Origin of the sequence: Pseudomonas sp. MH9.3 (genome assembly GCF_034354675.1) — a bacterium.
GTDB lineage: Bacteria > Pseudomonadota > Gammaproteobacteria > Pseudomonadales > Pseudomonadaceae > Aquipseudomonas.
On the sequence record NZ_CP133785.1, the window covers coordinates 1,094,006 to 2,016,751 of the forward strand.

The 922,746-nt window shown below is 61.6% G+C and carries 807 protein-coding genes, 15 tRNA genes, 14 pseudogenes and 1 riboswitch (1 of these 837 running past the window's edge); of the genes and pseudogenes, 354 read left to right on the forward strand and 482 right to left on the reverse strand.

Annotated features, from left to right (window positions below; genetic code table 11):
• Positions 1–1,488 carry the 5' portion of an acetolactate synthase large subunit gene (locus RHM60_RS04385; RefSeq protein WP_209982386.1) on the reverse strand. Its footprint begins 54 nt before the window's first position, so only the first 1,488 of its 1,542 coding nucleotides appear in the window; its start codon is at positions 1,486–1,488; its stop codon lies beyond the left edge, outside the window.
• A gap of 219 nt (positions 1,489–1,707) precedes the next feature.
• Here RHM60_RS04385 and RHM60_RS04390 point away from each other — a divergent pair, with 219 nt between their 5' ends.
• On the forward strand, positions 1,708–2,472 hold the full coding sequence (locus tag RHM60_RS04390) for an IclR family transcriptional regulator (protein WP_322213738.1): 765 nt from the start codon (positions 1,708–1,710) through the stop codon (positions 2,470–2,472).
• Positions 2,473–2,482: 10 nt separating this feature from the next.
• On the opposite strand, the gene RHM60_RS04395 is transcribed toward RHM60_RS04390, so the two are convergent.
• The 3 genes from RHM60_RS04395 to RHM60_RS04405 form a co-directional block, all read right to left on the reverse strand.
• Positions 2,483–3,805 carry a hypothetical protein gene (locus tag RHM60_RS04395; protein ID WP_322213739.1) on the reverse strand — a complete coding sequence of 441 codons (1,323 nt, stop codon included), beginning with the start codon at positions 3,803–3,805 and terminating at the stop codon, positions 2,483–2,485.
• A gap of 18 nt (positions 3,806–3,823) precedes the next feature.
• The gene (locus RHM60_RS04400; protein ID WP_322213740.1) at positions 3,824–5,245 is read right to left on the reverse strand and encodes an aldehyde dehydrogenase family protein; all 1,422 of its coding nucleotides are present in this window, start codon (positions 5,243–5,245) and stop codon (positions 3,824–3,826) included.
• A gap of 82 nt (positions 5,246–5,327) precedes the next feature.
• Complete coding sequence (locus RHM60_RS04405; protein ID WP_057008849.1) at positions 5,328–6,776, reverse strand: APC family permease; 1,449 nt, start codon at positions 6,774–6,776, stop codon at positions 5,328–5,330.
• Positions 6,777–7,084: 308 nt separating this feature from the next.
• Here RHM60_RS04405 and RHM60_RS04410 point away from each other — a divergent pair, with 308 nt between their 5' ends.
• Both RHM60_RS04410 and RHM60_RS04415 read left to right on the forward strand, forming a co-directional pair.
• Positions 7,085–8,560, forward strand: a complete 1,476-nt coding sequence (locus RHM60_RS04410; RefSeq protein ID WP_322213742.1) for an MFS transporter — start codon at positions 7,085–7,087, stop codon at positions 8,558–8,560.
• Between the two features lie 92 nt (positions 8,561–8,652).
• Positions 8,653–10,791, forward strand: a complete 2,139-nt coding sequence (locus RHM60_RS04415; protein ID WP_322213743.1) for a methyl-accepting chemotaxis protein — start codon at positions 8,653–8,655, stop codon at positions 10,789–10,791.
• Between the two features lie 274 nt (positions 10,792–11,065).
• Here RHM60_RS04415 and RHM60_RS04420 read toward each other — a convergent pair whose 3' ends face one another.
• A complete protein-coding gene (locus RHM60_RS04420; protein WP_209990378.1) occupies positions 11,066–12,034 on the reverse strand; it encodes a helix-turn-helix domain-containing protein in 969 nt (322 codons plus the stop codon).
• Between the two features lie 209 nt (positions 12,035–12,243).
• Here RHM60_RS04420 and RHM60_RS04425 point away from each other — a divergent pair, with 209 nt between their 5' ends.
• The 5 genes from RHM60_RS04425 (at position 12,244) to RHM60_RS04445 (ending at position 19,034) form a co-directional block, all read left to right on the forward strand.
• Positions 12,244–13,620, forward strand: coding sequence for an aspartate aminotransferase family protein (locus RHM60_RS04425; protein ID WP_322213744.1), 1,377 nt, complete (start codon positions 12,244–12,246; stop codon positions 13,618–13,620).
• A 360-nt stretch (positions 13,621–13,980) separates the two neighbouring features.
• The gene (locus tag RHM60_RS04430; RefSeq protein WP_322213745.1) at positions 13,981–15,435 is read left to right on the forward strand and encodes an aldehyde dehydrogenase family protein; all 1,455 of its coding nucleotides are present in this window, start codon (positions 13,981–13,983) and stop codon (positions 15,433–15,435) included.
• A gap of 30 nt (positions 15,436–15,465) precedes the next feature.
• Complete coding sequence (locus tag RHM60_RS04435) at positions 15,466–16,020, forward strand: cytochrome b (RefSeq protein WP_322213746.1); 555 nt, start codon at positions 15,466–15,468, stop codon at positions 16,018–16,020.
• Between the two features lie 482 nt (positions 16,021–16,502).
• The gene (locus RHM60_RS04440) at positions 16,503–16,883 is read left to right on the forward strand and encodes a DUF2946 family protein (protein ID WP_322213747.1); all 381 of its coding nucleotides are present in this window, start codon (positions 16,503–16,505) and stop codon (positions 16,881–16,883) included.
• 144 nt (positions 16,884–17,027) lie between these two features.
• Positions 17,028–19,034, forward strand: coding sequence for a TonB-dependent receptor (locus RHM60_RS04445; RefSeq protein WP_322214575.1), 2,007 nt, complete (start codon positions 17,028–17,030; stop codon positions 19,032–19,034).
• Positions 19,035–19,225: 191 nt separating this feature from the next.
• Here RHM60_RS04445 and RHM60_RS04450 read toward each other — a convergent pair whose 3' ends face one another.
• On the reverse strand, positions 19,226–20,050 hold the full coding sequence (locus RHM60_RS04450) for a formyltransferase family protein (RefSeq protein WP_322213748.1): 825 nt from the start codon (positions 20,048–20,050) through the stop codon (positions 19,226–19,228).
• A 202-nt stretch (positions 20,051–20,252) separates the two neighbouring features.
• Between RHM60_RS04450 and RHM60_RS04455 the strand changes: the two genes are divergently transcribed.
• Together RHM60_RS04455 and RHM60_RS04460 are read left to right on the forward strand one after the other, a co-directional pair.
• Positions 20,253–21,905 carry a cyclic peptide export ABC transporter gene (locus RHM60_RS04455; RefSeq protein WP_209982412.1) on the forward strand — a complete coding sequence of 551 codons (1,653 nt, stop codon included), beginning with the start codon at positions 20,253–20,255 and terminating at the stop codon, positions 21,903–21,905.
• A gap of 110 nt (positions 21,906–22,015) precedes the next feature.
• Positions 22,016–24,457: a TonB-dependent siderophore receptor gene (locus RHM60_RS04460; protein WP_322213749.1), complete on the forward strand. Its 2,442-nt coding sequence runs from the start codon at positions 22,016–22,018 to the stop codon at positions 24,455–24,457.
• A 116-nt stretch (positions 24,458–24,573) separates the two neighbouring features.
• On the opposite strand, the gene RHM60_RS04465 is transcribed toward RHM60_RS04460, so the two are convergent.
• Positions 24,574–36,429, reverse strand: coding sequence for a non-ribosomal peptide synthetase (locus tag RHM60_RS04465; protein ID WP_322213750.1), 11,856 nt, complete (start codon positions 36,427–36,429; stop codon positions 24,574–24,576).
• A 3-nt stretch (positions 36,430–36,432) separates the two neighbouring features.
• Entirely contained in the window at positions 36,433–50,466 is a 14,034-nt protein-coding gene (locus RHM60_RS04470; protein WP_322213751.1) for a non-ribosomal peptide synthase/polyketide synthase, read from the reverse strand.
• A gap of 209 nt (positions 50,467–50,675) precedes the next feature.
• Here RHM60_RS04470 and RHM60_RS04475 point away from each other — a divergent pair, with 209 nt between their 5' ends.
• The 5 genes from RHM60_RS04475 to RHM60_RS04495 all read left to right on the forward strand — a co-directional run bounded on the left by RHM60_RS04475 (position 50,676) and on the right by RHM60_RS04495 (position 56,099).
• Positions 50,676–50,927 (forward strand): type II toxin-antitoxin system HicA family toxin, encoded by a 252-nt coding sequence (locus RHM60_RS04475; RefSeq protein ID WP_322213752.1) that lies wholly within the window; start codon positions 50,676–50,678, stop codon positions 50,925–50,927.
• The gene (locus RHM60_RS04480) at positions 50,924–51,289 is read left to right on the forward strand and encodes a type II toxin-antitoxin system HicB family antitoxin (protein WP_322213753.1); all 366 of its coding nucleotides are present in this window, start codon (positions 50,924–50,926) and stop codon (positions 51,287–51,289) included. Before RHM60_RS04475 ends, RHM60_RS04480 begins: the two co-directional genes overlap by 4 nt.
• Before the next feature lie 1,052 nt (positions 51,290–52,341).
• Positions 52,342–54,171 (forward strand): 1-deoxy-D-xylulose-5-phosphate synthase, encoded by a 1,830-nt coding sequence (gene dxs / locus RHM60_RS04485; protein WP_322213755.1) that lies wholly within the window; start codon positions 52,342–52,344, stop codon positions 54,169–54,171.
• Positions 54,168–55,097, forward strand: coding sequence for a 4-hydroxy-3-methylbut-2-enyl diphosphate reductase (ispH, locus tag RHM60_RS04490; protein WP_209982424.1), 930 nt, complete (start codon positions 54,168–54,170; stop codon positions 55,095–55,097). Before dxs ends, ispH begins: the two co-directional genes overlap by 4 nt.
• 30 nt (positions 55,098–55,127) lie before the next feature.
• Complete coding sequence (locus RHM60_RS04495; protein WP_209982426.1) at positions 55,128–56,099, forward strand: terpene synthase family protein; 972 nt, start codon at positions 55,128–55,130, stop codon at positions 56,097–56,099.
• 21 nt (positions 56,100–56,120) lie between these two features.
• On the opposite strand, the gene RHM60_RS04500 is transcribed toward RHM60_RS04495, so the two are convergent.
• Positions 56,121–57,476, reverse strand: a complete 1,356-nt coding sequence (locus tag RHM60_RS04500; RefSeq protein ID WP_209982429.1) for an MATE family efflux transporter — start codon at positions 57,474–57,476, stop codon at positions 56,121–56,123.
• Positions 57,477–57,696: 220 nt separating this feature from the next.
• Here RHM60_RS04500 and RHM60_RS25645 point away from each other — a divergent pair.
• A pseudogene (locus RHM60_RS25645) lies at positions 57,697–58,131 on the forward strand (methyl-accepting chemotaxis protein); the annotation flags it as partial.
• A 474-nt stretch (positions 58,132–58,605) separates the two neighbouring features.
• Positions 58,606–59,319 (forward strand): methyl-accepting chemotaxis protein, encoded by a 714-nt coding sequence (locus tag RHM60_RS25650; protein WP_373460626.1) that lies wholly within the window; start codon positions 58,606–58,608, stop codon positions 59,317–59,319.
• Positions 59,320–59,356: 37 nt separating this feature from the next.
• On the opposite strand, the gene RHM60_RS04510 is transcribed toward RHM60_RS25650, so the two are convergent.
• A complete protein-coding gene (locus tag RHM60_RS04510; RefSeq protein WP_209982433.1) occupies positions 59,357–60,019 on the reverse strand; it encodes an isochorismatase family protein in 663 nt (220 codons plus the stop codon).
• Between the two features lie 146 nt (positions 60,020–60,165).
• Here RHM60_RS04510 and RHM60_RS04515 point away from each other — a divergent pair, with 146 nt between their 5' ends.
• A complete protein-coding gene (locus RHM60_RS04515) occupies positions 60,166–60,945 on the forward strand; it encodes a TSUP family transporter (RefSeq protein WP_209982435.1) in 780 nt (259 codons plus the stop codon).
• Here RHM60_RS04515 and nudC read toward each other — a convergent pair.
• On the reverse strand, positions 60,913–61,746 hold the full coding sequence (nudC, locus tag RHM60_RS04520) for an NAD(+) diphosphatase (protein WP_209982437.1): 834 nt from the start codon (positions 61,744–61,746) through the stop codon (positions 60,913–60,915). The genes RHM60_RS04515 and nudC overlap by 33 nt on opposite strands.
• Positions 61,747–61,751: 5 nt before the next feature.
• The gene (locus tag RHM60_RS04525) at positions 61,752–62,564 is read right to left on the reverse strand and encodes a crotonase/enoyl-CoA hydratase family protein (protein WP_322213758.1); all 813 of its coding nucleotides are present in this window, start codon (positions 62,562–62,564) and stop codon (positions 61,752–61,754) included.
• A gap of 204 nt (positions 62,565–62,768) precedes the next feature.
• On the opposite strand from RHM60_RS04525, the gene RHM60_RS04530 reads away from it, so the two are divergent.
• The 6 genes from RHM60_RS04530 (at position 62,769) to RHM60_RS04555 (ending at position 71,276) form a co-directional block, all read left to right on the forward strand.
• A complete protein-coding gene (locus RHM60_RS04530; RefSeq protein WP_209982440.1) occupies positions 62,769–63,323 on the forward strand; it encodes a UPF0149 family protein in 555 nt (184 codons plus the stop codon).
• Positions 63,324–63,413: 90 nt separating this feature from the next.
• Positions 63,414–64,670, forward strand: coding sequence for a 3-phosphoshikimate 1-carboxyvinyltransferase (locus RHM60_RS04535; RefSeq protein WP_322213759.1), 1,257 nt, complete (start codon positions 63,414–63,416; stop codon positions 64,668–64,670).
• A 32-nt stretch (positions 64,671–64,702) separates the two neighbouring features.
• Entirely contained in the window at positions 64,703–65,092 is a 390-nt protein-coding gene (locus tag RHM60_RS04540) for a hypothetical protein (protein WP_122458707.1), read from the forward strand.
• A 335-nt stretch (positions 65,093–65,427) separates the two neighbouring features.
• Positions 65,428–66,669, forward strand: a complete 1,242-nt coding sequence (mexE, locus tag RHM60_RS04545; protein ID WP_209982446.1) for a multidrug efflux RND transporter periplasmic adaptor subunit MexE — start codon at positions 65,428–65,430, stop codon at positions 66,667–66,669.
• A 15-nt stretch (positions 66,670–66,684) separates the two neighbouring features.
• On the forward strand, positions 66,685–69,864 hold the full coding sequence (locus RHM60_RS04550) for an efflux RND transporter permease subunit (RefSeq protein ID WP_231423401.1): 3,180 nt from the start codon (positions 66,685–66,687) through the stop codon (positions 69,862–69,864).
• A complete protein-coding gene (locus RHM60_RS04555; protein ID WP_322213760.1) occupies positions 69,861–71,276 on the forward strand; it encodes a TolC family protein in 1,416 nt (471 codons plus the stop codon). The genes RHM60_RS04550 and RHM60_RS04555 overlap by 4 nt, the downstream gene beginning before the upstream one ends.
• Before the next feature lie 153 nt (positions 71,277–71,429).
• Here the strand turns inward: RHM60_RS04555 and RHM60_RS04560 are convergent, their stop codons facing one another.
• Positions 71,430–72,449 carry an AraC family transcriptional regulator gene (locus tag RHM60_RS04560; protein WP_322213761.1) on the reverse strand — a complete coding sequence of 340 codons (1,020 nt, stop codon included), beginning with the start codon at positions 72,447–72,449 and terminating at the stop codon, positions 71,430–71,432.
• Between the two features lie 168 nt (positions 72,450–72,617).
• On the opposite strand from RHM60_RS04560, the gene efeU reads away from it, so the two are divergent.
• The 4 genes from efeU to efeO (RHM60_RS04580) are packed head-to-tail and all read left to right on the forward strand — an operon-like array spanning position 72,618 to position 76,829.
• Entirely contained in the window at positions 72,618–73,463 is an 846-nt protein-coding gene (efeU, locus tag RHM60_RS04565; protein ID WP_322213762.1) for an iron uptake transporter permease EfeU, read from the forward strand.
• A 10-nt stretch (positions 73,464–73,473) separates the two neighbouring features.
• Complete coding sequence (efeO, locus tag RHM60_RS04570; RefSeq protein ID WP_322213763.1) at positions 73,474–74,676, forward strand: iron uptake system protein EfeO; 1,203 nt, start codon at positions 73,474–73,476, stop codon at positions 74,674–74,676.
• A gap of 13 nt (positions 74,677–74,689) precedes the next feature.
• Complete coding sequence (gene efeB / locus RHM60_RS04575; RefSeq protein WP_209982458.1) at positions 74,690–75,994, forward strand: iron uptake transporter deferrochelatase/peroxidase subunit; 1,305 nt, start codon at positions 74,690–74,692, stop codon at positions 75,992–75,994.
• Positions 75,995–76,010: 16 nt separating this feature from the next.
• Complete coding sequence (gene efeO / locus RHM60_RS04580) at positions 76,011–76,829, forward strand: iron uptake system protein EfeO (protein WP_209982460.1); 819 nt, start codon at positions 76,011–76,013, stop codon at positions 76,827–76,829.
• 63 nt (positions 76,830–76,892) lie between these two features.
• Here the strand turns inward: efeO (RHM60_RS04580) and RHM60_RS04585 are convergent, their stop codons facing one another.
• Together RHM60_RS04585 and pssA are read right to left on the reverse strand one after the other, a co-directional pair.
• Positions 76,893–81,524: a hypothetical protein gene (locus RHM60_RS04585; protein ID WP_322213764.1), complete on the reverse strand. Its 4,632-nt coding sequence runs from the start codon at positions 81,522–81,524 to the stop codon at positions 76,893–76,895.
• Positions 81,525–81,903: 379 nt separating this feature from the next.
• Positions 81,904–83,247, reverse strand: a complete 1,344-nt coding sequence (pssA, locus tag RHM60_RS04590; RefSeq protein ID WP_322213765.1) for a CDP-diacylglycerol--serine O-phosphatidyltransferase — start codon at positions 83,245–83,247, stop codon at positions 81,904–81,906.
• A gap of 150 nt (positions 83,248–83,397) precedes the next feature.
• On the opposite strand from pssA, the gene RHM60_RS04595 reads away from it, so the two are divergent.
• Positions 83,398–83,877, forward strand: coding sequence for a DUF1348 family protein (locus tag RHM60_RS04595; protein ID WP_209982464.1), 480 nt, complete (start codon positions 83,398–83,400; stop codon positions 83,875–83,877).
• 58 nt (positions 83,878–83,935) lie between these two features.
• Here the strand turns inward: RHM60_RS04595 and RHM60_RS04600 are convergent, their stop codons facing one another.
• Both RHM60_RS04600 and RHM60_RS04605 read right to left on the reverse strand, forming a co-directional pair.
• Entirely contained in the window at positions 83,936–85,093 is a 1,158-nt protein-coding gene (locus tag RHM60_RS04600; RefSeq protein ID WP_322213766.1) for a PQQ-dependent sugar dehydrogenase, read from the reverse strand.
• Between the two features lie 13 nt (positions 85,094–85,106).
• Entirely contained in the window at positions 85,107–85,421 is a 315-nt protein-coding gene (locus RHM60_RS04605) for a hypothetical protein (protein WP_209982468.1), read from the reverse strand.
• Positions 85,422–85,604: 183 nt separating this feature from the next.
• Here RHM60_RS04605 and RHM60_RS04610 point away from each other — a divergent pair, with 183 nt between their 5' ends.
• The gene (locus tag RHM60_RS04610) at positions 85,605–86,444 is read left to right on the forward strand and encodes a Ku protein (protein WP_322213767.1); all 840 of its coding nucleotides are present in this window, start codon (positions 85,605–85,607) and stop codon (positions 86,442–86,444) included.
• Positions 86,445–86,557: 113 nt separating this feature from the next.
• Here the strand turns inward: RHM60_RS04610 and lpxO are convergent, their stop codons facing one another.
• A complete protein-coding gene (gene lpxO / locus RHM60_RS04615; RefSeq protein ID WP_209982473.1) occupies positions 86,558–87,457 on the reverse strand; it encodes a lipid A hydroxylase LpxO in 900 nt (299 codons plus the stop codon).
• Positions 87,458–88,151: 694 nt separating this feature from the next.
• Positions 88,152–89,495: an LPS O-antigen chain length determinant protein WzzB gene (locus tag RHM60_RS04620; protein WP_209982475.1), complete on the reverse strand. Its 1,344-nt coding sequence runs from the start codon at positions 89,493–89,495 to the stop codon at positions 88,152–88,154.
• Positions 89,496–89,767: 272 nt separating this feature from the next.
• Here RHM60_RS04620 and RHM60_RS04625 point away from each other — a divergent pair, with 272 nt between their 5' ends.
• Both RHM60_RS04625 and RHM60_RS04630 read left to right on the forward strand, forming a co-directional pair.
• A complete protein-coding gene (locus RHM60_RS04625; protein WP_231423389.1) occupies positions 89,768–90,154 on the forward strand; it encodes a TIGR03067 domain-containing protein in 387 nt (128 codons plus the stop codon).
• A 238-nt stretch (positions 90,155–90,392) separates the two neighbouring features.
• Positions 90,393–91,634, forward strand: coding sequence for an MFS transporter (locus tag RHM60_RS04630; protein WP_231423410.1), 1,242 nt, complete (start codon positions 90,393–90,395; stop codon positions 91,632–91,634).
• A 46-nt stretch (positions 91,635–91,680) separates the two neighbouring features.
• On the opposite strand, the gene RHM60_RS04635 is transcribed toward RHM60_RS04630, so the two are convergent.
• Positions 91,681–91,884 carry a hypothetical protein gene (locus RHM60_RS04635; RefSeq protein WP_231423387.1) on the reverse strand — a complete coding sequence of 68 codons (204 nt, stop codon included), beginning with the start codon at positions 91,882–91,884 and terminating at the stop codon, positions 91,681–91,683.
• Positions 91,885–92,045: 161 nt separating this feature from the next.
• Between RHM60_RS04635 and RHM60_RS04640 the strand changes: the two are divergent.
• From RHM60_RS04640 to RHM60_RS04650, 3 genes and pseudogenes are all read left to right on the forward strand, one after another.
• Positions 92,046–92,265, forward strand: a pseudogene (locus RHM60_RS04640) (integrase); the annotation flags it as partial.
• Between the two features lie 266 nt (positions 92,266–92,531).
• Positions 92,532–92,741, forward strand: coding sequence for a hypothetical protein (locus RHM60_RS04645; RefSeq protein ID WP_322213768.1), 210 nt, complete (start codon positions 92,532–92,534; stop codon positions 92,739–92,741).
• 92 nt (positions 92,742–92,833) lie between these two features.
• Positions 92,834–93,157, forward strand: a complete 324-nt coding sequence (locus tag RHM60_RS04650) for a hypothetical protein (RefSeq protein WP_322213769.1) — start codon at positions 92,834–92,836, stop codon at positions 93,155–93,157.
• A 569-nt stretch (positions 93,158–93,726) separates the two neighbouring features.
• Here the strand turns inward: RHM60_RS04650 and RHM60_RS04655 are convergent.
• The 9 genes from RHM60_RS04655 to RHM60_RS04695 form a co-directional block, all read right to left on the reverse strand.
• A complete protein-coding gene (locus tag RHM60_RS04655) occupies positions 93,727–94,254 on the reverse strand; it encodes a lysis system i-spanin subunit Rz (RefSeq protein ID WP_322213770.1) in 528 nt (175 codons plus the stop codon).
• The gene (locus tag RHM60_RS04660) at positions 94,251–94,676 is read right to left on the reverse strand and encodes a structural protein (protein ID WP_322213771.1); all 426 of its coding nucleotides are present in this window, start codon (positions 94,674–94,676) and stop codon (positions 94,251–94,253) included. Before RHM60_RS04660 ends, RHM60_RS04655 begins: the two co-directional genes overlap by 4 nt.
• Before the next feature lie 58 nt (positions 94,677–94,734).
• Positions 94,735–95,274 carry a tail fiber assembly protein gene (locus RHM60_RS04665; RefSeq protein ID WP_322213772.1) on the reverse strand — a complete coding sequence of 180 codons (540 nt, stop codon included), beginning with the start codon at positions 95,272–95,274 and terminating at the stop codon, positions 94,735–94,737.
• Positions 95,275–95,898 carry a pyocin knob domain-containing protein gene (locus tag RHM60_RS04670; RefSeq protein WP_322213773.1) on the reverse strand — a complete coding sequence of 208 codons (624 nt, stop codon included), beginning with the start codon at positions 95,896–95,898 and terminating at the stop codon, positions 95,275–95,277.
• 174 nt (positions 95,899–96,072) lie between these two features.
• The gene (locus RHM60_RS04675; RefSeq protein ID WP_322213774.1) at positions 96,073–96,975 is read right to left on the reverse strand and encodes a hypothetical protein; all 903 of its coding nucleotides are present in this window, start codon (positions 96,973–96,975) and stop codon (positions 96,073–96,075) included.
• 280 nt (positions 96,976–97,255) lie between these two features.
• The gene (locus tag RHM60_RS04680; protein ID WP_322213775.1) at positions 97,256–101,158 is read right to left on the reverse strand and encodes a phage tail protein; all 3,903 of its coding nucleotides are present in this window, start codon (positions 101,156–101,158) and stop codon (positions 97,256–97,258) included.
• A gap of 59 nt (positions 101,159–101,217) precedes the next feature.
• Positions 101,218–101,811 carry a tail assembly protein gene (locus RHM60_RS04685; RefSeq protein ID WP_322213777.1) on the reverse strand — a complete coding sequence of 198 codons (594 nt, stop codon included), beginning with the start codon at positions 101,809–101,811 and terminating at the stop codon, positions 101,218–101,220.
• A gap of 56 nt (positions 101,812–101,867) precedes the next feature.
• Complete coding sequence (locus tag RHM60_RS04690) at positions 101,868–102,290, reverse strand: hypothetical protein (RefSeq protein WP_322213779.1); 423 nt, start codon at positions 102,288–102,290, stop codon at positions 101,868–101,870.
• Positions 102,291–102,354: 64 nt separating this feature from the next.
• Positions 102,355–102,696: a hypothetical protein gene (locus tag RHM60_RS04695; protein ID WP_322213780.1), complete on the reverse strand. Its 342-nt coding sequence runs from the start codon at positions 102,694–102,696 to the stop codon at positions 102,355–102,357.
• 191 nt (positions 102,697–102,887) lie between these two features.
• Here RHM60_RS04695 and RHM60_RS04700 point away from each other — a divergent pair, with 191 nt between their 5' ends.
• Both RHM60_RS04700 and RHM60_RS04705 read left to right on the forward strand, forming a co-directional pair.
• The gene (locus tag RHM60_RS04700) at positions 102,888–103,448 is read left to right on the forward strand and encodes a fasciclin domain-containing protein (RefSeq protein WP_322213781.1); all 561 of its coding nucleotides are present in this window, start codon (positions 102,888–102,890) and stop codon (positions 103,446–103,448) included.
• A 201-nt stretch (positions 103,449–103,649) separates the two neighbouring features.
• Positions 103,650–104,249, forward strand: coding sequence for a hypothetical protein (locus RHM60_RS04705; protein WP_322213782.1), 600 nt, complete (start codon positions 103,650–103,652; stop codon positions 104,247–104,249).
• Here RHM60_RS04705 and RHM60_RS04710 read toward each other — a convergent pair.
• The 33 genes from RHM60_RS04710 to RHM60_RS04870 form a co-directional block, all read right to left on the reverse strand.
• Entirely contained in the window at positions 104,225–104,998 is a 774-nt protein-coding gene (locus tag RHM60_RS04710; protein ID WP_322213783.1) for a C40 family peptidase, read from the reverse strand. The two genes, RHM60_RS04705 and RHM60_RS04710, sit on opposite strands and share 25 nt — an antisense overlap.
• A 2-nt stretch (positions 104,999–105,000) precedes the next feature.
• Positions 105,001–105,753, reverse strand: coding sequence for a phage minor tail protein L (locus RHM60_RS04715; protein WP_322213784.1), 753 nt, complete (start codon positions 105,751–105,753; stop codon positions 105,001–105,003).
• A 10-nt stretch (positions 105,754–105,763) separates the two neighbouring features.
• A complete protein-coding gene (locus RHM60_RS04720) occupies positions 105,764–106,102 on the reverse strand; it encodes a phage tail protein (protein ID WP_322213785.1) in 339 nt (112 codons plus the stop codon).
• Positions 106,102–109,191 carry a phage tail tape measure protein gene (locus RHM60_RS04725; protein WP_322213786.1) on the reverse strand — a complete coding sequence of 1,030 codons (3,090 nt, stop codon included), beginning with the start codon at positions 109,189–109,191 and terminating at the stop codon, positions 106,102–106,104. The genes RHM60_RS04720 and RHM60_RS04725 overlap by 1 nt, the downstream gene beginning before the upstream one ends.
• 27 nt (positions 109,192–109,218) lie before the next feature.
• A complete protein-coding gene (locus RHM60_RS04730; protein ID WP_093114111.1) occupies positions 109,219–109,461 on the reverse strand; it encodes a DUF1799 domain-containing protein in 243 nt (80 codons plus the stop codon).
• A 77-nt stretch (positions 109,462–109,538) separates the two neighbouring features.
• The gene (locus tag RHM60_RS04735) at positions 109,539–109,919 is read right to left on the reverse strand and encodes a phage tail assembly chaperone (RefSeq protein WP_177024652.1); all 381 of its coding nucleotides are present in this window, start codon (positions 109,917–109,919) and stop codon (positions 109,539–109,541) included.
• A gap of 2 nt (positions 109,920–109,921) precedes the next feature.
• Positions 109,922–110,593 carry a phage tail protein gene (locus RHM60_RS04740; protein WP_186751130.1) on the reverse strand — a complete coding sequence of 224 codons (672 nt, stop codon included), beginning with the start codon at positions 110,591–110,593 and terminating at the stop codon, positions 109,922–109,924.
• Between the two features lie 69 nt (positions 110,594–110,662).
• Positions 110,663–111,082: a phage tail terminator-like protein gene (locus RHM60_RS04745; RefSeq protein WP_322213788.1), complete on the reverse strand. Its 420-nt coding sequence runs from the start codon at positions 111,080–111,082 to the stop codon at positions 110,663–110,665.
• Positions 111,079–111,675, reverse strand: a complete 597-nt coding sequence (locus RHM60_RS04750; RefSeq protein WP_322213790.1) for a hypothetical protein — start codon at positions 111,673–111,675, stop codon at positions 111,079–111,081. The genes RHM60_RS04745 and RHM60_RS04750 overlap by 4 nt, the downstream gene beginning before the upstream one ends.
• A complete protein-coding gene (locus RHM60_RS04755; RefSeq protein WP_322213791.1) occupies positions 111,672–112,040 on the reverse strand; it encodes a hypothetical protein in 369 nt (122 codons plus the stop codon). The genes RHM60_RS04750 and RHM60_RS04755 overlap by 4 nt, the downstream gene beginning before the upstream one ends.
• Positions 112,041–112,059: 19 nt before the next feature.
• Positions 112,060–112,281, reverse strand: a complete 222-nt coding sequence (locus tag RHM60_RS04760) for a hypothetical protein (RefSeq protein WP_300627284.1) — start codon at positions 112,279–112,281, stop codon at positions 112,060–112,062.
• 35 nt (positions 112,282–112,316) lie between these two features.
• The gene (locus tag RHM60_RS04765) at positions 112,317–112,820 is read right to left on the reverse strand and encodes a DnaT-like ssDNA-binding protein (RefSeq protein WP_322214576.1); all 504 of its coding nucleotides are present in this window, start codon (positions 112,818–112,820) and stop codon (positions 112,317–112,319) included.
• Positions 112,820–113,269: a CTP synthase gene (locus RHM60_RS04770; protein WP_322213792.1), complete on the reverse strand. Its 450-nt coding sequence runs from the start codon at positions 113,267–113,269 to the stop codon at positions 112,820–112,822. Before RHM60_RS04770 ends, RHM60_RS04765 begins: the two co-directional genes overlap by 1 nt.
• 46 nt (positions 113,270–113,315) lie before the next feature.
• Positions 113,316–114,278: a major capsid protein gene (locus RHM60_RS04775; protein WP_076954200.1), complete on the reverse strand. Its 963-nt coding sequence runs from the start codon at positions 114,276–114,278 to the stop codon at positions 113,316–113,318.
• A 12-nt stretch (positions 114,279–114,290) separates the two neighbouring features.
• The gene (locus RHM60_RS04780) at positions 114,291–115,019 is read right to left on the reverse strand and encodes a hypothetical protein (protein ID WP_322213793.1); all 729 of its coding nucleotides are present in this window, start codon (positions 115,017–115,019) and stop codon (positions 114,291–114,293) included.
• Positions 115,020–115,101: 82 nt separating this feature from the next.
• Entirely contained in the window at positions 115,102–116,187 is a 1,086-nt protein-coding gene (locus RHM60_RS04785; protein ID WP_322213794.1) for a minor capsid protein, read from the reverse strand.
• Positions 116,162–117,580 carry a DUF4055 domain-containing protein gene (locus tag RHM60_RS04790; RefSeq protein ID WP_322213795.1) on the reverse strand — a complete coding sequence of 473 codons (1,419 nt, stop codon included), beginning with the start codon at positions 117,578–117,580 and terminating at the stop codon, positions 116,162–116,164. Before RHM60_RS04790 ends, RHM60_RS04785 begins: the two co-directional genes overlap by 26 nt.
• Complete coding sequence (locus RHM60_RS04795; RefSeq protein ID WP_322213796.1) at positions 117,577–118,878, reverse strand: terminase large subunit domain-containing protein; 1,302 nt, start codon at positions 118,876–118,878, stop codon at positions 117,577–117,579. The genes RHM60_RS04790 and RHM60_RS04795 overlap by 4 nt, the downstream gene beginning before the upstream one ends.
• Positions 118,865–119,326, reverse strand: a complete 462-nt coding sequence (locus RHM60_RS04800; protein WP_154845443.1) for a DUF2280 domain-containing protein — start codon at positions 119,324–119,326, stop codon at positions 118,865–118,867. The genes RHM60_RS04795 and RHM60_RS04800 overlap by 14 nt, the downstream gene beginning before the upstream one ends.
• A 31-nt stretch (positions 119,327–119,357) precedes the next feature.
• Positions 119,358–119,981: a putative metallopeptidase gene (locus RHM60_RS04805; protein WP_322213797.1), complete on the reverse strand. Its 624-nt coding sequence runs from the start codon at positions 119,979–119,981 to the stop codon at positions 119,358–119,360.
• A 57-nt stretch (positions 119,982–120,038) separates the two neighbouring features.
• Positions 120,039–120,509, reverse strand: coding sequence for a hypothetical protein (locus RHM60_RS04810; protein ID WP_322213798.1), 471 nt, complete (start codon positions 120,507–120,509; stop codon positions 120,039–120,041).
• An 84-nt stretch (positions 120,510–120,593) separates the two neighbouring features.
• Positions 120,594–120,842, reverse strand: coding sequence for a hypothetical protein (locus tag RHM60_RS04815; protein ID WP_322213799.1), 249 nt, complete (start codon positions 120,840–120,842; stop codon positions 120,594–120,596).
• A 302-nt stretch (positions 120,843–121,144) separates the two neighbouring features.
• A complete protein-coding gene (locus RHM60_RS04820; RefSeq protein ID WP_322213800.1) occupies positions 121,145–121,489 on the reverse strand; it encodes a hypothetical protein in 345 nt (114 codons plus the stop codon).
• A gap of 2 nt (positions 121,490–121,491) precedes the next feature.
• A complete protein-coding gene (locus RHM60_RS04825) occupies positions 121,492–121,824 on the reverse strand; it encodes an MFS transporter (protein WP_322213801.1) in 333 nt (110 codons plus the stop codon).
• Between the two features lie 162 nt (positions 121,825–121,986).
• The gene (locus tag RHM60_RS04830) at positions 121,987–122,238 is read right to left on the reverse strand and encodes a hypothetical protein (RefSeq protein ID WP_322213802.1); all 252 of its coding nucleotides are present in this window, start codon (positions 122,236–122,238) and stop codon (positions 121,987–121,989) included.
• A gap of 25 nt (positions 122,239–122,263) precedes the next feature.
• A complete protein-coding gene (locus RHM60_RS04835) occupies positions 122,264–122,539 on the reverse strand; it encodes a hypothetical protein (protein ID WP_322213803.1) in 276 nt (91 codons plus the stop codon).
• 235 nt (positions 122,540–122,774) lie between these two features.
• Positions 122,775–123,452, reverse strand: a complete 678-nt coding sequence (locus RHM60_RS04840; RefSeq protein WP_322213804.1) for a hypothetical protein — start codon at positions 123,450–123,452, stop codon at positions 122,775–122,777.
• Entirely contained in the window at positions 123,449–124,033 is a 585-nt protein-coding gene (locus tag RHM60_RS04845) for a recombination protein NinG (RefSeq protein WP_416195162.1), read from the reverse strand. Before RHM60_RS04845 ends, RHM60_RS04840 begins: the two co-directional genes overlap by 4 nt.
• The gene (locus RHM60_RS04850; RefSeq protein ID WP_322213805.1) at positions 124,030–124,500 is read right to left on the reverse strand and encodes a hypothetical protein; all 471 of its coding nucleotides are present in this window, start codon (positions 124,498–124,500) and stop codon (positions 124,030–124,032) included. The genes RHM60_RS04845 and RHM60_RS04850 overlap by 4 nt, the downstream gene beginning before the upstream one ends.
• Positions 124,500–125,306 (reverse strand): ATP-binding protein, encoded by an 807-nt coding sequence (locus RHM60_RS04855; protein WP_322213806.1) that lies wholly within the window; start codon positions 125,304–125,306, stop codon positions 124,500–124,502. Before RHM60_RS04855 ends, RHM60_RS04850 begins: the two co-directional genes overlap by 1 nt.
• Positions 125,296–126,096, reverse strand: a complete 801-nt coding sequence (locus RHM60_RS04860; RefSeq protein WP_322213807.1) for a replication protein — start codon at positions 126,094–126,096, stop codon at positions 125,296–125,298. The genes RHM60_RS04855 and RHM60_RS04860 overlap by 11 nt, the downstream gene beginning before the upstream one ends.
• A gap of 111 nt (positions 126,097–126,207) precedes the next feature.
• Positions 126,208–126,822: a hypothetical protein gene (locus RHM60_RS04865; protein WP_322213808.1), complete on the reverse strand. Its 615-nt coding sequence runs from the start codon at positions 126,820–126,822 to the stop codon at positions 126,208–126,210.
• Positions 126,823–126,876: 54 nt separating this feature from the next.
• Positions 126,877–127,104 carry a helix-turn-helix domain-containing protein gene (locus tag RHM60_RS04870; RefSeq protein ID WP_068936760.1) on the reverse strand — a complete coding sequence of 76 codons (228 nt, stop codon included), beginning with the start codon at positions 127,102–127,104 and terminating at the stop codon, positions 126,877–126,879.
• Between the two features lie 43 nt (positions 127,105–127,147).
• Here RHM60_RS04870 and RHM60_RS04875 point away from each other — a divergent pair, with 43 nt between their 5' ends.
• Genes RHM60_RS04875 through RHM60_RS04890 form a run of 4 tightly spaced genes read left to right on the forward strand, consistent with a single transcriptional unit; the run spans position 127,148 to position 128,588 of the window.
• Complete coding sequence (locus RHM60_RS04875; protein ID WP_322213809.1) at positions 127,148–127,855, forward strand: LexA family transcriptional regulator; 708 nt, start codon at positions 127,148–127,150, stop codon at positions 127,853–127,855.
• An 18-nt stretch (positions 127,856–127,873) separates the two neighbouring features.
• Positions 127,874–128,119 carry a hypothetical protein gene (locus RHM60_RS04880; RefSeq protein WP_322213810.1) on the forward strand — a complete coding sequence of 82 codons (246 nt, stop codon included), beginning with the start codon at positions 127,874–127,876 and terminating at the stop codon, positions 128,117–128,119.
• Entirely contained in the window at positions 128,116–128,334 is a 219-nt protein-coding gene (locus RHM60_RS04885; RefSeq protein ID WP_322213811.1) for a hypothetical protein, read from the forward strand. The genes RHM60_RS04880 and RHM60_RS04885 overlap by 4 nt, the downstream gene beginning before the upstream one ends.
• Positions 128,334–128,588: a hypothetical protein gene (locus RHM60_RS04890; protein WP_322213812.1), complete on the forward strand. Its 255-nt coding sequence runs from the start codon at positions 128,334–128,336 to the stop codon at positions 128,586–128,588. The genes RHM60_RS04885 and RHM60_RS04890 overlap by 1 nt, the downstream gene beginning before the upstream one ends.
• 126 nt (positions 128,589–128,714) lie before the next feature.
• On the opposite strand, the gene RHM60_RS04895 is transcribed toward RHM60_RS04890, so the two are convergent.
• Positions 128,715–129,877, reverse strand: a protein-coding gene (locus RHM60_RS04895) for an IS3 family transposase (RefSeq protein WP_322212274.1) whose coding sequence is annotated in 2 segments (ribosomal slippage) — positions 128,715–129,625 and positions 129,625–129,877 — 1,164 coding nt in all. Because the reading frame shifts where the segments join, the coding sequence is not laid out codon by codon here.
• Positions 129,878–129,999: 122 nt separating this feature from the next.
• Here RHM60_RS04895 and RHM60_RS04900 point away from each other — a divergent pair.
• The 16 genes from RHM60_RS04900 (at position 130,000) to RHM60_RS04975 (ending at position 140,249) form a co-directional block, all read left to right on the forward strand.
• Complete coding sequence (locus tag RHM60_RS04900; RefSeq protein WP_416195163.1) at positions 130,000–130,380, forward strand: DUF6932 family protein; 381 nt, start codon at positions 130,000–130,002, stop codon at positions 130,378–130,380.
• Positions 130,374–131,348 (forward strand): hypothetical protein, encoded by a 975-nt coding sequence (locus RHM60_RS04905; protein WP_322213814.1) that lies wholly within the window; start codon positions 130,374–130,376, stop codon positions 131,346–131,348. Before RHM60_RS04900 ends, RHM60_RS04905 begins: the two co-directional genes overlap by 7 nt.
• Before the next feature lie 86 nt (positions 131,349–131,434).
• Complete coding sequence (locus tag RHM60_RS04910) at positions 131,435–131,779, forward strand: hypothetical protein (RefSeq protein ID WP_322213815.1); 345 nt, start codon at positions 131,435–131,437, stop codon at positions 131,777–131,779.
• Positions 131,780–132,666: 887 nt separating this feature from the next.
• Positions 132,667–133,233, forward strand: coding sequence for a hypothetical protein (locus tag RHM60_RS04915; protein ID WP_322213816.1), 567 nt, complete (start codon positions 132,667–132,669; stop codon positions 133,231–133,233).
• 287 nt (positions 133,234–133,520) lie between these two features.
• On the forward strand, positions 133,521–133,772 hold the full coding sequence (locus tag RHM60_RS04920; RefSeq protein ID WP_322213817.1) for a DUF1654 domain-containing protein: 252 nt from the start codon (positions 133,521–133,523) through the stop codon (positions 133,770–133,772).
• Positions 133,773–134,235: 463 nt separating this feature from the next.
• Positions 134,236–134,415 (forward strand): hypothetical protein, encoded by a 180-nt coding sequence (locus RHM60_RS04925; protein WP_322213818.1) that lies wholly within the window; start codon positions 134,236–134,238, stop codon positions 134,413–134,415.
• Positions 134,416–134,885: 470 nt separating this feature from the next.
• Complete coding sequence (locus RHM60_RS04930) at positions 134,886–135,344, forward strand: hypothetical protein (RefSeq protein ID WP_322213819.1); 459 nt, start codon at positions 134,886–134,888, stop codon at positions 135,342–135,344.
• A 28-nt stretch (positions 135,345–135,372) separates the two neighbouring features.
• The gene (locus RHM60_RS04935; RefSeq protein ID WP_322213820.1) at positions 135,373–135,567 is read left to right on the forward strand and encodes a hypothetical protein; all 195 of its coding nucleotides are present in this window, start codon (positions 135,373–135,375) and stop codon (positions 135,565–135,567) included.
• A 21-nt stretch (positions 135,568–135,588) separates the two neighbouring features.
• Positions 135,589–136,014, forward strand: coding sequence for a hypothetical protein (locus tag RHM60_RS04940; protein WP_322213821.1), 426 nt, complete (start codon positions 135,589–135,591; stop codon positions 136,012–136,014).
• Between the two features lie 79 nt (positions 136,015–136,093).
• Positions 136,094–136,300 carry a hypothetical protein gene (locus RHM60_RS04945; protein WP_244657793.1) on the forward strand — a complete coding sequence of 69 codons (207 nt, stop codon included), beginning with the start codon at positions 136,094–136,096 and terminating at the stop codon, positions 136,298–136,300.
• Positions 136,278–136,514, forward strand: coding sequence for a hypothetical protein (locus RHM60_RS04950; protein WP_322213822.1), 237 nt, complete (start codon positions 136,278–136,280; stop codon positions 136,512–136,514). Before RHM60_RS04945 ends, RHM60_RS04950 begins: the two co-directional genes overlap by 23 nt.
• Positions 136,504–136,731, forward strand: a complete 228-nt coding sequence (locus RHM60_RS04955; protein ID WP_090403828.1) for a hypothetical protein — start codon at positions 136,504–136,506, stop codon at positions 136,729–136,731. Before RHM60_RS04950 ends, RHM60_RS04955 begins: the two co-directional genes overlap by 11 nt.
• Positions 136,732–136,833: 102 nt before the next feature.
• Positions 136,834–137,952 carry a hypothetical protein gene (locus tag RHM60_RS04960; RefSeq protein WP_322213823.1) on the forward strand — a complete coding sequence of 373 codons (1,119 nt, stop codon included), beginning with the start codon at positions 136,834–136,836 and terminating at the stop codon, positions 137,950–137,952.
• A 55-nt stretch (positions 137,953–138,007) separates the two neighbouring features.
• Positions 138,008–138,988: a RecT family recombinase gene (locus tag RHM60_RS04965; protein WP_322213824.1), complete on the forward strand. Its 981-nt coding sequence runs from the start codon at positions 138,008–138,010 to the stop codon at positions 138,986–138,988.
• A complete protein-coding gene (locus RHM60_RS04970) occupies positions 138,985–139,653 on the forward strand; it encodes a lambda exonuclease family protein (RefSeq protein ID WP_322213825.1) in 669 nt (222 codons plus the stop codon). The genes RHM60_RS04965 and RHM60_RS04970 overlap by 4 nt, the downstream gene beginning before the upstream one ends.
• A 2-nt stretch (positions 139,654–139,655) precedes the next feature.
• Complete coding sequence (locus RHM60_RS04975) at positions 139,656–140,249, forward strand: hypothetical protein (RefSeq protein ID WP_322213826.1); 594 nt, start codon at positions 139,656–139,658, stop codon at positions 140,247–140,249.
• A gap of 383 nt (positions 140,250–140,632) precedes the next feature.
• Here RHM60_RS04975 and RHM60_RS04985 read toward each other — a convergent pair whose 3' ends face one another.
• The 5 genes from RHM60_RS04985 to RHM60_RS05000 all read right to left on the reverse strand — a co-directional run bounded on the left by RHM60_RS04985 (position 140,633) and on the right by RHM60_RS05000 (position 142,690).
• A complete protein-coding gene (locus tag RHM60_RS04985; RefSeq protein ID WP_322213827.1) occupies positions 140,633–141,154 on the reverse strand; it encodes a hypothetical protein in 522 nt (173 codons plus the stop codon).
• 112 nt (positions 141,155–141,266) lie between these two features.
• The gene (locus RHM60_RS04990) at positions 141,267–141,743 is read right to left on the reverse strand and encodes a hypothetical protein (protein WP_322213828.1); all 477 of its coding nucleotides are present in this window, start codon (positions 141,741–141,743) and stop codon (positions 141,267–141,269) included.
• A 146-nt stretch (positions 141,744–141,889) separates the two neighbouring features.
• On the reverse strand, positions 141,890–142,093 hold the full coding sequence (locus RHM60_RS04995; RefSeq protein WP_231421661.1) for a hypothetical protein: 204 nt from the start codon (positions 142,091–142,093) through the stop codon (positions 141,890–141,892).
• Positions 142,094–142,171: 78 nt separating this feature from the next.
• Complete coding sequence (locus RHM60_RS25655; RefSeq protein ID WP_416195164.1) at positions 142,172–142,411, reverse strand: zinc-ribbon domain-containing protein; 240 nt, start codon at positions 142,409–142,411, stop codon at positions 142,172–142,174.
• 93 nt (positions 142,412–142,504) lie between these two features.
• Positions 142,505–142,690: a hypothetical protein gene (locus tag RHM60_RS05000; protein WP_078825168.1), complete on the reverse strand. Its 186-nt coding sequence runs from the start codon at positions 142,688–142,690 to the stop codon at positions 142,505–142,507.
• A gap of 95 nt (positions 142,691–142,785) precedes the next feature.
• On the opposite strand from RHM60_RS05000, the gene RHM60_RS05005 reads away from it, so the two are divergent.
• From RHM60_RS05005 to RHM60_RS05015, 3 genes are read left to right on the forward strand one after another with little or no spacing between them, the layout of a single operon-like run.
• Positions 142,786–143,154 carry a hypothetical protein gene (locus tag RHM60_RS05005; RefSeq protein WP_322213829.1) on the forward strand — a complete coding sequence of 123 codons (369 nt, stop codon included), beginning with the start codon at positions 142,786–142,788 and terminating at the stop codon, positions 143,152–143,154.
• Positions 143,155–143,208: 54 nt separating this feature from the next.
• On the forward strand, positions 143,209–143,988 hold the full coding sequence (locus tag RHM60_RS05010) for a DUF2786 domain-containing protein (RefSeq protein WP_322213830.1): 780 nt from the start codon (positions 143,209–143,211) through the stop codon (positions 143,986–143,988).
• 45 nt (positions 143,989–144,033) lie between these two features.
• A complete protein-coding gene (locus RHM60_RS05015; protein WP_322213831.1) occupies positions 144,034–144,357 on the forward strand; it encodes a DUF4406 domain-containing protein in 324 nt (107 codons plus the stop codon).
• Between the two features lie 291 nt (positions 144,358–144,648).
• On the opposite strand, the gene RHM60_RS05020 is transcribed toward RHM60_RS05015, so the two are convergent.
• Positions 144,649–145,059 carry a hypothetical protein gene (locus RHM60_RS05020; protein ID WP_322213832.1) on the reverse strand — a complete coding sequence of 137 codons (411 nt, stop codon included), beginning with the start codon at positions 145,057–145,059 and terminating at the stop codon, positions 144,649–144,651.
• Positions 145,060–145,109: 50 nt separating this feature from the next.
• Between RHM60_RS05020 and RHM60_RS05025 the strand changes: the two genes are divergently transcribed.
• Both RHM60_RS05025 and RHM60_RS05030 read left to right on the forward strand, forming a co-directional pair.
• On the forward strand, positions 145,110–145,541 hold the full coding sequence (locus RHM60_RS05025; protein WP_057008963.1) for a hypothetical protein: 432 nt from the start codon (positions 145,110–145,112) through the stop codon (positions 145,539–145,541).
• Positions 145,541–145,915, forward strand: a complete 375-nt coding sequence (locus tag RHM60_RS05030; RefSeq protein ID WP_220381696.1) for a hypothetical protein — start codon at positions 145,541–145,543, stop codon at positions 145,913–145,915. The genes RHM60_RS05025 and RHM60_RS05030 overlap by 1 nt, the downstream gene beginning before the upstream one ends.
• 65 nt (positions 145,916–145,980) lie before the next feature.
• On the opposite strand, the gene RHM60_RS05035 is transcribed toward RHM60_RS05030, so the two are convergent.
• Positions 145,981–146,433, reverse strand: a complete 453-nt coding sequence (locus RHM60_RS05035; RefSeq protein WP_322213834.1) for a hypothetical protein — start codon at positions 146,431–146,433, stop codon at positions 145,981–145,983.
• 93 nt (positions 146,434–146,526) lie between these two features.
• Between RHM60_RS05035 and RHM60_RS05040 the strand changes: the two genes are divergently transcribed.
• The 5 genes from RHM60_RS05040 to RHM60_RS05060 all read left to right on the forward strand — a co-directional run bounded on the left by RHM60_RS05040 (position 146,527) and on the right by RHM60_RS05060 (position 151,743).
• Complete coding sequence (locus RHM60_RS05040; protein WP_322213835.1) at positions 146,527–147,021, forward strand: hypothetical protein; 495 nt, start codon at positions 146,527–146,529, stop codon at positions 147,019–147,021.
• Positions 147,022–147,057: 36 nt separating this feature from the next.
• The gene (locus RHM60_RS05045; RefSeq protein ID WP_322213836.1) at positions 147,058–147,279 is read left to right on the forward strand and encodes a hypothetical protein; all 222 of its coding nucleotides are present in this window, start codon (positions 147,058–147,060) and stop codon (positions 147,277–147,279) included.
• 187 nt (positions 147,280–147,466) lie between these two features.
• A complete protein-coding gene (locus RHM60_RS05050; protein WP_322213837.1) occupies positions 147,467–148,660 on the forward strand; it encodes a tyrosine-type recombinase/integrase in 1,194 nt (397 codons plus the stop codon).
• A 20-nt stretch (positions 148,661–148,680) separates the two neighbouring features.
• A complete protein-coding gene (locus RHM60_RS05055) occupies positions 148,681–150,267 on the forward strand; it encodes an ABC-F family ATPase (protein ID WP_082638529.1) in 1,587 nt (528 codons plus the stop codon).
• Positions 150,268–150,570: 303 nt separating this feature from the next.
• The gene (locus RHM60_RS05060; protein ID WP_209982482.1) at positions 150,571–151,743 is read left to right on the forward strand and encodes an MFS transporter; all 1,173 of its coding nucleotides are present in this window, start codon (positions 150,571–150,573) and stop codon (positions 151,741–151,743) included.
• Here RHM60_RS05060 and RHM60_RS05065 read toward each other — a convergent pair.
• Together RHM60_RS05065 and RHM60_RS05070 are read right to left on the reverse strand one after the other, a co-directional pair.
• Positions 151,737–152,774 carry a dienelactone hydrolase gene (locus RHM60_RS05065; protein WP_322213838.1) on the reverse strand — a complete coding sequence of 346 codons (1,038 nt, stop codon included), beginning with the start codon at positions 152,772–152,774 and terminating at the stop codon, positions 151,737–151,739. The genes RHM60_RS05060 and RHM60_RS05065 overlap by 7 nt on opposite strands.
• Before the next feature lie 219 nt (positions 152,775–152,993).
• Positions 152,994–153,605, reverse strand: a complete 612-nt coding sequence (locus RHM60_RS05070) for an FMN-dependent NADH-azoreductase (protein ID WP_209982486.1) — start codon at positions 153,603–153,605, stop codon at positions 152,994–152,996.
• A gap of 127 nt (positions 153,606–153,732) precedes the next feature.
• Between RHM60_RS05070 and RHM60_RS05075 the strand changes: the two genes are divergently transcribed.
• Together RHM60_RS05075 and RHM60_RS05080 are read left to right on the forward strand one after the other, a co-directional pair.
• Positions 153,733–154,641: a LysR substrate-binding domain-containing protein gene (locus RHM60_RS05075; RefSeq protein WP_231423386.1), complete on the forward strand. Its 909-nt coding sequence runs from the start codon at positions 153,733–153,735 to the stop codon at positions 154,639–154,641.
• A 2-nt stretch (positions 154,642–154,643) separates the two neighbouring features.
• Positions 154,644–154,994 carry an MmcQ/YjbR family DNA-binding protein gene (locus RHM60_RS05080; RefSeq protein WP_322214578.1) on the forward strand — a complete coding sequence of 117 codons (351 nt, stop codon included), beginning with the start codon at positions 154,644–154,646 and terminating at the stop codon, positions 154,992–154,994.
• On the opposite strand, the gene RHM60_RS05085 is transcribed toward RHM60_RS05080, so the two are convergent.
• Together RHM60_RS05085 and RHM60_RS05090 are read right to left on the reverse strand one after the other, a co-directional pair.
• Positions 154,983–155,366, reverse strand: coding sequence for a DUF1294 domain-containing protein (locus RHM60_RS05085; protein WP_209982492.1), 384 nt, complete (start codon positions 155,364–155,366; stop codon positions 154,983–154,985). The two genes, RHM60_RS05080 and RHM60_RS05085, sit on opposite strands and share 12 nt — an antisense overlap.
• Positions 155,363–156,193 carry an undecaprenyl-diphosphate phosphatase gene (locus RHM60_RS05090; RefSeq protein ID WP_209982493.1) on the reverse strand — a complete coding sequence of 277 codons (831 nt, stop codon included), beginning with the start codon at positions 156,191–156,193 and terminating at the stop codon, positions 155,363–155,365. The genes RHM60_RS05085 and RHM60_RS05090 overlap by 4 nt, the downstream gene beginning before the upstream one ends.
• Before the next feature lie 310 nt (positions 156,194–156,503).
• Here RHM60_RS05090 and RHM60_RS25660 point away from each other — a divergent pair.
• The 5 genes and pseudogenes from RHM60_RS25660 to RHM60_RS05110 all read left to right on the forward strand — a co-directional run.
• Positions 156,504–157,190, forward strand: a pseudogene (locus RHM60_RS25660) (cache domain-containing protein); the annotation flags it as partial.
• A 123-nt stretch (positions 157,191–157,313) separates the two neighbouring features.
• Entirely contained in the window at positions 157,314–158,048 is a 735-nt protein-coding gene (locus RHM60_RS25665; RefSeq protein ID WP_416195179.1) for a methyl-accepting chemotaxis protein, read from the forward strand.
• 86 nt (positions 158,049–158,134) lie between these two features.
• Positions 158,135–158,698, forward strand: a complete 564-nt coding sequence (pnuC, locus tag RHM60_RS05100) for a nicotinamide riboside transporter PnuC (protein WP_209982497.1) — start codon at positions 158,135–158,137, stop codon at positions 158,696–158,698.
• Positions 158,695–159,231, forward strand: a complete 537-nt coding sequence (locus RHM60_RS05105) for an AAA family ATPase (protein ID WP_231423409.1) — start codon at positions 158,695–158,697, stop codon at positions 159,229–159,231. Before pnuC ends, RHM60_RS05105 begins: the two co-directional genes overlap by 4 nt.
• An 85-nt stretch (positions 159,232–159,316) precedes the next feature.
• Positions 159,317–160,840 carry an FAD-dependent oxidoreductase gene (locus RHM60_RS05110; protein WP_322213841.1) on the forward strand — a complete coding sequence of 508 codons (1,524 nt, stop codon included), beginning with the start codon at positions 159,317–159,319 and terminating at the stop codon, positions 160,838–160,840.
• An 824-nt stretch (positions 160,841–161,664) separates the two neighbouring features.
• Here the strand turns inward: RHM60_RS05110 and ggt are convergent.
• Complete coding sequence (ggt, locus tag RHM60_RS05115) at positions 161,665–163,389, reverse strand: gamma-glutamyltransferase (RefSeq protein WP_322213842.1); 1,725 nt, start codon at positions 163,387–163,389, stop codon at positions 161,665–161,667.
• 168 nt (positions 163,390–163,557) lie between these two features.
• Here ggt and RHM60_RS05120 point away from each other — a divergent pair, with 168 nt between their 5' ends.
• A complete protein-coding gene (locus RHM60_RS05120) occupies positions 163,558–164,697 on the forward strand; it encodes a MalY/PatB family protein (protein WP_322213843.1) in 1,140 nt (379 codons plus the stop codon).
• A 61-nt stretch (positions 164,698–164,758) separates the two neighbouring features.
• On the opposite strand, the gene RHM60_RS05125 is transcribed toward RHM60_RS05120, so the two are convergent.
• On the reverse strand, positions 164,759–164,974 hold the full coding sequence (locus RHM60_RS05125; protein ID WP_003173733.1) for a TOBE domain-containing protein: 216 nt from the start codon (positions 164,972–164,974) through the stop codon (positions 164,759–164,761).
• Positions 164,975–165,148: 174 nt separating this feature from the next.
• Between RHM60_RS05125 and RHM60_RS05130 the strand changes: the two are divergent.
• Positions 165,149–165,259 (forward strand): annotated as a pseudogene (locus RHM60_RS05130) (ABC transporter ATP-binding protein); the annotation flags it as partial.
• On the opposite strand, the gene RHM60_RS05135 reads toward RHM60_RS05130, so the two are convergent.
• Complete coding sequence (locus RHM60_RS05135) at positions 165,256–166,170, reverse strand: FecR domain-containing protein (protein ID WP_322213852.1); 915 nt, start codon at positions 166,168–166,170, stop codon at positions 165,256–165,258. The pseudogene RHM60_RS05130 and the gene RHM60_RS05135 overlap by 4 nt on opposite strands.
• Positions 166,167–166,685, reverse strand: a complete 519-nt coding sequence (locus RHM60_RS05140) for a sigma-70 family RNA polymerase sigma factor (RefSeq protein ID WP_209982507.1) — start codon at positions 166,683–166,685, stop codon at positions 166,167–166,169. The genes RHM60_RS05135 and RHM60_RS05140 overlap by 4 nt, the downstream gene beginning before the upstream one ends.
• Before the next feature lie 186 nt (positions 166,686–166,871).
• On the opposite strand from RHM60_RS05140, the gene RHM60_RS05145 reads away from it, so the two are divergent.
• A complete protein-coding gene (locus RHM60_RS05145) occupies positions 166,872–167,252 on the forward strand; it encodes a RidA family protein (RefSeq protein ID WP_209982509.1) in 381 nt (126 codons plus the stop codon).
• On the opposite strand, the gene RHM60_RS05150 is transcribed toward RHM60_RS05145, so the two are convergent.
• A complete protein-coding gene (locus RHM60_RS05150; RefSeq protein ID WP_231423376.1) occupies positions 167,240–167,866 on the reverse strand; it encodes a helix-turn-helix transcriptional regulator in 627 nt (208 codons plus the stop codon). The two genes, RHM60_RS05145 and RHM60_RS05150, sit on opposite strands and share 13 nt — an antisense overlap.
• 70 nt (positions 167,867–167,936) lie before the next feature.
• Here RHM60_RS05150 and RHM60_RS05155 point away from each other — a divergent pair, with 70 nt between their 5' ends.
• Positions 167,937–169,040 (forward strand): DSD1 family PLP-dependent enzyme, encoded by a 1,104-nt coding sequence (locus tag RHM60_RS05155; protein WP_322213853.1) that lies wholly within the window; start codon positions 167,937–167,939, stop codon positions 169,038–169,040.
• 95 nt (positions 169,041–169,135) lie between these two features.
• Here RHM60_RS05155 and RHM60_RS05160 read toward each other — a convergent pair whose 3' ends face one another.
• A complete protein-coding gene (locus RHM60_RS05160) occupies positions 169,136–169,804 on the reverse strand; it encodes a GNAT family N-acetyltransferase (protein WP_322213854.1) in 669 nt (222 codons plus the stop codon).
• Positions 169,805–169,977: 173 nt separating this feature from the next.
• On the opposite strand from RHM60_RS05160, the gene RHM60_RS05165 reads away from it, so the two are divergent.
• Together RHM60_RS05165 and RHM60_RS05170 are read left to right on the forward strand one after the other, a co-directional pair.
• Positions 169,978–170,829 carry a CAP domain-containing protein gene (locus tag RHM60_RS05165; protein WP_231423373.1) on the forward strand — a complete coding sequence of 284 codons (852 nt, stop codon included), beginning with the start codon at positions 169,978–169,980 and terminating at the stop codon, positions 170,827–170,829.
• Positions 170,830–171,000: 171 nt separating this feature from the next.
• Positions 171,001–173,190 (forward strand): ATP-binding protein, encoded by a 2,190-nt coding sequence (locus tag RHM60_RS05170; RefSeq protein ID WP_322213855.1) that lies wholly within the window; start codon positions 171,001–171,003, stop codon positions 173,188–173,190.
• A 1-nt stretch (position 173,191) separates the two neighbouring features.
• Here RHM60_RS05170 and RHM60_RS05175 read toward each other — a convergent pair whose 3' ends face one another.
• The 4 genes from RHM60_RS05175 to RHM60_RS05190 all read right to left on the reverse strand — a co-directional run bounded on the left by RHM60_RS05175 (position 173,192) and on the right by RHM60_RS05190 (position 182,073).
• Entirely contained in the window at positions 173,192–174,358 is a 1,167-nt protein-coding gene (locus tag RHM60_RS05175; RefSeq protein ID WP_322213857.1) for a GGDEF domain-containing protein, read from the reverse strand.
• 52 nt (positions 174,359–174,410) lie between these two features.
• Positions 174,411–176,648 (reverse strand): 1,4-alpha-glucan branching protein GlgB, encoded by a 2,238-nt coding sequence (gene glgB / locus RHM60_RS05180; RefSeq protein ID WP_322213858.1) that lies wholly within the window; start codon positions 176,646–176,648, stop codon positions 174,411–174,413.
• Entirely contained in the window at positions 176,645–179,992 is a 3,348-nt protein-coding gene (gene treS / locus RHM60_RS05185; RefSeq protein ID WP_322213860.1) for a maltose alpha-D-glucosyltransferase, read from the reverse strand. Before treS ends, glgB begins: the two co-directional genes overlap by 4 nt.
• Before the next feature lie 92 nt (positions 179,993–180,084).
• Positions 180,085–182,073, reverse strand: a complete 1,989-nt coding sequence (locus tag RHM60_RS05190; RefSeq protein WP_209982526.1) for an alpha-1,4-glucan--maltose-1-phosphate maltosyltransferase — start codon at positions 182,071–182,073, stop codon at positions 180,085–180,087.
• Positions 182,074–182,276: 203 nt separating this feature from the next.
• Here RHM60_RS05190 and RHM60_RS05195 point away from each other — a divergent pair, with 203 nt between their 5' ends.
• Together RHM60_RS05195 and RHM60_RS05200 are read left to right on the forward strand one after the other, a co-directional pair.
• On the forward strand, positions 182,277–182,435 hold the full coding sequence (locus tag RHM60_RS05195) for a hypothetical protein (RefSeq protein ID WP_209982529.1): 159 nt from the start codon (positions 182,277–182,279) through the stop codon (positions 182,433–182,435).
• 205 nt (positions 182,436–182,640) lie between these two features.
• Complete coding sequence (locus RHM60_RS05200; RefSeq protein ID WP_231423367.1) at positions 182,641–183,273, forward strand: hypothetical protein; 633 nt, start codon at positions 182,641–182,643, stop codon at positions 183,271–183,273.
• A 31-nt stretch (positions 183,274–183,304) separates the two neighbouring features.
• On the opposite strand, the gene RHM60_RS05205 is transcribed toward RHM60_RS05200, so the two are convergent.
• Positions 183,305–183,799 carry an MgtC/SapB family protein gene (locus RHM60_RS05205; RefSeq protein ID WP_209982532.1) on the reverse strand — a complete coding sequence of 165 codons (495 nt, stop codon included), beginning with the start codon at positions 183,797–183,799 and terminating at the stop codon, positions 183,305–183,307.
• Between the two features lie 135 nt (positions 183,800–183,934).
• On the opposite strand from RHM60_RS05205, the gene mapR reads away from it, so the two are divergent.
• The gene (gene mapR / locus RHM60_RS05210) at positions 183,935–185,344 is read left to right on the forward strand and encodes a GntR family transcriptional regulator MpaR (RefSeq protein WP_322213862.1); all 1,410 of its coding nucleotides are present in this window, start codon (positions 183,935–183,937) and stop codon (positions 185,342–185,344) included.
• On the opposite strand, the gene RHM60_RS05215 is transcribed toward mapR, so the two are convergent.
• Both RHM60_RS05215 and RHM60_RS05220 read right to left on the reverse strand, forming a co-directional pair.
• Complete coding sequence (locus RHM60_RS05215) at positions 185,341–186,087, reverse strand: SDR family oxidoreductase (protein WP_322213863.1); 747 nt, start codon at positions 186,085–186,087, stop codon at positions 185,341–185,343. The genes mapR and RHM60_RS05215 overlap by 4 nt on opposite strands.
• 54 nt (positions 186,088–186,141) lie before the next feature.
• Positions 186,142–188,238 (reverse strand): putative bifunctional diguanylate cyclase/phosphodiesterase, encoded by a 2,097-nt coding sequence (locus RHM60_RS05220; RefSeq protein ID WP_322213864.1) that lies wholly within the window; start codon positions 188,236–188,238, stop codon positions 186,142–186,144.
• A 417-nt stretch (positions 188,239–188,655) separates the two neighbouring features.
• Between RHM60_RS05220 and RHM60_RS05225 the strand changes: the two genes are divergently transcribed.
• From RHM60_RS05225 to RHM60_RS05250, 6 genes are all read left to right on the forward strand, one after another.
• Positions 188,656–189,906, forward strand: coding sequence for a ribonucleotide-diphosphate reductase subunit beta (locus RHM60_RS05225; protein WP_209982540.1), 1,251 nt, complete (start codon positions 188,656–188,658; stop codon positions 189,904–189,906).
• An 84-nt stretch (positions 189,907–189,990) separates the two neighbouring features.
• Complete coding sequence (locus tag RHM60_RS05230) at positions 189,991–190,479, forward strand: DUF1289 domain-containing protein (RefSeq protein WP_231423359.1); 489 nt, start codon at positions 189,991–189,993, stop codon at positions 190,477–190,479.
• Between the two features lie 63 nt (positions 190,480–190,542).
• Entirely contained in the window at positions 190,543–191,463 is a 921-nt protein-coding gene (locus RHM60_RS05235) for a class I SAM-dependent methyltransferase (protein ID WP_322213865.1), read from the forward strand.
• A gap of 150 nt (positions 191,464–191,613) precedes the next feature.
• Complete coding sequence (gene pcsA, locus RHM60_RS05240) at positions 191,614–192,330, forward strand: phosphatidylcholine synthase (RefSeq protein ID WP_003239175.1); 717 nt, start codon at positions 191,614–191,616, stop codon at positions 192,328–192,330.
• A 105-nt stretch (positions 192,331–192,435) separates the two neighbouring features.
• A complete protein-coding gene (locus RHM60_RS05245) occupies positions 192,436–193,254 on the forward strand; it encodes an alpha/beta fold hydrolase (protein ID WP_209982546.1) in 819 nt (272 codons plus the stop codon).
• A gap of 163 nt (positions 193,255–193,417) precedes the next feature.
• Positions 193,418–194,416 (forward strand): NAD(P)H-quinone oxidoreductase, encoded by a 999-nt coding sequence (locus RHM60_RS05250; protein ID WP_209982548.1) that lies wholly within the window; start codon positions 193,418–193,420, stop codon positions 194,414–194,416.
• A 322-nt stretch (positions 194,417–194,738) separates the two neighbouring features.
• Here the strand turns inward: RHM60_RS05250 and RHM60_RS05255 are convergent, their stop codons facing one another.
• From RHM60_RS05255 to RHM60_RS05265, 3 genes are all read right to left on the reverse strand, one after another.
• On the reverse strand, positions 194,739–195,863 hold the full coding sequence (locus RHM60_RS05255) for an alkene reductase (protein ID WP_209982550.1): 1,125 nt from the start codon (positions 195,861–195,863) through the stop codon (positions 194,739–194,741).
• Positions 195,864–195,940: 77 nt separating this feature from the next.
• Positions 195,941–196,618 carry a type 1 glutamine amidotransferase domain-containing protein gene (locus RHM60_RS05260; RefSeq protein WP_003239372.1) on the reverse strand — a complete coding sequence of 226 codons (678 nt, stop codon included), beginning with the start codon at positions 196,616–196,618 and terminating at the stop codon, positions 195,941–195,943.
• On the reverse strand, positions 196,615–197,244 hold the full coding sequence (locus RHM60_RS05265) for a TetR/AcrR family transcriptional regulator (RefSeq protein WP_209982552.1): 630 nt from the start codon (positions 197,242–197,244) through the stop codon (positions 196,615–196,617). The genes RHM60_RS05260 and RHM60_RS05265 overlap by 4 nt, the downstream gene beginning before the upstream one ends.
• A 171-nt stretch (positions 197,245–197,415) precedes the next feature.
• Here RHM60_RS05265 and RHM60_RS05270 point away from each other — a divergent pair, with 171 nt between their 5' ends.
• Positions 197,416–198,360 carry a GlxA family transcriptional regulator gene (locus RHM60_RS05270; RefSeq protein WP_209982555.1) on the forward strand — a complete coding sequence of 315 codons (945 nt, stop codon included), beginning with the start codon at positions 197,416–197,418 and terminating at the stop codon, positions 198,358–198,360.
• On the opposite strand, the gene RHM60_RS05275 is transcribed toward RHM60_RS05270, so the two are convergent.
• Positions 198,338–198,841 carry a GNAT family N-acetyltransferase gene (locus RHM60_RS05275; RefSeq protein WP_231423352.1) on the reverse strand — a complete coding sequence of 168 codons (504 nt, stop codon included), beginning with the start codon at positions 198,839–198,841 and terminating at the stop codon, positions 198,338–198,340. The two genes, RHM60_RS05270 and RHM60_RS05275, sit on opposite strands and share 23 nt — an antisense overlap.
• 177 nt (positions 198,842–199,018) lie before the next feature.
• Between RHM60_RS05275 and RHM60_RS05280 the strand changes: the two genes are divergently transcribed.
• Positions 199,019–199,891: an undecaprenyl-diphosphate phosphatase gene (locus RHM60_RS05280; protein WP_209982559.1), complete on the forward strand. Its 873-nt coding sequence runs from the start codon at positions 199,019–199,021 to the stop codon at positions 199,889–199,891.
• Positions 199,892–199,913: 22 nt separating this feature from the next.
• Here RHM60_RS05280 and rtcA read toward each other — a convergent pair.
• Positions 199,914–200,846 (reverse strand): annotated as a pseudogene (gene rtcA / locus RHM60_RS05285) (RNA 3'-terminal phosphate cyclase); the annotation flags it as partial.
• Positions 200,847–200,905: 59 nt separating this feature from the next.
• Positions 200,906–201,493 carry an NUDIX domain-containing protein gene (locus RHM60_RS05290; protein ID WP_209982561.1) on the reverse strand — a complete coding sequence of 196 codons (588 nt, stop codon included), beginning with the start codon at positions 201,491–201,493 and terminating at the stop codon, positions 200,906–200,908.
• A 172-nt stretch (positions 201,494–201,665) separates the two neighbouring features.
• On the opposite strand from RHM60_RS05290, the gene RHM60_RS05295 reads away from it, so the two are divergent.
• Positions 201,666–202,592, forward strand: coding sequence for an alpha/beta hydrolase (locus RHM60_RS05295; RefSeq protein ID WP_322213866.1), 927 nt, complete (start codon positions 201,666–201,668; stop codon positions 202,590–202,592).
• 177 nt (positions 202,593–202,769) lie between these two features.
• On the opposite strand, the gene RHM60_RS05300 is transcribed toward RHM60_RS05295, so the two are convergent.
• Both RHM60_RS05300 and RHM60_RS05305 read right to left on the reverse strand, forming a co-directional pair.
• The gene (locus RHM60_RS05300; protein WP_322213867.1) at positions 202,770–203,483 is read right to left on the reverse strand and encodes a DUF72 domain-containing protein; all 714 of its coding nucleotides are present in this window, start codon (positions 203,481–203,483) and stop codon (positions 202,770–202,772) included.
• A 72-nt stretch (positions 203,484–203,555) separates the two neighbouring features.
• A complete protein-coding gene (locus RHM60_RS05305) occupies positions 203,556–203,765 on the reverse strand; it encodes a hypothetical protein (RefSeq protein WP_209982565.1) in 210 nt (69 codons plus the stop codon).
• Positions 203,766–203,959: 194 nt separating this feature from the next.
• On the opposite strand from RHM60_RS05305, the gene RHM60_RS05310 reads away from it, so the two are divergent.
• Together RHM60_RS05310 and RHM60_RS05315 are read left to right on the forward strand one after the other, a co-directional pair.
• A complete protein-coding gene (locus RHM60_RS05310) occupies positions 203,960–204,463 on the forward strand; it encodes a DUF4142 domain-containing protein (protein ID WP_322213868.1) in 504 nt (167 codons plus the stop codon).
• 30 nt (positions 204,464–204,493) lie between these two features.
• The gene (locus RHM60_RS05315) at positions 204,494–205,054 is read left to right on the forward strand and encodes a type 1 glutamine amidotransferase domain-containing protein (protein ID WP_322213869.1); all 561 of its coding nucleotides are present in this window, start codon (positions 204,494–204,496) and stop codon (positions 205,052–205,054) included.
• Positions 205,055–205,114: 60 nt separating this feature from the next.
• Here RHM60_RS05315 and RHM60_RS05320 read toward each other — a convergent pair whose 3' ends face one another.
• Together RHM60_RS05320 and RHM60_RS05325 are read right to left on the reverse strand one after the other, a co-directional pair.
• Positions 205,115–205,321 (reverse strand): hypothetical protein, encoded by a 207-nt coding sequence (locus RHM60_RS05320; protein WP_209982573.1) that lies wholly within the window; start codon positions 205,319–205,321, stop codon positions 205,115–205,117.
• Positions 205,322–205,345: 24 nt separating this feature from the next.
• Positions 205,346–205,588, reverse strand: a complete 243-nt coding sequence (locus RHM60_RS05325; protein ID WP_322213870.1) for a hypothetical protein — start codon at positions 205,586–205,588, stop codon at positions 205,346–205,348.
• A gap of 36 nt (positions 205,589–205,624) precedes the next feature.
• Between RHM60_RS05325 and RHM60_RS05330 the strand changes: the two genes are divergently transcribed.
• The 5 genes from RHM60_RS05330 (at position 205,625) to RHM60_RS05350 (ending at position 208,885) form a co-directional block, all read left to right on the forward strand.
• Positions 205,625–206,101 carry a hemerythrin domain-containing protein gene (locus RHM60_RS05330; RefSeq protein WP_209982575.1) on the forward strand — a complete coding sequence of 159 codons (477 nt, stop codon included), beginning with the start codon at positions 205,625–205,627 and terminating at the stop codon, positions 206,099–206,101.
• Between the two features lie 157 nt (positions 206,102–206,258).
• The gene (locus RHM60_RS05335; protein ID WP_322213871.1) at positions 206,259–206,546 is read left to right on the forward strand and encodes a hypothetical protein; all 288 of its coding nucleotides are present in this window, start codon (positions 206,259–206,261) and stop codon (positions 206,544–206,546) included.
• Between the two features lie 303 nt (positions 206,547–206,849).
• The gene (locus tag RHM60_RS05340; protein ID WP_003239336.1) at positions 206,850–207,455 is read left to right on the forward strand and encodes an SCO family protein; all 606 of its coding nucleotides are present in this window, start codon (positions 206,850–206,852) and stop codon (positions 207,453–207,455) included.
• Complete coding sequence (locus RHM60_RS05345) at positions 207,455–207,931, forward strand: copper chaperone PCu(A)C (RefSeq protein WP_209982579.1); 477 nt, start codon at positions 207,455–207,457, stop codon at positions 207,929–207,931. Before RHM60_RS05340 ends, RHM60_RS05345 begins: the two co-directional genes overlap by 1 nt.
• Positions 207,932–207,991: 60 nt before the next feature.
• Positions 207,992–208,885 carry an AraC family transcriptional regulator gene (locus tag RHM60_RS05350; RefSeq protein WP_322213873.1) on the forward strand — a complete coding sequence of 298 codons (894 nt, stop codon included), beginning with the start codon at positions 207,992–207,994 and terminating at the stop codon, positions 208,883–208,885.
• On the opposite strand, the gene RHM60_RS05355 is transcribed toward RHM60_RS05350, so the two are convergent.
• Positions 208,827–209,414 carry a LysE family translocator gene (locus RHM60_RS05355; protein WP_209982583.1) on the reverse strand — a complete coding sequence of 196 codons (588 nt, stop codon included), beginning with the start codon at positions 209,412–209,414 and terminating at the stop codon, positions 208,827–208,829. The genes RHM60_RS05350 and RHM60_RS05355 overlap by 59 nt on opposite strands.
• 419 nt (positions 209,415–209,833) lie before the next feature.
• On the opposite strand from RHM60_RS05355, the gene RHM60_RS05360 reads away from it, so the two are divergent.
• The gene (locus RHM60_RS05360; RefSeq protein ID WP_231423336.1) at positions 209,834–210,223 is read left to right on the forward strand and encodes a helix-turn-helix domain-containing protein; all 390 of its coding nucleotides are present in this window, start codon (positions 209,834–209,836) and stop codon (positions 210,221–210,223) included.
• A gap of 58 nt (positions 210,224–210,281) precedes the next feature.
• Positions 210,282–213,038, forward strand: coding sequence for an ATP-binding protein (locus tag RHM60_RS05365; protein ID WP_322213874.1), 2,757 nt, complete (start codon positions 210,282–210,284; stop codon positions 213,036–213,038).
• Here the strand turns inward: RHM60_RS05365 and RHM60_RS05370 are convergent.
• Together RHM60_RS05370 and RHM60_RS05375 are read right to left on the reverse strand one after the other, a co-directional pair.
• Positions 212,985–214,430 carry a winged helix-turn-helix domain-containing protein gene (locus RHM60_RS05370; RefSeq protein WP_322213875.1) on the reverse strand — a complete coding sequence of 482 codons (1,446 nt, stop codon included), beginning with the start codon at positions 214,428–214,430 and terminating at the stop codon, positions 212,985–212,987. The two genes, RHM60_RS05365 and RHM60_RS05370, sit on opposite strands and share 54 nt — an antisense overlap.
• A 148-nt stretch (positions 214,431–214,578) precedes the next feature.
• Positions 214,579–215,529: a GlxA family transcriptional regulator gene (locus RHM60_RS05375; protein ID WP_322213876.1), complete on the reverse strand. Its 951-nt coding sequence runs from the start codon at positions 215,527–215,529 to the stop codon at positions 214,579–214,581.
• A gap of 179 nt (positions 215,530–215,708) precedes the next feature.
• Here RHM60_RS05375 and RHM60_RS05380 point away from each other — a divergent pair, with 179 nt between their 5' ends.
• Positions 215,709–216,431: a pirin family protein gene (locus tag RHM60_RS05380; protein WP_322213877.1), complete on the forward strand. Its 723-nt coding sequence runs from the start codon at positions 215,709–215,711 to the stop codon at positions 216,429–216,431.
• Positions 216,432–216,475: 44 nt separating this feature from the next.
• Here RHM60_RS05380 and RHM60_RS05385 read toward each other — a convergent pair whose 3' ends face one another.
• The 3 genes from RHM60_RS05385 to RHM60_RS05395 all read right to left on the reverse strand — a co-directional run bounded on the left by RHM60_RS05385 (position 216,476) and on the right by RHM60_RS05395 (position 219,216).
• Complete coding sequence (locus tag RHM60_RS05385) at positions 216,476–217,651, reverse strand: sugar transporter (protein WP_209982594.1); 1,176 nt, start codon at positions 217,649–217,651, stop codon at positions 216,476–216,478.
• A gap of 124 nt (positions 217,652–217,775) precedes the next feature.
• The gene (locus RHM60_RS05390; protein WP_209982596.1) at positions 217,776–218,132 is read right to left on the reverse strand and encodes a type 1 fimbrial protein; all 357 of its coding nucleotides are present in this window, start codon (positions 218,130–218,132) and stop codon (positions 217,776–217,778) included.
• 85 nt (positions 218,133–218,217) lie between these two features.
• A complete protein-coding gene (locus tag RHM60_RS05395; protein ID WP_209982598.1) occupies positions 218,218–219,216 on the reverse strand; it encodes a bile acid:sodium symporter family protein in 999 nt (332 codons plus the stop codon).
• Between the two features lie 85 nt (positions 219,217–219,301).
• Here RHM60_RS05395 and RHM60_RS05400 point away from each other — a divergent pair, with 85 nt between their 5' ends.
• Positions 219,302–220,090, forward strand: a complete 789-nt coding sequence (locus RHM60_RS05400; RefSeq protein WP_209982600.1) for an AraC family transcriptional regulator — start codon at positions 219,302–219,304, stop codon at positions 220,088–220,090.
• A gap of 736 nt (positions 220,091–220,826) precedes the next feature.
• Here RHM60_RS05400 and RHM60_RS05405 read toward each other — a convergent pair.
• The gene (locus RHM60_RS05405) at positions 220,827–221,876 is read right to left on the reverse strand and encodes an ABC transporter substrate-binding protein (RefSeq protein WP_322213879.1); all 1,050 of its coding nucleotides are present in this window, start codon (positions 221,874–221,876) and stop codon (positions 220,827–220,829) included.
• Positions 221,877–222,042: 166 nt separating this feature from the next.
• Between RHM60_RS05405 and RHM60_RS05410 the strand changes: the two genes are divergently transcribed.
• Positions 222,043–222,471, forward strand: coding sequence for a hypothetical protein (locus RHM60_RS05410; RefSeq protein ID WP_322213880.1), 429 nt, complete (start codon positions 222,043–222,045; stop codon positions 222,469–222,471).
• 50 nt (positions 222,472–222,521) lie between these two features.
• Here RHM60_RS05410 and RHM60_RS05415 read toward each other — a convergent pair whose 3' ends face one another.
• The 9 genes from RHM60_RS05415 to RHM60_RS05455 all read right to left on the reverse strand — a co-directional run bounded on the left by RHM60_RS05415 (position 222,522) and on the right by RHM60_RS05455 (position 232,462).
• The gene (locus RHM60_RS05415) at positions 222,522–223,769 is read right to left on the reverse strand and encodes a zinc-dependent alcohol dehydrogenase (RefSeq protein WP_209982606.1); all 1,248 of its coding nucleotides are present in this window, start codon (positions 223,767–223,769) and stop codon (positions 222,522–222,524) included.
• A 44-nt stretch (positions 223,770–223,813) separates the two neighbouring features.
• Positions 223,814–224,758 carry a methyltransferase gene (locus RHM60_RS05420; protein ID WP_231423837.1) on the reverse strand — a complete coding sequence of 315 codons (945 nt, stop codon included), beginning with the start codon at positions 224,756–224,758 and terminating at the stop codon, positions 223,814–223,816.
• 12 nt (positions 224,759–224,770) lie between these two features.
• Complete coding sequence (locus RHM60_RS05425; protein ID WP_322213881.1) at positions 224,771–226,150, reverse strand: iron-containing redox enzyme family protein; 1,380 nt, start codon at positions 226,148–226,150, stop codon at positions 224,771–224,773.
• Between the two features lie 388 nt (positions 226,151–226,538).
• Complete coding sequence (locus tag RHM60_RS05430; protein ID WP_209982616.1) at positions 226,539–228,281, reverse strand: ABC transporter substrate-binding protein; 1,743 nt, start codon at positions 228,279–228,281, stop codon at positions 226,539–226,541.
• Between the two features lie 32 nt (positions 228,282–228,313).
• Positions 228,314–228,586: a DUF2160 domain-containing protein gene (locus RHM60_RS05435; RefSeq protein ID WP_003232363.1), complete on the reverse strand. Its 273-nt coding sequence runs from the start codon at positions 228,584–228,586 to the stop codon at positions 228,314–228,316.
• Positions 228,587–228,596: 10 nt separating this feature from the next.
• Complete coding sequence (locus tag RHM60_RS05440) at positions 228,597–229,397, reverse strand: carbohydrate ABC transporter permease (protein ID WP_003174634.1); 801 nt, start codon at positions 229,395–229,397, stop codon at positions 228,597–228,599.
• A gap of 10 nt (positions 229,398–229,407) precedes the next feature.
• Positions 229,408–230,274 carry a carbohydrate ABC transporter permease gene (locus tag RHM60_RS05445; RefSeq protein WP_017735078.1) on the reverse strand — a complete coding sequence of 289 codons (867 nt, stop codon included), beginning with the start codon at positions 230,272–230,274 and terminating at the stop codon, positions 229,408–229,410.
• Complete coding sequence (locus RHM60_RS05450) at positions 230,271–231,368, reverse strand: ABC transporter ATP-binding protein (RefSeq protein ID WP_209982618.1); 1,098 nt, start codon at positions 231,366–231,368, stop codon at positions 230,271–230,273. The genes RHM60_RS05445 and RHM60_RS05450 overlap by 4 nt, the downstream gene beginning before the upstream one ends.
• Entirely contained in the window at positions 231,368–232,462 is a 1,095-nt protein-coding gene (locus RHM60_RS05455) for an ABC transporter ATP-binding protein (RefSeq protein ID WP_209982621.1), read from the reverse strand. The genes RHM60_RS05450 and RHM60_RS05455 overlap by 1 nt, the downstream gene beginning before the upstream one ends.
• Positions 232,463–232,796: 334 nt before the next feature.
• On the opposite strand from RHM60_RS05455, the gene RHM60_RS05460 reads away from it, so the two are divergent.
• Entirely contained in the window at positions 232,797–234,614 is a 1,818-nt protein-coding gene (locus RHM60_RS05460; RefSeq protein WP_322213882.1) for a sigma-54-dependent Fis family transcriptional regulator, read from the forward strand.
• A 1-nt stretch (position 234,615) separates the two neighbouring features.
• Here the strand turns inward: RHM60_RS05460 and RHM60_RS05465 are convergent, their stop codons facing one another.
• The 3 genes from RHM60_RS05465 to RHM60_RS05475 all read right to left on the reverse strand — a co-directional run bounded on the left by RHM60_RS05465 (position 234,616) and on the right by RHM60_RS05475 (position 237,865).
• Positions 234,616–235,548: a FecR family protein gene (locus RHM60_RS05465; RefSeq protein ID WP_322213883.1), complete on the reverse strand. Its 933-nt coding sequence runs from the start codon at positions 235,546–235,548 to the stop codon at positions 234,616–234,618.
• On the reverse strand, positions 235,545–236,087 hold the full coding sequence (locus RHM60_RS05470) for a sigma-70 family RNA polymerase sigma factor (RefSeq protein ID WP_209982628.1): 543 nt from the start codon (positions 236,085–236,087) through the stop codon (positions 235,545–235,547). The genes RHM60_RS05465 and RHM60_RS05470 overlap by 4 nt, the downstream gene beginning before the upstream one ends.
• Positions 236,088–236,263: 176 nt before the next feature.
• On the reverse strand, positions 236,264–237,865 hold the full coding sequence (locus tag RHM60_RS05475; RefSeq protein ID WP_322213884.1) for a L,D-transpeptidase family protein: 1,602 nt from the start codon (positions 237,863–237,865) through the stop codon (positions 236,264–236,266).
• A gap of 42 nt (positions 237,866–237,907) precedes the next feature.
• Here RHM60_RS05475 and RHM60_RS05480 point away from each other — a divergent pair, with 42 nt between their 5' ends.
• Together RHM60_RS05480 and RHM60_RS05485 are read left to right on the forward strand one after the other, a co-directional pair.
• Positions 237,908–238,621 (forward strand): murein L,D-transpeptidase catalytic domain family protein, encoded by a 714-nt coding sequence (locus RHM60_RS05480; RefSeq protein WP_209982631.1) that lies wholly within the window; start codon positions 237,908–237,910, stop codon positions 238,619–238,621.
• 30 nt (positions 238,622–238,651) lie between these two features.
• Positions 238,652–239,398 carry a creatininase family protein gene (locus RHM60_RS05485; protein ID WP_322213885.1) on the forward strand — a complete coding sequence of 249 codons (747 nt, stop codon included), beginning with the start codon at positions 238,652–238,654 and terminating at the stop codon, positions 239,396–239,398.
• Positions 239,399–240,310: 912 nt separating this feature from the next.
• Here RHM60_RS05485 and RHM60_RS05490 read toward each other — a convergent pair.
• On the reverse strand, positions 240,311–240,643 hold the full coding sequence (locus RHM60_RS05490; RefSeq protein ID WP_322213886.1) for a hypothetical protein: 333 nt from the start codon (positions 240,641–240,643) through the stop codon (positions 240,311–240,313).
• Positions 240,644–240,866: 223 nt separating this feature from the next.
• On the opposite strand from RHM60_RS05490, the gene RHM60_RS05495 reads away from it, so the two are divergent.
• Positions 240,867–241,139, forward strand: a complete 273-nt coding sequence (locus RHM60_RS05495) for a hypothetical protein (RefSeq protein WP_209982637.1) — start codon at positions 240,867–240,869, stop codon at positions 241,137–241,139.
• On the opposite strand, the gene yfcF is transcribed toward RHM60_RS05495, so the two are convergent.
• Positions 241,102–241,746 carry a glutathione transferase gene (gene yfcF, locus RHM60_RS05500; RefSeq protein WP_322213887.1) on the reverse strand — a complete coding sequence of 215 codons (645 nt, stop codon included), beginning with the start codon at positions 241,744–241,746 and terminating at the stop codon, positions 241,102–241,104. The genes RHM60_RS05495 and yfcF overlap by 38 nt on opposite strands.
• A gap of 161 nt (positions 241,747–241,907) precedes the next feature.
• Here yfcF and RHM60_RS05505 point away from each other — a divergent pair, with 161 nt between their 5' ends.
• On the forward strand, positions 241,908–243,062 hold the full coding sequence (locus tag RHM60_RS05505; protein WP_322213888.1) for a DUF1624 domain-containing protein: 1,155 nt from the start codon (positions 241,908–241,910) through the stop codon (positions 243,060–243,062).
• 271 nt (positions 243,063–243,333) lie between these two features.
• Here the strand turns inward: RHM60_RS05505 and metE are convergent, their stop codons facing one another.
• Together metE and RHM60_RS05515 are read right to left on the reverse strand one after the other, a co-directional pair.
• Positions 243,334–245,622, reverse strand: a complete 2,289-nt coding sequence (gene metE / locus RHM60_RS05510) for a 5-methyltetrahydropteroyltriglutamate--homocysteine S-methyltransferase (RefSeq protein WP_322213889.1) — start codon at positions 245,620–245,622, stop codon at positions 243,334–243,336.
• Between the two features lie 97 nt (positions 245,623–245,719).
• The gene (locus RHM60_RS05515) at positions 245,720–246,325 is read right to left on the reverse strand and encodes a LysE family translocator (RefSeq protein WP_322213890.1); all 606 of its coding nucleotides are present in this window, start codon (positions 246,323–246,325) and stop codon (positions 245,720–245,722) included.
• Positions 246,326–246,457: 132 nt separating this feature from the next.
• Here RHM60_RS05515 and RHM60_RS05520 point away from each other — a divergent pair, with 132 nt between their 5' ends.
• Entirely contained in the window at positions 246,458–248,110 is a 1,653-nt protein-coding gene (locus RHM60_RS05520) for a sensor domain-containing diguanylate cyclase (protein ID WP_322213891.1), read from the forward strand.
• A gap of 162 nt (positions 248,111–248,272) precedes the next feature.
• Here RHM60_RS05520 and RHM60_RS05525 read toward each other — a convergent pair whose 3' ends face one another.
• Genes RHM60_RS05525 through RHM60_RS05550 form a run of 6 tightly spaced genes read right to left on the reverse strand, consistent with a single transcriptional unit; the run spans position 248,273 to position 253,759 of the window.
• On the reverse strand, positions 248,273–249,106 hold the full coding sequence (locus RHM60_RS05525; protein ID WP_322213892.1) for a phosphodiesterase: 834 nt from the start codon (positions 249,104–249,106) through the stop codon (positions 248,273–248,275).
• A gap of 10 nt (positions 249,107–249,116) precedes the next feature.
• Complete coding sequence (locus RHM60_RS05530) at positions 249,117–250,148, reverse strand: ABC transporter ATP-binding protein (protein WP_209982651.1); 1,032 nt, start codon at positions 250,146–250,148, stop codon at positions 249,117–249,119.
• Positions 250,145–250,939 carry an ABC transporter permease gene (locus tag RHM60_RS05535; RefSeq protein WP_209982653.1) on the reverse strand — a complete coding sequence of 265 codons (795 nt, stop codon included), beginning with the start codon at positions 250,937–250,939 and terminating at the stop codon, positions 250,145–250,147. Before RHM60_RS05535 ends, RHM60_RS05530 begins: the two co-directional genes overlap by 4 nt.
• The gene (locus RHM60_RS05540) at positions 250,936–251,751 is read right to left on the reverse strand and encodes an ABC transporter permease (RefSeq protein ID WP_209982655.1); all 816 of its coding nucleotides are present in this window, start codon (positions 251,749–251,751) and stop codon (positions 250,936–250,938) included. Before RHM60_RS05540 ends, RHM60_RS05535 begins: the two co-directional genes overlap by 4 nt.
• Entirely contained in the window at positions 251,752–252,756 is a 1,005-nt protein-coding gene (locus tag RHM60_RS05545) for an ABC transporter substrate-binding protein (protein WP_231422977.1), read from the reverse strand.
• A complete protein-coding gene (locus RHM60_RS05550; RefSeq protein WP_209982659.1) occupies positions 252,740–253,759 on the reverse strand; it encodes a LacI family DNA-binding transcriptional regulator in 1,020 nt (339 codons plus the stop codon). Before RHM60_RS05550 ends, RHM60_RS05545 begins: the two co-directional genes overlap by 17 nt.
• Before the next feature lie 275 nt (positions 253,760–254,034).
• Here RHM60_RS05550 and RHM60_RS05555 point away from each other — a divergent pair, with 275 nt between their 5' ends.
• Both RHM60_RS05555 and RHM60_RS05560 read left to right on the forward strand, forming a co-directional pair.
• Entirely contained in the window at positions 254,035–255,132 is a 1,098-nt protein-coding gene (locus tag RHM60_RS05555) for a carboxynorspermidine decarboxylase (protein ID WP_057007415.1), read from the forward strand.
• A 28-nt stretch (positions 255,133–255,160) separates the two neighbouring features.
• Complete coding sequence (locus tag RHM60_RS05560; protein ID WP_209982662.1) at positions 255,161–256,405, forward strand: saccharopine dehydrogenase family protein; 1,245 nt, start codon at positions 255,161–255,163, stop codon at positions 256,403–256,405.
• 516 nt (positions 256,406–256,921) lie between these two features.
• On the opposite strand, the gene glsB is transcribed toward RHM60_RS05560, so the two are convergent.
• The 3 genes from glsB to RHM60_RS05575 form a co-directional block, all read right to left on the reverse strand.
• A complete protein-coding gene (gene glsB, locus RHM60_RS05565) occupies positions 256,922–257,830 on the reverse strand; it encodes a glutaminase B (protein WP_209990390.1) in 909 nt (302 codons plus the stop codon).
• A 90-nt stretch (positions 257,831–257,920) separates the two neighbouring features.
• Positions 257,921–258,550, reverse strand: coding sequence for a ribonuclease T2 (locus tag RHM60_RS05570; RefSeq protein ID WP_231422974.1), 630 nt, complete (start codon positions 258,548–258,550; stop codon positions 257,921–257,923).
• A gap of 35 nt (positions 258,551–258,585) precedes the next feature.
• The gene (locus tag RHM60_RS05575) at positions 258,586–259,566 is read right to left on the reverse strand and encodes a Gfo/Idh/MocA family protein (protein ID WP_231422973.1); all 981 of its coding nucleotides are present in this window, start codon (positions 259,564–259,566) and stop codon (positions 258,586–258,588) included.
• A gap of 126 nt (positions 259,567–259,692) precedes the next feature.
• Here RHM60_RS05575 and RHM60_RS05580 point away from each other — a divergent pair, with 126 nt between their 5' ends.
• Positions 259,693–260,055: an NUDIX hydrolase gene (locus tag RHM60_RS05580; protein ID WP_209982668.1), complete on the forward strand. Its 363-nt coding sequence runs from the start codon at positions 259,693–259,695 to the stop codon at positions 260,053–260,055.
• A gap of 407 nt (positions 260,056–260,462) precedes the next feature.
• On the opposite strand, the gene RHM60_RS05585 is transcribed toward RHM60_RS05580, so the two are convergent.
• The 4 genes from RHM60_RS05585 to RHM60_RS05600 form a co-directional block, all read right to left on the reverse strand.
• Positions 260,463–260,792 (reverse strand): hypothetical protein, encoded by a 330-nt coding sequence (locus RHM60_RS05585; RefSeq protein WP_057007420.1) that lies wholly within the window; start codon positions 260,790–260,792, stop codon positions 260,463–260,465.
• Positions 260,793–260,873: 81 nt separating this feature from the next.
• The gene (locus tag RHM60_RS05590; RefSeq protein WP_322213894.1) at positions 260,874–263,366 is read right to left on the reverse strand and encodes a TonB-dependent siderophore receptor; all 2,493 of its coding nucleotides are present in this window, start codon (positions 263,364–263,366) and stop codon (positions 260,874–260,876) included.
• A 1,198-nt stretch (positions 263,367–264,564) separates the two neighbouring features.
• Positions 264,565–265,575, reverse strand: coding sequence for an ABC transporter substrate-binding protein (locus RHM60_RS05595; protein ID WP_322213895.1), 1,011 nt, complete (start codon positions 265,573–265,575; stop codon positions 264,565–264,567).
• A 133-nt stretch (positions 265,576–265,708) separates the two neighbouring features.
• Positions 265,709–266,158 carry a hypothetical protein gene (locus RHM60_RS05600; RefSeq protein ID WP_209990392.1) on the reverse strand — a complete coding sequence of 150 codons (450 nt, stop codon included), beginning with the start codon at positions 266,156–266,158 and terminating at the stop codon, positions 265,709–265,711.
• 403 nt (positions 266,159–266,561) lie between these two features.
• On the opposite strand from RHM60_RS05600, the gene RHM60_RS05605 reads away from it, so the two are divergent.
• From RHM60_RS05605 to RHM60_RS05615, 3 genes are all read left to right on the forward strand, one after another.
• Positions 266,562–266,837 carry a hypothetical protein gene (locus tag RHM60_RS05605; RefSeq protein ID WP_209982673.1) on the forward strand — a complete coding sequence of 92 codons (276 nt, stop codon included), beginning with the start codon at positions 266,562–266,564 and terminating at the stop codon, positions 266,835–266,837.
• 109 nt (positions 266,838–266,946) lie between these two features.
• A complete protein-coding gene (locus RHM60_RS05610; RefSeq protein WP_209982675.1) occupies positions 266,947–267,177 on the forward strand; it encodes a hypothetical protein in 231 nt (76 codons plus the stop codon).
• 70 nt (positions 267,178–267,247) lie between these two features.
• Entirely contained in the window at positions 267,248–267,490 is a 243-nt protein-coding gene (locus RHM60_RS05615) for a DUF2789 domain-containing protein (RefSeq protein ID WP_209982677.1), read from the forward strand.
• 33 nt (positions 267,491–267,523) lie between these two features.
• Here RHM60_RS05615 and RHM60_RS05620 read toward each other — a convergent pair whose 3' ends face one another.
• From RHM60_RS05620 to RHM60_RS05680, 13 genes and pseudogenes are all read right to left on the reverse strand, one after another.
• Complete coding sequence (locus RHM60_RS05620; RefSeq protein WP_416195165.1) at positions 267,524–269,197, reverse strand: methyl-accepting chemotaxis protein; 1,674 nt, start codon at positions 269,195–269,197, stop codon at positions 267,524–267,526.
• Between the two features lie 94 nt (positions 269,198–269,291).
• The gene (locus RHM60_RS05625) at positions 269,292–269,696 is read right to left on the reverse strand and encodes a TraR/DksA family transcriptional regulator (protein ID WP_003191666.1); all 405 of its coding nucleotides are present in this window, start codon (positions 269,694–269,696) and stop codon (positions 269,292–269,294) included.
• 329 nt (positions 269,697–270,025) lie between these two features.
• Positions 270,026–271,048: an ABC transporter permease gene (locus RHM60_RS05630; RefSeq protein ID WP_058411640.1), complete on the reverse strand. Its 1,023-nt coding sequence runs from the start codon at positions 271,046–271,048 to the stop codon at positions 270,026–270,028.
• 25 nt (positions 271,049–271,073) lie between these two features.
• The gene (locus RHM60_RS05635) at positions 271,074–272,627 is read right to left on the reverse strand and encodes a sugar ABC transporter ATP-binding protein (RefSeq protein WP_209982679.1); all 1,554 of its coding nucleotides are present in this window, start codon (positions 272,625–272,627) and stop codon (positions 271,074–271,076) included.
• Between the two features lie 63 nt (positions 272,628–272,690).
• A complete protein-coding gene (locus RHM60_RS05640) occupies positions 272,691–273,626 on the reverse strand; it encodes a sugar ABC transporter substrate-binding protein (RefSeq protein WP_209982681.1) in 936 nt (311 codons plus the stop codon).
• A gap of 49 nt (positions 273,627–273,675) precedes the next feature.
• A complete protein-coding gene (locus RHM60_RS05645) occupies positions 273,676–273,852 on the reverse strand; it encodes a hypothetical protein (protein WP_209982683.1) in 177 nt (58 codons plus the stop codon).
• 128 nt (positions 273,853–273,980) lie between these two features.
• Complete coding sequence (locus RHM60_RS05650) at positions 273,981–275,009, reverse strand: Gfo/Idh/MocA family oxidoreductase (protein WP_322213904.1); 1,029 nt, start codon at positions 275,007–275,009, stop codon at positions 273,981–273,983.
• A 90-nt stretch (positions 275,010–275,099) separates the two neighbouring features.
• Complete coding sequence (locus RHM60_RS05655; RefSeq protein ID WP_322213906.1) at positions 275,100–276,110, reverse strand: Gfo/Idh/MocA family oxidoreductase; 1,011 nt, start codon at positions 276,108–276,110, stop codon at positions 275,100–275,102.
• 19 nt (positions 276,111–276,129) lie between these two features.
• Positions 276,130–278,061 carry a 3D-(3,5/4)-trihydroxycyclohexane-1,2-dione acylhydrolase (decyclizing) gene (gene iolD / locus RHM60_RS05660; RefSeq protein ID WP_322213907.1) on the reverse strand — a complete coding sequence of 644 codons (1,932 nt, stop codon included), beginning with the start codon at positions 278,059–278,061 and terminating at the stop codon, positions 276,130–276,132.
• Between the two features lie 40 nt (positions 278,062–278,101).
• Positions 278,102–278,410, reverse strand: a pseudogene (locus RHM60_RS05665) (TIM barrel protein); the annotation flags it as partial.
• A 74-nt stretch (positions 278,411–278,484) separates the two neighbouring features.
• The gene (iolB, locus tag RHM60_RS05670; RefSeq protein WP_322213909.1) at positions 278,485–279,273 is read right to left on the reverse strand and encodes a 5-deoxy-glucuronate isomerase; all 789 of its coding nucleotides are present in this window, start codon (positions 279,271–279,273) and stop codon (positions 278,485–278,487) included.
• Entirely contained in the window at positions 279,270–280,163 is an 894-nt protein-coding gene (iolE, locus tag RHM60_RS05675) for a myo-inosose-2 dehydratase (protein ID WP_231422965.1), read from the reverse strand. The genes iolB and iolE overlap by 4 nt, the downstream gene beginning before the upstream one ends.
• 84 nt (positions 280,164–280,247) lie before the next feature.
• Positions 280,248–282,185, reverse strand: coding sequence for a bifunctional 5-dehydro-2-deoxygluconokinase/5-dehydro-2-deoxyphosphogluconate aldolase (locus tag RHM60_RS05680; RefSeq protein WP_322213910.1), 1,938 nt, complete (start codon positions 282,183–282,185; stop codon positions 280,248–280,250).
• Between the two features lie 283 nt (positions 282,186–282,468).
• On the opposite strand from RHM60_RS05680, the gene RHM60_RS05685 reads away from it, so the two are divergent.
• On the forward strand, positions 282,469–283,365 hold the full coding sequence (locus RHM60_RS05685; protein ID WP_231422963.1) for a MurR/RpiR family transcriptional regulator: 897 nt from the start codon (positions 282,469–282,471) through the stop codon (positions 283,363–283,365).
• Positions 283,366–283,588: 223 nt separating this feature from the next.
• On the opposite strand, the gene RHM60_RS05690 is transcribed toward RHM60_RS05685, so the two are convergent.
• A complete protein-coding gene (locus RHM60_RS05690) occupies positions 283,589–284,494 on the reverse strand; it encodes a hypothetical protein (RefSeq protein WP_209982699.1) in 906 nt (301 codons plus the stop codon).
• Between the two features lie 334 nt (positions 284,495–284,828).
• Here RHM60_RS05690 and RHM60_RS05695 point away from each other — a divergent pair, with 334 nt between their 5' ends.
• Positions 284,829–285,512 (forward strand): response regulator transcription factor, encoded by a 684-nt coding sequence (locus RHM60_RS05695; protein WP_034096990.1) that lies wholly within the window; start codon positions 284,829–284,831, stop codon positions 285,510–285,512.
• A complete protein-coding gene (locus RHM60_RS05700) occupies positions 285,490–286,881 on the forward strand; it encodes a HAMP domain-containing sensor histidine kinase (RefSeq protein WP_322213911.1) in 1,392 nt (463 codons plus the stop codon). Before RHM60_RS05695 ends, RHM60_RS05700 begins: the two co-directional genes overlap by 23 nt.
• A 137-nt stretch (positions 286,882–287,018) precedes the next feature.
• On the opposite strand, the gene RHM60_RS05705 is transcribed toward RHM60_RS05700, so the two are convergent.
• Complete coding sequence (locus RHM60_RS05705; RefSeq protein ID WP_231422962.1) at positions 287,019–287,435, reverse strand: SRPBCC family protein; 417 nt, start codon at positions 287,433–287,435, stop codon at positions 287,019–287,021.
• Positions 287,436–287,592: 157 nt separating this feature from the next.
• Positions 287,593–291,849: a leucine-rich repeat domain-containing protein gene (locus tag RHM60_RS05710; protein WP_322213912.1), complete on the reverse strand. Its 4,257-nt coding sequence runs from the start codon at positions 291,847–291,849 to the stop codon at positions 287,593–287,595.
• A 221-nt stretch (positions 291,850–292,070) separates the two neighbouring features.
• Here RHM60_RS05710 and RHM60_RS05715 point away from each other — a divergent pair, with 221 nt between their 5' ends.
• Positions 292,071–294,233, forward strand: a complete 2,163-nt coding sequence (locus tag RHM60_RS05715) for a TonB-dependent siderophore receptor (protein ID WP_322214580.1) — start codon at positions 292,071–292,073, stop codon at positions 294,231–294,233.
• A 604-nt stretch (positions 294,234–294,837) separates the two neighbouring features.
• Here the strand turns inward: RHM60_RS05715 and sohB are convergent.
• The gene (gene sohB / locus RHM60_RS05720) at positions 294,838–295,863 is read right to left on the reverse strand and encodes a protease SohB (RefSeq protein WP_231422960.1); all 1,026 of its coding nucleotides are present in this window, start codon (positions 295,861–295,863) and stop codon (positions 294,838–294,840) included.
• A gap of 195 nt (positions 295,864–296,058) precedes the next feature.
• Between sohB and RHM60_RS05725 the strand changes: the two genes are divergently transcribed.
• Positions 296,059–296,769 (forward strand): histidine phosphatase family protein, encoded by a 711-nt coding sequence (locus RHM60_RS05725; RefSeq protein WP_231422959.1) that lies wholly within the window; start codon positions 296,059–296,061, stop codon positions 296,767–296,769.
• Positions 296,770–296,825: 56 nt separating this feature from the next.
• Positions 296,826–297,140, forward strand: a complete 315-nt coding sequence (locus RHM60_RS05730) for an SCP2 sterol-binding domain-containing protein (RefSeq protein WP_209982712.1) — start codon at positions 296,826–296,828, stop codon at positions 297,138–297,140.
• Between the two features lie 31 nt (positions 297,141–297,171).
• On the opposite strand, the gene RHM60_RS05735 is transcribed toward RHM60_RS05730, so the two are convergent.
• Positions 297,172–299,808, reverse strand: coding sequence for an MGH1-like glycoside hydrolase domain-containing protein (locus tag RHM60_RS05735; protein WP_231422958.1), 2,637 nt, complete (start codon positions 299,806–299,808; stop codon positions 297,172–297,174).
• A 195-nt stretch (positions 299,809–300,003) separates the two neighbouring features.
• Here RHM60_RS05735 and RHM60_RS05740 point away from each other — a divergent pair, with 195 nt between their 5' ends.
• Positions 300,004–301,377: a VOC family protein gene (locus RHM60_RS05740; protein ID WP_322213913.1), complete on the forward strand. Its 1,374-nt coding sequence runs from the start codon at positions 300,004–300,006 to the stop codon at positions 301,375–301,377.
• A gap of 35 nt (positions 301,378–301,412) precedes the next feature.
• Here the strand turns inward: RHM60_RS05740 and RHM60_RS05745 are convergent, their stop codons facing one another.
• Positions 301,413–301,658, reverse strand: coding sequence for a DUF465 domain-containing protein (locus RHM60_RS05745; protein WP_322213914.1), 246 nt, complete (start codon positions 301,656–301,658; stop codon positions 301,413–301,415).
• A gap of 173 nt (positions 301,659–301,831) precedes the next feature.
• Here RHM60_RS05745 and tkt point away from each other — a divergent pair, with 173 nt between their 5' ends.
• Positions 301,832–303,886 (forward strand): transketolase, encoded by a 2,055-nt coding sequence (tkt, locus tag RHM60_RS05750; RefSeq protein WP_322213915.1) that lies wholly within the window; start codon positions 301,832–301,834, stop codon positions 303,884–303,886.
• A 203-nt stretch (positions 303,887–304,089) separates the two neighbouring features.
• Here tkt and uvrA read toward each other — a convergent pair whose 3' ends face one another.
• The 11 genes and pseudogenes from uvrA to RHM60_RS05805 form a co-directional block, all read right to left on the reverse strand.
• Positions 304,090–306,609: an excinuclease ABC subunit UvrA gene (uvrA, locus tag RHM60_RS05755; protein ID WP_322213916.1), complete on the reverse strand. Its 2,520-nt coding sequence runs from the start codon at positions 306,607–306,609 to the stop codon at positions 304,090–304,092.
• Positions 306,606–308,318, reverse strand: coding sequence for an ATP-binding protein (locus RHM60_RS05760; protein ID WP_209982725.1), 1,713 nt, complete (start codon positions 308,316–308,318; stop codon positions 306,606–306,608). The genes uvrA and RHM60_RS05760 overlap by 4 nt, the downstream gene beginning before the upstream one ends.
• A 106-nt stretch (positions 308,319–308,424) precedes the next feature.
• Positions 308,425–311,517, reverse strand: a complete 3,093-nt coding sequence (locus RHM60_RS05765) for an error-prone DNA polymerase (protein WP_322213918.1) — start codon at positions 311,515–311,517, stop codon at positions 308,425–308,427.
• Positions 311,493–312,908, reverse strand: coding sequence for a Y-family DNA polymerase (locus tag RHM60_RS05770; RefSeq protein WP_209982729.1), 1,416 nt, complete (start codon positions 312,906–312,908; stop codon positions 311,493–311,495). Before RHM60_RS05770 ends, RHM60_RS05765 begins: the two co-directional genes overlap by 25 nt.
• 7 nt (positions 312,909–312,915) lie before the next feature.
• Positions 312,916–313,530, reverse strand: coding sequence for a translesion DNA synthesis-associated protein ImuA (gene imuA / locus RHM60_RS05775; protein ID WP_322213919.1), 615 nt, complete (start codon positions 313,528–313,530; stop codon positions 312,916–312,918).
• A complete protein-coding gene (lexA, locus tag RHM60_RS05780; protein WP_057007451.1) occupies positions 313,530–314,147 on the reverse strand; it encodes a transcriptional repressor LexA in 618 nt (205 codons plus the stop codon). The genes imuA and lexA overlap by 1 nt, the downstream gene beginning before the upstream one ends.
• A gap of 260 nt (positions 314,148–314,407) precedes the next feature.
• Positions 314,408–314,785, reverse strand: a complete 378-nt coding sequence (locus RHM60_RS05785; protein ID WP_015372368.1) for a hypothetical protein — start codon at positions 314,783–314,785, stop codon at positions 314,408–314,410.
• A gap of 2 nt (positions 314,786–314,787) precedes the next feature.
• Complete coding sequence (locus RHM60_RS05790; RefSeq protein ID WP_322213920.1) at positions 314,788–315,783, reverse strand: hypothetical protein; 996 nt, start codon at positions 315,781–315,783, stop codon at positions 314,788–314,790.
• A gap of 362 nt (positions 315,784–316,145) precedes the next feature.
• Positions 316,146–317,208, reverse strand: a pseudogene (locus RHM60_RS05795) (lipocalin-like domain-containing protein).
• Positions 317,198–319,660: an ABC transporter permease gene (locus RHM60_RS05800; RefSeq protein ID WP_322213921.1), complete on the reverse strand. Its 2,463-nt coding sequence runs from the start codon at positions 319,658–319,660 to the stop codon at positions 317,198–317,200. The pseudogene RHM60_RS05795 and the gene RHM60_RS05800 overlap by 11 nt, the downstream one beginning before the upstream one ends.
• Position 319,661: 1 nt before the next feature.
• Positions 319,662–320,330, reverse strand: coding sequence for an ABC transporter ATP-binding protein (locus RHM60_RS05805; RefSeq protein WP_322213922.1), 669 nt, complete (start codon positions 320,328–320,330; stop codon positions 319,662–319,664).
• A gap of 272 nt (positions 320,331–320,602) precedes the next feature.
• On the opposite strand from RHM60_RS05805, the gene RHM60_RS05810 reads away from it, so the two are divergent.
• From RHM60_RS05810 to RHM60_RS05825, 4 genes are all read left to right on the forward strand, one after another.
• Positions 320,603–321,277: a histidine phosphatase family protein gene (locus tag RHM60_RS05810; protein ID WP_322213923.1), complete on the forward strand. Its 675-nt coding sequence runs from the start codon at positions 320,603–320,605 to the stop codon at positions 321,275–321,277.
• A 189-nt stretch (positions 321,278–321,466) separates the two neighbouring features.
• Entirely contained in the window at positions 321,467–323,122 is a 1,656-nt protein-coding gene (gene arnT, locus RHM60_RS05815) for a lipid IV(A) 4-amino-4-deoxy-L-arabinosyltransferase (protein WP_322213924.1), read from the forward strand.
• A gap of 8 nt (positions 323,123–323,130) precedes the next feature.
• Entirely contained in the window at positions 323,131–324,648 is a 1,518-nt protein-coding gene (locus RHM60_RS05820) for an ArnT family glycosyltransferase (RefSeq protein WP_322213926.1), read from the forward strand.
• Positions 324,649–325,400: 752 nt separating this feature from the next.
• Entirely contained in the window at positions 325,401–325,697 is a 297-nt protein-coding gene (locus tag RHM60_RS05825; protein ID WP_209982750.1) for a DUF6124 family protein, read from the forward strand.
• Positions 325,698–325,840: 143 nt separating this feature from the next.
• Here RHM60_RS05825 and RHM60_RS05830 read toward each other — a convergent pair whose 3' ends face one another.
• Entirely contained in the window at positions 325,841–332,110 is a 6,270-nt protein-coding gene (locus RHM60_RS05830) for a non-ribosomal peptide synthetase (RefSeq protein WP_322213927.1), read from the reverse strand.
• 478 nt (positions 332,111–332,588) lie between these two features.
• On the opposite strand from RHM60_RS05830, the gene RHM60_RS05835 reads away from it, so the two are divergent.
• The gene (locus tag RHM60_RS05835) at positions 332,589–333,383 is read left to right on the forward strand and encodes a helix-turn-helix transcriptional regulator (protein ID WP_209982753.1); all 795 of its coding nucleotides are present in this window, start codon (positions 332,589–332,591) and stop codon (positions 333,381–333,383) included.
• Positions 333,383–334,804, forward strand: coding sequence for an AdeC/AdeK/OprM family multidrug efflux complex outer membrane factor (adeC, locus tag RHM60_RS05840; RefSeq protein ID WP_322213928.1), 1,422 nt, complete (start codon positions 333,383–333,385; stop codon positions 334,802–334,804). Before RHM60_RS05835 ends, adeC begins: the two co-directional genes overlap by 1 nt.
• On the opposite strand, the gene RHM60_RS05845 is transcribed toward adeC, so the two are convergent.
• Genes RHM60_RS05845 through RHM60_RS05855 form a run of 3 tightly spaced genes read right to left on the reverse strand, consistent with a single transcriptional unit; the run spans position 334,801 to position 338,145 of the window.
• The gene (locus RHM60_RS05845; protein WP_231422944.1) at positions 334,801–335,643 is read right to left on the reverse strand and encodes a hypothetical protein; all 843 of its coding nucleotides are present in this window, start codon (positions 335,641–335,643) and stop codon (positions 334,801–334,803) included. The genes adeC and RHM60_RS05845 overlap by 4 nt on opposite strands.
• A gap of 29 nt (positions 335,644–335,672) precedes the next feature.
• On the reverse strand, positions 335,673–336,908 hold the full coding sequence (locus tag RHM60_RS05850; RefSeq protein ID WP_322213929.1) for a type III secretion protein: 1,236 nt from the start codon (positions 336,906–336,908) through the stop codon (positions 335,673–335,675).
• Positions 336,895–338,145, reverse strand: a complete 1,251-nt coding sequence (locus tag RHM60_RS05855) for a XylR family transcriptional regulator (protein WP_322213930.1) — start codon at positions 338,143–338,145, stop codon at positions 336,895–336,897. The genes RHM60_RS05850 and RHM60_RS05855 overlap by 14 nt, the downstream gene beginning before the upstream one ends.
• A gap of 139 nt (positions 338,146–338,284) precedes the next feature.
• Here RHM60_RS05855 and xylA point away from each other — a divergent pair, with 139 nt between their 5' ends.
• The 4 genes from xylA (at position 338,285) to RHM60_RS05875 (ending at position 343,616) form a co-directional block, all read left to right on the forward strand.
• Positions 338,285–339,601: a xylose isomerase gene (gene xylA, locus RHM60_RS05860; RefSeq protein ID WP_231422941.1), complete on the forward strand. Its 1,317-nt coding sequence runs from the start codon at positions 338,285–338,287 to the stop codon at positions 339,599–339,601.
• A gap of 326 nt (positions 339,602–339,927) precedes the next feature.
• Positions 339,928–340,929 carry a D-xylose ABC transporter substrate-binding protein gene (xylF, locus tag RHM60_RS05865; protein WP_322213931.1) on the forward strand — a complete coding sequence of 334 codons (1,002 nt, stop codon included), beginning with the start codon at positions 339,928–339,930 and terminating at the stop codon, positions 340,927–340,929.
• Positions 340,930–340,934: 5 nt separating this feature from the next.
• On the forward strand, positions 340,935–342,479 hold the full coding sequence (xylG, locus tag RHM60_RS05870; RefSeq protein ID WP_322213933.1) for a D-xylose ABC transporter ATP-binding protein: 1,545 nt from the start codon (positions 340,935–340,937) through the stop codon (positions 342,477–342,479).
• A complete protein-coding gene (locus RHM60_RS05875) occupies positions 342,480–343,616 on the forward strand; it encodes a sugar ABC transporter permease (RefSeq protein ID WP_209982766.1) in 1,137 nt (378 codons plus the stop codon). It abuts the gene before it with no gap.
• 115 nt (positions 343,617–343,731) lie between these two features.
• On the opposite strand, the gene RHM60_RS05880 is transcribed toward RHM60_RS05875, so the two are convergent.
• Entirely contained in the window at positions 343,732–345,231 is a 1,500-nt protein-coding gene (locus tag RHM60_RS05880; protein WP_322213934.1) for a CoA-acylating methylmalonate-semialdehyde dehydrogenase, read from the reverse strand.
• Positions 345,232–345,341: 110 nt separating this feature from the next.
• On the opposite strand from RHM60_RS05880, the gene RHM60_RS05885 reads away from it, so the two are divergent.
• A complete protein-coding gene (locus RHM60_RS05885; RefSeq protein WP_322213935.1) occupies positions 345,342–346,304 on the forward strand; it encodes a LysR family transcriptional regulator in 963 nt (320 codons plus the stop codon).
• Between the two features lie 214 nt (positions 346,305–346,518).
• Here the strand turns inward: RHM60_RS05885 and RHM60_RS05890 are convergent, their stop codons facing one another.
• On the reverse strand, positions 346,519–346,704 hold the full coding sequence (locus RHM60_RS05890) for a hypothetical protein (protein ID WP_003232175.1): 186 nt from the start codon (positions 346,702–346,704) through the stop codon (positions 346,519–346,521).
• Positions 346,705–346,898: 194 nt separating this feature from the next.
• Between RHM60_RS05890 and RHM60_RS05895 the strand changes: the two genes are divergently transcribed.
• Positions 346,899–347,033, forward strand: a complete 135-nt coding sequence (locus RHM60_RS05895; protein WP_269325489.1) for a hypothetical protein — start codon at positions 346,899–346,901, stop codon at positions 347,031–347,033.
• Positions 347,034–347,127: 94 nt separating this feature from the next.
• Here RHM60_RS05895 and RHM60_RS05900 read toward each other — a convergent pair whose 3' ends face one another.
• From RHM60_RS05900 to RHM60_RS05910, 3 genes are all read right to left on the reverse strand, one after another.
• Complete coding sequence (locus RHM60_RS05900; RefSeq protein WP_003232172.1) at positions 347,128–347,586, reverse strand: Hsp20 family protein; 459 nt, start codon at positions 347,584–347,586, stop codon at positions 347,128–347,130.
• A 187-nt stretch (positions 347,587–347,773) separates the two neighbouring features.
• Positions 347,774–349,735, reverse strand: coding sequence for a methyl-accepting chemotaxis protein (locus RHM60_RS05905; RefSeq protein ID WP_416195166.1), 1,962 nt, complete (start codon positions 349,733–349,735; stop codon positions 347,774–347,776).
• Between the two features lie 263 nt (positions 349,736–349,998).
• Positions 349,999–350,089, reverse strand: a tRNA-Ser gene (locus RHM60_RS05910).
• Between the two features lie 152 nt (positions 350,090–350,241).
• On the opposite strand from RHM60_RS05910, the gene RHM60_RS05915 reads away from it, so the two are divergent.
• Positions 350,242–350,913, forward strand: a complete 672-nt coding sequence (locus RHM60_RS05915) for a Bax inhibitor-1/YccA family protein (protein ID WP_003174664.1) — start codon at positions 350,242–350,244, stop codon at positions 350,911–350,913.
• Positions 350,914–350,983: 70 nt separating this feature from the next.
• On the opposite strand, the gene murB is transcribed toward RHM60_RS05915, so the two are convergent.
• The 8 genes from murB to RHM60_RS05955 all read right to left on the reverse strand — a co-directional run bounded on the left by murB (position 350,984) and on the right by RHM60_RS05955 (position 357,825).
• Positions 350,984–352,003 carry a UDP-N-acetylmuramate dehydrogenase gene (gene murB / locus RHM60_RS05920; RefSeq protein WP_209982770.1) on the reverse strand — a complete coding sequence of 340 codons (1,020 nt, stop codon included), beginning with the start codon at positions 352,001–352,003 and terminating at the stop codon, positions 350,984–350,986.
• Positions 352,000–352,464: a low molecular weight protein-tyrosine-phosphatase gene (locus RHM60_RS05925; RefSeq protein ID WP_322213936.1), complete on the reverse strand. Its 465-nt coding sequence runs from the start codon at positions 352,462–352,464 to the stop codon at positions 352,000–352,002. Before RHM60_RS05925 ends, murB begins: the two co-directional genes overlap by 4 nt.
• Positions 352,464–353,228, reverse strand: coding sequence for a 3-deoxy-manno-octulosonate cytidylyltransferase (kdsB, locus tag RHM60_RS05930; protein WP_209982772.1), 765 nt, complete (start codon positions 353,226–353,228; stop codon positions 352,464–352,466). Before kdsB ends, RHM60_RS05925 begins: the two co-directional genes overlap by 1 nt.
• On the reverse strand, positions 353,225–353,410 hold the full coding sequence (locus tag RHM60_RS05935; RefSeq protein ID WP_003174668.1) for a Trm112 family protein: 186 nt from the start codon (positions 353,408–353,410) through the stop codon (positions 353,225–353,227). Before RHM60_RS05935 ends, kdsB begins: the two co-directional genes overlap by 4 nt.
• Positions 353,411–353,434: 24 nt before the next feature.
• Positions 353,435–354,445, reverse strand: a complete 1,011-nt coding sequence (lpxK, locus tag RHM60_RS05940) for a tetraacyldisaccharide 4'-kinase (RefSeq protein WP_322213938.1) — start codon at positions 354,443–354,445, stop codon at positions 353,435–353,437.
• Positions 354,445–354,873, reverse strand: coding sequence for an ExbD/TolR family protein (locus RHM60_RS05945; protein WP_209982774.1), 429 nt, complete (start codon positions 354,871–354,873; stop codon positions 354,445–354,447). Before RHM60_RS05945 ends, lpxK begins: the two co-directional genes overlap by 1 nt.
• Positions 354,870–355,505, reverse strand: a complete 636-nt coding sequence (locus tag RHM60_RS05950; protein ID WP_209982775.1) for a MotA/TolQ/ExbB proton channel family protein — start codon at positions 355,503–355,505, stop codon at positions 354,870–354,872. The genes RHM60_RS05945 and RHM60_RS05950 overlap by 4 nt, the downstream gene beginning before the upstream one ends.
• Before the next feature lie 94 nt (positions 355,506–355,599).
• Entirely contained in the window at positions 355,600–357,825 is a 2,226-nt protein-coding gene (locus RHM60_RS05955) for a DNA internalization-related competence protein ComEC/Rec2 (protein WP_322213939.1), read from the reverse strand.
• A 135-nt stretch (positions 357,826–357,960) separates the two neighbouring features.
• Between RHM60_RS05955 and RHM60_RS05960 the strand changes: the two genes are divergently transcribed.
• The 4 genes from RHM60_RS05960 (at position 357,961) to RHM60_RS05975 (ending at position 362,285) form a co-directional block, all read left to right on the forward strand.
• Positions 357,961–358,476 carry a DUF2062 domain-containing protein gene (locus tag RHM60_RS05960; protein ID WP_209982778.1) on the forward strand — a complete coding sequence of 172 codons (516 nt, stop codon included), beginning with the start codon at positions 357,961–357,963 and terminating at the stop codon, positions 358,474–358,476.
• Positions 358,477–358,611: 135 nt separating this feature from the next.
• Positions 358,612–361,365 (forward strand): response regulator, encoded by a 2,754-nt coding sequence (locus RHM60_RS05965; RefSeq protein ID WP_209982780.1) that lies wholly within the window; start codon positions 358,612–358,614, stop codon positions 361,363–361,365.
• 81 nt (positions 361,366–361,446) lie between these two features.
• Positions 361,447–361,887 carry a hypothetical protein gene (locus RHM60_RS05970; RefSeq protein ID WP_209982783.1) on the forward strand — a complete coding sequence of 147 codons (441 nt, stop codon included), beginning with the start codon at positions 361,447–361,449 and terminating at the stop codon, positions 361,885–361,887.
• Positions 361,884–362,285: an META domain-containing protein gene (locus tag RHM60_RS05975; RefSeq protein WP_322213940.1), complete on the forward strand. Its 402-nt coding sequence runs from the start codon at positions 361,884–361,886 to the stop codon at positions 362,283–362,285. Before RHM60_RS05970 ends, RHM60_RS05975 begins: the two co-directional genes overlap by 4 nt.
• Before the next feature lie 131 nt (positions 362,286–362,416).
• Here the strand turns inward: RHM60_RS05975 and RHM60_RS05980 are convergent, their stop codons facing one another.
• Positions 362,417–362,878, reverse strand: a complete 462-nt coding sequence (locus tag RHM60_RS05980) for a TlpA disulfide reductase family protein (RefSeq protein ID WP_003232144.1) — start codon at positions 362,876–362,878, stop codon at positions 362,417–362,419.
• A 115-nt stretch (positions 362,879–362,993) separates the two neighbouring features.
• On the opposite strand from RHM60_RS05980, the gene arsC reads away from it, so the two are divergent.
• Both arsC and wrbA read left to right on the forward strand, forming a co-directional pair.
• Positions 362,994–363,347 carry an arsenate reductase (glutaredoxin) gene (gene arsC / locus RHM60_RS05985; protein ID WP_209982789.1) on the forward strand — a complete coding sequence of 118 codons (354 nt, stop codon included), beginning with the start codon at positions 362,994–362,996 and terminating at the stop codon, positions 363,345–363,347.
• On the forward strand, positions 363,344–363,949 hold the full coding sequence (gene wrbA / locus RHM60_RS05990; RefSeq protein WP_209982791.1) for an NAD(P)H:quinone oxidoreductase: 606 nt from the start codon (positions 363,344–363,346) through the stop codon (positions 363,947–363,949). The genes arsC and wrbA overlap by 4 nt, the downstream gene beginning before the upstream one ends.
• An 81-nt stretch (positions 363,950–364,030) precedes the next feature.
• On the opposite strand, the gene RHM60_RS05995 is transcribed toward wrbA, so the two are convergent.
• Both RHM60_RS05995 and ttcA read right to left on the reverse strand, forming a co-directional pair.
• Complete coding sequence (locus tag RHM60_RS05995; RefSeq protein WP_057007494.1) at positions 364,031–364,702, reverse strand: DNA-3-methyladenine glycosylase I; 672 nt, start codon at positions 364,700–364,702, stop codon at positions 364,031–364,033.
• Between the two features lie 67 nt (positions 364,703–364,769).
• Positions 364,770–365,594: a tRNA 2-thiocytidine(32) synthetase TtcA gene (ttcA, locus tag RHM60_RS06000; RefSeq protein ID WP_003232138.1), complete on the reverse strand. Its 825-nt coding sequence runs from the start codon at positions 365,592–365,594 to the stop codon at positions 364,770–364,772.
• A gap of 178 nt (positions 365,595–365,772) precedes the next feature.
• Between ttcA and RHM60_RS06005 the strand changes: the two genes are divergently transcribed.
• From RHM60_RS06005 to RHM60_RS06035, 7 genes are all read left to right on the forward strand, one after another.
• Complete coding sequence (locus tag RHM60_RS06005) at positions 365,773–366,267, forward strand: SprT family zinc-dependent metalloprotease (RefSeq protein ID WP_057007496.1); 495 nt, start codon at positions 365,773–365,775, stop codon at positions 366,265–366,267.
• A 169-nt stretch (positions 366,268–366,436) separates the two neighbouring features.
• A complete protein-coding gene (gene tusD / locus RHM60_RS06010) occupies positions 366,437–366,829 on the forward strand; it encodes a sulfurtransferase complex subunit TusD (RefSeq protein ID WP_209982798.1) in 393 nt (130 codons plus the stop codon).
• A gap of 1 nt (position 366,830) precedes the next feature.
• Positions 366,831–367,181, forward strand: coding sequence for a sulfurtransferase complex subunit TusC (gene tusC / locus RHM60_RS06015; protein ID WP_209982799.1), 351 nt, complete (start codon positions 366,831–366,833; stop codon positions 367,179–367,181).
• The gene (gene tusB / locus RHM60_RS06020; RefSeq protein WP_209982801.1) at positions 367,181–367,459 is read left to right on the forward strand and encodes a sulfurtransferase complex subunit TusB; all 279 of its coding nucleotides are present in this window, start codon (positions 367,181–367,183) and stop codon (positions 367,457–367,459) included. The genes tusC and tusB overlap by 1 nt, the downstream gene beginning before the upstream one ends.
• On the forward strand, positions 367,456–367,791 hold the full coding sequence (locus RHM60_RS06025) for a TusE/DsrC/DsvC family sulfur relay protein (RefSeq protein WP_322213941.1): 336 nt from the start codon (positions 367,456–367,458) through the stop codon (positions 367,789–367,791). Before tusB ends, RHM60_RS06025 begins: the two co-directional genes overlap by 4 nt.
• Positions 367,788–368,789 (forward strand): glycosyl transferase family protein, encoded by a 1,002-nt coding sequence (locus tag RHM60_RS06030; RefSeq protein ID WP_322213943.1) that lies wholly within the window; start codon positions 367,788–367,790, stop codon positions 368,787–368,789. The genes RHM60_RS06025 and RHM60_RS06030 overlap by 4 nt, the downstream gene beginning before the upstream one ends.
• A gap of 88 nt (positions 368,790–368,877) precedes the next feature.
• A complete protein-coding gene (locus RHM60_RS06035; RefSeq protein WP_322213944.1) occupies positions 368,878–369,873 on the forward strand; it encodes a glutathione S-transferase family protein in 996 nt (331 codons plus the stop codon).
• Positions 369,874–370,251: 378 nt separating this feature from the next.
• On the opposite strand, the gene cysG is transcribed toward RHM60_RS06035, so the two are convergent.
• The 6 genes from cysG to RHM60_RS06065 are packed head-to-tail and all read right to left on the reverse strand — an operon-like array spanning position 370,252 to position 377,754.
• Positions 370,252–371,646, reverse strand: a complete 1,395-nt coding sequence (gene cysG / locus RHM60_RS06040) for a siroheme synthase CysG (protein ID WP_209982811.1) — start codon at positions 371,644–371,646, stop codon at positions 370,252–370,254.
• Positions 371,647–372,927, reverse strand: a complete 1,281-nt coding sequence (gene serS, locus RHM60_RS06045; protein ID WP_209982812.1) for a serine--tRNA ligase — start codon at positions 372,925–372,927, stop codon at positions 371,647–371,649.
• 16 nt (positions 372,928–372,943) lie between these two features.
• On the reverse strand, positions 372,944–373,318 hold the full coding sequence (gene crcB / locus RHM60_RS06050; protein WP_209982814.1) for a fluoride efflux transporter CrcB: 375 nt from the start codon (positions 373,316–373,318) through the stop codon (positions 372,944–372,946).
• On the reverse strand, positions 373,318–374,640 hold the full coding sequence (locus RHM60_RS06055; RefSeq protein WP_322213946.1) for a replication-associated recombination protein A: 1,323 nt from the start codon (positions 374,638–374,640) through the stop codon (positions 373,318–373,320). The genes crcB and RHM60_RS06055 overlap by 1 nt, the downstream gene beginning before the upstream one ends.
• A 27-nt stretch (positions 374,641–374,667) precedes the next feature.
• The gene (gene lolA, locus RHM60_RS06060) at positions 374,668–375,291 is read right to left on the reverse strand and encodes an outer membrane lipoprotein chaperone LolA (RefSeq protein ID WP_057007506.1); all 624 of its coding nucleotides are present in this window, start codon (positions 375,289–375,291) and stop codon (positions 374,668–374,670) included.
• A 54-nt stretch (positions 375,292–375,345) separates the two neighbouring features.
• Complete coding sequence (locus RHM60_RS06065) at positions 375,346–377,754, reverse strand: DNA translocase FtsK (RefSeq protein ID WP_209982818.1); 2,409 nt, start codon at positions 377,752–377,754, stop codon at positions 375,346–375,348.
• A gap of 498 nt (positions 377,755–378,252) precedes the next feature.
• On the opposite strand from RHM60_RS06065, the gene aat reads away from it, so the two are divergent.
• The 3 genes from aat to infA all read left to right on the forward strand — a co-directional run bounded on the left by aat (position 378,253) and on the right by infA (position 380,016).
• Positions 378,253–378,933 (forward strand): leucyl/phenylalanyl-tRNA--protein transferase, encoded by a 681-nt coding sequence (gene aat / locus RHM60_RS06070; protein WP_209982820.1) that lies wholly within the window; start codon positions 378,253–378,255, stop codon positions 378,931–378,933.
• Positions 378,934–378,989: 56 nt separating this feature from the next.
• Positions 378,990–379,697 carry an arginyltransferase gene (locus tag RHM60_RS06075; protein WP_322213947.1) on the forward strand — a complete coding sequence of 236 codons (708 nt, stop codon included), beginning with the start codon at positions 378,990–378,992 and terminating at the stop codon, positions 379,695–379,697.
• 100 nt (positions 379,698–379,797) lie between these two features.
• On the forward strand, positions 379,798–380,016 hold the full coding sequence (infA, locus tag RHM60_RS06080; RefSeq protein WP_002553999.1) for a translation initiation factor IF-1: 219 nt from the start codon (positions 379,798–379,800) through the stop codon (positions 380,014–380,016).
• A gap of 162 nt (positions 380,017–380,178) precedes the next feature.
• Here the strand turns inward: infA and clpA are convergent, their stop codons facing one another.
• Positions 380,179–382,449 (reverse strand): ATP-dependent Clp protease ATP-binding subunit ClpA, encoded by a 2,271-nt coding sequence (gene clpA, locus RHM60_RS06085; RefSeq protein ID WP_057007510.1) that lies wholly within the window; start codon positions 382,447–382,449, stop codon positions 380,179–380,181.
• A 29-nt stretch (positions 382,450–382,478) separates the two neighbouring features.
• Positions 382,479–382,847 carry an ATP-dependent Clp protease adapter ClpS gene (gene clpS / locus RHM60_RS06090; RefSeq protein WP_057007511.1) on the reverse strand — a complete coding sequence of 123 codons (369 nt, stop codon included), beginning with the start codon at positions 382,845–382,847 and terminating at the stop codon, positions 382,479–382,481.
• Positions 382,848–383,070: 223 nt separating this feature from the next.
• Here clpS and cspD point away from each other — a divergent pair, with 223 nt between their 5' ends.
• Positions 383,071–383,376: a cold shock domain-containing protein CspD gene (cspD, locus tag RHM60_RS06095; RefSeq protein ID WP_209982824.1), complete on the forward strand. Its 306-nt coding sequence runs from the start codon at positions 383,071–383,073 to the stop codon at positions 383,374–383,376.
• Positions 383,377–383,451: 75 nt separating this feature from the next.
• Here cspD and icd read toward each other — a convergent pair whose 3' ends face one another.
• Positions 383,452–384,708, reverse strand: a complete 1,257-nt coding sequence (gene icd, locus RHM60_RS06100) for an NADP-dependent isocitrate dehydrogenase (RefSeq protein ID WP_322213948.1) — start codon at positions 384,706–384,708, stop codon at positions 383,452–383,454.
• Between the two features lie 497 nt (positions 384,709–385,205).
• Between icd and RHM60_RS06105 the strand changes: the two genes are divergently transcribed.
• The 26 genes from RHM60_RS06105 to RHM60_RS06230 all read left to right on the forward strand — a co-directional run bounded on the left by RHM60_RS06105 (position 385,206) and on the right by RHM60_RS06230 (position 413,566).
• Positions 385,206–387,431, forward strand: coding sequence for an NADP-dependent isocitrate dehydrogenase (locus RHM60_RS06105; protein ID WP_322213949.1), 2,226 nt, complete (start codon positions 385,206–385,208; stop codon positions 387,429–387,431).
• 133 nt (positions 387,432–387,564) lie between these two features.
• A complete protein-coding gene (locus RHM60_RS06110) occupies positions 387,565–388,011 on the forward strand; it encodes an NUDIX hydrolase (RefSeq protein ID WP_209982831.1) in 447 nt (148 codons plus the stop codon).
• Positions 388,012–388,070: 59 nt separating this feature from the next.
• Entirely contained in the window at positions 388,071–389,195 is a 1,125-nt protein-coding gene (mnmA, locus tag RHM60_RS06115; RefSeq protein WP_322213950.1) for a tRNA 2-thiouridine(34) synthase MnmA, read from the forward strand.
• Positions 389,192–389,815: a high frequency lysogenization protein HflD gene (gene hflD / locus RHM60_RS06120; protein ID WP_209982835.1), complete on the forward strand. Its 624-nt coding sequence runs from the start codon at positions 389,192–389,194 to the stop codon at positions 389,813–389,815. Before mnmA ends, hflD begins: the two co-directional genes overlap by 4 nt.
• A gap of 125 nt (positions 389,816–389,940) precedes the next feature.
• Positions 389,941–391,311 (forward strand): adenylosuccinate lyase, encoded by a 1,371-nt coding sequence (gene purB / locus RHM60_RS06125; protein WP_209982837.1) that lies wholly within the window; start codon positions 389,941–389,943, stop codon positions 391,309–391,311.
• Positions 391,312–391,394: 83 nt separating this feature from the next.
• Entirely contained in the window at positions 391,395–392,561 is a 1,167-nt protein-coding gene (locus tag RHM60_RS06130; protein WP_322213951.1) for a cupin domain-containing protein, read from the forward strand.
• Positions 392,554–392,976 carry a GNAT family N-acetyltransferase gene (locus RHM60_RS06135; RefSeq protein WP_209982841.1) on the forward strand — a complete coding sequence of 141 codons (423 nt, stop codon included), beginning with the start codon at positions 392,554–392,556 and terminating at the stop codon, positions 392,974–392,976. The genes RHM60_RS06130 and RHM60_RS06135 overlap by 8 nt, the downstream gene beginning before the upstream one ends.
• Before the next feature lie 218 nt (positions 392,977–393,194).
• Positions 393,195–393,920, forward strand: a complete 726-nt coding sequence (locus tag RHM60_RS06140; protein ID WP_322213953.1) for a secretin N-terminal domain-containing protein — start codon at positions 393,195–393,197, stop codon at positions 393,918–393,920.
• 179 nt (positions 393,921–394,099) lie between these two features.
• Positions 394,100–395,425 carry an isocitrate lyase gene (gene aceA, locus RHM60_RS06145; RefSeq protein WP_209982845.1) on the forward strand — a complete coding sequence of 442 codons (1,326 nt, stop codon included), beginning with the start codon at positions 394,100–394,102 and terminating at the stop codon, positions 395,423–395,425.
• A 636-nt stretch (positions 395,426–396,061) separates the two neighbouring features.
• Positions 396,062–396,475 (forward strand): NADH-quinone oxidoreductase subunit A, encoded by a 414-nt coding sequence (locus RHM60_RS06150; protein ID WP_015372409.1) that lies wholly within the window; start codon positions 396,062–396,064, stop codon positions 396,473–396,475.
• A gap of 10 nt (positions 396,476–396,485) precedes the next feature.
• Positions 396,486–397,160 (forward strand): NuoB/complex I 20 kDa subunit family protein, encoded by a 675-nt coding sequence (locus tag RHM60_RS06155; RefSeq protein WP_012724951.1) that lies wholly within the window; start codon positions 396,486–396,488, stop codon positions 397,158–397,160.
• 71 nt (positions 397,161–397,231) lie between these two features.
• Positions 397,232–399,016, forward strand: a complete 1,785-nt coding sequence (gene nuoC, locus RHM60_RS06160; RefSeq protein WP_209982847.1) for an NADH-quinone oxidoreductase subunit C/D — start codon at positions 397,232–397,234, stop codon at positions 399,014–399,016.
• A gap of 2 nt (positions 399,017–399,018) precedes the next feature.
• Positions 399,019–399,516: an NADH-quinone oxidoreductase subunit NuoE gene (gene nuoE / locus RHM60_RS06165; RefSeq protein ID WP_056861694.1), complete on the forward strand. Its 498-nt coding sequence runs from the start codon at positions 399,019–399,021 to the stop codon at positions 399,514–399,516.
• A complete protein-coding gene (gene nuoF, locus RHM60_RS06170; protein WP_003232078.1) occupies positions 399,513–400,871 on the forward strand; it encodes an NADH-quinone oxidoreductase subunit NuoF in 1,359 nt (452 codons plus the stop codon). The genes nuoE and nuoF overlap by 4 nt, the downstream gene beginning before the upstream one ends.
• Before the next feature lie 135 nt (positions 400,872–401,006).
• Positions 401,007–403,721: an NADH-quinone oxidoreductase subunit NuoG gene (gene nuoG, locus RHM60_RS06175; protein WP_322213954.1), complete on the forward strand. Its 2,715-nt coding sequence runs from the start codon at positions 401,007–401,009 to the stop codon at positions 403,719–403,721.
• Complete coding sequence (nuoH, locus tag RHM60_RS06180; protein WP_003232075.1) at positions 403,718–404,725, forward strand: NADH-quinone oxidoreductase subunit NuoH; 1,008 nt, start codon at positions 403,718–403,720, stop codon at positions 404,723–404,725. Before nuoG ends, nuoH begins: the two co-directional genes overlap by 4 nt.
• An 11-nt stretch (positions 404,726–404,736) precedes the next feature.
• A complete protein-coding gene (nuoI, locus tag RHM60_RS06185; RefSeq protein WP_003174725.1) occupies positions 404,737–405,285 on the forward strand; it encodes an NADH-quinone oxidoreductase subunit NuoI in 549 nt (182 codons plus the stop codon).
• A gap of 9 nt (positions 405,286–405,294) precedes the next feature.
• Positions 405,295–405,798, forward strand: coding sequence for an NADH-quinone oxidoreductase subunit J (gene nuoJ / locus RHM60_RS06190; RefSeq protein ID WP_016974946.1), 504 nt, complete (start codon positions 405,295–405,297; stop codon positions 405,796–405,798).
• Positions 405,799–405,800: 2 nt separating this feature from the next.
• Positions 405,801–406,109, forward strand: coding sequence for an NADH-quinone oxidoreductase subunit NuoK (gene nuoK, locus RHM60_RS06195; RefSeq protein WP_003174727.1), 309 nt, complete (start codon positions 405,801–405,803; stop codon positions 406,107–406,109).
• Positions 406,106–407,959, forward strand: coding sequence for an NADH-quinone oxidoreductase subunit L (gene nuoL, locus RHM60_RS06200; RefSeq protein WP_209982854.1), 1,854 nt, complete (start codon positions 406,106–406,108; stop codon positions 407,957–407,959). The genes nuoK and nuoL overlap by 4 nt, the downstream gene beginning before the upstream one ends.
• Before the next feature lie 48 nt (positions 407,960–408,007).
• Positions 408,008–409,540, forward strand: coding sequence for an NADH-quinone oxidoreductase subunit M (nuoM, locus tag RHM60_RS06205; RefSeq protein WP_003232072.1), 1,533 nt, complete (start codon positions 408,008–408,010; stop codon positions 409,538–409,540).
• A 7-nt stretch (positions 409,541–409,547) separates the two neighbouring features.
• Complete coding sequence (gene nuoN / locus RHM60_RS06210) at positions 409,548–411,011, forward strand: NADH-quinone oxidoreductase subunit NuoN (protein WP_322213956.1); 1,464 nt, start codon at positions 409,548–409,550, stop codon at positions 411,009–411,011.
• Between the two features lie 239 nt (positions 411,012–411,250).
• On the forward strand, positions 411,251–411,601 hold the full coding sequence (locus RHM60_RS06215) for a toxin (protein ID WP_209982858.1): 351 nt from the start codon (positions 411,251–411,253) through the stop codon (positions 411,599–411,601).
• On the forward strand, positions 411,591–411,905 hold the full coding sequence (locus tag RHM60_RS06220) for a helix-turn-helix domain-containing protein (protein WP_209982860.1): 315 nt from the start codon (positions 411,591–411,593) through the stop codon (positions 411,903–411,905). The genes RHM60_RS06215 and RHM60_RS06220 overlap by 11 nt, the downstream gene beginning before the upstream one ends.
• A gap of 109 nt (positions 411,906–412,014) precedes the next feature.
• Entirely contained in the window at positions 412,015–412,251 is a 237-nt protein-coding gene (locus RHM60_RS06225; protein WP_209982862.1) for a DUF6555 family protein, read from the forward strand.
• Positions 412,252–412,343: 92 nt separating this feature from the next.
• A protein-coding gene (locus RHM60_RS06230) for an IS3 family transposase (RefSeq protein ID WP_322212102.1) occupies positions 412,344–413,566 on the forward strand; the annotation gives its coding sequence in 2 pieces (ribosomal slippage) (positions 412,344–412,695 and positions 412,695–413,566; 1,224 coding nt in all).
• 30 nt (positions 413,567–413,596) lie between these two features.
• On the opposite strand, the gene RHM60_RS06235 is transcribed toward RHM60_RS06230, so the two are convergent.
• The 4 genes and pseudogenes from RHM60_RS06235 to RHM60_RS06250 all read right to left on the reverse strand — a co-directional run bounded on the left by RHM60_RS06235 (position 413,597) and on the right by RHM60_RS06250 (position 416,376).
• Positions 413,597–413,794: a DUF6021 family protein gene (locus RHM60_RS06235; RefSeq protein WP_322213957.1), complete on the reverse strand. Its 198-nt coding sequence runs from the start codon at positions 413,792–413,794 to the stop codon at positions 413,597–413,599.
• A 14-nt stretch (positions 413,795–413,808) separates the two neighbouring features.
• On the reverse strand, positions 413,809–413,985 hold the full coding sequence (locus RHM60_RS06240) for a hypothetical protein (RefSeq protein ID WP_209982864.1): 177 nt from the start codon (positions 413,983–413,985) through the stop codon (positions 413,809–413,811).
• Between the two features lie 67 nt (positions 413,986–414,052).
• Positions 414,053–414,238 (reverse strand): annotated as a pseudogene (locus RHM60_RS06245) (MFS transporter); the annotation flags it as partial.
• A gap of 773 nt (positions 414,239–415,011) precedes the next feature.
• Positions 415,012–416,376: an MFS transporter gene (locus tag RHM60_RS06250; RefSeq protein WP_322213958.1), complete on the reverse strand. Its 1,365-nt coding sequence runs from the start codon at positions 416,374–416,376 to the stop codon at positions 415,012–415,014.
• A 297-nt stretch (positions 416,377–416,673) separates the two neighbouring features.
• Here RHM60_RS06250 and RHM60_RS06255 point away from each other — a divergent pair, with 297 nt between their 5' ends.
• Positions 416,674–418,290, forward strand: coding sequence for an NADP-dependent glyceraldehyde-3-phosphate dehydrogenase (locus RHM60_RS06255; protein WP_322213959.1), 1,617 nt, complete (start codon positions 416,674–416,676; stop codon positions 418,288–418,290).
• A gap of 135 nt (positions 418,291–418,425) precedes the next feature.
• Complete coding sequence (locus RHM60_RS06260) at positions 418,426–419,487, forward strand: FUSC family protein (RefSeq protein ID WP_322213960.1); 1,062 nt, start codon at positions 418,426–418,428, stop codon at positions 419,485–419,487.
• A gap of 86 nt (positions 419,488–419,573) precedes the next feature.
• On the opposite strand, the gene RHM60_RS06265 is transcribed toward RHM60_RS06260, so the two are convergent.
• The 4 genes from RHM60_RS06265 to RHM60_RS06280 all read right to left on the reverse strand — a co-directional run bounded on the left by RHM60_RS06265 (position 419,574) and on the right by RHM60_RS06280 (position 426,037).
• Positions 419,574–421,715 (reverse strand): hypothetical protein, encoded by a 2,142-nt coding sequence (locus RHM60_RS06265; RefSeq protein ID WP_231422805.1) that lies wholly within the window; start codon positions 421,713–421,715, stop codon positions 419,574–419,576.
• A gap of 127 nt (positions 421,716–421,842) precedes the next feature.
• Positions 421,843–423,005, reverse strand: a protein-coding gene (locus RHM60_RS06270; protein ID WP_322212274.1) for an IS3 family transposase whose coding sequence is annotated in 2 segments (ribosomal slippage) — positions 421,843–422,753 and positions 422,753–423,005 — 1,164 coding nt in all. Because the reading frame shifts where the segments join, the coding sequence is not laid out codon by codon here.
• A gap of 270 nt (positions 423,006–423,275) precedes the next feature.
• A complete protein-coding gene (locus RHM60_RS06275; RefSeq protein ID WP_322213962.1) occupies positions 423,276–424,991 on the reverse strand; it encodes a hypothetical protein in 1,716 nt (571 codons plus the stop codon).
• Positions 424,992–425,284: 293 nt separating this feature from the next.
• Positions 425,285–426,037, reverse strand: coding sequence for a TetR/AcrR family transcriptional regulator (locus RHM60_RS06280; RefSeq protein WP_209982879.1), 753 nt, complete (start codon positions 426,035–426,037; stop codon positions 425,285–425,287).
• Positions 426,038–426,397: 360 nt separating this feature from the next.
• On the opposite strand from RHM60_RS06280, the gene RHM60_RS06285 reads away from it, so the two are divergent.
• Genes RHM60_RS06285 through RHM60_RS06300 form a run of 4 tightly spaced genes read left to right on the forward strand, consistent with a single transcriptional unit; the run spans position 426,398 to position 431,003 of the window.
• Positions 426,398–427,099 carry an ABC transporter ATP-binding protein gene (locus RHM60_RS06285; protein WP_209982880.1) on the forward strand — a complete coding sequence of 234 codons (702 nt, stop codon included), beginning with the start codon at positions 426,398–426,400 and terminating at the stop codon, positions 427,097–427,099.
• Complete coding sequence (locus RHM60_RS06290; protein WP_322213964.1) at positions 427,096–428,295, forward strand: ABC transporter permease; 1,200 nt, start codon at positions 427,096–427,098, stop codon at positions 428,293–428,295. The genes RHM60_RS06285 and RHM60_RS06290 overlap by 4 nt, the downstream gene beginning before the upstream one ends.
• Entirely contained in the window at positions 428,288–429,766 is a 1,479-nt protein-coding gene (locus RHM60_RS06295) for a TolC family protein (RefSeq protein ID WP_209982886.1), read from the forward strand. The genes RHM60_RS06290 and RHM60_RS06295 overlap by 8 nt, the downstream gene beginning before the upstream one ends.
• Positions 429,756–431,003: an efflux RND transporter periplasmic adaptor subunit gene (locus RHM60_RS06300; protein WP_231422808.1), complete on the forward strand. Its 1,248-nt coding sequence runs from the start codon at positions 429,756–429,758 to the stop codon at positions 431,001–431,003. Before RHM60_RS06295 ends, RHM60_RS06300 begins: the two co-directional genes overlap by 11 nt.
• Before the next feature lie 334 nt (positions 431,004–431,337).
• On the opposite strand, the gene RHM60_RS06305 is transcribed toward RHM60_RS06300, so the two are convergent.
• The 6 genes from RHM60_RS06305 to RHM60_RS06330 form a co-directional block, all read right to left on the reverse strand.
• Positions 431,338–432,732: an FAD/NAD(P)-binding protein gene (locus RHM60_RS06305; RefSeq protein ID WP_322213965.1), complete on the reverse strand. Its 1,395-nt coding sequence runs from the start codon at positions 432,730–432,732 to the stop codon at positions 431,338–431,340.
• A gap of 12 nt (positions 432,733–432,744) precedes the next feature.
• The gene (locus RHM60_RS06310) at positions 432,745–433,512 is read right to left on the reverse strand and encodes an ABC transporter ATP-binding protein (protein ID WP_322213967.1); all 768 of its coding nucleotides are present in this window, start codon (positions 433,510–433,512) and stop codon (positions 432,745–432,747) included.
• A 371-nt stretch (positions 433,513–433,883) separates the two neighbouring features.
• Positions 433,884–435,263: an LLM class flavin-dependent oxidoreductase gene (locus RHM60_RS06315; RefSeq protein ID WP_322213968.1), complete on the reverse strand. Its 1,380-nt coding sequence runs from the start codon at positions 435,261–435,263 to the stop codon at positions 433,884–433,886.
• Positions 435,263–435,589, reverse strand: coding sequence for an acyl-CoA dehydrogenase (locus RHM60_RS06320; RefSeq protein ID WP_231422812.1), 327 nt, complete (start codon positions 435,587–435,589; stop codon positions 435,263–435,265). Before RHM60_RS06320 ends, RHM60_RS06315 begins: the two co-directional genes overlap by 1 nt.
• A gap of 12 nt (positions 435,590–435,601) precedes the next feature.
• Positions 435,602–436,798, reverse strand: coding sequence for an SfnB family sulfur acquisition oxidoreductase (locus tag RHM60_RS06325; RefSeq protein WP_209982900.1), 1,197 nt, complete (start codon positions 436,796–436,798; stop codon positions 435,602–435,604).
• 154 nt (positions 436,799–436,952) lie between these two features.
• On the reverse strand, positions 436,953–437,516 hold the full coding sequence (locus RHM60_RS06330) for a helix-turn-helix domain-containing protein (RefSeq protein ID WP_209982903.1): 564 nt from the start codon (positions 437,514–437,516) through the stop codon (positions 436,953–436,955).
• Between the two features lie 92 nt (positions 437,517–437,608).
• Between RHM60_RS06330 and RHM60_RS06335 the strand changes: the two genes are divergently transcribed.
• The 7 genes from RHM60_RS06335 (at position 437,609) to RHM60_RS06365 (ending at position 444,729) form a co-directional block, all read left to right on the forward strand.
• The gene (locus tag RHM60_RS06335; protein WP_322213969.1) at positions 437,609–438,538 is read left to right on the forward strand and encodes a DMT family transporter; all 930 of its coding nucleotides are present in this window, start codon (positions 437,609–437,611) and stop codon (positions 438,536–438,538) included.
• 151 nt (positions 438,539–438,689) lie between these two features.
• The gene (locus RHM60_RS06340) at positions 438,690–441,611 is read left to right on the forward strand and encodes a monovalent cation/H+ antiporter subunit A (protein ID WP_209982906.1); all 2,922 of its coding nucleotides are present in this window, start codon (positions 438,690–438,692) and stop codon (positions 441,609–441,611) included.
• Positions 441,611–441,955 carry a Na+/H+ antiporter subunit C gene (locus tag RHM60_RS06345; RefSeq protein ID WP_003192163.1) on the forward strand — a complete coding sequence of 115 codons (345 nt, stop codon included), beginning with the start codon at positions 441,611–441,613 and terminating at the stop codon, positions 441,953–441,955. The genes RHM60_RS06340 and RHM60_RS06345 overlap by 1 nt, the downstream gene beginning before the upstream one ends.
• Positions 441,952–443,634: a monovalent cation/H+ antiporter subunit D gene (locus RHM60_RS06350; RefSeq protein ID WP_057007547.1), complete on the forward strand. Its 1,683-nt coding sequence runs from the start codon at positions 441,952–441,954 to the stop codon at positions 443,632–443,634. The genes RHM60_RS06345 and RHM60_RS06350 overlap by 4 nt, the downstream gene beginning before the upstream one ends.
• On the forward strand, positions 443,631–444,119 hold the full coding sequence (locus tag RHM60_RS06355; RefSeq protein ID WP_322213972.1) for a Na+/H+ antiporter subunit E: 489 nt from the start codon (positions 443,631–443,633) through the stop codon (positions 444,117–444,119). Before RHM60_RS06350 ends, RHM60_RS06355 begins: the two co-directional genes overlap by 4 nt.
• Positions 444,116–444,394: a K+/H+ antiporter subunit F gene (locus RHM60_RS06360; protein ID WP_010209507.1), complete on the forward strand. Its 279-nt coding sequence runs from the start codon at positions 444,116–444,118 to the stop codon at positions 444,392–444,394. Before RHM60_RS06355 ends, RHM60_RS06360 begins: the two co-directional genes overlap by 4 nt.
• The gene (locus RHM60_RS06365) at positions 444,391–444,729 is read left to right on the forward strand and encodes a Na+/H+ antiporter subunit G (RefSeq protein WP_209982912.1); all 339 of its coding nucleotides are present in this window, start codon (positions 444,391–444,393) and stop codon (positions 444,727–444,729) included. Before RHM60_RS06360 ends, RHM60_RS06365 begins: the two co-directional genes overlap by 4 nt.
• Before the next feature lie 39 nt (positions 444,730–444,768).
• Here RHM60_RS06365 and RHM60_RS06370 read toward each other — a convergent pair whose 3' ends face one another.
• The 4 genes from RHM60_RS06370 to RHM60_RS06385 form a co-directional block, all read right to left on the reverse strand.
• Positions 444,769–445,080 (reverse strand): hypothetical protein, encoded by a 312-nt coding sequence (locus tag RHM60_RS06370; protein ID WP_322213973.1) that lies wholly within the window; start codon positions 445,078–445,080, stop codon positions 444,769–444,771.
• 488 nt (positions 445,081–445,568) lie between these two features.
• A complete protein-coding gene (locus RHM60_RS06375) occupies positions 445,569–446,771 on the reverse strand; it encodes an MFS transporter (RefSeq protein ID WP_322213974.1) in 1,203 nt (400 codons plus the stop codon).
• Between the two features lie 246 nt (positions 446,772–447,017).
• Positions 447,018–448,400 carry a cysteine--tRNA ligase gene (gene cysS, locus RHM60_RS06380; RefSeq protein ID WP_322213976.1) on the reverse strand — a complete coding sequence of 461 codons (1,383 nt, stop codon included), beginning with the start codon at positions 448,398–448,400 and terminating at the stop codon, positions 447,018–447,020.
• Between the two features lie 19 nt (positions 448,401–448,419).
• Positions 448,420–450,120, reverse strand: coding sequence for a glutamine--tRNA ligase/YqeY domain fusion protein (locus RHM60_RS06385; protein WP_322213977.1), 1,701 nt, complete (start codon positions 450,118–450,120; stop codon positions 448,420–448,422).
• A 260-nt stretch (positions 450,121–450,380) separates the two neighbouring features.
• Between RHM60_RS06385 and RHM60_RS06390 the strand changes: the two genes are divergently transcribed.
• Positions 450,381–450,884 carry a peptidylprolyl isomerase gene (locus RHM60_RS06390; protein WP_322213978.1) on the forward strand — a complete coding sequence of 168 codons (504 nt, stop codon included), beginning with the start codon at positions 450,381–450,383 and terminating at the stop codon, positions 450,882–450,884.
• Positions 450,881–451,630 carry a UDP-2,3-diacylglucosamine diphosphatase gene (gene lpxH / locus RHM60_RS06395; RefSeq protein WP_322213979.1) on the forward strand — a complete coding sequence of 250 codons (750 nt, stop codon included), beginning with the start codon at positions 450,881–450,883 and terminating at the stop codon, positions 451,628–451,630. Before RHM60_RS06390 ends, lpxH begins: the two co-directional genes overlap by 4 nt.
• 72 nt (positions 451,631–451,702) lie before the next feature.
• Here lpxH and RHM60_RS06400 read toward each other — a convergent pair whose 3' ends face one another.
• From RHM60_RS06400 to RHM60_RS06430, 7 genes are all read right to left on the reverse strand, one after another.
• Positions 451,703–453,232, reverse strand: a complete 1,530-nt coding sequence (locus tag RHM60_RS06400; protein ID WP_231422823.1) for a DHA2 family efflux MFS transporter permease subunit — start codon at positions 453,230–453,232, stop codon at positions 451,703–451,705.
• Complete coding sequence (locus RHM60_RS06405) at positions 453,232–454,434, reverse strand: efflux RND transporter periplasmic adaptor subunit (protein ID WP_209982931.1); 1,203 nt, start codon at positions 454,432–454,434, stop codon at positions 453,232–453,234. The genes RHM60_RS06400 and RHM60_RS06405 overlap by 1 nt, the downstream gene beginning before the upstream one ends.
• Positions 454,435–454,449: 15 nt before the next feature.
• A complete protein-coding gene (locus RHM60_RS06410) occupies positions 454,450–455,901 on the reverse strand; it encodes an efflux transporter outer membrane subunit (RefSeq protein ID WP_322213981.1) in 1,452 nt (483 codons plus the stop codon).
• Positions 455,898–456,371, reverse strand: coding sequence for a MarR family winged helix-turn-helix transcriptional regulator (locus RHM60_RS06415; protein WP_209982935.1), 474 nt, complete (start codon positions 456,369–456,371; stop codon positions 455,898–455,900). The genes RHM60_RS06410 and RHM60_RS06415 overlap by 4 nt, the downstream gene beginning before the upstream one ends.
• A gap of 238 nt (positions 456,372–456,609) precedes the next feature.
• On the reverse strand, positions 456,610–460,293 hold the full coding sequence (locus RHM60_RS06420) for a translocation/assembly module TamB domain-containing protein (protein ID WP_322213982.1): 3,684 nt from the start codon (positions 460,291–460,293) through the stop codon (positions 456,610–456,612).
• Positions 460,293–462,020 carry an autotransporter assembly complex family protein gene (locus RHM60_RS06425; protein WP_322213983.1) on the reverse strand — a complete coding sequence of 576 codons (1,728 nt, stop codon included), beginning with the start codon at positions 462,018–462,020 and terminating at the stop codon, positions 460,293–460,295. Before RHM60_RS06425 ends, RHM60_RS06420 begins: the two co-directional genes overlap by 1 nt.
• Before the next feature lie 64 nt (positions 462,021–462,084).
• Positions 462,085–462,735 (reverse strand): GNAT family N-acetyltransferase, encoded by a 651-nt coding sequence (locus tag RHM60_RS06430; RefSeq protein WP_322213984.1) that lies wholly within the window; start codon positions 462,733–462,735, stop codon positions 462,085–462,087.
• A gap of 169 nt (positions 462,736–462,904) precedes the next feature.
• Here RHM60_RS06430 and xthA point away from each other — a divergent pair, with 169 nt between their 5' ends.
• Complete coding sequence (gene xthA / locus RHM60_RS06435; RefSeq protein WP_231422828.1) at positions 462,905–463,717, forward strand: exodeoxyribonuclease III; 813 nt, start codon at positions 462,905–462,907, stop codon at positions 463,715–463,717.
• A 740-nt stretch (positions 463,718–464,457) separates the two neighbouring features.
• Positions 464,458–465,789 (forward strand): phosphate ABC transporter substrate-binding/OmpA family protein, encoded by a 1,332-nt coding sequence (locus RHM60_RS06440; RefSeq protein WP_322213985.1) that lies wholly within the window; start codon positions 464,458–464,460, stop codon positions 465,787–465,789.
• A gap of 121 nt (positions 465,790–465,910) precedes the next feature.
• Here RHM60_RS06440 and RHM60_RS06445 read toward each other — a convergent pair whose 3' ends face one another.
• Entirely contained in the window at positions 465,911–467,140 is a 1,230-nt protein-coding gene (locus tag RHM60_RS06445; protein WP_057007562.1) for an acyl-CoA dehydrogenase, read from the reverse strand.
• 151 nt (positions 467,141–467,291) lie between these two features.
• On the opposite strand from RHM60_RS06445, the gene RHM60_RS06450 reads away from it, so the two are divergent.
• From RHM60_RS06450 to RHM60_RS06460, 3 genes are all read left to right on the forward strand, one after another.
• Positions 467,292–468,227 carry a LysR family transcriptional regulator gene (locus tag RHM60_RS06450; protein ID WP_003238359.1) on the forward strand — a complete coding sequence of 312 codons (936 nt, stop codon included), beginning with the start codon at positions 467,292–467,294 and terminating at the stop codon, positions 468,225–468,227.
• Between the two features lie 138 nt (positions 468,228–468,365).
• Positions 468,366–468,758, forward strand: coding sequence for a MerR family transcriptional regulator (locus RHM60_RS06455; protein WP_209982947.1), 393 nt, complete (start codon positions 468,366–468,368; stop codon positions 468,756–468,758).
• 16 nt (positions 468,759–468,774) lie between these two features.
• A complete protein-coding gene (locus RHM60_RS06460; protein ID WP_322213986.1) occupies positions 468,775–469,674 on the forward strand; it encodes a hydroxymethylglutaryl-CoA lyase in 900 nt (299 codons plus the stop codon).
• A gap of 478 nt (positions 469,675–470,152) precedes the next feature.
• Here RHM60_RS06460 and RHM60_RS06465 read toward each other — a convergent pair whose 3' ends face one another.
• Positions 470,153–471,289 (reverse strand): hypothetical protein, encoded by a 1,137-nt coding sequence (locus RHM60_RS06465; protein ID WP_322213987.1) that lies wholly within the window; start codon positions 471,287–471,289, stop codon positions 470,153–470,155.
• Between the two features lie 272 nt (positions 471,290–471,561).
• Between RHM60_RS06465 and RHM60_RS06470 the strand changes: the two genes are divergently transcribed.
• The 4 genes from RHM60_RS06470 to RHM60_RS06485 are packed head-to-tail and all read left to right on the forward strand — an operon-like array spanning position 471,562 to position 477,092.
• Positions 471,562–472,725, forward strand: coding sequence for an isovaleryl-CoA dehydrogenase (locus RHM60_RS06470; protein WP_209982954.1), 1,164 nt, complete (start codon positions 471,562–471,564; stop codon positions 472,723–472,725).
• Between the two features lie 11 nt (positions 472,726–472,736).
• Positions 472,737–474,344: a carboxyl transferase domain-containing protein gene (locus RHM60_RS06475; RefSeq protein WP_209982956.1), complete on the forward strand. Its 1,608-nt coding sequence runs from the start codon at positions 472,737–472,739 to the stop codon at positions 474,342–474,344.
• A gap of 16 nt (positions 474,345–474,360) precedes the next feature.
• On the forward strand, positions 474,361–475,167 hold the full coding sequence (locus tag RHM60_RS06480) for a gamma-carboxygeranoyl-CoA hydratase (RefSeq protein ID WP_322213989.1): 807 nt from the start codon (positions 474,361–474,363) through the stop codon (positions 475,165–475,167).
• Complete coding sequence (locus tag RHM60_RS06485; protein ID WP_322213990.1) at positions 475,164–477,092, forward strand: acetyl/propionyl/methylcrotonyl-CoA carboxylase subunit alpha; 1,929 nt, start codon at positions 475,164–475,166, stop codon at positions 477,090–477,092. Before RHM60_RS06480 ends, RHM60_RS06485 begins: the two co-directional genes overlap by 4 nt.
• Here the strand turns inward: RHM60_RS06485 and RHM60_RS06490 are convergent.
• Positions 477,089–477,724: a LexA family protein gene (locus RHM60_RS06490; protein ID WP_209982961.1), complete on the reverse strand. Its 636-nt coding sequence runs from the start codon at positions 477,722–477,724 to the stop codon at positions 477,089–477,091. The two genes, RHM60_RS06485 and RHM60_RS06490, sit on opposite strands and share 4 nt — an antisense overlap.
• Positions 477,725–477,853: 129 nt before the next feature.
• On the opposite strand from RHM60_RS06490, the gene RHM60_RS06495 reads away from it, so the two are divergent.
• Complete coding sequence (locus tag RHM60_RS06495; RefSeq protein WP_322213992.1) at positions 477,854–478,204, forward strand: DUF6124 family protein; 351 nt, start codon at positions 477,854–477,856, stop codon at positions 478,202–478,204.
• Positions 478,205–478,664: 460 nt separating this feature from the next.
• Positions 478,665–479,816: a M14-type cytosolic carboxypeptidase gene (locus tag RHM60_RS06500; protein WP_209982963.1), complete on the forward strand. Its 1,152-nt coding sequence runs from the start codon at positions 478,665–478,667 to the stop codon at positions 479,814–479,816.
• 842 nt (positions 479,817–480,658) lie between these two features.
• Here the strand turns inward: RHM60_RS06500 and RHM60_RS06505 are convergent.
• Positions 480,659–481,207 carry a cytochrome b gene (locus tag RHM60_RS06505; RefSeq protein ID WP_209982964.1) on the reverse strand — a complete coding sequence of 183 codons (549 nt, stop codon included), beginning with the start codon at positions 481,205–481,207 and terminating at the stop codon, positions 480,659–480,661.
• Positions 481,204–482,286, reverse strand: a complete 1,083-nt coding sequence (locus RHM60_RS06510) for a catalase family peroxidase (protein ID WP_322213993.1) — start codon at positions 482,284–482,286, stop codon at positions 481,204–481,206. The genes RHM60_RS06505 and RHM60_RS06510 overlap by 4 nt, the downstream gene beginning before the upstream one ends.
• A gap of 170 nt (positions 482,287–482,456) precedes the next feature.
• Here RHM60_RS06510 and RHM60_RS06515 point away from each other — a divergent pair, with 170 nt between their 5' ends.
• Positions 482,457–482,963 carry a sigma-70 family RNA polymerase sigma factor gene (locus tag RHM60_RS06515; protein WP_057007574.1) on the forward strand — a complete coding sequence of 169 codons (507 nt, stop codon included), beginning with the start codon at positions 482,457–482,459 and terminating at the stop codon, positions 482,961–482,963.
• Entirely contained in the window at positions 482,960–483,697 is a 738-nt protein-coding gene (locus RHM60_RS06520; protein ID WP_322213994.1) for an anti-sigma factor, read from the forward strand. Before RHM60_RS06515 ends, RHM60_RS06520 begins: the two co-directional genes overlap by 4 nt.
• On the opposite strand, the gene RHM60_RS06525 is transcribed toward RHM60_RS06520, so the two are convergent.
• From RHM60_RS06525 to RHM60_RS06555, 7 genes are all read right to left on the reverse strand, one after another.
• Entirely contained in the window at positions 483,694–484,674 is a 981-nt protein-coding gene (locus RHM60_RS06525; RefSeq protein WP_231422839.1) for a spore coat U domain-containing protein, read from the reverse strand. The two genes, RHM60_RS06520 and RHM60_RS06525, sit on opposite strands and share 4 nt — an antisense overlap.
• A gap of 70 nt (positions 484,675–484,744) precedes the next feature.
• Positions 484,745–487,054 carry a fimbria/pilus outer membrane usher protein gene (locus RHM60_RS06530; RefSeq protein WP_322214583.1) on the reverse strand — a complete coding sequence of 770 codons (2,310 nt, stop codon included), beginning with the start codon at positions 487,052–487,054 and terminating at the stop codon, positions 484,745–484,747.
• A gap of 111 nt (positions 487,055–487,165) precedes the next feature.
• The gene (locus RHM60_RS06535) at positions 487,166–487,954 is read right to left on the reverse strand and encodes a molecular chaperone (RefSeq protein WP_209982972.1); all 789 of its coding nucleotides are present in this window, start codon (positions 487,952–487,954) and stop codon (positions 487,166–487,168) included.
• Positions 487,955–487,979: 25 nt separating this feature from the next.
• Positions 487,980–488,468 (reverse strand): spore coat U domain-containing protein, encoded by a 489-nt coding sequence (locus RHM60_RS06540; RefSeq protein ID WP_057007578.1) that lies wholly within the window; start codon positions 488,466–488,468, stop codon positions 487,980–487,982.
• Between the two features lie 2 nt (positions 488,469–488,470).
• Positions 488,471–489,013: a spore coat U domain-containing protein gene (locus RHM60_RS06545; RefSeq protein ID WP_322213995.1), complete on the reverse strand. Its 543-nt coding sequence runs from the start codon at positions 489,011–489,013 to the stop codon at positions 488,471–488,473.
• 18 nt (positions 489,014–489,031) lie between these two features.
• Positions 489,032–489,574: a spore coat U domain-containing protein gene (locus RHM60_RS06550; protein WP_322213996.1), complete on the reverse strand. Its 543-nt coding sequence runs from the start codon at positions 489,572–489,574 to the stop codon at positions 489,032–489,034.
• Entirely contained in the window at positions 489,568–490,059 is a 492-nt protein-coding gene (locus tag RHM60_RS06555; RefSeq protein ID WP_209990411.1) for a spore coat U domain-containing protein, read from the reverse strand. Before RHM60_RS06555 ends, RHM60_RS06550 begins: the two co-directional genes overlap by 7 nt.
• A gap of 192 nt (positions 490,060–490,251) precedes the next feature.
• On the opposite strand from RHM60_RS06555, the gene zapE reads away from it, so the two are divergent.
• The gene (zapE, locus tag RHM60_RS06560; RefSeq protein WP_322213999.1) at positions 490,252–491,343 is read left to right on the forward strand and encodes a cell division protein ZapE; all 1,092 of its coding nucleotides are present in this window, start codon (positions 490,252–490,254) and stop codon (positions 491,341–491,343) included.
• Between the two features lie 40 nt (positions 491,344–491,383).
• Positions 491,384–492,685: a leucine-rich repeat-containing protein kinase family protein gene (locus RHM60_RS06565; RefSeq protein WP_322214000.1), complete on the forward strand. Its 1,302-nt coding sequence runs from the start codon at positions 491,384–491,386 to the stop codon at positions 492,683–492,685.
• A 270-nt stretch (positions 492,686–492,955) separates the two neighbouring features.
• Here RHM60_RS06565 and RHM60_RS06570 read toward each other — a convergent pair whose 3' ends face one another.
• Entirely contained in the window at positions 492,956–493,663 is a 708-nt protein-coding gene (locus RHM60_RS06570) for a YebC/PmpR family DNA-binding transcriptional regulator (protein WP_322214001.1), read from the reverse strand.
• Between the two features lie 100 nt (positions 493,664–493,763).
• Complete coding sequence (locus RHM60_RS06575; protein ID WP_322214002.1) at positions 493,764–494,621, reverse strand: LysR substrate-binding domain-containing protein; 858 nt, start codon at positions 494,619–494,621, stop codon at positions 493,764–493,766.
• Positions 494,622–494,733: 112 nt separating this feature from the next.
• On the opposite strand from RHM60_RS06575, the gene RHM60_RS06580 reads away from it, so the two are divergent.
• The 3 genes from RHM60_RS06580 to RHM60_RS06590 all read left to right on the forward strand — a co-directional run bounded on the left by RHM60_RS06580 (position 494,734) and on the right by RHM60_RS06590 (position 497,352).
• Complete coding sequence (locus RHM60_RS06580) at positions 494,734–495,846, forward strand: 2-aminoethylphosphonate--pyruvate transaminase (RefSeq protein ID WP_322214003.1); 1,113 nt, start codon at positions 494,734–494,736, stop codon at positions 495,844–495,846.
• Positions 495,847–495,849: 3 nt separating this feature from the next.
• Positions 495,850–496,677, forward strand: coding sequence for a phosphonoacetaldehyde hydrolase (gene phnX, locus RHM60_RS06585; RefSeq protein ID WP_322214004.1), 828 nt, complete (start codon positions 495,850–495,852; stop codon positions 496,675–496,677).
• 114 nt (positions 496,678–496,791) lie between these two features.
• On the forward strand, positions 496,792–497,352 hold the full coding sequence (locus RHM60_RS06590) for a cytochrome b (RefSeq protein WP_209982989.1): 561 nt from the start codon (positions 496,792–496,794) through the stop codon (positions 497,350–497,352).
• A 123-nt stretch (positions 497,353–497,475) separates the two neighbouring features.
• Here the strand turns inward: RHM60_RS06590 and RHM60_RS06595 are convergent, their stop codons facing one another.
• Positions 497,476–498,366 (reverse strand): 1-aminocyclopropane-1-carboxylate deaminase/D-cysteine desulfhydrase, encoded by an 891-nt coding sequence (locus RHM60_RS06595; RefSeq protein WP_322214005.1) that lies wholly within the window; start codon positions 498,364–498,366, stop codon positions 497,476–497,478.
• A gap of 57 nt (positions 498,367–498,423) precedes the next feature.
• The gene (locus RHM60_RS06600; RefSeq protein WP_322214006.1) at positions 498,424–500,463 is read right to left on the reverse strand and encodes an NADPH-dependent 2,4-dienoyl-CoA reductase; all 2,040 of its coding nucleotides are present in this window, start codon (positions 500,461–500,463) and stop codon (positions 498,424–498,426) included.
• Between the two features lie 338 nt (positions 500,464–500,801).
• Here RHM60_RS06600 and RHM60_RS06605 point away from each other — a divergent pair, with 338 nt between their 5' ends.
• From RHM60_RS06605 to RHM60_RS06620, 4 genes are all read left to right on the forward strand, one after another.
• Positions 500,802–502,427, forward strand: a complete 1,626-nt coding sequence (locus tag RHM60_RS06605; RefSeq protein WP_322214007.1) for a methyl-accepting chemotaxis protein — start codon at positions 500,802–500,804, stop codon at positions 502,425–502,427.
• Between the two features lie 52 nt (positions 502,428–502,479).
• Positions 502,480–503,982: a putative bifunctional diguanylate cyclase/phosphodiesterase gene (locus tag RHM60_RS06610; protein WP_209982997.1), complete on the forward strand. Its 1,503-nt coding sequence runs from the start codon at positions 502,480–502,482 to the stop codon at positions 503,980–503,982.
• A gap of 190 nt (positions 503,983–504,172) precedes the next feature.
• Complete coding sequence (locus RHM60_RS06615; RefSeq protein ID WP_209982999.1) at positions 504,173–505,303, forward strand: carbon-nitrogen hydrolase family protein; 1,131 nt, start codon at positions 504,173–504,175, stop codon at positions 505,301–505,303.
• A 4-nt stretch (positions 505,304–505,307) separates the two neighbouring features.
• Positions 505,308–506,342, forward strand: a complete 1,035-nt coding sequence (locus RHM60_RS06620; RefSeq protein WP_322214008.1) for an AraC family transcriptional regulator — start codon at positions 505,308–505,310, stop codon at positions 506,340–506,342.
• Positions 506,343–506,578: 236 nt separating this feature from the next.
• Here RHM60_RS06620 and RHM60_RS06625 read toward each other — a convergent pair whose 3' ends face one another.
• The 15 genes from RHM60_RS06625 to RHM60_RS06695 form a co-directional block, all read right to left on the reverse strand.
• Positions 506,579–507,382, reverse strand: coding sequence for a DUF2242 domain-containing protein (locus tag RHM60_RS06625; RefSeq protein WP_322214009.1), 804 nt, complete (start codon positions 507,380–507,382; stop codon positions 506,579–506,581).
• 158 nt (positions 507,383–507,540) lie between these two features.
• Positions 507,541–508,095: a GNAT family N-acetyltransferase gene (locus RHM60_RS06630; RefSeq protein ID WP_040266313.1), complete on the reverse strand. Its 555-nt coding sequence runs from the start codon at positions 508,093–508,095 to the stop codon at positions 507,541–507,543.
• 128 nt (positions 508,096–508,223) lie between these two features.
• Entirely contained in the window at positions 508,224–509,750 is a 1,527-nt protein-coding gene (tnpC, locus tag RHM60_RS06635; RefSeq protein ID WP_322214010.1) for an IS66 family transposase, read from the reverse strand.
• 50 nt (positions 509,751–509,800) lie between these two features.
• On the reverse strand, positions 509,801–510,136 hold the full coding sequence (gene tnpB, locus RHM60_RS06640) for an IS66 family insertion sequence element accessory protein TnpB (protein WP_322214011.1): 336 nt from the start codon (positions 510,134–510,136) through the stop codon (positions 509,801–509,803).
• Positions 510,133–510,450, reverse strand: coding sequence for an IS66-like element accessory protein TnpA (gene tnpA, locus RHM60_RS06645; RefSeq protein ID WP_322214012.1), 318 nt, complete (start codon positions 510,448–510,450; stop codon positions 510,133–510,135). Before tnpA ends, tnpB begins: the two co-directional genes overlap by 4 nt.
• 186 nt (positions 510,451–510,636) lie before the next feature.
• Positions 510,637–512,511 (reverse strand): SurA N-terminal domain-containing protein, encoded by a 1,875-nt coding sequence (locus RHM60_RS06650; protein ID WP_322214013.1) that lies wholly within the window; start codon positions 512,509–512,511, stop codon positions 510,637–510,639.
• Positions 512,512–512,740: 229 nt separating this feature from the next.
• The gene (locus RHM60_RS06655; protein WP_003174819.1) at positions 512,741–513,013 is read right to left on the reverse strand and encodes an HU family DNA-binding protein; all 273 of its coding nucleotides are present in this window, start codon (positions 513,011–513,013) and stop codon (positions 512,741–512,743) included.
• Between the two features lie 149 nt (positions 513,014–513,162).
• Positions 513,163–515,559 (reverse strand): endopeptidase La, encoded by a 2,397-nt coding sequence (gene lon, locus RHM60_RS06660; protein WP_209983006.1) that lies wholly within the window; start codon positions 515,557–515,559, stop codon positions 513,163–513,165.
• A 172-nt stretch (positions 515,560–515,731) separates the two neighbouring features.
• Positions 515,732–517,015, reverse strand: a complete 1,284-nt coding sequence (gene clpX / locus RHM60_RS06665; RefSeq protein ID WP_003238279.1) for an ATP-dependent Clp protease ATP-binding subunit ClpX — start codon at positions 517,013–517,015, stop codon at positions 515,732–515,734.
• 112 nt (positions 517,016–517,127) lie between these two features.
• Entirely contained in the window at positions 517,128–517,763 is a 636-nt protein-coding gene (gene clpP, locus RHM60_RS06670) for an ATP-dependent Clp endopeptidase proteolytic subunit ClpP (RefSeq protein WP_322214014.1), read from the reverse strand.
• Between the two features lie 91 nt (positions 517,764–517,854).
• Complete coding sequence (gene tig, locus RHM60_RS06675) at positions 517,855–519,165, reverse strand: trigger factor (protein ID WP_322214015.1); 1,311 nt, start codon at positions 519,163–519,165, stop codon at positions 517,855–517,857.
• Between the two features lie 395 nt (positions 519,166–519,560).
• Positions 519,561–519,636: transfer RNA gene (locus RHM60_RS06680), tRNA-His, on the reverse strand.
• Between the two features lie 76 nt (positions 519,637–519,712).
• Positions 519,713–519,797: transfer RNA gene (locus tag RHM60_RS06685), tRNA-Leu, on the reverse strand.
• Positions 519,798–519,853: 56 nt separating this feature from the next.
• Positions 519,854–519,929 (reverse strand) — tRNA-His (locus tag RHM60_RS06690).
• A gap of 32 nt (positions 519,930–519,961) precedes the next feature.
• Positions 519,962–520,038, reverse strand: a tRNA-Arg gene (locus RHM60_RS06695).
• 276 nt (positions 520,039–520,314) lie between these two features.
• Here RHM60_RS06695 and folD point away from each other — a divergent pair.
• Together folD and pbpG are read left to right on the forward strand one after the other, a co-directional pair.
• Complete coding sequence (gene folD, locus RHM60_RS06700) at positions 520,315–521,169, forward strand: bifunctional methylenetetrahydrofolate dehydrogenase/methenyltetrahydrofolate cyclohydrolase FolD (protein WP_209983010.1); 855 nt, start codon at positions 520,315–520,317, stop codon at positions 521,167–521,169.
• 208 nt (positions 521,170–521,377) lie between these two features.
• Positions 521,378–522,301 carry a D-alanyl-D-alanine endopeptidase gene (pbpG, locus tag RHM60_RS06705; protein WP_209983012.1) on the forward strand — a complete coding sequence of 308 codons (924 nt, stop codon included), beginning with the start codon at positions 521,378–521,380 and terminating at the stop codon, positions 522,299–522,301.
• A gap of 83 nt (positions 522,302–522,384) precedes the next feature.
• Here the strand turns inward: pbpG and RHM60_RS06710 are convergent, their stop codons facing one another.
• The gene (locus RHM60_RS06710) at positions 522,385–523,047 is read right to left on the reverse strand and encodes a peptidase C39 family protein (protein WP_209983013.1); all 663 of its coding nucleotides are present in this window, start codon (positions 523,045–523,047) and stop codon (positions 522,385–522,387) included.
• Between the two features lie 188 nt (positions 523,048–523,235).
• Between RHM60_RS06710 and RHM60_RS06715 the strand changes: the two genes are divergently transcribed.
• Entirely contained in the window at positions 523,236–523,403 is a 168-nt protein-coding gene (locus RHM60_RS06715; RefSeq protein WP_163001008.1) for a hypothetical protein, read from the forward strand.
• Here the strand turns inward: RHM60_RS06715 and RHM60_RS06720 are convergent.
• Positions 523,384–523,788, reverse strand: coding sequence for a hypothetical protein (locus RHM60_RS06720; protein ID WP_209983015.1), 405 nt, complete (start codon positions 523,786–523,788; stop codon positions 523,384–523,386). The two genes, RHM60_RS06715 and RHM60_RS06720, sit on opposite strands and share 20 nt — an antisense overlap.
• Before the next feature lie 192 nt (positions 523,789–523,980).
• Between RHM60_RS06720 and RHM60_RS06725 the strand changes: the two genes are divergently transcribed.
• From RHM60_RS06725 to RHM60_RS06785, 13 genes are all read left to right on the forward strand, one after another.
• On the forward strand, positions 523,981–527,202 hold the full coding sequence (locus RHM60_RS06725; RefSeq protein WP_322214017.1) for an efflux RND transporter permease subunit: 3,222 nt from the start codon (positions 523,981–523,983) through the stop codon (positions 527,200–527,202).
• A complete protein-coding gene (locus RHM60_RS06730) occupies positions 527,192–528,355 on the forward strand; it encodes an efflux RND transporter periplasmic adaptor subunit (protein WP_322214019.1) in 1,164 nt (387 codons plus the stop codon). Before RHM60_RS06725 ends, RHM60_RS06730 begins: the two co-directional genes overlap by 11 nt.
• Positions 528,345–529,748, forward strand: a complete 1,404-nt coding sequence (locus tag RHM60_RS06735; protein ID WP_416195167.1) for an efflux transporter outer membrane subunit — start codon at positions 528,345–528,347, stop codon at positions 529,746–529,748. The genes RHM60_RS06730 and RHM60_RS06735 overlap by 11 nt, the downstream gene beginning before the upstream one ends.
• 370 nt (positions 529,749–530,118) lie before the next feature.
• Entirely contained in the window at positions 530,119–530,577 is a 459-nt protein-coding gene (locus RHM60_RS06740; protein ID WP_322214020.1) for an REP-associated tyrosine transposase, read from the forward strand.
• Positions 530,578–530,697: 120 nt separating this feature from the next.
• A complete protein-coding gene (copC, locus tag RHM60_RS06745) occupies positions 530,698–531,063 on the forward strand; it encodes a copper homeostasis periplasmic binding protein CopC (protein ID WP_322214021.1) in 366 nt (121 codons plus the stop codon).
• Between the two features lie 3 nt (positions 531,064–531,066).
• A complete protein-coding gene (copD, locus tag RHM60_RS06750; protein WP_322214023.1) occupies positions 531,067–531,921 on the forward strand; it encodes a copper homeostasis membrane protein CopD in 855 nt (284 codons plus the stop codon).
• Between the two features lie 165 nt (positions 531,922–532,086).
• Positions 532,087–533,349 (forward strand): OprD family porin, encoded by a 1,263-nt coding sequence (locus RHM60_RS06755; RefSeq protein WP_209983027.1) that lies wholly within the window; start codon positions 532,087–532,089, stop codon positions 533,347–533,349.
• Between the two features lie 169 nt (positions 533,350–533,518).
• Positions 533,519–534,334: an NAD(P)-dependent oxidoreductase gene (locus RHM60_RS06760; protein ID WP_322214024.1), complete on the forward strand. Its 816-nt coding sequence runs from the start codon at positions 533,519–533,521 to the stop codon at positions 534,332–534,334.
• A 30-nt stretch (positions 534,335–534,364) separates the two neighbouring features.
• Positions 534,365–535,240 (forward strand): SMP-30/gluconolactonase/LRE family protein, encoded by an 876-nt coding sequence (locus tag RHM60_RS06765; protein ID WP_322214027.1) that lies wholly within the window; start codon positions 534,365–534,367, stop codon positions 535,238–535,240.
• Between the two features lie 52 nt (positions 535,241–535,292).
• Complete coding sequence (locus tag RHM60_RS06770; RefSeq protein WP_209983033.1) at positions 535,293–536,255, forward strand: TRAP transporter substrate-binding protein; 963 nt, start codon at positions 535,293–535,295, stop codon at positions 536,253–536,255.
• A 63-nt stretch (positions 536,256–536,318) separates the two neighbouring features.
• Complete coding sequence (locus tag RHM60_RS06775) at positions 536,319–536,846, forward strand: TRAP transporter small permease (RefSeq protein WP_209983035.1); 528 nt, start codon at positions 536,319–536,321, stop codon at positions 536,844–536,846.
• Position 536,847: 1 nt separating this feature from the next.
• Positions 536,848–538,128, forward strand: coding sequence for a TRAP transporter large permease (locus tag RHM60_RS06780; protein ID WP_209983037.1), 1,281 nt, complete (start codon positions 536,848–536,850; stop codon positions 538,126–538,128).
• Positions 538,128–538,985, forward strand: a complete 858-nt coding sequence (locus RHM60_RS06785; RefSeq protein ID WP_322214028.1) for an aldose 1-epimerase — start codon at positions 538,128–538,130, stop codon at positions 538,983–538,985. The genes RHM60_RS06780 and RHM60_RS06785 overlap by 1 nt, the downstream gene beginning before the upstream one ends.
• Before the next feature lie 364 nt (positions 538,986–539,349).
• Here the strand turns inward: RHM60_RS06785 and RHM60_RS06790 are convergent, their stop codons facing one another.
• The 5 genes from RHM60_RS06790 to RHM60_RS06810 all read right to left on the reverse strand — a co-directional run bounded on the left by RHM60_RS06790 (position 539,350) and on the right by RHM60_RS06810 (position 545,013).
• The gene (locus RHM60_RS06790) at positions 539,350–540,495 is read right to left on the reverse strand and encodes an HlyD family secretion protein (RefSeq protein ID WP_209983041.1); all 1,146 of its coding nucleotides are present in this window, start codon (positions 540,493–540,495) and stop codon (positions 539,350–539,352) included.
• A complete protein-coding gene (locus RHM60_RS06795) occupies positions 540,492–542,135 on the reverse strand; it encodes an MFS transporter (RefSeq protein WP_057007614.1) in 1,644 nt (547 codons plus the stop codon). The genes RHM60_RS06790 and RHM60_RS06795 overlap by 4 nt, the downstream gene beginning before the upstream one ends.
• A gap of 439 nt (positions 542,136–542,574) precedes the next feature.
• On the reverse strand, positions 542,575–543,381 hold the full coding sequence (locus RHM60_RS06800; protein WP_231422859.1) for a sulfite exporter TauE/SafE family protein: 807 nt from the start codon (positions 543,379–543,381) through the stop codon (positions 542,575–542,577).
• The gene (locus tag RHM60_RS06805) at positions 543,382–544,626 is read right to left on the reverse strand and encodes an FAD/NAD(P)-binding oxidoreductase (RefSeq protein WP_322214029.1); all 1,245 of its coding nucleotides are present in this window, start codon (positions 544,624–544,626) and stop codon (positions 543,382–543,384) included. It abuts the gene before it with no gap.
• 51 nt (positions 544,627–544,677) lie between these two features.
• A complete protein-coding gene (locus RHM60_RS06810; protein WP_057007617.1) occupies positions 544,678–545,013 on the reverse strand; it encodes an ArsR/SmtB family transcription factor in 336 nt (111 codons plus the stop codon).
• Positions 545,014–545,107: 94 nt separating this feature from the next.
• On the opposite strand from RHM60_RS06810, the gene RHM60_RS06815 reads away from it, so the two are divergent.
• The gene (locus tag RHM60_RS06815) at positions 545,108–545,971 is read left to right on the forward strand and encodes an MBL fold metallo-hydrolase (RefSeq protein ID WP_231422861.1); all 864 of its coding nucleotides are present in this window, start codon (positions 545,108–545,110) and stop codon (positions 545,969–545,971) included.
• 36 nt (positions 545,972–546,007) lie between these two features.
• Here the strand turns inward: RHM60_RS06815 and bkdR are convergent, their stop codons facing one another.
• On the reverse strand, positions 546,008–546,496 hold the full coding sequence (gene bkdR / locus RHM60_RS06820; protein ID WP_003234208.1) for a Bkd operon transcriptional regulator BkdR: 489 nt from the start codon (positions 546,494–546,496) through the stop codon (positions 546,008–546,010).
• A 195-nt stretch (positions 546,497–546,691) separates the two neighbouring features.
• Here bkdR and RHM60_RS06825 point away from each other — a divergent pair, with 195 nt between their 5' ends.
• The 5 genes from RHM60_RS06825 to RHM60_RS06845 all read left to right on the forward strand — a co-directional run bounded on the left by RHM60_RS06825 (position 546,692) and on the right by RHM60_RS06845 (position 552,833).
• On the forward strand, positions 546,692–547,927 hold the full coding sequence (locus tag RHM60_RS06825; RefSeq protein ID WP_322214030.1) for a 3-methyl-2-oxobutanoate dehydrogenase (2-methylpropanoyl-transferring) subunit alpha: 1,236 nt from the start codon (positions 546,692–546,694) through the stop codon (positions 547,925–547,927).
• Between the two features lie 2 nt (positions 547,928–547,929).
• Positions 547,930–548,988 (forward strand): alpha-ketoacid dehydrogenase subunit beta, encoded by a 1,059-nt coding sequence (locus RHM60_RS06830; RefSeq protein WP_209983053.1) that lies wholly within the window; start codon positions 547,930–547,932, stop codon positions 548,986–548,988.
• Complete coding sequence (locus RHM60_RS06835) at positions 548,989–550,239, forward strand: dihydrolipoamide acetyltransferase family protein (RefSeq protein ID WP_322214031.1); 1,251 nt, start codon at positions 548,989–548,991, stop codon at positions 550,237–550,239.
• A 4-nt stretch (positions 550,240–550,243) separates the two neighbouring features.
• Positions 550,244–551,623, forward strand: coding sequence for a dihydrolipoyl dehydrogenase (lpdA, locus tag RHM60_RS06840; protein ID WP_322214032.1), 1,380 nt, complete (start codon positions 550,244–550,246; stop codon positions 551,621–551,623).
• 190 nt (positions 551,624–551,813) lie between these two features.
• The gene (locus RHM60_RS06845) at positions 551,814–552,833 is read left to right on the forward strand and encodes a branched-chain amino acid aminotransferase (protein ID WP_209983059.1); all 1,020 of its coding nucleotides are present in this window, start codon (positions 551,814–551,816) and stop codon (positions 552,831–552,833) included.
• Positions 552,834–552,959: 126 nt separating this feature from the next.
• On the opposite strand, the gene RHM60_RS06850 is transcribed toward RHM60_RS06845, so the two are convergent.
• From RHM60_RS06850 to RHM60_RS06875, 6 genes are all read right to left on the reverse strand, one after another.
• Positions 552,960–553,853 (reverse strand): GNAT family acetyltransferase, encoded by an 894-nt coding sequence (locus RHM60_RS06850; protein ID WP_322214033.1) that lies wholly within the window; start codon positions 553,851–553,853, stop codon positions 552,960–552,962.
• A gap of 98 nt (positions 553,854–553,951) precedes the next feature.
• Entirely contained in the window at positions 553,952–554,116 is a 165-nt protein-coding gene (locus RHM60_RS06855; RefSeq protein WP_322214034.1) for a hypothetical protein, read from the reverse strand.
• A 550-nt stretch (positions 554,117–554,666) separates the two neighbouring features.
• Positions 554,667–555,500: a TIGR03915 family putative DNA repair protein gene (locus tag RHM60_RS06860; protein WP_231422867.1), complete on the reverse strand. Its 834-nt coding sequence runs from the start codon at positions 555,498–555,500 to the stop codon at positions 554,667–554,669.
• Positions 555,497–556,717 (reverse strand): putative DNA modification/repair radical SAM protein, encoded by a 1,221-nt coding sequence (locus RHM60_RS06865; protein ID WP_057007625.1) that lies wholly within the window; start codon positions 556,715–556,717, stop codon positions 555,497–555,499. Before RHM60_RS06865 ends, RHM60_RS06860 begins: the two co-directional genes overlap by 4 nt.
• 100 nt (positions 556,718–556,817) lie before the next feature.
• The gene (locus tag RHM60_RS06870) at positions 556,818–558,155 is read right to left on the reverse strand and encodes a lysine N(6)-hydroxylase/L-ornithine N(5)-oxygenase family protein (RefSeq protein ID WP_209983065.1); all 1,338 of its coding nucleotides are present in this window, start codon (positions 558,153–558,155) and stop codon (positions 556,818–556,820) included.
• Positions 558,156–558,275: 120 nt separating this feature from the next.
• Entirely contained in the window at positions 558,276–558,758 is a 483-nt protein-coding gene (locus RHM60_RS06875) for a sigma-70 family RNA polymerase sigma factor (RefSeq protein WP_269325487.1), read from the reverse strand.
• A 281-nt stretch (positions 558,759–559,039) separates the two neighbouring features.
• Between RHM60_RS06875 and RHM60_RS06880 the strand changes: the two genes are divergently transcribed.
• The 5 genes from RHM60_RS06880 to RHM60_RS06900 all read left to right on the forward strand — a co-directional run bounded on the left by RHM60_RS06880 (position 559,040) and on the right by RHM60_RS06900 (position 565,565).
• A complete protein-coding gene (locus RHM60_RS06880) occupies positions 559,040–560,188 on the forward strand; it encodes an efflux RND transporter periplasmic adaptor subunit (protein ID WP_322214036.1) in 1,149 nt (382 codons plus the stop codon).
• Between the two features lies 1 nt (position 560,189).
• A complete protein-coding gene (locus RHM60_RS06885) occupies positions 560,190–562,163 on the forward strand; it encodes a MacB family efflux pump subunit (RefSeq protein ID WP_322214038.1) in 1,974 nt (657 codons plus the stop codon).
• The gene (locus RHM60_RS06890) at positions 562,156–563,568 is read left to right on the forward strand and encodes an efflux transporter outer membrane subunit (protein WP_322214040.1); all 1,413 of its coding nucleotides are present in this window, start codon (positions 562,156–562,158) and stop codon (positions 563,566–563,568) included. Before RHM60_RS06885 ends, RHM60_RS06890 begins: the two co-directional genes overlap by 8 nt.
• 107 nt (positions 563,569–563,675) lie before the next feature.
• Positions 563,676–564,431, forward strand: coding sequence for an alpha/beta hydrolase (locus tag RHM60_RS06895; protein ID WP_322214041.1), 756 nt, complete (start codon positions 563,676–563,678; stop codon positions 564,429–564,431).
• A 270-nt stretch (positions 564,432–564,701) separates the two neighbouring features.
• A complete protein-coding gene (locus RHM60_RS06900; protein ID WP_209983072.1) occupies positions 564,702–565,565 on the forward strand; it encodes a LysR family transcriptional regulator in 864 nt (287 codons plus the stop codon).
• A gap of 16 nt (positions 565,566–565,581) precedes the next feature.
• On the opposite strand, the gene RHM60_RS06905 is transcribed toward RHM60_RS06900, so the two are convergent.
• Entirely contained in the window at positions 565,582–567,984 is a 2,403-nt protein-coding gene (locus tag RHM60_RS06905; RefSeq protein WP_322214042.1) for a TonB-dependent receptor, read from the reverse strand.
• Positions 567,985–568,225: 241 nt separating this feature from the next.
• Here RHM60_RS06905 and RHM60_RS06910 point away from each other — a divergent pair, with 241 nt between their 5' ends.
• The gene (locus RHM60_RS06910; protein WP_322214043.1) at positions 568,226–568,654 is read left to right on the forward strand and encodes a VirK family protein; all 429 of its coding nucleotides are present in this window, start codon (positions 568,226–568,228) and stop codon (positions 568,652–568,654) included.
• A 51-nt stretch (positions 568,655–568,705) separates the two neighbouring features.
• Here the strand turns inward: RHM60_RS06910 and RHM60_RS06915 are convergent, their stop codons facing one another.
• Positions 568,706–569,017 carry a cupin gene (locus RHM60_RS06915; protein WP_322214045.1) on the reverse strand — a complete coding sequence of 104 codons (312 nt, stop codon included), beginning with the start codon at positions 569,015–569,017 and terminating at the stop codon, positions 568,706–568,708.
• A 264-nt stretch (positions 569,018–569,281) separates the two neighbouring features.
• Here RHM60_RS06915 and RHM60_RS06920 point away from each other — a divergent pair, with 264 nt between their 5' ends.
• Positions 569,282–570,016, forward strand: coding sequence for a hypothetical protein (locus RHM60_RS06920; protein WP_322214046.1), 735 nt, complete (start codon positions 569,282–569,284; stop codon positions 570,014–570,016).
• Between the two features lie 185 nt (positions 570,017–570,201).
• Here RHM60_RS06920 and RHM60_RS06925 read toward each other — a convergent pair.
• From RHM60_RS06925 to thrS, 9 genes are all read right to left on the reverse strand, one after another.
• A tRNA-Pro gene (locus tag RHM60_RS06925) sits at positions 570,202–570,278 on the reverse strand.
• Positions 570,279–570,368: 90 nt separating this feature from the next.
• A complete protein-coding gene (locus RHM60_RS06930) occupies positions 570,369–570,725 on the reverse strand; it encodes a MerR family transcriptional regulator (RefSeq protein WP_003174972.1) in 357 nt (118 codons plus the stop codon).
• Positions 570,706–571,008: an integration host factor subunit alpha gene (gene ihfA / locus RHM60_RS06935; RefSeq protein WP_002553164.1), complete on the reverse strand. Its 303-nt coding sequence runs from the start codon at positions 571,006–571,008 to the stop codon at positions 570,706–570,708. Before ihfA ends, RHM60_RS06930 begins: the two co-directional genes overlap by 20 nt.
• 3 nt (positions 571,009–571,011) lie before the next feature.
• Positions 571,012–573,390 (reverse strand): phenylalanine--tRNA ligase subunit beta, encoded by a 2,379-nt coding sequence (pheT, locus tag RHM60_RS06940; RefSeq protein ID WP_322214047.1) that lies wholly within the window; start codon positions 573,388–573,390, stop codon positions 571,012–571,014.
• Between the two features lie 26 nt (positions 573,391–573,416).
• Entirely contained in the window at positions 573,417–574,433 is a 1,017-nt protein-coding gene (gene pheS, locus RHM60_RS06945) for a phenylalanine--tRNA ligase subunit alpha (protein WP_209983088.1), read from the reverse strand.
• Between the two features lie 109 nt (positions 574,434–574,542).
• Positions 574,543–574,899, reverse strand: coding sequence for a 50S ribosomal protein L20 (gene rplT / locus RHM60_RS06950; protein ID WP_003234252.1), 357 nt, complete (start codon positions 574,897–574,899; stop codon positions 574,543–574,545).
• 29 nt (positions 574,900–574,928) lie between these two features.
• Complete coding sequence (gene rpmI, locus RHM60_RS06955) at positions 574,929–575,123, reverse strand: 50S ribosomal protein L35 (protein ID WP_002553160.1); 195 nt, start codon at positions 575,121–575,123, stop codon at positions 574,929–574,931.
• Positions 575,124–575,183: 60 nt separating this feature from the next.
• Positions 575,184–575,735, reverse strand: a complete 552-nt coding sequence (infC, locus tag RHM60_RS06960; RefSeq protein WP_015884933.1) for a translation initiation factor IF-3 — start codon at positions 575,733–575,735, stop codon at positions 575,184–575,186.
• A complete protein-coding gene (gene thrS, locus RHM60_RS06965; protein ID WP_209983090.1) occupies positions 575,735–577,657 on the reverse strand; it encodes a threonine--tRNA ligase in 1,923 nt (640 codons plus the stop codon). Before thrS ends, infC begins: the two co-directional genes overlap by 1 nt.
• 366 nt (positions 577,658–578,023) lie before the next feature.
• Between thrS and RHM60_RS06970 the strand changes: the two genes are divergently transcribed.
• Both RHM60_RS06970 and RHM60_RS06975 read left to right on the forward strand, forming a co-directional pair.
• Positions 578,024–578,338, forward strand: coding sequence for a hypothetical protein (locus RHM60_RS06970; protein WP_209983093.1), 315 nt, complete (start codon positions 578,024–578,026; stop codon positions 578,336–578,338).
• Between the two features lie 289 nt (positions 578,339–578,627).
• Positions 578,628–578,840: a cold-shock protein gene (locus tag RHM60_RS06975; protein ID WP_003234260.1), complete on the forward strand. Its 213-nt coding sequence runs from the start codon at positions 578,628–578,630 to the stop codon at positions 578,838–578,840.
• 73 nt (positions 578,841–578,913) lie between these two features.
• On the opposite strand, the gene RHM60_RS06980 is transcribed toward RHM60_RS06975, so the two are convergent.
• Complete coding sequence (locus RHM60_RS06980; protein WP_231423051.1) at positions 578,914–579,234, reverse strand: I78 family peptidase inhibitor; 321 nt, start codon at positions 579,232–579,234, stop codon at positions 578,914–578,916.
• 143 nt (positions 579,235–579,377) lie between these two features.
• Positions 579,378–579,686, reverse strand: coding sequence for a hypothetical protein (locus tag RHM60_RS06985; protein ID WP_209983096.1), 309 nt, complete (start codon positions 579,684–579,686; stop codon positions 579,378–579,380).
• A gap of 171 nt (positions 579,687–579,857) precedes the next feature.
• On the opposite strand from RHM60_RS06985, the gene RHM60_RS06990 reads away from it, so the two are divergent.
• Positions 579,858–580,070 carry a hypothetical protein gene (locus RHM60_RS06990; RefSeq protein WP_322214050.1) on the forward strand — a complete coding sequence of 71 codons (213 nt, stop codon included), beginning with the start codon at positions 579,858–579,860 and terminating at the stop codon, positions 580,068–580,070.
• Between the two features lie 31 nt (positions 580,071–580,101).
• Here RHM60_RS06990 and RHM60_RS06995 read toward each other — a convergent pair whose 3' ends face one another.
• The 7 genes from RHM60_RS06995 to RHM60_RS07025 are packed head-to-tail and all read right to left on the reverse strand — an operon-like array spanning position 580,102 to position 587,069.
• Entirely contained in the window at positions 580,102–581,130 is a 1,029-nt protein-coding gene (locus tag RHM60_RS06995) for a nucleoside hydrolase (protein ID WP_322214052.1), read from the reverse strand.
• A 26-nt stretch (positions 581,131–581,156) separates the two neighbouring features.
• Positions 581,157–581,561 (reverse strand): D-ribose pyranase, encoded by a 405-nt coding sequence (gene rbsD / locus RHM60_RS07000; protein ID WP_209983102.1) that lies wholly within the window; start codon positions 581,559–581,561, stop codon positions 581,157–581,159.
• Positions 581,558–582,475 (reverse strand): ribokinase, encoded by a 918-nt coding sequence (gene rbsK / locus RHM60_RS07005; protein ID WP_209983104.1) that lies wholly within the window; start codon positions 582,473–582,475, stop codon positions 581,558–581,560. The genes rbsD and rbsK overlap by 4 nt, the downstream gene beginning before the upstream one ends.
• Before the next feature lie 23 nt (positions 582,476–582,498).
• Entirely contained in the window at positions 582,499–583,521 is a 1,023-nt protein-coding gene (locus tag RHM60_RS07010) for a LacI family DNA-binding transcriptional regulator (protein WP_209983106.1), read from the reverse strand.
• Between the two features lie 3 nt (positions 583,522–583,524).
• Positions 583,525–584,502 (reverse strand): ABC transporter permease, encoded by a 978-nt coding sequence (locus tag RHM60_RS07015; protein ID WP_003234269.1) that lies wholly within the window; start codon positions 584,500–584,502, stop codon positions 583,525–583,527.
• Complete coding sequence (locus RHM60_RS07020; RefSeq protein ID WP_322214054.1) at positions 584,499–586,052, reverse strand: sugar ABC transporter ATP-binding protein; 1,554 nt, start codon at positions 586,050–586,052, stop codon at positions 584,499–584,501. Before RHM60_RS07020 ends, RHM60_RS07015 begins: the two co-directional genes overlap by 4 nt.
• Before the next feature lie 57 nt (positions 586,053–586,109).
• The gene (locus tag RHM60_RS07025) at positions 586,110–587,069 is read right to left on the reverse strand and encodes a sugar ABC transporter substrate-binding protein (protein ID WP_322214055.1); all 960 of its coding nucleotides are present in this window, start codon (positions 587,067–587,069) and stop codon (positions 586,110–586,112) included.
• A 492-nt stretch (positions 587,070–587,561) separates the two neighbouring features.
• Here RHM60_RS07025 and RHM60_RS07030 point away from each other — a divergent pair, with 492 nt between their 5' ends.
• The 3 genes from RHM60_RS07030 (at position 587,562) to RHM60_RS07040 (ending at position 589,746) form a co-directional block, all read left to right on the forward strand.
• Complete coding sequence (locus RHM60_RS07030) at positions 587,562–588,650, forward strand: asparaginase (protein WP_322214056.1); 1,089 nt, start codon at positions 587,562–587,564, stop codon at positions 588,648–588,650.
• Between the two features lie 150 nt (positions 588,651–588,800).
• A complete protein-coding gene (locus RHM60_RS07035) occupies positions 588,801–589,052 on the forward strand; it encodes a DUF1654 domain-containing protein (RefSeq protein WP_209983113.1) in 252 nt (83 codons plus the stop codon).
• Positions 589,053–589,056: 4 nt separating this feature from the next.
• Positions 589,057–589,746: an endonuclease gene (locus RHM60_RS07040; RefSeq protein ID WP_209983115.1), complete on the forward strand. Its 690-nt coding sequence runs from the start codon at positions 589,057–589,059 to the stop codon at positions 589,744–589,746.
• A 28-nt stretch (positions 589,747–589,774) separates the two neighbouring features.
• On the opposite strand, the gene RHM60_RS07045 is transcribed toward RHM60_RS07040, so the two are convergent.
• Positions 589,775–590,155 carry an SPOR domain-containing protein gene (locus RHM60_RS07045; RefSeq protein WP_209983117.1) on the reverse strand — a complete coding sequence of 127 codons (381 nt, stop codon included), beginning with the start codon at positions 590,153–590,155 and terminating at the stop codon, positions 589,775–589,777.
• 246 nt (positions 590,156–590,401) lie between these two features.
• Between RHM60_RS07045 and csrA (RHM60_RS07050) the strand changes: the two genes are divergently transcribed.
• The 3 genes from csrA (RHM60_RS07050) (at position 590,402) to RHM60_RS07060 (ending at position 591,430) form a co-directional block, all read left to right on the forward strand.
• The gene (csrA, locus tag RHM60_RS07050; protein ID WP_209983119.1) at positions 590,402–590,596 is read left to right on the forward strand and encodes a carbon storage regulator CsrA; all 195 of its coding nucleotides are present in this window, start codon (positions 590,402–590,404) and stop codon (positions 590,594–590,596) included.
• A 199-nt stretch (positions 590,597–590,795) separates the two neighbouring features.
• On the forward strand, positions 590,796–591,050 hold the full coding sequence (locus RHM60_RS07055) for a hypothetical protein (protein WP_209983121.1): 255 nt from the start codon (positions 590,796–590,798) through the stop codon (positions 591,048–591,050).
• 83 nt (positions 591,051–591,133) lie between these two features.
• Positions 591,134–591,430: a hypothetical protein gene (locus tag RHM60_RS07060; RefSeq protein WP_322214058.1), complete on the forward strand. Its 297-nt coding sequence runs from the start codon at positions 591,134–591,136 to the stop codon at positions 591,428–591,430.
• Positions 591,431–591,449: 19 nt separating this feature from the next.
• Here the strand turns inward: RHM60_RS07060 and RHM60_RS07065 are convergent, their stop codons facing one another.
• A complete protein-coding gene (locus RHM60_RS07065) occupies positions 591,450–592,127 on the reverse strand; it encodes an HAD family hydrolase (RefSeq protein ID WP_322214060.1) in 678 nt (225 codons plus the stop codon).
• Positions 592,128–592,325: 198 nt separating this feature from the next.
• Between RHM60_RS07065 and RHM60_RS07070 the strand changes: the two genes are divergently transcribed.
• The 4 genes from RHM60_RS07070 (at position 592,326) to RHM60_RS07085 (ending at position 595,154) form a co-directional block, all read left to right on the forward strand.
• On the forward strand, positions 592,326–592,586 hold the full coding sequence (locus RHM60_RS07070) for a DUF2790 domain-containing protein (protein ID WP_322214061.1): 261 nt from the start codon (positions 592,326–592,328) through the stop codon (positions 592,584–592,586).
• 42 nt (positions 592,587–592,628) lie between these two features.
• Positions 592,629–593,300: a heavy metal response regulator transcription factor gene (locus RHM60_RS07075; RefSeq protein WP_322214062.1), complete on the forward strand. Its 672-nt coding sequence runs from the start codon at positions 592,629–592,631 to the stop codon at positions 593,298–593,300.
• Positions 593,297–594,694 carry a heavy metal sensor histidine kinase gene (locus tag RHM60_RS07080; RefSeq protein WP_322214064.1) on the forward strand — a complete coding sequence of 466 codons (1,398 nt, stop codon included), beginning with the start codon at positions 593,297–593,299 and terminating at the stop codon, positions 594,692–594,694. The genes RHM60_RS07075 and RHM60_RS07080 overlap by 4 nt, the downstream gene beginning before the upstream one ends.
• A gap of 121 nt (positions 594,695–594,815) precedes the next feature.
• Positions 594,816–595,154 carry a hypothetical protein gene (locus RHM60_RS07085; protein ID WP_322214066.1) on the forward strand — a complete coding sequence of 113 codons (339 nt, stop codon included), beginning with the start codon at positions 594,816–594,818 and terminating at the stop codon, positions 595,152–595,154.
• A 62-nt stretch (positions 595,155–595,216) separates the two neighbouring features.
• Here the strand turns inward: RHM60_RS07085 and RHM60_RS07090 are convergent, their stop codons facing one another.
• A complete protein-coding gene (locus RHM60_RS07090) occupies positions 595,217–595,642 on the reverse strand; it encodes a GNAT family N-acetyltransferase (RefSeq protein WP_322214068.1) in 426 nt (141 codons plus the stop codon).
• A 492-nt stretch (positions 595,643–596,134) separates the two neighbouring features.
• Here RHM60_RS07090 and RHM60_RS07095 point away from each other — a divergent pair, with 492 nt between their 5' ends.
• Positions 596,135–596,557, forward strand: coding sequence for a hypothetical protein (locus tag RHM60_RS07095; protein WP_322214070.1), 423 nt, complete (start codon positions 596,135–596,137; stop codon positions 596,555–596,557).
• 118 nt (positions 596,558–596,675) lie between these two features.
• Here RHM60_RS07095 and RHM60_RS07100 read toward each other — a convergent pair.
• Positions 596,676–596,752: transfer RNA gene (locus RHM60_RS07100), tRNA-Val, on the reverse strand.
• Between the two features lie 184 nt (positions 596,753–596,936).
• Between RHM60_RS07100 and RHM60_RS07105 the strand changes: the two genes are divergently transcribed.
• Complete coding sequence (locus RHM60_RS07105) at positions 596,937–598,220, forward strand: NAD(P)/FAD-dependent oxidoreductase (protein WP_209983159.1); 1,284 nt, start codon at positions 596,937–596,939, stop codon at positions 598,218–598,220.
• A 232-nt stretch (positions 598,221–598,452) separates the two neighbouring features.
• Here RHM60_RS07105 and RHM60_RS07110 read toward each other — a convergent pair.
• The 19 genes from RHM60_RS07110 to leuC form a co-directional block, all read right to left on the reverse strand.
• Positions 598,453–598,529 (reverse strand) — tRNA-Asp (locus tag RHM60_RS07110).
• A 106-nt stretch (positions 598,530–598,635) separates the two neighbouring features.
• Positions 598,636–598,712, reverse strand: a tRNA-Asp gene (locus RHM60_RS07115).
• A gap of 55 nt (positions 598,713–598,767) precedes the next feature.
• Positions 598,768–598,843, reverse strand: a tRNA-Val gene (locus RHM60_RS07120).
• A gap of 106 nt (positions 598,844–598,949) precedes the next feature.
• Positions 598,950–599,702: an SDR family oxidoreductase gene (locus tag RHM60_RS07125; RefSeq protein WP_373460628.1), complete on the reverse strand. Its 753-nt coding sequence runs from the start codon at positions 599,700–599,702 to the stop codon at positions 598,950–598,952.
• Positions 599,703–599,725: 23 nt separating this feature from the next.
• Positions 599,726–600,937: an O-succinylhomoserine sulfhydrylase gene (locus tag RHM60_RS07130; protein ID WP_209983162.1), complete on the reverse strand. Its 1,212-nt coding sequence runs from the start codon at positions 600,935–600,937 to the stop codon at positions 599,726–599,728.
• Positions 600,938–601,006: 69 nt separating this feature from the next.
• The gene (gene purF, locus RHM60_RS07135) at positions 601,007–602,512 is read right to left on the reverse strand and encodes an amidophosphoribosyltransferase (RefSeq protein ID WP_003234313.1); all 1,506 of its coding nucleotides are present in this window, start codon (positions 602,510–602,512) and stop codon (positions 601,007–601,009) included.
• Positions 602,513–602,553: 41 nt separating this feature from the next.
• Complete coding sequence (locus RHM60_RS07140; protein ID WP_003234314.1) at positions 602,554–603,111, reverse strand: CvpA family protein; 558 nt, start codon at positions 603,109–603,111, stop codon at positions 602,554–602,556.
• Between the two features lie 247 nt (positions 603,112–603,358).
• Positions 603,359–604,012 (reverse strand): SPOR domain-containing protein, encoded by a 654-nt coding sequence (locus tag RHM60_RS07145; RefSeq protein ID WP_231423060.1) that lies wholly within the window; start codon positions 604,010–604,012, stop codon positions 603,359–603,361.
• Entirely contained in the window at positions 603,996–605,303 is a 1,308-nt protein-coding gene (folC, locus tag RHM60_RS07150; protein ID WP_231423061.1) for a bifunctional tetrahydrofolate synthase/dihydrofolate synthase, read from the reverse strand. Before folC ends, RHM60_RS07145 begins: the two co-directional genes overlap by 17 nt.
• The gene (gene accD / locus RHM60_RS07155; RefSeq protein WP_003234319.1) at positions 605,300–606,220 is read right to left on the reverse strand and encodes an acetyl-CoA carboxylase, carboxyltransferase subunit beta; all 921 of its coding nucleotides are present in this window, start codon (positions 606,218–606,220) and stop codon (positions 605,300–605,302) included. The genes folC and accD overlap by 4 nt, the downstream gene beginning before the upstream one ends.
• A 245-nt stretch (positions 606,221–606,465) precedes the next feature.
• On the reverse strand, positions 606,466–607,086 hold the full coding sequence (locus tag RHM60_RS07160) for a phosphoribosylanthranilate isomerase (protein ID WP_231423062.1): 621 nt from the start codon (positions 607,084–607,086) through the stop codon (positions 606,466–606,468).
• A gap of 64 nt (positions 607,087–607,150) precedes the next feature.
• Positions 607,151–607,975: a tRNA pseudouridine(38-40) synthase TruA gene (gene truA / locus RHM60_RS07165; protein WP_209990423.1), complete on the reverse strand. Its 825-nt coding sequence runs from the start codon at positions 607,973–607,975 to the stop codon at positions 607,151–607,153.
• 169 nt (positions 607,976–608,144) lie between these two features.
• Positions 608,145–610,688, reverse strand: a complete 2,544-nt coding sequence (locus RHM60_RS07170; protein WP_322214073.1) for a FimV/HubP family polar landmark protein — start codon at positions 610,686–610,688, stop codon at positions 608,145–608,147.
• 161 nt (positions 610,689–610,849) lie between these two features.
• Positions 610,850–611,860 carry an aspartate-semialdehyde dehydrogenase gene (locus RHM60_RS07175; RefSeq protein ID WP_209983176.1) on the reverse strand — a complete coding sequence of 337 codons (1,011 nt, stop codon included), beginning with the start codon at positions 611,858–611,860 and terminating at the stop codon, positions 610,850–610,852.
• A 239-nt stretch (positions 611,861–612,099) separates the two neighbouring features.
• Entirely contained in the window at positions 612,100–613,212 is a 1,113-nt protein-coding gene (asd, locus tag RHM60_RS07180; protein ID WP_003234328.1) for an aspartate-semialdehyde dehydrogenase, read from the reverse strand.
• Between the two features lie 64 nt (positions 613,213–613,276).
• Positions 613,277–614,359, reverse strand: a complete 1,083-nt coding sequence (gene leuB / locus RHM60_RS07185) for a 3-isopropylmalate dehydrogenase (protein WP_209983178.1) — start codon at positions 614,357–614,359, stop codon at positions 613,277–613,279.
• Between the two features lie 52 nt (positions 614,360–614,411).
• Complete coding sequence (locus RHM60_RS07190; protein WP_209983180.1) at positions 614,412–615,176, reverse strand: class I SAM-dependent methyltransferase; 765 nt, start codon at positions 615,174–615,176, stop codon at positions 614,412–614,414.
• 128 nt (positions 615,177–615,304) lie between these two features.
• On the reverse strand, positions 615,305–615,949 hold the full coding sequence (gene leuD / locus RHM60_RS07195) for a 3-isopropylmalate dehydratase small subunit (RefSeq protein ID WP_209983181.1): 645 nt from the start codon (positions 615,947–615,949) through the stop codon (positions 615,305–615,307).
• Positions 615,950–615,959: 10 nt separating this feature from the next.
• Positions 615,960–617,378: a 3-isopropylmalate dehydratase large subunit gene (leuC, locus tag RHM60_RS07200; protein WP_209983183.1), complete on the reverse strand. Its 1,419-nt coding sequence runs from the start codon at positions 617,376–617,378 to the stop codon at positions 615,960–615,962.
• A 140-nt stretch (positions 617,379–617,518) separates the two neighbouring features.
• Between leuC and RHM60_RS07205 the strand changes: the two genes are divergently transcribed.
• Together RHM60_RS07205 and RHM60_RS07210 are read left to right on the forward strand one after the other, a co-directional pair.
• Complete coding sequence (locus RHM60_RS07205) at positions 617,519–618,409, forward strand: LysR family transcriptional regulator (protein WP_209983185.1); 891 nt, start codon at positions 617,519–617,521, stop codon at positions 618,407–618,409.
• 66 nt (positions 618,410–618,475) lie between these two features.
• On the forward strand, positions 618,476–620,593 hold the full coding sequence (locus tag RHM60_RS07210; RefSeq protein ID WP_322214075.1) for a putative bifunctional diguanylate cyclase/phosphodiesterase: 2,118 nt from the start codon (positions 618,476–618,478) through the stop codon (positions 620,591–620,593).
• Between the two features lie 10 nt (positions 620,594–620,603).
• Here the strand turns inward: RHM60_RS07210 and RHM60_RS07215 are convergent, their stop codons facing one another.
• The 11 genes from RHM60_RS07215 to uvrB all read right to left on the reverse strand — a co-directional run bounded on the left by RHM60_RS07215 (position 620,604) and on the right by uvrB (position 630,168).
• Complete coding sequence (locus RHM60_RS07215; protein ID WP_322214077.1) at positions 620,604–621,317, reverse strand: hypothetical protein; 714 nt, start codon at positions 621,315–621,317, stop codon at positions 620,604–620,606.
• A 248-nt stretch (positions 621,318–621,565) separates the two neighbouring features.
• Positions 621,566–622,975, reverse strand: a complete 1,410-nt coding sequence (locus RHM60_RS07220) for a hypothetical protein (protein WP_322214079.1) — start codon at positions 622,973–622,975, stop codon at positions 621,566–621,568.
• A gap of 437 nt (positions 622,976–623,412) precedes the next feature.
• Positions 623,413–624,372 carry a tRNA dihydrouridine synthase gene (locus RHM60_RS07225; RefSeq protein ID WP_209983192.1) on the reverse strand — a complete coding sequence of 320 codons (960 nt, stop codon included), beginning with the start codon at positions 624,370–624,372 and terminating at the stop codon, positions 623,413–623,415.
• Between the two features lie 55 nt (positions 624,373–624,427).
• Complete coding sequence (locus RHM60_RS07230; RefSeq protein WP_231423067.1) at positions 624,428–624,862, reverse strand: acyl-CoA thioesterase; 435 nt, start codon at positions 624,860–624,862, stop codon at positions 624,428–624,430.
• A 38-nt stretch (positions 624,863–624,900) separates the two neighbouring features.
• Positions 624,901–625,440 (reverse strand): TetR/AcrR family transcriptional regulator, encoded by a 540-nt coding sequence (locus RHM60_RS07235; protein ID WP_209983197.1) that lies wholly within the window; start codon positions 625,438–625,440, stop codon positions 624,901–624,903.
• Positions 625,441–625,620: 180 nt separating this feature from the next.
• Positions 625,621–625,696: transfer RNA gene (locus RHM60_RS07240), tRNA-Glu, on the reverse strand.
• A 79-nt stretch (positions 625,697–625,775) separates the two neighbouring features.
• Positions 625,776–625,851 (reverse strand) — tRNA-Ala (locus tag RHM60_RS07245).
• Between the two features lie 49 nt (positions 625,852–625,900).
• Positions 625,901–625,976, reverse strand: a tRNA-Glu gene (locus RHM60_RS07250).
• A gap of 78 nt (positions 625,977–626,054) precedes the next feature.
• A tRNA-Ala gene (locus RHM60_RS07255) sits at positions 626,055–626,130 on the reverse strand.
• Positions 626,131–626,277: 147 nt separating this feature from the next.
• Positions 626,278–627,759 carry a glutamate--tRNA ligase gene (gene gltX, locus RHM60_RS07260; protein ID WP_209983199.1) on the reverse strand — a complete coding sequence of 494 codons (1,482 nt, stop codon included), beginning with the start codon at positions 627,757–627,759 and terminating at the stop codon, positions 626,278–626,280.
• A 393-nt stretch (positions 627,760–628,152) separates the two neighbouring features.
• Positions 628,153–630,168: an excinuclease ABC subunit UvrB gene (gene uvrB, locus RHM60_RS07265; protein WP_003234351.1), complete on the reverse strand. Its 2,016-nt coding sequence runs from the start codon at positions 630,166–630,168 to the stop codon at positions 628,153–628,155.
• Between the two features lie 364 nt (positions 630,169–630,532).
• Between uvrB and RHM60_RS07270 the strand changes: the two genes are divergently transcribed.
• Together RHM60_RS07270 and RHM60_RS07275 are read left to right on the forward strand one after the other, a co-directional pair.
• Complete coding sequence (locus tag RHM60_RS07270; RefSeq protein ID WP_209983201.1) at positions 630,533–631,729, forward strand: amino acid aminotransferase; 1,197 nt, start codon at positions 630,533–630,535, stop codon at positions 631,727–631,729.
• Positions 631,730–631,828: 99 nt separating this feature from the next.
• Entirely contained in the window at positions 631,829–632,044 is a 216-nt protein-coding gene (locus tag RHM60_RS07275; protein ID WP_015372505.1) for a hypothetical protein, read from the forward strand.
• Positions 632,045–632,401: 357 nt separating this feature from the next.
• Here RHM60_RS07275 and ptrR read toward each other — a convergent pair whose 3' ends face one another.
• Complete coding sequence (gene ptrR, locus RHM60_RS07280; RefSeq protein WP_209983203.1) at positions 632,402–633,265, reverse strand: putrescine utilization regulator PtrR; 864 nt, start codon at positions 633,263–633,265, stop codon at positions 632,402–632,404.
• Between the two features lie 102 nt (positions 633,266–633,367).
• On the opposite strand from ptrR, the gene RHM60_RS07285 reads away from it, so the two are divergent.
• On the forward strand, positions 633,368–634,759 hold the full coding sequence (locus RHM60_RS07285) for an aldehyde dehydrogenase family protein (protein ID WP_322214080.1): 1,392 nt from the start codon (positions 633,368–633,370) through the stop codon (positions 634,757–634,759).
• A 12-nt stretch (positions 634,760–634,771) separates the two neighbouring features.
• Here RHM60_RS07285 and RHM60_RS07290 read toward each other — a convergent pair whose 3' ends face one another.
• Together RHM60_RS07290 and RHM60_RS07295 are read right to left on the reverse strand one after the other, a co-directional pair.
• Positions 634,772–635,077, reverse strand: coding sequence for a protealysin inhibitor emfourin (locus RHM60_RS07290; protein ID WP_209983207.1), 306 nt, complete (start codon positions 635,075–635,077; stop codon positions 634,772–634,774).
• A gap of 28 nt (positions 635,078–635,105) precedes the next feature.
• Complete coding sequence (locus RHM60_RS07295) at positions 635,106–636,167, reverse strand: M4 family metallopeptidase (protein ID WP_209983210.1); 1,062 nt, start codon at positions 636,165–636,167, stop codon at positions 635,106–635,108.
• A 133-nt stretch (positions 636,168–636,300) separates the two neighbouring features.
• On the opposite strand from RHM60_RS07295, the gene RHM60_RS07300 reads away from it, so the two are divergent.
• From RHM60_RS07300 to RHM60_RS07315, 4 genes are all read left to right on the forward strand, one after another.
• Positions 636,301–637,230 carry a DNA/RNA non-specific endonuclease gene (locus tag RHM60_RS07300; protein ID WP_322214081.1) on the forward strand — a complete coding sequence of 310 codons (930 nt, stop codon included), beginning with the start codon at positions 636,301–636,303 and terminating at the stop codon, positions 637,228–637,230.
• Positions 637,231–637,776: 546 nt separating this feature from the next.
• Positions 637,777–638,790, forward strand: coding sequence for an ABC transporter substrate-binding protein (locus RHM60_RS07305; protein WP_322214083.1), 1,014 nt, complete (start codon positions 637,777–637,779; stop codon positions 638,788–638,790).
• Complete coding sequence (locus tag RHM60_RS07310) at positions 638,787–639,791, forward strand: FecCD family ABC transporter permease (RefSeq protein WP_057008049.1); 1,005 nt, start codon at positions 638,787–638,789, stop codon at positions 639,789–639,791. The genes RHM60_RS07305 and RHM60_RS07310 overlap by 4 nt, the downstream gene beginning before the upstream one ends.
• Complete coding sequence (locus RHM60_RS07315) at positions 639,788–640,552, forward strand: ABC transporter ATP-binding protein (protein ID WP_322214084.1); 765 nt, start codon at positions 639,788–639,790, stop codon at positions 640,550–640,552. Before RHM60_RS07310 ends, RHM60_RS07315 begins: the two co-directional genes overlap by 4 nt.
• Here the strand turns inward: RHM60_RS07315 and RHM60_RS07320 are convergent.
• Both RHM60_RS07320 and RHM60_RS07325 read right to left on the reverse strand, forming a co-directional pair.
• A complete protein-coding gene (locus RHM60_RS07320) occupies positions 640,544–644,368 on the reverse strand; it encodes a response regulator (RefSeq protein ID WP_322214085.1) in 3,825 nt (1,274 codons plus the stop codon). The genes RHM60_RS07315 and RHM60_RS07320 overlap by 9 nt on opposite strands.
• 196 nt (positions 644,369–644,564) lie before the next feature.
• The gene (locus tag RHM60_RS07325; RefSeq protein ID WP_322214087.1) at positions 644,565–644,789 is read right to left on the reverse strand and encodes a hypothetical protein; all 225 of its coding nucleotides are present in this window, start codon (positions 644,787–644,789) and stop codon (positions 644,565–644,567) included.
• A 355-nt stretch (positions 644,790–645,144) separates the two neighbouring features.
• Between RHM60_RS07325 and RHM60_RS07330 the strand changes: the two genes are divergently transcribed.
• Positions 645,145–645,573, forward strand: a complete 429-nt coding sequence (locus RHM60_RS07330; protein ID WP_322214089.1) for a hypothetical protein — start codon at positions 645,145–645,147, stop codon at positions 645,571–645,573.
• A gap of 60 nt (positions 645,574–645,633) precedes the next feature.
• On the opposite strand, the gene RHM60_RS07335 is transcribed toward RHM60_RS07330, so the two are convergent.
• The 4 genes from RHM60_RS07335 to RHM60_RS07350 form a co-directional block, all read right to left on the reverse strand.
• Complete coding sequence (locus RHM60_RS07335; protein WP_322214090.1) at positions 645,634–646,566, reverse strand: alpha/beta hydrolase; 933 nt, start codon at positions 646,564–646,566, stop codon at positions 645,634–645,636.
• Positions 646,566–647,006, reverse strand: a complete 441-nt coding sequence (tspO, locus tag RHM60_RS07340; protein ID WP_003234380.1) for a tryptophan-rich sensory protein TspO — start codon at positions 647,004–647,006, stop codon at positions 646,566–646,568. Before tspO ends, RHM60_RS07335 begins: the two co-directional genes overlap by 1 nt.
• Positions 647,007–647,278: 272 nt before the next feature.
• Positions 647,279–647,818 (reverse strand): AAA family ATPase, encoded by a 540-nt coding sequence (locus RHM60_RS07345; protein WP_322214091.1) that lies wholly within the window; start codon positions 647,816–647,818, stop codon positions 647,279–647,281.
• 113 nt (positions 647,819–647,931) lie between these two features.
• Positions 647,932–648,333 (reverse strand): GFA family protein, encoded by a 402-nt coding sequence (locus RHM60_RS07350; RefSeq protein ID WP_322214092.1) that lies wholly within the window; start codon positions 648,331–648,333, stop codon positions 647,932–647,934.
• A 327-nt stretch (positions 648,334–648,660) separates the two neighbouring features.
• Between RHM60_RS07350 and RHM60_RS07355 the strand changes: the two genes are divergently transcribed.
• A complete protein-coding gene (locus tag RHM60_RS07355; protein WP_209983227.1) occupies positions 648,661–649,104 on the forward strand; it encodes a GNAT family N-acetyltransferase in 444 nt (147 codons plus the stop codon).
• An 84-nt stretch (positions 649,105–649,188) separates the two neighbouring features.
• Positions 649,189–649,275: pseudogene (locus tag RHM60_RS25670) on the forward strand (hypothetical protein); the annotation flags it as partial.
• Between the two features lie 24 nt (positions 649,276–649,299).
• Here RHM60_RS25670 and RHM60_RS07360 read toward each other — a convergent pair.
• The 3 genes and pseudogenes from RHM60_RS07360 to RHM60_RS07370 all read right to left on the reverse strand — a co-directional run bounded on the left by RHM60_RS07360 (position 649,300) and on the right by RHM60_RS07370 (position 652,087).
• Positions 649,300–650,514 carry an aldose 1-epimerase family protein gene (locus RHM60_RS07360; protein ID WP_322214094.1) on the reverse strand — a complete coding sequence of 405 codons (1,215 nt, stop codon included), beginning with the start codon at positions 650,512–650,514 and terminating at the stop codon, positions 649,300–649,302.
• Between the two features lie 225 nt (positions 650,515–650,739).
• Positions 650,740–651,078: pseudogene (locus RHM60_RS07365) on the reverse strand (isochorismatase family protein); the annotation flags it as partial.
• A gap of 58 nt (positions 651,079–651,136) precedes the next feature.
• The gene (locus tag RHM60_RS07370) at positions 651,137–652,087 is read right to left on the reverse strand and encodes an AraC family transcriptional regulator (protein WP_322214095.1); all 951 of its coding nucleotides are present in this window, start codon (positions 652,085–652,087) and stop codon (positions 651,137–651,139) included.
• A 257-nt stretch (positions 652,088–652,344) separates the two neighbouring features.
• On the opposite strand from RHM60_RS07370, the gene RHM60_RS07375 reads away from it, so the two are divergent.
• A complete protein-coding gene (locus tag RHM60_RS07375; protein WP_209983234.1) occupies positions 652,345–652,728 on the forward strand; it encodes a RidA family protein in 384 nt (127 codons plus the stop codon).
• Positions 652,729–653,006: 278 nt separating this feature from the next.
• On the opposite strand, the gene RHM60_RS07380 is transcribed toward RHM60_RS07375, so the two are convergent.
• Complete coding sequence (locus RHM60_RS07380; protein WP_416195180.1) at positions 653,007–653,525, reverse strand: nucleotidyltransferase family protein; 519 nt, start codon at positions 653,523–653,525, stop codon at positions 653,007–653,009.
• A 378-nt stretch (positions 653,526–653,903) separates the two neighbouring features.
• Between RHM60_RS07380 and RHM60_RS07385 the strand changes: the two genes are divergently transcribed.
• On the forward strand, positions 653,904–654,134 hold the full coding sequence (locus RHM60_RS07385) for a DUF6124 family protein (RefSeq protein ID WP_231423081.1): 231 nt from the start codon (positions 653,904–653,906) through the stop codon (positions 654,132–654,134).
• Between the two features lie 53 nt (positions 654,135–654,187).
• On the opposite strand, the gene RHM60_RS07390 is transcribed toward RHM60_RS07385, so the two are convergent.
• The 3 genes from RHM60_RS07390 to RHM60_RS07400 all read right to left on the reverse strand — a co-directional run bounded on the left by RHM60_RS07390 (position 654,188) and on the right by RHM60_RS07400 (position 655,211).
• Positions 654,188–654,487 (reverse strand): hypothetical protein, encoded by a 300-nt coding sequence (locus RHM60_RS07390; protein ID WP_209983238.1) that lies wholly within the window; start codon positions 654,485–654,487, stop codon positions 654,188–654,190.
• A gap of 70 nt (positions 654,488–654,557) precedes the next feature.
• Positions 654,558–654,791 carry a hypothetical protein gene (locus RHM60_RS07395; protein ID WP_057008200.1) on the reverse strand — a complete coding sequence of 78 codons (234 nt, stop codon included), beginning with the start codon at positions 654,789–654,791 and terminating at the stop codon, positions 654,558–654,560.
• Positions 654,792–654,911: 120 nt separating this feature from the next.
• A complete protein-coding gene (locus RHM60_RS07400) occupies positions 654,912–655,211 on the reverse strand; it encodes a hypothetical protein (protein WP_003234402.1) in 300 nt (99 codons plus the stop codon).
• A gap of 455 nt (positions 655,212–655,666) precedes the next feature.
• Here RHM60_RS07400 and RHM60_RS07405 point away from each other — a divergent pair, with 455 nt between their 5' ends.
• Positions 655,667–656,557 (forward strand): hypothetical protein, encoded by an 891-nt coding sequence (locus RHM60_RS07405; RefSeq protein WP_322214099.1) that lies wholly within the window; start codon positions 655,667–655,669, stop codon positions 656,555–656,557.
• Between the two features lie 123 nt (positions 656,558–656,680).
• Here the strand turns inward: RHM60_RS07405 and RHM60_RS07410 are convergent.
• A pseudogene (locus RHM60_RS07410) lies at positions 656,681–657,290 on the reverse strand (tyrosine-type recombinase/integrase).
• Between the two features lie 637 nt (positions 657,291–657,927).
• On the opposite strand from RHM60_RS07410, the gene RHM60_RS07415 reads away from it, so the two are divergent.
• Both RHM60_RS07415 and RHM60_RS07420 read left to right on the forward strand, forming a co-directional pair.
• Complete coding sequence (locus RHM60_RS07415) at positions 657,928–659,580, forward strand: hypothetical protein (RefSeq protein WP_322214100.1); 1,653 nt, start codon at positions 657,928–657,930, stop codon at positions 659,578–659,580.
• 166 nt (positions 659,581–659,746) lie between these two features.
• Positions 659,747–660,388, forward strand: coding sequence for a GIY-YIG nuclease family protein (locus tag RHM60_RS07420; protein ID WP_322214101.1), 642 nt, complete (start codon positions 659,747–659,749; stop codon positions 660,386–660,388).
• An 88-nt stretch (positions 660,389–660,476) separates the two neighbouring features.
• Here RHM60_RS07420 and RHM60_RS07425 read toward each other — a convergent pair whose 3' ends face one another.
• Both RHM60_RS07425 and msrA read right to left on the reverse strand, forming a co-directional pair.
• Positions 660,477–661,622, reverse strand: a complete 1,146-nt coding sequence (locus RHM60_RS07425; RefSeq protein WP_322214102.1) for a PD-(D/E)XK nuclease family protein — start codon at positions 661,620–661,622, stop codon at positions 660,477–660,479.
• A gap of 664 nt (positions 661,623–662,286) precedes the next feature.
• A complete protein-coding gene (msrA, locus tag RHM60_RS07430) occupies positions 662,287–662,793 on the reverse strand; it encodes a peptide-methionine (S)-S-oxide reductase MsrA (protein WP_209983249.1) in 507 nt (168 codons plus the stop codon).
• Positions 662,794–663,264: 471 nt separating this feature from the next.
• Between msrA and RHM60_RS25675 the strand changes: the two are divergent.
• The 3 genes and pseudogenes from RHM60_RS25675 to RHM60_RS07440 all read left to right on the forward strand — a co-directional run.
• Positions 663,265–663,936: pseudogene (locus tag RHM60_RS25675) on the forward strand (PAS domain-containing protein); the annotation flags it as partial.
• Positions 663,937–664,107: 171 nt separating this feature from the next.
• A pseudogene (locus tag RHM60_RS25680) lies at positions 664,108–664,245 on the forward strand (methyl-accepting chemotaxis protein); the annotation flags it as partial.
• 263 nt (positions 664,246–664,508) lie between these two features.
• A complete protein-coding gene (locus RHM60_RS07440; protein WP_322214105.1) occupies positions 664,509–666,131 on the forward strand; it encodes a methyl-accepting chemotaxis protein in 1,623 nt (540 codons plus the stop codon).
• Positions 666,132–666,637: 506 nt separating this feature from the next.
• Here the strand turns inward: RHM60_RS07440 and RHM60_RS07445 are convergent.
• From RHM60_RS07445 to RHM60_RS07455, 3 genes are all read right to left on the reverse strand, one after another.
• The gene (locus RHM60_RS07445) at positions 666,638–667,723 is read right to left on the reverse strand and encodes a GlxA family transcriptional regulator (RefSeq protein WP_231423093.1); all 1,086 of its coding nucleotides are present in this window, start codon (positions 667,721–667,723) and stop codon (positions 666,638–666,640) included.
• A gap of 23 nt (positions 667,724–667,746) precedes the next feature.
• Entirely contained in the window at positions 667,747–669,153 is a 1,407-nt protein-coding gene (locus RHM60_RS07450; protein WP_231423094.1) for an amino acid permease, read from the reverse strand.
• A gap of 136 nt (positions 669,154–669,289) precedes the next feature.
• Positions 669,290–670,021: a BPL-N domain-containing protein gene (locus tag RHM60_RS07455; RefSeq protein WP_209983260.1), complete on the reverse strand. Its 732-nt coding sequence runs from the start codon at positions 670,019–670,021 to the stop codon at positions 669,290–669,292.
• 156 nt (positions 670,022–670,177) lie between these two features.
• Here RHM60_RS07455 and RHM60_RS07460 point away from each other — a divergent pair, with 156 nt between their 5' ends.
• Positions 670,178–670,804, forward strand: coding sequence for a glutathione S-transferase (locus RHM60_RS07460; protein ID WP_322214109.1), 627 nt, complete (start codon positions 670,178–670,180; stop codon positions 670,802–670,804).
• A 237-nt stretch (positions 670,805–671,041) separates the two neighbouring features.
• Here the strand turns inward: RHM60_RS07460 and RHM60_RS07465 are convergent, their stop codons facing one another.
• From RHM60_RS07465 to RHM60_RS07485, 5 genes are all read right to left on the reverse strand, one after another.
• Entirely contained in the window at positions 671,042–672,778 is a 1,737-nt protein-coding gene (locus RHM60_RS07465) for an OPT family oligopeptide transporter (protein WP_322214111.1), read from the reverse strand.
• 75 nt (positions 672,779–672,853) lie between these two features.
• The gene (locus tag RHM60_RS07470) at positions 672,854–674,992 is read right to left on the reverse strand and encodes a methyl-accepting chemotaxis protein (protein WP_373460551.1); all 2,139 of its coding nucleotides are present in this window, start codon (positions 674,990–674,992) and stop codon (positions 672,854–672,856) included.
• 186 nt (positions 674,993–675,178) lie between these two features.
• The gene (locus RHM60_RS07475) at positions 675,179–675,874 is read right to left on the reverse strand and encodes a tRNA (adenine(22)-N(1))-methyltransferase (RefSeq protein WP_322214113.1); all 696 of its coding nucleotides are present in this window, start codon (positions 675,872–675,874) and stop codon (positions 675,179–675,181) included.
• 16 nt (positions 675,875–675,890) lie between these two features.
• Positions 675,891–676,280: an addiction module antidote protein gene (locus RHM60_RS07480; protein ID WP_322214115.1), complete on the reverse strand. Its 390-nt coding sequence runs from the start codon at positions 676,278–676,280 to the stop codon at positions 675,891–675,893.
• Between the two features lies 1 nt (position 676,281).
• A complete protein-coding gene (locus RHM60_RS07485; RefSeq protein ID WP_209983273.1) occupies positions 676,282–676,584 on the reverse strand; it encodes a type II toxin-antitoxin system RelE/ParE family toxin in 303 nt (100 codons plus the stop codon).
• A 246-nt stretch (positions 676,585–676,830) separates the two neighbouring features.
• Here RHM60_RS07485 and RHM60_RS07490 point away from each other — a divergent pair, with 246 nt between their 5' ends.
• Positions 676,831–676,992, forward strand: coding sequence for a DUF2986 domain-containing protein (locus RHM60_RS07490; protein ID WP_209983274.1), 162 nt, complete (start codon positions 676,831–676,833; stop codon positions 676,990–676,992).
• A 1-nt stretch (position 676,993) separates the two neighbouring features.
• On the opposite strand, the gene RHM60_RS07495 is transcribed toward RHM60_RS07490, so the two are convergent.
• From RHM60_RS07495 to RHM60_RS07510, 4 genes are all read right to left on the reverse strand, one after another.
• Positions 676,994–678,205: a YeeE/YedE family protein gene (locus tag RHM60_RS07495; RefSeq protein WP_322214118.1), complete on the reverse strand. Its 1,212-nt coding sequence runs from the start codon at positions 678,203–678,205 to the stop codon at positions 676,994–676,996.
• A 90-nt stretch (positions 678,206–678,295) separates the two neighbouring features.
• A complete protein-coding gene (locus RHM60_RS07500; RefSeq protein ID WP_209983278.1) occupies positions 678,296–679,090 on the reverse strand; it encodes a DNA/RNA non-specific endonuclease in 795 nt (264 codons plus the stop codon).
• 127 nt (positions 679,091–679,217) lie between these two features.
• A tRNA-Asn gene (locus RHM60_RS07505) sits at positions 679,218–679,293 on the reverse strand.
• Between the two features lie 60 nt (positions 679,294–679,353).
• Positions 679,354–680,250 (reverse strand): LysR family transcriptional regulator, encoded by an 897-nt coding sequence (locus RHM60_RS07510; RefSeq protein ID WP_209983280.1) that lies wholly within the window; start codon positions 680,248–680,250, stop codon positions 679,354–679,356.
• A gap of 98 nt (positions 680,251–680,348) precedes the next feature.
• Here RHM60_RS07510 and lldD point away from each other — a divergent pair, with 98 nt between their 5' ends.
• The gene (gene lldD, locus RHM60_RS07515; protein ID WP_209983282.1) at positions 680,349–681,506 is read left to right on the forward strand and encodes an FMN-dependent L-lactate dehydrogenase LldD; all 1,158 of its coding nucleotides are present in this window, start codon (positions 680,349–680,351) and stop codon (positions 681,504–681,506) included.
• A 167-nt stretch (positions 681,507–681,673) separates the two neighbouring features.
• A complete protein-coding gene (locus tag RHM60_RS07520; protein ID WP_322214120.1) occupies positions 681,674–682,600 on the forward strand; it encodes a GGDEF domain-containing protein in 927 nt (308 codons plus the stop codon).
• A 21-nt stretch (positions 682,601–682,621) separates the two neighbouring features.
• Here RHM60_RS07520 and RHM60_RS07525 read toward each other — a convergent pair whose 3' ends face one another.
• The 7 genes from RHM60_RS07525 to RHM60_RS07555 all read right to left on the reverse strand — a co-directional run bounded on the left by RHM60_RS07525 (position 682,622) and on the right by RHM60_RS07555 (position 690,384).
• Positions 682,622–683,389: a TenA family transcriptional regulator gene (locus RHM60_RS07525; protein ID WP_416195181.1), complete on the reverse strand. Its 768-nt coding sequence runs from the start codon at positions 683,387–683,389 to the stop codon at positions 682,622–682,624.
• Positions 683,390–683,467: 78 nt separating this feature from the next.
• Positions 683,468–685,930: an EAL domain-containing protein gene (locus RHM60_RS07530; protein ID WP_209983290.1), complete on the reverse strand. Its 2,463-nt coding sequence runs from the start codon at positions 685,928–685,930 to the stop codon at positions 683,468–683,470.
• Between the two features lie 71 nt (positions 685,931–686,001).
• Positions 686,002–687,795, reverse strand: coding sequence for an ABC transporter ATP-binding protein (locus RHM60_RS07535; RefSeq protein WP_209990432.1), 1,794 nt, complete (start codon positions 687,793–687,795; stop codon positions 686,002–686,004).
• Position 687,796: 1 nt separating this feature from the next.
• Entirely contained in the window at positions 687,797–688,432 is a 636-nt protein-coding gene (locus RHM60_RS07540; RefSeq protein ID WP_209983292.1) for a DsbA family protein, read from the reverse strand.
• A gap of 3 nt (positions 688,433–688,435) precedes the next feature.
• A complete protein-coding gene (locus tag RHM60_RS07545; RefSeq protein WP_209983293.1) occupies positions 688,436–689,377 on the reverse strand; it encodes a rhodanese-related sulfurtransferase in 942 nt (313 codons plus the stop codon).
• A 188-nt stretch (positions 689,378–689,565) separates the two neighbouring features.
• Entirely contained in the window at positions 689,566–689,859 is a 294-nt protein-coding gene (locus RHM60_RS07550) for a BolA family protein (protein WP_209983295.1), read from the reverse strand.
• Positions 689,860–689,865: 6 nt separating this feature from the next.
• A complete protein-coding gene (locus tag RHM60_RS07555; RefSeq protein ID WP_003236690.1) occupies positions 689,866–690,384 on the reverse strand; it encodes a DUF2059 domain-containing protein in 519 nt (172 codons plus the stop codon).
• Positions 690,385–690,576: 192 nt separating this feature from the next.
• Here RHM60_RS07555 and RHM60_RS07560 point away from each other — a divergent pair, with 192 nt between their 5' ends.
• Complete coding sequence (locus RHM60_RS07560) at positions 690,577–691,965, forward strand: class II fumarate hydratase (protein WP_209983297.1); 1,389 nt, start codon at positions 690,577–690,579, stop codon at positions 691,963–691,965.
• A 373-nt stretch (positions 691,966–692,338) separates the two neighbouring features.
• Here the strand turns inward: RHM60_RS07560 and RHM60_RS07565 are convergent, their stop codons facing one another.
• From RHM60_RS07565 to pap, 3 genes are all read right to left on the reverse strand, one after another.
• The gene (locus RHM60_RS07565) at positions 692,339–693,295 is read right to left on the reverse strand and encodes a DMT family transporter (RefSeq protein WP_231423102.1); all 957 of its coding nucleotides are present in this window, start codon (positions 693,293–693,295) and stop codon (positions 692,339–692,341) included.
• 1,572 nt (positions 693,296–694,867) lie between these two features.
• Complete coding sequence (locus tag RHM60_RS07570) at positions 694,868–696,052, reverse strand: thiolase family protein (protein ID WP_209983301.1); 1,185 nt, start codon at positions 696,050–696,052, stop codon at positions 694,868–694,870.
• A gap of 131 nt (positions 696,053–696,183) precedes the next feature.
• Positions 696,184–697,698, reverse strand: a complete 1,515-nt coding sequence (pap, locus tag RHM60_RS07575) for a polyphosphate:AMP phosphotransferase (RefSeq protein ID WP_231421630.1) — start codon at positions 697,696–697,698, stop codon at positions 696,184–696,186.
• A 141-nt stretch (positions 697,699–697,839) separates the two neighbouring features.
• On the opposite strand from pap, the gene mnmC reads away from it, so the two are divergent.
• From mnmC to RHM60_RS07600, 5 genes are all read left to right on the forward strand, one after another.
• On the forward strand, positions 697,840–699,822 hold the full coding sequence (gene mnmC, locus RHM60_RS07580; RefSeq protein WP_231421629.1) for a bifunctional tRNA (5-methylaminomethyl-2-thiouridine)(34)-methyltransferase MnmD/FAD-dependent 5-carboxymethylaminomethyl-2-thiouridine(34) oxidoreductase MnmC: 1,983 nt from the start codon (positions 697,840–697,842) through the stop codon (positions 699,820–699,822).
• Positions 699,823–699,949: 127 nt separating this feature from the next.
• Positions 699,950–701,722: an N-acetylglutaminylglutamine amidotransferase gene (locus RHM60_RS07585; RefSeq protein WP_231421628.1), complete on the forward strand. Its 1,773-nt coding sequence runs from the start codon at positions 699,950–699,952 to the stop codon at positions 701,720–701,722.
• A 3-nt stretch (positions 701,723–701,725) separates the two neighbouring features.
• Complete coding sequence (gene ngg / locus RHM60_RS07590; protein WP_209983309.1) at positions 701,726–703,471, forward strand: N-acetylglutaminylglutamine synthetase; 1,746 nt, start codon at positions 701,726–701,728, stop codon at positions 703,469–703,471.
• Positions 703,472–703,615: 144 nt separating this feature from the next.
• A complete protein-coding gene (locus RHM60_RS07595) occupies positions 703,616–704,800 on the forward strand; it encodes an osmoprotectant NAGGN system M42 family peptidase (RefSeq protein WP_057008098.1) in 1,185 nt (394 codons plus the stop codon).
• A gap of 59 nt (positions 704,801–704,859) precedes the next feature.
• Positions 704,860–705,087 carry a YheU family protein gene (locus RHM60_RS07600; protein WP_003236706.1) on the forward strand — a complete coding sequence of 76 codons (228 nt, stop codon included), beginning with the start codon at positions 704,860–704,862 and terminating at the stop codon, positions 705,085–705,087.
• A 10-nt stretch (positions 705,088–705,097) separates the two neighbouring features.
• On the opposite strand, the gene csrA (RHM60_RS07605) is transcribed toward RHM60_RS07600, so the two are convergent.
• Both csrA (RHM60_RS07605) and RHM60_RS07610 read right to left on the reverse strand, forming a co-directional pair.
• A complete protein-coding gene (gene csrA, locus RHM60_RS07605; protein ID WP_209983311.1) occupies positions 705,098–705,301 on the reverse strand; it encodes a carbon storage regulator CsrA in 204 nt (67 codons plus the stop codon).
• A gap of 128 nt (positions 705,302–705,429) precedes the next feature.
• On the reverse strand, positions 705,430–706,245 hold the full coding sequence (locus RHM60_RS07610) for an SDR family oxidoreductase (protein ID WP_209983313.1): 816 nt from the start codon (positions 706,243–706,245) through the stop codon (positions 705,430–705,432).
• A 329-nt stretch (positions 706,246–706,574) separates the two neighbouring features.
• Here RHM60_RS07610 and RHM60_RS07615 point away from each other — a divergent pair, with 329 nt between their 5' ends.
• The gene (locus RHM60_RS07615) at positions 706,575–706,727 is read left to right on the forward strand and encodes a DUF3309 family protein (RefSeq protein WP_003236711.1); all 153 of its coding nucleotides are present in this window, start codon (positions 706,575–706,577) and stop codon (positions 706,725–706,727) included.
• Between the two features lie 53 nt (positions 706,728–706,780).
• On the opposite strand, the gene RHM60_RS07620 is transcribed toward RHM60_RS07615, so the two are convergent.
• From RHM60_RS07620 to RHM60_RS07635, 4 genes are all read right to left on the reverse strand, one after another.
• A complete protein-coding gene (locus RHM60_RS07620) occupies positions 706,781–708,868 on the reverse strand; it encodes an LTA synthase family protein (protein WP_231421627.1) in 2,088 nt (695 codons plus the stop codon).
• Positions 708,869–709,228: 360 nt separating this feature from the next.
• On the reverse strand, positions 709,229–709,420 hold the full coding sequence (locus RHM60_RS07625; protein WP_003172956.1) for a PLDc N-terminal domain-containing protein: 192 nt from the start codon (positions 709,418–709,420) through the stop codon (positions 709,229–709,231).
• A gap of 68 nt (positions 709,421–709,488) precedes the next feature.
• On the reverse strand, positions 709,489–710,019 hold the full coding sequence (locus tag RHM60_RS07630) for a hypothetical protein (protein WP_209983317.1): 531 nt from the start codon (positions 710,017–710,019) through the stop codon (positions 709,489–709,491).
• A 41-nt stretch (positions 710,020–710,060) separates the two neighbouring features.
• Positions 710,061–710,576, reverse strand: a complete 516-nt coding sequence (locus RHM60_RS07635; protein WP_322214127.1) for an ankyrin repeat domain-containing protein — start codon at positions 710,574–710,576, stop codon at positions 710,061–710,063.
• Positions 710,577–710,942: 366 nt separating this feature from the next.
• Between RHM60_RS07635 and RHM60_RS07640 the strand changes: the two genes are divergently transcribed.
• Entirely contained in the window at positions 710,943–711,221 is a 279-nt protein-coding gene (locus RHM60_RS07640) for a DUF3509 domain-containing protein (RefSeq protein WP_003236719.1), read from the forward strand.
• Between the two features lie 62 nt (positions 711,222–711,283).
• Here RHM60_RS07640 and RHM60_RS07645 read toward each other — a convergent pair whose 3' ends face one another.
• From RHM60_RS07645 to aroC, 4 genes are all read right to left on the reverse strand, one after another.
• Positions 711,284–711,562, reverse strand: a complete 279-nt coding sequence (locus RHM60_RS07645; RefSeq protein ID WP_209983322.1) for a response regulator transcription factor — start codon at positions 711,560–711,562, stop codon at positions 711,284–711,286.
• Positions 711,563–711,810: 248 nt separating this feature from the next.
• Positions 711,811–712,341, reverse strand: coding sequence for an acireductone dioxygenase (locus RHM60_RS07650; protein WP_322214129.1), 531 nt, complete (start codon positions 712,339–712,341; stop codon positions 711,811–711,813).
• The gene (locus RHM60_RS07655) at positions 712,338–713,501 is read right to left on the reverse strand and encodes an MFS transporter (protein ID WP_231421625.1); all 1,164 of its coding nucleotides are present in this window, start codon (positions 713,499–713,501) and stop codon (positions 712,338–712,340) included. The genes RHM60_RS07650 and RHM60_RS07655 overlap by 4 nt, the downstream gene beginning before the upstream one ends.
• A gap of 77 nt (positions 713,502–713,578) precedes the next feature.
• Positions 713,579–714,670, reverse strand: coding sequence for a chorismate synthase (aroC, locus tag RHM60_RS07660; protein ID WP_231421624.1), 1,092 nt, complete (start codon positions 714,668–714,670; stop codon positions 713,579–713,581).
• 142 nt (positions 714,671–714,812) lie between these two features.
• On the opposite strand from aroC, the gene RHM60_RS07665 reads away from it, so the two are divergent.
• Together RHM60_RS07665 and RHM60_RS07670 are read left to right on the forward strand one after the other, a co-directional pair.
• Complete coding sequence (locus RHM60_RS07665; protein ID WP_209983331.1) at positions 714,813–715,775, forward strand: alpha/beta hydrolase; 963 nt, start codon at positions 714,813–714,815, stop codon at positions 715,773–715,775.
• Between the two features lie 99 nt (positions 715,776–715,874).
• Positions 715,875–716,681 carry a hypothetical protein gene (locus RHM60_RS07670; RefSeq protein ID WP_322214132.1) on the forward strand — a complete coding sequence of 269 codons (807 nt, stop codon included), beginning with the start codon at positions 715,875–715,877 and terminating at the stop codon, positions 716,679–716,681.
• Positions 716,682–716,748: 67 nt separating this feature from the next.
• On the opposite strand, the gene prmB is transcribed toward RHM60_RS07670, so the two are convergent.
• Entirely contained in the window at positions 716,749–717,657 is a 909-nt protein-coding gene (gene prmB, locus RHM60_RS07675; protein ID WP_209983335.1) for a 50S ribosomal protein L3 N(5)-glutamine methyltransferase, read from the reverse strand.
• 238 nt (positions 717,658–717,895) lie between these two features.
• Here prmB and RHM60_RS07680 point away from each other — a divergent pair, with 238 nt between their 5' ends.
• The 5 genes from RHM60_RS07680 (at position 717,896) to RHM60_RS07700 (ending at position 720,674) form a co-directional block, all read left to right on the forward strand.
• The gene (locus RHM60_RS07680) at positions 717,896–718,486 is read left to right on the forward strand and encodes a cysteine hydrolase family protein (protein WP_209983337.1); all 591 of its coding nucleotides are present in this window, start codon (positions 717,896–717,898) and stop codon (positions 718,484–718,486) included.
• Positions 718,487–718,621: 135 nt separating this feature from the next.
• Positions 718,622–718,942 (forward strand): hypothetical protein, encoded by a 321-nt coding sequence (locus RHM60_RS07685; RefSeq protein WP_209983339.1) that lies wholly within the window; start codon positions 718,622–718,624, stop codon positions 718,940–718,942.
• A 74-nt stretch (positions 718,943–719,016) separates the two neighbouring features.
• Positions 719,017–719,574, forward strand: coding sequence for a Smr/MutS family protein (locus RHM60_RS07690; RefSeq protein ID WP_209983341.1), 558 nt, complete (start codon positions 719,017–719,019; stop codon positions 719,572–719,574).
• A gap of 78 nt (positions 719,575–719,652) precedes the next feature.
• Positions 719,653–720,198, forward strand: a complete 546-nt coding sequence (folE, locus tag RHM60_RS07695) for a GTP cyclohydrolase I FolE (RefSeq protein WP_003192797.1) — start codon at positions 719,653–719,655, stop codon at positions 720,196–720,198.
• Positions 720,199–720,302: 104 nt separating this feature from the next.
• Entirely contained in the window at positions 720,303–720,674 is a 372-nt protein-coding gene (locus RHM60_RS07700) for a glutaredoxin family protein (protein ID WP_057008115.1), read from the forward strand.
• Positions 720,675–721,273: 599 nt separating this feature from the next.
• On the opposite strand, the gene RHM60_RS07705 is transcribed toward RHM60_RS07700, so the two are convergent.
• From RHM60_RS07705 to RHM60_RS07715, 3 genes are read right to left on the reverse strand one after another with little or no spacing between them, the layout of a single operon-like run.
• Positions 721,274–721,588, reverse strand: coding sequence for a hypothetical protein (locus tag RHM60_RS07705; protein ID WP_209983343.1), 315 nt, complete (start codon positions 721,586–721,588; stop codon positions 721,274–721,276).
• Positions 721,585–722,910, reverse strand: a complete 1,326-nt coding sequence (locus tag RHM60_RS07710; RefSeq protein ID WP_231421616.1) for an acyclic terpene utilization AtuA family protein — start codon at positions 722,908–722,910, stop codon at positions 721,585–721,587. Before RHM60_RS07710 ends, RHM60_RS07705 begins: the two co-directional genes overlap by 4 nt.
• A gap of 1 nt (position 722,911) precedes the next feature.
• Positions 722,912–724,204: a CitMHS family transporter gene (locus tag RHM60_RS07715; protein WP_209983346.1), complete on the reverse strand. Its 1,293-nt coding sequence runs from the start codon at positions 724,202–724,204 to the stop codon at positions 722,912–722,914.
• Positions 724,205–724,315: 111 nt separating this feature from the next.
• On the opposite strand from RHM60_RS07715, the gene RHM60_RS07720 reads away from it, so the two are divergent.
• Positions 724,316–725,200 (forward strand): LysR family transcriptional regulator, encoded by an 885-nt coding sequence (locus tag RHM60_RS07720; RefSeq protein ID WP_322214133.1) that lies wholly within the window; start codon positions 724,316–724,318, stop codon positions 725,198–725,200.
• A 33-nt stretch (positions 725,201–725,233) separates the two neighbouring features.
• On the opposite strand, the gene RHM60_RS07725 is transcribed toward RHM60_RS07720, so the two are convergent.
• Entirely contained in the window at positions 725,234–725,836 is a 603-nt protein-coding gene (locus RHM60_RS07725) for a glutathione S-transferase family protein (RefSeq protein ID WP_209983350.1), read from the reverse strand.
• A gap of 10 nt (positions 725,837–725,846) precedes the next feature.
• Positions 725,847–727,013 (reverse strand): PLP-dependent aminotransferase family protein, encoded by a 1,167-nt coding sequence (locus tag RHM60_RS07730; protein ID WP_231421612.1) that lies wholly within the window; start codon positions 727,011–727,013, stop codon positions 725,847–725,849.
• A gap of 82 nt (positions 727,014–727,095) precedes the next feature.
• Between RHM60_RS07730 and RHM60_RS07735 the strand changes: the two genes are divergently transcribed.
• From RHM60_RS07735 to RHM60_RS07745, 3 genes are all read left to right on the forward strand, one after another.
• Positions 727,096–727,524: a MarR family winged helix-turn-helix transcriptional regulator gene (locus RHM60_RS07735; RefSeq protein ID WP_209983355.1), complete on the forward strand. Its 429-nt coding sequence runs from the start codon at positions 727,096–727,098 to the stop codon at positions 727,522–727,524.
• Positions 727,525–727,710: 186 nt separating this feature from the next.
• A complete protein-coding gene (locus RHM60_RS07740; RefSeq protein WP_231421611.1) occupies positions 727,711–729,057 on the forward strand; it encodes an NCS2 family permease in 1,347 nt (448 codons plus the stop codon).
• Positions 729,058–729,090: 33 nt separating this feature from the next.
• Positions 729,091–729,729 carry a LysE family translocator gene (locus tag RHM60_RS07745; RefSeq protein ID WP_231421610.1) on the forward strand — a complete coding sequence of 213 codons (639 nt, stop codon included), beginning with the start codon at positions 729,091–729,093 and terminating at the stop codon, positions 729,727–729,729.
• Here RHM60_RS07745 and RHM60_RS07750 read toward each other — a convergent pair.
• Both RHM60_RS07750 and uraH read right to left on the reverse strand, forming a co-directional pair.
• Entirely contained in the window at positions 729,707–734,908 is a 5,202-nt protein-coding gene (locus RHM60_RS07750) for a dermonecrotic toxin domain-containing protein (protein WP_322214134.1), read from the reverse strand. The two genes, RHM60_RS07745 and RHM60_RS07750, sit on opposite strands and share 23 nt — an antisense overlap.
• A gap of 140 nt (positions 734,909–735,048) precedes the next feature.
• Positions 735,049–735,402, reverse strand: coding sequence for a hydroxyisourate hydrolase (gene uraH, locus RHM60_RS07755; protein WP_209983362.1), 354 nt, complete (start codon positions 735,400–735,402; stop codon positions 735,049–735,051).
• Positions 735,403–735,828: 426 nt separating this feature from the next.
• Here uraH and puuE point away from each other — a divergent pair, with 426 nt between their 5' ends.
• The 6 genes from puuE (at position 735,829) to RHM60_RS07785 (ending at position 741,337) form a co-directional block, all read left to right on the forward strand.
• On the forward strand, positions 735,829–736,755 hold the full coding sequence (puuE, locus tag RHM60_RS07760; RefSeq protein WP_322214136.1) for an allantoinase PuuE: 927 nt from the start codon (positions 735,829–735,831) through the stop codon (positions 736,753–736,755).
• Positions 736,752–737,267 carry a 2-oxo-4-hydroxy-4-carboxy-5-ureidoimidazoline decarboxylase gene (gene uraD / locus RHM60_RS07765; protein ID WP_209983366.1) on the forward strand — a complete coding sequence of 172 codons (516 nt, stop codon included), beginning with the start codon at positions 736,752–736,754 and terminating at the stop codon, positions 737,265–737,267. Before puuE ends, uraD begins: the two co-directional genes overlap by 4 nt.
• 40 nt (positions 737,268–737,307) lie before the next feature.
• On the forward strand, positions 737,308–738,303 hold the full coding sequence (alc, locus tag RHM60_RS07770; RefSeq protein ID WP_209983368.1) for an allantoicase: 996 nt from the start codon (positions 737,308–737,310) through the stop codon (positions 738,301–738,303).
• 119 nt (positions 738,304–738,422) lie between these two features.
• Positions 738,423–738,926: an ureidoglycolate lyase gene (locus tag RHM60_RS07775; protein ID WP_209983370.1), complete on the forward strand. Its 504-nt coding sequence runs from the start codon at positions 738,423–738,425 to the stop codon at positions 738,924–738,926.
• 51 nt (positions 738,927–738,977) lie between these two features.
• Positions 738,978–740,261, forward strand: coding sequence for a urate hydroxylase PuuD (locus tag RHM60_RS07780; RefSeq protein ID WP_322214138.1), 1,284 nt, complete (start codon positions 738,978–738,980; stop codon positions 740,259–740,261).
• 290 nt (positions 740,262–740,551) lie between these two features.
• Positions 740,552–741,337 carry an outer membrane protein OmpK gene (locus RHM60_RS07785; protein WP_322214139.1) on the forward strand — a complete coding sequence of 262 codons (786 nt, stop codon included), beginning with the start codon at positions 740,552–740,554 and terminating at the stop codon, positions 741,335–741,337.
• Here the strand turns inward: RHM60_RS07785 and RHM60_RS07790 are convergent.
• Both RHM60_RS07790 and RHM60_RS07795 read right to left on the reverse strand, forming a co-directional pair.
• The gene (locus RHM60_RS07790; protein ID WP_209983375.1) at positions 741,334–742,470 is read right to left on the reverse strand and encodes a patatin-like phospholipase family protein; all 1,137 of its coding nucleotides are present in this window, start codon (positions 742,468–742,470) and stop codon (positions 741,334–741,336) included. The genes RHM60_RS07785 and RHM60_RS07790 overlap by 4 nt on opposite strands.
• Positions 742,471–742,500: 30 nt before the next feature.
• Entirely contained in the window at positions 742,501–743,436 is a 936-nt protein-coding gene (locus tag RHM60_RS07795; protein WP_209983377.1) for a lipid A biosynthesis lauroyl acyltransferase, read from the reverse strand.
• A 118-nt stretch (positions 743,437–743,554) separates the two neighbouring features.
• Between RHM60_RS07795 and minC the strand changes: the two genes are divergently transcribed.
• The 6 genes from minC (at position 743,555) to RHM60_RS07825 (ending at position 750,007) form a co-directional block, all read left to right on the forward strand.
• Positions 743,555–744,292 carry a septum site-determining protein MinC gene (gene minC / locus RHM60_RS07800; protein WP_231421603.1) on the forward strand — a complete coding sequence of 246 codons (738 nt, stop codon included), beginning with the start codon at positions 743,555–743,557 and terminating at the stop codon, positions 744,290–744,292.
• Between the two features lie 199 nt (positions 744,293–744,491).
• Positions 744,492–745,304 carry a septum site-determining protein MinD gene (minD, locus tag RHM60_RS07805; protein ID WP_057008132.1) on the forward strand — a complete coding sequence of 271 codons (813 nt, stop codon included), beginning with the start codon at positions 744,492–744,494 and terminating at the stop codon, positions 745,302–745,304.
• A 3-nt stretch (positions 745,305–745,307) separates the two neighbouring features.
• On the forward strand, positions 745,308–745,562 hold the full coding sequence (gene minE / locus RHM60_RS07810) for a cell division topological specificity factor MinE (RefSeq protein ID WP_003175252.1): 255 nt from the start codon (positions 745,308–745,310) through the stop codon (positions 745,560–745,562).
• A 96-nt stretch (positions 745,563–745,658) separates the two neighbouring features.
• Complete coding sequence (locus RHM60_RS07815; protein ID WP_209983381.1) at positions 745,659–746,294, forward strand: RluA family pseudouridine synthase; 636 nt, start codon at positions 745,659–745,661, stop codon at positions 746,292–746,294.
• A 107-nt stretch (positions 746,295–746,401) separates the two neighbouring features.
• On the forward strand, positions 746,402–747,691 hold the full coding sequence (locus RHM60_RS07820; protein ID WP_209983383.1) for a M18 family aminopeptidase: 1,290 nt from the start codon (positions 746,402–746,404) through the stop codon (positions 747,689–747,691).
• Positions 747,692–747,835: 144 nt separating this feature from the next.
• A complete protein-coding gene (locus tag RHM60_RS07825; RefSeq protein WP_209983385.1) occupies positions 747,836–750,007 on the forward strand; it encodes a mechanosensitive ion channel family protein in 2,172 nt (723 codons plus the stop codon).
• A gap of 105 nt (positions 750,008–750,112) precedes the next feature.
• Here RHM60_RS07825 and RHM60_RS07830 read toward each other — a convergent pair whose 3' ends face one another.
• The 5 genes from RHM60_RS07830 to RHM60_RS07850 all read right to left on the reverse strand — a co-directional run bounded on the left by RHM60_RS07830 (position 750,113) and on the right by RHM60_RS07850 (position 755,089).
• On the reverse strand, positions 750,113–750,334 hold the full coding sequence (locus tag RHM60_RS07830) for an MbtH family protein (RefSeq protein WP_057008136.1): 222 nt from the start codon (positions 750,332–750,334) through the stop codon (positions 750,113–750,115).
• 82 nt (positions 750,335–750,416) lie between these two features.
• On the reverse strand, positions 750,417–751,817 hold the full coding sequence (locus RHM60_RS07835) for an aspartate aminotransferase family protein (protein ID WP_209983387.1): 1,401 nt from the start codon (positions 751,815–751,817) through the stop codon (positions 750,417–750,419).
• 368 nt (positions 751,818–752,185) lie between these two features.
• Positions 752,186–752,953 (reverse strand): N-acetylmuramoyl-L-alanine amidase, encoded by a 768-nt coding sequence (locus RHM60_RS07840; protein ID WP_209983389.1) that lies wholly within the window; start codon positions 752,951–752,953, stop codon positions 752,186–752,188.
• A gap of 121 nt (positions 752,954–753,074) precedes the next feature.
• Positions 753,075–754,397, reverse strand: coding sequence for an ATP-binding protein (locus RHM60_RS07845; protein WP_322214140.1), 1,323 nt, complete (start codon positions 754,395–754,397; stop codon positions 753,075–753,077).
• Positions 754,394–755,089, reverse strand: a complete 696-nt coding sequence (locus RHM60_RS07850) for a response regulator (RefSeq protein WP_209983393.1) — start codon at positions 755,087–755,089, stop codon at positions 754,394–754,396. The genes RHM60_RS07845 and RHM60_RS07850 overlap by 4 nt, the downstream gene beginning before the upstream one ends.
• Before the next feature lie 177 nt (positions 755,090–755,266).
• Here RHM60_RS07850 and dsbD point away from each other — a divergent pair, with 177 nt between their 5' ends.
• Genes dsbD through dsbG form a run of 3 tightly spaced genes read left to right on the forward strand, consistent with a single transcriptional unit; the run spans position 755,267 to position 758,573 of the window.
• A complete protein-coding gene (dsbD, locus tag RHM60_RS07855; RefSeq protein ID WP_231421601.1) occupies positions 755,267–756,991 on the forward strand; it encodes a protein-disulfide reductase DsbD in 1,725 nt (574 codons plus the stop codon).
• A complete protein-coding gene (locus tag RHM60_RS07860) occupies positions 756,991–757,836 on the forward strand; it encodes a TlpA disulfide reductase family protein (RefSeq protein ID WP_209983397.1) in 846 nt (281 codons plus the stop codon). The genes dsbD and RHM60_RS07860 overlap by 1 nt, the downstream gene beginning before the upstream one ends.
• The gene (gene dsbG / locus RHM60_RS07865; protein ID WP_322214141.1) at positions 757,812–758,573 is read left to right on the forward strand and encodes a thiol:disulfide interchange protein DsbG; all 762 of its coding nucleotides are present in this window, start codon (positions 757,812–757,814) and stop codon (positions 758,571–758,573) included. The genes RHM60_RS07860 and dsbG overlap by 25 nt, the downstream gene beginning before the upstream one ends.
• A gap of 114 nt (positions 758,574–758,687) precedes the next feature.
• Here dsbG and RHM60_RS07870 read toward each other — a convergent pair whose 3' ends face one another.
• Positions 758,688–771,578, reverse strand: a complete 12,891-nt coding sequence (locus tag RHM60_RS07870; RefSeq protein ID WP_322214143.1) for a non-ribosomal peptide synthetase — start codon at positions 771,576–771,578, stop codon at positions 758,688–758,690.
• Positions 771,579–771,628: 50 nt separating this feature from the next.
• On the reverse strand, positions 771,629–772,381 hold the full coding sequence (locus tag RHM60_RS07875; RefSeq protein WP_231421594.1) for a thioesterase II family protein: 753 nt from the start codon (positions 772,379–772,381) through the stop codon (positions 771,629–771,631).
• 300 nt (positions 772,382–772,681) lie between these two features.
• Between RHM60_RS07875 and RHM60_RS07880 the strand changes: the two genes are divergently transcribed.
• A complete protein-coding gene (locus tag RHM60_RS07880) occupies positions 772,682–773,233 on the forward strand; it encodes an RNA polymerase factor sigma-70 (RefSeq protein WP_209983405.1) in 552 nt (183 codons plus the stop codon).
• 63 nt (positions 773,234–773,296) lie between these two features.
• Here the strand turns inward: RHM60_RS07880 and RHM60_RS07885 are convergent, their stop codons facing one another.
• A complete protein-coding gene (locus RHM60_RS07885) occupies positions 773,297–774,085 on the reverse strand; it encodes a substrate-binding periplasmic protein (protein WP_209983407.1) in 789 nt (262 codons plus the stop codon).
• 232 nt (positions 774,086–774,317) lie between these two features.
• Between RHM60_RS07885 and RHM60_RS07890 the strand changes: the two genes are divergently transcribed.
• On the forward strand, positions 774,318–774,860 hold the full coding sequence (locus tag RHM60_RS07890) for an exonuclease domain-containing protein (RefSeq protein WP_209983409.1): 543 nt from the start codon (positions 774,318–774,320) through the stop codon (positions 774,858–774,860).
• Between the two features lie 63 nt (positions 774,861–774,923).
• On the forward strand, positions 774,924–775,208 hold the full coding sequence (locus RHM60_RS07895) for a pyrimidine/purine nucleoside phosphorylase (RefSeq protein WP_209983410.1): 285 nt from the start codon (positions 774,924–774,926) through the stop codon (positions 775,206–775,208).
• A 47-nt stretch (positions 775,209–775,255) separates the two neighbouring features.
• Here the strand turns inward: RHM60_RS07895 and RHM60_RS07900 are convergent, their stop codons facing one another.
• Positions 775,256–776,062: an MOSC domain-containing protein gene (locus tag RHM60_RS07900; RefSeq protein ID WP_209983412.1), complete on the reverse strand. Its 807-nt coding sequence runs from the start codon at positions 776,060–776,062 to the stop codon at positions 775,256–775,258.
• 39 nt (positions 776,063–776,101) lie between these two features.
• Positions 776,102–777,037, reverse strand: a complete 936-nt coding sequence (locus RHM60_RS07905; protein WP_209983416.1) for a chemotaxis protein CheV — start codon at positions 777,035–777,037, stop codon at positions 776,102–776,104.
• Positions 777,038–777,576: 539 nt separating this feature from the next.
• On the opposite strand from RHM60_RS07905, the gene RHM60_RS07910 reads away from it, so the two are divergent.
• From RHM60_RS07910 to RHM60_RS07920, 3 genes are all read left to right on the forward strand, one after another.
• Positions 777,577–778,026: a hypothetical protein gene (locus tag RHM60_RS07910; protein WP_209983418.1), complete on the forward strand. Its 450-nt coding sequence runs from the start codon at positions 777,577–777,579 to the stop codon at positions 778,024–778,026.
• A 265-nt stretch (positions 778,027–778,291) separates the two neighbouring features.
• Positions 778,292–779,185: a sensor histidine kinase gene (locus RHM60_RS07915; RefSeq protein ID WP_209990434.1), complete on the forward strand. Its 894-nt coding sequence runs from the start codon at positions 778,292–778,294 to the stop codon at positions 779,183–779,185.
• Positions 779,182–779,841 carry a response regulator transcription factor gene (locus RHM60_RS07920; RefSeq protein WP_322214144.1) on the forward strand — a complete coding sequence of 220 codons (660 nt, stop codon included), beginning with the start codon at positions 779,182–779,184 and terminating at the stop codon, positions 779,839–779,841. Before RHM60_RS07915 ends, RHM60_RS07920 begins: the two co-directional genes overlap by 4 nt.
• Here RHM60_RS07920 and yegS read toward each other — a convergent pair.
• From yegS to fliS, 38 genes and pseudogenes are all read right to left on the reverse strand, one after another.
• Positions 779,800–780,719: pseudogene (yegS, locus tag RHM60_RS07925) on the reverse strand (lipid kinase YegS). The gene RHM60_RS07920 and the pseudogene yegS sit on opposite strands and share 42 nt — an antisense overlap.
• Before the next feature lie 739 nt (positions 780,720–781,458).
• Complete coding sequence (locus RHM60_RS07930; RefSeq protein WP_209983424.1) at positions 781,459–781,851, reverse strand: DUF2802 domain-containing protein; 393 nt, start codon at positions 781,849–781,851, stop codon at positions 781,459–781,461.
• On the reverse strand, positions 781,852–782,334 hold the full coding sequence (locus RHM60_RS07935; protein WP_003236843.1) for a chemotaxis protein CheW: 483 nt from the start codon (positions 782,332–782,334) through the stop codon (positions 781,852–781,854).
• Positions 782,335–782,413: 79 nt separating this feature from the next.
• Positions 782,414–783,202 (reverse strand): CheW domain-containing protein, encoded by a 789-nt coding sequence (locus RHM60_RS07940; protein WP_209983427.1) that lies wholly within the window; start codon positions 783,200–783,202, stop codon positions 782,414–782,416.
• A complete protein-coding gene (locus RHM60_RS07945; RefSeq protein WP_003236847.1) occupies positions 783,202–783,990 on the reverse strand; it encodes a ParA family protein in 789 nt (262 codons plus the stop codon). Before RHM60_RS07945 ends, RHM60_RS07940 begins: the two co-directional genes overlap by 1 nt.
• A 51-nt stretch (positions 783,991–784,041) precedes the next feature.
• Entirely contained in the window at positions 784,042–784,929 is an 888-nt protein-coding gene (motD, locus tag RHM60_RS07950) for a flagellar motor protein MotD (protein ID WP_209983429.1), read from the reverse strand.
• A gap of 15 nt (positions 784,930–784,944) precedes the next feature.
• On the reverse strand, positions 784,945–785,685 hold the full coding sequence (locus RHM60_RS07955) for a flagellar motor protein (protein WP_003236851.1): 741 nt from the start codon (positions 785,683–785,685) through the stop codon (positions 784,945–784,947).
• Entirely contained in the window at positions 785,685–786,818 is a 1,134-nt protein-coding gene (locus tag RHM60_RS07960) for a protein-glutamate methylesterase/protein-glutamine glutaminase (RefSeq protein WP_209983431.1), read from the reverse strand. Before RHM60_RS07960 ends, RHM60_RS07955 begins: the two co-directional genes overlap by 1 nt.
• Before the next feature lie 49 nt (positions 786,819–786,867).
• The gene (locus RHM60_RS07965; protein ID WP_322214145.1) at positions 786,868–789,111 is read right to left on the reverse strand and encodes a chemotaxis protein CheA; all 2,244 of its coding nucleotides are present in this window, start codon (positions 789,109–789,111) and stop codon (positions 786,868–786,870) included.
• A gap of 11 nt (positions 789,112–789,122) precedes the next feature.
• Entirely contained in the window at positions 789,123–789,911 is a 789-nt protein-coding gene (locus tag RHM60_RS07970) for a protein phosphatase CheZ (RefSeq protein WP_209983435.1), read from the reverse strand.
• 18 nt (positions 789,912–789,929) lie between these two features.
• Entirely contained in the window at positions 789,930–790,304 is a 375-nt protein-coding gene (locus tag RHM60_RS07975; protein WP_015885173.1) for a chemotaxis response regulator CheY, read from the reverse strand.
• A 167-nt stretch (positions 790,305–790,471) separates the two neighbouring features.
• Positions 790,472–791,212: an RNA polymerase sigma factor FliA gene (gene fliA, locus RHM60_RS07980; protein WP_057008163.1), complete on the reverse strand. Its 741-nt coding sequence runs from the start codon at positions 791,210–791,212 to the stop codon at positions 790,472–790,474.
• A complete protein-coding gene (gene fleN, locus RHM60_RS07985) occupies positions 791,209–792,042 on the reverse strand; it encodes a flagellar synthesis regulator FleN (protein WP_003192912.1) in 834 nt (277 codons plus the stop codon). Before fleN ends, fliA begins: the two co-directional genes overlap by 4 nt.
• Positions 792,043–792,147: 105 nt before the next feature.
• The gene (gene flhF / locus RHM60_RS07990) at positions 792,148–793,464 is read right to left on the reverse strand and encodes a flagellar biosynthesis protein FlhF (protein WP_209983437.1); all 1,317 of its coding nucleotides are present in this window, start codon (positions 793,462–793,464) and stop codon (positions 792,148–792,150) included.
• 11 nt (positions 793,465–793,475) lie between these two features.
• Positions 793,476–795,590, reverse strand: a complete 2,115-nt coding sequence (gene flhA, locus RHM60_RS07995; RefSeq protein ID WP_245229258.1) for a flagellar biosynthesis protein FlhA — start codon at positions 795,588–795,590, stop codon at positions 793,476–793,478.
• A 637-nt stretch (positions 795,591–796,227) separates the two neighbouring features.
• Positions 796,228–797,364 (reverse strand): flagellar biosynthesis protein FlhB, encoded by a 1,137-nt coding sequence (flhB, locus tag RHM60_RS08000; RefSeq protein WP_209983441.1) that lies wholly within the window; start codon positions 797,362–797,364, stop codon positions 796,228–796,230.
• A gap of 3 nt (positions 797,365–797,367) precedes the next feature.
• Positions 797,368–798,153 (reverse strand): flagellar biosynthetic protein FliR, encoded by a 786-nt coding sequence (gene fliR, locus RHM60_RS08005; protein ID WP_209983443.1) that lies wholly within the window; start codon positions 798,151–798,153, stop codon positions 797,368–797,370.
• 4 nt (positions 798,154–798,157) lie between these two features.
• A complete protein-coding gene (fliQ, locus tag RHM60_RS08010; RefSeq protein ID WP_209983445.1) occupies positions 798,158–798,427 on the reverse strand; it encodes a flagellar biosynthesis protein FliQ in 270 nt (89 codons plus the stop codon).
• A gap of 4 nt (positions 798,428–798,431) precedes the next feature.
• Entirely contained in the window at positions 798,432–799,175 is a 744-nt protein-coding gene (gene fliP, locus RHM60_RS08015; protein ID WP_003236875.1) for a flagellar type III secretion system pore protein FliP, read from the reverse strand.
• A complete protein-coding gene (gene fliO / locus RHM60_RS08020) occupies positions 799,175–799,609 on the reverse strand; it encodes a flagellar biosynthetic protein FliO (RefSeq protein WP_209983447.1) in 435 nt (144 codons plus the stop codon). The genes fliP and fliO overlap by 1 nt, the downstream gene beginning before the upstream one ends.
• 1 nt (position 799,610) lies before the next feature.
• Complete coding sequence (gene fliN / locus RHM60_RS08025; protein ID WP_057008168.1) at positions 799,611–800,078, reverse strand: flagellar motor switch protein FliN; 468 nt, start codon at positions 800,076–800,078, stop codon at positions 799,611–799,613.
• Between the two features lie 42 nt (positions 800,079–800,120).
• The gene (gene fliM, locus RHM60_RS08030; RefSeq protein ID WP_209983449.1) at positions 800,121–801,089 is read right to left on the reverse strand and encodes a flagellar motor switch protein FliM; all 969 of its coding nucleotides are present in this window, start codon (positions 801,087–801,089) and stop codon (positions 800,121–800,123) included.
• A gap of 9 nt (positions 801,090–801,098) precedes the next feature.
• Positions 801,099–801,611 carry a flagellar basal body-associated protein FliL gene (gene fliL, locus RHM60_RS08035; RefSeq protein WP_209983451.1) on the reverse strand — a complete coding sequence of 171 codons (513 nt, stop codon included), beginning with the start codon at positions 801,609–801,611 and terminating at the stop codon, positions 801,099–801,101.
• Positions 801,612–801,818: 207 nt separating this feature from the next.
• On the reverse strand, positions 801,819–803,177 hold the full coding sequence (locus RHM60_RS08040; protein WP_322214147.1) for a flagellar hook-length control protein FliK: 1,359 nt from the start codon (positions 803,175–803,177) through the stop codon (positions 801,819–801,821).
• Positions 803,178–803,583: 406 nt separating this feature from the next.
• Positions 803,584–803,922 carry an Hpt domain-containing protein gene (locus tag RHM60_RS08045; protein ID WP_209983455.1) on the reverse strand — a complete coding sequence of 113 codons (339 nt, stop codon included), beginning with the start codon at positions 803,920–803,922 and terminating at the stop codon, positions 803,584–803,586.
• 30 nt (positions 803,923–803,952) lie between these two features.
• Positions 803,953–805,671 carry a fused response regulator/phosphatase gene (locus tag RHM60_RS08050; RefSeq protein WP_322214148.1) on the reverse strand — a complete coding sequence of 573 codons (1,719 nt, stop codon included), beginning with the start codon at positions 805,669–805,671 and terminating at the stop codon, positions 803,953–803,955.
• Positions 805,668–805,973 carry an STAS domain-containing protein gene (locus RHM60_RS08055; protein WP_209983459.1) on the reverse strand — a complete coding sequence of 102 codons (306 nt, stop codon included), beginning with the start codon at positions 805,971–805,973 and terminating at the stop codon, positions 805,668–805,670. The genes RHM60_RS08050 and RHM60_RS08055 overlap by 4 nt, the downstream gene beginning before the upstream one ends.
• A gap of 101 nt (positions 805,974–806,074) precedes the next feature.
• Complete coding sequence (gene fliJ, locus RHM60_RS08060) at positions 806,075–806,524, reverse strand: flagellar export protein FliJ (RefSeq protein WP_209983461.1); 450 nt, start codon at positions 806,522–806,524, stop codon at positions 806,075–806,077.
• A gap of 3 nt (positions 806,525–806,527) precedes the next feature.
• On the reverse strand, positions 806,528–807,886 hold the full coding sequence (gene fliI, locus RHM60_RS08065) for a flagellar protein export ATPase FliI (protein ID WP_231421585.1): 1,359 nt from the start codon (positions 807,884–807,886) through the stop codon (positions 806,528–806,530).
• Entirely contained in the window at positions 807,876–808,640 is a 765-nt protein-coding gene (gene fliH / locus RHM60_RS08070; RefSeq protein WP_209983464.1) for a flagellar assembly protein FliH, read from the reverse strand. Before fliH ends, fliI begins: the two co-directional genes overlap by 11 nt.
• A 10-nt stretch (positions 808,641–808,650) precedes the next feature.
• Positions 808,651–809,670, reverse strand: coding sequence for a flagellar motor switch protein FliG (fliG, locus tag RHM60_RS08075; RefSeq protein ID WP_003230967.1), 1,020 nt, complete (start codon positions 809,668–809,670; stop codon positions 808,651–808,653).
• Positions 809,663–811,438 (reverse strand): flagellar basal-body MS-ring/collar protein FliF, encoded by a 1,776-nt coding sequence (fliF, locus tag RHM60_RS08080; RefSeq protein ID WP_209983466.1) that lies wholly within the window; start codon positions 811,436–811,438, stop codon positions 809,663–809,665. Before fliF ends, fliG begins: the two co-directional genes overlap by 8 nt.
• Positions 811,439–811,454: 16 nt before the next feature.
• Positions 811,455–811,784 carry a flagellar hook-basal body complex protein FliE gene (fliE, locus tag RHM60_RS08085; RefSeq protein ID WP_003230964.1) on the reverse strand — a complete coding sequence of 110 codons (330 nt, stop codon included), beginning with the start codon at positions 811,782–811,784 and terminating at the stop codon, positions 811,455–811,457.
• A 318-nt stretch (positions 811,785–812,102) separates the two neighbouring features.
• Complete coding sequence (locus RHM60_RS08090; RefSeq protein WP_209983469.1) at positions 812,103–813,479, reverse strand: sigma-54-dependent transcriptional regulator; 1,377 nt, start codon at positions 813,477–813,479, stop codon at positions 812,103–812,105.
• Between the two features lie 4 nt (positions 813,480–813,483).
• Positions 813,484–814,695, reverse strand: coding sequence for a sensor histidine kinase (locus RHM60_RS08095; RefSeq protein WP_209983471.1), 1,212 nt, complete (start codon positions 814,693–814,695; stop codon positions 813,484–813,486).
• Between the two features lie 109 nt (positions 814,696–814,804).
• On the reverse strand, positions 814,805–816,280 hold the full coding sequence (locus RHM60_RS08100; protein ID WP_322214149.1) for a sigma-54 dependent transcriptional regulator: 1,476 nt from the start codon (positions 816,278–816,280) through the stop codon (positions 814,805–814,807).
• A 168-nt stretch (positions 816,281–816,448) separates the two neighbouring features.
• The gene (locus tag RHM60_RS08105; RefSeq protein WP_003230955.1) at positions 816,449–816,745 is read right to left on the reverse strand and encodes a hypothetical protein; all 297 of its coding nucleotides are present in this window, start codon (positions 816,743–816,745) and stop codon (positions 816,449–816,451) included.
• A gap of 25 nt (positions 816,746–816,770) precedes the next feature.
• The gene (gene fliS, locus RHM60_RS08110; RefSeq protein ID WP_209983475.1) at positions 816,771–817,175 is read right to left on the reverse strand and encodes a flagellar export chaperone FliS; all 405 of its coding nucleotides are present in this window, start codon (positions 817,173–817,175) and stop codon (positions 816,771–816,773) included.
• 220 nt (positions 817,176–817,395) lie between these two features.
• Between fliS and RHM60_RS08115 the strand changes: the two genes are divergently transcribed.
• Positions 817,396–818,520, forward strand: coding sequence for a DegT/DnrJ/EryC1/StrS family aminotransferase (locus RHM60_RS08115; RefSeq protein ID WP_209983477.1), 1,125 nt, complete (start codon positions 817,396–817,398; stop codon positions 818,518–818,520).
• Positions 818,521–818,575: 55 nt separating this feature from the next.
• A complete protein-coding gene (locus tag RHM60_RS08120) occupies positions 818,576–822,898 on the forward strand; it encodes a glycosyltransferase (RefSeq protein WP_322214150.1) in 4,323 nt (1,440 codons plus the stop codon).
• A gap of 309 nt (positions 822,899–823,207) precedes the next feature.
• On the opposite strand, the gene fliD is transcribed toward RHM60_RS08120, so the two are convergent.
• From fliD to RHM60_RS08180, 12 genes are all read right to left on the reverse strand, one after another.
• Positions 823,208–824,608 (reverse strand): flagellar filament capping protein FliD, encoded by a 1,401-nt coding sequence (gene fliD / locus RHM60_RS08125; RefSeq protein ID WP_209983479.1) that lies wholly within the window; start codon positions 824,606–824,608, stop codon positions 823,208–823,210.
• Between the two features lie 81 nt (positions 824,609–824,689).
• Complete coding sequence (locus RHM60_RS08130) at positions 824,690–825,040, reverse strand: flagellar protein FlaG (RefSeq protein ID WP_322214151.1); 351 nt, start codon at positions 825,038–825,040, stop codon at positions 824,690–824,692.
• A 75-nt stretch (positions 825,041–825,115) separates the two neighbouring features.
• A complete protein-coding gene (locus RHM60_RS08135; protein WP_322214152.1) occupies positions 825,116–826,537 on the reverse strand; it encodes a flagellin in 1,422 nt (473 codons plus the stop codon).
• A gap of 265 nt (positions 826,538–826,802) precedes the next feature.
• The gene (locus RHM60_RS08140) at positions 826,803–827,732 is read right to left on the reverse strand and encodes a ketoacyl-ACP synthase III (RefSeq protein WP_231421576.1); all 930 of its coding nucleotides are present in this window, start codon (positions 827,730–827,732) and stop codon (positions 826,803–826,805) included.
• Between the two features lie 279 nt (positions 827,733–828,011).
• A complete protein-coding gene (locus RHM60_RS08145; RefSeq protein ID WP_209983488.1) occupies positions 828,012–829,616 on the reverse strand; it encodes a flagellar hook-associated protein 3 in 1,605 nt (534 codons plus the stop codon).
• Between the two features lie 14 nt (positions 829,617–829,630).
• Entirely contained in the window at positions 829,631–831,676 is a 2,046-nt protein-coding gene (gene flgK / locus RHM60_RS08150) for a flagellar hook-associated protein FlgK (protein ID WP_209983490.1), read from the reverse strand.
• Between the two features lie 10 nt (positions 831,677–831,686).
• Complete coding sequence (gene flgJ, locus RHM60_RS08155) at positions 831,687–832,955, reverse strand: flagellar assembly peptidoglycan hydrolase FlgJ (protein ID WP_209983493.1); 1,269 nt, start codon at positions 832,953–832,955, stop codon at positions 831,687–831,689.
• A gap of 4 nt (positions 832,956–832,959) precedes the next feature.
• Entirely contained in the window at positions 832,960–834,066 is a 1,107-nt protein-coding gene (locus RHM60_RS08160; protein ID WP_003230933.1) for a flagellar basal body P-ring protein FlgI, read from the reverse strand.
• A 21-nt stretch (positions 834,067–834,087) separates the two neighbouring features.
• Positions 834,088–834,783, reverse strand: coding sequence for a flagellar basal body L-ring protein FlgH (gene flgH, locus RHM60_RS08165; protein WP_057008190.1), 696 nt, complete (start codon positions 834,781–834,783; stop codon positions 834,088–834,090).
• A gap of 53 nt (positions 834,784–834,836) precedes the next feature.
• Complete coding sequence (gene flgG / locus RHM60_RS08170) at positions 834,837–835,622, reverse strand: flagellar basal-body rod protein FlgG (RefSeq protein WP_003230929.1); 786 nt, start codon at positions 835,620–835,622, stop codon at positions 834,837–834,839.
• 57 nt (positions 835,623–835,679) lie between these two features.
• Positions 835,680–836,420: a flagellar basal body rod protein FlgF gene (locus RHM60_RS08175; RefSeq protein ID WP_209983495.1), complete on the reverse strand. Its 741-nt coding sequence runs from the start codon at positions 836,418–836,420 to the stop codon at positions 835,680–835,682.
• A 500-nt stretch (positions 836,421–836,920) separates the two neighbouring features.
• Positions 836,921–838,480: a sigma-54-dependent transcriptional regulator gene (locus RHM60_RS08180; protein ID WP_322214154.1), complete on the reverse strand. Its 1,560-nt coding sequence runs from the start codon at positions 838,478–838,480 to the stop codon at positions 836,921–836,923.
• Between the two features lie 256 nt (positions 838,481–838,736).
• Here RHM60_RS08180 and phhA point away from each other — a divergent pair, with 256 nt between their 5' ends.
• The 3 genes from phhA to RHM60_RS08195 all read left to right on the forward strand — a co-directional run bounded on the left by phhA (position 838,737) and on the right by RHM60_RS08195 (position 841,177).
• Positions 838,737–839,528: a phenylalanine 4-monooxygenase gene (phhA, locus tag RHM60_RS08185; RefSeq protein ID WP_322214155.1), complete on the forward strand. Its 792-nt coding sequence runs from the start codon at positions 838,737–838,739 to the stop codon at positions 839,526–839,528.
• Between the two features lie 96 nt (positions 839,529–839,624).
• Positions 839,625–839,981: a 4a-hydroxytetrahydrobiopterin dehydratase gene (locus tag RHM60_RS08190; RefSeq protein ID WP_003238764.1), complete on the forward strand. Its 357-nt coding sequence runs from the start codon at positions 839,625–839,627 to the stop codon at positions 839,979–839,981.
• Complete coding sequence (locus RHM60_RS08195; RefSeq protein ID WP_416195168.1) at positions 839,981–841,177, forward strand: amino acid aminotransferase; 1,197 nt, start codon at positions 839,981–839,983, stop codon at positions 841,175–841,177. The genes RHM60_RS08190 and RHM60_RS08195 overlap by 1 nt, the downstream gene beginning before the upstream one ends.
• 31 nt (positions 841,178–841,208) lie before the next feature.
• On the opposite strand, the gene RHM60_RS08200 is transcribed toward RHM60_RS08195, so the two are convergent.
• Positions 841,209–842,018, reverse strand: coding sequence for a UDP-2,3-diacylglucosamine diphosphatase (locus RHM60_RS08200; protein WP_057010361.1), 810 nt, complete (start codon positions 842,016–842,018; stop codon positions 841,209–841,211).
• Positions 842,019–842,239: 221 nt separating this feature from the next.
• Between RHM60_RS08200 and RHM60_RS08205 the strand changes: the two genes are divergently transcribed.
• A complete protein-coding gene (locus RHM60_RS08205) occupies positions 842,240–843,124 on the forward strand; it encodes a DMT family transporter (RefSeq protein WP_322214157.1) in 885 nt (294 codons plus the stop codon).
• Between the two features lie 3 nt (positions 843,125–843,127).
• On the opposite strand, the gene RHM60_RS08210 is transcribed toward RHM60_RS08205, so the two are convergent.
• Positions 843,128–843,415, reverse strand: coding sequence for a SelT/SelW/SelH family protein (locus RHM60_RS08210; RefSeq protein WP_209983508.1), 288 nt, complete (start codon positions 843,413–843,415; stop codon positions 843,128–843,130).
• A gap of 84 nt (positions 843,416–843,499) precedes the next feature.
• Here RHM60_RS08210 and RHM60_RS08215 point away from each other — a divergent pair, with 84 nt between their 5' ends.
• Entirely contained in the window at positions 843,500–845,689 is a 2,190-nt protein-coding gene (locus tag RHM60_RS08215; protein WP_209990439.1) for a patatin-like phospholipase family protein, read from the forward strand.
• Between the two features lie 461 nt (positions 845,690–846,150).
• Here RHM60_RS08215 and RHM60_RS08220 read toward each other — a convergent pair whose 3' ends face one another.
• Both RHM60_RS08220 and recQ read right to left on the reverse strand, forming a co-directional pair.
• Positions 846,151–846,585 (reverse strand): MarR family transcriptional regulator, encoded by a 435-nt coding sequence (locus RHM60_RS08220; protein WP_057010357.1) that lies wholly within the window; start codon positions 846,583–846,585, stop codon positions 846,151–846,153.
• Between the two features lie 121 nt (positions 846,586–846,706).
• Entirely contained in the window at positions 846,707–848,836 is a 2,130-nt protein-coding gene (recQ, locus tag RHM60_RS08225; protein ID WP_322214158.1) for a DNA helicase RecQ, read from the reverse strand.
• 277 nt (positions 848,837–849,113) lie between these two features.
• On the opposite strand from recQ, the gene RHM60_RS08230 reads away from it, so the two are divergent.
• From RHM60_RS08230 to RHM60_RS08240, 3 genes are all read left to right on the forward strand, one after another.
• Complete coding sequence (locus tag RHM60_RS08230; protein ID WP_209983512.1) at positions 849,114–849,701, forward strand: YecA family protein; 588 nt, start codon at positions 849,114–849,116, stop codon at positions 849,699–849,701.
• 20 nt (positions 849,702–849,721) lie between these two features.
• A complete protein-coding gene (locus RHM60_RS08235; RefSeq protein WP_322214160.1) occupies positions 849,722–850,105 on the forward strand; it encodes a YbaN family protein in 384 nt (127 codons plus the stop codon).
• A 101-nt stretch (positions 850,106–850,206) separates the two neighbouring features.
• Positions 850,207–853,677 (forward strand): NahK/ErcS family hybrid sensor histidine kinase/response regulator, encoded by a 3,471-nt coding sequence (locus tag RHM60_RS08240; RefSeq protein WP_322214161.1) that lies wholly within the window; start codon positions 850,207–850,209, stop codon positions 853,675–853,677.
• A gap of 124 nt (positions 853,678–853,801) precedes the next feature.
• Here RHM60_RS08240 and rmuC read toward each other — a convergent pair whose 3' ends face one another.
• Positions 853,802–855,166, reverse strand: coding sequence for a DNA recombination protein RmuC (gene rmuC, locus RHM60_RS08245; RefSeq protein ID WP_209990442.1), 1,365 nt, complete (start codon positions 855,164–855,166; stop codon positions 853,802–853,804).
• A 175-nt stretch (positions 855,167–855,341) separates the two neighbouring features.
• Positions 855,342–855,665 (reverse strand): sel1 repeat family protein, encoded by a 324-nt coding sequence (locus tag RHM60_RS08250; protein ID WP_209983518.1) that lies wholly within the window; start codon positions 855,663–855,665, stop codon positions 855,342–855,344.
• Between the two features lie 458 nt (positions 855,666–856,123).
• On the opposite strand from RHM60_RS08250, the gene RHM60_RS08255 reads away from it, so the two are divergent.
• The 3 genes from RHM60_RS08255 to RHM60_RS08265 all read left to right on the forward strand — a co-directional run bounded on the left by RHM60_RS08255 (position 856,124) and on the right by RHM60_RS08265 (position 858,923).
• A complete protein-coding gene (locus RHM60_RS08255) occupies positions 856,124–856,429 on the forward strand; it encodes a hypothetical protein (protein WP_209983520.1) in 306 nt (101 codons plus the stop codon).
• Between the two features lie 443 nt (positions 856,430–856,872).
• Positions 856,873–857,097 carry a hypothetical protein gene (locus RHM60_RS08260; RefSeq protein ID WP_003175353.1) on the forward strand — a complete coding sequence of 75 codons (225 nt, stop codon included), beginning with the start codon at positions 856,873–856,875 and terminating at the stop codon, positions 857,095–857,097.
• A 548-nt stretch (positions 857,098–857,645) separates the two neighbouring features.
• Complete coding sequence (locus tag RHM60_RS08265; RefSeq protein ID WP_057010350.1) at positions 857,646–858,923, forward strand: OmpP1/FadL family transporter; 1,278 nt, start codon at positions 857,646–857,648, stop codon at positions 858,921–858,923.
• A gap of 65 nt (positions 858,924–858,988) precedes the next feature.
• Here the strand turns inward: RHM60_RS08265 and RHM60_RS08270 are convergent, their stop codons facing one another.
• From RHM60_RS08270 to cobO, 13 genes are all read right to left on the reverse strand, one after another.
• Complete coding sequence (locus RHM60_RS08270; RefSeq protein WP_209983521.1) at positions 858,989–859,540, reverse strand: glutathione peroxidase; 552 nt, start codon at positions 859,538–859,540, stop codon at positions 858,989–858,991.
• A 151-nt stretch (positions 859,541–859,691) separates the two neighbouring features.
• On the reverse strand, positions 859,692–860,900 hold the full coding sequence (locus tag RHM60_RS08275; RefSeq protein ID WP_416195169.1) for an MFS transporter: 1,209 nt from the start codon (positions 860,898–860,900) through the stop codon (positions 859,692–859,694).
• Between the two features lie 54 nt (positions 860,901–860,954).
• Positions 860,955–861,359, reverse strand: coding sequence for a MarR family winged helix-turn-helix transcriptional regulator (locus RHM60_RS08280; RefSeq protein WP_209983523.1), 405 nt, complete (start codon positions 861,357–861,359; stop codon positions 860,955–860,957).
• Between the two features lie 42 nt (positions 861,360–861,401).
• A complete protein-coding gene (locus tag RHM60_RS08285) occupies positions 861,402–862,130 on the reverse strand; it encodes an adenosylcobinamide-GDP ribazoletransferase (RefSeq protein ID WP_322214162.1) in 729 nt (242 codons plus the stop codon).
• 2 nt (positions 862,131–862,132) lie between these two features.
• On the reverse strand, positions 862,133–862,708 hold the full coding sequence (cobC, locus tag RHM60_RS08290; protein WP_322214163.1) for an alpha-ribazole phosphatase family protein: 576 nt from the start codon (positions 862,706–862,708) through the stop codon (positions 862,133–862,135).
• The gene (gene cobT, locus RHM60_RS08295) at positions 862,705–863,760 is read right to left on the reverse strand and encodes a nicotinate-nucleotide--dimethylbenzimidazole phosphoribosyltransferase (RefSeq protein WP_322214164.1); all 1,056 of its coding nucleotides are present in this window, start codon (positions 863,758–863,760) and stop codon (positions 862,705–862,707) included. Before cobT ends, cobC begins: the two co-directional genes overlap by 4 nt.
• Positions 863,757–864,278: a bifunctional adenosylcobinamide kinase/adenosylcobinamide-phosphate guanylyltransferase gene (cobU, locus tag RHM60_RS08300; protein ID WP_322214165.1), complete on the reverse strand. Its 522-nt coding sequence runs from the start codon at positions 864,276–864,278 to the stop codon at positions 863,757–863,759. The genes cobT and cobU overlap by 4 nt, the downstream gene beginning before the upstream one ends.
• Positions 864,279–866,048: 1,770 nt before the next feature.
• Positions 866,049–867,500 (reverse strand): cobyric acid synthase, encoded by a 1,452-nt coding sequence (locus RHM60_RS08305; RefSeq protein ID WP_322214166.1) that lies wholly within the window; start codon positions 867,498–867,500, stop codon positions 866,049–866,051.
• A complete protein-coding gene (gene cobD / locus RHM60_RS08310) occupies positions 867,497–868,486 on the reverse strand; it encodes a threonine-phosphate decarboxylase CobD (protein ID WP_322214167.1) in 990 nt (329 codons plus the stop codon). Before cobD ends, RHM60_RS08305 begins: the two co-directional genes overlap by 4 nt.
• Entirely contained in the window at positions 868,479–869,387 is a 909-nt protein-coding gene (gene cbiB / locus RHM60_RS08315) for an adenosylcobinamide-phosphate synthase CbiB (RefSeq protein WP_209983539.1), read from the reverse strand. Before cbiB ends, cobD begins: the two co-directional genes overlap by 8 nt.
• Entirely contained in the window at positions 869,384–870,034 is a 651-nt protein-coding gene (gene bluB, locus RHM60_RS08320) for a 5,6-dimethylbenzimidazole synthase (protein WP_231421562.1), read from the reverse strand. Before bluB ends, cbiB begins: the two co-directional genes overlap by 4 nt.
• Entirely contained in the window at positions 870,031–871,386 is a 1,356-nt protein-coding gene (locus RHM60_RS08325; protein ID WP_322214169.1) for a cobyrinate a,c-diamide synthase, read from the reverse strand. Before RHM60_RS08325 ends, bluB begins: the two co-directional genes overlap by 4 nt.
• Positions 871,383–871,994 (reverse strand): cob(I)yrinic acid a,c-diamide adenosyltransferase, encoded by a 612-nt coding sequence (gene cobO / locus RHM60_RS08330; protein WP_209983545.1) that lies wholly within the window; start codon positions 871,992–871,994, stop codon positions 871,383–871,385. The genes RHM60_RS08325 and cobO overlap by 4 nt, the downstream gene beginning before the upstream one ends.
• Before the next feature lie 79 nt (positions 871,995–872,073).
• Positions 872,074–872,329: riboswitch (cobalamin riboswitch) on the reverse strand.
• Positions 872,330–872,428: 99 nt separating this feature from the next.
• On the opposite strand from cobO, the gene RHM60_RS08335 reads away from it, so the two are divergent.
• A complete protein-coding gene (locus RHM60_RS08335; protein WP_322214170.1) occupies positions 872,429–873,742 on the forward strand; it encodes a sorbosone dehydrogenase family protein in 1,314 nt (437 codons plus the stop codon).
• Positions 873,743–873,864: 122 nt separating this feature from the next.
• Here RHM60_RS08335 and RHM60_RS08340 read toward each other — a convergent pair whose 3' ends face one another.
• The 5 genes from RHM60_RS08340 to RHM60_RS08360 all read right to left on the reverse strand — a co-directional run bounded on the left by RHM60_RS08340 (position 873,865) and on the right by RHM60_RS08360 (position 878,452).
• Positions 873,865–874,410, reverse strand: coding sequence for a C40 family peptidase (locus tag RHM60_RS08340; RefSeq protein ID WP_057010337.1), 546 nt, complete (start codon positions 874,408–874,410; stop codon positions 873,865–873,867).
• A 144-nt stretch (positions 874,411–874,554) separates the two neighbouring features.
• A complete protein-coding gene (locus tag RHM60_RS08345; protein WP_060548805.1) occupies positions 874,555–875,184 on the reverse strand; it encodes a C40 family peptidase in 630 nt (209 codons plus the stop codon).
• 209 nt (positions 875,185–875,393) lie between these two features.
• Positions 875,394–876,098, reverse strand: a complete 705-nt coding sequence (hda, locus tag RHM60_RS08350; RefSeq protein WP_209983550.1) for a DnaA regulatory inactivator Hda — start codon at positions 876,096–876,098, stop codon at positions 875,394–875,396.
• 203 nt (positions 876,099–876,301) lie between these two features.
• The gene (locus tag RHM60_RS08355; RefSeq protein WP_057010335.1) at positions 876,302–877,375 is read right to left on the reverse strand and encodes an AI-2E family transporter; all 1,074 of its coding nucleotides are present in this window, start codon (positions 877,373–877,375) and stop codon (positions 876,302–876,304) included.
• A 36-nt stretch (positions 877,376–877,411) separates the two neighbouring features.
• Positions 877,412–878,452 carry a DUF2066 domain-containing protein gene (locus tag RHM60_RS08360; protein WP_209983554.1) on the reverse strand — a complete coding sequence of 347 codons (1,041 nt, stop codon included), beginning with the start codon at positions 878,450–878,452 and terminating at the stop codon, positions 877,412–877,414.
• Between the two features lie 357 nt (positions 878,453–878,809).
• On the opposite strand from RHM60_RS08360, the gene purM reads away from it, so the two are divergent.
• From purM to RHM60_RS08380, 4 genes are all read left to right on the forward strand, one after another.
• On the forward strand, positions 878,810–879,868 hold the full coding sequence (gene purM / locus RHM60_RS08365; protein ID WP_209983556.1) for a phosphoribosylformylglycinamidine cyclo-ligase: 1,059 nt from the start codon (positions 878,810–878,812) through the stop codon (positions 879,866–879,868).
• Entirely contained in the window at positions 879,868–880,518 is a 651-nt protein-coding gene (purN, locus tag RHM60_RS08370; RefSeq protein ID WP_322214171.1) for a phosphoribosylglycinamide formyltransferase, read from the forward strand. Before purM ends, purN begins: the two co-directional genes overlap by 1 nt.
• Positions 880,519–880,526: 8 nt before the next feature.
• Positions 880,527–881,240, forward strand: coding sequence for a DUF3108 domain-containing protein (locus tag RHM60_RS08375; protein ID WP_003238835.1), 714 nt, complete (start codon positions 880,527–880,529; stop codon positions 881,238–881,240).
• Between the two features lie 355 nt (positions 881,241–881,595).
• Positions 881,596–881,784 (forward strand): hypothetical protein, encoded by a 189-nt coding sequence (locus RHM60_RS08380; RefSeq protein WP_209983560.1) that lies wholly within the window; start codon positions 881,596–881,598, stop codon positions 881,782–881,784.
• A gap of 98 nt (positions 881,785–881,882) precedes the next feature.
• Here RHM60_RS08380 and RHM60_RS08385 read toward each other — a convergent pair whose 3' ends face one another.
• The 8 genes from RHM60_RS08385 to RHM60_RS08420 all read right to left on the reverse strand — a co-directional run bounded on the left by RHM60_RS08385 (position 881,883) and on the right by RHM60_RS08420 (position 895,622).
• Positions 881,883–882,428 (reverse strand): DUF2058 domain-containing protein, encoded by a 546-nt coding sequence (locus tag RHM60_RS08385; RefSeq protein WP_322214173.1) that lies wholly within the window; start codon positions 882,426–882,428, stop codon positions 881,883–881,885.
• Positions 882,429–882,453: 25 nt separating this feature from the next.
• Positions 882,454–883,287, reverse strand: a complete 834-nt coding sequence (gene mazG, locus RHM60_RS08390) for a nucleoside triphosphate pyrophosphohydrolase (RefSeq protein ID WP_322214174.1) — start codon at positions 883,285–883,287, stop codon at positions 882,454–882,456.
• 140 nt (positions 883,288–883,427) lie between these two features.
• Positions 883,428–885,671 carry a GTP diphosphokinase gene (gene relA / locus RHM60_RS08395; RefSeq protein ID WP_209983563.1) on the reverse strand — a complete coding sequence of 748 codons (2,244 nt, stop codon included), beginning with the start codon at positions 885,669–885,671 and terminating at the stop codon, positions 883,428–883,430.
• 121 nt (positions 885,672–885,792) lie between these two features.
• On the reverse strand, positions 885,793–887,145 hold the full coding sequence (rlmD, locus tag RHM60_RS08400) for a 23S rRNA (uracil(1939)-C(5))-methyltransferase RlmD (protein ID WP_322214176.1): 1,353 nt from the start codon (positions 887,143–887,145) through the stop codon (positions 885,793–885,795).
• Positions 887,145–888,047 carry a cysteine synthase CysM gene (cysM, locus tag RHM60_RS08405; RefSeq protein ID WP_209983567.1) on the reverse strand — a complete coding sequence of 301 codons (903 nt, stop codon included), beginning with the start codon at positions 888,045–888,047 and terminating at the stop codon, positions 887,145–887,147. The genes rlmD and cysM overlap by 1 nt, the downstream gene beginning before the upstream one ends.
• Before the next feature lie 107 nt (positions 888,048–888,154).
• A complete protein-coding gene (locus tag RHM60_RS08410; RefSeq protein WP_322214178.1) occupies positions 888,155–894,019 on the reverse strand; it encodes a dermonecrotic toxin domain-containing protein in 5,865 nt (1,954 codons plus the stop codon).
• Between the two features lie 106 nt (positions 894,020–894,125).
• Entirely contained in the window at positions 894,126–894,722 is a 597-nt protein-coding gene (locus RHM60_RS08415; RefSeq protein ID WP_209983569.1) for a tRNA-uridine aminocarboxypropyltransferase, read from the reverse strand.
• A 3-nt stretch (positions 894,723–894,725) separates the two neighbouring features.
• The gene (locus tag RHM60_RS08420; RefSeq protein ID WP_209983570.1) at positions 894,726–895,622 is read right to left on the reverse strand and encodes a LysR family transcriptional regulator; all 897 of its coding nucleotides are present in this window, start codon (positions 895,620–895,622) and stop codon (positions 894,726–894,728) included.
• A 152-nt stretch (positions 895,623–895,774) separates the two neighbouring features.
• Between RHM60_RS08420 and speB the strand changes: the two genes are divergently transcribed.
• Both speB and RHM60_RS08430 read left to right on the forward strand, forming a co-directional pair.
• Positions 895,775–896,725, forward strand: a complete 951-nt coding sequence (gene speB / locus RHM60_RS08425; RefSeq protein ID WP_322214179.1) for an agmatinase — start codon at positions 895,775–895,777, stop codon at positions 896,723–896,725.
• Positions 896,726–896,853: 128 nt separating this feature from the next.
• Positions 896,854–898,236, forward strand: coding sequence for a sodium:solute symporter (locus RHM60_RS08430; protein ID WP_322214180.1), 1,383 nt, complete (start codon positions 896,854–896,856; stop codon positions 898,234–898,236).
• Positions 898,237–898,291: 55 nt separating this feature from the next.
• Here the strand turns inward: RHM60_RS08430 and RHM60_RS08435 are convergent, their stop codons facing one another.
• From RHM60_RS08435 to RHM60_RS08450, 4 genes are all read right to left on the reverse strand, one after another.
• The gene (locus RHM60_RS08435; RefSeq protein ID WP_015372621.1) at positions 898,292–898,414 is read right to left on the reverse strand and encodes a PA1414 family protein; all 123 of its coding nucleotides are present in this window, start codon (positions 898,412–898,414) and stop codon (positions 898,292–898,294) included.
• Positions 898,415–898,576: 162 nt separating this feature from the next.
• Entirely contained in the window at positions 898,577–900,019 is a 1,443-nt protein-coding gene (locus tag RHM60_RS08440; protein ID WP_231421533.1) for an NCS1 family nucleobase:cation symporter-1, read from the reverse strand.
• A gap of 198 nt (positions 900,020–900,217) precedes the next feature.
• Positions 900,218–900,616, reverse strand: a complete 399-nt coding sequence (locus RHM60_RS08445; protein WP_231421531.1) for a DUF2177 family protein — start codon at positions 900,614–900,616, stop codon at positions 900,218–900,220.
• Between the two features lie 53 nt (positions 900,617–900,669).
• A complete protein-coding gene (locus RHM60_RS08450; protein ID WP_231421529.1) occupies positions 900,670–901,506 on the reverse strand; it encodes a S1 RNA-binding domain-containing protein in 837 nt (278 codons plus the stop codon).
• A gap of 323 nt (positions 901,507–901,829) precedes the next feature.
• Between RHM60_RS08450 and RHM60_RS08455 the strand changes: the two genes are divergently transcribed.
• The 3 genes from RHM60_RS08455 (at position 901,830) to RHM60_RS08465 (ending at position 903,867) form a co-directional block, all read left to right on the forward strand.
• Positions 901,830–902,009: a hypothetical protein gene (locus RHM60_RS08455; protein WP_003193095.1), complete on the forward strand. Its 180-nt coding sequence runs from the start codon at positions 901,830–901,832 to the stop codon at positions 902,007–902,009.
• 206 nt (positions 902,010–902,215) lie between these two features.
• Complete coding sequence (locus RHM60_RS08460; protein ID WP_209983583.1) at positions 902,216–902,938, forward strand: TorF family putative porin; 723 nt, start codon at positions 902,216–902,218, stop codon at positions 902,936–902,938.
• Positions 902,939–903,003: 65 nt separating this feature from the next.
• Positions 903,004–903,867, forward strand: coding sequence for a DUF6279 family lipoprotein (locus RHM60_RS08465; RefSeq protein WP_322214181.1), 864 nt, complete (start codon positions 903,004–903,006; stop codon positions 903,865–903,867).
• 113 nt (positions 903,868–903,980) lie between these two features.
• On the opposite strand, the gene RHM60_RS08470 is transcribed toward RHM60_RS08465, so the two are convergent.
• Together RHM60_RS08470 and RHM60_RS08475 are read right to left on the reverse strand one after the other, a co-directional pair.
• Positions 903,981–904,382, reverse strand: a complete 402-nt coding sequence (locus tag RHM60_RS08470; RefSeq protein ID WP_322214182.1) for a transcriptional regulator — start codon at positions 904,380–904,382, stop codon at positions 903,981–903,983.
• Positions 904,383–904,565: 183 nt separating this feature from the next.
• Positions 904,566–905,912, reverse strand: a complete 1,347-nt coding sequence (locus tag RHM60_RS08475) for a DEAD/DEAH box helicase (RefSeq protein ID WP_003230485.1) — start codon at positions 905,910–905,912, stop codon at positions 904,566–904,568.
• A gap of 194 nt (positions 905,913–906,106) precedes the next feature.
• Here RHM60_RS08475 and RHM60_RS08480 point away from each other — a divergent pair, with 194 nt between their 5' ends.
• On the forward strand, positions 906,107–907,387 hold the full coding sequence (locus RHM60_RS08480; RefSeq protein WP_322214183.1) for a mechanosensitive ion channel family protein: 1,281 nt from the start codon (positions 906,107–906,109) through the stop codon (positions 907,385–907,387).
• Positions 907,388–907,391: 4 nt separating this feature from the next.
• Here RHM60_RS08480 and RHM60_RS08485 read toward each other — a convergent pair whose 3' ends face one another.
• On the reverse strand, positions 907,392–908,258 hold the full coding sequence (locus tag RHM60_RS08485; protein ID WP_231421524.1) for a carboxylate/amino acid/amine transporter: 867 nt from the start codon (positions 908,256–908,258) through the stop codon (positions 907,392–907,394).
• Positions 908,259–908,663: 405 nt separating this feature from the next.
• On the reverse strand, positions 908,664–908,978 hold the full coding sequence (locus RHM60_RS08490) for a 3-phosphoglycerate kinase (RefSeq protein ID WP_209983593.1): 315 nt from the start codon (positions 908,976–908,978) through the stop codon (positions 908,664–908,666).
• Between the two features lie 49 nt (positions 908,979–909,027).
• On the opposite strand from RHM60_RS08490, the gene RHM60_RS08495 reads away from it, so the two are divergent.
• The 4 genes from RHM60_RS08495 (at position 909,028) to aqpZ (ending at position 913,544) form a co-directional block, all read left to right on the forward strand.
• Positions 909,028–909,951, forward strand: coding sequence for a LysR family transcriptional regulator (locus tag RHM60_RS08495; protein WP_003230476.1), 924 nt, complete (start codon positions 909,028–909,030; stop codon positions 909,949–909,951).
• A 178-nt stretch (positions 909,952–910,129) separates the two neighbouring features.
• A complete protein-coding gene (locus RHM60_RS08500; protein WP_209983595.1) occupies positions 910,130–910,693 on the forward strand; it encodes a peptidylprolyl isomerase in 564 nt (187 codons plus the stop codon).
• A gap of 80 nt (positions 910,694–910,773) precedes the next feature.
• Positions 910,774–912,606: an ABC transporter ATP-binding protein gene (locus RHM60_RS08505; protein ID WP_209983597.1), complete on the forward strand. Its 1,833-nt coding sequence runs from the start codon at positions 910,774–910,776 to the stop codon at positions 912,604–912,606.
• Positions 912,607–912,842: 236 nt separating this feature from the next.
• Positions 912,843–913,544, forward strand: a complete 702-nt coding sequence (gene aqpZ / locus RHM60_RS08510; RefSeq protein WP_322214184.1) for an aquaporin Z — start codon at positions 912,843–912,845, stop codon at positions 913,542–913,544.
• Between the two features lie 12 nt (positions 913,545–913,556).
• Here the strand turns inward: aqpZ and RHM60_RS08515 are convergent, their stop codons facing one another.
• The gene (locus RHM60_RS08515) at positions 913,557–914,681 is read right to left on the reverse strand and encodes a GNAT family N-acetyltransferase (protein ID WP_322214185.1); all 1,125 of its coding nucleotides are present in this window, start codon (positions 914,679–914,681) and stop codon (positions 913,557–913,559) included.
• A gap of 286 nt (positions 914,682–914,967) precedes the next feature.
• Between RHM60_RS08515 and RHM60_RS08520 the strand changes: the two genes are divergently transcribed.
• Entirely contained in the window at positions 914,968–916,290 is a 1,323-nt protein-coding gene (locus RHM60_RS08520) for a putative porin (RefSeq protein ID WP_322214186.1), read from the forward strand.
• Between the two features lie 8 nt (positions 916,291–916,298).
• Here the strand turns inward: RHM60_RS08520 and RHM60_RS08525 are convergent, their stop codons facing one another.
• The 4 genes from RHM60_RS08525 to hrpA form a co-directional block, all read right to left on the reverse strand.
• Positions 916,299–916,532: an anti-sigma factor family protein gene (locus tag RHM60_RS08525; RefSeq protein ID WP_209983605.1), complete on the reverse strand. Its 234-nt coding sequence runs from the start codon at positions 916,530–916,532 to the stop codon at positions 916,299–916,301.
• On the reverse strand, positions 916,526–917,140 hold the full coding sequence (locus RHM60_RS08530; protein ID WP_209983606.1) for an RNA polymerase sigma factor: 615 nt from the start codon (positions 917,138–917,140) through the stop codon (positions 916,526–916,528). Before RHM60_RS08530 ends, RHM60_RS08525 begins: the two co-directional genes overlap by 7 nt.
• A gap of 55 nt (positions 917,141–917,195) precedes the next feature.
• On the reverse strand, positions 917,196–918,317 hold the full coding sequence (locus RHM60_RS08535) for a beta-ketoacyl-ACP synthase III (RefSeq protein WP_231421514.1): 1,122 nt from the start codon (positions 918,315–918,317) through the stop codon (positions 917,196–917,198).
• A gap of 502 nt (positions 918,318–918,819) precedes the next feature.
• Entirely contained in the window at positions 918,820–922,731 is a 3,912-nt protein-coding gene (gene hrpA / locus RHM60_RS08540) for an ATP-dependent RNA helicase HrpA (RefSeq protein ID WP_322214187.1), read from the reverse strand.
• Positions 922,732–922,746 lie beyond the last annotated feature (15 nt).

Below are 922,746 nucleotides of genomic sequence, written 5' to 3' on the forward strand. Positions count from 1 at the left end.
CGCCCGTTGCAGTTCGGCATTGGTGTGCACGGTGCAGGACGGCACGCCGTAGCCGGTGGCCAGGGCCTTCCAGTCAATGCGCGGGCTGTCGAGCACGGTCAGCTTGAGTGCCTGCGGGTCGAGTTCGGTCATGCCGAAGCGGCGCAGTTCGTTCTGCAGGATCGCGTAGCGATGGTTGGCAGCGATCAGGATCACCACCGGCAGTTGCTCGCGGGCGATGCTCCACAGGGTCTGGATGGTGTACTGGGCGCTGCCGTCCGATTGCAGGCAGAACACCCGGTTGCCGCGCTCGGCCAGTGCAGCGCCGAACCCCACCGGAATGCCCTGGCCGATGGCGCCGCCGGTATTGGTCAACACGCGGTGGCGGGCAGCGCCGGCTGAGGCGGTGAAAAACGGATAGCCGCAGGTGCCGCCTTCCACCGAGACAATGCAGTCGTGGGGCAGCGCGGCAGCCAGCAGTTGCCCGACCGATTGCGCGCTCAATGCCGCTTCGCCCGGCGGCAGCTCGATGTGCTGCGGCGTGGGGACATAGGCCGGTGCATTCAGCGCGTCGGCCAGTGCAGTCAGTGCACCGGCCACGTCATCACCGACCTCGGCCAGCGACAGCAGGCGTTCGCGCTCGGCCAGCCGCGACGGAATGCCTTCGTAGCCAAAGTAACTGATGGGCTCCAGCACACCGGCGCACACCACCTTGTCGTATTGCTCGAGAATCTCGATGGCCACTTCCGGGAAGTACGGCAGGCGGTCCAGGTCGGGCAAGCCGCCGCCGCGATAGCTCAGGCGCGGGAAGGTTTCGGCGAACAGCCGCACGCCGGGCAGTTGCGCCAGGCGCCCCGCCGCTTCCAGGCCGGCCACCGACAGGCCCTGGTCGCCGACGATAAACACCAGCCGCTGGCCATCGCGCAGGGCCTGGGCCACCGCTTCGATGCGGTCGCCGGCAAAGCGTCGCACTGGCGCACGCAGCGGGCTGAACTGGCCGTGATGGGTGACTGGATTGGATTGCAGATCCATCGGCAGGATCAGGCTGGCGATCTGGCCCTTGGCTTGCCAGGCAGCGCGCATGGCTTCCTGCAGGTCTTCACCGACACCGGAGGCGGTGCGCGAGGTGCGCACCCAGCTGGACACCGTGCCGGCGAGGGCCTGGATGTCGCTGGCCAGCGGCGGATCGTAATTGACGTGCCAGGACGCGTGGTCACCGATCACGTTGACGATGGGCGTATTGGCGCGCCGTGCGTTGTGCAGGTTGGCAATGCCGTTGGCAAAGCCCGGGCCCAGGTGCGTGAGGGTCATCGCCGGTTTGCCGGCGATGCGGCCATAGCCATCGGCGGCACCGGTGCACACCCCTTCGAACAGCGACAGCACAGGCTTCAGGGCAGGTGCACTGGCCATGGCCGCCACCAGCGGAATCTCGGTGGTGCCCGGGTTGGCAAAGCAGTACTCGATACCGCTTGCCGCTGCCGCATTCACTATCAGTTGCGCGCCATTCATTGTCTGCCCTCTCGGTTGAGCGTTTTCTTTGGTGAGATTTATCACACACAAAAACACACCTAACAAGCATTTTTTACTTTTTATCTCTTAATTTGAGATTTATGCAATAATAACCCCTTCAGCTATCTGTGGGAGTGCACCGTGGGATTTCCCACCTTGGATCCCTGGTGTTTTCGCCTATAGTGCTTACCCGCGAGCCATCCCTTCTCTAGGAACGAAATGAGCAGCCTGAGTAAATTGCTGAGTGTGCTGGACCTGTTCGGTCCGGCGACGTTGAAGATCGACCCGGAGACGATTGCCGAGCGCATGGGCCTGTCGCGCGCCACCGCGTATCGCTACGTCAAGGAGTTGTGCGAGGCCGGCCTGCTGACCCGCGTGGACGCCGGCCACTACGGCCTGGGGCCGCGCGTGATCGAGCTGGACTGGATGATGCGCCAGTACGACCCCATCCTCCTGGCGGGGCGCGAACTGATGCACGAACTGTCGGCGCAGACCGGCCTGGCCGTGTTCGCCAGCGTTTTCTACGACGGACGCATCATCAATACCTACATTGCCGAACCCACCGACACCTACCACTTCTCCTTCGGCCGTGGGCACCCGCTGCCGTTTTTTCGCGGTGCGCAATCCAAGGTGCTGATCGCCTTCCAGAAAGGCCGCCGCCTGCAACGCCTGTTCGAAGACCACCTGGCTGGCGACCCGGACAGCCCCTACGACTGGGCGAGCTTTGCCAAGGCCACGAAAAAGATCCGCAAGGACGGCTACTGCATGACCCACGATGAACTCAACCTGGGCCTGACCGGCATCGCCGCGCCGATCATCCAGCCGGATATCGACGAAGTGATCGGCAGCTTGTCGGCCGTGGGCAGCACCCAGAGCTTCAAGCTGCTGCGCCAGGAAACCGTGATTGAAATGGTGATGGACACCACACGGCGCATTGCCGACAACCTGCGCAACCCGTCGCCGTCAGGCACGGCGGACGCCTGAGTCAGAGTCGTCAGAACGGCACGGCGACGGTCAGCTGGCTGTAAACGTTGGTGCCGTTGCCCCCGACCTGATTGCCGCCGGTAGTGGCGTCCTGCTTGGGCTTATAGAAGCCGATCAGCGGCGTGATGATCAGGTGCGGGTTGACGGCCCATTCGGCATACACATCCAGCTCGCGCGCATCGAGGTTCAGCGCGTTGCTTTTGCGTACGGTGTCGAAGTCGAAGTACAGCGCGCCCAGAGTCAGGTTTTCCAGGGGCGTGGCCTTGAGCGCCACATGCTGGATGCTGGTGTTGCTGTTGAACGGCCCCGTGTAGTTGCCGGCGACTTCCCCCTGCAGCCAGGTGCCGTAGCCGCCGCTCACGCCGGTGAACAGCGAATCCCATTTCTGCGAGTAGCGTGTGTAGCGGTAGCTGACCTTCGGCGTCCAGGCGACGTCGGCAAAGGTGTAGCCGGCTTCGCCGTACCAGGCTTTTTCGGGGCCGCTGTCCTTGTCCTGCCAGGCGTATTCGAACGCCAGGCTGACGTTGGGCAGGCCGGCATCGCCTTCGCCGCGCACGCTGTACACGTTCATGCCCTTGCGCTGGCGCTGCAGATCAGTGGCCCAGCGCTCGTTCACATCGATGCCGTGCACCCAGGTCAGGCCCAGGGTGCCGGGTTTGGCGGTGTAATCAAGGGTGCCGGCGGCCACTTCGGTTTCTGCCTGGGCGCGGTTGTCGGACTTGAGCCACAGCAGGCTGCCATGCAGGCCATCCTTGCCGCCCAGGCGCAGCAACGCGGTCTGATCGAAGGCATGCCGCGCGGCCAGATAATACGCACCGCCACGGTTCATGCTGCCATTGGCCGGGCCCTTGCCCAGGTTGGGCCCGTCGTCGTTGACCAGAAAACCACTGCCGAGCTTGACCACCTGGCGCCCGCCGGAAAGGTCCACGCCGTCCTTGCCCAGGGCCGGGAACAGATCGCCGGAGCGCCAACCCAGGTTAGCATCTTCGATCTTGGTGGTGCGCTCGGAGCCCAAGGTATTGCCGGCCGGATCGCCCTCGCCCCAGGTCGCCGAGCTGACCAGCGCGAAGGCGCCGTAGACGGTGCCGTTGCCCGCCAGCGTCTGGTCGCCGCTCAGGCCGTATTTGATATAGCCTTCGCGCCAGCTCGAACCACCCGGCCTGCCGTCGTAGTTCTTGCGGCTGTTGAACAGGCCGAACACGGCGGTCATGTCGGCATTCAGGTGCCGGCTGTCGTCGCTGTACAGCTCATAGGCCTGGGCCTGGCTGATGGCGCAGAGCGTCAAGCCACAGGCGAGCGTGCCGCAGAGAAATGAAGCGGATGAATGACGCATGGTCGAAGCTCCTTGGGGTTATTCAGCAGCGCGTTTATTGACGAACAACAATTGCTGGCCGGTGAATTCCAGCAGTCCCTCAAGGCCGAATTCGACGCCGAAGCCGGACATCTTGCTGCCGCCGAACGGCGTGTTCGGCTGGATACGCGCATGGCAGTTGACCCACGCCACGCCGCTTTCCAAGCGGCTGGCCAGGGCCTGCGCCTGCTCGCTGTCCGGCCCCCAGACCGAGCCTCCAAGGCCCATGTCGCCGGCATTGGCGCGGCGCAGTACGTCTTCCACATCCTCATAAGCGATCAGCGGCAATACCGGGCCAAACTGCTCTTCGTCCACCAGACGATGGCCGTCGGTGACGTCCGCGACCAGCGTCGGCGGGTAAAAGAACCCTGGCCGGTCCAGCCGTGCGCCGCCGCACAACACCCGTGCACCCTGGGCGCGCGCATCGGCGACCAGCGCCTGCACCAACTCCAATTGATCGAGGTTCTGCACCGGGCCGAAATTAACGCCCGGCTCCAGGCCATCACCGACCACCTGGCGCTCGGCAATCTGCGTCAGCGCCTCGGCAAACGCCTGGTACTGGGACTGGTGAACGTACAGGCGCTTGAGCGCGGCGCAGGTCTGGCCCATGTTGAGGAAGGCGGCCTGGAAGATCTCTTCGGCCACCTCGTGCACGGGCGTGCCGGGCAATACGATTGCCGCGTCGTTGCCGCCCAGCTCCAGGGTCAGGCGCTTGAGGTTGGCGGCGGCGCCGCGCATCACGCTCTGGCCGGTGGCGGTGGAACCGGTGAACACGATCTTCTGGATGCCCGGGTGCGCGGTGATCGCGCTGCCAAACCCCTGCTCGCCGGTCACGCAGTTGATCACGCCATGGGGCACGTGCCGCGCGATGATCTCCACCAGGCGCAGGGTGCTCAACGGCGTCAGGCTCGACGGCTTGCTGATCACGCAGTTGCCCGCGCGCAGCGCCGGCATGATGTGCCACACGGCAATCATGAACGGCCAGTTCCACGGCGTGATCGACGCCACCACGCCCAGCGGCTTGCGGTGCAGTTCGACGCGCTGGGTCGGGGTCTCTTCCACCAGTTCCACGGCGATTTCCTGCCCGGCGGCATAGCGCGTCCAGGCAGCGGCGCCCATGACCTCGGAAAACGCCAGTTCCAGCGGTTTGCCCTGCTCCATCACGATCAGCCGGGCGAGTGCGTCGGCGTCCTGTTCGATGTCATTGGCAATCGCGTTCAGATGCTCGCAACGCCGTTCATGGGCGCTGTGGCGCCAGGTCTTGAACGCGGCCTGGGCGGCGGCCACCGCCGCGTCCAGTTGGCCCAGCGAGCCGGCCGGGCATTGCGCGAAGGCGCTGCCGGTGGCCGGATTGATCACGTCGAACTGACCGTTTTCACCGGCAACCTGAACACCGTTGATGAGCATCTTGTAAGCGTGCATGTGCAATTTCCTTTAACGCAGATGACCCCTGCCGGACACCGGCAGGCGATCAATTCACAGTGGGGATGGCGCGAGCGAGGCCTTAGAGCTTGTGGCTGCCCAAGGCCAGGAAGCGCTGCGGTGCTACCTTGCGCAGGCGCGCGGCGAGGTAAAGGCCGCCCAGCAGCGCAGCGGGAATCACCGCACACAGGCTGTAGGACAGGAGCTGGCTGGCACCGGTGAGCACATCGAAATGCGCCACCGCCAGCACCAGCACGCAGAGCAAAGCCACGCACGAAAACACCGGCAAAATGCGCCCGCGCAGCACATTGACCTTGAGCTCCGGATGCCGATGGAAATACACGCAGATGGCCACCGAGGTGATCGCCATCAGCAGGATCACGCACAGGGTCGCCAGGTTGGAGAACCAGGCGAACAGTTGCAGGATCGGATCGGCGTCCATTGCGGCAAAGATCAGCACCACCACGGCGGCGATCAGGCTCTGCAAGGCCGAGCCCATGTGCGGGCTCTGGTGCACGCGGTGGGTGGTGCCCAACAGGCTGTGCAGCAGGCCGTCACGGCCGATGGCGTAGAAATAGCGCGCCGCCGCATTATGGAACGCCAGCAGCCCGGCATAGATGCTGACGATGAACAGCACACGGATGACCTGGGTCAGGTGCGGGCCGACAAAGTGGTCGGACATGCCGTAGATCAGGGTGGTCGGGTCCTGCATGGCTTGCAGCAGCGGCACGATCTTGTCGGCGCCCACGCCCACTATCATCGACCACACCGACAGCGTGTAGAACGCGCCGATCAGCAGCACCGAACAGTAGGTGGCAATCGGGATGGTGCGCTTGGGATCTTTGGCTTCTTCGCCGTAGATGGTGGTGGCCTCGAAGCCGATGAAGGCGGCGAAGCAGAACAGCAGGCCGATGGACGGCGTACCGCTGGTGAAGTGCTGAGGGGTGAACGAGTCGAGATTGACACCGCTGTCACCGCCAGTCTTCAGAATGGCGAAATCGAGGATGAGGATTGCCAGGTACTCGGCGACCACCACCAGCGACAGCACCTTGGCCGACAGGTCGATCTTGCGATAGCCGAGAAACGCAATGCTGGCCATCGCCATCAGCGAATAGGACCACCAGGGCAGCACCACCCCCGCGACACTCTCCATGGTGCCGCTGACCACGCCGCCGAACATGCCATACAGCGCGATCTGCAGAATGTTGTAGGCAAACATCGCCAGCACCGCCGCCGAGCCGCCGGCCAGGCCACCCAGGCCACGGGAGGTGAACGCATAGAAACCGCCGGCGTTGGTGACGTGGCGCGACATGGTGGTGTAACCCACCGAAAACGCCAACAGCACCAGCAATGCCAGGATCAGCAAGGCCGGGGTGCCGGCACCGTTGCCCAGCATGATGCCGATGGGAAAGCCACCGGCGATGACGCTGAGCGGGCTTGCCGCCGAAATCACGAAGAAAATGATAAAGCCGACACCCAGGGCGCCACGCTTGAGCTCCGTGGAACTGTTGACCGGTAGAGATACGCTCATGTTGTTGACCTTATTGTATGAGGCAGTCGCTGTGGGGTGGCCCCGATCCAGGCGCAATCGGTGCCGGGTAGCGCTTTTATTGTTGAGGTTGCACGCTGGTTTCGATGCTATGCCCGCCTGTGAACACCTCGCTATCCCAAATCGGTAACATCGCGGGCCGCGCCCCAAAACAGGTCAATGCCACGGCACTCCCCGCCGATTCGGGATAGCGGTGCGGGTTCGACGCCACGCATGCTAGGGTCAGCCCCCCTTTGCCTGCCTGAACCTGGAGTGACTCATGTCAGCCATTCAATTATCGAGCCCGGCCCATGTCGTCTAAGCGTCGCTGGTTGATCCTGGCGATTATTTCCAGCGCGTTGCTGCTGATCGTCATCGACATGACGGTGTTATACACCGCGCTGCCCACCCTGACCCGCGAGCTCGGCGCGAGCGCCTCGCAGAAGCTGTGGATCATCAATATCTACGCACTGATCGCCGCCGGCCTGCTGCTGGGCATGGGCACGCTGGGCGATCGCCTGGGGCACAAACGCCTGTTTATCGGCGGGCTGAGCGTGTTCGGGGTGTTCTCGCTGATTGCGGCCTTCTCGCCATCGGCCAACGTGTTGATCGGCGCCCGGGGTTTTCTGGCGGTCGGCGCGGCCATGATGATGCCTGCCACCCTGGCGCTGATCCGCTTGACGTTCAACGACGAACGCGAACAGGCCATGGCGTTTGGCATCTGGGCATCAGTGGCCTCCGGTGGCGCGGCGCTGGGGCCGGTGGTCGGCGGCCTGCTGCTGGAACACTTCTGGTGGGGCTCGGTGTTTCTGATCAACGTGCCGATTGTGCTGGTGGCCTTACTGCTCGGGGTGACGCTGATTCCCGAGCATCCGGGCAATCCCCGGCGCCACTGGGACTGGCGGGGCTCGCTGCAGGTCATGGTCGGTTTGATCAGCATCGCCTATGCCGTCAAGGAGCTGGGCAAACGCTCGCCCTCCTTCGCCGCCATGCTGGTGGCGATACTGCTGGGTGCGTTGTTCCTCGCGATGTTCATCCGGCGCCAGCGCCGTGCCGCGCAGCCGATACTTGAGCTGTCACTGTTCGCCGAGCCGCTGTTCAGAAATGCGGTGATTGCAGCGCTCGCCTCAGCCCTGGCGTTTATCGGCATGGAACTGGTGTTCAGCCAGCGCCTGCAATTGGTGCTGGGCATGTCGCCGCTTGCGTCGGCGCTGTTCATCCTGCCGTTGCCGCTGGGTTCCTTCGTTGCCGGGCCGCTGGCCAGCTACTACCTGTCGCGCCTGGGCAGCCGGCGCATGCTGTTCTGGACCCTGCTGCTGTCGGCCGCCGCGATGCTGGCGTATCTGTTGCTGTGCAACGCGGCAGTACCGCTGCAGATTGCCAGTCTCGCGCTGTTGGGCATGGCCATGGGCGCGGCCCTGACGGCGGCGTCCAGCACCATCATGCTCAGCGTGCCCAGCGACCAGGCCGGCATGGCTGCGTCCATCGAGGAAGTCTCGTTTGAACTGGGCGGTGCAGCCGGGGTGACACTGGCGGGCAGCCTGCTGTCGGCGATATATGCCTGGTCGACGAGCCTGACGATTCCACCCAGGCTCGGCCTGAACCCGTCGACGTTCGAGAGCCTGGACGATGCCCTGCTGGTCGCCGCAACACTGCCGAGCGACGACGCTGCGCTGCTGACGGGGCTGGCACGCGCAGCGTTCGATGCCGGTTTTATTGCCGTGCTGGCGGTGCTGACGGCCCTGTTGCTGGTGGCAGCGCTGCTGGTCAGGTTCAGTCGGCGCTGAATCGGCCGATGTAATGACATACCCAATAAGAAGTCAGTGGCCCAGGCCAACTGATAACCCACTGGCACGCTGTTCACTTGCGAGATCATCCCATGCTCGACGCGCTCTCCATCCGCATGAAAATCATCCTGCTGTCCGGCCTGTGCCTGCTGGGCGTGATCGGCCTGATCGTCGGCATGAACCTCTACCAGAGCAGCCAGAACAACCGCTTGATCAGCACCTCCAGCGGCAGGATGCTGACCGACAGCGGTGAAAACCTGCTGCAGGCCAAGGCCGCCGAGCAGGCAAGCAACCTGCAGCGGGCCTTCGGCAACAGCCTGCTGCTGATCACCGGCCTCGCCGACCAGACGACCCATTTGCGCAGCATGGCGATGCAGCGCGGGTTGCCGGCCGCAGCCTTGCGTGAGGAGCTGAACCGCAGCCTCAACACCACCTTCGAGCACAACCCCCAGGTGCTGGGGCTGTGGCTGGTGTTCGAGCCGAATGCGCTGGGGGGCGAGGACAGCGAGTTCGTCAACGACGCCGCGCGCGCCTCCAACGAAACCGGACGCTTCGCCAGCGCCTGGAACCGCGGTGCCGGCCCGGCGGTAAACATCCTGATTCCCGAAACCGACCTGCAGAAAACCGAGCTGAGCATCAGTGGCGCCCCCTATAACAGTTGGTACACCTGCCCCCGCGACACGCGGCGCACCTGCCTGATGGCGCCCTACGCCGACACCCAGGCCGGCCAGGTGCAACTGATGACTACTCTGTCGATGCCGTTGATGGCCGACGGCAAGGTCATCGGCACCCTCGGCGTGGACCTTGCCCTCGGCGCGCTGCAAGCGGCCGCCGGCGAGGCCCAGCGCACGCTGTTCAACGGTGCGGGCAGCATGCTGATTGTCTCCGACAGCGGCGTGCTCGCCGCCTATAGCAAGGACGCCGGCCAGATCGGCAAACCAGTCACCGCCGCCCTGGGCGATGCGGGCAAGGCGCTGCTCGCGGCATTGGCGCAAAAACAACCGCAGGTGCTGGCCCAGGATGACTTGATCCGCGCGGTGTACCCGGTCGCGCCGATCCCGGACGCCGCGCCGTGGGGCGTGGTCATCGACCTGCCCAAACAGGTGTTGCTGGCCGACTCGGTGGCGCTGCAGGCGTTGCTCGACCAGACGCAGACCCGCGACACCCTCATCGCGTCGCTGGTGGCCATCGGCGCCGGGCTACTGGGCCTGCTGCTGATCTGGCTCACCGCCTCCGGTGTGACGCGCCCGATCAACAGCGTCGCGCAGATGCTCAAGGCCATCGCCAGCGGCGACGGCGACCTGACCCAGCGCCTGAATTACCGCAAGAAAGACGAACTGGGCGAACTGGTGAGTTGGTTCAACCGCTTCCTCGACAAACTGCAACCGACCATCGCGCAGATCAAGCAAAGCATCACCGACGCGCGCGGCACCGCCGACCAGTCTTCCGACATCGCGCGGCAAACCAGCGAAGGCATGCAGGTGCAGTTTCGCGAGATCGACCAGTTGGCGACCGCGTCCAATGAGATGAGCGCCACCGCCCATGAAGTCGCCCACAGCGCGTCGAACGCGGCCCAGGCGGCACGCGGGGCTGACCAGGCGTCCAGGGACGGCATCACGCTGATCGAACGCAGCACCCGCGACATCACCGCCCTGGCCAGCGAGGTCAGCAAGGCCGTCACCGAGGTCGAAGCGCTGGCGGTCAACAGCGAGCAGATCGGCTCGGTGCTGGAGGTGATCCGCAGCATTGCCGAACAGACCAACCTGCTGGCCCTGAACGCCGCCATTGAAGCGGCACGCGCCGGGGAAAGCGGCCGTGGGTTTGCGGTGGTGGCCGATGAAGTGCGCAACCTGGCCAAACGTACCCAGGACTCGGTGGAGGAAATTCGCCTGGTGATCGAGCGCATCCAGAGCGGGACGCGGGGCGTGGTGACCACCATGCATGCCAGCCAGACGCTGGCCCAGGACAACGCCGGGCAGATCCATCAGGCCGTGCAGGCCCTGGGCAGGATCAGCGAAGCGGTGACGGTGATCAGTGACATGAACCTGCAGATCGCCAGCGCAGCGGAGGAACAGAGCGCGGTGGCCGAGGAGGTCAATCGCAACGTCGCGACCATTCGCGGCGTCACCGAGACCCTGACGGAACAGGCCGCCGAGTCAGCGCAGATCAGCAGCCAACTCAACGCCCGGGCCAATCAGCAGATGAAACTGATGGACCAGTTCCGCGTATAGCGACCGCTGTACCCATGAGGCATGGCTGTGGCGAGCGCGCTTGCCCTAATGCCGTTCAGTTAAGCGCAGATTCCCTGTGGCGAGCAGGCTTGTTGTGGCGAGCGGGCTTGCCCCGCGTTGGGCTGCGCAGCAGCCCTAAAGCCAGACGCTGAGCCGTATCAGGTACACCGCGTTTTGCTTGATTGGGGGCGCTTCGCACCCCAACGCGGGGCAAGCCCGCTCGCCACAACAAGCCCGCTCACCACAGGAATGCTGCCGTCTGAAACGTTGGGTGTTAAATCAACACGCTATTTTGTGTTTGATGAGAGGCGGCACGTGAGGTGTGCGACGGCAGCTCGGCGAACAACGCGTGATATTCCGCGGCGAAATGGCTTAGGTGGTAGAACCCCCATTGCGCCGCCGCATCGCCAATGGAGAGCTGCGCGGCGGGCGTGGACATCAGGGTGCGGCGCACGCCGTTGAGCCTGATGGACCGCAAATAATTCAGCGGCGTGGTCTCGGCCACCGCGCGAAAGCTGTTCTGCACGGTGCGCCGGCTCACCTGCAGGCGTTCGCACAGGTCGGTGACGCTGGGCACGTCGAACTGCCCGGTGGTCGCCAGGCGATGGCATTTCTCGACGATAAAACTGCGCGTGGAGCTGGGCGAGCGCTGTTGCTTGTCGCAGGACGGATCGCTCATCAGTTGCACCAGCTCGTCGAGCAGAGCCTGCTCCAGCAGGCGCGCGTGCGAATCGCGCAGCTCGCCGGCCATGGCCTGGGCGAACAGCGCGAGCAATCGGCGCCGCGCGTCGGCGAAGCGCTGGGGGGAAACCCTGATCACCGGCTGACGCAGTAACAGATTGAGGTCACTGGCCGACGCCGTGTGCGCCAGCGCCTGCTCGAACAACTCGCGCTCGAAGGTGATGGACAGCAATTGCATGCCCATCGGCATATGGAACATGAACTCCTCGCCGCCGTGCAGGAAGAACAGGCTGCTGTCGTCGACCTCCCGCCCCTGCATCCGCACCGATCCCGGCACATTGATCGGCACCGCAAAGCACATCTTGTTGCGTGGCGCCACGCCGTGCTGCACCACGCGCTGGTTGATCTGCTCGAGGAAAACGTGGCACCCGGTGGTGGTCAACTGCATCAGCGAACTCTCGGCCGAACCGGCGGTGAGCTGGCTGTAGTCCTGGTGCCACTGCTGAATGTTGGCCGCGTGCACGTGCACATCGTGAAACTGGCTGACGCTTTGATTTCTCATCATGCGCGATATTCTCCGCAATTTTTTTATTTTAAAGCCAGCTTCGTGCCAGATAGTCTCACAAAGATCAAATATTGCAATATTTCAACATTATTTCGGGCTCACAAAAAACCGCTGCGCAGCGCGCCGATGTGCCGATTCGGGATACCCGCCCCGGGCAGGTCACGCCGATGATCGGTACACCTGAATAGACCTGCCAGAGACCCATCATGAGTGAAGCCCAGCTTGAAGCCCTCCACTTCTCCGATGCACCGCGCATCATTTCCAGCGCCCTGCCCGGCCCCAAAACCTGCGAGGCCCTGGCGTTGTCGGCGCGCACCGAGTCCATGGCGCGCGGCGGCGGACGCATGCCGATCGCCATGGACCGTGCTTTTGGCGCCACCTTCAAGGACCCGGACGGCAACACCTATATCGACCTCTCCGCCGGCGTCGGCGTGAGCAGCGTCGGCCGTTGCCACCCCAAAGTGGTGCAGGCGATCCGCGATCAATCCGAAGTGCTGATGCACGCCCTGGAAATCAACAGCACCCGGCGCACCGAACTGGCGGCCAAACTCTCCGAGATTGCGCCGGACGGTTTGCGTGGCGACTGCATCACCTTCTTCACCCAGAGCGGCAGCGATGCGCTGGAAGCAGCGATCAAGTTCGCCAAGCGCATTACCGGGCGCCACCAGATCATCGCCTTCCACGGCGGTTACCACGGCGTGTGGAACGCCTCGGGCTCGCTCACCACCGGCACCGCCTACCGCAAGGGCTTCGGCGCGCAGATGGGCGGTGTGATTCATGCGCCCTACCCCTACGCCTATCGCTTCCCGTTCGACACCACGCACAAGAGCGCCGAACAGATCGCCGGCGAGTACGTTGATTACCTCCTGAACACGCCCTACACCGCCGCCGATGACGTGGCGGCGGTGATCGTCGAGCCGGTGCAGGGCGAAGGCGGCTACGTGCCGCCGTCGCCGGAGTTCTTGCAGATTCTGCGCCAGGCGTGCGACCGCAGCGGCACGCTGTTGATCGTCGACGAGGTGCAGTCCGGCGCGGGGCGCACCGGCAAGATGTGGGCAGTGGAGCACTCGGGGGTCAAGCCCGACATGCTCACCTTTGGCAAGGGCATCGGCAGCGACCTGCCGATGGCGGGGTTGATCATGCGTTCGGATCTGGCGGCGCAGATTCCCGATGGGTCGATGCCCAATACCTTCGCCGCGAACTCGCTGTCGGCGGCGGTGGCGCTGACCAATATCGCGATTCTGCAGGACCCGGAGCTGGATCTGCTGGGGCGTGCGCATACGCTGGGGCTGGAGGCGCAGGAGTATATCCGTGGGTTTGGCAGCCGGTTTGTGGGTGAGGTGCGTGGGCGTGGGCTGATGATCGGGATTGAGTTGGTGGAGGATCCGCTGACCAGGGTGCCGCTGGCGCCGCAGAAGATTGGGGCGTTGATGGGGTTTCTGATGAGCCATGGGGTGTTGATGATTCCTTGTGGGCGGTACGGGAATGTGATGCGGGTGATGCCTTCGTTGACGATTACGCGGGGGTTGTTTTTCAGGGCCTTGGATGTGTTTCGGGAGGCTCTGGGGTCGCTTGAGGAGTGAGGTGGGTTTGAGATGTGGGAGCTTGCTTGCCTGCGATAGCGGTTTGACTGGGTACATATCCGGTGCTGGGGTGACGGCTTGGATGGGTTCCGCCCTTACGGCGGGTCACTTTGGAAAAGCCCCAAAGTAACCAAAGGGCTCTTGCCCCACCACTCGGCACCTCGCTCAGGCTCGGTGTGCCCGCACTCAGGCTTGAATCCGTGGGCCGCCGCGATGGGCCATCCCTGGCCCAGCGCGGCTAACCCGGCGTCCTGCCGGGTTACCCACGGATTCAAGCCTGCGTGCGGCCAGCGTGGTTGACGGGGCGCTTGAGATCAAAGTCAAAAGCAGATCAAAAACGAATTATTTATGGAGGCTGGTATGGGTCAGCGTTTGAATCACTTTATTGATGGCGTGGTCTCTGAGGCTTCGGAGGGTGGGCGGGTTGAGCTGGTCAATCCGGTGACGGAGCAGGTGTATGGCAGTTTTGCGCGGGGTACGGTCGAGGATGTGGATCGGGCGGTGAACGCGGCGTTTGAGCAGCTTGAGCGTGGCGAGTGGAGTCGGTTTGATGGGGCGCAGCGCGCTCGGGTGTTGTTGAAGCTGGCTGATCTGGTGGAGCGCGACAGTGAGTTGCTGGCGGATATGGACGCCGATGCTATCGGGCGTTCGCCGCTGGAGCCGCGGCGGATGGATTTGCCCAATGTGCTGGCCAATCTGAGGGCGGCGGCGGGTTGGGCCAATCAGTTGGAGGGGCGGACCATTCCCAGTGGCGGGTATTTCGGCACCAGAACCCTGTCGTACACCGTGCGTGAGCCGGTGGGTGTGGTCGGGGCCATTGTGCCGTGGAATTCGCCGCTGATGATCACCGTGTGGAAGCTCGCGGCGTTGCTGGCTGCAGGCTGCACGGTGGTGATCAAGCCTTCGGAAGAGACTCCGCAGTCGGCCCTGCACCTGGCGGCGCTGGCGCAGGAAGCGGGCTTTCCGGACGGGGTGATCAATGTGGTCACCGGCTACGGCAATGAGGTGGGTCGGGCGCTGTGTGAGCATCCGCACATCGCCAAGATCAGCTTCACCGGCAGCCCCGAAGCCGGGCGTGAGATCCAGCGCACCGCCGGGGTGCTGTTCAAGCATGTCGCCCTGGAACTGGGCGGCAAGAGCCCGCAGATCGTGTTTGACGATGCTTCCTTCGAGGACGCGCTGCGCGGCTGCAGCCTTGGCCTGTTCGCCAATCAGGGCCAGATTTGTGCGGCCGGGTCGCGCATTCTGGTGCAGCGCGGCATCGCCGATCGTTTCGCTGCGGCGCTTGCCGAGGCAGCGCGCGCGGTCAAGGTGGGCGACCCGCGTCAGCCCGGTGTGCAGATGGGGCCGGTCGCGAAGAAAGCGCAATGGGAGCGGGTCAATCGCTATATCCAGCTGGGCATCGACGAAGGCGCCACCCTCCTCGCTGGCGGCGTGTCGAGCCCGGAACAGGGCTGGTTCGTAAGCCCGACCATTTTTGCCGATGCGCGTAATGACATGGCGATTGCCCGCGACGAAATCTTTGGCCCGGTGGGCACACTCATCCCGTTCGACAACGAAGCGGATGCCGTCGCCCTGGCCAACGACTCCGCCTACGGCCTGGCGGCCACCGTGTGGACCGCCGACCTGGTGCGCGCCCATCGCGTGGCCGCAGCGGTGAAGGCCGGTGCGGTGGGCATCAACTGCTGGAGTCCGCTGGATGCCAACCTGCCCTGGGGCGGCGTCAAGACCAGCGGCATCGGCCGTGAAGGCGGGTTTGGCGGCGCGCTGGCCTATACCGAAGAGAAGGTCATCACGGTGTTGCTACCCCATTGAGCGCAGCCCTTTATCCATGGAGAGATGTCGATGAACACCGAAACGATTGACCGATATCCAACCTCTTTGCGCATGCTGCACTGGGTGCGCGCGGTGCTGATTGCCGGGCTGCTGTGGGCGGGCTGGCATATGACCGGGCTGGCCGATGAAGTGGCAAGCAAATATGAGCTGTATTACCCGTGGCACAAATCCTTCGGGGTGCTGGCGTTCATGCTGGTGCTGGTGCAGATCGTGTTGCGTTGGCGAACGCCGGTGCTGCCGTCACCGCCAGCGACGCTGGCGGCCCATGAGCGTTTTTTGTCACGGCTGGTGCAGCGCGCGATGTATGTGCTGATCGTGGTGGTGCCGTTGATGGGTTACTCGATGTCGAGCACTTACACGATGAGCGATGGGGTGTTTTTTTTCGGGGTGAATCTGCCGGAGTTGCTGGCGAAGAATGATGAGTGGTTTGTGGTGTTTCAGTGGTTGCACAAGGTGTGTGCCTATACGTTGCTTGGGTTGATTGTGGTGCATGTTCTGGGGGCGCTTAAGCATCGGTTTTTTGATAAGGATCCGCGTAATGATGTGTTGCGTCGGATGCTCTGAGGGGTTGTTGGGGGATGCGGCCAAATGTGGGAGGGGGCTTGCTCCCGATGGCGGTCTGACTGGGTATATATTATCCGTTGCTGCGGTAACGGCTGATTACGGTTCCGCCCTTACGGCGGGTCACTTTTGGAAAAGAGCCCCAAAAGTAACCAAAAGGGCTCTTGCCCCACCACTCGGCACCTCGCTCAGGCTCGGTGTGCCCGCACGCAGGCTTGAATCCGTGGGCCGCCGCAATGGGCCATCCATGGCCCAGTGCGGCTAACCCGGCGTCCTGCCGGGTTACCCACGGATTCAAGCCTGCGTGCGGCCAGCGTGGTTGACGGGGCGCTTTAGATCAAAGTCAAAAGCAGATCAAAAGCAGATCAAAAGCAGATCAAAAACGGAGCGGTGCTTCTGGCTGCGGCGAAATGGCGCATGCCTTGCGCTTTCACTTGGGCGGTTAACTGCGGCTAAATAGCGGCCCCTTTGTGTCGACTGCCTTGATGCCCATGTTTTCACGCATCAGTCCCTGGATTGCCTGCCTGGCCTTGCTGCTGAATATGCTGGCCATGCCGCTCAGCCGTGCCATGCAGGCGCCGGATAGCGGGTTGATGCTGTGGGGTGGGTTCTGTTCGTCGCAGGCTCTGCCGCCGGGCTTTGACAAGCTGGTCGTGCCGTTGAAGTCGGCGCCTGCGTCCGGTGAGATGAAGCACGGTGACTGTTGCTGCGGGCATGCCGGTCTGGCGGCGTTACCGTCCAGTCATTACCGCCATTTTCTGCCGCGTTATGCACCGGACAGTGTCCTTGATGATCCGCTGCTGCCTGCGCTGCATCCCAGGATTCGCTGGCCGAGCCTGAGTCCGCGCGCCTCCCCTGTGACCTGATTGCCCGAACTTCATGTTTCAGCCGCGCGATTGCGTGGCTGAACGTCCTTGACGTTTTTCAGGTTTCAGGAAGCGTGCCTTATGCCTGCTCCATTTACTCTGCCGCGCGCAAAGCGTGTGGCTGTGCCCTGCTCACTCTGGCCGATGCTCTCGGTGAGCCTGCTTGCCTTTTCTTCATTGGCCTCGGCGGACGAAAGCGCTGCCCTCACCCTTGGCGCTGTCGCGATCCAGGGCACCAGCGGTGACAGTGGCCCGCTCGGCACGCGCGGCGTGCCCGGTTCGGTGGACATCCTCGGCGCCGATGTCGTGGAGAAAATGCCGGTCAACTACAGCTGGGAGCTGTTCAGCCGAGCGCCGGGGGTGATGCTTACCGAGTTCAACCAGGGCACCACCTCCGGCAAGATTTCGTTTCGCGGTTTCAACGGTGAAGGTGAAGTGAACGCGGTCAAGCTGCTGATCGACGGCATTCCCAGTAACAGCAACGACGGCAACATGCCCTTCATGGACATGATTTTCCCGCTGGAACTGGACAGCATCGAAGTGGTGCGCGGCACCAGCGATGCCCGTTATGGCCTGAACAACATCGCCGGTAACGTGAACATGCTCACCCGCACCGGCGGCGACTACACCCGTGCGCGCATCCGTTACGGCAGCGATGACACCCGTGAAACCCAGTTCGCCAAAGGCATCGAGAGCAGCAACTGGACGCAGAATTACTTTTTCGCCTACCAGAAAGCAGACGGCTATCGCGATCACGCCGAGGCGGACAAAGTCTCGCTGTCCGGCAAGTGGTTCTATACCCCGGACGACAATCGCTACCGCATCGGCCTGATCGCCCGCCATTACGAAACCGAGGCCGAGGAACCCGGTTATCTGAGTGCCGACGATGCGCACCAGCATCCCCGCATGAGCAATGTCTACAACGCCAGCGACAAAGGCACGCGACGCATGAATCAGCTCAGCCTGCACCTTGATACCGAACTGGCCGAGACGCTTTCGTGGTCGGCGAAAACCTACCTCAATACCTTCGATGATCGACGCTGGACCCAGTACTGGCGCACCAGCGCCCAGCAGGAACGTGACGCGTACGAAACCCAGTACGGCGCTCTCACTTCCCTGACCTGGCGCCCCGTCGTCAGCGGGCTGTACCACTTCGCCCTGGAAGGCGGCACGGATATCCAGCGTCAGCAGAACACCAGCGAGCGCTACCGCACCCTGGACCGCGCGCGCCAGGCGCAGACCCGGGATCAGCAGTTCGACTTCAACACCGTCGGTGCGTACGTGCAGGCCGAGATTCAACCGTTCGAATCGCTGAAGATCATCCCCGCGTACCGCGTCGACCGGATCCAGGGTGACTTCACCAATGCAATGACCGGCACGGACTACGCCATCAACGACTACGGGCTGATCAAGCAACCCAAGCTCAGCGTGGTGTATTCGCCCTGGAACGTGGCCAGCGTCTACGCCAATTGGGGCCGCACCTTCCAGGTGGGCACCGGGGCAGCCGCCTACAAGATCCCGCCGCGTGACACCGACCTTGCGCCCTCGATCAACGAGGGCTGGGAAACCGGCATCACGTTCACCCCTGCCGACTGGGTCGATGGGCGCATTGCCTACTGGCAACAGGAGGCCAGCGGCGAAGTCAGCCGCCGGCTCAACGACCCCAGCGGCGAGTCGGACAATGTCGGCCAGACCCGCCGCTGGGGCTACGACGCGCAGCTCAACCTGCACCCGAACGCGCGCACCGAGATCTGGCTGGCCTACGCCTGGCAGTACTCGAAAATCCTCCAGCCCAGCGCGACCCTACCGGGCAGCAAAGGCCGCGAGATCGACCACATCCCCCATCATTTGTACAACGCCGGCATTCGTTACCAGGCCACACCGGCCCTGCAACTCAGCGCGTGGATGAATGGGCAGACTCACTACTATCTGGAGCGGGAGAACACCCAGGGCACGTACGGCGGTTATGTGTTGATGAACCTTGGTGCCGTTTACCGGGTGACGGAGTCGGTCAGTGTTGATCTGCAGTTGAAGAACCTCACTAACCGTTACTACGAATATGCGTGGTATGACCCGGATGGGGCCAGGGCATCGCTGCATTCGCCGGGGGATGGGCGGACGCTGATGAGTGGGGTGACGTTGGACTTTTAGGGTTTGGTGTACCTCTCCGTTATTTCCATCAAAAGCAGACTGTGTTCTATCTGATCCATGGAGATCCAAATGTGGGAGGGGCTTGCTCCCGATGGCGTTGTGTCAGCTACCAATAAGCTGACTGACACTCAGCCATCGGGAGCAAGCCCCTCCCACATTTTTATAGCGTTCGGCAAAAAAATCGGTCGATTTTAAGCTCGGGCAAGCAACTCCAACCCCTCCTGCAACGCCGGAAACAAACTGTTATTAAAGTTGTTCCACCGCAGCTCAAGGATAGTGTCCTCAGGCGAAATCTGCGTCTTGAGCACGTCATGCAACACCTCCCCCGAGTCGATCCCGTTGTCCACGTAATGAAACGACGCCCCGGTGAGATAAAGCGGTTCACACGGCCTGGTTTCCCGGGTGGTCCAGTCCACCACCGCCTCGCCGCGCGCACCATACAGCGCATTCCAGGTCGCATAGGCCCCCCGACGCTCATACGGCGATTCAATACGGGTGATGCCCGGATGAATATTCATGATCCGCCGCGCAAACGGCGCGCCCGTACGCACCAGTTCATCGAGGATCACCAGCAGACCATCGAGCACCACGATATCGGCTTTCAATTCCACCAGCGTGTCATGCAGGCGACGCTCGAAGTCCTGCTTGCCGGCAATGTGTTCGGCGCTGCCCCGGGGTAAACGGCGGTAGGTGGACGGCACACTCAGCAGCAGGTCGTTGACCCGCTTGCCCTGCACCCGCAGGTCCGCCGGGTACAACCACTGGCGGCCCGGCTCGCAGGCAAAGCCGTAATCGGCAACCAGCGCCTGATCCCGCGGGTTGTGTTCGTCATCGTCATACACCACGCCCACCAGGTCATAGGCCTGGCCCAGCGGTGTGTCGTTGAGCGCCCCCACCAGAAATTCCAGCACCGACGTCATGTAGCGCTCGTGGTCCTTGTAGGCCACCGGCTGCCCGGCCTTGTCGGCGGCGGCATTGCGCAGGGACCACACATACACCAGGTTTTTCTTTGTCATGTTTTCGCTCTCGCTGAAGGAACCGCGCACGGCGTCGCTACGCGTGCGCCTACAGAACAAGAACGAACCAGCGTGCGGGCAATTTATCCGCTGCGCCCTACCCCCCGGCACACCGGGCTAAATAGTCGCCCCGGCGCTTCGTTTGTCATGGGTAAGGGTCTGTGTGCCCAGCCCCCTCTTTTTGACTTTCCGGGAAGTATTTATGACCGATGCCAAACGCGGCGCCTTTAACGGCTTGCTCGCACTGATCAGGCCCTTTCGCACCATCGTGACGGTGTCCGTTGCGCTGGGCATGGTCGGCGGCCTCGCCATCACCCTGCTGCTGGCCACCATCAACAATGCCCTGCATTCGCCCGACGGCATGACCCAGGGCGTGGTCATGACCTTTGCCGCGCTGTGCGTGGTGGCACTGGTCAGCTCGATCATTTCCGACATCGGCACCAACTATGTGGGCCAACGCATCATCGCGGCGCTGCGCAAGGACCTGGGCGAGAAAGTCCTGTCAGCGCCCATCGGCCAGATCGAGCGCTACCGCTCGCACCGCCTGATCCCGGTGCTGACCCACGACGTCGACACCATCAGCGATTTCTCCTTCGCGTTCACCCCGCTGGCCATCGCCGCCACGGTCACCCTCGGCTGCCTGGGCTACCTGGCGTACCTGTCGGTGCCGATGTTCCTGATGATGGTGGTGGCGATTATCATCGGCAGCACCGTGCAATTCATTGCCGGCGGCAAGGGCATCCAGGGCTTTGACCTGGCTCGCGGGCATGAGGATGAGTTGCAGCGTTACTACAACGCTATCGCCTCGGGCGCCAAGGAACTGCGCATGCACCGTCCACGGCGCTACCGCATGAACACCCACCGCATCCAGGAAACTGCCGACCTGATCAGCGATATCCAGGTGCGGTCGGTGAATATCTACATTCTCGCCAAGACCTTCGGTTCGATGCTGTTCTTCGTGGTCATCGGCCTGGCCCTGGCGATGCAGGCGTACCGGCCCAACCCGGATCCAACCGTGATCACCGGTTTCGTGCTGGTGCTGCTGTACATGAAAGGCCCGCTGGAGCATTTGCTGGGCTACCTGCCGGTGGTGGGCAAGGCGAAGATTGCGTTCGGCCGTATCAGCGAGCTGTCGGAACGTTTCTCGTCGCCGGAGCCGCACCTGCTGATGGACGACAGCGAAGCACCGAAATCGCTGGTCCACAGCCTCGAACTCAAGGGCGTGAGCTACAGCCCGCCGGCGGTCGAAGGCAGCGAGCCGTTCCACTTAGGCCCGATCGACCTGAGCATCAAGCAAGGCGACATCGTATTCATCGTCGGCGAAAACGGCAGCGGCAAGACCACCCTGATCAAGCTGCTGTTGGGCCTGTACCCGCCCCAGGCCGGCGAAATCCGCCTCAATGGCGAAGCGGTGACCGCCACCGAACGCGACGATTATCGACAGTTGTTCACCACGGTGTTCTCCGACTACTACCTGTTCGACGACCTGGTGCAGGGCAGCGCCACCCAGTCGCTGGACAGCGCCAGCAAGTACCTGGAGCGCCTGGAAATCGCGCACAAGGTGAGCGTCAAGGACGGCGTATTCAGCACCACCGACCTCTCCACCGGCCAACGCAAACGCCTGGCGCTGGTGAACGCCTGGCTCGAAGAGCGTCCGGTGCTGGTGTTCGACGAATGGGCCGCCGACCAGGACCCGGCCTTTCGCCGCATCTTCTACACCGAGCTGCTGCCGGACCTCAAACGCCTGGGCAAAACCATCATCGTGATCAGCCACGACGACCGCTATTTCGACATCGCCGACCAGCTGGTGCGCCTGCGCGCTGGCCAGGTGGTGCACGAAATGGAACCGGCGTGAATTTTATTTTCCGGTTTCCCCAGGTAGGAACGTCTCACTAGTGGTAATGAGAATTGACCTCAATAAACACTTAGAATTGCCCACTTAAAAACATAGAAGAGAAAGCATCCATGCCAGCACGTCTCGGTCTCAGCCCCCTGAGCAAAGCGCTATCCATGCGCCGGGCCCTGAACATCAACCTTCTTCCGAGTGCCCTTCTGCTTGCGGTATCGTTGCCTATTGCAGGCTATGTACAGGCCCAGGAGGTCGAGTTGAATATTCCTGCACAGCCGCTGGGGAGCGCGTTGCAGGAATTCGGCCGGCAGACCAATGTGCAGGTGTTGTATAGCCCGGGGGATGTGCAGGGCAAGAAGAGCCGTGCGGTCAAGGGCAAGATGGAGCCGCAGCGCGCCATCGAGTCCTTGCTGGCGGGCACGCAGACCACCAGCAATCTCAGCGGCAACACGCTGACGGTGGTCGCCGCCGGCGCTGGGGTCGGGCTGGAACTGAGTCCGACGCAGGTCACCGCCAACCAGTTGGGCAATATCACCGAAGGTTCCGGCTCCTATACACCAGGCAGTATCGCCACCGCGACACGCCTGACCCTGACCCCACGGCAGACGCCACAGTCAATCACAGTGGTCACCCGCCAGCACATCGAAGATTTCGGCCTGAACAATGTCGATGACGTGATGCGCCACACCCCCGGTATCACGGTATCGGCCTATGACTCCGACCGTACCAACTACTATTCCCGTGGTTTCTCGGTCAACAGCTTCCAGTACGACGGTATCCCGTCCACCGTGCGCAACGTCGGCTACTCGGCGGGCAACACCCTCAGCGACATGGCGATCTACGACCGCATCGAAGTGCTCAAGGGTGCTACTGGCCTGCTCAACGGTGCCGGCTCCCTGGGCGCAACCATCAACCTGATCCGCAAGAAACCGACGTCGGACTTCAAGGGCCATGTGCAACTGGGCGCAGGCTCCTGGGACAACTACCGCAGTGAAGTGGATGTCAGCGGCCCCCTGACCGACAGCGGTAATGTCCGTGGTCGTGCGGTCGCGGCGTATCAGGACAAAAAGTCCTTTATGGACCACTACTCGCGCAAGACTGAAACCTACTATGGCATTACCGAATTCGACCTGTCCCCCGACACTCTGCTGACCGTGGGCTTCGACTACCAGGACAATATCCCGAAAGGCTCCAGTTGGTCCGGCTCCTTCCCGTTGGTCAACTCCAACGGCAGCATCAACAAGATGCCGCGCTCGTACAACAACGGCACCACCTGGAGTTCCTGGGAGCAGAACACCCGTACAGCCTTCGCCATGCTCGAACATGACCTGGGTGACGGCTGGGTGACCAAGTTCCAGCTCGACCACAAGATCAACAGCTATCATGCCGATCTCGGTTCGATTCAGTTCGTCCAGCCGGCCGCAGACGGCACCGCCGAGATCAACGGGCAGAAGTACACCGGCGAGACCAAGAGCACCTCGGCCGACCTTTACGCCACCGGACCTTTCAGCCTGTTCGGCCGCGATCACGAACTGGTGGTGGGCGGCTCCATCGGCACATCGCGCTGGCAAGGCAAGGGTTACTGGTCGCCGGACTGGCCAGGCGGCAACAAAGTCGATTTCTATAACTGGAATGGCCACCTCGCCAAGCCCATCTACGGTCCTGTCCAGCAGTACATCGATGACACCATCCGCCAGACGGGCTACTACGTAACCACGCGCCTGAGCGTGATGGACGACCTTAACGTGATCCTTGGTGGGCGCGTGGCCAACTACCACGTTACCGGCAACAACCCTTCCTACAAGGAAACCGGCCGCTTCATCCCTTACGCGGGTGTGATTTACGACCTCAACGACAACTTCTCGGCGTATGCCAGCTACACGGATATTTTCCAACCCCAGGAAAGTACCTACAAGGACCGCGACGAAAAGCTGCTGGAGCCGGATGAGGGGCAAAACTACGAGTTGGGCCTCAAGGGTGAATTCCTCGACGGTCGCTTGAACACCAGCATTGCCTACTTCGAAGTGCATGAGACCAACCGTCCGATCTCGGACGACGCCTACAACAACCAGACACCGACGCCCAACAACTATGCGTTCAGGAGTTCCAAGGCAGTCACCAAGGGCTACGAAGCGGAGATCTCCGGTGAGCTTAGCCCGGGCTGGCAGGTTCAGGGTGGCTACACACACAAGATCGTGCGTGATGACGACGACAAGAAGATCTCCACGTTCGAACCCGAGCACCAGGTCAACCTGAACACCACCTACAAGCTCAAGGGCGATCTGGACAAACTCACCATCGGTGGCGGCCTGCGCTGGCAGAGCAAGGGCTGGTATGAAATCTACAACTCGCCGCTCGAAACCAACCAGGACATCACCCAGAAATCCTACTGGCTGGTGGACCTGATGACCCGCTACCAGGTCACCAAAAACCTCTCGGCAACCGTCAACTTCAACAACATTTTCGACAAGTCCTATTACACCAACGTAGGCTTCTATAACTCGGCGGCCTACGGCGAGCCGCGCAATGTGATGTTCAGCACACGCTGGGATTTCTGACCTGACTTGATCGACCCAACGCCCGGTGAGTATTCACCGGGCGTTTTCGTTTGAAGACCGTGTGCAGGGCAGAAAAAACCCGGACACATGATCCGGGTTTTTTATGGGCTGACCTTTTACTCCATCGCCTCCACCAGGCTGCTGATGAACGCGGCGCTGTCGATAATCCCGTCATGATCGGTCTCGACCATTACCGAACGCTCGATACGCCCCTGGCTGATAGTCGCCGCCATATGCTGCTCAATCACTGCCTTGCAGCGCCCTGCCCGGCTCATGGACGCCCACCAGCAACTGAGCGGCGCCTTGATGGGTTTAAAGTCCGCATCCACCATGCGTTCACTCAGCGCGCGGTCAACCTCCCACGCTATCTGCGCCTCATTACCGCGCAGCAACTCTTCCTTGATTGACGTAAAGGCGGACCCCAGGGTTTGTTCAGCCCACGTCACAAACGCCTGCAGGCGGCCTGCCTCGTCCTCGGTATCCCGTTGGCATTGTTCCCAGGCGCGTCGAATCGGCTCGGCGAACGCGGGGAACATCACACCCAGCAATGCGGCACGCCGCTCATTCACCGAAACTTCAAGCACGTCCTCAACGACCACTGCATCCCAGTACGGTTTGAGCCACTGCGGTGGTGCGGCATCGATCCAGCCTACAAACTCCACCTCACGCCCCGCCTGCTCCAGACCGTAGGCCACCTCCATCGCAAGGTTGCCGCCCAGTGACCAGCCGCCCAGCCGGAAAGCGCCCTGCGGCTGCGCCATCAGCAATTGCTCCGTGTAATCCTCAATCATCACCTGCCACTGAGGTACTGCGCCGCCCTCCTCGGCCAAGGCGCGGCACATCACCCCGAATACCGGACGCTGCTCGCGCAGGGCCATGGCGATGGCGGTATAGCAATGCACCGAACCGAAGCTTGGGTGGAACATGAACAACGGTGTGCCTTGGGTCTGCTGGTTGAGCCTGACGATCAGCGAGCTGCGTTTTTCTCCCAGTAAACAATCAACCTGCCCACGCACTGTCGGGTTCAGCATCAATTGACTGACGGACAAGCCGACGCCACTGACCTTGTGAATACGCTCCTTGAGCATCAGCACCCGCAGCGAATGGCCGCCGAGTTCGAAGAAGTTGTCGCTTAATCCCACGCGCTGCAGATCCAGCACATCGCACCAGATCGCCGCGACTTGCCGCTCGATGTCGCTTTGAGGTTCCAGGTACTGATCAGTGGCTCGCGCCGCAGGCTTGGGCAGCGCCTTGCGATCCAGCTTGCCATTGGGGCTCAACGGCATATGGGGCAGCACCATCCACTGAGCCGGCACCATGTAGTCGGGCAATTGCGCGGCCAGATGGGCCACCACCGATGCCTTCCAGCCATCCTCCGGAGCCTGGAGCACCAGGTAACCCACCAGGTGCGTGCCGTCGACTGCCAGCACCGCGGCTTCGCGGACGCTGTCGAGCTCCAGCAGACGTGCTTCGATTTCACCCAGTTCAATGCGCAGCCCACGCAGTTTGACCTGATGATCGATACGCCCGGCGTACTCGATCACGCCGTCGTCACGATAACGCGCCAGGTCGCCGGTGCGGTACAGGCGGGCGCCGTTGCCAAACGGGTCGGTGACAAAACGTTCGGCGGTGAGTGCCGCGCGGCGATGATAACCGCGCGCCAGGCCGATACCGCCCAGGTAAAGTTCGCCCAATACGCCCACCGGCGCAGGCGTCAGGTTGCCGTCCAGCACGTAGCAGCCCAGGTTGGCGATCGGCCGGCCGATAGGTACCGCGTCGCAGCCCTCATCGACGCAGGTCCAGTGGGTCACGTCGATGGCAGCTTCGGTCGGTCCATACAGGTTGTACAGCCCGGCGCCAGGCAGTTTGGCGAACACCTGCTGCTGGGCATCCACCGGCAATGCCTCACCGCTGCACACAATGCGTTGCAGACTATGACAGGTACTGACCGCCGTATCCTGCAAAAACGCCTGCAGCATGGATGGCACAAAGTGCAGCGTCGTGATCTGTTCTGCCGTGATCAGGCTGACCAGCCTGGCCGGATCACGGTGATCTCCCGGCGCAGCCATCACCAGGCGCGCACCGCTCATCAGCGGCCAGAAGAACTCCCATACCGACACGTCAAAGCTGAACGGCGTTTTCTGCAGCACACTGTCATGTGCCCCCAAGGCGTACGCCTGCTGCATCCAGCACAGCCGGTTGGTCAGCGCGATATGCCGGTTGCCGGCGCCTTTGGGCTGGCCGGTGGAACCGGAGGTGTAGATGACGTAGGCCAGGTTTTCGGAATGTACGTCGATATCCGGGTTGTGCGAGCCATAGTCCGCCAGCCAGGCTTCGCCCGGCTCCAGCAGCAGAGTGTGTACGTCCTTTGCCAGAGGCAGTTGCGCCAGCAGATGGGCCTGGGTCAGCAGCAGTTGCACACCGCTGTCCTGCAGCATGTAGGCCAGACGCTCCTGAGGGTAATCCGGGTCCAGCGGTACATAGGCCCCCCCTGCCTTGAGCACGGCCAGCAGGCCGACCACCATTTCAATCGACCGCTCCATCGCCAGCCCCACCAGCACATCCGGACCGACACCGGCCGCCACCAGGCGATGCGCCAGGCGATTGGCCCGCGCGTTCAACACCTGGTAACTCAAGGACTGCCCGGCAAACACCAGCGCCGCAGCATCTGGCGTACGCCGCACCTGGGCCTCAATCAGCCGGTGCACCGCTTGATCCAGCGGATACTCGGCGGCCGTGGCATTCCAGTCATGCAGCACGGTCTGGCGCTCGCCGTCGGCCAGCGACGGCAATGCACCGAGGCATTGCGACGCGTCGCTGGCCATCGCCAGCAACAGCTGCTGGAAGTGCTCGGCCAGGCGTTGAATATGTGCGGCGCTGAAGGCTTGCCGGTCGTAGTTGAACTCCAGGCCCAGGGTGTCACCGATCGCCAGCAGGACGGTCAACGGGTAGTGGGTCTGCTCCAGGCTGTGCACCGCACCAAACTGCAGCCCCGACGGCGCGCTCTGCTCCAGCGCCTCGGACACCGGGTAGTTCTCGAACACGAGGATGCTGTCAAACAACGCCTCACCGCCCAAGCCCGCCCACCGCTGGATTTCGAACAGCGGCGTATGTTCCTGCTCGCGCAGGCGCACATTCTGTGCCTGGACCTGCTGCAGCCACTGCATGACCGACATCCGGGCATCCGGCGTCGCCACCACAGGCAGTGTGTTGATGAACAGACCGACCTGCTGTTCAATCCCGCGCAACTCTGCCGGGCGCCCCGCCACCGTGGCGCCGAACGCCACAGTGGCCTGCCCGGTGTGGTGTTGCAGCAACAACAACCAGGCGCCTTGTACCAGCGTATTGAGGGTGACCTTGTTGCGTTGGGCATAGGCCTTCAGGCGTTCGGTACGGGTCGCATCCAGGCTCATGCGATGCTCTGCATTGACCGCTGGGGCCGTACCCTCCTCGGCCTTTACCTCACGGGACAGACGAGTGGGCTCCTGCAAACCAAGCAACTGGTTTTTCCAGAAAGCTTCGCTGGCCACCTTGTCCTGCGCCTGCAGCCAGGCGATGTAGTCGCGGTAACGTCCGGTTTGCGTCGGCAGCGGCTCACCGGCGTAGTGTTGCAGCACTTCGCCGAACAGCTGTGAACCACTCCAACCGTCCATGAGGATGTGGTGGTTGGTGTAGATCAAGTGATAGCTGGACGCGCCGGTGCGAATTACCGACAGACTCAACAGCGGTGCCTGCTCGAGCACAAACCCCTGAGCCCGCGCCGCTTGCGCCAAGCTGTCGAGCGCCTCGCCGCAGGCCACGCGGCCCTGCCAATCCAGCTCGACAAACGGCATGCACGCCTGCCGGTAAACCACCTGCAAGGGTTGCTCAAGCTCGGCCTGCCACACAAAACCACTGCGCAGGATCTCATGCCGGTCCACTGCCGCCTGCCATGCCCGCTGGAAACGCGCGACGTCCAGGCCCTGCACGTCAATGCGCATCTGATTGATGTAGTCACCCGAGCCTTCGCCATACAGGGACTGGAACAGCATGCCTTGCTGCATCGGTGACAACGGGTACAGGTCTTCGACCGCCGACACATCAAGGGGCAGCTCATCCAACTGCAGTTGGGACAAGCGCGCCAGCGGGAAGTCCGACGGTGTCACGCCCCGGTTGGCCGGCTCACAGCAATGATCGATCAAGGCCTTGAGTTCTTCGGCGTAATCGTCGGCCAATTGCTGGATGCACGTCTCATTGAACATGGCCTGGCTGAAACTCCAGTTCAGCTTCAGCTCACCGCCATAGACCTGGCCGTTGATTTCAAGCCAATTGCCCAAGGGCGCATCAGGGCTTTGTTCTGCCCCGCTGGCATCGTTCGAAGGCGCGAACAGCCCTTGCTGCTCTGCGCTGTCAAAGCTGGCATCGAACTGCCCCAGGTAATTGAAGGTGATACGCGGGGCCGGCAAGCCAGCCAATGCACCCTGCGCCTGCGGACTGCCCAGGTAGCGCAGAGCGCCGAACCCCAGGCCCTTGTCGGGCACCGCGCGCAGTTGCTCCTTGATCTGTTTGAGGGAGGCGGCCAGCGTGTCGGCAGGCACCAGCTTCAACGGGTAAAGGCTGGTGAACCAACCGACAGTACGGGTAAGGTCGATCTCCTCGAACAGGTCTTCGCGGCCATGGCCTTCGAGCCTGATCAACATCGAGTCATCACCAGTCCAGCGCGTAATGACGAGTGCCAGGGCAGTCAGCAGCAGGTCGTTGATCTGCGTGCGATAGGCACTCGGTGCGTCCTGCAGCAAACGACGGGTATAGCGCTGGTCCAACTGTGTGCTCACGCTCAGCGCCAGCCTGTTGCTCAGGCTGGCCTGTGGGTCGGCACCCGGCAAGCCCGCCGGGCTGCCGTGCAATTGCGCCTGCCACCAGACCAGTTCGCGTTCCAGCGCCGGGCTGCGTGCATAGGTCTGCAGGCGCTCGGCCCAGGCGCGGGTGGCGCTGGTCTTTGCCGGCAGTTGCACAGTGATACCCTGGGCCAGTTGCTGATAAGTGCTTTGCAGGTCTTCCAGCAGAATGCGCCAGGACACGCCGTCCACCACCAGGTGGTGGATCACCAGCAACAACCGCTGCGAACCATCGGCCAACTGCGCCAGCACTGCGCGCAGCAGAGGCCCGGCACTCAGGTTGAGGCTGCGCTGGGCCTCCTCACCCAATGCATCGAGTTCATCGACCGAATTCAAGTTGGTTTGCCACAGCACCTGCTCAGCCTGATGCACCTGCGGCCCACGGTAAGCTGCGGCCCAGCCACCCGGCTGCTGAACAAAGGCGCTACGCAGGGCATCGTGATGCACGATCAACGCCTGGAGCGCAGCCACCAGCAGCGACGCCTGCAACGGTTGGTGCGGCTGCAGCACCACGGACTGGTTCCAGTGATGCCGCTGGGGAATGTCATCGGCAAAAAAGCTCTGTTGCACCGGCAGCATCAACAACTCGCCCGTCAGAGCCGACTGGTCCAGAAGCACCGCGCCATCGCCGTCCCGGGCCACGGCCGCCAGACTCTGCACGGTCTGGTGCTGGAACAGGTCTTTGGGAGTGAAACGCACACCGGCCTGGCGCGCACGGCTGACCACCTGGATCGAGATGATCGAGTCGCCGCCCAGCTCAAAGAAGTTATCGTGCAGCCCCACTCGCGGCAGGCGCAAAACCTGTGACCAAATGGTGGCGATCTTGCGCTCCAGCTCACTCTGCGGCGCCACATACACCTGCTGCATCAGACTCACATCCGGCACGGGCAGGCCCTTGCGGTCGAGCTTGCCGTTGGGGGTCAGCGGCATGCGCTCGAGAAACATCAGGTGGGTGGGCACCATGTAGTCGGGCAAGCGGGTTTTCAGGGCGCTGCGCAAGGTTTCGCGCGCGCTCGATTGGGCGACGGCGTCCGTGAGCAGGGCCGTGTCCAGCGGCACCACGTAGGCCACCAGTTGTTTGCCGGTCGGGCCTTCCTGGGCCACCACCACGGTTTCGCCGACACTTGGCTGCTCACGCAGGCGCGCTTCGATTTCGCCCAGTTCGATACGGAAACCACGGATTTTAACCTGATGGTCAACCCGGCCCAGGTAGTCCACCACCCCGTCCGGGCGACCTCGGGTCAGGTCGCCGCTGCGATAGACGCGGCTGCCGGGCTGGCCGAACGGGTCCGGCACAAAGCGTTCGGCGGTGAGTGCCGGGCGCTCCAGGTAACCGCGCGCCACGCCCTCGCCGCCCAGGTACAACTCACCAGCCACGCCGATGGGCTGCAGATTGAGTTGCGCGTCGAGCACGTAGCCGCTGCGATTGCCCAGCAGCGTGCCGATGGGGGCGTAGACGGCGCCGCACGGATCGCCCCGGCGCGCTTTCCACAGCAAGGGGGTGACCACGGTTTCCGTGGGGCCGTAGCCATTGAACAGGTAGGTGGGCTTGAGTGCGCGCCAGGCCAGGTCATAGCTGGCCTGCGCCACGGCATCGCCGCCGAAGCAGTAGAGCCGCACGGCCGGCGGGTTGCCGTCGCGTTCGGCGTGTTCGGCCAATTGTTGCAGGTACACCGGCGGGAACACCGCCATGGTCACGTGATGGCGGTGCATTTGCTGGTAGGTGTACTCAGGCAGCCACAGGCTGTCGTCACGGATCAGGACGCTGGCGCCATTGATCAGCGGGTGCATCCAGCCCTCGTGGGAGCCATCGAAAGCAAACGACATGAAGTGCAGTTCGCAGTCGGCCGGGCCGGTTTCATAGCGCTCGCCGGTGGCGATGATGTGCGCCACCAGCGGGCCGTGCGCCACCGCCACGCCCTTGGGCATGCCGGTGGAGCCGGAGGTGTAGATCACGTAGGCGAGGTTGTCGCCGTGCAGCGCGACATCCGGTGCGGTGTGGTTGTCGTCGGACCAGACGTGCAACTGGTCCACCGCCAGGGCTTGCAGCCCTTCGGGAATCGGCAAGCGCTGCTGCACCGCCGAGTGCGTCAGCAGCAACCGCGAACGGCTGTCCTGCAGCATGTACAGCAGACGATCACGCGGGTATTCGATGTCCAGCGGCACATACGCGCCGCCAGCCTTCATCACCGCGAGGAACGCCACCATGATCTCGGCGCTGCGCGGCATGGCAATCGCCACCCGCACTTCCGGGCCGACACCACGGGCGATCAGCGCCTGGGCCAGACGGTTGGCACGGCGGTCGAGTTCACCATAGGTGAGCTGTTCGTCAGCGAACTTCACCGCCACCGCATGCGGTGTTTCCTGCGCACGGTCGGCGACCAGTTGGTGCACCAGACGCCGGGACGAGAAGCCTGCGGCGCTGCGATCCCACAGTTCAAGGATCTGCTGCTGTTCGGCAGCGTCCAGCAGATTCAACTGGCCGAGGGCTTGCTGCGGGTTGGCGACCATGCCCTGCAGCACGTTCTGCCAGTGCCGGGCCATGCGGTGCACGGTGCCGGCGTCGAACAGGTCCCTGGCATAGCCGAGGGTGGCCCAGATGCCCTCGGCGGACTCCTGGATATCCAGGTCCAGATCGAAATGCGCGGTCTTGCTTTCCCACGCCAGGCCTTCCACCCACAGCGTCGGCAGTTGCTGCTGGACCTGGGCCTGGCCGACGTCGGTCTGGTGGTTGAACATCACCTGGAACAGCGGGTTATGGCTCAGGCTGCGTTCCGGTTGCAGCGCTTCCACCAGTTGCTCGAACGGCAGGTCCTGATGGGCTTGCGCCTCCAGCGCACGCTGGCGGGTCTGCTGCAACAGTTGCTCGACGCTCATCTGCCCGTGAAGGTCAGCCTTGAGCACCTGGGTGTTGACGAAGAAGCCGATCAGGCGCTCGGTCTCGCTGCGGTTGCGGTTGGCAATCGGCACGCCGACGCGGATTTCTTCCTGGCCACTGTAGCGATGCAGCAAGGTCTGGAAAGACGCCAACAGCAGCATGAACAGGGTCACGCCCTGCTGCCGGGCCAGGGCCTTGAGGCCCTCGGTCAGTTCGGGCGCCAGCTCGAACGCCAGCCGCGCGCCTTGATGGCTTTGCACCGCCGGGCGTGGGCGGTCGAACGGCAACTCCAGCACGCTCTGCTCGCCGCCGAGCATCTCACGCCAGTAGGCCAGCTGACGCTCCTTCTCGCCCGCCTCCATCCAGTTGCGCTGCCACAGCGCATAGTCCGCATACTGGATCGGCAACGCCGGCAACTGCACGTCCTCGCCCTGGCTGTAAGCGGCATAGAGCTGCACCAGTTCCTCGACCATCAGTTGCATCGACCAGCCATCGGAGACGATGTGATGCTGCACCAGCACCAGCACATGCTCATCGGCGGCCAGGCGCAGCAACGCCACACGCAGCAACGGGCCTTGCTGCAGGTCGAAGGGCTCGGCGATCAGCGCTTCGACGCGCGCCTGGAGTCGGGTTTCGTCGACCTCGGCCAGCGTGATCGGCAGCGCCAGGTGGGGCTCGATCACTTGAACCGTGCGGTCCGGGTCCTGGCGCAAGCGCGTGCGCAGGCTTTCGTGGCGGGCCAGCAGGGTGTCGAAACTGCGCTGCAAGGCCGCCGGGTCCAACTGCCCTTTCAGGCGCAAGGCGCTGGGGATATGGTACGCCGCGCTTGACGGCTCCAATTGCCACAGGAACCACTGGCGCTCCTGAGCGTAGGACAGCGGCAAGGGCTGTTCGCGCCCTGCCGGCAGCAACGGCGGCGCCTTAGAGAGCGTAGTGTCCGGGGTGTGCAAGGCGGCGACAAACGCGTCCAGCCGAGGGTGCTCGAACAGCGCCTTGAGCGGCACTTCCAGGCTGAGCGTGTGGCGAATCCGCGACACCACTTGCATCGCCAGCAGCGAATGCCCGCCCAGCTCGAAGAAGTGCTGGTTCAGGCCCACACGCTCGGCGCCGAGAATAGCGGCCCAGATCGCCGCCACCTGCTGCTGCAGCGGCGTGACCGGCTCCAGCCAGTCCGGTTGCAACGCGCTCGCGTCGGGTTTGGGCAACGCCTGGCGGTCCAGCTTGCCGTTGGGGTTGAGCGGCATGCGGTCGAGGAAGATCAGGTGCGCCGGCACCATGTAATCGGGCAGGTGTTCGCGCAACGTTGCCATCAGCACCGCGCCGGCCTCGCCGCGCGCGGCTTCGTCCAGCGGTTGCGCGGGCACCAGATAGGCCAGCAGTTGATTGTCAGCCGCCAGCAGCAACGCTTCGCGCACGCTCTGTTGGGCCAGCAGCAGGGTTTCGATCTCACCCAGTTCGATGCGAAAACCGCGCACCTTCACCTGATGGTCGACCCGCCCGACGTACTCGACAATCCCGTCGGCGCGGTAGCGCGCCAGGTCGCCGGTGCGGTAAAGGCGCGCGCCAGCGTCGCTGAACGGGTTGGCGACAAAGCGCTCGGCCGTCAGGGCTGGCCGCTTCAGATAGGCACTGGCCAGGCCCAGGGCGCCGGCAATGTAGAGTTCGCCCACGGCGCCGGGAGGCAGCAGGTTGAGGTCGCGGTCGAGCACGTACAGCCCGCGCCCGGGCAACGCGCGGCCAATCGGGCTGGCGGTCACACCGTTGATGACGCCGGGGTCGGTGCAGTCCAGCACACTCGAGACCACCGTGGCCTCGGTGGGTCCGTAGGTATTGAGCAGGCGCACATGGCCCAGCCCCGCCCGTTGCCACAGCTGCGGGCCATCGAGCGGCATGGCTTCACCGCCGATATGGATCTGGCGCAACGCACCATAAGAGCGGGTGCCCGCTTGCAGGCAATCCTGCAGAAACAGTTTCCAATAGGCCGTGGGCAAGTCGGCCAGGGTGATGCCCTGCTCGATGATCTGCCGGTACAACTGCGCGCCATCCCACAACTGCGGGCCACGCAAGACCACGGTGGCACCGAGGGTCAGCGCCGGGTAAAGCTGTTCGACAAAACCGTCGAAGTTCAGCGTGGCGAACTGCAACACGCGGTCCTGCGGCACCAACCGTGAGTAATCGGCGGCGATGCCGGCGAATTCGCTCAAGGCCCCATGGCTGATGGCAACGCCCTTGGGTTTGCCGGTGGAGCCGGAGGTGTAGATCACATAGGCCAGGCGTTGCGGCTCGAAATCGGTTGCCGGGTTGTCAGCGCAATTCACTGCCAACTGCGTCTGGATCAGGTCGATATCCACGGCGGTTACCCGTTCGGGCAGCGGCAGGCGCTCACGCAGGCCGGACTGGGTGAGCACGAGGCTCACACCGCTGTCCTCCAGCATGTGCAGCAGGCGTTCACGTGGATACTCGGGGTCCAAAGGCACGTAGGCCGCGCCGGTCTTGAGCACCGCCAGCAGGCTCACCACCATCGCAAAGGAACGCTCCACCGCGATGCCCACCAGCCCCTGCGGGCCGACGCCCCGGGCCATGAGCAAATGCGCCAGGCGGTTGGCCTGCTGGTTCAATTCGCCGTAGCTGAGGGCCTCGTCATCCAGGGCCAGGGCCTGGCGTTCAGGCTGGCGCTCGGCCTGGGCTTCGAACAACCGGTGCACCGCCTGCGCGGCAACGCCACAGGCCGGCGCATTCCAGTCTTCAAGCATCACGCGTCGCTGCGCCTCGTCCAGCATCGGTAACCGGGCAAGCACGCTGCGCGGGTCATCCACCACTGCCTGCAGCAGGGCCTGCCAGTGGTGCGCCAGGCGCTCGATGGTCGTGCCGTCGAACAGATCGGTGGCGTAGGTGAACGCCGCCCATAGCCCGTCGGCCGATTCGTGGGTGTCCAGGCTCAGGTCGAAATGGGTGGTCTGGCTGTCCCAGTCAAGCTGCGCCACACGCAGGCCCGGCAGCTGACGGGTGTCCTGCCCGCCCTGGGCATCGGTCTGGTGGTTGAACATCACCTGGAACAGCGGGTTCTGACTCAGGCTGCGCTCGGGCTGCAACGCCACCACCAGTTGCTCGAAGGGCAGGTCCTGATGGGCCTGGGCCTCCAGCGCGCGCGCCTTGGTCTGCTGCAGCAGTTGCGCAAAACTCATCTGGCCGTCGAGGTCGGCCTTGAGCACCTGGGTGTTGACGAAGAAGCCGATCAAGCGCTCGGTTTCAAGGCGGTTACGGTTGGCCACCGGCACACCGACGCGGATATCCGACTGCCCACTGTAGCGATACAACAGGGTCTGGAAGGAAGCGAGCAAGAGCATGAACGGCGTCACGCCCTCCTGCTGCGCCAGCCGCTTGAGGCCGGCGACCAGCGTGGTCGGCAGATGCACCTGCAAGCTGGCCCCGCGATGGCTTTGCTGCGCCGGGCGTGGACGGTCCAGTGGCAGCTCCAGCACCGGCTGCTCGCCTGCCAGCAGGTTCTGCCAATAGGCCAACTGGCGCGCCTTTTCCCCGGCTTCCATCCAGCGACGCTGCCACAGGGCGTAGTCGGCGTACTGGATCGGCAGCTCGGGCAGTTGCGGCGTGTGCCCCTGACTGTAAGCGGCATACAGGTGCACGAGTTCTTCAACCATCAGTTGCATCGACCAGCCATCGGACACGATGTGGTGCTGCACCATCACCAGCACATGTTCATCATCGGCCAGTTGCAGCAGGCTCACGCGCAACAGCGGCGCCTGGTGCAGATCGAACGGCCGGGCCACCTGCGCTTGCACCTGCGCCATCAGCTGCGACTCGTCGACATGTGCCTGGCGGATCTCGACCCGCGCCTCGGGCAGCACGTGTTGCCACAGTTGCTCACCGTCTTCGACCAGTTGTGTGCGCAAGCTGTCGTGACGGATCAGCAGCGTGTCGAAACTGCGCTGCAACGCCGCCAGGTCCAGTTGCCCGTGCAGGCGTAGGGCGCCGGGAATATGGTAGGCGGCGCTGTGCGGGTCGAGCTGCCAGAGAAACCACTGGCGTTCCTGAGCGAAGGACAACGGCAGGCTGTGGCCGTCCTCGCGGATCGAGGCAATCGGCAATTGCGCGAAGCTCATGCCACGGCTGTGCAGACGTTGGTAGAACTGCTGGCGCTGTTCCAGCGGCAGGCGAAGAAAGCGCGAAACCAGGTCGATGTTAGGGTTGGAAAGCATGGGTCAAATCGCCTCTAGTTCGCTCAAAAAGTCACGAAGGTCATCAAAATCTTCCACGGTACCGGCGCGCAAGGTGGCGGCGGCCTGCACGTAGGCCTGCAGCGATTCGGTCTGGAACAGCTCCATCAACGGCACCTCCAGGCCCAGTTCGGCCTGGACCCGCGAGGTGATCTGGATCGCCAGCAGGGAATGCCCGCCCACTGCAAAAAAGTTGTCGTTCAGGCCCACCTGCGGCAGGTGCAGAATGTCGGCCCAGATGGCGGCGACCTGCTGTTCCAGTTCGCTGACCGGCGCCACGTAGCACTGCTGCATCTGGCTGGCGTCCGGCACCGGCAGGGCCTTGCGGTCGAGCTTGCCGTTGGGGGTCAGCGGCATCTGCGCCAGAAACACCAGGTGCGCCGGCACCATGTAATCCGGCAGGCGCATCTTCAGGGCGCGGCGCAGGGTGTCGCGCCACTCGGCCTGGTCGGCCACAGCCTCTGCCGCCACCACGTAGGCCACCAGTTGCTTGCCGGTCGGGCCGTCCTGGGCGACCACCACGGTTTCACCGACGTTGTCCTGTTCGCGCAGGCGCGCTTCGATTTCGCCCAGTTCGATACGGAAACCGCGGACTTTCACCTGGTGGTCGACACGACCGAGGTAGTCCACCACGCCATCGGGGCGCCCACGGGTCAGGTCGCCGCTGCGATAGACGCGGCTGCCCGGCGTGCCGAACGGGTCCGGCACAAAGCGTTCGGCGGTGAGTGCCGGACGCTCCAGGTAACCACGGGCAACGCCCTCGCCGCCCAGGTACAACTCACCGGCCACACCGATGGGTTGCAGGTTCAACTGCGCATCCAGCACATAGCCGCTGCGGTTGCCGAGCAAGGTGCCGATGGGGGCGTAGACGGCGCCGCACGGGTCGCCCTGGCGCGCCTTCCACAACAAGGGGGTGACCACGGTTTCGGTGGGGCCATAGCCGTTGAACAGATAGGTGGGCTTGAGCGCGCGCCAGGCCAGGTCATAGCTGGCCTGCGCCACGGCATCACCGCCAAAGCAATAAACCCGCACCGCCGGTGGGTTGCCGTCGCGCTCGGCGTGCTCGGCCAGTTGCTGCAGGTACACCGGCGGGAACACCGCCATGGTCACGTGATGGCGGTGCATTTGCTGGTAGGTGTATTCGGGCAGCCACAGGCTGTCGTCGCGGATCAGCACGCTGGCGCCGTTGATCAGCGGGTGCATCCAACCCTCATGGGAGCCGTCGAAGGCAAACGACATGAAGTGCAGTTCGCAATCGGCCGGGCCGGTTTCGTAGCGCTCGCCAGTGGCGATGATGTGCGCCACCAACGGGCCGTGGGACACCGCGACGCCCTTGGGCATGCCGGTGGAGCCGGAGGTGTAGATCACGTAGGCGAGGTTGTCGCCGTGCAGCGCGACAGCCGGTGGCGTGTCGCTGTAACCGGCCCAGTCCTCGGTGCGGTCGATGGCCAGCGTCGTCAGCCCTTGCGGAATCGGCAGTTGCTGCAACGCGCAGGTATGCGTCAGCAGCAGCTGTGCGCGGCTGTCCTGCAGCATGTACAGCAGACGATCACGCGGGTATTCGATGTCCAGCGGCACATACACGCCGCCGGCCTTCATCACCGCGAGGAACGCCACCATGATCTCGGCGCTGCGCGGCATGGCAATCGCCACCCGCACTTCCGGGCCGACGCCCTGAGCGATCAAGGCATGGGCCAGGCGGTTGGCCTGGCGGTCGAGTTCGCCGTAGGTCAGGGTTTGCGCGTCGAACTTTACCGCCACCGCCTGCGGCGTTTCCCGCGCGCGGTCGGCGAACAGTTCATGCACCAGCCGCTCAGCCGAGAAGCCGGCGTCGGTGCGATTCCATAGCTGAAGAATCTGCTGTTGCTCATCCGCATCCAGCAGGTTGAGCGCACCGATGCTCTGCTGCCGGTCGGCGACCATCGCCCGCAACAGGTTCTGCCAGTGGCCGGCCATGCGCTCGATGGTCGCAGGGGCGAACAGGTCGGTGGCGTAACTCAGGGACGCGCGCAACGTGTGCTGGCTTTCCTCCACGTCCAGCGCCAGATCAAACTGGGCAATGTCGTCGTCCCAGCTCAACACGTCGATATTCAAGTCGTCCAGGCGTTGCAAATGGCTGTCGACGGAGGTCTGGCGATGGTTGAACAACACCTGGAACAGCGGGCTCAGACTCAGGCTGCGCTCGGGCTGCAAGGCCTCCACCAGTTGCTCGAACGGCAGGTCCTGATGAGCCTGGGCCTCCAGCGCGCGCTGACGGGTTTGCTGCAACAGCTGCTCGACGCTCATCTGCCCGTGGATATCGGCCTTGAGTACCTGGGTGTTGACGAAAAAGCCGATCAGCCCTTCGGTTTCCAGGCGATTGCGGTTGGCAATCGGCACGCCGACGCGCACGTATTCCTGGCCGCTGTAGCGGTGCAGCAAAGCCTGATAAGACGCCAGCAGCAACATCGGCAAGGTCACTTCACAGCGTTGGGCCAGGCTGCGTAAATCGGCCAACAGCGGCGCCGGCAACTCGATGCCCAGGCGTGCGCCGCGATGGCTTTGCACGGCCGGGCGCAGGTAGTCGAACGGCAATTCCAGCACCGGTTGCGGGCCGCCCAACTGCTCGCGCCAGTACGCCAATTGACGCGCCTTCTCACCGGCCTGCATCCAGTTGCGTTGCCACACAGCGTAGTCGGCGTACTGGATTGGCAGTGTCGGCAACGCCGGCGTGCGGCCGTGGCTGAACGCGGCGTACATCTGCACCAGTTCCTCGACCATCAATTGCATCGACCAGCCATCAGAGACGATGTGGTGCTGCACCAGCACCAGCACATGCTCGTGGGCCGCCAGACGCAGCAGCCGGACCCGCAGCACGGGCCCGCGCAGCAGATCGAACGGCTGCCCGATGATCTGCGCAACGTCGGCTTTCAAGCGGGCTTCATCGCTGTCGCTCACCTCGACTTCGATCAGCCCCGACTCCTCGATGACCTGCACCGTCGCGCCACCCTCCTGGCGCACGTGCGTGCGCAGGCTTTCATGGCGCGCCAGCAAGGTGTCGACACTGCGTTGCAGCGCGGCCAGGTCCAGCGGGCCGCGCAAACGCAGGGCGCTGGGGATGTGGTACGCGGCGCTTTCGGGGTCCAGTTGCCAGAGGAACCACTGGCGTTCCTGGGCGTAGGACAATGGCAACGGCTGGCTGCGGTCAACCGGAATCAGCGGCGGTGCGACCACCGCCTCCTCGCCCAGTGCCCGCACGAAATCACCCAGCAACGGTTGTTCGAACAGGCGCTTGAGCGGCACTTCCAGCGCCAGCGCCTGGCGCACGCGGGACACCACGCGTGTGGCCAGTAACGAATGCCCGCCCAATTCGAAGAAGTGATCGTCGAGGCCGACCTGCGGCACGCCCAGGACGTCGGCCCAGATCGCCGCAACCTGTTGCTCGCGCGCGCTGACCGGCGGCACATGGCCTTTGCTCGGCAGCGCGGCGTCAACCCTGGGCAATGCCTTGCGATCGAGTTTGCCGTTGGGGGTCAGTGGCAGGCTGTCGAGAAATATCACCTGCGCGGGCACCATGTAGTCCGGCAAATGTTCACGCAGGGCGGCTTTATAGGACGCCTGGGGTTGCGGTTCGGCGGTCACCAGATACGCGATCAGGCGATCATTATCGGCCAGCACCACGGCCTCGCGCACGCCGGAAAGCTCGCGCAGGCAGGCTTCGATTTCGCCCAGCTCGATACGGAACCCGCGCACTTTCACCTGATGGTCGATCCGACCGATATACGCCACCACGCCATCGGCGCGGTAGCGCGCCAGGTCACCGGTGCGGTACAGGCGCTCGCCCGGCGCACCGTAGGGGTTGGGCACAAAACGCTCGGCCGTGAGTGCCGGCCGCGCGTGGTAACCGCGCGCCAGGCCGATGCCGCCGATCAGCAGTTCGCCTGCCGCACCGACCGGGCTTGGCGTCAGCCCGGCGTTGAGGATGAACAGCGTGGTATTGGCCACCGGCCTGCCGACAAAAGGCTGCGCGGTGGTCAGGCGATGGGCCGCCGACCAGATGGTGGTTTCGGTGGGGCCATAGAGGTTCCACACCGGGCCTTGCAGATCGAGCATGCGCTGGGCCAGGTCGGCCGGCAGCGCTTCACCGCCGCACAGGCGCTTGATGCCGCTCAACAATCGGGCGCGCGGGCTTTCCAGCAGCATGCGCCAGCTGGACGGTGTGGCTTGCAGCACGGTGGCGGCCTGATCGCGGGCCAGGTCGATAATCGCTTCAGGGTCGAGCGCCATTTCCTGGCCACTGATCAGCACCGTCGCACCGACCGTCAACGGCACGTACAACTCGAGGGCAAAAATGTCGAACGAGAAGGTGGTCAGCGACAGCATCCGTGCCTCGCGTCCGATCTCCAGGGTAGCGGCCATGCCGCTGGCAAAGCTGCACAGCGCCTGATGCGGCACCATCACGCCCTTGGGCCTGCCGGTGGAACCGGAGGTGTAGATCACGTAGGCCAGGTGCTGTGGCGCCACCTCGACCTGCGGGTTGTGCTCGGCAGTCTCGGCAGCGTCAATCGTCAGCACCTGCACGCCGTCGGGCAGCGGCAGGCGCCCGACCAGCTGCGACTGGGTCAACAGCACCCGGGCACGGCTGTCGTCGAGCATGAACGCCAGGCGATCGGCGGGGAACTGCGGATCCAGCGGCACATAGGCGCCACCGGCCTTGAGGACCGCCAGCAGGCCGACCACCATCGCAAGCGAGCGCTCGACATGCACGGCCACCAGCACGTCAGGGCCCACGCCCGCCGCGATCAGGCGATGGGCCAGGCCGTTGGCGCGGCGATTGAGTGCGCCGTAGCTCAAGGCGTCGCCGTTGAATTGCACGGCGGTCGCCTCCGGCTGCGCCAGCGCGTGCGCCTCGAACAGCTGGTGCACGCAGCGCTCGCGCGGGTAGTCGACCTGCGTGCGGTTCCAGTCTTCGAGCATTTGCCGGCACTGCGGCGCGCTGAGCAGGGTCAGCTCATCCAGGGCCTGCGACGCATCGCGTACCACCGCATGCAGCAGGGTGTGCCAGTGCTCGGCCATGCGCGCCACGGTCGCGGGCAGGAACAGGTCGGTAGCGTAGGTCAGCGAAACCCACAGGCCATCGGCGGACTCTTCGGTTTCCAGGTTGAGGTCAAACTGGGTGGTGTGCGCCGCCCAGTCCACCGGCTGCAGGTCCAGCCCGGCCACTTGCAGCGGGGCCGTGCGCAGGGTGTCCTGATGATTGAACATCACCTGGAACAGCGGGTTATGGCTGAGGCTGCGCGCCGGTTGCAGCGCTTCCACCAACTGCTCGAACGGCAAGTCCTGATGGGCCTGGGCTTGCAGGGCATGCTGCTTGACCTGAGCGAGCAACTGGTCGAAGGGCATCTGCCCGTGCAGGTTGGCCTGGAGCACCTGGGTGTTGACGAAAAAGCCGATCAGGCGCTCGGTTTCCAGGCGATTGCGGTTGGCAATCGGCACCCCGACGCGCACCTCGGACTGCCCGCTGTAGCGATGCAGCAAGGTCTGGAACGACGCCAGCAGCAGCATGAACAGGGTCACGTCCTGGCGCTGGGCGAGTGCCTTGAGTTCGGTCACCAGCGAGGCGTCCAGATGAATCTGCCGCCGCGCACCGCGATGGCTTTGCACCGCCGGGCGCGGGTGGTCCAGCGGCAGTTCCAGCAGCACATGCTCGCTGCCCAGCCTTGCGCGCCAGTAATCGAGCTGGCGTTGCTGCTCGCCGGCGGCCATCCAATCGCGTTGCCACTGCGCATAGTCGGCGTACTGGATTGGCAACGCCGGCAGTGGCGCGTGGCCCTGATACAGCGCCACCAGTTCGTCCACAATCACTTGCATCGACCAGCCGTCGGAGATGATGTGATGCTGGGTGATCACCAGCACCTGGTGCTCAGCGTCGATTTCCAGCAGTTTCACCCGCATCAACGGACCGTTGCGCAGGTCGAAGGGACGCTGGATTTCCTGCGCTACGGCCTGCTCGATGGCCAGGGCGTCGATGGCTTGGCGTTCGATCGGCAGGGCGAGGGACGCGTGAATCATCTGCCAGGTACGCTCGCCCTCCTCCACAAAGGTCGTGCGCAACGGCTCGTGACGTTGAACCAGGCACTGCAGCGCACGCTCGAGGGCCGCCGTATCCAGTTGACCGCGCAGGTGCAGCGCGGTGGGCACATGATAGGCGGCGCTGGTGGGGTCCAGTTGCCAGAGGAACCACTGGCGCTCCTGGGCGAAAGACAGGGCCAGTGGTTGGTCTCGGCCAATGGCCGTCAGCGCCGGCGCCGTATCGGCCTGCAAGCCGGCGCAGGCCAGGGCGAAGGCTTGCAGGGTCGGCTGTTCGAACAGCGCGCGCAGCGGCACTTCCAGCGCGAGTTCATGGCGCACTCGCGAGACCACCTGGGTGGCGAGCAATGAATGGCCGCCGCGCTCGAAAAAGTGGTCATCAAGGCCCACCTGCTCAACCTGCAACACCCTCTGCCAGATCACCGCCAACTGCCGCTGCAGCGGGCTTTGCGGGGCACGGTAAGCCTGTCGCGTCAGGTTCAGGTCCGGTGCCGGCAGTGCGCGGCGATCCAGCTTGCCGTTGATGTTGAGCGGCAAGGCGTCAAGGACCACCCATTGCGCGGGCACCATGTAGTCCGGCAATGACCGGCGCAGGGTCGCCGCCAGCGCCTGGGTGTCCAGGCTGTGGGCATGGGCCGCAACGACGTAGGCCACCAGCTGTGCACCGGTCGCGCCCGGCAGGGCCAGCACGGCCGCCTCACGCACCTGCGGCAAGGCTTGCAGGCCGGCCTCGATTTCGCCCATCTCGATACGGAAACCGCGAATCTTCACTTGGTGGTCGATGCGCCCCACGTATTCCAGCGCACCGGCCTCGGTGTAACGGGCCAGGTCGCCGCTGCGGTAGAGCCGCGCGCCGGGGACGCTGGAAAACGGGTCCGGCAGGAAGCGTTCGGCGGTCAGCGCCGGACGCTCGAAATAGCCCTGGGCCAGGCCGGCGTGGGCACCGATGCACAATTCGCCGACGCCGTCGGTGGCCAGCAGCTCGAAACCGCTGTCGAGCACATACAGCGCACGGCCCGCAATCGCGCGACCAATGGGCACGCCAAACGCGTCGCAGGCATCGGCCAACTGGCAGGCATGCACGCTGGACACCACCGTGGCCTCGGTCGGCCCGTAAGTATTGAGCAAGCGCACCGCGCCCAGCCCGGCCGCATGCCAGGCGCGCACGCCTTCCACGGCCATGGCTTCACCGCCCACGTGCACCTGACGCAGGTTGCCCAGGGAGCGCCGACTCTCAGCGCACTCCCTGGCGAGCAAATACCAGTAGGCGGCCGGCAAGTCAGCCAGGGTCACGCCCTGATCGACGATTTCCCGGGCCAGTTGCCCGGCATCCCACAATTCATCGCCGCGCATGATCAGCGCCGCGCCCGCACACAGCGGCGGGTAGCATTGCTCGACAAAGCCGTCAAAGCTGAACGTGGCAAATTGCAGCACACGGTCTTGTGCGGTCAGTTGGCTGTAGCTGTGGGCGCTGTCGCAGAACTGACCGAGGGCGGCGTGATCGATGGCCACGCCCTTGGGCTGGCCGGTGGAGCCGGAGGTGTAGATCACGTAGGCGAGGTCTGCGACCTGCGCGTGGTTGGGCGGATTGCTTGACGGATAATCGGCCAGTTCTTCACCGCCGGCGCTGAATGCCAGGCGCGTCAGTCCTGGGGGCAGCGGCAACTCGACCAGCAGCCCGGTTTCGCTGAGCAACAGGTCCAGGCGGCTGTCCGCCAGCATGTAGGCCAGACGGTCGGCCGGATAGCTCGGGTCCAGCGGTACATAGGCGGCGCCGCTTTTGAGCACCGCCAGCAGGCTGACAATCAGTTGCGGGCCGCGCCGCGACGCCAATCCCACTCGTTGCCCCGGACCTACGCCCAGCTCCAGCAAGCGGTGCGCCAGGCGGTTGGCCCGCGCATTGAGCGCGGCATAGTCCAGGCGCTCGCTGCCCGCCTGCACCGCCAGGGCGGCCGGCGTCGCCAGGGCCTGGGCGGCGATGCGCTGATGTACCCGCAGAGGGCGCGGGGCTGCATCGGGCTGTTGGCTGAGGGCGAGCACCTCGCGCTGCGCGCTGGCGTCCAGCAGTTGCAGGTTGCCCAGGCAGCTGTCGGCATCCGCCATCATTTGCGCCAGCAGATGCTGCAGGTTGGCGCTCAATCGCGCCACCTGCGCGGCACTGAAGCGCGCGCGGTCATAGCTGAATTCCAGACGCAGGCGCTCGCCCAGTTCGATGCCAAGGGTCAGCGGGTAGCTGGTGCGCTCGTGGTTGTGCAGTGCCCCGAAGGTCAGCCCGGCAGGCGCGCCCTGCTTGAGTGCTTCGGCGACCGGGAAGTTTTCGAACACCAGCAGCGTGTCGAACAGCGCTGCGCCCTGCTGGCCGGCCCAGCCCTGGATGGTGTAGAGCGGCACGTGTTCGTGGTCACGCAGGCTGAGGTTGAGCGCCTGCAACTCGCCCAGCCACGCGCCTGTCGACTGGGCCGGCGAGGCGGCGCTGATGATCGGCAGGGTGTTGATGAACAGGCCCAGTTGCTGCTCGATGCCCGGCAGCGGCGCGGACCGCCCGGCGACCGTGGCGCCAAACACCACGCAGTCCTGGCCGCTGTAGCGTTGCAGCAACAGGCTCCAGGCGCCTTGCAGCACGGTGTTGAGGGTCACTTTGTGCTGGCGCGCGAACGTGCCGAGGGCGGCGCTGAACTCACTGCCAAACGCCACCTGATGCTCGGCCATGCCCACGCCGTCCACCGGCGCACGCAGCGCATCGGCCAGCAGGGTCGGCGCCTGCACGGGGGCCAGGGCGGTTTTCCAGAACGCTTCGCCGGATGCCTGCTGTTGCAGCCAGCCGAGGTAATCGCGGAACTGCCCCACCGGCGCAGGCACCGCTTGGCCCGCGTAATGGGCGATGACTTCGCCGAGCAACTGGGCGTTGCTCCAGCCGTCCATCAGGATGTGGTGACTGGTGAAAACAAGGTGCCAGGCAACCCCGGCGCCGCGCACCAGCAGCAGACGGAACAGCGGCGCGCGGTCGAGCTGGAAGCCCTGCTCGCGCTCGGCATCGGCCAGCGCATCGACGTCGGCGTCTGGGTCTTCAATCACCTGCAATTGCAGGTCGACCTGGCGCTGGATCAGTTGATGGGCGCTGTCCAGGCCCAGCCAGTGGAAGCTGCTGCGCAGGATATCGTGACGGTCCAGCGCGGCCTGCCAGGCACGCCCGAACTTCAGCAGGTCCAGGCCTTCGATATCCAGGCGCAACTGGTTGATGTAGGCCTGCGCCTCGGGTTCGTAGAGGGTGTGGAACAGCATGCCCTGTTGCATCGGCGACAACGGGTACAGGTCGGCGATGGCCGGCCCCGGCACCGGCAGCGCATCCAGCTGCTGCTGGGTGAGGCGCGCCAGCGGGAAGTCCGACGGCGTGACTTGCCCGGCAGGCGTGGCACAGCAATGGGCGATCAGGGCCTTGAGTTCGACGGCGTATTCATCCGCCAGGCGCTGGATGGTTGCGGCGTCGAACATCTCGCGACTGAAGCCCCATTGCAACGCCAGTTCACCGCCGTACACCTGCCCTTCCACCGTCAACCAGTTGGCCAGCGGCGCCTCGGGGTCCTGGGCCAGGCCGCTGCCCTGGGAGGCCGGAACGAACAGCGCCGACTCATCGAACTGGCGATCGAACTGGCCCAGGTAGTTGAAGGTGATGCGCGGCGCGGCCAGATTCGACAAGGCAGTGCCAGCGTCGGGCGTGCCGAGGTAGCGCAACAAGCCGTAGCCGATGCCTTTATCGGGCACGGCGCGCAATTGCTCCTTGACCGCCTTGATCGCACCGGACAACTCACCGCCCGCCTCCAGCCGCAACGGAAACAGGCTGGTGAACCAGCCGACCGTGCGGCTCAGGTCGAGGCTGTCGAACAGGTCTTCGCGGCCATGGCCTTCCAGTTGAATCAACGCCGCCGGTTGCGCGCTCCAGCGGCTGATGACGCGCGCCAGTGCGGTCAGCAACAGGTCGTTGACCTGGGTGCGGTAGGCCGCCGGGGCGTGCTGCAGCAGTTGGCGCGTGTGCTCGGCGTCAAGGCGCACTTCGATCCTGCTGCCCAGACGGTTCTGCAGACCGCCCTCGGGGTGGTCGCAAGGCAGTTCGGTGTCGACGGTTTGCGCCTGCCAGTACGGCAGTTGCCCGTTGAGGGTTTGCGCGTGGTCGTGCAGATGCCGCGCCCAGTGCTGATAAGCGCTGGTCTTCGCCGGCAGCGCGGCATCATGGTAGGCCTGTTGCAGGTCTTCCAGCAGGATGCGCCAGGACACGCCGTCCACCACCAGGTGGTGGATCACCAGCAGCAAACGCTGGGTGCCATCGGCCATGTTCACCAGCGCTGCGCGCAGCAGCGGGCCTTGCGCCAGGTCGAGACTGCGCTGGGCGTCATCGCACAACGCGGCCAGTTCAGCATCGCTGTCGGCACGGGACTGCCACAGCGCCGCTTCGGCCACCGGTGCGGCGTGGCTTTGCGTCCAGCCTTCGGCCTGCGACACAAAGCGCAGGCGCAAGGCGTCGTGATGGTTGATCAACTGCGTCAGCGCGGCTTCAAGGCGAGCAGGCGCGAGGGTTTCGCGCGGGGTCAGCAGCAGGGACTGGTTCCAGTGATGACGCGCCGGGATCGCCTGGGCGAAAAAGTGCTGCTGCACCGGGGTCAGGCGCACCTCGCCTTGCACCGGTTCCTGGTCGATCAGGCTGACCTGCTCGACACTTGCCACCAGCGCCAGGCTGCGCACGTTCTGGTACTGGAACAGGTCGCGCGGACTGAGACGAATCCCCGCCTGACGTGCGCGACTGACGACCTGGATGGAGATGATCGAGTCCCCGCCCAGTTCGAAGAAGTTGTCTTCCAGGCCGACCTGCTCTACACCGAGCACATCGGCCCAGATCGTTGCCAGGGTCTTTTGCAGGGCATTTTCCGCCGGGACAAAGGCTTGCTGCGGCGCGGCGTCCGGCGCAGGCAATGCCTTGCGGTCGAGCTTGCCATTGGCGGTCACCGGCAGTTTGCTCAGGTGCACGAAGTGGGTGGGCACCATGTACTCGGGCAGGCTGCCGAGCAGCCAGGTGTTGAGATCGGTTGGCGCTTCGCCTTCCGGCACCAGCCACGCCACCAGTTGTTTGCCGCCATGCACCAGCACCACGGCTTCACGCACCTGCGGGTGCTGCATGAGGCGGGTTTCGATTTCGCCCAGCTCGATGCGCAGGCCGCGCAGCTTGACCTGATGATCGAGGCGCCCAAGGTAGTCGATCACGCCATCGACACGCTGGCGCACGCGGTCACCGGTGCGGTACAGGCGCTCGCCTGCGGTGAACGGGCTGGGCACGAAACGCTCGGCCGTCAACGCCGGGCGCCGATGGTAGCTGCGCGCCAGGCCGATACCGCCCAGGTACAGCTCACCGGACACGCCGGCAGGCACCGGGTTGAGCTGCGCGTCGAGCACGTAGGTGGCGAGGTTGGCAATCGGACGGCCGATGGGCACGCTGTCGGCGCCCTCGTCGACGCAGGTCCAGTGGGTCACGTCGATGGCGGCTTCGGTGGGTCCGTAAAGGTTGTACAAGGCCGTCGCCGGCAGTCTGGCGAACACCTGCTGCTGCGCATCCAGCGCCAGGGCTTCGCCGCTGCACACGATGCGCTTGAGGCTGGCGCAGGCCTGCACGCCGGGCTCATGGATAAATGCCTGCAGCATCGACGGTACGAAATGCAGGGTGGTAATGGCGTGCCGGCCGATGGTCTCGATCAGCCGCGCCGGCTCGCGGTGTTCGCCGGGGGCGGCGACCACCAGGCGTGCGCCGGTCATCAGCGGCCAGAAGAATTCCCACACCGAGACGTCGAAGCTGAATGGGGTTTTCTGCAGGACTGCGTCACTGGCGTCCAGCCGATAGGCCTGTTGCATCCAGCACAAGCGGTTGACCAGCGCGCGATGGCTGTTGCCGGCGCCCTTGGGCTTGCCGGTGGAACCGGAGGTGTAGATCACGTAGGCGAGGTTCAGCGCATCGACGTCGACCTGGGGCGCGTGCGGACTGAAGGCGTCGAACCCGCTCAGCGCAGGGTCGAGCACCATGACCTGCAGGCCGTCCGTTGGCAGCAACGTGAGCAAGGCGTCCTGAGTGAGCAACAGCGCGACGCCGCTGTCTTCGATCATGTAGGCCAGGCGCTCGCGCGGGTACTCAGGGTCCAGCGGCACGTAGGCGCCACCAGCCTTGAGGATCGCCAGCAGGCCCACCACCATTTCGACGGAGCGCTCGACGCAGATGCCCACCAGCACGTCAGGGCCGACACCGCGCTCGCACAGGGCGTTGGCCAGTTGGTTGGCGCGGGTGTCGAGTTCGCTATAGGTCAAGGTGCTGGCGCCGAACACCAGCGCGGGTGCGTGCGGGGTGCGTTGCACCTGTTCGGCGATCAACCGATGCAGGGCGCGCTCGCCGGGGTAATGTTCGGCGGTCTGGTTCCAGGCCTGCACCAGCAGCGTTTGCTCGCTTTCGTCGAGCATCGGCAATTCGCCGACACGCTGTTCGCCGTCGCTGACCATGGCCTGCAACAGGCTGATCCAGTGCTGCGCCATGCGCTCGATGGTCGGCGCGTCGAACAGGTCGTTGGCGTAGGTCAGCGCGGCATGCAGGGTGCCGGACTTTTCCCAGGTGTCCAGGCTCAGGTCGAACTGGGTGGTGCGGCCCTGCCACTCCACCTCGGACAGCGCGAGACCCGAGGCGGTGCTCACCGAGGCAATATCGGCCACCACCGGCTGGTGGTTGTACATCACCTGGAACAACGGCGTGTGGCTGAGGCTGCGTTCCACCTTGAGCGCTTCTACCAGGCGCTCGAACGGCAGGTCCTGATGCGCCTGGGCGCCGAGCGCATGCTCTTTGATGCCCTGCAGCAGCTCGCCGATGCGCGTCTGCCCGGTCAGCTCGGTGCGCAGCACCTGGGTGTTGACGAAAAAGCCGATCAGCCCTTCGACCTCGCTGCGATTGCGGTTGGCAATCGGCACGCCGATGCGAATATCGCCCTGGCCCGTGTAGCGATGCAGCAGCACATTGAACGCACCGAGCAACAGCATGAACAGGGTTACGTTGTGTGTTTGCGCGCAGCGACGCAGTTGGGCGGCCAGCGCGGGGTCGATCGCGAAGTTATGGCGGGTGCCCCGGTAACTCGGCAGTGCCGGGCGCGGGCGATCGGTGGGCAACTCCAGCACCGGGTGTTCATCGCCCAGGCGCGCCTGCCAGTAATCGAGCTGGCGGGCCTGCTCCCCGGCTTCCAGCCAGCGGCGCTGCCATAGGGCGTAGTCGCTGTACTGGATCGGCAGCGCCGGCAGTTGCGGCGCCTCGTTGCGCTCATGGGCGTCGTAGAAACGGATGAACTCGTCGATCAACACGTTCATCGACCAGCCATCGGACACGATGTGGTGCAAGGTCAACAGCAGGACGTGCTCCCGAGCGTCGAGCTTGAGCAGTTGCACGCGCAGCAGCGGGCCGGTTTCCAGGTTGAATGGCTGCAGCGATTGCGCAGTGGCCGCCGCAGCGACTGCCTGTTCGCGCGCAGCGGCGGGCAGGTTGCTGATATCCGACTGTTCAATAATCAATGATGGCTCGACGGCGACCTGCTGCAGGCGCTCATCGGCCTGACGCTGGAACACCGTGCGCAGGGTTTCGTGGCGCGCGATCAGGCTGGCGAATGCCTGCTCCATCGCGGGCACACTCAGCGCGCCCTTGAGCCGCACCGCACCGGGCAGGTTGTAGGCGCCGCTGGCGGGGTCCAACTGCCAGAGAAACCACATGCGTTGCTGCGCGTAAGACAGCGCCTGGCGGTCCTGCGCCTCCACGCCTGCCGGGATCGGAAACCGGGAAAAATCCACCCCTTCGTTCTGCAACGCCTGCAGGAACAGCTGGCGTTTTTCCAGGGGCAACCCGATAAACCGGCGAGCAAGTTTCAAGGAGTCTTCAGCATTCATTTCAAAGGGTCCGGAGCAATAGGCAGGAAGCACAAAGGCACGTCGTCCCTATAAAACGAACCGCGAAGGGAAAAATTAGCGAGGGGGGAAAGGCGCGAAGCGAGCTGTCACGAGGGGTTACATCAAATCCGGGAACGCACCAGTAACCCGAGCTAGCATTGACGTACATCACTTTTTGCAACTACATTTAGTTACAGGCAAGGATCGCCGTGTCCAAAAATGAAAAGCTTCTGGCCAAACTGCTCAACGAGCACATGGTCTTTACCTGGCCCGAGCTCGTCACGTTATTGCGTCGTCTCGGTTACACACAACTGGAAGGAGCTGGAAGCCGCGTCAAGTTCGACATCGGCGACCCGACGGCAATGATCACCTTGCACAAGCCTCACCCCGGCAACGAACTGAAGCATTACATTCGGCGTCAGATCATCGAACAATTGAAATCAGGAGACCTGATTCAGTGAACAACCAACTGAAACACAAAGGCTACATCGGCTCTATCGAAGCCAGCCTCGAAGACAACTGCCTGTTCGGCAAAGTCCTGTTCATCAAGGCATTGGTGAGCTACGAAGGCAAGACAGTCGCCGAGCTGGACACGGCGTTCCAGGAGGCGGTGGACGATTACCTCGCCACCTGCCAGGCGCTCGGGCAAACACCGGAAAAACCCTGCAAGGGGTCGTTCAATGTGCGGGTCGGGCACGACCTGCACCTGGCGGCTGCGCTTGAGGCCAACCGCAAGAAAGTCACCCTGAACGACCTCACCCGCCAGGCGTTGAATGAGTTTTTACAACATCAAGGTGCCGGTACCTGCACAGTGACCAGTTGACTCCATCGGTGCTGTTGGGTAACTCCATCCCTGTGGCGAGCAGGCTTGTCCTGCGTTGGGCTGCGCAGCAGCCCCAAAACCAGACGCTGAGCCGTATCAGGTACACCGCGTTTTACTTGATTGGGGGCGCTTCGCACCCCAACGCGGGGCAAGCCCGCTCGCCACAATAAGCCCACACATTTTCCTTAACTGAACGGCATTAGGGCTTGCCCCAATGCCGTTCAGTTAAGCGCCGCTCCCCTGTGGGAGCGGCGGTGCGACTTGCCCGCGAAAGCGGTGGGTCTTCAACATCAATGTTTGCTGGGCCGACGCCATCGGGAGCAAGCCCCCTCCCACATTTTGTACAGCGTTCGGCAGACCATTTCGGTCGGCTCTCAGGCCGCCGCGCTCTTGATCTTGATCTTAGGCGCCCCGTCAAACACGCTGGCCGAACGCAGGTTTGGTTAGCCGCGCTGGGCCAAGGATGGCCCATCGCGGCGGCCCACGCTCCAAAGCCTGCATGAGGGCACACCGAGCCTGGGCGAGGTGCCGAGTGTTGGGGCAAGAGCGTTTTGCTTACTTTTGCGCTTTTCAAAAGTGAGCCGCCGTAAGGGCGGAACCCTAAGTCGTCGTTACCGCAGAAACGGATAGATACACCGAAAAATCGTCTTCGCGAGCAAGTCGAATCGTCGCTTGGGGGCTGCTGCGCAGCCCAACGCGGGGCAAGCCCTAATGCCAGTCAGTTAAGCACAGATTCCCTGTGGCGAGCAGGCTTGTCCTGCGTTGGGCTGCGCAGCAGCCCCAAAACCAGACGCTGAGCCGTATCAGGTACACCGCGTTTTGCTTGATTGGGGGCGCTTCGCACCCCAACGCGGGGCAAGCCCGCTCGCCACAACAAGCTAGCCTTCGCGCGTATACAACCCATTGATCGCCTTGTGAATAACGTCAATTCGAAATCAAACTAAGGCCAACCCTTGTTTTCTGCCCTTGATTCACTAAGTTTACATTTCGTTTCCTCAATCCCATTTGGTCCGCAGTACCGTCCGATGGCATAGACACTTCGGAGTCATGCTATGAACCAACGCCTCGGCACTGTCGACAACCCTGCTGATCTGCGTGCCTTGCCCACGCAAGCGCTGGCCTCGTTCGCTGATGAACTGCGCAATTTCATCCTCAACAGCGTCAGCGCCACTGGCGGGCATCTGTCTGCGAACCTGGGCACTGTGGAACTGACCATCGCCCTGCATTACGTCTTCGATACCCCCGACGACCGGATTATCTGGGACGTGGGACACCAGGCGTATGCCCATAAAATCCTGACCGAGCGCCGTGCGCAGATGGGCACCATTCGCCAGTTTGGCGGGATTTCAGGCTTCCCCCGACGCAGTGAATCCCCTTACGACTGTTTTGGCACCGCCCACTCCAGCACCTCGATCTCGGCCGCGCTGGGCATGGCCATTGCCTCCCGCCATCACGCGCGCAAGAGGCATTGCGTCGCGGTGATCGGTGACGGCGCATTGAGTGGTGGCATGGCCTTTGAAGCCATGAACAACGCGGGGTTGTATCGGGACCTTCCCCTGCTGGTAATCCTGAACGACAACGCGCTGTCCATCTCGCCGTCGGTAGGCATGCTGCGCGAGCACTTGGACGCGTTGGCCGCCAGGCGCAGTGACGGCCCTTCGGCAAACCTGTTCGAGGCCATGGGTTTCACCTACACAGGCCCCATCGACGGGCATGACCTCGGGCAATTGCTCGACGTGCTCTACACCTTGAAAGACCGTCGCGGGCCCCAATTGCTGCATATTGTTACCGAAAAAGGCCACGGCTACCCGCCCGCCGCGGCCGACCCGGTGCTCTATCACGGGCCGGGGAAATTTGACCCCATCGTCGGTATTCGCTCGGCGGCCCCTGCTGCACCTACGTATACGCAGGTGTTCGGTCAATGGCTGGCTGATGAAGCCGAGCGCGACCCACGAGTGGTCGTGATTACCCCCGCCATGCGTGAAGGATCGGGCCTGGTGGAATTTGAGCGTCGATTTGCCGATCGCTACTTCGACGTCGGTATTGCCGAGCAGCATGCGCTGACGTTTGCCGCAGCCTTGGCAGCCGAGGGCATGAAACCGGTGGTGGCCATCTATTCGACGTTCTTGCAGCGCGGCTACGATCAACTGATCCATGACATCGCCCTGCAGCAGTTGCCGGTGGTACTGGCCATCGACCGCGCCGGGATCGTCGGCGCCGATGGCGCAACCCATACGGGCGCATTCGATATTGCCTGCCTGCGCTGCATTCCCAACCTCATCTTGATGGCCCCCGCAGACGAAGACGAATGTCGACAGATGCTGCACACCGCACTGCAACAATCCGGACCCTGCGCGGTGCGTTACCCACGAGGGTCAGCAAACGCATCCAAACCGTGCTGCGAACCGAGGGAACTGCCGATTGGCAAAGGTGAGATTCGTCGCACCAGCACCCAGGCCCACGGGCAGCGCATCGCCGTCCTGGCATTTGGCTCAATGACGCAAAGGGCGCTGGAAGCGGCAACACTGGTCGATGTCACAGTGGCCAATATGCGGTTCATAAAACCGCTGGACGCCGAGCTGATCCTGTCGCTCACGCAGGCACATGACGCACTGGTGACCGTTGAAGAGGGCTGCATCATGGGCGGTGCCGGATCAGCCTGCCTGGAGTATCTGGCCGGCCTGAAACAACGCCCGCCGCTGCTGCAACTGGGCTTGCCCGACCATTTCATCGAACATGGAACACCTGACGAGCTATTAAGCCACTACAGCCTGGACGCAATCGGCATCGCCCGTTCAATACAGCAATTCGCCCGTGAGCAGCAGTTGGGTTCCCTGGCGCCCGACGCTATGTCGGCCTGCCAGGCGAGTGCACGAACATGAACATTTTCCTGGCTCAGCCACGGGGTTTCTGCGCCGGTGTGATACGCGCCATCGACACGGTCGAGCAGGCCCTGGAGCAACATGGCACCCCTGTCTACGTACGGCATGAAATAGTGCACAACCGCCATGTTGTTCGGACATTGCAGGATCACGGCGCCATTTTTGTCGAAGAGCTTGACCAGGTGCCGAGTGGTGCCGTGACCATTTTCAGTGCACACGGTGTGACGCGCGCTGTGGAGCAGGAGGCGTCGCAGCGCCATCTTCATGTGCTGGATGCCACCTGTCCGCTGGTGACCAAGGTGCACAACCATGGCCGCCAGTACGCCTCCATGGGTTATCGGCTGATTCTGATCGGCGAACCCGGACATCCTGAGGTCATCGGCATACTGGGCCAGATAGACGCCTCGATCACCCTGATCCAGACGGTCGATCAGGTCAACGCACTGGGATTTTCTCCCCGTACACCGCTCGCTTATCTCACCCAGACCACCTTGAGCGTCGACGACACCCGCAGGGTGGTCGACGCCCTGAAACGGCGCTACCCCGACATCGTGGGGCCGTCCAGCCGCGATATTTGCTATGCCGTGCAAAATCGCCAGCGAGCCGTACGCGAACTCTGCACACAAGTGGATGTGTTACTGATCGTCGGCAATGCCAACAGCGCCAACGCGATGACGTTGTGCACGTTGGCCAATGACAGCGGCACGCCCAGCTATCTGGTGGCCGACGGCAGCGAAGTGGACCCACGCTGGTTTACACCGCAGATGAGCGTTGGCATCAGTGCAGGCGCTTCAACCCCCGAGGCCTCGGTGCAGGATGTGATTGCAGCCCTGGCACGCATTGAACCGTTGCACATACACACCTTGCCCGGTCGCGAGGAGCACGCTCAGTTTCAACTGCCTCACGGGTTGATCGCCCGACAATAACCGTCACGCTATAACGCAGGAGCAGGCACGATGAATAACCTCCGTCTGGAGATACCGCCGCTGGAATGCCCTTCACCGACGCATATCGATGAAGCGCTTGGCAATCACGTCAACGACCTGTTACTGGCGTGGGTCAGTGAGGTGGGCATATTCGAGGGGCAGACGGACAAGGTACGCGCTTCCAATTTCGGGCGATTTGCGATGCTCTGCCACCCCGATACCGACGTACCGGACCGCCTGCTGCTGTCGGCAAAATGCATAGCGGCGCTGTTCGCGGTGGACGATCAGTATTGTGACGATGAACGCAGCGGCTCGGCTCCCAGGCTGCTGGGCCCGCGCCTGTCGCTGGCACTGGCGGCACTGGACAAGGCCTATCTGACCTCGCCGCACGATTTGTCATTGCAACGCGCGCTGAGCGCCGATCCGGTATTGCGCGGCCTGCAAGGTTATATGAGTCATCTGGCGCGCTACGGCTCCGAGCCCCAGATGGCTCGCGTTCGGCTGGAGACGATTGCCATGTTCGTCACCATGAACGCTGAAGCCTCATGGCGCATCGAACTCAGTCTGCCCTGCGTCTGGGAATACCTGGCGCAGCGACAGGTCAACAGTTTTCTACCCTGCATGGCGTTGATCGATATTGTGGGCGGCTATGAACTGGACGCCGCTGTATATTTCTCCGCGCCGGTGCGCGAAGTGGTCAATCTGGCGGCCAGTGCAACCATCATTGCCAATGACGTCTACTCCGCGCCCAAGGAAGCGCAGCCGCAAATAGGCGACTTCAACCTGCCATTATTGTTGGCTCACGAACAGCACTGTTCCTTGCAGGAAGGCCTGTGGCTGACCGCCGACATCCACAACAGCATCATGCATCAGTACCAAGCCCGGGAACGTGCACTGCTCGAACACGCCTCGCCATCCCTGCAACGCTTCCTGACCGGCGTAAAAGCCTGGCTGGCCGGCAATAACGAATGGCACCGCCACAGCGCGCGCTATCAGGTATGAGTCAGCCTGATTGCGCGCCTGTCAGATCAACCGCTTGATCTGCTTGTGGCGCCACACCAACCGGTAGTACGCGATCTGCAGGGCGAGCATCATCAGGTAGGTCACCGGAAACGCCATCCACACGCCTTCGAGGCCGAAGTGCGCATTGAGCAGGTACGCCACCGGCAGCTCGACGAACAGCACACAGACAATCGAGATCACCACCGGCATCAGCACCACGCCGCTGGCGCGCATTATGCCGCCGATCACGGCCTGGAAGCCGAACACCAGGATGCTCCACAGCATGATGTGCAACAGGTGTTCGGCATTGACCCGCGCCGTGTCGTCGGTGATGAACAACCCCAGCAACCAGTGTGACAGGCCGTAACCCAGCACGATCAGGCCGCCGGTCAGGCAGGTATTGATCAACAGCCCGGCGCGCAGGATCGGCCCGATGCGCTCCACACGCCCCGCGCCAATCGCCTGGGCGCCGAGGATCGAGGCGGTGATGGCAATCGACAGCGCCGGAAACTGCACATAGTTGACGATCTGCGTCACCGCGCCATAGGCCGCGGTGGCTTGGGAACCGTGGCCGTTGACCAGTGCCAGAATCACCAGCTCCGACAACGACAGCACCACCATCTGCAGCCCCGTCGGCAGGCCGATGCGCAGCACCTTGCCGAGGATCGCACGGTCCAGGCGTAACGCCGCGAGCAACTGGCGATCCGGCGCCATCACGTGCTTTTTATGGCGCAGGCGCAGGATCAAAAACAGCATGGCCAGGGTGTTGCCCACCAGCCCCGCATAGACTGCGCTCTGGATGCCCATGGGCGGCAGGCCGATCCAGCCGCGAATCAACGCGGGGGTCAGCAGCAGCCCCGTCAGGGTCGAGACCATCAGCGCCAGCAGTGGCGACACCGTGTCGCTGACCCCGCGCAGCAACTGCGTATAAAGGATGAACACCAGCAGCAGCGGCATGATCAACATCATTACCTGCGCGTAACCCACCGCATCGTCGAGCACGTCCAGCGGTGTACCCAGCGCCTGCAACGCCGGCCGCGCAAACAGGCTGCCCAGCACGGCCGCGATCAACCCCACCAGCGCGCCGAGGGTCAGCGTAGCGCCGGTGATGACCTTGACCATGCCCGTCTCGCCAGCCCCCCACGCCTGGCCGATCAATACCGAAGCGCCCGCCCCCAGGCCGATCACCAGGGCAATGAAAAAGAACACGATGGGAAACATCCCCGACACCGCCGCCAGCGCCTGGGTGCCGAGCATTTGCCCGACATAAATACCGTTTAACGTGCCGGAAAAGCTTTGCAGGAAGTTGGACAGCACCATCGGTGCGAGAAAGAACAGGTAGGTCTGCCACAGCGGGCGTTGCACAAGGTTTTGCATGAAAAAACGGTGCCTCGAAGAACTAACGCATCCACAAGTTATACCGTATGTGGATCCAATTTTCCCGCGCCTGATCAATTTGCTCAATGACAAGTGCGCGAATTACTGATTGGACGCGCCGGTTGCGGGTGAGTAGATTCCATGCCGGGAATAGCTATTAGCCATCATCTCTCATCCCTCTGGAATCGAGCCTCACATGAAAAAACCTGTCTCGCTGGCGATGCGTATCGGCCTGGGCTTTGCTTCCACCCTGTCACTGTTGGTGCTGATCACCGCCGTGGGTATCCAGCGCGTGGGCTTTATCGACAGCACGCTCAAGGACGTCGCCGAAAAAGCCGCCGTGGCCCAGCGCTACGCCATCAATTTTCGAGGCAGCGTGCACAACCGCGCCATCGCTATTCGCGATGCGGTACTGGTCACGGATGAGACCGCGCTCAATCGGCACCTGGCCGAGATCGACCAACTCAAGCGAGACTATCAGGACGCCGCCGTGCCACTCGACCGCCTGTTCGGCAACGGCGGCGCCAGCGCCGAGGAAACCCGCCTGCTGAACGATATCAAGGCTATCGAGACGCAGACCCTGGCGTCTTCGGAGCGCGTCATCAGCCTGCGCCGCAATAACGACATCGCCGGCGCACAGGCGCTGTTGCTGGCCCAGAGTTCAGACCTCTATTCCGAGTGGCTCAAACGCGTCAACGCATTGATCGATTTTGAAGAGGCGCGGATCCGGCACCAGCTTGGCTCGGTGCAAACCGCAGCGAGCAACTTCGCGGTATTGATGCTGCTGGCCAGCGCCGTGGCGATTGTGTTGAGCGTACTGGTGTCGCTGCTGATCATCCGCAAGGTCAAGGCCACCCTCGGTGCCGAGCCGGAAGAAGTGGCCGAGGCGATCCGGCGCCTGGCTCAGGGTGACTTGAACCAGCGTATCGAGACGCGTCACCCCGACAGCGTAATGGGCATTCTCAAAAATGCCCTGATTCGCCTGGGCGACACCATCACCGAAGTGCGCGCATCGGCCCAGGCCTTGCGGGATTCATCGGTGACCCTGTTGTCTGCGGCCGGCGACAACCGCCAGCAGATCACCCTGCAAACCAGCGAAGCCCAGCATGTGGCCGCCGCCATCACGCAAATGGCCGCATCGGTCAATGAGGTATCGGGCTACGCCTCGGCCGCCGCCAGGGCCACCCTGCAGGCCGATGCCGAAGTCAACAGCGGCCACCGTCTGGTGGGTGAAGTGAGCGTGGCGATTGAAGAACTGGCGGAAATTCTCGAACAGGCCACTACCCGCGTGAATCAGGTGTCCAGCGACAGCGAAAGCATCGAAACGGTGATTGAGGTGATCAACTCGATTGCCGCGCAGACCAACCTGCTCGCCCTGAACGCCGCGATTGAAGCCGCACGCGCCGGGGAACATGGCCGCGGCTTTGCGGTGGTGGCCGACGAAGTGCGCTCGCTTGCGACCCGCACTCAGGAGTCAACCCAGGAAATCCGCGACATGATCGGCAAACTGCAAAGCGGCACCCAGGATGCCGCCGACATCATGCAGCGCAGCCGCGCCCTGGCCCAGACCACGGTCGGCCAGACCCGCGATTCGCAAGTGTCATTGGGCAAGATCAGCGAGGAAGTCGGCGCGATCAACACCATGAACGCGCAGATCGCCAGCGCCTCGGTGCAGCAGAGCGCCGCCGCCGAAGAGGTCGCGCAGAACGTCACGCGTATCCACAGTTCCACCGTGCAATCGGCAGTTGGCTCCGAAGTGGTGGAAAACGCCAACCAGGAACTGGCGGAACTGGCGGACAGGTTGAGCACCAAGGTAGCCTTTTTCAGCGTGGCGACCCGCTGACCGCCATAGGTCCCGTTATCTTTTTTTGGCCGTCTGATCAATCGCAGGAATGGGAACGTACGAGCGTCGCGGCCAGTTCTTCACGGGTCCGGCTGATGACGGCGCCTGCCGTGAGCAACTGATCGACGGCATCCAGGCCGCCCTCCGGCGTGATCGCGCGGCAGGCCGGCAGGTGCAGCACCACCGCCAGACCCGCCTTGAGCAGTTGCAGGGCGGTGATCTTGACGCAGTAGTCCAGAGCTAGGCCGCCGACGATAACCCGCTGCACGCTGTGAGCCTTGAGGTACTCGATGACGCCCGTGGAGAGCTTGTCATGCAGATCGTGGTAACAGGCACCGTAGGGATGCAGGTCGGGTTCGACGCCTTTCCAGACGAAGTAATCGTAGTCGTAGGGCGTGGGCAGTTCATCCAGCAGGGTGAAGCCCTCGGTGCCAGGCACACAGTGGTTGACCCAGGTGACATCGGCATGCGCCAGGCCCGTGGGCTGCAGCATTTCGCTGTGCCGAGAGACTACCCAGGGTGCGTGCGGGGTGTGCGCGTCCTTGCTGCCAATACGATGACCGGCAAGGCTGGCCATGTAGTTGAGCTCGGCGCCGATCTGGTCACCACCGGCCACCGGCAACTCATTGGGGCACAGTGGCGTGAAGCTTTTCTGGGCGTCGACATCGAATGAGGCGATGGCGATTTTTGCGAGGGGCATGGCGGTTCTCCCGTGGCCAGGCAGGAAGTGTATAGAGGGTCCGTTTTTTGATTACAGTTTTGCCGATTGAAAGCCTGACGGTCAGGTAATATAGCGCCGTTTGTCACAGCCACCCCGTTGTGCCCGCCAACCCAAGTCGACTGCCCATGCCCTTCGAACTCAGCGTAGACCTCACCACCCTGGCCATCCTCGCCGTGGTTGCCTTTGTCGCCGGCTTTATCGACGCCATCGCCGGCGGTGGCGGCTTGCTCACCACGCCTGCCCTGCTCACGGCCGGCATGCCGCCGCACCTGGTGCTGGGCACCAATAAGCTCAGCTCGACCTTCGGCTCGGCCACCGCCAGTTTCACCTTCTACCGGCGCAAGCTGTTCCATCCGCGCCAGTGGGTGCACGCCATCGTCGGCACCCTGATTGGTGCACTGACCGGCGCCGTGGTCGCGCATTACCTGCCCGCCGAAACGCTGAACAAGATGCTCCCGGTGATTGTTTTCGCCTGTGGTGTGTATCTGCTGTTCGGCGGAACGCCCAAGGCACCGCTGGATGCCGATGCGCCGATCAGGAAGAAATGGCAGGCCACCCAGGGCTTCGGCCTGGGTTTCTACGACGGCGTGGCCGGGCCCGGCACGGGCGCGTTCTGGACCGTCAGCACGATGCTGTTGCACCCCATCGACCTGGTGAAAGCCAGCGGCGTGGCACGCAGCATGAACTTCGTCAGCAACGCGGCGGCGCTGACGGTGTTCATCATCAATGGGTCGGTGGACTGGATCGTCGGCCTGGCCATGGGCCTGTCGGTGATGTGCGGTGCATTCTTTGGCGCACGCAGCGCAATCAGCGGCGGCGCCAAATTCATTCGCCCGGTGTTCATCACCGTGGTACTCGGTCTGACCGTACGCCTAGCCTGGCAACACTGGTTCAGCGTGGCCTAGGCGACGGGCCAGGTACAGGTCGATGAGATAGCGCGCAATCGAGCGCGACGCTGGCAACGGCGGCAACGCGTGGATATTGAACCACTGCGCGTCCTCTATCTCGTCGGCCTGGGGCACGATCTCGCCGCCGGCGTATTCGGCATGAAAGCCCAGCATCATCGAGTGGGGAAACGGCCAGCATTGGCTGCCCCTGTACTGAATGTTCTTCACCTCCACCTGCACTTCTTCACGCACCTCGCGAATCAGGCACTCCTCGGCCGACTCGCCCGGCTCGGCAAACCCCGCCAGCGTGCTGTACACCCCCGTGACAAAGCGCGGTGAACGCGCCAGCAGAATCTCGTCGCCGCGGGTCACCAGCACGATCATGCTCGGCGAAATGCGCGGGTAACTGCGCAAATCGCAGGGCGGGCAGAACATCGCGCGCTCGCGCGGCACCTGGACCATGGGCTGACCACAACTGCCGCAGAAACGGTGCTCACGCGCCCAAGTGCCGATTTGCGCCGCATAACCCAGCACCTTGTACAGGGTGTGATCGCCCTGCAGCATGAAGCCGCGCAGGCCCTGCCAACTGCAGCCTGGCACGTCGGCGGCACTGTTGAGCTCCAGCAGGTACACCGGCTCGCCATCGAGGTGGCCGATACCGTGCTCGGCGAACACCGACAGGTCCTGGCGCTTGAGCCATTCACGCGGAAACAGCGGGCCATTGGCGTCCTGTAAAAAGCCCTCGCGGCTGCGCGCAACGGCCCAGCCACCGGGAGTCTCGTTGTCCAGCAGCGTTGTGGTAATCCAGCCTGGAGTCATGTCGGTCAATCCACAAAGTCGGGTTTCTGTTTACTCATATGGGCCGCGATGGCCACGCGCAAATCGTTGGATTGCAACATAGCCGCGTTCCAGGTGGCAACGTATTCCAGACCGTCATTGACGCTGTGGTCCCGCATGTAGCTGAGCATGGCCTTGGTGCCAGTCACGGCAATTGGCGATTTGGCGGCAATCTCGCGGGCAATCTCGAGGACCCCGGCCAACAGGCTGGCGTGATCGGGGTACACACGGTTCACCAGGCCAATGCTGCGCGCTTCTTCGGCGCCGAACTGACGGCCGGTGTAGGCCAGTTCGCGCAGCATGCCGTCACCGACGATGCGCGGCAGGCGTTGCAGGGTGCCGACATCAGCGGCCATGCCAATGTCGACTTCCTTGATGGAGAACTGCGCATCCTCGGCGGCGTACCGCATGTCGCAGGCGCTGATCAGGTCGATGGCGCCGCCGATGCAGTAGCCCTGGATCGCCGCCAGCACCGGCTTGCGGCAGTTGTCGACCGCGTTGAACGAGGCTTGCAGCTCGAGGATCTTGCGCCGCAGCAGCCGTGCGTTACGCCCCACGTCCTTGCCCAGGTCATTGGCCACCTGGGCCAGCAGCATCAAGTCGATACCCGACGAGAAATGCTTGCCCGCACCGCTGAGTACCACGGCGCGCACGGCGTCGGTGTCTTCGACCCATTGAAAGATCTCGACGATTTCACGCCAGAATGCGGCGTTCATCGCGTTGATCTTTTCCGGGCGGTTGATCTGCACATGGGCAACGTTGCCGCTGAGTTCGACGACGAAGGCTTGGTATTCGGACATGGCAGTGATCCCTGACTGACGATTGATAAGGGCCAGACTATAACAAGGCTGCGCAAGGGCGCATCGGCCAAAAGCCGGACGCGCCCTTATCGGCGCCATGGGCACCGAGCCGCTGGGAAAATGCTGGATAAAACCCCGCGCACCCGCCATCCTTCGCGCTTTAAGCCGCCCGCTCGCGGCGCTCCATGCTCAAAGGACATGCCCATGCACAGCCACCCTCTCGCCCTGGCCGATTTCGACTTTATCGACGAAACCCTGCTCAAATACGGCGACGACCATTCGGTACTCAACCTGGCAGAACTCGATGGCTACTTCACCGCGCTGGTGTCGAGCCCGGCCCGGGTGGATGTCGGCGAGTGGTTCCCGGCGATCTGGGGCGGACACAACCCGGCCTGGGAAAGCGCGGACGAAGCCCAGGGTTTCCTCGAACTGTGCGTACGCCACATGAATACCCTGGCCGCCCAACTGGCTAACGATGCCCGGGGGTTCAAGGCCCGTTTCGATGACACCGAGCATCAGGGCCACACCCTGACCCTCGCCGAAGAGTGGTGCTTTGGCTACATCCGTGGCGCGGCCATCGCCCACTGGCCTGACCTGCCGCCCGAGCAGGCCGCGCACCTGGAAAAAATCGCCCAGTGCGCCGAGCAGGACAACTTCGAGCTGCCGGCCGACCTCGATGTACAGGCGCACCAGCAGCGCGTCAGCGAGATCGAACCGGCCGCGCGCGCCCTGCACGATTACTGGTTGGCCTTGCGCTAAGCCTCGACAAGCACCGCTGCTTTGGCCGATTATTCGAGTCCGCCCGTCGGCCACTCCGTGCCACCTTGCCCTGATCAGGAGCCTTGCACCTTGAGTTCGCAGAAAACCGTGACCGTTACCCCGCCCAATTTCCCCCTGAACGGCAAGGTCGCGCCCCCCGGCTCCAAATCCATCACTAACCGCGCCCTGTTGCTGGCCGCCCTGGCCACCGGCACCAGTCGCCTGAGCGGCGCACTGAAAAGCGATGACACCCGGCATATGTCGGTGGCCTTGCGCGAGATGGGCGTGACCATCGATGAGCCGGATGACACCACCTTTGTGGTGACCGGTTCCGGCAAGCTGCAACGGCCCCTGCAACCGCTATTTCTCGGCAATGCCGGCACGGCGATGCGCTTTCTCACCGCCGCTGTGGCCACCGTGCAAGGCAGCGTCGTGCTGGACGGCGACACCTACATGCAAAAACGCCCGATCGGCCCGCTGCTGACCGCCCTCGGGCAGAACGGCATTCAGGTCGACAGCCTCACCGGCTGCCCGCCGGTGACCGTACACGGCGTGGGCAAGGTGCAGGCCAGGCGCTTCGAGATCGACGGCGGCTTGTCCAGCCAGTACGTCTCGGCGCTGCTGATGCTGGCGGCGTGCGGCGAAGCACCGATTGAAGTGGCACTGACCGGCAAGGACATTGGCGCTCGTGGCTATGTGGACCTGACGCTGGACTGCATGCGCGCATTCGGCGCGCAGGTGGAGGTAGTCGACGACAGCACCTGGCGCGTCGCCGCGACCGGCTACCGTGCCCATGACTACCTGATCGAGCCGGATGCGTCCGCCGCCACCTACCTGTGGGCGGCTGAAGTGTTAACCGGCGGCCGTATCGATATCGGCGTGGCCGCGCAGGATTTCACCCAGCCGGACGCCAGGGCCCAGGCGGTGATCGCGCAGTTCCCGAACATGCCGGCCACCGTGGTGGGCTCGCAGATGCAGGACGCGATCCCGACCCTGGCGGTATTGGCCGCCTTCAACAACACCCCGGTACGCTTCACTGAACTGGCCAACCTGCGCGTGAAGGAATGTGACCGCGTGCAGGCCCTGCACGACGGCCTCAACGAAATCCGCCCGGGCCTGGCGACCATCGAGGGCGATGACTTGCTGGTAGCCGCCGACCCGGCGCTGGCCGGCACTTCCTGCAATGCACTGATCGACACCCACGCCGACCACCGCATCGCCATGTGCTTTGCGCTGGCGGGGCTGAAGGTCGCGGGCATTCGCATCCAGGACCCGGACTGCGTGGCCAAGACCTATCCTGATTACTGGAAAGCCCTGGGCAGCCTGGGCGTTGCGCTGACCTATTAAGTCGGTGGCGCCGCAATGGGGAGGGAATGCACATGACAATTCGCCAACCCTGCCCACCCGGCGCCTGTATTTGCGCCCGTGAACAGCTGCTGCAGGCGCCGGGTGCGGACCTGCGGGTGCTTGGCCTGACGCGTCAGGAAGAAAAAAAGCTGCTTGCCCGGCTGGAAGATCTCAAGAGTCTGCAGGACCTGGAGCACATGCAGCAGCGCATGTATGAGCTGCTGGGGATTCGCGTGCATGTGGCGCCCGGACATACCGAGGTCAGGAGCATGCGGGGAATTCAGATTGTCATCGATGAACTGCCGGGAATGTGCCGCAAGACACGGCAGGCGATTCCGGCGGCGATTCGCCGGGGCCTGGAGAAACGGCCGGAGATTGCTTATCGGTTGCTTGATGCTTATGACTTGTTTGGCCAGGGGTGAGGGTTGGGGGTATATCCGGTATTTGGGTGATGGCTGCACCTCGCCCAGGCTCGGCCTGATCCATGGACATCCGAATGTGGGAGGGGGCTTGCTCCCGATGGCGTTGTTTCAGCCACAAATAAGCTGAATGACACTCCGCCATCGGGAGCAAGCCCCCTCCCACACTTTGCGCAGTGTTCGGCAGACATTTTCGGTCAGCTTCCAGGCCCAAGCCAGCATCCCCCCTTCTGCTTATATCATTCCGAATGATAGTCACCTTCGCCTCATTCGATTCGTGACATACCCCTACCCCGCGCATGATCCGCCCATCTCAAATACATTGGCGGATGCACCTCATGGAACAGTCACTCAAACACTTGCGCTTCCCCCTGGCGATATTGGCCGTGGTGGTGATGAGCGCCTGCGGCAAGACCCCCGATCAGGCCGCCGCCATGCCACCGGCGAAAGTCAGCGTGGCCAAGGTGCTGGAACAACCGGTCAACGAGTGGGACGAATTCACCGGCCGTCTCGAAGCCCCGGAGACTGTGCAGATTCGTCCTCGGGTCTCTGGCCAGATTGATCAAGTCGCTTTTACCGAAGGCGCTTTGGTCAAGAAAGGCGACCTGCTGTTTCAGATCGACCCGCGCCCGTTCCAGGCGCAAGTGCGCCAGCTTGAAGCCCAGTTGCAACAGACGAAGGCCGCCGCCAACCGCAGTGACAACGAAGCCCAGCGCGGTGACCGTCTGCGCCAGAGCAATGCGATTTCCGCCGAACTGGCCGACTCGCGCACCACCGCCGCCCAGGAAGCCCGCGCTGCGGTCGCCGGGATCCAGGCGCAGTTGGACCTGGCCAAACTGAACCTGAGCTTTACCCGCGTGACCTCGCCGATCAGCGGCCGGGTCAGCCGCGCGGAGATCACCGCCGGCAACCTGGTGACGGCCGATACCACCGCGCTGACCAGCGTGGTTTCCACCGACAAGGTGTATGCATACTTCGACGCCGACGAGCGCGTGTACCTCAAGTACACCGAGCTGGCGCGCCAGGGCCGCCGTGGCGCGACCACCCCGGTGTACCTGGGCCTGTCCAATGAAGCCGGCAACCCGCACCTGGGCCAGATGAACTTCGTCGACAACCAGGTCAACCCGGCCACCGGCACCATTCGCGGGCGCGCCGTGTTCGATAACAGCAAGGGCGAATACACCCCTGGCCTGTATGCCCGCCTCAAGCTGGTGGGCAGCGGCACCTATTCTGCCGTGCTGATCAACGACGAGGCCGTGGGCACCGACCTTGGCAAGAAGTTCGTGCTGGTGATGGAAGGCGACAAGCCGGCCTATCGCGCCGTGGAGCTGGGGCCAAAGATCGAAGGCCTGCGCATCGTGCGCAGCGGCCTGGGCAAGGACGACACCATTGTGGTCAAAGGCCTGCAGCGCGTGCGTCCGGGTACGCCGGTTTCCCCGGAGACCATCCCGATGGCCAGCCAGGAAACCCTCGCCGCTCTCGCCCAACAACGACAAGCGCTTGAAGCCAGCAACCTCGAACAGGTGGCGCCGGAAAAAACCGCGCCCAAGCTCGCTGCTGTCGCGACTCCACGCGGTTAAGGGATACGACTCAAGATGAATTTTTCCAAGTTCTTCATTTCGCGGCCGATCTTCGCAGCGGTGCTGTCGCTGTTGATCCTGATCGCGGGTGCAATCTCGCTGTTTCAATTGCCGATCAGCGAATACCCGGAAGTGGTGCCACCCACCGTGGTGGTACGCGCCAACTTCCCCGGCGCCAACCCCAAGGTCATCGGCGAAACCGTGGCCGCGCCGCTGGAGCAAGCAATCACCGGCGTCGAGAACATGCTGTACATGTCCTCGCAATCCACCGCTGACGGCAAGCTGACCCTGACCATCACCTTCGCCCTGGGCACCGACCTGGACAACGCGCAGGTGCAGGTGCAAAACCGCGTGACACGCACTCAGCCAAAACTGCCCGAGGAAGTGACACGCATCGGCATCACCGTGGACAAGGCCTCCCCGGACCTGACCATGGTGGTGCACGTTACCTCGCCCGATCAGCGCTACGACATGCTCTACCTGTCCAACTACGCGATCCTCAATATCAAGGACGAACTGGCCCGCCTCGGCGGCGTCGGCGACGTGCAGTTGTTCGGCATGGGCGACTACTCCCTGCGCGTATGGCTGGACCCGAACAAGACCGCCTCGCGCAACCTGACCGCCACCGATGTGGTGACGGCGATTCGCGAACAGAACCGCCAGGTAGCGGCCGGTGCCCTGGGCGCGCAGCCTGCGCCCAACGACACCAGCTTCCAGCTGTCGGTGAACACCCAGGGTCGTCTGGTCACTGAAGAAGAGTTCGAGAACATCGTGATCCGCGCCGGTGACAACGGCGAGATCACCCGTCTCAAGGACGTCGCACGGGTTGAGCTGGGCTCCAGCCAATACGCCCTGCGCTCGCTGATCGACAACCAGCCGGCCGTGGCGATCCCGATCTTCCAGCGCCCTGGCTCCAACGCCATCGACATCTCCAACGAAGTGCGCGCCAAGATGGCGGAGCTGAAGAAGAGCTTCCCCGAAGGCATGGATTACCGCATCGCCTACGACCCGACGGTGTTCGTGCGCGGCTCCATCGAAGCGGTGGTGCATACCCTGTTCGAAGCGTTGATCCTGGTTGTGCTGGTGGTGATCCTGTTCCTGCAGACCTGGCGCGCGTCGATCATTCCGCTGGTGGCGGTGCCGGTGTCGTTGATCGGGACCTTTGCGGTGATGCACCTGTTCGGCTTTTCGCTCAATGCGCTGTCGCTGTTCGGCCTGGTGTTGGCCATTGGTATCGTGGTGGACGACGCCATCGTGGTGGTGGAGAACGTCGAGCGCAATATCGAGCTGGGGCTGGACCCCTACCCGGCCACGGAAAAGGCCATGAGCGAAGTGACCGGCCCGATCATCGCCACGGCGCTGGTGCTGTGTGCAGTGTTCATTCCGGCGGCGTTCATCAGCGGCCTGACCGGGCAGTTCTACAAACAGTTCGCCCTGACCATTGCGATTTCCACGGTGATCTCGGCGTTCAACTCGCTGACCCTGTCCCCTGCCCTGGCCGCCGTGTTGCTGCGCAGCCATGACGCACCGAAGGACCGCTTCTCCAAAGTGCTCGACAAACTGTTCGGCGGCTGGCTGTTCCGTCCGTTCAACCGCTTCTTCGAGAAAGCCAGCCACGGTTACGTCGGCACCGTGCGCCGGGTGATTCGCGGCAGCGGTATCGCGTTGTTCCTGTACGCAGGGTTGATGGTGCTGACCTGGTTCGGCTTTGCCCACACCCCCACCGGTTTCGTGCCGGCCCAGGACAAGCAATACCTGGTGGCCTTCGCGCAATTGCCGGACGCCGCCAGCCTGGACCGTACTGAAGCGGTGATCAAGCGCATGTCCGACATCGCCTTGAAACAGCCGGGCGTGGAAAGTGCCATCGCCTTCCCGGGCCTGTCGATCAACGGTTTTACCAACAGCCCGAACAACGGCATCGTGTTCGTGACCTTGAAGCCGTTCGATGAGCGCAAGGACGCGAGCCTGTCCGCCGGTGCGATTGCCGGTGCCTTGAACGGCCAGTACGCCGGCATCCAGGAAGCCTATATGGCGATCTTCCCACCGCCGCCGGTACAGGGCCTGGGCACCATCGGCGGCTTCCGCCTGCAGGTCGAAGACCGTGGCAACCTGGGCTACGACGAGCTGTACAAGGAAGTGCAGAACATCATCACCAAGAGCCGTGGCGTGCCGGAGCTGTTCGGCCTGTTCACCAGCTACACGGTCAACGTGCCCCAGGTCGATGCCGCCATCGACCGTGAGAAGGCCAAGACCCACGGCGTGGCGATCAGCGACATCTTCGACACCCTGCAGATCTACCTGGGCTCGTTGTACGCCAACGACTTCAACCGCTTTGGCCGCACCTACCAGGTCAACGTGCAGGCTGAACAACAGTTTCGCCAGGACGAAGACCAGATCGGCCAGTTGAAAGTGCGCAACAACAAGGGCGAGATGATCCCGCTGGCGACCTTCATCAAGGTCAGCGACACCTCGGGGCCCGACCGCGTGATGCACTACAACGGCTTTATCACCGCAGAGATCAACGGCAACGCCGCACCGGGCTACAGCTCCGGCCAGGCTCAAGCGGCGATTGAAAAACTGTTGAAGGATGAACTGCCCAATGGCATGACCTACGAGTGGACCGACCTGACCTATCAGCAGATCCTCTCGGGCAACACCGCGCTGTTCGTGTTCCCGCTCTGCGTGCTGCTGGCGTTCCTGGTGCTGGCCGCGCAGTACGAAAGCTGGAGCCTGCCACTGGCGGTGATCCTGATCGTGCCGATGACGCTGCTGTCGGCGATCACCGGGGTGATCATCTCGGGCAGCGACAACAACATCTTCACCCAGATCGGTCTGATCGTACTGGTGGGCCTGGCGTGCAAGAACGCGATTCTGATCGTCGAGTTCGCCAAGGACAAACAGGCCGAGGGCCTTGACCCGCTGGCTGCGGTGCTCGAAGCCTGCCGCCTGCGTCTGCGGCCGATCCTGATGACCTCGTTCGCCTTCATCATGGGTGTGGTGCCACTGGTGCTGTCCAGCGGTGCCGGTGCCGAGATGCGCCATGCCATGGGCGTGGCGGTGTTCTCCGGGATGATCGGGGTGACCTTCTTCGGCCTGTTGCTGACGCCGGTGTTCTACGTACTCATTCGTCGCTATGTGGAGCGCAGCCAGGCGCGCAAAGCGGCCAAGGCCTTGAAGCTGGAGACACAGCCATGAGCGTGAAACTATTCCTGCCGAGCCTGCTGGTACTGGCGCTCGCCGCCTGCGCCGTCGGCCCGGACTACAAAACCCAGACGCCGGAGGCGGCGAACATCACCGCCGCTGCAGACGCAAAGCAATACGATCACGCCAAGTTCGAAGGTATCTGGTGGCAGCAGTTCGAGGACCCGACCCTCAATCAGTTGGTGACTCAGTCGCTGCAAGGTAACCGTGACCTGCGCGTGGCGTTTGCCCGCCTGCGTGCGGCCCGGGCGATTCGTGATGACGCCAGCAATGACGCCATGCCGACCATCACCAGCCGCGCCAGCAGTGACTTGGCCAAGGGGCAGATCCCTGGCCAGACCACTCGGCGCGTCAACAGCGAACGTTATGACCTGGGGCTGGACATGGCCTGGGAGCTGGACCTGTTCGGCCGCATCCAGCGCAATCTGGAAGCCAGCGACGCCGACCAGCAGGCAGCCGAGGCCGACCTTTACCAGTTGCAAGTGAGCATGATTGCCGAACTGGTGGATGCCTACGGCCAGTTGCGCGGTGCGCAACTGCGCGAACGCATTGCCCTGGACAATCTGAAGAACCAGCAGGACTCACGCAGCATCACGGTGAGCCTGCGTGATGCCGGTGTGGGCGACCAGCTCGATGTGGAGCGCGCCGATGCACGCCTGGCCTCGGTGGAAGCCAGCGTGCCGCAGCTGCAGGCCGAACAGGTGCGCGAGCGCAACCGCATCGCCACCCTGCTCGGCCAGCGCCCGGACAAGCTCAGCGTCGACCTGAGCGCCAAAGACCTGCCGGCGATTGCCAAGGCGCTGCCGATCGGCGACCCGGGGCAACTGCTGCAACGGCGTCCGGACATCCTCAGCGCCGAACGCAAGCTGGCCGCCGCCACCGCCCGCATTGGCGTGGCCAAGGCCGATCTGTTCCCACGGGTCAGCCTCAGCGGCTTCCTCGGCTTCACCGCCGGGCGCGGTTCGCAGATTGGCTCATCGGCAGCCAATGCCTGGGCGCTCGGCCCAAGCATTACCTGGGCGGCGTTCGACCTGGGCAGCGTGCGTGCGCGCTTGCGCGGCGCGGACGCCGAGGCCGATGGCGCGCTGGCGACCTATGAGCAACAGGTGCTGCTGGCGTTGGAAGAATCGGAAAATGCTTTCAGTGATTACGGCAAACGCCAACAGCGGTTGCTGTCGTTGATCCGTCAGAGTGAGTCCAGCCGCGCCGCCGCCGACCTCGCGGCCATTCGTTATCGCGAAGGCACGGTGGACTTTTTGGTGTTGCTTGATGCCCAACGGGAACGTCTGGCCGCCGAAGACGCCCAGGCTCAGGCCGAAGTGGACCTGTATCGCGGGATTGTCGCGATCTACAAGGCGCTGGGCGGTGGCTGGCAGCCGGATACGGTCATCGCGAACGCGAAGTAATGTAAAGAGCTCCTTTGGTTGGTCGCATCCAGCCAATTTTTAGCCCCGCGCCCCATTCGGTCGCGGGGCTTTTTTTGGGTCTTGGGAAAGGAGCTACGTGGCAAATTCCTAAAAGAATGACGCTGTCAGCGACGTTCTGGTCCCACACTGGCACTACTTGCCAGGCATTATTTCGTTCAGGATCAAACTGCGATAATGGCCCGGATTTGATCCGGACCATTTGCGAAAGGCTTTATAAAACGAACTGGTGTCTGCAAATCCCAACCGCGCGGCAATCTCGGCAAAGCTGATCTGCGGTTCGGCCAACCATACGATGGCCAACTCTTTACGCACGTTGTCCTTGAGACCCAGGTAGGTCTGCCCTTCTTCAGCCAGACGGCGTCGCAGGGTCGAGGCGGACACGCACAGCGACGCCGCGAGGCCGTCGGTTTTCGGCCAGGTGTCGGGCGGCAGTTGGCGCAGGTCGTGTTTGATGCGCGTGGCCAGGCTTTGCGGATCGCGGTATTTGACCAGAATGTTGGCTGGCGCATGCGCGAGGAAGCGCTTGAGCTCTTCGGGGCTGCGCTTGATCGGCAGGTCCAGGCAATCGGCGGAGAAGATCATGCGCGTGCGCGGCCGGTCGAAGCGCAAGTTGTCGGAGAACATCACCCGGTAATCGTCATAAAAGGCCGGTTGCGGACACCGCAGCTCAATGGCCAGGATCGGGATACGCCGGCCCGCCAGCCAACAGGCGACGCCGTGCACGATCATCCAATAGGTGAAATAGGTAAACGCGCGTTTAGGAGCGGGTTCGAGCAACACGATTTCGGCCAGGCTTTGTTGGCGCACCAGTTGAGCGGGCATCTGCTCCAGCATCAAGGACAGAAAACCCAGGCCGGTTTCCAGGCTCGCGCCCAGGTTCGGTTGCGCCATTGCGGCGTGACACAGGAACGCCAGGCTGCCGGACTTGAGCTTGCGCGGGTCCATGCCGAAGAACTCATCGTCGCTGCGCCGTGCGAGCAGACGCCACAGGCGCGCATAGGCTGTGGCGGGAACGCGGGCGAGCGGCTGCTCCAGCAGCGCCGGGTCGATGCCGACCTTGCTCAGGGCCTCAAGCGTAGCGGCGCCCGGCGCGCAGCTCTGCAACAAAGCCTCGCGCACAAGGTGGACAGAGATGGTGTCTTTTTCCGACATGGGCTACGGGGCAATCCGATCACACTGGAGATGGCGAGCATCATAAGGGCGCTTGCGCTTTGCCACCACCGTTCAGCCAGGGTTCAGCAAACGTCAAGTTTTCCTGTTTAGTAATGAGTATCATTATGATACAACTTAGCACCCTACCTAATTACCCTGTGGTGCCGAATGCTTGTCCCCTTTCTCATCATGCTGCGCGAGGGCATTGAGGCCGCGTTGATCGTTGGCATCATCGCCAGTTACCTGCAGCAAACCGGCCGTGGCCAGTGGATGCCGGCGGTGTGGATCGGGGTGTTTCTCGCCGCTGCGTTGGCCTTGCTGGTGGGCGGTGGATTGGAACTGGTGAGTGCCGAGTTTCCGCAAAAGCAGCAGGAATTGTTCGAAGGCATTGTCGGACTGGTGGCCGTGGGCATCCTCAGCTCGATGGTGTTCTGGATGCGCAAGGTGGCCCGCTCGATCAAGCACTCGCTGCACGCCTCCCTCGATCACGCCCTGACCGGTTCCCGGCACCAGGTCACGGCCTTGATCCTGATGGTGTTTTTCGCCGTGGCCCGCGAAGGCCTGGAAACCGTGTTTTTCCTGCTGGCGGTGTTCCAGCAGAGCGAAGGCCCTGGCGCGCCGATCGGTGCGCTGCTCGGCCTGATCCTGGCGATCATCGTCGGTTTCCTGATCTACAGCGGCAGCATGCGCCTGAACCTCGGCGCGTTCTTCCGCTGGACCGGCCTGTTTATCCTGGTGGTGGCCGCCGGCATCCTCGCCAACTCGGTGCAGGCCCTGCACGAAGCCGGTGTGTGGAACCACCTGCAAACCGTGCTGTTCGATTTCAGCAGCGCGCTGCCAATGGACAGCCCGCTGGGCTCGGTGCTGGCCGGGATGTTCGGCTACCAGGAAGCGCCGACCGTGAGCACCCTTGGCGCCTATCTGATTTACCTGGTGGTGGCACTGGTGATGTTTTTCCTGCCCGCATCGCCTGCTGCGCCTGTCGCCCAATCCCCTTCCGCTTCCAGTCAGTAAGGACCGTCTCTTGTCCAGCCCAACGCCTCAACCCGCCCCGCCGTCCCGCGCCCTGCGCTGGGCCGTGGCAGGCTCGGTGGTCGTGATGATCGCCGCCGGTGGTTTGTTCTATTACGCCTCGCAATTGGCCGCGAGCAAACGCCAGGCCAACCACAATGAAATCACCGTGACCCTCCACGGCCATGCCTGCGAGCCCAATGCGCTCACCGTGCCGGCCGGCCGCGCGAGCTTTCGCATCGTCAACCGTTCGGATCGCGCCGTGGAGTGGGAAATCCTCGATGGCGTGCTGGTGGTCGAGGAGCGCGAGAACATTGCGCCGGGCCTGAGCCAGGTGATCAACGCCAACCTGCAGCCCGGCGACTACGCAATCACCTGCGGGCTGCTGAGCAATCCGCGCGGCACCTTGCGGGTGACGCCGACTGCGCAGTCCGACGCCCAGGCCAAGGCCAAACCGTCGATGGTGGCTTTTATCGGACCGCTGTCGGAGTTTCGCGTGTACCTGAGCGCCCAGGGCAGTGCGCTGGTCAAGACGACAACGGCGCTGCAACAAGCCATCGACGCCGGCGACCTGGCCCAAGCCCAGGCGCTGTATGTGCCGGCGCGTGAGGCCTACCAGCGCCTGGCGCCGGCTGCTCAGCGCCTGGCCGAACTGGACAACGCGATCAACGCGCGCGCCGATTACTTTGAAAAACGCGAGCAAGACCCGGCCTTCAGTGGCTTCCACCGCCTGGAATACAGCCTGTTCCAGCAGCGCAGCCTCGATGGCCTGGCGCCGATTGCGCAGCGCCTAGTGGCCGACGTCACCACGCTCAAGCAGCAGTTGCTGGCCCAGTCCCTGCCGCCGGAGCAACTGGTGAGCATTGTGGTGCGCAACCTCAACAGCCTGGCCGATGTACGCGCGGCCAGCGGTGAAGAGGAACGCTACAGCCATATCGACCTCAACGGGTTTGCCGCCAACCTCCAGGTCGCGCACAAAGTGGTGGAGCTGATGCGACCACTGCTGAGCAAGTCCGCCGCCGACCTGTTGCCCACTATCGACAGTGCCCTCGCCGCCTTCGACAGCGAACTCCAGGGATTCAAGGTGGATAACGGTTACGCCCGCTACGACAGCATCACCGTTGATCAGCGCAAGCAGATCGCCGACAAGGCCAAGGCACTGGCCGCCGCACTCGATGGAATCGACCCCGCCCTTGGCCTTTCCGGCCTGCAGTGAGACGAACGCATACATGAGTGATTCAGAGCAGTTTTCCGCACAACGCCGCCGTGTCCTGCTGGGCATGGCCGCCACCGGCGCTGCGATTGCCGGCAGCAGCCTGAGCTGCCCGGCGATGGCCGCCGCGGCCGAACAGGTCACCACCGCACCGCGCAGTGACAAGACCCAGGACCACCACGATTTTTTCGGCACGCACCAGAGCGGCATCGTTACCCCCCGCCCGGCCTGCGGCATGCTGGTGGCATTCGACGTATTGGCCAGCGACCGCGAAGACCTGGAGCGGCTGTTTCATACCCTCAACGAGCGCATCCGTTTTCTGATGACCGGCGGCACCGTGCCCCAGGTCGACCCGAAACTGCCGCCCACCGATTCCGGCATCCTTGGCCCGGTGGTCACGCCGGACAACCTGACCATCACCGTGTCGGTCGGCGAGTCGCTGTTTGATGAGCGCTTCGGCCTTGCAGCGGTCAAGCCCAAGCGGCTGAGCCGCATGGTCGGTTTCCCCAATGATGCGCTGGAGCCGGCGCAGTGCCACGGCGACCTGAGCCTGCAGTTCTGCTCCAACACGACCGACACCAATATCCATGCCCTGCGCGACATCGTGAAAAATCTGCCCGACCTGCTGCTGGTGCGCTGGAAACAGGAAGGCAGTGTGCCGCCCCAGGCACCGACCAAACCCGGCGAGCCGGCGCAGAGCGCGCGTAACTTCCTCGGCTTTCGCGATGGTTCGGCCAATCCGGATTCCAACAATGCCAAGACCATGGACCAGATCGTCTGGGTCCAGCCCGGCAGCGATGAACCGGCCTGGGCCGCCCATGGCAGCTACCAGGCGGTGCGCATCATTCGCAACTTCGTCGAACGCTGGGATCGCACGCCGTTGCAGGAACAGGAAAGCATCATCGGCCGCGTCAAACCCACCGGTGCACCCATGGGGGGCCACAGCGAATCCCAGGTGCCGGACTACAGCAAGGACCCGGAAGGCAAGCTGACCAAGCTCGATGCGCACATCCGCCTGGCCAACCCGCGCACGCCGCAGACCCAGGCCAACCTGATCCTGCGCCGGCCGTTCAACTACTCCAACGGTGTCAACAAGAACGGTCAGCTGGACATGGGATTGCTGTTCATCTGCTACCAGGCCGACCTGGAGAAAGGCTTTATCAGCGTGCAGACCCGGCTCAATGGCGAGCCTCTGGAGGAGTACCTCAAGCCGGTGGGCGGCGGGTATTTCTTCACCTTGCCGGGCGTTACCGGGCCCAGGGACTTTATCGGGCGCACGCTGCTGGCGGCCACGCCCCCTCAAACCACTGCCAATACCTAAAAAACCGGAGCGTCCCATGAAGAAGTCGACTATTGCGTTGTCGTTGCTAATGACCCTCTCGCCGCTGAGCGCATTTGCCGCCACCGCGCCCCTGGACCTGGTCGGTCCGGTGTCGGACTACAAGATCTACGTCACCGAAGAAATCGCCGAGCTGGTCACCCAGACCCAGGCGTTCACCGCTGCGATCAACAAGGGCGACCTGGCCACGGCGAAAAAGCTCTACGCGCCGACCCGTGTGCACTACGAGTCCATCGAGCCGATTGCCGAACTGTTCAGCGACCTGGACGCGTCCATCGACTCACGTGTCGACGACCACGAAAAAGGTGTGACCGCCGAAGACTTCACCGGCTTTCACCGCATCGAATACGCGCTGTTCTCGCAGAACAGCACCCAGGGCCTGGAAGCGCTGACCGCCAAGCTCAACACCGATGTCAATGACCTGAAAACCCGCGTCGACGGCCTGACCTTCCCGCCGGAAAAAGTCGTCGGCGGCGCCGCCGCGCTGCTGGAAGAAGTCGCCGCGACCAAGATCTCCGGTGAGGAAGACCGCTACAGCCACACCGACCTCTACGACTTCCAGGGCAACATCGACGGCGCGAAGAAAATCGTTGACCTGTTCCGCGGCCAGATCGACAAACAGGACAAGGCGTTCCTGACCAAGGTCGACAAGAACTTCGCAACGGTGGACAAGATCCTCGCCAAATACAAAACCCCGGACGGTGGTTTCCAGACCTACGACAAGGTCAAGGAAAACGACCGCAAGGCCCTGGTGGGTCCGGTTAATACCCTGGCCGAAGACCTGTCGACCCTGCGGGGCAAGTTGGGTTTGAACTGATATGCCACTGAGTGTTCGGACCGCCTGTATGGGCGCCCGAACGCTTTTGGCGTGTTTGCCAGGCTACACATGGAAGTCAGATAACGGTGTTCCATCCGGCTTACCCGTTTGCGGGTTGAGCGCATACCAGACACCGTTGACCCTGGAAGCTACGACGGCGGCACCCTGACTGGTACCGGCCTGGCCTGATTGGCGAGGCGCTGGTGCCGAATCCAATCCACCGGCCAACCAATAAGCCCTCAATTTCTCTTCAATCGTGATCAGGTGGGGCGAGGCCTTGCCGAGCAACGATGCACTTGGCACCAGCCGCGATAGCTTGAACACGCCCTTGACGGCGGCTTCTGTCAACTGCGCGTAACCATCCGCCGGATTCATGACCCCGTTTGCCAATAATGCCGACTCCTTGATGAAGTTGAACGCCCTGTCGCTGAAGCTTGCAACCGGCTTTGTCCAGGCCTTACGCGGTGTCAGGGGCGTAACCGCACTTCCCAACCGGCGAAATGCGCTACCCAACGGGTTGGGCGTAAGCGCCTTGGCCGTACGCAACAACGACCGCACCTGGCCTCCGGCTCCAATAAGGACCCCGCCCACGTCCAATGTCAGGGCGAACAACCCACTGCCGATATTGCCGTCCGAAAACTCCTGATAAGCACCGAGAAAGGGGACGAGGCCCTTCAAAATAGCCTTGTCCCGGGCGAGCGCTTCGCGTTTTTTTTCCAGCGGCAAGGTACCTTCGGCCCTGAGCAGCATCTGCTCATCGCTTTCATACAAATTCTTGTCGGCAATCAGCGTCGCGATGCTGTGGGTCTTCGGCGATGCATACGTGTCAATCATGTCCGAGCTGGGTGCACCACCGGCCGATTTAACGCCGCCAATGGGCTCGCCAATGCGTTCAACGATAACCTTGGACGACACGTTCGGCCTGGGCGTAGCACCTTTCAAGTAAGCGTCCAGGTCCAGGTTGAGTTTGAATCCGCCCGTAAAGGCCTTTACGTAGATACCATCCAAACCTAACGGATTGGGTTTACCTTTAAGCACATCACCCTCTCTCAGTTGTTGAGGAAGGTCAGTGCGTTTGATGATTTTCCCATTGACAAACACCTCGAAATAACACACCTGCTTGCCCAGTTCGACCCTCATCAATGTACCTTGCCGACCTCTCGCGGCTTGCACATCGGCGTCGGTCTGCGTGGCGGGCGGCAGCCCGGTCTCGCCGCGCACGGTAAACACAGTGACGACGCTCTGCGGGTGGTCAAGCAGTTGACGGTCGGCCAGGGGGAGTTTGGCAAACATGAGTTTGAGCTGAGTGGCGTAGGCAGTCTTGAGGGTCGCGCTGTGCGCATCGACGGCTTGTTCAAGCAGCGGCTTCAACGCGGGAAGTCGACGAATTCGTTCATCGAGTTCTGCGCGCTTCTCGGCGGGCGCCTCAACGGCGAGGTTCGTCTGAAACGGAGTCGATCGATGCCTTGACAGCCTTTCAGGCATGTCACTCCTAAGTATCCATTTGCCTGGCATCAAGTCGCCGGTCATGTAGGTTTCGATGAGCGAACGTGCGCGAGGCTCGGAAATGGGCGTATTGCGTCGAGCATCGGAGTCGGCAAGCAGTACTTTCATCGTTTCCAGCTCGTTGCGCGTGATGCCCGGAAATACCTTGAGCAGTTCCCTGATGGCAATGGCCTTGCGCGCCGGTAGCTCTGCGACGGCGTTCAATGCGTCGTTGACCTCCCGGCGTTGTTTGAAAAAGGCTGCGGTGGCAGTTTTGAGCGCCGATTCGGGATGCTCTCCCGCCACAACAGCAGGGATGACCCCATTGAGCACTGCCCAGTCGAGCAGGATCCTCATGGCCGGCAGCTGAATCAGGGTAGCCTGCTCTTCGCTGGTGGCGGCCAGCGTGGTCAGATCGCTGATCTGCTGTTCGTTCATCATGCGGCTGGTGCCTGGGCCCTTCAGTTCTGCCATGGCAGCACCCAGCCGCAGCTCCATCCAGCCAGGCGTGCCAATTCTGATTTCCTTGGGCACGTCCCTGATCAGCAATTCGGGCGCCACCTGCGCAAGGCCGACCTGTGCCACCAGTACCGCAAGTTTCGGGTCAAGGCCCCGCTCAAGCTGCAGATGTTTCTCAAGGTCGCGCCTTACTGCGTTGAAGGTGCGCCCCATGTTGCTCGGTTGGTAGAGTGCATAGCCCGCGATATAGCCGGGCCGGGGCGGTACGTTCACTCCTGCGTGCAAGGTGAGCGCAGCGAGCGCCAACTGTTGCCGCACGGCTTTGGGCACTGGTGACGCTTGCCATTTCAACATGTGGGCAAACGCGTCACCGTCGTTGAGAACCTCGCGGCTGTTCAGAAATTTTTCCAGGCACTCCGCCGGGTTCTGTTGCAGCAGTTCCAGCGATGTCTCTTCAAGGTAGTCGAAAACCCGCGGACTCTGCCCACCCAGACGCCTGTCGGCCTCGGCCTTGAGGCTGGCTTTATCGCCTGCCGTCAATCTGCCAGGAGACCACGGTTCTTCCAAAAGGCCGGAGTAATTCCCCAACGGCGGCGCCGGCGGCAACGCACTGCGCAACCATCGCACCACATTGCGCGTCTCGCCAACCGTGCGCGGTGAGCCCAGGCCCTTATAGTCCAGGAGTTGGCGGACGTCGTATGACGGCACCGAATAAAGCGCATGTCCCCGGGCATGGCTCAGATCCATCAACTGGCGCAGCTCCAGTTCCAGCCCGCGATCCGCACTGATGACGCTTGTAAGATCCAGCCAACCCCCGTCCGGGAGCTGATGCTCGAATTTGCCTTCGGACAGCCGAAATGGCTGCCCCTCCCAGAAGAAGCCGGCTTTTTCCAGATGAGTGCGCAACGCGGGCGATTCAGTCAATCGCTGAAGACTTGCCCGAACCCTATGATCACCCGCGACCAACGATGAGCTGGCGGATGGCTGCGCCGCATGTTCGGACCAGTCCCAAGGCGCATCGTCAGGCGCATTGCCGATCTTGCGCTCCAGGTAATCGCCCAGGTAGGCGCGCTCATCCAGGTCACCGATCGTTTGCCGCACGTGCTCCAGACGGCTGCCGAGGCTCTGGTACTGTCTAGCGGGCATCACCAGCGCGCCGGTTTGCAGCTGCGCCATCACCGGGTTTCGGCCTTCGTAAGCGTCAAGCTGCGGCAATCCATAAGCCTGCACGACGACCCCGACAGGCAGCCACGACTCCCCCTCTTTCAGGTAATACAGGCCCTCGTCCGCCGGGTCCAGCACCTCTGTGATCAAGCGCAGTTTCTCGCTGACCTGCCACCAGCCGGAATTGTCAGCGGTGCTGAAGGTCACGGCCGTGCGCACGCCGTCAAGGTTGGCATAGCCGCTGATGCTGTCCCGGTGAAACTCCAGCCCGTCCGTTTCCAACCCTTTGCTTTTGATCCACGCCTGCAGGTCGGGCTGGGCCAAGACCTGGCGGTAAATGTCCAGAGCAGGCGCCAGGGACGTATCGTCAGGGATCTTTACAAGTGCATAACCGGTTTGCATCGAGCTGAGCAGGTACTTGCCAAAACCCGCGTCCGCCCATGCACGATTCGGGTTCTCCGGCCGTGTAGACGGCAGGGTCCAGCGCGGTGGGGCTGGAGGAAGATTTTCGCTCAGTCCGCTGATGGCCGCGTAAACCTGCGCCAGTGTGCGGGGGGATCCCAGCCCGGAAAAAACCAGGTACTGACGCGCATCGTATAGAGGCTGCGAGTACACAGTATTGCCGATCGACTTGCACATTTCCTGCAACTGACCGAAGCGCTTGTCCAGGGTCTCTATAGCCTGTCTTTCTTGCGGACTGCCACCGACGCCGACCTTACTGATCTCGTCCTGCAAAAAACTGCCCAGGGGAAACCATTGGCTACGCCGGTCAAGTATTTGCAGATCGCCATCGACTATCCTGTAGACCTGGTCCACGCCGCCGAAGCCAACTTTTTCAATGAATGTCTTGAACGCGGGCAGCGCAAGCCATGCTGCAAAGTGCTCACGCGGTGCCTGGCTTTTTTGCGCCAGCGTGGACTCGGGCCGAACCACTGCCAGTCTGTCGCCAAGGCTGAGGGTATCGGTGTCAACGGCATCTTTAACCAACTGCAAGAGTTGAATCGCTAGGCTTGATCGAGCATCAATATCGCTGATTTTCTGTAGCAGCTGCGCGTACTGCTGACGCCACAGACTACGTTTATCGTCGGTTATCGCCGGCCAGCCAGCGGTCTTGAGCAGTTCACCAAGGGACGCTTTTTGCTGATCGCTGTGGGGCGGTTCCACACCGTAGAAATTGAAGACGGTATCCAGATCCACGAAGCGACCTTTCTGCGGCAGCAGTACCCCGGCGGAGTTGGGGGACAATTTGTCCGCTGCCTCAGTCAACCTGGCGCCGACCTCGTTCCATCCTGACCCGTCAGTGGCGGTGAATCTGCATTTGACCTGCTTGCCTTTGATCAACACAGTGCCTTCCACACCATCGCTGAACACGCGCACCGATGAGACATCCATGCCCATGGATTTTAACCAGGCCTGCACCTTTGGCTCCCGTGCGGCCTTGTTGAAGACATCAATGAAGGGCTGGATAGAGGCATTTCGAGGGAAGAGGTGGTCTTTGGACTTGCCGGTAATCAGCCACTCAATCAAGGATTGTTGTAACGTTTCATCAGCCTTTTGCGTAAACCCTGGGGTTCCGAATTCTTCCAAAGCCGCAGGGCCAGTATTTGCAGCGCGACTCTCGCGCTTGTGGCGAGCGGCGACAGGCTCAAACCGCGCCTGTCTCAGTTGCCCATCCTGTCCCCGTGGTGCGCCCGGAACCTCAGTCACCGTGCGACCGTCCCCAGGGCTTGATCCTGCCTGAGAATGGTCAGGTTCGTTTTCAGCTCGGCTGACTGTAGATACGAATGAAGATGGGGCAGAACCCACTGATGCAAGTGTCGACATTTCAAGTTCTCTTCACGATTGAACGCAAGAGTTCTCGTCCTTAAGAACCGTCAACAAAAAGCCTATGAGATAACCCATAGGCCGCATGTAGGAGAGTTCTCAATACACCCGATGAAGAAGTGTCACCTTGTGGGGTTGCCCGCTACAGGATGCGATAAAGCAACCGCTCGATCCGCACCCGGCTGACCCGGCGCAGGAACTTGCCGACCGCCGCCGGGTAATCCACCAGCGTCTGCAGATGCTGGTAGCCATCGATACGCGTGGTATGGCGGAAAATCTGCGCCAGCTCCTGCGCGCGCGGCGCCAGCCATTGGCCTTGCGGGTCGTCGATCAGCAGGGCATTTTCCAGGTCGAGGCGAAATGCCCGTGGGTTGAGGTTATTACCGGTGAGCAAGGTGTAGCGCTCGTCCACCCACATGCCCTTGAGGTGGTAGCTATTGTCGCCGTGGTGCCACAGGTGCAGGTTCAACTGGCCGCTGTCGATCATCGGCTGATGGCGCTTGGCGAAACGGCGCAGGCTGATTTCATACAGGTACGGCAGCGCCGCAATCACTTTGAACGGCTCGCTGGGCGGGATGTAGAAGTCGTTGGCGGTCTTGTCGCCGACAATGATGTCGATCTTCACCCCACGCGCCAGGGCCCGGTTGATTTCGCGGGTCACCGGCAGCGGCAGGTTGAAGTACGGCGTGCAGATGGTCAGTTGCTGCTGGGCGCTGGCGATCAACTCGAGAATCACCCGGCTCAGGGGGTTGTTCTTGCCCACCCCCAATAGCGGGCAGACCGACAGGTGACCGTTGGGCAGCTGCCCGGCCGTGGTGTCATACGCGGCGTGCTTGAGACGACTGCGCAGGTCGCCGATGTCGTTGCGCAGGCTGCGGGTGGTCGGCGGGTTCGGCAGGTCCAGGCGGTGCACGGCCCTGGAGGCGATCAGGCCGTGTTCCACCAGGTGCTGCATGGAGTCGGCCAGTGGCTGGCTGTGGATCAGGTGATAACGGTCGAAGCGGTACTTGTCGAACTTGTGCAGGTACACGTTATTCAGGCTGGCGCCGCTGTAGAGCACGCTGTCATCGATCACGAAACCCTTGAGGTGCAGCACGCCGAACAGCTCGCGGGTCTGCACGGGCACGCCGTACACCGGCACTTCACTGGCATGCGACTGGGTCATCGCCTGATACCAGGCGCTGTTGCCCGGTTGCTTGCCGGCGCCGATCAGGCCGCGCTGGGCACGCAGCGAGTCGACCACCACCACGATCTCAAGCTCGGGCCGCGCAGCCTTGGCGGCGTGCAGCGCGTCGTAGATCTCCTGCCCGGCCTCGTCCTGCTGCAAGTACAGCGCGACGATGTAGATGCGTCGGGTGGCCAGGGGGATTTTTTCCAGCAGGCAGTGCCGAAAGGCCGCGGCGCCGGACAGCACCTCGATCGCTTCGGTGGACAGTGGAAAACCGCGCAGTTTGGGCAACAGGGAGCGTTTGAAGAACGACGGCATAAGGCTCGCAATGGGTCGAATCCGAAGAGGCCCCGAGCTTACACCATGAGACTGCCGAGGTCTCGAAAGCCGCGCTATCATCGTTGCCGTCAAACACCCGATAATCCGTCGCCGCAACCAGGGGCGACGTTCGATCCCGAGGAGTCGCCAATGTCATCCACGTCTGAAGCCCGCCCGCCGCTGCCGCCGTTTACCCGTGAGTCGGCCGTCGAAAAAGTCCGCCTGGCCGAAGACGGCTGGAACTCGCGCGACCCGCAGCGGGTATCCCTGGCCTACACCCTGGACACACAGTGGCGCAACCGCACCGAATTCGCCTGCAACCGTGAAGACGCCAGGCAGTTCCTTGCGCGTAAATGGGCCAAGGAACTCGACTACCGACTGATCAAGGAACTGTGGGCTTTCACCGATAACCGTATCGCCGTGCGTTATGCCTACGAGTGGCACGACGATTCGGGCAACTGGTTCCGCTCCTACGGGAATGAGAACTGGGAATTCGATGACAACGGCCTGATGGCTAATCGGTTCGCCTGCATCAACGACCTGCCGATCAAGGAAAGCGAGCGCAAGTTCCATTGGCCGCTGGGCCGGCGTCCGGATGATCATCCGGGGCTGTCCGAGCTGGGCCTCTAGCGCTCTGTAAAGCGTGGAAGGGGCTGCACCCTTCCACCGTTGGATGTCATCGAATCCGTCAGTCCTCGTTCAAACCGACGCGATACAACACGCCATTGGCTTCATCGGTGAGCACATACAGGTAGCCGTCAGGCCCCTGGCGCACATCGCGGATGCGCGCTTTCAATTCCCCGAGCAGGCGCTCCTCATGCACCACCTTGTCGCCGTCGAACTGCAGGCGGATCAGCTCCTGGGTGGCCAGCGCGCCAATGAACACGTTGTGCTGCCACGGCTTGAAACGGTCGGCGTCGTAGAAGGCCATGCCGCTGATGCCTGGGGATTTTTCCCAGACATGGTGCGGCGCCACCGTACCCTCCACCGTCTTGCCCTTGGCCTCGGGGATCGGCGTCAGCGAATAATCGATACCGTGGGTTGCCAGCGGCCAGCCGTAGTTCTTGCCGCGCTCGATAATGTTGATTTCATCGCCGCCACGCGGACCGTGTTCGTTTTCCCAGATCGTGCCACTCCAGGGATTCAGTGCCAGGCCCTGCGGGTTGCGCTGGCCATAGGACCAGATCTCGGGACGCACGCCCGGCTGGCCCACGAACGGGTTATCGTCGGGTACCCGCCCGTCGGGGAAGATGCGCACCACCTTGCCCTGCAACTTGTCGAGGTCCTGGGCGGTGGGCCGGTCGTTGTTCTCGCCAAGGGTGACGAACAGATAACCGTCGCGGTCGAATGCCAGCCGCGAGCCGAAGTGATTGCCGGTGGACAGCTTGGGCTCCTGACGCAGGATCACCTTGAAGTCTTTCAACCCGCTCAAGTCGTCCGCCAGGCGCCCGCGCCCTACCGCAGTGCCGGCCGTGCCACCCTTGCCGCCGCCTTCGGCATAAGACAGGTACACCATGCGGTCCTGCTTGAAGTCCGGCGAGAGCACCACATCAAGCAAACCGCCCTGCCCCTTGGCCCAGACCTCGGGCACGCCGCTCAGCGGCGCCGAAAGCTTGCCCTCGGGGCTGACAAACCGCAGATGGCCGGGACGCTCGGTCACCAGGAAACCTTGCTTGTCCGGCAAGAAGGCCACTGCCCACGGGTGATCGAGGCCCTTGGCGACGGGCGTGACGGTGACACTGCCCTGCTCGCCGGGAAACTGTTGCTGATCGGCGGCGTGTACCGCCGCGACGGGAAGAAAGGTGGTTGCGCACAGCGCAGCGAGCAGCGTTTTGCGTAAAGACATAAGACACGGTTCCTTAGCGACGATTGCCGTTGGCGTCATAGGTGGGGGCTTTGGTTTCGGTCGAAGGCCGGCTGGGCGCGGCCTCGCGCTGGGGGTAGCGGTTGCCGATGCCACGGTTTTCCAGGGTCGGCGCAGGCGTGGTGGGGCCGGTCTGATTGCCACGGATGGCCGGCGCGTTGGGCTGAGTGCCCTGCATGCTGTTGGGGTTGGCCCGGTGGATCGGCCCCTGATTGGCGTTGCTGTTGCCAGGCAGGTTCTGCGCCTGGGCCATGGAAACACACGTAAGGCCCAACGCGAGCGCTGCAAGGTGACGCACACAAGTGTTCATGACAAAGCCTCTCTGAGCGAGTGGTACCTGCTTTCGATAACACGCTACGCCCCGGGTTCGTATTTCGACACTAAATACTTCCTCATCAGGTGTAACACGATCTGTCCGCACATCCGCGTGGCGAAACTTTTACCGGACCCAGCGAGTCACCAGAAGACCGTCAATTCACAAGGAGCCGCAACCATGCCAAGGTCAATCTGGAAAGGCGCCATCAGTTTCGGCCTGGTCCACATCCCGGTGTCACTGGTCTCGGCGACCTCTTCCCAAGGCGTCGACTTCGACTGGCTGGACAAGCGCAGCATGGACCCGGTGGGCTACAAGCGCATCAACAAGACCACCGGCAAGGAAGTCACCAAGGAAAATATCGTCAAGGGTGTGGCCTACGAGAAGGGCCGCTATGTGGTTTTGAGCGAAGAGGAAATCCGCTCGGCCCACCCCAAATCCACCCAGACCATCGAGATCATCGCGTTTGTCGCCAGCGACCAGATCCCTCTGCAGAATATCGACACCCCCTACTTCCTCGCGCCCGACAAACGCGGCGGCAAGGTCTACGCATTGCTGCGTGAAACCCTGAAGAAAACCGGCAAGGTCGCCCTGGCCAATGTGGTGTTGCACACCAAGCAGCACCTGGCGGCGTTGATGGCGCTCGATTCTGCGCTGGTGCTGGTGATGCTGCGCTGGCCTGCCGAGGTGCGCAGCCTGGACGAGCTGGAACTGGGCAGCGACGTGATCAAGCCCACCCTGGCCAAGGGCGAACTGGACATGGCCAAGCGCTTGGTGGAAGACATGAGCGCGGACTGGAAGCCGGAGCAATACCGCGACAGCTTTCAGGAGAAGATCATGGCGCTGGTGGAGAAGAAGGCCAAGGCGGGCAAGATCGAAGATGTGGAGAGCGCTGAAGGCGTTGAAGAGCGCAAGTCCGCCGATGTGATCGACCTGACCGAGCTGCTCAAGCGCAGCCTGGCGGGCAAGCCTGCGGCAAAAAAACCAGCGGTGAAAAAATCCGCTAAGAACGCTTCCTGAGTCACTGTCCGTGGTCGTTCAGTTAAACCGACGCAATGCTCAAAGCGATGCAGATCAAATGTGGGACTCTGCGTTTAGGCCCGCTCGGCAAGGCGTCGAAGCCTGGCGCCACTTCAGATCAACAGGAAAACAGCCGCCAGCGCGGCGAATATCGCCCATTTTTCCAGGTAGTAGCGCGTACGGTTACGCTTTTTCAGCTCTTTACCGCGCAAGCGGATCTTGTACAAGCGCGTAAAGGCTCGGTTCAGCGCGCCGGTCTTGTCGCCGGCATCATTGGGCGAACCCGCCGCCGCCATCACATTGCGACTGAACCAGCGATTGAATGCCGCCGCCCAGCGGTACTTCATCGGCCGCTCGATATCGCAGAACAGGATGATGCGGTTGTGCTGGGTGGTGTTTTGCGCGTAGTGAATGTAGGTCTCGTCGAACATTACCGGCTCGCCATCGCGCCAGTAATAACTCTCGCCATCTACATTGATGTAGCAGCCCGGGTCGTTGGGCGTATCCAGGCCCAAATGGTAGCGATAAGAGCCGGCGTAAGGGTCGCGATGGCGCACCAGCCTGGAGCCGGGCGGCAGCTCGGCAAACATCGCCGCCTTGATCGAACCGATACTCTGTACCAGTTCGGTGGTGCGCGGGCACAGCTTCATTGCCGACGGATGGCTGTCGCCGTACCACTTCAGGTAGAAGCGCTTCCAGCCGGACTTGAAGAATGAGTTGAAACCCACATCGTTGTACTGGTCCGACCGTTTGATCTCACCCGCACGCATCAGGTTCTGGCCTTCCTGGCGGATTTCCTGCCAGTGTTCCTGCAAAGGGCTCAAGTCCGGAAAGTCACTGGGCGACAGATATGGCCGGCTCGGCAGCCTGGAAAACAGATAGAGAAAGCAGTTGATCGGCGCCAGGAACGTGGAGTGGTCGCTCAATTGGCGGCCCAACTTGTGCCGCACCCGACCGCGCAGGTGGACATACGCAATGGAGACGACGTAGAGAACAACAATGATGAGTTTCAAGAGATTTCGTCACAAGTCAGTAGAGAACAGGCTGCTCCTGCGCGCCCACGACGGCCGAGGATTGGATAGCAGCACCTGATTTCACAATTCACAGACAGGCGATAATCGGCGGTTTGATGGCAAACCGCTTTACGGCCATTGGCCGTTATTTAGCCACACTTTGTAACCAAAGGTTAACCAAGAATTGTGAAAAACTGTCGACGAAGTGTGCATCGAAGAAGTGAGGCAAAGCAAAGCAAAGCAAAAGCAGTGTGATATCCATCAGACAAATGGAGATCCACATGTGGGAGGGGGCTTGCTCCCGATGAGGGTGGATCAGCTACACATAAGCTGACTGACACTCAGCCATCGGGAGCAAGCCCCCTCCCACAGTTTGTACAGCGTACGAGAGACAACCTCGGTCGGCTCTAAGGCCGCCGCGCTCTTGATCTTGATCTGAGGCGCCCCGTCAAACACGCTGGCCGAACGCAGGCGAGGTGCCGAGTGTTGGGGCAAGAGCCCTTTTGGTTACTTTTGGCTGGGCCGGCATTCCGGGCTCTTTTCCAAAAGTGACCCGCCGTAAGGGCGGAACCCTAAGTCGCCGTTACCGCACAAACCGATATGTACACCGAAAAGTCGCACCGCTCATTGGTTCGAGCATCACACTGGCTTAACTGAACGGCATTAGGGCCTGCCCCGCGGCAAGCCCTGCGTGTCACACCAACGGATCGTCGTCCTTGCGTTCACGACGGGCAAAGCGTCCATCCTCAAGCGACGAATAAGGCGCAGGTTGATTGCGCGAGCTGATCAGGTGACGGATCAGTGCAATCAGCATCCCGAGGACCAGACCTGCGATCAGGCTCACCGCCAGGATGATGGCTTTTTTTGGTTTGATCGGCGCCAGAGGCTCCTGGGCGCGGCGGTCAACCGTGACCAGCTTCAGGTTGCTCATGTCGATGTTCAAATTGCGCAAACGAGCGACCTCGGCACGCAATGGCTCGACGTCCTGCAGGAAAATGTCTTCGTTGCCACGCTTGCGCAGCACTTCGACCTCACGATTGGTCTCCAGCAGTTGCAATTCCTTGCCAATCTGGGCGATCCGAGGATTGGTAAAGTCGTCACTGGTACGTTGCTGCAATGCCGTGCGCTCAGCCTCAAGGGCCTCGGTGCCGAGGAAGTACAGCGGAATCTGCTGGTTATTGACCTCGGTACGCATCACCTGGCTCGAACCGCTCCGCGTGGCGTCAGCCATGGAAGACGGTGTGGTCGGCGTCTTGATGCCCATGGACTTGGCAATCGAGATCGCCTCCGCCAGTTCGGCGAGGCGGTTGGTACGCTCCATTTTCATCTGCAGGCGCAGGGCGCTCAATTCATCCTGCAACCGGGCGCGCTTGAGGCGGTCATCCTCAAGGAGTTTGGCAATCTTCGATTCTTTCTCAGTCTCATAATTGGCACGCGCCGCGTCGATCTTGCCCTTCAGCTCGTTCAAGCGGTTGTTGACGATCACCTTGAGGTCGGCGCCCACCTGCTCACGCTCGGAGGCGATGGCATAGTCGACGAACCCGTTGAGAATCGACACGCCGTCCACGTCCGAGGGGTATTGCAATTCGAGACGGATGTAGCTGCTCAAAGAGTCGGATTTCTTGGGGTCCGGAAGGATCAGGTTGACCGAGTTACGGTTGAAGTCCTCGAAACTTTGCTCAAGGCTTTGCCCCGGCTTTTGAAAGGCGGTGAACAACTGCTCATGGGACCGAAAAAATCCAAGCCGCGCTTCATAGGAGTCCAGCTGTGCGCCGACTTTGGCCAGCGCATCCGCCGGCGGTAGTTTGTAAACCTCGGAGCGGTTCAGCGCGTCCAGCTCATTGATCGCGGCCGGGCGCAGTACACTGCTGACTTCGTAGGTTTTAGGCGCCAGAAACGCATAGCCTGCCCCGAGCACGCCCGTCAGCAGCGCACAGCCCAATACCAGTTTTTTCTGTCGCCAAACAGCATGCAGCAATTCAAACAGGTCAATTTCATCCGACGCAGGATAATTACTGGACTGGGAAGTTCGATTCAAAATGTATGCACCTTAAAACCAATATCAAAGAGCTATCACGAAGACCTCGAATACCCAGCAGGGACAACGCCCTGACATCGATAACAAGGCTCGCCAATTCAGGTCTGACCACCGGGTCTAGAAGAAAAATCCCAAGCCGTCGTAGTTTCTTTCCGTCGCATTCACAATAGACGTTAGTAAAGACACACATGACGTAGGATTATTCTAATCACAAGCGTAGTAAAAAGATCGATAAATAGTTGCCGATAAAGGGAAAATTAAAAGGACCTTATATGCAGACCCTCACCGACCCGGATTACCAAGCCCTCCAGGGCACCTGGGAGCAGACGTCGCTCGAAGACAGCGGCGTGCTCAACCCTGCGGATGCCCACAGCGCCCCCGGTGCAATGACTACAATTGCCGCAGATCAGTTTGAAGTGGTCACCGTTGATGGCGAGGTCTTGCTGGCTGGGCGATTCACGCTGGACAGCAGCCAGCGCCCCAAAAGCATTACCTGGGTAGACGCCATCGGCGATGACGCCGGTAAGCCGCTACCCGCCAGCTATCGACTTGATGGCGACACATTCGTGTTTATCGCTGCGGATGCGGGCCAGCCGCGTCCTGCTTCATTCAGCACCGGACCAGGGCAAACCATGCGCACGTTCGTGCGCAGGTCCTGATCACCAGAGCATCCGAATTCACCACAGAATTTTCACGAAGCCTTCACTTTCCGACCTATAGGGTGAGGCCTACCTACTCCAGTGAATCACTTGGCCCGCCTCTCCTCGCGGGCTTTTTTTTGCCTGCGCAATGATGCTGTTATAAAGGCTGAGTGACCGCGAAACTAATCGTCATCGCCGCAGGTCATTAGCCCAACGAGTGTCCAGCCCCGTGGACGCCGCTCTCGAAGATCCTGCCGTGGCCCGACACTCCGACCTGCGCACTACCCTGTCCCTGGACAGCCTTAACTTCTTCCTGGCCGATGTGCGTGACGGCCTCGGGCCTTACTTGGCCATCTACCTGCTCGCAGTGCACAAGTGGGACCCGGCCAGTATCGGCGTGGTGATGACCCTGGCGGGCATCGCCGGGCTGCTGACCCAGGGCCCGGCGGGGGCGCTGCTCGATCGAACCCGCAGCAAACGCGCCGTCATCGCCATCGCCGCAATCCTGGTGACGGCCAGTTGCCTGATACTGCCGTTTGTCAGCAATTTCAGCCTGGTGGCACTGACCCAGGCCGCCAGCGCCGTGGCGGCTTCCGTATTTGCCCCGGCGATTTCAGCGATTTCCCTGGGGATTACCGGGCCCAAAGCCTTCACGAGGCGCACCGGGCGCAACGAAACCTTCAACCATGCAGGCAATGCCGTGGCCGCGCTATTGGCTGGCGGCCTGGCGTACCTGTTCGGGCCGGTGGTGGTGTTTTACCTGATGGCCTTCATGGCGGTCGCCAGTCTTGTGGCGGTCAGTTGCGTGCCCGCCGCGGCTATTGACCACGAAGTCGCACGTGGATTTGACCCTGCCCATCACACCGACGACGAGCAACCCTCCGGAGTGAAGGTGTTGCTGTCGAACCGCCCGCTTCTGCTGTTCGCCATTTGCTGTGCCCTGTTCCACCTGGCCAATGCTGCCATGCTGCCACTGGTCAGCCAGAAGCTCTCTCAGATCAACCTGCAGATGGCTACGCCGCTGACCTCGGCCTGCATCGTCGCTGCGCAGTTGGTGATGGTGCCGGTGGCCTGGCTGGTGGGCGCCAGGGCGGATGTGTGGGGGCGCAAACCGTTGCTGCTGGCCGGTTTCATTATTCTGCCGCTGCGTGGGGTGCTCTATACCCTGTCCGGTGACCCATACTGGCTGGTGACCGTGCAATTGCTGGACGGCATTGGTGCAGGCATTTTCGGCGCGCTGTTCCCGGTGATCGTCAAGGATCTGACCCAGGGGACCGGGCGCTTCAATGTCAGCCTGGGTGCGATCTCGACGGTGTTTGGGCTGGGAGCGGCACTGAGCAGTAGCCTGGCCGGTTTTGTGGTGCAACAGGCGGGCTACAACGCCGCGTTCCTGACCCTGGCCGGCGTCGCCGCCGTGGCACTGGCGCTGGTGTGGCTGGCCGTGCCTGAAACGTTGGCAAAAAAACCGACGTTTGCGGGGGTTGGAACGGTCGCTTGAATACGCGTGCAAGGTGGTGAGAGCCGGTCAGCTCTCACCCGCTGACTCACTCTGCGGTGCTGGCGAGGAATTCGCCGGCTTTGCGCACGAGCTTCCTCCACTCTCTCCCATCGATGAGGCCGTTGCTCTCCATATCATCGGCCGTCCTCAGCAATTTGAAATATTTGTCCTCAATATTCTGTTCGTTCACCACCTGGGTGTAGATCTGTGCCCAGGTTCTTACCGCAGAGCGCCGCAGTGATCGTTGCATTTTTGCACCTGATTATGTCCGCGGACATAGAGCGCCGGCCTGAGAACATCGTTCAGCGGCGCCACTGCTGATCCGACGAACGGTGGCACTAGGCCATTATTGATGCTGCTACGCCCTTTCGGCGCAGTGGTTCAGAGCCGACTCACAGCGGTTGCGCCTGCAAACCGCCATACAACTGTCGTCACACCTATGCGACAATGCGCGCCATGTCTGGCATGAACCCCGCCTTCATCTCCCAGCAGCCCGGCCATCACGTCAGGCGCTGCTCTCGACTTATGCGCGTTGGATCAACAAGCTCGGACTGGAGCCAATGGAAAGGCTCCAGATGGCCCCGCCCTGGGTCCAACTCACATAAGCGCACCCCAAGCTATTGATAGGTAAAGTAATTGATCTCCACAGCTAACATCACCATGCGGTATGAAACGCACCATGGTGATTACTGGTGATCAGTGTTTATTGGGCGAAGTCATCATGAGTAATCAGCGATAACACACCTAAATGCACCCGTTGGTTCCAAGACTGGTCCCAGCGGGCAAATTCTGCCCCATGCCGAAACTGCATAACCCCTCCTCCGGCGTCCTGCCGCACGAACACATTAACCATAACTGCTCCAGCTGCTACGCTGTTCACCTCACGGAGAAACAGCAATGCCAAATTCAGATCTGATCCCTTCACTGCTTTCAAAACTCTACGAAAACCAGCTTGCCTTGGAAGCCTCCATCATGGAGCTTTCGAACTGGGTTGAGCAGCGCGGCTCGTCCGATGTCGCCGAAAACATTCGAGGCGCACTGCATACGATTGATGACAACGAAGACTTCATCAAGCTGACCCTGGCTGTGCTGATGGCACCTGACTGATCATCGGGCAACCCTGCATTTCGTCGCCCCCCCTCCCTCGCAACGCACCGCCTCAATTACTGCTTATGGACACAGTAATTGAGCAGCCCACCATGACTACCAATGAAGACACCTCAAAGCGGCAGGGATGCTCAACACCCCTCGAAATGAATCAGCGCCAGTGCGCGCTGCTCGAGGACGAACTCACTAACGCATACCAGCTTCTGAGCAAGGCGCGGGCTAACGTTGCCGACCTGGCTCGGATGAACGATCTACTGGTTACCGGGAAGGCCAACGCCGATACGCACTTCAGACTGGCGATGGCAGACCTGGGCCGCTCGGGCATCAACGGCTCGCAAATGATCGCGAGTCAGAATGTGCATTTGCGTGTTGAAAACCATCGGCTGCTGGAACTGACCTTACTCAAAGGGGCTTAGCGCTGAAGCGTGGCATGGGCGCCACGTCATCTGAACTTATGCCACTGTATAGCCATCATCAAAAATCGTCAGTAGAATAGGCGCTAACCAACTGTACGTGCGCAGTCGCACGTGAGAGTCAAACCGCCCAAACAGGGAGACAGCCAGTGTCCGCGATTGGAAAAATTCGATCGCTGCTAAGACGCATCAAAAGCGCTCTTCGCACGCAAGACTTTGAGGAATACCGCTCAGATTTTGAGAAGGCACACCAAAATCTTTGCTTGAAAATTAACGAAAATGGCTTATATGCAGACCCCTCCGTTCAGGCTGCATGGGTTGACTTCGCAGAGTACAAGCACTGGGAAGAAATGCAGTGGTAGACACTGGCCAATAGCATCACGTAATGCTTGAGCACTTCTGTAATCGAATGTGAGGCGCCCGAAACTTGGCTTGGATGCCTCACGCGCTGGAAATGCACCAGCACCATCGCGCACTGTCGGGTCTCCCAAGTCGCCATTCAGAAGTGTGAACAGATCAGTTCTCTCGTTCATTTCTCTGGCAGCCATCTAGATATCGGTTGAATCTCAAAGCTATGGAGCTATAGCCCTTACGTACGCCTGGCAGGCCCGCAACGCGATCACTGCGTCATCCCCGTCGTCGGTGATGGCGATAATTCTTTGAGCATGCGCTGGGTCAAGTTGGGCTCGACGGGCTGCATGAACCACGCCGACGGCGCCGGCGGCGGAAGGCACGTTGCAGCCACTGGCTGAATCCTCGTCAAGGAGGACTGACAGCCGCAGATCAGAAGTGGCAAGGCGATCGCGCAAAGCAGCCTGGTTACGTTTGGCATCGGATAATTCCTTGATGTGTTTTTGGTCCTGGGTGGCGATCTGTTTCTCGGTGGCCAGGCGCCTGTCCTGCTCTGCTTGTTGTTGCTTCCAGGCTTCGCTAGTGATCGCGTCCAAGGCTTTCTGGTGGGCAGCCCCCTGCTCCGCCATCTGCTCGGAGAGCTTCTTGCCCATGCGCCAATCCTGCACCTGCCAGGTAACGCCGGCGGCGGCGGCCATCAGCAACAGGATCAGCACCGCCAGGCCGGCCAGCTTCTGCACAGGCGTCATACCAGAGCCCGCCGCACGCCTTCCGCCAGGACCGAAGCCGGATATTCGTACCCAGCGTTCTCGTGATGGATGATCGCCTTCACGAAGCCTGCCATGACCGGCGGCTGAGCCAGGTCCACCTCGGCGCCTGGCCGGGTGCCGGTGCTCGCCTCGACAGCACGCACATATGCCGCAGTGTCGTTTTCCACTGAAGGCGCCCAGCGATTGATAATTGCCTTCACAGTCTTAAGGCCATGCTTTCGCTGGTAGGTCAGAAGTAGCTTGCCCAGGGCGCGGATTCCATTCTCCGGCGTATCGAATCGCGCGAAGCGTTTCTCAACGGCAGGATCTGGCTTGAGTTGCCCTTGCCATTGGTTGGCCGGGTTGTAGTCGATGTTGCCGGGGTTGTTGTTGCGCACCCCGCGGGTTTCGGTGATCGGCATGGCTTTCTCCAGGCAATAAAAAACCCGCTCAATGGCGGGCTACGGTTTGCTCCGGCGCTCAAGCGGGAGCGACAGGCCACTCAATCGACAGCGGATACCCGGCCTGGTCTGGAACGCGGCTCAGCGCCAGCCGGTATTTCTTCCAGGACTTCAGGGCGGCCATCTCCGATTCCGTCGCCTCGTCCACATCGACGGCGTCCTGCAGCGGCGCAATTGCGTGGTCGGCATCAGATCGCCGGCTGGACAGCTCCCTTTGCGCAAGCTCGGCCTTGTCAGGTTCTGGCGCCACCATGGGCGGCAGCTCTTCCACTGCAACATGCAGCGTGATGCTGTGCAGCAGATCTGATGGTTCGCCATCCCTGGCCACGCTGACCGCCAAGATTCCTTCGTTAAAGCTGGTGGACACTGAGCAATCAGCGTCGAGCTGGTTTACGACGTGCCCCCAGCCAAGCGGCGGCGGGACCATGCCGAGCGTGCCGAGGACCAAGTACTGCCCGGGGCCGGGGTGCTGGGTGGTGAGATTGGAAACACCAAGCGACGTGATATCGATCACCTCACCGGTGGAGCCGAGAATGTTGATTGCCGCGCGAGTGGTCATTTAGATAGCCTTCAATGTGCCGTCGGAGGAACGGGTGGTGTTGGTGGTGGTGTAGATTTCAATCCACGAACCCCAGCTGAAATTGTTGTTGATGCGGAAGAACTGGCGGCCAGAAAACGACGTGGCGTGCTGCGCGGTGAAACCCGCGTCATAGTTCTGCACGAGCAGAGTGCCGTAGCCATAGTTCGCAGGGCTGTTCGCGGAACCGCCTGAGCTACGGTAAATGCCTGTATCGCCAATGGCGTTAAAGGAGTTGCCCGGGAGATCCGGCGCCCTGCCGCCGAGGCCAAAGGCGCCGTACATCAGAACGTTGCCGCTTGCGAGACCTGCGTTCAGGGTGGCGGCGCTGCCCAGTCCAAGGCCGGCACGCGCGGCGGCCTGCGTTGTGCCGCCGGTACCGCCCTTGAGCACCGGCACCACGTTTTCCGTGGATACGGCGCCCAGGCCCGCGAGCGTGGTCCCCCACTGCAGCACCATCTGGTTTACCGCGTCCGCCAGCGCCTTTGGGTAGCCGTTCACAGGGACGATGCCGTATGAAGCGCCAGCCGCATTCACGCCACGGTACGCAGGGGTAATTGAGACCGAGGTATCGCTCGCCGGATTCACCACCTGGTAGATGCCCATGTCAGGACCCACGAACATATCGCCGGATCGAGAGTTTGAAAACTTCGTACCGGAACCGGTCACGACTGTATTACCGTTGGCAACGGTAACCGTGCCCTCTGTAAACCAAGATGGCATATCTTTCTCCAGGCAAAAAAATACCCGCGTTGTGCGGGCGTGGTCATCAGAAAATATTCAATTAAACGGAAACGGCAGCCCCGCAGCGCTGATCACCAGGGCAGATGGAAACCTATCTGTAGGAAGGCTGTGAAAGCTGTAAGGGAAAGATGCGCTATTGGATGGCCAGGCCTGCTGCGTTGTTCTGCCAGGCGGGGCAAAGAAAAAGGAAATACCACCGGTCCTTCCGAAAGCGCCCTCAGCTAGGCCGTAAGTTGAAGTATACCCGCCCTCGACCGTATTACTGTCGATCACTCCGCATGAACGGTTCCAAGGCAAAAAAGCGGCATATTCAACCCCTGACTCTAAACTTATGTCGACAACGCTATGAAGAATTGAAGATCCACTTTGTGTTTGATAAGCGATTTTTTCGTTTCGCCCACCAACATAAGTTGTTATCGGTCGTCCATACGCATCCGTCGCGCCCGGACTGGGTGCCCGTATTGAGGCAATGACCTTAAGTGGTCTCTGTCGTGATAAAAACGTCAAAGCCCCGGTGGTCTCATTGCGGGTCTTGAGTGCTGGCCCGCTAAGACCGTCGTCTCGCATCAGATCAAAACAGAAATACTTTGTTCCTGTGCCGCCGCCAGCATATAGAAACGTTTTAGAAGAGCCAGAAACACTTACACCAGTTGCGGTACCTTTACCGACTAGAAACACGATAGGAGACTGAGGGTTCGCCAGCGTGAAACCGAATTGGTTGTCGCCAGGTCTGTTCGCATCAGTCCAGCTACTTCCGAGGTTCGGATCGAGATTTACTCCTCTGAGCTCTAGCCTGCGCCAGTTGCCCATTGGTGACAGGTATCCGCTCTTTACAAGTCCGTAGCTTATATTCCCCGTGTCGTACAGTAATGATGAATCGGGTTTTTTCGCTACAAGTCGTCCGCCAGCCATTAATAATACCCATATGATATTCGACAATTAGCAGAGAAAAATCCCCAGCCGGCAGTATTATAAGAGTACTGCCAGCTCAGCGTCGTGCCATCCAACTGAACACCGGGCCTCTTCCCTTTCTCAACCTGCAGATCAACCAGAGGAGAGACTGAGAAAAAAAGAGACCTTCCCGCTGGCGGGGCCGGTATTTGAATAGATCCGTTAGCTCCGCCTGTTTCTATGCTTCCAGTTTGCTGACTAATAAAACTAGTCATATCAACTATAGTCAGGGCACTATCTCTATCTTTTATTACTAGTCCGACCATGGCTATAGACTCAGATCAATACCGACAACACCATTGGAATATGTCATTTTTATACCACCGCTATTCAGCAACATTGAATTCCCATCAGCACTACCGCGAAACACAAACTTGCCAGTCTTCATATTTAGCTCAATTAGAGGCTGACCATTTGGATCGACAGCTTCCGACTGCAATGTCATACCAAGAATAATTTGCTGTATAAACGCCTTGCTAATGATCGCAGTGTTGAAAACAGCCTGGTTGTTCTCGATTACAAACATCGGAATGACCTTGCCATCAATCTCGTTCACGACCGCCATCCGTTGAGCCATGATCAGGAACTCCGACTGATCGCCGTTAGAGCCAAATGCAAGGCCCGCTACAACCTTCCTGCCATCGACAATAGTCTGCGTTTTCATGGTGGTTTGAGCCGAGACCTTTCCGTCCAGGCTCACCACAGTCTGGCTGACCTGCTGCACGGAAGCACTGGTTTGTCCGATGCTTGACTGCAGCGTCTCCGTCGTCCTGGACAGCGCCTCGTTGGCAGATGCCTGAACCTTCTTCTCGGACACGAAGCTGGCCGTCGACTCCCAGGCCTTGATCGCGCTCGCCAGATCGCCCGAGCCATCATCACCGCGCACCGAAGCACGCAGCGACTCGTTGCTCGACGCCTGTGACGTCACCTTTCCATCCAGGTTGGTGACCTTCGTCCCGAGGTCATTGATCGCGATCGCCTGACCGGAGATCACTTGGCCCTGGCCGGCGATGAGGCCGCCCTGCTCGCCCACCTGGTCAGCCGTGACTTTGAGGTCGCTCTTGAGCTGCGTCACCTGGGCGGCAGTGGCTTCTCGGTTGGTGGCCACCACCTGCTCAAGGATTGTCAGCTTGGCTTGCGCATCGCCGACTTGGGCGCCGAACGTCGTGACCTGCTGGGAAATAGCCTGGTCTTCGCTGGCCCGGGTTTTCTTCTCAACCGCCAGCTCAGCGGTGGACTGCCAACCTTTGAGCGCATCAGCGAGGTCACCGGTGCCGTCGTCACCGCGCGCGGCAGAACGCAGCGCCTCCACCGAAGTGGCGGTGGCCACAGTCCGGCCGTCGAGTTCTTCGATCTTCGTTTCGATGATCTGCACCTGGGATGCCAGCGCGTTTGCTGTTTCCAGGATGGTGCCGATATCGGTCCAGTAATCGGCATCCGGTGGCGTGGCACCGACGGGCACCGCGCCCTTGGCCTGATACAGGCGCTGATCCAGGCGAACAATGTCGCCCTTCAGGTACGCCTTCTCGGGATCGTATGCCAAGGCATCGCTGACCTGTTTTATCAGCTTCTCAAGCTCCTGCTTCGCTTCCTCCAGGCGATCATTCACAGAGCCAGGGCCGTCACCCGAAATCAACTCGATCTCTTCGCGAAGGCTCTGGTACAGCGCGCCCTTGCCGATTTTGTCGGCAAAGTACTTCTCGTACTCGCTCTGGTCCGAACTTGCACGGCCATTTACAGCACCGGGCACCGGGAAGAACGGGCCCACATTGCCGGTGCGGTCCACCAGGCGCGCCCAGAAGAACAGGCTGGCCCCGGCCAAGAGGCTGTGCATTTCGTGCGAGGCCTGCGGGTAGCTGAAGTCGCTCAACTTCACCGCCGTCGTCAGGTCTGCTGACTGGCTGTACCAAAGCTCCGTGCGCTGCGTGTCCTCGGCGCCCGGCGGAAAGGTCCACTGGATACCGATGCCGTAGATCAGGCTGGTGGTGGTCAGCGACGACACCGCCGGCGGCACACCGGTCTTCCCTTCCAGGTTGGTCAGGTTCGAGCTTTTCCAGATAGACGATATCTCGAAGGCGCTCACCGATCGCACCCGGGCAATGTAGGCGCCGGAGTAAATACCGGTGACGTCAACGCTGGTCGATCCAGTCCGCTGCACCTTGATCCAGTTGCCACTGTCCTTGCGCCACTCCACGTCATAGGCGACGGCACCGTTCACCGCGGGCCATGAAATGTTCATTGTGCTGATGGCCAAACCCTGATCGATCGACACGTTCGAAGTGATCGTTACGCTCGCAGGTGCAGGAACCACAGTGATCGGGATAACGCTGATCGGCCGCTCTTCCAAGCGCGCGCCGGTGTCGATGTGCGCGAATTTGCTCGGGTCGTACTGCACGGCCGATATCTCGAACACACCAGGCTCTGGCCGGGCCACGCTCACCACACGGTAAAGCGGGATGGCCAAGTCATCGGCATCCAGCGCCCACACCAGTTCAAGTTCGGGCGCCACGGAGTAAGCCACTGTCACGGTGATCTGTCGGCCGCTGACCAACTGCACGGTGCGCCCTTCACACTTGCCGTCTGGCAGGTTGAGGATCAGCCGGTCGCCGGGCTTTGCCTGGGTGTCTCGGTCCAGGGTGATAACTTTTCCGTTCACCGCCGAGATGCGCCCGCCCACTGGCCGACCGGCGAGAAGTTCGTCTGCGATCGGGATCACGTATCCAGGCAGCGGGATACGCCCATCGAGGCCGACCTTGAAGGTGACGGCCCGGTCTTTCGAGTTGGTGAGCAGCGCCCACTTGCCGCGGCGTTGGGCCTCAGATTCGCGGGTGCAGCCGATTGCGCTGATCTCCAGCGGATTGTCACCGTAGCGGCGCTGCAGCTTCTGGTCGGTCACCGCAGTGACGTCAGTGTCGTAGTTGTTCAGCGGATTGTCGTAGCTGATCAGCGCCCGGGTGTACCGGGTGCGCTCCGACGCGCTGGAGTAGGTGAATTTTCCATCGATGACGTTCGCCCGGGTGTAGGCAAAGTCAAAGTCGGCCGCGCGCGGCATATCCGCCAGCGTGAATACCTGGCCCTGGGCCCAGTAGGTCATGCCACGGTAGATGGTCGAGATATCCTGAAGCAGCGACCAGGCGTCAGCCTTGCTCTGCAGGTTCAGGTTGCAGATGAAGCGCGGCTCTTGGCCCCCCTTCCCGTCCGGCACCAACTGATCGCAGTACTGGGAAATCCGATACAGCTCCCACTTGTCCACCATCCACGGCTTGATGCGACGGCCCAGGCCGAAGCGGTCGGCCGTGGTGATGTCGTAGGTCATCCAGACCGCATTATCCGTCCAAGCCTGCTTAAATGTGCCGTCCCAAATGCCCGAGTAGGTGCGAGACGCAGGATCATAATTGCTCGGCACCTGCATCTTCTTCAGCTTGGTCTCGACGGTCACCGCTGGAATGCTGCGGAACTGCTCAGCAGAAAACTCGATGTAAAGCAGCGCGGTGTTCGGGTAACGAATCTTGGCGTCAATCACCTCGGTGAAGCCGGCGATCTGCATGGTGTCGGAGATTTTGTTGTTGTTCTGGTTGACGGTCAGCCGCGTGATTTTCATCAGCCAGCCAGTGGTCGCCTTTGGCAGATCGATACGGCGTGTGCGCTCGTACAGGCTGGTGGTCTTGCCGTCTACCGCCTCGCTCAGCACCTGCTGATAGGCGCCGCCATCGGTAGCTAGCTCAACCTTGTATTCGATCCGGTAGCCATTAACGTTGCCGCCAGAGTCCACGGACTGAAGCGCCGGCCACGCGAAGCGAACGCGCACGGCGGAAAGCTGGGTATTGCTGATGGCCCGCACCCATGGCGTCCCGCTGCGCAGCTCGGTGCTGATGGTGGTCTCGTTCTCGACTGAAGGGATGCCTTGGATATAGCTCTGGTCCACGGCGCCGGTGCGCCACTCCCACTTCACGTTCGGAAAGTTCATGTTGCCCTGCGGGTCTTGCAGCGGCGTGTTGTCGAGGTAGATATCCTTGGCGGTTGGCGTCCCTTCGAACTCGCCCTCACCAATGGCAATGAGCATCTTGGCAATGGCGACAGAACGAAGACTGTCTGGCGCTTCGGTCGGCGTTTTTGGTTTATCTTCGCCGCCCTTGGCGCCGTGGATGTCAATCTTGCGTGCTGCGCCCATGCTTTTCTCCAGGCAATAAAAAACCGCCTCATGGGCGGCAGCGGTGTTTCAGGTGTTCGCTACATCTGATCTTCGGCATAGATCGCGGCACTGATGATCGCCCCGCCAACCCGGCGTTTTCCGTAGCAGAGCGGGACCGGATTACCCGATGCCGTGGTGTTCTTGGCGCTACCGAAGGCATAGCCGGGGGTGTTCTCGGGCGCGGCGCTGGTTTTCAGCCCGCCTGCCTGGGGGCTGAGCATCTGGATCACGCCGCCGGCGACAAGGCCAATACCCGCGCCTATGAGCGGAGTGCCGAAAGGCGTTGCAGAGAAAATAACACCCACAACAATCAAGATCGCACCGACGATGGTTTGAAGAATACCGCCGCGCTTGCTGCCTACGACCACCGGCGCGATGCGGATGTCTCCGGCACCGTTGTAGCTCAGTTCCTTCTCCCCGATATTGCGCTTATCGCGAAACACCGCGAACTCAAGGCCGCGCGATTTGGCATTCGAAAGAAACCGCTCGAATCCAGGGATCTGCACGCATAGTGCTTTGATCGCCTCCGCCGGCGATTTCACAGCGAGCCTGAAGGACTTTCCGAATTTTCGGAGTTGCCCGTGCAGGCGAATCGTCGTCATGGGTTGGTAGTTGATCGCTGATGCCTGCATCACTTTCTCCGGGGCAATAAAAAACCGCCCGGAGGCGGCTTCAAGGTTTTCTTGGTTCAGTTGTAATCGACATAAGGCCCTATGTAGAACCCAGCCATGTCGCCGCTGATACGGTACAGGCTTTCCTTGCCTGGCTGCACTGTTGCTGCGATGGTTCGAATTGCAGCACCTGCGCACAAGCCAGAGCCTGCCAGGCCTGCGCCGAGATTGGGCGACCCCGGCGGAAGGTAGAATGTGGCCCGCTGACCAGTCCCGATTTTTGCAGCCTTGCGGCCGTCGACATAAACAACGATGTCGCAGCCAGAACCAACCGCGCCGGAGTCGCGCACCACGGTAATTTTTCCGCTCTCGCCAGCTGGTTTAGTCTGGAAGGCATATACCTCGTCCGAAGGGACCGGCTTCGCATCCCGCACCGAGATCGCCGATGAGGCGCATCCCGCCAGCATCGCCACCGCTACCGCCGCTATCAAAATTCGCATGTCGTTCCCTCTTTGGTTTGGCGGGACTGCAATACTGCCCAGTGCGCCGCTTTGGTGCCACGAATTATCGCTGATCGATTTCAATCTTCTGCGTTGGATCAGGGCTATACCTCTGGCGTTTCAGCTGCGGGTCCCCTTTCGCCATGCAGAAGAAATATATCTCAGCCTCTCCGCATCCGCCGTGCAGCGCGCACTCGCTAGCCTGCATGTGATCAAGCAGGATCTCCCGGCCCTGGGACTCGCAGAACATATTTGCTTCTTTGAGTGCCTGCCCTTTCGCAGATGCGGGCCCGCCGAATGGAACACGGGTAGAAATCGTGTATGTGTCGGGACCTACCTTGATCGGTCCGCTGTCAGCACAGCCCGCGAGTGCCGCAGCGAACAAGACCATCAGCCAAATTTTCATCTACGTGCTCCCAAGGTAAGAAAGGACTGTAACCCTTACCTGGCCAGGCATCCAGTGTGGATGGAATGCCAGAGAAAGCGACACGCGTTGAGCTGTAAAAGTTATTTTTTGAAAGGGTGCATCCACTTTGATCGTTGGCTCGTAGATTCAATACCCTCACTCGGAGGGCATAAGAGCCAAGGAGATACATCATGCACGCTTTTTACAAAAAATTTGCTGCTGCAGCCTGCTTCGCGATCCTCTCCGTCACTGCCACGCTCACCTTTGCCGCCGATACAGTGATGGTCGGAGGTGCAGCCATGTACCCGAGCAAAACCATTGTCGAGAACGCGGTCAATTCGAAGGACCACACGACGCTGGTAGCTGCAGTCAAGGCTGCCGGATTGGTCGATACGCTTAACAGCAAAGGCCCTTTCACTGTATTCGCCCCAACGAACGAAGCCTTTGCCAAGCTGCCAGCAGGGACCGTCGATACACTGGTCAAGCCTGAACACAAAGCCGATCTGACTAAAATTCTGACCTACCACGTCGTGCCTGGCACTCACACATCGGCGCAACTGATGGCAGATGCCAAAAAGAACGGCGGCACCGTGGTGTTAAAAACAGTTCAAGGTGAATCGCTAAATATCAAGCTGCATGACGGCAAGCTGTGGGTGGTAGATGCCAAAGGCGGTAAGGCTGGCATCAGCATCGCAGACGTAATGCAGTCCAACGGCGTGATCCACGTTGTAGACTCGGTCTTGATGCCTTAAACGCTATTCACGCCCGGCAGACCCAGAGTTTGCCGGGCATTGGCCTCGGTGTAGAAGCTTCAGTTACTGTCACTTCAAGGAAAGGCAATCTAGCCGCTGGCTTTCTAAACGGACGCATAACCAGCTGTACGAACCCTCAGTAACTTCTTGTCATCCCGCGATAGTAGCCTCCGCCCACTCAAACGCTTGCCAGGAGGCCCTATGTCGTCACTACTGTTCTACACGGATGAAAACGAAGCAATTGTGGCTACTGATACGCTTTTACATTATTCCGTCGGCACGCCCCCAAGATTCGCCAGCAAAGCCATCTCGATCCCTCATATGCGCATGATCATTGCCGCTACCGGATCCGCCTTTCTTTTCAGCCGATGGATCGGCCTTGTGAATAACCAAGGTTTTGCCCTCGATGTAGATGCGGTCGATTCTCATGCCTCCCAGGAGCTTCAGGCCCTCTGGAGCGAACTGAATCGCCATGTCCCCGCCCTCCAAGACCAAACTGCAACGATCTATCACTTCGGGATTTCCGACGATTCTGGAAAAGTCCATGGATTCGCTTACCGTTCTGTGTCGGATTTCAAATCCGAGCGTTTAGATTATGGGCTTGGCGTAAAGCCAGAGCTTATGGACAAAGCGGGAATTGACTGGAATTCATTTCCCGCGTGTGCACCCGACATCATGCGTGCACAGGCGCGACAGGAGGACGAAAAAACTAGAGATCGTGTTTACATAGGTGGCACAACTGAGATAACTCATCTAACGAAAGACGGATTTTCGATCTATTCTCTGGGCAGTTTGGACTGAGCTTCGTTATGCCTCAGGATCAGGCGTGTCCGATCATGCCAAGGCCCGCCGTAGACTATGATCTCGGAAGGTCTCCCGTACAGGTGGTGCAGTAGGAACGGGCCAGGGCCGAACGCGCCCGACTCTTCGCCAGGCAGGGACGGATCTGTGCCGAGGTAGATCCCGGCGTGGTTCGGGTGCACTGTGCGCCCGACGTGCATGACGATCATGTCGCCGCGCTCTGGCCGGTCGACGCGCATGAAGCCGGCGGCCTCGTAGTGCTGCTCGTACAGGCTCGCGCTCTCCGCGCGCTCCCACCAACCGTCGGTGCGCTGGAAGGCTTCGAACTCAAGGCCCCACTCGCGGCGGTACCAATCAGCGCAAACCTGCCAGCAGTCCCAGGCTCCGTGCACGAACGGGCGATTGAGCAGCGGCGTGTAGCCCGTGGGTGTGATCGTGCGCATGTCGCCCTCAGGCCACGACAGAATGTGCCAGGGCAGCGCTGTGGCCTCGCACATGGCCAAATCATGCGGTGACGGCCTGCTGGTGGCGTCCGGGTGTGAGTGAACAATGCCGATCACCTCGCCCAAGTCTTCCGCCGCGGCGTAGTCCTCAGGATCAAGGCGGAACTCTTCGCTCGGCTCGGTGGCGATGTTCCGGCACGGGAAATACTTCTGTGCTCGTCCGATGGCCAGCAGTAGGCCGCAACACTCTTTCGGGTACTGGGCCGCCGCGTGCTCCTGGATGGCCGCAATGATGTGCTTGCGCATGGTCAGCTCCGGGCAATCAGGGAAACAGCGGGGAATCCACCGAAGGACAGTTCGTTGTTCTCTCCGAAGCGCAGCTTGCAGGACGACAGGCAGCCCTTGCACTGATCAAGTGCTGGATCATCCGTGGGATTGTCTTCGTCATCGAACATAGCGGCACCGGTGTAGCCGCAGTCTGGCCCCCGGTAACCGTTGGTCATGGCCCAGTGGCAGAAGGTCGTCATCTGCCGGCCGGGAAGCCCGTGGTTATCGATCTCGCCCGGGGACGAAAGCTCCCAAACTACCGCCTCGCCGTCTTCGCTAGTTTTCTGGTCGATGTACCAGATCTCCAGCGCCTCCTGGGTCGGGTCGGCTGTCGGATTGCCATCGGGGAAGTTGGCCGCGTCCAAGTAATGGGCCAGCGTCTCGCGTACTGTCAGCTTGAATTTCAGCATGTCCTCAAAAGCCAGGCACAGCGCCGTGACGCGCCCGTTAACGTTGCCGGCGGCGAAGGTTGGCCGAGAGGCGGTGCCGTCGCTGCTGGAGGAAATACCCTCAATCTGCACCGGCCAGGCTGCGTACTCCTCGCCTTGCCAGATAATCGACTTGGCGGGAAGGTCCTCTTCCGAGCCCTCATAGGCCAGCAATTCCTCTGGCGTGTGAGGGATGGCGTGCCCGTGGAAGCGCAGGTAATCGGCGCCGTATTCCGTCCCGTCAATTTCAAACAGGCGAATCTCGCCGCCAGGCTTCAGTTTCTGAATGTCCGTGATCAGTGCCATGTGCGGTTTCTCAGGGGTGGAAGGTTTGCTGGAAGGTGGCGGTGATGGCGTAGACCTGGCCGCCGCGGTGAATCGGCTTGTAGCCGTTGCACCTGTAGAGGCCGAGCTCGCCAAGGGGCGGCTCCCACAGGAAGCCCTTCGCCCCTTTATGCCGATCGAGGAAATCCATAATGCTTTTGATCCGTGGCTTCAGCCCGTTAAAGGTCACCGGCCATGACTGCGACTTGTTGTTCAGGCCATCCTCGACCGACTGCTCGTAGCCATCGCCGAACTGTTTGGATCGGACGCGCTGGACAATATCGCCCTCCGCGCCCTTCTCCGTCGCCCAGGTGAATCGTTCGATTGCCATCAGCGCCCCTTGATTGCTTTGTTGATGACGCCGCCTTGGCGCATGTCCCTGCTCCGGAGTTCCTGATACTTCTGCTCCACGAAGGTCGCCAGCTCTTTACCGAACAGGTCGTAACCAGGTGCGTCAGCGGTGGAAGAAGCGTTGCCGTCACCGTCGATATGCACATCGACGTTGATCTGCGTGCCGCCGGATCTGCCGCCTCCGCCCATTGCCATGACGCCAAGCTTGCCGCTCGACGTGCGAGTCAGCGGCATAATCGCCTCTTCACCGGCCTCGCCCATTACGCCCGTCTTGCCGTTGGACATGCCGAACGCCGTGGGCTTGCTGACGATGGAATTTGTGAATGCACCGCCGTCGGCGAACATCTGCACTCCACCAGACCAGGCGCCGCCCATGGCTTGTGGAAAGTAGGTGCTAGAGTAGCCCGCTGCCGATGCGCCGAGGTTCGACGAAGTCGCCCCAGCAGAGCCAGCAGCCAGTCCGTTCCCACCGCCCGCAGCGCTGCCGCCGAAGTAGCTGGCCGCTGCGCCCACCAGGCTGCCCAACAATGCAGAGCTTGCCTGTCGGGTGGCGATTCGCGCCATATCGGCCAGGATCGATTTGGCGAAGTCCGAGAACGACGCCTTGCCGGTCATAGCAAAGTTGACGATGGAATCCTCCATGGAGCTGAAGGCATTACCGAACAGGCTCTTGGTCTGGCCGGCAATGTCCTTTGCCGAGTCCAGGTAGTTTTCCCAGGCAGCCGTTGCGCCCTTCGTCCAATCGCCCTGGGCACTCTCCACATCCACGTAGTTCTGCCGGATCTGGTCAGTGGCGGCCTTGTTCGCGTCGGCGAGCGCCTGAGACTTCCGCTTGAACTCTTCCTCCGACATGTTGCGCGACGGATCGGACTTTTGGTTGGCAAGCTCAAGCGTCTGCTGAGCAAACCGATCTTGCTGGCTGTTCAGTTCGCCGCTGAGAGCGTTTTGCCGGTCGCCCCGACCCACGCCGAGCACTGCGCGCTGGCCTGCCAGTTCCAAAGCCCGCTGCTGCTGCCCCAGCGCTTGCACGTATGTGCTGATCGAACGCTCCTGCTTGGCAAGGCGGCCGGTCTCGTTGGTCGCCAACACCTCAAGCTGGCTGTCGGCATCCTTCTGCGCCTTGACCATTGCCTGTCTGGCGTCGGCGATCCGTTGATCGATCTGGATGCTCTGGGCGGCGGTCGTGGACTTCTTGGCCTTGGTGGCCTCCAGGGCGCTGATCTCGGCACTGTAGGCGGCCGCCACGTCCACGCTTTCCTGCTTGATCAGCGCTGCGCTGCGCGTGGCGTAGTCGCCCTGCGATACCAGCCCGGACTTCTGTGCCGCCTCCAGTTCCTTCTGGGCGTTTTTGTAGTCGTTTACGATGTCGGCCAGGTTGTTTTTGGCGCTATTGAATGCGGTCAGATCGACCTGGGTGCTGGCGGTTTTTGGATCTTTGAACTTTTCGCGAGTCTGTTTTTCTAGAGCCGCTTCCTCAGCAGGAGTGAACGTGTAGCCTGCCTGTCGCGCGAAAGCGATACGCCTTTGATTTTCCTCGAGTGCCTTGGTCAGTTTCGTTGACTTTGAGGCGGTGGCGTCGAGGTTGTTTTGCAGTGTTTCATAGGCCTTCGTACCCGCCTGGATATCCTGGTCCTGGAACATTTTCCGGCGTGCTTCTGCCTGATCATCCACTTCCTTCTGCAGGAAGGATGTTATGTCGCCTTGGGCGCCCGACTCGCCGCCACTGAGCATCATCATGTCAGGGTTGTCACCCAGGACCATCGGGTTCGATTTGGCGTTGCGTAGCGTGTTCAGTCGGTCAGCGAGCTTTTCAAACTTCTGGTCAAACGTATCCTCGCGCCCGATATCGAGCACTGCGTCCCAGGCTCCCTTGGCAGCCCCCTTAACTGCGTTCCAAGCGCTTTCTACTGTGCCCAAGTTGCTGGTGATGGTGTCGGCGCGCTGAATCAGAGCATCGGCGTAGGAACTCTCTGCCAACTGCTGAGCACCAAGGGTGTCACCTTGCTCTTGCAAGGCCCGAATCTGGGTGTACACGGCGGCCGTGAGGAAGTTGTACTTGTCATTGAGCGCAACGACTGCCTTTACCGGGTCATCCGCCAACTTCACGAACTCACTGACGGTTTCAGACGCCGCTTTGCCGGTAGCCTTCTCGAACGATAGGGCTGCAACCGCTATTTGCTCGAAGCTGCTGCTTACGATCTTGCCGGATCCCGCCAACTGCGCAAGAACTTCGGCTGCCGCGCCAGTGGTACCAACGGTGTCGCCAACTTGCCTTGCCATTGCCCCAAGGGCCGAGGATGTCGTACCAGCATAATTGCCGGTGAGGATCAGCGATTTGTTGTAACTGTCTTGTTCCTCGCTGCCCCTGTAATAGGCATATGCGAGGCCGCCCACAGCAGCGGTGGCCAACGCCAACGGTGCCAGAATAGCCAGCAATCCGGCAGCACCCGCACCAGCACCCGCTCCCAATTGAGCCACGGCGCGAACGCCGCTACCCCAGTCACCCGACGACAGCGCGTTACCCAACTGCACGACGTTTTCCTGGGCTTGCCGGGTACCGAGGCGCAGCTTGTCAAAGCCGGTGGCGGTCTTTTCGAGCTTCCCGTAATCCTTGTCGATCTTGCTCAGGGCGCTGTTGTACCGGTCCTGGCTGATTCGCCCCTCATCAAGGTGCTTGCCAAGCTGCTCGACCTGGTTGTCCAGCTTTGCCAGCGCCGCGCGGGCCGGATCAATCGCCCCCAGCAGGCTGTTCAGCGCCTTCTGCTCGTCCATGGCGGACTTGGCCAGCGCGATCTGCTGCTTGTCCAACTGAGCGGAGATCTTCGCCGCCTCAGCCTCGCCATAGGCGCCGGCCTTTGTCAGCTTGGCGAGAGCGTCACGCTGCTTCGCCAGGTCCTGGGTGGTTTTGGCGCTGGTGGACAGCGACTTTTCCAGAGCCTGCATTTCGTTCATCAGCGAAACGGCGGACTGCTCGGCCCGGCCGCCGGCCTTCGCCATTTCATCCAGGCTCGTTTTCGCCTGGATTGCATCGGCCGAGTCGATCTTGACGCCGAGCTCTGCAATGTTCATCGACTCACCTTGAATAAGTGCCCGTGGTTACGGGCTGTTTTCCCTTTCCTCCGCCATGACGCGCAGGGCTTCGCCTTCCAGCACCTGAAGGTCAGGGAAGATTTCAGCGAGTTTCTTTTTCTTGATGCCGAGGAACCCGGCCACGTCGCGGATGCTGCTGTAATCGAGACCGATCGCGCCGCCGGCGCCTGCTCGCCATTGGGTGGACATGCGATTGAACAGCAAGAAGGCTGGCCAAAGGCACGGCCAAACATCGAACTCTTCTTCCATGTCCTCTGCGTCCCAGCCGAATGCAGCGATCTGCTCGGCATCCGGCGGGGACTCATACAGGGCGCGGGCGGCGCGTATCAGTTTCCCGTGCGGGCCTTGGAGTAAGCATCCTGATAGGCATCTACGACTGCCTCGGTTGTGCCATGACAGGACGTCACCAACGCTTTGATGCTCTCGTCGTCAAACTTGTCGTCGAACTCCCAAGCCACGACCAAATCCTTGATTTGCTGAATCTGGTTTTCGGTGTCAACGGCAACGATTTCGGACACGGAGGGCTTTTCGCCGAACTTATCGAGACCGTCCTTGCGCCGCTGGTTCCACTCATCGAACAACGCTGCAAGCTCGATACGGTTTCGGTATTTGAAGGTGAAGCCCACCTTCACCGGATCCTGGCCGACTACCGGGACCATCACGGCCCCCAGAAACGTCGGTGATTGGGCGATCTTGAACTTCGCCATGATTAAGCCCCACCGCCAGCGACAACAGGCGCGCGATACGCGGTGATCTCGGCGTTGATGGTGAAGCCGAAGGAGACGGCCGCGCCTTCGTTGCGCACCAGCGTCGGCGTCTTGTTGAAGGAAGCATAACCGGCATAGTAGATCGTTTTGCCGTTGGGCAGCGACATACGCAGGATGCGTACTTCCTTCTCGCGGTCAGCCTTATCGAGCTCTTCGTACCAAGCCAGGCTGTCATCATCGGCCAGCTGAAAGGAGAAGGCCTGCGCGTTCTTGGTGGTCGGGATCTGCTTGTCGCGGCGCGCCTCTAGCGGCGCGTAAGTCCAATATTGCTGCTCGCCGCCAGACATGGAGTTGCCGATCACCTGGTTGACCGCTACCCAGCCGGTAACTTTCTTGGCAGTGCCGCCGCTGATGCCGTCCGGGAAGAAAGCAACATTGGACGTGTCAATGCCTTCCAGGGTAAATGCGCCTGCGGCAGCGTTGGATACACGCACGGCGCGCTCGTTGATGTCCTCCCAGCCCGAGGTGACGAGCAGAATATCGCCGTTGGCAAAGCCGTTTGCGGCGCTGGTAGCGACACCGGGGTTCGCGTTGCTGATTGCGGAGATCAGCTTGGCAGCAGCGAACCCGCTGGAAATCGAAAGCGTTGCCCCGTTGGGGAAATAGACAGACATGGGTTTTCCTCTTTGCAGAAATGACAAAACCCGCTCAATGGCGGGTTCAGGATGTGCCCAACGGGCGGGTTATGACGTGGTGTCGGACCGGTATGAAAAAGACAGAGGTACCGTATAGGCGTAATCGCCAGTAATGCCTGGGCCGACATCTACGGGAGTCATCGGTGTGACAACGAAGCCATTCTTCACATCGCGGACGTACAGCGGGAATAGGGCGATGATATCGGCAGCAATAGGGTTGGTCTTGGTCTTCCCGGTACCCGCCGGCGCGATGATGCTGACCTGGAACACCCCGGTGTACAGCCGGTGATCGCCGCCGAGCGTGTTGCTCGCGGTGTCGCCCGGGATTGTGAAGGCGCTCAGGTATGTCTCGCCTTCCGCCGGTGCGTAAGCAGTGTTCTCGAACACGATCTTCAGCTTCTCCGGCCTGGCAGCGTTCCAGGCGATGAGCTTGGCCTCGTAGATCGAAGCGATGATTGCGTGACTCATACCTGGTTGTTCCTGATGGCCTCCAGCACGATCTGCTGAAAGCGAGCCACGGTTACCCGGACCATGCCGCCGGGGGCCTGGGTGGAATGGCCGAACTCCAGCGGAATCGCATAGGGCAAGTTGTTGATGATGTAGGCCATCTGCCCGGCGGTGAAGTCGCTCATTGCGGCGACCAGTGCGGCCGTGGTTTCGCCGCCACTCGGGTCCACCTGGTCGAAGGTGACGTTCTCGACCACGCCCAGAGAGATGTGCCAGTTCGCACGGAACCGGCCGCCGACGTAGCCCTCAGGCGCCTTGATATCCATGCCGTCGTTGAGCTTGCGCCCCTTCTTTAGCCTGCCACCCTTCGTGAGGTTTGCCGGATCGCTGCGCAGTGCGCTGTTGTGATCGTCGACGGCCTTGTTGTACTGGGTGGCCACTGCGTTCTGCGCCCAGATCTCCGGGTTACCCACTGGAGACATGCGAATCAGGCTGCTGCCGACCTCGATGATGATTTCACGCACGCTGGCATCGATGGCTTCACCCGTCTGGGCGGCGAACTCTGCCAGGCTTAGGGCGAAGCTGCCGGATTGGCCGGCGCCTGCACGGCTCAAGACCGCACCTGCAGCTCATACAGGATAGGCGTTCCGGCCGGGTTGACCTCTTTCAGCGGGGGCACGATTGACCAGGTACGGCCCTGGGCCACGACTTTGTCGAGCAGACCCGGCACCCAGGCCAAGCCCTGCGCGGCGATCTTGAGCTTCTTGTCGCCCTGCCGGATGAGACTGTTGTTTTGGAATTCGAGGCCGGTGAAGTCAAGCAGGATGCCCTGGGCGATTTGCTCGACGGTCGCGCCTGGCGACTCCCCGCCCGTCTCGGGGTCGTACTCGCCCGGCTGCGTCTTGCTGATGGTCACGGATTGGCCGAACTCTGTGATCATCTCCAGAGCCATCACGGCCATTTCGTCGTAAAAGGCCATGGTGGCTCCATATGTGAAATTAAACGTTGAACATACCGATGTGGTACTCAGGCAACGGCTTCCGCTTCCTGCGCTCCTCAACCATGCTGTCAGCGATGCCCGCAGCCTGCTTAAGCACCTCGGCCCAAGAACCATCTACTTTGCTACCGGTAGCTTCGCCCTCGGCTTTTGCAAGAGGTAGCGCTGCGGAAAAATAGAGATCCCACGCTTGCTGTTCTTCGTCGGTGTATTTATCAGCCATGATAGAGCTCCTATGATTGAGCTCTAACGCTACCACTATGCACGCACAGCAAACAGCCCGCGCTTTTGTAGGTAGTCCGCAAACTGCGTAGCGCTCGGCCGATCCGGTGCAGCAGGCAATAGCCGATTGCTTGTGTTGGAGATCGTCGCGTACTCGCGAGTGACCGCGCCCTCGACACGCTCCAGCGTTACCGCGCCTTTGCGCTTTTCCACTGGGTCGATGTCGTCCTGATGTATCTCGGCGGCCAGGGCCATCTGCCCGTACTGAATGCGCGCTGGCAGATAGTTGTCCGGCTTGATCTCGCGATCCAGCAGCACTTCCCGGCGCGGCCAGGCCAACGCTTGCTCGCTGCTCATCTTGCGGCCTTTCCAGGTCTTGCCATCCATCACCAAGGCGGCCCGGCGCAGCAACGCTTCCTGCTCGAGAGCGCCCGCAGGGATGACCGTGCCGAACTTCACGGCATACAGAGCCAGGTCTTCAGCGCTCGCGTAGCTTTCGGCGTCAGGCTTGCCGGTGCCGTCCTCGATGATGAGCATGATTACTCCTTGATTTCGTTCAGGCGGTCAGCCTCGGCCTTCGCTTCATCGGCAGTGCCGACAAACTCGCCAAAGCGTACACCGTCGCGGGTGATGATGATCCACTGGTCGTTCGATTCCAGCTTCGGAATGTAGACCGGCTCATCCTTCGTGCCATCTCTGAGGGTCCCGTTAGTGCCACCGGTCAGCACGTTTTTACCGGTCTTTTCCTTACCGGCGGCCACTTTGTCCTTCGCGGTCTTTTCCTTACCGGCGGCGGACGTAACCGGAGTTTTGCGGGTCAGCACCTCGACCTCAATCTCGGCAGCGTCATACGCAGCTTTGATCTCAGGGTAATCGCCCACAATAACGACCTTGGTCACGCCACGCTCCACTGCGCGGAACAGATCGGGATTGCGGTAGCGCTTGTTCGGGTCGAAGTCACCCAGCTGGTTGCTATAAATGAGTTCCATGATTCTCTCCATGGCGGCCATTACTGGCCGCGCCTTGAGGTGGGTGTTAGCCGCCGACTGGTGGGGTGGTGGTGAGGGTGATCATCACGCCGGCGGTGACCTTATTGCTGTCCGAGTGCTTGACCCAGTTGGCGGCCGAACCAACAGCTGCCAGGGTTGGGTTGGCACCGCCAGTGGTCTCCTTCCAGCTGTAGCCCAGAACATCAATGTTCACGGTGCCTTCTGCGCGGTAGCCGATGCCGAGGTTCTCTTCATCGTTGACCTCGTAGGACCGGAAGCCGGGCGCCTGGGACTCGGTGATCACAACGGCATTCGGCAGCAGGCCGAAAATTACATCAGCCGGTGCGGTGTCAGTAACCAGCACTGGCTTGCCCAGCGTGCCAGGCAGACCTCCGTAGATGACGACGCCTGCCTCCTCGTAGACCTTGTTCGCAATCGCTTCGTCCACGATGTCGAAATAGGCCGACGAGTGCATGACCCACAGGGCTATGCGGCCGAACTTGTCGCCGAACTTGCGCATGCCGCGAGTCAAGGTTTTCTTGCCGTCGGTCTCGATGTTGGCCGAGACCACCATGCCAGCGTTGGAACCGATCGCGGCACGAAGAGCTGCGGTGGCGTAGTGGATGAAACCTTCCAGGGTAGCGTCGGCCACGTCAACGCCGATGATTTGTGAGAACTCATCTACCGGGCGGCCGCGACGCTTGAACGCTTCTTCTGTGGTCTGGTATGGGCCGTATTTCCACGGCGCCTTCACACCAACAGCTTCGCCGGCGCCGATCTTCTTCGAAACCACTTTGGCTTCGGAGTTGACGTCGCGGTGATCCAGGCCGCCGCCGAGTTTGTAGAAAGCTCGCTTGCGGAAATCGCCTTCGATCATTTCGTTGTCGAGGACGATGGCGCCGTTGGAGGATGCGTTGAACACATCCAGGTTGTCCTGGACGCGCTCCAGGTATGCGGTTTGCGCCTCATCGTTGTAGATGATCAGGTCGCTGTTTACGGTTGTAGCCATGGGTTTGTCCCCTTATTTGGGCAATGCGAGGAATGCGGTTTGGCCGTGCTTGCGCTGGTAGTCGCGCTTTTGCTCAGCAGTCATTTCGGAGCGCTTGAATGCAGCCTGGCCGCCACCCCCGCCCGGGGCTTGTGTCCCTGAAGCCCTTGGCCACAGGTGAGGCGCGCTCTCGCGCAGGGATTCCGCCCATTCGAGCGGGGTGAGAGGGGACTTGCCGTCTTTGCCGAGGATGGGCTGACCATTCTCGTCAACGGCGACCGCTTCGCCCTCTTCGTTCAGCGTGAACACGCCCTTGGCGCGCAGGATGATGTCGTCGGTTGCTTCGGGGAGTGCGCCGGCCTTCAGGGCTGCGCCGCGTACGGAATCACCCAGGACTTTGCCCTGGAACTTCGCGGCGAAGGCCTCGGCCTTTTCGGCGCGGCCGGTGATAGCCTTCAGTTGCTTGTCGTAGTCACCGCGCAGGCGTTCAGTGCGTTTATTGAACACCTCGTCCACTTTGCCCTCAGTCAGGAGCTTGGTTTCTTCGTCCTGGCCGGCTCGGCTAAGCAGCCCCTTCACTGCGTCGATGTCGATGCCTTCAAATTGGGTCTCGAACTGGCTCAGCTTGGTGGATGTGTCTTTCAGCTTACCCAGAAGCTCGTTGTTTTTCGTTTTGAGCCCAGTCACAGAGGCTTCAACGGCAGTCGCGATAGCGGCCTTGATTGCCGGGTTTTCCAGGTCGATTTCGTTTTCTTCTGCCACGTTGATGCACCCCTTGGGTATGTTTCGCCCGCTTTGCAGGCAATAAAAAACCGCCCGGGGGCGGCTGAGTAAGTGTGTTCGGCTAAATCCCGGCGCGCTCGAAGGCGAGAGGCTCCAGGCTTTTCATTTGCTTCAATGTCAGCGGCGCGAAGTTGCGATCAAGCTGCAGTTCGGCGAAGCGCTCGACGGTCAACCCGCCCTCCCGGAACAGCTTGGCCCGGATCGGGCCGATAGCCACGTCCTGGAACGATGCCGGCTGCTGTTGGAGCCAGTGGTAGTAATCGAGCTCACCACTGACCTGCTGGCCGCCGTCTGCGCCCACCGAGGCCCGCGTAGCGCCCTTGGCGAATATCGCGCTGATCTTTGTCAGCAGAATGAAGGTGGTCCTGCAGTTCGGGTGGAATGGCGGCCTTGGGCCGGAATCCACCGGAAACTTGCGTTTATCCATTGATCGGCATTGCTGGCTGGTCTTGCTGTCCAGCGTTGCCACGATTTGAATCTCTTCTACGATGTCGGTGTTGGCCTTGGCCACCTCCATGCGAGCCTGGGACGACACATGCTGAATAGCGGTGTGCACCACCGTGCTGGCATTGCGGTTGGTGGTGGCCAGCATGCCGTCTTTGTACCCTGCCGCTTTGGTGCCGCGAATGTTGCGAATGATCTGGAAGTTCGTTTGCCCTTCGAAGAAGCCCTGCCGAATGGTGCCGGTAACACGCTCACGCTCGGCGCCAGTCCACCCCTTGATGAAAGCCTTCAGCAGCTTCCCGCCACCGATGCCGCGCACACTGAGCGGGTTCGTCAGAACAGCGGTACGGATTGCAGCGGCCGTCGGCGCGACCACATCCAGCGACACGCTAACCGGTGCCGACCTTGCAAGGCTGGTCGCCTCAAACTCGGCCTCGTAGTTGGCGATATCTACCAAGTCGAGGTTCAGTTGCGCGCTGTATCGGTCGAAGATGCCCAGCAGCAGGCTATCAACCTCATCCAGCAGCGATTCCAGGCGCTTAGCGTTGTACTCGGTCAGATCCGACTTGGTGAGGCGGTCGCGGATCGACCGGTCAATCTCCTTGAGGAAGGGAGCGAATTTTCCCACCTCTCCAGCCTTCAGCTTTTCGAGGAAAACCGCGTGCCGGATCGTGGCATCAAGTACTGCCGGATTTACCGCCATTTGGTTTGTCCTCGTCGTCCAGGCCCAGGCCATCGCCCTGCTCTTCCAGCTCGCCGTCGATCTGTTGGTCCGTGCGCTCCGGCGCGATCAGCCCAAGCTTGCGCAGGTAAGCCCGCAAGTCAGCCTTGGCGAATCCGCCGTTCTGCCACAAGCCAACCAAGGCCGTGATCATCTGCGGATCAGCCGAGAGTTCGACGAACTCCTGATTCACCTGGTAGGCGACCTTCTTGTCGGTGATGCCCATGTAGGTGCAGCACCACATGATGGCCCGTGTGTAGGCTTCGCTGACGTTCGCCACGCACCCGGCGAGAACTGATGTCGATGCCGACTGATCACCACGTGACTCGGTAGCGGTCTTGGTAGCAAGTGATGCAACCACCATCCGAGCGCCCAGCTCGATCATCATCTGGTTTTTGTCGGCCATGGCCTCCTTGACCAGCGTGTTGGGCGTGGGCTGCGCATAACCGAATGCACCACCAACGGGAAGCATCATCGGGGCTCTGGAGCCGACATAGATGCCGTTTTTCTCCATCCAGTCGCGCCATTGCTCATCCAGACCGCTGATCCACGGTTGAGCCTGCCCACACCAGAACACGCTGTCTTCGTAGTCAGCGCTGTTCCGGTAATGGCCCAGGTTGATCATGGCGATGTCGTAGAGCGGTGACTCATCGATGCTCGGATCGTTGTTCTGCGCACCTACGAAGGTGAATGGAATCTCCTTTAGCCGGCCGCCGGCACCCGTAGGCCGGAATTCCTCAGTAACCGCCAGTGGCCCGCCAGTCTCTGGCCCTGACCGGCGCCATACCCGACAAACGAAGCCGTCTTCCTCCAAGGCAAGCTCCCGGTACTGCTCAACCGTCTTGAAGCCAAAGCCATCAGGGATTTCCGGCGATTCCTTCAGCACTACCAGCGTCAGCACGCTATGACCGTTCACCATGCCGGTGCGCCAGTTGATGATTTCTTCAGCGCAGTAAGTGAGGATCACCGCATGCCCGCCGATACCGTCGTCCTGGTGATAGTCGACATACAAACCATGCCGGCCAGCCTCAAGCACCTTTTCCAGCGTGCCCTGGGAGTGTTGATAGATGCTCACCCCTGAGCCGTTGGCGTTGTCCTGCAGGTAATCCAACTTCGTCGGAACCGTCAGTGTCGGATCTTTGTGGAAAGCCAGGCCTAGCAACCCGTTTCGAGTGTGCCCGGTGGCGTTCTTGAACACCGCGCGCTCACGGTAAGCACGATTCCGGTCCTGATTCTCTGGCGACTTATCGTGCGCGTTGATGTAAGGCAGCCGATCGACTACCCGATGCTGGCCCGCGCAGACGTCGCGAACGGTTGCCCAGCGGTCAAGCACTGCCGTGTATTCCGCACGCTTGAAGGAGACGTCATTGCTCATCGGGCGTATCCCATTTTGATGGCGGTGACCGGTTTGATGATCGGGTACTCGCGGTGGATGAAGTAGCCGCCGGCGTCGTTCGCGTGATCGATGCCGGCGGTTTTATCTGGCTCCCCGTTCGCGCCCCACACCTGTTGCTCCAGGCCATCGGCATAGGTCGGACAGGTGAGCGAATTGATCAGGTAGCGGCGCTCGCCCTGCGCATTGCAGAAGACGGCGTTCATTGCGTTGATTCTGTCCTTCACTGGCGGGTTTGCCGCGGGAGCGATAACCGTGAACCCGGCCTGTTTGAGCATGGCAAGGTCGGTAATGCTAGCGTTCACGGACTTACGTGAATCACCCGAGGCATCCGGGTAGATCCTGATCTCGCAGGTCTTCTTGAAGTCGTTGCCGTCGTGCTGCCAGTAGCGTTCCTTGATGCGGCGGATCATGTCAGGCGTGTCGTAGCCGTCGATCAGCTCATCCACGGCCCTGGGCAGCCCCTGGTCACGCTTGACGTGTGTGATCGCGGCCATCTTGCCGACGTTGAAGTCCATCCCGATGAACAGTGGCTCACCGGGCTGCACGGTGTCGAAGCATCCGTTGAGCTTGCGGTCGTAGGCCGTGTAGATCGTGCCGGACGTCAGGTTGACGAACTGGCCTTTGAGGTACGCCATGATCAACTGCGGCGGATACGACTCCATCAGTGATGCGATGTAGTCATCTGGCAGGTTCAGCTCGTTGTCGAACGTGCTGGCCTGCACCAAGCCATACATCTCCTTGAGCGAGGGCTTGTCGCGCAACTGCTTCACGAACTGCAGGAAGACGAACTTGAACCCTTCCGGCGTCGTGGTTACGTCCACCCCGTTTTTCAGCCCAGGCAGGTTGTACCGCATCCGGGCAATGATCTTGCGCCAGGCCTGCTGTGCCTTGAGGGCCGTCAGTACGTCCAGCTCATCCACCAGGGCGTGGCCAATCTTGAAGCCGACGATGGTCTGGGGCTTCTCCATTGAGCGGCATATCACAGTGCCGCGGTACTGCCGGCCGCTGTAGATGTGAACTTCGTGGTTCGCCTGGTTGATCTTGGTCTTGAGCCCCCAGTCGTAGGCCACCTCATCCATGGTCGGATAGAAGATGTCCCGGATCTGCGGGTAGGTGGGTGCGAAGTAACCAGCGTTGACGCCGGGCCACTCCATGAAGTGCTTGCTCAGTGCCGAGCATCCCACCCAGGTTTTGCCTGAGCCGAACCCGGCAACGAACGCACGAAATTTGTGGGGCAGCGTGAGGAACTGAGCCTGCGGAACGTTAAGGCTCGGCATTCGGCTTCCTCGCATCCACCACATCGACCTGGATGCGGGTCGGTATCACCGGTTCATCACCCGCTTCTTCCTTCCTGGCCCGGTTGACGTAGATGTCGCCACACTCTTTGGCTGCCTGCTCCAATAGCTGGGCAGTCAGTGCAATATTCTTCATGCTTTCGGCTTTCTCGGCCATGCGCCCAAGCGTGCGAAGTCGGTGAGAACGGTTGGCGATTGGTATCTCGGCCGTCTCCTCCCTAAATCGCTTGCGGGTGTCGTGAAACAGGGTCACCCATTTGGCCGCGAGGGTCTTGCTCGCCCGCTTGGTCGCATCATGCGATTCACAAAGCTGACGGGAGATCTCAATGCCGAATTCTTGTTTGACGGCCTCTACCACCTGAGAGGGGGTGTCAAAGCACGCCAAGGCCTGAACGATGAAGCCTTTCACCTCACTATTCAGGTTCGCCATAAATTGGATTCCGTCTAATGCCTGTCAAATTTCAGGCCGATCTGAGCAGACAGGTTCCGCAGGCCCTCGCAATGTTCAATTTCCCCACCTCAGCAGGACTATTTGCAGCATCCACCAACGCTTGAACGTCAGGGCTCGCACCGTAGCGACGGACAACACCGACGAACTCTTCGACGTCATGGCCACGCATCTCCAGCTTCGGCGCTCCCTCCTTGGTGAAGGCAGGCTGGCCGTAATTATCGTTGGCGTGTGCGATGTGATAAAGCTCGTGCTCAACCAAGGCGCAGAAGTCGGTTTCGCTGCACTGGGCGCAGTAGTCAGCAGCCAGAGTGATGATGTAGGCCGGCACGTCGCCGAACCAATCACGCATCTGCTGCTCCGTCCGGGCTTTCTGCCAACCACCGGCACGGAAGGCTACCTTTTCGGCCTGGCCGAGAACTGTTCTGCCCTGCTTCTCGAAGCTCGACGATGCCCACATAACCCGGATGTCTGCATCCAGTAGGTGGGCATGGTCTTCGTTGTGAATGATGCCGGTGTCGGCAAGGATCTCGGCTTGGAGCCATTCCCACACCCCAGGCGCTGGCGTCAGGCGAATAACGAAGTCTGATAGGTCAGACAGTTCAAGCAGTGATGATGGAGGATATGGCCTGTCCATTCACGCCCTCCTGTTGCAAGAAGCCCCGCACGTGGCGGGGCTTGTGCAAATGTTAACTCAATTTGGAAAAATCGGATTTACGCCGATGGAATACAGAAGAGACCTTGCTGCTTGGTCGAATGCATTGCTCATGGCATGAGTACTTTCGACCGCAACAATTACATCACCCTCGTCACCCAATAGCACATTTCCCTGACTAGTGATTCTTACAGCCCAGACTTGCCTCCAGATCTCACTCCCGTCTTCGGAAGCGATACGTTTCTCGAAAACGTAACGGCCTGTGATTGTGCCATCAACGATCTGTAAACTGAGTGCTCCTCTGGCATTCCCATATGGAGTATCAACCTTTGAGCGTAATTGCTCATCAAAGCTAAAACCTACATCCCACGCCTGCTGTATATGCTGGTGCGAGTAGAACGTCTGAAGCCCTTCGAGGAAGTGACCGCAGTAGATCTTGATAACCCTGGCGCTACTCACAGTTCCATCGACAACGCCCAAAAGCACTCGATCAATTGGTTTGAAGCTCATGTGTATCTCCCATCCGTATTGGACAGGCAGTATGCCATCTGGTCGACGCAACTCACCATGCCCGTAGGAGGAGGCTAAGGGCGTCTATCCTTCCCCGTCATCCAACAGCACTTCAATCAGCTTCTGCTCACCCAGGCGCATGGCACCCAGGCATTGCAGGTCGTCACACTTGGGGCCGAGGCCGAACACCGTGACCTCTCCCTTCGCGCCGATAAGGGTCAAGGCCCCTACGGTGCATTCAGGATGCTCACCAGCGTCGAGGTCGTCGGCGATCTTTCGCAGCGTCTTGGCAGCATCTCGCCACCCCTCACGCTTGAGCTCAACAATCTTCATGCCTAACTCCGCGCCACGATTTGGCGCATTCGAAAACGTGGCGCGGATTGACGCTACACAACGCGCTGGCCGGAGATCACCTCACCGAGCGTCAGCCCGTGACGGCATCAGCAACGCTGTCGGCCTGTTGAGAGTTGCTGAACTCACCGACAGTAGTCGAAGATGCGCCACACCCTCCGCTGTCGCTTGGCGACTCCTGGGCGTAGCAAGTGACGATGTATCGGGTCACTGGGCGAACTTGGTATTCATTGCTCATAAAGCCTCCGGCCTGCGCACAGGCTGATTGTGGGTGAAGCGCTCTGTTACTTGCCTCGGCGTTCGACACCATCATGTGCCTTGTCGCAGTGCAGGCAGTGCTCGCAGTTCAGCGTTCGGCACAACCAGGCTTTCACCGGCTGCCAGTACGTGACCATGAAGATGTGCCGGGCACCGGCCAGGGCCAGGGCGACATGCAGCGTCAGGCCGGCGGTAGTCGGGCCGAAGAAGATATTCTGGCTGCGCACCGACACGACGAAGCCGGTGATGGCGATCGTGGTGTAGATCAGCTTCCCGAGGATGCCGTCCCTCACCTTCCCGCTCAGTACGCACCAGGCTGCCCACAGCGCGATAAGGCCGCAGGCGATGGAGTTGATCAGTTCAAGATTCATGGTTAACTGCCTCCCCCGAACCGCTGGCGAATAAGCGCCCACAGGTCAGCGGCTTTGATGGCTCGGTTGATTGCTGCCAAGAGAGAACCGCCGAACGTGCCCAGGAGAAAACCAATCCCGGCGACGATCTTCGGCTCAGTGACATTCAGGTAGGCGCTGACCATGCTCGTCAGGTACAGAGAGCAGGCAACCCCGGTCACCAAGAACACCATCCATGCACGCCAGTCGGACAAGTCGTCCTTGTGCCACCAGCTCGCAACAACAGCCCCAATTAGGCCCGCAATCAACAATTCGAACCTGTCGATCTTGTCGAGCAGGCGCTGTAGATACTCCATGCGCTCGACTCCGTGGGGCATGTTTGAAATAGGTCAGCCCCGGCGGCACTCCCTGCTCAGCGCGAAGGGTGTGGCGGGGCCGAAAACGAAAAAGCCCCGATCAATGTCGGGGCTTAAAAAGTACATAGACCGCAAACTGTGGGCTATGTATGTAAAAAAGTGCTAATTCAATTTCCGTGGACCAGTCTTTAACTGAAAGGAGTTCACTGTCTCGTCAAATTCGACCGGGATACCGAAAAAACAATACTGTACCGCATCCGGGCTGATAGCCATCACCTGTACATGTTCCCCAAGCTGACCCGCTTCTTTGAGGCGCTCCCAGTAATTTTCATTCGCTAGAATTCGCACGACTTCTTTTTCAAGGTCCCGGGAGTTCTCTTCCTGAATACCTCTAAACAGCAGATCGACGCTCATATTAAGACATCCTGTATGTAGGTAATTAAGGGATTTGCTCTACATTCGCCGCAACAAAAACGTAGTAACCAATCGGCAGCGGAGATTCCCCTAGTGCAATTTTAACGTAGGACAGCGGCGCCGAATCCTCCGGTGACCCACAGAACTCCTCCCAGTACTCACCAAACAATCGCCAATCTGCAACGGTGACTTTTTGCTTCTCAAAAATTGCCAGCATTTCCCAGCGCTCGATCCGCACTACGCCTTCAGACCAAAGCTGGTCGAGCTTGAGATTCAAAAGATGTTTATGGCGTTGCTGCATGACTATCGCTCCTGATCGCGCATGCAAAATGCAGCGCCATGTGAACAATCTAGCCCGACCATATAAAAATTTCAAAACATATTAAAATTCTAATATTTTTATTAGAATTTTAAAATAACAATTCTTCTCCTAAGAAAAACCCGGCGCAGTGGCCGGGCTTAGGTCTTCATGTGCGTTTCGCGTTACTTGTGCACTATGGGAAAAGTACGTGCGAAACCCCGTCATGTCAATATTATTATGCCGCCTCTTGATCTTTTTCCGAGTGAATCACCTGCCATAGAGGTTGTTGAGCCTGAATATCCACTTCCTTGATCACTTCTTTCAGGGATTCCCACAGGTCGAGCCAGTCACGCGTCCAGTTCTTCGGGTCGATGGTTACACCAAAGAACGTCAGCATCTCGGCGGCTACCCGCGCCGGTCCCCACTCTGCCGATCCGGCGACCTCCCCCTTGTACGATTGCAGGGCCAGGGTAACCAGGTACTGCGCCTTCACGCGCTTGGCCGATGTAAGATCTGGCAGCGCTGCCTTGGCGGTGATCAGCAGCACCGCGTTCAACAGGTGCTTCATGTTCATCGCCGGGTGGTACAGGTAGTGCCCGAACTGCTGCACCTGGAACGGCAAGGTGTCGATGGCGCGCAGTACTTTGCCGATGGTGGCCAGGTGCGCGGCGCGAGCGGTGGATCGGCCGGCGGGCGTACCGCGGGTCTCGCTGATGCTGATCTTCTGGCGCACAACCTGAATGCGCTCTTCCTTGTCATCCCCCAGCGCAGCGAACACGGCCTCGGCGCGGCGCATGCGCTGCCCCTTCTTGATCGGTGCCGATTGGGCCTTGTCGATGGCTACAGCGCTGATCGACGCGTTCGATTCGTGCTGTGCTTCGGTCCATACCTGCCTTGCGTTGATCAGTTTCATGCTGCCTGCCCCTTTTTCAGTTCTCTGGTCATTGCGCGGTACTTGGCCTTGATGGCCTGTAACTGCTCAATGGTGTAGCGCTGGGGCTCATGAGGGCCTTCCAGCCAATCCACTTTTTCGGCGCCGATCCGCTTAACCAACTCCAGCCGGTAATTCACGATATCGCCCGACTTGTGGTTGTTGCACGGCGCGCACTGGCGCCACACATTCAGAGGCTCAAAGCGAAGCTCTGGGTTGCCACCGACGGTGCGGTAGTGCCCGGCGTGCCATTGGCCGTTGTGGTGCCGCCCGCAGCTCACACACGGCAGGCCGATATCCCGCTCGCGAATCCAGGCGTTAAATGCGGTCTGGGCCTCTTTCATGTGCTGGGCGCGTGACTTGATCTTCACCTTCGCGGCGCGCAGCTCCTTTCGCCCAAGGTCGGCCAGCGCTTTGCGGGCCTTTGGCTCATGCCGGGGAGCGTCGATCATTGCGCAGGCAGGGCTGCACACCGCCTGCCCCATACGCGAAGGGACGAATGAGGCCCCGCACGCAGTGACACGGCATTTCTTCGGTCTGAGTTGCTTCCGTTCAATAGTCATGCTGCCTCCTGGCTAAGCAGATCAGAGAAGTACACGCCCTGCGGAGCAAAGCGCGCGACGATACGGTCGGTGTAGGCGATGCCCTGGGCGCGGTTAAAAAGGCTGGTCACCGGGAAGCCGTCCGGCCCGAACAAGTGGCACTCCCCCATCATGTCCAGCTTGGTTTCGTACGGGAGGTGGCGCATCACCCGGTACCACTCAGCCTGAAACCCGGAGTCCTCGTTCAGCAGGATCTGCACGCCGAAGTGCAGCTTGCAGTACCGGCGGGCATCGGCCGCATCGCCGATCTGGGTCATCTCGGCGATGCGCTTGTACATCCCGAACCACAGCCGGTTTTGGTCGAGCGTGCGGTCCTTGCCCGGGCGCAGGGTCACCACGACAAACTTCTTGTCTTTGTACATGGCGCTGATTTTGGTGATGACCTCGGAGAGCTTGGCCTGGCAGTTGACGCTGATTTTGTCGGACATCAGAAACCCTCCTTGCCGCGCTGCGATTCCCACTCAAACGGAATGACGATCACCCCGCCCTCTCGAAGGCGATCAATGCAGCGCTCGCCAATGGCAGCCGGCAGCGACTGGCCGTCCAGGTTGGAAACGATGACCGTCGGGCGAAGTTCTTCGTAGCGGCCGTTGATGATTGCGAACAGCGTGGTCAGCTCGAAGTCGCTGGGCTTCTCCTTGCTGACGCCGATCTCGTCCAGGATGAGCAGCGTGGGGCTGATCAGGCTCGACAGGATCTGGCTTTCGCTCTGATCGCTGGAGTGGTCGTAGGTAGCGCGGATGGCCTGCAGCACGGCGCCGATGGTGCGGTACACCGCGGTTGCGCTGGACTTGGCCATGATCTCGTTGGCGATCGCCACAGACAGGTGCGTCTTGCCAGTGCCGGGTTTGCCCAGCAGCAGCAGGCAGCGGCCCGTCTCGGCGATCTGCGCGAACTCGGCGGCGTACCGACGGCAGGTGTTCAGCGCCTTGTGTTGCTCCGCGGTGGTAACGACGTAGCCGTCCAGGGTCTTGCTGGCGAAGCGCTTGGGGACCAGTGCGGCGCCGAGCTTGCGCTCCATGGCCATGCGCAGCTCCATCGCCTTGTTGGCCAGCTCAGCTGCGTCGGCCTTCTCGCGAATAATACGGCTACATTCGGGGCAACCGCTTTTCAGTTCCTTGCCCAGCACTGGGAAAATCTTCTGATCGAAGTCGCCGTGGGTTTCGCATTGGGCAGGCTGGATGCGCGTGCCCGGCGGCAATTCGGGGGTTGATGGTAAGGGCTCAGATCGCATAGGAACCGTCCTCGCGCTGAATCAGCCCGTCGGTGTAGTTCCGATCAGCGAAGCCGGTGTGCCGCGACTGAGGGGCCGTAGCTGGTGCAGCATCAGCGAGGCGCTTGATCACCCAGGACGCCTTGAAACCCTGCCAGCCAGAATTCAGCGCTTCGGTGATTGCGTCTTCGGCGGTGATCCCGGCCTCGGCGCACTTGGCAAGTTCGGTGTTCACGGTTGACCAGACGGTGGCGGTCACGGCGGCGCGCTTGGCCTTGCGTTGAGTCAGCCAGTCGGCCAGCAGTTGCTTGGGGACGTTATGCGGGTTGTCGGCCAGCAGCTGGGCCATGCCGAACGGAGTCTTGCGATCAGGCTTCGGAGGCTCGACTGGCTCTTGGGGCGGATTAATCTCTTTCGTAGAAAGAGTTAATAGGGGTTCTTTCTTTGTATAAAGAAGGGAGTCGTCGGTTTTGGTCTGTTTCGCAGCTGAGCCGATTCGGACCACTTGAGCCGAATCAGACGATATGGTCTGTTTCGGCTCTACTACGAAGATCCACTCTTTTGGGTCGCAAACTCCGATGTCACCGCGCGCACCGCCTTCCCGGTACAGCACGCGACGGCGCAGCAGGCCGGAGATAGCCTTCGATACCGTGTCAGGGTGTATGTGGGTTGCCTTGGCAATATCGACCGCAGGGATGCGATGCGCGCCCGTGCTGAAGTTCAAGGTGGCCTTGGCCACGTACAGAACGATCTTCATTTCGCGCGCCGACAAATCGATGGCCATCAAGCCATCCATCATCTGGTTATCCATTCGGGTAAACCCCCGAGGGTTGTGTATCGGAACAATGTTTGGCATGATTTCTCTCGCATAAAGCTGTTGAAGAAGCCGACCTCGTACGTCGGCTTTTTTATTGCCTGGAATTCAGGCGATTGATTTCAGCGCAGGCGTGCCGTTGAGCAGTGCCTCAGCCCTGCGACGCAGCTCGCACGCCTTTGCTTCAACCTGACGGCACTGCTTGGCAAAAGCTGGCAAGTGCGGCAGGTCCTGCTCGCACATCACCTGGTCGTCAAACACTTCGCTGCCGGTGTCGATCACATCACCCAGCGCGCGGATCAGCGCACCGAAGCTTTTGTTCGCGCATTGGTCGCTGGTCATCTGGCGAGCACCGGTCAGTCCGTGGCGGCTGGCCAGTTCGTTCAGGCAGTGGTCGCGGAATTCAGGCTCAAGGGCGTTAACCCACGATTCTTCAAGCCAGGACGGCATTTCCTGATCGCCAGACAACCAGCGCTGAACACGCTTGAGCCAGCGGCCGGTCGCCTTTACGAAATCGGCTACGTCGTTCTGCAAGGTCAGCGCGGCAAAGTCCGGCACCTCTTTAGCGATGGCCTTATCCGGGCACGACAGATGCAGTTCGCGGCTCAGCGCCTGGGCGAAGTCGTCCTGGCTCAGGCTGGTGCGCGCGATCTGGTTTGCAGCGTGGGCGACCAGCACCTGATCACGGGTTTGTACGGTGTGTCTGGAACTGGACGTTTGCATGGGGACTGCTCTCTTCTAATCTGGCTTCAATGGAACGGCGGACATGGATGTTGCTTAGGCGGCCCGAACATCCGCAGAAGATTGCTGCGGAAAAACGCGATCCAAAGTGCATTTCGCACCCAATTCATTCAGCGCCTGGACGATCTTCCGGGCGTCTTCAAGCTTCAATGGGCGAGCCCCCGACTCGTAGTTAGCGAGCCGCGACTGCTTCCAGTTGAGCTTTCGGTGTAAGGCTGCCTGGGTGATTCCGGCCTCCTCACGAAACTCTGCTATGAGATTCATTGCGTTGCTCCTGCGGTCAATAAACCAAGGATAAACACATATCGTGTTAATGGCAAACACAATAAGTGGGCGGATTTTATTTCACTCCGTGATTAAAATTCGATCCATGAAGACACTCGGATCGCGAATCGCGCACTACAGAGAAAAAGCAGGGCTTTCTCAGGCTGCCTTGGCAAAGGCGTGCGGATGGAAATCCCAATCGCGCATAGGAAACTATGAGAAAGATGCTCGGGAGCCAAACCTTGAAGATATCGCCAAGATTGCCCATGAGCTGAAAGTCGATCCGGGAGCGTTGCTTTTGCCTGGCGAAAGCCCCTCGAATATTTCAATCGCCGCCCAGCCCACCAAATCATTCCGCTACCCGGTAGTGAGCTGGGTTGCCGCCGGCGCCTGGGCGGAGGCTGTTGAGCCCTACCCAACTGGAATCTCGGACACCTACGAGTTTTCGGAGTACGACGCCAAAGGACCCGCTTTCTGGCTGACAGTTAAAGGCGACTCAATGACGGCGCCCGCCGGCCAGAGCATCACCGAAGGCACGCTGATCCTGGTGGACACTGAGACCGAGGTCGCACCAGGTAAGCTGGTGGTGGCTAAGCTCCCAGACAGCAATGAAGCGACATTCAAGAAGCTGGTCAGCGACGGTGGCCGCTTGTTCCTGAAGCCGCTGAACCCGAGCTACCCAATCGAGGCGGTGGACGAGAACTGCCGGATCGTGGGAGTGGTTGTACAGGCGCTGCAGAAGTTCTACTGATGATAATCAGGAGGCACTATGACCCTCACCAGACCCAACCAGCAATTGCGCCGTGACCTGAAAGATGCTGCGGCCCTGCTCAAGTGGTCAGGCGTCGATTTGTTCGGGGTCGCCAAACGGCTTCTCGCTGCCGGCGATGATATTAGCGCCGACGAGCTGATGATGATTGCGCTGAGCTATCAGACGATGGAGGACAAGCTCGCGGGTTATGCGGATGAGGTGAAAGCCGCCCGGATAATTCGGGCTGCGGAACAGAAAACATGACTGGATGGCGAGAGCAAAGCTTCTGGAGCAAGGTTGGCGTAATTGTGTGGCTGGCGTTACTAATGCTAATTCCTGGAGCTTCTGACGCTGGCTGGCTGGGTGGGAAGTCATCTAATCGAAAGCGAGTGTTCAGCCCTGGGTTCGTTGTGCCCTGCGTTCTTGTGGCGGTAGCTGAGTTGATAGCACTGAATCACTTCTATGGAGTACACGAGTAATGGCTGGCTTGATGGAAGACCTCGACGGGCCTCGGACCGCCCAGCAGGAACTGTTCTACGATCTGGAAGATGCCGCGTCAGTTATCGCATGGTCGGTAGCAGAGTTGAACGCTATAGCGGGAATCGCAAAATCATCGGACGAGGCAATAGCCTTGATGAAGATGGGCGCACTGCTCTCCGCGCAAAAGGAAAAGCTGTCAGGTTATGCGGATGAGGTGAAGGCGGGAAGGATTGTGCGGGGAAAGGCTCAGTAGGCGGGGCGGCGGGGGTTTGTTGGGTTAGGCGCATTATCGAATTTGATCGATAAGCACGGAAGAATGTTGGAGCAAGGGGATTTGCTTTGCCTATACCGGAACTAGATAAGCGTGGATTTGTAGTGGTCAACTAATCCCGGACACGACGTTAAGTTTTTTCTCGGCCTGAGCCGGTGGCAGCCCACCATTAAATTGGTGCGGTCGAATCCAGTTGTACCGGTGCATCAAAAAATGGCTGATATCCTGCTGAGCTTGTTGGACCGTCGCGTAGCCCATGGTCGGTACCCACTCGGTTTTCAGGCTCCTGAACACCCGCTCCATCGGCGCGTTATCCCAACAATTTCCTCGCCGGCTCATGCTTTGACGCATGCGATATCGCCAAAGGCGCTGGCGAAAACTCCGGCTTCCATATTGCGAGCCCTGGTCGGAGTGGAACAGCAAACCCTGAGGCTTCCCTCGCTGCTCGTAAGCCATGTCCAAGGCCTTGATGACCAAGTCGGCATCCGGCTTTCCCGACAACGCCCAACCCACAACACGGCGGGCAAAAAGATCTAGCACAACCGCCAGATACTGCCATTTCCCTTGAGCCCAGATGTAAGTGATATCGCCACACCAGACGTGGTCAGGAGCGGGCACATCAAACTCTCGGTTCAAAATATTAGGGATGTCGGGCCGCTCGACCGTCGCCTTTTTGTAAGCATGCGATCCCGGTTGTTTGCTGACCAACTCCAGCTCGCGCATCAGGCTGCGTACCTTGAATCGCCCGATCTGCTCGCCGTCGTCCTGCATCATGGCCATGATGCTACGGCTACCGGGAGCACTGCGGCCTTGGGTGAACAACTCGCTCACCCGACTGCGCAATCGAAGGCGTTCTACATCCGGTGTGCGGCGCCTGAGACGCCGAGCGTAGTAGCACGAGCGGGTCACTTCAAACACCTTGCACAGCCAATCAACCGGCTCGTGGATGCTCAACTGGTCAATCAGCGCGAACGCTCGAGATCTTCCGACATCAAGAGCGCGGTGGCCTTTTTTAAGATCGATTTTTCCCGCTCAAGGCGAGTAATTCGGGCTTCCAGCTCTTGGATTTTCTGCTGCTCCGGGGTCAGCGCTTTGCTCTGCGGGGTCACGCCCATGCGTTCTTGCTGCACCTGGTCGACCCATCGGCGCAAAGCCGACTCGCCGACACCAAGCGAGCGGCTGGCCTCAATGAAGCTGTAATCCTGCTTGAGAACGAGGTCGGCAGCCTCGCGTTTGAATTCAGGGGAAAAGGTACGGCGTTGTTTGGTCATCTGACACCTCGTTCTGGCGAGCATTCTCGCCTAAATGGGTGTCCGGTTTCATTAGACCACTACAATTTCTACCTGAAGGGTGCCACAAGGCGTCATGGGACGAGATCCGAAAGTCTTTCTGCGTGAGCGGTCATCGACGAAACCTCATGAAGGAGTTTCATCGATTCATCGAGTCCGAGTTACGACCCGTTGGTAGCGGCCTGTCACTTATTATCGGAGGAAGCTTCATCTCTGATAAGGTGACTCCCGACGACATTGAGTCATCGATACTTGTCCCAAATGCAGAAATCTCGTCCAGAGCCGCGCTTATCAGTATCGGGAACGAGGCCGCACACCTCCGCATAAAGGATGAGTATGGAATGGATTTCTACGTGAATTTAGACCTGGCCGGGCACAATGACTTCTATAATTTCTTCCAGTACGTAGGGCCAAAGGCCGCTAGCAAGAAAAAGGGCCTAAACGAGAAGGACCGTCGCGGGATAATTGAGGTTTCACCATGGTGACCTGGGTAGAGCAAGTCCATAAACGAGCATCGGCTTTTCAGGGCCAAATCGCTGCCGCTAGAGCCGCTGAAGCTGGAAGCGGTCTCGATTTATCCGGGATGATTGACCTCTATCGCCTCAAGCTTGAGGAGATGTATCTGGAGGAGATGCCGCTTGCCAAGATCATGGATAACTCCGATTTAGTATTCCACGCCGAAGGGCCGTCCACTACTGCTGGAGAGCCTGGCCTAAGAGCTTTCAACTGGCTGTGTGTTTCTGCGGAAAAACAGCTGAGAATGCTCGCCAAGGCGATTTTCAACCTAACCGACCTAGATGCAAAAAGGCTGGCCAAAAACCTTGACCTGCGCTTTTCAGGGTTTGCGCCCGGGAGTATCTATGCCGGATTTTCCATCGCTCCCATGGATTCGATCATGGATAGCGATGAACCCGAGTCTGTGCACGAGGCTATAAAGTTCGCGATCCGCCAGCTTCCGACCATCCCTGAGTTTATTGAAGACGAGTCTCTAAACCTTGGGATTGCCGAGCTCATACCTGATCCTGCGATGCGCGATGCTAGTCTGGAAGCTCTTTTCAGGCTTTCTCCGACTGGCAAGGTCGGGATCCATACTCTCGATATATCCTCTCCTGACGCCGGCCAGAGTGAGCTTGGAAACCGCGAGCGCGTGGTGCTTCGCGATGCTCTTCGGAAGCCGGTTACACTTAAGAAGAGGTTTGGAGAGTTTATCGGCGAAGTTCGGGAGGTTGACCTTGATTCTGGGAGATTCCATCTGCGTAATATCTCCGGCGTGGGCACTCTGCGCTGCGTGCTCCCGAGCGTAACCAGTGAGATAGGCCAAAAAATACTGGGCAGCGTTATCGCCGTCTCTGGTGATTATGAATGTGATGCATCGGGGCGGCCTCGGCTCATGTTCGCTCACGACCTAAAGCTCGTTAAAGAAATGTCTGAGCAGCATCGAATATCCGTATAGCACCTAGGCCCGGCCCAGCGCCGGGCTTCTTGTATCTGGCATCTGAGCTGATAAAATCTTCGCCCCTCTCGAATGGACTCGTTTTCATGCGCCTATCCTCGATGCCACTGGCCTTCTGCGCCATATTCACCTGCATTTCCTTAACCGCCCAAGCAGAAACCCCAAAAGAGAGAGATCTCCACTGCGCGGCCTACTACGAAGTGCTTTCAGTAGCTGGTGACCAGCCAGACATAAGCCGCAGTCAGTCCTCAAGAGCCTCCTATGTACTATTGGTGCATGCTGGCTATACCCCGGAGGCTCAGGAAGAAGTTGCGCAAAAAATGGTGGATTTGCACAAAGAGACACCAGGGCGGATGACGCCAGCTAGCACTGCCAAGCTGCGTGAAAAATACGACGCCGAATGCAAAGTCCTTCTGAAGGCCGCCTTGTGAAGATCCTGGTACTTGTGAGAGCTGTTACCCTGGCGGTAGCAGCATAAGCAGCCATCATCGAGCCCGGCCCAGTGCTGGGCTTCTTGTATCTGCGCTCCCACCCGCTCGCGCCTTTACTCATTCCTGTTTTTAATCTGAACGAATGCTAATGCCTGGGTATCTATGCTTGTAATGGCGAATGCAGGCAAGAGCGATGTTTATTCACGAAAATTCAGCCCTTCTCAAGGGTTTGATATCTCAACTCTCATGCGTTGATTCCCAATCCTCGCTCTCACTGACCGGAGATACAGCCAGCAATTTGCTGGGCCTGAGAGATCTCCTACAGTTGGAGATGATCACCGGAGACTTCAGCTACGGGCAGATCGTGGATCCACTAGGCCCACTCCTTACGTCCGCTGACGGAATTCTTCTGACTAGACGCGGGTCGCTGTTCTTGAATTGAGCAGGCCTTGCATCACGGACCACTGGAATAAACCGTCCGGCCTTTTGAACCAAGGTAGTCGATCCCCCTTCGCCTCCGTGCGCCTACGGCAACACCGACTCTAACGGACATACCTCCAAGCCCGCCCCCCCATCACAGGCTTTCCTTTCTCTGCGGTGTGGCCGCGCGACGCTAGACGAACGCCGGGCCTCCTTTTCCCTTTCAGATTGTTTGCGAGATATTTCGCGAATTCTACCTGCCAGCCCGCCAAGTCCATTAAAACAGGCTGTTTGCGGGTTGATCCATAGTACTCGACCTGCTAATGGGAACAGTTGAAATAGACTGGGAACTATGTTTTAAAGGTTTAGTCACGAATCGAAGGATTACGTGGCGTACCGCGCCAGGGAGGCGGCGGCTTAGAAGCGGATCGTCGCCCTGTGCTTCTTGTAAATAAAAGGAATTAGCTATGACTCTGTCTCTGCAAGACATCAAACCAGAAGAAATTGATGCGCTGAAAAAGCAATCTCAGGCTGCGTTTGACGCGGAAATACAGCGCCGGGAAGATGTCGTGAGCGCTAAGCCAGCGCTTCAAGAAGTTCTCCACCAGAAGGTACATCCGCAAACCCTATGCGGATGCGGTTGCCAGCAGAACATCTGCGGGTATTTCAATTTTGAAGGCTGCGGTTGCGGCTGTTCACCTCACACTGAAACCGTTCAGATCAGTTCGTCGCTAGCCAATATTGGCCCGAACGCACCTCAGCAAGGCACCATGGTCCGATTCATCGGTCAAGCAACCGGTACGGGCACAAATCTAGATATCAGCAATGTCTATCTGCAAGGCACGGTGCCTGACGCAGAGAACCTGATCGGAATTCAGCTTTCGCTCCAGTTGTCGATTAATCAGGGCGCGCTTTCCCTCTCAATCTTTGAAGGAAATCGTTTACTCGCTGTATTGGTGCACCCTGCGCAATTCCACGCGAACATCAATGGTCAGTTTTACGGCAGCGGTTTCGGCACCTTTCAGCAAGCGTAATTTAGCGATGTTGGCATAGCTGATCTGCAGGAAGAAAGCCCTAGTATCAACTCTAGGGCTTTTTCGTTATCAACGGCTTACTTTTCTATTGTCGGTCTTCATCAACGAATAGGTGCCGCCTAGTCTGTAACGAAACATAAGCCTGCCCCGACCGCGGGCTTTTTCATGACTATAACGACGGCCTCAAGCATGAATATGCATTTATGCATGAATTATCCTGCCACCCCTTGCCAATAGTGATCATCACCAATACTGTACGCCCATACAGTATACGCAAGGAGCGACGCGTGATCCAAGCACCCTCCCCCACACCCAAGCCGAGAAATGCCTACGAGCTTGTGGGCCATCGCCTGCAACGCATAATCGCCTCTCCTCGAGTACAGCGGATTCAATTGGTCGAGGTATCCAGACGCGACGACGAGAGCCCTGAAGCCTGGCGCCAGGTCATCCAAGACATCGGTGACACCGCCGGGATCAGGATTGAGCATTTGGATGACGACGCCGTCAGGATCGGCTGGCGCGAGTACTGCGATTCCTAAATGAGCACGCCAGCAGGCGGGCTCACCACCCTGTCCTTCTCAATTCCCCTATAAAAACCACACAGCGTGATTCAATCATGAAAAATATAAACACATTACGTGTTGACACAATAAACACACTCTGTGATTATCGCCTCAAGCCAGCAACGAAGAACGCCGGCCAGCAGCTAAACCTGCGCCGCTCTTTAGCCACACAGCTTCACCCTTGCCGGATCACCACCGGCCCAGATTCAAAGGCAGCGATGAACCGGCCTTAACGGTTCAGAGGGTTGGCAACTGACCCGGGCGCGCAGCGTAAAGCGCCAAGAACAGTTATCCAGCGGGAGAACAAGCCGAAAGGCCCGCGGCTGGAAGAACATTTGATTCAAGCCGGTGACCGACGCCAGTAGCGGGTCACGGCGACAAGATTTCCTCGATGCCCTTCTCACGAGGGGCATCAGGGAAATCAAACCGGAGAAAAACGATGAATGAAGAACAGGTGAGCGAGGTTGAATCACTGGTAAAGGAGCTTGCCGAGAAAAGCGGCACTGACTTCAATGCCGCTTTCAAGAAAGTAATGGGAGTTGCTCGGTATCACGCCATTGACGTGGTTCCATGGGGAAAGATGGCCGACTTCGATTCACACAGGGTAAAGAAAGGCTGACCACTGACTATCTTTAGCCTCGCATACGAATATCGCTGCATCTCTGTGTGGAGAAAGTGGGTTAGCAAATCCCTGCACTCTGTCTCGCACAGCTGTTGCGCCTAGGGCGCTCGACCCAAAGTAAGTTCCGGCCGGCATCTGATGCCTCACGCCGCCAGAGAAAACAACTTCTCGCTCAATACCTATTGCGTCCATGTTGGCATGAAGGCGCTCGTACTCGTCTGCGCCGGCGCCAAATAGCTCTACGCGCACCATGTAATGCGGCATATCGATTTTCCTTATCTCAACTGCGGAAGTTGGAGCATATGGTTTTCCCTCGATTGTGGAAAGCGAGGAAACAGGGAGCCTGCCCCTGCAAAAACAGGACCCCCTCCGCCTCTACCCGTCAGCACTCCCCCCGCGCCCATCGGCAACCAGCGGGAGGCATGAGTGTTGAGCGAATACAGGTGAACCAACAATCGGAGTTGACCATGAAACAGCAAACGAACCGTATCCGCATGGCGGACCAAATCTTCGACGCAAGCCTGCTCAGCGGCAATTTTCTCGGCGGCTTCAATTCCCGAGTGCACGGTGTTGAGCGCAACGCCACGGCTGATGGCTCTGCGCGCTTTGAGCGTGGTCAGGGCTGGGACAAAGCCGACGACATGATCCGAGCGGGCCAGATCTACTTCATCCACCCCTTCCCGCATGGCCAGTGCAAGCAGACCGGCTTCGTCTACGGCGGCACCTGGGCCTGCAACACCTGCCGCACTGACGGATTCCAGAAGCCTTGGTGGGCAATACGCGTGATGAAGGATGGCAGTGCGTGGTGCGTGGTAGGCGAAGGGTTTGAAGACCTGCAGTCGTCGGCCAACTACGAATTCGGCGATACCCGCGAAGAAGCGCTCAACGCATACGCCGAACTGATGAATCAGCCGGTAGCCGCCTAACCGGGTGAACCAACGAATGGAGAGAGTCATGACGACGATTTACTTGGTTTGGAACGAGGCCGGCAGCGAGTGCGTCGGCTTCGAAGATCTTGCGGATGCCCGCTTCGCCGCTACAGGCTTTTCGGCTACTGGCGAGTATTCAACTCTTGCAGAGGCATTCCGAGACACATATGCGGATGACGACGCTGATGCGGAGTTCGAAATCACAACGCACGAAACCTAACCCCAAACACTGGAGGTCGTGATGAGCGATTTCGGATATTGCGAAGGCGATACCTGCCGACGCAACGGCTGCAAAGGCGTCATCCAAATGCGCAAAGCAGAAAACTGCAGCTGCCATATCAGTCCGCACTGCTCCGCTTGCACGGCGCCGCGCCACTTCTGTGATGCTTGCGAATGGGATGAGGCGGACGACGAGATTATCAACGACTTCATCGTCAACGTGGATAAGACCACCGGCAACTATCGGAGCTGGGAGCCACGACCTCTTGACCCGAGAACAATCGACTACAGGATCAAATCACACACCAATTCATCGCAGATCTGCGAGGGCGTTTATCCCGAAGGGACGACCCGGGAAGAAGTGCAAAAGCTGGTGATTGGCACCTTCGGTGGTCGCTTCGAGCACTTCGGGAAAGGGAAATTCAAGTACATCGCTTACACCGACTAACGCAACCCTGGAGGCGACCATGAACCAAAGTCAGCACGCTTACTGCGACGTAGCGCTCGCAATGAATCAGCGCCGCAACATGGCCTTGGCGCTTTGCCTCGGCCTGGTCGGTTCCAGTGCGCCGAAGACCTCGCCGCTGTTTCGGGTGATCCCGGCCGGCAACGAGTTCTTCCACGTAGTCGACTCCACCACCGGCAAGGTGAAGGGGTTCCGCCGCAACCACAACGAAGCCTGCGCCCTCGCCCGCAGCCTGGAGACTCGCCATGCCAACCAGCTACGCGGATAGCGCCCAGGCCAGGGAATCCGACAGACGCTGGGACTTACCTAATTTCGGAAAGACGCAGCACGTCGAGCTGTTCCACGAATACACGGCAGACGACCTGGCAGAGCGCGAGGCACGCCGACTCAAGGAGCGAGCCAGCCTCAAACTGCGCATCGGTCTGGCCATGGCTCAGATGGAACTGATCTGTCCGTCCATCGGGGTGAAGCATGGATCTTAACCAGCGGAACCACCAGACAGCCGTTAGCTGGATCGAAGGCGAGATCGAAAACATGATTCTCGACTTGGGCAAGCCAAACGCCAGCGCGGCGGCCACATCGTGCGTAACCCTTGCTTTCATGCTGCGGGTTATAGACGACAACGAACATAGGTACTTCCGGGCGCGCATCGACAAAATTTACGCCAACTACAACGCCTCTATCGTTTCCGCCGCTTAACAGCGCCACCCCACCACAACACTTTCAATGCTGCGCCAGGCGCGGCGAGGGATCGTCATGTCAACAAATCCTAAAAAATCACCCGCACAAGAATCGCTTGAGATGAGCGAAGCCGAAGAATCCAAGAAGCCCATTGCCCCCGCTGTCGCCGTCACCGACATCGCGGAGTATCGGCCGCACGAGGAGCAAATCGTTCGCCTAGAGACAACCTACGGGAAGCTGGTAGTTGACTGCTCGACCAGCGAAGGCTTGGCGAATGCAAAGGAAGTTCGTGTCGATATCCGCGACGTGCGTTATGCCCTAGCCAACACCACCAAAACGGCACTGGTTCCCTACCAGCAGGCGGTCAAAGACGCCCAGGCTCGCGTCAACCAGGTTAAGGAGTTCGGCGAGACGCTGAAAGATCGAGTCTTGGCAATCGAGACTCCTGTTGACGAAGCAATCAAGGCCGAAGAAAAACGCGTAGCTGATGCCAAGGCAGAGCGCGAGCGTGTCGAGGCTGAGCGTGTCGAAGCCATCCGGGCCAAGATTACCCGCTTCAGCTCCGTCGCTGCCGCATACGCAAGCCGCAGCGCTGCCGACGTCGCCGGAATTCTGAAAGGCGTTAAGGAGTCGGTGATCCTGCCCGAAGAATATGGTGAGTTTGAAGCAGAAGGCACCATCGCTCGCGACAACGCCATTGAGCAATTGGAAGCGCTACACAAGGCTGCCATTGATCGAGAGGAAGCCACTGCCAAGCTGCTGGCCCAGCAGAAAGAACTGGACGAGCTGCGCGAGAAGCAACGACTCGCCGACGCAGAGGCTGAAGACCTGCGCAAGCAGCGCGCCGAGGAAGACCGTCTGCGCTTGAAGAAGCAGCAGGACGAGCTGGACCAGCAGCGCCGCGACATGGAAGAACAACAACGCCAGCACCGTGAACAGCAGGAAGAGCAACAGCGCCAGCAGCGAGAACGTGACGCGCAGTATCAGCGTGATCAAGAAGAGCTGGCCCGTCTGCGTGCCCAGGCTGCTGAGCCCGCCCCAGCAGCGACTGTTGTTGCGGCTCCAGTGATTGCTGACCCAGCACAAACGGTTGTAGCGGCAGTTTATCCGGCCCCAGCGGCGGACGCATTCGCTGACTCGAGCATTCCAAGCGCCAGCGAAGTGGTCGAGGTCGTAGCCATGGCCTTCTGCGTCACCAATGACGAGGCCTCTGCCTGGCTGCGAGCCATGTCGTTCTAAAGAACCCTGAAACCACCCCGGAGGCCGACCAAAGTCGTCGGCTATGGAGTAAGCAATGAGCGCCCAAACCCAGATTTCCACCGTACCAATGGACACCAGCCCGACTGGGCTGATCCTCAATCGCGACAGCATGCAGTCGATGACTGAGCTCGCGGGCATCATGGCAGGGGGCAAAACCACCCTGCCGAAGCACTTTCACGGCAACACTGCCGACTGCATGGCAGTGATCATGCAGTCCATGCAGTGGGGAATGAACCCATTCCAAGTTGCGCAGAAGACCTTCATCGTCAACGGCGGCCAACTGAGCTATGAAGCCCAGCTGGTCAACGCGGTCATCACCACGCGAGCGCCGACCATTGATCGAATCCACTACGAGTGGTTTGGCGACTGGGACAAGATCATTGGAAATTTCCGCGAGATTGAGAGCAAAAAACAAACGGATGACCACGGGCAGCCGAAAAAGTATCGCGTCCCAAACTGGAACATAAATGACGAGAAAGGGTTGGGCGTCCGCGTTTGGGCTACGTTCGTGGGCGAGGATACCCCGCGCGAACTGACCACCTTGATGACTCAGGCACGAACCCGGAACTCGACGCTGTGGGCAGACGATCCGAAGCAGCAGATCGCCTACCTGGCCCTCAAAAAATGGGCTCGCCTGTACTGCCCTGACGTGATCCTGGGCGTGTACACACGCGAAGAGCTGGACGACGGCTATACGCTTCCGGAAACAGACGTTACCCCGAGATCTACCAGCGAAAAGCCTGCTGACGTAGGTGCCGCCTCAGTACCCCAGGGCGACACAACAGATGCGACCTCCGACCTTTTTGAGCAACTGAAAAAAATCGCTCAAGAGCAGGGCATTGAAGGGTATGAAAAAGCTTGGAAATCCCTGAAACCACAGCAGCGCGGCGCCATTGGCGTGACCCGTCACAGCGAACTGAAGGCCATTGCACAAACCATCGACGCCGAGTTCACAACTGTCACCAATAGCGCCGACGCTGCTGCCGTCGTCGATAGTGAGGACGATGCTCAATGAACGCCTCTGTAGACCTTCAGCGCACCGAGCAGTGGAAGCAGGAACGCAGCGGGCGACTCACCGCCAGCCGATTCAAGGATGTTATTGCATGGGGCGACCGTGACAAGCACGGCAAACGGAAGCCGCTTGCGGCCCGTACCACCTACATGCGGGAGCTGGCTTTTGAGCGCCTGGCCAACCGATCGAAACATTCAGTCAGCAGCAAGTCGATGGCCTGGGGAACCGAGGTTGAGCAGTCGAGCCACGACTTCTACGAAATCCTGACTGGCAATAACGTCATCAAGTCGGGCTTCGTAGTTCATCCAAAATACGACTGGCTGGGCTGTTCGCCGGACGGATTGATTGGCGAGGACGGGGGTATTGAGTCGAAATGCCCATTCAATGAGGCAGTCCACGTCCGCACCTGGCTCGAAGGCATGCCCGAGGAACATAAGCCGCAGGTTCAGGGCTGCATGTTCGTCACGGGCCGGGAGTGGTGGGATTTCCTATCATTCGATCCACGCCAGGATGAAGACTGCCGACTGTATATCGAAACCATTGAGCGCGATGATGAGTACATCGCGATGCTTCATCAAGAGCTGGTCCAGTTCAATCTGGAGCTTGGCAGGATGGTTGATGAAGTCGCCGACAAAGCCCGGGCGCAGGCCCATCGTTTAGGAGCCTGATCATGATCAGCAACCACCTCAGCATGATCGAGGAACTGCGCCCGGCTGCGGATGAGCTGGCGGCCCAGGTCGCCGAGTTTGTAGCCGCGGGCGGCGAAATCGAAGTGGCAGAGCCTCCACCGCCACCGAAGCCCGTTGTGTATGTGCCCCAGGAGCCGCCGGCGCCGAAGCCGTTTGTTCGGCGCCGGGCCGAGCCTCTTCCACCTACCCCTCCGACCAAGCGTGAAGATCAGATCGAAGCACGCCGCCAGCGGGCCGTCAGGGTCATGGAATTGGCGCCACACCACAGCCAAAGCGAAGTCGCCAACATGACCGGAATAAGTCGGCGCATGCTGCTGAATATGTCGCGCGAATTCAACTTCAAGTTCAAGGCGGTTCCACCTGGGCGGCATGGCAATCCCGACCGGATAAAGGCAATGGCCGAGCGAGACGCCAGGTTCGCCGAGCGCATCAAGGCTTTCATGGAAATAGGGGTCAGCCGTCGAAAGGTGTGCGGAAAGCTTGGGATCAGCGCCAAAACGTTCGCGCGCATCCTCAAGAATCACGCGATTGACTACCCATTGTCGACGCCGGGCGGCACACGATGCGCCGCATAGCCCGCATCCAGCAACGCAAACGTCAAACCTGGTTCGCACTGCCCGCCAGCGAAATAGAAGAGGTAGGTCATGGCAGCCGCGCAGAAAGAACGATCGGCAAAGACTGCGGAGAGACGAAAGACTCGCGGAGAGGAAAAATTGCGACTCCACACCATGGCCGCAACCCGGCAAGCCTCGGCTGACCTGATGGCCTGGAACGGCATCGAGGAACAGGGCTAGGCGATCACGCTGATGATTCACCACCTGCATGGCGTTGGAACGGGCGGTGCCCTTCCCCTACTTGAGCCGCCGCCGCGACATGAATACGTAATATGAAAACGTATTCGCGAAAGTTGATGCTTTCATACAGGCCCGAGGCCCATGGGGCGGGAGCAAACGAGTAACTAATCCCCTTTTAAGAAATTTACACCGCCGATAGAATAGCTTGTCGAATGAATGTGAATCAGCTGAGATAACCGCCCAACTTTATCTGGGTAATTTTTATTAAAATCTTCAACCCAAAGACGGACAGAAGCTACCATTTCCTCACAAAATATTTTTACATTCAAATGTAAAACATTTCCAATTCTGATTCTATGCATATTCATCGTAGTAAAATAAAATCTATCTAACACCCCCTTTGCACGCTGATGCCCAACATCCGTAAGACCTTGATGCAGTAATGAACATCTTAGTACGTAGCAATCATCACCAGCCATAAATACCGTTGTTTGACCATGCATTTTCATGCTGTAGGTTTCTTTCATATACCTATCAAACCAGCGAGCAAATTTTTTACCGTCAGTTTTTCCATCAGCAGTCTCTAGACTTGAACATACATCAGGGAGTGTTAGAGACATATATAGGGCTGAATACCAGTTGCTATCATCCAATGATTTTTCAATAGATTTTAGAAAGCGCTCCATTCTAATGCTCCTTAATACGCAACAAAAAAAATTGGCGCCATGCCAAGCTAATACAAATAAGCCAACCCAAACCAAATTGCCACCACCGGCCACGGAGCGGGATTTCTGATGTCTATGTTCGCTCGTGACGGTAATCGATCCAATATTTCCAAACACGCTGTGATACATCACCGAGCTCGTGCAAGCCGCCGAGTTTATCCGTATACACCCAAGATGGAATCTGATTATTCCCGGGATCGTCATAGGGCATGTTCCGGTCGCGAATATCGTAGGTCTGCAGCCGCTTCGCTGGATGCTTGACGTCATTGACAAGCAATCTGCAAATATCGAGCACAGTACCCGCATCACAATCAACGCCTTTAACCATTTCGATCAGATCTACAGGATTTTTTACCCCGCGCTGTTTTGCAGTTTTGTCGGTCATGTGGTTCAGAAAGAATAGCGCAGTGATTAACCGGCGATAGACCAAGGAAAAACGATCTCTATCGACCGGCACGTCACGTTGGTATTCCTTCCAAAACTCTAGAAAGGCGGGAGCAGCGAGCTCTCTAAAGTAACCTCGATCGTCATTTAAACCGACTTCACCCACGCGATACTCCTTTTTCCGGCTCCATGCCGGTCACCCGTAATACCCCAACACAAACCAAATTGCCACCAACCGACACCGGAGGGTGACGCCTGGCTGGAAATATTCCATGAGCAAGGACGCCAAGATCACAGCCTGAACCGTGTCACCTATTGCGCTAAATCCATCTCAGGCATTAAGAAAGTGAAGCTCCCAGTCAGCCCTTTGCGCAAAGCTTCAGGCATCTGGTATCCGAAATAGATGAGCCATCTACCGTCGGATCTCAGATCGGAATTGACACGATAGGTGCCAACCTCGTTCTCAGTTATGCCGATCAGCTTCGCCACTTCTCTGTCTGAAGGCTTATCGCTCACGAAACGCTCCTTGATCCGGCTTCATGCCGGTCACCCGTAATACCCCATATCAATCTCGGACGCAGATATTTTTAGATTCTAGCTTGAGCGAACTATGAAAACTGCCGCTATCGCAATTACAGCGACGACTCCAAACACCATCCGTGCGAGCCAAGGAGCTGTTAGCCAGACGCCGGTAACCCCGGCAATCTGCCCAATGTTTTTTTCGCTGAAATAGCGGCCAGATGGCGGCTCGCGAAAAGGATTTCCGCAGTGGGGGCAGAAGTAGGCTTTATCAGAGATTTTTGCAGAGCATTCAGGGCAGTCAATTAGGCTCATGATTTTTTGTCCGTTTTAATTAATGGCTGCAAACCAATATGAAGACTTCATTTTCTGATTTTGGTTCTGCGGGAAATCATATGCGCCCACTCATTAACGAATCACGCCAGCAGGCTCAGTAGCAGGCAGGCCGGCGAGGTCACGCCACTTCGCCAGGTCAGCGATCAGCTTAAGGCCTGGGCGCACCTCAGCTTCGAGCGCTTCATCAGGAAGGCTCAGCAGGCGGACAACCTCAGCGCCGATCAGGCGTATCGCTTCCACATCGGTTTTCGTGCTCATCGCATTCACCGTCAGGTATTTGCTGAGTGCAAATCATCAACCCAATTTACGAATCACGCCAGCCGGCGAGGCAGGCGCACGCTTGGAGACAAACCATGCAAGCAGTCATCTACGCAGGCCTGCGCAACGGTGAGCGCGATCAGAGAATCCACGACGCCTTGGTCTATAAGCACGTCGTTGAGGTTGCCAAGGAATTCCAGTTGGCACCGAACACGATCCGCGCGGCGGCAAAGCGCATTCAAAACGCTGTTGTGTTCGAGCTCTGTCTGCTAGGGGGGGGGCAGCCAATGCCTATTGGCAAAGTCGCCGCGGACTGTTTCCGGAAGGCGGCCCTTGGCGCTTACCGGAATTACCACGGCACCTTCCGCAACCTTGAGCTGCCTTGCTGGGTGATCACCGACGGCACCAACCGCATTGAAGTGATGGAGCTTCGCAAGATCGATACCGGAGAAGTTTCGCTTTAGACGCCGCCTCCCTCCCGACCCCCTCATGAATCACGCCACAGGCGAGGACCCCCTATGTCCGCACAACAGATCGACGAAAAGAAGCTCGAGCGCGCGATCCGCAAGATCAAGCACTGCTTGGCACTTTCCCAAAGCGCCAACGAGAACGAAGCCGCAACCGCACTCCGGCAGGCACAGGCATTGATGCGCGAGTACCGGCTGACCGAGATGGATGTGAAGTTGAGCGGCGTAGGTGAGGTTGAGTCGGCCTTGTTCCGCACCAAGCGTCGACCAGCGTGGGATCAGCAGCTGAGCATCGCTGTAGCAGAAGCATTCAGCTGCACGACCCTGCGGCACCGGACGTGGTGTTCCGCAAAAGGCCAAGTCATTGAGCGCGCGACTTTCGTCGGTGTTTCTCCCGCACAGAACATAGCCCTGTACGCGTATGAGGCACTGCACGCCAAGCTTACTCAGGCGCGCAAGAAGTACTGCTCGGGCGTCAGATCTGGCGTCCATCGCAGTCAGTATTCAGCAGAAACTGCCGGCGATCACTTTGCACTGGCATGGGTCTGGGAGGTTCAATCGAAGCTGAAAGCGCTTGTGCCTCAAGGCGAAGATGATCCGCTCGGGAGCCCCGCCACCGGCAAAGACCTCGTCGCGATTCAGGAGCAGGATAAGGCGCTGATCAGCGAATATCTCGCCACCCAGGAAATCGGGAAGCCCAGGAAAGGCAAGGCGTTAGAGATGGATCTGAACGCCCAGATCGCCGGGATGCTTGCTGGCAGCAAGGTGGAACTGCACGCCGGCATCGCGCGCGGCGGCGAAGACATCCTTGCGCTATCCCAAATCGCCTGATTCCCCACACTCCACCGCACGGGCATGGCCCGGCAAGGACTCCCCGTGAAACGAATTTATCTCATCGGCCCCATGACCGGCCTGCCAGACCTCAACTTCCCGGCCTTCGCCACCATGACTGAAAGCCTTCGCGCTGGCGGCCACACCGTCATCAGCCCCGCCGAGCTCAACCCGGACGGCGGCAGTTGGAACGACTGCATGCGCCGCGACATTGCCGCCCTGATGGAGTGCGACACCGTGGCCACCCTGCCCGGTTGGGAGCATTCAAAGGGTGCCCGCCTGGAAGTCCTGATCGCCGAACGCCTCGGCATGACGGTTGTGAATGCCCATGATCTGGTGAGAGGGGTAGGAGATTCGAATCAAGTCTGATCGGTTGGAGGGGTATTTGGGGAGTTGAGGAACGTAATCCAGTCATGAAAAGCGGCTTTTTGGTCTTTAACCGCCTCATCCCATTCTGGACCCGAAACTTTCTTTGAAGAAACCAAGAGCATCATCTTGGTTGTAGTAGCGTCAAGCTCAACAAGTAACTTGTGAGATTCAAATCGGAAATCGTCAATACAGCTCATTTTTAAAGCCTTGTGACGGGTCTCTCCGGAAGCTCCGTGTTTTATTCCCGTCGACAAGATGACCCGCACCGGCCGTATTAATTCAACGCCATGACTACTTTGATCCGCGGGCTGGTGCTCTTGGCAGAGCTCCTTTTTTGTTGATAGCTGTCAGTGCGACTGAAGACGACGCCAAAAACGCATAAGCATTCTCAAAGCCCCATTCCATGGCTTGCGTCATTGTTTGACCCAGAGGAGAGCTATACGAATCCTCAAAGAGCATCATGCCATTGGTGGTGTAAACACCAACGAACAGCTCAATTGCGCCACTGGCCGCAGTGCGGACCTGAACGTTGATCATCGACCCGTCTGCGGCCCTTTCGTCCTTGTAACGACAGTGGATATCAGGCTTAACCCAATCCCAGAACTTCTGTCCTCTGTTTCTCAATTTGGCATGTCCAGGATTCAAAAAAGGAGAGATTACAACTTTCATATAAAGAGAGGAATACACAGCAATCCTTTTCAACCCCTCCCCCTTCGAAGTCAGCCGCTATAGCGGCAAGGACGAGCTCGACCATGGAAAAGATAAAACTCGGCCCGGACCATTATCGCTACGTCGACGAGCTCGACCCGAAAGGCCTGGAAGTCACCTGCAAAAAATTCGTGGTTATCGGCGAAACCGAGCAGTGCTGGTACATCGTGGATGAATTCCACGACAACCTCTTCGGTGGCTCGCAGCGTGAATCCCTGCTGAAGCAGTACCGCAAGCGCGTGCTGAAGGATGGCGGCGAGCACGGCCGAAGGTTCGCGTATACCGATAAATCCTTGGCGCTGCGCTCTTACAAGCAGCGCAAGTCCTGGCAGATGCGCCATGCCCAGTTGGCGCTCGAGCGCGCACAGGCTGCGATTGCGTATTTCGGCGATACCCGTACCGCGAGCACCGTGCCGCCCGACAGGCTGATGGTCCCGTGCGAATACATCCAGGCCATGAACTGGAGCGAGTGCTGATGAGTGGGCGTGCGGTTCACCTATACCCTTGGGATGGCGGCACCGAGGCAGATCAGGATCCGCCGGAGCACGTCTACTGCGGCACAGACGGCGACATGGCCGACGAGCAGCTCACCAATGACTGGCGGTACGTCACCTGCAAGCGCTGCCTCAATATCCACGAAAAAGAGCTGGCAGCGCGAGCAGCGGACGACCGAGACCAGAAGGTCAAGCTCTTCGACGAGGCCCAGGCCATCACCATCACCCTCGGCCACCGGAACATCTCAACGGCAATCAAGGCTTTGCTAAGGGAGCGCGACGAACTCAGGCATGAGCGCGACAACCTGCGCTTAGACCGAGACGGCCTACTGGAAGCAGGAGCGCACCTACTATGATCGCCACCCTCTGGTTCGCATACGTCTTCATCTACAAGGGGCCAAGGCCATGAGCGCCGGAAGCGTCAAGCAATTGCTTTAGACAGTCGAGCCATTGCGGCAAACATGCCCTCATATCTATCGAGCCAGGCGCTTGCGGTATCACCGCACTCAAGAGCTGTAATTAAGCTCCTGGCGGCATACATGCCACAGAGCCAAAATTCTTCACCCGCCTCTCCAGAGTTAATTCTGCCAATCTCCAGAAGAGCCTCGTCTTTATTTGATTCGCCAAATATAAAAAGTAGCGCCCATACTTTTGAGTTTGAATCCCAATCTTCAATCTGCGCAGCTTGAATATCGGAATTTATCTCTGAAATCCCACCAAAGATCGCACCGAGAAGAGCGGACTTTAACTCAGAAGGCAGTTCGTGAATCTGGCCGTCGATTCCCGCACCCCGCAACTCTTTAACCAAATGAAACATCGTGAACTGAAGAATATGATTTGCTGCTTTCAGCAACTGACCGCCGTCTTTTTGCATGGCAAACCTGTCCATTAGCGAACTTCTTAGGCTGTCAGCCTAACCCCTTTTTTCCAAATATGCCTGCTGGTGATCGGCGGGCGAGGTATTTCTATGCCTGCAAATTGTGAATACAGCATGACCCCCAGCGATGCTGCGGACCTGGCGGCAATTGCACAGCTCCACCTGTCGATGCGGCGCGAGGCGCTGACCTGCTACCTGCAGCGGAACGGCTCGCAGCGCCTGGTTGAGTTAACGGCGCAACTGATCGGTATGGCCAACTCGGTCGCGGAGAACTGCGCCGAGATGAGCGACCAGGTGCTGATCGAAGAGTGCGGCGTCCACCCCGACAAGTTCACCAGCGTGAACCTGCCAACACTCATCGGCGCCTGCCAAGGCGTGATGATCGCCAGCAAGTGCGACCCGGCCGGCGCCTGTCATGGTTGCGCATATCGCCTGGGGTCGATCGCCAATCAGTCCCCCATAACCACTTGCGATGCCGAGTTCATGGCCCACGACAAGAAAGGCTTCATGTGCCACGCGCACCTGGACGGCGACGGCGAACCCACCAAGTTCTGCGTCGGCCACGCCAAAGCGGCAAAACCCTAACCCACTTTCTGCCGCCCAGCGCGGCAAGGACATCCCATGTTCGCTATGAAACTCACCCTGATTGTACTGGGCGCTTTGCTGTACCTGGTCGCCAGCGCCTGTTGGTTCTTCTGGCTCGGGCCCGGCCTGCTGGCCACCGGCACCACCGAAGCAGTGATCTACGCATTCGCCGGCACCTGCGCCTGGATGCTGATCACCTTCGGCCTGGCCGTTCACATCATCAAGACAGCGCGGCCCACTGTGGGCGACGGGAGGTAGGTATGGCAGCAGCAGAACAGCTAAACGACGGAATCACCGGCGACAAGGTGCCAGAGGCGCAGATGGCTGAGATCTTGGGCACCACCCTTGCGGCCCTGCGCTCCAAGCGAGCCAGAAACCAAATCCCCCTCGGCGTCTGGAATAAGCACGGCAGCCGCGTTATGTACAGCATCAGGAGATACTACGAATGGCTCGAAAGCCAATGGGTTTGCCCGCAGGAATGGACCTCCACCACGGATCGATCCGCATCCGCTTTATGTGGAACGGCAGCCGGCGCAGTGAAACGCTCCCCTATCCCCCGACACAGAAAGGAATCAAGTCTGCCACACAGGTTGTTGATCAAGTAAAAGGTCTGATCAAGCTGGGGCTGCTCGACGACGACAAATACGCCGAGCTCTTCCCCAGCTCCAACAACGTCGCAGGCGGGAAGATCAACTTCGGCGAGTATGCCCAGCTGTGGCTGGACAGCCGTGAGGTGGTTGCCGGCACCAAGGTGAACTACAAGGGAGCACTGAACAGGTACTGGATGCCGGGCCTGGCCCTGGTGCGTATCGACCTGATCACCACCACCCTGCTCCGCCGGGTAATGGCCGCCAGCGAGTGGAAGTCGCCAGGCGTTAAACGCAATGCCATCTCGAAGCTGTCCACCATCCTGAATTCAGCCGTATCCGAAGAACTGATCCCGAAGAACCCAGCGGCAATCCTTGAGCTGCCCAAGCGCAGCAAAAAGGAAATTGACCCCTTCACGCTGGAAGAAGCAAACCAGATCATCGCGAAGATGTATGAGCACGATCACTGGCCCAGCACGATCTATGCGGCTTTTTTTGAGTTTGTGTTTTTTACAGGAATGCGTCTGTCCGAAGCCCTGGCGATGCGCTGGGATGCGGTTGACGAGGAGAAGAGGACGGCCCACGTGTGTCGCGGAGTCGCCTTGGGGGAAGTTGTGGAACGTACGAAAACGGGCGGAGATCGCTTCGTTTTGTTGAATGACCGCGCCATGCACGCTCTGCAATTTGCCAGAGCGTACGCAGAACGTCGGAAAAAAGGCAAAGGCAAGGTGCTGGAGACGCCTTTCATTTTTCCGCCCTCAAAGAACGCGGAGTACGTGAAACAGACCTCCGACCTACACAAGCAGTGGGTGCCGACGCTGAAAGCTCTGAACATCCGCCGTCGGCCGCCATACAACTGTCGTCACACCTATGCGACAATATGCATTATGTCTGGCATGAACCCCGCCTTCATCTCCCAGCAGCTCGGCCATAGTGTGCAGATGCTGCTCTCGACTTATGCGCGTTGGATCAACTCAAGCTCGGACTGGAGCGAAATGGAAAAGCTCCAGATTGGTCCCAAATTGGTCCCAGCTCAAATAAGCGCACCCTAAGCTATTGATAGGTAAAGTAATTGATCTCCACAGCTAACATCACCATGCAGTTCGGCGCCAAGCCGCTCTTCGAGAACGTCTCGGTCAAGTTCGGCGCCGGCAACCGGTATGGTCTGATCGGTGCCAACGGTTGCGGCAAGTCGACCTTCATGAAAATCCTCGGTGGCGACCTGGAGCCGTCCGGCGGCCAGGTCATGCTGGAGCCGAATGTGCGCCTGGGTAAACTGCGCCAGGATCAGTTCGCCTACGAAGAATTCAACGTGATCGACACCGTGATCATGGGCCACGAAGAGCTGTGGAAGGTCAAGGCCGAGCGCGACCGTATCTATTCGCTGCCGGAAATGAGCGAAGACGACGGTATGGCGGTGGCCGAGCTGGAAACCGAATTCGCCGAGATGGACGGCTACACCGCCGAATCCCGTGCCGGTGAACTGCTGCTGGGCCTGGGCATTCCCCTGGAACAGCACTTCGGCCCGATGAGCGAAGTGTCTCCTGGCTGGAAGCTGCGTGTATTGCTGGCCCAGGCACTGTTCTCCGACCCGGAAGTGCTGCTGCTCGACGAACCGACCAACCACCTGGACATCAACACCATCCGCTGGCTGGAAAACATTCTGACCCAGCGCTCCAGCCTGATGATCATCATCTCTCACGACCGTCACTTCCTGAACAGCGTGTGCACCCACATGGCTGACCTGGACTACGGCGAGCTGCGCCTGTTCCCGGGCAACTACGACGAGTACATGACCGTGGCGACCCAGTCCCGCGAGCAACTGCTGTCGGACAACGCCAAGAAGAAAGCGCAGATCTCCGAGCTGCAATCCTTCGTCAGCCGCTTCTCGGCGAACGCCTCGAAGGCCAAGCAAGCCACCTCCCGTGCCAAGGCGATCGACAAGATCCAGCTGGCCGAGGTCAAGCCATCGAGCCGCGTGAGCCCGTTCATCCGTTTCGAACAGACCAAGAAGCTGCACCGCCAGGCCGTCATGGTCGATCGCATGGCCAAGGGCTTTGACGGCAAAACGCTGTTCAAGGACTTCAACTTCCAGGTTGAAGCCGGCGAACGCGTGGCAATCATCGGCCCGAACGGCATCGGCAAGACCACCCTGCTGCGCACGCTGGTGGGCGAGCTGACCCCGGACGCCGGCTCCGTCAAGTGGACCGACGCCGCTGAGCTGGGCTACTACGCCCAGGACCACGCCCACGACTTTGAAAACGACATGAGCCTGTTCGACTGGATGGGCCAATGGACCCAGGGCGAACAGGTTATCCGCGGCACCCTGGGCCGCATGCTGTTCTCCAACGATGAGATCCTCAAGTCGGTCAAGGTAATCTCCGGTGGTGAACAGGGTCGCATGCTGTTCGGCAAACTGATCCTGCAAAAACCCAACGTGCTGATCATGGACGAACCGACCAACCACTTGGACATGGAATCCATCGAAGCGCTGAACCTGGCGCTGGAAAACTATCCGGGCACGTTGATTTTCGTCAGCCACGACCGCGAGTTCGTCTCGTCCCTGGCCACCCGCATCATTGAGCTGAGCGCCAGCGGCGTGATCGACTTCAGCGGTACGTACGACGACTACCTGCGCAGCCAGGGCGTGGTGTTCTAACTTGCCGTGATCGTCAGGCTCCATGTGCCTGACAGGCTCCCTGTGGCTGACAGGCTCCCTGTGGCGAGCAGGCTTGCCCTGCGTTGGGCTGCGCAGCGGCCCCAATCAAAAACACCGCGTTCTGTCTGGCAGAATGCGGTGTCTGGTTTTAGGGCCGCTGCGCAGCCCAACGCAGGGCAAGCCTGCTCGCCACATTAAAAGCCCATCCAATGCGACAGGCTTCAGGCGAAGTAGTTAGCCTGCTTTCATTTCCCGCAAGCCCTTGCCATGATGCAGCCACCGCCCGCCCGCGAATGAGTTGCCATGTCCGCCGCCCCTTCCTCCCTGTCGATCACCCTGCAGATCGTCTCCATCGTCTTCTACACCTTCATCGCCTTTATCTGCATCGGCCTGCCGATTGCGGTGATCCCGGGCTATGTGCACGAGCAACTGGGCTTCAGCGCGGTGGTGGCCGGGTTCACCATTGCTGCGCAGTACCTGGCCACCCTGCTCAGCCGGCCCTTTGCCGGGCGAGTATCGGACAACGTGGGCACCAAACGCGCGATTGTGCTGGGCCTGACCGGCATTCTGCTCAGCGGCGTGCTGACGTTTTTTGCCACGCTGGCGCAGAGCCTGCCGACCCTGAGCCTGGGTATCCTGATTGCCTCACGGCTGCTGCTGGGCGTGGCCCAGGGCCTGATCGGGGTGGGCACCATCAGTTGGTGCATGGGCGCCGTCGGTGCCGAACACACCGCGCGCTCGATTTCCTGGAATGGCATTGCCTCCTACGGCGCCATTGCCATTGGCGCACCGTTGGGGGTGGTGATGGTTGCGCACTATGGCTACACGAGCCTGGGCCTGGCGCTGTCAGTGCTGGCGGCACTCGGGCTGGTGTTGATCCGCAATAAACCTTCGGTGCCGGTGGTGCGCGGCGAGCGGCTGCCCTTCCTGGCGGTATTCGGGCGCATCGCGCCGTTTGGCGCCAGCCTGTGCCTCGCCTCAATTGGCTACGGCACGCTGACCACCTTCATTACGCTGTACTACCTTAATCGCGGCTGGGCCGGTGCGGCGTACTGCCTCACCGTATTTGGGGTGTGTTTTATCCTGTCGCGCCTGCTGTTCATTTCCGCCATCAGCCGTTTTGGCGGTTTTCGCGCCGCCATCGTCTGCATGTTCATCGAAACCCTGGGCCTGATTCTGTTATGGCTGGCACCAACGACCGGCGTGGCGTTGCTCGGTGCAGGGCTGACCGGTTTCGGGCTGTCGCTGGTGTATCCGGCGCTGGGCGTGGAGGCGATCAGGCAGGTCCCCAACAGCAGTCGCGGCGCGGGCCTGAGTGCGTATGCGGTGTTTTTTGACCTGGCGCTGGCGATTGCCGGCCCGCTGATGGGGGCCATCGCGCTGAACCTGGGTTACGGCTGGATCTTCTTCTGCGCAGCGTTGCTGTCGGTCAGCGCGCTGGGCGTGACCCTGCTGCTCAAGCGTCGCGCTTACTGATCCGCCGTCTGCAAACCGGCACGGCTGGACTGGCCCAGGGTGTGGCTGAAAAAGCGCCCGGCCTCGGAGATCAAGTCGCGGTGAATGCCCTCACGGTCAACCCCGTCGGCATCGGTGCACACCGCCGGCATGGCCGCCAGTTGATCGCTGTCGCACGGCGCCATGAACACAAAGTGCCCGGCGCCGGCCAACAGTTTGAAGTCCGGCGGCTCGGGCAATTTGCGCGCGAGCGCGGCGGCGTTCTTGTCCACGGCCACCAGCTTGTCGCCGTCACCGCTGTAGAGCAGCACCGGCACATGCACATCCGCCAGGGTATGGCGACCGAACATCAGGCTCAGCGGCGCCATCAGCATCAGCGCGTGGATGCGTGCATCGGCATGCGGCTGCAAATCATCACGGTCCACCACCAGTTCGCCTTTGGTGGTGCAGGCGTCATGGTCTTCGGGGCGTTCCTGGCAATAGCGGCGCAGGCGGTCAAAGTCCGGCTTGGCCCCGGCGAGGATCAACGCGGTCTCGCCGCCGGCCGAATAGCCGATCACGCCCACCTGCTCGACGTTGACGAACGGCGCCAGCATCGGGTCGCCAAGGGTGGCGGTGATCGCTTCGGAAATCTGGATCGGCCGCCCGTACAGGTTGCTCACCGTGCCCAGCCGGCTGTGGTCCTTGTAGTTGTCGCCGGGGTGCAGCACCGCCACCACCACAAAACCCTTGCGCGCCAGCGAGGTGGCCAGATCATGCAGCGCCAGCGGCGTGCCGGTGTTGCCATGGGACAGCATCAGCATCGAGAAACGCCCGATGGCGACTTTGGAATCTTCCGTGGCGCCGACGGTGTAGGCCCCCACCTGCGTGGTGTGCTCCATGCCCGTGGAGGGGTAGAACGCGACGGCTTTCATCGGCTGCTGGTCCACCGGATCGAGAAAACTCATGCGATGGAAACCCACACTCCAATGGGGGAGCGACACCGGTGCGGCCTGCACTGAAATCAGGCCGCCGAGGAGGGAAAGAGCCATTACTGCACATAGACGCATCATGGGGATGTCCACCTGTGCCGCGTGAGAACCAACATCGAATGAGAAACCCGGGATCGTGAACCCTTGTCTGCCTACGATCTGCATAACCCGGGCCACATTGAAAGGACCGCGCGCAAACGAAAAAACTCCGTACTCCGCTCGCGTTCAGGCGATCAGAATACAGAGTTTAGGCGCCGTGCTTCAGATTGATACCGGAGCGCGGCGAATTTTACACAAGCCTTACGCAGCGGCGAACAGCTGCTCGTTGATCAACAGGTTAGCCTCGCTCATGGCCTTGCTGCGCACGTCATCGCCGTAGGCCAGGCCTTCGGCCCGCACCACTTCGATATCGGTGATGCCCAGAAAGCCGAACAGCAGCTTCAGGTAGCCTTCATGGGCAGCGCCCGACGCCTGGCCCGCATGCAGGCCACCGGCGGTGGAGACGATGATGACTTTCTTGTTGCCGCACAGGCCTTCAGGACCGGCTTCGCTGTAGCGGAACGTCTGGCCGGCCACCGCGATGCGGTCGATCCAGGCCTTCAACTGAGTCGGGATGGTGAAGTTGTACATCGGCGCACCCACCACCACGGCATCGGCGGCGAGGAATTCAGCCAGCGATACGGCACTCAGCTCGGCTTCGTGCTTCTGTGCGGCATCGCGCAGTTCTGCGGCGGTGCCCAGAGCGCCCAGGGTGGCGCCGGAGAAGTGGTTGATCGCGTCGCTGGCGAGGTCGCGGTACGTCACTTCCACACCTGGCTGCGCGGTCTGCCAGGCCTTGACTACCTCGGCACTGAGCTGGCGGGAAGCCGAGTTGTCACCGAGGATGCTGGAATCGATATGCAACAGTTTCATGGTGGATCTCCGTGAATGGGATCGACAGTGGCGATCAGATGGTGGTGATGCTACGCATGAAACCAATAGCCGATAAGCCAGCTAAAATGCGATAGTTTGTCCCACTGACAGGACAATAGGCGCCCCTATGCAAGACCTCAACGACCTCTACTACTTCGCCAAAGTCGTCGAAGCCGGCGGCTTTGCGGCGGCCGGCCGGCTGCTGGGGATACCCAAGTCGCGGCTGTCGCGGCGCATCGCCGAGCTGGAAGAACGCCTGAGCGCACGCCTGCTGCAACGCACCACGCGGCAACTGACGCTGACCGCGGTGGGCGAGCGTTACCTGCGCCACTGCCAGGCAATGCTGTTGGAAGCGGAAATGGCCGACGAGGCCGTGGCCAGTATGTCCAGCGAACCCCGTGGCCGCCTGCGGGTGAGCTGCCCGGTGGGCATGGCCCAGCACATGATGTCGGAACTGGTGGCCGGATTTCTCGCGGCGTACCCGCTGGTGCAGCTGGACATGACCCTGGTCAACCGCCGCGTCGACCTGGTGGCCGAAGGCATCGACGTGGCCCTGCGCGTGCGCGAACTGGGCGATGAAGACCCGTTGCTGGTGACCAAGCGCCTGCGCCAGGCCCAGACCGTGCTGGTGGCCAGCCCGGGCTTCATGCGCGAGCGGCGGGTCAACAGCCTCGAAGACCTGAAACAGCTGCCGATCCTCGGCGCACTGGAGGCCGACCGCATGGTCCATCAGCGCATTCTCGACCCCCGGGGCAATGCCCACGATCTGGTGATGGAGGCGCGCCTGGGCATTGACGACTTTATCGTGCGCAAGGCCAGCGCCGTCATGGGCCTGGGTTTTACCGTGCTGCCGATGATGTATTGCGAAGAGGAGCTGGCCAGCGGGCGTCTAGTGCAACTGCTGCCGCAATGGTCATTGCCGGGCGGCTGGCTGCAGGCCGTGTACCCGCACAGGCGCGGCGTGCTGCCGGCCATTCGCGCGTGGATCGATTACCTGGAAGAAGGCTTCAAAGGCTGTGGAGACCGCTTGCTATGACGATGACCGAAGCGCAAGTTGCGCAGTTCTGCCTGAGCCTGCCCGGCGCGCGGGAAGACTACAAATGGGGCGGCGTGCGCGTATTTTCGATTGCCGGCAACAAGATGTTCGCCCTGCAGAACCTGCGCGGTGACTCGCTGGCGTTCAAGGTCGACAAGGAACTGTTCCTCGGTCACGTCGATCGCCCCGGTATCCACCCGGCGCCGTACCTGGCGCGGGCGCAGTGGATCATCATGCACGTGCCCTACCCGCTCGGTGCGCAGGAACTGCGGGGTTTGTTGCAGCGCTCCCATCAGTTGGTGGTGAGCAAACTGCCCAGGCGCACTCAGCTCGGTTTATGGCTAGAGCACTGACAACAGCGTGCCGCCAAGGAACAACTGGTCAAGCCAGAACACCTGGTGCAGCAGCACAATCACCCAGAACAGCACCTGGTAAGACACCTTGCGCGTCTTGTGCCGGAACACCTGCTGGGCAATCAGCGCCCCAGGCCATCCGCCCGCCAGTTCCACAGCGTGCAGGATGTTTTCCGGGATGCGCCGGCCTTCGGACTGCGCCTTGCGCTTGTCGCTCCAGTACAAAAAGAACGCCATCACACTGACCACCGCGTAGGCGGCCAATGGCAGCAGGGTTTCGCCGCGCTGCCACACCAGCACCGAACCCAGCAGCGGCGCTGCGCACAACAGCGCGAAAATCAGCGCTTTAAGGCGTGGGTGCTGGATACTCATGCGTTGGCTGCCGACCAGTCGATCCAGCCGAACTGCCAGGTCGCCAGGATCAGCAGGCCGAAGCCGATGCGATACCAGGCAAACGCCGCGTAGCTGTGGTTGGCGATGAACTTGAGCAGGCCCTTGACCGCGATCATCGCGAAGATGAACGAGGTGACGAAGCCGATGGCAAACACCGGCAGATCGGCCGGCTGAAACAGGTCGCGGTACTTGTAGCCCGAGTACACCGCTGCGCCGACCATGGTCGGCATCGCCAGGAAGAACGAAAACTCGGTGGCGGTCTTGCGCGACAGGCCGAACAGCAGGCCGCCGATAATGGTCGAGCCGGAACGCGAAGTGCCCGGGATCATCGCCAGGCACTGGGCCAGACCCACCTTGAGCGCATCCTTCCAGGTGATCTCGTCGACGGTTTCGGCGTGCACCTGGTGTTCACGGCGTTCGGCCCACAGCATGATGATGCCGCCGACCACCAGCGCCGTGGCCACGGTAATCGGGTTGAACAGGTAGTGATGGATCAGGTCGGCGAAAATCACCCCGAGCACCACCGCCGGCAGGAACGCAATCAGCAGGTTGACGGTAAAGCGCTGGGCATTGCGCTGGGTCGGCAGACCGGTGACCACGTCGAGGATCTTGCGCCGGAACGCCCACACCACTGCGAGAATGGCGCCGAGCTGGATGATGATATTGAACGCCATCGCCCGTTCACCGCCGAAATTGAGCAGGTCGGCGACGATAATCTGGTGGCCGGTGCTGGAGATCGGCAGGAACTCTGTCAGCCCTTCCACAACGCCAAGAATCAATGCCTGAATGGCGGTCCAAAAATCCATACTTCCCCCAAAGGTCATGCGCGACGGCACGCCTCATTTCTATTTTTAAGTGGTTCATTGACGACACGACCCGGCGCAGACACGCACTGCAGGGCTGCAAAAAATCCGTGAAAAATCAGTCAGTACTCAGGTTTTGCGCTGACGGGCCGAAAGCCTATCAGACCCGCCGCAAATGTCGATGCAACACCCACAATTATAAAAAGCCCGGAGTGACAGGACGATGAACAGTTTGCGCACTATGTCGATCAGCCGCCGTCTGTGGCTGATCCTGATCGTCGCGGTATTGATGCTGCTGACCCTCGGCGTATTGATGCTCAAGCAGATCCACGACGACCTCTACCAGGCCAAGCGCCAGCAGACCCAGCACGTGGTGCAGACCGCCAGCGGCATCCTCACCTACTACCACACCCTCGAAACCAGCGGCGTGATGACCCGCGACGCCGCCCAGAAACAGGCCCTGAGCGCCGTGCGCGGCCTGCGTTACGACCATGACGACTACTTCTGGATCAACGACCTCACGCCCGTGATGATCATGCACGCGGCCAACCCCAAACTCGACGGCCAGAACCTCTCGGCGATCCGCGACCCGGACGGCTTTGCGGTGTTCAACGAGTTCGTAAGCCTGGCCAGGGCCAAGGGCGCCGGCATCGTCAATTACCGCTGGCCCAAGCCCGGCGCCGAAGCGCCGGTGCAGAAAACCTCGTACATCCAGCTGTTCGAACCCTGGGGCTGGATCATCGGCTCCGGGGTGTACGTGGACGACGTGCAGGCCGAGTTCAAGGGCCAGGTGTGGAAAGCCTCGCTGATCGGCCTGGGCATCGCGCTGGTGATGGCGCTGCTGGTGCTGTTGATCGCGCGCAGCATCGTGCAGCCGTTACAGGCGGCGGTGAATGCCATGGCCAACATCGCCAGCGGTGAAAGCGACCTGACCCGCAGCCTCGACACCCACGGGCGCGACGAAGTCACCCAGCTGTCCCGACACTTCAATAGCTTTACCGCCAAGCTGCGCCTGGTGGTGGGGCAATTGCAGACCTGCGCCAACGCCCTGGGCCACTCGTCCCTGGAGCTGGGCACCAACGCCAGTCAGGCCCATGACCGCAGCCAGCAGCAGTCGCAGCAGATGGAGCTGGTGGCCACCGCGATCAACGAGGTCACCTACGGCGTGCAGGACGTGGCGAAAAACGCCGAACACGCCGCCAGCGAGATGCGCGACGCCCAGTCCCAGGCGCAACAGGGCCAGGTCAATATCGACAGCAGCCTGCAGCAGATCGACCAGCTTTCCAGCACCATCAGCCAGGCCGTGGACGTGATTCGCACCCTCTCCAGCGAAAGCACGCAGATCGGCAGCGTGCTGGAGGTGATCCGCTCGATTGCCGACCAGACCAACCTGCTGGCGCTCAACGCCGCCATCGAAGCGGCACGCGCCGGCGAGCAAGGCCGTGGCTTTGCCGTGGTTGCCGATGAGGTGCGGCTGCTGGCACAGCGCACGCAGACATCCACCGCCGAAATCCAGGCCATGATCGAACGCCTGCAAGGCCACTCGGAAGCGGCGGTCAAAGTCATCAGCGACAGCCACAGCGCCTCGCAACTGACCATCGAGCAGGCCGGCCGGGCCGGCGCCAGCCTTACCGCCATTGGCCAGGCGCTGCACAACCTCAACGGCCTGAACGCGTCGATCGCCAGCGCGACCCTGCAGCAGGCGCAGGTGGTGGAAGACATCAATCAGAACGTCACCCAGGCAGCGGGGCTCTCCCAGAGCACCGCGCTGGCGGCCCAACAGTCCAGCGTAGCCAGTGCGCAGTTGCGCGGATTGAGTGAACAACTCGACAGCCTGCTGCGCCAATTCAGGATCTAGCGTCACCGTGTAGAGTGGCTGTGTTTTGTAGATCAGCGACCTCTGGGTACAATCACCGCCCTCTTCCACGCTCCCAAGGTACCGCCATGTCCGGGCTTGAATTGTTCGCCGCCGCCCTGGGGGTGATTGCTGTCTGGCTGACGGTCAAGCAGAACCCCTGGTGCTGGCCCATCGGCCTGGTGATGGTGCTGCTCTACACCTGGGTGTTCTACGACGTGAAACTCTATTCCGACATGCTGCTGCAAGTGGTCTACGCCGCGCTGCAAGTGTATGGCTGGTGGCAGTGGACCCGCGCCGGCGAAGTCAGGCAGGGCCGCCAGGTGACCAGCCTCAAGGCCCCGGCAATCCTCGTCAGCCTCGCGGTTGGCGCGCTTGGCAGCCTGCTGCTCGGCGCCGCCATGGCGCACTGGACCGATGCCGCGCAGCCCTGGCTGGACGCCGCCCTCACCGGCTTCAGCCTGGTGGCGCAGATGTGGATGGCGCAGAAACGCGTGCAATGCTGGCCACTGTGGATAGCGGTGGATGTGATCTTCGTCGGGCTGTTTCTCTATAAAGGCCTCTACCTCACGGCCGCGCTCTACGCGCTGTTCACCGTGATCGCTGTGCAAGGCTGGCGTGAATGGCGCGCCGACCCGGCGTTGCGCCCATGAAGGTGGTGGTATTGGCGGGCCCTGAGTCCAGCGGCAAAAGCTGGCTGGCTACGGAGTTGCATCGGCATTTTGGCGGGCTGATGGTGGGTGAATACGTGCGCCACTTTATCGATCACCACCAGCGCGACACTACCTTTGCGGACATACCGACCATCGCCCGTGGCCAACTGGCCTGGGAAGACGCGGCTCGCGCGCAGCAGCCGCACCTGTTGATCCTCGACACCCACCTGCTGACCAACCAGCTGTGGAGCCTGACCCTGTTCGGCGACTGCCCCGCCTGGCTGGACGAAGAACTGCTGGCCCGTCACTACGACCTGCACCTGCTGCTGTCCCCCGAAGACGTCGACTGGACTGCCGACGGCCAGCGCTGTCAGCCGGCACTGGCGGACCGCCGCGCGTTTTTCCAGAGCAGCCTGGACTGGATCGAACGGCACCGCCAGCCCGCCCTGGTGATTCGCGGCCAATGGGCAGCACGCCGCGCCGAGGCATTCGCCGCCGTCCATCAATTGCTGGATCAGCCACCTCGCCCCTAGGCGCTGGTTGCTTCGCCTACCGACTATCGGGCCGACGCAGTCCGCCTGCCGCATCGCCAGTCAACCTTCTAAAGGAGACTGGCCCATGAACCTGCGTATCGTTGCCCGCCTGATCAATTTGCCCGAAAACCGTGCCGTCCGGGTGCAAACGGCGGCGCACCCGCTGTTGCTGCTGCGTATTGGCGACCAGGTGCGTGCGTTCCAGGCCGATTGCCCCCACGCCGGCGCGCCATTGGAAGACGGCGTGATCTGCAACGGGCACCTGATCTGCCCCTGGCACAAAGCCGCCTTTGCCGTGGACAGCGGCGCCGTCATGGAACCGCCGGCACTGGTCGGACTCAGGCAATACCCGGTGCAGGTGCATGCCGGCGTGGTCAGCGTCGGCGACCAGCCCATTGCGGCTGAACCGCCGGCTCCACGCCTCGACGCGCGCTGCTTCGCAGTCATTGGCGCGGGCGCTGCGGGCACAGCGGCCGTGGCCACGCTGAGACGCGAAGGGTTCGCCGGACGCCTGCTCTGGATCGACCGCGAAGCGAATCCCGCCTACGACCGCACGGCCTTGAGCAAATTCGTGATCAGCGGGGAAATGGCCGCTGAAGACACCCCGCTGCTGCTGGAGGAACACAGCTTCGCCGACTTCGGCATTCACGGCGAGGTCAAACGCCTGGACGCCGCCGGCAAATGCATCGAACTGGTGGACGGGCGCCGCTTCGACTACGACGCTGCGCTGGTTGCCAGCGGCGGCGCAGCACAGCCTTTGGACATCCCTGGCGCGGTACTGAGTAACGTGTTCGTACTGCGTAGCCGCGACGACGCCGCGCGCATCGCCAACGCCGCGCAGTCAGGCGCATGCGCAGTGATAATCGGCGACAGTTTCATCGGTCTCGAAGCGGCCTCGGCGCTGCGCCAGCGCGGGCTGGTGGTGCAAGTAGTCAGTCGTCACGAGATACCGCTGGCGGCGCAGTTGGGCCGGCGTATCGGCGCGGCCCTGCGCCAACTGCACGAAGACAACGGGGTGATCTTCCACAGCAACACCGAGCCCGAGCGCTTCGACGGTCATGGCGCCGTCAGCACCGTGCTGCTCAAAAACGGCAAGCGACTGGCCGCCGACCTGGTGCTGATGGGCGTCGGCGTCAAGCCTGCCACCGCCTTCGTTCACGGCGTCAGGCATGCGGATGACGATTCACTGAGCGCCGACGCTCACCTGCAACTGGCACCGGGTTTGTGGGCCGCCGGCGACAATGTCACCTTCGCCTGGCAACAGTTGCCGGTGCGCATCGAACACTGGCGCCTGGCTCAGCAACTGGGCGTGCTGGCCGCGCGCAACATGCTCGGCGATACGCAGGCGTTCAGTGACGTGCCGTTCTTCTGGACCTACCACTTCGGCAAGACCTTCGAGGTGCTCGGGCGTGCGCAACACTGGAACCGCCTGCACCTGGAAGGCGACCTGCAACGCCACACCTTCATCGCCCTGCTGTGCCGCGACGATCAGGTCGAGGCGGTGATCGCCTGCCAGTATCAGCAGGCCATGGCGCGTCTTTCCCGGCGCATGCGGCAACCGCTGGGCAAGGCCGAAGCGCTTGAACTGATCCGTCAGACCCAGCACTGACCTGTGGGAGCGGGCAAGCCCTAATGCCGTTCAGTTAAGCGCAGATTCCCTGTGGCGAGCAGGCTTGTCCTGCGTTGGGCTGCGCAGCAGCCCCAAAACCAGACGCTGAGTCGTATCAGGTACACCGCGTTTTGCTTGATTGGGGGCGCTTCGCACCCCAACGCGGGGCAAGCCCGCTCGCCACAATAAGCCCACAAGCGCAGATTCCCTGTGGCGAGCAGGCTTGTCCTGCGTTGGGCTGCGCAGCAGCCCCAAAACCAGACGCTGAGCCATATCAGGTACACCGCGTTTTGCTTGATTGGGGGCGCTTCGCACCCCAACGCGGGGCAAGCCCGCTCGCCACAATAAGCCCACAAGCGCAGATTCCCTGTGGCGAGCAGGCTTGTCCTGCGTTGGGCTGCGCAGCAGCCCCAAAACCAGACGCTGAGCCGTATCAGGTACACCGCGTTTTGCTTGATTGGGGGCGCTTCGCACCCCAACGCGGGGCAAGCCCGCTCGCCACAATAAGCCCACAAGCGCAGATTCCCTGTGGCGAGCAGGCTTGTCCTGCGTTGGGCTGCGCAGCAGCCCCAAAACCAGACGCTGAGCCGTATCAGGTACACCGCGTTTTGCTCGATGGGGGGCGCTTCGCACCCCAACGCGGGGCAAGCCCGCTCGCCACAGAGGCTCCAGTTTGCTGCGCGACAGCGCTAAGTCGAAGACTTGGCGGAGCCTCCCACATTTGATCGTGTTTACACGCCCCTATTCCGGTCGGCTCTCAGGCCGCCGCGCTTTTGCTTTTGATCTGGAGCGCCCCGTCAAACACGCAGGCCAAGGGGCTCCCGTCAGTAACCCAGCGACAGCCCGGTATTGCGGCGCGGGTCATTGGCGCCATAGAAGCGGTTTTTCCCCACCGGCTTGCCATCCAGTGACGGCGCGCCCACCAGGATCGCGGCGAGGTGGTTGGCGTCCTGCGGGCCGGCAAACGTATGACCCCAGCTTTCAAGAATCTTGCGCGTGTCCGGGCTGACCGCGAAAGTCTCGAGGTTGGTGGCCGGCGGCATCCACTGCTGGTGGAAACGCGGCGCGTCCACGGCTTCCTGAATGTTCATCCTGTAGTCGATCACATTCAGGATCGTCAGCAAGGTCGCCGTGATAATGCGGCTGCCACCCGGCGTACCCACCACCATCACCGCCTTGCCATCTTTGGTCACGATGGTCGGGCTCATCGACGACAGCGGCGACTTGCCAGGTGCAATGGCATTCGCTTCGCCCTGCACCAGGCCGTACATGTTCGGTACACCCACCTTGACGGTGAAGTCGTCCATTTCATCGTTGAGAATCACCCCGGTAGTGCTGGCCATCACGCCGGCCCCGAACCAGTCGTTGAGGGTGTAGGTAACGGACACCGCATTGCCCCACTGATCAACGATGGAATAGTGGGTGGTGTTATTGCCTTCGTGGGGCGACACGCCTGGTTTGATCGCCTGGGAGTCTGCGGCCTTTTGCGGCTCGATGGCGGCACGCAGCTTGGCGGCGTAGTCCTTGTCCAGCAGGTGGGCGATAGGGTTTTTGACGAAATCCGGATCGCCCAGGTAGCTGTTGCGGTCCACGTACGCGTGGCGCATCGCTTCGATCTGGTAGTGCAGGCCCTGGGCCGAGTGATAGCCCAGCTCGGCCATCGGATAGCCTTCGAGGATGTTCATGATCTGGCAGATCACCACGCCACCCGAGCTTGGCGGCGGCGCCGAGACCACATGGTAGCCGCGGTAATCGCACTCGATGGGCGCCAGTTCGCGGGTTTTGTAATTGTCCAGATCGGCCTGGGTGATGATGCCCTTGCCGGCCTGGCTGGACGCCACCAGAGCCTTGGCCACCCAGCCCTTGTAGAAACCGTCGCTGCCCTTGGCGGAAATCTCCTTGAGGGTCCTGGCCAGGTCCTTCTGTACCAGCTTCTGCCCGACCTGCAGCGGTTGACCGTTGTGCAGGAAGATGCCGCGCAGGTCCTTGTCCTTTTCGAACTCGCCGGTGGCGGTGTGCAGCAGGTCGATATCACCCTGCTCCAGGGCAAAGCCGTTTTCCGCCAGGTTTATCGCCGGGGCGATCACCTGGGCGCGCTTGAGGGTGCCGTACTTGCTCAACGCCAGTTCCATGCCGGACACGGTGCCGGGCACGCCCACAGCCAGATGGCCCTTGGCGCTGAGGCCGTCAACGACGTTGCCGTCCTTGTCGAGGTACATGTTGGCGGTGGCCGCCAGCGGTGCTTTTTCGCGAAAATCGAGGAAGGTCCTGCGGCCGTCGGCCAGTTGCACGGTCATGAAGCCGCCGCCGCCGAGGTTGCCTGCGGCCGGGTACACCACCGCCAGCGCATAACCGACGGCCACGGCCGCGTCCACCGCGTTGCCGCCGGCCTTGAGTACATCCACACCCACGTGTGTGGCCAGATGCTGGGCCGTGACCACCATGCCGTTTTCACCGCCGACCGGGGCCTGGGAGGCGGCCTGCACCGCGCTGACGGTGAAGACGAGGGCGGTAGCGATCAAGGTGCGGCTGAAGGGTTGGTAGTTCATCCATGGATACTCGGCTGATTGAGATGCACCAAATTAGCCCTTCCCGGCGCCGATCCCCAGCGCGGTGGCGTTTTTAGTACAGAACCTGTCGGGGATAGAACCTGCGTGCTCGCGCCTGCGCTAGAATCGCCGCCATTGTTTGTCCGCCCCCCTGATACGAGCCCGCCCATGAGCTTTGATTTCGATACGATCCACTCCCGCCTCGGCACCGGCAGCACCAAGTGGAACCGCTACCCGCACGACGTTTTGCCGATGTGGATCGCCGACATGGACATCGCCGCACCACCGGCCGTGCTGCAAGCCCTGCACGCGCGGCTCGACCAGCAGGTGCTCGGCTACAGCGTGGCCGGCCCGGACGTGCGCGAGGCGATCATCGCCGACCTGTGGGCCAAATACGCCTGGCGCGTCCAGCCCGAAGAGCTGCTGTTTTTGCCCGGCGTCGAACCCGGCTTCAATATGGCGCTGCACGGCTTTGTACAACCGGGCCAGCCGGTGGTGCTGCAAACCCCCAATTATCGGCCGATCCGCCTGGCGCCCGGCCACTGGAACCTGCCGCGCATCGAAGTGCCATTCGTGCTGGTCGACGGCGAATACGTCACGCCCATGCCCGCCATGCGCGAGGCGCTGAAGGGTGCCGGCGCCTTGCTGCTGAGCAACCCGCACAACCCGATCGGCAAGGTGTTCCCCCGCGAAGAACTGCTGGCACTGGCCAACGCCTGCCTGGAAAACGGCGCGTTGATCATCTCCGATGAAATCCACGCCGAGCTGTGCTTCGACGGCCGCCGCCACATTCCCACCGCCAGCCTCAGCCCCGAGATTGCCCAGCGCACCATTACCCTGATGTCGGCCAGCAAGGCCTACAACGTGGCCGGTTTGAAGACCTGTTTCGCCGTGGTGCAGAACGCCCAGGTACGTGAACACTTCAACAACGCCCGTTGCGGCATGGTCGACAGCGTCAGCCCCCTGGGCCTGGAAGCCACCCGCGCCGCCTACAGCCAATGCGGCGAGTGGCTTGACGCACTCAAGCAGTACCTGCAAGCCAACCGCGACTACCTGCTGGACGCGGTGAACACGCGCTTGCCCGGCGTCAAGATGCACGCGCCACAAGGCACTTACCTGGCCTGGCTGGATTGCAGCGCCCTCGGCCTGGAAGACCCGCAGCGGTTCTTTCTGGAACAGGCCAGGGTAGGCTTGAGCGCCGGTATTGAGTTCGGCGATGACAGCCAGCAGTTCGTGCGGCTGAACTTCGGCTGCCCACGGTCGATGCTCGAGGAAGGCCTGCAGCGTATGGAACGGGCCTTGCGCTAAAACCCGTGAACCTCTGTGAGTTCCTGTTGCGGTGAGCGCCTGCATCAATGGGTGCAGGCCCTCACAATTTGGCGATGGACACTTCCGTCGATTTCACGAATGCAATCACTTCGCTGCCCACCTTCAATTCCAGGTCACGCACCGAACGGGTGGTGATCACTGACGTGACGATGCCGGACGCGGTCTGCACGTCGATTTCAGACACCACTTCGCCCAGCAGAATCTCTTTGATAACGCCCTTGAACTGGTTGCGCACGTTGATCGCTTTAATGGTCATGTCGGCTTTCCTGTTGGCTGTTGGGTCAATCCGCACGAATGCGCAGGCCCTCAAAATGCGCTATCAACCAATAAATCAAAAGGAATATATAACTCTTTATTTATTCGATATGGATATATAAGAACTGTTCGCCTGCCAACCCCTGATCAACAAACTGCCTTGTTGTGCCCGCCGAGGCAGGAACTGGCGGTGCAGTTGCCACACCTCAGGGACCGCCATGACCCGCTGCTGGCCCAGCTCAAGGCGCAGGCCCTGACCGAGTTGCAGCAGGCCCATGTGATCTAGACGGCGGTCAATGTCACCCAGAACCGCGTGCGTGCCTGCACCTCGAACCCCAGGGTTTGCGCCAGCAGGTTGAGGATACGGTCGGTATCTTCCAGGCGAAAACTGCCGGTGACCCGCAAGGCTTCCAGGCGCGGGTCCCAGCGCAGCACGCCTGGGCGGTAACGCTCAAGCTCACGCAGGAAGTCGCCCAAGGGCTGGTTCTGCGCGGTCAGCACACCGTCGCGCCAGTCCGGCTGCGTCACATCGAACGGGGCCGTGCGCCCCAGGCCAACCGCGCTCAACGGGGCCTGCTCACCCTTGTGCAACGTCGTCATCTGCCCCGTCAGGTCACGCACCTGCACCGCGCCCTGCAGCACCGACACCCGGCAACCACTCGCCAGTTGCCGCACACACACCTCGGCCTGGCTGACCCTCAACTGCCCGTAGCGCGTCTGCACCTGCAGGGCTGACGGCCCCGGCACCTTCAACGCCAGCTCGCCCTCGACGAGGGTGAGATGCCGCCGCGCCAGGTCCACATCCACCGCCGTGGCGGTATTGAGTTGCAGGCTGGCGCCCTCGGCCAGGGGCAGGCGCCTGCGTTCGCCGGTGGCGGTATGCAGGTCGGCGCGCCAGGCCTCGATGGGCAGCTGTCGGCTGATCAGCCAGGCGGTCGGCACCAGCACCGCCACCCCCAGGGCGCGCTTGAGCACGGCGCGCCGACCTGGCTGCGCACGGTCGAGGCTGGCCAGCGCCAGCGCCTGGGGCAACTCGCTGAAACGCTGACGCAGGGACTGCGCTTTCTGCCAGGTCTGTTCGTGTTGCGGATGGCTGTCGCGCCATTGCTGCAAGGCGGCATGATCACCCTCGGTGGCCGCGCCCGACTCCACCAGCGCCAACCAGTGCGCCGCTGCCCGCGCGACCTCGCGACTCATTCGTCCACCAGCAGGCAATGCTCATAGGCCTGGGCCATGTAGCGCTTCACCGTGCGCTCGGACACCTGCAGCCGCTCGGCGATCTCGCGATAGCCCACGCCCTCGAGCTGGCTCCACAGGAAGGCACGACGCACCGGCGCAGGCAGCCCGTCGAGCAGTTCATCGAGGGCCTGCAGGGTTTCCAGCAGCAGCCAGCGCTGCTCGGGCGACGGTACGCAGGCTGGCGGCAAACTGGCGAGGGCATTCAGATACGCCTGTTCCAGGCTGCGCCGCTGATGAAAGTTGACCAGCAGCCGCTTGCCGACCGTCACCAGGTACGCGCGCGGCTCCTGCATCTGCGCAATCGGCTGCGCGCTGGCCAATACCCGCAGGAACGTATCCTGGCTCAGGTCCGCAGCATCCCAGGCATTGCCCAGGCGCCGCCGCAGCCAGCCTTCCAGCCAACTGCGATGATCACGATACAGGCTCGACAAGGTTGGTTCGGGGGCGTGCGTGGGGACAACGGCATCATTCATGGCAAACCACCTGCACGGCGCGATTGAGTCTCAAATGAGATTCATTCTATTTAATATCGTGCTGGCACACCACGATCTTTTAAACAGGTTGTTTAGAAATCGGCCTGGAAAAGTTGTCTTTACTATTTGTCTTGTTGTGGATATTTTATCCAAAAGCTCGATAACCACCTTGATCGGCGAGGCCCCATGAAGACTGTCCACACCCGAGACGCCGCTGCGCCCGCAGGTCATTATGCTCAGGCAGTGGGCCACAACGGCACGCTGTATATCTCCGGACAATTGCCGGTCAGCCCGGACGGCGGCCATAACTTCTCGGCGTCATTTGCCGAACAGGCGCAGATAGCGCTGGGCAATCTGCTGGCCATCTTGCACGCCAGCGGCGGCACCCCGGCGGATTTGCTCAAGGTCACGGTGTATGTCACCGGCATCGCGCATTGGCCGGAGTTCGACCGCCTCTACGCCGCCGCGCTGGGCGAGCACCGCCCTGCCCGCGCGGTGGTGCCGGTGCCGGAGTTGCACCATGGTTATCTGATCGAAATCGAAGCGGTGGCGCGCTATTTGGCGTAGGTGTAGACCGCCGCGCGCGACACGCCCAGGTGCGACGCGACCGTCTCCATGGCCCGGCGCACGTCCATGCAGCCCGAGTCCTTGAGCTCCTGCATCAGCACGCGGCGATCAGCAGCCTTGAGCGCGCGGGGGGTGGTGGCCAGGCGGGCGGCGAATTGATCGATGCGCGCACGGATGACATCTGCGCCGGAGGGGTCGAGGGATTCGCCCGGTGTGTCATCGCCGACGCTGCTGAACTGTTCGAGCATGCCCTGCAAGCCGCGGAACAGCGACAGGTCGACATTCATGCACAAGGCGGCGACGTACTGGCCGCTGGTGTCCTTGATGCCGATCGAGGTGCTTTTGACCTGACGCCCGTCGCGAAACTGGTTCTGGTAGTTGGCAATGACCTGCGGGTAATCGGGGTCGGCAATCCGCGCCAGCCCAAGCTCGGTGGCCGGGTCATCGGGCTGGCGCCCGGAGAGGTTGTTATGGATGGCCAGGATCGCGTGCTGTGGGTCGCGCAAGTCGTGCAGCACCACTTCGCAGAAGGGGCTGAAGGTCTTGCTCAAGCCTTCGGCAATCTGTTCGAGCTGGCTGATCAGGTGAGTGTGTTCGATAGAGAGGTTTTTCATGCAAGACAACATATCCAGTCCTGGACAGGCCGTCAATTTGGCCGCCGTCCCCCTTTGTGGAGCTGCAACCATGGACACCCCTGCCGCACTGCTCGACACGGTCAAACTGCAGCGCAATATCCAGCGCATGCAGCAGCGCGCCGACAGCCTGGGCGTGCACCTGCGCCCCCATGTCAAAACCCATAAATGCGCGCAAGTCGTGGCCGCGCAGCTGGCCGCCGGCGCTCGCGGCATCACCGTGTCGACGCTCAAGGAAGCCGAGTACTTTTTCGCGCTGGGCATCGAGGATATTCTCTACGCCGTGTGCATTGCCCCGCACAAACTGCCCCAGGCGCTGGCATTGTGGCGCCGTGGTTGCGCGCTGACGCTGATCACCGACAGCCTTGCCGGCGCCCGCGCCATCGTCGATTTCGGCAAAGAACACGGCGCGACCTTCGCGGTCATGATCGAGATCGACTGCGACGGCCACCGCTCCGGGGTCAAGCCGCAGGCCCCGCTCTTGCTGGAGATTGCCGCCGTGCTCGGCGACAGGCTCGCCGGGGTCATCACCCATGCCGGGGAAAGCTACGGCCTGGACACGCCCGACGCCTTGCAGGCCATCGCCGAACAGGAACGCGCCCGCTGCGTTGAGGCCGCCGAGCGCATTCGCGCCAGCGGTCAGCCCTGCCCCCAGGTCAGCGTCGGCTCCACGCCCACTGCGCTGTCGGCGGCGCACCTGGACGGCGTCACCGAACTGCGCGCCGGCGTGTACGCGTTTTTCGACCTGGTAATGCACAACATCGGCGTATGCCGCCTCGACGAACTGGCCTTGAGCGTGCTCACCACGGTCATCGGCCATCAGCCGGAAAAGGGCTGGATCATCACCGATGGCGGCTGGATGGCCATGAGCCGCGACCGTGGCACTCAATCCCAACAGCAGGATTTCGGCTATGGCCAGGTCTGTGATGAGCACGGCGAGCCCATCACCGGATTACTGCTGGGCAGCGCCAACCAGGAACATGGCGTAGCGCACTTCGCGCACCACGACCTCGACGTGGTCACCCGCTTTCCACTCGGCACACGCCTGCGCATCCTGCCCAACCACGCCTGCGCGACAGGCTCACAGTTCGGCAGCTACAGCGCACTGCTGGAAAACGGCCAACGCCAGGACTGGCCCCGCCTGCGAGGCTGGTAGAACGACAATCCCATCAATCTGACTCGATGTTTGTGGAAGCTGGCTTGCCTTAATGCCAGTCAGTTAAGCCCGCTCCCACATTTGATCCAATCCCACTACCCCAAAAACAACCGAACCTTGTGCTCCAACTGATCCAAATGCCGGTCCCGCTGCTTCTCCGCATCCACCATCGCCCGCTTGCCATGCTTCTGAAGCAGATACGCATGAATCTGCCGCACCTCCAGCGAGCCATAGATGGACGCCACATCCAGCACCCCCATCAACCCATCCGTGCGGTAATCGCGGGTATTCATCACCACCTGCGTTCCGCGCCCGCCCAGCACCTGAAACCCCATGGCGGCAAACACCGCAACCTTCTCAACCGCACACCCCAGCTCCACGTGCGGATAACGCGCCAGCACCTCACCCATCATCGCGCGCGCCACGCCCTGGCGTCGGCATCCGGCCTGCACCGCCATAAAGGCCACGCCGCAGGCCTCGGGGTCATTCTTCACCGGCAGGTACAGCAGAAAGCCGATGACCTTTTCCGGCTCGCTATCGTCGGTGGCCACAATCAACTCGACCGCAATGCCCTTCTCACCCGACAAGGCCTCCAGGTACAGGTGCACCTCAAAACCGATGGCGTACTGATAGAGGTTGTAGAGCAGATTGCTCGGCGGCAACGCAACGCTGCTGATGTCGGTGAGGTTGTCCACCACCATCTGCAGAATCTGGCTGTTGACCGGCTCGGGGCACGGCGTGGTGTAGCGGGTAAGGCTGAACATGCACATTCCTGGGGCTTCGCTTCAAGACTGGCGCGATTGTACCCGTAGCCGCCCGGTCAGTGCCCGCACGCCGTGCGCAAACAACCGCTGACGCAAAAAAACAAAAAAGGCGTTGCACCAGACCGGGTTACATCGCGCATCATGGGCACTTTCAAGTTCAAGGGTTAACGTCCATGCGCGTTCTGTCATTGATGATGGGTCTCACGACGCTGGCCGCCAGTACGGTGTTCTGCGCCAGCGCGATGGCGAATGAAGAAAGTCAGCTGGTGCAACAGATCAACGAGTACCGCAGCCAGGTGCAGCGCTGCGGCGACCAGGGTTCCCAGGAACTGCCGCCGCTGGCCAGCGATACGCGACTGGTGCTGCCGGCCAACAATGTCGGCGATCTGCAGCAGGCCCTGGCCCGCGCGGCCTACCCGATGGTGAATGTGCAGGCCATCAGCCTGTCCGGCCCCAGGGATGCCCAGGCGGCGATGAAGGCGGTGCGTGAGAGTTTCTGCCGGGTGGTGCTGGACCCGCAATTTGTCGATATCGGCGTGAGCAACAGTGGCCAGGACTGGCGCATCGTGCTCGCCCGTCCGCTGCTCACCAGCGGCCTGGGCGACTGGCAGACCGAAGGCCGGCAAGTGCTCAACCTGATCAACGCCGCGCGCGAACAGTCGCGCCAGTGCGGCACCCAGGCATTTGCCGCCACCACGCCACTGTCGTGGAACGACACCCTGGCCAGCGCCGCCAACAGCCATACACGCAACATGGCCAACGGCAACTTCTTCGATCACCTGGACCACGACGGGCGCACGCCTGGCGACCGCGCCGAACTGGCCGGGTATATCGCAAAAAACATCGGCGAAAACATCGCCGCTGGCCTGGATACGCCGCGCAAGGTGGTCGACGGCTGGCTCGCCAGCCCCGGCCATTGCGCCAACCTGATGAACCCGCAGTTTCGTGAACTGGGCGCCGCCTACGCGATGGACCCGAAGAGCGACGCGGGCATTTACTGGACCGCCGTATTTGCCGCCCAGTAACCCTTGGGCGGCGGCCCAAAAAACCTGATGTTTCTCTATCCGATTGGATAGAGCATCAAAGTGCCACCTAGTAGACAATTGCGCTGAACTGGCGACGATCGTTCAGGTCTGTAACTGGCGACCTGACATTTCAGGCAATACTCGAACCGTGGCAGATAAGGTGTTGACCCGATGATGAATTGGCTGCAGGGCAGCAGCGGCATGGCTGAGCGGGTACGCCAGCATGACTGGGCCAGTACGCCGTTGGGGCCGCCTGATCAATGGCCGGACGTGCTCAAGACCACCGTCGCGCTGTGCTTTGCCTCCAGCTTTCCCCAGGCGATTATCTGGGGCCCCCGGCTGATCACGCTCTACAACGATGCGTTTGCGCCTATCCTCGGCAACAAGCCCGAGGCCCTGGGCCGGCCATTCAACGAGATCTGGCATGAAGTCTGGGACGATATCAGCCCCATCGTCGCCGACGCGTTCGAGGGGCATGCCACCTATATCGAAAACTTTCCCCTGGTGATTGAACGTGAAGCCATGCCGGAGCAGGCGTACTTCACGTTCTGCTACAGCCCGATCCGCGACCCCCAGGGCCGCGTGGTCGGCATGCTCGACACTGTGACCGAGACTACCCCCACGGTATTCCTCGCCCGTCGCCTGGCGGTACTGGACGCCATCGGCCGCAGCGTCACCAGCGCAACTGATGCCCAGACGATCATGACGTCCACTACGCAGCTGCTGGCCGAACACCTGCAGGTGTCCATCTGCGCCTATGCCGACATGGATGCGGACGAAGACGGCTTCACCCTCCGTGGCGAATGGTCGGCGCAGGGTATGCCAAGTATCCTCGGCCGCTACCGCCTGGCCGACTTCGGTGAACGGGCCGTCACCTGCCTGCGCGCCGGCCAGCCGCTGGTGATCCGCAACAACCTGGAAGAACTGCCGCCCCACGAGTCCGTCAACTTCCAGGCCTTGGGCGTGACCGCCACCATCTGCATGCCGCTGATCAAGGATGGCCGACTCACTGCGTTGATGGCCGTACACGACAGGCAGGCGCGCTTCTGGTCGACCTATGACCTGGCCCTGCTGGGCGAAGTCACCGAACGCTCATGGGCCCATATCGAGCGCGTGCGCGCCGACGTCGCCGTGCGTGAAGGCCTGGCTGCCTACACCGAGCTGAACGCGACGCTGGAGCAGCGCGTGGAAGAACGCACCCTGGCGCTGGCCCAGGCCGAAGCCGCGCTGCGCCAATCGCAAAAGCTGGAGGCCATCGGCCAGTTGACCGGCGGCGTGGCCCACGACTTCAACAACCTGCTGACAATCATCCGCTCATCGGTGGATTTTCTGCGCCAGCCCGGCCTGTCGCAAGAGCGTCGCCAGCGCTACATGGGTGCGGTATCCGACACCGTGGAACGCGCCAGCAAGCTGACCAGCCAGTTACTCGCCTTTGCCCGGCGCCAACCGCTCAACCCGGAAGTCTTCGACGTGAGCCAGCGGGTGCGCAGCATCGGCGAGATGCTCGAAAGCGTCACCGGCGCACGCATTCATGTGCGCGTCGAGCTGCCTGACCAGCCCTGCTACGCGCGCATCGACCCCAGCCAGTTCGAAACGGCGCTGATCAACATCGCCCTCAACGCCCGCGACGCCATGGACGGCCAGGGCACGCTGAGCCTCAAGGTCGCCTGCGACCAGCCTCTGCCGCGCATCCGTGGGGAGGCCTCATCGAGCCAGCCGCACATCAGCCTGTCCCTGGCCGACACCGGCGCGGGTATTGCCGACGACAACTGCGAGCGCATCTTCGAGCCCTTCTTCACCACCAAGGCGGTGGGCAAAGGCACTGGCCTGGGGCTGTCGCAAGTGTTCGGCTTTGCCAAGCAGTCGGGCGGCAATATCGATGTGGCCAGCACGCCGGGCCAAGGCACGGTGTTTACCCTGTACCTGCCGCAGGTGGAAGGCGAAGCGCGAGCGCAGCCGCCTGCCGAAGAACAGCCGCTCACGCTGATTCAGAACAACGCCCTGCGCCATGTGCTGATCGTGGAGGACAACCTGGAGGTGGGCCGCTTCGCCAACCAGATCCTCCAGGACCTGGGCTATCAAACCACCTGGGCCACCGACGCTGAACAGGCACTGGCGCTGGTGGGCGCCGACGCCATGGTGTTCGACGCGATCTTCTCGGACGTGGTGATGCCGGGCATCACTGGCGTTGCCATGGCGAAGATGCTGCGCCAGCAGCGACCGGAGTTGCCGGTGGTACTCACCTCGGGTTACAGCGACGAGCTGGCGGACAGCGGCTACGAAGGCTTCGAATTCCTGCCCAAGCCCTACTCCGCCGACCAGGTCGCGCGGGTATTGGCCAGGGCCTTGGCCCAGGAATGAGCTATTCCGCCACGGCCACCTGATTGCGGCCCATGGCTTTGGCGCGATACAGCGCCTTGTCGGCGGTGTTCATCAAACCGTGCAGGTCGAGGTCCTGGGCCTGGGTCGAGGCCAGGCCCAGGCTGGCGGTAAGGCCATGCACCGGCTCGGACGCCAGTCCCGCAACCGCCTTCACCAGTTGTTCGGCGATGGCCCGAGCGGTTTCCAGTGACGTGTTGGGCAACAGCACCGCAAATTCCTCGCCGCCCAGGCGGCCATACACATCGGCCTGGCGAAACGAAGTGCTGATCACCCCGCCGATCTGGCGCAACACCTGGTCGCCGGCCTGATGGCCGTAGGTGTCATTGATCGCCTTGAAGTGGTCCATGTCCATCATCAGCGCACACAACGGCTGCTGCTGATGACGGCATTGCGCGTACAGCACATGGGCATGTTCAAAAAACGCGCGGCGATTCATCAGGCCGGTGAGCTCGTCGGTCTGTGCGGCGCGCGTGGAGATGCTGTGGGCCCGCTCCATCTGGCGGGTCAGGCGGAAGGCTTTTTCCAGCGCATCGGACAACTTGCGCGTGGCGCTGACTACAAAGGAGGAAAACACCAGTACGGCGATGCCCACGCCCACCTGCATGGACGACGGCTGCAGCAGCAGCCACAGTGTGCAAGGCAGCAACACCAGGCCGATGGACACCAGCGTCATGGAGCGGTACACCGAGTAACAGGACACTGCGCTTACCGACATGCCCACGGTAAAGAGCATGATCAGCACTTGTGACAGACGGTCGTCGGTGGGCATCAGCGCAAAGGCACCAGCGCCCCATACGGCGGCCGAGAGAATGAGGGTGATCCAGTAACGGCGCTCCCAGCGTTGCGGGGTGCGCTCGCTGTTGGGGCAACGGAACCAGTCGGTGAACATCTTGACCCGCAGCAGCGACGTCAGCGCCAGCGCCACCAGCCATATGAGCATGACGCGATGATCAAAACGGTCCCAACACAGCCAGCAGAGCATGACGGCAGCCATGTAGCTGCCGAAAATCGCGGAAAAGGATTGGCGAAAAAGCTGATGCAAACGGTCGGTTCGCACCTGCTCTTCGATAAAACCATCCTGGTCCTGCCCACGCCCTAGGCCATTCATGAAAGCTGCCCGCTCCGCCTGCCATGACAAAGGCGCCATTGTGGCACCCTGCCACTAGCCTGGACAACTGAATCCAGCACGGTAGAGCCTTTTAACTCAACTCAGGGCGCAAAATCAGTACACCCAGCGGTGGCAGATTCAAGGACAACGACACCGGCTGCCCATGGCGTGCCTCATCGTGGGTGAAGACGCCACCGCCGTTGCCAAAATTGGAACCTGCGTAGGTGTCCGCATCACTGTTGATCACCTCGCTCCAGCGCCCGGCAAACGGCACGCCCACGGTGTAGCCCTCACGGGGCACCGGGGTAAAGTTGGCCACCACCAGCACCGGTTTGCCGTCCTTGCTCCAGCGCAGCCAGGCAAAAACGCTGTTGATGGCGTCGTCGCCGATCAGCCACTGGAAGCCCTGTGGCGCATCGTCCTGCTCGTGCAGCGCCGGTTCCTCGCGGTACAGGCGGTTCAAGTCGCCCACCAGCTTTTGTACGCCCCGGTGTTCCGGGTACTGCAGCAGGTACCAGTCCAGCTGCTGATCGTGATTCCACTCGCGCCACTGGCCAAACTCGCAGCCCATGAACAGCAGTTTCTTGCCCGGGTGCATCCACATGAAACTCAGGTAGGCCCGCAGGTTGGCGAATTTCTGCCAGCGGTCGCCGGGCATCTTGTCGATCAGCGAGTGCTTGCCGTGCACCACTTCATCGTGAGAGATCGGCAAAATGAAGCGCTCGGACCAGGCATACACCAGGCCGAAGCTCAGCTCATTGTGATGATGGGCGCGGTAGACCGGGTCCTGCTGGATGTAATGCAGCGAATCGTGCATCCAGCCCATGTTCCACTTGTAATTGAAGCCCAGACCGCCCTGCTGGGTCGGCTGGCTGACGCCGGGCCAGGCCGTGGACTCTTCGGCAATCACCAGCGCGCCAGGCGCTTCGAGGGCGACCACGTCGTTCAAGTGGCGCAAAAAGTCGATGGCCTCGAGGTTTTCCCGCCCGCCGTGGCGGTTGGGCACCCATTCACCGGCCTTGCGCGAATAGTCGCGGTAGAGCATCGATGCCACCGCATCCACGCGCAGACCGTCGATGTGGAAATGCTTGAGCCAATGCAGCGCCGACGCCAACATGAAGCCGTGCACTTCGGTGCGGCCCAGGTTATAGATCAGCGTGTCCCAGTCCTGATGGAAGCCTTCCAGCGGGTTGGCGTATTCGTACAGCGCGGTGCCGTCGAATTGCGCCAGGCCATGGGTGTCGGTCGGGAAATGCGCCGGTACCCAGTCGAGGATCACGCCGATATCGGCCTGGTGCAGGGCGTTGACGAAGTACGCAAAATCTTCCGGCGAGCCAAACCGCGCGCTCGGTGCAAACTGCGACAACGCCTGATAACCCCACGAACCGCCAAACGGGTGCTCCATAATCGGCATCAGCTCGATATGGGTGAAGCCCAACTCCTGCACATAAGGAATCAGGCGCTCGGCCAGCTCACGCCAGCCGTACTGGCGCGAAACCTCACCCGCCTCGTCCAGCTCACACTGCCAGGAGCCCACGTGCAGCTCGTAGATCGACAGCGGCGCCGAGGGTTTCTGCTTGTCGGGGCGCGCCTGCATCCAGTCGTGGTCCTGCCAATCCACCTGCAGCGGTGGCGCCACTTTGGACGCGGTGTCGGGCGGCAGCTGAGTGGCCAGGGCCATGGGGTCGGCTTTGAGCGGCAGGATGCCGTGGGCGCCGAGAATCTCGTATTTGTAAGCCGCACCCGGCTGCAGGCGCGGGATAAAGAGTTCCCACACGCCCGACGGGTGCCGCAGGCGCATCGGATGACGGCGACCGTCCCAGATATTGAAATCGCCCACCACCGACACGCGCCGGGCGTTTGGCGCCCACACGGCAAACCGTATGCCGTGCACGCCGTCAACACTGGTCACCTGGGCGCCCAGGCAACTGCCAAGGTCGCGGTGATTGCCTTCGGCAAACAGGTACAGGTCCATTTCACCGAGCAGCAGCTGGCTGAAGCTGTAGGGGTCTTCGGTGATCTGCTCACCGCCGGCCCACTGGATTTTCAACAGGTAATCCTGACGCGTGGCAAAGTGCCCGATGAACAGGCCCGGCACCTGAGTCGCCTCCAGGCTGCCGATCGATTCACCGCCGTCGCGTGTCAAGACCTGCACACTCAGGGCTTCGGGCAGGAACGCGCGGATGAATTGCCCGCCCTGCTCATCATCATGTGGGCCCAGAATCGAGAACGGGTCCGGGTGCTCGGCGCGCACCAGCGCTTCAACGTCTCTGGACGCCGGCATTGCAGTCAACTTGGGCTGCAGCGGTTCTTTATTGATATAACTCATGACGTCTCCCCACCGCGTGCAGTTTTCGATATAGGGGCAAGCCCGCTCAACAATGCGTGCAAGCCTTGTAATGGCACCGCCAACCAGGTCGGGCGATTTTCCGCTTCGTAAGCCACTTCGTACGCAGCTTTCTCCAGGCTGAACAGTGTCAGCGCGGCGTCCTGGCCTTTGGCGTCCTGCCAGTCATGCGCCAGTGTAGACGCAGCGGCCTCATAGGCCTGGATAAATGCCTGGCGCGCCTCCTTGAGGTAGCGATCGGTCACGCGTTTGCGCGCAAGGTCCGCTTCGGGGGAGTGATCCACCCCCTGCACGTTCAGCGCCATGGCGGCCGCGTAATCAAACGAACGCAACACACCGCTCACATCCTTGTAGGGGCTGTGCTTGCCGCGCCGCTCATGCAGCGGCCTTGCCGGCTCGCCCTCGAAGTCGATCAGGTAGGCATCGCCCTTCACCACCAGCACCTGGCCCAGGTGCAAGTCACCGTGCACGCGAATGCGCAGCCCGCCCAGCGTGGCTTTCGCCAATGCCTGGACCTGGCTGCCGATGGCTTTTTTCTGCGCCAGTAGTTCACTGACCAGCGTCTGCTCAGCGGGGTTCAACTGATGTTGGTTGAGCTTGAGCAATTGCAGGGCGCGTTCGATCTGCGCGCCCACGTCTTTGGCCCAGGCCTGGGTGTCCTTGGTCGAGGTGGTTTCTGGCCTGAAGTCCTTGTTGTCAGTGGGCGCACCCAGCACGCCATGCATTTCGCCCAGACGCTGGCCGAGCAGGCCGGCAAAGTCCGCCAGCTCGCCCAGAGCGTTGTAATGCTGCTCCTGATCGGACATGGCCTCGGCCAGTTCGTCGCGGATCGCTCGCTCCAGGTTGTTCTGGGTCCAGCTCCACGCATCGCCCTGGTTGCTCAGGTAACCCTGGGCGATCATCAGCAGGTTGTCCTCGCCCTCAGCGTCACGCCGAATCATCGACCCCATCAGCGGCGAGATATTCGGGTAGCCGGCCTCGGTGAGGTAAGCGCTCATTTCAAGCTCGGGGTGCACCCCGGCGCTGACTTTGCGGATCAGCTTGAGCACCAGGCGTTCACCCACCACCACCGAGCTGTTGGACTGCTCGGCAGAGAGGTAACGAACCGATACGTCGCTGCTCAGTTGCAGCGCGTCCAGATGCGGGGTCGCCGCAAAGCGCAGGGCACCGTCGCTGCTGTCAAGCACGCTGCCAGCCTGCAGGGCCTGGATCACCGCACGAATGAAATGCTCGAGGCTGAACGCATCGGTTACCAAACCTACCTCGCGGGTGCGCCGTACGCGGGCCAGGGCCAATTGCTGGGGCAAGGCGCTGGTGAACTGGTCTTCGCGCAGCAAACCGAACGGCAACTGATAACGGCTCACCTGCCCGCCGCTGCTCACCTCGATTTCGCTGAGCAACACCGGATGCTCCGGGTCGCCAAACCGCACGCCGTAAGCGATGTGCACGCTGTCGATGGTGGCGTCCTTGCCGGCAAACCAGCGGCGCTTGGGCAGCCACAGCGGCAGTGAGTCGTGTTCGAGGGTGTTGCGGCAAGGTTCTTCGAGCAATTCTTCCATGCGTTTTTTCAGTACCAAAGTGGTGAAGTCGGGAATGCTCTGCGCCGGCTCGACATGCCAGCTGGGCATCTGATTCTCGGCGGCCAGCACAAACCAGTAGAAGCCGTACGGCGCCAGGGTCAGCAGGAAGTTGAGTTGGCCAACCGGTGGGAACGCGTTGCCGCCGAGCATCTCCACCGGGACCATGCCGGCGAATGCCGACAGGTCCAGCTCCGCCGCCTGGGCGCTGCGTGACACGTTGGCCACGCACAATATGATTTCCGTGCGCCCGTCCTCGCCGGTGAACTCGCGGGTATAGGCGAGGATGCGACGGTTGCTCGGCGAGAGCATTTTCAGGCTGCCGCGACCGAACGCCTTGGACTGCTTGCGCACTGCGAGCATGCGCCGCGTCCAGTTGAGCAGCGAGTGCGGGTCCTGGGCCTGGGTCTCGACGTTGACCGACTGGTAGCCGTATTGCGGGTCCATGATCGGCGGCAGCACCAGACTCGCCGGGTCGGCGCGGGAGAAGCCGCCATTACGGTCGATGGACCACTGCATGGGCGTACGCACACCGTCGCGGTCGCCCAGGTAGATGTTGTCGCCCATGCCGATTTCATCGCCGTAATACAGGGTCGGCGTGCCGGGCATCGACAGCAGCAGGCTGTTGAGCAGCTCGACGCGGCGGCGGTCGCGCTCCATCAACGGCGCCAGGCGCCGACGAATACCTAGGTTGATACGCGCGCGGCGGTCGGCGGCGTAGTAGTTCCACAGGTAGTCGCGTTCCTTGTCGGTGACCATCTCCAGGGTCAGCTCGTCGTGGTTGCGCAGGAAAATTGCCCATTGGCAATTGGCCGGGATCTCCGGGGTCTGGCGCAAAATATCGGTGATCGGAAAGCGATCTTCCTGGGCCAGCGCCATGTACATGCGCGGCATCAGCGGGAAGTGAAAGGCCATGTGGCATTCGTCGCCGTCGTCGCCCTTTTTGTCACCAAAGTACAGCTGTGTATCTTCAGGCCACTGGTTGGCTTCGGCCAGCAGCATGCGGTCGGGGTAATGCGCGTCGATCTCGGCGCGGATCTGCTTGAGCACGCCGTGGGTTTCCGGCAGGTTCTCGTTGTTGGTGCCATCGCGCTCGATCAGGTAGGGAATCGCGTCCAGACGCAGGCCGTCGATGCCCATGTCCAGCCAGTAGCGCATCACCGACAGCACGGCTTTCATGACTTGCGGGTTGTCAAAGTTGAGGTCCGGCTGGTGCGAATAGAAGCGGTGCCAGAAGTATTGACCGGCCACCGGGTCCCAGGTCCAGTTGGACTTTTCGGTGTCGAGGAAAATGATGCGGGTGCCGTCGTACTTCTGGTCGTCATCGGACCAGACATAGAAATCCCGCGCGGCCGAACCGGGCTTGGCCTTGCGCGCACGCTGGAACCAGGGGTGCTGGTCGGAGGTGTGGTTGATCACCAGCTCGGTGATGACCCGCAACCCGCGCTTGTGCGCCTCGGCAATGAAGCGCCGGGCATCGGCCATGGTTCCGTAGTCGCTGTGCACGCCACGGTATTCGGCAATGTCGTAACCGTCGTCGCGGCGTGGCGAGGGGTAAAACGGCAACAGCCAGATGGTGTTGACGCCCAGATCGGCGATGTAATCAAGTTTGGCGATCAGCCCGGGAAAGTCGCCGATCCCGTCATTGTTGGAGTCGAAATAGGATTTGACGTGAACCTGGTAGATCACCGCGTCCTTGTACCAGAGCGGATCCTTGATGAACGTGGCTGCCTTGGGTTTCTTCGCCATTGGACACTCCTGAAAACTCGAAAAAACGTGCTGACGCAATCCGGTCAATGTGGGAGGGAGCAAGCTCCTTCCCACCTTTGACCTCGGCAGGCTTAAGACGCGGTAATGCGCCAGATCCCAAACGGCATCTGCGGATCGAGACGGGTCCACTGGCTCTTGCCGTACCAGGTCCAGCGATGGCCGTTCATCAGGTCCTCGCCCTGGGTCTGCGCATCGTCCGGCAGGCCCATTTCCCATAGCGGCAATTCGAAGTGAGCTTCCTGGGCATTGAACGGATCGAGGTTGACCGCCACCAGGATGAAGTTGCTGCCATCTTCGCTGCGCTTGCCGAAATACAGGATGTTGTCGTTCCAGGCGTTGTAGAGCTTGAGCCCCAGGTGTGTCTGCAGGGCCGGGTTCTGGCGGCGGATGCGGTTGAGTTGGGCGATTTCGGCAATGATGTTGCCCGGCGCGGTGAAGTCGCGCGGGCGAATCTCGTACTTCTCCGAGTCCAGGTACTCTTCCTTGCCGGGCACGGGTGCCGCTTCGCACAACTCAAAGCCCGAATACATCCCCCACAGGCCCGAGCCCATGGTGGCCAGCGCGGCGCGGATCAGGAAGCCCGGACGGCCGGATTCGTGCAGAAAGCCAGGGTTGATGTCCGGCGTGTTGACGAAGAAGTTCGGCCGGTAGCACTCACGCCACGGCGACTGGTTGAGCTGGGTGAAATACTCGCTCAACTCGGCCTTGGTGTTGCGCCAGGTGAAGTAGGTGTAGCTCTGGGAATAGCCGACCTTGCCCAGGCGCGCCATCATCGCCGGCGTGGTAAAGGCTTCCGCAAGGAAGATCACCTCGGGGTATTTGGCGCGCACATCGCTGATCAGCCATTGCCAGAACGGCAACGGCTTGGTGTGCGGGTTGTCGACGCGAAAAGTCTTCACGCCCTCTTCCACCCAGCCCACCACAACGTCGCGCAGCTCTGTCCACAAGCCGGGAATGGCGTCGGCAGCGTAGAAATCGACGTTGACGATATCCTGGTACTTTTTCGGCGGGTTTTCCGCATATTTGATCGTGCCGTCCGGGCGCCAGTTGAACCAGCCCGGGTGCTGCTTGAGCCATGGGTGGTCCTGGGAGCACTGGATAGCGAAGTCGAGGGCGATTTCCAGGCCATGGTCGGCGGCGGCCTTCACCAGGCGGCGGAAATCATCACGGCTGCCCAGTTGCGGGTGAATCGCCTCGTGACCGCCGTCCTCGCTGCCGATGGCATACGGGCTGCCGGGGTCATCGGGGCCGGCATGCAGTGAATTGTTGGGCCCCTTGCGGTGGCTGCGGCCAATGGGATGGATGGGCGGAAAGTAGAGCACGTCGAAGCCCATGTCATGGATCATCGACAAACGAGAGTGCACATCGTTGAAGGTGCCATGGCGCGCCGGATCATCGGTGATCGAGCGCGGAAACAGCTCGTACCAACTGGCGAACTGCGCACGTTCACGTTCCACATCAATCGGGTAGACGGTGCTGATGCTCAGATAGGCGCGGTGGTCGGCCTGGGTCATCAGGTGTGCACTGTCTTCGTGCAGGAACTGCGCAACCTGCTCGGTTTCCAGCAGGCCGGAGAGTTCGTGGTGCAGCAGCATCAGACGGTCGCGCAGCTCGTTGTCACTGCGCTCGGCAGCCTGCAGCACCAGGCTGCGGCCCTCCTGCAGCTCGAGGCTGACCGGTACACCGGCTTCGTGCTTCTTGCGCAGTTCATAGCAGAAACTGGCGAAGGTATCGATCCAGGCTTCGATGCAGAACTCATGCGGGCCTTGCTCGGTAACGGTAAACGCGCCCTCCCAGCCGTTGTTGCCAACATCGGCCATCACCACGCTGTGCCAGGTTTCTTCGTGCAACGGGCGCCAGCGAATCAATACAGCCAGCTTGTCGTGGCCGTCGGCAAACACCTTGCTGGTGACGTTCACGCGCTGGTTCACCACGGCTTTTACGGCAAATTCGCCGCCGTCGATCACGGGCGTGGTGTCTTCAATGGCGATCCTGGGCAGCAGCAAGGCCTGGGACAATGGTAATGCGCAGTTATCTGAAGCCAGTGTTTCAGCAGTCATCGAGCATCTTCCCCTTACGCCCTGTGGACGCTCTTTTGCTTGATCCGAATTCTGATACGGCGGCGCTCTCCCTGAGCGGGGCCGTCTTAGGTCCGAGCCTGTGTGCGAGAGAAAAGTTCAGGCGGATATGCCGCCACCGGGCGGGAATCAAATCCGCCACGCGGTTGTCCACCGCTGGAGCAAAGCACAAAGGAGGCCACACCATGACTATTCCGATTCCGGCTGAGACACCCGACCCCAATATTGACGACCCAACGTTACCGCCTGTTGAACCGCCGCCGGTTCCTGAACAGGAACCGCCGGAAAACCAGCCGCCACCGGTGCAGGAGCCGCCTGGAGGTGAACCGCCAGTGGTTCTTTGAGGCTTTCCACGCGGTGTTCCGCATTCGCTTGCGCAGACTACGCAACCGGGTTGCGCAAGCGGACCTTGATCGTGGCAATTTCCCACTCGATAAAAAGCTCTAGTCCTAACTCCAACGAACGTGCGGGTTCTCATACTGATTTTTCGCTCGCCTGAACGTCACGCATCAGGCAAGACGTAATCCAATCTGTTTATGAGGAATCAGCATGACGACCATCAGCGCACCGCCGGCCTTTGCGTTCAACGCACCTCACACCGCCCCGACCAGCCCCCACCCGCTCAAGCAACCCGAGGTATCCACGCCTGCGCTCTACCTGGAGCGACACCTTGAGGATATAAGCGCCCGTGTGGACCGTAATACCATTGACCACATGATGCGTAACCTGGATTCGAAAGAGTCAAAGGATTACTTCGAGAAAATCGACGCATTGCTGACCCCGGACAACATCAAGCGCCTGGCAACCGGCCCCAAGGCGAAATCTCACATCAAGGCGCTTGCCCATATCGAAACCCGTTTTAATAGCGGCTCGATCGATAAGGTATCAACCCCCGTCGAGTGGAAGCATGTCGAGGACTATCGCAAAGCCGTGGAGGCAGAACTGTTCGAGTTGACGATCAGCATGCTTAAAGCCCCGTGGGAGAAGGGCTCTGATTTGGCTCGCGGTTTCTTCCATAATGAAATCGCCCCGCATATCCTGCATGGGATGCATGACCTTCAGTCCAAATGCACGCACCTCAGTGAAATAGCCAAGTTGGTGAAAAACATACTCGAGTCGTTGCAGGATGCGCACCTTACAGAGCGCGCGCAGGATTTGTCGCGAGGGTATGCGGTCAGGTGAAAGAACCGGACCCGTTGACCCGAATCGGTAGTCACTCGTCCTTCTCGAACGCACGCACGATCCGCGGCATCACGCTGAACACCGCCAGGGCCAGCAAGGTACTCAACAATGCTGTGGATTCCCGGCCCAGGCCGGCCGCGACGCCAATCGCGGCGGTCATCCAAAGCCCTGCTGCGGTGGTCAGCCCTTTGACGTGGCCCGCGTCCTCATCCTTGCCCTTGATGATGGTGCCCGCGCCCAAAAAGCCGATGCCGGCGATCACGCCCTGCACCACGCGGCTCATGGCATCGGCCTGGTTACCGGACATCTGCGGCACCAGCACGAACAGCGCCGCGCCCAGCGCCACCAGCATGTGCGTGCGTATCCCGGCCGCCTTGCCCTTGCTCTCGCGCTCAAAACCGAGGATGCCGCCGAGAATGGCCGCCATCAACAGCCGCACGGTCATCTGGGTGACCTGTTTTGCATCGCCGATATCGGCGAATTCGGCCTGCAGGGTCAGCCACGCTTCTTGCCACCATGCGTCCATGGATGCGCTCCTTTGTGATTGTTGGTAAAAGATGGACAGCGGCGACCGCCAGTCAGTTGCCTGGAACGCCTGGACATCGGCGAGCCTGCTGCTACCTTCCGGTCCGATTACCCAATGAACCTGTTTTAAGGCCCGATGAAACGCTACGAAAAATTTGCCGATGCCATTGCAGAACTGATCCGCTCCGGCGTGCTCGGGCCTGGTCAGCGTGTGCCTTCCGTGCGCTACGCCAGCCAGACCTACGGCGTCAGCCCCTCCACGGTGTTCCAGGCTTATTACCTGCTCGAGCGCCGTGGCCTGATCCGCGCGCGGCCGCGCTCGGGTTATTTCGTCAACACCCATGCGCCCAGCCCGCTGGCCGAGCCGATGCCGAGCGAGCCGGTGCGCGACTCCACCGAGGTGGATGTGAGTGAGCTGGTGTTTTCGGTGCTTGACTCCATCAAAGACCCCAATACGGTGCCGTTCGGCTCAGCCTTTCCCAGCCCGCTGCTGTTCCCGTTGCCGCGCCTGGCCCGTTCCCTGGCCCGCGCCGCTCGCGAAATGGACCCGCGCCTGGTGGTCACCGACATGTCGCCGGGCAACCCGCAACTGCGCCGGCAAATCGCGCTGCGCTACAGTGTCGGCGGGCTGGTGGTGCCGATGGAAGAACTGCTGATCACCAACGGCGCCCTGGAAGCGCTCAACCTGTGCCTGCAGGCCGTGACCGAGCCGGGCGATCTGGTTGCCATCGAAGCGCCAGCGTTCTACGCCTGCCTGCAAGTACTCGAGCGGCTGAAGCTCAAGGCCGTGGAAATTCCCGTGCACCCGCGCGATGGCATCGACCTGGACGCCCTTGCCCAAGCCCTGGCGCGCTACCCGATCAAGGCCTGCTGGACCATGACCAGCTTTCAGAACCCCATGGGCGCCACCTTGCCGCAGGCCAAAAAGCAGGCGTTGGTGGAACTGCTGCGCAGCCACCAGGTGCCGTTGATCGAAGACGATGTGTACGCCGAGTTGTATTACGGGCAACATGCGCCGAAACCGGCCAAGGCCTTCGACACCGAAGGGTTGGTGATGCATTGCGGCTCGTTTGCCAAGAGCCTGGCGCCGGGTTATCGGGTGGGCTGGGTCGCGGCCGGGCGCTATGCGCAGAAGGTCGAGCGTCTCAAGCTGATGACCTCGTTGTGCCCGTCGATGCCGGCCCAGGCTGCCATCGCCGATTACCTGCAACACGGCGGTTATGACCGCCACCTGCGCAGACTGCGCTATGCCCTGGAAGAACAGCAACACGCCATGCTGGCCGCCATTGCCCGCCACTTTCCGGCACAGACCCGCGTCAGCCAGCCCACCGGCGGCTATTTCCTGTGGCTGGAACTGCCGGAGCAGACCGACTCGCTGAAACTCTTCCAACGGGCCCTGGCCCAAGGCATCAGCCTGGCGCCTGGGCCGATCTTCTCGGCGACCCGGCGCTTTCGCCACTGTATCCGCTTGAATTACGGCAGCCCCTGGACCGCGGCGTCCGAGACAGCGATGCAGACCCTGGGGCGGCTTGTGCAGTCGCTCTAGCGGCCGCCGCCCAGGTCGATAAAGGTGCCGGTTGCATACGAAGCCTTGTCCGACAGCAACCAGATAATCGCCTCGGCCACTTCATCCGGCCGCCCGCCACGGGCCATGGGAATGCCGGGCTCGAGCTTGCTGACGCGGTCCGGGTCGCCGCTCAGGGCGTGGAAGTCGGTGAAGATGTAGCCGGGGCGCACCGCGTTGACCCGGATACCCTCGCCCGCCACTTCCCGGGACAGGCCCAGGGTGAAGGTGTCGAGCGCGCCCTTGGAGGCGGCATAGTCGACATACTCGCCGGGCGACCCCAGACGCGCCGCTACCGACGACACATTGACGATACTGCCGCCCTGCCCGCCATGGCGTGGCGACATGCGCAGCAGCGCCTGTTTGGCGCAGAGGATCGGCCCCAACACGTTGGTCTTGAGGACCTTGAGGATGCGGAACTCGGACATGTCCTCCACCCGCGACTTGTGCCCCACAGTGCCGGCGTTGTTCACCAGCGCGGTGACACGGCCCAGCTCGGCGTCGACCCGGCTGAACAGCGTGATCACTTCATCTTCGATACTGACATCGGCGCGCACCGCAATCGCCTCGGCGCCCAGGGCGCGCACCTGTTCCAGCACCGCCTGGGCGGCGGTTTCGTCAGACTGGTAATTGATGCAGATGCGATAGCCTTCGCGGGCGGCGAGCAAGGCCGTTTCGGCGCCGATTCCGCGGCTGCCTCCGGTAATGATGACGACTTTGTCCATGCCAGCGATCTCCTGAAATACCCTGATGTTTGCGGTTGGATCCAAGAGTAACCGTCACGCCCGGTATTTGTCAGGCACGAGGAATGCTTGCGCGCGCTGGATATCGGCCATGAAGCCTGCCGCCGGTAACGGATGGCCGAGCAGGTAGCCTTGCAGCGCGTTGCAGCCCAGCCGCGTGAGGAAATGCTGCTGCGCATCGGTCTCCACGCCTTCGGCGACAATCCGCAGGCCCAACGCCTGGCCCAGTGCAACGATGGCGGACACAATGGCGGCGTCGTCGCTGTCGTGCTCCAGGTCGCGTACAAAACCGCGGTCGATCTTCAGTTCGTTGGCCGGCAGGCGCTTGAGGTACATGAGACTCGAGTAGCCGGTGCCGAAATCGTCGATGGACAAGTCGACGCCCATCTCCGAGAGCTGCTGCAATACTGTCATGCTCGCATCGGCGTCGCTCATGGCCGTGGTCTCGGTGATTTCCAGGGTCAGGCTGTTGGCCGGCAACTGGTGACGTGCCAGCGCGGCGGCAACGCTCTTGACCAGCCCGGCATGACCGAACTGCAACGCCGACAGATTGACCGCGATGCGCCAGTCTTCATAGCCCTGGGCGTACCACGTGCGCATCTGGCGGCAGGCTTCATTGAGCACCCACTCGCCGATCGGGATGATCAGACCGGTCTTTTCCGCCAGTTCGATAAAACTGACGGGCAGCAGCAGGCCCTGTTGCGGGTGCTCCCAACGCAGCAGCGCCTCGGCGCCGACCGGCATGCCACTGACCGCGTCGAACTTGGGCTGGTAATACAGTTGAAATTGCTCGAGCTCCAGGGCGTTGCGCAGGTCCTGCAACAGTTGCAGTTGCTTGCGCGCGTTGGTGTTCATCGAGGCTTCAAAGAAGCTGTAGCCGTTCTTGCCCAGCCCCTTGGCGTGATACATGGCGGCGTCGGCGTTCATCAACAGTTCCTGAGGGCTGTTGCCATTGCCCGGAAACAGGGCGATGCCGACGCTGGCGGAAATTTTCAGGTCATGCTCGGCCACCTGGAATGCGCGATTGATCAACACCACCTGGCGCTCGGCCAGGCCCAACGCGTCGGCCGGCTGTGTCAGTTGCACCAGCAGCACGAACTCATCGCCGCCGATACGCGCCAGGGTGTCCTGGCTGCGCAGGTCCTCGCGCAGGCGCTGGCCGACGTCGCGCAGCAGCAGGTCGCCCAAGTGATGGCCAAAAGCATCGTTGACCGGTTTGAAACCGTCCAGGTCAATGAACATCAGCGCAAAGCAACCGCCCTGCTCCCTTACCGCCTGCATCGCCTGCGCAATGCGGTCGGCGAGCAAGGTCCGGTTGGGCAGCCCGGTGAGCGTGTCATGCAGGGCCAGGTGGGTCAGTTCCTGGTTGGCCAGGGCCAGGGAATGGGCGAGCACGGCGGTACGCGCCTGCAGACGGGCGTCCAGCAGCGAGGTGAGCAGCGCAATGAGCAGCACCGCCAGCGACGTGACCAGCACCAGATTGTCCAGGCCCCTGCCGCTCAGGCCGGTCAAGGCTGCGCCACAGAAACTGTCGTCGGCAAACCGCGCCGCGGCCATGCCGGTGTAGTGCATGCCGACAATCGCGACGCCCATCACCATGGCCGCACCGCCTCGCGCCAGCCGCACATAAGGGGTATTGCGCCGCAGGTTGAACGCAATCCACAACGCCGCGCCGGACGCTATCACCGCGATCAGCAGCGAGGCACCCAACAGCGTGGGGTCGTAATCGATACCGGGCGTCATGCGCATGGCAGCCATGCCGGTGTAGTGCATGCTGGCAATACCGGCGCCCATAATCAGCGCGCCGAATGCCAATTGCCAGACGGGCAGACGCGGCTGGCTGACCAGCCATAACGCAAAGCCGCTGGACAGCACGGCGATCAACAGCGACAGCGCGGTAATGCCCACATCGAAGCCCAGAGCAAACGGCAGGCGCAGGGCCAGCATTCCGATAAAATGCATCGACCATACGCCCACCCCCATTGCCAACGCACCGCCGGCAATCCACAGATAAATGGCGCTGCCCCTGGCCGTGGCAATCCGCCCCGTGAGGTCCAGGGCGGTGTAGGACGCAAGGATGGCAACACACAGGGAAATGGCGATAAGGGCGGGTGAATAACTACCGATCAGCATGGGACTTCTCGCGGGCACTGGTTTGACACGACCGTACCAAGTGGCAAAGCGGCGGATTGTAGCGAGAATAATTCTTGAACAGGCGATTAATTATCAAATCGCCACTATCTGTTTTTTGACGTCAATTGCGCGGCTTTTGCGAAGCACAGCCGGCTCCATCTGATCCACGCAAAACCCAATGTGGGAGCGGGCTTGCTTGCGAAAGCGGTGGATCAGTCACAGATAAAGTGTCTGGGACCGCGCATTCACGAGCACGCCCGCTGCCACATTTCCCAATCCGCGCAGCTCATTGACCAGCCGTGTTACACACCATATAGTGTGCCCACTAACAGGCCAGACCACTACATAGTGTGCAGTATCGGTATTTCTCGACCACACTCTGTGCAGTATTTCAAGCGATCAGGAAGGAATATTTCAATGCTGAGTTGGGATGAAGTCGACAACGAGGACACTGGCGAAGCTGTCATCAGGGGCGCCAACGCCGGCCATGCCAGTGAAGCCAACATGGACCGTCTCGACGGTGCCGGCGCCGCAGCCGCCCTTGAAGCGCGCAACGTGACCGCCAACGACTCGGCGGCGATCATCCGCGCCAAGGCAGCGCTGGACAAACTCGACGTCGCCGAAGGCCTCGCCGAACTCGAAGGCTCCGCCGCCCGCGTCGCCGTCGACGAAAAGCGCATGATCAACTGCCGCGCCGACCTCAACCAGCTCGTGCCTTTCAAATACGACTGGGCCTGGCAAAAGTACCTCGACGGCTGCGCCAACCACTGGATGCCGCAAGAGGTCAACATGACCGCCGACATCGCCCTGTGGAAAACCCCCGAAGGCCTTACCGACGACGAACGCCGCATCGTCATGCGCAACCTCGGCTTCTTCTCCACCGCCGACTCGCTGGTCGCCAACAACCTGGTGCTGGCCGTGTACCGCCTGATCACCAACCCGGAATGCCGCCAGTACATCCTGCGCCAGGCCTTCGAAGAAGCGATTCACACCCACGCCTACCAATACTGCATCGAATCCCTGGCCATGGATGAAGGCGAGATCTTCAACATGTACCACGAGATTCCATCGGTCGCTAAAAAAGCAGCCTGGGGCCTCAAGTACACCCGCTCGATCTCCGATCCGAAGTTCGAAACCGGCACCGTCGACACCGACAAAGAGCTGCTGCGCAACCTGGTCGCCTACTACTGCGTATTGGAAGGCATCTTCTTCTACTGCGGCTTCACCCAGATCCTCTCCATGGGCCGCCGCAACAAAATGACCGGCGTGGCCGAACAGTTCCAGTACATCCTGCGTGACGAGTCGATGCACCTGAACTTCGGTATCGACGTGATCAACCAGATCAAAATCGAAAACCCGCATTTGTGGGATGCCGAGATGAAGGAAGAAGCGACCCAGATGATTCTGCAGGGCACGCAACTGGAGATTGAATACGCGCGGGATACTATGCCGCGTGGGGTGCTGGGGATGAATGCGGCGATGATGGAGGATTATCTGAAGTTTATTGCTAACCGCCGTTTGTCGCAGATTGGTCTGAAGGAAGAGTACCCAGGCACGACCAACCCGTTCCCGTGGATGAGCGAGATCATGGATTTGAAGAAAGAGAAAAACTTCTTCGAAACCCGCGTGATCGAGTACCAGACCGGCGGCGCGCTGAGCTGGGACTGAATCAACATAGCGCCGGAAAAATGTGGGAGGGGTATGCTCCCTCCCACATGAGCCTGTGTTCTTTAAACGTGTGTACACCCTTTTATGCCCAATCAAACCATCAAAACCCCCTGCGTAGGCCTGTGTTCCACCGTTTACGGTGATCTGGTGTGCCGGGGCTGCAAGCGCTATCACCACGAAGTCATCCAGTGGAATGGCTACAACGCCGATGAAAAACAGGCGGTGTGGCTGCGCCTTGAGCAACTGCTGGTGCAGGTGATGACCAGCAAGCTTGAAGTGTTCGACCCCCAGCGCCTGCGCCAGCAGCTGGAAGACCGCAAGATTCGCTATGTGCCGCACCAGTCGCCGTATTGCTGGGCCTATCAGTTGATTGCCCGGGGCGCGCGGGTGATTTCACGTTTGGACGCCTATGGCCTGGCGTTGTTGCCGGAGTTTCGCGAACGCAGCCTCAGCGAGCTGCGCGATGCGATCGACCGCGAGTTTTTCCTGCTATCGGAGGCCCATTACGAGCGCTACATCGCGCCTGGGTTTCTGCAGGAGGCATTCGGGCCAGCACTGATCGCCAGCACCTGAACCGCCCCACTCCCCTCGTCATTGTGTTTAAAATGCGGCCCGCTCAAACACCGACGCTCACCGATGACCCCAGACGCACTCGCCACCCTGCACGCCCATTTGCTGACCGCCCTGGCCGACGCGCCCGCTGAAACCCGGCGCCTGTTCCACGGCCGTGGCCGCTGCTGGCCGGGGCTTGAGCAGTTGACGGTGGACTGGCTGCAAGGCGTGGTGCTGGTGGCGCTGTTCAAGCAGACCGAGCAGCTGGACGCCTTGAAACAGCAACTGTTGCAGATCGACTGGGCAACCCTGGGTGCGCGCGCCGTCGCCCTGCAACACCGCTACCTGCCGCAAAGCACCACCGAGTGGCTGGTGGGCGAGCCCATCGACGAGTTGACCATCACCGAAGGCGGCCTGCGCTACCTGATCGACCTCGGTAAAAAGCAGAACAGCGGCCTGTTCCTCGACATGCGCTATGGGCGCAACTGGGTGCGCGAACAGGCCCGGGATCAACGGGTGCTCAACCTGTTTGCCTACACCTGCGGGTTTTCGGTGGCGGCTATCGAAGGCGGCGCGGCCCATGTGGTCAACCTGGACATGGCGCGTGGCGCCCTGAGCCGAGGTCGCGACAACCATCGCCTGAACGGTCACGACTTGGGCAAGGTCACCTTTCTGGGCCACGACCTGTTCAAATCCTGGGCCAAGGTCACTCATAGCGGCCCGTACGACCTGGTGATCATCGACCCGCCGTCCTTCCAGAAAGGCAGCTTCCTGCTGACCAAGGACTACCAGCGCGTGCTGCGCCGCCTGCCGGATTTGCTCACGGCGCAGGGTACGGTGCTGGCCTGCATGAACGATCCGGCGTTTGGCGAAGACTTCCTGATCGACGGCGTCACCCGCGAAGCACCGGGCCTGCGCTTTGTAGAACGCCTGGAAAACCCGCCGGAATTCCCCGATATCGACCCACAGAGCGGGTTGAAGGCCCTGGTGTTTCGCCAAGGCTGATGCCGAAACGTCCTACGCTTGCTAACCTAAGCGGTAGATCGGGGTGGTGAACCTTATCCCCCCATTCCCGGTCGATACCTGCATTCCCCCGGCCAGACTCGACGGCGTCACGTTGTCGGCTGCCCTGTTACACCTTTTGGAGAAACGCCCGTGATCTCGACCCTGCATGTAGCCAGACTCAAAGCCTGGGGCGCCCATGGCTTTACCGCCACCGGCGTGGTCCTGGCCTTCCTGGCCACCCTGGCGCTCCTGGAAAACTCGCCCAAGGCCTGCCTGCTGTGGCTGGGTCTGGCGCTGGTGGTGGACGGCGTCGACGGCTCTCTGGCGCGCAAACTCAACGTCAGCACGGTGTTGCCCAGCTTTGACGGCTCGGTGCTGGACCTGGTCATCGACTACCTCACCTACGTGTTCATTCCCGCGCTGTTTATCTATCGCTACATCGACCTGCCGGAATTTACCCACCTGTTCACCGTGTCGGTGATCCTGGTGTCGTCGCTGTTCTGCTTCTGCAACGTCAACATGAAGAGCAAGGACAACTACTTCGTCGGCTTCCCGGCTGCCTGGAACGTGGTCGCGTTGTGCGTCTACATCATCCAGCCGGACGCCTGGGTGACCCTGACCACCGTGATCGGCCTGGCCCTGCTGACCGTCACCCCGATGAAGTTCCTGCACCCGTTCCGCGTGAAGCGCTTCATGCCGATCAACATTGCGGTCACCACTATCTGGCTGCTGTGCAGTTTCCTGATGGTCGTGGACCACCCCAACACCAACCCGTGGACGTTCGGGCTGTGGTCGCTGATGTCGGCGTACTTCCTCGGGATCTGCGTATGGCGCACCGGGCTTGAGTGGCTCGAAGCGCGGCGTTGAGCCGTTATTGCGCAACGAAGCACGCCCGTACAAGCCCGGTGCCGGATTTAACGCAATAGTGATGCAGTTTTTTCACTCTGGCTTTAATGCACAAGGGAGTTTCAGATGAGCGCATTCGTTGCCAAAGACGGCACCCGGATCTACTTCAAGGACTGGGGCAGCGGCAAGCCCGTGTTGTTCAGCCACGGCTGGCCACTGGATGCCGACATGTGGGAATACCAGATGGAGTACCTGAGCAGCCGTGGCTACCGCACGATTGCCTTTGACCGTCGCGGTTTCGGGCGCTCCGACCAGCCCTGGACCGGCAATGACTACGACACCTTCGCCGACGATATCGCCCAACTGATCGAGCACCTGGACCTTGCGGACGTGACCCTGGTCGGCTTCTCCATGGGTGGCGGCGACGTGGCGCGCTACATCGCGCGCCATGGCAACGCCCGGGTCGCAGGCCTGGTGCTGCTGGGTGCGGTGACGCCGATCTTCGGCCAGCAGCCGGACTATCCAACAGGCGTGCCGGCTGAGGTGTTCGACGGTATCAAGGCCGGCCTGCTGAAGGACCGTGCGCAATTTATCAGCGACTTCAGCAGCGCATTCTTCGGGATCAACAAGGGCCAGCAGGTTTCCCAGGGCGTGCTGGCGCAAACCCTGCAGATCGCCCTGCTGGCGTCGCTCAAGTCCACCGTCGACTGTGTCACTGCGTTCGCGCAAACCGACTTCCGCCCGGACATGGCGACAATCGAGGTGCCGACCCTGGTGATCCATGGCGACGGCGACCAGATTGTGCCGTTCGAAACCACCGGCAAGGTGGCGGCGCAGATGATCAAGGGTGCTGAATTGAAGGTGTACAAGGACGCCCCCCACGGGTTTGCCGCGACCCATACCCAGCAGCTCAATGAAGACCTGTTGGCGTTTCTGCAGCGCTGATCAACCGTTTGCACGCAACGCACAGCCACTGTGGGAGCCTCTCTCCCACAGTGGCCTGCGGATCCCTGGCTGACGCGCACTGCCCGTTGCTGGACAATGGTTGGAATCAACCGCCGCAGGCTGCGGTCCCAGTACACACGCTCACTGCAACAGGTATCCCTCCATGACACTGCCCCACACCATGACCCTGATTGAAATCACCGAATTCGGCGGACCTGACGTGCTCAAGCCACGCCAGGAAGCCGTGCCGACCCCAGGCCCGGGTGACCTCCTGATTCGCGTGCACGCCGCCGGCGTCAACCGCCCCGACGCCTTGCAACGCGCCGGCAAATACCCGATGAAACCCGGCATGAGCCCGATCCCGGGCCTGGAAGTGGCCGGTGAAGTGGTGGCGCTGGGCGACGGTGTCACCCAATACAGCCTGGGCGACCGGGTATGCGCCCTGACCAACGGCGGCGGTTACGCACAGTTCTGCACGGTGCCGGCTGGCCAGGCGTTGCCGATCCCCGAGGGCATGGACTGGATTCAGGCCGCAGCCGTCCCGGAAACCTTCTTTACCGTCTGGGCCAACCTGTTCGGCCTGGGCAATGCCCACACCGGCGAACGCGTGCTGATCCATGGCGGCACCAGCGGCATCGGCACCACCGCGCTGATGCTGTGCCGCGAGTTCGGCATCCAGGCCTTCGCCACCGCCGGCAGTGCCGACAAGTGCGCGGCCATCGCCAAACTGGGCGCCGAACCGATCAATTACCGCGAGCAGGACTTCGCCGACGTGATCGCCAAGAAAACCGATAATCAGGGCGTGGACGTGATTCTCGACATCATGGGCGCCTCCTACCTCAACAATAATCTCAAGGCCCTGGGCATGGACGGCCACCTGGTGATGCTGGGCTTCCTCGGCGGCGGCAAGGCCAACGACGTCGACCTGCTGACCATCCTCAGCAAACGCGCAGTGATCACCGGCTCGCTGCTGCGGGCACGCACCGCCGATGAGAAGGCCGCGATTGCCGACCAACTGCGCGAATACGTGTGGCCGGTGCTGGCGCAAGGACGCTGCCTGCCGATCATCGACCAGGTGTTCGACTACACCCAGGCCGACCAGGCCCATGCCCGCATGGAAGGTGGCGACCACATCGGCAAGATCGTGCTGCGAGTGATTTAAAACCAGTAAGGGAATCCCGCTGCCTCTGTGGGAGCGGGCTCAGTGGAGAGCGGGCTCCTGTGGCATGCCGTTCAGTTAAGCGCAGATTCCCTGTGGCGAGCAGGCTTGTCCTGCGTTGGGGGGCGCAGCAGCCCCAAAACCAGGCGCTGAGCCGTATCAGGTACACCGCGTTTTGCTTGATTGGGGGCGCTTCGCACCCCAACGCGGGGCAAGCCCGCTCGCCACAGGAGCCCGCTCGCCACAGGAGCTCGCTCGCCACGGGAGCCCGCTCGCCACAGGGGCGTGTGATTATCTGGAATGGATCACAGCACAGTGAGTTGTGCTACTCGGCGTACGTCGGGTAATCCACATAGCCCAATTCAGAACCGCCATACATCCCTTCAGCACGCAACGGGTTCAACGGCCAACCGTTGAACAATCGCTGCGGCAGGTCCGGGTTGGCGATGAATGGCCGGCCGAATGCAATCAGGTCCGCCAGCCCCGCTTCGACCAACCGCGCGCCACGCTCGGCGGTGTAGCGGCCGGCGTAGATGATGCGGCCGCTGAACGCACTGCGCACGGCCTGGCGGAAGGTGTCGGGCAGGTCGGGGGCGTTGTCCCAGTCGGCTTCGGCAATGGACACGTAAGCGATACCTGACTGTTCCAGCACTTTGATCGCTTCGATATAGGTGTGGTGCGGGTCTTCTTCCACCAGACCGATGTAGACACGGTCCTGATCGGTGCCGCTGAACAGCGGTGAAAAACGCACGCCCAGGCGCTCGGGCCCGACCACCTGGCTCACCGCCTCGACCACCTCGCGCAGGAACCGCAGGCGATTGTCCAGCGAGCCGCCGTACTGGTCATCGCGCTGGTTGGAATGTGCCGAGATGAACTGGTTGACCAGGTAACCATTGGCCGAGTGAATCTCCACCCCATCGAAGCCCGCGTCCAGCGCATTGCGGGCGGCCTGGGCGTACTGTCCGACCAACTCGTCGATCTCCAGCAGGTTCAACGCGCGCGGCACCGGTGGCTGCACCAGGTCGCCGGTCCCCGGGCCGGTGGCGATAAACGCCTTGGCCTGCTGCGCCTGAATCGCCGACGGCGCCACCGGCGCCGCACCCTCGGGCTGCAAGGCATTGTGGGACACCCGGCCGACGTGCCACAGCTGGGCAAAGATCACCCCGCCCTCGGCGTGTACGGCGTTGGTGACCTTGCGCCATCCTTCGATTTGCGCAGGGCTGTAGATGCCCGGCGTCCAGGCATAACCCTGGCCACGGGGTTCGATCTGCGTGCCTTCGCTGACCATGAAACCGGCAGTGGCGCGCTGACGGTAATACTCGGCCATCAAGTCAGTGGCGATATCACCCGGCTGGGCGCTGCGCTGGCGGGTCAGCGGCGGTAATACCACGCGGTTGTTCAAGAGGTGATGGCCCAGTTTTACCGGGGTGCTTAAAACGTTGGCAGTCATTGCGATATTCCAAATTCGGGACGAACGAAAACGTTGGCGACTCGTGCGAGTCGCCAGCGATAAAACGGTTAATTGAATTAAGCGGTGAGGTTGAGCAGGGCCTGGGCCACTTCGCTCGAACTGCCGGGGTTCTGCCCGGTAACCAGGAGGCCGTCGACAATCACGAAGGACTGCCAGTCAGCGCCCTTCTCATACTTGCCGCCCAGCTTCTTGAACTCGTCCTCGACCAGGAACGGCACCACGTCGGTCAATTGCACCGCCGCTTCTTCGGAGTTGGAGAAGCCGGTCACGCGGCGACCCTTGATCAACGGCTCGCCATTGACCGCCTTGACGTGACGCAGAGCACCCGGTGCATGGCAGACGAAACCGATAGGCTTGCCGGCACGCTCGAACGCTTCGATCAGCGCAATCGAGGTGGGCGACTCGGCCAGGTCCCACAGCGGTCCGTGGCCACCTGGGTAGAACACCGTGTCGAAATGGTCGGCGTTGAGTGTGTCCAGCTTCACGGTGTTGGCCAGGGCCTGTTGCGCGGCAGGGTCGGCGGCGAAGCGGCGGGTCTGCTCGGTCTGGGCGTCCGGTTGATCACTGACCGGGTCCAGTGGCGGCTGGCCACCGGCCGGGGATGCCAGCACGACCTCAACGCCAGCGTCCTTGAACACGTAATACGGGGCTGCAAACTCTTCGAGCCAGAAGCCGGTCTTGCGGCCGGTGTCGCCAAGCTGGTCGTGAGAGGTGAGTACCATTAATACTTTCATTTTCCAGTGCCTCGATCGATGTGGATGTCAGGGTGTGCAGGGCTGCCCAACAACTGCTGGGTCAGCGACAGCGCTTCGGCAAACGGCTCGGCGCTGCGGGTGATCTTGCTCATGACGCTGGTTCCCAGCCACAGCGCATACAGGCGCCGGGCCAGGCCTTCGGGGGATTGCTCGATAGTCAGCGAACCCTCTTCGACCCCGCCGCGTATCCCCTCGGCGAGTACCTCGATGGTGCGCGAAGTGCCACGTTGCAGGGCCAGGCGCATCGGCTCTGAAAGGTCTGACACCTCGGCACCGAGTTTGACAGCCAGGCATTTGCCGGAATCGGTGCAGCCGGTCTGGTTGTCGATCCAGGCCTGCCAGTAGCGCATCAACATGTTGTGCCGGGACAGGTCGGGCTGGCTGAACAACTGCTGCATGCCGTGCACGTAGTTGTCGAAGTAGGTGTCGAGCAACACCACACCGAATGCGTCCTTGGAGTTGAAGTAGTGATAAAACGAACCTTTGGGCACCGCAGCGGCCTGCAGTATTTCGTTCAGGCCCACCGCAGAAAATCCCCTGGCGCCGATCAGCGGCTGCGCGCTGTCGAGAATCACTTGCCGGGCACTTCTGCTGTCGTTGCTCATGCTTGCCTCCCTCCGATTAGACCAGTCGTCTAGTTCGTGAAGCCATGGTAGGCAGCGTGGCAGAACCTCACAATGTCAGATCCGCAAGGATTTCGGACATGGGTCGAAGTCGGTTGCCGTTTACCCGGCGCCCGCCGACAATTCACTCCCCGCGCCCCTTGGAGAATAACGATGCACAGCGTTGCGCTGATGGTTTACCCGAACTTCCAGTCCTTGAGCCTCAGCCTGGGCTCGGTGTTCGAGTGCGCGAACCTGCTGCGCGGCGAGCCGGCCTATGCGTTTCATCTGGTGTCGGAGAGCGGCGGCGCGGTGATGACGTCCCAGGGCTTTTCGGTGAACACCTCGCCCCTTCGGCCAGAGGGTTATGACACGTTGATTGTCAGCGGCTACCTGGAGTTTCGCCTGCCGGAAGCGAACCTGCTGGAGCTGGTCAAGGCCGCGTCCGCGCAGTCACGCCGGGTGGCGTCGCTGTGCATGGGGATTTTCGTGCTGGCCGAAGCCGGGTTGCTGGAGGGCAAGCGCACCACCACCCACTGGATTCACGCGCCAGCGTTTCGCAAACGCTATCCGCACATCCGCCTGGAAGAAGACAAGCTGTTTGTGGTGGACGGCCAGGTATGGACCGGCGCCGGCATGAGCGCCGGGGTCGACCTGGCCCTGGCCATGGTGGAGAACGACCTGGGCAGCGACCTCGCCCGGCGCATCGCGCGCAAGCTGGTGATCGCCCAGCGCCGCGGCAGCGAGCAATCGCAGTTGTCGGCCCTGCTGGAGCTGGACCCCAAGTCTGACCGCGTGCAACTGGCCCTGGCCTACGCCCGCGAGAATCTCACCCATGACCTGTCGGTGGACGCCCTGGCCGAGGTCGCCCGGCTCAGCCCGCGCCAGTTCAGCCGGGTGTTTCGCGAAGAAACCGGGCAGACGCCGGCCAAGGCCATCGAATCACTGCGGGTGGAAGCCGCGCGGGCGATGATGGAAACCAGCCGGCACCCGGTTGAGGTGGTGGCCCGCGAAACCGGATTCGGCGACCGCGAGCGCATGCGCCAGGCGTTCCTGCGGGCGTTCGGGCAACCGCCTCAAGCGATGCAGCAGGCCTTCAATGCAGCGCCGCCCGCGTAATCAGGTAAGTCACCAGGTGCGGGTCATCGTCCAGCTCAAGGGTCTGCACCGGGCGCGGCAGGTAATCGAGCACCGTGCGCCAGAACGCCTGTGACACTTCATCCTGGTCATAAAAGCGCACCAGCCAGTTGGCCTCGCCGCTGCACAGCACCTGGGTGGCGATGGCGCGGCCGATGCCCCTGCGGCGGTAGCGCTTGAGGATGAACAGGTCGGCCAGCTCCAGGGCATCCAGGCCCAGCTCGCTGCCTTCTATCAGCATGAAACCGGCAATGCAGCCATCCACCAGCAGCAGGTTGGCGCTCCATTGCGGGTCTTGCCAGTAGCGGGACAGGTGTTCGTCATGGATGTAAAAACGGCCATCCGCTTCGACATCCTCCTGCTCCCAGTCCGAGGACTCGTAGGCATAGTACTGGTACAGATTGCGGATCAACTCGGCTTCTTCGGGGCCGGTCTGGATCAATTCGACGGTGGTTTCAGGCATGGGGCTCTCAGTGAAATAACGCAGGGCGCCATTGTTCACAAAACCTCGCATCAAGCCAATGCCGAGTGAATCCTTTCTGTTGGCTGAACGGAATGCAGATAGCGAGGGCGCCGGCCACCATCCTGAAACATTTGGAATAAACTTCGCCGATTCCCGCGCTTCTCAAGGACATGCCTCGTGACCAACGTTTGTACCGCCGGCCTGGATGTCGGCTTTGCCTCCCTGGATTACCTGCAGATTTTCTTTTTGGGCGTGATTCAGGGCATCACCGAACTGCTGCCGGTGTCGTCCACCGCCCACATGCGCGTGGTCCCCGCCCTGCTCGGCTGGCAGGATCCGGGCTCGGCGTTTTCGGCGGCCATGCAATTGGCGGCGCTGGCGGCCGTGGTCAGTTACTTCTGGCGCGACGTGCGCCAAGTCACCACCGGCAGCATCGACGCGGTGCGCCGGGGCGACTACAACGACCGCTGGTTCAAGCTGGCGGTGGCGATTGTGCTGGCGACCATCCCGATCTGCATTGCCGGGCTGGTGCTGTCTTCGACCCTGAATGCGTGCAACTCGCCGTTGCGCGGGCTGATGGTGATCGGTTTTTCCTGCGTGGTGATGGCGGTATTGATGGCGGTGGCCGAGCTGCGCGCCCGGCATACCCGTGACGTCAGCCAGATGCGCCTGCGTGATGCGCTGATTGTAGGGGTTGCACAGATTGGCGCGCTGATTCCCGGGGTATCGCGCTCGGGCTCCACGCTGACGGCGGCGCTGTTTCTCAACTTCAAGCGCGAGGAAGCCGCACGTTTCTCCTTCCTGCTGGGCCTGCCCGCCATCGCCCTGGCCGGGTTGAAAGAGCTATGGGTGTTGCTGCACGCCGACCTGCCCGCGCACGCCTGGCCGCACCTGCTGTTCGGGCTGGTGGTGGCGAGCATTTCGGCATTTTTTGCGATCTGGGGGCTGATGAAGTTTCTGGAGCGCTTTTCAACCTGGCCATTTGTGGTCTACCGGGCGCTGCTGGGCGTGTTTTTAATTGTAGCGGTCAGTACCGGCCTGTTGAGCTGAGCCGCCTTGCACTGAAAAACCCTTAAAGCCTGCGACATTCGACGTTCAGTCCGCCAGCCTCAAGTAGCTGGCTCTCGATCACTACTGGCAGGCAACGCTGAATGACGGCGATATTGCTGCGCAAGTGGTCGCTCATCTGCGGCGTAGTGAAGCTGCCACCGCCTGCCAATGCCATCGGCAACAGCAGTTGATCAGCCAAGTGTTCGCCCACCGCCGAGTCAGAGCCTTGCCAGCGCAGCGCCTGCTCAATCGCCTGGTCGGCGACGGTTTCGGCGCGTACCCGGGCCAGGCCAAAGGCGCTGAACACGTCGGTAACGTGCTCGTGGGCGTATTCCAACATCAACACATTGCCCGGGCCTTGCGCTGGATCGACCTCCATCGGGAACCATTGCGAGGCAACAACCCCCAACCGCTGGCGCACGCGCTTGAATTCCCGCGCACTCACTTGGACCGGTAAGCCAGCGCTCAGCGTGATGACCCGAGCCTCAAGAAGCTTGCCACGCTGCATCAAGTGCAACGGCGTCAGTTCACCGGGCCGAATCAGCGCCTCCAATTCGCCACCGCCCGCCGGAACAAACCCGTGTCGGATCAGGTTCAACTCGACGCTCGCGCCCATGCGCCGCAACAGCGGCAGCCACGCACGCTGCAGGAAGTCCACAGGGGGGGCCAGCGGATTGTGCGTGCCACCGCTGATCGTCACACGACTGATCGTCGGCGCCCGCAATAACGCCGGTATTAAAGTCTGCAACACCAGCGTGCAACTGCCGGCGGTGCCAATAGCAAAGCGGTACTCGCCGCCTCGAATCGGTCCGGGCTCGAACACCAATACCTGCGAGCCGAGTTCAGCCCCCTCTACCCGCGCACCGCATACCTCGACAGCCGCCAGCACCGCCGTCAAGTGTTGGCGCATCAACCCCGGACGACTGCGCCGGGCGCGGATATTACGAATACGAACGAAACAACTGAAGCCCTAGCGGACGGTGTGGGAGCTTGCTCCCACATTCGGGTGTTGGATTACCAGCCTTCCTTCAACATGCGCAGCTCCAGATGCTGCAACAGCATGATGGTCTTGCCATCGACAATCTCGCCACTGTGCACCATCGCCAGCGCCTGCTCGAAGCCCAGCTCCAGCACCTCGATGTCTTCGCCCTCTTCTTCCAGGCCGCCGCCCGCGCCGACTTGATCGGCCGGCTGATATTCGCCAAGGAAAAAGTGAATGCGCTCGGTGACCGAACCCGGGCTCATGAACGCCGCGTAGATTTTCTCCACATGGCCGACGCGGTAGCCGGTCTCCTCTTCGGCTTCCAGGCGGATACGTTCTTCGGGGCTGGCGTTGTCCAGCAAACCGGCGGCGGCTTCGATCAGAAAACCTGGGTAATCATTGACGAAGGTGGGCATGCGAAACTGGCGCACCAGCAGCACGCTGCGCTGCTCGCGGTTGTACAGCAGGATGGTCGCGCCGTTGCCGCGGTCGTACACCTCACGGGTCTGGGCTTGCCAGCTGCCGTCCCGGCGGCGCAGGTCGAACGTGTATTTTTTCAGCAGATACCAATTGTCCGAGAGGGTTTCTTCGGCAGTGATCCGTACGGGGCTGTTGTCCATGGTCGGGCCTTAGTGCGTGGGAGGTGGAGCATGTCGCGGCTGTCTTGCCAGCGTCAAGTTGAAGCAGCTTGCAACACCTTGCAAGCAACCGGTCGCTACGGCTGTCGCATTAATCCCTGCCGTTGCAGGCCATCTGGTAAAACCCGTGCTTCATCTCGTTTCAGGAATGTTCATGCCTTCACGTTTATTGTCCCGCCTGGGCCTGCGCTGGTTTGCGCTGCTGTGCATGGCTCTGCTGATCGTCGGCCTGCCGGTGGGGTGCGCCGTGCTGCAACACAAGGAGCGCGAGTTGGTGTTCCGCATCGAACCGGGCACCGCCGGCTGGTACAGCGGTTTACCCAAAACCGTGCAGGAATTCGAGCTCAAGCCTGCCAGTTTCAAGGCGGGACAGAATATCCATGGCTGGTGGTACCCGGCAGACCGTCAGGACGCACCCTCGATCCTTTACCTGCACGGCGTGCGCTGGAACCTGACCGGCCAGCTGTTTCGCATCGAACAGTTGCACGCCCTGGGTTACTCGGTGCTGGCCATCGACTACCGCGGCTTCGGCCAGAGCCACGGCGACCTGCCCTCGGAAACCAGCGTCTACGAAGACGCGCGCATCGCCTGGGAGCGCTTCCAGGTGCTGCAACCGGACCCTAGCAAGCGGCTGATCTACGGGCATTCCCTGGGCGGCGCGGTGGCCATCGACCTGGCGGCGCAACTGGGCAGACAATCCCCTCTGCCCGTGCGCGGTCTGGTGATCGAATCCACCTTTACCTCGCTGGCGGATGTCGCCACGGCCGTGGCCAACACCTCGCTGCCGGTGCGCTGGTTGCTCTCGCAGAAATTCGATTCGATCGACAAGATTGCCGACATTCATATGCCGCTGCTGGTGGTGCACGGCCTGGATGACCGCTATGTACCGCCGCGTTTCAGCGAGCAACTGTTTGACGCCGCGCGCGAGCCCAAGCGGCTGTTGCTGGTACCCGGCGCCAGCCACAACAACAGCCTGAGCCTGGCCGGGCGCAATTATCGCGAGGCACTGGATACCTTGATGCGAACCGAGATGCCGGCACAGGTGGTCACACCGTCCACAGGGCGCGGCGGCGACTCCTGATTGCGCTTTTCGGCACTGGCTTCGCGCTTGCGTGTCAAGCGCCAACCCTGCCCATGCTGGCCCGCGCCCGAAGTTGATCAAATAATAACCTGAGCTTAAATCGCCAAGCCTGCCGGGCCTTCGCAAAGTTATCCACAGAGATACCCACGGTTTTCGTGGACAACTCTTTTTATATTTTTACGGTTTTTTTTCCAGCAGACACAGCGCATCGGCCACGGCATGGCCACTTGCGGTGTTATCGAAGATGCACCAGGTGGGCACGCCGGCGGCAGTGGATTGGCGCAACGCTTGCGCCTGGAGCGCAACGCGCTCGGGGCCATAGGCACTGTGATAGATCCGCGGCGAACCATGCAGGCGCCAATAGCGCACGCCCTGCCAGGCGTCGACAGCATCAATGACCACCGGGTCAGCGGTCACCCAACCGATCTGGTACGCCTGCAACAACGCCCCGGCCGCCGCCCAACTGGCATGCCGCGGCTCCAGCACCACATCGCCGGCAAAGCGTCGGCGCAGTGCCTCGAAAAAATCGCCGGCCACTTCGGTCTCGTAGCTCAGCGACGGCGGCAACTGCACCAGCAGGCAGCCAAGTTTCTCGCCCAGGTGCAGGCATTGTGCGAAAAATTCATCGAGTGCCGTTTCGCATCGCTGCAGGCGCAACTCATGGGTAATGTGCTTGGGCACCTTCACCGAGAAGCGAAATGCCGACGGCACCGATTGCGCCCAGCGCTCATAGGTGTTGGGCAGGTGCGGTCGGTAAAACGAACTGTTGATCTCTACTGCGTTGAAACGCGACGCATAGCGCTGCAAGTGGCTGCCCTCGTCGGCAAACGCCGGCCAGTGCTCACGCGGCAGACTCCAGCCCGCGCAGCCCACAAACAGCGCTCCGGTCAAAACAGCACCATCACGTCATCGGCTGGCTCAGGCTCGATGCCCGGTTCAGACGCCGTGATGGCGCTGGCCATTTCAGTGACCCTTGGCGAGCTGTTCATTGATCGCATCGGTCTGGCGCTCGAGGTCCTTGATCTCGGTAGGCGTCAGCACTTTATCGACGGTTTCGGTCTTCGCGTTCGGCCGCTCCAGAGTCTGCCCCTTGGCGGGGCCGGCCGTGCCTTTTTGCGCGTCTTCAGAGCTGATCGGGTCAGGGGTTTTATCGGCGGTGGTGTGGTCGGTCATGGTGAATAGTTCCTGGCAATTGAAGGCCGCCAAATCGGCGGGTGCTTATGCAGCAGAGCCCATCGAAATTCGATGGTTCAAGAAAATTGCCAGTGCCGACCGTTGGGAAAATCGCTGTAAAAAAATTTAAACCTTTTGCCCAGGCACCGGTTCAACAAACAGGTACGGCATCACCCCACTCAAGGAGATTCACCATGACTAATTTGCTGATGAAACAAATGGGCCTGACCTTTGTGCTGGTTGCAGGCTCGATATCCGCCGCGATGGCCGCCACGTCCAATGACTTTGTCGACCATGCCGCGCAAGGGGGTATCACCGAAGTCGAGGCCGGCAAACTGGCGCTGGAAAAAAGCAGCTCGGCTGACGTGAAGACCTTCGCCCAGCACATGGTTACCGACCACACCAAGGCCAATCAGGAACTGATGGCCCTGGCGAAAAAACTCGACATCGAAGTACCGAATGACGCAGCGCTGACCGACAAGGCCAAGAAAGCCATCCTGGAAATGCGTGATGAATCGTTCGACAAGGCCTACGCCAACAACCAGGTAGATGCCCATGAAAAAACCGTCGAATTGTTCAGGAAAGAAGCCGCTTCCTCGGACAACGCCGAGCTGAAAGCCTTCGCCACCAAGACCCTGCCAACCCTTGAAGCCCACCTGAAAATGGCCAGGGAGCTGCAAGCCAAGCACGCCCATTAATTCATAACTGACTCAAGGAGACACCTGATCATGAGTACGCAACTCAACGGCAAGAAGATCCTTGTCATCACCTCCAACACCGGTATCGAGCGCGACGAATTGCTCAAGCCGCTGCAAGCCCTGCGCGGTTACGGCGCTACGGTTATTCACGGCTCCAGCAAAGGCGGCACCACGCAGACCTTTGTCGGCGACACCGAGAAAGACCAGACCGTGGAATCCGATGTGCAGCTGTCGGATGTGGCCAGCAGCGATTTCGATGCACTGGTCATCCCTGGCGGCACCGTCAATGCCGACACCCTGCGTCAGGACCGGGCCGCACTGCGCCTGATCAACGATTTTGCCAAGAGCGGCAAGACCATCGCGGCGATCTGCCACGGCCCCTGGGCGCTGATCGATGCCGGCGTGATCGAAGGCAAGACGCTGACCTCGTACAAGAGTGTCCGTATTGACCTGGAAAACGCCGGTGCTGCCGGCTGGGTCGATGCCGAGGTCAAGCAGTGCAAGGCCAATGGCTGGACCTTGATTACCTCGCGTACACCGGATGACTTGCCGGCGTTCAACGAGGCGATTGCCACGGCACTCGCAGGCTGATTGCCCGGTACAACGTGAACAGGCGCCATTCGGCGCCTGTTTTATTCAATCCTCAGCACTTCAGCTTTTGCGATGATCTGCCATCTCACGCTTGGGACCGAACATTGCCCATGCAATCAGTCCAAGCAACGGCACAAAGATCAGGATGATCAGCCACAACCCCTTCGTCTCCCAGCCGCCCGTGCTGCGCAGCACCACATTGATTGCCCACAATTCTGCGAGCAGCAGAATCACCGCCAATATGATCCAGATATATTCCAATTGCATGATTCACCTCCTGAGGTCTATGCATTAGGTCAAGCAGATCGCCCAAGGGTTCCATTGAATTCTTGCGAGCGGCGCTCGCGCCTGCGTGCGCTGCACGCTCATGAAGCGCTGCCGGTGCAGGCGTTGTGCAATCCCCCAGTGATGCAACCATGCAAGGTGCACGACGGCGCCGCGTTGGATTAAAAATAAATTGTTGATTCCTATAGGTTTTATTTTTAAAGCAAGCTGGTACGCCTGATGCAACCCTTCTACGGACGAGGCGCGCACTTCGACGCGCCCGAACGTTATCCGTGAGGTTCGACCATGAATGCCATTGACCTTCTCAAAGCCGACCACGAACGCGTCAAAGCCCTGCTGACCCAATTGAGCGAGTCCACCGAACGCGGCGTAAAAAAACGCACCGAGTTGCTGGCCAAACTGGAAATGGAGATCAGTCTGCACACCAAGCTGGAGGAAGAAATCCTCTACCCGGCCTTTAGAAAAGCCGGCGGCAAAGAGCAGGACATCATGTACCACGAAGCCAAGGAAGAGCACCGTACCGTCGACTCACTGGTGCTGCCCGACCTCAAGCAGACCGAGCCCTCCACCACCGAGTTCTCCGGTCGCGTAAAAGTGGTCAAGGAACTGCTGGAGCACCACATCGAGGAAGAGGAAAGCGAGATGTTCCCCCAGGCTAAAAAACTGCTGGGCAAGGAAATACTCGAAGAACTCGGCGCCGAGATGGAAGCCATGAAAGCGGCCTACAAGAAAACCATGGGCACCAAGCCGATGGCGGCCTGATGCGCAATCGCGGCTTGAAGTCGAAGGGTTTCACACTACGCTCTCCATGTAGGTGTTCCCAATCAGGCGACAGCATTGTTTGATCTGGTTGAAATACGATCCGGGCGCTGCACTGGCAGTGCTCGGGTTTCAGTCAATGGATCGAGGGGATTACGTCATGAAGACCATCACATCCCGCAACCTGTTACTGGTCATGGCCTTGTCGGCTGTCCTGGCAACCCCGGCATACGCTGCGTTTGGCGATGATGTCGGACCCGCGGCGACCCCGCTGAACGGCGGTTCTGCCCTGCCACCGGGCTCCGGGCATGGCAGCCGCTCTGACCACGACAAGAAAAAAACCACCCGCGTAAAAACACAGAAGCCTCACGCTACGCAGACCCACACACCCAAATCTTCCGAGCGTTCGCAATCGCCTGACGACGAGAAACCTCGTCCGGCTGATTGAACAGGCAAAATGGTTCCAGATGTTGCCGCACCACGTGCAGCCCAAGCCTGCGCGGAATAATTCTGCCCGTGTAATTTTCCTGTCACACAACGCGCAGGCGCGGTCTCGTGGGCGCGCCCGCGCCGCTGACATCTAAAAAAATCACTCGCGCACGCTGCACCTGTGGCAGAACGTCGCAGATTACGCCGGCTGGCCAGGGTTGATAGACTGGGCGTCCTCCACGCTTGTTCTTTCAATGCCTGCTGCTCAAAGCCTGATGTGTCCATTCGGCGCAAGGCGGGCGTTACACAGGATGCACCGTTGATGAGTACGTTATTCACCCGCCGCACAGTGCTGACCGGCATGGGCCTGCTGGGCCTGGGCCTGCTCAGTGGCTGTGACAGCAGCCCCAGGCTGAACTTCAAGTACGGCAAGGACCTGAGCGACAAGATCATGGGCCGTACCTTCAAGCTCAAGAACACGGAGGGTGAGACCGTCACCCTCAGCTCCTACCGTGGCCTGATGCCGGTGGTGTTCTTCGGCTTCACCCAATGCCCGGCCGTGTGCCCGACCACCCTGGCCCGCGCCGCCCAGGCCAAAAAGCTGATGGGCCGCGACGGCGAGATCATGCAGGTGATCTTCATCACCCTTGACCCTGAACGTGACACGCCGGAAATCCTCGACAGATACGTCAAGGCGTTCGACCCCAGCTTCGAAGCGCTGTACGGCACCCCGGAAGAAATCGCCGTGGCGGCCAAGGAGTTCGGGATCTTTTATGAAAAGATTCCCGCCGGCGATACCTATACCCTGTCCCACACCGCCACCAGCTTTGTATTCGATACCCGTGGCAACCTGCGCCTTGGGCTGCAGGCGTCCCTTACCGCTAAAGAGTGCGCAGAAGACCTGCTCACCGTCATGGAGGTCTGCTAATGACTGCCGTTCAACACCTCAAACGCCTGACCGCGGGCCTGGCCCTGCTCGGCCTCGCCGCCCACGCCAGCGCCCAGGTCCAGGTGACCGATGCGTGGGTGCGCGCCACCGTGCCCGGCCAGCCGTCCAGCGGCGCCTTCATGACCCTCACGGCGGACAGCGACAGCACGCTGGTGAGCGTGGCGACGCCAGTGGCCAGGGACGTGCAGATCCATGAAATGAGCATGAAGGATGACGTGATGCGCATGGGCCCGGTGGATTCGGTCGCGCTGCCGGCAGGCAAGGCGGTCAAGCTCGACCCCAACGGTTACCACGTGATGCTGATGGGCCTCACCGGGCAGATCAAGGAAGGCGAGCAGGTGCCGCTGACCGTCACGGTGGAATCGGCCAAGGGCGAGAAACAAGTGATCCAGCTGCAGGCCCCGGTGCGCGGGCTCGATGGCATGGAGCACATGGACCACAGCAAGATGCATTGATCGCCCGGTGGCTGACCGATACCGGACGTGTCGTCACCGCCCAACGATGGAGCCGCCGCCATGATGCTCACGCCCCCTGATGCCCCTGCGCAGGCGCCGCGCTTCTGGCGCGATGCGCGCCTGCCATTCATCGAAGCGCGGACCATCGCCGACGGGCGCAAGGTGACGTACGCCCGCCACGCCCACGAACACTTCTCCATCGGCGCGATCATCACCGGGCGCAGCTATTACCACCATGGCGCGCAGACCTTCCAGATCAGCGCCGGCACCGTGGTGTTGATGAACCCCGGTGATGTGCATGCCTGCAACCCCATCGACAACACACCGTGGTCCTACCACATGCTCTACCTCGATACGCCGTGGTTGACCGACCTGCAATATCAATTGGGCTTCAGCACGGATCGCGGTTATCGCCCTTTCAGCACGCCCTATTCACGCGACGCCGTGCTCTACAACGGCTTGCTCGCACTCTACCGTCTGCTGGTGGATGAACAGGCCGAACTCCTGCAAAAACAGAGCGCGCTGGTGAGCTACTTCACCGAGGTGCAGCAGCGCCTGAACCCTTCGCGGGCGCCGCTGCGCGAGGCCAATCACAAGCTGGAACGCGCCGCCGATTACATCCGCGCGCACTGCACCGACACCTTGAAGCTGGAGGACATTTGCCTGGCGGCCGAGCTCTCGCCTTCGTACCTGATCCGCGCGTTCAAGCAGTATTGCGGGCTGACGCCGCATGCGTTCCTGGTGAACCAACGCATCCAGTTTGCCCGCAGCCAATTGCGCAATGGCGAGTTGATCGCCGACGTGGCCCTGGCTGCCGGCTTTGCCGATCAGGCGCATTTCCAGCGCGCCTTCAAACAGCACTTCGCGGCCACGCCCGGGCAATACCGCGACGCGCTCAGGTCATCAGCAAATAACCCACACTGGCCACCAGCAACGCAGCCATCACGCGGTTGAACACGCGCACGCCGCGCGGGTTGGCCAGGTAGCGGCGCAAAAACGTGCCGGCATAGGCCCAGCACGCCACCGACAGGTAGCAGATCACCAGATAGATCGCCGCAAACAGCCATACTTGCGCGGCATCGCCATCCGCCACGAACAACCCCATGCCTGCAACGCAAGCGAGCCAGGCTTTCGGGTTGAGCCACTGCATCACCGCGCCATAGAGCATCGACGGCGCGCTGGCGCGGCCATCGGCGTCGAGCCGGCCGTCATCCGTCGCGAGTTTCCACGCCATATACAGCAGGAACGCCACGCCGCCCCATTGGATCACCTGAGTCAGCAATGGCCAGCGCACCAGCACCTCATGCAGCCCCAGACCGATCAGCACCAACAGCACGGTAAAACCGCTGGCCGCACCGAGCACATGCTTCTGGCTGGCGGCAAAACCGAAGCGCGCCCCGGAGCTGAGGGCGACCACGTTCACAGGGCCTGGTGTGATGGAAGTGGCCAGGGCGAAGGCAGCCATGGAAATGATCAGGCTCATTGCGGTTCCTTTTTGTGAGCGAAGGTGGAGATAGCTCACGGTAAGGCGCTCAGCGGCTGCGGTATTGAACAAAATGCCCCTGCTGAAGAATTGCCCGAGCCCCCAACATTCCAACGGTGGGAGGGGGCTTGCTCCCGATGGCGGTGTACCAGCCAAAGATATACCGACTGATTCACCGCTATCGGGAGCAAGCCCCCTCCCACATTGCGGTTCATGGTGGTATCCAGACGATTGGCAAGGACTCAGGTAACCATGCAACACGGGCTTTGCATTGCACATCTTTGCTGTGCTTTGCAGCCACGCACCTGGCGAAATTAACAACGATTAACTCGCCAGCCAGGTGACCGGGCACCATCATCAAGCGCGTCTACACTGCATCCATTCACCGGGAACGCTCCCATCGAAAACGGATATTCGTCATGGCCCGACTTGAGTATTGCGCCCCCCGTGCGCCCACCGCCGGCGGCTTGTGCCCGCGACGCGAGCGTATCGCCAAACAGCTGATCCTCGCCCACCTTGGCGAAAGCCTGGCGATTGCCGACCTGGCCCAGGCCTGCGCGCTGTCACGCAGCCATTTTTCCCGCGCGTTCAAATGCACCACCGGGCTTTCGCCCCAGGAATGGATCCGCCGGCAACGCATCCAGCGCGCCAAGGAGCTGATCACCGGGTCGTCCTTGAGCCTCACGCAAATCAGCCTGGAATGCGGTTTTTGCGATCAGGCGCACTTCAGCCACATCTTCACCCGCAGCGAAGGCGTCAACCCCATGACCTGGCGAAATCACCACTCGCGCCCGGTCATCGCCGCCTAGTGGTCGGTGCGGGCCTGGACTATGCTGAGCGTCTCCGTCTCCCCGAGCATGGCCGTCCATGAACGACCTCAGCGACCCGGCCGTGCACTTTGGCCCCTATCAGGTTCACCCGCGCCAGCGCCGGGTGCTCGAGGCAGGCCGGCCGTTGCGCCTGGGCCGGCGTGCGGTGGACATTCTGCTGGTGCTGCTGGAGCACGCAGGCGATGTGGTGAGCAAGCAGGCATTGATCGCGCGGGTCTGGCCCACCAGCGTGGTGGAGGACGGCAACCTGCGTGTGCACATGGCGGCGCTGCGCAAGGCTCTGGGCGACGGCCAGGCCGGGCAGCGCTATATCGTGACGGTGGCCCAGCGCGGCTACAGTTTTGTCGCGCCCCTGAGCATCGAGCCCATGACCTTGCCCCATGACGGCCCACGCCCGTGCCACAACCTGCCGCTGCGCCGCACCCGCATGATCGGGCGCCAGGCGCTGATCGACACACTGGTGCAGCAACTGCCCCGGCAGCGCTTTATCACCCTGACCGGCGCCGGCGGCATCGGCAAGACCACCGTGGCGCTGCGGGTGGCGGAGCTGCTGATTGGGCACTACCGCGACGGCATTCGCCTGCTGGACCTTGCGCCGCTGAGCGCGCCGTCGATGATCCTGCCCAACCTCGCCACCCTGCTCGACCTCACCCCCAGCGCCGATGAGCCGCTGCCGAGCATTGCCCGCAGCCTGCACGAACGCCAGTTGCTGCTGGTGATCGACAACTGCGAGCACCTGCTCGATGACATCGCCCTGATCAGCGAAACCCTGCTACGCCACGCGCCTGGGCTGCACATCCTCGCCACCAGCCGCGAAGCCCTGCGCGCCGAAGGCGAACAGGTGCAACGCCTCGAGCCGCTGGCCTGCCCGCCCGCCACCGGCAACCGCGCCCAGGCCCTGGGTTACCCGGCCATGCAGTTGCTGATCGAGCGCGCCATCGCCCATCAGGACAGCTTCACCTTGAGCGACGCCGAACTGCCGCTGGCGATTGAGATCTGCCGGCGCCTGGACGGCATTCCCCTGGCGATCGAACTGGTCGCGGCGCAGGTCGAGCGCTTCGGTCTGCCGGGCCTGCTGGTGCAGCTGCAAGACACCTTCCGCCTGCTGACCCATGGCCGGCGCAGCGCCCTGCCCCGCCAGCAAACCCTGCGGGCCACGCTCGACTGGAGCTTCGACCTGCTCAACGGCGGCGAACAGAGCTGCCTGCGCCGTCTGGCCGTGTTTCGCGCAGGTTTCAGCCTGGCCAGTGCAGTGGCGGTGATCGCCGGAGCGCAGCAGGCGCCGGCCGATGTGCTCGGTTCAATCACGCAACTGGTCGCCAAGTCCCTGCTGAACGTGGAGCCCGGCGACGACGAAGTGGTGTACCGCCTGCTGGACACCACCCGCACCTACGCCCTGGAAAAACTCACCCTGGCGGCTGAACTCGACGCCACCCACGAACGCCATGCCGCGCGCTGCCTGGTGCTGATGGAGCAGGCCCGCGACGACTGGGAACTGACCGCAACCCAGGCCTGGATCGACCGCTACGCGCCGCTGCGCGAAGACATCCGCGCCGCCCTCGATTGGGGCCTGGGCGATGCCGGCGCGCACGTACTGGGGATTCGCCTGACGGTCAGCGCCATGCCGCTGTGGCAGGAGCTGTCACTGCTGCGCGAACAGGCGCTGTACGTGGGCAAGGCACTGGCCCTGCTGCAGCGGGCCAAGGTGCCGTGCACGCAACTGGCGATGCAACTGCAACTGGCGCTGGGCAGCCTGTCCTACCACGCCATGGGCGGCGCGCCGCAGACCATCGACGCCTTCGTCAGCGCCCGTCGGCTGGCCGAAACCCGCGGGGACATTGCCGGTCAGTTGCGCGCGGTGTCCGGGCATATGGCGGTGAGCCTGTGCGCCGGTCGCTACCGTGAAGCCCTGAGCATGAGCACTCAGTTCGATCGCCTCGACCCGCGCAGCGACCCGCTGCTGGACTTGAGCGCCCAACGCCTGCGCGTGCTGGCGCAGCATTACGCAGGCAACCAGGCGCTGGCCCGACACAACGCCGAGCAAGTGATCCAACGCATGGCCCAGAGCGGCCATCTCAATCGCTTTACCCACTCTTTTGGCGTGCAATACGACCAGAGCGTCGCCTCGCTCACCGTGCTGGCGCGGGTGCTGTGGCTGCAAGGCTTGCCCGAGCAGGCGTGGCGCACCGCCAGCCAGGCCCTGGAGCTGGCGCTGCAGATCAACCATGGCACCACCCTCTGCTACACCCTGGCGCTGGCCGGCGTGGTGATTGCCCGCTACAACGGCGATGAAGCGTCAGCGCAGTCGTTGCAGGCGCTATTGGAGCAGCAGGCGCACAAGCATTCGGCGCAGTTGTTCCAGACCTGGGCGCAGCTGTATGCGCAGCACCTGTCGATCGACGCCATGCAAGGCCTGGACCTGGTCAAGGACATCCTGATCACCCTGGGCGTGGGGCACGTGGATGATGCCTGGTTCGAACGCGTGCGCAGCGGCGATGGCGGCTGGTGCGCACCGGAGATTTTGCGCGTACGCGCCCAGGCGTTGCCCGACAGCGCCGCCGCCGAGGCGTTGCTGCGCGACGCCCTGGGCCTGGCGCACCAGCAAGGCGCCCTGGCCTGGGAGTTGCGCTGCGCAACCTCACTGGCGCGGCTATGGCAGCGCCAGGGTCAGCGGCACGCTGCGCACCAGTTGCTGAGTTCGGTCTACGCGCGCTTCACCGAAGGCTTCGCCACCCGCGACCTAATGCGCGTGCGCCGCCTGCTCGACGAGTTGCAGGACAAACGGCTGGCCTGAAAACGGCCCCAGGTAGTGCCCATAGTGCTGCTGCAAACGCGCCACCTGCTGCGGGTCACGTAACTGCGTCAGGGCGTAGCTGCGCACGCAGTTGAGCAAGCGATAACGCGACGGGCCAGGGCCCGGTTCCACCTGCAATAACGAGGTGTCGACCAGCCGCGCGAGCAGGTAAGGCAGGTCCGCGTGAGCAAGCTCGGTGCCGGCGATTCGCTCGGTCAATGCAGGCAAGGTCAGCGCCATCCGGAACACCCCCAACTGCAGGAACAACCAGCGTTCGGGCACGCTCAAGCGCTCGTAGCTCCACTCCAGCGCGGCGGTCAGGGACTGATGCCGTGCGACCGCCGTGCGGCGGCCACGGGCCAGCAGTTGCAGGCCATTACGCAACTGCGCCTGCACGCCCTGCACACCCAGCGCATGGACCTGGGCGGCAGCCAGCTCCAGGGCCAGGGGAATCCCGTCCAGCCGCCTGCAGATATCGTGCAGCGCCGGCAAGTCCTGCGCACGCAAGACAAAGCCCTGCTGGGCGGCCTGCACCCGAGCGACAAACAGCTGCACCGCCGGGCACGCCATGGCCTGTTCAACAGGGCCGCCGGCTGAGGGCAGCGCCAGAGCCGGCACGCGCTGCAGCCATTCGTCCGGCAACTGCAAGGCTTCGCGGCTGCTCAACAGCACCGTTACCTGGGGCGCCTGTTCCAGCAGGCAGCGCACCAGGTGGCGGCAGGCACCGAGCAGCAGGTCAGCGCCATCGAGCACCAGCAACAGCTGGCGCCCGGTCAATTGGCGGCACAGTTCGCCGACGGTGTCACAGGACACCAGCTGCAACGCGCTGCACAGCTGGCGCAGCATCGACTGCGGCGTCGCAACCGTGGCCAGGTCCACCCACCACACACCCTCGCGGTAACGCGGCAGTACGCGTTCGGCCAGCGCCAGCGCCAGGGTGCTCTTGCCGATACCGGCGCACCCGGTGAGGGTCATCACGCGTTGCCCGCACAAGCGTCGCCCCAGGGCACCCAACAGCTCGGCGCGGCCGATCACCGGGCTGAGCCGGGCTGCGAGGTTATGGCGCGCGATTGTGGGGGGATCGACGGCTTGCAGCGGCGCGACAAAGCAGTAGCCGCGCTGCGGGTCATTGACGATGCAGCGCTGCCCATCCAGCGCCCGACGCAGTGCCGCGATGTGCACGCGCAGGTTGTTTTCCTCCACCACGCTGCTCGGCCACACGCGGGCAATCAACGTCTGCTTGTCGACAAACCGGCCACGCGCCTCCAGCAGCACCACCAGGATATCCAGCGCCCGACCGCCCAACGGCACCGGCCAGCCGGCCTTGCTGACCAGGCGCTGTCGCGGGTGAAAGGTGTAAGGACCGAAACTCAGTGTCGGGGCATTGTTCATCTGTGCACAGCGCTGGAACACCCGACCTTGGGCGTCTGCGCATCCTTTTCCAGGGGCCTGGCGTTATCTTGCCAGCTGGCCGCGACGGGACAATCCCGGCACGGGGAACCAGACGGACATTGGTGTGCCTGAGACGGACAATCGCGCCTTAACTGAACTGTTGACGGTACTGGGTGGGGTTCAGACCGAGTTTTTCGCTGAACAGAAAGCGCATATGCCGCACGCTGCCAAAGCCTGCGTGGAAGGCCACGGTCTTGAGCGGCAGGTCGGTGGTTTCCAGCAGGTGCCGGGCGCGGTCGATACGCGCGCCCTGCAGGAACGCCATGGGTGTCATCTGCACTTCCCTGGCAAACAGCCGCGCAAAATGCCGCGCGCTCATGCCGGCCAGCGCCGCCATCGAGTCGATGCTGAACGGCTGGTCCAACTGCGCGAGCACCTGGTTCTGCACGCGGGTGATCACGGTTTCGTGGGGGGCCACTGCGGCGGTCATCGGGCTGAACTGGGCCTGGCCGCCCTGGCGTTTCATCACCACCAGCAGCACCTTGGCCACGTCCACCGCAACCTGCTTGCCATGGTCCTGGGCCACCACCGACAGCGCGAGGTCGATGCCGGCGGTGACCCCACCCGAGGTGATCAGGCGGCCGTCCTGCAGGTAGATGTGGTCGGTCTCGACAGTGGCCTTGGGAAAACCCTTGATCAATCGCTCGGTGTAGTGCCAATGGGTCGTGACCCGACGACCGTCGAGCAGCCCGGCGTGCCCCAGCACAAAGGCACCGGTGCAGATCGAGCCATAGCGTGTGGCCCGTGGTGCGGCGGCCTTGAGCCAGGGCAACAGCGCGGGATGGCATTCGTTGTAGGCACCGGGGCCGCCGGGCACCAGCAGCAGGTCGTAGGCGGCGTCGGCCTGGTGCAGCAGCAGGTCGGGCTGCACCTTCACACCGTTGGAGGCGATCACCTGGCCCGCATCGATGCCGAGGGTGACGATCCGGTAATGGTCCGCCGCCGGCAGGTAGCGGTTGGCAATCGAAAACACTTCGAGCGGGCCGGCCATGTCGAGCAGCAGGAAGTCCGGAAACAGCACCATGGCCACGGTTTTCATAGCGTCAACATCCATCACGAGGGAAAGCGGCGGCCATTATGGCATGGCTTTTACTGTCAACTCTTGGGAGACGGTTATTCAGCTTTCATCGTCTTAATGAATACCTGCGTAACCATTAACCTTCTTCTCAACGCCAGCGCCCTGCCTGTTGCAGCCCGCGCTCACTTGAGGACACCACCATGCTGACCCTTCGCAACGCTTCTGAACGCGGCGCCGCCAATCACGGTTGGTTGAAGTCGTTTCACACCTTCTCCTTCGCCAGCTACTGGAACCCTGCCGAACAGGGCTTTTCCGACCTGCTGGTGATCAACGATGACCGCGTCGCTGCCGGCAAGGGCTTCGGCCAGCACCCGCACCGCGACATGGAGATTTTCTCCTATGTGCTCGAAGGCGCTCTGGAACACAAGGACACCCTGGGCACCGGCTCGGTGATCCGTCCCGGCGATGTGCAACTGATGAGCGCCGGCAGCGGCGTGGCCCACAGCGAGTTCAACCACAGCCAGCGCCAGGGCGTGCACTTCCTGCAAATCTGGATCGTGCCGAACGTGTCCGGCGCCGAACCGCGCTATCAGCAGGAACACTTCAGCGAGGCGCACAAACGCGGGCGGTTGCAATTGATCATTTCGCCGGATGGCGCCGACGGCTCGCTGCATGTACGCCAGGACGCACGGGTGTATGCCGGCCTGTTCAACGGCGACGAAACCGCGACCCTGGACGTGGCGACCGAGCGCCATCTGTATATCCACGTGGCGCGCGGCAGCGTCGCGGTCAACGGCCAACGCTTGCATGAAGGCGACGGCGCCCGGGTGCGTGACGAGCGGCAGATCCATCTGAGCCAGGGCGAGGACGCCGAAGTGCTGGTGTTCGACCTGCGCCCCCATGAACTGCCGCAGATGCCATGATCATCCCTGGCATCAGGCAGCCCCCTGTGGGGGTCGCCTGAGGGTTAGATACCCTGCCCAAACCGCCGAATGGCCAGGCAATACCCCACCAACGCGACCGCCGCCAGCAACCCGCCCGCCGCGCCGATCCAGGCGAAGCCGAAGTGGCTGCCGACCCAGCTGCCCATGAGGGCGCCGCCGCCGATGCCGATGTTGTAGATGCCGGAGAACATCGCCATCGCCACGTCCGTGGCGTCGGGTGCAAGCACCAGCACCTTGGACTGCATGGCGAGGCCAAAACCCATGATCGCCATGCCCCAGAAAATGCTCAGCAGCACCAGGTAGGACTCGGCGCCGCTCAGCGGCAGCATCAGGGCCAGGCATGCGGCGAGAATGAACACCGCACCGACCACGAACAGATGGGGATTGAAACGATGCACCAGGCTGAACAGCAGCGAGCCGATGATGCCCGCGCCGCCGAATACCAGCAGGATCAGGGTGACCGCGCTGCCGCTCATGCCGGCCACGCCTTCGACGAAGGGTTCGATGTAGCTGTAGGCGGTGAATTGCGCCGTCACCGTCAGCGCGGTGAGCACGTAGAGCGCCACCAGCGCCGGGCGTTTGAACAGCAGCGGCAGGCTGCGCAGCGAACCGGAGTTCTGGCTCGGCAGCAACGGCAAGGTGCGCGCCAGCCAGAACACCAGCGCGGCGGCAAAGGCGCCGATCACCAGGAAGGTGGTGCGCCAGCCCATGGCTTCACCGAGCAGGCGGCCCAGAGGAATGCCCAATACCATCGCCAGTGACGTACCGGTGGCGAGCAGGCCGAGGGCCTGCACCTGCTTGCCCTCCGGCGCCAGGCGTACCGCCAGCGAGGCGGTGATCGACCAGAACAGGGCATGGGACAGCGCAATGCCGACGCGACTGACCATCAACAGGCCAAAGCTGGTAGCGACGCTGGAGAGGATATGGCTGGCGATAAACATGCCGAACAACACGATCAGCAATTTGCGCCGCTCGATGTTGCGCGTCAGCAGCATCACCGGCAGCGAGGTCAGGGAAACGATCCAGGCATAGATGGTGAGCATCAGACCGACGTTGGCAATCGGCATGTCGAAGCTGGCGCCGATGGCGCTGAGCAGGCCGACCGGCACGAATTCGGTGGTGTTGAACACAAACGCGGCCAGCGCGAGGGCGATGACCGGCTGCCAGTTGGGCTGGGGTGTTGCGGCTGAAAGGCTCATGGAACGGCGAGGTACTCTGAAGAGGGTCAAAACGGCCACGCAGAACCTGCGTGACCGCCGAGCATTCTATAGGTTTCTCGCCGGCGCTGTGGGCGCCGGGCCTGCCCAGCTGTCGGGCAAGGGCTCAGGGCGACGTCAGGGTAATTAAATAGTTGCCCGATTCGAGCGGCTTGCCGGTGGCGTCGACCAGCTGGTAGCGCTGGTCAAAATAGCGCCCGTCACGGCTCTGCGACACCAGCTGTGCGCGGGCCGCGCCGCCGCCCGTGGCCATGTTGCGCGCCTCCAGGCGGCTGCTGCGACTGTCAGCGATGCAACCGCTCAATTCCATCACTGCGCCACTGCGCGCAGTTGTCGCGCACCCGGCCTCGACGATGCTGCCCCTGAACTCGATCACCCCGTGGCCGGCCGACTGCGCCGCGCTGCACACACCTGCGGCCACACACAACAGGCCCGCCACTACCGAAACGCTCTTGATCTTCATGCTGACTTCCTTCCTGGGCTCTTGAGAAGTAAGTCGTCTGGCGCGGCGTTAACTTGAGCTTATTCGTCGGTGCCTATGACCTGGATCAAGGATCCACCTGCGCCATCAGCTCCGGAATGCTTTCCGGCCGATTCGCATAGCGCTGCGCCAAGCCCGCGCACACCATCAACTGGATCTGGTGAAACAGCATCAGCGGCAGGATCAGCACCCCCATGCTCGCCCCGGCAAACAGCACCTGCGCCATCGGCACGCCGGTGGCCAGGCTTTTCTTCGAGCCGCAGAACAAAATGGTGATGCGGTCCTCCTGATTGAAGCCCAACAGCTTGCCCAACAGGGTCGACGCCACCAGCACCAGGGCGAGCAGTACGCAGCAGGCCAGCACCAGCCCGCCCAGTTCCCAAAGCGGAATCTGATACCAGATACCTTCGTTGACCGCTTCGCTGAACGCGCCGTAGACCACCAGCAGAATCGAACCCTGGTCGACAAACTTGAGCCAGGATTTATTGCGCCCGACCCAGTCGCCGATCCAGCGGCGGGCAATCTGCCCGGCGATAAACGGCAGCAACAGCTGCACGCTGATTTTCAGGATCGCATCCACCGTGGAGCCGCCGTCACCGTGCACGTTGAGCAGCAGCGTCACCAGCAGCGGCGTGAGGAAGATGCCGAACAGACTGGACGCCGCCGCGCTGCAGATCGCCGCCGGAATATTGCCGCGTGCCAGGGAGGTGAAGGCAATCGCCGACTGCACCGTGGCCGGCAACGCGCACAGGTAGAGCATGCCCATGTACAGGTCTTTACCGATCAGCGGCGACAGCACCGGCTTGAGCGCCAGCCCCAGCAGTGGAAACAGCACGAAGGTCAGGCTGAACACCAGCAGGTGCAGGCGCCAATGGCCGGCACCGGCGACGATGGCCGTGCGCGACAGCTTGGCGCCGTGCAGAAAAAACAGCAGCGCAATCGCCAGGTTGGTCACCCAGCCGAAGGCCACCGCCGCTTGGCCGTTGACCGGCAACAGGGAGGCGAGGATCACCGTGGCGATCAGGGTCAGGGTGAAATTGTCGGGGAGAAAACGTGGACGGGTCATAAGCAAATCTTCCAGGGGTTGCCAAGCGCACCGTGGCGACTCTAACGTAACGGCCTGTTACCGACTAACGCCAATGAGCCAGTAAATGCCGCCTAAAGGACACGACAAGACCGTTCGGCGCAGTGTGCCCGGGCTTTCCAGCCTGCCGCGTCCGGTGTACGGGCGCACCGAATCGCTGCCCAATCGCGCCCTCACACGCCGGCACAGCCACCCGTGGGTGCAATTGTCGTACGCGATTTCCGGGGTATTGGAGATTCAGACCAGCGCCGGACGCTTCGTCGCCCCGCCGCAGCGCGCGGTGTGGATCCCGGCGGGCATGCCGCACCGGGTGTACAGCGCGCCGCACACCGAGATGCGCAGCTTGTACCTCGATTGCAGCGTGACCACCTGGGCGGTCGAGCGTTGCCATGTGCTGGAGGTGAGCAGCCTGTTGCGCGAGCTGATTCGCAGCTTCAGCGCGTTGCCGGTGGCCTACGCCGAGGACGGGCCGCAGGGGCGTCTGGCCCAGGTGCTGCTGGATCAGCTGGCGGCAGCGCCGCAGGTGGACTTGATGCTGCCCCTGCCCCACGACCCGCGCTTGCGCCAGATCTACCGCAGCCTGAGCCTGCATCCGGAACAGCAGACGACCCTGAGTGAGTGGAGCCGCAAACTGGCGGTGAGTGAGAAGACGCTCAGCCGGTTGTTTTTGGGGGATACCGGGTTGACCTTTCGTGCCTGGCGTCAGCGCTTGCGGTTGCTCAGTGCACTGCCCGCGCTGGAACAGGGTGAGCGGGTGACGGATGTGGCGTTGGGGTGTGGGTATGAATCGACGTCGGCGTTTATTAATGCGTTTCGGCAGCAGTTTGGGGGGACGCCTGGGGAGTTTTTTCGCTAGCCGACTGGGTACATATCCGTTGTTTAGGTGACGGCTGATATGGGTTCCGCCCTTACGGCGGGTCACTTTTGGAAAAGAGCCCCAAAAGTAACCAAAAGGGCTCTTGCCCCACCACTCGGCACCTCGCTCAGGCTCGGTGTGCCCGCACGCAGGCTTGAATCCGTGGGCCGCCGCGCTGGGCCATCCTTGGCCCAGCGCGGCTAACCCGGCGTCCTGCCGGGTTACCCACGGATTCAAGCCTGCGTTCGGCCAGCGTGGTTGACGGGGCGCTTGAGATCAAAAGCCAAAGCAAAGCAAAGCAAAGCAGATCAAAAGCAGACGGTGTTGTATCTGATCCATGGAGATCACATGTGGGAGGGGGCTTGCTCCCGATAGCAGTGGGTCAGCTACCAATAAGCTGACTGACACTCAGCCATCGGGAGCAAGCCCCCTCCCACATTTTGAACAGCGTTCGGCAGCCAATTCCGGTCGGCTCTAAGGCCGCCGCGCTTTTGCTTTTGATCTGTGGCGCCCCGTCAAACACGCTGGCCGAACGCAGGCTTTGGAGCGTGGGTAACCCGGCAGGACGCCGGGTTAGCCGCGCTGGGCCAAGGATGGCCCATCGCGGCGGCCCACGCTCCAAAGCCGGAGTGAGGGCACACCGAGCCTAAGCGAGGTGCCGAGTGTTGGGGCAAAGCGTTTTTGGTTACTTTTTGCGCTCTTCAAAAAGTGACCCGCCGTAAGGGCGGAACCCATATCAGCCGTCACCTAAATAACGGATATGCCCCGCCGCCAATCCCAGGATTTTCAACCCCCTCCCCCCATAAGCCTCTTCAAAAAAGTAATCCTTCCAACTCCCCGCCTTGTTCTTCAACACCCCCAACGCCTGCAATTTCTCGGCATAGATATAGGTCCGCTGCGGCACGATAGTGAAATCAATCTCCGGGTCCTGCACGATTTTCTCCACCAGTTCCAGCGGCAACTTCGACTGTTCTATCCGGATATAAGCCTTGGCCGCCGCCGGCTTGTCAGCCTTGATAATCTGCTCGGCCTCAGCCAGCGCTGCATAAAACGCCTTGTAGGTTTTGGGATTCTCATCGTGAAATTTCTGCGTCGTGTAAAGCACGTTGAACGTAGCCGGACCGCCCAGAATGTCGTAAGAACTGAGCACCTTGTGCACCTTGGGATTCAACAACTCCTGATACTGGAACGGCGGGCTGGAGAAGTGCGCATTGATCTCCGAGCCCCCGGCAATCAGCGCCGCCGTGGCGTCGGGGTGGGCCAGGCTGATGGAGATGTCATCGAATTTCTTGTAGTTGGCATCACCGAACTGCCGGGCCGTCTCGATCTGCAGGGTGCGCGACTGGAAACCCACGCCGGCGGCGGGCACGGCGATGCGGTCTTTCTCGGTGAAGTCCTTGAGGGTCTTCACCTCGGGATTGTTGCTGAGCAGGTAGTTGGGCATCGAGCCCAGGGAGGCGATGGCCTTGACGTTCTGTTTGCCTTTGGTACGGTCCCACAGGGTGAGCATCGGCGGGACACCCGCCGAGACCACGTCCAGCGCGCCGGCGAGCAGCGATTCGTTCATGGCGGTGGCGCCGGAAATGCTGTTCCATTCCACCTGGATATCCAGGCCCTGTTCCTTGCCGTGCTTTTCGATCAGGTGCTGGTCGCGCACGACGTCGAGGATCAGGTAGCCAATGCCGAACTGCTGGGCGATGCTGATTTTGCCTTCGGCGTGCGCGCCAACGCTGAGCAGGGCGCTCGCGACGGCCAGCAGGGTCAGGGAAGAACGCTTGAAAGTCATGAGGGGTCTGCCGCGTCGTCGTAAAGGTGACTGAGGGTAGCGACGATTTTTAAGACTGGAAAAGAATATCGGGATCTATTGTTATGCAAATAATCCCCAAACCAACGCTCGGCTGTTATTGTGCCGCGCTTTGAAATACTGCCGCCGACCTGCGAGGAAATCGACGTTGAACACTGACGAAAAAATGACTGGGGACCTGTTCGAGGTGGATAAGCGCCTGTCACTCAAGAACGTGGTGGACTTCAACGCCTACCTGCGCAGCGCGTTCGGCGATGGCCCGTGCACCTGCGTGCGCTGCGTTGCCGACGGCGGTGACGAGCGCGACTATGCGTTCCAGCACACCTTCAGCTTTGACGCGAAACCCACCCACCGCCGCTTCGCCTCGACGGCAGGCAGTGATGTGCTGATGGCATTGAAGAAGGCGTGGTTGTCCTACACCAAGGCCGAATTGCCGCTCAGCGGTGTGCTGGAGCTGGACACAGTGAAGGCGTTTGTCGAGCCGCAACTGCACAAGCGCGTGGCACCGCTTTTTCTGGCCAGCGGGCTGGTCAAGGATGTAGAAGGCGAAATGCACCTTCAGCCTCAAGCGGCCTGAAACCGGCCTTTAAAGATGAGGGAGGGCGCAATCCCCCTCCCCCATTCAGACTAAAAACCCGGCACGCCCTGCACACGAAACTCCGGTGTCAGCTCTTCCTCCAGCGGCTCCACCAGTGGCCGATCATCGATCCCCGGCATCAGGATCACCTTGCGGCAATTCTCCTCGCCCTTGTCAAACAATTCGTACCCGCGCGCGGCCTGCTCCAGCGACAGCCGATGGGTAACGATCGCCTCGGGATTCAGGTGCCCCAGCTCAATGTGTTCAAGCAGCTCAGGCAAAAAGCGCTGCACATGGGTCTGGCCCATCTTGAACGTGAGGCCCTTGTCGAACGCATCGCCAAACATGAAGCCATGGATAAACCCGGCATACACCCCCGCCACGCTGACCACGCCACCACGGCGCACGGCCGCAATGCACTGGCGCAACGCCTTGCCGCTGCTGCCTTCGATCTTGAGCGTGGTGAGGATGGTTTCGGTGGTGCTGCCCTTGGCCTCGAACCCCACCGCGTCCACCACGCCGTCGACGCCGCGCATGCCGGCGGTTTGACGGATGATGGTGTCGGCAGGATCGTCGTCCTCCTCGAAGTTGATCGGGATCACGCCGTACATTTTCTGCGCGTAGGCCAGTCGGTACGGGTGGTCATCGACCATGAATATCTGCTCGGCGCCCAGCATCTGCGCGCAGGCCGCACTGAGCAGGCCCACCGGGCCCGCGCCATAGATCGCCACGCTGGAGCCCTTGCCGATGCCCGCATTGGTCACGGCCTGCCAGGCGGTGGGCAGGATGTCCGAGAGGAACAGCACCTTCTCGTCCGACAGGGTGCCGGGCACCTTGAACGGTCCGGTGTTGGCCTTGGGCACCCGCACCAGTTCGGCCTGCCCGCCCGGCACACCGCCATACAGGCGGCTGTAGCCAAACAACGCGGCGCCCGGTGGAATCGCCTTTTTATTGAGGATCGCTCCACGGCCGTCGTTGGTGGTTTCGCAGGCGGCAAATTGCTGCAACTGGCAGAAGAAACAATCGCCACAGGCAATCACGAAGGGGATCACCACACGGTCGCCGCGTTGCACTGCCGTGACTGCCGGGCCGGTTTCTTCGACGATGCCCATGAATTCATGGCCGAAAATATCGCCGTGTTCCACCGTGGGGATCTTGCCCCGGTACAGGTGCAGGTCGGAGCCGCAGATGGCGGTGGCCGTGACGCGCAGGATGATGTCGTCGGGTTGTTCAATGATGGGATCGGGGACCGTGTCCACCTGCACCTTATGGGCGCCTTGATAGGTCATGGCTCGCATGGGTTGCTCTCCTTTGAGTTGACTGCATCTGAATTAACCGCCCATCACCGCAAGCGGGTCACGGTGAGGGCGACCACGGCGATCCGCTCCACGCGTTCATAGCCCGGTTTATCGAGTTCTTCGCCGAACACATCGGGGTCCAGTTCGCGGTAGGTCCAGCCGAACGCATCGTTGCCCAGCAATGGCCGCGCGGCTTCCAGGAATGGGTCGGTGCCGGCCACCATCGCCACGCCGGTGTAGAGCACCAGGCTGCCACCCAGGGACAGGCGTTGCAGCGCCTGCTCAAGGATGCGCAGCGACAACTGTTCGCCCAGCGCACCGCCGCCGTGGCGATAGGCGCGCTGGCCGTCGTCGTTCATGTAGGGCGGGTTGGCGACGATCAGGTCGAACGTGCCCTCCACGCTTGCCAGGATATCGCTCTGGTAGACGCTGACATTATTCAGCCCGGCCAGCTCGGCATTCACCGCCGTCATGCGCAGGGCCTGGGGATTGATGTCCACCGCCAGCACCTCGGCGGCGTGCCGTGCCTGGGCGATCACCAACGCACCGACACCGGCGCCGCAGCCAATGTCCACCGCCCGCCGCAGCGGCTCGAAGCGTTGCTGCAGATGGGCGTCGATTACCTGAGCGAATCGGTAACTGTCGGGGCCGAAGAACACCGCGTCGGCCTCGGTGGTAGGGTACGGCGAATGGGCAAACAGCAGCTCACCCAGGCTCGACCAGCGCACCGTGCTGCGCCACAGGGCGTCGTGTTTTTCGATCACCCCGGCTTGGCACAGTTCGTCGCGAAACGCGTCGGGCATCAGGTCGCTGTCGAACGGCATCGACCAGCCGAACACATCGCGCAGGTTCATCGCCAGCGGCGTGGCCAGGCGTTTGAACACACGCTCATGGGTCAGAGGCGTCGGTGTAATGAAGCGATAGCCGCTTTCCTTCAGACCCCGGCCCAGGTTGAGCAAGGCGCGATCGGCAAGTTGTTGTGCAGACATAAGCAGGCTTCCTCAGCGCAGGCGCGCACGTAGCTGGATAAAGCGGCGAGTGGCATACAGGCCCACCGGCAGGCAGTGGCGTCGCGCGGTCATCCACGGGATCAGGGTGTTGATCTGCTGCTCGTCGGGCAGCTGCCACAGCGACTCCACCAGGGCCTGGGTGTCCGGGTCTGCCGGGCGATGCTGCTCGCGGGAAAAGCGGCTGCCACGCCCCGGCCGCACCGGTGGCACCCGCTGCGGGCTGACCCAACTGCCGGCAATCCAATCGTGCAGGACTTGTTTTTCATAGCCGCTGAAAGCCCCGAACATCGCCGCGCCGGCGCCTTCGATCAGTTGCCAGAAGCGGCTTTCGGCCGGGTCCTGGTTGCGCTTGATCCAGCCCTTGTCCTGCAGCGCGGTGAGGAAGTCGCCGATCTGACCCGGCTTGGCCAGCCACTGGTTGACGGTCTTGCCCTCGAAGCGGCAGTAGTCCGAATGCATGTGCTGACCGAAGCTGCGCTTGCGCTCCAGCATGGCCACCACCTCATCCTGCAGGTTGAAGCCTTCGATCACGGCGGTGGTGCCCGCGCCGAGGTCGTTGAGGCGATAGCCATGAGCCACGCGCCGGTAGAATTCGTCCCTGCCCTCGCCCAGCGGCAACAGGCTCAACACCGACTGCGCCGCCTTGCAGGCATGGCCGCTGCCGGCGTTGTCGATGGTGACGTGCAGGGTGAAGTAATACGGGTCGATGCCCAGTTCGCTCAGTTCATAGGAGGTGATCAACAGGTGCAGAGGCAACTGCTCGTAGCCCAGGTTATAACCGATGATTTCCGGCAGAAACTGCTCGGCACTCAGCCCCAGGGCCAATTGCAGGGCACCTTGCAGGTAGTGCTCGTCTTCGACCCCGGCTTCGCTGTCGGCATCGTGGCCGCTGAGCAATTTACGGTAGATCACCACATGGTTCTGCGCGGCTTCGCCGTCGCCCAATTCTTCCAGGTAGGTGGTGAGCAGGCCGTCGAAGCGCTGGTCCTGCCAGTAGCGCAGCAGCCCGTAGAGCCAGGCGCCATCGACGTATTTGGTCGGCGCCACGCGCTGCAGCACGTAGAGCGCATGAGCCCTGTTCTGAAAATAACGGCGTGGTCGGCCCTGCTGGCGCTGTTCAAGGTATTCGGCGTATTGCTCGGCCACGGCGGTGCAGCGTTGCTCCACCCAGGCAGGCAGTTGCTCAGGGGTATCGGGCAGTTCGTTGGCGGCGTGTTGCACCTGCGCCAGCTGGCTGTGCAAAAATTCATGGGCCAGCTCGCGGGCATTGGGCGCTTCGTTGTAAAGCTGTTGGTACACCCGCTGATAGTGGCCGTGGTTTGAGTGATGAACAGAGGCCGGCTGGCCCGACAGCGCCGTTAACAGGGTCATGATGGCAGTTCCCGCAAAGTCCGATGCAATCTGGCCTTCAACCGTGAAGACCCCAAACGGGCGCGCGTTAGCAGGCGCCTCTAAAGTGCAGAGCGTCGGGCAGTGCGGAAAATTCAATCGGGGTTGGGACGGCGGGGATCAGTGGTCTATGGGTGCAATAGCAAGGGGCACCCAGACCTGTGGCGAGCAGGCTTGCCCTGCGTTGGGCTGCGCAGCAGCCCCCTACACGTCTCCGAGTTCATGCAGATGAAATTCGGTCGTCAGGTTTTTGGGGCTGCTGCGCAGCCCAACGCAGGGCAAGCCTGCTCGCCACAACAGACCTGCTTACAACAGACCTGCTTTACAACAGGCCTGCTTTACGACAAGCCTGCTTGCCGGTTCGGCATGGTTATTTGCGCGCCGCCTCCCACTGCTTGAGCAGGTCGTTGTAGCTCACGGTTTCGCCTTTGGGTTTTTCGTTGGCCAGTTTCGGCTTGGGCGCGCCCGGTTGGTCGAACCAGTATTGCGCATCACGCTCAGGGTTCATTTTCGGGCCGCACACCGGTTGCACCTTGGAGCGTTCCAGGCGGGTCATGATCGCGTCCTGTTCCTTGGCCAGGTTGTCCAGTGCCTGTTGCGGGGTTTTCTCGCCGCTGGCGGCGGCGGCGATGTTGCTCCACCACAGTTGCGCCAGGCGTGGATAGTCCGGCACGTTGGTGCCGGTCGGCGACCATTCGGTGCGCGCCGGGCTGCGGTAAAACTCCACCAGGCCACCGAGTTTGGGCGCCATGTCGGTCATGGCCTGTGAGTTGATGTCGGACTCACGAATTGGCGTCAGGCCGACGATGGTTTTCTTCAGCGACACGGTTTTCGAGGTCACGAACTGCGCGTACAGCCAGGCCGCGAGTTTCTGTTTCTCCGGCGTGGACTTGAGGAAGGTCCAGGAGCCCACGTCCTGATAGCCCTTCTTCATGCCCTTTTCCCAGTAAGGCCCTACAGGCGACGGCGCCATGCGCCATTTCGGCGTGCCGTCGGCATTCACTACCGGCAGACCCGGTTTGACCATGTCGGCGGTAAACGCGGTGTACCAGAAGATCTGCTGCGCGATGTTGCCTTGGGACGGCACCGGGCCGGATTCGGAGAAGGTCATGCCCGCCGCTTCCGGAGGCGCGTAGGCTTTCATCCAGTCGACGTATTTCTGCGTGGCGAACACGGCGGCCGGGCCGTTGGTGTCGCCGCCCCGGGTGACGCTGGAGCCCACCGGGTGGCAGTCCTCCACGCGAATGCCCCACTCGTCCACCGGCAAGCCGTTGGGCAGCCCCTTGTCGCCGCCGCCGGCCATGGAGAACCAGGCATCGGTAAAGCGCCAGCCCAGTGACGGGTCTTTCTTGCCGTAATCCATGTGCCCGTAGATGCGCTTGCCGTCGATTTCCTTGACGTCTTCGCTGAAGAACTTGGCGATGTCCTCGTAGGCCGACCAGTTCACCGGCACGCCGAGGTCGTAGCCGTATTTTTCCTTGAACTTGGCTTTCAGCTCAGGCCGCTCGAACCAGTCGGCGCGGAACCAGTAAAGGTTGGCGAACTGCTGGTCGGGCAACTGATACAGCTTGCCGTCCGGAGCGGTGGTGAAGGACAGGCCGATGAAGTCCTTGAGGTCCAGGGTCGGCGAGGTGAAGTCCTTGCCTTCGTTGGCCATCAGGTCGGTGATCGATTCGGTCTTGCCGTAGCGAAAGTGCGTACCGATCAAGTCGGAATCGTTGACCCAGCCGTCATAGATGTTCTTGTCGGACTGCATCTGGGTCTGCAGCTTTTCCACCACGTCGCCTTCCTGCAGCAGGTCGTGGGTCAGCTTGATGCCGGTGATTTCGCTGAAGGCCTTGGCCAGTACCTTGGACTCATACTCGTGGGTGGTGAGGGTTTCCGACACCACGTTGATCTTCATCCCACGGAACGGTTCGGCGGCCTTGATAAACCACTTCAATTCCTCCAACTGCTGTTCGGCCGTGAGGGTGGACGGTTTGAACTCGCTGCCGATCCATTTTTTCGCGGCGTCTTCGTACGCATCGGCCCAGGCCGACGCGCTCAAACCGCTGAGGGCCAGTACGGCAGCCAATGAAATGCTATGTCGCAGCTTATTGTTGTTATTCAACATAGAGACCTCTTGGTTGTTTATTCACAAGGGCACTAGCCCCAACGCATCACACTCAACAGCCATACCAGGGAGAGCGCGGACGCCACCCAGATGCTCCAGTCAGTAACGCCGATCACCAGCAAATGCAGGTAGGCGCTGCCGAGAAGACCGATAAACAAACGATCACCACGGGTGGTGCTGATCGGCAGAAACCCGCGCCGGGGGATGCTCGGCGAGCGCAGTTCCCAGGTGGTCATGCCCGCCAGAATCAGCGCGATGCCGCCAAAGAACAGTGCAGTAGGGGTGGTCCAGGCCATCCATTCCATCATCGACTCCTCAGACCCGGCCCAGGGCAAAGCCCTTGGCCACGTGGTTGCGAACAAACCAGATCACCAGCATGCCCGGCAGGATGGTCAACACGCCCGCTGCCGCCAATACGCCCCAGTCGATGCCCGACGCCGACACCGTGCGCGTCATCACCGCCGCAATCGGCTTGGCATTGACCGAGGTGAGCGTGCGCGCCAGCAGCAGTTCGACCCAGGAAAACATGAAGCAGAAAAACGCCGTGACGCCGATGCCGGAGCCGATCAGCGGGATAAAGATCTTCACAAAGAACTTGGGGAACGAGTAGCCGTCGATGTAGGCGGTTTCGTCGATTTCCTTGGGCACCCCGGACATGAAGCCCTCCAGGATCCACACCGCCAGCGGCACGTTGAACAGGCAATGCGCCAGCGCCACCGCGATATGCGTGTCGAACAGGCCAATGGAGGAATACAGCTGGAAAAACGGCAGCAGAAACACCGCCGGTGGCGCCATGCGGTTGGTCAGCAGCCAGAAGAACAGGTGCTTGTCGCCGAGGAACCGGTAGCGTGAAAACGCGTACGCCGCCGGCAGCGCCACACTCAGGGAGATCACCGTGTTCAGGCTCACGTAGTACAGCGAGTTGAGGTAGCCGGTGTACCAGCTCGGGTCGGTGAAGATCACCTTGTAGTTGGCCAGGGTGAAGTCCTGCGGAAACAGCGTCAGCCCGCCGAGGATTTCGGTGTTGCTCTTGAAGGACATGTTCAACAGCCAGTAGATCGGCACCAGCAGGAACAGGATGTAGATCAGCAGCGGTATGACCTTGCGTTTGCTCATGTTGGCGGCCTCAGCGGTTGGCGTCGGAGTGGGTCATGGCGGTGTAGAACAGCCAGGACACCAACAGGATGATCAGGAAGTACACCAGGGAAAACGCCGCCGCCGGGCCCAGGTCGAATTGGCCGACGGCCATCTGGGTCAGGGTCTGACTGAGGAAAGTGGTGGCGTTACCCGGCCCGCCGCCCGTCAACACGAAGGGCTCGGTGTAGATCATGAAGCTGTCCATGAAGCGCAGCATCACCGCGATCAGCAGCACGCTTTTCATCTTGGGCAGTTGGATGTGTCGGAACACCGCCCATGCCGACGCGCGATCGATCCGCGCCGCCTGGTAATACACATCCGGAATCGCGCGCAGGCCGGAGTAGCACAGCAGCGCCACCAGCGAGGTCCAGTGCCACACGTCCATCACCAGCACGGTGACCCAGGCGTCCGCCGTATTCGCCGCATAGTTGTAGCTGATGCCCAGGGCGTTGAGGCTGTAGCCGAGCAGGCCGATATCGGCGCGGCCGAAGATCTGCCAGATGGTGCCCACCACGTTCCACGGGATCAGCAAGGGAATCGCCAGGATGATCAACACCAGTGACGACCAGCGCCCCTTGGTCGGCATCGTCAGGGCGATGGCGATGCCCAGCGGGATTTCGATCAGCAGCACGCAGGCCGAATAGATGAACTGGCGCAGCAGCGAGTCGTGCAGGCGCGGGTCGAGCAGCACCTGTTTGTACCAGTCGGCGCCGACAAAATAGCGGCTGGACTGGTCGAAAATATCCTGCACCGAGTAATTGACCACGGTCATCATCGGGATCACCGCACTGAATGCCACCAGCAGGAACACCGGCAACACCAGCCACCAGGCCTTGTTGTTCTGCACCTTGTTCATGGCAGCACCTCCAGCAGGTAATCGTCGGCGTACAGCATCAGCCACTGCGCGGGAAAACTGATCGACACCGTGCCCTCGGGCACCGGCTTGTCTTCGGCCAGGCGCACCTTGAGCACCGCGCCGTCGAGCTTGAGGGTGATGATCTTGTAGGTGCCCAGGTCTTCCAGGTGCGTGACGTCGGCCTGCAGGGCGTCAGGGTTGTACTCGTCCCACACGTGGATGAATTCCGGGCGAATGCCCACCTGCAACTTCGTGTAGGGCGCGGTGGCGAGGCGCTGTTGCAGCGCCTCGGACAACGGCAGGTGCGTGCCGGCAAAGCGCACACCGCCCGCCTCGGCCTGCACCTCGATCAGGTTCATGCCGGGGCTGCCGATGAAGTAGCCGACAAAGGTGTGGCTGGGCCGCTCGAACAAGTCCCGTGGCGTACCAAACTGCACGATCTGCCCGCCGTACATCACCGCGATCTTGTCGGCGAAGGTCGAGGCCTCCAACTGGTCGTGGGTGACGTAGACCATGGTGATGTTGAACTGCTCATGAATCTGCTTGAGCTTGCGCCGCAGTTTCCACTTCAGGTGCGGGTCGATCACCGTCAACGGTTCGTCAAACAGGATCGCCGACACGTCGTCGCGCACCAGGCCACGGCCCATCGAGACCTTCTGTTTTTCGTCGGCGGTGAGGTTGCGTGCCTTCTTGCTCAGCAGGTTTTGCAGGTCAAGGACTTCGGCAATTTCCGCCACCTTGCTGTGAACCTTCGCCTCAGCCATGCCCTGGTTGCGCAGGGGGAAAGCCAGGTTGTCGAACACGGTCATGGTGTCGTACACCACCGGGAACTGGAACACCTGGGCGATGTTGCGTTTCTCCGGGGTGAGGTCGTTGACCACCTTGCCGTCGAACAGCACCTGGCCTTCGGACGGGCTGAGCAGGCCGGAGATGATATTGAGCAAGGTCGACTTGCCGCAGCCCGATGGCCCGAGCAAGGCATAGGCGCCGCCCTGCTCCCAGACGTGGTTCATGGCGCGAATCGCGTAGTCCTCGGGACCGACGGGCGCTGCGCTGTAGCTGTGCGCCAGGTTCTGCAAATGGATCTCGGCCATCAGGCAACCCTCGCGACACGGCGCCCGGGCGCCTGGACCAGGCGGCCCTCGGCATCGAACACAAACAGTTTATGGGTGGGGATATACACGCGGATCGGCGCGTCGACGTCGTATTCGTGCACCCCCGGCAAATGCAGCACCAGCAGGAAGTGCTCGCTGCGCACGTGCAGGAAGGTTTCCGAGCCGCTGATCTCGGCGACTTCCACCGTGACCGCCAGCTCCAGGTCGTCGTCGTTGCTCGGCACCAGGCTGATATGGCTGGGGCGCACACCGAAGCGGAATTCGCCTTCGCCGATGGGGCGCAGGTCGACGTTGAGCGGGAAGTGCACGAAGTTGGCGAAGCTCACTTCATTGCCGCTGATACGTCCGGGCATCAGGTTGATCGGCGGTTCGGAGAACAGTTCGGCGGCGAGTACGCTGTGCGGCTGGTGATAGACCTCGGCGGCCTTGCCGCTCTGGATCACCCGGCCTTCGTGCAGGATGGTGGTGGTGCCGCCCAGGGCCAGGGCTTCGTTGGGCTCGGTGGTGGCATAGATAGCGATGGTGTGGCGCGCCGCGAACAGCTCGCGCATTTCCTGACGCAGCTCTTCGCGCAGTTTGTAGTCCAGGTTCACCAGCGGCTCGTCGAACAGAATCAGCTCGGCGTCCTTGACCAGCGCGCGGGCCATGGCCGTGCGTTGCTGCTGGCCACCGGACAACTCCAGCGGGTGGCGCTTGAGGAACTTCTCGATGCGCAGCATGCGCGCGGTTTCCAGCACCTTGCTCTGGATCACGTCGTCCGCCACACCGGCCTGGCGCAGCGGCGAGGCGATGTTTTCGAACACGGTCATGGTCGGGTAGTTGATGAACTGCTGGTACACCATCGACACGTTGCGCAGGCGTACCGGCGTGTTCGTGACATCCACGCCGTGCATCAGGATGCGGCCGCTGTCGGGCTTGTCCAGCCCGGCCATCAGGCGCATCAGGCTGGTCTTGCCGGACAGGGTGCGGCCGAGCAAAACGTTGAAGGAACCGGCTTCGAAACGCAGGTTGGCGTCGTCGATCCAGGTGTGGCCTTCTACGACGCGGGAGACATGTTCCAGGGTCAATGACATGACACGACCTTTTTATTATTGGAATGAATCTGGCCACTCGTCAGAGCGAGTTTCGTGCCAATAACGGCAGGTGGTTGATCCGTAAGGAAATGGGGGGAACGTGGCGTTCAGGCTTGAACAGTCGGGCTGAACAACTGAACAGTTCGGGGTTGACAATGAACAGTGCTGAACAACACTTTATGGGCAATGAAGCTCAAATATGGCAGGGGCAGTGTGTCAGCTACCAATAAGCTGACTGACCCACCGTCATCGGGAGCAAGCCCCTCCCACATTGGCCTGATGACAACCCTTAGATTGTGCAAGCCCAATAACAATAAAAACAGCAGGTCGCCCCATGGCCGAACCCTTGTCCCACGACACCCTTATCCAGGAATCCTGGCGCCGTTGCCGCGCCTTTGGCCTGGACCACCAGAGCACGCCCAGCTTTGATCAACTGCCCGCCGAGGGCATCAGCCAATTGCTGGAAAGCCAGCATTCCCTGGTGCAGACCACCCATCAGGAAGTGCTGCCCTACTACGAGAACATCCTCAGCAATTCCAACTGCCTGATCATGCTGGCCGACAATCAGGGCCAGGTGCTGACGTCGTGGGGCACCCAGCGCTTCATCGAGCCCAAACTGGCTCGTGGCTTCAGCGCCGGCGCCAGCTGGATGGAGCGTTCCAGCGGCACCAACGCCATCGGCACCGCGCTGGCCTGTGCCCAGGCGGTGCACATCGAACACGATGAACACTTTCTCAAGGCCAACCGCTTCATGACCGGCTCCGCGGCGCCGATCTTCGATGCCCAGCGCGAGATCATCGCGGTGCTGGACGTCTCGAGCGACAGCTACCTGCCGCCCTCCCACACCCTGGGCATGGTCAAGATGATGAGCCAGACCGTGGAAAACCGTCTGATCCTCAACCTGTTTCGCGGCGAGCACTTTCAGTTGACCTTCAACACCGGCCTGAGCAACCTCGACAGCCAATGGGCCGGCCTGCTGATCTTCGATGAAAGCGGCCAGGTGCTCTCGGCCAACCGCCGCGCCGATAACCTGCTGGGCATCAGCCTGTCGCGGGTGATGATCGACAGCCTGTTCAAGGTGTCGTTGCTGGAGTTGCTCAATCAGCCCGAGGGCCTGCCGTTTTCGCTGCAAGCGGCGGGACGCAACCGCTTCCAGTGTTTACTCAAGCGCCCCAAACAGACACCGGTGCAGGCGCGCGTGTTTACCCAGCCGGCGGTGCCCAAGCCCGCTCCGATTGGCCTCAACACCCTGCATTTTGGCGATGTACGCGTGGAAAAAGCGGTACGCCAGGCCCAGCGCCTGCTGGAGAAGGACATCCCGCTGCTGATTCACGGCGAGACCGGAGTGGGCAAGGAAGTGTTCGTCAAGGCCCTGCACCAGGCCAGTTCCCGCAGCCGGCAGGCGTTTATTGCGGTGAACTGTGCGGCGATTCCCGCTGAGCTGGTGGAGTCGGAGCTGTTTGGCTATGAGAAAGGTGCGTTCACCGGCGCCAGCCAGAAAGGCAGCATCGGCCTGATTCGCAAGGCCGACAAAGGCACGTTGTTTCTCGACGAAATCGGCGACATGCCGCTGCCGACCCAGGCCCGCCTGCTGCGTGTGTTGCAGGAGCGCTGCGTACAGCCGGTGGGCAGCAGCGAGCTGTTCCCGGTGGACCTGCGCATTATCTCGGCGACCAACCGTGCGCTGCGCGAGCGGGTACAGGCCGGGCGTTTTCGTGAGGATTTGTACTACCGCATCGGCGGCCTGACCCTGGAGCTGCCGGCGCTGCGCGAACGTACCGACAAGCGCGCGTTGTTCCAGCAACTGTGGCAGCAGCATCGCGAGCCGGGCCAATGGGCCGGGCTGAGCGCCGAAGTGCTGGCGCTGTTCGAGCGCCACCCGTGGCCGGGCAACCTGCGCCAGGTGAGCAGCGTGTTGCAGGTGGCATTGGCCATGGCCGAGGAACAGCCGATTCGCGCCGAGCACCTGCCGGATGATTTTTTTGTGGATTTGAACAGGGAGGCGCCGCAGCCCGTCGCCGCGGGCATGGGCGACGACGCGGACCTGAACCAGCGCCTGAAGGCCGCCGGCGGCAATATTTCCCACCTGGCGCGGGAACTCGGGGTGAGCCGCAATACCCTCTACAAACGCCTGCGCCGTAACGAGCGCTGAGCTAGCGCGGCGTCACCACCACCAGCAGGTCGGTGAACGTCTGCACCTGGATCGGCAGGTTATCCGCCAACGCTGCGAGCGCGGCAGTCGTGTCATCGAGCTTGAACACACCGGAGACGCGCAGATCACCCAGGGCCTGGGGATCGAACCGCACCAGGCCATGGCGATAGCTGGCCAGGGTTTGCAGCACGTCGCTCAGTGGCTGGTCATTGACCTTGAGCAGGCCACGGGTCCAGGCATCCGGGTCGCTGCCGGGGGTGGCTTGTGCGGGCGTGGCGTGGCCGTGGTCAAGAATGGCACGCTCGCCCGCCATGACCTTGACGCCCTCCTCGGCCGCGCCTTTGACCGCCACGCTGGACTCGATCACGGTCACCACCGTGGTGCCGTCCGCCGCCCGCTTGACCAGATAGCGAGTGCCCAGCGCGGTGGCGCTGCCTTGGTCGGTGCGCACCACGAACGGCCGTTGCGCATCCTTGGCCACGTCCACCCACAGCTCGCCTTGCAGCAGTTCGAGCACCCGTTGATGGCCGTCAAATTTCACGTCCACCGCCGAGTTGCTGTTGAGCTGCAACTGGCTGCCGTCTTCCAGCACGATCTGGCGACGCTCGCCGACGGCGGTGCGCTGGTCGGCCATCCACACCGGCGCACGCTCCACACCCAGCCAGCCGCACAGCAACATCCCCAGCAAACCCACCACCTGGGCGCCGCGAGCGCGCCGGGGGGCAAATGCACGATTGAGGGCGACACGCGCCGGCTGCGCAGGCAGAGGGTCGAAGCTGCCCCACAACGACCGCATGCGTTCGATGGCCACCGCATGGCGTGGGTCGGCCTGGCACCAACGGTTGAACGCCTGGCGCTCGGCGTCGGTGACGTCTGCGTCGTGCAGGCGCGTCAGCCAGTTGGCCGCTTGCTGGATGATCTGTTCGGAACTCACGACAGCGGCTCCGCCCCATGCAGGCTGTGGTAGCAGTGCACCAGCGCGGTGGAGATGTAGTTTTTAACGGTGCTGGCGGACACGTGCAGGCGTTCGGCGATCTCGTGGTAGGTCAGCCCGTCGAGACGGCTCAGCAAAAAAGCTTCGCGGGTGTTGGCAGGCAGCCCGGCGAGCATCTCGGCAATCCGCTCGAGGGCTTGCAGGGCCACATGAATCGCTGCCGGGTCAGGCATGCCGGCGTCTTCGCACTGAATGACCAGCGCCTCCATATAGGCTCTTTCAATACGCCGACGCCGCGCGCCATCGATCAACAGCCGACCCGCCGTGGTCGCGAGAAAGGCGCGGGGCTCCTTGATCGCCTGCGGCTCGGCCAGCATCAGGACGCGGATGAACGCATCGTGAGCCAGGTCCGCGGCATGCTGCGAACAGCCCAGTTTGCGGCGCAACCAACCGTGCAACCAGCCATGATGCTCGCGGTACAGTGCCGTGAGTGTCTGCTGGCGGACAGAGTCGCCCAACGCGGCCGGAATCTCATGCATGCGCAAAAATTTCTCAAATGGGAAATGTTACCAATTGCGCGAACAATGCCAGCAAAACGGTGTGGGAGCAAGGCTCTCGATGGGCCATTCGCGTAAGGAAGCCTGTGGCAAGCCCTAGTGCCCATCAGTTGAGCGCAGATCCCCCTCCCACATTTAGTACCGGGTACCTGTGCCCCCTACAACACACTCCCCATCGCCTTCATCAACACCAGATCCCGCCCATAAATATCCGGCGCATACACCACCCCACCCTGACGATCCACCTCCACCGTCCAGTACCCCAGCAACACCGGCACCGGCGTCGCCAGTCTGAACTCATGGGTCACCCCTGTCGCCAACAGCTCATCGGTGCGCGCACGCTCGGCCGGACTCACCAGCAAATCGCGCAGCAGCAGCGGCTGCTCGACCCGCACACACCCCGAGCTGAACGCACGCGGGCCCTTGGTGAACAGCGGCTGGCTCGGCGTGTCGTGCAGGTACACCGAATACGGGTTGGGAAAACGCATCACGATCTTGCCCAGCGGGTTATGCGGCCCGGCCTGCTGACGCAGCAGGATGTTGCCCGGCCGCGCCCAGTCGATCTGCTCGGGCGCCAGCGGGCGGCCTTCCGGGTCGAGCACTTGCAGGTTCTGCTGACGCAGGTATTCGGGGTTCAGGCGGATGGCCGGGAGTTTGTCCTCGCGCATGATCGTAGGCGGGATGGTCCAGGTGGGGTTGAGGGTAAGCCGCGTGATACGTGACTTGAGCAGCGGCGTCTGGCGTTCGGCGCGGCCGACCTGCAGGCGCGTCTGCCACACCGGGATGCCGCTCTGGTACACGCTCAATTGCGCCGCCGCAACGTTGACCAGCACCCCTTCGGGCTCCAGGTCCTGGGCCAGCCAGCGAAAACGCTCAAGGTTGATGCGCAACTGTTCGCGGCGCATCGCCGGGCTGATGTTCAACTCGGCCACGGTGCCGGCGCCGATCACGCCATCGGACTGCAGCGAATGGCTGAGCTGGAACGCCTTGACCGCATTGACCAGTTCCGCGCGGTATTGCCTGGCGCTGCCCTTGGGTTCGCTGGCCAGGTAGCCACCGTGGTACAAGCGCCGCGCCAGTTCGGGCACGCGCGGGTCTTCCATGCCGGGGCGCAGCAGTGCGCCGCTGGCGACCGCGTCCCACTGCGGCAATGGCTGCTGGCGCACGCTGGAATAGACATTGCGCAGGCTGCGGTAGAGATCGGCGCTGGGCCGTGCCTGGTCGAACGCCTGCGCCATGTCCTGCAGGCCGGTGGCGGCAAATGCCAGCACCTCGAGCGTGGGATCGACGGTCGGCGGTTGGGCATGCCACAGCGGTTCGAAACGCGATTGCTGCAGGCGCCCGTAATGCAGGTCCTGCAGGGCTTGCAGGTAGTGACGGCTGGTGTCGATATCGCTGCACAGCACGTTGCTCGCGGCATCGGCAGTGGGCAGGCGGTAGTGATCGGGGTCCAGGCCGTCGTCGGCGAGCAGCTGCAACTGGGTGTTCAAGCCTTGCCGACGTTCATCGGCGGTCCACAGTGGCGTATCACCTTGCTGCTGGTAAAACGCTTGCAGGCGCGTAAGGGCGGAGGCGTCCACTTGCGCGGCGAAACCTGGGCAGACGCCGGGCAATTGCGCGAGGGCTTGTTGCACGGGGGCCAGCTCCACCGGGGCGGGCTCGACAACCGGTAATGCCTCCAGCGGCAGCTCGTCGGCTGTCGCGACCAGTGGTGCAACGATCAGGCAAAGGCTCAAGTAACATGCGTGTTTTTTGAACAATGACTTTGCTCCAATCCTACAGCGGGGGGGTATGTACTGTAGATGCTGACTTTTATATGTCGCCTCGGTTTCATGACGGTGACCATGGGCACTTTGAGCACTGTCGCGCTCGCCGCCAATGGCAACCCTCCCACGTTGTATAGCAGCCTGGCGCGCTCGGCTCCAGAACTCAATCCCACGGTATTGAAAAGCGCCCTGAGCGCGGTGCAATGCGCGGTCAACAACGGCGAGGAACGCTCCGAACGCCTGGCCGTGATCGACTACTCCCAGCCTTCTACCGCCCGTCGGCTGTGGATTTTCGACCTGCGCAAACGCACCCTGGTGCTGCGCGATCTGGTGGCCCACGGCGCCAACTCCGGGGAAAATTTCGCCACGCAGTTTTCCAACCTCGAAGGCAGCCACCAATCCAGCCTGGGCCTGTTCCGCACCCAGGAAAGCTACCTGGGCACCCATGGCTACTCGCTGCGCATGGACGGCCTGGAGCCGGGCTTCAATGACCTGGCCCGCGACCGCGCCCTGGTGATCCACGCCGCCGACTACGTCAGCCCGCTGTGGAGCAAGCGCGAAGGCCGTATCGGCCGCAGCCAGGGCTGCCCGGCGGTGCGTCCGCAGGTGGCGCGCCAGGTGGTCGACAAACTCAAGGATGGGCAGTTCATGTTCTCCTGGTATCCCGACCAGCGCTGGTTGAAGTCCTCGACCTACCTCAATTGCAAGCCCCAACAGGTGGCAACCAGTCGTACAATCCGTGGCGGTTAGCCTGTCCCCACCGAGATAAGAGAGCGTCCCATGCTTCTACACACGTCCACCTGGATCGAGATCGGCCAGTTTCTTGAACGCAGCCGCACGGTGGTCATCCCCATCGGTTCCAACGAGCAGCACGGCCCTACCGGCCTCTTGGGCACCGACTGGATGTGCCCGGAAATCATCGCCCATGAAGCACAAAAGCACGCCGATATGCTGATCGGTCCCACGTTCAATATCGGCATGGCCCAGCATCACCTGGGGTTCCCCGGCACTATCTCACTGCGCCCTTCCACTTTTATCGCCGCCATCGGCGACTGGGTGCGCTCACTGGCCGGGCATGGTTTCGAGAAGATCCTGTTTCTCAACGGCCACGGCGGCAACATCGCGACGATTGAAGCGGCGTTTTCCGAACTGTATGCCGAGGCCAGCTTCGCCCGTCGCCCGGCGGGGTTTGCCCTCAAACTGGTGAACTGGTGGGACCTGGAAGGCGTTACCGACCTGGCCCACCGTCAATTTCCAGTGGGCCATGGCAGCCATGCCACGCCTTCGGAGATTGCCGTGACGCAGTGGGCGTATCCGGAGTCGATCAAGTCCGCCGACTATTCGCCGCAGATCGCCAACACCGGGCCGATCCGCGAAGCACTGGACTTCCGCGCCCGCTTCCCCGACGGTCGGATGGGCTCGGACCCGGCACTGGCGACGGTGGAGAAAGGCGGTGAACTGGTGGCATTGGCGGCCCGGGGGCTGGTCAAGACCGTGAACAGTTTCAGCAACGAAGCACGTATTTAATCTAGCGCAGCACACTGGAGCCTCTGTGAAGAGCAGGCTTGTTGTGGCGAGCGGGCTTGCCCTAATGCCAGTCAGTTAAGCGCAGATTCCCTGTGGCGAGCAGGCTTGTCCTGCGTTGGGCTGCGCAGCAGCCCCAAAACCAGACGCTGAGCCGTATCAGGTACACCGCGTTTTACTTGATTGGGGGCGCTTCGCACCCCAACGCGGGGCAAGCCCGCTCGCCACAATAAGCCCACACATTTTCCTTAACTGAACGGCATTAGGGCTTGCCCCAATGCCGTTCAGTTAAGCGCAGCTCCCCTGTGGGAGCGGCGGTGCTACGATTCGACTTGCCCGCGAAAGCGGTGGGTCTTCAACATCAATGTTTGCTGGGCCGACGCCATCGGGAGCAAGCCCCCTCCCACATTTTGTACAGCGTTCGGCAGACCATTTCGGTCGGCTCTCAGGCCGCCGCGCTTTTGCTTTTGATCTGGAAGCGCCCCGTCAAACACGCTGGCCGAACGCAGGTTTTGGAGCCTGGGCGAGGTGCCGAGTGTTGGGGCAAGAGCGTTTTGCTTACTTTTGCGCTTTTCAAAAGTGAGCCGCCGTAAGGGCGGAACCCTAAGTCGTCGTTACCGCAGAAACGGATAGGTACACCGAAAAATCGTCTTCGCGAGCAAGTCGAATCGTCGCTTGGGGGCTGCTGCGCAGCCCAACGCGGGGCAAGCCCTAATGCCGTTCAGTTAAGCGCAGATTCCCTGTGGCGAGCAGGCTTGTCCTGCGTTGGGCTGCGCAGCAGCCCCAAAACCAGACGCTGAGCCGTATCAGGTACACCGCGTTTTGCTCGATTGGGGGCGCTTCGCACCCCAACGCGGGGCAAGCCCGCTCGCCACAGGATGCGTTCGCCTATGACTGTGCGGGCAAACCCGAACGTTATTGGCACGCCTTCGCCGCCAGCTCAAGCCGCGACGGCTTGATCGCCGAAACCACCGGCTTGCGCTCATACAACGAGACCTTGGTGCCGTCCTGGGACTTGTACACCTCGAGTACATCGTCGGCAGCAATCTTGCTGCTCAACAACACCGTGGCGTGACGCGAGTTCTGCGTCACGGTGGCGGTGATGCCGTGTTTCTCAAGCTCAGGCAACAGGCACTGCACGTAGGCTTGCGGGGGCTTGGCCGTTTGCAGCGTGAGGGACGGAGCGTTAGGGGCGGAAATACAGCCGCCCAGCGCCAACGCCATGACCGGTACGAAAAAAGAGCGCATACACCTTCCTGCATCGATAAAAGAAAAATCCACTGCAATCCGCGCGCAGAGTCTACGCCAGCAACGCGTGCCAGCAAATGGCCCGTACGCTGATCACCGGCGGTCGCCGGAGTGGATCACGCGCTGATTGTCCCTGTTCCCTGAAAAAACAGAACTTGCGATGCATGATGGTGACTATTATCTGAACCGATAATGCACCGCCTATAACGATAAGGACCACGCCATGAAGCCCCACCAGAAGACCTTCGACCGCATCCGCGAAGCCGTATTGCCGGAGTTTCGCGAGCGGATCGCCGACTACCTGGTCGAGTATGAAAACGTGCTTCAGAACGCCGCCGCCGATGCCCAACACGTGCACGCCAGCGCCCAGCAGTTGCGGGGCTACCTGCGCGGCCTGAACACCACGCGGGTGCTGGGCATGGCGGACTGGGAAGACCTGGACCGGCGGGTCGCGCACATCATTGAACGCCCTGCGGCCCAGGGCGTTGCAGATTGACCCATGCCTGCACCGAGGGCCGCTGCCACTGACGCTGCGCATACGCCACCAGTTCGCCGGGCACGCGGTCACCATTGAGGATCAGGCGGTTGAGCATCACGGCCAGGTCGACGTCGGCAATCGACCACTCACCGAACAGGTTCTCCGGGTGCCCCGCCAGCAGCCCCTGCGCCGCGCTGATCAGCTTGCGCGCGGCCGCTTCGGCCAGCGGCGACAACGGCGGCAGGGTCTGACCGCAAAACACCACCAGCGTCGACCGTTCCTGACGAATGGGCAGCAAGTCGCTACGTAACCAGGCCTGCACCTGCCGCGCCCTCGCCCGCTGCAGCAAATCGGATGGGTACACGGTTATTGCAGGATAAGCCGCGTCCAGGTATTCGCAGATCGCCGACGATTCAGACAGTGCAAAGTCGCCCTCAACCAGCGTCGGCACACGCTGGGTCAGGGACAGCCGGGCAAAGTCCGCCGCCTGGTTTTGCGCCGCGTCCAGGTCCAGGGTGACGGTGTCGAAGGCCAGGCCTTTTTCCCGCAGAGTGACGAACACCGACATGGCATAAGGGCTGGTGAACAGCGAGTCGACATACAGACGCAGCGGACCTTGGTGCATGGGCGTTCTCCTTCAGGTGAGTCGCCACGCTACGAGATGTACCGCGATAAAGACAATGCAGGGTTTTTATGGGGCCATTCCAGGCGGGAATAGCACGCCAACGCTCAGCCATAATGTTATAGGATAACGCCATCTTCCCGCCCAGCCCTGCGATCCTGCCCATGACTGACGCTGTTCCCCTACGCCAACGCCTCCTCTCCATCGACGCCCTGCGCGGCCTGGTGATGCTGTTCATGTTGCTCGACCATGTGCGCGAGACGTTCCTGATGCACCGCCAGGTCGGCGACCCCATGAGCATCGACAGCACCGAGCCTGCGCTGTTTGTGAGCCGTACCCTGGCCCATTTGTGCGCGCCGGTGTTTGTATTGCTCACCGGTTTATCGGCCTGGCTTTATGGCCAGAAATACCAGGGCACTCGCGATGTGTCGGCGTTTCTGTTCAAGCGCGGGCTGTTTCTGGTGGTGCTGGAGTTCACCCTGGTCAGCTTTGCGTGGACCTTCCAGTTGCCGCCCAGCGTGATCTATCTGCAGGTGATCTGGGCAATCGGCCTCAGCATGATCGCCCTCGCCGCGCTGGTGTGGTTGCCGCGACCGCTGCTGATCACCCTGGCACTGCTGATCATTGGCGGGCACAACCTGCTCGACGGCGTGCACTTCGCGCAAGGGTCGGCGCTGCAACATGCCTGGTCCATCCTGCACGAACGCAGTTGGATCGACATAAGCGACAGCCTGCGCCTGCGCGTCACTTATCCGGTATTGCCGTGGATCGGCGTGATTGCCCTGGGTTACGGGCTGGGGCCGTGGTTTGCCACAGGCATGCCCCCGGCGTTGCGTCAGCGTTATCTGCTGCTGGGCGGCGTTGGCGCGTTGGTGGGGTTCGTGCTGTTGCGGGCCTTCAACGGGTATGGCGAAAAGCCGTGGCACACCTATGACACTGGTGTGCAGACGTTGATGAGTTTTTTCAACATGACCAAGTACCCGCCTTCGCTGCTGTTTCTGGCATTGACCCTGGGGATCGGTTTGCTGCTGTTGCTGGCGTTTGAACGCGCCGGGCACAAGCGCTGGATCGGCGTGCTGGCCGTGTTTGGTTCGGCGCCGATGTTCTTCTACCTGCTGCACCTTTACGTGCTGAAAGTGCTGTATATCGCCTGCGTCGCCCTGTTCGGCCTCAACCACGGCACCTACTTCGGTTTCGACAGCGTTGGCGCAATCTGGCTCGTCGCCCTGCTGCTGCCGTTGGCGCTGTACCTGCCGGTGCGCTGGTTTGCCGGTCTCAAGGCACGCCGTCGCGACCTCGCCTGGCTTAAATACTTCTGACACACAGGGAGGCTCAGCGACCGGGCTTTTAGTGGCGAGCAGGCTTGTCCTGCGTTGGGCTGCGCAGCAGCCCCAAAACCAGTCTCCGCGCAGTATCAGGTATACCGAGGGTTTCTTGATTGGGGGCGCTTCGCACCCCAACGCGGGGCAAGCCCGCTCGCCACAATAAGCCAGCTCGTCACAACAGACCGGCTCGTCACAGAGGCCGAGGGTTGCTGCGCGACAGCGCCAAGTCGCCGATTTAACGGGGGCTCCCACACTTTTTACCGCGTTACGCCAGTTCGGCACGCAGTTGCCGGGCGGCCGTCACCATGTGAATCAACGCCGCTTCCGTCTCCGGCCATGCCCGCGTTTTCAGCCCGCAATCGGGGTTGACCCACAGGCGCTCAGCCGGAATGCGTTTGGCGGCCTTGCGCAGCAGGTTGGCCATTTCCGAGGCATCCGGCACCCGCGGTGAGTGAATGTCGTAGACGCCCGGGCCGATGTCATTCGGGTAAGCGAACACTTCGAACGCCTCCAGCAACTCCATGTCCGAACGCGAGGTTTCGAGGGTGATCACGTCCGCATCCATCGCCGCGATGGACTCGATCACATCATTGAACTCGCTGTAGCACATGTGGGTGTGGATCTGGGTTTCATCCCGCACACCCGAGGCGCACAGGCGGAACACTTCAGTGGCCCAGTCCAGGTAGCCCTGCCACTGCGCCCGGCGCAGCGGCAAGCCTTCGCGAAAGGCCGCTTCGTCGATCTGCACGATCCTGATGCCGGCGGCTTCCAGGTCGACCACTTCGTCACGGATCGCCAGCGCCAATTGGCGGGCCTGCACTTCGCGGCTCACGTCTTCGCGCGGGAACGACCACATCAGCATGGTCACCGGGCCGGTCAGCATGCCCTTCATGACCTTGCGGGTCAGGCCCTGGGCGTAGCGGATCCACTCCACCGTCATCGCCTTCGGGCGGCTCAGGTCGCCGACGATCAGCGCCGGTTTCACGCAGCGCGAACCATAGCTCTGCACCCAGCCAAAACGGGTGAACGCGTAGCCGTCCAGTTGCTCGGCGAAATACTCGACCATGTCGTTACGCTCGGCCTCGCCGTGTACCAGCACGTCCAGGCCGAGGTGTTCCTGCACTTCAACGGCGTGCTTGATCTCGCTGTGCATCGCGTCAACGTAGTCGGCTTCGCTCAACCGGCCCGCCTTGTACGACTGTCGCGCCAAACGGATCGAGGCGGTTTGCGGGAACGAACCGATGGTGGTGGTCGGGAACAGCGGCAGGTTGAGACCGGCGCGTTGTTTCTCGATACGTTGGGCAAACGGCGACGGACGCTGACTGTGCTCGGCGGTTATCGCCGCCACGCGGGTCTGGACGGCCGGTTTGTGGATACGCGGCGACGCGGCACGGCTGGTCTGCGCCGCGCGGCTTTCAGCCAGCGCCGCCAGTACGTTCGGCGCTTCAGGCGCGTTGACGGCCTGGGCCAACACCGCCACCTCCGCGCATTTCTGCACGGCAAATGCCAGCCAGCTATTCAGCTCGGCATCCAGCTGGTCCTCGCGGCTCAGGTCAACCGGGCAGTGCAACAGCGAGCAGGACGGCGCCACCCACAAGCGCTCACCCAGACGTTCATGGGCGTGCTGCAAGGTGGCCAGGGCCTGTTCAAGGTCGCTGCGCCACACGTTACGGCCGTTGACGATGCCCAGGGACAGCACCTTGTAACCCGGCACGCGGTCAAGAATGGTCGGGTATTGCTCCGGCGCACGTACCAGGTCGATGTGCAGGCCGTCGACCGGCAGGTTCGCGGCCAGGCCAAGATTCTCTTCCAGGCCGCCGAAATAGGTGGCGAGCAGTTTTTTCAGCGGGTCGCGCTGGATCAGGTTATAGGCGCGCTCAAAGGCATTCTTCCACGCCTGCGGCAGGTCGAGCACCAGGATCGGTTCGTCGATCTGCACCCACTCAACGCCCAGGTCCGCCAGGCGCTGAAAAATCTGCCCGTACAAAGGCAGCAGGCGATCCAGCAAGTCGAGCTTGTCGAAGTCGGCGCCCTTGGCCTTGCCCAGCCACAGGTAGGTCAGCGGGCCGATCACCACCGGTTTGACGGTGTGCCCCAGCTCGCGCGCTTCCTGCACTTCTTCGAACAGCTGCTCCCAACCCAGCTGGAATTGCTGATCCGCGCTGAACTCGGGTACCAGGTAGTGATAGTTGGTATCGAACCATTTGGTCATTTCCTGGGCGTGGGCGCCGCCGCAGCACGCGTCGCTGACGCCCCGGGCCATGCCGAACAGGGTGTTCAGCGTGGCCTTGCCGTCCGCCGGGCGGAAGCGCTCGGGGATCACGCCGAACATCAGCGAGTGGGTCAGTACCTGGTCATACCAGGCGAAATCGCCGGCAGGCAGCAGGTCGATTCCGGCGTCTTTCTGCAGTGCCCAGTGCGCCTTGCGCAGGTCACGGCCAACGGCGCGCAGGCCGGCTTCGTCGAGCTCACCCTTCCAGAACGCTTCCTGCGCTTTTTTCAATTCACGATCGCGTCCAATGCGTGGAAACCCGAGGGAATGAGCGACTGCCATGACGTGCAACTCCAATGTCGATAAAGATGGCAGCCATTGTCGACAGACTTTTAGAATGAAACAAACTCATTAAATTGCAGACCGTCACAAGTTTTACTCATGTTGCATTCAGGTGCAGATAGAACCCGTGGAGCATGAACCCGGCACAGGCCGCCAGCGCCAATCCCATGCAGCGGTTGAACCAGGTAAACGCCGCCGCCCCGCTGATGCGCCGTCCCAGCAGTGCACCGAGCAACGCGTAGACCCAGGGCGCCCCCACGGCGCCCAATCCCAGCAAGGCCGACACGCCAAAGATGGAGGCGCCGGTGATATGCGCCGCCGGCAGCATCACACTGGTGATCGGCAACACCGCCACAATGCCCTTGGGGTTGAGCAGTTGGATCACCAGCCCGTTGCAGAAGGTGAGCGCCTTGCTCGGCGCGGTTGAATCCTCTTCAACCACCGTACGCGCGGTGAACACCTGGTACGCGAGGTACAGCGTGTAGGCGCCGCCGATCAACGAGATATAGGGCAGCGCCGCCTGGGAAACGATCGCTTCACCGGTGTAGCCAAACAGCACGAACATCAGCAGCATGGCGCAGCCCACGCCCAGGTAGAAACCGCTGGATCGACGCAGTTTGCCGGTGAGCCCGGCGTTCAGGCCCATCAGGTTGACGGGCCCCGGGCTGTACATGACGCTGAAGGCGTAGAGAAAAATGTCCATGGCAGACCTGCAAGAGAAGGAGTGCGGCGAGTCTATCCAGGCGCATGTCGCTCAATCTTGTACGTTTGTGGTAGGTGATCGGGCATTCATTACGCGTACTATGCTGCCAAACAAATACTCAAATGAGCCCCCATGATCAAAGCCAGCCTGCGTAGTCACCTGACCCTGTGGTTTGCCGGTCTGTCATTGCTCACCTTGTTGAGCGTGGGCTTCTACGTAGGCCATATCGCCACCGAGCAGATGAAGCAGGCCAGCGGCAATGCGCTGCTGAGCACGGCGCGCTCCACGGCGGCGCTGCTGGCCGTGCAGTTGCGCGAGCGTCAGCTGGAAGTCTCGCTGCTGAGCCGGGCGCCGTTGTTTCGCCGCGGCGATCTGGATCAGCCGGATATCCTCACCTTGATGGAACTGCGCACCCGCTCGCGCGCCGAGTACGCATGGATGGGCGTGGCCGACGCAGACGGCCGCGTGCGCCAGGCGGCGAACGGGCTGCTGGTGGGCCAGTCGGTCGGCCAGCGCCCCTGGTTCCAGGCCGGCATGCGCGGTGAATACACCGGTGATCCCCACGAGGCCGTGATGCTGGCCAAGCTGCTGCCGGGCTCGGGCAATGGCGAACCGTTGCGCTTCATCGATTTCGCCGCGCCGCTGCTTAATGCCCAGGGCGAGACCATTGGTGTGCTGGGCGCCCACGCGCACTGGCGCTGGATCACGCAGATCGTCGATTCGGCCGTGATGCAAAAAGATGCGTTTCCCGAGATCGAAGCGCTGATCGTCGATTTCGACGGCAAGGTGCTGTATCCCGAACTGCTCGCCGGTGAACAGATGGCCACAGACAAACTGAACACCGCGTCCGGCTGGTCCACGGGCAAGGGCTATGTCACCGCATCGGTCGCGGTGCCCAGCCCGTCCAACGCCAAAGTGACCTGGTACATCATGCTGCGCCAACCCCTGGACGTCGCGCTGCAACCGGCGCGCACGCTGCTCTACAAACTGCTGCTGCTCGGCGTGCTCGCCGCGCTGGTGTTTGTGCTGGCGGCTTATTACCTGGCCGCCTCCCTCAGCCGCCCCATCGAGCGCCTGGCCAGGTCCGCCAAACTCGTGCAGGACCAGCAGCCCGGCGCCATATTCCCGCAGGATCACGCGGTAGTGGAGATCGCTCAACTGGGCCGTTCACTCACCGGCATGACCCAATCGCTGCTGGCCAAAGAGCGTCAGTTGCAGGAGGCCAATGCCTCTCTCGAGGCGACTGTTGCGCAACGCACCGCCGACCTCACCCAGGCCAATGCCGAACTGCTCAAGCTCGCCACCCACGATGCACTGACCGGCGTGTACAACCGCCGCCGCTTCGATGAAAAACTGGCTGAAAGCAGCCTGCTGTTCCAACGCACCGGGCGTACCTTTGCCCTGCTGCTGATCGATGCCGACCACTTCAAGCAGGTCAACGACACTTACGGCCATGCCGTGGGCGATGACGTGCTGCGCCAACTCGCCCTACTGATCAAGAGCACCACCCGCGTCACGGACTTTGTTGCACGTTACGGCGGCGAGGAATTTGCGGTGTTGCTGCCGACGGTCGAAGCCCCCGACAGCCCCGACGTGGTGGCCGAGAATATCCGCGCGGCGATTGCCGAAGCGATGTTTGAAGGGGTTGGGCAGGTCACAGTGAGCATCGGCGTGAGCGTCGCCGAACCGTCAGACCGCGATACCCGCGCCCTGCTGACCCGCGCCGATCTGCAGTTGTATGAAGCAAAAGCGGCAGGCCGTAATCGGGTCGCCCCTGTCAGATAATCTGCCCCGCACGCCATTTCAGACAATCACCCCTGTGGCGAGCGGGCTTGCCCCGCGTTGGGGGCAAGCCTGCTCGCCACAGGGAATCTTCGCTTAACTGAACGGCATTAGGGCAAGCCCGCTCGCCACAACAAGCCCGCTTGCCAAAGGGGTTTTGAATGCTCAGTCAATCAATCCCTGGGCGTCATAAAACGGATACGGCCCCGGGTACTCCCCGAACACGCCGTTGTGGCTGACCAACCCCTGCTGCGCCTCCCAGCGATGCAACAGATACCCCGCCGGTTCCAGGTTGAAATGCGCCGGGGCCGCGTCCTGCAGATCCAGCACAATCTGATGGGACGTGCCGGGGCATACGCAACTGAGGCTGCCACCGAAACGCCGCTGCATGGGCCGGTGCAGGTGACCGCACAACAGGCGTTCCACCTGCGGATGGCGGGCGATCACTTGCTCAAGCGCAGCGGCATTGATAAAGGGCTCACGGTCCATATGGCCGATGCCGCTGATGAACGGCGGGTGGTGCAGGATCAGCAGCGTCGGCGCATCCGGGCGCAGCGCCAGTTGGGCGTCGAGCCACTGCAACTGGCTATCGAGCAACTGCCCGCCGTGGCTGCCGGGGATGGTCGAGTCCAGTCCGATCAGGCGCAGCGGATGGTCATCCACCACCCAGTCCAGGGGTGCCTGCGCCGACCGTGGCAAGTAGGCGTGGTCGGCAAACGCGTCCAGCAACGGCCCGCGTGTGTCGTGATTACCGGGCACGAGGTAGCAAGGCATGTGCAGGCGCGCGAGTTCCGGGTGCAGCACCGCGTACTCATCGGCGCGGCCGAAGTCCACCAGGTCGCCGCTGATCACCACGATATCGGGGCGCGGGTGGCTGGCGTTCAGGTGGTCGACGGCACGGCGCAGCGCGCCCAGGGTATCCACTACGCCATAGGTCAGGCGCTGACCGGCCTTGAGGTGCAGGTCGCTGATTTGCGCAACCAGAAATGGACTGTTCACAGGCAAACTCTCACGCATTGAGGGTAAACAACATGTTCGGCGTGATCGCCAGGGCAATCGGCGCGCCGACGGCATGCAATTGGTTGTCGCTGCTGTCCACCAGCAACGGCTGCGCGCCGCCTACATCCACCAGCAGACGGCTTTGCGCGCCCTGGAAAAACTGCGCCAGCAGGTGCCCGTGCAAGTGCCCCTCGCCATCCATCACACGCAAGTGCTCGGGACGGCAATAGACAGTTGCGGGCACGTCGGCCACTTGCCACGGCAATTCGCCGCCGCACACCTTCAGACCCCGGGGCGATTGCGCGATCACCTGGAACGCATTCAGGTTGCCCACAAAGCCTGCGACGAACGCATTCGCCGGCTGCTGATAAATCTCGCGCGGGCTCGCCAGTTGGGCCACGCGGCCCTGCTCCATTACCAGAATGCGATCGCCCAGGGCCATGGCTTCGCCCTGGTCGTGGGTGACAAATACAGAGGTGATGCCCAAGCCGCGCAGCAGCAGATCCAGCTCGCTGCGCAGGCGCTCACGCAGCTGGGCATCGAGGGCGGCCAGCGGCTCGTCGAGCAACAGCACCTTGGGACGCGGCGCCAGGGCACGGGCCAGGGCGACGCGTTGGCGCTGCCCGCCCGACAGTTCATGAATGCTGCGCCGGCCGTGATTGTGCAGCCCCACCAATTCCAGCAACTCATCACAGCGCTTGTTGCGCTCCAGCGCAGGCACGCCGCGAATCTTCAGGCCGTAGACGATATTGCCGGCCACATCCAGGTTGGGAAACAGCGCGTAGTTCTGAAACACCATGCCCACATCGCGACGTTCGATGGGCAGGCGGGTGACGTCCTGGTCGCCAAAGAACACCTGCCCCACATCCGGCCGTTCCAGACCTGCAATCAAGCGCAGGGTCGTGGTTTTACCGCAGCCGGACGGGCCGAGAATGGCCAGGGTTTCACCGCCTTCGACGGTCAGATCAAGGTTGTGCACGGCCACGGTGCCGTCGGCGAACGCCTTGCGACAGCCCTTGAGGCGAATAGTGATAGCGGTCATCGACGCTCTCCACGAGACAAACGGGCGCTGATGGCCTGCAACGCGATCAGCAGCGGCACGATCATCAGCAAAAAGATAAGGGTGTAGGCACTGGCGATTTCCAGGCGCGCCGAGGCGTAGCTGTCGGCCAGGCCCACGGGCAGGGTCTTGGTCATCGGCGTGTGCAGCATCCAGGTCAGGTTGAACTCACCCAGTGAAAGGGTCACCACCATCAGCACACCGGCGAGAATCCCCGCCCGGCAGTTGGGCACCACCACGCTGAAAAAGCGCTTGATCGGCCCTGCCCCCAGGCTTGCGGCGGCCTCTTCCAGCACCGGCAAGTGCTGGCGCTGCATCACCGCCATCACCGGGCGCACCAGAAACGGCAAGGTGAACAGCACATGGCCGACGAGGATGAACAGCCAACTGCTGCGGAACGCGCCGAACTGGCCATAGGTGAGCAATAACGCCAACGCGCTGGCCAGGCCCGGCATTGCCACCGGCAGCACCATCAATTCCTCGAAGGCACGGCTGAAGCGGTTGTTCATGCGCACCAGCGCGTAGGCCGCCGGCACGCCGACCACGCACACGCACACCGCGCAGGCCAGCGCCAGTTGCAGCGACAGCCACACCGTGGGCGAATAGGCCTGCCACACCTGGATCAACCAGTCGAAGGTCAAACCGCTGGACAGCCCGACAAAGAAATTGCGCGTCAGCCCCGCCATTAACGACAACAGCACCGGCACCAGCATGAAGGCGCACACCAGCAGGGTGAACAGCAGTTGCAGCACAAATAACGATGAGCGTTTCACAGAACCGTCCCCGCGTTTTTCACCAGGCGCCGGGTCAGCAGCAACACGGCCCAGGTCACCGCTCCCAGCACCACCGACAAGGCAGCGGCGACGGCGAAGTTGGCGTAGTTGGTGAACACGTTATAGATCGCCACCGGCGTGACGTTCAGGCGCGTGCCCAGGGTAAAGGCGGTACCGAAGGCGCCCATGGAAGTGGCAAAGCAGATCGCGCCACATGAGGCCAGCGCCGGTGCCAGGCCAGGGATGATCACATCGCACACCACCCGCCAGTGCCCTGCCCCCAGCGAATGCGCGGCTTCCTCCAGGCTGCGGTCGAGGCTTTCGCATGCCGCCATCACGGTGAGAATCACCCGTGGAATCGAGAAGTACAGGTAGCCGACAAACAGCCCCGCCAACGAGTAGGCAAAGATCCAGCGTTCACCGGCCAGTTGCAGGCCCAGCGCCGCAAACAGGCCCTGGCGCCCGGCCAGCAGGATCACCAGAAAGCCCACCACCACGCCGGGAAATGCCAGCGGAAAGGTCAGCAGCGCCACCAGCGCCGAGCGCCCGAAAAACTGCTGGCGTGCCAGAAACACACCGCTGATGCCGCCGATCACCAACGCCGTCAGCGTGACGAACACGGCCAGCGCACAGGTCTGCGCCAGGCTGCCCAGGTATTGCGCACTGCTCAGCACCTGCCAGTAACCGCTGCCGAGGCTGTCGCGGCGTTGGGCCCCGAGCAGTATCAGGTGCGCCAGCGGCAACAGCCAGAACGCCAGCAGCAGCGCAAAGGCCGGGGCCAGCGCCCAGGCGGCGCGTGGGGTCGAGGCCACTTACTTGACCTCGTTGAGGTAACGGGCGGCGAAGGCTTCCTGCACAGCGGCCATTTTCTGGTAGTCCACCACACCGGCGCGGGCGTAGTCGCTGTCGGGCAGGAACTGCGCGGCCACCTCGGCCGGCATCTGCACCGGACGCACCGGGCGCAGGTAGGCCTTGGCCCACAACGCCTGGCCCGCATCGGACAGCACGAAGTCGAGCACCTTTTCCCCGTTGGCGCGGTGCGGCGCATTCGCCACCAGGCTCATCACGTAGGGCACGCTGATGCTGCCCTCTTTGGGGATCACGAAGGCGACGTTGGCGTTGTCCTTGTAGCGGGCGCGGTAGGCGTTGAAGTCGTAGTCCACCAGGATCGGCAACTCACCGGACAACACCCGCGCATAGGCGGTCTGCTTGGGCACGATGGGGGCGTTTTTCGCCAGCTTCTGGAAGTAGTCGATGGCCGGGGCGAAGTTGTCGAGGTCGCCGCCCATTGCGCGGTTGATGGCGACCGCCGAGACATAACCGACAAACGCACTGGACGGGTCCAGGTAGCCGACCATGCCTTTGTATTCGGGCTTGAGCAGGTCGGCCCAGCTTTGCGGCACGGGCAGACCGCCAAGCGCGTCGACGTTGACCATGATGCCCAGGGTACCGGAGTGGATCGCGAACCACTGCCCGGACGGGTCTTTGAGGCCTGCGGGAATCTGCTCCCAGCCTTTGGGTTTGTAGCCCTCGACCACGCCGGCCTTTTGCGCCTGCAGGCCGAAGGTCACGCCGTAATAGACCACGTCGGCGACCGGTGCGGCTTTTTCGGCGACCAACTGCGCCAGGGACTGACCGGAGTTCTTGTTGTCCAGCGGCACCTGCACACCGGTTTGCGCGGCAATCGCCTTGAGCTGGGTGCCCCAGTCGGCCCAGTCCGGCGGGCAGTTGTAGCAGATCGCGGTGTCGGCGGCCTGGGCCAGGCTGGCCATGCCGCACAGCAGCACGGCGGCGAGGGTTTTACGGAGTGTGCGCATCAGGGTCGTCCTCATGGGGTTGAGTGCTTTCGCCCGGCCGGATATGGCAAGGCAGACAATGGGAAATCGGCGCGTTGCCGGCGATCTGCGCCAGCAACTGGTCAATCACGGTGCTGGCGAGCAGCGCAATGGGCTGCACCACGCTGCACAACGTGGGGTGCAGTTGGGTACCGAGGGTGATGCCGTCAAAGCCCATCACCGAAAGTTGCTCGGGCACGTTCCAGGCGTTGCGGCGCAGCTCGGCGATCAGGCTGATGGCGAGGAAATCGTTGGAGCACAGCAACGCTGTCGGCGCGTCGGCGCCGGTCAGGAATGGCTCGATGGCGGCGAATTCGGCTTGGGTGTGCGCGGGCATTTCGATCACCGGGCGGCTGTTGAGGCCCCAGGCCTTCATCGCATCGCAGTAGCCGGCATGGCGCAGACGCGCACGGTCGGACTGCAACGCGGGGCCGGCGACCATGCTGATGCGCCGGTGCCCCGCGTCCAGCAGGTAACGGGTGGCCAGGGCCATGCCGGCGCGATTGTCCACCGACACGGCGCTGTAATGCGGGTTGCTGGGCTGGTGGTACGCCAGCACGAACGGCGTCTGCTCGCTGGCCAGGCTGTTGAGCACGCTGTTGCTCTCGGCATCGGTGACGGTCAGCACCAGCCCGTCCACGCGCTGGCGCAACAACTCCTCCACCACGATGCTCTCGCGTTCGCTGCTGTAGTCGGTGGTCGCCAGCAACAGGCTGTAGCCGCGCAAGCGCGCGGCGCGCTCCATGGCCTGGAACTGTTCAGCGAACACCGGGTTGAGCAGGTTGGGCACCACCACGCCGATCAGTTGTGTGGTTTGCAGGCGCAGTTGACGGCCCAGCAGGTTGGGCCGAAACCCCAGCTCGCGGGCGGCGGCGAACACCTGTTCACGGGTGGCCGGACGCACCTGGCCGGGGGAGGCAAAGGTGCGCGCGGCAGTGGCACGGGACACGCCGGCCAGGCGCGCAACGTCTTTCAGATCAGGCATGGTCACTCGCTTGAGATCGATCTCATTGGCGAGGACAGTAACGGGGGAATATGGCAGGACGGTGGTGAAGATATGACGGTTTGATGTCAGTGAACCAGCGCCTTCGCGAGTAAACCCACTCCCACACTGGCTCGATGTATGCCCATGGATGGTCATAATCGCCGGGTATCGTCAAAAACCGGCGCGGCAAAATCCGCTCGCTAACCTTTCGATCCTGACCAAGTGCGGGCACAATGCGTGTCCTTTTTTGGCAGGCACCGCCGCAGGCTCTGAAAATGATCAAAACGCCGTACTACCTCATCGACAAACAGAAGCTTCTGGTCAACATGCAGAAGATTGCTTACGTGCGCGAACAGTCCGGCGCCAAGGCTCTGCTGGCACTCAAGTGCTTTGCCACCTGGTCGGTGTTCGACCTGATGCAGCAATACATGGACGGCACCACCTCGTCGTCGCTGTACGAGTTGAAGCTCGGCCGCCAGAAGTTCGAAGGCGAGGCGCACGCCTACAGCGTGGCCTGGGCCGACGATGAAATCGAAGAGATGCTGGAAAACTGCGACAAGATCATCTTCAACTCCATCAGCCAGTTGCAGCGCTTTGCCGCACGCAGCGAAGGCAAGACCCGCGGCCTGCGGGTGAACCCGCAGGTGAGCAGCTCCGACTACCTGCTGGCCGACCCGGCGCGTCCGTTCAGCCGCCTGGGCGAGTGGGACCCGGTGAAGATCGACGGCGTGATCGAGCAGATCTCCGGCTTCATGTTCCACAACAATTGCGAGAACGGCGACTTCAGCCTGTTCGACAAGATGCTCGGTACCATCGAAGAACGCTTCGGCGCGCTGCTGCACAAGGTCAAGTGGGTCAGCCTCGGCGGCGGCATCCACTTCACCGGTGAAGGCTATGCACTCGACGCATTCTGCGCGCGGCTCAAGGCGTTCTCCGAGAAGTACGGCGTGCAGGTCTACCTGGAACCCGGCGAAGCGGCGATCACCAACAGTGCTTCCCTGGAAGTCACCGTGCTCGACACCCTCTACAACGGCAAGCACCTCGCCGTGGTCGACAGCTCCATCGAAGCCCACCTGCTGGACCTGCTGATCTACCGCCTCAACGCCAAGCTGGCGCCGAGCGAGGGTGAACACACCTATATGGTGTGCGGCAAATCCTGCCTGGCCGGGGACATCTTCGGCGAGTATCAATTTGATCGTCCGCTGGCCATCGGCGATCGGCTGTCGTTCATCGACACCGCAGGCTACACCATGGTCAAGAAAAACTGGTTCAACGGCCTGAAAATGCCGTCCATCGTAGTGAAACAACTCGACGGTACAGTCGAAGTGGTTCGTGAATTTGGTTACGACGACTACCTGTCCAGCCTTTCGTAAGCTGGCGGATATAGGAGAAATAAAGCAATTGAAAAAGAACGTTCTTATCATTGGTGCAGGAGGTGTCGCCAAGGTGGTGGCCCACAAGTGCGCGCAGCACAACGACGAACTCGGTCGTATTGCTATCGCGTCGCGCAACATCTCCAAATGCCAGGCCATCATCGACAGCGTCAAGGCCAAGGGTAGCCTCAAGGTTCCCGCCGACATCCAAGCCTTCGCGCTGAACGCTCTGGACGTGGAAGCGACCAAGGCCCTGATCCGCGAGACCGAATCGCAGATCGTCATCAACGTGGGCTCCGCGTTCCTCAACATGTCGGTACTGCGTGCCTGCATCGACACGGGCGTTGCCTACCTCGACACCGCCATTCACGAAGAGCCGGGCAAGGTCTGCGAGACCCCGCCGTGGTACGGCAACTACGAATGGAACCACCTGGAAGAGTGCAAACAGAAGAACATCACCGCCATCCTTGGCGTGGGCTTCGACCCGGGTGTCGTCAACGCGTATGCCGCGCTGGCGCAGCAACAGCATTTCGACCGCATTGATTCGATCGACATTCTCGACGTCAATGCCGGCAGCCATGGCAAATATTTCGCCACCAACTTCGACCCGGAAATCAACTTCCGCGAATTCACCGGGCAGGTGTGGAGCTGGCAGAACAGTCAGTGGACCAGCAACACCATGTTCGAAGTCAAACGCACCGACGACCTGCCGGTGGTCGGTTCGCAGAACCTCTACCTCACCGGCCACGATGAAGTGCACTCACTGTCGAAAAACCTCGACGTGCCCAACGTGCGTTTCTGGATGAGTTTTGGCGAGCACTACATCAACGTGTTCACCGTCCTGAAAAACCTCGGCCTGCTGTCCGAAAAGCCGGTTAAAACCGCCGAAGGCCTGGAAGTGGTGCCGTTGAAAGTGGTCAAGGCCGTGCTGCCCGACCCCTCTTCGCTGGCCCCCGGCTACACCGGCAAAACCTGCATCGGCGACCTGGTCAAAGGCACCAGGAACGGCCAGCCGCGCGAGATGTTCATCTACAACGTGGCGTGCCATGAGGAAGCCTTCGCCGAGACCGACAGCCAGGGCATCTCCTACACCGCCGGCGTGCCACCGGTCGCCGCTGCGCTGCTGGTTGCCCGTGGCGAGTGGGACGTGAAGCACATGGCCAACGTCGAGGAACTGCCGGCCGAGCCGTTCCTCAAAGCGCTGGACGTGATGGGCTTGCCGACGCGGATCAAGGACGAGAACGGCGACCGTGCGTGGGATGCGATTGCCTGATCAGGTGATGGTTGACCGAACAAAAAAATGCGCCCCGAGGGGCGCATTTTTTGTTGGGGCGATACACACCTCAAACACAATGAAGATCAAATGTGGGAGCAGGCTTGCCTGCGATATCTATTCAAGATTGCGCGCCAATGGTCATGTCCCCCAGGAACAGCGCCTGGCCATTCCTGTGGCGAGCAGGCTTGTCCTTGATTGGGGTGCTACGCCCTCCCAACGCGGGGCAAGCCCTAATGCCGTTCAGTTAAGGAAAATGTGTGGGCTTATTGTGGCGAGCGGGCTTGCCCCGCGTTGGGGTGCGAAGCGCCCCCAATCAAGCAAAACGCGGTGTACCTGATACGGATCAGCGCCTGGTTTTGGGGCTGCTGCGCAGCCCAACGCAGGACAAGCCTGCTCGCCACAGGGAATCTGCGCTTAACTGAACGGCATTCGGGCTTGCCCGCTCGCCACAGAGACTCCAGTTTGCTGCGCGACAGCGCTAGGTCGAAGACTTGGCCGAGCCTCACACACTAATCAAAACACTGACCAGCCAATCCGCTCACTCAGCAACTCCAGCGCCTTCATCCCCGCCAGCGAGTTCCCGGCGGCGTTCAACTCCGGCGACCACACGCACACCGTGAATTGCCCCGGCACCACCGCGACGATCCCGCCGCCGACCCCGCTCTTGCCCGGCAACCCGACGCGATAGGCAAAATTGCCCGCCTCGTCGTACAGGCCGCTGGTGGCCATGATCGAGTTGACCTGTTTGGTCTGGCGCGCGGTGAGGATCTGTTCGCCGCTATGGGCACTCACGCCTTCGTTGGCCAGGAAGCTGAAGGCCTTGGCCAGGTCCAGGCAGCTCATCTGCAAGGCGCAATAGTTGAAGTAGCTGTGCAACACCGCGTCGACGTCGTTGTGGAAGTTGCCGAAGGATTTCATCAGATAGGCCATGGCCGCGTTGCGTGCACCATGCTGCGCTTCGGAGTCGGCGACGATGCTGTTGACCAGGATCTGTGGGTTGCCTGACAGGCGCCGGACGAAGTCGCGCATCGACAGGATCGGCACGGCGAAGCGTGACTGGTTGATGTCGCAGATCACCAGGGCGCCGGCGTTGATAAACGGGTTGCGCGGGCGACCGCGCTCGAACTCCAGCTGCACCATGGAGTTGAACGGTTGCCCCGAAGGCTCGTGGCCCAGGCGCTCCCAAATGGTTTCGCCGCCGTGGTCGATGGCCTGCACCAGGCTGAAGACCTTGGAAATGCTTTGCACCGAGAACAACGTGTCGGCGTCCCCCGCGCAGTAGGCCGCGCCGTCGTTGCCGTACACGGCTATGCCTAGCTGGTTGGCGGGCACATCGGCCAGCGCGGGGATGTAGTCGGCGACTTTGCCCTGGCCGATCAGTGGACGAACTTCGTCGAGAATCGCGTCCAGCAGCGCCTGCATGTCTTGTCCTGTCATCGTGCCTTGCATCGTGGATAAGCGGGGCGCGGAGGATACCGCAAAGCTGCGGATCAGGCAGGTGCCGCGCTCAGATTAACGCTGCACCGGAATGCGGATATCGCCGCTGCGGCACTGGGTCTTCACGCTTGTGGGGCAACCGGCAAAGCGCAGTTCCTTGCTCAGGCACACGCGCACTTCGGACAACACCTTGCCCTTGCAGATCACCGCCACGCTGTGATTGCCCATGGACGGGTTGCTCTGGCGAAACAGCGCTTCGATTTCAGCGGCCTGCAGATAATTGGGCACGTCGAACGGTTGCAGTTGTTGCGGAATCTGCACGGAGGCCAGCGCAGCATCCGTGGCATCGAGGTAACGCGTGGCGTCCAGGCCGCTGCAGGTGCCGTGCTTGCTCCACTCATGCTTGAGCAATGCCTGCGTGGGGAATATCAACGCGCCCTTGGCCAGCTCGGCGTTCGACAGCCGCGACCGTGGATCACACGCCGACGGCCAGCCACCCTTCGCGTATTGCGGCCAAAGCCCGTGCAGCACGAAGCCATATCCCTTGCCCGAGCACTGTTCGTTACCCGGGTGCGTGAGGCAGAACGTCGGCGACCACGACAACGACAACACATAAAAATCAAAATCCCCGGCCGGCCTCTGCTCGCGTGGCGCTGCGGTCACACTTGCGGCCAGGACCAGCCATACGGCCACCCAGTATTTCATTCTTTTGCTCCTTGAAAAGACTGATCCTGGCACGGCTATCCGGGATGATTGGGGTTACGTTGTAGCACCTTGTCGAGGATGCGATCGGTTTTCAGCGCTTCGATGGCCTGGGAAGGATGCTCGGCCTCGCCACGGATGTGCGCGTTCATCGCCAGCACGTGATGCCACTGGATGTGTGCATGGCACGGCACTTCCAGCACCTCGTGGGTCTGCCCTTCAAGGCGCAGGGGCTGGTCTTCGAACACGGAAAATGTAATGCGACCCAGGCTGCCGATCAACTCGACCTTGTCTTCACGGCGGTCTGCGACGAAATTCCAGCAGCCCATGCCCAGGGCTCCGTTGGCGAAGGTCCAGCAGGCCGTCACCGCGTCTTCAGCGGCATAGTGCCCGGCTTGCCGTGCGGTAAAGCCGGACACCTCGACAATGTCCCCGGCCAGGTACTGGAACAGATCGAAACCATGGCTGGCCAGGTCGGCGAAATAGCCGCCGCCGGCAATGGCCGGGTCGGTGCGCCAGTTGGCGGCGCTGGCGTCATTGGCGGCCGGCGGTTTGCACAGGGTCCAGGTCAGGTGGCGCAGTTCGCCAATGCGGCCCTGTTGCAGCCAGTCGCGTACCTGCTGAAAGCGTGGCAGCGAGCGCCGGTAATAGGACACGAACAGGTGCAGCCCGGCGCGCTCGAAAGTGCGCTGCATCAAGGCGCTTTGTTCGGCATTCAGCGACATGGGTTTCTCGACGCAGCAATGCTTGCCGGACGCCGCCACCATCAGGCTGTAGTCGAGGTGGCTGTCGGGGGGCGTGGCGATGTAGACCGCGTCCACTTCGGGGTCGTCGATCAGCGCCTGGGCGTCAGTGTAATAGCGTGCAATGCCATGGCGCGTCGCATAATCGCGCACGGCCTCCTCGCGACGCCCCATCACGGCCACCAGGGCAGAACCTGGCGCTTTATAGAAAGCGGGTCCACTCTTCAACTCAGTGACACTGCCACAGCCGATCATGCCCCAACGTACGGTGTTCATCGGTTTTCCTCGTCCTTTTCGTTCAAGCGGGCAGTATCCACATACATACCCCGGCACGCCATAACCACTTAGCATGACAATTGCATTACACTTTTGTGACATTCATTTGCTGCGGGGGCACAGACGATGAAAATCAGAGCCACGGTCATTTGCGAACACGAGGGACATATCCTTTTCGTGCGCAAGGCCAGATCCAAATGGGCGTTGCCGGGTGGCAAGGTCGAACGCGACGAGCGCCCGGTGGGTGCGGCAGAGCGCGAGCTGGAAGAAGAAACCGGGTTGAGCGTGGACGGGCTGCTGTACCTGCAGGAGCTCAAGGCACGCGATACGCTGCACCATGTGTTCGAGGCCTCGGTGGTCAATATCGACGAGGCGCGCCCGCGCAACGAGATTGTCGACTGTCGCTGGCATGCCTATGGGGAAGTCGATCAGCTCGATACCACCGATGCCACTCGGCATATCGTTAAATCGTTTGTGCGGCGTTTGTAACCTGCAGTTTGCGTTATCTGTGACCCTGCTCGCTCAGTGTGCGGCAGTTTGTACTCAGTCTCACGCCCCGGACAGAGGCCACACTGGCAACCCTTTCCATCTGTGAACACAGCAACCAACGCTCGACGGCCGCCTGTCGCTGCCGATCCACCTTGGCGTTGTACTGCACGAAGCAAACACCCAGCAGCACCGCGACAACCAGCACTGCGGCGGCAAAATAGCCAAAGCTATCGGACGATGATGGTTGCGGCGCAGTCAGGAGTGACGGGGGCCCTGCTCTTTCCGGCGTTCGCATACAGGCCTCCAGGGTGAAGTGCGCGATTGTATGCAAATGCAGACAGAGCATCTGTCGTGGATTTGTAAGCGCTGCGGCGGATAACCCCGGGTGCCCTCAGCGCCTCAGCCCCTCACTTGCGCGCGACCCGGTAGCGCAGGCATTCCTGATAGAAGCTTTGGCGAATCGCCTCGGGCTTGAGCCGTGATCGACTGTCGTAGGTTTGCTCGGTGATACCCATGGCCATCATGTGCATCCACGGCTTGTTGAACTTGATGGTCTGGATCTTCTGCCGAGCGGCATACAGCGACACGCCCGACAGCTTGAGCTCCTGGGCCCTGGCCGCCGTGCCGGCGCCCCAACTGCACATGTATTTGTCACCTTCGCGCAGCTCCCGTGCCTGCACGGCAGCCGCGCCGCCGGCCAGAGAGCAGGCGAACAGCATGATTCCAACAGTGCGCATGTGCTTCCTCACCTAACCACCTGAAAATAAAAGCGATTCTGGCGAGGATTTTGTTACATGGGGGCCATCAGATTGCCTTATTTACCACTGATAAGTGGCGCTTGCCTGCACGGTGCGTTGTGAGCCGTACCAGCACCACGAATACGACAGGCACGACGCGACGTATTCCTTGTTCGCAAGGTTGGAGGCGTTCACGGCCAGGCGCAGGTTGTCCCTGGGGTTGGCGATGTTGGGAATATCGTAGTGCACCGCCGCATCGAACAAGGTGTAACCCGGCACCTTCAGGGTGTTGGCGGTATCACCCCATGAGGAGCCGACATAGCGCGCACCGGCTCCCACGCCAAAGCCCTTCAACTGGCCGTCGTGAAAGGTGTAGTCCGCCCACGCCGATGCCGTGTGACGCGGCAGACCGTAAGTCGTGGTGCCTTTGACCGGAACCGCCGGGCCGATGCCGATATCGGTGATCGGCGCGTACTGCGCGGTGCTGTTGGACTGGCTGGCGCGGTTATCCAGATAGGCATAGGCGGCGGTTATATCCAGGTTGTCGTTGAGGCTGGCTTTGCCTTCCAGTTCAAAGCCACGGGATTGCTGTTCGCCATCCTGGATCGAACAGCGGCCGTTACCGCACATATGGGACGGGTCCGGATCAAGGGTCGGAACGTTACGCTGGCGCAGGTCGAAAATGGCTGCGGTGATAAAGCTGTTGCTGCCCGGCGGCTGGTACTTGATGCCGATTTCATACTGCGTGCCTTCGGTCGGTTTGAACACCGAACCGCCGTAGCCGGTGCCCGACTGCGGATTGAACGACTCCGCATAACTGGCATACGGCGCCAGGCCGTTATCGAACAGATACACCAGACCGACTCGACCAGTGAACGCATGGCTGTCCAGTGAGGACTTGCTCTTGGCGCCGTTGCTCAGCGCCTTGGTGGTGCTGTCGGTGCTGGCCCAGTCATAGCGACCGCCGAGCAGCAGCACCCATTTGTCCCACTTCATTTGCTCTTGCAGGTACACCCCGGTCTGTTCACTGCGCGACGTGGCGTCGGTGCCGAAGGCAGGTGTGGTCACGGGCGCGCCGTAGACCGGTTCGAAGATATCCAGGTTCGGTCCCTTGCCGTAGCCCGCCTTGGTGTCGGTGCTGGTGTTCTGGTAATCCAGACCCGTGAGGAAGGTGTGCTGCAACGGCCCGGTATCGAATTTGGCCTGCAACTGGTTATCGACGGTGTAGGCGTCCATGTCCACATCCGTGGCGATGGTCGAGCGCGTGGCCGTGCGGTAATCAGCCTGCAAGTTGCTGTTATAGATGCTGCGGTAGACGCCTTCGGCACGCAGGTAACGGGCGTTTTGGCGCACGGTCCAGACATCGTTGAAATGATGCTCGAACGCATAGCCGAGGGAGTAGTACGCGCGGTCACTCTTCTCGAAATTCCTCTCGCCATCATAGAAGTCCACATCAATCCTGCGCCCGGTCGGGCTGTGCAGCACCGAGCCCCAGGCCGGCACCGACCCGTAGGACGCGCCCTTCGGGTCCTTCTGAAAATGCCCCAGCAAAGTGAGCGAAGTGGCGTCATCCGGGCGCCAGGTGAAGGCGCTGGACAGCGATTGGCGACGGGTTTCGGTGTGTTCCACCTGGCCGTCGGCGTCATCGAAAAGTCCGGCAACGCGGTAGGCATATACCCCCTGATCGTCAATCGGCCCGCTCAGGTCGAAGGTGGTGCGTTTTTTGTTGAAGGTGCCGTACTCCACGCCCACTTCATGGAACGGCGTATCCAGCGGGCGTTTGGTGACCATGTTGATCACCCCGCTCGGCGTGCCCTGGCCGTACAGCACCGACGCCGGGCCGCGCAGCACTTCGACGCGCTCCAGGTCGAACGCGTCCTTTTGCGGCAAGGCGTCGCGGCTTGACGGCACGCGCAAGCCGTCCAGGTAGGTGGCCGGGGCGAATCCACGGATGGTGAGCTGGTCGAGACGCGAAGCGGTGGCGCCGCGGGTTTCCGGAACCACGGCGGCGCTGTAGCGCAGGATCTGATTGAGGCTTTCGGCGTTCTGCGCGCGCATCTGGTCCTTGGTGACCACGGAGATCGACTGCGGGGTTTCGATCAGCGCCGTGTCAGTCTTGGTGCCTGACAGGCTGCGGCTGGCCACATAGCCGGCCACCGGCCCGGTGGGGCTTTCGGTCTGGTAGGCCGCGCTGATAGTGGTGGCCTGCAACTCCGTGACGCCGCCGCTATCCGGGACGGCTTCGAGCCGGTAACGGTCGGCGCCCATCTTCAGCGCCTGCAAACCGCTGCCGGCGAGCAACCGGGCCAGCGCCGCATCCGTCTCGTACTGCCCGCCGAGGCCACTGCTGCGCTTGCCTCGGGTCAGGCTCGCATCAAAGGCCAGCACCAGCCCTGCCTGCTCGGCCAGGCTATTGAGCGCCTGACTCAAATCACCGGCCGGAACCTGGAAGCGGCGCAAGGCGCTGCTGCTGTCTTCGGCAAAGACGGGCTGGACCGCCAGCAACGGCGCGGCGGCAAAGGCGATCGCCACCGACAGGGCCAGTGGATGCAAGGGACGGGCAAAGCGCGACATGGAAAATCCTGCGTAATGAAGGTTCTATTAATCATGACGGCCAGGTCGCAACATCGGGCAAGGATGAGAGCGTTTTTTATTTGGGCGGGTGCTTTGCAAGCAGACGGGTTGGTGATTCTATAATCCTAATTGAACTCGAGGGACCTATGCCTAAAGAACACGAATTCGTTGATCTAAAAGCTGCAAAGATCCATCTCTATCCGGCAAATATCTGAGCAGGCTTGAATTCCAAACCGCTAACAAACGTCTATCTCCAAACACTACGGCGAATTAAAATACACATTCAACTTGGCAAACCTCGCCCACCCACCCTATTGAAAACCCATCAACTCCAAGACTCAAATCGTCCTCGCAATATCACCATGACTATCGCGCCAAACCTATTGCAAATCGCAACAGTGGTCCGGAAAGAAATACAACACAACCCGCAGATACACCAGCCAAGGCAATGTCAATAAACTCTATAGCAACCAGAAAGATCTCCAGCGCCGAAAGTTTGAACGCTGCCGTGGTCTGGTGGCGAATTCGCGGCTGAGCTGTGCGATGCACCGGTATTGCACCAGGGCTGCTTCGCAGCCCAACGCGGGGCAAGCCATAATGCCAGTCAGTTAAGCGCAGCGTCCCTGTGGGAGCGGTGGTGCGACGATTCGACTTGCCTGTGAAAGCGGTGTGTCAGTCAACGTCAATGTTTGCTGGGCCGACGCCATCGGGAGCAAGCCCCCTCCCACATTTTGTACAGAGTTCGCAAACCATTCCGGTCGGCTCTCAGGCCGCCGCGCTCTTGATCTTGATCTTAGGCGCCCCGTCAAACACGCTGGCCGAACGCAGGTTTTGGAGCGTGGGTAACCCGGCAGGACGCCGGGTTAGCCGCGCTGGGCCATGGATGGCCCATCGCGGCGGCCCACGCTCCAAAGCCTGCGTTCGGGCACACCGAGCCTGGGCGAGGTGCCGAGTGTTGGGGCAAGAGCGTTTTGCTTACTTTTGCGCTTTTCAAAAGTGAGCCGCCGTAAGGGCGGAACCCTAAGCCGCCGTTACCGCACAACCGATATGTACACCGAAAAGTCGCACCGCTCGTTGCTTCGAGCATCACGCTGGCTTAACTGACTGGCATTAGGGCAAGCCCGCTCACCACACAAGCTCGACCTCCATGGTTGTGCAGTTGCCTGGCAAGGCCCATGCCCCCTGAACAGCAAAACAGCTACTCCTTCAAACCAGCCTCAACCTTCTGCGCCACCTCCGCCGTCAACCAGGCTTTCCACACCTCAGGATGTTCCTTGAGAAACGCCTGGGCCACTTGCCTTGGTGCTGTGTGATTTTCGCTCATGGTTGCCAGGGCCTTGTTCAGTGGATCGATGGGGAACTGCACCTTGGTGAAGAACTCGGCGATCTGCGGATGTTGCTGCTGGAATGGCGTGGATACGCCGATGCTCAGCTTGGACGCCAGCGACCGAGTGGGACGAGGGTTGGGATTGTCGGCGTCGGTGAGGGTCTTCCAGGCGTCAGCGTCAAACGGTGGTTCTTCCAGCTGAATCAGTTTGTAGCGACCCATTAATGGAGTCGGCGACCAGTAGTAGAACAGTACCGGCTTGCCTCGGCGGATCGATGAGGCTATCTCGGCGTCCAGTGCTGCACCCGAGCCGCTGCGGAAGTTCACGTAGCTGTCGTCCAGGCCATAGGCCTTGAGCTTCTGCTTGTTGACCACTTCGGACGTCCAGCCAATGGGGCTGTTGAGAAAGCGGCCCTTGCCGGGCGATTCCGGGTCCTTGAATACGTCCTTGTAGCGCGCCAGGTCCTGCACGGTCTTCAGGTCCGGCGCCAGCGGTTTGAGGCCTTTGGACGGGTCACCCTTGACCACGTATTCCGGCACCCACCAGCCTTCGGTAGCGCCCTTGACCGTATCGCCCAGGCCCACCACTTTGCCTTCGGCTTCAGCCTTGATCCACACCGGGCTGCGGCCGGCCCATTCTTCGCCGATCACCTGGATATCGTTTTTCGCCAGGGCGGTTTCCAGGGTGATGGTGGTGCCGGGCAAGGTGTCGGTGGGCAGGTCATAGCCCTTTTCGACGATAAAACGCAGCACTTCGGTGATCAGGCTGCCGCTTTCCCAATTCAGGTCGGCAAAATGCACGGGGGCCTGCGCCGCCGACACCGGCAACGACAGACTCAATGTCGTCACAGCCGCAGCCAACAGGGTTCTCAATCCTTTCATGCCTTCCCACCTCGCCTCTGTGCAGCCACTGACGGACGGCTTGCTGCCTATGCGCGAAGCCTCTGAATAGTTAAGTCAGCTCAACTGTAGTAGAGGTTCCGCAAAGAGAAAGGAATCAAAGAGCCTGCTGCGGTTACTCGCTGGCCTTGAAGGTCACCAGCTCACCCTTGCGCCACTTGGCGGCTTTGCCGGTGACGGCCTTGAGGGTCTTGGTCAAGCCTTCCTGCAACTGTTCATGGGCGGCGAATACCAGCATCACGCTGTGGCCTTCCTTGAACACGATGCCTTGGCCTTCGGCTGACGAAACAAAGGCGTAATCGCCCAGGCCGTACACCGTCAACTTGATATCGCGAAACTTCAATTCGAACTTGCCGCCTTCACGACTGGGCAACACGGCGGCGCGAAAATGGTCGCCCACCTTCAGTTCCAGACGCGGCTTGTCGTCGACGACCAGGGCCGCCTCGGTGTCGATTTCGGCAATGTAGATGCCTTCCGGCGTCTGTTCAGTGATGTAAACAAACCGCGATTGAAACTGCTTGACCAACTTTGCGCGCAAATCACCCAGCACGAACAACGCGTGCATATCCAGATTACTGACTGCCAAGGAAACGCCCCCACATTGAAATAGTGCCGCCCGCCGGAGCAGGCAGCACAAAAAACGGCCCTAAGGCACGATCACATAGTCGTTAAAAAACTGAAGAAGACCCTGCTGCGCCTTAAGACTAGTACAGGCGCGCACGATGGACCTTGTGCAAGGTCATCCGGCGTCACAGCAAATCACAGGTTCAACGGCCAGAGAATACGGGCCGCGCTACTTCAGAGAATAACCCGGTCCAGTGCGCACAATTCCCACGCACCCTACAAAACAAAACATTTGAGCATGGAACCAGACGGGTTGCCGGCGACAATACTAAAACAGCACCGCCGTTCAAAACCACTCGAAACGCTGCCGATGAGTGCACAGGATCAATCAAAAGGAGCTGACCATGCAACCACGCCTACACGATGCTACGTCTTCCCGTACCTGTTCATCTGCGCAGGACGGGCGCCAATACTACTGCCTGCCTGACCCCGAGGGGTACTCCAATTCCGTTCTTTACCAAGTTCTACCGGCCGGACGTAACTTCTTCCATATTCTGGAAGTGACCAGCGGCAGAATTCGCGGCTTTCGCAGCCACCACGGCAAGGCCTGCGAACTGGCCCGGCAACTGGAAGCCAGCCTGTACGCCCTTCACGGGACGAGCGGTTCGTCACACCGATGACTTTACTGCGCCACCACCCTTCAACAACTGCCATACTGCCGCGTCCATTGAAGTTTGCCCATGTGGGTGCGGTTTCAGCAGTGCAGTTACCTTGAAGGGAAGGCAATACGTGACGGAATTTGATATTGGCGAGTTTTTCATCCACGGCGATGCACGGGAAATAGAGGGTGAGTTTCAGGCGGTAATCGTGATGCGCGCCAAACCACCGCTGACCACCGTCACCACACATCAGGTGGAAAAAGACCGTTGGTTCAAGACATTCGAGACGGCTGCGGTTGCTGGCCGCGAGTCAGCCCAGGCGCTCAAGGCCGCTGTGGATTCAGGCGCCCTGACCTCCTGAGAATCGGATCGAACTCTGGCGCGCCACAGGTCTCCCATGCATACGATGGTCAGCCCGCATGGAGAAACCGATGGACACTACTACCCCGACGCTGGAAACCCTGTTCGATCAACTGGGCCTGGATTCGAGCCAGGCAGGGATCGAGCGCTTCACCGCAGAACACCGCCTGCCCAATGACGTAAAGCTGATCGATGCGCCGTTCTGGAGTGAGCAGCAGGCGAGCTTCCTCAAGGAACAATTGCATGTTGACGCCGAATGGGCGCCGGCCGTGGATGATCTGAATGCGTTGCTGCATGAATCCCCGGAAGCTTGACTCATCCCATAGCCAGATGACCGTGGCGGCGAACTAAACCTTGGCCGCCTCGGGCTTATAGCCCAGGCGCAGGCCGCCCCAATGCCGGCCCTTGACGCTGATCGGCACCGACAGGTCATGCATCAACTCACCCGTATCGCGGGTATAGGTTTGCAATAACACCGCCTGCTGGTGGCTGCCGCAGCGGATGCCGGTGCGGTCCTCGAACTTGCGCTTGGTGCGATTTTGCACCGCGTCCACCTGAGCATCTCCCGTCAACGCCTGTGAAAACGCCTGGTTATGCGTCGGCACGTAGCCCTGCGGCGTGCAGGCAATCGCAAACACCAGCCCCTCATGGCGCGGCAGCAAGGCTTCCTGGATCGCCGGCAGCACCTTGTCGGTGTAGCCGTCAAAACGCGTGTGATATTTACTCGGGCTGGTATTGGGTATCAACGTATAGCTGCGGTCGAACAGGTCATCCAGGCTGATTCGGCCCTGCTGCACATCCGCCTCGAACTGTTCGGCGATACGGTTGGCCCCCTCGCGGGCCAGGTCGTAGACACGCTGGTGATAGTCATCCAGACCGACCTCGGCCAAACGCTCGCTGATGGTCTCCGCCTGCGCTTCCATCTGCACCGCGGCGTCCGCCAACTGGCGCGTCTGCTGGTCGCTCACCGTGAGGTCACTGCGCATCTGCTCCACCGCATGGAACAGGCTGTCGAGCTGCGCGCGATTGGTGTCGCTGCCCTGGGCGATTTCGTTGACTTGCCCTTCCACATCCGCCGCCAGGCTGGCGATGGTCTCCAACTGTTCGCCCGCTTCCTCCACCTGCGCGACGCCGGTGTTCAAATCCGCCGACAGTTGGCGAATCTGCTCCACCACCTGGGCCGTGCGCTGCTGGATATCCGCCACCATCACGCCGACTTCGTCGGTGGCCTTGGCGGTACGCCCGGCCAGCCCCCGCACTTCATCGGCCACCACCGCAAATCCGCGTCCGTGCTCGCCGGCCCGTGCTGCTTCAATGGCGGCGTTCAAGGCCAGCAGGTTGGTCTGGCTGGCGATGGACTGGATTACCAGGGTCACACGCTGGATTTCTTCGCTGCGCTGGCTCAACGCTTCGATCAGCTCACGGCTGGCATTGGCGCGCTGGCTGAGCTGGTGCATACGCGTGATGGACTGGGCCAGCACCTCGCGGCCTTCACTGCTGCGCTGATGGGCCTGGCTGGCCGCGCCAAGGGCCTGGCGGCTGAGCTGGGCGGTCACCTGCTCGGTGCCGATCATCACTTCAGCGCTGCTGACGATCTGTTTGGCCGCACTCAGCTGGGATTGCAGGCGCGCCGCCAGTTGCTTGACCGAATAGGCCACGCCTGCGGCTGACAATGCGTTATGGCTGGTGGTATGGGAAAGGTCGCGCGTCAACTCGCCGATTGCATCGACGGTATTGATCGAGGTCACGGCAGGCGTGCGGGTTTTCAAGCGCGGCAGCCAGATCACCAGCAAGGCCAGTGGCAGGCACACGTACAGCGGCAGACCGGCAAATGCCAGTCCCAGCAGCACCAGCACCATGGCGGCGCTCTGCATAAGCGGCATCAGCCAGACGGGCAGCCTGCTCACCGCTTGCGGTGGCATTGCCATGCCTATCAGAGATCCATCTCCAGCCATCGTCGTTACCCCACTGCTTGTCGTTGTTGTGCCTGCATTAGACGCCACTATCGGGCCATTATCCATGGGCCTTTAGTGGGGGGCTTGCAGCACATCAACAGAGGAGGTGTAACGGGATTGCCCTGGGGGGCCGCAGGCACGGCGCCCCAGCTTCACCGCATCAGGCCTGGCGCTGATGCTTGTCGATCTGCTCGTGGCGCTCTTGGGCCTCGATGCAGTATTTGGTGGTAGGGCTGATCAGCAGGCGCTTGAGGCCGATAGGCTCGCCGCTGTCGTCACACCAGCCAAAGGAATCTTCCTTGATACGCTCCAGGGCGCGCTCCAACTGCGGCAGCATGCGCTGGTCGCGGTCGATGGCATTGACCAGCCAGGTGCGCTCTTCTTCAACGGAGGCGGCGTCGGCCGGGTCGGCCGGGGTGTCCAGGCTTTCAATGGCGATACGGTTCTGCTCAATGCGCTCGTGGTGCTCGACTTTCATGTCCTGCAGCAACTTCTCGAAAAAAGCGTGCTGTTCGGCATTCATGTAGTCATCCGCCGGCATGGCCAGCAACTTTTCCTTTGTCATTGATTTCTCTATAAAAAATACGTGCATTAAGGCGAATAAGGGAGCGTTCCGGTCGACCTCTGCAGGTCTCGGAAAGGCGCCATCCATTCCAAGCGCCACCCGGCACTCAATTTAAGAGGGGCGGCAGTCTAAGGCCGACTTGAGGGCGCAGCAACTGAAATGACAGGCATTTTTTCCCGATTAACCCCCAAAGGCACCAGGACGGGCTTGGCGAATGGTTATCGGAGTGCGTTTATAGCAGGAAAGTTCGTAAAGCGGCTATAAGCCGCATGCTGCAAGCGACAAGCTGCAAGGCGCTCCACTTCAGCCTGCAGCTTGCAACCTGCCGTTCAGCGCTTGAGCTTGCGTTTGTTGCGATATTGGTCAATCACCACCGCCACCACAATGATCAGCCCCTTGATGATGTCCTGGATATACGCATCAACCCCCACGAAGGTGAACCCGCTGGCCATCACCCCGAGGATCAGCGCGCCTATCACCGTGCCGGTGATGCGCCCTACCCCGCCCGCAAGGCTGGTGCCGCCGATCACCGCAGCGGCAATCGCGTCCAGTTCATAGGACATGCCCATGCCCGCCTGGCCGGTGGCGGCACGTGCCGAGGCGACCACACCGGCCAGGCCCGCGAGCAGGCCAGCGATGCTGTAGACGATGATCAGGTGGCGCTTGACGTTGATGCCCGACGTGCGCGCGGCCTGCATGTTGCCGCCGATGGCGTAGGTGTACTTGCCGTACTTGGTGTAGCGCAGGGCGATGTGGAAGATCACCGCCACCACCAGAAAGATGATCACCGGCATGGCGCCATGGCCGATGGCGGTGTAGGAATCCGACAGCATGCTCACCGGCTGCCCTTCGGTGTAGTAGCGCGCCAGGCCACGGGCCGAAACCATCATGCCCAGCGTCGCAATAAATGGCGGAATGCCGGTCACCGCAATGATGCTGCCGTTGATCGCGCCGGCCAGCAGCCCCACACCGAGCCCCATCGCCACCGGGATCCACACCGGCAGGTCGGTGAGCGATGGAAACACCGCGCGGGAAAAGTCCGAGGTCTGCGCCAGGCTGGCGGCAATCATTGCCGACAGCGCCAGCACCGAGCCCGACGACAGGTCGATGCCGGTGGTGATGATCACCTGGGTCACCCCGATAGCCAGCAAACCAATGATCGACACCTGCAATATCATCAGCACCAGGCGCTGGGAGTTCATCAAAAAGCTCTGGTCCCGCACGATCCAGCCGAACAGCTCAAACACCAGGCCGATGCCGATCAACACCAGAAAAATGCTCAGTTCGGTGGGCAAGCGCCGACGCTGCTTGACCGGCGCCGTAGCCGGCTTGTTGTCCGTTATTGCGTTCATAGCCAATCACCTTCTTATTCTGTAATCAGTCGACTGTGGTCATACCCGACGCCAGTTGCATGACTTTTTCCTGGGTCGCCTCGCTGCGATCCAGCGTGCCCATCAGGTCGCCTTCGTGCATCACCATCACCCGGTCGCTCATGCCGAGCACCTCGGGCAGTTCCGACGAAATCATGATCACCGCCATGCCTTCGCTGGCGAGGAACGAGATCAGGCGATAGATCTCGGCCTTGGCGCCCACGTCGATACCACGGGTCGGTTCATCCAGGATCAGCAAGCGTGGATGGGTCATCAGCCAGCGCGCCAGCAAAGCCTTCTGCTGATTACCGCCGGACAGGGTGTCGATGCACTGCTCCAGCGACGGGGTTTTGACCCGCAGCTTCTTGCACATGTCTTCGCACAGCGCGCGCAAGGCTTTCTGCTGGATAAAACCGTTGTCCGAATAGTGCGGCAGTACGGCCATTTCCATGTTTTCCAGCACCGACAGGCACGGGAACAGACCGCTGAGCTTGCGATCCTCGGTCAACAGCGCAAAGCCCTTCTCGATGGCCATGTGCGGGTCGCTGATGCGCACCGGCGTGCCGTCCAGGGTGATCTGCCCGCTGGTGCTGGGGGTGATGCCGAAAATGGCTTCGGCCACATTGGTGCGGCCCGAGCCCATGAGCCCGGCGATACCGAGGATCTCACCGGCGTGCAGGTCAAACGACACGCCTTTGAATACGCCGTCCAGCGTCAGGTCGCGCACCGACAGCAGCAAGTCGCCAATCGGCGTCTCGCGCACCGGGAACAGCTGGCTAAGCTCACGGCCCACCATCATCGAGATCAGGCTGTCGCTGTTCATGCTGTCGGCGCGCTGCAAACCGATGTAGCGGCCGTCACGAAATACCGCCACTTCATCGGCGATGGCGAACACTTCGTTCATCTTGTGGGTGATGTAGACAATGCCTTTGCCCTGGGACTTGAGGTCGGCAATGATCGAAAACAGGTGGGCGACTTCCTTCTCGGTAATCGCCGAGGTCGGTTCATCCATGATCAGGATGTCGGAGTCGTAGGACACTGCCTTGGCAATCTCGACCATCTGCCGCTCGGCGATGCTCAGGTTGCCGACCTGCTCCTCGGGGTCCAGGTTGATGCGCAGCCGCGCCAGTAACTCGGCGGTGCAGCGGTGCATTTCGCGGTGGTTGACCATGTGCAGGCTGTTGAGCTGCTCACGGCCGATCCAGATATTCTCGGCGATGCTCATGTGCGGCATCAGGTTGAGTTCCTGATGGATCATCGCGATGCCCGCCTTCTGCGCGGCCAGCGGCGTTTCAAACACGATCGGCTGGCCGCGCAGACGGATTTCGCCGGCGTCGGGCTGGTAGATGCCGGCGATGATTTTCATCAACGTCGACTTGCCGGCACCGTTCTCGCCCATCAGCGCCAGCACCGAGCCCGGGCGTACGCGCAATTGCACATCGTCCAGGGCCACGACGCCGGGAAAGCCTTTGCTGATGTTGACGATTTCCAGCAGGTAGGGTTCGTCCAGCGCCAGTGGCTGGATACCAGGGGGCTGCGAGGCAGTCGCTTGAGCGAGCATGGGGAGTACTCCATCGGCAGGACGGCCGTGACCGCCCTGCCGCTTATTGTTGTTATGTCACTGCTATTTGAAGTCGTTGACGTTGTCCGGCGTGATCAGCTTGAACGGGATAATCACGTTCTGCTCGACGGGCTCCTGCTTCGCCATCTTGCGCGCTGCTTCCACCGAGCCCACTGCCTGCCCCTTGGCGTCCTGGAACGCCGAGGCGGCCATGTCACCCTTCGTTATCGCGTTCAGCCCGTCCGGGGTTCCGTCGACGCCGGCAATCAGCACTGTGCCGGGTTTGGTGCCTGCCGATTTCAACGCCATGGACGCGCCGATGGCCATCTCATCGTTGTTGGCCAGCACTGCGTTGAACTCGCGGCCCTGGGTCAGCCAGTCGTTGACCAGGGTCATGCCCTTGTCACGCAGCCAGATACCGGTCTGTTCCTGCTCGATCTTGATGTCGGGGTACTTGGCCAGCACCTCTTTCACGCCCTTGGTGCGGTTGGTCGTGGAGTTGTTCGCAAGATCCCCCAGCAGGATCACGATTTTGCCCTTGCCACCGAGTTTTTCGGCGATGTATTGCATTTGCAGCTTGCCGGCCTCGACGTCATCGGAGGTCACGGCCACCACGCCCTTGGGCAGGTCTTTCTGGTCCGGGCGGCGGTTGACGAACACCAGCGGGATGCCCGCTTTGGTGGCTGCGCTGATGATGTTTTTGGTCGATGCGGTGTCCACCGGGTTGACGATGATCGCGTCGACCTTCTGGCTGATGAAATTCTCGACCTGGCTCAGCTGCTTCACCACGTCGGCGCGGGCGTCTTCGAATTGCAGCTGCACACCGTCACCCTTGGGATAGGACTTGGCCTGCTTGTCCATGTCTTCGCGCAGGTAGGTAAGGAAGGTGTCATCGAAGGCGGACATGCTCACGCCCACCTTGATATCGGCGGCGGCGGCCATACCGCTGGCCAGCCACAGGGACAAGGCCAGCGCGGTAAAACGGATCGGGGTCTTCATGAACGGTCTGTCTCCACATTTATTGTTGGTTTTCTGGACGTTGCGTTAATCAGGACTCGGCGGGCAGTCGAACCACCGGCGCGCCGGGAATGCAGCACACCAGCGCGCCGTGGTTTTCGACGCACAGCACATTGAGAAAGGAGAAGTAGAAAGGCCGGGCGCGGGGCAGGCCGCGTGGCGTGTGAGAAAGGCGTAAAACTCGCAGTACGGCGTTGAAGATTTTCATCTGACGGTACCTGGTTGTTTTTGATCTTGTTTTTGTTGAGTCGCCGGAATCAGGTCCGGAACGTACTTTATGCAACCTGCAAAAGACTTTATTGGAAAATAATTTCTATATCAACCTATTTTAGAATTTTATTCCATTTTAGTTGAAACCACTTGCTGACGCTCCGCACTCAGGCGTGCAGCGTCCAATATACGGGTGGTTTCCAGCGCGTCATAGGCGTTTACCGGCAAGGGCCCCTGCCCTTCCACAGCACGCTGCAACTGGCTGTAGAAGTGCGTCCAGCAGCCTTTTTCGGTGGGCACCCGTTCGCGCTGCTCGCCTTGTTCAAACCAGCCCCAGCGGCGATGCTCTTCCGCCCCCCAATGCTCGCCTTCGGTTTTCGGCGACTTGCCGGCCATCAGTGCCGCTTCCTGGCCGTCCAGGCCTTCCACGGTGTAGCACCCGAGGGTGCCGCTCACGCGAAAACGCGAAGCCGGGCTGTTTTGCAGACCATTGCCCCGCAGGTGCGAAATGACGCCGTTGGCATGGGTCAGCGACACGAAGAAACCATGGTCAACGCTGGGGTGTTCGGCGGGGTAATGCAATTGCGCAAATACCTGGTCCACCGGGCCGAACAGTTGCAGCGCCTGGTCCACCAGATGGCTGCCGAGGTCACGTAGCCAGCCGCCGCCACTGGCATTGCCGACGCCCTGCGGACGGTAGCGCTCCACACAGGATTCAAAGCGCGTAATGGTGCCCAGTGCGCCGGCGTCAATCAGCTTGCGCACGGTCAGGTAATCGGAGTCCCAACGGCGGTTCTGGTAGACGCTCAGCAAGACGTCATGGCGCTCGGCGGCCGTGATCAGCGCCTGGGCCTGTTCGGCGTTGCTGGCGAAGGGTTTGTCACTGACCACCGCCACGCCGTGCTCGATGGCTTCCAGCACCAGGGCCGGGCGGCCTTTGAGCGTGGTGGAGATAACCAGCGCATCAACGCCGGCTTCGACGATCTGGCCGATGGCGTCGAATGCCGGGATACCCGGGTGATCGGTTGCCAGTTGCTCGCGGCGTTCGATTGATCGTGTGACCACGCCCACAAACGTCGCGCCCGGCAATGTTGCAATCAGCGGCGCATGAAAAAAACGCCCTCCGTGGCCGTAGCCGACAAGTCCGATTCGCATAACGCGTGTTCCTTTATTGAGAGGCAAGGCCAATCCAGGGGGGAGCAAGCGAACTTCCTCCCACCTGTTTGATCGCGCATCTGCAGAGGTTCAGTTATAAAAACCCGGACGCTGCGGCAGGCTGACGTTCACAATCTGCTCGCTGTTTTGCGCCTCGATGCACGCGTCCGCCGCCACGGCCGCTGCAAAGCCGTCCCACGCCGACGGCCCGCCGACCTGGCCGGCGCGCACGCTGTCGATAAACGCCTGCAATTCGACGTCATAGGCGCCGACAAAACGGTCTTTCCAGTCCATCAAAATGGCGTTGGACAGCTTCGCCTCACTGCGCAATTGCACCTGGGACGGTTCCGGCAATTTGGCGATACCGGTCTCCCCCACCACTTCGCACTGGATGTCGTAGCCGTACTGGCAGTTCACAAACACCTCCACGTCAATGCGCGTGCCTTTGGCGGTCTCCAGCAGCACGATTTGTGGATCGCGCAGATGGGCCAGGGCCTTGCTGCTCTTGCGCGGGAACACCACTTGCACCGAGACGTAGTCGTCGTCGAGCAGCCAGCGCAGCACATCCAGCTCGTGGATCAACGTGTCGGTAATTGCCATGTCAGTCTTGTAGTTGTCGCCCACCCTGGGGTTGCGATGCGCGCAGTGCAGCATCAAGGGCTCGCCAATCTGGCCGCTGTCGATCACCGCCTTGAGGGCTCGATAACCAGCGTCGTAGGGGCGCATGAAGCCCACTTGCACCAGACGCTTGCCGTGGGCCACTTCGGCATCGACGATCGCCCGGCAACCTTCGGCCGTCACGGCCAGGGGTTTTTCGCAGAACACCGGCTTGCCGGCAGCGATGGCGGCGAGCACAAACGCCTGGTGGCTCGGCCCCCAGGACGTCACCAAAACCGCCTCGACCTGCGGCGAATGGATCAGCGCATGGCCGTCCGGGTACACCTCGGCATCCAGCTGCAACTCGGCAACCACCCGGGCGGCCTGTTCAAGGTTGATGTCCGTCACCGCCACGACCTGGCTGTTGAGCAACGTCTGGCTGCACCGACGAATATGGTCTCGGCCAATGGCGCCCGTGCCGATCACTCCAAGCTTCAAAGACATGCAAACACTCCTCTTGTTGTTAGTACTGCCTGGCCTTGGCCAACTGTTCATTGAGTTTTGCGGCGGCTGCACGGGTGCGCTCGCTGGTGGACACCTGCGCCACCCCCACCCGCCACCACGACAGGTAGCCGTGGACCATGGTCTTGGGCAGCACCTTGATATCGATCAGGGTCGAGACGCTTTGCGTGCGCGCATCAGCCAGGGCCGCTTGCAGCTGTTCCACGTTGCTGACCTTGTAGGTTTTGCAGCCATAGGCCGCCGCGCTCATGGCGAAATCAACCGGCACCAGGCCGCCGTCGAGCTTGCCGGTCTCGGGGTTGCGGTAGCGGAATTCGGTGCCAAAGCTGTCCATGCCGTTGCCGATCTGCAGGTTGTTGATGCAACCGAAGGCCATGTTGTCCAGCAGCACCACGTTAATCTTGCGCCGCTCCTGGATCGAGGTGACCAGTTCCGAATGCAGCATCATGTAGGAGCCGTCGCCAACCAGCGCATACACCTCCTTCTGCGGTTCGGCGAGCTTCACGCCGAGGGCCGCATTGATCTCGTAGCCCATGCACGAATAGCCGTATTCGACGTGGTAGGTGTTGACGCCCTTGCTGCGCCAGGCCCGCTGCAAATCACCCGGCAGGCTGCCGGCGGCGGCGACGATAATGGCGTCGTCGGCCAGGCTTTCATTAAGCACGCCAAGAACGCGGCTCTGGGTGAGGCAGGAGCCGGTGAGCTCGATGAATTCGCGCAGTACCGCGCGGTCCAGCGGGTCGTCGACCTCGGGCACGAAATCATCGCCGTGGTACTGCACGTTGTGCACGCGATCCAGCTCGGCCTCCAGTTGCGCCTTCGCGTCGCTCACCTGTTCGCCCCAGCCCGCGCGGTAGTCGCCGAGCGCATCGGCCAGTGCTTCGAGGGCCACCCTGGCGTCCGCCAGCACCTGCACACCGTCCAGCTTCAACGCGTCGCACGGGCTGATATTGAGGTTCAGAAACCTCACCTCGGGGTGTTTGAACAGAGACTTGGACGACGTGGTGAAGTCGCTATAACGGGTGCCGACGCCGATGATCAGGTCCGCCTCCGGCGCCAGCAGGTTGGCCGCCAGGCAGCCGGTTTCGCCGATACCGCCCACATTGAGCGCATGGCTGGACAGCACGGCACTCTTGCCCGCCTGGGTCTCGGCGAAGGGAATGTCAAAACGCTCGGCAAAGGCTTGCAGCGCCGCATTCGCGCCGGCGTACTTCACCCCGCCGCCACAGATGATCAGCGGCTTGCGCTTGCCCCGGAACACCGCCAATGCATCGCCGATCATCGCGGCAGTGGGCGCACGACGCTCGATGCGGTGCACGCGCTTTTGCAGGAAATAATCCGGATAATCCCAGGCTTCAGCCTGCACGTCCTGCGGCAATGCCAGAGTCACGGCGCCGGTTTCAGCGGGGTCGGTCAGCACGCGCATGGCGTGGATCGCGGCGCTCATCAACTGCTCGGGACGGTTGATGCGGTCCCAGTATTTGCTCACCGAGCGGAACGCATCGTTGGTGCTGATGCTCAGGTCGTGGAACTGCTCGATCTGCTGCAACACCGGGTCGGGCTGGCGGCTGGCGTAGACATCGCCGGGCAACAGCAGCAACGGAATACGGTTGGCGGTGGCGGTCGCCGCAGCGGTGAGCATATTCGCCGCACCCGGGCCGACGGACGCGGTGCACGCATAGATTTTGCGGCGCAGGTGCTGCTTGGCGAACCCGATGGCGGCATGGGCCATGCCCTGCTCGTTGCGGCCTTGATGCACCACCAGGTCGCCGCTGTCCTGCTCGAGCGCCTGGCCCAGGCCCAGCACATTGCCGTGGCCGAAAATAGTGAATACCCCGGCGACGAATTTGCTCTGTACGCCATCGACTTCGATGTACTGGTTATCCAGAAATTTCACCAGGGCCTGGGCCATGGTCAATCGGGTGGTGGTCATCACTTGCACCTTGTGTCAATTCAGATCCATTGGGGCTCGGTTATGCCCGAAACTTTTGCAACAGGGTCATGCTGGCTCCCAACGCCTGCTGAATATCCGCCATCCAATGCACGCTTTCGGCAAACGGTTCGAACGACAGATAGCCCCTGTAGCCGCTGCCGAGCAAGCTGTCGATCTGCGCCGCATTGCCGAGGATATCGCCCTCGCCCACCCGTACACGGTGACCGTCGCGGATCGAATTGAGCGGCGCATCGGCATCTTCCACGCCGCAGATATGCACCAGCCCGGTGAGTGGCGCGAAGAACGCCTGCTCGCCGGCCAGGTGATGGTGGAAGGTGTCATGCACCAGGTGCGGCGCAACCATGCGGTTGAGGGCGAAACGTAACGGCGATTTCATTGTTGTTGTTCCCCGTCCAAAACAGCTTAAAGGTCCAGCAGCCAGCTGTGCTGCGGGTCATTGTGGAAATGCCAGGCGCGCTTGGGCCCGGCCATCACGTTCAGGTAATAGGACTCGTAGCCGTACGGCACGCTGACCGGGTGATACCCCTTGGGCACCACCACCAGGTCGCTGTTTTCCACGGCCATGGCCTGATCGATGCTGCGATCGTCGGTGTAGACACGCTGGAACACGTAGCCCTGGGGCGGGTTGATCTGGTGGTAGTAGGTCTCTTCCAGAAAGCTCTGGTGCGGCAGGTCGTCGGTGTCGTGTTTGTGCGGCGGGTAGCTCGACGAGTGCCCGGACGGCGTGCGCACCTCCACCACCAGCAGCGAGTGGGCCGGCTCGCTGTCGGGCAGGATATCGCACACATAACGGGTGTTGGCGCCCTTGCCGCGCACGCTGCGTTTGCAGTCTTCGGGGCGGATCAGGCGCGGCTCGAAACCTGCGGCGCCGGGGGCGGCGCACACGGCGACTTGTACATCGCTCAAGGCGGTCACCTGGGCATCTGTGCCCGGCGGCAGGTAGGCGGCAAACGGCGATTTGTCCTCGAACACCGAGTGGCGATCACCGAGGTTCTGCCAGTCGAAACCTTCGCCTTGAATAGTCACCCGGCCACTGAGCAGCACCAGGCACAGCTCTTTGTCGCCGGCGCTGACCGGCAGGGTTTCGCCCAGGCTCAGGCGGTATGCACTGAAGCCCACGTACTCCAGGCGCCCTTCTTCCAGGGCGACCATGGTTTGTCCGCGTTTGCTGCTTTTAACCAACAGGCTCATGGTTGGGTCCTCTCATCGAGCAGCGCGCGCAAGGTGTCATAGCCTTTTTTCGCATAGACATAGCTGGGCGCCACGGCAGGGTCCTGCTCGGCTTCCACCACCAGCCAGCCCTCGTATCGGGCCGCCAGCAATACATCGAGCAGTTCGGCAAAGTTGATGTCGCCATCGCCAGGCACGGTGAAGGTGCCGTTGACGATGCAGTCGGGGAAGCTCCACATCTGGTTGCGCGCCAGTTGCACCACCGGTTTGCGCACGTCCTTGAAATGCACGTGGCAAACGCGGTCGATGTGTTTGCGCAGCACTTCAAGCGGTTCGCCGCCGCCCATGTAGCAATGGCCCGAATCGAACAGCAGGCCGACTTCGGGACCGGTGCGCTGCATCAACTGGTCGATGTCCTGCGGGGACTCGACGTAGGCGCCCATATGGTGGTGGTAGGCCAGGCGCACGCCCTGGGACAGGGTAAAGCGCGCCAGCTCCGTGAGCTTGTCGGCGTAATCCTGCCAGGCCTGTTCGCTGTGAAAACGCGGGCGTTCGATCAGGCGAATGCGCGAACCCTGGATGGAATCGGCAACTTCGCCATACACCAGTACCTTGGCACCGTTGTGTTTGAGCAATTGAACGTGGCCGCCAATCGCCTCGATTTCTTCGGCCACCGAGCGGCGCGCCAGACGGCTGGAGTACCAGCCGGAGACCAGCGCCAGCTCATAGGGGCGCAGCACATCGGCGACGCCCTGGGCGTCTTTGGGGAACTTGCCGTTGAGTTCAAACCCTTCGTAGCCGATGGCCTGGCCTTCGCTCAGCGCGGTGCTCAGCGGCGTTTCACCGCCCAGGGCCGGCAGGTCGTCGTTGCTCCAGGAGATCGGGTTGATGCCAATTCGGATTGCGGGCATGGCTGCACCTTTTATTGTTTTCAGGTATCACTGAGATCTGCTTTATGTGGGAGGGGGCTCGCCTCCTCCCACAGTGGATCGCGTTTAATGTCGAGCGCTGCGCCAGGCGTTGATGAGCTGTTCAAAGGTCTTCTGCACTTGCTCAACCAGCATGTCGTCATCGATCTCCCCCGCCATCCACGCGCGGCTTGGCTCCTGGAAGATCGTGCGGCCCACCGCAAAACCCCGGCAGGTGGTGCTGTGGCTGGCTTGTTGAAAGCCCTCCGCCAGGCATTCAGCGGACGCATTCAGGCCCAGCAATACCACGCCACGGCAATACGGGTCGCGCTCAAGGATCAGCTCATCGAGCTTTGTCCACGCCTCGGCCGACTGCGCCTCGATCTTCCACCACGCCGGGTAGATGCCCAGGTTGTACAACCGTTTGAGGCTGCGGTAGAGCACATCCGGGTGCGGCGACGGGTGATCCTTGGGCGGGATGACTTCCAGCAGCAGTTCATGGCCGCTGACCAGCGATGCGTCGTACACCGCCCTGAGTTGCGCTTCCTGTTCCAGGCGCAGCAGAGGCTCGTCATCCGGGTGAAACTGCACCAGGCACTTGATGATCTGTTCGTGGGGCCAGGCGATGAGGTTGCTGCCAATCGAGCGGCCGTGTTCAAACGCCAGCGGCCGTGAGTTCTGCACTTCCACCGGGCGCGCAATCCACCAGCCGCGACCGCTGGCAGCGTTGAGCGCGTCCTGGCCGAAACGCTGGTCGGCCAGCAGGCCCACATCGGCCTCGACGCCCTGCTCGCGCAGCTTGTGCTCCACGCGTTCGATGGCCTGGATAAACAGCTGCTTGATGTCGCTGATGCGGGTCAGGTCCTGGCCACCTTTTCGCGCAAGCTCCACCAGTTGCCAGCGATGGTCAAAGGCGAACACAAACAGCTGCTTCCAGGTTTTGCGCGGCACCGTGACCCGGTGCAGGCGTTGCAGGGTTTCGTCCTGATCCGGCCGGGTGATGGGCACCGGGCTGCTGGACAGGTAATCCAGTTCGGCGCGCGTTGGCATCGCCGGGGCACAGGCGTGACGCGACACCACCAGGCCACCACAGGCGTTGGCCAGCTGGCTGCAACGCTCGTCACTGGCGTCATTGATCCAGCCACTTAAAAATCCCGACATGAACGCATCGCCGGCCCCCAGCACATTGAGCACTTCCACGCGCACACCGGGGTAAATCGCGCCGTCTTCCAGGCTGGCCGGGATCGCGCCGTGGATCACCGTGCAGCCTTGCGGGCCCAGTTTGACCACCAGCGTCGCCGGGGTCAGCTCGCGCACCGTGCGCAGCGCGGTAAGCAGGTCTTCACTGCCGCCAGCGATGAGGAATTCTTCTTCGGTGCCGACGATCAGGTCGAAACGCGGGAGGATGGTCTGCACGTGCTGGCTGACATTTTGGTCGGCCACAAAGCGCGTCTCGCCGTCGGCCTTGCCCGCCAGGCCCCACAGCACCGGACGGTAGTCGATGTCCAGCACGCACCTGACGTTGTGCCGGGCCGCGTAATCCAGCGCCTGGATGCTGGCCTTGTACACGCTGTCGGTGGAGAAATGCGTGCCGGTGATCAGCAGCGCCTTGCTGGAAGCGATAAAGGCCTCGTCGATGTCCTCGGCGCGCAGGGCCATGTCGGCGCAGTTTTCGCGGTAGAACACCAGGGGGAAGGTTTCGCGGTCCTTGAGCCCGAGCAGCACCAGCGCGGTGAGGCGTTCCGGGTCGACCTTGATACCGCTCACATCGCAGCCTTCGCGGCTCAGGGACTCCACCAGGAAACGGCCCATATGGTCGTCACCGACGCGGCTGAGCATCGCCGACTTGAGCCCCAGGCGTGCAGTGCCGAACGCGATATTGGCGGATGACCCGCCGAGGTATTTGGCGAAACTGGTGACGTCCTCAAGCCGCGCCCCCACTTGCTGCGCATAGAGGTCGACGCCCAGGCGCCCGAGGCAAATCAGATCCAATTGACGCCCACTGGCAAAACGAGTCTGGCCCATGCTGGCTCCTGTTATTTTTATCAGCCTGCGTTGTGCCGCCGTGGCGACGGCAAACGCTCTTGGTGGGAGCAGACTAGAACGTCCGGCGACACCGATCAATATTTATTCCATAATTATTTTTATTGGAATATTTTTTCCAATACGCCAGCATAGCTTCACGCCAGCCGCAGTGCATCGTTTCAGCAGCCCCGCCGGCCGTGATGCCGAGGTATTTTTTTGCGCCTACCCTGTAGACTGGCGCCACCGCCCAGCGCACCAGACCGACACGCCAGAAGGATTGCCCATGTCCGAGACCCCTTCACAAGACGCTCTCGCCAGCCCCCCGCTCAATGCCGAACGTTTGCTGCAGCTGATCACCGATGAATACGAGAGCCTGCCTCGCCAGCTCAAGCGCATCGCCAGCTACATGAGCCAGCAGAGCGACCGGATCATGGTCGACCGCATCAGCGACATTGCCCGCGAATGTGAAGTGCACCCTTCGGCCATCGTGCGTTTTTCCCAGCGCTTCGGCTTCAGCGGGTTCAGTGAGATGCAGACGCTGTTTCGCGAGGCGTATACGCACAAGACCACGCCCGTGCAGAACTACCAGCAGCGCATTCGCAGCATGATCGCCAACAAGTCGCAGAAGGCCAGCGGCGGCGACCTGGCGCGTGAGTGCGTGAATGCCACGTTATCGGGCATCGAGCGGCTGGGGCTGGAGCTGGATGACGTGGCGTTCGACAAGGCCGTGGACCTGGTGGTCAACGCCGACAACATCTATGTGGTGGGCGTGCGCCGTTCGTTTGCGGTGGCCGACTACCTGGTCTACAACCTGCAGCACACCAACAAGCGCATCCACCTGGTCTCGGGCCTGGGCGGCAGCTACCGCGAGCAGATGCGCAGCGTGCGCGCCAATGACCTGGTGATCGCCATCAGCTTTACACCCTACGGCAAAGAGACCCAGCACTGCCTGCGCATCGCCCAGCACCATCAGGCCAGGACGCTGATCATTACCGACAGCAACCTCTCGCCCCTGGCCAAGCGCGCGAATGCGGTGCTGCTGGTCAACGAGGGATCATCCTTTGCGTTCCGCTCATTGAGCGCAACATTGTGCCTGTGCCAGGCCTTGTTCATCGCCGTGGCTTACCGCCTCGAATTGAAAGTGGACGAGATTCACGAGCAAGTGGGTTTCGACGACTGACCTGACACCCTGCAAAACAAAATGTGGGAGGGGGCTTGCTCCCGATAGCGATGTGTCAGTGCTGAACAGGCCAGCTGACATACCGCTATCGGGAGCAAGCCCCCTCCCACATCGGGATGGAGCCTGGCTCGGATCAGTGCATGAAGATCGCGATCAGAATGATCAACGGGATTGGCACGCCAAGGAACCACAGAAGTAATGAGCGCATGATGTTCTTCCTTATTTAACGAACGTAGTTTTCGGTTTCGACGTACACCACCGCATCGCGACGGCGACCGCCGAAGGTGGCAGCGAAGCTGGCGAAGAACGCACCGATCAACAGCGACACGAAAGTCCACAGCGAGGCGTACGCGGCCACTTTCGCGGCCGTGTCGGCAGCTTGCTTGGCTTTGAGCTTGGCGTCTTCGATGGCTTTGCGGGCGTCGCCATACACCTTGTCGATACGCGCTTCGGCATCGGCCTGGCTGAGGTTGGTGCGCTGGCTGATCAGTTGAGCCAGGTAGGTACGGTCTTCCGGTGCCAGCTGGCCGTCGTTGCTCAGGGTACGAGCGAAGATGCGACCGACCACGGCATGCGCTGCGTCATCGCTGACCGCTGCAGGGCGATCATCACGGAACAGGCTGTCGACGTAGTAGCCGAAGTCGCCGCTGTGGGCGCCCTTGGCCATGCTGCCGGCGGCCTGGGTCATGCCGCTTGCCGCACCCGACGCCACGCTGGCACCGGCTTTGACACCACCGCCGACGACGCTGCTCACCGAGCCGACGACCAGTACGGCCGTGATCAGGGTGGCCACGGCCCAGGCCAGGAAGCCGTGGGCGGTGTCGCGAAAGTACACTTCATCGCCATGCATGTTGGCCCACTTCACGCGCAAGCGACCGGCGATGTAACCGCCCAGGCCCGATGCGACGATCTGGGTGAAAGCCAGCCAGATAATGGTGGAAATGCCAAGGCCCTTGGCACTCATGCCGCTGTCGGCCCACGGCGATACCGCCGAGAAACCCAGGCCGAAGCCCAGCAGTACGAGGATCAGGGACAGTGCAGCCGCCGCAGCGGCGCCAGCAAAAATCGCCCCCCAGGAAACCCCGGAGCGCGCGCTCGATTCTTGAAGCGTGGTGGATGATGTGATCATTGTTGTTGTGCTCCCGGCAGGAAAAAAAGTGTTACAAGTCTCAAAAGGGACAGTGCAGGCCGCGTGCCAGCCCCCTCTAAAAATAAAATCTATATATTTCAACAACTTAACTAAATTGAACTTACACAATCCATGCAAGTTGCAATAAACCCGGGTTTCGAGCGGGCGTAATGCAATCCCCACAGCCACACACAACGGCCTGTGAGAAGGGGCTTGTTCCCCCAGATGATTTTCCTGTCAGTTTTATGGAGATGACGTTTTATTTAGGAAACGTTCAGTTACTTATTGGCAAAATATGCGTACTTCTAGTGTGAATCGCTCACCAGGTACTCCTATGACCCGTATTTTGACCATCGAGGATGACGCCGTAACGGCCCGCGAGATCGTCGCCGAGCTGAGTAGCCATGGACTGGAGGTGGACTGGGTGGACAATGGCCGCGAAGGCCTGGTCCGCGCCGTGAGTGGTGATTACGATCTGATCACCCTCGACCGAATGCTGCCGGAACTGGATGGCCTGGCCATCGTCACCACCTTGCGCACCATCGGCGTCTCCACGCCGATCCTGATGATCAGCGCCCTCTCCGACGTCGACGAGCGTGTGCGCGGCCTGCGCGCCGGCGGTGACGATTACCTGACCAAACCCTTCGCCTCCGATGAAATGGCCGCGCGCGTCGAAGTGCTGCTGCGCCGCAAAAGCACGGTCAAGGAGTTCGAAACCGCATTGCGCGTGGCGGACCTGGAACTGAACCTGATCAGCCGCGAAGCCAGTCGCGCCGATCAGCCGCTGACCCTGCTGCCCACCGAATACAAATTGCTCGAATTCCTGATGCGCAACACCGGGCAGATCCTCTCGCGAATGATGATCTTCGAGGAAGTCTGGGGCTATCACTTCGACCCCGGCACCAACCTGATCGACGTGCACATCGGGCGCCTGCGCAAGAAGATCGATCCCCCGGGCCTCACGCCGCTGATCCGCACGGTACGGGGCTCGGGTTATGTCATTGCTGAACCCCTCTAAGGGCTGGCGCTCCTCCAGCAGCCGCCTGCTGGCGCTGTACAGTTCGCTGTTCGTGGCCTGGAGCTGCATCCTCATGGGGGTGCTGTATTACGAGGTCTCGGGTTACCTGAGCGACCTGTCGCGCCATTCGCTGCTGCAGCGCCAGCACCTGTTCCAGCGCTTCGACGGTGAAGAACTGGTGGAAGCGCTGACCACCAGCATGACCTTCGACATGAAGGGCGTAGACGCCTATGGCCTGTTCGACGAGGCCTTCCGCCCGTTGAGCGGGCCGATCCGCGCGGTGCCACCGGACCTGCCCCTGGACGGCAAGATCCACACGCTGGTCAATTGCGTCGAATCCGACGATCCCAAGTTGCCCAAGGACAGCTGCGATGCCGTCGCCACCCACACCGACGACGGCCGCTGGCTGGTGCTGGTGCGCGCCAACGGTTCGCTGTTCGGCGTCACGCGGATCATCTGGCACGCCCTGTTGTGGGCGCTGTCGCTGACCATCATCCCCGGGATCGCCGGCTGGCATCTGCTGCGCCGCCGCCCGCTGCGGCGCATTCGCGGGATTCAGGCGAGCGCCGAGGCCATCGTCGCCGGCGACCTCACCCATCGCCTGCCGCTGTCCGACCGGCGTGATGAGCTGGACATGCTCGCGGCCATCGTCAACGCCATGCTCGACCGCATCGAGAAACTGATGAATGAGGTCAAGGGCGTGTGCGACAACATCGCCCACGACCTGCGCACCCCGCTGACGCGCCTGCGCGCGCAGTTGTACCGCATCAAGCAGCAAGCCGAGGAAGACTCGGTGCACGCGGTGAAACTCGACGATGCAATTGCCGAAACCGACACGCTGATGGCGCGCTTTCGTGGGCTGTTGCGCATCTCGGAGCTGGAAGATCACCAGCGCCGCTCGGGCTTTCTGGTGATGGACCCGCTGCCGCTGCTGCGCGAGCTGCATGACTTCTACCTGCCGCTGGCCGAAGAAGGCGAATTGCAACTGGTATTGGACGTGCCGGCGTCTTTGCCGCCGATCAGCGGTGACCGCGCACTGCTGTTCGAAGCCCTGTCCAACTTGCTGAGCAACTCGATCAAGTTCACCCCGCCGGGCGGCGAAGTGATTTTGCGCGCGGTCAATAACGCCGGCAGCACCCGCATTGAAGTGCATGACTCCGGGCCTGGCATTCCGCTGGCCGAGCGCGATGCGGTGTTCCAGCGCTTTTACCGAGTGGACGAAGGCGAACAGCAAGGCGGGTTCGGGTTGGGCTTGTCGATTGTGGCGGCGATCATCAACCTGCATGGCTTCAAGCTGGACGTGGGCAGCAGCGCACGCGGCGGCGCCAGGCTGGCACTGGAGTGCCGGCAACAACTGATGCCCAAATAACCCGGACACTGCAAAAAAACGGTGGGAGGGGCTTGCTCCCGATGGCGGTGGTTCAGTCAGCATGGCTGTAGCTGATACACCGCCATCGGGAGCAAGCCCCCTCCCACCGTTGAATGTGTACTGTCTGTCGGATCTGATCAGGCCGGGTAGTTGGCGCGAAGCGCAGCAAGCCCATCGCTGTAAACACCAGTGAACAACGCCTCGGCAGCCGCCTCGGTGGTGCCCGCTGCCGGTGTGAACACGCCGGACCAGGTCACCTTTGCCGACGTTTCGCTCAGCGCCTCAACCTGCACCGTCGCCAGGTAAGCACTCACCGGAAACGGCGATTGCTCGATGGTGTAGCTGTAGGTGCGCGCCACGTTGTCAAAGGTTTGCAGGCGCTCCACGATCACGGCGCCATCGGTGGTTTGCAGGTGACGCACGCGTCCGCCCTCACCCGGCTCGCTGCTGGCGATAAACGCCAGCCAGTCCGGCAGGCTGTTGAAACCGCCCATCAATTGCCAGACCTGATCGGCCGAAGCGGGGATTTCAATCACGCAAGATGCTGTTGCCACGGTAAATACTCCAGAAAATAAATCAGCATTCAGATCCTTGTCCTGTCTAACCACGCCGCTGCACCAGAGGTAGCAGACGACATGATTCCAAGGGGTGCTCAGTGAGTGTTTGAAACACTGCCCGGCTTATCGTTCAACCGCATCGGCCAACTATCGGTTATTCCAACCTCGGGTATTTAGGCGCTGGATACCTAAGCTCTCCCCGCAGAACGGAGTCGAACTCAATCACGGCCTCCTCAAGCCTTCTCAGCAGTTGCGCGGGACTGATGACCTGCGCCAAACGGTTGGCGATCGATCGCAGGTACACACGAAGCATCTCGTCCGCATCCACGATCCGCTTGATGAATAACCACAGCCGTTTGCGCAGGCCTTCATAACCTGCCTGATATTCCGCCGTGCCGGAGAGCTTGGCGAATCGCGACAAGATGCTTGTAGCTCCCGGGTCCGCCACGAGTTCCTGAGCCGCCACTCTTCGCCATAGCGTTGTTCTGGCGGCCGCTTCCGACTCGGGCAAGCCCCTGAGCCAGTCAACGGGTTGGTTCAAAAGCGGGGCGTTATTGTTGACCCATAATTCGACACCTGTTTCACGCTCAAACGAGAGTAAACGTTGGAACGTGTTCAAATCGTTGAAGGGATTTCCATTCAGGTCCAGCCCCTGCCTCAAGTCAACTGTCCTGGGAATAGAGGTGAAATTGTTATCCTCCAGCCCCAGAAATTCCAAAGACTGATGTTCAAACAACTCCTCGGGAACAGTCGTCAACGCCGTGCGATTCAGAGTGAGGCGGCGCAGTTTGGTCAAAGTGGCGATTGATGGAGGCGTCCCAAGATTATTACCGCTCAAATCAAGTGACTCCAGCGCCGTCATCTGACTGAAAAACGCACTCTCCTCCGGCGGCATGCTCAGCCCGTTACTGGTCAGTTTCAGTTGCCTCAGACGGGGAAACTTTACAAGTTCCGCGGGCAAGCCGGAGCGGATCGCGTCTTTAATCTCGAGAATTTCAAGACGCGGGAAGCAGCGGGAATAGATCTCCAAATACTCAGGAATCATTCCCTCCGGTTCACTGATGGCAACCACGGAATTGAACTGCAGATTCTCGCTGCGCATATAGGTGAAAAGGTCCACTAGCGGGCGATTGCCCGACACGGTGAAATCCGCGTCAAGCTTGAAGCCGATCATCCGACCGTTGCGATAGACCTTTTGCGATTGCGCGCCACGCCATGTGTATAACCGACGCAGCTCCTCAAACCATTCGGGTGGCGTTTCAGGATCAAGTTTACTCTGATCAATTATCCACTCGAGCTTGTCTTCCTCATCGATCGGCGCGTCTGGCAACTCGTCATCAGAATCAATCGAGAGGCCATCCTGGTAAGCCTCGTTTTCATTTTGGAAATATTCATCCTCCAGAATGCTCCACTGGTACTCGGAGATGTAGCTCAGGTTTTCCTGGGTATCCACAATTCGCTGTAGCTCGGCTTGCGCATCATCGACCCAATCGAAACATTCCATGAATTCGCTGACTTGCAGATCCGTGAAGCCGGGAATGTAGGTATCCACCAGCATTCTATCGGTCCGCAGGGCTGCCGCTCGCCCTCCAGCCCCCCCCAGTAAGCTACCTTCTTCCGGCTCGAAAAACGGCGTTCGCAATTGCTGTCGACGCAGCACCGTTTCAAATTCGCGCCGGTTTAAAAGGTTGAGCCGTAGCTTGAACTTGAAGTTGTCGAGTGAGCGCTGCACGCCCAGCTTGAGAAACTCCGCATCCGTCAGGCTGGCTACAAGCGCATCGCCAAAGTCGTCCGTGATATAGCCAGGCGTCGGCGTTGAGTCCGGGCATCGGTAGCGGTTTGTTGCCCTGATGATGATGCGTTGTTTTGGCAGGGAGGGCGCTCCGATCCTGTCCACTACCACACCGGAGGCCGACCCTTCGCGCACCGTTATCGGTACGTTCCAACCGGGCATGCGCCGAGCGCTGTGCAGCAGCAGCGTGTCGCTGTCCACGTTACGGATGCTATCGAGATAAGCCCCCTCATAGGCACGAACCAGGCGCAACTCGTGTTCGTAAGCCGAGACTTGAGGTTCCAGACGCTGAAACAACGCCTTGGTCTCTGCCAGGGTCAACGTGCTGTCAGGGCTGATGTGTTCGTCGAGCAACATCTGATCGCGCACTGACAAAGGCAGTGACGGGTATTCATGCGCGAGGGCCTTTTGCAGGTCACTCTGCGGTTTGGTGAGGACGTTGTAATGCTCTTCAAACATCGACAACCGCTGATCATGCGCGATCCCCCTGGCCTTGAGGTGTATCAATCGGGCTCTGACGTAAGTGGGAGGATATGGCTCCCCTGGCTCAAGTAGATCGCCCAATAACTGACGTGTTTCTTCCGGGCCCAGACGTCTTGCCAGGTCTTTGAATAACGAGCCGCCTTTGGGATGAATAACCAACACATCTTCTTCAGCCGTGATTGCGGCGGTTTCCCAGATGACCTTGTTGCCATCGACCAGCCGCAAGCCGACGCCGCGGGGCCAGGAACTGTCTGACGTCAACCAGCGGGCCAGGTGCAAATCCCCCAGAGGCGACTGAACACTGCCCAGCTGCGTAATGTAGTCTTCCACTCGCTGAGCGGTCTTGAAACGCAGCAACGTATCGGCAAACAACCCTTTGGGCCTGGCGCCCGTGATCAGTTGCTGGCGCAATTGCTCATCTGAAACGCCGCTGACCCGGCGGATCAATTCCAGCCTGTCATCCGAAATCCCTTCCACCTCGCGCCCGAAACCGCGCATCAACTGAGGACGAGTCCACTGTGCGATGGGCACATTCTCCGCGCCTGGCGGGATGAAGATTTCAGCAGCAACGACGTGAGGCGACGATGGGGTAACGATGGGCTCGGAGGGAGGTTGAATGCTTGCGCCCCCCTCATCGAGCACAGGCGGCCTGGGCCGCGGTGTTGGCTTTGACGCCGGGCCGGCCAGCGCTACGCCGGTCTTGATCAACAGCGGCAGCGCATTGAGCAAGCCAAAGACCGTTCGGGTCACGCCTTCATTGATTTTATCCCGGCTCTCGCCTTCCACCACTTCAGACACCCCCTGCGCGGCGTCGATCAACCCGGCCAGACCCAGCAAGCCTTCGCCACCGGGAAAGAAAATAGCCAGCGCGCCCCATCGGTTTATCCAGCCGATCACCGGATTGATCACGGCCGCCAGATTGTCGCGATTGACATCGGCATCGTCGCGAATGGCTTCCTCGGCAGTGGCCAGGCTTGTCTGCTTGAATACCTTGACCAATTCAGCAAACGGATCAACTGAATTCGCAACGGTGTCCAGCAGGATGTAATCGTCCGGGTTCCAATACCCGTCATTGTTGAAGAAGCCCGATTCGCGAGTAAGGTGATGCTGCTTCGGATACTGGGCCATGGCCTGCAATGCTGTCAGCACACCCGCGTGAAAGGTGCCGTCGCTGCGGTCGTCTTTTTCGAAATGCTCGCAGAGGGCCACTCTTTTCTCTCGGTGTTTGCCTTGCTCTACGATCCAGGCGCGCAATGCCTTCATGTTTGCGAACTGATGAAGCGGCGACGAATTGCCTGGTACATAGAGCAGCACCACGCCGCTGCGACGATGACGCACTACCCAAAGATCCCGCGCCGTGTAGCGATAGATCATCAGGCGGGAAACTTCTACATGCGCCATTGGAAAGGTGCGTTGCTCCAACTGAACACTGCTGATGCCAGAGAACTCAACAGCGTCTTCTCCAAGTCCCGCCACTGAAAGAGCCAGCTGCAATCCGGCAAGGGTCAGGCTCGATTCAAGATTTTGCAAAAAGGCAGCCATGACGAATGCTGTCTTCATTGAGGTGCGCAACGCGTAAGGCTCGCTCCCCATGATCGTGGCATCCGATGGCAAGTTGCTGTACAGGTACTCTTGATACAACTCTTTGTAATCGAGATTCCACACCCATTTTTTAAACTCGGCCGCAGTGATCGCAAGTTGCGTGGAAGGCCCGTAGGTCTGCGGGTCGGTGCGGCGGTAGATACCCTCGTAAACCTTATGATTACCGCTGCCCTGAAAAGCGAACTCGTCGACATTCTCAACCAGCTTTATCTCTGGCCCTACGGCTGGTGGCGTGTACAGGCCGAACGCCGTTTCTGCAAAACGGTTATCGCCCACCGCCTGGTAGTCGCTCAACAGGCCCTGCACCAGTGACTGCTGGACGCGGATCTGCCCCTGATACACACCGTTGATGGGCGAGTGACCGTGGTAGTCATAGTCCAGCGTCACCAACTGGGTGGTGACAGGGTCGAGGTCTTCGCCCCACTTGAGGCGTATCTGTGTGGCACCGTGTTCAGCGGGTGTGAAGATCAGGCTGTCTTTCAGGGCAAGATTCAGTGAGCCGAGCCGGTTGGTTGTCGAAATGCAGGATGTCATGCAGTCAAATCCATTTGTGATTGAAGAATCGTCGACTCTAGGTACGTTGACTTGATTGAACGATCAGAGAGTGGAGGTTCGCGTCGAGCCCATTACTGACGCCTTCTGTAGGTCAAGCGGTGCCCACGAGGCCTGAGCCAACGCTCAATCTTGTAATATCCCGCCGTTATGCCTAGCTTATGCGCCCCCCGCCCAACGCTTTAAGGCCCTGCCCCATGGTTATGGTTATGCGTCTTCGTCCCGCCATCACTTCACCTTTTGCCCTCGGTCTGTTGCTCAGCAGCGGCATGGGCAGCAGCCAGGCGGCTGAAATCGAACTGCCGGCGCTACAGGTCCAGGGCGAGGAAGCCTCCGGCTACCGCACCGAGAGCGCGTCGGTCGGCGGGTTCAACGAAGCGCCGTTACTCGACACACCGGCCTCGATCACGGTCATCAACGCCACGCTGATCAAGGACCAGCAAGCCCGCCTGCTCAGTGAAGTGCTGCGCAACGACGCCTCGGTGGGCGACAGCTATGCGCCGATCGGCTACTACGAAAACTTCGTGGTGCGCGGCTTCTCGCTGAATGCGGCGAGCAGCTACAAGATCAACGGGCGCACCATCACTGGCGAGCAGAACGTTGCGCTGGAGAACAAGCAGCAGGTGGAAGTGCTCAAGGGCCTGGCCGGGCTGCAAAGCGGGATTTCCGAACCCGCCGGCGTCATCAACTATGTGACCAAGCGTCCGGAAGAGGTGCGTTCGGTCACCGTCTCCACCGATGATCGCGGCAGCGGCTATGTGGCCACGGATGTGGGCGGCTGGTTCGGCAGCGAGCAGCAGTTCGGCCTGCGTGCCAACGTGGCCCATGAAGACCTCAATACCTATGTGGAGCACGCCGATGGCCGGCGCGATTTCGTGTCCCTGGCCTTTGACTGGAACCTCAGCCCAGACGCCGTGTTGCAACTGGACGCGGAATACCAGAACAAGCAACAGCGCTCGGTGCCGGGCTATCAATTGCTGGGCGGCACTGAAGTGCCCCACGGCGCATCGCCGAAAAAACTGCTGGGGCACCAGAGCGGTTCCAGGCAGGTGGGCATCGACTCGCTGAACCTCAACGGCAAGTTCGAGTACCGCTTCAGCGACCAATGGAAAGGCAGCCTCAGTGCAGCCCGCAGCCAGGTAGTGATCGACGACTACAGCGCGTTTGCCTGGGGCTGCTACGGTTCGGCCAGTTGCAGCGGCTCGAGCACGCCCAACTACTTCAGCCCCGAAGGCAATTACGACGTCTACGACTTCCGCAGCCCGGATGACACGCGCCGCGACGATGAAGTGCAAGCAACCATGACCGGCCTGTTCGACACCGCCGGCATCGGTCATGAGCTGACCTTCGGCAGCAGCGCCTTTCGCCGGGTGGTCGACAAACGCATGCCAGTCAACGAGCTGATTGGCACCGCCACTGTCGACGAGGACGTGCCGACCTTCACCCCCACCGACAAGCCGCTCAACGACAGTCATCGGGCCCTCGACAGCCGCCAGTACGGCGTGTTCGTCACCGACCGCATGCGCCTGAGCGAACAATGGCAAACCGTCGTCGGCGGCCGTGAAGTACGCCTCGATGAGCGCGCCTTCGACAGCGACGGCAACCCGGCACGGCATACCCAACAGTCTGTGTTCCTGCCCCAGGCGGCGTTGATCTACAAGCCGGTGCAGGCTGTTTCGCTGTACACCAGCTACAGCAAGGGCCTGTCCCTGGGCGGCACTGCGCCGTGGTTTGCCAGCAACGCCAATACCACCCTGGCACCGACTACATCACGGCAGATCGAAGCCGGGGTGAAATACGACTGGCACCGCATCAGCTTCGCCGCCGCCGTGTTCCAGACGCGCCAGGCCTATCAATATGCCAAGCCCGACGGCGCCGGCAACTTCACTTACGTACAACAGGGCGAGCAGAAAAACACAGGCCTGGAGCTCTCGGCCAACGGCTGGGCCACCGAGCGCCTGCAGATCGCAACCAGCGTGGCGGCGATTCGTGCGCGGGTGAGCGGCAGCGGCACGCCGGGTTATGAAGATCATCAGGCAATCAACGTGCCCACGCTGCGCGCCAGTGTGTATGGAGATTATGCGTTGCCGTGGGTGAACGGTCTGGCGGTGCTGGGCGGCGTGCAATACAGCGCCAAAAAGTACGCCAATCGCACCGGCAATGCAGAGGTGGGGGATTATGCGGTGGTCAATGTCGGCAGCCGCTACACCACCCGGCTCGATGGCTATGAAACGGTGTTTCGCCTGAGCGTCGACAACCTGTTCGACAAGCGATACTGGCGCGACGCGGGCGAGTACATGGGCGATGACTACCTGTTCCAGGGCGCACCGTTGACAGCCCGTTTGAGTGCATCGGTCAACTTCTGATCTGCGGTATGAATGAAAATCCAACCGTAGAAGGAAGTCTGTTTTTAAAGCCTGAATTTTCAGACAGCCACATCACTGTGGCGAGCGGGATTGCCCTAAGGCCAGTCAGTTAAGCGCAGATCCCTTGTGGAAGCGGCGGTGCGACGATTCGACTTGCCCGCGAAAGCGGTGGGTCTTCAACATCAATGTTTGCTGGGCCGACGCCATCGGGAGCAAGCCCCCTCCCACATTTTGTACAGCGTTCGCAAACCATTCCGGTCGGCGCTCAGGCCGCCGCGCTTTTGCTTTTGATCTGGAAGCGCCCCGTCAAATACGCTGGCCGAACGCAGGTTTTGGAGCGTGGGTAACCCGGCAGGACGCCGGGTTAGCCGCGCTGGGCCAAGGATGGCCCATCGCGGCGGCCCACGCTCCAAAGCCTGCGTTCGGGCACACCGAGCCTGGGCGAGGTGCCGAGTGTTGGGGCAAGAGCCCTTTGGTTACTTTGGGGCTTTCCAAAGTGACCCGCCGTCAGGGCGGAACCCTAAGTCGCCGTTACCGCAGAAACGAATATGCGCACCGAAAAATCATCTTCGCAGGCAAGCCGCTAGTCACAGAAACTACAGTCTTACCAGAACCGCTGCTGGGTCAGGCGACTCCACCACGTCAGCAGCACCCGGTCCACTGAACCGCTGGCCGCCAGGCCCACACGTTCCTGCAGGCTCTTGCGCTCGGCGTAGTGCAGGTGGAACACCTCGGCCGTCTTGGCCTTGGTGGCCAGGTATTCGTCGCTGGTCTGCAGCGCGTCCACCAGTTGCTTGTCCAGCGCCGCCACGCCCAGCCACACCTCTCCGGTGGCAACGTCATCGATTGACAGCTGCGGGCGGTAACGCGAGACGAAGTTCTTGAACAGTTGGTGGGTGATATCCAGGTCTTCCTGAAACTTCTCCCGGCCTTTCTCGGTGTTTTCGCCGAACACCGTGAGGGTGCGCTTGTATTCACCGGCAGTCAGCACTTCAAAGTCGATGTCGTGCTTTTTAAGCAGGCGGTTGACGTTGGGCAACTGCGCGACCACACCGATGGAGCCGAGGATGGCAAACGGCGCGCTGATGATCTTCTCGCCAATGCACGCCATCATGTAGCCGCCGCTGGCCGCGATCTTGTCGATGCACACGGTCAACGGCACGCCCGCCTGGCGAATGCGCGCCAGTTGCGACGAGGCCAGGCCGTAGCTGTGCACCATGCCGCCGCCGCTTTCCAGGCGCAGCACCACTTCGTCCTCGGGCGTGGCCAGGCTCAGCAACGCGGTGATTTCATGGCGCAGGCTCTCGGTGGCCGAGGCCTTGATATCGCCATCGAAATCCAGCACGAACACCCGGGGACGGGCCTCTGGCTTCTTTTTGCTGTTCTTCTTTTCGGTTTTGCTTTCGGACTTGCGCAGGGCCTTGAGCTGGTCCTTGTCGAGCAGGGACGACTCCAGGCGCTCACGCAACCCCTTGTAGAAATCATTGAGCTTGCTGACCTGCAACTGGCCGGCGGACTTGCGACGTCCTTTACTGCGCAGCGCCGCGAAGCTGATCAGGACGACCAGAATCGCGACCACCAGGGTGACAGTCTTTGCGAGAAAGCTCGCGTATTCAGCCAGAAAATCCATGGTTCTCCTTACAAGTGCAGTGCGCCAGGCGCGGATGGCCCCAGCATACCGGCGGCACTGCCTGCAAACCAGTGCCCAAACCGCCAGCAGCCGCCCTCCAACTACCTTTTAAAACAAGCGTATGTTTTTCCATTGACAGCTTCCGGGCATCCCCATAACCTCGTCGGACGTTTCAACGTACCCAGGAAAACGGACGTGGGCAGCATCTATCTGATTCGGCATGGCCAGGCCTCTTTCGGGGCAGACGACTATGACGTCCTGTCGCCCATCGGTGTGGAACAGGCGCAGGTGCTCGGTCGTCATCTCGCCGACCTGGGGCTTGCCTTCGACCGCTGCATCGCCGGTGACCTGCGCCGCCAACAGCACACTGCCACCGCCACCTTCGAATCCTTCAGCGCCCTCGGCTTGCCGGTCCCGCCCGTGGAAACCGACAGCGCATTCAATGAATTCGACGCCGAAGCGGTGATCCGCGCGCTGCTCCCCGAGCTGTTGAGCGAAGAACCCGAGGCCCTCGACATCCTGCGCAACGCCGCGCAAAACCGCCGCGAGTTCCAGCGCATCTTTGCGCTGATCATCGACCGCTGGCTGGCCGGCACTTACGACCCGCCGGGGCTGGAAAGCTGGCTGGGGTTCGTCGAGCGCGTACAGGGCGGTCTGCAGCGTCTGCTGGATAAGGCCGACGACGCCGACAAGATCGCCGTGTTCACCTCCGGCGGCACCATCACCGCCCTGCTCCACCTGATCACCCGAATGCCTGCCGCGCAGGCCTTCGAGCTGAACTGGCAAATTGTTAACACCTCGCTCAACCAGCTGAAATTCCGCGGTCGCGAGGTGGCCCTGGCTTCCTTCAACAGTCATGCGCACTTGCAACTGTTGAAGGCGCCGCAGCTCATCACGTTCCGATGAACTGCGGCCCACCGTGACCCCAAGGTCACTGGACTCTACCCTAAAGGATCGAAACCATGACTGACGTAGCCAAAGCCGTAGCAGCAATGAAAGCCAAATTCAACCCAAGCGCCGCCGAAGGTCTGGACCTGGTGTTCGGTTTCCGTATCGATGACACCAAGAACTTCTCGCTGGTGGTCAAGGACAAGACCTGCGAACTGCTGGAAGGCGAAAACCCGGACGCCCAGGTCACGCTGGTGATGGACAGCGAAACCCTGGAAGGCATCGTCGACGGCTCCACCGACGGCATGCAGGCGTTCATGGGCGGCAAGCTGCGCACCGAAGGCGACATGATGCTGGCCATGAAGCTGAGCGAATTGTTCCCGTCCTGAGTACCCGTGGGAGGGGCTCGCCCCTCCCATATCAGTTTTTCGGTTGCAGCAACAACGCCACCAACGCGCTCCACCCCGTCTGATGCGACGCCCCCAGGCCTCGCCCCGTTTCTCCATGGAAATACTCATGGAACAGCACCAGGTCGCGACTCGCCGGGTCCGCCTCCAGCTGCGCATACCCCGCCATCGAAGGCCGCAGGCCGTTTTCATCCCTTAGAAACAATCGCGTCAAGCGTTGACTCAAGCTGTCGGCGACCTCCCCCATCGACGCCAGATAACCACTCCCCGTGGGGTACTCCACCGAAAAATTATCCGCGTAGTAACGATGAAACTCGCGCAGCGACTCGATCAGCATGTAGTTCACCGGCATCCACACCGGCCCGCGCCAATTGGAATTGCCACCGTACAGGCGTGAATCGGATTCGCCGGGCTGATAGCGCGCGCTCAGGCTGTCGCCATTCATCTGCAGCGCCAGCGGCTGCTCGGCGAAGGCTTTGGACAGGGAGCGCACGCCGAACGCCGAGAGAAACTCATCGTCATCCAGCATGCGCCGCAGCAGGTCCTTGGTGCGCTCGCCGCGCAGTAACGCCAGCAACAGGCGATTGCCCTGCCCCGGTTCATTCCAGCGCGACACCAGCCTGGCCAGATCAGGCCGGTGATGCATAAAGCCCAACAGCCGTTCGCGCAACCCCGCCAGGCCTTCATGCTCGCGCTGCTCCAGCACCAGCACGGCGAACAGCGGCATCAGGCCGACAATCGAGCGCAGGCGCACCGGCTCGCTGTGGCCATCGGGGCGGTGCAGCACGTCGTAGAAAAACAGGTCCTGCTCATCCCACAGGCCTTCGGCGCTGTCGTCGACGCGGTTGATGGCGCCGGCGATATACAGGAAGTGCTCGAAGAACTTCACCGCAATGTCGACGTACACCGCATTGCGCCTGGCCAGTTCCAGGCCGATGCGCATCAGGTCCAGCGCATAGGCTGCCACCCACGCGGTGCCATCGGCCTGATCCAGTTGATAACCCGGTGGCAACGTCGCCGAGCGGTCGAACAAGGCAATGTTGTCCAGGCCCAGAAACCCGCCCTGAAACAGGTTGCGCCCCTCGGCATCCTTGCGGTTGACCCACCAGGAAAAATTCAGCAGCAGTTTGTGGAAAATCCGCTCGAGAAAATCCATATCGCCGACGCCCGTGAGCGCCTTGTCCTGCTGATACACGCGCCAGCTGGCCCAGGCATGCACCGGCGGGTTGGCATCGTCGAAACGCCACTCATAGGCCGGCAACTGGCCATTGGGGTGCATGAAGCGGTCCTTCACCAACAGCAGCAGTTGTTGCTTGGCATAGCCCGGGTCGATCAGGGCAAACGCCACCGCCTGGAAGCCCTGATCCCAGGACGCGTACCACGGGTATTCCCAGGTGTCAGGCATTGAGAGGATGTCGAAGTTGGACAAGTGCCGCCAATGGGTATTGCGAATGTGCAAGCGCTCGGGCGGCGGCGCCGGTTGGGCCGGGTCGCCGTCGAGCCACTGGTTCACATCGAAATAATAGAGCTGCTTGGACCACAGCAGGCCGGCCAGGGCCTGACGCTGCACATTGCGTGCGTCTTCATCGACGAGGCCCTGTTGCAGGGCGGCGTAGAAGTCATCGGTTTCCTCGCGGCGCTGGTCGAACAGCTTGCGCGCATTGACCTCAGGCGCGCCCACCGGCGCAAAGCGCAGGTAGACCGTTTTGCTTTCCAGCCCCGCCAGTTCCAGGATGAAACGCGCGGCGACCTTGGTGCCCGCGTCACGCCGAATGGCGGCCTGCACACCGTCCACTACGTAATCGTTGATGCCATCCTTGAACGGCCCGGGCGCGGCTTGCCCGTCAAGCCTGGGGTAGTTGGTTTCGTTCTCGCAGAACAGCCATTCCACGCCGTCCTGGCCCCAGGCACCGAGCTGGTAATCGGGCAATTCATGATGACGCGCGAGCACGCGCTCACCGTCGAGTTTCAATTGCGGCTTGGCCGCGTCAGCGGTCCAGCTCCAGTCGTTGCGCGCCCACACCTGGGGCAGCACCTGCAGGCGCGTCGGCTGCTCGGCGCGGTTGTGCACGGTGACGCGCATACAAATATCGTCCGGCTGATGCTTGGCGTACTCGACGCTGACGTCGCAATAGCGGTTGTCTGCAAACACGCCGGTGTCGAGGATTTCATACTCGGCATCACCCAGCCCGCGTCGCGCGTTTTCGCTGATCAGGTCGGCATAGGGAAACGCTGCATGGGGGTATTTGTAGAGCATGCGCATATAGGCATGGCTCGGCACGCCGTCGACGAAAAAGTACAGCTCCTTGACGTCCTCACCGTGGTTGCCCTCGGCGTTGTTCAGGCCGAACAGGCGCTCCTTGAGGATCACATCGCGCTCGTTCCACAGCGCCAGGCCCAGGCACCAGCGCTGCGCCTTGTCACTGAAACCGGCCAGGCCATCCTCGCCCCAGCGGTAGGCGCGGCTGCGCGCATGTTCATGGGGGAAGTAGCGCCAGGCATCGCCGTCGGCGCTGTAGTCTTCGCGCACCGTGCCCCATTGGCGCTCACTCAAATACGGCCCCCACGCGCGCCAATCCTCGGCATCCTCGGTCGCCAGGCGCTGGCCTTCAACCGTTTCACGTAGTCGGGTATTGGGTGTGGCCGTCATGGAGTCCTCCGTCGCCTGCCTGATAGACGCAGTGTAGAGCCCAACCGCGCGCGGATGCACATGAAGACTTGGAAGACGCCTTTCATTCATTTGCAGAATGAAGTCCTGAGGATTCTTCGTTTGCACGCGCACCCCGCGCCCAACAAAATCCCGTGAACGGCCACGCTCATCGCCACTGCCATCAGGAATTTTTCTATGTCCAGCACCGCCCACGTCAGCCCCGACGACATTCGCAAAGGTTTCTCCAGGGCCATGTCCGACATGTACCGCGATGAAGTGCCGCTTTACGGCGCGCTGCTGGAGCTGGTGGCCGAGACCAACCGCCGCGTACTCGACAGCGACCCGGGCCTGGCGCAACAGCTGCAACGCACTGGCGAACGCCAGCGTCTGGACATGGAACGCCACGGTGCTATTCGTGTGGGCACGGCTGCCGAGCTGGCAACCCTGCGCCGCTTGTTCGCGGTGATGGGCATGCAGCCGGTGGGCTATTACGACCTGACCCCGGCCGGGGTGCCGGTGCATTCCACGGCGTTTCGTGCGGTGCATGAAAGCGCGTTGCAAACCAGCCCGTTCCGCGTATTCACCTCGCTGCTGCGCCTGGAACTGATCGAAAACCCCGAGCTGCGCGCCTTCGCCGAAACCGCCCTGGCCAAACGCTCGATCTTCACCCCGGGCGCTTTGGCGCTGATCGAACACGCCGAGCAACAGGGTGGCCTCAACGCCGCGCAGGCCGATGAATTCATCCGCCAGGCCCTGGAGACTTTTCGCTGGCACCACACTGCTACCGTCACCGGCGCGCAGTACCGGCAATTGAGTGACCAGCACCGCCTGATCGCCGATGTGGTGGCCTTCAAGGGCCCGCACATCAATCACCTGACCCCGCGCACCCTGGACATCGACCAGGTGCAGGCCGCGATGCCCGGCAAAGGCATCACGCCCAAAGCGGTGATCGAAGGACCGCCGCGCCGCCGTTGCCCGATCCTGCTGCGCCAGACCAGCTTCAAGGCGCTTGACGAACCCATCGCCTTCACCGATGCCCACGGCAGCCACAGCGCGCGCTTCGGCGAAATCGAACAACGCGGCGTCGCCCTCACCCCCAAGGGCCGCGCGCTGTACGACCAACTGCTGAACGCCGCGCGCGAGGAACTGGGTGCCTTTCCCAACGAGGCCAACGCCGGGCGCTACACGCAGTTGATGGCACAGCACTTCCAGGCGTTCCCCGACGATCATGCGCTGATGCGTGAACAGGGCCTGGCCTATTTTCGTTATTTCGCCACCGAGCAGGGCCTTGCAGCACGCGGCCAGGCCGACCGGCCGCGCACGCTGGAGGCACTTTTGCGCGCCGGCCATGTGGCGATTGAACCGTTGGTGTATGAGGATTTTCTGCCGGTGAGTGCGGCGGGGATTTTCCAGTCGAATTTGGGGGATGCGGCGCAGAGTCACTATGCGGCGAACTCGAACCAGGCCGAGTTCGAGCAGGCGCTGGGGTGCAGGACAATCGATGAATTGCAGTTGTATGCACAGACGCAACAACGTTCCATCGACGCCTGCACCCAGGCATTGCTGTAGGAGCAAGCGTGCTCCTACAGCCGTTGGCATTCAGCTCAGGCGGTTTCTGATCTCATCTTGATCAAGCGGTCTCTGATCTCATCTTTGATCAACAGGCGTTTCTTCTTGAGCTTCTCTACATCCTCATCGTTGGCACTGGCTTTTTCCGCCTCCAGCACGTCCTTGTCGGCGGCGTCATAGCGAGTGAGCAGCGCGTCCAGCCGTTTATCGTTCGCCCTGTGTTTGTGAACGTCGTCCTTGCTCATCCCCAGGTCCTGATACAGGTCGTGTTTAACTGGCATGGCCTACCTCCGCACGTTGATCAATGGCTTACGCCTTTGAAACTAGCCCATTCCTGACGCGCTTGTCATGTTTCAAGCCCATCGGTTCCGTTCGTCGCGGCGCGAAGGATGGGATCAAACCTTTGCGCTGAGCTGCCCTCCACTGTAGATCGCCACCCAAGGGAGACCGGTTCATGAATCACGCTGCCACCGCTGTCGACACCCAATGCATCAACACCCTCCGCACCCTGGCCATGGACGCCGTGCAGAAGGCCAACTCCGGCCATCCGGGCACGCCCATGGGCCTGGCGCCGGTGGGGTATACGCTGTGGAGTCGATTCCTGCGCTATCACCCCGAGCACCCGGACTGGCCCAACCGCGACCGCTTTGTGCTGTCGGTGGGCCATGCGTCGATGCTGCTGTATTCGCTGCTGCACCTGGCCGGTGTGGTCGAGATCGACGCCCACGGCAAGCGTAGCGGCCAGCCGGCAATCAGCCTGGACGATATCAAGCAGTTCCGGCAGATGAGTTCCAAGACCCCAGGGCACCCCGAGTACCGCATGACCACTGGCGTGGAGACCACCACCGGCCCGCTCGGCCAGGGCTGCGCCAACAGCGTCGGCATGGCGATGGCCGAGCGCTGGCTGGCCAAGCGCTTCAACCGCGACGGTCAGGTGCTGTTCGATTACAACGTCTACACCCTGTGCGGCGACGGCGACATGATGGAAGGCATCAGCAGCGAAGCCGCGTCGATGGCCGGCCACTTGAAGCTGGATAACCTGTGCTGGATCTACGACAACAACACCATCAGCATCGAAGGCCACACGGAACTGGCGTTCAGCGAAGACGTGATCAAACGCTTCCAGGCCTATGGCTGGCACACCCTGCACGTCACCGACGCCAATGATCTGCAGGCATTGAGCGACGCATTGACCACCTTCCAGGCCAACACCGGCGCGCCGACCCTGATCGTGGTGGACAGCGTGATCGGCTACGGCTCGCCGCACAAACACAACACCGCAGCGGCCCACGGCGAGCCGCTGGGTGACGACGAAATTCGCCTGACCAAGGCGGCCTACGGCTGGCCGGAAGATTCCAGCTTCCTGGTGCCCGAAGTCGCGCGCACGGTATTGCGTGACGCGCTGCATGAGCGTGCAGAGCCTTTGTTTGCGCAGTGGAACCAGACCCTGTCGCGCCTCGACCCGCAACTGGCCGATGAACTGCAGCGCATGCGCGCCGGTGAAATGCCCGCGCAGTGGCAGGCGCAACTGCCCGACTATGCGGCCGACGCCAAGGGCGTGGCCAGCCGCGCCGCCGGTGGCGAGGTGCTGAATGCCTTCGCCCAGCAGATTCCATGGTTGCTCGGCGGTTCGGCGGATTTGTCGCCTTCGACCAAGACCAACCTCACCTTCGACGGCGCCGGGCGTTTCAGCGCCGATGACTACAGCGGGCGCAACCTGCACTTCGGCATCCGCGAACACGCCATGGGCGCGATTGCCAACGGCATGGCGCTGTCCTACCTGCGGCCGTACACCTCGACCTTCCTGGTGTTCAGCGACTACATGAAACCGCCGATCCGCCTGGCGGCGATCATGGAACTGCCGGTGGTGTTCGTGTTTACCCATGACTCGATCGGCGTGGGCGAAGACGGCCCCACTCACCAGCCCATCGAGCACCTGACCCAACTGCGCGCCACACCGGGACTGCTGACCCTGCGCCCGGGCGATGCAAATGAAACCCTGGAAGTGTGGAAAGTGGCGCTGGCGCAAACCCATCGGCCCAGTTGTGTGGTGCTCTCGCGCCAGCCGCTGCCGACCCTGGACCGTACGAAGTACGCAGCCGCCAGCGGCGCGGCCAAGGGTGCCTATGTGCTGGCGGGTGCCGAGCAACCTCAAGTGCTGCTGTTGGCGACGGGCAGTGAAGTGAGCCTGGCGGTGGCGGCGTATGAACAGCTCAAGGGTGAAGGGATTGCCGCGCAGGTCGTCTCGATGCCCAGCTGGGAACTGTTCGAGGACCAGGACCAGGCCTACCGCGACAGCGTCTTGCCGCCCGCGGTGAAAGCCCGCGTGGTGGTGGAACAGGCCGGCCCGCTGGGCTGGGACCGCTATGTCGGGCAGACCGGCGCCAAAGTGGTGATGAACAGCTTCGGCGCCTCGGCCCCACTGGCCAAACTGCAGGAGAAGTTCGGCTTCACCGTGGACAATGTGGTCAAGCAGGCCAAGCAGCAAATCCAGCTGAATCAACACTGATCCACCTGTGGGAGGGGCTTGCTCCCGATGGCGGTGTCACAGTCAACATCTGCATTGACTGACCCACCGCTATCGGGAGCAGCCCCCTCCCACATTGGCCGAAGGGGGCCGCACAGGTTCGGGGTCGCCTGAGATTTACTCAAGAAGCCCAAACACACATCCAACTGACCCAACACCCTCCCACAGGTGACCTTCCCTGGTTGTTAGACCCGCTCGCGCGCCAGAAACGGCGCGGTGCGGCTTTTCTTGCTCCTGGCGACCTTTTGCGGCGTGCCACAGGCAACCACGGTGCCGCCCTCATCGCCGGCCCCCGGCCCGATGTCGATCACCCAGTCGCTCTGGGCCACTACGCGCATTTCATGCTCCACCACAACCACCGTGTGCCCTGCGTCCACCAGTTGATTGAGCTGGCTGAGCAAGCGGTCGACGTCGCGGGGATGCAATCCGGTGGTCGGCTCGTCGAGCACATACAAGGTCGCGCCCCGGGCATTGCGTTGCAGCTCGGTGGCGAGCTTGATGCGTTGCGCTTCGCCACCGGACAGCTCGGTCGCCGGCTGCCCCAGGCGCAAGTAGCCCAAACCGATATCGCGCAGCACCTGCAGTGAACGCAGCACAGCAGGTTGCTCGGCGAACACCTCGACCGCCTGTTCCACCGTCAGCCCCAGCACCTCGGCGATGCTCAGGCCTTGCCATTTGATCGCCAGGGTCTCGGGGTTGTAGCGCGCACCGTGACAGGTCGGGCATGGCGCGTACACGCTGGGCATGAACAGCAACTCAACGCTGACAAACCCTTCACCCTCGCACTGCGGGCAACGGCCCTTGGCGACGTTGAACGAGAACTGCCCCGCGTCATACCCGTGCTTCGTGGCCGCCGGCGTGGCGGCAAACAGTTTGCGCACGTTGTCGAACAGCCCGGTGTAGGTTGCCAGATTGGAACGCGGGGTACGGCCGATGGGTTTCTGGTCCACCTGCACCAGCCGACGGATATGCTCGAGCCCGGAGCGGATGTGCCCGCCACTGGTTTGCGGGGCGTCGTCCTCCAAGCTGGGCTCTTCGTCATTGACCACCCGGCTGCCGAGGCCGCTGCCCACCAGGTCCAGCAGCGCCTGGCTGACCAGGCTGGATTTGCCCGAGCCGGAAATACCGGTCACCGCCGTGAAACAGCCCAGCGGGAAATCCACCTTCACGTCATTGAGGTTGTTGCGCGTCACGCCTTCCAGCTTCAACCACGCAGCGGGCTCACGGCGCGTCGAGGGCAACGCCTGCCCTTCGGCAAACAGGTACGCGCGGGTCTGCGAAGCCTGCACGTCCGCCAGCCCGGCCGGCGGGCCGCTGTACAGCACTTGCCCGCCGTGTTCGCCGGCGGCCGGGCCCACGTCGATCAGCCAGTCGGCGCGGCGCATGGTTTCCAGGTCATGCTCCACCACGAACAGCGAATTGCCGGCGGCTTTCAGGCGCTCGAGCGCGGTGAACAGCGCCTCGCCATCGGCCGGGTGCAAGCCCGCCGAGGGCTCGTCCAGCACATAGATCACGCCGAACAACTGCGAGCCCAATTGCGTGGCCAGGCGCAAACGCTGCAACTCGCCGGACGACAGGGTCGGCGTGCTGCGCTCCAGGGACAGGTAACCCAGGCCCAGGTCGATCAAGGTGCTGACCCGTTCGAGCAGGTCCTGGGCGATGCGTTGCGCGGCCAGGCGTTTCTCCACCGACAGCTTCATGCGGTCCTGCCCTGCCGCCACCGGGCGCAACAGTTCGGCCAGTTGCGAAAGAGACAGCTGCGACAACTCGCCGATATCCACCCCGGCAAATTTCACCGACAGCGCCGCACGCGTCAGGCGCTTGCCCTCGCACAGCGGGCAGGCGCTGCCTTGCATGAACTGCGACACGCGCTTTTTCATCAGCGCGCTTTGGGTGTGGCTGAAGGTGTGCAGGATATAGCGCCGCGCACCGCTGAATGTGCCCTGGTAACTCGGCTCCAGCTTGCGCTTCAACGCGTCGCGGGTCTGCGCCGGGGTGAAGCCGGCGTACACCGGCACCGTCGGGGTTTCTTCGGTGAAGAGGATCCAGTCACGCTGCTTTTTCGGCAGGTCGCGCCAGGGGATATCGACGTCATAGCCCAGGGTCACGAGGATGTCGCGCAGGTTCTGGCCCTGCCACGCCAACGGCCAGGCGGCCACTGCACGCTGGCGGATCGTCAATGAGGGATCGGGCACCATCAGCGCCTCGGTCACCTCATACACGCGGCCCAGGCCATGGCACTCCGGGCAGGCGCCCTGGGGCAGGTTCGGCGAAAAGTCCTCGGCATACAGCATCGCCTGGCCCGGCGGGTAGCTGCCGGCGCGCGAATACAGCATGCGGATCAGGCTCGACAAGGTGGTCACACTGCCCACCGAGGAACGCGCGCTCGGCGTGCCGCGCTGTTGTTGCAGGGCCACGGCTGGCGGCAGGCCTTCGATGGAGTCCACGTCCGGCACGCCGACCTGATCGATCAGGCGCCGCGCATAAGGCGCCACCGACTCGAAATAACGGCGCTGGGCCTCGGCATACACCGTGGAAAACGCCAGTGACGACTTGCCGGAACCTGACACGCCGGTAAACACCACCAGGGCATCCCGTGGAATATCCACGTCGACGTTGCGCAGGTTGTGTTCGCGGGCGCCGCGTACCCGGACGAAACCTGGGCGTTGGACGGAGATCGGGGGGATGCTGCGCGGTGAAGTCATTGGCAACCTTGTCGTGCGGTAAGCATGCTGCGCACCCGTAGCGTGAGGGCTTCGGGGCTGTAGGGCTTGCTCAGCAGATGAATGTCGGGGCTCAGCAGGTGGTTGCTGGAGAGAATGTCGCGGGTGTGGCCGGAGGTGAACAGCACCGGCACCGGCGGCTGTTGCTGGCGAGCCCAGTCGGCCAGGTCGGTACTTTTGACCCGGCCCGGCATCACCACGTCGGTAAAGATCAGTTCCGGTTGCAGGCCGGTTTGCAGCTTTTGCATGGCCTGGTCGCCGTCGTCGGCGGTGAGCACGGTGTAGCCCGACTGTTCGAGCACTTCCACCACGGTGAGGCGCACGCCTTCGTTATCCTCGACCACCAGGATGGTTTCCTGGCCGCCGACAGTCTCCACGGGCTCATCCACCGACTCCCCGCATTCCTCACCAAGGCTGCGCGGGAAATACAACTGCACCACGGTGCCCTTGCCTTCGGCGCTGCACACGTCGACATGCCCGCCGCTTTGGCGCACAAAGCCGAACACCATGCTCAAGCCCAGCCCGGTGCCGTGGCCGTCGCGCTTGGTGGTGAAGAACGGTTCGAACACCTTGGCCTGGATCGCCGGTGACATGCCCACCCCGGTGTCGCTCACCGACAGGCGCACGTACTCGCCGGGGCTGATGCTTTTGCCCACGCAATCCTTGGGATTGAGGATGATGTTTTCGCCACTGATGCGAATCACGCCTTCGCCTTTCATGGCGTCCCGCGCGTTGATCGCCAGATTGAGCAGGGCATTTTCCAGCTGGTTGCGGTCGACGTGAATGCGCCACGGGTCGCGCGGCAGTTGCACATCGATATGGATGGTTTCACCCAGCGCACGCTGCAACAGCTCACCGAGGCTTTCATAAATGCGCAAAGGGTTGTACACCGCCGGCGACAGCGGCTGACGACGGGCGAACGCGAGCAATTGCGAGGACAGCTTGGCGCCCCGCTCCACGGCGGCGATGGCCGCCGTGACACGGCGCTGTACCTGAGGGTTATCCGGCTCATGCCGGGCCAGCAGGTGCAGGTTGCCGGCGATCACTTGCAGCAGATTGTTGAAGTCGTGGGCCACGCCGCCGGTCAGGCCGCCGATGGCTTCGAGTTTCTGCGACTGGCGCAACTGTTCCTCGGCGGTCGAACGCGCCTGCACTTCGGCGGCGACGCGCTGCTCAAGGTTGTGGGTGAGCTCCTGGCGCACCCGCTCGGACTTCACCAGTTCGGTGGTCTCCACCACAATCGCCAACACCCCGGCCGGTTGCTGGTTGTCGCCGGCAACCGGGCTGTAATAAAGGTCGAGCCACAGGGTTTCGGGCCTGCCGTGACGCGACAGCACCAGTTCCTTGTTGTTGAACGACAGGGTGCCGCCGGCCAGGCAGGTGTCCACCACATGCCGGTTGAACTCGGCCACTTCCGGCCAGCCCTGCTCCACCGGCGTGCCCAGCAGGTAGGGATGGCGCCCGCCGGCGAACACCGAATAGCTGTCGTTGTAGATCATGTAACCCGCCCGCCCCCACAGCATCACCATCGGCACGGGAGATGCGAGCATCATCTGCACCGTGCAAGCCAGACTGGTCGACCATTCGTCGAGCGGCCCCAGGTCGGTGTTCGACCAGTCGAACGCGCGAATGCGTTGGGCCATTTCACCGGCCCAGCCTTCACAGTCATGTGGGTTGGATAAGAATTGCATGGTTGGGCTCTGCACAAAGAGGACGTTTGCAAGGTTTGGAGCATGCCAGTTGTAGATGGTTTCATCCGGACTTATTTAGGGCGCAAACACTATGCAATCAACGGCTTCAATGGAAATCCCGGCTGCGCACATGGATGCCGTCCAGCAGCGGCGTGAGGTCGGTGAGACGCCCGGCGATCAGGTGCCGCACTTCGCCCACCGCCTCCCAGCGCCCATCCACCTTGAGCAGGCGCGAACCCACCAGGGCCTGGCGCTGGCGCTCGGCGAGGTCGCGCCAGACCACCACATTGAGGTTGCCGAATTCATCTTCCAGGGTGACGAAGGTCACGCCGCTGGCAGTGCCGGGCCGTTGCCGCCCCGTGACCAGCCCCGCCACACTGACGTTGCGCCCATGCTCCACCGTCGCCAGCTCGCGGGAACTGCGACAACGCCGCTTGCGCAACTCCGCGCGCAGCAAGGCCAGCGGGTGCGGGCCCAGGGTGGTGCCGAGGGTGGCGTAGTCGGCGTACAGGTCTTCGCCCAACGTTGGCGCGGGCAACGCCACCGGGGTTGCGTCGGCGCCGGGCAGGCCGGCAAACAGCCCCAGCTGTTTATGCACCCCGGCCACGTCCCAGCGCGCCTGGTGCCGGTTGCCGGCCAGCGCACGTAATGCACCGGCATCGGCCAGCAGGGCCTGGGCACGCGAATCCAGCCCGGTCCGCTCGTCAAGGTCGGCAATGTCGCCGAACACACGACGCCCGCGCGCGGCCTCGATGCGCCGCGCGTCGTCTTCGCGAAACCCCGAGATCATGCGCAGCCCCAGGCGAATTGCCGGTTGCTGGCCGTCGATGGGCTCCAGGCTGCAATCCCAGTCACTGGCGAGCACGTCCACCGGGCGGATCTGCAGGCGATGGCGGCGTGCGTCCTGCAGGATCTGGTCCGGGCTGTAGAAACCCATGGGCCAGCTGTTGATCAGCGCACAGGCGAACGCCGCCGGCTCATGGCACTTGAGCCAGCAACTGGCGTAGGTCAGCAGGGCAAAGCTGGCCGCGTGGGATTCGGGAAAACCATAGCTGCCAAAGCCCTTGATCTGCTCGAAGATCTGCGCGGCAAAGGCTTCGGTGTAGCCGTTCTTCATCATGCCGGTGCGCAGGCGTTCCTGATGGGGCTCCAGCCCGCCATGGCGTTTCCAGGCAGCCATGGAACGGCGCAACTGGTCGGCCTCGCCGGGGCTGTAGTCGGCGGCGACCATGGCGATCTGCATCACCTGTTCCTGGAACAGCGGGATGCCCAGAGTGCGTTCCAGCACCTCTTTTAAGGCAGGCGACGGATAAGTCGTGGGTTCTTCTTTATTACGCCGACGCAGATACGGATGCACCATGCCGCCCTGAATCGGCCCGGGCCGTACGATGGCGACTTCAATCACCAGGTCGTAAAACGTCTGCGGCTTGAGCCTGGGCAACATCGACATCTGCGCCCGCGACTCGATCTGGAACACACCGATGGTGTCGGCCTTGCTGATCATCGCGTAGGTGGCCGGGTCTTCCTTGGGGATCGACGCCAGCGTCAGGTCCCGGTTGCGGTGGCGGCGCAGCAGGTCGAAGCAGCGACGGATCGCGCTGAGCATGCCCAGGGCGAGGATATCCACCTTGAGCAGGCCCACGGCGTCGAGGTCGTCCTTGTCCCACTGGATGATGGTGCGCTCGGCCATGGCCGCGTTTTCCACCGGCACCAGGGTGTCCAGCGGGTGTTCGGAAATCACGAAGCCGCCGGGGTGCTGGGACAGGTGCCGGGGGAAGCCGATCAACTGTTGGGTCAGCGTGAGCACCCGGCGCAGGATCGGGCTGTCCGGGTCGAAGCCGCTTTCACGCAGGCGCGCCAGCGGTGGTGCATCATCACTCCAGCGCCCGCAGCACTCGGCCAGCGCGTTGATCTGGTCGGCGGGCAAGCCCAGGGCCTTGGCCACATCGCGCACTGCGCCGGCCGCGTGATAACTGCTGACCACCGCCGTCAACGCCGCGCGGGCACGCCCGTAGCGTTGGAACACGTATTGCAGCACCTCCTCGCGGCGTTCGTGCTCGAAGTCGACGTCTATGTCCGGCGGTTCGTTGCGCTCCCTGGACAGGAAGCGCTCGAACAGCAGCCGGGTCAGGCTCGGGTCGATTTCGGTGATGCCCAGGGCAAAGCACACCGCCGAATTGGCCGCGGAGCCGCGCCCCTGGCACAGGATCGAACGGCTGCGGGCGAAACGTACGATGTCGTGCACCGTGAGGAAGTAGCTTTCGTAGCCCAGCTCGCTGATCAGCGCCAGCTCGATGTTGATCTGCTCCAGGGTGCCGGCCTCGACGCCCTGGGGCCAGCGCCGGGCAATGCCTTCTTCGGTGAGGGTACGCAGCCAGCTCTTGGCGCTGTGGCCGTCGGGCACCAGCTCGCGCGGATAGTGGTAGCGCAACTGGCAGAGGTCGAAGGTGCAGCGGCGGGCGATGGCCAGGGTTTCGTCGAGCAAGGCCTGGGGGTACAGCGCGGCCAGGGCCTCGCGGCTGCGCAGGTGGCGTTCGCCATTGGGGTGCAGGCGCGTGCCGGCTTCGGCCACCGGTACGTGATGGCGGATGGCGGTCATGGTGTCTTGCAGGGCCCGGCGACCGCGCGCATGCATGTGCACATCGCCACAGGCCACCGCCGGGATGTGCAGGCTGGCGGCCAGTTGCAGGCGCTGCTCCAGATGGCGCGCATCGTCCTGGCCGCAGTGCAGGTGCACCGCCAGCCACAGGCCGTCGACGAAGGTGCGGCGCAGCCATTGGATATCGGCCTGGGTATTGCCGTCTTCGGCCACCCACAGCGCCAGCAGGCCGGAAAACGGTGTGTCGAAGTCCTCCCGCAGCAGGCGATAACCGCCCTTTTCGGCACGCCGCCGGGCCAGGGTGATCAGCCGGCACAGGTGCTGGTAACCGATGAGGTCCTGCACCAGCAACACCAGTCTCGGGCCGTTTTCGATGCGCATCTCGCTGCCGATGATCAGCGGCACCTCCACCGCCTTCGCCGCCTGCCAGGCCCGCACGATGCCCGACAAGGTGCACTCATCGGTGATCGCCAGCGCGCGGTAACCCTGTTGTTTGGCACGCTCGAACAACTCCAGCGCACTCGAGGCGCCGCGCTGGAAGCTGAAGTTGGACAGGCAGTGCAGTTCGGCGTAGTTCATGCAAACCAGCCTTGCAGCCATAACCCGTCGCTTTGCCCCACGCTGCGGTAGGCCCAGCCCTGCTGACCGGCGCGGGTCTGGATCAGGTAGTAGTCGCGGCGGATGTCGGCGCCGTCCCACCAGCCGGATTCGATGCGTTCCGGGCCCATCAGAATCTGCACCCCCTGCTCGGCCAGCAGGGTTGGTTCGCGCAGCAGCCAGCCGGGGCGTTGCACCTTGTTCAGGGGTGGGCAGGGGTGTTTGTCGACCACCGCCTGCCAGGCACATTCGGGGCGGTGATCGGCATGAAAACGCAGGCCCTGCACCGCCTCATCCCCCAGGCGCGCGCGCAGGCGTTCGCGCAACTGTTCCCACGGCAGGGTTTGTTGCGGGCGGTCGTCGAACAGGTCCTGGCGCTGGGGCACGAACAACGGCAGGTCCTCGGCCACCAGGCGAAAGCCGCGTACCGGCGCGGTAACCTGCACCTGCTCAAGCCGCCCGCGAGCCAGCTCGAACAGCATCGCCGGTTCGCGCTCGGCGCTGAGCAGGCCGACCTTGATCACGCTGTCCGGCGCCTGGGCGTGTTCCAGGTGCAGGTCGAACCGTTGCACGCCGCTGTCGCGACCGCAGAGGAAGGCTGATAGATCGCCGGTCAGGCGGCGCAAGGGAAACAGCAGCGCCTGGTGGGAGTGCACGTCGAAATTCAATTCGATACGCGCATCGAACTGGTCCGGCGGCTGATAGAAGGCCAGGGCCAGGGGGCGCTGCCCGGTCAATGTATCCAGGTGCTGCAGCAGCCCGGCGTCAAAGCGCCGCGCCAGGGTATGCCGGGGCAGCGCCTGCACCTGCGCCAGCGTGCGCAGGCCCATGCGCGACAAGGCGGTGGCGGCCTGCGGGTTCAGGCCTGCACGGTCGATGGGCAGCGGCGCCAGGGCGTGCAGCAAGGCGCTGTCATCGGCCACGGCCAGGCCATCGTAAAGGTTCGCCAGCACCCGCGCCGCCGCCGGGTTGGGGGCGGCGACGATGCGGTGGCGAAACCCCAGTTCGGTGAGTTCCTTGCGCAAGCGCGCCTCGAACTGCGGCCAGGGCCCGAACAGGCCCAGGCTCGACTCGATCTCGAACAGCAGCGCACGCGGATAAAACACACTGACCTGGGAACTGAAACGGTAGGCCCAGGCCGCGAGAAACTGTTGCCAGTGTTCGATTTGAACCGGGTCGTACTCGGCGCTGGCAAAGGTTTTGCTCAGCGCATGGGCGGCCGTCAGCGACTGGCCGGGGCGCAAGCCCAAGGCGCGCGCGGCGGCATTGGCCGTTTGCACGACGCGGCGCTGCGGCGTGCCCGCCAGCAGCACCAGCGGTTGGTCCGGCTCGGGATGCAGACGCTGCACCCCGTCCAGCGCCAATTGCGGGAAGACAATACACACCCAGCGCATGGCAACCTCAGTGCCCGGCCAGCGCAATCGGCGCCGGATGGGCCAGCCCGCCCCGGCACTTGAGCACGCGCACCTGCGCAGGCCGCGCCTCGACCGCCAGACGCAGAGCCGCCGGCGACGCATTGAGCGCCTCGCCCAATGCGCGCCAGGCAAACGCCAGGGTCTGCCCGGTTTCCGCCGCCACCTGCAGGCGGCGCAAGGCGCGGTCATCGGCCTTGCGCGGCCAGCACAGCACCGCGCCGCAACTGCCGGAACGCAGGCACTGTTCCGCCGCCCACAGCGCGTCGCGTTCCTCGGCCTGGATGACGGCGAGCTGGCGCAGGTCCACCCCGGCGTTGTGCCAGGCATGGGCGTACGGCGTGTAAGGCGGCGCCACCAGCACGATGCGCTCCCCCGCCGCCGACAGGCGCGCCAGGGTCGGCAGCACCAGTTGCAATTCGCCTACGCCCTCCGTGGCCATCAGGATTTCGCTGAGGGCTGACTCCGGCCAGCCACCGCTGGGCAGCACCGCATCCAGCGCCGCCAGCCCCGTGGGGTGCACGCTGGCCGGTGGCGCGGCGGGCCGGCCTTTCCACACGCGGCCGCCATTGAACAGCGTGTCCAGCGCAATGACGGCGCCCATCAACCCTGCCTCACCAGGCCGCAGAACACCCCTTCGATGGCCAGGTCCTGGTCAGGCCCCACCACGATGGGCTGATACGCAGGGTTGCGCGGCAACAGGCGCACGCTGTCGCCATGGCGCTCGAACCGCTTGATGGTGACTTCGCCATCCAGGCGCGCCACCACGATCTGCCCGTTTACGGCCTCGGCACTGCGGCGCACGCCCACCAGGTCACCGTCGAGAATGCCGTCTTCGATCATCGAATCGCCCTGCACCCGCAGCAGGTAATCCGGAGTTTTGGCGAACGTGGTCGGGTCCAGTTGCAGGCGGCTGTGCACCTCGGCATCGGCACCGATGGGCAGCCCGGCGGCCACGCGACCGAGCACCGGAACATCCAGCCAGTCGGGCCGCGCCGGCTGATTGAGCAGGCGAATGCCACGGGCCTGGTTGGGGTTGACCTCGATAAAACCGGCTTCAGTCAGCGCCAGCACATGCTTGCGTGCCACGCTGCGCGAGGCAAAGCCGAACGCCTCGGCGATCTCGGCGAGGCTGGGAGGCTGCCCTTGCTGCGCGATGCGATCGCGGATAAAGGTCAGAATGGCGGTACGGCGTGGGGTTAGAGTCGTCATGGAGTACATTTGTACTCCTGCGGGAAATTTCTGACAATAGCCGGTAGTCGGGAGTGTTCACTGAAGCCAGGCGCACCAATAGCCCCTACTGACAGCCCAAATCATCGCAAGTCGATAGGGCCATCCGGTCCAGCGTTTGAGTGATAGCGGAACGGCGGATAACTCTGCCTCAGTCATAAAACTTTTTTTCACTGAGCCCTACAGAAGGCCAAAAACGACGAATGTGTCGATGAGCATCACGAGGGTGTAGGCGACAAACCAGGACATCGTTAAGTCCCCTCTGGCCACCATTTGAACCACGCGTACCAAGCGCCTGTTGCGATAATCCAAATATAAGAAACACGATATGGCCACAATGCCCACCGCTTGAGCACCGGAGGAACAGATGCCAATTCCTCTTCAGTGACAAGGCCTGCTTTCAGAAAGCGCTTGGGCATCGAGAGGATGTCAATCATCAACCCCATACGATGAAACCGGTCGATTCGACTGTTTCTCTTCCAAAAGCGCTTATGCCTACGAACTTTTTCGTTATTGTCAAAGTAACTTTCCAGCTCGTCGAGTTTTGCATACTCGGCAAAAAGCATCAGGCTCAGGAGTACAAAAATACCCGCGAGGTGCACGATGATTAAGGCAAGAAAAAACGACACGGTCAGGCACCCTCTGGCTCGAAGATCAAGTCACCGTTGAGCTCAAGTATCTTTCCACCCAGAAATGCACTTTCATCACCAAGAACCGAACCTGCCTCATAGCCACCTGCAGCGCCGCCAATAACTGCGCAAGCAAGCGCACCCTGCCCTTTCATAGAAATACCCAACACCATATGGCAAACACTACGAGATAACTTCGCACCTATATGTCCACCAAAAACCGATCCCATTACCCCACCCACAAATCTGCCTGTCTCCACATACTTCGCTCTTCGACATTGCGCCTCTCTCCCCGTCACACACGCCTCCCTGACCTCCAACCCAGTAACGCCTACATCCAGCGCCAACCCAATGTAAGTCCCTTTGCCCAGCCATTTCGACATCTGCGCAATCTCCCGAATCCGCTTCGCATATCCCGCTATCTCACCTTTATGCAGATAGCTTCTGGTCGAAATTCCCAGCACTTTCCTCAACGACTCATTGCCGAGTAAACCTGTACCGAACCTCGCAGCACCTTGCAGTTGCAATTCCAACCGGCTGAACAACGTTTGGCGCTGGCGGATAAAGTTCTCCCTGCTCAGATCGCCACTTCTCAACCACTGATGCACTTGTTCGATGTCCTCCAACGTTTGCGCCACTTCATCCAGGTGCCGCGCCCAGGCCGATGTAGCACTGCCAATACCAATCGAGCCATACGCAAGAAAACTCTGCAGCAAATCATAATTGCCGATCACCACCGCGCCAGCCGACGTATTCAGCTCCAGGCTGCGACGAACCTGTTCAGCATGCCGCATCAACCAGGCCTCCTCGCCGGAACAGCTCACGCTGCCGGCATCGGGAATAATCACCAATTGCCCCGGTGCCACAAGACCGGGGCGCAGGTGTCGATTCAGTACGTCGAAATGATCAGAGCGCTGTCTATTCAGGCCGCCGCCCATCAAGCGCGATTTCAAACTCTCGTAGTCCGTTGTGCGGTCATTGATGTAGCTCTGCGCCATGCCTTACATCCGGGATGCAATGAAACTGGCGTCGAAATATAAGCAGGGAAGCACGGCGTGGACACAAGTCCGGGAGGGGTCCATCACATTTGGGAAGCTGCCTACACAGCAGAGAATTTGCGCTTACAGAAAGCGGCCCGACCTACCGTCAAACCTTTACCACTTTGGCGAGCGGGCCTGTCGTGGCGAGCGGGCTTGCCCCGCGTTGGGGTGCGAAGCAGCCCCAGAACCAGGCTCTGAGTAGTGTCAGGTACACCGCGTTTTTCTTGATTGGGGGCGCTTCGCACCCCAACGCGGGGCAAGCCCGCTCGCCACAACAGACCCCCTCCCACATTTGAACAGGTGTACATCCACAACCACGCCTAATACCCGGTCATCTCCAGATACCCCACCCCCCTCAAACTCCACCGGCCCTTCCCAGTACGGAATATTCAAATCCATCCAGGCCTTGGGGTTGACGGCTTGAGTCGTGATATCCAAGCCCTTGCCGGGAATCTTCAGCGACCAGCGCGTGGGAATACGGCGCCCGTCAATCTCGGTGGTGGCCAATGGCGTGAGCTGGATATCGGCGTTGTGCAAGGTCTGCGTCCCCCCTTGCGGATCAATCCAGGTACCCGTCAGGTAACCCGAACCGTCCTTCTGCCGCACACGAAACAGCATCAACTGCTCGCCCCTGTCCAGGTGCAGCGAAAACCAGTCCCAGCCCGTCTGGCTGGCGGCCAGGGGTTGGCTGCTCCACTCCCGATCCAGCCAGGCCGGCCCGGTCACCTGATACACCTTGCCATCCAGGCTGACAGTGCCGCTGGCCGTAAAAAACGGCTGACTGTAGTAATACGACGCCTGGCCCTGATCCGATTTACGGCTGTAGCCACGGTCACCTTGCAGCACCAGTGGGCGGCTGGAGGTCAAGCGCAAATCGTAGGCAAACTGCGCGCCGCCGGCCTTGAGTTGCATGTCTGTCAAGGGGCTGGCCGCGCCGGGACGGCTGGCAAAATTCCACTCGTCGATCCAGGCAGCAAACGGCTCCGCCTGGGCGCCGGCCTGGCCGACACCGCCACGGGCGTAGCGCTCGGCAGCGTAGTGGCGGGTGGCAGAAGTGACGGCCGCGTGGCCCAGCCAGACGGTGGAATCGCGCCAACCGGCCTGCGCGGGGCCCGCCTGCAAGGCGTTGCGAAACAGCGTCCACTGCACGCCAAACACATTGCCCTGGGCGTCCTTCAAGTTGGCGGTGACGTACCACCATTCAATGCGAAAGCCTGGATGCGCACCGTGGTCTGCGGGAAACGTGAACACCTTGCCTGGCACCACCTGGGCAAAATCCGCGGCATCGCTGCCAAGGCCGGCAAAGCTTTCTTCGGGGGCGGGGGCTTTGTCGCACGCACTCAACAGCAGCAACGCACACCACAACCAGGCTTTAATTTTCATGGGCGAAGGTCCTCAGCAGATCCGCCGGGCGGCTGCGGTATAGCTGCCACAGCGGCCAGGCCGAGGCCAGCAGCGTGGCGAGCATCGCCAGCCCCAGCAGTTGCGCCAGTTGCCACGGAAATACCTGCAACGGCAGGCGCCAGCCAAAGGCCTGCACGTTGATCACCGCATCCAGGCACCAGGCCAGCAGCAGGCCCAGGGGCAAGGCCAGCACCAGGGTCAGCACCGCCAGCAGCCAGGTCTGGCCCAGGTTGAGCAGCATCAGTTGTCGGCGCGTCACCCCCAGCGCCCACAACGGCGCGAGTTGGCCGAGGCGGCTTTGGCTCTGGGTCAACAGGCTGATGAACAGCGCCACGCCGGCGACGCCGAGGGTGAGGCTGTTGAGCGCGGCCGTGGCGGCAAACGTGCGTTCGAACACCTGGCTCGACCAGCCTTTGAGCTGCTGTTGATCGACAATGCGGCTGTCCTCCAGGGCAAAGGTGCGCTGCACGGCCTGGATCAGCGACGGTACCTGTTGCGGCAACACCCGCAGGTTGAAGCGCACCGGTGACAGCCCTGGCCAGTGCGCCAACAGGTGCTGTGAATCGACCAGCAGGTGGCCCTTGGGGTTGCCGTAGTCAGCGTAAATCCCGACCACCGAAGGCGACCAGTTGCCCTGCGCGGTGGGCACGCTGAGCGTATCGCCCAATCGCACTTTCAAGCGCCGCGCCAATTGTTCACTGAGCATCACCGTATCGCCTTGATGCAGGCGGTCCCAGGGTTGGCCGACGGCTTCCAGCAACGGCCAGTGCTGACGGTAGGTGGGGTCGTCGACCACGCCGAACACGTCCGCCGGCCAACCCTGTAATTGCACGCTGACCTGCCAGGCGGGCAGCACCGCCTGCACCTGCAGTTGGCGGGCCAGCCAGGTGTGCATCTGCTCGGCCTGCGCCGGGTTTTGCGGGTTGAGGTAGAGCTCGGCGGTAAGGCGCTGTTCCAGCCAGTTATCGAAGGTGTGGCGAAAGCCCGAGGTCATGGAGCCCGCGCCGATATTGGCCGCCAGCGCCAACAGCAGCGCCATCAGCGCCAGGCTCAGGGCCGGCAGTTGCTGACGGCAATCGGCGAGAAACCACTGTCCCAACACCGAACGGCTGCGCCCCAGCACGCCTTTGAGCAGCGCATTGAGCAACACCGGCAAGCCCAGCGCCGCGCCCAGCAACAGTGCGGCCATCAGCACAAACCCGGCGGCCAGGCTGTTGCCCAGCCACAGCGCCAGCAGCGCAATCAGCAGCGCCGCTCCCGCCACCCAACCCTGGCGCCGCAACCAGCGGCCATGGGCCTCATGCCAGGCCTGGGCATTGGCCAGCGCCAGCAGCGGCAAGCGTGCCGCGCGCCACAGGCTGCCGGCGCCGGCGAGCAGCGCGCCGAGCAGGCTCAAGCCGAGCCCGGCTACCCACCAGCCCGGGCTGAGGCTCAATTGGCCCGGCACCTCGGCGCCGTACAGGCCGCGTATGCTGGCGGCCACATCCGGCAGCAACAGGCTGGCCAGCAAGTACCCGCTGGCCACGCCCAGCACGCCGCCGAGCAACGCCAGCACGCCCAGCTCCACGCCCAGGCTGAGGATCAGCAGGCGCGCGCTGACCCCGCACGCGCGCAAGGTGCGCAGCAGGCTGCGTCGTTGCTCCAGGGCCAGGCCGATGGCGGCGTGGACGATAAACAACCCGACCACAAAGGACAGAAAACCCAGGGCATCCAGGTTCAGGTGAAAGCTTTCGGTGAGGCGCGCGAGGTTGTTGTCTTCGCCCTGCTTGAGCTGCAAGCCGGCCGGCGGCGTGGGATGGGTGGCGGCGAAGGTTTTGTCCAGCAGCAGGCGCGACAATTGCCCGGGCATGCCCAGCAAGGGTTGGGCAAAGCAGATGTCCATCAGCAGCAGCCCGGGGGCCATGTCCGGCTGGGCCTGCAAAGGCGGCAGGGCTTGCCCGCTGGTGGTATGCGCTTGCTCGCCCTCGCGCAGGCCCAGCGCGTGCAGGGTCTGCGGCGAAATCCAGGTGCGCCCCGGCGCGGCAAAAAACGCGAGCATTTGCGCCTGGCTCAAGCGCTGCCCTGCCACCGCGCCACTGCCGGGCAGGGACAGCGGTTCGATGCCCATTAACTGCAGGCGCTGGTCTTCATGCCCCTTGAGCAACACGCGCCCCTGCACCACCGGCGACACCGGCCAGCCGGCGCGACGCAACTGGGCAAACAGCGCCTCGGGGAAAGCGGCCGCATCCGGCGCACTCAGGCTGGCTTGCGGCTCGCCGCCGATCAACTGGCCGGCGCGTGCGTAGCTATCCCGCGCTTGACTGTTGAGGGCTTGCACACCGGTGAGCAACGCCGTGGCGAGCCACAAGCCGGTGAGCACACTGAAAAACTGCACGGGGTGACGCCGCCAGTGGCTGAGCAGCGCGCGCAACGCCCAATAAAATACCCTCATCTCAAGAGGCAACGGCGGGCACGACCAGCCCGCGATGCAGCACCACCTGGCGGTCGAGCCGCGCCGCGATGCGCGGGCTGTGGGTGACCATCAACAGGCTGGTGGGGCTGTCGCGCAGCAGGTCCAGCAGCAGTTGCAGCACGTCATCGCTGGTGCCTTCATCGAGATTGCCGGTGGGTTCATCCGCCAGCAGCAGGCCCGGCCGTGACGCCAGCGCACGGCCCACCGCCACCCGCTGCTGCTGACCGCCGGAGAGTTGCTCGGGATAGCGCTTGAGCAAGTCGCCCAGGCCCAGGCGCTCGACCAACTGCGCCTGCCACTGCGGATCAAAACGCCCAGCCAGGCGCGCCTGGAAGGCCAGGTTATCGTCGACGCGCAAACTGCCGATCAGGTTGAACTGCTGGAACACCAGGCCGATTTCGCTGCGCCGCCATTGCGCCAGTTGCGCCTCGCCCAGTTGGTCCAGGCGCTGCTCGCCCACCTGGATACTGCCGCCGTCCACACGGTCGAGCCCGGCCACCAGATGCAGCAGCGTGCTCTTGCCGCTGCCCGACTCCCCCATCAGCGCCAGGCTGCTGCGCTCGCCCAGCTGCAGGTCGACGCCGGCCAGCACCGCCAGCGGCCCCTGGGGGGTGGTGTAGCTCTTGCGCACGCCGTGCACCTGCAACATAAACACGCTCACTTGGAAAACTGAAAACGAGAATAACGGCTGATGGCGCCAAGTACGCAAATTTTTCACATGGATTTCACCACCTGCCCACCCCTGTCACTTTAAATTGCCGGCGCATTACTGATGAATCGGCAACTTGTTAGTTATTCAGTGCGACAACTTTTAACCGCAGGATGTTCAGCCAAAAGACAGCCACCCTGTGACAGCCTCTTTATCCCACTGCGGGCCTCCGTTAATGCATTGCGCCTACTTGAATATTAATAAATACGGCCATGGTGAATGATGTGGTTGACCTCACGCTGACCAAACCGCGCACGCGCCGACGCTTTATCAAGCGCTGGCGAACGTGGCGGATGAGCCTTGCCGTCGTAAGCCTGATGCTTGCGGGCTGGCTGTTGTGGCCTGCAACACCCCGCGACCTGGGTGTGGGCAAGCGGCTGCTGACTGCGCACCTGCTGCCTGCCTGGCGGGAAGGCGAACTGATCGTGCTGGTGCGCCATGAAGAGCGCTGTGATCGCTCGAAAAACCCCTGCCTCGGCCCGTCCGACGGCCTCACCGTCGTCGGCAACCAACATGCCGAGGCGCTGGGCAAAGCCTTCAACGTATTGGGCATGACGCGCACCGACGTGCTCGCCAGCCCCGCCACTCGCACGGCCCAGACGGCCCATGCAATGTTCGGCAACGTCCAATTGACGGCCGATCCGCAGGCCATCTGCGGCGAGGCGATCGGCGAACAGCTGCTGCAGCACAAACACCCCGGGCGCAACCTGATCTTCGTCACTCACAGTGGCTGCATCGCCGACTTCGAAAAAGCCCTGGGCTACCCCCACGCGGCGTTTCCCCAATACGGCAGTGCGCTGTTCATACGGGCAAGGGCCGACGGCAGGTTCGACACCCTGGGACTGGTCAATGGTCCGGCATGGACGGCTGTTTTGAAAAACCTCTGAACACACTTTTTTACATATCCAGCATTACCTATTCAGCAAAATGACAGGCCTGTTCTGGCATGTTGAGCCGCGCCCGTTAATTAACGGCGCCCCACATAACTCGACCCAGTTAGTGAACATTTTGAGTCTTGCTCTTATTACTTATATAGCCCCCCACTCCGTCATTAAGTGTCAAGGCGCCGCGCGCTCATGACCCGACTAAAACCTCTGCCCTTACTGTTGCTGGCAATCGCCGCATTTTACCTGCTGCCCCTCGGCCTGCATGGCCTGTGGGTGCCCGACGAAACCCGCTACGCCCAGATCAGCCAGGAAATGCTCACCAGCGGCAACTGGGTATCCCCGCATTTCATGGGTTTGCGCTACTTCGAAAAACCTGCCGGCGGCTACTGGTTGATCGCCCTCGGTCAGGCGGTGTTCGGCCAGAACCTGTTCGGCGTGCGGATTGCCTCGGCACTCACCACCGCCCTGAGTGTATTGCTGGCCTACCTGATCGCCCGCCGCCTGTGGAACGATCCGCGCAAAAGCTACGCCTGCGCCCTGCTCTACCTGAGCTTCGGCCTGGTGGCCGGGCAAGCCGGGTACTCCAACCTCGATCCGCAATTCACGCTCTGGGTCAATCTCAGTCTGGTGGCGCTGTGGTTCGCCCTCGACAGCCGCACGCCACGGGCCCGACTCGGCGCCTGGGCGCTGCTCGGGGTAGCTTGCGCCATGGGCTTCATGACCAAAGGGTTCCTGGCCTGGCTGCTGCCGGTGCTGATCGCGGTGCCCTACTTGTTGTGGCAACGCAGGCTGGGTGAATTGCTGCGCTATGGCCCACTGGCCGTGGGCGTTGCCTTGCTGCTGTGCCTGCCCTGGACCTGGGCGATTCATGTGCAGGAACCGGATTACTGGCGCTTCTTTTTCTGGCACGAACACATCCGCCGATTTGCCGCCGATGATGCACAGCATGCGCGGGCGTGGTGGTTCTTCCTGCCGATCATGGTGGTGGCGTGCCTGCCCTGGGCCGGGTTGCTGCCCAGCACACTGCTCAAAAGCTGGCGGGAAAAACGCCAGCCGGCCATCGTGTTCCTTTCCCTCTGGCTGTGGCTGCCGCTGGCGTTTTTCAGCCTGAGCCGGGGCAAGCTGCCAACCTACATCATGCCGTGCCTGTTGCCGCTGGCCCTGTTGATGGGGCATGCGCTGATCGACCTGGTTCACCAGCACAAGCCACGCGCCATCCGCCTCAACGGCGTGATCAATCTGGTCGTCGGCCTGCTCGCGATGGTGGCCTTGATCTATCTGCAAATCGACCGCCCGCTGTACGGCAACAGCCATGCCGAGATGTTCAGCCTGTCGCTGGCATTTATCGTGCTGCTGGGCTGGATTCTTGCCAACCTGCTGCAGGCCTTCCGCCCGCTGACGCTGTGGGCGACACCGGCGCTGGGCATCGGCCTGCTGGTGGTGTTGCTGCCGGTGGGCATGCCGGCGCAGATCGCCAACAGCGAAATGCCCGACCAGTTCGTGCTCGAACACCTGGACGAACTGCAGCAGACCCAGGCGCTGTTGAGCAATCAACTGGAATCGGCCTCCGCGCTGGCCTGGCGACTGAACCGCGCGGACGTCACGCTTTACAACACCGAAGGCGAACTGCGCTACGGCCTGACGTATGCGGATGCAGCGCACCGCAAGGTCAACCTGGACACTGTCCAGGCCTGGCTCGCCGAGGCGCGCAAGCACGGCTCGGTCGGCGTGCTGCTGCGCGTCAGAAGCACCAGCGAACACCGTGAAGAGGGGCAACTGCCACCCGGTGGCAAGCGCTACCGCAAGGGCGACCTGGTCATTACCCTCTACCCGCAATCCCCTTAGGAATACCCATGAGTTTCTGGAAAACCGAACGCGGCGCACTGCTGTTGCTGCTGGGCGTATCAGCCCTGCTCCTGCTGCTGGGCCTGGGCAGCCGCGACCTGTGGGGACCGGAAACACGCTGGGCGAATATCGCCCTGCAGATGCTGCAAAGCGGCGACTACTTCGACCCTTATCTCAAGGGCGCACCCTACTATGACAAACCCCTGCCCTCCTACTGGCTGATCACCGGCTTTGCCAACCTGATGGGCGGCCTGGGCCCGTGGTCGCTGCGCCTGTCGTCGGTGATCGCCGCGTGGTTGAGCATCTGGCTGGTGTACCTGATCGGCGAGCGCCTGTTTCGCAAGGGCACCGGGCTGATTGCCGGCTGGATGCTGGCCACCACGTTCTATTTTCTGTTCTGGGCGCGGGTGGCCACGGCGGATGTGCTCACCGTGTGCGGCGTGCTGGCCGCCGTGTGGTGGTACTGGCGCGGGCCGGACGACACCCGGCTGGGGCGCTACACAGTATTTTTCCTGCTGCTGGCGGCGACCTCATTGTTCAAGGGGTTGATCGGCTTCGTACTGCCGGGCCTGGTGCTGTTACCGCACCTGCTCAGCGAACAGCGCTACAAACGCCACTTCAACCTGCGCCTGCTGCTGGCCGTGATTATCGCCGGCGCGTTCTACGCGATTCCCTTCGTACTGTCCCATCTCTATGGCGCCCCCACCTATGGCGAAAGCGGCCTGGAGCTGGTGTTCAAGGAAAACGTAGTGCGCTTCTTCGACCCCTTCGACCATATGGGGCCGATCTACACCTACCTGATCTACCTACCGGCGTACACCCTGCCCTGGGCACCCTGCTGGATGCTCGGCCTGTGGCTGGCGCTGCGCCACTGGCGCGAAACGCCGCCCAATGTGCGCTGGCTGGTGTGGGGCCTGGGCCTGTTGTTCGTGTTCTTTACCGCCAGCGGTAGCCGACGCAGCTACTACGTACTGCCCCTGGTACCTTTTGCGCAACTGCTGGCAGCGTGGTGGTTGACTGAACGCCTGGCGAAAAAACCCGCCGGTTGGCCGCGCTGGAAAAAGGGCTTTGGCTGCGCTGCGGGCTTGATGCTGCTGGTGATCGGCGGCGTGTATCCCTGGACCAACGGTAATGGCGGCGTGACGCAGTTTGTCGAGGATGTGAAAGCACAGGCGGTGAAAACAGCACCGTGGGATCAGTGGCAGATGGTGCTGGTGGAAGTCGACAACAAGCTGCCGATGTACCTGAACAATGGCGGCAAGCCGTTCTACTACGTCAGCGAAACCCAAAACTTCCCGCGCCAGGGCGACAGCGCCGCGTTCATGGCCTGGCTGGAGAAAACCAGCGGCCAGGAATTTGATCCACAGCACACCATCATCATCGCGCAGTTCTCCAAAGACGACCCGACGCCGCTGGCGTTTCTGGGAGTAGATCACCACGTGATCGTTACCCAGCCGGATAATGGGGAGCGGTTGTTTCACAAGCGCGAAGGTGGGAGTGTGGGGTTTCTTCCAGTGAGTAAATGAAGCGACCCGGTGCTTACAGACACTGAATACCCAGTGTGGAAGGCTCCGCCAAATCTTCGACTTAGCGCTGTCGCGCAGCAAACTGGAGACGATTCGACTCGCTCGCGAAGGTGATTTTTCGGTGTACCTATCCGTTTCTGCGGTGACGGCGAATTAGGGTTCCGCCCTTACGGCGGGTCACTTTGGAGAAGCCCCAAAGGGCGCCTCAGATCAAAATCAAGAGCGCGGCGGCCTGAGAGCCGACCGGTAATGCTCTGCGCAGCGTCAGGTAAACCGCGTTCTGTCGAATTGGGGGCGCTTCGCACCCCAGCGCGGGGCAAGCCCGCTCGCCACAAAAGCCCGCTCGTCAGAGAGGTTCCGGTTTGCTGCGCGACAGCGCTAACCGAATCTCCCACATTGACCGCAATCTATAGGGGCGTTGGTTAATGGGATTTGGTCATGGTTTGTTAAGGGCCAGCAAGGCGCGTCCCTTTTAATTGCAGGACGTTTCCTAGACAATCTCTGCCGCCTTGCGCCTGTTGGAGTCGGTGGCTAGTCTGCGGCCCGTCACTGCCAATTCAGTGATCGGGTTTAGTCGCCCGCTACTCCAAATTCGGCGCATGGTCCATGCAGTTTCATGGTGGCTGTGCGCAGGGCACCCTCGGGTGCGCCGGATTTTCCGATTTTGGCCGGTCGACTAACCTGCGTACAGCCGCCACCTTTCGTTTAGTCGCGACAGGTACGGCTCCTTAGTCAAAATTCGGAGTTACACCATGAACAAAGCCCTACCCGATCCACCTCACGATCGCAGCGCCTTCCACCGCGCCATTGACCGTCACTCACCCACAAAAGACTTCCATTGCGTCAATGAAGACCTGAGCTTCGAAGATGCCCTGCTCTTCACCGCCAGCTTGCTGGACAGCGCCTCGGTGACGGCACTCGATTGCAGTGAGCACCTGGAGAGCCCCGAACGGGCGAAGATTCTGGCGGTGTGGCATTTGCTGGAGATTGCCAGGACCACGGTGGATCGCTCTATCCACTGCATGAACAACCCAAAAACCACTGCCTGAACGCGCGAAAAAAATGTGGGAGGGGGCTTGCTCCCGATGGCGGTGAATCAGTCAGCCAATCATTGGCTGACCCACTGCCATCGGGAGCAAGCCCCTCCCACAGGGAGCGTATTTCAAGATCAGGTTCAGCGTAATTCTGGCCCTCAAATCCTGCGACGACGATTGAGTTGCGGAATGGTGGTTTGCGCCACTTCCACTCGCTGCACCCGCGCCTGGGTGCGCGCTGCCAGTTGTGCCAGTGTCGGCTGGCTGAACAGGGTGCGCGCATCCACTTCCAGCCCGGCCTTGCGCAGGCGTGCCACCAGGTTGACCGCCAGCAGGGAATGCCCGCCCAGCTCGAAAAAGTGGTCATGACGCCCCACCCGTTCCAGCTTCAGCACGTCGGCCCAGATTCCGGCCATGGTGGTTTCCACCTCGCCTTGCGGTGCTTCGTAGGCGCGGCTGATCACCGCTTCCAGGCCCGGTTCCGGCAGGGCCTTGCGGTCGAGTTTGCCGGCCGGGTTCAGCGGCAGCGCATCGAGCTGCACGAAGGCCGCCGGCACCATGTACTCGGGCAGTTGCTCCAGCACATGGATGCGCAGCGCTTCCAGGCTCGGTGCCTGTTCGCGCACGGTGAAATACGCCACCAGCCGCTCTTCGCGGATCAGCACCGCCACTTCACGCAACGCCGGGTGCGCCAGCAGGCGTGATTCGATCTCGCCCAACTCCAGGCGCACGCCGCGTAGCTTGACCTGGAAGTCATTGCGCCCCAGAAACTCCAGGTTGCCGTCCGGCAGGTAACGCACCAGATCGCCGCTGCGATACAGGCGGTCGCCGGCCACGAACGGGCTGTCGATAAAGCGCTCGGCGGTCATCTGCGCCAGGCCCAGGTATCCGCGTGCCACGCCTACCCCGCCGATATGCAACTGGCCGCTGACGCCCAGTGGCACCGGCGCGTCGTGGTCGTCGAGCACATACAGGCGGGTGTTGTTGATCGCGCGGCCGATCGGCAGTTGCAGTGCCGGCACCGGTGCGCCGGGTTCAAGGGTCCAGGCGCTGCTGTCGACGGTGGCTTCGGTGGGACCGTAGACATTGTGCAGGCGCACCTGCGGCAAGCGCGTTTGCACGCCACGGGCCAGGGCTTCGGTGAGTTCGCCGCCGCCGCACAGCACGTCGGTGAGGCTGGTGCACAGCGCTGACTCGTCCAGTTCCAGAAACTGCTGCAACATCGCCGGCACGAATTTGATCACGCTGATGCGCTGCTCGCGAATCACTTGCGCCAGGTACGCTGGTTCCCGATGCCCGTCAGGTCGCGCCAGCACCAGGCGCATACCATTGGTCAGCGGCCAGAACAGCTCCCACACCGAGCCGTCGAAGCTGAACGGCGCGCGTTGCAGCAGCGCGCCGCCTTCAGCGTTCGGGCACAGTGTGGAGCCCCAGTGCATCAGGTTGCTCAGCCCGCGATGCTCGATCATCACGCCTTTGGGCGTGCCGGTGGAGCCGGAGGTGTACATCACGTAGGCCAGGTTGGCGGCGCTCAGGCCCGGCACCAACGGATTGCCGATCGGCGCGTGGCGCCAGGCGCAGCAGTCGAAGTCGATCAGCGGGATCGACACGTCGCCCGGCAGGTCGCGCGTTGCGGCATGCACCAGCAGCGCTACCGGCTGGCTGTCGTGCAGCATGTAGGCCAGGCGCTCGCGCGGGTAGCCCGGGTCCAGCGGCACGTAAGCGCCGCCGGCCTTGAGAATCGCCAGCAGGCCCACGACCAGATCCAGCCCGCGCTCGACGCACAGCGCCACCCGCGAATCGGGCTGTACCCCGCGCTCACGCAGGTGGTAGGCCAACTGGTTGGCGCGCTCGTTGAGCTGTTGGTAACTCAGCTGGTGTTCGCCGGCCTGCACCGCGACGGCGTGAGGGATATGTCGCGCATGCGCCTCGAACAGTGCCTGCACGCTGAGGGTGTCGGGGTAGACGGTGTCGGTGGCGTTGAAGTCCACCAGCAAGGTGCGCAACTCGTCGGCGGGCAGCACCGGCACGTCGCGCAGCGGCGATGTCGGCGCCTGTTCCAGTGCCTGCACCAGGCCGTGCACGGCCGTGTCGAGGTAGGCCAGCAGCCGCGCGGCGCCGACCTTGCGCGGCGCCTTGGCCTTGAGACGAAACCCCTCGGCGGTGTCGTCCACCGTGAGCATCAGCGGGTAGCTGAGGATGTCCTCACTGCTGAGCAGGGCAATCCCGGGCACCAGCTTCAACTCGGGGTCGGCCGAGGTATGCCGGTAATTGAGCAGGCTGTTGAACAACGGCGAGGCGCTGCTGCAACGCTGGGCCAGCGCCAGCGACGCCTGCTCGTGAACGAGCAAGGCACTCAGTTGGGCGTGGGTATCACTCAGCGCATCCAGCACAGTTTGCCCGGCCAGTTGCACCCGCAGCGGCAGTGTATTGATGAACATGCCCAGTGCGCGGTCGGCGCCCTCGCCCGCCTGCAGGCGACCCAGCAATACGGTGCCGAACACCACGTCATCGCGGCCCGACACACGGCTGAGCACCTGCGCCCAGGCCAGGTGAAACAGACTCGCGGCACTCACGCCCAGGGCGCGGGCCTGTTCGCGCACGCATTGATTGAGGTGCTCGTCGAGGGCCTGTTCGGCCTCTTCACTGTCGGCGCGATTGGCCTGGCGCTCCTGCAAGCCGAACGCCAGTGTCGGCTCGTCGACATCCGCCAGACGCTCACGGAAAAACGCCTCGTGCGCGGCCTGGCGCGCCGGCAAGCGGCTCTGCGCGACCACATTGCGATACGGCACCGGCGCCGGCAGTTGCGCCTGCTGGCCGAGCAGGTGCGCGCGAATCTCGTCCACCAGCACGGTGGTCGAGGTGGCGTCGTTGACCAGGTGATGAAAGCGCAATCGCGCAATCCAGCGTTGCTGCTGCGGCTGTTCGGCGTAGTCCATGGCCATCAGCGGCGCCTGGCGCAGGTCCAGCGGCTCATCACTGTCGCCCAGCGGCGCGACGCGCAACTGCGCCTTGCGCCACACCACCTGCATCGGTTGCTCCAGCGCATCCCAGGCCAGGCTGGTGCGCAGGATGTCATGCCGGTCGATCACCTGTTGCAGGGCCTGGGCAAAGGCATCGAGCTGTTCGCGCCGGGCAAAGCTGAACATCGCGTGCTGCTGGTACGGATCGCGCTCATCGGTGAGGTGGTGGTAGAGCAAGCCCTCCTGCAACGGCGCCAGCGGGTAGATGTCCTGCACATTTGCCGCGCCGCCGGGAATACCCGCGACGATGCGGTCGATGCTGGGCTGGTCGAGTTCGGCAAGGGCCAGCAGGTCCGGGGTGATGTGGGTGCAACCTGGCGCAATTCGGTTGGCCGGCACCGCCACCTCGCGGCGCTGGCTGACGGCTGCCAGCGCCGCCAGGGTGGGCTGGCCGAACAGCACCTGCACGTCGGCATGCAGCCCGGCCTGACGCATGCGCTGCACCAGTTGCACCGCCAGCAGTGAGTGCCCGCCCAGCTCGAAGAAATGATCATGCCGGCCCACTTGCCGCACCTGCAGCAGCTCGGCCCAGATCTGCGCCAGGATGGTTTCCGCACCGTCGTGCGGGGTTTCGTAACGGCGGCTGACAAAGGCATCCTGGGTCGGTGCCGGCAACGCCTTGCGGTCGAGTTTGCCGTTGGCGGTAAGGGGCAGACTGGTCAGCTTCACGTAGGCGGCGGGCAGCATGTAGTCGGGCAGCGACGTTTGCAGGTGGGCGCGCAGGGTGTCGATATCGATAGGGTGATGCTCGATGAACCAGGCCAGCAGTTGTCCCTCGCGGAACTGCACCACGGCCTCCTTGACGGCGGGATGGCCGGCCAGGGCGGTTTCGATTTCCCCGAGTTCGATGCGCACGCCGCGAATTTTCACCTGGTCGTCATTGCGCCCCAGGTATTCAAGGTTGCCATCGGGCAGCCAGCGCGCCAGGTCGCCGGTGCGGTACAGACGGCCGGCGCTGAACGGGTCATCCAGAAAACGTTCGGCGCTGAGGTCCGGGCGGTTGAGGTAACCGCGCGCCACGCCCTTGCCGCCGACATACAACTCACCCGCAACGCCAATCGGCAGCAGGCGTTGCCGGGCATCCAATACGTAGACCTGGGCATTGGCGACAGGCGCGCCGATAGGCAGCAGGCTTCCCACTTCAACCCTTCCGGACGTGGCGACCACCGTGGCTTCGGTGGGCCCGTAGTTGTTGATCACATCGAAGGTTTGTGCACGGTTGAACGCACGCAGGCGGTCGCCACCGATGAGCAAGGTGTGCAGGGTCGGGTGTTCCAGGCGCTGGCTGAAAGCGTACTCGGCCACCGGCGTGGGCAGGAAGCACACGTCCAGCGGCTGGGCGCGCCACCAGTCGAGCAGCGCGTCGATGTCTTCGGCACCGTCATGGGCCGGCGGCAGGTGCAGCGTGGCGCCCACGCACAGGGCCGGCCACACCTCCCAGGCCATCGCATCGAAGCCGAACCCGGCGACGCTGGCGGTGTGGCTGCCCGCGCGCAGGTTGAAGGCCCGGCAGTGCCAGTCCACCAGGTTCGACACACTGTGGTGCTCGACCATCACGCCTTTGGGCAGGCCGGTGGAACCGGAGGTGTAGATCACGTAGGCAAGGTGCGTGGGCTGCACCGCCACGTCAGGGTTGGTGCCCAGGTGCAACGCGGGACGGTCCAGCGCGATCACCGGTACGTCCAGCGCAGGCAGGCGCTGGCGCAAGTCATGCTGGGTCAGCACGGCGACCGGGGCGCTGTCGTGCAGCAGGTAGTTGAGGCGCTCGGCGGGATGGGCCGGGTCCAGCGGCACATAGCAGGCGCCGGACTTGAGAATCGCCAGCAGCCCCACCAGGGTGTCCAGCCCGCGCCGGGCCAGGATCACCACGCGATCGTCCGGCTGTACGCCCTGTTCGATAAGCTGATGGGCCAGGGCATTGGCCTGTTGATTGAGCTGGGCATAGCTCAGTTGCCGGCCCTGATACACCGCCGCCACGGCCTGCGGCGTGCGCGCAGCCTGGGCTTCGATGCGCGCGTGCAGGGTGCGCGGCTGAGTATCGGGCTGGGCGGTGGCGTTGAACTGTTGCAGTTGCGCCTGCTCGGCCGGGGTAATCAGGGACAATTCGGCGAGGGTGAGCGCCGTGTCCTCCAGGCCCTGCTCCAGCAACCCGATGACGCGTTCAGTCAGTGCCTGGACCTCGTCGTGACTGAAATACGCCTCGTTGTACACGCAATGCAGGCATGCGGTGTCCTGCACGCGATTGCTGCGCAGGTGCATGGCAAGCGGCAGCGCTTCATGGTGGTTGGAAACCTTGATGGCCCGGGCCTGGACCTCGCCATAGCGCAGGTCATGATCGTCCTGCTCGTAGGACACCGACACCTCGAACAGCTGGCCGCGGTCGCTACGGCGCAGGCCCAGTTCACGGTTCATGTCGCTCAAGGGGAAGCGCTGGTGGCGCATGTCCTGCTTGAGCTGGTCGCGCACGCCGCGCACCAGTTCGGCGAAAGACAGCTGCTCGTCAAATTGAAAACGTACCGCGCTGACCTGGGCAAACATCCCTACCGTCGCGCGAAAACGCGCGTTGGCGCGGTTGAGCATCGGCAGTCCTGCCACCCATTCCTCGCGCTGATAGGTGCGGGTGAAACACACATATAACGCCGCCAGCAATAGATGGAACGCCGAGGCGTGGTGACGCTTGGCCACGTCTTCCATGCGGTGCAGCAACGCCACGGGAAACCCTTGCACCAAGGTGCTGCTCGGCGCTGGCGCGGTGTGCCGTGGCGTCAGCAGCGGCTCGGGCAAGGTCTGGTATTTGTCCAGCCAATACGCGCGGTCGCGGACGTAACGCGACGACTGCCGGTAGTGCTGGTCGGCGTCGATGAAGTCGATATACGACGGCGCCAGCGGCTGCGGCTGACGGCCCTGCACCAGGCCCGTGTAGAGCTGCGCCAGGGACTGCAGCATCTGGCCGAAGCCCCAGCCATCAAGGATCAGGTGATGGGCCTGGGTGCCGAGCCAATAGCGGTCAGCGTCGAGCTTGACCAGAAAAAAGCGGAACAACGGCTCGCCCTGCAACCCATAGGGCCGAGCCATCTGCGCCTGCATCAAGGCCTGCGCGGCAACCTGCGGCTCGGGCAAGGACGAGAAATCATACCGCGCCACCTCTACCGTCAATGCCGCAGCGAAGTGCTGGCGTGGCAAGCCGTCAGCGTCGCTGAACAATTGGGTGCGCAGCCCATCGTGCAGGGCCACCAGTTGCTCGATGGCCTGCTGGATCAGCGCGGGCTCCACAGGGCCGGCAAAGTCGAGAAAACCACCGATGTTGTAGAGCGGCGAGTCACCCGCGCGCTGTTGGTCGAGCCAGATATCCTGCTGGGCGGCGGTGAGCGGGAAGCTGGGCGACGGGCTGGAAATGTGCGGCATAAGATCCTTCTCATGGGGGCTCGCCAGGGAGGTCCATCACGGCGAAATTGCCGGATTTGAGCATGGGGGTACGGGGCTGCCTGACACCCCAAACCCGGACATTCAAATGAATGGAACCGGCTCGGCTGAAGGTTCACCGCTGAAACGATTAAAGCGGTGTAGGACATTGGCTATATAACGCCGAGGATGGCAATTAGACACCCTCGCTATAAAATTGAATTATCTTTATAAATCAATAATTTATAAAATTATAAAAATCCGAGCTGGTTATTCGTCTGTGGAAATACCTGACAGAACCGTCGATTTAATGGCGGTACTTTTATGGCAGGTTGTGTCCCACGTTTCCGCTACATACGTAGGACAAATCCATATGGCTAAATGAAATCTCGAACGCCGAGTCACGTTCAAGCACCACGGCGCGCCCCGCACAGACCCAGGGCGCCCGATGGCGGTTTTCGACATCAAGGATGAGATGGCTATGAGTCTGACGCGCACCATGAGCAACACAACCAGCCCGCATTTCTATGCCGAAATGGGCGAACTGATTTCAAACAGCGGCCAGGAAGATTTCGCCGCGCACATGCTGCACCTGGTGGACAAATGGGTGCCGATCCACATGGTTGACCTCAGCGAGTGGACCCTCGACGAACTGCACGACCGCGTGCTCGATATCAAGCTGCTGGGCAGTGCGGGGCTCAAAAGCGAGCTGTCTGCGCCCCAGACCCTGCACCCGCTCAAGGACCATCCGCTGCTGCGGGAGATGCTGCGCATGCAGGACCCGCTGCTGATTCAAATGCGCGCCCAACCCAACAGCGCGCACCCGCGCGGCACCTCGCACCAGTGCAACCTCGTGGCACGCCAGGGCAATCGGCGCCAGGTGATTTCGTTCTACCGCCCGCCGGCCCAGCGTGGGTTCTCCCTGGCGGAGCTGTCGTTTCTCAAGTGCCTGTCGGACACCCTGCTGCCGCTGCTGGAGCGTCATGCCCAATGGCTTCACCAGGCGCCGCAGAGCGGCAGGGAACCGGTGCATAACCCGCTGGAGCAATCGCAATTGCAGCGCGAGTTCTACAAGCGGCTGTCGCTGAGCGATATCACGTTGTCGGCACGCGAGCAGGAAGTCTGCCTGGGCCTGCTGACTGGCGGCACCGTGCCGCAGATGGCGGAAAAACTCAGCGTGAAAAACAGCTCGATTGAAACCTACCTCAAGCGCGCTGCCGCCAAACTGGGCGTAAGTGGCCGCCATGGCCTGGCCAAATGGATGGTGGGCGCTTGATGACCAGAACCACCCTCACCGCCGTCGGCATGGCCTGCCTGCTCGGCGGTTGTTCGCTGATTCCCGAGTACCACCGGCCCCAGGCACCGGTGCCGCAGCATTACCCCCAGGACGGGGTGTATCGCCAGGCGCAAGCGGGCACGCAAACCACCTCGGACTGGCAGCACCTGTTCCATGACCCGGCGCTGCAACAGCTGATGGGTGATGCACTGGTCAACAACCGCGACCTGCGGGTGGCGGCGCTGAACGTCGCGGCGTTCCAGGCGCAGTACCGCATCCAGCGTGCCGACCTGTTTCCGGCGGTGTCCGCCACCGGTGCCGGCAAGCGCCAAAACGTGCCGGGGGATGTGACGGGCACCGGCAAGTCAGCGATCACCTCCAGCTATTCGGCCACCCTGGGCATCAGCGCCTATGAACTGGACCTGTTCGGCCGTGTACGCAGCCTCAGCGAACAGGCGATGCTCACCTACCTGGGCACCGCAGAAGCCAGGCGAAGCGCGCAGTTGAGCCTGGTGGCGAATGTCGCCAACGCGTACCTCACGTGGCGCGCCGACCAGGAACTGCTGGACCTGGCCCGGCAAACCCTGGCCGCCAACGAACGCAGCCTGCACCTCACCGAGCGCAGCAAAAGCGCGGGCAAGGCCTCGGCGGTGGATGTGGTGCAAGCGCGCACCAGTGTCGAAAGCACCCGCGCCAGCCTGGCCCGTTACCAGCGCCAGGTGGCCCAGGACCTCAACAGCCTCGCCTTGCTGGTCGGCGGCCCGGTGGACCCAAACCTGCCGTCGCGCCCGCTGGCGGACGACTTGGTAGCTCGGGTGCCCGCCGGCCTGCCCTCGGACCTGCTGCAGCGCCGCCCGGATATCCTCCAGGCCGAATACCAGTTGCAGGCCGCCAACGCCAATATCGGTGCCGCCCGCGCTGCGTTTTTCCCCTCGGTAAGCCTCACGGCCAATGCCGGCAGTGCCAGCACCGAGCTGTCGGGGTTGTTCAAGGGCGGCTCGGGCACCTGGACGTTCCAACCGCAGATCAACCTGCCGATTTTCAACGCTGGCAGCCTGCGTGCCAGCCTCGATTACGCCAGGCTGCAAAAAGACATCACGGTGGCCCAGTACGAAAAATCGATCCAGACCGCCTTTCAGGAAGTGGCCGATGGTCTCGCCGCGCGCCAGACATTCGTCGACCAGCTCAACGCGCAACGGGATTTTGTGGCCGCCAGCCAGCGCTATTACGACCTCGCCCAGCACCGCTATCGCAGCGGAGTGGACAGTAACCTGACGTTCCTGGACGCACAACGCTCGCTGTTCAGCGCGCAGCAGGCGCTGATTGTGGATCGACTGGCGCAGTTGATGGCAGAGGTGAACCTGTATACGGCGCTGGGTGGTGCGTGGGCCGAAGCCCCGCGCCTGGCCGCTTCGCCCTAGAGCAGTTTCAGCCCGATGATTGAACGGTTGCTCCAATCCGATTCGCGCAGCTCGGATGCCTTCCCGTAGTTATCCAGCTTGCCGTTGATGACTGCCATTGAATGCGCTAAGCCAGAGACCGTGCCGATCGCTCCCTGCCTGAAGTCTTCAAGAGTAGCCGGGGTCACGTAGTTCTTCAGGCCCAGGCGGCGCAGGGCCTGCCCTGGGTACTCGCCATCGTTCAAGCTGTTCAGGGCAGCGGCATAACCCAGGTGGCCGACGCCATCATTGTTTTCCAGCTGAGCACGCTTGGCGCTGACGGCATACAGAAACTGCGCATTGACCAGCACATCATTGGGCCTGTCGGCCTTGAAGTCCGAGGCTTTGCCGGCTTGCTCCAACTCTGCGTAACTGATGCGCAGTCTGTAGGCATCGCGCATGACAACCTCAACACCCGTGGCCGTCGCCTGGACGCGCTTGAAGACGCCGTGGGGATTATGACCAAACCTCATCATGGCGGCCTTGATTGCGGAAATGGTGACGCAATTCCCTTCAACGTTCTGGTAAAAGTCCGTGAATACGTCAGCGGGTTTTATGCCGATGTTGGCCGCCGTTCCGCGGATGAACCGGCCAGCTCCACCCACCCCCGGATCCAGATTTTCAGCCTGTGTGATGCGTCGGCGATTCACTTCATGGGTGTCATACCGCCCACTCCTGCGTTCGGACAATTGCCTGAGCCGCTCGCCCAACACGCCCAGCGCGCTGATCAAACCTTCTGCATTCTGCCTTGACGCGGGCTCAATCGGCATCTGCGCTGCGGAATAATCGGTCCTTCCAAAATACACATTCAACCCCAGCATTTTTCACCTCCAATATGCAAACGGTGCAGTCAATCAGCCAGCGTGGCAACTTTCAGGGAAGGTGAGACGGGCCTGTTATAGAACTGCCCCTCCATCACCCCATCAATGATGACGCCGTTCTTGTGTCTGCCGCCTGACGTCACCGGCACACCCACTTGCGCCCCCAGTGTTCCTGCATCGACAACCTTGATCTGCTGTTTCAGGCCCAGCAAGGACAGGGCCGAGTACCCATCAATGCCATCGCCCGCCAATGCCAGCACCCCCGGATACGAGTCACGCGCGTGATATTCGCTGTCCGTGCGATACATACTCATGAACGAATCCGACTGTTTCTGAAGGTACAGCTCCAGCTCCAGGCTCTTGCGCTTGCTCATCACGGCAAACAGGAAGCTGGCATCCTTGACCATTCCTTCATCGCCGCCGCTGAACTTTGCAGCCCTGAACGCCAGGTTCAACTCTTCATTCGATAGAGTGAGTTTGAAGCCATCCCTCATTGTAATGCTGTAGCCGTCCCCGGCATTTACAACGTCCTCAAATACACTGGCCGGGCTCTGTCCAAACTTCATCATTGCAACTTTGATGGCGCCTACATGTTCTTCCCTGCCAGCGTTGCCCAAGTAAGGATAGTGTTCGTATGACGCACGCAGCCCGTTGAGGATGTCATCCGGCTTTTGTCCTTTGGGTACCGCCGATAAGAAGTCTGTGACCGGCTCATAATGTTCAGTTGCAAACATCTCAGTCAGTTCGCTATCAAAATGGGTACGGGTAGCCGCCAGATTTGATCGTTCCATGAACGGTGCCAGCCTGTTGCGCCAGACATTGTCGATGGACACCGGTTCAGTGCGTGGAGCGGGCGCGACGTCCATGGGCGGCGGTGGACTGGGCAGCGTTTTATCCTTGGCCATCCATTTATTCAATGCACCGACCAATGCGTCGTACATCTTCAACAAGGCAGCCAACTCGGGATCTTTTTCCTGCGCCGTTAAATGTTGGCCGATCTCACTGAGTGCCGAGAACGGTCGAAGAGGATTAACGCCATGACTCGCCGCCGGTTGATGATCGACTGATTCAGGCATTTTGCTGATGGGCGCGGGAGTTTCACCGCCCACGGGAGGCATCATCAGACGATTGTTGTACGCAGAACTCATGAGCATGACATTCAAGTCTCGGTAATTGAAATAAAAGGTCAACCCGTCAACGGGGGTACTTTTGCGTGGCGAATCGAAGATGATCGTTCCGGCCGCCAGCGGGCTAATACGTAACAACGACCTTCGATTTCAAACAATTACCATCGGAGAAATCCGCAGCCTCGGCCTGTTTGTGCGCAGGCACGCTGCCCTGCTGGAACTGACGCGGTGTACAGCCATACTCACGCCGAAACACCGTGTGCAGATACTGCGCCGAGGTAAAGCCGCAACGTGAAGCGATATCGGCAATCGCCAGCGCCTGGTTGCCCAACCCCTTGGCTGCTGCGGCGAGTTTGAAGCGCAGGATCTCGTCATGCACGCTGCAGCCGCGTACCTTGCGAAAGTGCGCTTCCAGGGACGAACGCGACACACCCACATAGGCTGCTACCTGCGCAGTCTTGATGCCCTGGCAGGCGTACTGGCGAATAAACAACAAGGCTTGCATCACATACGGATTGCCCAGCGGTTGATGCAGGCTGGAGGCCTGCACGTTGATCGCGTCCGGTGGCACCAGCACCTGGGTGCCCGTGCAGGGTTTGCCGTGCAGCATCTGGTGCAGCAACGCGGCAGCGGTGCGGCCCATGGTCTCGGTGCCCTGGATCACCGAACTGAGCGGCACCCGCGTGAGCGTGCGGGTCAGCGGATCGTTGTCGATGCCGATCAGGGCGACCTGCTCCGGCACCGCAATGCCCGCCGTGAGGCAGGCCTGCAAGAGCTGCCGGGCGCGGGCATCGGTGACGGCAATAATGCCGATGGGCTTGGGCAGGCTGTGCAGCCAGGCGATCTGCTGCTCCACCGCGCTGTCCCACAGCGGCGCGCTGGTGCCCAGGCCGCGATAGATCTGCACCGCCAGACCGTCGCGCTGCATCAGCCCACGAAAGGCCTTCTCACGCTCCTGGGCCCAACGATTGGCCTGGGCTTCGGGCAGGCTGAAACAGGCAAACCGGGTCAGCCCGGCTTCGATCAGGTGTTCGTAGGCAAGCTTCATCAGCGCATGGTTGTCGGTGGCCACGTAGGGAATGCCCTTGGGATAGGCGTGCACATCCTCGTAGGAGCCGCCCACTGCAACGACTGGCAACGTGCTCCCGGCCAGCGCCTCGCCGATCAGCGGGTCATCGAAATCCGCAATGATGCCATCGCCCTGCCAGCGCTCGATGCCCTTGAGGCGGCACAGGAAGTCCTCCTCCAGAAACAGATCCCAGGACGCGCGGGTGCTGCTCAGGTAATTACCGATGCCGGCAATGATGCCGCGGTCGTAGATTTTGCTGCCGTTGAAGAGCAAGGCGATGCGGTGGACGGGCGGTAGGGTTTTCATTGTTGTTGTCCTGGGGCCGATCAGGACAGACTAGACCTCGCCACTCAAAATCGCACCACACCTTGGTGATTTTCATAATCGGCAAGGCAGGCGCCGTTGCTAGTATCCAGACACCGCCAAGAACAATAAGGAAAACGCCATGCCGTACTTCCCCGGTGTCGAGAAGGTTCGCTTCGAAGGCCCAGACAGCGACGCCCCCCTCGCCTTTCGCCATTACGATGCCGACAAGCTGATCCTCGGCAAACCCATGCGCGAACACCTGCGCATGGCCGTCTGTTATTGGCACACCTTTGTGTGGCCGGGCGCGGATGTGTTTGGCGCAGGCACCTTCAAGCGACCGTGGCAGCGCAGCGGTGATCCGATGGACGTCGCCATTGGCAAGGCGGATGCGGCCTTCGAGTTCTTCTCCAAGCTGGGCATCGACTACTACAGCTTTCACGACACCGATGTGGCGCCCGAGGGCAGCTCGCTCAAGGAATACCGCCATCACTTTGCGCAGATGGTCGATCATCTGGAACGCCATCAGGAGCAGAGCGGCATCAAGCTGCTGTGGGGCACCGCCAATTGCTTCAGCAACCCGCGCTTCGCCGCCGGCGCTGCGAGCAACCCGGACCCGGAAGTGTTTGCCTGGGCCGCCGCTCAGGTGTTCAGCGCGATGAACGCCACACTGCGGCTCAAGGGCTCCAACTATGTGCTGTGGGGCGGCCGTGAAGGCTATGAAACCCTGCTCAATACCGACCTCAAGCGCGAACGCGAACAGCTCGGCCGATTCATGCGCATGGTGGTGGAGCACAAGCACAAGATCGGCTTCAAGGGGGACCTGCTGATCGAGCCCAAGCCTCAGGAGCCGACCAAGCATCAGTACGATTACGACAGCGCCACGGTGTTCGGCTTCCTGCACGAGTACGGGCTGGAGCATGAGATCAAGGTCAATATCGAGGCCAACCACGCAACGTTGGCTGGACACAGTTTTCACCATGAAATCGCGACGGCCGTGTCGCTGGGCATTTTCGGCAGTATCGACGCCAACCGTGGCGACCCGCAGAACGGTTGGGACACCGACCAGTTTCCCAACAGCGTCGAGGAAATGACTCTGGCCACCTATGAGATCCTCAAGGCTGGCGGATTCAGGAACGGCGGCTATAACTTTGATTCCAAGGTGCGTCGCCAGAGCCTGGACGAAGTGGACCTGTTCCACGGGCATATCGCGGCCATGGATGTGCTCGCCCTGTCGCTGGAACGGGCGGCGGCGATGGTGCAGAACGACACACTGCAGCAGTTCAAGGATCAGCGCTATGCTGGCTGGCGGCAGCCCCTTGGCCAGGCGGTGCTGGCGGGGGAATTCAGCCTTGAGTCGCTGGCCGAGCATGCGTTCACCCATGAGATTAACCCGCAGGCGGTGAGTGGGCGGCAGGAGATGCTGGAGGGTGTGGTCAACCGGTTTATCTATCGGTGAGGTTTGGCTTCTGTGGTGAGCCTGCTTCTGTGGCAAGCGGGTTCATTGTGGTGAGCAGGCTTGGTGTGGCAAGCGGGCTTGTTGTGGCGAGCGGGCTTGCCCCGCGTTGGGCTGCGAAGCGGCCCCAAAACCAGACGCCTCGGTTGTATCAGGTAAAACTGCGGTGTATGAATTGGGGGCCGCTTCGCGCCCCAACGCGGGGCAAGCCCGCTCGCCACACCAAGCCCGCTCGCCACATAAAGCTCGCTCGCCACAGAGGCCCGCTCGCCACAATCAGTAATGTGTTTGCCTAGAGTCTTCCAACAACAATAAAAGGACGCACTACCATGAAGTCATTCAAACGTACGCTGCTTGCCGCCACCCTGGCGGTGCTCGCCCTGCCGGTGATGGCCGATCCCGCCCACCCGAAAATCGGCTTTTCCATCGACGACCTGCGTCTGGAGCGCTGGTCCCGCGACCGTGATTATTTTGTGGCGGCGGCGGAAAAGCTCGATGCCAAGGTGTTTGTGCAATCGGCCGATGCCAATGAGCAAAAGCAGATTTCCCAGATCGAAAACCTGATCTCCCGGGGCGTCGACGTGATCGTGATCGTGCCGTTCAACGCCACGGTGCTGACCAACGCGGTCGCCGAGGCCAAGAAGGCCGGGATCAAGGTGGTGTCCTATGACCGCCTGATTCTCAACGCGGACATCGACGCCTATATCTCCTTCGATAACGAAAAAGTCGGCGAGATGCAGGCCAGCGGCGTGCTGCAGGCGGCGCCCAAGGGCAATTACTTCCTGCTCGGCGGCGCGCCCACCGACAACAATGCCAAGGTGCTGCGCGAAGGCCAGATGAAGGTGCTGCAACCGGTCATCGACAAGGGCGATATCAAGATTGTCGGCCAGCAGTGGGTCAAAGAATGGAACCCCACCGAAGCCCTGAGCATCGTCGAGAATGCCCTGACCCGTAACGACAACAAGATCGACGCCATCGTCGCCTCCAACGATGCCACCGCCGGCGGCGCCATCCAGGCCCTGGCCGCGCAGAAGCTGGCGGGCAAGGTGCCGATCTCCGGGCAGGACGCCGACCTCGCCGCGATCAAGCGCGTGATCGACGGCACCCAGACCATGACCGTGTACAAGCCGCTCAAGCTGATCGCCACTGAAGCCGCCAAACTCTCGGTGCAATTGGCCCGCAGCGAAAAACCGGCCTACAGCTCGCAGTACGACAACGGCAGTAAAAAGGTCGACACCATTCTGCTGACGCCGACCCCGCTGACCAAGGCCAATGTCGACCTGCTGGTGAAGGACGGTTTCTACACCAAAGAGCAGATCGGCGGGCAGTGACCGTCATGTCCGACTACCTGCTGCAGATGAATGGCATCGTCAAACGTTTTGGCGGTGTCAATGCGCTGAACGGCATCGATCTCAAGGTACGGCCCGGCGAGTGCCTGGGCCTGTGCGGCGAAAACGGTGCCGGCAAATCCACGCTGATGAAGGTGCTGTCGGCGGTCTACCCGCACGGCACCTGGGAGGGCGAAATCCTCTGGGACGGGCAGCCGCTCCAGGCTCAGTCCATCCGCGAAACCGAAGCCGCCGGCATCGTCATCATCCACCAGGAGCTGACGCTGGTGCCGGACCTTTCGGTGGCCGAGAACATCTTCATGGGCCACGAGCTGACCCTGCCCGGCGGGCGCATGAACTACCCGGCGATGCTGCACCGCGCCGAAGCCCTGATGCGCGAACTCAAAGTGCCGGACATGAACGTGGCGCTGCCGGTGTCGCAGTACGGCGGCGGCCACCAACAACTGGTGGAGATCGCCAAGGCCCTCAACAAACAGGCGCGCCTGTTGATCCTCGACGAGCCCTCCTCGGCCCTGACCCGCTCGGAAGTCGAGGTGCTGCTCGACATCATCAAGGGGCTCAAGGCCAAGGGCGTGGCCTGCGTGTACATCTCCCACAAGCTCGATGAAGTGGCGGCGGTGTGTGACACCATTGCGGTGATCCGCGATGGCAAACACATCGCAACCACGGCCATGATTGACATGGATATCCCGCAGATCATCACGCAGATGGTCGGCCGCGAAATGAGCAACCTCTACCCTGCCAGGCCTGACGCGGTGGGCGATGTGATCTTCGAGGCGCGTCACGTCACCTGCTACGACGTGGACAACCCCAGGCGCAAGCGCGTCGACGATATTTCCTTCGTGCTCAAGCGTGGCGAAATCCTCGGCATCGCCGGGCTGGTGGGCGCCGGGCGCACGGAGCTGGTATCGGCGCTGTTCGGCGCCTACCCCGGCCGCTACAGCGCCGAGGTGTGGCTGGATGGCGCAGTGATCGACACGCGCACGCCGCTCAAATCGATCCGCGCCGGGCTGTGCATGGTGCCCGAGGACCGCAAGCGCCAGGGCATCATTCCCGACCTCGGCGTGGGCCAGAACATCACCCTGGCGGTGCTCGACACCTATGCGCACCTGACGCGCATCGATGCCGAGGCCGAACTGGGGAGCATCGACCAGCAGATCGCGCGCATGCACCTGAAAACCGCCAGCCCGTTTTTGCCGATCACCAGCCTCTCCGGCGGCAACCAGCAAAAGGCGGTGCTGGCGAAAATGCTGATGGCCAAGCCCAGGGTGCTGATCCTCGACGAGCCCACGCGCGGGGTGGACGTGGGCGCCAAATACGAGATCTACAAGCTGATGGTTGCACTGGCGGCCGAGGGCGTGGCGATCATCATGGTGTCGTCGGAGCTGGCCGAAGTGCTGGGGGTGTCGAACCGCGTGCTGGTGATCGGCGACGGCCAGCTGCGCGGCGACTTCGACAACCAAGGCCTTACCCAGGAACAGGTGCTCGCCGCTGCGCTCAGTCAAAACAATAACGATCGGAAGACCGCCTAGATGAATCAGGTCAAACACCTTTTTACCCGCTACAAAATGCTCGCGCTGGTAATTGCCGTGGCGTTCATCTGGCTGTTTTTCAGTTGGCAGACCGAGGGCGGTTTTCTCACGCCGCGCAACCTGTCCAACCTGCTGCGGCAGATGTCGATCACCGGGATTCTGGCGTGCGGTATGGTGCTGGTGATCATCAGCGGCGAGATCGATTTGTCGGTGGGCTCGTTGCTCGGATTGCTGGGCGGGCTGGCGGCGATTCTCGACGTGGTGTATCACGTTCCGCTGCTGGCCAACCTGAGCCTGGTGGCGTTGTGCGGGCTGATGATCGGCCTGGCCAACGGCTACATGACGGCGTACCTGCGCATCCCCTCGTTCATTGTCGGTCTGGGCGGCATGCTGGCGTTTCGCGGGATTCTGCTGGGGATCACCGGCGGCACCACCATCGCGCCGGTGTCGCCGTCGCTGGTGTATGTGGGCCAGGGTTATCTGCCGCATGAGGTGGGTATCGGGCTTGGGGTCTTGCTGTTTGCACTCACCGTGTTTCTCACCTGGAAGCAACGGCGCAATCGCGCACTGCACGGCCTGGCCGCGCATTCGCCGGTGCGTGACGGGCTGCGTGTGGTGCTGATCGGCGCGGTGCTGGCCGGGTTTGTCACCACGCTCAACAGCTACGACGGCATTCCGGTGCCGGTGCTGCTGTTGCTGGCGCTGCTCGGGGTGTTCAGCTACGTCACCAGCCAGACCGTGTTCGGCCGCCGGGTGTATGCGGTGGGCAGCAACATGGAAGCCACGCGGCTGTCGGGCATCAATGTGCAGGCGGTGAAACTGTGGATCTTCGGCATCATGGGCGTGATGTGCGCCCTCGCCGGCCTGGTCAATACCGCGCGCCTGGCGGCCGGTTCGCCGTCGGCCGGGAACATGGGAGAGCTGGATGCGATTGCCGCGTGCTTTATCGGCGGCACCTCGATGCGCGGCGGCTCGGGCACGGTGTATGGCGCGCTGCTGGGGGCGCTGGTGATTACCAGCCTGGATAACGGCATGTCGATGCTGGACGTGGACAGTTACTGGCAGATGATCGTCAAGGGCAGCATTCTGGTGCTGGCGGTGTGGGTGGATGTGAGTACGCGAGCCGGGCGTCGCTGAGGTCATTGGTGCGAGAAGGGGCTTGGTCCCGATAACGCTAGGTCAGCCACAGATAAAGTGACTGACATACCGTCAGCGGGAACAAGCCCCTTGGGTTAACCGTAATCTGTAGACCTTAGCGGGACACCGGCATCACAAACTCCGCGCCCTGCTCGATACTCTCCGACCAGCGCTGCATGATCGACTTCTGTTTGGTGTAGAACCGCACACCTTCGGTGCCATAGACGTGCATGTCGCCAAACAGGCTTTTCTTCCAGCCCCCAAATCCGTGCCACGCCATCGGCACCGGGATCGGCACATTGATGCCGACCATGCCCACTTCGATGCGCCGCGCGAACTCGCGGGCGATATTGCCGTCGCGGGTAAAGCAGCTCACGCCGTTGCCAAATTCATGGTCGTTGACCAGTTGCACCGCCTCGGCAAAGTCATTCACCCGCACACAGGCCAGCACCGGGCCGAAGATTTCTTCGCGGTAGATGCTCATCTCCTTGCTCACGTGATCGAACAGCGTCGCGCCGAGCCAGAAACCGTTTTCCAGGCCGGGTTCGGAGGGCACGTAATCACGGCCGTCGAGCAGCAACTGGGCGCCGGCCTGCACGCCCTGTTCGATGTAGCCACTGATGCGCTGCAGCGCCGCACGGGAAACAATCGGGCCCATTTCGGCCTTCAGGTCGCGGCCATCGGTGATGCGCAACTGCCTGGCTCGTTCGGTCAGCGCGGCGATGACTTTATCGCCCACATCGCCCACCAGCACCGCCACGGAGATGGCCATGCAGCGCTCGCCGGCACTGCCGTAGGCGGCGCCCATCAAGGCGTCGACGGTTTTTTCGATATCGGCGTCGGGCATCACCACCATGTGGTTTTTCGCACCGCCCAGGCCCTGCACGCGCTTGCCGTTGCGCGCGCCGGTTTCGTAGATGTAGTGGGCAATCGGCGTCGAGCCGACAAAACTCAGGGCCTTGACGTCCGGGTGTTCAAGCAGTGCATCCACCGCTTCCTTGTCGCCCTGCACCACGTTGAATACGCCCTGGGGCAAGCCGGCTTCGCGCAGCAGTTCAGCCATGAACAGCGAGGCGCTCGGGTCGGTAGGGCTGGGTTTGAGGATGAAGGTGTTGCCGGCGGCGATGGCGATCGGGTACATCCACATCGGCACCATCACCGGGAAATTGAACGGCGTCACGCCCGCCACCACGCCCAGGGGCTGGCGCAGGGTCCAGTTGTCCATGCCACGGGAGACCTGGTCGGAGTGCTCGCCCTTGAGCAGGTTGGGGATGCCGCAGGCGAATTCGAGAATATCGATGCCACGGTCGACTTCGCCCTGGGCATCGGTGAACACCTTGCCGTGTTCGGCGACGATGATGCTTGCCAGTTCGTCCTTGCGCTCACGCAGCAGATGCAGGTACTGAAACAACACGCGGGCGCGGCGGATCGGCGGCGTGTCGGCCCAGTCGGCAAACGCAGCCTGGGCGGCGGCCACCGCTTCGCCCACGGTGTCGCGGCTGGCCAGGGCGACGCGGCCGGTTACTTCACCGGTGGCGGGGTTGTACACGTCCTGATAGCGATCATCGCGGCTGACGCGCTGGTCGTTGATGTAATGCTCGAGGGTGATGGTCATGGCAGCGGATCCCGGGTCGATTAGCGTTGGCACCTACCATAGGCTTCCGCTTTGTTTCGAACCAGAGCAGAATCCAGAACTTATTGTGCACACAGGCGAACAATAGTCCCATGGAAAAAACCGAGATCGAAGGCCTGTGGACGCACATCCACTGGCTCTCCGTGCTGGAAGAACACGGCACCTACACCGCTGCCGCTGCGCGGCTGGGCGTGAGCAAATCGGCGGTGAGCCAACGCATTTGCGAGCTGGAAGCCGCCACCGGCACCCGCCTGGTCACCCGCACCACACGCAGCGTGCGGCTCACCGACGCCGGGCGCTCACTGACCCGCGACGTGCGCAGCGCCTACGAGCACATCGCCCGCAGCTTTTCCTCGGTGCGCGACTCGGCCGGCGAAATCCGTGGCCTGGTGCGCCTCACCGCTCCGGTCGCCTTCGCGCGCCAGCAACTGGTGCCGCATCTGCCCGAATTCCTGCGTCAGCACCCACAGGTTCGCATTCAGCTGGACGTGTCCGATGCCTTAAGCTCACTCGCCGCCGAAGGCTACGACCTGGCCGTGCGCCACGGCTTCCAGGTGCCGGAAACCCACGTCGCCTGGAAACTCTGCGACACCGCCTCGGTACTGGTCGCCACCCAGGACTACCTGCACCACCACGGCGAACCCCGCGAACCCGCCGACCTCAGCGCCCACAACTGCCTCTACTATCCGCGCGGCGCCGACCAGCCCGCGTGGACCTTCGAGCGCGGCGTTAAACAGACAGAACGCATCACCGTGCCCATCGCCGGCAGCTTTTCTACCAATAACAGCGAGGCACTGCGTGACTCGGCGCTCAATCACCTGGGCATCGCCCTGCTCCCGGATTTCAGCGCCCACGCGGCGCTGGCCAATGGCACGCTCAAGCAAGTGCTCAAGGGCTGGCGCTTGAAGGGTGCGTTTGCCGATGAGATCTACTTGATTCGGCCGTATTCGCCCCATGTGCCAAAGGCAGTGAGTGCGCTGGTGGGGTTTCTGAAGGACAAGCTGTCGGCAGGCTTCGGTTCTGGCGCGCGGCAGGTCGCGACGGGAGCGGGCTGAACATTTTTTTGAAAATGCTGCAATGCGTAGGACATTTCACACAGTTTTCACAGGCGCACGCTTAAGCTCCACTCAGCTCCTAAGTGAACACCTTTAAGCCCGCGCCCCCATCGTGGGCTTTTCTTTGTCTGGCGCAAAAGGCATTGCGCGCAGTGCCTGCCCTGAATGCAAAAAGCCCGGCTCAATGGCCGGGCTTTTTGTTATGGAGCGGTCCTCAGTTGTCAGGATGCTCACTCGCCACCGAATCCGCAGCGTCCACGTCAGACATGTCTTCCTCGTCATCAGCCGGCAACGACTGCTCCGGCGCGTCGCGCTTGGGATCGTGACCGGTTTCGCTGTCCGTGCCTCGGGTCACGGGCTGCTGTGAAATGTTGCCTGGGGCGTTCTCGTCGATTTCCATGCTGGCTCTCCGCTTGGGCGTTCGGGATATCCGCGCTTGAACATGAGAAGCATCGTGGTCTGACAAGTGCCGTTTGATGGACGAACGGTGGCCTGTTCGGACCTCGCTCTATCGGCGGTGTAGAAAATTTGAATTAGCAGATTGTCTTCCCGGTCAAGAATTATGAACGCAGTCAATCTGACGAGGTGAGCGCAATGACTATCCAGGCAGAGACACTCGTACAACTGACCGAAGCGCTGCGCGAACGCGGCTTGAATCTGGTGTCGGATGTGCACTTTACCCGTGCACCTTATCGGCACAATCACCGCTGGATCTGCACGGTGGAGTAAGGTCACACAAAAACAAATGCCCCGACGAGTCGGGGCATTTGCTGTCAGCCGGAGTAGACCGCGTTTTCACATGGCCCGCCCGGCCCTTTTTTACTCACTGCAGGCTTACCTGACGCAGTTGCGGATCACTGTCGCTACCGATCGTGATGCGTTTGGGCTTGGCCTCTTCAGGCACCACGCGCAGCAGGTTGATGCTCAGCAATCCGTTGTTCAGCGAAGCACCGCGCACCTCGATGTGATCCGCCAGGCGGAACGACAACCGGAAGGCCCGTTGCGCAATGCCCTGGTGCAGGTAAGTCACCTCTTTCTCGCTTTCACGTTTGTCACCCACAACCGTCAAAACGCCCTTCTCGACCTGGATATCCAGATCCGCCTCAGTAAGCCCGGCGACTGCAATGACAATGCGATATTCGTCATCACCGTGCTTTTCCACGTTATGAGGCGGATAGGTGTTCGGAGCCTCGCTGCGCAGCGCAGACTCAAACAGGTCATTGAAGCGATCAAAGCCCACCGACTGACGGAACAGAGGGGCCAGGGAAAGAGTAGTAGCCATTTTAAAATCTCCTGATTAGATCCAAGTGATTTAAAGCGCGACCCTGATTCGGCGTCGCGTGAAGGGAATTTATGTGCGGGAGAGAAGATTTCAAGGGGCGGGTTTGAAATTTTTTTACGGGCTCGCTGGCCGTGGGCTGAAAATCCCGCGAAGCCTCTGGCTCGCGGGGTTTTTCCTTGGTGTTAAGTCAGTTGACCTTGAACTGCCTCACCAATCCCTGCTGATGCTCGGCCAATCGAGCAAGCTCGCGGCTGGTGGCGGCGGTTTGCTCAGCACCGGCGCTGACCTGGATCACCAGTGAGTTGATGTCGTTGACATTGCGATGAATTTCTTCGGCCACCAGGCTTTGCTCCTCGGCAGCGGACGCTACCTGGATGTTACGGTCGCTGATGGACGCAATGCCTTCGGCGATCTCATTGAGCAAGTGGCCGGCACGCACCACATTGCTCGCACCTTCCTGCGCCTTGCCAAGGGTCTCCAGCATGGAGACCGCGGCGCGGTCGGAACCCGACTGCAGGTTGGCGATCATGTTCTGGATGCTGACCGTGGAGTCCTGGGTCTTTTTCGCCAGATTGCGCACTTCATCCGCAACCACCGCAAAACCACGGCCCTGCTCCCCCGCACGCGCCGCTTCGATGGCGGCGTTCAATGCCAGCAGGTTGGTCTGCTCGGCAACGCCGCGAATCACGTCCAGCACCGAAGAGATGGAATCGCTTTCGAGTTTGAGCTCGTTGATGATCTTCGAGGTTTGTTCGGCCTGCACTTCCAGGCCCTGGATCAAGCTGATGGTGTTATCGATCTCAGTCTTGCCCTGCATCGTGCTGGCGTTGACACGCTGTGACATTTCGGCGGCGTCAGTGGTGATGCGCGCTACATCCTTGACCGTGGCGCTCATCTCGCTGATCGCGGTCACCACCTGGTCGGTACCCTGACGCTGTTGCGCCACGTTCTGGCTGGTCTGCAAGGCCACCGCCGAGGACTGCTCGGCAGCCGTGGCAACCTGCGCCGTGGCGCTGCCGATTTCGCTGACCACGCCACTTATCTGAAGCGCCATGTTGTCCAGGTTGCGTGATATTTCGCCAAACTCGTCCTTGCCGGTGTAGCGGGTGCGCACCGTCAGGTCGCGGGTGGAAAGCGATGCAAGGGTGCGGTTCACATCGGTCACTGCCAGCTTGATATTGCGGATGATCACCAACGCCAGCCACAGCAAGGCGATCAACATCACGATAACGGTCGCTATGGCCACATACAGACTGAGTTCGGCATCATCACGCTCGTGATGGGCCAGGCCAACCACGGTCTGGCCCAGCTCCGTTTCGACGCCGGCCATGAGGTCGATACGACTGGTCGAAAGGTTGAACCAGTCTTCAGGTTTGATATTGAGCGGGTTGCCCAGGGGCGTATCAAAACCAAGGCGCTGAAGGCGTGCGACTTCCAGTGATCCGGGTTGTTGCAGGACGGCATCCAGCTTGCTCTTGAAGGCTGCCGGAGCCCATCGCTGGAAGGCTTCAAAGTAGCCGGAGAACTCACCGAGGTTACGGCTGAAGCGCGACAACAATGCAGCGTCGAAGCGATTTTGATTGAACGCCAGGCCCAGCAATACGCGCTCGCGCCCCGCGCGCTCTTTCATATCGACAAATTGATTGAGCGAGCCCAACGCACGCAGAATCTGGGGGTCATCAATGCTGGCTTCCAACGAATAATTGAAGCCCACGAGGGTTTTAATCAGGTCGGTAAAAAGAGCACCGGACTCTGTGTTGTTAATCGCCAGGTTATCGACTTTCAAACGCAAGGCGGCCAGCTCACCCAGCGCGCGCAATGCCTCGTTCGGGGCTGGAATACCCTCGCTCGATTGCCCTCGCAGCGCGCCGATTGACGTGTCGGTCTCCTGGCGCAAGGCCTTGAGCTTGTCTTGCATGGACTTGCCACCGCTGCCCAGAAAAACGCCGCTGGCGCCGCGCTCGCGTTGGAGGGTTGTCACGACATTGCTGAATTTTTGTGCAGCGGTGGTGGCGGCAACTGCGCGATTCATTGACCCCAGCGTATCGCTTTTGTCCGCAATGAAAATGCCCGCAAAAGCCAGAAATCCGAGCAAAGGAAAAATCAGAATAAGCAGCAGCTTGGTACTCAAAGGAGCATTGCTAAGCATTACAAACCTCGGGACTTACAAATTTTGTCTAATAATTACCTCGGGCGCACGTTCTAGTGAAATCGACGTTTATAGGAGCCAAAGATGATCCAGTTTGAGCCCGCCATAGCCGTTTTTCTTCCGTTTACACTATCTCGGCCTGAAGCTATCGAGCTTTAGAGCTGCCGGAAAAAATGGACTGCGCGTGAACCTGGATACCTGAGGATCTTTACAAACCCCGGAAACGCAAAAGCCCCGCTTTCGCGAGGCTTTCGTGTCAATCTTGGCGGGAAACCAGGGATTCGAACCCTGGGAACGCTATTAACGTTCGCCGGTTTTCAAGACCGGTGCATTCAACCACTCTGCCAATTTCCCTTGTGCATCACGGGATTATAGTAGCCCTTCCCGTCTCAGCGGGCGCCATAATACCCGAATGAAACACACTGTCAAACTCTCGCCATCGCTTGTTACAGAGCGTCTGTTATGATCTTTGCGACTGAACGTTTCAAAACCACAGGAGTGTCGCCATGCGCGAACAGAATTACGCAGTGAATGGCAACGCCCAGGCTGAGCAGCTTGAAGTCAGCCGCGTGTTGCGCAACACCTACGGCTTGCTCGCCCTGACCCTCGCCTTCAGCGGTGTGATGGCGTTCGTGGCTCAGCAGATGCGTGTTGGCTACCCGAATATCTTTGTTGTGCTGATCGGCTTCTATGGTCTGTTCTTCCTGACCAACAAGCTGCGTGACTCGGCCTGGGGCCTGGTGTCGGCGTTTGCCCTGACCGGTTTCATGGGCTTTATCCTTGGCCCGATCCTCAACCGTTACCTGGGTATGGCCGGCGGCGCGGAAGTGGTCAGTTCGGCGTTTGCCATGACGGCGCTGGTGTTTGGTGGCTTGTCCGCCTATGTGCTGATCACCCGCAAGGACATGAGCTTCCTCGGCGGCTTCATCACCGCAGGCTTCTTCGTGTTGCTGGCGGCGGTGGTTGCGGGCATGTTCTTCCAGATCAGCGGCTTGCAACTGGCGATCAGCGCAGGTTTCGTGCTGTTCTCGTCGGTGTGCATCCTGTTCCAGACCAGCGCGATCATCCACGGCGGCGAGCGCAACTACATCATGGCGACCGTCAGCCTGTATGTGTCGATCTACAACCTGTTTATCAGCCTGTTGCAGATCTTCGGCATCATGAGCCGCGACGACTGATTCATTTTCATTGCCGCAATAAAAAATGCCCCGTATCGAAAGATACGGGGCATTTTTGTTGGCGCGGGACTCAATACTGGTTGGGTTCCATCTCCAACTCAACCTTGAAACGCTGGGCGATGTCCTGCTGGATACGCCGCGCGAGGTTGGCAATGTCCTGCCCCGTAGCACCGCCGTAGTTGACCAGCACCAACGCCTGCATGTTATGCACGCCGGCATCGCCGTCTCGAAACCCCTTCCAGCCGGCCTTGTCGATCAGCCAGCCAGCGGCGAGTTTCATCTGCCCGTCGGCCTGGGGATAGGCCACCAGGTCCGGGTACTGGCTTTTCAGCTCGGCTGCGAGTGCCTGGGAGACCAGCGGGTTTTTGAAGAAGCTGCCAGCATTGCCCAGCTCTGCCGGGTCCGGCAGTTTCTCGCGGCGAATGCTACAGATCGCACGGCTGACGTCACTCGGCGTGGCATCGGTGATGCCCTGCGCCGCCAGACGCTGCTGCACCGGGCCGTAGTCGAGTTTCAAGTGGCGGATGCGGCTCAGGGCAAAGCGCACGCGCAGGATCAGCCAGCGTCCGGTGTGCTGCTTGAACAGGCTGTCACGGTAGCCGAACTGGCACTCTTCCAGGCTGAAATCGCGCAGTTCGCCGGTTTGGCGATCCAGGGCGGTGAGGCCGGCGAATACATCCTTGATCTCCACTCCATAGGCACCAATGTTCTGCATCGGCGCTGCGCCGACAGTGCCGGGGATCAGGCTGAGGTTTTCCAGGCCGCAGAAACCATGTTCCAGGGTCCACAACACAAACGGATGCCAGGGCTCACCCGCTTCGGCCTCGATCACCACGCGGCTGCCGTCGTCCTGCAATACCCGAATGCCGCGGGTTGCCATGCGCAATACCAAAGCGCAAATGTCCTGGGTCAGCAGCAGATTGCTGCCGCCACCGATCACCAGCAACGGCAGTGCCTGCGCAGCGGCGTAAGCCAGGGCTTCACGCACATCGGCGTCGCCATGGGCCTCGGCGAACAGCTGGGCACGCACATCGATGCCGAAACTGTTGAAGGGCTTGAGCGAGACCTGCGCCTGCACCTGCAAGGTCATAACCGCCCCTTCAATTCGATCACCAATAAATCACAGGCGCGCTCGATCAGGTCCAGCACCCTGTCGAAGCCTTGTTCGCCTTCGTAGTAAGGGTCTGGCACTTCGTCCACTTCGGCATCGAAGCGGCGCAGGAACAGATCCAGCTCTGCCTTGCCCTGCCCCGACTGCATCAGCTTGAGGTGACGCAGGTTACTGTGGTCCATCGCAAGGATCAGGTCGTAGCGCGAAAAATCGGCGCGGCTGACCTGCTGGGCACGCTGGGACGACAGGTCATAACCGCGCATCAGCGCCGCACGCTGGCTGCGCTGATCCGGCGGGTTGCCGACATGCCATTCACCGGTGCCGGCGGAGGCCACGTCGACCTGCCCCGCCAGCCCCGCTTCGCGCAATTTATGGCGCAGTACGCCTTCCGCCGTGGGCGAGCGACAGATGTTGCCCAGGCAGACAAACAGAACCTCCATCAGGCCCCCAGCAGGCGACGAACGCGCTCGAGGTCTTCCTGGGTGTCGACACCGGCCGGCGGCGCTTCGAGTGCATCGCCGACATGGATGCGCACGCCATGCCACAGGGCCCGCAGTTGCTCCAGGGATTCGGTGTTTTCCAGCCAGCACGGGCCCCAACTGACGAAGTCGTGCAGGAAGCCGGCGCGGTAGGCGTAAATGCCGATGTGGCGGCGGTAAGGCACGCCTTCGGGCAACAAATCGGGGTGTTTGGCAAAGGCATCGCGCGCCCAGGGCAAGGTCGAACGACTGAACGTCAGCGCCAGGCCGTTGATGTCGCTGACCACCTTGACCACGTTCGGGTTGAACAGGGTTTCCACGTCTTCGATCGGTTCGGCCAGGGTGGCCATGCGCGCTTCGCCATGGGCGGCCAGGTTGGCGGCGACCTGATCGATCACGCTCGGCGGAATCAACGGCTCGTCACCTTGCACGTTGACCACGATGGCATCGTGCGCCAGGCCCAGTTGCGTGGCCACTTCGGCCAGGCGGTCGGTGCCGGAGTTATGGTCTTCGCGGGTCAGCACCGCCTCGGCGCCAAACCCTTGGCAGGCGGCGATGATGCGCGGGTCATCGGTGGCCACCACCACCCGCTCGGCGCTGCTTTTGCAGGCCTGTTCCCACACCAGCTGAATCATCGGCTTGCTGCCGATCAATTGCAGCGGTTTGCCCGGCAGACGGGTCGATGCATAGCGCGAGGGAATGACAACGGTAAAGGCGGTGGTCATTTATCCAGACGCTCATCGGTGGTGAGGGTGCGCGCTTCGCTTTCCAGCATCACCGGTATACCGTCGCGGATCGGGTAGGCCAGGCCCGCACCTTTGCTGATCAACTCGGTTTTGTCGGCGCTGAGCTTGAGCGGGCCTTTGCAGATCGGGCAAGCAAGGATATCGAGCAGTTTGGTGTCCATGAAGATTTCCTGGAAAGAAGCGTGTTAGGGCAAGGGACGTGCGGGCAGCAGGCGCGTCAGCTGCGTGTCGAACCAGGCGACAAACGCCGGCGACGGCAGCGCATCCACCGCAAGGTACCACCAGTCGGGCTGTGCGAAGGCGCGGCACTTCACCGCGTCCTTCTCGGTCATCACCAGCGGCAATGACGGGGTAAAACTCAAGACCTCGGCGCTGTACTGCGCATGGTCGGCAAATACATGGGGTATGGGCTGCCAGTGTAGCGTTTCAAGGGTGGTGAAGAAACGCTGCGGGTTACCGATACCGGCGACCGCATGCATGGCCTGACCCGCCTGGAAGTGGTCGACCGGCCTGCGCTCGCCGCTGTGCAGGTTGATCAGGGCGGCAGGTTGCAGGCGAAAGGCGAAACCGTCTTCACGGTCGGCCCCCGAGCCGTTATATAACAGCGCATCGACGCTTTGCAGGCGCTCCACCGGTTCGCGCAGCGGCCCGGCAGGCAGGCAACGGCGGTTGCCCAGGCCACGGGCGGCATCGATCAATACCAGTTCAAGATCACGCGCCAGGCGGTAATGCTGCAGGCCGTCGTCAGACAGAATCAGGTCCAGGGGTTCGCTTTCCAGCAAGGCTTTTACCGCACGACTGCGGTCGGGGTCGATCATCAGCGGCACGCCGCTGCGCTGCACGATCAGCAACGGCTCGTCGCCGGCCACGGCGGCACTGTGGTCGGCCTCGACGCGCCAGGGCAGCTGCGGCGGTTTGGCGCCGTAGCCACGGCTGACCACGCCCACCCGCAAACCGGCGCGGCGGCAGTGTTCGATCAACCACAGAATCAACGGCGTCTTGCCGGTGCCGCCCACGGTGATATTGCCCACCACTACAACTGGCACAGGCGCCTTATAGATGTCGCCCTCCCCGGCCATGAAGCGCGCGCGCTTGCGCTGCACCACCCGACGATACAGACACTCCAACGGTGTCAGCAGCGCCAGGGCCGGATGGCCTGTGTACCAGGCCTTGAGCAGACGGTCGGACATTGCCATCAGGGTTGGCCCGCCGCCTCGACGGTGCTCATGCGCAAGTGGCTGAAGCCCAGCTTGCCGGCGGCGTCCATCGCAGTGATCACGGCCTGGTGCTGGGTCTTGCCATCGGCACTGATGGACAACGGCATTTTGGTATCGCCGCCGGATTCCTTCTGCAGCGCGTCCATCAAGCTATTGAGGTCGTTTTTCTCCAGCAACTGGTTGTTCACAGTGAACACGCCATCAGCGCTGATGGCGATGTCCAGTTGCTTGACCTCCTGGTCCTCGGCCGGCGAGCCGCTCACTGCTTCCGGCAGATCAACCCGCAGCGCGGTCTGCCGAGTGAAGGTGGTGGTCACGACAAAAAACAGCAGCAGGATAAACACCACGTCGATCAGCGACGCGAGGTTGATATCGACATTTTCCCGTCGCTTGCGGCGAAATTTCACACCTTGTCCTCAACCAGATCCACGTCACGGTCGCCCTGCACCACTTCCACCAGCTTGATGGCTTCCTGCTCCATGCCGACCACCAGCTCATCGATACGCCGTTGCAGGAAACGGTGGAAGAACACCGATGGAATACCCACCATCAGGCCCGCTGCGGTGGTGATCAAGGCTTTGGAAATACCGCCGGCCAGCACCGCCGCGTTGGTGGTCATGCCCGAGCCCATGAACGAACTGAAGATATCGATCATGCCCAGCACGGTGCCGAGCAAGCCGAGCAACGGCGCCATGGCGGCGATGGTGCCGAGCGCATTGATGTAGCGCTCCAGCTCATGAATGACGCGGGCAGCGGCCTCTTCGATGCATTCTTTCATGATCTCGCGACCATGCTTGGAGTTGGCCAGGCCCGCCGCGAGGATTTCCCCCAGGGGTGAATCGGCGCGCAGTTCCTTGAGCTTCTGTTTGTCGAGCTGCTTGTTCTTGATCCAGCCCCACACCTGCCCCAGCAGATGCTCGGGGGTCACGCGACTGGCACGCAGGGTCCACAGGCGTTCGGCAACGATGCCCAGCGCTGCGATGGAACTCAAGATGATCGGCAACATCATCCAACCACCGGATTTGACCAATTCCCACACAGTGAATGTCCCCTCGAAAAAGTGCGCCACTTTACCATATAGGTTCGGTCGCGGGGCCCGCCCGTCGCAGGCCGTGAGCGCGTTGGATAGCGAATCAGCGTAACGGTTCACGCCAGAAGCGGCGTTGCGCGCGTGCAACCGTGGCGGGCTCGAAAGCCCCCAACTGCAGGCGTACCGCACCCTCCTCGGCGCTGTCATACACCCGGCTGCCCACTGCGCGGTAACGCTCCAGCACCTGGGCGTGAGGATGGCCGAATGCATTGCCGCGCCCCCGCGAGATCAGCACCGACGTGGGCGCCAACTGCTGCACAAAGGGCCGCGACGACGAACTGCGGCTGCCATGGTGAGGGGCTTGCAGCCAGTCGGTGCGCAGCGCCAGCGGCGAGTCGAGCAACGCGCGCTCGGCAGCGCGATCGATATCGCCGGTGAGCAGCAACCGTTCGCCATTGGCCTGCACCTGCAACACGCAGGATTTCGGGTTACCGTCGACGGCCCCGGGCCATTGCCACAGCTCGAATGACACACCGTCCCACTGCCAGCGTTCGCCGCTGATACAAGGTTGAGTGCCGAGAAACTCGGGCAGGCCGTCGGTTTCACCCCCCACCACACGCTTGACCGGCAGCCCGCGCGCCACCGCGGCCGCCCCGCCGGCATGATCGGCATCGGCGTGGCTGATCAGCATCAAATCCAGCGACGCGATGCCAAGCTTTTTCAGCGACGGCAACACCACCCGCGCGCCCAGGTCTGCGGCCCGCGAACGCGGGCCGGCATCGTAGAGCACACTGTGATGACGGGTGCGCAGGATAATCGCCTGCCCCTGGCCGACATCCAGCTGCACTACGTCCACCCGCCCATGGGGCACCAGCTCACGCGGCGTAAACACCGCCAGCAACAGCATCGGCCAACCCAACAGCCGAAAAGGCACACCGCTCGGCAGCAGCACGATCACCGCGCCGGCCAGACTCACCAGCCAATACCCCAGGGGCACTTCGGCCGGTATCCACGCCGGCAGGTGCGCCGCCAGCAGCGCCAGGCCCTGGAACAACAGGTCCAGCGCGCCGCCCGCCAACCACAGCAGGCCCTCCCCCACAAGCGGCACCGCCAGCAGGGCAGTCCCCAGCAATGCCAGCGGCAACACCACCAGGCTGATCCAGGGCACAGCGACCAGATTGGCAAGGGGAGCACTCAGGCTGATCGGCAAATCAAGCATCAACAACAGGGGAAAAAGACCGATGGCGATCAACCACTGCGCACGCGTCCAGGCCTGCCACAGGCGCCACGGGCCCAAGCGCCCGCCGAAGGCCAGTATCAACACCGCAACCGCACCGAACGATAACCAGAATCCGGGCTGCAGACTCGCCAGCGGTTCCAGCACCAGTACCCCGTTGAGTGCCAGCAGCAACGGCCACCAGGCACCCAGGTGGCGAAAACGCAACCGCCACAGCAGCACCAGCCCCACCATGACGCAGGCCCGCTGCACCGGCACGCCGAACCCTGCCAGCAAGCCGTAACCCAGCGCTGCAACAAAGGCCAGGCCGCAGGCCCAGGGCAACCACGGCCAGGTGGCGGGCCAGCAACCATAACGCGCCAGCAACGCGATCAGCCCGTAGATCAACCCCGCCAGCAGGCCAATGTGCTGGCCGGAGATCACCAGCAGGTGCACGGTGCCGGTGTCTTGCAGCACTTGCCAGTCTTCGTCCGCCAGCCCGGAGCCGTCGCCCAGCACCAGCGCGGCCAGCCCCGCTTCGCGGCCCTGGGCATCCACCGTCATCAGGCGTTGGCGCAGCGTATCGCGCCAGGCGTTGCGGGCCGGCGTCAGACGCTCGCCGTCCTTTACCGTACCGGTCGCGCCGATGCGCTGCGCCAACAGCCAGGCTTCGTGATCGAACCCCTGAAAGTTGAGCAGGCCGGACGGTCGCTTCAGGGTCACGGCCAACCGCCAGCGCTCGCCACTGTGCACCGCCGGCCCGCCGTGCCAGGACACCCGGATGCGCCTGGGCAAGCGGGTATGGCGTGACCGGCTGTCGGCCAGTTCGAAGCGCACGCCAGTGGATGTCTGCTGCGGTAACCCGACCACCCGCCCTTCCAGCCAACGCGTCTGGCCGTCCAGTGCGGAGGGCAATCGGTCATTCAGCGCCCACTGCGCACTGATGCACGCCCAACTCAAACCAAACAGGAAAAAGGCCAGCGCGAAGGTGCGAAACGGCAACAGCATCAAGGCCAGCACCAGCATGGCCAGCAGCCATCCCGTCGCTGGCAATGCGGGTAAAACACGCAGAGTCAGCAACCCCAGCGCCAATGCAAACATCCCTGTCTTCATGAATCATCCTGCTCAAATGACCCACTCAGTCTTAGCCGGGCGTCGGACGGCGCCTATGATGTTTTGTCACAAAGTCTGAATTTTCTGTTTATAGAATCCGGGCATACTTGCCCCTCGAACTGACCTGGACCCCTTATGCCCCGGCGCTTATTCAAACGGTACATGCCCGACCCCAGCAGTATCAGGGAACACAAGTCATTACAGTTTCTTGGGACCTTGCTGCATGACCCGAACCTCTGGCACCTGAACCGGCACTCGGTGGCGCGGGCCATGGCCGTGGGTCTGTTCGCGGCCTTTATCCCGATTCCCCTGCAGATGTTATTGGCCGCGGTGCTGGCCATCGTGGTGCGCGGCAACATGCCCATCGCCGTCAGCCTGGTGTGGCTGACCAACCCGATCACCATGCCGGTGGTGTTCGTGTGCACCTACATGACCGGCGCCTGGCTGATGAACGTGCCGCCGCGCAGCCTGCCCGACCACCTCACCTGGGAATGGATCAGCGGCCAGCTGAACACGCTGTGGCAGCCGTTCCTGTTGGGTTCGGTGGTGTTGGGGCTGGTGCTTGGCGCACTGGCCTACTGCCTGACCATGGGCTACTGGCGCTGGTGGGTCGCGCGCCAATGGAAACGCCGCAAACTGCGCCGCCGCTGAAACCCGACACCCAGGCTCCCGCTCAACACCATTAATTTTCAGGATTCCAGGCCGCGCAAATGGCTACACTGCGCAGGTGGCGCGGGCCGGATGCCCGCGTGGAAGATTGATATCAGTGGTAGCAGGAGAAGTGGCGTGCTTAGAAGAATGGGAATTAAAGGCCGCGTACTGTTGCTGACCTTATTGCCGACCAGCCTGATGGCCGTGTTGCTGGGCGGTTATTTCACCTGGATGCAGCTCTCGGAACTGCAGACCCAATTGCTGCAACGCGGCGAAATGATCGCCGAACAACTGGCGCCGCTGGTGGCCCCGGCCCTGAGCAGCAAGAACGCCGACCTGCTGGAACGCATCGCCACCCAATCCCTTGAGCAGACGGACGTGCGCACCGTGTCGTTCCTCGCACCGGACCGCACGTCCCTGGCCCATGCCGGCCCGAGCATGCTCAACCCGCCGCCGACCGGTAACAGCTCACACCTGCTGCAACGCACCGGCAATGACGCCACGCGCTATTTGCTGCCGGTGTTCGGCCGCCATCGCAACCTGGCCGGCGAGCTGATCCCCGATGAAGCCGACCGCCTGCTGGGCTGGGTCGAGGTAGAGCTGTCCCATAACGGCATGCTGCTGCGCGGCTACCGCAGCCTGTTCGCCAGCCTCCTGCTGATCGCCGTCGGCCTGATCTTCACCGCCGCGCTGGCCCTGCGCATCAGCCGCACCATCAACGCGCCGATCGGCCAGATCAAGCAGGCCGTGGCCCAGCTCAAGGACGGCAACCTGGAAACCCGTCTGCCAGCGCTGGGCAGCCAGGAGCTTGACCAACTCGCCTCGGGCATCAACCGCATGGCCGAAACCCTGCAAAACGCCCGCGAAGAACTGCAACACAGCATCGATCAGGCCACCGAAGACGTACGCCAGAACCTGGAAACCATCGAAATCCAGAACATCGAGCTGGACCTGGCCCGCAAGGAGGCCCTGGAAGCCAGCCGCATCAAGTCGGAGTTCCTGGCCAACATGAGCCATGAGATCCGCACCCCGCTCAACGGCATCCTGGGCTTTACCCACCTGCTGCAAAAAAGCGAACTGTCGCCGCGCCAGCTGGATTACCTGGGCACCATCGAAAAATCCGCCGACAACCTGCTGGGCATCATCAACGAAATCCTTGATTTCTCGAAGATAGAGGCCGGCAAGCTGGTGCTCGACAGCGTGCCGTTCAACCTGCGCGACCTGCTGCAGGACACCCTGACCATCCTCGCCCCCGCCGCCCATGCCAAGCAGCTGGAACTGGTCAGCCTGGTGTACCGCGACACCCCGCTGGCGCTGGTCGGCGACCCGCTGCGCCTCAAGCAGATCCTGACCAACCTGATCAGCAACGCGATCAAGTTCACCCGCGAAGGCACCATCGTTGCCCGTGCAATGATCGAAGACGAACAGGAAGACAGCGTACAACTGCGCATCAGCGTGCAGGACACTGGCATCGGCCTGTCCAGCCAGGATGTGCGCGCGCTGTTCCAGGCGTTCAGCCAGGCTGACAATTCGCTGTCACGCCAGCCCGGCGGCACCGGCCTGGGGCTGGTGATTTCCAAGCGCCTGATCGAACAGATGGGCGGCGAAATCGGCGTCGACAGCACACCGGGCGAAGGCTCGGAGTTCTGGATCAGCCTCAACCTGCCCAAGACCCGCGACGATGTCGACGACCTGCCCTGCGCGCCGCTGCTCGGTCGCCGCGTCGCCGTGCTGGAAAACCACGAACTGGCGCGCCAGGCCCTGCAACATCAGTTGGAAGACTGCGGCCTGGCGGTCACGCCATTCAATACCCTGGAAAACCTGACCAACGGCATCACCAGCGCACACCAGACCGAACAGGCCATCGACCTGGCGGTGCTTGGCGTCACCGCCAACGACATTCCGCCCGAGCGCCTCAACCAGCACCTGTGGGACCTCGAACATCTGGGTTGCAAAGTGCTGGTGCTGTGCCCGACCACCGAGCAGATGCTGTTCAACCAGTCGGTGCCCAACCCCAACAGCCAGTTGCAGGCCAAACCGGCGTGCACGCGCAAACTGCGCCGTGCCCTGGCCGACCTGATCAGCCCGCGCCCCTTGCGCGCCGAGCCTGGCGAGCCGCTCTCCAGCCGTGCGCCGCGAGTGCTCTGCGTCGACGATAACCCGGCGAACCTGCTGCTGGTGCAGACCCTGCTCGAAGACATGGGCGCCAAGGTGCAGGCGGTGGACAGCGGTTACGCGGCGATCAATGCGGTGAAGCAGGAAACCTTCGACCTGGTGTTGATGGATGTGCAAATGCCGGGCATGGATGGACGCCAGAGCACTGAGGCGATTCGCCAGTGGGAAAGCGAACGCCACGGCACGCCGCTGCCGGTGGTCGCGCTCACGGCCCACGCCATGGCCAACGAAAAACGCGCGCTGCTGCAGAGCGGCATGGACGACTACCTGACCAAGCCGATCAGCGAACGGCAACTGGCCCAAGTGGTGTTGAAATGGACCGGCTTGGCCCTGCGCAACCAGGGCCCCGAGCGGGTCACTGAAAACCTCGGCCACGGCGTGCAACTGCTGGTGCTCGACCATGAAGAAGGCCTGCGCCTGGCTGCCGGCAAGACTGAGCTGGCGGCCGACATGCTCGCCATGCTGCTGGCGTCGCTGGAGGCCGACCGCCTGGCCATCACCGTCGCCCGCGAAGCCAACGACAATCAGGCCCTGATCGAGCGCGTCCACCGCCTGCACGGCGCCACGCGCTACTGCGGCGTGCCGCAACTGCGCGCCGCCTGCCAGCGCGCCGAAACCCTGCTCAAGCAGGACGATGCCAAGGCCGCGGCGGCGCTGGATGAACTGGACATGGCCATTACCCGGCTGGCCAGTGAGGCACGGGTGAGCGCCTGACTCCTGTTGATCAGCGGTCACATACCGGGCTCATGATAGGCCGGCACCCGTGATAGGATGCCGCGCCTATTTGGAGGATCCATGGCCGAACACGATTTCCGCTTCAGCTTGCTGAGCCCGCAACACACCCTGATCGAATGCCGCGCCCTGGTGCCGGGCCGTTACCAAGTGACCGGCAACGGCGGTTCGATCAAGCATGGCGACGTGCTGATCGTCACCCTGCGCGGCAGTAAAACCCTGTCGATGCGCCTGACTGTCGAAGGGGACGCACGCTACTCCATCCGCCCCGCTGGCCAGTGGGTCGCCATGGCCCACGGGCCGCAATTCGGCGAGCTTGAGATTCACACCTGGAAGGTCAACTGCGACAGCTGCGACAACGTGCTGGAGTTTGAATTTGCGGTGGAAACCAAGCTGACCAAAGCACCGCTGCAGCCAGCGGCCAACGCGCGCATCAAGGCGTTGGGCTGGGCCAGCGATGGCGACAGGCACCGCTGCCCGAAATGCCAGCAGGCCGCGCAATGAGAAGCCTGTTGCTCATCGCCCTGGCGGCCGGCCTGAGCGGTTGCGCCGGTCACGCAGTCAAGCTCAAGCAGGATCACAGCTACGTGGTGGAATGGATCGGTGAACGGCCGCTGATGGATGACGCGAACCTGACCGTCACCCTCGGTGCCGATGGCCGCGCCTACGGCAACGGTGGCTGCAACCACTGGTTTGCGCCCTACACCGTGAACGGCGACACCCTTAGCTTCGGCAAGATCGGCAGCACCCGCAAGCTCTGCGCCGAGGCCTTGATGGAGCAGGAACAGCGCTTCTTCCAGGCCCTGCAAAGCGTGCAACGCTGGGACATCTCGCCTATCGAACAGACCCGCTTCTGGCCGGCCGAAGGCAAACCGATTCGCCTGTGGCTCGAAGAAGGCTGATCGCAGAGTTGATGCAAACCCAATGTGGGAGGGGGCTTGCTCCCGATAGCGGTGTATCAGTCAATCGATGTATGGACTGAAACACTGCGATCGGGAGCAAGCCCCTCCCACATTTTTTTGGGGTATGCCCTTTAGCCGCGCAACGCCTTGAGCTTGGCCAGCACCCCTGCCGCCGTCTGCTCGCCCATCAACTGCTCGCGCACCTTGCCCTTGTCGTCAATGATGTAGGTCACCGGCAACGCCTCGCTGCGCGGGATATCAAAGAGCTCTTCGGGGTTCTGCGCCAATACGGTGAACTTGATCCCCAGTTTCTCGCTGGCGGCCTTGAGTTCCTCGCCCTGCACGTTGTCGAAATTGACCCCGAACACGCCGACGTTCTGGGCTTTCAACTGTTCAGACAACGCATTGAGCTCGGGGATTTCCGTGCGGCACGGGCCACACCATTCCGCCCAGTAGTTGACCACCAGCCACTGCTTGTCGAGGCGCTCCGCCGCCACCTTCTGGCCGTACTGGTCGACGCCATAGTCGTTGCCGCAGCCGCTGAGCAGCAGGGTTGTGATGATCGCCAATGCACCGATCAGTCGCCTTGTCATGGAGTAATCCTTCGCAAAAATGAACGTGGGCTGCGACCGGTTGCCTCTTACGGTTTAAGGACGGGCCGCCACGCGGGTAGAATACCCGCCACCTTACGCAAGATGCGACCCGCACATGACCGATCTGACGCTTTATCACAACCCGCGCTGCTCGAAATCCCGCGGTGCGCTCGAACTGCTTGAAGCCCGTGGCCTCGCTCCGACCGTGGTGCGCTACCTCGAAACCCCGTTGAACGCCGCGCAACTGACGGCGTTGCTCGGCAAGCTCGGCATCACTGCGCGCCAACTGCTGCGCACCGGTGAAGACGAATACAAGACCCTCGACCTCGCCGACGCCACCTTGAGCGAAGCCCAGGTGATCGCCGCCATCGCCGCGCATCCGAAGTTGATGGAACGCCCGATCCTGGAAACCGCCGACAAGGCCGTCATTGGTCGCCCGCCCGAGAAGATACTGGAGATTTTGCCGTGAGTACGCCGTATGTGCTGGTGCTGTATTACAGCCGTAACGGCTCGGTGAGCGAGATGGCCCGGCAGATTGCCCGTGGCATCGAGCAAGGCGGGCTGGAAGCGCGCCTGCGCACGGTGCCGGCGATTTCCGCCGAGTGCGAAGCCGTGGCGCCGGGCATTCCGGAAGAAGGCGCAGTGTATGCGAGCCTGGATGACCTGAAGAACTGCTCGGCCCTGGCCCTGGGCAGCCCGACGCGCTTTGGCAACATGGCCGCGCCGCTCAAGTATTTTCTCGATGGCACCAGCAACCTGTGGCTCACCGGCGCCCTCGTCGGCAAGCCGGCCGGGGTGTTCACTTCCACCGCCAGCCTGCATGGCGGCCAGGAAACCACGTTGATGTCGATGCTGCTGCCGTTGCTGCACCACGGCATGCTGATCACCGGCCTGCCCTACAGCGAGCAGGCGCTGCTCGACACCCAGGGCGGCGGCACGCCCTATGGCGCGAGCCACCATGCCGGAGCGGACGGCAAGCGCCTGCTCGATCAACATGAAACCGCCCTGTGCCGCGCCCTGGGCCAGCGCCTGGCAAAAACCGCCCGGCTGTTGGACGGCCAACCGGGCTAAGGTCCTGCCACCCCGCTCCCACAGCTTGCAATGCATGCCAAATGTGGGAGCGGACTTACCCGCGAAGGGCTCACCCGGGTCTCAATGATTGACGGTATAAGCCAGCATCATCGACAACTGACACATCGGCCGCCCGCTCTCGGCGTGCCACTGGTTGAACGCGCCCTGCACCGCCGCGAGATCCCGCAGGCTGGTGGGCGCCCTGTCGACGATCTTCTGCGCATTCAGCGCCGCCACCACATCATCACTGGGCACAAAGGTGTCCTTGCCCACCATGCGCAAAAAGCGCGGTGCCGACAGCCCGCCCAACTGGTGGCCGTGCTTGCTCAGGTATTTCCATAACCCGACGATGTCGGTCACCGGCCAGTCGGCGACAAAGGCGCCGAAGCTGCCCTTTTCCTGCTCGATATCCAGGATCATCTGCGCGTTGCGCGGCACGCTCTTGAGTTTGCCCAGGTGGCGGATGATGCGCGTGTCCTGCATCAGCCGTTCCAGGTGCTCGGCGCCCATCAACACGACTTTCTCCGGGTCGAAACCGAAGAATACCTGCTCGAATGCCGGCCACTTGGCGTCCACCACGCTGTGCTTCAGGCCTGCGCGAAACACCCGCAACGCCAGGGTCGACAGGTAGCGGTCATCGCTGATCTTGCGCAGCTGCGCGGCCGTTTTGGGCGTTGGCAGGTGGGCTTCCAGCTTGGCCGCCGAGCCGAAGCGGTTCAGACAATATTCGTTCAGCCACTTGTAATCGCGCATGCCCTCTCCCGGGGATTGAAATGAAAACGGCGCCCGTGAGCGCCGTCCTTCAGAGCGTTGCAGGGCCTCAGAGGTTCACTACATTGACGAAGCGCGAGGCGGCGCTCTCGTCGATACGCAGGCTGGTGAAGTCGAACAGGTTGCGGTCGGCCAACTGCGACGGGATCACGTTCTGCAGGCTGCGGAAGATGCTCTCGGTACGCCCGGGTGTCTTGCGCTCCCAGTCCAGCAGCATCTCCTTGACCACCTGGCGCTGCAGGTTTTCCTGGGAGCCGCACAGGTTGCACGGGATGATCGGGAACTGCTTGAGGTCGGAGTAGGCCTGGATATCCTTCTCGTTGCAATACGCCAGCGGGCGGATCACCACGTTGCGCCCGTCATCGGCGCGCAGCTTGGGCGGCATGGCCTTGAGCGAGCCGTTGAAGAACATATTGAGAAAGAAGGTTTCGACGATATCGTCGCGATGATGACCCAGGGCCATCTTGGTCGCGCCAATCTCGTCGGCAAAGGTGTAGAGCGTGCCCCGGCGCAGGCGCGAGCACAGCGAGCAGGTGGTCTTGCCTTCGGGAATCAGTTCCTTGACCACCGAATAAGTGTCCTTCTCGACGATGTGGTACTCCACGCCCAATGCCTTGAGGTAGGCCGGCAGCACATGCTCGGGAAACCCCGGTTGTTTCTGGTCCATGTTGACGGCAACGATGTCGAACTTGATCGGCGCGACCTTTTGCAGGTGCAGCAACACATCGAGCATCGTATAGCTGTCTTTGCCGCCGGAGAGGCAGACCATGACCTTGTCGCCGTCCTCGATCATGTTGAAATCGGCAACCGCCTCACCGGCCAGGCGACGCAGGCGTTTTTGCAGTTTGTTCTGGTTGACCGTAAGAGTGCCCATGGCGCTTGGATCCGCTGGAGGTGTGTGACGAAAAGCGCAGCATTTTACCGATAAGGCCGGTGAAGTTCCAATGCGCCCGCTGAGCCTTTAAACCCTGGGCAATGACCATTCGGCGCCTGACAGATTCGGAAACACCCCGCTTTGCGGCATACTGGACCGCTCTGGAGATAGATACAGCATGTCCGAGCCACTCAATACCCGCGTCGAAGATTGTTTCCTGCAAGCCGAATCCTTTTTCAAACGAAGCTTCAAACGCCCCCAGATCAGCCTCAAGCTGCGGGGCCAGAAAGCCGGTGTCGCGCATTTGCACGAAAATCTGCTGCGCTTCAATCCACAGCTGTACCGCGAAAACAGCCAGCACTTCCTGAAACAGACCGTGGCCCATGAGGTGGCGCATCTGATTGCACACCAATTGTTTGGCGAGCGCATCCAGCCCCATGGCGAGGAATGGCAACTGATCATGCGCGGCGTTTATGAACTGCCGCCGGATCGCTGTCACACCTATGCAGTGAAGCGCCGCCAAGTCACTCGCTACATCTACCGATGCCCGTGTGCGGACAGCGACTTTGCGTTTTCCGCGCAGCGCCATGGCATGGTGGCCCAGGGGCGCAGGTATCTGTGTCGGCGGTGTCGGCAGACGTTGGTGTTCAGCGGGGAAACCCGCGTGGAATAAGGGCCTCATCGGGAGCAAGCCCTCTCCCACAGCGATCTGCGCTTAACTGACTGGCATTGGGGCTTGCCTGCGACAGCGCCCGGCACCGTCACCCCACTGTTTTGATCACGGCGGGCTTTTTCGCAGCCGCCGCTTTATCATGAGCCTACGTTTGTTTGCCGAGTGTTCCATGAAGTTCGCGATTGCACTGTATAGCGCCGCCCATGCGCCCTCCTCGCGCCGCGCCTTGCTGTTCGCCCAGGCGGTATTGGCCGGCGGGCACGACATTGTGCGGCTGTTCTTCTATCAGGACGGTGTGTACAGCGCGTCCAACAACATCGTTGCGCCGCAGGATGAGCAAGACATTGCGCGCCAGTGGCGTGATTTTGTCAGCCAGCATCAGCTTGACGGCGTGGTGTGCATCGCCGCCGCCCTGCGCCGTGGCGTGCTTGACCGCGACGAAGCCACCCGTTATCAGCGCAGCGCGGTGAATCTGGATGCGCCCTGGGCGCTGTCGGGCCTGGGGCAACTGCATGACGCCATCCAGGACGCCGACCGCCTGATCTGTTTTGGAGGGCCGTGACATGTCCAAATCCTTGTTGGTAATCAGCCGCCAGGCGCCGTGGTCCGGGCCGAGCGCGCGGGAAGCCCTGGATATCGTGCTGGCCGGTGGCGCATTCGATCTGCCGATCGGCCTGCTGTTCATGGACGACGGCGTGTTTCAGTTGGCCTCGGACCAGAACGCCAGGGCCGTGCAGCAAAAGGATCTGAGCGCCAACCTGCAGGCGCTGGAGTTGTTCGGCATCGACGATGTATTCGCCTGCAACCACAGCCTGGAAGTACGCGGACTGAATGCGCCGGCCAGCGCCCAAGGCCTGGGCAGCGACGCCATTGCCCAATTGATCGACCGTTACGACCAGGTGATAACCCTCTGATGTCGACTCTCCATGTGCTCTCCCACTCCCCGTTCACCGACAGCCGTCTCGACAGCTGCCTGCGCATCTGTGGCGCCGAGGACGCGATTCTGCTCTGCGGCGACGGCGCCTACGGCCTGCAAAATGCCGCGCTGCAAGGCAAGGGCGTGAAAGTCTTCGTGCTGGCCGAAGACAGCCAGGCGCGCAACCTGCCACTGCCCGACTGGGCCGACAGTGTCGATTACCCCGGCTTCGTGCAGCTATCCGTCGGCTACGACAAGGTCAACACCTGGCTATGAACACCCTCACCGTAGGCGCGCGCTGCCTCGAACTGGACAAGGACGGCTACCTCGTCGACCTCAACGACTGGTGCGTGGACGTCGCCAACGCCCTCGCCGCTGCCGAAGGCCTGGCATTGACCGCCGCGCACTGGGAAATCCTCGAGTTGCTGCGCGGCTTTTATGCCGAGTTCCAGTTGTCCCCGGCCACACGCCCGCTGATCAAATACACCGCCTTGAAGCTGGGCCCGGAAAAGGGCAACAGCCTGCACCTCAACAAACTGTTCAACGGCACTCCCGCCAAACTCGCCGCCAAACTGGCGGGCCTGCCCAGGCCGACGAATTGCTTATGACCGACTTTGCCCCACTGACCCTCGCTACGCCCGAAGAGCACCCGTTTGCGCCGTTCGTGCGCATCCTCGGCAAAGGCAAGCGTGGCGCGCGCAACCTGACCCGCGCCGAAGCCCGCGAAGCCATGGGCATGTTGCTCGACGAAAAGGTCGAGGACACCCAGCTCGGCGCCTTCCTGATGCTGCTGCGCCACAAGGAAGAGAGCCCGGAAGAACTCGCCGGCTTCACCGAAGCCGTGCGCGAGCGCCTGAACGCGCCGGCGTTGAATGTGGACATCGACTGGCCCACCTATGCCGGCAAAAAGCGCCACCTGCCGTGGTTCCTGCTGGCGGCCAAGTGCCTGGCGCAGAACGGCGTGCGCATCCTGATGCACGGCGGCGGCGCGCACACCGCCGGGCGGCTGTACACCGAGCAATTGCTTGAAACCCTGCAAATCCCCCTGTGCCGCACCTGGCAACAGGTCGAGGCGGCTTATGAGCATGGCAACCTGGCGTTTATCCCGCTGGGCGATTGGGCGCCGCAGTTGCAACGCATGATCGACCTGCGCAACACCCTGGGCCTGCGTTCGCCGATCCACTCGCTGGCGCGCCTGCTCAACCCGCTGAAGGCCCGTTGCGGCCTGCAAAGCATTTTCCATCCGGGCTACCAGGGCGTGCACCGCGACGCCAGCGGCCTGCTGGGCGATAACGTGATCGTGGTGAAAGGCGACGGCGGCGAAATCGAGATCAACCCCGACACCCTCAGCCATTTGTACGGCACCACGCGCGGCCAGAGCTGGGACGAAGAGTGGCCTGCCCTCTCCGCCCAGCGCCACGTCAAACCGGCCAGCCTTGAGCCCGAGCACTTGACAGCGCTGTGGCGCGGCGACGTCGAGGACAGCTACCCGCAACTGGCACTGATCGCGACCATGGCGCTAGCCCTGCGCGGTCTTGGCCAGCCACGGGAGCAGGCGTTCGAACTGGCCCGGCACTACTGGTTAGCGCGGGACAAATCGATTTAATCGATGATTGTCGCCGGGTATTTGCGCTTTTAGTTCGAACTCACGCCTTTAGACTGGGCTCCAACGCTTATTAGCCAAGGAGCCAATCATGGGTTTGCTGATCGAAGGACACTGGAAAGACCAGTGGTACGAAAGTAGCGCAGATGGCGCTTTCCAACGCGAACAGGCACAACGTCGTCACTGGGTGACCGCCGACGGCGCGCCCGGCCCAAGCGGCGAAGGTGGCTTCAAGGCCGAAGCGGGCCGCTATCACCTCTACGTGTCGCTGGCGTGCCCGTGGGCGCACCGCACCTTGATTCTGCGCACACTCAAGGGGCTGGAAAGCCTGATTGACGTGTCGGTGGTCAGTTGGTTGATGCTGGAAAACGGCTGGACCTTCGACAAGGCCCACGGCTCCACAGGCGACGCTCTGGATGATTTCCAGTTCATGCACCAGCGCTATACCGCCGACACCGCCGATTACACTGGGCGCGTCACCGTGCCGGTGCTGTGGGACAAAAAACTCAAGCGCATCGTGAGCAACGAATCGGCGGAGATCACCCGCATGTTCAACAGCGCGTTCAACGCGTTGACCGGCAACACCCTGGACTTCTACCCCGAGCCACTGCGCCCGACCATCGACGCACTGAACGAGCGCATCTACCCGGCCGTCAACAACGGCGTGTACCGCGCGGGCTTTGCCACGTCGCAGCAGGCGTATGAAAGTGCATTTGATGATGTGTTTGCCGAGCTGGACCAGCTGGAACAGCACCTGGGCACGCATCGCTACCTGGCCGGTGAGTACCTGACCGAGGCGGATGTGCGCTTGTTCACCACGCTGATTCGCTTTGATGCGGTGTATTACAGCCACTTCAAGTGCAATCTGCGGCGCATTGCCGATTATGCGAATTTGTCGAACTGGCTACGGGAGATGTATCAGTGGCCGGGGGTGGCCGAGACGGTGGATTTTGCACATATCAAGGGGCATTACTATGCGAGCCATCGCACGATCAATCCGACCGGGATCGTGCCGAAGGGGCCGCTGCAAGGGTTTGATGGCGAGCATGATCGCAACAGGCTGACTGGCCAGGGCGTTCACGGCTGACTGCACAACTCTGGGAAGCGGGCCTGTCTTCAGTCAAGCGCAGACTCCCTGTGGCGAGCAGGCTTGTCCTGCGCTGGGCTGCGCAGCAGCCCCAAAGCCAGACGCTGAGCCGTATCAGGTAAAACGCGCTTTCCTTGATTGGGGGCGCTTCGCACCCCAACGCGGGGCAAGCCCTAATGCCGTTCAGTCAAGCGCAGATTCCCTGTGGCGAGCAGGCTTGTCCTGCGTTGGGCTGCGCAGCAGCCCCAAAGCCAGGCGCTGAGCCGTATCAGGTACACCGCGTTTTGCTCGATTGGGGGCGCTTCGCACCCCAACGCGGGGCAAGCCCGCTCGCCACAATAAGCCCACAAAACCCGGGGTTGCCATCAGGAGGCGATGTCAGACCTGGGATTGGGCGCCTTCGAACCATTTGAGTTTTTCACGCAACACCACCACCTCACCCACGATCACCAGTGTCGGCGCATGCACTTCATGCTCCGCCACCATGCGCGGCAGGTCGGCGAGGGTGCCGGTGAATACGCGCTGGTTGGCGGTCGTCCCCTGCTGGATCAACGCAGCCGGGGTGTCCGGCGCGCGGCCATGCTGGATCAGCTGTTCGCAGATGATCGGCAACCCAATCAACCCCATGTAAAACACCAGGGTCTGCGACGGGCCGACCAGGTCCCGCCAGGGCAGGTCCGAGGTGCCGTTCTTCAAATGCCCGGTGATGAAACGCACCGATTGCGCATAGTCGCGGTGGGTCAGTGGAATCCCGGCATAGGCCGCGCACCCGCTGGCCGCAGTGATCCCCGGGACTACCTGGAACGGGATGCCATGGGCCGCCAGCTCTTCGATTTCTTCCCCGCCACGTCCAAAAATGAACGGATCGCCCCCCTTGAGGCGCAGCACGCGCTTGCCCTGTTTGGCCAGGCTGACCAATTGCTGGTTGATCTGCTCCTGCGGCACCGCGTGTTCAGCGCGGCGCTTGCCAACGTAGACACGCTCGGCATCGCGACGACACAGATCCAGAATCGCCGGTGCCACCAGACGGTCATACAGCACCACATCGGCCTGCTGCATCAGGCGCAGCGCGCGGAAGGTCAGCAGGTCCGGATCGCCCGGGCCGGCGCCTACCAGATACACTTCGCCCGGCGCATAAGGCGGCGCACCGTTGACCTTTTCGATCAACAGGCGCTCGGCTTCAGCCCCCTGCCCGGCCAACTGACGGTCGGCAATCGGGCCTTGAAACACCTCTTCCCAGAACGCACGGCGTTGCTGCACATCCGGGTACAAACCTTTGACCTGAGCGCGAAAGCGTGCCGCCAGGCCGGCCAGTTGACCGTAAGTCGATGGAATCCAGGTTTCCAGCTTGGCGCGAATCAACCGCGCCAGCACCGGCGCATCGCCGCCGCTGGACACTGCGATCACCAGCGGCGAGCGGTCGACAATCGCCGGGAAGATCACGCTGCACAACGCCGGCGCATCCACCACATTGACCGGCACGCAACGGCGCTTGGCATCATTGGACACTTGCGCGTTCAACGGCTCGTCGTCGGTGGCCGCAATCACCAGCACGCAACCGTCGAGGTCAGCCTCCTGATAACCGCGCAGCACGACCTCCCCGCCACTGCCCAGCACCAGTTCACGCAACTGACCTTCGACCTGGGGAGCAACCACCTGCAGCAACGCACCGGCCTCGGCCAGCAGGCGGGATTTGCGCAAGGCAATTTCCCCACCGCCAACCACCAGTACACGACTGCCGCGCAGGTTATGAAACAGCGGCAGAAATTCCATTTAACCGATGACCTCGACGCCCGCCATGTAAGGCTTGAGCACCTCCGGCACGCGGATCGAACCGTCTGCCTGCTGGTAGTTTTCCAGCACGGCCACCAGGGTACGGCCAACGGCCAGGCCCGACCCGTTGAGGGTGTGCACCAGTTCCGGTTTGCCGGTTTGCGGGTTACGGAAACGCGCCTGCATACGCCGCGCCTGGAAATCGCCGCAGTTGGAGCACGACGAAATCTCGCGGTATTTGTCCTGGCTCGGCACCCACACTTCCAGGTCGTAGGTCTTCACGGCGCTGAAGCCCATGTCGCCGGTGCACAGGGCCAGCACACGATAAGGCAACTCCAGCAGTTGCAGCACGCGTTCGGCGTTGGCGGTCAGGCCTTCAAGGGCCTCCATCGATTTGGCGGGTTCGACCACCTGCACCATTTCAACCTTGTCGAACTGGTGCTGGCGGATCATGCCGCGGGTATCACGACCCGAGGCACCGGCTTCGCTGCGGAAACACGGGCTGTGGGCGACGAATTTGAGCGGCAGCTGCCTGGCGTCGAGGATCTCGCCGGCGACGATGTTGGTCAGCGACACTTCGGCGGTCGGGATCAGGTACAGGTCGGCTTCGCCATCGCGGCTGATCTTGAACAGGTCCTCTTCGAACTTGGGCAACTGGCTGGTGCCCATCAGCGCTGGCGCCTGCACCAGGTAAGGCGTGTAGGCTTCCTCGTAACCGTGCTCGGCGGTGTGCAGGTTGATCATGAACTGCGCCAGGGCGCGATGCATGCGCGCAATCGGGCCGCGCAGCAAGGCAAAGCGCGCGCCGGACATCTTCGCAGCGGTTTCGAAATCCAGGCCGCCGGTCAATTCGCCCAGGGCGACGTGGTCCTTGATCTGGAAATCAAACGCTTTGGGCGTGCCCCAGCGACGCACTTCGACGTTGCCGTCTTCGTCGGCGCCAATCGGCACTGACTCATGAGGGATGTTGGGGATGCCGAGCAGGATCGAATCCAGCTCGGACTGGATCCTGTCCAACTCGACCTTGCCCTCGGACAGCTCGCTGCCCATGCGCTCGACGTCCGCCATCAACGGCGCGATGTCTTCGCCGCGCTGCTTGGCCTGGCCAATGGATTTGGAGCGCGCATTACGGTCAGCCTGCAGTGCTTCGGTGCGGGTCTGGACGGTCTTGCGCTGTTCTTCCAGCGCTTCGATGCGCGCAACATCCAAGGCAAAGCCACGGGATGCCAGGCGGTCCGCTACGTCCTGAAGGTTGCTACGTAACAGTTTGGAATCGAGCATGTCGGTCTCTCGTTTATCAAAGTTTGGTCAAGGACAGGCCGGCCCAGGTGGCGAGCAGCCCGCCGAACACGCTGATGCCCAGGTACCCGAAGGCGACCAGGGCCTGGCCGCTTTCCAGCAGGCGCAGCGTGTCCAGTGAAAAGGATGAAAAGGTCGTCAGACCGCCTACAAAGCCGACAATCAAGCCGGCGCGAATCTCAATCGGCACGTCCGGACGCAACAGGAACCAGCCGTACAACAGCCCGATAATCAGGCACCCCACCAGATTGACCGCCAGGGTCGCCGCGTAAAAATGCTTCGGCCAGTTGGCGCTCACCCACGTCCCGGTGGCGAAACGCAATAATGTACCAGCGATGCCGGCAGCGGACACGGCAAGAATCGTCTTGAGCACTACTTTCTCCGCTGCCTGGGGCTGAGACGGTCGAGTTGAGCGAGGTGATTGAGCTTTTCGCCGATCTTCAGCTCCAGGCCACGGGGCACCGGCTGGTAGAGCGGCAATGGCTCAAGCTCATCGGGGAAATAATCTTCGCCGGCGGCGTAGGCGTCCGGCTCATCGTGGGCGTAGCGGTATTCATCGCCGTAGCCCAATTGCTTCATCAGCTTGGTCGGCGCATTGCGCAGGTGCATCGGCACTTCGAGGGAGCCGTGTTCGGCCGCCGCGCGCAATGCCGACTTGAAGCCCATGTACACCGCGTTGCTTTTTGGCGCGCAGGCGAGATACGTGATGGCCTGGGCCACCGCCAGCTCCCCTTCGGGGCTGCCGAGGCGCTCCTGCACGTCCCAGGCGGCGAGGCACAGACTCAGGGCGCGCGGGTCGGCGTTGCCGATGTCCTCGCTGGCCATGCGCACCACACGCCGCGCCAGGTACAGCGGGTCGCAACCGCCATCGATCATCCGCGCAAACCAGTACAACGCGCCGTCCGGGTTGGAGCCGCGCACCGATTTGTGCAGCGCCGAAATCTGGTCGTAGAAGGCTTCGCCGCCCTTGTCGAAACGTCGACGCGTATCGCCCAACAGGCTTTGCAGGAGATCGACGCCAATCTCGCTGCCGTCTTCGGCCAGGTCCGAGGCGTTTTCCAGCAGGTTGAGAAAACGCCGGCCATCGCCATCGGCGGCGGTGAGCAAAATCTGAAAGCCTTCGTCGCTGACGCTCAACTGGCGCTTGCCCAGGCCCTTGTCTTCGCCCAGGGCGCGCTGCAGCAGCTTTTGCATGGCGGCGGCGTCCAGGCTCTTGAGCACATAGACCCGCGCCCGCGAGAGCAAGGCGTTGTTGAGTTCGAAAGAGGGGTTTTCGGTGGTGGCGCCGATAAAGATCAGCGTGCCGTCCTCGACGTAGGGCAGGAACGCATCCTGCTGCGACTTGTTGAAGCGATGCACTTCGTCGACAAACAGGATGGTGCGCTTGCCGTACTGGCCGGCCTGCTGCTTGGCGACTTCCACCGCCTGGCGGATTTCCTTGACCCCGGCGAGTACCGCCGAGACCGTTTCAAAGTGAGCGTCCGAGACCTTGGCCAGCAGCCGCGCCAGGGTGGTCTTGCCCACACCGGGCGGCCCCCAGAAGATCATCGAGTGCAGCGAACCCTGCTCCAGGGCTTCGCGCAGGGGCTTGCCGCGCGCGAGCAGGTGTTCCTGACCGACATACTCATCCAGGTTGGTCGAGCGCAGGCGCGCGGCCAGGGGCTGGGCAATCGGATCACTTCGAAACAGGTCCATGGGCAGCGTTTGTAACCTCTGGGCAGTTTATTCCTGGATCACGTCGGCACCCTTGGGGATGTCGAACTTGAACCGGGACGCAGGCACCGGCGTATTGGCCTTGACCCCGGTGAACAGGATATCGGTGCGCTGACCGACGCTGTCGATCAGGCGCATGTTGTTGATCACGCCATTGCCGAACGACAGTTGCAGGCTGTCAAACAGCGTGTCTTTGGATTTCGGCTTGAGGGTGAACTCAATCACGTTGCTGGTTTGCTTGGAGGTGATGTCGAAGCTGTCGTTTATTTTCGACACATCACCGGACAGCAGCAGCGCCGGGGTCTGATTCAGCCGCGGGTCGAGCTTCTTGATGGTCGCCTGCTCCAGGTCCGGGTCCCACAGCGTGACCTTCTGGCCGTCGGAGACGATGGTCTGCTCGGACTTGCCTTCGGTGTGCCAGTAGAACAGGCCGGGGCGCTGCACGGCCATCTCGCCGGCGGTTTCCTGCAAGCGGGTGCCGCCGGCGTCCAGGGTCAGCTGGGAGAAGCGCGCGGTGAGGGTCTGGGATTTGTCCAGCAGGTTTTTCAGGCTGGCGACGGAGGCCGGGTCGGCGTGGGCCGAAACAGCAGTCAGGGCCAGGGCCGGCAACAACAGCATGCGGATAAGGCGCATGGGAGTCCTCATTGAGTAATCAGGGCGCGCCGCGTGCTGCCACGCGGCGCGAGGTCAGTCGCGCGCCTGCCCGGGGGCAATGACTTCACGCGAGCCGTTGGTGTTCATTGCGGTGACGACGCCGGCGTTTTCCATCGATTCGATCATGCGCGCGGCGCGGTTGTAGCCGATCTTCAGCTTGCGCTGCACGGCGGAGATCGAGGCGCGACGGCTTTCCAGCACGAAGGCCACGGCCTCGTCGTAGAGCGCATCGGTTTCGGCATCATCGTCGCCACCGCCGCTGCCGCCGTCGAAGCCGCTGCCGGCCTCTTCCACACCGGCGAGGATGTCGTCGTTGTATTCCGGCGCACCGCGCAGTTTCCACGCTTCCACCACGCGGTGCACTTCATCATCGGACACGAAGGCGCCGTGCACGCGAATCGGCAGGCTGGTGCCGGGCGGCATGTAGAGCATGTCGCCGTGGCCCAGCAACTGCTCGGCGCCGCCCTGGTCGATGATGGTCCGTGAGTCGATCTTGCTCGACACCTGGAACGCCATGCGGGTCGGAATGTTGGCCTTGATCAGGCCGGTGATCACGTCCACCGACGGGCGTTGGGTGGCGAGGATCAGGTGGATACCGGCGGCACGCGCCTTCTGCGCGATCCGCGCGATCAGTTCTTCGACCTTCTTGCCGACGATCATCATCATGTCGGCAAATTCGTCGACCACCACCACGATGGTCGGCAGCTTGGTCAACAGCGGCGCCTCGTCGTGAATGCTTTCACGTTTGTACAGCGGATCGGTCAGCGGCGTGCCGGCGTCCTGGGCTTCCTTGACCTTGGCATTGAAGCCCGACAGGTTACGCACGCCCATCTTGGCCATCAGCTTGTAGCGCCGCTCCATCTCGGCCACGCTCCAGCGCAAGGCGTTGGCGGCGTCCTTCATGTCGGTGACCACCGGGCACAGCAGGTGCGGAATGCCTTCGTAGATCGACAGTTCGAGCATCTTCGGGTCGATCATGATCAGCTTGGCGTCGTCCGGGCCGGACTTGAACAGGATCGACAGGATCATCGCGTTCACGCCCACCGACTTACCGGAACCGGTGGTACCGGCCACCAGCAGGTGAGGCATTTTCGCCAGGTCCGTGATCACCGGCTTGCCGCCGATGTCATGACCCAGAGCCAGGGTGACCGGCGATTTGAAGTTGTCGTATTCCGGGGTCGACAGCACCTCGGAGAAGCGCACGATCTGGCGGTCCTCGTTGGGAATCTCGATACCCACGGTGGTCTTGCCGGGGATCACTTCCACCACGCGCACGCTGGTCACCGCCAGGGAACGCGCCAGGTCTTTGGCCAGGTTGGAAATACGGCTGACCTTTACACCGGCGGCCGGCTGGATTTCGTAACGGGTGATCACCGGGCCCGGGTGGATCGAGTCCACCGAGACTTCGACGCCGAATTCCTTGAGCTTGATTTCCAGCAGATGGCCGACTGCCGCCAGGGATTCCGGGGAATAGTTGAGTTGTTTCTTTTCGGCCGGGTCGAGAATCGAGATCGGCGGCAAGGTGCCTTCCACCGCGCTGTCGATGAACAACGGCGCCTGTTTCTCTTTCTGCACGCGATTGCTCGGCTCGGGAGCCTTTGTCGGTGCCGGGGCGATCACCGGCGGCACCTGCTTCTCGCGGTCCGACATGTGTTTGCTCAGGGCCTGCTCGCGCTCGATCAGGCGTTCCTTGACCTTGGCCTGCTCACGGCGGTCCGGCGTGGTCGGCGCGACCACCTCGTTGACGCGGGTGTCCACCTCGCGCAACTGCGCCACCATGCGTTTGCGCTCGACACGCGCCGACCACCAGCGGTTGGCTGCACCCTGGAACAGCTCCAGCAGGTCGAGGGTGATCTTGCCGGTCACGTCCATCACCTTGAACCACGACAGGTCGGTGAAAACCGTGAGGCCGAACAGGAACAGCGCGATGAACATCAGCGTGCTGCCCTGGATATTCAGGCTCTTGCGTGCCAGGTCGCCGAGGCTTTCGCCCAGCGCACCGCCCGCACCCGCCGGCAGACCGGTGGGCGCATGAAAGTGAATATGCGCCAGCGCGGCGCCGGACAGCACGAGGAATACCAGACCGATCAGGCGCCAGGAGAACAGCCAGCCGCTCCACTGCCACGGCTCGTGACGCTGGCGGAAGATCTGCCAGGTCTTGATCGCCAGCAGCAACGGGAAGATATAGGCGAAGTAACCCAACACCATGAACAGGATATCGGCGCTGTAGGAACCGGCAGGCCCGCCGAAGTTCTGCACGTCTTCGATCTTGCTGTTGTGGCTCCAGCCCGGATCGTCCTTGCCGTAGGTAAGCAAGGCCATCATCAGGAACAGGCACAGGGCACCGATGGCGATCAGCGCACCTTCCTTGAGTCGGTAGTGCAGGTGCTGGCGCCAGGCCGGCACGACTGCTGCTTTGGGTGTTGCGGCGGATTTCTTCAAAACGGGTCTTTTCCTGCGCCTTTGGCGCGTCCATCTGTTGAATGACTGCACATGCTGCCCAATCCGAGCAGCTGAAAAATGAACGAATGTCGGTAAATCTACTGTTAATACAGGGCGTTGGACAGGCGAAACGACGATAACGCCACGATGGCCGCATTGTACGGGTTTGCGTGCGTGATGCCACACACTTGCCCCTCACCCGCCAGCCTGGATAATTGGCGTGTCATGGCCTGTTCAATTTGAGCATGCATTGCCTTAGCTGACAAAGGCTTATGCGTGGTTTTTAGCATTCAAGGCAAGCTTGGCAAAGGGCCTGCATTGGCGCGACCCGATTACGACCGCACCCCTTGCGCAGAGTTGCAGAAACACTCGTTTACGCTAATACCCGACAATGTGCCCTTCGTACTGGCCGTGCGCTGCCACGTCGACAATAATCACCGCTCAAGCGGCAGGCGTCATATCTGCCACTCCCCTCCCCTTCTGCAAAGCCTGGATGCCATGCTGACCTGGTTACAACGCGATACCCTGACTTTTCCGCCGCTGGCCAAAGCCATGCGTGAACCCAATGGCTTGCTGGCCGCCGGTGGCGACCTGTCGGCCGAACGGCTGATCCAGGCTTACCGCCACGGCTGCTTTCCCTGGTTCTCCGAGGGGCAGCCGATTCTCTGGTGGTCGCCGGACCCGCGCACGGTGATATTCCCCGACGAACTGCATGTCTCACGCAGCCTGGGCAAGTTGCTGCGCCAGCAGCGTTACAGCGTGACGTACGATCAGGACTTCGCTGCGGTGATCCAGGCCTGCGCGGCGCCGCGCAGCTACGCCGACGGCACCTGGATCACCGAAGGCATCCAGAGCGCGTACCTGGCCCTGCATCAGCGCGGTTATGCGCATTCGGTGGAGGTATGGGACGGCGGTGAACTGGTGGGCGGGCTGTATGGCCTGGCGATGGGCCAGTTGTTCTTTGGCGAATCCATGTTCAGCCGCGCCGACAATGCCTCGAAATTCGGCTTTGTCACCCTTGCCCGGCAATTGCAGGCCTGGGGGTTCGTGCTGATCGACTGCCAGATGCCCAACGATCATCTGCACAGCCTGGGCGCCCGCGCCATCCCGCGCAGGGAATTCGCCGATTTCCTGCACAAACATCTGGATCAGCCCAACGCAGGCCCGTGGGTTTCCTAGGCGACATCCGCGCACCTGGCTTACACTTATTTCAACGCTTATCCCGAGGGTTGATCATGACCGAGCTGGCGCGCTTGAAGTTTTATGCCACTCAAGCCCACTCCTGCAGCTATCTGCCCGATGAGCAGGCCACCACGCTGTTCCTCGACCCCAGCCAGCCCATGGACGTGCATGTGTACGCCGACCTCTCGGAGATGGGATTTCGGCGCAGCGGCGATCACCTGTACCGACCACACTGCCAGCACTGCAATGCCTGCGTGCCAGCACGCATCCCGGTTACGCAGTTTGTGCCGGACCGCAACCAGAAGCGCATTCTCAAGCGCAACGCCGACCTGACGGTGACGCCGGCCCTGCCCAGGTTCACCGAGGAATACTTCGACCTCTATCAGCGCTATATCGAACAGCGGCATGCCGACGGCGATATGTTCCCGCCCAGCCGCGACCAGTTTTCCACCTTTCTGGTGCGTGACCTGCCCTTTTCACGTTTTTACGAGTTTCGCCTGGAAGGCCGCCTGGTGGCCGTCGCCGTCACCGACTTACTGCCCAACGGCCTGTCGGCGGTGTACACCTTCTATGAGCCCAAGGAAGAGCGCCGCAGCCTCGGACGTTTTGCAATCCTGTGGCAGATCGGCGAAACGCTGCGCCAGGAACTGGAGGCGGTGTACCTCGGTTACTGGATCAAAAACTGCCAAAAGATGAACTACAAGACCCAATATCGGCCCATTGAGCTGCTGATTAATCAAAGATGGGTCACGCTTAACTAGAACCCCTTGGCTTGAACACTCTTTTTCGGGCACAATGCACGCCGCTTTTGCCTGGCGCAGTTGCACCGGGCCATTCACTGGATACCGAGGGCTTTACTGCATGTCGAAAGAAGACAGCTTCGAAATGGAAGGCACTGTCGTCGACACCCTGCCCAACACCATGTTTCGTGTGGAGTTGGAAAATGGGCACGTCGTAACCGCGCATATCTCCGGCAAGATGCGCAAGAACTACATCCGTATTCTTACCGGTGACAAAGTGCGCGTCGAGCTGACGCCCTATGACTTGAGCAAAGGGCGCATCACTTACCGCGCTCGCTAAGCAAGTCAATACAAAACGCCCGGTTATGCCGGGCGTTTTTGTGTGTGCGTATTATTTATTTACCAACACCGCCCTCCCACATTTTGATCTCTGCTGTGTTGAAAGTGGATTGTTGACAGCAAAAAGGCGCCTTTCGGCGCCTTTTGTGTTGCTGTGGAGCGATCAGGCCATTTCTGCGGTGGTCTCGAACTCGAAGGTCAGCTCGCCATCCTTCAAATCGATATGCACCACCCCACCATGATCGGCCAGCTCGCCGAACAGGATCTCTTCGGCCAATGGCCGCTTGATCTTGTCCTGGATCAGACGCGCCATCGGGCGAGCGCCCATTGCCGCGTCGTAACCACCCTCGGCGATCCAGCTGCGCGCCGCTTCCGTTACGTCCAACTGCACGCGCTTGTCTTCCAGTTGCGCCTGAAGTTCGGTAAGGAATTTGTCCACCACGCTTTTGATAACCTCATGGCTGAGGCGACCAAACTGGATGATGGTGTCCAGACGGTTGCGGAACTCCGGCGTAAAGCTCTTCTTGATCACTTCCATTGCATCGGAAGAGTGATCCTGATGACTGAAGCCAATCGAAGCCCGCGCGGCGGTTTCGGCACCGGCGTTGGTGGTCATGATCACGATCACGTTGCGGAAGTCCGCCTTGCGCCCGTTGTTGTCGGTCAGGGTGCCGTGGTCCATCACCTGCAACAGCAGGTTGAAGACTTCCGGGTGGGCCTTCTCGATTTCATCGAGCAGCAGCACGCAATGCGGTTGCTTGGTGATCGCCTCGGTCAACAGACCGCCCTGGTCGAAACCGACATAGCCGGGTGGCGCACCGATCAGACGCGAAACGGTGTGGCGCTCCATGTATTCGGACATGTCGAAGCGCACCAGCTCAATGCCCATGGCCTTGGCCAGTTGCCGCGCCGCTTCGGTCTTGCCGACGCCGGTAGGACCTGCGAACAGGAACGAACCAACCGGTTTGTCCGGCGACTTGAGGCCCGCACGCGACAGCTTGATGGCTGTGGACAGCGAATCGATCGCCGCATCCTGGCCGAACACAGTGAGCTTGAGGTCACGTTCCAGGTTACGCAGCAGCTCCTTGTCGGAACTGGTGACGTGTTTTGGCGGAATCCGCGCGATCTTCGCCACGATGTCCTCAACCTGAGGCACATCAATGCGCTTCACACGTTTTTCGACCGGCTGCAGGCGCTGGTAGGCACCCGCCTCGTCAATCACGTCGATGGCCTTGTCCGGCATATGCCGGTCATTGATGTAGCGTGACGCCAGCTCGGCCGCCGCGCGCAACGCCTCATCGGTGTACTCGATGCCATGGTGCGCTTCGAAGCGCCCCTTGAGCCCGCGCAGAATGCCGATGGTGTCTTCGACAGAAGGCTCGGAAACATCGACTTTCTGGAAGCGCCGTGCCAGCGCACGGTCTTTCTCGAAGATGCCGCGAAATTCCTGGAATGTCGTCGAACCGATGCAACGGATATCACCCGACGACAATAATGGCTTGAGCAGGTTGGAAGCATCCATCACCCCGCCGGACGCCGCACCGGCACCGATGATGGTGTGGATTTCGTCGATGAACAGAATGGCTTGCGGGCGTTTTTTCAGCTCGCCGAGCAACGCCTTGAAGCGCTTCTCGAAGTCGCCACGGTACTTGGTACCGGCGAGCAACGCGCCGAGATCAAGGGAGTAGACGACGCTGTTGGCCAGCAGATCCGGCACCTGGTTGTCGACGATGCGCTTGGCCAGGCCTTCGGCAATCGCGGTCTTGCCAACGCCCGCCTCACCCACCAGCAACGGGTTGTTCTTGCGCCGACGTGCAAGGATCTGCGCCACGCGCTCGACTTCAAGCTCACGCCCTACCAGCGGATCGATCCGCCCCTGGCGCGCCAGTTCGTTGAGGTTGCTGGCATAAGCGTCCAGCGGGTTGCTTGAAGAAGAAGACTCACCGCCCTCGTCGTCCTGCATATCCTGCTCACCCTCGGAATGATCGCCGTGCCCGGGCACCTTGGAGATACCGTGGGCGATGTAATTGACCACATCGATACGGGCCACGCTCTGCTGCTTGAGCAGGAACACGGCCTGGCTTTCCTGTTCGCTGAAGATGGCCACAAGCACATTGGCGCCGGTGACTTCACGCTTGCCGGAGCTCTGAACGTGGAACACTGCACGCTGCAAGACCCGCTGAAAGCCCAGGGTTGGCTGGGTTTCGCGGTCCTCGTCATGCACGGGGATCAGCGGCGTGGTGGAGTCGATAAACTCCTGCAGGTCATGCTTGAGTTTGTCGAGGTTGGCGCCGCACGCACGTAGAACGGTGGCGGCAGCTTCGTTATCCAAAAGTGCCAGCAGCAGGTGCTCGACGGTCATGAATTCATGACGCTTCGAACGAGCCTCCTTGAAGGCAAGATTGAGGGTGACTTCGAGCTCGCGGTTTAACATAGCTTCACCTCATACCCAAGTGGTCGGCGTTAACCGTCCTTCTCGATTTCACAGAGTAGCGGATGCTGGCTTTCCCTGGCGTACTGGTTGACCTGCATGGCCTTTGTCTCGGCGATGTCGCGGGTAAACACTCCACATACTGCTCGTCCTTCTGTGTGAACGGCCAGCATTACCTTGGTCGCCAACTCGCGGTTCAGGTTAAAAAACACCTCGAGCACTTCGACCACGAAATCCATCGGTGTGTAGTCATCATTGAACAAAACCACCTTGTACATCGGCGGCGCCTGTAAAGCAGGCTTGGCCTCCTGAACAGCAATGCCTGCAGAACCGTCGTCATCGTGTTGGTGATCCGGGCGATCCTGATTGAAGGTTAGTCGAATCTGGCTGATTGCGTGCATGGAAAGAAAGGTTCGTCAGTGGTTCAATAACAGTGGTGGGGGCGGGCTGTCAGAATTTCAACTCCCGACGGCGGGTCGCCTTGACTATCGGCAAATCGGTGTTACAACCAATAGAACCCACAGTGGGTAAAAAAGGTCCGCGCAGTCAACCTTATTTATTCGGGTTAGGACGGATAAACTGGATGATACTCCAGTGATGGAGTCTGGTGCAGAGGGATATGGTATGTCTGGCGTCAAGATCAATGGCAAGGTCAAATGGTTTAACAATGCCAAAGGCTACGGCTTCATTAATGAAATCGGGAAAAATGAAGACCTCTTTGCGCATTATTCGGCGATTACCATGGATGGGTATAAAACGCTGAAAGCGGGCCAGGAAGTGACGTTTGAGGTTATCCAGGGGCCCAAGGGGCTGCATGCCGTCGCTATCTGTGCGGCTTGCGCGGCAGACTCAAGCAAAACCCACGACGAGGCACACGAGAAAACCGCTGACAACGAGGCCTCCCCATCAAAGGTTAAACAACCGGCCTGACCCGCCACCCCGGTATAGAGCCTAAAAAAACCGGCCACTTTGACTGAAAAGGTGGCCGTTTTTTTTTGGGGCTGCTTACATATGCGAAATCAACGCCTCGCCAAAGCCCGACGACGACACCAGCGTGGCCCCGTCCATCAGGCGTTCGAAGTCATACGTCACAGTCTTGGCCGAAATAGCCCCGTTAGTGCCCTTAATGATCAGGTCTGCTGCCTCGGTCCAGCCCATATGGCGCAACATCATTTCCGCCGACAGAATCAGCGAGCCCGGGTTGACCTGGTCCTTGCCTGCGTACTTGGGCGCCGTCCCATGGGTAGCCTCGAACATGGCCACGGTGTCGGACAGGTTGGCCCCCGGCGCAATGCCGATCCCCCCCACTTCCGCCGCCAGCGCATCGGACAGGTAGTCACCGTTCAGGTTGAGCGTGGCGATCACGTCATATTCAGCCGGCCGCAGCAGGATCTGCTGAAGCATGGCGTCGGCAATGGCGTCCTTGACCACCACCTTCCTGCCCGTTTTGGGATTTTTGAACTGCATCCATGGGCCGCCGTCGAGCAGGGTCGCGCCAAATTCCTTCTCGGCGATGCCGTAGGCCCACTCCTTAAAGGCGCCCTCGGTGAACTTCATGATGTTGCCTTTGTGCACGATGGTCAGCGACTCACGGTCATTGTCCACCACGTACTGCAGGGCCTTGCGCGCCAGACGCTCGGTACCTTCTTTAGAGACGGGCTTGACGCCAATCCCGCAATCCTGGTCGAAGCGGATCTTGGTGACGCCCATTTCCTCCTTGAGAAACTTGATCACCTTGATCGCTTCCGGCGAGCCGGCCTTCCATTCGATGCCTGCGTAAATGTCCTCGGAGTTTTCGCGGAAGATGGTCATGTCCACATCCCCTGGCTTTTTCACCGGGCTGGGTACACCTTCGAACCAGCGTACCGGGCGCAGGCACACGTACAGGTCCAGTTGCTGGCGCAGGGCCACGTTCAGCGAACGGATCCCGCCGCCCACTGGCGTGGTCAGCGGGCCCTTGATGGACACCACGTAATCCTTGACCGCATCGAGGGTTTCCTGGGGCAGCCAGGTGTCCTGATCGTAGACCTGAGTGGCCTTCTCGCCGGCATACACCTCCATCCAGGAGATTTTGCGCTTGCCACCGTAGGCCTTTTCAACCGCTGCATCGACCACCTTGATCATCACCGGGCTGATGTCGACGCCGATGCCATCACCTTCAATGTAAGGGATGATCGGGTGGTCAGGCACATTGAGCGAATGGTCTGCATTAACGGTGATTTTGTCGCCGACGGCCGGAACCTGAATCTTCTGGTATCCCATGCTGAACTCCATCTATGGATTGAACATCTGGCTGCGTTCGAGCCTACTCCAGATAAATGACACCTGACACCTGGCGCCCTGCTCATTTGCATCGAAAACAGCATCATTTGTCGCCTACAAGCTTTATACCCATGGCAAAATCGCCAATCCTGAGCACATCGCGCAACCTCAAGCCTGCCTCGCCCGCCTGCGACCTTTAGACCAATGGACGACACACCTTTTGTGTGAAGGCTCTGCGTGAGCATAGCGACCTATGTATAATGCCGCCGCTGACCCAAGAGTCACGACGGCTGACCGCTCTGGAACAGGTGCCTTCAGCTGCCGAGCCGGACTACTACAATAGTCCACCCGCTTGACGCTCGACTGATGCAACTCAACATCACCGCGAAGAAACCTCGACATTTCGCTCATGGATGACTTTGAACGAACGCGCTCAACCCAGGCGCATCTCGAGTTTCTGCGCACGCTTTCAGCAAATGAAGAGAGTTAATCCGAATATGCCCACCCGCTCGAAGATCATCTATACCTTCACCGACGAAGCCCCGGCCCTCGCCACCTATTCATTGCTGCCTATCGTAGAGGCCTTCACCGCTTCCGCTGATATTGCCGTGGAAACCCGCGACATTTCCCTCGCCGGGCGCATCCTCGCAAGCTTCCCCGAGCAACTGGGCGCCAAGGCTGTAGCGGACCACCTCGCCGAACTGGGCGACCTGGCCGTAACCCCTGAAGCCAACATCATCAAGCTGCCTAACATCAGCGCCTCGACCCCGCAGCTGCAAGCCGCGATCAAGGAACTGCAGGCCCAGGGCTATGCCCTGCCGGACTACCCGGAAACCGTAACCACCGACGCGGAAAAAGAAACCCGTGCGCGTTACGACAAGGTCAAGGGCAGCGCCGTGAACCCGGTACTGCGCGAAGGCAACTCCGACCGCCGCGCACCGCTGTCGGTCAAGAACTACGCGCGCAAGCACCCGCATAAAATGGGCGCCTGGACAGCTGACTCCAAGTCCCACATCGCGCACATGAGCAATGGCGACTTCTACGGCAGCGAAAAATCCGTACAGATCGACGCCGCTGACGCAGTGAAGATCGAACTGGTCGCTCAGGACGGCACTGCCAGCGTCCTCAAAGAAAAGACCTCGGTACAGGCCGGCGAAATCATCGACACCGCCGTGCTGAGCAAAAACGCACTGCGCAGCTTCATCGCCGCCGAAATCGAAGACGCCAAGAAACAGGGCGTGCTGCTGTCGGTTCACCTCAAAGCCACCATGATGAAGGTGTCCGACCCGATCATGTTCGGCCAGATCGTTGCCGAGTTCTATAAGGACGCCCTGGCCAAGCACGCCGCCGTGCTTGAGCAGATCGGCTTCAACCTGAACAACGGCATCGGCGACCTGTACGCACGCATCAAGGCCCTGCCGGCCGAGCAGCAAGCGCAGATCGAAGCGGATATCCAGGCGGTCTACGCCGCTCGCCCATCCCTGGCGATGGTCAACTCCGACAAGGGCATCACCAACCTGCACGTGCCGAGCGACGTGATCGTCGACGCCTCGATGCCGGCAATGATCCGTGACTCCGGCAAGATGTGGGGCACCGACGGCCAGTTGCACGACACCAAGGCCGTGATCCCGGATCGCTGCTACGCGACCATCTACCAGGCGGTCATCGAAGACTGCAAGGCTCATGGCGCCTTCGACCCGACTACCATGGGCAGCGTGCCGAACGTGGGCCTGATGGCCAAGAAAGCCGAAGAGTACGGTTCCCACGACAAGACGTTCCAGATCAAGGCTGACGGCGTTGTGCGCGTCACCGACAGCAAGGGCAACCTGCTGATGGAACAGACCGTCGAAGCCGGCGACATCTTCCGCATGTGCCAGACCAAGGACGCGCCGATTCAGGACTGGGTCAAGCTCGCCGTCAACCGTGCCCGCGCCAGCGACACCCCGGCCATCTTCTGGCTCGATCCGCAGCGCGCGCACGATGGTGTCGTGGTCGAAAAAGTTCAGGCCTACCTGAAAGACCACAACACCGAAGGCCTGGACATCCGCATCATGTCGCCGGTCGACGCGATGAAGTTCACCCTGGAGCGCACCCGCAAGGGCCTGGACACCATCTCGGTGACCGGCAACGTCCTGCGCGACTACCTGACCGACCTGTTCCCGATCATGGAACTGGGCACCAGCGCCAAGATGCTGTCGATCGTGCCGCTGATGAACGGCGGCGGCCTGTTCGAAACCGGCGCCGGCGGTTCGGCGCCCAAGCACGTGCAGCAACTGCTGGAAGAAAACTTCCTGCGCTGGGACTCCCTGGGCGAATTCCTGGCCCTGGCCGCGTCCCTTGAGCATCTGGGTGTGACGTACAACAACCCGAAAGCCTTGGTACTGTCCAAAACCCTGGACCAGGCCACCGGCCAGTTCCTCGACAACAACAAGTCGCCTTCGCGCAAAGTCGGCAACATCGACAACCGCGGCAGTCACTTCTACCTGGCGCTGTACTGGGCCCAGGCCCTGGCCGCCCAGACTGAAGATACCGCGCTGCAGGCGCAGTTCGGCGAACTGGCGAAAACCCTGGCCGCGAACGAAGCAACCATCGTTGCCGAGCTCAACGCCGTACAGGGCAAGCCTGTGGACATCGGTGGCTACTACGCGCCGAACCCTGAGCTGACCAGCAAGGCCATGCGCCCGAGCAATACGCTCAATGCGGCGATTGCCAAGTTGAAGTAAGGCTGTAGCGCAGTACCACGAACCCCGGCCGAGTGCCGGGGTTTGTGTTTCCACCGCTCAGTCACTGAAGAAACCCGATCAAACTGTGGCAGGGGGCTTGCTCCCACCCACACTGGCATAGAGAGACTTGCCCATGACCTGGCTCCCCCACATCACCGTCGCCACCCTCGTCGAAGACAACGGCCGCTTCCTGATGGTCGAAGAACTCAAGGGCGGCCGCGCCGTGCTCAATCAGCCCGCCGGGCATCTGGAGCCCAATGAGACCCTCACCGAAGCCGCCGTGCGCGAAACCCTCGAAGAAACCGGCTGGGACGTCGAAGCCACCGGCATCGTCGGCATTTATCTCTACACCGCACCGAGCAATGGCGTGACCTACCAGCGTGTATGCTTTATCGCCAAAGCGCTTAAGCACCACACCGACTATCAACTCGACGAAGGCATCCTGCGCGCCCGCTGGCTGTCCCGCGACGAATTGATCGCCCTGCGCGCCGACTGGCGCAGCGAGCTGATCATCCGCTGTATCGATGATTATCTGGCCGGCCAGAAGCACAGTCTGGAATTGATCCGCCCTTCTCTTTAGCCTTAGCGGCTGCGGCCTGCTAGAATCGCGTCCTTTTTCAAGACACCCGTTGAAACCCTATGCGTGATCCAGCCCCTTCTGACACACAAAAGAAGCGCGTCATCGTCGGCATGTCCGGCGGCGTGGATTCTTCCGTTTCCGCCGTTCTGCTCATGGAGCAGGGTTATGAGGTGGAAGGCCTGTTCATGAAGAACTGGGAAGAAGACGATGGAACGGAATACTGCACCGCCATGGACGACCTGGCGGATGCCCAGGCCGTGTGCGACAAGATCGGCATCAAGCTGCACACCGCCAACTTCGCCGCCGAGTACTGGGACAATGTGTTCGAGCACTTCCTGGCCGAATACAAGGCCGGCCGCACGCCGAACCCGGACATTCTGTGCAACCGCGAAATCAAGTTCAAGGCGTTCCTCGACTACGCCCTGATGCTCGGCGCCGACCTGATCGCCACCGGGCATTATGTGCGCCGCCGCGATATCGATGGCCGCACCGAATTGCTCAAGGGCCTGGACCCGAACAAGGACCAGAGCTACTTCCTGCACGCCGTCGGCGGCGAACAGATCGCCAAGACCCTGTTCCCGGTGGGCGAACTGGAAAAACCCGAAGTGCGCAGGATCGCCGAGCAACACGGCCTGGCCACCGCCAAGAAGAAGGACTCCACCGGCATCTGCTTTATCGGTGAGCGCCGTTTCAGCGATTTTCTCAAGCAGTACCTGCCGGCGCAGCCGGGCGAGATCAAAACCCCTTCAGGCGAAGTGATCGGCCGCCACCACGGCCTGATGTACCACACCATCGGCCAGCGCCAGGGCCTGGGCATCGGCGGCTTGAAGGACGCCGGCGAAGAGCCGTGGTACGTGCTGGTCAAGGACCTGGAACACAACGTGCTGGTCGTCGGCCAGGGCAACGAGCACCCTCTGCTGTTCTCCGGCGCGCTGCTCGCTTCCGAGATCTACTGGGTCAACCCTGTAGACCTCAGCACGCCGCGTCGCCTGACCGCCAAGGTGCGCTATCGCCAGGGCGACCAGCCCTGCACCCTGGAAAAAACCGCCAACGGCTACCGCGCCACCTTCGACGACCCGCAACGCGCGGTCACGCCAGGCCAGTCCGTGGTGTTCTACGACGGCGAAATCTGCCTGGGCGGCGGCGTGATTGAAGTCGCGCAAGCCTGGAGCCACCCGGCATGAGCCCGACCCAGGAGCAATTGACGGCGCTCGGCGGCGTGTTCCTCGCGGCGGTGCTGGTGGACAAGATCGCCAGAACCGGCCAGGTCACCGAAGCCGGCCTGACCTGCATGCTCGGCAGCCTGCTGATCCGCGACCCCAAGGACACTCTGGAAGTCTACGGTGGCGACGATCTGGCGCTGCGTGAAGGCTACCGCGCACTGATCGGCGCCCTGGAGCGCGACCCCAGCACCCTGCAGCGCGAGCCGTTGCGCTACGCCCTGTCGATGCTCGGCCTGGAGCGTCAACTGGCCAAGCGCGACGACCTGCTCGACACCATCGGCAAACGCCTGCCGCAGATCCAGTCCCAGGTCGAACACTTCGGCCCGGCCCACGAAAACGTGGTCGCCGCCTGCGGCGCGCTGTACCAGGACACCCTGAGCACCCTGCGCCAGCGCATCCAGGTGCACGGCGACATGCGCAACCTGCAGCAACCGAACAACGCCTCGAAGATCCGCGCCCTGCTGCTGGCCGGTATTCGTTCGGCGCGGTTGTGGCGTCAGTTGGGCGGCCATCGCTGGCAGCTGGTGATCAGCCGACGCAAATTGCTCAAAGAGCTTTACCCGTTGATGCGCAACGAATAAGTCGCCGCAACAGACTGTTTTCACGCCGCTACGCGTAATACGCCGGTCAGTTGGCAACGGACCGGCGGATCTTTTCATGTATGATACGCGCCCCATTTCGTTGCCCGACTGTCCGAGAGCACCCCATGCAGCTTTCTTCGCTCACTGCGGTTTCCCCTGTTGACGGCCGCTACGCCGGCAAAACCCAGGCCCTGCGCCCTATTTTCAGCGAGTACGGCCTGATCCGTGCGCGCGTGCTGGTTGAAGTGCGCTGGCTCCAGCGCCTGGCCGCTCACCCTGGCATCAGCGAAGTGCCGGCGTTCTCCGCCGAAGCCAACGCAGTGCTCAACACCCTGGCGGACAACTTCGCCCTGGAGCACGCCGAGCGTGTGAAAGAGATCGAGCGCACCACCAACCACGACGTCAAAGCCATTGAGTACCTGCTCAAGGAGCAGGCGGCCAAGCTGCCGGAACTGGCCCAGGTCAGCGAGTTCATCCACTTTGCCTGCACCAGCGAGGACATCAACAACCTGTCCCACGCCCTGATGCTGCGCGAAGGCCGTGATGACGTGATGCTGCCGCTGATGCGCCAGACTGCCGAGGCCATCCGTGAGCTGGCCATCCGTTTCGCCGCCGTGCCGATGCTGTCGCGTACCCACGGTCAGCCGGCGTCGCCGACCACTTTGGGCAAAGAACTGGCCAACGTGGTGTATCGCCTGGAACGCCAGATCGCTCAGGTGGCGGCCGTGCCGTTGCTGGGCAAGATCAACGGCGCCGTGGGCAACTACAACGCGCACCTCTCGGCCTACCCCGAGATCGACTGGGAAGAAAACGCCCGCGCCTTCATCGAAGACGAGCTGGGCCTGGGCTTCAACCCCTACACCACGCAGATCGAACCCCACGACTACATCGCCGAGCTGTTCGACGCCATTGCGCGCTTCAACACCATCCTGATCGACTTCGACCGTGATATCTGGGGCTACATCTCCCTGGGCTACTTCAAGCAGCGCACCATTGCCGGCGAAATCGGTTCCTCGACCATGCCGCACAAGGTCAACCCGATCGATTTCGAAAACTCCGAAGGCAACCTCGGCATCGCCAACGCACTGTTCCAGCACCTGGCCAGCAAGTTGCCGATCTCCCGCTGGCAGCGCGACCTGACCGACTCCACCGTACTGCGCAACCTCGGCGTGGGCTTTGCCCATAGCGTGATCGCGTACGAAGCCAGCCTCAAAGGCATCAGCAAGCTTGAGCTCAACGAGCAGAAAATCGCCGCTGACCTGGACGCTTGCTGGGAAGTGCTGGCCGAGCCGATCCAGACCGTGATGCGCCGCTACAACATCGAAAACCCCTACGAAAAGCTGAAAGAATTGACGCGCGGCAAGGGCATCAGCCCTGAAGCGCTGCAAACTTTCATCGACGGCCTGGACATGCCAGCCGCGGCCAAAGCCGAGCTGAAACTGCTGACGCCGGCCAACTACATCGGCAACGCTGTCGCGCAAGCCAAGCGCATCTGACCATCGCAAGACCCTTGAGACGCCCGGCCGCGCCGGGCGTTTTCATTTCAGTCTTAAAAGTGCTTTTTTTCAATAGGTTACACATGAATCCTGATATCCCTCTTCAACTCTTGGGCGGCATCACGGCACGGGAGTTCCTGCGCGACTACTGGCAGAAGAAACCCTTGCTGATCCGTCAGGCCATCCCCGATTTCGAAAGCCCGATCGACGCCGACGAACTGGCAGGCCTGGCGCTGGAAGAAGAAGTCGAATCGCGCCTGGTGATCGAGCATGGCGAACGTCCATGGGAACTGCGTCGCGGGCCGTTCGCCGAAGACGCTTTCAGCACCCTGCCCGAGCGCGAGTGGACCCTGCTGGTGCAGGCGGTTGACCAGTTCGTGCCGGAAGTGGCCGAGCTGCTGCAACAGTTCCGCTTCCTGCCGAGCTGGCGCATTGACGACGTGATGATCAGCTTCGCCGCACCGGGCGGCAGCGTGGGCCCGCACTTCGACAATTACGACGTGTTCCTGCTGCAGGCCCAGGGCAAGCGCAACTGGAAGATCGGCCAGATGTGCAACTCGGAGAGCCCGCTGCTGCAGCATGCCGACCTGCGCATCCTCGCCGACTTCGAAGAAAGCGCCGAATGGGTGCTGGAGCCGGGCGACATGCTCTACCTGCCGCCGCGCCTGGCCCATTTTGGCATCGCCGAAGACGACTGCATGACCTACTCGGTGGGTTTCCGCGCGCCAAGCGCCGCCGAAGTGCTGACCCACTTCACCGACTTCCTCAGCCAGTACCTGACCGACGAAGAACGCTACACCGACGCCGATGCACAGCCGGTCAGCGACCCACACCAGATCCAGAGCGACGCCCTCGACCGCCTCAAGAGCCTGCTGGCCGAGCACATGAGCGACGAGCGCATGCTGCTCACCTGGTTCGGCCAGTTCATGACCGAGCCGCGCTACCCGGAATTGGTGGCCGGCGAAGAGCTGGGCGAAGACGACTTCATTGCCAGCCTGCAGGACGGCGCGATCCTGGTGCGCAACCCAAGCGCGCGCCTGGCCTGGTCGGAAGTCGACGACGACGTGCTGCTGTTCGCCAGCGGCCAGAGCCGCTACCTGCCAGGCAAGCTGCGCGAGCTGCTGAAGCTGGTGTGCTCGGCCGATGCGCTGCACAGCGACAACCTCGGCCCATGGCTGGCCGACGAAGACGGCCGTGACCTGCTGTGCGAGCTGGTCAAGCAGGGCAGCCTGGGGTTCGCCGATGAATAGGATTCACGTAAGTGTCGCGGACTGGCGAAAGGATATCGACGAGATTCGGCGCATTCGTGAAGCGGTGTTTATCGCGGAACAATCGGTTCCACCCGAGCTGGAGTGGGACGCGGACGACGCGGGTGCCATGCATTTTCTGGCGTTTGAAGGCGACTTTCCCATTGGCACCGCGCGCCTGCTGCCCAGCGGCGAGATCGGCCGCGTGTCGGTACTTAAAGACTGGCGTGGACTGAGAGTGGGCGACAAGCTGATGGAAGCGGTGATCGGCGTGGCCGAGCAACGCGGGCAGACCCGGCAGTTCCTCAGTGCGCAGGTGTACGCGGCGCCGTTTTACGAGCGGCTGGGCTTCAAGATTGTCAGCGATGAGTTTCTTGAGGTCGGGATTCCGCATGTGGATATGGTGCGCGGGGACTGATCCAGGACCGCGTCGCAGCTATCGGGGGCAAGCCCCCTCCCACATTTTGACAGAGTACATCTTCAAGTGTGGGAGGGGCTTGCCCCCGATGGCTGTTTCAGCAACACCATAAAATGCCCTGCCTTGCCAGGGCATTTTGCTGCCTGATATTCAACTTGCGCCCTGCCAGGCCGACAAACTGGCACTATCAAGCCAAATGAATTGCAGAGATCACGGACATGTCCCTACGCACCCTGCTCACCGCCCTCCTCCTGACCACCAGCGTGTCAGCCATGGCCGACACGGCCGTGGTCGACCTGAGCAACCGCACCAGCGCCGACCTGCTGCCCGTGGCGCAAAACTTCATTGGCAAGGACGGCACCGTCAGCGCCTATGGCAATCAGCTGATCGTCAATGCGCAACCGGATAAAATCGAGGGTTTGCGCGCCCTGCTCGCGCAGCTGGACACACCCGCCAAGCGTCTGCTGATCACCGTCGACACCCATGAAAACAACCAGCAAACCAATGGTCAGGTGATTAGCTACAGCACCGAGAGCCATGAAGGCGGCATCCAGCAGATCCAGGCCAGCGAAGGCGTGCCCGCACTGATCCAGGTGGGCCAGAGCGTGCCGCTGACCAGCACTCAGCAGGACAGTTACGGTCGCCTGCAGAATCAGACCCAGTACCGCAATGTCACCCAGGGTTTCTACGTCACGGCCAGCGTCACCGGCGAGACCGTTCACCTGGCGATCAGTACCAACCGTGACCGTATGAGCCAGGAACGTCCCGATGTAGTGAATGTGCAAAGTACCGACACAACCGTCAGCGGTCGTCTGGGCGAGTGGATTTCCCTGGCCGGCATCAACCGCGCGACTCAAGCCGACAAATCCTCTACAACCCGCAGCTACTCTACTCAGGGCCGCGATGACCTGACTGTACGGGTCAAAGTCGACAGCCTGAACTGAGGCACCAAAAACTGACTGACAAGTCGCACAAAGGCAAATATGTAGTGCTTTTAAAAAAGCACTACAAAACATTTGACGCCCCAAAAAAGGCTGTGCATGATGGCCTCGCTCCCGCTAATCCAGGGCCCTGGCAAGGGGCCCTTGAACCCTAACAAGACGCGACGACGAGGTTTATCTCCATGGCACTGACACGCGAACAGCAAATTGCAGCCCTCGAAAAAGACTGGGCTGAAAACCCACGCTGGAAAGGCGTGACCCGCGCTTATTCGGCTGCTGACGTCGTCCGCCTGCGCGGCTCGGTTCAACCTGAGCACACCTTTGCCAAACTCGGCGCCGAGAAGCTGTGGAACCTGGTCACCCAGGGTGCCAAGCCGTCCTTCCGCCCCGACAAGGATTTCGTCAACTGCATGGGCGCCCTCACCGGCGGCCAGGCCGTGCAGCAGGTAAAAGCCGGTATCCAGGCGATCTACCTGTCCGGCTGGCAAGTGGCGGCGGACAACAACTCCGCCGAATCCATGTACCCCGACCAGTCGCTGTACCCGGTGGACTCGGTGCCGACCGTGGTCAAGCGCATCAACAACTCGTTCCGCCGTGCCGACCAGATCCAGTGGAAAGCCGGCAAAGGCCCGGGCGACGAAGGCTACATCGACTACTTCGCCCCCATCGTGGCCGATGCCGAAGCCGGTTTCGGCGGCGTACTCAACGCCTACGAACTGATGAAAAGCATGATCGAGGCAGGCGCTGCCGGCGTGCACTTCGAAGACCAGTTGGCCTCGGTGAAAAAATGCGGCCACATGGGCGGCAAGGTATTGGTTCCGACCCAGGAGGCGGTACAGAAGCTGACCGCTGCGCGCCTGGCCGCCGACGTGGCCGGCACCCCGACCATTATCCTTGCCCGTACCGACGCCAACGCGGCCGACCTCTTGACGTCCGATTGCGATCCGTACGACCAGCCGTTCGTGACCGGCGAACGCACTCAGGAAGGTTTCTACAAGGTGCGCGCCGGCCTCGACCAGGCCATCGCCCGTGGCCTGGCCTACGCGCCGTATGCCGACCTGATCTGGTGCGAAACCGCCAAGCCGGATCTGGACGAAGCGCGTCGTTTCGCCGAAGCGATCAAGAAGGAATACCCGGACCAGCTGCTGTCCTACAACTGCTCGCCGTCCTTCAACTGGAAGAAGAACCTGGACGACGCGACCATCGCCAAGTTCCAGCGCGAACTGTCGGCCATGGGCTACAAGCACCAGTTCATCACCCTGGCCGGCATTCACAACATGTGGCACAGCATGTTCAACCTGGCGCACGACTACGCCCGCAACGACATGACCGCCTACGTGAAGCTGCAGGAGCAGGAGTTCGCTGACGCCGCCAAGGGCTACACCTTCGTGGCGCACCAGCAGGAAGTGGGCACCGGCTACTTCGACGACATGACCACCGTGATCCAGGGCGGCACCTCGTCGGTGACTGCGCTGAAGGGTTCGACTGAAGAAGAGCAGTTCCACTAAATAACGCGTACACGGCCACTGCGGCCCCAGGGAAGACCTAACTGCAGTGCCGCGCAACAATCACGCCCCGACTGGTTCGGGGCGTTTTTTTGCCTGCACAAAACCTACCGATGCACTACAGACCAAATGTGGGAGGGGGCTTGCTCCCGATAGCGGTGGATCAGCAACAGATGAGTTGGCTGATACTCAGCTATCCGGAGCAAGCCCCCTCCCACAAGGAATTTTGCGCAAAACATTGATCCAGAGCGGTATTCGCACACACCGAATCGGTTAAAAGAATCGCTGCGACAACTAAGCGACACTCAAGCAAGTAACGGCAACTTCCCCCGCCACATGAGAAACAATCGCTTAAACCCCACGCAAACAATATTCATTATCATTTGGCCACTGAAAACTTCGTTATAGCTTAAACAAGACGTAATTGATTCAAAGCCCGCTAATGCCCGCAGAGCAAGGGCTACAGCCCCACAAAGGTGCACTATGTGCTTCATCCACCGAATAATTTCGCCGCAGGAATTTTACTTGCCCGGTGTTTAGCCATAAAATCACCGGGATTGATTGCAGTGCGACATATCGTCACTGCATCGTTACTTTTTCGAGCCCAGAGACCTTTGCTCTCTGTTAAGGATTTCCAGCATGACCGAAGCGACAGGACTCATCGCCCACAACTGGGGCTTTGCCATTTTCCTCCTCGGTGTTGTGGGGCTTTGCGCCTTCATGCTCGGCGTCTCCAGCCTCCTCGGGTCAAAAGCCTGGGGGCGCAGCAAGAATGAACCGTTCGAATCCGGCATGCTGCCTACAGGTGGCGCCCGCTTGCGGCTCTCAGCCAAATTCTATCTGGTCGCGATGCTCTTCGTGATCTTCGATATCGAAGCCCTTTTTCTCTTTGCCTGGTCTGTGTCCGTCCGCGAAAGCGGCTGGACCGGATTCGTCGAAGCCCTCGTTTTCATAGCAATTCTGTTGGCAGGCCTTGTCTACCTATTTCGAGTGGGCGCCCTTGACTGGGCTCCGGAAGCTCGTCGCAAGCGGCAAGCGAAGCTGAAACAATGAGGCTTTGGCGATGCAATACAATCTCACCAGGATCGACCCGGATGCTCCTAACGATCAGTACCCCATCGGCGAACGGGAAACCGTCTCCGATCCGTTAGAAGACCAAGTCCACAAAAACATCTACATGGGCAAGCTCGAAGACGTGCTGAGTGGCGCGGTCAACTGGGGGCGTAAAAACTCCCTGTGGCCGTACAACTTCGGCCTTTCGTGCTGCTACGTGGAAATGACCACCGCCTTCACGGCGCCCCACGACATCGCGCGCTTTGGCGCCGAAGTTATCCGGGCATCGCCGCGCCAGGCGGACTTCATGGTTATCGCCGGTACCTGCTTTATCAAGATGGCGCCGATCATTCAGCGCCTCTACGAGCAAATGCTCGAGCCAAAGTGGGTTATCTCCATGGGTTCGTGCGCCAACTCCGGTGGCATGTACGACATCTACTCCGTGGTTCAGGGGGTGGACAAGTTCCTGCCCGTGGACGTCTACGTGCCTGGCTGCCCGCCCCGCCCTGAAGCTTTTCTGCAAGGCTTGATGTTGCTGCAGGAGTCGATTGGCAAGGAGCGTCGCCCGCTTTCCTGGGTCGTCGGCGATCAAGGCGTGTACCGCGCCGAGATGCCGTCACAAAAGGAACAGCGCCGCGAACAGCGAATCGCAGTCACCAACCTGCGCAGCCCCGACGAAGTCTGATCCAGCCCGCTTCTTTTATAGAACGAACACCTGGCCTCATTCTTTACGTTGACCGAAAGCGATAAAAAACCATGACTACAGGCAGTGCTCTGTACATCCCGCCTTATAAGGCAGACGACCAGGACGTGGTTGTCGAACTCAATAACCGTTTTGGCCCTGACGCCTTCACCGCCCAGGCCACACGCACCGGTATGCCGGTGCTGTGGGTGGCGCGGGCCAAGCTCGTCGAAGTCCTGAGCTTCCTGCGCAACCTGCCCAAGCCGTACGTCATGCTCTATGACCTGCATGGCGTGGACGAGCGTCTGCGCACCAAGCGCCAGGGGCTGCCCAGCGGCGCCGATTTCACCGTGTTCTACCACCTGATGTCGCTGGAACGTAACAGCGATGTGATGATCAAGGTTGCCCTCAGCGAAGGCGACCTGAGCGTGCCGACCGTCACCGGTATCTGGCCCAACGCAAGCTGGTACGAGCGCGAAGTCTGGGACATGTTCGGTATCGACTTCCCGGGCCACCCGCACCTCACGCGCATCATGATGCCGCCGACGTGGGAAGGTCACCCGTTGCGCAAGGACTACCCTGCGCGCGCCACCGAATTCGACCCCTTCAGCCTGACCCTGGCCAAGCAACAGCTCGAAGAAGAAGCCGCACGCTTCCGCCCGGAAGACTGGGGCATGAAACGCTCCGGCACCAACGAGGACTACATGTTCCTCAACCTGGGCCCGAACCACCCTTCAGCTCACGGTGCCTTCCGCATCATCCTGCAACTGGACGGCGAAGAAATCGTCGACTGCGTGCCCGATATCGGCTACCACCACCGTGGTGCCGAAAAAATGGCCGAGCGTCAGTCCTGGCACAGCTTCATTCCGTACACCGACCGTATCGACTACCTCGGCGGCGTAATGAACAACCTGCCGTACGTGCTCTCGGTCGAGAAGCTCGCCGGTATCAAGGTGCCGGACCGCGTCGACACCATCCGCATCATGATGGCCGAGTTCTTCCGCATCACCAGCCACCTGCTGTTCCTGGGTACCTACATCCAGGACGTGGGCGCCATGACTCCGGTGTTCTTTACCTTCACCGACCGTCAACGCGCCTACAAGGTCATCGAAGCCGTCACCGGTTTCCGCCTGCACCCGGCCTGGTACCGCATCGGCGGCGTGGCGCATGACCTGCCGAACGGCTGGGAACGTCTGGTCAAGGAATTCATCGACTGGATGCCCAAGCGTCTGGACGAGTACCAAAAGGCCGCGCTGGACAACAGCATCCTCAAGGGCCGCACCATCGGCGTCGCGCAATACAACACCAAAGAGGCCCTGGAATGGGGCGTCACCGGTGCCGGCCTGCGTTCCACCGGTTGCGACTTCGACCTGCGTAAAGCGCGCCCGTACTCCGGCTATGAGAACTTCGAATTCGAGATTCCGACGGCCGCCAATGGCGATGCCTACGACCGCTGCATCGTGCGCGTCGAAGAAATGCGCCAGAGCCTGAAGATCATCGAGCAATGCATGCGCAACATGCCGGCCGGCCCGTACAAGGCGGATCACCCGCTGACGACGCCGCCGCCCAAGGAGCGCACGCTGCAGCACATCGAAACCCTGATCACGCACTTCCTGCAGGTTTCGTGGGGCCCGGTCATGCCGGCCAACGAATCCTTCCAGATGATTGAAGCGACCAAGGGTATCAACAGTTATTACCTGACGAGCGATGGCGGCACCATGAGCTACCGCACCCGGATTCGTACCCCAAGCTTCCCGCACCTGCAGCAGATCCCTTCGGTGATCAAAGGTGAAATGGTCGCGGACTTGATTGCGTACCTGGGTAGTATCGATTTCGTTATGGCCGACGTGGACCGCTAAGCATGAACAGCACGCTTATCCAGACAGACCGTTTCACCTTGAGTGAAACCGAGCGCTCGGCCATCGAGCACGAGCTGCATCACTACGAAGACCCGCGCGCGGCGTCGATCGAAGCCCTGAAGATCGTGCAGAAGGAACGTGGCTGGGTGCCGGACGGCGCCCTCTACGCCATCGGCGAGATCCTCGGCATCCCCGCCAGCGACGTTGAAGGTGTGGCCACGTTCTACAGCCAGATCTTCCGTCAGCCGGTGGGTCGCCACATCATTCGCGTGTGCGACAGCATGGTCTGCTACATCGGTGGCCACGAATCGGTGGTCAGCGAAATCCAGAACAAGCTCGGCATTGGCCTGGGCCAGACCACCGCAGACGGCCGCTTCACGCTGCTGCCGGTGTGCTGCCTGGGCAACTGCGACAAGGCGCCGGCGTTGATGATCGACGACGACACATTCGGTGACGTACAGCCTGCTGGCGTGACCCAATTGCTCGAGGGCTACCCATGACCCTGACCTCTTTCGGCCCGGCCAACCTGATCAAGCGTTCGGCCGAGACCCACCCGCTGACCTGGCGCCTGCGTGACGACGGCGAGCCGGTCTGGCTCGACGAGTACCAGACCAAGAACGGCTACGCCGCTGCACGCAAGGCCTTCGCCGACATGGCCCAGGACGATATCGTCCAGACCGTGAAAGACGCCGGCCTCAAGGGTCGCGGCGGCGCGGGCTTCCCCACCGGCGTGAAGTGGGGCCTGATGCCCAAGGACGAATCCATCAACATCCGTTACCTTTTGTGTAACGCGGATGAAATGGAGCCGAACACCTGGAAAGACCGCATGCTGATGGAGCAACTGCCCCATCTGCTGATCGAAGGCATGCTGATCAGCGCGCGCGCACTCAAGACCTACCGTGGCTACATCTTCCTGCGTGGCGAATACACCACCGCCGCCAAGCACCTCAACCGCGCCGTGGCAGAAGCCAAGGCAGCCGGCCTGCTGGGCAAGAACATCCTCGGTTCCGGTTTTGACTTCGAACTGTTCGTGCACACCGGCGCCGGGCGTTATATCTGCGGTGAAGAAACCGCACTGATCAACTCCCTCGAAGGCCGCCGCGCCAACCCGCGCTCCAAGCCACCCTTCCCTGCCGCCGTGGGCGTGTGGGGCAAGCCGACCTGCGTGAACAACGTCGAAACCCTGTGCAACGTGCCGGCGATCATTGCCGACGGCGTGGACTGGTACAAATCGTTGGCCCGCGAAGGCAGTGAAGACATGGGCACCAAGCTCATGGGTTTCTCCGGCAAGGTCAAGAACCCTGGCCTGTGGGAGCTGCCGTTCGGCGTGACTGCACGCGAGCTGTTCGAGGACTACGCCGGCGGCATGCGCGACGGCTACACCTTGAAAGCCTGGCAGCCAGGCGGCGCCGGTACCGGCTTCCTGCTCCCTGAACACCTCGACGCACAAATGTATGCCGGCGGTATCGGCAAGGTCGGCACCCGGATGGGTACCGGCCTGGCGATGGCGGTGGACAACACGGTGAACATGGTTTCATTGCTGCGCAACATGGAGCAGTTCTTCGCGCGTGAATCGTGCGGTTTCTGCACCCCATGCCGCGACGGTTTGCCGTGGAGCGTGAAGCTGCTGATGGCCCTGGAAAACGGCGAAGGCCGCGAGGGGGATATCGAAACCCTGCTCGGCCTGGTCGGCTTCCTCGGCCCAGGCAAGACCTTCTGTGCTCACGCACCGGGCGCCGTGGAGCCATTGGGCAGCGCAATCAAATACTTCCGCCCTGAATTCGAGGCCGGCATCGCGCCCACCCGCGCGGGCGAGCTGACTCAGGTGGTATCGCCGACCATGGTCGGCGCGTAACGCTTTAAAAGGCGAAGGGCCCGTGCCCTTCGCTTTCTCATGTGCTGACGCCTTGATGGCTGTATCGATGCACATGAATAACAAGATTCCATTAGCCACGCCCACTGACAACGGGCCAACGAAGAACTTTGAACCATGGCCACTATCCACGTAGACGGCAAAGCGCTCGAAGTCGATGGGGCGGACAACCTGTTACAGGCATGTCTGTCACTCGGCCTCGACATCCCGTATTTCTGCTGGCACCCCGCGCTCGGTAGCGTCGGTGCCTGTCGCCAGTGTGCGGTCAAGCAGTACACCGACGAGAACGACACCCGTGGTCGTATCGTCATGTCCTGCATGACCCCAGCCACCGACAACACCTGGATCTCCATCGAAGATGAAGAATCCAAGGCGTTCCGCGCCAGTGTCGTCGAATGGCTGATGACCAACCACCCCCACGACTGCCCGGTCTGTGAGGAAGGCGGTCACTGCCACCTGCAAGACATGACGGTGATGACCGGCCACAACGAGCGCCGTTATCGCTTCACCAAGCGCACTCACCAGAACCAGCAACTGGGCCCGTTCATCTCCCACGAAATGAATCGCTGCATCGCCTGCTATCGCTGTGTGCGTTTCTACAAAGACTACGCCGGCGGCACCGACCTGGGCGTCTTCGGCGCCCACGACAACGTGTACTTCGGTCGCGTTGAAGACGGCGTTCTGGAAAGCGAGTTCTCCGGCAACCTCACCGAGGTCTGCCCGACCGGTGTGTTCACCGACAAGACCCACTCCGAGCGCTACAACCGTAAGTGGGACATGCAGTTCGCGCCGAGCATCTGCCATGGCTGCTCCAGCGGTTGCAACATCTCCCCGGGCGAGCGCTACGGCGAACTGCGTCGTATCGAAAACCGCTTCAACGGTTCGGTCAACCAGTACTTCCTCTGCGACCGTGGCCGTTTTGGCTACGGCTATGTCAACCGCAAGGATCGCCCGCGCCAGCCATTGCTGGCCGATGGCACCCAACTGAGCCTGGACAGCGCGCTGGATAAAGCCGCCGACCTGCTGCGCGGCCGCAACATTGTCGGTATCGGTTCGCCACGCGCCAGCCTCGAAAGCAACTTCGCGTTGCGCGAACTGGTCGGTGCCGAGCACTTCTACTGCGGTATCGAAGCCGCCGAGCTGGAACGCATCCGTCTGGTCCTGCAAGTGCTCAACGACAGCCCGCTGCCCGTGCCGAACATGCGCGACATCGAAGACCACGATGCGATCTTCGTGCTCGGTGAAGACCTGACCCAGACCGCAGCGCGCGTGGCCCTGTCCCTGCGCCAGTCGGTCAAGGGCAAGGCCGAAGACATGGCCGACGCCATGCGCGTGCAGCCGTGGCTCGACGCCGCCGTGAAAAACATCGGCCAGCACGCGCTGAACCCGCTGTTTATCGCCTCCCTGGCTGAAACCAAGCTCGACGACATCGCCGAAGAATGCGTGCACGCCGCACCGGACGACCTGGCCCGCATCGGTTTCGCCGTGGCCCACGCCCTCGACGCCAGCGCACCGGCCGTCGAAGGCCTGGACACTGAAGCCCTCGAGCTGGCCCAGCGCATCGCCGACGCCCTGCTGGCGGCCAAGCGTCCGTTGATCATTGCCGGCACCTCGTTGGGTTCCAAGGCACTGATCGAGGCCGCTGCCAACATCGCCAAGGCCTTGAAGCTGCGCGACAAGAACGGCTCCATCAGCCTGGTCGTGCCGGAAGCCAACAGCCTTGGCCTGGCCATGCTCGGTGGCGAGTCGCTGGACACCGGCCTGCAAGCGGTGATCGACGGCAACGCCGACGCCATCGTGGTGCTGGAAAACGACCTGTACACCCGCACCGACGCGGCCAAAGTTGACGCCGCGCTCAACGCCGCCAAGGTGCTGATCGTCGCCGACCACCAGCAGACCGCCACCAGCGAACGCGCCCATCTGGTACTGCCGGCCGCCACCTTCGCCGAAGGCGACGGTACCCTGGTCAGCCAGGAAGGCCGCGCCCAGCGCTTCTTCCAGGTGTTCGATCCGAAATACATGGACGCCAGCATCCTGGTTCACGAAGGCTGGCGCTGGCTGCATGCCCTGCGCGCGACCCTGCTGAACCAGCCGATCGACTGGACCCAGCTCGATCACGTGACCGCCGCCACTGCCGCCAGCGCGCCGCAGCTCGCGCGGATTGTCGATGCCGCACCGTCCGCCGCGTTCCGCATCAAGGGCATGAAACTGGCCCGCGAACCGCTGCGTTACTCCGGTCGTACCGCCATGCGCGCCGACATCAGCGTGCACGAACCGCGCACCCCGCAAGACCACGACACCGCGTTCGCCTTCTCCATGGAAGGCTACTCGGGTTCGGCCGAACCGCGTCAACAGGTGCCGTTCGCCTGGTCGCCGGGCTGGAACTCGCCGCAGGCCTGGAACAAGTTCCAGGACGAAGTCGGTGGTCATATCCGCGCGGGCGACCCGGGCACTCGCCTGATCGAAAGCACGGGTGATTCGCTGAACTGGTTCGCCGCTGTACCGCGTCCGTTCAACCCGGCGCCGGGCACCTGGCAGGTGGTGCCGTTGTTCCACCTGTTCGGCAGCGAAGAGACCTCTTCCAAGGCCGCGCCGGTGCAAGAGCGCATTCCCGCAGCCTACGTGTCGTTGGCCAAGTCCGAAGCCGATCGCCTGGGCGTCAATGACGGTGCCCTGCTCAGCCTGAACGTGGGCGGCCAGACCCTGCGTCTGCCGCTGCGCATCAATGATGAGTTGGGGGCTGGCCTGGTTGCATTGCCTAAAGGTCTTGCGGGCATCCCGCCGGCCATTTTCGGCAAAACCGTTGACGGTCTGCAGGAGGCAGCGCAATGACCTGGTTCACCCCTGAAGTGATCGACGTGATCATCTCGGTCCTCAAGGCCATCGTGATCCTGTTGGCCGTGGTCGTCGCGGGCGCCCTGCTCAGCTTCGTCGAACGCCGTCTGCTGGGCTGGTGGCAGGACCGTTACGGTCCGAACCGCGTTGGCCCGTTCGGCATGTTCCAGATCGCCGCCGACATGCTGAAAATGTTCTTCAAGGAAGACTGGACGCCGCCGTTCGCCGACAAGGTGATCTTCACCCTGGCGCCGGTGGTGGCCATGAGCGCCTTGCTGATCGCCTTTGCGGTCATCCCGATCACCCCGACCTGGGGCGTGGCGGACCTGAACATCGGCCTGCTGTTCTTCTTCGCCATGGCCGGTCTGTCGGTGTATGCGGTACTGTTCGCCGGTTGGTCGAGCAACAACAAGTTTGCCCTGCTGGGCAGCTTGCGCGCCTCGGCCCAGACCGTGTCCTACGAAGTGTTCATGGGCCTGGCGCTGATGGGCATCGTGGTGCAGGTCGGCTCGTTCAACATGCGCGACATCGTCGAGTACCAGGCGCAGAACCTGTGGTTCATCATTCCGCAGTTCTTCGGCTTCTGTACCTTCTTCATTGCTGGCGTGGCCGTGACTCACCGTCACCCCTTCGACCAGCCGGAAGCGGAACAGGAACTGGCCGACGGTTACCACATTGAATATGCCGGCATGAAGTGGGGCATGTTCTTCGTCGGTGAATACATCGGCATCATCCTGATCTCGGCCCTGCTGGTGACGCTGTTCTTCGGCGGCTGGCACGGTCCGTTCGGCATCCTGCCGCAGTTGGCGTTCTTCTGGTTCTTCCTGAAGACCGCGTTCTTCATCATGTTGTTTATCCTGCTGCGCGCTTCCATTCCGCGTCCACGATACGACCAGGTGATGGATTTCAGCTGGCGCTTCTGCCTGCCACTGACCCTGATCAATTTGCTGGTGACGGCTGCCGTTGTGTTGTTGAACACGCCAGCGGCCGCGGTTCAGTGAGGATTTGACCCATGTTCAAATATATTGGCGACATCGTTAAGGGTACCGGTACCCAGTTGCGAAGCCTGGTGATGGTGTTCGGTCACGGCTTTCGCAAACGCGACACCCTGCAATATCCGGAAGAAGCGGTGTACCTGCCGCCGCGCTATCGCGGCCGCATCGTGCTCACCCGCGACCCCGATGGCGAAGAGCGTTGCGTAGCCTGCAACCTGTGCGCCGTGGCGTGCCCGGTGGGTTGCATCTCCCTGCAGAAAGCTGAAACCGAAGACGGTCGCTGGTACCCGGACTTCTTCCGCATCAACTTCTCGCGCTGCATTTTCTGCGGCCTCTGCGAGGAAGCTTGCCCGACCACCGCGATCCAGCTCACGCCGGATTTCGAGATGGCCGAGTTCAAACGTCAGGACCTGGTGTACGAGAAAGAAGATCTGCTGATCTCTGGTCCCGGTAAAAACCCTGATTACAACTTCTATCGTGTTGCAGGTATGGCCGTTGCCGGTAAGCCCAAGGGCGCCGCACAAAACGAAGCCGAGCCGATCAACGTGAAGAGCTTGCTGCCTTAAGGAAGAAAGATGGAATTCGCTTTCTATTTCGCATCGGGTATCGCGGTTGTGTCCACGCTTCGCGTGATCACCAACACCAACCCTGTGCACGCCCTGCTCTACCTGATCATTTCGCTGATCGCCGTGGCCATGACCTTCTTCGCCCTCGGCGCGCCGTTTGCCGGTGTGCTGGAAGTGATCGCCTACGCCGGCGCCATCATGGTGCTGTTCGTGTTTGTGGTGATGATGCTCAACCTCGGGCCGGCTTCGGTCGCCCAGGAGCGCGTCTGGCTCAAGCCCGGCATCTGGCTCGGCCCGGTGATCCTCGCAGCCCTGCTGCTGGGTGAACTGCTGTATGTGCTGTTCGCTCACCAGAGCGGCCAGGCCATCGGCCACACCACCGTAGACGCCAAGGCCGTGGGCATCAGCCTGTTCGGCCCGTACCTGCTGGTGGTCGAACTGGCTTCGATGCTGCTGCTCGCCGCAGCCATCACCGCCTTCCACTTGGGCCGCAACGAAGCCAAGGAGCAATGACGATGCCTGCTATCCCTTTGGAGCATGGTCTGGCGGTCGCCGGCATCCTGTTCTGCCTTGGCCTGGTCGGCCTGATGGTGCGCCGTAACATTCTGTTCGTGTTGATGAGCCTGGAAATCATGATGAACGCTGCGGCACTGGCGTTCATCGTGGCGGGCGCACGTTGGGGCCAGCCGGATGGACAAGTCATGTTCATTCTGGTGATCAGCCTGGCAGCCGCCGAGGCCAGTATCGGCCTGGCGATCCTGCTGCAGCTGTACCGTCGCTTCCACACGCTTGATATCGACGCTGCCAGTGAGATGCGCGGATGAACATGATCTTTCTGACTTTCGTATTTCCCCTGATCGGTTTCCTGCTGCTGTCGTTCTCTCGCGGGCGCTGGTCGGAAAACCTCTCGGCCCTGATCGGCGTGGGCTCCATTGGCCTGTCGGCCATCGTGGCCGCCTATGTCATCTGGCAATTCAACGTGGCGCCGCCGGAAGGCGGTCACTACACGCTCGTGCTGTGGCAGTGGATGTCGGTGGAGGGCTTCAAGCCCAACTTCGCCCTCTACGTCGACGGCCTGTCGATCACCATGCTCGGCGTGGTGGTGGGTGTGGGCTTTCTGATCCACCTGTTCGCGTCCTGGTACATGCGCGGCGAAGCGGGCTACTCGCGCTTCTTTGCCTACACCAACCTGTTTATCGCCAGCATGCTGTTCCTGGTACTGGGCGATAACCTGTTGTTCCTGTACTTCGGCTGGGAAGGCGTGGGTCTGTGCTCGTACCTGTTGATCGGTTTCTACTACAGCAACCGCAACAACGGTAACGCGGCCCTCAAGGCGTTTATCGTCACCCGCATCGGCGACGTGTTCATGGCCATCGGTCTGTTCATCCTGTTCCAACAGGTGGGCACGCTGAATATCCAGGAACTGCTGGTGCTGGCACCGCAGAAATTCCAGGTCGGCGACTTCTGGATCACCCTGGCGACCCTGATGCTGCTGGGCGGCGCCGTGGGTAAATCGGCGCAACTGCCGTTGCAAACCTGGCTGGCGGATGCGATGGCCGGCCCGACCCCGGTTTCCGCACTGATTCACGCGGCAACCATGGTAACCGCCGGTGTCTACCTGATCGCGCGGACCCACGGTCTGTTCACCCTGGCGCCGGATATCCTGCATCTTGTGGGCATCGTCGGTGGCGTGACCCTGGTACTGGCCGGCTTCGCCGCGCTGGTGCAGACCGACATCAAGCGCATCCTCGCCTACTCGACCATGAGCCAGATCGGCTACATGTTCCTGGCCCTGGGCGTTGGCGCCTGGGACGCGGCGATCTTCCACCTGATGACCCACGCCTTCTTCAAGGCGCTGCTGTTCCTTGCCTCCGGTGCAGTGATCGTGGCCTGCCACCACGAGCAGAACATCTTCAAGATGGGCGGCCTGTGGAAGAAACTGCCGCTGGCCTACGCCAGCTTCATCGTCGGTGGTGCCGCCCTGGCCGCCCTGCCGTTGGTGACTGCCGGTTTCTACTCGAAAGATGAAATCCTCTGGGAAGCGTTTGCCAGCGGTAACCAGAACCTGCTCTACGCAGGCCTGGTGGGTGCATTCATGACCTCGCTGTACACCTTCCGCCTGATCTTCATCACCTTCCACGGTGAAGCCAAGACCGAAGCGCACGCGGGCCACGGCATCTCGCACTGGCTGCCGTTGTCGGTGCTGATCATCCTGTCGACGTTCATCGGCGCCCTGATTACCCCGCCACTGGCCGGTGTACTGCCGGAAAGCGCCGGGCATGCCGGTGGCGCCGCCAAGCACAGCCTGGAAATCGCCTCGGGCGCCATCGCCCTGGCGGGTATCCTGCTCGCGGCCCTGCTGTTCCTCGGCAAGCGCCGCTTCGTCACGGGCGTTGCCAACAGTGGCATCGGGCGCTTCCTGTCGGCCTGGTGGTTCGCTGCCTGGGGCTTCGATTGGCTCTACGACAAACTGTTCGTCAAACCGTACCTTGCGATCAGCCATGTACTGCGCAAAGACCCGCTCGACCAGACCATTGGTTTGATCCCGCGCGCCGCCAAGGCCGGTCATACCGCCCTGAGCCGCAGCGAAACCGGCCAGTTGCGTTGGTATGCAGCGTCCATGGCGATCGGTGCCGTGCTGGTGATCGGCGCCATCGTAGTGGTAGCGGTCTGATATGAACCTTGCGAATTGTAAGAACCTGCGAAAGGAAACGAGCCCGTCATGATTCTGCCCTGGCTAATCCTGATCCCCTTTATCGGCGGCCTGCTCTGCTGGATGGGTGAACGCTTCGGCGCCACCCTGCCCCGCTGGATCGCGTTGCTGACCATGTCCCTGGAACTTGCGCTCGGCCTTTGGCTGTGGGCCCATGGCGACTATTCATTCGCGCCGGCACCGGGCGTCGATCCCACCTTCGCGCTTGAGTTCAAGCACGTGTGGATCCAGCGCTTCGGCATCAACGTGCACCTGGCCCTCGATGGCCTGTCGCTGTTGATGATCCTGCTGACCGGCCTGCTGGGTATCCTCTCGGTACTCTGCTCCTGGAAAGAGATCCAGCGTCACGTGGGCTTCTTCCACCTGAACCTGATGTGGATCCTGGGCGGCGTGGTCGGCGTGTTCCTCGCCCTCGACCTGTTCATGTTCTTCTTCTTCTGGGAAATGATGCTGGTGCCGATGTACTTCCTCATCGCGCTCTGGGGTCACAGTTCGTCGGACGGCAAGAAAACCCGGATCTATGCGGCGACCAAGTTCTTCATCTTCACCCAGGCTTCCGGCCTGATCATGTTGGTGGCGATCCTCGGTCTGGTCCTGGTCAACTTCAACAGCACGGGCGTGATTACCTTCAACTACGCCGACCTGTTGAAAACCAAGATGTCCCTGACCACCGAGTACATCCTCATGCTGGGCTTCTTCATCGCGTTTGCGGTGAAGCTGCCGGTGGTACCGTTCCACTCCTGGCTGCCGGACGCCCACGCCCAGGCGCCGACCGCCGGCTCCGTCGACCTCGCCGGTATCCTGTTGAAGACGGCGGCCTACGGCCTGCTGCGTTTCGCCCTGCCGCTGTTCCCGAATGCCTCGGCCGAGTTTGCGCCGATCGCCATGACCCTGGGTCTGATCGGGATCTTCTACGGTGCGTTCCTCGCGTTCGCGCAAACCGACATCAAGCGTCTGATTGCCTTCTCGTCCGTTTCCCACATGGGCTTCGTACTGATCGGCATCTACTCCGGCAGCCAGTTGGCGCTGCAGGGCGCGGTGATCCAGATGCTGGCGCACGGTGTCTCTGCCGCCGCACTGTTTATCCTCAGTGGTCAGTTGTACGAGCGCCTGCACACCCGTGACATGCGTGAAATGGGGGGCGTGTGGTCGCGCATCGCCTACCTGCCGGCAATCAGCCTGTTCTTCGCCGCCGCGTCCCTGGGCTTGCCAGGCACCGGCAACTTTATCGGCGAGTTCCTGATCCTGATGGGTGCCTTCGTGCAAACGCCGTGGATCAGCGCGATTGCTACCTCCGGCCTGGTGTTTGGTTCGGTCTACTCGCTGATCATGATCCACCGCGCCTACTTCGGCCCGGCCAAGTCCGACACCGTCCTGCAAGGGATGGATGCGCGCGAACTGATCATGGTGCTCGGCCTTGCGGTGCTGCTGATCTACATCGGCGTGTACCCGCAACCGTTCCTGGACACTTCTGCCGCAACGATGCATGGCGTGCAGCAGTGGTTCGGCACCGCCTTCTCTCAACTCGCTTCGGCCCGGTAAGAGCGCTATGGAATTCACGATCCAACACTTTATCGCGCTTGCGCCGCTGCTGATCACCAGCCTCACCATCGTGGTGGTGATGCTGGCGATCGCCTGGCGCCGCAATCATTCGCAAACGTTCCTGCTGTCCTGCGCCGGGTTGAACCTGGCCCTGCTGTCGATCATCCCGGCGCTCAAGGTTGCGCCACTGGCGGTCACGCCATTGATGATGGTCGATGACTTTGCGCTGCTGTACATCGCGCTGATCCTGGTCGCGACCCTGGCCTGCGTCACCCTCGCCCATGCCTACCTCGGCGAAGGCGGCACCGGCTACCCGGGCAACAAGGAAGAGCTGTACCTGCTGATCCTGCTGGCGGCGGCCGGCGGTATCGTGCTGGTCAGTGCGCAGCACCTGGCCGGTTTGTTCATCGGCCTGGAACTGCTGTCGATCCCGACTTACGGTCTGGTGGCCTACGCCTTCTTCAACAAGCGCTCCCTGGAAGCCGGCATCAAATACATGGTGCTGTCGGCCGCCGGTTCCGCATTCCTGTTGTTCGGTATGGCCCTGCTCTACGCCGAAGCCGGCAGCCTGAGTTTCACCGGCATCGGTCACGCTCTGGCCGCCACCAGCATGCCTGCGCCGATTGCCCAGCTGGGCCTGGCGATGATGCTGATCGGCCTGGCGTTCAAGCTCTCCCTGGTGCCGTTCCACCTGTGGACCCCGGACGTGTACGAAGGCGCCCCGGCGCCGGTGGCTGCGTTCCTGGCAACCGCATCGAAGGTGGCGGTGTTTGCGGTGATGGTGCGGCTGTTCCAGATCTCGCCTGCGGCCAACACCGGCGTGCTGAGCAACGTACTGACCGTGATCGCCATTGCGTCGATCCTGTTCGGTAACCTGCTGGCACTGACCCAGAACAACCTCAAGCGCCTGCTGGGTTACTCGTCCATCGCCCACTTCGGCTACCTGCTGATCGCCCTGGTGGCGAGCAACGGCCTGGCCGTGGAAGCCATTGGCGTGTACCTGGTCACCTACGTGATCACCAGCCTCGGCGCATTCGGCGTGATCACCTTGATGTCGTCGCCGTACAAGGGCCGTGATGCCGACGCACTGTACGAATACCGCGGCCTGTTCTGGCGCCGTCCGTACCTGACCGCCGTGCTCACCGTGATGATGTTGTCCCTGGCCGGCATCCCGCTGACGGCGGGCTTTATCGGCAAGTTCTACATCGTCGCTACCGGTGTGCAAGCGCACCAATGGTGGCTGGTTGCTTCCCTGGTACTGGGCAGCGCCATCGGCGTGTTCTACTACCTGCGCGTGATGGTTACCCTGTACCTGATCGAGCCGAACCTGCGCCGCGTGGACGCCGAGCTGCACTGGGAACAGAAGGCAGGTGGCGTGATGCTGCTGGCCATCGCCCTGCTCGCCTTCTTCCTGGGCGTGTACCCGCAACCGTTGCTCACCCTGGTGCAGCATGCGGTGCTGGGCGTTTGATCACCTAGTCACATGCGATAAACAGAACGGCGCCTTCGGGCGCCGTTTTGCGTTTCCGGGTCGCGCTGCCGCTACCCTTCCCTGTTCGCAGAATTTTCCTATTCCATCTACCTCTTCATCTGGCATCCATGCGCTGGGGGCGACTTTATGGTGGTTGCGTTTTAGGAAGGTTCCCACAGCGCGGTCACTTGACCCCTTGCGAGTGGGCCAGCAAACTATACGCAGGCTACGTATAGAACATAGATGCTCTATTTATCGAACTGCCGGCCTTCGAGCGGCATCGCAAGGATTATCTGAGTGACGAGCTTTTCCACGGTTTTCAACAGGCGTTGATGAAGAACCCGGAAGCAGGAGACGTGATCGAGGGAACCGGCGGGCTGCGCAAGGTCCGCTTCGTCGATGAGCGGCGCAACAAAGGTAAACGCGGTGGCCTGCGGATCATTTACTACTGGTGGTCAGGCGGCACCCAATTCTGGCTGTTCACCTTGTACGGCAAACACGAACAGGACGACCTGGCACCTCACCACAAAAAATCCTTAAAACAGATGCTGGACAGGGAAATCAAAGCGAGAACACATCATGAAACGTGAAATTTTTTCCGAACTGGTCGAAGGCTTCGACGCCTTGGCCGAAGCGCGCCAAGGCAAGGTCACCCTGCGTACCCACAAGGTTCAACTCACCCACCTGGCACCGCTTACCGCCGAAGAAGTGGTTGCCGTGCGCCAGCAGCTCAACCTTTCGCGCTCGGTATTCGCCCTGTACTTGCGCACCAATATCCGCACACTGGAAAACTGGGAACAAGGGCGCGCCAAACCCAATGCCCAGGCCGTGACGCTGATCCGTCTGGTGGCACGCTTTCCGGAAACCGTGGCGCATTTGGCCGCATTGACTTGATGGGCTGCGCGTTTCGCTCGCGAAGCGGCTGGGCATCGTGCACGTTGTCATTTTGAATGAACCTTTTAGAACAGCTTCCTATCCATTTATAACAAGACAGGGAGGCAACATGAGTACCGCAAAAATCTACACCATCCACTATCAACTGCACGGTAAGCCGAAATCCTTTGTCGTACGCGCCGAAGTCATGAACAACGCCGAAGCCTGGCACTGGGCGGCCGTTGATGCCGACATTGCACACGTTAGTCGTATTGGCCGCGTAGGCCATGAACAGGTGAAGAAAACCACGCGCCCCTGGGCGGAGAAATACGGCATCACCGAAGTCAGCTGGAACCCACCCAAATAAACAAAGCCCCGCACAATGGCGGGGCTCTTTTTTTACTTTTGTCCCGTCCTGAATAAGGTTTACACCTTCTGACCTTTCTTCAGGAGGACTCAATGGATACGGGAAAAAGGCGCAGCCAACGCGATTACACGCTAGCTTTTAAATTGTCGGTCGTAGACCAAGTCGAAAAAGGCGAGTTGAGTTATAAAGAGGCTCAACGGCGCTTTGGCATTCAGGGCCGGTCCACGGTACTGGTTTGGCTACGCAAGCATGGCCGACAGGACTGGAGCCAAGGCGCCTCAATCCGAGCGCCGCGGAGCAGGCCGATGACCGACCCCAACCTCCCGCTGACACCCGAGCAGCGGATTAAAGAGCTTGAAGAACAGTTGGCGCTGAGCAATCAAAAGGCCCAGTTCTTTGAAGCTGTCGTGAACGTCTTGAAAAATGATTACGGTGTGTCCATCGTAAAAAAGCGACCCGGCAAGTCCTCTCGCAAGGGCAAATCCAAGACCTGAGCATTACCAGGGCTTGCCTGTTCATGGGAATTTCGCGCCAAGCGTATTACAAACGTAACCGAGCCGTTGATGCGAGAGCTCACCAAGACCAGCAAGTAGTGGACTTTGTTCTGGAAAAGCGGCGTCGCCAGCCGAGGTTAGGCACGCGCAAGCTGCATTATCTGATGAGCACTGAGGCTGAAGTGCAGGTAATTGTTGGTCGAGACCGTCTTTTTTCCATCTTGCGCGAAGCGCGAGAGCTGGTTCCTCGAAAGCGTGCTTATCATAAAACTACGCATAGCCATCATCGGTTCCGCCGCCATCCCAACCTGCTCAAAGCAGGCCCGGAACAAGTTGTCGCTGGCAGGCCCGAGCAGGTTTGGGTTGCAGATATTACCTATCTGCCCACGCGGGAAAGTGTTGTTTACGTCAGCCTGATAACAGACGCGTACTCACGCAAGATCGTGGGTCATCATGTGCATGACAGCTTGCATACGGAGTCGGTGGTCAAAGCATTGCAGAAAGCTGTTAGCCAGCGAAAATCCAAGCAATCGCTGATCCATCACTCGGATCGCGGGGCCCAATACTGCTCCGACCTGTACCAGCAAATGCACGCCAAGCATGGGATCAAGTGCTCAATGACGGACGGCTACGATTGCTATCAGAACGCGATGGCAGAGCGGGTAAACGGGATTTTGAAAACTGAGTTTTTGCTGCACCGGCCCAAAGATTTGGCGGATGCCGTAAAAATGGTGGATGAGTCGGTGCTGATCTACAACGGGGAGCGGCCGCACTTATCCCTGAAATACAAAACGCCCGATGCGGTGCATCAGGCGTTTTGAGACTGAAACAGGTGTAAACCTATTTCAGGACTAGACATTTTTCAAGTCGCCCAACGGATCGTAGGGCGGCTTTTTTTCCGACTGCTTTTTCTCGTCCAGCGGGGCGATGGCCGGGCCGATGGGATCGACCTGCGGGTCTGACACATTGGGAGAGTCCGGGTCGAAACCCAGCTCATCCTTGCCGCTTGAATGCTCGTTTGAACGCGGGCCTTTAGGGGGATTGCTCATGGTGACCTCCTCTCTTACAACGGGCGGGCTTTATCGTGGAGAGTGTCGAGGTTTTCCTCGACCTGCTTCACATCGTCGTCCGGTCGGTCCTGTGGGTCGTTGGGGCGCAACGCATCGTTGTCGCGCTCCTCTTCGCCGGGGGTGCGATGGGTATCGGGCGTACCCGGCGGTGGCTGCTTGTATTCGGGCATGATGGCGTACCTGTAAAGGGCTTCACAGGTTTAGAGAAACCGCCTTCGGCCATCGTTCAACTTGTTTGCCGAAGATCCGCACCAGGCGGTTGGCCGCCAACAGCACGCCGGCCTGGGCCAAGGTGATGCCGAAGGCTTCGGACTCCATCGGCAGCAGCAGATAAAGCAACACGTCACTGGGCAGGCAGAACCCGAGGGTCAGCGCGGCGCGGCGAGAGGTGGTATCGGCGATACGGTGGGCCTGACTGCTCATAAAGCTGAAACATTCACAATCAAGTCGTCACACTAGCCCTCACCGATGCTGTTCTACAAGGGTCAGCCCGCTGCCGCCCAGTGAGTTTGCGCCCTGTGGCGAGCGGGCTTGCCCTAGTGCCGTTCAGTTAAGCCAGCGTGATGCTCGAAGCAACGAGCGGTGCGACTTTTCGGTGTACATATCGGTTGTGCGGTAACGACGGCTTAGGGTTCCGCCCTTACGGCGGCTCACTTTTGAAAAGCGCAAAAGTAAGCAAAACGCTCTTGCCCCAACACTCGGCACCTCGCCTGGGCTCGGTGTGCCCTCACGCAGGCTTTGGAGCATGGGCCGCCGCGATGGGCCATCCTTGGCCCAGCGCGGCTAACCCGGCGTCCTGCCGGGTTACCCACGCTCCAAAACCTGCGCTCGGCCAGCGTGTTTGACGGGGCGCTTCCAGATCAAAAGCAAAAGCGCGGCGGCCTGAGAGCCGACCGAAATGGTCTGCCGAACGCTGTACAAAATGTGGGAGGGGGCTTGCTCCCGATGGCGTCGGCGCAGCAAACATTGATGCTGAAGACCCACCGCTTTCGCGGGCAAGTCGAATCGTCGCACCAACGCTCCCACAGGAGATCTGAGCTTAACTGACTGACATTAGGGCTTGTCCTGCGTTGGGTGCGAAGCGCCCCCAGTGAAGGAGAACGCGATGTACCTGATACGGCTCAGCGCCTGGTTTTGGGGCCGCTGCGCAGCCCAACGCAGGACAAGCCTGCTCGCCACAGGGAATGGCATTACAGTCAGACCCGCTGTTGATACGGCAACAAACGCAGCCCGCTGGCCACACTGCCCACCAGCGCGAACGCACACCCCAGCCACAGCGCGTAGTGCGGGCCGCTGCTCACGGACAGGTGAAAACACAGAGCCACCAACGAGGCGCCCAGTGTCTGCCCCAGCAGCCGCGAAATCGCCACGATGCCGCTGGCCCCGCCACTGCGTGCCAAAGGGGCGCTGGTCATCAGGGCCTTGAGATTGGGCGACTGGAAAAACCCGAAACCGGCGCCGCACAACGCCATGCGCCAGCCGATATCAAATGCCGAGGCCTCATTGCCCAGAGTCGCCAGCGCGCCCATGCCGAGGCTCAGCATCAGCAGGCCGACGCCACACAACAGGCCCAGGGACACCCGATCCGCCAGACGCCCGGCCACCAGCGCCATCACCGCCACCACCGCTGGCCATGGCGTCATCAGAAACCCGGTCTCCACCTGGCTATGGCCCAACGCCGCCTGCAACAGAAACGGCAGTGACACAAACGCCAGGCCCTGGGCGCTGAACGCGCAAATGGCGGTGAGGGAGGACAAAGCAAATACCGGGCGCTTGAACAGGTCCACCGCCAGCATCGGCGCCGGGTGCCCGGCCTCGCGGCGCAGCAGCAGGGCACCGCACACCGCTGCCAGCGCCACCAGCCCGATGGTCAATGCACCCTGCGCCCCATGCACGGCGGCGCCCAGGCCCAGCACCAGCAACGCGAACAAACCGGCACACAGCAACGCTGCCAGGCGATCAAAGGCGTGCCCGCTGATCGGCAGCGTGGGCAGCGAGCGCACCCCCAGGCCCAGGGCCAGCAGCCCCAACGGCACATTGATCAGGTACAACCAGTGCCAACTGGCCACCGAAAGAATCGCCGACGCTGCCGTCGGCCCCAGCGTAAACGCCAGCCCCACCACCAGCGAGTTATAGCCCAGGCCCCGCCCGAGCATCTTCGAGGGGTAGATATGGCGCAGCAACGCGGTATTGACGCTCATCAACGCCGCCGCCCCCAGCCCCTGGGCCACACGCGCGGCGGTGAGGGTCAACAGCGAACCGGCCAGCCCGCACAACAGCGACGAGACGATAAATAGCAGCAGCCCGCCCAGGTACACGCGGCGATGCCCCAGCACATCGCTCAACGACGCAAACGGCAGCACCGTTGCGATGATCGCCAACTGGTAGGCGTTGACCACCCAGATCACCGAGGCCGAATCGGTGCCGATACCTTCGGCCAGGGTCGGCAACGCCGTGTTGACGATGGCCGTGTCCAGCGTCGCCATGCCGATGCCCAGGGACAGCGCGATAACAGCTGGCAGGCGTTTATTGAGGGCAAGCCCATCGGCAACAGAAGACATGAACGCTCCGCACGGGTGACAAGGGGCCTGTAGGTTACGGGCAGCGCGGATTTTTTTCAGGCAACAATCGGCTGGCTGTCAAAATATTCATCCTGGGACGAGCAAGGTTCAGTTAAACGCAGACTCGCTGTGGGAGCAGAGGGTCAGCAAATATTGATGCTTACTGACCCACCGCCATCGGGAGCAAGCCCCCTCCCACATTTGTACAGCGTTCGGCAAACCGCGCAGCCCTTGCCATCGAGCCGGTGGATGGGTAACTCTCTCGTCATGTTTGGACACTATTCCCGGGGTAGCGACATGACCACCAGCAACCTGCTCGCCCAGCTGTTTCCCACCGCCTCCACCGATATTCCCGAACAATTTCGCCTCGCCGCGCCGATTGAACAGCGTGATTACCTGGTCGATGGCCGCTTGCAGGTCTGGAACGGCCCGCTGGCCCGCGTGCAAAGCCCGGTGCAGTTGGGTGATGAACGCGTGCACATCGGCAGCACGCCGTTGCTGGACGCCGACACCGCCCTTACCGCCCTCGATGCCGCCGTGCGCGCCTATGACCGTGGCCAGGGCGAGTGGCCGACGATGCGCGTGGCTGATCGTATCCAGCATGTCGAAGCGTTCCTGCGGCGTATGCGCGAACAGCGCGATGCGGTGGTCAAGCTGCTGATGTGGGAGATCGGCAAGAACCTCAAGGACTCGCAGAAAGAGTTCGACCGCACCTGCGACTACATCACCGACACCATCAATGCCCTCAAGGAACTCGACCGTCGCTCCAGCCGCTTCGAGCTGGAACAGGACACCCTCGGCCAGATCCGCCGCGTGCCGCTGGGCGTCGCATTGTGCATGGGCCCTTACAACTATCCGCTGAACGAGACCTTCACCACGCTGATCCCGGCGCTGATCATGGGCAATACCGTGGTGTTCAAGCCGGCCAAGCTCGGCGTGCTGCTGATTCGTCCGTTGCTGGAGGCGTTTCGCGACAGCTTCCCGGCCGGGGTGATCAACGTGATCTACGGCAGCGGCCGCGAAACCGTGAGCGCGCTGATGGCCAGCGGCAAGATCGATATCTTTGCGTTTATCGGCACCAACAAGGCCGCCAGCGATTTGAAAAAGCTGCACCCCAAGCCGCACCGCCTGCGCGCGGCCCTGGGCCTGGATGCGAAAAACCCCGGCATCGTGCTCCCGGAGGTCGACCTGGATAATGCCGTGAGCGAAGCGGTCACCGGCGCTCTGTCGTTCAACGGCCAGCGCTGCACCGCGCTGAAAATCCTGTTTGTGCATGAAACGGTGGTGGACAGCTTCATCGAAAAATTCAACACCCGACTGGCCACGCTCAAGCCAGGCATGCCGTGGGAAGATGGTGTGTCGCTGACGCCGCTGCCGGAGGTGGGCAAGGTGGATTATCTCAACGCGCTGGTGGCCGATGCCGTGCTGCACGGCGCCAAGGTGGTGAACCCGAACGGCGGCGAAAGTCGCGGTTCGTTCTTCTACCCGGCCGTGCTGTACCCGGTGAACCCGCAGATGCGCGTATACCACGAAGAGCAGTTCGGCCCGGTGGTGCCGATCGTGCCCTACCGTGATCTGGACAAGGTAATCGACTACGTGCTCGATTCCGACTTCGGCCAGCAATTGAGCCTGTTCGGCACCAATGCCGTGGAAGTCGGGCGGCTGGTAGACGTTTTCGCCAACCAGGTGGGCCGTATCAACATCAATGCCCAGTGCCAGCGCGGGCCGGACACTTTCCCGTTCAACGGGCGCAAGAACTCGGCCGAAGGCACGCTGTCTGTGCATGACGCGCTGCGCGTATTCTCGATCCGCACGCTGGTGGCGACCAAATTCCAGGAGAGCAACAAGGCGTTGGTCAGCGATATTCTGCGTAACCGGGATTCAAGTTTTCTGACCACCGATTACATCTTCTGACGAATGTGGGAGCTGGTTTGCCTGCGATGCAGGCTCCTCGGTCTGTCTGCCACGCAGCGGTGAGGCTATCGCAGGCAAGCCAGCGCCCACAGTGGATAGCATTTCCCCCTGATTACCGAGGTCACTTTACTACCGATGAATTTGCCCCTGTTTGCCCGGCGCCTTTTGCGCCCGTTGCTGGACCCCTACCGCCGCTATCGCCATGCCAAGCTGATCCACGCCGTGCGCGTGTCAATCGGCCTGCTGGCGACAATCCTGCTCACCACCGGGCTCAACCTGCCCCACGGCGAATGGGCGTCGGTGACCATGCTCATCGTGATCGGCGGCTTGCAGCACCACGGCAACATCGGCAAAAAGGCGGTGGAACGCGCATACGGCACCTTGATCGGTGCCAGTGTCGGCTTGCTGCTGGTGGTGCAACAGGCCTACTTCGGCCTGCCGCTGTTGACCTACCTGCTGATGTCGGTGGTGTGCGGATTCTTTTCCTATCACGCCATCGGCAAGGGCGGCTACATCGCGCTGCTGTCGGCGATCACGGTGTTTATCGTGGCCGGGCACGGCGACAATCCGATCTCGGACGGCTTGTGGCGCACCGTGGATATCCTGATCGGCATTGTGCTGGCACTGGCGTTTTCGTTCGCCCTGCCGCTGTACGCGGTGTACTCCTGGCGCTACAACCTGGCCAGTGCGTTGCGCGACTGTGCGGCAATCTACAGCCGGATTATCAGCGGCCAGTCGGTGACCGACGATGAACACCTCAAGCTGCTCAACCGCCTGAACACGGCGATGGTGCAACTGCGCTCGCTGATGCCGTCAGTGTCCAAGGAGGTGCGCATTTCCCTGACCGAACTGGACGCCATCCAACGGCACCTGCGCCTGTGCATCAGCACCCTGGAGATTCTTGGCAATACCCGGCCAGACCCGCGTGATGAGCAGGCGATGGCGCGTATGCAGATGATGTTGAAGTCCGAGCACCGACAGATTCGGGTGCAACTGGTAGGGATGGCGCGGGCATTGAAGTCGGGGTTTACCGAACGGCTGGATCGGCCTGCGGCTCACGCAACGGATGGCGGTGGGCTGCAAGCGCCGGTGCACAGTGCACTGGACGGGTATCGGTTGCTGACGCTGCAATTAGCGGGGAATGTGGAGGGGATGCGCCAGCAACTGGCGAGAACGTCGAGTCATTGGCGGATTTGAGGGATAAAAACAGGGACAGTCTACGGTTAAGTAGAGCTGTCCCACTTACTGTTAATTTATAAAATCTAACACAAACACCCTATACGTTATGTCTTGGTCCAACTGAATAGGTTTGACCTAGCATTGAGATCATAGGACTCTTGGACATATATAAATGTGGTAACGTTGGGAACATGAAAACCAGTCCAAGCTGACCAGGATGTAACGTTGGCGGGAACGAGGAACGAATATCCGCCAATATTGGAGTCCTTCACATACATATACCGTGCATAAGGCCTGGCATCACAGGTCCAGTAGAAATTCACGCCAGTACCCTCCGAGGCTAAATTCAACCTACCACCATTGGGTAAAACTCTGCCTGAGGATGCCACTATTGCATGTGTGATAACGGGCGGATTAAATTTAGGCTCCATCATGTAGGTCATTATCGGAAACAGCACGGCCCTGGTCGGATCACCCCCTTCATCAAACGCCACTGAGCATTTCACCTCAACCCTGCTGCCCTCTGGCAAAGCCGCAATCCTATCACGCAAAACGACTTTATCCACCAGTCCATTTCTGGCTTCATCTGCATTAACAGAGTAACCCTCCAACACTTTCAGCTCAATACCTGCCGCCGTGATAGTCAGCCATACTTTTTGCCCTGCTTTAATCAGCGGCCACTTAGCCACTGCCACTTCTCTACTGTAAAAAGCTTTCCAAAACAACGTCGAACCCGAGGTCAAGCCATTAATCAACGGACTCGGCAATTTGCCAGGAACAATGGTTGCCACCGTGACCGTTTGAACAACCGAAGCGATGGTTTTACCACCCCGTACAATCGAGTAGCTCAACTGCACTTTACTGTTTACGCTTTTATGCACGACCTGAGCCGATGTCAGATCAAATATTACTGAGCCGCTCGTCTGGCCTCCCAGTGTTGTCTGATATTGAGTGCCATCCTGATACATCCATATCAATGTGATGCTATCCGTCGCGAGCATGCCTGGGTACTTGACGGTCACACTTGTATAGTTCTCGATGGCCAACGGATCAACGGCCGTCTGTTGCCCGACGCTTGCGGCGCCATTGAGGACTGGATGAGGCAGCGCAGACCACTGGGCCGTGCCCACCACCCTCACCACCGTACTGCCCGAGCGGTTCAACAACGTGCCATCAGCGGTTTGCCATTCGAACGCAATGCGGATGGTGGCGTCCGTCAGGGAGGTGATGATGTCGTTGGCGATGGCAATGGTTTCTCCCCCCAGGTTGTTGTCCCTAACCGCAGGCAAGCGCAGGGTTCGGGTGGACTCGCCGTATTCGGTTTTCTGCGTCACCGTCAATATCAGCACAATCCGGTTAGGGGGGCTGGGGTCCAGCGGGTCGTCGGGCAGAATCACCCGCGCTGCAAAGCGTGCCGTGCTGGATTGATCGAGGTCCACCGTGGTGGCTCTGACGCCTTCAAGCAGGAAGATCGGCGGCCTGAGCAGATTGAGGTCCAGCTCGCTGTTCAGAATGTAGGGCTTTGAATACGCGTACTTCTCCCCGGAGACGTTGTTCACCACGTCTCGCACCATAAACGCCACGCCGACCGGACCCAACTGATTGCCCTGCAAAATCACCTGCTGGCTGATAAACATGCGAATCGGCCCGGGCCCGGCGGCCTCGGCGGGGCTGACCACATGATCGATGGTGGTCGCGCCATAGGCCAGCGTGATGGTGTCGTTCTTGCGCATGTTTTCGTACTTTTTGATCTGGCACCACAGCCCGTTCCTGGTATTGGCCTGATTGATGATCGAGCCATCCGGGAAGCCCTCGATGGTCAGGAACAACCCCCGGTGGTACTGCTCCGAGGCCCAGAATGTGAGGCCGCCGGGACGCAGGGTCTTGACCAGGTACTTTTGAGGAAAGCCATCCGCCTGTTGCCCGCTGGCAGCACGCGTGACCCGGCCGAACACGTCGGATTCGCCTTCGCGAATTTTGGTCTTGGGGATCGACAGGTTATAGCGGTCGGAAATCTTCGTGACGACGTCCTGAGCCACCGGCAGCGACGAGTTGCCCCAGTAGAGGGCGAAGCTGTCGTTTGCAACGGACGCGTACCAGTTCTCGAACGTGAAGAGCGCATTGGGGTCCGTTTCGCGCTGGCCCAGGCCCCACTCAGCGGTTTCCGGGTAAGGGGTAGCTGTCAACGGTATGGCGGGGTATACCGAATAGGGCGGCGAGAAAAGCGTGTCAGTCGCAGTGGTCATAGCCATCACCTTGCGGGGTTGAGTCGCGCAGTGGCGGCGCGACGGGCAAGGTGAATGAGGCGCCTGGGAGGCGGAGTGAATCTACTGTCAGAATTGACAGTGGCGACGGGTGGTAAGACTGTAGTGGTCAACTAATCCCGGACACGACGTTAAGTTTTTTCTCGGCCTGAGCCGGTGGCAGCCCACCATTAAATTGGTGCGGTCGAATCCAGTTGTACCGGTGCATCAAAAAATGGCTGATATCCTGCTGAGCTTGTTGGACCGTCGCGTAGCCCATGGTCGGTACCCACTCGGTTTTCAGGCTCCTGAACACCCGCTCCATCGGCGCGTTATCCCAACAATTTCCTCGCCGGCTCATGCTTTGACGCATGCGATATCGCCAAAGGCGCTGGCGAAAACTCCGGCTTCCATATTGCGAGCCCTGGTCGGAGTGGAACAGCAAACCCTGAGGCTTCCCTCGCTGCTCGTAAGCCATGTCCAAGGCCTTGATGACCAAGTCGGCATCCGGCTTTCCCGACAACGCCCAACCCACAACACGGCGGGCAAAAAGATCTAGCACAACCGCCAGATACTGCCATTTCCCTTGAGCCCAGATGTAAGTGATATCGCCACACCAGACGTGGTCAGGAGCGGGCACATCAAACTCTCGGTTCAAAATATTAGGGATGTCGGGCCGCTCGACCGTCGCCTTTTTGTAAGCATGCGATCCCGGTTGTTTGCTGACCAACTCCAGCTCGCGCATCAGGCTGCGTACCTTGAATCGCCCGATCTGCTCGCCGTCGTCCTGCATCATGGCCATGATGCTACGGCTACCGGGAGCACTGCGGCCTTGGGTGAACAACTCGCTCACCCGACTGCGCAATCGAAGGCGTTCTACATCCGGTGTGCGGCGCCTGAGACGCCGAGCGTAGTAGCACGAGCGGGTCACTTCAAACACCTTGCACAGCCAATCAACCGGCTCGTGGATGCTCAACTGGTCAATCAGCGCGAACGCTCGAGATCTTCCGACATCAAGAGCGCGGTGGCCTTTTTTAAGATCGATTTTTCCCGCTCAAGGCGAGTAATTCGGGCTTCCAGCTCTTGGATTTTCTGCTGCTCCGGGGTCAGCGCTTTGCTCTGCGGGGTCACGCCCATGCGTTCTTGCTGCACCTGGTCGACCCATCGGCGCAAAGCCGACTCGCCGACACCAAGCGAGCGGCTGGCCTCAATGAAGCTGTAATCCTGCTTGAGAACGAGGTCGGCAGCCTCGCGTTTGAATTCAGGGGAAAAGGTACGGCGTTGTTTGGTCATCTGACACCTCGTTCTGGCGAGCATTCTCGCCTAAATGGGTGTCCGGTTTCATTAGACCACTACAACCGCAGGGATGCGGGACGGTAGACGAAGACGGCAAATCAGGTGAGGCGTTGAGTACGGAAAAAAGGGACAGCCTGCCGTTAAGTAGGCTATCCCTTTATGCTATCTCCCGCTACACATGCGAACAGTCTAAAAAATGGGCAAATTTACGTTCAAGTAAATTTACCCAACCGCTAGACAATTTCTCAATACAGGGCCGCAAAAAAATCAATACGGGCGAAGAAGTACAGTTGCGGTCTCGCGCCACAGTGTAGATATAGGTTCACGAGCTCCGGTAACACGATTATTGACAAGGGATGTTCCGTTAACAACCTGCCCAGTTGTCCATTGATAGTAAGAAAAATTAGCCGGCAATTTCATCGGCGTACTTCCATATACTGTATACAGCAACGCCCATTCCTCCTCTGTTAACCCGCGCGCACCTGGATAACTCGCACCCAGAGCGCGTAAATTAACGAAATAGTTGGCGTGGCCATCCTTTGGATCCCCCCACCCTACCCCCAACAACAACCAGCAGTTCGTTATCGTGACAGGATAACTAACGGTACTCCCATTTTTATCACGCGCAGTAATAATTGCCGAGCCATTACGCACCCCTGAAACCTTCCCAGTATTGATGTCAACTTCTACTGCACCCCCCGTTGCCGAAAAAACATACGGAGGACTTCCTCCCTCAGGCGATCGGGTAATTGTCTTTCCAGGAAAATCGACAATCCGCGGAGTATCACCTAAAACAATGCTAACCCCAGACAGCACTACAGGTGAGGTATCTATTTTTAACGGTGAGGGACGTGCAGCCGTGCCCACTACCCTCACTACGGTGCTGCCCGAGCGATTCAACAACGTGCCATCAGCGGTTTGCCATTCGAACGCTATGCGGATGGTGGCGTCCTTCAGAGCGGTGATGATGTCGTTGGCGATGGCAATGGTTTCTACCCCCAGGTTGTTGTCCCTAACCGCAGGCAAGCGCAGGGTTCGGGTGGACTCGCCGTATTCGGTGTTCTGCGTCATCGTCAATATCAGCACAATCCGGTTAGGGGGGCTGGGGTCCAGCGGGTCGTCGGGCAGAATCACCCGCGCTGCAAAGCGTGCCGTGCTGGATTGATCGAGGTCCACCGTGGTGGCTCTGACGCCTTCAAGCAGGAAGATCGGCGGCCTGAGCAGATTGAGGTCCAGCTCGCTGTTCAGAATGTAGGGCTTTGAATACGCGTACTTCTCCCCGGAGACGTTGTTCACCACGTCTCGCACCATGAACGCCACGCCGACCGGACCCAGCTGATTGCCCTGCAAAATCACCTGCTGGCTGATAAACATGCGAATCGGCCCGGGCCCGGCGGCCTCGGCGGGGCTGACCACATGATCGATGGTGGTTGCGCCATAGGCCAGCGTGATGGTGTCGTTCTTGCGCATGTTTTCGTACTTTTTGATCTGGCACCACAGCCCGTTCCTGGTATTGGCCTGATTGATGATCGAGCCATCCGGGAAGCCCTCGATGGTCAGGAACAACCCCCGGTGGTACTGCTCCGAGGCCCAGAATGTGAGGCCGCCGGGACGCAGGGTCTTGACCAGGTACTTTTGAGGAAAGCCATCCGCCTGTTGCCCGCTGGCAGCACGCGTGACCCGGCCGAACACGTCGGATTCGCCTTCGCGAATTTTGGTCTTGGGGATCGACAGGTTATAGCGGTCGGAAATCTTCGTGACGACGTCCTGAGCCACCGGCAGCGACGAGTTGCCCCAGTAGAGGGCGAAGCTGTCGTTTGCAACGGACGCGTACCAGTTCTCGAACGTGAAGAGCGCATTGGGGTCCGTTTCGCGCTGGCCCAGACCCCACTCAGCGGTTTCCGGGTAAGGGGTAGCTGTCAACGGTATAGCGGGGTAGACCGAATAGGGCGGCGAGAAAAGCGTGTCAGTAGCAGTGGTCATAGCCATCACCTTGCGGGGTTGGGTCGCGCAGTGGCGGCGCGACGGGCAAGGTGAATGAGGCGCTTGGAATAATGATTGAATCTACTGTCAGAATTGACAGTGGCGACGAGTGGCAGCATCCAAAGCAACTAAAAATCGCCCGTTAAGGCTGAAACGACTATGAAACGCTTTTTCTTACATATTTTTCACGATTTATTCACACCCTGGGCCGTACTGTGAAGCCTCATCCGTTACAAATGCTGCACATTAAGAACCCGCCGCCCCAGCGGGTTTTTTTTGCCTGCAATTCGAGCTCAGCGCGTTGCCCTCGTCACAGGCGCTGCAGCTTCTTCACGAATGACGCGCTGGGTGTCCAACACCCTTGCCAGCGCGGTTTGTGCTTCGGGGCTTTGCTGCGGCACACGGATCGCGGCCGACACCAGGGTAATCAGCTTGGCCATCACCTCGGCGTCAGTGGCCGGGCGACCAAGACTCATGGAGTTCATCAGCAGGCGCAGTTCGGTCCCGGCCATCACGCCGGAAATCGCCTTGAGCGCAAACTGCAGGCGCACGCCCAGTTCGTTACGCGGCAGGTCCGGCAGCGCCAGGGCAAAGGCTTCGAAGAAACGCTGGAACACCGGCTGGTAATGCACCTTGAGGTATTCCTGGATAAACGGCGACGTATCGCTGTAGACCCGACCGAGGAAGCGGATGAATGAGCGCCCCTCCCCGCTGCCCGGGTCGCTGCGCTCCAGGCCCATGGCCGGGGCAAACAGCACGCCGAGCAAGGTATCGCAGTCGAGCGGCCCGTCGGATTCGGCCTCACAGCGCGCGAGCAATTCCAGGCGCTGCTCGTTGAGCGGCTCGAGGCGCTGCATCAGCAGGGTCTTCATCAGGGAGTCCTTGTCCCCGAAGTGATAGTTCACGGCGGCCAGGTTCACCTGGGCACGCTCGGTTATCTGCCGTAACAAAACCGCGTCGTACCCGTACTTGATAAAGAGTGCCTCTGTCGCATCCAGCAATCGAGTCTTGGTAATGTTTGGCGTGCTGATTTTCTTAGCGACCATAAAGGTTCCACGGCGGAAATATTGTTTTAAAAAATAATTTGATTTTTTATACCGGGGCTGTCCTTTGAAAGCAAGTACTGACAGGTTGCCATACGATCGAAAGCCACGGTCCACGGGCCTCCAAACAGTAGTCGAGCGCGTGCTCGGCGGCGGCGTCCAGTTGTCGGATAAATCTTTGCCAAGCGTAAAACCGCTCTACCCCAATGGCTGGCGAAGCGCCTGGAACGCGGTTACTATTCAAACAATATTTTAAAAACAAGAAACAAATCAGTCCTCGACACGCCTCACGCAGCCCTCGAAGTTATTTCAACGTTTTTCCGAGAGGTGACGGCGGCATCCAGACTGCAGGCGTAGGCGACGATGACAGAGCACTTCGCGCAACCCCCATTGATCTCCCTGCAAGGCATCGGCAAGCGCTATCAACTGGCGGGGCAAGACCTGCCGATTCTCAATGACGTGTGCCTGTCCATCACGCGCGGCGACAGCTGCGGCATCCTCGGCGCCTCCGGCTCCGGCAAAAGCACCCTGCTCAATATCCTCGGCCTGCTGGATTTACCCAACGGCGGCCAGTATCGCTTTGCCGGCCACGATATCTTCAGCGCCACGCCGGATGAACTGGCGGCGATCCGCAACCAGCAGATCGGCTTCGTGTTCCAGAGTTTCAACCTGCTGCCACGCCTCAGCGCCCTGGACAACGTCGCGCTGCCCCTGAGTTATCGCGGCGTGTCGCGCCATGAATCGGTGATACAGGCGCTGCGCATGCTCGACCAGGTGGGCCTGGCCGAACGCGCGCACCATCACCCTGCCGACCTCTCCGGCGGCCAGCGTCAGCGCGTTGCCATTGCGCGGGCGCTGGTGGGCAACCCCTCGGTGATCCTCGCCGACGAACCCACCGGCAACCTCGACAGCAGCACCGCCCAGGACATCATGGACCTGCTGCTGACGCTCAACCGCGAGCAGCAGGTGACCCTGATCATCGTCACCCACGATGCGCAGATCGCCGAGCGCCTGCAGCGCAAGATCCTGGTGCGCAACGGCGTGGTGAACGAGGCCGGCCCATGAGCCTGCGCGTTGAACAGAGCCTGAGCCAACTGCTGCATGAAGCGTTCGTCAGCCTGCGCACCCTGGGCAAACGCTCGGTCCTCGCGTTGCTGGGCATTGTGATCGGCAGTTCGTCGGTGGTGGCGTTGATCAATATCGGCCACAACGCGGCAGTGGATGCCGCAATGATTTTCAAGGACATGGGCACCGACACCCTGATCGCGCAATTCCCGACCAAACGCAGCGGTAACCTGAGCATGCGCGCCCATCTCGACCTGGACGCCGTGCGCAGCGCCGTCCCCGGCATCGCCCATATCGGTGCGCTCAGCCTGTTCAGCGGCCCCGTTGTGTTCAACGGCCGCACGGCGAATGCCAACCTGGTCGGCACCACCCCGGGTATCCACGAGGCCATGCGCCTGGTGCTGCGCGAAGGGCGCTTCCTGTCGCCCTTCGATGCCAATGAAACCTACGCGGTGATCGGCGACCAGGTGGCCCAGGCCCTCGGCGCACCGGGCGATCCGCTCAGGCTGGGCGAGCGTGTGCGCATCCACGACTACCTGTTTCTGATCGTGGGCATCCTGCACAACCAGCCCCGGGCGATGCTGATGCCGGTGCAGGCCAACGAGTCGCTGTTCATCCCCGCCGAGGGCATGCGCCGCATCTACGCCAACCCGCAGATCGGCAATGTGATCATCCGCGCAGCGCCCGGGCAGGACATGGAGCGCATCGCCCGCGAAGCCGCCGCTGCGCTGCAACGTCAGCTGGTCGACCACAACGTCGACATTACCGTGCCCCAGCAAATGATCGACGGCATGACTCGCCAGAGCCGCACCTTCGCCTATCTGCTGCTGGCCCTGGGCGCGATTTCGCTGGTGGGCGGCGGTGTCGGGGTGATGAACGTGATGTTGATGAACGTCTCGCAGCGGCGCCGCGAAATCGGCATTCGCATGGCGCTGGGCGCGCGCCAGCGGGATATTCGCAACCTGTTCCTGCTCGAAGCCGTCACCCTCACCGCTGTCGGCGCCGTCTGCGGCGCCGTGCTCGGCATGACGGCGGCGTGGCTGTATGCGTGGCTGTCGGGCTGGGTGTTTTCATTGGCGGTGGCGGCCCTGCCCCTGGGAGTGGGCAGCACGCTGCTGGTGGGCTTGTTCTTTGGCATTTACCCGGCGGTCTCGGCCTCCCGGTTGCAGCCGGTGGAGGCCTTGCGCGATGAGTAAATGGCTGTGGCTGCTGGCCCTGCTCAGCCTGCCCGGCATGGCCGCCGAGGTGGTGATCAAGCCGTCGGCACCGAGCACCTCCCGCAGCGGCTACGACCGAGGCGTGTCGCTGAATGCCCAGGCCACCAGCCTGACCCTGGGCGACGCCGTGTACCTGGGCCTGCGCAACAACCCGGCGATTCGCAGCGCGTACCTGCAGCGGGTCGCGCAGAAGTTCGACCTGCGGGTGGCCGAAGACGTGTTCAAGCCCAAGCTCACCCTCAACAGCTATTACCGTGGCACCCGCGGCTCCCAGGACAGCGCGCGCAATGCCAACCTCGCACCGTCCACCAGCCTGCTCGGCGAATATGGCACGCGCCTGAGCATGGCCTGGACCCAGCAACTGAACAACGCCGACCGCGCCGGCCGATACCGCAGCGACGGTCTGGACCTGGCCGTCATCCAACCGCTGGCACGCGGCGCCGGCTGGGACGCCACCACCGCGCCGCTGCGTCTGTCGCGCCTGTCCGAACAGGCCAACCGCCTGAACCTCAAGGCCACCGTGGCAGGCACCATCAGCCAGATCATCGCCACCTACCGCGAATTGCTGCGCGCCCAGGAGCAACTGCTGATCGTGCAGGAAGCCCTCAAGCGCTCCAACACATTGCTGGAGGTAAACAAAGCGCTGATCAGCGCCGGACGCATGGCCGAATTTGAAATCGTGCAGACCGAAGCCGATATCGCCACCCAGCAACTGGGCGTCGAAGAAGCGCAGAACCAGCTCGACAGCAGCCGCCTGGCGTTGCTGCGCCTGCTCGCGCTGGACCTGTCCACGCCGATTCGCGCCAGCGAAGCCCTGGAGGCCAGGCCCATGGAGATCGACAAGCGCCAGGCCTTCAACCTCGCGCAAACCCAGCAACCGGAATACCTTGCCGCCCTGCTCGGCAGTCAGCAGGCCGACCTCAACCTGGTGATCGCCAAGGACTCCGGGCGCTGGCAAGTGGACCTGGTGGCCGGCGCGAACCAGGTGCGCGACGCCTATGACAATGACAACGGGCGCAGTAACAACCGTAGCTGGGACAGCTACGCTGGCGTGCAGGTGCAGATCCCCATCGGCGACATCAGCACGCGCCAGGCCGAAGTGCGCGCGCGGGTGAATGTGGAAGATCAGGAGATCCGTATCACCGATGCCCGCCAGGAGCTCGAACGCTCGGTCAACGATGTGGTGCGTGACCTGGGCACCCGCTGGCGCCAGTATGAAATCTCGCGGCGCGCGGTGGAGCTGTCGCGGCGCAAGATCGAGATCGAGCGTGACAAACTCAGCGCCGGGCGCTCCACCAACTTTCAGGTGCTGAGCTTCGAGACCGACCTGCGCAACGCCGAGAACGCGCAGCTCAATGCGCTGATCGCTTACCTGAACGCCCAGACCCAGCTCGACCTGACGCTGGGCATGACCCTGGAAAGCTGGGAAATCGCCCTCAATGACTACTAATCAAAAACGCCTGCTGGTTGCTCTGTTGATCGTGCTGGCGGGCGCTGCCGGCCTGGCCCTGCGCAGCCCGGCGCAAACGCCGGGCAGCGCCGACGAGCAATGGCTGGCGGTGAAACCTGATCAGTTGGTGCACCAGATCGGCCTGGTGGGCAAAATCGAGCCCGACACTACCGTCACCCTCACGGCGCCGTTCGACGGCAATGTGCAGGCCAATCTGGTGGAGCAAGGCCAGCGCGTCGAAGCCGGACAGGTGCTGTTGCGCATGGACCCGGCCACCCTCGAGGTGCAACTGCGCGACGCCCTCTCCGCCCAGCTCAAGGCGCGCCGCGCCGTGCAGGACATGCAGGACTGGGACAGCAGCGCCAATGTGAGTCGCGCCCGCCGCAGCCTGCGCACCGCCGAAATGACCGCCGACACAACCCGGCGCAGGCTCAGCGAAAGCGAAGACCTGTTCAAGCGCGGCATCATCCCGCGCAACGAACTCGACGACCTCAAGCAGCAGGCCCGGCAGCAACAATTGGACCTGGCGGCAGCCCGCGCCGAACTGCAACAGGCCCAGGACCAGGGTCGCGGCGAATACCGGCAGATCGCCGATATGGAGCTGACCAACGCCACGGTGAAATACGAAGCGCTGCAGCAACTACTCGCTGGCAAGGAGGTCAAGGCGCCGTTCTCCGGCATTGTGGTGCCCGCGCCCGGCAACAATTCGGCGCAAGCGGGCGGCAATACCAATGCCCCGGTGCAGTCCGGCAGCAAGGTCAGCCAGGGCCAGGTGCTGTTCGGGCTGGCGAATATCGAGCGGCTGAAAATCGTCGCCAAGGTCTCCGAACTGGACATCAACCAGTTGCACCAGGGCCAGGCGGTGGAGGTACTGGGCGATGGTTTTGATGGCGAGCGGCTGAGCGGGACGGTGAGCGTGGTCAGCGGCCTGGCGATTGCCAGTGAGGGCCAGGGCAGCGCGCAATTTCCGGTGACCCTGGCGATCCCCACACTTACCCCGCAGCAGTTGCAACGGGTGCGCCTGGGCATGAGTGCGCGCCTGACCATCGTGACCTACAACAATGCGCAGGCAATGGTGGTGCCAGGCCAGGCGATTGGGGCGGATATGACCGTGGAATATCGCGCGGCGATGGATCAGCCGGTGGAGCGAGTGAAAGTGACCACCGGGCAATCGACGCCGCAGGGCGTGGAGGTGTTCGGCCTCAAGCCCGGCTTCGTGAAAATCCCGAGACCTTGAAGTATTGACTGCACATGAGCCATTTCAGCCCCCCACATCCCTGTGCCGAGCGGTTTTTTTGTGCCGAGCGGGCTTATTGTGGCGAGCGGGCTTATTGTGGCGAGCGGGCTTGCCCCGCGTTGGGGTGCGAAGCGCCCCCAATCAAGCAAAACGCGGTGTACCTGATACGGCTCAGCGTCTGGTTTTGGGGCTGCTGCGCAGCCCAACGCAGGACAAGCCTGCTCGCCACAGGGAATCTGCGCTTAACTGAACGGCATTAGGGCTTGCCCCGCTCGCTACAACAAGCCCGTTTGTCACAGTAAGCACGCTTGTTACAGTAGGCCCGCTCGCACTTTTAGATCGTCGTCAGTTCCAGGGCCAGGGCCTTGGCCTGGAGTGCCACGTCGGTCACTGCTGTGCTTTCCCACCACATCCCGCGCAATGGCGGGCCCATGGCGAACAGGTGCGTGCTGACCCTACCCTGGGCATCGAGCACCGCACCGGTCGCATCCGCCGCGATTCCCAACGCCAGCGGGCCGGGCTGGATCAGCCCGCGCTTGAGCAACTGTTGCGGCAGCGGCCGGGCTACGCGGCGCCAGTCGTATTCGATGCCACTGGAGTTGATCAGCGCGGCGCCGCTCACCTGGGTAATGCCTTGCTCGCCGCGAAAACGCAGGCGAATGCTCACGCCGCTGGCGGCAGGCGCCAGGCCCTTGAACGATGCCGCCCGGATGCGCAATCGCCCCTGCGCCTGCAACCGCGCCACCAACTCGGCACTCAACGGCGGCGCACGGTGGTGATGGCTTTCCCACCACGGCCGTACATGCCGCACGAACTGACGCTTCTCGCCCTCGCTGGCCTGGCTCCACAGCCGGGCAATGTGCGCACGCACGGTGTCCAGCGGGGCCTGCCAATCAATGCCCTGCGCCAGCGCGCGGCGGCACTGGCGGCGCAGCGCGCGCAGTAATTGCCGAGGGCTGCGCAGCGCAGGTTCGGCGCTCAAAAAGTCCTCCCAGGCTGGCGGCTGCCGGCGCACATGGGGCAGCAGGCCGTGGCGTGAAAACACTTCGATCGGCCCACGATGCCCGGCCTGCTCAAGAGACACCACGGCGTCGACCATGGTCAGCCCGGAACCGATGATCAGCACACTTCCCTGCGGGTCGATCCGCGTCATCGCCTGCACGTCCCAAGGGTCCACCGCCGCTGCGTTGACGCCGCTGGAGTCGGTCTGTGGCGTGCGCGCCGCCGGGAACATGCCGGTGGCCAGTACGGCATGGGCACCGCGCAATTGCTCGCCGTTATCCAGGGTCAACAGCGCAGCGCCCGCCTCGACCTGCAGGTCGACCGCTTCAGCGCGGACATGCTCGACGGTGGAGGTGGACTGCGCCTGGGCTTCGGCCAGGCGCTGCTGCACATACAGGCCGAACAGCCCGCGTGGCGGGAACAATTCACTGACCGGCACGTGCTGCTGATCGGACTCCGGCCAGCCACCGTCGGCGATATGGTCGGTGAGCCACTGGGTCAGGTCATCGGCATTGTCCGGGTCGACGCTCATGCGCGCCGCGTTGCCGTTCAGCGTGTGGCCCAGCTCGACCGCGCTGTAGGCCTCGCCGCGCCCCAGCTCGGCGCGCGGCTCGATCACCAGGATTTGGCGTGTGCCGGGCAGGCGCAACAGCTGCACGGCGAGCATCGTGCCGCTCAGGCCGCCGCCGATGATCAGAACATCAGCGTTGCGGGTGGATTCAGTCATGCGGGTTGGCCCTTACTGTTTGCCCAGGTAAATATCGTGCAGGTCGCCCCGCGCCAGCAGTTCAGCGGCGCTGCCACTCAAGGCAACGCGCCCAGTATCCAGCACGTAGCCATGGGACGCATAGTTGAGCGCAACGTTTATGTTCTGCTCGGCGATCAAAAAACTCACCTGCTGCTCACGGTTGAGCTGGGCGATGATCGCGAAGATCTCCTGCACGATCATTGGCGCCAGGCCCATGGACGGCTCGTCGAGCAATACCAGCTCTGGGCGCGTCATCAACGCACGGCCAATCGCGACCATCTGCTGCTCGCCCCCCGACGTGAGCCCGGCGCGGGTGTGGCGTTTGGTCTTGAGCCGTGGGAACCAGCTGTAGATGCGCTCCAGGTCCTGGGCCATGGCCTTGCGACTCAAGCGCCGCACAAAGCCGCCGCTGCGCAGGTTGTCTTCGACGGTCAACTGGCCGAATACGTGGCGACCTTCGAGCACGTGCACCATGCCCTGGCGCACACGCAGGCTGGGGTCGATACCGGCGAGGTCCTGCCCGGCGTATTCGATTACGCCCCGGCTGACTTCGGCACGCTCGGCGCGCACCAGCCCCGAGATGGCCTTGAGCGTGGTGCTCTTGCCCGCGCCATTGGCGCCGAGCAAAGCCACGATGGCGCCCTTGGGCACGCTCAGCGATACCCCGGCCACAGCCAGGATCGCGCCGTCGTAGATCACCTCAATGTCGTCGACCCTCAGCAGCGCCGGGCGCGCGGGTTGTGTGGCAGGTTGGTTCATGGTGTTGATCTCCGCTGCAGGTTTGAGTCGGCCAGCGCCCCCCCGGCAGAGAGGGCTTCTGTGGCGAGCAGGCTTGTCCTGCGTTGGGCTGCGCAGCAGCCCCAAAGCCAGGCGCTGAGCCGTATCAGGGACACCGCGTTTTGCTTGATTGGGGGCGCTTCGCACCCCAACGCGGGGCAAGCCCGCTCGCCACAATAAGCCCACAAAATTTCCTTAACTGAACGGCATTAGGGCTTGCCCCGCGTTGGACTGCGCAGCAGTCCCGATAAAGGCGACTGCGGTGTCTCAGATACTCCGTGGACGCTGGTTTTGGGGCTGCTGCGCAGCCCAGCGCAGGGCAAGCCCGCTCGCCACACCAAAAAGTTCGGCGGTTACAGCGCGCTTGCCTTGAGGTCGCGGTAGCCGGCGCCGGGGTGGTTGGGCGCCAGGCGGGCGCCGTCGCCGAACAGCTTTTCGCGCAGGGTGCCCCGGGCGTAGTCGGTCTTGTACACGCCGCGCTTCTGCAATTCGGGCACCAGCAGGTCCACGGCGTCGATGAAGGTTTCGTGGGTCAGCGCGTAAGCCAGGTTGAAGCCGTCCACGTCGGTCTCTTCCACCCACTCCTGCAGCAGGTCAGCGACGGTTTGCGGGCCACCGACGAACAGCGGACCGAAGCCGCCGATGCCAACCCAATCGGCCAGCTCATTGGGGGTCCAGACCTTGTTCGGGTCAGCCGTGGAAAACGCTTCCACCGCCGACTGGATAGCGTTGGTGTGCACATGCTTGAGCGGTTCATCCGGCTGGAAGCGGCTGAAGTCGATGCCGGTCCAGCCGGAAATCAGCGCCATGGCGCCTTCGTAGCTGACATAGGACTTGTAATCGTCGAACTTGGCTTTGGCCTTGGCATCGGTCTCGCCGACGATCACTGTCTGCAGGTTGAAGATCAGGATTTTGCTCGGGTCGCGCCCGGCCTCGGCGGCGCGGCGGCGGATATCGGCGACAGTCTTTTTCAGCAGCACCTTGGACGGTGCGGCGACGAATACGCACTCGGCCTGTTCGGCCGCGAACTGTTTGCCACGGCTGGAAGCGCCGGCCTGGTAGAGCACCGGCGTGCGCTGCGGCGACGGCTCGCACAGGTGAATGCCAGGCACCTGGAAGTGTTTGCCCACATGGCGAATCTCGTGAATCTTGCTCGAGTCGCTGAAAATCCGCCGCTCACGGTCACGCAGCACCGCGCCCTCCTCCCAACTGCCTTCCCAGAGTTTGTAGCAGACCTCAAGGTACTCCTCGGCGTAGTCGTAGCGCGCGTCATGTTCGGTCTGGGCTTGCTGGCCGAGGTTCTTGGCGCCGCTTTCCAGGTAAGACGTGACAATGTTCCAGCCGATGCGGCCCTTGGTCAGGTGGTCAAGCGTGGACAAACGGCGGGCGAACGGATACGGGTGCTCGAACGACAATGAGGCGGTCAGGCCGAACCCCAGGTGTTCAGTGACCAGCGCCATCGGTGCGATCAGCGACAAAGGATCATTGACCGGCACCTGGGTCGCCTGGCGAATCGCCGCGTCGCCCGTGCCGTTGTACACGTCATAAATGCCCAGCACGTCGGCGATGAACAGGCCGTCGAACTTGCCGCGCTCAAGGATTTTCGCCAGGTCCGTCCAGTATTCTAGGTCCTTGTACTGCCACGAACGATCACGCGGATGCGCCCACAGACCGGGAGACTGGTGGCCGACGCAGTTCATGTCGAAGGCGTTCAAGCGGATTTCACGGGCCATCAAAACACTCCGTTGAGGTGATAGTTGCCGACGACCCGGTATTTGTGGCGCAACGGGTCATCCAGGGTCGACGGCAACGCGGTGCGTTGGCCGGTCAGTTCGAATTCGGCGTTGCTCACGGCGATCAGGGCCTCGGCGGCAGCGATATGCGCCTCGGTGAGCGCCACCGGGCTGGGGTGGGTGTCGACGCGTTCAAGCAGGGCCGCGGCCAGGTCGACGCGGATCTGCAAGTCGCCGAAGCGGCTGATCACATAGGGGTCGTCGCTGCGGGCGACGAAGCGCCGGGTGGTTTCCAGCAGTTGGCGGGCTTGGTTCAGGGCGGTCATGGGCGGGGTTCCTCAGTTCCAGGCGTGGCGCGCAGGTTTTACGCCGTTGAGCACGAAGTTGCCGATCAGGTGGTACTTCCAGCGAGCCGGGTCATGCAGGGTGTGGGTGCGCGCGTTGCGCCAGAAGCGGTCGAGGTTGTGTTTGCCGGTGACCGAGCGGGTGCCGGCCAGCTCGAACAGCTTGCTGCTGGCGAGCAACGCGGTTTCAGCCGACAGGACCTTGGCCTGGGCCACGATCAGCGACGCGTTGGCGACCGTGTCTTCGTTGGGTTCGGCGAGCGCCAGGTCGATCGCCCGGCCGGCCCGGGCGAGAATGGCTTCGGTGCCGTGCACACGCCATTGCAGGTCACCGATGCCGGCGATGGTGAAAGGGTCCTGCCAGCCGTGGTCCTGCTGGCTGTCGATCCACGGGCGAGCCTGGCGCGCGTGCAGCTTTGCCTGTTCCAGCGCACCGACGGCGATGCCGGTGTCGACGGCGGCCTGGATAATCTGTGAGATCGGGCCGTGGGCGGTCGGCCGGTCGAAGGCCTCATGCGCCGGGATGACCGCACTCAGGGGCACCGTCACGCCGTCGAGGGTCACGCCGCCGCTGGCCGTGGTGCGCTGGCCGAAGCCGTCCCAGTTGTCGATCACGCTCAGGCCCGGCGCGTCGCGCTCAAGCAGGGCGATAAACGCCTGGCCGTGTTCGTTGTTGCCGACGGTGGGCACGATATGGGCGAACAGCGCGCCGGTGCAGTAGAACTTTTCGCCGTCGACCTGCGCGGTGTCGCCGTGGAAGCGAATCTGCGTGTCGAAGGTGCCGGCGTTCCTGCTCTTGGCTTCGGAGAACGCGTTGCCGAAACGATAGCCCGCGAGGACCTTTTCGAAGTAATGGCGCTTTTGCGATTCGCTGGCGGTTTGCTGCAGGATATCCACGATGCCCAGGTGGTTCTGCGGGATCTGGCCCAGGGACGGGTCGGCGGCGGAGATCAATTTGATCACCTCGGCCACCGTCACATAGGACACACCGGCGCCGCCGTAGGCCTTGGGTACCGTGATGCCCCACAGTCCGCTCGCGGAAAACTCGTCGAGCTCGGCCACTGGCAGGCGACGCTCGCGGTCGCGCGCGCTGGCCTCGACGGCAAAGCGTGCGGCCAGGCGGGTGGCGACCTCGATGGCTTCGGCGTCCGAGCGGATGAGGTGGGCAGGGTGTTGAGGGTGGGCTGACATGGGCCGACTCCAGGCTCCGATAGGTTATCGGCGTGATTGCAGGAGTCGTGCCTGAATGTAATCACCAGCAAAATCAGGCGTTTGCCACGGCATTCGGGGATTTTTACGAGGCTGAAACCAGCAAAGTGTTCAGCCACTGTTGCCGCACCAACAGTCAGATCACAACATTGCGCACAAACCGCACGGCCACCTCGCCATCATTGCGATAGTCGTGCACATGGCGGCTGGCGAACATGTAGAACTCACCGGCGGCGACGCGCTTTTCTTCAGCGCCCACCAGCAAGGTGAGGCAGCCTTCGAACACGAACAGTTGCACGCTCCAGCCGTCCGGGTCGGAACCGGGGGTGTAGCGATCACCCGGCGCCAGGTGCATCTCCCACAGTTCGACCTCGCGGCGCGCGGTGGCCTTGGCCAGCAACACGGCTTTACTGCCGGCAATCTCGCCGGCCCAGACCAGCTCGTTGATGCGGCTGTGGTCGGGTGCACCAGGCGCCTGGATCAGGTCGCTGAAAGCCACGTCCAGCGCTTCGGCCACGCGATCGAGGGTGGACAGGCTGACGTTTTTCTCGCCGGCCTCGATGGCCACCAGCATGCGCCGGCTGACCCCGGACTTTTCCGAAAGCGCAGTCTGGCTGAGGTCGGCGGCGTGACGCAGGCGACGCACGTTCTGGCTGACGTGCTGCAGGACCGAGGCCCGGTGTGGATTTTCTTTGTGCACTATATTGCTCAATGGGTGGGTGTGCGCAGTATACTGCCCAGCGTGCGGCGCATTGTGCGGTCCGTGCCCTTCCCTTGCAAGACCGAGCCGCCATGACTACCCCGAACTCCCCGTCGCGTTTCAACCGTTTCAGCAAAGCCGAATGCATCCTGGTGGTGATCACCATGATCTGGGGCGGCACCTTTTTGCTGGTGCAGCACGCCATGGCGGTCAGCGGGCCGATGTTCTTCGTGGGGCTGCGCTTTGCCGCCGCCGCCATCGTGGTGGGGTTCTTTTCCGTGCGCACCTTGCGCGACCTGACCCTGTTCGAGCTGAAGGCCGGCGTGTTCATCGGCGTGGCAATCATGTTCGGCTACGGTTTGCAAACCATCGGCCTGCAGACCATCCTCAGCAGCCAGTCGGCGTTCATTACCGCGTTGTACGTGCCCTTCGTACCCTTGCTGCAATGGCTGGTGCTGGGCCGGCGCCCGGGGTTGATGCCGAGCATTGGCATCATGCTGGCGTTTGCCGGGTTGATGCTGCTGACTGGCCCGGCGGGCGCGTCGCTGAATTTCAGCGCAGGGGAAATCGCCACGTTGATCGGCGCTGTCGCGATTGCCGCCGAAATCATCCTGATCAGCGCCTTCGCAGGCCAGGTGGACGTGCGCCGGGTGACGGTGGTGCAACTGGCCACCGCATCGTTACTGTCGTTCCTGATGGTGGTGCCGATGGGCGAGGCGCTGCCGGGGTTCTCGTGGTTGCTGCTGTTCAGCGCGGCAGGCCTGGGCCTGACCAGCGCGGTGATCCAGGTGGCGATGAACTGGGCACAACAGAGCGTTTCGCCGACACGGGCCACGCTGATCTACGCGGGGGAGCCGGTGTGGGCAGGCGTGGTCGGGCGCCTTGCCGGGGAGCGTTTCCCGCCGATTGCAATGCTGGGGGCGGTGTTGATTGTGGTGGCGGTGATCGTGAGCGAGTTGAAGACCAAGGGGCAAAAGGCCTTGGAACTTCAGGATGCGCGGGAAGAGGAACAGCGGGGCTGAGGGCGGACCGTCCACATTGAACGGTGCGGCTTGAAATATTGCCAAATGAGATTATTCGACCGCTTCTGTAGGATCCTGCCACACCTTGGCGTTTGGTGATCGAGAAAGCGGCACGTATGATGCATCCCAAACTCCCGCAGATTAGAAGCCTATGTCCCTGATAGTTCTACTGCTTCTGCCATTTATTGGCAGCTGTCTGGCGGCCTTGCTGCCGCACAATGCACGTAATACCGAATCGCTGCTGGCGGGCCTTGTGGCGCTGGTCGGAACGGTTCAGGTCGCCCTGCTTTACCCTCAGATCGCCTACGGTGGCGTGATCCGCGAGGAATTCACGTGGCTGCCCAGCCTCGGCCTGAACTTCGTGCTGCGCATGGACGGTTTTGCCTGGCTGTTTTCGATGCTGGTGCTCGGCATCGGTACGCTGGTGTCGCTGTATGCGCGCTACTACATGTCGCCGGATGACCCGGTGCCGCGTTTCTTTGCGTTTTTCCTGGCCTTCATGGGCGCCATGCTCGGGCTGGTGATCTCCGGCAACCTGATCCAGATCGTGTTTTTCTGGGAGCTGACCAGCCTGTTCTCGTTCCTGCTGATCGGCTACTGGCACCACCGCGCCGATGCGCGACGCGGCGCCTACATGGCGTTGATGGTCACCGGTGCCGGCGGCCTGTGCCTGCTGGCCGGGGTGATGCTGCTGGGGCATATCGTCGGCAGCTACGACCTGGATCAGGTGCTGGCGGCGGGCGATCAGATTCGCGCGCACTCGCTGTACCCGGTGATGCTGGCTCTGGTGCTGGTGGGCGCGCTGAGCAAAAGTGCGCAGTTCCCTTTCCATTTCTGGCTGCCCCACGCGATGGCGGCGCCTACACCGGTTTCTGCGTACCTGCACTCGGCGACGATGGTGAAGGCCGGCGTGTTCCTGCTGGCCCGTCTGTGGCCGTCGCTGTCGGGCAGCGAAGAATGGTTCTGGATCGTCGGCGGTGCCGGCGCAATTACCCTGGTACTCGGCGCTTACTGCGCCATGTTTCAAAACGATCTCAAGGGCCTGCTGGCCTATTCCACCATCAGCCACCTCGGACTGATCACCCTGCTGCTGGGCCTCAACAGCCCGCTGGCGGCGGTCGCCGCCGTCTTTCATATCCTCAACCACGCCACCTTCAAGGCCTCGCTGTTCATGGCGGCGGGCATCATCGACCACGAAAGCGGCACGCGGGATATCCGCAAGCTCAGCGGCCTGGTGCGCCTGATTCCGTTTACCGCGACCCTGGCGATGGTGGCCAGTGCGTCCATGGCCGGCGTGCCGTTGCTCAATGGCTTTCTGTCCAAAGAGATGTTCTTCGCCGAAACCGTGTTTATCTCGTCCACCGAATGGGTGGAAATCGCCCTGCCGCTGATCGCGACCATTGCCGGCACGTTCAGTGTGGCCTACGCGTTGCGCTTTACCGTTGACGTGTTCTTCGGCCCGCCGGCGACCGACCTGCCCCACACACCCCACGAACCGCCGCGCTGGATGCGCGCGCCGGTCGAGCTGCTGGTGTTCACCTGCCTGCTGGTGGGGATCTTCCCGGCCCAGGTGGTCGGCCCGCTCCTCGCGGCGGCGGCGCTGCCGGTGGTGGGCGGCGTGTTGCCCGAGTACAGCCTGGCGATCTGGCACGGCTGGAACGCGCCGATGGTCATGAGCCTGGTGGCGATGTCCGGCGGTGTGGTGCTGTACCTGATGCTGCGCAAGCAACTCAAGCGCGGGCGCTTCAAGTACCCGCCGCTGATCAGCTACTTCAACGGCAAGCGCGGCTTCGAGCGCAGCCTGGTGGTGATGATGCGCGGCGTGCGCAAAATCGAAAAACGCCTGAGCACCAAGCGCCTGCAGACCCAGCTGTTCCTGCTGGTGCTGGTGGCGGTGATCGGCGCCATGATCCCCATGCTGGGCAGCGGCCTCACCTGGGGCGACCGGCCGAAAATCCCTGGCTCGGTGGTGTTCGTGACCCTGTGGGTACTGGCCATCACCTGCGCCCTGGGCGCCGCCTGGCAAGCCAAGTACCACCGACTCGCGGCCCTGACCATGGTCAGCGTGTGCGGCCTGATGACCTGCATCACCTTCGTGTGGTTCTCGGCACCGGACCTGGCACTCACCCAACTGGTGGTCGAAGTGGTGACCACCGTGCTGATTCTGCTCGGCCTGCGCTGGTTGCCGAGGCGGATCGAAGAGGTCTCGCCGCTGCCGAGCACGCTGCGCAAGGCGCGCATCCGCCGCCTGCGCGACTTCCTGCTGTCCAGCGCGGTGGGCGGCGGCATGGCGCTGTTGTCCTACGCGATGCTGACCCGCCAGACGCCCAACGATATCTCCTCGTTCTACCTGAGCCGTGCCCTGCCCGAAGGCGGCGGCAGCAATGTAGTCAACGTGATGCTGGTGGACTTCCGTGGCTTCGACACCCTGGGCGAAATCACCGTGCTCGGCGCCGTGGCGCTCACCGTATACGCGCTGCTGCGACGCTTCCGCCCCTCGAAGGAAAGCATGCAACTGCCCACGCAACAGCGTCAGCTGGCGCCGGACGTGGCCACCGATCTGGTCAACCCGCGCCAGGCCAGCGACACCGCACTGGGCTTCATGATGGTGCCGGCGGTGCTGGTGCGCCTGCTGCTGCCGATTGCGATGGTGGTGTCGTTCTACCTGTTCATGCGCGGCCACAACCAGCCGGGCGGCGGCTTTGTCGCAGGCCTGGTGATGTCGGTGGCGTTTATCCTGCAATACATGGTGGCCGGCACCCAGTGGGTGGAGGCGCAGATGAACCTGCGGCCGATGCGCTGGATGGGCTTCGGGCTACTCTCGGCCACCCTCACCGGGCTGGGCGCGTTGTTTGCCGGTTACCCGTTCCTCACCACCCACACCTGGCATTTGAGCCTGCCGGTGCTGGGCGATATTCACGTCGCCAGCGCGCTGTTCTTCGATGTTGGCGTGTACGCCATGGTGGTCGGTTCGACCCTGCTGATGCTCACCGCCCTGGGTCACCAATCGGTGCGCGCCCATAAACCCAGTAACCAGGCCAAAGTGGTTGCCGCAACACAAGGAGCCGCCTGATGGAAGAAGTCATTGCAATTGCCATTGGGGTGCTGGCGGCCTCGGGCGTCTGGTTGATCCTGCGGCCACGGACCTTCCAGGTGGTGATGGGCCTGTGCCTGCTGTCATACGGGGTCAACCTGTTCATCTTCAGCATGGGCAGCCTGTTTATCGGCAAGGAGCCGATCATCAAGGACGGCGTGCCCCAGGACCTGCTCAACTACACCGACCCCCTGCCCCAGGCGCTGGTGCTCACGGCCATCGTGATCAGCTTCGCCATGACCGCGCTGTTCCTGGTGGTGTTGCTGGCGTCTCGGGGCCTGACCGGCACTGACCATGTCGACGGCCGGGAGCCCAAGGAATGAATTGGGTCAATCAACTGATCGTCGCACCGATTCTGCTGCCGTTGCTCACGGCGGGGCTGATGCTGATGCTGGGCGAGAAGCGCCGCCCGCTGAAGGCCAAGATCAACCTGCTGTCGAGCCTGCTCGGCGTCGGCGTGGCGGCTCTGCTGCTGTACTGGACGCAACAGGGTGGCCCGGGCTCCATTGGCGTGTACCTGCCGGGCAACTGGCAGGTGCCGTTCGGCATCGTGCTGGTGGTGGATCAACTGTCGGCGCTGATGCTGGTGCTGACCGGGATCATTGGCGTGAGCGCACTGATGTTCGCCATGGCCCGCTGGGACCGTGCCGGCACCAGTTTCCACGCGCTGTTCCAAATCCAGTTGATGGGCCTGTACGGCGCGTTTCTCACCGCCGACCTGTTCAACCTGTTCGTCTTCTTCGAGGTGCTGCTGGCCGCGTCCTACGGCCTGATGCTGCACGGTTCCGGCCGCGCGCGAGTGTCGTCGGGGCTGCACTACATTGCGATCAACCTGCTGGCCTCGTCGCTGTTTCTGATTGGCGCAGCGATGATCTACGGCGTGACCGGCACGTTGAACTTCGCCGACCTGGCGCTGAAAATTCCGCTGGTGCCGGAGGCTGACCGTGGCTTGTTGCACGCCGGTACCGCGATCCTCGCCACGGCGTTCCTGGCCAAGGCCGGCATGTGGCCGCTGAACTTCTGGCTGGCGCCGGCCTACTCTTCGGCCAGTGCACCGGTGGCGGCGATGTTCGCGATCATGACCAAGGTCGGCGTGTACACCGTGCTGCGCCTGTGGACCCTGCTGTTCTCCGGCCAGGCCGGTGCGTCAGCGCTGTTCGGCGGCGACTGGCTGGTGTACGGCGGCATGGCGACCATCGTCTGCGCGGCGCTGGCGATGCTGGCGGCACAACGGCTGGAGCGCATGGCCAGCCTGAGCATTCTGGTGTCGGCCGGCATCCTGCTGTCGTCGGTGGGTTTTGCCCAGCCCAGCCTGACGGCTGGCGCGCTGTTCTATCTGGTGAGTTCGACCCTGGCCTTGAGTGCGCTGTTCCTGCTGGCGGAGCTGATCGAGCGCTCGCGCTCGGCCAATGACCTGCCGCTGGATGAAGAAATCGACGCACTGCCCAAGGCCATGGAATCCTTGCATCCGCGCCCCGGCGTCAACCTCGATGACGAACAGAAAGCCGTGGTCGGCCAGGTGATTCCGTGGACGATGGCGTTCCTCGGCCTGAGCTTTGTCGCCTGTGCGCTGCTGATTATCGGCATGCCGCCGCTGTCCGGGTTTATCGGCAAGCTCAGCCTGTTGAGTGCGCTGGTCAATCCGTTGGGCCTGGGCAATGCGGTCAATGAGCCGATCCGTCCGGCCGCCTGGGGCCTGGTGGCCCTGTTGATCCTCTCGGGCCTGGCCTCGTTGATTGCCTTTGCGCGCCTGGGCACCCAGCGCTTCTGGACCCCGGAAGAGCGCCCGTCGCCGCTGCTGCGCCGCTATGAGTGCGTGCCAATCTTTCTGCTGCTGGGCCTGTGCATCGCGCTGACCTTCAAGGCCGAGCCGTTGATGCGCTATACCCTGGCGACCGCCAAGAGCCTGAACAACCCCGAGAGCTACGTGATGGCGGTAATGGCCACGCGCCCGGTGCCGAGCCCCGAAGGCAAGGCCGCCGCCCTGGAGGTGCAACCATGAAGCGCTTGCTGCCTGCGCCGTGGCTGTCATTGGCACTGTGGGTGCTGTGGCTGGTGCTCAACCTGTCGGTGAGCCCCGGCAATCTGTTGCTCGGCGCGCTGCTGGGGTTTCTCGCCCCGCTGATGATGGCGCCGCTGCGTCCGCAGCCGATCAGCCTGCGCCGCCCTGGCGTGATCATCCGCCTGTTTTTGCTGGTGGGCCGCGATGTGATTGTGTCCAACCTGCAAGTGGCCTGGGGCGTGCTGGTGTGCGGCTCGCGTCCACCGCGCTCGCGCTTTGTCAGGATCCCTCTGGACCTGCGCAGCCCCAACGGCCTCGCTGCGCTGTCGATGATCACCACCGTGGTGCCCGGCACCATCTGGTCGGAACTGGCGCTGGACCGCAGCGTGCTGTTGTTGCACGTGTTCGACCTGGAGGACGAAGCGCCGTTTATCGAACACTTCAAGTCCACCTATGAGCGCCCCCTGATGGAGATCTTCGAATGAGCGCCCTGCTCTCCAATGCGATCCTGCTCAGCCTGTTCCTGTTCTCGCTGGCCATGGTGCTGACCCTGATCCGCCTGTTCAAGGGCCCGTCGGCCCAGGACCGCGTTCTGGCGCTGGACTACCTGTACATCCTGGCGATGCTGATGATGCTGGTGTTGGGCATTCGTTATGCCAGTGACACCTACTTTGAAGCGGCGTTGCTGATTGCACTGTTCGGCTTCGTGGGCTCGTTCGCCCTGGCCAAATTCCTGCTGCGTGGGGAGGTGATTGAATGATGCCGATGTGGATGGAGATCGTGGTGGCGGTGCTGCTGGTGTCAAGCAGTGTGTTTGCGCTGATCGGCGCGCTGGGGTTGTTGCGCATGAAGGACTTCTTCCAGCGCATGCACCCGCCGGCATTGGCCTCGACGCTGGGCGCCTGGTGTGTGGCGCTGGCGTCGATTATCTACTTTTCGGTGCTCAAGTCCGGGCCGGTGCTGCACGGGTGGTTGATTCCGATTTTGCTGTCGATCACGGTGCCGGTCACCACGCTGCTGCTGGCGCGCACGGCGTTGTTCCGTAAACGCATGGCTGGCGACGATGTACCTGCGGAGGTGAGCAGCCGCCGCTGATCTGCAGGCAAACACAGTCAAACAGGTGGGGGCCTCTCCTCAAACCAAAGCCAATGCGTTGGCGTAACCCTTGGTAGGTGGATACCCGCCTTGCCTGCCCCACACCTCTTCACGTCCGTTAATAACGGCAAGGGGGTGCCCCACTATTCTCCCATTGATGGGCACGCCGTGATCCCGCATCACCACCCTATAGCCATCGCCCTCGGCTCTGACTTCGCTGAAAATATCAGCGGGCTTCTGACCGAATCTCATCATTGCCGCTTTTAGGGCTGAAACCGCTCCAGATGTTGCCGGGCTCGTTACCAACACCAGGTCGGCGGCCAGGGTTACTCCTTGCGGTGTAGAAGTCATGGTGACTCACCCGCTGAGCGGGGGCGTGTTGATTAAAACGCTGCGGGTTACGCAGTGCAGGTCTGTGGAAGGCATGCCGATGTCCCATACCGAGGCCTGGCACGGGCTCTGGAGAATGATGGGTATGGGACTGAACGTAGACGTTCACTGTATGAATCAGCTTATTAACATTGTTCTTGAAAGCCGCGTCCCCTACGCTCTCTCGAAACACCTTCAACCTGTCAATGACACCTGACGCCATATGAAGCCTGGCGTCTGGCGTTACACGAAGCCACTCGTTCAGCATCTGCCTGACAGCAGCAATGTCTGCTTCGAACGCGGCAGGCCTGCGGTGCATATGCAACTGATTTGAGGCATAACGTACTTGCCCACCTACAAAACCCGTCACTGTTGGATTCAACATTTTTCGGCTCTTCTCCGCTCACTGATTGACAGGCCCGAAAGGCCCACTCGCTCAGTGGCAAGGCTGACGTTGCAGGTTCCATATTTCATAACGTCTCAAGAGGTTTTGCCTTGGGTCTGGACAATGAAAACAGCACGACCACCATGGCCGAAAACGCACCGACGACGCCCGTGACGATGGCTGCAGTGAAGCCGCCATACCCGGAAACCTGACCTCCGATGAACGCGCCGCCGCCAATCGATAAATTCACCACACATACCAGCAGTGCCTGCACGCCTTCGACGCGTCCATTGGAGGCATCGAAACACCAGATCTGCGTAGTGATAGGGATCATGCCGAAACCGAAGCCCCACAGCAGGATCGAGGGCCAGAGCAATAACGGATTGGCGGCAAAGAGCAGCAGCGCAGTCAGCGCGACCAGCATCAGCAGGGTCATGATCAATACCGACAGCGGCGCTCCACGCGCGGCCAGCACACCACCCACCAGGTTCCCCGCTACAGCCGCAAGGCCAAACGCGAATAACAACGCTCCCAGCGTCTGCCCCGCAATGCCGGCCTGCTCATGCACGAAAGGCGCAAGATAGGTGTAGGCCGCGAAGTGTCCGACGTAGATCAGCAGCGCGGCGACAAACCTGCGCAGGATCGCGCCTTCACTCGCCAGCAAGCGCATCTGGCGCATGCCCGCCGTGCGGTGACCCGGCAATACAGGCAGACACAGCAGAATCAGCACCCCGACCAGCAGCGTCATGACCGCTGCGGCCTCAAAGGCGGAACGCCAACCAAAAGCTTCGCCCAACAGTGTCCCGGCCGGAATCCCCGCGACCGTCCCCAGCGATACCCCCGCGAGAATGTAGGACGTTGCGCTGACGCCCTCTCGACCAGACCGCAGCCGTGGCCCCAATGACCCGGCAATCGTCCAGAACCCACCCAGCGCGAAACCAAGCAGCACCCGCCCGGCAATCGTCAGCCAGAACTGCCCGGACAGCGCCACGATCAAGTTGGAGGCCAGCAATATCGACAGCAGCGTGAGCAAAATCCGCTTTCTGTCGATGTGGCTGAACAGCGCAATGCAGGAAGGGGCTGAAATGGCCGCCAGCAAACCCGGCACCGCCATCATTAATCCAGCATGGCTGATACTGACATTCAGCTCAGCGGCAATATCCGGCAGAAGACCTACTGGCAGAAACTCGGTTGTGACGGTAGCAAAGGAGCCCAGCGCTACGCTGCCGACAGCCCACCAGGAGGCAGGTTGCACAGCGGTATTTCCTACAGTTTCAAAACGACTCACGACAATCCCAAATTCCGGTTTTTCAAAAATCGACCGTTCGGGCCGGTATAGCTACCGCCACACCCTACCTTTTTTCCCGCACCGCATGTCACCCTCAAGGCGAATAGCAGGTGCCAACCGCGTTCAAGCACGGGCAAGCCATTTAGCCTTGGAGATTGATGGCTCCCGCGCTGCGTGGCGCCAGGGATCAAAAAAAAGCCCCGAACCAGTCGGGGCGTTTTTCATTCAGCGCACGGCCACCCACCGTCAGTCGGCCAACCGCCACGTCGTCCCGCCCTTCCCGTCTTCCAACACCACACCCATCGCGGTCAGTTGGTCACGGATACGGTCGGATTCCGCCCAGTCTTTGCCAGCCCTGGCAGCCAGACGCGCCTGGATCAGCGCATCCACTTGCGCTGCATCCACTCGCCCTTCGGCACCGGCCTGCAGGAAGTCATCGGCTTCCATCTGCAGCACGCCCAGCACACTGGCCAGCTCTTTCAAGCGCGCCGCCAGGCCCGCCGCTGCGTCGAGATCGCTCTCACGCAGGCGATTGATCTCGCGCACCATCTCGAACAGCACCGCGCAGGCTTCCGGCGTACCGAAGTCGTCGTTCATCACTTCAGTAAACCGCGCCACGAACGCTTCGCCGCCGGCCGGGGCCACGGCGGGCAAGCCTTTCAACGCGTGGTAGAAACGCTCCAGGGCGCCCTTGGCGTCCTTGAGGTTGTCTTCCGAGTAGTTGATGGCGCTGCGGTAGTGGCTGGACACCAGCAGGTAACGCACGACTTCCGGGTGGTACTTTTCCAGCACGTCGCGAATGGTGAAGAAGTTGTTCAAGGACTTGGACATCTTCTCGCCATTGATGCGGATCATGCCGCAGTGCATCCAGGCGTTGGCGTAGGTCTTGCCGGTGGCGGCTTCGCTCTGGGCGATTTCGTTTTCGTGGTGCGGAAACTCCAGGTCGCTGCCACCGCCATGAATGTCGAAGGTTTCGCCCAGGCAGCAGGTCGACATCACCGAGCATTCGATGTGCCAGCCCGGACGCCCGGCGCCCCACGGCGATTCCCAGCTCGGCTCGCCGGGCTTGGTGGCTTTCCACAGCACGAAGTCGAGGGGGTCCTGCTTGGCTTCGTCGACTTCGATGCGCGCGCCGATACGCAGGTCTTCAATCTTTTTGCGCGACAGCTTGCCGTAGCCCATGAACTTGGCCACGCGGTAGTACACGTCGCCATTGCCCGGAGCGTAGGCGTAACCCTTGTCGATCAGGGTCTGGATCATTGCGTGCATGCCGGCGATGTGATCGGTGGCACGCGGTTCCATGTCCGGCTTGAGGATGTTGAGGCGCGCCTCGTCCTCGTGCATCGCGGCGATCATGCGCGCGGTCAGTGCGTCGAACGACTCGCCGTTTTCATTGGCGCGGTTGATGATCTTGTCGTCGATGTCGGTGATGTTGCGCACATAGGTCAAGTCATAGCCGCTGAACCGCAACCAGCGGGTCACCAGGTCGAAGGCAACCATGCTGCGGCCGTGGCCGATGTGGCAGTAGTCGTACACGGTCATGCCGCACACGTACATGCGCACCTTGTTGCCATCCAGCGGCTTGAAGACTTCTTTGGTCTTGCTGAGTGTGTTGTAGATCGTTAGCACGACAGTTCCTTAAACAGAATCACTGGCCCCACGAATCACGCAAGGTCACGGTACGGTTGAATACCGGCCGACCAGGTTTCGAGTCCTTGATATCCGCGCAGAAGTAACCTTCGCGCTCGAACTGGAAACGGTCTTCCGGCTGTGCGTCGCCCAAGGAGGGTTCGGCACGACAACCGGTGAGCACTTGCAGGGAGTCAGGGTTGATGTTGTCGAGGAAACTGGCGCTGTCTTCGGCCTTCTCGGGGTTTGGCGAACGGAACAGGCGATCATACAGACGCACTTCGCACTCGATGCTGGCCGCAGCCGGCACCCAGTGCACCACGCCTTTGACCTTGCGGCCTTCAGGGTTCTTGCCGAGGGTGTCCGGGTCGTACGAGCAGCGCAGTTCGACGATGTTGCCATCGGCGTCCTTGATTGCCTCGTCGGCGCGGATCACGTAGCTGCCGCGCAGGCGCACTTCGCCGTTCGGCTCCAGGCGCTTGTAGCCTTTTGGTGGTTCTTCCATGAAGTCGTCACGGTCGATGTAGATTTCCCGCGCGAACGGCAGCTTGCGCACGCCCAGCTCTTCTTTTTGCGGGTGACGCGGCAGCTCGAGGTTTTCGACCTGGCCTTCAGGGTAGTTGGTGATCACGACTTTCAACGGCCGCAGCACGCACATGGCGCGCGGCGCGTTTGCGTCGAGGTCCTGGCGGATACTGAACTCGAGCATGCCGAAGTCGACCACACCGTCGGAACGGTTGGTACCGACCATCTCGCAGAAATTGCGGATCGACGCCGGGGTGTAACCGCGACGGCGGAAGCCCGACAGGGTGGACATGCGCGGGTCATCCCAACCGTGCACGTGCTTTTCATCCACCAATTGCTTGAGCTTGCGCTTGCTGGTGATGGTGTAGTTCAGGTTCAGGCGGCTGAACTCGTACTGACGCGGTTGCGCCGGTACCGGCAGATTGCTCAGGAACCATTCGTACAGCGGGCGATGGCTTTCGAACTCCAGGGTGCAGATGGAGTGAGTGATGCCTTCGATGGCGTCGGACTGGCCGTGCGTGAAGTCGTAGTTGGGGTAGATGCACCACGTGTCGCCGGTCTGGTGGTGATGGGCGTGGCGGATGCGGTACATGATCGGGTCGCGCAGGTTCATGTTCGGCGAGGCCATGTCGATCTTGGCGCGCAGCACGCGGGCGCCGTCCGGGAACTCGCCGCCGCGCATGCGGTTGAACCAGTCGAGGTTCTCTTCTACCGAACGGTCGCGGAACGGGCTGTTCTTGCCTGGCTCGGTCAGGGTGCCACGGTATTCCCTGGCCTGTTCCGGGCTCAGGTCGTCCACATAGGCCTTGCCGGCTTTGATCAGCTCGACGGCCCAGTCGAACAACTGGTCGAAATACTTGGACGCATAGCGCACTTCACCGGACCATTCGAAGCCCAGCCACTTGATGTCGCTTTCGATGGCGTCGATGTATTCCTGGTCTTCCTTGGCCGGGTTGGTGTCGTCGAAACGCAGGTGCGTGACACCGCCGAATTCCTGGGCCAGGCCGAAGTTCACGCAGATCGACTTGGCGTGACCGATGTGCAGGTAGCCGTTGGGCTCTGGCGGGAAGCGGGTGACGATCTGCGTGTGCTTGCCCGAATCGAGGTCCGCCTGGATGATCGGACGCAGGAAATTGACCGGGACGGCAGGTCCGGCCTTGGAATTCGAGGTAGGGTCGACAGTGGGCTTGCTCATAGGATCCTTGAACAGACAGGTTCGTGGCCGGGTGAGGCCAGATAAAACAAAGGGCTTATCATAGCCGAAGCGGTCAACCACCTGACAGGGCACGGCCGAAAACTGCTGCTTTAATTGCTGCTTTAATGACAGGCGCGGTAAAAAACCACCTCAAAATTCCTGCAAGGCACGCTAAACTGCGCGCCCTGGCCGCCGTTTGGCCAGACAGGTAAAGCGTTCAAACGCCCAAACCCACGAATTCCCTGAAAAGAGTAGTGAACATGACTCAAGTCAAACTGACCACCAACCACGGTGACATCCTCATCGAGCTGAACGCCGAGAAAGCGCCGATCACCGTCGCCAACTTCATCGAGTACGTAAAGGCCGGCCACTACGAAAACACGGTTTTCCACCGCGTCATCGGCAACTTCATGGTCCAGGGCGGCGGTTTCGAGCCGGGCATGAAAGAGAAGAAAGACAAGCGTCCAAGCATCCAGAACGAAGCGGACAACGGCCTTTCCAACGACAAGTACACCGTCGCCATGGCCCGTACCATGGAGCCGCATTCAGCCTCCGCGCAGTTCTTCATCAACGTCGCCGACAACGCCTTCCTCAACCACAGCGGCAAGAACGTGCAGGGTTGGGGCTACGCGGTATTCGGTAAAGTCATCGAAGGCCAGGACGTCGTTGACAAGATCAAAAGCGTGCAGACCACCGGTAAAGCCGGTCACCAGGACGTTCCGGTAGAAGACGTCATCGTCGAGAAAGCCGAGATCGTTGGGTGATATTGCTGATTTCAGATTTGCATCTGGAAGAGGAACGCCCGGACATTACCCGGGCGTTTCTGGATCTGCTCCACGGCCGCGCCCGTGGTGCCCAGGCGTTGTACATTCTGGGGGACTTCTTTGAAGCCTGGATTGGCGACGATGGGATGACCGCGTTCCAGCGTTCCATCTGTGACGCGCTGCGCGAACTGAGCGACAGCGGCACCGCGATTTTTATCATGCACGGCAACCGCGATTTCCTGATCGGCAAGGCGTTCTGCAAAGCCGCAGGCGCCAGCTTGCTCAAGGACCCGAGTGTCGTGCAATTGTACGGCGAACCCGTGCTGCTGATGCACGGCGACAGCCTCTGCACCCGCGACCTCGGCTATATGAAGCTGCGGCGCATCCTGCGTAACCCGATTGTGCTGTTTATCCTGCGCCACCTGCCTCTGGGCACACGCCACAAGCTGGCGCGAAAGCTGCGCAGCGAAAGCCGCGCGCAAACGCGGATGAAGGCCAACGACATTGTCGATGTCACCCCCGACGAAGTACCGCAGGTGATGCAGCAATTTGGCGTGCGCACCCTGGTCCACGGCCACACGCACCGCCCGGCCATCCATAAGCTGCAGATTGGCGACCAGGCGGCCAGGCGCATTGTGCTGGGGGATTGGGACAGGCAGGGCTGGGCGTTGCAGGTGGATGAGCAAGGGTTTGCGCTGGCGGCGTTTGATTTTGTGAACCCACAGCTGGCCCTGCCAGGCGCTTGACGCAAGAACACAACAATCAAATGTGGGAGGGGGCTTGCTCCCTCCCACTTTTTGACCCGGTACAGGCTCAGATCAGTGCCCGGAAGCCTGCGGCCCGGCCTTGGCGCCGAATGGCGGCTTGGCCAGCCACACCAGCAACATCAACGCCACGAACAGCCAGCCCATCAGCGTGAAGTAATCCACGGTGGACATCATGTACGCCTGGCTGGTGACGACCTGGTCGAGTTGCGCATAGGCTTTCTGCCCTGCCCCGCCAAGCGCCTGCAGCGCATCGCGGGTGGCCGGGTCGTAGGTGTTGATGTTCTCGCTCATGTAGGCATGGTGCTGGTCCGCTCGGCGAATCCAGATCCAGGTGGTGAGCGAGGCCGCAAAGCTGCCGCCCAGGGTGCGCAGGAAGGTCGCAAGCCCCGCGCCGTCGGCAATCTGACTCGGTGGCAGGTCGGACATCAGGATGGTCAGGGTCGGCATGAAGAACAGCGCCACGCCAATACCCATGAACAACTGCACCAGCGCGATATGCGTGAAGTCCACCTCACTGGTGAAGCCCGCACGCATGAAACAGCTCAACCCCATGGCCAGGAACGACAGCGCCGCCAGCAGACGCAGGTCGAACTTGTTCGCGTACTTGCCCACGAACGGCGACATCAGCACCGGCAGAATGCCAATCGGCGCCACCGCCAGACCCGCCCAGGTGGCGGTGTAGCCCATCTGGGTCTGCAACCACTGCGGCAGGATCAGGTTGATGCCGAAGAAGGCAGCATAACCCCCGATCAACACGATGGTGCCGATCCGAAAGTTGCGGTAGGCAAACAGCCGCAGGTTGACCACCGGGTGCTTGTCGGTCATTTCCCAGATCACGAAAAACGCCAGGGCAACCGCCGAGATCACCGAGCCGATGATGATGAAGTCCGATTCGAACCAGTCCAGGTTATTGCCCTTGTCGAGGATGACCTGCAAGGCGCCGACCCCGACGATCAAGCTCAGCAGACCGATGTAATCCATCGGCTGGTAACTGGTTTCCACTGGACGTTTCTTCAACTGGGAACGCACCACCATCACCGCAAAGACGCCAATCGGCACGTTGATAAAGAAGATCCACGGCCAGCTGTAGCTGTCGGTGATCCAGCCGCCAAGGATGGGCCCGGCAATCGGCGCCACCACCGTCACCATCGCCAGTAACGCGAGGGCCATGCCCCGCCTGGCGGGTGGATAAACCGCAATCAGCAAGGTCTGGGTCATCGGGTACAACGGCCCCGCGACCAGCCCCTGCACCACACGAAACGCGATCAGCTCGGGCATCGAGGTGGAAATGCCACACATAAACGAGGCCAGCACAAACAGCATGGTCGCCCACAAAAACAGCTTCACCTCGCCAAAGCGCCGGCTCAACCAGCCGGTGAGCGGCAAGGCAATCGCGTTGCTCACCGCAAACGAGGTAATCACCCAGGTGCCCTGCTCCGAACTCACGCCAAGGTTGCCGGAGATGGTCGGCAGCGCCACGTTGGCGATGGTGGTGTCGAGCACCTGCATGAAGGTCGCCAGCGACAGGCCAATGGTGGCCATCAGCAGGCTGGGCGGCGTGAAGGAGGCGTTATTGCTCATCAGCGTTGCGCTGCCTTGGGAGCGGCGACGCTGTTGTCATGGATCAACTGACTGATCATGGCATCGGCTTCGGCCAATTGGCGGTCATACACATTGGTGGTGAACGTCGCCTTTTGCGGCGCCTGCTGCGCCAGCACCGGACCGCTCTTGTCGTGCAGGTCGACATTGACCACGGTGCTCAAGCCCACACGCAGCGGATGCTGGGCCAGCTCTTCGGCGTTGATATGAATGCGCACCGGCACCCGTTGCACGATCTTGATCCAGTTGCCGGTGGCGTTCTGCGCCGGTAGCAGGGCGAACGCGCTGCCAGTGCCGGCGCCGAGGCTGTCGACGGTGCCGCTGTATTTGACGTCGCTGCCATAGATATCCGACTCGATGTCCACTGGCTGGCCAATGCGCATGTCGCGCAGCTGGGTTTCCTTGAAGTTGGCATCGATCCACAGCTGGTTCAGCGGGATCACCGCCATCAACGCGGTGCCGGGCTGCACGCGCTGGCCCAGTTGCACGGTGCGCTTGGCCACATAGCCGGTGACCGGCGCGATCAAGGTGCTGCGCGCATTGCTCAGGTAGGCCTGGCGCAGTTGCGCAGCGGCGGTCTGCACATCCGGGTGGGAGGAAATCACCGTGTCGTCCACCAGGGCATTGCTGGTCTTGAGCTGTTGCTCGAGGTTGGTCAGGGCATTTTTCGCGGCGGTCAGGCTGTCACGGGCGTGGGACAGCTCTTCCTGGGAAATCGCCCCACCCTGCGCCAGGGTCTTGCGACGGTTGTAGTTGTCCTGGGCGGTTTGCACGTCGGCCTTCTGCGCGTTGACCTGGGCTTTCATGCCATCGACATTGCTGTACAAGCCGCGCACCTGGCGCACGGTGCGGGCCAGGTTGGCCTGGGCACTTTGCAAACCGACGGCGGCGTCGTTGGGGTCGAAGTTGATCAGCACCTGGCCTTCGTGGACCAGGTCGCCATCGTCGGCGCCGATGCTGACCACGGTGCCGGTGACCAGCGGGGTGATTTCCACCACGTTGCCGTTCACATAGGCGTCGTCGGTGCTTTCATTGAAGCGCCCGTAAAACTCATACCAGCCCCACACGCCCAGGGCGCCGAGGATGACGATCAGCGCCAGGCCGACCAGCATGATCCTGCGTTTGCGCGGGTTGCTGTCGGTTTTGGGTTGCTCTGTTGCGTTGCTGTTTTCGGCGGTGGCCATGACAAATACCTCACATTATTCCGTGCGTGCAGCGGGGGTGGTCGACGCAACGTCTGCGGCGCTGTAGCCGCCACCCAGGGCCTGCATCAATTGAATCGACAGATCGATCTGCGCAGCCTTCAGGCTGGCCAGTTGGCGTTGGGCCTGGAGCAGTTGCTGCTCGATGCTCAGCACATCCAGGTAATTCCCGATGCCTGAGCTGTAACGTTGCAGCCCGGTGTCGTAGGACTGCCGGGCGATGTCCGCCGCGTGTTGCTGGGCCTGGATCTGCCGCGCGGTGTCACGCAGTTGCGCGAGCGTGCTGCCGATATCGCCCAGGGCCTGCACCAGGGTTTTGTTGTACTGAGCCACGGCCAGGTCGTAATCGGCGTCGCGCGCATCGAGGTCGGCGCGCAGGCGGCCGCCGTCGAAGATCGGCAGCGAGATCGTCGGCGCAATGTTGAAGAAGCGGCTGGCCGAACCGAACATCGCATCACCCAGCAACGACTCGGCCCCGGCGCTCGCGCTCAGGTTGAGGTTGGGGTAGAAGCGCGTCTTGCTGGCGGCAATGTCCTTGCTCGCAGCTTCGACGCGCCAGCGCGCGGCGATCAGGTCGGGGCGACGACCCAGCAGCTCGGCAGGCAGCACCGAAGGCACCGCCACGGCGGCGGGTTGCAGCACTGCGGGACGGGCCAGTTCATTGCCACGATCCGGACCTTTGCCGAGTAACACCGCGAGGGCGATTCTGGCGCTCTGCAGCTGTTTTTCCGCATCGATCAGTTGCGACTGGCTACTGGCTTCCAGGCTTTCGGTTTGCTGGTACTGGTACTGGCTGTCGATCCCGGAGTTCAGGCGGCGCTGACTCAGGTCGAGCATCTGGCGGGTGCGCTTGAGGTCGTCATTGGCCAGGTCACGCACGATATGCGCCTGGCCCAGGTCGCTGTAGGCCTTGGCGACGTTGGCGGCGAGGGTCAGACGCGCGGCCTGCTGGTCGACTTCGGCGGCTCGGGCCTGCCCCAACGCGGCTTCCCAGGCGGCACGCTGGCCACCCCACAGGTCGAAGGTGTAATTGAAGCTGGCGCCGATGTTGCGCACGGTCGAATAGGCATCGCCCTCGCCGCGCGGGTCCTGGTCCCGGGCCAGCCGCGACCGGCTCACACCGGCGCTGGCATCTACGGTGGGCAGGCGCGCAGCGTTGGCCGCATAGGCGGCCGCTTCGGCCTGATGGGCGCGGGCGCTGGCCACTTGCATGTCCGGACTGTTGCGCAGGGCTTCCTGGATCAGGCCGTCCAGCTGCGGGTCGCCGAGGCTCTTCCACCAGTCGGGCGCCGGCCAGGCCGCACTCGAGAGCGTCACCCCAGCGAGGGACTTGCCGGTTTGCAGGGTGTTGGCGTCGAGGCGCCGACCCTGGGTGTCGAGGCCGCTGTAGTTGGCGCAACCGGCCATGCTCACGGCCACCAGCACCAGGCATAACGCACGTGTGTTCATTCTGTACCTACCCGCTGGATGACGATGGCGTCACCCGCTGCAACGAGGATTTTCTTGAGGATTTTTTCCAGGGTCTGCAGCTCGCCGGGCTCCAGGGCGCCGGCCAACTCGTTCATCGACTGCGCGCCGATGTGCGGCAGCATGTCCGCCAGGCGCTGGCCTTCTTCGGTGAGCACCAGCCGCACCTGGCGCCGGTCCTGCTCGGAACGCTGGCGCACCAGCAGGCCCTTTTGTTCGAGGCGGTCGAGCATGCGGGTCATCGAGCCGCTGTCCAGCGACAGGTTGCGACACAGCTCGGCCGGGGTGTCGACGTCGAACTGGGCAATGATGATCAACACCTTGAACTGCGCGGCAGTGACGCCGTGGGGTTCCATATGGGTGTCGATGATGCGGTCCTTGAGCAACGCCGCCCGTCCCAGCAACAAGCCGAGATGACAGTGGCGAAAGCTGTCAGGGGTGAAATGGGTCATCGGAAGTCACCTTATTACTGCCTAGGCAGCGAATGTGTGACGAGATGTTACTGCTTAGGCAGCGAATGTCAAATGGAATTATTAGCTTGCTTGGTATCTAGCTGAGATATGGCTGAAATGCCATCAACCATAAAAAGGGGGTTTGCGTCCGATGGCGGTGTGTCAGCCGCAGATAAGCTGACTGATACACCGCTATCGGGAGCAAGCCCCCTCCCACCGTTTCTGATTGAGTGATGGTTTAAAAATCGCGTTTGTAGAAGATGTCCAGCGAGCTGGCCACGCCGGTCGCCACTTCCAGGTAAACCTTTTTGCTCAGCAGGTAGCGCAAGGCGATGGTATTGGCCGGTTCGAACACCCCTACCCCGTAACGCAGGCTCAGCTTCTCGTTGATCTTGCCGCTGGCGACCACGGCGGTCTTGTTGCCGGCGCCCTGGGTGTCGAGATCAAAATCCTGGATGCCCAGCTTGTTGGCAATGTCGGTGGTGACCCCCGAGCTGCCCATCAAGCCCAGGCCCAGCGCCGCTTCGGCGAGCATGTTGTTGTCTTCACCGTTGTTGGTACGCGAACGCCCCAGCACCAGATACGACAGCGCATCCTCCTGGGCCATGGCCGGCTCGGAGAAGATCTGCGTGGTTGGCTGCTCGGCGCTGCCGCTCAGGCGAATACCGGCCGTCACCGTTCGCGAGGCCTCGGTGGTGACGCGCACCGCTTCGATGTCCAGGAACGGTTGGTCCAGGGGCCCGGCGAACAACAATCGCGCACGCCGCACATTGAGGCGCTGCCCGTAAGCGCGGTAGCGACCGTCGTTGAGCCACAGCTCGCCGCGGGTGTCCATGTTGTCACCGATATGCACATGGCCCTGCACCTTGGCGGTGAGGCCGAAGCCGGCGAAGTTGAGCTTGTCTTCACCAACCTCCACATCGATATCCATGGCCATTGCCATCGGCGCCTTGCCCTCTTCAGTCTGGCTGCCGACGATCACCGTGTCATCGGAGACCTTGACCGTGGACGGCGGCAACTCACGCACGGTGATGTCGCCACGCGGGATACGGACCTTGCCAGCAACCGCCAGCTTGTCGTTCTTGAGGCTGATCTTCAGGTCGGGCGCCACTTCCAGCACGGCGTAAGGCTCGACCGTCACCGGCAACTGCGAACCCGTGAGGCTGAGGTCGGCCGCCAGCGCCTGGCCCCAGTCGATCTGTCCCTTGAGGCTGCCCTGCCCAGCCTTGCCACTGCGCCAGCCGCCGTTGAGTTGCACGCTTTCGCCAGCGATCAGCGCTTGCACGTTGAGGTCCTGGAGGCTGAGGGGCAGCTCCGGCCCGGAGATTTCGCCGCCCACCAGATTGACGCTGCCGTTGACCAGGGGCGCAAGCAAACCGCCGGAAATGCGCCCGGTGCCGTTGAGCTTGCCGGTGAGCGTTTCCACCATCGGCACAAATGGCCGCGCCACCGCCAGGTCCAGGCCGGTGAGGCTGAAGTTGCCGGTGATCGGCTTGTTGGCGGGCAATGGATTGATCTGTGCCTGCAACAACAGCTCGCCCAGTTTGCCGCCACGGAAATTCAGCTGGGTGTCGATGCGCTTGGGATTGAGGGTGGTTTCCAGCTTGAGGGTGTCATAGGGAAAATCCAGCCACTGGGCCTTGTCCTTGACACGCAAGGTGCCGCCGCTGGCGTCCACCGAGACCACGCCCTTCGGGCCGCTCTCTGGAAGATCGAGCTGCACGTCGGCGTTGAGCCTGCCCTGCCAGGCAAAATCCTTGGGCAAAAACGCCGCCAGGCTGTCGATCGGGAATTGCTTGAGGTGGTAGCGCAGCTTGGGCTCGGGCATCAGGCGCTGGTCTTCACCGCACAGGCTGGCGCCGCCGGAGACCCAGCAATGGGCGGCGAACGTCAGTTTGCCATCCGCCAGACGCTCGATCCGGGCCGGGGCCTGCAGCCGCCAGTCCTGGCCACCGGCTTGCACGTCGCCGCTGGCCAGCCGCCCGCGCCAGTTGCCTTTGTCGAGGTTGCCGTCCAGCGCGAGCGCCAGCTTGACCAGCGGGCCGGCGAGGTCCAACTGGACTTTCTGGTTCTTGATATCACCCTGGGCACTGGCGGTGAGTGTACCGACCTGAGTCTCGCCGCTTTGAATGCCACTGCCCTTGAGGTCGATCTTCGCGCGCTGGGCGTTATCCAGGGTGGCGTCGAGGCTGAGGTTTTGCAGGTGATTGTCGGCAAACGCCAGTTGTTGGCCCTTGAGGCCAAGCTTGCCTTGCGGCGCCTTCAAGGTGCCAGCCACGTCGAGCCGGCCGTTGACCTGGCCGCGCAGTTGCGGCCACAACTGGGCCAGGCGCGCCAGCTTGATGTCGATCTGGCCGGCCAAACGCTGTTGCAGGCTGCCGCTGCCGTTGATGCGATTGTCGCCCAGGCGCAGATCCAGGTTGGCGAGGGTCCATTGCTCGCCCGCGCCTTCGGCCTTGGCGGCGAACACGGCGGTTTGCCCGCGCAGTTGACCTTTGAGGTTGAGGTCGGCGTCGAGCTTGAGTTGATCGTTCCTGAACTCACCCTTGCTGCGCAATGGCCCGGCCAGGGTGCCAGGCAATTCAGCCACCCAGTACGCGGGGTTCAGCGCCGACAGATCCAGCGCCGTGTCCCAGGCGATACCCTCGGCGAACTGCAGATTCAGATGGCCTGCGGCCTTGCCCTGGCCTGCGGTGAGTTTCAGCTCGGGCAGGAACACCTGCTTGAGATCGCCACTGAACGGCGTGACCACCGTGAACTTGCCCGCCGGGCCGTCGAGATCGGCTTTGAGGTTGCCCAGGTAGTTGCCGTCTTTATAGGAGATTTCGCCGTTGAAGGTGTGCAAGGTGACCTGCGGCTGGTCAATCAGCGGGTAAAGGCGATGCCAGGGGAAGTCGAGCCAGTCGATTTTGGCGTCGGCGCTGAAGCCTCGCTGCCAATCCAGGTTGGCGCTGAGCTTGAGGTTCTGTTTGTCGCCGGCGTTCAGATCAAGCCCGGCGATCTGCGCGCCCCTGGCGTCGACCCTGCCTTGCAGCAGAAGATCCACCGGGCCTTTTTCCGCAGGCAATACGGCTTTGCCAAGCAATTGGTAACCGCTTTTCAGGTCGCCCCTGGCAGTGACATCCAGTTGATTGAGTTGCAGAGTCGCGGGCAGATCAGCGCTGGGCTTGAAGCTGTCCGCGGTGATGCGCACCTGTGCCGGCAGGTTCTCTTCCAGCGGTTGCAGCTCGCCGGTGAGCCTGGCTGGCAGGTAACCACTGCTGTCGGCATCAAGCTTAAGGGTTTTGAGCAGGTCGCCTTCGACCTTCAGCGCAACCGTCCACGGCGCGCCACCGGGCGCGTACGGCAGGCTGAGGTTGCCGCTAGCGTTCAGCGGCCAATCGCCGACAGGTTGCAGCAGGCCAGCGAGGTCGAGCACCAGGCCATCGCGCTCCAGGTGCACCGAGTCGATACGCATGCCTGCGGCGGTCCAGTGCGCCGCCAACTGCAGGCCCTTGAGTTGCTCGCTGCCGTTGAACAGCAGGCTGCCGACGTGCACCTCACCGAGTTGAATCGCCAAGGGCAGCTTTAGATCCGGCAACGCGATGGGCCCGCTGCTCGCTTCGCCGCTCGGTGCAAATTGCAGGTTGACCTGCTCCACATTCAGCCGCTCGATGCACAGGGTCATGCGCAAAAGGCAGGCCGGCGACCAGACCAGAGTCGGCGCATCCAGCTCGACGCGGCTGGGGCCCTGCTGCCACAGCAGATGATCGGCGCTCCACTGCCCGCCCAAGCGGCCCTGGAAATTCTCCACGCTCAACCCCGGTACCTGGCCCAGCACCCAGCGGCTACCGGCCTGCGTACCCAGCACCGTCCACAGCGCCAGCAACAACAAGGCGAGGACAGCGATCAACGCCAGCCCCGCTATTTTCAAACCACGCATCACAGCTCAGGCCCCATGGAAAAGTGCAGTCGGATGCCGCCCGGGTCTTCCAGGGCATGGGCCAGGTCGAGACGGATCGGACCTACCGGAGAGACCCAGCGTACGCCGACGCCGACACCGGTTTTAAGGCTCGGCATGTCCAGGGTATTGAACGAGTTGCCCTGGTCGATGAAGGTTGCGATCCGCCATTTTTCGGCGATGGAATATTGGTACTCGGCGCTCAGGGCCACCATGTAACGGCCACCGATACGGTCGCCACGGTCGTTCTCCGGCGACAGGGTCTGGTACTCGTAACCCCGCACGCTCTGGTCGCCACCGGCGAAGAAACGCAAGGACGGCGGCACGGACTGGTAGCCGTTGGTGGCACTGCCGCCGAACTGCGCACGGCCGAGGAAACGGTGGTTGTCCCACAGGGTGGTCAAGCCCTTGATCGTCGCGGTGCCGTAAAGCAGGTTGGTGTCCGAACCCAGGCCTTCCTTGGCAACCTTGGCATCGAAGGCCAGGCGATAACCGTTATGCGGGTCGATGCGGTTGTCGCTGCGCAAGTAGGAATAGTTGATACCCGGCATCACCAGGTTGCTCAGGCCCGAGTCGTTGCCCAGGCGGTATTCTTCACGCTGGTATTTGAGCGAGATCACGCGGGTCCAGCCGCTGGGCAATTTGCTGTGCCACTCGGGGCCGACGGTGAGCAATTTACTCAGGGCGTCGGTGTTGGCGATTTCCTCATTCTGGTAGCCGCCGGCGAAGCGAAGCTTGTCGGTGAGCGGCGGGTCGAGCGGCACGTCGTACCACAGGCCAACGTTCTGCCGTGGCGCCGACAGCTCCGCCTCCCAGCCATAGCTGTGACCCTGGGGGTTGACCCAATGGCGCGTCCAGTTGGCCTTGCCGCGCGGGCCGACGTCGGTGGAGTAGCCAAGGCCCAGGCCCATGGTGCGTGGCTTGCGGGTTTCCAGTTGCACGGCCACCGGGATCACGTCGTCTTTGGCGCCGGCGGGGGTCGCATCCACCCGCACGCCTTCGAAGAAGCCGCTGGCTTGCAGGTTCTGGTTGAGCTCGGCGATGAGTTCGGAGTCGTACGGCGTGCCACTCTTGAACGGCACCATGCGTTGCAGCAGGTCTTCGTCGAACGGCGTATCGCCGGTAAAGCTGACTTTGCCCATGCTGTAGCGCGGGCCGCTGTCATACACCAGGTCGATATCGGCCACGCCCGCCTTCGGGTCTACCGAGAGGGTTTGACTGGTAAAGCGGCCACTGAAAAAACCATAGCGCGAGGCCTGGTTCTGGATCAGGCGCTTGGCGTCTTCGTAATGTCCGTGGTTGAGCACCGCGCCGGACTTGAGGTCGTCGCTGGCAGGCAGGCGAAAGGCCTTGAGGCTCGCAGCCTGGCCGTCGACCCGAATGGTCACGTTGCGCAAATGCACCGGCTCGCCGGGGTCGATGGTGAGGATCAGGCGCGGGATCTTGCCGCCCTTCACGTCACTGGCGATCTGCGATTGATAGAAACCCAACGCCTGGGCGGCTTTACGCGCCTGCTCTTCGGCACCGCGACTGAACCGCAGCAAGGCTTCTTCGTCACGATCGCCAACCCCGCCGATATAGCCTTCGATGTTGGCTTTCAACGCGTCGTTTGAGGGCTTGATCCGCACGTCCAATTCGCTCTGCGCCCATGCGCCACAGCTTGTGAACAGCAGGACCAGGCTGCTGGTAAATCTTCCTGGAAGCTTCATAGGCGCGGATGCTACATGAGCGAGAGGGAGTCTTTGAACCCGGATTTTTCTGAAAAAATCTGTCTCAAACCGTTACAGCCCGCAAAGACTGGGGGTTGGCATGAAAGAACACACGCTCCAGGACGGGTCCTACGGCAACTTCACCGATTTCCTCGTAGCCCTGACGTTCAAGGAACGCCAGGTAGCGTGAATTACCCGTGTCGAGCACCACGCCCGAGGAATGCGGGTCGTCGGCACACCAGTTGTGCACCGCTTCAAGCAACTGCTCGCCATAGTGCTGGCCCTGGAATTGCGGGTGAACGCCCAGCAGCGGTAATACATGCACCGAATCGGTGGGCAGGCACGCCAGCACCGCGTGGTGGTAATCCAGATAACGTCGGGTGCCGCGCACGCCGGTGCTCAGCCACATGCGAATTTGCCAGGCCCAGCTCTCGGTGATACCCAGGCGCCGTTGCGGCGGCGCGATCAGGGCGATGCCGATCATCTTGTCATCAACAAACAGCCCAATGGCCGGGAGCTTCTGGAAGAAATGTTGCTTGACCAGCTCACGCACCGTGGCGCGCACCCGCAATTCATAGCCGGGGCGCTGCGCTTCGAAAATATAGGCGAAGGTCGGCTCATGGCGATAAGCCTGGTACAGCAGCGCGCGGGCCTCGCGGGAATAGCCGCTGTTGAGCACGCGGATCTGGGCAGTGGCGGTTGAAGTGTCAAGCATGCAGTCAATCTCCCTGGGCGCCACTCGAAAGGCGGCGTTCATAGGGTTACGAACCTGCGGCGCAGCAGTCGTTCCAAGACATTGGCAACGCAGATGCCCTGTCCCCACGCTGGCCCCGGCCGGACTTGTCGGCTAGCATCGCCCTTTTTGCCAGACCGGACTGTCGACCATGAAAATCGTCTCCTTCAATATCAACGGGCTGCGCGCCCGCCCTCATCAGCTGGCGGCGCTGATCGACAAGCACCAACCCGACGTCATCGGCCTGCAGGAAACCAAGGTTCACGATGACCAGTTCCCCCTGGCCGAGGTGCAGGCGCTGGGCTACCACGTGTACTACCACGGTCAGAAAGGTCATTACGGCGTGGCCTTGCTGTCGCGCAAGGAAGCCTTGAGCGTGCACAAGGGCTTCGACAGTGATGAAGAGGACGCCCAGCGCCGTTTCATCTGGGGCACGTTCGCCGATGAAAACGGCCAACCGGTCACGGTCATGAACGGCTATTTCCCCCAGGGCGAAAGCCGTGACCACCCGACCAAGTTCCCCGCCAAGCAGCGCTTCTATGAGGACTTGCAACAGTTGCTGGAAAGCCGGTTCAGCAACGAGCAGCCGCTGGTGGTGATGGGCGACGTGAATATCTCCCCGCAGGACTGCGACATCGGCATCGGCGCCGACAATGCCAAGCGCTGGCTGAAAACCGGCAAGTGCAGCTTCCTGCCGGAAGAACGCGAATGGATGGCCCGCCTGAAAAACTGGGGCCTGGTGGACAGTTTCCGGCACCTCTATCCGGACGTGACCGACCGCTTCAGCTGGTTCGACTACCGCAGCCGCGGGTTTGAGGACGAGCCCAAGCGCGGGCTGCGGATTGACGTGATCATGGCGTCCAATGGGCTGCTGCCAAGGGTCAAGGATGCCGGCGTGGACTACGACCTGCGTGGATTGGAGAAGCCGTCGGACCATGCACCGATCTGGCTCGAATTGAGCTGAACCCCTGACTGTCTTCGACCTGGCGCTGTCACGCAGCAAACTGGAACCTCCGTGGCGAGCAGGCTTGTCCTGCGTTGGGCTGCGCAGCAGCCCCAAAACCAGGCGCTGAGCCGTATCAGGTACACCGCGTTTTGCTTGATTGGGGGCGCTTCGCACCCCAACGCGGGGCAAGCCCGCTCGCCACAATAAGCCCACAAGCGCAGATTCCCTGTGGCGAGCAGGCTTGCCCTGCGTTGGGCTGCGCAGCAGCCCCAAAACCAGGCGCTGAGCCGTATCAGGTACACCGCGTTTTGCTTGATTGGGGGCGCTTCGCACCCCAACGCGGGGCGAGCCCGCTCGCCACAATAAGCCCACAAGAGCCCTCTTGATCGTTCCCACGCGTGGGAACGATCAAAATTTCCTTAACTGAACGGCATTAGGGCAAGCCCTAATGCCGTTCAGTTAAGCGCAGATTCCCTGTGGCGAGCAGGCTTGTCCTGCGTTGGGCTGCGCAGCAGCCCCGAAGCCAGGCGCTGAGCCGTATCAGGTACACCGCGTTTTGCTCGATTGGGGGCGCTTCGCACCCCAACGCGGGGCAAGCCCGCTCGCCACAGGGATGCAGTTGCTGAAAAAACTCATTTGATAAGAGGCGGCAGCCCCCTCCCACACTCATTCCTGGCGCCGCTTGACGGGCGCGTCTCGGTCATATTTCTGCAAACTCTCTGACTTAATCTCGTCGCACTCTCTTTGAAGGTGCCGGCATGATGCTGCGCGTTCTGTTTCTTTTGACCCTTTTCCCTCTGATTGCCGTGTCGGCGCAACTGCCCGTACCCGAGCACGGCCCTGCCCTGCGCATTCAGGGCTCCAATACCATCGGCGCAGCGCTGGGCCCGGCTTTGGTGAAGGGCTTGCTGGAGCACGAGGGCGTGCAACGGGTGCACATCGAACCGGGCGACGGACAAAACGAGCAGCGCGTAGTCGGCAAGACGCGCCAGGGCAGGAGCGTGACCATCGAGGTGGCGGCCCATGGCTCCAGCACCGGCTTTGCCGCGCTGAAAAAAGCCAGCGCAGACCTCGCGGCAGCGTCCCGCCCGATCAAGGACAGCGAGCTGGTGGACCTTGAGCCACTGGGCGACCTGAAAAGCCCCGAAGCCGAACAGGTGATCGCCATCGATGGCCTGGCCATCATCGTTAACCCGCTCAACCCGCTGAACACCCTCGACACCGAACAACTGGCGCAGCTCTTCAACGGCGAGGTCAGCACCTGGGAAGCACTGGGCGGCGTCGGCGGGCCTGTTCATGTGTATGCGCGAGATGACCAGTCCGGCACCTACGACACGTTCAAGGAGCTGGTGCTGAACCGGCGCGGCAAACCGCTGGCTTCAAGCGCCCGGCGTTTCGAGTCCAGCGAAGCTTTGTCCGATGCAGTCAGCCGCGATCCCCAGGGCATCGGCTTTATCGGCCTGCCCTACATACGCCAGGCCAAGGCGGTGGCGATTGCCGATGGCGATTCACAACCGATGTTGCCGCTCAATAGCTTGATCGCCACCGAAGATTACCCGCTGTCGCGGCGCCTGTTCTTTTACCTGCCGCCGGCGAGCCACAACCCGTGGGCCCGGGCGCTGGTGGACTTTGCCCAGAGCAGCCAGGGCCAGGCAATCGTCGCGGCCAACGGTTTTATTGCCCAGCAGGTGCAGGCCATTGGCGTGCAACCGCGTGCGTCGATGCCGGCGGACTATCAAGCGATTGCCCGCGATGCCCAGCGCCTGAGCGTCAATTTTCGTTTCGAGGAAGGCAGCGCCAGCCTGGACACCAAGGCGCGCCAGGATGTGCTGCGGGTGGTGGACTACCTGAAAAGCCACGGCAAGCTCGACAAGCAGGTGACGCTGGTGGGATTTGGCGATGCCAAGAATGATCCCCAGCGCGCAGCGTTGCTGTCGAAGTTGCGGGCGATGGCGGTGCGCAGGGAACTGGTCAAGAGCGGCGTGGTGCTGCGCGATATTCGCGGGTTTGGCGCGCAGATGCCGGTGGCGGCGAATACGGCGGATGAGGGGCGGATCAAGAATCGGCGGGTGGAGGTCTGGGTGTACTGAGGCTGGAGTTTGGGGTTATCAGGACGGGCCTCATCGGGAGCAAGCCCCCTCCCACATTTGCACTGTATTCACAATTCAAAATGTGCGAGGGGGCTTGCTCCCGATTGCAGGCGACGCAGTGCTACTGCCCGCCGCGCATCATCTCCCTGGGCACATACTTGCCAATCTCGAACTTGCCGATCGCCGCGCGGTGCACTTCATCCGGGCCATCGGCCAGGCGCAGGGTGCGTTGCATGGCGTACATGTAAGCCAACGGGAAATCATTGGAAACGCCGGCACCGCCGTGCATCTGAATCGCGCGGTCGATCACCTTCAGCGCCACGTTCGGCGCGACCACCTTGATCTGCGCGATCTCGCTTTTCGCTACTTTATTGCCCACGGTGTCCATCATGTACGCGGCCTTCAGGGTCAGCAGGCGCGCCATGTCGATTTCCATGCGTGAGTCGGCGATCTTGTCGATGTTGCCACCCAGGCGTGCCAACGGCTTGCCGAATGCGGTGCGGCTGACCGAACGTTTGCACATCAGTTCCAGCGCGCGTTCGGCCATGCCCACCGAGCGCATGCAATGGTGAATACGGCCGGGGCCGAGGCGCCCCTGGGCGATCTCGAAGCCACGGCCTTCGCCAAGCAGGACGTTTTCGTAGGGCACCCGTACGTTGTCGAACAGCACTTCGGCGTGACCGTGGGGCGCGTCGTCGTAGCCGAACACCGGCAGCGGTCGGAGGATTTTCACACCGGGTGTGTCCACCGGCACCAGGATCATCGAATGCTGCTGGTGACGCGGCGCGTCCGGATTGCTCAGGCCCATGAAGATGAGGATCTTGCAGCGCGGGTCGCAGGCGCCGGAGGTCCACCACTTTTTGCCGTTGATGACCCACTCATCGCCCTGGCGCTCGGCACGGGCGGCCATGTTGGTGGCATCGGACGAAGCCACGTCCGGCTCGGTCATGGCGAAGGCCGAACGGATCTCGCCGCGCAGCAGCGGTTCGAGCCAGCGCTGTTTCTGTTCTTCGTTGGCATAGCGCACCAGCACTTCCATGTTGCCGGTGTCGGGGGCCGAGCAGTTGAACGGCTCCGGCCCCAGCAGCGAGCGACCCATGATTTCGGCCAGCGGCGCGTATTCCAGATTGGTGAGGCCGGCGCCGAGTTCGGACTCGGGCAGGAACAGGTTCCACAGGCCTTCGGCTTTGGCGCGGGCCTTGAGTTCTTCCATGATCGCTGTGGGCTGCCAGCGGTCGCCTTCGCTGACCTGGCGTTCAAACACCGGCTCGGCCGGGTAGACGTAAGCGTCCATGAATGCAGTGACGCGTTCACGCAGTTCCTGAACCTTGGGCGAATAGGCGAAATCCATGGGCAGCTCCCTTCTCTGAGAGGTTGTTTAGGTCATGAATTCGATGCTAGAACAGCGCTGATAATTTACCTAGCCTATTCTCGGCGTGTATTAACATTCATCACCGATATATGATCAGCCTATCGGCACCTAACAATAAGAGCGCAACGCAATGAATCTGAGCAAGGTCGACCTGAACCTCTTCATCGTCTTTGATGCGATCTACACCGAAGCCAACCTGACCCGCGCCGGGCAGATCGTCGGCATTACGCAACCGGCGGTGTCCAACGCGCTGGCCCGCCTGCGCGAGACCTTCAACGACCCGCTGTTCGTGCGCACTGCCCAGGGCATGGTGCCTACGCCGATGGCGCAGAACATCATCGGCCCGGTGCGCAATGCGCTGTCGTTGCTGCGGGTATCGGTGCAGGAAAGCCGGATTTTCAATCCTCAACAGGCGGCCAAGACCTATCGCATCAGCATGACCGACCTCACCGAGGCGGTGATTCTGCCGCTGCTGTTCCAGCGCCTGCGCCGGCTGGCACCCACGGTGGTGATCGAAAGTTTCCTGTCCAAGCGCCGCGAGACCACCAAGGAACTGGCGGCCGGGCGCCTGGATTTTGCCGTGGACGCACCGCTCAACACCGACCCGCAGGTGCGTCACGTCAAGCTGATGGAAGACCGCTACGTGTGCGCCATGCGCAAGGGCCATCCGCTGGCGGGCAAGGACAAGCTCAGCCTGGATGATTACCTGTCGCTGACCCACATTCATATCTCCAGTCGCCGCAACGGCCTGGGCCATGTCGACCTGGCCCTGGGCAAGATGGGCATCCAGCGCAAGATCGCGCTGCGTTCCCAGCATTACCTGATGGCCTCGCAGGTGCTGCAGCAGACCGACATGGTCATGACCGTGCCCGAGCGCTTCGCCCGCCGCCACGAACTGCACTGGGTCAACCTGCCGGTGAACGACGTGCCGCCCGTGGAAACCCATTTGTACTGGCATGAAAGCACCGACCAGGACCCGGCCAACCGCTGGATGCGCGAGCAGATGATCGAGCTGTGCCAGCAGGTGACGGCCCATGAGAAGAAGCTCGATGGCAAACAGGCCTGACCTTTGACTGGGCGGGCTTGCCGGGGTTGTCGTGGTGGCGAGCCCGCTCGCCACGGCAAGATGAAAGCCATGGGATGTTATTGACGTTTACGTCAACCAGCCATTAGCTTAGCGCCAAGCCATCCGCCGAGCGCCGCCATGAGCACCACCTACAGCATCTCCGACCTCGCCCGCGAGCTCGACATCACCACCCGCGCCATTCGCTTTTATGAAGAGCAAGGCCTGCTGACCCCAGAGCGTCGGGGCCAGGAGCGTATCTACTCAGCGCGGGACAAGGTCAGCCTCAAGCTGATTCTGCGCGGCAAGCGCATCGGTTTCTCCCTGGCCGAATGCCGCGAGCTGATCGAACTCTACGATCCCACCAGCGGCAACCACATCCAGCTCAACAGCATGCTGGCCAAGATCGCCGAGCGGCGTGAACAACTGGAACAGCAACTGCTGGACATCGAACAGATGAAGCTGGAACTGGACACCGCCGAAGAACGCTGCACTCAAGCCCTGGCCCACACCATGAGCCAGTCTGGCCATTGAACAGAAGGTAATCCCCATGCCCCTCCCCTCCCACGTACGCCTGGTTGAAGTCGGCCCACGCGACGGTTTGCAGAACGAAGCCCAGCCCATCGCCGTGGCGGACAAGGTCCGTCTGGTGGACGCCTTGAGCGACGCCGGGCTGGGCTATATCGAAGTGGGCAGCTTTGTGTCGCCCAAATGGGTGCCGCAGATGGCCGGCTCCGCCGAGGTGTTTGCGCAGATCCGGCGCAAGCCCGGCGTGACCTACGGCGCGCTGGCGCCCAACCTGCGCGGCTTTGAAGATGCGCTGGCGGCCGGCGTCAAGGAGGTCGCAGTGTTTGCGGCCGCGTCCGAGGCGTTCTCGCAACGCAACATCAACTGCTCGATCCGCGAGAGCCTGGAGCGCTTCGCACCGATCATGAGCGCAGCCCGGCAGCACGGTGTCAGCGTGCGCGGCTACGTGTCCTGTGTGCTGGGATGCCCTTACGAAGGTGACGTCGCGCCGGAACAGGTCGCTGCGGTGGCCCGCGAGCTGTACGCCATGGGCTGCTATGAAGTGTCCCTGGGCGACACCATCGGCACCGGCACGGCAGGCGATACGCGGCGGTTGTTCGAGGTCGTTGGCGCCCAGGTGCCAAGGGAGAAGCTTGCCGGACACTTCCACGACACTTACGGCCAGGCCATCGCGAATATCTATGCCAGCCTGCTGGAAGGTATCCAGGTGTTCGACAGCTCTATCGCAGGCCTTGGCGGCTGCCCGTATGCCAAGGGCGCCAGCGGTAACGTCGCCACCGAAGACGTGGTGTACCTGCTCGACGGGCTGGGCATCCACACCGGCATCGACCTCTCGCGCCTGATTGACGCGGGCCGGCAGATCAGCCAGGTGCTGGGGCGCGCCAGTGGGTCGCGGGTGGCGAAGGTGCGTAGCGCCAGTTGAGTAGCAAGGCTGTGACAATGTGTTACCGGGCGCCGACACAGCGGGTAACGCGGGAACATAATTGGCCGCCTTTGCGCAGAGGCAATCGCGGCATAAAAAATAAGCTATTGATTTTAATAGAAATTTAAAAGTTGGCATGGCTCCTGCTATCTCTATTGCATAACAAGAATAAAAAGCACCAAGCCTAATAAAAACAAGACGTAACGACTCTGACATAACAAAAACAACACGGCAGAGACGCAGCTAACAGATTTTTTTGGAAGCACTTCAGCGCTCAAAAAAATACGTTTGCTCTTGACCCCGGATGGGGGTCACCCAAAACAGCAGTAAAGGGCCACGGCTGCCAAAAACAACAACAGGCCGCCCCTCAATAATAAAAAAAGAGCACGCAACGACACATTAAAAGGGACCTTCGGGTCCCTTTTGTGCTTTTTAAGATATCGGCAGGCCTTGCTCTGATCAGCATAAGACCGACCGTTTATGCTTGCGTAGAATCGGACTCATCAAAGGTGTACACCATGTGATAAATATGACTGGCCAATTGAGCCCGATAATGTAAGCGAACCTGCTCTTTCCGAGGCAAACTATTATACTCACCAAAGATAGATCCCATGGCGCGAGACACTGCCGATAAAATTCGGCACAACTCCAAGTCATCATCAATAGTCGATTCAAAATCAATATCATAGATAATGACGTCTTCAGGAATCTCTTGCTGCTCACCCTCTACAAACAAACCTTGCGCCAACGAAAAACTTGCCAACTGAACACCTTGCGCCTTGAGCATATAATTAACAGTTACCAAAAAAGCTTTCGGTGTAGTAGTCATACCCGTCATAAGCGCTTCATTTTTTATTGCCAATAAATTATTGACCACGCTCGTGACGAATTGAATATTCACTCTAAACCGATAGATCTCTCTAGCACATAGTTCCAGTTCAGGTAATGAAAGCTCGGCAGTTCTCTTGGGATCTTTGCCATATACAACAGTGACAACATTATTGAAACATGCGAAATCTTTGTGTGCTGCAATATTACGCCACTGGTTAAAAGGAATATGCAAGAGCACATCCCGATTGACGGAGAGGGCTGGAAATCCGTCAAAAAACATGATGCACTTCTGCAAGACGTCAAACAGTTCGAAGCTTTTGGGTATCCCTTTGCTTCGTTTATCTGACACAAGACAAGCAATGAGATAACCCTCCTTTTTCACTAAAAATTCTAGCGTTTTATTAATGGTGTCAAAATACCCACTGACCTTTTCTCGATAATCATTCTCTTCATGTGCAATTACGTTACTATTACGCATACTCCAAAATGAACTATTGGCTTCGTTCCAGTTAGCATTTGACGTTTTGAATAACTCCACCAACAGAGTTTTGTCTTTGCCGGAGACCCAATCCATCAGCGTGTCGACAGCAAGACGGGCATCAGTGAAACCGTGCTCACTGTCATTCAGACTCAAGAGCAGCTCAAATAAACCGATGAGATGTCCAAGATACTCTGGCCTGGTATCAAACCGCGATGCAGTCTCAGAAACGAATCTCTTAAAATATGCATTAACTTCATATTCGGCCTCTGGAAATAGCGTTCCACTATCGACGATGATTTTCATGATATCCATTTCCAGTAAAAGGCTTTGAAGAATGAAGAGCAGTGCAATAGGCGACATTCTACAAAAAACAGGTGGGTTTCATAGATTTATCAGCACGGTTCTCAGGTAATCCTGCCAAGCCTGATTACTCGAGGACAATTGCAAGCTTTTGACGCCTAGAACGAGCGCTACGATTGACAGCGCCGTAACGCAAGCTTACGTTAACGTAAAGGTCAGCGCCCTCACCGGCCCTCATCCCACACAACAACAAAGCTCACAGTAAGGTGCCTGCCATGAGTTATCCGTCCCTGAACTTCGCCCTCGGCGAAACCATCGACATGCTGCGCGACCAGGTGCAGTCCTTCGTGGCCAAGGAAATCGCACCACGCGCCGCGCAGATCGACATCGACAACCTGTTCCCCGCCGACCTGTGGCGCAAGTTCGGTGACATGGGCCTGCTCGGCATCACTGTGGCGGAAGAATACGGCGGCGCCGGCCTGGGTTACCTGGCCCATGTGGTGAGCATGGAGGAGATCAGCCGCGGCTCGGCCTCCGTGGCGTTGTCCTACGGTGCGCACTCCAATCTGTGCGTCAACCAGATCAACCGCAACGGCAATCATGAACAGAAGCTCAAGTACCTGCCCAAACTGATCAGCGGCGAGCACATCGGTGCCCTCGCCATGAGCGAGCCCAACGCCGGCTCCGACGTGGTCTCGATGAAACTGCGCGCCGACAAACGCGGCGACTGCTACGTGCTCAATGGCAGCAAAACCTGGATCACCAACGGCCCCGATGCCAGCACCTACGTGATCTATGCCAAGACCGACCTGGAAAGGGGCGCCCACGGCATCACCGCATTCATCGTCGAGCGCGACTGGAAAGGCTTCAGCCGCAGCAACAAGTTCGACAAGCTGGGCATGCGCGGCTCCAACACCTGCGAGCTGTTTTTCGACGACGTCGAAGTGCCCGCAGACAACATCCTCGGTGTGCTCAACGGCGGCGTGAAAGTGCTGATGAGCGGGCTGGACTACGAGCGCGTGGTGCTGGCCGGCGGGCCCACCGGGATCATGCAGGCCTGCATGGACCTGATCGTGCCCTACATTCACGATCGCAAGCAGTTCGGCCAGAGCATCGGCGAATTCCAGCTGATCCAGGGCAAGGTCGCCGACATGTACACCCAGCTCAACGCCAGCCGCGCCTACCTCTACGCCGTGGCCCAGGCCTGCGAGCGCGGCGAGACCACGCGCAAGGACGCCGCCGGTGTGATCCTCTACAGCGCCGAGCGCGCCACACAGATGGCCCTCGACGCGATCCAGATTCTCGGCGGCAATGGCTACATCAACGAATTCCCCGCCGGGCGCCTGCTGCGTGATGCCAAGCTGTATGAAATCGGCGCGGGCACCAGTGAGATTCGGCGCATGTTGATCGGTCGCGAACTGTTCAACGAAACCCGCTGAAGGAGCGCGCCATGGCCACCTTGCACACCCAGCTCAACCCACGCTCGGCGGAATTTTCCGCCAACAGCGCGGCGATGCGTCAGCAGGTCGACGCCCTGCATGCCCTCCTCGCCCAGGTACAACAAGGCGGCGGCCTCAAGGCCCAGGAGCGGCATACCTCGCGCGGCAAACTGCTGCCGCGCGAACGCATCAATCGTCTGCTTGATCCGGGCTCGCCGTTCCTCGAACTCAGCCAACTGGCCGCCCATCAGGTGTATGGCGAAGACGTGCCGGCCGCCGGGGTGATTGCCGGGATTGGCCGCGTCGAGGGTGTGGAATGCATGATTGTCGCCAACGATGCCACGGTCAAAGGCGGCTCCTACTACCCGCTGACGGTAAAAAAACACCTGCGCGCGCAGACCATCGCCGAGCAGAACCGCCTGCCGTGCATCTACCTGGTGGACTCCGGCGGCGCCAACCTGCCGCGCCAGGATGAGGTGTTCCCGGACCGCGAACACTTCGGGCGGATCTTCTTCAACCAGGCCAACATGAGCGCCCAGGGCATCCCGCAGATCGCCGTGGTGATGGGCTCGTGCACCGCCGGGGGTGCCTATGTGCCGGCCATGGCCGACGAGGCGATCATGGTGCGCCAGCAGGCCACGATCTTCCTGGCCGGCCCGCCGCTAGTCAAAGCGGCGACCGGCGAAGTGGTCAGTGCCGAGGACCTGGGCGGCGCCGATGTGCACTGCAAAATCTCCGGCGTGGCCGACCACTACGCCGACAGCGACGAACACGCTCTGGCCCTGGCCCGCCGCAGCGTGGCCAACCTCAACTGGCGCAAGCTGGGCGAGTTGCGCCTACGCCCGCCGGTAGCGCCGCTGTACAGCGCAGAAGAGCTCTACGGGGTGATCCCGGCCGAGGCCAAGCAACCATTCGATGTGCGCGAGGTGATCGCGCGGCTGGTGGATGCATCGGTATTCGATGAATTCAAGGCGCTGTTCGGGACCACGTTGGTCTGCGGCTTTGCGCACTTGCATGGCTACCCGATTGCGATCCTCGCCAACAACGGCATCCTGTTCGCCGAAGCCGCGCAGAAAGGCGCGCACTTTATCGAGCTGGCCTGCCAGCGCGGGATTCCCCTGCTGTTCCTGCAGAACATCACCGGTTTCATGGTCGGGCAGAAGTATGAAGCCGGCGGCATCGCCAAGCACGGCGCCAAGCTGGTCACGGCGGTGGCCTGCGCTAGGGTGCCGAAATTTACCGTGATCATCGGCGGCAGCTTCGGGGCCGGCAACTACGGCATGTGCGGGCGCGCCTATGACCCGCGTTTTTTATGGATGTGGCCCAACGCGCGCATCGGCGTGATGGGTGCCGAGCAGGCGGCCGGCGTGCTGGTGCAGGTCAAGCGCGAACAGGCCGAACGCGCCGGCACTGCCTTCAGCGCCGAGGATGAAGCCGCGATCAAGCAGCCGATCCTCGACCAGTATGAAACCCAGGGCCATCCCTATTACTCCAGCGCCCGCCTGTGGGACGACGGCGTCATCGACCCGGTGCAGACCCGCGAGGTACTCGCCCTGGCACTGTCCGCCGCACTGAACGCCCCCATCGAGCCGAGCCGCTTCGGCGTGTTTCGCATGTAAATGGAGCTTGTCCCCCATGCACGATTTCAACACCCTCGAACTGATCACCGATAGCCGTGGCTTTGCCACGTTATGGCTCAGTCGTGAAGCCAAGAACAACGCGTTCAACGCCGAGATGATCCGCGAATTGATCCTCGCCCTGGAGCACGTGCAGGGCGACCCTTCCCTGCGCTTTCTGGTGGTGCGCGGACGCGGCCGGCACTTCAGCGCAGGGGCTGACCTGGCCTGGATGCAGCAGTCGGCCGAGCTGGACTACCACACTAACCTGGACGACGCGCGCGAACTGGCGGAGCTGATGTACAACCTCGCCAAGCTGAAAATCCCCACCCTGGCCGTGGTGCAAGGCGCCGCCTATGGGGGTGCGCTGGGTTTGATCAGTTGCTGCGACATGGCAATCGGCGCCGATGATGCACAGTTCTGCCTGTCGGAAGTGCGCATCGGCCTGGCACCGGCGGTGATCAGCCCGTTCGTGGTGCAGGCCATCGGTGAGCGCGCGGCGCGGCGCTATGCTCTGACGGCCGAGCGATTTGGCGGCCAGCGTGCGCGGGAAATCGGCCTGCTGGCGGAGAGTTATCCGGCCGACATGCTGGAGCAGCAAGTGGACGTCTGGGTGACCAACCTGCTGCAGAACAGCCCGGCGGCCATGCGCGCCAGCAAGGACCTGCTGCGCGAAGTGGGCCACGGCGCCCTCACGCCAGCCCTGCGGCGCTATTGCGAAAATGCCATCGCGCGTATTCGCGTCAGCGCCGAAGGCCAGGAAGGCTTGCGTGCATTCCTGCAAAAACGCACGCCTGTCTGGCAGTCCCGGGAGCCACGCCCATGAGACCACTTACCACCCTGCTGGTCGCCAACCGTGGCGAAATTGCCTGCCGGATCATGCGCACCGCCAAAGCGATGGGGCTGACCACGGTAGCCGTGCACAGCGCCATCGACCGCGATGCGCGGCACAGTCGCGAGGCGGACATTCGCGTCGACCTGGGCGGCAGCAAAGCTACAGAAAGTTACCTGCAAATCGACAAGATCATCGCCGCCGCCAAGGCCAGTGGCGCCCAGGCGATTCATCCGGGCTATGGCTTTCTCTCGGAAAACGCAGCGTTTGCCCGCGCCATCGAGGCTGCCGGCCTGATCTTCCTCGGCCCGCCCGCCTCGGCCATCGATGCCATGGGCAGCAAGTCGGCGGCCAAGACGTTGATGGAAGCCGCCGGGGTGCCATTGGTACCGGGTTATCACGGCGAGGCCCAGGATCTGGACACCTTTCGCGACGCCTGCGAGCGCATCGGCTATCCCGTGCTGCTGAAAGCGACTGCCGGCGGCGGCGGCAAGGGCATGAAGGTGGTCGAAGACATCAGCCAGTTGGCCGAAGCCCTGGCTTCAGCCCAGCGTGAGGCAGTGTCCTCGTTCGGCAACGGGCAGATGCTGGTGGAGAAATACCTGCTCAAGCCGCGGCATGTGGAAATCCAGGTGTTCGCCGATGGGCACGGCCACTGCCTGTACCTCAATGAGCGCGATTGCTCGATCCAGCGGCGTCATCAAAAGGTGGTGGAAGAAGCCCCGGCGCCGGGGCTGAGTGTTGAACAGCGCAAGGCCATGGGCGAAGCGGCAGTGCGCGCGGCGCAGGCGATTGGTTATGTGGGCGCGGGCACGGTGGAGTTTTTGCTGGATGCCCGTGGCGAATTTTTCTTCATGGAGATGAACACCCGGCTGCAGGTGGAGCATCCGGTGACCGAAGCGATTACCGGCCTTGATCTGGTGGCCTGGCAGATCCGCGTGACCCAGGGCGAGGCGCTGCCGATCACTCAGGCGCAGGTGCCGTTGAATGGCCACGCCATTGAGGTGCGGCTGTATGCCGAAGATCCGACCCATGATTTTCTGCCTGCCACCGGGCACCTGGCGCTGTACCGCGAGTGCGACCCGGGGCCTGGACGTCGCGTGGACAGCGGCGTGGAGCAAGGTGACAGGGTCTCGCCGTTCTACGATCCGATGCTGGGCAAGCTGATTGCCTGGGGCGAGGACCGCGAGCAGGCGCGCCTGCGTCTGCTGGCCATGCTCGACGAGTTCGCTGTGGGTGGGCTCAAGACCAATCTGGGTTTTCTGCGACGCATCATCGGCCATCCGGCGTTTGCGGCGGCCGAGCTCGATACCGGGTTCATTCCGCGTTATCAGGCGCAGTTGCTGCCGACGGAGGGTGCGTTGAGCGACGGGTTCTGGCAGGCGGCGGGTTCGGCGTTCATGCAGAGTCTGCCGCGCGGTGAAGGGCCTTGGGCGGATACCCGGGGCTTTCGCGCGGGGCTGCCGGCGCAGGTTTCGCTGCACTTGAGCTGCAATGGGCAGGATCGGGTGGTGACATTGGCTGCCGGCGCTGCGCACAAGATGCACGGTGAGCAGTTGCTGATCGACGATCAGGGCATACGCCGCGCGCACCTGGCGGTGCGTCATGAAAGCACCGTATACCTGCGCTGGGACGGCGAGATGCAGGCGGTCAGCCTGTTTGACCCGATTGCGGCGGTGGAGGCGGGACAGTCGCAACAGGGCGGTCTCACTGCGCCCATGAACGGCAGCATCGTGCGGGTGCTGGTGGAGGTTGGTCAGCCTGTCGAAGCCGGCACGCAACTGGTGGTGCTCGAAGCAATGAAAATGGAACACAGCATTCGCGCGCCCGTGGCCGGAGTGGTCAAGGCGCTGTTTTGCCAGGAAGGCGAGATGGTGGCTGAAGGCAGTGCACTGGTGGAACTGGAAATGGCCGACTAGAACCTCGCGGTGGCTTGCACGACAACACCGAGGATGCGGCAATCGTCGGTGAACAGCAGCTTCGGGTAGGTGGGATTGAGCGGCACCAGGTACAGCTGGCCGCTTTCTTCCTGCAATTGGCGAAAGGTGGCCCGGGGGCTGTCGTCCCATTGCGCAACAACCAGCTTACCGGGAACGGCATCGATGGAAGGGTCGACCAGGATCAGCATGCCTGCGCTGACGCTGAGCCCTGTAGGGGCGGTCATGGCGTCGCCGGTTACGGGGAGCCAGAAGGCTTCGCCGCCCGCGTGATAGTCCGTCAGCTCAAAGCGCTCGGGGCCATAGGGCGCACGTTCTTCGCGCACTTCACAGAGCCCGTTCCAGTCGCTGACCGGGTAGCGGAAATACGGGTTGTAGTGGTGTTCCAGTGGCCGCTCTGCGTCCACCCGCTCACGAATCTCCAGCGCCACCTCCAGATAGCCCAGTCCCAGTTCCGCCAGCACCCGGTTCATGTCCGCAAGGCTGGGCACCCGGCGTTTGTTGAGCCAATGGCCCACACCCCCCTGGGACATGCCCAGGCGTTCGGCCAGTTCATCCTGGGTGACCTTGCGGTCTTTCATGTTGGCCCGGACCAACGCTATCCATTTATCCATGGTGCGTGACAATACGTTGCGTATTTTTCAGGGCAATAAACAGTTTGTAGTAATCCACGAAACGACATAAATACGATACGTACTATTATCAATCTCAAGGATTCCGCCCCCATCAGAGTATCGCCCACGATGACGACCACCCCGTATCTACCGCTCGAAACACCTTCCACTGACGAAGCACTCGACATGCACACCAGCGGCGCCGCCCAACGTGCATTGGACTATTACTTGAAAGTGAATATGTCCGACTCCAAGGCAGACGACACCTTCTTTCACATCAAACCCGGCATCAGCCATGAAGAAGCCCTGGTGCATGCCTCCGACCTGCTGCGCAGTGCAGCCGCTACGGCTTACGAATCTGCGAGCAACCATCAGGGCAATCAGCGCGATCTGGCGTTTTCAGTGGTGTATCTGATCGATATGGCGAAGGCGATGGTAGAGCGATCGTTGCTACGGCCGCAGGCCGAGGCAAACATGTGAGGACGCGAAGCAAAAATATTTCTATCCAGTGGATAAAAACATTTGACTTGCAAATGATAATGATTATTATTGGGCTCAGCTGATCGCGAGATCAGTCGATAGACCAAGAGACCTTAGGTCGGACTCTTGGAATATCTCCTCATCAGGCTAATCACGGTTTTTGACCCGGCTCTTTGGCCGGGTCTTTTTTTTGCCAGTTTCCCTGGCGTGGCTTCAGGCTAATGAAGACTGTGTGTTGCTTGATGGCGCGCATGGTAGCAAAAGACCATTGCCCAATGAAAGTCGCCCAACTGCTCTGGACGGGATCTTTGAGAAACAGCGCCTGAGAATCAATCTCACCGTTTTCAAGCCGCCGCCGGATCAGGAAGAATGCCCCCTCCCCTGCAACAATTTTGCATCAAGATTTTGCCCAGCCTCTGTGTAATATAGCCGCCACAACTCATATTCAGGCAACCAGACCATGACCGTGGCCTTGACCTCCATCAAGATCAGCACCGACTTCGACAGCGGCAACATCCAGGTCCTGGATGCCAGCGATGCCTATCAGTTGCTGCTGGCGATCAAACCCGATACCCGCAGCCAGCATTTCCAGTGGTTCCACTTCAAGGCCGAAGGCATGCACGTGGGCCACACCCACACCTTCCGCCTGAGCAACGCGAGCCATTCCTCGTATAAAAATGCCTGGAGCGGCTACAACGCCGTGGCGTCGTACGATCACGTCAACTGGTTCCGCGTACCCACGCGCTTTGACGGCGAGACGCTGCACATCAGCCTTCAAAGCCGCGAGAAACATGCCTGGTTCGCCTACTTCGAACCCTACAGCCGTGAGCGCCACGATTGGCTGATCGACCAGGCCCTGAAACACGCCGGTACCCAACTGCTGGCCACCGGTAAAAGTGTCGAAGGCCGCGATATCCAGTTGCTGCGCCGTGGCAAAGGCGGCGAAGGCCGACTCAAAGTGTGGATCATCGCGCAGCAACACCCGGGCGAGCACATGGCGCAATGGTTCATGGAAGGCGTTATCGAACGTCTGCAACGCGACGGCGATACCGAGCTTAAAAAGCTGCTGGCGGTCGCCGACCTGTACCTGGTGCCCAACATGAACCCCGATGGCGCTTTCCACGGCCACCTGCGCACCAACGCCATGGGCCAGGACCTCAACCGCGCCTGGCAGAGCGCCAGCCAGGAAATGAGCCCCGAAGTGCTGTTCGTGCAGCAACAGATGGAAAAGTACGGCGTGGACCTGTTCCTCGATATCCACGGCGACGAAGAAATCCCCTACGTGTTCACCGCCGGCTGCGAAGGCAACCCGGGCTATACGCCGCGCATCGAAGCGCTGGAAAAACACTTTCGCAGCCACCTCAGCGCCTTGACCCGCGACTTCCAGACCACTCACGGCTACACCCGCGACCTGCCGGGCGAAGCCAACATGACCCTGGCCTGCAACGCCGTGGGCCAGAAGTACGATTGCCTGTCGCTGACTCTGGAGATGCCGTTCAAGGACAACGACGATGCACCCAACCCCAAAACCGGCTGGTCAGGGGATCGCTCCAGGCAACTGGGCAAGGATGTGTTGAGTACCGTGGCGGATGTCGCCACGAGCCTGCGCTGATCCATTTACATGGCGCACCTGAAATTTCAGGCAGCCATACGCCTGTGGTGAGCGGGCTTGCCCCGCGTTGGGGTGCGCAGCGCCCCCAATCGAGCAAAACGCGGTGTACCTGATACGGCTCAGCGCCTGGCTTTGGGGCTGCTGCGCAGCCCAACGCAGGACAAGCCTGCTCGCCACAGGGGAGCGGCGGTGCGACGATTCGACTTGCCCGCGAAAGCGGTGGGTCAGTCAACATCAATGTTTGCTGGGCCGACGCCATCGGGAGCAAGCCCCCTCCCACATTTTGTACAGAGTTCGCAAACCATTCCGGTCGGCTCTCAGGCCGCCGCGCTCTTGATCTTGATCTGAGGCGCCCCGTCAAACACGCTGGCCGAACGCAGGCTTTGGAGCGTGGGTAACCCGGCAGGACGCCGGGTTAGCCGCGCTGGGCCAAGGATGGCCCATCGCGGCGGCCCACGCTCCAAAGCCTGCGTTCGGGCACACCGAGCCTAAGCGAGGTGCCGAGTGTTGGGGCAAGAGCGTTTTGCTTACTTTTGCGCTTTTCAAAAGTGAGCCGCCGTAAGGGCGGAACCCTAAGTCGCCGTTACCGCAGAAACGGATAGGGACACCGAAAAATCGCACCGCTCATTGCTTCGAGCATCACGCTGGCTTAACTGAACGGCATTAGGGCAAGCCCCGCGTTGGGCTGCGCAGCAGCGCCAAAATCATGCTCCGGGCAGTGTCAGGTACACAGCGTTTTCCTTGATTGGGGGCGCTGCGCACCCCAACGCGGGGCAAGCCCGCTCGCCACAGAGGCTCCAGTTTGCTGCGCGACAGCGCTAGGAGCCTCACGCAGTTAGCGCTCAATCTGCTCCAGCATCGCGCCCAGTCATGCTCTGCAACACCCCATCGCGCCGAATCCACCCGTGAAACAGCGCCGCCGCCAGGTGCGCCAGCACGGTAAAAAACAGCACATACGCCAAAAACCCATGGGCCCTGCGCAACAGCGCAAACAACGGCGCATTCGCCGCCACCAAGGCCGGCAACTGCACCGAACTGCTGAGCATTACCGGATCTCCGGCCGCTGAAATCATCGCCCAGCCAAGCAATGGCAACACCAGCATCAACCCATACAGCAGCAGATGAGACGCCTTGGCCGCCAACACCTGCCACAGCGGCAAATCAGCCGGCAGCGGCGGTTGACGCGTAGAAAAGCGCACCACCAACCGCACAATCACCAACGCCAGAATCGCGATGCCCAGTGGCTTGTGCAGGTGCAGCAGCCACTCATGCCGTTCCGATACCGATGCCGCAAGCCCCGCACCGATAAACAGCATGGCAATGACCATCAGCGCCATCACCCAATGCAGCAGGCGCGCCAGCGGCGCAAAAAAACGCGGTTGAGCACTCATGGTTTCGACTCCTGCGGGGCGCTGTGCAGCGGGCTGACTTCACCGGCGCGGCGTAAATACGAACTGGCGTAAGCCGCCGAACGCGCGGCCAGCAATGGGTCACTGGAGGCTTCGATACCGCTCGGCAAAATCAGCGGGTCGAAGTTGATGTCACGGCAATCGCCATCCGCCTGCGGCTGGCTGCCTTGCAGTACCAGCGTACCGGCGTTCAGCACCTTGTGTTCACCGCTCCAGGCCTTGCTTGCGTCGTCCACCGGATCGCCGGGGCTGGCCAGGGTCATGTTCAGTTGCCACCTTAGCGGCCCCGCCGTCAGGCGCTGCACCAGGTCCTTTTCCAGAAAGTCGCTGCCCGACGGGGCGACATCGCCCGCTGCATCCTGACTCTGCGGCACCACGCCCCACCGTACGGCCTGGCGCTTGCCCTCGGCATTCACCAGGTAAAACGCGTTGATGCCGTTATAGGACTCGGTGGCATAACTGGCAGAAGGCTTCGCTGTCTTGACCCACGCCAGAAACGCCGCCGTCTCAGGGTGCGCGGCAAAAAACGCCGGCATGTTCGCCGGGTTCGGCTTGCCGGTGGCCGGGTCGGGCGCACCGGCCTTGAGCATCTGGTAGAACGCCTCGGGCGTGCCCACCGGGAACACCGGCATGCTGTTCATGCCCGTGCGCCATTGCTGGCCGTTGGCCTGGCTGAACTGCACGGCAAAACTGCGGATCGGCACACTGCTGTCCGGCGCGTAGGGGTTGCCGCTGGGCAAGGCGAACCGGCCGATCACCGGCGTCCTCGCCTCGCTGAACACCTGCGCACGGGAGTACGCGCGGGCCTCGGCGCTGCTCTCGAAATATCCCGCCACGCACACGCCTTTGGCATGGTTGCGTCGAAAACCGGGATGCACACCGTTGTTGGTTTCCAGCGCATTGACCAGGGTCTTGGGGCGCAGGCGTTGTGGGTCGAGTGTGCCGTTGACGTAGGCAAACGCCCCGGCTACAACCGCAACCACAGCACCGATACCGGCGAGTCGTGCGATCAGGCTCGCCGTGCTCAACGCGGGACGCGGCGGTGATGAGTGATCTACCATGAAGGAACTCCAGGGCCAATGGCCTTAGGGATGAAACATAAGGTCGGAGCATTGAGACGAATGCCGATCCACCCTATTCCCCGGCGCTGGATTTATTTTTTCAGTGCGGGGGAATAACCTTCAACGCCGGACGTCTCTCAAGTCCAAGCGTAGTGGACAGCCAGACGCCCATGCATGCACTCGACGAACCGTTACGTGAACTCATCCCCAGGCTGCGGCGTTTTGCCGTGTCCCTGACCCGTAACGCCAGCAGCGCCGACGACCTGGTGCAGTCGACACTCGAGCGGGCGATCATCAGCTGGGCCGACAAACGCGTCGAAGGTGACCTGCGCGCCTGGCTGTTCTCGATTCTCTATCGCCAGTTTCTCGACGCCCACCGTCGCAGCCGACGCTACGCGCGCATGCTCGAATTCTTCACCGGACGCGACGACGCGCAGCCGTCGGTAGAGCGCACGGTGATGGCCCAGTCCACCCTGCAAGCCTTCGATAAACTCAACACCGAGCAGCGTGCCCTGCTGTTGTGGGTGTCGGTCGAAGGCCTGAGCTACAAGGAAGTCGCCGACATACTCGAGGTGCCCCTTGGCACCGTGATGTCACGCCTGTCTCGCGCCCGCCAGGCCCTGCGCCAACTCAGCGATGGCGAAATTGCCAGCCCTTCCCTGCGGATACTCAAATGATCAGCCTGCCCCCCAGCGAACGCGATTTACATGCCTACGTCGATCATCAACTGCTGGAGAATGATCGCCGCATGATGGAAACCTGGCTGGCCGGCCACCCGGAGGTGGCGGCCCAGGTGCAAGCCTGGCAACAGGATGCGCAGTTGCTGCGCGCCTCGTTGAGCGGCGCCCTGCAAACACCCGCCAACCCGCAGTTGGACCCGGCACTGATTCGCCAGCGCATCCGGCACCGGTCGCGTCGGCATCTGGCCACAGCCGCCGTGCTGATGATCGCCGTCAGCCTCGGCGGGCTGGGCGGCTGGCACGCCCGCGAAGCCACCCATCCGCCGACGCTGCCAATGACCGATGCGATGCAGGCCTACCGCCTGTTTGCCCAGGACGGCATCATGCCCGCCGACTACAACACCCAGGACAGCGGCACAATGCAAGCCTGGCTCGACCGCTACTTCAACCAGGCCCATCGCTTGCCCGACCTGAGCCAGGCGGGTTTCAGGCCGGTCAGCGGGCGCCTGCTCACCACCGAGCAAGGCGCGGCCGCCATGGTGCTGTACGAAGACCCGCAGGGCCGACGCATCAGCTTTTACATTCGCCCGCCGGGCCCGGGAAACGGCTTGCTGCCCCGTGGCAGTCGCAGCGCCGACGGTCTGCAGGCCGAGTACTGGTCCGGTGACGGCTACAACTATGCGATGGTCAGCCCGGTGGGCCAGCCCGGCACGCCGCTGCTGAAGTTCTAGAAGCCGACGTCGAGCACCACGTTGTCCACATAGACGCCGGCCGGTGGCGTGGTCTGATCGGTGTAGACCCTGGCGTTGTAGTTGTACACCTGGCTGCCGATGCCCAGCCCATTGCCCGGGTTGACTTCGGCCGTCGAACTGGCGCGCCGCGCCGCGCCGACACTGCCCCAGCGCGTGGTGCCGGCACTTTTGAAAATATCGTAGGCCAGGTAGTTGGTGCCGGAAACCATCCGCCGCCGCCCGCCGACACTCACCGGGTTCTGCCCGTCGCTGAGCCCGACGGTATAGGCGCTGCCCTTGGTGCAGGCGATGTTGATGGTCTGCCCGGTCACCGCGGTGAACCCGCTGACCACCGGCGCACTGCCAAAGAGGATATTCGGCGCGGTGATCTGGCAGTCGTTGGTCACCGTCATGCTGACGGTCAGGGTGGCTGTGCCGTTACCGATATCGCGCCCCAGGCAGATGCCGCCAAGGCCCACCCCCGAGCAATAGTTCCAGTTCCAGGCGATGTTCAGTGTCTCGGTGTACAGGCCGGCGGCGACGTTGCTGCCGGTGATAGTGCCCATGTACAGCGGCACGGTTTTCGCGCCAGGCCCTGCGATCAGCCCGATAAGCTGGGCAATGCCGCCCGTGCCGCCAAAATCGAACTGAGTGTTGCGTGCAATCGGAAAGCTCGCGGTATTGGTGCCATAGATCGTGTAGCCGATCACATCACCGGTCGGCCCGACCATGCCGTTGCTGGCCGAGGTGATGGTGGCGTAAAAATGGTCCGACGGCACCAGCAGCGAAATCAACGCCGAGGTGCACGTCAACCCGGCGCTGGTGGTGGAACTGGCCTGCGCAGCCGTGCGTACCGTCATCGAACTGATCGAGCCGAAGCTGGCCGGCACACTGGCCGCCACCGAACACGCCGCCATCGCCTGGCCCGAACACAGCAGCCCCAGACCCAACAGCCATCCCTTGCCCCTCACCCGCATACTCCCCGTTCCTGTCCCTGTGGCGAGCGGGCTTGCCACAACAGCTCTTTCAACAAAGAAAATGGCGCATTCATTGGCACACCAACGGCCCGATCAGCGGCACGTCCTGTTGTTGCTCGTCCATGTCGAATGTGGCCTGGCAGCTCTGGCCTTCGCCCAGGGTGACCTGCAGCGTGTTATGGGCGCTGAGGTTTTCCAGGTAGACCAGGCCATCCCAGCCCACCACCGCCTGGGTGTTGCTCTGCTCATGCACCACCAGGCTGCCCAGCGGCAATTGCTGATGCTGGCGGTCCACCAGGGTGATGCTCGCGGCAAGCACCCGTCGCAATGGAAACTCCAGCAGGTAGCCGCTGCCCCGACGCACCGAGACCCGCTGCTCGACATTCTGGCTCTGGATATTGGGCGGCAGGTTCAGCGGATCGATCTCGTATTTGGCGCGGTAATACGCACTGCTCCATGGCACCAGCAGGTGGCCATGCCGATCGGTCTGGCCGACCAACTGGTTCTCGTAACGCACCGGAATCCCGGCGAACCCCTGGGTGCTCACCACCACAAACGCGTCGTTGATGCGGTTGGCGGCAAACACGTTGCCACCCATCCAGACAAGTGAGCCGCTGGCGTCCGCCCAGCGCGTTTCGGCATCGCTGCTGCCGTACACGCCGGCCTGCAACTGCACCGACTGCAAGCGCCAGGTCAGGTCGGCCTGGCGATAGGTCGGGCCATCGCCCTGCGCATACCCGAGGTTGTAGCCCACCCCGCCTTCGCTGGGCACTGCGCTGCTGTAGTTGAGGCGCTGGCGACTGGCGCCGTCCTTGCTGCGCTCGGTGCTTACCGCCAGGCTGCCATTGAGGTCGAACGGAATCACCAGTTGCGCCTGCATGGCCCAGTTGCTGTCGCCGATCTCGCGGTTGGCCGACAGGTAAAAGCTGGTGTTGCGCCACAGCGGTTTGCTCCAGCTCAGGTTGAGCAGCCGCGTGCGCGAATCGTCCGCCGCCTGCACATCGAAATAGCCCACGCCCAGGCTGCCGAAACGCTGCAGATTGAGGCTCAGGGTGACCTGCTCGCTGCGCTTGCTGAGGCTGGCGTAGGGCGTGTCGACCAGGGTCAGGTCGGCATACTCGTCGCGGCGCTCGACCCGTTGGTACGACAGGCTGTAGCGCGTGCTGTTGTACTGGTAACCCAGGCTCAGTTGCTGGCCGCCGCGGCCGTCGAATCGGCTTTGACTGATGGCGGTATTGAGCACGCCGAAGTTGCCCAGGCGCAGGTTGCCGCCAAGCCCGCCAAGGGTAAGGTTGCTGGACGCTTCGGCATGGCTTTCCAGGGTCACATTGTCGGAGTAGCCATAGCGAAAGGTGCCGCTGGCCACGCCCGACCCGTAGCCGAAATCGCGCAGGGCATAATCGCGACGCAAGGTGCCGGCGGCGACCGAGAAGTCGCTCAGGCCCTGTTGCAGCAGCGTGCTGGTGACGTAGAACGGCACCGTGGTCGACACCTGCCGGCCCAGTGCATCGGTGGTAACCACCACGGCTTCACCGGCGCCATTGATGAACGGAATGTTGGTGAGGGTGTAGGGCCCGGGTTGCAGCAGTGCGCTTTCGGATTTGTAGCCGTTGATAAACAGATCCACCGACGACGGCACCGCCGCCTCCCCGGCAAACTGCGGCAAGGGATAGGTGACCAGGTCCGGGCGCACCGCAAAGTCCCGCGACAGCTGCACCCCGCCCAGGCGCACCGAGCTGCTCCAGGGCAGCGAGCCGCTGATCACATCGCCCGCCTCATAGGTGAGCAAGCGCTCATCATCGGAAAAGCGCCAGGTGGTGTCGTAACGCCGGTAACCGTTATTGAGTGTGCTGTCGCTGATGCCGCCGGCCAGGGTCTGACGAAACTGCCCGGTGGTGGACAAGGTGCCCCAGTTGTCGAACAGCCGCACCTCGTTCCAGGCGGCCAGGTAGCTGCCGCCTTCATCGGTATCGTTGAAATAGACATCGTAGTTGAGCAACGCGCCGAAACTGCTCATGGCCTGGGTGCGCGGGTAGGTGCTGCGGTTGCCGATGAACTGCTCCTGCAGCCAGGACGGTGGCACATCCAGCAGCAGGCGCTGGCCGGTGCTGTCGTAGTCGCTGTGCAGGCCGGGCACCGTATCCAGAGCCACGCTGGGCCCGAAGTCACCGGGCAGGGTCATGCCCACCTCCTGCAATGCACCGGCGGGCACGAAAAGCTGCCCGGCACGCTGATCCACCGCGATCACACGTCCGGTGTCCATCTGGTTGACCACCAACTGCAGAAACAATTGGGCATCGGCGACCGCCTCCATGCTGCTCGGCGGCGGCGGCAGCTCGCCCGCCACCGCTGCGCCCCACAGCCCGCCAGCCACGGCCATCGACAGCCATATGCCGCGAGTCTGACCACAGCTCACCATGGCGTTGTGTCCTTCAATGGACATCTCCCTCCTGTTAACACCCGGGCAACCGCCCGTCCCGCTGCTTCACGCCTACCGCTTGGGCGCCAGGCTCTCCAGTTGCGGCGCACCGTTGATCCGTACCTGTAACGGCTGGTCGGCCGACACGGCGTCCGGCACCGGCCAGCGCATGGTCGCGCCGGGCAGCACATAGCCGAGCAAACCATCGACCAGCGGCCGGGTCTGCCCGTTCTGCTTGAAGGAAGCGTCAGTGAGCCGCGCATGCACGGCGCCCTGGTTACGCACTTCGATGTAGCTGCGCCCGGCCACATTGACCTTGTGCCAGCTCAGTTCCGGCTTGCCCGCGCCCTTGGGGTCACGCTGGCGGGTCGCGTCTTCCTTGCTCCACAGGCCCGCGCCGTAGGCAAACAACGGCACCGAATAGCGCATCTGAAAGCGAATCGCCGCTGCGGTGTTCTTGCCTTCCGGTGGCGCGGGCACCTGCAGCGCGGAGGGGATTTCATCGATGATGATGCGGTAGGCCTGCTCCTGCCCCGGCGGTACCTCCTTGGTGCGGGTCAGCCGCACCAGTTGCTTCTGGCCGGGCTCGATCCTTGCCACGGGCGGGCTGCCGATCACATCGCGCTGGTTCTGGTACTGCTCGTCGAAGTTCTGCTGGCTCCAGGCAAACACGCGCACCTGCAGGTTGGCGGTCTCGGTGCCACGGTTTTCCAGCCACAGTGCGCTGGCCTGCTGATCGGCCTCCAGCACCGGGTCAATCGGCCAGATCAGCACTGAGCTTGCGGCCTGCACAAGCCCGCTCAGGCCCGCGGCAAGCAAGGCAATGCCCACGGCGCACAAGCGCCGGGAAGGTGAACGCATAAAACCACTCCTCATACTCAAATCCCTACCAAGACAGCTGCACCTGCAACGTGTCGCTGTACGTCCCATTCGGCTGATTGCCCGGCAGTACCACCCGCCCGTAGATCGGCAGACGGATGTTGTTTGCATCGCTGTAGCTCACGCTGACGCTCTGGCTCACGCCCAGGCTCTGGCTGAATGCGGCATCCCGAAATAACTGGTAACCCACCTGCGCACTGCCGCTGCTGTGCTTGAGATTGCGCCCGCTGGTGCTGTGCAGCCCGCCGTCGACGCTCACGCTCAGTGCCACCCCTGGCGTGCATTGCAGGGTGATGCCACCGGTCATGGCCGCTGTCACGGTGCTGGTGGCCAGGGCGGAATAGCTGCCGTAGTTCAGCGAACCGTAATTGACCCCGCCGCCCACGATCAGGCAGCCCGGCGTAATGGTCGCGCTCACCTGGAAGCTCTGGTTGGTAACCGCCGACAACGGCAACGGCAGCGCCAGCCCGAAGGCCAGCAACGCTGTGCGCCACATGGTCAGAACGTCAGTTCAACGGCCACCGTGTCCGTGTAGGTGCCCGCCGGCAACCCTGGTTTGCCGACGGCCCGACCGTACAGCGCAACGGTTTGCGCTACACCGGTGCTGGCGGCCAGGGTCACCACACCGTCAATCGCCAGCAGCGCGGAGTGCCCGCTGTCGGTGTAGAAGTCGTACGGCACAAAGTTGCCGGCGCCGTCGGCCAGGGCGCGGGTGCCGCCCGGCGAGGCGCCGTCATGGGCGCCGGCGCGCACCTTCACCGCCGGCGTGGTGCCGGCCGAACACAGGATCGACAAGGCTCCGCCGGTACCGGTGCCGCCCAGCAGTTGGGCGTCGGCATTGGTGAACAGGCTGTTGATGGTGCCGAAGTTCAAGGCACCGAAATTCAGCCCGGTTGCGGCACCGGAGCCGTTGACCTGACAGCTGGCGATCAACGTCAGGCTGGAGGTGATCTGCCCGGTGACAGTGGTCGCCGCGTTCAGGCTGGAGGCCATCGCCAGGCCCAGGGCGCAGACGCCGATTCGCGATAAAAGTGGGTGCATGAGAGTCATCCTTTGGGTTTACCAATCCAGTGTCACGGTCAATGTGTCGGTGTAGGTTCCTGCCGGGAGGGCGATGGTATTGGCCACCACGGCGCCCCACACCGGGATGGTCATTTGCGTGCCATTGCTGGCGACGAAACTGCGTTGCTCGCCGATGCTGTACGGAATACGCCCGAGCGGGTCGGCCATCAGGTGGTAAGCGATTGTCTGGCGCCCGTTGCTCAGGCGCCGGGTGGTGCCGACGGCATTGGTGCCGCCGTCGATGGTCACGGTGAAACTGGCGACCGTCGGGTTGCAGGCGACCATCAACGGCGCGTTATCGCCGGCCGACATGCCGGCCGCCAACGGGTTGCTCCAGGTGGGCCCCTGGCTGCCGAAATCCAGCATGGCGGTGCCGCCGGTCGGGCTGACGGGGGCCACGTCCGTGCCTTTGCTCACCTCGCAACTGGCGGTGATCACCATGCGCGCCTGGATAAAGCCGCTGGCCACCGCCGCCCGGGCATCCGGCGCCAGCAACCACAGGCCGCCCATGGCCATCAGGGTCAAACGACGGCCTACCACGTGACCGTCACCTTGAGCAGGTCGGTGTAGCGGCCGACGGCGGGAATGTCCTTGAGCGGTTCGATGCGGCCGTAGAGCGGCAGGTCGACCGAGCCGCTTTCTGGCACGCGGCCGCTGACCGGCACGTTCACCGGCAACGGGATCAGCCGCGCGGCGTCCGCATAAATACGATAGGGAATGGGTGTGCTCGAAGAGGTGGCATTGCCCAGATAACGCACTTCGCCAGTGCCACCGTGCAGGCCGCCGTCTACGCGCATCTGATACGGCGTGTCGGGGTTGCACTCAAGGCGCGGCTGGCGCTGGCTGATCAACGCCGCACTCAGCGGCCCGGCCGGGTCGTCCAACCGCGGGCCGCTGCCAAAATCCAGCACGCCAAGCTGCTCCACACCCGCACTGCGCGTGGTGCCTACCAACTGGCAACCGCGCTGCACGTCGATACGCACCACAACCTGAAGTTGCGCCGCATAAACCGTGTTGCAGAGCATTGCGCCCATGATTGCCAATACCGCTCGTCCCTTCACAGCACCAAATCCTTATGCGCGGGTGACACCTGTGTATGAGGTTAGCCACTCGGGCGGAATCTGCCAGTCGAGGCAGGATTTAGCCTGGATCATGGCTTTTCGAGACTGCAGCGGTCGCCTAAAGTAGGCCACCACCGCACCCTGGAGTGACTTGTATTGGCCGGTTCCCTGATTCGTCGCCTGCTCGGTAAAAAAACCGACACCCGCACCGACGTATCCATCGCGATGTTCTTTCAGACAAAAGCCGCGCAGCAGGGCTATACCCTCAGTGCCGGCCAGACCCGGGCGATTGCCGCCATGCACCGCGAGACCACGCACCTGCTCGCCGGCCGGCCTACCCGCAGCCTGTATCTGCACGGTCCGGTGGGGCGCGGCAAGAGCTGGTTGCTCGACGGTTTTTTCCAGGCGTCGCCGTTGGCCGAGAAACAGCGCGTGCACTTCCATGAGTTTTTTAGCCGCCTGCACCAGGGCATGTTCCGGCACCGCGCGCAGGACGACGCCCTCGCCGTGACCCTGGATGAATTACTGGCCGGCTGCCGGGTGCTGTGTTTCGACGAGTTCCATGTGCACGATATCGGCGATGCCATGCTGATCAGCCGGCTGTTCAAGGCGCTGTTCCAGCGTGGCGTGCTGGTGCTGGTGACGTCCAACTATGCGCCCGAAGGCCTGCTGCCCAACCCGCTGTACCATGAGCGCTTCAAGCCGGTGATCGACCTGATCGCCGCGCGCATGGAGGTGCTGGAAGTCAGTTCACCCGAGGATTTTCGCAGCCTGCCCCAGGCTCACGCGCAACAGCGTTTTACCAGCGGGCACTACGTGTGGCCGGGCACCCCGGCGCAACGCGAGGCGCTTGGCCTGCCCGGGCCGGACGCCGCCGAGCACAGCCTGACGGTGGGCAACCGGCAGTTGACGTGTCGCGGCCATCAGGCGCGCACCATCGCCTTCACGTTCGCCGATCTGTGCGAACAACTCACCGCCGTGATGGACTACCTGTTGCTGTGCCAGGACTATGACCATTGGATCATCGACGGCCTGCCCCACCTCGCCGACTGCCCGATTGCCGTGCAACAGCGTTTTATCAATCTGGTGGACGTGCTCTACGACCGTGACAAACAGCTGACGCTGATCGGTGAACAATCACTGGCACAGGCCATGAGCGGCCAGGCCATCGACCTCGCGCGCACCGCCAGCCGTCTTGGGCAATTGCAACAGGCGTGCCCGCAACCTGCGCCCGAGCCGCTATCATGAGCACCTTTTTACGCCCCCTTGCCGAGTGACCGCGCTGTTCATGAATACCCTCGCCCAACTCAAGGCCGGCCAATTGGCCGGTGCCACGCGCCTGGACCTGTCCTGCGGGCTGACCGAATTCCCCCGGGAAATCTTCGAACTGGCCGACACCCTGGAAATCCTCAACCTCACGGGCAACGCCCTGAGCAGCCTGCCCGACGACCTGCACCGGCTGACGCGCCTGCGCGTGCTGTTCTGTTCGGACAACGCCTTTACCGAGCTGCCGGCGAGCCTGGGCCACTGCGCGACGTTGAGCATGATCGGCTTCAAGGCCAACCAGATCAGCCATGTGTCGGCCGCCGCGTTGCCACCGCAATTGCGCTGGCTGATCCTCACCGACAACCGCATCAGCCAGTTGCCCGACGAGTTGGGCCAGCGACCGCTGCTGCAAAAACTGATGCTGGCCGGCAACCGGCTGGCGCAATTGCCCGAGAGCCTGGCCAACTGTCAGAACCTCGAATTGATCCGCATCGCCGCCAATCGCCTGACCCACCTGCCGCGCTGGCTGCTGACGCTGCCCAGCCTGACCTGGCTGGCCTACGCCGGCAATCCGGTGGAAATGGCAGCGGACCTCGCAAGCGAGGACGCGACGCCGAACATTGCCTGGACCGAACTGGCACTGGGCGAGGTACTGGGTGAAGGTGCGTCGGGGATCATCCGCCAGGCGCTGTGGACCCCCCAGGCGCTGCCGGTGGCGGTGAAACTCTACAAAGGCACGATCACCAGCGACGGCTCACCGTTGCACGAAATGCAGGCCTGCATCGCCGCCGGCCTGCACCCCAACCTGATCAAGGTGCGCGGCCGCGTGGTCGGCCACCCCGATGAACAGGCTGCGCTGGTGATGGACCTGATCGAGCCGAGCTACCGCAACCTCGCTGCCCTGCCGAGCCTGGCGTCCTGCACCCGCGACATCTACGCGCCCGCCACCCGGTTCAGCCTCGACGTGGCACTGCGCATGGCGCGCGGTATCGCCTCGGTGGCGGCGCACCTGCACCGGCACGGCATCACCCATGGCGATCTGTACGGCCACAATATTCTGTGGAATGAAGCCGGGGAGTGTCTGCTGGGGGACTTTGGTGCCGCGTCGTTCCACGCCATGGCCGACACGCTGGAGACCCGGGCCTTGCAGAGGATTGAAGTGCGAGCGTTCGGCGTGTTGCTGGGGGAATTGCTGGAGCGGGTTGACGGCCAGGTGAGCGACGAACTGCTGGCACTGCACAAAAACTGCTGTCAGCCCGATGTGCTGGCGCGGCCCGGCTTCGAAGACATCGAAGCCCTGCTCGATGCTCTCCAACACCGCTAAACAACGGTGCCTCTGTGGCGAGCGGGCTTGCCCCGCGTTGGGGTGCGAAGCGCCCCCAATCAAAGAAAACGCTGTGTGCCTGACAGTGCTCAGCGCATGGTTTTGGGGCTGCTGCGCAGCCCAACGCGGGGCAAGCCCGCTCGCCACAAAGCCCGCTCGCCACAGGAATGTGGCTGCCTGAAACTTCAGGTCTTAAAATCAATAAGTTATTTTGTGTTGGATAAGAGGGAGCAAGCTCCCTCCCACATTGGGTCTGCGTTTTTCCAGTGATCAGCCTGCCAAACCGACAAACATGTCCTGCACATCGTCGTGGTTATCCAGGCCTTCGAGGAACGCTTCGACCTCGGCCATCTGCTCATCGCTCAACCCGGTCACCGGGTTCTTGGCGATATAGCCCAGCTTGGCCGACAGCACGGTGAAGCCTTGCTCCGGCAGCGCTTTCTGCACGGCGTCCAGGTCGGTGGTCTCGGTGATAAACAGGCTGGAGCCTTCTTCTTCACCCTCTTCAAAATCCTGGGCACCGGCTTCGATGGCAGCCATCTCGGGATCGGCGTCCGGGCTGTCCGGCGAGGCTTCGATCAGGCCGACATGGTTGAAGTCCCAGGCCACCGAGCCGGATGCGCCCAGTTGGCCCTTGCGGAACGCCACGCGGATTTCCGCCACGGTGCGGTTGATGTTGTCGGTGACGCATTCGACGATCAACGGCACCTGATGCGGGGCAAACCCTTCGTAGGTCACGCGGTGGTACTGCACGGTTTCACCGAGCAGGCCGGCGCCCTTCTTGATCGCGCGCTCCAGGGTTTCCTTGGGCATCGAAGCCTTTTTGGCCTGCTCCACCACCAGACGCAGGTGGGCGTTGGTGGCGGTGTCGGCGCCGTTGCGCGCGGCAATGGTGATTTCCTTCACCAGCTTGCCGAAGATCTTGCCCTTGGCATTGGATGCCGCTTCTTTATGTTTGACTTTCCACTGTGCGCCCATGACTCACTCTCTAACTGTCCATGGCGCCGAAACGTCTACTGGCCGGCGCTTTGGGGGCAGAGTTTATAGCGCAGCCACGCTTCCTTCCAGCAAAAAACCCTCAGGGCGCCAACTCGAAAACCGCCTGGATCATGCGCTGCGAGCGCCGCCGTTGCAGACAGCCGAGCAAGTGCCGGTTGACCAGGCCATCGCCCTGGATCGGCACCGCGCGCACCCGCGGGTCGGGGCTGACTTCAATCGAGGACACCACCCCGACGCCCAGTTCGGCCGCGACCGCTTCGGTCACCGCTTCACGGCTGTCCAGTTCCAGCAACACCCTGGGCTGCACATCGGCCGCCCGGCAGGCGTCGTCAAAGGTGCGCCGGGTGATGGAGCCAGGCTCGCGCAGCACCATGATCACGTCATGCAACTGCCTGAGCGCAATACCTTCGCGCAGGCTCGCCCACGGGTGCGCCGCCGGCACCAGTGCGCAAATGCGCGACTCACTCAAGGGTTGCAGGTGCACGCCATTGCGCGGCGCCACTTCGGTGAGCACGGCCACATCCGCGTGCTCGGCCAACAGCGCTGCCAGGGTTTCCTGGGCATTGCCCAGGCGCAGGTTCACGGTGATACCCGGATAGCGCGCACGCAGGCTGGCAATCATCGGCATCACCAGGTGCGGGCCGTCCGCCGCGACTTCCAGGCGTCCGCTGAGCAGTTGGCGATTGGCCTCCAGCAGGGTCTGCGCTTCGTCCACCAGGCCGAAGATCGCCCGGGTGATTGCCGCCAGGCGCGTGCCCTCTTCGGTCAATTCCACCCGTCGTGCGGTGCGGCGCAGCAGTGGAATCTGATAGTGCTCTTCCAGCGCCTTGATGTGCCCGGTCACCGCCGGCTGGCTGATAAACAGCCGCGCCGCCGCCCGGGTAAAGCTGCCCTCGCGAGCCACGGCGTCAAACGCACGCAATTGAAACAGATTCATGATTATCGGCCTCACTGATGGCTCGCATAACAACAAACAATTTGATTGATGACAAGCCAAACTGCAATTTAGGCGCCGTAGCTTTCACACCAACGCCTCGCGAGAACCTGAAATGACCACTGCCGCGCCGCTCCTGCTGACTCCCGGGCCCCTGACCACCTCGCTGCGCACCCGCCAGGCGATGCTGGAAGACTGGGGCTCATGGGATGCGCGCTTCAATCAACTCACCGCCAGCGTCTGCGCCCGGCTGCTGACGATTCTCAACGGTGCGGACAGCCACCATTGCATCCCCCTGCAGGGCAGCGGCACCTTCGCCGTCGAAGCCGCCATCGGCACGCTGGTGCCCCGCGACGGCAAGGTGCTGGTGCTGATCAACGGCGCCTACGGCAAGCGTCTGGCGAAGATCTGCGCGGTGCTCGGGCGCACGTTCAGCACCTTCGAAACCGCCGAGGACGCCCCCACCACCGCCGCCGATGTGGACCGCCTGCTGCACGCCGACAGCCGCATCAGCCATGTCGCCCTGGTCCACTGCGAAACCAGCACCGGCATCCTCAACCCGCTGGCGGAGATTGCGCAGGTGGTTGAGCGCCACGGCAGGCGGCTGATTATCGACGCCATGAGCTCGTTCGGTGCGCTGCCCATCGATGCTCGCGAAATACCCTTCGACGCGCTGATCGCAGCCTCGGGCAAATGCCTGGAAGGCGTGCCGGGCATGGGCTTTGTGTTCGCACGGAAAGCTGCGCTGGCCGCAGCCCAGGGCAACAGTCACTCCCTGGCGATGGACCTGTTCGACCAGCACAGCTACCTGGCCAGCACCGGCCAGTGGCGCTTCACCCCGCCGACCCACGTGGTTGCCGCCCTGCATGAGGCGCTGCTGCAATTTGACGAAGAAGGCGGCCTGCCCGCCCGTCACCGGCGCTACGCCAGCAACTGCCAGGCGCTGCTGGATGGCATGGCCGCCCTGGGCCTGCGCAGCTTCCTGCCGGCCGCCATCCAGGCACCGATCATCGTCACCTTTCACGCCCCGCAAGACCCGCGCTATCGGTTTCAGGACTTCTACGAACGGGTCAAGGCCCGCGGCTTCATCCTGTACCCCGGCAAACTGACCCAGGTGGAGACGTTTCGCGTCGGCTGCATTGGCCACGTCGACGCCGCGCACATGCAAGCAGCGGTCACCGCGATCGGTGAAGCGCTTCTACTAGACACCAGCCTCCACAGGACTTGAACCATGCAGTATCAAAACCCCAACGCTTTGCAAGCCGTGATCCTCGACTGGGCCGGCACCGTGGTCGATTTCGGCTCGTTCGCGCCCACGCAGATTTTCGTCGAAGCCTTCGCCGACTTCGGCGTGCAGGTGTCCATCGAAGAAGCCCGTGGCCCCATGGGCATGGGCAAGTGGGACCATATCCGCACCCTCTGCAACCAGCCGGCGGTGGCCGAGCGCTACCGCCAGGCGTTCGGCCGCACGCCTACCGATGCGGACGTGACCGCGATCTACCAGCGCTTCATGCCGTTGCAGATCGAAAAAATCGCCGAGCACTCGGCGCTGATCCCGGGCGCCCTCGATACCATTGCGGAACTGCGTGCGCAGGGCATCAGAATCGGCTCCTGCTCCGGCTATCCCCGGCAGGTCATGGACAAGGTGGTCGCCCTGGCGGCGAGCAACGGTTATGTCGCCGACCACGTCGTGGCCACCGATGACGTCCCCAACGGCCGCCCGTGGCCAGCGCAGGCCCTGGCCAACGTGATCGCCCTGGGCATTGACGATGTGGCGGCGTGCGTGAAGGTCGATGACACCGTGCCGGGCATCCTCGAAGGCCGTCGCGCCGGCATGTGGACCGTGGCGCTGACCTGTTCCGGCAATGCGCTGGGCCTGACCTACGCGCAGTTTCTGGCCCTGGACAGCGCCACGCTCACCACCGAGCGCAAGCGTATCGAAGCGATGTTCGCCGGCTCGCGCCCGCACTACCTGATCGACACGATCAACCAGTTGCCGGCGGTGATCGCCGACATCAACCGGCGCCTGGCGCGCGGTGAGATGCCCCAGGGCGCCTGACGCAAATAAGGAAAACGGCATCCCGGACGCGCGCCGCGGCTGAATCAGGCATACAGTAAACAGACTCCGTCGCCAAAGAACGGAAACATGCCCTGATGAGTGAGGAAACCAGCGATGCCGTGGAAAAATTCCGATACGCGCTACAGCACCATGTCGATTGCGCTGCACTGGTTGATGGTGGTGCTGCTGGCGGTGGTCTATGCCTGCATCGAATTGCGCGGGCAGTTCCCCAAGGGCAGCGGCGCACGCACGCTGATCGTCGAAATGCACTTCATGTTCGGCCTGACCGTGTTTGTGCTGGTGTGGCTGCGATTGTTTGCGCGCAGCCTGGGGGTTGCGCCAAAGATCGTCCCCGCCCCGCCGCTATGGCAGCGTCTGCTGGCCAGGCTTACGCACACCGCACTCTATGCGCTGATGATCGGCATGCCGATCGCTGGTTGGCTGATCGTCAGCGCCGAAGGGCACTCGGTGATGTTCTACGGGATGGAATTGCCGCCGTTGATCGCCGAGAACAAGGCATTGGCCAAGGAGATCGAGGGCTGGCACGTACTGTTCGGGCAGATCGGCTACTGGCTGATCGGACTGCATGCGCTGGCAGGGATTTTTCACCATTATGTGATGCGCGATAACACGGCGTTGCGAATGCTGCCAGGCAGGCGGCAACCGGTTGAGTGACACACCGCTGTCGGGAGCATGAGCGATTTCAGGCAACCACACTCCTTTGACGAGCGGGCTCGCCACAGAGGCTCCGGTTTGTTGCGCCACATTGCCAGGCAGAGCCTCCCGCAGGGTGTCGCATCAGGGATTGAATCCGCGGCGGCCCTGAAGGCCGCCGGTGTGGATGAAGATCAGGCGGGTGCCGGGGGCGAAGCGGCCGGCCTCGATCTGCTGTTTCAGCGCCAGCAGCGCCTTGCCGGTGTAGAGCGGCTCCAGCGGCAGGCCGCATTGCTGTTGCGCGGCGTCAATAAACGCCAGCAACAACGGGTCGACGTTGGCAAAGCCGCCCCTGCTCGCGTCCAGCAGTTCATAACCTTGCGCCACGATTGACTGCACAGTGCGCGCCACACCGTGGCCATCCGGCACGGCCAGTGCGCCGTACACCGGATGGCCGCCCGCCTCGGCCAGCACCAACCCCGCCAACGTGGTGCCGGTGCCGGCGGCCAGCCACCAGGCGTCATAGTCGTCCCAGCCCAGCGCATTCAACTGCGTACGCGCCTGTTCGACCAATACCCCACATCCCAACGCCCCGGTCAATCCGCCACCGCCCTCGGGCACCGCATGCAGGTGGGGATAGTGCTCATGCCACGGTTCCCAGAACCGCGGTTCGTGACGCGCACGATAGCCGCCATACCCCAGCCAGTGCAGGTGCATGCCGAACGCTTTGAGGTCGAGCACCGTGGGCGTGTGCTGCGGGTGACCGCGCAACAGGCCGACCGTGGCAAAACCGAAGCGCTGGCCTGCCGCCGCCAACGCGTGCAGATGGTTGGAGTAGGCACCGCCCAGGCTGATGATGCCGCTGGCGCCGGCCTGCCGCGCCTGGGCCAGATGCCCACTGAGCTTGAACCATTTGTTGCCGCTGATCAGCGGGTCGATCAGGTCCAGGCGCAGCACCGCAAGCTCAACGCCGCGCAGCCAATCAAGCTGCACGGGTTCAAGGGGCGCGTGGGGGAGCCAGTCGAAGGGGGCCATCCGAGTGGCACCTGCGCGAAAAAGGGGCGGTAGTCTAACACCGCCCCCGCCCGGGTCTTACAGCTCGGCGGCGAGGCGCGAGCCCTGGTTGATGGCGCGCTTGGCGTCCAGCTCGGCCGCCACATCGGCGCCGCCGATCAGGTGCACGTTCTGACCCGCCGCGACCAGACCGTCGTGCAGTTCGCGCAGCGGGTCCTGCCCTGCGCAGATGACGATATTGTCCACCGCCAGCACCTGGGGCTCACCCTCGGCGCCGATGCGGATATGCAGACCGTCGTCATCGATCTTCAAGTACTCGACGCTGTTGAGCATCTGCACCTGCTTGTTCTTGAGCCCCGTGCGGTGGATCCAGCCGGTGGTCTTGCCCAGGCCGTCGCCGACCTTGGAGGCCTTGCGTTGCAGCAGGAAGACTTCACGCGCCGGCAGGTGCGGCTGCGGCTTGATCCCGGCCACGCCGCCACGGGCCTGCAGTTGGGTGTCGATGCCCCACTCCTTCCAGAACGCGTCGCGGTCCAGGCTGGTGGACACACCCTGATGCACAAGGAACTCCGAGACGTCGAAACCGATGCCACCGGCACCGATCACCGCAACGCGTCTGCCCACCGGCTTGCGTTCGAGAATCACGTCCAGGTAGCTCAACACCTTGGCGTGGTCGACTCCCGCAATAGCCGGAGTACGCGGTGCGATACCGGTGGCCAGGATGATTTCGTCATAGCCGCCTGCCGCGAGCTGCGCGACATCCACGCGCGTATTCAGGCGCAGCTCGACCTCGGTGGTTTGCAGCTTGCGCGTGAAGTAACGCAGGGTTTCGAAGAACTCTTCCTTGCCTGGCACACGCTTGGCGATGTTGAACTGGCCGCCGATTTCGCTCGCCGAATCAAACAGCGTCACCTGATGGCCGCGTTCGGCGGCCACGGTGGCAGCGGCCAACCCGGCCGGGCCTGCGCCGACCACGGCGATTTTTTTGCGGTGGGTGGTCGGTAAATAGTTGAGTTCGGTTTCGTAACATGCGCGCGGGTTGACCAGGCAGGTGGTCAGCTTGCCGCCAAAGGTATGGTCCAGGCAGGCCTGGTTGCAGCCGATGCAGGTATTGATCTCATCGGCACGCCCGGCCGCTGCCTTGTTGACGAACTCCGGGTCGGCCAGAAACGGGCGTGCCATGGAGACCATGTCCGCATCGCCCTCGGCAAGGATCTGCTCGGCAATCTCCGGGGTGTTGATGCGGTTGGTGGTGATCAGCGGGATCTGCACCGCGCCACGCAGCTTGGCCGTGACCTTGCTGAACGCACCCCGTGGCACCTTGGTGGCGATGGTCGGGATACGCGCTTCGTGCCAGCCGATGCCGGTGTTGATAATCGTCGCGCCGGCCTGCTCGATGGCCTTGGCCAGTTGCACGATTTCTTCCCAACTGCTGCCACCTTCCACCAGATCAAGCATCGACAGGCGAAAGATGATGATGAAATTCGGGCCGACGGCTTCACGCACCCGACGCACGATTTCCACCGCCAGGCGCATGCGGTTCTCGTAGCTGCCGCCCCAACGGTCGGCGCGGTGGTTGGTGTGGGCGGCGAGGAACTGATTGATGAAGTAGCCTTCGGACCCCATGATTTCCACGCCGTCGTACTCGGCGACCTGGGCCAGCCGCGCGCAGGTGACGAAATCCCGAATCTGTTTTTCGATGCCCTCTTCGTCCAGCTCCCTGGGCTTGAACGGATTGATCGGCGCCTGAATCGCGCTCGGCGCCACCTGCTTGGGGCTGTAGGCGTAACGGCCGGCGTGAAGGATCTGCATGCAGATCTTGCCGCCAGCTGCGTGCACCGCCTGGGTGACGATTCTGTGCTGGTGCGCTTCTTCCTCGGTGGTCAGCTTGGCCGCGCCGGCATACACCCCGCCTTCATCATTCGGACCAATCCCGCCGGTGACCATCAGGCCGACGCCGCCTCGGGCACGCTCGGCGAAGTAAGCTGCCATGCGTTCGAAACCGCCGGGTTTTTCTTCAAGGCCGGTGTGCATCGAACCCATCAGGGTGCGGTTGCGCAAGGTGGTAAAACCCAGGTCCAACGGGGCCAGCAGGTGCGGGTAGGCAACAGCGGTCATGGTACAGCTCCACAACGGATCATCACGGGACGTGAGGTATTCGAATGACACCCCATCGGTTTATGTCCGACAGACTAAGAGGCGATGGACTGCCGCTCAATGACCCAAACTGACAACTTATTGACCGAAATGCACAGCGCCGTATCTGTCACTTCACTGCGCGCCCTGATGTAGCGCCCCTATCAACCCGATCCAATTTGCTGACTTCATTAAACCGCGCGACGCCATCATTCTGCTACCAAGCGGCCATCCGGGATTTGCCTGGAGCCCCTGTCTTCCACCTGTTTAATGCCGCCGTGCATTTACCACGTCCCAATCCTGGCCATCGGAGGCCCCCAATGACTCTCAGATCATTGAATATTGCACGCCGCGCATTCGTCTGCTTTGGCTTGATCACCCTACTGCTGTTCAGTTTCGCCGGTTTTTCCTACGTGCAGATCGGGCACTTGCGCAGCGCCGAGCAGGATATCGAGACCAACTCGCTGCCCAGCATTCAAGTCATCGACGATATTCAAATCGCCTTGCTGCACATCCGCCTTGAAAGCATTCGCATGCTCTCACGCGCGACTGAAGAGGTGCGCGCAGCGTCATTGAACAAGGTTCAAGAGGGTTTGCAGACGCTCACTTCACGCACGGAGTTCTATCGCACCCACCTGATATCGGGTGCCCAGGACCAGGACCAGTTTGAAAAAACCAATCAGGTGATGAACAGCTATATCGAAGGGTTGAATCGCGTCATAGCGCTGGACACGTCCAATCACGAACAGGCAGTGGCGATGGCCAACTCCGAACAGATGCAGCTTGGCAATGACTACCAGGAGCAACTGACGCTGCTGCGCGAGCAAAACGCGCGTCAAGCCGCTGAATCCGGCAAGGAGGCCGGCAACGTGTACGATCACAGCGTCAGCGTCCTGATCGCCGTGCTGCTCGCCGCCGCCATCCTCACCGTCATGCTCGCGACGTTCTTTACCCGCAGTATTGTCCGTCCGATGACCTCATCGCTGCGGTTGGCAGAGGACATTGCCGAGGGCGACTTGACCCATGGGCTTGAGGTCAGTGGCTCGGATGAAGCCTCGCGCCTGATGAACGCACTCAACCTGATGCGCGAAAATCTGCGCAACACGATTCTGGAAATCTCGGGAGCCTCCGCCCAATTGAGCACGGCAGCGGTGGAGATGACCGCGATCACCGAGAATGCCGATCGCACGTTGCAACAGCAGAACAGCGAAATCGAACAGGCAGCAACGGCCGTTAACGAGATGAGCGCTGCCGTTGAGGAAGTCGCCAGGAACGCCACTTCCACCTCCGAGGCCGCCCAGCAGTCGAGCCTGTCGGCAGACCTGGGGAACACGCGTGTGAACGAAACGCTGATCGCCATGCAAAACCTGACGGGCCTGGTTGAATCGTCTTCGGATCAAGTCAAGGTGCTGGCCGGGCAGGCACAGGACATCAGCAAAGTCTTGAGCGTTATCCGTGCCATTGCCGAACAGACCAACTTGCTGGCATTGAACGCGGCCATCGAAGCCGCGCGCGCAGGCGAACAAGGACGCGGATTTGCGGTGGTGGCCGATGAAGTACGGGCGTTGGCGCATCGCACACAAACCTCGACCGAAGAAATCGAGCACATGATCACTGCGATCCAGGTAGGCTCACGCGCAGCCGTCGACTCAATGAGCAAAAGCACATCACAGGTTCACAACACCCGAGACACGGCCGAACAGGCAGGCCAGTCCCTGCGCCAGATCACCGATTCGGTGCTTGAAATCAATGATCGAAACCTGCAGATTGCGACCGCGTCCGAGGAACAGGCCCACGTTGCACGTGACGTTGACCGCAGCTTGATCAGCATCCGTGACCTTGCCATTCAGAGCAGCGAGGGTACTCGCCAGACCTTGACCGCGAGCAACGAGCTCTCACGTCTGTCCGTCAACTTGAACGGGCTGGTGCTGCGCTTTAAAACCTGACGCGCTGCCCGGCACACGCCACCTTGTTCATTGCCCTTACAGGATTGAAAAAATGCCCAATTCCTTATCCGAGTTGACTGAACAAGCGCGTGTGCCCGAGGTGGATGAGGTGCTCGACAGCATCGTGGCCATGGTGTCGGCGCATTTTGCGGCGCCGACTGATGCAGGCAGACGCACGCCGATGAGCGAGCAGGACAACCTGTTTTTGCATAACGCCGCCGCAGTCGCCGCCGCGCGTCTGGACTTCATTCACGACAGGCACTTCGTCGATGCGCTGACCGGGCTGCCCAATCGCGCGTGTTTTGAACGCGACGTTGCCAGAGAAGCGGCAGGCCTGCCGCAACGTCTGGCCATACTGGTCGAGCCATTGACCGCATTCGGCATGGACAGGCTGGTGAAAGCCCTGGGCCTGGACTGTTTCGTCGAGTTCATGCTGGGGGTAAAAAATGTACTCGCCGCTGTACTGCCCGGGCATGCACGCCTGTATCGCGCCGGCACGCTGAGCTTCGCCGTGCTGATGGAGGATGGCCCCGAGGTTGACCTGCCCGCACTTATCCAGCGACTCACCGCCGCTCTGGCGCAGCCCGTGCACTTCCAGAATGTGCCGGTGTTCGCCGACGTGGGCATCGGCGTGCTCAGGATCGGCCCCAGCGCCTTGCCCCCTGTCGATAACGTGCGGCTGATGGCCAGCGTGACTGACACGGCACGGCGCTCCGAGCACCGGTGGCTGTATTACGACGCCACCATCGATGCCCACGCACAGCGCAGTGCAATGCTGCTTCACTCGATCGAGTCCGCATTGCTCGCGCCGGACCAGCTACGCCTGGAATATCAGCCTCGAATCAATCTGGCCGACAAACGCTGTGACTCGGTCGAGGCGCTTTTGCGCTGGACGCACCCGGTACTGGGAGAAATCGGGCCGGCCGAATTCATCGGCCTGGCGGAGACCACCGCCGCCATCCGGCATATCACCAGTTGGGTGGTGAGAAACGTGTGCAAGCAGATAGACGCGTGGCGGAGCCAGGGTCTGCACCTGAACGTGTCGCTCAATGTGTCGTCGATAGACCTGACCGATGGCCAACTGATTGATGAGCTGACCCACTCACTGGCGCAGTTCAACCTGGCGCCGCAATGCATTGAACTGGAGTTCACCGAAAGCGTGCTGATTCCCGACTTCGACGCCGTCCAGCACCAGCTCATGCGCCTGCACCGGTTGGGTGTGGCCATCGCCATCGACGACTTTGGCAGCGGCTACAGCAACTGGCGGTACCTGCGGGACATCCCGGCCAAAAGCGTCAAGCTCGACCGCTCGCTGCTGGTGGATCTGCGGCCCGACACCAGCAATTGGCATATCGTCAAAGGCATCATCAGCCTGGCGCGAAACCTCAATCTCACCGTGGTGGCCGAGGGCGTGGAAACCCTGTTGAACTACCGGCTCTTGCGTGACTGGCAGTGCCATCAGGGCCAGGGCTATTTCTTCTGCAAACCCCTGTCGCCCGACGCCCTGCGTGAATGGATAGCCGGCGGGCAAGCCTTTGCGGGCGGCAAAGAATAAAGCCGGGCAGGAACCAAGCCGGACGATCCGGTTCCAACGCGCAGGCGTCAACATTGGCGAAACTGCCGTCGGTGCCAGGAAAAAGCTGCGCATCGCCCCAATAATTCCTGTAACCCGCCGACTCTGTGTATCCTCATTCGCACTTCAGTCGAAAATTCATGCCCCGTCCCAGGTTCGTTGTCCGTTATCCATGCGTAAACTCTTAGCCCTCACCGTCACCATGGCCCTGGTTGCCGCCCTCACCGCCTATCTGGTCTGGACCCAGGATCGCCCTGTGGCGCATTACCTGTCGGACCTGCGCATCAATGTCGCCGTCAACCAGGGCCAGCCTGCCGACCGGGGCAACCTGCTGGGCATCCAGCCGGAGCTGTTCCCCGCCGATTACCAGAGTGTGGAGCGCCTGCACCTGAAACTCGCAGCCTATCTGCAAAAGGCGCGCGACCAGGGCTTTATCAACGACAAAACCATCGTGGTCATGCCCGAACATATCGGCACCTGGCTGATGCTCGGCGGCGAAAAAAACGAGTTGTACCAGGCCACGCATTGGCAGGACGCGATGAGCTGGCTGTCGCTCAGCAACCCGCTGTCGTTCGCGCGGGCATGGATCAGCGCCACCGGCGACAACCGCATGAACGACGCGTACCTGCGCATGAAAGCCGAAACCATGGCGCGCGACTATCAATTGCTGTTCGGCGGGTTGGCCAAGGAGTTCGGTGTAACCCTGGTGGCCGGTTCCATCGCCCTGCCCAACCCGACTATCAGCCAGGGACAACTGCAGGTCGGCCATGGCGCGCTGTATAACGCCAGCGTGGTATTCGCCGCCGACGGCCTGGCAGTGGGCCAGCCACAACGCCAGTTCTACCCGATCTACGACGAGCGCGGCTTTATCGAGCCGGGCGATGAAAACATCGTCAGCGTGGTCGACACCCCGGCCGGGCGCCTGGGCATCCTGATCGGCAGCGACAGCTGGTACCCCGACAACTACCGCAAGCTCAACGAACAAGGCGCGCAACTCATCGCGGTGCCGGCCTATGTGATCGGTCGGGATACCTGGGACCGCCCATGGCGCGGTTTCAAAAGCGTGTCCACCCCCACGGAAATCAGCCTCAAGCCCGAAGAACTCAGCGAGGGTCAGGCCTGGCATCGCCTGACGCTGATCAGCCAGCAACCGATCAGCCAGGCCACCGCCGGCATGAGTGTGTTCCAGCGTGGACAGTTCTGGGACCTGGGCAGCTCCGGCCAGAGCTTTTTGAGCAGCAACGGCCAGGTGTTTGCCGACGGCAGTGCCCGTGGCGCACGCCTGCTGAATATCTGGCTGTAACAGCGTGAAGCCGGTGCGCCTTGGGGACTTGTCGGTCGGCTTCGTGCACAGCCTGGCCGACGCGATCCAAAGCCATGGCCTTGATCCGCAACCGCTGCTGCTGCAATACGGATTTGACCCGGCGCGCCTCGCTGAGGCCGGCGCACGCTTGTCGATCCCGCGCTACATGCGCCTGGGCCATGCGGCCATCCAACTCACCAACGACCCGGGGCTGGGCCTGCGCATGGGCAGGCTCAGCCGGCTGAATCAGACGGGCCTGGCGGGCGTCACCGCAGCCCAGGCGCCTACGGTGCGCGAGGCCGCTCGCACGCTCACGCGCTTCGAAGCGTTGTACGGCTCCAACTATCGAGGGCAGTCGAGCTTTCACGAAGATGCCGATGGCGCGTGGCTACGGTTCTATTCCATCAGCCCTTACAACGCCTATAACCGCTTTGTGGTGGACTCGATCATTGCCGGCTGGCTGCAGCAATTGTCGAGCCTGGCGCAACAGCCCGTGCAAGCGCAGCGCATCGACATCGAATTCGACGCGCCGGACTACCACGAACAATACAGCGTGTTGGCGGACGGCCCGATCCACTTTGGCGCCGAGGCCAACCAACTGCGACTGAGCCAACAGAGCCTGGCGCTGCGCAACCCACAGCATTGCCCTAGTACCTGGCAGCTGTTGCTGCAACTGTGCGAAAGGGAATTGGAGCAGCTTACACGCACACGCAGCCTGCGCGAGCGCATCACCCGTTTGCTCGGGCCAATGCTCAATGGCGGCCGGGAACCCGACCTTGAAGAAGTGGCGGCACGCTTGCAACTGCCGACCTGGACACTGCGGCGCAAACTGGCCGACGAAGGCACTCAATTTCGCGCCATTCTCAACGACACTCGCCGCGACCTGGCCATGACCTACATTCGCGATACGGAACTGGCATTTGGCGAGATCGCCTACCTGCTCGGTTTTGCCTCGGCCCAGGCGTTTCAACGGGCCTTCAGGCGCTGGAACAACCAGACCCCAGGGGAATTTCGCCGCAGTCAGCGGCATTCCGCCTGAAGTCGGGGGTTACAACTCGGTGGCGTCGTCGACCGGATCCAGTGGATCCAACTCAAAGGCCTGATACTCCAGCAGTTCTTCCTGATAATCGTCCATGGTGGGCTCCTTTTTGAATGGACAGCGATGACAGGTTAATGACCTGTATCACCAGCCTAAAGTGCCGTCATGACGAAAAAAAGGCAACACCGTGAAGTTCCTGCACTTCAGGATGTGCGGCTTTCCACTGTATACAAGGCTCAAGGCTGCGTTGGCAGCGGCGGAATCGCCTCCGTGGGCGCGGGCAGGTTTGGATTGGTCGGCGCAGGTGCCGGCTCGGTTGCAGGCGCCGCCGCCGGTTCTGCCTGCGGCGCAATCGGCGCTGCCTCAGGTGGCGGAGCGAGCGGCTGCGACGCGGGCGGCTCTTGATTCGGCGTTTCGACCTTCTCGGCTGTCGGTGTCGCCAACGGCGCAGCCTTGGGTTCCGGCATGCCCAGGTCTGCCTTGGGCGTCTCCGGAATGTGCGCCGCCTTTTTCACTTCCTGGGGCAGGAACACGTCCACCAGCGCAAAGTAGCGGTCATAGAACTTGGGCGCTGAAACCGTCTCACTCGCCACTTTCACCATCGAGTCGTCGGTGGAGCCGATAGGCATCGACACCGAGCCCAGCACGCCCACGCCGAGGCTCGCAGAGTTGTTGACCTTCTTCAGCGCGTAGCGGTCCTGCAAGGCGTTGGCGAACATCGTCGAATGCTTGCCACTGCCATCATCGGCGCACACTACGTTGAAGCTGATCTGCAGGTGCGTCTCGCCGGTCTGCTGAAAGCTCTTGTTGCCCACCACCAACTTCGGATCGCTGCTGGTGATGATATAGCCCTGGCTGAGCAATGCACGCCGGGCGGCTTCGCACGCGGCGACGTCGCTGACCGGGTAATCACGGGAAAACGTGCCGGAGTCGTCGAAGTTCTCATGCTCATAAATAGCGGTCTTGGGTGACGAGCAGCCCGCAGCGCCCGCCAGCACCAACGCCAGCCCGAGGCCACGCAAGTGAAATGATATCGACATCGAAAATCCTGAGAAAAACAGTCCGGCCGGTATTGTGCAACAGAACGGTCTCCGGGCGCGCGCATTCCTGTCAGGAAAAATTCCAGGGCCCTCACACATCGGTAAGCGTCTGGACATCCCGCCTTGCGGAATTGAGTCAACATGCATGGCGGCTTGCTTTATTGAGCTTGCGGGCCATGAGGGCTAACCAGCGACCTCAAGACATGGTCTTCCCAGACGCCAGCAATTTTCAAATAGTCTCGCGCATATCCCTCTTTTTCAAAACCCAGTGCCTCCAAAACTCGTTCACTTCGCACATTGCTCGGCAAATGATTGGCCATGATTCGGTGTAGGCCCATTTGCTCAAAGCAGTAGCGGTTGGTAACTTTGAGCATCCGTTTCATTAAGCCTTGGCCTTGGAAACTTTCAGCTAGCGAAAAGCCGAGATTACATGCCTGGAACACTCCCCTGACGATATTTGTGTAGCTACACCGGCCTAGTACCTTTTCGCCCTGAGATTCCAGCATGAGAAAATAAAATGAATTACCGGCCTCCATGCTCTCAACCTGGCGCGTGACCCTGTCAGCGGCGCTCTCAATGGTGAAAAACTGCTCGTCCCTCAAGGGTTCCCAAGGACGCAGATGGTTTCGATTCGACTTTTCGTAAAGGTGGATCAGCTCAAAATCGTTGCGTTTCAATGCTCGAAGGAAATAGCCCTCATCCGAGTACACCATTTTGTTCTCCAGTTCATTAGTCGATGGGTTTAACTGCATAGTCCCAAACCGCGTTTTGGGGCGAAACCGTCTCATGTTCAGCGGTCTTGCCGATCAACGTATCCGTCAAGGCATCACGCCTTTAATAACTAAACCGGCACCCACTGATGCGGCAGCAGCAGCCCGATCTTGCTGGCCCGTTGCGTTGGCAACTGTGTCAGCACATCCTTGAGATAAGCATACGGATCATGCCCGTTGATGCGCGCCGACTGGATTAGGCTCATGATCGCGGCCGCCCGCTTGCCGCTGCGCAGCGACCCTGCAAACAACCAGTTCGACCGCCCAAGCGCCCACGGCCGGATCAAGTTCTCGATCTGGTTGTTGTCGATGGGCACAGCACCATCTGCCAGGTAGCGCGTCAGCGCTACCCAGCGTTTGAGACTGTAATCCAGAGCCTTCGCTGTAGCCGACCCCTCGGGCACAAGTTCACGCTGGGCCAGCATCCACTCATGTAGCTTTTCAGCGATGGGCACTGCTGTTTCCTGGCGTAATCGCCAACGGTCTTCGTCGCTCATTTCCCTGGCGTGTCGCTCGACTTCGTAAAGCCCGCCAATCGAGTGAAGCGCCTGCTCCGCCAATTGGCTTTTATTGGCTACATGCAAGTCAAAGAACTTACGGCGTGCATGGGCCATGCAGCCGATCTCGGTGATGCCCAGCTCAAAGCTGGCCTTGTAGCCGGCAAAGTCATCACAGACCAGCTTCCCGTTCCAGGTGCCCAAGAAGTTACGCGCATGTTCACCGGCACGGCTGGGGCTGAAGTCGTAGACCACGGCCTTGAGGGCCGAGAATGGCGTAGTGCTGTAGGCCCAGACATAAGCGCGGTGGGTTTTCTTCTCGCCGGGCGCGAGCATTTGTACCGGCGTTTCATCGGCGTGAACCACGCGCTGGGCCAGTACCACTTCGCGCATCGCATCGACCAGCGGCTGAAGCTGTACGCCGGTTTGGCCCACCCACTGCGCCAGGGTCGAACGTGGTATTGCCAGGCCGGCACGGCCGAAGATCTTTTCCTGTCGATAAAGCGGCAGGTGATCGGCGAATTTGGCCACCATCACGTGCGCCAGCAGGCCGGCGGTGGGGATGCCCTTGTCGATCACCTGCGGGGGTACCGGCGCCTGGATCAGCGTTTCGCACTGCCGGCAGGCCCATTTCCCACGCACATGCTGTTTGACGGTGAACACGCCCGGCGTGTAGTCCAGTTTCTCGCTGACGTCTTCACCGATGCGCTGAAGCTGGCAGCCGCAAGCACACTGAGTATTGTCCGGCTCGTGATGGATCACAGTGCGCGGGAACTGCGACGGCAACGGCGCACGCTTGGGTTGCTGGCGTGGTTCTGCCTGTGCGGGAGCGGGATGAAGTGCTTTTAACTCGGCCTCGATGGCTTCTAGGTCGGTATTGAGCAGGTCATCGAGCAAGCTGCCTTGCGCCGGACTGATCTGTTCGCTGCGCTTGGCGAACTTGTGGCGTTTAAGGATGGCGATTTCGTGAGTGAGCTGCTCGATGATCGTTTCATCGCGATGGATCTTTCGGCTCTGGGTGTCGACCTTGGACATCAACTGCGCAGCCAGCGTGCGCAGTTGTTCGGGGGTCATTTGGTCGAGATCGGGCAAGGAAGTCATGGTGTGGATTTTACCAAAGCAGCCCGACTGCTTCAGCTAAAAGGCAGCATTTAAAGCAATGTAATTGCGCCGCCCGCACCGACTCGTTGCCAGGGTAATCCAAGTACCAACGCCTGGAGTTGTTCGGGGTCGAGTTCGACCTCCGTTCCACGATGGATGCCTGGCCAATGAAACTTACCTTGGTTCAACCGCCGCGCCGCCAGCCAGATACCGACGCCGTCGTGCATCAGGACTTTCATGCGGTTGGCCCGGCGGTTGGCAAAGAGGTAAGCGCAGTGCGGCTTCGCCGCACCGAACACCGTGACCACTCTGGCCAATGCAGTCTCAGTGCCGGCGCGCATGTCCATGGGCTCGGTGGCGAGCCAGATGGCATCGACGCGAATCATTGGGCCAGGCCACGAACGAAACACGCGCAGCCGTCCGGATCCGAGGCTGGCCACTTTACGGTGATGGATTTATCACCCAAAGGCAGCGAGATGATCACCATCTCTTCTGTTGCTCGCCTTGGTACTGCTTTAACCGGAACGAAAGCCGGCAAAGTTGCAGGCGATTGATCTCGGTAAGTCGGTAGCCACTTGCGGATCACGTTGGCGTTGATGCCGTGATGGATGGCTACGCTAGAAATTGTCGCCCCAGGTTGCAGGCATTCCTGGACGACCTGGGCTTTGAATGGTTTGGGATAAGAGCTTCGTTGGCACATGGAAATCCTGGCGATAAGGGCAATCGCGTCCGCTTATGAATACGCGGACACCATCGCCCTTAATGCTGGAGTTCGGTAGGTGTGTTCGCCGCCCGCTTACACACATCGGCGCTTCAATATTGGATCAATAGGCGCAAAAAAAGACCCCGGCCTTTTCAGGACGGGGTCTTTTTGTTCAAGCCTACATCAGTACTTCTTGATGTCCGCCTGCGCTTCCAACTGCTTGCGGTACGCAGCAAAGTCCTGCTGACCAACACGGGAAGCGAGGAAACGACGGTATTGCGCCTTTTCTTCATCCGTTGGGGCAGCCGCTTCGTTGACACCGTTCAAGCGCACCAGCACCAGGCTGCCGTCAGCCAGGGTCACGGTGGTGAAGGACGGCTTGTCCTTGGCCGCAGGCTTGGGCATGCGGAACAGGGCCTGCAACACAGCCGGGTCAATCCCTTCCTGGCTACGGGTAGCCGCTTCGGTGACTTTCCAGGCCTGACCATCAATAGGCTGGTTCAGCGCGGTCTTGCCATCACGCAGGCTGGCGATCAACTCGTCGCCGTGGGTTTTGGCAGCGGCGATTGCGCGCTCCTTGGTCATCTGTGCACGGATCGCGTCAGACACTTTTTCCAGCGGCAGTTGCGCAGGCTTCAGGTGTTCCTTGGCGCGCAGCACGATAATGGTTTCAGGGTCCAGCTCGATGGCGCTGCTGTTGGCGCCTTCATCCAGCACTTCCGGGCTGAACGCAGCAGTTACCACGGCACGGTTGGCTGCAACACCTTCGCCACCTTCACGGCCAAACGGCGCAGACGTGTGCACAGTGAGCTTCAGGTCCGACGCCGGCTGGGCCAGGTCGGAGGCTTCGAAGGCCGCATCTTCCAATTGCTTGGTGGCTTCGACATAACGCTGTTCAACCTGCTGGGTCTTCAGCTCGCGGGTCAGCTTGTCTTTCAGACTGGCAAACGTCGGCACCTGAGGTGCTTCAACGCCCAGCAGCTTGATCAGGTGCCATCCGAACGCACTGCGTACCGGCGCCGAAACCTGGTCCTTGTTCAAGGCGTACAAGGCCGTTTCGAAGTCCGGATCGTAGACGCCAGGGCCGGCAAAGCCCAGATCGCCGCCATTGTTGGCCGAACCTGGATCCTGGGAGAACTCCTTGGCCAGCGCCTCGAATTTCTCGCCCTTGGCCAGGCGTGCCTGGATCTCTTCAATCCTGGCCTTGGCCTGTGCCTCGGTGACCTTGTCGTTGACTTCAATCAGGATATGCGCGGCACGACGCTGTTCAGCGAGGTTGGCGATTTCTTTCTGATAGGCCGCCTGCAGCTCATCATCCTTGACCGTAACCTGGTCGAAGAAAGACGACTTCTTCAGCTCCAGATAGTCGATGACCACCTGGTCCGGCGTCATGAACTCCTTGGCGTGCTGGTCGTAATAGGCCTTGACCTCGTCGTCGGTGAGTTTCACCGCCGCAGGGTCAGCCTTGATGTTGACGGTGGCGAAGTCGCGGGTCTGTTTTTCCAGTCGGGCGAATGCCAGCACTTGGGCGTCAGTCACGAAACCACTGCCGGCGATGCCTGCGCGAACCTGGCCGATCAGCATTTCCTGAGTCAGCATCTGACGGAACTGCATCCGGGTATAGCCCAGTTGACGGATCACCTGGTCAAAGCGCTCGGCGCTGAACTTGCCGTCCACCTGGAATTCCGGTGTCTGCAGGATCACCTGGTCCAGAGCCGCTTCAGAGAAGCCGAACTTGGAATCCGCCGCGCCTTGCAGCAGCAGCTTGCGATCGATCAAGCCCTTGAGCGCCGCTTCGCGCAGCAGTTTCTCGTCGAGCATGGAAGCGTCGAAATCCTTGCCCAGCTGTTGCATCAGCTGGCGCCGTTGCATGTCGACAGCCTGGCTCAGCTCAGTCTGGGTGATTTCATCACCGTTGACCTTGGCCACGTCCTGCTTGGTGTTGGTCGAGGCCTGGAAAATGGCCTCGATACCGGTGAACGCCATCAATGCGACGATGATCCCGATAATGGTCTTGGCAATCCAGCCTTGTGAATTGTCCCTGATATTTTGCAGCATGCGTCCCCCAGAAACGGTTGAACTTCAAAAATTGGCAACCGTGGAGCGTGGGTAGAATCCGGATAGAAGAAAGGCGCATCCGAGGATGCGCCTTCTCGTAACTGGCGGAGCGGACGGGGGTTTGAACCCACACCCCCGGCGTGCGACCCAATGGATACGTGGGTCAGCTGCCGCTCCGCTGCCAGGCCAGACCTGCGTCTGGCCCGGGTAGGCAAGGCGTGAACGAAGCTTAGTTAACCGCTTCTTTCAGGGCTTTACCGGCTTTGAAACCTGGTTTCTTGGCAGCAGCGATTTGCAGTGCTTTGCCGGTCTGTGGGTTACGGCCAGTGCGAGCTGGGCGATCAGTCACGGAGAAAGTACCGAAGCCTACCAGTACCACGGAGTCGCCAGCCTTCAGAGCGCCAGTGACGGATTCGATTACTGCGTCCAGCGCACGGCCGGCAGCAGCTTTCGGGATATCAGCGGATGCAGCGATAGCATCAATCAGTTCCGACTTGTTCACTCTAAGTCCCCTTATATATCTATTGAGTATGATTCTAAGTTTTTTTGTAACAGCAAAAAACGGTGCTGAATGGCCTACAGACACTTAAGAGCCGCTTTATAACAAGGGCTCTAAAAAGCTGTCAAGGAAACCCCCAAGGCTTCAACACATTAATGCGTGCTAATTCTTTCCTTGGAATCAGACTCGCGTTTTTCATCCTTGGCGACTATCTCCGGAGCCACATCCGGCAAGGGCTCCGGCGCGTATTGCAGCGCAATTTGCAGGACTTCGTCAATCCATTTAACCGGTTTAATCTGAAGATCCTGCTTGATATTGTCAGGAATTTCCTTCAAGTCGCGAACATTCTCTTCAGGAATGATCACGGTCTTGATGCCACCCCGGTGTGCCGCGAGCAATTTCTCTTTAAGGCCACCAATGGCCAGCACCTGACCGCGAAGGGTAATTTCCCCGGTCATGGCCACATCGGCACGCACCGGAATGCCGGTCAGAGCCGATACCAACGCGGTGCACATGCCTACGCCAGCGCTGGGGCCGTCTTTCGGGGTCGCGCCTTCCGGCATATGGATGTGAGTGTCGTGCTTCTCGTGGAAGTCCAGAGGGATCCCCAGGCTGCGAGCGCGGCTGCGCACCACGGTCTGCGCGGCCGTGATGGACTCGACCATCACATCCCCCAGGGAGCCGGTCTTGATCAACTGACCCTTGCCCGGAATGACCGCCGCTTCAATGGTCAACAGTTCGCCGCCCACCTGGGTCCATGCCAGCCCGGTCACCTGGCCAACCTGATCCTGCTGCTCGGCCAGGCCATAGCGGAATTTACGCACACCGAGGAAGTGCTCCAGCGAGTCGGACGAAACCTTCACCGAGAAGCGTTTTTCCAGCGCATGTTCCTTCACCGCCTTGCGGCAGATCTTCGCGATCTGGCGCTCAAGACCCCGTACACCGGCCTCGCGGGTGTAGTAACGCACGATGTCGCGGATTGCCTCGACCTCGAACTCGATCTCGCCTTTTTTCAGACCATTGGCCGACGTTTGCTTGGGCGCAAGGTACTTGACCGCGATGTTGATCTTCTCGTCTTCGGTGTAACCCGGCAGACGAATCACCTCCATCCTGTCCAGCAGCGCCGGCGGAATGTTCATGGAGTTGGAGGTGCACAGGAACATGACGTCGGACAGGTCGTAGTCGACTTCGAGGTAATGGTCATTGAAGTTGTGGTTCTGCTCGGGATCAAGCACTTCCAGCAACGCCGACGCCGGATCGCCACGCATGTCGCTGCCCATCTTGTCGATTTCATCAAGCAGGAACAGCGGGTTACGCACCCCGACTTTCGTCATCTTTTGAATCAATCTTCCTGGCATCGAACCGATGTAGGTACGGCGATGACCACGAATTTCCGCTTCATCACGCACGCCGCCAAGCGCCATGCGCACAAATTTACGATTGGTGGCACTGGCGATCGACTCGGCCAGGGACGTTTTACCCACGCCAGGCGGACCGACCAGACACAACACCGGACCGCGAATCTTCTTCACACGCTTTTGCACGGCGAGGTATTCGAGGATGCGCTCCTTGACCTCTTCGAGGCCGTAGTGGTCGGCATCCAGGATTTCTTCGGCACGGGTCAAATCCAGACGCACCTTGGTCTGGGCCTTCCACGGCACCTGCACCAGCCAGTCAATGTAGGACCGCACCACGGTGGCTTCAGCCGACATCGGTGACATCTGCTTGAGCTTGTTCAGCTCGGCGGTCGCCTTGGTCAACGCATCCTTGGGCAGGCCGGCGGCATCGATACGCTTTTTCAGCTCTTCGATTTCGTTGTGGCCTTCCTCGCCGTCGCCGAGCTCTTTCTGAATGGCCTTCATCTGCTCATTCAGGTAGTACTCGCGCTGGCTACGCTCCATCTGCTTCTTCACGCGGCCACGGATGCGTTTCTCGACCTGCAGCAGGTCGATTTCCGCATCCAGCAGCGCCAGCACGTGCTCGACACGGGCCGACAGATCGATGATTTCGAGGATGTCCTGCTTCTGCTCGATCTTCAACGCCATGTGCGCAGCCATGGTGTCGACCAGGCGGCTCGGCTCATCGATGCTGTTGAGGGACGACAACACTTCAGCCGGGACTTTCTTGCCCAACTGCACATACTGCTCGAACTGCGAGAGCAGGCTGCGTACGAATACTTCGGACTCGCGCTCAGGCGCTTCGACTTCGTCGATCAGCGCCACTTCAGCGCGCAGGTGACCGTCCACTTCCATGAAGCGCTCGACCGCACCGCGCTGCTCGCCTTCCACCAGCACCTTGACGGTGCCATCAGGCAGCTTGAGCAATTGCAGGACAGTGGCAATGGTACCGACGCGATACAGGGCGTCTTCGCCCGGATCATCATCAGCAGGATTTCTCTGGGCCAACAGCAGGATCTGCTTGTCGCCCGTCATCGCGGCCTCGAGGGCTTCGATAGACTTCTCGCGCCCCACGAACAGCGGGATAACCATGTGCGGATAGACGACGACATCACGCAACGGCAGGAGAGGCAATTCAATGGTTGTCTTCATGATTTCGCCTCTATGACAGTTGAAAAATAAGCATGAAACCAAGATGGGGGCTGCATGCAAAAAAAACAAGCTTATTGCCAGCAGTTAAACGCAGTAAACGCTCGCAGGTAAAAACCCAGCCAAAACAAAGGGGCCCCTGGAGGCCCCTTGTTTGCATCGCGGCTGCAAACGCTTACGCGTCTGGCGCAGCCTTGGCAGTCGGCTCACTGTTTTCATAGATATACAGTGGCTTGGACTTGCCTTCTATAACGCTTTCGTCGATCACCACTTTACTCACTTCGGACTGCGAAGGGATCTCGTACATGGTGTCGAGCAACACGCCTTCGAGAATCGAGCGCAGACCACGAGCGCCGGTCTTGCGCTCAAGTGCCCGCTTGGCCACCGATTTGAGCGCGTCGGTACGGAACTCCAGGTCTACACCTTCCATCTCGAACAGCTTGGCGTACTGCTTGGTCAGGGCGTTTTTCGGCTCGGTGAGGATCTGAATCAAAGCAGCCTCGTCCAGCTCGTCCAGCGTGGCCAGGACCGGCAGACGACCAACGAATTCCGGAATGAGACCGAACTTGACCAGATCGTCAGGCTCGACTTCACGCAGGGACTCGCCCACCTTCTTGCCTTCTTCCTTGCTGCGTACTTCTGCACTGAAACCGATGCCGCCACGGGTGGAACGCTGCTGGATAACTTTCTCCAGCCCCGAAAATGCACCGCCACAGATGAACAGAATGTTGCGCGTATCCACCTGAAGGAATTCCTGCTGCGGGTGCTTGCGGCCGCCTTGTGGCGGTACGGAAGCAACCGTGCCTTCGATCAGCTTCAACAGGGCCTGCTGCACGCCTTCACCGGAAACGTCCCGGGTGATCGACGGGTTGTCGGACTTGCGCGAAATCTTGTCGATTTCGTCGATGTAGACAATACCCATCTGGGCCTTTTCCACATCGTAGTCGCACTTCTGCAGCAGCTTCTGAATGATGTTCTCGACGTCCTCACCCACGTAGCCAGCCTCAGTGAGGGTGGTGGCGTCGGCAATGGTAAACGGAACGTTCAGCAGGCGGGCCAGGGTCTCTGCAAGCAGGGTCTTACCCGAGCCTGTAGGACCGATCAGCAGGATGTTGCTCTTGCCGAGTTCGACTTCGTCGCCTTTCTTGTCACGCTGGTTCAGACGCTTGTAGTGGTTGTACACCGCTACGGCCAGAACCTTCTTTGCACGCTCTTGACCGATGACATACTGGTCAAGGATGCCGCTGATTTCTTTAGGCGATGGCAATTTATGCGCGCTGCTTTCGGCCTGGGCTTCCTGCACCTCCTCGCGGATGATGTCATTGCACAGGTCGACGCACTCGTCGCAGATAAAGACCGAGGGACCGGCAATCAATTTGCGTACTTCATGCTGGCTTTTGCCACAGAAGGAGCAATAGAGCAGCTTGCCGTTGTCCTCGCCGTTGCGGGTGTCAGTCATTCGTTCGATCCAAATCCGATAGGCTTGCAACACAAGATGAAGGCTTATGCGGGCTTTTTCAAGCCCGCCGATGATCGGACAAACCGATCAGCCTTGTTTTGCGCTGCTTATATTAGGCTGGGCGCTTTTCGATCACGGCGTCGATCAACCCGTACGCACGTGCGGCTTCGGCGCTCATGAAGTTGTCGCGATTGGTGTCGCGCTCGATTTCTTCCAGGGTGTGACCGCTGTGCTTGGCCATCAGCGTATTGAGGCGCTCGCGGATAAAGAGAATCTCCTTGGCGTGGATTTCGATGTCCGACGCCTGGCCCTGGAAACCACCCAGTGGCTGGTGAATCATCACACGCGAGTTCGGCAGGCAGAAACGCTTGCCCTCGGCACCCGCGGTCAGCAGGAAGGCGCCCATGCTGCAGGCCTGGCCGATACAGGTCGTCGACACGTTCGGCTTGATGAACTGCATGGTGTCGTAGATCGACATGCCCGCCGTCACCGAACCGCCTGGGGAGTTGATGTACAGATGGATGTCCTTGTCCGGGTTTTCCGCTTCAAGGAACAGCAGCTGCGCACAGATCAGGTTGGCCATGTAGTCCTCTACCGGACCCACCAGAAAGATTACTCGCTCCTTGAGCAGGCGCGAGTAGATGTCGTAGGCGCGTTCGCCACGAGCGGACTGCTCGACAACCATCGGGACCAGGCCGCCTGCGGCCTGGACATCAGAGTTCTGCTGAATATAGGAATTACGGAACATGCTCTGCAGTTACTCCCAAATAGTCATGTCTTGAAAACGCATAAGCCAGCGCGAGGCTGGCTTATGGTTGAATTTCCAACGAGTTGGACAATCAGTCGGCTTGTGCTGCTTCCGCCGGCTTGACTGCTTCTTCGTAAGAGACCGTCTTGTCGGTCACCTTAGCCTTCTGCAGAACAGTATCCACAACTTGTTCTTCCAGCACAACCGAACGTACTTCGTTCAGTTGCTGGTCGTTCTTGTAGTACCACGACACAACCTGCTCAGGCTCCTGGTAGGCCGAAGCCATTTCCTGGATCATCTCACGCACGCGGTCTTCATCAGGCTTGAGGTCGAATTGCTTGACCACTTCAGCCACGACCAGACCCAGTACAACGCGACGCTTGGCTTGCTCTTCGAACAGCTCGGCCGGCAGTTGGTCAGGCTTGACGTTGCCGCCAAACTGTTGAACAGCCTGTACGCGCAGACGGTCCACTTCGTTGGACAGCAGAGACTTTGGCACTTCGATCGGGTTGGCGGCCAGCAGACCGTCCATGACCTGATTCTTGACCTTGGACTTGATAGCCTGACGCAGCTCGCGCTCCATGTTCTTGCGAACTTCGGTGCGGAAGCCTTCGATGCCGGATTCCTTGATACCGAATTGAGCGAAGAACTCTTCGTTCAGCTCAGGCAGCTTTGGCTCGGACACGGTGTTGACCGTGACGGTGAACTCGGCGGCTTTGCCGGCCAAATCCAGGTTCTGGTAGTCAGCCGGGAATTCCAGGTTCAGCACGCGCTCTTCGCCGGCCTTGGCGCCAACCAGACCGTCTTCAAAACCCGGGATCATGCGGTTGGAGCCCAGCACCAGCTGAGTACCCTTGGCGGAGCCGCCAGCGAATGCTTCGCCGTCAACCTTGCCCACGAAATCGATGTTCAACTGGTCTTCGTTCTGGGCGGCACGTTCGGCCACTTCAAAACGGGTGTTCTGCTTGCGCAGGATGTCGAGCATGTTGTCCAGGTCGGCATCAGCCACTTCGGCACTCAGGCGCTCGATTTCGATACCGTCGAAACCGGCAACTTCGAACTCCGGGAACACTTCAAATACGGCAACGTATTCCAGGTCCTTGCCCGCTTCCAGGGACTTGGGCTCAATGGAAGGCGAGCCAGCCGGATTCAGCTTTTGTTCAACCACAGCTTCGTAGAAGGAAGCCTGGATCACGTCACCTACCGCTTCCTGACGCGCATCAGCACCAAAACGGCGCTTGATTTCGCTCATTGGCACTTTGCCTGGACGGAAACCAGCGATCTTGGCTTTTTGGGCGGTCTGCTGCAGACGCTTGTTGACCGCAGTCTCGATACGCTCAGCCGGCACGGTGATGCTCATGCGGCGCTCGAGAGCAGTAGTATTTTCAACAGAAACTTGCATGGATATTCCTCGTTGCACAGACATTAGCCGGCCATTTCCGACCCCAATCAAGGGCATGCATTCTAGTGGGTCAAACTCAAGAAGTCACCCTGCTGAAAATGCGCGCGAAAACAGCCGCCGTTTTATCGGTACGAAGGCACTGACGGACTTCGCCCCGGTGACAAATACAGCCAATCGCGCCAGAGCTCTGCGCCGCCTCTTCTATATAGCAAAGAGGCCATTCATCTCCCTGACGACCCTCCCTGCTGACAGGGACGGCAGGCAGCGCGGCATCATCGAGACACAAAAACGATGAAGCGCCCTGCCCTTGCGACCCAATACCTGCAGCCGCCGAATTCTCGAACCGCCAAAACCAAAAAAGGCGCCAGACTGTTAAATCTGGCGCCTTTCGAATATGGGGTGGACGAAGGGGATCGAACCCTCGACAACGGGAGTCACAATCCCGTGCTCTACCAACTGAGCTACGCCCACCATCTAGCATCGACGAAGCACTCAAACAACTTCTTCGTCTGGCCTCATCAAGCCCAGTGGCTCGATGACGCTTGATTGGTGCGGATGAAGAGACTCGAACTCTTACGCCTCGCGGCGCTGGAACCTAAATCCAGTGTGTCTACCAATTCCACCACATCCGCGCTTGCAGCTCTTAAAGCAAAGGCGCCAGATGGTTAATCTGGCGCCTTTCAAAATATGGGGTGGACGAAGGGGATCGAACCCTCGACAACGGGAGTCACAATCCCGTGCTCTACCAACTGAGCTACGCCCACCATCTAGCGCTACTTGTGCCAAAGCTGCCTAATGGCGCACCCGGCAGGACTCGAACCTGCGACCATCCGCTTAGAAGGCGGATGCTCTATCCAGCTGAGCTACGGGCGCCTTATTAATCTGTACTCTTGGAGGATTACAAACTAAGTGCTTTCCAGCCTTGCAGAACAACGATTCTGCTCGACCTTCTTAACCAGTGCTAGGCTGTGCCCGACAAGTGCGACGAATAGTATAGAGGGCCCGGAAACCCGTCAAATCTTTTTTGAAAAAAACTGATTTTATTTAAGGGCTTAGGGCAATTTGCGGACCAAGCGCCTTTGCCCTCACGCCTCGGCGTGCGAGAATGCGCGCACTTTTCTTCCCCCTCTCGATGGTTAATCACGCGTAATGACTGCACAACTTATCGACGGCAAATCAATCGCCGCCAGCCTGCGCCAGCAGATCGCCAAACGCGTCACCGAGCGTCGCGAGCAAGGCCTGCGCACGCCGGGCCTCGCGGTGATCCTGGTGGGCAGCGATCCTGCCTCTCAGGTTTATGTCTCGCACAAGCGTAAAGACTGTGAAGAGGTCGGCTTTATTTCCAAGGCCTACGACTTGCCCAGCGACACCACTCAACAGGCGCTTACCGACCTGATTGACGGCCTCAACGACGACCCGCGCATCGACGGCATCCTGCTGCAACTGCCACTGCCCGAACACCTGGACGCGTCCAAACTGCTCGAACGCATCCGCCCGGACAAGGACGTCGACGGCTTCCATCCTTATAACGTCGGTCGTCTGGCCCAGCGTATCCCGCTGCTGCGCCCGTGCACCCCGAAAGGCATCATGACGCTGCTCGAAAGCACCGGGGTCGACCTCTACGGTCTCGACGCGGTAGTGGTTGGCGCCTCGAATATCGTTGGTCGCCCGATGGCGATGGAGCTGTTGCTGGCCGGCTGCACCGTGACCGTTACCCACCGGTTCACCAAGGATCTGGCCGGCCATGTCGGTCGTGCCGACCTGGTCGTGGTCGCCGCCGGCAAGCCGGGCCTGGTGAAAGGTGAGTGGATCAAGCCAGGCGCCATCGTTATAGACGTGGGCATCAACCGTCAGGACGACGGCAAGCTGGTGGGCGACGTGGTGTATGACACCGCCCTGCCCCGCGCCGGCTGGATCACGCCGGTGCCGGGTGGCGTAGGGCCGATGACCCGCGCCTGCCTGCTCGAGAACACGCTGTACGCCGCAGAGACCCTGCACGGCTAATAACCTTGCGGACTGAAAAAGCCCTGCGTTATCGCGGGGCTTTTTATTGCCTGCTGAAAAACTGTTTTTTGTTATTTTTTAAGCACTTTCGTCTGGTTCTGGAAGAACATTCGACAGTTATCCATCCATACTCCTAGAATGTAACGTCATTTTTCTTACCAGCCGTTTCCCCAGCGGTCTTTCATTACTTTTTAGCGAGTTCACCCGCGTGAAAATTCGTCTTTCTCTCGTCAGTCTTTTTTTCGCTTTGACCGGCACATTCGCCCACGCCGCCGAAACCACCCAGGCCCCGCGTGACACCTCCAAACTGCAGATCGCTTCCGGCAGCGCCATGCTGGTGGACTTGCAAACCAACAAAGTCATCTATTCCAGCAACCCCGATGTGGTGGTACCCATCGCCTCGGTGAGCAAGCTGATGACCGGCCTGATCGTGCTGGAAGCCAAGCAGAACATGGACGAGTACATCGATATCAACATCACCGACACGCCGGAGATGAAAGGCGTGTTCTCCCGCGTGAAGATCGGCAGCCAGATGCCGCGCAAGGAAATGCTGCTGATCGCCCTGATGTCCTCGGAAAACCGCGCCGCCGCGAGCCTGGCGCACCACTATCCTGGGGGTTACGCGGCCTTTATCGCGGCGATGAATGCCAAGGCCAAGGCGCTGGGCATGACCAGCACCCATTATGTGGAGCCCACCGGCCTGTCGATCCACAACGTGTCGACCGCCCGCGACCTGAGCAAGCTGTTGGCCGCCGCACGGCATTACCCGCTGCTCAGCCAGTTGAGCACCACCAAGGAAAAGACCGTGTCGTTCCGCAAGCCCAACTACACCCTGGGCTTCTCCAACACCGACCACCTGATCAACCGCGCCAATTGGGACATCAAGCTGACCAAGACCGGCTTCACCAATCAGGCCGGCCACTGCCTGGTACTGGTGACCAGCATGGGCAACCGCCCGGTGTCACTGGTGATCCTGGATGCGTTCGGCAAATTCACCCACTTTGCCGATGCCAGCCGTATTCGCAACTGGGTCGAGACCGGCAAGAGCGGTTCGGTGCCGGATGTGGCACTGCGCTACAAGGCTGACAAGAATCTGAAAAGTCGCCCGAATGCGGCGCACGTGCAGCGCTGAATAACGCAGCAGGCGCCAATGTGAAGCAGCTCCAACGGTGGGACGGGGCTGGCTCCCCCCACCGTTATTTGCATGCCAACCGTCTATTTGTGTTCGGCCAACACTTTGAGCGCCTGGGCCGCTGCCTGCTCCTGCCCGGCCTGGGCGGTGGCATTGGCGGCGTCGCGCCAGCGCTGCGCATCGACATTCGCCGGCAACTGACTCGGGCGCTGGGTCAGGATTGCCCAACTCCCGGCGCTGTTCCATTTCGATTCGAAATCGCTGAAGTCCATCAACAGGCGCCGGTTCATGCCCGAACGCAGCAACACCGTGCTCTTCTGCTGGTTGAAGCCGACCACCACCACGTACCGCGCGTCCGACCACAGCCCGCCACCCAGGCGCGCCATCACCGGGTAACCCGCCGCCACCTGCGCCAGCACCGCCGTCAGCCTGGCATCCAGCGGGTACACCATCAGCCCGTATTCACGCGCCAGCACCTGCATGTTGCGCGCAAGGTCCGCCTCGGCGCCGGGCAAGTGCAACGGTTTATCCAACAGCCCCGGTGTCATGACAATGCCTTGTTGCGACAGCATGCTGGCTAATGCCGTGGGACCGCTTTGATAGGCCTCGCTGCGAAAGGTCGGCACGCCGTTGAGTTCGACGCGTTCCGGCAGGCCCGCGAGCTTCGAGGGGTGCGACGAACACGCCGCCAGCCCCAATGCACAGGCCAGCAACAAGGTGGGTTTCAGGTTCGAGGGTAAGCGCAATTTTCTACTCTCTTGTTCAACCGCCGATGAGGGCTCAAATCATAGCCCAATCACGCGCTCACCACGGCCGTGGTTATAGCAAACGAGTTGGACGCCATGACCATTGGTCAATAACAGGCAACCGCCACGTCGCTACACTGTCAACCAAGAAGACCGAGTGTGCCCCGTGCGGGCGAGAGGAGGCCGGAATGAGCCTTGTAACAACCATTGCGATGTTGATCTGCGGTTGGCTGGCGGTAGCCGCCGCCATGTTGTGGGGGGTATTGCGCATTGCCCGTCGGCACCATCACCCCCACGCCACCCCCGTAAAACCGCAAAAGGCGCGGTGCGCCACGCCTAGCCAGGCATGCAACTGAAGTCCTGAGTCGCCGCTACCTCCTTGCCGTGCCCATCCATCAGGGCTGCGCGCACGGCGGTGCCCAGGCTGGACTCCACCAGCGTGTAGTGCTCACCCGCCTTGAAATGCCTGTACTCGACCCGGCCCTGGCAGTCCTGCTGATTGTCGTCGCCCGCCGGCTCCTCGAATAACGTCACGTCGAGCCGATGGTCCCCCGGTGTCACTTCGAAAAAGCGCCCGTCGTCCACGCGCTTGCCGTCCACCCGCTCGGCCATCAGGTCATTCGGCGTCTCTTCCTTCAGGCCGATCCACGCATCGCCCGGATCCGCCTTGGGGACAGGGCCCGCGCAGGCCGACAGCAATACGGCGACAACAGGAATCAAGTACAGCGTTTTCAATGACATGACAAAGCTCCGAAAAAGACAGTTGCGATGGGCAACAAGCTTGAAGAGCGGTCGTTCGCAGAACAAATGAATAGAGATGAAGCAATCTTAAGCCGCTGACTAAATCTTCCTTCATCTGGCTGAAAGGTGCGTGTTAGGTGGGTCGCCCAAGACTGCCGGGGTTTGCAATCCCGCCTTTTTGGAGAGTCACGCATGCTCGGGCTGGTAAAGACCGCACTGCACAAGCCGTACACCTTCATCGTGTTGGCCATCATCATTTGCATCATCGGGCCGATGGCGGCCCTGCGTACCCCCACCGATGTGTTCCCGGATATCGGCATCCCCGTGGTTGCGGTGGTGTGGCAATACAACGGCCTGTCGCCGGACGCCATGGCCGGTCGGGTGATCTACACCTACGAACGCGCCTTGAGCACCACCGTCAACGACATCGAACATATCGAATCGCAATCGCTGCCCGGCATGGGCATCGTCAAGATTTTCTTCCAGCCCGGCGTGGATATCCGCACCGCCAACGCCCAGGTCACCGCCGTTTCGCAAACCGTGCTCAAGCAGATGCCACCGGGCATCACGCCGCCGCTGATCCTTAATTACAGCGCGTCCACGGTGCCGATCCTGCAAATGGCGTTTTCCAGCCCCAGTCTCTCGGAAGCGAAGATTCGCGACCTGGTGCAGAACAATATCCGCCTGCCCCTGAGCGCCCTGCCCGGCCTGGCCATGCCCACCCCCATGGGCGGCAGGCAGCGCCAGATCACCCTCGACCTGGACCCACAGGCCCTGGCCGCCAAAGGCCTGTCGGCGCAGGACGTGAGCACGGCCCTGGCGCTGCAGAACCAGATCATCCCGGTGGGCACCGCCAAGCTTGGCCCCAACGAATACACGATCCTGCTCAACAACAGCCCCAAGGCCATCGACGAACTCAACGACCTGCCGATCAAGACCGTCGACGGCGCGCTGATCACCATCGGCCAGGTGGCCCATGTGCGCGACGGCTCGCCGCCGCAGACCAACATCGTGCGCGTCGACGGCCACCGCGCGGTGCTGATGCCGGCGCTGAAAAACGGCAGCATCTCAACCCTGTCGATCATCGACGGCATCCGCCAGATGCTGCCGCGCATCAACGAAACCCTGCCGCCGTCGCTGAAGACTTCGCTGCTGGGCGACGCCTCGGTGTTCGTCAAACAATCGGTGGGCAGCGTGGCCCGGGAAGGCATCATCGCTGCGCTGCTGACCAGCGCGATGATCCTGCTGTTCCTCGGCAGTTGGCGCTCCACGGTGATCATCGCCGCGTCGATTCCGCTGGCCGTGCTGTCGGCCATCGCGCTGCTCGCCGTCAGCGGGCAAACGCTCAACGTGATGACCCTCGGCGGGTTGGCGCTGGCGGTAGGGATTCTGGTGGACGACGCCACGGTGACCATCGAAAACATCAACTGGCACCTGGAACAGGGCAAGGCGGTGAAGACCGCGATCCTCGACGGCGCCGCGCAGATCGTCGGCCCGGCCTTCGTTTCGCTGCTGTGCATCTGCATCGTGTTTGTGCCGATGTTTCTGCTGCAAGGCATCGCCGGCTATCTGTTCCGGCCGATGGCGCTGGCGGTGATGTTCGCCATGGCCAGCTCGTTCATCCTCTCGCGCACCCTGGTGCCGACCCTGGCGATGTATTTGCTCAAGCCACACGCACCGGAGCCGGGCCCAGGCCAGCATCCGGAAGACGCCTTTATCAATCACCATGAGGGCGAGCATCACCCGCAGCCGCGCCATCGTGTGCTGCAATTGGTGGTGAATGTCCAGCAGGGCTTTGAGCGCCACTTCTCGAACCTGCGCGATACCTACCATGGCCTGCTGAGGCTCGCCCTGGGCCGACGCAAGCACTTTATCGCAGGCTTTCTCGCCTGCGTGCTGGCCTCGTTCCTGCTGCTGCCGAGCCTGGGCCAGGACTTCTTCCCCGCCACCGATGCCGGTGCCCTGGCGCTTCACGTGCGCCTGCCGCTGGGCACACGCATCGAAGAAAGCGCGGCCGCGTTCGACCGCATTGAAGCGCGCATCCGCCAAGTGATCCCGGCCACGGAGCTGGACACTATCGTTGACAATATCGGCATACCGCTCAGCGGCATCGACATGGCCTACAGCAGCAGCGGCACCATCGGTCCGCAGGACGGCGATATTCAGGTCAGCCTGAAAAAGGATCACGCGCCCACCGCCGACTACGTCAAACAACTGCGCGAAGCCTTGCCGCAAAGCTTCCCCGGCAGCCAGTTCGCGTTCCTGCCTGCGGACATCAGCAGCCAGATCCTCAACTTCGGCACGCCGGCGCCCCTGGACATTAAAATCTCCGGGCGCAGCGATGCCGAAAACCGCGCCTATGCCGTGGCACTTGAGCGTCGCTTGCAGCATGTGCCGGGCATCACCGACCTGCGCCTGCAGCAGTCCACCGGCTACCCGTCGTTGCAGGTGAATGTCGACCGCCTGCGCGCCAATGGCCTGGGCATCACGGAAAGGGACGTGACCAACAGCATGGTCGCATCGCTGGCCGGCAGCTCCCAGGTGGCGCCGACGTTCTGGCTCAACCCAGCCAATGGCGTGTCGTATTCGATTGTGGCGGCGACGCCGCAATACCGCCTCGACAGCTTGCCGGCGCTCGAAGCGCTGCCGGTGACCGGCGCCGACGGCCAGTCGCAGATCCTCGGCGGCGTTGCCAGCATTTCCCGCACCCACAGCCCGGCCGTGGTGACCCACTACAACATCCAGCCGACCCTGGACCTTTACGCCAACGTGCAGGGCCGTGACCTCGGCGGCGTCGCCCGTGACGTACAAACCGTACTGAATGACACCGCGCACCTGCGCCCCAAAGGCGCGACGATCAGCCTGCACGGGCAGATCGACGCACTGCACGAAGCCTTCACCGGCTTGAGCGTCGGCCTGCTCGGCGCAGTGCTGCTGATCTACTTGCTGATCGTGGTCAACTTCCAGTCCTGGGCCGACCCGTTCGTGATCATCACCGCCTTGCCGGCCGCGCTGGCCGGCATCGTGTGGATGCTGTTCCTCAGCGGCACATCGCTGTCGGTGCCGGCACTCACCGGCGCGATCCTGTGCATGGGCGTGGCCACTGCCAACTCGATCCTGGTGGTGAGCTTCTGCCGTGAGCGCCTGGCCGCCCATGGCGATGCGCTGAAGGCCGCACTGGAGGCCGGCTACACACGCTTTCGTCCGGTGTGCATGACCGCCCTGGCGATGATCATCGGCATGTTGCCCCTGGCGCTTTCCCAGGAGCAAAACGCGCCCCTGGGCCGTGCCGTCATTGGCGGCCTGATCTTCGCCACCGTCGCCACCCTGTTATTCGTTCCCGTGGTTTTCAGCCTGGTCCACGGGCGCCACCCTACTCGCGCCACTGCCGGAGAAACCCCTCATGTCGTCTGATCACACCCCCTCGCGCAAGCGTTTGATGCTCCTGGGCGTCGGCGGCCTGACCCTGGCCGCCCTGCTGGTCGCCAACGGTTTGCATGCGCGCGCGCTGCACGCACGGTCGGTCAGCGCCTGGACCGAAACCGCCGCCATCGCGCAGGTAAGCGTGGTGCAACCCGAACGCAGCGCCGCCGGCGACACCCTGCGCTTGCCCGCGCACCTGGAGGCCTGGAGCAAGGCGCCGATCCATGCGCGGGTCAGCGGCTATCTCAAGGACTGGAAAGTCGATATCGGCAGCCGGGTCAAGGCCGGGCAAGTGCTCGCCGACATCGACAGCCCGGACCTGGACCAGCAATTGGCGCAAACCCATGCGCGCCTGGTCCAGCAGCAAGCCAATGCACGCCTGGCGGGCACCACCGCGACGCGCTGGCAACACCTGCTGGCGAGCCATTCGGTGTCACGCCAGGAAGCCGACGAGAAAACCTCGTCTGCGGCTGCGGCCAAGGCCAACGCCGAAGCCGCCGCGGCCGACTATGCGCGACTGTGTGCACTAGAGCGCTACAAGACCCTGCGCGCGCCGTTCGCCGGCATCATCACCGCACGCAACACCGATATCGGCCAGTTGATCAAGGCCGATACCGACAGCAAACTGGCCTTGTTCAACCTCGCCGATACGCACCAATTGCGTCTGTATGTGCCGGTGCCGCAGAACTACGCGGCGGTTATCCATCCCGGCCTGCAAGCCGAACTGACGGTGCCCGAGCATCCCGGCGAACACTTCAACGCGCGCCTGATCGGCGATTCCACCGCCATCGACCGCCGCTCCGGCACGCTGCTCGCGCAGTTCGTCGTCGATAACCCTGGCGACACGTTGCTGCCCGGCGATTACGCCGAAGCCACCCTGCCGCTTCCGGCCGATACCCACGGCGTGAGCATCCCCGCCAGCGCGTTGATCTTCCGCGCCCAAGGCACTCAGGTGGCGCTGCTGGATGCGCAGAACCGTGTGCACTTGCAAGGCATTCATATCGGCCTCGACCTGGGCGCACGGCTGGTGATCGATCAAGGGCTCAACCCCGCCGACCGTGTGGTCGACAACCCGCCAGATGCCTTGCGCGAAGGCGATCCGGTGCAACTGGCCGCTGTCGCGGGAGGTGCGCATGCGGCGTGAATCGGTCGTGATGTTGCTGCTGCTGGCGTTGCAGGGTTGCTCGATGGCACCGACCTACAAGGTGCCGAGGGTGGACCTGCCGGCGGATTACCGCGAGGGGCCGTGGCACAGCGCACAGCCGTCCGACCGAGTGACGCCGCAATGGTGGACGCTCTACAACGATGCGCGTCTCGATGACCTGCAGCAGCGACTGCTCCAGGCCAACCCGGACCTGGCGGCGGCGCTCGCGCATTTCGACGCGGCCCAGGCGTATGCCAGCCAGTTGCATGCCGGACTGTTCCCGCAGATCAGCGCCAGCGCACAGCCGCTGCGCCAGCGGCAGTCGGATTCGCGGCCGCTGCGCGGGGGTACGCAGCCGTCGTTGTACAACAGCGATACGGCCGGATTTTCCCTGAGCTACGACCTGGACCTGTGGGGCAAAATCCGCAACCAGGTGGCGGCGGGTGATGCCCAGGCGCAAGCGTCCGGGGATGAGCTGGCGATGGCACGCTTGAGCCTGCAGCAGCGGCTGGCGACCCTGTATGTGCAGCTCGACGGACTGGACGCGCAAAGCCGGATTCTGCAGCGTTCGCTGGATGACTTCAGCCAGGCGCTGCAACTGACGCGCAGTCGCTATGAAGGCCAGATCGCTTCAGAGCTGGACCTGACGCGCGCGCAAAGTCAGCTGGCAGAGGCCAGGGCGCAGCTGGATGAAGTGCGCGGCCAACGCAACCTTGCCGAACATGCCATCGGTGAGCTGGTGGGCGTGGCGGCGAGTGATTTTTCCTTGGCGCCCAGCCCGCATCTGCTCGCCCTGCCGCAGATTCCTGCGCAACTGCCCAGCCACCTGCTGCAACGTCGCCCCGACATTGCGGCAGCGGAGCGTCGCGTGTTTGCGGCCAACGCAACGATCGGCGTGGCCAGAGCGGCGTGGTACCCGGATTTCAGCCTGACCGGCTTGATCGGCGGACAGACCCAGGGCGTTGGCAACCTGCTGTCTGCCAGCAATCGTTACTGGGCGCTGGGACCGCTGGTGAACCTGCCGATCTTCGACGGCGGGCGCTTGAGCGCCAATGAGCGCCAGGCCAAAGCCGAGTTCGAAGAAGCTTCGGCGCAGTACCGCAGCCAGGTGCTGAAGGCTGTGCGCGAGGTGGAAGACAACCTGGCGCAACTGCGCGACTTGCAGCGCCAGGCCGAGGATGAACAGGCCGCGGCGGATGCGGCGCAGCACACCCAGGCGCTGGCCATCAACAGCTATCAGGCGGGCGCGGTGAGCTACCTGGATGTGGTGACCGCGCAGACTGCGGCATTGCAGGCCCAACGGGCGTTGCAGGCGGTGCAGACGCGGCAGTTACAGGCAAGTGTGGGGCTGCTGGCGGCGCTCGGAGGTGGTTGGGAACCCGGCACGTTTTAAGGCCCTACGCAACGCCACATGTGGGAGGGGGCTTGCTCCCGATTGCAGTAGGTCAGCCAATACAAGTGTGACTGACCCACCGCTATCGGGAGCAAGCCCCCTCCCACAGGCTTTGCGCCAGACGCACTAGGTATGAACACCGCTGGATTCATGTGGGGCTTGCTTCTGATGGCAGCGGGTCTGTTGATGCAATGTGTCGCTGACCCACCGGCTCTGCGCCAGACACACTATGTATGAACACCGCTGGCCCCTGTGGGAGGGGGCTTGCTCCCGATGGCGCCCTTCCAGACACATCCTGCCAAAAGCTTGCCGATCAAGCTCAGCCACAGCACCTAGCCTCTCTTGAACACCCATGCAGAGAGGCCAGGGAATGCCTGATCTACCCGCGTCACACCGCCTGCGCATCGGCCGATTCAGCGAGCCGAACCGCATCTACCTCATCACCACCAATACCCACGAACGCATCGCCATTTTCAGCGATTTCCAGTTGGGCCGGCTGGTTGTCCGGCAGATGCGGATCGCTCAGTTCCAAGGCCGGGCGAACTCCCTCGCCTGGGTGATCATGCCCGACCACTTTCACTGGATTATCGAGCTGCAAAAAGGCTCGCTGGCGGACCTGATGTGCCAGGTAAAATCCCAAAGCACCCGCACGGTTAACGGCGCGAGCGGGCGCGAGGGCCGGCTTTGGCAGGAGAGTTTCCATGACCGGGCGCTGCGCAAGCAGGATGACCTGCTGAAAATGGCGCGGTATGTGGTGGCCAATCCCCTGCGGGCCGGGCTGGTGCGCAGAATTGGCGACTACCCGCTGTGGGACGCGATATGGCTGTAGCGCCGCGAGCCCCCTTCCGCCTTTTTTAACTGCATTCCTGGCTTAAACACTAACTCCCACTCACAGCCTTATCCGAAACTTCGTACACTGCCCGCCCTACTCATTGATTGGTATTGCGCAATGTTGATCAAAAAAGCTCTCACCACCGTCGCGCTGCTGGCTTCTCTGCTGGGCGCTGCGTCAGCTTTCGCCCACGCACACTTGAAAAGCTCGGAGCCTGCGGCGGACAGCAGCGTCGCTGCGCCCAAGGATCTGCGCCTGACGTTTACCGAAGGCGTTGAAGCCACGTTCAGCAAAGTCTCACTGAGCAAGGACGGCACCGAAATCGCGATCAAAGGCCTGGAGACACTGGATAAAGACAAGAAGGTGTTAATCGTGACACCCGCTGCGCCACTGGCGGCCGGTCACTACAAGGTGGTGTGGAACGCCGTCTCCGTCGACACCCACAAGAGCAACGGTGAATACAGCTTCAAGGTCGGCCAATAATCCATGGCGACGCTGCTGGTGCTGTGCCGTTTCGTGCATTTCATCGTCGTGTTGCTGATGTTCGGGGCCTGCGCGTTCAGGCCCTGGCTGCTGGGCACGCACGCGCAACCGGCGCTGGACCGGCAACTGCTGCGCATCACCCGTGGCCTGGCCTGGCTGGGGCTCGTTTCGGGCGTGGTGTGGTTGCTGTTGATCACCGCGAGCATGGCCGGTAACTGGGACGCGGCCCTGCAACCGGCGACAGTGCGACGGGTACTGGGCAAGACCTTCTTTGGCCAGGTGTGGGTGTGGCATCTGTTGCTGAACCTGCTGCTGGTGATCGCGCTGATCAAACCCTGGCCAGTGCTGCGCCTGCCGTTGCTCGCGTTGTTACTGGCGACCCTCGCACCCGTGGGCCACGGCGCAATGCTTGACGGCCTCAGCGGGCAGTTGCTGATCCTCAATCAGGTGGTGCACCTGGTGTGCGTCGGCGCCTGGCTCGGGGGTTTAATGTTGCTGGTGCTGATACTGCGCTCGCCAACGCCGGCACTGGAGCCGATCCTGCGGCGCTTCAGCGGCGTCGGTTATGGTCTGGTGGCCGGACTGCTGGTGACAGGTTTGATCAACGTGCGCGTACTGACCGGGCAACTGTGGCCGACACCGTTGTTCAGCGGGTTCGCGCTGATTTTGTTGATCAAGGTGCTGCTGGTACTCGGCATGCTGGGGTTGGCGCTGCTGAACCGTTTGCGTCTGGAGCACTGTGAGCAGCGCGTGAGCACGTTGAAAGCCAGTGTGACGCTGGAATGGTTCCTCGGTGTTTCAGCAGTGGCAGCGGTTTCTCTATTGGGCACCCTTCCGCCAATGACCATGACGGGCTGACTTGACACGCCGTCCGACCTTGAAGGTGCTCACCTGGGTAGTTTATTCAGTCATCGTATAACTTCCGCTTGACACCCCCACCAAACCCCGCAAATATCCGCCCCAATGTTGTACGACAACGTATAACAAATAATAAAAACAACAAAAGAAAATGGGAGCTTCACTGTGAGTCAATTCGCCCGCAATTCCTCCTCGCACCTCGGTCTCATCAGCCTCGCCAGCCTTGCGTTTACCCTGCCCCTCGCCGCCCAGGCGGATGGGTTTCTCGACGATGCCAAGGCCTCGCTCAACCTGCGCAACGCTTACTTCAACCGCAATTTCACCAACCCGGCCAACCCCCAGGCCAAGGCTGAAGAGTGGACGCAGAACTTCATTCTTGACGCCAGGTCCGGCTTCACCCAGGGCACCGTAGGTTTCGGGCTGGATGTGCTGGGGCTGTACTCGCAGAAGCTCGACGGCGGCAAAGGCACCGCCGGCACGCAACTGCTGCCGGTGCACAGCGACGGCCGCCCGGCGGATAACTTCGGGCGCCTGGGCGTGGCCCTGAAAACCCGGCTGTCGAAGACTGAACTGAAGGTCGGCGAATGGATGCCGGTGCTGCCGATTCTGCGCTCCGACGATGGCCGCTCCCTGCCGCAAACCTTTCGCGGCGGTCAGGTCACCTCCAACGAGATTGCCGGGCTGACCCTCTACGGCGGCCAGTTTCGCGGCAACAGCCCGCGCAACGATGCGAGCATGGAAGACATGTTCATGAACGGCAAAGCGGCGTTCACCTCCGACCGCTTCAACTTCGGCGGCGGCGAATACACCTTCAACGACAAGCGCACCCAGGTCGGCCTGTGGTACGCCGAACTCAGCGATATCTACCAGCAGCAATACCTCAACCTCACCCACAGCCAGCCCGTGGGCGACTGGACCCTGGGCGCCAATCTCGGTTTCTTCAACGGCAAGGAAGACGGCAGCGCCCTGGCCGGTGACCTGGACAACAAAACCGTCTCCGCGCTGTTCTCGGCCAGGTACCAGGGCCACACTTTCTACGTGGGCCTGCAGAAACTCACCGGCGACAGCGTGTGGATGCGCGTCAACGGCACCAGCGGCGGCACCCTGGCCAACGACAGCTACAACTCCAGCTACGACAACGCCAGGGAAAAATCCTGGCAGGTGCGGCATGACTTCAACTTCGTGGTGCTGGGCGTACCGGGGCTGACCTTGATGAACCGCTACATCAGCGGCAGCAACGTACACACCGGGGCGATCACCGATGGCAAGGAATGGGGACGCGAGTCCGAGCTGGCCTACACCGTACAAAGCGGTGCGCTGAAGAACCTGAATGTGCGCTGGCGCAACTCAACCATGCGTCGGGATTACAGCACCAACGAGTTCGATGAAAACCGGCTGTTTGTGAGCTATCCGATTTCCCTGCTGTAACACTCAACCCCCACTCGCCGGCAACCCTGTGGGAGGGCGCTTGCTCCCTCCCACATTTTGATCCTCACTGTGCTTTCATTCTGTCTGCAAGAACGTTGACAAGCCGGTGAAACCCTAACAATACTTTGACAAAGTCATACGACAACTTACAACAATAAATGGAACGCCCATGACCACCTCCTCCGCCATTCCATTCAACCGCCTGCTGCTCACCGGCGCCGCCGGCGGGCTGGGCAAGGTACTGCGCGAGCGCATGCGCCCTTACGCCCAGGTGCTGCGCCTGTCGGACATCGCCGACATGGCCCCCGCCGCCGCCCACGAAGAAGTGCAGCCGTGCGATCTCGCCGACAAACAGGCCGTGCACCACCTGGTCGAAGGCGTCGACGCCATCCTGCATTTTGGCGGCGTGTCGGTTGAGCGCCCGTTCGAAGAAGTACTCGGCGCCAATATCAGCGGGATTTTCCATATCTACGAAGCCGCACGCCGCCATGGCGTCAAGCGCGTGATCTTCGCCAGCTCCAACCACGTGATCGGTTTCTACAAACAGGGCGAGCCACTCGACGCCCACTCACCGCGCCGCCCGGACAGCTACTACGGCCTGTCCAAGTCCTACGGCGAAGACATGGCCAGTTTCTACTTCGATCGCTACGGCATTGAGACCGTCAGCATCCGCATCGGCTCCTCATTCCCCGAACCGCAGAACCGCCGGATGATGCACACCTGGCTCAGCTTCGACGACCTGACTCAACTGCTCGAACGTGCGCTCTACACGCCAAACGTCGGCCACACCGTGGTGTACGGCATGTCGAACAACCTCGACACCTGGTGGGACAACCGCTACGCCGCGCACCTGGGCTTTGTTCCCAGGGACAGCTCCGAGGTGTTCCGCGCCCAAGTGGAAAAACAACCGCCCGTGCCTGCCGATGACCCGGCGGCGGTGTATCAGGGCGGCGCGTTCTGCGCGGCCGGGCCGTTCGGTGACTGAGTCTGCCTCCAACCCAGGGAGTGAGTGGCCATGACCGCTGAATTGATTGTCGACGCCCGCAATGCCGTGGGCGAATGCCCGGTGTGGGTGCCCGAGGAAAACGCTCTGTACTGGGTGGATATCCCCAACGGCGGCCTGCAGCGCTGGAGCGCCGGCAGCGGCCACATCGCCGCGTGGACAGCCCCGCAAATGCTCGCCTGCATTGCCCGCACCACCGCGGGCAATTGGGTGGCGGGCATGGAGTCGGGCTTTTTCCAGCTCACGCCTTACAACGATGGCAGCCTCGACACCACGCCACTGGCCGGCGTCGAGCACCCGCGCGACGACATGCGCCTCAATGACGGCCGCTGCGACCGCCAGGGCCGTTTCTGGGCCGGCAGCATGGTGCTGAACATGGGCTTGAACGCGGCCGAAGGCACGCTCTATCGCTATGCCGGCGGCGCCGCGCCGCATGCCCAGTTGAACGGCTTCATCACCCTCAACGGCCTTGCCTTCAGCCCCGATGGCCGCACGATGTACGCCTCGGACTCGCACCCGCTGGTGCAGCAGATCTGGGCCTTTGACTACGACACCGACAGCGGCACCCCGAGCAATCGCCGCGTGTTTGTCGACATGCATAAATTCCTCGGCCGCCCCGATGGCGCGGCAGTGGATGCCGACGGCTGCTACTGGATCTGCGCCAACGACGCCGGCCTGGTGCACCGTTTCACCCCCGACGGTCGCCTCGACCAGTCACTCACCGTACCGGTGAAAAAACCCACCATGTGCGCCTTCGGCGGCAGCCGTCTGGATACGTTGTTCGTCACCTCGATTCGCGATGACAACAGTGACCAGTCCCTGTCCGGCGGCGTGTTCGCCCTCAACCCCGGCGTCAAGGGACTGCCCGAACCGCGCTTCATCCTCTAGCTGCATCGCTGTGCCTTGAATACAAAAATAACAAGACAGGAGTGATACCCCCATGGACTTCAAACGCACGTTGCTCGTCGCCGCACTGTTCACCCTCAGCAGCGCCGCTCAGGCGCTGGAAATCAAATTCGCCGATATCCACCCCGACGGCTACCCCACCGTGGTGGCCGAAAAGAACATGGGCGCCGCGCTGACCAAAGAGAGCAACGGCGAACTGACCTTCAAGTTCTTCCCCGGCGGCGTACTGGGCTCCGAGAAAGAAGTGGTCGAACAGGCCCAGGTCGGCGCCGTGCAGATGACCCGCGTCAGCCTCGGCATCGTCGGCCCGGTGGTGCCGGCGGTGAACGTGTTCAACCTGCCGTTCGTGTTCCGCGACCAGGCGCACATGCGCAAGGTCATCGATGGCGAGATCGGCGACGAGATCCTCGCCACCATCACCGACTCCGAATTCGGCCTGGTGGCACTGGCCTGGATGGACGGCGGCACGCGCAACCTCTACACCAAAAAGCCGGTGCGCAAAATCGAAGACCTCAAGGGCATGAAGATTCGCGTGCAGGGCAACCCGCTGTTCATCGACGCCTTCAACGCCATGGGCGCCAACGGCATCGCCATGGACACCGGCGAGATCTTCAGCGCCCTGCAGACCGGAGTGATCGACGGCGCGGAAAACAACCCGCCGACCCTGCTTGAACACAACCACTTCCAGAACGCCAAGTTCTACACCCTCACCGAACACCTGATCCTGCCCGAGCCCATCGTGATGTCGAAGATCACCTGGAACAAACTCACCCCCGCCCAGCAAGACATGGTGAAAAAAGCCGCCAAGGCCGCGCAGGCCGATGAGCGTGTGTTGTGGGACGCCAAATCCGCCAGCAGCGAAACCAGGCTCAAGGCTGCGGGCGTGGAGTTCATCAGCGTCGACAAAAAGCCCTTCTATGACGCCACCGCAGCAGTGCGCGCCAAGTACGGCGCGCCTTACGCCGACCTGATCAAGCGCATCGACGCGGTTCAATAACGCCCTCCTTCCTGACAAGGCCCGGCGCGGTCGGCACCGACGCGCCCGGTCACGGTGAACGCCATGAAGAATCTACTGCTGCGCTTCAATGACCGCCTCTACATGACCTGCATCTGGGTCGCCGGCCTCTCGGTGCTGGGGGTGGCGCTGATCATTCCGTGGGGCATCTTCGCCCGCTACATCCTCGGCACCGGCTCCAGCTGGCCGGAGCCCACCGCGATCCTGCTGATGCTGGTATTCACCTTCGTCGGCGCCGCCGCCAGCTACCGCGCCGGCGCGCACATGTCGGTGGCCATGGTCACCGACCGCCTTCCGCCCACCCAACGCCGCATCGTCGGCCTCCTCTCGCAACTGTTGATGGCGACCATCTGCCTGTTCATGACTATCTGGGGCAGCAAGCTGTGCCTGTCCACCTGGAACCAGTTCATGAGCGCCATTCCCACCCTGCGCGTGGGCATTACCTATATGCCGATCCCGATCGGCGGGCTGCTGACGCTGGTGTTCGTGCTGGAAAAACTCGTGCTGGGCGACCAGAGCCAACGGCGCGTGGTGCGCTTTGACCTGGTGGAAGAAAGCGAAGGAGCTGCCTGATATGGACGCATTGATTCTGCTCGGCAGCTTTATCGCCCTGATCCTGATCGGTATGCCGGTGGCCTACGCCCTGGGCTTGTCGGCGTTGATCGGCGCATGGTGGATCGACATTCCGTTCCAGGCCCTGATGATTCAGGTGGCCGGTGGGGTGAACAAGTTTTCGCTGATGGCGATTCCGTTCTTCGTACTCGCCGGGGCGATCATGGCCGAGGGCGGCATGTCACGACGGTTGGTGGCGTTTGCCGGCGTACTGGTGGGCTTTGTGCGCGGCGGCCTGTCGCTGGTCAACATCATGGCCTCGACGTTTTTCGGCGCCATTTCCGGCTCGTCGGTGGCCGACACGGCCTCGGTGGGCTCGGTGCTGATCCCGGAAATGGAACGCCGTGGCTACCCCCGGGAGTTTGCAACGGCGGTCACCGTCAGCGGTTCGGTGCAGGCCCTGCTGACCCCGCCCAGCCACAACTCGGTGCTCTACTCCCTGGCGGCCGGCGGCACCGTATCGATTGCCTCGCTGTTCATGGCCGGCGTGGTGCCAGGGCTGCTGATGAGCGCATGCCTGATGGTGCTGTGCCTGATCTTCGCGAAAAAACGCAACTACCCCAAAGGCGACGTCATCCCCCTGAAGCAGGCACTGAAAATCGCCGCCGACGCGCTCTGGGGCCTGATGGCCATGGTGATCATCCTCGGCGGCATCCTCTCGGGCATTTTCACCGCCACCGAGTCGGCGGCGATTGCGGTGCTGTGGGCATTCTTCGTGACCATGTTCATCTACCGCGACTACAAATGGCGCGAGCTGCCCAAGCTGATGCACCGCACGGTGCGTACCATTTCCATTGTGATGATCCTGATCGCCTTCGCCGCCAGCTTCGGCTACATCATGACGCTGATGCAGATCCCGGCGAAGATCACCACGATGTTCCTGACCCTGTCGGACAACCGCTACGTGATCCTGATGTGCATCAACGCCATGCTGCTGTTGCTGGGCACGGTGATGGACATGGCGCCGCTGATCCTCATCCTCACGCCGATCCTGCTGCCGGTGATCGTCGGCATCGGTGTCGACCCGGTGCATTTCGGCATGATCATGCTGGTGAACCTCGGCATAGGCCTGATCACCCCGCCGGTGGGCGCGGTGCTGTTTGTCGGCGCGGCGGTGGGCAAGACCACCATTGAGAAAACCGTGAAGGCGCTGCTGCCGTTCTACGCGGTGCTGTTTCTGGTACTGATGGCGGTGACCTACATCCCGGCGCTGTCGCTGTGGCTGCCAAGCGTGGTGCTGTGATGATTGAACTTGAAGATCGGCTGACCCGCCTCACCCTGTCCCCGGCAGTGGGTGGCAGCCTCGTCAACTGGACGGTGCGCGCCACCGGGCAGCCGCTGTTGCGACACAGCGATGAGCACGCGATCACTAGCGGGTTGCCGGGCAAGCTGGGGTGCTATCCATTGGCGCCCTGGTCGAACCGGGTGGCCGAGGGCGGTTTTGCCAACCCCGAGGGCTGGTTGGCATTGACGCCCAACAGCCTCACCGATCCCCTGCCGATTCATGGCTCGGCGTGGCAACAGGCCTGGCAGGTGGTGAGCCGGACAGCGGATGATGTGGTGCTGGCGGTGGTCTGTGAGACGCCGTTCGCCTATCGCGCCGAGCAGCGGTTTCGCTTGAGTGACGGTGAACTGAGTATTGCGCTGCGGGTGACCCATTTGGCTGCACAGCCGGCCTGGCACGGGTTGGGATTGCACCCCTACCTGCCCCGCAGGCCGGGCACGCGGTTGCAGGCCAAGGCGTCGCAGGTGTGGATGAGCGATGCGTCCAAATTACCCACGGCGTTGGCGCAGATACCCGAAGTGTGGGACTTTCGCCAACTCAAGGGCCTGCCGGAGGAGCCGGTGGATAACGGTTTTTGCCAGTGGGACGGGCACTGCCGGATCGAACAGCCGGAACTGGGCTATGCGCTGGAATGCCAGGCCACCGGGGCCGATTACTTCCTGCTGTACTGCCCTGCGGGGCTTGAGTTCTTTTGCATCGAGCCGGTGAGCCATCCGGTGAATGCCCACCACCTGCCCGGCCGACCCGGCTTGAAGCTGCTGGAACAACACCAGTCAACCCACCTCGATTTCACCTTGAAATACACGCCCCTGTAACACCAAAAAATCTGTGGGAGGCTCCGCCAAGTCTTCGACTTAGCGCTGTCGCGCAGAAAACCGGGCCTCTGTGGCGAGCGGGCTTGCCCCGCGTTGGGCTGCGCAGCAGCCCCAAAACCATGTTCTGCGTAGTGTCAGGTACACCGCGTTTTCTTTGATTGGGGGCGCTTCGCGCCCCAACGCGGGGCTTGCCCCAACACTCGGCACCTCGCCTGGGCTCGGTGTGCCCGAACGCAGGCTTTGGAGCGTGTTTGACGGGGCGCCTAAGATCAAAAGCAAAAGCGCAGCGGCCTGAGAGCCGACCGGAATGGGGAATGTGAACGCGATCAAATGTGGGAGCTGGCTTGCCTGCGATAGCGGTGTATCAGGGCGGGCTGTTTTTCAGGCGGCCGGCGGTGTCGATACTGACCACCACCGACAACCCCGGCCGCAGCCGCTCACTCTCTGCCTGCCCCGGGTCCACGGTGATCCTCACCGGCACCCGCTGGGCGATCTTCACAAAGTTGCCAGTGGCGTTGTCCGCCTGCAACAGGCTGAACTCCGAGCCCGTCGCCGGCGAAATATGCTGCACCGTGCCATGAAACCTGCGGTGGTTCAGCGCATCCACGGTGAAGGTCACCGGCTGGCCGACCTGCACGTCGGCCATCTGGGTTTCTTTCATATTGGCGATCACCCACAGCTGATTGGGCACCAGCGCCATCAACTGCGCGCCGGAATTGACATAGGCGCCCAGGCGCACACCGATCTGCCCCAACTGGCCATCGCGGGGCGCGGTGATGCGCGTGTTGGCCAGGTCGATGCGCGCCAGCGCCACTGCGGCATCGGCGCTCGCCACCGCCGCTTCCAGCGAACCGCGATTGACGATCACCGTCTGCAGGTCCTGCCGCGCGATCTCCAGGTTGGCCTGGGCCTGGGCCACCGCCGCAACGGTTTGCGCCTGGGCGGCGCGGGCCACGTCCAGTTCGCGCCTGGACACCGAGCCGTCGCTGATCAGCTCTTCATTGCGGCGCAGGTCGGCGCTGCTTTTGCGCGCCTGGGCCTGGCTGTCCACCAGCGCGGCCTGGCGCAGCTTGATGGTGGCTTGCGCGCTGTTGCGCTGCTGCACCACGTTGGCCAACGCCGCCTTCTGCACCGCCCGTTGCGCCAGCGCCTGATCGAGGCGCTGCTGGTAGATGCGGTCGTCCAGGCGCACCAGCAGGTCGCCGGCCTTGACGTACTGGAAGTCCTGCACCGGCACCTCGAACACATAGCCGCTGAGCTGCGGGCCGATGATCGTCACCTGGCCGCGCACCAGGGCGTTCTCGGTGGTTTCCACCGCACTGCTGAACGGTGGCAACTGCCAGGCGTAGAGCACGATCAGCACGCCGACGATGGCAATCGCGGCAAAGCCCAGAGAAGAGATGATGCGCACCCGCAAGGAGCGCGGCTCGGTCGCCGTGGCGCCCGGCGGCGTGCTGCCTTCCGGCGTGGCAGCGATGGCATTGGTGGTTGTGGTGGTCGATTCGGTCATGAAGGTGCGCCGCTGGGTTGAACGGGAGGAGCTGCCTGGGTGGTGCTCATCAGCCACAGGCTGCGAATGAAGATCCAGCTCATGGTGAGGATCGCGATGATCGCGATCAGCATGAAGACATCGTTGTAGGCCATCACATTCGCCTCACGGGTCGCCGCCGTGGCGAGGCTGCGAATGCCCTGCAGGTTGCGCAGCTGCGGATCGGCGATCACCCCGCCATAGGCCGCCCCGCCGCTCTGCACCCGCGCCGCCACGCGCGGGTCGAGCAGGGTCAGGTGTTCGACGATCATGCTGGAATGATACTTCTCGCGCACGATCTGGAAGGTGCCGAGCAATGCCGCGCCGATCAACCCGCCGAGGTTCTGGCAAATGCCGAACATCACCGAGAAGCTCACCAGGTTGCGCGGGTTGGCCAACACGTTTTTGGTGCCGAGCACCATGGTCGGTCCGAGGAAAAACGTGCCGCCGAAGCCCAGCAGGAACTGGCTGACATACAGGTTCTGCGGCCGGGTGAGGTTACTGGAAAAACTGTCCATGACGGAGCCGGTTGCCATCAGCGCCAGGGAGATCACCAGCGGCATCAGCAGGTGCGCCGGGTTGATCGTCAACGCACTGACCACCAGCCCCGCTAGCGCCCCGGCCAGCATCACCACGTACAGCGTGTGCATCTGCTCGTAGCTCATGTTGAGCATCTGCATGAAACCCACCGCGCCGGTGGACTGCTCCGACAGCACCATGCGAATCAGGATCACCGCCAGCGCCAGGCGAATCATCACCCCGCTGCCGAGCCAGCGCGTCATCAGCAGCGGGTTGGCGCGGTTATGCTCGATGGCAAGGCCCGCCATGATCAGCACCAGGGAACAGGCCGACGCCACACCGATCCACGGCGCCTCCAGCCACCAGTCGATACGCCCCAGGGACAGCACCGCGCAGAGCAAAGCCACGCCGGTGGCGAGGATGGCGAAGGTGAGAAAATCAAGTTTTTCAAAGGTCTTGAAGCGGTCGCCGGGCGGCAATTTGAGCAGGAACACACAACCCAGGCAGATCAGCGCCAGCCCCAGCTCAAACAGGTACAAGCCGCGCCACTCGGCAATCTGCAGCAAGTCTTCGGAGAACAACCGCGCCAACGGCAAGGCCAGCTGCGCGGTGCCCAGCCCGAGCACCAGCGAGCGCAAGCGCCACTTGGCCGGGAAGGCCTGGATCATGTAGTACAAGCCCAACGAACTCAGCGCCGCCCCCACCATGCCATGGGCCGCCCGCACGGCGATGGCCGAGCTGAGGTCGTTCACGAATAAATGGCCGAAGGTCACCAGCACGTACAGCACCAGAAACACCTCGGTGAACGCACGCAGGCCGAACTGCTGGCGAAACTTCACCAGCAACAGGTTCATGCACACGTTGGTCATCACATAGGCGGCGGGCAGCCAGGCCATCTCTGCGGTGGTCGCCCCCAGCGCGCCTTGCAGGTATTGCAGGTTGGCGATGACCAGCGCGTTACCCAGCCCCCCGGTGATCGCCACCAGCGCACCGACCAGCGCGAACAGCCAGCGCTTGTGGGTGGGATGCAGCGGCGTCGACGGCGAGCCGGGCAAGGTCGGTCGCTCGTGAGGCTGCCAGGGGTGGGGGGTGTAGTTGTCCATTCGGTGACCTTGGTGAGCCGACGGGGAAGTCGGTGAAATCCATGCTCAGAGACAGTAAACGCGAGTGGAGTTCATCTTGCCAGCGGTGGTTGGGCAAATGAGGGGGGTAGCTGTTGGAGGTTTGTGATGTACATATCTGTTATTTGAGTAATGGAGATTACATGTGGGAGGGGGCTTGCTCCCGATAGCAGTGGGTCAGCTACACATAAGTTGACTGACCCACTGCTATCGGGAGCAAGCCCCCTCCCACAGTTTGTACAGCGTATGGCAGAGAATTCCGTCGGCTCAGGCCGCCGCGCTTCTGCTTTTGATCTGAGGCGCCCCGTCAAACACGCTGGCCGAACGCAGGCTTTGGAGCGTGGGTAACCCGGCAGGACGCCGACCCGCCGTAAGGGCGGAACCCTAATCAGCCGTTACCCCAATAATGGATATGTCTCCCCTAAACCAATGCCTTCAACAACATCCCAACCGCAACCAATACGCACAAACTGGCAAACCCCACCTGCAATGCCCGCGCTGGAATCACCGACCCCAGCCGCCGCCCAACCAACATGCCGACGACACTCGATCCGATAAACGCCCAGCCCACCGGCTCGATGCTCACCCCCGCATGAAACGCCCCCACCACGCCGATCAGCGAAAGCAGGCTGACAACCATCAGCGAAGTCGCAACGATCCCGCGCATTTGCACATCGGTCAGTTGCTTGAACGCGGGCACGATCAGGAAGCCGCCGCCCACGCCCAACAAGCCCGATACAGCACCGGTAACGGCACCCAATGCAGCCAGGGTGGCGCTGCACTTGGCGGTCCAGGCCAGGCGCCCGGTCTGCTGATTGAGCATGCAGTTCTTCTGCCCCCACAGCGCGGCACCATGGTCGCTCGGCCCGGGCTCGATCTTTTCGCGCTGCAGCATGCGCCAGGCCACCAGCACCATCAGCGCGCTGAACAGCCCCATCAGCACCGTTTCCGAGAGCTGATGAGCGACAAACACGCCCAACGGTGAAAACAGCGCACCGAGCAAGGCGATCAACAGCGCCGCGCGATAACGCACCAGTCCGTGGCGCAGGCCGTCAATCGCCCCGACCGCTGCCGCCGCGCCCACGGCAAGCAACGACACCGGCGCGGCCTGGGTCATCGTCAACCCCAGTCCCAACACCAGCGCCGGCACCCCGAGAATGCCGCCGCCCGCGCCGGTCAGGCCCATGACCAGGCCCATCAATACCCCAAGAACACTCGCCAGCAGCATTCAGTCCACCTTGCTCAGGCGGGTCAGCCACTCGCGCCCCTTGAGCATGCCGTTCCAGTAGAACCACGGCAGCAGCGTGGCCTTGAGGAACCACATCGAACGTCGTGCCCGGGTGGGGTCGAGGGGAAAAGTCGGCAGCAGCTTGCCGCCGTAGCCGAATTCGGCCAGCACCACCTTGCCCTTCTCCACCGTCAAGGGGCAGGAGCCATAGCCGTCGTACTTGAGCGGCAACGGCGCCTGTTTGCGCAGGGCCAGCAGGTTTTCGGCAACCACCACGATCTGCTTGCGCACCGCTGCGGCGGTCTTGGCATTGCTGGTGCCGCACACATCGCCCAGGCCGAAGATGTGTGGATAGCGCACATGCTGCAGGCTGTGAGGGTTCACGTCACACCAGCCGGCCGCGTCGGCCAGCGCGCTTTGGCGGATGAAATCCGGGGAGACTTGCGGCGGCACCACGTGCAACAGGTCGAAGGACTTTTCCGCAACGCTGACGTTGCCGTCGGCACCCTTCACCTCGAACCAGGCCTTGCGTGCCGGGCCGTCGACCTTGATCAGGTTGGAGTTGAAGGCCAGCCGCGCGTGGTACTTTTCCACGTACTTCATCAGCGGTGGCACAAAGGTCCCCACGCCGAACAGCGCGGCACCGGCCAGGTTGAATTCGACGTCGATGTTTTTCAGGCTGCCCTGCTTGAGCCAGTGGTCGCAGGACAGGTACATGGCTTTCTGCGGCGCACCGGCGCATTTGATCGGCATGGCCGGCTGGGTAAAGATCGCCTTGCCGCCCTTGAGTTGCTGCACCAGTTGCCAAGTGTAGGCGGCATGTTCGTAGCTGTAGTTGGAGGTGACGCCGTGGCGACCGAGGGTATCCTGCAGGCCTTCGACTTTCTCCCAGGCCAGGCGCAGGCCGGGGCAGACGATGAGGTTGCTCCAGCTCACGCGCTGGCCGCTGTCGAGCACCAGGGTCTGCTGGTCGGGCAGCAGTTCGGTGACCGCCGCCTGGATCCAGGTGACACCGTTGGGCAATACGTCGGCCAGCGGGCGGCGGGTCTTTTGCAGGTCGTAGGCACCGCCGCCGACCAGGGTCCAGGCGGGCTGATAGCAATGGAAGTCGTTGGGTTCGATCAGGATGAGGTTCAGCTGCGGGTCGCGCTTGAGCAGGCTGGCCAGCAGGCCGATGCCTGCCGAACCGCCGCCGATGACGACGATATCGCCACTGATGGTGGGTCCCCAGTGTTGTTCGGTCATTGTCTACTGCCTTTTTGAGTCAATGCACACAAGGGTCGCTGCCGGATGGCGTCACGCCCAGCTTTTTATGACCGCGCCGCAGTACAGGCCGGACAGGGTCTTCATCACTTGGATCACTTCGTGGCTGGCCAGCCCGTAGAAGATGTATTTACCTTCCCGACGGGTGGCGACCAACCCTTCGTCCCGCAAAATGCCCAACTGTTGTGACAGCGTCGGCTGGCGCACGCCCGTCTGGGCTTCCAGCTCGCCGACGTTGCGTTCGCCCAGGGTCAACTGGCAGAGGATCAACAGGCGGTCCTCATTGGCCAACGCCTTGAGCAAGGAACAGGCCTTGGACGCCGATGCACGCAATTGGGCGACTTCGCCCTCGCTCAACGTAGATTCCATTTGCCTCGGCTCCTTTATCTCACTTAAGCTCAAAACATTATGTTTAAACGTAAACTGATTGTAACCACTTTTTTCTTCATCGGGGATAGCCGCCATGCCAGCGTTGATTCAAGCCTTTCTGGACGAGGCATCGTCGACCTACACCTACATCGTCTATGAAGCCGAGGGTGGCCCCTGCGCCATTGTCGATTCAGTGCTCAACTACGACCCCGCGTCCGGGCGCACCGATACCGCACAGGCCGATAAGGTGATTGCCTTCGTGCGGGCGCATGGCCTGCAGGTGCAGTGGCTGCTGGAAACCCATGCCCATGCCGATCACCTCTCCGCCGCACCGTACCTGCGCCGCATCCTGGGCGGCAAGATCGCGATCGGCCAGTCGATCAGCAAGGTGCAGGGAGTGTTCAAGAACCTGTTCAACCTGGAGCCGGAGTTCCGCGCCGATGGCTCGCAGTTCGACCATCTGTTCGCGCCGGACGAAATCTTTCATATCGGCGGCTTGAAGGCCCAGGCGCTGCATGTGCCGGGGCATACGCCGGCCGACATGGCCTACCTGATCGACGACCGCCTGATCCTGGTGGGCGACACCCTGTTCATGCCCGACGTCGGCACCGCCCGCTGCGACTTCCCTGGCGGCGATGCACGGCAGTTGTACGCCTCCATGCGCAAGCTGCTGGCGTTCCCGCCGCACACTCAGCTGTATGTGTGCCATGACTATCCGCCAGAGGGCCGCGAAGCCAAGTGCCTGACCACCGTGGCCGAGCAGCGCGCGGGCAATATCCATGTGCATGACGGTGTGGATGAAGCGACGTTTGTAGCGATGCGCACCACCCGCGACGCCGGGTTGGGGATGCCGACACTGTTGCTGCCGGCGATCCAGGTGAATGTGCGGGCGGGAAATATGCCGCCGGCGGAAGAGAATGGCGTGACCTATCTCAAGATCCCCATCAACAAACTTTGACGATTCAAGCCCCCACCGACATTGTTCAGTGTTGGGTCAGGAACCGAGGCTGATGCCGTTGGCCGGCAGCGGCAACGCCGTCTTGTAGCGCACCTGCTTTAACGCAAAACTCGACCGGATATTGGCCACCCCCGGCACCTTGGTCAGAAAGTCCATCATGAACCGCTCCAGCGCCTGAATCGTCGGCACCAGCACCCGGATCAAGTAATCCGGGTCGCCGGCCATCAGGTAGCACTCCATCACTTCCGGCCGGTCCGAAATCGCCCCTTCAAACTGCTGCAGGGCCAGCTCGTTCTGCTTCTCCAGGCTCACGTGAATGAACACATTCACATGCAGCCCCAGCAGATCGGCATCCAGCAGCGTCACCTGCTCGCGGATCAACCCCTGCTCTTCCATGGCCTTCACCCGATTGAAGCACGGCGTGGGCGACAGGTTGACCGAGCGGGCCAGGTCGGCGTTGGTGATGCGGGCGTTCTCCTGCAGTGCGTTGAGAATGCCGATATCCGTACGGTCCAGTTTGCGCATGAGACAAAATCACCTGTTTATTATGTTTATGCAGTTTTTTTATCCGCAAATGATCGGCAGCGCAACGAAACACAGATAAATATTCTTCTACGCCCCGCCTATGATTGTTGTAGGACAGGATTTCTTCTACCCGAAGACTGACTGTCAGCTAGCGCGCCCACTACAAGAAATTCACAAGATCGAGCGTAGAAAGCCATGAATCAGCCGTATGCACCGCTGCGCCTGCACGTTCCCGAACCCTCGGGGCGCCCAGGCTGCAAGACCGACTTCACCTACCTGCGCCTGACCGACGCCGGCCTGGTGCGCAAACCCGCCATCGACGTAGAACCCGCCGACACCGCCGACCTGGCCAAGGGCCTGATCCGCGTGCTCGACGACCAGGGCCAGGCCCTGGGCCCGTGGGCCGAAGGCATCCCCGTCGACATCCTGCGCGCCGGCATGCGCGCCATGCTCAAGACGCGCATCTTCGACAACCGCATGGTAGTCGCCCAGCGCCAGAAAAAAATGTCGTTCTACATGCAGAGCCTTGGCGAAGAAGCCATCGGCAGCGCCCAGGCCCTGGCCTTGAACATCGACGACATGTGCTTCCCCACCTACCGCCAGCAAAGCATCCTGATGGCCCGCGATGTGCCGCTGGTGGATCTGATCTGCCAACTGCTGTCCAACGAGCGCGACCCGCTCAAGGGCCGTCAGTTGCCGATCATGTATTCGGTGAAAGACGCGGGCTTCTTCACTATTTCCGGCAACCTCGCCACCCAATTCGTACAAGGCGTGGGCTGGGGCATGGCCTCGGCGATCAAGGGCGATACCAAAATTGCTTCGGCCTGGATCGGCGACGGCGCCACTGCCGAATCGGACTTCCACACCGCCCTCACCTTCGCCCATGTGTACCGCGCGCCGGTGATCCTCAACGTGGTCAATAACCAGTGGGCCATTTCGACCTTCCAGGCCATCGCCGGTGGCGAAGCCACCACCTTCGCCGGACGCGGCGTAGGCTGCGGCATTGCCTCGCTGCGGGTGGACGGCAACGACTTTATCGCGGTGTACGCCGCCTCCGCCTGGGCCGCCGAGCGTGCGCGCCGCAACCTGGGCCCGACCCTGATCGAGTGGGTCACCTACCGCGCCGGCCCGCACTCCACCTCCGATGACCCGTCCAAATATCGCCCGGCCGACGACTGGAGCCACTTTCCCCTCGGCGACCCGATTGCGCGCCTCAAGCAGCACCTGATCAGGATCGGCCAGTGGTCCGAAGAGGAACACGCGGCGGTCAGCGCCGAACTTGAAGCCGACGTGATCGCCGCGCAAAAACAGGCCGAACAGTACGGCACCCTCGCCGGCGGCCAGATTCCAAGCGCCGCGACCATGTTCGAAGACGTCTACAAAGAGATGCCGGAGCACTTGAAGCGCCAGCGTCAAGCGTTGGGGATCTGACCATGAACGATCACAACAACAGCATCGAAGTGGAAACCGCCATGACCACCACCACCATGACCATGATCCAGGCGCTGCGCTCGGCCATGGACGTGATGCTTGAGCGCGACGACAACGTGGTGGTGTTCGGCCAGGACGTCGGCTACTTCGGCGGCGTGTTCCGCTGCACCGAAGGCTTGCAGACCAAGTACGGCAGCTCGCGGGTGTTCGACGCACCGATCTCCGAAAGCGGCATCGTTGGCGTGGCCGTGGGCATGGGCGCGTATGGCCTGCGCCCGGTCGCCGAAATCCAGTTCGCCGACTACGTCTACCCTGCCACCGACCAGATCATCTCCGAAGCGGCGCGCCTGCGTTACCGGTCGGCTGGCCAGTTCACCGCACCACTGACCATGCGCATGCCCTGCGGCGGCGGCATCTATGGCGGCCAGACCCACAGCCAGAGCATCGAAGCGGTGTTCACTCAAGTGTGCGGGCTGCGCACGGTGATGCCGTCCAACCCGTACGACGCCAAGGGCTTGTTGATCGCCTCCATCGAAAACGATGACCCGGTGATCTTCCTTGAGCCCAAGCGCCTCTACAACGGCCCGTTCGACGGCCACCACGACCGCCCGGTGACGCCGTGGTCGAAACACCCGCAGGCGCAAGTGCCGGATGGTTACTACACCGTGCCGCTGGACGTGGCCGCCATCGTGCGCCCGGGGTCTGCCGTGACCGTGCTGACCTATGGCACCACCGTGTACGTGTCGCAGGTCGCCGCCGAAGAAACCGGCATCGACGCCGAAGTCATCGACCTGCGCAGCCTGTGGCCGCTGGACCTGGACACCATCGTCAAGTCGGTGAAAAAGACCGGCCGCTGCGTGGTGGTGCACGAAGCCACGCGCACCTGCGGCTTCGGCGCCGAGCTGGTGGCGCTGGTGCAGGAGCACTGCTTCCACCACCTGGAAGCGCCAATCGAGCGCGTCACCGGGTGGGACACGCCCTACCCGCACGCGCAGGAATGGGCGTATTTCCCAGGGCCGTCCCGCGTGGGCGCGGCGTTGAAACGGGTCATGGAGGTCTGAATGGGCACGCACATTATCAAGATGCCGGACATTGGCGAAGGCATCGCAGAAGTTGAGTTGTCGGTGTGGCATGTAAAGGTCGGCGACATGGTCGTCGAAGACCAGGTGCTGGCGGATGTGATGACCGACAAGGCGATGGTGGACATTCCCTCGCCGGTGCACGGCAAGGTGATTGCCCTCGGCGGCGAGCCGGGTGAAGTGATGGCCGTGGGCAGTGTGCTGATCAGCATTGAAGTGGAAGGCGCGGGCAATGCCAAAGAGGCGCCGGCCGTGGCTGCAAGCGAGCCCGTGCAGGCCGTGCCGGTGGTCGCCGCCAAACCAGCGCTGGCGGTGACGCAAGCGAAACCCGCAGCAGCGCCGGTGGCCCGTGAAGGCGACGAACGCCCGCTGGCCTCCCCCGCCGTGCGCAAGCATGCGCTGGATGCCGGCATTCAATTGCGCCTGGTGCAGGGTTCCGGCCCGGCCGGGCGAATCCTGCATGAAGACCTCGACGCGTATCTGCAACAGGGTTCGGCGAAGGCTTCCATGGCGTCGAACCCTTACACCGAACGCCACGATGAAGAGCAGATCCCGGTGATCGGCATGCGCCGCAAGATCGCCCAGCGCATGCAGGACGCCACCCGCCGCGCCGCGCATTTCAGCTATGTGGAAGAAATCGACGTGACGGCGCTGGACGAGTTGCGCGTGCACCTTAACGAGAAGCACGGCGCCACCCGCGGCAAGCTGACCCTGTTGCCGTTTATCGTGCGGGCCATGGTCGTCGCGCTGCGGGAGTTTCCGCAGATCAACGCGCGTTACGACGATGAGGCTCAGGTGATTACTCGCTTGGGCGCGGTGCATGTGGGCGTCGCCACCCAGAGCGATGTTGGCCTGATGGTGCCGGTGGTGCGTCACGCCGAGGCGCGCAGCCTGTGGGGCAGTGCGGAGGAAATCGCGCGATTGGCCGCCGCTGCGCGCAACGGCAAGGCCAGCCGTGAGGAGCTGTCCGGCTCGACCATCACCCTCACCAGCCTCGGCGCGCTGGGCGGCATCGTCAGCACGCCGGTGCTGAACCTGCCGGAAGTGGCCATTGTCGGCGTCAACCGCATCGTTGAGCGGCCGATGGTGGTCAAGGGCCAGATCGTGGTGCGCAAGATGATGAACCTCTCCAGCTCCTTCGATCACCGCGTGGTCGATGGCATGGACGCGGCGCAATTCATCCAGGCCATTCGCGGCCTGCTCGAACAACCCGCCAGCCTGTTCCTGGAGTAAGGGCATGACCCAGACATTACACACCACGCTGCTGATCATCGGCGGCGGCCCCGGCGGCTATGTGGCGGCGATTCGCGCAGGCCAGCTGGGCATCCCGACCATCCTGGTGGAAGGCCAGGCCCTGGGCGGCACCTGCCTGAACATCGGCTGTATTCCGTCCAAGGCACTGATCCATGTGGCCGAGCAGTTTCAGCAGACCGAGCATCACAGCCAGGGGGCGGTGCTGGGCATCGAAGTGGCCGCGCCAACCCTGAACATTCAGAAAAGCGTGGAATGGAAAGACGCCATCGTCGACCGTCTGACCAGCGGTGTCGCCGCGCTGCTGAAGAAGCACAAGGTGCAGGTGATCCACGGCTGGGCCAGGGTGGTGGACGGCAAGACCGTCGAGGTCGGCGACCAGCGCATCCAGTGCGAGCACCTGCTACTGGCCACCGGTTCGAAAAGCGTCAACCTGCCGATGCTGCCCATCGGCGGACCGATCATTTCGTCCACCGAAGCGCTGTCGCCGCAACGGGTGCCCAAGCGCCTGATCGTGGTGGGTGGCGGTTATATCGGCCTGGAGCTGGGCATTGCCTATCGCAAGCTGGGGGCGGACGTGAGCGTGGTTGAGGCGCAGGATCGCATCCTGCCGGCGTACGACGCCGAGCTGACGCAGCCGGTGGCCGATTCGCTCAAGCACTTGGGCGTGACGCTGTACCTTCAGCACAGCGTGACCGGTTTTGCCGACAACCGCCTGCAGGTGCGTGATCCGAATGGCGAGACCCTGTCCCTGGACACCGACCAGGTGCTGGTGGCCGTGGGCCGCACCCCCAACACCCGGGGCTGGAACCTCGAAGCGCTGAACCTGGACATGAACGGCGCGGCGATCAACATCGACAGCCGCTGCCAGACCAGCATGCGCAATGTGTATGCCATCGGCGACCTCAGCGGCGAGCCGATGCTGGCGCACCGCGCCATGGCCCAGGGCGAAATGGTCGCCGAACTGATCAGCGGCAAGGCCCGCGAATTCAACCCGGCGGCGATTCCGGCAGTGTGCTTCACCGACCCGGAGCTGGTGGTGGTCGGCAAGACTCCGGAGCACGCCACGGCCGCAGGCCTGGATTGCATCGTGGCAAGCTTCCCGTTCGCGGCCAATGGGCGGGCGATGACACTGGGGTCCAAAAGTGGCTTCGTGCGAGTGGTGGCGCGGCGTGACAACCACCTGATTGTCGGCTGGCAGGCGGTGGGAGTGGGTGTGTCGGAGCTGTCCACCGCGTTTGGCCTGAGCCTGGAGATGGGCGCGCGCCTGGAAGATGTGGCGGGCACCATTCACGCCCATCCGACCCTCGGCGAAGCGGTGCAGGAGGCGGCATTAAGGGCGTTGGGTCACGCGTTGCACCTGTAAAACCGGAGCGAAGCCATCGCAGGCAAGCCAGCGCCCACCGGGGTAATGCATTCCAATGTGGAAGCTGGCTTGCCTGCGATGGCGATACAGAGGCTGGAGCTGTCCACCCTGTGGCTCCCACACCGGCCAAGAATGCAGTATTGTTGCCACCATCCAGAAAAAACCGACTTGACCAGAGATAGAGGGTGTCATGGGTAACGAAAGCATCAATTGGGACAAGCTGGGTTTTGACTACATCAAGACCGACAAACGTTTTCTCCAGGTCTGGAAAAACGGCGAATGGCAGGAAGGCACCCTGACCGACGACAACGTGCTGCACATCAGCGAGGGTTCCACCGCCCTGCACTATGGTCAGCAGTGCTTTGAAGGCCTCAAGGCCTACCGCTGCAAGGACGGCTCGGTCAACCTGTTCCGCCCGGACCAGAACGCTGCGCGCATGCAACGCAGCTGCGCGCGCCTGCTGATGCCGCAGGTGTCCACCGAAGACTTCATCGACGCCTGCAAACAAGTGGTCAAGGCCAACGAGCGGTTCATCCCGCCGTACGGCAGCGGCGGCGCGCTGTACCTGCGCCCGTTCGTGATCGGCACCGGTGACAACATCGGCGTACGTACGGCGCCGGAGTTCATCTTCTCGGTTTTCGCCATCCCGGTTGGTGCCTACTTCAAGGGCGGCCTGGTGCCCCACAACTTCCAGATCTCCACCTTCGACCGCGCTGCGCCACAAGGCACCGGTGCCGCCAAGGTCGGTGGCAACTACGCCGCCAGCCTGATGCCGGGTTCCGAAGCCAAGAAGTCCGGTTTCGCCGATGCGATCTACCTCGACCCGATGACCCACTCGAAAATCGAGGAAGTCGGCTCGGCCAACTTCTTCGGGATCACCCACGACAACCAGTTCATCACGCCGAAGTCGCCGTCGGTGCTGCCGGGCATCACCCGCCTGTCGCTGATCGAACTGGCCGAGACCCGCCTGGGCCTCACCGTGGTCGAGGGCGACGTGTTCATCGACAAGCTGGACCAGTTCAAGGAAGCCGGCGCCTGCGGCACTGCTGCGGTGATTTCGCCGATTGGCGGCATCCAGTACAACGGCAAGATGCATGTGTTCCACAGTGAAACCGAAGTGGGCCCGGTCACCCAGAAGCTCTACAAAGAGCTGACCGGCGTGCAGACTGGCGATGTTGAAGCGCCGGCGGGCTGGATCGTCAAGGTCTGATCCGGCAACACCGCAAAACACTGTGGGAGGGGGCTTGCTCCCGATGGCAATGGGTCAGTCAGCACCTGTATTGACTGACACACCGCCATCGGGAGCAAGCCCCTCCCACATTTGGTTGCAGCGCTCTCAGGAGGGCGGCGGAATATTCTCGGCAATCTTCTTGCCCATGCTGGTCCTCGGCTCCACGCCATACCCCAGCGCCTCATAGAACCCCACCACGGCCTCATTGCCGCCGCTGATCTGCAGGTTGATCTTCATGCAACCCAGCGCAGTCAACGCCTGTTCCGCATGGCGCACCAGTGAAGAGCCCAGGCCGTGCCGACGATAGTCCGCGTGCACCGCCACCGAATACAACCAGCCGCGATGACCGTCATACCCGGCGAGAATCGTGCCGATCACGGTTTTTTTATCCGTCGCCACGAAGAACAAACCGTCGTTGACCGCCAGCTTTTTATCGATGGCCAGGGTTGGCAGGTTATGCGCGGTGTCGTAGCCAAAGGCTTCCCGCCACAACGCCGCCACCTGTGCGCGATGCTGACGGTCGCGATACGGCCCGATGGGGTGGCGCGACGACAGCGCCTTTTCCATCACCAGCGTGCGCTCATTGCCGTGGTAAACGTTGCGTACCGTGTGAAACCCCAGCCGGGTATAGAACGGCTCGGCCGTCAGCGAGGACGGCACACTCAATACCGTTACGCCGGCTTCACGGGCCCGCAGTTCGATTTCGATCATCAGCAGCCGGCCAATGCCCTGCCCTTGCAGCGCCGGGTTGACGAACACCGAACGCACCACATTGCCATCGAGGGCCGCCGTGGCGACGATTGTCTGATCCTGAGTGGCCACCAGCACGACGCGGCGTTCGAGCAGCGCCAGCACCGCCTCGGGACTGAAGTTGCTCGCCACCCGGGCAATCACATCGGCCGGGTAATCCCGCGCATTGCTGCTGTGCAAGGCCGCCAGGACGACCTGGCTGATGCCTTCGGCATCGGCGGTTTGGGCGAGGCGAACGGCGGTAGACATGATTCCTCCTGGCTGACGGCGGTTAAGCAAACGCCACAATACCAATGTGGGAGCGGGCTTGCTCGCGAATGCGGCGTATCAATCACTGAAGATCTCCATCAATCCAGCGTCTTCGCGAGCAGGCCGCTTTTATCAAGCACACCATAACGTGTTGATTTAAATCCTGAAATTTCAGACAGCCGCATCACTATGGCGAGCGGGCTTGCCCCGCGCTGGGCTGCGCAGCAGCCCCAAGACCATGCTCTGCGCAGTGTCAGGTACACCGTGCTCTCCTTGATTGGGGGGCGCTTCGCGCCCCAACGCGGGGCAAGCCCCAATGCCGTTCAGTTAAGCGCAGATTCCCTGTGGCGAGCAGGCTTGTCCTGCGTTGGGCTGCGCAGCAGCCCCAAAACCAGACGCTGAGCCGTATCAGGTACACCGCGTTTTGCTTGATTGGGGGCGCTTCGCACCCCAACGCGGGGCAAGCCCCAATGCCGTTCAGTTAAGCGCAGATTCCCTGTGGCGAGCAGGCTTGTCCTGCGTTGGGCTGCGCAGCAGCCCCAAAACCAGACGCTGGGCCGTATCAGGTACACCGCGTTTTGCTTGATTGGGGGCGCTTCGCACCCCAACGCGGGGCAAGCCCCAATGCCGTTCAGTTAAGCCGAGCAGGCTTGTCCTGCGTTGGGCTGCGCAGCAGCCCCAAAACCAGACGCTGAGCCGTATCAGGTACACCGCGTTTTGCTTGATTGGGGGCGCTTCGCACCCCAACGCGGGGCAAGCCCGCTCGCCACAGAGCGTGCAAATCCAGCGAGTTGACGCAGCCTCCCACGGGTTTTAACCCTGCCCGCTCGAGATGCGTTTACCAGGCTTGGCGCCGATCAAACTGGCCTGCCCATCCTTCTGCTTGCCCGTGCGCGCTTCGGTGATCAGCCCCGGGATCAACTTGCCCTCCGGCAGATTCTTCCAGAACCGGCTCGGAAAGTGCCCTTCCATGACCTTGGGGTTGAGCCGCGCCGGGTTGAAGATATGGCTGTAATAGGTCAGCCACATGGCGCTGTGCGGGTCGTCGACATTCTGCGCCAGTTGCTGCCACGCCTCGGGGCACTTGCGTTGATGAATCAACTGCTCGCCGTCGTAATACACCCCATCCAGCGGCGTGGCGATCATCCAGCGGTGGCGGCCCATGCGCCCGATAAAGTGCTGGCTGGCCGAGTGCAATATGTCATGGGCCGGTTCGTGCCAGGCCACGTATTCCGGTAACTGCGGACCCGCCTCGGGCGGCAGCGCGATGAAGCGTACGAACGCGTGCAAATGGTGCGCCTCGCGACTCACCTGCTTGATGCGCCGCTGCAACTCACTGCCCAGTTTGTCGCCGGCAAGCATCGCGGTGCGGTCGCCATGGCTGACCCGCCACAACACCTCGTACAGCAGGCTCCAGCGTTGGTCGCCGTGATAACACGCGGCAGACGCCAGCAGGTCGATCAGCGCCTTGGGAATCCGCGCCTGAAACGGCCCCGGCGTATCGGGAATGGCCTGGTCGGTGGCAAACAGGTCAGCGACTTCCGTCGCGCCCCAGCTCACCTGACTCGGGTCGACCTGATGACTGAGCAGCCAGCGCGCCTGTTCGCGCCAGGTGCTGAACAGGTTGTCGCATTCCAGGCTGATCATCCCCACAAGCCCATTTGCTGCGGCGCCGGGCGGTCGCGCAATTGCTCGCGCAGCAGCACGCTGGTGCTCTCGGCCTGTTGCGGGTGGTAGTCGCTGGTGATGAAAAACGGCTTGGCCTTGGCCAGCACGCAGCGCATGCGCGCCAGGTCTTCAAAGCGGATCTTGCGTTCGCGACGCAGGTCGACCAGCCGCTGGGTGGTACGCAGGCCAATGCCCGGGATGCGCGCGATCAGGGTCGGTTCGGCGCGGTTGAGGTCGAGGGGGAAAACTTCGCGATGCTCAAGCGCCCAGGCCAGCTTGGGGTCGATATCCAGCGCCAGGTCGCCGGGGCCAGCAAGCAGCTCGCCGGCGCTGAACCCGTAGCTGCGCAACAGGAAATCCGCCTGGTACAGACGGTGCTCGCGCATCAGGGGTGGCGCGGCCAGGGGCACGCTTTTCGGGCTGTTGGGGATCGGGCTGAACGCCGAGTAATACACACGGCGCAGCTTGAAATTGCCGTAGAGCGCTTCGGCGCCGTGGAGGATGGTGCTGTCGTCGGTGTCGTCGGCGCCGACGATCATCTGCGTGCTCTGCCCGGCCGGGGCGAAGCGTGGCGCGCGGGGTTCGTTGCGCACGGTCTGTTCGCCGGTGTAGATAGTCTGCATGGCCTGCCTGATGGAGACAATCTGCTTCTCCGGCGCCAGGGTGTGCAGGCTGGCTTCGGTCGGCAGCTCGATGTTCACGCTGAGGCGATCGGCATAACGCCCGGCCTCGGCAATCAGGGCCGGGTCGGCGTCGGGGATGGTCTTGAGGTGGATGTAGCCGCGAAAGTCGTGTTCTTCGCGCAGCAGCTTGGCCACCCGCACCAGTTGCTCCATGGTGTAGTCCGACGAGCGGATGATGCCGGAACTGAGAAACAGCCCGCTGACGCAATTGCGCCGGTAGAAGTCCAGGGTCAGGGTGACCACCTCCTCCGGACTGAACCGTGCGCGGGGCACATCGCTGGAGCGGCGGTTGACGCAGTATTGGCAGTCGTAGAGGCAAAAATTGGTAAGCAGTACCTTGAGCAGCGACACGCAACGGCCGTCGGGTGTATAGCTGTGGCAGATGCCCATGCCATTGGTGGAGCCCAGCCCCGCCTTGCCTTCCGAGCTGCGCTTGGGCGCGCCACTGCTGGCGCAGGAGGCGTCGTACTTGGCGGCATCGGCGAGGATGCTGAGTTTTTCGATCAACTGCATGAAAGGCTACCGATACTGGTTTTTTGTACAGTATCAGCAGCCCAACGGTGTCACAAGTACCGTCTGTAGGAGCGAGCGAACTCGCCCCTGCAAAGGGAGATCAACTGGCGGTGGCCAGCAACAGATCCTGGACCGAGCGGCCTTGACCACGATGACGATCGTTTTCATACAACGAAGTGGCAATCTCATCGGCGCGGATCGGCAGCACTGACAGCAAGGTGTCGCTCAAGCCATGGCTGGCCTGGCTGAACCCCTGGATGTATATGCCCGCCTTGCAACGCTCGTCTGTGACGATGCGGTAGTCGCGCGCCACTTCGAAATCGCCCATGTAGGCGTGCAGCGGCGCCAGCAGTTCACGGTGCATCTGGCGCTCGTAGCCGGTGGCGAGGATCACCGCGTCGTAGTGGCTGACGCTGGTTTCGCCGGTGGCGTTGTCGCGCAGGGCCAGTTCGATGCCCAGGGGGCCGGCGCTGGCTTTCTCGACCACGGTCATGGTGCGGAACGTCTGGCGCGCGATGCCCGAGACTTTCTGGCGATAGAAGATGCCGTAGATGCGCTCGATCAAGTCCAGGTCGACCACCGAATAGTTGGTGTTCTGGTACTCGGCCACTAGCCGCTCGCGCTCCGCACCGACCTGCTGGAACACCAGGTCGGTAAAGGCCGGCGAGAACACTTCGTTGACGAACGGACTATCGTCGGCCGGCTTGAGCGCCGACCCGCGCAGGATCATGTCGACCTGCACCGAAGGGAAGCTGTCGTTCAGGTCGATGAAGGCTTCGGCCGCGCTCTGGCCGCCGCCGATCACCGCGATGCGCATCGGTTTGCCCTCGACACACGGTTGCTGGGCCATGCGCGTCAGGTACTGGGAATGGTGGAAGACGCGGCCGTCATCCTTGAGCGCCTTGAACGCATCAGGCACTCGCGGTGTGCCGCCGGCGCTGACCACCACCGCACGGGTGGTGCGCACGTGCTGCTCGCCTTGTGTATCACGGGAGATCACGCGCAGCGCCTCGACCTGCTGCTGGTGCAGGATCGGTTCGATGGCCAGGACTTCCTCGCCGTAGTTGGCCTGGCCCTGAAACTGCCCCGCCACCCAACGCAGGTAGTCGTTGTACTCCATGCGGCACGGATAGAAGGTGCCCAGGTTGATGAAGTCCACCAGACGGTCGTGGGCCTTGAGGTAATTGACAAAGGAATAGGGGCTGGTGGGGTTGCGCAGGGTGACCAGGTCCTTGAGGAAGGAGATCTGCAGTTCACTCTGGGTCACCAGGGTATTGCCGTGCCAGCGGTAGTCGGCCTGCTTGTCGAGAAACAGCACGTCCAGTTTACCCTGGGCTTTTTCACGCTCCTGCAGGGCGATGGCCAGCGCCAGGTTCGAAGGGCCGAAACCGATACCGATCAGGTCGTGAACCGCGGGCGAAGCAATTGCCTGTGTCATTCCAGTGTCCTCTGGATAAGCCCCTTGGCGGACGGGGCGGGAATACCGTCAAGGCCTGAACAACAGGCCGTGTGTTGATAGGAAACGAGGACAGTGAAATAAAATTTAACTAACAGCTGATCAGTGCGCGTCCCACTCGCGCATGCGCACGCGGCAGTGCTTCATGGCGTTGACGATGTGTTTTTCCACCAGCGCGCGGGAAATGCACAGGCGCTCGGCGATCTGCAGGTGGGACAAACCGTCGAGCTTGCGCAGCAGGAAACTGTCGCGGCAGGCGCTCGGCAACTCGGCCAGGGCGCGTTCGAGCATGTCCAGGCGCTGGGCCTGATCGTGAGTGGCATGGGGCGAGCCGCTGGCGAAACGCTCCTCGCTGTCGAGCACCTCCAGTGGCTCGACCTGGCGCAGGGCGTTGCGCCGGTGGCCGTCGATCACCAGGTTCAGCGCGGTGCGGTACAAAAATGCGCGGGGCTGGTCGATGGGCGTGTCGCTGGTGCGCTCCAGCACTCGCACGTAAGCGTCATGCACCACATCTTCGGCCACCTGACGGTTGCCCAGCTTGGCGTTGAGGAAACACACCAGCTCGCGATAGTAGTTTTCCAACATGACTCCCGTCCGTGTCGCGCAGCGATAAGACTCTTGAATAAGAACACCCCTGCAGACGCAAGCTTGTCCGCGCCTGCAGGCAAGCCACCGTGATGGCAGTTTGAGTGCGTGCAATTTATAGTAATTCTCATCTACTTTTAAAGAAGTCTCGCCTTTGACGCGGTTTTTTTACTCATCGGCGCTGTTACAGCCTGTGTAACCGCCTAAATTTGCGCGCCATGCCCTCGTATAACAGTCAGCTCTCCGCGACTGCGGCCATACCTCCCGGCTGGAACCCACGCATGAAACGCCCTCGCCTCGCCCGACGCGCCCTGCCTGCTGTGGCGTGCCTGATTGCCCTCATCGCGCTGATCACCTGGTACACCCTGCCGCCGAGCCGCGATGCACTGACTACCGTCACCGTCACGCGTGGCAACATTGAAAACAGCGTCACCGCACTGGGCACCCTGCAACCGCGCCGGTACGTGGATGTGGGTGCCCAGGCGTCGGGGCAGATCCGCGCCATTCATGTCGAGGCCGGCGATCAGGTCGAGGCAGGCCAACTGCTGGTAGAGATCGACCCTTCCACACAAAAAGCCAAACTCGACGCCAGTCGCTACGCCATCGACAACCTCAAGGCCCAACTGCAGGAACAACAGGCCCTGCATGCACTGGCGCGGCAGAAATTCCAACGTCAGCAGCGCCTGGCGGCGGGTAACGCCACGCGCGAAGAAGACGTGCAAGCCGCCAGGGCCGAGCTGAGCGCCACCCAGGCGCGCGTCGAAATGTTCCAGGCGCAGATCCGCCAGGCCCAGGCCAGCCTGCGCAGCGACGAAGCCGAGCTGGGCTACACACGCATTTATGCGCCGATGAGCGGAACGGTGGTGGCGGTGGACGCCCGCGTCGGCCAGACCCTCAACGCCCAGCAGCAGACGCCCTTGATCCTGCGCATCGCCAGGCTGTCGCCGATGACGGTGTGGGCCGAGGTGTCGGAAGCCGACATCGGTCACGTCAAACCGGGCATGACCGCCTACTTCACCACGCTCAGTGGCGGCAGCCGTCGCTGGACCAGCACCGTGCGGCAAATCCTGCCGATTCCGCCCAAGCCGCTGAACGAAACCAGCCAGGGCGGCGGCAGCCCCAGCAGCAAGAGCGGCAGCGGCCGCGTGGTGCTCTACACCGTGCTGCTGGACGTGGATAACACCGACAACGCGTTGATGGCCGACATGACCACCCAGGTGTTTTTCGTCGCCGGTCAAGTCAAGGACGCCCTCACCGCGCCGGTCGCCGCCTTGCACGGCAGCTCGGCCCGCGTGGTCGCGCAGAACGGACGCATTGAGGAGCGCCAGGTGCGCCTGGGCATCAGCGACCGGCTGCGGGTCGAAGTGCTCGACGGCCTCAGCGAGGGCGATCACCTGCTGATCGGCCCGGTCGACGGCAGCGGAGGTTGAGGTGAACACGCCGCTGATCGAACTCAAGAACATCTGCAAATCCTACGGCGGCGGCGACAGCCCGCAGGTGGATGTGCTGCGCGGCATCGACCTGTCGATCCATGCCGGCGAATTCGTCGCCATCGTCGGCGCGTCCGGGTCCGGCAAGTCCACCCTGATGAACATCCTCGGCTGCCTCGACCGCCCGACCGTGGGCGACTACCTGTTCGCCGGGGAAAACGTCGCGCACCTGGACGGCGATGCGTTGGCCTGGCTGCGCCGCGAAGCCTTCGGTTTCGTGTTCCAGGGCTACCACCTGATTCCCTCCGGCTCGGCCCAGGAAAACGTCGAGATGCCGGCGATCTACGCCGGCATCAGCGCCGCCGAACGTCATGCCCGCGCCAACGCCCTGCTCACCCGGCTGGGCCTGGCCGAGCGCACCGCCAACCGCCCGCACCAGCTTTCCGGCGGCCAGCAGCAGCGGGTGTCCATCGCCCGCGCCTTGATGAACGGCGGCCATATCATCCTCGCGGACGAACCCACCGGCGCCCTCGACAGCCACAGCGGCGCCGAGGTCATGACCCTGCTCGACGAACTGGCCAGCCAGGGCCATGTGGTGATTCTGATCACCCACGATCGCGAAGTCGCGGCGCGCGCCAACCGTATCATCGAGATTCGCGATGGCCTGATCATCAGCGATTCCGCCGACAGCGACAGCAGCGTGCCGGCATCGGCCAACGGCAACGCGCTGCAGGCCGTGGACCTGCGCCAGCGCCTGGCCGACGGCGCCGAACACAACGGCGCCTGGAAGGCCGAACTGGTGGACGCCGTGCAAGCGGCATGGCGCGTGATGTGGATCAATCGCTTCCGCACCGCGCTAACCTTGCTGGGCATCATCATCGGCGTGGCATCGGTGGTGGTGATGCTGGCGGTGGGCGAAGGCAGCAAGCGCCAGGTGATGGCGCAGATGGGCGCGTTCGGCTCCAACATCCTCTACCTCAGCGGCACCTCGCCCAACCCGCGCACGCCGCAGGGGGTGGTCAGCCTCAGTGACGTTGCCGCCCTGGCCACGCTGCCTCAGGTGCAGAGCATCATGCCGGTCAATGGCAGCGATGCCGGCGTGCGCTTTGGCAATGTCGACTACATGGCGTATGTGGGCGGCAATGACACCCACTTCCCCGGCATCTTCAATTGGCCGGTGGTCGAGGGCAGCTATTTCAGCGAAGCCGACGAACGCAATGCCGCCACAGTGGCGGTGATCGGCCATCGCGTGCGCCAGAAGCTGCTCAAGGATGTCGCCAATCCCATCGGCCAGTACATCCTGATCGAAAACGTGCCGTTCCAGGTGGTCGGCGTGCTGGCGGAAAAAGGCGCAAGCTCCGGCAACAAGGACAGCGACGACCGCATCGCCATCCCCTACACCGCCGCCAGCGTGCGCCTGTTTGGCAGCTACAACCCCGAATACGTGGTGATCGCCGCCGCCGATGCGCGCAAGGTGCGGGAGGCCGAACAGGCCATCAATGAATTGATGCTCAAGCTGCACAACGGCAAGCGCGACTTCGAACTGACCAACAATGCGGCGATGATCCAGGCCGAGGCGCACACGCAGAACACGCTGTCGCTGATGCTGGGCTCGATTGCCGCGATCTCCCTGCTGGTGGGCGGGATCGGCGTGATGAACATCATGTTGATGACCGTGCGCGAACGCACCCGTGAAATAGGCATCCGCATGGCCACCGGCGCCCGCCAGCGCGACATTCTGCGCCAGTTCCTTACCGAGGCGGTGATGCTCTCGGTGGTGGGCGGACTATTCGGCATTGCCCTGGCATTGCTGGTGGGCGGTGTGCTGGTGCTGGCCAAGGTGGCGGTGCAGTTTTCGCTGCTGGCGGTGCTCGGCGCGTTTGGCTGTGCACTGGCCACCGGCGTGCTGTTCGGCTTCATGCCGGCGCGAAAAGCGGCCCGGCTCGATCCAGTCAAGGCATTGTCCAGTGAATAAATCTTCGTTTATCCCGCACCTGTCGGCCGTCAGCCTGTGCCTGCTGCTCAGCGCCTGCGGCGGCAACCCGCCGGTCGTCGACGGCGGCATCACCGCCCCCGCCGCGTGGCAATTCGCCGAGCGCGATGCGGCCCGGGCGACCCACCAGCGCTGGTGGACGCAGTTTGGCAGCCCGCAGCTCAATCGGCTGATCGGCCAGGCCCGGCGTGACAGCTTCGATGTTGCCGCCGCCATCGCGCGCGTACGCCAGGCCCAGGCGAGCGCCGTGATTGCGGGGGCGCCATTGTTGCCCGAGGTAAAATTCAACCTCGCCACCGGCCATCAGAAACTGCTGCGCGGTAAGGGCGGCCCCGACCTGGATGTGTCGCAGAATGATGATGCGGTCGACAATTTCGGCGCCAATTTCAGCGCCAGCTATGAAGTGGACTTCTGGGGTGGGCGCGCCGCCGCACGGGACAGCGCCCTCTATGGGTTGCGCGCCAGCGAGTCCGACCGGGCCACCGTGGAGCTGACCCTGCTTGGCAACGTCGCCGACCGCTATGCGCAAACCCTGGCGACACGCGAGCGCCTGCAGATTGCCGAGCTGAACCTGACCAACGCACGCAACGTGCTCAAGCTGGTGCAGACCCGTTACGACGCAGGCGCAGCCACGGCGCTGGAGCTGGCCCAGCAGAAAAGCCTGGTGGCCGGACAGCAGCGCCAGGTGCCCTTGATCCAGCAACTGGCCGAAGAATCGCGGATCAGCCTGGCCACCCTGCTCGGCCAACCGGTGCAGGCTCTGGCGCTGGAGGCCGAACCCTTCCACACGCTGACGTGGCCGAGCATCGGCCCCGGCGTGCCCAGCCAACTGCTGAGCCGGCGCCCCGACCTGGCCAAGGCCGAAGCACAATTGGCGGCGGCCAAGGCAGATGTCAAAGTCGCCCGCGCCGCCATGCTGCCCGCCGTAACCCTGGGTGCCACCGTTGGCTCAGATGCCTACAAGGCCGCAGAGATCCTGCGCAGCCCCTACTACACGCTGACGGCCGGCCTGGTGGCGCCGATTTTCGACCATGGCCGTCTAAGCGCCGAGCGCGACAAGGCCCGTGCACGCCAGGATGAATTGCTGCAAACCTATCGCGCCGCCATCCTCAATGGCTTTGCCGATGTGGAGAAATCCCTGAGCAGCATCACGCGCCTGGACCAGCAGCGCCAATGGCAGGACGAAGAATTACAGCAAGCGCAGACGGCATTGCAGATCGCCGAAAGCCGCTACCAGGCCGGCGCCGAAGACTGGCTGACGCTGCTTGCGGCCCAGCGCACCCTGTACGCGGCCCAGGACGCGAACGTGCAACTGCGGCTGTCGCGCCTGCAAGCCAGCATCGCGCTGTTCAAGGCGCTGGGGGGCGGCTGGAATACCGACAGTTGATAAACGAATCTCCGCTTTCCTACACAAACCGTTTATTTACCCTACATTATCCAGACTGGGGTCCTTGGTAAAAAAGCCGCTATCTCACGGCTGACCGAACCCCCTCGATGAAACTCCGCGCTCTAGCAAAATGCCTGGCCTGCCTCGGCTGTTGGCTTGCAGCTCCCCTGTTGCTGGCCGATCCGTTGATCACGCCGACCGCCATTGACTGGCTGCTGGATTGCCCCTTTTCCGGCGTTGTGCCGCTGGACCCCGAGGTGGTGGCGCGCACCCAGTGCGGTCAGGTGAGCGTGCCGCGCGACCATGCCGCCCCCGGGCGCGGTCGCGTGAATCTCACCCTGACCCGGGTAGGTGCCCGGCAGCCGCTGAACCGCGAAGGCGTGGTGTTTATCCAGCCGGGCACATCAGGCACGGCCAGCGGCGTGCATTTCGCACTGCAATTGGCCAGCCGCTGGGAATCCCTGGCGACACCGTCCTACCGCAAGCTGGTTAACCGGTATGACGTGATCGAACTGAGCGTGCGTGACCTGTCGCAGGACAACGCGGTCGAGCAGGCTGCGCAGGACATGGAATACGTGCGCGGGCAGTTGGGCGAGGCGCAGCTCAGCTTTGTGGGGAATGCCGACGCCACCCTGCTCGGCAGCCGGTATGGCTCGCTGTTTCCCGAGCGGGTCGCACGCATGGTGCTGGTGAACGCGAGCAAAGGCTCGCCGATGGCCACAGGGGTGGAGCAATTGCTGCTCAAGGACGCCTCCAGCGCCGACGTGAATGGCTGCGTGACCCGTTGGCTTGGCGACTTCCTCGCCGACGGCAAACAACCGCCTGCGTCCGCGCGCTGCCTGGACCGCGGGGCGTGGGAATAACAACCGCCCGTCACATGTGACCGCAGCTCCGTGGCGAGCGGGCTTGCCCCGCGTTGGGGTGCGAAGCGCCCTCAATCAAGCAAAACGCGGTGTACCTGATACGGCTCAGCGTCTGGTTTTGGGGCTGCTGCGCAGCCCAACGCAGGGCAAGCCTGCTCGCCACAAGAGTCCGCGTTTGACTGGGCGGCACTGGGGCTTGCCACAGGAGTGCGAACGCTCACAGCCCCACGCATTCCACTACAATGCCCGGACTCAATCGCAAGGCATTTTATGGACATCGAACTGGCTCGCACCTTTCTTGAAATTATCCGCTGCGGCAGCCTGGCGGCGGCGGCCGAGAAGCTGCACGTCACCCAGACGGCCATTACCGCGCGGGTCAAGAGTCTCGAGAGCCAGCTGGGCAGCACGTTGTTCATCCGTAACCGCGCCGGTGCGCGGTTGACTGCCGACGGCGAGGCCTTCGTGGTGTATGCCAACCAGTTGCTGCAGACCTGGGAGGCCGCGCGCCGCGACCTGCCATTGCCCGAAGGCTATCGCAACATGCTGCACATCGGCGGCGAGGTCAGCCTGTGCAACCCGCTGATGCTTGGCTGGGCGCAGGCCCTGCGCGAACACATTCCCGGGCACGCACTGCGCACCGAAATCGGCGAAGGCCAGCACCTGCTGCGCCAACTGGAACTGGGCGTGCTCGACGCCGCGCTGGTGTTCCAGCCGCAGTACTGGCCGGGGTTGCAGGTGGAGCAGGTGCTCGAAGAAAAACTGATTCTGGTGCAATTGGTGAGCAAGCCGGCGCCTTACGTGTATATCGATTGGGGCCCGGGCTTTCGCCAGCAGCACGACGCCGCCCTGCCCGACAAGGCCCGCGCGGCGTTGAGTTTCAATGTGGGGCCGCTGGCCTTGCAGTACATTCTGGAGAATGGCGGCGCGGGGTATTTCCGCACGCGCGTGGTGCAAAGCTACCTGGACAGCGGCGTGATGCAGCGTGTGCCCAAGGCACCGGAGTTCAGCTTTCCGACTTACCTGGTGTACGCGCGGGCGCGGGACTCGGCCGTGTTGCAGCAGGCACTGGCACTGCTGCGCGAGGTGGTCAGGGCGGAAAGTGACTGGTCACAGCGCTGGGACCCGCTGATCTGAATCCCCCTGTGTCAACTCAGAAATCGACCGTGGCCGACAACAGATAGGTGCGCGGCGTCGAGAGGGTCAAACCCGGCTCGCTGTCATCCGAGGCACCGGCCGAGCTCCAGTAGCGCTTGTCGGCCACGTTCTCCACGTTTGCGCGCAGGGTGATGTGCTTGTCATCCACCTTGAAGGCGTAACGCGCGCCAACATCGATGCGGTTCCAGGCATCGATCTGCTTGACGTTGGCCTGGTCCAGGTACTGGGAGCTGGAATAGATGCCGCGGCTGGTCAGGGTCAGGCCTTCGAGGGTCGGTACATCCCACTCTGCACCCAGATTGACGTTGTACTTGGGCGTTGCCGGCGCGCGGTTACCGTCGAAGGTGCCGTTGGTGGTGTGGGTCAATTCGCTGTCGATGTACATCACGCCGCCGAGCAGACGCAAGCCCTTGAGCGGCTCGCCAAACAGGCTCAGCTCAACCCCATCGTTCTGCCGCTTGCCATTGGGGCCGAACACCCGCGAGCCGGCATTGGTTTCGTAGGCCGGTTGCTTGATGCGGAATACCGCCGCCGTCACAGCGAAGGCTCCGGCATCGTACTTGGCGCCCACCTCAACCTGACGACTGATAAAGGGCGGGAAGATTTCATCTTCGTTGATCGAGGTGGACGGCGCGATCTTGCCCTGGCTCAAGCCTTCCATGTAGTTGGCGTACAGCGAGAGGGTGTCGGTGGCCTTGAACAGCACGCCGCCCGAGGGTGAGATCTTTTCTTCGTCGTAGGCGGTGGCGCCTTTGACGTTGTCGGTCCAGTCGTCGACCTTCACGCGCTGCCAGCGTGCGCCCAGGGTCAGCAGCAGGCGGTCGTCAAAAAAGCCCAGGGTGTCGGACAACGCCAGGCCGCTGAACGTGTTTTCGGTATACACCTTGGAGTCAAAACGCGTCGGCCGCGAAGGCGTCGGGGTTTGCACGGGGTTGTAGAGATTGCTCGGCGGGGCCGCGTAGCGCGCGCCGCCGTTTTCAAAGTCCATGTAGAAGTAGCTGGCCGCGAGGTTGACCTCATGGCTCACCGGCCCGCTGTGAAACCAGCTGCGCACGCCGGCGGTGGCGGTGCGCACATTTTCGTCACGGGTAAAATCACGCGGCTGCACACTGAAGTCGCCGGCGTTATTGCTGACCGACACCGCATGGCGCAGGAAGTCGTGGTTACTCTTGCGCGCGCCGACCCCGCCGTACAGCAGCACATTGTCGCTGAGGTCGAACTCAACATTGAACGTGCCGAAGGTGTCGTTGGTGCTGGCCTTGCTCCAGGACTGCGCGTAGTTGCGGCGCACATCGCTGGCGCTTGGCACCCTGGCATTGGCGGCCACCTGCACACGCTCCTGAGGCGCGTCGGTGTCCCGCGCGGTGCGGCCGATGTCTGTCGAGAGACGCAGGCGCTCGCCGCGAAAATCCAGGCCGAGCACGGCCATCTCGCGGTCGACGCTCTGGTGGTCCCACTCGGTGTCGCCGGCCTGCTTCACGCCGTTGAAACGAATGCCGAACTTATTGTCCTCGCCGAACCGACGGCCAATATCCACCGCCCCGCCCGCCTGGCTGCCCGAAGCCCAGGTGCCGGTAAACGAATTGATAGCCTTGTCGGTCGCCCGCTTGGGCACCACGTTGATGCCGCCACCCACACTGCCGCGCGGCGAGATGCCGTTGATCAACTGGCTCGGGCCCTTGAGGATGTCGACGCGGTCGGCCATTTCCATGTCAATCGTGTATGTCGGCAATACGCCGTACAGGCCGTTGTAGGACACATCACTGTTGAACAGGCTGAAACCGCGAATGGTGAACTGCTCATACCGCCCACCCGCCGGGTTGGTGGTGCGCACTGAAGGGTCGCTGGCAATCAGGTCGCCCAGCGTGCGCGCCTGCTGATTCTTGACCGCCTCCTGAGTGTAGGTGGTCATGCTGAAGGGCGTTTCCATGAAGTCCCGCGCGCCCAACAACCCCTGCGAGCCCCGGCGCGCAACCTGCCCACCGGCGTAGGCATCACCGCCCGCCAGGTCGTTGGTGGCGAGGATAGACGTCGGCGCCAGTTGCAGGCTGCTGCCTTCGGGCGCCGGCACCAGCATGAACGCCTGCTCGCCCATCGGCTGCAACTGCAGGCCGGAACCTTGCAACAGACGGGCAAAGCCCTCCTCCACAGCATATTCGCCCGTCAGGCCGCTGCTGTTGCGACCGCTGACCAGCGCCGGGTCCACCGACAGATTGACGCCAGCCAGGCCGGCAAACCGGGTCAGCGCGGCGCTCAGGCTCCCGGCGGGTACCTGATAGCTGCGGCGTGTGGTGTCTTCGGCGTAGCTGAGTGAAACGAACAGCGGGCTGACGCTGAGGCTCAGCATCAGGCTCAAACGGAACAAAGGGCGCAAGCGCGGGGGCAAAACGGCGGACATGGGAAGGCTCTCGATTTTGTTCACTTACCGGGTATGACAGGTGAAGTGAAAAAAAGGGACAGGCGCAGGCGCAATACCAGAGTCCATCGAAAACAGGTGCTGGGGAACATTCAGTGGAACAGCTCGTCAATTGGCTAGCCGCTCTGTGGGCAAGACCGCACTGCAACGTTCATCCACGCGGCGTACTGTCAAAAACCGCTACAGAGAACCTGCTCCCACCCTGACCATTACTGGAGACGCTATGAACAAGTCCTGCCTCTTTCTGCTCGCCCTGTCAGTCCCCGCCATGAGCTGGGCCGGCGATGCCTTACCCGACTTGCCCGCAGTGACACAGTCGTTATTGGCCGGAAAGTCCGTCTCCGTGGTACTTGACCTGGGGCTCTGCAAACCGGGATCGAGCGACGTAGAGCCCACCAAAACCCGCGGTGGGCTGCGTATTGACGCCTTTCGCGTGACCGAAGACGGCACCCTGGCATTCGCCGACGATCATTTCAGTGTGAACCGTGACGGCAAGCCTATTAATCAATTTTTGCGCTATCGGGTGCACCCGGATGGCAGCGCCGAGTTCAGCATGACGATATTCTCGGTGCCTGATTACCGGCAGATTGATAAAACGCTCACGTATCAATGCGGTATTGGCAAGGGTTTGAGGTTTTTTGCGGGGGGTTGAATTCAGGAGGGTTGAGAGTGCGCTGGCAGCATCGGACCAGCCCGCTCTCAATCAAACGCTACCCTCGCGCTCGATGACAAGTATTCGAGCTTCGCCAAGAGGGTGAGCAACGTGCTCACAACCGATACCCGCAAAAAACACATCCCCCGCCGACAGCACAGCAATGTGTTCAATACCTAGCTCGCGATAGTGCATTTCGACGACGCCGTCCAGAACCGCAAATACTTCCTCGCCATCGTTCACATGCCACTTGTAAGGCTGATCCGCCCAATGAAGACGCACCGTCGTGCCGTGCATGTTTGCAATATCCAGTGCACCCCATGCGCGAGCAGCGGTGAACTCTTTACTCCGGATTACCTTCAATTGTTTTCTCCCTGGTGGCTGAGTTGAAGTTGCCTATCACGCATTCTTTGGCTTGAAGAGACCGTAGCATTTCCGGCACTCAGGGCGCGCTGTGCAGAGGGCTGTGAATTCCCTCGCGATTAGGTTGACCTGCCTCGCAGCGCCTTAAATATCAGGCTTGGCGCTTTACCAGGGACATCATCCAGTCAAAAAATGGCCAACACCCATGACACCGCGCTACGCTAGCAACGCATTCATGCAAGGACACTTCCCTAGAGTAACGGAATGAAAAAACTCAAAAACCCACTAACCTTGCTGGTTTTGATCATTGTTGCAGCATCGTTCAGTGCCCCTTTTGGAACACCGCAACTGGCAGCTTTCGCGAAAGACTTTCTACCCGCTGTAGCGACATTGATCGCCGCTTATGTCGGCGCATCGTATGGAGCAACCTTGGTACGAGATGCGGCCCAAGAGGACGAGCGAAAAAGGCAGATAGGTGCTGGCGCACGTGCCATGTTCACGCTGTGGCGCCAGATAAATATTGTCGCTCAGATACAGATGGACTTTGTGGATGACTATCGCGACAACCCCTCGGTAGTAATTTCACTCCCCCCTATAGACTATCCATTGGATGAGCTGCCGAGGGTAGATCTAGATAGTCTTGCGTTCTTTCTTGACCTAGGAAATGCGGAGATATTGGAAGCACTGGTCATTGCTGAACAGAATTTTCTTCATGCGATAGACGTGGTCCGGACCCGTTCGACGCTGCACTATGTGGAAGTGCAGCCAATCCTCGAAAAGATCATCCCAAATGGCGGAACGATCTCGCACGGATCTTTAGAGCAAGCGCTTGGCCCACGACTGTTCTCGCAATTGATAGACCAGACAAAACGTCTGATTTTCAGGGTGGATAGATCAATCGAGGACTTGGATAAAGTGGCTGACGAACTATACACGGCGCTTAAAAAAGGCTTTCCAAATGCAAAGTTTCCTCGGCCATCGAAACCAGAATCTGAGTGACACCATTGCGGTGCCAAAATTCCGCGAAATCCCGCGCTCCTAAGGCAGACACCCTGTGCCAAACATCCTGCAAGGCGGTGCCAAATCCGACGCCTCCTTACAAGGAAAGCGGATGGCCTGCCGCAAAAGTCCCTGCGCATGAAAAAGCCGAACTGGTTAGAGTTCGGCTAAGTCATTGAAAAATATGGTCGGGACGGAGTGATTCGAACACTCGACCCCTAGCACCCCATGCTAGTGCGCTACCGGACTGCGCTACGCCCCGACTAGGCGTGTTACTGGGTTTGCTTCGCAACGAAGCGATCAGGAATATACCGCAAGCTTTTGAAATGTGGAAGTATTTTAAAAGCTCAATTCACTTCTTCAGCACCACCAGCACATCTTCGAGTTCGGAGATCATCTGGCGGATCAGTTGCTTGTATTGGGTGGTGTCGTCTTTGGCCTCATCGCCGGACATGCGCTGACGCGCGCCGCTGATGGTGAACCCCTGGTCGTACAGCAACGCGCGGATCTGTCGGATCATCAGCACGTCCTGGCGCTGATAATACCGACGGTTCCCGGTGCGTTTGACGGGGTTGAGTTGAGGAAACTCCTGCTCCCAATAGCGCAGCACGTGCGGTTTGACCGCACACAGCTCGCTGACCTCACCAATGGTGAAATAGCGTTTGCCTGGGATGACGGGTAGCTCGTCGTTATGACTTGGTTCCAGCATAAGCCTCAACTCGGGCCTTTAACTTCTGCCCTGGACGAAAGGTGACCACACGGCGAGCCGTGATCGGGATTTCTTCTCCCGTTTTTGGATTGCGGCCAGGACGCTGGCGTTTGTCCCGCAGGTCAAAATTGCCGAAACCGGACAATTTGACCTGTTCGTTGTCTTCCAGAGCGTGCCTGATTTCTTCAAAAAACAGCTCGACCAATTCCTTGGCCTCGCGCTTGTTCAGACCCAGCTCTTCGTACAGACGTTCCGCCATCTCAGCTTTCGTCAAAGCCCCCATACGTCACTTCCTTAACGTGGCGTTTAACCTTTGTTCAAGCGAGGTGAGGATATTTTGTGTCGTGGTATTCACCTCATCGTCGTTAAGAGTGCGCGATGGATGCTGCCAGGTCAAGCCGACGGCGAGGCTTTTTCTATGCGGATCAATGCCTTTACCCTGATAGACGTCAAATAGCCTGAGGTCTGTCAGCCATTCCCCTGCATTTTCACGGATTACGTCCAGAACAGCAGTGGCAGCAACCTCACGATCGGCAATCAGGGCCAGGTCGCGGCGCACTTCAGGAAAGCGCGACAACTCGCTGAATTTCGGCATTTTGCCCGCAGCGACTTCCGCCAGAACCAGTTCAAAAACGAACACCGCACGGTCCAGCCCCAGGTGTTTCGACAGCTCGGGGTGAATCGCGCCAACAAAGCCTACCAGGCGACCGTCGCGCTCAATGCGCGCTGTCTGGCCCGGGTGCAGCGCGGGATGACTGCCCGGCACAAACGTGAAGGCATCCAATGCACCGGCAAAGCCCAGCACCGCTTCCACGTCAGCCTTGACGTCGAAGAAGTCCACGGGATCGCGGCCTTGAGCCCAGCCTTCCGGCAAACGGCTGCCGCAGACCACGCCAGCCAACATAGGCTCTTGCTTCAGGTCGCCCAACTGACCGACAAAACGCAGGCCGCTTTCGAACATGCGCACGCGGTCTTGCTGGCGATTGAGGTTGTGGGAAAGCGCTTTGACCAAGCCTGGCCACAGCGATGAACGCATGGCCGCCATGTCATTGGAGATCGGGTTAGCCAGCAACAGCGGCTCGACGCCTGGATTGAACAGCTCGAACTGCCGGGGATCGATGAAACTGTAGGTCACCGCTTCCTGATAACCACGTGCTACCAGCAGACGACGCAGCTCAGGCAGGTGCGCGCGCGCTTCGGCCTTGGGTTGCGGTGCCAGGCGAGCCTGTGGGTAACGAACCGGCAGGCGGTTGTAGCCGTACAGGCGAGCCAGCTCTTCGATCAAATCGACTTCGAGACTGATATCGAAGCGATGGCTTGGCACATCAACGTGCCACTGCCCTTCCCCGCTGGCCGAAATGCCCAGCCCCAGGGCCGACAGTAATTGCTCGATTTCAGCAGGCGCGATCACCAGGCCAAGCATTTGCTCGACACTTTTGGCACGCAGGGTAATAGGCGCAACGGACGGCAGGTGCTGCTCGCTGACCACTTCGGTGATCGGGCCGGCTTCGCCGCCAGTGATTTCCAGCAGCAGGCCAGTAGCGCGTTCCATGGCTTCACGGGCCAGTTGCCAGTCCACACCGCGCTCGTAACGGTGCGAGGCGTCGGTGTGCAGGCCGTAGGAACGGGCCTTGCCGGCGATGGCGATCTGATCGAAAAACGCGCTTTCGAGGAACACATCGCGCGTGGTTGCGGATACACCGCTGTGCTCACCCCCCATCACACCGGCAATGGCCAGCGCTCGGGAATGGTCGGCGATCACCAGGGTATCGGCACGCAGGCTGACTTCCTGGCCATCGAGCAACACCAGCTTCTCGCCTTCTTCGGCCATACGCACGCGGATGCCGCCGTTGATTTCGGCAAGATCGAAAGCGTGCAGCGGTTGGCCCAGCTCCAGCATCACGTAGTTGGTGATGTCGACTGCGGCGTCAATGCTGCGCACGTCGGCGCGACGCAGGCGCTCGACCATCCACAGCGGGGTTGGCCTGGCCAGGTCGACGTTACGGATAACCCGGCCCAGGTAACGCGGGCAGGCATTGGGGGCCAGCACTTCAACCGGGCGCACTTCGTCGTGCACTGCTGGCACGGCGGTGACTACCGGGCGGGTAACCGGGGCGTTGTACAGCGCGCCCACTTCACGGGCCAGGCCCGCCAGGGACAGGCAGTCGCCACGGTTCGGGGTCAGGTCGACCTCGATGCTGGCGTCTTCCAATTCGAGATAAACGCGAACGTCCTGACCCACGGGCGCATCCGCCGGCAGCTCCATCAGGCCGTCATTGCCCTCACCGATTTGCAGCTCGGCCTGGGAGCACAGCATGCCGTTGGATTCGACACCGCGCAGCTTGGCCTTCTTGATCTTGAAGTCGCCCGGCAGCTCGGCACCGATCATGGCAAACGGGATCTTCAGGCCCGGACGCACGTTGGGCGCTCCGCACACGACCTGAAAGGTCTCGGCGCCGTTGCTGACCTGGCACACACGCAATTTGTCGGCATCCGGGTGCTGCTCGGTGCTCAGCACCTCACCCACCACCACGCCGCTGAAAATACCGGCGGCCGGCGTCACGCTATCGACCTCAAGACCGGCCATCGACAGACGAGCAACCAGCTCGTCGCGATCTACCTGCGGGCTTACCCAGCCACGCAGCCATTGTTCACTGAATTTCATCCTGCTCTCCTAAAGATTCGTTACGACTAGCGAAATTGCGCGAGGAACCGCAAGTCGTTGTCGAAGAACAGACGCAAGTCGTTCACGCCGTAACGCAGCATGGCCAGACGCTCAACGCCCATGCCGAAGGCAAAGCCCGAGAACTCTTCCGGGTCGATCCCGGACATGCGCAGCACATTGGGGTGCACCATGCCGCAGCCCATCACTTCCAGCCAACCGGTCTGCTTGCAGACACGGCAGCCTTTGCCGCTGCACATCACGCATTCCATGTCGACTTCAGCGGACGGCTCGGTGAACGGGAAGAAGGATGGACGGAAACGCACGGCCAGTTCCTTCTCGAAGAACACCCGCAGGAATTCTTCGATGGTGCCCTTGAGGTCGGCGAAGTTGATATCGCGGTCAACCAGCAGGCCTTCGACCTGGTGGAACATCGGCGAGTGGGTGATATCGGAGTCGCTGCGGTACACGCGGCCAGGGCAGACGATGCGGATCGGCGGCTTGTTCGCTTCCATGGTGCGCACCTGTACCGGCGAGGTATGGGTGCGCAACAGCATGTTGGCATTGAAGTAGAAGGTGTCGTGCATCGACCGGGCCGGGTGATGGCCTGGGATGTTGAGCGCCTCGAAGTTGTGATAGTCGTCTTCGACCTCAGGACCTTCGGCGATGCCGTAGCCGATGTGGGTGAAGAACTGTTCGATACGTTCCAGAGTCCGGGTGATCGGGTGCAGACCGCCCGACGCCTGGCCACGGCCAGGCAAGGTCACGTCAATGGACTCGGCCGCGAGCCTGGCCGCAAGATCGGCCTCCTCGAGCGACGCCTTGCGCGCATTGAGAACCTCGGTGACGCGCTCCTTGGCAACGTTGATCAGCGCACCGACTTGCGGACGCTCCTCTGCCGGCAAATTCCCCAGGGTCTTCATCACCTGAGTCAATTCACCCTTTTTGCCAAGGTAGTGAACCCGGATTTGCTCCAGGGCATTGATATCTTCAGCGCTATGCACAGCCTCAAGAGCTTGGGCAACGAGCGCGTCCAGGTTTTCCATGTACAGACTCCAGATACAAAATAGGGGAAGAGCTTGAAGGCTCTTCCCCTATTTATGACGTTTACCACCCTGGGCTGCAGGAGCAACCCAGAGTGACTGTCGGGGGTACTTAAGCCAAGGTGGCTTTAGCTTTCTCGACAATCGCAGCAAACACCGCTTTTTCGTTCACGGCCAGTTCAGCCAGAACCTTACGGTCGATTTCGATGGACGCTTTTTTCAGGCCAGCGATGAAACGGCTGTAGGACAGACCGTTAACACGAGCACCAGCATTGATACGAGCGATCCACAGAGCGCGGAACTGACGTTTTTTCTGACGACGGTCGCGGTAGGCGTATTGGCCTGCCTTGATTACCGCTTGCTTGGCAACACGGAATACGCGTGAACGCGCGCCGTAGTAGCCTTTAGCAAGTTTCAGAATTTTTTTGTGACGCTTACGGGCCATGACGCCACGCTTAACACGAGCCATGAGTTACTTCCTCTATTCTTGATCCAAAATTAACGAAGGCGCAGCATGCGCTCGACTTTTGCCACGTCAGACGGATGCAGCAAGCTGCTACCGCGCAGTTGACGCTTACGCTTGGTCGACATTTTGGTCAGAATGTGGCTCTTGAAAGCGTGCTTGTGCTTGATACCGTTAGCAGTTTTCAGAAACCGCTTAGCAGCACCACTTTTAGTCTTCATCTTTGGCATGTTCGGATACTCCGCATTCAGTTGATAAACATAATCAGAAGGCCTGCCGTGCCCTGTTGATTACTTCTTCTTTTTCGGGGCGATGACCATGATCAGCTGGCGTCCTTCCATCTTAGGATGCTGTTCGACCGAACCGTACTCGAGCAGGTCAGCTTCAACCCGCTTGAGGAGTTCCATCCCCAGCTCCTGGTGGGCCATCTCACGGCCGCGGAATCGCAAGGATACCTTGGCCCTGTCCCCATCACTCAGGAAACGTACCAGGTTGCGCAGTTTTACCTGGTAATCCCCTTCCTCCGTCCCTGGACGAAACTTGATTTCTTTTACTTGAATCTGCTTCTGGTTCTTCTTCGCCGCGGCAACCTGCTTCTTCTTCTCGAAGATCGACTTGCCGTAGTCCATCACCCGGCATACGGGTGGGATTGCATCGGCGGAGATTTCCACCAGGTCCAATTTGGACTCTTCTGCAATACGAAGCGCTTCATCAATCGAGACGATGCCAATCTGCTCGCCGTCAGCGCCAATTAACCGAACCTCGCGTGCCGAGATATTCTCGTTGATCGGGGCTTTCGGTGCAGCTCGTTTATCTTGTCTCATTTCACGCTTAATAATAATTACTCCGAATCTGGGCGACCACGCCGGGAAACCGCTTGCGCGAGGAACTCAGCGAACTGGGCGACGGGCATCGAGCCCAGGTCAGCACCTTCGCGAGTACGCACAGCGACAGTCTGCATCTCGACTTCCCTATCTCCAATAACCAAAAGATAGGGAACCTTGAGCAAGGTATGCTCGCGGATTTTAAAGCCGATCTTTTCATTTCTCAAGTCGGACTTGGCACGAAATCCGCTTTCGTTGAGAGTTTTTTCAACCTCAGCGGCAAAATCTGCCTGTTTATCAGTGATATTCATGATCACTGCCTGAGTCGGAGCCAGCCACGCGGGGAATGCACCCTCGTAGTGCTCGATCAGGATACCGACGAACCGCTCGAACGAGCCGAGGATCGCCCGGTGCAGCATAACCGGGTGTTTACGGCTGTTGTCTTCGGAGACATATTCGGCTCCCAGACGGATCGGCAGGTTAAAATCGAGCTGCAGGGTACCACACTGCCAGACGCGACCAAGGCAATCTTTCAGCGAGAACTCGATCTTCGGACCGTAGAACGCGCCCTCCCCTGGCTGCAGGTCGTACGCAAGGCCCGCACTGTCGAGCGCTGCGGCGAGTGCAGATTCAGCGCGATCCCACAGTTCATCGGAGCCAACGCGTTTTTCCGGACGAGTGGACAGCTTCATTTCGACTTCGGTAAAGCCGAAATCGCGATACACGTCCATGGTCAGCTTGATAAAGGCGGCGGATTCGGCCTGCATCTGCTCTTCGGTGCAGAAGATATGCGCGTCGTCCTGAGTAAAGCCACGAACACGCATGATGCCGTGCAGCGCACCCGATGGCTCGTTACGGTGACAGGCACCAAACTCGGCCAGACGCAGCGGCAACTCGCGGTAGCTCTTCAGGCCCTGATTGAACACCTGCACGTGGCACGGGCAGTTCATCGGCTTGATGGCGTAGTCGCGGTTTTCCGACTGCGTGGTGAACATGTTGTCGCCGTAGTTGGCCCAGTGCCCGGATTTTTCCCACAGGCTACGATCAACGACCTGCGGCGTCTTGACCTCCAGGTAACCGTTGTCGCGCTGAACCTTGCGCATGTACTGCTCGAGCACCTGGTACAAGGTCCAGCCGTTCGGATGCCAGAACACCATGCCCGGCGCTTCTTCCTGCAGGTGGAACAGGTTCAGGCGCTTGCCGATCTTGCGGTGATCGCGCTTCTCGGCTTCCTCGATGCGCTGGATGTAGGCGGCCAGCTGCTTCTTGTCAGCCCAGGCCGTGCCGTAGATCCGCTGCAACTGCTCATTTTTTGCGTCGCCGCGCCAGTAGGCACCGGACAGCTTGGTCAACTTGAACGACTTGAGAAAGCGCGTGTTCGGCACGTGCGGGCCACGGCACATGTCGACATATTCTTCGTGGTAATACAGGCCCATGGCCTGCTCGTCCGGCATGTCTTCCACCAGACGCAGCTTGTAGTCTTCGCCGCGGGCGGTGAACACATCGATCACTTCAGCGCGCGGCGTGACCTTCTTGATCACGTCGTAGTCCTTCTCGATCAGCGCGTGCATGCGCTGCTCGATGGCCGCCAGGTCATCCGGCGTAAAAGGACGCTCGTAGGCGATATCGTAATAGAAGCCTTCATCGATGACCGGCCCGATCACCATCTTCGCGGTTGGATACAGTTGCTTGACCGCATGGCCAATCAAATGCGCGCAGGAGTGGCGAATAATCTCCAGCCCCTCCTGGTCCTTGGGCGTGATGATCTGCAGGCTCGCGTCGCCAGTGATCAGGTCACTGGCGTCCACGAGTTTGCCGTCGACCTTGCCGGCCACGGTGGCCTTGGCCAGGCCCGCGCCGATGGATGCGGCGACCTCGGCTACGGAAACCGAATGATCGAATGAACGTTGACTGCCGTCGGGTAGAGTAATAGTTGGCATGGCGCCTCCTCTCCTAGTGGTGACCCCTACCAAAGGTCACGTGGGTTGGGATGAGCCAGTACAAGATCCAATACCAGGCCGTTCAGTGATGAACGCCTGCCTTACAGCGGCAGGAGCCTTTCGGCCAACCGATAATCGAACCAGAGTGACTGGATTGAGCTGAAAAGAAACATGGCAAGGCGGCCAGTGGCACACCCCGAAATAGCCAGGCGACAGATGCTAGCACAGATGAACGGTCATCGCGCCGGCGACGTGTCTGTTAAGGCAGTTTCCAGCCTTTATGGTCGCCAAAGTGAACTTGGGCTATACGACAGGCCTCAAACCCACCGAGAATCGCCGTTCGTCCTCGACCCAAAGGAGCATCCCATGATGCGTTTTACTTCGACCCTCGCTATCGCTGCCACCCTGAGCCTGCTGTCCCTCGGTGCTCAGGCTGCCGCCCCTTCAAACTGGCCAGCCGGTGCCCGCGAAGCCTTCGTTCAAGACTGCAGCGCCGCCGCCAGCCAGAACGTGGACGCCAAGACCGCCAAAGATCACTGCGATTGTGGCGCCAACAAGATCAACGCCGAGTTGAGCACTGCCGAAATCAAAGAGCTCATGACCAACCAGAACGCCAGCCCGGAGCTTAAAAACAAAGCCGTGGCCGCTATTTCGTCCTGCAAAGTCGTGAAGAAAAAGTAACAACGAGACGGCTTCAGGCGCCTGTTTTGCTGGAAAAACAGCCTGAAAACTGCCTTTTCTCACAAATTACGCAGCTTTTACGGCTTTTTTTATCAGCTCATATTACTGGCGCAAGCCCCGTAGATCGGGGCTTTCAGCCGATCATTGCGCTAAACGCAACGCTATTGATTAGCAAACAATGCCTTGGGGGGGCTCCCAAGCCGAACATTTCGACTATGATAGCCCGGTGTGCCCAGTTGGCCTGAGCAGCACAGCACTACTGAAAATATAAGTTTCTTGGAGATACACCATGTCTAATCGCCAAACCGGCACCGTTAAATGGTTCAACGATGAAAAAGGCTTCGGCTTCATCACTCCTCAAGGTGGCGGTGACGACCTGTTCGTACACTTCAAAGCTATCGAAAGCGACGGTTTCAAAAGCCTGAAAGAAGGCCAAACCGTTTCCTTCGTGGCTGAGAAAGGCCAAAAGGGTATGCAAGCTGCACAGGTTCGCGGCGAGTAATTCTCCGCTGAGCTAAAAAAACCCCGTCCATGTGACGGGGTTTTTTATGGGCGCTGCAAAAGCCTGGTGAACCTCAGCCGCAATTGACGCGCGTGATGACCAGATTGTCATCGGTATTCAGGTTCAGGCGGTCGGAGCGGTATTCCAGCGTGATCATATCGCTGGGCTTGAGGATTCGAGCGTTCTGCGCACCGGCGCGGGTGCGGGCCTGATCCAGCAACTGCGGCGAGGCTTTCTGGCCAACTGCAAATTCAGCAGCCTTCGACTCACAGCGGGTATGACCGGAATCGGCTACTGCGGCGTCTTTGCCTGGCTCAGAGGCACCCGGGGTGCTGCAACCCGCCAGTGCGAGTGCCGCCAACAAAGAACCGAATGATGCGAGCTTCCAAGGCATGAAGCCTCCTATGAAAAAAGTGGACAGAGATTGTGCGACAGCCGTCAGACCGATTGGTTTCAAGACGTAAAACGTGCGCAGACAAGTCTGCCTGACTCAGCACTGGCATTCGCTCCGTCAATCGTCACCAGATATGAATGCGCTCAGTAGATATCGATGTAGTCAAACGCCGGCACCGGCCAGTTCTGTTTCAACGCGTTGAAAATCTGCATGACCCAGACCTCATCACTGGCGGCCACGTTGCCCACATAACCAGAGCCTTTGGCCCAGGTTTCCAGGCGAAACAGCAGGCCCTCGATCTCGACACCGCCCACGGCCTTGCCGGAGGAAATGTACGCGATCCCTTCTTTGCTCACGCGCAATTGCGTGTGTTCGTCATCGCTGGCACTGGCGAGCAATTGGCGCACCGCCGCCGGCGTCAGGTTATCGGGACTGTTCAAGTCGATCTGCACGCGGTGTTCCCCGCTGATTCAAAGGGAGGACAGTGTCGCACAGCCTTACCTTTTGCCAAGCGCTTCATGCCTAAGTCGCAGTGCCAAATGCTGCGCAAAATGGTTAACTGCGTCCGCAAGAGCCGCGTTCCAGCGCACTGCCCCCGTTTTTCCGACCCGTGAGCCCCGACCATGAGCACCGTTATTCTCCAAGCCGACATCAAAGCCAAATGGCCTCAGGGACAAAGCTCCTACAGCCCCGGAAGCCCGGAAGAATTGGCGATCATTGGTATCGACCTGCTGGTCAAGGAACTGGGCACACAAGCCGCGCAGGCCTTCATCAGCCAGATATTCGAGAAATACCCGGCTGATCACACAGGGGCGCACGACCCCGAGCGCGAATAAGGCCCGGCCGGCGGGCGCCGACCGGCAAACCTTATTTCAGACGAGACAGACGTTCAGTCAGTAAGTCGAAAAAGCCCTGGGCGTCGCCGTTTTCAACCCAGAATGCATTTTTCGGTTGTTTCAGGCCGTCATACCAATCGACGACTGTCTGGCCGAAGGTAGGACCCTCGCGGCTGTCCACGACCACATTCACCTCACGGCCACTGAACAGCGAAGGCTTGAGCAGGTAGGCAACGACAGTGGCGTCGTGCACCGGACCACCCGGAATACCGTAGTGCTCCATATCGCCCTTGACGTATTCATTGAGAATGTCGCTCACGATTTTGCTGGCGTTGTTGTTGATGTCGGCGATCTTTTTCAGGCGAGCCTCACTGGTCAGCACCTTGTGAGTCACGTCCAGGGGCAGATAGGTCAGCTTGACGCCACTTTTGAGCACGATCTCTGCCGCTATCGGGTCGGCAAACAGGTTGAATTCGGCCACCGGCGTGATGTTGCCACCATTGAAGTGCGCGCCGCCCATCACCACCACTTCCTTGATGCCCTGGGTGATTTCCGGGGCCTGGGTCAATGCCAGCGCCAGGTTGGTCTGCGGGCCGAGCATGGCGATCGTGATGCTGTGTGGCTTGGCAGCACGCAGGGTCTTGATCAGGTAATCCACGGCGTCGCCTTCTGCGAGGCCCTTTTTCGGCTCATGCACGGTGACGCCGGAAATACCTTCCTTACCATGGATGTTCTCGGCATAGATCGGCGTGCGCAGCAGCGGCTTTGGCGCACCGGCATACACCGGGATATCCTCGCGCCCTGCCCACTCACGCGCCAGACGCGCGTTGCGGGAGGTCTTGTCCAGACGCACGTTGCCGGCCACGGTGGTCAGCGCACGAATGCTCAACTCATCCGGCGATGCCATGGCGAACAGCAAGGCCACGACATCGTCGGCACCCGGGTCGGTGTCGATGATCAGGTCGATTTTTTCCGCCGCCTGGGCGCTTGCAGCAGTGAGCGCGGACAAAAGCAGAACACTCCGGAACAGGTTTTTCAGGGTCGGGAGACTACGTTGCATAAAACACTCCTTGTCGTTGGGAAACTCTAGAACGTGACGCCGGACACCAGCGCGATATTGCAATAAGGCTGGCACTCACCGGTGCGCACCACCGCGCGCGCCGAGCGGCTCAGTTGCTTGAACTGATCGTGGCTGAGCAGGCGTCGCTCACCCAGCGCGGCCTGCGCGGTCAGGCTGTCGAGGTCGGCCAGCGCAGCCGGCTGCTTGAGCAGGATTTCTTCGGCCAGCACATGGCTCTCCACCTGCATCTCGCTCAGCACGATGCGCAGGGTACTGATGAAATCGGGGATGCCCTGGGTCAGCGCAAGGTCGATCAACTCGACGCCCGGCGGCACCGGCAAACCCGCGTCACCGATGACCAGAATGTCACCGTGGCCAAGGGAGGCGATCACACGGGACAGGGCAATATTGAGCAAAGGGGTCTTTTTCATGAGGGCACAAAACCTTGAACGTCGTTTAGCGTGGGAATGGAAGGTTGCGCACCGTCACGCGTGACCGACAACGCCGCAGCAACCTGGCCAAAGCGAATGGCCTGGGTTTCGGTTTTGCCATTGACCAGCGCCGCAGCAAAACCACCGACAAAGGTGTCGCCGGCCGCAGTGGTGTCGACCGCCTTGACCTTCGGCGCCGCCAAGTGCTCGAAGCGCTCGCCATCGGCGAACAATGCCCCCTCGGCGCCCAGGGTAATGATGACCTTGCCTGCACCGGCCTTGATCAGTTGCGTCGCCGCCAGTCTGGCGCTGTCGAGGGAGTCAACGGTCACACCGCTCAGTGCGCTGGCTTCGCTTTCGTTGGGGATCAGGTAATCGATCGAGGCGTACCACTCGGTCGGCAGCGGGCCGCTGGCCGGCGCCGGGTTGAGAATCACTGTCTTGCCCAGCTCGCGACCACGTTTGAGCGTGTAGCCCACCGTGTCCATCGGCACTTCAAGCTGGCAGACAATCACTTCGCCAGCCTGCAACACGGCATCCACCGCCTGCATCGCGGCAGGCGTCAACTCACCGTTGCTGCCGGCGACAATGACGATCGCGTTCTGGCTGCTGTCATCCACCACGATCAACGCCACCCCGCTGGAGCCGTCCACCGTGCTGACGGCCTGGCAGTCGATACCCTCGACCAGCAGCGCATCGCGCAATTGATCGCCATAGGCGTCAGTGCCCACGCAGCCAATCATGGCCACCTCCGCCCCAAGGCGCGCGGACGCGACGGCCTGGTTGGCGCCCTTGCCGCCCGGCACAGTCGAAAATGACTGACCGATCAGCGTTTCGCCGGCACGCGGCAAGCGACTGGCGCGGGTGACCAGGTCCATGTTCAAACTGCCTACTACCACTACTTTTGCTGGCATACATCAGTACTCATCAATTCGGTTCAGCGGTATTGCGCGAACGCACCAGCGACCGGCGCCGTCGACTCACGCAACACAATGCTCGGCGTCACGATACGTTGATCGATCGGCAGTTGGGGGGTAGCAATTCGTCGCAGTAACAGTTCGGCCGCTGTTTCGCCCAGCTGCACGATCGATTGCCCGACCGTGGTCAATGCCGGGTAGACGTAGCGGCCCATTTGTATGTCATCAAAACCGATCACCGAGAGCTCGGCCGGCACCCGAATATTGCGTTCCGCGGCTGCACGCAACACGCCGAAACCAATCATGTCGTTGCTGGCGAAAATCGCGCTGGGCGGGTTTCCGGACAACAACTTCACGGCGGCGGCGTAACCGCCGGTGCTGGTGAAATCGCTTTCCTCTGTGCGGCCCGGCGCAACGTCCACCCCTGCCTCGTCGAGCGCACGGTGATAGCCCGCCAGGCGCATTTGCGCGACGCGGGTGTGACTGGGCCCGCCAATGCAGGCGATGTCACGATGCCCCAGTTCAAGCAAATGCCGAGTCGCGAGGTAAGCGCCCTCTTCGTGGTCAATGCGCACCAGGTCGACATCTATGCCGTCCAGCGCGCGGTCGACAATGACCATGGGGGTGCGCACCGCACTCAGGCCAGCCGCCAGGCCACTGTCGTCGCCGCCTACGGAGGTGACGATCAAGCCGTCGATGCGCTTTTCCAGCAGCACCCGCAGGTAGCTGCGTTGCTTGGCAGCGTTGTCATCGGAGTTGCACAGAATCACGCAATAACCGTTACGTTCGCAGTAATCCTCGATACCGCGGGCCAGCTCGGCGAAGTACGGGTTGAGGCTGTTGGGCACCAGCAGACCGATGGTGGCGGTCGTCTTGGCCTTGAGCGAGCGCGCGACAGCGCTCGGTACGTAGTCGAGCTGTTTGATCGCCGCCTCGACCTTGATGCGCACAGGCTCGCTGACCGGGCGTGTCTTGTTCACCACATGGGACACCGTGGTGTAGGAAATACCCGCAAGCGCTGCCACATCCTTGATCGTTGCCATGGTTCAGCCTCGCCGACTGGCGCGCTGGCTGCGGTAAGTGTCGAGGACCACCGCAATCACGATCACGGCACCGGTGATGATACGTTTGGTGGGTTCCGTGGCACCGATCTGCGCCAGGCCTGCGGCCAGCACCGAAATAATCAACACGCCAAAGAACGTACTGATCACCGAACCGCGCCCGCCCATCAGGCTGGTGCCGCCGATCACTACCGCCGCGATCACTTGCAGCTCCAGGCCGGAACCGGCGTTCGGGTCGGCCGCTTCCAGACGCGATATCTGAAACAACGCCGCCACACCGGCGAGCAGGCCCATCAGGCTGAACACCAGGATCTTATAGGGCTTGGGATTGATACCGGCCAGGCGCACGGCTTCTTCGTTGGTGCCGATGCCGATCAGGTAGCGACCGAAGACCGTGCGGGTCAGCACCAGTTGCGCAACGATGATCACCAGCAAGGCAATGATGAACGACGGCGAAATACCGAAGGCAATCGGGTTCGACAGCCAGGCGAACGAGTCACCAATGTAGGCCGTACGCGAACCGGTCATCTGGTACGCCACGCCACGTGCCATTTCCAGCACGCCGAGCGACACAATGAAGGATGGAATGCGCCAGGCCACGGTGATCGAACCGGTGATGGTGCCGGCCAATGCGGCGCAACCCATGCCCAGCACAGCGGCCGGCAACACGCTCCAGCCCCAGCTCAGGATAGCCACGCTGACCGCCGACGCGGCCAATGCCAGCACCGAGCCCACCGACAGGTCGATGCCGCCGATGATCAGGATGAAGGTCATGCCCACTGCCAGCACCATCAGGTCGGGGATCTGGTTGGCCAGGGTGCTGAAGGTGTCGTAGGACAGGAAGTGATCGCTGAGTACCGAGAACAGCGCGATCATCGCCAGCAAGGCACCCGCCAGTCCGAGGTAAGTGCCCAGGCCGTAGAAGTTGCCGCCAGTCTTGCCAGGGGAAGTTGTGGTTTTCATGGGGTATCCCTAAGCACTGCGTCGCTGAGCAGCGCATCACGTTTCTGATAGCCGGCAAACGCGGCGGCGAGCAATTCGTCCTGGGTCCAGCTGTCGCGCTCGAAGGTCTCGATCAGGCGACCGGCGGACAGTACGCCGATGCGGTCGCAGATCAGCATCAGCTCGCGCAGGTCACTGGACACTACCACCAGCGCTTTGCCCTGACGGGTCAACTCGCCGAGCAAGGCATAAATGTCGAACTTGGCACCGACGTCGATACCGCGGGTGGGCTCATCGAACAGCATCACCTGGCAGTCGCGCTCCAGCCAGCGGCCGATCACGACTTTCTGCTGGTTGCCGCCGGACAGTTCCGAAACCAATTGCGCCGGGCTGGAACTGCGAATTCGCATGGCGTCGATCTGACGCTTGGCCAGGGCGGTTTCATCGCGGCTGTTGACCACCCCGCCGCCGGAAATTTCCGGCATATTGCCCAAGGCGATATTCGCGCTGATCGACTGGGTCAGCAGCAGGCCCTCGCCTTTGCGGTCTTCGGTGATCAGGGCGATACCGTGCCCCACTGCGTCGACCGGCGAGCGAATACTCACCACCTTTGCCGGCGAACCCAGGGCGACGGTACCGCTGTCGGCCAGGTCTGCACCGAAGATAAGGCGCAGCAGTTCAGTGCGGCCGGCGCCGATCAGGCCGGAAATGCCATAGATCTCGCCGGCGCGTACCTCAAAGGACACATCGCGAACCTTGTCCGACCGTGTCAGGCCTTTGACCGTCAAGGCCGGGCCGCCAATGGTGCGCGGGCCCAGGTCAATCTGTTCGCCCAGCTCCCGGCCGACCATCAAGGTGACCAGTTGCTCGCTGTTGTAATTGGCCATCGGTTCGGCACACACCAGCTTGCCATCGCGCAATACCGCAATGCGCTGGGCGACGCGGGCCAGCTCTTCGAGCCGGTGTGAAATATAAATGATCGCCACGCCCCGAGCCTGCAGACGGGTGATCTGTTCAAACAGCATCTCGACTTCTCGGGCCGTGAGCATCGCCGTGGGTTCGTCGAGAATCAGTACGTGGCAGTCGCCGATCAGGTTGCGGGCAATCTCGACCATCTGCTGATGGCCAATACCCAGACTGCCGACCAGCGTGTCCGGGTCGATCGCGTCCAGGCCGACCTGCGCCATGGCTTCAATTGCGGCTTTACGCAGTTGCTTGCGGTTGATCCAGCCACCGTGGCTGGGCAGGTTATGCAGGAACAGGTTCTCGGCCACGGTCAGGGTCGGCAGCAGGTTGAGCTCCTGCATGACCATGCGCACACCCAGCGCCTCGGCCTGGGTACGGCTGCCTGGTTGGTAATCCTGGCCGTTGAACTGCATCTGCCCGGTGGTGGGCGTGACCAGCCCGCCGATGATCTTCGACAAGGTGCTTTTGCCTGCGCCGTTCTCGCCGGTAAGCGCCAGCACTTCCCCGCGATTGAGCGTCAGCGTAATGTCGGACAGCACCGGTTGGGCATAGGTCTTGCCGATACCGCTGACCGAAAGGACAGCCGCCTGGGCGGAAGGTGACATAGGAAAATCTCCAGGCGCCCGCTCAGGACAAGCGGGCGCTGTTGGGTGCTGCCGGGATTACTTCTTGAGGACGAGTTCGACCGGGGTTTCGATCACGCCGTCCTTGGCATCGACTGTTTCACCCTTGACCAGCTTGAGCGCGTTCTGCAGACCGAAAACGGCTTGCTGAGCGGCAGCCTGGTCGGCCGTTGCGAGGACGCGGCCATCCTGCAGCATCGGCTTGATGGCTTCGATATTGTCATAGCCCACCACCAGCACCTTGCCGGCCTTGCCTGCCGCACGAACTGCGGACACAGCACCGAGGGCCATGTTGTCGTTACCGGCCAGCAGCGCCTTGAGGTCCGGGTATTCGCTCAACATGGCCGATGCCACTTTCTGGCCCTGGTCGATTTCCCAGTTGCCCGATTGTGTGGAAACGATCTTCATGCCGGCAGCGTCCATCGCGTCCTTGAAGCCTGCGGTGCGCTGCTGGGCATTGGTGGTGGTCGGTACGCCTTCGATAATGCCGACCTTGTCACCCGAAGCCAGTTGCTTGGCCAGGTAATCACCCACCAGCTTGGCGCCTTTGCGGTTGTCCGGGCCTACGAATGGAATGTTCAGGTTTTTGCTTTTCAGTACGTCCGGGTCGAGACGGTTGTCGATGTTGACGATCTTGATGCCGGCATCGGAGGCTTTCTTCAGCACGGTGACCAGCGCCTTGGAGTCGGCGGGGGCGATAACGATGGCGTTGACCTTGGCGAGGATCATCTGGTTGACGATATCGATCTGGGCGCTGGTGTCGGTCTCGTTCTTGATACCGTTGGTGATCATGTCAAAGTCGGCGGCATGCTCTTTCTGATAGGCCTTGGCGCCATCCTGCATGGTCACGAAAAATTCGTTGGCGAGAGACTTCATCACCAGGCCGACCTTGGGTTTGGCGGCGGCGTCATCGGCGAATGCAGAGGAGAGAGGCAGAGCAGCGGATGCGGCAGCAAGCACAGCGACAGCGAGAAGACGTGCAGCGAATGGCAGCTTCATGGGTTCACTCCGATCTTATGATTATTGTAAGCAACGCTTGCACCGAAATATCTCGCAAACGTTTGCGTTAATCGAACTATGAGAACCTTGTCGAGATTTGTCAACGCCGGAAAAGTGCCTTTCATTCAACCCTCCAGCACGCGACGTTGCGGTTCGTATGCTCTGCCCTTTAAACCTCGCCTGCGCCAGCTCGTTCTTTAACACGACAGGCTGCTACTTGCCCGTCGCTCAGCACACGGCAGCAGACGCCGGGTATTGTCGGACAACCGAACGCGCTATCGCCCAATTGTTCGGAAAGCCGGACAGACGCGCTGTTCCCCAACCCAAAAAGTCAAAAATAGTTGTTTTAAATCAAAAAGTTAATTTATGTCGCCTGGCAAAATCAGGCTGGTACAAATCCTGCTCTTCCCCTGCACCTCGACGCGTTCAGAGACGTCCGAGGGTTCTAGATGAACCTGCAACAGCACTCATCAAAAACCAGAGAGAAAAATAATGAAATCTGCATTGAAAACTTTTGTCCCGGGCGCTTTGGCCCTCCTGCTGCTGTTCCCCGTTGCCGCCCAGGCAAAGGAAGTCGAGACCAACACCAAACTCTCCAACGTAGTGATTCTCGCCACCGGCGGCACCATTGCTGGCGCCGGCGCCAGTGCCGCCAACAGTGCCACCTACCAGGCGGCCAAAGTCGGCATCGAACAACTGATCGCAGGCGTTCCTGAGCTTAGTCAGATTGCCAATGTTCGCGGCGAACAAGTGATGCAAATTGCATCTGAGAGCATCAACAACGACAACCTGTTGCAGCTGGGCCGACGCGTCGCGGAACTGGCCGACAGCAAGGACGTCGACGGCATCGTGATCACCCATGGCACCGACACCCTGGAAGAGACCGCCTACTTCCTCAATCTGGTCGAAAAGACCGACAAACCTATCGTGGTGGTCGGCTCGATGCGTCCAGGCACTGCCATGTCGGCCGATGGCATGCTCAATCTGTACAACGCCGTTGCCGTGGCAAGCAGCAAAGAAGCACGCGGCAAAGGTGTGCTGGTGACGATGAACGACGAAATTCAGTCGGGGCGCGATGTCAGCAAGATGATCAACATCAAGACTGAAGCGTTCAAGAGTCCGTGGGGCCCGCTGGGCATGGTGGTTGAAGGCAAATCCTACTGGTTCCGCCTGCCTGCCAAGCGCCACACCATGGATTCGGAATTCGATATCAAGACCATCAAAAGCCTGCCGGATGTGGAAATTGCCTACGGCTACGGCAACGTGAGCGATACCGCCTACAAGGCCCTGGCTCAGGCCGGCGCCAAAGCCATCATCCACGCTGGCACTGGCAATGGCTCGGTGTCGTCCAAAGTGGTTCCCACGCTGGTGGAATTGCGCAAGCAGGGCGTGCAGATCATCCGCTCCTCCCACGTCAACGCCGGCGGCATGGTGCTGCGCAACGCCGAACAGCCTGACGACAAATACGATTGGGTTGCCGCCCTGGACCTGAACCCGCAGAAAGCGCGGATTCTGGCGATGGTGGCGCTGACCCGGACCCAGGACAGCAAGGAACTGCAACGGATATTCTGGGAATATTGATTCCTGACGCTACCCTGCAGGAGCGAGTTTGCTCGCTCCTGCACCAAGCACCGTAAATTACCGTCAGACGGACCTCTCGGATTTTAAGCAGTTGCGAAATTGCCTACAGTTAAATACTGTATGTGCGTACAGCTTATTAAGGAATACTCCGTGGCAAAGTCCTCTCCCGCCGTTGCAACAGCGCCGGACGCCTATCAGCAACTGGCCGTTCGCGTGCAAAAAATCATCAATTCGACCAATGCGCAAAGAGCCAAGGCAGCTTTGATCTTCCGCCTGCCGGAAGAACCTGAGGATGAATGGGCACGTTTGCTGGAGGAAATCGCGGAAAACGACAACGTCACCCTCGCCTATCGGGACGATGGCGGTGTGCAGATTTTCTGGGTTGTGCCGAAGGAAGATTGATTCAATGAGTGTCCGTTTTATTGCTGTCTGTTGCCTTTTATTCGCTATCACCGCCCACGCCCAGGCACCCCGAACGTTCAGTGAAGCCAAGAAAGTCGCCTGGAAACTCTACGCTCCGCAATCCACCGAGTTCTATTGCGGCTGCAAATACACCGGCAACCGTGTCGACCTGAAAGCCTGCGGTTACATCCCGCGCAAAAATGCCAGTCGCGCCGCACGTATCGAGTGGGAGCACATCGTTCCTGCCTGGCAGATCGGGCATCAGCGCCAGTGCTGGCAAAACGGCGGGCGCAAGAACTGTACGCGCCATGACGCTGTGTTCCAACGCGCCGAGGCGGACCTGCATAACCTGGTGCCGAGTATCGGTGAGGTCAATGGTGATCGTAACAACTTCAGTTTTGGCTGGTTGCCGGTGCAGAACGGGCAATACGGCTCATGCCTGACCCAGGTCGACTTCAAGGCGAAGAAGGTCATGCCACGACCGTCGATTCGCGGCATGATTGCTCGAACCTATTTTTATATGAGTAAACAATACGGGTTGCGCCTGTCGAAGCAGGACCGGCAGCTGTATGAAGCCTGGAACAAGACCTATCCGGTACAAACCTGGGAGCGCCAGCGTAACCAGACCGTTGCCTGTGTAATGGGGCGCGGCAATGCGTTTGTCGGCCCGGTGAACCTGAAAGCCTGCGGCTGAAACTGGGCGGGAGCCCGCCCAATTGGCGTTACTGCGCCGCCTTGTGCTCGATGATTTCCGACACGGTATCGGTTTTCTTGGCGCGGGCCATTTTCTCCGCGAGCAATGCCTGCCTGGCTTCAGCTTCAGCCTTGCTGGCGAACGGCCCGAGCAGCACCTCGTCCTTGCCGTCCACCTTGACGATATAAAAACTGAAACCATGCTCCAGCAACCAGGCTGTCAGGTCGGTGATCGCCTGTAACTTGTGGTCTGGCGGGCCTACGCGCAGGTCCCATTCCTGGGCGGCAATCGCACCGCTCTGCGGTTGGCTCTGGCTCGCGGCAGCTCTGGCCTTGGGCGCCTCGACAGGCTTACCCTCACCGCAACCGGCCAATGCCACCACCGCCATTGCCATCGCTACTTTACGCACTGCCCTGCTCCTTTAAGGAAAAGAGGCAACTTTATCATCCACTGTCTATTCTGGCCTTCATAAACCTTGGCTTAAACAATGCGAATGATGTATCGCAGACCTGTATGATGCCGCCATGGGAATTAATGTCGCCTCTATGCGTCCTAAAAGAGGCAGTCACAGGGAAGCGCTTAGCAGTAAGCTACACACATCCGACACCTGCCCTGTCTGAAACATGTGTCCTTAAAAGTAATCAAGGAGAAGTCCATGCTGATACTCACCCGCAAAGTTGGTGAAAGCATAAACATCGGTGATGACATTACGATCACCATTCTGGGCGTCAGCGGCCAGCAAGTAAGAATCGGCATCAATGCTCCCAAAGACGTTGCCGTGCATCGTGAAGAGATCTATAAGCGCATCCAGGAAGGCCTTACCGCTCCGGAAAAAAACCAGACGCCTTGAAGCGCACTCAGTAGCCAGCCTTTTCGTTCACTGTCACGGCTGGCGAAGACCCATTCGATTCAATCGCACCTTTTTCCATGCTCCGACCCCCGTCTTCGCCGAAGATGAAACTGTTCCGATGCCCGGAACTTGTTGCGCGATCCCCAGCCCAATTCCTGATACTACTCACTACTGCCCAAGCAAACTCGGGAGCCTGTCGATGAGGTATTCCTCAACGAAACGCTTTGCCCTCCATTCCTGGATGATTGTCCTGCTGATCGGACTGGTCTTCGTGGGTGTGGAATTTGGCTTGAGGTTCGAAGTGGCTGGCGCCGATGCCCCTTCGTGGCTGGATCTGGCATTGCTGCTGGGCGCTTATCTATTCGTGTTTTGCCTCAAGCCACTTCAGAAGACAGTGCAACGCAAGTTGTGCCAGCACGCCATTCAACGTGCGCGGCAAAAATCTGCAGGTTGAGAGCTATCTGATCGCCGGTATTTACAGCCATGCAACAGCGCCTATGCTTGGGTTTGCACGGTCAGTAAAGGGCGCTGAAACAGATGGAAACGCTCAATAAATCCCAAATCGAAGCCGCACTGGCAGCCCGTCTGCCCAGCTATCGGATCACCTGCACGCTGCATGCCGATGGCACGCTTTCAGCCATGCTCAGCAGTCCCGAAACCGACCACTTCGCGATTACCGGCATCGTCCGCGCTCACTACAATGGCGAGCAAGCCATTGCCCGTCTTGCCAATGAGATACTCAGAGAAATGGTGCTTTCGCGTCAGGGCATGAAAAACAGCCGGCTGCACACGCCACCCGATCATTCCGACAGTGTGAAAGGCCTAGACCGATAATCGACTCGATCTTCTCGTATCAACTCGCCAGGCTCCGCAGGTAAAGCAAACCCTCACTGTCACGTTGAACATGAATGTGCTCATAGCCATCGATGCAGGCGTGCGCCGTCACCATTGGCGTGAGGTGGGTCGAGGTCACGACCATCACGTCCGCTCCCGCTGCCTCCCCGGCTCGAATTCCGACCGTCGCATCCTCGAAAACCAGGCAATCCTGGACGGGTACGCCAAGTCGTTGCGCTCCCAATACGTAGCAAGCAGGGTCCGGTTTACCTCGGGCGACATCCTCCGCCGTCACCAGCACAGCCGGCGGGGCAATACCCGCGGCGTGCAGGCGCCGCAATGCCAACGCTCTGGGCGCAGACGTGACCAGCGCCCATTGATCACCCGGCAGGCCATTGAGGAACTCAACTGCGCCAGGTATCGCCACAACACCGTCGACATCATCGAGTTCGGCCTGGGTTATCCATTGTGCCTCCACGTCGGGATCCACACCGGGCAGCGCCTGGCGCGTGATCGTATCGATTGCACGCGCGCCATGGATCGTCTTCAGGAACGCCGCCACATCCAGACCGTGGCGTTCGGCCCAGGTACTCCACACCCGCTCTGCGGCGGCGATGGAGTTAAGCAAGGTCCCGTCCATATCGAACAGAAAGGCGCGGTACGGTCGTGCAGGTAAAGCTGAACCTTGGATGGACACTGCGTGGCTTCCTCTTGAGCTGTAGGCGTAATCGGCCCGATGCAATCTACGGCCCAGCCTGACGCTTGTAAACGTCATCGGCACTGCGGGCCTTTCATTACGAACTTGTCATCGTCCTGTTGGCCGTCTGTTCGGATCGCCTGGTTACTGTGAACTCACTGCCAGGCCCGGCAGCCGACTTCTGAGAGAGGAACCAACATGAAACGATTTGCCGCAAGTTTTGCCGCTTTGCTCGTCACCGCTTCGGTATTCGCAGCCGAGCCCGCCTCAGATACAAGGGTAATCCACGATAAAACCGGCTTCTTCGTGCATCTGGATATCGCCAGGCAACTGTCGAGCAGCGACACGTATGGCCAGTGCGGCATCGTGCCTGCGCAATTGCGCTACCTCGATCACCAGAACCGCGAACACGTGCTGGACTATAAGGTGCAAGCCATCGGTTGCCCCGGTGAGAATTGATCACGCTAAACTGGCGCCACCTACTGAAACAGGGCAACTCCCATGAACATCCTCGTCGTCGAAGACGAACCCAAGGCCGGTAATTATCTGCTCAACGGCTTGCAGGAACTGGGTTATTCCGTGAGCCTCGCGCGCGATGGTGTGGACGGCTTGCACCAGGCGCTGGAAACGCCGTTCGACGTCATAGTGCTGGATGTGATGATGCCGAAAATGAATGGCTGGGAGGTACTGCTGCGCCTGCGCACGGAAGCGGACACGCCCGTGCTGTTTCTCACCGCCCGCGACGACATCGCAGACCGCATCAAAGGGCTGGAACTGGGCGCCGATGACTACCTGATCAAGCCTTTCTCGTTCGCCGAACTGGTCGCACGCCTGCGCACGCTGACCCGGCGAGGCCCGAGCCGCGAAGAAGAACAGCTGAACATCGCCGATCTGCAGATAGACGTGCTAAAACGCCGCGTCACCCGCGCCGGCACGCGGATCACCCTGACCAATAAGGAGTTCGCCCTGCTGCACCTGTTTGCCACCCACCCCGGCCAGGTACTGTCGCGCTCGCTGATCGCCTCGCGGGTGTGGGACATGAATTTCGACAGCGACACCAATGTGGTCGACGTGGCCGTGCGGCGCCTGCGTTTGAAAATCGACGACCCTTTCCAGCTCAAACTGATTCACAGCGTGCGTGGCATTGGCTACCGCTTCGATACCCAGCCATGAGCCGCCGCCCTTACTCCCTCACGCTACGCCTGGCGTTGATCTTTGCCCTGCTCGCCTTCGCCCTGTTGACCTCCCTTGGCGTAGCACTTTACCGCGAGCTGGAACAGGAACTGGTGCGCCGCGACGACGCTGCGCTGATATCGCGGGTCGATCAACTGCGCAACCTGCTCAACGACAGCAACACCCTGGACCTGATCCGCACCAAACCGGAGTTGTTCCAGAATATGCTGGGCAATCGCGAATCGGTGCTGAGCATTGCCGCACCAGGGCAAAAACCGCTGCTGCTGGTAAACCCCGCGAACATCGAGCTGCCTCCCGTCAATCCGGTGCCCAAAGACCACATCCTCGCATTGAGCGACGTACAACACCTCCCGGGAATCAATGGCGTACCTTTTTCAACCGTCGCCGCCTCCATCGACTCCGGCGACCTGGGCAGCCTGCAAGTGACCAGCGGGCGCCTGATGACCGAGCGCACCGCCGTGCTCGCCAGTTACCGGTTGAGCGTCTATATCCTGGCCAGTATCGCGGCGCTCATCCTCGCCGTGGTGGGCTACATACTGGTGCGCCGTGGGCTGCTGCCCTTGCGGCGTCTGGCCCGGCATGCGCACGGCATCGGCGTGAGCAACCTGGCCGAACGCCTCGACGGTCGTGGTGCCCCCAGGGAATTGCTGCCAATGATCGAGTCGTTCAATACCATGCTGGAGCGTCTGGCCAAGGGCTTCGTGCAACTGGGCCAGGTGTCCACCGACATGGCCCATGAACTGCGCACACCGATCAACAACCTGCTGGGAGAAACCCAGGTCGCCCTGCAACAGGAGCGCAGCATCGAGAGCTACCAGCAACTGCTCGCATCCAATGTCGAAGAGCTGGAACGCCTGGCGCGGATGCTCGACAACATGCTGTTCCTGGCCCGCACCGATCCCGCCAGTGCCCTGCGCCAACGACAGGAATTGAGCGCAGCCGATGAAGTACAGCGCATGGCCGATTACTTCGAGGGCCTGGCCGGTGATGCGGGCATGCGCATTCTGGCCAAGGGCGAAGGCGTGATCTGGGCGGAACCGATGCTGCTGCGACGTGCGCTGGCCAACCTGTGCGCCAACGCCATCAAATATGGCGCGCCCGACTGCGACCTGCTGATCCAGGCGATACCCGACACAGAGGGCGTTCACCTGAAAGTCAGCAACCAGGGCGCGACCATTCCAGCCGAGCATTTGCCACGCTTGTTCGAGCGGTTCTATCGGGTGGACGCGTCTCGAGAACGCTCGGCCCAGTCCAACGGGCTTGGGCTGTCAATTGTGGCGACCATCATGCAGTTGCATAACGGCCGATACAGCGTAAGCAGCGAAGCCGGAGTGACGTCTTTCGAGTTGGTGTTCCCTCGGCGGGAAGACTGAGCGCAACACCGAAACCTCGGTGGTATTTTGCAAAACACTTGCGGTCACCGACCGGTCAAACACCCACTATTCTGATCTCCCAAACGCTATCTCACATTGTTCAAAACACAGGTGTCCGGCTTTGGAGAAGAAACAGTATCAATTCGCAGCAGTAAACACGCTGAACATCCCGGCTCAAGGCGGAGACGGTGGAGGTCATGACGGAGGCTCGGGCATGGAAAAACGCATGGGCCTACTGGAAAAAGGGCTGGCTGAGATGAAAGAAAAACTATTCGCCGTTTCGAGCAGGACTGACGCCATGGAGCAACACTCCACCGCCATCGAAAAGCACTTCGCGACCAAGGCGGACCTGGCAACCACGGAGCTGAATCTCATCAAATGGTACGTCGCGACAGCGTTCGCGATGACGTCACTGGCCTGCGCCATCACCTTCGGCCTTGGCCGGGTTTTGATCACCTGACGCAACCGGCGGCCAGTCAGCTGATTTGACGCGCACGGCGCCGCACGAAGCGGTGCGGCGTTTCAGCGCAGGCGCTTCTGGAAAAAGTGGCGCCGGTGACCCGGCGGGTAATCAATGATCTGGCCCACCTCAGTGAACCCCAACTTGCGATAAAACCCGGGCGCCTGAAAGCTGAACGTGTCCAGCCAGATCCCGGTACAGCCTTTCTGCTGGGCAAGGTCTTCGGCAGTACGCATCAAGCGCGTGCCGGTGCCCTGGGTGCGCATCTGATCGGGGATGCTCAGCAGCTCGATGAACAGCCATCCGTAGGAAATTTTTCCGTAGAGTCCGCCCACCACCTCATCAGTGGCAGGATCGCGTAGCAGGATGCCCACGGTTTCAAATGGCATACTGCCTGTGTGACTGAGGTTGTAAGCCCTCAGCGGCTTGAGAATCGCCTCACGCTCCTGCTCCGTTACGTCGAACGACACCTCCATCGCCAGCTCCATTGCCCTCTCCTGAGTTCAGTGCAAACACCATTATTACGACTTTAATTTCAAGGCCTATACTCAGCGCAGTAACGACGCGTTCCCACGCCGGGCTCACGGTGATTCAGCCAAAAAGGTAGCGATCATGTATGCCGGACAAATGAGTGGCATGGCAACAACAAATGGCGAAATACGGTGCCAATTGGTTGCGCAAATTATCTGCCTGTTAGCGGTGGCTTCGCTTTTCTGCTGATTGGGGTTGCCACCTCTACACAGCACTCTAAGCGGCCTGGCAACGCATAGCCCGGTTCAGGGGCCATGCACGAGCTTGCGCCTTCAGTTCGGTCCCTTGTCGACGCCGGTAAAAGCATCAACATCCCTCTCCCGCCATCAAATCGCGACACAAAGACTGTCACGTTGATGCAGGACCCTCCTGGGGCGGGACAGGAGTCGCGCTGAAGTAAGTCGGCCACGGGTCGATTTAATCGGACACCTCATAACCGGGTACTTTTCATGCTGATCAATCTTAATATTCCAGCCTCGGTCCCCACCCCACCGGCGTCCAAAGACACGACTGATGCCGCGAAAGCTGACAGCCCAGGCAGCCTGACGGTCAGCCTTGACCATGACGCTAAAGGTTCGGCCGGCGTGGGCGGTAGCGATGCGCCTCCGGCCAAGCAAGAGTCGGAAACGATCAAGGAACTGAAAAAACAAATCGAACAGTTGCAAAAGCAGCTCCTGCAGCAACAGCAGGCGCTGCAAAAGGCACAGTCCAGTAACGAAAACGCAGAGGCAAAGGCCGTGACGATCGCAGCAGCGCAAGTGCAGGTGGCAAGCACATCAGCTGCTTTGCAGACCGTGAGCGCAGCCTTGTTGCAGGCTGTTACCAGTGAGGGCAAGAACAGTTCGGGCTCGATGGTCAGCACCACCGCTTGATACACAACACGCCCGAGACGACTCTTCGGGCGTTTTGATTGACCCAAATGCAAGACAACAAAAAAGGGCCCACCTTTCGGTGAGCCCTTCTAGACCGCCCAGCAGAGCGGATTTTGTTTGGTAGGCGCGATTGGACTCGAACCAACGACCCCCACCATGTCAAGGTGGTGCTCTAACCAACTGAGCTACGTGCCTGCTGTGAGGCGGCATTCTACGGAATTCCGAAGGTGTGTCAACCTCTTTTTCGCAGCTAACCCCATGAATATGCGAATTTTTTATTTTCGGAACGCACGCCCGTGTTTTCCCGGTGGCTGGCGGGCAATTTTCAACTCAGGTAGGATCGCGGCACTCGTAAAAAATATAAAACAGAGGTTCCAGGATGGCGAACACCCCCTATCCCCAGTCATATTACGCCGCATCCGCCAATGCGGTTCCGCCTCGTCCGATGCTGCAAGGTGAAGTCGAAACCGATGTCTGTGTGATCGGCGCCGGCTATACCGGCCTTTCCAGCGCGCTGTTTCTGCTGGAGAACGGTTTTCGCGTCACGGTGCTGGAGGCCGCCAGAGTGGGATTCGGTGCATCGGGCCGCAATGGTGGGCAGATCGTCAACAGCTACAGTCGCGATATCGACGTGATCGAGCGCAGCGTCGGCCCCAAGCAGGCGCAGTTGCTGGGCGAGATGGCATTCGAGGGCGGCAGGATCATTCGTGAGCGCGTGGCCAAGTATCAGATCCAGTGCGACCTGAAGAACGGCGGCGTATTCGCTGCACTCAACAGCAAGCACATGAGCCACCTCGAGTCGCAGAAACGCCTGTGGGAGCGCTACGGTCATACGCAACTGGAGCTGCTGGACGAGCGCCGCATCCGCGAAGTGGTGGGCTGCGACAACTATGTCGGCGGCCTGCTGGACATGAGCGGCGGGCACATCCATCCGCTCAACCTGGCCCTGGGTGAAGCGGCCGCCGTTGAGTCCCTGGGCGGTACGATCCACGAACAATCTGCCGCTCTGCGTATCGAGCGCGGCGCCAATCCGGTGGTGCATACAGCCGAAGGCAAGGTCAGGGCCAAGTTCATTATTGTCGCGGGCAACGCCTACCTGGGCAACCTGGTGCCGGAGTTGGCCGCCAAGTCGATGCCCTGCGGCACGCAAGTGATCACCACCGCCCCCCTGGGCGATGAATTGGCCAGGAGCCTGTTGCCACAGGACTACTGCGTCGAAGACTGCAACTACCTGCTCGACTACTACCGTCTCACCAGTGACAAGCGTCTGATCTTCGGCGGCGGCGTGGTCTATGGCGCGCGCGACCCGGCGAATATCGAAGCGATCATTCGCCCGAAAATGCTCAAGGCGTTTCCGCAACTCAAGGACGTAAAGATCGACTACGCCTGGACCGGCAATTTCCTGCTGACCCTGTCGCGCCTGCCTCAGGTCGGCCGCCTGGGCGACAACATCTATTACTCCCAAGGCTGCAGCGGCCACGGCGTGACCTACACGCACCTGGCCGGCAAAGTGCTGGCCGAAGCCCTGCGCGGTCAGGCGGAACGCTTTGATGCGTTCGCCGACCTGCCGCACTACCCCTTCCCCGGTGGGCAGATGCTGCGTACACCGTTCGCCGCGCTGGGTGCCTGGTACTACGGGCTGCGGGATAAGCTGGGGTTCTGACATAAAGCGGGAGCCGGTTTACGGCTCCCTCGGCCGACCCAAGTACGCCTTGCACCCACCTCAGCCCAACTACACGTTTCATCAGATTGCGCTGTGAGCCCCGCCCGCCGCTCATAACCAAATCGCAGACACAAAAAACCCCGGTCTCTCGACCAGGGTCTTTGCTATCGGATCAAAGCAGCCAATGGCTTTCTTTGCGCTTGAAGGCGTTCAGCGGGCCTTGAAGCAGATATGGCGCAGCGGACGGGACTCGAACCCGCGACCCCCGGCGTGACAGGCCGGTATTCTAACCGACTGAACTACCGCTGCGTATCGCTTGACCGGTTAAGCGTGAAGCCCTCAACCGTCTTTAAACATCTGATCGATCAGCCTCGGCTGTTCAATCTCAAGCCCGACCATTCGAACCTGGAAAATATGGCGCAGCGGACGGGACTCGAACCCGCGACCCCCGGCGTGACAGGCCGGTATTCTAACCGACTGAACTACCGCTGCGCGTCGGTGCAACCTTTAACGTTGCGTCTTGCCCGTAAGCAAAACTCTCAAGAAGTGGTGGGTGATGACGGGATCGAACCGCCGACCCTCTGCTTGTAAGGCAGATGCTCTCCCAGCTGAGCTAATCACCCTTTGCGTCGTTGAGGCCGCGAAATTTACGCAGATAGCAGACCTAAGTCAATAGCCTGCTTGAAGTTTTCCTGAAAAAGACAAAATTGCTTCAAGCGCCAGCTCGCCTCACTCGCTGTAAATCATCTTCTTGCTCATGCCACCATCCACCACGAACTCTTGCCCGGTCACAAACCCGGCCTGACGTGACAGCAACCACGCAACCATCGCCGCTACATCCTCCACGGTGCCCACCCTGCCCCCCGGATGCTGGGCATGATCAGCATCGCTCAGCGGCTCGGCACGCCGCGCCGAGGGGTCCCGCGCATCGATCCAGCCGGGGCTCACCGCATTGACCCGCACCTCCGGCCCCAGACTCATCGCCAGGGCGTGGGTCAAGGCCAGCAGGCCGCCCTTGCTCGCCGCATAGGCTTCGGTGTCCGGCTCCGATTGACGGGCGCGGGTGGACGCCAGATTGACGATGGCGCCCCCATGGGCACGCAGGTAAGGCGCGCAATGTTTGGCCAGCAGCATCGGCCCGCTGAGGTTCACCGCCAGCACGCGGTTCCAGTAGGCCAGGTCCAGGCTTTCCAGGGTGATATTGTGCGGATCGGCCACCGCGGCGTTGCACACCAACGCATCCAGACGCCCGAACTGCCCCAGCACTTGCGCAACACCCTGAACCACCTGCTTCTCGTCAGCCACGTCCATGGTGATAAACCAGGCATTGTCGCCGAGCACCCTGGACACCTTGGAGCCACGCTCGCGATCCAGGTCGGCCAACACCACCTGCCAGCCTTCGCTGATCAGCCATGCAGAGATGCCCAGACCAATCCCGCGAGCTGCGCCGGTTACCAGCGCGACACGCCCATTACTGGCCACTGCGACCTCGGTGGACCACTCGATCACAAGGCAGCCAACCCGCGGGCCAGGTCTGCCTGCAAATCAGCCACGTCTTCCAGGCCTACCGCAACACGGATCAGGCTGTCACGAATGCCCGCCGCTTCACGCTCCTGCGGGGCCAGGCGGCCGTGGGACGTGGTACCCGGGTGGGTAATGGTGGTCTTGCTGTCACCCAGGTTCGCGGTGATCGAGATCAAACGCGTTGCATCGATAAAGCGCCAGGCGCCCTCTTTGCCGCCCCTCACTTCAAAACTCACCACCGCCCCGAAACCGCGCTGCTGGCGCTGGGCCAATGCGTGTTGCGGGTGGCTCTTGAGGCCGGCGTAGTGCACCTTTTCGATGCCGTCCTGTTGCTCCAGCCACTCGGCCAGGGCCTGGGCATTGGCACAATGGGCCTTCATGCGCAGGCTGAGGGTTTCCAGGCCCTTGAGGAAAATCCACGCGTTGAACGGGCTGAGGGTCGGCCCGGCAGTGCGCAGGAAGCCGACGACTTCCTTCATCTGCTCGCCACGACCGGCCACCACTCCGCCCATGCAGCGGCCCTGGCCGTCAATGAACTTGGTCGCCGAGTGCACGACGATATCGGCACCCAGCTTCAGCGGCTGTTGCAGCGCCGGCGTGCAGAAGCAGTTGTCGACCACCAGCATCGCGCCCTTGGCATGAGCCACTTCGGCCAACGCGGCGATATCCACCAGTTCGGCAAGGGGGTTGGACGGTGACTCGACAAACAGCAACCGGGTATTGGCCTTGATCGCCGCATCCCAGCCGGACACGTCCGCCAGCGGCACGTAGTCCACCTCAATGCCGAAGCGCTTGAAATACTTTTCGAACAGGCTGATGGTCGAACCGAACACACTCCGCGACACCAGCACATGATCGCCGGCGCTGCACAGGCTCATCACCACCGCCAGGATCGCCGCCATGCCGGTGGCCGTGGCCACGGCCTGCTCGGCGCCTTCCAGCGCGGCAATACGCTCTTCGAATGCACGCACGGTCGGGTTGGTGTAGCGCGAATAAACGTTGCCCGGCACTTCGCCGGCAAAACGCGCGGCAGCGTCGGCGGCCGTGCGGAATACGTAGCTGGAGGTGAAGAACATCGGATCACCGTGCTCACCTTCCGGGGTACGGTGCTGGCCGGCGCGCACAGCCAGGGTATCGAAAGCTACGCCGTCGAGGTCGCTGTCCAGCCGACCGGCATCCCATTCCTGACTCATGCTGCGGCTCCTTACTCTCGAAATTCTTTATTTAAGATACAAAACCGGCCCCTCAGGGCCGGTGTTTACTCAGTTGTTATACAGATCGATGATCGCGCTGACCGCCTGGGTCTTGACCTTCGACGAGTCGTTACGCGCCTGCTCGATCTTGTTCAGGTAGGCATCGTCGACGTCGCCGGTCACGTACTTGCCGTCAAACACGGCACAGTCGAACTGATCGATCTTGATCTTGCCACCGCCGACGGCCTCGATCAGGTCCGGCAGGTCCTGGTAGATCAGCCAGTCGGCGCCGATCAGGTCGGCCACGTCCTGGGTCGAACGGTTGTGAGCGATCAGCTCATGGGCGCTCGGCATGTCGATACCATACACGTTCGGGTAACGCACGGCAGGCGCGGCGGAGCAGAAGTACACGTTCTTCGCACCGGCTTCGCGGGCCATCTGGATGATCTGCTTGCACGTGGTGCCGCGCACGATGGAATCGTCCACCAGCATTACGTTCTTGCCGCGAAACTCCAGCTCGATGGCGTTGAGCTTCTGGCGCACCGATTTCTTGCGCGCAGCCTGGCCGGGCATGATGAAGGTGCGGCCGATGTAGCGGTTCTTCACAAAGCCTTCGCGAAACTTGACGCCCAGGTGGTTGGCCAGCTCCAGGGCGGCGGTGCGGCTGGTGTCCGGAATCGGGATCACCACGTCGATATCGTGCTCGGGACGCTCGCGCAGGATCTTGTCGGCCAGCTTCTCGCCCATGCGCAGGCGCGCCTTGTAGACCGAGACGCCATCGATGATCGAGTCCGGACGGGCCAGGTAGACGTGTTCGAAGATGCACGGGGTCAGCTTCGGCGCCACTGCACACTGACGGGTGTGCAGCTTGCCATCTTCGGTGATGTACACCGCTTCGCCCGGCGCGAGGTCGCGTATCAGGGTGAAGCCCAGCACGTCCAGCGACACGCTTTCGGATGCGATCATGTACTCGACGCCTTCGTCGGTGTGACGCTGACCGAACACGATCGGACGGATGCCGTGGGGGTCGCGGAAACCGACGATGCCGTAACCGGTGATCATCGCCACCACGGCGTAACCGCCGACGCAACGGTTGTGCACGTCGATCACAGCGGCAAACACATCTTCTTCGGTAGGCTGCAGCTTGCCGCGCTGGGCCAGCTCATGGGCGAACACGTTGAGCAGCACTTCCGAATCGGAACTGGTGTTGACGTGGCGCAGGTCGGATTCGTAAATCTCCTTGGCCAACTGTTCAACGTTGGTCAGGTTGCCGTTGTGCGCCAGGGTGATGCCGTACGGCGAGTTGACGTAGAACGGCTGAGCTTCGGCCGACGTCGAGCTGCCGGCAGTCGGGTAACGCACATGGCCAATGCCCATGTGCCCGACGAGGCGCTGCATGTGACGCTGGTGGAACACGTCACGCACCAGGCCATTGTCCTTGCGCAGGAATAACCGGCCGTCGTGGCTGGTCACAATACCGGCAGCGTCCTGGCCGCGGTGCTGGAGGACGGTTAGCGCGTCATACAGCGCCTGATTCACGTTCGACTTACCGACGATACCGACGATGCCACACATGCGACGCAACCCCTACTTAATGAATCTTGACTGAACCCTGCTTACTGAGGCGTTTTGGCCGGTAAGAGGTGTTCCTTGAACGGAAGATCAGCGGGTACGCTGATTCCGCTGGCCAGCCACTGACTGCTCCACCCCAATATGAGGTTCTTGGACCAGTCTGCAACCAAAAGAAATTTTGGCACGAGCACCGACTCCTGCCACCACGCATCCTGCTGAACCGGTCCCAGGCTCAACAGCCCGACCGCCACCACCACCAACAACGCGCCACGCGCCGCGCCAAAAGCCATGCCGAGAAATCGATCGGTCCCGGAAAGGCCGGTGACGCGTATCAATTCGCCAATAAGGTAATTGACCATTGCCCCCACCAGCAGCGTGGCGATGAACATGATGGCGCAGCCCGCGATGACGCGGGCCGAAGGTGTCTCGATGTAGCCGGCCAGATAAACCGACAGTGAACCCCCGAACATCCAGGCTACGACTCCTGCGATGATCCAGGTCAGCAACGACAGCGCTTCTTTTACGAAGCCGCGGCTCAGACTGATCAAAGCAGAGATGGCGACGATGGCAACAATCGCCCAATCAACCCAGGTAAATGGCACGTTAGAGCCTACGGACGGATAAGGCGGCGCATTTTAGCAGAGCGCCGGGCTGTCGGTAAGCGGTGTTTGCGAGCGCTTTGCAAATCAATGATGTGTAGCGGGCAAAGCCCCTTTCAAGGCCACCGTAAAAAACAATGTGGGAGGGGGCTTGCTCCCGATGGCGGTGTATCAGTCACTGAACAGGCTGACTGCTACATCGTCATCGGGAGCAAGCCCCTCCCACAGTTGATTGCACTCCAGGCTGAAATCAGCCGCGCTCAGGCTGGAAGCGGGTCACGAACCCCTTCAGGTTCTGCTGACGATCCAGCAGGTCCCGCAGGCGATCCGCCTCGGCGCGCTCGATCAGCGGCCCGATAAACACGCGGTTCTTGCCATCGGCACTGCGGATATAGGCGTTGTAACCCTGGCTGCGCAGTTTTTTCTGCAACGCGTCGGCACCTTCGCGATTGCCAAGGCTGGCCACCTGGATCGACCAACTGATCGGCAGGCCATTGGGGTCGATACGACTCTGCCCCACATCCGGCTTGCCCGGCGCTGCCGGTTGCGGTGTGACCGGCTTGGGCGCAGGTGTCGGCGCGGCGGGCTTGGCCGCCACCGCAGGCGCTGGCTTGACCACCGGCACGCTCTGTTGCACGGGCGCGGAAGGCGCTGACGGCGCAGCAGCAGGCTCTTCGACAGGCACCGGCTCGTCTTCGGGCAATGCCTGCGGCTCGGGCACCACCACCGGCTCGACCTGCACCTGAGGCACGGCGGGCGCCTGGGGCGCTGCCGGGGCTTCGACGACTACCTGGCGCTGTTCGTCCTGACGGGAAAACAGCATCGGCAGGAAAATCACCGCCAACGCCACCAGCACCAGAGCTCCGACCATTCGCTGCTTGTATGCGCTATCCAGTAATGCCATGTGCAGCTTCCTCCGTGGGACGCCGGGCCAACCACTCAAGCGCCTCGGCAACACAATAAAATGATCCGAACAACAGAATCTCGTCCTCGGTCGTTGCCACCGCGCACTGGGCCTCGAGGGCTGCGGTCAGGCTTGCATACGACGCCACGCGCGCACCAAGGTTCTGCAAGGCCAGTTCCAACTCCGCCGCCGGTCGACTGCGCGGCGTATCCAGCGGCGCAACCGCCCACGCCTGGACACTGTCGAGCAACGGCGCAACCACGCCATCGAGGTCCTTGTCAGCCAACAGACCGAATACGGCGAGTCGTCGCCCCTGCGGCGGCGTGCGCGCCAGGCGCTGCGCCAGGTACTGCGCCGCATGGGGATTGTGCCCCACATCCAGCAGCAGGTTCAGACGCTTGCCCTGCCACTCGACTGCACGACGATCCAGACGCCCCACGACCCTGGTCGCCAACAATGTCGCGGCAATCTGCGCAGCATCCCATGGCAGGTCCAGCAACAGATAGGCCTGCAGCGCAAGCGCGGCATTTTCCATCGGCAGGTTCAACAGCGGCAAATCGTGCAGCTCAACCGTTTTTCCGCGCGCATCGCGCCCGCGCCACTGCCAGTGCTGCTCGCCGATGTCGAGGCTGAATTCGCGACCACGCAGGAAGAACGGGCATTCCAGCTCACGCACCTTGTCGAGCAAGGGTTGCGGCGGATCCAGATCACCGCACAACGCAGGCTTGCCCGCACGGAAGATACCGGCCTTTTCATAAGCCACCGATTCGCGGGTATCGCCCAGGTAGTCGACATGGTCAACGCCAATGCTGGTCACCAGCGCCAGGTCGGCATCCACCACGTTGACCGTGTCCAGACGACCGCCCAGGCCCACTTCCAGCACGACCACATCCAGTTGCGCACGCTCGAACAGCCAGAACGCCGCCAGGGTGCCCATCTCGAAGTAGGTCAGGGAGATTTCGCCACGTCCGGCATCAAGTGCGGCGAACGCTTCACAGAGTTGCTCATCGGTGGCTTCGACCCCGTTGAGCTGCACCCGCTCGTTGTAACGCAGCAGGTGCGGAGAACTGTAGACGCCGACGCTCAGGCCTTGAGCCTGAAGCAGCGCCGCGACAAAGGCGCAGGTCGAGCCTTTGCCGTTGGTGCCGGTCACCGTGATCACACGCGGCGCCGGCCGGCCCAACCCGAGGCGGGTCGCTACCTGTTGCGAGCGCTCCAGGCCCATGTCGATGGCGGACGGATGCAACTGCTCAAGGTAGGCGAGCCATTCGCCCAGGGTACGTTGGGTCATAGGTTTGCAGGCACCGGCGGCACGACGATCGGTTCGATTTTAGGCGCGACGTACACCGGTGTCGGCAGCCCCATCATTTGTGCCAGCAGGTTGCCCAGGCGTGGACGCAGCTCGCCGCGCGGGATAATCAGATCGATTGCACCGTGCTCCAGCAGGAATTCGCTACGCTGGAAGCCTTCCGGCAGCTTTTCGCGCACGGTCTGCTCGATCACGCGCGGGCCGGCAAAGCCGATCAGGGCCTTGGGCTCGCCGACGATCACGTCGCCGAGCATGGCCAGGCTGGCGGAAACACCGCCGTAGACCGGGTCGGTCAGCACGGAGATAAACGGAATGCCTTCTTCACGCAGACGCGCCAGCACCGCGGAGGTCTTGGCCATTTGCATCAGGGAAATCAGGGCTTCCTGCATGCGCGCCCCCCCGGAGGCGGCAAAGCAGATCATCGGGCAACGGTTTTCCAGCGCGTAATTGGCGGCGCGCACAAAGCGCTCACCGACGATGGCACCCATGGAACCGCCCATGAAGGAAAACTCAAAGGCCGAGACCACCACCGGCATGCCCAGCAGCTTGCCACTGACGGAAATCAGTGCGTCTTTCTCGCCGGTCTGCTTCTGCGCAGCAGTGAGGCGGTCCTTGTACTTCTTGCCGTCGCGGAACTTGAGACGGTCGACCGGCTCCAGATCAGCGCCCAGTTCGTTACGACCGTCGGCGTCGAGGAAGATGTCGATGCGCGCGCGCGCGCCGATGCGCATGTGGTGATTGCACTTGGGGCAAACGTCCAGGGTCTTTTCCAGCTCCGGGCGGTACAGCACCGCGTCGCAGGAAGGGCACTTGTGCCACAGACCTTCAGGAACCGAGCTTTTCTTCACCTCGGAACGCATGATCGAAGGGATCAGTTTGTCTACTAACCAGTTGCTCATGCTTTCTTTCTCCAGTACCGGTGGCTTGAACACAGCCCCGCGTATGCCCTTGAGCTAAATTCATGTGTGGCGATGACGCGGGCGGGTCGGGGTCAGACGTTCGACCAGCCATTTCCCGTCCGCATCCTCAGCCTTCCAGACAACCTGCCTGTGCAGGGTTGTCACTTCGTTCCCGGCCCTCCCGCAGGCGGCGCCGATGCTGCGTTACACAGTGGTAGTTACTGACGGCGGCAGACTGCCAGCCGTCACATCGCGCGCACGGCCTGCATGAATGCGCGAATCTTGTGGTGATCCTTGATGCCCTTGCTCTGCTCTACTCCGCCGCTCACATCCACGGCATACGGCCGAACCTGTTCGATGGCCGCCGCGACATTGGCGCAGTTCAAGCCACCGGCAAGGATGATCGGCTTGCTCAACCCTTCGGGGATCAGCGACCAGTCGAACGCTTCACCCGTGCCGCCCGGGACGCCTTCGACGTAGGTGTCCAGCAGGATCCCGCGAGCGCCCGCATAAGTGGCACAGGCGGCGGCAATGTCATCACCGGCCTTGACCCGCAGCGCTTTGATATACGGGCGTTGATAGCTTTCGCATTCGTCGGGGCTTTCGTCGCCGTGAAACTGCAGCATATCCAGAGGCACCGCATCGAGGGTCTCGTCAAGCTCGCAGCGGCTGGCATTCACGAACAGCCCCACGGTGGTGACAAACGGTGGCAGCCCGGCAATGATCGCCCGCGCCTGCAACACGTTCACCGCCCGCGGGCTTTTGGCATAGAACACCAGACCAATGGCATCCGCCCCCGCCTCGACTGCCGCCAGCGCGTCTTCCATGCGGGTAATCCCGCAAATCTTGCTGCGAACGGCTGACATGTCTTGGAAACCTCAGGGATTGCACCGAGAAAGTCCCGGATGGTAACAAAAGCTTTTCCGGGCGTCAGCCGCCAAGTTCGCTGAAACCTGTGAGGAAGTGTGGCCCGATGAAGCGCTCCGGCAGCTCGAACTCGTCGCGGTACTCCACGCCCACCAGATATAGACCAAACGGATGGGCCGTCACGCCGCCCGTGCGGCGAACACGGCTTTCCAGCACCTCGCGGGCCCATTCCACCGGACGCTCGCCGGTGCCGATGGTCATCAGAACGCCCGCAATGTTGCGCACCATATGGTGCAGGAACGCCCCGGCGCGAATATCCAGCACGATCATCTTGCCGTGCCGGGTGACGCGCAGGTGGTGGACTTCCTTGATCGGTGACTTGGCCTGGCACTGGCCGGCGCGGAATGCGCTGAAATCATGCACGCCCACCAGATGCTGCGCAGCTTGGGCCATGCGCTCGGCATCCAGCGGACGATGGTTCCAGGTGATTTCCTGATTGAGGTGCGCCGGGCGGATCTGGTCGTTATAGATCACATAGCGGTAACGCCGGGCGATGGCCTTGAAACGCGCATGAAAATGCGCAGGCATGACCTTGGCCCAGGTCACACTGACGTCGTGGGGCAGATTGATATTGGCGCCCATCACCCAAGCCTTCATGGTGCGCTCGGCCTGGGTATCGAAGTGCACCACCTGACCACAGGCGTGCACACCGGCGTCGGTACGCCCGGCGCACATCAGCGACACCGGCGAGTCGGCGACCTTGGACAGGGCATTTTCCAGGGTTTCCTGCACCGTCAACACACCCGACGCCTGACGCTGCCAGCCGCGGTAGCGCGAGCCCTTGTATTCGACGCCGAGGGCGATGCGGTAAAAGCCTGCGGCCGCCATTTCGGCGGCCGCGTTATCTATGTTTGCCAAGAACTGAGAGCCCGATGAGTTGCGCAAAGGCGCGCATTATAAAGGCGACGGACGAAGCCGGGGCGCTTTTGTTCGCAATGGACGCTGATACAAATGTGGGAGGCAGCCCCCCACTCCCACACGTCCCCTGCATCGGGCTTCAGATTCTGCCGAGCATTTCCTTGGCCTCGCTGCGCTGCTCTTCGCTGCCTTCGGTCAGCACTTCGGACAGGATGTCACGTGCGCCATCGGCATCGCCCATGTCGATGTAGGCCTGGGCCAGGTCCAGCTTGGTGGAGACCTCATCGGTGCCCGAGAGGAAGTCGAACTCCGGCTCGTCATCGCCCAGCGCCGCGTCTTCAGCGGTAAAGGTAGGCTCGATCGGCGGATGCTCCAGGCTCTGGGACAGACGATCAAGCTCGGCGTTGACATCATTCAGTTCCGAGGCGAATGCATCCGGCTTGGACGCCGCTGGCGCTTCAGGCTCATCGGCCAGGGACAGGTCGAAGTCTTCCGGCAGCTCGAAGTCATCCACGGCAGTGGGTTTGAGGGGCGGCGGTTCAACGTTCATCGGGTCTTCAAGACCGGAAAGAAAGTCGTCATCGGCCTGGGAGGACGGCGGATCCAGTTGCAGATCGAAGTCCGAGCCTTCATTCGACGTGGCTTGGTCGTTGGTCTGTTGCTTCAACAGCGATTCAAAGGTCGGCTGATCGGCGGTCACTACCGCGGGCGAAGCAGCTTCCAGCTCATCCAGGCTAAGGTCGAAATCGTCGGCTGTTGCATCGGGCGCGGGCTTTTCTTCGAGCAGGTCCTTGACGTACTGGGCATCGAGCGCCGCAGCCGCAACGGCGGCACTCACGCCCGCCGCGAGGACGGCCATGGCCGGGAAGCGCGATTTGAGCTGTTCGACCTGGGCGTGGTTTTCACCGGTGGCTACCAACTGACGCTCCTGCGTCACGAACCCGTCCTTGTCGTTCTGCAGGCCGTAGACTTCCATCAGCTTCAGGCGCAGGTCGCTGCGCTTGGGATCGCGCTTGATCGCCTGCTCCAGCACATCGGCCGCCTGGTTCAAGTGACCACGGTCGATGTGGGACTGGGCTTGTACCAGGGCACCACTGGCATTGGTCGGGTTTACCGCGGCGGCCAACGGCGAAAGCACCGAAGCCACCGTTGGTACGGCTACCGGCTCGACCACGGGTGCAGGCGCGGGGGCCAGCTTGACACTTGGCGGTGCGACTTCCAGGCCTTCGAAACTGTCCGAGGGCAGGTCACGGTCGATGCTCGACGTGAATTCCGCCTCCTCGGCCAGCGCGCGGGCCATGCGCAGGTGCTTTTCTTCTTCAAGCCGGGCATTGCGATGGCGCGCCCACAGCAGCAGCAACAACAGCACCAGCAAGCCGGCCGCACCGCCAATGACGCCGAGCACGATGGGATTGGTGAGCAGGTCGTTGAACTTGCCTTCGGTGCTGGCAGGTGTTGCCGCCGGCGTGGCCACCTCTGGTGCAGGCGTTGCAGACGCGGGGGCCGCTGGCATGGCAGGGGTTTGAGTCGCAGGCGCTTCAGCCGCTGAATCCGCAGCCGCCGGGTCAGCAGCAGGATCAGCCGCCAACTGCGCCGGCATCGCCGCCGTCGCCGGCTGGCCTTTTTCAGCCTGCAGCCTGGCCAGTTGATCATTCTTCAGTTGAATCAGCTTTTGCAGCTTGTCGAGCTGGCTTTGCAGGTCGGCCGCGCGGCTCTTGAGTTCTTCGTTGTCGCGACGGGTGGTGTCCAGCTGTTCCTGGGTCACGGCAAGTTTCTCGCCCAGGGCCTGGCTGTCGCCGGCGTTGCCCTTGGCGCCCTTGCGCGCGGCTTCGGCGGAGACCAGGCTCAAGGTGTCCTTGGCGTCGGTGGTCGCGGCGGCATTGCCCGCCTGGGTGCGGCGGGTGGCATCCAGTTGCTGGCGGCCGGCGGGCTGATTGGTCGCACTGCGGCGGCCCTGGCGCCAGGCTTCGTTCTGCGCACGCACCTCGGCAATCGCCTGGGGTTGCGGCAGCGCGGTGCTTTGCGTGGCATCGGGCAGGCGCAGGACCTGACCGGTCTTCAAACGGTTGATGTTGCCATCGATGAAGGCGTCAGGATTCAACGCCTGAATGGCCAGCATGGTCTGCTGCACCGAGCCGCCATTGCGGCTCTTCTGCGCGATTTCCCACAGGGTGTCGCGGGACGTGGTGGTGTGCTGGGCCGACGCGCGTGCCGCAGCCGGAGCGCTGCCGGCGGGCGCCGACAGACGCGGTGCGGGCGCAGCGGCCGGCGTTGCCTGATCGAACTTGGCCGGGTCGAGCAATACGCTGTAGTCACGCATCAGGCGGCCATTGGGCCACTGCACCTGCAGCAGAAAACGTACGTAGGAATCGGGCAACGGCTTGGTGGAGGTGACCCGCACCACGCTGCGGCCGTTGGGGTTGATCACCGGGGTGAACGTCAGGTCATCGAGAAACGCCTGACGATCCACGCCCGCATCGACAAAGGCCTGGGAGGACGCCAGGCTCGGCGTGATTTCGGCGGCGGTAAGGCCACCGACATCGAGCAATTCGATGTCCACCGACAGCGGCTGGTTCAGCTTGGACTTGAGGGTCATCTCCCCCAGCTGCAGCGCTTGCGCCATACCGGAAGACAGCGCCGAGGCGGCCGCTATTGCTAACACCAGTTTGCGAACTTGAACCATAGCCTCATCCTTTGTCTGAACACTCCCCGGCCTGCGAGAAGGTTGGTAACCGCTGCCATTAGGCATGGCGAGCCGATAGGTTACCGACGCGCTTCTGTGCCGCTTCCGACCAAGCATAGCGCCTGGTTAGAATCAATCTACAAATTGCCGCCAAGTATCTTTTACACAAGGCGTTTTATCAACAACTGCGCCAACTGCACTGCATTCAGGGCTGCGCCCTTGCGTACGTTATCTGACGTCAGCCACATATTTAGTTCCGCAGGGTCGTCCACACCTGCGCGAACGCGCCCTGCATACACCACGTCCTGACCCACCGCATCGCCCACGGCGGTGGGGTAATCCCCCTCCTCCACAAGCTCGATACCCGGCGCGGCTTCGAGTGCGCGGTTGACGGCGGCAAGATCCACCGGCGCCGCCAGTTGCAACGACACCGTGAGGCTGTCGCCAAAGAACACCGGGGCTTGAACGCAGGTGGCGGAAATTTTCAGCGCCGGAGTGTCCAGCACTGCGCGCAGTTCGTGTATCAGACGTTTCTCAAGGTCTGTATGACCTTTCGCATCTGGCTTGCCGACTTGTGCCAACAGGTTGAAGGCCATTTGCCGGTCAAAGAAAGCCGGCTCCAGTGGACGCACGTTCAGCAATTCTGCGGTTTGCCGGGCGAGTTCGCTGACCGCTTCGCGGCCCAGGGCCGACACCGCCAGGTTGGCGGTGACGCTGACGCGCAGGATATCCACCAGGCCGCGCAACGGCGCCAGCACCACGGCGAGGTTAGTCGCCGATGGGCTGGGGCTGCTGACCTGGAACGGTTTTTTCAAGCCTTCCAGCACGTGGGCATTGGCTTCCGGCACCACAGGCGGCGCCTGTTCGGCCGGCAACGCGCCGGACAGATCGATCACCGCACACCCGGCTGCGATGGCGCGCGGGGCGAAACCCAGGGTCACCGCCGGCCCTGCGGCAAAGAACGCCAACTGCGCCTTGCTGAAATCGAACTCATCGACTTCCCGCACCCGCACGTTCTTGCCACGAAACGGCACCGACGCACCGGCGGAATTGCTGCCCGCCAGCAGATACAGAGTGCCGACCGGGAATGACAGCTCTTCGAGAATCTGCACCAGGGTCTCGCCGACGGTGCCGGTGGCGCCGATCACGGCGATTTCAAAGGTCTGGGTCATGGAGGCTGCCTCGGGCATTGCGGGGGGAGCGGCACTTTACCGGGTGGTTGGGGGTGAGGCAATTGGACTGGGTCTGGTGGTGAAGCTGATGGCCCTACCGGGAGCAAGCCCCCTCCCCCATTTCGATGTGTGAACACTATTAAATGTGGGAGGGGGCTTGCTCCCGATGAGGCCCGCAAAGCCAATAAAAAACCCCGCGCCTGTCACCAGAGCACGGGGTTTTCAACATCCGACAGCCATCAACGCTCCAGCAGAATCCGCAGCATCCGACGCAGCGGCTCGGCCGCGCCCCACAGCAGTTGGTCGCCCACGGTGAACGCACCAAGGAACTGGCTGCCCATGTTCAGCTTGCGCAGACGGCCCACCGGTACATTCAGGGTGCCGGTGACCTTGGTCGGGCTCAGCTCCTGCATGCTGATATCACGGTTGTTCGGCACCAGCTTGACCCACGGGTTGTGCTGGCTGATCAGCCCTTCGATATCGGCAATCGGCACGTCCTTGTTCAGCTTGATGGTAAGCGCCTGGCTGTGGCAGCGCATGGCGCCGATGCGCACGCAGATGCCATCCACCGGGATCGGGCTCTTGAAGCGACCGAGGATCTTGTTGGTCTCGGCCTGGGCCTTCCACTCTTCGCGGCTCTGACCGTTCGGCAGCTCCTTGTCGATCCACGGGATCAGGCTGCCGGCCAATGGCACACCGAAGTTCTCGGTCGGGTAAGCCTCGCTGCGCATGGCGTCAGCCACACGGCGGTCAATATCGAGGATCGCGCTGGCCGGGTCGGCCAGTTGATCGGCAACGGCAGCGTGGGTCGCGCCCATCTGCTTGATCAGCTCACGCATGTTCTGCGCGCCGGCGCCGGACGCCGCCTGATAGGTCATGGCACTCATCCATTCGACCAGACCGGCTTCGAACAGGCCACCCAGACCCATCAGCATCAGGCTGACGGTGCAGTTGCCGCCGACGTAGTTTTTGGTGCCGGCGTCCAGTTGCTGGTCGATGACCTTGCGATTGACCGGGTCGAGGATGATCACTGCGTCATCCTGCATCCGCAGGCTCGAGGCGGCGTCGATCCAGTAACCCTGCCAGCCGGCTTCACGCAGCTTGGGGAAGACTTCACTGGTGTAGTCGCCGCCCTGGCAGGTCAGAATCACGTCGAGGGTTTTCAGCTCTTCAATGCTGTAGGCGTCCTTGAGCGGAGCAATATCCTTGCCCACAGACGGCCCTTGGCCACCCACGTTCGAAGTGGTGAAAAACACCGGCTCAATAAGATCGAAATCCTGCTCTTCCAGCATCCGCTGCATGAGCACGGAACCGACCATACCGCGCCAACCGATCAGACCTACACGTTTCATCGCAACTACACCTTGTTCAAAAGTGGGCCGCCTGGCAGCAACAACTGCAAACGGGCCCGAGAGATTACAGATTCCGCAGCGCGGCGACTACTGCGTCGCCCATTTCTTGCGTCCCGACCCGGGTGCAACCCTGCGACCAGATGTCGCCGGTGCGCAAACCCTGGTCCAGCACCAGGCTGACGGCGTTCTCGATAGCGTCCGCCGCGTCGCCCAGGTTGAAGCTGTAACGCAGCATCATCGACACCGACAAAATGGTCGCCAGCGGGTTGGCAATGCCCTGCCCCGCGATGTCCGGCGCCGAACCGTGACACGGCTCGTACATGCCTTTGTTATTGGTGTCCAGGGACGCTGACGGCAGCATGCCAATGGAGCCGGTGAGCATCGAGGCCTGGTCGGACAGGATGTCGCCGAACAGGTTGTCGGTGACAATCACATCAAACTGCTTGGGCGCGCGCACCAGTTGCATGGCGGCATTGTCGACGTACATGTGGCTCAGTTCGACGTCGGGGTAGTCCTTGGCGACTTCTTCGACGATTTCGCGCCACAGTTGGCTGGAGGCCAGCACGTTGGCCTTGTCCACCGAGCAGACCTTCTTGCCACGCACGCGAGCCATGTCGAACCCGACACGGGCGATACGGCGGATTTCGCTCTCGCTGTATGGCAGCGTGTCGTAGGCCTGGCGCTCGCCATTTTCCAGCTCACGCACGCCCCGTGGCGAGCCGAAGTAAATGCCGCCGGTCAGCTCACGCACGATGAGGATATCCAGGCCCGCCACCACTTCCGGCTTGAGGCTCGAAGCGTCGGCCAGTTGCGGATAGAGGATCGCCGGGCGCAGGTTGCCGAACAGGCCCAGTTGCGCGCGGATCTTCAGCAGGCCGCGCTCGGGGCGGATGTCGCGTTCGATCTTGTCCCACTTGGGCCCACCCACGGCGCCGAGCAGCACGGCGTCGGCCGCACGGGCGCGGTCCAGGGTTTCGTCGGCCAGCGGCACGCCGTGCTTGTCGATGGCCGCGCCGCCGATCACGTCGTGGCTCAGTTCGAAGCCCAGGCTGTACTTGCTGTTGGCCAATTCCAGCACCTTGACCGCTTCGGCCATGATTTCCGGACCGATACCGTCGCCAGGGAGAATCAGAATCTGCTTGCTCATGGGTTCCTCATTTCATCAAGCGACCCGCCCGCAGGCAGGTCGGGAAAATTGATCAGCGTTCGGCCCACACCACCAGCACATCGGTGCTGAAGGTGCCATCGGCCTGAATCTCGAAGTAATCGCGCACTTCCTGGCCCATCGCCTGTTGCAGCTCAAGGATGGCCGCACGCAAGGCCGGTGGCGTGCGCATGCGCTCCACCCAGGAGGTGTATTCCAGGCGCAGACGCTGACGGCTGCTGCTGCGTACATGCAAACCGGCTTCGCTGAGCTGGCGCATCCACTCGGCGGCCGAGTAATCACGCACATGGCTGGTGTCGCGCAGCACTTCGACGGTTTGCAGGTAAGTGTCCAGCAACGGACTGCCCGGCGACAACACGTCGACGAACGCCGCTACCCCGCCCGGCTTGAGTACGCGGCGCACTTCGCGCAGGGCCAGGCCGAGGTCGCTCCAGTGGTGAGCCGAATAGCGGCTGAACACGAAGTCGAACTCGCCATCGGCGAAGGACAGACGTTCGGCGGCGCCATGGACGGTGCTGATATTGGTAAAACCACGGTCCTGCGCGGCGGCGGCCACCACGTCGAGCATCTGCTGGGACAGGTCGTAGGCCACCACGTCTTTAACCAGCGGCGCAACGTGAAAGCTCACATGCCCGGCGCCGCAGCCCAGGTCCAGCAGGCGTGCATCGCCTTGCCCAGCCAGTTCGGCCTGCAGCAGTGCAAATTCGCTGCCCTGGGCGTGCACGGCACTGCTCAGGTAGGCCGAGGCCTGCTCGCCGAATTGTTTTTGCACGACTTGGGTGTGGGCGGTCTGGGTCATGGGGACTGTCCTTGGGTGTTGTGGTGTTAACACTGGCCTCATCGGGAGCAAGCCCCCTCCCACAGGGGAACACATTCCACCCGTGGGAGGGGCTTGCTCCCGATGACGGCGGCCCTGCCTACATCAATTCAGGCATCACGAAACAACCAGGGCTGGCTCGCCCGATGCTTGCTCTCAAATGCCGCAATCGCATCGCCGTCCTGCAAGGTCAGGCCGATATCGTCCAGGCCATTGATCAGGCAGTGCTTGCGGAACGCGTCCACCTCAAAGTGGTACACCTTGCCATCCGGACGAGTCACCGTCTGTGCCGCCAGGTCGACAGTCAACTGGTAACCCTCTTCGGCTTCCACCTGCTTGAACAGCTCGTCCACTTCGGCATCGGTGAGGATGATCGGCAGCAGCCCGTTCTTGAAGCTGTTGTTGAAGAAGATGTCGGCGTAGCTCGGCGCGATGATGCTGCGAAAGCCGTATTCTTCCAGGGCCCACGGCGCGTGTTCACGGCTGGAGCCGCAACCGAAATTTTCCCGCGCCAGCAACACGCTGGCGCCCTGATAACGCTCGGCGTTGAGCACGAAATCCTTGTTCAGCGGACGCTTGGAGTTGTCCTGATAGGCATAGCCCACATCCAGGTAGCGCCACTCGTCGAACAGGTTGGGGCCGAAACCGGTGCGTTTGATCGACTTCAGGAACTGCTTGGGAATGATCTGGTCGGTGTCCACGTTGGCACGGTCCAACGGCGCGACCAGACCGGTGTGTTGGGTAAAAGCTCTCATCAGGAATTCCTCAGATCAATTCGCGAACGTCGATGAAACGACCGTTGACGGCGGCCGCAGCGGCCATGGCCGGGCTGACCAGGTGAGTACGCCCGCCGGCGCCCTGACGGCCTTCGAAGTTACGGTTGGAGGTGGACGCGCAATGCTCGCCCGACTCAAGACGGTCCGGGTTCATCGCCAGGCACATCGAGCAGCCCGGCTCACGCCATTCAAAACCGGCTTCGAGGAAGATCTTGTCGAGGCCTTCGGCTTCGGCTTGCGCCTTGACCAGGCCCGAGCCCGGCACCACGATCGCTTGCTTGATGGTCGAAGCCACCTTGCGGCCCTTGGCGATCACCGCCGCCGCGCGCAGGTCTTCGATGCGCGAGTTGGTGCAGGAGCCGATGAATACGCGATCCAATTGAATGTCGGTAATCGCCTGGTTGGCTTTGAGGCCCATGTACTTCAAGGCGCGCTCGATGGAACCGCGCTTGACCAGGTCGGTTTCCTGCGCCGGGTCCGGCACGTTCTGGTCGACGGCCAGGACCATTTCCGGCGAGGTGCCCCAGCTGACTTGCGGCTTGATCTGCGTAGCGTCCAGCTCGACCACGGTGTCGAACACCGCATCGGCGTCGGAGACCAGGTCTTTCCAGGCCTCGACCGCAGCGTCCCAATCGGCGCCTTGTGGCGCAAACGGACGCCCCTTGACGTACTCGACGGTTTTCTCATCCGCCGCCACCATGCCTACACGGGCACCGGCTTCGATGGACATGTTGCAGATGGTCATGCGGCCTTCGATGGACAGGTCGCGAATCGCGCTGCCGGCGAACTCGATGGCGTGGCCGTTACCGCCGGCGGTGCCGATCTTGCCGATCACGGCGAGCACGATGTCCTTGGCAGTCACGCCGAACGGCAACGTGCCTTCGACGCGCACCAGCATGTTCTTCATTTTTTTGGCGACCAGGCACTGAGTGGCGAACACGTGCTCCACCTCGGACGTGCCGATGCCATGGGCCAGGGCACCGAACGCGCCGTGGGTGGACGTGTGGGAGTCACCGCAGACCACGGTCATGCCCGGCAAGGTCGCGCCCTGCTCCGGGCCGATCACGTGGACGATGCCCTGGCGCACATCATTCATCTTGAATTCGGTGATGCCATATTCGTCGCAATAGTCGTCGAGGGTCTGCACCTGCAGGCGCGACACGGTGTCGGCAATTGCGTCGATGCCACCCTTGCGTTCCGGGGTGGTCGGCACGTTGTGGTCGGGAGTGGCGATGATCGAGTCGACGCGCCAGGGCTTGCGCCCGGCCAGTCGCAGGCCTTCGAACGCTTGGGGCGAGGTCACTTCATGGATGATGTGACGGTCGATGTAGATCAGCGACGATCCATCATCGCGACGTTTCACTTCATGGGAATCCCAAAGCTTGTCGTACAGCGTTTTGCCGGCCATCAGTCGGTCCTCATCAGCGGTGCATCTCTATGCCGGGCTTTTCAATAACCCTTTGGCTTGTGAGGCTGATGGTATGGCGCTACATTAAATAACTCAAATTCATAATTTTTATGCTTTGGATTACCAACTGGAATACCACCATGGACCTGGCCAACCTCAATGCCTTTATTGCCATCGCCGAGAGCGGCAGCTTTTCCGGTGCCGGCGAACGCCTGCACCTGACCCAACCGGCCATCAGCAAACGCATTGCCGGCCTGGAACAGCAATTGAACGTACGGCTGTTCGACCGCCTGGGCCGCGAGGTAGGCCTCACCGAGGCGGGCCGGGCCTTGCTGCCGCGCGCCTATCAGATCCTCAATGTGCTGGATGACACCCGCCGCGCGCTCACCAACCTCACCGGCGAAGTCAGCGGGCGCCTCACCCTGGCCACCAGTCACCACATCGGCCTGCATCGCCTGCCACCGATCCTGCGCGCCTTTACCCGGGAATACCCCCACGTCGCGCTGGATATTCAGTTCCTCGATTCGGAAGTGGCCTACGAAGAAATCCTCCACGGCCGCGCCGAAGTGGCCGTGATCACCCTGGCGCCCGCGCCCCATCACCTGGTGCGCGCCACGCCGGTATGGGATGACCCGCTGGACTTTGTGGTGGCGCCGGAACACAGCCTGACCGGCAACGCCCGCGTGAGCCTGGCCGATATCGCACGGCATCCGGCGGTTTTTCCCGGCGGCAATACCTTTACCCATCATATTGTCAGCAAGCTGTTCGGCGCCCAGGGCCTCACGCCCAACATCGCGATGAGCACCAATTACCTGGAAACCATCAAGATGATGGTCTCCATCGGCCTGGCCTGGAGCGTGCTGCCGCGTACCATGCTCGATGATCAGGTGACAAGCATCGCTTTGCCCGGCATACAGCTCAGTCGCCAGCTAGGCTATATCGTGCACACCGAAAGGACGCTGTCGAACGCTGCACGAGCCTTCATGAGCCTGCTGGATGCACAGGTCGATCTGCCAGGGATACCGGCATAACGCCGTGCGGCCGTGGGCCTTGAACAAAACCGCGCTGTCTGCCCATCGAGCCAAGGCCCTTTGATAATGCACACCCCTGTCAACCCCGAGCACAACACTGCCGAGCAGGCGCTCAAGGACAGCCAGGAGCGCCTCGACCTGGCGCTGGAATCGGCGCAACTGGGCACCTGGGACTGGCACATTCCCACCGGCATGCTCTACGGCTCGGCCCGCGCCGCTCAACTGCATGGCTTGCCACCCGAACCCTTCCATGAGCCTTTCGAGGCATTTTTCGAGGGCATGCCCGATTCCGATCGCGACAACATGCGCAGCGCCTACCGCACTCTGCGCAAGGGCCCGGCCGGCAATTACCAGCTGATTTACCGCGTGCCTCTGGAAGACGGCAGCGTGCGCTACCTGGAAAGCCGCGCCCGGCTGTATCGCGACGAACACGGCGCCCCGCTGCGCATGGCCGGCACCCTGCTGGACATCACAGACCAGGTCGAGCGCGAACAACGGCTCATTGCCTCCGAAGAAAAATTCGCCAGCGTATTTCATGCCAGTCCCAACGCGATTTCCATCACCGAACGCGACACGGGCCGGTATGTCGAGGTCAATGACGGCTTTTGCCGCCTGACCGGCTATCGCGCCGAGGAGGCCATCGGCCTCACGCTGTACCAGATCGGCATCTGGGCCGATGAAAACCAGCGCTCGGCGTTATTGGCCGAACTCGCGATCAAGGGCCGCATTCATCACCTGGAAATGCTCTGGCACAACCGGCGTGGCGAAGTGCTGTCGGTGGAGGTCTCGGTAGAACCGATTACCCTCAATGAAACCCCGTGCCTGCTGTTGACCGCGCGGGACGTGAGCCTGCTGAAAAACGCCCAGGCGCAGATCCGCCACCTGGCCTACCACGACCCACTCACCAACCTGCCCAACCGCGCGCTGCTGATGGACCGTCTGAGCCAGCAGATTGCCCTGCTCAAGCGCCATGACCTGCGTGGCGCCCTGCTGTTTCTCGACCTCGACCATTTCAAGCACATCAATGATTCCCTCGGGCACCCGGTGGGCGACACCGTGCTGAAAATGATCACCGCGCGCCTGGAAGCCAGCGTGCGCATGGAGGACACCGTCGCGCGCCTGGGTGGCGATGAGTTCGTGGTGCTGCTCAGTGGCCTGCAAGGTTCACGCACAGAGGTCAGCCGGCAGGTGCAGGACCTCGCCGAGACGTTGCGCCACTTGCTCTCGGAGCCGATGTTCCTGGACGGCCACCGCCTGCAGGTCACACCGAGCATTGGCGTGGCGTTGATTCCCGACCATGGCTCGACCCCGACCGACCTGCTCAAGCGCGCCGACATTGCGCTGTACCGCGCCAAGGACTCGGGGCGCAACACCACGCAGATGTTTCACGACAGCATGCAGAAAGCCGCCAGCGAACGCCTGCGCATGGAAACCGACCTGCGCCTGGCGCTCTCGCGCGGCGAGTTCAGCGTGCATTACCAGCCCCAGGTGGATGCGCGCGGCAGCCACATCGTCGGGGCCGAGGCCCTGGTGCGCTGGCAGCATCCGCAACTGGGCGCGCAGTCGCCGGCCGAATTTATCAAGGTACTGGAAGACAGCGGCCTGATCCTCGAGGTGGGCACCTGGATTCTTGATGAGGCCTGCGCAGGTTTTGCGCAATTGATCGCCGACGGCCTGGTGGACCCGCTGAATTTCAGCCTGTGCGTGAACATCAGCCCACGGCAGTTTCGCCAGAACGACTTTGTGGAACGGGTAGAGTACAGCCTCAAACAGCATGCATTGCCGTTCAGCCTGCTGAAACTGGAAATCACCGAAGGCATCGTGATCCAGAACCTGGACGACACGGTACTGAAGATGCGCCGCCTGAAAAAGCTCGGCGTGAGCTTTGCCATGGATGACTTCGGCACCGGCTATTCGTCATTGACCTACCTCAAGCGCCTGCCGGTGGATGCGCTGAAAATCGACCAGTCGTTCGTGCGCGATGCAACCCACGACCCCAACGACGCCGAGATCATCCGCGCGATCGTGGCGATGGCGCGCAGCCTGAACCTGGAGGTGATCGCCGAGGGCGTGGAAACCCTGGAACAGCTGGCGTTCCTGCAAGGCCTGGGCTGTCACCTGTATCAGGGTTACCTGCACAGCCGGCCGCTGCCCATCGAGCGGTTCAGGACGCTGCTGATGTAGCGCGCGGCGCTCACACCAGGGCGACCGCTTCGCCCTCCCTCGGCCCGCCGCCCCTGCGGCCCCACAGTTCTTCATGTCCGCCAATCACCGCAACCGAATGGGCGTCGGTGTTGATCATGCCCAACTGGCCGCGGGCCAAGGCCGCGACTGAGGTTTTTCTCACATAACGGCTCAAACCCAGGCGCTTGAGCGCCTCGCCGGTTTCCTGCTCGTCTTCACCGTCGTTGAGGCTGTTGATGGCCGCGCTGAAGCTGGCGCCCGCCGTGCCGTCGTTGTTTTGCTCCTGCGCGCGCTTGGCGCTGACGGCAAACAGAAAGTTGGCATCCTTGAGCATTCCGGCATCCGCGCCTTTGAAACGTGCTTCGCGAGCGGCTTGTGACAACTCCTGATTGGACACACTGAGCGTATGGCCGTCCCGCAGCGTCACGTCATAGCCGCGCGGCGCTCTCTGAACCCTTTCGAAAATACTTACGGGGCTCTGACCGAACCGGGCCATGGCCACCTTGATCGCTGCCACCGTGACGCAGTTGCCCTGATTGCTCTGGCGAAAACCGCGCCAGATATCAGCGGGCTGTTCGCCAACGGCTTTTGTGGACACGTGCGAGGGGCTTTCCACGCTTGCGCTGACACCCCGCCATTGGTTCATCACCGTCCTTAAGAGGCTCACCAGGTGCATGCCGTTACCGGCAAGCCGGCAACACTCGCGGTTGCGTTGTACGAACACCCATGAAGGCTCGGGATAAACGTAACGCTGCTGGACGTGCGAAGGCGTGTGGCGGACAGCGCTGCACACGCCCGTAACCGCCCGGTAATACTCATCCCTGAAACCTGCTGCGCATGTATTGAAGATTGAAAACATGAACCCTCCCTTGAACGCGTCTCCCCGACTGCATGAGCAGTCGGGGAGTCTTGGTCAGCCATTAGCTAGTGAAGATGTCTGCGAGGCTGTATCGACATAGCCCGCCGACGGTCTCAGCCAAAACGTCCAAAGATCGGATGTCCAGCGGCTGGAGCAGGCGACCTGATACCTGGGCGGACCTTGATCTCGCTGTCAGCCCCTACGGTGGTCTCCCGCTTAGCGTCCTTGTGCGCGGCCGTTGTGTGCTCATGCTCATGCACCGTCTCTGCTGCGGTCGTCGTTTGCGCCCCTGCATCCAGCGCGGTATCGACCTTTCCTTCTGTGTCCGTCTTCATCTCGGCCTCCGTTTTGAACGTACTAGGCGTCGCTGGAAGGGTTTTCGCCTCAGCGCGTAACGGGTTCGCGGCCCTGGTTTCGGTGATCAAGGCAGCGCCATCGCGCTCACCAACCTTTTCCTCGTCGATAATCAATCGTGGCTTGATCGACGAGGCTGTATTGGACCCGTCATGGGAAGTCACCTTGACCTGAACGCCGGCAGCCAGGTTGATTCTGTACTGTTTGCCGCTCTCGGGCGTCAAGTTCACCTGGGTGCTGCCATCGGGCATGACCGTCACCTTCGCATCACCATCGGCCGAAAAATTCAGCGACGCATCTTTTTCAATGCCTTGCGCTACCGGTGCAGGGCTGTCAGTACGTGCGCTTAGCTGCACGGCTTGCTCGGCGCCAAGCTTGACTTTTACCGCTTGCTCTTGGTTCTTGGGCAGCACTTGGGTGTCAGCGTCTTTCAGGTCGATCTGTAAGCCGCCATCAGCGCCAAGCTTCACCTGAGCGCCAGTATCGGCCCTTGCAGGCTTGGATTGGGTGTCAGCATCTTTCAGGTCGATCTGTAAACCGCCATCAGCGCCAAGCTTCACCTGAGCGCCAGTATCGGCCCTTGCAGGCTTGGATTGGGTGTCAGCATCTTTCAGGTCGATCTGTATACCGCCATCAGCGCCAAGCTTCACCTGAGCGCCAGTCTCGGCCTTTGCAGGCTTGGATTGGGTGTCAGCATCTTTCAGGTCGATCTGTAAACCGCCATCAGCGCCAAGCTTCACCTGAGCGCCAGTCTCGGCCCTTGCAGGCTTGGATTGGGTGTCAGCATCTTTCAAGCTCACTTGCACATTACCTTCAGCACCCGCTTTCATCTGGACATCGGATTTCACCAACGTTACCGGCGGACTCTGCACATCAACCGGCAACTTGGAACTGCCGCCCCAGCCCGATAGAAAGTTGCGCATTGCTTTCAGGACCAGTTCGAACATTTCCAACATCTTTTCCAGAGCATCGGCACTCACGGTCACTTGCTTGGCGCCGCCCTCGACAGTGTCGAGACGCGGCGCCATGTTGCTTTTTGGAACAAACCCGAGGTTATTGACCGGCTTTTCCATCGCTTGCGTTATCTGCGCAGCCGTGTCGCCTTTCGCATTAACATCCGACTTGAAACCCGCAACATTATTCATCGATATAGTAGACATCTGATTCATCTCATTCCTGGGGTGACGCCGCCGGTGCAGTCATCATTTAACACCGGCAACGATAGATTGGGCTGCAAGTAAACATCATCACTTCGCAGTCCCTACTTTCGTGGGGCGCGGCGATATTGAGTTCCAGAAATCCGCGATCACATAAGGAAAACAAAATCGAAAATCAGACTTTACCCCGTTTTGTCCCAGGAAAATCAGAGTGTTGGCCGGTGCAAACGGCGCTTGCACAGATATATAAAGTAATAAGCAGACCACACTTTAAACTCATGAAATCATTAAGCCCCTCCCTCGGCTGACGCCCATGTTAATACGCGCGCGCGATTCCCGCCGCCGCGCCAACATCAATCAACTGCCGAACACTACGTTTAGACGATCAAAAAAAAGGAGCGCCCATGGCCCCCCCTGATTTAGTGTTTAAAAACGTTATGAATATGAACTTAATCGTTCAGTGCAGGTTGCACACCGATTAACTCCGCGACCTTGTCCAATGCGGTCTCGCGGCGCAAGGCGTGGAACAACTCCACCGCCTGCGGATAGTTGCGCGTCAGCATCGCCAGCCACTGCTTCAAGCGACCGGGTGCCTGCTTTTCCGTCAACTGCGCCACCGACTGCCTCCAGAAGTCATGGAGCATCGGCTGCATCTGCGCCCATGTCATCTCCACCACGTCCTCACCGGCACGTGCGGCCGCAATCTGCCGCGCCAGGTCGGGCCGTGCGACCAGACCACGGCCCAGCATGATGTGTTCGGCGCCACTGATTTCGCGGCAACGCTTCCAGTCTTCAACGCTCCAGATATCGCCATTGGCAAACACCGGCACCTTGACCACGTCCTGCACTCGCGGGATCCACTCCCAATGGGCCGGCGGCTTGTAGCCGTCGGTCTTGGTGCGCGCATGCACCACGATATGCGCCGCGCCGCCCTCGGCCAGCGCGGTGGCACACACCAGCGCGCCATCCGGGCTGTCGAAGCCCAGGCGCATCTTGGCGGTCACCGGGATATGCGCCGGGACGGCGCGACGCACGTGCTCGACAATCCGGTTGAGCAGCTCCGGCTCCTTGAGCAGCACCGCACCACCGCGTGACTTGTTGACCGTCTTGGCCGGGCAGCCGAAGTTCAAGTCGATCACCTGCGAGCCCAGCTCACAGGCCAAGACGGCGTTTTCCGCGAGGCACACCGGGTCCGAACCGAGCAACTGCACACGCAGCGGCACACCCGCAGCGGTCCGGGCACCTTGCAGCAGTTCAGGGGCGAGCTTGTGGAAATAGGCCGGGGTGAGCAGGCGGTCGTTGACGCGGATGAACTCGGTCACGCACCAGTCGATCCCGCCGACGCGGGTCAGCACGTCACGCAGGATGTTGTCGACCAACCCCTCCATGGGCGCCAGGGCAATTTGCATGGAAAACACTCAACAAAAATCGTGGCGCAGTTTACTGGGTTTCCTGTGGGAAACGTTAACCCCCGGTCAGCGCAGGGCCGTAACCGTCGAGAAACTCACTGGGCATGCGCTTGGGCTTGCCGCTGGACAGCTCGATACACACGAAGGTGGTTTGCGCGCGCAACAGCGTGACACCGTCACGCGGGCGCATCAGTTGAAAGCGGCGAGTCATCTTCAGGCGCTGGTCCCAGTCGACGATCCAGGTGGCCAGTTGCAGCTCATCGCCTTCGTAGCCGGCCGCCAGGTAGTCGATCTCATGGCGCACCACGGCCATGGCACGGTCCAGGCGGCGATACTCGGTGAGGTCCAGCCCCAGACGCTGTGAGTGCCGCCAGGCGCAGCGTTCCAGCCAGGATACGTACACCGCGTTATTGGCGTGCCCCAGGCCGTCGATGTCCTCGGGACCGACCTGCAGATCGATGATGAACGGCGTTGCCAGATCCCAGCCCATGCCTTGCTCCTGTCGTTTGATGTCGGCGCGGCAGTGTATCAACGCACCGCCGACTTCGCTGCGCGCAACACGCGATCCGACAATTCGCCAGGTCCAAGGGCGCGCGCAAGTGACAAGCCACCGATCATCAAGGCCATGCCCGCTAAGGCCTTGTCGGTGTCTTCGGGGCTGGCGGCCAGTTGAGCGGCCATCAGCTCCGTGTGCTCATTGAGCGCCTGACGGAATTCATCCGGCAGGCGGCCCATCTCGCCCACGGTGGCCGGTAGCGGGCAGGCTTGCGTGGTGGAGTCGCGATGCTTGCGCGACAGGTAGAAGGCCGCCGCCAGGCCGCGACGCTCTTCGCCACTGAGTTGGGCATCGATGTCCTGAATCGCCGCGCGACGCCTGGCCAGCAACGCGGTAAAGGCCTCCAGCATCAACGCGTCCTTGCTTTCGAAGTGCGCGTAGAAACCACCGACGGTCAGCCCCGCCGCCGCCATGACTTCGCCCACACTCGGCTCGGCCGGGCCGCGCTGGATCAGCGCGGCGCTGGCGGCCTGCAGAATGCGTTCGCGGGTTTGCGCTTTTTTATCGCTCATCAAAGGGCTCCGTCGTTCATGGGCCGGATATTATTATCATGATAATACTTGGCAGGCGAGCGATGCGACGGCAGGTTGGAATGGGAGAAGGGATCAGCAGCGATTGGCCAAACGCCAGACAAACAAAAGGGCCATTCAATAATTGAATGACCCTTAAAAATCCCGCAGAGCGGGTAATCGTGGCGTCCCCTAGGGGACTCGAACCCCTGTTACCGCCGTGAAAGGGCGGTGTCCTAGGCCACTAGACGAAGGGGACACAAACCTTCTGTACAACAGACCAGCGCTGAGTGCTGATCGATTCAAGGCCGGTGTGGCCAGACCTTGAACCTGTAGATTGGTGGAGCTAAACGGGATCGAACCGTTGACCTCTTGCATGCCATGCAAGCGCTCTCCCAGCTGAGCTATAGCCCCGATTTTTCGCCTGGCGGCGCAGCAGATCTTGCGAACTGCTTGTTGAAACTGGCGTCCCCTAGGGGACTCGAACCCCTGTTACCGCCGTGAAAGGGCGGTGTCCTAGGCCACTAGACGAAGGGGACAAAACCTTCTGTACAACTGATCAGCGCTGAGAGCTGATCGACTCAAGGCCGGTGTGGCCAGACCTTGAACCTGTAAATTGGTGGAGCTAAACGGGATCGAACCGTTGACCTCTTGCATGCCATGCAAGCGCTCTCCCAGCTGAGCTATAGCCCCTCATCGGTGAGGACGGGGCGAATCTTAATGGCGGTTTGGAAGTGTGTCAAATTTATTTTCAACAATTTCCAAAGTTTTTTGCCGGGATAACAATCACTTACCAACGAAACCCCGGAAAGCCGGGGTTTCGTCACTGCCACAGAGGACTTAGCCGATAGCGCCCAGCAGCTTTTCCCATTCCTTGTTTTCTTTCTTGGAAACACCACCCAGCAAATCAAGCGCTTGGCGCAGGCGGAAGCGGGTGAGATCCGGTCCGAGAATTTCCATCGCATCGAGCACCGACACCGAGCTGGCCTGCCCGGTGATCGCAGCGAACATCAGCGGCATGGCATCGCGCAGCTTCAATTCCAGGGACTCGACCACCGCCTGAATCGTCGCAGTGATCGCGTCCTTCTCCCACTGGCGCAGGCTTTCGAGCTTCCACAGAATCAGCTGCATCAACTGGCGCACCTGGTCGCCCGACAGCTTCTTGGACTCGAACAGCTTCGCGTCCGGGTTCACGCCACCGGCAAAGAAGAAGCTGGCCAACGGAGCGACCTGGCTGAAGGTCTCCACCCTGCCCTGCACCAGCGGCGCGATCTTCATCATGTACTCAGGGTTCAACGCCCACTGCTGCACGCGGCTGGCGAATGCTTCCACCGGCAAGTCACGCAGCCACTGGCCGTTGAGCCAGGACAGTTTTTCGATATCGAAGATCGGCCCGCCCAGCGATACGCGGGACAAGTCGAAGTTGTCGACCATTTCCTGCAGCGAGAACTTCTCGCGCTCGTCCGGCATCGACCAGCCCATGCGGCCCAGGTAGTTGAGCATCGCTTCAGGCATGAAGCCCATGCGCTCGTAGAACGTCACCGAGGTCGGGTTCTTGCGCTTGGACAGCTTGCTCTTGTCCGGGTTACGCAGCAGCGGCATGTAGCACAACTGCGGCTGCTCCCAGCCGAAGTATTCATAAAGCAGGATCAGTTTCGGCGCCGACGGCAGCCATTCTTCGCCGCGCAGCACGTGGGTGATGCCCATCAGGTGGTCATCGACCACGTTGGCCAGGAAGTACGTCGGCAGACCGTCGGTCTTCATCAGCACCTGCATGTCCATGCGGTCCCACGGGATCTCGACGTCACCGCGCAGCATGTCCGGCACCACGCACACGCCTTCGCTCGGCACCTTCATGCGGATCACGTGCGGCTCACCGGCGGCCAGGCGGCGGGCCACTTCTTCTTTCGAAAGCAACAGCGCGCGGCCGTCGTAGCGCGGGGTTTCGCCACGGGCCTGTTGCTCGGCGCGCATCTGGTCCAACTCTTCAGCGGTACAGAAGCATGGGAACGCATGGCCCATGTCGACCAGCTGCTGAGTGTATTGCTGGTAAATATCGCTACGCTCGCTCTGCCGATACGGGCCGTGCGGGCCCCCAACGTCCGGACCTTCGGCCCAGGTGATACCGAGCCAGCGCAGGGCATCGAAAATCTGCTGTTCCGACTCGCGGGTAGAGCGCAGTTGGTCGGTGTCTTCGATCCGCAGGATGAATTCACCGCCGTGCTGCTTGGCAAAGCAGTAATTGAACAAGGCGATGTAAGCAGTGCCGACGTGGGGATCGCCAGTAGGCGATGGCGCGATGCGCGTGCGGACGGTGGTCATGGCAGGTCTCGAATGGGCGATATAACTGAAAATTGAAACAAGGGGCGAATGGTAACAGCCTGGGTGATATCTGGAAAACCGAGGCGCGGCTATCGGGGGCAAGCCCCCTCCCACATTTGACCGTGTCCACACATCAAGGTGGGAGGGGGCTTGCCCTAATGCCGTTCAGTTAAGGAAAATGTGTGGGCTTATTGTGGCGAGCGGGCTTGCCCCGCGTTGGGGTGCGAAGCGCCCCCATCGAGCAAAACGCGGTGTACCTGATACGGCCCAGCGCCTGGCTTTGGGGCTGCTGCGCAGCCCAACGCAGGACAAGCCTGCTCGCCACTGGGAATCCGCGCTTAACTGAACGGCATTAGGGCAAGCCCCCGATGAGGCCGGCACAACCACTACAGATCAAACAGCCAGCAACCGCTCGCGCAACTTGCCAATCTCATCGCGCGTCTGCGCCGCCGCTTCGAACTCAAGATCGCGCGCCAACTGGTACATCTTCTCTTCCAACTGGCGAATCCGCTTGGTGATCTCACTCGGCGAGCGCAATTCGTTCTCGTACTTGGCGCTTTCCTCGGCGGCCTTGGCCATGCCCTTGCGCTTCTTGCTGCGCGAGCCCGGCACGGTGGCGCCTTCCATGATGTCGGCGACGTCCTTGAACACGCCTTTGGGGGTAATGCCGTGCTCGAGGTTGAAGGCAATCTGCTTTTCACGGCGCCGCTCGGTCTCGCCAATCGCGCGCTCCATGGAACCGGTGATGCGGTCCGCATAGAGGATCGCCCGGCCATTGAGGTTACGCGCCGCGCGGCCGATGGTCTGGATCAGCGAACGTTCGGAGCGCAGGAAGCCCTCCTTGTCCGCATCCAGAATCGCCACCAGCGACACTTCCGGCATGTCCAGGCCTTCGCGCAGCAGGTTGATGCCCACCAGCACATCAAAGGTACCCAGGCGCAGGTCGCGGATGATCTCCACCCGCTCCACCGTGTCGATGTCCGAGTGCAGGTATCGCACGCGCACGCCGTGGTCGGCCAGGTAGTCGGTGAGGTCTTCGGACATGCGCTTGGTCAGCGTGGTCACCAGCACCCGCTCTTCCAGCGCCACGCGCTTGTTGATCTCCGACAGCAGGTCATCGACCTGGGTCAGCGCCGGGCGGATTTCGATCTGCGGGTCGACCAGGCCGGTCGGTCGCACCACCTGCTCGATCACCCGGCCCGCATGCTCGGCCTCATAATTGCCCGGCGTGGCCGACACAAAAATGGTCTGCGGGCTGATCGCCTCCCACTCGTCAAACCGCATCGGCCGGTTGTCCAGCGCCGACGGCAGGCGGAAACCGTACTCCACCAGGGTTTCCTTGCGCGAGCGGTCGCCCTTATACATCGCGCCCACCTGCGGCACGCTGACGTGGGACTCGTCGATCACCAGCAAGGCGTCCGGCGGCAGGTAGTCGTACAGCGTCGGCGGCGGCGCGCCGGAGTCACGGCCCGACAGGTAGCGTGAGTAGTTTTCGATGCCGTTGCAGTAGCCCAGCTCCAGGATCATCTCCAGGTCGAAGCGGGTGCGCTGCTCCAGGCGCTGGGCTTCCACCAGCTTGTTGTTGGCGCGCAGGTATTCCAGGCGCTCGGCCAGCTCGACCTTGATGCCTTCGATGGCGCCCATCAGGGTTTCCCGGGGCGTTACATAGTGGCTCTTGGGGTAAAAGGTGAAGCGCGGCAGCTTGCGGATCACCTCGCCGGTCAACGGGTCGAAGGCCGACAGGCTTTCGACTTCATCGTCGAACAGCTCGATGCGGATGGCTTCCAGGTCCGATTCGGCCGGGTAGATGTCGATCACATCGCCACGCACGCGGAAGGTGGCGCGCGCAAAATCCATGTCGTTGCGGGTGTACTGCAGGCTTGCCAGGCGACGCAGCAATTCGCGCTGGTCGAGTTTGTCGCCACGGTCGACGTGCAGCACCATCTTCAGATAGGTTTCCGGGCTGCCCAGGCCGTAGATGCACGACACGGTGGTGACGATGATCGCGTCCTTGCGCTCCAGCAACGCCTTGGTCGCCGACAGGCGCATCTGCTCGATATGGTCGTTGATCGACGCATCCTTCTCGATGAAAGTGTCGGACGACGGCACATAAGCCTCGGGCTGGTAGTAGTCGTAGTAGGAGACGAAATACTCCACCGCGTTGTTCGGGAAGAACGCCTTGAACTCACCGTACAGCTGCGCGGCCAGGGTCTTGTTCGGCGCCAGCACCAGGGTCGGGCGGTTGATCTGCGCGATCACGTTGGCAATGCTGAAGGTCTTGCCCGAACCGGTCACCCCGAGCAGCGTCTGGTGCGCCAGGCCGGCCTCGATGCCTTCGACCATCTGGCGAATGGCTTCAGGCTGGTCGCCGGCCGGTTCAAAGCGGGTGACGAGCTGGAAATCAGACATAACGTACCTCTTTCAGTCACCCCGGGCCTGTGGCCGCCAAGGACGAATAGCTCAGCAACCGGCGAATACGCTTCGCCGGCTGCAGGAAAAAATCATGATAGCTGTAGAAGTGGTGGCGAAGGCGACGGGTTTCAAGGCACTTGTCCTACATAGCGCCTGTATGGCCCCTGCACAGCCCCGGCCTGTTGAATGCCAATAAGACTAACGGTCGGCGCCTCAACCGAAAAACTTGGCCGAAAAGCCGTTTCAACGGTCGCCCTCGGCCGTGCGGGCCTCTATACTAGCTCCCCGTTTGTGCACCGCTCTAGTGCCTCCGGCCGGAGCGCGACACGTCCCTCCCTTCCCCCCATAGAGCTGCCGCAAAATGAGCCTGTTCTCCGCTGTCGAAATGGCACCACGCGATCCAATCCTGGGCCTCAACGAAGCATTCAACGCCGACACACGAACCACCAAGGTCAACCTTGGCGTGGGCGTTTACTGCAACGAGGAGGGGAAGATTCCACTCTTGCGTGCCGTTGCCGAAGCGGAAGCAATACGCGTGGCGCAACACGCGGCCCGTGGCTACTTGCCGATTGACGGGATCGCTGCCTATGACAAGGCCGTGCAAACCCTGTTGTTCGGTGACGCGTCGCCCCTGCTGAGCGCCGGCCGCGTGGTCACAGTGCAGGCCGTCGGCGGTACCGGCGCGCTGAAAATCGGCGCTGACTTCCTCAAGCAGTTGCTGCCAGACGCCGTGGTCGCCATCAGCGACCCGAGCTGGGAAAACCACCGCGCGCTGTTCGAAACCGCCGGTTTCCCGGTCCACAACTATCGCTACTACGACGCAGCCACCCACGACGTCAACCGCGCCGGCCTGCTCGAAGACCTCAACGCCCTGCCGCCACAATCCATCGTGGTGCTGCACGCCTGCTGCCACAACCCGACCGGCGTCGACCTCAGCCCGGCCGACTGGCAGGACGTGCTGGACGTGGTCAAGGCTAAAAACCTCGTGCCCTTCCTCGACATGGCCTACCAGGGCTTCGGCGACGGCATCCACGAAGACGCGGCCGCCGTGCGCCTGTTCGCCGAATCGGGGCTGACCTTCTTTGTGTCCAGCTCGTTCTCCAAGTCGTTCTCCCTGTACGGCGAACGGGTGGGCGCGCTGTCGATCGTCAGCGAATCCGCGGAAGAAAGCGCGCGCATCCTGTCCCAGGTCAAGCGCGTGATCCGCACCAACTACTCCAACCCGCCGACCCACGGCGCCGCCATCGTCGCAGCCGTGCTGAACAACCCTGAGCTGCGCGCCCAGTGGGAAGCCGAGCTGGCTGAAATGCGCCTGCGCATCCGTGGCATGCGCGAGCAGATGGTCGCCGAACTGGCCAAAGCTGCACCGGGCCACGACTTCAGCTTCGTCGGCCGCCAGCGCGGGATGTTCTCCTACTCCGGCCTGAGCGTGGCGCAAGTCACGCGCCTGCGCAGCGAGTTTGGCATCTACGCGCTGGACACCGGGCGCATCTGCGTAGCGGCGTTGAACCAATCGAACATTGGCGCCGTCACAAAAGCGATCGTCCAGGTGCTGTAAGCCGGCGGTCGTGATGAAAAAGGGGAAACCGATGGTTTCCCCTTTTTCGTGTGCAGCCCCTAGACTGAACCCCGATTGCCCTTTTGCTGTGAGAGCCCTATGAGAAACGATGACCTGGACCTTGACCTGCGCGCCGACCGCGACGAACTGCACGACTTCACCCCGCGCGCGCCGCACGCCAAGCGCCAGAAGAGCCTGGTGCTGCAAGTGGCGCTCGGCGTGTTCCTCGGTGGCCTGGCGCTGTGGCTGGTGCAACTGGGCGCAACGGCGATCATGGCCAAACTGGCCATGGGCACCTTTCAATTCGGCGGCTGATCACCAGCCCAGGCGAACTGGACCCTCTGTGGCGAGCGGGCTTGTCGTGGCGAGCGGGCTTGCCCCGCGTTGGGGTGCGAAGCGCCCCCAATCAAGCAAAACGCGGTGTACCTGATACGGCTCAGCGCCTGGCTTTGGGGCTGCTGCGCAGCCCAACGCAGGACAAGCCTGCTCGCCACAGGGAATCTGCGCTTAACTGAACGGCATTAGGGCAAGCCCCGCGTTGGGGGGCGAAGCGCCCCCCATCGAGCAAAACGCGGTGTACCTGATACGGCTCAGCGCCTGGTTTTGGGGCTGCTGCGCAGCCCAACGCAGGACAAGCCTGCTCGCCACAGGGATGGGATTGCCTGAAATAGCTCAGATTGCGCGTTCCTCCAGTAACCGCACGAAGCTGTTCAGGCTCTGGGACACGGTGCCGCGTCGCCAGATCAGCCAGGTGTTGAGCATGCGAAACCCGTCTGCCAGTGGCCATACGCTCACCGCCGCAAACCCCGGCATGCTTTCCAGCATGCTGCGCGGCATCAGCGCCAGGCCCGCACCGGCGCTGACGCAGGCCAGCATGCCGTGGTACGACTCCATCTCGAAGATCTTGCCCGGCACCGCGCCATCGTGTGAGAACCAGCGCTCAAAGTGGTGCCGGTAGGAACAGTTCGAACGAAACGTATAGATATTCTCGCCATTCACGTCCCGCCCCCGGCTGATCGGCGCATGGTGCAGCGGCGCGATCACCACCATTTCCTCTTCGAACACCGCCACGCCTTCAAGGGTCGCGTGCAGCACCGGCCCATCGACGAACGCCGCCGCCAGCCGGCCGGACAGCACCCCTTCGATCATCGTGCCCGACGGCCCGGTGCTCAGGTCCAGCTCGACCTTGGCGTACTTCTGGTTATAGGCCGCGAGCAACGCCGGGATACGCACCGCCGCCGTGCTTTCCAGCGAGCCCAGCGCAAACGCACCCTGGGGCTCCTCCCCCGCCACCGTCGCCCGGGCCTCCTGCACCAGATCGAGGATGCGCCGCGCGTAGCCAAGGAAATTCCAGCCGGCCGGCGACAGGCGCAGGCGGCTCTTCTCGCGGATAAACAACGCCACGCCCAGGTCCTGCTCCAGTTGCTTGATGCGCGTGGTCAGGTTCGACGGCACGCGATGAATCAACTGCGCGGCCGCGCTGATACTGCCCTGCTCGGCCACGGCCTTGAAAATTTCCAGCTGCACCAGATCCAAACCATTCTCCAATCGTGAACGTATTGCTTAATATTATTCACTTTCAAGAAAACATACAGCCCCGTAGGCTGGCGTCATTCACTCATTCAGCCGGACGGTGCCATGAACGCGATTTCCTCCAACACTCACGCCCTGTCGATCAATCCCGCCAATGGCGAAACCATCGGCAGCTACCCGTACGAAACCCAGGCGCAACTGGATGCCGCGCTCGACCGTGCTACTGCCGCCTTCCGCACCTGGCGCCGCCAGCCTGTGAGCCAGCGCGCCGAATTGCTGCTGGCCCTGGCCCGCGCCCTGCGTGAGCAAGCCGAAACCATGGCGCAGATGATCACCCGGGAAATGGGCAAACCCATCGCCCAGGCCCGCGCCGAAATCGAAAAATGTGCGCTGATGACCGAGTGGTACGCCGCCCACGGCCCGGCCATGCTCGCCGCGGAACCGACCCTGGTCGACAACGGCAGCGCGCGCATTGAGTACCGCCCGCTGGGCCCTATCCTTGCGGTGATGCCGTGGAACTTCCCGGTGTGGCAAGTGCTGCGCGGCGCCGTGCCGAGCCTGCTGGCCGGCAATACCTACGTGCTCAAACACGCACCTAACGTGATGGGCAGCGCCTACCTGATCCAGCAGGCGTTGCGCACAGCCGGCTTCGCCGAGGGCTTGTTCGAAGTGATTAACGTGACCCAGGACGGCGTGTCCAAGGCCATTGCCGACCCGCGCATCGCTGCTGTCACCCTCACCGGCAGCGTGCGCGCCGGCATGGCCATCGGCTCCCAGGCCGGTGCTGCGCTGAAAAAATGCGTGCTGGAACTGGGCGGCTCCGACCCTTTCATCGTGCTCAACGACGCCGACCTCGACGCCGCCGTGCAAGCCGCCCTCATCGGCCGCTTCCAGAACAGCGGCCAGGTTTGCGCCGCCGCCAAGCGCCTGATCATCGAAGAGGGCGTGGTTCAGGCCTTCACCGAAAGATTCCTCGACGCCAGCCGTGCACTGGTGATGGGCGACCCGACATCCGCCACCACCTACATCGGCCCCATGGCACGCTTCGACCTGCGCGACGAGCTGCACGGCCAGGTCCAGGCCACGCTCGCGCAAGGTGCAACCCTGCTGCTGGGCGGCCATAAAATCGACGGCGCCGGCAACTACTACGCGCCGACCGTCCTGGCCGACGTCACCGACCAGATGACCTCATTCAAACAGGAACTGTTCGGCCCGGTGGCCTCGATCATCACCGCCCGCGACGCCGAGCATGCCGTGGCGCTGGCCAACGACAGCGAGTTCGGCCTCACAGCCAGCATCTTCACCCGCGACGCGGTCAAGGCACAGGCGATCACCGACGAGCTGGAAACCGGCGGCGTGTTCGTCAACGCGTTCAGCGTCTCCGACCCCCGCGTGGCGTTTGGCGGGGTGAAGAAAAGCGGGTTCGGCCGCGAGCTGTCGCACTTTGGCGTGCGCGAGTTCTGCAACGCACAGACCGTGTGGCTGGAGCGCAAGTAACCGCACATCACCTCAAGATCGGCTGTGGCGCCTCACACACTGCACCAGCCCATCCAGCGCCTGGGACTTGACCGGCGCGAGCACGCACACCGTGTGCTCGCGTTCGCCCTCCGTGACGGTCAGGGTGTAATGCACCTGGCCCGGCTTGCCGGGCTCCGGCGCATTGCTTTGCGGCAACTTGAAGAAGTCCGACGCCTGGATCAGTTGGCGCAGCTCCTGCTGATCCGGCTCGGGCAGCGCATCCAGCTCGACGCTGCGAGGTTTGGCCAGGCCCGGAAAAAATGCCGGGCCGCCGTTTTCCTTGATCGAAATTCGCATGGCTGTTCCTCACCGCCCAGGCGGTTTGTCAGACGTTGATACCCACCGCTTTCCAGCCTGCCTTGACGGCCTTCTGCTCGTCCTTGTTGGCGCCGTAGAGGCGACCGGCCACATCATAGGTGATGCGCGCAAAACGCAGAAACCCCGAGTTCGGCCGCAGCCGTGCGTCGCGCAAGGCGTCGTACCAGATGCGACCGGCACGCTCCCAGGCAAACCCGCCGATCTTCGTCGCGACCTGATAGAACGCATGGTTGGGAATACCGGAATTGATGTGCACGCCGCCGTTGTCATCATAGGTATGCACAAAGTCATCCATATGCCCGGGCTGCGGGTCCTTGCCCAACAGGGCGTCATCAAACGCGGTGCCCGGCGCTTTCATCGAGCGCAGCGCCGTGCCCTTGATCTTTTTGGTGAACAGCCCCTTGCCGATCAACCAGTCGGCGTCCTCGGCCTTCTGCTTCAACGCGTACTGCTTGATCAGCGAGCCGAACACGTCCGACAGCGACTCGTTCAACGCACCGGACTGGTTGAAGTACATCAGCTTGGCTTCGTCCTCGGTGACGCCGTGGGCCAACTCATGGCCGATCACGTCGAGCGCAATGGTGAAGCGGTTGAACAACTGCTGATCGCCATCGCCGAACACCATCTGGGTCGAGTTCCAGAATGCATTGTTATAGGCCTGGCCAAAGTGAACCGTGGCGTCCAGCGCCATGCCGGAATCGTCGATGGAGTTGCGGTCGAACACCTCGTCGAAAAAATCGAAGGTCGCGCCCAGGCCGTCGTAGGCCTCGTCCACTGCCGCATCGCCGCTGGCGGGCTGCCCTTCACTGCGGATCAGCTTGCCCGGCAGGGTGTCGGTGCCATCGGCGCTGTAGATGGAACGGCGTTTTTCTGCGGCCATGGCCAGGGCCATGTGCGCGGTGCCCTTGGCGGGCACGGCAAGCATGCGCAGCGAGCGGAACGTGCTGTCCTTGGCGCGCGTGCGCAGTGCGATTTCGCGTTGGGCTTTATCGCCGTGGCGCGCGATCTGATCGAGCATGTACGGCGGGATCAGGCAGAAGATCGGGTTGCGGGGATGGCGAATACACATAAGCTGGCTCCCTTTTGACGTGTGATGAACTCCGAATAACCGTTTCAGGATAGTCCCGCCGACGGAAACTGGCCTAAATTGTCATGAACTTGTGTTGCAGTAGTGTTTATTCCAGGCCCGCAAGGAGCAGTCCATGCCACCCCGCACCCGCAAAATCGACCTGTCACACCGTCCCCGCCTTGGCGATCTGCGCCCGCTGGTCACGGCCAGCCCTTCCCTGCTGCAGGCGCGGGCGGCAACCCCGCGCATCACTGCCGCCAAGGACCTGAAAAACCGCACCGGCTATGCCGAGGACTTTCTTGGCGGCTTCGAAGTGCCCTGGCCCACGGTTGACCGGGCCCTGGCCGATGATCTGCAGCCAAAGCGCCTGGACTACACGCATTTTTCCATCACGATGTCGCGCTCCAGGCGCCTGGCCTTCTACGTCGGCGTCAATATCGACGGCGCGCAACACGTGGACATCGTGCGCAGCAACGACACCTGGGCCTACGACGGCCGCTTGCCCGTCGACGCCCAGGTCGGTGAGGAGCTCTACGCCGGCAATGGCCTGGACCGTGGCCACCTGGTGCGACGCCAGGATCCCAACTGGGGCGCCGAGGCCGCCACCGCCAACGTCGACACCTTCCATTTCACCAACTGCTCGCCGCAGATGAGCGGCTTCAACCAGAAGACCTGGCTGGAACTCGAAGACTATATCCTCGACAACACCCAGCGCTGGAAAGCCCGCGCCACGGTGTTTACCGGCCCGGTGTTCGGCGAAGACGACCGCCTTTACCGGGGCATCCGGATTCCCAAGGCCTTCTGGAAAGTCGTCGCCTACCTCAGCGACGATGGCAAGCCCTCAGCCAGCGCGTACATGATCGACCAGAGCCGCGAACTGGGCCAGCTCGACCTGGTGTTCGGCCAGTTGCGGACCTACCAGCGCAGCGTGCTTCAGATAGAACAGCTGACCGGCGTTCGCTTCGGCAACCTGGCCGATTACGACGGCTTCAGCAACGAAGAGCGCGCCACAGGCACGCGCATTGAAGCGCTGATTCGCGGCCCGGAAGATATTCGTTTGTGATGCACCGCCGATAGCGCACCTGCCCTGTGGCCAGCAGGCTTGCCCCGTGGCGAGCAGGCTTGCCCTGCGTTGGGCTGCGCAGCAGCCCCAAAACCTGACTCCGCGAAGTTTCTGACACACCGCATTCTTAGTTACAGGGGGGCTGCTGCGCAGCCCAACGCGGGGCAAGCCCGCTCGCCACAGGGCAAGCCCTAATGCCGTTCAGTTAAGCGCAGATTCCCTGTGGCGAGCAGGCTTGTCCTGCGCTGGGCTGCGCAGCAGCCCCAAAGCCAGACGCTGAGCCGTATCAGGTACACCGCGTTTTGCTTGATTGGGGGCGCTTCGCACCCCAACGCAGGGCAAGCCTGCTCGCCACAGGGCAAGCCTGCTCGCCACAGGGCAAGCCTGCTCGCCACAGGGCAAACCCGCTCGCCACAATGGAAGCGGTCTGCTGTTGAGAGCAGCCCCGCATCTTCCCGCCCACCCCGCCATGCACTACCATACCGCGCCGTTTCCCGGACGGGACTCATTGGGGTTTCGCCAACGGTTCAAACGGAGATTGCCCCCATGCTGCCACGCGTTACCGCCTTGATGATCGGCCTCGGGCTGTCCGTTGCAGAGGCCCACGCCGCGCCGACCCACTACCCGCTGACCCTGGAAAACTGCGGCAGCCACATCAGCTTCGCCCAGGCCCCCGTACGCAGCGTGACCATCGGCCAGGCCGCCACCGAAATGCTTTATGCCCTGGGCGTCGGTGACAAAGTGGTCGGCACCTCGCTGTGGTTCAACAACGTGCTGGCGCAGTACAAAACCCTCAACGATGGCATCGAGCGCCTGGCCAACAACGAGCCGAGCTTCGAATCCGTCATCGCCAAGCGCCCGCAGCTGGTGGCCGCCGAGCTGGAATGGGTGGTCGGCGCACAAGGCGTGGTAGGCACCCGCGAGCAGTTTCATGAACTGAACATCCCCACCTACCTGCTGCCGTCGGACTGCGAAGGCAAGGACAACCTGGTGGGCGCCGACGGCACGCGGCTGGAGCCGTTTCGCATCGACACGATCTACAAGAGCATCAGTCAGTTGGCCGAGATCTTCGACGTGCAGGCGCGCGGTCAACAGCTCAACGACGAACTCAAGGCACGCCTGGCCAAATCCGTCGCCACCGCGCAAGGCAAAGGCTTGAAGCAGGCCAGCGCGCTGGTGTGGTTCTCCAGCGCCGAGATGGCCAGCGATCCCTACGTGGCCGGCCACAAGGGCATCCCCGAATTCATGCTGCACACCCTGGGCCTGTCCAACGTGGTGCAGTCCGATGAAGAGTGGCCCGCCGTCGGCTGGGAAACCATCGCCAAGGCCAACCCGACCTTTCTGGTGATCGCACGCATGGACCGGCGCCGCTACCCCGCCGACGACCATCAACAGAAACTTGCCTTCCTGCGCAGCGACCCGGTGACCCGCAACATGGACGCCGTCAAACACAACCGCATCATCGTCCTCGACGCCCTGGCGCTGCAGGCCAGCATTCGCATGTTCGACGGCCTGGAACAACTGGCCGGCGCCATCGACGGCTACGACCTGCCCCAATGATGCGCACCCTGCTCGCCCTCACATTGCTGCTGATCGCCCTGCTCGCCGGGGTGGCCATCGGCGAAACCGCCATCGCACCGCAGGTGGTGCTCAAGGTGCTGGCCAATAAACTGTGGGCGGCCGGCTACGTGCTCGACCCCATCGACGAGGGCGTGGTGTGGAACTACCGCCTCACCCGCGCGCTGGTGGCCGCCGCCTGCGGGGCCGGGCTGGCGACCTGCGGGGTGATCCTGCAGTCGTTGCTGCGCAACCCGTTAGCCGACCCGTACCTGCTGGGCATCAGCGCCGGCGCCTCCACCGGCGCGGTGCTGGTCGCCCTGATCGGCGTGGGCGGCGGGCTGATTTCACTGTCGGCGGGGGCATTCGTCGGCGCCATGGCCGCCTTCGCGCTGGTGACCCTGCTCGCACGGGCCAGTGGCTCGGCGCGCGGCACTGGGCAGATCATCCTCGCGGGCATCGCCGGTTCCCAGCTGTTCAATGCGCTCACCGCGTTCCTGATCACTAAATCGGCCAGTTCCGAACAGGCGCGCGGCATCATGTTCTGGCTACTCGGCAACCTCAGTGGCGTGCGCTGGCCATCGGTGTGGCTGGCCGTGCCGGTGGCGGTCGCCGGCCTGATCGTGTGCCTGTGGCACCGCCGCGCGCTGGATGCGTTTACCTTCGGCAGCGACTCGGCGGCCTCCCTCGGCATTCCGGTGCGCCGCGTGCAATGCGTGCTGGTGGGCTGCGCCGCGCTGGTGACGGCGGTGATGGTATCGATTGTCGGCGCCATCGGCTTTGTCGGCCTGGTGATTCCCCACGCCGTGCGCCTGCTGCTCGGCACCGCGCATTCGCGGCTGCTGCCGGCCAGCGCTCTGGGCGGCGCGCTGTTTCTGATCGCGGCGGACGTGCTCTCGCGCAGCCTGATCAAGGGCCAGGTGATTCCGGTCGGAGTAGTCACCGCACTGGTCGGCGCACCGGTGTTCGCGTTGATCCTGATCGGCCGGAGAAACGCGCGATGAGCGTATTGAGTTGCAGCGGCCTGGGCTTCAAGGTGCGCGATGCGCAGTTGCTGCACGATATTCACCTGGAGGTGCAGGCGGGGGAAACCCTGGGCATCGTCGGGCCGAACGGCTCCGGCAAATCCACCCTGCTAAAACTGCTGGCCGGCCTGCGCACGCCCGCCAGCGGCGACGTGCGCCTGGGCGGCAAGCGTCTGGGCAGCTTGTCGCGCCGCGTCATTGCGCAACAACTGGCGGTGGTGGAACAACAGGCCGACACCGACGACGCCATCGGCGTGTTCGACGCCGTGGCCCTGGGCCGCACGCCCTGGCTGTCGGCGCTGAGCCCCTGGTCCCACGAGGACGAGGCCATCGTGCACCAGGCCCTGCACGACGTGGACGCCACCCACCTCAGCCAGCGTGCCTGGCGCAGCCTCTCCGGCGGCGAGCGCCAGCGCGTGCACATCGCCCGTGCGCTGGCGCAACGGCCACAGATTCTGCTGCTGGATGAGCCGACCAATCACCTCGACATCCAGCACCAACTGACGATCCTCAAAGGCGTGCAAGCGTTACCGGTGACCACCCTGATTGCCTTGCACGACCTCAACCAGGCGCTGACCTGCGACCGCCTCGCCGTGCTGGATCGCGGACGGCTGGTAGCGCTGGGCAAACCGCTGGAGGTGCTCACGCCACAGCGGTTGCAGGACACCTTCGGCGTGCAGGGCCATTACCTGACCGACCCGTTCGACGGCGCACAGATCCTGCGCCTGCGCTCAAGCTGACCCCTGTTTCACACAAGCCTTGCGCAAAATCTGCAGCAACTGGTGAATGGAATACGGCTTGTGCAGCAAGTCGAAGCCGTGGGTGCCTTGCTGCGCCAGCACATGGCTGTAGCCACTGGTGAGCACAATCGGCAACGCCGGCCACAACTGCTGGATCTCCTTGGCCAGTTCCAGGCCATTCATGCCCGGCATCATCACGTCCGAAAACACCACGTCGAAATCCTCGGCGGCGTCGGTCAGACACTTGAGTGCCTGCTCGGCATTCACCGCCCAGGTCGCCTGATAGCCCAGTTCCTCCAGCGCCTGGGTGGCGAAGGTGCCGACTTCGATATTGTCTTCCACCACCAGCACGCGGCCGCCCTGCCCGTCGGTGAGGAGCGCCGGCTCCAGCGGCACATCGGGTTCCAGTGGTTGCGCGGTGACCCGGGGCAGGTACAGGGTAAAGGTCGAGCCCTGGCCCAGTTCAGTACTCACCCGCACTTCGCCGCCCGATTGCTTGGCAAAGCCGAACACCTGGCTGAGGCCAAGCCCGGTGCCCTGCCCCACATTCTTGGTGGTGAAGAACGGCTCGAAAATCCGCTCCAGATGCTCCGGCCGAATGCCGCTGCCGGTGTCGCGCATGGCGATTGCAACAAAGTCGCCTTGCACCTGCGGCTGGCCGCGCAGCGCAGGGAGGGTGTCGACTGCCGCCACGGCGATGGTCAAACGGCCAACGCCCTTCATCGCATCCCGCGCGTTGACCGCCACATTCACCAGCGCCGAGTCGAACTGGCTGGAGTCGGCGTACACACAACAGTCCTGGGGCGCCAGGTCGGTGCTGATCTGGATATGGGCGCCGCACAAAGATTCCATCATTTCCACCAGCGAGGTCACGCTCTGGCTGACGTCGAAGGTCTGCGGCTTCAACGCCTGTCGGCGTGCGAAGGCGAGCAGTTGCCCGGTAAGACGCGCCGCGCGATTGACCGTGTCGGAGATGGCCGCCAGGTAACGGCTGCGCCGCACCTCGGGCAATTCCGGGCGTTCCAGCAGGTCAAGGGACGAGCGAATCACCGTCAACAGGTTGTTGAAGTCGTGGGCCACGCCGCCGGTGAGCTGGCCCAGCGCCTCGAGTTTCTGCGCCTGGCGCAGTTGTTCTTCGGCCTTGCTGCGCTCTTCCATGGCCTCGGTGATGCGCTGCTCCAGGGTTTCGTTGAGCGCCTGCATGCCCAGCTCGACGCGTTTTTGATCGGTGATGTCCTGCACCAGGCCGAACAGTTTCAGGGTGCGGCCCTGAGCATCGAGCTGCGGCGTGCTGCGCGCGAGGATCCAGCGCACCTGCTGGTCCTCGGCGCGGCGGATACGGCACTGGAAATCCCAGCCGGTGCCCTGCTCGGCCGCCCGCTTGAACGACGCCTCCACATCGGGCCGGTCCTCGGGCAACACGTGAGACATGAAGGTGTCGATGCCCCAGTGCTCGACCCGCGCGCTGTGGCCGAAAATCTGGTCATGCCGGGCAGCGCGCACCGAGCTGTCGGCGCCAATGTCCAGCTCCCATTCACCGATCTGCCCGGCGTCGATGGCCAGGCGCAGCCGCGCTTCACTTTCGCGCAACGCGGCCTCGCGCCGATTGCGCGCACGGGCCAACTGCGAGGTGACGCGCGCGATCAGGTCGCGCGCTGAAAACGGTTTGATCAGGTAGTCATCGGCGCCCGCCGCCAGGCCTTCGGCGCGCGCCTCTTCGCCGGCGCGGGCCGACAGCAGAATCACCGGGGTCGCCTGCAGGCGCGCTTCCTCACGCACCGCGCGCAACAGGCCAAAGCCATCGAGCACCGGCATCATCACGTCGGTAAGAATCAACTGCGGCAAGCGCTCGCGCGCAATCTCCAGTGCCGCCTGGCCATCGGTCGCCGTCTCCACGCGCAGGCCTTCGGCTTGCAGCAGGCGGGCGACATAGGCGCGCATGTCGGCGTTGTCATCGGCCAGCAGCACGCATTCTTCAAACGGTTCGGCGTCAGGCTCATCCTGCACCTGCGGCGCCGGCGCGTCGGGCAACCAGCCCATAGCTTCCTCGACAAAGGCGCTGACGTTGGTAGTAGAACCGTGCAGCAGCGCCGGGCTGTGCAGCGGTTTGGGCACATGGCGGCGGCCCAGCGGCAAGGTGATGGTGAAGGTGCTGCCCACTCCGACTTCACTGTTCACCGAAAGCCTGCCGCCCTGCAGGCGCACCAGCTCATCCACCAGCGCCAGGCCAATACCCGAACCTTCGAACGAGCGGCCGGCGGGGTTGTCGATCCGGTGGAAACGTTCGAACAGACGCGGCAGTTCATCGGCCGCAATACCGGTGCCGGTGTCAGTGACACTGACCTGGGCACTCGCGCCATCGGCGCCGGGTTCGACGCTGACCCGAATCTGCCCAGCCAGGGTGAACTTGAAGGCGTTGGAAATCAGGTTCAGCACCACCTTTTCCCACATGTCCCGGTCGACGTAGGCCGTGTCTGGCAATGGCGTGGTGTCGATGATCAGCGCCAGACCCGCACGCTCGCAGGCCGAGCGAAAATTGGAGGCGAGGTCGGCGGTCAATTCGGGCAGATCCACCGGCTCGTAGGATGCCTGGGCGCGACCGGCCTCGATGCGCGAAAACTCCAGCAGCGAATTGACCAGCTTGAGCAGGCGCTGGCCGTTGCGATAGGCCAGGGTCACGCGCTCGCGCTCATCGGCAGGCAGCGCGTCGCCCAGGGCCAGCGATTGCTCCAGCGGCCCGAGCATCAGGGTCAGCGGCGTGCGGAATTCATGACTGATATTGGTAAAGAAGGTAGTCTTGGCCTGGTCGATGGCAGCCAGGGCATCGGCGCGCTGACGTTCGTAGGCCCGCGCCCGCACGGTGGCCAGCGCCGCCGAGAGCGCGGCGCCCAACAGCTCGAAAAAGCCGCGGTAAATATCATTCATCGGCAGGCGCGGCGAGGCACCGGCCACCAGGAACAGCGGCGTCTGCGTATCGTCGGGCACCACCAGCGGCAACACGAAAGCCGTGAGCGGCGATTCCGGGTACGGCCCGCAGTCAATGCCGGCGAACAATGCCTCAATGTCGTCCACCTGCAGCGTGCGCTTTTGCGCGCACGCCGCGCCCAGCGGCCATGGCGCGGTGTCATCCAGGCTGATCCAGGCCGGGGATGCGGCGGTATCTGCGCCAATGCCGTCGTGCTGCACCAGGCGGTAGCCGTCGGCTTCCCGCGCGTAAAACAGCAGGAAGGGAATATCGAAGTTGAACGTCGCCAGTGTCTCGACCGTCAGCGCGATCAGCTGAGGCAAATCCTCGGCAACCGCCAGCCGGCCAGTCAGGTCACGCAGCGCACGGGTGCGGCGCTCGGCCAGGATGGTCACGGTGGTTTCGGTCACCGGGTGAAACAGCCCGCCGATACCGCCGGTTTCATCGCGGATGGGCGAGGTGGAAAAGGTGAAGAAGGTCTCTTCCAGGTAACCGTTGCGCGTGAGGAACATACGCTGGTTTTCGAGAAAGCTGGTCTCCCCTGCCAGCGCCCGCGTGAACGGCTCGCCGATGGCCGGCCAGGCGCTGGCCCAGGTCACGTGGTAACCCTCGCCCAGCGCGCGCGGGTGCGACTCGCCACACAACACCTTGTAGCCGTCGTTGTAGATCTGCGTGTTCTCCGGCCCCCAGATGATATTGATCGGGAAGTTCGACGCCAGACACAGGCTGACGGTGGTGCGCAGGCTCTGCGGCCAGTGCTCGATCGGACCCAGCGGCGTTGCCGACCAATCCCTGGACTGGATCAGGGAGGCCAGCTCGCCGCCCCCCGACAAGAAGGAATGCGTAATCACGGGATTGAACCACCAGCAGATTTAAGGGCGCGTAGTAGTCAGTCTGACCGCCGCCGACAGAAATCCTCCCATGGGTGAGTCAAGCATTTATTGGCCGCTGCATGTGCGTGGTTTGCCACAGCGGATCGTCTTCGATATCAACGAATTCAAAGCCCTGGCGCAGCCAGAAATCACTCACCGGCTTGGATGCGCGGACTCATGCCACCTGGATCCGGGTGATGCCGACGATGGCGGCTTGCGCGAGGATCTGTTCAGGCGTGGCATCGGCGGGCGGCATGATCAGGCTGTTCTCGGCGTCGCCCAGGTGCAGGGCCAGCAGGTGCAGGGCAGCGTCGTGATCGGGGAGTTCGGGTTGGTTGAGTTCGAAGGTGTGGGTACGGGACTGGTTGTTGAGGAGGTAGGTGACGGTGTATTCGCGCATCGCAGTGTCCTTTGGCGGGTGGAGGGCGGGTGTTACGCGGTATGAATGTGGGAGGGGGCTTGCTCCCGATGGCGGTCTTTGAGTGTGTGCGCTGTTCAACAGATCGGCCTCAATATCAGCGCAACGATACGAAGATTCTCGTTGAAATTAAATGTCATGCATTAGAGAAGACCAGTCATTGGCGTTAATACTGTTTTTTTGTACAGTTCTCGCTCATGCACATGGATACCCGAGCGGCATGTGCACGTGAGAGCAGCGGCAGGCAGGTCCAGGGAAGAGTTTCACACGTGGTGGTCAGAGGCACCGTACGGTGACGATTCCGTTGACCAAGTGTGGATCAAGGCAGGTATAGAGTATGCAAAATCGAAAGGGTATTAAGTGGTACGTCTGGCTGCTGCTTGCCATTTGTTCAGGGCAAGCGCTTTACATTTACGTAAGCGGACCCAGCAGGCCGGCCCCGGCGAAGGTCGTTACCGTTACTCCTGTGAGCGATGGCGGCGCAATCTACGAAGTTCTTTACGATTCAGGAGGTGCAACGGTGCCGTTTATTTATCGGTACTTCCTGATGGATCTGCAGCCCAGTGACGCCGAAGCGCTCAAGAAAAGCGGATCAGCAACCCCCTTCCTTGTGACCAAAGGCACACAGGCCGTTGGCGAGGTTTCGGGCAACCACGTCAAACTAAAGACAAGCGAGACCATCTACGACTTTCACAACACCGCCTACTTTAAAATCGATGGAGAACTCAACATCGTTAAGTTCAATCTGGAAGCGACCCTTCCCTAGCAGAGGATTTGAAAACACCGGCATTGCGCCGGTGTTTTCGTTTGGACTCAACGTGAAGCTTTAAGCGTCGTAACTTAACGCAGCGATCCTTCCTGTTATCCAGCGGTGGCTATAAGTCAAAACACCCTCCGCCATCGCCACCGAAAAATGGATAAACCCATGGGCAGATTCCGGCAGAAGATGGGTCTCGGCCCCCGGCCAACGTTCTGCCATCTGCAGCGTGTCATCCTTCAGCGGATCCAGCTCCCCGACGAACATCAACACCGGCGGCATCCCGTCGAAGTCACCATACAGCGGCGACAATGGCGCCTGTCGGCGTTCTTCATCATTCAACCCCGGCGTCAGCAGGCGCAGCGCGTCGACCATTCCCGGGCCGTCCAGCAGCAAGGTGTCCGGCCCGGCGGTGCGCACGCTCGGCGTGCCGGTCAAATCGTAAACCCCGTAATACAACACCGCCCCGCTCACACGCTTGAGCAGATCCGGCCATTGCTTGAGCGTCAGCAAGGTCGCGGCCGCCAAATGCCCACCGGCCGACTCACCGACGACAAACACCGGCAAGCCTGCAAACTCATCGGCCGTCAGCAGCCACCGCGCGGCGGCGAGGCAGTCGTCCATCAGCCCCTCAACCGGCGTGTCGACCGCCAGCCGATAATCCACCGACACCACCGTCACATCGCACGCCCGCACCATGCCCAGGTTCAGCGCGTCGTCCATCTGCGCATTGCCGATCACCCAGCCGCCACCGTGGATATCCAGCACCACTCCCTTGGGCGTGCCGGATGGCCGCAAAATGCGCACCGGCACGCCATTCACAACCCTGCTCTCAGCCGGCGTTGCGCGCTTGATCTTCTGACTGACGCGCAACAGCGCCTGAATCAGACGCGGGGTGACGCGGTTGCGGATCTTGAAGCGCGGCATCCACGCGAGCTTTTGGTTGAAGCGGCGCATCTGGGCGAGTTCGGCCTCGGAGGCGGGCCAGTGTTTATGGGCCATTAACGGTTATTCCGCAAAATCGAAAAATTCAACGCCGCCGCCACACACAGCCACGCCAGGTAAGGGAACAGCATCAAGCCAGTGATCAAGTCCAGGCGTACCGCGAACACCACCATCGCCGCCACGGTGAGCCACAGCAACACAATAATCACCATGCCCGCAAACAACCGATGGGCGCCGAAAAACACCGGCGTCCACAGCGTATTCAACGCAATCTGCGCCGCCCACAGCGCCAGCACCAGCTCACTGCCCGGGATCAGGCTGAGGCGATAACCGGCCCAGGCGAGCAATAGATAGATAATCGTCCATGCGACCGGGAACAGCCAATTGGGAGGGGTAAAACTGGGTTTGACGAGGGATTCGTACCAGGCACCCGGCTTGAAAATCACACCGGTACTGGCCGCAGCGGCGCAGGCGAGCAGGAAGATAAAAAAGGTCATGGACGATCCTTGATCTGGAAGGGTTCCCACCTTGGACGGGCAATACGGGGTTAAAAGTTCATCGCCGATGGCAAGGATCATTCCTACCCGTCGTGCGGGAATGAAGCGCGAAAACACATCGCCATAGAGAAGGGGCTCGCTTGAGCCTACCTCATATCGTCAATTGCAGGATGGCTCACGTCTGCCGTAGATGCCATTCGTGATCGGCAACATTAGGCCAGGAGCCGCCACTCGCAACCGGCAGTTTCCGTGGTGAAGCAGTCAACCATCGATCAATCCCGCGAAGCTGGGCCTGTCGAACGCCCAATGCCCGCGAGAAAATTCCTGGTGTCTCGATTAGAACGCAGATGAACCACGCGGCAAGCTGATGGCGCAGTTGCCACGAGTTGCTGCATCTTTGCTCGCGCTGATTTGTTCGTCCGCCACATGAATCTGAAAAACCCCGGCAGGTTCGCCAACAGTTCGGGGCAGTTCTCCGGCAAGTCAGGCCGAGACTTACCCTGTTGGAGCAGCGTTCTGAGCAGTACGCGCAAGAATCGAAGCGGCGCCGAACGATCAATCCATATTAAAAGATCTGCACGGGCCACCCGATTGTCCCAAGTGGCTGAATGGCCACCTTCGAATATCCAGCAATCACGGGCCTCGACGTCTAGACAAAGCCGCGTCTTCTCGTCCCGACTTCGCTCGATCCATCCTGACTGCCAGTGGATAGTGTCGATATGAACAACCGGCAACCCCGTACGCTGGCCAAGCTTACGCGCCAAAGTGCTTTTTCCAGACCCAGGTTGACCCACAATCATCACCCTTTGCATCCGAGCTCCTTCTGACTATGCAAGCTGATTTTTGGGGGTGGCGATTTTACGTCAATGCCTATCTCCGTCAACAAAAGCGGTCAGCACGACAGGCAACTTTCTCCCGGAAGACTTCAGCCGATTGGAGGGCATCGGTTGGATAAACGGTGCCAGTGTGCTGCGGAGTCGAGATGAACGTGTTTCTGCTTTATAGGTAAGAAAGGCGTATCGAGCGTGCCCAGCGCTATTGAAACCCAATTGGCGAACTCACCTTGAGATCGTGACCAGAACAAGGCCGAACCGCAGTGCACGCAGAACTCGCGTGATACCGTCGCTGAAGAAGCATAGGTTTTAATATGCAGGGCACCGCTAAGTATTCGCAGCGCGCTACGCGGAACGCTGCCGTACGAAGCAAATGCGGCGCCATGAGCTTTGCGACACTGGCTGCAATGACAATGACTGATGGCTTCAGGTGTGGTGGATAGCTCATAACTGACGGCCGCACATAGACAGCTTCCTTTATAGACCTCTGTCACACCCTTTTCCCTGCATGCAAAGCCCCAGCGTAGCCGTCCCGGTCTAACCCGTCGACCGAGCGCTACTCGCCTGAAGCGCCTGCGGTTCGCAGCGAACGGGGTTGAGAGATTCCTGGCCGATTCGTAAGCTTGAATCCCTTTAATGATGGCTGCCTTGCCAGCCCTCCAAACCTCTGCGACGTCGTTGTTACCCAACGTCCAATCGCGCTTGAACGATCTACTAGTCCACCTGTGATATCCAGCAGTCGCTTAGCGGCGTGGTTCGCGAGTTTGCGAAAGACCAAGCGCGCCATATCATGCAGTTTCGTTCAATCACGGACTAATGGAATGGCAATACGACTAAGGCAAGCAAGTGTGACTGACATTCCGGCTATCTACCGAGGCGAGGAAAGCTATATTCGGTGTTGGGAACCTGAGCATGAAATTACGTGGCGCTTGCAACTGGAGCGGCACCTGACGCGCTGGGTGGAAAATTTCGAACGGTTTACAATCGCGCTCATGGGTGACCACTTCGCGGGATACTCGCTTTGGACGCCTGATCAAGACCACGCAGAACTTAGCACTATCCACGTAGTGGCAGACCATAGGCGTAGCGGCGTAGGAATGGCACTTCTGGAGGCGTATGCGCTGGACGCGGCAGCGCAGGGATTCAGTCAATTGCGTTTAAGTGTACGGCCTGATAACCCTGCAAAATTGATGTACCAAAAAGCGGGTTTTCTGTGTACCGGGACAGGGGCACACGACTACCTTACCTATGAGCGGCACGCTTGATAGTCACGCCGATGAAGCCAGCTTCTGGCCGTTTTCTGCCTGAGGTGATCGGCTGAAAACGACCAGGAGCGGACAGTGACCGAATCTTTGCGAGCAGCCCATCGATTGCTCAAGGTCGCGCGCTCACTGGCGGATCTTGAACACGCCGACGTGATCAGACGCGGCTATTTACGGCCGAAAATGCTCCATCTGGTGTCACTCCTTGGTCAGATCAACCAACGGCGTCTGCCGCACCTCAGTCTCCCGCCCATCCTGAATCTCGCTCACCTGCTTCAAGGCCTTATCCACCGCCGCCTTGTCCGCCAACAAGCTGTAGCTGATGCGGAACTGCCTGTGTTCCTTGGGCCCAATTGTCGGTACCAGGTTCAGTGGCCGCTGATAACGGCGGTTGTAGGAAAAACTCGTCCCCGGCTCCAGCCCCGTGACATAGCCCTGGCCTTGGGTATCGGTGTTTTTCCACAGGGAAAACACGGGCAGTGTCTGGGTATTGAAGCCGACCGAAACGCCCAGGCTGCCAGCCTTGTTATGCAACACGGTCAACGTATCGCCCTTGGCGTCGGCATACGGCACCACGTTGTAAACCGTTTCGTCGTAGTCCCTGGTCGGTGCGCGGTAGGTTTGCCAGTCGGGCAGCTCGCCCTTGGCCTTGTCGTTGAAAGGCGACACCTGTTTCACCGGCGCGGCGAAACGAGCGCCCTGCTCCAGGAACGGGGTGCTGAAGTTGCTGTGATACAGCGCCTGGTATTCCTTCGGATAGTCGCCGTTGTTGGTCAGGGTGTCGTTGAGGGCAAACGCGACGCTGCCGGGTTCGGTGACCAGTTCGGTCGCGACCGAGAAGTCGACCTTCTTGAACGCCTGTTCTTTCAGTTCACCGCGCAGGGTGATGGCGTACGGTGGTTTTTCATCGATGTGCAGCGTGACTTTACTCGCAGGAATGTTGGCGGCCCGACCGTGCAGGGTCAGCAGTTCGCCGTTGTCGACGCCGGGATGGCCGACCCATTCGTATCCGCAGCGGGTGACCAGCTCATTGAAACCTTCCAGCCAACCCAGGCCACCGCGGCCATTGAGTTCGATGAAGGACGGATTGACCACTTCCTTGACCGGCGAATCCCAGCCCATGCGTACATTGCCAACCGAGGCCTGCAAGACGTTCATTCCGCGAGTCGGCACTACCGAGAGTTTCATCGTGCCGTTATCGATGTCGACAATGCTGACGCCCTCCTGCCGACCGCCGTGCAAGGTGCGCAGGGTAACGCTGAAGGGTTTGTCGGTTTTTAGTCCGAGTTGCTGACTGGTGATCTGCCAGCTCTGGGCGGCTTTGTCAGTGTCGAGCAGAACGTAATCCCAAGCCATGGCGTGGGAGGCAGCGGACAGTGCGCTGATGGCAACAAAAAGTTTGAGCGGGGTCATGGCGGCGGCCTTTCTTGGAGTTGTGCCATTTTTATAAACCGGGTGAAACGTTTCAGCAAGCTTAAAAAAGAAATCCAGCGCCGGCCAATGGCAGGTAAATTTCGGACAAATCGGAAAATTGAGTCCATGCCATCGCTGATTGGCCGATTACAGTCTGTCGCGAAGGGCTCGATTGACCCACTGGTGAAAGATCGACCCAATCTCGAGCCGATCTATCTATACCGATTAGAAACACCAGTCCTCAGCGTGAATGACACGGCAGAACGGTCCCGACAAGGTTGCATTGTGATGAGCGACAATATTTTCGGCCGTCAGTAAAGGAGTGTCAGTGCAGGTGTGACCATCGGCGATCAGCACTGTATCGAATCCAAGATCTCGTGCGGCGCGACAGGTGCTGTCGACACAGTACTGGGTCTTCATTCCGGCAATAACTACGCCCAGTGATCCACAAGCCTTTAACCGATCGGCCAAGTCAGTAGAAGCGAATGCATTGGGTCGGCTTTTTTCGAAGATCACTTCGTCGCCTTGCAACAGCAGTTCCTGCACCCAGTGCGTCAGTGGGCTTCGTTAGGGGAAGCGTAGATAGGCTCGCGAGGCACTGGCTGTCGCGGGAGCGGTTGATTTATGAGCGCGAGGATCGCCCCACACCCGTTTCGAGTGACGCCTGCCTACCCGTCCTTATTGTTACGACATTCTTTCTAGGCGGCTCACCAAACAGCCGTTTATATTCTCGACTGAATTGATTGGCACTTTCGTAACCCACCATTAAGGCCGCTTGAATGACATCGCAATTTTCAACCAGCATCAAGCGCTGCGCCTCATCTAAACGCAAACGTTTCTGATATTGAAGGGGACTGAGCGTTGTGACTTCTTTAAAGTTTTTATATAAGGTTGAAGACGCCATATTCAGTGTTGCAGCCAATTTATCTACCTGCAACGCTTCCCGGTAATTCTCCCGCAACCACAGGATAGCTTGATTAATTTTATGACTTTGAGAACCCACTGAATTCAGTAGGCGAAGCTGGTGCCCAAAGGGCGTTGCGAGCAATCGATAGTGAATTTCTTGATATATCAACGCGCCCAGTGTCTTCGCCTGCTCTGGTTGGTCGAGTAATTCAATCATTCGTAAAAAGGCATCGAGCAACTCTTGGGTGAGTTCTTGCACTGCGGCGCCAACTGCAGTGTCGGTGTTATATTCAATTGGCGGTGGAGTTTTAGCGGCCAACGCAGCCATCAAATGCCTGTCAAGGTCCAAGGACATCGACAGGTAAGGCATTTCCGGGGTTGCTTCCAAGAGGCAACTGGTGACGGGCATGTTCACGCCGGCGATAAAGCACGTGTGTTCTCCGAATGATATATCGTTGATACCAATACGAACCCATTTCTTCCCCTGTACAGCGACGATAAGTATCGGATTGTAGAAATGGGGCTTTGCCGTGTCTGAATGGTCATAGCGGTGCAGCGCAAACCCCTCTATAGGCGTTGGGAACCGGCCCGCCTCAGGAAGAAAGCCAAGTAATATTTCCCTGAGCGCCACGCGACCCTCTTCAGCGGCATAACGATAATTCTTCACCTACTAATACCTCCTGCGCAAGAATATCGGAGCGCGACCTATCTTTACACGCTGCCAAAGGGATTATGACATACGTACGCGAGCCTGAAATATTGCGAGATTCAACACATAGAGAAACAGGCATTAACCGTAGAGAAACGTGACTACTGTCTGTTGCCGGTTTTTGAGAGCATAGCCAACTCGGAAAAATCCTGAGTAATCACTTGATTTTAGAAACCTCAAGATCAACCACGCACTAAAAATTCGGACGCGCAACTATGCCAAGCAATAAAATCGAACGTAAAATTTATGATGCACTTCCTCCCGTCGTGGGCCCCTATTCGCATTCGGTGAAAAATGGCAATACCCTGTACCTGTCAGGCTTCACAGCGTTTGGAACTGATGCTCAAGGGCTGAGCCTTGAAAAACAGGCCAATGCTATTTTGGAGCAGATTAAAGCGGTTGCCACCGAAGAGGGCTCCGGTATGTCTTCACTCTTGAAAGTGACTATATTCATCACCGACTTCAGCCAAGCCGGGGAGCTGCGTAAGGTGTTGGGTCAGCATTATGAAGGGCACTTCCCTGCCAGCTCTCTGGTCGAAGTTTCAAAGTTGTTTTCCCCGGAACTGAATATCGAAATTGAAGCCATTTTCGGGGTGTAACGGGCTATTAGAGCAGTGTGCAAACCTCCCAAAAAACGGCCATGGAAAAGACGGCGGAAATGGCGAGCAGGCTTGTTGTGGCGAGTGGGCTTGCCCTAACGCCGTTCAGTTAAGCGCAGATTCCCTGTGGCGAGCAGGCTTGTCCTGCGTTGGGCTGCGCAGCAGCCCCAAAGCCAGGCGCTGAGCCGTATCAGGTACACCGCGTTTTGCTCGATTGGGGGCGCTTCGCACCCCAACGCGGGGCAAGCCCGCTCGCCACAACATAATAGAGATCGGCATCAAACAATCCTCAGCCAGGGCCACCGCGCCTGATAACTCTGCGCCTTGACCTCAAACAACGCCCGCTCCGGATGCAGCGGGTTGATCCGCAAAATCCCCTGCTCCACATCCGCCAACCCATACGGCGCATACACCTCGCCCGTCGCCACCTCCAGCGCCACGCACGTGCCCGCCACCAGATACCGATCAACCCCCTGCCGCGCCGAGTGCAGTTGCGAATACGGCCGGCCAAACCGCTGGGCATACCAGAGATGAACCCGCGCCTGATTGCGCACCTCGACATTCACCCCCAGGTCCGCGAACAGCGCGTTCGCCTTCTGGATCACCACATCCTCAGCCTCGTAGGACAGGTCCGTATCGAAGTAAAAAACGTCGTAGTCCTTCACCCCATGATCCGCCGGCAGATTCGCCTGATGATTCCACACTGCCTGAAACAGGCACCCCGCCGTCAGCAGGCATTGATCCACCCCAAGCGCCGGCAGGCGCGAGGTGATTTCAGCGTTGAGCGGGTTGGTCATGGCCAGTGTGATAAATGCGTCAGTGCTCAACGTCACGGTTAACGCTCCTGAAGGCAAAATCCGAATCCCCCGCAACGCCTTGCTCCCTTGCCTACACCTGCGTCAGAATCCGCCGGCTTGTGCACTGGGTAGGCCGTCTCTAAGGTGGCTCGGTCGCTGAATCTCTCGGTGATCGGGTTTAGTAGCCCACGGTTTTAACCTAACAAGTGCACGAGCTCAATCCATCAGACGTTCCCGTCTGTGCTCAATGGTGGCTGTGCGCAGGGCGTCTCCGGACGCGCCGGTTTTGTTAGGTTCCACCGGTCTACTAACCTGCGTACAGCCACCGCCTTTTCGTTTAGTAGCGACGAGGTGGCAGCCCAAGCAAGGAACTTAACAATGCTTACTGATTCAAGCACCCTCTTCACCGTCGCCCCCAACGCCAGCACCGAAACCCTCATCACCAACAGTTACGAAACCTTCACCTCAGTCAGCACACTGCTGCTCGACCTGTCCGAAGACCTGAACGGCAAACACCGCGACATCGCCCTGGCGATCCACCAACTGAGCGAACTGGGCGTACTCCTCACCGCCAAGTTGCTCGACCGTGAAGCGCCCTGCCCTGGCTGATCAGCAACCCGCCCGACAAGCCGTCGCAGGCGACCTGTAACGGCTTGCCGCGATCAATTGACCCCAGGCCAGCTCTCGACATATTCAATAGTGAAGTCCGGATAGGAATCGACAATCTGGATCTTGTAGTCGGGGTAGCTGTCGACGGTTTGCCATTTGCCGACAGAGTCCGGCCAGGAAACCACCTTCTTCACCTTAAGGTCGGGGTATTGATTGACCACCTTCACCTTGTAGTCGGGATAGCTGTCCACGAACTGGATCTTGCCGTAAATCTTCGACACATCGACCGTCGTACCGGCGTGGGCGCAAAACGTGCAGGTCAACAACAGCGAAGCAAGGGCAGCTTTGAACATGAGCATTTCATCCTGAAAAATTGAGGCGTCCAGTCTATCTAAAACCGCGCGGGCCTTGCCGCGAAAACGCCTATCCCTTCAACTCACCCGCCCGATTGCTGGCGGCGTCGTCATACGCCACATACAACGACTCGGCGATCTGGCTTTTGATCGCTTTGGTCGACTCCAGCCCCAAGACAAACCCTTCAGCCTTGCCGCCTGCGCGGTTGAGTTCTTCGTGGGTGGAGGCGCCAGTGATAGCGTCGAGCAGCTTGGCCGCGTGAGGGCCTACGCCTTTGGGGAGGGAGATTTGGTCGATGGTCATCGCGATGCCTTTATAGAAAATGAACGGAAGCGCAGTGAACCACTGCCAGGCCGCCATGGTAGACCGGTTTGCACCGTTGAGGGCTGCTTTCGCCCCCTATCGCCCGCAGCGCCACAGCGACTATTGACGAGTGTCCGCCTCCTCGGCCGGGTAAAACTCGCCCTCCTTGCCCATTTTTTCCAGCCGCTCGCGCACGATCACCTCAACGTGGGCCACTGCGGCCTGATCATCAGGGTCGACCAACTGCAGGCACAGGCGTCGAACATTCTGATCGTGAGTACCCTCGCTGAGCATTTCGTGAGTGAAAACCGCCTCGCCACGCCACAGGCACAACTCGGTATGCGTACCGCCGAGCCATATTTCGTTGATTGATCTGAGGTCGGTGGTCGCCAGTTGGTCCACGGTGATTGTCTTGTCCATTGCGCTGTACCTTACCGATGATTGGGTTTCGGTAGACTGATGGCGGTAGCGGGTCGTTCCCGCGGTTAGGGGTTTGAGTGTGGCGGTGGTGGTGAGTCATGGGGCGTATGACGTCCAAGCGAACGTCATTCTGGATAGCGTTGAATCTGGAGAATGGCCGTGACGGATTCCTTTTCAGGCAGAGCTAGGGGCTACAAAGGCTGAGAGGGGGCGCTGGGAAGGGGCTCTAATCGGCCGATTACAGCCCTTCGTGAGGGGCAGCAATCGGCCAATAGCTGCCGGTGACGAGAAACTGAGCTCAAAGACTTAGACTGGTCGTAGACACTGATTCCGTAACTCCGTAATGTGCGCAGACGTCAAACCCCTTTGCATCCCCGCTATGTGCCGCATTGCTATGCACGACACTCACGTGGATCAAGGAGTGAAGCAAGAGCAATAAGCCTCATTAGAAACAAATGACGCAAAAATTTACCCCACCTATATCGCCAATATTAGCAGTGAGCCAAATGCAAAGTTACTGGACGCCCACAAAAATTATCGGCTTTTTCGGTATTGCCTTTGCTGTTATGGCGGCAACTACAAGCTATGTAGGTGCAAATAACCCAATATTAATATTAAATGAAAATCAAATTCTTTATCTATTTTCAACTTCAGCGCAAGTTTTAGCTGGGGTCTATGGGTTAACTCTCACAGGCTTCATATTTTTCCGCAACGAGCTAAGTCGCGAAGAGATTGAAGATGAAACTTTAGTTGAGGCTGTAGAGAGCCTCAAAAGCAGATACTTTACTTTATTGCTATTTGTAACTCTATCTTCCGTTGCTACCTTGCTGCTCTCAAACTTGGCTATATCATACGAGGGCGCGGGAACATCGTTTAGTACGATAATTATAAATTCAGCTCAATCCGCTTTTATAATAACGTTGCTGGCCGTGACCTATTTTATTTTTGAGGTCATATCACCCAAACGAATTGAAAGAGAAAGCAGGAAGCTTCAGAGCCAGGTGGACCCTGCAAGAGAGGAAACTAACAAAGGAAGTCTTGAAGAATTCTTGAAAAACTATAATCAAATTGAGGAAATCATCGCCAAGTATGGTTCAATATATCAAACAACATCTTCAATAGGATATGCCAGTCGACCTCGTCGCCATATTTCCAATGCAAAACTAACCGAAATGCTTTTCCGAAATGAAAAAATTAGCGAGTCGCTATATGGAGAAATCCGGGCTCTAATAACTCTTCGCAACTCAATAATTCATGGTGCGGAACCGGTTGTCAGTGATAACGTCGTGAGCAACTCCTCAATTATTTTGAATGAACTACGGAAAGAATTGGCCCTAAGTATTTGACGACTAGCTTGCGTCTCTTCGTTCAATAGGGACGGCCTAAAGCCAGCTCCCTAACCAAACTTCATCCAATGTCTGCAGTTGGCCGATTAGCGACGGTCTGACTTCGACCGTCGCTATGCATGGTCAAACCTCAGTCTGTTCCGCCATCTCCAGGGCGTCATCGACCTCAATCCCCAGGTATCGAACAGTGCTCTCCAGCTTCGTATGGCCGAGCAGCAACTGAACCGCCCGCAGGTTCTTCGTCCTGCGATATATCAGTGATGCCTTCGTACGTCTCATTGTGTGTGTGCCATACATGGCTGGATCAAGGCCCACGGCTTTCACCCAGCCTTTGACGATACGAGCGTATTGAAGAGTAAATAGATGGTCTGAAGTATGCAGCCGGCTAGGAAAAAGGTAGTCCTCGCTGCGTAGCCGGGCAGGCCCCGAGAGCAGATCGTGTTTGCTCAGTGATCTCAAACTGCACAGGCCGCTGCGTTTTCTGCTGCATCACCGTGGCTCGTGATGATAAGTGCTCGCCATGAGCAACATCGCGCACGCGGAGCTTGGTTAAGTCGCAGGCTCGAAGCTTGCTGTCGATGGCCTGATCGAAGAGAGCCAGATCTCGGGTTCTTTCCGCAATTTGAAGCCTTACTCGGATGGCCCAGATATCTCTCAGCCGGAGTGGGATTTTCTGCCCGACCAGTTTTCCTTTGTTCCAGGGCTGACGTCTGCAGGTAGCAATGATGTTCATGACAAGTCCTCCACGTGTGGAAGGACAAGGATGGCTAATCGGAGCAACGGTCGCTAACCGGCCAAACGGAGCCTGTCAGGCCTACCTAGAAAACCCGGCGCAATTCGATCAGCTCGGCATCGGCTCAGTCAGCTGGTCTCCTTGATTTCGCACGTGGCAAACCTCCCTGCCCAATAAATGCCAGCAGAAATCTGCCACTGGTCAGCAATGCAAATGGGCGATCTGCTTAAAACGATCAACCGGACTTCCCTAGGCAACCCACTCTCCGAAGTGCTCCGGTGATCCTCCCAACTGGCGCTGACGCGATTTTTACCCAGACTGCCGGGATTCATTTACCTACCCGAATACTCAGCGAACCATGTCTTTGCGCGGAATTTCAGCGGGCCATAATGGGGCAGTCAAACTCAGCGACCTGGCTCAAATTCGCATCAGTCCCATCAGGGCGCAACCGTCAGCTTTTGACTGAGAGGCCAAGAAGCAGAAAACAGGTCGTTGAATGCAGGACCCGCGAACTCCTCTACATCGGCTAAAAATCAATATCTACAGATTTAGTATGAGCGAAGGCATGATGGCATTTTAATTCCCTCTCGTGTACCTTCGTATCAATAAAAAAGTGCTGATGGATGAGGAGTACAAAATGGATAATTATTTTCAAGATACAATCTCAAAAATCTATGGCGACGATGATGACTTTGTCGTTATTGGATTGACCGGCCGTACTGGGAGTGGTTGTTCTACAGTGGCAAATATTCTCTCAAGCAAGAAACACGAAATTAGACACTCTCTATTTTCAGGCCACAACCCAAAAGACAATGTTCAAAGAAAGCAAAAAGTTGTATTCAATTGTTTCAAGCATAATTGGGAGCCTTTTATAACCATCCAAGCCAGCACCGTTTTGCTAATGATGCTCTCCGAAGTAAGCATCGAAGATTCGGGGGTTTTTATAGGTCGCTCAGGTGACTTGAAACCTGATGCTGCCAAAAAAACTACTGATATCCTAAAGTCTATTCGAGACCAAAAATTTGATTTTGCTGATATCAGCTCATTGCGAAGGTTTTATACTGAATTTCTACCGGAGAAAAACTCCGAGCTAAAAGCTGTGATGGGTGGGGCAGCATATGTAAAACTATTTCAGCTTATTGGAAATAATTTGCGAAACTCCGGCGACGTTACTTCAGGCGAGGTAGTTAGTGGCAAATTATTTTCGCTGGCTGAGCGAATCAATATAATAATCAAGGAGATTCGTAAAGCGAGAGTGGATGGTGACAAAACATTTATAGTGATCGATGCAATAAGAAACCCGTTTGAGGCTATATATTTCCAAGATAGATACTCATCATTTTATCTGATGGCTGTTTCTTGCAATGACGACGAACGTAAGCGGCGATTGCGGGGGCTTGGCTATACTGACGCTGAAATAGATGTTGTTGACAAAGAAGAGTACGGCAAGTTAGATGCGACCAATCAAAAAGCTTATGTTAAGCAAGACATCAAAGCCTGCCTGCAGCGAGCAGACTTACATGTGAGCAACCCAGACTCGGGAAATATGGTCTCGCATTTTAACTCTTTAGCCGACCAGTTGTTGACATTTGTCGCGCTAATGATTAGGCCCGGACTAGTAACGCCTACTCCTTTAGAGCGATGCATGCAAATTGCTTATACCGCAAAACTAAACTCTGGGTGTATCTCAAGGCAAGTAGGTGCTGTAGTAACCGATGTCAATTTTTCAGTGCAGTCTGTTGGTTGGAATGACACACCGTTTGGACAAGTTCCGTGCAGCCTACGTAATCGGTTTGATTTAACGAATGGACATGACCAAGACGCTTATTCAGAATATGAAAAGCTTGATGTTAAATTCATAAGTGCCGCTCTGGCGGGAAATGAAAAATTCGTAAAAGTCGCAAGTACAGGGAGAAATATCTCCTATTGCTTTAAGGATGAATACAACCAGCTTACAGGAAAGGACAATCAAGTTCACACAAGGTCACTTCACGCAGAAGAAAATGCTTTTCTGCAAGTTGCAAAGTATGGTGGAAGAGGCGTTGAAGATGGGAAACTATTCACGACAGCTAGTCCCTGTGAACTATGTTCAAAAAAAGCTTATCAATTAGGGATCAAAGAGATTTATTACATTGATCCTTATCCAGGGATTGCGATGAGTCATATTTTAATGGGAGGTAGTAAAAATCCAAAGCTTGTAATATTCTCCGGCGCTATAGGCAGGGCTTTTCATAACTTATACTCTCCTAAACTCTCATTCAAAGATGAGCTTAACGCTCTCTCTCTTTGATGCGAGTCGAAAGCAGACCGAGTCGAACGTCTGCTTCTGGCCGATTGCTGCCCTTGACCTACGTCAACTCCGGTTCAGAACACGCCATTCTGCGGTTCCACAGGCTATGCTCCCTACCTCAACACCACTAGCACATCAACGGAACGCAACATTATTAGGATTGAAGATGCAGACCGAACTCAGTTTCACCGATGTAGTACGCGAGATTCTTCGCCAGCATCCTGAAGGCCTCACACCCCAGCAAATCCGAGAGATCGTTAAGGTTGAGTACCCGCTGTACGTCGGCACCCCGAGCCATTTGAAAAACGTTGCTGCCGGCAATTACAAGGACGTTGACCACGCTGTTCTGGCCCGAATATATCTGGCCTGCAGAGGCGCCTCAGACATTGCTGCAGATAAAAGCCGAAGACCTCACCTGATGACTCTTCTGCCGGATTCGGGATCAGTCGAAATCAAGGATGATGAGTTCATCGAGGGTGAGGATCTCGCCAAGCTGGAGGCTGATATCGGCACGTTGTACGTGCTCTCCACCGGGCTCTATACCGCTGATCAAATCGAGATAGTCAAGATTGGGATCACCACCGGTCCGGTCGAAAAGCGCATTACCCAGCTTTACACAACGGGTGTGCCCTTTCGCTTCAAAATCGTAAGTCAGCTTGAAACCACAAACTATTCAAAGCTTGAGCAGGCCTTGCATTGCCTTTTCGATAAGTATCGGATCAATAAGTCCCGAGAGTTTTTCACAGCGCATTGCCTGACGTTTTTGCCAGACCTAATCGCCGTCCACCGGAGTATTGAGGCGAGCTGAAGAGGCAAGTTTTTCTGTCCAGGAGAGGCCGTTTATTTACCCGGTTCTAAACCTCCGCTTCTGGCCGCCGTTGAAAACATTATTCAGCTTAACCCTCCACTGCATACAACGCCCGCGCCTCCCCCCACAACCCATACACATCATCCGCCATCCGCTCCACCGCCTGCGCCTTTTTCATCGGCTCATTCAATACCATCAAATCCTCATCACTCGGATTCTTCATATTAAGCTCAGTGGTATACCGCCAAAGCAAACCACCGCTGCCGACGCCGTTATTCACGACTTTCTGCGTCAACGTCGTCAGCCAGGCATGCGCAGTCGGGTGAGATTGCGCATCACAGTAATAGCCGCAATAAAACCGGTGGTCGAGTTCGATATACACCGAGCCCGGCACAAATCCCAAGTCGTAATAAAGACCGTACCAGCGATTATCCCGAGTGGCACTGTAGTAGCGGTCGACCACCTCCGCCGTCGGCGCGTCAGAGGGTTTGGGCAACTCGGGGTATTTTTCTTTGATGCATTGGGCAAGTGCTTGCCAGAATTCCAGTTGCAGGTCTTTCAGGGTTTCGACGAACGCTTTTTGCAGGTCGCGTACCACCAGCAGGTTGTTGTTTTGGCGCAGTGTCTGTTTGAGCGCGTCCATGTAGGCGTGTCCCTGGTTCTGGAAGGTCAGTGTCGCGACGAGGTCGATGTATTGCAGCAGGCTTTCGCGCACGCCGGCTTCGCGGATAACCCATTGCTGGCATTGCTCCAGCCACGGCAGGATGTCATTGGCGTAGCTGATTCGCTGATAGTCAATGCCCAGGCAGCTGCGCCGGTCGGCGTCGCGGCCATCCAGGGTGAGGTAGAGCGGAGGGTAGGTCCGGCAGCCTTCGCCTTGAAGGGTTTGCAGGTAGCGGTGAAGCTGCGCGTCTTGGTCTGCGGCGTAGAGCTTGTTTTCGATGATGACTGCCTGACGCTTGCTGTTGCGGATCAGGATGTCGACATTGCGGTACTCGACCTCGACCGTCACCTCGGTGCAGTCGAAACCTTCGATGTTCAACGCGGCCAACAACAATTGCAGCAGCTTGGTGCCGGCACCGTGGGCGCCTTGAGGATTAAGCAAAAAGGCCAGGTAACGAGAGTGCAGGCGCACTTCATCGGAGCTGCTGCGCAGCAGGGTGAACAGGTTGAACGCCGGAGGGCGGTGCAGCTCGGCGCGCAGTAATGCGGCCCGGTGGATCAAGGGTTGCAAGGTTCATTTCCTTATGAGGGCAAGTCCAGGCGGTGATTGTATTGCGCCAGTACTTATCGTGCACGCTTGCATTTTTCGTTGCCAAGAGAATCAACTCATAATCCTGCCCCACCTGTGGGATGAAACGAAAAGTTTGCTGGCAGTTATAGGAATAGCCGGCAGAAACGTGGCTTTCACTCTGGAAGTTAATGGTTAAAGGCTTGTCGGCTCAGCACTTTCAGCTCGGTGTGCGCCAACTCCTGCGATTGCACATGGCGGTTATGCCGTTCAGTTAAGCGCAGATCCCCTGTTGGAGCGAGCAAGTCGAATCGTCGCACCGCAGCTCTTCTCAAACACAAAATAACTTATTGATTTTAAAACTGAAGTTTCAGGCAGCCACATTCCTGTGGCGAGCGGGCTTGCCCCGCGTTGGGCTGCGCAGCAGCCCCAAAACCATGTTCTGCGTAGTGTCAGGTACACCGCGTTTTCTTTGATTGGGGGCGCTTCGCGCCCCAACGCGGGGCAAGCCCGCTCGCCACAGAAGCCCAAGTTTGCTGCGCGACAGCGCTAAGTCGAGGACTTGGCGGAGCCTCCCACATTTGATCTCGTCGCTTTGAGCATTGCGTTCTCTTAACTGACCGGCATTAGGGCAAGCCCGCTCGCCACAATGCTGGCTGGCATCGGGTCAGGCGCGCTTCGGCAACTTCCAGCCCGCCCGCACAAAGTGACACGTGTACCCGTCAGGAATCCGCTCCAGGTAATCCTGATGCTCCGGCTCGGCCTCCCAAAATTCCCTCGCCGGTTCAATCTGGGTCACCACCGGCCCCGGCCATAGCTTCGATGCATCAACATCAGCCACGGTGTCTTCGGCCACTTCACGCTGGGCTTCGCTCAGGTAGTAAATCGCCGAACGGTAGCTTGGCCCCAGGTCGTTGCCCTGGCGGTTGGGCGTGCTGGGGTCGTGGATCTGGAAGAAGAACTCCAGAATCTGCCGATACGTGATCACCGCCGGATCAAACACGATCTCGATCGCTTCCGCATGGTCGCCATGGTTGCGATAGGTGGCATTGGGCACGTCGCCGCCGGTGTAACCGACGCGTGTTTGCAGCACGCCGGGGTAGCGTCGCAGCAGGTCCTGCATGCCCCAGAAGCAGCCGCCGGCGAGGATGGCGGTTTCGGTGTGGTTGGTCATGGTCTGCCCTCACGCTGAATGGATATGCAGGTAGTTATGGGGCTGTGCCCGCCAATAGCAAGTCAACGCGTCAAACACCGATGCAAAACCAAAATAAATGTACAGTTTCTCAACAACCTGTCGACATAGATGGCAAGGTGCCATGGATGAGGCCCGCATCACTTATTGAGCCTTTACGCTATGTCCATCTTTGCCTTTCTACACCGTGACCGTCGCGCCCTGCACCAACTGACAGCGGCGATCAAAAGCGGTCAGCAGCCTCATATCGATCGCCGCACAACCGCCCCAGCGGTGCTTGATGCGCTGGCCGTGCTTGAATCATCCAGCCGTGAAGCGCAATCGCGCATCACCCAGCTCGAAAACGAACTCGAATCTGCCCGTGAATTGCTGCGCGAGTCGGCCGCCTCCGCCCAGGCCTCCGAAATCCGCTTCGACCTGGTCAACCGCGCCTCCAGCGAGGGCCTCTGGGACATGGAGGTGGTGGCGGGCGACCCGATCAATCCGAAGAACCGTTTCTGGTGGTCGCCGCAATTTCGCAGCCTGCTCGGCTTCTCTGACGAGCGTGATTTTCCAAACGTGTTGGCCAGTTGGGCCGATCGCCTGCATCCGCAGGACAAGCAGGCGACGCTCGACGCCTTTGCGCGGCATCTGAACGACAAGTCGGGAAACACGCCGTACAACGTGAACAATCGGTTGGCGATGAAGGACGGCTCCTACCGCTGGTTTCACGCCCAGGGTGAAACGCTGCGCGATGAGCGCGGCACGCCGATCCGCGTGGCCGGTGCGTTGCGCGATATTCATGATCAGCTGCAGCGCGATCAGGAACACGACGTGATCATCACCCGCTTCGAACTGGCCAGGGAGATGCTTTCCGACGGTTTGTGGGACATGGAAGTGATTGCCGGCGACCCGGTGAACCCGAAGAACCCCTTCTGGTGGTCGCCTCAGTTTCGACGCCTGCTGGGTTTTGAAACGGTGCAGGAGTTTCCCGATGTGCTGGACAGCTGGGCCTCCCGGCTGCACCCGGATGACAAGGAGCGCAGCCTGAATGCGTTTGGCGCGCACTTGAATGACAAGTCCGGGCAAACGCCGTTTGATATCGAATACCGGTTGAAGATGAAAACTGGCGAATACCGCTGGTTCCGCGCGCGCGGCCAGACGCGCCGCGATCCGCAGGGTGCGCCACTGCGGGTGGTGGGCGCGCTGGTGGATGTGCACTTGCAGCATGAACAGCAAGCGTTGCGCGCGGCGGAGGGCGAGCACCAGCGCACGCTGGAAACCAACATTGCGCAGTTGTCGCAGATTGTCGGGACGATTCAGAGCATCGCCAGCCAGACCAACCTGCTGGCACTGAATGCCGCGATTGAGGCGGCGCGTGCCGGCGAGGCCGGGCGTGGTTTCGCAGTGGTGGCCGACGAGGTGCGCAAGCTGGCAACGCGCACCACCGAAGCCACCGAACAGGCGGCCGGGATGATTGCTCGGTAAGTCGCCCATTTCAGGCGCCTCTCCCGCTACGGCAAGAGGCGCTTGTCGAATCAATGAACAAGACGTAAAAAAAGCAAAAAAGTAGCGAACTATCACACCCTTTGCAGGCCGCCTCTAAAGTTAACAACAGCCCGGCCGATAGTTAGTTACGGAGCCCTTAATCCCTGCCCGAAACACACAACAATCCCACTATATATGCCATGGATAGGCTCGTTTCAGGACCGAACATCATGTTCAGCAAACTAAGCATTTCGCAGAAACTTTATGCAAGTTTTACGGCAGTCGTTGTACTGATCGGTTTATTGGTGGGGAGCGCCTATAGAGGCTTCGAAACTGTAGAAGATGCTACAAATAGTAACGTGCACACTTATGAAGTATTAAGCGCCGCACAATTGGCGCTGGAACAGTTGATCAACATCGAAACCGGTATGCGCGGTTTCGTCATCGCGTCCAAAGACAACTTTCTGGAACCGTTGGTAGCCGGCGAAAAACGCTTTTTAGAGAAGTTGGAGCTGCTCAAACGCCTGACGGCGGATAACCCGGCGCAGCAACAACGCCTGGCCACCCTGGGCGACACGCAAAAGCGCTGGCTTGCCGAAGACATCGACCCGATCATCGCCCTGCGCAGAAGCCTCACCGCAAGCAAACTGCCCGATGACGAACTGGACGCGCGCATCACCGCCGGCGCAGACAAGGCCAAGATGGACAGCATGCGTGCGACCCTGGCTGAAATCACCGCCACCGAAACCGCCCTGCTGGCGCAAAGAAGCCAGGAAATGATCGATGCCAAGCACATGGCGCTGACGATCCTGATCGTGGGCGGCATCTTGTCGGCTGCGTTGTCGTTGATCCTCGCCACCTCTCTGGGCCGTAGCACCACTCGGCGCCTGCAACTGGCGATTGATGCCGCCACCGCGATTGCCAACGGCAAGCTGGATACGGTGATCGACACCAGCAGCCATGACGAGTTGCCCAAAGCCTTCGACCGCATGCAGAAACGCCTGCGGGAAATGATTCAACAGATCAGCGAAGCGGCCAACCAGTTGGTGGTATCGGTGCAGCAGATTTCCGGCGCGTCGGAGCAACTGTCCGGTGCGATTCAGGAGCAGTCGACCTCGGCCTCGATGATGGCCGCCACCATTGAAGAGCTGACCGTGAGCATCCATCACGTCTCGGAAAACGCCGACGAGGCGCACCAGCTTGCCAGCCGTTCGGGCGAGCAATCCAAGGACGGCGCGCGGGTCATCGAAAATACGCTGGCGAGCATGAACGGCATTGCCAAAACCGTGCAGCACTCCTCCACTCAGGTGGCCGGGTTGGGCCAGCACTCCGAACAGATTTCCTCGATCATCAGCGTGATTCAGGGCATTGCCGACCAGACCAACCTGCTGGCGCTCAACGCCGCCATCGAAGCGGCCCGGGCCGGCGAGCAAGGGCGCGGGTTTGCCGTGGTGGCCGATGAGGTGCGCCTGCTGGCGCAGAACACCGGCAAGTCGACCAAGGAAATCGCGATCATGATCGAGAAAATCCAGGCCGGCGTGCGCGAAACCGTCGAAAGCATGCGCGGCGGTGTGCTCGAAGTGAGCCAGGGCGTGGAAACGGCGGGTACCGCCGGTGCGGCCATCGTCGAAATTCGCGAAAGCTCGGAGAAAGTGCTGCAGGTGGTCGATCAGATCTCCTTCGCCTTGCGTGAGCAGACCATGGCCAGCCAGGACGTTGCGCGCAACGTTGAGCGCTCGGCGCAGATGGCAGAAATGAACAACGTGTCGGTGCAGGAGTTGCTCAAAACCAGCGGCGGCCTGAAGAACCTGGCCACCAGCCTTCAGCATGAAGTGAGCAAGTTCCAGTTGTAACCCACAGGCTGCGGGGCTGAGCTCGGCGCACGCTGAACGAAGCCCGCCCCGTTGCAGTCGGAGAAATATCCTTTCCGGCAAAGAACCTGGCTCATGCCTCTGAAAACCGCCGCCCTCGCGTCCCTCCTCTCAATGGCGGCCAGCACGGCGATCACCCCTGTGGGAGCTGTCAAGCTTCAGCGAGGCTGCGATGCAGGCGACCCGGTCTGGCAGGTACACCGCAGCGATCCCATCGCAGCCTCGCTGGGGCTCGACAGCTCCCACATTTGATTGGGGTCGGTCTTGTGGCGAGCGGGCTTGCCCCGCGTTGGGGTGCGCAGCGCCCCCAATCAAGGAAAACGCGGTGTACCTGATACGGCTCAGCGTCTGGTTTTGGGGCTGCTGCGCAGCCCAACGCAGGACAAGCCTGCTCGCCACAGGGAATCTGCGCTTAACTGAACGGCATTAGGGCAAGCCCGCTCGCCACAACCAGCTCGCTAGGCACACAGATTCCAGCGTGGTGATCATCAGCGCCGTTGAATGCGCACGCTGGCGAAGGTCGGTTCGTCGCGTGCCTGTTCCAGGGTGCTTCTGGGGGTTGCCGGCGCGGGAGCGTGCAGCGGGGGCGGTGAGGCGAGTGGCGGGTGCAGGCGCATGTCGGCGCGTTCGTCGCTGGGGGCAACGCCGAAAAAATCACGGTAGCACTTGGAAAAATGCGGCGTCGACACGAAGCCGCAGATCACCCCCAGTTCGACAATCGACAGGGATGTCTGCATCAGCAGTTGTCGCGCGCGTGTCAGGCGCAGTTTGAGGTAGTACCGCGACGGCGTGCAAAACAGATAACGCTGAAACATGCGCTCCAATTGGCGCCGCGAGACCTGCACGTAGGCCGCCAGGTCGTCCAGTTCGATGGGTTCTTCCAGGTTGGCTTCCATCAGCGCGACCACCTCCTGCAGCTTCGGCTGCTGCGTACCGAGCAGGTGTTTGAGGGGGACGCGCTGCTGGTCGCGTTCATTACGAATGCGCTCGTACACGAACATCTGCGAGATCGCCGCCGAGAGTTCATGGCCATGATCGCGACTGATCAGGTGCAGCATCATGTCCAGCGGCGCGGTGCCGCCGGAGCTGGTGAAACGGTTGCCATCAAGGCTGAACACGCTGGTGCTCACCGTAACGCGGGCAAAGGCTTCCTGCATCGAGGCCATCAGCTCCCAATGCACGCTGCACTGGAAGCCGTCGAGCAGCCCCGCCAGGGCCAGCGCCCAACTGCCGGTGCACACCGCGCCCAATCGCCGGCAATGCAGACGCGCCTGGTTGCGCAGCCAGGCGATATGCTCGGCGGTCACGGCCTGTTGAATGCCGATGCCGCCGCACACCACCACCGCGTCGAGGCTGAGCGGGTCGCGGGTGGACGCATCCGGCGTGACCGCCACGCCATCGCTGGCCCACACCGGCTGGCCGTTGAGGCTCAGGGTCTGCCAGCGGTACAGCTCCTCGCCGGCCAGTTGATTGGCCATGCGCAACGGCTCGACCGCGCAGGACAGGGAAATCAGGGTGAACTGGTCCAGCAGCAAAAAGCCGATGGTCTGGCAGGCCGGCGCATCAGGTGCCATGGCAGTCACTCCCCAGCGGCTGATCAGGACTGCTCCAGCGCCACCGGCGTGACCGCCGACCCGTGCTGGCGCGCGGTGATCAGGCCGATAAACGAAATCACCAGCGCCAGGCCAATGGTCGACGACACTTCCAGGCGGTGGTCCGGCGTCACCATCATCACCCCCAGCGCCAGGCAGATGAACACAATCACCAGGTAGGTAAGCCAGGGAAACAGCCACATGCGAAAGGTCAGCTCAACGTTCTGCCGCAGCAGCAAACGGCGCATGCGCAATTGCGAAACCGCGATCACCAGGTACACCAGCAGCGCGATGGCGCCGGAGCTTGCCAGCAGAAACTGGAACAGCCCGGCCGGCATGAAATAGCTCAGCAGCGTGATGCCCGCACCGATGATGGTGCTCGCGATCACCGCCGCCCGGGGCACGCCCGCCGCCGAGGTGGCTTTGAGCGCACGCGGCGCATCGCCGCGTTTGCCCAGGGAAAACAGCATCCGAGAAGAGATGTAAATCGAGGAGTTCATGCAACTGGCCACGGCGATCAGCACCACCAGGTCGACCATGAATTTGGCGTTGGGGATATTCATCAACTCCAGCGCACGCTGATAAGAGCCCACGGAGGCCAGCAGCGGATCGTTCCACGGCACCACCGAGATCACGATGGAGATCGACAGCAGATAGAACACGCCAATGCGCCAGATCACCGAGCGCGTGGCCTTGGCGATGTTCTGCGCCGGATTGCTCGATTCGGCGGCGGCGATGGTCACCGCTTCCGTACCGATAAAGCTGAACATGATGGTGATAAACGCACCCACCACCGCCGACAGGCCATTGGGCGCAAAACCGCCGTGTTCCTGCATCAGGCGGCTCAGGCCGCTGGCTTCGCGGTGCGGAATCCAGCCCATCAGCACGCTGAAGCCCAGGCCGATAAAGCCGACGATGGCGATCACCTTGGCCATGGCGAACCAGAATTCGAACTCGCCGTACTTGGCCACACTGAACAGGTTGGTGATCACCAGCAGGATGATCGACAGCAGCGCGAACAGCCAGGCGTCCACCTGCGGGAACCACTGGTTGAGCACATGCCCGGCGGCCAGCGCTTCAATCGGGATCACCAGCACCCAGAACCACCAGTACAACCAGCCGATGGTGAACCCGGCCCAGGGGCCTATAGCCTGGTCGGCATAGGTGGAGAACGAGCCCGTGTCAGGCCGCGCCACCGCCATTTCGCCGAGCATGCGCATCACCAGCACCACCAGCAACCCGGAGGCCAGGTACGCCAGCAACACCGCGGGCCCGGCGGCCGCGATGGCATGCCCGGAACCGACAAACAGCCCGGCGCCGATGATGCCGGCAATCGACAGCATGGTCACATGGCGTGGCTTGAAGCCCTGCGCCAACTGACCGCTGGAATCCTTGGAGTTGAGGTTAATCATTGTTTTTGTTGTGCTCTGCGACCCAATTGCGCACCACCATACGGGCGCAGAGCCAGGCGAAAAGGCCTGAGTACGTCACGATCGTGCCTGATGTCGACATGCACAAAAACGCAGGCCGCCCGTGACGCTGGCGGCGTTACTCCTGAACGCTGCGGATCAACGCACCGAACAGGTCGCCACGGGGCATTTTGTCCAGCGGGATATCGGCGTTCTCGAACCACTCGCGCCCGGCTTCCGGGTGCGGGCCACTGAGTACCACCACGCCCTTTTTATAGGTGTAGCGCGCGGCCGCGACGTCGCCATTGTGGTAGGTCGCGAGGGTCTGGTAAGGCGTGGCTGCGGTGGATGTGGGGAAGTACGGCCCGTCCTGATAGAACACGTAGTCCGGCTTGCCGGCCCAGGTGACGCGCACCGCTGCGTCGTCGATGCCGCTGACTTCAAAGCCTGGACGACCGGCTTCGGTGTCGATGGCGTCGGGGATCAGGCCGAGGTTGTTGTCGTCCGCCAGATAGGCGCCCATGCACAGGCCCAGGTAGCGGCCGCCCTTGGCCACATAGTTGCGGATAGCCTCGGCGCGCTCGTCGCCCAGGCTGTCGAGCGCGCCGGGAATGTCCTGGCCGCCGCCTGGCTGCACGTAGAGGTCGTAACGCGCGAGGGTTTGCGCGGTGATGTCGATGTCCTCGTCCGCGCCGACGAAGTCGACCTGGTAGCCGGGGTTGAGGCGCAGCAGGGCTCTTTTCACATTTTCCGAGCAGTCATCGCACCCTGCCGGGCCCCGGTAGATGGCGACATGGGTGATCGGCGCGGCGGCGTACGCCTGGAAGGCGGCGAAGGCAAGGAAGGTGGCGACAACGGCGTGCAGTTTCATGGTGGCGGGTTCTTCACAGATTGGGGGCACGCGCATAGCCTAAAGCGAATGGCCGCTTAAAAAAGTTAACAGTTGTAAACGCCCTGGGGGATCCCGCGGCACTCTGCGGCCCTGTGACAGTCCATTCCTGCACACCCCCCTACTCTGGAGCCGTCCATGATCACCGTCCATCACCTCAACAATTCACGTTCCCAGCGCATCCTGTGGCTGCTGGAAGAGCTTGGCCTGCCGTACGAGATCAAGCGTTACCAGCGCGACCCGAAAACCAACCTGGCGCCGCCGGAACTCAAGGCAATCAATGCGCTGGGCAAGTCGCCGGTGATCGAGGACGGTGGCAACGTGGTGATCGAGTCCGGCGCCATTGTCGACTACCTCATCCGCCGCCACGGCGCCGGCCGCCTGCAACCGGACGCCGGCAGTGCCAGCTACGATCAGTACGTGCAATGGCTGCACTTTGCCGAAGGTTCGGCCATGTTGCCGCTGATGCTTAATTTGTATGTGGGCCGCCTGGGTGAAGCGGGCGCGCCGCTGCATCCGCGTATCGAGTCGGAAGTGGCCAATTATCTGGGGTATCTGGATAACGCCCTGGCAAACTCGCCCTACCTGCTGGGGGATGAGTTGAGCGGCGCGGATATCCAGATGAGTTTTATCGGCGAAATCGCCAAGGCTCAGGGCAAGTTGCAGGCTTACCCCAACCTGGCGGCGTGGGTGCAGCGCTTCCAGGTGCGGCCGGCGTATCGCAAGGCGGTGGAGCAAGGTGGCGAGTATGCGTTCGCCAAGTGAGGCGTAGAGCCGGTCTGTTGTGGCAAGCGGACTTGTTGTAGCAAGCGGGCTTGTTGTGGCGAGCAGGCTTGTCCTGCGTTGGGCTGCGCAGCAGCCCCAAAGCCAGGCGCTGAGCCGTATCAGGTACACCGCGTTTTGCTCGATTGGGGGCGCTTCGCACCCCAACGCGGGGCAAGCCCGCTCGCCACAGGCATGGGATTGGCTGAAATATCTCACGCCCACATCGGATCTGCCGGCTTAGCGAAACATCTGCCACAACGACGCCCCGACGCCGGTGATGCTCTCACCGGCAATCAACCCCGCTGCTGCCGTGATCGCAAAGCGCTGCGTCACACTCGGCCAGCGCAGGCTGACCAGCCAGGTGAGCACCGCGCCCAGCGCCATCATCAACGACACCGAGGCCGGCAGCACAAACGCCAGGCCCAGGGCGGCGGCACTCGGCAGGTAGCGCGCGCGATGGGCCGGCAAGGTGCTGTCGAGCACGCCCAGCAGCACGCCGATCAGGCCGGCGATGCCGATCGCCCAGCGAATACTCGGCGACAGTGAATCCAGGCCATGGGTGAGGGTTTGCGCCACGGCTTTCCAGGTGGCCACGGCCGGTGCCGGCCACTCCTCGGTGAGCAGCATGCCCTGCGGATCGGGGATCAGCGCCAGGTAGGCAAACACGCCGACGATGCTGCCGACGAAGATCCCCAGGATCTGCGCAATCATCTGCTTGCGTGGCGTCGCCCCAATCGCCTTGCCCACCTTGAAGTCGTTCATCAGGTCGGTGCACTGCCCGGCCGAACCACCGGCGGTGTTGGCGCTCATCAGGTTGATCGGCACCTGCCCCGGCGCGACGATGCCGAAACTCAACTGGGACAATTGCCCGATCGCCCCGATCGGCGGAATGCCGGTGGCGCCCACCACCCGCGCCGCCACGGCCGCCAGGCAAATCGCCAGGGGGATGGTCAGCAGGGCCATGCCCAGGTTGATGCCGAACAGCAGCGCCTGCAGGCTCACCACCAGGATGATCGACAGCACGAAACAAGCCGCCGGCCCGGGCCTGGGCAGGGTCCAGGGCGTACCGCCGCCGGCTTTGCTCGAGGCATGCAACGCCCACAGGCGGATCGCCAGCGAGGCCAGGGTCGAGCACACCATCAGGCTCACGCCCGGCCACAGCAGCCATTCCACCAGCACGGCGAACTGCGGGCCACGGCTGCCCTCGGGCAGGCTCACCAGATGCTGCGCCAGCAACCACGGCCCCAGCCCGCCCCAGGCGAGCAGCGCACCGAGCAACAGGGTCAGGCCCACGCGCAAGCCGATGATGCCGCCAAACCCGAGCAGCAACAGCGAAGGATCGGCGGTAAACGTGAGGCGTTCAAGCTGCACGCTCGGCGACCAGCGCGGGAACGCCCACATGAAGGTATCCACCCACTTGACCAGCCCGGACAGCAACGCCGCGCCAAGCAGCACTTTCAAGCGTATCGCGGCTTCGCGGCCGTGGTTGTAGATGTGCAGTAAGGTCTCCAGGGTGGCCATGCCTTCGGGAAACTTCAGCGCCTTGTCATTGAGCAACGAAGGCCGCAGGTACCAGGCAATCCAGATGCCCAGAAAGCTCACCGAAAACACCCAGGCGATCATCGGAATCGGGTCCAGTTGGTGGCCGGTGAGCAAGGTGTAGGCCGGGATCGGCGCCACCAGCCCGCCGGAAATGATCGACGCCGCCGCCGAGGCGACGGTCTGGTTGATATTGCTCTCGTGCAGCGTCCACGGCAGTGCCGTGCTGGAGCGCCTGGCCAGGCCTTGCCAGATCGCGTAACCGACCAGCAAGGCGATGATTGACATGTTGAATGACCAGCCGATCTTCAGGCCGGCGTAGACATTGGAGGGGGTCAACAGGATGCCGAGCACGACTCCGGTAATGACCGCGCGCGGGCTGAGTTCACGTTCGACGGGGCCGTGCAAAGGGGATGTTGGCGGGGTTGAAGGCATGCGGATTCCTTTCGGCAAGGGCACAGGGCGACTTAACAAGTGAGCCCCGTAACCCTCGAAGGTTCATCCGCAGCCTCAGCCCAGGCGGAACCGCGCGGTGTTGTCGCTCAAGGCGCGGCTGCCTCTGCTCAAGGTATCCGCCGCCTGGTTCACCGCCCGTGCACCGTCGAGCAAGCGCCCGGCCGCCTGGTCCACCTGCTGGATATTGCCGCTCACTTCATCTGCGGTGGTGGCTTGTTCTTCCACTGCAGCCGCGATCTGCGCCAGGGTGTCGGTGACGTTCTGCACCGCGCCGGCGATTTCACCCAGGCGCGTGCCCAGGCCGGTGACCGACTCGGCGTCGGTGAGGGCCTGCTCGCAGGCAGCGCCCATCAGGCTGACGGCCTGGCTGACCGTGGCGCGCAGGCTGTCCACCGTGTTGGCGATCTGCGCGGTGGAGGCCTGGGTGCGTTGCGACAGGCTGCGCACTTCATCGGCTACCACGGCAAAGCCCCTGCCCTGCTCCCCTGCGCGCGCGGCTTCGATGGCCGCATTGAGCGCCAGCAGGTTGGTCTGTTCGGCGATGCCGCGAATGGTGTCGACCACCGACTGAATCTGCTGGCCCTGCTGGCTCACCTGCTCCAGCGCGTTGGCGGTGTCGGTGAGGCGCTGGTTGAGTTGCTGGATGCTGGCGGTGGTGCGCTGGCTGTCGCGGCTGCTGTCTTCGGCGATGCGCCGGGTCTGCTGGGCGCTGCCGGATGCCTGCTCGCAGCTTCTGGCCACGCCCATCGACGTGGCCGCCAGTTGGGTGGCAGCGGCGGCGATCTGGCTGATCTGGTGCTGCTGGTCTTCAACCTCGTTGAGGGTACTGCCCGACTGGGCATTGAGGGTCAGCACCGCCGAACCGAGCTGCTGGGTCTCGTGGTTGACGCCGAGCAGGCTGGTGCGCAACTGCGCCACGGCAACGTTGAGCGCGGCGCTGATGGCGGCCAGTTCGTCACGGCCTTGCACCGCCACTTCCACGCACAGGTTGCCGTCGCGCAACGACTCGGCCAGCGTGGTGATACCGCTGGCACTGCGTTGAATCGAGGCCTGCAGGCACATGAACAGGTACAGCGCCGCCAGGGCCAGCAGGCTGAACGTGGCCGCCACCGGCACGAATTGCTGCAGGGAACGGGCGTGGTAATAGTTCAGGCGCGCGTCCAGCGAGTTCAGCGACTGGTTGCGCAGCGCGCCGAGGCCGCCGAGCATGGCGTCGACACTGCGGTCGAAGGCGGCGCTGTCGAGCTTGATGGTGCCGCCGAACACGCCGTCGTCGAGGATTTTGAGTTCGCTGTCGAGCAGTTGCAGGCTGTTATCGTACTGCGCGCTCCACGCCTCGAGACCGGCGTAGGGCTTGGCCTTGAGCGAGGCGGCGGCCTTGACCAACTGGTCCCGCGCGTCGCCGATGCGGCTACGCAGGTCGCGCATCTGCAAGCGGCTTTGCAGGGTGAACTGCCCGGACGCGATGGACGACTGCCCCACACTGGCCATGCGCCCAACGCGCTCGATCAGGTCCGGCGTCTGCTGGGTGGAGATCTGCATCAACAGGTAGGTTTCCAGCCACGGGTCGAGGATCAGGCCGGTGTCGAGGGCGATTTGCTCGCGCAGGCCTTGCATCGCGGTCAGCGCCGAAGTGAAGCGGTCGTAGCCGTCCGGCCACCAGCCGACGGTGCGCAGGGATTGCGTGTCCATGCCTTTGACCGTCGCTTGCAACGCCGTAAACCGGGCCAGGGTTTCGGCGCTGGCCTGCTGGGCAGCGAGCGTGTCGCCCAGGGCTTGCAGGCTCTGCTGGATCATGGGGTTAAAGGCATCGACCTTGTCCATCGCCGCTTTGGCTGCCGGGGTGGGTTCGCGCAGCAGGTCCACCGCTTTCCACCGCGCGGCCAGGTTGCGCTGGGCGGTGAGTTGGCTGTCGAGGGAGTCCATGGCCAACAGTTGCTGAACGCCGGACTTTTCGCTGGAAATCACCGCACTTTTCTCGCGGTAGTCCGCCGCGATCATCCACAGGCTGCCGACCAGCGGCAGCATGAACAGGAGGAATAGAATCTGAAACTTGCGCGCAAAACCGAAGCGCCCGAGCAGGCGCATACCGGGTGATAACAGACTGTGCATTGCCGACAACTCCTGGAACAACCCACACCGTGCACGGCGAGGCGAAGCCTTGAAACGACTAACGGCAAAATGCCATGTCATTGATTGGGCTGGCACAAGCAAGATATGGGCCGCTGGCCACAGGCCCGGAATTGGCGGTGTGGCGAGGAGCCGCCCCGTGAGAGGTGCGCAAAATTGGGGCGAAAGCACTCAGTGTGTGGCGCACACTGTAACCGGGCACCGGATTGGTGCGGCGCCCTGTGGGAATGCGCTGATCATGGCGAGGTATTACGCCAGCAAGTCGCTGATCCATCGCACCTGCCGTTGAAGTGCTTGCAGCCTATGTTCCGGGCCACCTTGCAACGCTCGCTCGAAGCCTGCGAGGGTACGCTGTTTCAGGCGCAACAGACGCTGCCACTTGGCGAAAAATACCGGGCTGCGCGCCTGCAGGTTCAGCGGGCCGAAGTACAGTTGTTCGGGCGTATAGGCGACCGGCCCGGTACGTTCGGCAACGATGATTTCGTAGTAGAAACGGTTCTCGTGCAGCAGTTCCTCGTGGAGGATTCGGTAGCGGTTGTCCATCAGCCACTGACGCAGCGGTTGCTCACCGCCATTGGGCTGCAGGATCAGGCGTTCCTGGCCGGTGAGACGCGCCTTGCCAGCGTCGAGAATGTCGCGAATCGTCTCCCCGCCCATGCCGCACAGGCTGATGGCGGTAATCCCGTCATCCGGTTCGATAGCCGCCAGCCCACTGGCCAGGCGCACCCTGATCAGCGGCTCCAGACCCTTCTCACGGACACTGCGCTCGGCCGCCCGAAAGGGCGTCTCGGCCACCTCCCCTGCCACCGCCGCCGTGATCACCCCGCGATGCACCAACGCCACCGGCAGGTAACCGTGATCGGAACCGATGTCCGCCAGGCGCGCCCCCGCCGGCACCTGCGCCGCCACGCGCTCAAGGCGTCGGGATAATGTGTGTTCGTTCAACTGTGGGTCCTTTGGATCATGAATCGCCGGCGACGGCCTGTTTGGCCCGTACCGTTTTTTGACTGGCAGGTGCAGCCATTGGCCGCACCGTCAGCTCGACGCCCAGCGCCGCCATCAATTTCTGGACAGTCTCATAGCGCGTTTTGCTACCGCCCTTCAGGGTTTTATACAGACTCTCTCGGTTCACCCCGGCTGCCTCTGCCACCTTGCTCACGCCCAACGCTTTAGCGACCTCGGCCAGCGCCTTCATCAGCAACTGCGGGTCATTGGCCTGCATGCTGTGCGCCAGGTAAGCACTGATGGATTCCGGGCTGTCGAGGAAGCGCGAAGCTTCATAGGTGCGGGTGCCGGTAGTGTCCAGGTCGAGGATCGGCATGTCCTCTGGCTTGAATTTTGACTCGCTCATCTCACTGACCTCTCAGGGCATCAAGAATCTCTTTTGCCCGTTTGATTCCTCTCTTCTGATCGGTTTTATCACTCCCCCACAGCATCAGGTAGGCAGTAATTCCCGTACGTACAAAGTAAACCCTGTAGCCGGGGCCGACGAAAACACGCATTTCACTCAGGCCTTCGCCTATCGACTCACAATCGCCAAAGTTGTTTTCTTCAGCGCGGTCAAGTCGGGCCAACACAGCAGTCTTGCCCCAAACATCCCTCATACCGTCGAGCCATGTATCGAACTCTGGCGTCCTGCCGATCAAATTGGTCACAGCATCACTTGTAGCCTATCGACTACTCCTTGCCAATGCTAGTGGATTTTAGATGCCGGTGCGTACCGGTCAAAAAAACCTAGTCCAGCCCGTGTAGTGGCTGCTTATCGATTCTATTAACGCTTGTTTCCAGGTTGGATCGCGTCGCGCAATCAAGCCAGGTAAACCACTTGAGCCCGACCAGCCAGCGGTCATGCCAACTCAAACTGCTATCATCCGCGCCTGCACACATCCGGACTGGAAACCATGAACCGTCAAAAGAAACTGCAGCAACTTTTCAAGGCGAAGGCGAAGAAGGCCAATGCCAAATTGGCGCCTAAAAGCAAAGACAAATACATCAGCAAGGCCGAGCGGGAAAGGCTGGCGAACGAAGCGGATCAAACACCCGGGCTTTCCCCGCAGAGCTGATTCAGCAACCGTTCAACGCCACCTGCGGCCTTTCACCTGGGAAGAAAAACGGCCGCAGGCGCACACCCACGCCGTTGCCGATAAACGCCGCCACCAGCCACACCCAGCCATGCAGGCTGCCCGAGGCAATGCCGCTGAAGTACGCGCCGATGTTGCAGCCGTAGGCCAGGCGCGAGCCGTAGCCGAGCAGCAGCCCGCCGATTACCGCCGCCACCAGTGAACGCGTGGGGATTTTCAGGCTGGGGGCGAAGCGTCCGGCCAGGCCTGCGGCCAGCAGCGCGCCGAGAACGATGCCGATGTCCATCACGCTGGTGATGTCTTCCCATACCGGCGCGGCCAGGGCCTTGGCATTGCCGGGCATCTGCCAGAACGCCCAGCCGGACACGTCCACCCCCAACCCGCTCGCCACCTTGGCGCCCCACAGCGCGAACGCTGAGGTGATGCCCCACGGCCGACCGGCCAGGGCCAGGGTGGCGTAGTTGAGCAGCGCCAGGCCAATCGCGCCCCACACCAGCGGCCACGGCCCGCGCAGAAAGCGGCGCAGCCCCTGGTGCTCGCTTGTCACGCCTTCTTCAAGCTGGCCATGCCGGGCTTTTTCCAGGCGCACGGTCAGCAACGCAATCGCCGCAAACACCACCAGGCTCAGGACCAATGCTGGTACTACGCCAAAACTCTTGACGATGGACATCGCCGGGAACGCCGGCAGCGCAAACCACCAATCCACATGGTGCGTGGCGATCAGCGAACCACAGATAAAGAACAACAGTGTCACCAGCATGCGCGCATTGCCGCCGCCCACGGTGAACAAGGTGCCCGACGCACAGCCGCCCCCCAGTTGCATGCCGATGCCGAAGATAAAGGCGCCAAATACCACCGACACCCCGGCCGGCGCCACCAGCCCCACCACCGGCTGGCCAAACAGCGTGCCCGCGCCCAGCGCCGGGAAAAACAGCAGCACCGCCACCGCCAGCATCACCATCTGCGCACGCAGCCCGGCACCGCGCCGGTCCTTGATGAACACGCGCCACGCCGAGGTGAAACCGAAGGCGGCGTGGTAGAGGGTCAGGCCCAGGGCAGCGCCGACCACCAGCAACAGCACCTGGCGCGCGCCGACCGTGTTTTGCAGGAACAGCGCGCCGGCGACCAGCAGGATAAAGGCCAGCAGCGGCGCGACTGGCTTGCGCGTGGGCGCCAGCGAAAGGGAGGTGCTCATGGAGATCTCGTTTGACGTTGATTGCAGGACGGTCAGTATGCCGTTTTTTCGTAGCAGCCGGCTCACCCGCTCCTACAGTGGGACGCTCGATCAGCCACGGCCTATCGAACCGCTCACCGGCAGATTGCCCAACAACTTCAGCCCGGTGGTTTTCACGAAGCTGTCGTAATCCATCGGCCGTTGAATGCGGGTTTCCGAATTAGGCAGCACATAGGCCCAGGCACGTTTGGAAGCGGCGTCATACACCAGTTTGAACAGCCGCGTCGGCACCCACACCTTATTGCGGCCAATGGTGCCGTAGCCCGCGTCGAACAACGGCCCGGTGAACACAAACACATCGCCGCCCGCGCGCGCGGCGAACTTGCGCACATCGGACTCGACCTTGCTCCAGATCTTGCGGTTGTTGGTGGGGTCTTGCGGCACCATGTTCGACAGCGCGAACGACTGCGCCATGGCATGCGCGTCTGGCGCGTCGGCGGCCGGCGACTGGTGGCCGCGGTCCACCGCAGGGTGCTGGGCATGGTAGTCACTCAGCTCCGCGCGACCGCCTTTGGGAATGCGCGGGTCGGCGTAGAACTGGTTGGTACGCTCTTCGCCTTTGGCAGCTTTCAACAAGGCGGCGTTGAGGCGTTCGACCACCACCAGCGGCGTCTTGCTGGTTTGCGAGTAGAGCACGGCAAAGTTGTCGGAACACAGCGCCAGCGGTTTCAGGCTGGCGGGTACGGTAGCGGTGTTGATCGGTGCGGCCGGGAACAGGTCGGCGCAGCTGTCAAAGGACAGGCGCTTTTCGTCGTTCGAGTAGAGGGCCGACAGGTTGCGGGCGTGGGCGACAGGCGCAAGGAAAACCAGGGCAGACAAGGCAGCGGCAATAATACGTAAGTGCATGTTTCATATCTTGAAAGTGGGGGCCTGTTGACCGCCCTTTTTCAGTTTAGTGCCTGCCCGGCCTGGTCTGTTACCTTCGGCAAATCCCAGGCAAAAAAAAGCCTGCATCGCTGCAGGCTTTTCTATCTGGCTCCACGACCTGGACTCGAACCAGGGACCCAATGATTAACAGTCATTTGCTCTACCAACTGAGCTATCGCGGAATGCGCCGTATGTTACTGATTAAAAAGAAGAAGTCAACCCTGCCCTGCTGACTGCCAGGTTTAAAGCGGATGGCCTGCAGAAAGCTGCTGCTCCTCGGCCAGATCCAGCCAGGCCCGCGCCGCCGGCGGCAGGTGTGCGCTGCTGCGCCAGGCCAGGGCGATGTGCCAGTCGGTGTGCGGTTCGTCCAGGGGGATCAGGGCAATGCCGGCGTGCTGGTGCTTGAGCGCGAGCATGCGCGGCAGGAAGGCGACACCGAGGCCGGCGGCGACCAGATCGACGATGAAGTCGATCTGTGCGCTGCGCGCGGTGACCTTGGGTGTCACACCCCTGCGCTCGCAGGCGGCGAGGATCTTGGCGTTCAGCGCGAAGCCGGCTTCAAAGAGGATGAACGGTGAGTCGGCCAGATCCGTGAAGTCGATGCGGCTGCGCAGCGCCAGAGGATGGCTGACCGGCAAGACGGCGATCAAGGGTTCATTGCGTACGGGCTGATAGTCGAAGCCTTCATCCACGGGCAACAGCAGTGCCGCGAGGTCGACCTCACCGGCTTGCAGGCATTCGCGCAGTTTCTTGCTGCCGTATTCGGTCAGCTCGATCTCGATGTCCGGGTAGCGGCTGCGGTAAATCGCAAACATGCTCGCAAACAGCAGGCCGCAGCCCACCGGCGGCAAGCCGATGCGCAATACGCCGCGTTTGAGGCCGCGCAGGTCGTGGATTTCGGCCACAAGGTTGGCGTGTTCGGCGAGCAGCGCCAGCGCGTGGCGGTAGGTCATTTCGCCGGCGGCGGTAAGCTCGTTTCGGTGACCGAGACGATTGAGCAGCGGCATGCCCAATTCCTCTTCCAGGGTCTTGACCGCCTTGCTTACGGTGGACTGGGTGAGGGACACCACCTCGGCCGCCTGGGAGAACCCTCCCTGGCGCACCACCTCAACAAAGGCGCGCAATGTGCGCAGGTTCATCGGCATTCCTTTTGCGACTTGGCTGTAGTGATAAAAGTTGTTTTTATCATGCCAGATCTTTGCCTATGGTTAACGCATCCTGCCGGAGACACTGCCCAATGATCATCTCGTCCGCTTCCGATTACCGCGCCGCCGCCAAGCGAAAGTTGCCGCGTTTTTTGTTCGACTACATCGACGGCGGCGCCTACGCCGAACACACCTTGCGCGCCAACTGCTCGGACTTGACCGACATCGGCCTGCGCCAGCGGGTGCTGCGCAACGTCGACAACCTGAGTCTCAGCACCTCGTTGTTCGGTCAGGAACATGCCTTGCCGGTGATCCTGAGTCCGGTGGGGCTGACCGGCATGTTCGCGCGGCGCGGTGAAGTGCAGGCGGCCAGGGCGGCGGCCAACAAGGGCATTCCCTTTTGCCTGTCGACGGTGTCGGTGTGTTCGATTGAGGAAGTGGCGTCGCAAAGCTCGCAGCCCCTCTGGTTTCAGTTGTATGTGCTCAAGGACCGCGGCTTCATGCGCAACGCACTGGAGCGCGCGCAGGCTGCCGGCGTGACCACTCTGGTGTTTACCGTCGACATGCCGACGCCCGGTGCACGCTACCGCGACGCGCACTCGGGCATGTCCGGGCCGTACGCCGCTCAGCGCAGGCTGTTGCAGGCCATCACCAAGCCGCAGTGGGCGTTCGATGTGGGGTTGATGGGCCGCCCCCACGACCTGGGCAACATTTCAACGTATCTGGGCAAACCTACGCACCTGGAAGATTACATGGGCTGGCTGGCCAACAACTTCGACCCCTCGATCAGTTGGAAAGACCTGGAATGGATCCGCGACGTCTGGAAGGGCCCGATGATTATCAAGGGCATCCTCGACCCGCAGGATGCGAGGGACGCAGTGAGTTTCGGCGCGGACGGCATCGTGGTGTCCAACCATGGCGGGCGGCAGCTCGATGGCGTGCTGTCCACCGCCAGGGCGCTGCCGCCCATTGCCGACGCGGTGGGCGATGAGCTGACCGTGCTGGTGGATTCGGGCATTCGCTCCGGTCTCGACGTGGTGCGCATGCTGGCCCTGGGTGCCAAGGCCTGCCTGCTGGGGCGCGCCACTGCCTATGCGCTGGCTGCCGATGGCCAGCAGGGCGTGGAAAACCTGCTGGACATCTTCGCCAGGGAAATGCGCGTGGCCATGACACTGACCGGCGTGACGTCGATTGAGCAGATTGATCACAACATCCTGGTGCATCAGCCAAATAACCGGCGTGACACTTAGGCGGGCGTTTGCGCCCGTAGAAACCGCCATTGATTTGTAAGGTGTTTTTTTTAATTAAACGAATTGGCATGAATCTCGCTCTAACACTTCCCAAGCAGGGCAAGTAATGGCACCCGACACGCTGACTTAGCCTGTAAGACGTTCAAGTGCTGAGAGGCCGATTGCTGATGAAAACACCTACCCAGATCCACGCAATCGACTTCGACAGCGCCAAATTGCAACGCCTGGGTTTCGGTCAGCCCTCGCCGCTGCCGCACCGCCCCGTAACGCTGGCTCAGTTACGCCAGCAACTGGGGCAGCATCTGCAAACCAGCCTGGAGCCGGAGCGCATCCTGGGTCTGTTCTTTCGCGAAATCCAGCGACTGGTGCCCCTCGACGCGATGGTTTATCGCCATCAGGCCAGCGACCTGCGACTTGAGTTCGGCCAGCGCGGCCATCACTCGGTGAGTTACACCCTCAGCCACGAGGGCGAACCTCTGGGCGAACTGGTGTTGCGCCGCAACCAGCGCCTGGCCGAGGAAGAGCTGGGGCAGCTCGAATCACTGCTGTCCACCCTGCTCTACCCAATGCGCAATGCCCTGCTTTATCGCACGGCCACCCGTAGCGCGCTGCGCGACCCGCTGACCCAGACGGGCAACCGCATCGCCATGGACCAGACCCTGCAGCGCGAAATCGACATGGCGCGCCGGCATTTGAACCCATTGTCGCTGCTGATGCTGGACATCGATCACTTCAAGCACATCAATGACACCCATGGCCACAGCGCCGGCGACCACGTGCTGCGCGCAGTGGCGGCGTCGATCAAGGGCCAGTTGCGTAATGTGGACATGGTGTTCAGGTATGGCGGGGAAGAATTTCTGATCCTGCTCTCCAACACCAGCCGGGAGGCGGCGGCGATGGTCGGCGAGCGACTGCGCCAGGCGGCACAGGCCGAGAATTATTGGGCGGACGATATCCGCATCGATCTGACGGTGAGCCTGGGTTGCTCCACCTTGCTGGCGGCCGAATCCGCCGAGAGCCTGCTGCGCCGCGCCGACAACGCCTTGTATGTCGCCAAGCGTGAAGGTCGCAACCGTTTGGCAATGGCGGGGTAAGCCCCCGCCACTGGGTTTACATCATGCTTCGCTGGCCACGCGTACCGGCCGTTCTCGGGCGGCCACGGGCGCTGTTTCTCTCTCCAGAAGCATGCAGCTTTCCAGGAACAGGTACATGTAGTCGTAGCTCTTGCACACGGCCTGGCGCAGTTCTTCCTGCAGGGCTCTGGTCGGGTTCATGCCGGCCAGGGTGCAAATGATCTCCAGCGCTTCCCATGGGTGAGCATCGTCGTACTGGGCATGCATCTTCAACCACTTCATCGCCCGCTTGCGGTCTTCCTCAGGGAAGGCCGCCGCATACACGCCGGTTGAACACACCACGGCCGACCACTCCCCGGTCGCCCCCTCGATCGCATAGTTGGTGGCGGCAATCGCGACGATCAACGCATCGGACGAACTGGTGTGCCAGCACCAATGGCTCAGTGCGTGCAGCTCCGGCGGTACGTTTTGCGCCTGCAGTTCTTCAAGGCTGACGCCATGGGCACGGGCCCAATGAACCCAATAGTCGGCGTGGTTGAGTTCCACACGAATATTGCGCATCAGCCAACGTCGCGCCATATCCTCCCCAGGATGGCGCGCGAACTTGGTTTTGGTGAGGTTTTGTGCCATGTACAAGGCAAACTGTTCCACCACAGGCCAGCCACCGATCAGGTAGTGGCGCATGGTTTTGGCGCTGAGCGTATTGTCGCGCATGCGCTGGTACAGTTCGTGTTCGACAACCCGGCGCTTGCTCTCGCTACAGTCCTGGATCAGTTGTTGCGCCCAGGCTGGGTAACTCGAGGCTTCCATAAGCGGGCCGGTTCGGTTGAATGTGTCGATCACTGTAGGGCTCCTTTTTAAGTGTGATTGTACAGACCAGCAAATGTTTCAGCGGAATGTGCCGGGCGCCTTGAATAACAATGGCTGCGGCCGCGCGGGTCGGCACTGCAGGCTATCGAAGGTAAACAATTGCGGGCGTTCAATCAGGTAGCCCTGAGCGTAATCCACACCAATCTCCAGTAACGCCTGTTCGATTTGGGGTGTCTCTACAAACTCGGCAATTGTGCGCTTACCCATGACATGGCCGATATGGTTGATCACTTCAACCATGGCACGGTTAATCGGGTCGTCCAGCATATCCTTTACGAAACTTCCATCGATCTTCAGGAAGTCTACAGGTAAATGTTTCAGATAAGCGAATGAGGACATTCCGGCGCAAAAGTCGTCGAGGGAGAAGTGGCAACCTAAGGCTTTGAGTTCATTAATAAAGCGAATTGCACTGCCCAAATTGGCGATAGCACTTGTCTCGGTTATTTCAAAACAAATCATTTCCGGTGGAATACTGTAAGTGTTGAATTTCTCACGTAAAAAGCCGAGAAAATCATCATCGCCAATGGTGATGCCTGACAGATTGATCGCACACATCGCCATGGGCCGGCCCGGGCGCTCATGCAGGCAGCGGGCGATAATCTTGAACACGTTTTCCACCACCCAGCGATCCAGAGACGTCATCAGCCCATAACGCTCGGCCGCCGGAATAAAACTGTCCGGCAGAATGATGCGGCCGGTTTCATCGTGCAGGCGCAACAGGATTTCAATGTGGCCACTGCCACCCTCCGTTTGCCCCAGCGGCGAAATTTCCTGGGCGTACAGGCAAAAACGGTCTTCTTCCAGTGCCATGTGCAAACGCTGTACCCAGGCCATTTCACCAAAGCGCATGGACAGCTCGGAATCGTCGGCATGGTAGACCTGCACGCGGTTGCGGCCTTTTTCCTTGGCCATGTAGCAAGCCATGTCGGCCGTGCGCAGCGAGGTTTCCAGGGTGGTCGGCGTGCTGGTGATATGCACCAGGCCGATGCTCACGGTGGTCATGAACGGCCGGCCCTTCCAAACGAAATGCAGGCTTTGCACCGTATGGCGCAGGCTTTCGGCGATCTTTTCCGCCACCGGCACCGGGCAGTTCTCCAGCAGGATGCCGAACTCGTCGCCGCCCAGCCGTGCCAGGGTGTCATCTTCGCGCAGGTCCGATTGCAACAACGCGCAGATATGCCGCAGCAGTTCGTCACCTGCCGCGTGCCCGCAGGTGTCATTGACCAGCTTGAACTGATCCAGGTCGAGGAACATCAGCGCATGCCGGGCATTGGGCTGGCGCCCCGCCTGCTGCAACACCTGCTCCAGGCGGTGCTCGAATTCGCGCCGATTGGCCAGACCGGTCAAGGCATCGTGAGTCGCCTGCCAGGACAGGTTGGCGATGTATTGACGCTCCTGAGTCATGTCATGCAGCACCAGCACCGCGCCACTGATCTTGCCTGCGCTGCGGATCGGCGCCCCCACCAGCGTCACCGAAACAGTGCTGCCGTCCAGGCGCTGGATCAGCGTTGAATGGTCACTGCCGCCACTGAGCTGACCTTTGATGATGTGTTCGATCAGGGTGAAGCCATCGGACTCGGCATCTTCATCCAGCAACTTGAACAGCGCCGCCAGCGGCAAACCCTGGGCCTGGGCCGAGGTCCAGTGGGTCAGCGCTTCGGCAGCCGGGTTCAGGTAAGTGATCGCGCCGTCGACATCAGTGGTGATGACGCCGTCACCGATTGACTCCAGGGTGATCTGCGCGCGTTCCCTCTCGAGTTGCAGCGCATCGGCAAACGCGTGGCGCTGGGTCAGCAGTTTGTGCGTGCGCAGCAGCGCCAGTGCGATCAAAACCAGGGCGGTGGCCAGGTTGGTGATCACCAGCAGCCGCAGAATCATCCGCGACCCCTCGCCCAAGGCATCGCTGAAGGCCATGGCTGCCGGCGTCACGCCATCGTTGATCGCAAAAATATGCGCCTTCCAGCGCCGCACATCCCGCTCGCTGACCTGGCCGCTGTTGATCGCGCCGTGCATCGAGCGGGCCAGGTCATCCAGTTGCACCAGGTAGCCGTCGCCCACCGTCCACAGCTCGATGGCTTTTTCCAGGTAGCTGAAATGGCGAAAGTTGAGGTACAGCCAGATCAGGCTGGACACATCGTCCGGGTGATTCCCCCCCTTGAGGATGCCCTGGCGCGCGGCCTCGGTGTCCGGCACGGGCTGGTCGAGCGCGATGCGCAGTTCATGCCCGCCCTGGGGCACGGCGATGGCTTGCTGGTACTTGAGATAGGTGGCCGCGTCGCGGTTATCGGCGTAGAGCGTGAGGTAATAGATGGCGTCCTTCTGGCCCTTGGACCACAAGCTTTCACCCGCCACATAGCCACGCACCGCCGACAGCACGTACAGACTGAGACAGCCCAACAGTGCCTGAAACAGTACGACGGCAATGAAGGGCCAGACGATGCCCAGCAGCCGTGGCGTTCCTAGAGTCCGCTTTTGCTTCATGAAGTCCCTTGCACATGCACAGCTGGGTAAGCGCACGAAAATCTGCTTCCGATAGCTCAGCCTAGGCCAAATCAACGCACTTGTTGCAGGTGCCCGTAAAGTTTGGCGTAAAGCCCGCCATCGGCGATCAACTGCTGGTGGTCGCCATCTTCGGCAATGTGACCGCCATCGAAGACCAAAACTCGATCGGCCTGCTTCACCGCCGACAGACGGTGGGCGATGATCAGTGTAGTACGGCCGCTGAGAAACCGCGCCAATGCCTGATGCAGGTTGTACTCGGTGGCCGCATCCAGCGCCGAGGTGGCCTCGTCGAGTATCACCACCTTGGGTTCGGCCAGCACCATGCGCGCAATCGCCAGCCGCTGACGCTGCCCGCCCGAAAAGCGCACACCGGAGCGCCCCACCACACTGTCCAGGCCCTGAGGCAGGGCCTTGACGGTCACATCCAGTTGAGCGATTTCCAGGGCCTGCCAGCAGGCCTCATCGCTGCGTTCACGGCCCATGGTCAGGTTGGCGCGCACCGTGTCGTTGAACAGTGCCGGATGCTGCAGCACCACCGCCACGTTTTCGCGGATGGTCTCAAGGCCGATGGCCTGCTGGGTTGCACCGCCGAACCGGATGCTGCCGGCTTGCGCCGTGTACAACCCGAGCAGCAGTTGCACCAGGGTACTTTTGCCGCCGCCGCTGGCCCCCACAATCGCGACCTTCTCACCAGGCGCGATGGTCAGGTTCAACTGGTTCAGCACCCGCTCTTCGCCATAGCCGAAATCCAGGCCGCGCACGTCGATACCGACGGTCTCGCGCCCGCTGAACGGGTCTTCACCACCGGCATACTGCGGCTCGTCGGCACGCGCCAGCAGCTCGTTGATGCGTGTCAGCGCACCGCCCGCCGCATAGTAGGCGTATTGCAGGTTCAGCAACTGTTCCACCGGGCCGATCATGAACCACAGGTAGCTGAACACGGCGAGCATCTGGCCGATGGACAGATCGGAAAACAGCACCGTGAGCATCGCCGCCGCGCGGAAAATGTCGATACCGAACTGGAACAACAGGCCACTGGCGCGGCTGGAGGCATCGGTTTTCCATTGCGAGTGGATGGCGTAGTCACGCACTTCCCGGGCACGCTCGCCCAGGCGTCCGAGAAAGAAGCCCTGGCGATTGCCGGCGCGCACTTCCTGGATGGCGTCCAGGGTTTCGGTGAGCGCCTGGGTGAAGCGCGAGGTGCTGTCGTTTTCCAGCTTCTTGAGGTGCTTGACGCGCTTGCCCAACTGCACCGTGAAGTAGATCACCAGCGGGTTGAACAGCAGAATCAACAGCGCCAGCTGCCAATGCATCCACACCAGAATCGCCGAGGTGCCCACCAGCGTCAGCATCGCCACCAGAAAGCGGCTGAGGGTTTCGCCGACGAATTTGTCCAGCGTATCCAGGTCGGTGACCAGGTGCGTGGTCACGGTGCCGCTGCCCAGGCTTTCGTATTCGCCGAGGGAGATGCGCTTGAGCCGTTCGATCAGGCGCACGCGGATGCGGTACACGATGTCCTTGGCCAACCGCGCAAACAGGCGCGCCTGCACCACGTTGAACACCAGCGCGCCACAGCGCAGGGTCAGGGTGACCAGCAGCATCAGGCCGATATAGCCAGCGGCTTTTTGCCAACCCAGGGGCAGCGCGTGGTTCATCACCTTGAGCGCGGCATCGCCGCTGCCCAGCAGCACTTCGTCGACCAGCAGCGGCAGCAGCAGGGGAATCGGCACGCTGCACAGGGTCGCCAGCACGGCCACGCCATTGGCAATCCACAGGGATTTTTTGTGACGCAAGGCCAGGCGGCGAATTTCCGCCCAGGTCAGGCGGTCGATGCGGGCGGGCAGCTCAGGCACTGGCCGCTCGCTCAAGCCATCGGCTCAACAACGGCGAAAGCTCGGACAATGGCTGGTAGCCGTTGGTCAGCAAGGCCAGTTGGCCATCGCGCTCGGCCAGCAGCGTCGGGAAACCGGCGATGCCCAGGTCCTGCACCCAGCTGAAATCCGCCGCCGTCGCCGCATGCTGCTCGGCACGGTCGAAGGCACCGGCAAATTCGATGCGCGGGATGCCCGCCTGTTCGGCCAATTCAACCAGTACGCTGGCCAGAGTCACATCGCGGCCCTCGACATAAAACGCGCGCTGGATCAGCCCCAGCAGGATCCACGCGCAATCCGGCGCCAGGCTGCGCGCGGTGACGATGGCGCGGCAGGCAGGTTCGGTGTCGTAGACAAAGCCGTCGGGCAAGGCCCCTTCGCGCTTGAACGGCTGGCCGGTGGCGTCGGTGACAGCCTGCCAGTGTTCAAGGATGTAGCGTCGGGTGGTCGGCTCCAGCGCCGCGCCGCTGCCGGTACGCAGGCCGCCCACCACCAGGTGCACGTCCACGCCGGCCGCCTGGGCCTGCTCAACCAGTGCCTGCGCCACCGGGGCAAAGCCCCAGCACCAGGAACACATCGGGTCCATCACATAGAGCAGGCGCGCGGACATGGGTCAGGCCTCGGAAGGGGTTTGCTTGTAGTTGAAGCCAATTGGGTGCGGCAGGTTGCGGGCCTTGGCCAGCTCGATCTGCTTCTGCCGGTCGATGGCGCTGCGACGGGTTTTCTCCGGCAGCTTATCCCAGCAATGCGGGCAACTGATGCCGGCCACATAGTGCTCGGACGCACGGTCCTCGACGCTGACCGGTGTGCGGCAGGCGTGACACTGATCGTAGTCGCCCTCGCTGAGGTCATGGCGCACGGTCACCCGGTTGTCGAACACAAAGCAGTCGCCTTGCCATTTGGTTTCTGCCTGCGGCACTTCCTCGAGGTACTTGAGGATGCCGCCCTTGAGGTGATAGACCTCATCGAAGCCCTCGCTGAGCATGAAGCTGGAGGCCTTCTCGCAGCGAATGCCGCCGGTGCAGAACATGGCGACCTTCTTGTGTACGGCCGGGTCGAAGTGGGCCTTGATGTAGTCGGGAAACTCGCGAAAGCTGGTGGTCTTCGGGTCGATCGCGCCTTCGAAGGTGCCGATGGACACTTCGTAGTCGTTGCGGGTGTCGATCAACAGCACCTCGGGGTCGCTGATCAGCGCATTCCAGTCCTGCGGTTCAACGTAGGTGCCGACCTTTTTGTTCGGGTCGACGCCTTCGACGCCCAGGGTCACGATCTCTTTCTTGAGCTTGACCTTGGTGCGGTAGAACGGCTGGTCGTCGCAGTAGGACTCTTTGTGGTCAATGTCGACCATGCGCGGGTCTTTCTTCAACCAGGCCATCAGGCCGTCAATGCCTTCGCGGCTGCCGGACACGGTGCCGTTGATGCCTTCTTCGGCAATCAGCAGGGTGCCCTTGATGCCGTTGTCGACCATTGCCTGCAGCAGTGGCTCGCGCAGGGCGACGTAATCTTCGAGGGTGACGAACTTGTACAGTGCCGCCACGACGATGGGGTGGGTCATGGGTGTTCTCTCCAGGTGGCTACCCTCGTAAGGGGTGAACCGGATAACGGCAGTTGCGAGTTTTTAGCCGCAAGCTGCAAGTAAAAGCAAAAAAAACGCGCCGACTGGGCGGCGCGTTGGGGATTGTAGCAAGAAGGCAGCTGCGAGGGCTCTAATCTTGTCGCTGGCAGCTGACACTTGTGGCTGCCTCAATGCCCTCCGGCGCAGGTCGGCGAGGCCGGGGCTGCGTCGATTTTCGCCCATTCATCAGGCGTGTAGGTATGCAGCGCCAACGCATGAAACTCGCTCATCAGGTCCCCCAGGGTGGCGTAGACCGTCTGGTGGCGCTTGACGCGGTTGAGCCCCTCGAACTGCTGGCTGACCAGCACGGCCTTGAAGTGGGTCTGCAACCCACGGCTGTGCATGTGGCTTTCATCCAGCACGCTCAGGTGTTGCGGGCTCAGGGCGGCGAGCGCGGTTTCGATACGCTGTTGCATGGTCATTCCTGCTTACTTCTTCTTGGCCGGTGCGGCGGCTTTTGGCGTCAGCTCGTTGGTCATGTCTTCCAACAGCTTGTTCACTACCGGCACGGCGCTTTCCAGTTTGGCCTGGGTCATCTGAGCCGATTGCTGGGTCAGTTGCGGCATTTTTTCCAGGACCTTCTTGCCCAGCGGCGACTGGTAGAACGCAACCAGGTCCTTGAGCTCGGACTCGCTGAAATTGGTGGTGTAGAGCTTGACCATGTCCGGTTTCAGCTTCGGCCAGCCGATGGCCTGATCGAGCGCGGCGTTGGCCTTGGCCTGGTAGCTGTCCAGTACGGACTGCTTGGCGGCAGGCGCCTTGGTCTGTTCGAAACGCTGGGCGAACATTTGTTGCACTTGCATGTACACCGGGGTTCCCAGCTTGTCGGCATGGGCCAGGGTAAGAAAGGCTTCGGCACTGGCGTTGTGGCTGGCGGTATCGGCAAAAACCTGGCCGCTGGCGCAAACCAGAGCAACCGCGGTACAGATGGCACGAAGACGAGTCATCGAGTTTCCTTTTCTACAGGCGAGGTAAGACCCCAAGGGCGACCATTCTGCGCCTAAAAAACCTCGCGGCTCAACCCCAGGCCTTGTCGGACAAGGATCAGCGCCGCTTTAATCCGATGAAAAGTCTTTTATGGAACCCCCCTGCCCCATCACGGCCTAAACTGCGCTGACTGACTTCAAGGAGAGTGCCCGATGAGCCGTATCGAAACCGACAGCCTGGGAGACGTTCACGTCCCGGATGACGCTTACTGGGGCGCCCAGACCCAACGTTCGCTGGTGAATTTTGCCATTGGCGAGCAACGCATGCCGCTGGCAGTGCTTCACGCCCTGGCCCTGATCAAGAAAGCCGCCGCGCGCGTCAACGACCGCAACGGCGACCTGCCCGCCGACATCGCCCGCCTGATCGAACAGGCCGCCGACGAAGTGCTCGCCGGTACTCATGACGACCAGTTCCCGCTGGTGGTATGGCAGACCGGCAGTGGCACCCAGAGCAACATGAACGCCAACGAAGTGATCGCCGGACGCGCCAACGAACTGGCGGGCAACAACCGCGGCGGCAAGAGCCCGGTGCATCCCAACGACCATGTGAACCGCTCACAAAGCTCCAACGACTGCTTCCCCACCGCCATGAGCATTGCCACCGTAAAAGCGGTGCACGAACAATTGCTGCCGGCGATCACGGTATTGTCCGGCGGCCTGGCGGAGCTGGCGGCGCGGCACATGAAGCTGGTCAAGACCGGCCGCACCCACATGATGGACGCCACGCCGATCACCTTCGGCCAGGAACTCTCGGCCTTCATCGCCCAGCTCGACTATGCCGAACGCGCCATCCGCAGTGCCCTGCCCGCCGTGTGCGAGCTGGCCCAGGGCGGCACTGCCGTCGGCACCGGGCTCAACTCGCCCCACGGTTTTGGCGAAGCGATCGCCGCCGAGCTGGCTGCCCTTTCCGGCTTGCCGTTCGTGACCGCGCCGAACAAATTCGCAGCCCTCTCCGGCCACGAACCGCTGGTGACCCTGCACGGCGCGCTGAAAACCCTGGCTGTGGCCCTGATGAAGATCGCCAACGACCTGCGCCTGCTCGGCTCCGGCCCCCGCGCCGGCCTGGCCGAAGTCAAACTGCCGGCCAACGAACCCGGCAGCTCGATCATGCCCGGCAAGGTCAACCCCACCCAATGCGAAGCCCTGTCGATGCTGGCCTGCCAGGTGCTGGGCAACGACGTCACCATCGGCATCGCCGCCAGCCAGGGCCACCTGCAGCTCAACGTGTACAAGCCGGTGATCATCCACAACCTGCTCGAATCCATCCGCCTGCTGGCCGACGGCTGCAACAACTTCCAGGAACACTGCATCGCAGGTCTTGAACCGGACGCCGAACAAATGGCCGAACACCTGGAACGCGGCCTGATGCTCGTCACCGCGTTGAACCCACACATCGGCTACGACAAGTCCGCACAGATCGCCAAAAAAGCCTATGCCGAAGGCCTGACCCTACGCCAGGCCGCACTGGACCTGGGCTACCTCACCGACGAAGAATTCGACAAATGGGTACGCCCTGAAAACATGCTGGAAGCCGGCCATTAAAAAGCCCTTGATCCGCTCTTGATCTTGATCTGCTTTTGATCTTGACCTTGATCTCAGGCGCCCCGGCAACCACGCTGGCCGAACGCAGGCTTGAATCCGTGGGTAACCCGGCAGGACGCCGGGTTAGCCGCACTGGGCCAGGGATGGCCCATTGCGGCGGCCCACGGATTCAAGCCTGCGTGCGGGCACACCGAGCCTGAGCGAGGTGCCGAGTGGTGGGGCAAAGCGTTTTTGGTTACTTTTTGCGCTCTTCAAAAAGTGACCCGCCGTAAGGGCGGAACCAATAGCCGCCATCACCGCAGCAACGGATATGTACACAATAAAGCCGCCATCGGGAGCAAGCCCCCTCCCACAGTTGAAACGCTGTACGCCCTTAGGAAGCCAGTCTTAACCGACGAGCCCTGAGCCCCGCAATCAAAGAAGGCGCCAAAGCGACCATCGCCGACCCCATCACCACCACCAACGCCCCAAAATACCCCAACGCATTAATCTCCTCAGCCTGCACAAACCCAGGCCACCACCACGCCGCCAACGCCACCGCCACAAACGTCACCAACGGCGTCAACGCCAACGTCGCACTCACCCGGGAAGCTTCCCAGTGCGCCAGCGCCTCCGCAAACGCCCCATACGCCACCAACGTGTTCATGCAGCACGCCAGCAACAACACCCCCTGCAACGGACTCAACGCCAACGCCTCCAGCGGCTGCGCCCACGGCGTCAACAACGCCGCGCAAAACAGATAAATCACCATCATCACCTGCAGCGAATTCCACACCGTCAGCAACTGCTTCTGCCCCAGCGCATAAAACACCCAGATCGTGGTCGCCAACAGCACCGTCAACACCCCGGCGGTATAAGTGCCCATGGACGTGAGCAGCTCCGCCAGGCGCTGATTGAAGAACAACCCGAAACCCACAATCAACACGACCAACCCCAAGCCTTGCCCAAGGCTGAAGCGCTCCTTGAACACAAACACACTGGCGACCATCAGAAAGATCGGCCCCATCTGCACCACCAGTTGCGCGGTGCCGGGGCTGAGCATTTTCAGGCCCACCAGGTACAGCACGTAGTTGCCCACCAGTCCGCACACCGCCATTGCTACCAACCCGCCACCTCTGGCGCCCAGCACCTTCAAGCTGGGCAAACGCCGGGTCGCCGCCAGGTAGATGAACAGGCAACCGCCGGCCACCATCAGGCGAAACCAGGTGACGGTGATCGGGTCCATCACCTGCAAGACCTGTTTGAGCTTGATCGGGAGAATGCCCCAGAGCAATGCGGTCAGCAGGGTCAAGAGAAAACCGTAGACCCAGCGACCGGAAGAGATGTGCATGAGTTGCCCCAAATGCCTGAGGTAAAAGAGCCTGCATTCTAGGGCCAAGCAAACAGATCGGGCTATGCCCTAATGCCGTTCAGGCAAGCGCAGATCCCCTGTGGCGAGCAGGCTTGTCCTGCGTTGGGCTGCGCAGCAGCCCCAAAGCCAGGCGCTGAGCCGTATCAGGTACACCGCGTTTTGCTCGATGGGGGCGCTTCGCACCCCAACGCGGGGCAAGCCCGCTCGCCACAATAAGCCCACACATTTTCCTTAACTGAACGGCATTAGGGCTTGCCCCAATGCCGTTCAGCTAAGCGCAGATCCCCTGTGGCGAGCAGGCTTGTCCTGCGTTGGGCTGCGCAGCAGCCCCAAAGCCAGGCGCTGAGCCGTATCAGGTACACCGCGTTTTGCTCGATGGGGGGCGCTTCGCACCCCAACGCGGGGCAAGCCCGCTCGCCACAATAAGCCCACACATTTTCCTTAACTGAACGGCATCAGGGCTTGCCCCAATGCCGTTCAGCTAAGCGCAGATCCCCTGTGGCGAGCAGGCTTGTCCTGCGTTGGGCTGCGCAGCAGCCCCAAAGCCAGGCGCTGAGCCGTATCAGGTACACCGCGTTTTGCTCGATGGGGGGCGCTTCGCACCCCAACGCGGGGCAAGCCCGCTCGCCACAATAAGCCCACACATTTTCCTTAACTGAACGGCATTAGGGCTTGCCCCAATGCCGTTCAGCTAAGCGCAGATTCCCTGTGGCGAGCAGGCTTGTCCTGCGTTGGGCTGCGCAGCAGCCCCAAAGCCAGGCGCTGAGCCGTATCAGGTACACCGCGTTTTGCTCGATGGGGGGCGCTTCGCACCCCAACGCGGGGCAAGCCCGCTCGCCACAATAAGCCCACACATTTTCCTTAACTGAACGGCATCAGGGCTTGCCCCAATGCCGTTCAGCTAAGCGCAGATTCCCTGTGGCGAGCAGGCTTGTCCTGCGTTGGGCTGCGCAGCAGCCCCAAAGCCAGGCGCTGAGCCGTATCAGGTACACCGCGTTTTGCTCGATGGGGGGCGCTTCGCACCCCAACGCGGGGCAAGCCCGCTCGCCACAATAAGCCCACACATTTTCCTTAACTGAACGGCATTAGGGCTTGCCCCAATGCCGTTCAGCTAAGCGCAGATCCCCTGTGGCGAGCAGGCTTGTCCTGCGTTGGGCTGCGCAGCAGCCCCAAAACCAGGCGCTGAGCCGTATCAGGTACACCGCGTTTTGCTCGATGGGGGCGCTTCGCACCCCAACGCGGGGCAAGCCCGCTCGCCACAATAAGCCCACACATTTTCCTTAACTGAACGGCATTAGGGCTTGCCCCAATGCCGTTCAGCTAAGCGCAGATTCCCTGTGGCGAGCAGGCTTGTCCTGCGTTGGGCTGCGCAGCAGCCCCAAAGCCAGGCGCTGAGCCGTATCAGGTACACCGCGTTTTGCTCGATGGGGGGCGCTTCGCACCCCAACGCGGGGCAAGCCCGCTCGCCACAATAAACCCACACATTTTCCTTAACTGAACGGCATCAGGGCTTGCCACAGAGGCGCCAGTTTGCTGCGCGACAGCGCTGGTTCAGCGCACGGCTTCAAAGAGTCCGCTCGCGCCCATGCCGCCGCCCACGCACATGGTGACGATGCCATAGCGCAAACGACGTCGCTGCAGTTCGCGCACCAGATGCCCCACTTGCCTCGAACCGGTCATGCCGAACGGGTGGCCGATAGCGATAGCGCCGCCATTGACGTTGTACCTGGCATTGTCGATTTCCAGCCGGTCACGCGCATACAGGCACTGGGACGCGAACGCTTCATTGAGCTCCCACAGGTCGATATCCGCCACCTGCAAGCCTTTCGCCTTGAGCAGTTTGGGCACCGAGAACACCGGCCCGATGCCCATCTCGTCGGGTTCGCAGCCGGCCACGGTAAAGCCACGGAAAAACGCCTTGGGCTTGAGCCCCAGTGCCAGCGCTTTCTCCAGGCTCATCACCAGCGTCATCGATGCGCCATCGGACAACTGCGAGGCATTGCCCGCCGTCACCGAGCCGTCTTCGGCAAACACCGGCTTCAAACCGCTGAGGCTGGCCAGGGTGGTGTCGGGTCGGTTGCAGTCGTCGCGGTCGACCACACCGTCGAGGATCTGCACGCCGCCCGTGTCCTTATCCTCGACCCGGTACTTGACCGCCATCGGCACGATTTCATCATCGAACAGGCCATCCGCCTGCGCCTGCGCGGTGCGCTGCTGGCTTTGCAGCGCATACGCGTCCTGCGCTTCACGGCTGACGTGGTAGCGGCGCGCGACGATTTCGGCGGTCTGGCCCATGGGAAAATAGATGCCCGGCACCTGTTCCTTGAGCAACGGGTTGATCAGGTTGTCAGTGTTGATGCTCTTGAGAGTCAGGCTGATGGACTCGACGCCGCCGGCGACAATGATCTCGCTGCAGCCCGAGGCAATCTGATTGGCCGCCATGGCAATCGCCTGCAGGCCGGATGAGCAAAAGCGGTTGAGCGTCATCCCCGCCGTACCGGTGCCCAACCGCGACAGCACCGCCACGTTGCGCCCGATGTTTTGGCCCTGGGCGCCTTCGTTGGAGGCCGCGCCGACGATGCAGTCTTCCACCGTCGCCGGGTCAATGCCGTTGCGGGTGAGCAGCGCGTTGACGCAATGGGCCGCCATGTCATCCGGGCGAGTCTGGTTGAACTTGCCGCGAAAGGACTTGGCCAGGCCGGTTCGCACGCTGTCGACGATCACTACTTCACGCATGGGCTACCTCGATCTTGTGGTTGTTGGCAGATCAATCGAGGATAGATCCAGACCTGCCCCACCGCGATGATCATTCACCCGGCCTATACAAAAGCATGGTGATCAGGCTGCCTGTGGCAAGCGGCTGACAGTTATTTCTTTTTCTTCTTCCCGCGCTTGCCAGCGTGCTCGAACGCCTCTTCCAGCGCCCGGTTGATCGTGCGCAACACCTTGACCCGCGCCCAGCGCTTGTCGTTGGCCTCCACCAGCGTCCAGCATGCAACCTCGGTGCTGGTACGGTCGACCATATCGCCGACGGCGGTGCGGTAGGCGTCCCACTTGTCGCGGTTGCGCCAGTCGTCCTCGGTGATCTTGAAGCGCTTGAACGGAATCTCCTCGCGCGCCTGGAAGCGTTCGAGCTGGGTCTGCTTGTCGATGGCCAGCCAGAACTTGACCACGATCACCCCGGCGTCGCGCAGTTGCTCTTCGAAGTCGTTGATCTCGCCATAGGCGCGCATCCAGTCGGCCGGGGTGCAGAAACCCTCGATCCGCTCCACCAGCACACGGCCGTACCACGAGCGGTCGAACACGGTGAACATGCCGCGCGCCGGAATTTTCTGCCAGAAGCGCCACAGGTAAGGCTGGGCGCGCTCGTCTTCGCTGGGCGCGGCAATCGGCACGATGTGGTACTGGCGCGGGTCCAGCGCGGCGGCGACCCGGCGGATGGCGCCGCCCTTGCCTGCTGCGTCGTTGCCTTCGAACACAGTGACCAGCGCGTGGCTGCGCATGCGCTTGTCACGCATCAGGCCAGAGAAGCGCGCCTGCTCGGTAATCAGTTGTTCTTCGTAATCGTCCTTGTCCAGGCTCACTGTCATGTCGAGGCTGTCGAGCAGGCTTTTTTGATCGACCGAGGCCAGCAACGGTGCGGGGTTCATGCCACTGGTTTTGGCCTTGGGCAACGTCAATGCACTGTGCAGGCCCTCGAGGAGAATTTTGCCCACGGTGAGGCTGCGGTAGTGCGCGTCGGCGCCCTCGATCACGTGCCACGGCGCATAGTCGCGGCTGGTGCGACGCAGGATGCGTTCGCCAAAATGGACAAACTTGTCGTAAGTCTTCGATTGCTGCCAGTCCAGCGGGCTGATGCGCCAGCTGTGCAGCGGGTCGTCGGCCAACGATTTGAGCCGCGCCTTCATCTGTTTTTTGGACAGGTGGAACCAGAACTTGAAGATCAGCGCGCCTTCGTCACACAGCATTTTCTCCAGCCGCTCGGCACCGGCAATGGCCTGGTCGAGCCGGGCATCCTTGATCTGCCCGTGCACCCGGCCCTGCAGCATCTGGCTGTACCAGTTGCCGAAGAAAATGCCCATGCGCCCCTTGGCCGGGAGCTGGCGCCAGTAGCGCCAGGCCGGCGGGCGCGCCAGTTCTTCGTCGGTCTGCTGGTCGAAGGTGCGCACCTCGATCAGGCGCGGGTCCATCCATTCGTTGAGCAGCTTGACGGTTTCGCCCTTGCCGGCGCCTTCGATGCCGTTGATGAGGATGATCACCGGGAAGCGTTTCTGCTGGTGCAGCTCGTACTGCACGTCCAGCAGCGCTTCACGCAACGCGGGAACCTCTGCCTCGTAGGTGTCTTTGTCGATGGCGTGACCGATTTCGGCGGATTCGAACATGGGCAGCTCCGTTTCAAGATGGCTCAAGACTAGCGGATTGGGCAACGACACGCGGGAGGAAATTCCACCGGCGCCTGTCACGGGGCAAATCATTGCCGGTCGATCGGCTAGAATGGCCGCCTTGCCTTTGCCGAGCCGCCCATGAACCCCGTAACCCACGCCCAGCTCGACTGGGACGACCAAGGTCGCCCGCACTCGCGGGTCTTCGACGACGTGTACTTCTCCGACCAGTCGGGCCTTGCAGAAACCCGCTATGTGTTTCTTGAGCAGAACCGCCTGCAGGAGCGCTTTGCTGCCTTGCCTGCGGGCGGGCGGCTGGTGATCGGCGAGACCGGTTTTGGCACCGGGCTGAATTTTCTATGCGCCTGGCAGTTGTTCGAACAGCACGCCGTGGCGGGCGCGCGCCTGCATTTTGTCAGCGTCGAAAAATTCCCGCTGAGCCACGCCGACCTGCAACGCGCCCTCGCCCTCTGGCCGGAACTTGCGCCGTTCGCCGAACAACTGCTGGCCCACTACATTGCCATCCACCAGGGCTTCCAGCGGCTGGTGCTGGACAATGGCCGCGTGACCCTGACCCTGTTGATCGGCGACGCCCTGGAGCAGTTGCCGCAACTGGACGCACAGATCGATGCGTGGTTTCTCGACGGTTTTGCCCCGGCGAAAAACCCGGACATGTGGACCGCCGAGCTGTTTGCCGAACTGGCACGCCTGGCCGCGCCGGGGTCGACCATCAGCACCTTCACCAGCACCGGCTGGGTACGCCGGCTGATCAATGCCGCCGGGTTCAAGATGAAACGCACGCCGGGCATCGGGCATAAATGGGAAATCCTGCGCGGTGAGTTTCGTGGCTGGCCCGCCGACACCCCGGCAGCGCCGGGCATCAAGCCGTGGTTCGCCCGCCCTCCCGCCGTTAGCGGTGAGCGCAAGGCCCTGGTGATCGGCGCCGGCCTGGCCGGGTGCGCCACCGCTGCCAGCCTCGCGGCCCGAGGTTGGCAGGTGAGCCTGCTGGAGCGCCATGAAGCCCTGGCCCAGGAAGCCTCGGGCAACCCGCAAGGCGTGCTGTACCTCAAGCTCTCCGCGCACGGTACGGCGCTGTCGCAGATGATTCTGGCCGGGTTCGGCTACACCCGTCGCGTGCTTGAGCACCTGCAGCGCGGCGTGGCATGGGACGGCTGCGGCGTGCTGCAATTGGCCTTCGATGCCAAGGAAAGCGAGCGCCAGGCACAACTGGCCGAGGCCTTCGCGCCAGGCTTGCTGCATCAGCTCGACCGCGAACAGGCCCAGGCTCGCGCCGGGGTCGCACTGGCGCACGGCGGGCTGTTTTTCCCGGAGGGCGGCTGGGTCCACCCGCCCGCCTTGTGCGCATGGCAAGCGCAGCGCGGCGGTATCACCGTGCTGACGCATCACGAGGTGCTGGACCTGCGCAACATCAACGGACGCTGGCAAGCCTGGGAAGGCGAGCGGCTGCTCGGCGATGCCCCGGTGGTGGTCCTGGCTGGCGCCGCCGAGGTGCAACGTTTCGCCAACCTGCCGCTCAAGCGCATCCGCGGGCAGATCACCTCGCTGGCGCAAACCGCGGAAAGCCAGGCCCTCGCCACGGTGGTCTGCGCCGAAGGCTATGTGGCGCCGCCACGCCTGGGTGAGCACACCCTTGGCGCCAGCTTTGACTTCAAGAGCGATGACCTCACGCCCACCGCCGCCGAACACGCCGGCAACCTGGAACTGCTCAAGGGTATTTCCGTGGACCTGGCCCAACGCCTGCACGTCGACAGCCTCGACCCGGCCACGGTGCAAGGCCGTGCGGCCTTTCGCTGCACCAGCCCGGACTACCTGCCGATTGTCGGGCCACTGGCCGACGCGGCCGCCTTTGACCAGGCATATGCCGGCTTGCGCAAGGATGCGCGCCAGGTGCCCGCCATCGTCTGCCCGTGGCTTGACGGCCTGTATGTCAACAGCGGCCATGGCTCGCGCGGCCTGATTACCGCGCCCTTGTCGGCCGAGCTGCTCGCCGCCTGGCTGGACAACGAGCCCTTGCCGCTGCCACGCAGCGTCGCCGAAGCCTGCCACCCCAATCGCTTTGCCGTGCGCAGCCTGATCCGCAGCCATGCGCCCGTTCCACGCTGACGGCGTTTTGCCTTATAACTTATTGTTCTAAAACTCCACGTATAGCACCGGGTCAGTTTCTGGGTACGCGCCCTCTTGGGCGTATTGAGTATTGACCCTCCCCAACGGAAAAACCGGTAAGGAATTTATGTGCGGATTAGCTGGAGAATTACGTTTCGATGCCCAACCTGCCGACCTGGCAGCGATTGAGCGCATCACCCATCACCTGGCCCCGCGTGGCCCCGATGCCTGGGGCTTTCATGCCCAGGGGCCGGTTGCCCTGGGCCATCGGCGCCTGAAGATCATGGACCTGTCGGACGGCTCGGCGCAGCCGATGATCGACGCCCAGTTGGGGCTGTCCCTGGCGTTCAACGGTGCGATCTATAACTTTCCGGAATTGCGTGAAGAGCTGGAAGCCTTGGGCTATGCCTTCTATTCCGGCGGCGACACCGAAGTGCTGCTCAAGGGCTACCACGCCTGGGGCGAAGCGCTGCTGCCCAAGCTCAACGGCATGTTCGCCTTCGCCATCTGGGAGCGTGATGCCCAGCGCCTGTTCATCGCCCGTGACCGCCTTGGCGTCAAGCCGTTGTACCTGTCGCGCACCGGTCAGCGCCTGCGTTTTGCGTCGGCATTGCCGGCACTGCTCAAGGGCGGCGACATCAACCCGATCCTCGATCCGGTGGCGCTGAACCATTACCTGAATTTCCACGCCGTGGTGCCTGCGCCGCGCACGTTGCTGGCGGGCATTGAGAAACTGCCCCCGGCGAGCTGGATGCGCATCGACGCCAACGGCACCACCGAACAGAAAACCTGGTGGACGTTGCCCTACGGTCCCCATGACGATGAAAAAAACCTGACGTTGCAGGACTGGACCGACCGTGTCCTCGACAGCACCCGCGAAGCCGTGGCCATTCGTCAACGGGCGGCAGTGGACGTGGGCGTGCTGCTCTCCGGCGGCGTCGATTCGAGCATGCTCGTCGGCCTGCTGCGCGAAGTCGGCGTGCAGGACCTGTCGACCTTCTCCATCGGCTTTGAAGATGCCGGCGGCGAGCGCGGCGACGAATTCCAGTATTCGGACCTGATCGCCAAGCATTACGGCACGCGCCATCACCAATTGCGCATTGCCGAAAGCGAGATCATCGAACAGCTGCCGGCGGCGTTCCGCGCCATGAGCGAGCCGATGGTCAGCCACGACTGCATTGCCTTCTACCTGCTGTCGCGGGAAGTGGCCAAGCATTGCAAGGTGGTGCAGAGCGGCCAGGGCGCCGACGAACTGTTTGCCGGCTACCACTGGTACCCGCAGGTGGACGGCGCCAGCGATCCCTACGCGGCCTATCGCGAGGCGTTCTTCGACCGCAGCTACGACGATTACGCCGCCACCGTCGCGCCGAAATGGCTGACCGCCAACGACGCCGCCGGGGATTTTGTGCGTGAACACTTTGCAATGCCCGGTGCCGATGCCGCCGTGGACAAGGCCCTGCGCCTGGACAGCACGGTGATGCTGGTGGACGACCCGGTCAAGCGCGTCGACAACATGACCATGGCCTGGGGCCTGGAAGCGCGCACGCCGTTTCTGGACTATCGCCTGGTGGAACTGTCGGCGCGGGTGCCGGGTAAATTCAAGCTGCCCGATGGCGGTAAGCAGGTGTTGAAAGAGGCGGCGCGCCGGGTGATCCCGAGCGAAGTCATCGACCGCAAAAAAGGCTATTTCCCGGTGCCGGGCCTCAAGCATTTGCAGGGCGACACCCTGAACTGGGTGCGCGAACTGTTGCTGGACCCGAGCCAGGATCGCGGCCTGTTCAACCCGGCCATGCTCGACCGCCTGCTGAACGACCCGCAGGGCCAACTGACCCCGCTGCGCGGCTCCAAGCTGTGGCAACTGGCGGCGCTGAACCTGTGGCTCAGCGAACAAGGAATCTGATTGATGAAACAGAACGCCGCGGCGTACAGCCAACGCTTGCTCAAGGGCCAGGCGCCGACCTATGAGCGCCTGCAAGCGCGTTTGGCCGAGGACGGCAACCCGCAGAGCCCCGGCCATATCGCGGTGCATTGCGGCTGGGGACGGCTGTTGATCGGCCATACCTTCCCGGACCCCGCGAGCCTGGCCGAGGAACTGCTCAATGAACAAGCCGGTGAGCGCGACATTGCGTTGTATGTGGCCGCGCCCCAGCAGATCCTCGGGATTGATCCGCAGCAGTTGTTCCTCGATCCGTCCGACACCTTGCGCCTGTGGTTCAGCGACTATCGCCCGGCCACCCGGGTGTTTCGCGGCTTTCGCATTCGTCGGGTGCAGAATGAGGCGGACTGGCAGGCGGTCAACCGCCTCTACCAGGGACGCGGCATGTTGCCGGTCGATACCGAACGCCTCACACCGCGTCATCAGGGCGGCCCGGTGTACTGGCTGGCCGAGGACGAAGACAGCGGCGCAGTGATCGGCAGCGTGATGGGCCTCAATCACCAGAAAGCCTTCAACGACCCGGAGAACGGTTGCAGCCTGTGGTGCCTGGCGGTCGATCCGCAGTGCACGCGCCCAGGCGTGGGCGAGGTGCTGGTGCGCCACCTGGTGGAGCACTTCATGAGCCGTGGCCTGAGCTACCTCGACCTGTCGGTGCTGCACGATAACCGCCAGGCCAAGAGCCTCTACGCCAAGCTGGGCTTTCGCGCGCTGACCACCTTTGCGATCAAGCACAAGAACGGCATCAACCAGCCGCTGTTTCTCGGCCCGGGCCCGCAGGCGGGGTTCAACCCGTATGCGCGGATCATTGTCGAAGAGGCGCATCGGCGCGGTATCGATGTGCAGGTGGACGACGCCGACGCCGGCCTGTTCACCCTCAGCCACGGCGGGCGCCGCGTGCGTTGTCGCGAATCGTTGAGCGACCTGACCAGCGCCATCAGCATGACGTTGTGTCAGGACAAGAGCCTGACCCACAAGGTGCTCAAGGCTGCCGGTTTGAACGTGCCCTCGCAACAACTGGCGGGCAGTGCCGATGACAATCTGGAGTTTCTCGACGAACACCAGCGCATCGTGGTCAAGCCGCTGGACGGCGAACAGGGCCACGGCGTGGCGGTGGACCTGCGCACCATTGAAGAGGTGCAGCAGGCCATCGAAGCGGCGCGTGCGTTCGACAGCCGTATTTTGCTCGAAAGCTTTCACGAAGGCCTGGACCTGCGCATTCTGGTGATCGGTTTTGAAGTGGTGGCCGCAGCGATCCGCCGCCCTGCCGAAGTCAAAGGTGATGGTCAGCATTCCATCGGTGCGCTGATCGAGGCTCAGAGTCGGCGGCGCCAGGCCGCGACCGATGGCGAAAGTAAAATTCCCGTGGATGCGGAAACCGAACGCACCCTGCACGCCGCCGGCTACGACTACAGCAGCATCCTGCCCCGAGGCCAGACCCTGGCCGTGCGCCGCACCGCCAACCTGCACACCGGCGGCTGCCTGGAAGACGTGACCGCGATCCTGCACCCGACGCTGGTGGACGCTGCCGTGCGTGCCGCTCGCGCCCTGGACATTCCCATGGTGGGCCTGGACCTGATGGTGCCCGCCGCCGATCAACCCGAGTATGTATTTATCGAGGCCAACGAACGGGCCGGCCTGGCCAATCATGAGCCGCAGCCGACTGCCGAGAAATTTGTGGATCTGTTGTTTCCCCACAGCCAGTCAACGGTTTGAGAGAGGCGTTGCCTGATCGGCCGCCTCAGGGGCAAGCCCGCTGCCACAGGCTGACCGCATGCCACTGCGGAAACCGGCTTGCCCGCGAAGGCGCCGATACCGGCGCCACCCTTCCTCAGGCCTGCCACTTCAACAGGAGTCCTTATGACCCGAACCATCCCCGAACCGGACCTGAATTACCTGCAGAAAGTCCTGCTGGAAATGCTCGCCATTCCCAGCCCCACCGGTTTCACCGACACCATCGTGCGCTATGTCGCCGAGCGCCTGGAAGAACTCGGCATTCCGTTTGAAATGACTCGGCGCGGCACCATTCGCGCCACCCTCAAGGGCCAGAAAAACAGCCCCGATCGGGCCGTGTCGGCGCACCTGGACACCATCGGCGCCGCCGTGCGGGCGATCAAGGACAACGGTCGCCTGACCCTGGCCCCGGTGGGTTGCTGGTCGAGCCGATTCGCCGAAGGCAGCCGCGTCAGCCTGTTCACCGATAACGGCGTGATCCGTGGCAGCGTGTTGCCGCTGATGGCCTCCGGGCACGCGTTCAACACTGCCGTCGACGAAATGCCGGTGAGCTGGGACCACGTGGAACTGCGCCTGGACGCCTACTGTGCGACCCGTGCCGACTGCGATTCGCTGGGCATCAGCGTGGGCGACTACGTAGCCTTCGACCCGCTGCCCGAGTTCACCGAGAGCGGGCATATCAGCGCGCGACATCTGGACGACAAGGCCGGCGTGGCCGCCCTGCTCGCGGCACTCAAGGCGATCATCGACAGCGGCGAGCCGTTGCTGATCGACTGCCACCCGCTGTTCACCATCACCGAGGAGACCGGCAGCGGTGCCGCGGCCGCCCTGCCGTGGGACGTGAGTGAGTTTGTCGGCATCGATATCGCCCCGGTCGCACCCGGGCAGCACTCCAGCGAACATGCGGTGAGTGTGGCGATGCAGGATTCCGGCGGGCCGTATGACTACCACCTGTCGCGTCATCTCCTGCGCCTGGCGGCGGACAACGACCTGCCGGTGCGCCGCGACCTGTTCCGCTATTACTTCAGCGATGCGCACTCGGCGGTGACCGCCGGCCACGACATTCGCACCGCCCTGCTGGCGTTTGGTTGCGACGCGACCCACGGTTATGAGCGCACCCACATCGACAGCCTGGCCGCGTTGAGCCGTCTGCTGGGCGCCTACATCCTCAGCCCGCCGGTGTTCGCCAGCGATGCGCAACCGGCCCAGGGTTCACTGGACCGGTTCAGTCATCAGATCGAGCATGAAACGCAGATGGAGAGCGACACGCGCGTGCCGTCGGTGGACAGCCTGGTCGGGAACAAGACCTGATACTGGCAACTCGGGGCCCGGCGCAGTAGCATCGCCGGGACCCGCTACCTGAGGCTTGTATGCTGATTCCCTACGATGCACTTGAAGTCGACACCCTGACCCGCCTCATCGAAGATTTCGTGACCCGCGACGGCACCGATAATGGTGACGACACGCCCCTGGAAACCCGTGTATTGCGCGTGCGCCAGGCGCTGACCAAGGGCCAGGCGCTGATCGTGTTCGACCCCGACAGCGAGCAATGCCAGTTGATGCTCAAGCACGATGTGCCCAAGCATCTGTTTGACTGACACCCTGCAATCAGGGATTGGGCACCGGCACCGGATGGGTGTTGGCGTCCTGGCTACGCTGGATTTTCCGGTAGACCTCGGCGCGATGGACGTTGACGCCCGCCGGCGCCGCAACGCCAAACCTCACCTGGCCTCCATTGAGTTCAAGAATGTGCAGAGCGATGTCATCGCCGATGGCGATGATTTCGCCCACTGCGCGGCTTAATACCAGCATGTCGATTGTCCTTTTCGAATGACAGGACATTGACCATGCGCGCACGGGGCGTGTCGCGACAATGGTGCGCGATCAAATCAGGCCTTACCTACACCTGCGGGTAATTTGCCTGACAGACCACGCCTAAATCAGCCTTTAACAGCCTGCGCCTTGGCGCGCATCTTGTCGGCCATGGTGGTCATTTCGTCATACAGCAACTGGGGATTTTTCTGCTTCAATACCCAGGCCATACGCCCCTGCTCGTGGGGCAGAATCATGAACTCGCCTGCGGCCACGCGCTGGTAGATGTAATCGGCAATGTCCGCCGCCGAAATCGGTGAGCTTTCGAGCAACTTGCCTACCTGCGCTTTCATCGCCGGGGTGGGCCCGCGAAACGAATCCAGCAGGTTGGTCTGGAAAAACGACGGGCACACCACGTGCACGCCCACTTCCTGCTGCTTGAGTTCCACCAGCAGGCTTTCCGACAGCGCCACCACGCCGGCCTTGGCCACGTTGTAGTTGCTCATCGCTGGCCCCTGCATCAAGGCGGCCATTGACGCGATATTGATGATGCGGCCCTTGCTCTTTTCCAGCAGCGGGAGGAACGCTTTGCAGCCCTTGACCACGCCCATCAGGTTGATCGCGATCTGCCAGTCCCAGTCTTCCAGAGACAGCTCGGCGAAGAAGCCACCCGAGGCCACGCCGGCATTGTTGACGATCACATCGATGCCACCCAGCTTGACCTCGCACGCCTGGGCCAGGGCGGTGAGCTGGCTGTAGTCGCGCACGTCGCAGCGCTGGGTGAAGCCATCACCGCCCGCCTCGCGTACCCTTTTCAAGGTGTCCTGCAGGCCCGGCTCGCTGACGTCCGACAAGGCCAGCTGCCACCCCTCACGGGCCCAGCGCAGAGCGATTTCACGACCCAGGCCGGACCCGGCGCCAGTGATCATCATGCGATTTTGCATAGGAGAGCTGCCTTGTGGTTCACGGAAGAAGTGAGCGGCAGTGTAGCGAAGGATTTTGCGCCAACCACGCACCATCAGGGTGATGAATGCCCCAGGCAAACCGTCGGCCCGGTCGGCTGCCGATCTATTGCTCAGAGGCGATTTTTTCAACTAAGGGAAAAGTTTTTTGTTCAGTGAAAAAGAAATAAGCAACTAATCGAAATACTTTAAAAAATTACTGAATTTTTTATCACACCCTCTAGTCCGAGTTGTTAAGGCGTACGCAATTAACGGTGCGAGCCTCTTGATAAATAACCGGTCTCGCTGAAGGCCTATAAGGAAATAAAACCATGAGCCTCATTCTGATCATTATCCTGATTCTGCTGCTGGTCGGCGGTCTGCCCGTGTTCCCGCACTCGCGTAACTGGGGCTACGGCCCGTCGGGTATCCTGGGTGTTGTCCTGGTAGTACTGGTGGTGTTGTTGTTGCTCGGCCGCATCTAAAAGCCGGACAAAAAAAGAGGCCTTTTAAAGGCCTCTTTTTTATTGCCCGTGAATCAGTCGGGCTTGCCGTCCACTACGCCGGCGGTGTTATCCAACAGGCTCTTGGTGGCCGTTTGCAGGAACGATTCAAGTTTCTGCTTCAACGCGGCTTCGTCCGGCGATTCAGCGATCACTTTACCGGTCGGGTTCGCGCCCAGTTCGTATTGCCACAACTTCGGCGGCATCTCCTTGGGCAATACCAGCACGCGGTCGCCGGTGAGCAAGGCCACGGTCTGGTCGCTGCCCGACGGTTTGATCACGCCGAAGCCCTTGTCGCCTTCCGGCAGGTTCAGCAGGTCGCGGCCCCAGCACTGGTGCAGGGTGTCGCCACCGAGGCGGCCCATGATGGTCGGCACGATGTCGATCTGGGTGCCCACGGTGTGGTCACGCTCGCCGAATTTTTCCTGCATGCCCGGTGCAATCATCAGCATCGGTACGTTGAAACGGCCCAGGTCCATTTCGGTGATCTGCTGCTCGTTGCCAAACCCGTGGTCACCGACGATCACGAACAGTGTTTCCTTGAAGTACGGCTCCTTGCGCGCCTTTTCAAAGAACTGGCCCAGGGCCCAGTCGGAGTAGCGCATCGCCGTCAAATGCTCGTCGAGGCTGCCACGGCCAGTGACTTTGTCCACCGGCAAAGGGTTGGGCAACGCGTACGGCGTGTGGTTGGACAGGGTTTGCAGCAGCGCGTAGAACGGCTTGCCGCCTTCACGGGCTTTGAGCTCTTCGAGGCCACGGTTGAACATGTCCTGGTCGGACACGCCCCACGTCGGGTCGGAGAACACCGGGTCGACGAAGTCGTTGCGCCCGATGAAGTTGGTCATGCCCTGATTGCTGAAGAAGCCCGACTGGTTGTCCCAGGCGAAATCGCCGTTGTAGACATACACATCGTTGAAGTCACGCGCGCTGAGCAACTGCGGCAGGCCCGACAGCTTGTGGCTGCCTTCCGGGGTCTGCATCAGGTATTCGAAGCCCGGCAGGTTCGGGAAGCAGGCCATGGTGGCGAACATACCCTGGTGGGTGTGGGTGCCGTTGGAGAAGAAGCGGTCGAACAGCAGGCCTTCCTTGGACAGTTTGTCGAAGTAAGGCGTGATGTTGCCCGGACGGCCCAAAGCGCCCACCGAGTGACCGGCGAAGCTTTCCATCAGGATCACCACAACGTTCTTGATCGGCAGGGTCTTCTCGGCCGGTGGCGTGTAGTCGCGGCGCACAGCGGCAGTGTCGGTATCCACCAGTTTTTCGCTCGGCAGTACCAGCATGTCGCGCACGGTCTGAGTCGCCAACGGCTGTTCCAGGGTGGCTTTCCACACGTTGTCGCGGTGCTCGGAGAAACGTGCCTTGGCGGCGCCGATCAACGACAGCGTACCGTTGAGGCCCAACTGGTTGGCGAAGTTGGAATCGGTGGTGTACACGTCACCCCAGCGCAGCGGCGGGCCCTGGCGCAGGGTGCCACGGGCGGCGACCACGGCGATCAGCAGGCACACCACAAACACGGCGATGCGGCTGTACCACGGCGCCACCTGGCGGGTGCCGATACTGCCGCCGCTGAACGGGCCGCGCGGACGGGTGGCGCGGTCGGCGCCCTTGAACGCCATACTCAGGATCAGCGTGCCCACGGCCCAGGCCAGCAGGTAGCGCACCACCGGAAAACCGTACCAGAGCATGCTCACTACGGTCTTGGGATCTTCCTTGACGTACTGGAACACCAGGCCGTTGAGGCGCTGGTGGAACTCGCGGTAGAAGTCCATCTCCATCAGGCCCAGGAACAGCGCGATGCTCGAGGCAACGGTGAGCCAGCAACGGAAGAACCCGCGCGCCGCCATGGCTCGCACGCTGAACAGCGCCAGTAACAACGGGATCAGCAGGTACACCACCAGGCGCAGATCCAGACGCAGGCCATTGGCGAACGCTTCGAGGAAGGTCGCGGCCGGCGTGTCGAGGATCATCTCGCGGTTGTAGACCAGCAGCGCCAGGCGCAGCAGGGAGAACATCACCATCATGACCAGTGCACAGAGCAGCGTGTAAGCCAGATGGGATTTGACGGTCGGTTGCAGCAGGCGATTCGAAGCTCGCTGCTGACTCAGGGCGTCCGGGTTTGCCATGTCGTTTTCAGGACCCATTGGAAGTTAAGTGACGAAGCATTGCAGTGGCGCGAATGGTGCCCGATCAGTGCCGGCAAGGCTATTAATTACTGAACGAGTAACGCTACCACGCCTTTAAAAGCGCCCAGGGCAGGCCCGTGGCCGGAGGATAGAGCCAGCGAATTCTCTTGGATGAAATGTGAAAATTCTGTGCAGCGAATATTTCGACACACAAATCTCCCCTGGCACCGTAATGCAAATGTGGGAGGGGGCTTGCTCCCGGTAGTGGTGTTTCAGTACCAGATTGACTGGCTGATACACCGCTACCGGGAGCAAGCCCCCTCCCACACTTACCGTGCCCGCTCCCGCTATAGAGGGGTGTCAGATCCGCACGTTGCCCCGTGGCCCGGCGATTGCCCAGATGATCAGGCCAAGCACAGGCAGCAGCAGGATCAACAGGATCCACAACACTTTGGCGCCGGTACTTGCGCCGCTTTTGAACACGTTGATGATCGCCCAGATATCCAACGCCAGGATGATCAGGCCAATCAGGCCATTAAAGGTAGAACCCATGGTGTCGCTCCTTAAGTGAGGTCATGCCTGCTTAGGATAGGCGCTGCCAGCCATCGTTCCGTTTTAATTCAGACGTGTACGGCCACACGCAGGGCTTCCAGGGCCGGTTCAGCCTGGATGCCGACCTCGGCGCAGCGTTGCAAGACGTGCGGCAGGTGATTGCCATGCACCAGCACCACCTGGATGGCGTCATCCAGCAACTGGCTGAAATTCACCAGCACATAGCCACCGTCTTCGGCACTCAACGCGCTCATCTGGATCTGAATGCGATTGAGCGCCGTGAGGTCGTCGGCCTTGGCCAGTTGCTTGGGCTTGAGGTTGAACGCCACGCCAGGGCCGAACGAGGCAACGATCTGCGCGAACAGATCGGCATAACTGTCGGCCTGGAACAGCACCGTGTCCGGCAGGCTGCCGACCACCACCCACTCGCCCAAGGGGATTGGGAAGCTGTCGTCGTAGTTGATGTCCGGGTTCGCCGCCAAAAACGCCGCCGGATCGGCATACGCCTGGGCGGCCTCATCGGCAATGCGCGCCACCTCGTCCTCGCCCATGACGCCGGCGCTGATGTGGCTGATGAGTTCGACGAGGGCGGTTTTCATGGGGCAATCCTGTGGCGGGCGGGTTTTGGAGGGCGCAAAGCCTACACCAGTTTCTGTAACTTCGTCGCCGCATCCACCGCGCCCATGGTCTGCGCCGCCGCCAGTGCCGTGGCGCCCTGTGCATCGGTCGCCTTGGGATTGGCGCCCTGCTCCAGCAGGTAGTCGAGCATTTCGATACGGTTGAACATCGCGGCCATCATCAATGCGGTACGGCCATCGGAGGATGCGGCCTCCAGCGGGGTGCCACCTTCTATGAGCGCCTTGACCACGGCCATATGGCCCTTGAACGCCGCGCCGGCAATCGGCAGTTGGTTCTTGTCGTTGGCAATCAGCGGGTCGGCCTTGAATTCGAGCAGCACTTTTACCGCGTCGGCGTGGCCGTGGTAGGCCGCGAGCATCAGCAAGGTGTCGCCATTGTGATTGCGCAAGTTGGCGGGCAACCCCTTGGCCAGCAGCGCGGCGAGCATGGCGGCGTCGCCTTTGCGGGCAACATCGAAGACCTGCTCGGCAAATTCGGCAGCTTCGTCGTCGGTCATCTGTTTGGGTTGGTCTGACATATGCGGCTCCTTGATCAGTACTGAATAGGCGCCAGTGTTGCGAGGGAGTTCCCGCCTGTCATGGCTTTTTTGTCAAAAGTCGTCATAGCGACAATCAATCACCTGTTCAGACCGGCAGCAACGACAGAAGGGAATTTAACCGTATGTTTCGAGTCTTTTAGCTTAGGGACCTTGCAGCCGCCGCTGACCAGACAGCGCAAAATGCAGGGGTGCACGATGGCCCTTCATGCAATTTGCACGAAACCGAAAATCCAGAATAAATTCAAGCCATTGATTTATAACGATATTTTAAATAGCCACTAGCTGGCACAATCACTGCACCTATCACTCCATGCTTGCCAACTTGAGCCAACGGAGCTGATAGACATGAGCCTGATCCAAGATAAATTCGCTTCAGTATTTTCCCAATACGACGTCACCACCCAGCCCCGTCCGGACGGCGGCATCCTGTTGACCCTGCGCAACGGCGAAGGCAAACAGGTCAAGCGCTCGATTTCCTATCAGCAGTTGCACACTGCCGACCAACTGACCTGGGTAATCAGTGCCATCCGCCGCGACCTGGCTGAACAAGCCAGTGACCTGCCGCAGATTTCGATGCTGCAAAGCCAGAACCGCTTTGCCCTGCCGACCTACCATTCGGCTTAAGCAACGGCTTTTTACGAGAAGGGCCGCGACGTCGTTGAACGTCGCGGCCCTTTTTCATGCGTTCAATACAGCCGTTGGCGCACCGCCTCATTGACTGCCTGCACGCGATTGCTCACCTGAAGCTTGCCGTAGATATTGCGCAGATGAAATTTGACCGCCGCCTGGGAGGTCGCGCGAATCTTGCTGATTTCCCAGACGGTCTTGCCCTCCGAGGCCCAGCGCAGGATTTCCAGCTCCGTGGGCGTCAGGGGTTTGCCGGACAGACTCAAGCGCTTTCGCGCCGCCATGGCCGTGTCGCACAGCCCGGTCGCGGGTGGATACAACTCCTGTGGGCCACTCATGCCGCTCTCCTTCTTATAAGCGCTTGGCGGATGCCTATACCGACCTTCGGATTCCTCCTATTGACAGCTGGTATAAGCACCGAAGCTTGAGAGCGTTACATAACCCACGCAGCCGTGCGCTTGGTCGCGACATAAATAGCCGTGACCTACACGTAAATACGGCTCTTCCCACAAAAAAATCCAACTCTTTGCGGTTGAACATTTACCTGGCTATTGCACTACCTCGCCCTGTCAGCGCGTGCGGACCATCAGTCATCCAGTCCCGGTAAGCCTTCAGTCACCGCGCCCACCGTGAACTCAGGCGTCAGCCCCTGCACACTGTTGGACAGGCACAACGTCACGCAGCAGGGGTTCTCGCCGATGTCGAACCCGTGTGACAAGCCTGCCGGGATCACCAGCAGGTCGTTTTTTTCACAGCGCACGGCATACAGGTAGTCACCCACTTGCAGGGTGTACAAGCCCTGACCTGCGATGAACAAACGCGCGTGGTCCTCACTGTAGCGTCGCGCCTTCAGGTGCCTGGCGCGCAACGCTTGCGGGTGCGGTTGATCGCTGCCGACGCTGAACACCTCGACCGCGCTGTAGCCCAGGGCGTCGATCTGCGGCTGGCACGCGGCAATCATCTGCGCCTCGCTGGCGCCCTTCTCCAGCGGACCAGGCTGCCAGCGCTCGAACCGCACACCGTGGTCGGCCAGGGTCGAGGCAATATCGTCGGCGTGGGTAAGGACTTTGTTCGGAGTATCCAGTGTGGCAAGGGCATAGACGGCGACATGGCTCATGGGACGGTTCCTTGATTCTGCTCGTGCAAGCGAAGGCCGATGATAACGGCGGCGGCCAGGGCGGCGGCGCTGGCGATGCCGAACGTGAGGGTCGGGCCCAGCAGGTTCCAGCTGTAGCCCGAATAGAGGGCGCCGAGGGCGCCACCGGTGCCGGCCAGAGCGGCGTACAGCGCCTGGCCCTGACCCTGTTGTTTATCGCCGAAGCTGCGTTGCACAAAGGCAATCGCTGCGGCGTGAAAGCTGCCGAAGGTCGCAGCGTGCATCACTTGCGACAACAGCAGCACCCAGAAGAATTCGGCAAAGGTGCCCAGCAGCAGCCAGCGCAGCGCCGCCAACAGGAAACTGGCCAGCAGCACCCGGCGTAGGGAAAAGCGCATGAGGATGCGGCTCATCGCCAAAAACATCAGCACTTCGGCTACCACGCCCAGGGCCCACAGCAGGCCGATCACGCCACGGCTGTAGCCCAGGTGCTCAAGGTGCAGGGTGAGAAAGGTGTAATACGGGCCGTGGCTTAATTGCATCAGCGCCACACAGGCATAAAACGCCAGCACGCCGGGGCGGCGCAGCTGTTTGAGAAAACCGTCGCCGGCCGGGCGGTTGCCGTGGCTGACGGGTTGCGCATTCGGCACCCACAGGCTGGCCACGATAATCCCGGCCATGATCACCACGACCACCACCGGGTAGATGTCCAGGCTCAGCCAGTCGAACAGGCGGCCCATGAGCACCACGGTGAGGATAAAGCCGATGGAACCCCACAGCCGCAGCTGGCTGTAGCGTGCGGTCTGCTCGCGCAGGTGCGCCAGGGTGATGACCTCGAACTGCGGCAATACCGCGTGCCAGAAAAACGCATGCAGGGCCATGACCAGCGCCAGCCAGGCGTAGGTTTTGCTCACGAAAATCAGCGCAAAACTGGCCAGGGTGCACACCGCGCCAAAGCGCACGATGGCCAGGCGCCGGCCGGTGTAGTCGCCCAGCCAGCCCCACAGGTTGGGCGCCACGCAGCGCATCAGCATAGGGATGGCCACCAGTTCGCCAATGCGCGCGCTGGAGAAGCCCAGGTGATCGAAGTACAGCGCCAGGAAAGGCGCGGTGGCCCCCAGCAGGGCGAAGTAGAACAGGTAGAAGCTGGAGAGGCGCCAGTAGGGGAGCGTTGACGTCATAGGTTACACGGGCCGCTTCGCGGCCCAACGCGAGCAAGCTCGCTCGCCACAGCAAGCTCGCCCGCCACAACGGACCGTCACAGCTGGCCCAGCACCGGAGTGTTCACGTGTACATCGGCGTTCTGCCCACGATGGCGCAGCAGGTGGTCCATCAGCACGATGGCCATCATCGCTTCGGCAATCGGTGTGGCGCGAATGCCCACGCAGGGGTCATGACGACCCTTGGTGATGATGTCCACCGGATTGCCGTGCACGTCGATCGAGCGGCCTGGCGTGGTGATGCTGGACGTGGCCTTCAGCGCCAGATGCGCCACGATCGGCTGGCCCGATGAGATGCCGCCGAGGATGCCACCTGCGTTGTTGCTGAGAAAACCCTGCGGGGTCAGCTCGTCGCGATGCTCGGTGCCGCGTTGGGACACGCAGGCAAAACCGGCGCCGATTTCCACGCCCTTCACGGCGTTGATGCTCATCAGCGCGTGGGCCAGCTCGGCGTCCAGACGGTCGAAGATCGGCTCGCCCAGGCCCGGCTTGACCCCTTCGGCCACCACGGTGATGCGCGCGCCGACCGAGTCCTGGTCGCGGCGCAACTGGTCCATGTAGGCTTCCAGTTCCGGCACCTTGTCCGGGTCGGGGCAGAAGAAAGCGTTGTCTTCGACGCTGTCCCAGGTCTTGAACGGGATTTCGATGGGCCCCAGTTGGCTCATGTAGCCACGGATCACGATGCCCTGGCTCGCCAGGTATTTCTTGGCGATGGCGCCGGCGGCCACCCGCATCGCAGTCTCGCGAGCCGAGCTGCGGCCACCGCCACGGTAGTCGCGTTCGCCGTATTTGTGATGGTAGGTGTAGTCGGCATGGGCCGGGCGGAACAGGTCCTTGATCGCCGAATAGTCCTTGGACTTCTGGTCGGTGTTGCGGATCAACAGGCCGATGGCGCAGCCGGTGGTGCGGCCTTCGAAGACGCCGGAGAGGATCTCGACTTCGTCGGGCTCCTGACGCTGGGTGGTGTGGCGGCTGGTGCCGGGCTTGCGGCGGTCGAGATCACGCTGCAGGTCGTCCAGGGACAACTCAAGGCCGGGCGGGCAGCCGTCGACAATGGCGACCAACGCCGGGCCATGGCTTTCGCCCGCGGTGGTGACAGTGAACAGCTTGCCGAAGGTATTGCCGGACATGCAGGGCGCTCCGTGAAATCAGTTGAATCAAGTCAACCGTAATAACTTAAGGCCGCCAGTATACGCAGGCTAACCGACTAGTTCATCCTCGAAACCTTAGCGGTGGACACGGGTCCAACCGGCACCTTCCAATGATGGCGCGATGATGCTTCGAGTTCTGCTGTTAGCCCTTACCCTCTTTACAAGCCTGGCCCATGCCGCCTCCCCGGTGGTGCTGCAACGCCCCATCAGCCTCGACACCGGCAGCGGCGAGCTGTTCGGCTCGCTGCTGTTGCCACAATCGGACAAACCGGTGCCGGTAGTGCTGATCATCGCCGGCTCCGGCCCTACCGACCGCAACGGCAACAGTGCCGACGGTGCACGCAACGACAGCCTCAAGCGTCTGGCCTGGGTGCTTGCGCGGCATAACATCGCCAGCGTGCGCTACGACAAGCGCGGTGTGGCCGCAAGCCTTGCGGCCACACCCGACGAGCGCAACCTCACCCTCGACGCTTACGTGGCCGACGCCGTGGCCTGGGGCAAACGGCTCAAGGCGGACACACGCATGGGCCCGCTGATCGTGCTGGGGCACAGCGAAGGCGCACTGGTCGCCGCCCTCGCCGCGCCGCAACTGGACCCGGCCGGGGTGGTGTCGCTCTCCGGCAGCGCGCGCCCGGTCGACCAGGTGATCCGCCAGCAACTGGCCGACCATCTGCCTCCTGCCCTGTTGCTGCGCAGCAATGAAATCCTCGACCACCTCAAGGCCGGTCAGGTGGATGCCGATGTGCCGACTCCCCTGGAAGGGATTTTCCGGCCCAGCGTGCAGCCTTACCTGATCAGCCTGTTTCGCGCCGACCCATCGGCCGCGTTCGCCAGGCTGCACATGCCGGCACTGATCATCCAGGGCACCAACGATATCCAGGTCGGTGTGGCCGATGCGCGGCAACTGCAACAGGCCAAACCCGACGCGCAGTTGACCATCATCGAAGGCATGAACCACGTAATGCGCATCGTGCCCAACAACGTCAAGCAGCAACTGGCCTCCTACAACGACCCGAAACTGCCGCTGGCCGCCGAGCTGGGCGAGCGCCTGGTACGCTTTATCGACGGACTGCGCTCGCGCTAAGCAAGTATTGGCCTCCAGTCCTGGCAGAACCGGCCGATAAGCCCAGGGTTGACAGTAAAAAGACTGTCGGCTCGCACGGCTTGGACAGGATCGCGCCGCATGACAATCACCGAAGCAACACCGGAACCGACCAGCGACACCCCGGCCGACGTGCCCGAGGCCGTCGAGGCAGCGGCCCTGCCGTGGGCGGACGTGCAGGCCGAACATTTCAAGATGCTGCGCCTGGCGCCCCTGGCAATCGACCGTGCCACCGGAGCACGGCCCTTGCGCTTTGTGCAGTTCGGCTACGCCGAGCGGCATGATGCGCAACGCAGCCTGTTGCGCATGGTCATCGAGTTACCGAGCCAGCGCGTGCGGCGTGAGCAGAACCAGCTCGACGTGTGGGTGGACCACGAAACACACCGCGTGCACTTCGGCCCGGGCAACAGCCTGGAGATCGAACCGGTCAACCGTGGCCTTGGTCGTTTCCTGGTGGCCCAGGCCGCCGCCTGGGCGAAAAGGAAGTGGTCACACTACCGCGTCGACGGCGTGAGCCTGGCCAACAAGGATGCACTCAACGAAGCCACGCGCCTGCGCCGTGATCACTTCCTGCGCATTCAGGGTTTCGATGTGGCCTACGCCGATGTGCAGCATTTGAAAGGCAATGTGCAGCCGGGCAAGGTCAGCGACGTGCTGGACAGTTGGAACACCGAGAAGGTGCAGTTCGTGCAGATTCTGGAAGCGGCGCAGATGCTGCAACAGGCCGAGCAGAACCTGCAGGAGCAGGAAGTGAAGCTGCGCAAGGAGGAAGAAAAGGTCACCAAGTTCAAGCGCGAGGACAGCGGATTGCGCTTTACCATTACCTGCCTGGTGGCATTTACGGTGTTTCAGGCGGGGCTGTTGATCTGGATCGCCACGCACCGCTGATAAATTGCAATGCGATCAACATGTGGGAGGGGGCTTGCCCCCTCCCACATTGACCTCACGTCCTCAGCTAGACCCGCGCGGCAAAGACGGCCTGATGCTCGCGGCACTGTTCAGCCGTGAGCATGAACACGCCATGCCCGCCGCGCTGGAAGTCCAGCCAGGCAAAATCCACTTGCGGGTACAGCGCCTCGACGTGCACCTGGCTGTTGCCCACTTCGACAATCAGCAAGCCCTTCTCGGTCAAGTGGTCCGCCGCCTCGGCGAGCATGCGCCGTACCAGGTTCAAGCCGTCGTCACCGCAGGCCAGGCCCAGCTCCGGCTCGTGCTGATATTCGTCGGGCATATCGGCAAAGTCTTCGGCATCCACGTAGGGCGGGTTGGACACGATCAAGTCAAAACGCTGGCCCGGCAGGCCATCGAAGCCATCGCCCTGCACGGTGTACACGCGCTGATCCACGCCATGGCGCTCGATGTTCTGGTTGGCCACTTCCAATGCTTCAAAGGACACATCACCCAGCACCACTTCAGCCTCCTGGAACTCGTAGGCGCAGGCAATGCCGATGCAACCGGAGCCGGTGCACAGGTCGAGGATGCGCGCAGGCGGCTGGGCCAGCCAGGGTTCGAAGCGGTTTTCGATCAGTTCGCCAATCGGTGAGCGCGGGATCAACACGCGCTCATCGACGATAAACGACAGACCGCAGAACCAGGCTTCCTTCAACAGGTAAGCCGTGGGCACGCGCTCATGGATGCGGCGATGCAGCAAACGCTGCACGTGGGAGATTTCCTCTTCTTCGAGGTTGCAGTCCAGATAGCTGTCGGCAATTTCCCAGGGCAGATGCAGAGCGCCGAGCACCAGTTGCCGGGCTTCGTCCCAGGCGTTGTCGGTGCCATGGCCAAAAAACAGGTCTTCCCCGTGGAAACGGCTGACAGCCCAACGGATATGGTCGCGCAAAGTGCGCAGGCGGGAAGTGATCACGGGGCAAGCTCCTGGAAAAAACGACTGGCGATTCTAACAGCCTTCGCCGGGACCGACGATGAGTGCAGTGCTCGCGCCATCTGTCGGATTTCATCCAAATGGCTGCCCTCTGGTTAAACACGGCAGTCTCTTGACAGGGCTGCACGCCAGCAACGGCGCAGCTTGCGATGGTAGCGATTCACAGAACCGCTCTGCCAGTGGACAATGTCGCAAACGCCCCCCTGACAGGAGCCCCAGAATGTCCGTTCCAAAGACGATGTTTCAACTCAGCGGTCGTGGTTACGCAGCAGCGAACCTTGCCCATGCGACCCTCGTGATCATCGACGCCCAGAAGGAATACCTCAGCGGCCCGCTCGCCCTTTCGGGCATGGACGCGGCCGTCGCCAACATCAGGCAGTTGGTGACCTCGGCGCGCAATGCCGGGCGCCCGATTGTGCATGTGCGTCATCTCGGCACCGTCGGCGGCCTGTTTGACCCCCAGGGCGAACGCGGCGAATTCATCCCCGGCCTTGAGCCTGAGGGTGACGAAACCATCATCGGCAAGCTGTTGCCGAGCGCCTTCCACGGCACCGGCCTGGAAAAACACCTGCAGGACCTGGGCTCGCTGGACCTGATCGTCTGCGGCTTCATGAGCCACTCCAGCGTCAGCACCACCGTGCGCGCCGCCAAGAACCTGGGCTTTCGCTGCACGCTGGTGGAGGACGCCTGCGCCACCCGCGACCTGCCTTGCAAAGGCGGTATCCTGAGTGCCGAGCACGTGCAGCAGACCGAAATGGCCATCATGGCCGACAATTTCGCGACCCTCGCGCTGACCAAAGATCTGATTTGATCGACCTGCGGGTGAGCGGTGTGTTTAAACCCCACTCATCCGCAAAGCCCTTTCATTTGGCGCATTTACCCCTCCCCCCGGAACAACCTGTGTATCTTCCGGTCGAAGGGCCGATACCCTGGAGGAAAGGTCGGAATGAAGATATCCGATGGTTTTGATGCTCGTCGCTTGCGCCCCAAGGGCCCGAGCAACTGGCGTCTGCGTCTGGTGGCGTGCTTTGCCGCGCTGCTGACGATGTGTGGTCTGTTGTTGGCCGGCGCTGGTGGCGCCGGTTTGTTTGGTCACTCGCCGGCCCTTGGTGAGCTGAATGCCAGCCCCGGTGGCTCGGCGATTCTGCTGGTAATCGGCCTTCTGGTGCTGTGGTTCGGCGTATGGTTGTGGCGCCGCAGCCGTCGGAAAATGCGCCAGACCTCGTCACTGAATATCGCCTCGCACCTGATGAAAAAGCACGACTGATGGCGCCTGGATAGCGTTTCCTGCGCCCTGGCCGCCGCGATTAGGTAAACTGCCCGCCCCTCGCGGAGGCTGACATGCAAGACGACGACTTTTCCCTGTTCAAAAACGAGCTGCGCGGCGTCAAGCCGATCAAGCACGACCGCGCCGACACCGGCAAACCCAAAGCCGACCGGGCGCAGATCGCCAAGCTGCGCCAGGCCGCCACCGTGCGCACCGATGCCACCACCGTGGATGGTCTGTCGGACCAGTTCGTGATCGACGTCGGCCCCGAGGACGAGCTGATGTGGGCCCGCGACGGCGTGCAGGAAAGCCAGATGCGCAAGCTCAAGCTCGGCCAGATCCCCTTCGAAGGCAGCCTCGACCTGCACGGCATGACCGTGGAAAAAGCCCGGGAAACCCTGTGGGCCTTTCTCGCCGAAGCCACAAAATTCGAAATCCGCTGCGTGCGCGTCACTCACGGCAAGGCCGTGCGTCTGGACGGCAAGCGGCCGATGATCAAGAGCCACGTCAACACCTGGCTGCGCCAGCATACCCAGGTGCTCGGCTTTACTTCCTGCCAGGCCCGCCACGGCGGTGCCGGTGCGGTGTATGTGATGCTCAAGCGCACCATGATGGAAGGCCGCGACGAGTAACAAGTGCCATCGTCAGGCTTGCAGCGATGTGTCCGCCCCCGTAACCTTGCGCTTTGCGAAAATCCAACAGGTAGTTTCATGTCCCTGGAACAGAATTACACAGAGATTCTCGGCCAGCTCGGCGAGGACGTCTCCCGCGAGGGCCTGCTCGACACGCCAAAGCGTGCCGCCAAAGCGATGCAGTACCTTTGCCGCGGCTATGAACAGACACTCGAAGAAGTCACCAACGGTGCCTTGTTCAGCTCCGACAACAGCGAGATGGTGCTGGTCAAGGACATCGAGCTGTACTCGTTGTGCGAACACCACCTGCTGCCCTTTATCGGCAAGGCACATGTCGCCTATATCCCGAGTGGCAAGGTGCTGGGCCTGTCGAAAGTAGCGCGGATTGTCGACATGTACGCGCGCCGCCTGCAGATCCAGGAAAACCTCAGCCGTCAGATCGCCGACGCGGTACTGGAAGTGACCGGCGCGCTGGGCGTGGCCGTGGTGATCGAAGCCAAGCACATGTGCATGATGATGCGCGGCGTGGAGAAACAGAATTCGTCGATGATCACCTCGGTGATGCTTGGTGAGTTCCGCGAAAATGCGGCCACCCGCAGCGAGTTTCTCAGCCTGATCAAGTAACGGGCTGCTTCGATAAAAAAACCGGCGTTCATCGCCGGTTTTTTTTCGCCTGCAGAATTCAGGTAAGCTGCCACCCCTCAAGTTTAGGGCCAGAGGTTTCAGCCATGTTCGTCAAAGCACTTCGAGTGGGCCTGGGCCAACTCATCATCGCGGGCGACTTTCTTACCCGCCCCCGCAAGAAACAGCGTCCCGCCGAGCAACAGGCCCAGGTGAATGCGGCGGCCAGGGACCTGACCCTGTACCAGTTCCACGCCTGCCCGTTCTGTGTGAAAACCCGTCGCACCCTGCACCGCCTCAATGTGCCGGTGGCCTTGAAGGATGCGAAGAACAACGAACATGATCGCCAGACCCTGCTGGAGCAAGGCGGCCGGATCAAGGTGCCGTGCCTGCGCATCGAAGAGAATGGCCAGACCACCTGGATGTATGACTCCAAGGTGATCATCGACTACCTCGACAAGCGCTTCGCTGCGATCTGACCGCCCTGCGAATATCCTCGTGGCGAGCTGGCTTGCCCCGCGTTGGGGTGCGAAGCGCCCCCATCGAGCAAAACGCGGTGTACCTGATACGGCTCAGCGCCTGGCTTTGGGGCTGCTGCGCAGCCCAACGCAGGACAAGCCTGCTCGCCACAGGGAATCTGCGCTTAACTGAACGGCATTGGGGCAAGCCCTAATGCCGTTCAGTTAAGGAAAATGTGTGGGCTTATTGTGGCGAGCGGGCTTGCCCCGCGTTGGGGTGCGAAGCGCCCCCAATCGAGCAAAACGCGGTGTACCTGATACGGCTCAGCGCCTGGCTTTGGGGCTGCTGCGCAGCCCAACGCAGGACAAGCCTGCTCGCCACAGGGAATCTGCACTTGTGGGCTTATTGTGGCGAGCGGGCTTGCCCCGCGTTGGGGTGCGAAGCGCCCCCATCGAGCAAAACGCGGTGTACCTGATACGGCTCAGCGCCTGGCTTTGGGGCTGCTGCGCAGCCCAACGCAGGACAAGCCTGCTCGCCACAGGGAATCTGCGCTTAACTGAACGGCATTGGGGCTTGCCACAACGTGCCCGCTTGCCACTGTTCGAAGATTGGGTCACCTTTAGTCAAATATTGTCAGCTCCAACAACGCCGAACCCAGGCACTTGCCATGCGCATCCAGCGCCAGCGAGCGGGTCACGCCGCCGCGCAGGATCCCCGGCAGCACGAAGTTCAGCGCCTGCACGTTGGGCAGTTCATAGCGCCGCACCGGCGCAGCCCCCGGTTCGCGCAAGCCGTCGAAAAACTGCGCCACGCGTTCGGCGGTCAGTTGTTCACATAACAACGGGTAATCCTCGGCGCGGTAAGCAATGATCGAGATGTTCGACGTGTCGCCCTTGTCCCCGGTACGGGAGTGGGCCAGGGTGTGCAATTTCATGCTTCGATCCTCGCGTTGACCTTACCACGGGGCAGCATCAACGATGCCACCGCCACCACCTGACGTACGCTTTTGCTTGCGCCACCGCCGCCGGCCGGGCCATTGGTGTAAAGGGTTTCCACTTCATTGCCAACGCGCACCGCGTCGCTGCGCTCATCACAGCGCGCCGCCACGCGCAGGCGCACTTCCCAGGGTTCGACGCTGCTGCGCGGGCCATGCAGCGCGTCCATGCCGATCAGTTCGGCGCGCACCTCCTGCATCTGTACGCCCGTCAACGCCAGGCGCTTGAGAACGATGTCCCGCGCCAGTTGCGCCCGCGCGACCGCTCCCGGCCCGCCATAGGACATTTGCCCCTCACCGATCCAGCCATCCAGATAACCGACACTGACTTTCAACTGCTCCGGCCGCGCCCGCCCCGACGCCCCCTCGGCGCGCACGCGGTCGATGCCCTCCTGGGTAAATGCCACCTGGGAAAAGTCCGCCGTCACGTCGGGGGTCAAATACGCCGACGGGTCATGCACTTCATAGATCAACTGTTCGGCGCAGGTAGCAGGGCTGACGAGGCCACCGGAGCCGGCCACCTTTGTGATCACCGCAGCACCGTCTGCGTCGACCTCGGCCAGCGGAAAGCCCAGGCGCGCCAGATCATCCACGTCCTTCAAACCGGGCTCGGCGAAGTAGCCGCCGCTGACCTGCCCCGCACACTCGAGCAGATGCCCGACCAGGGTGCCGCGCCCCAGCAGTTCCCAATCGTGCGCCGCCCAGCCGAATTCAAACATCTGCGGTGCGAGAAACAACGAAGGATCGGCCACCCGCCCGGTGATCACCACATCGGCATCCTCGCGCAGGGCGTCCAGAATGCCATCGACGCCCAGGTAGGCATTCGCCGAGATCAGCCGCTCGCCCAGCGAGCCGAGCGTCTGGCCGTTATCCAGCACATGCTCGGGGCGCAACCCCTCCAGCACATCATCCCCGACCACGGCCACGACCTTGCAGCTCAGGCCCAACTCACTGGCGATGCGCCGTACCTCGACAGCCGCCGACACCGGGTTGGCCGCGCCCATGTTAGTGATCACCCGCAAGCGTCGCCTGCCTGCGTGACGGCCCACCAATGGCAATACCCGGCGCATGCGTTCAGCCAGCAACGGGTCGTAACCGCCAGCCGGGTCGCCGATGCGCGCCTGCTGGGCCAGGGCGATGGTGCGTTCGGCCAGGCATTCGAACACCAGGTAATCCAGATCGCCCCGCTCGGCCAGTTCCACGGCAGGTTCGATACGGTCGCCGGAGTAACCGGCGCCGGAGCCAATGCGCAAGGTTTTCATCTCAGATAACTCCCAGGAGCAACGCGGTGAGGGTCATCAACACCGACGCGGCAAACAGAAAAGGAATGGTGAAACGCTGGTGATCGGCCAACTCGATCTTGCACAGGCCCACCAGCAGGAAGGTCGCGGGGGTCAGCGGGCTGACCGGAAAACCGGTGGTGTGTACGCCGAGCAGCGAAGCCTGGGCCACCTGCAGCGGGTCGACGCCCAGGGCCTTGCCGACTTCGGCGATCACCGGCATCACGCCGAAGTAATAGGAATCGGGGTCAAACAGCATGCTCAGCGGCATGGAGATAAAACCCACCACCGCCGGGATCAGCTTGCCGTGACCGGCCGGAATCTGTGCCACTGCCACTTCGGCAATCGCCTTGAGCATGCCGGTGCCTTGCATGATGCCGGTGAATACCCCGGCGGCGAGGAGGATACTGGCCATGGTCAGGGCGGTCCTGGCATGGGCGTCGATGCGGGCGCGCTGGGCATCGACGTTGGGGTAGTTGATGCACAGCGCCAATACCGTGCCGAGCATGAACATCACCACCGGATCGACCCAGCCGGCGATCATCACCACCATCACCGCGAGGGTCAGCATCAGGTTGACCCAGAACAGCCGGGGCCGGCGCAGCTTGATGTCGTCGTCGCTGAGCACCCGTTGCGGCACCGCATCCACCGTGGAGCCGGCGCCCAGGCCCAGGCGTTTTTCTTCACGCCGGCCCAGCCACCAGGCGCAGGCGAATACGAAAATCAGGCCGACGATCTGCACCGGGATCAACGGCTGGAACAGGTCTGCCACCGGCACATGCAGCGCCGCCGACGAGCGCAGCACCGGGCCGGTCCAGGGCAGAAAGTTGACCCCGGCGGCCATGGCGCACACGCAGGCGAGGATGCGTTTGTCGATGCCCAGGCGGGTGTACAGCGGCAGCATCGCCGGCACCGTCACCAAAAAGGTCACGGCGCCGGAGCCATCCAGGTGCACCAGCAACGCCAGGGTCGCGGTGCCCACCACAATGCGCGTAGGACGCGTGCCGACCGTGCGCAGGATGCGGTCGATGATAGGGTCGAGCATGCCGGCATCGGTCATGATCCCGAAGAACAGAATCGCGAACACGAACATGCCCACCACGGGGGCGACGTTCTTGATACCGGTGATGATGAAGGCGCTGGTTTGCAGACCGAACCCGCCGAGCAGCGCGGCGATAATCGGCAACGCGATCAGGGCGACAAGGGGCGAGAGGCGTTTGCTCATGACAGCAGCGAGCAGGCACAGAATGGTGATGACACCCAGAGTGGCGAGCATGGGTTACTCCAGAGCGGCCTTGGTGGCCGGTTATTGTTTTCCCCGGAGTATCAAAAGCACGCCAGCCTTTGTAAATTGGAATATTCAGCCCTGTGTGTTCGGAAAAACAAAATGAAAAACTCAGTCCAGCATATCCAGGCCTTCCTCGCGGTGGCGCGCCTGGGCAGCTTCGTTAAAGCCGCCAACGAACTGAATCTGTCGCCCTCGGCCCTCACCGTGCAGGTGCAGCAACTGGAAGATTGGCTGGGCGTCGCCCTCCTCGACCGCAGCCCGCGCCATCTGAGCCTCACCGCCGCCGGCCGCGACGCCCGTGGCCCCATGGAAAAACTGCTGCTGGACCTGGATAACATCGTCACCGGCTCGCGCGATCTCGCCGCCCTGCGGCGCGGCGTGGTCACCCTCGCCGCCCTGCCCTCGGTGTGCGCCGACACCCTGCCGCCGGCCCTGCGCCTGTTTCGCGAGCGCTTTGCCGGAATCGAGGTGCGCCTGCATGACCTGGTGGCCCAGCGCATTCACGCCGAGGTCCGCGCCGGAGCAGTAGACTTCGGTATCGGCGTGCGCGCCAAACTCAGCCATGGCCTGGATTTCGTGCCGGTGTTCAATGACCGGTTGTGCGCATTCGTGCCGCAGGACCACAGCCTCAGTCGCCACCGCCGGGTGACGCTGGCGCAACTGGCCGAGCACGCGATCGTCCTCACCGGGCGCGACAGCAGCGTGCGCGAGCAAGTGGACAGGTTGTTCGATGAGACGCGCTTGACGATGAACGCGGGGATTGAGGCCAACTACATGTCGACGGTGCTGGCATTGGTGCGCCAGGGATTGGGGATCAGTATTCTGCCGGAGTCGGCGGCGGACAGCCTGGAGGGATTGCAGCGCGTTGATATCGATCATCCCGGCGTTAACCGGGAGATCGGGTTGATCAGCCGCACAGGGATCGCATTAAGCCCGGCGGCACAGCGCTGTTTCGAACTGCTGCATGAGCACTTATCTGAATAACGTTCGAACTGGATGAGGGAAGCAGCGCATCGATCAATCCAGCATCGCCACATGCCCGGGATGGTCGGCCACCCGCGCCAGCCACGCCTGCACACCCGGATAGGCGTTCAGGTCAAACCCGCCCTCATGGGCCACGTGGGTGTAGGCATATAGCGCCACATCGGCAATCGAGAACTGCTCCCCCACCAGGTACGGCGTCAGCTGCAGTTGGCGTTCCATCACCTTGAGCGCCTTGTAGCCGCCTTTGTGCAACTTCTTGTATTCCTCCTGCCGCTCCTGGGGCAGCCCCAGGTAAAACTGGATGAACCGCGCCACCGCAATGTACGGCTCGTGGCTGTACTGCTCGAAGAATTGCCACTGCAGCACCTGGGTCCGCAGGCGCGGCTCGCTCGGCAGGAATTCGCTGCCGTCGGCGAGGAAGTTGAGGATCGCGTTCGACTCCCACAGGCAGGTGCCGTCTTCGAGTTCCAGCACGGGGATCTTGCCGTTGGGGTTCTTCGCCAGGAACTCGGCGGTCTCGGTGTCGCCGTTGAGAATATCCACATCGATCCATTGATACGGGATGCCCAGCAGGTTGAGCATCAGCTTGACCTTGTAGCAGTTGCCCGACTTGTAATCGCCATAAACCTTGTACATGAAGCTCCCCTTATGCCGCTTGCGCGAGCTGTGCTTGACGGACCACCGCGGCCAGACGCTTGAGCCCTTCATCCAGGCGGGCCGGGTCGATATGGCTGAAGTTGAGGCGCAATGAACCCAGGTGCTGGTCCGGCTCGGAAAAGAACGGCTCTCCGGGCATGAATGCGACGTCCTGCTCCAGTGCTGGCGCCAATAAGGTGCGGGTGTCGAGCGGTTGTTTCAAGGTCAGCCAGAAGAATAATCCCCCCTGGGGCACTTGCCAGTCGGCGAGGTCACCGAAGTGGCGCGTCAATGCAGTCTGGAACGCGTCGCGACGCTCGCGGTAAAAGCTGCGCAGTTCGGCCAAGTGTTGCTGATACTGTTCGGTACCGATCCACTGCATCGCCTGCCATTGGCCGACCCGGTTGGTGTGCAGGTCGGCCGATTGCTTGAGCTTGAGCAGGTGCGGGAACAGGTCCGGGCTGGCGATCAGGTAGCCCACGCGCAGGCCCGGCAACAAGGTCTTGGACACAGTGCCGGTATAGATCCAGCTGGCCTTTTTCAGGCGACCGGCGATGGGCCTGGCACTGCCGCCATCGAAAGTCAGCTCGCGGTAGGGTTCGTCTTCGATCAGGGTCACACCGAACTCGTCGAGCAGCGCCGCGACGGCTTCGCGCCTGGCTTCGCTGTAGCGCACCGCAGAGGGGTTCTGAAACGTCGGGATCAGGTAGATGAACGCCGGGCGATGGCGTTCGAGGTTGGCGCGCAGGCTGGCCAGATCGGGGCCGTCAGCTTCCAGTTGCACGGTGAGGCAATCGGCGCCGAACAGTTGGAATATCTGCAAGGCGGCCAGGTAAGTCGGGCCTTCCAGCAGGATTTTAGTGCCTTTGTCGATATACAGCTTGGCCGCCAGGTCCAGGGTTTGCTGTGAGCCGCTGACCACCAGCACCTGGCTGGCCTGGCAGGGTACGCCCAGGGCGCGCGCCTGCGCGGCGAGCAGTTCACGCAGTTGCGGCTCGCCCTCGCTCATGCCGTATTGGCCGATGGTGGGCGGCATGTCATCCCAGTTCAGCGCCGGCAGCATGGTCTCGGCCGGCAGGCCACCGGCGAACGACATCACGTGCGGGCGTTGCGCCGCCGCGAGGATTTCACGGATCAGGGAGCTTTTTAAGCGCGAAACACGTTCAGAGAAGGCCATGAAAGTCACCGCTAGCGAAGGCTGTGGGAAATACGTCAAACTGCTTGACCGAAATTACGACGACTTGCGCGGATACGTCAAGATGATTGACCTTAAAAACTCGACCAGCCAGCAGCAGGCCATGGAAGCGTTCTTCTTCGGCTACCAGGCCTTTACCGCCAAAGCCGATGAAATGCTCGAGCGCCGTGGCCTGAGCCGGGTGCACCAACGCATCGTGTTTTTTATCGCGCGCTACCCGGCCTTGAGCGTGAAGGAACTGCTGGAACTGCTGGGGGTGAGCAAACAGGCGCTGAACATACCGCTGCGCCAATTGCAGGAGATGCACCTGGTGGACAGCGTGGCGTGCGACACCGACAAGCGTAAGCGCCTGCTGCAACTGACCGACGAGGGCCGGCGTTTCGAGCAGTCGCTGCGCCGTGAACAGGTGAAGCTGTTGCAGCGCGCATTCAGTGAGGCCGGCGAAGCAGCGGTGATGGGATGGCTGGCGGTCAATCAGGCCCTTGCCGGATAGCCTTGCACGTTCTCTGGTCAAGTTAATCGAAAACACTATTTGCTTTATTTGTATACAAAAGCATAATTCGCTTCGTGCGAGTTCCTGACTAGACGGTCAACAAACTCGCCACTCCCTCACAGCGCCGCAGCCCACTCAGGCGAGCAGCGCTGGACATAACAATAAAATGCTTGAGGAGTACTCGCTGTGGATAGCCGCAAACCCGAAGCTTCTACGCTCGACCTCGCCGCGCCACGCAGCGGCTTGCTCGAACGCCTGTTCAAACTGCGCGTGCATGGCACCACGGTGAAGACCGAATTGCTCGCCGGCCTTACCACCTTCATCACCATGGCCTACATCATCTTCGTCAACCCCAACATCATGGCGGACGCCGGCATCGATCACGGCGCGGCATTCGTCGCCACCTGCATCGCCGCCGCGCTGGGCTGCCTGCTGATGGGCCTGTACGCCAACTGGCCGGTGGGCCTGGCGCCCGGCATGGGGCTCAATGCGTTCTTCACCTACACCGTGGTCGGCACGATGGGCTACAGCTGGGAAACCGCACTCGGCGCGGTATTCATCTCCGGTGTGCTGTTCATGATCCTCACCTTGTCGCGCATCCGTGAATGGCTGCTCAACAGCATTCCGGTGAGCCTGCGCCACGCGATGGGCGCCGGGGTTGGCCTGTTCCTTGGGGTCATCGGCCTGAAAACCGCCGGCATCATTGTCGACAGCCCGGCCACCCTGATCCGGCTCGGCTCGTTGCATGAGCCGGCGCCGCTGCTGGCGGCGGTGTGCTTTCTGCTGATTGCCATCCTGAGCTATCACCGGGTGTTCGGCGCGATTCTGATCAGCATCATCGCCGTGACCCTGGCCGGCTGGGGCCTGGGCCTGGTGCACTACAACGGCATTCTCGCCGCGCCGCCGAGCCTGGCGCCGACCTGGATGGCGATGGACGTGATGGGTGTGTTCAATGTAAGCATGATCAGCGTGGTATTTGCCTTTCTGTTTGTACACATGTTCGACACTGCCGGTACACTGATGGGCGTTGCGCAACGCGCAGGCCTGGTGAATGCCGACGGCAGGATCGACAACCTGTCCCGCGCCTTGAAGGCCGACAGCGCGTCCAGCGTGTTCGGCGCCATGGTCGGTGTGCCGCCGGTAACCAGCTATGTGGAAAGTGCCGCGGGCGTCGCGGCTGGCGGGCGCACCGGGCTGACGGCGGTGACCGTGGGCATCCTGTTCGTGGCGGCGATGTTTTTTGCGCCATTGGCGGGCATGATCCCGGCCTACGCCACCGCTGGCGCGCTGATCTATGTGGCGATGCTGATGATGGGCAGCATGGCCCACATCAATTGGGATGAGGCCACCGACAGCATTCCGGCGATCGTCACCGCGATCATGATGCCGCTGACGTTTTCGGTTGCCGACGGGATTGCCCTGGGTTTTATTACGTACGTGGCGCTCAAGGCCGGTACCGGCAAGTACCGTGAGATTTCCGTCAGCCTGTGGGTGCTGTGTGCGATCTTTATCGCCAAGTTTGTATGGTTATGAACACGTGCAGTTGCCAAACACTGGAGCAATGAAATGACGCTTGAAACCTGGCTGCTGTTCAGCGGCGCCGCACTGATCGTGATTCTGATTCCCGGCCCGCTGTCGCTGCTGATGATCAGCAACAGCCTCAACTACGGCCTGCGTCGCTCGTACCCGGCATTTCTCGGCGGGGTGTTTGCGTCAATCTGCCTGCTGAGCGCTTCGGCGCTGGGCCTGGGCGCGTTGCTGCTGGCTTCGGAGCACCTGTTCAACGCGCTGAAAATCGTCGGCGCGCTGTACCTGTTCTACCTCGCCTGGCAAAGCTGGCAGCAGTCGCGCCGGCCGGCCCAGGCAGCCAACGTGCCGCAGGCGCCAGGCGTGCCGCGCTTTCGTGCGCTGTTTGGGCGTGCGTTCGTGCTGGGCGCCAGCAACCCCAAGGACATCCTGTTCTTCGCCGCCTTCCTGCCGCAGTTTCTCGGCAGCCAGCAGCCGTTCCTGCCGCAACTGCTGATCATGATCGCGACCTGGACGGTGCTCGACCTGCTGTGCAAGCTCGCTTACGGCCTGAGCGCCCATGCTGCGGCGCGATACTTGCGCAGCGGCAATGGCCAGAGCTGGTTCAACCGGGTCAGCGCCGGGCTGTTCGGCGGCGCCGGCGCGGCGTCGCTGATCAATGCAGGGAATCCACTTTGACGAAATAGACGCTTGGAGGCGACAAGTCCTTGGTGGGCCACTGAATGCCAGCGAAAATTCGCCCCAGACGACCGCTTCGCATCGCGTTATCGACCGCTGCCATTAACAACGAAGCGTCGTGTTGCTTGATTGCCACGTTGATCCAGGCGTCCGTGAGTTTCTTCCCCACTGAAAGTTGCCCGGTCCCAATCCATCGATAGGTCAAGTAATACAGCTTGTCCGAATCGATATGCGTCGCGATTGATTCAAGGTTGCCCAATCCGGCCGTCGCGCCTTGACGTCGCACTGACAGGTCCAGCACGGAGAAACCCTGGGCTTCCAGCACGGCCCTGACCGCTGCATGTTGTGCAATAAACCGCTCATCCCCGACTGCAGTGGCCACGAATTTGAGTCTGGGGTTCAACGAGAAAGGCGGCGTGAAGTCAACACGGATGAAGCCGGGCGACATGCCCTCGAACCCGATATTCACATTGACACCGCTTCTTTTAGTCGGGCGCAGCATTCTCAGCAAGTCGTCCGTTTGACCGGGCCTGCCGGGCGCCGCAGGCAACCAGCGGTCCAACGTCGCGCGAATATTGAGCAGGTGGCTGGCCGTGGCCGCGCTGTCAGGATCGCTCAACTCAATCATCCTTGCCGCTGCGAACGCCCGGCTTTGATGCGTCATGGTGGGGAAAGCCGCACCCACATAATCCGGCAAAGACCTGTCGAACAAGGGCGCGTGGACCAGCCAGCCGCCCGTTGCAATACGCGACACCGCCAGAGGCTGCTCATCAAGGGCTGTGCTTGTCCATCGCTCGATATCAGCCCTGGCCGATGAACCCGGTGTGTCGTCCTTGCGGATAAACACGATGTTATCAAGGGGGGCCTGATCGCCCTCCGAAAGCAACCTGAAGTAACTGCTGGAAGGATCGGCAGGCCCGACGTTTGCCGGGGCCATCCGGATGATTTTATGGCGAGCGCCTGAGGAACCCTGGGTGATCTGAAACACCTCCGGGTCCGACGAAATCAACTGCATGTCGCGCTGAAACGGAATGGACCACGCTGTCCAGTGATCAGTCGTCACATACGACTGCACAATGGCCGTGTGTGTGGCCACGCGCGTAGCCGAGGTGGGCGACTGCCAGTCCGGCGGCGGCTGCGCAGGCGCACGCCACGGGTTGAGTCGCCCTGAACTGCTGCCTGCCACCGGCTGTGGGGCGTCCGCGTCGAGCAGCCACTCTCCGGGCTGATGGATGCTCAGGATCAGTTCATCCTTCCCCGGTGCCTGCTGGTTTTTCAAGCGATAGAACGGTTCCTTGTCGCGCCGGTAAAGTGGGTAATGGGATGAGTCATCGGCCACAAACAGCTCGCCATTTTTTACGAACACGCCTTGCTCACTCAGGCCTTTCAACGCTACGGCGCCCTCAGGCACACCCTTGCGCTGGAAACGTTCCAGGGCATTGAGTCGGGTGACGGGCGACGGGGCGGATACAGCCTGCGCGGTCATACGCCAGCGTTTCAGTTGCCCCAGGGCAGACCTAAGCGCGGGCTGCAGCGTGCGCGGCTTTACAGCGCCGATTCGCCTGGGCCCTGGCAAAAAACTCAGCAGCAGGTCAGTCGCAATAAGTGCGGTCCTGAAACCCACATCAATGGCATCGTCGGAGTCGCCGAAGCGATGATAGTGACGCGCGGCAAGCAACAGTTCGTAAACATCGATGAACCACCCGATCACCGAGCTGGAGGAGGCGACCAGATTGCGTAGCGCCGCATTGCGCCGCTCGGCAATGCGCCGGATTCGATAGGACTGCAGCTCTGTTGCAGAGCGACTGACAGCCTGGGTCTGACGCTGCCGCGCAAGCAGGCTGGCACGATACAACAATGCCTGAGCGTTACTGTGGGAGGTGGCGACCAGGGCCAGCCAGTTCTGGGGATCACTGGCAATCTGCTCAAACGTCTGTTGTTCAATTTCCTCAGGCACAGCCGTAGGCTCAAGATGCCGGATGGCAAATGAGCGAATAAAGTCCTTGGACTGACGAACGCCGTTGACCATGGCAAACGTAACCCTATCGAACATGTTGAATTCCTGGGCACGCTCATCGGCTCTGATCGGGTGATGCGTGATGGCTTCAAATGCCCAACAAGGGGCGACCTGACGTGCCAGTGCCCTGGCGTTGTCAGGCAATGCGCCGAGGCAATTGAGTTCCGTATGGGCGTGCTGCAAGCAGCTGTAGAGCGTCAGAACCATGCCTTCAGGGGCATTTGGCCAGTACACCAGACAGCGCCCGGAGCGCTTGTCATGCATCGCCACAATCCCGGCGATGTAACGGTCATGTTGCATCGTGTGGCCCACCAGATGGACCACATACAATTGCAATTGATGCTGGTTTTTCAACAAGTCCTGCGACGTACGCGCCGCCATCGCGGTATTGAATAGGCATTGGTCATTCACCGACAGCCCCTCTTGAACCGACGAAAAAAGCTGCTGCGCAAAACACGCCTGCAACGCGCGATTCAATAGCGGGGGAATACGCCCTTCGCCGAGCTTGCCGTGAGCGTCCCCAGGCGGATAAAACACCCTGTTGAGCAATCGGTCATACTGCCCGGCGATATCCAATGCCGACACCGTACTTATCAGGTAAGTGGAATTAATCTGACGCTTCCATTCGGGCTGCAGAAAACGGGCGTACCTGAATCGCCAATCGGTCCAGGTCGCCAACGGGTCCAGGTTGTGCAGCGCCAACTGCATCAGACTGAAGGTGGTGCGCGCAGTGGTCGGGGTATATACGATCATCTGGCCGACGCGCGTACAAAACGACGGGCTCGAGCAATACCTCGCGGTGACGTCATCGGGCATATCGATAAAGGGCTGATAAATATCCAACGACGCAGCGATGCCATCCTGGCGCAAGCGGGTGGTCAAGGCGCGCTGGGCAAACGTGTCCAGGCCCGGCAAATGTTGTTCAACTCGTTGTTGATAGGCAAGCACGCCACTCAGGTAAACCCGTTGCAGGCGCCTGAAGCCTTTATGCTGTACAGGTGTCGCATTCGCCAGCCAGGCCGGCATTTTCTTCGCCTCGGCGGCGGCCTTGCGCAGCAATTCAAGCGTAGTCTGCGCCTGATTGAGGAGGCTATTGACGGGCATCTTCAGGTGATCTTGCAGCTCAACCATCAACAACTCACGGCTGACCGCGGCGTCCGTCACTTCGCTGAAAATACGCGTGATGTCTTCGTCGCTTTTATGCAGGCGATCATAGCTGCCCAGCAGTTTCTTCAGAGAGAGGAACGCGGGCTTCCCCTCGATGGGTACCAGCCGCACCGCCAGTGTTTCCCGCGCCGCATGGCCGCGCAAATCCTTGCGTTTATTCCGCTCGACATAGCGCCATAACACCGAGTCGTCACGACTGTTCAGGCTGGCCTTGAGGCTGTGGATCAATGCGTCGAGACCGGCAAACGCTTTCACCGCGCCACTGCGGCCGAACGCGCATAGCGTGACCGGCAGTTGGCGAGCGGGCCTCCTCAGCGCTGACGCTGTGGTGACCACCCAAAGGTTATGGATCGCATAGAACGCATCCGGCTCAATGCCCACTGCAATCGACAACACCTGGGTTTCGCTGCCCTCGCGCTTGCTCGCCAGGGGTTGCTCCACCACTTCGATCACCAGGTCCCGGTGCGCAGTGCTCAACAGCTTGAGGCGATGTTGCAGCTCAACCTCGCAGCGCAGCGCCTCGGTTTGGGCCTGCATGAAGAGCGACGCACGCCTCAACGATTGCTTGCCGGCGGGACGTTCAGTCCAGAAGCTCACTTTCAGTAACCTTTGCTGCGCCCCCAGCAGCAAGTCAGTCAGCGCCTGGTGATGGGCGTTGAGCTGGCTCATCAGCGACAACACTTCCTTATAAGCTGCTGTCTCAACACTTGGGTCATCCCGCTGCAGCAGCGCCACCAGGCCCATTTCGTAACGCGTGAGCTGTTGCTCTGCGGTGTGAAGCGCCAAGTTCGAACCGGCACTGGCGAAGGCTATTTCTGCGCCCCTTCGCTGCTGGTCCCACTTGAGCAGCGGCTCACGAAGATCACCAAGCCTGGCGCTGCCCACCAACTGTTTGCGGGCACGCTCGACATAAGTGAGAAAAGGCACGGCGCTCAACCGCCGCGCAGGCGTTTGGGTAGAAAACACGTACGCATGATTGATCTGCACAGCACAGGCCAGTTCGTTGCTCCACTGCCCGTCCAGCAGCGACTCGGCACTCCACGTCAAGGCGTCGCCCAACAGCTCAATACCGCCAACAAAACCGCATGTGAGGGACAGGTTATCGGGCGCGCACAATTCATTGCGACGACCCAGCGGCAAGCACTGCCAGAGGTTGTCGAACACGGCTTCCCCCAACGCCAGCAAGCCACGTTGCAAACTGTCAAGGGACGAATACTCATGGAAGTTGCGCGTCACACCCGGCAGGTAAATCACATGGAGCACAGGACTGGCGTCGCCTTCAACAAAGATATGCAAGGCGCCGGGAAGTGCTGCCGACTCATTGCCCGGCCACATCAACTGGCCCACCTTTACACGCGCCCATGCTGCGCCGGCGTGCTGGCGTGCCTCGGCGGTGGGGGCGTCGATCAGGGCCTGAACCATGGCCATTCCCGCACTCGACAGCTCATCCAGTTGTCGCGCCATAAAGGCTCGATCAGCGAAGAGTGCCCTTTGCAATTGAACCCAGTGCTCGCGCCGGGTCAGCCAGGAACCGTCTGCAAGGCCAAGCCAATAGTCAGTTGCAGCCCGATCCAGCCGTTCGAAAAGCCTCATCGCGATAACCCGGCGCAACACGTCCAGCGGTGTGTAGGGCAACCGACGGTTCGGCTCCCCCTTGACACTCAGGACAGTGAAGCGATTAACGTTGGCCTCAACGGCAGGCCGAACCAACAGCAACAGCGCTTTATCGGTCAGGCTCTCGACGGTACAGCCGGACGTGGATGGCGGGAGTTCGGTGAACAACAGGCTGTCGGGGTCGATATCGAACTCTTCGCGCAGCTCGGCGCGAATGACCTGCAGCACTCTGGGCGAACGCCATGTCAGGCGTGTCAGCGCCCGCGTCGACTCGGCGCTGCGCCGGTCGGCAAGGCCGATCTGGTTGATCAGGCGGCTGGGGTGGGTAGCGGCGTTGATCCGCAGTGTCAGTTGGTCGCGAATGGTTTGGGACGAGGTCATGGTTTTTCCATCTCTAAATGAGGAAAAGCCTAGGCATCGCGGGTGCTCTCAAGGCACTGCATAATTGAGCGTAAAAAAGCCCGCAGTGTGGGCGGGCAAAAAACCAACGAAGGACTTTGTGGTGTGAAGCGAGGTAACGCTCAGCTACCGCGATAGGTGGAGTAGCTGTAAGGCGAGATCAACAATGGCACATGGTAGTGCTCCTGTTCGGCACTGATGCCAAAACGCAGCACCACCACATCCAGAAAAGCCGGCTCGGGCAACGGCACACCCCGTGCGCGGTAGTAATCGCCGGCACTGAACTGCAATTGGTACACACCGCTGCGGTAGTCTTCGCCCTGCAGCAGCGGCGCGTCGCAACGGCCGTCGCTGTTGGTCATGGCGGTGTACACCAGTTCCAATTGGGCACCCTCGACGCGGTACAGCTCTATCTGGATATGGCTGCCGGGGCAGCCGTGTGCGGCGTCCAAAACGTGCGTGGTCAAACGTCCCATGGCGTTACGCGCCTCCCGAGGTCAGTAGAAGAAGAGGCCGCACTTTTTCAGGGCAGCAAAAAGTCGGCAATAGCCGATTAAGACACTTTTATAAAAAACTGTACACAATAATTTCAACAGGAGCCCAGTTCACTGTAGAAGCAAGCTTGCTCGCAAAAAATGTTAACGATGATGCGCTGTTGGAGCATGAAAGGGCTGCCCTTCAGATCTTCGCGAGCAACGTCGCTCCTGCAGTAGCTTTTCTGTGGATTAACTGACCAGTTGGGCAAGTTTCTTGCAGTGATTGAATCAGGAAAAAATGCAGAAATGCAGGCTTACAAATTCCACGAAAAGTTGTATACAATCACGCATTACTGTGACGCCACCCAGTATTTTCAAGGCCTTGCCGCCACACACCTGCTACCACGCACAAGAAGGAAGACTGCAGTGAGCGCTGACTACCCACGCGACCTGATCGGTTACGGCAGTAACCCTCCTCACCCCCACTGGCCGGGCGAGGCACGTATCGCGCTGTCGTTCGTGCTCAACTACGAGGAAGGTGGCGAGCGCAATATCCTGCATGGCGACAAAGAGTCCGAAGCCTTCCTTTCGGAAATGGTCTCGGCCCAGCCGCTGCAGGGCGCGCGCAACATGAGCATGGAGTCGCTGTACGAATACGGCAGCCGTGCCGGCGTGTGGCGCATCCTCAAGTTGTTCAAGCAGTTCGATATCCCGCTGACCATCTTCGCGGTGGCCATGGCCGCCCAGCGCCACCCGGACGTGATCCGTGCGATGGTCGAAGCCGGCCACGAAATCTGCAGCCACGGCTACCGATGGATTGACTACCAGTACATGGACGAGGCCCAGGAGCGCGAGCACCTGCGCGAAGCGATCCGCATCCTTACCGAGCTGACCGGTGAACGCCCGCTGGGCTGGTACACCGGCCGCACCGGCCCCAACACCCGGCGGCTGGTGATGGAAGAAGGCGGTTTCCTGTACGACTGCGACACCTACGACGACGACCTGCCCTACTGGGAACCGAACACCCCCACCGGTAAGCCGCACCTGGTGATCCCCTACACCCTCGACACCAACGACATGCGCTTTACCCAGGTGCAGGGTTTCAACAAGGGCGATGACTTTTTCGAGTACCTCAAGGACGCCTTCGATGTGCTCTACGCCGAAGGCGCCGAGGCCCCGAAAATGCTCTCCATCGGCCTGCACTGCCGCCTCATCGGCCGCCCGGCACGCCTGGCCGCGTTGCAGCGGTTTATCGAATACGTCAAAGGCCATGAACAGGTGTGGTTTACCCGTCGCGTCGATATCGCGCGACACTGGCACGCCACCCACCCGTACACGGGAGTTGCGAAATGACCGCCTTCAACACGCTGAAACCCTCGAGCCTGAGCCGCGAGGCGTTCGTCGCCGCGTTTGCCGATATCTATGAGCACTCGCCCTGGGTGGCCGAAAAGGCCTTCGACCTGGGCCAGGATGCGTCCATCGACCAGATTGAAACCCTGCACCAGCGCATGAGCGATATCCTGCTCAGCGCCGATCATGCCAGCCAGTTGGCCCTGATCAACGCGCACCCGGACCTGGCCGGCAAAGCCGCCGTGCAGGGCCAACTGACCGAAGCCAGCACGAATGAACAGGCTGGCGCCGGTATTCACCAGTGCACGGCCGAAGAGTTTTCCCGCTTCACCGAGCTGAACCAAGCCTACAAGACCAAATTCAAGTTTCCCTTCATCATGGCGGTAAAAGGCAGCAACCGGCACCAGATCCTCGCTGCGTTCGAAACGCGCATTCATCATTCGGCGGACACCGAATTCAAATGCGCACTGGACGAGATCAACAAAATCGCGTTGTTCCGTTTACTCACCCTTTGAAGACCCGCCCCAGCCACTCAACTCAAGGCAGACAAGAAGAATGAAAGCTCACGCCGTACCTTTCGAGAAGTTCGTCAACCTCGCCGACGCCCGCCTGGGCACCCGGATTCTCTCGGTGACCGATGACTGGTTCGCCGACGCCAATCGCCTGTTCCAACCTACCCCGGCCGTGTGGAAGGAGGGCGTGTTCGATGACAACGGCAAGTGGATGGACGGCTGGGAGTCGCGCCGCAAGCGCTTCGAAGGCTACGACAGCGCGGTGATTCAGCTGGGCGTGCCCGGTTCGATCAAGGGCGTGGACATCGACACCTCATTCTTCACCGGCAACTACCCACCGTCGGCGTCCCTCGAAGCGTGCTTCCTCGCAAGCGGCGAGCCGGATGACAACACCCAATGGGTTGAGATCCTGTCGGCTGTCGAGCTACAGGGCAACAGCCATCACTTCCATGAAATCAACAACGACCAGGCGTTCAGCCACCTGCGCTTCAATATTTACCCGGATGGCGGCGTGGCCCGCCTGCGGGTGTACGGCGTGCCGTTCCGCGACTGGTCGGCGGTGGGCGACAACGAACAACTCGACCTGGCCGCGGCCTTGAATGGCGGTCGTGCGCTGGCCTGTTCCGATGAACACTTCGGACGCATGAGCAACATCCTCAACCCTGGCCGTGGCGTCAACATGGGCGATGGCTGGGAAACCGCGCGTCGTCGCACGCCCGGCAATGACTGGGTGATCGTTGCCCTGGGGCATGCTGGCGAGGTCGAGAAAATCATCGTCGACACCCTGCACTTCAAAGGCAACTACCCTGACACTTGCTCGATCCAGGCTGCTTTCGTGAAGGGCGGCACCGACAGCCAGATCGAAACACAGTCGTTGTTCTGGCGCGAACTGCTGCCGGCACAGAAGCTGGAAATGCACGCCGAGCATACGTTTGCCGAGCAGATCAAGGCATTGGGGCCGATTACCCACATTCGCTTGAATGTGTTCCCGGATGGTGGGGTGAGTCGCCTGCGGGTTCTCGGCAAGGTAGCGAAGTAAGCGTTGAAACCATTCGCGAGCAAGCCCGCTCCCACATTTGAAATGCTTTCCCCTGTGGGAGCGGGCTTGCTCGCGAAGGCGTCAGACCAAACAACACAGCATTCGAATAAGAGACAGCCATGCGCACACTGATGATCGAACCCCTGACCAAAGAAGCCTTCGCCCCTTTCGGTGACGTTATCGAAACCGACGGCAGCGATCACTTCATGATCAACAACGGGTCGACCATGCGCTTTCACAAGCTGGCAACGGTAGAAACCGCCCAGCCTGAAGACCACGCGATCATCAGCATCTTCCGCGCCGACGCGCAGGACATGCCCATGACCGTGTGCATGCTGGAGCGACACCCGCTGGGCAGCCAGGCCTTTATTCCGCTGCTCGGCAACCCCTTTCTGATCGTGGTCGCGCCACTTGGCGATGCACCTGTATCGGGCTTGGTCCGCGCCTTCGTCACCAACGGCAGGCAGGGCATCAATTACCATCGCGGCGTCTGGCACCACCCGGTGCTGACGATCGAAAAGCGGGATGACTTCCTGGTGGTTGATCGCAGTGGCACAGGCAATAACTGCGATGAGCATTTTTTTCAAGAGGATGAGCGGTTGATCCTCGCCCCCCACCAATAAGAGAAGGCCGGATCACCAGACAACAAGGGTGACAGGCGAGAGGTAAAGACTGTGGAAGCACATCTGTTGGAATGGCTGAATCTCAGCGTGCGCTGGGTTCACATGATCACCGGCGTCGCCTGGATCGGCGCTTCTTTCTACTTTGTCTGGCTGGAAAACAACCTCAACCGCGTCAACCCCAGGGACGGCCTGGCCGGCGACTTGTGGGCGATCCACGGTGGCGGTATCTATCACCTGGAAAAATACAAACTGGCCCCGCCGACCATGCCGGACAACCTGCACTGGTTCAAATGGGAAGCCTATTTCACCTGGATGTCGGGCGTTGCGCTGCTGTGCGTGGTGTTCTACTGGAACCCGACCTTGTACCTGCTGGCGCCGGGCAGCAGCCTCAGCGGCACCGAAGGCGTGTTGCTGGGCATCGGCTCGCTGTTTGCCGGCTGGTTCATCTACTCGTTTCTCTGCGACTCGGCCCTGGGCAAGCGCCCCGCCCTGCTCGGCCTGATCCTGTTCGTGCTGTTGATTGCAGCGGCCTACGGCTTCAGCAAGGTCTTCAGTGGCCGTGGCGCCTACCTGCACGTGGGTGCGGTGATCGGCACGATCATGGTGGGCAACGTGTTCCGCATCATCATGCCCGCCCAGCGCGCACTGGTGGCGGCCATCGCCGAGCACCGCACACCCGACCCGGCGCTGCCGGCCAAGGGCTTGCTGCGCTCGCGCCACAACAACTACTTCACCTTGCCGGTGCTGTTCATCATGATCAGCAACCACTTCCCGAGCACCTACGGCAGCCAGTACAACTGGCTGATCCTGGCAGGGATTGCGGTGGCGGCCGTGTTGGTGAGGCATTACTTCAACACTCGGCACAACAGCCAGAAGTACGCATGGACCTTACCGGTGGGTGCCCTGGCGATGATTTGCCTGGCGTACGTGACCGGGCCCAAGCCAGCGGTGGACGTGGCCAAGTCGCCGGCTGCCATCGAGTACCAGCCGTTGCCGGAAACCGCGCTGGGCGGTGGCTTGAAACCCGCCGCGCCCGCCGCACCACCTGCCGAACCGACACCGGCCCAGGCTGCCATCGATTTCGGCCAGGTGCACAGCGTGATCGAACAACGCTGCACCGTGTGCCATTCGGCCAGGCCCACCAGCCCGTTGTTCAGCACTGCGCCAGCCGGGGTGATGTTCGACACCCCGGCGCAGATCCAGCAGCAGGCCGCACGCATCCAGGCACAGGCCATTGCCAGCCCGATCATGCCGCTGGGCAACATCACCCAGATGACCCAGCAGGAGCGGGATTTGATCGGCACCTGGATCAGCCAGGGCGCGCACATCAACTGACAGGCTGACGCAGATCCAATGGTGGGAGCGGGCTGCTCGCACAGGGAAGAGTGTTTGTTCGCTCATGATGCGCGCTACCCAACCCGTGCGCCGCAACGGCGCACTTGAGCCAGGGTGCGCGAGTCAGTATTCTCCGCGCCCGCTCGAATTGATTGCCACTGCCTGCCTTGGCGCGGCTCTTGCTATCAGTATCAAAGCTGACCGATCAGACGATTTTTGCAGCAAACCCAAAGGCGCCACACCAGAGCGCCATTAGCAGAAACACACCACCTTAAACTCGGGAGCACCGAATGAAATCTACGTTCAAAGGCCTGATGCTGGCAGGATCCCTGCTGGCCGGCGGCCAGGCCATGGCCGATGATTTGCTGCAGTGGCAGAACAACAGCCTGACCTACCTGTGGGGCAAAAACTTTACGGTCAACCCACAGATCCAGCAAACCGTGACCTTCGAACATGCCGACGCCTGGAAGTACGGCGACAACTTCTTCTTCCTCGACCGCATCTTCTACAACGGCAAGGAAGACGGCAACGTCGGCCCGAATACCTACTACGGCGAGTTCAGCCCGCGCCTGTCATTCGGCAAGATTCTGGACAAGGACCTGTCGCTCGGCCCGATCAAGGACGTGTTGCTGGCCTTCACCTACGAGTTCGGCGAAGGCGATAACGAGTCCTACCTGCTCGGCCCGGCCTTTGATTTGAACGTCCCCGGCTTCGACTATTTCCAGCTGAACTTCTACCAGCGCCAGACCGAAGGCAATCGCCCGGGTGACGGTGTCTGGCAGATCACGCCGGTGTGGGCCTACACCCTGCCGGTGGGCAACTCGAACATCCTGATTGATGGTTTCATCGACTGGGTGGTGGACAACGACCGCAACGCCCGCGGCACTTACCACGCCAACCTGCACTTCAACCCGCAGGTAAAATACGACCTGGGCAAGGCGCTGCACTGGGGCGAGAAACAACTGTATGTCGGCTTTGAGTACGACTACTGGAAGAACAAGTACGGCATCGAAGATTCCGGCGCGTTCAAGACCACCCAGGACACGGCGAGCTTTTTGGTCAAATACCACTTCTAAACGTTGATTGCGGGCAGGCCGAGGAATCGGGTGATTTCCTCGCGCTTGGCCAACGCATCACGCCTGCCCAACTCAATCAACTCGCTGCAATAACCCGCTTCGAACAGCAAGTAACTCAACACCCCCGCCCCGCTCGTCTTCGTCGCCCCCGGCCCCTTCAGAAACACCCGCAGCGCCGCCGGCAATTCCTGGCGATGCCGCGCGGCAATTTCATCGATCGGCTGGCTGGGCGCGATCACCAGCACCTCCACTGCCGCAACGCCGGGCGCGGCATGACTGAACTGGTTCAAGCGCTCCAGCAACTCGATATCGCTCTCCAGGCTGTCGATGAACGTGCTGTTGAGCATATGCCCGCCGATCTGCGCCAGGGTCGGCTGCTGGCCGGTAAAACTGCGCGGCATCGACGGTTCATGACTGCGTAGATTACCGCTGACGCCCACCACCAGTACCCGGCTGGCGCCCAGGTGCAGGGCCGGACTGATCGGGGCGGATTGGCGCACCGCGCCGTCGCCGAAGTATTCCTGGTCGAGTTTTACCGGAGCGAACAGCAAGGGGATCGCGGAGCTTGCCAGCAGGTGCTCGACGGTCAGTTGCGTGGGGACGCCGATGCGCCGGTGGCGCAACCAGGCCTCAATGGTGCCGCCGCCCTGATAGAAGGTCACCGCTTGCCCGGACTCATAGCCAAAGGCTGTGACCGCAACCGCATGCAGGTGCTTGTTGCGGATCGCCTCATCGATGCCCGGCAAGTGCAGTTTGTCCTGCAACAGGTCGCGCAGGGGCGAACTGTCGAGCAACGCCACCGGACATTGCCGGCCAAGGCCGAGCAGGCTGTGGATGAAAAACCGACTGGCCTGGCGCATCACCCCGGGCCAGTCGCTGCGCACCACCTGATGGCTGCCAAAACCCTGCCAGAACGCCATAAGCCGTTGGATCGCCGCGCGAAAATCCATCGCGCCACTGGCCAGGCTCACCGCATTGATTGCCCCGGCCGAGGTGCCGACGATTACCGGAAACGGATTGGGCGCACCGGGCGGCAACAGTTCGGCAATCGCCGCCAGTACCCCCACCTGATAGGCTGCTCGCGCCCCGCCGCCGGAAAGAATCAAGCCTGTGACCGGTTCGGCTGAACGCATTGCATCACTCCATGTGGGGGAAAATGGCGGTTATCGACGGCGTTTTTCGTACAGTTTGGGCTCGCCCGGTGGCCGGCTCTTGAAGCGGCGGTGGGTCCACAAATATTGCTCGGGACATTCACTCACAGCAGCTTCGACCCACTGATTGATGCGCAGGCCGTCGACTTCATCGCTCTCACCGGGGAAGTCGGTCAATGGTGCGTGGATCACCAGACGATAGCCGCTGCCGTCGGCCAGACGCTCCTGGGTGAACGGCACCACCAGCGCCTTGCCCAGTTTGGCGAACTTGCTGGTGGCGGTGACGGTGGCGGCCTGGATGCCGAACAGTGGTACGAAAACGCTCTGCTTGGCGCCATAGTCCTGGTCCGGCGCGTACCAGATGGCGCGCCCGGCGCGCAGCAGCTTGAGCATGCCGCGCACGTCTTCACGCTCCACCGCCAGCGAGTCGAGGTTGTGCCGCTCGCGGCCACGGCGCTGGATATAGTCGAACAGCGGGTTGCCGTGCTCGCGGTACATACCGTCGATGGTGTGTTTCTGGCCGAGCAGGGCCGCGCCGATTTCCAGGGTGGTGAAGTGCAGGGCCATGAGGATGACGCCCTTGCCGTCCAGTTGCGCCTGCTTGAGGTGTTCAAGCCCTTCGACGTGAGCCAGACGCGCCAGGCGCTGGCGCGACCACCACCAGCTCATGGCCATTTCGAAAAAGGCGATGCCGGTGGAGGCGAAATTTTCCTTGAGCAGACGCTTGCGCTCCCGGGCGGACTTCTGCGGGAAGCACAGCTCGAGATTGCGCGCGGCAATGCGGCGACGCTCGCCGGCCACGCGGTACATGCCCGCACCCAGCAGGCGACCAATGGTCAACAGCGCCCGGTACGGCAATTGGGTGACCAGCCACAGCAGGCCGAGCCCCAGCCATAGCAGCCAAAAACGCGGGTGAAAAAATACAGCTCGAAAACGCGGGCGATCCATTACAGATTCCGGTAAAGACAGGGCCGCGCATTCTACAACGGTTCGACTCGGCTTGCGGCCAGTGGATGTTCTCGTTATAAGTCTCGACACTTTTCGTGACAAGCCGCTTTTGCCGACCATGAGCCAAACCGAACCGCTAGACCAAGATCCCGTGTTCCAGCTGAAAGGCAGCATGCTCGCCATCACCGTGCTGGAACTGGCCCGCAACGACCTCGACGCCCTGGACCGCCAGCTCGCCGCCAAGGTCGCCCTCGCGCCGAACTTCTTCAACAATGCCCCGCTGGTACTGGCTCTGGACAAACTGCCCGCCGGTCAGGGCGCTGTCGACCTGCCCGGCCTGATGCGCGTCTGCCGCTCCCACGGCTTGCGCACCCTGGCAATTCGCGCCAGCCGGATCGAAGACATTGCCGCGGCCATCGCAATTGAATTGCCAGTACTGCCACCGTCCGGCGCACGCGAGCGTCCGCTGGATCCAGGCGAAGGCGAGGTGAAGAAAAAACCGGAAAAACCGGCGGAACCGCTGATCAAGCCTACAAAGATCATCACCACCCCCGTACGCGGCGGGCAGCAGATTTACGCCCAGGGCGGCGACCTTGTTGTGGTCTCCTCGGTCAGTCCCGGCGCGGAACTTCTCGCCGATGGCAACATCCATGTATACGGTCCGATGCGCGGCCGTGCGCTCGCCGGCATCAAGGGTGATACCAGGGCCCGTATTTTCTGCCAGCAGTTGACCGCTGAGCTGGTATCCATCGCGGGTCAGTACAAGGTTGCCGAAGATTTACGCCGCGACCCGCTGTGGGGGGCCGGGGTACAGGTCAGCCTGTCGGGCGATGTGTTGAACATCACCCGTCTTTAACGGATACTGCCGCATTTTCCAAGCATCTCTAGACTCTGATAGCAAAGCGAAACCGGCAATACTTGCGTAGGAATAACTGAAAGTTGGCGTCCCCCGTGGAAACCGAGTCTTTTTCCTACACAGGCTGTCCGCCTGCAGCGAGTTTCAAGAGATGTTTTTCAGGGGCTGAAAAGTCCTTTTTCCTTAGGGGTGAAACACCTTGGCCAAGATTCTCGTGGTTACATCCGGCAAGGGTGGTGTGGGTAAGACCACCACCAGCGCCGCTATCGGTACCGGCCTCGCACTGCGCGGCCACAAGACAGTCATCGTCGACTTCGACGTCGGTTTGCGTAACCTCGACCTGATCATGGGTTGCGAGCGCCGCGTGGTGTATGACTTCGTCAACGTGGTAAACGGCGAAGCCAACCTGCAACAGGCCCTGATCAAGGACAAGCGTCTTGAGAACCTGTACGTGCTGGCCGCCAGCCAGACCCGTGACAAGGACGCGCTGACCAAGGAAGGCGTAGGCAAAGTCCTCGCCGAACTGAAGGAAACCTTCGAATACGTGGTGTGCGACTCCCCGGCCGGTATCGAAACCGGTGCTCACCTGGCGATGTACTTCGCCGATGAAGCCATCGTGGTCACCAACCCGGAAGTGTCGTCGGTACGTGACTCGGACCGCATGCTCGGCCTGCTGGCCAGCAAGTCCCAGCGCGCCGAGAAAGGCGAAGAGCCGATCAAGGAACACCTGCTGCTCACCCGCTACAACCCTGAGCGCGTCAGCAATGGCGAAATGCTCGGCGTGGAAGACGTCAAGGACATCCTCGCGGTGACGCTGCTGGGTGTGATCCCGGAGTCCCAGGCGGTGCTGAAGGCGTCCAACCAGGGCGTGCCGGTGATTCTCGATGACCAGAGCGACGCCGGCCAGGCCTACAGCGATGCGGTTGACCGCCTGTTGGGCAAGACCGTTGACCATCGCTTCCTCGACGTCAAGAAGAAGGGATTCTTCGAGCGTATCTTTGGAGGCAATTGAACAATGAAATTTCTCGACTTCTTTCGCGCCAACAAAAAGCCAAGTACCGCGTCGGTCGCGAAAGAGCGTCTACAGATCATCGTGGCGCACGAACGCGGCCAACGCAGCACCCCGGATTACCTGCCGGCCTTGCAGAAGGAACTGGTTGAAGTGATCCGCAAGTACGTCAATATCGGCAACGATGACGTGCATGTCGCCCTGGAAAACGACGGCAGTTGCTCGATTCTGGAACTCAATATCACCCTGCCTGATCGTTGATCGAACAGGCGGCCGCTGCGGCGGCTCGGTCACCTTGATCCCTGTAGGGGAACCGGGTGGTCGAGCCGCCGTTGGCGTTTGTTACGAGGCTGTTTAATGCCGCTGTCCAACATCCATATCCTGCATCAGGATGCCGCCGTCCTGGTGGTCAACAAACCTACCCTGCTGCTCTCGGTGCCCGGTCGGGCCGACGACAACAAAGACTGCCTGATCACCCGCCTGCAGGAAAACGGCTACCCCGAAGCGCGCATTGTGCATCGCCTGGACTGGGAAACCTCGGGGATCATCCTGCTGGCGCGGGACGCGGATTCCCATCGCGAACTGTCTCGCCAGTTTCACGACCGCGAAACAGAAAAAGCCTACACCGCCCTGGCCTGGGGCCAGCCGGCACTGGACAGCGGCAGCATCGACCTGCCCCTGCGCTATGACCCGCCGACCAAGCCGCGCCACGTGGTGGACCACGAATTCGGCAAGCACGCGCTGACCTTCTGGAAGGTGCTGGAACGTTGCGGCGACTGGTGCCGCGTGGAGCTGACACCCATCACCGGGCGCTCGCACCAGTTGCGCGTGCACATGCTCTCGATTGGCCATCCGTTGCTGGGCGATGGCCTGTACGCCCATGAACAGGCCCTGGCCGCATGGCCGCGCCTGTGCCTGCACGCGAGCATGTTGAGCTTTACGCATCCGCAGAGCGGCGAGCGGCTGCGCTTCGAGTGCCCCGCCCCGTTCTAAAGCTGCCAATGCATTAAAAATGTGGGAGGGGGCTTGCTCCCACATTTGTACTGTGCACTTCTGACAATCGGACGGTAAACTCCGCGCACTGCTGTCTGGAGCTATTTATGCGCGAAGCGTTGAATCAAGGCCTGATCGACTTTCTCAAGGCCTCCCCTACTCCCTTTCATGCCACTGCCGCCCTCGCCCAGCGTCTGGAAGCGGCCGGCTACCAGCGTCTCGACGAGCGCGACACCTGGGCCACCGAGGCCAACGGTCGCTACTACGTCACCCGTAACGACTCCTCGATCATCGCCTTCAAGCTCGGCCGTCAGTCGCCGCTGCAGGACGGCATCCGCATGGTCGGCGCCCACACCGACAGCCCGTGCCTGCGCGTCAAGCCTCAGCCCGAGTTGCAACGCCAGGGTTTCTGGCAGTTGGGCGTGGAAGTCTACGGCGGCGCACTGTTGGCACCGTGGTTCGACCGCGACCTGTCGCTGGCCGGCCGCGTGACCTTCCGCCGCGACGGCAAGGTCGAGAGCCAATTGATCGACTTCAAGCTGCCGATTGCCATCATTCCCAACCTGGCCATTCACCTGAACCGGGAAGCCAACCAGGGCTGGGCGATCAATGCCCAGACCGAACTGCCACCGATCCTTGCGCAGTTTGCCGGTGACGAGCGTGTGGACTTTCGCGCCGTGCTCACCGATCAACTGGCCCGCGAACACGGCTTGAACGCCGATGTGGTGCTTGACTACGAGCTGAGTTTCTACGACACCCAAAGCGCGGCCGTGATTGGCCTGCACGGCGACTTCATCGCCGGCGCGCGCCTGGACAACCTGCTGTCGTGCTACGCCGGCCTGCAGGCCCTGCTCACCAGCGACAGCGACGAAACCTGCGTGCTGGTGTGCAACGACCACGAAGAAGTCGGCTCCTGCTCGGCCTGCGGTGCCGATGGCCCGATGCTCGAGCAGACCCTGCGCCGCCTGTTGCCCGAAGGCGAAGCGTTCGTGCGCACCCTCCAGAAATCACTGCTGGTGTCGGCGGACAACGCCCACGGCGTGCACCCCAACTATGCGGAAAAGCACGATGCCAACCACGGTCCCAAGCTCAATGCCGGCCCGGTGATCAAAGTCAACAGCAACCAGCGCTATGCCACCAACAGCGAAACCGCAGGCTTCTTCCGCCACCTGTGCATGGCCCAGGAAGTGCCGGTGCAGAGCTTCGTGGTGCGCAGCGACATGGGCTGCGGCTCGACCATCGGCCCGATCACTGCCAGTCACCTGGGCGTGCGCACCGTGGACATCGGCCTGCCGACATTCGCCATGCATTCGATCCGCGAGCTGTGCGGCAGCCATGACCTGGCGCATCTGGTGAAGGTACTCGGCGCGTTCTACAGCAGTCGCGACCTGCCCTGATGTGGAAGGGGGCTTGCCCCCTCCCTCAGAGGTTCTGTGTGCACCTGACCTGCACTGTCGTGCACAAGACTTTCGCCAAACTGGCCGAATGCCGCGTGCAATCGTACACTCGGGCCACTCGTCGTTTTCAAGGTTGACCGCCTCGTGCTTTCCCGTCTGTTTGCCCTGCCCTGCTACCTGTTGATCGCCCTGCTCACTCTGCTGCCGCTCTCACCTGCGCAGGCCGTGGGCCTGCCCGGCCTGCTGGGCAGCGGCACCAAGACCCAACCCCAGGCAGAAGTGCCGCTGGGCCAGTCGCTGGACGAGGTGATCAAGACCCTCGAAAACGACCAGCAGCGCACCCAACTGCTGAGCGATCTGAAGAAACTGCGTGCCGCCACGCAAAAGGCCCAGCCGGCGGCCGAGCAAGGCGTGCTGGGGTTGATCGGCAGTACGTTGACGGGCCTCGAATCACAGTTTTCCGGGGCTGACAGCCCGCTGGGACGCTGGTCCAGTGAAGTCGACCAGGCCAGGGACGAATTGAGCGCCCTGATGCTGCCGGCCACTGAATGGCTGCCGATCATCTTTGGTTTCGCCTTGATCCTTGCGCTGTGGAGCCTGTTGGCTGCCGCGCTGATCTGGCTGAGCCACCGCCTGCGCGAGCGCTTTGGCCTGCCCGAGGAACTGCCGCAACACCCGCGCACCTGGGACATGCTGCGCTTCGCCCTGCGCAAGCTCGGCCCGTGGCTGATCGCACTGGTGATCACCGTGTACCTGAGCTACGCGCTGCCCTCGTCGCTGGGTAAATCCCTGGCGATGGTGCTGGCCTATGCGTTGGTGGTGGGCACCTGTTTCTCGGCGATCTGCGTGATTGCCTTTTCCCTGCTCGATGGCCCGCATCGCCATCGCGCGCTGTACATCCTGCGCCACCAGGCCTTCCGCCCGTTGTGGCTGATCGGCAGTTTCGCTGCGTTCGGCGAAGCCTTGAGCGACCCACGCATGATGCAGGCCCTCGGACAGCACCTGGCCCATACCGCCGCGACCGTGGCGAATGTGATGGCCGCGCTGTCCACCGGCGTGTTTATCCTGCGCTTTCGCCGGCCGATTGCGCACCTGATCCGCAACCAGCCGCTGTCGCGCCGCCTTAATCGCCGCGCCATCAGCGACACCCTGTCGATCATCGGCTCGTTCTGGTATCTCCCGGCACTGCTGCTGGTGGGCATCTCGCTGTTCGCCACGTTCCTGTCTGCCGGCGACACCAGCACCGCCCTGCGCCAATCGCTGCTGTGCACGGTGTTGCTGGTGTTGTGCATGGTCATCAACGGTCTGGTGCGCCGCCACGCCCTCAAGCCGATGCGCGGGCACAAGCGCCATGCGCTGTACTCCGAGCGCCTGAAAAACTTCGTCTACACCCTGGCCCACCTCGCGGTGTGGCTGGTGTTCATCGAACTGGGCCTGCGGGTATGGGGCCTGTCGCTGATTCGCTTTACCGAAGGCGACGGCCATGAAATCAGCGTCAAGCTGTTCGGCCTGGGCGGCACGCTGCTGTTTGCCTGGCTGATCTGGATCCTCAGCGACACCGCGATCCATCACGCCCTGACCCGCTCGCGCAAGGGCCTGGCCAATGCGCGTGCGCAGACCATGATGCCGTTGATCCGCAACGTGCTGTTCGTGACCATCTTCATCATCGCTGCCATCGTCGCCCTGGCGAACATGGGCATGAACGTCACGCCACTGCTGGCCGGTGCCGGTGTGATCGGCCTGGCCATCGGTTTTGGCGCGCAGTCGCTGGTGGCGGACCTGATCACCGGCTTGTTCATCATCATCGAAGACTCCCTGGCCATCGATGACTACGTGGACGTCGGCGGCCATCTCGGCACCGTCGAGGGCCTGACCATCCGCACCGTGCGCCTGCGCGACATCGACGGTATCGTGCACACCATCCCGTTCAGCGAAATCAAAAGCATCAAGAACTACTCGCGGGAGTTCGGCTACGCGATCTTCCGTGTGGCGATCCCCTACAACATGGAAATCGACGACGCGATCAAGCTGATGCGCGACGTCGGCCAAAAGATGCGCAACGACCCGCTGCAACGGCGCAATATCTGGTCGCCGCTGGAGATTCAGGGGGTGGAGAGTTTCGAGTCGGGCAGCGCGATCCTGCGCGCGCGGTTCAAGACCGCGCCGATCAAACAATGGGAGGTGTCGCGAGCGTTCAACCTGGCGCTCAAGCGGCAGCTGGACGAGGCCGGAATGGATCTGGCGACGCCGCGCTTGAGTGTGCAGGTGGTGACGGCGGGATTGGAAAAAGACAAGTCGCAAGGCAGCACGAATTAAAGGTTGGGGGGGCTTGCTCCCGATGGCTGAGTGTCAGCCGCTGCATGCATTGCTGACCCATCGCTATCGGGAGCAAGCCCCCTCCCATATTTTGATCTGTGGTGCCTAGGCCAACGCGGCGCCATCCATCTTCTGGCGCAGGCTCAACGGGCGCATGTCGGTCCAGGTTTCTTCGATGTACGCCAGGCACTCCTTCTTGAAGCCGCTCTTGCCCACAGTGCGCCAGCCTTCCGGCACGGCTTTGTAGTCAGGCCAGATGGAATACTGTTCTTCGTGGTTGACCACTACCTGAAACAGGATGTCGTCGCGGTCAAATACTGAGGTCATTGCTGTTCTCCATCGCTCAAAGGCTGGCTGCGCACCACGCGCAGCGCTGATATCTGTAGAAACGTACCGGCCGTGGAAAAAATTAGAGGCCGGCGACGGCCGCTGCCAGGGCGCGGCCGAAGAGGTCGGCAACGCGGTCGACCTCGGCAGCGGTAATCACCAGCGGCGGCAGAAAGCGCACCACGCTGCCATGGCGCCCGCCCAGTTCCAGGATCAGCCCACGCTTGAGGCATTCGCGCTGCACCAGCGGCGCCAACTCGCGATGCACCGGCGGATGGCCCTGGCTATCGGGCGCACCAAGTGGGTCGACCAGCTCCACCCCCAGCATCAGCCCGCGGCCGCGAATATCGCCCAGGTGCGGGTAATCGCGCTGCAGGATGCGCAAGTGCTCGCCGAGGCGCTCGCCCATCGCCGTCGCGTGGGCCGGCAGGTCGTGTTCCTTGAGGTAGCGCATCACCGCCGACCCTGCCGCCATGGCCATCTGATTACCGCGAAACGTACCGGCATGGGCGCCCGGCAGCCAGGTGTCGAGCCAGTCGCGATACACCACCACCGCCAGCGGCAGGCTGCCGCCGATGGCCTTGGACAGCACCACCACGTCCGGGATGATGCCTGCGTGTTCAAAGGCGAACATCTTGCCGGTGCGGCCAAAACCGCTCTGGATTTCATCGACAATCAACGCGACCCCTGCCTGCTGGGTGATGCGGCGCAAGCCACGCAGCCAGTCGAGATCGGCCGGGATCACACCGCCTTCGCCCTGCACCACTTCGACAATCACCGCCGCCGGCAGCAGCACCCCGGCTTCGGGATCGTTGAGCAAATTCTCCAGGTAATGCAGGTTGACCCGCACACCCTCCGCGCCACCCAGGCCGAACGGGCAACGGTAGTCATAGGGATAAGGCAGAAATTGCACGCCATTGCCGAGCAACGCACCCAAGGGTTTTTTCGGCCCCAGGCTGCCCATCAGGCTCAGCGCACCCTGGCTCATGCCGTGGTAACCGCCCTGGAACGACAGCACCGTGCTGCGCCCGGTGGCGGTGCGCACCAGCTTCAACGCCGCTTCCACCGCATCAGTGCCGGTGGGGCCGCAGAACTGGATTTTCGCTTCCCGCGCCAGCTCGGCCGGCAGCAGCCCGAACAGGTCCTGCACGAACTGATCCTTGACCGGCGTGGTGAGGTCCAGGGTGTGCAATGGCAACTCATCGGCCAGCACCTGCTGGATCGCCTCGATCACCACCGGGTGGTTATGCCCCAACGCCAGCGTGCCGGCGCCGGCCAGGCAATCGATGAAGCTGCGGCCCTCAACGTCTTCCACGTAGATACCCTTGGCCCGCTTGAGCGCCAGAGGAATGCGCCGGGGGTAACTGCGCGCGTTGGATTCCTGTTGGCGCTGGCGGGCCAGGAGTGGGGTTTCGTCGAACTGGTAGAGCGTTTCGGCGGGGTGCGCCGGGGTGGTTTCGATACGGCTGGTAGCGACTGACATCTTTCGAATCCCTCAATACGCTGTTTGGTTGCTTGAGTTGGAGACGCTTGAGGGTGGGGGGATTTAGGGGCTTTTTCGGTTAGTTGGGTGTATATCCCGCTCTTGCCCCACCACTCGGCACCTCGCCTGCGTGCGGCCAGCGTGGTTGACGGGGCGCCTGAGATCAAAAGCCGTGTGATATCCATCAGACCAATGGAGATCCAAATGTGGGAGGGGCTTGCTCCCGATGGCAGTGGGTCAGCGACCAATAAGCTGACTGACACTCAGCCATCGGGAGCAAGCCCCCTCCCCCATTTTGTCTTCGAAGTGAACCGCCGCAAGGGCGGCCCCCTAAGCCGCCGTGACCTGAATAACGGATATACCCCCCATCAAAGCCCCCGATACTTCTCATTCAGGGCATACAAAATCGCACACGTCTCAGCATCCAAAACCCCACCATAATCCCGCCCCCGAAAATGCATCTGAAACGCCCGCGTCCGAAGCTCAAACCCCTGACGATTCGCCGCCGCCTTGTAGCCATACCGCTGAAACGCCCGCTCCAACTCCACCTCCGGCGGCAACCCGAGGTTGAAACGCCGCAGATACATTCTGCGGGTCGCCTCATCAAACCAGGCACCCACCCCCGCCTCGAACAAACACCGCCACGGCAACTGCGGCCCTGGATCACTCTTGCGCCAATACGCCACATCCGAATGCCCAAGAATGTCGGTCGGCCCCATCTGTGGGTACCGCCCAAGCACATCGCGCACCAGCGCAATCAATGCCTGCACTTGCTCCGGCGCATACGCAGGAAACGTGAACACCCCCTTGTCATCCCGCGCCAGGTTGACGATCTCCACACCAATCGAACGACTGTTGAGGTTGTCCCGCCCACCCCAATGGCTCACCCCGGCATGCCACGCCCGTTGGTCTTCCTCTACCAGGCGAAACACGCGCAACTCGTCATACCCGGCGCAGCGATAGCCGGATTCGTTCGGGTCGGGCAACAGGTAGTGGGCGCTCACCCCATCCTGGGTCAGGGTGCGCAACGAGGAGGCAAACGGCGCGGCGGTGTAGTGCAGGATTACCTGCTGCACCTGCTCGCCGTTGCGCTGATTGAAACCCGTGGCGGGGAAACTGCTGTCAATGACCAACATAAGAACCATCCTTTTCAATACAGGCCGAATCGTTCAGCCCGTTCAAGCGCAAAAAAATTACCGCCATCCTGAAGGCTTGAACCCCAGGATGGCGGTAACTATCTGGCACCTGAAAAAACAATCAACGCCGCAGCGGCATGCCCAGTTCGACACGCAAACCATCCGGCTGGCTGTCGAATTTCAGTGAGCAGGAACAGCGCTGCACGATCGCCTGCACGATTGCCAGGCCCAGGCCACAGCCTTCGCTGTTGCCGTTGCGCCAGAAGCGCTGGGTCAGGTACTGCAGGTCTTCGCTGGATATCTGCTTGCCATGGTCACGCACGCGAAAGATCACGCAGTCGTCGGCGGTCAGCACACTGAGTTCCACGCGGGTATCCGCCGGAGTATGGCGCAGGGCATTGTCGAGCAGGTTGCGCAGCGCGGCGACCGCCAGGCCCACCGGCATTTCCACCGGGGCGGCCGAGAGGTTGTCCGGCAGGATCAGGTCGATACGCCTGTTGTCACCGGCATTCGCATCCTGGATCGCCAGCCTGGCGACCTCTTCGGCGCTGGACTGCACGCCATCGTCGAACGACAGGCTGCCCTCCACCCGCGCCAGCAGCAGCAATTGCTCGAGGGTGCGGTGCAGGCGGTCGGCGCCTGCCTCGGCATGGGCCAGCGACTGGTCGCGGGCCGCACCATCGGTCATGCGGGCCACTTGCAGGTGGGTCTTGATCGCCGTCAGCGGGCTGCGCAGCTCGTGGGCGGCGTCGCCGGTGAGGCGGCGCTCACGCTCGATGGTCTTGGCAATACGCTGCAACAGTTGGTTCTGCGTGTCGAGCAGCGGTTTGAGTTCGCTGGGCAACGGGTGAATCTGCAACGGCTCGAGGGAGTCGGCACTGCGCCGCATCAAGGCATCACGCATACGATTGAGCGGCAGCAGGCTCTGGCCGATGCCCAGCCATAACAGGCACAGACACCCCAGCATCGCCGCACCCACCGGCACCGAGGCCGCCAGCAGGATCGACGTGTTCAACGCTTCGCGCTCCGCATGGCGGTCGGCGGTGGTGATCAACAGGTCGCCACGGCTGAGGGTAAAACTGCGCCAGGCCACGCCGTCGATCAGCTGGTCACGAAAGCCGCTCTGGTGCGACTCCAGGCCCTCATCCGGGGTGGTGTGGCTGCGCGCGAGGACTTCCCCGCGCAAGGAGCTGACCTGACAGGCCATGCCACCGGGCACATGCAGGTGTTCGGCGCTGAAACGCGCGCCGCCACTGACACTGGCCAGGCCCGGCATCTGCTCGGTCAGCCCCGCCACCATGCGCGCCGATGCGACCAGACGCTGGTCGAGGGAAAACATCATCTGGTTACGCAGGTCGTTGAGCATCCAGGTCGCCGCCAGCGCCCAGATCAACACAAAAGCAGCGCCCAGCTTGAACGTCAGGCGCAGGCGCAGGCTTTTCACGAAACCTTCTCTCCCTCATCAGGGCGACCTTCATCGGCAGCGCCCAAACGATAGCCAAGGCCACGCACCGTCTCGACGATGCCATTGCCCAATTTGCGCCGCAGGTGATGGATATGCACATTGAGCGCGTTGCTTTCCAGCTCGTCGCTGAAACCGTAGACGCTGTCCTTGAGCTGTTCGCTGGAAAGCACCCGGCCCTTGTTGTGCAGCAGGGCCTGCAACAATGCCTGCTCGCGGCGCGACAGGTCCACCGGCTGGCCGCCAAGGAAAGTCTCGCGGCTGCTGGGGTCGTAGGCCAGGCGGCCATGTTCGATCAGGTTGACGCTGCGCCCCGCCACCCGGCGCAGCAGGGTTTGCAGGCGGGCGGCGAGTTCACGCAGGTCGAAAGGTTTGAGCAGGTAGTCGTCGGCACCCGCTTGCAGGCCGTCGACACGGTTGGTCACCGAATCCCGTGCGGTGAGGATCAGCACCGGGATTTCCAGGCCCTGGCTGCGCTGTTGCTGCAGCAGCTTGAGACCGTCTTCGTCGGGCAGGCCAAGGTCGAGCACCATGATGTCGAACGCTGCTGCCTTGAGCATCGCCCGCGCCGCGCCGGCGCTCGCCACGCGCTCCACGGTGAAGCCCTGGGCGGTGAGACCGGCCACGATGCCGCTGGCGATCAGTTCATCGTCTTCACAGACCAGTACGTGCATGCTGAACCCTTCATGAAAGATGGCGTGATTAGAGAATGCAGGGATTAAGCGCGCATTATGCCGCCAATGTTGGCAACACCCGCTGATCCGTACACTCTAGAATAGCGCCCGGTTAATCATCGGTTAATCAACGCCACACATTGTGTGCCTCAACTTGTACGGGATTAAGGCTTGACCATGCGGCATCTGTTTACCTTTTTGCTGGTAATGCTTGCGGGATTGGCCCAGGCCTCGCCTGGCAACCCTTTCGACACCAAACCCGATTTCCTCCCGGTGGGCAAGGCGTTCACCTTTACTTCCGAGCGCCTGGAAAGTGGCGAGACCCAGCTGTATTGGCAGATTGCCGACGGTTATTACCTGTACCAGCAACGCATGAAGTTCGAAGGCCTCGCCGAAAAGCCGACGCTGCCCAAGGGCGAGGCCCATAGCGACGAGTTCTTCGGCGAGCAGGAGGTGTATCGCCAGGGCCTGGAAGTGAAGATCCCCGCCGGTGCCACCGGCCAGCTCAAGCTCGGCTGGCAGGGCTGCGCCGATGCGGGCCTGTGCTACCCGCCGCAATCGATCACCGTCGACCTGGGCGGCAACCCGGCCGTAGCCGCCACCGCCCAGGCTCAGGACCAGAGCCTGGCCAGCGGCCTGCAAGAGCGCAGCCTGGGCTGGAGTGTGCTGGCGTTCTTCGGCCTGGGCCTGTTGCTGGCGTTTGCCCCGTGTTCATTGCCGATGCTGCCGATTCTTGCCGGGCTGGTGGTGGGCAGTGGCGCCAGCCCACGTCGTGGCCTGGCCCTGGCCGGCAGCTACGTGGTGTGCATGGCGCTGGTGTATGCCGCGCTGGGCGTGCTGGCCGCACTCGCCGGCGCCAACCTCGCTGCGTTGTTGCAAACCCCGTGGATCCTCGGCAGTTTCGCCGCCCTGTTTGTGATCCTCGCCCTGCCGATGTTCGGCTTCTTTGAACTGCAATTGCCGACCTTCCTGCGTGACCGCCTGGACAACGCCAGCCGCCAGCAAAGCGGTGGCAGCCTGGTGGGCGCCGGCATCCTCGGCGCCTTGTCCGGGCTGCTGGTGGGCCCGTGCATGACTGCGCCACTGGCCGGCGCGCTGCTCTATATCGCCCAGAGCGGCAATGCGCTGCATGGCGGTCTGATCCTGTTCGCCATGGGCATCGGCATCGGTGTGCCGCTGTTGCTGCTGGTGACCGTGGGCAACCGCTTCCTGCCCAAGCCGGGCACCTGGATGAACGTGCTCAAGGGCATCTTCGGTTTCCTGTTTCTGGGCACGGCCGTGCTGATGATTCGCCCGGTGGTCGGCGACAGCCTGTGGCTTGGCCTGTGGGGCGCACTGGCGCTGGTGATGGCCTACTGCGGCTGGGGCCTGGCCCGTGAATACGGCCTGGCCGCCAAGGTATTTGGCGCCGGCTCCGTGGTGCTGGGCCTGTGGGGTGCGGTACTGGTGGTGGGTGCAGCCGGTGGCAGCGACGACCTGTGGCAACCGTTGAGCGTCTACAGCGGCTCGCGCGCCGCTACCGCCGAGGCACACGACGCCTTCACCACGATCAACGACCCGGTCGCCCTGCAAAATCAGCTCGACAGCGCCAGGGCCCAGGGCCAGTGGGTGCTGGTGGACTACTACGCCGACTGGTGCGTGTCGTGCAAGATCATGGAAAAACAGGTGTTCGGCAACGCCGAGGTGATGCAGGCCCTCAAGGACGTGCGCCTGCTGCGCCTGGACGTCACCGCCGACAACGCCGCCAGCCGCGAACTGCTCGGCCGCTACAAGGTGCCGGGGCCGCCAAGCTTCGTGTGGATCGGCCCCGACGGTGAAGAGCGCCGCGCCCGGCGCATCACCGGTGAAGTCGACGCCGACGCCTTCCTGCAACGCTGGACTCAGACCCGGGACGCCCGCTGATGCTGACCCTGACCATCGGCACCTTCGCCATCGCGCTGAATCACATCCTGCTGATCAGCGCGCTGATTCTCGCCACCCTGGTGGGCTGGCGTGTGGCCAAGCGTGGCGGTGAGAACCCCGAGTCGGTGCTGTTCAGCCTGTTTCTGCTGGGCATGCTCGCGGCGCGGGTGAGCTTCGTGCTGATGTACTGGAGTGACTATCGCAGCGACTGGCTGCAGATGGTTGACCTGCGCGACGGCGGTTTTCTCGCCTGGCCCGGCATCATCGCGCTGGTGCTTGCCGCCCTCGCCTACGGCTGGCGCCGCCCGGCCCTGCGCAAGCCGCTGAGCGCCGGCGTCATCACCGGGCTGTTGTTCTGGGGCATCACCAGCCTGTCGCTGAACCTCTACGACAAGGGTTCGCAACTGCCCTCGATCACCCTGCGCACTGCCGATGGCCAGGAGGTGCAACTTGCCGATTACAAGGGCGGCCCGCTGGTGATCAACCTGTGGGCCACCTGGTGCCCGCCGTGCCGTCGCGAAATGCCGGTGCTGGAACGCGCGCAACACCAACGTCCCGACGTGACGTTCCTGTTCGTCAACCAGGCCGAAAGCATGCAAAGCGTCAGCACCTTCCTGGCCACCCAGGGCCTGACCCTCGATAACGTGCTATTCGATGCCAGCGGCCGTCTCGGCCAGGCCGTGGGCTCCATGGCCTTGCCGACCACCTTGTTCTACCAAGCCGATGGGCGCCTGATCAACAGCCACCTGGGCGAGTTGTCCCAAGCCAGCCTGGCCCGCGCCATGGAACCCTTCGACACTGCACCGCAAAGGAAACCGACATGTCAAGCCTCCGCCACCTGCTGACCCTGCTGCCGCTGACGCTCGCGGCCACCCTGGCCCAGGCCGAAGACTGGCCGGCCCCGATCAAACAGATCGAAGCCAAGGGCGCAAAGATCCTCGGCACGTTCGACGCCCCCAGCGGCCTGACCGGCTACGCCGCGCAATACCAGAACCGCGGGATGGCCCTGTACCTGACCGCCGACGGCAACAGCGTGCTCGCCGGCAACCTGTACGACGCACAGGGCAATGACCTGAGCAGCGCGCCCCTGGAAAAACTGGTGTACGCGCCGATGGCCAAGGAAGTCTGGGCCAAGATGGAAAAAAGCAGTTGGATCCAGGATGGCGACAAAAACGCGCCGCGCACCGTTTACCTGTTCAGCGACCCCAACTGCCCGTACTGCAACATGTTCTGGGAGCAGGCACGCCCGTGGGTAAACGCCGGCAAGGTGCAGTTGCGCCACATCATGGTCGGGATTATTCGCGAGGACAGCCCCGGAAAATCCGCGGCCCTGTTCGCCGCCAAGGATCCGCAAAAAGCCTTGGAGGAACACGAGGCTGCCGGCAAGGCCAGCAAGTTGCAGGCGCTGGACAAAATCCCGGCCACTATCGAGGCCAAGCTCGACGCCAACATGAAGCTGATGGAAGAGCTGGAGTTATCGGCAACGCCGGCGATTTTCTACCTGGATGACAAAGGCGGCCTGCAACAACAGCAAGGCGCCCCGTCGCCGGACAAGTTGGCGAAGATACTTGGGCCCAAATAGGCGGCGTCCGGGCTGACGCTATCGGGAGCCAGCCAGCTCCCACACTTGACTGTATTCACACATCAAATGTAGGAGCTGGCTGGCCTGCGATGAGGCCAGAACAGACAGAAGCGGTTAAAGCCCCTCCAACTCGGCCATCAAATCACTCAACCTGCCCACCTTCTCCACGCTGATCTCATTGCCCGCCAACCCCTCGATATACTCGGCCAGCTCCGCCACCGTACTGCACTCGAACATCGCCCGCAGCGGCACGTCGCGTTGCAGGGTTTTCTGCACCCGCGAGGCGATCTGTGTGGCGAGCAACGAGTGGCCGCCCAGTTCGAAGAAGTTGTCCTCAACGCCGACACGCTCAACCTTGAGCACTTCGGCCCAGATCGCGGCCAAGGTGGTTTCCAGCGCGTTGCGCGGCGCCAGGTAGGCCTGACTGTGCAACTGGCCGATCTCCAGGGCTGGCAAGGCCTTGCGGTCGAGCTTGCCATTGACGTTCAGCGGCAGGCGGTCAAGCCAGAGCCAGTGCAGCGGCACCATGTATTCCGGCAGTTCGGCGCGCAGGCGTTGCTTGATGCGGTCCAGGCGTTCGCCGGGGTCAAGCGCCGCGTCGGCGGCCACCAGGTAGCCCACCAGGTGTTTGCCGTTGACGCCCTCCTGCACCCCCACCGCCGCGTCGCGCACTTCGGGTTGTTCGTGCAGACGCGCTTCGATTTCACCCAGCTCGATGCGGTAACCGCGGATCTTCACCTGATGGTCGATACGTCCCACGTATTCCAGCACACCATCGCTGCGGCGACGGGCAAGGTCACCGGTGCGATAGAGACGCTCGCCCGCCGCGCCGAACGGGTTGGGCACAAACGCCTGGGCGGTGCGCAACGGATCGCTGACATAGCCACGGCCCACACCGGTGCCGGCCACACACAACTCGCCCACGGCGCCTTGCGGCACCAGGTCCAGCGCACCGTCCAACAGGTACAAACGGTTGTTGTCGGTCGGCGTGCCAATCGGCAGGTACGTGCCGCGTGTCGAGGCCAGGTCGACGCGGAAGAACGCCACGTCGTCCGAGCATTCAGCCGGGCCGTAGGCATTCACCAGGCCAATCTGCGGATAGCGTTGCAGCCATTGATGCGCCAGCTCCGGCGGCATCGCTTCACCCGTCGGCAGCATCCAGCGCAGCCCGTCCAGGCTGACGCGTTCCTGGGCCAGCATGCCCTGGATCAGCGACGGCACGCTTTCCAGCACGGTAATGCCTTGGGCCTGCACATGTTCGAGCAAGCCCTGGGGATCATGGGCGATGGCATTCGGCACGATATCCACCCGCGCGCCGAACAGCGGCGCCGCGAGAAATTGCCACACGGAAATATCAAAGCTTTGCGAGGCGGTCTGCGCGATGACATCCGCTGGCGACAGGTCCAGGTACGGCACCTTGCTCAACTGGTTATTGAGCATGCCACGCTGTTCGACCATCACGCCTTTGGGCTGGCCGGTGGAGCCCGAGGTGTAGATCACGTAGGCGAGGTTATCCGGTGCGCTGTAGATGCCAGGATTTTCACCACGGGCCGGCACCTCCTCCCACACCAGCAACTGGCAATCGGTGCCATCGAGTAACTCGATGGCCTGTTCGCGACACGCTTCACTGCACACCAGTAACGGCGTGCGGCTCAGCGCGATGATGCGGCTCAGCCGCTGAGCAGGCAGGCCCGGGTCCAGCGGCAGGTAACCGGCACCGGCCTTGAAGCTGCCGATGATCATGCCCAGCAGGTCGAGGTTGCGCTCGGCCAGCAATGCCACCGGTTGATCCACGCCGACACCCGCGCTGATCAACGCATGGCCCAGGCCGTTGCTGCGGCGGTTCAGTGCCTCATAGGTCCATCGCTGGTCCAGGCAACTGGCGGCAATGCGCTGCGGATGCTGCGCCACCTGTTCTTCGAACAGCTCAACGTAGCTGCGCGCCAGCGGGTAATCCTGTGCGCTCTGGTTACAGCCCTCCACCAGGAAGGCACGCTCCTGCTCGCCGATCAGCGGCAGGTCGGTCATGTCGCCGTGAAAGCCCTGCATCAGCGCCAGCAGCAGGCGTTTGAACTCACCGAGCATGCCTTGCACGGTGGTTTCATCGAAGTAACGCTGGTCGTAGGACAGGTGCAAACCGAGGTCATCGCCCGGATAGCACACCGCCGTCAGCGGGAAATTGGTGTGGGTGCGGCCGGAATCCGAGGTGGCGTTCAGGCTCTGCGCGCGGTCCAGCACCGAGGTGTCCACCGGGGCGTTTTCGAACACGAACAGGCTGTCGAACAGCGGCTGGCCCTTGGGCAGTTCGCTGTGTTCCTGGATCGTCACCAACGGCAGGTATTCGTACTCGCGCAGCTGCATGTTGCTGTCGAGCAGGTCGCTCAACCACTGGCGCACGCTGCAGGGCTGGTCGTCCTCGGGCAGTTTCACCCGCAGCGCGATGCTATTGATGAACAGGCCAACAGTGCGTTGCATCTCGGGCATGTCCACCGGGCGCCCGGCCACAGTGACGCCGAACAGCACGTCACGCTCGCCGCTCAAACGCCGCAATACCAGGGCCCACGCCGCCTGGGCAAAGGTATTGACGGTCAGTTGATGGGCCTGGGCCAGTTCGCGCAGTTGCGCGCCGTCACGGGCATCCAGTCGGGTGTAGCAGTCGCCCACCAGCATGCCGCCGCTGTGGCCTGCATGTTCGCGCAGGAACGGCCGGTCGCTGGGGATCGGCGTGGTGCGCTCGAAACCCTGCAGGTTGCGCTGCCACCACTGGCGCGCTTCGTTGAGGTCCTGGCGTTGCAGCCAGGCGATGTAGTCACGGTAACGTGGCGGCGTGGCCAGTTGCGCCGCGCGGCCTTCGCCGAGGGCGAGGTAGATCTCGAAGAAGTCGTTCATCAGCAGCGAACGGCACCAGGCATCGATGAGGATGTGGTGGTTGCTCATCATGAACCAGTAGCGCGCTTGGCCCACACGGATCAGGCGCAGGTGGAACGGCGCCTGGTTGAGCAGATCGAACCCGGCTTCGCGCTCCTGCTTGAGCAACGCTTGCAGGCGCGGCTCGTGCTGGTCTTCGCGGTCGCCGCTCCAGTCCAGGTACTCGATCGGCGTGTTGCCGGGTTTGTGGATCACTTGCAGCATGTCTTCGCCGACGTTCCAGCAGAACGACGCACGCAGGGCCTCGTGGCGTGCGATCACCGCTTGCCAGGCCTGGGCGAAACGCTCGGGGTCGAGCACGCTGTCGATGCGGTAGCGGTCCTGCATGTAATACAGGCCGGTGCCCGGTTCGAGCAGGGTGTGCAGCAGCAGGCCTTCCTGCATCGGCGTCAGTGGGTAGACGTCTTCGATCCGGTTCGCCGCCACCGGCAGGCTGTCGAGCTGCCCCTGGCTCAGGTGCGCCAGGGGGAAGTCGGACGGCGTGAGGCCAAAAGCTTCGTCTTCCAGGCAATGGGCGATCAGGCCTTGCAGCTCGGCCAGATACCCGTCGGCCAGCGCGCGAATGGTCTGCGGCTCATGGCGTTCGCGGCTGAAGATCCAGCGCAGCACCAGTTCGCCGCCGTACACCTGGCTGTCGACGCTCAGCTCATTGGGCAGCGGCGCGTCCGGGTCGTGCGCCAGGCCGGCCGACTCATTCAGCGGATGGAACAGCGCGTCGCTGCCAAAGCTCTGGTCGAACTGGCCGAGGTAGTTGAAGGTAATGGGCGCATCCGGCAGCGCCGCCAGGGTCTGTTGGCACAGGTCGTCGGCCAGGTAACGCAGTACGCCGTAGCCCAGGCCTTTATGCGGCACGCCGCGCAGTTGCTCCTTGATCGCCTTGATCGAATCGCCCTGCGCAGCCGCCGGCGTCAGGCGCACCGGATAGGCGCTGGTGAACCAGCCGACGCTGCGGGTCAGGTCGATGTCATCGAACAGTGCTTCGCGGCCGTGGCCTTCCAGTTGGATCACGGCCGAGTCGTGACCGCTCCAGCGGCACACCACCCGCGCCAGGGCGGTCAGCAGCAGATCGTTGACCTGAGTGCGGTAAGCGCTCGGCGCCTGCTGCAACAACTGGCGGGTGCGCTCGACATCCAGGCGCACGCTGACCGTCTCGGCATCGCGGTTGCGCAACGCGCCCTGTGGTCGCGCCACCGGCAACAGCGAGGCAGGCCCGGCCAACTGACGTTGCCACAGGCTCAACTCTTCACGCAGGGATTCGCTATGGGCATACGCCTGCAAGCGTGCCGCCCACTCGCGCAGCGCGCTGGTCTTGGCCGGCAGGCTGACGGAGCGGCCTTCGCTCAGTTGGCGATAAACGTTCTGCAGGTCTTCGAGTAACACGCGCCACGACACGCCATCCACCACCAGGTGATGGATCGCGATCAGCAGCCGTTGCTGCCCCTCGGGACCGTCGACCAACAACGCGCGCAGCAGCGGGCCATGTTGCAGATCGAGGCTGCGCTGGGTTTCGGTGAACAGTGCGACGCATTGCGCCATGTCCTGCACCTGCGCCTGCATCAGCACGCCACCGTGCGGCACGCCCAGGTGTTCGGCGTACCACTGCGCATCGCGCCGGGTGAAGCTCAGGCGCAGTGCATCGTGATGTTCCAGGACCGCCAGCAACGCCTGCTCCAGGCGATGAGGGTCGAGCAATTGCAGCGGCTTGAGCAGCAACGCCTGGTTCCAGTGCTCGCGCGCCGGGATGTCGGTGTCGAAGAACCAGTGCTGGATTGGCGTGAGCGCCGAGGCGCCCGTGAGCAACCCTTGCTCGGCCACTACCTGCTCGGCACGCGTGGCGACGGCGGCCAGGGTGTGCACGGTCTGGTGCTGGAACAAATCGCGCGGGCTGAAGTGAATTCCGGCCTGACGCGCGCGGCTGACCACCTGGATCGACAGGATCGAATCGCCGCCCAGTTCAAAAAAGTTATCGTCGAGGCCAACCTGTTGCACGTTCAACACCGCGCACCAAATGGTGGCCAGGGTGCTTTCCAGTGCGGTGCGTGGCGCCACGTACTGTTGGCGATTCGCTTCGGGATCGGGCTGCGGCAAGGCGCGGCGGTCGAGTTTGCCGTTGGCGGTGAGCGGCATGCTGTCGAGCACAATCAGGTGCGCAGGCACCATGTAGTCCGGTAACTGCGCCTTGAGGTGCGCCTTCAGCGCATCGCGCAACGCGCCGTGCTGCGCATCGCTGACCCAATAAGCGACCAGCTGTTTGCCGCTCGGCGCATCCAGCGCCAGCACCACCGCTTCACGCACGGCCGGGTGTTCGAGCAGGCGGGTTTCGATCTCGCCCAGCTCGATGCGAAAGCCACGGATCTTTACCTGATGGTCGATGCGGCCCAGGTACTCGACCAGCCCGTCGGCACGCTGGCGCACCAGGTCGCCGGTACGGTAAAGGCGACCGCCCTCGCGGGCAAACGGGTCCGCGACAAAACGCTCCGCCGTCATGCCCGGCCGTTGGTGATACCCCTGGGCCAGACCGGCACCGCCGACGTACAGCTCGCCGGTTGCGCCTTGCGGCACCAGCGCCAGGTCGGCGTCGAGAATATAGGCGACGCGCGCGCCGATAAGGCTGCCGATCGGTACGCTGGCAGCACCCTCCTCCAGTTGCTCCGGCGCCAGGCTGGCGAGCGGCATCACCACGGTTTCGGTCGGGCCATAGGCATTGAAAAACACCTGCGGCTGGAACGCGGCACGAATGCGCTGCAGGTGTTCACCAGTCAGCGCTTCGCCACCGGTGATGCACATGCGCACCGGCAACGTCTGCTGCCGCGTGGCCAGCCATTGCGCCAGCTGGCTGCCGTAGCTGGGGGTAAAGCCGAGAATATTGATGCGATGGGTACGGATCAGCGCGCAGATTTCCTCGGCATCCCACTGCCCCTGGGCGCGCAATACCACCTGCGCGCCGCTGAGCAGCGGCACCAGCAAACGCTCGGTGGCGGCGTCGAAGTTGATCGAATAAAAATGCAGCTCGCAGTCGTCCGCACGCATGCCGAAACGCTCGATCACTGCCTGGCAATGCATGGCGATTTCACCGTGGGACACCACCACGCCCTTGGGTTTGCCGGTGGAGCCCGAGGTGTAGATCAGGTACGCCTGGTGTTGCGCCAGGCTGATAAACGGCAGCTCATCGGCCGGGTAGTTCGCTAGCGCCGGCAGGTCATCTTCCAGGCACCAGCAGGCCACCGTCGCCGGCAATGGGCCAAGGGCTTCGAACATCGCCGCATCGCTGAGCAACAGGCCGATGCCGCTGTCTTCGATCATGTAGTGCAAACGGTCCAGCGGATACTCCGGGTCCAGCGGCACGTAAGCGCCGCCAGCCTTGAGGATCGCCAGCAAGCCGATGACCATTTCCAGTGAGCGCGGCAACGCCAGGCCCACTCGCACCTGCGGGCCCACGCCGCGCTCGCGCAGTACCCAGGCCAGGCGATTGGCGCGCGCATCGAGTTCTGCGTAGGTCAGAGTTTCACCGGCAAAGGTCAGCGCCGGTGCGTCGGCACGCTGACGCGCCTGCTGGCTGAACAGCTGCTGGAGGCACTGGTCGAGACGGTGCTCGCCGGCTTCAACCCCGAGGCTGTCCTGCAGTGCTCGCTGCTCTACCGCGGTGAGCAACGGCAATTCGCTGAGGCGCTGCTGCGGATCGGCGATCAGCGCTTCGAGCAGGTTGCGCCAATGCGCGGCCATGCGTGCAATGCGTGGTTCATCGAACAGGTCGGTGCTGTAGGTCAGGCAGCAACCCAGGCGATGGTCGAGGTCGGTGACTTCCAGATTGAGGTCGAACTTGGTGGCGCGCGCATCGTTGGCCAGGTACTCGACGCTCATGCCGGCCAGCTGGCGGCTTTGCTGGAATTCCCAGCGCTGCACGTTGCACATCACTTGGAACAGCGGGTTGTACGCCGCGCTGCGTGGCGGTTGCAGGGCTTCAACCAGGTGGTCGAACGGCAGGTCCTGGTGGGACTGGCCCTCGATCACCGTATGGCGCACCTGCTCGAACAGCTCGCCGACGCTCATCTGCCCGTTGAGCCGGCAGCGCAGCACCTGGGTGTTGAGGAACGCGCCGATCAGCCCTTCGCTTTCCGGGCGAATGCGGTTGGCCACCGGCGCGCCGATGCGCAGGTCGGTCTGGCCGCTGTAGCGGTAAAGCAACACCGCCAGCGTCGCGGTCATGGTCATGAACAGCGTGAGGCCGCGTTTGGCGTTGAACGCACGCACGCGCGCCGCCAGATCATCGCTCAGATCAAAGCGATACAACTCGCCACGATGGCTCTGCACGGACGGCCGTGGACGGTCGCCGGGCAGCTCCAGCAACGGATGCTCATGGCCGAGTTGCGCGGTCCAGTAATCGAGCTGGCGCTGACGCTCGCCGGCTTCCATCCACTGGCGTTGCCACACGCTGTAGTCCAGGTATTGCACGGGCAGCGGCGCCAGCGGCGAGTCGCGCTCGTCGATAAAGGCTTCGTACAAGGCGCTCAGCTCACGGGCAAAGATGTCCATGGCCCAGCCTTCGGTGACGATGTGGTGCAGGGTCAGCACCAGGTAGTGTTCCTGCTCGGCGGCCTTGACCAGGCAAGCGCGCAGCAACGGCCCGGTTTCCAGGTTGAAGGGGGTGTGGGCTTCGTGATCGGCCAGTTGCTGGATGCGTTGCTGGCGCTCGGTTTCGTTCAGCGCCGAGGCATCCTGCCAGTCCATGCGCAAGCCGGTTTGCGCCGCGACCCGCTGATACGCCACGCCATCGACGCTCGGGAACGTGGTGCGCAGGGTTTCGTGGCGCATGATCAAGGCCTGCAACGCCGCCTCGAACCGTCCCACATCCAGCACGCCGCGCAGGCGCGCCATGCCGCCGACGTTGTAGGCCGGGCTGTCGGGCTCCATTTGCCAGAGGAACCACATGCGCTGCTGGGAGTAGGACAGCGGCACTTTCTGGCTGCGGTCGGCCCGGGCGATGGCGGTTTGCTGATTGCGCTGGCCTGCGCCCTGGATCCGCGCAACCTGCGCGGCAAAGGCGCCCAGCTCGCTGGCGTCGAACAGGGTGCGCAATGGCAGTTCGACGTCGCAGGCCTGGCGGGTGCGCGAGATGATTTGCGTGGCCAGCAACGAGTGGCCGCCGAGGGCGAAAAAGTCGTCGTGCAGGCCGATGCGCGGCAGGCCGAGCACGTCGCGCCAGATCGCGGCGATTTGCTGCTGCAACGGTGATTGCGGCTCGACGTGTTCGCGGGAGTGCCACACCGACTCCGGCAATGCGCGGCGGTCGAGTTTGCCGCTGGGGCTCAGGGGCATTGCGTCCAGGCGCATCAGTACGGCGGGCACCATGTACTCCGGCAGCTCGGCAGCCAGGGCGGTTTTCAGCGTATGAGCGTCCAGCTCGGCATGGCCGGTGTAGTAGCCGATCAACTGCGCATCGCGCACCAGCACCACGGCCTGGGCGACACCGGCCTGGGCGAGCAGGCGCGCCTGGATTTCTTCCGGTTCCACGCGAAACCCGCGCAGCTTCACTTGCTGATCCAGACGGCCGAGGTATTCGAGCACGCCGTCAATGCTCCAGCGCGCGCGGTCACCGGTGCGGTACAGGCGCGTGCCTGCCTCGCCCAGCGGGTCGGCGACAAAGCGTTCGGCGGTCAGCCCGGCACGGCCCAGGTAACCCCGGGCCAGGCCGCTGCCGCCGATGCATAGCTCACCCGGCACGCCGGCCGGCAGCGGGTTGAGCTGCGCGTCCACTACCCGACAGATCACGTTGCCCAGCGGCCGGCCAATCGGCGAGCGCTCGCCATCGGCCACCGCGCAATGCCAGTGAGTGACGTTGATCGCGGTTTCCGTCGGGCCATAGCGGTTGTGCAACTGCACCGCCGGCAATTGCGCCAGCACGCGGTTGCGCAACTCGGCGGGCAAGGCTTCGCCGCCCGAGAACAGGCGACGCAGGCTGGTGCACTCGGCCGCCAGCGGTTCGTCGATAAACACCCGCAACAGTGGCGGCACGAAGTGCAGCGTGGTCACGCCATGTGCCTGCACCAACTGCGCGATGCGATGAGGATCGCGATGCTCGCCGGGCCCTGCCAGCACCAGACGGCACCCGGTGATCAATGGCCAGAAGCATTCCCACACCGACACGTCGAAACTGATCGGCGCCTTTTGCATCAGCACGTCAGTGGCGTTGAGCTGATAGGTGGCCTGCATCCACTGCAAACGCTCGGCCAGGGCCGCATGGGTATTGCCCACGCCCTTGGGCTGGCCGGTGGAGCCGGAGGTGTAGATCACGTAAGCGAGATTGTCGCCGTGCAGGTGCAGGCCGGGCGGCTGGGTTGGCCAGCTGTCCAGGTGCAGGCTGTCCATGGCGATGACGCACACCCCTTCGGCGCTGGGCAGTTGCGCCAGCAGTGAGGTCTGGGTGAGCAGCAGGTGCACGCCGCTGTCATGCAGCATGTAGGCCAGGCGCTCGGCCGGGTAATCCGGGTCGAGCGGCACGTAGGCGCCGCCAGCCTTGATGATCGCCAGCAGGCCGACCAGCAGCTGCGGCGAGCGCTCGGCGGCGATGGCCACGCACACGTCCGGGCCGACGCCTTTGTCGCGCAGGTAATGGGCCAGGCGGTTGGCCTGGGTGTGCAGTTGGGCAAAGCTCAGGCTGCCGTGCTCCCAGACCAGCGCGGTAGCGTGCGAGGTGTGCTGATTGAGCAACTCGGGCAGCCACTGGGTGGCAGGCGCACAGGGCGCGGCGCTCCAGTGGCGCTGCTCGTCCTGAAGCATCAGCGGCAAATCGCCGATCGCCTGTTGTGGCTGCGTGCAGGCGGCTTGCAGCAGCGTGAGGTAGTGTTCGGCGAGGCGCTGGATGGTTGCGCCATCGAACAGCTCATCGGCGTAGTCGAACGCCAGGCTCAGGCGCCCATTGCGGTCTTCTTCGCTGTGCAGCTGCAGGTCGAACTTGGCTTCGCGGCTGTGCCATGGCAGCTCATCGGCGAGCATGCCGGGCAGGCGGCGCAACGCACCGAGATCACGTTGCTGGTGGTTGAACATGACCTGGAACAGGCCCTGTTCGCGGGCCTGGGGGAAGGCTTCCAGCAATTGCTCGAAGGGCAGGTCCTGATGGGCCTGAGCGCCGAGGGCGGCCTGGCGGGTCGCCGCCAGCAGCTCATTGAATGGCAGGCGCCCGTCCAGCTCGGCACGCAGCACCAGCGTGTTGATGAAGAAGCCGACCAGCCCCTGGGTTTCCTGGCGCGGGCGGTTGGCGTTGGGTACGCCGATACGGATATCGCGCTGGCCGCTGTAGCGATGGAGCAACGTCTGGAATGCGGCGAGCAATAGCATGAACGGCGTCGACTCATGGGCCTGGGCCGCTTTACGCACCGCGTCGCTGAGGTCGGCGCTCAGGCGCACGCTGTGGCGCGAGGCACTGTGACGGTGATGGGCCGAGCGTGGGTGGTCGGTGGTCAGGCTCAGGGCCGGATGCTCATCACCAAGCCGAGCCTTCCAGTACGCCAGTTGCCGCTGGCCTGCGCCTTCGGCCAACCATTGGCGCTGCCAGCTGCCGTAATCGGCGTATCGCCGGGTCAGCGGCGGCAGCTCCAGAGGCTGGCCCTGGGCGGCGGCGGCGTAGAGGCGCGAGAATTCATCAATAAGGATATTCAGCGACCAACCGTCGGCGATGATGTGGTGCAGGGTCACCAGCAAGTGGTGCTCTTCATCGTTCAGACGCACCAGGGTCACCCACAGCAGCGGCCCCTTTTCGAGATCGAACCGGGTATGCGCCTGCTCCTCGCGAATCTGCTGCGCGCGGGCGTCACGCTCATGGGCGGGCTGGTCGCTGAGGTCGATGACGTGCAGCTCGAACGCCACGCTCGCCTCAATGCGCTGAAAGGCCTGGCCGTCGCGCTCGTAGAAGCGCGTGCGCAGCGCTTCGTGGCGCTGCACCAGGTACTGGAAGCTTGCGCGCACGGCGTCTTCATCCAGCTCGCCGCGCAAACGCAGCGCGCCGGGGATGGTGTAGGCGCTGCTGTCGGGCTCCAACTGCCAGGTAATCCACAGACGGTTCTGCGCCAGGGATTGCGGCAGTTCGGCCTCACGCGGCAGGGCCTGAATCGCGCCTTCGGCGACGCCGCCGTCCAGCTGCAAACGGGCGATGCTGGCGGCAAAAGCTTGCAGGGTGGGCGCTTCGAACAACAGGCGCAGGTTCAGCTCCAGCCCCAGGCTTTCACGCAGCCGCGCGACCACCTGGGTGGCGGTGATGGAGTTGCCGCCGAGCAGGAAGAAGTGATCGTCGGCAGCGACCTCGTTGACCTGCAGTTGCTCGCACCAGATCGCGGCGATCTGGTGTTGCAGGTTGGATTCCAGCACCGCATCACCGGCCTGCACGTGCAGGCCGGGGAACTGCGCGTAGCTGTCGAGGCTGCCATCGGCGTGACGAAGCGCGCAGGCGGCGCGCTGCACTTTGCCGCTGGAGGTCTTGGGCAGCGCACCCGGATTGAGCAGCACCACCACGCTCGGCGCCTGTTGATACGCCTCGGCCACGGCCTGGCGAATGGCTTTGATCAGCGCTTCGGGCGGCAGAATCTTCTGCACGCTGCGGCTGATTTCGGCGGCGATGCCGATACCTTCCAGGCCCTGGTCGTTTACCGCAAACGCGGCAACCCGGCCCTTGCGCACCACTTCCACTTCGCGCTCGATGGTCCGTTCGATGTCCTGCGGATACAGGTTGTGGCCGCGCACGATCAGCAGGTCCTTCAGACGACCGGTGATGTACACCTCGCCGTCGCGGATGAATGCCAGGTCACCGGTGCGCAGCCAGGTGCGGCCAGCGTGCTGCACGAAAGTGTTGGCGGTGGCTTCAGGGTTGCGCCAGTAGCCGTGGGCGATGCTCGGGCCGCTGGCCCAGAGTTCGCCGACGTGGTTGTCCGCCAGTTCGCTCAGGGTATGCGGGTCGGCGATCAGCACAGCGTGGTCAGGCTGACCGGTGCCGCAGCTCATGATCGCGCTGCCCTGCCCCGGTTCGGCACGGTTGGCGGCCAGGGCCCGATCGTCCACCCGCAGCGCCGGGATGCCCTGGCCACGGCGGCCACCGGCGACAAACAGGGTCGCTTCGGCCAGGCCATAGGAGGCGAAGAAGTTGTTGGCGCTGAACCCGCAGGCGGCGAATTTCTCGGCGAAGCGTTCCAGGGTATCGAGGCGGATCGGTTCGGAACCGGAATAGGCCACGCGCCACCGGCTCAGGTCGAGGCGCTCCAGCGCGGACTCGCTGACCCGTTCGCTGCAGAGGCGGTAGGCGAAATCCGGACCGCCGCTGATGGTGCCGCCGTATTCGCTGATCGCTTCCAGCCAGCGCAACGGCCGGCCGAGGAAGTAGGCCGGCGACATCAGCACGCAGGGCACGCCGCTGAAGATCGGTTGCAGCAGGCCGCCGATCAGGCCCATGTCGTGGTACAGCGGCAGCCAGCTGACGATCACGTCGTGTGGGTTCAGGTCGATGCCAAAGCCACGGCGGATCAGCACTTCGTTGGCCACCAGGTTGCCGTGGCTGACCTGCACGCCCTTGGGCAGTGCGGTGGAGCCGGAGGTGTATTGCAGAAAGGCGATGTCGTCGGGCTGCAGCTCGGGGGCGGTCCAGTCGCCGGCGCCCGGCAAGGTATCGACGCTGAGTATCGGCGGCGCGTTTTCAATCTGCGCCAGGCCCTCGGCGAGGCTGGCGATGGTCAGCAGCAGGCGCGGTTCGGCATCGCTGATGATTGACAGCAGGCGCTCCTGGTGATGACGCCGGGTGGACTCCGGCGGGTAAGCCGGCACCGCGATCACCCCGGCGTACAGGCAGCCGAAGAACGCCGCCACATAGTCCGGCCCGCTGGGGAACAGCAACACTGCACGATCACCCTGTGCGGCGCTGGTTTGCAGGGCGGCGGCGATGGTGCGCGCGCGCAGGTCGAGGTCACGGTAACTGAGCACCACGTTGTGCTCGGCGGACTCGGCGAGGAAACGCAGGGCGACCTGGTCCGGAGTCTGCGCGGCGCGGCGTTGAAGGGACTGGACCAGGGTGCGGGGAAGTTCGAAGGCGTCCATCATGGGGTTCCTGCCTGAAATCGGCTTGCGGTAAATCGGGAAATAGGGGGTTGTCAGCCGGCGGCCAGCTGCCGCGCCGCACCATTGCGCCAGCGGGCCAGGTGGTCTTCGGCGTAGCGGCGCAGGCAGCGCAGCACGGCGCTTTCGTGCTGCATGAGAAAGAAGTGGTGACCGTCGAACATGTCCAGGGAAAAACCGCTGGCGGCGTCGAGTTGCCAGTCGAGCAACTGGTCGGCGCGCACGCTGTCCTGTTTGCCGCCGAACACATGGATCGGCAGGCCCAGCGGCTCACGCTGGCCGTAGACAAAACTGCCGCACAGCAGGAAGTCGGCGCGCAGGATCGGCAGCATCAGTTGCATCAATTCGGGGTTGGCCAGGGCTTCTTCGGCGGTGCCCTGCAGTTCGCGCAGACGGGCGATCAGTTGTTCGTCGGTCTTTTCGACGGCGTATTCGCTGACATCCCTGGTGGCAGGGCCGGCCGTGCCGGAGGCAAACAGCGCCAGCGGCGCGGGCACGTTGAGGGCGCGCAAGGCGTGGGCCAGTTCGAAGGCCAGCAGGCCGCCGAGGCTGTGACCAAACAAGGCGTATGGGCCGCTCACGTCGCGGCTGATTTCCTCTGCAAGCTGCGCGGCCAGAGCCTTGATGTCGCGCTGCAACGGCTCGTCCATGCGCATGCCGCGGCCGGGCAATTCCAGCGGGCACACGTGCAGCCAGTCCGGCAGGGATCGACGCCAGCGCGCATACACCATGGCGCTGGCGCCTGAGTAAGGCAGGCAAAACAGCCGCAGTCGGGTTGGCATACTCATCGAGCCGGAACTCCAGACAGAGACATGCTGTGTGCACGGTACAAACCCATTGCGTCCTCCTGCGGGTGCTGATCCATGGCCGTTTTCCAACGGGCCTGTCACCCAGAAGAACGGACGGCACCGGCAAATAATTAGTCGTCGACGGCGAGCGAGAGAGACTCACTGCAAACAGGCAAGGCCACGATTAGTTCGTCTTCTCATTTGACAATCATTATCATTAAGCATAATTTGTTGCCCGATGTGTAGGAGGCCTCAGCAAGGAAGCCCTCCCCTAACCTATTCAGCAGCCAGGTGATTTCCATGACGGAACAAGTATTCTCAGGCCGGTGCGACTCACCGCTTCTCCAGGCCTTTGTCGACAATCGGCTGATTCTGGTGAAGATCGCAGCACGTATCACCGGGTGCCGCTCCCGGGCCGAGGATGTGGTGCAGGACGCTTACTTCCGACTGCAATCGGCGCCGACGATCACGTCATCGTTCAAGGCCCAGTTGAGTTACCTGTTCCAGATCGTGCGCAACCTGGCCATCGATCACTATCGCAAGCAGGCGCTGGAGCTCAAATATTCGGGAACCGAAGAGGAAGGCCTGAATGTGGTGATTCACGGCGCGTCACCGGAAACCTCGCATATCAATTTCAACACCCTGGAAAACATCGCCGACGCCCTGACGGAGCTGCCCCAGCGCACCCGCTACGCGTTCGAGATGTACCGCCTGCACGGCGTGCCGCAAAAGGATATCGCCAAGGAGCTGGGGGTTTCGCCGACGCTGGTGAACTTCATGATCCGCGACGCGCTGGTGCATTGCCGCAAGGTGTCGGGCAGCCATAGCGATACGTTTGCGCGCCGGGTCTGATAGACGACACGCATTCATGTGGAAGGGGGCTTGCCCCTTTCCACATTTTGATTGTCTTTCGCTTTAGTGCGCTGGCATCACGTCGATGCGATACGGCTCGAAAATCTTCAACAGCTGGCCGCTGTCGCGCAGGCGCTTGAGCAACTCGGCGAACGCTTCCCCGCTGATCGGCGCGTTCGGCCGCAGCAGTGCGTAGTGGTGATACACCTGGTCAACGCGTTCGGAGACCAGGTATTGCCGGGCCATGTCGGCATTGCGCACCAGAAAATCACTCAGGTAGGAGCGCGTCACCAGCGCGATATCCGCCCTGCCCCGCGCGACCATCAGCAGGTTGCTGTCGTGGGAGTAGGTCAACGTCGCGTTGAACTGCTCGGCCATGAACCTGGGGTCAGGGTTGAAGTTGGCAAAGGCGTAGTGGTAGCCACTGAACACCGCCAGGCGCTTGCCCTTGAGGTCGGCGAAATAGTCCTGGTCGCGCCCGGACTGTCGCTGGGCGACGAACACCTCGGCATCTTCCAGGCCCATGTCGACGGTGGTATGGGGGATTTCCTGCCAGCCCCAGTCGGGATTCTCGAAGATGGCCATGTCGATCCGGCCTTGCTCAAGGTCGCGAAAACGTCGGGGGATCGAGGTGGGCACCAGCACAAAGCGGTAGTCGGCCTGCGTGGCATTCAGGGCTTCGATCAATTGCGGCAGCAGGCCGGTGTCGGCGCCCTGCTCGGGGCGTACGGTGTAGGGCGGGAAATGCGCGGCGCCGATCCTGACCACTTGCGCGGGATTGGTCTGCGCCCACCCTGCGGTGCCCAGTGCCCATAAAGTCAGTCCTGCAGCCAGCCGCCATGGCGAAAACATCAAGGCACACACCGTTCGATTCTCTGATGGCGATAAGCTAGGCGTTTTTGTCCGCGGAGACAACTTTGTACTGGCAAATTAATAGTTTGCGTCTCCATCGGCGTAGCGCACCGCCCGCCGCGCTTGCCCGGGCAAACCCCAGTCCGGGCCTTAATCGAAAAGCAGCGCGGAACTACAGGCCCGGGCTACGCTCTATCCCCATCAGGACGGGAACAGTACGGGAACCTGCACCATGCCTCATTGGCTGATTATTGACCTTGAAGCCACGACGGATGAAGGCGGCTGGCCCGTGACGGAGATGGAAGTCATCGAAATCGGCGCGAGCCTGGTCAACCGCCAGGGCCGCGAGCTGGATCATTTCCAGCGTTTTGTACGGCCGTTGCGCCGGCCACTGCTGACGCCCTTTTGCCGCCAGCTCACTCACATCACCCAGGCGAATATCGACGCTGCTGCGCCGATCACCGAGGTGTGGCCGCTGTTCGAACGCTGGCTGGGCCAGCATCAATCGCGCCTGGAAGGTTGGGCCAGCTGGGGTGACTATGATCGCGCGCAGCTGGAGCTCGAATGGCAGCGCCATGGCCTGGTCAGCGCACTCGCCCAGACACTGCACGTGAACCTCAAACAGCGCTTCGCCAAGGCCCGGCGCCTGGACAAACCGCTGGGGCTCAACGGCGCCCTGCAATTGGCCGGCATGCAGTTCCTTGGTCAGCAGCACCGGGCACTGGAGGATGCACGCAACACCGCGCGCCTGCTGCCGCTGATTTTGCCGGTCTAGGCAGCTACTGCAGCGTTGGGCATACTGGCCGACCTTTCCAGACCCTTTTGCGAGGATTCGCCCATGTTCAAAGTCAACGAGTACTTCGACGGCACCGTCAAGTCGATCGCCTTCGGCACCGCAGAAGGTCCGGCGACCATCGGCGTCATGGCCCCGGGTGAATACGAATTCGGCACCGCCCAGCGCGAAATCATGCACGTGGTGTCCGGCGCCCTGAGCGTCAAGCTGCCGGACGCCAGCGACTGGGAAACCTTCGCGGCCGGCACCCGCTTCAACGTGCCGGCCAACAGCAAGTTCCACCTCAAGGTCGCCGTCGACACCGCTTACCTGTGCGAATACCGCGGCTAAGCGTTACGGCTTGAAAAAATGCCCGTCTCCTGCGAGACGGGCATTTTTTATTCCAGCACTGTCACCGGCATCCCGACCGCCAACTCACCGACGCCATCGTTGACCAGATTCTGGCCGAACATCGCGCCGTTCTCGGTCTTGCGATAGGTTTCAAGCGTTGCGAAAGGCTCGCGGTCGGCGCTGCGCTCGCCGGTCTGCGGGTCGATGGTAGTGAGGATGCAGCGCGAGCAGGGCTTGACCACGCGACATTCGATATCGCCGATGCGCAGGCGTTTCCAGCCGTCCTCGGCAAAGGCTTCGGCGCCCTCGATCACCAGGTTGGGACGAAAACGCAGCATTGGCATGGGGCGGCCGATGCGCGCGGATAAATCGTCGAGGGACGCCTGACCGATCAACAGCAGCGGGTAGCCGTCGGCAAAGCCCACCTGATCGGTGTCCTTGCCGAAGCCGGCATCGGTAGCGCGCGCACGCTCCAGCGGCATGTACACCAGGCGCGTCGGCTTGCCGATGAATTCACTGGCCCAGCGGGCGGCTGCGTCGCCTGCATCCGGCACGCGCAAGGTGTCGCGCCAGATAGTGATGCCGCGCAGTTCAGCCGCGCTGTCGGGCAGCGCCACGTCCAGCGTGGCGTAGCCCGGCGAGCTCAGGGTGAGGCCGCCGGCAGGATTGTACAGCGCCGACAACTGGCTCATTTTCGCCACCGCCCGCTGCGTGAGGAATCGCCCGCTGGCTTCGTCCACCAGCATCCAGCGTCGATCCCCCTGCAGCCCGAGTTTATCCAGGCCGATGTGCTGCAAGGCGTCCGCCCTGCCGGACTTCAAGGGGTAACGGTACAACGCGCTGAGACGAAGCATGAGCCTGCTTTCCTGAGGGGCAAAGCCGTCACCCTAAGGTCAAGCCGACACTTCGTCCAGCATCAGGCGTTGACGCACCACATCCACCAGCTTGTCCGGCTGGAATTTGGAGAGGAAATTGTCGCAGCCGACCTTCTTCACCATGGAGTCGTTGAAGCTGCCCGACAGCGAGGTGTGCAGCACCACGTAAAGCTCCCGCAGGCGCGGATCGTTGCGGATCTCGGTGGTGAGGCGGTAGCCGTCCATCTCGGGCATTTCGGCGTCGGTGAAGATCATCAGCAGTTTGTCGGTCATCACCTGGCCGCTGTCGGCCCAGCCCTTGAGCATGTTCAGCGCCTTGAGACCATCGCTGGCAATGTGCATTTTCATGCCGAGCTGGCCCAGGGTGTCGCGCAGTTGCGACAGGGCGACGTTGGAGTCGTCCACCAGCAGCACTTCGCGGCCACGGGCGCGCTCAAGCACCGGGTCTTCGAGTTTTTCGCGGGAAACCTTGGCGTTGTAAGGCACGATTTCGGCCAGCACTTTTTCCACGTCGATGATTTCCACCAACTGGTCATCGACCTTGCTGATGGCCGTGAGGTAGTGCTGACGCCCGGCGCTGGTCGGCGGCGGCAGGATGGCTTCCCAGTTCATGTTGACGATGCGGTCGACGCCACCCACCAGGAATGCCTGCACCGAGCGGTTGTACTCGGTGACGATGATGGTGCTGTTCGGACCCGGAACCAGCGGACGCATGCCGATGGCCTGGGACAGGTCGATGACCGGCAGCGTCTGACCACGCAGGTTGACCACGCCGCACACGAACGGATGACGCTGGGGCATCAGGGTCAGCTTGGGCAGTTGCAGCACTTCCTGCACCTTGAACACGTTGATCGCGAACAGTTGCCGCCCGGCCAGGCGAAACATGAGGATCTCCAGGCGGTTCTCACCCACCAGTTGCGTGCGTTGATCTACCGAGTCGAGAATGCCGGCCATTGAAAGCTCCTGGTGCGCTGAGGGATTGTGCTGTTCGCTTAAGATTGGTTATCGGCGGCGGGCGCCAGACCTTGACCCTGTAAAATGCCATTTAAACGCATTGATGTCACACTGATATCATGCTTTACTTCGTCGGTGCCTCCATACGGCATGACAACGACGCAGCGCGACCCTCAAAACCACGCGAGGTTCCGTCGCGTAAGGGGTTCCCCTAGGCGCAATCAGGCGTGACCTGATATTCGCGATATCTAATAGCCATTAATGTGACGCCATTCTCATTGCATGAATGGAGTCAGGCCTTTGCTCGCCATCGCCAGCCCTCGGCCCAAAGGCCTCTCAGACGTAAACCCGACGGCAACCGAAGCGCTGCGAATGAACTCGACTGCATTCGGCACGCAGGTCTGCGGCACGTCTTTAAATAAACTTCCTACCAAAATATCGGAAGCTGCCTACAGATCTCAGTCATATTTCAGCGTTAGTTTTAAGCCATTCACCCAGTGCGGCATCTCACCACCCGACCTTACGTTGTGGAGACTTGCATGATGAACGACGCTAACGAATGGCAAGTTGCACTTTCCCTGTTTCAGCAGGAGGCTGAAAAACTGCTGGCCAAGTCCGAAGAGTGCTTGAGCCACCTGCACATGATTCGCAACGACAGTGACGCCATCGACTGCATGGAAAGCAGTCTCAGCACGCTGGCAGAAAAAGCCGACAGCCTGGCCCTGCAGGGGATTAGCGAGTTTTCGCGGCACATTCAGCACCTGATCGCCAATGCCGAAAATCCGTTGCAACTGCATGATCAGGCCTTGGCGGCCCTGCACGATTGCCTGACATTACTGGCCTGGCAACTCGAACTGATAGATGCTCGCACTGGCCGACTGCAATTGGACGAAACTGAACAAACTACGCTGATCGCAACCGCCTCCCTGCAGATTCCGCAGAAGAACTTCAGTTATAAACCGCAGCAACGTTTGCACCACAGCGCCTGAGTTGCAGCCGGGCTTATATCCGTTAACGACGCGAACCGTCGCCGTTTGAACTTTACGTGCCAGCGAAAAAGAGATCGATTGGCCTTGAATGGCCCTGACGATACACACGCACCTGAACACCGCAACGCCCTTTCCCGCCTGTCGAAACTGCCGCCCCGGCCATTGGCCTGAACGGGCCAGGCGACGTCATGCGCTTGGCGACCAACGGTAATAGTGGTGGTACTATGCGCCGCTCGAAGACTCAACTTCATTGGCTCCATTCGCTATGTACGCCAGCCTCAAGTCACTTATCGCCAGGTCTGTTTCGCGCAGCAATGCACGCCGCATGGTCCTCGTGCTGTGCCTTGGCTCGCTGTCGCTGAGCGTGTGGGCCTACAGCCGCTCCCTCCCACTGCCGCTGGCGGTGCTGCTGCTCAACCTGGCGATAGTGCTGGTGGTCGGCCTGCAGCAATGGAAATCACGCAAGGCCATCAGGTTCCAACCTCAGGAACTTGCCGAGCGCCTGCTGCAGGTACAGGAAAACGAACGCCACCGCCTCAGCCGCGAACTGCACGACGATATCGGCCAATTGCTCACCGCCGCCAAGCTGCAAAGCGAATGGCTGCAGCGCCGCCTGCCGGACGAGCTGCAGGGTCAATGCACGGTGCTGTGCAACACCCTGAATGAAACCCTGGCCAAGGTGCGCGACGTGTCCGCGATTCTCAACCCGCGCCAATTGTCCAGCCTGGGCCTGGAAGCCAGCCTGCGGGCGCATCTGCTCAAGACCCTGGCAAACACCCCGGTGCACTGGAGCCTGGAATGCCAGCAACGGCTAACCGGCATCCCGGAAGAAATGGCCGTGGCGGCCTTTCGCATTACCCAGGAAGCGGTCACCAACATGCTGCGCCATGCCCAGGCGCACAATCTGCTGGTACGCCTGCAACGCCTGCCCGAAGGCCTGTCGCTGGTGATCAGCGACGACGGCCAGGGCTTCTCCCCCGCCAGCAACCCTGCTCTTGAAGGACAACGCGGCATGGCCGGCATGTGTGAGCGGATCGACCAACTGGGCGGCACGCTGGCGGTGAGCAGCCAGCCTGGCAAAGGCACCCGCATCGACGCGCTGTTCCCCTGGGCGCCACGCGCCCTCGAACGCGCCAGTCGCCCGAAGGTTATCGAGTGACCTGCAACGTACTCCTGGTGGATGACCACGCGCTGATCAGGGCCGGCGTGCGTGCGCTGATCATGGATATTCCCGGCTACGCGGTGATCGGCGAAGCCAGCGATGGCGCACAGTTGCTGGAGCGGTTCGGCGCCCTGCAACCGGACATCGTGCTGCTGGACCTGTCGATGAAACACACCGGTGGCCTCGATGCCCTGCAGCAGCTCAAGGGTGCGTATCCCAGGAGCAAGGTGTTGATTCTGTCGATGCACACCGACCCGGAGATGATCATGTGTGCGCTGGAGTCCGGCGCCCATGGCTACCTGCTCAAGGACACCACCGCCACCGAGCTGGAACACGCCCTGCGCGCGCTGTGCAACAACGAGCGCTACCTGAGCCCGGCCATCGCCCACACCGTGATCAACCAGGCGCTGGTGCGCAGCCAGGGCGCAGCTTCGGCTGCCGTGCCGAGCCACACGCTCACCGCGCGGCAGCTGGAAATCCTGCGCCTGATCGTGCGCGGCAAGTCCACCCGCGAAATTGCCCATGGCCTGGACCTGAGTATCAAGACCATCGAAGCGCACCGCTCGCAGATCATGAAGCGGCTGCAGATCTTCGACGTGGCGGGGTTGGTGTTATTCGCCGTGCGCGAGCAGATTATCAGCCTGGACGACTAGCGGAGAATCCTTCGGCAGGTGCACGCGCAGGGCCTTGGGCAACGCCTCGAAGCGCAGGTCATCGCCGCTGAGCGGCTCACCGTCGAGGTTGATGTAAAGCTCTCTCGCCTGCCTGATCTGCACCCATGGCAGCCGCGCCCGCACAAACATCGCGTCCAGGCCCCAGCCGTTGTTCATCAGCTCGCGCAGTGTGCCAACCACTTCCTGGGGCGCCGGGAGGATGCTGACGTCGAGCAGGCCGTCATCGGCCATCGCTTCGGGGCACAGCTCGTGCCCACCGCCCGCCTGCCGACCATTACCGATCCCCAACGCCAGCAGTTCGCCCTGCCAGTGGAAGTCCGGCCCGTCCAGCTCGGCATAGGCAGCCTTCAACTCGCTGAAGCGCGTGAGGCCGGTGAACAGGTAGGCGGCGCCACCGAGGACTTTTTCAGGTCTTCTGAGGTGTTGGCGGTGACCTGGCTGCCGAAGCCGCCGGTGGCCATGTTGAGGAAGATCTGCCCGCCCACCTGACCGAGGTCAATCTCCCTGGGCGGCGTATCCAGCAGCGCCAGGGCCTGGGCCGGCTCCTGGGGCACACCCGCGGCCTTGGCGAAGTCATTGGCGGTGCCGAGGGGCATCAGCACCAGGCTGGCCTGCGCCTTGGACTGAGCCATGGCTTCGGCCACATCGCGCAAGGTACCGTCGCCACCGCCGGCGATGATGTGGGTGTAGCCGCCAGCCAGCGCTTCATCGACCAGGCGCCGTGCATCGCCGCCCTCCCACGTCACCCGAACCGCCAGTTCCCAGCCCAGCTCGCGCCTGGCTTTCACGGCGCTGCGCACGTCCTCGTTGAGGGCTTGCTTGCCGTGGAGAATCAACAGCGCTTTGGGGGTGGTCATTGGTGGGTTACTCCGGGAGTTGAAGGTGCATGAGGGATGTGACCTTTGCCGAGGGGGATTGGTTTACCGGGGTTGACGCGATTTTTTGATGATGGCGAGTTTGGGTGAGACAGGCAGATTGGGGACCTATCCGTTATTCAGGTAACCGCTGCTGGCGGATCCGCGCTATAGAAAAAGCCCCAAAGCAAGCAAAGGGCTCCTGCCCCAACACTCGGCACCTCGCCCAGGATCGGTGTGCCCGAACGCTGTATAAAATGTGGCAGGGGGCTTGCTCCCGATGGCGGTGGGTCAGTCAACTTATGTGTAGCTGACACACTGCTATCGGGAGCAAGCCCCTCCCACAGTTGGATCTCCATTGGTCTGATGGATATCACCTGCTTTTGCTCTGCTTTGCTTTGGCTTTTGATCTTGATCTCAGGCGCCCCGTCAACCACGCTGGCCGCACGCAGGCTTGAATCCGTGGGTAACCCGGCAGGACGCCGGGTTAGCCGCACTGGGCCAGGGATGGCCCATTGCGGCGGCCCACGGATTCAAGCCTGCGGGCGGGCACACCGAGCCTGAGCGAGGTGCCGAGTGGTGGGGCAAAGCGTTTTTGGTTACTTTTTGCGCTCTTCAAAAAGTGACCCGCCGTAAGGGCGGAACCAATAGCCGCCATCACCGCAGCAACGGATATGTACACAAAAAGCCGCCATCGGGAGCAAGCCCCCTCCCACAAAAGCCAGGCACTCCAACCCCAAAGCTAGCTCTTGTGCAACTTGCTCATCAACTGCGCCTCAGCCTGGGTCAACCCGCACGACTGCGTCAGCTCATCCACCGTCGCCCCCATGCCGACCAACCTCGCCGCCTGGGCAAACGACAGATTCGCCGGGTCGCGCTGCTCAAGCTGCTCCAGCTTGTCCGGGATCGGCGCCAGGATCGCGCGCAGTTCATGCACCTCATCCCCCACCCTCACCGCACTCTGCTGGTAGTGATCCACCCGCCGGACCAGGTCGAGAATGCGCCGCTCGCGCAGCGCATCCCGCTCGGCCTGTTGCAGGGCCAGCTCCCGTTGCTGGCGCATATAACGCAGCACGAACGCCACCGTCCCGGCCCACAGCAGGGCCAGGACAATCACCAAGGCTTCAAAGAACAATCAGATGTTCTCCAGATCCGACCACTCTTCCTCGCTCATCATCTTGTCCAGTTCAACCAGAATCAGCAGTTCGCCGTTCTTGTTGCACACGCCCTGGATGAACTTGGCGGATTCTTCGTTACCCACGTTCGGCGCGGTTTCCACTTCCGATTGGCGCAGGTAGACCACTTCGGCCACGCTGTCGACCATGATCCCGACCACTTGCTTGTCGGCTTCAATGATGACGATACGCGTGTTGTCGTTGACCTCGGTCGGCACCAGGCCGAAACGCTGGCGGGTGTCGATCACCGTCACCACGTTGCCGCGCAGGTTGATGATACCCAGCACGTAGCTGGGCGCACCCGGGACCGGCGCGATCTCGGTGTAGCGCAGGACTTCCTGCACGCGCATCACGTTGATGCCGTAGGACTCGTTGTCCAGTTTGAAGGTAACCCATTGCAGGATCGGATCATCCAAACCTTGTGCGGACGCTGACTTGTTCATTTCTCTGACCCCTTCAAATACCGTAGACACGGCGTGTGTACTTGCCTGACCGCACTTGCGCGCAGCCCTTATTGTTCAATCAACTGCGTTTATTCTGCGCCATCGTCTTGACCGCACCGCTGGCGATCAACTCGGCCAGTTCGGCGACGTCAAGCAACGCGCACATGTGTTCGATCACGGTGCCCGCCAGCCACGGCCGTTGGCCACGGTGGCTGCGCCATTTGATTTCGTTCGGGTCCAGGCGCAACGAGCGGCTGACTTGATGCACCGCCAGCCCCCACTCGTAGCCCTGCACCGAGATCACGTATTGCAAGCCCTGGCGGAAGTCGTCGCGGTAGCGATCGGGCATCACCCAGCGCGCGGTGTCGAGCACCTTGAGGTTGCCAGCCTGGCTCGGCAGGATACCGAGGAACCACTCCGGTTGCCCGAACAGCGGCGTCAACTCCTGGCCTTCGAGCGAATAGATCGAGCCCAGGCATACCAGCGGCACCGCCAGCGTCAGGCCGGCGACGTCGAACAGCAGGCATTCGAACGGCTCCGCGGCCCAGGCCGGGCGCTCGTCGCCACGCACCGTCGGCGGTGTGATGCTCGGCGGCAGGTGCACTTCGACCACGGGCTCGACCACCGCCGGCGCAGCCACCACCGGCAGCGGAACAATCGGCACCACCACCTGCGCGTCGCGCGCCTGTTCTTCCAGCACCGCCAACTGGAACTCGTCCAACGGAGCTTGCACCGCAGGGGCCGGTTCGAGCACCAGGATCGGCTCCGGCAATTCTTCGGCGGTCGCTTCCTGCAGCAAGGCATCCAGATAGGACTCGAGTGCCAACTGCGGCCGGGTCTTGAGCTTGAAGTCGACAGGTCGGTTCATCATGCCACCTGCGCCACAAGTTGCTGCGACAACAGGTGCTTGAGCAACGCACGGTAGGCCAGCACGCCACGGCTCTTGCCGTCGAACTGCGACGGCGTGAGCCCCGCGCGGCTGGCGTCACGCAGGCGCGTGTCCACCGGGATGTAGCCGTTCCAGATCGCATCCGGGTAGCCGTCGCGCAACACGCGCAAGGTGCCGAGCGATGCCTGGGTACGCCGGTCGAACAGGGTCGGCACGATGCTGTAGGGCAACGGCTGTTTGCGCGAGCGGTTGATCATCGCCAGGGTGCTCACCATGCGCTCCAGGCCTTTGACGGCCAGGTGTTCGGTCTGCACCGGAATCACCAGCTGCTGACTGGCCGCCAGGGCGTTGACCATCAGCACACCGAGCAACGGCGGGCTGTCGATGATCGCGTAGTCGAATTCCTGCCACAGCTGCGCCAGGGTCTTGGCGATCACCAGGCCCAGGCCGCTCTGCCCCGGAGACTGTCGCTCAAGGGTGGCCAGCGCGGTACTGGACGGCAGCAGGGAAATGCTCTCGTTACTGGTGGGCAGCAGCAATTGCCCCGGCAAGTCGGCCGGCACGCTGCCCTTGTGCAGGAACAGGTCGTAGCAGCTGTGTTCCAGCGCATCCGGGTCGTAGCCGAAATAGCTGGTCATCGAGCCGTGAGGGTCCAGATCGACCACGACCACACGCTTGCCCGCCTCGGCCAGCAAGCCGGCTAACGCGATGGAGGTGGTGGTCTTGCCGACTCCACCTTTTTGATTGGCAACTGCCCAGACTCTCATTCGGTTGGTTCCTCCCGGCAGGCAATGGCGCGACCGAGACAGTGCATAAAATTAGTGAGCCGGCGACGGGGAATTGACGGAGCCCTGTCGAACCGGCGGCTTAACCGCTGGCGGTGCAGTTTGTGTGCCAGCGCGCTTCAACGCGGCATCCGGTGTTGCATTTGCAGTGCCGGTGCCCGTGAGGCTGCGGCGTACATCCAGGTTGCGTGATACCACCAGCACCACACGGCGGTTGCGCGCGCGGCCCTGCACCGTGGCATTGTTGGCCACCGGCTGGAACTCGCCATAACCCACCGATGCCAGGCGTCCGGGGTTCACACCCTGCATGGCGAGCATGCGCACGATGCTCGCCGCGCGTGCCGACGACAGCTCCCAGTTGGTCGGGTACTGCGCGGTGTTGATCGGCAGGTTGTCGGTGAAGCCTTCCACATGAATCGGGTTGTCAAACGGCTTGAGGATCGCCGCCACCTTGTCGATGATGTTGAACGCCTGATCGCTGGGGATGGCATCGGCACTGGCGAACAACAGGCTGGAGTTGAGTTCGATCTCCACCCACAGTTCATTGCCGCGCACAGTCATCTGGTTGGAGCTGATCAGGTCGCCGAACGCTGCGCTGATGTCATCCGCGATGCTTTTCAACGGGTCGCTGGTACCGCCTATGCCCGCAGCGGTCTCGTCGCTGTCGTTGACCAGCGGCTTGGCCGGGGTCACGGTCTTGGGCCGCTCGTCGCCAATGGGAATTGGCTTGAGCGCACGATCCGTGTCGTTGAACACGCCCACCAGCGCCTGGGAAAGGATTTTGTACTTGCCTTCGTTGACTGACGAGATCGAATACATCACCACGAAAAACGCGAACAGCAAGGTGATGAAGTCCGCGTAGGACACCAGCCAGCGTTCATGATTGACGTGTTCTTCAGGCTCGCGGCGACGACGGCTCACTGGCAACTCCCCCCATCAATCCATGAAGCCCTGGAGCTTCAATTCGATGGAACGCGGGTTCTCGCCCTCGGCAATCGACAGGATGCCTTCGAGCAACATTTCGCGATAACGGGACTGGCGCAGGGCAATCGACTTGAGTTTGCTCGCCACCGGCAGCAGCACCAGGTTGGCACTGGCCACACCATAAATGGTGGCGACGAACGCCACGGCAATCCCGCTGCCCAGTTGCGACGGATCGGCGAGGTTGCCCATCACGTGGATCAGGCCCATGACCGCACCGATGATGCCGATGGTCGGCGCGTAGCCGCCCATGCTTTCAAAAACTTTGGCGGCGTTGATATCGCGGCTTTCCTGGGTGTAGAAATCCACTTCCAGGATGCTGCGGATCGCCTCCGGCTCGGCGCCGTCAACCAGCAGTTGCAGACCTTTGCGTGCGTAGCTGTCGGGCTCGGCATCGGCCACGCCTTCCAGACCCAGCAAGCCTTCCTTGCGCGCAGTGAGGCTCCAGTTGACCACGCGGTCGACGCCGCCGGCCAGGTCCACACGCGGCGGAAAAATGATCCACACCAGAATCTGCATGGCGCGCTTGAACGAACTCAAGGGCGCCTGCAGCAAAGCCGCGCCCACGGTGCCGCCGATCACGATCAACGCCGCCGGGCCGTTGGCCAGGGCGCCAAGGTGGCCGCCCTCCAGGTAGTTGCCGCCAATGATTGCGACAAAGGCCAGGGTGATGCCGATGAGGCTCAACACATCCATCAGAGACAGGCCTCCACCAGATGCCGGCCAATGTCGTCCAGGCTGTAGACGGCGTCGGCGAGGTCGGCTTTGACGATGGCCATGGGCATGCCATAGATCACGCAACTGGCTTCGTCCTGGGCCCAGATGGCGCTGCCGCCCTGCTTGAGCAGGCGTGCGCCTTCACGGCCGTCGGCGCCCATGCCGGTGAGCACCACCGCCAGAACCTTGTCGCCGTAGGATTTGGCGGCGGAGCCGAAGGTGATGTCCACGCACGGTTTGTAGTTGAGGCGCTCATCGCCCGGCAGGATTTTGATCGCGCCACGCCCGTCCACCATCATCTGCTTGCCACCCGGGGCCAGCAGCGCCAGGCCAGGACGCAGGATGTCGCCATCCTCGGCTTCCTTGACGCTGATGCGGCACAGCTTGTCCAGGCGCTCGGCGAATGCCTTGGTGAACGCAGCAGGCATGTGCTGGATGAGCACGATGGGCGCCGGGAAGTTGGCCGGCAGTTGGGTCAACACCCGTTGCAGGGCCACCGGGCCGCCGGTGGAGGTGCCGATGGCGACCAGCTTGTAGGCCTTGCGCTTGGGCGCCGGTGAATGCGCATGCGCGGCGGGCGCAGGGTTACGGGCCGGTGCGGCGGATGCAGGCCGGGCCGTCGGCGCAGGTGCCGGGCGGTTGAACGAGGAACCTGCTGGGGCAACTGGTGCGGCCGCCGGTGTCGGCGCAGGTGCGCTGGACAGGCTGCGACGGTTACTGCGCGCAATGCTGTGCACCTTTTCGCACAGCATCTGCTTGACCTTCTCGGGGTTGCGCGAGATGTCTTCGAAATTCTTCGGCAAAAAATCCACCGCGCCGGCGTCCAGCGCGTCGAGGGTCACTCGGGCGCCTTCGTGGGTCAGCGAGGAGAACATCAATACCGCGGTGGGGCAGCGTTGCATGATATGGCGCACGGCCGTGATGCCGTCCATCATCGGCATCTCGTAGTCCATGGTGATCACATCCGGCTTCAACGCAATTGCCTGGTCAATCGCCTCTTTGCCGTTGGTGGCCGTGCCGACCACCTGGATGCTTGGATCGGCGGAAAGAATTTCCGAGACGCGGCGGCGGAAGAAACCCGAATCGTCCACCACCAGGACCTTGACTACCATAAACACTCCGTTAGGTGGGGCGGGCGTTACCGCCTGAGCCCCACCAAAATCAAATACGCCGTGCGGCGTAACGCTTGAGCATGCTCGGAACATCGAGAATCAGCGCGATCCGACCGTCACCGGTGATGGTCGCGCCCGACATGCCCGGGGTCCCCTGCAGCATTTTGCCCAATGGTTTGATCACCACCTCTTCCTGGCCCACCAACTGATCGACCACAAAGCCGATGCGCTGGGTGCCCACGGACAGGATCACCACGTGGCCTTCACGTTGTTCTTCATGCTTGGCCGACGCCACCAGCCAGCGCTTGAGGTAGAACAGCGGCAGGGCCTTGTCGCGCACGATCACCACTTCCTGGCCGTCGACCACGTTGGTGCGTGACAGGTCGAGGTGGAAGATCTCGTTGACGTTGACCAGCGGGAAGGCGAACGCCTGGTTGCCCAGCATCACCATCAGGGTCGGCATGATCGCCAGGGTCAGCGGCACCTTGATGACGATCTTGGAGCCCTGGCCCTTAGTCGAGTAGATGTTGATCGAGCCGTTGAGCTGGCTGATCTTGGTCTTTACCACGTCCATGCCGACGCCACGGCCCGACACGTCGGAAATCTCGGTCTTGGTCGAGAAGCCCGGAGCGAAGATCAGGTTGTAGCACTCGGTGTCGGTGAGGCGGTCGGCGGCGTCCTTGTCCATCACGCCACGCTTGACTGCGATATTGCGCAGGATTGCCGGGTCCATGCCTTTGCCGTCGTCGGTGATCGACAGCAGGATATGATCGCCCTCCTGCTCGGCCGCCAGAATCACCTTGCCGTTGCGCGACTTGCCCGCCGCTTCACGTTCTTCAGGGGTTTCTACGCCGTGGTCGACGGCGTTGCGCACCAAGTGGACCAACGGGTCGGCCAGGGCCTCGACGAGGTTCTTGTCGAGGTCGGTTTCTTCGCCCACCAGTTCCAGGTTGATTTCTTTCTTGAGCTGGCGTGCCAGGTCGCGAACCAGACGCGGGAAGCGGCCAAAGACTTTCTTGATCGGCTGCATGCGCGTTTTCATCACCGCGGTCTGCAGGTCGGCGGTGACCACGTCGAGGTTCGACACGGCCTTTTGCATGGCTTCGTCGCCACTGCTCAGGCCCAGGCGCACCAGGCGGTTACGCACCAGCACCAGTTCGCCCACCATGTTCATGATGTCGTCCAGGCGCGCGGTGTCTACCCGTACGGTGGTCTCGGCTTCGGTGGTGACCGGCTTTTCGGCCACGGCGGCAGCCGGGGCGCGTGCAGGTGCTGCGGCAGGTGCCGGTGCGGGCTTGGCGGCTGGAGCGGCTGCCGGTGCAGGTGCAGGTGCAGGTGCAGATTTGGCGGCCACAGGCGCAGCAGTCGCCGCTGCGGCCGGGGCCACTTCGGTGAACTTGCCCTTGCCGTGCAATTCGTCGAGCAACGCCTCGAATTCGTGATCGCTGATCAACCCGTCGCCGGCCGGTGCTGCGCTGGCTGCCGGAGCGGCTGGCGCGGCGGCAGGCGCCGTCGCGGCGACTTCCGGCAAGGCATCGACAGCAAAGGTGCCCTTGCCGTGCAATTGATCGAGCAAGGCTTCGAATTCGTCATCGGTGATATCGGTGCTGGCGCTCGCTGCGGCTGCGGGCGGCGCGGCGACCGGTGCCACGGCGTCGGCAGCGAACTGACCCTTGCCATGCAACTGGTCGAGCAGCGATTCGAACTCGGCGTCGGTGATGTCTTCGCTGGTTGGCGCGGCAGGTGCAGCAACCGCTGGCTGTGGCGTCTGCGGTGCTTCGGCCTCGGCCTTCACGGCGTTGAGCGAATCGAGCAACTGTTCGAACTCGCTGTCGGTGACATCCGCCTCGGGCTCAGGCTCGGCCACCGGCGCAGGTGCAGCTTGTACGGCCGGCGCCTCGGCAGCCGGCTCTGCCAGGCGCGCCAGGGCGGCCAGCAGTTCCGGAGTGGCGGCGGTGATCGGGGCACGTTCACGCACTTCGCTGAACATGCCGTTGACCGCATCCAGTGCTTCGAGAATCACGTCCATCAACTCCGAGTCGACCTGCCGTTCACCCTTGCGCAGGATGTCGAACACGTTCTCGGCGATGTGGCAGCACTCAACCAGCTCATGGAGCTGGAGGAAGCCGGCGCCCCCTTTTACAGTGTGAAAACCGCGAAAAATTGCATTGAGCAGGTTCGCATCATCCGGTCGGCTTTCCAGCTCGACCAGTTGTTCGGACAGTTGCTCTAAAATTTCGCCGGCCTCTACAAGGAAATCCTGAAGGATTTCTTCATCGGCGCCGAAGCTCATGTGGGTGCTCCTTAGAAGCCTAAACTGGATAACAGGTCATCGACATCATCCTGACCTGACACAACGTCTTCACGTTTATCGGCATGAATCTGCGGACCTTCACCCTTGGCGAGATGTTTTTGTGGATCTTTTTCCGAGAGGATCGCCGCGCGGTCATGTTCGATGCCGGCAAAACGATCGACCTGCCCGGCCATGAGCACCAGTTTGAGCAGGTTGCTTTCCACTTCGGTGACCAGTTGGGTCACGCGCTTGATCACTTGACCGGTGAGGTCCTGGTAATCCTGGGCCAGCAAAATATCGTTGAGGTTGCTCGCCACCGTGCGGTTTTCCTGTTCGCTGCGCGACAGAAAACCGTCGACCCGACGGGCCAGTTCACGAAACTCTTCAGCACCGACTTCGCGACGCATGAAGCGGCCCCAGTCGTGGCTAAGCGCTTGAGCCTCGGTGGCCATGCCATTGACCAGAGGCGTGGCGTTTTCCACCAGGTCCATGGTGCGGTTGGCCGCCGCTTCGGTCAGCTTGACCACATAGGACAGGCGTTCGGTGGCATCGGTGATCTGCGAAATTTCTTCGGCCTGGGGCATGTGCGGGTCAATCTGGAAATTGACGATCGCACTGTGCAGCTCGCGCGTGAGCTTGCCCACTTCCTGGTACAGGCCGCGGTCACGGGTCTGGTTAAGCTCATGGATCAACTGCACCGCGTCGCCGAAATGACCTTTTTCAAGGCTGTCGACCAACTGGTGAGCATGTTTTTTCAGGGTCGACTCAAAATCGCCCAATGTTGTTTCTTTATGCTCCATAGCTCCCCCGCGATGGCATTAGCCGTGGATGCGTTCGAAGATTTTTTCGATCTTCTCTTTTAGCGCCAATGCAGTGAATGGCTTGACCACGTAACCGTTTACCCCGGCCTGGGCGGCTTCGATAATCTGTTCACGCTTGGCTTCGGCGGTCACCATCAGTACAGGCAGGCTGCGCAGCTTTTCGTCGGCGCGCACATGGCGCAACAAGTCGATGCCAGTCATGCCCGGCATGTTCCAGTCGGTTACCAGAAAGTCGATGCTGCCGCTGTTGAGGATCGGAATCGCCGTAATGCCGTCGTCCGCCTCGACCGTGTTTGTGAACCCAAGGTCACGCAACAGGTTTTTTATGATCCGCCGCATCGTTGAGAAGTCATCAACGATGAGGATTTTCATGTTCTTGTCCAATTCGACCTCCAAGCAGTCTTAAACGCGCCCAGCACCTGGACGCGCCATTTCAATCAACAGGCGTTACACAAAAAGGACTGCCGGGTCCACCACGGGTCGACCCCGCGAAGGTCGTGACCCTCGCGGTATCGTCTGCAGTGTCCCCACACTGCCTGTCAGCGCGCGCGCCACTCTCCCAAACGCCCCCGCAAACGGGCTGCGCACTGGCTATGCAACTGGCTGACACGCGATTCGCTGACCCCCAGGACCTCACCGATTTCCTTGAGGTTCAGCTCTTCGTCGTAGTACAGCGCCAGGACCAGGCGCTCACGCTCCGGCAAGTTGGCAATGGCTTCCGCCAGTGCGCCCTGGAAACGTTCATCTTCCAGGTCGCGTGACGGTTCCATATGCGCACTCGCGCCGTCCTCGTGCAGCCCTTCGTGTTCGCCGTCCTGCAACAGGTCGTCGAAACTGAACAGGCGGCTGCCCAAGGTATCGTTCAAAATCCCGTAATAATCATCGAGACTCAATTGGAGTTCGGCCGCAACTTCGTGATCTTTAGCGTCGCGACCGGTTTTTGCTTCAATTGAGCGAATTGCGTCACTGACCATCCGCGTATTGCGGTGCACCGAACGCGGCGCCCAATCCCCTTTACGCACTTCATCGAGCATCGCGCCACGTATGCGAATACCCGCATACGTCTCGAAACTGGCGCCCTTGCTCGCGTCGTACTTGGTCGACACTTCGAGCAGGCCGATCATGCCGGCCTGGATCAGGTCTTCGACCTGCACACTGGCCGGAAGGCGCGCCAGCAGGTGATAGGCAATGCGCTTGACCAGCGGCGCATAGCGCTCGATCAATTCGCCCTGGCTGTCGCGTGCCGATTTTTTATAGAGGTTGTAGCCGCTGGATGTCATAGCACAGGACCCGCGCTTGTCTGATGCACCAATCGCTCGACGAAGAACTCCAGATGCCCACGCGGGTTGGCGGGCAGCGGCCAGGTATCGACCTTCTGGGCAATCGCCTTGAATGCCAGCGCACACTTGGAACGCGGGAATGCTTCGTAGACCGCACGCTGTTTTTGCACAGCCTTTCGCACGCATTCGTCGTAGGGAACTGCGCCAACGTATTGCAGGGCGACATCGAGAAAACGATCCGTGACCTTGGTCAGCTTGGCGAACAGGTTGCGCCCTTCCTGCGGGCTCTGGGCCATGTTGGCCAGCACGCGGAAGCGGTTCATGCCGTAGTCACGGTTAAGCAGTTTGATCAGGGCGTAGGCGTCGGTGATCGAAGTGGGCTCGTCGCACACCACCAGCAGCACTTCCTGCGCGGCGCGCACAAAGCTGACCACGGACTCGCCGATGCCGGCGGCGGTGTCGATCACCAGTACGTCGAGGTTGTCGCCGATATCGCTGAACGCCTGGATCAGGCCGGCATGCTGCGCCGGGCTCAGGTGCACCATGCTCTGGGTGCCGGAGGCAGCCGGCACGATGCGGATCCCGCCGGGCCCCTGCAGCAGCACATCGCGCAGCTCACAGCGCCCTTCGATCACATCGGCAAGGGTATGTTTGGGGGTCAGCCCCAGCAGAACGTCCACGTTCGCCAGGCCCAGGTCAGCGTCCAGCAGCATGACGCGACGGCCAAGCTCTGCCAGGGCCAGGGACAAATTCACTGACACGTTAGTTTTCCCGACGCCACCTTTGCCGCCGGTCACCGCGATCACCTGTACGGGATGCATGCTGCCCATTTTATTTCTTTACCTTGTCTTGCTTAGACGCAGGCTACATGGCTTGGCCGCTTGAATCGCTTGCAGACCATCGATGTAGGTACATTTCACGGTGTTCATCCTGCCTCAACCGACCCGTTTTGCCGGGTTGTGGTAAAGGTCGGCGAACATATCAGCCATCGCTTCCTCGCTAGGCTCGTCTTGCATTTGCACACTCACGGCACGGCTGACCAACTGATGACGACGCGGCAGATGCAGATCATCCGGGATTCGCGGGCCGTCGGTCAGGTAGGCGACCGGTAATTCATGACTGATTGCCAGGCTCAGTACTTCGCCCAGGCTCGCGGTTTCGTCGAGCTTGGTGAGGATGCAGCCGGCCAGACCGCAGCGCTTGTAACTGTGATACGCAGCGGTAAGAACCTGTTTCTGGCTGGTGGTTGCAAGCACCAGGTAATTTTTCGACTTGATCCCACGGCCGGCCAGGCTTTCCAGCTGCATGCGCAACGCCGGATCGCTGGCTTGCAGGCCGGCGGTGTCGATCAGCACCACGCGCTTGCGCAGCAGCGGGTCGAGGGCGTTGGCCAGGGACTGGCCCGGGTCGACGTGGGTCACCGGCACATTGAGAATGCGGCCGAGGGTCTTGAGCTGTTCCTGGGCGCCAATGCGGTAGCTGTCCATGCTCACCAGCGCGATGTTGTTGGCGCCGTACTTGAGCACGTAACGGGCGGCCAGCTTGGCCAGGGTGGTGGTTTTGCCCATGCCGGCAGGGCCGACCATGGCGATCACACCGCCCTCTTCGAGGGGTTCGATTTCCGGGGTGGCGATCATCCGCGCCAGGTGCGCCAACAGCATGCGCCAGGCCTGACGGGGCTCCTCGATGTTGCCGGTCAGCGCCAGCAGGTCGCGCGACAGCGGGCCGGACAGGCCGATGCGTTGCAGGCGACGCCACAGGTTGGCCTGTTGCGGCTTGCTGCCTTGCAACTGGTTCCAGGCCAGCGAGCCCAGTTGTACTTCGAGCAGTTCGCGCAGGCCGTTGAGTTCAAAGCGCATCGAATCGAAGACGCGCTGGTCGACGGCGGCAGCCGGGGCCGGTGCGGCAGGACGCGGCGGCTCAACGAAAGTCGGCTCCACCAGCGGCTCGGCAGCAGTCAGCGGCAGGCCGGCGAACAGCTGGCGATTGGTGGTGGTGTCGCTGTCGCCGCGCATGCTCAGCTCGGCCTGGGCCGACACAATGCGCGAGGCGGTTTTGCGCAGCTCGTCTTCGAGTTCCATGTTCGGCACGCGTGGCGCCAGGGCCTGGGGGGTGTAATCCAGGGCAGCCGTCAGCTCCACACCGCCGGCGATGCGGCGGTTGCCGATAATGGCAGCATCGGCGCCCAGCTCATCACGCACCAGTTTCATGGCCTGACGCATATCGGCGGCGAAAAAACGCTTCACTTGCATAACCCACTACCTCAGCCGTTGGGCCCTACTGTCGCGACGATAGTCACTTGCTTATTGTCAGGAATTTCCTGGTAAGCCAACACGTGCAAATTCGGTACTGCCAGGCGTCCAAACCGCGACAACATCGCTCGGACCGGGCCTGCCACCAGCAGAATCACCGGTTGGCCCTGCATTTCCTGGCGCTGTGCGGCGTCGATCAACGAACGCTGCAGTTTTTCAGCCATGCTTGGCTCCAGCAGAACGCCCTCTTCCTGGCCTAATCCTGCCTTCTGAATACTATTGAGCAAAATCTGTTCCAACCTTGGCTCCAGGGTGATAACAGGCAGCTCGGAGTCAAGCCCTACAATGCTTTGCACGATTGCGCGGGACAATCCGACGCGCACCGAAGCCACCAGCGCGGCGGTATCTTGACTCTTGGCAGCGTTGTTGGCGATAGCCTCGGCAATGCTGCGAATGTCGCGTACCGGTACCTGTTCGGCCAGCAGCGCTTGCAGCACCTTGAGCAGCTGCGACAACGAGAGCACGCCCGGCACCAGCTCTTCGGCGAGTTTTGGCGAGGCCTTGGCCAGCAACCCCATCAATTGCTGGACTTCCTCGTGGCCGATCAGCTCGTGGGAGTGTTTGTAGAGGATCTGGTTGAGGTGGGTAGCAACTACGGTGCTGGCGTCCACCACGGTGTAACCGAGCGATTGCGCCTGGCTGCGCTGGCTGACTTCGATCCACACCGCGTCCAGGCCAAAAGCCGGATCTTTGGCGGTGATGCCGTTAAGGCTGCCGAACACCTGGCCCGGGTTGATCGCCAGCTCACGGTCCGGGTAAATCTCGGCTTCGGCGAGAATCACGCCCATCAGGGTCAGGCGGTAGGCGCTGGGGGCCAGGTCGAGGTTGTCACGGATGTGCACGGTAGGCATCAGGAAGCCCAGGTCCTGGGACAACTTCTTGCGCACACCCTTGATCCGCGCGAGCAACTGGCCACCCTGGTTGCGGTCCACCAGAGGAATCAGGCGGTAGCCGACTTCCAGACCGATCATGTCGATCGGGGTCACGTCATCCCAGCCCAGCTCCTTGGTTTCCTGGGCGCGGGCCGGGGATGGCAGCAATTCCTGCTGGCGCGCCACCTCTTGCAGGGCCTGCACCTTGACCGCGTTCTGTTTTTTCCAGAACAGGTAGGCACCGCCACCCGCCAGGGCCGCCATGGTCAGGAACGACACGTGGGGCATGCCCGGCACGATCCCCATGATCGCCATGATGCCCGCCGCCACGGCCAGGGCCTTGGGCGAGGCAAACATCTGCCGGCTGATCTGCTTGCCCATGTCTTCGGAACCCGAAGCACGGGTCACCATGATGGCTGCTGCTGTGGATAACAACAGTGATGGCAATTGCGCCACTAAACCGTCACCGATGGTCAGCAAGGCGTACACCTTGCCGGCATCGCCGAAGGTCATGCCGTGCTGGAAGATACCCACGGCCATGCCGCCGATGAGGTTGATGAACAGAATCAGCAGGCCGGCGATGGCGTCGCCACGCACAAATTTGCTCGCACCGTCCATGGAACCGTAGAACTCGGCTTCCTGGGCCACTTCCAGGCGGCGGGACTTGGCCTGGTTCTGGTCGATGAGGCCGGCGTTGAGGTCGGCGTCGATTGCCATCTGCTTGCCGGGCATGGCGTCGAGGGTAAAGCGCGCGCTCACCTCGGAAATACGCCCGGCACCTTTGGTCACGACCACGAAGTTGATGATCATCAGGATCGCGAACACCACGATACCGACCACGTAGTTACCGCCGATCACCACCTCACCGAATGCCTGGATCACCTTGCCGGCGGCGGCATGGCCGTCCTGGCCGTGCAGCATCACCACACGGGTGGACGCAACGTTCAGCGCCAGCCGCAGCAGGGTCGCCACCAGCAGGATAGTGGGGAACACGGCAAAATCCAGCGGCCGCAGCGCGTATACGCACACCAGCAACACGACCACGGACAACGCGATGTTGAAGGTGAAGAACACGTCGAGCAGAAACGGCGGCATCGGCAACATCATCATTGCCAGCATCACCAGCAACAACAACGGCACACCCAGATTGCCCCGCGAAAGGTCAGTCAGGGTCGTACGGGCCGTGCCGAACATTTGAGAGCGATCCACCACCAGTATTCCTCGTAACGTAAAGCAAACTTTTGACGCCAGGAGGCGACTTGCAGGCGGTATTGCAAGAAGCTGTCCAACTTTGGTTTTGGCAACAGGATCAAAAATACGGAAAGGGGGCATGCTTCCGATAGTCGTGGGTCAGTCCACCGCTGGAGTGACTGATCCATCGCTATCGGGAGCAAGCCCCCTCCCACATTCTGGTTTGTGTAAAGACTGGATGTGCGCCGCTGGCGCCTTGCGTCATCAAGGTTTTGGTGTGGCTGATCCGATCGGTGGCAGCGCGTACGGACCTTTGGGTCGATGGATCATTTGGAATGCCACTTGCTGGCCAATCGAAAACTCAATCCCACCCCAATCACTCTCGTCTACAAATACCTCACCGTCCCAATCACACGCCCGAATCACCCACTCGGCCCTGACCGGATTGTAGGATTCGACAGCACCTCTATACACCTTCAACACCGCTCTCCCTGTATATAGCTCACAACCTGTGTACGGTTTCTACTGCAATGGAACCGCGCAAAGGCGCTGCTGGCTACTGTCAAAGTTGACAGGTAGACGCAACCCAATAACGAGTGGTAGCGATGTAAAAATGCGACACAGTGGGAGCCACGCAGCCTCAGGAATCGCGCCGCAGCTCCGGCGGAATCGGCAAGTCCTTGAGCGGGTCCGGCCGTTTGCCCTTGCCCGCGCGGTATTGGCGGATCTGGTAGACATAGGCCAGAACCTGCGCCACAGCCAGGTACAGGCCGGCGGGAATTTCCTGGTCCAGGTCGGTGGAGTAGAAGATCGAGCGCGCCAGCGCCGCCGACTCCAGCAGCAGGATGTCGTTGGCCACGGCAATTTCACGGATTTTCAGCGCAGTAAAGTCGCTGCCCTTGGCCAGCAGCATTGGCGCGCCGCCTTTCTCCGGGTCGTATTTGAGCGCTACGGCGTAGTGGGTCGGGTTGGTGATGATCACGTCGGCGTCGGGCACCGAGGCCATCATCTTGCGCTGGGACATTTCACGCTGTAGCTGGCGGATGCGCTGCTTGACCTCCGGCCGCCCTTCCTGGTCCTTGTGTTCGTCGCGCACTTCCTGCTTGGTCATCAGCAGTTTCTTGTGGCTCTCCCACAGCTGAATGGGCGCGTCCACCGCCGCAATGATGATCAGCCCGGCGGACATCCACAGCGCGCTCCAGCCCACCAACTGCAAGCTGTGAATGATCGCCGACTCCAGCGGCTCGTGGGCGATGCGCAGCAGGTCGTCGATATCGGACGACAACACCGCCAGCGCCACGAACAGAATCAGGATGAATTTGGCCAGGGCCTTGAGCAGTTCCACCAGCGCCTTGGCGGAAAACATGCGCTTGAGCCCTGCCCCCGGGTTCATTCGGCTGAACTTGGGCGCCATGCTGCTGGCGGCGAACAGCCAGCCGCCCAGGGCCACCGGGCCAATCAGCGCGGCCAGCATCAACGTGATCAGGATCGGCTGCACTGCCAACAGCGCGATCTTGCCCGAGTGCATCAGGTACTGGCCCATGGCATCGGGATTGAGCAGCACCTCGCGCGGCAGGCTGAAGTTGTATTTCATCAACTCCAGCAAATCCAGGGCCAGGCCGCCGCCATAGATCAACAGGGCGCCAGAACCGGCCATCATGGTCGCGACGGTGTTGAGCTCCTTGGAACGGGCGATCTCGCCCTTTTCCCGGGAGTCCTTTTTGCGTTTCTCCGTGGGGTCTTCTGTCTTGTCCTGACCACTCTCGCTCTCGGCCATGGCTCAGCGCGCCCGTGCCAGGTCACGTAAAAACTGCAGGGCGTCGGTCGCCAGCGGTTGATACTGATTGAGAATGTCAGCCAGGCCGACCCAGAAAATCACCATGCCCATCACCAGGGTCAGCGGGAAGCCGATGGAGAAAATGTTCAACTGCGGCGCCGCACGCGTCATCACGCCGAACGCGATGTTCACCACCAGCAATGCGGTGATCGCCGGCAGCACCAGCAACAGCGAGGCGCCCAGCACCCAGCCGAGGCGCCCCACCACTTCCCAGAAATGATTGACCACCAGCCCCGAGCCCACCGGCAAGGTGGTGAAGCTTTCGGTCAGCACCTCGAACGCCACCAGATGGCCGTTCATGGCCAGAAACAGCAAGGTCACCAGCATCGTCAAAAACTGCCCGATCACCGCCGCCGAGACGCCATTGGTAGGGTCGACCATGGACGCGAAGCCCATGCCCATCTGGATCGAAATGATTTGCCCGGCGACCACGAAGGCCTGGAAGAACAGGGTCAGGGAAAAGCCCAGCATGGCGCCGATCAGCACCTGCTCGGCGATCAGCAGCAAGGCGCTGAGATCGAGTGCGTTGACCGGCGGCATCGGCGGCAAGCCGGGAACGATCACCACCGTGATGGCCACCGCAAAGTACAGTCGCACACGACGGGGAACCAGGGTGGTGCCGAACACCGGCATCGCCATCAGCATCGCTGTGACGCGAAACAGCGGCAGGATGAACGAGGCCACCCAGGTACTGATCTGCGTGTCGGTCAGCGCCAGCAGCGATTGCATGGGCTCAGCCGATCAACTGCGGAATACTGCCGTACAGCTGCAGAATGTATTCCATGAAGGTTTGCACCAGCCACGGGCCGGCGACGATCAGCGTGATCAGCATCACCAGCAGGCGCGGCAGGAAGCTCAGGGTCTGTTCGTTAATCTGGGTCGCGGCCTGGAACATCGCCACCAGCAGGCCCACCAACAGGCTCGGCACCACCAGCACGGCGACCATCATGGTGGTCAGCCACAACGCATCACGGAACAGGTCGACCGCTACTTCTGGCGTCATGGCCTCATACCCCTCCGAAACTGCCGGCCAGAGTGCCGATTATCAGCGCCCAGCCATCCACCAGCACAAACAGCATGATCTTGAACGGCAACGAGATGATCAGCGGCGACAGCATCATCATGCCCATGGCCATCAGCACACTCGCCACCACCAGGTCGATGATCAGGAACGGGATGAAGATCATGAAGCCGATCTGGAATGCGGTCTTCAGTTCCGAGGTGACGAACGCCGGCACCAGGATGGTCAGCGGCGCCTGATCCGGTGTCGCAATGTCGGTGCGCTTGGACAGGCGCACGAACAGCTCAAGGTCGCTGGAGCGGGTCTGCGACAGCATGAAGTCCTTGATCGGGCCCTGGGCCCTGTCGATGGCGACCTGGGGCGTGATGGTCTCGGCCAGATAAGGCTGCAGGGCCTGCTGGTTCACCTTGTCGAACACCGGCGCCATGATGAACATGGTCAGGAACAGCGCCATGCCGGTGAGGATCTGGTTCGACGGCGTCTGCTGCAGGCCCAGGGCCTGGCGCAGGATCGAGAACACAATGATGATCCGCGTAAAGCTGGTCATCAGCATGACGAACGCCGGGATAAAACTCAGCGCGGTCATGATCAGCAAAATCTGCAGGCTGACCGAATACTCCTGCGCGCCGGCCGCGTTGGTGCCCAGGGTGATCGCCGGGATCGACAACGGGTCGGCGCCCAGCGCCAGTGGCGCGACCAGCAACAGCATGAGCGTCAATAAAACGCGCATTACTTCTTATCCTTCTGATCCTTGCCCAGCAACTCCATCAGGCGCTGAGCGAATTCCGGCGTGGCAGGCGTGGACGAGTCCACGTTCACCGGGTTCTTGAGCACGTGCAGCGGGGTGATGCGGCCCGGCGTGATGCCCAGCAAAATCTGTTCGCCACCGACCTGCACCAGCACCAGCCGGTCACGCGGTCCGAGCGCACGTGCGCCGATCATCTCGATCACCTGGCCATTGCCCGGGCCGATGCGCTGCATGCGGCGCATCACCCAGGCCAGCACAAAGATCAGCCCCACCACCAGCAGCAACCCCAGCACCAGTTGGGTCAGTTGCCCGCCGACACTGCTGCCGACCACGGGCGCGGCCGCCTTCGCCACGGGTTCGGCCGCGAGGGCGCTCAATGGCAGCGCCAGACACAGTCCCGCCAGTGAATACTTCATGTCAGCGCAGCTTCTTGATGCGTTCGCTCGGGCTGATCACGTCCGTCAGGCGGATGCCGAACTTTTCGTTGACCACCACCACCTCGCCATGGGCGATCAGCGTGCCGTTGACCAGCACGTCCAGCGGCTCACCGGCCAGGCGGTCCAGCTCGATCACCGAGCCCTGGTTGAGCTGCAGCAGGTTGCGGATGTTGATTTCGGTGCTGCCCACTTCCATGGAGATCGACACAGGAATGTCGAGGATCACGTCCAGGTTGGGTCCGTCGAGGCTCACCGGGTCATTGTTCTTCGGCACGCTGCCGAATTCTTCCATCGGCAGGCGCTTGCCGGCCGGCGCGGTGGCGGCATCGGCGGCCAGCAGCGCGTCGATATCGTCCTGGCCGACATCGCCGGTTTCTTCCAGGGCCGCTGCCCATTCGTCAGCCAGGGCCTGGTCTTCGGCGGAAGTGTTTTCGTGTTCGGTAGCCATTACATGTCCTCGGCGAAGCAAACATTCATAAAAAGAGGGGGATCAGCGCCGGTTGATCGGCTCGATCACCTGCAGCGCCAGGTTGCCCTTGTGGGAACCGAGCTTGACCTTGAACGACGGCACGCCGTTGGCGCGCATGATCATTTCTTCCGGCAGTTCGACCGGAATCACGTCGCCGGGCTGCATGTGCAGAATATCGCGCAGGCGCAACTGGCGACGGGCCACGGTGGCGCTCAGGGGTACGTCGACGTCGAGCAAATCTTCGCGCAGGGCCTTGACCCAGCGTTCGTCCTGGTCGTCCACGTCGGACTGGAAGCCAGCGTCGAGCATCTCGCGCACCGGTTCGATCATCGCGTACGGCATGGTCACGTGCAGATCGCCGCCGCCGCCATCGAGTTCGATGTGAAACGTCGACACCACAATGGCCTCGCTCGGCCCGACGATGTTGGCCATGGCCGGGTTCACTTCCGAGTTGATGTACTCGAAATTGACCTCCATAACGGCCTGCCAGGCTTCCTTCAAGTCGATGAAGGCCTGCTCCAGCACCATGCGCACCACGCGCAATTCGGTAGGGGTGAATTCGCGGCCTTCGATCTTGGCGTGACGGCCGTCGCCACCGAAGAAGTTGTCCACCAGCTTGAACACCAGCTTGGCGTCGAGGATGAACAGCGCAGTGCCGCGCAACGGCTTGATCTTGACCAGGTTGAGGCTGGTGGGCACGTACAGCGAGTGAACGTACTCGCCGAACTTCATCACCTGCACGCCACCCACCGCCACGTCAGCCGAACGGCGCAGCATGTTGAACATGCTGATGCGGGTGTAGCGGGCGAAACGTTCGTTGATCATCTCCAGGGTCGGCATGCGCCCACGGACGATGCGATCCTGGCTGGTCAGGTCATAACTTTTGACGCTGCCGGGCTCGGCAGCCATTTCGGTCTGTACCAGACCATCGTCCACGCCATGCAGCAGCGCATCGATTTCATCCTGGGACAGCAGGTCCTGCACGGCCATGTCGTGATCCTACTGCAATACGAAATTGGTGAAGAGCACTTGCTCGACGGCGACTTTGCCGAGTTCCTTCTGGGACACTTCCTGCACGCTGGCGGTGACTTTCTGGCGCAGCATTTCCTGGCCAACCGGGGTTACCAGGCTGTCGAAGCTCTGTGCGGATAACAGCATCACCAGGTTGTTGCGGATCACCGGCATATGCACCTTGAGTGCATCCAGGTCCGCCTGGTTACGCGCCAGCAGCGTCATGCTCACCTGCAGGTAGCGTTGACGGCCGTTCTGATTGTAGTTGGCGACAAAGGCCGGCAGCATCGGCTCGAAGATAGCCGGTTGCTTGACGTTGGTGGCGGTCTCGGCGGCGGGGGCCGGTTTGCTGGCACTGCTGTGCATGATGTACCAGGTGCCGCCTACCGAAGCACCAATGGCCAGGAGCAGGCCCAGGACAATCATCAGGATAAGCTTGAGTTTGCCCTTGCCCTTGACCTTGCCTTCGGGTGCTTGTGCTGCGTCTTCGCTCTTCGCCATGCCAATAATCCGTCACTATTCGGGGATTCATAGATCTACGGAAAGGCAAGAGCAAGTGTTATGCCAGAATTGTCTAGTAGACAGGCACATGGCCTTGTGAGAGGGGGGCTTGCTTCCGACAGCGTTGAGTCATTGCCACATACAGTGACTGACACACGGCTATCGGGAGCAAGCCTCCTCCCACATTCAAGCGGCATATGGCCGAAATCAGGCGTAGTAATCGACCGCGCTGGAGCCGATCACGCTGGTCGTTACGGGCGCGACAGCGGCGCTCACGTCAGCCTGCTCAGCCACATCGCCACGGCCACCCCGCCCACCGCCGCCACTCACGCCGCGCATCTGGCTCTGTTGTTGCTGTTGCTGCTCCTGGCCACGGGACTGGTCGGACACGTTCACATCCACCTGGCCCATGCCCTGCTGGGCGAACATCTCGCGCAGCCGACCGGACTGGCTTTCCAGCGCTTCACGCACCACAGCGTGACCGCTCATGAACGTCACCTGGGCCTGCTGGTCCGGTGTCATGTTGACCTTGATATCCAGGCGTCCGAGCTCGGCCGGTTGCAGCTGGATCTCGGCCGACTTGAGGTTGGCACTGGAGAGGTACATCACGCGGTTGACCACTTCTTCGGTCCAGCCGCTCTGGTGCATCGCCAGCGGTGCGTTGGCTACCGGCGGCAGCGCATTGGCGGTTTTCGGCGTGGCAGCCTGGGTCAGCGCGGCCAGGCGATCGGCGAAGTTATCGACCCGTGTGTCGCTGCCGGCGTTTTTCAGGTCCTTGAGGCCGTCATCGATCAGCGCACCGAACGCCTTCTCGCCGCCCTGATGGGTGCTGTCTTTGGCGGCTTGCTGGTCCACCAGGGTGGCCATGCCGGCGGCGAAGGTCTGCGCAGCGGTAGGCTGATCCTGGGTGGTGGTCGGTGCGCCCTTCTGCGGCGCCTGACTGGTGGCCGACACGTGACCGCCCTGCTCCATCGCCAGGCGCACGGCGGGCATGTCGTCCAGCGGGTCGGCGGCGGGGTCGAAGGCAGGCTTGGCGGCATCGGTTGCCGCGACAGGTGCAGCGACTGCGGGTTGCGTCTTGTCAGCCTTGTCAGCCTTGTCGGGCTTGGCGGCAACCGGGGCCGGGGTTTCCGGCGGCACCGGCGCAGCCACCACCGGCGTGAGCGTGGCCACCAGCGCCGGGTCGACCACCGGATCGGCCGCTGGCTGTTGTGCCTGGGCCGCGTCGGTGGGTTTGTCGTCGTCGCTGCTGGCGCTGTCGTCGGACTTGGCCGGCGGCGTGGCAGGCAAGGGTTTGCCGCTATCGGCAACCGCCGGCGTGTTGGCGGCAGGTTTGTCGCTGTCGGCAACGGGCTTGGCCGGGCTCTCGGCGGGCTTGTCCCGCGCGGGTTTGGCCGGGCTGGCGTCGGGCTTGGCGACTGGTTTGGGCGCCTGGTTGGCGAACACTTGAGCGAAGCCAGGGCCTTTGTCCCGTGGGTCCGCCGTCACTGAAGGTGAAGGAGCGACGGGCGCTTGAGGCTTGGCCGCAGGGGCAGCCTGAAGGAGGGAGTTGGGGGCGACTGGCATAAGTAGGGTCTCCAACTGCATGGGGGTCGTGGGATGCAGTTGTGGAGATATAGCAAGAGTTGGGCCAGGTTGGTTTGCTTGGGTGCATATCCGTTATTTGGGTGATGACTACGCGATCCCTGGCCCGCCAGCGTGGTTGACGGGCGCCCAGCCAAAGCAAAGCAGATCAAAGCCGTGTGATATCCATCAGACAAATGGAAATCCAAATGTGGGAGGGGCTTGCTCCCGATGGCAGTGGGTCAGCTACCCATAAGCTGACTGACACTCAGCCATCGGGAGCAAGCCCCCTCCCACATTTTGTACAGCGTTCGACAAACCATTCGCGCTCTTGCTTTTGATCTGGGCGCCCCGTCAAACACGCAGGGCCAGGGATGGTCCATCCGCGCCGTAGGGCGCGCAACCCCAATCACCCCACAAAAACCCGCCGAAGCTCTCCCTCATACATCGCCCGAACCAAAGCAAACTCCCGGTCAATCTGATCCACCAACGTCCCAAGATCCCCCACCGATGCCATTTCCAACCGCTGACACAACAAGGCCAACCGCACCGCCCCCAGATTCCCGCTGCTCCCCTTGAAACTGTGCGCAATCTGCCGCAACGCCTGCGCATCACCACGCGCCATGTGCAACGCCTTCACCCGCTCTTCGGAGTCAAGCAAAAAGGTATCCAGCAAGCGCGGATACTCCCCTTCCATCACCTCCTGCAAACCCGCCAACACCTGCGGGTCCATATGAACATCAACCACTTGCTCGCTCCTTGATCAAGAATCGCCGGATTATGCCAGAGCCTCCCAGCAAAACTCCACGCAGACACTGCGCCCGCCATCAGACCAGCCTACAGCGCTGCACAATTGGCGTACCAGGCTGAGCCCCCGGCCAGACAGACGGTCGATATCCAGCGGCCGCGCCAGTACCTGCTCCACGTCAAACCCCTGGCCACTGTCTTCGACACGCAAGCTCAGGGTACCGCCGGTGTCGGTGGGCACCACCTGCACATGCACACGCACAAACCCGCTGTCCAGTTGTGTCAGTCGCTCGTTGCGCAGGCGGTAATACTGCGCAAACCCCTCGGCATCGCGCTTTAGCCGCGAGTCCAGCCCCAGCACGCCGTGCTCCAGGGCATTGGAATACAGCTCGGCCATCACGCTGTAAAGCGCCCCGCTCTGCTCGCGCAGGCCGTGGATTTCCAGCAGCAATTGCAGCAGATAGGGCAACGGGTTGTAGCGTTTGAGGGTGTCGGCGCGAAACTCAAAGGTCACCGACCAGTCCAGCGGGCAAGACTGGCCGCTGTCGGCGTACAAAGGACCAGTTGCGCGCAGCGACTGTCCGGCCTGCAGAGTGATTTCCACCATGCTGATGTCATCGCGCACCTGGCCGCGAAACGCCGCCAGCGCCTGCTCGATGTCTTCAAACAGGCGGTCCGGCTCGCGATTGGCGGCAAACACCTGCAGCAAGCGCTCGGCGCCAAATAATTGTTCGTTGGCATCGGCGGTGTCGAGCACGCCGTCGGACAGTAAAAACACGCGGTCACCCAGGGCCATCGGCCAGACTTCGGTGCGGTCGTCAAACTGCTCCGCCGACAGCACGCCCAAGGGTAAATGGCGTGACATCAACGGCGTGCGCTTGCCCGTGGCGACCTCGTGCACATAGCCCTCGGGCATGCCGCCATTCCACACCTCCACCGCACGCCGCTGGGTGCTCAGGCACAGCAGCGTGGCGCAGCAGAACATGTCCGCCGGCAGGATGCGCTTGAGCTTGGCGTTCATCTCGCGCAGGGTCTGGGCCAGGCCGTAGCCCTTGGCGGTCATGCCGTAGAACACTTCCGCCAGCGGCATGGCGCCCACCGCCGCCGGCAGGCCATGACCGGTGAAGTCGCCGAGCAGCACATGCATGTCACCCGACGGCGTGTAGGCCGCCAGCAGCAGGTCGCCGTTGAACAATGCATAGGGCGATTGCAGATAGCGAATGTTCGGCGCCGCGTTGATGCAGCCGGAATGGGCCACCTTGTCGAACACCGCCTTGGCCACTCGCTGCTCGTGCAACAGGTACTCATGGTGTTTGGCGATCAGGTCGCGCTGCTGCAACACCGTGGCCTGCAGGCGACGCAGGCGGTCCATGGCGTTGATCTTGGCCGCGAGGATCACCGGGTTATAGGGTTTGGCCAAAAAGTCATCGCCGCCAGCGTCCAGGCATTTGGCCAGGGCTTCGCTTTCGCGCAGGGAGGTGAGGAAAATCAGCGGCACCAGCGCTTCGCCCGCCAGTTGCTTGATCCGCCGCGCAGCCTCGAACCCATCCATCACCGGCATCAGCGCGTCCATCAACACCAGGTGCGGGCGTTCACGGGTAAACACCTGCACCGCTTCAGCACCATTGGTGGCGGTGAGCACCTGATGGCCCTGACGACGCACGATGGTCGACAGCAACAGCAGGTCGGCGGCGCTGTCTTCGGCGATCAGAATCGTCAGCGCCTCAAGGACAGGGGCCTGGACACTCATTCGATATCGAACAGTTTGTCGAAGTTGGAGATGGCGAGGATCTTGCGCACGTCCGAACTGCTGTTGATCACACGGATATAGGCCTTGTCGCCCCCCGCATGGTCGCGCAGCAGCAGAAGCATGCCCAGCGCCGAGCTGTCCATGTAGGTGGTTTCCTTCAAGTCCACCACGACCGTCTCGGGCTTGGGGTAAACGCCTTCATAGACGTTGCGAAAATCCTGGTGGCTGCTGAAATCGAAGCGGCCCTTGATCGCAATAGTCAACGTCTTCCCATCCATGGATACTTTTTTTTCGACCGACATTTAACTGCTTCCTTGTCATGGGTAAATGTGACACAGGTTTAGCAGTTGAATGGAATCCGAGCAACACAGCAAATCAATCGCGGGAGGGGTTTGTCCCCTATTTAGAACGGGGATTGGCGGGGAAGACGTTGCGACAGCTCATCGAGCAGCTTCTGCTCACGCTTGTCTTCCAGCGCGCGCGCTTCGTCGATGTAGCGCTGCACCAGTTTGCGCAGACCCTCGACCCGGGCATAGGCGGCTTGCCAACTTTCACGCGCCTTGTCGAGGTTGTTCTGGTGCCAGGCCAGGCTCTGGCGTTGCTGACCGACGGCGGTTTCCAGCTGGTTGAGAAAGCCCTGGTAACCCATCAGCCACTGGCCGGACACGCCCTTGCTGCCACGGTCGATCCACTGCTGCTGGTACTCGCTGCGAAAGCGTTCAAGGTCGCCCAGCTTGCTTTCGGCCAGGCGCACCTGGCCCTGGAAATAACCCAGGCGCTGCACCGCGGCTTTTTCGGCCTTTTCGGCCATCTCCACCACCGGCGCAAGGCGTGCAGAACGCGAATTGGCCATGGCTTAACCGCCTGGCGCCGGGGCGAAGATCGACTGCAAGTGAGCCTCGCTTTCGCCCATGCTGATGTTGTCGTTGAGGCCCTGGCGCAGGTAGGTCACCAGTTGCGGTTGCAGGGCAATCGCCAGGTCGGTCTCGCGATCGCCACCGGCCACGTAGGCACCCACGCTGATCAGGTCGCGGCTCTGTTGATAGCGCGACCACAGTTGCTTGAATTGCTGGGCGCGGGCCATGTGCTCCGGCGTTACCACCGATGGCATCACCCGGCTGATGGAGGCTTCGATATCGATGGCCGGGTAGTGCCCTTCCTCGGCCAGGCGCCGGGACAGCACAATGTGGCCGTCGAGCACGCCCCGCGCCGAGTCGGCAATCGGGTCCTGCTGGTCATCGCCTTCGGACAAAACCGTGTAGAACGCCGTGATCGAGCCGCCGCCCGCCTCGGCATTACCGGCGCGCTCCACCAGCTTGGGCAACTTGGCGAATACGGACGGCGGGTAACCCTTGGTCGCCGGCGGCTCGCCGATGGCCAGGGCAATTTCCCGCTGGGCCTGGGCAAAACGCGTGAGCGAGTCCATCAGCAACAGGACATTCTTGCCCTTGTCGCGAAAATATTCGGCGATGCGCGTGCAGTACATGGCCGCGCGCAAGCGCATCAGCGGCGCATCGTCGGCCGGCGATGCGACCACCACCGAGCGCTTGAGGCCTTCCGGGCCCAGGCTGTGCTCGATGAACTCCTTGACCTCGCGGCCACGCTCGCCGATCAGCCCCACCACGATGATGTCGGCCTCGGTAAAGCGCGTCATCATGCCCAGCAGCACCGATTTACCCACCCCGGTACCGGCGAACAGGCCCAGACGCTGGCCGCGCCCGACCGTCAATAAACCGTTGATGCTGCGAATGCCCACGTCGAGCGGCTGGCTGATGGGGTTGCGATTGAGCGGGTTGATCGTGGGGCCGTCCATCGGCACCCAGTCTTCGGCCTTCATGCCACCCTTGCCATCGAGCGCACGGCCGGCGCCGTCAAGCACGCGGCCGAGCATGCTCATGCCCATGGGCAGGCGGCCGGTGTCGGCCAGCGGCACCACGCGGGCGCCGGGGGCGATGCCGGCAACGCTGCCGACCGGCATCAGGAACACCTTGCTGCCGGAGAAGCCCATCACTTCGGCTTCGACCTGCACCGGGTGGTAGCTGTCGTCGTTGATCACCAGGCAACGGCTGCCCATGGCGGCGCGCAGGCCCTCGGCTTCGAGGGTCAGGCCGACCATGCGCAGCAGGCGCCCTTCAAGAATCGGCTGGCCGGGCAGCTGCGTGGCCTCGGCGTAACTGCCCAGGCGCTTGGCGAAGCTGGTGCGGTCAAGGCGCATCCGGGCGGTCCAGGTCGATGCTGATATCGGGTTCGCCCGGGTTCATGGCCTGTTCGTGCTGCTGGTCGAGCAACTTGGCCATGATCTGGCTGATGCGGGTTTCCACCGTGGCATCGATGCGGCTGTGTTCGGTCTCGACCCGGCAGCCGCCGGGCTGCAACGCAGCGTCCTCGACGATGCGCCAGGTTTCTTCATGGCGCTCGCGCAAGGCTTTGACCTGCTCGAAATCCTGCGGGTTGATGTACAGCCGCACATTGCCGACGCCCAGGGGCAGCAATTTGAGCGCTTCGCGCATCACGCCTTCGATCTGGCTGGAGTCCAGCACCAGTTCGCGCTGGATCACCTGGCGCGTGATGTGCTGCACCAGTGCGACCATGGATTTTTCGATCTGCGCGTCCTGCCCGGCGATCGGCTCGAACAGCCCGTTCATCAGGCGTTCCAGGCTGGCAAGCTGGACGCCCAGCGCCACCTCGGCCTCCTGGCGCACCTTGAGGGTGGTGCTGCGAAAACCGTCCTTTTCGCCTGCCGCGAAGCCTTCGTTGTAAGCCTCCTGGCGGATGGCTTCCAACTCTTCGAGGGTCAGCGGCTGGACTTCGTCCAACGGCACTTCTTCCATCTCCGCCGGGGTTTCCACCACCGGTGCGGGTTCGGGCTCGGGCACATGCGGGTCGAAGCTGGGCAACGACCAGATGTCGAACCCGCCCACGTCCCGCGCGCGAATCAGGTCGCTGGGCGTTTCATCTTTGCTCGACATGGACAGCGCCTTAGATCATTTCTTCGCCGCCCTTCCCACCGAGAACGATTTCTCCGGCTTCGGCCATACGGCGGGCAATCGTGAGGATTTCCTTCTGCGCAGTTTCGACGTCGCTGACGCGTACCGGACCCTTGGCTTCGAGGTCGTCGCGCAGCAGTTCGGACGCGCGCTTGGACATGTTCTTGAAGATCTTCTCCTTGACGTTCTCGTCGGAGCCCTTGAGCGCCAGCACCAGCACATCCGAAGACACCTCGCGCAGCAACGCCTGGATGCCACGGTCGTCGACATCGGAGAGGTTGTTGAACACGAACATCAGGTCTTCGATCTGGCCGGACAGGGTGTCGTCGATCTCGCGGATCGAGTCCATCAACTGGCCTTCGACCGAGCTGTCGAGGAAGTTCATGATATCGGCCGCGCGCTTGATGCCGCCCAGGGTGGTGCGCGAGGCATTCGAATTGCCGGAGAACTGCTTCTCCAGAATCGTGTTGAGTTCTTTCAGGGCCGCCGGCTGCACAGTGTTCAGCGACGACACGCGCAGGATGATGTCCAGGCGCACTTTATGGTCGAAGTGGCCGAGCACTTCGCCGGCCTGGTCCGGGTCCAGGTACGCGACGACGATGGCCTGGATCTGTGGGTGTTCGTAGCGGATCACGTCGGCCACCGCGCGCGGTTCCATCCACTTGAGGCTGTCCAGGCCGCTGGTGTTGCCGCCCAGCAGGATGCGGTCGATCAGGCCGTTGGCCTTGTCTTCGCCGAGCGCCGAGGTGAGCATCTTGCGGATGTAGCTGTCGGAGCCGACGCCCAGGCTGGTCTGGTCGCCGACAATTTCGACGAACTCGCTCATCACCTGTTCGACTTGCTCACGGTGCACATTGCGCATCTGCGCCATGGCCACGCCCACGCGCTGGACCTCTTTGGGCCCCATGTGACGCAGCACCTGGGCGGCGTCGGTTTCGCCCAGCGACAGCAGCAGCACGGCGGCTTTGTCGACTCGGGAGAGCTTGGCAACAGCGGCTCGATTATCACTCATCTGCGTTGATCCACTCTTTCACGACCTGGGCCACACGGCCCGGGTCTTCTGCTACCAGACTCTTGATTGCGTTCAGCTGAGCGTCATAGCCTTCGCTCGGGCTGGGCAACAGGATGCTTTGCGGGCCGCCGAGGCTGACGCGGTCGTTGGCCAGTTCGCCGTCCAGGCCGCCCATGCCACCCAACTCGACGTCGCCACCGGCCAGGGCCAGTTGTTTCTTGCCGTTGCCGGTGATGTTGTTGAGCACCGGACGCAGCACACCGAACACCAGCACCAGGATGAACAACACCCCCAGCACTTGCTTGACGATGTCCCAGAACCACGGCTGGGTGTAGAACGCCGCTTCAGCGATGACTTCGCCACGCTCGGCGGAGAACGGCATGTTGATCACGCTGACGCTGTCGCCACGGCTGGCGTCGAAACCAACGGCATCCTGCACCAGGCGGGTGAAGCGCGCCAATTCATCGGCGGTCCACGGCGCACGGGTCACGGCACCGTCGGCAGCGTTGACCTTGACCTGGTCATCGACCACTACCGACACCGACAGGCGATTGATGCGGCCCTGCTGCTGCTTGGTGTGGCTGATGGAACGGTCGAGTTCGAAGTTCTTGGTGGACTGGTTACGCTTGTCCGCCGGGTACGGCGCGAGCATCGGCTGGCCGGTGGCCGGGTCCATGATCTGCTGGCCGTTGGCGTCGAGCAGCGGCTGCCCGGCGGCAATGGCGCCAGCGGTGGCGGCGGCGCCACCGGTGGTTTGCGGGGCGGTGGCCGGGGTCGGTGGCTGGTTGCTCAGGGCACCCGGCACACCTTGCGGGCCGCTGCTGGCGGTACGTTGCTCGCTGGTCGATTGCTCGCTGCGCAGCGCTGGCTGGTCCGGGTTGAACTGCTCGGACGTCGACTCGACAGCGCTGAAGTCCACGTCGGCGGAGACTTCGGCCTTGTAGCGGTCGTTGCCCAACACCGGTTGCAGGATGTTGTGCACCCGCTGGGTGAGCATGCTTTCCATGCGGCGGCTGTAGTCGAACTGCTTGCCGGCCTGGGTCAGCGCGGAGTTTTCGGCCATGTCCGACAGCAGGTTGCCCTTCTGGTCGACCACGGTGATTTGCGACTTGCTCAGTTCGGGAACGCTGGTGGCCACCAGGTTGATGATCGCCAGTACCTGGCCAGGCTCCAGGGAGCGGCCGGAAAACAGCTCAACCAGTACCGAGGCGCTGGGCTTGCGCTCGTCACGCACGAACACCGAGCTTTTCGGAATCGCCAGGTGCACACGGGCGCCCTTGACGTTGTTGAGGCTGGAGATGGTGCGCGCCAGTTCGCCTTCAAGGCCACGACGGTAGCGCGTGGCTTCCATGAACTGGCTGGTGCCCAGGCCCTGGTCCTTGTCGAGGATTTCGAAACCGATGTTGCTGTCGGACGGCGTCACGCCGGCGGCGGCCAGCTTCATGCGGGCACGGGCCACGTCATCGGCCTTGACCAGCAAGGCGCCGGAGTTGGGTTCTACGGTGTAGGCGATGTCGGCGGCGGCGAGGGTTTCCATGATCTGCTTGGAATCCATGCCCGCCAGGCTGCCGTACAGCGGACGGTAATCGGGCTGCTGCGACCACAGCACCACGGCAAAACCAATCGCCACGCTCGCCGCCAGGCCGACCATCAGGCCGACCTGACGCAGCATGGTCATTTCCGAGAGGTTTTCCAGGAACGACAGGCCAAACAGCGGCGGCTTGCCACCTGCTTTGGCGGGTACGTTGTCGGTGACTGCTTCTGCCATGACTTAACTCTCGCCCTTAAACCGGCATCTGCATGATGTCTTGGTAAGCCTGAACCACTTTGTTACGCACTTGGGTCAAGGCTTGAAAGGAAACGCTGGCCTTTTGCGAAGCGACCATCACATCGGTGAGGTCCACGCCGCTTTTGCCGATTTCGAATGCGGTGGCCAACTGGCTGGAGGCTTGCTGGGTGTCACTGACCTTGTTGATGGCCTGACCGAGCATGTCGGCAAAATTGCTTTGGCCCAATTCCGGCACGGGTGCGACGGATTTCGGCCGGGCCATGGCATCCATTTGCATGGAGCGCATATCCAACATCAACCGATTGAACTCAATACCCTGGCTCATGACCTTCTCTCTCCGACAACCCGCAAATTTTTGACACTACGCAGCAGTTATCAGGGGTAGGTGCAACAAGGGTGCCAGCTCTGGAGCAACTCGTAAGAAAAGGCGACAAAGGCGGTCGGACTATATTTCACCCAGTCATTGACGAGGACGACTCCTGTGGCGAGCGGGCTTGCCCCGCGTTGGGGTGCGAAGCGCCCCCAATCGAGCAAAACGCGGTGTACCTGATACGGCTCAGCGCCTGGCTTTGGGGCTGCTGCGCAGCCAACGCAGGACAAGCCTGCTCGCCACGGGGGCTGAGCAAACCTGTGCAGGGTTGAGTCAGGTGGCGAAGAGGTAGGCTTCGACGTCCATGCCGGCGTCGCGCATCTGCGCCAGCTTGTAGCGCAGGGTGCGCGGGCTGATACCGAGGCGCTCGGCGGCCTCTTTGCGGCGGCCGCGCTCGGCACGCAGGGTGTCGATGATCATCTGGAATTCACGGCGACGCAGGTCGTCACCCAGCGCGCCCGCCGATTCGGCTTCGGCGACCACGGGCGCGGGCGCCAGGCTCGGCAACGGCGCCGCGCCCGTGCCAGTGGCCAGGCAGAAATCCTGCGGCTGGATCAAGCCGCCCTGCTGCAGGATCAACGCACGCTGGATTGCGTTGTCCAGTTCGCGCACATTACCCGGCCACGGGTAGCCGATCAGACACGCCTGGGCCTCGGCCGACAGCCGCGCCTGGGCGTGCTTCATTTTTTTGACGTGGTTGCGCAACAGGCGCTCGGCCAGCGGGATGATGTCCGCCGGGCGTTCGCGCAACGGGCGCCAGGCCAGAGGGAATACCGACAGCCGGTAGAACAGGTCTTCACGAAAGCGCCCCGCCGCCACTTCACCCGCCAGGTCGCGGTTGGTGGTGGCGACCACGCGAATATCCAGCTGAATCGGCTTGCGCGCGCCCACCCGCTCCACTTCACGCTCCTGCAATACCCGCAGCAGCTTGGCTTGCAGGCCCAGGGGCATTTCCGAGATTTCATCGAGCAGGATGGTGCCGCCGTCTGCCTGCTCGAACTTGCCAGCCTGGGCCGCGATGGCACCGGTGAACGAGCCCTTTTCGTGGCCGAACAGGGTGGCTTCGAGCATGTTGTCGGGGATCGCGGCGCAATTGATCGCGATAAACGGTTGTTTGGCGCGGCTCGATTGCTGGTGGATATAGCGCGCCAGCACTTCCTTACCGGTGCCGGACTCGCCCGAGATGAGCACGGTGGAGTCGCTGCGCGCTACACGGGCGGCCAGTTCCAACAACTGGGCACTGGCCGGCTCGAAGGCAATCGGGCCCTCGCCGTCGGGATTGGAAATAACGCCAAGGGCGTGCCGGGCAACCAGTTCGATCAGCGCCTTGGGCTCGAACGGCTTGACCAGATAATCTGCCGCGCCCTGGCGCATGGCGTCCACCGCACGCTCGACGGCGCCGTGGGCGGTCATCAGCAGCACCGGTAATTGCGGGTGGCGCGCGCGCAGCAGGCCGAGCAACTGGTGACCGTCCATGCCGGGCATGTTCACGTCGCTGACCACCAGACTGAAAGCCTCCTGTTCCACGGCCGCCAAGGCTTCTTCGGCGGAACCGACCGCGCAGTAGTCATGGCCCGCCAGCAGCAGCGTGTCAGCCAATGCCTCACGCAGGGCGCGATCGTCTTCCACCAACAAAACCTTGATAGACATATCCTTACTCCGCGCCTGCCGCACTGGTAAACAGCGGCAGGGTCATCAATGCACAGGTGCCACGCCCCAACCGGGAGTGCAGCAGCAATTCTCCCTGATGGGCACGCGCCACTGCCTTGACCACGGTCAGGCCCAGGCCCGTTCCGTTGGTCTTGGTAGTAAAAAAGGGTTCGCCCAGGCGTTGCAGCACCCGCGGGTCGATGCCGCTGCCGCTGTCGCTGATGCACAGGCGCAGGGTTTGCTCGCGGCTGTACAAGTGAATCTTCAGGCGTGCGCCGGGGCCGCTGGCCTGGGTGGCATTTTCGATCAGGTTGAGCAGCGCGCCCACCAGGGTGTCGCGGTTGCACAGCAGCTCACCGAGATGGCTGTCGCACTGCCAGCGCACTTGCACGTCCTGGATATGAGTGGCAGCGGCGGCCTGCAACGCCTGCATCAGCGCCGCCGGGGTGACGCGGTCGGTCAAAGGCAACTCGCCACGGGCAAACACCAGCATGTCACGCACCTGATGCTCCAGCTCATGCAGGCGCTCTTTGAGGCGTCCGGCAAAGCGCTGATGGGTGGCGGCGGGCAATTGCTCGTCAGTCAAATGACTGGCGTAGATCAGCGCGGCCGACAGCGGTGTGCGGATCTGATGCGCCAGAGAAGCGACCATCCGGCCCAGCGATGACAACCGTTCGTGGCGTGCCAGTTGGTCCTGCAGGTGCCGGGTTTCCGTCAGGTCGTTGAGCAGCACCAACTGACCGGGCTCGGCGTCCAGGGAACGGGTGGCAATGGACAGGCGGCGCCCGTCCTTGAGGGAAATTTCATGGCCGTCGTCTTCACGGGGGGCAAAGCAGCGGGTGATGACTTCACGCCACAGTTCGCCTTCGAGCGGCAGGCCGAGCATGTCGCAGGCGGCCGGGTTGGCCTCGCGCACGCGGCCCTGGTCGTCGATCACGATGACGCCACCCGGCAACAGCGACAGCAGGTTTTGCAGACGGTTGGCCAAACGCTCTTTCTCGGCCAGCTCTTGCATACGCTGGGCACTGACCACCGCCAACTCGCCCTTGAGCTCGGAAACCCGGGCCTCCAGCAGGCTGTAGGAGTCGGTCAGTTGGCTCGACATCTGGTTGAACTGCGAGAACGCCTGCTCAAGACCCTGGCGGATCGGCGACTCTACAGGCGGAACCAGCCCCTGGATGGCAGGGGCCGAAGATAGCTGGGCGGCGTGGGGCATGATGCTCTCTCGCTGGCTGACCGTCAGTTAAACGGAACGTTGCGAGAGCTGTAGCAATACCCGTGCCTAAAAAAATAGACTTATTTTTCAGTCAGTTGAAAAACAGGCGTCAATCATCCGGCTGTTCATCACCTTCACGACGGCTCATTCCGTACTTGCGCATCTTCTCCACCAGCGTGGTTCGACGGATGCGCAGGCGTTCGGCGGCGCGGGCGACGATGCCGTTGGCATCGTCCAGGGCCTGCTGAATAAGGCCTTGCTCCAGATTGCCGAGGTAGTCCTTCAGGTCCAGGCCTTCGGGCGGCAGCATGGCAGTGGACGCGAAGTCTGGCGTATGGCCATTGATGGCCACTCGCTCTTCCAGGTCACTGCGCAGGCTGTCGACCATCTGCTCGTCTTCGTCGTCGACGTAGCGGAATTTTTTCGGCAGCTCGACCACGCCGATCACGCCATAGGGATGCATGATCGCCATGCGCTCCACCAGGTTGGCCAGCTCGCGGACGTTGCCCGGCCAGCCGTGACGGCACAAGGACATGATCGCGGCGGAGTTGAAGCGGATCGAGCCGCGCTTTTCGTGTTCCATGCGCGAGATCAATTCGTTCATCAGCAACGGGATGTCTTCCACGCGCTCGCGCAGCGGAGCCATCTCGATGGGGAATACGTTGAGGCGGTAGTACAGGTCTTCGCGGAAGCTGCCGACCTCGATCATGCTTTCGAGGTTTTTGTGGGTGGCGGCAATGATGCGCACGTCGACGCTCTGGGTCTTGTTGCTGCCCACACGTTCGAAGGTGCGTTCCTGCAACACGCGCAAAAGCTTGACCTGCATCGGCAGCGGCATGTCGCCGATTTCGTCGAGGAACAGGGTGCCGCCGTTGGCCAGTTCGAAGCGCCCGGCACGGCTGGTGATGGCGCCGGTGAAGGCGCCCTTCTCGTGGCCGAACAGTTCGCTTTCAAGCAGCTCCGCCGGGATCGCCCCGCAATTGACCGGCACAAAGGGCCCGTCGCGGCGCTTGGAGTGATAGTGCAGGTTACGCGCGACCACTTCCTTGCCGGTGCCGGACTCGCCGAGGATCAGCACGCTGGCGTCGGTGTCGGCCACTTGCTGCATCATCTGGCGCACGTGCTGGATCGCACGGCTGGTGCCGACCAGGCTGCGGAACAGGTTGGGCTCGCGGTGACGGCCGCGCTCGCGGGCCTGGTCGTACATCTCGCGATAGACCTGGGCACGGTGCAGGGAGTCGAGCAATTTGCTGTAGCTGGGCGGCATTTCCAGTGTGGACAACACGCGGCGGCGTTGGTCTTCGGGCAACTCGACCGAAGAAATATCGCCCATCAGCAACACCGGAAGGAACTCATCCCAGGTCGACAGTGTCTTTAACAAGCCCAAAACTGCGCCAGGAGCGTTTACCGTCCCGATCAGCACACAGATGACTTCACGGCTCGATGACAATGAGCTGACCGCCTGCTGCCAATCATAGCTGCCGCAGGGCAGATTTTCTTCGCCAAGAAAATTCAAAATCACCGCCAGGTCGCGGCGGCGAACGCTATCGTCATCAATGAGCAGAATTTTGGTTTCACGCCACATGCAATAGCAACTTCCCTAGTAAAACTTCCTGCCCCAGTGTGAGAGCAATCAAGACGTCCGTAGGACTCATTACCTTGTAGACGTCTGAAATCTGAAAACAACACTAGTTAAGTCAAAAAAACCTGCGCAGTCAAATTTATGACGCGCATTAGGGTTAACCGACTCTGTTCAACCAAACAGATGGTAGACCTTTGACGCGTTTTTCGCCTGGTTGATCTGCGACATCTCTTCGAAAATCGCCTGCCTCTCCCCCGTCGTCACCTCGAGCAATTGCTGGTACACCGCCAGCAGACTTTCCAGCTTTTCACGCAACGCATCCTCGTTGACCGGTGCTTCGCTGAGCACCTGATCGATCACATCGCGGCAGCCCAGGTCGAGTTCGCCGATGGCCTCCCAGTTACGGTCCGCCAGCGCGCCTACCAGCGCCTCACGGGTTTCATCAATGCGTTGCAGTGCATGGCTCATGACGTATTCCTCGAGGCCGTTGGCCTTACTGTGCGGCGCCTTGTGGGGTAGCGATACCATCCCAGCCTTGCTTGACGGTAATCATCAAGCGCGCAACCTCGTCGATCATCTCGGGGTCGTTATGCAGGTTGGCTTCCATCAGACGGTTGGTCATGTAGGCATACAGACTTTCCAGTTGCTGGACATACGCCGGGTTTTCGCTCTTTTCAGCGTCCAGACCGTCGCGCAGGCCGATGATGATATCCACCGCCTTGCCGAGCATCAGGCCCTTTTGCGCAATGTCACCACGCGCCAGCGCACCCTTGGCCTGAGCCATGCGGTCAAGCCCACCCTCCATCAGCATCTGCACCAGACGGTGCGGGCTGGCTTCAGAGATCTGAGCATGGGAATTGACCTTCTGGTATTGGCGAAGGGCTCTCATGGGATTCATGGTTCTACCTCGTAACAGGCGACAGCGGAAAGATTTCAGTAACGTTTATGTCGACTCGTTTACCCATAACTTTAATCCCGCGGTTATCAAAAAAGCCAATGCACGCAGCATTGGCTTTTTGCGTGGTGCCGCAAGGGCGCCACAAATCCGCTTGGTACAGTTCCTGCTTTGCCCCTTTCCAATCGTAGGAAACGATATTTAATTGACAGTCGCGGGCACCATGAAAAATATCATCAAGTTGTTAGTGCCAGAGATGCCGAAGGTCGAGCAGATTCTTCCGTACTGGCAGCAGATCGATGAAAATCGCTGGTACACCAATTTCGGCCCGCTGGTCTGCGAACTCGAAGAACGGCTGTCGCGCTCATTCAGTCGCGAGCCGACGAAGGTGCATGTAGTGTCCATGGCCAATGGCACCTGCGCGCTGCAAATCGCTCTGGAAGCGTTGAGGCTGCGCAAGGCTGGCCGAGTGCTCGTGCCGGGGCTGACCTTCGTCGCCACGGCCACCGCCATCATCCGTGCGGGACTTACGCCGCTGATCAGCGATGTGGACTCGGACAACTGGTTGCTGACGCCCGCCATAGCACGCGCAGCACTGGCTCAAACGCCTTTTGACGCAGTGATGCCGGTCGCGACGTATGGTTGCCCTCAGGACGTCGCCGGCTGGGACCTGTTCACCGCCGAAACCGGCATCCCGGTGGTGGTGGACGCCGCAGGCGCCTGGGGCAATCAACAGGTCGGCCTGACCACCAAGGTTGCCTTCAGCCTGCACGCCACCAAGGCGCTGGGCGGCGGCGAAGGCGGTTTTGTCGCCGCTCGCCACCACGCTTATGGCCAGAGCATGCGCGCACTCAGCAACTTCGGCATCGATGCCCAGAGTGGCGGCCTGGTGTTCGATGCGGGCGAGAACGGCAAGATGAGCGAATACCACGCCGCCGTTGCGCTGGCCGCGCTGGACAACTGGCCGACCGTCGCCGAAACACGGCGCAACCTGCATCAGCGCTATGCCGCCCGCCTGCTGGAGCGGATTCCCGCACTGAAACTTCAAGTCAAACCCGCCGAAGGCGTGTACAGCCTGATGCTCGTGTTACTGCCGCCGGGCGTTCGCGGCGTGGACATTCAACTGCGCCTGCTCGGCGAAGACATCGAAACCCGTCGCTGGTACTGCCCTCCCCTGCACGGCCACCCGGCCTTCCAGGCGTGCGCAGCCGGCCCGCTGCCGCAGGTCGACCTATTGACCGAACGCCTGCTGGGTTTGCCCTTTCATCTTTCATTGACCGATGCGGACATCGAACGAGTGATCGACTGCCTGGCAGACCTGCTCACCGATCAAGCGGCAGCGACATGACCGCGCGCGCAGACATCCGGTTCAACCTTCGCCCCTTGTTCAAACTGGTGTGAGCATGACAACTACTCCTTCAGCCACACACGTGCCGCTGGTCAGCATTGCGATACCGGCCTACAGCCCTCGATTCTTCGAGGCGGCATTGAGCAGTGCGCTGAATCAGCGCTACACCAATATCGAAGTGGTGATCACCGATGATTGTCGCGACGACGGCGTTCGCCTGATTACCGAACGCCTGGCTGCACAGTCGGCTGTGCCGGTGCGCTACCTGCACAACGAACAGCAGTTGGGCGGCATGCTCAACCTCAACCGCTGCATGCAGGAGTCCCAGGGCGAATACATCAAGTTTCTCAACGACGATGACGTGCTGCTGCCCGACTGCGTCTCGCGCATGGCGGCGGTACTCCAGGCGCGCGACGACATCGCGCTGGTCACTTCGCGGCGCACGATAATCGATGCCCAGGGTGACGCGCAGCCGGATATCCTTGAAACGTGCGGCGTGTTCAGCGAAGACACCTGCCTGCACGGCGAAGACATCATTTCGCTGCTCTGCGACTGGCCGGTGAATTTCATCGGCGAACCCAGCACCGTGATGTTTCGCCGCGCGCAGTTGAGCGACAAACTGCCGCACATCTGTGCCCTTGGCGGCGTGGTGATCCGCGCCATCAACGACCTGGCGATGTTCGTGAACCTGCTGCAGCACGGTCACCTGGCGTTTCTGCATGAGCCGCTGTCGCTGTTTCGTCGGCACGCCGACCAGCGTCAGAATCAGCCCGACATGCAAGCGCTGTTCAAGCAGAGCCGTGCCGACTTCGTCGAGCAGATTCGTGCGCTGGGATTGTTTCGCCCGCAGTTCCTGCTGCAGGTGCGCCGCCGCTCCCTGTTCAGCCCTCAGGCATTCACGCCGTTTGCACTGCGCAATGCTTACGTTGCCCCCAATGCCGAAGCTACTGCCTCGGCGGGCAGTGCCGAAACGTGCGAATTGCTGGAGGTGCACCGGCCCACTCTGGAGGACAGCGAGCCCCCCGTGGCCGTGGTGATCCATGCCTTTCACCCGGATTTGCTGCCAGACATCCTGCAGCGCCTGATTCAACTGCATGAGCGTCTGCATCTATACGTCACCTGTATGGCAGGGCGCGAAAATGAAGTACGCGGCCATTTGGCGGCAGTAGGCCTGGGTTATTCACTGTTCCGGGTGTCCAACCATGGGCGCGACGTCCTGCCGTTTTTGAGCGTACTGCCGTATTTACGCGCCGATAATATCCACACCCTGGTCAAGCTGCACACCAAGCGTTCGATCCACCTGGGTGTCGCCAATTCATGGGCCAGTGACCTGTTCGATGACCTGCTCGGGCCAGTGCGCTTTCGCCAGTCGGTGGAGTACCTGGCCAACCCGACGCACCATCCGCTGCTGGGCACGGAGCACTACCGCCAGGCAGTGGTCACCAACCTGTCTGAAAACAACCGCTTCCATCTGCTCGCCCTGGCCCAGCGTGCTGGCATTGACCCTCATCACATCTACGAGGCGGATTTTTTTGGCGGCACCATGTTCTTCGTGCGCCTGGAGGCCCTGGCCCCGTTGGAGCGCATGCACCTGACGCCTGCCGACTTCGAAACCGAAGCCGGCCAGCTCGATGGCACCCTTGCCCACGCGTTCGAACGCTTTTTCGGCGTGCTGGGACATCTCGGCAAACAACAGCGCAATCTCCACCTGTATCAGCGCTGGCTGGAAACCCGGCAACTGGCCGCCAGCGAATTCGAAGGCTTGCCGGCGCGGCTGGCAAGCTGGCCGCAGCAACCGGGCGTATTGCTGGTGGTGACCGATACCAGCGGCGACATCGCCGCCTTGCGCGCCACCCTGGACAGCATCGACCGCCAGCTCTACCAGGCGGCGGCCATCGCCGTACTGTCCAATGCCGAGCCCGCCGGGATAACCCCGGCCGACAATCTGGTGTGGCTGCCGCTGGCAGAGTCCTGGCCGAGCCAGCTCAATGAACTGCTGCAAGGCATCCAGGCCGACTGGTGCTACCTGCTGCGCGACGGCGACCAACTCGACCCCCATGCCCTGCTGCTGCTGGCCGAGGGGATCGCGCTGAATCCCGGCATCCGTGCCTGTTACAGCGACGAGGATTCGATCACCGCCTCGGGCTGCCAGGACCCGGTTTTCAAACCGGACCTCAACCTCGACCTGTTGCGCAGTTACCCGTATGTGGGCCGCGCCCTGGCCTTCAGCCGCGACGCCGCCTTAGAGGCCGATGGCTTCGACCCTGCCTTCGCGGAACTTGCGCCCCACGACCTGCTCTTGCGGCTGATCGAGGCTCACGGGCTGGGCAGTGTCGGCCATATAGCCGAAGTGCTGGTGCACCAGGCCATCAACTTCGGCCAATGGCTGGGTGAAGCGCAGGTCATCGCTCACTCCGCGGCAGTCGTCGAGGCGCACCTGCAGCGCCTGGGCGTGTCGCACGAGCTGCGCACCGGGCCACTGCCGATGGTGCACCGCGTGGTCTATCAGCACCCCGCAAAGCCGTTGGTGTCGATCATCATCCCCACCAAAGACCAGTTGCCTATGCTGATGCGCTGCATAGAAAGCCTGATGGAGAAAACCCGCTACCCCCATTACGAACTGCTCATCGTCGACAACAACAGCCAAACCGCCGAAGCCCGTGAATGGTTCGCCGGCATGGAGCGCCTGAACGATGCCAAGGTGCGCATCCTGCGCTACCCACACCCGTTCAACTATTCGGCCATCAACAACTTCGCCGTCAGCCGCGCCCGTGGCGAGTACCTGGTACTGCTCAACAACGACACCGCCGTCATCGACGGCGATTGGCTGGACGCCCTGCTCCATCACGCCCAGCGACCGGAAGTCGGCATTGTCGGTGCCAAACTGCTGTTCCCCAGCGGCATGGTGCAGCACGCCGGCGTGGTCCTTGGCTTACGCGGCGTGGCGGATCACGGATTCATCGACAGCCCGATGCTGTCCAACGGCTATCTGCACCGCCTGCAGATCGATCAGAACTACAGCGCCGTAACGGCCGCCTGCCTGATGATCCGCACCGAGCTGTATCGTCAGGTGGGCGGGATGGACGAGGCCGGCCTGGGGGTTTCCTATAACGACGTGGACCTGTGCCTGAAAGTCGGCCAGGCCGGGCAACTGGTGGTCTGGACGCCTTACGCGATTCTGATGCACGAAGCCAACGTAAGTCAAAACCAGGTCGACAAGACCAGCCAGGACGCCAAACGCGAGCGCTTCAAGCGCGAACAGTCGGTGATGTATCAGCGCTGGCTGCCGCAGTTGGCGAACGACCCTGCCTACAATCGCAACCTGACCCTGGAAGGCGGCGGCTTCGCTTACGAATGCAACAGCGATGTGGCCTGGCGGCCATTCGCCAGCCGCACGCTGCCTTATGCTCTGTGCTATCCCGGCGACTCCTTCGGCAGCGGGCATTATCGAGTGCGTCAGCCCTTCGCTGCCTTGCAGGCCGCCAGACTGATCGACGGTGAAGTGAGCGATTTGCTGCTGCAACCGGTAGAACTGGAGCGCCTGGCGCCGGACACGATCATCTTCCAGCGCCAGTTCACCAAAACCCAACTGGAAGTCATCCAGAATGCCCGTTCGCTGTCCAAAGCCTTCAAGGTGTACGAGCTGGACGACTACATCCTGGATGTGCCCAAGGGCAACCTGACCCGCTCGCTGTTTCCCAAAGACACCGCCAAGCGCCTGAAAAAGGCCGTTGCCCTGTGCGATCGACTGGTGGTGTCGACCCAACCGCTGGCCAATGCGCTCAAAGGCTACAACGCCGACATTCGCGTGATGGAGAACCGCCTGCCCGCCCAGTGGTGGAGCGGGCTGACGAGCCTGCGCCAGCAGGGGCGCAAGCCTCGGGTGGGCTGGGCCGGTGGTTCGAGCCACGGCGCCGACCTGCTAGTGATTGCCGAGGTGGTTCGCGAACTGGCCGGCGAGGTGGAATGGGTGTTCATGGGCATGTGCCCACCGGCCCTGCGCCCCTACGTCCATGAGTTTCACGGTGGCGTGAACATCGACCAATACCCGGCACGCCTGGCAGCCCTGAACCTGGACCTGGCGCTGGCGCCGCTGGAAGACAATTTTTTCAACGCCTGCAAAAGCAACCTGCGGCTGCTGGAATACGGCGCCTGCGCCCTGCCGGTGATCTGTTCGGACATCCTGTGTTATCGCGGTGATCTTCCGGTGACGCGGGTCAAGAACCGCTCCAGTGACTGGATTGCCGCCATTCGCGAACACCTGACCGAACCGGACGCCAGCGCCGCAGCCGGCGACGCCCTGCACAGCGTGATACTGGACAAGTGGATGCTCAGGGAAGACAACCTGCTGGCATGGCGAGAGGCGTGGCTGCCCTGACGTGTGCATGAGGAACGCTTAAACCCCAGCAGTGGAGCTTTTCTGTGGCGAGCGGGCTTGCCCTAATGCCAGTCAGTTAAGCGCAGATTCCCAGTGGCGAGCAGGCTTGTCCTGCGTTGGGCTGCGCAGCAGCCCCAAAACCAGACGCTGAGCCCTATCAGGTACACCGCGTTTTGCTCGATGGGGGGCGCTTCGCACCCCAACGCGGGGCAAGCCCGCTCGCCACAACACGACTGCTCGCCACAGGGAGTCTGCGCACGCATAAAAAAGCCCAGGTCAACGACCCGGGCTTTTTGCCAATCAGTCAAATCAGTTGTTTTTCTGGTTGTTCAGCGCGTTGAGCGTACCCAACACGTTGTTGCTCTGCTGGCGCAACTGGGCCACCAGGGAGTCCATCGCCGCGTACTTGTTGGTCAGCGTGGTCTGGTAGGCATCGATCCGCTGGTCGAGTGCAGACTGTTGCTTGGCCAGGTCCTTGAGGCTATCGGACAACGAGGTGGAACGCGTCGCCAGGATACCGGTGGTCGGTTTGGCGTAGGCGTCGGTCGCCGTGGTCAAGCGCGCCAGCAAGCCGTCCTTGCCCGTGAAGATGCTGCTGAGGTCCGCAGCATTGGTCTTCATCGCGTTGTCCCACTGCTTGTCGTCGATCGACAGCAGGCCGGTGGTCTGGTCGGTTTCGACGCCGAACTGGGCCAGGGATCTCAATGCACCGTTGCCCGACATCGTGTTGAACTCGTTGCGAATCGCCGATTGCAGCGTGCGCATGGTCGAGTCACCGGTCAATGTCGCCGCCACGGGGTCGCCCGCCGCACTTTTGGTCACCGCCGTTTCTGCGGTCATCGCCTTGAGCAGCGCGTTGTAGGTGTCGACGAAGCCCTTGACGCCGGATTTGAGTGCGGTGGTGCTGGTACTGACGGAGATGGTCAGGGCCGTACGCACAGGATTATCACTCTTGTCTCCCGCAGTCGCCAGCGGCGACACCGTCAGCAACTTGATGCTGACACCACTCACCGCCTCGGTAATGTTGTTGGTCTTCGATTCGGCGGCAATGCCATCAATGGTGTACTTGGCATTCTGCGGCGGATTGACCACGGTGTAGCCGGTGTCGACACCCGAGTTGCCGGACATGGTCAAGTCCGTGCCCACACCGCCATTGGTCGAGGTGAGGATCAACCGTGAACCATTGGAGTCGGTGAGGATGTTGGCACTCAGGCCCGCAGTGCCGAACTGCGAGTTGATCGAGTCACGTACCTGCTGCAGGGTCGCGCCAGGCGCCACGCTGACGTCAAAGTTCTTGCCTGACTGCGAAATGGTCAGCGTGGTCGCCGTGTTGCCCTTGTTGATCACGCTCGATGCGCCACCGGCAAAGTTGGCGCTGCTCAGTTTCGAAGGCTGGGCCAACTGCGACACCACCAGCGAAAACGAGCCGTTGGAAGCGCCCGCGCCTGCGGTCATGGTGGCAACTTTTTCGTCCGAGGACGTACCGACCAGGCCACTGAAGCTGTTGTCGGTCCCCTGGGTCTTTAGCGCGCCACGGAACGCGTCCAAGGCTGCCTGAATCTTTCCGATGGACGAAAGTTGAGTGGTCGCTTTCTGCGATTGCGTGTTGATCTGAAGCTGTTTCGGTGCTTTTTCAGCATTTACCAGCGACGTAATGATCGAGCTGGTATCGATACCAGAACCCACACCACTAACTGTTGTACTCGCCATCATCGTGCTCCTAATTCGGTAGTTGCCGTTTTCTTGACGAGCAACCCATCAAGACATCACCGCAACAAGTTTCATGCCAGCTCAGACCTTTTCGTCGAACAGCACGTGGCTGGCATTTGCCAGGTTTTGCGCCAGCTTCAAGGCTGTTTCCGAGGGAATCTGGCGAATCACCTCGCCACTGTCGGTGGCGATGACCTTGACCACAACCCGGTGGGTTGAATCGTCAATCGAAAAATCCAGTTTGCGCTGGGCCGCTTGTACGAATTCACGAATATCGGTAACCGCTTGTTCCAGGTCAGCCCGTTCCGGCTTGCCGGCGATCGGCGCGATGGCCTCGACCTTGGTCTTGTCCTTGTCCGCAACGAGTGCGGTCGGTGCGCTTTGAGGTGCAACCGGTGGATAAGACGAGGCTAGCTTTACACTCATGTCCATGTCCAATCTCCTCTAAAACCGAAACGACGAAAGGGCACGTAAACGCACCCTTCCGTCAGTCACCAAGCGCGGTTATTACTGAAGCAGCTTCAGTACAGCGGATGGCAGTTGGTTGGCCTGCGACAGGATCGCGGTAGCGGCCGATTGCAGAGTTTGTTGCTTGGTCAACTCGGCTGTTTCAGCAGCGAAGTCGGTGTCTTGTACAGTCGAACGTGCAGCGGTGGAGTTCTTCTGAATGTTGGTCAGGTTGTCTACGGTAGTGGTCAGACGGTTCTGAACAGCACCCAGGCCCGAACGTACGCTGTCGATGCCGCCGATAGCCTTGTCGATCACTGCCACTGCGGCCTGTGCGTTGAAGGCACTGGTCACGTCGGTTTGAGCGATGGTGGTTTTGGTCGACGCTGCGGCAGTGCCGGTAGCGGCGAACAGACCGGTTACACCGGCACCGTTCAGTGCATAGCCCTTGGACGAGTCCAGGTTCACGGAACCGGTAGCGGTCAGGCCGTTGGCCAGGGCCGCGGCGGTGCCGTAGTTGCCGGAACCATCTTTGGTGGCAACAGTGATCGAGCCGGCTGCGGTGGCAGCGCTGAATGCCAGGTTTTCACCGGAGTCGGATTTGACCGACAGGGTGCCTTTGGTTTCGTCGAAGTTGACGCTGATGCCGAGCTTGGCGGAGTTGGATTTCAACTGGTCAGCCAGGCTGGCAGTATCGGTCACGCCGGTGAACGTTGTAGCTTGGCCACCGATGGTCAAGGTGAACGAAGCCGGAGTCGTTTTGGCAGCAGCGCCGACGACGAACTGAGCTTCAGTGCTGGCAGTAGCCGACAGGCCGCCTACAGCGCCGTTCAGTTGGCTGGCGATGGTTTTGGCCGAAGCACCTGCCGCTACAGTGACGCTGGCAGTCTGGCCGTTACCGGTGATGCCGATCGCGCCGCCTGCTACGCCGCTGGTGCTAGGGGTGATACCAACGCTTTTGACCTGCTGCGAACCGATGTTGTTGGCGGCTACGTTGTCCAGGCTCAGGTTGATGGTTTCGTTAGCGTTGGCGCCAACCTGAATGGCTTTGGTGCCGTACGAACCGTCGAGCAGCTTCTGGCCACCGAAAGTAGTGGTCTGCGAGATACGGGTCAGTTCCGAAGTCAGCGCCTGGTATTCTTCGTTGTTCGAAGTACGGTCAGCGTCGCTCAGGGAGCCAGTAGCCGAGGACAGAGCCAGGGTACGCATCTTTTGCAGAATGTCGGTCGAAGCCTGCATTGCGCCTTCAGCGGTCTGCGCGATGGAGATACCATCGTTGGCGTTCTTGACCGCTTGGCCCAGGCCGTTGATCTGGCTGGTCAGACGGTTGGAGATCTGAAGGCCCGAAGCGTTGTCTTTAGCACTGTTGATGCTCAGACCAGTGGACAGACGCTGCATGGAGGTTTGCAGCGAGTTGGCTGCTTTGCCAAGGCCGTTCTGGGTAGTGATGGAAGCAATGTTGGTGTTTACTGTTAAAGCCATGACGAAATCCTCGATGGTGGTTTACTGCGGCTTCCGGCCCTGGCAACCGCCGGGTGTGCCTGAGAACCTTCGTAATAGTTATCGTCGTATGAGCCGGTTGCTTGAGTGTTTTTTTGAATATTTTTAATAGCCCCGTGCCACCCCTTGCAATTCAAGGGTTTACGCGGGCCTGAAACCCCGTAATCGCGTGTTTTTCTGGCGCCAAATAAAAAACGCCGATGATCTCTCGATCATCGGCGTTTTGTATGGCGGCTCTATTAAGGTGTCACGGGCGATACAGAATCGCCGAGCCCCACGACAGGCCCACACCGAACCCGCTGATTGCCACGCGTTTCCAGGTGGCGTCCATCACGTGCTTTTCCAGCAGCAACGGAATGCTTGACGACACGGTGTTGCCGGTCTCGACCATGTCCTTGATGAACTTGTCCACCGGTGCATCTTCAAAACGCCGCGCCACGGCGTCGACGATCGCCGCACTGCCCTGGTGAATGCAGAACGCGTCAATCTCGTCAGCCTTGAGGTCTGATTCGTTGAGCAGCTCGTGCAGATGGGCCGGCACTTTGAGCAAGGCAAAGTTGAAGACCTGACGGCCGTTCATGAAGAACACGCCGTCGCTGACCTTGAGGTGCGGCGCGCCGGAACCGTCGGTGCCGAACTTCGACTTGCCGAGCAACCACGGCGCATCTTCGCCCATCCAGGTGGCGGTGGCGGCATCGCCGAACAGCATGGTGGTGTTGCGGTCTTCGGGGTCGACGATTTTCGAGTACGGGTCGGCGGTGATCAGCAGGCCGTTTTTCAGGCCGGCGGCTTCCATGAAGCCTTTCATCGCGTAGATGCCGTAGACGTAGCCGGAGCAGCCCAGGGAAATATCAAAGGCGGCCACATGAGTCGGCAGGCCGAGTTTGTCCTGCACGATGGCGGCGGTGTGGGGCAAACCCTCTTCGTCGCCGTTCTGGGTGACGACGATCAGCGCGTCGATTGACTCGCGCTTCAACTCCGGGTTGTTGGCAAACAACGCATTGACCGCCTCGACACACAGATCGGAGGTTTCCTGCGTAGCTTCCTTGCGCGGCAGGAACGCCGACCCGATCTTGCCAATGATGAATTCTTCATCCTTGGCGAATTTGGCACCCTGGGCGTAGTTATCGATCCCGTCCGCGGGCACGTAACTGGCGATGCTTTTTATGCCAATCATTGTGGCTTCCCAATACCGAATAGCTGGAGAACACCCCCGGGACTGCGCCTGGAGTGCTGACAATAAGAGGGGGTAACCCCGTAAAATCTCGCTGAAAGCCGCACCGCAGGGTGTGCTGGGCGACTTATCCTTTTCACACGATACAGTGAAGATGCGCCTTATGACTCACAGGTCACTCAATTTTCTGCGTTTTGTGCAAAACCCTTCAACAATTCAGCCGCGAAAACGACAACGGCCCACCCCGTTTTCGGAGTGAGCCGTCGGTTCGCTGCGCGAGCCTTACATCTTGTTGAACAGGCTCAACTGCGAGATCTTCACGAACGCCAATTGCGAGGCCTGCAGCATGGTTTGCTGCAAGGTCAGGTTGATCGCCGCCTGCGCGGTGTCGATGTTGCCCAGGTCGCTCATGGTGCTGGTGTTGGCCAGGCCGATGCTGGCGTTCTCACTGGCCTGGGTATCCAGGGCATTCTGCCGCGCGCCGATGGAGCCGCGCACCACATCGATCTGGGTACTGGAGTTGGTGAAGTTGCTGATCGCGGCAGACAACGCGTCCTTGAGCTTGACCGTCGCCGCCGGGCTGCCGTCGGCCGGCAGCTCAAGCGCCTGGCGCAGTTGGCTCAGGGTATCGAGCGCGTTCTGGGTCTTCTGGGTAGCGGCGCCCACCGCAAACTGGTCACCGCTCTGCGGCGTGCCGCTGACGTCGAACGTCACCCCGGCCGCGACGACGGTGGTGCCGCCGCCGGTATCGCCGGTGGCGATGGATTTACTCTCGGACGTGTACGGCTGGGCATACACCTGATACGCCGTGGCGCTGGTGAACTTGATCACCGCACCGTTGTTGGCCGGGAACGTGCTGGCATACGAGGCCTGGTTGGTCACGCGGGCATTGCTCAACTGCGCCGTCGAAGGGTTGCTGGCGGTGCGCGACACGCTGAAAGTGTCCGGCTTGGCTTCCAGGCTGAACGAGCGATCCTTGACCACGGCATCGGAGTTGGGGCCCGACGCGACGTCACCCAGGTTGAAGTTGATGTCGAATTTCACGCCACGCAAGTTGACGCTGGAGCTGCCCTCCTTGGTGGAATCGAACGTACCGTTACCGGGGATCTGCGAGGTGATGTCAACACCGTTCTTGTCGACCACGGTGTACTGGGTACTGCTACTGAAGGTCAGCTTGTAGGGCTGGCCGTCGGCGAATTTATTGGTGTAGTCGATGCCATTGGTGACGAGCCCGGCCGACAACGCCACTTTATTGTCATTGGCTACCGGCTGGGTGGCCGGTGGCACCACGGCCGGCGCGATCCAGGTGGCCTGGGTGCGGCTGGAGTTGACCGCGCCTTCCAGAATGTTCTTGCCGGTGTCACCGGCGCTGATGCTCAGGGTGTCGGACACCTGCAGGCTGAGCGGGGTTTCGTCGCCCTGATAGTTGTAGGTGCCGTCGCTGTTACGGCTGTAGGGCGGCGTATCGGTCTTGGAACCGGAAAACAGGTAGTTGCCCGACGAGTCCTTGCTGTTGAGCAGGCCCAGCACCTGATCTTCGATGGCACCGACTTCACTGGCCACCGAACGTCGGTCCGCATCGCTGAGGGAGCCGCCTGCACGCAGCGCCAGTTCACTGGCACGGCCCAAGGCCAGGTTGATCGACTGCAGCACGCTTTCTTCGTTGGTCAGGGAGTTTTTCAGGCTGGTGACGTTGGTGTTGAACTGGCCCAGCATGTCTTTCTGCTGCTGCAGCATCAACAGGCGCGCCGCCGCCACCGGGTCATCGGCGGCTGTCTGCACGCGTACGCCCGTGGAGGCCTGATCCTGAGCCTGTACCAGGCTTGAATAGTTGGTCTGGTACTTGGCGGCAGTGGTATCGAAATACTGCTGTGTGGAAATGCGCATTGTCCCAGGCTCCCTTAAAGACTATTGATCAGCGTACTGAAGGTTTCTTGCGCCGCCTTGATGATCTGCGACGACGCGGTGTAGTACTGCTGAAACTTGATCATGTCGCCCGCTTCTTCATCCAGGTTGACCTGGGATACCGAGTTGCGCGCGTCCTGGTTGGCCTTGAGCAGTGCGCCCGTGGCCGTGGTGTCGGTGTTGCCCGAGGCGGCCTTGGCCCCGACGGTGGACACCAGTCGACTGTTGGCCCCGACCAGGCTCACACCGCCGCCGCTGCCGTCACTCAACCCCACCGTGACTTTGGTCTGCAGGTCGAGCAGCGCCTGGGCGTTGCGGTTGTCCGACTTGCCCGTCGCATTGAACGAGAACGTGGTGCTGTCGCCATTGGCGGGCGAGCCGGCGACAGTGGTATCGAACTTGAAGCTCTTGGCCGGCACCAGCACGGCCCCACTGGCATCGCGCATCGGCACGTCGACCGTGATCTTGTTGGTCTGGCCCGGGATGATGGTGCCGGTGCCAATCGAATTGCCCTGGGCATCGTTGAGCGTGTAGCTCTGGGTGCCATCGGCGGCCGGCTTGCCGAACACCATTTTTACCGGCATTGAGCTTTCGATCCCGGTACGCAATTGAGCGGTGTCGGCGCCGCCGTGAATATCAATCGGCACGGTCAGGGTCGGCGGAGTGAAGGTGCCCGTGCCCTGGTTGGTCTTGCTGCCCTCGCCCAGCAACGGCGCGGCGAACGCGACTTTATTGGCGTCGGTCAGCTGGGTGCCGATGGTGGTCGCGCCATTGGCGGTGGGGCTGACTTTGAAACTGTCGCCGGCGGCCATGGGCCCCTTGCCGTCCAGTGCCAGGGTGAAGCCATCGATCACCGGCGGCGGCGTGGTGGTGGTGTCGAACGCGCCCATCGCCTTGCCGTCGGAACGCAGCACGGTATAAGTGCTGCCACTGGTGAAGCTGACCTTGTAGTCGTAGGTCGACAGCTTGCTGGTGTCCTTGATCGTGACATTCAGGTTGCCGGAGCCGGCACTGTTGCCCGCCGCTCCCTGGCTGCGCTGCGCAATGGCGGCGGCGCTGTTGATGTCCTTGAACAACGACGCACCAAAGTCACCGTTCAGGTCCAGGCCCTGGCCCAGCTGGCTGTTGACGGTGTCAGCGGTGGCCAGCGCGATACGCCCCAGGTCGTTGATGGTGGGCGTCAGCACATCGCTGCGGTAACGCAACAGGCCGCCGATGCTGCCACCGCTGAGCACATTGCCCAGGTCGATGGCGGTACTGCCACCGGCATTGAGCTGGATGGTGTACTGGGTCGGGTCGCTTTTGCTCGGCACTGCCGAAATGCTGTTGGACTGGTCGCCCAGCACCAGGGACTGGCCACTGCCAGTGCTGACGCTGAACACGCCGTTCTTCTCGCCGGTGGTGACGCCCACCAGCTCATTGAGCGAACGCACCGCCTCGTTGCGCGCATCCAGCAGGTTGGCCGGCGCACTCATGTTGGAGCCCTGCGCCTGGGTGATCTGCTTGTTGAGCGAGGCGATGGAAGAGGTCAACTGGTTGACCTGATCACTCATGGTGCTCAACTGACCGTTAATCGACTCTTTCTGTTGGGTCAATTGGCTGGAAATTGCGTTGAAGCGGTTGCTCAGGGTCTGGGCGCTGGTCAGCAGCACCTGACGGGCGGACACGTCACTGGGGTTGGCCGCCGAGGTCTGCACGGCGGCAAAGAACCCACTCAGCACCGAAGACATGCCGGTGGTCTTGTCCGACAGGGTCTTGTCGATGGCGCTGGCCTGGCCCGAATAAGCCTTGGCGTCGTTATTGAGCGCCGTGCTGTTCTGGTAAGCCGCGTCGAGGAATTCGTTGTACACCCGGCGCACGTCGGCCAGGGTGGTGCCGGTACCGACGAACAGGCCACCGTAAGGGTTGGCCGCGCTGGCGTTCTGCGTGGTCTGCTGACGCGAATAGCCCGAGGTATTGGCGTTGGCGATGTTGTTACTCAAGACTGACAACGACCCTTGAGCGGCGTTGAGCCCCGACATCCCGATACTGAGCAAACTCATGGTTCAAACCTTATAAATGTGTGGTTGCGCCAGCGGCAGCGTAATTCTGGTAACTGCCCATCGTTTTTGCGATCTGCGAAATCTTGCTGGCGTAATCCGGGTCGGTTGCGTATCCGGCTTTTTGCAACTCGCGCACAAACTGCTCCGGGTTGTCGGCTGATTTCACAACATCTTTATAGCGATCATTGCTTTGCAGCAACGTGACGAGGTCATGGAAGCTGTCCTGGTAGGACGTATAGGAACGGAACTGCGCCGTTTCCTTGACCATCGCCCCGTCACGAAACTCGCTGGTGATTGCACGGGCCTGTTCGCCCTGCCAGCTCTTGCCGGCCTTGATACCGAACAGGTTGTGGCTGCTGCTGCCATCCTGGGCGCGCATTACCGACTTGCCCCAACCGGTTTCCAGAGCGGCCTGGGCCACCAGGTACTTAGGATCGATGCCAATGCGCGCGGCGGCGGCCTTGGCCATCGGCAGCATGGTGGCGACAAATTCATCCTGGGAACTGAACGCTTTCTTCGCCGGCGCCAACGGTGGCTGGGCCACGGCGCGGGCGTATACCTGCATCTGCCCGCTCGGCGCGGCAAACGCACGCGCGCTGCTGTTGACCACATTGTCGGCGGAGGCGCTGTTGCGCAGCGGCGCGCTTTTGGCGTCGATAGCCACCGGCGCGGTCGGCACGATGCCGGCGAGCAGGCGGTCGGTCAGCTTGCTCGGCAAGGCGATGCGGCGCTGGTTCATCAGCGCCACGTCATTGCTGTGGGACGCCGCGCCGCCAGCCTGGGGCTCAGCCACACGGTACGCCCACAGCGGCCGCTGGCCATTGGAGCGGCCCAACGGGCCGGAAGCCTGGGTGCCGGCGGCAATCTCGGTCGGCACATCGACTTTCTTCGCCGGCTCAGTTGCCCCAGGGCCTTGCAGGGTGGCCGCCTGGGCGTCCACCGGCTTGTTCTTCTGCATCTGGCGCATCAGCACGTCGGCGAGGCCGATGCCGCCGCCTTCGCGGGACATCGACACCGCCAGTTGCTGGTCGTACATGTCCTGGTACTGCTTGGCGGCATCGGTGTTCAGCGGGTTGTCTTCGCCCACGGCGTCGGTGGCCTTGCGCATCGACTTGAGCATTTCGCTGAGAAACAGCGACTCGAATTCCTGCGCCACTTTGCGCATGTTTCCGTCGCTGTTCTTGTCGCCGACCTTCAGTTGGTTAAGCCGGTTCAAGTCGGAGTAAGACCCCGAGTCCGCCGTGCTGCTGATGCCGCTCTTGCGCATATCCATGGCCATGGCCTCAGATCACGATCAGGTCGGCTTGCAAGGCGCCGGCCTGTTTCAGGGCTTCGAGGATCGCCATCAAGTCGCCTGGCGCCGCGCCCACCTGGTTCACCGCACGGACGATCTCGTCCAGGGTGGTGCCGGGGCCGAACTTGAACATCGGTTTGGCTTCCTGCTGGGCATTGACCCGCGAGCGTGGCACCACCGCCGTCTGGCCATTGGACAAGGGCCCAGGCTGGCTGACGATCGGGTCTTCGGTGATGGTCACGGTCAGGCTGCCGTGGGTGACCGCCGCCGGCGAGACCTTAACGTTCTGGCCGATCACGATAGTGCCGGTACGCGAGTTGATGATGACCTTGGCCACCGCCTGGCCAGGATCGACCTCGAGGTTTTCCAGGATCGACAGATAATCGACACGCTGGCTTGGGTCCAGTGGCGCGGTGACGCGCACGGAGCCACCGTCGATGGCCTGGGCCACGCCTGGGCCGAGCATGTCGTTGATCTTGTCGACCACACGTTTGGCAGTGGTGAAGTCGGAGCGATTGAGGTTCAGGGTCAGGCTGTTGCCCTGGTTGAACCCGCTGGGCACGGTGCGTTCCACGGTGGCGCCGCCAGGGATGCGTCCGGCCGACGGAACGTTGACGGTAATCTTCGAACCGTCGCGGCCCTCGGCGTCAAAACCGCCCACCACCAGGTTGCCCTGGGCGATGGCGTAGACGTTGCCGTCGATGCCCTTGAGCGGCGTCATCAGCAAGGTGCCGCCGCGCAGGCTCTTGGAGTTACCGATGGACGACACGGTGATATCCACCACCTGGCCCGGCTTGGAGAACGCCGGCAAATCGGCGCTGATCGACACCGCCGCGACGTTTTTCAGTTGCACGTTGCCTGAACCCGCCGGCACCTTGATGCCGAACTGCGAGAGCATGTTGTTGAAGGTCTGCAGGGTGAACGGGGTCTGGGTGGTCTGGTCACCCGTACCGCTGAGCCCCACTACCAGGCCGTAACCGATCAACTGGTTGGAGCGCACGCCGGAAATACTGGCGATGTCTTTCAGGCGCTCGGCCTGGGCGACAGCGCTCAGGCTCAGCAGGAGCGCCGCCGCCAGCAGTTGCTTGAGGTTCAAAGTTCTCACCTTAATGGGCACCTAGAAAGGAAACAGCGGGCTAAGGAAGAAACGGTCGAACCAGCCCGGCTGGCTCGCATCGGCAAACGCGCCGGTGCCGGAGTACGTGATGCGCGCATCGGCGATGCGGGTCGACGGCACGGTGTTGTCGGTGGAGATATCATCTGCACGCACCATGCCAGCAATGCGCACCAGCTCGTCGCCGGTGTTGAGGGTCATCCACTTTTCACCACGTATCGCAATGATGCCGTTGGGCAATACATCGGCCACGGTCACAGTGATCGAACCGGTCAGGCTGTTGCCCTGCCCTGCCGCGCTCTTGCCATTGGTGGCACGGTCGCCGCTGTAACCGGCGCTCAAGCTCAGGTCGCCATCGCCCAACGGATTATTGACGTTGGGCACCGCACCGAACAGCGAGGTGAGGCCGATGCCGGCCTTGCTGGTTTTGCCCACCTGGGAGTTGGCGTTCTTGCTGGCCTGGGTGCGCTCGTTCAGGGTGATGGTAATGATGTCACCGACCCGGAACGCCTTGCGATCGCTGTACAGGTTCTGCTCGAAACCGGCCTGGTAAATCGAGCCATTGTTGGCGGCCGCCGGCAATGGCGTGCGCGGCAACACCGGCGCGTAGTACGGGTCATTGGGTTTCGGCGACGGCGCGACACACCCCGCCAGCACGCTGATCCCACTCAATGCCAAGACACAAACAAAGCGATTCATGACCCTAACCTCACGGTGTTGCAGACGCGCTCGCAAGCGCCCCATAGACTTGATTACAGATTCTGCGTGACGAACGAAAGCATCTTGTCGGCGGTGGAAATCACCTTGGAGTTCATCTCGTAGGCGCGTTGAGTGGTGATCATGTTGACCATCTCCTCAACCGTGCTGACGTTGGAAGTTTCCAGGGTGCTTTGCAGGGTGGTGCCGAAACCGTTGAGGCCTGGAGTGCCGATTTGCGGCGCGCCGCTGGAGGCGGTTTCCAGGAACAGGTTGCCGCCCATCGCCTGCAGGCCGGCCGGGTTGATGAAGTCGGCGGTCTGCAGGTTGCCGATCACTTGCGACGCCGGGTTGCCGGCGACGGTGATCGACACGGTGCCGTCGTTACCGACGGTGAAGGTCTGCGCATTCGCAGGCACCACAATCGCAGGTTCCAGGGCAAAACCATTGGCGGTGACGACCTGACCGTTGGCGTCCAGGTGGAATGTGCCGTCACGGGTGTAGGAAGTCGTGCCATCCGGTTGCAGGATCTGGAAGAACCCCTTGCCGTTGATCGCCATGTCCAGGGGTTGCCCGGTTTGCTGCAAGTTACCGGCGGTGAAGTTTTTCTGGGTGCCGACGATCTGCACACCGGTACCCAGCTGCAGGCCCGACGGCAGTTCGCTGTCCTGGGTCGACTGGGCGCCCGGCTGCTTCTTGATCTGGTAGAGCAAGTCCTGGAACTCGGCGCGATCACGTTTGAAGCCCGTGGTCGACACGTTCGCCAGGTTGTTGGAAATGGTGGTCAGGTTGGTGTCCTGGGCGGACAAACCGGTTTTGGCAACCCATAGAGCCGGAAGCATGCTGTTCTCCTTCGTGCGCCTGATCGTTGGCGCCGTGCTGCGAAATTAGTGGGTGACTTAGCTCATCTGCATGACGCGAGTCATGGCCTGATCGTCTTCCTTGGCGCTGTTCATCATCTTGATGTGCAGCTCGAACTGTTTGGAAAGCGCCAGCACCGCGGTCATTTCCTCCACCGCGTTGACGTTGCTCGCCTGCAGGAAACCCGAGTTCAGCGTGACCCGCGCATCGGCCTGGGCAGGCTGGCCATCCTTGGTGTGGATGGTGCCGTCCAGCCCCTTGGTCATGTTCTTGAGGTCCGGCTGGACCAGCTTGATGCGGTCCACTTCGGCCATCACCCGCGGGCCTTCGCCCATCGCGCGGATGCTGATGGTGCCGTCGGTGCCCACTTCGATTTTCTGCTGGGGCGGCACGGCAATCGGGCCGCCGTTGCCCATGATCGGCATGCCGTTGGCGGCGCGCAGCACGCCCAGCGCGTCCACATTCATGCTGGCGCTGCGCACGTAGGCTTCGCCGCCATCCGGGGTTTGCACGGCCATCCAGCCGTCGCCGCTGACGGCCACATCGAGGTCACGACCGGTTTCGATCATGGCGCCCGGCGAGAAGTCAGTGCCTGGCCGCTCGGTCAGGGCAAACGCCCGCGCCGGAAAGCTGTCACCGAACACCGGCATCGAACGCGCCTGCTCCAGGTCGCGCTGGAAGCCGTTGGTGGAAATGTTCGCCAGATTGTTGGCATGGGCCTTCTGCGCCAGAGCATTCTGGCTGGCGCCGGTCATTGCCACGTAAAGGTATTTGTCCACGCTCTATCCTCTTTCTGACGGACGCTTGCCGCCCACCGCTGTACTGATGAGGCTTAAGCAATTTGCGGTCCAACTTTTTGGAATGGACGCAAGTGCAGGTGGGGCGGGGGTTTGGAGGGAGTTGAGGTGGGCAGATGGACGGGGGATAGTCGAAAAAACGGCGGACTACTGCCGCGGGCGGCAAGTATCGGTCTTGAAACTGACGCGGGTTGGTTTTTTTGGGGCTGCCTGGGTTTTTGCGTGCATATCCGTTATTTGGGTAACGGGGCGCCCAAGATCAAAAGCAGGATCAAAAGCCAGAGCAAGGCAGATCTAAAGCAGTCTGATACCTTCAGAAAAATGGAGATCCAAATGTGGCAGGCAGGAACCCCCGGTCGGCTCTAACGCCGCCGCGCTTTTGCTTTTGATCTGGAAGCGCCCCGTCAACCATGTGTCCGGACTAGACAGTTCCTCCCAGAAGTGAGCCGCTGTAAGAGCGGTGTACCCACCCGCAGACGCACTCAAGCACCCTTCACCACCCCATAATCGCGCAACTTATTCGCAATAGTCGTATGCGAAACCCCCAACCGCTTCCCCAACTGCCGACTGCTGGAATGCTCCACATACAACGCCTCCAACACCGCCTTCTCAAACCGCCCGACAATCGCCTCCAACCCCCCTTCCAGCGAAAAGTCTCCCAGCGGCTGACGCACCCCGTAATCCGGCAGTCGAATATGCTCCACCTTGACCACCCCGCCCTCACACAACGAAACCGCCTGAAACAACACATTCTCCAGTTGCCGCACATTCCCCGGCCAATGGTAATGAGCAAGCCGGTCCATGGCCGCCGGTGCCAGTGTTGGCAGCGGGCAGCCGATCTGCCGGCTGGCCTGGTCGAGAAAGTGCTCCACCAACGGCACCAGGCCATCCAGGCACTCGCGCAACGGCGGGATATGCAACGACAACACATTCAGCCGGTGATACAAATCCTGACGAAACTCCCCCCGCGCGCAGAGTTCGGACAAATCCACCTGGGTCGCGCAAATCACCCGCACATCCAGGTACACCTCTTCATCGCTGCCCACTCGACGAAAGCAACCGTCCTGCAGAAACCGCAGCAATTTCACCTGCAACCGCGCGCTCATTTCCCCCACGCCATCAAGAAACAGGGTCCCGCCCGCCGTCAGTTCCAGCAGCCCGAGCTTGCCCTCGGCGCGGGCCCCTTCAAATGCGCCGGGGCCGTAGCCGAACAGTTCGGTCTCGGCCATCGACTCCGGCAACCCCGCGCAGTTGAGCGCCATCAACGGCGATTGCCCACGCGGGCTGGCCAGGTGGCAGGCGCGGGCCAGCAGTTCCTTGCCGGTGCCGGTTTCGCCTTCTATTAATAGCGGCGCATCCAACGGCGCCATCCGCCGCGCCTCGCGGACCACCGCGGCCATGACCCGCGAGCTCTGGAAAATGCTGTCGAAGCCGCGCAACTCCTGCTTGCGCACGTTGTAGATGCGCTCGCCGACACGGTCGGCACGGTGCAGGGTCAGTACGGCGCCCGCCATGGCTTCGCTGTCGTCGTGCTCGGACGATTGCAACGGCGCGATATCGGCCAGGAACACATCACCCTTGACCTTGACCCGCAAGCCGTTGATGCGCGACTTGCTGGCGCGCACCAGTTCCGGCAAGTCGAAATCCTCGGCGTAGCGCGACAGCGGAATTCCCGGCACCTCGTCCACCCGCACCCCGAGCAACTGCGCGGCCGAGCGGTTGGCGGCAACGATGGAGCCGCCCATATCGATCGACAGCACCGGAAACTCCAGGGCGCCCAGCAAGGCGTTGAGTTCCATGTGCCGGCGCTCGCTGGGCATCAGCCCTACCCGTTTTACGCCGAACACCCCGCCAATTGCCTCGAACTTCGGGCGCAAGGCCTGGAACTGCATGTTCACCAGGTTTGGGCAGTACAGGTAAATGGCGTTGCCATGCTCACCGCCGACCTCGCCTTTGGCGACGTTGACGCCGTACTCCACCAGCAGGTTGAGGATATCCCGCAGGATGCCGATGCGGTTCTGGCAATGCACTTTGATACGCATGAAGAGACCCGAAGAGTGGGAAGACGCTGCGTGTTTTTGTCGCTGAGCGCAGATTATCGTCAAGATTATGTTACAGCCAGTGTCCTTTTCCCAGCCCAATGCCGTGACGAGCGCAGATTCGTAACGAATTCTTTACGAACGGTAGTGAGTTTTCCTGCAACTGACTCTGGAAACCGGATGGAATCCTGCCCGGCAGGGCGTATCAATACCGGTATCGCAGGACATAACAATAATGAACGCCTAGCAGGAGAGCCGTATGAAGCAGACGCAATACGTGGCCCGCGAGCCCGATGCGCAAGGTTTTATCCATTACTCGCCGGAAGAACACGCGGTGTGGAATACCCTGATCACGCGCCAACTGAAGGTGATCGAGGGTCGCGCCTGCCAGGAATACCTGGACGGTATCGACAAGCTGGCACTGCCACTGGACCGCATCCCGCAACTGGACGAAATCAATCAAGTGCTGGCCGACACCACCGGCTGGCAAGTGGCTCGCGTTCCGGCGCTGATCCCCTTCCAGACCTTTTTCGAGCTGCTCGCCAGCAAGCAGTTTCCGGTGGCGACGTTTATTCGCACCCGCGAGGAACTGGACTATCTGCAAGAGCCGGATATCTTTCACGAGATCTTCGGCCACTGCCCGCTGCTGACCAACCCCTGGTTCGCTGAATTCACCCACACCTACGGCAAGCTCGGCCTGGCGGCCACCAAGAAGCAACGGGTGTACCTGGCGCGGCTGTACTGGATGACCATCGAGTTCGGCCTGGTGGACACCCCCGCCGGCCTGCGCATCTACGGTGGCGGCATTCTGTCGTCGCCCAGGGAGACGGTGTACAGCCTGTCAGCGCAGCCCGAACATCAAGCCTTCGACCCACTGGAAGCCATGCGCACGCCGTACCGCATCGACATCCTGCAACCGCTGTATTTCGTCCTGCCCGAGCTCAAGCGCCTGTTCGACGTGGCGCAGGAAGACATCATGGGCATGGTCGAGCGCGGCATGCAGCTGGGTCTGCACGCGCCCAAGTTTCCCCCCAAGCCCAAGGCTGCCTGAACCGTGTATTTTGACGCCAGGTGAGTCTGTTCCCTGGCCGCGCGTTGCTTTAGGGTGACGCCACTGACCTTCACCTTTCGAATTCAGGACATCTCCATGACCACGTTGAACCAAGCCCACTGTGAAGCCTGCCGCGCCGACGCCCCGCAAGTCAGCGATGAAGAGTTGCCGGTACTGCTCAAGCAGATCCCTGACTGGAACATCGAAGTGCGCGACGGCGTGATGCAGCTGGAAAAGGTATTCCTGTTCAAGAACTTCAAGTTCGCCCTGGCTTTCACCAACGCTGTGGGTGAGATCGCCGAAGCCGAGGGCCATCACCCTGGCCTGCTCACTGAATGGGGCAAGGTCACCGTGACCTGGTGGAGCCACTCGATCAAGGGCCTGCACCGCAACGACTTCATCATGGCCGCGCGCACCGACGAAGTGGCCACCGGCGCCGAGGGCCGCAAGTGATGCATTTCGATGCCATTGGCCGCGTGCCCGGCGACCCGATCCTGGGCCTGATGGAGCTGTACGCCGAGGACGCCAGCCCGCACAAGTTCGACCTCGGCGTGGGCGTGTACAAGGACGATCAGGGCCTGACGCCGATTCTTCATGCGGTGAAACTCGCCGAGCAGCGCCTGGTGGACACGCAGACCACCAAGACCTACATCGGCGGCCACGGCAATGCGGCCTTCGGCACCCTGCTCTGCGAACTGGTACTGGGCGCCGATTCAGCGGTGCTCGGCGAACGTCGTGCCGGCGCCACCCAAACCCCGGGCGGCACCGGTGCCCTGCGCCTGAGCGCCGACTTCATCGCCCAGAGTTTGCCCGGCCGTGGTGTCTGGCTGAGCGACCCGACCTGGCCGATCCACGAAAGCATCTTCGCCAGGGCCGGGCTCAAGGTCAGCCACTACCCCTACGTGGGGGCTGACAATCGCCTGGACGTAGCGGCAATGCTGGCGACGCTGACCACGGTGCCGGAGGGCGACGTGGTGCTGCTGCACGCCTGCTGCCACAACCCGACCGGCTTCGACCTGTCCCAGGATGACTGGCGCCAGGTGCTGCAGATTGTGCGCGAGCGCCGGTTGCTGCCGCTGATCGACTTCGCCTACCAGGGCTTTGGCGATGGCCTGGAACAGGACGCCTGGGCCGTGCGCTTGTTTGCCGCCGAGTTGCCCGAAGTGCTGGTGACCAGCTCGTGCTCGAAGAACTTCGGCCTCTACAGCGACCGCGTGGGCGCGCTGATTGTGTGTGCGGCCGATGCCGAGAAACTGACGGATGTGCGCAGCCAATTGGCCAATACCGCGCGCAACCTGTGGTCGACGCCGCCGGATCATGGCGCTGCAGTGGTCGCAACCATCCTCGGCGACGTTGAACTGCGCGCCCTGTGGAGCGGCGAGGTCGAAGCCATGCGCGCGCGCATCGCCCAATTGCGTGCCGGGCTGGTGGACGCCCTGGCCCCCCACGGGTTGGCTGAGCGGTTTGCGCACATCGGGACGCAGCGCGGAATGTTTTCCTACACCGGCCTGAGTGCCGAGCAGGTCAAACAACTGCGTGAGAAGCACAGCGTGTACATGGTGAGTTCGGGACGGGCCAACGTCGCAGGCATTGATGCAACACGCCTGAATAGGCTGGCCCAGGCCATCGCCGACGTGTCACCCAACTAAAGGAGGGAGGGGCTTGCTCCCTCCCACACCTTCAGCCTGCGACCATTTCGGCCTTGAGCTGCGCTTCTTTCGCCTGCGCATCCGCCAGGCGATACAACTCGATCTGCCCATCCCAGTGCTCGATCAGCGCGGTGCAGGACTCAACCCAGTCCCCGCAGTTGAGGTAGTCCACCTCGCCCACCTTGCGAATCTCCGCATGGTGAATATGCCCGCACACCACTCCGTGCAGCTCGCGCTTGGTCACTTCGTGGGCGATGGCTTCTTCGAAATCGCTGATAAAACTCACTGCGGTCTTCACCTTGTGCTTCAAATACGCCGACAGCGACCAATAGCCATAGCCATAGCGCGCCCGCCAATGGTTGAGCCAGCGGTTCAAGGTGAGGGTAAATTCGTAGGCCGAGTCGCCCAGAAACGCCAGCCAGCGGTGATAGCGGGTGATCACGTCAAACTGGTCGCCGTGAATCACCAGCAGGTGACGACCATCGGCGGTGACGTGCACCGCTTCGTCCACCAACTGGATATTGCCCAGGATCAGCTTGGAATAGCGGCGCAAAAATTCGTCATGGTTACCGGTGACATAAATCACCTCGGTACCGCGCTTGGCCATGGTCAGCAGACGGCGGATCACGTTGGTGTGAGCCTGGGGCCAATACATGCCGCCGCGCATTTTCCAGCCATCGATGATGTCGCCCACCAGGTACACCTTGTCGGCGTGGTAGCCCTTGAGAAATTGCGACAGGTGTTCAGCCTGACAATCCCGGGTGCCCAGGTGCACGTCGGAAATCCACAGGGTACGCACCCTTTGCTTGCGGCTGGGCTTGATGGACTCTGCACTGGTCATGGGCTTGCCTCGGCGGTGTTTTCGCGAGCTTGCGCCCTGGCGATTAATAGCCCATGACAACGGTGCGTCAGTCTGATGACAGCGACCTGGCTGCGATCATCCCGACGCAGTGTGCGTTGTAGGAATAGTCATGCGATAAAAATCGCGAGGCGGACGACAGACGCCGACCTGCGCAACCCACTAGACTGCGCCTCTGTCACCTCGTTGGTTCAAGGATCGCAATGACTCCCCGCTCAGCCCTCGGCGCCCTGCATATCGGCGCACTGATGTTTGGCCTCACCGGCGTATTCGGCAAACTGGCGGCCGCCTCACCCGCCATTATCGTGTTTGGTCGCGCCGCGTTTGCCGTGCTGGCCCTGGCGGTATTTGCCCGGTTCGCCAGCAATGCTCCCTGGAAGCCACTGCAGATGCGCGACTGGCGCCGACTGGTGGTCAGCGGCGTACTGCTGGCGGCGCACTGGGTGACGTTCTTTATTGCGGTCAAAGTGGCCGGTGTGGCGGTTGCCACGCTGGGGTTCACTGCGTTCCCGGCGTTTACCGTGATCCTTGAAGGGCTGATTTTTCGCGAACGCATCCGTGCCAATGAAGTGTTGCTGGTGGCGCTGGTCACGGTCGGCCTGGTGCTGGTGACGCCGGACTTCAATCTTGCCAGCGAAGCCACCGGCGGCCTGTTGTGGGGGATTGTCTCGGGGTTGCTGTTCTCGTTGCTGTCGCTGAACAACCGTGCCGGCTCCGGGCGAATTCCGGCGGTGCAGGCGGCGTTGTGCCAGAACGTGGTGGTCGCGGTATGCCTGTTGCCCATGGCGGCACCGGGGCTGGCGCAGGTGCGTGCGATTGACTGGCTGTGGATCGGCCTGCTCGGGGTGTTCTGCACGGGCCTGGCCCATAGCCTGTTTGTTGCCAGCCTGGCAGTGATCAAGGCACGCACCGCGTCGGTGGTGTTCGCCATGGAGCCGGTCTATGGCATTACCGTGGCCTGGCTGCTGTTCGCCGAGACCCCGACCCTGCGCATGCTGCTGGGCGGCGCGCTGATCATCGTCGCCATTGTGCTGTCCGGCCTGATGGGCAGCGCCGCTCAGGCAAAACAGCCGGCTGGGGCAAGCTGACGCCTAAGCGGTGCGGTCGTTGTGGCCCAGATCACGTTGCGGGTCGATCTGGTCACGTACCCGTTGCTTGAGCACCTTGGCCTCGGGGAAGCCGCCGTCGGCCTTGCGCTCCCACAGTTGCACGCCGTCGCAGGTAATCCGAAATACGCCGCCGGTCGCAGGCTCCAGTGCGACCCGGGCCAGATCCTCGGCAAAGGTGCTTAACAGCTCCTGCGCCAGCCACGCCGCGCGGAGCAGCCATTGGCACTGGGTGCAGTAGGTGATGACGATCTCGGGTTTGTTCGCGGACATAATTTGACAGGCTCCTGGCGTAACGGCCTCAGCGGATCGAGTGGCTATAATACCGGCCATTATCGCCCAGCCTTGAGATTCATGATGCGCCGCCTGTTGTCCTGCCTGTTCCTGTGCCTGTTTCCCCTTCTTGCCGATGCCGTTGAACCGCCACGCCCGAAAATCGGCCTGGTGCTGTCCGGCGGCGCCGCGCGTGGCCTGGCCCACATTGGCGTGCTCAAAGCGCTGGAGGAGCAAGGCATCCACATCGATGCCATCGCCGGCACCAGCATGGGCGCGGTGATCGGCGGGCTGTACGCATCGGGCTACAAGATCGACGAACTGGAAAAACTCGCGCTGAGCATCGACTGGCAGCAAGCCCTGTCCGATGCACCACCACGCGAAGACGTACCGTTTCGCCGCAAGCAGGATGACCGGGATTTCCTGGTCAAGCAGAAACTCAGCTTCCGCGACGACGGCAGCCTCGGCCTGCCGCTGGGCGTGATCCAGGGCCAGAACCTCGCGCTGCTGCTGGAGAGCATGTTCGCCCACAGCAGCAACACGCGTAATTTCGACAAACTGCCTATCCCGTTTCGGGCGGTGGCCACCGACATCACCACGGGCGAAAAAGTGGTGTTCAGCAAAGGCCACCTGCCCCAGGTGATTCGCGCCAGCATGTCGATCCCTGCCGTGTTCGCCCCGGTGGAACTGGACGGCCGATTGCTGGTGGACGGTGGCATGACCGATAACATTCCCGTGGATGTGGCGCGTGAGATGGGCGTCGACATTGCTATCGTGGTCGACATCGGCACCCCGCTACGCTCGCGCAAGCAACTGGCTACGGTGGTAGATGTACTCAACCAGTCCATCACCCTGATGACCCGGCGCAACTCCGAAGAACAGCTCAAGGCCCTGCATCCCAAGGACGTGCTGATCCAGCCGCCACTGAGCGCCTACGGCGTCACCGATTTCGGCCGCGCCAGGGACATGATCGACGCCGGCTACCGCGCCACCCGCGCCCTCGACCAGCGCCTGGCCCACCTGCGTCCCGCCGAACAGATCGATGCCGAGCTGGTGGCCGCGCGAGCCCCTGGCGAGCGCACACCCGTGATTACCGCCATCAACGTGGAGAACGACTCGAAAGTCAGCGACGACGTAATCCGCTACTACATCCGCCAACCCCTGGGCGAGCCCCTCAACCTGGGCCGCCTGCAATCGGACATGGGCACCCTGTATGGCCTGGATTACTTCGAACAGGTGCAATACCGCGTGGTGAAAAAAGGCCGCGACAACACCCTGGTGATCAGCGCACGGGGCAAGCGCAGCGGTACCGACTACCTGCGGCTGGGCCTGAACCTGTCGGACGACATGCGCGGCGACAGTGCCTTCAACCTGGGCGCCAGTTACCGCGTCAACGGCATCAACCGCCTCGGTGCCGAATGGCTGACGCGTGTGCAGATCGGTGATCGGCAGGAGTTGTACAGCGAGTTCTACCAACCGATGGACGCCGGCTCGCGTTACTTCGTTGCGCCCTATCTAACCGCCAGGGCGCAAAACGTCGAACTGGTGCTGGACAACGACCCGATCGCCGAATACCGCGTGGAGCGCTATGGGTTTGGCCTGAATATCGGGCGGCAGATCGGCAACAGCGGCGAGATTCGCTTCGGCGTCGGTGAAGCGTGGGGCAAGGCGGACGTGCGCATCGGCGAACGCGACCTGCCGAGTGCGAGCTTCAGCGAAGGCTTCTACGAACTCAAATATTCCTTCGATTCCCTGGACAATGTGTACTTCCCCCACACGGGCGAAGATATCGCCCTGGCTTTCCGCGAATTCGAACCGGGACTGGGCTCCGACCAGCGCTACCGGCAATGGGAGTTCAAGTTGGACAAGGCCATGAGCCATGGCCCGGACACGCTGGTGCTGGGGGGCCGCTATGGGCGCACGCTGGACAACTCGGAGGTGGTGGTTTCCAGCTTTCTGCTGGGCGGCGCGCGGCAGTTGTCGGGGTTTCGTCAGGATGCGATTTCCGGGCAGAACATCAGCCTGATGCGAGCGGTTTACTATCGCCGACTGACGCCGCGGTCGTACTTGCCGCTGGATTTCCCGCTGTACCTGGGGGCTTCTCTGGAGCGGGGCCGGGCGTGGAACAATGATAATGAGTTCGACAGCGGGTATATCAATGCTGCGAGTGTGTTTTTGGGGTTTGATACGCCGCTGGGGCCGTTGAATTTCAGTTATGGGTTTAATGATGAACGGCAGAAGGCGGTTTATTTGAATTTGGGGCAGACGTTTTAAGGGGGGGGTTCTTGGGCGGGGTATATATCCGCTATTTAGGTAATGGCGGCTATTGGTTCCGCCCTTACGGCGGGTCAGTTTGGAAAAGAGCCGGAATGCCGGCCCAGCCCAAAGTAACCAAAGCAGTGTGATATCCATCAGACAAATGGAGATCCAAATGTGGGAGGGGCTTGCTCCCGATAGCAGTGGGTCAGCTACACATAAGCTGACTGACCCACCCTCATCGGGAGCAAGCCCCCTCCCACATTTTACGGCGTACGGCAGACAATTCCCGTCGGTTCTAAGGCTGCCGCGCTTTTGCTTTTGATCTGAAGCGCCCCGTCAAACACGCTGGCCGAACGCAGGCGAGGTGCCGAGTGTTGGGGCGAAGCGTTTTGGGTTAGTTTTTGTGCTCTTCAAAAAGTGACCCGCTGTAAGAGCAGAACCGCCAGTAGCCATTACCCAAATAACGGATCACTTAATCAAGACTTCTCCAAATTTTGCAAAATATGCCCATGCACCCGCATGCACACCTTCAAATCCGCCTCATCCACCCCCACAAACAACTCATGGCGCAAAGCAGTCGCAATCGTCTCAATCTGATCAATCAACGGCCGAGCCGTATCACACAACAAAATCCGCTTGGCCCGCCGATCCTCCACCACAGCCTGGCGCTGCACCAACCCCTGGCCTTCGAGGCTGTCGAGCAACCGCGCAAGGGTCGGCCCTTCCACACCTACGCTCTGCGCCAGCTCCCGCTGAGTCGGGGCATCTTCGAAACGCGCCAAGTGCAGCAGCACCAGCCAACGCGCCTGGGATAAGCCCAGCCCCGCAAGGCGGCGGTCCAGCTCGGCGCGCCAACCTCGGGACATTTGCGCCAGTTGCATGCCAAATCGGTGTTGATCGGTTAACGGCATAAAAAACTCGTGTTTTAGACTGAAAATAAAGTTTGGCTAATTATTAGTCAGCTAAGCATGAGCCATGCCCATAGGCAATAGTGGCTATGTACTGATTCGTTACATTGTCGCAATTGGCCCATTAAATCTCGAATTCAGACTGCAACGCCGCACGTACACAGTACAGGACGCCTTCCGGCACACGTCCGGTGAACAGCGGTGCGATCTCCGCAACGGGTGGCAGTTCGCCCTCTCCGTCAAGGAAGGCATCCTGAATTTCGCCGAGCAGATCCTCCGGTAAATCAAGGGCCTGCTCAAGTGACAATTGCTGCTTGCCAATGGATTCAGCAAGCAAGGTGTAGACGTTTTTTTCCGAGCATTGCAGTTGGCCAGCGATCTGGATCGGCGTCATGCCGGCTCGCGCCAGGCTGATCAGTTCGTGGCGGATATCGGCGACTTCCTTCGGCGCTTCGGCTTGCCCGCCCAGTACTTCGAGGAAGGCCTGGCCGTAGCGCTCCAGCTTGCGCGCGCCCACGCCGCTGACCCTGGCCATCTCCGCCATGGTGGTGGGCTGCTCGCGCAGCATCTCCAGCAAGGTGGAGTCGGGGAAGATGACGTAAGGCGGCACGCTGTGTTCCTGCGCCAGTTTGCGGCGCAGGGTGCGCAAGGCTTCCCACTGTTCGCGTTCTTCGCCACGCACCAACTGACTGGCCTGGCTGGTGCTGCTGCTTTTGGCAGTGGTCTGCGGCTTGAGGTCGCGGCGCAGCTCCAGGGTTACCTCGCCCTTGAGCAGCGGCCGGCAACTGTCGTTAAGGCGCAGGCCGCCGTAACCTTCGATGTCGATATCCACCAGGTTGCGCGCGACCATCTGCCGGAACAACGAACGCCATTCACCCTCGGCGCGGGCCTTGCCGACGCCGTAGACCGAGAGCTTTTCGTGGCCGAAGCTGCGCACTTTCTCGTTGTCCTTGCCCAGCAAGACATCCACCAAATGCCCCACGCCGTAGCGCTGGCCGGTGCGGTAGATGGTCGACAATGCCTGACGCGCCGGCTCGGTGGCGTCCCAGGTCTGCACGCCATCGGTGCAGTTGTCGCAATGGCCACAGGGCTCGGGCATGTCTTCGTCGAAGTAGGCGAGCAAGGTCTGACGACGGCAACGGGTTTCTTCGCACAGCGACAGCATGGCGTCGAGCTTGTGCTGCTCCAGGCGCTTGTGACGCTCGTCGCCTTCGGAGTTCTGCAACATCTGCTTGAGCATCACCACATCCTGCAGGCCGTAGACCATCCAGGCATCCGCCGGCAGGCCATCGCGGCCGGCGCGGCCGGTTTCCTGGTAGTAAGCCTCGAGGGATTTGGGCAGGTCCATGTGCGCGACGAAGCGCACGTTGGATTTGTCGATACCCATGCCGAACGCAATGGTTGCCACCATGATCAGGCCTTCCTCGTTGAGAAAGCGCTTCTGGTGGGCCGAGCGCGTCTCATTGGGCAGGCCCGCGTGGTACGGCAGCGCCGGGTAGCCCTGCTCGCAGAGGAACGCCGCCACTTCGTCGACCTTTTTACGCGACAGGCAGTAGACAATGCCGGCATCGCTGCGCCGCTCGGACAGGAACGCCAGCAACTGCTTTCGCGGCTGCTCCTTGGACACGATGCGGTAGAAGATATTCGGTCGGTCAAAACTCGACAGGAAACGCTCGGCGTTCTGCAGATGCAGACGCTCGACGATTTCCTCACGGGTACGCTTGTCGGCGGTGGCGGTCAGGGCGATACGCGGCACATCGGGGAACAGCTCGGCCAACTGGCCCAACTGCAAATATTCGCGACGAAAATCATGCCCCCACTGCGACACGCAGTGGGCTTCGTCGATGGCGAACAGCGCGATTTCCAGGCTCTGCAGAAACGCCAGCATGCGCGGCTGCACCAGGCGCTCGGGGGCCAGATAAAGCATTTTCACTTCGCCGCGCTTGATGCGTGCGGCCAGGTCGCGCTGCTGCTCGGCGCTGAGAGTGGAGTTCAGCGAGGCCGCCGCGACGCCGAGTTCTTCCAGGGTAGCCACCTGATCGTCCATCAACGCGATCAACGGCGAAACCACCACCGCCAGGCCATTGCGCAGCAAGGCTGGCACCTGGAAGCACAAGGATTTGCCACCGCCGGTGGGCATCAATACCAGGGCATCACCACCGTTGGCCACGCGCTCAATGATCGCACCCTGGCGGCCACGAAAACTGTCGTAGCCGAAGATGTCCTTGAGGACGCGTTGAGCCTGCTCGAGCATGTAAAACTCCAAAATGGTGCCGAAATCCCTCTGTACAGGCTGGCCGAAAAACTGCGCGGGCACGGAAAATAATCCGTAAGCGAAGTTTTCCCGGAGCGCCGCCCGGCCTGCATGGGGCATCACAAAACGCGGCAGTATACCCGAGCGTCATCCGGCAAAGGGCGCGACTGACGAATAGACCTCTCTCGCTAAAACCTGGCAAATATGCAGTGCGGCTGGCCTGGGCGCTCAAGAAAGCCTAGAATTCAGCATCGTTTATTCCCAAGGTAGTCCTTCAATGTCCTTCGCTGAGCAACTAACCCGCCTGCAAGCCTTCCTCGACGCCGATGAGCTGCATGACGAGGCGCTGGACTACGTGGCCGCCCACGGCTACCTGACCGCCCTGTCGATTTGCGCCGACGTCGTCCCCGACCGTGAATGGATCGACGCGCTGTTCGCTGAAGAGCCTCACTACACCGACGACGCCCACCGCGAAGAAATCGAATCCACCCTGGTGGCCCTCAAGGCTCACATCGGTCGCCAACTGGCCTCCGACGAGGAATTCGAGCTGCCGTGCGAGCTGGACCTGGGCGACGATCCGGATGACTCCGACCTGCGCGGCTGGTGCATCGGTTTCATGGAAGGCGTGTTCCTGCGTGAAGCCGCCTGGTTCGAATCGGCCGAAGAAGAAGTCAGCGAGATGCTGCTGCCAATCATGGTCGGTTCGGGCCTGTTCGAGGAGGAAGCTGAATTCTCCGACATCGCCGCCGACGCCAATCTGATGGACGACATGATCGTACAGATCCCGGAAGCCCTCACCGCGCTGTATCTGTTGTGCAACGCGCCTGACGAAAAACCGGCGATTCTCAAGCCTCGCCACCACTGAGTGGTTTGCCCGTGACACCCATGGGCAATCGCTCGCCGCTCCTGCGCTATACGCTGCTGGCCATTGGCTGGCTCAGCGTGGCGCTGGGGGTGATCGGCATTTTCCTGCCGGTGCTGCCCACCACGCCGTTCCTCCTGCTCGCCGCCGCCTGCTTCGCACGCAGCTCTCCGCGCTTCTACCGCTGGCTGGTGGAACACCCGCAACTGGGCCCGTGGATTCGAGGCTATCTGGACGGCAATGGCATCCCGCTCAAGGGCAAGGTCTACGCCATCGGCCTGATGTGGCTGAGTATCGGCGTATCCTGCTACCTGGTGCCCTCGCCCTGGGCGCGCGGGTTCATGCTGACCAGCGCCGTGCTGGTAACGGTTTACATCCTGCGTCAGAAAACCCTGCAACCGAGGTGATCGAGGGGGCGACCTTGGTCGACACTGACTAACCCCTTGCATCATGCGAGACTGTCCCGCCGGGCCGGGTCTGCCTGGGTGTTCCTGTGCTCGGAGTTAACATGACGCTGTCCAGCGGGCTGATCGCCGCCGTTGCCCTGGCCTATATGGCCATTATGTTTGCCATCGCCTTCTACGGTGACCGCCGCCGCGCGCCATTGCCACCACGTGTGCGCGCCTGGGTGTACAGCCTGTCGCTGGCGGTGTATTGCACCAGCTGGACCTTCTTCGGCGCCGTCGGCCAGGCGGCCGAACAGCTGTGGGCATTCATCCCGATCTACCTGGGCCCGGTGCTGTTGCTGGTACTGGCACCCTGGGTGCTGCAAAAGATGGTGCTGATCAGCAAGCAGGAAAACATCACCTCCATCGCCGACTTTATCGCCGCCCGTTATGGCAAATCCCAGTCGCTGGCCGTGGTGGTTGCATTGATCTGCCTGGTCGGCGTGCTGCCGTATATCGCGCTGCAACTCAAAGGCATCGTGCTGGGGGTCAACCTGTTGATCGGCTCTGGCGCCGACACCACCGGCACCCGCGCCCAGGACACGGCGCTGGTGGTTTCACTGGTGCTGGCGCTGTTCACTATCGTCTTCGGCACCCGCAACCTCGACGCCACCGAACACCACCGAGGGATGGTGCTGGCGATTGCATTCGAATCGCTGGTCAAGCTGTTCGCGTTTCTTGCGGTCGGCGCGTTTGTGACCTACGGCTTGTATGACGGCTTCGACGACCTGTTCAGCCAGGCGATGCTCGCGCCCCGGCTGGAGGAATACTGGAAAGAGACCATCAATTGGCCGTCGATGGTGGTGCAGACGGGCGTCGCCATGATGGCGATCATCTGCCTGCCACGGCAGTTCCACGTCACAGTGGTCGAGAACATCGACCCGCAGGACCTGCGCCTGGCCAAATGGGTGTTTCCGGCGTACCTGATCCTCGCCGCACTGTTCGTGGTGCCAATTGCCCTGGGCGGCAAGATGCTGTTGCCCGGCTCGGTATTGCCCGACTCCTACGTGATCAGCCTGCCCCTGGCCGAAGCTCATCCGGCGCTGGCGGTATTGGCGTTTATCGGCGGCGCCTCGGCCGCCACCGGCATGGTAATCGTGGCCAGCATCGCGCTGTCGACCATGGTGTCCAACGACATGCTGCTGCCCTGGCTGCTGCGCCGTTCCAGCGCCGAGCGGCCGTTCGAAGTGTTCCGCCACTGGATGCTCTCGGTGCGCCGGGTCAGCATTGTGATCATCCTGCTGCTGGCCTATGTCAGCTATCGGTTGCTGGGCTCCACCGCCAGCCTGGCCACCATCGGTCAGATCGCCTTTGCCGCCGTGACCCAACTGGCGCCCGCCATGCTCGGCGCGTTGTACTGGAAGCAGGCCAATCGGCGTGGCGTGTTTGCAGGCCTCGCGGCGGGCACGTTCCTGTGGTTCTACACCCTGGTCCTACCGGTGACCGCGAAAAGCCTCGGTTGGTCCTTCAGCATTTTCCCCGGCATGACCTGGCTGCATTCGCACCCGCTGGGGTTGTCCGTCACCTCGCTGACCCTCGGCACGGTGTTTTCCCTGGCAGGCAACTTCACTCTCTTCGTGTGGGTGTCGATGTTGTCGCGCACCCGGGTTTCCGAGCATTGGCAGGCCGGCCGCTTTATCGGCCAGGAGACCAGCCAGCGTGCCAGCGCGCGCTCCATGCTGTCGGTGCAGATCAGCGACCTGCTCAGCCTGGCGGCGCGCTTTGTCGGTGAGGAACGCGCGCAGCAGAGCTTCATCCGCTTCGCCTATCGTCAGGGCAAAGGTTTCAACCCCAACCAGAATGCCGACAATGACTGGATCGCCCACACCGAACGCCTGCTGGCCGGGGTACTCGGCGCCTCGTCGACGCGGGCCGTGGTAAAAGCTGCCATTGAAGGTCGGGAAATGCAGCTTGAGGACGTCGTCCGAATCGCCGACGAAGCTTCGGAAGTGCTGCAGTTCAACCGGGCCCTGTTGCAAGGCGCCATCGAGAACATCACCCAGGGCATCAGCGTGGTCGATCAGTCACTCAAGCTGGTGGCCTGGAACCGCCGTTACCTGGAGCTGTTCAACTACCCGGACGGGCTGATCAGCGTGGGCCGGCCAATTGCCGACATCATTCGCTACAACGCCGAACGCGGCCTGTGCGGCCCGGGCGAGGCCGAGGTGCATGTGGCGCGACGTCTGCACTGGATGCGCCAGGGCCGTGCGCACACCTCCGAGCGTCTGTTTCCCAATGGCCGGGTGATCGAGCTGATCGGCAATCCGATGCCGGGCGGCGGCTTTGTCATGAGTTTCACCGACATCACCGCGTTCCGCGAAGCGGAGCAGGCCCTCACCGAGGCCAATGAAGGGCTGGAACAACGGGTGACCGAGCGCACCCATGAACTGTCGCAACTCAACCTGGCACTCACCGACGCCAAAGGCGTGGCCGAGTCTGCCAGCCAGTCGAAAACCCGCTTTCTCGCCGCAGTGAGCCATGACCTGATGCAGCCCTTGAACGCCGCACGTCTGTTCTCCGCCGCCCTCTCCCATCAGCACGACGGCCTTTCGAGCGACGCCCGGCAACTGGTGCAGCACCTGGACAGTTCGCTGCGTTCGGCTGAAGACCTGATCAGCGACCTGCTGGACATTTCGCGCCTGGAAAACGGCAAGATCAACCCGCAGCGTCAGCCGTTTGTACTGAACGAACTGTTCGACACCCTTGGCGCCGAGTTCAAGGCGTTGGCTCAGGAGCAAGGCTTGCGCTTTCGTCTGCGCGGCAGCCGTCTGCGAGTCGACAGTGACATCAAGCTGCTGCGGCGGATTTTGCAGAATTTTCTGACCAATGCATTCCGTTATGCCGAAGGCCCGGTGCTGCTGGGCGTACGCCGGCGTCGCGGGGAATTGTGCCTGGAGGTGTGGGACCGTGGCCCGGGCATTCCGCTGGATAAACAGAAGGTCATTTTCGAGGAGTTCAAGCGCCTGGACAGCCACCAGACCCGCGCCGAGAAAGGCCTGGGCCTGGGCCTGGCGATTGCCGATGGCTTGTGCCGGGTGCTGGGCCACCGCCTGAGCGTGCGCTCCTGGCCGGGCAAAGGCAGCGTGTTCAGCGTGCGCGTGCCATTGGCGCGCAACCAAGCCAGCCCACCGCTCAAGGCGCCGCAGGAAACCGGCCAACCGCTGAGTGGCGCGCGCGTGCTGTGCGTGGACAACGAAGACAGCATCCTGATCGGTATGCGCAGCCTGCTGACCCGGTGGGGCTGCGAAGTATGGACCGCCGCCGATCAGGCGCAATGCGCCGTCTTGCTTGCCGACGGCGTACGTCCGCAACTGGTGTTGGTGGACTATCACCTGGACCACGGCGAAACCGGCACCGGGCTGATGGGTTGGTTGCGTGCGCAGCTGGCCGAGCCGATTCCCGGCGTGGTGATCAGCGCCGATGGCCGTGCAGAGACAGTCGCCGAAGTTCACGCAGCGGGGCTGGACTACCTCGCCAAGCCGGTAAAACCTGCAGCGCTGCGGGCGCTGTTAAGCCGGCACCTGCCGCTGTAAGCCTGCTTCACTCGGTCAAAATGTGGCAGGGGGCGTGCTCCCGATTGCAGTCGCTCAGCCAACCAAAACGTAGCTGGCCCGCCGCTATCGGGAGCAAGTCGCCTCCCACACTGGGGCTGCGTTTTTATTCGGGGACGTGCGCCACGCCATCAGAGTCGGTCATCGCGCGTTCGAGCAAATCGGCCGGCAGGCTTTTGCTGGCGCGGGCACCGAGCAGCCTTAATTGCTCGGTGCGGCTGACCAGATTTCCGCGTCCATCCGTAAGCTTGTTGCGCGCTGCGCTGTAAGCCTTATCCAACTGCTGCAGCCGGTTGCCCACTTCATCCAGGTCCTGGATAAACAGCACGAACTTGTCGTACAGCCACCCGGCACGTTCGGCGATCTCCCGCGCGTTCTGGCTTTGACGCTCCTGCTTCCACAGGCTGTCGATCACGCGCAATGTGGCGAGCAAGGTGGTGGGGCTGACGATCACGATGTGGCGGTCGAACGCTTCCTGGAACAGGTTGGGCTCGGCCTGCAAGGCCGCCGAAAAAGCCGCCTCGATCGGCACGAACAACAGCACGAAGTCCAGGCTGTGCAACCCCTCCAGGCGTTTGTAATCCTTGCCGGCCAAGCCTTTGACGTGATTGCGCAGCGACAGCACGTGCTGCTTCAACGCCGCCTGGCCGATCACCTCGTCATCCGCCGCCACATACTGCTGGTAGGCGGTCAGGCTGACCTTGGAGTCGACGACCACCTGCTTGTCGCCGGGCAACATGATCAGCACATCCGGCTGGAAACGCTCGCCGTCCGGACCCTTGAGGCTGACTTGTGTCTGGTACTCGCGGCCCTTCTCCAGGCCTGCATGCTCCAGCACGCGCTCAAGGATCAACTCGCCCCAGTTGCCCTGGGTTTTCTGGCCCTTGAGGGCGCGGGTCAGGTTGGTGGCTTCGTCCGACAGGCGCAGGTTCAATTGCTGCAGGCGTTCAAGCTCCTTGGCCAGGGAGAAACGTTCACGGGCTTCATTCTGGTAGCTTTCTTCAACGCGCTTTTCGAAGGACTGGATGCGTTCCTTGAGCGGATCGAGCAACTGACCGAGGCGTTCCTGGCTGGTTTCGGCGAAGCGCTGCTCACGTTCATCGAAGATTTTCCCGGCCAGCTCAGCGAATTGCGCACGCAGCTCATCCCGGGAACCTTGCAGGTCGGTGAGGCGTTGCTGGTGGCTGTCCTGTTGCTCGCGCAGCTCGGCCTGCAACGCGGCCGCCAGGGCGTCGAGGCGGCGCAGTTCGGTCTCCTTGGCGCTACGGTCGAGATTCCAGGCGTGGGCGGCATCGCGGGCATTATCGCGATCGATCTGCAGCAATTCGACCTCGCGACGCACGGCCGCCAGATCCGCCTGCTTGGCCGCGTTGGCGTGGCTCAAGTCGCTGATCTCATCGCGGCTGGCGTCCAGCTGGGCGGCAAGCCCTTCCTGGGCCAGTTGCGCGGTGGCCAGTCGTTCTTCGAGCAGTTCCCAGCCGGTGGTGCGCGCAGTCAGGCGCCGCTGAAGCTGCCAACACAGCGCCAATAACGGCACCGCGGCGCCCGCGAGGCCCAGCGCGAGGCTGGTCCAGTCAAAAGCCATAGCCATATTTGCCGTCACCGAAAAAGACCAAGGTTAACCAAGCGCAGGGCTGGAGGACAGCTCAGTCTTCGACCTGGGCCAATTCGCGCAGGGCACGGCGATCGCCGGCGCGGGCGGCCAGGCGCAGCAGGTCGTGGCCGATGCGACGGTCGCGGGCATTCCCGCATTCACGGCACATGAGTTCGCCCAGGCGACTCTGCGCAGCCACCACGCCTGCGCGGGCCGGCTGTTTGAGCAAACGCCCGGCAAAGTGCTTGACGTTGGTGTGATGCCCCAGGCGTGGACTGTCGAGCAGCCACAAGGCGACCTTCAGGGAGAAGCGCCTGGGTGCGGTAACAGTCTGGGAGGTATCGGTAACAGAAGATGATACTGAGCGAAACTTCATAAAGCACTGTGGGACAGATCGGAAGGCGCGCCACTCTACTCTTTTTTTCGTGCAGGTAAAGCTGAAATAAACCTGCACGCCCGTGCTAGAGCAAGCGCCTGGGACAATCCACAGAAGCTGTGGATAACTCAGTGGACAACCGTGCTTTAACTTGCGCAAAGCCCCATGGAACGGGGGCCGCAGTCAAACTGACGATTTTTTCACCAATAAAAAAAAGCGATGTTTTTCATTGACTTAAATTTTCATTGCAGGCAAATGGCGGCCCCGGAGTGCAAGTACCGGCAGCACGACACAGGCTGCAACCAATGTGCACAAGTTGCAATCTTCCGGCTATATGGGCGTGATTTTTTGAGTCGTCAACCAGCGCAAATGTTACCGAAGGTGCGAAAGCGGGACTTTTCAAATGCCTTTCCGGTCGCCACACTGCCCCACCTGGCAGCGCATCGGTGTACGGATACATGAAAGGAATGCTGTTATTCGCCGTGTTGTTATTGGCCATCTGCGCGACGTCTCTGGGCATCAATGCGGCGCTGCCCTCCCCCGACGGCGCATTGTTTGCCATCGCCATTCTGGTGTCTGCGGCGTTCACGGCATTGAGCCTGTGCATTGAGCTGGGTGAGGGCCGGATCAATGACATGGGGGATGTGATGAAGGTGGTCGAAGCAGGCCAGTCACTGCGGCTGACCCTGGCCACCTACGCGCTGGGCTGCTCGCTGGCGGCGGCGATTACGGTGCTGGTGTATCGCGGACTGCTTGGCGGCTGAATGAAGTTTTTTTGCCAGCGGGCTTTCCTTTCGTGTTTCGATCCATTACTATCCGCGGCGTTAGTACCAAGCTGAAAGTCAATTCTGGTCGAACAAATCCCCTGAACAACGCGGGATCGACCACCTCGATGGTTTCCAGGTATCGCTTGCGACGACACAGCCTTTGAACAAGCAAAGGGTGTCGCGAAGTTTCCATACTCTGACCGAACCAACCTGCAGATTGATCAGGATCTTCACCCCGGGCCCAGAACCTTTGCCCTTGTTGTGTTGCCTGCCCTCCTAAGTACCTACCTGCCAGCCCAAGCGCGCCTAATTATCAGCGCTTCAAACTGGCGGCTTTGTTCCAGTCAGGTTCTTCGTTTGATCAATGGTGATCAACGTTACTGGAACGTTTTAACGTTGCACGGTTCTTAAACCGTGTCATTTGTAGGAACACCCATAATATGAACGCTCAAATCCACACTCAGGATGCCATCCGCACCCTCACCAATGCTTTTGCCCCAATGAACTGCCTGATCATGGCCGCTCGCAAAGGCTGCTTCAGTTTCACCCTGGTCAACGAACACGGCATCGCGCGTCACAGCGAACGTCTGTACCCCGATCAATACTCCAGCGCAGAACCGCTGCAGGCCGTGATCGAGCGTACCCGTCAGGCACTGGTTGCCTGATCGACCCGAGTCGCTGAAACGCAAAAACCCTGTCTGAAAAACAGGGTTTTTTATTGCCCGCGATTTGTACTCGGCGATTTCGACCTCAGTTCGAATAGATATAACCGTTATAACTGAATGAAGAAGATGTTTTAAAAACAGCCTTTTACATCACGAATATCACACTACACTTCAACTCGAGCGGCATGATCCGCTTTCGGCGAGCCTGAGCTTCGATTCATTGCTGCCAAGCCCTCCCCGCTCAGGCGTCGTCGACCATCCCCGCTGATTGAAGCGTAAGTGAGCCTTATCGACGGGTGACACGTATCTGAAAATAAATATTTCATGCTCAAAGCGGACTACGCATGGTGAGCAAAGCTCGGTAAACCGGTGTTTCGCCAATGAATCATGAGCCCCCACCGACCGGGGAATTTGCAAGATTCGTCAAATAACGGAAATTATGGTCGGATTGTCCTACAAAACCCCTCTATCTCCTGCATTACAGCCTATAGCGCGATGTTAAATTTATTGATACTTTCCGCAACGGTGATCACCACGGAGTTCTAATAATGAAAAAAGTAATGCTCAAGACCACACTTAGCTTCGCCGTTGCCATGGCCTCTTCCCAACTGTTCGCAAGCGGTTTCGCGCTGAACGAACAGAGCGTCAGCGGGATGGGTACGGGTTTCGCCGGTCGTTCCTCTTCTGCCGATGATGCAAGCACTGTCTACGGCAACCCTGCCGGTATGGCACGCCTGCAAGGCCAGCAGGTCACGGGTGGCGCTGCAGCCATCGACGCCTCCACCGACATCAGCGACGTGAGTGGCCGCTCCCGCGGCAGCAACAAAGGCGATATGGTGCCTTTCACTGGCGTTCCTTTCGGTTTCTACACCAATAAACTCAACGATCAATGGGCGGTCGGCTTCGGCGTCTATGCACCGTTCGGCCTGGTGACCGATTACGAAAGCGGCTTCCAGGGCCGTGGCTTTGGCAGCAAAAGCGAAGTAAAAGTCATCACCTTGCAGCCTACCGTCAGCTACGCCTTCAATGATCGCGTTTCCGTAGGTTTTGGCCCGACCATCAACCGCATCGCCGGCACCCTGGAATCGGACCTGACGCTGAACCCTGCCGCGCCGGACACCAATATCAAGATCAAGGGTGACGACACCGCACTGGGCTTCAACGTCGGCGTGCTGGTTCAAGCCACCGACACCACCCGTGTCGGCCTGACCTATCACTCCAAGGTCAGCTACAAGCTCGATGGCCATACCGAAGTCACCGCACCGACTGCGACTTCGCCGTTCCTGCGCAGCAATCGCTACGATGCGTCGCTGAAGATCGACACCCCTGAGTCCTACGACCTGTCGGTCACCCAGGACCTGACCGACGCGTGGAAACTCTACGCGGGCGCGACCTGGACCCGTTGGAGCCGTCTGAAAGACATCACCGTCGAAAACAAGGGCGTGAGCGGCGCTACCGGCGGCGCACTGGCGCCAGCCCTGGTGAGCACCATCAAGGAAGACCAGAACTGGCACGATACCTGGGCCTACGCCTTGGGTACCTCTTACCAGCTGACCAAACAGGTGGTACTGCGTACCGGCCTGACGTTCGACCAGTCGCCGACCAACAACACGGATCGCTCGCCGCGCATCCCGACCGGCGACCGCACCATCTTCAGCCTGGGCCTGGGCTACGAAGTGATGCCGAACATGACCGTCGACGTGGCCTACTCCTACCTGAAGGAAGAGGACGTCAAGGTTGCACGCTCCAACCAATTGGCCAGCTACAACGCCAAGTATGAAAACAGTGCCAATGGTTTCGGCCTGGGCATGACCTACCGCTTCTGATTCACAGCGGCATAAAAAAGCCCCGCTCTCCTGCAAGGGAGGCGGGGCTTTTCAATGGGCGCCCATCAGGGTTTGGAGGCGATTGCCTTTTCGACCGCGTCTATCAGCTCCGGGCTGTCGGGCTTGGTGAGGCTGGAGAAGTCGGCGATGACCTTGCCCTGGCGGTCCACCACGTACTTGTAGAAATTCCATTTGGGCGCGTTGCTTTGCTGCGCCAGCACCTTGAACAGGTGCACCGCGTCCGCGCCCCTGACCGGCTGCGGCTCGGTCATGGTGAACGTGACGCCGTAATTCACATAGCAGACCTTGGCGGTCTCCTCGCCGGTCCTGGCTTCCTGCTTGAAGTCGTCGGATGGCACGCCGATCACTTCCAGCCCCTGACCCTTGTAGCGTTGGTACAAGGCTTCGAGACCTTTGAATTGCGGCGCGAACCCGCAGAAGCTCGCGGTATTGACGATCACCAGCGGTTTACCGGCAAAGCGCTGGCACAGGTCGATGGATTCTTTCGCACGCAACTTGGGCAGTTGCCCTTCGAGCAGCGGCGGACACTCGGCAGCCATCGCCACCCCGCCAAAAGCCGCCATCAACACGGGAACTGCAAGCCAGCGCATGTGCATGTGGAAATGTCCTATAAAAAATTCAGAGCCCGAACTTAACAGATCGACATACCCAGTTGCATCAACGCCAGTCCTCCACGTTGCCAGCCCCACCAGGCCATCAGCAACAGGACGATGCCGGCGACGATCACCAACGACCTTGCTGTCCCGCTCATGCTGCCTCCATCTGCGCCTGCAGCCTGGCCACCGGCCGCTCGCGCACCGGCCAGTTCAGGCCTGCTGCGATCAGGCTGAGCACGATTGCCACCTGCCAGATCAAATCGTAGTTACCGGTATGATCATAGACCACCCCGCCCAACCAGCCGCCGAGGAACGAGCCGAGCTGGTGAAACAGGAACACAATCCCACCGAGCATGGAGAGGTTTCGCACACCGAACAGCGTCGCGACCGTGCCATTGGTCAGCGGCACGGTGGACAGCCACAGAAACCCCATGGCCATGCCGAACAGGTACGCGCTGACCTGGGTCACCGGCGCCCACAGGAACAGCGCGATCACCACCGCACGCAACAGATACAACCCCGTGAGCAGGCGCGGCTTGGACATGCGCCCGCCGAGCCAACCGGCGGTGTAGGTGCCGAAGATATTGAACAGGCCAATCAACGCCAGCACGGTGGTGCCGACCGTGGCCGGCAAATGCTGGTCCACCAGGTAGGCGGGCAAATGCACGCCGATGAACACCACTTGAAAACCGCAGACAAAGAAACCAAAAGCCAGTAACCAGAAGCCGGAGTGGGAACAGGCTTCCCGCAACGCTTCACGCAGGGTCTGCTGGCCGACCAGTACCGGCAGCGGCCTGTCCTTGAGCATGCTGACCAGCGGCAGAATCAGCGCCACCATCAAGCCCAGTGCCAAGAGCGCGGCCGACCAACCCAGCCAACTGATCAGACCCAGGGTGCCCGGCACCATGGCGAATTGGCCAAAAGACCCGGCGGCGCTGGCAATGCCCATGGCCATGCTACGTTTTTCCGGGGCCACCGCACGCCCGACCACACCGAGGATCACCGAAAACGAAGTGCCGGACAGACCGATGCCGATCAACAGGCCCGCGCTTAACGAGAGCGACCACGCCGAATCGGACAAGCCCATCAACACCAGGCCCACGGCGTAAAGAACGCCGCCGACAAACACGGTTTTGGTCGCGCCAAAGCGGTCGGCCAGGGCCCCGGTGAACGGCTGCGCCAGGCCCCAGATCAGGTTTTGCAAGGCAATGGCGAAGGCGAAGGTCTCACGGCCCCAGCCGAATTCGGCGCTCATCGGCGACAAAAACAGGCCAAAGCCATGACGCACGCCCAAAGACAACGCCAGGATCAGCGCACTCCCCACAAGAACCCAGCCACTGGTGCGCCACATCGAGGTCATTTCTTATTCTCCGCTCGCGGGTATATACCCGCTTATCGTCGAACGAACCCGCCCTCAGGCGAGTTCGTCCAGCAAGGCCAACAGGGTTTCGCGCTTGTCGGCGCCCAGTCGGTCAATCAGTTTCTGCTGCGCCGCTTCCCAGGCCGGCAACGCAGCAGCCAGCCGCTCTGTACCGGCATCGGTCAACATCACCAGACGGTTTCGCAGGTCGCTACCCTCGACCAACTGCACCAGGCCTTCGCATTCCAGCACCCGCAGATTGCGCCCCAGGGTGCTGCGATCCAGGCCCATGGCATCGGCCAGGCTGGAAATACTCGGCTGATCCAGCCGCTGCAGGTTGCACAGCAGTGAATACTGGGCGACGTTGATCCCGAAGCCGTCGAGGGCGCCGTCGTAGTGCCTGCTGACGCCACGAGCGGCGCGACGCAGGTTGATACATAAACATTGGGAGGCAAGCATGGAGCGTGTATATACCCGCGATTGAGCAAATGCAAGAAAGTGTTACAAAGCCAGCCCGACCAGCACCGCCACTTCCAGCAGCTCCAGCACGGCGCCGGCCGTATCGCCAGTGGTGCCACCGAGCCGCTTGACCATCAGCCGGCGCAGGCCGATAAAGCACAGCGCTGCGAGCAGCACGGCGATGCCGCCACTGAAACCGCCGATCAGCAGGCAGGCCAAACCGCTGAGGATCAGCACCTGCTGGCCCACCACGCGCGGTAAATAATCTGACAAGGCCTGGCCCAATCCCCCTGCCCGCACATAGCGCGTGGTGAGAAACAGCGCCAGCATCGAGGCGCGCCCGATCAGCGGCGCCAGGATCAAGGCCGCACCGCTGTGCTGCTCGATCAGGGCGACCAACGCCGCGAACTTGAGCAGCAACACCAGGCCCAGGGTTACCACGGCAATCGGCCCGCTGCGCGGGTCTTTCATAATGCTGAGCGTACGCTCGCGGTCGCCGAAGCCACCGAGCCAGGCATCCGCACTGTCTGCCAGGCCGTCCAGGTGCAGGCCGCCACTGAGCAATACCCACGCAGTCAATAGCAGCGCGGCGTGCAGCAACAGCGGTGCGCCCATCAACAGACTGTTCAAGCCCCACAGCAGCAACCCGAACAGCAAACCCACCAGTGGATAAAACAGCAACGACCGCCCCAGCTCCTGGGGTGGCGGCATGCCCGGCAGGCGAATCGGCAGGCTGCTCAAAAATTGCAGGGCGATCCAGAACGGCAACATGATCAGATGTCTTCCTTCAATAAACCGCCTGCGCCGACGCGCAGGCTGAACAGCCCGCCGTGGCCGACTTCGACGTTCAGCAACTGCTCGCGGGGCAGGCCACGCGCGCGGGCCAGCAGCAAACGCATCACCCCGCCGTGGCTGATCAACAGCACTCGCTCACCGGCATAGGCCTGATGCAGGCGTGAGACCGCACCAAGTACGCGGTCGGAAAAATCGCTGACCGGCTCTCCCTCGGGTGGGGTGAAGTTATACGGATCGGCCCAGAACAGGCCCAGGCCTTCAGCATCGGTTTGCATCAGTGCCGCCGCGCTCTGCCCTTCCCAGGCACCGAAGTGCAGCTCCTGCAGGTCTTTTTCCAGGCTCACCGGCAGGTCGAGGCGTGCACCCAACTCCTCGGCAAAACGCGCACAGCGTTGCAGCGGCGAACTGATTACGCGGGCCCAGGGCCCCTGCTCGACCACGGCGGCACGCATCTGCGCCCAGCCGTTGGCGGTGAGCGCGTCATCCAGGCTGCCGCGCAGTCCACCGCCCAATTCGGTTTCACCGTGACGCAGCAAGTCCAGGTGCAAGGTCATGCAGGACGGTCCGCCACGGCCGCTTCGGCGAAGGTCGCCATCTGCCCGTGCAGCGCGCAGGCCAGGCGCAACAGCGGCACCGCCGTTGCCGCGCCACTGCCTTCGCCCAGGCGCAGGCCAAGGTCCAGCAATGGCTGGGCGTCGAGGCGTTGCAGCACGTGGCGATGCCCTGGCTCGGCGCCACGATGGCCAAACAGCAGCCAGTCGCGGCACGGCGGGTTCAGATGCGTGGCAACCAGCGCCGCGACGGTGCAGATAAACCCGTCCACCAGCACCGCGACGCCCTCCTGGGCACAGGCCAGATACGCGCCGACCAGCGCCGCGATCTCAAACCCGCCGAGGTTGAACAGCGTCTGCAGCGCATCACCGCGTTGCCCGGCGTGCAGCGCCAGCGCGCGCTCGATAACGGCCACTTTGTGGCTGACACCCTGGGCATTGAGCCCCGTGCCCGGGCCGGTCAGGTCTGTCACCGGGCAATCGAGCAAGGCACACGCCAACGCACTGGCGGCGGTGGTGTTGCCAATGCCCATCTCGCCGCCGATAAACAATTGCGCGCCGCTCTCCACGGCGCGCAGCACGCTATCGCGGCCGGCTTGCAGCGCTTGCCTGCCCTGGGCCGCAGTCATCGCCGGGCCCTTGACGAAATTCGCCGTGCCCGCGCCGAGATTCAAATGACGCACGCCGGGCAGTTTCAACGCAGGCGTGACGGTGCCGAGGTCGACCACTTCCAGCTGTGCATCCAACTGGCGCGCCAACACACTGATGGCCGCGCCGCCGCTGACAAAGTTGTGCAGCATCTGCCCGGTCACTTCCTGGGGAAAGGCCGATACACCTTCGGCAACCACGCCGTGATCGCCGGCGAAGATCGCGATCCACAGCCGATCCACCGACGGTTTGACCCGTCCCTGCAACCCCGCCAATTGCACCGCCAGCGCTTCCAGTTGGCCAAGGGAACCGGCCGGCTTGGTCAATTGCTGCTGGCGTGCCAGGGCTTGTTCGTACGCCGAGGCGTCAATCGCCTTACACGGGTTGAGCCACCAGGTGTCACTCATAACGCAGTACCTTTCAAAGTCAGGGGCAGGCCGGCGACGATCAGGACAACACGCTGACAACGCTCGGCCAGGGCTTGATGCAGCCAACCGGCTTCATCCACATAGCGGCGAGTCAATTCGCCCAGCGGCACGACACCCAGACCGGTCTCGTTGCTGACAAAAATGATCTGCCCAGGCAGCGAGGCCAGGGTGTCCAGCAGTTGATCGCGCTCGAACGCCAGGCGCCCTGCGTCCTCGAGCATCAGCAGGTTGGTCAGCCACAGGGTCAGGCAGTCCACCAACAGGCAGCGATCCACTGCCGCGTTGTCGCGCAGGACACGCGCCAGCTCAATGGGCTCTTCGATCAAACCCCAATGCTCGGGTCGACGCTGGCGATGCAAGGCAACCCGCTCATTCATCTCACCGTCCAGCGGCTGGCTGGTGGCGATATAAGTGACCGGCAAACCACTGTCGCAGGCAAGCTTTTCGGCGAGACGGCTTTTGCCGGAACGAGCGCCACCGAGGATCAGTTCAAGCATGGATGGCACCTTCGGTTGGCTGAAATTGTTTGGCTGTCAGGCCGCCATCGCGGGCAAGCCCGCTGCCACAGAAAAGCACATCAGCTTTTGAGCTGGCTTTTGATTTTGCTTTTGATCTCAGGCGCCCCGTAAAACCACGCTGGCCGAACGCAGGTTTGAATCCGTGGGCAACTCGGCAGGACGCCGGGTTAGCCGCGATGGGCCATGGATGGCCCATCGCGGCGGCCCACGGATTCAAGCCTGTGTTCGGGCACACCGAGCCTAAGCGAGGTGCCGAGTGGTGGGGTGAGAGCCTTTTGGTTACTTTTGGGCTCTTCCAAAAGTGACCCGCTGTAAGAGCGGAACCATAAGCAGCCGTTACCGCAGCAACGGATATGTACACTGAAAAACCGCCATCGGGAGCAAGCCCCCTCCCACATTTGGAACGCGGCGCTTCAGTTAAATAGTGACCGGCTGTCAGGCCGCCATCGCGGGCAAGTCCGCTGCCACAGAAAAGCACATCAGCTTTTGAGCTGGCTTTTGATTTTGCTTTTGATCTCAGGCGCCCCGTAAAACCACGCTGGCCGAACGCAGGTTTGAATCCGTGGGCAACCCGGCAGGACGCCGGGTTAGCCGCGCTGGGCCATGAATGGCCCATCGCAGCGGCCCACGGATTCAAGCCTGTGTTCGGGCACACCGAGCCTAAGCGAGGTGCCGAGTGGTGGGGCGAGAGCCTTTTGGTTACTTTTGGGCTCTTCCAAAAGTGACCCGCTGTAAGAGCGGAACCATAAGCAGCCGTTACCGCAGCAACGGATATGTACACTGAAAAACCGCCATCGGGAGCAAGCCCCCTCCCACATTTGGAACGTGGCGTTTCAGTTAAATAGTGACCGACTGTCAGGCCGCCATCGCGGGCAAGCCCGCTGCCACAGAAAAGCACATCAGCTTTTGAGCTGGCCTTTGATTTTGCTTTTGATCTCAGGCGCCCCGTAAAACCACGCTGGCCGAACGCAGGCTTGAATCCGTGGGCAACCCGGCAGGACGCCGGGTTAGCCGCGCTGGGCCATGGATGGCCCATCGCGGCGGCCCACGGATTCAAGCCTGTGTTCGGGCACACCGAGCCTAAGCGAGGTGCCGAGTGGTGGGGTGAGAGCCTTTTGGTTACTTTTGGGCTCTTCCAAAAGTGACCCGCTGTAAGAGCGGAACCATAAGCAGCCGTTACCGCAGCAACGGATATGTACACTGAAAAACCGCCATCGGGAGCAAGCCCCCTCCCACATTTGGAACGCGGCGCTTCAGTTGAATAGTGACCGGCTGTCAGGCCGCCATCGCGAACAAACCCGCTCCCACAGAAAAGTACATCAGCTTTTGAGCTGGCTTTTGATTTTGCTTTTGATCTCAGGCGCCCCGTAAAACCACGCTGGCCGAACGCAGGCTTGAATCCGTGGGCAACCCGGCAGGACGCCGGGTTAGCCGCGCTGGGCCATGGATGGCCCATCGCGGCGGCCCACGGATTCAAGCCTGTGTTCGGGCACACCGAGCCTAAGCGAGGTGCCGAGTGGTGGGGCGAGAGCCTTTTGGTTACTTTTGGGCTCTTCCAAAAGTGACCCGCTGTAAGAGCGGAACCATAAGCAGCCGTTACCGCAGCAACGGATATGTACACTGAAAAACCGCCATCGGGAGCAAGCCCCCTCCCACATTTGGAACGTGGCGCTTCATTTAAATAGTGACCGACTGTCAGGCCGCCATCGCGGGCAAGCCCGCTTCCACAGGGGCGCTGTCTGTACACCGTCAGATTCCACACAGTTTGCGTAACAACTCGGTGTCCAGATGGTTCTCGACCAAATCCGCCAACCGCTCGATATCGCGCTCACGCAACGCGTGGTAATCCACCTCCTGCACATCCGGCAACCCGGCCCAACGCAGCAAGGCGCTGCACGCGGCGGGAGTTTCGAACAATCCGTGCAAGTAGGTGCCGAGAATTTGCCCGTCAGCACTGAGCGCGCCATCACTGCGCCCATCATCGAGCAGCACCGCAGCACGCAACAGCCCGTCACCCGACGTCACCCCCGCATGAATCTCATAGCCACTGACCTCAGCGTCCTCCAACAACAGCCGCCCACGCACATTGCGCAACTGCTTTTCTTCTTCAAGCGTGGTGGTGAACCCCAGCAACCCCAGCCCATCACTGGACCCCGCCGCCCCTTCCAGCCCAAGCGGGTCATGCACCTGCTCGCCGAGCATCTGCAAACCACCGCAAATCCCCAGCACCTTGCCGCCATAGCGCAAATGCCGCGCCACGGCGCTGTCCCAGCCATTGGCGCGCAGGTACGCCAAGTCACTGCGCACACTTTTCGAGCCTGGCAGGATGATCAGGTCGGCGGCCGGGATCGGCTGGCCCGACCCCACGAACTGCAAATCTACCTGGGGATGCAGGCGCAACGGGTCGAAATCCGTATGGTTGCTGATGCGCGGCAACACCGGCACCACCACCTTGAGCACCTGCGCAGCCTTGTCGATCTGGCGCCGGTCGATGCCGTCCTCGGCCTCCAGGTGCAGGTCCATCACATAAGGCAACACGCCCACCACCGGTTTGCCGGTGCGCGCCTGCAGCCAATCCAGCCCCGGCTGCAGCAGCGCGATGTCGCCGCGAAAGCGGTTGATGATGAAGCCCCGAACCCGCGCCTGTTCGCTGGGCGAGAGCAATTCCAGGGTGCCCACCAGGTGGGCGAACACGCCGCCACGGTTGATATCGGCGATCAGCAGCACCGGGCAATCCACCGCCTCGGCAAAGCCCATGTTGGCGATGTCGTTGGCGCGCAGGTTGATCTCTGCCGGCGACCCCGCGCCTTCCACCATCACCACCGGGTAGGCTGCGCTCAGGCGCGCGTGAGAGGCCAGTACCGCCTGCATCGCGATGGCTTTGTAATCGTGATAGGCCACCGCGTTCATGCTGGTGACGGCGCGGCCATGGATGATGACCTGGGAACCGGTGTCGCTGTTGGGTTTGAGCAACACCGGGTTCATGTCGGTGTGGGGCGCCAGGCGCGCGGCCTGGGCCTGTACAGCCTGGGCACGGCCGATCTCGCCGCCTTCGGCGGTCACGGCGCTGTTGAGGGCCATGTTCTGCGGCTTGAACGGCGCCACCGCCACGTCCTGGCGCACCAGCCAGCGGCACAGCGCGGTCACCAGGGTACTTTTGCCGGCATCGGAGGTGGTGCCCTGCACCATCAGCGTACTCATGCGGTCTCCCGGTAAGCGGCCAGGGCCGTATCGAGGCGCAGCCAGTCGGCCTCGGTGTAGGGCAGGCCGAAGCGCAGGCTGCTGTTGTGGACAAACAGGCGCAGCAGGATGCCGCGCTGGGCCATGAATTCGTGCAGCCGTTCGGCGTGCGTCGTGATCAACCACTGGAACAGAGCGCAGCCGCCCTGAGGTTGAAAGCCGTGGCGCTCGAGCAGGGCAAACAAACGCTGAGCGGCCTCGACACACCGCGCACGCTGGCGCGTATGCCCGTCGCTGTCACGCAGACATGCCTGACCCAGCACGCGCGTCGGCCCGCTGACGGCCCAGGGACCGACCTGCTCGGCGAGCAACTTGAGCAACCGCCGCTCGGCCAGGACAAAGCCAAGCCGCACACCGGCCAGGCCGAAGAACTTGCCGAATGAACGCAGCACGATCAACCCGACCTGATGGGCATGGCCTGCCAGGCTCAGGTGCGGGGTGACGTCCATGAACGCTTCGTCCACCACCAGCCAGCCACCGCGTTGCGCCAGGCGGGCGTGCCAATCGAGCAGACGTTGCGGGCTCAGGTTCAACCCGGTGGGGTTGTTCGGGTTGACCACCACCAGCACATCGAGGCTGTCGAGAAAGAAGTCGACTTCCTGCTCCTGCACTTCGCGCACCACATACCCGGCGCGACGCCAGGCCTCGGCATGTTCGGCATAACACGGCGACAACACGCCGACCTTGCCGGAGCGACGCAGGCGCGGCAGTAGCTGGATGGCCATCTGGGAACCGGCCACAGGCAACACATGCGCCGCGCCGTAATACTCGCTGGCGGCCAACTCCAGGCCATCGTCGGTTTCCGGCAGGCGCGCCCAGGCCCGCAGCGGGATCTCGGGGATCGGCCATGGCCACGGCGCCAGGCCGCTGGACAGGTCGAGCCACTGATCTTCGGCAATACCGTATTGAATGGCCGCCTTGCGCAGCCGTCCGCCGTGCTCAAGCATAAAATTGCGCCCCCGCGCACAGGATCAGCAGCCACAACCATACGCCGCGTTGCACCAGTTGCCAGCCCCGCTCGATGGCATCGGCATCCGCCGGCGGGCCTTCGCCCAGCGGTGGACGCTGGTGCAGCTCGCCGTGATAAATCGCCGCACCGCCAAGCGCAACGCCCAGCGCGCCCGCGCCGGCCGCCATCACCGGGCCAGCGTTGGGGCTGTCCCAGGTCAGACCCTGGGTGCGCCAGCACTTGAGCGCCAGGCGGGTCTTGCCCAGCACGGCGTAGGTCAAGGCCACCAGCCGTGCGGGAATATAGTTGAGCACATCGTCAATTCTGGCCGCCGCCCAGCCGAAGCGCTCGAAGCGTTCAGTGCGGTAGCCCCACATCGCGTCCAGCGTATTGCTCAGACGATAAAGCACCACGCCCGGCACGCCGGCAACCACAAACCAGAACAGTGCGGCAAATACCGCGTCGCTGCCGTTTTCCAGCACCGATTCGGTGGCGGCGCGGGCGACGTCGGTGGCGTCCAGTTCGGCGGTCTCGCGGCTGACCAGGTAGCTCACCCGTGTGCGCGCCTCAACCAGGTCATCGCTGCGCAGGGCCTGGGCCACGGGCATCACATGTTCGCCCAGGCTGCGCATGCCCAGGGCGCAGTACAACGCGAGGATCTCCAGCGCCCAGCCAATGTAGGGCGCCCATGACAACGCGGTGGCCAGCAGGGTCAACGGCACCACCGCGATCACCCAGGCGGTCACGCCATGGCTGCGCCAGCCGCGTCCACCGCTGTTGAAGCGTTGCTCGATACGCCCGGCGAAGTTGCCAAACGCCACCAGCGGATGCCAGCGCCGGGGCTCACCCAGCAGCGCGTCCAGCGCCACCGCAGCGACGCACAGCAAGGCCACACTCATTGACTCACTCCCCACGCATTTTCATACAGCATGTCACTCAACGGTTGTGGCTCGCGCCAGCCTTCGAGCTGCAGCATCGGCGCCGGATAAAATTCGGCGACCGGGCCCAGGCACAACACGGCCAGGGGTTTGGCGCCCGGCGGCAAGCCCAGCAGGTCGGCCAGGGCCCGGGGCTCGAACAGCGACACCCAGCCCATGCCCAACCCTTCCACCCGCGCTGCCAGCCACAGGTTCTGGATCGCGCAGGACAGCGAGGCCATGTCCATTTCCGGCAAGGTGCGACGGCCGAAGATATGCCGCTCACGGTCATCCATCAGCGCCGCCACCAGCACTTCGGCGCAGTCATGAATGCCTTCGACCTTGAGCTTCATGAACTGGTCGGAACTCTCCCCCAGAGCCTGGGCGGTGCGCACGCGTTCCTCTTCCACCAGTTGCTGAATCCGCCCGCGCAACGAGCGGTCGCTGATACGGATAAACCGCCACGGCTGCATCAGGCCGACACTGGGGGCCTGGTGTGCGGCCTGGAGCAGGCGCTGCAATAATTCGGGTGTGACCGTGCCGCCGCTGAAGTGGCGCATGTCGCGGCGTTCGGCGATGGCGCGGTAGACGGCGTCGCGTTCGGCCTGAGGGAATGCGTGATCGGTCATGGCCCAGTCGCGGGCAAACCCGCTCCCACCGTTTGATCTGTGAACGCTGTCTTGAGGTCCGGCGCAAAAAGCGCGGCCACCGCCGCCGGATTCGACGGAAAGTAAAAGTGCACATAGGAAGCGGTCATCCGTCCCTGTCGATACACCGCCTCGGCGCCGCGCCCGCCATTGGGGCTCAGGCCACGGGCGATCGGCTGCCACTCGGTGCTGGTCAAGGAATGGTGATAGGTATGCCCGCGCAACGTGCCCTCCGGCAGCTCGACACTCTGCAGCGCCAGCGCTGCCAGTTTTTTCTGCATCACCGCGTCGCCCTGCAACAGGCCCACCAGTTCGGCGCGGATGCCGTCGACGTCGGTGAGCGAGTCGAGCAGGTACAACATGCCGCCACACTCGGCGAGCAAGGGTTTGTTCGCCGCGTGATGGGCGCGAATGGACGCGAGCATCGAGGTATTGTGCGACAGCGCCTGGTGGTGCAGTTCCGGGTAACCACCGGGCAGGTAGAGGCTGTCGGCCTCAGGCAGCTGGCTATCGTGGAGCGGAGAAAAGAACGTCAGCTCGGCACCCATCGCCCGCAACAGGTCCAGGCTGGCGCCATAGGTGAAGGCAAACGCTTCGTCCCGAGCGATGGCAATGCGCACGCCGGCGAGCAGCGGCTCGGCCTCGATCACTTCAGGCACGGCAAAGGTCACTGACGGCGGCACCGCCACTTCGCAACTGCTGCCCAGCGCCTGGGCGGCGGCGTCCAGGCGCGCGTCGAGGTCATTGAGTTCACTGGCCTGCACCAGGCCCAGGTGGCGGCTGGGCAGTTCGATACCGGTCTCGCGGGACAGCGCGCCATACCAGCGCAGGCCCTCGGTGAGGCTGCCTTCGAGCAGTTGCGCATGGCGCAGGGTACCGACCCGGTTGGCCAGCACGCCGGCGAACGGCAGGTCCGGCTGGTAGCGCGCCAAGCCTAGGGCCAGTGCGCCGAAGGTCTGGGCCATGGCCGTGCCGTCGATCACGCCGAGCACCGGCACGCCGAAATGTCGCGCCAGGTCGGCGCTGGAGGGCGTGCCGTCGAACAGGCCCATGACGCCTTCAATCAGAATAAGGTCGGCCTCGCCCGCCGCTTCCCACAGCAGGCGGCGACTTTCCTGCTCGCCCACCATCCACATGTCCAACTGATACACCGGCGCACCGCTGGCGCGCTCGTGGATCATCGGGTCGAGGAAGTCCGGGCCGCACTTGAACACGCGCACCTTGCGCCCAAGGTTGCGGTGCAAGCGGGCCAGGGCAGCCGTCACAGTGGTTTTGCCCTGGCCGGACGCCGGTGCGGCGATCAGAACGGCCGGGCAATGACGGGGCTGATTCAAAGTTCGACGCCCTTCTGAGCCTTGATGCCGGCCTGGAATGCGTGCTTGAGCATGCCCATTTCGGTGACGGTATCGCCCATTTCAATCAGTTCGGGCTTGGCGCCACGGCCGGTGACCACCACGTGTTGCATCGGCGGGCGGGCCTGCAGGTCGCTGAGGACCTGATCGAGGTTGAGGTAGCCGTGCTTGAGGGCGATGTTCAGTTCGTCCAGCACCACCAGGCCAATGGAGGCGTCTTGCAGCATCGCCCGGGACACCGCCCAGGCGGCCTCGGCGGCGGCGATGTCGCGCTGGCGGTCCTGGGTTTCCCAGGTGAAGCCTTCGCCCATCACGTGAAAGCGCACCTGCTCGGGGAAGCGGCGGAAGAACATCTCTTCGCCGGTGCTGAAACGCCCCTTGATGAACTGCACCACACCGCACTGCATGCCATGGCCCATAGCGCGGGCCAGCATGCCGAAGGCCGAGCTGCTCTTGCCTTTACCGTTGCCGGTGAGCACCAGCAACAGGCCGCACTCATTCGGCGAGTTGGCGATGCGCTCGTCGATCACGGCTTTTTTGCGCAGCATGCGCGCCAGATGGCGCTCGTCGCGTTCGGGGGAATCGGTCATGGCAGCTCTCCGTTGGGGCTGGACAAAAACGGCGGGCAGGAAACAAGCGCATACAGACAGCCAAGCATCGCCCACCGTGATGCTGTTGAATGTTCAAGGCCGGTCTCCGGACTCATGAGCGGCGCCTGCACGTATCAAGCGCAGGCAGGCCGGCGGCGCGCCTTCCCATATCGCGCACGATACAGTGGCAAACAGCACCGTTTTGACTCATTTACCGTTGCGGGGGCAGCGCCGGGATCGCGGCAGCACTGTGTACAAGTGCGCTCACTCACCGGCTTCCCTGTTTCACTCTGTCGACGCACGCGCCACGGAGCACCTGGAACAAGCGGCGAAGGTTAGTGGGTTGGGGGGGGAGCGTCAATTAAAGCTGGCCTGGCACTTGAACCATACCGCGCAGGCAATCCTCTACCCTTACAGGCATTCAGGAGAAAATCATGCATAAAACAAGACTCGCCTTACTCATCATGCTCGCCGGCACCCTCGCCGCCTGCGGTGAAAGCTCGACGTTGCAGGTCTCGGATGGCACCGGGCCGTCGCCCAAATTGCCGCAGCCGAACAAGACGCTGATCCCCACCGTGAATATCGCACCGGCCATCGGCTGGCCTGAAGGCGCCAAGCCGACGGCCGCCGCCGGCACTCAGGTGGCCGCGTTCGCCGAAGGCCTGGACCACCCGCGCTGGCTGTATGTGTTGCCCAATGGCGACGTGCTGGTGGCCGAAACCAACGCGCCGCCCAAGCCGGATGATGCCAAGGGTATTCGCGGCTGGGTGATGGAAAAAGTCATGGGCCGCGCCGGCGCTGGCGTGCCGAGCCCGAACCGCATCACCCTGCTGCGCGATGCCGACCATGACGGTGTGGCCGAGACACGCACGGTGTTCCTGGAAAATCTCAACTCGCCATTCGGCATGACCCTGGTGGGCAACGACCTCTACGTGGCCGACTCGGACAAACTGCTGCGCTTTGCCTATCAGCCTGGTGAAACCGCGATCAAAACCCAGGGCGCCACGGTGGTGGACTTGCCCGGTGGCCCGCTGAATCACCACTGGACGAAAAACGTGGTGGCGAGCAAGGACGGCAGCAAGCTGTACGTGAGCGTCGGCTCCAACAGTAACGTCGGCGAAAACGGCCTGGAAGCCGAACAAGGCCGCGCAGCGATCTGGGAAGTTGACCGCGCCACCGGCCAGCACCGGATTTTCGCCTCGGGCCTGCGCAACCCCAACGGCATGGCCTGGGAACCGCAAAGCGGCAAACTGTGGACGGCAGTCAACGAGCGCGACGAAATCGGCAGCGACCTGGTGCCGGATTACATCACTTCGGTCAAGGATGGCGGCTTTTATGGCTGGCCGTTCAGTTACTACGGTCAGCATGTGGATGTGCGCGTGACGCCGCAGAACCCGGAGCTTGTGGCCAAGGCCATTGCGCCGGACTACGCCGTGGGCCCGCATACCGCGTCCCTGGGACTGACCTTTGCCGAAGGCAGCAAACTCCCGGCGCCATTCAGCAACGGCGCGTTCATCGGCCAGCACGGCTCGTGGAACCGCAAGCCGCACAGTGGCTACAAGGTGATCTTCGTGCCGTTCGAAGGCGGGCAACCCAAGGGGCAGCCGGTGGACGTGCTGACCGGCTTCCTCGACAAGGACGAGAAAGCCATGGGCCGGCCGGTGGGCGTGGTGATCGATCAGCAGGGGGATCTGCTGGTGGCTGATGATGTGGGGAATAAGGTGTGGCGGGTTTCAGCAGCTAAATAAACGCCGCAAAAAAATGTGAGAGGGGCTTGCCCCCGATAGCAGTGGGTCAGTCAATGAATTCCTGGACTGATGCACCGTCATCGGGAGCAAGCCCCTCCCACATATGGATCCTGGTTTCAGCGTTAAGGGTTGCGCGCCAGATGCTCGGCCGGCAATACGCGCTTGGCGCTCAGGTACGCATTCTGCCAATACGCCTTGGACAGGGTATCCAGCTTCACTGTGCCGCCGGTTTGCGGCGCGTGCACGAAACGACCTTCACCCACGTAGATGCCCGCATGGCTGACGCGGGAACCGCCGCCGGTGGCGAAGAACAGCAAATCACCGGTCTGCAGGTTCTGTTCACTCACGTCCTGGGCGCGCATCACGATCAGTTCGCGGGTGGTACGCGGCAGGGAAATGCCGGCGGCATCACGATAGACGAACCCGATCAGGCCACTGCAATCGAACCCCGAGTCCGGCGTATTACCGCCCCAGCGATACGGTGTGCCAACCAGGCCGAGTGCACGGAAAAGCACGTCTTCGGCCGCAGGCGAGAAACTCTGGGTGGCAGCGTAGTTGAACACCGGCTTGGGCTTGACGGCGACAGGCGCCGGCGGCGGTGGACGGCTTGCGCAGGCGCTGAGCAGCGCGGCGCAAACAAGAAGCATGAGGCGGGCCGAGGTCGACATGGGCAGAACAATCCTGGTCTGGATGCGGCTTTCGCTGCCGAACGCTGAAAACCAGAACGCGCAAGCAAAGCTCGCGCGAACGGATTACAACAATGTCCAGGGATTCTAGCGCTTACGCGTCAAACTTCAAGTATCACTTTAACTTTACTTACTGGCGGTCACTGTGGACGGGGCCATGGCCAGTGCGCGCTTGGCTTCAATGAAGGTCTTGCTCCAGTAACTGTCGCCCAGGCTGTCGACTCGAACACCGCCACTGCGACGGCTGCTGGAGTGGATAAACTGGTTATCGCCCAGGTAGATACCGGCGTGGCTGACACGACCACGGCCCGCTGTACTGAAGAAAAGCAGATCGCCAGGCTTGAGGTTGTTGCGCGCGACCAACGGTGCTTTCACGTTGATCATTTCGCGCGTCGAGCGTGGCAGATTCATGCCCGCCTCTTCACGAAACAGATAACCGATGAAACCGCTGCAATCGAAACCGGCTTCAGAGGTACCGCCGAAACGGTAACGGGTACCGATCAGCGACATGCCGCGTTCGAGGATGCTGTCGGCCAGCACCGGAAGCTGGTAAGGCTTGCTGCCGGAGAAATCGGTCAGCTCTTTTTCGGTTGCCAGCTCTTCTTCGTAAACAGAAGCAGACTGAGCAGCAACGAATTTTGCCTGGCTTTGAACCTGTGGTTTTTGCTGGACAGCCACTTGCTGGGGCTGGGAGGCGCAACCAAACAACAGGGTGACAAGTGCGAGAGGCACGAGGGGTGCGAAGCGATTTAGCATGGGCACGACCGTGGCTGGTATGTAAAGAAGCCGAGACTATGCCCGCTATCGGATCGATTTGCAAATTCAATCGAGGTCTATGTGACTTGGCGATTGGACTGCGCCATCTAAGCCGTAATTCCATTTAATGAGCACAATGCGTAGCCGGTGAGGCTAAAACGCAGGATTTCTGGCGCCTGAAAAATGCCGAACCGTTGCGAATCAAACGGTTACCAGCCCAACGTCTCTTTGAGAAAAGGGATCGTCAATTTTCTTTGTGCCTGCAGGGAGGCCTGGTCAAGTTGTTCGAGCAAATCGAACAACGCGCTCATGCTGCGGGTGCCACGGGTGAGAATAAAATGCCCGACTTCGTCGGTAAGGTGCAGGCCGCGACGCGATGCACGCAATTGCAGGGCACGCAATTTGTCTTCGTCGGACAAGGGACGCATCTGAAAGATCAGCGCCAGGGTGAGGCGTGACTTGAGGTCGGCCAGTTTGACCGGCAATTCCCGGGGCGAGGTGGACGCCGCGATCAGCAGGCGCCTGCCGCTGTCACGCAGGCGGTTGAACAGATGGAACAAGGCTTCTTCCCACTGCGCTTTGCCGGCGATGGCCTGCAGGTCATCCAGGCACACCAGTTCGTATTGCTCAAGGTTGTCGAAAATGCCGATGCCACGGTCCATCAGCTCGGCCAGTGGCAGATACACCGCCGGCTCGCCCATCTGCTCGAAGCGCAGGCACGCGGCCTGCAACAGATGGGTACGTCCCACGCCATGTTTGCCCCACAGATAGATCAGGCTTTCCGTCCACCCGGCGTCGGCTTCGCATAGACGCTCGACATAGCCGAGTGCTGCGGCATTGGCGCCTGGGTAGTAATTGATAAAGGTTGCGTCATCACGCAGACGCACACCTAGGGGCAGCTGAATCGGTTTCATGCTGACTGAACGGCTCCCATCGAACCGCTAGTGGCCTCTGTGTAAAGTTGGCAAAGTCTATACCCGTGACGCCGGGCGCACAATGCAGCAGACCACAAGCAAAATCAAAGGTTTGCGTTAACCTGCCGGTTTATACGGAGTGTTTGACGCGCCCACCTCATAAACAACAAACCCGGCCATGAGCCGGGTTTGTCGCACTGCGATTACAGCTCGGGGTCTTCGACGCCCGTGTACACATCCGAATCCTTGTACAGCACGTGCACATGGCGCACCAACACCATGATCACTGCCGCCACGGGCAAAGCCAGCAGGATGCCGGTAAAACCGAACAGCTCACCGCCCGCCAGGATCGCAAAGATAACCGCCACCGGGTGCAGGCCGATCCGATCGCCCACCAGCAGGGGCGTCAGCACCATGCCTTCGAGGGCCTGGCCGACCATGAACACCGCGACAATCCCCAGCATCGGGTACAGGTCGCCGCCGAACTGGAACAACCCGGCCACCAGCGCCGCGCCGATCCCGATCACAAAGCCCATGTAGGGCACAATGGCCGCCAGACCCGCGATCAGGCCGATCAACAGGCCCAGCTCCAGGCCGATGGCCATTAGCCCGGCCGCGTAGATGATGCCCAGTGCCAGCATCACCAACAACTGGCCACGCACGAATGCACCCAGCACTTCATGGCACTCTGCCGCCAGTGATACCACGCGCTCCTCGCTGTCTCGCGGCAGCAGGCCGCGAATCTTGGCCATCATGATGTCCCAGTCGCGCAGCAGGTAAAACGCCACCACCGGAATCAACACCAGATTCGTCAGCCAACCGATCAGCGCCAGGCTGGAAGCGGTGGCCTGACTGAGCACCACACCGACGATGTCGGTGGTCTGGCCCATATGCTCGCTGATCGCGGCCTTGACCTTGTCGAACTTCCAGAACCCTTCCGACAGCCCCAGCTTGGTCTGAGCCCAGGGCATCGCCGTGTGCTGCAGCCAGTCGAGCATCTGCGGCGCCAGCTCGTACAAGCGAAACAGCTGCTTGGCCAGCATCGGCACCAGCACCAGCACCAGCGCGGTGATGATCAACGTGAACAGCGCAAACACCGTCACCACGCCCAGGGTCCGCGACAGGCCGAGCTTTTCCAGGCGATCCACGACCGGATCGAACAGATAGGCGAGCAACAACGCGACCAGGAACGGCGTCAGGATCGAATGCAGCAGGAACACAAAAACGCACAGCAGGACAATCCCGCCAAGCCACACCCAACGACGCGTATCCGCCATACACCACTCCAATTGCTTCTATATAAGGAAGAATATTTACCAACGAAAACGCAGTTGCGCCTGAGGTTCAGGTGCCGCTGCGGGTTGCGTGCCATCAACTGCGGGTGGCTGAACCGGAGCCTCACCTGCGGGAATTTCCTGCAGCCTGGCCAGGCTCAGTTGGGTGCGCAATTGATCGGCACTGCCATTGACGCGATACACAATGCGATTGCCGTCCACCCACTGCGGCTGGCCGCCAAAAGGTTCCAGCAGGTGAGCGAGCGAGGCGTAACGCTCCAGGTTCATGCCCTGCACTTCCAGCAACTGTTCGGTGGTCACGCCCGGCTTGACGGCAAAGCGCGGCGCGAGCTTCTGGCTGACGGCCAGCAGCACCGCGTCGGCAACCGCAGCGGTGTCGGCGCCTTGCGCGGTGCCCTGCTCGCTTTTATCGCCCAGCCACAGCCGCCATTTGGCCTGCCACTGGCTGCCTTCCTGGCGCGCATGCACCGCGAGCAACGCGTCGGCGCCATAGCGCTCGGAAGCGGCGCGCAACGGCGTGGCGTCGGCGCCTTCCAGATTCGGTGCGGTAGCAACCACCTGTTCATCCAGATCACCCAACGGCAAGCGCAGCGGCAGGCCGCGATGCTGTGCGGCACGGCGCAGCGCCTGGGCGACGGGCTGTCCATCACCGACCAGGCTGCTGCCGTCGGTGGAATCGTTCAGCCACCAGCCAAGGATCGACGGGCGATTGCTGCCCCAGATCGACAGGCCCGCGTCACGCAGCGCGCGGTCAGTACTGACCGGGTCGAAATCCACCTGCAGGCTTTCCGGCGGGCCGGCGTCGTAACCGTATTGCGTGATGATTTGCTGCGGGTCCTTGCGGATTGCCGCCAGGCCCGGGCCTTCGGCGGCCTTGGCGTCGCCGGTCAGGCGAATCACCAGGGTCTGCACCGCGCGCTGGGTGGCCTGGTCGCGCTCCTGGGGCGACTGGCTGCTGACAGGTTCCAGCACTTGATAGAGGCCATTGAGGGTTTCGGCATGACTCGCCAGGCTGAACAACGACAAACAGCCTACAAAAAAGAATTTACACAAACGCATGGAAGATTCCCGAACGACAAATTTAGCGGGTGGAACAGACCGCGTGCACCCGGTTCAGCCAGGCTGTGACCACAGTGATTGATAAAACATTCACAGGGTTGCGGTAAGTTTTCGTACTGTCACAACGATAGCTTGCTCAAGGCTATACCTTAATACGCACCAGGGCAGGGCCGCTGAGCATTTTTTTAATCGGCCTTTTTTAGCCTATATGGCCCTGCCCGTCGGCCCGAGGATGGCCGCTGCCCCTCAAGCCTGATAAAATCGCGCGCCTTCGCAGACCGTCAACGTCGAGGCCTTTTCACAAACGCCGCCGTCGGCTCGGTCGTTACCCAGAAATCCCCCCTAAAGGCCTGGATCATGAGCAAGCAACCCTCCCTGAGCTACAAGGACGCCGGTGTAGACATCGACGCCGGTGAAGCATTGGTCGAACGCATCAAGAGCGTCGCCAAGCGCACTGCGCGCCCCGAAGTCATGGGTGGCCTGGGCGGTTTTGGCGCCCTCTGCGAAATCCCGGCCGGCTACAAGCAGCCTGTGCTGGTGTCCGGCACCGACGGCGTGGGCACCAAGCTGCGTCTGGCGCTGAACCTGAACAAGCACGACACCATCGGCATCGACCTGGTCGCCATGTGCGTCAACGACCTGGTGGTGTGCGGCGCCGAGCCGCTGTTCTTCCTCGACTACTATGCCACCGGCAAGCTGAACGTAGACACCGCGGCACAGGTGGTGACCGGTATCGGCGCCGGCTGCGAATTGTCGGGTTGCTCCCTGGTCGGCGGCGAAACCGCTGAAATGCCCGGCATGTACGAAGGCGAAGACTACGACCTGGCCGGTTTCTGCGTGGGTGTGGTGGAAAAAGCCGAGATCATCGACGGCTCCAAAGTCGCTGCTGGCGACGCCCTGCTCGCCCTGCCATCCTCCGGCCCGCACTCCAACGGCTACTCGCTGATCCGCAAGATCATCGAAGTGTCCGGCGCCGACATCGAAAACACCCAGCTCGACGGCAAGCCGCTGACCGACCTGCTGATGGCCCCGACCCGCATCTACGTCAAGCCGCTGCTCAAGTTGATCAAGGACACCGGCGCGGTAAAAGCCATGGCCCACATCACCGGCGGCGGCCTGCTGGACAACATTCCGCGCGTGCTGCCAAAAGGCGCCCAGGCGATTGTCGACGTAGCCAGCTGGCAGCGCCCGGCAGTCTTCGACTGGCTGCAGGAGCAGGGCAATGTGGACGAGACCGAGATGCACCGCGTACTCAACTGCGGCGTAGGCATGGTCATCTGCGTGGCACAGGAACACGTTGAGACGGCGCTGAACGTCTTGCGTGAAGCCGGCGAGCAGCCTTGGGTGATCGGCCAGATCGCCACTGCCGCGCAAGGCGCAGCCCAGGTCGAACTGAAGAACCTCAAGGCTCACTGATGCCTCGGACCTGTAATGTCGTGGTGCTGCTTTCCGGCACCGGCAGCAACTTGCAGGCCTTGATCGACAGCACGCGCACCGGCGACAGCCCGGTGCGCATCGCTGCGGTGATTTCCAATCGCAGCGATGCCTACGGCCTGCAACGCGCCAGGGACGCCGGCATCGACACCCGCTCGCTGGATCACCAGGCATTCGACGGTCGCGAGGCCTTCGACGCGGCCTTGATCGAACTGATCGACGCCTTCAAACCCCAACTCGTGGTCCTGGCCGGTTTCATGCGCATCCTCAGCGCTGACTTCGTGCGGCACTACGCTGGGCGCCTGCTCAATATCCACCCTTCCCTGCTGCCCAAATACAAAGGCATGCACACTCACCAGCGCGCGCTTGACGCCGGCGACAGCGAGCACGGCTGCAGCGTGCACTTTGTCACCGAGGAACTCGATGGCGGACCTCTGGTCGTACAGGCAGTGGTTCCGGTAGAGTCGGGTGACTCGGCGCAGAGCCTTGCGCAACGGGTTCATGCCCAGGAACACAGAATTTACCCACTGGCTGTTCGCTGGTTTGCCGAGGGTCGGTTGATTCTCGGTGAACAGGGTGCATTATTGGACGGTCAGTTACTCGCGGCCAGCGGCCACTTGATTCGAACTTAGGAGATTTTATGCGTCGCGCCCTGCTCTTCGCTTTTGCGCTGTTCGCCTTGCCTGCCGTGCAGGCAGCAGACCTTCACCCTTTCTCCGCCAGCTACACCGCCGACTGGAAACAGTTGCCCATGAGCGGTTCGGCCGAACGCAGCCTGACCAAGAATGACAACGGCTCCTGGACCTTGAACTTCAAGGCTTCCATGATGATCGCCAGCCTCACCGAAACCAGCGTGATCCGTTTCGACAAGGACGCCCTGCAGCCGGTCAGCTACAGCTTCGAACGTGGCGGCCTGGGCAAATCGAAGAAGGTCAACCTGGACTTCGACCAGAGCGCCAAGAAAGTCACCGGCTTTGAAAACAAGGACCCGGTGAACGTCACCCTGGAAAGCGGCATGCTCGACAAGTCGACTTACCAGTTGGCCCTTCAACGTGACGTGGCCGCCGGCAAGAAAAGCATGAGCTACCGCGTCGTCGAAGGCACGGACGTCGACACTTATGACTTCCGCGTGATTGGCCCGGAAAAGGTCCAGACCAAGGTAGGCGCCATTGACGCGATCAAGGTCGAGCGCGTGCGTGACCCGTCGCAGAGCAAGCGCATCACCCAGATGTGGTTCGCCAAGGATCTGGGCGGCGTGCTGGTGGCGTTGCGTCAGGTTGAGACGGACGGCAAGGAATACAACATCATGCTGCAGGATGGCACTGTTGATGGCCAGGCCATCAAAGGCAGCTGATCGGCAGATTGAACAAAGAGCCTCGCTGAATGCGGGGCTTTTTTTTGCCTGGCATTTGGATGCTGAAGCTTATATCGCTATCGGGAGCAAGCCCCCTCCCACACGTGGAAGGCATTCCACATGTGGGAGGGGGCTTGCTCCCGATAGCGATGACAGGGCCAGCGCAAAATGAAACTTTTGTCATAAAACCCCTTCGCCTACGACCAAGCACCACGGATTACGCGGCCTGCAGCACTGTTGCGTGTCGTGCAATAAATTGTTGCGCGCAAAGACTGTTTACTTAGCAAGCTAACAAAACATATAACAAAGGCCTGCGACGACTTGCCGCAGATCCACCCGAGATTGGAGCAAGCAGATGACTGTAAAAGTGACTGAACGCGACGACGAACATATGTCCCATGAAGCTCTGGGCCACGGGATTCATATCTGGGATGTCCATCAACAAGACCTGTTGGTCGGCATGTTTCACAATGAAAGCGACGCTCATAACTATAAGAACGAGCTGGAAACGCTTGAACTGAAACGCCAGGCACAGAGTTCCTGAAACACTGAAATCTCGCAGGCACCCGGCCCCACACAGCAGCTGGCGTGCCTGCAAAGAAAAACCCCGCCTTGTGAGCGGGGTTTTTCGTGTCTACAGCCTCACCACATCAGATCGTCCGGGATCTGGTAGGCGGCGTAAGGATCATCCTCGTCCGGCACCTGGCTTTCGGTGAGGATATTGAGCTGCACGATACGCTCCGGCGCGCGCTCCTGGATCTTCAGCGCCGCTTCGCGTGGGATCACCTCGTAGCCACCGCCGTGGTGCACGATGGCCAGGGAGCCGTTGCTCAGCTTGTTGCGCATCAACGTGTTGACCGACAGGCGCTTGACCTTCTTGTCGTCCACGAAGTTGTAGTAGTCCTCGGTGGTCAGCTTGGGCAGGCGCGAGGTCTCGATCAGTTGCTTGACCTGCGCCGTGCGGGCCTTGGCCTCGGCTTTTTCCTGCTGCTGCCGGTTCAGTTCCTGATCACGCTTGACCTTCTCGGCATGCGCCTCGGCCACCAGGCGGGCCTGGGTGTCATCCACCTCGGCCTGGCCCTTGTGGACCAGGCGCTGCTGCTTCTGTTTCTCTTTGCCGACCTGCTTGGCCTGCTTTTGGTTGACCAGACCTGCTTTGAGCAACTGGTCGCGAAGGGAAAGGCTCATGGTGCTTACTCACTTAGGCAACTGCTCAACCGCAGCTGGACACATTCTTTTCCTGACGCTTGGCTTCGCCCCACAGGGCGTCCAAGGTTTCGAGGGTGCAATCTTCTATGGGTTGATGCGTATCGCGCAATGCCTGTTCGATAAATCGGAAACGTCGTTCGAACTTGGCATTGGCACCGCGCAGGGCGGTTTCCGGGTCGACCTTGAGGTGACGGGCCAGGTTGACTGCGGCAAACAGCAGGTCACCGACCTCATCGGCGATCGCAGCCGGGTCGTTGGCGGCCATGGCTTCGAGCACTTCATCGAGCTCTTCGCGCACGTTGTCCACCACCGGCAAGGCGGACGGCCAGTCGAAACCGACCTGGCTGGCGCGCTTTTGCAATTTGGCCGCACGGGACAGTGACGGCAGCGCCGTGGGCACATCATCGAGCAGGGACAGCTGCTGCGGCGCGTCGGACTTCTCTGCACGCTCCTCAGCCTTGATCTGCTCCCAGCGCGCCTTGACCTCGTCTTCGCTCAGTTGCGGCACGTCCAGCGGCGCATAGAGATCCCCGGTGGGGAACACATGGGGATGGCGACGGATCAGCTTGCGGGTGATGCTGTCGACCACACCGGCAAATTCGAAACGCCCGTCTTCGCGTGCCAGCTGGCTGTAATACACCACCTGGAACAACAGGTCGCCCAGTTCGCCCTGCAGGTGGTCGAAGTCGCCGCGCTCGATGGCGTCGGCCACTTCGTAAGCCTCCTCCAGGGTGTGCGGCACGATCGTGGCATAGGTTTGCTTGATGTCCCACGGGCAGCCGTATTGCGGGTCGCGCAGGCGGTTCATCAGGTGCAGCAGGTCTTCAAGTGAATACATCGGTCTCTTTCCGCTGAAGATCACATGTGGGAGGGGGCTTGCTCCCGATGACGCTGGGTCATTGCCAGATGGATTTTCTGGCCCACCGCTATCGGGAGCAAGCCCCCTCCCACAGGTTTGGTCCGCGCCCATTCAACTGCTTATGGCGTGCGGTTGCGCCGGGTTTCGATGATGTTCGGCAACTGGGAAATCCGCCCCAGCAAACGCCCCAATGCGTCCAACCCCGGAATCTCGATGGTCAGGGACATCAACGCGGTGTTGTCCTCCTTGTTCGAGCGGGTGTTGACCGCCAGCACGTTGATGCGCTCATTGAGCAGCACTTGCGACACGTCGCGCAGCAGACCGGAACGGTCGTAGGCACGAATGATGATGTCCACCGGATAAGTGAGCACCGGCACCGGGCCCCAGCTGACCTGGATGATCCGCTCCGGCTCACGCCCGCCCAGTTGCAGCACCGAGGCGCAATCCTGACGGTGAATGCTCACGCCACGGCCCTGGGTGATATAGCCGACAATCGCATCGCCCGGCAGCGGCTGGCAGCAACCGGCGATTTGCGTCATCAGGTTGCCCACACCCTGGATCTGGATATCGCCGCGCTTGCCGGGCTTGTAGCCGGTGGCCTTGCGCGGGATCAGTTCCAGCTGTTCGTTGCCGCGCTCCGGCTCCACCAACTGCTGCGCCAGGTTGACCAGTTGCGCCAGGCGCAGGTCGCCGGCGCCGAGGGCGGCGAACATGTCTTCGGCGATCTTCATGTTGGCCTTTTCGGCCAGCTTGTCGAAGTCCACCTGGGGCAGGCCCAGACGCGCCAGTTCGCGTTCGAGCAAGGTCTTGCCGGCGGCGACGTTCTGATCGCGCGCCTGCAGTTTGAACCAGTGGACGATCTTCGCCCGCGCGCGTGAGGTGGTGATGTAACCCAGGTTCGGGTTCAGCCAGTCGCGGCTCGGCGTACCGTGCTTGCTGGTGATGATCTCGACCTGCTCACCGGTCTGCAGGCTGTAGTTGAGCGGCACGATGCGCCCGTTGATCTTGGCGCCCCGGCAGTTGTGGCCGATCTCGGTGTGCACGCGGTAGGCAAAATCCAGCGGCGTGGCGCCCTTGGGCAAGTCGATGGCATGCCCGTCCGGGGTGAAGATATAAACGCGGTCAGGCTCGATATCCACGCGCAGCTGTTCAGCCAGGCCGCCGATATCGCCGAGTTCTTCGTGCCATTCGAGCACCTGGCGCAACCAGGAAATCTTCTCTTCGTACTGGTTGGACCCGGCCTTGACGTCGGTGCCCTTGTAGCGCCAGTGCGCGCACACGCCCAGTTCCGCCTCTTCGTGCATGGCATGGGTGCGGATCTGCACTTCGAGCACCTTGCCCTCGGGACCGATCACCGCCGTGTGCAGCGAGCGATAGCCGTTTTCCTTGGGGTTGGCGATGTAGTCGTCGAATTCCTTGGGGATGTGCCGCCACAGCGTGTGGACGATACCCAGCGCGGTGTAGCAGTCGCGCATTTCCGGCACCAGCACGCGCACCGCCCGCACATCATAGATCTGGCTGAAGGCCAGGCCCTTGCGCTGCATTTTGCGCCAGATCGAATAGATATGTTTGGCGCGGCCGCTGATGTCGGCATCGACGCCGGTGGCCTGCAGCTCGGTGCGCAACTGGCCCATCACGTCGCTGATAAAGCGCTCGCGGTCCAGGCGCCGCTCGTGCAGCAGCGTGGCGATCTGTTTGTACTGATCGGGTTCAAGGTAGCGAAAGGACAAGTCCTCCAGCTCCCACTTGATATGGCCGATGCCCAGGCGGTGCGCCAGCGGCGCATAAATGTCGAAGACTTCGCGGGCGACGCGGTTGCGCTTTTCGTCGTCGGCGGTCTTCACCGCGCGAATCGCGCAGGTGCGTTCGGCCAGCTTGATCAGGGCGACGCGTACGTCGTCGACCATCGCCACCAGCATCTTGCGCAGGTTTTCCACCTGGCCCTGGGTGCCCAGCACCATGGACTGGCGCGGGCTGAGGCTGGCACTGATGGCCGCCATGCGCAGCACGCCGTCAATCAGCTTGGCCACCACCGAGCCAAAGCGCTGGCCGACGGTGGCCAGCTCAATGTGCCCTTCGCGCACGCCGCGATAGAGCACGGCGGCGATCAGCGAATCCTGGTCGAGCTTGAGATCGGCAAGGATCTCGGCGATTTCCAACCCGGTACGAAAGCTTGAGGTGCCTTCGGCCCACAGGTTCTTGGCCGCATTGTCCTGCTGCTCGGACTCACGAGCGAACTCGCAGGCCGCTTTCAAGGCCTCACGGTCCAGTGCCGGATCGACACTGATGGCATGGTCGAGCCATGCCTCCAGATTGATACTGCCGTCGGTGTTGATCGGCTGGTGTGCTCTCACCTGTACCATCTTTCTTACCTTCCCTACGACGCACCTTGGATGCGCCGGAATCATCGCCGACCTTGACTGCGAACTCCGTGGCAGTTCATGGGCCCTGGAGAACGCAGGCCGGTCGGATTAAACGGGCATCCTAGCCCGCTTCAAATAACGCCATGGCCTCGACATGTGCCGTCTGCGGAAACATGTCGAGGATCCCGGCACGTTTTAGCCGGTAGCCCTGCCTGACCAACTCAACCGTGTCCCGCGCCAGCGTGGCCGGGTTGCAGGACACATACACCACGCGCCTGGCACCCAGGCTGGCGAGTTTGCGCACAACCTCCTGGGCACCGTCACGGGGTGGATCCAAGAGTACCGCAGAAAAGCCCTGTTTGGCCCACTCTGCGTCAGTCAACGGCTGGGATAAATCGGCCTGAAAAAACTGCGCATTATGCAAATTGTTGCTGCCAGCGTTGAGTGCGGCGCGGTCCACCATGGTCTGCACGCCTTCCACGGCGACCACTTCACGCACCTGCCCGGCCAGCGGCAGGGCAAAATTGCCCAGGCCGCAAAACAGGTCCAGCACCCGCTCATCGGCCTGCGGCGCCAGCCATTGCAACGCCTGGGCGACCATCGCCTCGTTGACCGCGGCATTGACCTGAACGAAGTCTCCCGGCCGGTAGGCCAGCTCCAGGTCCCACGCCTCCAGGCGAAACCCCAGGGGTTGATCAGGCTCTACAGGTTCCGGCTTGCCCTCGCCCTGCAGCCACAGCTGGGCGTCATGAAACGCGCAAAACTCCTTGAGCACCAGCAGGTCCGCCTCAGACAGCGGCGCCATATGCCGCAGCAACACGGCAATCGATGACCCGCTAAACAACTCCACATGCCCCAGCGCCTGAGGCTTGCTCAAGCGGCGCAGCATGTTCGGCAGACGCTGCATGATCGGTTGCAAGGCCTGTACCAGCACCGGGCATTCATCAATGCCGACAATGTCCTGGCTGGCCACGGCCCGAAAACCGACCTCAAGCTTTTTCGCCTTGCTATCCCAGCGCACCGCAACCCGCGCGCGCCGTCGATAGCCGAACTCCGGCCCGCTCAAGGGCGCTGCCCACGCCTGCGGTTCAACACCTGCCACGCGGGTCAGTTGCTCGGCAAGCATGCGCTGCTTCAGGGCAAGCTGTTCGTCGTGGGGCAAGTGCTGCACGCTGCAACCGCCGCAGCGACCGAAGTGCGCGCAGGGTGCCGGGCGACGCAGTTCGCTGGCGGTGAACACACGTTCAGTACGCGCCTCGACCACCTTGCCGTGAGCGCCCAGCACCCGTGCCTCCACGTCCTCGCCAGCCAGTGCACCGTTGACGAACCAGGTGCGGCCTTCAAAGAACACGATGCCCCGGCCATCGTTGGCCAGGCGCTCGATGGTCAGGCGTTGCTTTTTGCCCACGGGAATCTGTGGCGCCCGGCTGCCGCCCGTCGGTTGGAAGCGCAGGCCTCTCTCATGTTTGGCCATCAGTTGGGTTCGTCGAAGATGCCGGTCGACAGGTAGCGGTCGCCTCGGTCACAGATGATCGCGACGATCACCGCGTTTTCAACTTCCCTGGACAAGCGCAACATGCCGGCCACCGAACCGCCGGACGACACGCCGCAGAAGATGCCTTCTTCACGGGCCAGGCGGCGGGTAGTGTCTTCGGCTTCACGCTGGGCCATGTCGATGATGCGGTCCACCCGCGTCGCGTTGTAAATTTTGGGCAGGTACTCTTGCGGCCAGCGACGGATACCCGGGATCGCCGCGCCTTCCATCGGTTGCAGGCCGACGATCTGGATCGCCGGGTTCTGCTCCTTGAGGTAGCGCGAGTTGCCCATGATGGTGCCGGTGGTACCCATGGAACTGACGAAATGGGTGATGGTGCCGCCAGTCTGGCGCCAGATTTCCGGGCCGGTGGTAGCGTAGTGCGCCTCGGGATTGTCGCCGTTGGCGAACTGGTCCAGCACCTGGCCACGGCCTTCGGACGCCATGCGATCGGCCAGGTCACGGGCGCCTTCCATGCCCTGCTCCTGGGTCACCAGAATCAGCTCGGCACCGTAGGCCGTCATCGCAGCCTTGCGCTCGGCGCTGGAGTTGTCGGGCATGATCAGGATCATCCTGTAGCCCTTGATCGCCGCAGCCATGGCCAGGGCGATCCCGGTGTTGCCCGAGGTCGCTTCGATCAGGGTGTCGCCGGGCTTGATCTGCCCGCGCAGCTCGGCACGGGTGATCATCGACAGCGCCGGGCGGTCCTTGACCGAGCCGGCAGGGTTGTTCCCTTCGAGCTTGAGCAACAGGGTATTGCTGGTCTCACCCGCCATGCGTTGCAAGCGAACCAGGGGCGTATTGCCGACGCAGTCGGCGATTGTAGGGTACTGCAAGGTCATGGCGTATTCGCAATCCAGACTGCGGGGGCGAACATCATACCGGGAAAGGTCGGCGCGCCATATCACGCAAAGTGCGGTGCTTATGCCTCAAAGATATAAGCATCAGATCAGCCAATGACAAAGTCCGCCCACTCGCGATCGGTCAACTCCGCCACCAGGGCGTTTTCGGCCGTTGCCCTGGCTGCCTGCAGGGTTTGGACATAGCGCAAGTATTCGCCCTCCGTCATTACAGCGTCTGCAACCTTGTTGCTGGCGATCTCCATCAGTCGATCATAGCCGCGCAGTGTCGTGGCAACACGGCTGCGGTATTTGCGCTTCAGAAACTCCACCCAATGCTCCCTGCTGCGCAGGTGCAGAGGCCAGTTCATGCCCACTTCTTCACGTAAGATGCTGGTACGCAGCGTGTCTACGGAGAGGTTGTCGGGTTGTGCCAAGGGCACGTTGAAGCGTGAAGCAAGCACCAGCGGCAGATCAAGACTCGCCGCCAGAGCGATGCGATAACTGTGGATTCGCGTAAATGCCTGCCAGCGTGTCTGGCCCGGAAAGTGGCGACTGACGTGCTGGCTGATGGAGTCCAACCGCCGCAGCGCCCGGTAATAATGCACAAACGCCGGACCGGCGCTTTGTACGTCCGTGGCGAGCATTCGATACGGTAGCCTGAGCAATTCCAGCTCATGCAGGCTCAACAGGCAACCGTCGATTCCTCCGCTCATGTAACCATAGGGCCGCACGGAATAAATCTGCTCCCCTCCCCCGTGAGACAAAGCCTCGTCGACCAACTGCCACACCCGCCGCGTGATCGTTTCGCGCAGGGTGCGATGGCCCACATCAGCGAACAGCGGATAATCAGCGATATTCCCCAACAGCTCGAAAAAACAGTCCGCCATGGGCTGTGCCTGCAACGCCGCCCAGTCCAGTTGCCGCGCCTGGACTTCGCCAGCCGGCAGCAACGCCAACCAACGATCGGCGCGCTGATCGAAAGAGGCGGAAGGCGCCCAAAGCCCGAAATCAATGTCCGGCTGCCCCTGCCGCTCACCGATTCGGCGCAATAGCTGCCGTGCTTCGGGCGAAAGCGGGTTACCCCGCAGGTTCATCGCCCGATGAACGTCAGGGTAGATAAACAAGTCCGTCTCGGCCAATTCCCTGATCGCATTGTTGCGCAGGTCAAAACTGCGCAGTGCCTGTAGGGTCACGGCCCCCAGCGGCAAGCGGTCCAGGCCGCAATTGCGCAGGTTAAGCTCACGCAAGTGCGAAAGCGCATAGAGTGACAGCCGCCGCCCCTGGCCCAGTGGATTGACCGATAAATCAAGGTTCCTCAAACCGGTCAGCGCAGCCAGTCGATAGGTGTCCTGCAGGTTGAACCCGAGCAGGTTATTGGAAAGGTTGAGCACCGCCAGGTGAGCCATCCCGTCCAAATCCGGTAGATGACTGAGGCGGTTACCTTTGAAGGAGATCACTCGAAGCCCGGGGAAGCTTCGCAGAAACCGATCAGGTAACTCGGTCAGATAATTGCCATTGACGTTCAGCACTGTCACGTGGCCGAAATGGGCGCTCAGTGTCGGCAGGCTTGTGAGTTCCAGATCATCCAGGTTGAGCTCTTCGATAATGCCAGGCGTCAGGCCCTCCTTGGCCCAGCAACGCTGAATCCGGGCCACCGCCAGGGCCCGCGAGCGGACTGATACAGCATTGTTCGCCCCAGCCGAAGCGGCGTCGCGCCACTGCTGCAGGCCCACGTCCAGCGCGTTTCGTTCGCGCACCAGATAGTCGATCATTACAGTACGCTCATCCGTCGAATCACCCGCCTCGCGCAGCAACGCCACCATCTCATCGTCGCTCTTGGAGGGGTATAACGCGCGCAACCGACCGACTTGCTCACGGACCATCGGGCCAAGTCCTTCACGGCCGCTGAGCGGGTAACCGATGCGCCCATCAGCCAGGCGCCGTGGCGGGTTGAAGCGTGGCCGACGGTCGATGTCGAGCACCGTATCAGCGCTCTCCAACGTGTGCCGCTCGCGTTCAGCAATCGAGCGTAAGAGCTCCTCGGGCCCGGATGCGTGGGTGTAGCCCAACGCCTCGCGTTCCGCCTTCGGCAACGCTGTCAATAAAACCGTCAGGAACGGTCCAGGGCTTCCCACCGCTTTGCGCTCACCGTTGTCCAGGGGTGTGTACGCCTGGTAGTGGTGAGAAACCGGTTCAAGCATCCGCCTGAGTGCGGCGCCCTCAGGGCCGATGCTGTCAATCAGACGGCCTCTCTCCCACACCTCGACGCGCAGGTGGGCAGGCCAACCCCGAAGGTCCGGCAGCGCACGCATGATCAGCCTCGTGCTGTCCTCATTCGCCGCCAACCTGCTATACAAGCCTTCCACGGCCCGGATTCTGCGCGAGTACTCCAACATCCGGCGAATATCCGGTGTAAGGCTCAATGGAAGATGGCCCGCCTCCAGGCTTCGCTGCTGCGCCGGGGTGATAGCGTAGACCAGATCGCTGGCAGCCCAAGCCGGCAACCCGGGAAAATACCGCTGCAGCACGCGAGCATGGGGTTTTTTCGACGGCAGCGCTTTTTTCTGACGCAGTGCCTTGTAGAAATGCCGTTCCATCTGCGCCTTGTCGATCCTCACCCCGGTTTCAAGCAACGCAACCTGCTCGGCCCGCGCGACACCTGAACGCCCAACCAGCTCATCGGCCAGATCAGGCCCGACCTCGCCCAGTACTTGATCAAAAAAATCCCGACCCGTTTCCATACCGGTGATCACCCGCTGCTGCAGCGTGTAACGCTCGACGGTGTCCACCAGAACCGCTGGCGGGCGTTCGTTGCGCACATGCACTCTGCGCAGCATGTCCGACGTCACTGCGCTGATCTGCTGGATCTGCTCAATGGCATCCGGCGACAGCGCGCGCGCCAACGGCCCCAGGCGATAAAAAGGTTGTTGCCCGTCCCAGGTCAGAGGGTTTTCCCCTTCATGGCGCCAGGCACCGTTGCCATTGTGGGTCAATACAGGGGAATACGCGTCATTCAAGGACGGATGCTGAACGCGCCAGGCCCCGAGCACCTCATCGTTGAAGACCTTGAAATACTCACCTTCGATGAACAGGTAGTGATCCGTTCCCCGTCGGTAAAGGCCCAATGCGTCGGGTTCGGGGGAAATACCGGTGGTGTCGGTGGTAACCGCGTAATGCTGAATTTCACCTCGACAGGGGTAAAACGATCCGTCAGGCATACGGTTGCGCAGCATTGCATGGGCGACCTGATGACGTAGATCGGCGATGCCTTGCGCACTCAACCCCAACTGCAGCCTGTCCCCTTCCGAAAGCTGACTGACGATCGCTTCATAAAAGCTGTCAGTTCCACTCAATGTCGCTCCGGTGCGTAACTGATGATGGTTGTACGCTGCAAAACGCCCACGCAACTGATCAATGACGACCACATTGCGATCCGCTGGTCCCCTGGACACGTAGGGAACCGCTTGCCCTGCGGGGCTGACCACCAATCGTTGGCCGGTCAGGTCGCGCAGCACAGCATCGGCAAACTCGAAGGCCCAGTTGCAGGTTTGTCGGTCGAAGCGTCGCCCATGAAACAACCCATCGATGATCTTTTCCCGGCGAGCCACCACCCGGGCAGCGCGCAACGCCAGGTAAAGCGCCTCGGGTTGCAATTGCGACGCCAGCAACTGGGCCTGTTGATGCTCGGAAAGCGGATGCTCGCGCAGTACCTCGAGCAAACGCGCCAGGCTAATGTCGGGGTGCAGCGCGCGCAATTGGGTAATCACGGCGGGAACCGGCGTGTCCAGGGTGACGCGATCAGGCAGCAAGGCGTGTACCGCCACGCTGGCCCCGCTCGCCGCAGAGCGGCTGAACTCGGCAAACCGTGTGAGTGCTTCAAACAGATCCGGTTTCAGGGCCCTGGCTTGCAGGGCGAGTTGTTGACCAAGCGCGTGTTCGCCCGCCGGAAAGTGCTCAGGCAGCAACTCGATGATGGCGTTGGGCAAATGGGCAGTGAACTGTTGCGGCGTGCCGTAGGCGAACTGATGGTTTTCCAGTGCAGTCACGCTGACCACGGCGGTCGTCTGAACGAAGCCGCCCTTGCTGTAGCGTCGTACTTCCACGCCCTGCTGGTTGGCAATACTCAGCGCGATGTCCGCCGGCCAGGCTGGCAGCTGGGTGAGCAACGGAGCGAGCACGTCAACGGCTTCAACCGGCACGGTACGCGTGGGGTCGCCCCCCTCGCCAACCCAGTCGATCAGCCGGTCAGCCTGGAACCGCTCAACGGCGTCGACCAGTGAAGCCGAGGGTTGCGCTCCGGCCCAAACCTGCTCCAGCGTCTCCTGCGAGGTGGAACTGCTCACAAGGATCACCTGCATCTCACGGGCTGGCGCGTCCGAACCGAGCATGGCCTCCAGCACCTTGGGGGCGGTTGGCTCGCGATGTTCAGTGACGCCACGCGCTTCGGACAATCGCCGATACAGGCGCTGATGACGACGCTGCACGCTTTTAGCCAGGCGCGTGTGCAGGCGACTGCTGATGAGCAGATCAGCCAGGTCCGCGAAGCCCTGGAGCAAGTCGCCCGGCTCACCTTGCATCGCCTGACTGCCGCCCTCGACCAGCGCTTGCTCCAGCGCCACGAACATCGCAATGGTGCGCACCCGCCCCAGGCCTTTCAAGGCACCCGGCACGGGAATCAAGAGCACATTGAGGATTTCGAGGGCCAGGGTCTTGAACACCTCAAGCAGCGTCGTCATGAAGCCCGGCGTTTGATGGGCCATTTCCTGCAGGTTGGCTCGACACCGCTTGATGTAGAAGTCACTGAGGCTTACGACCGGCACTTTCTCTACGGTATTTCTGACGTAGCCGATCCTTCCGACCGTATCGACTGGCGGGATGGCCTTAGCCAACCGGTAAACCAAATAAGTGACCCCTTCAAAGTCGGTGGGCGACGGTGTGACCTTGGCGATTCGCTTCAGACGCGCACAGTCGCGCAGCGACATTATCGGGTACAGCCAATCGACGTTTCCCTGTCGGAAGGCGCTATCAAAGACCACTCGGAAATGATCGCAAGCTCTGCGGTGACTCTGAAAATGACGCAGGGCGCCCCCCGGACGGCTGGGGAAAAAACTGAACGCGCCCTTGCAGCCAACGACCGAAAACACCAGGTGGGGGATGTTCAACCGGTCGCCTGGCGGCGTACCCACGTAGTGCCCGGTAAGTCCTATGGGCTGAGGTATCCAGCTCGCATTGTCGACACCGTGGGGGATAAACAGCAGCATTTCCTCCTTCGATCCCCAGCTTGCCTTACCGCTCAACGCACGCTGGATCCATTGATATTTTTCTCGGTCAATGCCGCTGGTGATGGTGTTTCTCAGCGCGTCTATCAGCGCGAAAGCAAACTCAGCCGTCGCCAGCGCCGTCACACTGCTACCCAGTGAGCCCGTGGGTTTCAGCGCATCGTCGAGTCGTTGGCGCAACTGCTCGCCCAGATTGAGCCTGCGCACCAGCGCGATGAATTCAGCGGCCGTGGCCTTGACGTGGGTATCCAGGTAACTGGCATCCGCCAGGCCGGTACGGCCAGGGTAGCTCCACCCGGTCAGGCCGTCATAATTGAGGCAGGCAGCGTCCCACAGGCTGAGGCTGGCGACCTTGACTACGCCTTCGGCTGCACGCCGCACGCGCTGTTCAGGTGGCAGGTAGCGGGTATAAATGCGCGCGTTGACCGGATCGATATCCTGTCCGGTCAAGGCCTGCAACTCGGCGCGTAACAACGCCATGGCCTGCTGCTCAAATGCGTGAGTCAGGTCCCTGACGTTTGTTTCCATGCTGCGTTGTGCATCAATACAGGCTTGTTGCAGGCGCACATAGTCGTGCTTTTCCTGGTCGTTGAGTCCGCCAAAAAACGCGTCGAACCTGATTCGCAGAACATCCAGGTTTTGCAGGGCAGACCATTGCGCACGCGTCATCAACGGCGCGCGGCGCTCAGCCATGAATTCGGCCAACGGGTCAGTGGGCGCAGGGGGGTGAGAGGGCTCGGGCATTTCGGGTGTTCCTGAAAAGCCCAGCCTATCCCGTGATTGGCGCCAGGCCCGGTAGCTATGTAGCGCCGTGGTTTCTTTCGAAAACCGCTGGACCCATCGCTGCAATCTGCCCTTCGATCAGTGCCTCGAAGGGTTTGAGCAATGGCTCGAACGACTGCGGTGCTTCCAGCACCTGCAGTGCCTGCACAATCGCCTCCACCGTCGACAACGCCCCTGGCCCCGGCGCCTTGCGCAACCGATAGCGCGACACGCCGCCCTCGGCCAGGGTGACCCGTGGCAATGCCGCCAGCAACGGGTTGAGGTGCAGCAGCTTGCGCGCCTTGCGCCAGGTGCCATCGGGCACCACCAGCAACAGCGGCTGATCGCTCGGCACATAGGCCTGCAACGGCTGGGCATCGTCGCCCGGAAACAACAGGCGTGCCTGATATCCGGGCGGGTTCAACAAGGTCGCCAGATCATCGAACACCTCGCCCACCCGCAGCTGCGCGTTATTCAGACCCAATGCCGCGAGGCGCGCAGTATTGAGCGCATGGTTGACCTCACTCGGGTGCTGCAACAGCAACACGCGGGTGCGGCTGTCCAGACTGGGGATCAGCGCGCACAGGCAATGGCTGGCAGGCCTGAGGCAACGGGAACATTGGGGTCTGGACATGATTTATCGGGCCTGGTTGAGCTGCGCCTTGAGCAGGTCGCGGAAAGTCTGGATCAGCGGCTCGCGGCTGCGACCGCGCCGTATGATCATCGAGAACGGCGCCTGGTAACCGAAGGTCGCGGGCAACAGCACGCGCAGGTCACCCTTGTCGGCCCACGCCTGGGCATAGTGTTCGGGCAGGTAACCGATATAGGCACCGGACAGCACCAGGATCAGCTGCGCTTCCATGCTTTCCACGGTGGCGGCGCTGTGCTTGAAGCCGTGGCGCGCCAGCTCCGCCTGGCTCCAGTAACCGCGCCCGACCATGCGCTGCTGGGTGATCAGCTGTTCGGGGATACGCCGCTCGCTGAACAGGGGATGACGTGTGCTGCAATACAACCAGTGCTGCTCGCGGTACAGCGGCATGTAGATCAGCCCGCTCATACGGGTGGAGAAAGCGCCAATGGCCAGGTCAAGACGATTGTCCTGCACACCGAGCTGCAGTTCATAGGGGCTCATCACCGACAGGTGCAGGTGCACCGCAGGGTGTTCGAGGCTGTAGGCGCCGATCACTTCTGCGAACGGCAGGGCCTTGTCGCTGACCGTGGAGTCGAGCACGCCAAGTCTGAGCGTGCCCCGCAATTCACCCTTCAGCGCGGCGGCGTATTGCTCGAAGCCTTCCAGTTCGCCAAGCAGGCGCAGGGTTTCCTGATGAAACAGTTCGCCTTTGCTGGTGAGGCTGAACCCGCCCCGGCCACGATGGCAGAGCACCAGGCCCAACGCCGCTTCCAGCTGGCTCATGTAGGTGGAAATGGCCGAGGTGGACAAGTTGAGTTCGTGCTGGGCAGTGGCGAACCCCTGGTGCCGCACGACGCTGACGAAGATGCGCAGGAGTTTCAGGTCGGGCAAGGCGCTGGCCATGGAGTCTCCAGAGGCACACACAATCGAGCGAGTTTAACCGCCGGCATCAGTTTAGAAAAATCTGAACTAAGTATTTGCCGCTGGCGATTCTTCCCCTCGCTGGCTTTTCGCAGAATCGGCCCCCTGACACACTAAAACGATGAGGCACTCGCGTGGACAAGATTTTCCATCAACCACTGGGCGGCAACGAAATGCCGCGCTTCGCCGGCATCGCCACCATGATGCGCCTGCCGCACCTGCCAACGGCCAGAGGCCTGGATGCCGCTTTTGTCGGCGTGCCGCTGGATATCGGCACCTCGCTGCGCGCCGGCACCCGCTTCGGGCCGCGTGAAATCCGCGCCGAGTCGGTGATGATCCGCCCCTACAACATGGCCACCGGCGCCGCACCGTTCGATTCGCTGTCGGTAGCGGACATCGGCGACGTGGCGATCAATACCTTCAACCTGCTGGACGCTGTGCGCATCATCGAACACGCCTACGATGACATCCTCGAACACAACGTGATTCCTCTTACCCTGGGCGGCGATCACACCATCACGCTGCCGATCCTGCGGGCAATCCACAAGAAATACGGCAAGGTCGGGCTGGTGCACATCGATGCCCACGCCGACGTCAACGACCATATGTTCGGCGAGAAAATCGCTCACGGCACCACCTTCCGCCGCGCTGTCGAGGAAGGCCTGCTCGACTGCGACCGCGTGGTGCAGATCGGCCTGCGTGCCCAGGGCTATACCGCCGAAGACTTCAACTGGAGCCGCAAGCAGGGCTTTCGCGTAGTGCAGGCCGAAGAATGCTGGCACCACTCACTCGCGCCGTTGATGGACGAAGTACGCGAGAAAGTCGGCGGCGGCCCGGTGTACCTGAGTTTCGACATCGACGGCATCGACCCGGCCTGGGCGCCCGGCACCGGCACCCCGGAAATCGGCGGGCTGACCACCATCCAGGCGATCGAAATCATCCGCGGCTGCCAGGGCCTCGACCTGATTGGTTGTGATTTGGTAGAAGTTTCACCGCCCTACGACACCACCGGCAACACCTCGTTGCTGGGCGCCAACCTGCTGTACGAGATGCTCTGCGTGCTGCCTGGCGTGGCACGCCGCTGATGAGTGCACTCGTGCACTGACTGCCAACGGGGCCGTAGACCTCGAGGCACCTGATTCTTGCTTTGCGTATTTGCGCAGCCGTCTGCCGCCAGCTCGCCCACAAAAAATATAATCGGAGAACCGCCGTCATGGCTTTGGATTTATTCGTCGTACTCATCTACGCCGCCGGCATGCTCGTGCTCGGCTATTACGGCATGCGCCGTGCCAGGACCCATGAAGATTACCTGGTGGCCGGGCGCAACCTGGGCCCGTCGCTGTACATGGGCACCATGGCCGCCACGGTGCTGGGCGGCGCGTCCACCGTCGGCACCGTGCGCCTGGGTTACGTACACGGCATCTCCGGCTTCTGGCTGTGCGCTGCGCTGGGCATGGGGATCATTGCGCTGAACCTGTTCCTGGCCAAGCCGCTGCTCAAGCTGAAGATATTCACCGTCACCCAGGTTCTGGAAAAGCGCTACAACCCCATGGCACGGCAGGCCAGCGCGGTGATCATGCTGGCCTACGCGGTGATGCTGGGCGTGACGTCGGTGCTGGGGATCTGCACCGTGCTGCAGGTCTTGTTCGGCCTGCCCTTCTGGAGTTCATTGTTGCTGGGCGGTGGTGTGGTGGTGGTGTACTCGACCATCGGCGGCATGTGGTCGCTGACGCTGACCGACATTGTGCAGTTCGTGATCAAGACCGTCGGCCTGATGTTCATCCTGCTGCCGATCTGCCTGTACCGCGTCGGTGGCTGGGATGAACTGGTGAACCGCCTGCCACCGTCGAGCTTCAGCTTCACGGCAATCGGCTGGGACACGATCATCACCTACTTCATGATCTACTTCTTCGGCATCCTGATCGGCCAGGACATCTGGCAGCGAGTGTTCACAGCGCGTGACGCGAAGGTCGCCCAATACGCCGGCACATTCGCCGGCTTCTACTGCATCCTCTACGGTCTGGCCTGCGCCCTGATCGGCATGGCGGCGCATGTGCTGATCCCCGACCTGGATAACGTCAACAACGCATTTGCCGCCATCGTCAAACTGTCGCTGCCGGACGGCATTCGCGGCCTGGTGATCGCTGCGGCGCTGGCGGCGATGATGTCGACCGCCAGCGCCAGCCTGCTCGCGGCCTCCACTGTCCTCACCGAAGACCTGCTGCCACGCCTGCGCAGCGGCAGGCAGTCGAGCCTGGGCATCAACCGTTTGTTCACCTTACTGACCGGGGCGGCAGTGCTGGCTATCGCGTTGATGGTCAGCGATGTGATCAGCGCGCTGACCCTGGCCTATAACCTGCTGGTGGGCGGCATGCTGATCCCGCTGATGGGGGCGATTTTCTGGAAACGTTCGACCACATCGGCGGCCATTGCCTCCATGACGTTGGGCTTTTTGACCGCACTGGTGTTCATGTTCAAAGATGGGCTGGATGCGAACACGCCGATCTACTACAGCCTGGCGGTGGGTTTGGTGACTCTTGTGGGGATGAGTGCGTTGTCGCGTAAACCGCAGGCGGCTGCGGTTCGCGTGGTTTAACCACGAGCACAACGTAAATGTGGGAGCGGGCTTGCTCGCTCCCACACATTAATGCTTAGCGGCGACGCGGACGACGCTGCTCGTCATCGGTGCGGATCGGCACCGGTTGCAGGGGTGGCTCGATCAAGCCGAGTGCCACGCCGAGGTCATGGAGCCAGTTGTGGATTTTCTCTTTCATGGTTGCCCCCCTTGAGGGTGTGCGAGTCGGCGGATATATGTCGCCGTTTCCTACACTGATAGTAGCCCTAAGTCCTACGTAATGCTTGAACGAAACCACAACTAACTATTACTGGATGGATCCGAATCCTGACGCTTCGTTCAAGCTATCACACGCTGAGGGTTAGCCGGCAACTATCGGGGCGCCAACCCTTACCTGCTCACGGCGCGCCAGTATCAGAAAAAACAGCCCGCCCAGGAAGCACCCGGTGAACCAGGCAAAGTTGGCCATCCCCTGCAATGCCGGCGTGAAGGTGATCGCCACCCCCACCAGCGTCGCTGGCACCAGCGCTTTTACCGCCGTCCAGTTCACTCCGCCGTCGAAGTAATAGCGCCCGCTCGGGCTGTCATCGAACAGGGCATCCACGTCGATTTTCTGTTTTTTGATCAGGTAGAAGTCCACCAGCAGAATCCCGAACAGCGGTCCGATGAATGCCGCGAGGATATCCAGGGTGTAGTGGATCATCAGCGGGTTGTTGAACAGATTCCATGGCGTGATGAAGATCGACGCCACTGCAGCGATCATTCCGCCGGCGCGCCAGCTGATTTTGCTCGGCGCGACATTGGCGAAATCGAATGCCGGGGATACGAAATTGGCGACGATATTGATACCGATGGTCGCGGTGACGAAGGCAAAGGCGCCCAGCAGTACGGCCATGTCGTTGTCGATGCGCGAGACGGTGGCGATCGGATCATGCAGCATTTCGCCAAACACCGGCAAAGTCCCCGAGACGATCACCACGGTCACCAGGGAGAACGCCAGGAAGTTTACCGGCAGCCCCCAGAAGTTGCCGCGCCGCACATCCTGCATGCTGCGGCAGTAACGGCTGAAATCGCCAAAGTTCAGTGTTGGCCCGGAGAAGTAAGACACCACCAGCGCAGTCGCCACGATCACCTGACCGAATGCCTGCCAGCCCGACAGGGACTTTTCGGCCAGGGTGAAGCTGATGTTGCTCCAGCCCGCTTTCCACACGATCCAGCCCGCCAGGGCGAACATCACCGCATACACCACCGGCCCCGCCCAATCGATAAAACGACGGATCGACTCCATCCCGGCCCAGAACACCGCCGCCTGCAACACCCACAACGTCAGGAAACCAAACCAGCCCAGGTAAGACAGGCCCGCGAAGTGCGGCTCTGCATATACCGCCATCTGTGGGAAAAAGCGCAGCACCACAATGATCAAGGCACTGGACGCCAGGTACGTCTGAATGCCGTACCACGCCACCGCAATCAGGCCGCGAATCACTGCGGGAATATTTGCCCCGAATACGCCGAATGCCAGCCGGCAGATCACCGGGTACGGCACCGCAGCCTGCTGACTCGGCCTGGCGACGAGGTTGGCGATCAACTGCACGATACAAATGCCGGCCAGCAACGCGATCAGCACCTGCCAACTGGCCAGGCCCAGCGCAAACAGGCTGGCGGCGAACACGTAGCCGCCGACGCTGTGCACATCGCTCATCCAGAAGGCGAAGATGTTGTACCAGGTCCATTTCTGCGGCAGCGGGCCCAGGTCCTGGTTGTACAGGCGTGGGCTGTAGCCTTTGGGCAATTGTTCGGTCATCGCTTGGCTCCTCGAAATACCGGCCTGCGCATCCGTAACAGGGTGCATACGGGAGGCGGCATGGTTTGTATACGAGGTAGTCAGCAGATTGCGTGCCAATAGCACACAATCCCTCTGGAACGGCGCTCCAAAGGGATACATGGCGCTTTAGCTGCGGGAGCCGCGCTCAACAACGGTGCAGATCAATCCTGTACACAATCACCGGTGCACTCGTTGTGCACACAGGTACCCTACCGTGCAACAGGTTGCCGTCAGGAAGGTGCCCCAGGCCATATCCATCAGCGCAAGCCCGGCGGACCAACCCTGCAAGGTGGCCCAGTTGCTCAGGTCGTACGTGCCGTAGGCCACCAGTCCGAGCAAGGCGCCCATGCGCGCGGCGCGCTGCCAGCTCGCGCTGGGCAGCACCACGAACACCACGCAACCAATGACGTAGAGAACATAGAACAGCACAGCGGGCAGCACGCGCGGCTGATCAAGCATCAGCGAACCGAGCAGGGATTTGTAGGTAGGCCCCATGAGCACGCCAAGCCACAGGCCGTCGAGAATCAGAAAGGCAACGAGGGTGCCGAGGCAGGCAAACAGCGTTTTCTTGGACATCACGAAGGACCTTGTAGGAGCGAGTGTGCGCCTACAGCTAGAGCAAACCGCGCTCAGCTTAGTTCAATGCGATCCGCGTGAATCACGATCTGGCCCTGTTTATAGAGCGCACCAATCGCCTTCTTGAAGTTGCCCTTGCTCACGCCGAACAAGTTGCTGATAACCGCAGGATCACTTTTATCGCTGACCGGCAACGTGCCGTTGTTGTCGCGCAACTTGGCGAGAATCTTCGAGTTGAGGCTCGACGCCGCTTCCTGGCCGACCGGCTGCAGGCTCAGGCTGATGTTGCCATCGGCGCGAATTTCCTTGATGAAACCCTTCTCTTCCTTGCCAGGGCGCAGGAACTTGAACACCTCATTCTTGTGAATCAGGCCCCAGTGTTTGTTGTTGATGATCGCCTTGAAACCCATGTCGGTCGCTTCAGCCACCAGCAGGTCGACTTCCTGGCCCACCTGGTAATTGGCCGGCGTCTTGTCGAGGTAGCGGTCGAGGCGTGCGGTGGCGGTAATGCGCCGGGTGTGTTTGTCGAGGTAGACGTGCACCACGCAGTATTCACCAGCGGTCAACTGGCGTTTTTCTTCCGAATACGGCAGCAACAGATCCTTGGGCAGCCCCCAATCGAGGAACACACCAATACTATTCACTTCAACGACTTTCAAACTGGCGAATTCGCCAACCTGAACTTTGGGTTTTTCCGTCGTGGCGATAAGTTTGTCATCGCTGTCCAGATAAATGAAAACGTTAAGCCAGTCTTCATCTTCACTGGGAATATCCTTGGGGATATACCGATTGGGCAAGAGGATTTCGCCATCCTGCGCACCGTCCAGGTACAAACCAAAGTGAGTGTGTTTAACCACTTGCAAGCTGTTGTAGCGCCCGACTAAAGCCATTTCCAAATACCCTCATTACGTGGGCGGCATTCTACCCGAGTTGAGACCGGCACGCGCGTGGCCCTCGAAAATCTCGGGCAGGCATGGCGTTCCACTGGCGCAGCCCGCTCGTCTGATCACTTCGCTGGATGCTGGCGCGCTACCTGGCACCGTCCAACCTGTTGATTCTATTTAAAACAGTAAGTTAGCCATTTAATTCAGGGATTAATGGGCCTCCATTACCAGCCTGACACTCAGCCTCCTGGGGATATTTGCCAAGCAATTGTCAAGTATTTCCTGTACGATGCTTGGCCAAGTTAATTCTCTACAGGTTAGTGGCCGCCATGCGTGTAAAAGCATCCAACAGCAAAGCAAAGCCAGCTCCCGCCGTTGAAACCAGCGAATCGATCAACAGCCAGATTGCTGCTTTCCTCAAGTCCGGCGGCGAAATCCAGCAAATTGCCAAGGGCGTAAGCGGCCAGACTTTCGGCCCGTCCAAGCAGATCAGCCTGGGCAAGAAGTAACACCCGCGCAGCACATCTGGTCCCTACGCGTCTTGCCCTCAAGGCGCTAGGACTGGAATCCGAGACACCCTCCTGCTTTACCTCAAACTGCGCTAATCGACGAACGGGCCTCATCGCCGATCATTCGCCGTTATGCTTGCACACGTCTAGTACGGGCATCTGCCCGATTTCGTCCGTCCTGCTCCTCGCTTTTCATGGAGTGAAGCATGTTCAAACCATGCATTTTTCTGGTCAGCGCCCTGATCGCCAGCCCGCTCGCCGAAGCGCAGATATTTCAGCGCGAATGGGGAGACTTCGACCTCAAGTTGGGCACCACGCCCAGCCGCTCCATGGCTCAGGGCTTGGTCAAGCCCACCTCGCCCGGCAGCGACTCATTCCACGGCGGCCTGGATTTAAGCCACAACAGCGGCCTGTACTTTGGTCAATTTTCGCCGAATATGGGGCTATCGTCCTCCCGCGACCTCGAAGTCGATTCGTACATGGGCTTCAAACACCCTTTCGATCAGACCCTGGGCTACGAAGTCGGCCTGATCCACTACAGCTACCCCACGCTCAGTCCCCTCGACAGCCAGGAGTTCTACGGCGGCCTCAACCTGCTCGGCAACCGTTTCGGCGCCTCCTTCAGCAACGACCCCGACCGTCAGGACAGCACGCTGTTTGCCGACCTCACCGGCACCCAGCCCTTCGGCATCGGTGTCAGCATGAAGTACACCACCCATCAACTCGGCACCCCGGTCGCGGTGGACAACGGCTCGATCCGCAGCTTCAGTGACTGGTCGGTACAGTTTTCCAGGGCATGGAAAGGCATCGATCTGGACCTGATCTACAGCGACTCCAGCCTTAGCGGCGGCGACTGTTCGGCCTACTCCGGACACAACTCGCAATGCGATGGCCTATTGACCTTGAAGGCCGCCCGCTCGTTTTATTAATGGGCTGAACTGTCGCGCCTCGCGCAGGTTCAGATACGTGAACCCCTCTGCGCAAGGACCCGCCCATGCTACGCCGGCTCAAACTTCTGGTGGTACTGCTGACGCTCGGCCTGGTGCTCGCCGGCTGCAATCGCGTGGGCCTGGCCTACCGCAATCTCGACGTGATCATCCCCTGGACCCTCAACGACTACCTGGACATGAATGCCGGGCAGAAGAGCTGGTTCAACGACACCCTCAAGCAGCACCTGGCCTGGCATTGCACCACGCAGTTGCCGGGTTATCTGGACTGGCTGGATCGCCTGCAGCAGATGGTCGATGACAATCAGGTCACCGATGCAGCGCTGCAAGCACGAACTGTCGAAGCCAAACAGGCGATCGCCGACGTCGCGCGGGAGATCACGCCATCGGCGATTCAACTGCTGCAGGGGCTGGATGATCAACAGGTCAAGGAGATGAACGACGCCCTGGCCAAGGACCTGCGCAAACGCCAGGACGAATACCTGAAGCCGCCACTGACCCAGCAGATCAAGGAGCGCGCCGAGCGGATGAACAAGCGCCTGGATGCCTGGATGGGACCGCTCAGCGCCAGCCAGCAGAGCCGCGTGATGGCCTGGTCAACGGAACTGGGTGATCAGAACACCGCCTGGATCGGCAATCGCGCCCATTGGCAGGCCCAGCTCATCGACGCCGTGAAGCAACGCCAGAGTGCCGATTTCCCACAGAAGGTGCAGCAATTGCTGGTGGACCGCGAAAGCTTGTGGACACCGGAATACCGCGCAGCCTATGCCCAGACGGAAGCAGCGGCGCGCAGCCTGATCGTGGATTTGATGGCGCAGAGTTCCGCACAACAGCGAATCAAGCTCACGCAAAAAATCGACGGTGTGCGGGGTGATTTCAAAGCATTGAAGTGCCTGAAGGCAGCCAACTGATAACCATGTGTGGGATGGGGTTTGCTAACGATTGCGGGTGTCGGTCAGCCTATTGATGACTGACCTACCGCTATCGGGAGCAAGCCCCCTCCCACATGGGTCGGGCATGACCTTCAGATCGCACCACCGGCAATCGCGGCTTGGGAAGCCACTTTTTCGAAGGTTGCCTCATCCAGCGCATCTACCTGTTCGTCCAGGACCTGGCGCGTATCGCGTTCGCCGGGAATGGCACTGTCGATCAGCGACAGCAGGCTCGAACCCCGTGGCGTTAAAATAAAATTCTCGCCATTGCCACCCTCTGCCTTCGGGCGCGACTCAATGAACCCGCGCTTGAGCAACAGCGCTTCATAATCCGCAGCGGTTTCTTTCAGCGCGTCAAGGTTGCCGACCGACTCGCCCGCCATGGCCTTGCCAGCGGCTTCCTGCGCGGCGTATTTGCGCGGAGCAAAGCTACCCTCGCCGTTCTGCACTTCGTGCAGCAAACGTTCGATCAGATCCCAGTTGTAAGTCGTCATCCTGATTCCTCCTGCAGGCCGTTGAAAAGTAGCCCGTAAAAGCTGTGACCCACAGCATCACTCTGCGTTCAGCCGAATGGACAGACGCCATTTTCCTGAAGTTTCCAGACGTTCCCGGCGCCAGGCGCACATCATCGCGCATAAAAAAACCGGACATTGTCCGGTTTTTTTGTTGCCAGCGCGTTATTCCGCAGCCGGCGCTTCCGGCTTGCGACGTTTGAGCGGGGCCATGCCATCCTTGCTGACGAGGGACAGATTGTCGGTCTTCGGACGATTGGCAATCTTGCGCTTGGTCGGCGACTTGGCGCCGGCTTTCTTCTTGTCGCCCTTGGCGTCGGTCTTTTTCTTCTTCACGCCAACAGCCTTGCCCGATGCCTTGACCTTCTTCGGCCCAGTGTAAGTGCCTTTGACTTCCTTGATGGTGCGGCGCTCGAACGACTGCTTGAGGTAGCGCTCGATGCTCGACATCAGGTTCCAATCGCCGTGGCAGATCAGCGAGATCGCCAGGCCATCGTTGCCGGCACGCCCGGTGCGGCCGATACGGTGCACGTATTCGTCGCCGCTGCGGGGCATATCGAAGTTGATGACCATATCCAGGCCATCCACGTCCAGGCCGCGCGCGGCGACGTCAGTGGCGACCAGAATCTTCACGCCGCCCGCCTTCAGACGGTCGATGGCCAGTTTGCGGTCCTTCTGGTCTTTTTCGCCGTGCAGCACGAACGCCTTGTATTCCTGGGCCACCAGACGACCGTAGATGCGGTCGGCAGCGGCGCGGGTGTTGGTGAACACAATGGCCTTCTGATACGTTTCGTTGGCCAGCAACCAGTTGAGGATCTGTTCCTTGTGCACGTTATGGTCAGCCATGACGATCTGCTGACGCGTGGTCGCGTTCAGGTCGCTGACGTTGTTGACCTGCAAGTGCTCAGGGTTGTTCAGCACCTTGGCGACCATGTCGCGCAGGGTCGAGCCGCCGGTGGTGGCGGAGAAGAGCATGGTCTGCTGACGGTTGACGCACTCACTGACCAGACGCTGCACGTCGTCGGCAAAGCCCATGTCGAGCATGCGGTCGGCTTCGTCGAGCACCAGCACTTCGACTTCCTTGAGGTCGAGGTTACCGGCGTTGAGCTGCTCGATCATGCGGCCCGGCGTGCCGATCAGGATGTCCGGCACCTTGCGCAGCATCGCGGCCTGGACCTTGAAGTCTTCGCCGCCGGTGATCAGGCCGGACTTGATGAAGGTGAACTGCGAAAAGCGCTCCACTTCCTTCAAGGTCTGCTGGGCCAGCTCGCGGGTGGGCAGCAGGATCAGCGTCTTGATGCTGACACGCACTTTGGCCGGGCCGATCAGGCGGTTGAGAATCGGCAGGACGAAAGCGGCGGTCTTGCCACTGCCGGTTTGAGCCGTCACCCGCAGGTCACGCCCTTCGAGCGCGAGCGGAATGGCCGCTGCCTGCACAGGCGTTGGCTCGACAAATTTAAGCTCGGCCACGGCTTTGAGCAGGCGTTCGTGCAGGGCGAATTGGGAAAACACGGGTGCTACCTCGAAGAAATACAAAATATCAGCTGCATAGGGTAACGGTTTCGGGCGTCCAAACCGAGTTTCTTTACGCGAACAGTGCTAATCGGCAGCTTTTTTGTGAGTGTATTTGTCCATAGCGTCAACTTCAGCGCACTTAAATGCTCTAATCGGCCACGTCTTGTCTTACAGAGGAATCGGCTTTACCCATGGATATCAAACAGCTGTGGCGCAACGTGCAAGATCTCTGGGGCACCCTCGACGAGCATCCGTTGCTGCATTCCAGCCTCGGCCTGCTGGTATTGCTGGTGGTGGCCCTGTTGCTCGGGCGCGTGGCACGTTACCTGATCCTGCACGCGGTCAAGCTGCTCGGCCGGCAACCGGCCCTGCACTGGCTCAACGACCTGCGGCACAACAAAGTGTTTCATCGTCTGGCGCAAATGACGCCGTCCCTGGTGATCCAGTTCGGCCTGTACCTGGTGCCGGACCTGAGCAAGACCGCCATCCTGTTTATCGGCAACGTGTCCCTGGCAATCACCATACTGTTCATGACGCTGGCCGTGAGCGCCCTGCTCAACGCGTTGCTGGACATCTATGCGCGCACCGAACACGCCCGCACCCGCTCGATCAAGGGCTATGTGCAGTTGACGAAAATGGTGTTGTTCGTGTTTGCCGCGATCATCATCGTCGCCACCTTGATCGACCGCTCGCCGCTGTTGCTGCTGTCCGGTCTGGGTGCCATGTCGGCGGTCATCCTGTTGGTGTACAAGGACACCCTGCTGTCATTCGTCGCCAGCGTGCAGCTCACCAGCAACGACATGCTGCGCGTGGGCGACTGGATCGAGATGCCTCAGGTGGGCGCCGACGGCGATGTGGTGGACATCACCCTGCACACGGTCAAGGTGCAGAACTTTGACAAAACCATCGTCTCCATCCCCACCTGGCGCCTGATGTCGGAGTCGTTCAAGAACTGGCGCGGCATGCAGGCCTCGGGCGGGCGCCGCATCAAGCGCAGCCTGTTTATCGATGCCAGCGGCGTGCGCTTTCTGCGCGATGACGAAGAAGTGCGCATGACCCAGGTTCACCTGCTCACCGACTACATCAGCCGCAAGCAGGCCGAACTCAAGGCCTGGAACGAGGCCCAGGGCAACAGCGCGCAACTGTCGGCCAACCGTCGCCGCATGACCAACCTCGGCACCTTCCGCGCCTACGCCCTGGCCTATCTGAGAAGCCATCCGGACATTCAGCCGAATATGACCTGCATGGTGCGCCAGATGCAAACCACCGCCCAGGGCGTGCCGCTGGAAATTTACTGCTTTACCCGCACCACCGCGTGGGCGGATTACGAACGGATCCAGGGGGATATTTTTGATTACCTGTTGGCGGTGTTGCCGGAATTCGGCTTGAGCCTGTATCAGCAGCCAAGCGGCAATGACCTGCGGGCAGGCGTGTTCAGCCCACTGCCTGCGCAGGAAAACAGCGCCCTCTAACGTTTCAGGGGTGAGCCGGCTCTTTGCGAATACCAAGCCGGCTGATCCACACCGCCGCCAGAATCACCAACCCACCCAACGCCAGGCGCCCCAGCGGCTCATGCTGGTTCCAGATCAGCAGGTTCAGCAACAGCCCCACCGGCACATGCAGGTTGTTGACCACCGCCAGCGTGCCGCCATTGACCAGGCACGCGCCCTTGTTCCACCAGTACATGCCCAGCGCGGTGCTGACCAGACCCAGGAACAGCAACACGCCCCACTGCAATGGCGCCTGCGGCAAAAAGTCGGCCTTGCCGAACAGCAGGAACGCCGGCAGCACCACCAGCAAAGCTCCCAGATAGAAATAACCGAAACGCCGGTAGTGCGGCTGATCGCTCGGATAACGCGCCACCAAATGCTTGTACATGACCTGCCCGGCGGCGTAGGTGAAGTTGGCCAGTTGCAGCAGCAGAAAACCCATCAGGAAGTTTGGCGTGATCTGGTCGAAGCGAATCACCGCTGCGCCCGCCACCGCCACCAGTGCCGCCACCAGCGCCCACGGGTTGAAGCGCCGGTTGAGAGCATCTTCGATCAGCGTCACATGCAACGGCGTGAGGATGGTGAACAGCAACACTTCCGGCACCGTCAATACGCGAAAGCTCAGGTACAGGCAGACATAGGTCACGCCAAACTGCAACGCGCCGATCACCAGCATGCTGCGCATGAAGGCCGGCTCCACCGAGCGCCAGCGGGTCAGCGGGAGAAAGATCAAGCCGGCCAGCACCACGCGCACCAACACTGCGAAGTAGCTGTCGACGTGACCGGCGAGGTATTCGCCGATCAAGCTGAAGGAAAATGCCTGAATCAGGGTGACAATCAGTAGATAGCCCATGCGCGCCTCGTTTCGAATGGGCGGGACAGTAAAGGTTTTCGACGCTTGAAGAAACTCGGGGCAAAAAAAACCCGACCTCGCTAAAGCGGCAGTCGGGCAGGAGCACTCAGGAGCAACAAGTGCAAAGGGAGGTTCGTACGCGTACTTGAAGGGTTTGCGTGGAGCCATGTAAACAGCGCGCGATTATCTGACGATTAAAGGATCAGGCGACCCGAGCAAACCGCGCCCTGATGGCCGCAGCTTTCAATGATCAGAACGTGGCATGTGTGCTTGTAGGCTCCATCTGCAAATGCTGTCAGACAATGGAATGGAGATTAACCAGGGCCCACTCGATAAAAAAGCGCAAAAAACTGCTATAACCCATCTATAAAGTTGTTTATAAGCAGAGCAAGCGCCGTCGACGCTCTATTTCGGGCTGCACGCCAGGGCAATGCGCATCTTGATGATCGCGCGGTTGAATTTGACCGTGGTGTGGGTGTTTTTACCGGCCGGCACCGTGACCGTGCGGCGGCGCGGCGATTCCGGACCGTTGGTGAAGATGACCGAACACACCGCGTCGTTGCTGCCGTAGTTGCTCAACTGGATCGAGCTGATGTCGGCGTCCACGTCCGACGCCGTGTAATCGATGCTTACGCCTTCGATTTTCTTGCTCACATCGATAGGGTAGGCAAACGCACTGATCGGCAGCAGCGCCAGCAGCACACAACACAATTTTCTCATTCGGCAGTCTCCAATAAGGACTGTCAGCTTAGGACAAGAGGAACCCATCTTGAAAGCGCCCCGCGTTACCCTTGATCAATGGCGCACGCTGCAGGCCGTGGTCGACCACGGCGGCTTCGCCCAGGCCGCCGAAGCGCTGCACCGATCGCAGTCCTCGGTGAGCTACACCGTGGCGCGCATGCAGGACCAGCTCGGCGTGCCGCTGTTGCGTATCGACGGGCGCAAGGCCGTACTCACCGACGCCGGTGAGGTGCTGCTGCGCCGTTCCCGCCAACTGGTCAAGAACGCCAGCCAACTGGAAGACCTCGCCCACCACATGGAACAAGGCTGGGAAGCCGAAGTGCGGCTGGTGGTGGATGCCGCCTACCCCAACACGCGTCTGGTGCGCGCGCTGACCGCGTTCATGCCGCAAAGCCGTGGCTGCCGCGTGCGTCTGCGTGAAGAGGTGCTGTCGGGCGTCGAAGAGCTGTTGATTGAAGGCGTGGCCGACCTCGCGATCTGCAGCTTCAGCATTGCCGGTTACCTGGGCACCGAACTGAGCGACGTGGAATTCATTGCCGTTGCCCACCCCGATCACCCCCTGCACCGCATGAATCGCGAGCTGAGCTTCCAGGACCTGGAAAGCCAGATGCAAGTGGTGATTCGCGACTCCGGGCGCCAGCAGCCGCGCGACGTGGGCTGGCTCGGCGCCGAACAGCGCTGGACCGTCGGCAGCCTGGCCACCGCTGCCTCCTTCGTGGGCAGCGGCCTGGGCTTTGCGTGGCTGCCGCGGCACCTGATCGAACGCGAAATCGCCGAGGGCGTGCTCAAGCAGCTACCCTTGGAACAGGGGGCCAGCCGCCACCCCACGTTTTATCTGTACTCGAATAAGGACAAACCCCTCGGGCCGGCCACGCAAATCCTGGTTGAATTGCTGCGCAGCTTTGACACGGCGCCGCTGGACGCGCCTTTTGCCGCGCCCAGGCAGAGCTGAAAAGGCGTTCATCCAGGGCCCAAGGCTGGGCAAACAATCACAAACATGCTTATCTCGCCCGCTTCGACGCCATTGCGCGCCGGGATCGGCAGGAACAACGCGCCAGGATGACCGGTCCTAACCCTGTCCCAGCGCCGAACACGACCACTCGACACCACCACTCAGGATCACTGACCCCATGCTGAAAAAAATTGCCTTCTTTGCCGGTTCCGTACTGTTTGCCGCCAACCTGATGGCGGCCCAGCCGGCCAAGCCCCCCCATGTGTTGATCTCCACTACCAACGGCGACATTGAAATCGAACTGGACCCGGTCAAGGCGCCGATCAGCACCAAGAACTTCCTGGCCTATGTGGACAAGGGTTTCTACACCGACACGATTTTCCACCGTGTCATTCCGGGTTTCATGGTCCAGGGCGGCGGGTTCACCCAGCAGATGTCGCAAAAGCCGACCGAAGCGCCGATCAAGAACGAAGCCAGCAACGGCCTGCATAACGTACGCGGCACGCTGGCGATGGCGCGCACCTCCAACCCGGATTCGGCCACCAGCCAGTTCTTTATCAACGTGGCCGACAACGCCTTCCTCGACCCGGGTCGCGATGCCGGTTACGCCGTATTCGCCAAAGTGGTCAAGGGCATGGACGTAGTCGACGTCATCGTCAACTCCCAGACCACCACCAAGCAAGGCATGCAGAACGTGCCAATCGACCCTGTCCGGATCAAGTCGGCCAAGCGCATCGACTAAGGTTTGCAGGGAGTTCCGTGCGCGGCCCACAAGGCCGCGCGCGCATTTGAAAGGAGAGCCCGCCCGGCGGGTGTCAACCCATGCTCTATCGTCGTTTTGAACAACTGATCGACATCTTCCGCGACGCGCCCAGCGCCGCCCCACCTGATAAAGTCCTGCCTTTTTACCTCTACTACCTGCGTCAGGTATGGCCGCACTTCGCCGCCTTGCTGGTGGTGGGCCTGATCGGGGCATTGATCGAAGTCGCGCTGTTCAGCTACCTGAGCCGCATCATCGACCTGGCCCAGGGCACGCCACCCGCCGACTTCTTCCAGGTGCACAGCACCGAGTTGATCTGGATGGCCGTGGTCGCCCTGCTGCTGCGCCCGATTTTCGGCGCACTGCACGACCTGCTGGTGCACCAGACCATCAGCCCCGGCATGACCAGCCTGATCCGCTGGCAAAACCACAGCTATGTGCTCAAACAGAGCCTGAATTTCTTCCAGAACGATTTTGCCGGGCGCATCGCCCAGCGCATCATGCAGACCGGCAACTCCCTGCGCGACTCCGCCGTGGCGGCCGTGGACGCGATCTGGCACGTGGCGATCTACGCCATCAGCGCTCTGGTGCTGTTTGCCGAGGCCGACTGGCGCCTGATGATTCCGCTGGTGACCTGGATCGTCTGCTACAGCCTGGCGCTGCGCTACTTCGTGCCACGGGTGAAGGAACGCTCGGTGATTTCCTCCGAGGCGCGCTCCAAACTGATGGGGCGCATCGTCGATGGCTATACCAACATCACCACCCTGAAGCTGTTCGCCCATACCCAGTCCGAACAGGAATACGCCAGGGAAGCGATCATCGAGCAGACCGAAAAAACCCAGTTGGCCAGCCGTGTGGTGACCAGCATGGACGTGGTGATCACCACCATGAACGGCCTGCTGATCGTCACCACCACCGGCCTTGCGCTGTGGCTGTGGACGCACTCGCTCATCTCGGTGGGCGCGATTGCCCTGGCCACCGGCCTGGTGATCCGCATCGTCAACATGTCCGGCTGGATCATGTGGGTGGTCAACGGCATTTTCGAAAACATCGGCATGGTGCAGGACGGCCTTAAAACCATCGCACAACCCCTGGCCGTGATCGACCGCGACAACGCCCAGCGCCTGCAAGTCCCCCATGGCGAGGTGCGCTTCGAGCAGGTGGATTTCCACTATGGCAAGCAGAGCGGGATCATTGGCGGCCTGAACCTTGAGATCAAGGCCGGGGAAAAGATCGGCCTGATCGGCCCATCGGGCGCGGGCAAGTCAACCTTGGTCAACCTGCTGCTGCGCCTCTACGACCTGCAAGGCGGACGCATCCTGATCGACGGCCAGAACATCGCCGAAGTCGCCCAGGAAACCCTGCGCGAGCAGATCGGCATGATCACCCAGGACACATCGCTGCTGCATCGTTCGATCCGCGACAACCTGTTGTACGGCAAGCCCGACGCCACCGACGAAGAACTCTGGGCCGCGATCCACAAGGCGCGCGCCGATGAGTTCATCCCGCTGCTCTCGGACGCCGAGGGCCGCACCGGGCTCGATGCCCATGTGGGCGAGCGCGGCGTCAAACTCTCCGGCGGGCAGCGTCAGCGCATCGCCATCGCCCGCGTGCTGCTCAAGGACGCGCCGATTCTGATCATGGACGAAGCCACCTCGGCACTCGACTCGGAAGTGGAAGCAGCAATTCAGGAAAGTCTGGAAACCCTGATGCAGGGCAAGACCGTTATTGCGATTGCGCACCGTCTGTCGACCATCGCACGCATGGACCGCCTGGTGGTGCTGGAGAAGGGCCGGATTGCCGAAAGCGGCAGCCATGCGCAGCTGCTGGCACACGGCGGCCTGTATGCACGGCTGTGGCAACACCAGACGGGTGGGTTTGTCGGAATCGACTGACGCAAACATCTCTTAAAATACGTGAGGGGGCTCTCCCCCTCCCATATTTGATCGAATTCACTCAACAACGTCTGCATCAAACCCCAGCAGCCACGGGCTTCTGGTGATTATTCATGCCCTGGACTTGTATCAAAACCGTGCTGTAATCAGTGCAGTGCCCAGAGGGGCGCTGAAGTAAATCTGCAGGGAGCATCATGATTTACTGATTAGATAGAGATCTATCAAGGACGGGCTGCATGTCTTTGTTCAAACGTTCAGTCACAGAGGGGTTGGGTACGTTTTGGCTGGTGTTGGGCGGTTGCGGGAGTGCGGTATTGGCCGCAGCGTTTCCTGCAGTCGGTATTGGCCTGTTGGGCGTTGCGCTGGCGTTCGGGCTGACGGTGCTGACCATGGCGGTCGCGATCGGCCCTATCAGTGGTTGTCACCTCAATCCGGCGGTATCGGTGGGGCTGGTGGTGGGCGGAAGGTTTCCGGCGCGGGAGTTGCCGGCCTATGTTGTCGCCCAAGTCATCGGCGCAGCAGTCGCCGCCGCATTGTTGTACTTCATCGCCAGCGGCAAGCCAGGATTTGAATTGGCTGGCGGCCTGGCGTCCAACGGCTATGGCGAGCATTCTCCGGGCGGTTATTCGCTGGCGGCGGCGTTTGTCTGTGAGCTGGTGATGACCACGATGTTCGTTGTGATCATCCTCGGCGCCACCGACAGACGCGCGCCCAAGGGCCTCGCGCCCATCGCCATCGGGTTGGCCCTGACGCTGATCCACCTGATCTCCATCCCCGTGACCAACACCTCGGTCAACCCGGCCCGCAGTACCGGCCCGGCCCTGCTGGTGGGCGGGTGGGCGATCGAGCAGTTGTGGTTGTTCTGGCTCGCGCCAATCCTGGGTGCGGTGATCGGTGGCGTGATGTATCGATGGCTTGGCAAGGAGGCGCCAGGTTAAAACCGGGAGTGTTCAGCCCTGCCGATAAGGCAGGGCTGACCTCGCCTCTTCGGCATACGCCAGAATCCCCACGCGCTCCCTCTCCAGAAAATCCTCCACGGCATTCTTCAACCCCGGATGGCGCAGGTAATGCCACGAGCGGGTGATCACCGGCTCGAACCCGCGAATCAGTTTGTGCTCGCCCTGGGCGCCTGCATCGAAGCGTTGCAGGCCTTCGGCGATGGCGTAGTCCATGCCCTGGTAGAAACAGGTCTCGAAATGCAGGCGGTCGAATTCGGCCAGGCAGCCCCAGTAACGCCCATAAAAACTGTCGCCGCCGATCAGACTGAACGCCATCGCCACCGGGCGCGAACCCTGTTTGGCCAGCACCACGCGGATCATCTCGGGCATGCGCTCGGCCAGCAGGCTGAAAAACGCGCGGGTCAGGTAAGGAGCCTGGCGGCGTACCGCGTAGGTGTTGGCGTAACAGGCGTAGACGAAATCCCACTGCGCTTCTGTCAGTTGATGGCCGTGCAGCCACTCGAACTCGATGCCCTGCCCCGCCACCTGTTCGCGTTCCTTGCGCATCTGTTTGCGCTTGCGTGAGCTCAAGGCGTCGAGGAAGTCCTGGAAATCGCGGTAGCCACGGTTCTGCCAGTGAAATTGGCAACCCAGGCGCTGCAACCAGCCCGGCTGCCGGGTCAAGGCGTCATCGGCCAACACGTCGGTGAAGTTGATATGTGCACTGGAAAGCCCTTCGATTTCCAGGTAACCCGGCAGGCTGTTGAGCAGCTCGAAACCGTCCTCGGCATTCGCCGCCAGCAGGCGCGGCCCGCTTACCGGGCTGAACGGTACCGCCGTGAGCAGCTTGGGGTAGTAGTCGATGCCGGCACGCGCACAAGCATCGGCCCAGCCATGGTCGAACACATATTCGCCGTAGGAATGCCACTTGCGATAACTGGGCAACGCCGCCACCAGTCGATCACCCTCCCAGTGCAGCAGATGCTCGGGCCGCCAGCCCGATTGCGGGCCCAGGCTGGCGCTGTCTTCCAGCGCACTCAAGAAAGCATGCCGCACGAACGGCTGAGCCTGCGGCACCAGCGCATCCCACACCGACGGGGCGATTTCGGACAGGTTGTCCAGACGTTGCAACGGCATCGGCATCCTCACTGGCGGTTGGCATATAAGCCTGGCGAGTATCGCTCATCACGGCACTGTTCACACCTCGAAAACGGCGGACAGGGCTCTAGACCAATAGTTCCACGGACAAGGCATTTGTCATCAAGACGACATGAGTTAGCCACTACTTCGTCATAAACGACAGCAATACTGGCCGTGTTTTTTAGAGCATCTGGTTCTAACCAAATAGCCATTTTTCGCGTCCTTCATAGGGCGTTCGTGTCCTGGAGGGTCTATTCCCTCCTCCTCACTTTCGGAGATTGATATGCGTCTTGCTTCCACCAAAACTGCAGCGGTCCTGTGCGGCGGCCTGTTATTGGCCCTGAGCGTGCCGGCCAGCGCTGCAGTCGACGCTAAATTGCTCGACATGCTCAAGGCCAACGGCCAGATCACTGCGGCGCAGTACACCGAACTGCAAACCGAACTGGCCAAGGAACAGAAAGAACAGCAGATCGCGCGGCAAGCTCAGCAAGAGAGCAACGAACAGATCGCCGCCACCGCGAAAAAGACCAACGACCTGAGCACGTTCGACCAGAAACTCGCCTGGGCCGCCAAGACCCAGTTCAAGGGCGACGTGCGGTTCCGCCAGGAAACCATCAAGATCGACGGCGAGCCCAACAACGGCGGACGTGACAAGGACCGTCAACGTATCCGTGCGCGCCTGGGCGCCTACACCGAAATCAACCCGCAAGTGGACACCGGCATCCGCATCGCCACCGGCGGCGGCGACGATGCGCGCTCCACCAACCAGGACCAGGACGGCTATTTCGACAAGAAATCGATCTGGCTGGACCTTGGCTACATCGACTACCACCCGGACCAGATCAAGAACCTGCACGTGATCGGCGGCAAGATGCTGCAACCGTGGGTGAGCATGGGCGACGTGATCTGGGACAGCGACATCAACCCCGAAGGCCTCGCAGTCACCTACAAATACCCACTGGGCAGCAGCGCCGAGCTGTTCGGCAGCCTGGGCAACTACAACCTCAAGGACAACGTCGACGGCGACGGCGTGCAGTTTCGCCACGACCTGCGCCTGACGTCCGGCCAGCTGGGTACGCGCTTCTCGATCACCGACAACTTGAAAATGACCCTGGGCGGCAGCGTCTACGCCTACCAGAACGACCGCGACAGCCGCTGCACAACCACTACCACGCCTTGCGCACTGGCGGTCAACGGTAATTCGGCCGACAACGAATTCCGTCTGTACGAAGGCTTCGCCCAGGCAGACATCGGCGGCCTGGCCGTGCCCCTGGCGTTCTATGGTCAGTACGTGAAAAACAACGATGCCGTGACCGATCAGGACACAGCGTGGCTGGTAGGTGCCAAGTCCAAGGTGTTCGGTTTCAACCTGGACTACAACTACCGCGATGTTCAACGTAACGCAGTGGTCGGCGCCTTTACCGACTCGGACTTCGCCAACGGCACCACCGGCTCGCGCGGTCACAAGATGAAGGTCAGCTACGACATCGACAAGAACTTCGCCCTCGGCGCCACGTACTTCCTGACCAAGGCCGACTTCGCCAGCCGTACGCAGCGTGATGCCAACACCAACACCCTGCAGCTGGATGCTGAAGCCAAGTTCTGATAACGCCGCTACCCGCCCTTGCGCCGCTCGGCAGCCAGCCGTTCGGCCAGGGCATCCACCTCCGGCACCGGTGCCTGCGGCATCTTTTTCAGCGTCGCCTGCATCAGGCGCATCTGACGGATAAAGCGGCGGCAGTTCGGGCAGAACATCAAGTGATGACGCACCAGCAGACGCTCGCGAAAGGTCAGTTGCCCATCGAGGTAATCACTGGAGCGTGCCACTTGTTCCTTACAGGTCAACATTCTCCCGTTTCCTCAAAATGCTCCACCGTGGCGAATACCTTGAGCCGCGCTCGATGCAACAGCACACGCACATTCGAGAGCGAGAGCGTCAAAAGATTACAGATTTCTTCCAGCTCCAGGCCCTGGCGTTCACGCAGCACCAGCACGCTGCTCTGCAAGTCCGACAAACTCAGTAGCGTATGCTCCAGGCAATTGCGCAGCTCATCTTCGGTCAACAAGGCTTCCGGGCTGTCCTGATGCCAGGCATACGGGGCGACCGCCCAGTGGCCATCGTCAGGGGAAAAACGCTCTGCGCCAATCGTGCCATGGGGCGAAGGCAGATCGTCGAGCAGCACTTCCCGACGGTTCTGCCTGTAGCGGCCCTTGGCGGCGTTGGCCGTGATGGTCAGTAACCAGGTCTTGAGACTGGACCGCCCCTCGAATTTGCCGAGGTTGCGCACCACCGACAGCCAGGCGTCCTGCACCACTTCATCGGCGTGGCGCTGGCCGACGATGGCATACGCCACGGCGCGCATGGCGCTCTGGTAGGCGGTGACCAGTTCCTTATAGGCCTGCTGCTCTCCCTTGAGCAGGCGTTCAAGCAGGTGCGCGTCGTCCGCTGCTGCCATTCAAGACCTCGACATTCCGGATAAAACCGCTCCAATCACGCCTGCAAGCAGAAAATCAGCGCTTGCGCAGGATCACGCTGCCGATCGAATAGCCGGCGCCAAAGGAGCTGAGCACGGCGACAGAGCCCTTGGCCAGGTCGTCCTGGTTTTTGTGAAACGCAATCACCGAGCCTGCGGAGCTGGTGTTGGCATAGGTATCGAGAATCACCGGCGCTTCTTCCACCGTGGCTTCGCGGCCCAACAGCTTCTTCACGATCAGGTGGTTCATGCTCAGGTTGGCCTGGTGCAGCCAGAAGCGTTTCACGTCGCCCACGTTCAACTGGTTTTCTTCCAGGTGCACGCCGATCAGTTCGGCCACCATCGGACACACATCGCGGAACACCTTGCGGCCTTCCTGCACGAACAGTTTGTCCGGCGCGCCGACACCTTCTTCGGCGGCGCGGTTGAGGAAGCCGAAGTTGTTGCGGATGGTGTTGGAGAACTTGGTCAGCAGCTTGGTGCTGACCACCTCGAACTGATGCTCGGAGGTGGCGAGGTCGGCGCGCTCCAGCAGCACGGCGGTGGCCGCGTCGCCAAAGATGAAGTGGCTGTCGCGGTCACGGAAATTCAAGTGGCCGGTGCAGACTTCCGGGTTGACCATCAGGATCGCCCGGGCCTGGCCCAGCTGGATGCTGTTGGCGGCGTTCTGGATACCGAAGGTGGCCGAGGAACACGCCACGTTCATGTCGAAGCCGAAGCCTTCGATGCCCAGGGCTTCCTGGACTTCAATGGCAATCGCCGGGTAGGCGCGTTGCAGGTTGGAGCAGGCGACGATCACGCCGTCAATATCGGCGGCGGTCCTGCCGGCGCGCTGCAGCGCCTGTTCGGCGGCGGCGACGGCCATCTGGCAGAGCACCGACCACTCGTCATTGCTGCGCTCGGGCAGGCGCGGGGCCATGCGTTGCGGGTCAAGGATGCCCTCCTTGTCCATCACAAAGCGACTCTTGATACCCGATGCTTTCTCGATAAAGGCCGCGCTGGACTCGGTCAGCGCCTGCACCTCACCGCGCTCGATGGCGGCGGCGTTGTCGGTGTTGAACTGATGCACGTAAGCATTGAAAGACTGCACCAGCTCTTCGTTGGAGATGCTGTTGGCCGGCGTGTACAGGCCAGTGCCGCTGATGACGACGTTATGCACGGTCGTTCCTCTGGATAGGTCAGGCAGAAGGTATTGGCACTTTAGTACCAAACTGTAAGTCGTTTGATTCCATCCAGTGGCATCAAACTGGCATCGCTTTATTCCATCGCGTCGCAGCCCTTGCGACGATCCCGGCATTTATGGGCGCGAAGTTTGCCACAAACCCGGGGATTTGGCGCCACATCTCAGACAAGCGCTGGTTTAAATGCGGAAGGCTCCGCCTTGGCGCTGTCGCGCAACAACCTGGCGAGCGGGCTTGTTGTGGGAGCTGGCTTGCCCTAATGCCGTTCAGTTAAGCGCAGATTCCCTGTGGCGAGCAGGCTTGTCCTGCGTTGGGCTGCGCAGCAGCCCCAAAACCAGACGCTGAGCCGTATCAGGTACACCGCGTTTTGCTTGATTGGGGGCGCTTCGCACCCCAACGCGGGGCAAGCCCGCTCGCCACAATAAGCCCGCTCGCCACGACAGGCCCGCTCGCCGCAGAGGCAGTTGGGCACTCGGCGGTTCAGGGCTCTACCTGGCTCCACTGCTTGCTCAGGCGCTTGTCGGAGATCGGTACTTTGGTCCCCAGTTGCTGCGCAAACAGTGATACCCGGTATTCCTCCAGCCACCAGCGGTAGAGTGCCAGCTGCGGGTCGCGCTTGCCTTCCTGGGCGTGTTTTTTCAGACGATTCTCATACTGCGTCCACAGTCCGCCCAGTTCGGTGCTCCACACCCGATCCTTTTGCACCTGGCCCGGCAATTTCTCCAGGCGTTGCTCGATGGCCTTGAGGTAGCGCGGCAGTTCCTTGAACCATTGCGCCGGGGTTTCCCGCACAAACCCCGGGTACACCAAGTGGCTTAGCTGCTGCTTGATATCGTTCAGCGCCACGGCCTGGGTCAGGTCAATCTTGCCTTTGAAGCGCTTTTGCAGGCCATGCCAGAGTTTCAGCACCTCCAGGGTCAGGCGCGCCAGGCGTTCGGCGTGTTCGGTCCAACCGCCCCGCGTGCGCTCGGCCAAGGCGGCCAGCCCGGCACCGTCGCGCGGCAGGCTGGCTTGACCTTCGAGCACGCAGCTGTCGAGGCTGGCCAGCAGGATGTCTTCGACCAGCGCGTCGATGCGCCCCAGGTCACGGTACATCAGGCCCAGCTCGGTCAGGCCGGGCAGTTTGCCGCGCAGGAATTTCGCCGGCTCCGCCAACTGTTGCAGGAGCAGACGCTGCAACGCGCGACGATGCTGAAACTCGGCCTCGACAGCCGTCGAGAAGCGCCCCTCCTTGACCGCGCCGCTCTCCTCCACCAGCGCCGGATACACCGTCATCGACAGGCCGGCGATCTGCTGCTGGGTCTTCTCGGCCACCGCCGCAAACGCCCTGGCCTGCACCGGCTCCTGACTTTTTGCGGTCTGCGGCACGGCCAACGCGGCCTGGCTGGCTTCGGCGAAACGTGCGGTCAGCTCGGCCAGGTCGCGGCCTTCGCCGAGGAACTTGCCCTGCCCGTCGACCACTTCCAGGTTCATCCTCAGGTGGCTTTCCACCTGCTGCGCCGCCTCGGCCCAGGCGTCATCGCTGACCCGCGCGCCGGTCATGCGCAACAGTTCGCGCCCCAGCGCCTGGGGCAGCGAGCCGTTGCCGAATTCGATGCGCTGCAGCGCGGCCTTGACGAAATCCGGCACCGGCACAAAGTTCTTGCGCAGCGCCTTGGGCAGGTTGCGCACCAGGGCAATGCACTTGGCCTCGATCACCCCCGGCACCAGCCACTCCAGGCGCTCCGGCGGCAAAGCCGGCAGCAGCGGCGCCGGCACGCGCAGGGTCACGCCGTCGCGCGGGTGGTTGGGTTCGAAGTGATAACTCAAGGCCAGGGCCAGGTCGCCCAGGTGCAGGGTGTCCGGGTAATGCGCGGCAGTGACTTCACTGGCCTCGCGGGCCAGCACGTCTTCCTCACGCATGATCAGCAGTTGCGGGTCTTTCTGGCTGTTGATTTTGTACCAACTGTCGAAGGTGGCAGTCTGATGAATCTCCGCCGGCAACCGCGCATCGTAGAACGCGTACAGGGTTTCTTCATCGGCCAGAATGTCACGACGGCGCGCCTTGGCTTCCAGCTCGTCGAGCTGTTCCAGCAATTGCTGGTTGGCGCTCAGGCACCTGGCCCGCGACTGGATCTCGCCACGCACCAGGCCCTCGCGGATAAACAGCTCGCGCGACACCACCGGGTCGATCGGCCCGTAATGCACCGGCCGGCGCCCGACCACGATCAGCCCGAACAGGGTGATCTGCTCGAACGCCACCACCTGACCGCGCTTCTTCTCCCAGTGCGGCTCGAAATGGTTTTTCTTGATCAGGTGCCCGGCCAGCGGTTCGATCCAATCGGCATCGATCTTGGCGACCATGCGCGCATACAGCTTGGTGGTCTCCACCAGTTCGGCGGTCATCAGCCATTGCGGGCGCTTTTTGCCGATGCCCGACGACGGATGAATCCAGAAACGCCGCTGACGCGCACCGAGGTAATCGCCGTCTTCGGTCTTCTGTCCGATCTGGCTGAGCAGGCCCACCAGCACCGCCTTGTGCAGCTTGGGGTAGTCGGCCGGTTCTTTGTTGAGGGTCAACTGCAGGTCACGGCAGATCAGGCTCAACTGGCGATGGGAATCGCGCCATTCGCGCAGGCGCAGGTAGTTGAGGAAGTTCTTGCGACACCAGTTGCGCAACGGGCTGGCAGTCAACGCCTGGCGCTGCTCTTCAAAGCCGCGCCACAGATTGACCAGCCCGGCGAAGTCCGAATCCGGGTCCTTCCACTGGGCGTGGGCCTGGTCGGCGGCCTGCTGACGCTCCGGCGGGCGCTCGCGCGGGTCCTGGATCGACATGGCGCTGGCCACGATCAATACTTCCTGCAAACTGCCGAGTTTGGCGGCTTCGAGCAGCATGCGGCCCATCCGCGGGTCCACCGGCAGGCGCGCCAGCTGGCGGCCCAGCGGCGTGAGCTGGCTGTTGCGATCCACCGCCGACAGCTCCTGCAGCAGGTTGAACCCGTCACTGATCGCCTTGCCGTCCGGCGGTTCGATAAACGGGAAATCGGTGATTTCGCCCAGACGCAGGTGCAGCATCTGCAGGATCACGGCGGCGAGGTTGGTGCGCAGAATCTCCGGGTCGGTGAATTCCGGGCGACCGATAAAGTCTTCTTCGCTGTACAGCCGTATGCAGATACCCGGCTCGACCCGCCCGCAGCGGCCTTTACGCTGGTTGGCGCTGGCCTGGGAAATTGCCTCGATCGGCAGGCGTTGCACCTTGGCGCGGTAGCTGTAGCGGCTGATGCGCGCGGTGCCGCTGTCGATCACATAACGGATGCCCGGCACGGTCAGCGAAGTTTCCGCGACGTTGGTCGCCAGCACCACGCGCCGCCCCGGGTGGGACTGGAAAATGCGCTGCTGTTCGGCCGGCGACAGGCGCGCATACAGCGGCAAAATTTCAGTGTGCTTGAGCTGGGCCTTGCGCAGCATCTCGGCGGCGTCGCGAATCTCGCGCTCGCCGGGCAAAAACACCAGCACATCGCCGGGGCTGCGCCGCTCGCTGCGCTCGTAGGCTGCGACTTCATCCAGCGCGGCAAGAATCGCCTGGTCGACGGTCAGGTCGTCCTCGACGCGGTTGCCCTCCTCGTCCTGCTCCAGGGTCAGCGGCCGGTACCAGGTGTCCACCGGGAAGGTGCGGCCCGAGACTTCGACAATCGGCGCATCGTCGAAGTGTTTGGAGAAACGCTCCAGGTCGATGGTCGCCGAGGTGATGATGACTTTCAGGTCCGGGCGGCGCGGCAGCAGGGTTTTCAGGTAGCCAAGCAGAAAGTCGATGTTCAGGCTGCGTTCGTGGGCTTCGTCGACGATGATCGTGTCGTAGCGTTCCAGGTAGCGGTCGTTCTGGGTTTCCGCCAGCAGGATGCCGTCGGTCATCAGCTTGATCAGGGTATTGGAATCGCTCTGGTCTTCGAACCGCACCTGATAGCCGACCAACGCGCCCAATGGGGTCGCAAGCTCTTCGGCGACCCGGCTGGCCACACTGCGCGCAGCGATCCGGCGTGGCTGGGTGTGACCGATCAGGCCGTACTGGCCGCGACCGATCTCCAGGCAGATTTTCGGCAACTGGGTGGTTTTGCCCGAGCCGGTCTCGCCGGCAATGATCAGTACCTGATGCTTGTTCAACGCAGCCTTGATTTCATCGCGTTTGGCGGCAATCGGCAGGCTGTCGTCGTAGCGGATCACCGGCAGGCTGGCGCGCCGCGCGGTCACCTGGGCGCAGGACGCCTGCATGCGCGTCACCCACTGCGCCAGCTTCTCCTCATCGGGCTTCTTGCGCAGCTCGAGCAACTGGCGCCGCAAGCGGTGGCGGTCGGCGAGCATGGCGTGATCGAGGTTTTTCAGCAGTGGGTCGATAGCGGGCGCTTGGTCAGTCATCAGGTACTTTGACGG

What these genes read in the sequence shown, in the direction of transcription:
- RHM60_RS06600 (WP_322214006.1), bottom strand. Translation starts at nt 500,463, where the DNA reads ATGACCGCTGTTGCCTACCCGCACCTGCTGGCCCCGTTGGACCTGGGT.
- tkt (WP_322213915.1), top strand. Translation starts at nt 301,832, where the DNA reads ATGAATCACGCTGCCACCGCTGTCGACACCCAATGCATCAACACCCTC.
- dsbG (WP_322214141.1), top strand. Translation starts at nt 757,812, where the DNA reads ATGTCAAGCCTCCGCCACCTGCTGACCCTGCTGCCGCTGACGCTCGCG.
- RHM60_RS04815 (WP_322213799.1), bottom strand. Translation starts at nt 120,842, where the DNA reads ATGAAGATTGTTGAGCTCAAGCGTGAGGGGTGGCGAGATGCTGCCAAG.
- RHM60_RS06295 (WP_209982886.1), top strand. Translation starts at nt 428,288, where the DNA reads ATGAGTAAATGGCTGTGGCTGCTGGCCCTGCTCAGCCTGCCCGGCATG.
- RHM60_RS05445 (WP_017735078.1), bottom strand. Translation starts at nt 230,274, where the DNA reads ATGAACAAGGTGCAGAACAACAAGGCCTGGTGGCTGGTGTTGCCGGTG.
- RHM60_RS05550 (WP_209982659.1), bottom strand. Translation starts at nt 253,759, where the DNA reads ATGCCTGATCTGAAAGACGTTGCGCGCCTGGCCGGCGTGTCCCGTGCC.
- RHM60_RS06445 (WP_057007562.1), bottom strand. Translation starts at nt 467,140, where the DNA reads ATGGATTTCGCCTATTCGCCCAAGGTTCAGGAACTGCGTGAACGCGTC.
- RHM60_RS05710 (WP_322213912.1), bottom strand. Translation starts at nt 291,849, where the DNA reads ATGACATCCTGCATTTCGACAACCAACCGGCTCGGCTCACTGAATCTT.
- RHM60_RS04610 (WP_322213767.1), top strand. Translation starts at nt 85,605, where the DNA reads ATGCCAAGGTCAATCTGGAAAGGCGCCATCAGTTTCGGCCTGGTCCAC.
- tnpB (WP_322214011.1), bottom strand. Translation starts at nt 510,136, where the DNA reads ATGATTCGCGTCGATGCCATCTGGCTCGCCACCGAGCCCATGGACATG.
- sohB (WP_231422960.1), bottom strand. Translation starts at nt 295,863, where the DNA reads ATGGATTTTCTGGCTGAATACGCGAGCTTTCTCGCAAAGACTGTCACC.
- minE (WP_003175252.1), top strand. Translation starts at nt 745,308, where the DNA reads ATGAAATTTCTCGACTTCTTTCGCGCCAACAAAAAGCCAAGTACCGCG.
- RHM60_RS04415 (WP_322213743.1), top strand. Translation starts at nt 8,653, where the DNA reads ATGCTCGACGCGCTCTCCATCCGCATGAAAATCATCCTGCTGTCCGGC.
- RHM60_RS04945 (WP_244657793.1), top strand. Translation starts at nt 136,094, where the DNA reads ATGGCCTTGGCGCTTTGCCTCGGCCTGGTCGGTTCCAGTGCGCCGAAG.
- bkdR (WP_003234208.1), bottom strand. Translation starts at nt 546,496, where the DNA reads ATGCGCAAACTGGACCGTACGGATATCGGCATTCTCAACGCACTGCAG.
- RHM60_RS05835 (WP_209982753.1), top strand. Translation starts at nt 332,589, where the DNA reads ATGAGTCTGACGCGCACCATGAGCAACACAACCAGCCCGCATTTCTAT.
- bluB (WP_231421562.1), bottom strand. Translation starts at nt 870,034, where the DNA reads ATGACCGATCACGCATTCCCTCAGGCCGAACGCGACGCCGTCTACCGC.
- RHM60_RS05595 (WP_322213895.1), bottom strand. Translation starts at nt 265,575, where the DNA reads ATGAAAGGATTGAGAACCCTGTTGGCTGCGGCTGTGACGACATTGAGT.
- RHM60_RS06355 (WP_322213972.1), top strand. Translation starts at nt 443,631, where the DNA reads ATGAAGCGCTTGCTGCCTGCGCCGTGGCTGTCATTGGCACTGTGGGTG.
- RHM60_RS04935 (WP_322213820.1), top strand. Translation starts at nt 135,373, where the DNA reads ATGACGACGATTTACTTGGTTTGGAACGAGGCCGGCAGCGAGTGCGTC.
- RHM60_RS07945 (WP_003236847.1), bottom strand. Translation starts at nt 783,990, where the DNA reads ATGAGAGTCTGGGCAGTTGCCAATCAAAAAGGTGGAGTCGGCAAGACC.
- RHM60_RS07850 (WP_209983393.1), bottom strand. Translation starts at nt 755,089, where the DNA reads ATGCACGTACTGGTCTGTGAAGACGATGAACTGATCGCCAGCGGCATC.
- RHM60_RS06420 (WP_322213982.1), bottom strand. Translation starts at nt 460,293, where the DNA reads ATGCGTGGTTTGAAAATAGCGGGGCTGGCGTTGATCGCTGTCCTCGCC.
- RHM60_RS05040 (WP_322213835.1), top strand. Translation starts at nt 146,527, where the DNA reads ATGCCTGCAAATTGTGAATACAGCATGACCCCCAGCGATGCTGCGGAC.
- RHM60_RS07915 (WP_209990434.1), top strand. Translation starts at nt 778,292, where the DNA reads ATGTACGCCAGCCTCAAGTCACTTATCGCCAGGTCTGTTTCGCGCAGC.
- RHM60_RS08435 (WP_015372621.1), bottom strand. Translation starts at nt 898,414, where the DNA reads ATGAAAGAGAAAATCCACAACTGGCTCCATGACCTCGGCGTGGCACTC.
- fliL (WP_209983451.1), bottom strand. Translation starts at nt 801,611, where the DNA reads ATGGCGAAGAGCGAAGACGCAGCACAAGCACCCGAAGGCAAGGTCAAG.
- RHM60_RS06930 (WP_003174972.1), bottom strand. Translation starts at nt 570,725, where the DNA reads ATGCTGGAACCAAGTCATAACGACGAGCTACCCGTCATCCCAGGCAAA.
- RHM60_RS08190 (WP_003238764.1), top strand. Translation starts at nt 839,625, where the DNA reads ATGACCACGTTGAACCAAGCCCACTGTGAAGCCTGCCGCGCCGACGCC.
- RHM60_RS08385 (WP_322214173.1), bottom strand. Translation starts at nt 882,428, where the DNA reads ATGAGCCTTTCCCTTCGCGACCAGTTGCTCAAAGCAGGTCTGGTCAAC.
- RHM60_RS05265 (WP_209982552.1), bottom strand. Translation starts at nt 197,244, where the DNA reads ATGAGCAACGACAGCAGAAGTGCCCGGCAAGTGATTCTCGACAGCGCG.
- RHM60_RS08360 (WP_209983554.1), bottom strand. Translation starts at nt 878,452, where the DNA reads ATGCGTTTGTGTAAATTCTTTTTTGTAGGCTGTTTGTCGTTGTTCAGC.
- RHM60_RS07295 (WP_209983210.1), bottom strand. Translation starts at nt 636,167, where the DNA reads ATGTGTATTCGCCATCCCCGCAACCCGATCTTCTGCCTGATCCCGCCG.
- RHM60_RS06465 (WP_322213987.1), bottom strand. Translation starts at nt 471,289, where the DNA reads ATGAAAATCATCGTCGATAGTGGAACGCTATTTCCAGAGGCCGAATAT.
- cspD (WP_209982824.1), top strand. Translation starts at nt 383,071, where the DNA reads ATGTCTGGCGTCAAGATCAATGGCAAGGTCAAATGGTTTAACAATGCC.
- RHM60_RS07970 (WP_209983435.1), bottom strand. Translation starts at nt 789,911, where the DNA reads ATGGAGCATAAAGAAACAACATTGGGCGATTTTGAGTCGACCCTGAAA.
- RHM60_RS06390 (WP_322213978.1), top strand. Translation starts at nt 450,381, where the DNA reads ATGACTCAAGTCAAACTGACCACCAACCACGGTGACATCCTCATCGAG.
- RHM60_RS04560 (WP_322213761.1), bottom strand. Translation starts at nt 72,449, where the DNA reads ATGTCGGAAAAAGACACCATCTCTGTCCACCTTGTGCGCGAGGCTTTG.
- RHM60_RS05175 (WP_322213857.1), bottom strand. Translation starts at nt 174,358, where the DNA reads ATGGCGCCTTTGTCATGGCAGGCGGAGCGGGCAGCTTTCATGAATGGC.
- RHM60_RS06335 (WP_322213969.1), top strand. Translation starts at nt 437,609, where the DNA reads ATGACTACCCCGAACTCCCCGTCGCGTTTCAACCGTTTCAGCAAAGCC.
- RHM60_RS05010 (WP_322213830.1), top strand. Translation starts at nt 143,209, where the DNA reads ATGTCCGCACAACAGATCGACGAAAAGAAGCTCGAGCGCGCGATCCGC.
- RHM60_RS08250 (WP_209983518.1), bottom strand. Translation starts at nt 855,665, where the DNA reads ATGAAGTTTCGCTCAGTATCATCTTCTGTTACCGATACCTCCCAGACT.
- RHM60_RS07055 (WP_209983121.1), top strand. Translation starts at nt 590,796, where the DNA reads ATGAGGTATTCCTCAACGAAACGCTTTGCCCTCCATTCCTGGATGATT.
- RHM60_RS08530 (WP_209983606.1), bottom strand. Translation starts at nt 917,140, where the DNA reads ATGGCAGCAGCGGACGACGCGCACCTGCTTGAACGCCTGCTCAAGGGA.
- RHM60_RS06525 (WP_231422839.1), bottom strand. Translation starts at nt 484,674, where the DNA reads ATGCGGGTGAGGGGCAAGGGATGGCTGTTGGGTCTGGGGCTGCTGTGT.
- RHM60_RS05960 (WP_209982778.1), top strand. Translation starts at nt 357,961, where the DNA reads ATGCCCCGGCGCTTATTCAAACGGTACATGCCCGACCCCAGCAGTATC.
- RHM60_RS04715 (WP_322213784.1), bottom strand. Translation starts at nt 105,753, where the DNA reads ATGGCACTGATCACGGACATTCAGAAACTGAAGCCTGGCGGCGAGATT.
- nuoI (WP_003174725.1), top strand. Translation starts at nt 404,737, where the DNA reads ATGTTCAAATATATTGGCGACATCGTTAAGGGTACCGGTACCCAGTTG.
- RHM60_RS06130 (WP_322213951.1), top strand. Translation starts at nt 391,395, where the DNA reads ATGAATCCTGATATCCCTCTTCAACTCTTGGGCGGCATCACGGCACGG.
- RHM60_RS04705 (WP_322213782.1), top strand. Translation starts at nt 103,650, where the DNA reads ATGTCGTCACTACTGTTCTACACGGATGAAAACGAAGCAATTGTGGCT.
- RHM60_RS06595 (WP_322214005.1), bottom strand. Translation starts at nt 498,366, where the DNA reads ATGGCCCCCTTCGACTGGCTCCCCCACGCGCCCCTTGAACCCGTGCAG.
- RHM60_RS08355 (WP_057010335.1), bottom strand. Translation starts at nt 877,375, where the DNA reads ATGGCGGATACGCGTCGTTGGGTGTGGCTTGGCGGGATTGTCCTGCTG.
- RHM60_RS07540 (WP_209983292.1), bottom strand. Translation starts at nt 688,432, where the DNA reads ATGTCCGCGCGCCTGCTCTATGTGATGGACCCGATGTGTTCCTGGTGC.
- lpdA (WP_322214032.1), top strand. Translation starts at nt 550,244, where the DNA reads ATGACCCAGACATTACACACCACGCTGCTGATCATCGGCGGCGGCCCC.
- RHM60_RS07940 (WP_209983427.1), bottom strand. Translation starts at nt 783,202, where the DNA reads ATGAACCGACCTGTCGACTTCAAGCTCAAGACCCGGCCGCAGTTGGCA.
- flgJ (WP_209983493.1), bottom strand. Translation starts at nt 832,955, where the DNA reads ATGGCCATGGATATGCGCAAGAGCGGCATCAGCAGCACGGCGGACTCG.
- RHM60_RS07795 (WP_209983377.1), bottom strand. Translation starts at nt 743,436, where the DNA reads ATGGATCGCCCGCGTTTTCGAGCTGTATTTTTTCACCCGCGTTTTTGG.
- RHM60_RS06910 (WP_322214043.1), top strand. Translation starts at nt 568,226, where the DNA reads ATGAACAAGTCCTGCCTCTTTCTGCTCGCCCTGTCAGTCCCCGCCATG.
- efeO (WP_209982460.1), top strand. Translation starts at nt 76,011, where the DNA reads ATGAAGAAGTCGACTATTGCGTTGTCGTTGCTAATGACCCTCTCGCCG.
- fliR (WP_209983443.1), bottom strand. Translation starts at nt 798,153, where the DNA reads ATGCAATCGCTGCTGGCGCTGACCGACACGCAGATCAGTACCTGGGTG.
- RHM60_RS05650 (WP_322213904.1), bottom strand. Translation starts at nt 275,009, where the DNA reads ATGCGAATCGGACTTGTCGGCTACGGCCACGGAGGGCGTTTTTTTCAT.
- RHM60_RS04660 (WP_322213771.1), bottom strand. Translation starts at nt 94,676, where the DNA reads ATGCCGATCACCGAAACCCGCGGGGTGCGCAACAACAACCCCGGCAAC.
- RHM60_RS05615 (WP_209982677.1), top strand. Translation starts at nt 267,248, where the DNA reads ATGGACACTACTACCCCGACGCTGGAAACCCTGTTCGATCAACTGGGC.
- RHM60_RS06150 (WP_015372409.1), top strand. Translation starts at nt 396,062, where the DNA reads ATGACCGAAGCGACAGGACTCATCGCCCACAACTGGGGCTTTGCCATT.
- RHM60_RS07400 (WP_003234402.1), bottom strand. Translation starts at nt 655,211, where the DNA reads ATGGACAAGACAATCACCGTGGACCAACTGGCGACCACCGACCTCAGA.
- RHM60_RS06830 (WP_209983053.1), top strand. Translation starts at nt 547,930, where the DNA reads ATGAACGATCACAACAACAGCATCGAAGTGGAAACCGCCATGACCACC.
- RHM60_RS07405 (WP_322214099.1), top strand. Translation starts at nt 655,667, where the DNA reads ATGACGCAAAAATTTACCCCACCTATATCGCCAATATTAGCAGTGAGC.
- RHM60_RS04425 (WP_322213744.1), top strand. Translation starts at nt 12,244, where the DNA reads ATGAGTGAAGCCCAGCTTGAAGCCCTCCACTTCTCCGATGCACCGCGC.
- RHM60_RS04890 (WP_322213812.1), top strand. Translation starts at nt 128,334, where the DNA reads ATGGCTGGCTTGATGGAAGACCTCGACGGGCCTCGGACCGCCCAGCAG.
- dxs (WP_322213755.1), top strand. Translation starts at nt 52,342, where the DNA reads ATGAACCAACGCCTCGGCACTGTCGACAACCCTGCTGATCTGCGTGCC.
- RHM60_RS04445 (WP_322214575.1), top strand. Translation starts at nt 17,028, where the DNA reads ATGCTCTCGGTGAGCCTGCTTGCCTTTTCTTCATTGGCCTCGGCGGAC.
- RHM60_RS08205 (WP_322214157.1), top strand. Translation starts at nt 842,240, where the DNA reads ATGACTCCCCGCTCAGCCCTCGGCGCCCTGCATATCGGCGCACTGATG.
- RHM60_RS07685 (WP_209983339.1), top strand. Translation starts at nt 718,622, where the DNA reads ATGAAGATATCCGATGGTTTTGATGCTCGTCGCTTGCGCCCCAAGGGC.
- RHM60_RS04405 (WP_057008849.1), bottom strand. Translation starts at nt 6,776, where the DNA reads ATGAGCGTATCTCTACCGGTCAACAGTTCCACGGAGCTCAAGCGTGGC.
- RHM60_RS06155 (WP_012724951.1), top strand. Translation starts at nt 396,486, where the DNA reads ATGCAATACAATCTCACCAGGATCGACCCGGATGCTCCTAACGATCAG.
- RHM60_RS08130 (WP_322214151.1), bottom strand. Translation starts at nt 825,040, where the DNA reads ATGGACATGAGTGTAAAGCTAGCCTCGTCTTATCCACCGGTTGCACCT.
- fliQ (WP_209983445.1), bottom strand. Translation starts at nt 798,427, where the DNA reads ATGACGCCAGAAGTAGCGGTCGACCTGTTCCGTGATGCGTTGTGGCTG.
- RHM60_RS06495 (WP_322213992.1), top strand. Translation starts at nt 477,854, where the DNA reads ATGACGACCACCCCGTATCTACCGCTCGAAACACCTTCCACTGACGAA.
- nuoM (WP_003232072.1), top strand. Translation starts at nt 408,008, where the DNA reads ATGATTCTGCCCTGGCTAATCCTGATCCCCTTTATCGGCGGCCTGCTC.
- RHM60_RS06505 (WP_209982964.1), bottom strand. Translation starts at nt 481,207, where the DNA reads ATGAGTGCTCAACCGCGTTTTTTTGCGCCGCTGGCGCGCCTGCTGCAT.
- RHM60_RS04410 (WP_322213742.1), top strand. Translation starts at nt 7,085, where the DNA reads ATGTCGTCTAAGCGTCGCTGGTTGATCCTGGCGATTATTTCCAGCGCG.
- RHM60_RS07700 (WP_057008115.1), top strand. Translation starts at nt 720,303, where the DNA reads ATGTTCGTCAAAGCACTTCGAGTGGGCCTGGGCCAACTCATCATCGCG.
- RHM60_RS04960 (WP_322213823.1), top strand. Translation starts at nt 136,834, where the DNA reads ATGAGCGAAGCCGAAGAATCCAAGAAGCCCATTGCCCCCGCTGTCGCC.
- xylF (WP_322213931.1), top strand. Translation starts at nt 339,928, where the DNA reads ATGAAGTCATTCAAACGTACGCTGCTTGCCGCCACCCTGGCGGTGCTC.
- RHM60_RS04440 (WP_322213747.1), top strand. Translation starts at nt 16,503, where the DNA reads ATGCCCATGTTTTCACGCATCAGTCCCTGGATTGCCTGCCTGGCCTTG.
- RHM60_RS06510 (WP_322213993.1), bottom strand. Translation starts at nt 482,286, where the DNA reads ATGGTAGATCACTCATCACCGCCGCGTCCCGCGTTGAGCACGGCGAGC.
- flgH (WP_057008190.1), bottom strand. Translation starts at nt 834,783, where the DNA reads ATGAATCGCTTTGTTTGTGTCTTGGCATTGAGTGGGATCAGCGTGCTG.
- cobO (WP_209983545.1), bottom strand. Translation starts at nt 871,994, where the DNA reads ATGACCGATTCCCCCGAACGCGACGAGCGCCATCTGGCGCGCATGCTG.
- RHM60_RS07095 (WP_322214070.1), top strand. Translation starts at nt 596,135, where the DNA reads ATGCTGATCAATCTTAATATTCCAGCCTCGGTCCCCACCCCACCGGCG.
- RHM60_RS04985 (WP_322213827.1), bottom strand. Translation starts at nt 141,154, where the DNA reads ATGGAGCGCTTTCTAAAATCTATTGAAAAATCATTGGATGATAGCAAC.
- RHM60_RS07885 (WP_209983407.1), bottom strand. Translation starts at nt 774,085, where the DNA reads ATGTTTTCGCCATGGCGGCTGGCTGCAGGACTGACTTTATGGGCACTG.
- RHM60_RS08335 (WP_322214170.1), top strand. Translation starts at nt 872,429, where the DNA reads ATGCATAAAACAAGACTCGCCTTACTCATCATGCTCGCCGGCACCCTC.
- RHM60_RS05895 (WP_269325489.1), top strand. Translation starts at nt 346,899, where the DNA reads ATGACTATCCAGGCAGAGACACTCGTACAACTGACCGAAGCGCTGCGC.
- RHM60_RS07570 (WP_209983301.1), bottom strand. Translation starts at nt 696,052, where the DNA reads ATGCGTGAAGTAGTGATCGTCGACAGCGTGCGAACCGGCCTGGCCAAG.
- clpA (WP_057007510.1), bottom strand. Translation starts at nt 382,449, where the DNA reads ATGTTAAACCGCGAGCTCGAAGTCACCCTCAATCTTGCCTTCAAGGAG.
- RHM60_RS05995 (WP_057007494.1), bottom strand. Translation starts at nt 364,702, where the DNA reads ATGCGCGATTACAAGTGGCTGAACGAATATTGTCTGAACCGCTTCGGC.
- RHM60_RS08460 (WP_209983583.1), top strand. Translation starts at nt 902,216, where the DNA reads ATGTTCAAACCATGCATTTTTCTGGTCAGCGCCCTGATCGCCAGCCCG.
- RHM60_RS05345 (WP_209982579.1), top strand. Translation starts at nt 207,455, where the DNA reads ATGACTGCCGTTCAACACCTCAAACGCCTGACCGCGGGCCTGGCCCTG.
- RHM60_RS04835 (WP_322213803.1), bottom strand. Translation starts at nt 122,539, where the DNA reads ATGCAGCAACGCCATAAACATCTTTTGAATCTCAAGCTCGACCAGCTT.
- hda (WP_209983550.1), bottom strand. Translation starts at nt 876,098, where the DNA reads ATGAAACCGATTCAGCTGCCCCTAGGTGTGCGTCTGCGTGATGACGCA.
- RHM60_RS05160 (WP_322213854.1), bottom strand. Translation starts at nt 169,804, where the DNA reads ATGTTCAGCCTTACCCGCTACACCACGCCGTGCCCCGAGCCGGTCAAC.
- RHM60_RS06920 (WP_322214046.1), top strand. Translation starts at nt 569,282, where the DNA reads ATGAAAAAACTCAAAAACCCACTAACCTTGCTGGTTTTGATCATTGTT.
- RHM60_RS05335 (WP_322213871.1), top strand. Translation starts at nt 206,259, where the DNA reads ATGAAGACCATCACATCCCGCAACCTGTTACTGGTCATGGCCTTGTCG.
- RHM60_RS05495 (WP_209982637.1), top strand. Translation starts at nt 240,867, where the DNA reads ATGAAGCCCCACCAGAAGACCTTCGACCGCATCCGCGAAGCCGTATTG.
- RHM60_RS08200 (WP_057010361.1), bottom strand. Translation starts at nt 842,018, where the DNA reads ATGACCAGTGCAGAGTCCATCAAGCCCAGCCGCAAGCAAAGGGTGCGT.
- mexE (WP_209982446.1), top strand. Translation starts at nt 65,428, where the DNA reads ATGGAACAGTCACTCAAACACTTGCGCTTCCCCCTGGCGATATTGGCC.
- RHM60_RS05145 (WP_209982509.1), top strand. Translation starts at nt 166,872, where the DNA reads ATGAAGACTGTCCACACCCGAGACGCCGCTGCGCCCGCAGGTCATTAT.
- accD (WP_003234319.1), bottom strand. Translation starts at nt 606,220, where the DNA reads ATGAGCAACTGGTTAGTAGACAAACTGATCCCTTCGATCATGCGTTCC.
- RHM60_RS05885 (WP_322213935.1), top strand. Translation starts at nt 345,342, where the DNA reads ATGGAAAAAACCGAGATCGAAGGCCTGTGGACGCACATCCACTGGCTC.
- RHM60_RS06760 (WP_322214024.1), top strand. Translation starts at nt 533,519, where the DNA reads ATGACCACCTCCTCCGCCATTCCATTCAACCGCCTGCTGCTCACCGGC.
- RHM60_RS06260 (WP_322213960.1), top strand. Translation starts at nt 418,426, where the DNA reads ATGAATTTGCCCCTGTTTGCCCGGCGCCTTTTGCGCCCGTTGCTGGAC.
- RHM60_RS05305 (WP_209982565.1), bottom strand. Translation starts at nt 203,765, where the DNA reads ATGACCGACCACACCACCGCCGATAAAACCCCTGACCCGATCAGCTCT.
- RHM60_RS06370 (WP_322213973.1), bottom strand. Translation starts at nt 445,080, where the DNA reads ATGACTTCTACACCGCAAGGAGTAACCCTGGCCGCCGACCTGGTGTTG.
- dsbD (WP_231421601.1), top strand. Translation starts at nt 755,267, where the DNA reads ATGCGGCATCTGTTTACCTTTTTGCTGGTAATGCTTGCGGGATTGGCC.
- fliH (WP_209983464.1), bottom strand. Translation starts at nt 808,640, where the DNA reads ATGTCGAGCAAAGATGAAACGCCCAGCGACCTGATTCGCGCGCGGGAC.
- treS (WP_322213860.1), bottom strand. Translation starts at nt 179,992, where the DNA reads ATGGCGAAGAAACCCAAGGCAGCCACGTTCATCAAGGATCCGCTCTGG.
- aceA (WP_209982845.1), top strand. Translation starts at nt 394,100, where the DNA reads ATGGCACTGACACGCGAACAGCAAATTGCAGCCCTCGAAAAAGACTGG.
- RHM60_RS08210 (WP_209983508.1), bottom strand. Translation starts at nt 843,415, where the DNA reads ATGTCCGCGAACAAACCCGAGATCGTCATCACCTACTGCACCCAGTGC.
- RHM60_RS08115 (WP_209983477.1), top strand. Translation starts at nt 817,396, where the DNA reads ATGAAAAATATCATCAAGTTGTTAGTGCCAGAGATGCCGAAGGTCGAG.
- RHM60_RS04755 (WP_322213791.1), bottom strand. Translation starts at nt 112,040, where the DNA reads ATGGCCTTTTACGACGAAATGGCCGTGATGGCTCTGGAGATGATCACA.
- RHM60_RS06430 (WP_322213984.1), bottom strand. Translation starts at nt 462,735, where the DNA reads ATGCTTGACACTTCAACCGCCACTGCCCAGATCCGCGTGCTCAACAGC.
- lexA (WP_057007451.1), bottom strand. Translation starts at nt 314,147, where the DNA reads ATGTACTCCATGACGACTCTAACCCCACGCCGTACCGCCATTCTGACC.
- RHM60_RS05060 (WP_209982482.1), top strand. Translation starts at nt 150,571, where the DNA reads ATGTCCGCCGCCCCTTCCTCCCTGTCGATCACCCTGCAGATCGTCTCC.
- RHM60_RS04495 (WP_209982426.1), top strand. Translation starts at nt 55,128, where the DNA reads ATGAATAACCTCCGTCTGGAGATACCGCCGCTGGAATGCCCTTCACCG.
- RHM60_RS04595 (WP_209982464.1), top strand. Translation starts at nt 83,398, where the DNA reads ATGTCATCCACGTCTGAAGCCCGCCCGCCGCTGCCGCCGTTTACCCGT.
- RHM60_RS06425 (WP_322213983.1), bottom strand. Translation starts at nt 462,020, where the DNA reads ATGAAGCTTCCAGGAAGATTTACCAGCAGCCTGGTCCTGCTGTTCACA.
- RHM60_RS07325 (WP_322214087.1), bottom strand. Translation starts at nt 644,789, where the DNA reads ATGCGCGAATACACCGTCACCTACCTCCTCAACAACCAGTCCCGTACC.
- nuoF (WP_003232078.1), top strand. Translation starts at nt 399,513, where the DNA reads ATGACCCTGACCTCTTTCGGCCCGGCCAACCTGATCAAGCGTTCGGCC.
- RHM60_RS04515 (WP_209982435.1), top strand. Translation starts at nt 60,166, where the DNA reads ATGCCCTTCGAACTCAGCGTAGACCTCACCACCCTGGCCATCCTCGCC.
- RHM60_RS05695 (WP_034096990.1), top strand. Translation starts at nt 284,829, where the DNA reads ATGACCCGTATTTTGACCATCGAGGATGACGCCGTAACGGCCCGCGAG.
- RHM60_RS04910 (WP_322213815.1), top strand. Translation starts at nt 131,435, where the DNA reads ATGCGCCTATCCTCGATGCCACTGGCCTTCTGCGCCATATTCACCTGC.
- RHM60_RS04860 (WP_322213807.1), bottom strand. Translation starts at nt 126,096, where the DNA reads ATGGATAACCAGATGATGGATGGCTTGATGGCCATCGATTTGTCGGCG.
- RHM60_RS07730 (WP_231421612.1), bottom strand. Translation starts at nt 727,013, where the DNA reads ATGGCCTTCTCTGAACGTGTTTCGCGCTTAAAAAGCTCCCTGATCCGT.
- RHM60_RS04700 (WP_322213781.1), top strand. Translation starts at nt 102,888, where the DNA reads ATGCACGCTTTTTACAAAAAATTTGCTGCTGCAGCCTGCTTCGCGATC.
- RHM60_RS06610 (WP_209982997.1), top strand. Translation starts at nt 502,480, where the DNA reads ATGCCCAATTCCTTATCCGAGTTGACTGAACAAGCGCGTGTGCCCGAG.
- RHM60_RS04925 (WP_322213818.1), top strand. Translation starts at nt 134,236, where the DNA reads ATGAATGAAGAACAGGTGAGCGAGGTTGAATCACTGGTAAAGGAGCTT.
- RHM60_RS05235 (WP_322213865.1), top strand. Translation starts at nt 190,543, where the DNA reads ATGACCCCAGACGCACTCGCCACCCTGCACGCCCATTTGCTGACCGCC.
- RHM60_RS07860 (WP_209983397.1), top strand. Translation starts at nt 756,991, where the DNA reads ATGCTGACCCTGACCATCGGCACCTTCGCCATCGCGCTGAATCACATC.
- RHM60_RS04625 (WP_231423389.1), top strand. Translation starts at nt 89,768, where the DNA reads ATGCAGACCCTCACCGACCCGGATTACCAAGCCCTCCAGGGCACCTGG.
- RHM60_RS08195 (WP_416195168.1), top strand. Translation starts at nt 839,981, where the DNA reads ATGCATTTCGATGCCATTGGCCGCGTGCCCGGCGACCCGATCCTGGGC.
- RHM60_RS07445 (WP_231423093.1), bottom strand. Translation starts at nt 667,723, where the DNA reads ATGGCACCTGATGCGCCGGCCTGCCAGACCATCGGCTTTTTGCTGCTG.
- RHM60_RS04455 (WP_209982412.1), top strand. Translation starts at nt 20,253, where the DNA reads ATGACCGATGCCAAACGCGGCGCCTTTAACGGCTTGCTCGCACTGATC.
- leuB (WP_209983178.1), bottom strand. Translation starts at nt 614,359, where the DNA reads ATGAGCAAGCAGATTCTGATTCTCCCTGGCGACGGTATCGGTCCGGAA.
- RHM60_RS04865 (WP_322213808.1), bottom strand. Translation starts at nt 126,822, where the DNA reads ATGCAAACGTCCAGTTCCAGACACACCGTACAAACCCGTGATCAGGTG.
- RHM60_RS05600 (WP_209990392.1), bottom strand. Translation starts at nt 266,158, where the DNA reads ATGCACGCGTTGTTCGTGCTGGGTGATTTGCGCGCAAAGTTGGTCAAG.
- RHM60_RS04695 (WP_322213780.1), bottom strand. Translation starts at nt 102,696, where the DNA reads ATGAAAATTTGGCTGATGGTCTTGTTCGCTGCGGCACTCGCGGGCTGT.
- fliI (WP_231421585.1), bottom strand. Translation starts at nt 807,886, where the DNA reads ATGCGCCTTGACCGCACCAGCTTCGCCAAGCGCCTGGGCAGTTACGCC.
- RHM60_RS08380 (WP_209983560.1), top strand. Translation starts at nt 881,596, where the DNA reads ATGACTGTAAAAGTGACTGAACGCGACGACGAACATATGTCCCATGAA.
- xthA (WP_231422828.1), top strand. Translation starts at nt 462,905, where the DNA reads ATGAAAATCGTCTCCTTCAATATCAACGGGCTGCGCGCCCGCCCTCAT.
- tusC (WP_209982799.1), top strand. Translation starts at nt 366,831, where the DNA reads ATGTCCAAATCCTTGTTGGTAATCAGCCGCCAGGCGCCGTGGTCCGGG.
- RHM60_RS06975 (WP_003234260.1), top strand. Translation starts at nt 578,628, where the DNA reads ATGTCTAATCGCCAAACCGGCACCGTTAAATGGTTCAACGATGAAAAA.
- RHM60_RS07335 (WP_322214090.1), bottom strand. Translation starts at nt 646,566, where the DNA reads ATGGCCCATAAACACTGGCCCGCCTCCGAGGCCGAACTCGCCCAGATG.
- flgG (WP_003230929.1), bottom strand. Translation starts at nt 835,622, where the DNA reads ATGCTTCCGGCTCTATGGGTTGCCAAAACCGGTTTGTCCGCCCAGGAC.
- RHM60_RS07395 (WP_057008200.1), bottom strand. Translation starts at nt 654,791, where the DNA reads ATGACCATCGACCAAATCTCCCTCCCCAAAGGCGTAGGCCCTCACGCG.
- tusB (WP_209982801.1), top strand. Translation starts at nt 367,181, where the DNA reads ATGTCGACTCTCCATGTGCTCTCCCACTCCCCGTTCACCGACAGCCGT.
- RHM60_RS06030 (WP_322213943.1), top strand. Translation starts at nt 367,788, where the DNA reads ATGACCGACTTTGCCCCACTGACCCTCGCTACGCCCGAAGAGCACCCG.
- RHM60_RS07745 (WP_231421610.1), top strand. Translation starts at nt 729,091, where the DNA reads ATGACGCTTGAAACCTGGCTGCTGTTCAGCGGCGCCGCACTGATCGTG.
- RHM60_RS07020 (WP_322214054.1), bottom strand. Translation starts at nt 586,052, where the DNA reads ATGTCACCTTCCGCCCAGGCGGCTGTCCTTTCGGTCAGCGGTATCGGC.
- RHM60_RS05400 (WP_209982600.1), top strand. Translation starts at nt 219,302, where the DNA reads ATGCCGCCTAAAGGACACGACAAGACCGTTCGGCGCAGTGTGCCCGGG.
- RHM60_RS06470 (WP_209982954.1), top strand. Translation starts at nt 471,562, where the DNA reads ATGAGTTATCCGTCCCTGAACTTCGCCCTCGGCGAAACCATCGACATG.
- RHM60_RS05360 (WP_231423336.1), top strand. Translation starts at nt 209,834, where the DNA reads ATGGCCCGACTTGAGTATTGCGCCCCCCGTGCGCCCACCGCCGGCGGC.
- RHM60_RS07360 (WP_322214094.1), bottom strand. Translation starts at nt 650,514, where the DNA reads ATGACCCCGCTCAAACTTTTTGTTGCCATCAGCGCACTGTCCGCTGCC.
- RHM60_RS08465 (WP_322214181.1), top strand. Translation starts at nt 903,004, where the DNA reads ATGCTACGCCGGCTCAAACTTCTGGTGGTACTGCTGACGCTCGGCCTG.
- minC (WP_231421603.1), top strand. Translation starts at nt 743,555, where the DNA reads ATGAGCCAAACCGAACCGCTAGACCAAGATCCCGTGTTCCAGCTGAAA.
- RHM60_RS06315 (WP_322213968.1), bottom strand. Translation starts at nt 435,263, where the DNA reads ATGGCCCGTGAAATCCGCTTGAACGCCTTCGACATGAACTGCGTCGGC.
- RHM60_RS25665 (WP_416195179.1), top strand. Translation starts at nt 157,314, where the DNA reads ATGGAGCTGGTGGCCACCGCGATCAACGAGGTCACCTACGGCGTGCAG.
- RHM60_RS06895 (WP_322214041.1), top strand. Translation starts at nt 563,676, where the DNA reads ATGAAACTCCGCGCTCTAGCAAAATGCCTGGCCTGCCTCGGCTGTTGG.
- RHM60_RS07820 (WP_209983383.1), top strand. Translation starts at nt 746,402, where the DNA reads ATGCGCGAAGCGTTGAATCAAGGCCTGATCGACTTTCTCAAGGCCTCC.
- RHM60_RS06220 (WP_209982860.1), top strand. Translation starts at nt 411,591, where the DNA reads ATGAAACGTGAAATTTTTTCCGAACTGGTCGAAGGCTTCGACGCCTTG.
- RHM60_RS04435 (WP_322213746.1), top strand. Translation starts at nt 15,466, where the DNA reads ATGAACACCGAAACGATTGACCGATATCCAACCTCTTTGCGCATGCTG.
- RHM60_RS06995 (WP_322214052.1), bottom strand. Translation starts at nt 581,130, where the DNA reads ATGCAACGTAGTCTCCCGACCCTGAAAAACCTGTTCCGGAGTGTTCTG.
- RHM60_RS06785 (WP_322214028.1), top strand. Translation starts at nt 538,128, where the DNA reads ATGATTGAACTTGAAGATCGGCTGACCCGCCTCACCCTGTCCCCGGCA.
- RHM60_RS06725 (WP_322214017.1), top strand. Translation starts at nt 523,981, where the DNA reads ATGCTCGGGCTGGTAAAGACCGCACTGCACAAGCCGTACACCTTCATC.
- RHM60_RS06360 (WP_010209507.1), top strand. Translation starts at nt 444,116, where the DNA reads ATGAGCGCCCTGCTCTCCAATGCGATCCTGCTCAGCCTGTTCCTGTTC.
- ihfA (WP_002553164.1), bottom strand. Translation starts at nt 571,008, where the DNA reads ATGGGGGCTTTGACGAAAGCTGAGATGGCGGAACGTCTGTACGAAGAG.
- RHM60_RS05415 (WP_209982606.1), bottom strand. Translation starts at nt 223,769, where the DNA reads ATGCGAGCCATGACCTATCAAGGCGCCCATAAGGTGCAGGTGGACACG.
- gltX (WP_209983199.1), bottom strand. Translation starts at nt 627,759, where the DNA reads ATGACCACCGTCCGCACGCGCATCGCGCCATCGCCTACTGGCGATCCC.
- RHM60_RS06310 (WP_322213967.1), bottom strand. Translation starts at nt 433,512, where the DNA reads ATGAACCAACCTGCCACACAACCCGCGCGCCCGGCGCTGCTGAGGGTC.
- RHM60_RS08090 (WP_209983469.1), bottom strand. Translation starts at nt 813,479, where the DNA reads ATGTCTATCAAGGTTTTGTTGGTGGAAGACGATCGCGCCCTGCGTGAG.
- xylA (WP_231422941.1), top strand. Translation starts at nt 338,285, where the DNA reads ATGCCGTACTTCCCCGGTGTCGAGAAGGTTCGCTTCGAAGGCCCAGAC.
- RHM60_RS04460 (WP_322213749.1), top strand. Translation starts at nt 22,016, where the DNA reads ATGCCAGCACGTCTCGGTCTCAGCCCCCTGAGCAAAGCGCTATCCATG.
- RHM60_RS06110 (WP_209982831.1), top strand. Translation starts at nt 387,565, where the DNA reads ATGACCTGGCTCCCCCACATCACCGTCGCCACCCTCGTCGAAGACAAC.
- RHM60_RS04465 (WP_322213750.1), bottom strand. Translation starts at nt 36,429, where the DNA reads ATGCTTTCCAACCCTAACATCGACCTGGTTTCGCGCTTTCTTCGCCTG.
- RHM60_RS07510 (WP_209983280.1), bottom strand. Translation starts at nt 680,250, where the DNA reads ATGAACCTGCGCACATTGCGCGCCTTTGTTGAGGTGGTGCGCCAGGGA.
- RHM60_RS06535 (WP_209982972.1), bottom strand. Translation starts at nt 487,954, where the DNA reads ATGCGTTCACCTTCCCGGCGCTTGTGCGCCGTGGGCATTGCCTTGCTT.
- RHM60_RS07090 (WP_322214068.1), bottom strand. Translation starts at nt 595,642, where the DNA reads ATGGAGCTGGCGATGGAGGTGTCGTTCGACGTAACGGAGCAGGAGCGT.
- copD (WP_322214023.1), top strand. Translation starts at nt 531,067, where the DNA reads ATGGCGACGCTGCTGGTGCTGTGCCGTTTCGTGCATTTCATCGTCGTG.
- RHM60_RS04635 (WP_231423387.1), bottom strand. Translation starts at nt 91,884, where the DNA reads ATGCAACGATCACTGCGGCGCTCTGCGGTAAGAACCTGGGCACAGATC.
- RHM60_RS05735 (WP_231422958.1), bottom strand. Translation starts at nt 299,808, where the DNA reads ATGACGGCCACACCCAATACCCGACTACGTGAAACGGTTGAAGGCCAG.
- RHM60_RS25655 (WP_416195164.1), bottom strand. Translation starts at nt 142,411, where the DNA reads ATGAGCCTAATTGACTGCCCTGAATGCTCTGCAAAAATCTCTGATAAA.
- RHM60_RS05215 (WP_322213863.1), bottom strand. Translation starts at nt 186,087, where the DNA reads ATGGACAAAGTCGTCATCATTACCGGAGGCAGCCGCGGAATCGGCGCC.
- RHM60_RS04760 (WP_300627284.1), bottom strand. Translation starts at nt 112,281, where the DNA reads ATGGCTGATAAATACACCGACGAAGAACAGCAAGCGTGGGATCTCTAT.
- aat (WP_209982820.1), top strand. Translation starts at nt 378,253, where the DNA reads ATGCTGACCTGGTTACAACGCGATACCCTGACTTTTCCGCCGCTGGCC.
- RHM60_RS07330 (WP_322214089.1), top strand. Translation starts at nt 645,145, where the DNA reads ATGCAAAATCGAAAGGGTATTAAGTGGTACGTCTGGCTGCTGCTTGCC.
- RHM60_RS06580 (WP_322214003.1), top strand. Translation starts at nt 494,734, where the DNA reads ATGACCACTGCCGCGCCGCTCCTGCTGACTCCCGGGCCCCTGACCACC.
- tnpA (WP_322214012.1), bottom strand. Translation starts at nt 510,450, where the DNA reads ATGTGCCAACGAAGCTCTTATCCCAAACCATTCAAAGCCCAGGTCGTC.
- RHM60_RS06630 (WP_040266313.1), bottom strand. Translation starts at nt 508,095, where the DNA reads ATGGTGTACTCGGATGAGGGCTATTTCCTTCGAGCATTGAAACGCAAC.
- RHM60_RS08520 (WP_322214186.1), top strand. Translation starts at nt 914,968, where the DNA reads ATGCGTCTTGCTTCCACCAAAACTGCAGCGGTCCTGTGCGGCGGCCTG.
- clpS (WP_057007511.1), bottom strand. Translation starts at nt 382,847, where the DNA reads ATGCACGCAATCAGCCAGATTCGACTAACCTTCAATCAGGATCGCCCG.
- RHM60_RS06565 (WP_322214000.1), top strand. Translation starts at nt 491,384, where the DNA reads ATGAATACCCTCGCCCAACTCAAGGCCGGCCAATTGGCCGGTGCCACG.
- RHM60_RS07615 (WP_003236711.1), top strand. Translation starts at nt 706,575, where the DNA reads ATGAGCCTCATTCTGATCATTATCCTGATTCTGCTGCTGGTCGGCGGT.
- RHM60_RS07690 (WP_209983341.1), top strand. Translation starts at nt 719,017, where the DNA reads ATGCAAGACGACGACTTTTCCCTGTTCAAAAACGAGCTGCGCGGCGTC.
- phhA (WP_322214155.1), top strand. Translation starts at nt 838,737, where the DNA reads ATGAAGCAGACGCAATACGTGGCCCGCGAGCCCGATGCGCAAGGTTTT.
- RHM60_RS06795 (WP_057007614.1), bottom strand. Translation starts at nt 542,135, where the DNA reads ATGGACAACTACACCCCCCACCCCTGGCAGCCTCACGAGCGACCGACC.
- uvrA (WP_322213916.1), bottom strand. Translation starts at nt 306,609, where the DNA reads ATGACTTCACCGCGCAGCATCCCCCCGATCTCCGTCCAACGCCCAGGT.
- RHM60_RS08095 (WP_209983471.1), bottom strand. Translation starts at nt 814,695, where the DNA reads ATGCCCCACGCCGCCCAGCTATCTTCGGCCCCTGCCATCCAGGGGCTG.
- RHM60_RS08505 (WP_209983597.1), top strand. Translation starts at nt 910,774, where the DNA reads ATGCTCTATCGTCGTTTTGAACAACTGATCGACATCTTCCGCGACGCG.
- RHM60_RS06025 (WP_322213941.1), top strand. Translation starts at nt 367,456, where the DNA reads ATGAACACCCTCACCGTAGGCGCGCGCTGCCTCGAACTGGACAAGGAC.
- metE (WP_322213889.1), bottom strand. Translation starts at nt 245,622, where the DNA reads ATGGCAGTCGCTCATTCCCTCGGGTTTCCACGCATTGGACGCGATCGT.
- truA (WP_209990423.1), bottom strand. Translation starts at nt 607,975, where the DNA reads ATGGCGGCCGCAGGCTTTTACCGCATCGCCCTCGGCGTCGAATACAAG.
- RHM60_RS05715 (WP_322214580.1), top strand. Translation starts at nt 292,071, where the DNA reads ATGGTTATGCGTCTTCGTCCCGCCATCACTTCACCTTTTGCCCTCGGT.
- RHM60_RS06625 (WP_322214009.1), bottom strand. Translation starts at nt 507,382, where the DNA reads ATGTCGATATCATTTCACTTGCGTGGCCTCGGGCTGGCGTTGGTGCTG.
- RHM60_RS07235 (WP_209983197.1), bottom strand. Translation starts at nt 625,440, where the DNA reads ATGAGCGATAAAAAAGCGCAAACCCGCGAACGCATTCTGCAGGCCGCC.
- RHM60_RS08280 (WP_209983523.1), bottom strand. Translation starts at nt 861,359, where the DNA reads ATGCTTGCCTCCCAATGTTTATGTATCAACCTGCGTCGCGCCGCTCGT.
- nuoG (WP_322213954.1), top strand. Translation starts at nt 401,007, where the DNA reads ATGGCCACTATCCACGTAGACGGCAAAGCGCTCGAAGTCGATGGGGCG.
- RHM60_RS05915 (WP_003174664.1), top strand. Translation starts at nt 350,242, where the DNA reads ATGCGCGAACAGAATTACGCAGTGAATGGCAACGCCCAGGCTGAGCAG.
- xylG (WP_322213933.1), top strand. Translation starts at nt 340,935, where the DNA reads ATGTCCGACTACCTGCTGCAGATGAATGGCATCGTCAAACGTTTTGGC.
- RHM60_RS05580 (WP_209982668.1), top strand. Translation starts at nt 259,693, where the DNA reads ATGAAAATCAGAGCCACGGTCATTTGCGAACACGAGGGACATATCCTT.
- nuoK (WP_003174727.1), top strand. Translation starts at nt 405,801, where the DNA reads ATGCCTGCTATCCCTTTGGAGCATGGTCTGGCGGTCGCCGGCATCCTG.
- asd (WP_003234328.1), bottom strand. Translation starts at nt 613,212, where the DNA reads ATGAAACGTGTAGGTCTGATCGGTTGGCGCGGTATGGTCGGTTCCGTG.
- RHM60_RS06790 (WP_209983041.1), bottom strand. Translation starts at nt 540,495, where the DNA reads ATGACCGAATCGACCACCACAACCACCAATGCCATCGCTGCCACGCCG.
- RHM60_RS06810 (WP_057007617.1), bottom strand. Translation starts at nt 545,013, where the DNA reads ATGGAATCTACGTTGAGCGAGGGCGAAGTCGCCCAATTGCGTGCATCG.
- RHM60_RS05855 (WP_322213930.1), bottom strand. Translation starts at nt 338,145, where the DNA reads ATGAAAACCCTACCGCCCGTCCACCGCATCGCCTTGCTCTTCAACGGC.
- RHM60_RS05955 (WP_322213939.1), bottom strand. Translation starts at nt 357,825, where the DNA reads ATGAAGACAGGGATGTTTGCATTGGCGCTGGGGTTGCTGACTCTGCGT.
- RHM60_RS05455 (WP_209982621.1), bottom strand. Translation starts at nt 232,462, where the DNA reads ATGTCATTGACCCTGGAACATGTCTCCCGCGTCGTAGAAGGCCACACC.
- RHM60_RS05655 (WP_322213906.1), bottom strand. Translation starts at nt 276,110, where the DNA reads ATGTCTTTGAAGCTTGGAGTGATCGGCACGGGCGCCATTGGCCGAGAC.
- RHM60_RS04720 (WP_322213785.1), bottom strand. Translation starts at nt 106,102, where the DNA reads ATGGCAATCGAACGATTCACCTGGGCGACGGAGAAGGGCGCGGAGGGC.
- RHM60_RS08485 (WP_231421524.1), bottom strand. Translation starts at nt 908,258, where the DNA reads ATGGGCTATCTACTGATTGTCACCCTGATTCAGGCATTTTCCTTCAGC.
- RHM60_RS04930 (WP_322213819.1), top strand. Translation starts at nt 134,886, where the DNA reads ATGAAACAGCAAACGAACCGTATCCGCATGGCGGACCAAATCTTCGAC.
- RHM60_RS04845 (WP_416195162.1), bottom strand. Translation starts at nt 124,033, where the DNA reads ATGACTATTGAACGGAAGCAACTCAGACCGAAGAAATGCCGTGTCACT.
- RHM60_RS06520 (WP_322213994.1), top strand. Translation starts at nt 482,960, where the DNA reads ATGATCAGCCTGCCCCCCAGCGAACGCGATTTACATGCCTACGTCGAT.
- RHM60_RS05270 (WP_209982555.1), top strand. Translation starts at nt 197,416, where the DNA reads ATGCACAGCGTTGCGCTGATGGTTTACCCGAACTTCCAGTCCTTGAGC.
- RHM60_RS06460 (WP_322213986.1), top strand. Translation starts at nt 468,775, where the DNA reads ATGCCCCTCCCCTCCCACGTACGCCTGGTTGAAGTCGGCCCACGCGAC.
- RHM60_RS05120 (WP_322213843.1), top strand. Translation starts at nt 163,558, where the DNA reads ATGAGCTTTGATTTCGATACGATCCACTCCCGCCTCGGCACCGGCAGC.
- RHM60_RS07665 (WP_209983331.1), top strand. Translation starts at nt 714,813, where the DNA reads ATGATGCTTCGAGTTCTGCTGTTAGCCCTTACCCTCTTTACAAGCCTG.
- RHM60_RS06450 (WP_003238359.1), top strand. Translation starts at nt 467,292, where the DNA reads ATGAATCTGAGCAAGGTCGACCTGAACCTCTTCATCGTCTTTGATGCG.
- RHM60_RS08140 (WP_231421576.1), bottom strand. Translation starts at nt 827,732, where the DNA reads ATGATTGGCATAAAAAGCATCGCCAGTTACGTGCCCGCGGACGGGATC.
- RHM60_RS06860 (WP_231422867.1), bottom strand. Translation starts at nt 555,500, where the DNA reads ATGATCAGCCTGGAATGCGACAACCTGTTCAGCACCTGGCGCGAACAG.
- RHM60_RS05545 (WP_231422977.1), bottom strand. Translation starts at nt 252,756, where the DNA reads ATGCGCACACTCCGTAAAACCCTCGCCGCCGTGCTGCTGTGCGGCATG.
- RHM60_RS07385 (WP_231423081.1), top strand. Translation starts at nt 653,904, where the DNA reads ATGCTTACTGATTCAAGCACCCTCTTCACCGTCGCCCCCAACGCCAGC.
- RHM60_RS08440 (WP_231421533.1), bottom strand. Translation starts at nt 900,019, where the DNA reads ATGACCGAACAATTGCCCAAAGGCTACAGCCCACGCCTGTACAACCAG.
- RHM60_RS04830 (WP_322213802.1), bottom strand. Translation starts at nt 122,238, where the DNA reads ATGAGCGTCGATCTGCTGTTTAGAGGTATTCAGGAAGAGAACTCCCGG.
- uraH (WP_209983362.1), bottom strand. Translation starts at nt 735,402, where the DNA reads ATGGGACGTTTGACCACGCACGTTTTGGACGCCGCACACGGCTGCCCC.
- RHM60_RS06740 (WP_322214020.1), top strand. Translation starts at nt 530,119, where the DNA reads ATGCCTGATCTACCCGCGTCACACCGCCTGCGCATCGGCCGATTCAGC.
- RHM60_RS05045 (WP_322213836.1), top strand. Translation starts at nt 147,058, where the DNA reads ATGTTCGCTATGAAACTCACCCTGATTGTACTGGGCGCTTTGCTGTAC.
- RHM60_RS08100 (WP_322214149.1), bottom strand. Translation starts at nt 816,280, where the DNA reads ATGTGGCGTGAAACCAAAATTCTGCTCATTGATGACGATAGCGTTCGC.
- mazG (WP_322214174.1), bottom strand. Translation starts at nt 883,287, where the DNA reads ATGTATTCACTTGAAGACCTGCTGCACCTGATGAACCGCCTGCGCGAC.
- RHM60_RS05170 (WP_322213855.1), top strand. Translation starts at nt 171,001, where the DNA reads ATGATGAATTGGCTGCAGGGCAGCAGCGGCATGGCTGAGCGGGTACGC.
- RHM60_RS05405 (WP_322213879.1), bottom strand. Translation starts at nt 221,876, where the DNA reads ATGACTTTCAAGCGTTCTTCCCTGACCCTGCTGGCCGTCGCGAGCGCC.
- iolE (WP_231422965.1), bottom strand. Translation starts at nt 280,163, where the DNA reads ATGCCCGCAATCCGAATTGGCATCAACCCGATCTCCTGGAGCAACGAC.
- flhA (WP_245229258.1), bottom strand. Translation starts at nt 795,590, where the DNA reads ATGTTCGGCACGGCCCGTACGACCCTGACTGACCTTTCGCGGGGCAAT.
- nuoE (WP_056861694.1), top strand. Translation starts at nt 399,019, where the DNA reads ATGAACAGCACGCTTATCCAGACAGACCGTTTCACCTTGAGTGAAACC.
- RHM60_RS06780 (WP_209983037.1), top strand. Translation starts at nt 536,848, where the DNA reads ATGGACGCATTGATTCTGCTCGGCAGCTTTATCGCCCTGATCCTGATC.
- RHM60_RS06545 (WP_322213995.1), bottom strand. Translation starts at nt 489,013, where the DNA reads ATGCACCCACTTTTATCGCGAATCGGCGTCTGCGCCCTGGGCCTGGCG.
- RHM60_RS07610 (WP_209983313.1), bottom strand. Translation starts at nt 706,245, where the DNA reads ATGCAAAATCGCATGATGATCACTGGCGCCGGGTCCGGCCTGGGTCGT.
- RHM60_RS04785 (WP_322213794.1), bottom strand. Translation starts at nt 116,187, where the DNA reads ATGGCGGTAAATCCGGCAGTACTTGATGCCACGATCCGGCACGCGGTT.
- RHM60_RS06990 (WP_322214050.1), top strand. Translation starts at nt 579,858, where the DNA reads ATGAGCACCGTTATTCTCCAAGCCGACATCAAAGCCAAATGGCCTCAG.
- RHM60_RS05260 (WP_003239372.1), bottom strand. Translation starts at nt 196,618, where the DNA reads ATGAAAGTATTAATGGTACTCACCTCTCACGACCAGCTTGGCGACACC.
- recQ (WP_322214158.1), bottom strand. Translation starts at nt 848,836, where the DNA reads ATGCTCGAGCAGGCTCAACGCGTCCTCAAGGACATCTTCGGCTACGAC.
- RHM60_RS06400 (WP_231422823.1), bottom strand. Translation starts at nt 453,232, where the DNA reads ATGAGCAATAACGCCTCCTTCACGCCGCCCAGCCTGCTGATGGCCACC.
- RHM60_RS06455 (WP_209982947.1), top strand. Translation starts at nt 468,366, where the DNA reads ATGAGCACCACCTACAGCATCTCCGACCTCGCCCGCGAGCTCGACATC.
- infA (WP_002553999.1), top strand. Translation starts at nt 379,798, where the DNA reads ATGTCGAAAGAAGACAGCTTCGAAATGGAAGGCACTGTCGTCGACACC.
- RHM60_RS07105 (WP_209983159.1), top strand. Translation starts at nt 596,937, where the DNA reads ATGGCGAACACCCCCTATCCCCAGTCATATTACGCCGCATCCGCCAAT.
- RHM60_RS06500 (WP_209982963.1), top strand. Translation starts at nt 478,665, where the DNA reads ATGACCGTGGCCTTGACCTCCATCAAGATCAGCACCGACTTCGACAGC.
- leuD (WP_209983181.1), bottom strand. Translation starts at nt 615,949, where the DNA reads ATGAGAGCTTTTACCCAACACACCGGTCTGGTCGCGCCGTTGGACCGT.
- RHM60_RS07415 (WP_322214100.1), top strand. Translation starts at nt 657,928, where the DNA reads ATGGATAATTATTTTCAAGATACAATCTCAAAAATCTATGGCGACGAT.
- clpX (WP_003238279.1), bottom strand. Translation starts at nt 517,015, where the DNA reads ATGACTGACACCCGCAACGGCGAGGACAACGGCAAGCTGCTCTATTGC.
- RHM60_RS05935 (WP_003174668.1), bottom strand. Translation starts at nt 353,410, where the DNA reads ATGGACACCAAACTGCTCGATATCCTTGCTTGCCCGATCTGCAAAGGC.
- rlmD (WP_322214176.1), bottom strand. Translation starts at nt 887,145, where the DNA reads ATGGCCAAACATGAGAGAGGCCTGCGCTTCCAACCGACGGGCGGCAGC.
- RHM60_RS08135 (WP_322214152.1), bottom strand. Translation starts at nt 826,537, where the DNA reads ATGGCTTTAACAGTAAACACCAACATTGCTTCCATCACTACCCAGAAC.
- RHM60_RS07630 (WP_209983317.1), bottom strand. Translation starts at nt 710,019, where the DNA reads ATGAAAACCGCCCTCGTCGAACTCATCAGCCACATCAGCGCCGGCGTC.
- RHM60_RS06590 (WP_209982989.1), top strand. Translation starts at nt 496,792, where the DNA reads ATGCCGTGGAAAAATTCCGATACGCGCTACAGCACCATGTCGATTGCG.
- RHM60_RS04965 (WP_322213824.1), top strand. Translation starts at nt 138,008, where the DNA reads ATGAGCGCCCAAACCCAGATTTCCACCGTACCAATGGACACCAGCCCG.
- cobD (WP_322214167.1), bottom strand. Translation starts at nt 868,486, where the DNA reads ATGCTTGAGCACGGCGGACGGCTGCGCAAGGCGGCCATTCAATACGGT.
- RHM60_RS05515 (WP_322213890.1), bottom strand. Translation starts at nt 246,325, where the DNA reads ATGGACATTTTTCTCTACGCCTTCAGCGTCATGTACAGCCCGGGGCCC.
- RHM60_RS06385 (WP_322213977.1), bottom strand. Translation starts at nt 450,120, where the DNA reads ATGAGCAAGCCCACTGTCGACCCTACCTCGAATTCCAAGGCCGGACCT.
- RHM60_RS07455 (WP_209983260.1), bottom strand. Translation starts at nt 670,021, where the DNA reads ATGAAACTGCACGCCGTTGTCGCCACCTTCCTTGCCTTCGCCGCCTTC.
- RHM60_RS05635 (WP_209982679.1), bottom strand. Translation starts at nt 272,627, where the DNA reads ATGCTCGCTCAAGCGACTGCCTCGCAGCCCCCTGGTATCCAGCCACTG.
- RHM60_RS04510 (WP_209982433.1), bottom strand. Translation starts at nt 60,019, where the DNA reads ATGCCCCTCGCAAAAATCGCCATCGCCTCATTCGATGTCGACGCCCAG.
- RHM60_RS04665 (WP_322213772.1), bottom strand. Translation starts at nt 95,274, where the DNA reads ATGACCACTCGCGCGGCAATCAACATTCTCGGCTCCACCGGTGAGGTG.
- RHM60_RS06350 (WP_057007547.1), top strand. Translation starts at nt 441,952, where the DNA reads ATGAATTGGGTCAATCAACTGATCGTCGCACCGATTCTGCTGCCGTTG.
- RHM60_RS07190 (WP_209983180.1), bottom strand. Translation starts at nt 615,176, where the DNA reads ATGACCCAGACCGCCCACACCCAAGTCGTGCAAAAACAATTCGGCGAG.
- RHM60_RS07490 (WP_209983274.1), top strand. Translation starts at nt 676,831, where the DNA reads ATGAACCGTCAAAAGAAACTGCAGCAACTTTTCAAGGCGAAGGCGAAG.
- RHM60_RS06555 (WP_209990411.1), bottom strand. Translation starts at nt 490,059, where the DNA reads ATGCTCTGCAACACGGTTTATGCGGCGCAACTTCAGGTTGTGGTGCGT.
- RHM60_RS07635 (WP_322214127.1), bottom strand. Translation starts at nt 710,576, where the DNA reads ATGTCAGACCAACCCAAACAGATGACCGACGACGAAGCTGCCGAATTT.
- RHM60_RS05165 (WP_231423373.1), top strand. Translation starts at nt 169,978, where the DNA reads ATGCGCGTTCTGTCATTGATGATGGGTCTCACGACGCTGGCCGCCAGT.
- RHM60_RS05220 (WP_322213864.1), bottom strand. Translation starts at nt 188,238, where the DNA reads ATGCTGATCGGTAGTTATTCACCCGCCCTTATCGCCATTTCCCTGTGT.
- RHM60_RS06485 (WP_322213990.1), top strand. Translation starts at nt 475,164, where the DNA reads ATGAGACCACTTACCACCCTGCTGGTCGCCAACCGTGGCGAAATTGCC.
- RHM60_RS04730 (WP_093114111.1), bottom strand. Translation starts at nt 109,461, where the DNA reads ATGGAAGAAGAGTTCGATGTTTGGCCGTGCCTTTGGCCAGCCTTCTTG.
- RHM60_RS06800 (WP_231422859.1), bottom strand. Translation starts at nt 543,381, where the DNA reads ATGCTGCTGGCGAGTGTTCTTGGGGTATTGATGGGCCTGGTCATGGGC.
- RHM60_RS07160 (WP_231423062.1), bottom strand. Translation starts at nt 607,086, where the DNA reads ATGTCAGCCGTTCGCAGCAAGATTTGCGGGATTACCCGCATGGAAGAC.
- RHM60_RS06265 (WP_231422805.1), bottom strand. Translation starts at nt 421,715, where the DNA reads ATGACCACTGCGACTGACACGCTTTTCTCGCCGCCCTATTCGGTATAC.
- glgB (WP_322213858.1), bottom strand. Translation starts at nt 176,648, where the DNA reads ATGAGTTATATCAATAAAGAACCGCTGCAGCCCAAGTTGACTGCAATG.
- RHM60_RS08305 (WP_322214166.1), bottom strand. Translation starts at nt 867,500, where the DNA reads ATGAGTACGCTGATGGTGCAGGGCACCACCTCCGATGCCGGCAAAAGT.
- RHM60_RS04420 (WP_209990378.1), bottom strand. Translation starts at nt 12,034, where the DNA reads ATGAGAAATCAAAGCGTCAGCCAGTTTCACGATGTGCACGTGCACGCG.
- RHM60_RS06605 (WP_322214007.1), top strand. Translation starts at nt 500,802, where the DNA reads ATGACTCTCAGATCATTGAATATTGCACGCCGCGCATTCGTCTGCTTT.
- RHM60_RS05000 (WP_078825168.1), bottom strand. Translation starts at nt 142,690, where the DNA reads ATGAGCACGAAAACCGATGTGGAAGCGATACGCCTGATCGGCGCTGAG.
- RHM60_RS07555 (WP_003236690.1), bottom strand. Translation starts at nt 690,384, where the DNA reads ATGACTCGTCTTCGTGCCATCTGTACCGCGGTTGCTCTGGTTTGCGCC.
- RHM60_RS05295 (WP_322213866.1), top strand. Translation starts at nt 201,666, where the DNA reads ATGCCTTCACGTTTATTGTCCCGCCTGGGCCTGCGCTGGTTTGCGCTG.
- RHM60_RS06480 (WP_322213989.1), top strand. Translation starts at nt 474,361, where the DNA reads ATGCACGATTTCAACACCCTCGAACTGATCACCGATAGCCGTGGCTTT.
- nuoJ (WP_016974946.1), top strand. Translation starts at nt 405,295, where the DNA reads ATGGAATTCGCTTTCTATTTCGCATCGGGTATCGCGGTTGTGTCCACG.
- RHM60_RS04740 (WP_186751130.1), bottom strand. Translation starts at nt 110,593, where the DNA reads ATGTCTGTCTATTTCCCCAACGGGGCAACGCTTTCGATTTCCAGCGGG.
- msrA (WP_209983249.1), bottom strand. Translation starts at nt 662,793, where the DNA reads ATGACCAACCACACCGAAACCGCCATCCTCGCCGGCGGCTGCTTCTGG.
- RHM60_RS07890 (WP_209983409.1), top strand. Translation starts at nt 774,318, where the DNA reads ATGCCTCATTGGCTGATTATTGACCTTGAAGCCACGACGGATGAAGGC.
- RHM60_RS08410 (WP_322214178.1), bottom strand. Translation starts at nt 894,019, where the DNA reads ATGGCTGAGCGCCGCGCGCCGTTGATGACGCGTGCGCAATGGTCTGCC.
- tnpC (WP_322214010.1), bottom strand. Translation starts at nt 509,750, where the DNA reads ATGACTTCCTTGCCCGATCTCGACCAAATGACCCCCGAACAACTGCGC.
- RHM60_RS08445 (WP_231421531.1), bottom strand. Translation starts at nt 900,616, where the DNA reads ATGTCCAAGAAAACGCTGTTTGCCTGCCTCGGCACCCTCGTTGCCTTT.
- RHM60_RS08255 (WP_209983520.1), top strand. Translation starts at nt 856,124, where the DNA reads ATGAAAGGAATGCTGTTATTCGCCGTGTTGTTATTGGCCATCTGCGCG.
- mapR (WP_322213862.1), top strand. Translation starts at nt 183,935, where the DNA reads ATGAAACGCTACGAAAAATTTGCCGATGCCATTGCAGAACTGATCCGC.
- RHM60_RS05630 (WP_058411640.1), bottom strand. Translation starts at nt 271,048, where the DNA reads ATGAACGCAATAACGGACAACAAGCCGGCTACGGCGCCGGTCAAGCAG.
- RHM60_RS07595 (WP_057008098.1), top strand. Translation starts at nt 703,616, where the DNA reads ATGACCCGAACCATCCCCGAACCGGACCTGAATTACCTGCAGAAAGTC.
- RHM60_RS05385 (WP_209982594.1), bottom strand. Translation starts at nt 217,651, where the DNA reads ATGAGCCTTTCAGCCGCAACACCCCAGCCCAACTGGCAGCCGGTCATC.
- RHM60_RS07380 (WP_416195180.1), bottom strand. Translation starts at nt 653,525, where the DNA reads ATGACCAACCCGCTCAACGCTGAAATCACCTCGCGCCTGCCGGCGCTT.
- RHM60_RS05075 (WP_231423386.1), top strand. Translation starts at nt 153,733, where the DNA reads ATGCAAGACCTCAACGACCTCTACTACTTCGCCAAAGTCGTCGAAGCC.
- RHM60_RS25650 (WP_373460626.1), top strand. Translation starts at nt 58,606, where the DNA reads ATGGCCGCATCGGTCAATGAGGTATCGGGCTACGCCTCGGCCGCCGCC.
- RHM60_RS04710 (WP_322213783.1), bottom strand. Translation starts at nt 104,998, where the DNA reads ATGCGCAAGCACATCATTGCGGCCATCCAGGAGCACGCGGCGGCCCAG.
- RHM60_RS07545 (WP_209983293.1), bottom strand. Translation starts at nt 689,377, where the DNA reads ATGACCCACCCCATCGTCGTGGCGGCACTGTACAAGTTCGTCACCCTC.
- RHM60_RS05435 (WP_003232363.1), bottom strand. Translation starts at nt 228,586, where the DNA reads ATGGAATGGATGGCCTGGACCACCCCTACTGCACTGTTCTTTGGCGGC.
- RHM60_RS04555 (WP_322213760.1), top strand. Translation starts at nt 69,861, where the DNA reads ATGAGCGTGAAACTATTCCTGCCGAGCCTGCTGGTACTGGCGCTCGCC.
- RHM60_RS08470 (WP_322214182.1), bottom strand. Translation starts at nt 904,382, where the DNA reads ATGACGACTTACAACTGGGATCTGATCGAACGTTTGCTGCACGAAGTG.
- RHM60_RS05135 (WP_322213852.1), bottom strand. Translation starts at nt 166,170, where the DNA reads ATGAGTCGCGAGGTCGCGCGGGCAGCGGCGCACTGGTTGGCGCTGGTG.
- RHM60_RS06715 (WP_163001008.1), top strand. Translation starts at nt 523,236, where the DNA reads ATGAGCCTTGTAACAACCATTGCGATGTTGATCTGCGGTTGGCTGGCG.
- RHM60_RS06135 (WP_209982841.1), top strand. Translation starts at nt 392,554, where the DNA reads ATGAATAGGATTCACGTAAGTGTCGCGGACTGGCGAAAGGATATCGAC.
- RHM60_RS05090 (WP_209982493.1), bottom strand. Translation starts at nt 156,193, where the DNA reads ATGGATTTTTGGACCGCCATTCAGGCATTGATTCTTGGCGTTGTGGAA.
- RHM60_RS06320 (WP_231422812.1), bottom strand. Translation starts at nt 435,589, where the DNA reads ATGACCGCCCTGAACCAAGCCCGCCAACTGCTGGAAACCACCCGGCGC.
- RHM60_RS07220 (WP_322214079.1), bottom strand. Translation starts at nt 622,975, where the DNA reads ATGAATCAGATGTCTACTATATCGATGAATAATGTTGCGGGTTTCAAG.
- fliP (WP_003236875.1), bottom strand. Translation starts at nt 799,175, where the DNA reads ATGCGCGTTTTATTGACGCTCATGCTGTTGCTGGTCGCGCCACTGGCG.
- fliS (WP_209983475.1), bottom strand. Translation starts at nt 817,175, where the DNA reads ATGAATCCCATGAGAGCCCTTCGCCAATACCAGAAGGTCAATTCCCAT.
- RHM60_RS05105 (WP_231423409.1), top strand. Translation starts at nt 158,695, where the DNA reads ATGAAGGTGGTGGTATTGGCGGGCCCTGAGTCCAGCGGCAAAAGCTGG.
- RHM60_RS07175 (WP_209983176.1), bottom strand. Translation starts at nt 611,860, where the DNA reads ATGACCCAGACCTTTGAAATCGCCGTGATCGGCGCCACCGGCACCGTC.
- RHM60_RS06870 (WP_209983065.1), bottom strand. Translation starts at nt 558,155, where the DNA reads ATGACACAGGCAATTGCTTCGCCCGCGGTTCACGACCTGATCGGTATC.
- RHM60_RS06250 (WP_322213958.1), bottom strand. Translation starts at nt 416,376, where the DNA reads ATGTCTTCTGTTGCCGATGGGCTTGCCCTCAATAAACGCCTGCCAGCT.
- RHM60_RS07725 (WP_209983350.1), bottom strand. Translation starts at nt 725,836, where the DNA reads ATGTACAAGGTTTATGGCGATTACAAGTCGGGCAACTGCTACAAGGTC.
- RHM60_RS05470 (WP_209982628.1), bottom strand. Translation starts at nt 236,087, where the DNA reads ATGCATGAGATTCCGGCCGCGTTGGGCGACTCTGTCCGCCAGCAGACA.
- RHM60_RS07525 (WP_416195181.1), bottom strand. Translation starts at nt 683,389, where the DNA reads ATGGAAGCCTCGAGTTACCCAGCCTGGGCGCAACAACTGATCCAGGAC.
- lldD (WP_209983282.1), top strand. Translation starts at nt 680,349, where the DNA reads ATGATCATCTCGTCCGCTTCCGATTACCGCGCCGCCGCCAAGCGAAAG.
- pheS (WP_209983088.1), bottom strand. Translation starts at nt 574,433, where the DNA reads ATGGAAAACCTGGACGCGCTCGTTGCCCAAGCTCTTGAGGCTGTGCAT.
- adeC (WP_322213928.1), top strand. Translation starts at nt 333,383, where the DNA reads ATGACCAGAACCACCCTCACCGCCGTCGGCATGGCCTGCCTGCTCGGC.
- ispH (WP_209982424.1), top strand. Translation starts at nt 54,168, where the DNA reads ATGAACATTTTCCTGGCTCAGCCACGGGGTTTCTGCGCCGGTGTGATA.
- RHM60_RS04840 (WP_322213804.1), bottom strand. Translation starts at nt 123,452, where the DNA reads ATGAAACTGATCAACGCAAGGCAGGTATGGACCGAAGCACAGCACGAA.
- rbsK (WP_209983104.1), bottom strand. Translation starts at nt 582,475, where the DNA reads ATGCCAGCAAAAGTAGTGGTAGTAGGCAGTTTGAACATGGACCTGGTC.
- RHM60_RS05200 (WP_231423367.1), top strand. Translation starts at nt 182,641, where the DNA reads ATGACGACCATCAGCGCACCGCCGGCCTTTGCGTTCAACGCACCTCAC.
- fliG (WP_003230967.1), bottom strand. Translation starts at nt 809,670, where the DNA reads ATGAGTGATAATCGAGCCGCTGTTGCCAAGCTCTCCCGAGTCGACAAA.
- RHM60_RS08525 (WP_209983605.1), bottom strand. Translation starts at nt 916,532, where the DNA reads ATGTTGACCTGTAAGGAACAAGTGGCACGCTCCAGTGATTACCTCGAT.
- rbsD (WP_209983102.1), bottom strand. Translation starts at nt 581,561, where the DNA reads ATGAAAAAGACCCCTTTGCTCAATATTGCCCTGTCCCGTGTGATCGCC.
- RHM60_RS05690 (WP_209982699.1), bottom strand. Translation starts at nt 284,494, where the DNA reads ATGATCACATCATCCACCACGCTTCAAGAATCGAGCGCGCGCTCCGGG.
- RHM60_RS06275 (WP_322213962.1), bottom strand. Translation starts at nt 424,991, where the DNA reads ATGACCACTGCTACTGACACGCTTTTCTCGCCGCCCTATTCGGTCTAC.
- RHM60_RS05190 (WP_209982526.1), bottom strand. Translation starts at nt 182,073, where the DNA reads ATGACTGCTGAAACACTGGCTTCAGATAACTGCGCATTACCATTGTCC.
- RHM60_RS07010 (WP_209983106.1), bottom strand. Translation starts at nt 583,521, where the DNA reads ATGGCAACGATCAAGGATGTGGCAGCGCTTGCGGGTATTTCCTACACC.
- RHM60_RS08430 (WP_322214180.1), top strand. Translation starts at nt 896,854, where the DNA reads ATGGCTTTGGATTTATTCGTCGTACTCATCTACGCCGCCGGCATGCTC.
- tspO (WP_003234380.1), bottom strand. Translation starts at nt 647,006, where the DNA reads ATGACCTTTTTTATCTTCCTGCTCGCCTGCGCCGCTGCGGCCAGTACC.
- RHM60_RS06240 (WP_209982864.1), bottom strand. Translation starts at nt 413,985, where the DNA reads ATGCCCGAATACAAGCAGCCACCGCCGGGTACGCCCGATACCCATCGC.
- RHM60_RS07225 (WP_209983192.1), bottom strand. Translation starts at nt 624,372, where the DNA reads ATGCAAATTGCCCTGGCGCCCATGGAGGGGTTGGTCGACAACATCCTG.
- RHM60_RS05830 (WP_322213927.1), bottom strand. Translation starts at nt 332,110, where the DNA reads ATGCCGCACATTTCCAGCCCGTCGCCCAGCTTCCCGCTCACCGCCGCC.
- RHM60_RS06850 (WP_322214033.1), bottom strand. Translation starts at nt 553,853, where the DNA reads ATGTCTACCGCCGTTCGCCTCGCCCAAACCGCCGATGCCGAAGGCATC.
- RHM60_RS06325 (WP_209982900.1), bottom strand. Translation starts at nt 436,798, where the DNA reads ATGTCAGCCCACCCTCAACACCCTGCCCACCTCATCCGCTCGGACGCC.
- RHM60_RS04680 (WP_322213775.1), bottom strand. Translation starts at nt 101,158, where the DNA reads ATGGGCGCAGCACGCAAGATTGACATCCACGGCGCCAAGGGCGGCGAA.
- efeU (WP_322213762.1), top strand. Translation starts at nt 72,618, where the DNA reads ATGCTTGTCCCCTTTCTCATCATGCTGCGCGAGGGCATTGAGGCCGCG.
- RHM60_RS07600 (WP_003236706.1), top strand. Translation starts at nt 704,860, where the DNA reads ATGCTGATTCCCTACGATGCACTTGAAGTCGACACCCTGACCCGCCTC.
- RHM60_RS05390 (WP_209982596.1), bottom strand. Translation starts at nt 218,132, where the DNA reads ATGAAGATCAAGAGCGTTTCGGTAGTGGCGGGCCTGTTGTGTGTGGCC.
- fliJ (WP_209983461.1), bottom strand. Translation starts at nt 806,524, where the DNA reads ATGGCCAATTCGCGTTCTGCACGCCTTGCGCCGGTGGTGGAGATGGCC.
- RHM60_RS06305 (WP_322213965.1), bottom strand. Translation starts at nt 432,732, where the DNA reads ATGACTGAATCCACCCGCAACGCTGATGTTCTGATCATCGGCGGCGGC.
- RHM60_RS07670 (WP_322214132.1), top strand. Translation starts at nt 715,875, where the DNA reads ATGACAATCACCGAAGCAACACCGGAACCGACCAGCGACACCCCGGCC.
- RHM60_RS05490 (WP_322213886.1), bottom strand. Translation starts at nt 240,643, where the DNA reads ATGCGCTCTTTTTTCGTACCGGTCATGGCGTTGGCGCTGGGCGGCTGT.
- RHM60_RS06650 (WP_322214013.1), bottom strand. Translation starts at nt 512,511, where the DNA reads ATGCTGCAAAATATCAGGGACAATTCACAAGGCTGGATTGCCAAGACC.
- RHM60_RS05485 (WP_322213885.1), top strand. Translation starts at nt 238,652, where the DNA reads ATGCTTCTACACACGTCCACCTGGATCGAGATCGGCCAGTTTCTTGAA.
- RHM60_RS05320 (WP_209982573.1), bottom strand. Translation starts at nt 205,321, where the DNA reads ATGCAATTGGAATATATCTGGATCATATTGGCGGTGATTCTGCTGCTC.
- RHM60_RS07230 (WP_231423067.1), bottom strand. Translation starts at nt 624,862, where the DNA reads ATGGGCTGGGATCTGGCAACGCCGTTCATCATCGATCTGCAGGTCGGT.
- RHM60_RS05085 (WP_209982492.1), bottom strand. Translation starts at nt 155,366, where the DNA reads ATGAGTATCCAGCACCCACGCCTTAAAGCGCTGATTTTCGCGCTGTTG.
- RHM60_RS08270 (WP_209983521.1), bottom strand. Translation starts at nt 859,540, where the DNA reads ATGCACATGCGCTGGCTTGCAGTTCCCGTGTTGATGGCGGCTTTTGGC.
- phnX (WP_322214004.1), top strand. Translation starts at nt 495,850, where the DNA reads ATGCAGTATCAAAACCCCAACGCTTTGCAAGCCGTGATCCTCGACTGG.
- RHM60_RS06055 (WP_322213946.1), bottom strand. Translation starts at nt 374,640, where the DNA reads ATGGACCTGTTTCGAAGTGATCCGATTGCCCAGCCCCTGGCCGCGCGC.
- RHM60_RS05620 (WP_416195165.1), bottom strand. Translation starts at nt 269,197, where the DNA reads ATGGATAATGGCCCGATAGTGGCGTCTAATGCAGGCACAACAACGACA.
- RHM60_RS06105 (WP_322213949.1), top strand. Translation starts at nt 385,206, where the DNA reads ATGCCCACCCGCTCGAAGATCATCTATACCTTCACCGACGAAGCCCCG.
- RHM60_RS05900 (WP_003232172.1), bottom strand. Translation starts at nt 347,586, where the DNA reads ATGGCTACTACTCTTTCCCTGGCCCCTCTGTTCCGTCAGTCGGTGGGC.
- RHM60_RS06815 (WP_231422861.1), top strand. Translation starts at nt 545,108, where the DNA reads ATGCCAGCGTTGATTCAAGCCTTTCTGGACGAGGCATCGTCGACCTAC.
- RHM60_RS05030 (WP_220381696.1), top strand. Translation starts at nt 145,541, where the DNA reads ATGAGTGGGCGTGCGGTTCACCTATACCCTTGGGATGGCGGCACCGAG.
- aroC (WP_231421624.1), bottom strand. Translation starts at nt 714,670, where the DNA reads ATGTCCGGCAATACCTTCGGCAAGCTGTTCACTGTCACCACCGCGGGC.
- fliD (WP_209983479.1), bottom strand. Translation starts at nt 824,608, where the DNA reads ATGGCGAGTACAACAGTTAGTGGTGTGGGTTCTGGTATCGATACCAGC.
- RHM60_RS07750 (WP_322214134.1), bottom strand. Translation starts at nt 734,908, where the DNA reads ATGACCTCGTCCCAAACCATTCGCGACCAACTGACACTGCGGATCAAC.
- RHM60_RS08265 (WP_057010350.1), top strand. Translation starts at nt 857,646, where the DNA reads ATGAAAAAAGTAATGCTCAAGACCACACTTAGCTTCGCCGTTGCCATG.
- RHM60_RS08500 (WP_209983595.1), top strand. Translation starts at nt 910,130, where the DNA reads ATGCTGAAAAAAATTGCCTTCTTTGCCGGTTCCGTACTGTTTGCCGCC.
- RHM60_RS08415 (WP_209983569.1), bottom strand. Translation starts at nt 894,722, where the DNA reads ATGTCCAGACCCCAATGTTCCCGTTGCCTCAGGCCTGCCAGCCATTGC.
- RHM60_RS05245 (WP_209982546.1), top strand. Translation starts at nt 192,436, where the DNA reads ATGAGCGCATTCGTTGCCAAAGACGGCACCCGGATCTACTTCAAGGAC.
- RHM60_RS07650 (WP_322214129.1), bottom strand. Translation starts at nt 712,341, where the DNA reads ATGAGCCATGTCGCCGTCTATGCCCTTGCCACACTGGATACTCCGAAC.
- RHM60_RS06405 (WP_209982931.1), bottom strand. Translation starts at nt 454,434, where the DNA reads ATGGCCACCGCCGAAAACAGCAACGCAACAGAGCAACCCAAAACCGAC.
- RHM60_RS04950 (WP_322213822.1), top strand. Translation starts at nt 136,278, where the DNA reads ATGCCAACCAGCTACGCGGATAGCGCCCAGGCCAGGGAATCCGACAGA.
- RHM60_RS05875 (WP_209982766.1), top strand. Translation starts at nt 342,480, where the DNA reads ATGAATCAGGTCAAACACCTTTTTACCCGCTACAAAATGCTCGCGCTG.
- RHM60_RS08375 (WP_003238835.1), top strand. Translation starts at nt 880,527, where the DNA reads ATGCGTCGCGCCCTGCTCTTCGCTTTTGCGCTGTTCGCCTTGCCTGCC.
- RHM60_RS07625 (WP_003172956.1), bottom strand. Translation starts at nt 709,420, where the DNA reads ATGGGTTCTACCTTTAATGGCCTGATTGGCCTGATCATCCTGGCGTTG.
- RHM60_RS06770 (WP_209983033.1), top strand. Translation starts at nt 535,293, where the DNA reads ATGGACTTCAAACGCACGTTGCTCGTCGCCGCACTGTTCACCCTCAGC.
- RHM60_RS08275 (WP_416195169.1), bottom strand. Translation starts at nt 860,900, where the DNA reads ATGACCTCGATGTGGCGCACCAGTGGCTGGGTTCTTGTGGGGAGTGCG.
- iolB (WP_322213909.1), bottom strand. Translation starts at nt 279,273, where the DNA reads ATGAGCCTGTTGGTTAAAAGCAGCAAACGCGGACAAACCATGGTCGCC.
- RHM60_RS05575 (WP_231422973.1), bottom strand. Translation starts at nt 259,566, where the DNA reads ATGAACACCGTACGTTGGGGCATGATCGGCTGTGGCAGTGTCACTGAG.
- nudC (WP_209982437.1), bottom strand. Translation starts at nt 61,746, where the DNA reads ATGACTCCAGGCTGGATTACCACAACGCTGCTGGACAACGAGACTCCC.
- clpP (WP_322214014.1), bottom strand. Translation starts at nt 517,763, where the DNA reads ATGTTCCGTAATTCCTATATTCAGCAGAACTCTGATGTCCAGGCCGCA.
- RHM60_RS06415 (WP_209982935.1), bottom strand. Translation starts at nt 456,371, where the DNA reads ATGACCCATTTCACCCCTGACAGCTTTCGCCACTGTCATCTCGGCTTG.
- RHM60_RS08285 (WP_322214162.1), bottom strand. Translation starts at nt 862,130, where the DNA reads ATGTTGCCGTTCTGGATCGCCCTGCAATTTTTGAGCAGCCTGCCGATT.
- RHM60_RS04690 (WP_322213779.1), bottom strand. Translation starts at nt 102,290, where the DNA reads ATGCGAATTTTGATAGCGGCGGTAGCGGTGGCGATGCTGGCGGGATGC.
- RHM60_RS04825 (WP_322213801.1), bottom strand. Translation starts at nt 121,824, where the DNA reads ATGGAGTATCTACAGCGCCTGCTCGACAAGATCGACAGGTTCGAATTG.
- RHM60_RS06575 (WP_322214002.1), bottom strand. Translation starts at nt 494,621, where the DNA reads ATGAATCTGTTTCAATTGCGTGCGTTTGACGCCGTGGCTCGCGAGGGC.
- RHM60_RS08450 (WP_231421529.1), bottom strand. Translation starts at nt 901,506, where the DNA reads ATGGCTTTAGTCGGGCGCTACAACAGCTTGCAAGTGGTTAAACACACT.
- RHM60_RS07715 (WP_209983346.1), bottom strand. Translation starts at nt 724,204, where the DNA reads ATGCTCGCCACTCTGGGTGTCATCACCATTCTGTGCCTGCTCGCTGCT.
- RHM60_RS06835 (WP_322214031.1), top strand. Translation starts at nt 548,989, where the DNA reads ATGGGCACGCACATTATCAAGATGCCGGACATTGGCGAAGGCATCGCA.
- nuoH (WP_003232075.1), top strand. Translation starts at nt 403,718, where the DNA reads ATGACCTGGTTCACCCCTGAAGTGATCGACGTGATCATCTCGGTCCTC.
- RHM60_RS06475 (WP_209982956.1), top strand. Translation starts at nt 472,737, where the DNA reads ATGGCCACCTTGCACACCCAGCTCAACCCACGCTCGGCGGAATTTTCC.
- RHM60_RS05585 (WP_057007420.1), bottom strand. Translation starts at nt 260,792, where the DNA reads ATGCGCACTGTTGGAATCATGCTGTTCGCCTGCTCTCTGGCCGGCGGC.
- RHM60_RS05825 (WP_209982750.1), top strand. Translation starts at nt 325,401, where the DNA reads ATGAACAAAGCCCTACCCGATCCACCTCACGATCGCAGCGCCTTCCAC.
- fliO (WP_209983447.1), bottom strand. Translation starts at nt 799,609, where the DNA reads ATGAAGTATTCACTGGCGGGACTGTGTCTGGCGCTGCCATTGAGCGCC.
- RHM60_RS07645 (WP_209983322.1), bottom strand. Translation starts at nt 711,562, where the DNA reads ATGAGTGGCCCACAGGAGTTGTATCCACCCGCGACCGGGCTGTGCGAC.
- RHM60_RS05365 (WP_322213874.1), top strand. Translation starts at nt 210,282, where the DNA reads ATGAACGACCTCAGCGACCCGGCCGTGCACTTTGGCCCCTATCAGGTT.
- fliM (WP_209983449.1), bottom strand. Translation starts at nt 801,089, where the DNA reads ATGGCCGTGCAGGACCTGCTGTCCCAGGATGAAATCGATGCGCTGCTG.
- lolA (WP_057007506.1), bottom strand. Translation starts at nt 375,291, where the DNA reads ATGCGCCTTATCCGCATGCTGTTGTTGCCGGCCCTGGCCCTGACTGCT.
- fliE (WP_003230964.1), bottom strand. Translation starts at nt 811,784, where the DNA reads ATGAGCCAGGGTATTGAGTTCAATCGGTTGATGTTGGATATGCGCTCC.
- RHM60_RS08180 (WP_322214154.1), bottom strand. Translation starts at nt 838,480, where the DNA reads ATGCGTATCAAAGTGCATTGCCAGAACCGCATCGGCATCCTGCGGGAT.
- RHM60_RS08050 (WP_322214148.1), bottom strand. Translation starts at nt 805,671, where the DNA reads ATGAGTGTCCAGGCCCCTGTCCTTGAGGCGCTGACGATTCTGATCGCC.
- RHM60_RS05150 (WP_231423376.1), bottom strand. Translation starts at nt 167,866, where the DNA reads ATGAAAAACCTCTCTATCGAACACACTCACCTGATCAGCCAGCTCGAA.
- lpxK (WP_322213938.1), bottom strand. Translation starts at nt 354,445, where the DNA reads ATGGCAATGTCCGACCGTCTGCTCAAGGCCTGGTACACAGGCCATCCG.
- mnmA (WP_322213950.1), top strand. Translation starts at nt 388,071, where the DNA reads ATGCGTGATCCAGCCCCTTCTGACACACAAAAGAAGCGCGTCATCGTC.
- RHM60_RS07470 (WP_373460551.1), bottom strand. Translation starts at nt 674,992, where the DNA reads ATGACATGGCATTTTGCCGTTAGTCGTTTCAAGGCTTCGCCTCGCCGT.
- rplT (WP_003234252.1), bottom strand. Translation starts at nt 574,899, where the DNA reads ATGGCTCGTGTTAAGCGTGGCGTCATGGCCCGTAAGCGTCACAAAAAA.
- RHM60_RS04430 (WP_322213745.1), top strand. Translation starts at nt 13,981, where the DNA reads ATGGGTCAGCGTTTGAATCACTTTATTGATGGCGTGGTCTCTGAGGCT.
- RHM60_RS05800 (WP_322213921.1), bottom strand. Translation starts at nt 319,660, where the DNA reads ATGAGGGTATTTTATTGGGCGTTGCGCGCGCTGCTCAGCCACTGGCGG.
- RHM60_RS07560 (WP_209983297.1), top strand. Translation starts at nt 690,577, where the DNA reads ATGAGCCGTATCGAAACCGACAGCCTGGGAGACGTTCACGTCCCGGAT.
- RHM60_RS06825 (WP_322214030.1), top strand. Translation starts at nt 546,692, where the DNA reads ATGAATCAGCCGTATGCACCGCTGCGCCTGCACGTTCCCGAACCCTCG.
- RHM60_RS05700 (WP_322213911.1), top strand. Translation starts at nt 285,490, where the DNA reads ATGTCATTGCTGAACCCCTCTAAGGGCTGGCGCTCCTCCAGCAGCCGC.
- RHM60_RS07785 (WP_322214139.1), top strand. Translation starts at nt 740,552, where the DNA reads ATGAAATCTACGTTCAAAGGCCTGATGCTGGCAGGATCCCTGCTGGCC.
- RHM60_RS05195 (WP_209982529.1), top strand. Translation starts at nt 182,277, where the DNA reads ATGACTATTCCGATTCCGGCTGAGACACCCGACCCCAATATTGACGAC.
- RHM60_RS06875 (WP_269325487.1), bottom strand. Translation starts at nt 558,758, where the DNA reads ATGTTGGAAAACTACTATCGCGAGCTGGTGTGTTTCCTCAACGCCAAG.
- RHM60_RS05050 (WP_322213837.1), top strand. Translation starts at nt 147,467, where the DNA reads ATGGCTCGAAAGCCAATGGGTTTGCCCGCAGGAATGGACCTCCACCAC.
- RHM60_RS04645 (WP_322213768.1), top strand. Translation starts at nt 92,532, where the DNA reads ATGCCAAATTCAGATCTGATCCCTTCACTGCTTTCAAAACTCTACGAA.
- RHM60_RS05350 (WP_322213873.1), top strand. Translation starts at nt 207,992, where the DNA reads ATGATGCTCACGCCCCCTGATGCCCCTGCGCAGGCGCCGCGCTTCTGG.
- RHM60_RS04820 (WP_322213800.1), bottom strand. Translation starts at nt 121,489, where the DNA reads ATGAATCTTGAACTGATCAACTCCATCGCCTGCGGCCTTATCGCGCTG.
- RHM60_RS05450 (WP_209982618.1), bottom strand. Translation starts at nt 231,368, where the DNA reads ATGGCCGAGATCCATTTGCAGAACCTGGCGCACAGCTACAGCGCAGCG.
- RHM60_RS07875 (WP_231421594.1), bottom strand. Translation starts at nt 772,381, where the DNA reads ATGAGTATGCCAACCCGACTGCGGCTGTTTTGCCTGCCTTACTCAGGC.
- RHM60_RS05080 (WP_322214578.1), top strand. Translation starts at nt 154,644, where the DNA reads ATGACCGAAGCGCAAGTTGCGCAGTTCTGCCTGAGCCTGCCCGGCGCG.
- RHM60_RS04540 (WP_122458707.1), top strand. Translation starts at nt 64,703, where the DNA reads ATGACAATTCGCCAACCCTGCCCACCCGGCGCCTGTATTTGCGCCCGT.
- RHM60_RS04395 (WP_322213739.1), bottom strand. Translation starts at nt 3,805, where the DNA reads ATGCGTCATTCATCCGCTTCATTTCTCTGCGGCACGCTCGCCTGTGGC.
- RHM60_RS08105 (WP_003230955.1), bottom strand. Translation starts at nt 816,745, where the DNA reads ATGAGCCATGCACTGCAACGCATTGATGAAACCCGTGAGGCGCTGGTA.
- RHM60_RS04745 (WP_322213788.1), bottom strand. Translation starts at nt 111,082, where the DNA reads ATGAGTCACGCAATCATCGCTTCGATCTACGAGGCCAAGCTCATCGCC.
- RHM60_RS06225 (WP_209982862.1), top strand. Translation starts at nt 412,015, where the DNA reads ATGAGTACCGCAAAAATCTACACCATCCACTATCAACTGCACGGTAAG.
- RHM60_RS05155 (WP_322213853.1), top strand. Translation starts at nt 167,937, where the DNA reads ATGGACACCCCTGCCGCACTGCTCGACACGGTCAAACTGCAGCGCAAT.
- RHM60_RS07480 (WP_322214115.1), bottom strand. Translation starts at nt 676,280, where the DNA reads ATGAGCGAGTCAAAATTCAAGCCAGAGGACATGCCGATCCTCGACCTG.
- RHM60_RS05140 (WP_209982507.1), bottom strand. Translation starts at nt 166,685, where the DNA reads ATGAATGATGCCGTTGTCCCCACGCACGCCCCCGAACCAACCTTGTCG.
- RHM60_RS06035 (WP_322213944.1), top strand. Translation starts at nt 368,878, where the DNA reads ATGGGTTTGCTGATCGAAGGACACTGGAAAGACCAGTGGTACGAAAGT.
- RHM60_RS07640 (WP_003236719.1), top strand. Translation starts at nt 710,943, where the DNA reads ATGAGCCTGATCCAAGATAAATTCGCTTCAGTATTTTCCCAATACGAC.
- RHM60_RS06490 (WP_209982961.1), bottom strand. Translation starts at nt 477,724, where the DNA reads ATGGATAAATGGATAGCGTTGGTCCGGGCCAACATGAAAGACCGCAAG.
- RHM60_RS05555 (WP_057007415.1), top strand. Translation starts at nt 254,035, where the DNA reads ATGATCAAAACGCCGTACTACCTCATCGACAAACAGAAGCTTCTGGTC.
- RHM60_RS07900 (WP_209983412.1), bottom strand. Translation starts at nt 776,062, where the DNA reads ATGCTTCGTCTCAGCGCGTTGTACCGTTACCCCTTGAAGTCCGGCAGG.
- RHM60_RS04390 (WP_322213738.1), top strand. Translation starts at nt 1,708, where the DNA reads ATGAGCAGCCTGAGTAAATTGCTGAGTGTGCTGGACCTGTTCGGTCCG.
- RHM60_RS07500 (WP_209983278.1), bottom strand. Translation starts at nt 679,090, where the DNA reads ATGCACTTACGTATTATTGCCGCTGCCTTGTCTGCCCTGGTTTTCCTT.
- RHM60_RS04805 (WP_322213797.1), bottom strand. Translation starts at nt 119,981, where the DNA reads ATGGACAGGCCATATCCTCCATCATCACTGCTTGAACTGTCTGACCTA.
- RHM60_RS05590 (WP_322213894.1), bottom strand. Translation starts at nt 263,366, where the DNA reads ATGTCGCGCTTTGCCCGTCCCTTGCATCCACTGGCCCTGTCGGTGGCG.
- flhB (WP_209983441.1), bottom strand. Translation starts at nt 797,364, where the DNA reads ATGGCCGAGAGCGAGAGTGGTCAGGACAAGACAGAAGACCCCACGGAG.
- flhF (WP_209983437.1), bottom strand. Translation starts at nt 793,464, where the DNA reads ATGCAAGTGAAGCGTTTTTTCGCCGCCGATATGCGTCAGGCCATGAAA.
- yfcF (WP_322213887.1), bottom strand. Translation starts at nt 241,746, where the DNA reads ATGCACCAAGGTCCGCTGCGTCTGTATGTCGACTCGCTGTTCACCAGC.
- RHM60_RS05025 (WP_057008963.1), top strand. Translation starts at nt 145,110, where the DNA reads ATGGAAAAGATAAAACTCGGCCCGGACCATTATCGCTACGTCGACGAG.
- RHM60_RS05820 (WP_322213926.1), top strand. Translation starts at nt 323,131, where the DNA reads ATGAGTTTCTGGAAAACCGAACGCGGCGCACTGCTGTTGCTGCTGGGC.
- RHM60_RS06440 (WP_322213985.1), top strand. Translation starts at nt 464,458, where the DNA reads ATGATGCTGCGCGTTCTGTTTCTTTTGACCCTTTTCCCTCTGATTGCC.
- RHM60_RS06530 (WP_322214583.1), bottom strand. Translation starts at nt 487,054, where the DNA reads ATGGCCGTGGCTGGCGGGCTGTGGGGCGCAGCGGTGGCGGGCGAGCTG.
- RHM60_RS07015 (WP_003234269.1), bottom strand. Translation starts at nt 584,502, where the DNA reads ATGAAAACCACAACTTCCCCTGGCAAGACTGGCGGCAACTTCTACGGC.
- RHM60_RS05005 (WP_322213829.1), top strand. Translation starts at nt 142,786, where the DNA reads ATGCAAGCAGTCATCTACGCAGGCCTGCGCAACGGTGAGCGCGATCAG.
- RHM60_RS05685 (WP_231422963.1), top strand. Translation starts at nt 282,469, where the DNA reads ATGTCCGAGACCCCTTCACAAGACGCTCTCGCCAGCCCCCCGCTCAAT.
- RHM60_RS04530 (WP_209982440.1), top strand. Translation starts at nt 62,769, where the DNA reads ATGCACAGCCACCCTCTCGCCCTGGCCGATTTCGACTTTATCGACGAA.
- RHM60_RS07075 (WP_322214062.1), top strand. Translation starts at nt 592,629, where the DNA reads ATGAACATCCTCGTCGTCGAAGACGAACCCAAGGCCGGTAATTATCTG.
- RHM60_RS06845 (WP_209983059.1), top strand. Translation starts at nt 551,814, where the DNA reads ATGGGTAACGAAAGCATCAATTGGGACAAGCTGGGTTTTGACTACATC.
- RHM60_RS07965 (WP_322214145.1), bottom strand. Translation starts at nt 789,111, where the DNA reads ATGAGCTTCGGCGCCGATGAAGAAATCCTTCAGGATTTCCTTGTAGAG.
- RHM60_RS05225 (WP_209982540.1), top strand. Translation starts at nt 188,656, where the DNA reads ATGCTGAGTTGGGATGAAGTCGACAACGAGGACACTGGCGAAGCTGTC.
- RHM60_RS07145 (WP_231423060.1), bottom strand. Translation starts at nt 604,012, where the DNA reads ATGGCATTACTGGATAGCGCATACAAGCAGCGAATGGTCGGAGCTCTG.
- RHM60_RS08120 (WP_322214150.1), top strand. Translation starts at nt 818,576, where the DNA reads ATGACAACTACTCCTTCAGCCACACACGTGCCGCTGGTCAGCATTGCG.
- RHM60_RS05970 (WP_209982783.1), top strand. Translation starts at nt 361,447, where the DNA reads ATGGCCGAACACGATTTCCGCTTCAGCTTGCTGAGCCCGCAACACACC.
- RHM60_RS06765 (WP_322214027.1), top strand. Translation starts at nt 534,365, where the DNA reads ATGACCGCTGAATTGATTGTCGACGCCCGCAATGCCGTGGGCGAATGC.
- RHM60_RS06345 (WP_003192163.1), top strand. Translation starts at nt 441,611, where the DNA reads ATGGAAGAAGTCATTGCAATTGCCATTGGGGTGCTGGCGGCCTCGGGC.
- RHM60_RS04725 (WP_322213786.1), bottom strand. Translation starts at nt 109,191, where the DNA reads ATGAACATTGCAGAGCTCGGCGTCAAGATCGACTCGGCCGATGCAATC.
- RHM60_RS07130 (WP_209983162.1), bottom strand. Translation starts at nt 600,937, where the DNA reads ATGAGTCAGGAATGGGATGCCGGTCGGCTGGACAGCGACCTCGACGGC.
- RHM60_RS07290 (WP_209983207.1), bottom strand. Translation starts at nt 635,077, where the DNA reads ATGCGAATTTCGATCAAGGAAAACGGCGGCCCGGCATTTTTTCCGGGC.
- fliA (WP_057008163.1), bottom strand. Translation starts at nt 791,212, where the DNA reads ATGACATCCAGCGGCTACAACCTCTATAAAAAATCGGCACGCGACAGC.
- RHM60_RS06905 (WP_322214042.1), bottom strand. Translation starts at nt 567,984, where the DNA reads ATGTCCGCCGTTTTGCCCCCGCGCTTGCGCCCTTTGTTCCGTTTGAGC.
- RHM60_RS05530 (WP_209982651.1), bottom strand. Translation starts at nt 250,148, where the DNA reads ATGACCGCTATCACTATTCGCCTCAAGGGCTGTCGCAAGGCGTTCGCC.
- csrA (WP_209983119.1), top strand. Translation starts at nt 590,402, where the DNA reads ATGCTGATACTCACCCGCAAAGTTGGTGAAAGCATAAACATCGGTGAT.
- flgK (WP_209983490.1), bottom strand. Translation starts at nt 831,676, where the DNA reads ATGAGTTTGCTCAGTATCGGGATGTCGGGGCTCAACGCCGCTCAAGGG.
- RHM60_RS04685 (WP_322213777.1), bottom strand. Translation starts at nt 101,811, where the DNA reads ATGCAGGCATCAGCGATCAACTACCAACCCATGACGACGATTCGCCTG.
- nuoC (WP_209982847.1), top strand. Translation starts at nt 397,232, where the DNA reads ATGACTACAGGCAGTGCTCTGTACATCCCGCCTTATAAGGCAGACGAC.
- RHM60_RS05520 (WP_322213891.1), top strand. Translation starts at nt 246,458, where the DNA reads ATGATCAAAGCCAGCCTGCGTAGTCACCTGACCCTGTGGTTTGCCGGT.
- RHM60_RS07955 (WP_003236851.1), bottom strand. Translation starts at nt 785,685, where the DNA reads ATGGATGTGTTGAGCCTCATCGGCATCACCCTGGCCTTTGTCGCAATC.
- RHM60_RS05745 (WP_322213914.1), bottom strand. Translation starts at nt 301,658, where the DNA reads ATGCCAGTTAAACACGACCTGTATCAGGACCTGGGGATGAGCAAGGAC.
- RHM60_RS07205 (WP_209983185.1), top strand. Translation starts at nt 617,519, where the DNA reads ATGGACCTGGCCAACCTCAATGCCTTTATTGCCATCGCCGAGAGCGGC.
- RHM60_RS04735 (WP_177024652.1), bottom strand. Translation starts at nt 109,919, where the DNA reads ATGGCGAAGTTCAAGATCGCCCAATCACCGACGTTTCTGGGGGCCGTG.
- cobT (WP_322214164.1), bottom strand. Translation starts at nt 863,760, where the DNA reads ATGAGTGACACCTGGTGGCTCAACCCGTGTAAGGCGATTGACGCCTCG.
- RHM60_RS05355 (WP_209982583.1), bottom strand. Translation starts at nt 209,414, where the DNA reads ATGAGCCTGATCATTTCCATGGCTGCCTTCGCCCTGGCCACTTCCATC.
- RHM60_RS04975 (WP_322213826.1), top strand. Translation starts at nt 139,656, where the DNA reads ATGATCAGCAACCACCTCAGCATGATCGAGGAACTGCGCCCGGCTGCG.
- RHM60_RS08215 (WP_209990439.1), top strand. Translation starts at nt 843,500, where the DNA reads ATGCGCCGCCTGTTGTCCTGCCTGTTCCTGTGCCTGTTTCCCCTTCTT.
- tig (WP_322214015.1), bottom strand. Translation starts at nt 519,165, where the DNA reads ATGCAAGTTTCTGTTGAAAATACTACTGCTCTCGAGCGCCGCATGAGC.
- RHM60_RS05880 (WP_322213934.1), bottom strand. Translation starts at nt 345,231, where the DNA reads ATGACCATCACCCTCGAGCATTACATCAACGACCAGCGCGTCAGCCGC.
- efeB (WP_209982458.1), top strand. Translation starts at nt 74,690, where the DNA reads ATGAGTGATTCAGAGCAGTTTTCCGCACAACGCCGCCGTGTCCTGCTG.
- RHM60_RS07355 (WP_209983227.1), top strand. Translation starts at nt 648,661, where the DNA reads ATGGCAATACGACTAAGGCAAGCAAGTGTGACTGACATTCCGGCTATC.
- mnmC (WP_231421629.1), top strand. Translation starts at nt 697,840, where the DNA reads ATGAACCCCGTAACCCACGCCCAGCTCGACTGGGACGACCAAGGTCGC.
- RHM60_RS07585 (WP_231421628.1), top strand. Translation starts at nt 699,950, where the DNA reads ATGTGCGGATTAGCTGGAGAATTACGTTTCGATGCCCAACCTGCCGAC.
- RHM60_RS07550 (WP_209983295.1), bottom strand. Translation starts at nt 689,859, where the DNA reads ATGACCATGCAACAGCGTATCGAAACCGCGCTCGCCGCCCTGAGCCCG.
- RHM60_RS07520 (WP_322214120.1), top strand. Translation starts at nt 681,674, where the DNA reads ATGAAAACACCTACCCAGATCCACGCAATCGACTTCGACAGCGCCAAA.
- RHM60_RS04850 (WP_322213805.1), bottom strand. Translation starts at nt 124,500, where the DNA reads ATGTCCGACAAAATCAGCGTCAACTGCCAGGCCAAGCTCTCCGAGGTC.
- ggt (WP_322213842.1), bottom strand. Translation starts at nt 163,389, where the DNA reads ATGAACTACCAACCCTTCAGCCGCACCTTGATCGCTACCGCCCTCGTC.
- RHM60_RS04655 (WP_322213770.1), bottom strand. Translation starts at nt 94,254, where the DNA reads ATGACGCCTGTGCAGAAGCTGGCCGGCCTGGCGGTGCTGATCCTGTTG.
- RHM60_RS06235 (WP_322213957.1), bottom strand. Translation starts at nt 413,794, where the DNA reads ATGAGCAATCCCCCTAAAGGCCCGCGTTCAAACGAGCATTCAAGCGGC.
- cysG (WP_209982811.1), bottom strand. Translation starts at nt 371,646, where the DNA reads ATGGAATTTCTGCCGCTGTTTCATAACCTGCGCGGCAGTCGTGTACTG.
- RHM60_RS07815 (WP_209983381.1), top strand. Translation starts at nt 745,659, where the DNA reads ATGCCGCTGTCCAACATCCATATCCTGCATCAGGATGCCGCCGTCCTG.
- RHM60_RS06900 (WP_209983072.1), top strand. Translation starts at nt 564,702, where the DNA reads ATGGACATCGAACTGGCTCGCACCTTTCTTGAAATTATCCGCTGCGGC.
- RHM60_RS07870 (WP_322214143.1), bottom strand. Translation starts at nt 771,578, where the DNA reads ATGATGGACGCCTTCGAACTTCCCCGCACCCTGGTCCAGTCCCTTCAA.
- RHM60_RS07835 (WP_209983387.1), bottom strand. Translation starts at nt 751,817, where the DNA reads ATGTCAGTCGCTACCAGCCGTATCGAAACCACCCCGGCGCACCCCGCC.
- RHM60_RS06720 (WP_209983015.1), bottom strand. Translation starts at nt 523,788, where the DNA reads ATGTCATTGAAAACGCTGTACTTGATTCCTGTTGTCGCCGTATTGCTG.
- RHM60_RS06570 (WP_322214001.1), bottom strand. Translation starts at nt 493,663, where the DNA reads ATGGGCGCACAGTGGAAAGTCAAACATAAAGAAGCGGCATCCAATGCC.
- RHM60_RS08235 (WP_322214160.1), top strand. Translation starts at nt 849,722, where the DNA reads ATGGGCAATCGCTCGCCGCTCCTGCGCTATACGCTGCTGGCCATTGGC.
- RHM60_RS06340 (WP_209982906.1), top strand. Translation starts at nt 438,690, where the DNA reads ATGTCCCTGATAGTTCTACTGCTTCTGCCATTTATTGGCAGCTGTCTG.
- glsB (WP_209990390.1), bottom strand. Translation starts at nt 257,830, where the DNA reads ATGCAGGCGCTGCTGGACGCGATTCTCGACGAAGTTCGTCCACTGATC.
- RHM60_RS04940 (WP_322213821.1), top strand. Translation starts at nt 135,589, where the DNA reads ATGAGCGATTTCGGATATTGCGAAGGCGATACCTGCCGACGCAACGGC.
- RHM60_RS05760 (WP_209982725.1), bottom strand. Translation starts at nt 308,318, where the DNA reads ATGCAATTCTTATCCAACCCACATGACTGTGAAGGCTGGGCCGGTGAA.
- nuoN (WP_322213956.1), top strand. Translation starts at nt 409,548, where the DNA reads ATGGAATTCACGATCCAACACTTTATCGCGCTTGCGCCGCTGCTGATC.
- RHM60_RS06280 (WP_209982879.1), bottom strand. Translation starts at nt 426,037, where the DNA reads ATGGTCGCTAAGAAAATCAGCACGCCAAACATTACCAAGACTCGATTG.
- RHM60_RS05430 (WP_209982616.1), bottom strand. Translation starts at nt 228,281, where the DNA reads ATGTTGAATAACAACAATAAGCTGCGACATAGCATTTCATTGGCTGCC.
- iolD (WP_322213907.1), bottom strand. Translation starts at nt 278,061, where the DNA reads ATGACCACCACCCGATTGACCATGGCCCAGGCCCTGGTGAAATTTCTG.
- RHM60_RS07420 (WP_322214101.1), top strand. Translation starts at nt 659,747, where the DNA reads ATGCAGACCGAACTCAGTTTCACCGATGTAGTACGCGAGATTCTTCGC.
- RHM60_RS08480 (WP_322214183.1), top strand. Translation starts at nt 906,107, where the DNA reads ATGGATATCAAACAGCTGTGGCGCAACGTGCAAGATCTCTGGGGCACC.
- pap (WP_231421630.1), bottom strand. Translation starts at nt 697,698, where the DNA reads ATGTTCGAATCCGCCGAAATCGGTCACGCCATCGACAAAGACACCTAC.
- RHM60_RS04550 (WP_231423401.1), top strand. Translation starts at nt 66,685, where the DNA reads ATGAATTTTTCCAAGTTCTTCATTTCGCGGCCGATCTTCGCAGCGGTG.
- RHM60_RS05310 (WP_322213868.1), top strand. Translation starts at nt 203,960, where the DNA reads ATGACTAATTTGCTGATGAAACAAATGGGCCTGACCTTTGTGCTGGTT.
- RHM60_RS05890 (WP_003232175.1), bottom strand. Translation starts at nt 346,704, where the DNA reads ATGGAAATCGACGAGAACGCCCCAGGCAACATTTCACAGCAGCCCGTG.
- RHM60_RS07895 (WP_209983410.1), top strand. Translation starts at nt 774,924, where the DNA reads ATGTTCAAAGTCAACGAGTACTTCGACGGCACCGTCAAGTCGATCGCC.
- RHM60_RS05605 (WP_209982673.1), top strand. Translation starts at nt 266,562, where the DNA reads ATGCAACCACGCCTACACGATGCTACGTCTTCCCGTACCTGTTCATCT.
- RHM60_RS04870 (WP_068936760.1), bottom strand. Translation starts at nt 127,104, where the DNA reads ATGAATCTCATAGCAGAGTTTCGTGAGGAGGCCGGAATCACCCAGGCA.
- fliN (WP_057008168.1), bottom strand. Translation starts at nt 800,078, where the DNA reads ATGGCTACCGAACACGAAAACACTTCCGCCGAAGACCAGGCCCTGGCT.
- RHM60_RS04905 (WP_322213814.1), top strand. Translation starts at nt 130,374, where the DNA reads ATGGTGACCTGGGTAGAGCAAGTCCATAAACGAGCATCGGCTTTTCAG.
- RHM60_RS05730 (WP_209982712.1), top strand. Translation starts at nt 296,826, where the DNA reads ATGACTGACGTAGCCAAAGCCGTAGCAGCAATGAAAGCCAAATTCAAC.
- RHM60_RS05975 (WP_322213940.1), top strand. Translation starts at nt 361,884, where the DNA reads ATGAGAAGCCTGTTGCTCATCGCCCTGGCGGCCGGCCTGAGCGGTTGC.
- relA (WP_209983563.1), bottom strand. Translation starts at nt 885,671, where the DNA reads ATGGTACAGGTGAGAGCACACCAGCCGATCAACACCGACGGCAGTATC.
- RHM60_RS06880 (WP_322214036.1), top strand. Translation starts at nt 559,040, where the DNA reads ATGAAACGCCCTCGCCTCGCCCGACGCGCCCTGCCTGCTGTGGCGTGC.
- cobU (WP_322214165.1), bottom strand. Translation starts at nt 864,278, where the DNA reads ATGCTTGAACTGATCCTCGGTGGCGCTCGTTCCGGCAAAAGCCGTCTC.
- RHM60_RS07025 (WP_322214055.1), bottom strand. Translation starts at nt 587,069, where the DNA reads ATGAAGCTGCCATTCGCTGCACGTCTTCTCGCTGTCGCTGTGCTTGCT.
- RHM60_RS04770 (WP_322213792.1), bottom strand. Translation starts at nt 113,269, where the DNA reads ATGGAACTCATTTATAGCAACCAGCTGGGTGACTTCGACCCGAACAAG.
- RHM60_RS05925 (WP_322213936.1), bottom strand. Translation starts at nt 352,464, where the DNA reads ATGGAGGTTCTGTTTGTCTGCCTGGGCAACATCTGTCGCTCGCCCACG.
- RHM60_RS07620 (WP_231421627.1), bottom strand. Translation starts at nt 708,868, where the DNA reads ATGGCAAACCCGGACGCCCTGAGTCAGCAGCGAGCTTCGAATCGCCTG.
- cobC (WP_322214163.1), bottom strand. Translation starts at nt 862,708, where the DNA reads ATGACCTTGCACCTGGACTTGCTGCGTCACGGTGAAACCGAATTGGGC.
- RHM60_RS06775 (WP_209983035.1), top strand. Translation starts at nt 536,319, where the DNA reads ATGAAGAATCTACTGCTGCGCTTCAATGACCGCCTCTACATGACCTGC.
- RHM60_RS04810 (WP_322213798.1), bottom strand. Translation starts at nt 120,509, where the DNA reads ATGAGCTTCAAACCAATTGATCGAGTGCTTTTGGGCGTTGTCGATGGA.
- imuA (WP_322213919.1), bottom strand. Translation starts at nt 313,530, where the DNA reads ATGGGCGCCGTCATTGCGCTGGACACGCTGTTCAATGGCGGCCGCGTG.
- RHM60_RS04800 (WP_154845443.1), bottom strand. Translation starts at nt 119,326, where the DNA reads ATGGCGAACCTGAATAGTGAGGTGAAAGGCTTCATCGTTCAGGCCTTG.
- RHM60_RS04955 (WP_090403828.1), top strand. Translation starts at nt 136,504, where the DNA reads ATGGATCTTAACCAGCGGAACCACCAGACAGCCGTTAGCTGGATCGAA.
- RHM60_RS05980 (WP_003232144.1), bottom strand. Translation starts at nt 362,878, where the DNA reads ATGACAAGGCGACTGATCGGTGCATTGGCGATCATCACAACCCTGCTG.
- RHM60_RS06300 (WP_231422808.1), top strand. Translation starts at nt 429,756, where the DNA reads ATGACTACTAATCAAAAACGCCTGCTGGTTGCTCTGTTGATCGTGCTG.
- RHM60_RS05110 (WP_322213841.1), top strand. Translation starts at nt 159,317, where the DNA reads ATGAACCTGCGTATCGTTGCCCGCCTGATCAATTTGCCCGAAAACCGT.
- RHM60_RS08490 (WP_209983593.1), bottom strand. Translation starts at nt 908,978, where the DNA reads ATGAGAAAATTGTGTTGTGTGCTGCTGGCGCTGCTGCCGATCAGTGCG.
- RHM60_RS07440 (WP_322214105.1), top strand. Translation starts at nt 664,509, where the DNA reads ATGTTCAGCAAACTAAGCATTTCGCAGAAACTTTATGCAAGTTTTACG.
- RHM60_RS07170 (WP_322214073.1), bottom strand. Translation starts at nt 610,688, where the DNA reads ATGGTTCAAGTTCGCAAACTGGTGTTAGCAATAGCGGCCGCCTCGGCG.
- pnuC (WP_209982497.1), top strand. Translation starts at nt 158,135, where the DNA reads ATGTCCGGGCTTGAATTGTTCGCCGCCGCCCTGGGGGTGATTGCTGTC.
- RHM60_RS05070 (WP_209982486.1), bottom strand. Translation starts at nt 153,605, where the DNA reads ATGAAACTGTTGCATATCGATTCCAGCATCCTCGGTGACAACTCGGCT.
- RHM60_RS05370 (WP_322213875.1), bottom strand. Translation starts at nt 214,430, where the DNA reads ATGAACAATGCCCCGACACTGAGTTTCGGTCCTTACACCTTTCACCCG.
- RHM60_RS08455 (WP_003193095.1), top strand. Translation starts at nt 901,830, where the DNA reads ATGCGTGTAAAAGCATCCAACAGCAAAGCAAAGCCAGCTCCCGCCGTT.
- RHM60_RS06365 (WP_209982912.1), top strand. Translation starts at nt 444,391, where the DNA reads ATGATGCCGATGTGGATGGAGATCGTGGTGGCGGTGCTGCTGGTGTCA.
- RHM60_RS07070 (WP_322214061.1), top strand. Translation starts at nt 592,326, where the DNA reads ATGAAACGATTTGCCGCAAGTTTTGCCGCTTTGCTCGTCACCGCTTCG.
- cysM (WP_209983567.1), bottom strand. Translation starts at nt 888,047, where the DNA reads ATGACCTTGCAGTACCCTACAATCGCCGACTGCGTCGGCAATACGCCC.
- RHM60_RS07270 (WP_209983201.1), top strand. Translation starts at nt 630,533, where the DNA reads ATGAGCCTGTTCTCCGCTGTCGAAATGGCACCACGCGATCCAATCCTG.
- RHM60_RS05645 (WP_209982683.1), bottom strand. Translation starts at nt 273,852, where the DNA reads ATGAAAATCTTCAACGCCGTACTGCGAGTTTTACGCCTTTCTCACACG.
- copC (WP_322214021.1), top strand. Translation starts at nt 530,698, where the DNA reads ATGTTGATCAAAAAAGCTCTCACCACCGTCGCGCTGCTGGCTTCTCTG.
- RHM60_RS04880 (WP_322213810.1), top strand. Translation starts at nt 127,874, where the DNA reads ATGACCCTCACCAGACCCAACCAGCAATTGCGCCGTGACCTGAAAGAT.
- RHM60_RS05765 (WP_322213918.1), bottom strand. Translation starts at nt 311,517, where the DNA reads ATGGCTGCAAGGCTGGTTTGCATGAACTACGCCGAACTGCACTGCCTG.
- RHM60_RS05505 (WP_322213888.1), top strand. Translation starts at nt 241,908, where the DNA reads ATGACTGACGCTGTTCCCCTACGCCAACGCCTCCTCTCCATCGACGCC.
- RHM60_RS05330 (WP_209982575.1), top strand. Translation starts at nt 205,625, where the DNA reads ATGAATGCCATTGACCTTCTCAAAGCCGACCACGAACGCGTCAAAGCC.
- RHM60_RS07935 (WP_003236843.1), bottom strand. Translation starts at nt 782,334, where the DNA reads ATGAACAAGTCAGCGTCCGCACAAGGTTTGGATGATCCGATCCTGCAA.
- RHM60_RS04650 (WP_322213769.1), top strand. Translation starts at nt 92,834, where the DNA reads ATGACTACCAATGAAGACACCTCAAAGCGGCAGGGATGCTCAACACCC.
- RHM60_RS07880 (WP_209983405.1), top strand. Translation starts at nt 772,682, where the DNA reads ATGACGGAACAAGTATTCTCAGGCCGGTGCGACTCACCGCTTCTCCAG.
- RHM60_RS05790 (WP_322213920.1), bottom strand. Translation starts at nt 315,783, where the DNA reads ATGGCGCAGAGCTACATCAATGACCGCACAACGGACTACGAGAGTTTG.
- RHM60_RS07040 (WP_209983115.1), top strand. Translation starts at nt 589,057, where the DNA reads ATGAGTGTCCGTTTTATTGCTGTCTGTTGCCTTTTATTCGCTATCACC.
- uraD (WP_209983366.1), top strand. Translation starts at nt 736,752, where the DNA reads ATGACCGCCTTCAACACGCTGAAACCCTCGAGCCTGAGCCGCGAGGCG.
- RHM60_RS07710 (WP_231421616.1), bottom strand. Translation starts at nt 722,910, where the DNA reads ATGAAAACCTTGCGCATTGGCTCCGGCGCCGGTTACTCCGGCGACCGT.
- RHM60_RS06805 (WP_322214029.1), bottom strand. Translation starts at nt 544,626, where the DNA reads ATGACCGAACAACACTGGGGACCCACCATCAGTGGCGATATCGTCGTC.
- RHM60_RS06410 (WP_322213981.1), bottom strand. Translation starts at nt 455,901, where the DNA reads ATGAACACACGTGCGTTATGCCTGGTGCTGGTGGCCGTGAGCATGGCC.
- RHM60_RS07315 (WP_322214084.1), top strand. Translation starts at nt 639,788, where the DNA reads ATGAGCGTATTGAGTTGCAGCGGCCTGGGCTTCAAGGTGCGCGATGCG.
- RHM60_RS07060 (WP_322214058.1), top strand. Translation starts at nt 591,134, where the DNA reads ATGGAAACGCTCAATAAATCCCAAATCGAAGCCGCACTGGCAGCCCGT.
- RHM60_RS07495 (WP_322214118.1), bottom strand. Translation starts at nt 678,205, where the DNA reads ATGAGCACCTCCCTTTCGCTGGCGCCCACGCGCAAGCCAGTCGCGCCG.
- RHM60_RS05340 (WP_003239336.1), top strand. Translation starts at nt 206,850, where the DNA reads ATGAGTACGTTATTCACCCGCCGCACAGTGCTGACCGGCATGGGCCTG.
- folD (WP_209983010.1), top strand. Translation starts at nt 520,315, where the DNA reads ATGACTGCACAACTTATCGACGGCAAATCAATCGCCGCCAGCCTGCGC.
- rpmI (WP_002553160.1), bottom strand. Translation starts at nt 575,123, where the DNA reads ATGCCAAAGATGAAGACTAAAAGTGGTGCTGCTAAGCGGTTTCTGAAA.
- RHM60_RS05425 (WP_322213881.1), bottom strand. Translation starts at nt 226,150, where the DNA reads ATGACCCTGTTAACGGCGCTGTCGGGCCAGCCGGCCTCTGTTCATCAC.
- RHM60_RS07905 (WP_209983416.1), bottom strand. Translation starts at nt 777,037, where the DNA reads ATGGCCGGCATTCTCGACTCGGTAGATCAACGCACGCAACTGGTGGGT.
- folC (WP_231423061.1), bottom strand. Translation starts at nt 605,303, where the DNA reads ATGACCCAACGTACCCTGGGCGAATGGCTCGCCTACCTTGAGCAGTTG.
- RHM60_RS04855 (WP_322213806.1), bottom strand. Translation starts at nt 125,306, where the DNA reads ATGCGATCTGAGCCCTTACCATCAACCCCCGAATTGCCGCCGGGCACG.
- serS (WP_209982812.1), bottom strand. Translation starts at nt 372,927, where the DNA reads ATGCTCGATTCCAAACTGTTACGTAGCAACCTTCAGGACGTAGCGGAC.
- purM (WP_209983556.1), top strand. Translation starts at nt 878,810, where the DNA reads ATGAGCAAGCAACCCTCCCTGAGCTACAAGGACGCCGGTGTAGACATC.
- RHM60_RS08260 (WP_003175353.1), top strand. Translation starts at nt 856,873, where the DNA reads ATGAACGCTCAAATCCACACTCAGGATGCCATCCGCACCCTCACCAAT.
- RHM60_RS07975 (WP_015885173.1), bottom strand. Translation starts at nt 790,304, where the DNA reads ATGAAAATCCTCATCGTTGATGACTTCTCAACGATGCGGCGGATCATA.
- RHM60_RS04600 (WP_322213766.1), bottom strand. Translation starts at nt 85,093, where the DNA reads ATGTCTTTACGCAAAACGCTGCTCGCTGCGCTGTGCGCAACCACCTTT.
- RHM60_RS06865 (WP_057007625.1), bottom strand. Translation starts at nt 556,717, where the DNA reads ATGCAGTTGATCGAAAAACTCAGCATCCTCGCCGATGCCGCCAAGTAC.
- RHM60_RS07705 (WP_209983343.1), bottom strand. Translation starts at nt 721,588, where the DNA reads ATGAAATTGCACACCCTGGCCCACTCCCGTACCGGGGACAAGGGCGAC.
- icd (WP_322213948.1), bottom strand. Translation starts at nt 384,708, where the DNA reads ATGGGATACCAGAAGATTCAGGTTCCGGCCGTCGGCGACAAAATCACC.
- RHM60_RS05395 (WP_209982598.1), bottom strand. Translation starts at nt 219,216, where the DNA reads ATGACCCGTCCACGTTTTCTCCCCGACAATTTCACCCTGACCCTGATC.
- uvrB (WP_003234351.1), bottom strand. Translation starts at nt 630,168, where the DNA reads ATGTCTGATTTCCAGCTCGTCACCCGCTTTGAACCGGCCGGCGACCAG.
- purB (WP_209982837.1), top strand. Translation starts at nt 389,941, where the DNA reads ATGCAGCTTTCTTCGCTCACTGCGGTTTCCCCTGTTGACGGCCGCTAC.
- RHM60_RS07305 (WP_322214083.1), top strand. Translation starts at nt 637,777, where the DNA reads ATGCTGCCACGCGTTACCGCCTTGATGATCGGCCTCGGGCTGTCCGTT.
- alc (WP_209983368.1), top strand. Translation starts at nt 737,308, where the DNA reads ATGAAAGCTCACGCCGTACCTTTCGAGAAGTTCGTCAACCTCGCCGAC.
- arnT (WP_322213924.1), top strand. Translation starts at nt 321,467, where the DNA reads ATGACCCGACTAAAACCTCTGCCCTTACTGTTGCTGGCAATCGCCGCA.
- RHM60_RS07530 (WP_209983290.1), bottom strand. Translation starts at nt 685,930, where the DNA reads ATGAAGCAAAAGCGGACTCTAGGAACGCCACGGCTGCTGGGCATCGTC.
- RHM60_RS08040 (WP_322214147.1), bottom strand. Translation starts at nt 803,177, where the DNA reads ATGCCAGTCGCCCCCAACTCCCTCCTTCAGGCTGCCCCTGCGGCCAAG.
- cbiB (WP_209983539.1), bottom strand. Translation starts at nt 869,387, where the DNA reads ATGAGTGTGGCCTTGCTGTGCGTCGCTGCGGTGGCGCTGGACGCGCTG.
- fliF (WP_209983466.1), bottom strand. Translation starts at nt 811,438, where the DNA reads ATGGCAGAAGCAGTCACCGACAACGTACCCGCCAAAGCAGGTGGCAAG.
- RHM60_RS07830 (WP_057008136.1), bottom strand. Translation starts at nt 750,334, where the DNA reads ATGACCTCAGTATTTGACCGCGACGACATCCTGTTTCAGGTAGTGGTC.
- tusD (WP_209982798.1), top strand. Translation starts at nt 366,437, where the DNA reads ATGAAGTTCGCGATTGCACTGTATAGCGCCGCCCATGCGCCCTCCTCG.
- RHM60_RS08420 (WP_209983570.1), bottom strand. Translation starts at nt 895,622, where the DNA reads ATGGCCAGCGCCTTGCCCGACCTGAAACTCCTGCGCATCTTCGTCAGC.
- aqpZ (WP_322214184.1), top strand. Translation starts at nt 912,843, where the DNA reads ATGTCTTTGTTCAAACGTTCAGTCACAGAGGGGTTGGGTACGTTTTGG.
- RHM60_RS07210 (WP_322214075.1), top strand. Translation starts at nt 618,476, where the DNA reads ATGCACACCCCTGTCAACCCCGAGCACAACACTGCCGAGCAGGCGCTC.
- RHM60_RS07375 (WP_209983234.1), top strand. Translation starts at nt 652,345, where the DNA reads ATGCCAAGCAATAAAATCGAACGTAAAATTTATGATGCACTTCCTCCC.
- RHM60_RS07285 (WP_322214080.1), top strand. Translation starts at nt 633,368, where the DNA reads ATGAACGCGATTTCCTCCAACACTCACGCCCTGTCGATCAATCCCGCC.
- RHM60_RS05440 (WP_003174634.1), bottom strand. Translation starts at nt 229,397, where the DNA reads ATGAGCAAACGCAAGGTCATACCGCTGCTGATCTACATCCTGTTCCTG.
- RHM60_RS07565 (WP_231423102.1), bottom strand. Translation starts at nt 693,295, where the DNA reads ATGCACATCTCTTCCGGTCGCTGGGTCTACGGTTTTCTCTTGACCCTG.
- RHM60_RS06615 (WP_209982999.1), top strand. Translation starts at nt 504,173, where the DNA reads ATGCGTAAACTCTTAGCCCTCACCGTCACCATGGCCCTGGTTGCCGCC.
- RHM60_RS05480 (WP_209982631.1), top strand. Translation starts at nt 237,908, where the DNA reads ATGCTGACTTTTATATGTCGCCTCGGTTTCATGACGGTGACCATGGGC.
- purF (WP_003234313.1), bottom strand. Translation starts at nt 602,512, where the DNA reads ATGTGTGGCATCGTCGGTATCGTCGGTAAGTCGAACGTGAATCAGGCG.
- RHM60_RS05845 (WP_231422944.1), bottom strand. Translation starts at nt 335,643, where the DNA reads ATGCTGGGGTTGAATGTGTATTTTGGAAGGACCGATTATTCCGCAGCG.
- RHM60_RS04775 (WP_076954200.1), bottom strand. Translation starts at nt 114,278, where the DNA reads ATGGCTACAACCGTAAACAGCGACCTGATCATCTACAACGATGAGGCG.
- RHM60_RS04790 (WP_322213795.1), bottom strand. Translation starts at nt 117,580, where the DNA reads ATGAGCAATGACGTCTCCTTCAAGCGTGCGGAATACACGGCAGTGCTT.
- hflD (WP_209982835.1), top strand. Translation starts at nt 389,192, where the DNA reads ATGAGCCCGACCCAGGAGCAATTGACGGCGCTCGGCGGCGTGTTCCTC.
- RHM60_RS06540 (WP_057007578.1), bottom strand. Translation starts at nt 488,468, where the DNA reads ATGTGGCGCACAGCGTTGCTGGCCTTCGGGCTGGCGCTGCCGTTGCCG.
- RHM60_RS05460 (WP_322213882.1), top strand. Translation starts at nt 232,797, where the DNA reads ATGGCCGAACCCTTGTCCCACGACACCCTTATCCAGGAATCCTGGCGC.
- RHM60_RS06970 (WP_209983093.1), top strand. Translation starts at nt 578,024, where the DNA reads ATGATGCGTTTTACTTCGACCCTCGCTATCGCTGCCACCCTGAGCCTG.
- arsC (WP_209982789.1), top strand. Translation starts at nt 362,994, where the DNA reads ATGACCGATCTGACGCTTTATCACAACCCGCGCTGCTCGAAATCCCGC.
- RHM60_RS05570 (WP_231422974.1), bottom strand. Translation starts at nt 258,550, where the DNA reads ATGAAATACTGGGTGGCCGTATGGCTGGTCCTGGCCGCAAGTGTGACC.
- RHM60_RS07910 (WP_209983418.1), top strand. Translation starts at nt 777,577, where the DNA reads ATGATGAACGACGCTAACGAATGGCAAGTTGCACTTTCCCTGTTTCAG.
- RHM60_RS08145 (WP_209983488.1), bottom strand. Translation starts at nt 829,616, where the DNA reads ATGCGCATTTCCACACAGCAGTATTTCGATACCACTGCCGCCAAGTAC.
- csrA (WP_209983311.1), bottom strand. Translation starts at nt 705,301, where the DNA reads ATGCTGGTATTAAGCCGCGCAGTGGGCGAAATCATCGCCATCGGCGAT.
- ngg (WP_209983309.1), top strand. Translation starts at nt 701,726, where the DNA reads ATGAAACAGAACGCCGCGGCGTACAGCCAACGCTTGCTCAAGGGCCAG.
- RHM60_RS06255 (WP_322213959.1), top strand. Translation starts at nt 416,674, where the DNA reads ATGACCACCAGCAACCTGCTCGCCCAGCTGTTTCCCACCGCCTCCACC.
- RHM60_RS05035 (WP_322213834.1), bottom strand. Translation starts at nt 146,433, where the DNA reads ATGCAAAAAGACGGCGGTCAGTTGCTGAAAGCAGCAAATCATATTCTT.
- RHM60_RS05065 (WP_322213838.1), bottom strand. Translation starts at nt 152,774, where the DNA reads ATGATGCGTCTATGTGCAGTAATGGCTCTTTCCCTCCTCGGCGGCCTG.
- RHM60_RS08220 (WP_057010357.1), bottom strand. Translation starts at nt 846,585, where the DNA reads ATGCCGTTAACCGATCAACACCGATTTGGCATGCAACTGGCGCAAATG.
- RHM60_RS07465 (WP_322214111.1), bottom strand. Translation starts at nt 672,778, where the DNA reads ATGCCTTCAACCCCGCCAACATCCCCTTTGCACGGCCCCGTCGAACGT.
- purN (WP_322214171.1), top strand. Translation starts at nt 879,868, where the DNA reads ATGCCTCGGACCTGTAATGTCGTGGTGCTGCTTTCCGGCACCGGCAGC.
- RHM60_RS04795 (WP_322213796.1), bottom strand. Translation starts at nt 118,878, where the DNA reads ATGCCGAGCCTTAACGTTCCGCAGGCTCAGTTCCTCACGCTGCCCCAC.
- RHM60_RS04470 (WP_322213751.1), bottom strand. Translation starts at nt 50,466, where the DNA reads ATGAATGCTGAAGACTCCTTGAAACTTGCTCGCCGGTTTATCGGGTTG.
- RHM60_RS08240 (WP_322214161.1), top strand. Translation starts at nt 850,207, where the DNA reads ATGACGCTGTCCAGCGGGCTGATCGCCGCCGTTGCCCTGGCCTATATG.
- RHM60_RS06290 (WP_322213964.1), top strand. Translation starts at nt 427,096, where the DNA reads ATGAGCCTGCGCGTTGAACAGAGCCTGAGCCAACTGCTGCATGAAGCG.
- RHM60_RS07030 (WP_322214056.1), top strand. Translation starts at nt 587,562, where the DNA reads ATGAAATCTGCATTGAAAACTTTTGTCCCGGGCGCTTTGGCCCTCCTG.
- RHM60_RS07735 (WP_209983355.1), top strand. Translation starts at nt 727,096, where the DNA reads ATGATTGACCTTAAAAACTCGACCAGCCAGCAGCAGGCCATGGAAGCG.
- hrpA (WP_322214187.1), bottom strand. Translation starts at nt 922,731, where the DNA reads ATGACTGACCAAGCGCCCGCTATCGACCCACTGCTGAAAAACCTCGAT.
- RHM60_RS06730 (WP_322214019.1), top strand. Translation starts at nt 527,192, where the DNA reads ATGTCGTCTGATCACACCCCCTCGCGCAAGCGTTTGATGCTCCTGGGC.
- RHM60_RS05250 (WP_209982548.1), top strand. Translation starts at nt 193,418, where the DNA reads ATGACACTGCCCCACACCATGACCCTGATTGAAATCACCGAATTCGGC.
- RHM60_RS07680 (WP_209983337.1), top strand. Translation starts at nt 717,896, where the DNA reads ATGTCCGTTCCAAAGACGATGTTTCAACTCAGCGGTCGTGGTTACGCA.
- RHM60_RS07300 (WP_322214081.1), top strand. Translation starts at nt 636,301, where the DNA reads ATGCCACCCCGCACCCGCAAAATCGACCTGTCACACCGTCCCCGCCTT.
- RHM60_RS05290 (WP_209982561.1), bottom strand. Translation starts at nt 201,493, where the DNA reads ATGGACAACAGCCCCGTACGGATCACTGCCGAAGAAACCCTCTCGGAC.
- thrS (WP_209983090.1), bottom strand. Translation starts at nt 577,657, where the DNA reads ATGCCAACTATTACTCTACCCGACGGCAGTCAACGTTCATTCGATCAT.
- RHM60_RS06980 (WP_231423051.1), bottom strand. Translation starts at nt 579,234, where the DNA reads ATGCCTTGGAAGCTCGCATCATTCGGTTCTTTGTTGGCGGCACTCGCA.
- RHM60_RS05375 (WP_322213876.1), bottom strand. Translation starts at nt 215,529, where the DNA reads ATGAAAACCGTGGCCATGGTGCTGTTTCCGGACTTCCTGCTGCTCGAC.
- RHM60_RS05640 (WP_209982681.1), bottom strand. Translation starts at nt 273,626, where the DNA reads ATGAAGACCCCGATCCGTTTTACCGCGCTGGCCTTGTCCCTGTGGCTG.
- RHM60_RS04400 (WP_322213740.1), bottom strand. Translation starts at nt 5,245, where the DNA reads ATGCACGCTTACAAGATGCTCATCAACGGTGTTCAGGTTGCCGGTGAA.
- RHM60_RS07775 (WP_209983370.1), top strand. Translation starts at nt 738,423, where the DNA reads ATGCGCACACTGATGATCGAACCCCTGACCAAAGAAGCCTTCGCCCCT.
- nuoL (WP_209982854.1), top strand. Translation starts at nt 406,106, where the DNA reads ATGAACATGATCTTTCTGACTTTCGTATTTCCCCTGATCGGTTTCCTG.
- RHM60_RS05805 (WP_322213922.1), bottom strand. Translation starts at nt 320,330, where the DNA reads ATGTTGCAGGTGCACGGCGTGCGCAAGAGCTACACCACCCCCCAGGGG.
- kdsB (WP_209982772.1), bottom strand. Translation starts at nt 353,228, where the DNA reads ATGACCACCGCCTTTACCGTTGTCATTCCCTCGCGCTATGCATCGACC.
- RHM60_RS07310 (WP_057008049.1), top strand. Translation starts at nt 638,787, where the DNA reads ATGATGCGCACCCTGCTCGCCCTCACATTGCTGCTGATCGCCCTGCTC.
- RHM60_RS05770 (WP_209982729.1), bottom strand. Translation starts at nt 312,908, where the DNA reads ATGCGCTGGGTGTGTATTGTCTTCCCGCAATTGGCGCTGGACGGGGTG.
- RHM60_RS05680 (WP_322213910.1), bottom strand. Translation starts at nt 282,185, where the DNA reads ATGGGCCAGACTCGTTTTGCCAGTGGGCGTCAATTGGATCTGATTTGC.
- RHM60_RS08515 (WP_322214185.1), bottom strand. Translation starts at nt 914,681, where the DNA reads ATGCCGTTGCAACGTCTGGACAACCTGTCCGAAATCGCCCCGTCGGTG.
- RHM60_RS04670 (WP_322213773.1), bottom strand. Translation starts at nt 95,898, where the DNA reads ATGGGCATCTACCAGGTGGTGAATCCGGCGAGCGATACCTCGGTCTCA.
- RHM60_RS06735 (WP_416195167.1), top strand. Translation starts at nt 528,345, where the DNA reads ATGCGGCGTGAATCGGTCGTGATGTTGCTGCTGCTGGCGTTGCAGGGT.
- RHM60_RS05230 (WP_231423359.1), top strand. Translation starts at nt 189,991, where the DNA reads ATGCCCAATCAAACCATCAAAACCCCCTGCGTAGGCCTGTGTTCCACC.
- fleN (WP_003192912.1), bottom strand. Translation starts at nt 792,042, where the DNA reads ATGGGCAGCATGCATCCCGTACAGGTGATCGCGGTGACCGGCGGCAAA.
- RHM60_RS07790 (WP_209983375.1), bottom strand. Translation starts at nt 742,470, where the DNA reads ATGCGTTCAGCCGAACCGGTCACAGGCTTGATTCTTTCCGGCGGCGGG.
- RHM60_RS05315 (WP_322213869.1), top strand. Translation starts at nt 204,494, where the DNA reads ATGAGTACGCAACTCAACGGCAAGAAGATCCTTGTCATCACCTCCAAC.
- RHM60_RS07720 (WP_322214133.1), top strand. Translation starts at nt 724,316, where the DNA reads ATGAAAAACTCAGTCCAGCATATCCAGGCCTTCCTCGCGGTGGCGCGC.
- RHM60_RS05125 (WP_003173733.1), bottom strand. Translation starts at nt 164,974, where the DNA reads ATGACCATTAAAGCGATCAACGTGCGCAACCAGTTCAAGGGCGTTATC.
- lon (WP_209983006.1), bottom strand. Translation starts at nt 515,559, where the DNA reads ATGAAGACAACCATTGAATTGCCTCTCCTGCCGTTGCGTGATGTCGTC.
- RHM60_RS04500 (WP_209982429.1), bottom strand. Translation starts at nt 57,476, where the DNA reads ATGCAAAACCTTGTGCAACGCCCGCTGTGGCAGACCTACCTGTTCTTT.
- RHM60_RS08345 (WP_060548805.1), bottom strand. Translation starts at nt 875,184, where the DNA reads ATGCTAAATCGCTTCGCACCCCTCGTGCCTCTCGCACTTGTCACCCTG.
- pheT (WP_322214047.1), bottom strand. Translation starts at nt 573,390, where the DNA reads ATGAAATTCAGTGAACAATGGCTGCGTGGCTGGGTAAGCCCGCAGGTA.
- RHM60_RS05380 (WP_322213877.1), top strand. Translation starts at nt 215,709, where the DNA reads ATGCTGACCCTTCGCAACGCTTCTGAACGCGGCGCCGCCAATCACGGT.
- RHM60_RS07390 (WP_209983238.1), bottom strand. Translation starts at nt 654,487, where the DNA reads ATGTTCAAAGCTGCCCTTGCTTCGCTGTTGTTGACCTGCACGTTTTGC.
- RHM60_RS04885 (WP_322213811.1), top strand. Translation starts at nt 128,116, where the DNA reads ATGACTGGATGGCGAGAGCAAAGCTTCTGGAGCAAGGTTGGCGTAATT.
- RHM60_RS07840 (WP_209983389.1), bottom strand. Translation starts at nt 752,953, where the DNA reads ATGTTGGTCATTGACAGCAGTTTCCCCGCCACGGGTTTCAATCAGCGC.
- RHM60_RS07345 (WP_322214091.1), bottom strand. Translation starts at nt 647,818, where the DNA reads ATGCAAAGGGTGATGATTGTGGGTCAACCTGGGTCTGGAAAAAGCACT.
- RHM60_RS05205 (WP_209982532.1), bottom strand. Translation starts at nt 183,799, where the DNA reads ATGGACGCATGGTGGCAAGAAGCGTGGCTGACCCTGCAGGCCGAATTC.
- RHM60_RS05275 (WP_231423352.1), bottom strand. Translation starts at nt 198,841, where the DNA reads ATGCCTGAAACCACCGTCGAATTGATCCAGACCGGCCCCGAAGAAGCC.
- RHM60_RS07460 (WP_322214109.1), top strand. Translation starts at nt 670,178, where the DNA reads ATGATCACCGTCCATCACCTCAACAATTCACGTTCCCAGCGCATCCTG.
- RHM60_RS07450 (WP_231423094.1), bottom strand. Translation starts at nt 669,153, where the DNA reads ATGATTAACCTCAACTCCAAGGATTCCAGCGGTCAGTTGGCGCAGGGC.
- RHM60_RS04605 (WP_209982468.1), bottom strand. Translation starts at nt 85,421, where the DNA reads ATGAACACTTGTGTGCGTCACCTTGCAGCGCTCGCGTTGGGCCTTACG.
- RHM60_RS08230 (WP_209983512.1), top strand. Translation starts at nt 849,114, where the DNA reads ATGTCCTTCGCTGAGCAACTAACCCGCCTGCAAGCCTTCCTCGACGCC.
- RHM60_RS05625 (WP_003191666.1), bottom strand. Translation starts at nt 269,696, where the DNA reads ATGACAAAGGAAAAGTTGCTGGCCATGCCGGCGGATGACTACATGAAT.
- RHM60_RS08055 (WP_209983459.1), bottom strand. Translation starts at nt 805,973, where the DNA reads ATGTCGGTCGAAAAAAAAGTATCCATGGATGGGAAGACGTTGACTATT.
- RHM60_RS04525 (WP_322213758.1), bottom strand. Translation starts at nt 62,564, where the DNA reads ATGTCCGAATACCAAGCCTTCGTCGTCGAACTCAGCGGCAACGTTGCC.
- RHM60_RS05255 (WP_209982550.1), bottom strand. Translation starts at nt 195,863, where the DNA reads ATGACTGCCAACGTTTTAAGCACCCCGGTAAAACTGGGCCATCACCTC.
- RHM60_RS07275 (WP_015372505.1), top strand. Translation starts at nt 631,829, where the DNA reads ATGAGAAACGATGACCTGGACCTTGACCTGCGCGCCGACCGCGACGAA.
- RHM60_RS07960 (WP_209983431.1), bottom strand. Translation starts at nt 786,818, where the DNA reads ATGGTAGTCAAGGTCCTGGTGGTGGACGATTCGGGTTTCTTCCGCCGC.
- RHM60_RS04450 (WP_322213748.1), bottom strand. Translation starts at nt 20,050, where the DNA reads ATGACAAAGAAAAACCTGGTGTATGTGTGGTCCCTGCGCAATGCCGCC.
- RHM60_RS06515 (WP_057007574.1), top strand. Translation starts at nt 482,457, where the DNA reads ATGCATGCACTCGACGAACCGTTACGTGAACTCATCCCCAGGCTGCGG.
- RHM60_RS06075 (WP_322213947.1), top strand. Translation starts at nt 378,990, where the DNA reads ATGACCGAGCTGGCGCGCTTGAAGTTTTATGCCACTCAAGCCCACTCC.
- RHM60_RS04915 (WP_322213816.1), top strand. Translation starts at nt 132,667, where the DNA reads ATGACTCTGTCTCTGCAAGACATCAAACCAGAAGAAATTGATGCGCTG.
- RHM60_RS05905 (WP_416195166.1), bottom strand. Translation starts at nt 349,735, where the DNA reads ATGCTTAGCAATGCTCCTTTGAGTACCAAGCTGCTGCTTATTCTGATT.
- pssA (WP_322213765.1), bottom strand. Translation starts at nt 83,247, where the DNA reads ATGCCGTCGTTCTTCAAACGCTCCCTGTTGCCCAAACTGCGCGGTTTT.
- leuC (WP_209983183.1), bottom strand. Translation starts at nt 617,378, where the DNA reads ATGGCCGGCAAAACGCTGTACGACAAGCTTTGGGATTCCCATGAAGTG.
- RHM60_RS05740 (WP_322213913.1), top strand. Translation starts at nt 300,004, where the DNA reads ATGTCCAGCACCGCCCACGTCAGCCCCGACGACATTCGCAAAGGTTTC.
- RHM60_RS07655 (WP_231421625.1), bottom strand. Translation starts at nt 713,501, where the DNA reads ATGACGTCAACGCTCCCCTACTGGCGCCTCTCCAGCTTCTACCTGTTC.
- RHM60_RS07080 (WP_322214064.1), top strand. Translation starts at nt 593,297, where the DNA reads ATGAGCCGCCGCCCTTACTCCCTCACGCTACGCCTGGCGTTGATCTTT.
- RHM60_RS06140 (WP_322213953.1), top strand. Translation starts at nt 393,195, where the DNA reads ATGTCCCTACGCACCCTGCTCACCGCCCTCCTCCTGACCACCAGCGTG.
- RHM60_RS05420 (WP_231423837.1), bottom strand. Translation starts at nt 224,758, where the DNA reads ATGTCTGCACAACAACTTGCCGATCGCGCCTTGCTCAACCTGGGCCGG.
- murB (WP_209982770.1), bottom strand. Translation starts at nt 352,003, where the DNA reads ATGACCTTGCAGGTGCAGGCGCAGGTCTCGCTCAAGCCCTTCAACAGT.
- RHM60_RS04970 (WP_322213825.1), top strand. Translation starts at nt 138,985, where the DNA reads ATGAACGCCTCTGTAGACCTTCAGCGCACCGAGCAGTGGAAGCAGGAA.
- RHM60_RS06005 (WP_057007496.1), top strand. Translation starts at nt 365,773, where the DNA reads ATGTCCGAGCCACTCAATACCCGCGTCGAAGATTGTTTCCTGCAAGCC.
- ttcA (WP_003232138.1), bottom strand. Translation starts at nt 365,594, where the DNA reads ATGGGCACTCTTACGGTCAACCAGAACAAACTGCAAAAACGCCTGCGT.
- RHM60_RS05810 (WP_322213923.1), top strand. Translation starts at nt 320,603, where the DNA reads ATGGTGAATGATGTGGTTGACCTCACGCTGACCAAACCGCGCACGCGC.
- RHM60_RS08340 (WP_057010337.1), bottom strand. Translation starts at nt 874,410, where the DNA reads ATGTCGACCTCGGCCCGCCTCATGCTTCTTGTTTGCGCCGCGCTGCTC.
- folE (WP_003192797.1), top strand. Translation starts at nt 719,653, where the DNA reads ATGTCCCTGGAACAGAATTACACAGAGATTCTCGGCCAGCTCGGCGAG.
- RHM60_RS06285 (WP_209982880.1), top strand. Translation starts at nt 426,398, where the DNA reads ATGACAGAGCACTTCGCGCAACCCCCATTGATCTCCCTGCAAGGCATC.